Annotated in this window: 805 protein-coding genes, 9 tRNA genes, 1 other RNA gene, 5 pseudogenes and 3 riboswitches (2 of these 823 running past the window's edge); of the genes and pseudogenes, 434 read left to right on the forward strand and 386 right to left on the reverse strand. The window is 66.6% G+C overall.

Features of this window, described 5'->3' with window-relative positions; all coding sequences use genetic code 11:
• Window positions 1-421 carry the 5' portion of a CAF17-like 4Fe-4S cluster assembly/insertion protein YgfZ gene (ygfZ, locus tag G3A50_RS09300; RefSeq protein WP_163074977.1) on the reverse strand. It extends 431 nt beyond the left edge of the window, so the window shows 421 of its 852 coding nt (coding positions 1-421); its start codon is at window positions 419-421; the stop codon falls past the left edge of the window.
• A 253-nt stretch (window positions 422-674) separates the two neighbouring features.
• On the opposite strand from ygfZ, the gene G3A50_RS09305 reads away from it, so the two are divergent.
• Window positions 675-1088 (forward strand): Ohr family peroxiredoxin, encoded by a 414-nt coding sequence (locus G3A50_RS09305; RefSeq protein WP_163074978.1) that lies wholly within the window; start codon window positions 675-677, stop codon window positions 1086-1088.
• Window positions 1089-1156: 68 nt separating this feature from the next.
• On the opposite strand, the gene polA is transcribed toward G3A50_RS09305, so the two are convergent.
• Window positions 1157-4090 carry a DNA polymerase I gene (polA, locus tag G3A50_RS09310; RefSeq protein ID WP_163074979.1) on the reverse strand — a complete coding sequence of 978 codons (2934 nt, stop codon included), beginning with the start codon at window positions 4088-4090 and terminating at the stop codon, window positions 1157-1159.
• A gap of 160 nt (window positions 4091-4250) precedes the next feature.
• Here polA and truA point away from each other — a divergent pair, with 160 nt between their 5' ends.
• A complete protein-coding gene (gene truA / locus G3A50_RS09315) occupies window positions 4251-5003 on the forward strand; it encodes a tRNA pseudouridine(38-40) synthase TruA (RefSeq protein WP_163074980.1) in 753 nt (250 codons plus the stop codon).
• A 21-nt stretch (window positions 5004-5024) separates the two neighbouring features.
• On the opposite strand, the gene G3A50_RS09320 is transcribed toward truA, so the two are convergent.
• Together G3A50_RS09320 and G3A50_RS09325 are read right to left on the reverse strand one after the other, a co-directional pair.
• Window positions 5025-6365, reverse strand: coding sequence for a dihydroorotase (locus tag G3A50_RS09320; protein WP_163074981.1), 1341 nt, complete (start codon window positions 6363-6365; stop codon window positions 5025-5027).
• A gap of 61 nt (window positions 6366-6426) precedes the next feature.
• Window positions 6427-7470, reverse strand: coding sequence for a sensor histidine kinase (locus tag G3A50_RS09325; protein ID WP_163074982.1), 1044 nt, complete (start codon window positions 7468-7470; stop codon window positions 6427-6429).
• 253 nt (window positions 7471-7723) lie between these two features.
• Between G3A50_RS09325 and G3A50_RS09330 the strand changes: the two genes are divergently transcribed.
• The 9 genes from G3A50_RS09330 to G3A50_RS09370 all read left to right on the forward strand — a co-directional run bounded on the left by G3A50_RS09330 (window position 7724) and on the right by G3A50_RS09370 (window position 19377).
• On the forward strand, window positions 7724-8542 hold the full coding sequence (locus tag G3A50_RS09330) for a Crp/Fnr family transcriptional regulator (RefSeq protein WP_163074983.1): 819 nt from the start codon (window positions 7724-7726) through the stop codon (window positions 8540-8542).
• 95 nt (window positions 8543-8637) lie between these two features.
• Entirely contained in the window at window positions 8638-9540 is a 903-nt protein-coding gene (locus G3A50_RS09335; RefSeq protein ID WP_163074984.1) for a TIGR01459 family HAD-type hydrolase, read from the forward strand.
• Window positions 9541-9707: 167 nt separating this feature from the next.
• Entirely contained in the window at window positions 9708-10658 is a 951-nt protein-coding gene (locus tag G3A50_RS09340) for a bifunctional riboflavin kinase/FAD synthetase (RefSeq protein WP_163074985.1), read from the forward strand.
• Between the two features lie 119 nt (window positions 10659-10777).
• Entirely contained in the window at window positions 10778-13852 is a 3075-nt protein-coding gene (ileS, locus tag G3A50_RS09345) for an isoleucine--tRNA ligase (RefSeq protein WP_163074986.1), read from the forward strand.
• A 91-nt stretch (window positions 13853-13943) separates the two neighbouring features.
• The gene (lspA, locus tag G3A50_RS09350; protein ID WP_163074987.1) at window positions 13944-14432 is read left to right on the forward strand and encodes a signal peptidase II; all 489 of its coding nucleotides are present in this window, start codon (window positions 13944-13946) and stop codon (window positions 14430-14432) included.
• Between the two features lie 111 nt (window positions 14433-14543).
• Window positions 14544-15212, forward strand: a complete 669-nt coding sequence (locus G3A50_RS09355) for a hypothetical protein (RefSeq protein ID WP_246252294.1) — start codon at window positions 14544-14546, stop codon at window positions 15210-15212.
• A 307-nt stretch (window positions 15213-15519) separates the two neighbouring features.
• The gene (locus G3A50_RS09360; RefSeq protein ID WP_163074988.1) at window positions 15520-16878 is read left to right on the forward strand and encodes a M16 family metallopeptidase; all 1359 of its coding nucleotides are present in this window, start codon (window positions 15520-15522) and stop codon (window positions 16876-16878) included.
• Window positions 16875-18272 carry a M16 family metallopeptidase gene (locus tag G3A50_RS09365; protein ID WP_163074989.1) on the forward strand — a complete coding sequence of 466 codons (1398 nt, stop codon included), beginning with the start codon at window positions 16875-16877 and terminating at the stop codon, window positions 18270-18272. Before G3A50_RS09360 ends, G3A50_RS09365 begins: the two co-directional genes overlap by 4 nt.
• Before the next feature lie 160 nt (window positions 18273-18432).
• A complete protein-coding gene (locus tag G3A50_RS09370; protein ID WP_163074990.1) occupies window positions 18433-19377 on the forward strand; it encodes a hypothetical protein in 945 nt (314 codons plus the stop codon).
• Window positions 19378-19430: 53 nt separating this feature from the next.
• Here the strand turns inward: G3A50_RS09370 and G3A50_RS09375 are convergent, their stop codons facing one another.
• Entirely contained in the window at window positions 19431-20759 is a 1329-nt protein-coding gene (locus tag G3A50_RS09375) for a DUF3422 family protein (protein ID WP_163077483.1), read from the reverse strand.
• Between the two features lie 307 nt (window positions 20760-21066).
• On the opposite strand from G3A50_RS09375, the gene G3A50_RS09380 reads away from it, so the two are divergent.
• Window positions 21067-21780, forward strand: a complete 714-nt coding sequence (locus G3A50_RS09380; RefSeq protein WP_210255258.1) for an alpha/beta hydrolase family protein — start codon at window positions 21067-21069, stop codon at window positions 21778-21780.
• Window positions 21781-21819: 39 nt separating this feature from the next.
• Here G3A50_RS09380 and G3A50_RS09385 read toward each other — a convergent pair whose 3' ends face one another.
• Window positions 21820-22221 (reverse strand): hypothetical protein, encoded by a 402-nt coding sequence (locus tag G3A50_RS09385; protein ID WP_163074991.1) that lies wholly within the window; start codon window positions 22219-22221, stop codon window positions 21820-21822.
• A 309-nt stretch (window positions 22222-22530) separates the two neighbouring features.
• Between G3A50_RS09385 and G3A50_RS09390 the strand changes: the two genes are divergently transcribed.
• The 5 genes from G3A50_RS09390 to G3A50_RS09410 are packed head-to-tail and all read left to right on the forward strand — an operon-like array spanning window position 22531 to window position 29072.
• Complete coding sequence (locus G3A50_RS09390) at window positions 22531-24027, forward strand: FAD-linked oxidase C-terminal domain-containing protein (protein WP_163074992.1); 1497 nt, start codon at window positions 22531-22533, stop codon at window positions 24025-24027.
• Window positions 24028-24037: 10 nt separating this feature from the next.
• On the forward strand, window positions 24038-25456 hold the full coding sequence (locus G3A50_RS09395) for an 8-oxoguanine deaminase (protein ID WP_163074993.1): 1419 nt from the start codon (window positions 24038-24040) through the stop codon (window positions 25454-25456).
• Between the two features lie 3 nt (window positions 25457-25459).
• Window positions 25460-26710: an FAD-binding protein gene (locus tag G3A50_RS09400; protein WP_163074994.1), complete on the forward strand. Its 1251-nt coding sequence runs from the start codon at window positions 25460-25462 to the stop codon at window positions 26708-26710.
• 3 nt (window positions 26711-26713) lie between these two features.
• Window positions 26714-28033, forward strand: coding sequence for a glycolate oxidase subunit GlcF (gene glcF, locus G3A50_RS09405; RefSeq protein WP_163074995.1), 1320 nt, complete (start codon window positions 26714-26716; stop codon window positions 28031-28033).
• Between the two features lie 52 nt (window positions 28034-28085).
• On the forward strand, window positions 28086-29072 hold the full coding sequence (locus G3A50_RS09410) for an asparaginase (RefSeq protein WP_163074996.1): 987 nt from the start codon (window positions 28086-28088) through the stop codon (window positions 29070-29072).
• Between the two features lie 6 nt (window positions 29073-29078).
• On the opposite strand, the gene G3A50_RS09415 is transcribed toward G3A50_RS09410, so the two are convergent.
• The 3 genes from G3A50_RS09415 to G3A50_RS09425 form a co-directional block, all read right to left on the reverse strand.
• The gene (locus tag G3A50_RS09415) at window positions 29079-29663 is read right to left on the reverse strand and encodes a GNAT family N-acetyltransferase (protein ID WP_163074997.1); all 585 of its coding nucleotides are present in this window, start codon (window positions 29661-29663) and stop codon (window positions 29079-29081) included.
• Between the two features lie 143 nt (window positions 29664-29806).
• Window positions 29807-30937 carry a type III PLP-dependent enzyme gene (locus tag G3A50_RS09420; RefSeq protein WP_163074998.1) on the reverse strand — a complete coding sequence of 377 codons (1131 nt, stop codon included), beginning with the start codon at window positions 30935-30937 and terminating at the stop codon, window positions 29807-29809.
• A 647-nt stretch (window positions 30938-31584) separates the two neighbouring features.
• Window positions 31585-31824 (reverse strand): hypothetical protein, encoded by a 240-nt coding sequence (locus tag G3A50_RS09425; protein WP_163074999.1) that lies wholly within the window; start codon window positions 31822-31824, stop codon window positions 31585-31587.
• 105 nt (window positions 31825-31929) lie between these two features.
• Here G3A50_RS09425 and G3A50_RS09430 point away from each other — a divergent pair, with 105 nt between their 5' ends.
• The 8 genes from G3A50_RS09430 to G3A50_RS22615 all read left to right on the forward strand — a co-directional run bounded on the left by G3A50_RS09430 (window position 31930) and on the right by G3A50_RS22615 (window position 38471).
• On the forward strand, window positions 31930-33540 hold the full coding sequence (locus tag G3A50_RS09430; protein ID WP_163075000.1) for a gamma-glutamyltransferase family protein: 1611 nt from the start codon (window positions 31930-31932) through the stop codon (window positions 33538-33540).
• A gap of 44 nt (window positions 33541-33584) precedes the next feature.
• The gene (locus G3A50_RS09435; protein WP_163075001.1) at window positions 33585-34724 is read left to right on the forward strand and encodes an alpha-D-ribose 1-methylphosphonate 5-triphosphate diphosphatase; all 1140 of its coding nucleotides are present in this window, start codon (window positions 33585-33587) and stop codon (window positions 34722-34724) included.
• 4 nt (window positions 34725-34728) lie between these two features.
• On the forward strand, window positions 34729-35421 hold the full coding sequence (locus G3A50_RS09440; protein ID WP_163075002.1) for a DUF1045 domain-containing protein: 693 nt from the start codon (window positions 34729-34731) through the stop codon (window positions 35419-35421).
• A 2-nt stretch (window positions 35422-35423) separates the two neighbouring features.
• Window positions 35424-36068, forward strand: a complete 645-nt coding sequence (locus tag G3A50_RS09445; RefSeq protein ID WP_163075003.1) for an LbetaH domain-containing protein — start codon at window positions 35424-35426, stop codon at window positions 36066-36068.
• Between the two features lie 84 nt (window positions 36069-36152).
• Window positions 36153-37127 carry a signal peptide peptidase SppA gene (gene sppA, locus G3A50_RS09450; protein ID WP_163075004.1) on the forward strand — a complete coding sequence of 325 codons (975 nt, stop codon included), beginning with the start codon at window positions 36153-36155 and terminating at the stop codon, window positions 37125-37127.
• An 85-nt stretch (window positions 37128-37212) separates the two neighbouring features.
• Window positions 37213-37506 carry an integration host factor subunit beta gene (ihfB, locus tag G3A50_RS09455; RefSeq protein WP_163075005.1) on the forward strand — a complete coding sequence of 98 codons (294 nt, stop codon included), beginning with the start codon at window positions 37213-37215 and terminating at the stop codon, window positions 37504-37506.
• A 57-nt stretch (window positions 37507-37563) separates the two neighbouring features.
• Window positions 37564-37953 carry a LapA family protein gene (locus G3A50_RS09460; RefSeq protein WP_163075006.1) on the forward strand — a complete coding sequence of 130 codons (390 nt, stop codon included), beginning with the start codon at window positions 37564-37566 and terminating at the stop codon, window positions 37951-37953.
• 245 nt (window positions 37954-38198) lie between these two features.
• Window positions 38199-38471, forward strand: a complete 273-nt coding sequence (locus tag G3A50_RS22615; protein WP_246252297.1) for a hypothetical protein — start codon at window positions 38199-38201, stop codon at window positions 38469-38471.
• Window positions 38472-38524: 53 nt separating this feature from the next.
• On the opposite strand, the gene cysW is transcribed toward G3A50_RS22615, so the two are convergent.
• The 3 genes from cysW to cysP form a co-directional block, all read right to left on the reverse strand.
• Window positions 38525-39412, reverse strand: a complete 888-nt coding sequence (gene cysW, locus G3A50_RS09470; protein ID WP_163075007.1) for a sulfate ABC transporter permease subunit CysW — start codon at window positions 39410-39412, stop codon at window positions 38525-38527.
• A gap of 2 nt (window positions 39413-39414) precedes the next feature.
• Complete coding sequence (gene cysT, locus G3A50_RS09475) at window positions 39415-40236, reverse strand: sulfate ABC transporter permease subunit CysT (protein WP_163075008.1); 822 nt, start codon at window positions 40234-40236, stop codon at window positions 39415-39417.
• A gap of 170 nt (window positions 40237-40406) precedes the next feature.
• The gene (gene cysP, locus G3A50_RS09480; protein WP_163075009.1) at window positions 40407-41426 is read right to left on the reverse strand and encodes a thiosulfate ABC transporter substrate-binding protein CysP; all 1020 of its coding nucleotides are present in this window, start codon (window positions 41424-41426) and stop codon (window positions 40407-40409) included.
• A gap of 261 nt (window positions 41427-41687) precedes the next feature.
• On the opposite strand from cysP, the gene G3A50_RS09485 reads away from it, so the two are divergent.
• The 5 genes from G3A50_RS09485 (at window position 41688) to G3A50_RS09505 (ending at window position 46839) form a co-directional block, all read left to right on the forward strand.
• A complete protein-coding gene (locus G3A50_RS09485; protein WP_163075010.1) occupies window positions 41688-42416 on the forward strand; it encodes a phosphoribosylanthranilate isomerase in 729 nt (242 codons plus the stop codon).
• Window positions 42413-43624 carry a tryptophan synthase subunit beta gene (trpB, locus tag G3A50_RS09490; protein ID WP_163075011.1) on the forward strand — a complete coding sequence of 404 codons (1212 nt, stop codon included), beginning with the start codon at window positions 42413-42415 and terminating at the stop codon, window positions 43622-43624. Before G3A50_RS09485 ends, trpB begins: the two co-directional genes overlap by 4 nt.
• Window positions 43621-44460: a tryptophan synthase subunit alpha gene (gene trpA, locus G3A50_RS09495; protein ID WP_163075012.1), complete on the forward strand. Its 840-nt coding sequence runs from the start codon at window positions 43621-43623 to the stop codon at window positions 44458-44460. The genes trpB and trpA overlap by 4 nt, the downstream gene beginning before the upstream one ends.
• 87 nt (window positions 44461-44547) lie before the next feature.
• Window positions 44548-45480, forward strand: coding sequence for an acetyl-CoA carboxylase, carboxyltransferase subunit beta (gene accD, locus G3A50_RS09500; protein ID WP_163075013.1), 933 nt, complete (start codon window positions 44548-44550; stop codon window positions 45478-45480).
• A gap of 15 nt (window positions 45481-45495) precedes the next feature.
• Window positions 45496-46839: a bifunctional folylpolyglutamate synthase/dihydrofolate synthase gene (locus tag G3A50_RS09505; RefSeq protein ID WP_163075014.1), complete on the forward strand. Its 1344-nt coding sequence runs from the start codon at window positions 45496-45498 to the stop codon at window positions 46837-46839.
• A 146-nt stretch (window positions 46840-46985) separates the two neighbouring features.
• On the opposite strand, the gene infC is transcribed toward G3A50_RS09505, so the two are convergent.
• A complete protein-coding gene (gene infC / locus G3A50_RS09510) occupies window positions 46986-47510 on the reverse strand; it encodes a translation initiation factor IF-3 (RefSeq protein ID WP_163075015.1) in 525 nt (174 codons plus the stop codon).
• Between the two features lie 331 nt (window positions 47511-47841).
• Between infC and G3A50_RS09515 the strand changes: the two genes are divergently transcribed.
• On the forward strand, window positions 47842-48651 hold the full coding sequence (locus G3A50_RS09515) for an alpha/beta hydrolase (protein ID WP_163075016.1): 810 nt from the start codon (window positions 47842-47844) through the stop codon (window positions 48649-48651).
• A 6-nt stretch (window positions 48652-48657) separates the two neighbouring features.
• On the opposite strand, the gene rsmD is transcribed toward G3A50_RS09515, so the two are convergent.
• Window positions 48658-49221 carry a 16S rRNA (guanine(966)-N(2))-methyltransferase RsmD gene (gene rsmD / locus G3A50_RS09520; protein WP_163075017.1) on the reverse strand — a complete coding sequence of 188 codons (564 nt, stop codon included), beginning with the start codon at window positions 49219-49221 and terminating at the stop codon, window positions 48658-48660.
• Window positions 49222-49234: 13 nt separating this feature from the next.
• Complete coding sequence (locus G3A50_RS09525; RefSeq protein WP_163075018.1) at window positions 49235-51460, reverse strand: pseudouridine synthase; 2226 nt, start codon at window positions 51458-51460, stop codon at window positions 49235-49237.
• A gap of 171 nt (window positions 51461-51631) precedes the next feature.
• Here G3A50_RS09525 and G3A50_RS09530 point away from each other — a divergent pair, with 171 nt between their 5' ends.
• Window positions 51632-52102: a nucleoside deaminase gene (locus tag G3A50_RS09530; RefSeq protein ID WP_246252418.1), complete on the forward strand. Its 471-nt coding sequence runs from the start codon at window positions 51632-51634 to the stop codon at window positions 52100-52102.
• Between the two features lie 22 nt (window positions 52103-52124).
• Here the strand turns inward: G3A50_RS09530 and G3A50_RS09535 are convergent, their stop codons facing one another.
• The 8 genes from G3A50_RS09535 to G3A50_RS09570 all read right to left on the reverse strand — a co-directional run bounded on the left by G3A50_RS09535 (window position 52125) and on the right by G3A50_RS09570 (window position 60262).
• Window positions 52125-53129 (reverse strand): patatin-like phospholipase family protein, encoded by a 1005-nt coding sequence (locus G3A50_RS09535; protein WP_163075019.1) that lies wholly within the window; start codon window positions 53127-53129, stop codon window positions 52125-52127.
• A gap of 106 nt (window positions 53130-53235) precedes the next feature.
• Window positions 53236-54501 carry a phosphoribosylamine--glycine ligase gene (purD, locus tag G3A50_RS09540; RefSeq protein WP_163075020.1) on the reverse strand — a complete coding sequence of 422 codons (1266 nt, stop codon included), beginning with the start codon at window positions 54499-54501 and terminating at the stop codon, window positions 53236-53238.
• A gap of 148 nt (window positions 54502-54649) precedes the next feature.
• Complete coding sequence (locus tag G3A50_RS09545) at window positions 54650-56656, reverse strand: MacB family efflux pump subunit (protein ID WP_163075021.1); 2007 nt, start codon at window positions 56654-56656, stop codon at window positions 54650-54652.
• Between the two features lie 9 nt (window positions 56657-56665).
• Entirely contained in the window at window positions 56666-57856 is a 1191-nt protein-coding gene (locus G3A50_RS09550) for an efflux RND transporter periplasmic adaptor subunit (protein WP_163075022.1), read from the reverse strand.
• Window positions 57857-57976: 120 nt separating this feature from the next.
• Window positions 57977-58171, reverse strand: a complete 195-nt coding sequence (locus G3A50_RS09555; RefSeq protein ID WP_163075023.1) for a hypothetical protein — start codon at window positions 58169-58171, stop codon at window positions 57977-57979.
• 117 nt (window positions 58172-58288) lie between these two features.
• On the reverse strand, window positions 58289-59194 hold the full coding sequence (locus G3A50_RS09560; RefSeq protein ID WP_163075024.1) for a S49 family peptidase: 906 nt from the start codon (window positions 59192-59194) through the stop codon (window positions 58289-58291).
• A gap of 60 nt (window positions 59195-59254) precedes the next feature.
• Window positions 59255-60025 (reverse strand): tRNA1(Val) (adenine(37)-N6)-methyltransferase, encoded by a 771-nt coding sequence (locus G3A50_RS09565; RefSeq protein WP_246252303.1) that lies wholly within the window; start codon window positions 60023-60025, stop codon window positions 59255-59257.
• Between the two features lie 12 nt (window positions 60026-60037).
• The gene (locus tag G3A50_RS09570; RefSeq protein WP_163075025.1) at window positions 60038-60262 is read right to left on the reverse strand and encodes a putative signal transducing protein; all 225 of its coding nucleotides are present in this window, start codon (window positions 60260-60262) and stop codon (window positions 60038-60040) included.
• Window positions 60263-60477: 215 nt separating this feature from the next.
• Between G3A50_RS09570 and G3A50_RS09575 the strand changes: the two genes are divergently transcribed.
• The gene (locus G3A50_RS09575) at window positions 60478-61500 is read left to right on the forward strand and encodes a polyprenyl synthetase family protein (protein ID WP_163075026.1); all 1023 of its coding nucleotides are present in this window, start codon (window positions 60478-60480) and stop codon (window positions 61498-61500) included.
• Between the two features lie 27 nt (window positions 61501-61527).
• Here G3A50_RS09575 and G3A50_RS09580 read toward each other — a convergent pair whose 3' ends face one another.
• Together G3A50_RS09580 and G3A50_RS09585 are read right to left on the reverse strand one after the other, a co-directional pair.
• Complete coding sequence (locus G3A50_RS09580; RefSeq protein WP_163075027.1) at window positions 61528-61851, reverse strand: YnfA family protein; 324 nt, start codon at window positions 61849-61851, stop codon at window positions 61528-61530.
• Window positions 61852-61879: 28 nt separating this feature from the next.
• Window positions 61880-62788, reverse strand: a complete 909-nt coding sequence (locus tag G3A50_RS09585; protein WP_163075028.1) for a 4-(cytidine 5'-diphospho)-2-C-methyl-D-erythritol kinase — start codon at window positions 62786-62788, stop codon at window positions 61880-61882.
• Between the two features lie 233 nt (window positions 62789-63021).
• Between G3A50_RS09585 and rimP the strand changes: the two genes are divergently transcribed.
• The 8 genes from rimP to pnp all read left to right on the forward strand — a co-directional run bounded on the left by rimP (window position 63022) and on the right by pnp (window position 73655).
• The gene (gene rimP / locus G3A50_RS09590) at window positions 63022-63849 is read left to right on the forward strand and encodes a ribosome maturation factor RimP (protein ID WP_163075029.1); all 828 of its coding nucleotides are present in this window, start codon (window positions 63022-63024) and stop codon (window positions 63847-63849) included.
• Entirely contained in the window at window positions 63849-65462 is a 1614-nt protein-coding gene (gene nusA, locus G3A50_RS09595; RefSeq protein ID WP_163075030.1) for a transcription termination factor NusA, read from the forward strand. The genes rimP and nusA overlap by 1 nt, the downstream gene beginning before the upstream one ends.
• Window positions 65463-65536: 74 nt before the next feature.
• Window positions 65537-66217: an RNA-binding protein gene (locus G3A50_RS09600; protein WP_281355846.1), complete on the forward strand. Its 681-nt coding sequence runs from the start codon at window positions 65537-65539 to the stop codon at window positions 66215-66217.
• A 64-nt stretch (window positions 66218-66281) separates the two neighbouring features.
• Complete coding sequence (gene infB, locus G3A50_RS09605) at window positions 66282-69038, forward strand: translation initiation factor IF-2 (protein ID WP_163075032.1); 2757 nt, start codon at window positions 66282-66284, stop codon at window positions 69036-69038.
• Between the two features lie 147 nt (window positions 69039-69185).
• Window positions 69186-69623 carry a 30S ribosome-binding factor RbfA gene (rbfA, locus tag G3A50_RS09610; RefSeq protein ID WP_163075033.1) on the forward strand — a complete coding sequence of 146 codons (438 nt, stop codon included), beginning with the start codon at window positions 69186-69188 and terminating at the stop codon, window positions 69621-69623.
• Window positions 69620-70708, forward strand: a complete 1089-nt coding sequence (gene truB / locus G3A50_RS09615) for a tRNA pseudouridine(55) synthase TruB (RefSeq protein WP_425483461.1) — start codon at window positions 69620-69622, stop codon at window positions 70706-70708. The genes rbfA and truB overlap by 4 nt, the downstream gene beginning before the upstream one ends.
• Window positions 70709-70980: 272 nt before the next feature.
• Entirely contained in the window at window positions 70981-71250 is a 270-nt protein-coding gene (gene rpsO, locus G3A50_RS09620) for a 30S ribosomal protein S15 (protein ID WP_163075034.1), read from the forward strand.
• A 251-nt stretch (window positions 71251-71501) separates the two neighbouring features.
• Complete coding sequence (gene pnp, locus G3A50_RS09625) at window positions 71502-73655, forward strand: polyribonucleotide nucleotidyltransferase (RefSeq protein WP_163075035.1); 2154 nt, start codon at window positions 71502-71504, stop codon at window positions 73653-73655.
• A 129-nt stretch (window positions 73656-73784) separates the two neighbouring features.
• Here pnp and G3A50_RS09630 read toward each other — a convergent pair whose 3' ends face one another.
• Window positions 73785-74426, reverse strand: coding sequence for a glutathione S-transferase (locus tag G3A50_RS09630; protein WP_281355855.1), 642 nt, complete (start codon window positions 74424-74426; stop codon window positions 73785-73787).
• 453 nt (window positions 74427-74879) lie between these two features.
• On the opposite strand from G3A50_RS09630, the gene G3A50_RS09635 reads away from it, so the two are divergent.
• Together G3A50_RS09635 and G3A50_RS09640 are read left to right on the forward strand one after the other, a co-directional pair.
• Window positions 74880-76106: a polyhydroxyalkanoate depolymerase gene (locus G3A50_RS09635; protein ID WP_163077491.1), complete on the forward strand. Its 1227-nt coding sequence runs from the start codon at window positions 74880-74882 to the stop codon at window positions 76104-76106.
• 135 nt (window positions 76107-76241) lie between these two features.
• On the forward strand, window positions 76242-77669 hold the full coding sequence (locus tag G3A50_RS09640; RefSeq protein WP_163075037.1) for a homospermidine synthase: 1428 nt from the start codon (window positions 76242-76244) through the stop codon (window positions 77667-77669).
• Between the two features lie 80 nt (window positions 77670-77749).
• On the opposite strand, the gene G3A50_RS09645 is transcribed toward G3A50_RS09640, so the two are convergent.
• The 7 genes from G3A50_RS09645 to G3A50_RS09675 form a co-directional block, all read right to left on the reverse strand.
• Complete coding sequence (locus G3A50_RS09645) at window positions 77750-78520, reverse strand: SDR family NAD(P)-dependent oxidoreductase (RefSeq protein WP_163075038.1); 771 nt, start codon at window positions 78518-78520, stop codon at window positions 77750-77752.
• A 35-nt stretch (window positions 78521-78555) separates the two neighbouring features.
• Entirely contained in the window at window positions 78556-79239 is a 684-nt protein-coding gene (locus G3A50_RS09650) for an ABC transporter ATP-binding protein (protein ID WP_163075039.1), read from the reverse strand.
• On the reverse strand, window positions 79211-80050 hold the full coding sequence (locus G3A50_RS09655) for an ABC transporter ATP-binding protein (RefSeq protein ID WP_163075040.1): 840 nt from the start codon (window positions 80048-80050) through the stop codon (window positions 79211-79213). Before G3A50_RS09655 ends, G3A50_RS09650 begins: the two co-directional genes overlap by 29 nt.
• Window positions 80037-81023 carry a branched-chain amino acid ABC transporter permease gene (locus tag G3A50_RS09660; RefSeq protein WP_163075041.1) on the reverse strand — a complete coding sequence of 329 codons (987 nt, stop codon included), beginning with the start codon at window positions 81021-81023 and terminating at the stop codon, window positions 80037-80039. The genes G3A50_RS09655 and G3A50_RS09660 overlap by 14 nt, the downstream gene beginning before the upstream one ends.
• 10 nt (window positions 81024-81033) lie before the next feature.
• On the reverse strand, window positions 81034-81975 hold the full coding sequence (locus G3A50_RS09665) for a branched-chain amino acid ABC transporter permease (protein WP_163075042.1): 942 nt from the start codon (window positions 81973-81975) through the stop codon (window positions 81034-81036).
• A 113-nt stretch (window positions 81976-82088) separates the two neighbouring features.
• Window positions 82089-83210, reverse strand: coding sequence for a branched-chain amino acid ABC transporter substrate-binding protein (locus G3A50_RS09670; protein ID WP_163075043.1), 1122 nt, complete (start codon window positions 83208-83210; stop codon window positions 82089-82091).
• Window positions 83211-83287: 77 nt separating this feature from the next.
• Window positions 83288-83962, reverse strand: a complete 675-nt coding sequence (locus G3A50_RS09675) for a GntR family transcriptional regulator (protein WP_163075044.1) — start codon at window positions 83960-83962, stop codon at window positions 83288-83290.
• Window positions 83963-84132: 170 nt separating this feature from the next.
• Between G3A50_RS09675 and G3A50_RS09680 the strand changes: the two genes are divergently transcribed.
• From G3A50_RS09680 to G3A50_RS09725, 10 genes are read left to right on the forward strand one after another with little or no spacing between them, the layout of a single operon-like run.
• Entirely contained in the window at window positions 84133-84654 is a 522-nt protein-coding gene (locus G3A50_RS09680; protein ID WP_163075045.1) for a cupin domain-containing protein, read from the forward strand.
• 57 nt (window positions 84655-84711) lie between these two features.
• Window positions 84712-85479 (forward strand): SDR family oxidoreductase, encoded by a 768-nt coding sequence (locus G3A50_RS09685; RefSeq protein WP_163075046.1) that lies wholly within the window; start codon window positions 84712-84714, stop codon window positions 85477-85479.
• Window positions 85480-85530: 51 nt separating this feature from the next.
• A complete protein-coding gene (locus G3A50_RS09690) occupies window positions 85531-86334 on the forward strand; it encodes an aspartate dehydrogenase (RefSeq protein ID WP_163075047.1) in 804 nt (267 codons plus the stop codon).
• A gap of 15 nt (window positions 86335-86349) precedes the next feature.
• Complete coding sequence (locus G3A50_RS09695; protein ID WP_163075049.1) at window positions 86350-87576, forward strand: NAD(P)/FAD-dependent oxidoreductase; 1227 nt, start codon at window positions 86350-86352, stop codon at window positions 87574-87576.
• Window positions 87577-87593: 17 nt separating this feature from the next.
• Window positions 87594-88607, forward strand: coding sequence for a 4-hydroxyproline epimerase (locus G3A50_RS09700; RefSeq protein WP_163075050.1), 1014 nt, complete (start codon window positions 87594-87596; stop codon window positions 88605-88607).
• Between the two features lie 11 nt (window positions 88608-88618).
• Complete coding sequence (locus G3A50_RS09705) at window positions 88619-88933, forward strand: NIPSNAP family protein (RefSeq protein ID WP_163075052.1); 315 nt, start codon at window positions 88619-88621, stop codon at window positions 88931-88933.
• Window positions 88934-88941: 8 nt separating this feature from the next.
• Window positions 88942-90741, forward strand: coding sequence for a cobalamin-dependent protein (locus tag G3A50_RS09710; RefSeq protein WP_246252308.1), 1800 nt, complete (start codon window positions 88942-88944; stop codon window positions 90739-90741).
• The gene (locus G3A50_RS09715; protein WP_163075055.1) at window positions 90738-91640 is read left to right on the forward strand and encodes a dihydrodipicolinate synthase family protein; all 903 of its coding nucleotides are present in this window, start codon (window positions 90738-90740) and stop codon (window positions 91638-91640) included. The genes G3A50_RS09710 and G3A50_RS09715 overlap by 4 nt, the downstream gene beginning before the upstream one ends.
• 36 nt (window positions 91641-91676) lie before the next feature.
• Complete coding sequence (locus tag G3A50_RS09720) at window positions 91677-92726, forward strand: proline racemase family protein (RefSeq protein WP_163075058.1); 1050 nt, start codon at window positions 91677-91679, stop codon at window positions 92724-92726.
• Between the two features lie 10 nt (window positions 92727-92736).
• On the forward strand, window positions 92737-93531 hold the full coding sequence (locus G3A50_RS09725; protein WP_163075072.1) for an alpha/beta fold hydrolase: 795 nt from the start codon (window positions 92737-92739) through the stop codon (window positions 93529-93531).
• A gap of 17 nt (window positions 93532-93548) precedes the next feature.
• Here G3A50_RS09725 and G3A50_RS09730 read toward each other — a convergent pair whose 3' ends face one another.
• From G3A50_RS09730 to G3A50_RS09775, 10 genes are all read right to left on the reverse strand, one after another.
• On the reverse strand, window positions 93549-94682 hold the full coding sequence (locus G3A50_RS09730; protein ID WP_163075078.1) for an ABC transporter ATP-binding protein: 1134 nt from the start codon (window positions 94680-94682) through the stop codon (window positions 93549-93551).
• Window positions 94679-96397, reverse strand: a complete 1719-nt coding sequence (locus tag G3A50_RS09735) for an ABC transporter permease (protein ID WP_163075084.1) — start codon at window positions 96395-96397, stop codon at window positions 94679-94681. The genes G3A50_RS09730 and G3A50_RS09735 overlap by 4 nt, the downstream gene beginning before the upstream one ends.
• Before the next feature lie 88 nt (window positions 96398-96485).
• On the reverse strand, window positions 96486-97811 hold the full coding sequence (locus G3A50_RS09740) for an extracellular solute-binding protein (RefSeq protein WP_163075098.1): 1326 nt from the start codon (window positions 97809-97811) through the stop codon (window positions 96486-96488).
• Window positions 97812-98006: 195 nt separating this feature from the next.
• On the reverse strand, window positions 98007-99362 hold the full coding sequence (locus G3A50_RS09745) for a sigma-54-dependent transcriptional regulator (protein ID WP_163075101.1): 1356 nt from the start codon (window positions 99360-99362) through the stop codon (window positions 98007-98009).
• Window positions 99359-101284 (reverse strand): ATP-binding protein, encoded by a 1926-nt coding sequence (locus G3A50_RS09750; RefSeq protein WP_163075104.1) that lies wholly within the window; start codon window positions 101282-101284, stop codon window positions 99359-99361. The genes G3A50_RS09745 and G3A50_RS09750 overlap by 4 nt, the downstream gene beginning before the upstream one ends.
• The gene (locus G3A50_RS09755; protein WP_163075108.1) at window positions 101281-102654 is read right to left on the reverse strand and encodes an ABC transporter substrate-binding protein; all 1374 of its coding nucleotides are present in this window, start codon (window positions 102652-102654) and stop codon (window positions 101281-101283) included. The genes G3A50_RS09750 and G3A50_RS09755 overlap by 4 nt, the downstream gene beginning before the upstream one ends.
• Before the next feature lie 81 nt (window positions 102655-102735).
• Window positions 102736-103608, reverse strand: a complete 873-nt coding sequence (locus G3A50_RS09760) for an efflux RND transporter periplasmic adaptor subunit (protein ID WP_163075111.1) — start codon at window positions 103606-103608, stop codon at window positions 102736-102738.
• A complete protein-coding gene (locus G3A50_RS09765) occupies window positions 103605-103814 on the reverse strand; it encodes a DUF1656 domain-containing protein (RefSeq protein WP_163075112.1) in 210 nt (69 codons plus the stop codon). Before G3A50_RS09765 ends, G3A50_RS09760 begins: the two co-directional genes overlap by 4 nt.
• Before the next feature lie 4 nt (window positions 103815-103818).
• Entirely contained in the window at window positions 103819-105882 is a 2064-nt protein-coding gene (locus G3A50_RS09770; RefSeq protein ID WP_163075113.1) for an FUSC family protein, read from the reverse strand.
• On the reverse strand, window positions 105879-106337 hold the full coding sequence (locus G3A50_RS09775; protein ID WP_163075114.1) for a MarR family winged helix-turn-helix transcriptional regulator: 459 nt from the start codon (window positions 106335-106337) through the stop codon (window positions 105879-105881). The genes G3A50_RS09770 and G3A50_RS09775 overlap by 4 nt, the downstream gene beginning before the upstream one ends.
• 255 nt (window positions 106338-106592) lie before the next feature.
• On the opposite strand from G3A50_RS09775, the gene G3A50_RS09780 reads away from it, so the two are divergent.
• From G3A50_RS09780 to G3A50_RS09790, 3 genes are all read left to right on the forward strand, one after another.
• Window positions 106593-107297: a glutathione S-transferase N-terminal domain-containing protein gene (locus tag G3A50_RS09780; RefSeq protein WP_163075115.1), complete on the forward strand. Its 705-nt coding sequence runs from the start codon at window positions 106593-106595 to the stop codon at window positions 107295-107297.
• 120 nt (window positions 107298-107417) lie between these two features.
• On the forward strand, window positions 107418-108491 hold the full coding sequence (gene hemH / locus G3A50_RS09785) for a ferrochelatase (RefSeq protein WP_163075116.1): 1074 nt from the start codon (window positions 107418-107420) through the stop codon (window positions 108489-108491).
• 231 nt (window positions 108492-108722) lie between these two features.
• Window positions 108723-109271 carry a sugar O-acetyltransferase gene (locus tag G3A50_RS09790; RefSeq protein WP_163077495.1) on the forward strand — a complete coding sequence of 183 codons (549 nt, stop codon included), beginning with the start codon at window positions 108723-108725 and terminating at the stop codon, window positions 109269-109271.
• A gap of 15 nt (window positions 109272-109286) precedes the next feature.
• Here G3A50_RS09790 and G3A50_RS09795 read toward each other — a convergent pair whose 3' ends face one another.
• Entirely contained in the window at window positions 109287-110021 is a 735-nt protein-coding gene (locus tag G3A50_RS09795) for an ArsR/SmtB family transcription factor (RefSeq protein ID WP_163075117.1), read from the reverse strand.
• Window positions 110022-110161: 140 nt separating this feature from the next.
• Between G3A50_RS09795 and G3A50_RS09800 the strand changes: the two genes are divergently transcribed.
• Both G3A50_RS09800 and G3A50_RS09805 read left to right on the forward strand, forming a co-directional pair.
• Complete coding sequence (locus G3A50_RS09800; protein ID WP_246252310.1) at window positions 110162-111103, forward strand: DMT family transporter; 942 nt, start codon at window positions 110162-110164, stop codon at window positions 111101-111103.
• A 60-nt stretch (window positions 111104-111163) separates the two neighbouring features.
• Window positions 111164-111421 (forward strand): hypothetical protein, encoded by a 258-nt coding sequence (locus tag G3A50_RS09805; RefSeq protein ID WP_163075118.1) that lies wholly within the window; start codon window positions 111164-111166, stop codon window positions 111419-111421.
• Between the two features lie 151 nt (window positions 111422-111572).
• Here G3A50_RS09805 and rpsA read toward each other — a convergent pair whose 3' ends face one another.
• On the reverse strand, window positions 111573-113279 hold the full coding sequence (gene rpsA / locus G3A50_RS09810; RefSeq protein ID WP_163075119.1) for a 30S ribosomal protein S1: 1707 nt from the start codon (window positions 113277-113279) through the stop codon (window positions 111573-111575).
• A gap of 825 nt (window positions 113280-114104) precedes the next feature.
• On the opposite strand from rpsA, the gene G3A50_RS09815 reads away from it, so the two are divergent.
• Window positions 114105-115646: an EAL domain-containing protein gene (locus G3A50_RS09815; RefSeq protein WP_163075120.1), complete on the forward strand. Its 1542-nt coding sequence runs from the start codon at window positions 114105-114107 to the stop codon at window positions 115644-115646.
• Window positions 115647-115667: 21 nt separating this feature from the next.
• Here G3A50_RS09815 and G3A50_RS09820 read toward each other — a convergent pair whose 3' ends face one another.
• The 5 genes from G3A50_RS09820 to aroA all read right to left on the reverse strand — a co-directional run bounded on the left by G3A50_RS09820 (window position 115668) and on the right by aroA (window position 121075).
• The gene (locus G3A50_RS09820; protein ID WP_163075121.1) at window positions 115668-117674 is read right to left on the reverse strand and encodes a putative bifunctional diguanylate cyclase/phosphodiesterase; all 2007 of its coding nucleotides are present in this window, start codon (window positions 117672-117674) and stop codon (window positions 115668-115670) included.
• Window positions 117675-117832: 158 nt separating this feature from the next.
• Window positions 117833-118612, reverse strand: a complete 780-nt coding sequence (gene cobF, locus G3A50_RS09825; protein ID WP_163075122.1) for a precorrin-6A synthase (deacetylating) — start codon at window positions 118610-118612, stop codon at window positions 117833-117835.
• Window positions 118609-119055, reverse strand: a complete 447-nt coding sequence (locus tag G3A50_RS09830; RefSeq protein ID WP_163075123.1) for a carboxymuconolactone decarboxylase family protein — start codon at window positions 119053-119055, stop codon at window positions 118609-118611. Before G3A50_RS09830 ends, cobF begins: the two co-directional genes overlap by 4 nt.
• A gap of 5 nt (window positions 119056-119060) precedes the next feature.
• On the reverse strand, window positions 119061-119684 hold the full coding sequence (gene cmk / locus G3A50_RS09835) for a (d)CMP kinase (protein WP_163075124.1): 624 nt from the start codon (window positions 119682-119684) through the stop codon (window positions 119061-119063).
• A complete protein-coding gene (gene aroA, locus G3A50_RS09840) occupies window positions 119681-121075 on the reverse strand; it encodes a 3-phosphoshikimate 1-carboxyvinyltransferase (protein ID WP_163075125.1) in 1395 nt (464 codons plus the stop codon). The genes cmk and aroA overlap by 4 nt, the downstream gene beginning before the upstream one ends.
• Before the next feature lie 175 nt (window positions 121076-121250).
• Between aroA and G3A50_RS09845 the strand changes: the two genes are divergently transcribed.
• Together G3A50_RS09845 and G3A50_RS09850 are read left to right on the forward strand one after the other, a co-directional pair.
• Complete coding sequence (locus G3A50_RS09845) at window positions 121251-121649, forward strand: TIGR02300 family protein (RefSeq protein WP_163075126.1); 399 nt, start codon at window positions 121251-121253, stop codon at window positions 121647-121649.
• Between the two features lie 159 nt (window positions 121650-121808).
• Window positions 121809-121884 (forward strand) — tRNA-Ala (locus tag G3A50_RS09850).
• 145 nt (window positions 121885-122029) lie between these two features.
• Here the strand turns inward: G3A50_RS09850 and G3A50_RS09855 are convergent.
• On the reverse strand, window positions 122030-122218 hold the full coding sequence (locus G3A50_RS09855) for a hypothetical protein (RefSeq protein WP_163075127.1): 189 nt from the start codon (window positions 122216-122218) through the stop codon (window positions 122030-122032).
• Between the two features lie 188 nt (window positions 122219-122406).
• Between G3A50_RS09855 and G3A50_RS09860 the strand changes: the two genes are divergently transcribed.
• The 6 genes from G3A50_RS09860 to G3A50_RS09885 all read left to right on the forward strand — a co-directional run bounded on the left by G3A50_RS09860 (window position 122407) and on the right by G3A50_RS09885 (window position 127001).
• On the forward strand, window positions 122407-122715 hold the full coding sequence (locus tag G3A50_RS09860; protein WP_163075128.1) for a DUF6481 family protein: 309 nt from the start codon (window positions 122407-122409) through the stop codon (window positions 122713-122715).
• A 9-nt stretch (window positions 122716-122724) separates the two neighbouring features.
• The gene (locus G3A50_RS09865; protein ID WP_163075129.1) at window positions 122725-122967 is read left to right on the forward strand and encodes a BrnA antitoxin family protein; all 243 of its coding nucleotides are present in this window, start codon (window positions 122725-122727) and stop codon (window positions 122965-122967) included.
• Between the two features lie 137 nt (window positions 122968-123104).
• Entirely contained in the window at window positions 123105-123395 is a 291-nt protein-coding gene (locus G3A50_RS09870; RefSeq protein ID WP_163075130.1) for a hypothetical protein, read from the forward strand.
• A 220-nt stretch (window positions 123396-123615) separates the two neighbouring features.
• Complete coding sequence (gene gnd / locus G3A50_RS09875) at window positions 123616-124599, forward strand: phosphogluconate dehydrogenase (NAD(+)-dependent, decarboxylating) (RefSeq protein ID WP_163075131.1); 984 nt, start codon at window positions 123616-123618, stop codon at window positions 124597-124599.
• A gap of 3 nt (window positions 124600-124602) precedes the next feature.
• Window positions 124603-126141, forward strand: coding sequence for a glucose-6-phosphate dehydrogenase (gene zwf / locus G3A50_RS09880; RefSeq protein WP_163075132.1), 1539 nt, complete (start codon window positions 124603-124605; stop codon window positions 126139-126141).
• Window positions 126138-127001 (forward strand): HAD family hydrolase, encoded by an 864-nt coding sequence (locus G3A50_RS09885; RefSeq protein WP_163075133.1) that lies wholly within the window; start codon window positions 126138-126140, stop codon window positions 126999-127001. The genes zwf (G3A50_RS09880) and G3A50_RS09885 overlap by 4 nt, the downstream gene beginning before the upstream one ends.
• Window positions 127002-127082: 81 nt before the next feature.
• Here the strand turns inward: G3A50_RS09885 and G3A50_RS09890 are convergent, their stop codons facing one another.
• The 5 genes from G3A50_RS09890 to G3A50_RS09910 all read right to left on the reverse strand — a co-directional run bounded on the left by G3A50_RS09890 (window position 127083) and on the right by G3A50_RS09910 (window position 132932).
• Window positions 127083-128144 carry an ABC transporter substrate-binding protein gene (locus tag G3A50_RS09890; RefSeq protein WP_163075134.1) on the reverse strand — a complete coding sequence of 354 codons (1062 nt, stop codon included), beginning with the start codon at window positions 128142-128144 and terminating at the stop codon, window positions 127083-127085.
• Window positions 128145-128195: 51 nt separating this feature from the next.
• Window positions 128196-129119: an alpha/beta hydrolase gene (locus G3A50_RS09895; RefSeq protein WP_163075135.1), complete on the reverse strand. Its 924-nt coding sequence runs from the start codon at window positions 129117-129119 to the stop codon at window positions 128196-128198.
• Between the two features lie 14 nt (window positions 129120-129133).
• Window positions 129134-130246, reverse strand: a complete 1113-nt coding sequence (locus G3A50_RS09900; protein WP_163075136.1) for an ABC transporter ATP-binding protein — start codon at window positions 130244-130246, stop codon at window positions 129134-129136.
• Entirely contained in the window at window positions 130246-131988 is a 1743-nt protein-coding gene (locus G3A50_RS09905; RefSeq protein ID WP_163075137.1) for an ABC transporter permease, read from the reverse strand. Before G3A50_RS09905 ends, G3A50_RS09900 begins: the two co-directional genes overlap by 1 nt.
• Before the next feature lie 83 nt (window positions 131989-132071).
• Window positions 132072-132932 (reverse strand): fumarylacetoacetate hydrolase family protein, encoded by an 861-nt coding sequence (locus G3A50_RS09910; protein ID WP_163075138.1) that lies wholly within the window; start codon window positions 132930-132932, stop codon window positions 132072-132074.
• Between the two features lie 171 nt (window positions 132933-133103).
• Between G3A50_RS09910 and G3A50_RS09915 the strand changes: the two genes are divergently transcribed.
• Complete coding sequence (locus G3A50_RS09915; RefSeq protein ID WP_163075139.1) at window positions 133104-133790, forward strand: FadR/GntR family transcriptional regulator; 687 nt, start codon at window positions 133104-133106, stop codon at window positions 133788-133790.
• Between the two features lie 17 nt (window positions 133791-133807).
• On the opposite strand, the gene G3A50_RS09920 is transcribed toward G3A50_RS09915, so the two are convergent.
• The 6 genes from G3A50_RS09920 to G3A50_RS09945 all read right to left on the reverse strand — a co-directional run bounded on the left by G3A50_RS09920 (window position 133808) and on the right by G3A50_RS09945 (window position 141985).
• Window positions 133808-135607: a monovalent cation:proton antiporter-2 (CPA2) family protein gene (locus G3A50_RS09920; RefSeq protein WP_246252312.1), complete on the reverse strand. Its 1800-nt coding sequence runs from the start codon at window positions 135605-135607 to the stop codon at window positions 133808-133810.
• Window positions 135608-135964: 357 nt separating this feature from the next.
• On the reverse strand, window positions 135965-136252 hold the full coding sequence (locus G3A50_RS09925) for a formate dehydrogenase subunit delta (RefSeq protein WP_170308634.1): 288 nt from the start codon (window positions 136250-136252) through the stop codon (window positions 135965-135967).
• On the reverse strand, window positions 136242-137075 hold the full coding sequence (fdhD, locus tag G3A50_RS09930) for a formate dehydrogenase accessory sulfurtransferase FdhD (protein ID WP_163075141.1): 834 nt from the start codon (window positions 137073-137075) through the stop codon (window positions 136242-136244). The genes G3A50_RS09925 and fdhD overlap by 11 nt, the downstream gene beginning before the upstream one ends.
• A gap of 13 nt (window positions 137076-137088) precedes the next feature.
• On the reverse strand, window positions 137089-139944 hold the full coding sequence (gene fdhF / locus G3A50_RS09935) for a formate dehydrogenase subunit alpha (RefSeq protein ID WP_163075142.1): 2856 nt from the start codon (window positions 139942-139944) through the stop codon (window positions 137089-137091).
• 14 nt (window positions 139945-139958) lie between these two features.
• The gene (locus G3A50_RS09940; protein ID WP_163075143.1) at window positions 139959-141515 is read right to left on the reverse strand and encodes a formate dehydrogenase beta subunit; all 1557 of its coding nucleotides are present in this window, start codon (window positions 141513-141515) and stop codon (window positions 139959-139961) included.
• Window positions 141512-141985, reverse strand: a complete 474-nt coding sequence (locus tag G3A50_RS09945) for a formate dehydrogenase subunit gamma (protein ID WP_163075144.1) — start codon at window positions 141983-141985, stop codon at window positions 141512-141514. Before G3A50_RS09945 ends, G3A50_RS09940 begins: the two co-directional genes overlap by 4 nt.
• Before the next feature lie 231 nt (window positions 141986-142216).
• Between G3A50_RS09945 and G3A50_RS09950 the strand changes: the two genes are divergently transcribed.
• The 4 genes from G3A50_RS09950 (at window position 142217) to G3A50_RS09965 (ending at window position 146126) form a co-directional block, all read left to right on the forward strand.
• Complete coding sequence (locus G3A50_RS09950) at window positions 142217-143749, forward strand: YifB family Mg chelatase-like AAA ATPase (RefSeq protein ID WP_163075145.1); 1533 nt, start codon at window positions 142217-142219, stop codon at window positions 143747-143749.
• A 611-nt stretch (window positions 143750-144360) separates the two neighbouring features.
• Window positions 144361-145233: a l-ornithine N(alpha)-acyltransferase gene (gene olsB / locus G3A50_RS09955; RefSeq protein ID WP_425483471.1), complete on the forward strand. Its 873-nt coding sequence runs from the start codon at window positions 144361-144363 to the stop codon at window positions 145231-145233.
• 141 nt (window positions 145234-145374) lie between these two features.
• Entirely contained in the window at window positions 145375-145797 is a 423-nt protein-coding gene (locus G3A50_RS09960) for an Hsp20 family protein (protein ID WP_163075147.1), read from the forward strand.
• 44 nt (window positions 145798-145841) lie between these two features.
• Entirely contained in the window at window positions 145842-146126 is a 285-nt protein-coding gene (locus G3A50_RS09965; protein WP_163075148.1) for a BQ00720 family protein, read from the forward strand.
• Between the two features lie 71 nt (window positions 146127-146197).
• Here G3A50_RS09965 and gshB read toward each other — a convergent pair whose 3' ends face one another.
• The 3 genes from gshB to rsmI all read right to left on the reverse strand — a co-directional run bounded on the left by gshB (window position 146198) and on the right by rsmI (window position 148538).
• Window positions 146198-147142, reverse strand: coding sequence for a glutathione synthase (gshB, locus tag G3A50_RS09970; RefSeq protein ID WP_163075149.1), 945 nt, complete (start codon window positions 147140-147142; stop codon window positions 146198-146200).
• A gap of 117 nt (window positions 147143-147259) precedes the next feature.
• Window positions 147260-147622, reverse strand: a complete 363-nt coding sequence (locus G3A50_RS09975; RefSeq protein ID WP_246252315.1) for a YraN family protein — start codon at window positions 147620-147622, stop codon at window positions 147260-147262.
• Window positions 147615-148538, reverse strand: a complete 924-nt coding sequence (gene rsmI / locus G3A50_RS09980) for a 16S rRNA (cytidine(1402)-2'-O)-methyltransferase (RefSeq protein ID WP_163075150.1) — start codon at window positions 148536-148538, stop codon at window positions 147615-147617. Before rsmI ends, G3A50_RS09975 begins: the two co-directional genes overlap by 8 nt.
• 207 nt (window positions 148539-148745) lie before the next feature.
• Here rsmI and G3A50_RS09985 point away from each other — a divergent pair, with 207 nt between their 5' ends.
• Entirely contained in the window at window positions 148746-149984 is a 1239-nt protein-coding gene (locus G3A50_RS09985) for a penicillin-binding protein activator (protein ID WP_163075151.1), read from the forward strand.
• Window positions 149985-149991: 7 nt separating this feature from the next.
• Here G3A50_RS09985 and hemW read toward each other — a convergent pair whose 3' ends face one another.
• From hemW to rph, 3 genes are read right to left on the reverse strand one after another with little or no spacing between them, the layout of a single operon-like run.
• Entirely contained in the window at window positions 149992-151170 is a 1179-nt protein-coding gene (gene hemW, locus G3A50_RS09990) for a radical SAM family heme chaperone HemW (RefSeq protein WP_163075152.1), read from the reverse strand.
• Window positions 151163-151813 (reverse strand): RdgB/HAM1 family non-canonical purine NTP pyrophosphatase, encoded by a 651-nt coding sequence (gene rdgB / locus G3A50_RS09995; RefSeq protein ID WP_163075153.1) that lies wholly within the window; start codon window positions 151811-151813, stop codon window positions 151163-151165. The genes hemW and rdgB overlap by 8 nt, the downstream gene beginning before the upstream one ends.
• A gap of 3 nt (window positions 151814-151816) precedes the next feature.
• Entirely contained in the window at window positions 151817-152530 is a 714-nt protein-coding gene (rph, locus tag G3A50_RS10000) for a ribonuclease PH (RefSeq protein WP_163075154.1), read from the reverse strand.
• Window positions 152531-152661: 131 nt separating this feature from the next.
• Here rph and hrcA point away from each other — a divergent pair, with 131 nt between their 5' ends.
• Entirely contained in the window at window positions 152662-153762 is a 1101-nt protein-coding gene (gene hrcA / locus G3A50_RS10005) for a heat-inducible transcriptional repressor HrcA (protein WP_163075155.1), read from the forward strand.
• Window positions 153763-153843: 81 nt separating this feature from the next.
• Window positions 153844-154464 carry a nucleotide exchange factor GrpE gene (gene grpE / locus G3A50_RS10010; protein WP_163075156.1) on the forward strand — a complete coding sequence of 207 codons (621 nt, stop codon included), beginning with the start codon at window positions 153844-153846 and terminating at the stop codon, window positions 154462-154464.
• A 109-nt stretch (window positions 154465-154573) separates the two neighbouring features.
• Here grpE and G3A50_RS10015 read toward each other — a convergent pair whose 3' ends face one another.
• The 9 genes from G3A50_RS10015 to hisB form a co-directional block, all read right to left on the reverse strand.
• Complete coding sequence (locus tag G3A50_RS10015) at window positions 154574-155536, reverse strand: hypothetical protein (RefSeq protein ID WP_246252318.1); 963 nt, start codon at window positions 155534-155536, stop codon at window positions 154574-154576.
• Between the two features lie 77 nt (window positions 155537-155613).
• Complete coding sequence (locus tag G3A50_RS10020) at window positions 155614-156258, reverse strand: alpha-ketoglutarate-dependent dioxygenase AlkB family protein (protein WP_163075157.1); 645 nt, start codon at window positions 156256-156258, stop codon at window positions 155614-155616.
• A gap of 10 nt (window positions 156259-156268) precedes the next feature.
• On the reverse strand, window positions 156269-157228 hold the full coding sequence (coaA, locus tag G3A50_RS10025) for a type I pantothenate kinase (RefSeq protein ID WP_163075158.1): 960 nt from the start codon (window positions 157226-157228) through the stop codon (window positions 156269-156271).
• Between the two features lie 153 nt (window positions 157229-157381).
• A complete protein-coding gene (locus G3A50_RS10030; RefSeq protein WP_163075159.1) occupies window positions 157382-157717 on the reverse strand; it encodes a phosphoribosyl-ATP diphosphatase in 336 nt (111 codons plus the stop codon).
• A 3-nt stretch (window positions 157718-157720) separates the two neighbouring features.
• On the reverse strand, window positions 157721-158533 hold the full coding sequence (gene hisF / locus G3A50_RS10035; RefSeq protein WP_163075160.1) for an imidazole glycerol phosphate synthase subunit HisF: 813 nt from the start codon (window positions 158531-158533) through the stop codon (window positions 157721-157723).
• Window positions 158530-159264: a 1-(5-phosphoribosyl)-5-[(5-phosphoribosylamino)methylideneamino]imidazole-4-carboxamide isomerase gene (hisA, locus tag G3A50_RS10040; RefSeq protein WP_163075161.1), complete on the reverse strand. Its 735-nt coding sequence runs from the start codon at window positions 159262-159264 to the stop codon at window positions 158530-158532. Before hisA ends, hisF begins: the two co-directional genes overlap by 4 nt.
• Window positions 159261-159923: an imidazole glycerol phosphate synthase subunit HisH gene (hisH, locus tag G3A50_RS10045; RefSeq protein ID WP_163075162.1), complete on the reverse strand. Its 663-nt coding sequence runs from the start codon at window positions 159921-159923 to the stop codon at window positions 159261-159263. The genes hisA and hisH overlap by 4 nt, the downstream gene beginning before the upstream one ends.
• On the reverse strand, window positions 159920-160429 hold the full coding sequence (locus G3A50_RS10050) for a DUF2628 domain-containing protein (RefSeq protein ID WP_163075163.1): 510 nt from the start codon (window positions 160427-160429) through the stop codon (window positions 159920-159922). Before G3A50_RS10050 ends, hisH begins: the two co-directional genes overlap by 4 nt.
• Before the next feature lie 9 nt (window positions 160430-160438).
• Entirely contained in the window at window positions 160439-161032 is a 594-nt protein-coding gene (gene hisB / locus G3A50_RS10055) for an imidazoleglycerol-phosphate dehydratase HisB (RefSeq protein WP_163075164.1), read from the reverse strand.
• A gap of 161 nt (window positions 161033-161193) precedes the next feature.
• On the opposite strand from hisB, the gene G3A50_RS10060 reads away from it, so the two are divergent.
• The 3 genes from G3A50_RS10060 (at window position 161194) to hslU (ending at window position 163507) form a co-directional block, all read left to right on the forward strand.
• Complete coding sequence (locus tag G3A50_RS10060) at window positions 161194-161481, forward strand: hypothetical protein (RefSeq protein WP_246252320.1); 288 nt, start codon at window positions 161194-161196, stop codon at window positions 161479-161481.
• A gap of 135 nt (window positions 161482-161616) precedes the next feature.
• A complete protein-coding gene (gene hslV / locus G3A50_RS10065; protein ID WP_163075165.1) occupies window positions 161617-162162 on the forward strand; it encodes an ATP-dependent protease subunit HslV in 546 nt (181 codons plus the stop codon).
• Window positions 162163-162196: 34 nt separating this feature from the next.
• Window positions 162197-163507, forward strand: a complete 1311-nt coding sequence (gene hslU / locus G3A50_RS10070) for an ATP-dependent protease ATPase subunit HslU (RefSeq protein ID WP_163075166.1) — start codon at window positions 162197-162199, stop codon at window positions 163505-163507.
• 29 nt (window positions 163508-163536) lie between these two features.
• On the opposite strand, the gene G3A50_RS10075 is transcribed toward hslU, so the two are convergent.
• From G3A50_RS10075 to G3A50_RS10090, 4 genes are all read right to left on the reverse strand, one after another.
• Window positions 163537-163902, reverse strand: coding sequence for a helix-turn-helix domain-containing protein (locus G3A50_RS10075; RefSeq protein ID WP_163075167.1), 366 nt, complete (start codon window positions 163900-163902; stop codon window positions 163537-163539).
• A complete protein-coding gene (locus G3A50_RS10080) occupies window positions 163899-164516 on the reverse strand; it encodes a Smr/MutS family protein (protein ID WP_163075168.1) in 618 nt (205 codons plus the stop codon). The genes G3A50_RS10075 and G3A50_RS10080 overlap by 4 nt, the downstream gene beginning before the upstream one ends.
• Entirely contained in the window at window positions 164513-165766 is a 1254-nt protein-coding gene (gene mltA, locus G3A50_RS10085) for a murein transglycosylase A (RefSeq protein WP_163075169.1), read from the reverse strand. The genes G3A50_RS10080 and mltA overlap by 4 nt, the downstream gene beginning before the upstream one ends.
• 114 nt (window positions 165767-165880) lie before the next feature.
• On the reverse strand, window positions 165881-166606 hold the full coding sequence (locus tag G3A50_RS10090) for a Tim44/TimA family putative adaptor protein (protein ID WP_163075170.1): 726 nt from the start codon (window positions 166604-166606) through the stop codon (window positions 165881-165883).
• 425 nt (window positions 166607-167031) lie between these two features.
• Between G3A50_RS10090 and secB the strand changes: the two genes are divergently transcribed.
• Window positions 167032-167499: a protein-export chaperone SecB gene (gene secB / locus G3A50_RS10095; RefSeq protein ID WP_163075171.1), complete on the forward strand. Its 468-nt coding sequence runs from the start codon at window positions 167032-167034 to the stop codon at window positions 167497-167499.
• Between the two features lie 54 nt (window positions 167500-167553).
• Here secB and dnaQ read toward each other — a convergent pair whose 3' ends face one another.
• From dnaQ to G3A50_RS10120, 5 genes are read right to left on the reverse strand one after another with little or no spacing between them, the layout of a single operon-like run.
• On the reverse strand, window positions 167554-168252 hold the full coding sequence (dnaQ, locus tag G3A50_RS10100; RefSeq protein ID WP_163075172.1) for a DNA polymerase III subunit epsilon: 699 nt from the start codon (window positions 168250-168252) through the stop codon (window positions 167554-167556).
• Window positions 168245-168868 carry a dephospho-CoA kinase gene (gene coaE, locus G3A50_RS10105; protein WP_163075173.1) on the reverse strand — a complete coding sequence of 208 codons (624 nt, stop codon included), beginning with the start codon at window positions 168866-168868 and terminating at the stop codon, window positions 168245-168247. Before coaE ends, dnaQ begins: the two co-directional genes overlap by 8 nt.
• Window positions 168865-169710, reverse strand: a complete 846-nt coding sequence (locus G3A50_RS10110; protein ID WP_163075174.1) for a shikimate dehydrogenase — start codon at window positions 169708-169710, stop codon at window positions 168865-168867. The genes coaE and G3A50_RS10110 overlap by 4 nt, the downstream gene beginning before the upstream one ends.
• Complete coding sequence (locus tag G3A50_RS10115) at window positions 169707-170294, reverse strand: Maf family protein (protein WP_163077505.1); 588 nt, start codon at window positions 170292-170294, stop codon at window positions 169707-169709. The genes G3A50_RS10110 and G3A50_RS10115 overlap by 4 nt, the downstream gene beginning before the upstream one ends.
• A 51-nt stretch (window positions 170295-170345) precedes the next feature.
• Window positions 170346-171206, reverse strand: a complete 861-nt coding sequence (locus G3A50_RS10120; RefSeq protein WP_163075175.1) for a pyruvate, water dikinase regulatory protein — start codon at window positions 171204-171206, stop codon at window positions 170346-170348.
• Window positions 171207-171508: 302 nt separating this feature from the next.
• Between G3A50_RS10120 and hemE the strand changes: the two genes are divergently transcribed.
• The 4 genes from hemE (at window position 171509) to G3A50_RS10140 (ending at window position 174981) form a co-directional block, all read left to right on the forward strand.
• Window positions 171509-172561 (forward strand): uroporphyrinogen decarboxylase, encoded by a 1053-nt coding sequence (gene hemE / locus G3A50_RS10125; protein ID WP_163075176.1) that lies wholly within the window; start codon window positions 171509-171511, stop codon window positions 172559-172561.
• Between the two features lie 25 nt (window positions 172562-172586).
• Entirely contained in the window at window positions 172587-173012 is a 426-nt protein-coding gene (hemJ, locus tag G3A50_RS10130; RefSeq protein ID WP_163075177.1) for a protoporphyrinogen oxidase HemJ, read from the forward strand.
• Between the two features lie 242 nt (window positions 173013-173254).
• Entirely contained in the window at window positions 173255-174520 is a 1266-nt protein-coding gene (gene rho / locus G3A50_RS10135) for a transcription termination factor Rho (RefSeq protein ID WP_163075178.1), read from the forward strand.
• A gap of 41 nt (window positions 174521-174561) precedes the next feature.
• The gene (locus G3A50_RS10140) at window positions 174562-174981 is read left to right on the forward strand and encodes a hypothetical protein (protein ID WP_246252323.1); all 420 of its coding nucleotides are present in this window, start codon (window positions 174562-174564) and stop codon (window positions 174979-174981) included.
• A gap of 236 nt (window positions 174982-175217) precedes the next feature.
• Here the strand turns inward: G3A50_RS10140 and G3A50_RS10145 are convergent, their stop codons facing one another.
• Complete coding sequence (locus G3A50_RS10145) at window positions 175218-177266, reverse strand: thioredoxin domain-containing protein (protein WP_163075179.1); 2049 nt, start codon at window positions 177264-177266, stop codon at window positions 175218-175220.
• Between the two features lie 86 nt (window positions 177267-177352).
• Here G3A50_RS10145 and mnmE point away from each other — a divergent pair, with 86 nt between their 5' ends.
• The 5 genes from mnmE (at window position 177353) to G3A50_RS10170 (ending at window position 183288) form a co-directional block, all read left to right on the forward strand.
• Complete coding sequence (gene mnmE, locus G3A50_RS10150; RefSeq protein ID WP_163075180.1) at window positions 177353-178696, forward strand: tRNA uridine-5-carboxymethylaminomethyl(34) synthesis GTPase MnmE; 1344 nt, start codon at window positions 177353-177355, stop codon at window positions 178694-178696.
• Window positions 178697-178922: 226 nt separating this feature from the next.
• Window positions 178923-180779, forward strand: a complete 1857-nt coding sequence (mnmG, locus tag G3A50_RS10155) for a tRNA uridine-5-carboxymethylaminomethyl(34) synthesis enzyme MnmG (RefSeq protein ID WP_163077509.1) — start codon at window positions 178923-178925, stop codon at window positions 180777-180779.
• A 32-nt stretch (window positions 180780-180811) separates the two neighbouring features.
• A complete protein-coding gene (gene rsmG, locus G3A50_RS10160; RefSeq protein WP_163075181.1) occupies window positions 180812-181501 on the forward strand; it encodes a 16S rRNA (guanine(527)-N(7))-methyltransferase RsmG in 690 nt (229 codons plus the stop codon).
• The gene (locus G3A50_RS10165) at window positions 181494-182366 is read left to right on the forward strand and encodes a ParA family protein (RefSeq protein WP_163075182.1); all 873 of its coding nucleotides are present in this window, start codon (window positions 181494-181496) and stop codon (window positions 182364-182366) included. Before rsmG ends, G3A50_RS10165 begins: the two co-directional genes overlap by 8 nt.
• 10 nt (window positions 182367-182376) lie before the next feature.
• Complete coding sequence (locus tag G3A50_RS10170) at window positions 182377-183288, forward strand: ParB/RepB/Spo0J family partition protein (RefSeq protein WP_163075183.1); 912 nt, start codon at window positions 182377-182379, stop codon at window positions 183286-183288.
• A gap of 6 nt (window positions 183289-183294) precedes the next feature.
• Here the strand turns inward: G3A50_RS10170 and holA are convergent, their stop codons facing one another.
• From holA to G3A50_RS10190, 4 genes are all read right to left on the reverse strand, one after another.
• Window positions 183295-184320: a DNA polymerase III subunit delta gene (gene holA / locus G3A50_RS10175; RefSeq protein WP_163075184.1), complete on the reverse strand. Its 1026-nt coding sequence runs from the start codon at window positions 184318-184320 to the stop codon at window positions 183295-183297.
• 7 nt (window positions 184321-184327) lie between these two features.
• Window positions 184328-184945 carry an LPS assembly lipoprotein LptE gene (lptE, locus tag G3A50_RS10180; protein ID WP_163075185.1) on the reverse strand — a complete coding sequence of 206 codons (618 nt, stop codon included), beginning with the start codon at window positions 184943-184945 and terminating at the stop codon, window positions 184328-184330.
• A complete protein-coding gene (gene leuS, locus G3A50_RS10185) occupies window positions 184932-187541 on the reverse strand; it encodes a leucine--tRNA ligase (RefSeq protein ID WP_163075186.1) in 2610 nt (869 codons plus the stop codon). The genes lptE and leuS overlap by 14 nt, the downstream gene beginning before the upstream one ends.
• Window positions 187542-187615: 74 nt before the next feature.
• The gene (locus G3A50_RS10190) at window positions 187616-189361 is read right to left on the reverse strand and encodes a sensor domain-containing diguanylate cyclase (protein WP_163075187.1); all 1746 of its coding nucleotides are present in this window, start codon (window positions 189359-189361) and stop codon (window positions 187616-187618) included.
• A gap of 199 nt (window positions 189362-189560) precedes the next feature.
• Between G3A50_RS10190 and G3A50_RS10195 the strand changes: the two genes are divergently transcribed.
• A complete protein-coding gene (locus tag G3A50_RS10195) occupies window positions 189561-190244 on the forward strand; it encodes a YggS family pyridoxal phosphate-dependent enzyme (RefSeq protein WP_163075188.1) in 684 nt (227 codons plus the stop codon).
• A 12-nt stretch (window positions 190245-190256) separates the two neighbouring features.
• Here G3A50_RS10195 and G3A50_RS10200 read toward each other — a convergent pair whose 3' ends face one another.
• Window positions 190257-190853, reverse strand: coding sequence for a L,D-transpeptidase family protein (locus tag G3A50_RS10200; protein ID WP_246252325.1), 597 nt, complete (start codon window positions 190851-190853; stop codon window positions 190257-190259).
• A gap of 173 nt (window positions 190854-191026) precedes the next feature.
• On the opposite strand from G3A50_RS10200, the gene G3A50_RS10205 reads away from it, so the two are divergent.
• From G3A50_RS10205 to arfB, 3 genes are read left to right on the forward strand one after another with little or no spacing between them, the layout of a single operon-like run.
• Window positions 191027-191713 (forward strand): response regulator transcription factor, encoded by a 687-nt coding sequence (locus G3A50_RS10205; protein WP_163075190.1) that lies wholly within the window; start codon window positions 191027-191029, stop codon window positions 191711-191713.
• A 59-nt stretch (window positions 191714-191772) separates the two neighbouring features.
• Entirely contained in the window at window positions 191773-192261 is a 489-nt protein-coding gene (locus G3A50_RS10210) for a cyclic nucleotide-binding domain-containing protein (protein ID WP_163075191.1), read from the forward strand.
• 3 nt (window positions 192262-192264) lie between these two features.
• Entirely contained in the window at window positions 192265-192696 is a 432-nt protein-coding gene (arfB, locus tag G3A50_RS10215; RefSeq protein WP_163075192.1) for an alternative ribosome rescue aminoacyl-tRNA hydrolase ArfB, read from the forward strand.
• A 34-nt stretch (window positions 192697-192730) separates the two neighbouring features.
• On the opposite strand, the gene G3A50_RS10220 is transcribed toward arfB, so the two are convergent.
• Window positions 192731-192952, reverse strand: a complete 222-nt coding sequence (locus G3A50_RS10220) for a DUF1674 domain-containing protein (protein WP_210255304.1) — start codon at window positions 192950-192952, stop codon at window positions 192731-192733.
• Window positions 192953-193117: 165 nt separating this feature from the next.
• Between G3A50_RS10220 and htpX the strand changes: the two genes are divergently transcribed.
• The 4 genes from htpX to G3A50_RS10240 all read left to right on the forward strand — a co-directional run bounded on the left by htpX (window position 193118) and on the right by G3A50_RS10240 (window position 196379).
• On the forward strand, window positions 193118-194140 hold the full coding sequence (gene htpX, locus G3A50_RS10225) for a zinc metalloprotease HtpX (protein ID WP_163075194.1): 1023 nt from the start codon (window positions 193118-193120) through the stop codon (window positions 194138-194140).
• 93 nt (window positions 194141-194233) lie between these two features.
• Window positions 194234-194309: transfer RNA gene (locus G3A50_RS10230), tRNA-Thr, on the forward strand.
• A gap of 160 nt (window positions 194310-194469) precedes the next feature.
• Entirely contained in the window at window positions 194470-195945 is a 1476-nt protein-coding gene (locus G3A50_RS10235) for an AMP nucleosidase (protein WP_425483465.1), read from the forward strand.
• Between the two features lie 348 nt (window positions 195946-196293).
• Window positions 196294-196379 (forward strand) — tRNA-Leu (locus tag G3A50_RS10240).
• Between the two features lie 72 nt (window positions 196380-196451).
• Here the strand turns inward: G3A50_RS10240 and G3A50_RS10245 are convergent.
• From G3A50_RS10245 to acnA, 8 genes are all read right to left on the reverse strand, one after another.
• A complete protein-coding gene (locus G3A50_RS10245) occupies window positions 196452-197426 on the reverse strand; it encodes an HlyD family secretion protein (RefSeq protein WP_163075196.1) in 975 nt (324 codons plus the stop codon).
• Complete coding sequence (locus tag G3A50_RS10250; protein WP_163075197.1) at window positions 197423-197629, reverse strand: DUF1656 domain-containing protein; 207 nt, start codon at window positions 197627-197629, stop codon at window positions 197423-197425. Before G3A50_RS10250 ends, G3A50_RS10245 begins: the two co-directional genes overlap by 4 nt.
• A gap of 13 nt (window positions 197630-197642) precedes the next feature.
• The gene (locus tag G3A50_RS10255) at window positions 197643-199733 is read right to left on the reverse strand and encodes an FUSC family protein (protein ID WP_246252328.1); all 2091 of its coding nucleotides are present in this window, start codon (window positions 199731-199733) and stop codon (window positions 197643-197645) included.
• Between the two features lie 113 nt (window positions 199734-199846).
• Window positions 199847-200938: an agmatine deiminase gene (gene aguA / locus G3A50_RS10260; RefSeq protein ID WP_163075198.1), complete on the reverse strand. Its 1092-nt coding sequence runs from the start codon at window positions 200936-200938 to the stop codon at window positions 199847-199849.
• Window positions 200939-200947: 9 nt separating this feature from the next.
• Window positions 200948-201838 carry an N-carbamoylputrescine amidase gene (aguB, locus tag G3A50_RS10265; protein WP_163075199.1) on the reverse strand — a complete coding sequence of 297 codons (891 nt, stop codon included), beginning with the start codon at window positions 201836-201838 and terminating at the stop codon, window positions 200948-200950.
• A gap of 37 nt (window positions 201839-201875) precedes the next feature.
• Window positions 201876-202229 (reverse strand): DUF2794 domain-containing protein, encoded by a 354-nt coding sequence (locus G3A50_RS10270; protein WP_425483466.1) that lies wholly within the window; start codon window positions 202227-202229, stop codon window positions 201876-201878.
• Window positions 202230-202597: 368 nt separating this feature from the next.
• On the reverse strand, window positions 202598-203485 hold the full coding sequence (locus tag G3A50_RS10275) for a DUF1223 domain-containing protein (RefSeq protein ID WP_163075200.1): 888 nt from the start codon (window positions 203483-203485) through the stop codon (window positions 202598-202600).
• 362 nt (window positions 203486-203847) lie between these two features.
• Entirely contained in the window at window positions 203848-206532 is a 2685-nt protein-coding gene (gene acnA, locus G3A50_RS10280) for an aconitate hydratase AcnA (protein WP_163075201.1), read from the reverse strand.
• A 217-nt stretch (window positions 206533-206749) separates the two neighbouring features.
• Here acnA and ccmA point away from each other — a divergent pair, with 217 nt between their 5' ends.
• From ccmA to G3A50_RS10325, 9 genes are all read left to right on the forward strand, one after another.
• The gene (gene ccmA / locus G3A50_RS10285) at window positions 206750-207376 is read left to right on the forward strand and encodes a heme ABC exporter ATP-binding protein CcmA (RefSeq protein ID WP_163075202.1); all 627 of its coding nucleotides are present in this window, start codon (window positions 206750-206752) and stop codon (window positions 207374-207376) included.
• Window positions 207373-208044, forward strand: coding sequence for a heme exporter protein CcmB (gene ccmB, locus G3A50_RS10290; RefSeq protein ID WP_163075203.1), 672 nt, complete (start codon window positions 207373-207375; stop codon window positions 208042-208044). The genes ccmA and ccmB overlap by 4 nt, the downstream gene beginning before the upstream one ends.
• A 315-nt stretch (window positions 208045-208359) precedes the next feature.
• Window positions 208360-208914, forward strand: a complete 555-nt coding sequence (locus G3A50_RS10295) for a F0F1 ATP synthase subunit delta (RefSeq protein ID WP_163075204.1) — start codon at window positions 208360-208362, stop codon at window positions 208912-208914.
• Window positions 208914-210443 carry a F0F1 ATP synthase subunit alpha gene (gene atpA / locus G3A50_RS10300; RefSeq protein WP_163075205.1) on the forward strand — a complete coding sequence of 510 codons (1530 nt, stop codon included), beginning with the start codon at window positions 208914-208916 and terminating at the stop codon, window positions 210441-210443. Before G3A50_RS10295 ends, atpA begins: the two co-directional genes overlap by 1 nt.
• A 42-nt stretch (window positions 210444-210485) precedes the next feature.
• Complete coding sequence (locus G3A50_RS10305; protein WP_163075206.1) at window positions 210486-211367, forward strand: F0F1 ATP synthase subunit gamma; 882 nt, start codon at window positions 210486-210488, stop codon at window positions 211365-211367.
• Window positions 211368-211392: 25 nt separating this feature from the next.
• Entirely contained in the window at window positions 211393-212823 is a 1431-nt protein-coding gene (gene atpD / locus G3A50_RS10310) for a F0F1 ATP synthase subunit beta (protein WP_163075207.1), read from the forward strand.
• An 86-nt stretch (window positions 212824-212909) separates the two neighbouring features.
• Window positions 212910-213326, forward strand: coding sequence for a F0F1 ATP synthase subunit epsilon (locus G3A50_RS10315; RefSeq protein WP_163075208.1), 417 nt, complete (start codon window positions 212910-212912; stop codon window positions 213324-213326).
• Window positions 213327-213408: 82 nt separating this feature from the next.
• Window positions 213409-214098 carry a thiaminase II gene (tenA, locus tag G3A50_RS10320; protein WP_163075209.1) on the forward strand — a complete coding sequence of 230 codons (690 nt, stop codon included), beginning with the start codon at window positions 213409-213411 and terminating at the stop codon, window positions 214096-214098.
• A gap of 105 nt (window positions 214099-214203) precedes the next feature.
• Window positions 214204-214932, forward strand: coding sequence for a GntR family transcriptional regulator (locus G3A50_RS10325; RefSeq protein WP_163075210.1), 729 nt, complete (start codon window positions 214204-214206; stop codon window positions 214930-214932).
• Between the two features lie 27 nt (window positions 214933-214959).
• On the opposite strand, the gene infA is transcribed toward G3A50_RS10325, so the two are convergent.
• Complete coding sequence (gene infA / locus G3A50_RS10330) at window positions 214960-215241, reverse strand: translation initiation factor IF-1 (RefSeq protein WP_013168254.1); 282 nt, start codon at window positions 215239-215241, stop codon at window positions 214960-214962.
• Window positions 215242-215452: 211 nt separating this feature from the next.
• Entirely contained in the window at window positions 215453-216925 is a 1473-nt protein-coding gene (locus tag G3A50_RS10335; protein WP_163075211.1) for a DEAD/DEAH box helicase, read from the reverse strand.
• Between the two features lie 245 nt (window positions 216926-217170).
• Between G3A50_RS10335 and G3A50_RS10340 the strand changes: the two genes are divergently transcribed.
• Window positions 217171-217905: a class I SAM-dependent methyltransferase gene (locus tag G3A50_RS10340; protein WP_163075212.1), complete on the forward strand. Its 735-nt coding sequence runs from the start codon at window positions 217171-217173 to the stop codon at window positions 217903-217905.
• A 32-nt stretch (window positions 217906-217937) separates the two neighbouring features.
• Here G3A50_RS10340 and metW read toward each other — a convergent pair whose 3' ends face one another.
• Together metW and metX are read right to left on the reverse strand one after the other, a co-directional pair.
• A complete protein-coding gene (metW, locus tag G3A50_RS10345) occupies window positions 217938-218570 on the reverse strand; it encodes a methionine biosynthesis protein MetW (RefSeq protein ID WP_246252427.1) in 633 nt (210 codons plus the stop codon).
• Window positions 218571-218636: 66 nt separating this feature from the next.
• Window positions 218637-219827, reverse strand: coding sequence for a homoserine O-acetyltransferase MetX (gene metX, locus G3A50_RS10350; RefSeq protein WP_163075214.1), 1191 nt, complete (start codon window positions 219825-219827; stop codon window positions 218637-218639).
• A 133-nt stretch (window positions 219828-219960) separates the two neighbouring features.
• Between metX and G3A50_RS10355 the strand changes: the two genes are divergently transcribed.
• The 4 genes from G3A50_RS10355 to G3A50_RS10370 all read left to right on the forward strand — a co-directional run bounded on the left by G3A50_RS10355 (window position 219961) and on the right by G3A50_RS10370 (window position 223630).
• On the forward strand, window positions 219961-220896 hold the full coding sequence (locus G3A50_RS10355; RefSeq protein WP_163075215.1) for a chorismate mutase: 936 nt from the start codon (window positions 219961-219963) through the stop codon (window positions 220894-220896).
• Between the two features lie 37 nt (window positions 220897-220933).
• On the forward strand, window positions 220934-222076 hold the full coding sequence (hisC, locus tag G3A50_RS10360) for a histidinol-phosphate transaminase (RefSeq protein ID WP_163075216.1): 1143 nt from the start codon (window positions 220934-220936) through the stop codon (window positions 222074-222076).
• Window positions 222066-223001 carry a prephenate/arogenate dehydrogenase family protein gene (locus G3A50_RS10365; protein ID WP_163075217.1) on the forward strand — a complete coding sequence of 312 codons (936 nt, stop codon included), beginning with the start codon at window positions 222066-222068 and terminating at the stop codon, window positions 222999-223001. The genes hisC and G3A50_RS10365 overlap by 11 nt, the downstream gene beginning before the upstream one ends.
• 233 nt (window positions 223002-223234) lie before the next feature.
• Window positions 223235-223630 (forward strand): hypothetical protein, encoded by a 396-nt coding sequence (locus G3A50_RS10370; RefSeq protein WP_163075218.1) that lies wholly within the window; start codon window positions 223235-223237, stop codon window positions 223628-223630.
• Between the two features lie 83 nt (window positions 223631-223713).
• Here the strand turns inward: G3A50_RS10370 and G3A50_RS10375 are convergent, their stop codons facing one another.
• Window positions 223714-225207, reverse strand: coding sequence for a CoA-acylating methylmalonate-semialdehyde dehydrogenase (locus G3A50_RS10375; RefSeq protein ID WP_163075219.1), 1494 nt, complete (start codon window positions 225205-225207; stop codon window positions 223714-223716).
• 118 nt (window positions 225208-225325) lie between these two features.
• On the opposite strand from G3A50_RS10375, the gene G3A50_RS10380 reads away from it, so the two are divergent.
• A complete protein-coding gene (locus G3A50_RS10380) occupies window positions 225326-226243 on the forward strand; it encodes a LysR family transcriptional regulator (protein WP_163075220.1) in 918 nt (305 codons plus the stop codon).
• Here the strand turns inward: G3A50_RS10380 and G3A50_RS10385 are convergent.
• Entirely contained in the window at window positions 226220-227182 is a 963-nt protein-coding gene (locus G3A50_RS10385) for a tripartite tricarboxylate transporter substrate-binding protein (protein ID WP_163075221.1), read from the reverse strand. The genes G3A50_RS10380 and G3A50_RS10385 overlap by 24 nt on opposite strands.
• A gap of 690 nt (window positions 227183-227872) precedes the next feature.
• On the opposite strand from G3A50_RS10385, the gene G3A50_RS10390 reads away from it, so the two are divergent.
• Both G3A50_RS10390 and G3A50_RS10395 read left to right on the forward strand, forming a co-directional pair.
• Window positions 227873-228769, forward strand: a complete 897-nt coding sequence (locus tag G3A50_RS10390; protein ID WP_163075222.1) for a dihydrodipicolinate synthase family protein — start codon at window positions 227873-227875, stop codon at window positions 228767-228769.
• A 143-nt stretch (window positions 228770-228912) separates the two neighbouring features.
• Window positions 228913-230178: an NAD(P)/FAD-dependent oxidoreductase gene (locus G3A50_RS10395; RefSeq protein WP_170308635.1), complete on the forward strand. Its 1266-nt coding sequence runs from the start codon at window positions 228913-228915 to the stop codon at window positions 230176-230178.
• Window positions 230179-230264: 86 nt separating this feature from the next.
• Here the strand turns inward: G3A50_RS10395 and G3A50_RS10400 are convergent, their stop codons facing one another.
• A complete protein-coding gene (locus G3A50_RS10400) occupies window positions 230265-230732 on the reverse strand; it encodes a MerR family transcriptional regulator (protein ID WP_163075223.1) in 468 nt (155 codons plus the stop codon).
• A 69-nt stretch (window positions 230733-230801) separates the two neighbouring features.
• Between G3A50_RS10400 and G3A50_RS10405 the strand changes: the two genes are divergently transcribed.
• On the forward strand, window positions 230802-233090 hold the full coding sequence (locus G3A50_RS10405) for a heavy metal translocating P-type ATPase (RefSeq protein ID WP_163075224.1): 2289 nt from the start codon (window positions 230802-230804) through the stop codon (window positions 233088-233090).
• A gap of 80 nt (window positions 233091-233170) precedes the next feature.
• On the opposite strand, the gene argH is transcribed toward G3A50_RS10405, so the two are convergent.
• The gene (gene argH / locus G3A50_RS10410) at window positions 233171-234556 is read right to left on the reverse strand and encodes an argininosuccinate lyase (protein WP_163075225.1); all 1386 of its coding nucleotides are present in this window, start codon (window positions 234554-234556) and stop codon (window positions 233171-233173) included.
• A 62-nt stretch (window positions 234557-234618) separates the two neighbouring features.
• Here argH and tlpA point away from each other — a divergent pair, with 62 nt between their 5' ends.
• Entirely contained in the window at window positions 234619-235353 is a 735-nt protein-coding gene (tlpA, locus tag G3A50_RS10415) for a thiol:disulfide interchange protein TlpA (protein WP_246252430.1), read from the forward strand.
• A 108-nt stretch (window positions 235354-235461) separates the two neighbouring features.
• Complete coding sequence (locus tag G3A50_RS10420) at window positions 235462-236427, forward strand: DMT family transporter (RefSeq protein ID WP_163077516.1); 966 nt, start codon at window positions 235462-235464, stop codon at window positions 236425-236427.
• A gap of 95 nt (window positions 236428-236522) precedes the next feature.
• On the opposite strand, the gene G3A50_RS10425 is transcribed toward G3A50_RS10420, so the two are convergent.
• The 9 genes from G3A50_RS10425 to G3A50_RS10465 all read right to left on the reverse strand — a co-directional run bounded on the left by G3A50_RS10425 (window position 236523) and on the right by G3A50_RS10465 (window position 243329).
• A complete protein-coding gene (locus tag G3A50_RS10425) occupies window positions 236523-237404 on the reverse strand; it encodes a 3-hydroxybutyryl-CoA dehydrogenase (RefSeq protein ID WP_163075227.1) in 882 nt (293 codons plus the stop codon).
• Window positions 237405-237487: 83 nt separating this feature from the next.
• Window positions 237488-238432 carry an electron transfer flavoprotein subunit alpha/FixB family protein gene (locus G3A50_RS10430; protein WP_163075228.1) on the reverse strand — a complete coding sequence of 315 codons (945 nt, stop codon included), beginning with the start codon at window positions 238430-238432 and terminating at the stop codon, window positions 237488-237490.
• A 2-nt stretch (window positions 238433-238434) separates the two neighbouring features.
• A complete protein-coding gene (locus G3A50_RS10435; protein WP_163075229.1) occupies window positions 238435-239184 on the reverse strand; it encodes an electron transfer flavoprotein subunit beta/FixA family protein in 750 nt (249 codons plus the stop codon).
• Between the two features lie 193 nt (window positions 239185-239377).
• Window positions 239378-240097 (reverse strand): rhomboid family intramembrane serine protease, encoded by a 720-nt coding sequence (locus G3A50_RS10440; protein WP_163075230.1) that lies wholly within the window; start codon window positions 240095-240097, stop codon window positions 239378-239380.
• 12 nt (window positions 240098-240109) lie between these two features.
• A complete protein-coding gene (locus G3A50_RS10445) occupies window positions 240110-240787 on the reverse strand; it encodes a cob(I)yrinic acid a,c-diamide adenosyltransferase (RefSeq protein ID WP_163075231.1) in 678 nt (225 codons plus the stop codon).
• A 26-nt stretch (window positions 240788-240813) separates the two neighbouring features.
• Entirely contained in the window at window positions 240814-241017 is a 204-nt protein-coding gene (locus tag G3A50_RS10450; RefSeq protein ID WP_163075232.1) for a twin transmembrane helix small protein, read from the reverse strand.
• Window positions 241018-241094: 77 nt separating this feature from the next.
• A complete protein-coding gene (locus G3A50_RS10455) occupies window positions 241095-241571 on the reverse strand; it encodes a TspO/MBR family protein (RefSeq protein ID WP_163075233.1) in 477 nt (158 codons plus the stop codon).
• Between the two features lie 337 nt (window positions 241572-241908).
• Window positions 241909-242367 (reverse strand): baeRF12 domain-containing protein, encoded by a 459-nt coding sequence (locus G3A50_RS10460; RefSeq protein WP_163075234.1) that lies wholly within the window; start codon window positions 242365-242367, stop codon window positions 241909-241911.
• A gap of 128 nt (window positions 242368-242495) precedes the next feature.
• Window positions 242496-243329 (reverse strand): YihY/virulence factor BrkB family protein, encoded by an 834-nt coding sequence (locus G3A50_RS10465; RefSeq protein WP_163075235.1) that lies wholly within the window; start codon window positions 243327-243329, stop codon window positions 242496-242498.
• A gap of 377 nt (window positions 243330-243706) precedes the next feature.
• Here G3A50_RS10465 and G3A50_RS10470 point away from each other — a divergent pair, with 377 nt between their 5' ends.
• From G3A50_RS10470 to G3A50_RS10520, 11 genes are all read left to right on the forward strand, one after another.
• Complete coding sequence (locus G3A50_RS10470; protein WP_246252433.1) at window positions 243707-244948, forward strand: glutamate-5-semialdehyde dehydrogenase; 1242 nt, start codon at window positions 243707-243709, stop codon at window positions 244946-244948.
• A complete protein-coding gene (locus G3A50_RS10475; protein WP_281355850.1) occupies window positions 244945-245571 on the forward strand; it encodes a nicotinate-nucleotide adenylyltransferase in 627 nt (208 codons plus the stop codon). Before G3A50_RS10470 ends, G3A50_RS10475 begins: the two co-directional genes overlap by 4 nt.
• Window positions 245572-245700: 129 nt before the next feature.
• Window positions 245701-246114 (forward strand): ribosome silencing factor, encoded by a 414-nt coding sequence (gene rsfS, locus G3A50_RS10480; protein WP_163075237.1) that lies wholly within the window; start codon window positions 245701-245703, stop codon window positions 246112-246114.
• Window positions 246115-246124: 10 nt separating this feature from the next.
• Window positions 246125-246607 (forward strand): 23S rRNA (pseudouridine(1915)-N(3))-methyltransferase RlmH, encoded by a 483-nt coding sequence (gene rlmH, locus G3A50_RS10485; RefSeq protein WP_163075238.1) that lies wholly within the window; start codon window positions 246125-246127, stop codon window positions 246605-246607.
• A gap of 146 nt (window positions 246608-246753) precedes the next feature.
• The gene (locus G3A50_RS10490) at window positions 246754-248103 is read left to right on the forward strand and encodes a murein hydrolase activator EnvC family protein (RefSeq protein WP_246252331.1); all 1350 of its coding nucleotides are present in this window, start codon (window positions 246754-246756) and stop codon (window positions 248101-248103) included.
• Window positions 248100-249449, forward strand: coding sequence for a S41 family peptidase (locus tag G3A50_RS10495; protein WP_163075239.1), 1350 nt, complete (start codon window positions 248100-248102; stop codon window positions 249447-249449). Before G3A50_RS10490 ends, G3A50_RS10495 begins: the two co-directional genes overlap by 4 nt.
• Before the next feature lie 136 nt (window positions 249450-249585).
• On the forward strand, window positions 249586-250020 hold the full coding sequence (locus G3A50_RS10500) for a hypothetical protein (protein ID WP_163075240.1): 435 nt from the start codon (window positions 249586-249588) through the stop codon (window positions 250018-250020).
• Between the two features lie 130 nt (window positions 250021-250150).
• On the forward strand, window positions 250151-250666 hold the full coding sequence (locus G3A50_RS10505) for an RNA pyrophosphohydrolase (RefSeq protein WP_163075241.1): 516 nt from the start codon (window positions 250151-250153) through the stop codon (window positions 250664-250666).
• A gap of 126 nt (window positions 250667-250792) precedes the next feature.
• Entirely contained in the window at window positions 250793-251494 is a 702-nt protein-coding gene (locus G3A50_RS10510; protein ID WP_163075242.1) for a TetR/AcrR family transcriptional regulator, read from the forward strand.
• Window positions 251491-252750: an efflux RND transporter periplasmic adaptor subunit gene (locus G3A50_RS10515; RefSeq protein ID WP_163075243.1), complete on the forward strand. Its 1260-nt coding sequence runs from the start codon at window positions 251491-251493 to the stop codon at window positions 252748-252750. The genes G3A50_RS10510 and G3A50_RS10515 overlap by 4 nt, the downstream gene beginning before the upstream one ends.
• Window positions 252750-255941 (forward strand): efflux RND transporter permease subunit, encoded by a 3192-nt coding sequence (locus G3A50_RS10520; RefSeq protein WP_163075244.1) that lies wholly within the window; start codon window positions 252750-252752, stop codon window positions 255939-255941. Before G3A50_RS10515 ends, G3A50_RS10520 begins: the two co-directional genes overlap by 1 nt.
• A 42-nt stretch (window positions 255942-255983) precedes the next feature.
• On the opposite strand, the gene G3A50_RS10525 is transcribed toward G3A50_RS10520, so the two are convergent.
• From G3A50_RS10525 to G3A50_RS10535, 3 genes are all read right to left on the reverse strand, one after another.
• A complete protein-coding gene (locus G3A50_RS10525; protein WP_163075245.1) occupies window positions 255984-256655 on the reverse strand; it encodes an LON peptidase substrate-binding domain-containing protein in 672 nt (223 codons plus the stop codon).
• Window positions 256656-256719: 64 nt separating this feature from the next.
• On the reverse strand, window positions 256720-257649 hold the full coding sequence (gene trxA / locus G3A50_RS10530) for a thioredoxin (RefSeq protein WP_163075246.1): 930 nt from the start codon (window positions 257647-257649) through the stop codon (window positions 256720-256722).
• A 76-nt stretch (window positions 257650-257725) separates the two neighbouring features.
• On the reverse strand, window positions 257726-258247 hold the full coding sequence (locus G3A50_RS10535; protein WP_163075247.1) for a prolyl-tRNA synthetase associated domain-containing protein: 522 nt from the start codon (window positions 258245-258247) through the stop codon (window positions 257726-257728).
• Between the two features lie 198 nt (window positions 258248-258445).
• Between G3A50_RS10535 and G3A50_RS10540 the strand changes: the two genes are divergently transcribed.
• The gene (locus G3A50_RS10540; protein WP_163075248.1) at window positions 258446-259249 is read left to right on the forward strand and encodes a gamma-glutamyl-gamma-aminobutyrate hydrolase family protein; all 804 of its coding nucleotides are present in this window, start codon (window positions 258446-258448) and stop codon (window positions 259247-259249) included.
• 21 nt (window positions 259250-259270) lie between these two features.
• Here G3A50_RS10540 and G3A50_RS10545 read toward each other — a convergent pair whose 3' ends face one another.
• Window positions 259271-259945, reverse strand: coding sequence for a GntR family transcriptional regulator (locus G3A50_RS10545; RefSeq protein ID WP_163075249.1), 675 nt, complete (start codon window positions 259943-259945; stop codon window positions 259271-259273).
• 154 nt (window positions 259946-260099) lie between these two features.
• On the opposite strand from G3A50_RS10545, the gene G3A50_RS10550 reads away from it, so the two are divergent.
• A complete protein-coding gene (locus tag G3A50_RS10550; protein WP_163077522.1) occupies window positions 260100-260312 on the forward strand; it encodes a Trm112 family protein in 213 nt (70 codons plus the stop codon).
• A gap of 3 nt (window positions 260313-260315) precedes the next feature.
• Here the strand turns inward: G3A50_RS10550 and G3A50_RS10555 are convergent, their stop codons facing one another.
• Window positions 260316-261572: a ubiquinone biosynthesis hydroxylase gene (locus tag G3A50_RS10555; protein WP_163075250.1), complete on the reverse strand. Its 1257-nt coding sequence runs from the start codon at window positions 261570-261572 to the stop codon at window positions 260316-260318.
• A gap of 151 nt (window positions 261573-261723) precedes the next feature.
• Here G3A50_RS10555 and G3A50_RS10560 point away from each other — a divergent pair, with 151 nt between their 5' ends.
• The 10 genes from G3A50_RS10560 to G3A50_RS10605 all read left to right on the forward strand — a co-directional run bounded on the left by G3A50_RS10560 (window position 261724) and on the right by G3A50_RS10605 (window position 275369).
• Window positions 261724-262635, forward strand: coding sequence for an acyl-CoA thioesterase (locus tag G3A50_RS10560; protein ID WP_163075251.1), 912 nt, complete (start codon window positions 261724-261726; stop codon window positions 262633-262635).
• A 300-nt stretch (window positions 262636-262935) separates the two neighbouring features.
• Complete coding sequence (locus tag G3A50_RS10565; protein ID WP_163075252.1) at window positions 262936-263274, forward strand: P-II family nitrogen regulator; 339 nt, start codon at window positions 262936-262938, stop codon at window positions 263272-263274.
• Window positions 263275-263325: 51 nt separating this feature from the next.
• Window positions 263326-264690, forward strand: a complete 1365-nt coding sequence (locus G3A50_RS10570; RefSeq protein ID WP_163075253.1) for an ammonium transporter — start codon at window positions 263326-263328, stop codon at window positions 264688-264690.
• Window positions 264691-264948: 258 nt separating this feature from the next.
• Window positions 264949-266205 carry an aminotransferase class I/II-fold pyridoxal phosphate-dependent enzyme gene (locus tag G3A50_RS10575; protein WP_163075254.1) on the forward strand — a complete coding sequence of 419 codons (1257 nt, stop codon included), beginning with the start codon at window positions 264949-264951 and terminating at the stop codon, window positions 266203-266205.
• A 273-nt stretch (window positions 266206-266478) separates the two neighbouring features.
• Complete coding sequence (locus G3A50_RS10580; protein ID WP_163077524.1) at window positions 266479-268989, forward strand: DNA translocase FtsK; 2511 nt, start codon at window positions 266479-266481, stop codon at window positions 268987-268989.
• A 160-nt stretch (window positions 268990-269149) separates the two neighbouring features.
• Window positions 269150-269890 (forward strand): LolA family protein, encoded by a 741-nt coding sequence (locus G3A50_RS10585; protein WP_163075255.1) that lies wholly within the window; start codon window positions 269150-269152, stop codon window positions 269888-269890.
• A 132-nt stretch (window positions 269891-270022) separates the two neighbouring features.
• Window positions 270023-270841, forward strand: a complete 819-nt coding sequence (locus tag G3A50_RS10590; protein WP_163075256.1) for an exodeoxyribonuclease III — start codon at window positions 270023-270025, stop codon at window positions 270839-270841.
• 114 nt (window positions 270842-270955) lie between these two features.
• The gene (lptM, locus tag G3A50_RS10595; RefSeq protein ID WP_210255259.1) at window positions 270956-271168 is read left to right on the forward strand and encodes an LPS translocon maturation chaperone LptM; all 213 of its coding nucleotides are present in this window, start codon (window positions 270956-270958) and stop codon (window positions 271166-271168) included.
• 17 nt (window positions 271169-271185) lie between these two features.
• Window positions 271186-272454: a diaminopimelate decarboxylase gene (gene lysA, locus G3A50_RS10600; protein ID WP_163075257.1), complete on the forward strand. Its 1269-nt coding sequence runs from the start codon at window positions 271186-271188 to the stop codon at window positions 272452-272454.
• A gap of 152 nt (window positions 272455-272606) precedes the next feature.
• Complete coding sequence (locus G3A50_RS10605; protein WP_246252336.1) at window positions 272607-275369, forward strand: TIGR02302 family protein; 2763 nt, start codon at window positions 272607-272609, stop codon at window positions 275367-275369.
• A 69-nt stretch (window positions 275370-275438) separates the two neighbouring features.
• Here G3A50_RS10605 and hpt read toward each other — a convergent pair whose 3' ends face one another.
• On the reverse strand, window positions 275439-276026 hold the full coding sequence (hpt, locus tag G3A50_RS10610) for a hypoxanthine phosphoribosyltransferase (RefSeq protein ID WP_163075258.1): 588 nt from the start codon (window positions 276024-276026) through the stop codon (window positions 275439-275441).
• Between the two features lie 218 nt (window positions 276027-276244).
• Here hpt and ftsE point away from each other — a divergent pair, with 218 nt between their 5' ends.
• The 4 genes from ftsE (at window position 276245) to G3A50_RS10630 (ending at window position 279052) form a co-directional block, all read left to right on the forward strand.
• Window positions 276245-276904 (forward strand): cell division ATP-binding protein FtsE, encoded by a 660-nt coding sequence (gene ftsE, locus G3A50_RS10615; RefSeq protein WP_163075259.1) that lies wholly within the window; start codon window positions 276245-276247, stop codon window positions 276902-276904.
• On the forward strand, window positions 276897-277889 hold the full coding sequence (locus tag G3A50_RS10620) for a cell division protein FtsX (protein ID WP_246252338.1): 993 nt from the start codon (window positions 276897-276899) through the stop codon (window positions 277887-277889). Before ftsE ends, G3A50_RS10620 begins: the two co-directional genes overlap by 8 nt.
• Before the next feature lie 11 nt (window positions 277890-277900).
• Window positions 277901-278578 (forward strand): YdcF family protein, encoded by a 678-nt coding sequence (locus tag G3A50_RS10625; protein WP_163075260.1) that lies wholly within the window; start codon window positions 277901-277903, stop codon window positions 278576-278578.
• Window positions 278579-278725: 147 nt separating this feature from the next.
• Window positions 278726-279052, forward strand: a complete 327-nt coding sequence (locus G3A50_RS10630) for a hypothetical protein (RefSeq protein ID WP_163075261.1) — start codon at window positions 278726-278728, stop codon at window positions 279050-279052.
• Window positions 279053-279076: 24 nt separating this feature from the next.
• Here G3A50_RS10630 and G3A50_RS10635 read toward each other — a convergent pair whose 3' ends face one another.
• The gene (locus tag G3A50_RS10635; RefSeq protein ID WP_281355851.1) at window positions 279077-279712 is read right to left on the reverse strand and encodes a gamma-glutamylcyclotransferase; all 636 of its coding nucleotides are present in this window, start codon (window positions 279710-279712) and stop codon (window positions 279077-279079) included.
• 130 nt (window positions 279713-279842) lie between these two features.
• On the opposite strand from G3A50_RS10635, the gene G3A50_RS10640 reads away from it, so the two are divergent.
• Window positions 279843-280970: a DUF2125 domain-containing protein gene (locus G3A50_RS10640; RefSeq protein WP_163075262.1), complete on the forward strand. Its 1128-nt coding sequence runs from the start codon at window positions 279843-279845 to the stop codon at window positions 280968-280970.
• 19 nt (window positions 280971-280989) lie between these two features.
• On the opposite strand, the gene edd is transcribed toward G3A50_RS10640, so the two are convergent.
• The 3 genes from edd to zwf (G3A50_RS10655) form a co-directional block, all read right to left on the reverse strand.
• Window positions 280990-282834: a phosphogluconate dehydratase gene (gene edd, locus G3A50_RS10645; RefSeq protein WP_163075263.1), complete on the reverse strand. Its 1845-nt coding sequence runs from the start codon at window positions 282832-282834 to the stop codon at window positions 280990-280992.
• 105 nt (window positions 282835-282939) lie between these two features.
• Window positions 282940-283641, reverse strand: coding sequence for a 6-phosphogluconolactonase (pgl, locus tag G3A50_RS10650; protein ID WP_163075264.1), 702 nt, complete (start codon window positions 283639-283641; stop codon window positions 282940-282942).
• A gap of 173 nt (window positions 283642-283814) precedes the next feature.
• Window positions 283815-285290, reverse strand: a complete 1476-nt coding sequence (gene zwf / locus G3A50_RS10655; RefSeq protein WP_163075265.1) for a glucose-6-phosphate dehydrogenase — start codon at window positions 285288-285290, stop codon at window positions 283815-283817.
• 762 nt (window positions 285291-286052) lie between these two features.
• On the opposite strand from zwf (G3A50_RS10655), the gene G3A50_RS10660 reads away from it, so the two are divergent.
• The 6 genes from G3A50_RS10660 to G3A50_RS10685 all read left to right on the forward strand — a co-directional run bounded on the left by G3A50_RS10660 (window position 286053) and on the right by G3A50_RS10685 (window position 292137).
• Window positions 286053-287063: a Bug family tripartite tricarboxylate transporter substrate binding protein gene (locus tag G3A50_RS10660; RefSeq protein ID WP_163075266.1), complete on the forward strand. Its 1011-nt coding sequence runs from the start codon at window positions 286053-286055 to the stop codon at window positions 287061-287063.
• Window positions 287064-287313: 250 nt separating this feature from the next.
• On the forward strand, window positions 287314-287814 hold the full coding sequence (locus tag G3A50_RS10665) for a tripartite tricarboxylate transporter TctB family protein (protein WP_163075267.1): 501 nt from the start codon (window positions 287314-287316) through the stop codon (window positions 287812-287814).
• Between the two features lie 45 nt (window positions 287815-287859).
• On the forward strand, window positions 287860-289371 hold the full coding sequence (locus G3A50_RS10670) for a tripartite tricarboxylate transporter permease (protein ID WP_163077534.1): 1512 nt from the start codon (window positions 287860-287862) through the stop codon (window positions 289369-289371).
• A gap of 347 nt (window positions 289372-289718) precedes the next feature.
• Window positions 289719-290450: a GntR family transcriptional regulator gene (locus G3A50_RS10675; protein ID WP_163075268.1), complete on the forward strand. Its 732-nt coding sequence runs from the start codon at window positions 289719-289721 to the stop codon at window positions 290448-290450.
• Between the two features lie 342 nt (window positions 290451-290792).
• Entirely contained in the window at window positions 290793-291263 is a 471-nt protein-coding gene (locus G3A50_RS10680) for a tellurite resistance TerB family protein (RefSeq protein WP_163075269.1), read from the forward strand.
• A gap of 139 nt (window positions 291264-291402) precedes the next feature.
• Window positions 291403-292137, forward strand: a complete 735-nt coding sequence (locus tag G3A50_RS10685) for a glutamine amidotransferase (protein ID WP_163075270.1) — start codon at window positions 291403-291405, stop codon at window positions 292135-292137.
• A gap of 21 nt (window positions 292138-292158) precedes the next feature.
• On the opposite strand, the gene G3A50_RS10690 is transcribed toward G3A50_RS10685, so the two are convergent.
• Complete coding sequence (locus G3A50_RS10690) at window positions 292159-292779, reverse strand: TetR/AcrR family transcriptional regulator (RefSeq protein WP_163075271.1); 621 nt, start codon at window positions 292777-292779, stop codon at window positions 292159-292161.
• Window positions 292780-292914: 135 nt separating this feature from the next.
• On the opposite strand from G3A50_RS10690, the gene G3A50_RS10695 reads away from it, so the two are divergent.
• From G3A50_RS10695 to glpK, 15 genes are all read left to right on the forward strand, one after another.
• Window positions 292915-293994, forward strand: coding sequence for a putative urea ABC transporter substrate-binding protein (locus tag G3A50_RS10695; RefSeq protein ID WP_163075272.1), 1080 nt, complete (start codon window positions 292915-292917; stop codon window positions 293992-293994).
• Window positions 293995-294131: 137 nt separating this feature from the next.
• Window positions 294132-294950: an ABC transporter permease gene (locus tag G3A50_RS10700; protein ID WP_163075273.1), complete on the forward strand. Its 819-nt coding sequence runs from the start codon at window positions 294132-294134 to the stop codon at window positions 294948-294950.
• Window positions 294951-295787, forward strand: a complete 837-nt coding sequence (locus tag G3A50_RS10705; protein WP_163075274.1) for an ABC transporter ATP-binding protein — start codon at window positions 294951-294953, stop codon at window positions 295785-295787.
• A 5-nt stretch (window positions 295788-295792) separates the two neighbouring features.
• On the forward strand, window positions 295793-297106 hold the full coding sequence (locus G3A50_RS10710; protein ID WP_163075275.1) for an NtaA/DmoA family FMN-dependent monooxygenase: 1314 nt from the start codon (window positions 295793-295795) through the stop codon (window positions 297104-297106).
• 54 nt (window positions 297107-297160) lie between these two features.
• Window positions 297161-297706 carry a flavin reductase gene (locus G3A50_RS10715; protein ID WP_163075276.1) on the forward strand — a complete coding sequence of 182 codons (546 nt, stop codon included), beginning with the start codon at window positions 297161-297163 and terminating at the stop codon, window positions 297704-297706.
• A 512-nt stretch (window positions 297707-298218) separates the two neighbouring features.
• A complete protein-coding gene (locus G3A50_RS10720; RefSeq protein WP_163075277.1) occupies window positions 298219-299205 on the forward strand; it encodes an ABC transporter substrate-binding protein in 987 nt (328 codons plus the stop codon).
• A 72-nt stretch (window positions 299206-299277) separates the two neighbouring features.
• On the forward strand, window positions 299278-300081 hold the full coding sequence (locus G3A50_RS10725) for an ABC transporter permease (RefSeq protein ID WP_163075278.1): 804 nt from the start codon (window positions 299278-299280) through the stop codon (window positions 300079-300081).
• A complete protein-coding gene (locus G3A50_RS10730) occupies window positions 300069-300914 on the forward strand; it encodes an ABC transporter ATP-binding protein (RefSeq protein ID WP_163075279.1) in 846 nt (281 codons plus the stop codon). Before G3A50_RS10725 ends, G3A50_RS10730 begins: the two co-directional genes overlap by 13 nt.
• Window positions 300915-300960: 46 nt before the next feature.
• Complete coding sequence (locus G3A50_RS10735; protein ID WP_163075280.1) at window positions 300961-301749, forward strand: SDR family NAD(P)-dependent oxidoreductase; 789 nt, start codon at window positions 300961-300963, stop codon at window positions 301747-301749.
• 111 nt (window positions 301750-301860) lie between these two features.
• Window positions 301861-303189 (forward strand): histidinol dehydrogenase, encoded by a 1329-nt coding sequence (gene hisD / locus G3A50_RS10740; RefSeq protein ID WP_163075281.1) that lies wholly within the window; start codon window positions 301861-301863, stop codon window positions 303187-303189.
• Window positions 303190-303192: 3 nt separating this feature from the next.
• Window positions 303193-304209, forward strand: coding sequence for a zinc-dependent alcohol dehydrogenase (locus tag G3A50_RS10745; protein ID WP_163075282.1), 1017 nt, complete (start codon window positions 303193-303195; stop codon window positions 304207-304209).
• A gap of 65 nt (window positions 304210-304274) precedes the next feature.
• Window positions 304275-305525 carry a phosphotransferase gene (locus G3A50_RS10750; protein ID WP_425483472.1) on the forward strand — a complete coding sequence of 417 codons (1251 nt, stop codon included), beginning with the start codon at window positions 304275-304277 and terminating at the stop codon, window positions 305523-305525.
• Window positions 305522-306667, forward strand: a complete 1146-nt coding sequence (locus G3A50_RS10755) for an alpha-hydroxy acid oxidase (protein WP_163075284.1) — start codon at window positions 305522-305524, stop codon at window positions 306665-306667. The genes G3A50_RS10750 and G3A50_RS10755 overlap by 4 nt, the downstream gene beginning before the upstream one ends.
• A gap of 132 nt (window positions 306668-306799) precedes the next feature.
• Window positions 306800-308353 (forward strand): glycerol-3-phosphate dehydrogenase, encoded by a 1554-nt coding sequence (glpD, locus tag G3A50_RS10760; protein ID WP_163075285.1) that lies wholly within the window; start codon window positions 306800-306802, stop codon window positions 308351-308353.
• Window positions 308350-309849 (forward strand): glycerol kinase GlpK, encoded by a 1500-nt coding sequence (gene glpK / locus G3A50_RS10765; RefSeq protein ID WP_163075286.1) that lies wholly within the window; start codon window positions 308350-308352, stop codon window positions 309847-309849. The genes glpD and glpK overlap by 4 nt, the downstream gene beginning before the upstream one ends.
• Before the next feature lie 393 nt (window positions 309850-310242).
• Here glpK and uraD read toward each other — a convergent pair whose 3' ends face one another.
• The 6 genes from uraD to G3A50_RS10795 all read right to left on the reverse strand — a co-directional run bounded on the left by uraD (window position 310243) and on the right by G3A50_RS10795 (window position 316763).
• A complete protein-coding gene (uraD, locus tag G3A50_RS10770; RefSeq protein WP_163075287.1) occupies window positions 310243-311130 on the reverse strand; it encodes a 2-oxo-4-hydroxy-4-carboxy-5-ureidoimidazoline decarboxylase in 888 nt (295 codons plus the stop codon).
• Window positions 311127-313904 carry a molybdopterin-dependent oxidoreductase gene (locus tag G3A50_RS10775; RefSeq protein WP_163075288.1) on the reverse strand — a complete coding sequence of 926 codons (2778 nt, stop codon included), beginning with the start codon at window positions 313902-313904 and terminating at the stop codon, window positions 311127-311129. Before G3A50_RS10775 ends, uraD begins: the two co-directional genes overlap by 4 nt.
• A complete protein-coding gene (locus G3A50_RS10780) occupies window positions 313901-314725 on the reverse strand; it encodes an FAD binding domain-containing protein (protein WP_163075289.1) in 825 nt (274 codons plus the stop codon). The genes G3A50_RS10775 and G3A50_RS10780 overlap by 4 nt, the downstream gene beginning before the upstream one ends.
• Before the next feature lie 17 nt (window positions 314726-314742).
• Complete coding sequence (gene pucL / locus G3A50_RS10785) at window positions 314743-315582, reverse strand: factor-independent urate hydroxylase (protein ID WP_163075290.1); 840 nt, start codon at window positions 315580-315582, stop codon at window positions 314743-314745.
• A gap of 132 nt (window positions 315583-315714) precedes the next feature.
• Window positions 315715-316275, reverse strand: a complete 561-nt coding sequence (locus G3A50_RS10790; protein WP_163075291.1) for a TetR/AcrR family transcriptional regulator — start codon at window positions 316273-316275, stop codon at window positions 315715-315717.
• The gene (locus tag G3A50_RS10795; RefSeq protein ID WP_163075292.1) at window positions 316275-316763 is read right to left on the reverse strand and encodes an HPP family protein; all 489 of its coding nucleotides are present in this window, start codon (window positions 316761-316763) and stop codon (window positions 316275-316277) included. Before G3A50_RS10795 ends, G3A50_RS10790 begins: the two co-directional genes overlap by 1 nt.
• 163 nt (window positions 316764-316926) lie before the next feature.
• On the opposite strand from G3A50_RS10795, the gene G3A50_RS10800 reads away from it, so the two are divergent.
• The 4 genes from G3A50_RS10800 (at window position 316927) to G3A50_RS10815 (ending at window position 321546) form a co-directional block, all read left to right on the forward strand.
• The gene (locus tag G3A50_RS10800; RefSeq protein WP_163075293.1) at window positions 316927-317718 is read left to right on the forward strand and encodes an SDR family oxidoreductase; all 792 of its coding nucleotides are present in this window, start codon (window positions 316927-316929) and stop codon (window positions 317716-317718) included.
• Window positions 317719-317830: 112 nt separating this feature from the next.
• The gene (locus G3A50_RS10805; RefSeq protein WP_163075294.1) at window positions 317831-318478 is read left to right on the forward strand and encodes a TenA family protein; all 648 of its coding nucleotides are present in this window, start codon (window positions 317831-317833) and stop codon (window positions 318476-318478) included.
• Between the two features lie 307 nt (window positions 318479-318785).
• Window positions 318786-319253: a Ros/MucR family transcriptional regulator gene (locus G3A50_RS10810; RefSeq protein WP_163075295.1), complete on the forward strand. Its 468-nt coding sequence runs from the start codon at window positions 318786-318788 to the stop codon at window positions 319251-319253.
• A gap of 364 nt (window positions 319254-319617) precedes the next feature.
• The gene (locus G3A50_RS10815) at window positions 319618-321546 is read left to right on the forward strand and encodes a c-type cytochrome (RefSeq protein ID WP_246252341.1); all 1929 of its coding nucleotides are present in this window, start codon (window positions 319618-319620) and stop codon (window positions 321544-321546) included.
• Window positions 321547-321595: 49 nt separating this feature from the next.
• Here G3A50_RS10815 and G3A50_RS10820 read toward each other — a convergent pair whose 3' ends face one another.
• The 6 genes from G3A50_RS10820 to G3A50_RS10845 all read right to left on the reverse strand — a co-directional run bounded on the left by G3A50_RS10820 (window position 321596) and on the right by G3A50_RS10845 (window position 328538).
• Window positions 321596-322999, reverse strand: a complete 1404-nt coding sequence (locus G3A50_RS10820) for an amidase (RefSeq protein WP_163075296.1) — start codon at window positions 322997-322999, stop codon at window positions 321596-321598.
• A 60-nt stretch (window positions 323000-323059) separates the two neighbouring features.
• Window positions 323060-323755, reverse strand: a complete 696-nt coding sequence (locus G3A50_RS10825; protein WP_163075297.1) for a cyclase family protein — start codon at window positions 323753-323755, stop codon at window positions 323060-323062.
• A gap of 45 nt (window positions 323756-323800) precedes the next feature.
• A complete protein-coding gene (locus G3A50_RS10830; RefSeq protein ID WP_425483467.1) occupies window positions 323801-324556 on the reverse strand; it encodes an ABC transporter ATP-binding protein in 756 nt (251 codons plus the stop codon).
• Window positions 324553-326346: a branched-chain amino acid ABC transporter ATP-binding protein/permease gene (locus tag G3A50_RS10835; protein WP_163075298.1), complete on the reverse strand. Its 1794-nt coding sequence runs from the start codon at window positions 326344-326346 to the stop codon at window positions 324553-324555. Before G3A50_RS10835 ends, G3A50_RS10830 begins: the two co-directional genes overlap by 4 nt.
• Entirely contained in the window at window positions 326343-327218 is an 876-nt protein-coding gene (locus G3A50_RS10840; protein ID WP_163075299.1) for a branched-chain amino acid ABC transporter permease, read from the reverse strand. The genes G3A50_RS10835 and G3A50_RS10840 overlap by 4 nt, the downstream gene beginning before the upstream one ends.
• Before the next feature lie 147 nt (window positions 327219-327365).
• Window positions 327366-328538, reverse strand: coding sequence for an ABC transporter substrate-binding protein (locus G3A50_RS10845; RefSeq protein ID WP_163077540.1), 1173 nt, complete (start codon window positions 328536-328538; stop codon window positions 327366-327368).
• Between the two features lie 323 nt (window positions 328539-328861).
• Here G3A50_RS10845 and G3A50_RS10850 point away from each other — a divergent pair, with 323 nt between their 5' ends.
• Together G3A50_RS10850 and tehA are read left to right on the forward strand one after the other, a co-directional pair.
• The gene (locus tag G3A50_RS10850; protein WP_163075300.1) at window positions 328862-329824 is read left to right on the forward strand and encodes a LysR family transcriptional regulator; all 963 of its coding nucleotides are present in this window, start codon (window positions 328862-328864) and stop codon (window positions 329822-329824) included.
• 133 nt (window positions 329825-329957) lie between these two features.
• Window positions 329958-330941: a dicarboxylate transporter/tellurite-resistance protein TehA gene (gene tehA / locus G3A50_RS10855; protein WP_210255261.1), complete on the forward strand. Its 984-nt coding sequence runs from the start codon at window positions 329958-329960 to the stop codon at window positions 330939-330941.
• Between the two features lie 233 nt (window positions 330942-331174).
• On the opposite strand, the gene G3A50_RS10860 is transcribed toward tehA, so the two are convergent.
• A complete protein-coding gene (locus tag G3A50_RS10860) occupies window positions 331175-332104 on the reverse strand; it encodes a LysR substrate-binding domain-containing protein (protein ID WP_246252345.1) in 930 nt (309 codons plus the stop codon).
• Window positions 332105-332257: 153 nt separating this feature from the next.
• Here G3A50_RS10860 and G3A50_RS10865 point away from each other — a divergent pair, with 153 nt between their 5' ends.
• The 3 genes from G3A50_RS10865 (at window position 332258) to G3A50_RS10875 (ending at window position 336264) form a co-directional block, all read left to right on the forward strand.
• A complete protein-coding gene (locus G3A50_RS10865) occupies window positions 332258-333211 on the forward strand; it encodes a choline ABC transporter substrate-binding protein (RefSeq protein ID WP_163075301.1) in 954 nt (317 codons plus the stop codon).
• Between the two features lie 103 nt (window positions 333212-333314).
• Window positions 333315-334835 carry a choline-sulfatase gene (betC, locus tag G3A50_RS10870; RefSeq protein WP_163075302.1) on the forward strand — a complete coding sequence of 507 codons (1521 nt, stop codon included), beginning with the start codon at window positions 333315-333317 and terminating at the stop codon, window positions 334833-334835.
• 61 nt (window positions 334836-334896) lie between these two features.
• Entirely contained in the window at window positions 334897-336264 is a 1368-nt protein-coding gene (locus G3A50_RS10875; RefSeq protein WP_163075303.1) for a flavin monoamine oxidase family protein, read from the forward strand.
• 71 nt (window positions 336265-336335) lie between these two features.
• Here the strand turns inward: G3A50_RS10875 and pheT are convergent, their stop codons facing one another.
• The 6 genes from pheT to G3A50_RS22985 form a co-directional block, all read right to left on the reverse strand.
• A complete protein-coding gene (pheT, locus tag G3A50_RS10880) occupies window positions 336336-338741 on the reverse strand; it encodes a phenylalanine--tRNA ligase subunit beta (RefSeq protein WP_163075304.1) in 2406 nt (801 codons plus the stop codon).
• A 9-nt stretch (window positions 338742-338750) separates the two neighbouring features.
• Window positions 338751-339290: a hypothetical protein gene (locus G3A50_RS10885; RefSeq protein WP_246252437.1), complete on the reverse strand. Its 540-nt coding sequence runs from the start codon at window positions 339288-339290 to the stop codon at window positions 338751-338753.
• The gene (pheS, locus tag G3A50_RS10890) at window positions 339290-340390 is read right to left on the reverse strand and encodes a phenylalanine--tRNA ligase subunit alpha (protein WP_163075305.1); all 1101 of its coding nucleotides are present in this window, start codon (window positions 340388-340390) and stop codon (window positions 339290-339292) included. Before pheS ends, G3A50_RS10885 begins: the two co-directional genes overlap by 1 nt.
• A 271-nt stretch (window positions 340391-340661) precedes the next feature.
• Window positions 340662-341030, reverse strand: a complete 369-nt coding sequence (rplT, locus tag G3A50_RS10895) for a 50S ribosomal protein L20 (RefSeq protein ID WP_163075306.1) — start codon at window positions 341028-341030, stop codon at window positions 340662-340664.
• A 31-nt stretch (window positions 341031-341061) separates the two neighbouring features.
• Window positions 341062-341262, reverse strand: coding sequence for a 50S ribosomal protein L35 (gene rpmI, locus G3A50_RS10900; RefSeq protein ID WP_163075307.1), 201 nt, complete (start codon window positions 341260-341262; stop codon window positions 341062-341064).
• A 250-nt stretch (window positions 341263-341512) separates the two neighbouring features.
• A complete protein-coding gene (locus G3A50_RS22985; RefSeq protein ID WP_163075308.1) occupies window positions 341513-342355 on the reverse strand; it encodes an SH3 domain-containing protein in 843 nt (280 codons plus the stop codon).
• A gap of 259 nt (window positions 342356-342614) precedes the next feature.
• On the opposite strand from G3A50_RS22985, the gene G3A50_RS10910 reads away from it, so the two are divergent.
• Window positions 342615-343421, forward strand: a complete 807-nt coding sequence (locus tag G3A50_RS10910) for an undecaprenyl-diphosphate phosphatase (protein ID WP_163077547.1) — start codon at window positions 342615-342617, stop codon at window positions 343419-343421.
• Between the two features lie 69 nt (window positions 343422-343490).
• Here the strand turns inward: G3A50_RS10910 and G3A50_RS10915 are convergent, their stop codons facing one another.
• Window positions 343491-344519, reverse strand: coding sequence for a complex I NDUFA9 subunit family protein (locus G3A50_RS10915; RefSeq protein WP_163075309.1), 1029 nt, complete (start codon window positions 344517-344519; stop codon window positions 343491-343493).
• Window positions 344520-344809: 290 nt separating this feature from the next.
• Between G3A50_RS10915 and G3A50_RS10920 the strand changes: the two genes are divergently transcribed.
• From G3A50_RS10920 to G3A50_RS10940, 5 genes are all read left to right on the forward strand, one after another.
• Window positions 344810-344896, forward strand: a tRNA-Leu gene (locus G3A50_RS10920).
• Window positions 344897-345047: 151 nt separating this feature from the next.
• On the forward strand, window positions 345048-345695 hold the full coding sequence (locus G3A50_RS10925; RefSeq protein ID WP_163075310.1) for a tyrosine-type recombinase/integrase: 648 nt from the start codon (window positions 345048-345050) through the stop codon (window positions 345693-345695).
• Window positions 345696-346094: 399 nt separating this feature from the next.
• Window positions 346095-347708, forward strand: a complete 1614-nt coding sequence (locus G3A50_RS10930) for a DUF1254 domain-containing protein (RefSeq protein WP_246252348.1) — start codon at window positions 346095-346097, stop codon at window positions 347706-347708.
• Window positions 347709-347995: 287 nt separating this feature from the next.
• Entirely contained in the window at window positions 347996-348457 is a 462-nt protein-coding gene (locus tag G3A50_RS10935) for a hypothetical protein (protein ID WP_246252351.1), read from the forward strand.
• Between the two features lie 343 nt (window positions 348458-348800).
• Window positions 348801-349958, forward strand: a complete 1158-nt coding sequence (locus tag G3A50_RS10940) for a GGDEF domain-containing protein (RefSeq protein WP_163075311.1) — start codon at window positions 348801-348803, stop codon at window positions 349956-349958.
• A gap of 98 nt (window positions 349959-350056) precedes the next feature.
• Here G3A50_RS10940 and G3A50_RS10945 read toward each other — a convergent pair whose 3' ends face one another.
• On the reverse strand, window positions 350057-350494 hold the full coding sequence (locus G3A50_RS10945) for an Lrp/AsnC family transcriptional regulator (protein ID WP_163075312.1): 438 nt from the start codon (window positions 350492-350494) through the stop codon (window positions 350057-350059).
• Window positions 350495-350620: 126 nt separating this feature from the next.
• Between G3A50_RS10945 and rocF the strand changes: the two genes are divergently transcribed.
• Both rocF and G3A50_RS10955 read left to right on the forward strand, forming a co-directional pair.
• Window positions 350621-351544 carry an arginase gene (gene rocF, locus G3A50_RS10950; protein ID WP_281355804.1) on the forward strand — a complete coding sequence of 308 codons (924 nt, stop codon included), beginning with the start codon at window positions 350621-350623 and terminating at the stop codon, window positions 351542-351544.
• A 3-nt stretch (window positions 351545-351547) separates the two neighbouring features.
• A complete protein-coding gene (locus tag G3A50_RS10955; RefSeq protein WP_163075313.1) occupies window positions 351548-352597 on the forward strand; it encodes an ornithine cyclodeaminase in 1050 nt (349 codons plus the stop codon).
• Between the two features lie 67 nt (window positions 352598-352664).
• Here the strand turns inward: G3A50_RS10955 and G3A50_RS10960 are convergent, their stop codons facing one another.
• Genes G3A50_RS10960 through G3A50_RS10975 form a run of 4 tightly spaced genes read right to left on the reverse strand, consistent with a single transcriptional unit; the run spans window position 352665 to window position 357222 of the window.
• Entirely contained in the window at window positions 352665-354254 is a 1590-nt protein-coding gene (locus tag G3A50_RS10960; RefSeq protein ID WP_163075314.1) for a gamma-glutamyltransferase family protein, read from the reverse strand.
• Window positions 354255-354270: 16 nt separating this feature from the next.
• Window positions 354271-355596, reverse strand: a complete 1326-nt coding sequence (locus G3A50_RS10965) for a TRAP transporter large permease (protein ID WP_163075315.1) — start codon at window positions 355594-355596, stop codon at window positions 354271-354273.
• Entirely contained in the window at window positions 355583-356131 is a 549-nt protein-coding gene (locus tag G3A50_RS10970) for a TRAP transporter small permease subunit (protein ID WP_163075316.1), read from the reverse strand. The genes G3A50_RS10965 and G3A50_RS10970 overlap by 14 nt, the downstream gene beginning before the upstream one ends.
• A complete protein-coding gene (locus tag G3A50_RS10975; protein ID WP_163075317.1) occupies window positions 356128-357222 on the reverse strand; it encodes a TRAP transporter substrate-binding protein in 1095 nt (364 codons plus the stop codon). Before G3A50_RS10975 ends, G3A50_RS10970 begins: the two co-directional genes overlap by 4 nt.
• A 292-nt stretch (window positions 357223-357514) precedes the next feature.
• On the opposite strand from G3A50_RS10975, the gene G3A50_RS10980 reads away from it, so the two are divergent.
• Together G3A50_RS10980 and G3A50_RS10985 are read left to right on the forward strand one after the other, a co-directional pair.
• The gene (locus G3A50_RS10980) at window positions 357515-359851 is read left to right on the forward strand and encodes an acetamidase/formamidase family protein (protein ID WP_163075318.1); all 2337 of its coding nucleotides are present in this window, start codon (window positions 357515-357517) and stop codon (window positions 359849-359851) included.
• Between the two features lie 434 nt (window positions 359852-360285).
• The gene (locus tag G3A50_RS10985; protein WP_210255306.1) at window positions 360286-362229 is read left to right on the forward strand and encodes a DEAD/DEAH box helicase; all 1944 of its coding nucleotides are present in this window, start codon (window positions 360286-360288) and stop codon (window positions 362227-362229) included.
• A 110-nt stretch (window positions 362230-362339) separates the two neighbouring features.
• Here the strand turns inward: G3A50_RS10985 and G3A50_RS10990 are convergent, their stop codons facing one another.
• Window positions 362340-365513, reverse strand: a complete 3174-nt coding sequence (locus tag G3A50_RS10990; RefSeq protein WP_163075320.1) for an EAL domain-containing protein — start codon at window positions 365511-365513, stop codon at window positions 362340-362342.
• Between the two features lie 414 nt (window positions 365514-365927).
• Here G3A50_RS10990 and G3A50_RS10995 point away from each other — a divergent pair, with 414 nt between their 5' ends.
• Window positions 365928-366104: a hypothetical protein gene (locus G3A50_RS10995; protein ID WP_163075321.1), complete on the forward strand. Its 177-nt coding sequence runs from the start codon at window positions 365928-365930 to the stop codon at window positions 366102-366104.
• A gap of 24 nt (window positions 366105-366128) precedes the next feature.
• On the opposite strand, the gene G3A50_RS11000 is transcribed toward G3A50_RS10995, so the two are convergent.
• Window positions 366129-366446: an FAD-dependent oxidoreductase gene (locus G3A50_RS11000; RefSeq protein ID WP_246251608.1), complete on the reverse strand. Its 318-nt coding sequence runs from the start codon at window positions 366444-366446 to the stop codon at window positions 366129-366131.
• Window positions 366439-367188: an ABC transporter ATP-binding protein gene (locus tag G3A50_RS11005; RefSeq protein WP_163075322.1), complete on the reverse strand. Its 750-nt coding sequence runs from the start codon at window positions 367186-367188 to the stop codon at window positions 366439-366441. Before G3A50_RS11005 ends, G3A50_RS11000 begins: the two co-directional genes overlap by 8 nt.
• A gap of 123 nt (window positions 367189-367311) precedes the next feature.
• Here G3A50_RS11005 and G3A50_RS11010 point away from each other — a divergent pair.
• Window positions 367312-367892: pseudogene (locus G3A50_RS11010) on the forward strand (IS3 family transposase); the annotation flags it as partial.
• 386 nt (window positions 367893-368278) lie between these two features.
• Window positions 368279-368551, forward strand: a pseudogene (locus G3A50_RS22620) (recombinase zinc ribbon domain-containing protein); the annotation flags it as partial.
• Between the two features lie 493 nt (window positions 368552-369044).
• Here G3A50_RS22620 and G3A50_RS11020 read toward each other — a convergent pair.
• The 3 genes from G3A50_RS11020 to G3A50_RS11030 all read right to left on the reverse strand — a co-directional run bounded on the left by G3A50_RS11020 (window position 369045) and on the right by G3A50_RS11030 (window position 372191).
• Window positions 369045-369121, reverse strand: a tRNA-Arg gene (locus G3A50_RS11020).
• 162 nt (window positions 369122-369283) lie between these two features.
• Entirely contained in the window at window positions 369284-370582 is a 1299-nt protein-coding gene (locus G3A50_RS11025) for a glycoside hydrolase family 2 TIM barrel-domain containing protein (protein ID WP_163075323.1), read from the reverse strand.
• A 52-nt stretch (window positions 370583-370634) separates the two neighbouring features.
• Complete coding sequence (locus G3A50_RS11030; RefSeq protein WP_163075324.1) at window positions 370635-372191, reverse strand: sensor histidine kinase; 1557 nt, start codon at window positions 372189-372191, stop codon at window positions 370635-370637.
• Window positions 372192-372703: 512 nt separating this feature from the next.
• Between G3A50_RS11030 and rpmH the strand changes: the two genes are divergently transcribed.
• From rpmH to yihA, 4 genes are all read left to right on the forward strand, one after another.
• Window positions 372704-372838, forward strand: coding sequence for a 50S ribosomal protein L34 (gene rpmH / locus G3A50_RS11035; protein WP_163075325.1), 135 nt, complete (start codon window positions 372704-372706; stop codon window positions 372836-372838).
• A gap of 62 nt (window positions 372839-372900) precedes the next feature.
• A complete protein-coding gene (gene rnpA / locus G3A50_RS11040) occupies window positions 372901-373311 on the forward strand; it encodes a ribonuclease P protein component (protein WP_163075326.1) in 411 nt (136 codons plus the stop codon).
• The gene (gene yidC / locus G3A50_RS11045) at window positions 373301-375118 is read left to right on the forward strand and encodes a membrane protein insertase YidC (RefSeq protein WP_163075327.1); all 1818 of its coding nucleotides are present in this window, start codon (window positions 373301-373303) and stop codon (window positions 375116-375118) included. Before rnpA ends, yidC begins: the two co-directional genes overlap by 11 nt.
• A gap of 138 nt (window positions 375119-375256) precedes the next feature.
• A complete protein-coding gene (gene yihA, locus G3A50_RS11050; protein ID WP_163075328.1) occupies window positions 375257-375910 on the forward strand; it encodes a ribosome biogenesis GTP-binding protein YihA/YsxC in 654 nt (217 codons plus the stop codon).
• A 208-nt stretch (window positions 375911-376118) separates the two neighbouring features.
• On the opposite strand, the gene G3A50_RS11055 is transcribed toward yihA, so the two are convergent.
• The 10 genes from G3A50_RS11055 to G3A50_RS11100 form a co-directional block, all read right to left on the reverse strand.
• A complete protein-coding gene (locus G3A50_RS11055) occupies window positions 376119-376445 on the reverse strand; it encodes a helix-turn-helix domain-containing protein (protein ID WP_163075329.1) in 327 nt (108 codons plus the stop codon).
• 65 nt (window positions 376446-376510) lie between these two features.
• Complete coding sequence (gene ptsN, locus G3A50_RS11060; protein WP_163075330.1) at window positions 376511-376975, reverse strand: PTS IIA-like nitrogen regulatory protein PtsN; 465 nt, start codon at window positions 376973-376975, stop codon at window positions 376511-376513.
• Window positions 376976-377057: 82 nt separating this feature from the next.
• Window positions 377058-377660 carry a ribosome hibernation-promoting factor, HPF/YfiA family gene (gene hpf, locus G3A50_RS11065; RefSeq protein WP_163075331.1) on the reverse strand — a complete coding sequence of 201 codons (603 nt, stop codon included), beginning with the start codon at window positions 377658-377660 and terminating at the stop codon, window positions 377058-377060.
• A 178-nt stretch (window positions 377661-377838) separates the two neighbouring features.
• Window positions 377839-379554 carry an RNA polymerase factor sigma-54 gene (gene rpoN / locus G3A50_RS11070; protein WP_163075332.1) on the reverse strand — a complete coding sequence of 572 codons (1716 nt, stop codon included), beginning with the start codon at window positions 379552-379554 and terminating at the stop codon, window positions 377839-377841.
• A 52-nt stretch (window positions 379555-379606) separates the two neighbouring features.
• Window positions 379607-380401 carry an LPS export ABC transporter ATP-binding protein gene (gene lptB, locus G3A50_RS11075; protein WP_425483473.1) on the reverse strand — a complete coding sequence of 265 codons (795 nt, stop codon included), beginning with the start codon at window positions 380399-380401 and terminating at the stop codon, window positions 379607-379609.
• Between the two features lie 381 nt (window positions 380402-380782).
• The gene (locus G3A50_RS11080) at window positions 380783-381469 is read right to left on the reverse strand and encodes an LptA/OstA family protein (protein ID WP_163075333.1); all 687 of its coding nucleotides are present in this window, start codon (window positions 381467-381469) and stop codon (window positions 380783-380785) included.
• A 41-nt stretch (window positions 381470-381510) separates the two neighbouring features.
• Window positions 381511-382179, reverse strand: coding sequence for an LPS export ABC transporter periplasmic protein LptC (gene lptC, locus G3A50_RS11085; protein ID WP_246251611.1), 669 nt, complete (start codon window positions 382177-382179; stop codon window positions 381511-381513).
• A gap of 246 nt (window positions 382180-382425) precedes the next feature.
• Window positions 382426-383058: a ribonuclease D gene (locus tag G3A50_RS11090; protein WP_163075334.1), complete on the reverse strand. Its 633-nt coding sequence runs from the start codon at window positions 383056-383058 to the stop codon at window positions 382426-382428.
• A 91-nt stretch (window positions 383059-383149) separates the two neighbouring features.
• On the reverse strand, window positions 383150-384103 hold the full coding sequence (gene ubiA / locus G3A50_RS11095) for a 4-hydroxybenzoate octaprenyltransferase (protein WP_163075335.1): 954 nt from the start codon (window positions 384101-384103) through the stop codon (window positions 383150-383152).
• A gap of 9 nt (window positions 384104-384112) precedes the next feature.
• The gene (locus G3A50_RS11100) at window positions 384113-384895 is read right to left on the reverse strand and encodes a hypothetical protein (RefSeq protein WP_163075336.1); all 783 of its coding nucleotides are present in this window, start codon (window positions 384893-384895) and stop codon (window positions 384113-384115) included.
• A 129-nt stretch (window positions 384896-385024) separates the two neighbouring features.
• Between G3A50_RS11100 and G3A50_RS11105 the strand changes: the two genes are divergently transcribed.
• The 3 genes from G3A50_RS11105 to G3A50_RS11115 all read left to right on the forward strand — a co-directional run bounded on the left by G3A50_RS11105 (window position 385025) and on the right by G3A50_RS11115 (window position 388736).
• The gene (locus tag G3A50_RS11105) at window positions 385025-385792 is read left to right on the forward strand and encodes a 16S rRNA (uracil(1498)-N(3))-methyltransferase (RefSeq protein WP_163075337.1); all 768 of its coding nucleotides are present in this window, start codon (window positions 385025-385027) and stop codon (window positions 385790-385792) included.
• Between the two features lie 293 nt (window positions 385793-386085).
• Entirely contained in the window at window positions 386086-387207 is a 1122-nt protein-coding gene (locus G3A50_RS11110) for a carboxylate-amine ligase (protein WP_163075338.1), read from the forward strand.
• A 158-nt stretch (window positions 387208-387365) separates the two neighbouring features.
• A complete protein-coding gene (locus tag G3A50_RS11115) occupies window positions 387366-388736 on the forward strand; it encodes a glutamate--cysteine ligase (RefSeq protein WP_163075339.1) in 1371 nt (456 codons plus the stop codon).
• 27 nt (window positions 388737-388763) lie between these two features.
• Here the strand turns inward: G3A50_RS11115 and G3A50_RS11120 are convergent, their stop codons facing one another.
• Entirely contained in the window at window positions 388764-389648 is an 885-nt protein-coding gene (locus tag G3A50_RS11120; RefSeq protein WP_163075340.1) for a LysR substrate-binding domain-containing protein, read from the reverse strand.
• Window positions 389649-389906: 258 nt separating this feature from the next.
• Between G3A50_RS11120 and G3A50_RS11125 the strand changes: the two genes are divergently transcribed.
• Both G3A50_RS11125 and G3A50_RS11130 read left to right on the forward strand, forming a co-directional pair.
• Window positions 389907-390188: a DUF1127 domain-containing protein gene (locus G3A50_RS11125; RefSeq protein ID WP_246251613.1), complete on the forward strand. Its 282-nt coding sequence runs from the start codon at window positions 389907-389909 to the stop codon at window positions 390186-390188.
• 233 nt (window positions 390189-390421) lie between these two features.
• A complete protein-coding gene (locus G3A50_RS11130; protein ID WP_163075342.1) occupies window positions 390422-391471 on the forward strand; it encodes an LLM class flavin-dependent oxidoreductase in 1050 nt (349 codons plus the stop codon).
• Between the two features lie 90 nt (window positions 391472-391561).
• Here G3A50_RS11130 and G3A50_RS11135 read toward each other — a convergent pair whose 3' ends face one another.
• Window positions 391562-392962, reverse strand: coding sequence for a glutamine synthetase family protein (locus G3A50_RS11135; protein ID WP_163075343.1), 1401 nt, complete (start codon window positions 392960-392962; stop codon window positions 391562-391564).
• A gap of 192 nt (window positions 392963-393154) precedes the next feature.
• On the opposite strand from G3A50_RS11135, the gene G3A50_RS11140 reads away from it, so the two are divergent.
• From G3A50_RS11140 to G3A50_RS11170, 7 genes are all read left to right on the forward strand, one after another.
• Window positions 393155-394330 (forward strand): ABC transporter ATP-binding protein, encoded by a 1176-nt coding sequence (locus tag G3A50_RS11140; protein WP_163075344.1) that lies wholly within the window; start codon window positions 393155-393157, stop codon window positions 394328-394330.
• 9 nt (window positions 394331-394339) lie between these two features.
• Window positions 394340-395245 (forward strand): ABC transporter permease subunit, encoded by a 906-nt coding sequence (locus tag G3A50_RS11145; RefSeq protein WP_163075345.1) that lies wholly within the window; start codon window positions 394340-394342, stop codon window positions 395243-395245.
• Window positions 395245-396063 carry an ABC transporter permease subunit gene (locus G3A50_RS11150; protein WP_163075346.1) on the forward strand — a complete coding sequence of 273 codons (819 nt, stop codon included), beginning with the start codon at window positions 395245-395247 and terminating at the stop codon, window positions 396061-396063. Before G3A50_RS11145 ends, G3A50_RS11150 begins: the two co-directional genes overlap by 1 nt.
• A gap of 99 nt (window positions 396064-396162) precedes the next feature.
• Window positions 396163-396819 carry a dual specificity protein phosphatase family protein gene (locus tag G3A50_RS11155; RefSeq protein ID WP_246251615.1) on the forward strand — a complete coding sequence of 219 codons (657 nt, stop codon included), beginning with the start codon at window positions 396163-396165 and terminating at the stop codon, window positions 396817-396819.
• A 116-nt stretch (window positions 396820-396935) separates the two neighbouring features.
• Entirely contained in the window at window positions 396936-398819 is a 1884-nt protein-coding gene (gene mutL, locus G3A50_RS11160) for a DNA mismatch repair endonuclease MutL (RefSeq protein WP_163075347.1), read from the forward strand.
• A gap of 39 nt (window positions 398820-398858) precedes the next feature.
• The gene (locus G3A50_RS11165; RefSeq protein ID WP_163075348.1) at window positions 398859-400142 is read left to right on the forward strand and encodes an NAD(P)/FAD-dependent oxidoreductase; all 1284 of its coding nucleotides are present in this window, start codon (window positions 398859-398861) and stop codon (window positions 400140-400142) included.
• Between the two features lie 2 nt (window positions 400143-400144).
• On the forward strand, window positions 400145-400672 hold the full coding sequence (locus G3A50_RS11170; RefSeq protein ID WP_163075349.1) for a DedA family protein: 528 nt from the start codon (window positions 400145-400147) through the stop codon (window positions 400670-400672).
• Between the two features lie 66 nt (window positions 400673-400738).
• Here the strand turns inward: G3A50_RS11170 and G3A50_RS22395 are convergent, their stop codons facing one another.
• From G3A50_RS22395 to G3A50_RS11195, 6 genes are all read right to left on the reverse strand, one after another.
• Window positions 400739-400912 carry a hypothetical protein gene (locus G3A50_RS22395; RefSeq protein WP_170308636.1) on the reverse strand — a complete coding sequence of 58 codons (174 nt, stop codon included), beginning with the start codon at window positions 400910-400912 and terminating at the stop codon, window positions 400739-400741.
• A 4-nt stretch (window positions 400913-400916) separates the two neighbouring features.
• Complete coding sequence (locus tag G3A50_RS11175; protein WP_163075350.1) at window positions 400917-401207, reverse strand: BrnT family toxin; 291 nt, start codon at window positions 401205-401207, stop codon at window positions 400917-400919.
• Window positions 401208-401339: 132 nt separating this feature from the next.
• Window positions 401340-402359 (reverse strand): ketol-acid reductoisomerase, encoded by a 1020-nt coding sequence (gene ilvC, locus G3A50_RS11180; protein ID WP_163075351.1) that lies wholly within the window; start codon window positions 402357-402359, stop codon window positions 401340-401342.
• 14 nt (window positions 402360-402373) lie between these two features.
• Window positions 402374-403036 (reverse strand): TetR/AcrR family transcriptional regulator C-terminal domain-containing protein, encoded by a 663-nt coding sequence (locus tag G3A50_RS11185; protein WP_163075352.1) that lies wholly within the window; start codon window positions 403034-403036, stop codon window positions 402374-402376.
• Window positions 403037-403173: 137 nt separating this feature from the next.
• A complete protein-coding gene (ilvN, locus tag G3A50_RS11190; protein WP_163075353.1) occupies window positions 403174-403689 on the reverse strand; it encodes an acetolactate synthase small subunit in 516 nt (171 codons plus the stop codon).
• A gap of 144 nt (window positions 403690-403833) precedes the next feature.
• A complete protein-coding gene (locus G3A50_RS11195) occupies window positions 403834-405594 on the reverse strand; it encodes an acetolactate synthase 3 large subunit (RefSeq protein WP_163075354.1) in 1761 nt (586 codons plus the stop codon).
• A gap of 365 nt (window positions 405595-405959) precedes the next feature.
• Here G3A50_RS11195 and dapB point away from each other — a divergent pair, with 365 nt between their 5' ends.
• Genes dapB through G3A50_RS11210 form a run of 3 tightly spaced genes read left to right on the forward strand, consistent with a single transcriptional unit; the run spans window position 405960 to window position 407814 of the window.
• Complete coding sequence (gene dapB, locus G3A50_RS11200; RefSeq protein WP_163075355.1) at window positions 405960-406775, forward strand: 4-hydroxy-tetrahydrodipicolinate reductase; 816 nt, start codon at window positions 405960-405962, stop codon at window positions 406773-406775.
• Between the two features lie 20 nt (window positions 406776-406795).
• Window positions 406796-407419, forward strand: a complete 624-nt coding sequence (locus G3A50_RS11205; protein WP_163075356.1) for a 2,3-bisphosphoglycerate-dependent phosphoglycerate mutase — start codon at window positions 406796-406798, stop codon at window positions 407417-407419.
• Window positions 407420-407472: 53 nt separating this feature from the next.
• Window positions 407473-407814, forward strand: coding sequence for an SMR family transporter (locus tag G3A50_RS11210; RefSeq protein WP_163075357.1), 342 nt, complete (start codon window positions 407473-407475; stop codon window positions 407812-407814).
• Between the two features lie 21 nt (window positions 407815-407835).
• On the opposite strand, the gene G3A50_RS11215 is transcribed toward G3A50_RS11210, so the two are convergent.
• Entirely contained in the window at window positions 407836-408729 is an 894-nt protein-coding gene (locus tag G3A50_RS11215; RefSeq protein WP_163075358.1) for a methylated-DNA--[protein]-cysteine S-methyltransferase, read from the reverse strand.
• A gap of 69 nt (window positions 408730-408798) precedes the next feature.
• The gene (locus G3A50_RS11220) at window positions 408799-409329 is read right to left on the reverse strand and encodes a DUF2244 domain-containing protein (protein WP_163075359.1); all 531 of its coding nucleotides are present in this window, start codon (window positions 409327-409329) and stop codon (window positions 408799-408801) included.
• 187 nt (window positions 409330-409516) lie between these two features.
• Here G3A50_RS11220 and nth point away from each other — a divergent pair, with 187 nt between their 5' ends.
• Window positions 409517-410311 (forward strand): endonuclease III, encoded by a 795-nt coding sequence (nth, locus tag G3A50_RS11225; RefSeq protein ID WP_163077560.1) that lies wholly within the window; start codon window positions 409517-409519, stop codon window positions 410309-410311.
• Here the strand turns inward: nth and G3A50_RS11230 are convergent.
• The 3 genes from G3A50_RS11230 to G3A50_RS11240 form a co-directional block, all read right to left on the reverse strand.
• Window positions 410247-410957 (reverse strand): sulfate transporter family protein, encoded by a 711-nt coding sequence (locus tag G3A50_RS11230; RefSeq protein WP_163075360.1) that lies wholly within the window; start codon window positions 410955-410957, stop codon window positions 410247-410249. The two genes, nth and G3A50_RS11230, sit on opposite strands and share 65 nt — an antisense overlap.
• Before the next feature lie 186 nt (window positions 410958-411143).
• A complete protein-coding gene (locus G3A50_RS11235) occupies window positions 411144-412001 on the reverse strand; it encodes a hypothetical protein (protein ID WP_163075361.1) in 858 nt (285 codons plus the stop codon).
• Window positions 411998-412909: an NAD(P)-dependent oxidoreductase gene (locus G3A50_RS11240; protein WP_246251616.1), complete on the reverse strand. Its 912-nt coding sequence runs from the start codon at window positions 412907-412909 to the stop codon at window positions 411998-412000. Before G3A50_RS11240 ends, G3A50_RS11235 begins: the two co-directional genes overlap by 4 nt.
• Window positions 412910-413116: 207 nt before the next feature.
• Here G3A50_RS11240 and hutC point away from each other — a divergent pair, with 207 nt between their 5' ends.
• Together hutC and G3A50_RS11250 are read left to right on the forward strand one after the other, a co-directional pair.
• Window positions 413117-413854, forward strand: a complete 738-nt coding sequence (gene hutC / locus G3A50_RS11245; protein WP_163075363.1) for a histidine utilization transcriptional repressor HutC — start codon at window positions 413117-413119, stop codon at window positions 413852-413854.
• Between the two features lie 111 nt (window positions 413855-413965).
• Window positions 413966-415156 (forward strand): CaiB/BaiF CoA transferase family protein, encoded by a 1191-nt coding sequence (locus G3A50_RS11250; protein WP_163075364.1) that lies wholly within the window; start codon window positions 413966-413968, stop codon window positions 415154-415156.
• A 16-nt stretch (window positions 415157-415172) separates the two neighbouring features.
• On the opposite strand, the gene G3A50_RS11255 is transcribed toward G3A50_RS11250, so the two are convergent.
• Window positions 415173-415961: an enoyl-CoA hydratase/isomerase family protein gene (locus G3A50_RS11255; protein WP_163075365.1), complete on the reverse strand. Its 789-nt coding sequence runs from the start codon at window positions 415959-415961 to the stop codon at window positions 415173-415175.
• Between the two features lie 190 nt (window positions 415962-416151).
• Between G3A50_RS11255 and G3A50_RS11260 the strand changes: the two genes are divergently transcribed.
• The 7 genes from G3A50_RS11260 (at window position 416152) to cydB (ending at window position 427823) form a co-directional block, all read left to right on the forward strand.
• The gene (locus G3A50_RS11260) at window positions 416152-418140 is read left to right on the forward strand and encodes a hydantoinase/oxoprolinase family protein (protein ID WP_163075366.1); all 1989 of its coding nucleotides are present in this window, start codon (window positions 416152-416154) and stop codon (window positions 418138-418140) included.
• On the forward strand, window positions 418137-418469 hold the full coding sequence (locus tag G3A50_RS11265; protein ID WP_163075367.1) for an acetone carboxylase subunit gamma: 333 nt from the start codon (window positions 418137-418139) through the stop codon (window positions 418467-418469). The genes G3A50_RS11260 and G3A50_RS11265 overlap by 4 nt, the downstream gene beginning before the upstream one ends.
• A 37-nt stretch (window positions 418470-418506) precedes the next feature.
• Window positions 418507-420666, forward strand: coding sequence for a hydantoinase/oxoprolinase family protein (locus G3A50_RS11270; protein ID WP_163075368.1), 2160 nt, complete (start codon window positions 418507-418509; stop codon window positions 420664-420666).
• Window positions 420667-420677: 11 nt separating this feature from the next.
• On the forward strand, window positions 420678-422732 hold the full coding sequence (locus G3A50_RS11275) for a hydantoinase B/oxoprolinase family protein (protein WP_163075369.1): 2055 nt from the start codon (window positions 420678-420680) through the stop codon (window positions 422730-422732).
• Window positions 422733-423075: 343 nt separating this feature from the next.
• On the forward strand, window positions 423076-425376 hold the full coding sequence (locus G3A50_RS11280) for an FdhF/YdeP family oxidoreductase (protein WP_163075370.1): 2301 nt from the start codon (window positions 423076-423078) through the stop codon (window positions 425374-425376).
• Window positions 425377-425378: 2 nt separating this feature from the next.
• Window positions 425379-426794, forward strand: a complete 1416-nt coding sequence (locus tag G3A50_RS11285; protein ID WP_163075371.1) for a cytochrome ubiquinol oxidase subunit I — start codon at window positions 425379-425381, stop codon at window positions 426792-426794.
• 3 nt (window positions 426795-426797) lie between these two features.
• Entirely contained in the window at window positions 426798-427823 is a 1026-nt protein-coding gene (gene cydB / locus G3A50_RS11290; protein WP_163075372.1) for a cytochrome d ubiquinol oxidase subunit II, read from the forward strand.
• Window positions 427824-428261: 438 nt separating this feature from the next.
• On the opposite strand, the gene G3A50_RS11295 is transcribed toward cydB, so the two are convergent.
• The 10 genes from G3A50_RS11295 to G3A50_RS11340 all read right to left on the reverse strand — a co-directional run bounded on the left by G3A50_RS11295 (window position 428262) and on the right by G3A50_RS11340 (window position 436377).
• Window positions 428262-428336, reverse strand: a tRNA-Gly gene (locus G3A50_RS11295).
• Between the two features lie 133 nt (window positions 428337-428469).
• Complete coding sequence (locus G3A50_RS11300; RefSeq protein WP_163075373.1) at window positions 428470-429345, reverse strand: Pnap_2097 family protein; 876 nt, start codon at window positions 429343-429345, stop codon at window positions 428470-428472.
• Entirely contained in the window at window positions 429342-430619 is a 1278-nt protein-coding gene (locus G3A50_RS11305; protein WP_163075374.1) for an MSMEG_0569 family flavin-dependent oxidoreductase, read from the reverse strand. The genes G3A50_RS11300 and G3A50_RS11305 overlap by 4 nt, the downstream gene beginning before the upstream one ends.
• Window positions 430620-430645: 26 nt before the next feature.
• Window positions 430646-430933, reverse strand: coding sequence for an MSMEG_0570 family nitrogen starvation response protein (locus G3A50_RS11310; RefSeq protein ID WP_163075375.1), 288 nt, complete (start codon window positions 430931-430933; stop codon window positions 430646-430648).
• A complete protein-coding gene (locus G3A50_RS11315) occupies window positions 430926-432083 on the reverse strand; it encodes an MSMEG_0565 family glycosyltransferase (protein ID WP_163075376.1) in 1158 nt (385 codons plus the stop codon). The genes G3A50_RS11310 and G3A50_RS11315 overlap by 8 nt, the downstream gene beginning before the upstream one ends.
• Window positions 432080-433105, reverse strand: coding sequence for a sll0787 family AIR synthase-like protein (locus tag G3A50_RS11320; RefSeq protein ID WP_210255126.1), 1026 nt, complete (start codon window positions 433103-433105; stop codon window positions 432080-432082). Before G3A50_RS11320 ends, G3A50_RS11315 begins: the two co-directional genes overlap by 4 nt.
• Window positions 433106-433114: 9 nt before the next feature.
• On the reverse strand, window positions 433115-433687 hold the full coding sequence (locus G3A50_RS11325) for an MSMEG_0567/Sll0786 family nitrogen starvation N-acetyltransferase (protein WP_210255127.1): 573 nt from the start codon (window positions 433685-433687) through the stop codon (window positions 433115-433117).
• On the reverse strand, window positions 433684-434844 hold the full coding sequence (locus G3A50_RS11330) for an MSMEG_0568 family radical SAM protein (RefSeq protein WP_163077563.1): 1161 nt from the start codon (window positions 434842-434844) through the stop codon (window positions 433684-433686). Before G3A50_RS11330 ends, G3A50_RS11325 begins: the two co-directional genes overlap by 4 nt.
• A complete protein-coding gene (locus G3A50_RS11335; protein WP_163075378.1) occupies window positions 434762-435850 on the reverse strand; it encodes a Nit6803 family nitrilase in 1089 nt (362 codons plus the stop codon). Before G3A50_RS11335 ends, G3A50_RS11330 begins: the two co-directional genes overlap by 83 nt.
• Before the next feature lie 44 nt (window positions 435851-435894).
• Window positions 435895-436377 (reverse strand): MSMEG_0572/Sll0783 family nitrogen starvation response protein, encoded by a 483-nt coding sequence (locus G3A50_RS11340; RefSeq protein WP_163075379.1) that lies wholly within the window; start codon window positions 436375-436377, stop codon window positions 435895-435897.
• A gap of 394 nt (window positions 436378-436771) precedes the next feature.
• Between G3A50_RS11340 and G3A50_RS11345 the strand changes: the two genes are divergently transcribed.
• On the forward strand, window positions 436772-438172 hold the full coding sequence (locus G3A50_RS11345) for an aminotransferase-like domain-containing protein (RefSeq protein ID WP_163075380.1): 1401 nt from the start codon (window positions 436772-436774) through the stop codon (window positions 438170-438172).
• A gap of 36 nt (window positions 438173-438208) precedes the next feature.
• Here G3A50_RS11345 and G3A50_RS11350 read toward each other — a convergent pair whose 3' ends face one another.
• The gene (locus G3A50_RS11350; RefSeq protein WP_163075381.1) at window positions 438209-439261 is read right to left on the reverse strand and encodes a threonine aldolase family protein; all 1053 of its coding nucleotides are present in this window, start codon (window positions 439259-439261) and stop codon (window positions 438209-438211) included.
• 178 nt (window positions 439262-439439) lie between these two features.
• Here G3A50_RS11350 and G3A50_RS11355 point away from each other — a divergent pair, with 178 nt between their 5' ends.
• Window positions 439440-441023 carry a bifunctional aminoglycoside phosphotransferase/ATP-binding protein gene (locus tag G3A50_RS11355; protein ID WP_163075382.1) on the forward strand — a complete coding sequence of 528 codons (1584 nt, stop codon included), beginning with the start codon at window positions 439440-439442 and terminating at the stop codon, window positions 441021-441023.
• Window positions 441024-441059: 36 nt separating this feature from the next.
• Here the strand turns inward: G3A50_RS11355 and G3A50_RS11360 are convergent, their stop codons facing one another.
• The 3 genes from G3A50_RS11360 to G3A50_RS11370 form a co-directional block, all read right to left on the reverse strand.
• Window positions 441060-443024: a MacB family efflux pump subunit gene (locus G3A50_RS11360; protein WP_163075383.1), complete on the reverse strand. Its 1965-nt coding sequence runs from the start codon at window positions 443022-443024 to the stop codon at window positions 441060-441062.
• A gap of 3 nt (window positions 443025-443027) precedes the next feature.
• Entirely contained in the window at window positions 443028-444269 is a 1242-nt protein-coding gene (locus G3A50_RS11365) for an efflux RND transporter periplasmic adaptor subunit (protein WP_163075384.1), read from the reverse strand.
• A gap of 189 nt (window positions 444270-444458) precedes the next feature.
• Window positions 444459-445199 carry a hypothetical protein gene (locus G3A50_RS11370; RefSeq protein ID WP_163073200.1) on the reverse strand — a complete coding sequence of 247 codons (741 nt, stop codon included), beginning with the start codon at window positions 445197-445199 and terminating at the stop codon, window positions 444459-444461.
• A 211-nt stretch (window positions 445200-445410) separates the two neighbouring features.
• On the opposite strand from G3A50_RS11370, the gene G3A50_RS11375 reads away from it, so the two are divergent.
• Entirely contained in the window at window positions 445411-446154 is a 744-nt protein-coding gene (locus tag G3A50_RS11375; protein WP_163075385.1) for a response regulator, read from the forward strand.
• Window positions 446151-447419 (forward strand): ATP-binding protein, encoded by a 1269-nt coding sequence (locus G3A50_RS11380; RefSeq protein ID WP_163075386.1) that lies wholly within the window; start codon window positions 446151-446153, stop codon window positions 447417-447419. Before G3A50_RS11375 ends, G3A50_RS11380 begins: the two co-directional genes overlap by 4 nt.
• 12 nt (window positions 447420-447431) lie before the next feature.
• Here G3A50_RS11380 and G3A50_RS11385 read toward each other — a convergent pair whose 3' ends face one another.
• A complete protein-coding gene (locus G3A50_RS11385; protein WP_163075387.1) occupies window positions 447432-448586 on the reverse strand; it encodes an amidohydrolase in 1155 nt (384 codons plus the stop codon).
• A 32-nt stretch (window positions 448587-448618) separates the two neighbouring features.
• Entirely contained in the window at window positions 448619-449749 is a 1131-nt protein-coding gene (locus G3A50_RS11390) for an FAD-dependent monooxygenase (RefSeq protein ID WP_163075388.1), read from the reverse strand.
• A gap of 392 nt (window positions 449750-450141) precedes the next feature.
• Here G3A50_RS11390 and G3A50_RS11395 point away from each other — a divergent pair, with 392 nt between their 5' ends.
• From G3A50_RS11395 to G3A50_RS11410, 4 genes are read left to right on the forward strand one after another with little or no spacing between them, the layout of a single operon-like run.
• A complete protein-coding gene (locus tag G3A50_RS11395; protein WP_163075389.1) occupies window positions 450142-451110 on the forward strand; it encodes an ABC transporter substrate-binding protein in 969 nt (322 codons plus the stop codon).
• The gene (locus G3A50_RS11400) at window positions 451107-451964 is read left to right on the forward strand and encodes an ABC transporter ATP-binding protein (RefSeq protein WP_210255128.1); all 858 of its coding nucleotides are present in this window, start codon (window positions 451107-451109) and stop codon (window positions 451962-451964) included. Before G3A50_RS11395 ends, G3A50_RS11400 begins: the two co-directional genes overlap by 4 nt.
• A 3-nt stretch (window positions 451965-451967) precedes the next feature.
• Window positions 451968-452732 carry an ABC transporter permease gene (locus G3A50_RS11405; protein WP_163075390.1) on the forward strand — a complete coding sequence of 255 codons (765 nt, stop codon included), beginning with the start codon at window positions 451968-451970 and terminating at the stop codon, window positions 452730-452732.
• A 20-nt stretch (window positions 452733-452752) separates the two neighbouring features.
• Complete coding sequence (locus G3A50_RS11410; protein ID WP_163075391.1) at window positions 452753-453322, forward strand: MarR family winged helix-turn-helix transcriptional regulator; 570 nt, start codon at window positions 452753-452755, stop codon at window positions 453320-453322.
• Between the two features lie 51 nt (window positions 453323-453373).
• On the opposite strand, the gene G3A50_RS11415 is transcribed toward G3A50_RS11410, so the two are convergent.
• The 7 genes from G3A50_RS11415 to G3A50_RS11445 form a co-directional block, all read right to left on the reverse strand.
• Window positions 453374-454333 carry an agmatinase gene (locus G3A50_RS11415; protein ID WP_163075392.1) on the reverse strand — a complete coding sequence of 320 codons (960 nt, stop codon included), beginning with the start codon at window positions 454331-454333 and terminating at the stop codon, window positions 453374-453376.
• A 51-nt stretch (window positions 454334-454384) separates the two neighbouring features.
• Window positions 454385-456487, reverse strand: a complete 2103-nt coding sequence (locus tag G3A50_RS11420; protein WP_163075393.1) for a dipeptide ABC transporter ATP-binding protein — start codon at window positions 456485-456487, stop codon at window positions 454385-454387.
• Entirely contained in the window at window positions 456487-457362 is an 876-nt protein-coding gene (locus G3A50_RS11425) for an ABC transporter permease (RefSeq protein WP_163075394.1), read from the reverse strand. The genes G3A50_RS11420 and G3A50_RS11425 overlap by 1 nt, the downstream gene beginning before the upstream one ends.
• Entirely contained in the window at window positions 457349-458305 is a 957-nt protein-coding gene (locus G3A50_RS11430; protein WP_163075395.1) for an ABC transporter permease, read from the reverse strand. Before G3A50_RS11430 ends, G3A50_RS11425 begins: the two co-directional genes overlap by 14 nt.
• A gap of 186 nt (window positions 458306-458491) precedes the next feature.
• Window positions 458492-459991, reverse strand: a complete 1500-nt coding sequence (locus G3A50_RS11435) for an ABC transporter substrate-binding protein (protein ID WP_163075396.1) — start codon at window positions 459989-459991, stop codon at window positions 458492-458494.
• Window positions 459992-460121: 130 nt separating this feature from the next.
• A complete protein-coding gene (locus G3A50_RS11440; RefSeq protein WP_163075397.1) occupies window positions 460122-461102 on the reverse strand; it encodes a MurR/RpiR family transcriptional regulator in 981 nt (326 codons plus the stop codon).
• Window positions 461103-461260: 158 nt separating this feature from the next.
• On the reverse strand, window positions 461261-462397 hold the full coding sequence (locus G3A50_RS11445; RefSeq protein ID WP_163075398.1) for an acyl-CoA dehydrogenase family protein: 1137 nt from the start codon (window positions 462395-462397) through the stop codon (window positions 461261-461263).
• Between the two features lie 100 nt (window positions 462398-462497).
• On the opposite strand from G3A50_RS11445, the gene G3A50_RS11450 reads away from it, so the two are divergent.
• From G3A50_RS11450 to G3A50_RS11465, 4 genes are all read left to right on the forward strand, one after another.
• Entirely contained in the window at window positions 462498-463406 is a 909-nt protein-coding gene (locus tag G3A50_RS11450) for a LysR family transcriptional regulator (protein WP_163075399.1), read from the forward strand.
• Between the two features lie 122 nt (window positions 463407-463528).
• Complete coding sequence (hutU, locus tag G3A50_RS11455) at window positions 463529-465199, forward strand: urocanate hydratase (RefSeq protein ID WP_246251619.1); 1671 nt, start codon at window positions 463529-463531, stop codon at window positions 465197-465199.
• Window positions 465196-466566: an MmgE/PrpD family protein gene (locus G3A50_RS11460; protein ID WP_163075401.1), complete on the forward strand. Its 1371-nt coding sequence runs from the start codon at window positions 465196-465198 to the stop codon at window positions 466564-466566. Before hutU ends, G3A50_RS11460 begins: the two co-directional genes overlap by 4 nt.
• Before the next feature lie 219 nt (window positions 466567-466785).
• Window positions 466786-468180, forward strand: coding sequence for an FAD-containing oxidoreductase (locus G3A50_RS11465; protein WP_163075402.1), 1395 nt, complete (start codon window positions 466786-466788; stop codon window positions 468178-468180).
• Window positions 468181-468199: 19 nt separating this feature from the next.
• Here the strand turns inward: G3A50_RS11465 and G3A50_RS11470 are convergent, their stop codons facing one another.
• The 6 genes from G3A50_RS11470 to G3A50_RS11495 all read right to left on the reverse strand — a co-directional run bounded on the left by G3A50_RS11470 (window position 468200) and on the right by G3A50_RS11495 (window position 474990).
• Window positions 468200-468919: an ABC transporter permease gene (locus G3A50_RS11470; protein WP_246251621.1), complete on the reverse strand. Its 720-nt coding sequence runs from the start codon at window positions 468917-468919 to the stop codon at window positions 468200-468202.
• A gap of 47 nt (window positions 468920-468966) precedes the next feature.
• Window positions 468967-469896, reverse strand: coding sequence for an ABC transporter ATP-binding protein (locus tag G3A50_RS11475; RefSeq protein WP_163075404.1), 930 nt, complete (start codon window positions 469894-469896; stop codon window positions 468967-468969).
• Entirely contained in the window at window positions 469893-471065 is a 1173-nt protein-coding gene (locus tag G3A50_RS11480; RefSeq protein WP_163075405.1) for an ABC transporter permease, read from the reverse strand. The genes G3A50_RS11475 and G3A50_RS11480 overlap by 4 nt, the downstream gene beginning before the upstream one ends.
• A gap of 31 nt (window positions 471066-471096) precedes the next feature.
• Entirely contained in the window at window positions 471097-472023 is a 927-nt protein-coding gene (osmF, locus tag G3A50_RS11485; RefSeq protein WP_163075406.1) for a glycine betaine ABC transporter substrate-binding protein OsmF, read from the reverse strand.
• A gap of 276 nt (window positions 472024-472299) precedes the next feature.
• The gene (gene galE / locus G3A50_RS11490) at window positions 472300-473295 is read right to left on the reverse strand and encodes a UDP-glucose 4-epimerase GalE (RefSeq protein ID WP_163075407.1); all 996 of its coding nucleotides are present in this window, start codon (window positions 473293-473295) and stop codon (window positions 472300-472302) included.
• Window positions 473296-473637: 342 nt separating this feature from the next.
• Entirely contained in the window at window positions 473638-474990 is a 1353-nt protein-coding gene (locus tag G3A50_RS11495) for an endo-1,3-alpha-glucanase family glycosylhydrolase (protein ID WP_163075408.1), read from the reverse strand.
• 683 nt (window positions 474991-475673) lie between these two features.
• Between G3A50_RS11495 and G3A50_RS11500 the strand changes: the two genes are divergently transcribed.
• Window positions 475674-477029 carry an oligosaccharide repeat unit polymerase gene (locus tag G3A50_RS11500; protein ID WP_163075409.1) on the forward strand — a complete coding sequence of 452 codons (1356 nt, stop codon included), beginning with the start codon at window positions 475674-475676 and terminating at the stop codon, window positions 477027-477029.
• 385 nt (window positions 477030-477414) lie between these two features.
• Here G3A50_RS11500 and G3A50_RS11505 read toward each other — a convergent pair whose 3' ends face one another.
• The 4 genes from G3A50_RS11505 to G3A50_RS11520 all read right to left on the reverse strand — a co-directional run bounded on the left by G3A50_RS11505 (window position 477415) and on the right by G3A50_RS11520 (window position 482309).
• Window positions 477415-478668, reverse strand: a complete 1254-nt coding sequence (locus G3A50_RS11505; protein WP_163075410.1) for a glycosyltransferase family 4 protein — start codon at window positions 478666-478668, stop codon at window positions 477415-477417.
• A gap of 19 nt (window positions 478669-478687) precedes the next feature.
• Window positions 478688-479992, reverse strand: a complete 1305-nt coding sequence (locus G3A50_RS11510) for a polysaccharide biosynthesis protein (protein ID WP_163075411.1) — start codon at window positions 479990-479992, stop codon at window positions 478688-478690.
• A 60-nt stretch (window positions 479993-480052) separates the two neighbouring features.
• Window positions 480053-481057: a glycosyltransferase family 4 protein gene (locus G3A50_RS11515; protein ID WP_163075412.1), complete on the reverse strand. Its 1005-nt coding sequence runs from the start codon at window positions 481055-481057 to the stop codon at window positions 480053-480055.
• A gap of 202 nt (window positions 481058-481259) precedes the next feature.
• A complete protein-coding gene (locus tag G3A50_RS11520; RefSeq protein ID WP_163075413.1) occupies window positions 481260-482309 on the reverse strand; it encodes an acyltransferase family protein in 1050 nt (349 codons plus the stop codon).
• A 621-nt stretch (window positions 482310-482930) separates the two neighbouring features.
• Here G3A50_RS11520 and G3A50_RS11525 point away from each other — a divergent pair.
• The 7 genes from G3A50_RS11525 (at window position 482931) to G3A50_RS11555 (ending at window position 493045) form a co-directional block, all read left to right on the forward strand.
• On the forward strand, window positions 482931-484601 hold the full coding sequence (locus G3A50_RS11525; RefSeq protein WP_163075414.1) for a WcaF family extracellular polysaccharide biosynthesis acetyltransferase: 1671 nt from the start codon (window positions 482931-482933) through the stop codon (window positions 484599-484601).
• 85 nt (window positions 484602-484686) lie between these two features.
• Entirely contained in the window at window positions 484687-485853 is a 1167-nt protein-coding gene (locus tag G3A50_RS11530; protein WP_163075415.1) for a glycosyltransferase, read from the forward strand.
• A 1312-nt stretch (window positions 485854-487165) separates the two neighbouring features.
• Window positions 487166-488029: a sulfotransferase family protein gene (locus G3A50_RS11535; RefSeq protein ID WP_163075416.1), complete on the forward strand. Its 864-nt coding sequence runs from the start codon at window positions 487166-487168 to the stop codon at window positions 488027-488029.
• Window positions 488030-488188: 159 nt separating this feature from the next.
• Entirely contained in the window at window positions 488189-489082 is an 894-nt protein-coding gene (locus G3A50_RS11540) for a class I SAM-dependent methyltransferase (protein WP_210255129.1), read from the forward strand.
• 346 nt (window positions 489083-489428) lie between these two features.
• Complete coding sequence (gene gmd / locus G3A50_RS11545) at window positions 489429-490499, forward strand: GDP-mannose 4,6-dehydratase (protein ID WP_163075418.1); 1071 nt, start codon at window positions 489429-489431, stop codon at window positions 490497-490499.
• Between the two features lie 330 nt (window positions 490500-490829).
• Entirely contained in the window at window positions 490830-491789 is a 960-nt protein-coding gene (gene fcl / locus G3A50_RS11550) for a GDP-L-fucose synthase (protein ID WP_281355806.1), read from the forward strand.
• On the forward strand, window positions 491786-493045 hold the full coding sequence (locus G3A50_RS11555; protein ID WP_163075419.1) for a WcaI family glycosyltransferase: 1260 nt from the start codon (window positions 491786-491788) through the stop codon (window positions 493043-493045). Before fcl ends, G3A50_RS11555 begins: the two co-directional genes overlap by 4 nt.
• A 57-nt stretch (window positions 493046-493102) precedes the next feature.
• Here the strand turns inward: G3A50_RS11555 and G3A50_RS11560 are convergent, their stop codons facing one another.
• The 23 genes from G3A50_RS11560 to G3A50_RS11670 form a co-directional block, all read right to left on the reverse strand.
• Window positions 493103-493777, reverse strand: a complete 675-nt coding sequence (locus G3A50_RS11560) for a hypothetical protein (protein WP_210255130.1) — start codon at window positions 493775-493777, stop codon at window positions 493103-493105.
• 53 nt (window positions 493778-493830) lie between these two features.
• Window positions 493831-496404 (reverse strand): vWA domain-containing protein, encoded by a 2574-nt coding sequence (locus G3A50_RS22930; RefSeq protein ID WP_163075421.1) that lies wholly within the window; start codon window positions 496402-496404, stop codon window positions 493831-493833.
• A complete protein-coding gene (locus tag G3A50_RS11570; protein ID WP_246251623.1) occupies window positions 496401-497384 on the reverse strand; it encodes a hypothetical protein in 984 nt (327 codons plus the stop codon). The genes G3A50_RS22930 and G3A50_RS11570 overlap by 4 nt, the downstream gene beginning before the upstream one ends.
• A 110-nt stretch (window positions 497385-497494) precedes the next feature.
• On the reverse strand, window positions 497495-499105 hold the full coding sequence (locus G3A50_RS11575; protein WP_163075423.1) for a bifunctional helix-turn-helix transcriptional regulator/alpha/beta hydrolase: 1611 nt from the start codon (window positions 499103-499105) through the stop codon (window positions 497495-497497).
• Window positions 499106-499324: 219 nt separating this feature from the next.
• Window positions 499325-500533 (reverse strand): multiple monosaccharide ABC transporter permease, encoded by a 1209-nt coding sequence (mmsB, locus tag G3A50_RS11580; protein ID WP_163075424.1) that lies wholly within the window; start codon window positions 500531-500533, stop codon window positions 499325-499327.
• On the reverse strand, window positions 500530-502065 hold the full coding sequence (mmsA, locus tag G3A50_RS11585; protein WP_163075425.1) for a multiple monosaccharide ABC transporter ATP-binding protein: 1536 nt from the start codon (window positions 502063-502065) through the stop codon (window positions 500530-500532). The genes mmsB and mmsA overlap by 4 nt, the downstream gene beginning before the upstream one ends.
• A gap of 76 nt (window positions 502066-502141) precedes the next feature.
• A complete protein-coding gene (gene chvE, locus G3A50_RS11590) occupies window positions 502142-503218 on the reverse strand; it encodes a multiple monosaccharide ABC transporter substrate-binding protein (RefSeq protein ID WP_163075426.1) in 1077 nt (358 codons plus the stop codon).
• 81 nt (window positions 503219-503299) lie between these two features.
• Complete coding sequence (locus G3A50_RS11595; RefSeq protein WP_163075427.1) at window positions 503300-503983, reverse strand: 2-dehydro-3-deoxy-6-phosphogalactonate aldolase; 684 nt, start codon at window positions 503981-503983, stop codon at window positions 503300-503302.
• Window positions 503980-504912 (reverse strand): 2-dehydro-3-deoxygalactonokinase, encoded by a 933-nt coding sequence (locus G3A50_RS11600; RefSeq protein WP_246251625.1) that lies wholly within the window; start codon window positions 504910-504912, stop codon window positions 503980-503982. Before G3A50_RS11600 ends, G3A50_RS11595 begins: the two co-directional genes overlap by 4 nt.
• Window positions 504909-505838 (reverse strand): SMP-30/gluconolactonase/LRE family protein, encoded by a 930-nt coding sequence (locus G3A50_RS11605; RefSeq protein ID WP_163075428.1) that lies wholly within the window; start codon window positions 505836-505838, stop codon window positions 504909-504911. The genes G3A50_RS11600 and G3A50_RS11605 overlap by 4 nt, the downstream gene beginning before the upstream one ends.
• Complete coding sequence (locus tag G3A50_RS11610) at window positions 505825-507630, reverse strand: IlvD/Edd family dehydratase (protein ID WP_163075429.1); 1806 nt, start codon at window positions 507628-507630, stop codon at window positions 505825-505827. The genes G3A50_RS11605 and G3A50_RS11610 overlap by 14 nt, the downstream gene beginning before the upstream one ends.
• A gap of 17 nt (window positions 507631-507647) precedes the next feature.
• Window positions 507648-508733 (reverse strand): aldose epimerase family protein, encoded by a 1086-nt coding sequence (locus G3A50_RS11615; RefSeq protein WP_425483401.1) that lies wholly within the window; start codon window positions 508731-508733, stop codon window positions 507648-507650.
• Window positions 508733-509659: a Gfo/Idh/MocA family protein gene (locus G3A50_RS11620; protein WP_163075430.1), complete on the reverse strand. Its 927-nt coding sequence runs from the start codon at window positions 509657-509659 to the stop codon at window positions 508733-508735. The genes G3A50_RS11615 and G3A50_RS11620 overlap by 1 nt, the downstream gene beginning before the upstream one ends.
• Window positions 509656-511260: an aldehyde dehydrogenase (NADP(+)) gene (locus G3A50_RS11625; protein ID WP_210255131.1), complete on the reverse strand. Its 1605-nt coding sequence runs from the start codon at window positions 511258-511260 to the stop codon at window positions 509656-509658. Before G3A50_RS11625 ends, G3A50_RS11620 begins: the two co-directional genes overlap by 4 nt.
• Entirely contained in the window at window positions 511248-512180 is a 933-nt protein-coding gene (locus G3A50_RS11630; RefSeq protein WP_163077573.1) for a dihydrodipicolinate synthase family protein, read from the reverse strand. Before G3A50_RS11630 ends, G3A50_RS11625 begins: the two co-directional genes overlap by 13 nt.
• Window positions 512181-512189: 9 nt before the next feature.
• Entirely contained in the window at window positions 512190-513938 is a 1749-nt protein-coding gene (locus G3A50_RS11635) for an IlvD/Edd family dehydratase (RefSeq protein WP_163075431.1), read from the reverse strand.
• A gap of 12 nt (window positions 513939-513950) precedes the next feature.
• Complete coding sequence (locus G3A50_RS11640; protein WP_163075432.1) at window positions 513951-514682, reverse strand: FadR/GntR family transcriptional regulator; 732 nt, start codon at window positions 514680-514682, stop codon at window positions 513951-513953.
• The gene (gene yjfF, locus G3A50_RS11645; RefSeq protein WP_163075433.1) at window positions 514679-515671 is read right to left on the reverse strand and encodes a galactofuranose ABC transporter, permease protein YjfF; all 993 of its coding nucleotides are present in this window, start codon (window positions 515669-515671) and stop codon (window positions 514679-514681) included. The genes G3A50_RS11640 and yjfF overlap by 4 nt, the downstream gene beginning before the upstream one ends.
• On the reverse strand, window positions 515668-516651 hold the full coding sequence (locus G3A50_RS11650) for an ABC transporter permease (RefSeq protein WP_163075434.1): 984 nt from the start codon (window positions 516649-516651) through the stop codon (window positions 515668-515670). Before G3A50_RS11650 ends, yjfF begins: the two co-directional genes overlap by 4 nt.
• Window positions 516652-516662: 11 nt before the next feature.
• Entirely contained in the window at window positions 516663-518198 is a 1536-nt protein-coding gene (locus tag G3A50_RS11655; protein ID WP_163075435.1) for a sugar ABC transporter ATP-binding protein, read from the reverse strand.
• A gap of 169 nt (window positions 518199-518367) precedes the next feature.
• Window positions 518368-519330 carry a galactofuranose ABC transporter, galactofuranose-binding protein YtfQ gene (ytfQ, locus tag G3A50_RS11660; protein ID WP_163075436.1) on the reverse strand — a complete coding sequence of 321 codons (963 nt, stop codon included), beginning with the start codon at window positions 519328-519330 and terminating at the stop codon, window positions 518368-518370.
• Between the two features lie 359 nt (window positions 519331-519689).
• A complete protein-coding gene (locus tag G3A50_RS11665) occupies window positions 519690-520721 on the reverse strand; it encodes an Ldh family oxidoreductase (RefSeq protein ID WP_163075437.1) in 1032 nt (343 codons plus the stop codon).
• Window positions 520718-521407 (reverse strand): GntR family transcriptional regulator, encoded by a 690-nt coding sequence (locus G3A50_RS11670; RefSeq protein ID WP_163075438.1) that lies wholly within the window; start codon window positions 521405-521407, stop codon window positions 520718-520720. The genes G3A50_RS11665 and G3A50_RS11670 overlap by 4 nt, the downstream gene beginning before the upstream one ends.
• Window positions 521408-521504: 97 nt before the next feature.
• Here G3A50_RS11670 and G3A50_RS11675 point away from each other — a divergent pair, with 97 nt between their 5' ends.
• The 3 genes from G3A50_RS11675 to G3A50_RS11685 are packed head-to-tail and all read left to right on the forward strand — an operon-like array spanning window position 521505 to window position 524441.
• Window positions 521505-522125: a TRAP transporter small permease gene (locus G3A50_RS11675; protein ID WP_163077576.1), complete on the forward strand. Its 621-nt coding sequence runs from the start codon at window positions 521505-521507 to the stop codon at window positions 522123-522125.
• Window positions 522125-523390, forward strand: a complete 1266-nt coding sequence (locus G3A50_RS11680) for a TRAP transporter large permease (protein ID WP_163075439.1) — start codon at window positions 522125-522127, stop codon at window positions 523388-523390. The genes G3A50_RS11675 and G3A50_RS11680 overlap by 1 nt, the downstream gene beginning before the upstream one ends.
• A 58-nt stretch (window positions 523391-523448) precedes the next feature.
• On the forward strand, window positions 523449-524441 hold the full coding sequence (locus G3A50_RS11685; RefSeq protein ID WP_163075440.1) for a TRAP transporter substrate-binding protein: 993 nt from the start codon (window positions 523449-523451) through the stop codon (window positions 524439-524441).
• Window positions 524442-524539: 98 nt separating this feature from the next.
• Here G3A50_RS11685 and G3A50_RS11690 read toward each other — a convergent pair whose 3' ends face one another.
• The 8 genes from G3A50_RS11690 to G3A50_RS11725 all read right to left on the reverse strand — a co-directional run bounded on the left by G3A50_RS11690 (window position 524540) and on the right by G3A50_RS11725 (window position 531987).
• Entirely contained in the window at window positions 524540-525577 is a 1038-nt protein-coding gene (locus tag G3A50_RS11690) for a trans-3-hydroxy-L-proline dehydratase (RefSeq protein WP_163075441.1), read from the reverse strand.
• Window positions 525578-525670: 93 nt separating this feature from the next.
• The gene (locus G3A50_RS11695) at window positions 525671-526771 is read right to left on the reverse strand and encodes a cis-3-hydroxy-L-proline dehydratase (protein ID WP_163075442.1); all 1101 of its coding nucleotides are present in this window, start codon (window positions 526769-526771) and stop codon (window positions 525671-525673) included.
• A gap of 10 nt (window positions 526772-526781) precedes the next feature.
• Window positions 526782-527783: a 4-hydroxyproline epimerase gene (locus G3A50_RS11700; RefSeq protein ID WP_163075443.1), complete on the reverse strand. Its 1002-nt coding sequence runs from the start codon at window positions 527781-527783 to the stop codon at window positions 526782-526784.
• Between the two features lie 222 nt (window positions 527784-528005).
• Window positions 528006-528902, reverse strand: coding sequence for a dihydrodipicolinate synthase family protein (locus tag G3A50_RS11705; protein ID WP_163075222.1), 897 nt, complete (start codon window positions 528900-528902; stop codon window positions 528006-528008).
• A 41-nt stretch (window positions 528903-528943) separates the two neighbouring features.
• Complete coding sequence (locus tag G3A50_RS11710) at window positions 528944-529669, reverse strand: amino acid ABC transporter ATP-binding protein (protein ID WP_163075444.1); 726 nt, start codon at window positions 529667-529669, stop codon at window positions 528944-528946.
• Window positions 529670-529678: 9 nt separating this feature from the next.
• A complete protein-coding gene (locus G3A50_RS11715; RefSeq protein WP_210255308.1) occupies window positions 529679-530332 on the reverse strand; it encodes an amino acid ABC transporter permease in 654 nt (217 codons plus the stop codon).
• A 25-nt stretch (window positions 530333-530357) separates the two neighbouring features.
• Window positions 530358-531020 carry an amino acid ABC transporter permease gene (locus G3A50_RS11720; RefSeq protein ID WP_163075446.1) on the reverse strand — a complete coding sequence of 221 codons (663 nt, stop codon included), beginning with the start codon at window positions 531018-531020 and terminating at the stop codon, window positions 530358-530360.
• Between the two features lie 151 nt (window positions 531021-531171).
• On the reverse strand, window positions 531172-531987 hold the full coding sequence (locus G3A50_RS11725) for an ABC transporter substrate-binding protein (protein WP_163075447.1): 816 nt from the start codon (window positions 531985-531987) through the stop codon (window positions 531172-531174).
• 283 nt (window positions 531988-532270) lie between these two features.
• Between G3A50_RS11725 and G3A50_RS11730 the strand changes: the two genes are divergently transcribed.
• Complete coding sequence (locus G3A50_RS11730; RefSeq protein WP_246251630.1) at window positions 532271-532939, forward strand: GntR family transcriptional regulator; 669 nt, start codon at window positions 532271-532273, stop codon at window positions 532937-532939.
• 415 nt (window positions 532940-533354) lie between these two features.
• On the opposite strand, the gene G3A50_RS11735 is transcribed toward G3A50_RS11730, so the two are convergent.
• Window positions 533355-533546, reverse strand: a complete 192-nt coding sequence (locus G3A50_RS11735) for a hypothetical protein (RefSeq protein WP_163075449.1) — start codon at window positions 533544-533546, stop codon at window positions 533355-533357.
• A gap of 269 nt (window positions 533547-533815) precedes the next feature.
• Window positions 533816-534694 (reverse strand): AraC family transcriptional regulator, encoded by an 879-nt coding sequence (locus G3A50_RS11740; RefSeq protein ID WP_210255309.1) that lies wholly within the window; start codon window positions 534692-534694, stop codon window positions 533816-533818.
• A gap of 214 nt (window positions 534695-534908) precedes the next feature.
• On the opposite strand from G3A50_RS11740, the gene G3A50_RS11745 reads away from it, so the two are divergent.
• Entirely contained in the window at window positions 534909-535664 is a 756-nt protein-coding gene (locus G3A50_RS11745) for an SDR family NAD(P)-dependent oxidoreductase (protein ID WP_163075451.1), read from the forward strand.
• Between the two features lie 140 nt (window positions 535665-535804).
• Here the strand turns inward: G3A50_RS11745 and G3A50_RS11750 are convergent, their stop codons facing one another.
• A complete protein-coding gene (locus G3A50_RS11750) occupies window positions 535805-536749 on the reverse strand; it encodes a LysR substrate-binding domain-containing protein (RefSeq protein ID WP_163075452.1) in 945 nt (314 codons plus the stop codon).
• A gap of 284 nt (window positions 536750-537033) precedes the next feature.
• On the opposite strand from G3A50_RS11750, the gene katG reads away from it, so the two are divergent.
• Window positions 537034-539211 carry a catalase/peroxidase HPI gene (gene katG / locus G3A50_RS11755; RefSeq protein ID WP_163075453.1) on the forward strand — a complete coding sequence of 726 codons (2178 nt, stop codon included), beginning with the start codon at window positions 537034-537036 and terminating at the stop codon, window positions 539209-539211.
• 129 nt (window positions 539212-539340) lie between these two features.
• Here the strand turns inward: katG and G3A50_RS11760 are convergent, their stop codons facing one another.
• The gene (locus tag G3A50_RS11760) at window positions 539341-539979 is read right to left on the reverse strand and encodes a GntR family transcriptional regulator (protein WP_163075454.1); all 639 of its coding nucleotides are present in this window, start codon (window positions 539977-539979) and stop codon (window positions 539341-539343) included.
• Between the two features lie 94 nt (window positions 539980-540073).
• Between G3A50_RS11760 and G3A50_RS11765 the strand changes: the two genes are divergently transcribed.
• From G3A50_RS11765 to G3A50_RS11780, 4 genes are all read left to right on the forward strand, one after another.
• The gene (locus tag G3A50_RS11765) at window positions 540074-541237 is read left to right on the forward strand and encodes an amino acid ABC transporter permease (RefSeq protein WP_163075455.1); all 1164 of its coding nucleotides are present in this window, start codon (window positions 540074-540076) and stop codon (window positions 541235-541237) included.
• A complete protein-coding gene (locus G3A50_RS11770) occupies window positions 541234-542319 on the forward strand; it encodes an amino acid ABC transporter permease (RefSeq protein ID WP_163075456.1) in 1086 nt (361 codons plus the stop codon). The genes G3A50_RS11765 and G3A50_RS11770 overlap by 4 nt, the downstream gene beginning before the upstream one ends.
• A gap of 70 nt (window positions 542320-542389) precedes the next feature.
• Window positions 542390-543433, forward strand: a complete 1044-nt coding sequence (locus tag G3A50_RS11775) for a type 2 periplasmic-binding domain-containing protein (protein ID WP_163075457.1) — start codon at window positions 542390-542392, stop codon at window positions 543431-543433.
• Window positions 543434-543516: 83 nt separating this feature from the next.
• Window positions 543517-544077 (forward strand): protein-tyrosine phosphatase family protein, encoded by a 561-nt coding sequence (locus G3A50_RS11780; RefSeq protein WP_163075458.1) that lies wholly within the window; start codon window positions 543517-543519, stop codon window positions 544075-544077.
• 142 nt (window positions 544078-544219) lie between these two features.
• On the opposite strand, the gene G3A50_RS11785 is transcribed toward G3A50_RS11780, so the two are convergent.
• Both G3A50_RS11785 and G3A50_RS11790 read right to left on the reverse strand, forming a co-directional pair.
• Complete coding sequence (locus G3A50_RS11785) at window positions 544220-544861, reverse strand: pyridoxamine 5'-phosphate oxidase family protein (RefSeq protein WP_163075459.1); 642 nt, start codon at window positions 544859-544861, stop codon at window positions 544220-544222.
• 250 nt (window positions 544862-545111) lie between these two features.
• Complete coding sequence (locus tag G3A50_RS11790; protein ID WP_163075460.1) at window positions 545112-546053, reverse strand: LysR substrate-binding domain-containing protein; 942 nt, start codon at window positions 546051-546053, stop codon at window positions 545112-545114.
• A 247-nt stretch (window positions 546054-546300) separates the two neighbouring features.
• Here G3A50_RS11790 and G3A50_RS11795 point away from each other — a divergent pair, with 247 nt between their 5' ends.
• The 3 genes from G3A50_RS11795 to G3A50_RS11805 all read left to right on the forward strand — a co-directional run bounded on the left by G3A50_RS11795 (window position 546301) and on the right by G3A50_RS11805 (window position 548277).
• A complete protein-coding gene (locus G3A50_RS11795) occupies window positions 546301-547188 on the forward strand; it encodes an alpha/beta fold hydrolase (RefSeq protein WP_163075461.1) in 888 nt (295 codons plus the stop codon).
• 137 nt (window positions 547189-547325) lie between these two features.
• The gene (locus tag G3A50_RS11800; protein WP_163075462.1) at window positions 547326-547772 is read left to right on the forward strand and encodes a YtoQ family protein; all 447 of its coding nucleotides are present in this window, start codon (window positions 547326-547328) and stop codon (window positions 547770-547772) included.
• 109 nt (window positions 547773-547881) lie between these two features.
• Window positions 547882-548277: a hypothetical protein gene (locus tag G3A50_RS11805; RefSeq protein ID WP_163075463.1), complete on the forward strand. Its 396-nt coding sequence runs from the start codon at window positions 547882-547884 to the stop codon at window positions 548275-548277.
• Between the two features lie 144 nt (window positions 548278-548421).
• Here the strand turns inward: G3A50_RS11805 and G3A50_RS11810 are convergent, their stop codons facing one another.
• Both G3A50_RS11810 and G3A50_RS11815 read right to left on the reverse strand, forming a co-directional pair.
• Window positions 548422-549132 carry an ROK family protein gene (locus tag G3A50_RS11810; RefSeq protein ID WP_163075464.1) on the reverse strand — a complete coding sequence of 237 codons (711 nt, stop codon included), beginning with the start codon at window positions 549130-549132 and terminating at the stop codon, window positions 548422-548424.
• A 13-nt stretch (window positions 549133-549145) separates the two neighbouring features.
• Complete coding sequence (locus G3A50_RS11815; protein ID WP_163075465.1) at window positions 549146-551644, reverse strand: glucan 1,4-alpha-glucosidase; 2499 nt, start codon at window positions 551642-551644, stop codon at window positions 549146-549148.
• A gap of 814 nt (window positions 551645-552458) precedes the next feature.
• Between G3A50_RS11815 and G3A50_RS11820 the strand changes: the two genes are divergently transcribed.
• The 4 genes and pseudogenes from G3A50_RS11820 to G3A50_RS11830 all read left to right on the forward strand — a co-directional run bounded on the left by G3A50_RS11820 (window position 552459) and on the right by G3A50_RS11830 (window position 555533).
• Window positions 552459-553742 (forward strand): tyrosine-type recombinase/integrase, encoded by a 1284-nt coding sequence (locus tag G3A50_RS11820; RefSeq protein ID WP_163075466.1) that lies wholly within the window; start codon window positions 552459-552461, stop codon window positions 553740-553742.
• 384 nt (window positions 553743-554126) lie between these two features.
• Window positions 554127-554249, forward strand: coding sequence for a hypothetical protein (locus G3A50_RS22825; protein WP_281355807.1), 123 nt, complete (start codon window positions 554127-554129; stop codon window positions 554247-554249).
• Window positions 554244-554322, reverse strand: a riboswitch (Fluoride riboswitch). (Overlaps the previous gene by 6 nt.)
• 195 nt (window positions 554323-554517) lie before the next feature.
• Window positions 554518-554901 carry a response regulator transcription factor gene (locus tag G3A50_RS11825; protein ID WP_246251632.1) on the forward strand — a complete coding sequence of 128 codons (384 nt, stop codon included), beginning with the start codon at window positions 554518-554520 and terminating at the stop codon, window positions 554899-554901.
• A gap of 139 nt (window positions 554902-555040) precedes the next feature.
• Window positions 555041-555533, forward strand: a pseudogene (locus G3A50_RS11830) (Dps family protein).
• A gap of 137 nt (window positions 555534-555670) precedes the next feature.
• On the opposite strand, the pseudogene G3A50_RS22630 reads toward G3A50_RS11830, so the two are convergent.
• The 5 genes and pseudogenes from G3A50_RS22630 to G3A50_RS11850 form a co-directional block, all read right to left on the reverse strand.
• A pseudogene (locus tag G3A50_RS22630) lies at window positions 555671-556300 on the reverse strand (NAD(P)/FAD-dependent oxidoreductase); the annotation flags it as partial.
• Between the two features lie 54 nt (window positions 556301-556354).
• Entirely contained in the window at window positions 556355-557344 is a 990-nt protein-coding gene (locus tag G3A50_RS22635; RefSeq protein WP_246251634.1) for an FAD-dependent oxidoreductase, read from the reverse strand.
• Between the two features lie 134 nt (window positions 557345-557478).
• The gene (locus G3A50_RS11840) at window positions 557479-557991 is read right to left on the reverse strand and encodes a hypothetical protein (protein WP_163075467.1); all 513 of its coding nucleotides are present in this window, start codon (window positions 557989-557991) and stop codon (window positions 557479-557481) included.
• Window positions 557992-558080: 89 nt separating this feature from the next.
• Entirely contained in the window at window positions 558081-559229 is a 1149-nt protein-coding gene (locus G3A50_RS11845) for an MFS transporter (RefSeq protein WP_163075468.1), read from the reverse strand.
• Window positions 559230-559415: 186 nt separating this feature from the next.
• A complete protein-coding gene (locus G3A50_RS11850) occupies window positions 559416-562172 on the reverse strand; it encodes an ATP-binding protein (protein ID WP_163075469.1) in 2757 nt (918 codons plus the stop codon).
• Between the two features lie 177 nt (window positions 562173-562349).
• Here G3A50_RS11850 and G3A50_RS11855 point away from each other — a divergent pair, with 177 nt between their 5' ends.
• The 4 genes from G3A50_RS11855 to G3A50_RS11870 all read left to right on the forward strand — a co-directional run bounded on the left by G3A50_RS11855 (window position 562350) and on the right by G3A50_RS11870 (window position 567341).
• On the forward strand, window positions 562350-563651 hold the full coding sequence (locus G3A50_RS11855) for a c-type cytochrome (protein WP_246251636.1): 1302 nt from the start codon (window positions 562350-562352) through the stop codon (window positions 563649-563651).
• A complete protein-coding gene (locus G3A50_RS11860; RefSeq protein ID WP_163075471.1) occupies window positions 563648-564127 on the forward strand; it encodes a (2Fe-2S)-binding protein in 480 nt (159 codons plus the stop codon). The genes G3A50_RS11855 and G3A50_RS11860 overlap by 4 nt, the downstream gene beginning before the upstream one ends.
• Window positions 564124-566397: a xanthine dehydrogenase family protein molybdopterin-binding subunit gene (locus G3A50_RS11865; RefSeq protein ID WP_163075472.1), complete on the forward strand. Its 2274-nt coding sequence runs from the start codon at window positions 564124-564126 to the stop codon at window positions 566395-566397. The genes G3A50_RS11860 and G3A50_RS11865 overlap by 4 nt, the downstream gene beginning before the upstream one ends.
• 167 nt (window positions 566398-566564) lie before the next feature.
• Window positions 566565-567341, forward strand: coding sequence for an SDR family NAD(P)-dependent oxidoreductase (locus G3A50_RS11870; RefSeq protein WP_163075473.1), 777 nt, complete (start codon window positions 566565-566567; stop codon window positions 567339-567341).
• A gap of 349 nt (window positions 567342-567690) precedes the next feature.
• Here G3A50_RS11870 and G3A50_RS11875 read toward each other — a convergent pair whose 3' ends face one another.
• Genes G3A50_RS11875 through G3A50_RS11890 form a run of 4 tightly spaced genes read right to left on the reverse strand, consistent with a single transcriptional unit; the run spans window position 567691 to window position 571129 of the window.
• Complete coding sequence (locus G3A50_RS11875; RefSeq protein ID WP_163075474.1) at window positions 567691-568515, reverse strand: hypothetical protein; 825 nt, start codon at window positions 568513-568515, stop codon at window positions 567691-567693.
• A gap of 42 nt (window positions 568516-568557) precedes the next feature.
• On the reverse strand, window positions 568558-569736 hold the full coding sequence (locus G3A50_RS11880; protein ID WP_163075475.1) for an ATP-binding protein: 1179 nt from the start codon (window positions 569734-569736) through the stop codon (window positions 568558-568560).
• Complete coding sequence (locus G3A50_RS11885; RefSeq protein WP_210255134.1) at window positions 569733-570212, reverse strand: hypothetical protein; 480 nt, start codon at window positions 570210-570212, stop codon at window positions 569733-569735. The genes G3A50_RS11880 and G3A50_RS11885 overlap by 4 nt, the downstream gene beginning before the upstream one ends.
• Window positions 570213-570214: 2 nt before the next feature.
• The gene (locus G3A50_RS11890; RefSeq protein ID WP_163075477.1) at window positions 570215-571129 is read right to left on the reverse strand and encodes a hypothetical protein; all 915 of its coding nucleotides are present in this window, start codon (window positions 571127-571129) and stop codon (window positions 570215-570217) included.
• Between the two features lie 370 nt (window positions 571130-571499).
• Between G3A50_RS11890 and G3A50_RS11895 the strand changes: the two genes are divergently transcribed.
• Window positions 571500-572819 (forward strand): hypothetical protein, encoded by a 1320-nt coding sequence (locus G3A50_RS11895; RefSeq protein WP_163075478.1) that lies wholly within the window; start codon window positions 571500-571502, stop codon window positions 572817-572819.
• A gap of 146 nt (window positions 572820-572965) precedes the next feature.
• On the opposite strand, the pseudogene G3A50_RS11900 reads toward G3A50_RS11895, so the two are convergent.
• Both G3A50_RS11900 and G3A50_RS11905 read right to left on the reverse strand, forming a co-directional pair.
• Window positions 572966-573067, reverse strand: a pseudogene (locus G3A50_RS11900) (IS5/IS1182 family transposase); the annotation flags it as partial.
• 287 nt (window positions 573068-573354) lie between these two features.
• Window positions 573355-574143 (reverse strand): AraC family transcriptional regulator, encoded by a 789-nt coding sequence (locus tag G3A50_RS11905; protein ID WP_246251637.1) that lies wholly within the window; start codon window positions 574141-574143, stop codon window positions 573355-573357.
• A 96-nt stretch (window positions 574144-574239) separates the two neighbouring features.
• On the opposite strand from G3A50_RS11905, the gene G3A50_RS11910 reads away from it, so the two are divergent.
• From G3A50_RS11910 to G3A50_RS11920, 3 genes are all read left to right on the forward strand, one after another.
• Complete coding sequence (locus G3A50_RS11910; protein ID WP_163075479.1) at window positions 574240-574458, forward strand: DUF1127 domain-containing protein; 219 nt, start codon at window positions 574240-574242, stop codon at window positions 574456-574458.
• A gap of 380 nt (window positions 574459-574838) precedes the next feature.
• The gene (locus tag G3A50_RS11915; protein ID WP_163075480.1) at window positions 574839-577613 is read left to right on the forward strand and encodes a DUF927 domain-containing protein; all 2775 of its coding nucleotides are present in this window, start codon (window positions 574839-574841) and stop codon (window positions 577611-577613) included.
• A gap of 162 nt (window positions 577614-577775) precedes the next feature.
• Window positions 577776-578339: a terminase small subunit gene (locus G3A50_RS11920; RefSeq protein WP_170308637.1), complete on the forward strand. Its 564-nt coding sequence runs from the start codon at window positions 577776-577778 to the stop codon at window positions 578337-578339.
• Window positions 578340-578518: 179 nt separating this feature from the next.
• Here the strand turns inward: G3A50_RS11920 and G3A50_RS11925 are convergent.
• Window positions 578519-578608: transfer RNA gene (locus G3A50_RS11925), tRNA-Ser, on the reverse strand.
• 205 nt (window positions 578609-578813) lie between these two features.
• Complete coding sequence (locus G3A50_RS11930; RefSeq protein ID WP_163075481.1) at window positions 578814-579158, reverse strand: hypothetical protein; 345 nt, start codon at window positions 579156-579158, stop codon at window positions 578814-578816.
• A 338-nt stretch (window positions 579159-579496) separates the two neighbouring features.
• On the opposite strand from G3A50_RS11930, the gene G3A50_RS11935 reads away from it, so the two are divergent.
• The 6 genes from G3A50_RS11935 (at window position 579497) to G3A50_RS11960 (ending at window position 592622) form a co-directional block, all read left to right on the forward strand.
• Window positions 579497-580801 (forward strand): efflux RND transporter periplasmic adaptor subunit, encoded by a 1305-nt coding sequence (locus G3A50_RS11935; RefSeq protein WP_163075482.1) that lies wholly within the window; start codon window positions 579497-579499, stop codon window positions 580799-580801.
• A gap of 46 nt (window positions 580802-580847) precedes the next feature.
• Window positions 580848-584027, forward strand: a complete 3180-nt coding sequence (locus G3A50_RS11940) for an efflux RND transporter permease subunit (RefSeq protein ID WP_163075483.1) — start codon at window positions 580848-580850, stop codon at window positions 584025-584027.
• Between the two features lie 270 nt (window positions 584028-584297).
• Window positions 584298-587609 carry a transglutaminase family protein gene (locus tag G3A50_RS11945; RefSeq protein ID WP_163075484.1) on the forward strand — a complete coding sequence of 1104 codons (3312 nt, stop codon included), beginning with the start codon at window positions 584298-584300 and terminating at the stop codon, window positions 587607-587609.
• Window positions 587610-587709: 100 nt separating this feature from the next.
• On the forward strand, window positions 587710-590226 hold the full coding sequence (locus G3A50_RS11950; protein WP_163075485.1) for a circularly permuted type 2 ATP-grasp protein: 2517 nt from the start codon (window positions 587710-587712) through the stop codon (window positions 590224-590226).
• Window positions 590223-591131 (forward strand): transglutaminase family protein, encoded by a 909-nt coding sequence (locus tag G3A50_RS11955; RefSeq protein WP_163075486.1) that lies wholly within the window; start codon window positions 590223-590225, stop codon window positions 591129-591131. The genes G3A50_RS11950 and G3A50_RS11955 overlap by 4 nt, the downstream gene beginning before the upstream one ends.
• A gap of 132 nt (window positions 591132-591263) precedes the next feature.
• Entirely contained in the window at window positions 591264-592622 is a 1359-nt protein-coding gene (locus G3A50_RS11960) for an AmpG family muropeptide MFS transporter (protein ID WP_163075487.1), read from the forward strand.
• A 59-nt stretch (window positions 592623-592681) separates the two neighbouring features.
• On the opposite strand, the gene recR is transcribed toward G3A50_RS11960, so the two are convergent.
• Entirely contained in the window at window positions 592682-593287 is a 606-nt protein-coding gene (gene recR / locus G3A50_RS11965; protein WP_163075488.1) for a recombination mediator RecR, read from the reverse strand.
• A 200-nt stretch (window positions 593288-593487) separates the two neighbouring features.
• Here recR and G3A50_RS11970 point away from each other — a divergent pair, with 200 nt between their 5' ends.
• The gene (locus G3A50_RS11970; protein ID WP_163075489.1) at window positions 593488-594924 is read left to right on the forward strand and encodes a sodium:proton antiporter; all 1437 of its coding nucleotides are present in this window, start codon (window positions 593488-593490) and stop codon (window positions 594922-594924) included.
• Between the two features lie 99 nt (window positions 594925-595023).
• Here the strand turns inward: G3A50_RS11970 and G3A50_RS11975 are convergent, their stop codons facing one another.
• Together G3A50_RS11975 and G3A50_RS11980 are read right to left on the reverse strand one after the other, a co-directional pair.
• Window positions 595024-596649, reverse strand: a complete 1626-nt coding sequence (locus G3A50_RS11975) for a phosphoenolpyruvate carboxykinase (ATP) (protein ID WP_163075490.1) — start codon at window positions 596647-596649, stop codon at window positions 595024-595026.
• 174 nt (window positions 596650-596823) lie between these two features.
• Window positions 596824-597576 carry a HugZ family pyridoxamine 5'-phosphate oxidase gene (locus tag G3A50_RS11980; RefSeq protein WP_163075491.1) on the reverse strand — a complete coding sequence of 251 codons (753 nt, stop codon included), beginning with the start codon at window positions 597574-597576 and terminating at the stop codon, window positions 596824-596826.
• A gap of 216 nt (window positions 597577-597792) precedes the next feature.
• Between G3A50_RS11980 and G3A50_RS11985 the strand changes: the two genes are divergently transcribed.
• From G3A50_RS11985 to ahcY, 6 genes are all read left to right on the forward strand, one after another.
• On the forward strand, window positions 597793-598491 hold the full coding sequence (locus tag G3A50_RS11985) for a response regulator transcription factor (RefSeq protein ID WP_163075492.1): 699 nt from the start codon (window positions 597793-597795) through the stop codon (window positions 598489-598491).
• A gap of 7 nt (window positions 598492-598498) precedes the next feature.
• A complete protein-coding gene (locus tag G3A50_RS11990) occupies window positions 598499-600403 on the forward strand; it encodes a sensor histidine kinase (protein WP_163075493.1) in 1905 nt (634 codons plus the stop codon).
• Window positions 600400-600873: an HPr kinase/phosphorylase gene (locus G3A50_RS11995; RefSeq protein WP_163075494.1), complete on the forward strand. Its 474-nt coding sequence runs from the start codon at window positions 600400-600402 to the stop codon at window positions 600871-600873. Before G3A50_RS11990 ends, G3A50_RS11995 begins: the two co-directional genes overlap by 4 nt.
• A 180-nt stretch (window positions 600874-601053) precedes the next feature.
• On the forward strand, window positions 601054-601455 hold the full coding sequence (locus G3A50_RS12000; RefSeq protein WP_163075495.1) for a PTS sugar transporter subunit IIA: 402 nt from the start codon (window positions 601054-601056) through the stop codon (window positions 601453-601455).
• Window positions 601452-601742, forward strand: a complete 291-nt coding sequence (locus tag G3A50_RS12005) for an HPr family phosphocarrier protein (protein WP_163075496.1) — start codon at window positions 601452-601454, stop codon at window positions 601740-601742. The genes G3A50_RS12000 and G3A50_RS12005 overlap by 4 nt, the downstream gene beginning before the upstream one ends.
• A gap of 149 nt (window positions 601743-601891) precedes the next feature.
• Complete coding sequence (gene ahcY, locus G3A50_RS12010) at window positions 601892-603313, forward strand: adenosylhomocysteinase (RefSeq protein ID WP_163075497.1); 1422 nt, start codon at window positions 601892-601894, stop codon at window positions 603311-603313.
• Window positions 603314-603417: 104 nt separating this feature from the next.
• Here the strand turns inward: ahcY and G3A50_RS12015 are convergent, their stop codons facing one another.
• On the reverse strand, window positions 603418-603906 hold the full coding sequence (locus G3A50_RS12015) for a GNAT family N-acetyltransferase (protein WP_170308638.1): 489 nt from the start codon (window positions 603904-603906) through the stop codon (window positions 603418-603420).
• Between the two features lie 116 nt (window positions 603907-604022).
• Between G3A50_RS12015 and G3A50_RS12020 the strand changes: the two genes are divergently transcribed.
• Window positions 604023-604334: a hypothetical protein gene (locus G3A50_RS12020; protein WP_163075498.1), complete on the forward strand. Its 312-nt coding sequence runs from the start codon at window positions 604023-604025 to the stop codon at window positions 604332-604334.
• A 65-nt stretch (window positions 604335-604399) separates the two neighbouring features.
• Here the strand turns inward: G3A50_RS12020 and G3A50_RS12025 are convergent, their stop codons facing one another.
• Window positions 604400-605173: a ferredoxin--NADP reductase gene (locus G3A50_RS12025; RefSeq protein ID WP_163075499.1), complete on the reverse strand. Its 774-nt coding sequence runs from the start codon at window positions 605171-605173 to the stop codon at window positions 604400-604402.
• Between the two features lie 192 nt (window positions 605174-605365).
• Here G3A50_RS12025 and G3A50_RS12030 point away from each other — a divergent pair, with 192 nt between their 5' ends.
• On the forward strand, window positions 605366-605779 hold the full coding sequence (locus G3A50_RS12030; RefSeq protein WP_163075500.1) for a VOC family protein: 414 nt from the start codon (window positions 605366-605368) through the stop codon (window positions 605777-605779).
• A gap of 9 nt (window positions 605780-605788) precedes the next feature.
• Here G3A50_RS12030 and G3A50_RS12035 read toward each other — a convergent pair whose 3' ends face one another.
• Entirely contained in the window at window positions 605789-607261 is a 1473-nt protein-coding gene (locus G3A50_RS12035; protein WP_163075501.1) for a sensor domain-containing diguanylate cyclase, read from the reverse strand.
• Window positions 607262-607601: 340 nt separating this feature from the next.
• On the opposite strand from G3A50_RS12035, the gene G3A50_RS12040 reads away from it, so the two are divergent.
• Both G3A50_RS12040 and G3A50_RS12045 read left to right on the forward strand, forming a co-directional pair.
• Window positions 607602-608987 carry an aldehyde dehydrogenase family protein gene (locus G3A50_RS12040; RefSeq protein WP_163075502.1) on the forward strand — a complete coding sequence of 462 codons (1386 nt, stop codon included), beginning with the start codon at window positions 607602-607604 and terminating at the stop codon, window positions 608985-608987.
• A 329-nt stretch (window positions 608988-609316) separates the two neighbouring features.
• Complete coding sequence (locus G3A50_RS12045) at window positions 609317-609979, forward strand: exopolysaccharide biosynthesis protein (RefSeq protein WP_163075503.1); 663 nt, start codon at window positions 609317-609319, stop codon at window positions 609977-609979.
• A gap of 26 nt (window positions 609980-610005) precedes the next feature.
• Here G3A50_RS12045 and G3A50_RS12050 read toward each other — a convergent pair whose 3' ends face one another.
• Entirely contained in the window at window positions 610006-610212 is a 207-nt protein-coding gene (locus tag G3A50_RS12050; RefSeq protein WP_163075504.1) for a hypothetical protein, read from the reverse strand.
• A gap of 234 nt (window positions 610213-610446) precedes the next feature.
• Here G3A50_RS12050 and G3A50_RS12055 point away from each other — a divergent pair, with 234 nt between their 5' ends.
• Entirely contained in the window at window positions 610447-610848 is a 402-nt protein-coding gene (locus G3A50_RS12055) for a DUF983 domain-containing protein (RefSeq protein WP_163075505.1), read from the forward strand.
• 12 nt (window positions 610849-610860) lie between these two features.
• Here the strand turns inward: G3A50_RS12055 and G3A50_RS12060 are convergent, their stop codons facing one another.
• On the reverse strand, window positions 610861-612264 hold the full coding sequence (locus tag G3A50_RS12060) for an aminotransferase-like domain-containing protein (RefSeq protein ID WP_163075506.1): 1404 nt from the start codon (window positions 612262-612264) through the stop codon (window positions 610861-610863).
• Between the two features lie 143 nt (window positions 612265-612407).
• Between G3A50_RS12060 and G3A50_RS12065 the strand changes: the two genes are divergently transcribed.
• The 5 genes from G3A50_RS12065 (at window position 612408) to G3A50_RS12085 (ending at window position 619888) form a co-directional block, all read left to right on the forward strand.
• Complete coding sequence (locus G3A50_RS12065) at window positions 612408-613289, forward strand: ImuA family protein (RefSeq protein ID WP_163075507.1); 882 nt, start codon at window positions 612408-612410, stop codon at window positions 613287-613289.
• 85 nt (window positions 613290-613374) lie between these two features.
• The gene (locus G3A50_RS12070) at window positions 613375-614802 is read left to right on the forward strand and encodes a Y-family DNA polymerase (protein WP_163077586.1); all 1428 of its coding nucleotides are present in this window, start codon (window positions 613375-613377) and stop codon (window positions 614800-614802) included.
• A gap of 7 nt (window positions 614803-614809) precedes the next feature.
• Window positions 614810-618367 carry an error-prone DNA polymerase gene (locus tag G3A50_RS12075; RefSeq protein WP_163075508.1) on the forward strand — a complete coding sequence of 1186 codons (3558 nt, stop codon included), beginning with the start codon at window positions 614810-614812 and terminating at the stop codon, window positions 618365-618367.
• Window positions 618368-618519: 152 nt separating this feature from the next.
• A complete protein-coding gene (locus G3A50_RS12080; protein WP_163075509.1) occupies window positions 618520-618804 on the forward strand; it encodes a hypothetical protein in 285 nt (94 codons plus the stop codon).
• Between the two features lie 172 nt (window positions 618805-618976).
• Window positions 618977-619888 (forward strand): agmatinase, encoded by a 912-nt coding sequence (locus tag G3A50_RS12085; RefSeq protein WP_163077588.1) that lies wholly within the window; start codon window positions 618977-618979, stop codon window positions 619886-619888.
• Window positions 619889-619899: 11 nt separating this feature from the next.
• Here the strand turns inward: G3A50_RS12085 and G3A50_RS12090 are convergent, their stop codons facing one another.
• Both G3A50_RS12090 and G3A50_RS12095 read right to left on the reverse strand, forming a co-directional pair.
• Window positions 619900-621234, reverse strand: coding sequence for an NAD(P)H-dependent oxidoreductase (locus tag G3A50_RS12090; protein ID WP_163075510.1), 1335 nt, complete (start codon window positions 621232-621234; stop codon window positions 619900-619902).
• Window positions 621235-621345: 111 nt separating this feature from the next.
• Window positions 621346-622389: a sugar-binding transcriptional regulator gene (locus G3A50_RS12095; protein WP_163075511.1), complete on the reverse strand. Its 1044-nt coding sequence runs from the start codon at window positions 622387-622389 to the stop codon at window positions 621346-621348.
• Window positions 622390-622578: 189 nt separating this feature from the next.
• On the opposite strand from G3A50_RS12095, the gene G3A50_RS12100 reads away from it, so the two are divergent.
• A complete protein-coding gene (locus tag G3A50_RS12100; protein WP_163075512.1) occupies window positions 622579-623025 on the forward strand; it encodes a MarR family winged helix-turn-helix transcriptional regulator in 447 nt (148 codons plus the stop codon).
• Here the strand turns inward: G3A50_RS12100 and G3A50_RS12105 are convergent.
• Window positions 623015-623980, reverse strand: coding sequence for a LysR family transcriptional regulator (locus tag G3A50_RS12105; RefSeq protein WP_163075513.1), 966 nt, complete (start codon window positions 623978-623980; stop codon window positions 623015-623017). The two genes, G3A50_RS12100 and G3A50_RS12105, sit on opposite strands and share 11 nt — an antisense overlap.
• A 218-nt stretch (window positions 623981-624198) precedes the next feature.
• Here G3A50_RS12105 and G3A50_RS12110 point away from each other — a divergent pair, with 218 nt between their 5' ends.
• From G3A50_RS12110 to moaB, 4 genes are all read left to right on the forward strand, one after another.
• Window positions 624199-625131, forward strand: a complete 933-nt coding sequence (locus tag G3A50_RS12110; RefSeq protein WP_163075514.1) for a ring-cleaving dioxygenase — start codon at window positions 624199-624201, stop codon at window positions 625129-625131.
• 76 nt (window positions 625132-625207) lie between these two features.
• Window positions 625208-625843: an alpha/beta hydrolase gene (locus G3A50_RS12115; RefSeq protein WP_163077589.1), complete on the forward strand. Its 636-nt coding sequence runs from the start codon at window positions 625208-625210 to the stop codon at window positions 625841-625843.
• Between the two features lie 93 nt (window positions 625844-625936).
• Complete coding sequence (gene ypfJ, locus G3A50_RS12120) at window positions 625937-626839, forward strand: KPN_02809 family neutral zinc metallopeptidase (protein ID WP_163075515.1); 903 nt, start codon at window positions 625937-625939, stop codon at window positions 626837-626839.
• Between the two features lie 3 nt (window positions 626840-626842).
• Window positions 626843-627403 (forward strand): molybdenum cofactor biosynthesis protein B, encoded by a 561-nt coding sequence (gene moaB, locus G3A50_RS12125; protein WP_163075516.1) that lies wholly within the window; start codon window positions 626843-626845, stop codon window positions 627401-627403.
• Between the two features lie 18 nt (window positions 627404-627421).
• Here moaB and G3A50_RS12130 read toward each other — a convergent pair whose 3' ends face one another.
• Window positions 627422-628006, reverse strand: a complete 585-nt coding sequence (locus tag G3A50_RS12130) for a glycosyltransferase (RefSeq protein WP_163075517.1) — start codon at window positions 628004-628006, stop codon at window positions 627422-627424.
• 341 nt (window positions 628007-628347) lie between these two features.
• Between G3A50_RS12130 and G3A50_RS12135 the strand changes: the two genes are divergently transcribed.
• Together G3A50_RS12135 and G3A50_RS12140 are read left to right on the forward strand one after the other, a co-directional pair.
• Entirely contained in the window at window positions 628348-629457 is a 1110-nt protein-coding gene (locus G3A50_RS12135; protein WP_246252447.1) for a PA0069 family radical SAM protein, read from the forward strand.
• Window positions 629454-629963 carry a VOC family protein gene (locus G3A50_RS12140; protein WP_210255136.1) on the forward strand — a complete coding sequence of 170 codons (510 nt, stop codon included), beginning with the start codon at window positions 629454-629456 and terminating at the stop codon, window positions 629961-629963. The genes G3A50_RS12135 and G3A50_RS12140 overlap by 4 nt, the downstream gene beginning before the upstream one ends.
• A 413-nt stretch (window positions 629964-630376) precedes the next feature.
• On the opposite strand, the gene G3A50_RS12145 is transcribed toward G3A50_RS12140, so the two are convergent.
• Both G3A50_RS12145 and G3A50_RS12150 read right to left on the reverse strand, forming a co-directional pair.
• Window positions 630377-631063 (reverse strand): DsbA family protein, encoded by a 687-nt coding sequence (locus G3A50_RS12145; protein ID WP_163075518.1) that lies wholly within the window; start codon window positions 631061-631063, stop codon window positions 630377-630379.
• A gap of 134 nt (window positions 631064-631197) precedes the next feature.
• Complete coding sequence (locus G3A50_RS12150; protein ID WP_246251639.1) at window positions 631198-631794, reverse strand: DUF721 domain-containing protein; 597 nt, start codon at window positions 631792-631794, stop codon at window positions 631198-631200.
• Between the two features lie 63 nt (window positions 631795-631857).
• On the opposite strand from G3A50_RS12150, the gene mutY reads away from it, so the two are divergent.
• Together mutY and G3A50_RS12160 are read left to right on the forward strand one after the other, a co-directional pair.
• Window positions 631858-632952, forward strand: coding sequence for an A/G-specific adenine glycosylase (gene mutY / locus G3A50_RS12155; protein ID WP_163075519.1), 1095 nt, complete (start codon window positions 631858-631860; stop codon window positions 632950-632952).
• A gap of 84 nt (window positions 632953-633036) precedes the next feature.
• On the forward strand, window positions 633037-633225 hold the full coding sequence (locus G3A50_RS12160; RefSeq protein WP_163075520.1) for a CsbD family protein: 189 nt from the start codon (window positions 633037-633039) through the stop codon (window positions 633223-633225).
• Window positions 633226-633323: 98 nt separating this feature from the next.
• Here the strand turns inward: G3A50_RS12160 and G3A50_RS12165 are convergent, their stop codons facing one another.
• Window positions 633324-634502 carry a site-specific DNA-methyltransferase gene (locus G3A50_RS12165; protein ID WP_163075521.1) on the reverse strand — a complete coding sequence of 393 codons (1179 nt, stop codon included), beginning with the start codon at window positions 634500-634502 and terminating at the stop codon, window positions 633324-633326.
• 164 nt (window positions 634503-634666) lie between these two features.
• Between G3A50_RS12165 and G3A50_RS12170 the strand changes: the two genes are divergently transcribed.
• Window positions 634667-635734, forward strand: coding sequence for an FUSC family protein (locus G3A50_RS12170; RefSeq protein ID WP_163075522.1), 1068 nt, complete (start codon window positions 634667-634669; stop codon window positions 635732-635734).
• Window positions 635735-635737: 3 nt separating this feature from the next.
• Here G3A50_RS12170 and G3A50_RS12175 read toward each other — a convergent pair whose 3' ends face one another.
• The 3 genes from G3A50_RS12175 to G3A50_RS12185 form a co-directional block, all read right to left on the reverse strand.
• Entirely contained in the window at window positions 635738-636388 is a 651-nt protein-coding gene (locus G3A50_RS12175) for a methyltransferase family protein (protein WP_163075523.1), read from the reverse strand.
• 122 nt (window positions 636389-636510) lie between these two features.
• On the reverse strand, window positions 636511-637482 hold the full coding sequence (locus tag G3A50_RS12180) for a DMT family transporter (RefSeq protein WP_163075524.1): 972 nt from the start codon (window positions 637480-637482) through the stop codon (window positions 636511-636513).
• 144 nt (window positions 637483-637626) lie between these two features.
• Window positions 637627-638178 carry an Lrp/AsnC family transcriptional regulator gene (locus tag G3A50_RS12185; protein WP_163075525.1) on the reverse strand — a complete coding sequence of 184 codons (552 nt, stop codon included), beginning with the start codon at window positions 638176-638178 and terminating at the stop codon, window positions 637627-637629.
• 266 nt (window positions 638179-638444) lie between these two features.
• On the opposite strand from G3A50_RS12185, the gene G3A50_RS12190 reads away from it, so the two are divergent.
• The 6 genes from G3A50_RS12190 (at window position 638445) to G3A50_RS12215 (ending at window position 644879) form a co-directional block, all read left to right on the forward strand.
• Window positions 638445-641897 carry a chromosome segregation SMC family protein gene (locus tag G3A50_RS12190; protein WP_163075526.1) on the forward strand — a complete coding sequence of 1151 codons (3453 nt, stop codon included), beginning with the start codon at window positions 638445-638447 and terminating at the stop codon, window positions 641895-641897.
• Window positions 641898-642159: 262 nt separating this feature from the next.
• On the forward strand, window positions 642160-642528 hold the full coding sequence (locus G3A50_RS12195; protein WP_163075527.1) for an AtpZ/AtpI family protein: 369 nt from the start codon (window positions 642160-642162) through the stop codon (window positions 642526-642528).
• Between the two features lie 119 nt (window positions 642529-642647).
• Window positions 642648-643397, forward strand: a complete 750-nt coding sequence (locus G3A50_RS12200) for a F0F1 ATP synthase subunit A (protein ID WP_210255311.1) — start codon at window positions 642648-642650, stop codon at window positions 643395-643397.
• Window positions 643398-643462: 65 nt separating this feature from the next.
• The gene (locus G3A50_RS12205) at window positions 643463-643690 is read left to right on the forward strand and encodes a F0F1 ATP synthase subunit C (RefSeq protein WP_013169186.1); all 228 of its coding nucleotides are present in this window, start codon (window positions 643463-643465) and stop codon (window positions 643688-643690) included.
• An 81-nt stretch (window positions 643691-643771) separates the two neighbouring features.
• Window positions 643772-644386, forward strand: a complete 615-nt coding sequence (locus G3A50_RS12210) for a F0F1 ATP synthase subunit B (protein WP_163075529.1) — start codon at window positions 643772-643774, stop codon at window positions 644384-644386.
• Window positions 644387-644396: 10 nt separating this feature from the next.
• On the forward strand, window positions 644397-644879 hold the full coding sequence (locus G3A50_RS12215) for a F0F1 ATP synthase subunit B family protein (protein ID WP_163075530.1): 483 nt from the start codon (window positions 644397-644399) through the stop codon (window positions 644877-644879).
• A gap of 423 nt (window positions 644880-645302) precedes the next feature.
• Here the strand turns inward: G3A50_RS12215 and G3A50_RS12220 are convergent, their stop codons facing one another.
• Entirely contained in the window at window positions 645303-646613 is a 1311-nt protein-coding gene (locus G3A50_RS12220) for a cell wall hydrolase (protein WP_210255137.1), read from the reverse strand.
• A gap of 162 nt (window positions 646614-646775) precedes the next feature.
• Window positions 646776-647783, reverse strand: coding sequence for an L-threonylcarbamoyladenylate synthase (locus G3A50_RS12225; RefSeq protein ID WP_163075531.1), 1008 nt, complete (start codon window positions 647781-647783; stop codon window positions 646776-646778).
• Between the two features lie 183 nt (window positions 647784-647966).
• Here G3A50_RS12225 and G3A50_RS12230 point away from each other — a divergent pair, with 183 nt between their 5' ends.
• From G3A50_RS12230 to G3A50_RS12240, 3 genes are all read left to right on the forward strand, one after another.
• The gene (locus G3A50_RS12230; RefSeq protein ID WP_163075532.1) at window positions 647967-648896 is read left to right on the forward strand and encodes a histone deacetylase family protein; all 930 of its coding nucleotides are present in this window, start codon (window positions 647967-647969) and stop codon (window positions 648894-648896) included.
• Between the two features lie 68 nt (window positions 648897-648964).
• A complete protein-coding gene (locus G3A50_RS12235; RefSeq protein WP_163075533.1) occupies window positions 648965-649210 on the forward strand; it encodes an exodeoxyribonuclease VII small subunit in 246 nt (81 codons plus the stop codon).
• Window positions 649211-649219: 9 nt separating this feature from the next.
• On the forward strand, window positions 649220-649669 hold the full coding sequence (locus G3A50_RS12240; RefSeq protein WP_163075534.1) for a DUF1284 domain-containing protein: 450 nt from the start codon (window positions 649220-649222) through the stop codon (window positions 649667-649669).
• Between the two features lie 6 nt (window positions 649670-649675).
• On the opposite strand, the gene G3A50_RS12245 is transcribed toward G3A50_RS12240, so the two are convergent.
• From G3A50_RS12245 to G3A50_RS12255, 3 genes are read right to left on the reverse strand one after another with little or no spacing between them, the layout of a single operon-like run.
• Window positions 649676-649927, reverse strand: a complete 252-nt coding sequence (locus tag G3A50_RS12245; RefSeq protein ID WP_163077597.1) for a DUF1272 domain-containing protein — start codon at window positions 649925-649927, stop codon at window positions 649676-649678.
• A gap of 39 nt (window positions 649928-649966) precedes the next feature.
• The gene (locus tag G3A50_RS12250; RefSeq protein WP_163075535.1) at window positions 649967-650554 is read right to left on the reverse strand and encodes a protein-S-isoprenylcysteine O-methyltransferase; all 588 of its coding nucleotides are present in this window, start codon (window positions 650552-650554) and stop codon (window positions 649967-649969) included.
• Window positions 650551-651834: an alpha/beta hydrolase family protein gene (locus G3A50_RS12255; RefSeq protein ID WP_246251641.1), complete on the reverse strand. Its 1284-nt coding sequence runs from the start codon at window positions 651832-651834 to the stop codon at window positions 650551-650553. Before G3A50_RS12255 ends, G3A50_RS12250 begins: the two co-directional genes overlap by 4 nt.
• A gap of 227 nt (window positions 651835-652061) precedes the next feature.
• On the opposite strand from G3A50_RS12255, the gene dxs reads away from it, so the two are divergent.
• From dxs to G3A50_RS12270, 3 genes are read left to right on the forward strand one after another with little or no spacing between them, the layout of a single operon-like run.
• Window positions 652062-654005: a 1-deoxy-D-xylulose-5-phosphate synthase gene (dxs, locus tag G3A50_RS12260; RefSeq protein ID WP_163075536.1), complete on the forward strand. Its 1944-nt coding sequence runs from the start codon at window positions 652062-652064 to the stop codon at window positions 654003-654005.
• 19 nt (window positions 654006-654024) lie between these two features.
• Complete coding sequence (locus tag G3A50_RS12265; RefSeq protein WP_163075537.1) at window positions 654025-654816, forward strand: TlyA family RNA methyltransferase; 792 nt, start codon at window positions 654025-654027, stop codon at window positions 654814-654816.
• A complete protein-coding gene (locus tag G3A50_RS12270; RefSeq protein WP_163075538.1) occupies window positions 654813-656081 on the forward strand; it encodes a class I SAM-dependent RNA methyltransferase in 1269 nt (422 codons plus the stop codon). Before G3A50_RS12265 ends, G3A50_RS12270 begins: the two co-directional genes overlap by 4 nt.
• 6 nt (window positions 656082-656087) lie before the next feature.
• Here G3A50_RS12270 and G3A50_RS12275 read toward each other — a convergent pair whose 3' ends face one another.
• The 3 genes from G3A50_RS12275 to aroC all read right to left on the reverse strand — a co-directional run bounded on the left by G3A50_RS12275 (window position 656088) and on the right by aroC (window position 659535).
• Window positions 656088-656891: a DUF1194 domain-containing protein gene (locus G3A50_RS12275; protein ID WP_163075539.1), complete on the reverse strand. Its 804-nt coding sequence runs from the start codon at window positions 656889-656891 to the stop codon at window positions 656088-656090.
• A 150-nt stretch (window positions 656892-657041) separates the two neighbouring features.
• Window positions 657042-658346, reverse strand: a complete 1305-nt coding sequence (ribB, locus tag G3A50_RS12280) for a 3,4-dihydroxy-2-butanone-4-phosphate synthase (RefSeq protein WP_163075540.1) — start codon at window positions 658344-658346, stop codon at window positions 657042-657044.
• A 76-nt stretch (window positions 658347-658422) separates the two neighbouring features.
• Window positions 658423-659535, reverse strand: coding sequence for a chorismate synthase (aroC, locus tag G3A50_RS12285; RefSeq protein WP_163075541.1), 1113 nt, complete (start codon window positions 659533-659535; stop codon window positions 658423-658425).
• Window positions 659536-659715: 180 nt separating this feature from the next.
• Here aroC and G3A50_RS12290 point away from each other — a divergent pair, with 180 nt between their 5' ends.
• On the forward strand, window positions 659716-661035 hold the full coding sequence (locus tag G3A50_RS12290) for a hemolysin family protein (RefSeq protein ID WP_163075542.1): 1320 nt from the start codon (window positions 659716-659718) through the stop codon (window positions 661033-661035).
• A gap of 12 nt (window positions 661036-661047) precedes the next feature.
• Here G3A50_RS12290 and G3A50_RS12295 read toward each other — a convergent pair whose 3' ends face one another.
• The 3 genes from G3A50_RS12295 to aptA form a co-directional block, all read right to left on the reverse strand.
• A complete protein-coding gene (locus G3A50_RS12295) occupies window positions 661048-661290 on the reverse strand; it encodes a hypothetical protein (protein WP_163075543.1) in 243 nt (80 codons plus the stop codon).
• Between the two features lie 211 nt (window positions 661291-661501).
• A complete protein-coding gene (hrpB, locus tag G3A50_RS12300; RefSeq protein WP_163075544.1) occupies window positions 661502-663982 on the reverse strand; it encodes an ATP-dependent helicase HrpB in 2481 nt (826 codons plus the stop codon).
• 113 nt (window positions 663983-664095) lie between these two features.
• Window positions 664096-665445 (reverse strand): omega-aminotransferase AptA, encoded by a 1350-nt coding sequence (aptA, locus tag G3A50_RS12305; RefSeq protein WP_163075545.1) that lies wholly within the window; start codon window positions 665443-665445, stop codon window positions 664096-664098.
• Between the two features lie 251 nt (window positions 665446-665696).
• Here aptA and G3A50_RS12310 point away from each other — a divergent pair, with 251 nt between their 5' ends.
• From G3A50_RS12310 to hisS, 4 genes are all read left to right on the forward strand, one after another.
• Window positions 665697-667628, forward strand: coding sequence for a tetratricopeptide repeat protein (locus G3A50_RS12310; RefSeq protein ID WP_163075546.1), 1932 nt, complete (start codon window positions 665697-665699; stop codon window positions 667626-667628).
• A 123-nt stretch (window positions 667629-667751) separates the two neighbouring features.
• Window positions 667752-668870, forward strand: a complete 1119-nt coding sequence (locus G3A50_RS12315; protein WP_163075547.1) for a TIGR03364 family FAD-dependent oxidoreductase — start codon at window positions 667752-667754, stop codon at window positions 668868-668870.
• Window positions 668871-668891: 21 nt separating this feature from the next.
• Window positions 668892-669689 carry a phosphonoacetaldehyde hydrolase gene (gene phnX / locus G3A50_RS12320; RefSeq protein ID WP_163075548.1) on the forward strand — a complete coding sequence of 266 codons (798 nt, stop codon included), beginning with the start codon at window positions 668892-668894 and terminating at the stop codon, window positions 669687-669689.
• 222 nt (window positions 669690-669911) lie between these two features.
• Window positions 669912-671525: a histidine--tRNA ligase gene (gene hisS / locus G3A50_RS12325; protein WP_163075549.1), complete on the forward strand. Its 1614-nt coding sequence runs from the start codon at window positions 669912-669914 to the stop codon at window positions 671523-671525.
• A gap of 21 nt (window positions 671526-671546) precedes the next feature.
• On the opposite strand, the gene G3A50_RS12330 is transcribed toward hisS, so the two are convergent.
• Window positions 671547-671774: a hypothetical protein gene (locus G3A50_RS12330; protein ID WP_163075550.1), complete on the reverse strand. Its 228-nt coding sequence runs from the start codon at window positions 671772-671774 to the stop codon at window positions 671547-671549.
• 719 nt (window positions 671775-672493) lie between these two features.
• On the opposite strand from G3A50_RS12330, the gene G3A50_RS12335 reads away from it, so the two are divergent.
• Window positions 672494-673627 carry an ATP phosphoribosyltransferase regulatory subunit gene (locus tag G3A50_RS12335; RefSeq protein ID WP_163075551.1) on the forward strand — a complete coding sequence of 378 codons (1134 nt, stop codon included), beginning with the start codon at window positions 672494-672496 and terminating at the stop codon, window positions 673625-673627.
• Window positions 673624-674610, forward strand: coding sequence for an ATP phosphoribosyltransferase (hisG, locus tag G3A50_RS12340; protein ID WP_163075552.1), 987 nt, complete (start codon window positions 673624-673626; stop codon window positions 674608-674610). The genes G3A50_RS12335 and hisG overlap by 4 nt, the downstream gene beginning before the upstream one ends.
• Before the next feature lie 37 nt (window positions 674611-674647).
• On the opposite strand, the gene cysG is transcribed toward hisG, so the two are convergent.
• Complete coding sequence (gene cysG / locus G3A50_RS12345; protein ID WP_163075553.1) at window positions 674648-676171, reverse strand: siroheme synthase CysG; 1524 nt, start codon at window positions 676169-676171, stop codon at window positions 674648-674650.
• A gap of 372 nt (window positions 676172-676543) precedes the next feature.
• Between cysG and G3A50_RS12350 the strand changes: the two genes are divergently transcribed.
• Window positions 676544-676957: an RcnB family protein gene (locus tag G3A50_RS12350; protein ID WP_163075554.1), complete on the forward strand. Its 414-nt coding sequence runs from the start codon at window positions 676544-676546 to the stop codon at window positions 676955-676957.
• 64 nt (window positions 676958-677021) lie between these two features.
• On the opposite strand, the gene msrA is transcribed toward G3A50_RS12350, so the two are convergent.
• Complete coding sequence (gene msrA, locus G3A50_RS12355) at window positions 677022-677675, reverse strand: peptide-methionine (S)-S-oxide reductase MsrA (protein WP_163075555.1); 654 nt, start codon at window positions 677673-677675, stop codon at window positions 677022-677024.
• Between the two features lie 115 nt (window positions 677676-677790).
• Window positions 677791-678090 carry a hypothetical protein gene (locus G3A50_RS12360; protein WP_163075556.1) on the reverse strand — a complete coding sequence of 100 codons (300 nt, stop codon included), beginning with the start codon at window positions 678088-678090 and terminating at the stop codon, window positions 677791-677793.
• A 436-nt stretch (window positions 678091-678526) separates the two neighbouring features.
• On the opposite strand from G3A50_RS12360, the gene ccoN reads away from it, so the two are divergent.
• The 11 genes from ccoN (at window position 678527) to G3A50_RS12415 (ending at window position 692232) form a co-directional block, all read left to right on the forward strand.
• Window positions 678527-680164: a cytochrome-c oxidase, cbb3-type subunit I gene (ccoN, locus tag G3A50_RS12365; RefSeq protein ID WP_246252449.1), complete on the forward strand. Its 1638-nt coding sequence runs from the start codon at window positions 678527-678529 to the stop codon at window positions 680162-680164.
• Window positions 680165-680175: 11 nt separating this feature from the next.
• Window positions 680176-680946: a cytochrome-c oxidase, cbb3-type subunit II gene (gene ccoO, locus G3A50_RS12370; RefSeq protein WP_163075558.1), complete on the forward strand. Its 771-nt coding sequence runs from the start codon at window positions 680176-680178 to the stop codon at window positions 680944-680946.
• A gap of 12 nt (window positions 680947-680958) precedes the next feature.
• Window positions 680959-681114 carry a cbb3-type cytochrome c oxidase subunit 3 gene (locus G3A50_RS12375; RefSeq protein ID WP_163075559.1) on the forward strand — a complete coding sequence of 52 codons (156 nt, stop codon included), beginning with the start codon at window positions 680959-680961 and terminating at the stop codon, window positions 681112-681114.
• 4 nt (window positions 681115-681118) lie between these two features.
• Window positions 681119-682030 carry a cytochrome-c oxidase, cbb3-type subunit III gene (gene ccoP / locus G3A50_RS12380; protein ID WP_163075560.1) on the forward strand — a complete coding sequence of 304 codons (912 nt, stop codon included), beginning with the start codon at window positions 681119-681121 and terminating at the stop codon, window positions 682028-682030.
• 150 nt (window positions 682031-682180) lie between these two features.
• On the forward strand, window positions 682181-683641 hold the full coding sequence (ccoG, locus tag G3A50_RS12385; RefSeq protein WP_163075561.1) for a cytochrome c oxidase accessory protein CcoG: 1461 nt from the start codon (window positions 682181-682183) through the stop codon (window positions 683639-683641).
• Between the two features lie 79 nt (window positions 683642-683720).
• On the forward strand, window positions 683721-684224 hold the full coding sequence (locus tag G3A50_RS12390; RefSeq protein ID WP_163075562.1) for a FixH family protein: 504 nt from the start codon (window positions 683721-683723) through the stop codon (window positions 684222-684224).
• Between the two features lie 134 nt (window positions 684225-684358).
• Window positions 684359-686569: a heavy metal translocating P-type ATPase gene (locus tag G3A50_RS12395; protein WP_246252451.1), complete on the forward strand. Its 2211-nt coding sequence runs from the start codon at window positions 684359-684361 to the stop codon at window positions 686567-686569.
• Window positions 686566-686772 (forward strand): cbb3-type cytochrome oxidase assembly protein CcoS, encoded by a 207-nt coding sequence (gene ccoS, locus G3A50_RS12400; RefSeq protein ID WP_163075564.1) that lies wholly within the window; start codon window positions 686566-686568, stop codon window positions 686770-686772. The genes G3A50_RS12395 and ccoS overlap by 4 nt, the downstream gene beginning before the upstream one ends.
• On the forward strand, window positions 686769-687947 hold the full coding sequence (locus tag G3A50_RS12405) for an MFS transporter (RefSeq protein WP_163075565.1): 1179 nt from the start codon (window positions 686769-686771) through the stop codon (window positions 687945-687947). Before ccoS ends, G3A50_RS12405 begins: the two co-directional genes overlap by 4 nt.
• A 284-nt stretch (window positions 687948-688231) precedes the next feature.
• Window positions 688232-691645 (forward strand): acyl-[ACP]--phospholipid O-acyltransferase, encoded by a 3414-nt coding sequence (locus G3A50_RS12410; protein ID WP_163075566.1) that lies wholly within the window; start codon window positions 688232-688234, stop codon window positions 691643-691645.
• Complete coding sequence (locus G3A50_RS12415) at window positions 691642-692232, forward strand: TetR/AcrR family transcriptional regulator (RefSeq protein ID WP_163075567.1); 591 nt, start codon at window positions 691642-691644, stop codon at window positions 692230-692232. The genes G3A50_RS12410 and G3A50_RS12415 overlap by 4 nt, the downstream gene beginning before the upstream one ends.
• A 106-nt stretch (window positions 692233-692338) precedes the next feature.
• On the opposite strand, the gene G3A50_RS12420 is transcribed toward G3A50_RS12415, so the two are convergent.
• The 7 genes from G3A50_RS12420 to G3A50_RS12450 form a co-directional block, all read right to left on the reverse strand.
• Entirely contained in the window at window positions 692339-692659 is a 321-nt protein-coding gene (locus G3A50_RS12420) for a YbaB/EbfC family nucleoid-associated protein (protein ID WP_163075568.1), read from the reverse strand.
• A gap of 12 nt (window positions 692660-692671) precedes the next feature.
• Window positions 692672-694624 carry a DNA polymerase III subunit gamma/tau gene (locus tag G3A50_RS12425; RefSeq protein ID WP_425483402.1) on the reverse strand — a complete coding sequence of 651 codons (1953 nt, stop codon included), beginning with the start codon at window positions 694622-694624 and terminating at the stop codon, window positions 692672-692674.
• Window positions 694625-694757: 133 nt separating this feature from the next.
• Window positions 694758-694994, reverse strand: coding sequence for a hypothetical protein (locus G3A50_RS12430; RefSeq protein ID WP_163075569.1), 237 nt, complete (start codon window positions 694992-694994; stop codon window positions 694758-694760).
• Window positions 694995-695170: 176 nt separating this feature from the next.
• Window positions 695171-695268, reverse strand: an RNA gene (gene ffs / locus G3A50_RS12435) — signal recognition particle sRNA small type.
• A gap of 121 nt (window positions 695269-695389) precedes the next feature.
• Window positions 695390-696340 carry a prolyl aminopeptidase gene (gene pip / locus G3A50_RS12440; protein ID WP_163075570.1) on the reverse strand — a complete coding sequence of 317 codons (951 nt, stop codon included), beginning with the start codon at window positions 696338-696340 and terminating at the stop codon, window positions 695390-695392.
• Between the two features lie 111 nt (window positions 696341-696451).
• Entirely contained in the window at window positions 696452-697660 is a 1209-nt protein-coding gene (locus tag G3A50_RS12445) for an MFS transporter (protein ID WP_163075571.1), read from the reverse strand.
• A gap of 87 nt (window positions 697661-697747) precedes the next feature.
• Complete coding sequence (locus tag G3A50_RS12450) at window positions 697748-698812, reverse strand: NAD(P)-dependent alcohol dehydrogenase (protein ID WP_163075572.1); 1065 nt, start codon at window positions 698810-698812, stop codon at window positions 697748-697750.
• A 286-nt stretch (window positions 698813-699098) separates the two neighbouring features.
• Between G3A50_RS12450 and G3A50_RS12455 the strand changes: the two genes are divergently transcribed.
• The 4 genes from G3A50_RS12455 to G3A50_RS12470 all read left to right on the forward strand — a co-directional run bounded on the left by G3A50_RS12455 (window position 699099) and on the right by G3A50_RS12470 (window position 701348).
• A complete protein-coding gene (locus G3A50_RS12455) occupies window positions 699099-699524 on the forward strand; it encodes an HIT domain-containing protein (RefSeq protein WP_163075573.1) in 426 nt (141 codons plus the stop codon).
• On the forward strand, window positions 699524-700489 hold the full coding sequence (nudC, locus tag G3A50_RS12460; protein WP_163075574.1) for an NAD(+) diphosphatase: 966 nt from the start codon (window positions 699524-699526) through the stop codon (window positions 700487-700489). Before G3A50_RS12455 ends, nudC begins: the two co-directional genes overlap by 1 nt.
• A gap of 99 nt (window positions 700490-700588) precedes the next feature.
• Complete coding sequence (locus tag G3A50_RS12465; RefSeq protein WP_163075575.1) at window positions 700589-700978, forward strand: MerR family transcriptional regulator; 390 nt, start codon at window positions 700589-700591, stop codon at window positions 700976-700978.
• Window positions 700953-701348, forward strand: coding sequence for a carboxymuconolactone decarboxylase family protein (locus tag G3A50_RS12470; RefSeq protein ID WP_163075576.1), 396 nt, complete (start codon window positions 700953-700955; stop codon window positions 701346-701348). Before G3A50_RS12465 ends, G3A50_RS12470 begins: the two co-directional genes overlap by 26 nt.
• Here the strand turns inward: G3A50_RS12470 and G3A50_RS12475 are convergent.
• On the reverse strand, window positions 701345-702481 hold the full coding sequence (locus tag G3A50_RS12475) for a 2'-deoxycytidine 5'-triphosphate deaminase (RefSeq protein WP_163075577.1): 1137 nt from the start codon (window positions 702479-702481) through the stop codon (window positions 701345-701347). The genes G3A50_RS12470 and G3A50_RS12475 overlap by 4 nt on opposite strands.
• Window positions 702482-702557: 76 nt before the next feature.
• A riboswitch (SAM riboswitch) is annotated at window positions 702558-702637 on the forward strand.
• Between the two features lie 41 nt (window positions 702638-702678).
• Here G3A50_RS12475 and G3A50_RS12480 point away from each other — a divergent pair.
• From G3A50_RS12480 to argE, 4 genes are all read left to right on the forward strand, one after another.
• Complete coding sequence (locus G3A50_RS12480; RefSeq protein WP_163075578.1) at window positions 702679-703887, forward strand: O-succinylhomoserine sulfhydrylase; 1209 nt, start codon at window positions 702679-702681, stop codon at window positions 703885-703887.
• Window positions 703888-703991: 104 nt separating this feature from the next.
• Entirely contained in the window at window positions 703992-704384 is a 393-nt protein-coding gene (gene apaG, locus G3A50_RS12485; protein ID WP_163075579.1) for a Co2+/Mg2+ efflux protein ApaG, read from the forward strand.
• A 136-nt stretch (window positions 704385-704520) separates the two neighbouring features.
• On the forward strand, window positions 704521-705972 hold the full coding sequence (locus tag G3A50_RS12490) for a TrkH family potassium uptake protein (RefSeq protein WP_163075580.1): 1452 nt from the start codon (window positions 704521-704523) through the stop codon (window positions 705970-705972).
• Window positions 705973-706030: 58 nt separating this feature from the next.
• Entirely contained in the window at window positions 706031-707197 is a 1167-nt protein-coding gene (argE, locus tag G3A50_RS12495) for an acetylornithine deacetylase (RefSeq protein WP_163075581.1), read from the forward strand.
• A 37-nt stretch (window positions 707198-707234) separates the two neighbouring features.
• Here argE and G3A50_RS12500 read toward each other — a convergent pair whose 3' ends face one another.
• From G3A50_RS12500 to G3A50_RS12510, 3 genes are all read right to left on the reverse strand, one after another.
• Window positions 707235-708260 (reverse strand): Hsp33 family molecular chaperone, encoded by a 1026-nt coding sequence (locus G3A50_RS12500; protein ID WP_163075582.1) that lies wholly within the window; start codon window positions 708258-708260, stop codon window positions 707235-707237.
• Window positions 708261-708996: 736 nt separating this feature from the next.
• Entirely contained in the window at window positions 708997-709959 is a 963-nt protein-coding gene (argF, locus tag G3A50_RS12505; protein ID WP_425483403.1) for an ornithine carbamoyltransferase, read from the reverse strand.
• A complete protein-coding gene (locus G3A50_RS12510) occupies window positions 709956-711164 on the reverse strand; it encodes an aspartate aminotransferase family protein (protein ID WP_163075583.1) in 1209 nt (402 codons plus the stop codon). The genes argF and G3A50_RS12510 overlap by 4 nt, the downstream gene beginning before the upstream one ends.
• A 417-nt stretch (window positions 711165-711581) precedes the next feature.
• Between G3A50_RS12510 and G3A50_RS12515 the strand changes: the two genes are divergently transcribed.
• Entirely contained in the window at window positions 711582-712088 is a 507-nt protein-coding gene (locus G3A50_RS12515; RefSeq protein ID WP_163075584.1) for a GcrA family cell cycle regulator, read from the forward strand.
• Between the two features lie 105 nt (window positions 712089-712193).
• The gene (locus G3A50_RS12520) at window positions 712194-712976 is read left to right on the forward strand and encodes a M48 family metallopeptidase (RefSeq protein ID WP_163075585.1); all 783 of its coding nucleotides are present in this window, start codon (window positions 712194-712196) and stop codon (window positions 712974-712976) included.
• Between the two features lie 15 nt (window positions 712977-712991).
• Here the strand turns inward: G3A50_RS12520 and G3A50_RS12525 are convergent, their stop codons facing one another.
• From G3A50_RS12525 to G3A50_RS12550, 6 genes are all read right to left on the reverse strand, one after another.
• The gene (locus G3A50_RS12525; RefSeq protein WP_210255138.1) at window positions 712992-715196 is read right to left on the reverse strand and encodes a transglycosylase domain-containing protein; all 2205 of its coding nucleotides are present in this window, start codon (window positions 715194-715196) and stop codon (window positions 712992-712994) included.
• Between the two features lie 163 nt (window positions 715197-715359).
• Window positions 715360-718158: a [protein-PII] uridylyltransferase gene (locus G3A50_RS12530; protein ID WP_163075586.1), complete on the reverse strand. Its 2799-nt coding sequence runs from the start codon at window positions 718156-718158 to the stop codon at window positions 715360-715362.
• A gap of 278 nt (window positions 718159-718436) precedes the next feature.
• On the reverse strand, window positions 718437-719003 hold the full coding sequence (locus G3A50_RS12535) for a PRC-barrel domain-containing protein (RefSeq protein WP_163075587.1): 567 nt from the start codon (window positions 719001-719003) through the stop codon (window positions 718437-718439).
• Between the two features lie 142 nt (window positions 719004-719145).
• Entirely contained in the window at window positions 719146-719661 is a 516-nt protein-coding gene (locus tag G3A50_RS22830; RefSeq protein ID WP_163075588.1) for a hypothetical protein, read from the reverse strand.
• 213 nt (window positions 719662-719874) lie between these two features.
• Window positions 719875-721200, reverse strand: coding sequence for a sensor histidine kinase (locus tag G3A50_RS12545; RefSeq protein ID WP_163075589.1), 1326 nt, complete (start codon window positions 721198-721200; stop codon window positions 719875-719877).
• Between the two features lie 9 nt (window positions 721201-721209).
• A complete protein-coding gene (locus G3A50_RS12550) occupies window positions 721210-722013 on the reverse strand; it encodes a response regulator (protein WP_163075590.1) in 804 nt (267 codons plus the stop codon).
• A 247-nt stretch (window positions 722014-722260) separates the two neighbouring features.
• Between G3A50_RS12550 and G3A50_RS12555 the strand changes: the two genes are divergently transcribed.
• Entirely contained in the window at window positions 722261-722449 is a 189-nt protein-coding gene (locus tag G3A50_RS12555; protein WP_246251644.1) for a NepR family anti-sigma factor, read from the forward strand.
• Between the two features lie 11 nt (window positions 722450-722460).
• Entirely contained in the window at window positions 722461-723006 is a 546-nt protein-coding gene (locus G3A50_RS12560; RefSeq protein ID WP_163075591.1) for a sigma-70 family RNA polymerase sigma factor, read from the forward strand.
• A 280-nt stretch (window positions 723007-723286) separates the two neighbouring features.
• Here G3A50_RS12560 and G3A50_RS12565 read toward each other — a convergent pair whose 3' ends face one another.
• From G3A50_RS12565 to G3A50_RS12575, 3 genes are all read right to left on the reverse strand, one after another.
• Window positions 723287-723460: a DUF1328 domain-containing protein gene (locus G3A50_RS12565; RefSeq protein WP_163075592.1), complete on the reverse strand. Its 174-nt coding sequence runs from the start codon at window positions 723458-723460 to the stop codon at window positions 723287-723289.
• Between the two features lie 78 nt (window positions 723461-723538).
• Entirely contained in the window at window positions 723539-724438 is a 900-nt protein-coding gene (locus tag G3A50_RS12570) for a LysR family transcriptional regulator (RefSeq protein WP_163075593.1), read from the reverse strand.
• Between the two features lie 113 nt (window positions 724439-724551).
• On the reverse strand, window positions 724552-725814 hold the full coding sequence (locus G3A50_RS12575) for a DNA recombination protein RmuC (RefSeq protein ID WP_163075594.1): 1263 nt from the start codon (window positions 725812-725814) through the stop codon (window positions 724552-724554).
• Between the two features lie 103 nt (window positions 725815-725917).
• On the opposite strand from G3A50_RS12575, the gene def reads away from it, so the two are divergent.
• Genes def through G3A50_RS12590 form a run of 3 tightly spaced genes read left to right on the forward strand, consistent with a single transcriptional unit; the run spans window position 725918 to window position 727904 of the window.
• A complete protein-coding gene (gene def, locus G3A50_RS12580; protein ID WP_163075595.1) occupies window positions 725918-726463 on the forward strand; it encodes a peptide deformylase in 546 nt (181 codons plus the stop codon).
• Window positions 726464-726513: 50 nt separating this feature from the next.
• The gene (gene fmt / locus G3A50_RS12585) at window positions 726514-727431 is read left to right on the forward strand and encodes a methionyl-tRNA formyltransferase (RefSeq protein WP_163075596.1); all 918 of its coding nucleotides are present in this window, start codon (window positions 726514-726516) and stop codon (window positions 727429-727431) included.
• Complete coding sequence (locus tag G3A50_RS12590) at window positions 727428-727904, forward strand: GNAT family N-acetyltransferase (RefSeq protein ID WP_163075597.1); 477 nt, start codon at window positions 727428-727430, stop codon at window positions 727902-727904. The genes fmt and G3A50_RS12590 overlap by 4 nt, the downstream gene beginning before the upstream one ends.
• Window positions 727905-727937: 33 nt before the next feature.
• On the opposite strand, the gene G3A50_RS12595 is transcribed toward G3A50_RS12590, so the two are convergent.
• Window positions 727938-728573, reverse strand: a complete 636-nt coding sequence (locus tag G3A50_RS12595; RefSeq protein WP_163075598.1) for a peroxiredoxin — start codon at window positions 728571-728573, stop codon at window positions 727938-727940.
• A 216-nt stretch (window positions 728574-728789) separates the two neighbouring features.
• Here G3A50_RS12595 and G3A50_RS12600 point away from each other — a divergent pair, with 216 nt between their 5' ends.
• On the forward strand, window positions 728790-729050 hold the full coding sequence (locus G3A50_RS12600; protein WP_425483404.1) for a YMGG-like glycine zipper-containing protein: 261 nt from the start codon (window positions 728790-728792) through the stop codon (window positions 729048-729050).
• Window positions 729051-729447: 397 nt separating this feature from the next.
• On the opposite strand, the gene G3A50_RS12605 is transcribed toward G3A50_RS12600, so the two are convergent.
• Window positions 729448-730074: a S24 family peptidase gene (locus G3A50_RS12605; RefSeq protein ID WP_163075599.1), complete on the reverse strand. Its 627-nt coding sequence runs from the start codon at window positions 730072-730074 to the stop codon at window positions 729448-729450.
• A gap of 128 nt (window positions 730075-730202) precedes the next feature.
• Here G3A50_RS12605 and G3A50_RS12610 point away from each other — a divergent pair, with 128 nt between their 5' ends.
• Together G3A50_RS12610 and G3A50_RS12615 are read left to right on the forward strand one after the other, a co-directional pair.
• Entirely contained in the window at window positions 730203-730574 is a 372-nt protein-coding gene (locus tag G3A50_RS12610; protein WP_163075600.1) for a DUF952 domain-containing protein, read from the forward strand.
• A complete protein-coding gene (locus G3A50_RS12615) occupies window positions 730571-731647 on the forward strand; it encodes a quinone-dependent dihydroorotate dehydrogenase (protein ID WP_163075601.1) in 1077 nt (358 codons plus the stop codon). Before G3A50_RS12610 ends, G3A50_RS12615 begins: the two co-directional genes overlap by 4 nt.
• 25 nt (window positions 731648-731672) lie before the next feature.
• Here the strand turns inward: G3A50_RS12615 and G3A50_RS12620 are convergent, their stop codons facing one another.
• Together G3A50_RS12620 and G3A50_RS12625 are read right to left on the reverse strand one after the other, a co-directional pair.
• On the reverse strand, window positions 731673-732998 hold the full coding sequence (locus tag G3A50_RS12620; RefSeq protein WP_163075602.1) for an MATE family efflux transporter: 1326 nt from the start codon (window positions 732996-732998) through the stop codon (window positions 731673-731675).
• Between the two features lie 4 nt (window positions 732999-733002).
• A complete protein-coding gene (locus tag G3A50_RS12625) occupies window positions 733003-733272 on the reverse strand; it encodes a DUF6460 domain-containing protein (protein ID WP_163075603.1) in 270 nt (89 codons plus the stop codon).
• Between the two features lie 171 nt (window positions 733273-733443).
• On the opposite strand from G3A50_RS12625, the gene G3A50_RS12630 reads away from it, so the two are divergent.
• Window positions 733444-734205 carry a class I SAM-dependent methyltransferase gene (locus tag G3A50_RS12630; RefSeq protein ID WP_163075604.1) on the forward strand — a complete coding sequence of 254 codons (762 nt, stop codon included), beginning with the start codon at window positions 733444-733446 and terminating at the stop codon, window positions 734203-734205.
• On the opposite strand, the gene G3A50_RS12635 is transcribed toward G3A50_RS12630, so the two are convergent.
• Window positions 734183-735847 (reverse strand): cisplatin damage response ATP-dependent DNA ligase, encoded by a 1665-nt coding sequence (locus tag G3A50_RS12635; protein WP_163075605.1) that lies wholly within the window; start codon window positions 735845-735847, stop codon window positions 734183-734185. The two genes, G3A50_RS12630 and G3A50_RS12635, sit on opposite strands and share 23 nt — an antisense overlap.
• Entirely contained in the window at window positions 735844-736884 is a 1041-nt protein-coding gene (locus G3A50_RS12640; protein ID WP_163077610.1) for a ligase-associated DNA damage response exonuclease, read from the reverse strand. The genes G3A50_RS12635 and G3A50_RS12640 overlap by 4 nt, the downstream gene beginning before the upstream one ends.
• A 51-nt stretch (window positions 736885-736935) precedes the next feature.
• On the opposite strand from G3A50_RS12640, the gene G3A50_RS12645 reads away from it, so the two are divergent.
• The 3 genes from G3A50_RS12645 (at window position 736936) to pdeM (ending at window position 741157) form a co-directional block, all read left to right on the forward strand.
• Window positions 736936-737862: a class I SAM-dependent methyltransferase gene (locus G3A50_RS12645; RefSeq protein WP_163075606.1), complete on the forward strand. Its 927-nt coding sequence runs from the start codon at window positions 736936-736938 to the stop codon at window positions 737860-737862.
• 69 nt (window positions 737863-737931) lie between these two features.
• Entirely contained in the window at window positions 737932-740451 is a 2520-nt protein-coding gene (locus G3A50_RS12650; protein WP_163075607.1) for a ligase-associated DNA damage response DEXH box helicase, read from the forward strand.
• Window positions 740426-741157, forward strand: a complete 732-nt coding sequence (pdeM, locus tag G3A50_RS12655; protein ID WP_163075608.1) for a ligase-associated DNA damage response endonuclease PdeM — start codon at window positions 740426-740428, stop codon at window positions 741155-741157. Before G3A50_RS12650 ends, pdeM begins: the two co-directional genes overlap by 26 nt.
• A 56-nt stretch (window positions 741158-741213) precedes the next feature.
• On the opposite strand, the gene G3A50_RS12660 is transcribed toward pdeM, so the two are convergent.
• On the reverse strand, window positions 741214-744609 hold the full coding sequence (locus G3A50_RS12660) for a tetratricopeptide repeat protein (RefSeq protein WP_163075609.1): 3396 nt from the start codon (window positions 744607-744609) through the stop codon (window positions 741214-741216).
• Window positions 744610-745013: 404 nt separating this feature from the next.
• Here G3A50_RS12660 and G3A50_RS12665 point away from each other — a divergent pair, with 404 nt between their 5' ends.
• The 3 genes from G3A50_RS12665 (at window position 745014) to G3A50_RS12675 (ending at window position 746860) form a co-directional block, all read left to right on the forward strand.
• Window positions 745014-745445, forward strand: a complete 432-nt coding sequence (locus tag G3A50_RS12665; RefSeq protein ID WP_163075610.1) for a MerR family transcriptional regulator — start codon at window positions 745014-745016, stop codon at window positions 745443-745445.
• Window positions 745446-745609: 164 nt separating this feature from the next.
• Window positions 745610-746224 (forward strand): 2-hydroxychromene-2-carboxylate isomerase, encoded by a 615-nt coding sequence (locus tag G3A50_RS12670; RefSeq protein WP_163075611.1) that lies wholly within the window; start codon window positions 745610-745612, stop codon window positions 746222-746224.
• A gap of 54 nt (window positions 746225-746278) precedes the next feature.
• Complete coding sequence (locus G3A50_RS12675; protein ID WP_163075612.1) at window positions 746279-746860, forward strand: hypothetical protein; 582 nt, start codon at window positions 746279-746281, stop codon at window positions 746858-746860.
• 3 nt (window positions 746861-746863) lie between these two features.
• Here the strand turns inward: G3A50_RS12675 and G3A50_RS12680 are convergent, their stop codons facing one another.
• Window positions 746864-747859 carry an alpha/beta hydrolase gene (locus tag G3A50_RS12680; protein WP_163075613.1) on the reverse strand — a complete coding sequence of 332 codons (996 nt, stop codon included), beginning with the start codon at window positions 747857-747859 and terminating at the stop codon, window positions 746864-746866.
• A 117-nt stretch (window positions 747860-747976) separates the two neighbouring features.
• Between G3A50_RS12680 and G3A50_RS12685 the strand changes: the two genes are divergently transcribed.
• The 3 genes from G3A50_RS12685 (at window position 747977) to G3A50_RS12695 (ending at window position 749946) form a co-directional block, all read left to right on the forward strand.
• Entirely contained in the window at window positions 747977-748441 is a 465-nt protein-coding gene (locus G3A50_RS12685; RefSeq protein WP_163075614.1) for a secondary thiamine-phosphate synthase enzyme YjbQ, read from the forward strand.
• A gap of 105 nt (window positions 748442-748546) precedes the next feature.
• A complete protein-coding gene (locus G3A50_RS12690) occupies window positions 748547-749215 on the forward strand; it encodes a response regulator transcription factor (protein ID WP_246251647.1) in 669 nt (222 codons plus the stop codon).
• Window positions 749216-749331: 116 nt separating this feature from the next.
• Window positions 749332-749946 (forward strand): class I SAM-dependent methyltransferase, encoded by a 615-nt coding sequence (locus G3A50_RS12695; RefSeq protein WP_163075616.1) that lies wholly within the window; start codon window positions 749332-749334, stop codon window positions 749944-749946.
• 15 nt (window positions 749947-749961) lie between these two features.
• Here the strand turns inward: G3A50_RS12695 and G3A50_RS12700 are convergent, their stop codons facing one another.
• Window positions 749962-753501, reverse strand: coding sequence for a PAS domain-containing hybrid sensor histidine kinase/response regulator (locus G3A50_RS12700; protein ID WP_163075617.1), 3540 nt, complete (start codon window positions 753499-753501; stop codon window positions 749962-749964).
• Between the two features lie 272 nt (window positions 753502-753773).
• Between G3A50_RS12700 and mscL the strand changes: the two genes are divergently transcribed.
• The 5 genes from mscL (at window position 753774) to rfbA (ending at window position 758333) form a co-directional block, all read left to right on the forward strand.
• Entirely contained in the window at window positions 753774-754196 is a 423-nt protein-coding gene (gene mscL / locus G3A50_RS12705) for a large conductance mechanosensitive channel protein MscL (RefSeq protein WP_210255312.1), read from the forward strand.
• Between the two features lie 712 nt (window positions 754197-754908).
• Entirely contained in the window at window positions 754909-755469 is a 561-nt protein-coding gene (rfbC, locus tag G3A50_RS12710) for a dTDP-4-dehydrorhamnose 3,5-epimerase (RefSeq protein WP_163075619.1), read from the forward strand.
• A gap of 38 nt (window positions 755470-755507) precedes the next feature.
• Entirely contained in the window at window positions 755508-756563 is a 1056-nt protein-coding gene (rfbB, locus tag G3A50_RS12715) for a dTDP-glucose 4,6-dehydratase (protein WP_163075620.1), read from the forward strand.
• Window positions 756560-757441 (forward strand): dTDP-4-dehydrorhamnose reductase, encoded by an 882-nt coding sequence (gene rfbD, locus G3A50_RS12720; RefSeq protein ID WP_163075621.1) that lies wholly within the window; start codon window positions 756560-756562, stop codon window positions 757439-757441. Before rfbB ends, rfbD begins: the two co-directional genes overlap by 4 nt.
• Window positions 757442-757460: 19 nt before the next feature.
• Window positions 757461-758333 carry a glucose-1-phosphate thymidylyltransferase RfbA gene (rfbA, locus tag G3A50_RS12725; RefSeq protein WP_163075622.1) on the forward strand — a complete coding sequence of 291 codons (873 nt, stop codon included), beginning with the start codon at window positions 757461-757463 and terminating at the stop codon, window positions 758331-758333.
• An 89-nt stretch (window positions 758334-758422) separates the two neighbouring features.
• Here rfbA and G3A50_RS12730 read toward each other — a convergent pair whose 3' ends face one another.
• From G3A50_RS12730 to G3A50_RS12740, 3 genes are all read right to left on the reverse strand, one after another.
• On the reverse strand, window positions 758423-760588 hold the full coding sequence (locus G3A50_RS12730; RefSeq protein ID WP_163075623.1) for a glycosyltransferase family 2 protein: 2166 nt from the start codon (window positions 760586-760588) through the stop codon (window positions 758423-758425).
• Between the two features lie 94 nt (window positions 760589-760682).
• Window positions 760683-762122, reverse strand: coding sequence for a glycosyltransferase family 2 protein (locus tag G3A50_RS12735; RefSeq protein ID WP_163075624.1), 1440 nt, complete (start codon window positions 762120-762122; stop codon window positions 760683-760685).
• Entirely contained in the window at window positions 762119-764461 is a 2343-nt protein-coding gene (locus G3A50_RS12740) for a rhamnan synthesis F family protein (RefSeq protein WP_163075625.1), read from the reverse strand. Before G3A50_RS12740 ends, G3A50_RS12735 begins: the two co-directional genes overlap by 4 nt.
• 529 nt (window positions 764462-764990) lie before the next feature.
• Between G3A50_RS12740 and G3A50_RS12745 the strand changes: the two genes are divergently transcribed.
• From G3A50_RS12745 to G3A50_RS12765, 5 genes are all read left to right on the forward strand, one after another.
• Entirely contained in the window at window positions 764991-765830 is an 840-nt protein-coding gene (locus G3A50_RS12745; RefSeq protein WP_163075626.1) for a class I SAM-dependent methyltransferase, read from the forward strand.
• Between the two features lie 466 nt (window positions 765831-766296).
• The gene (locus G3A50_RS12750; protein ID WP_163075627.1) at window positions 766297-767328 is read left to right on the forward strand and encodes an NAD-dependent epimerase/dehydratase family protein; all 1032 of its coding nucleotides are present in this window, start codon (window positions 766297-766299) and stop codon (window positions 767326-767328) included.
• Between the two features lie 78 nt (window positions 767329-767406).
• Window positions 767407-768651 (forward strand): class I SAM-dependent methyltransferase, encoded by a 1245-nt coding sequence (locus G3A50_RS12755; protein ID WP_163075628.1) that lies wholly within the window; start codon window positions 767407-767409, stop codon window positions 768649-768651.
• Complete coding sequence (locus G3A50_RS12760; RefSeq protein WP_163075629.1) at window positions 768651-771416, forward strand: rhamnan synthesis F family protein; 2766 nt, start codon at window positions 768651-768653, stop codon at window positions 771414-771416. Before G3A50_RS12755 ends, G3A50_RS12760 begins: the two co-directional genes overlap by 1 nt.
• A 149-nt stretch (window positions 771417-771565) precedes the next feature.
• A complete protein-coding gene (locus G3A50_RS12765; RefSeq protein WP_163075630.1) occupies window positions 771566-772813 on the forward strand; it encodes a DegT/DnrJ/EryC1/StrS family aminotransferase in 1248 nt (415 codons plus the stop codon).
• A 63-nt stretch (window positions 772814-772876) separates the two neighbouring features.
• Here the strand turns inward: G3A50_RS12765 and G3A50_RS12770 are convergent, their stop codons facing one another.
• Complete coding sequence (locus tag G3A50_RS12770) at window positions 772877-773956, reverse strand: glycosyltransferase family 2 protein (protein WP_163075631.1); 1080 nt, start codon at window positions 773954-773956, stop codon at window positions 772877-772879.
• Between the two features lie 97 nt (window positions 773957-774053).
• Between G3A50_RS12770 and G3A50_RS12775 the strand changes: the two genes are divergently transcribed.
• The 6 genes from G3A50_RS12775 (at window position 774054) to G3A50_RS12800 (ending at window position 779126) form a co-directional block, all read left to right on the forward strand.
• The gene (locus tag G3A50_RS12775) at window positions 774054-774731 is read left to right on the forward strand and encodes a PglD-related sugar-binding protein (protein ID WP_163075632.1); all 678 of its coding nucleotides are present in this window, start codon (window positions 774054-774056) and stop codon (window positions 774729-774731) included.
• Window positions 774732-774836: 105 nt separating this feature from the next.
• Window positions 774837-776045, forward strand: a complete 1209-nt coding sequence (locus G3A50_RS12780; protein WP_163075633.1) for a pyridoxal phosphate-dependent aminotransferase — start codon at window positions 774837-774839, stop codon at window positions 776043-776045.
• A gap of 63 nt (window positions 776046-776108) precedes the next feature.
• A complete protein-coding gene (locus G3A50_RS12785; RefSeq protein WP_163075634.1) occupies window positions 776109-777290 on the forward strand; it encodes a sensor histidine kinase in 1182 nt (393 codons plus the stop codon).
• Complete coding sequence (locus tag G3A50_RS12790; protein ID WP_163075635.1) at window positions 777274-777891, forward strand: response regulator transcription factor; 618 nt, start codon at window positions 777274-777276, stop codon at window positions 777889-777891. Before G3A50_RS12785 ends, G3A50_RS12790 begins: the two co-directional genes overlap by 17 nt.
• 168 nt (window positions 777892-778059) lie before the next feature.
• Complete coding sequence (locus G3A50_RS12795; RefSeq protein ID WP_281355856.1) at window positions 778060-778392, forward strand: response regulator; 333 nt, start codon at window positions 778060-778062, stop codon at window positions 778390-778392.
• Between the two features lie 92 nt (window positions 778393-778484).
• Window positions 778485-779126 (forward strand): helix-turn-helix domain-containing protein, encoded by a 642-nt coding sequence (locus G3A50_RS12800; protein ID WP_163075637.1) that lies wholly within the window; start codon window positions 778485-778487, stop codon window positions 779124-779126.
• A gap of 85 nt (window positions 779127-779211) precedes the next feature.
• Here the strand turns inward: G3A50_RS12800 and hemN are convergent, their stop codons facing one another.
• On the reverse strand, window positions 779212-780531 hold the full coding sequence (hemN, locus tag G3A50_RS12805; RefSeq protein WP_163075638.1) for an oxygen-independent coproporphyrinogen III oxidase: 1320 nt from the start codon (window positions 780529-780531) through the stop codon (window positions 779212-779214).
• On the opposite strand from hemN, the gene G3A50_RS12810 reads away from it, so the two are divergent.
• On the forward strand, window positions 780526-781767 hold the full coding sequence (locus tag G3A50_RS12810; RefSeq protein WP_246251653.1) for an AbrB family transcriptional regulator: 1242 nt from the start codon (window positions 780526-780528) through the stop codon (window positions 781765-781767). The two genes, hemN and G3A50_RS12810, sit on opposite strands and share 6 nt — an antisense overlap.
• A gap of 42 nt (window positions 781768-781809) precedes the next feature.
• Here the strand turns inward: G3A50_RS12810 and hemA are convergent, their stop codons facing one another.
• The 6 genes from hemA to upp form a co-directional block, all read right to left on the reverse strand.
• Window positions 781810-783036, reverse strand: coding sequence for a 5-aminolevulinate synthase (hemA, locus tag G3A50_RS12815; RefSeq protein ID WP_163075639.1), 1227 nt, complete (start codon window positions 783034-783036; stop codon window positions 781810-781812).
• A 135-nt stretch (window positions 783037-783171) separates the two neighbouring features.
• The gene (locus tag G3A50_RS12820) at window positions 783172-783660 is read right to left on the reverse strand and encodes a hypothetical protein (protein ID WP_163075640.1); all 489 of its coding nucleotides are present in this window, start codon (window positions 783658-783660) and stop codon (window positions 783172-783174) included.
• Between the two features lie 59 nt (window positions 783661-783719).
• Window positions 783720-784925, reverse strand: coding sequence for an agmatinase family protein (locus G3A50_RS12825; protein ID WP_163075641.1), 1206 nt, complete (start codon window positions 784923-784925; stop codon window positions 783720-783722).
• 154 nt (window positions 784926-785079) lie between these two features.
• Window positions 785080-785200, reverse strand: a riboswitch (guanidine-I (ykkC/yxkD leader).
• Between the two features lie 115 nt (window positions 785201-785315).
• Window positions 785316-785948: a HupE/UreJ family protein gene (locus tag G3A50_RS12830; RefSeq protein WP_163075642.1), complete on the reverse strand. Its 633-nt coding sequence runs from the start codon at window positions 785946-785948 to the stop codon at window positions 785316-785318.
• A gap of 147 nt (window positions 785949-786095) precedes the next feature.
• The gene (gene nikR, locus G3A50_RS12835; RefSeq protein ID WP_163075643.1) at window positions 786096-786554 is read right to left on the reverse strand and encodes a nickel-responsive transcriptional regulator NikR; all 459 of its coding nucleotides are present in this window, start codon (window positions 786552-786554) and stop codon (window positions 786096-786098) included.
• Between the two features lie 5 nt (window positions 786555-786559).
• Window positions 786560-787222: a uracil phosphoribosyltransferase gene (gene upp / locus G3A50_RS12840; protein WP_163075644.1), complete on the reverse strand. Its 663-nt coding sequence runs from the start codon at window positions 787220-787222 to the stop codon at window positions 786560-786562.
• A gap of 228 nt (window positions 787223-787450) precedes the next feature.
• Between upp and G3A50_RS12845 the strand changes: the two genes are divergently transcribed.
• From G3A50_RS12845 to G3A50_RS12885, 9 genes are all read left to right on the forward strand, one after another.
• Window positions 787451-788719, forward strand: coding sequence for a GTP cyclohydrolase II (locus G3A50_RS12845; RefSeq protein ID WP_163075645.1), 1269 nt, complete (start codon window positions 787451-787453; stop codon window positions 788717-788719).
• A gap of 73 nt (window positions 788720-788792) precedes the next feature.
• Window positions 788793-789095 carry an alkylphosphonate utilization protein gene (locus G3A50_RS12850; RefSeq protein WP_163075646.1) on the forward strand — a complete coding sequence of 101 codons (303 nt, stop codon included), beginning with the start codon at window positions 788793-788795 and terminating at the stop codon, window positions 789093-789095.
• 79 nt (window positions 789096-789174) lie between these two features.
• On the forward strand, window positions 789175-790404 hold the full coding sequence (locus G3A50_RS12855) for a URC4/urg3 family protein (protein ID WP_163075647.1): 1230 nt from the start codon (window positions 789175-789177) through the stop codon (window positions 790402-790404).
• A 319-nt stretch (window positions 790405-790723) separates the two neighbouring features.
• Entirely contained in the window at window positions 790724-791818 is a 1095-nt protein-coding gene (locus G3A50_RS12860) for an ABC transporter ATP-binding protein (RefSeq protein WP_163077614.1), read from the forward strand.
• A gap of 65 nt (window positions 791819-791883) precedes the next feature.
• A complete protein-coding gene (locus G3A50_RS12865; RefSeq protein ID WP_163075648.1) occupies window positions 791884-793209 on the forward strand; it encodes an ABC transporter substrate-binding protein in 1326 nt (441 codons plus the stop codon).
• A 64-nt stretch (window positions 793210-793273) separates the two neighbouring features.
• Window positions 793274-794137, forward strand: coding sequence for an ABC transporter permease (locus tag G3A50_RS12870; RefSeq protein WP_163075649.1), 864 nt, complete (start codon window positions 793274-793276; stop codon window positions 794135-794137).
• A gap of 39 nt (window positions 794138-794176) precedes the next feature.
• A complete protein-coding gene (locus G3A50_RS12875; RefSeq protein WP_163075650.1) occupies window positions 794177-795007 on the forward strand; it encodes an ABC transporter permease in 831 nt (276 codons plus the stop codon).
• A 140-nt stretch (window positions 795008-795147) separates the two neighbouring features.
• The gene (locus tag G3A50_RS12880; protein ID WP_163075651.1) at window positions 795148-795369 is read left to right on the forward strand and encodes a hypothetical protein; all 222 of its coding nucleotides are present in this window, start codon (window positions 795148-795150) and stop codon (window positions 795367-795369) included.
• Window positions 795370-795524: 155 nt separating this feature from the next.
• Window positions 795525-795815: a hypothetical protein gene (locus G3A50_RS12885; protein WP_163075652.1), complete on the forward strand. Its 291-nt coding sequence runs from the start codon at window positions 795525-795527 to the stop codon at window positions 795813-795815.
• A gap of 69 nt (window positions 795816-795884) precedes the next feature.
• Here the strand turns inward: G3A50_RS12885 and G3A50_RS12890 are convergent, their stop codons facing one another.
• Window positions 795885-796181 carry an antibiotic biosynthesis monooxygenase family protein gene (locus tag G3A50_RS12890; RefSeq protein WP_163075653.1) on the reverse strand — a complete coding sequence of 99 codons (297 nt, stop codon included), beginning with the start codon at window positions 796179-796181 and terminating at the stop codon, window positions 795885-795887.
• A 698-nt stretch (window positions 796182-796879) separates the two neighbouring features.
• Window positions 796880-796954: transfer RNA gene (locus tag G3A50_RS12895), tRNA-Thr, on the reverse strand.
• 156 nt (window positions 796955-797110) lie between these two features.
• Between G3A50_RS12895 and G3A50_RS12900 the strand changes: the two genes are divergently transcribed.
• The 11 genes from G3A50_RS12900 to G3A50_RS12950 all read left to right on the forward strand — a co-directional run bounded on the left by G3A50_RS12900 (window position 797111) and on the right by G3A50_RS12950 (window position 804261).
• Window positions 797111-797287: a hypothetical protein gene (locus tag G3A50_RS12900; RefSeq protein WP_163073201.1), complete on the forward strand. Its 177-nt coding sequence runs from the start codon at window positions 797111-797113 to the stop codon at window positions 797285-797287.
• A 206-nt stretch (window positions 797288-797493) separates the two neighbouring features.
• Entirely contained in the window at window positions 797494-798783 is a 1290-nt protein-coding gene (gene murA, locus G3A50_RS12905; RefSeq protein WP_163075654.1) for a UDP-N-acetylglucosamine 1-carboxyvinyltransferase, read from the forward strand.
• Between the two features lie 187 nt (window positions 798784-798970).
• Window positions 798971-799465, forward strand: coding sequence for a DUF2948 family protein (locus G3A50_RS12910; RefSeq protein ID WP_163075655.1), 495 nt, complete (start codon window positions 798971-798973; stop codon window positions 799463-799465).
• Window positions 799466-799636: 171 nt separating this feature from the next.
• Window positions 799637-800929: a histidinol dehydrogenase gene (gene hisD, locus G3A50_RS12915; protein WP_163077616.1), complete on the forward strand. Its 1293-nt coding sequence runs from the start codon at window positions 799637-799639 to the stop codon at window positions 800927-800929.
• Between the two features lie 9 nt (window positions 800930-800938).
• Window positions 800939-801460 (forward strand): UPF0262 family protein, encoded by a 522-nt coding sequence (locus tag G3A50_RS12920; RefSeq protein WP_163075656.1) that lies wholly within the window; start codon window positions 800939-800941, stop codon window positions 801458-801460.
• An 83-nt stretch (window positions 801461-801543) separates the two neighbouring features.
• On the forward strand, window positions 801544-801951 hold the full coding sequence (locus G3A50_RS12925) for an arsenate-mycothiol transferase ArsC (protein ID WP_246252453.1): 408 nt from the start codon (window positions 801544-801546) through the stop codon (window positions 801949-801951).
• Window positions 801952-802116: 165 nt separating this feature from the next.
• Window positions 802117-802740, forward strand: a complete 624-nt coding sequence (locus tag G3A50_RS12930; protein ID WP_163075657.1) for a Maf-like protein — start codon at window positions 802117-802119, stop codon at window positions 802738-802740.
• A 28-nt stretch (window positions 802741-802768) separates the two neighbouring features.
• Window positions 802769-802999, forward strand: a complete 231-nt coding sequence (gene yacG, locus G3A50_RS12935; RefSeq protein WP_163075658.1) for a DNA gyrase inhibitor YacG — start codon at window positions 802769-802771, stop codon at window positions 802997-802999.
• Between the two features lie 341 nt (window positions 803000-803340).
• A tRNA-Phe gene (locus G3A50_RS12940) sits at window positions 803341-803416 on the forward strand.
• A gap of 179 nt (window positions 803417-803595) precedes the next feature.
• Complete coding sequence (locus G3A50_RS12945; protein WP_163075659.1) at window positions 803596-803919, forward strand: Arm DNA-binding domain-containing protein; 324 nt, start codon at window positions 803596-803598, stop codon at window positions 803917-803919.
• A 33-nt stretch (window positions 803920-803952) separates the two neighbouring features.
• Window positions 803953-804261 (forward strand): hypothetical protein, encoded by a 309-nt coding sequence (locus tag G3A50_RS12950; protein ID WP_163073202.1) that lies wholly within the window; start codon window positions 803953-803955, stop codon window positions 804259-804261.
• Between the two features lie 213 nt (window positions 804262-804474).
• On the opposite strand, the gene G3A50_RS12955 is transcribed toward G3A50_RS12950, so the two are convergent.
• Together G3A50_RS12955 and G3A50_RS12960 are read right to left on the reverse strand one after the other, a co-directional pair.
• Window positions 804475-805461 carry an NAD(P)H-quinone oxidoreductase gene (locus tag G3A50_RS12955; protein WP_163075660.1) on the reverse strand — a complete coding sequence of 329 codons (987 nt, stop codon included), beginning with the start codon at window positions 805459-805461 and terminating at the stop codon, window positions 804475-804477.
• Complete coding sequence (locus tag G3A50_RS12960; RefSeq protein ID WP_163075661.1) at window positions 805458-806006, reverse strand: hypothetical protein; 549 nt, start codon at window positions 806004-806006, stop codon at window positions 805458-805460. The genes G3A50_RS12955 and G3A50_RS12960 overlap by 4 nt, the downstream gene beginning before the upstream one ends.
• Before the next feature lie 300 nt (window positions 806007-806306).
• On the opposite strand from G3A50_RS12960, the gene G3A50_RS12965 reads away from it, so the two are divergent.
• Window positions 806307-807224 (forward strand): LysR family transcriptional regulator, encoded by a 918-nt coding sequence (locus tag G3A50_RS12965; protein WP_163075662.1) that lies wholly within the window; start codon window positions 806307-806309, stop codon window positions 807222-807224.
• Window positions 807225-807436: 212 nt separating this feature from the next.
• Here G3A50_RS12965 and G3A50_RS12970 read toward each other — a convergent pair whose 3' ends face one another.
• Complete coding sequence (locus tag G3A50_RS12970) at window positions 807437-808888, reverse strand: DUF1254 domain-containing protein (RefSeq protein WP_163075663.1); 1452 nt, start codon at window positions 808886-808888, stop codon at window positions 807437-807439.
• A 311-nt stretch (window positions 808889-809199) separates the two neighbouring features.
• On the opposite strand from G3A50_RS12970, the gene G3A50_RS12975 reads away from it, so the two are divergent.
• Window positions 809200-810285, forward strand: a complete 1086-nt coding sequence (locus tag G3A50_RS12975) for an AraC family transcriptional regulator (RefSeq protein ID WP_163075664.1) — start codon at window positions 809200-809202, stop codon at window positions 810283-810285.
• A gap of 65 nt (window positions 810286-810350) precedes the next feature.
• Here the strand turns inward: G3A50_RS12975 and G3A50_RS12980 are convergent, their stop codons facing one another.
• Entirely contained in the window at window positions 810351-810662 is a 312-nt protein-coding gene (locus G3A50_RS12980) for a hypothetical protein (protein ID WP_163075665.1), read from the reverse strand.
• A 409-nt stretch (window positions 810663-811071) separates the two neighbouring features.
• Between G3A50_RS12980 and G3A50_RS12985 the strand changes: the two genes are divergently transcribed.
• The 3 genes from G3A50_RS12985 to G3A50_RS12995 all read left to right on the forward strand — a co-directional run bounded on the left by G3A50_RS12985 (window position 811072) and on the right by G3A50_RS12995 (window position 817183).
• Window positions 811072-813993 (forward strand): winged helix-turn-helix domain-containing protein, encoded by a 2922-nt coding sequence (locus G3A50_RS12985; protein WP_281355809.1) that lies wholly within the window; start codon window positions 811072-811074, stop codon window positions 813991-813993.
• 428 nt (window positions 813994-814421) lie between these two features.
• Entirely contained in the window at window positions 814422-815597 is a 1176-nt protein-coding gene (locus G3A50_RS12990) for an HlyD family secretion protein (RefSeq protein WP_163075667.1), read from the forward strand.
• Window positions 815594-817183 (forward strand): DHA2 family efflux MFS transporter permease subunit, encoded by a 1590-nt coding sequence (locus tag G3A50_RS12995; protein WP_163075668.1) that lies wholly within the window; start codon window positions 815594-815596, stop codon window positions 817181-817183. Before G3A50_RS12990 ends, G3A50_RS12995 begins: the two co-directional genes overlap by 4 nt.
• Before the next feature lie 303 nt (window positions 817184-817486).
• On the opposite strand, the gene G3A50_RS13000 is transcribed toward G3A50_RS12995, so the two are convergent.
• Complete coding sequence (locus tag G3A50_RS13000) at window positions 817487-818095, reverse strand: short chain dehydrogenase (protein ID WP_163075669.1); 609 nt, start codon at window positions 818093-818095, stop codon at window positions 817487-817489.
• A 58-nt stretch (window positions 818096-818153) separates the two neighbouring features.
• Window positions 818154-819098 (reverse strand): AEC family transporter, encoded by a 945-nt coding sequence (locus G3A50_RS13005; protein WP_163075670.1) that lies wholly within the window; start codon window positions 819096-819098, stop codon window positions 818154-818156.
• 469 nt (window positions 819099-819567) lie between these two features.
• Here G3A50_RS13005 and G3A50_RS13010 point away from each other — a divergent pair, with 469 nt between their 5' ends.
• Both G3A50_RS13010 and G3A50_RS13015 read left to right on the forward strand, forming a co-directional pair.
• Window positions 819568-820353, forward strand: a complete 786-nt coding sequence (locus G3A50_RS13010) for an alpha/beta hydrolase (protein WP_163075671.1) — start codon at window positions 819568-819570, stop codon at window positions 820351-820353.
• Between the two features lie 230 nt (window positions 820354-820583).
• Window positions 820584-821354, forward strand: a complete 771-nt coding sequence (locus tag G3A50_RS13015; protein ID WP_425483474.1) for an SDR family NAD(P)-dependent oxidoreductase — start codon at window positions 820584-820586, stop codon at window positions 821352-821354.
• Between the two features lie 119 nt (window positions 821355-821473).
• On the opposite strand, the gene G3A50_RS13020 is transcribed toward G3A50_RS13015, so the two are convergent.
• The gene (locus G3A50_RS13020; RefSeq protein WP_163075673.1) at window positions 821474-822895 is read right to left on the reverse strand and encodes an aldehyde dehydrogenase family protein; all 1422 of its coding nucleotides are present in this window, start codon (window positions 822893-822895) and stop codon (window positions 821474-821476) included.
• A gap of 556 nt (window positions 822896-823451) precedes the next feature.
• Between G3A50_RS13020 and G3A50_RS13025 the strand changes: the two genes are divergently transcribed.
• From G3A50_RS13025 to G3A50_RS22835, 8 genes are all read left to right on the forward strand, one after another.
• A complete protein-coding gene (locus G3A50_RS13025; protein ID WP_163075674.1) occupies window positions 823452-824549 on the forward strand; it encodes a type 2 periplasmic-binding domain-containing protein in 1098 nt (365 codons plus the stop codon).
• Window positions 824550-824595: 46 nt separating this feature from the next.
• A complete protein-coding gene (locus G3A50_RS13030; protein ID WP_163075675.1) occupies window positions 824596-825099 on the forward strand; it encodes a TRAP transporter small permease in 504 nt (167 codons plus the stop codon).
• A gap of 13 nt (window positions 825100-825112) precedes the next feature.
• The gene (locus G3A50_RS13035) at window positions 825113-826420 is read left to right on the forward strand and encodes a TRAP transporter large permease (protein WP_163075676.1); all 1308 of its coding nucleotides are present in this window, start codon (window positions 825113-825115) and stop codon (window positions 826418-826420) included.
• 128 nt (window positions 826421-826548) lie between these two features.
• Window positions 826549-826821, forward strand: coding sequence for a hypothetical protein (locus tag G3A50_RS13040; RefSeq protein WP_163075677.1), 273 nt, complete (start codon window positions 826549-826551; stop codon window positions 826819-826821).
• A 216-nt stretch (window positions 826822-827037) separates the two neighbouring features.
• The gene (minC, locus tag G3A50_RS13045; protein ID WP_163075678.1) at window positions 827038-827736 is read left to right on the forward strand and encodes a septum site-determining protein MinC; all 699 of its coding nucleotides are present in this window, start codon (window positions 827038-827040) and stop codon (window positions 827734-827736) included.
• A 14-nt stretch (window positions 827737-827750) separates the two neighbouring features.
• On the forward strand, window positions 827751-828563 hold the full coding sequence (gene minD / locus G3A50_RS13050) for a septum site-determining protein MinD (RefSeq protein ID WP_163075679.1): 813 nt from the start codon (window positions 827751-827753) through the stop codon (window positions 828561-828563).
• Complete coding sequence (gene minE / locus G3A50_RS13055) at window positions 828560-828832, forward strand: cell division topological specificity factor MinE (RefSeq protein WP_163075680.1); 273 nt, start codon at window positions 828560-828562, stop codon at window positions 828830-828832. Before minD ends, minE begins: the two co-directional genes overlap by 4 nt.
• Window positions 828833-828959: 127 nt before the next feature.
• Window positions 828960-829091: a hypothetical protein gene (locus tag G3A50_RS22835; RefSeq protein WP_281355810.1), complete on the forward strand. Its 132-nt coding sequence runs from the start codon at window positions 828960-828962 to the stop codon at window positions 829089-829091.
• A 405-nt stretch (window positions 829092-829496) separates the two neighbouring features.
• Here the strand turns inward: G3A50_RS22835 and G3A50_RS13060 are convergent, their stop codons facing one another.
• The 9 genes from G3A50_RS13060 to G3A50_RS13100 form a co-directional block, all read right to left on the reverse strand.
• Window positions 829497-830372 carry an EAL domain-containing protein gene (locus G3A50_RS13060; RefSeq protein ID WP_425483405.1) on the reverse strand — a complete coding sequence of 292 codons (876 nt, stop codon included), beginning with the start codon at window positions 830370-830372 and terminating at the stop codon, window positions 829497-829499.
• A 262-nt stretch (window positions 830373-830634) separates the two neighbouring features.
• Window positions 830635-833769: a response regulator gene (locus G3A50_RS13065; RefSeq protein WP_163075682.1), complete on the reverse strand. Its 3135-nt coding sequence runs from the start codon at window positions 833767-833769 to the stop codon at window positions 830635-830637.
• Window positions 833759-834793, reverse strand: a complete 1035-nt coding sequence (locus tag G3A50_RS13070; protein WP_163075683.1) for a chemotaxis protein CheB — start codon at window positions 834791-834793, stop codon at window positions 833759-833761. The genes G3A50_RS13065 and G3A50_RS13070 overlap by 11 nt, the downstream gene beginning before the upstream one ends.
• A gap of 23 nt (window positions 834794-834816) precedes the next feature.
• Window positions 834817-836991, reverse strand: a complete 2175-nt coding sequence (locus tag G3A50_RS13075; protein ID WP_163075684.1) for a hybrid sensor histidine kinase/response regulator — start codon at window positions 836989-836991, stop codon at window positions 834817-834819.
• A 29-nt stretch (window positions 836992-837020) separates the two neighbouring features.
• Window positions 837021-839126 (reverse strand): methyl-accepting chemotaxis protein, encoded by a 2106-nt coding sequence (locus G3A50_RS13080; protein WP_163075685.1) that lies wholly within the window; start codon window positions 839124-839126, stop codon window positions 837021-837023.
• Between the two features lie 17 nt (window positions 839127-839143).
• Window positions 839144-839785 (reverse strand): chemotaxis protein CheW, encoded by a 642-nt coding sequence (locus G3A50_RS13085; protein WP_163075686.1) that lies wholly within the window; start codon window positions 839783-839785, stop codon window positions 839144-839146.
• Window positions 839778-841016 (reverse strand): CheR family methyltransferase, encoded by a 1239-nt coding sequence (locus G3A50_RS13090; protein ID WP_163075687.1) that lies wholly within the window; start codon window positions 841014-841016, stop codon window positions 839778-839780. The genes G3A50_RS13085 and G3A50_RS13090 overlap by 8 nt, the downstream gene beginning before the upstream one ends.
• Window positions 841017-841042: 26 nt before the next feature.
• Window positions 841043-841489, reverse strand: a complete 447-nt coding sequence (locus G3A50_RS13095) for a chemotaxis protein CheW (RefSeq protein WP_163075688.1) — start codon at window positions 841487-841489, stop codon at window positions 841043-841045.
• 691 nt (window positions 841490-842180) lie between these two features.
• Window positions 842181-843110 carry a LysR family transcriptional regulator gene (locus tag G3A50_RS13100; protein ID WP_163075689.1) on the reverse strand — a complete coding sequence of 310 codons (930 nt, stop codon included), beginning with the start codon at window positions 843108-843110 and terminating at the stop codon, window positions 842181-842183.
• A gap of 108 nt (window positions 843111-843218) precedes the next feature.
• Here G3A50_RS13100 and G3A50_RS13105 point away from each other — a divergent pair, with 108 nt between their 5' ends.
• Genes G3A50_RS13105 through G3A50_RS13115 form a run of 3 tightly spaced genes read left to right on the forward strand, consistent with a single transcriptional unit; the run spans window position 843219 to window position 845014 of the window.
• The gene (locus G3A50_RS13105; RefSeq protein WP_163075690.1) at window positions 843219-843977 is read left to right on the forward strand and encodes an SDR family oxidoreductase; all 759 of its coding nucleotides are present in this window, start codon (window positions 843219-843221) and stop codon (window positions 843975-843977) included.
• A gap of 28 nt (window positions 843978-844005) precedes the next feature.
• On the forward strand, window positions 844006-844608 hold the full coding sequence (locus tag G3A50_RS13110; RefSeq protein WP_163075691.1) for an NADPH-dependent F420 reductase: 603 nt from the start codon (window positions 844006-844008) through the stop codon (window positions 844606-844608).
• Window positions 844609-844636: 28 nt separating this feature from the next.
• On the forward strand, window positions 844637-845014 hold the full coding sequence (locus tag G3A50_RS13115) for a nuclear transport factor 2 family protein (RefSeq protein ID WP_163075692.1): 378 nt from the start codon (window positions 844637-844639) through the stop codon (window positions 845012-845014).
• 138 nt (window positions 845015-845152) lie between these two features.
• Here G3A50_RS13115 and G3A50_RS13120 read toward each other — a convergent pair whose 3' ends face one another.
• Window positions 845153-845296: a hypothetical protein gene (locus G3A50_RS13120; RefSeq protein ID WP_163075693.1), complete on the reverse strand. Its 144-nt coding sequence runs from the start codon at window positions 845294-845296 to the stop codon at window positions 845153-845155.
• Window positions 845297-845409: 113 nt separating this feature from the next.
• Between G3A50_RS13120 and G3A50_RS13125 the strand changes: the two genes are divergently transcribed.
• On the forward strand, window positions 845410-846615 hold the full coding sequence (locus G3A50_RS13125) for a serine hydrolase domain-containing protein (protein WP_163075694.1): 1206 nt from the start codon (window positions 845410-845412) through the stop codon (window positions 846613-846615).
• 61 nt (window positions 846616-846676) lie between these two features.
• Here G3A50_RS13125 and G3A50_RS13130 read toward each other — a convergent pair whose 3' ends face one another.
• Genes G3A50_RS13130 through G3A50_RS13145 form a run of 4 tightly spaced genes read right to left on the reverse strand, consistent with a single transcriptional unit; the run spans window position 846677 to window position 851454 of the window.
• Window positions 846677-848326 (reverse strand): GMC oxidoreductase, encoded by a 1650-nt coding sequence (locus tag G3A50_RS13130; RefSeq protein ID WP_163075695.1) that lies wholly within the window; start codon window positions 848324-848326, stop codon window positions 846677-846679.
• Entirely contained in the window at window positions 848319-848642 is a 324-nt protein-coding gene (locus G3A50_RS13135) for a hypothetical protein (protein WP_163075696.1), read from the reverse strand. The genes G3A50_RS13130 and G3A50_RS13135 overlap by 8 nt, the downstream gene beginning before the upstream one ends.
• Window positions 848643-848652: 10 nt before the next feature.
• Window positions 848653-850047: a sugar porter family MFS transporter gene (locus G3A50_RS13140; RefSeq protein WP_163077620.1), complete on the reverse strand. Its 1395-nt coding sequence runs from the start codon at window positions 850045-850047 to the stop codon at window positions 848653-848655.
• A 33-nt stretch (window positions 850048-850080) separates the two neighbouring features.
• Window positions 850081-851454, reverse strand: a complete 1374-nt coding sequence (locus G3A50_RS13145; RefSeq protein WP_170308639.1) for a DegT/DnrJ/EryC1/StrS family aminotransferase — start codon at window positions 851452-851454, stop codon at window positions 850081-850083.
• A gap of 97 nt (window positions 851455-851551) precedes the next feature.
• On the opposite strand from G3A50_RS13145, the gene G3A50_RS13150 reads away from it, so the two are divergent.
• The 4 genes from G3A50_RS13150 to G3A50_RS13165 all read left to right on the forward strand — a co-directional run bounded on the left by G3A50_RS13150 (window position 851552) and on the right by G3A50_RS13165 (window position 856008).
• On the forward strand, window positions 851552-852895 hold the full coding sequence (locus tag G3A50_RS13150; protein ID WP_163075697.1) for a sugar porter family MFS transporter: 1344 nt from the start codon (window positions 851552-851554) through the stop codon (window positions 852893-852895).
• 221 nt (window positions 852896-853116) lie between these two features.
• Complete coding sequence (locus G3A50_RS23035; protein WP_343037842.1) at window positions 853117-853257, forward strand: FAD:protein FMN transferase; 141 nt, start codon at window positions 853117-853119, stop codon at window positions 853255-853257.
• 119 nt (window positions 853258-853376) lie between these two features.
• Window positions 853377-855290, forward strand: coding sequence for a heavy metal translocating P-type ATPase (locus G3A50_RS13160; protein ID WP_163075699.1), 1914 nt, complete (start codon window positions 853377-853379; stop codon window positions 855288-855290).
• A gap of 19 nt (window positions 855291-855309) precedes the next feature.
• A complete protein-coding gene (locus G3A50_RS13165; protein ID WP_163075700.1) occupies window positions 855310-856008 on the forward strand; it encodes a VIT1/CCC1 transporter family protein in 699 nt (232 codons plus the stop codon).
• Window positions 856009-856048: 40 nt separating this feature from the next.
• Here G3A50_RS13165 and G3A50_RS13170 read toward each other — a convergent pair whose 3' ends face one another.
• Window positions 856049-856945 carry a LysR substrate-binding domain-containing protein gene (locus G3A50_RS13170; RefSeq protein ID WP_163075701.1) on the reverse strand — a complete coding sequence of 299 codons (897 nt, stop codon included), beginning with the start codon at window positions 856943-856945 and terminating at the stop codon, window positions 856049-856051.
• A 104-nt stretch (window positions 856946-857049) separates the two neighbouring features.
• On the opposite strand from G3A50_RS13170, the gene G3A50_RS13175 reads away from it, so the two are divergent.
• Together G3A50_RS13175 and G3A50_RS13180 are read left to right on the forward strand one after the other, a co-directional pair.
• Complete coding sequence (locus tag G3A50_RS13175; RefSeq protein WP_163075702.1) at window positions 857050-858084, forward strand: aldo/keto reductase; 1035 nt, start codon at window positions 857050-857052, stop codon at window positions 858082-858084.
• A gap of 17 nt (window positions 858085-858101) precedes the next feature.
• Window positions 858102-859271 (forward strand): MFS transporter, encoded by a 1170-nt coding sequence (locus G3A50_RS13180; protein ID WP_163075703.1) that lies wholly within the window; start codon window positions 858102-858104, stop codon window positions 859269-859271.
• A 192-nt stretch (window positions 859272-859463) separates the two neighbouring features.
• On the opposite strand, the gene G3A50_RS13185 is transcribed toward G3A50_RS13180, so the two are convergent.
• The 7 genes from G3A50_RS13185 to G3A50_RS13215 all read right to left on the reverse strand — a co-directional run bounded on the left by G3A50_RS13185 (window position 859464) and on the right by G3A50_RS13215 (window position 868980).
• Window positions 859464-862565 carry an efflux RND transporter permease subunit gene (locus G3A50_RS13185; RefSeq protein ID WP_163075704.1) on the reverse strand — a complete coding sequence of 1034 codons (3102 nt, stop codon included), beginning with the start codon at window positions 862563-862565 and terminating at the stop codon, window positions 859464-859466.
• A 5-nt stretch (window positions 862566-862570) separates the two neighbouring features.
• Window positions 862571-863722 carry an efflux RND transporter periplasmic adaptor subunit gene (locus tag G3A50_RS13190; RefSeq protein WP_246251668.1) on the reverse strand — a complete coding sequence of 384 codons (1152 nt, stop codon included), beginning with the start codon at window positions 863720-863722 and terminating at the stop codon, window positions 862571-862573.
• A 566-nt stretch (window positions 863723-864288) separates the two neighbouring features.
• Window positions 864289-864543 carry a hypothetical protein gene (locus G3A50_RS13195; RefSeq protein ID WP_163075705.1) on the reverse strand — a complete coding sequence of 85 codons (255 nt, stop codon included), beginning with the start codon at window positions 864541-864543 and terminating at the stop codon, window positions 864289-864291.
• Window positions 864544-864555: 12 nt separating this feature from the next.
• On the reverse strand, window positions 864556-865851 hold the full coding sequence (locus G3A50_RS13200; RefSeq protein ID WP_246251670.1) for an LVIVD repeat-containing protein: 1296 nt from the start codon (window positions 865849-865851) through the stop codon (window positions 864556-864558).
• 1 nt (window position 865852) lies between these two features.
• Window positions 865853-867367 (reverse strand): tripartite tricarboxylate transporter permease, encoded by a 1515-nt coding sequence (locus tag G3A50_RS13205; RefSeq protein ID WP_163075706.1) that lies wholly within the window; start codon window positions 867365-867367, stop codon window positions 865853-865855.
• A gap of 24 nt (window positions 867368-867391) precedes the next feature.
• Window positions 867392-867895 (reverse strand): tripartite tricarboxylate transporter TctB family protein, encoded by a 504-nt coding sequence (locus G3A50_RS13210; RefSeq protein ID WP_163075707.1) that lies wholly within the window; start codon window positions 867893-867895, stop codon window positions 867392-867394.
• 65 nt (window positions 867896-867960) lie between these two features.
• On the reverse strand, window positions 867961-868980 hold the full coding sequence (locus G3A50_RS13215; protein WP_163075708.1) for a Bug family tripartite tricarboxylate transporter substrate binding protein: 1020 nt from the start codon (window positions 868978-868980) through the stop codon (window positions 867961-867963).
• Window positions 868981-870040: 1060 nt separating this feature from the next.
• Between G3A50_RS13215 and G3A50_RS13220 the strand changes: the two genes are divergently transcribed.
• The 4 genes from G3A50_RS13220 (at window position 870041) to G3A50_RS13235 (ending at window position 875580) form a co-directional block, all read left to right on the forward strand.
• The gene (locus G3A50_RS13220; protein ID WP_163075709.1) at window positions 870041-870493 is read left to right on the forward strand and encodes a (2Fe-2S)-binding protein; all 453 of its coding nucleotides are present in this window, start codon (window positions 870041-870043) and stop codon (window positions 870491-870493) included.
• Between the two features lie 10 nt (window positions 870494-870503).
• On the forward strand, window positions 870504-872666 hold the full coding sequence (locus tag G3A50_RS13225) for a xanthine dehydrogenase family protein molybdopterin-binding subunit (RefSeq protein WP_163075710.1): 2163 nt from the start codon (window positions 870504-870506) through the stop codon (window positions 872664-872666).
• A 2-nt stretch (window positions 872667-872668) separates the two neighbouring features.
• Window positions 872669-874012: a cytochrome c gene (locus G3A50_RS13230; RefSeq protein WP_163075711.1), complete on the forward strand. Its 1344-nt coding sequence runs from the start codon at window positions 872669-872671 to the stop codon at window positions 874010-874012.
• A gap of 299 nt (window positions 874013-874311) precedes the next feature.
• On the forward strand, window positions 874312-875580 hold the full coding sequence (locus tag G3A50_RS13235; protein ID WP_163075712.1) for a cation:proton antiporter: 1269 nt from the start codon (window positions 874312-874314) through the stop codon (window positions 875578-875580).
• Between the two features lie 226 nt (window positions 875581-875806).
• On the opposite strand, the gene G3A50_RS13240 is transcribed toward G3A50_RS13235, so the two are convergent.
• Together G3A50_RS13240 and G3A50_RS13245 are read right to left on the reverse strand one after the other, a co-directional pair.
• The gene (locus G3A50_RS13240) at window positions 875807-876589 is read right to left on the reverse strand and encodes an SDR family oxidoreductase (protein WP_163075713.1); all 783 of its coding nucleotides are present in this window, start codon (window positions 876587-876589) and stop codon (window positions 875807-875809) included.
• Window positions 876586-876912: a nuclear transport factor 2 family protein gene (locus G3A50_RS13245; protein ID WP_163075714.1), complete on the reverse strand. Its 327-nt coding sequence runs from the start codon at window positions 876910-876912 to the stop codon at window positions 876586-876588. Before G3A50_RS13245 ends, G3A50_RS13240 begins: the two co-directional genes overlap by 4 nt.
• Window positions 876913-877009: 97 nt before the next feature.
• Here G3A50_RS13245 and G3A50_RS13250 point away from each other — a divergent pair, with 97 nt between their 5' ends.
• Window positions 877010-877381, forward strand: coding sequence for a winged helix-turn-helix transcriptional regulator (locus tag G3A50_RS13250; protein WP_163075715.1), 372 nt, complete (start codon window positions 877010-877012; stop codon window positions 877379-877381).
• Window positions 877382-877569: 188 nt separating this feature from the next.
• On the opposite strand, the gene G3A50_RS13255 is transcribed toward G3A50_RS13250, so the two are convergent.
• The 5 genes from G3A50_RS13255 to G3A50_RS13275 all read right to left on the reverse strand — a co-directional run bounded on the left by G3A50_RS13255 (window position 877570) and on the right by G3A50_RS13275 (window position 884499).
• Entirely contained in the window at window positions 877570-880113 is a 2544-nt protein-coding gene (locus G3A50_RS13255) for a membrane-bound PQQ-dependent dehydrogenase, glucose/quinate/shikimate family (RefSeq protein ID WP_163075716.1), read from the reverse strand.
• A 428-nt stretch (window positions 880114-880541) separates the two neighbouring features.
• Window positions 880542-881219, reverse strand: coding sequence for an HAD family hydrolase (locus tag G3A50_RS13260; RefSeq protein ID WP_246251672.1), 678 nt, complete (start codon window positions 881217-881219; stop codon window positions 880542-880544).
• Between the two features lie 41 nt (window positions 881220-881260).
• Window positions 881261-882763 (reverse strand): FGGY-family carbohydrate kinase, encoded by a 1503-nt coding sequence (locus tag G3A50_RS13265; RefSeq protein ID WP_163075717.1) that lies wholly within the window; start codon window positions 882761-882763, stop codon window positions 881261-881263.
• 33 nt (window positions 882764-882796) lie between these two features.
• A complete protein-coding gene (locus tag G3A50_RS13270) occupies window positions 882797-883597 on the reverse strand; it encodes a BtpA/SgcQ family protein (RefSeq protein WP_163075718.1) in 801 nt (266 codons plus the stop codon).
• A 41-nt stretch (window positions 883598-883638) separates the two neighbouring features.
• Entirely contained in the window at window positions 883639-884499 is an 861-nt protein-coding gene (locus tag G3A50_RS13275; protein ID WP_163075719.1) for a DeoR/GlpR family DNA-binding transcription regulator, read from the reverse strand.
• A 158-nt stretch (window positions 884500-884657) separates the two neighbouring features.
• Here G3A50_RS13275 and G3A50_RS13280 point away from each other — a divergent pair, with 158 nt between their 5' ends.
• The 13 genes from G3A50_RS13280 (at window position 884658) to otnC (ending at window position 898803) form a co-directional block, all read left to right on the forward strand.
• The gene (locus G3A50_RS13280; protein ID WP_163075720.1) at window positions 884658-885458 is read left to right on the forward strand and encodes an SDR family NAD(P)-dependent oxidoreductase; all 801 of its coding nucleotides are present in this window, start codon (window positions 884658-884660) and stop codon (window positions 885456-885458) included.
• Window positions 885459-885659: 201 nt separating this feature from the next.
• Window positions 885660-886787, forward strand: a complete 1128-nt coding sequence (locus G3A50_RS13285) for an ABC transporter ATP-binding protein (RefSeq protein WP_163075721.1) — start codon at window positions 885660-885662, stop codon at window positions 886785-886787.
• A gap of 19 nt (window positions 886788-886806) precedes the next feature.
• Window positions 886807-887604, forward strand: a complete 798-nt coding sequence (locus G3A50_RS13290; RefSeq protein ID WP_163075722.1) for a carbohydrate ABC transporter permease — start codon at window positions 886807-886809, stop codon at window positions 887602-887604.
• An 80-nt stretch (window positions 887605-887684) separates the two neighbouring features.
• Complete coding sequence (locus G3A50_RS13295) at window positions 887685-888959, forward strand: extracellular solute-binding protein (RefSeq protein ID WP_163075723.1); 1275 nt, start codon at window positions 887685-887687, stop codon at window positions 888957-888959.
• 134 nt (window positions 888960-889093) lie between these two features.
• Entirely contained in the window at window positions 889094-889975 is an 882-nt protein-coding gene (locus G3A50_RS13300) for a carbohydrate ABC transporter permease (RefSeq protein WP_163075724.1), read from the forward strand.
• Window positions 889976-890317: 342 nt separating this feature from the next.
• Window positions 890318-891517: an ABC transporter substrate-binding protein gene (locus G3A50_RS13305; protein WP_163075725.1), complete on the forward strand. Its 1200-nt coding sequence runs from the start codon at window positions 890318-890320 to the stop codon at window positions 891515-891517.
• Window positions 891518-891597: 80 nt separating this feature from the next.
• Window positions 891598-893154: a sugar ABC transporter ATP-binding protein gene (locus G3A50_RS13310; RefSeq protein ID WP_163075726.1), complete on the forward strand. Its 1557-nt coding sequence runs from the start codon at window positions 891598-891600 to the stop codon at window positions 893152-893154.
• A gap of 4 nt (window positions 893155-893158) precedes the next feature.
• Window positions 893159-894157 carry an ABC transporter permease gene (locus G3A50_RS13315; protein ID WP_163075727.1) on the forward strand — a complete coding sequence of 333 codons (999 nt, stop codon included), beginning with the start codon at window positions 893159-893161 and terminating at the stop codon, window positions 894155-894157.
• A 31-nt stretch (window positions 894158-894188) separates the two neighbouring features.
• The gene (locus G3A50_RS13320) at window positions 894189-895112 is read left to right on the forward strand and encodes a 3-hydroxyacyl-CoA dehydrogenase (RefSeq protein ID WP_163075728.1); all 924 of its coding nucleotides are present in this window, start codon (window positions 894189-894191) and stop codon (window positions 895110-895112) included.
• 115 nt (window positions 895113-895227) lie between these two features.
• Window positions 895228-895947: an FCD domain-containing protein gene (locus tag G3A50_RS13325; RefSeq protein WP_163075729.1), complete on the forward strand. Its 720-nt coding sequence runs from the start codon at window positions 895228-895230 to the stop codon at window positions 895945-895947.
• 27 nt (window positions 895948-895974) lie between these two features.
• The gene (locus G3A50_RS13330; protein ID WP_163075730.1) at window positions 895975-896883 is read left to right on the forward strand and encodes an SMP-30/gluconolactonase/LRE family protein; all 909 of its coding nucleotides are present in this window, start codon (window positions 895975-895977) and stop codon (window positions 896881-896883) included.
• Window positions 896884-896896: 13 nt separating this feature from the next.
• Window positions 896897-898165, forward strand: a complete 1269-nt coding sequence (otnK, locus tag G3A50_RS13335; RefSeq protein ID WP_163075731.1) for a 3-oxo-tetronate kinase — start codon at window positions 896897-896899, stop codon at window positions 898163-898165.
• Window positions 898162-898803 carry a 3-oxo-tetronate 4-phosphate decarboxylase gene (otnC, locus tag G3A50_RS13340; protein ID WP_163075732.1) on the forward strand — a complete coding sequence of 214 codons (642 nt, stop codon included), beginning with the start codon at window positions 898162-898164 and terminating at the stop codon, window positions 898801-898803. Before otnK ends, otnC begins: the two co-directional genes overlap by 4 nt.
• Before the next feature lie 52 nt (window positions 898804-898855).
• On the opposite strand, the gene G3A50_RS13345 is transcribed toward otnC, so the two are convergent.
• From G3A50_RS13345 to G3A50_RS13355, 3 genes are read right to left on the reverse strand one after another with little or no spacing between them, the layout of a single operon-like run.
• Window positions 898856-900031: a MalY/PatB family protein gene (locus tag G3A50_RS13345; RefSeq protein ID WP_163075733.1), complete on the reverse strand. Its 1176-nt coding sequence runs from the start codon at window positions 900029-900031 to the stop codon at window positions 898856-898858.
• A 59-nt stretch (window positions 900032-900090) separates the two neighbouring features.
• On the reverse strand, window positions 900091-901101 hold the full coding sequence (locus G3A50_RS13350) for a D-cysteine desulfhydrase family protein (protein WP_163075734.1): 1011 nt from the start codon (window positions 901099-901101) through the stop codon (window positions 900091-900093).
• A gap of 38 nt (window positions 901102-901139) precedes the next feature.
• On the reverse strand, window positions 901140-902804 hold the full coding sequence (locus tag G3A50_RS13355; protein ID WP_163075735.1) for an FAD-dependent oxidoreductase: 1665 nt from the start codon (window positions 902802-902804) through the stop codon (window positions 901140-901142).
• Window positions 902805-903003: 199 nt separating this feature from the next.
• On the opposite strand from G3A50_RS13355, the gene G3A50_RS13360 reads away from it, so the two are divergent.
• Entirely contained in the window at window positions 903004-904017 is a 1014-nt protein-coding gene (locus G3A50_RS13360; protein WP_163075736.1) for a LysR family transcriptional regulator, read from the forward strand.
• On the opposite strand, the gene G3A50_RS13365 is transcribed toward G3A50_RS13360, so the two are convergent.
• The 3 genes in view from G3A50_RS13365 to G3A50_RS13375 are tightly spaced (at most 44 nt apart) and all read right to left on the reverse strand, a layout consistent with a single transcriptional unit that may run on beyond the window.
• Window positions 904014-904751, reverse strand: a complete 738-nt coding sequence (locus G3A50_RS13365) for an aspartate/glutamate racemase family protein (RefSeq protein WP_163075737.1) — start codon at window positions 904749-904751, stop codon at window positions 904014-904016. The two genes, G3A50_RS13360 and G3A50_RS13365, sit on opposite strands and share 4 nt — an antisense overlap.
• Before the next feature lie 44 nt (window positions 904752-904795).
• Window positions 904796-905623 (reverse strand): SDR family NAD(P)-dependent oxidoreductase, encoded by an 828-nt coding sequence (locus G3A50_RS13370; protein WP_163075738.1) that lies wholly within the window; start codon window positions 905621-905623, stop codon window positions 904796-904798.
• 14 nt (window positions 905624-905637) lie between these two features.
• Window positions 905638-906879 carry the 3' portion of an NAD(P)/FAD-dependent oxidoreductase gene (locus G3A50_RS13375; protein WP_163075739.1) on the reverse strand. The gene runs 57 nt beyond the window's last position, so only the last 1242 of its 1299 coding nucleotides appear in the window; the start codon falls outside the window, past its right edge; it ends in the stop codon at window positions 905638-905640.

Here is a 906879-nt window from a genome sequence, read left to right on the forward strand (position 1 = left end):
CCGGCACCGCTGCGATCTGGGCAGCCTCGGCCACCGGCAGGAGGAAGCGGCGGCCGAGCCCCGCCAGTCTCGGATCATCATAGGCGAAGGCGTCGACCAGGGGGCTCGACTCTCCCCAGGCGACCGCGATGGCGAGGTCGTCGAGCGCGCCGATCTCCACTTTGGCGCGCAAACGGTAAAGCTGGAGCCGCTTGAGAAGGTCCGGCAGCGCGATCCGCGGCACATCGAGGCGGAAACCGGCCTCAGTTGCCACGATGAACATGTCGACGACGATTTTTCCCTGAGGTGTCAGCAACGCGCCATAACGCGCCTCGCCAGGCTGGGTCGGCGTGCGAGCAGTGAGAAGATTGTCGAGGAAATGAGCGGCATCGGCTCCCGCAACACGGGCAACCGCGCGCTCCTTCAGGACCGCGACTGGCATGGGTCAGCTTCCATGAACGCTATCGTCGGACAGGTGAAGGTGCCCGAAAGGGATACGTGATCGCGCTCAGAAGTAAGCCCTACGGCACAAGCGGGCAAGGGAAAACGAAACAAAAAGTGAACATAAACCGACCCCGTGCCGTAATTCCTTCGAATTGGCAAAATCTATCGTGCAAGATATTGTTCGATCCAGCTGTCGTACCATCTTCGTAGGCGACCTTCAGGTTCAAGGTCCCAATATCAGGAGACAGCCCATGTCCACCGTCCTCTTCACCGGCACCGCCACCTGCGTCGGCGGCCGTAATGGCCACTCCCAGACCAGCGACGGCTCGGTTTCCGTCGATCTTGGAATGCCGAAGAACGGCGTCCTCGATGCCGGCAAGACCACGCCTGAACATCTGTTCGCCACCGGCTACGCTGCCTGCTTCGGCTCCGCGGTCGAACTCGTCGGCCACCAGAAGAAGCTCGATGTCACCGGCGCCGCCGTGACCGTCGCGGCATCGCTGGTGAAGGGTGACGACGGCTTCAGCCTCGCAATCAAACTGTCGCTGAAGGCTCCCGCCCTCTCAGCCGAACAGACCAAGGAAGTGCTCGAGGCCGCCCACCAGGTATGCCCCTATTCCAAGGCCACGCGCGGCAACATTCCGGTCGAGCTCGCGTCGAGCTGAGACCTGCTGCCCTCTGGAGGGACGGATGGCCGACGCTGATCGGCCATCCCGGCGCCTGCATTGCGGCGTCAGTGCGCCTCGTCCCAGTTCAGCGCGGCGCGGGCGTCGACCTTCAGCGGCACTTTCAGCGCGACGGCGGGTATGGGCGCATGTTCCATCACCTGCTTCACCACCGGGATCGTCGCCTCGATCTCCTCGTCCCGCACTTCGAAGATGAGCTCGTCATGGACCTGCAGCAGCATGCGCGCTGACAGGCCGGCCTTGGTGAGCGCGGGCTCCATTCGCACCATGGCACGGCGGATGATGTCGGCGGCCGAACCCTGAAGACGGGCGTTGATCGCCGCGCGCTCGTTGAAGGCGCGGATCGAGGGGTTCTTGGCGGCAATGTCCGGATAGTGGCAGCGTCGGCCGAACAGCGTCTCGACATAGCCGTGCTCGCGCGCGAAGGCGCGGGTCTCGTCCATATAGGCGCGGATGCCGGGGAAGCGTTCGAAGTAGCGCTTGATATAGGCCCCTGCCTCTTCCCGCGGAATGGACAGCTGGTTGGCGAGTCCGAAGGCCGAGATGCCGTAGATGATGCCGAAATTGATCGCCTTGGCACGCCGGCGCACCTCGCTCGGCATGCCGGCAATCGGCACCCCGAACATCTCGGACGCGGTCATGGCGTGAATGTCGAGGCCGTCCTGAAACGCCTGGCGCAGCGAGGGCGTGTCCGCGATCTCGGCCAGAAGGCGAAGCTCGATCTGCGAATAATCGGCGGAGATCAGCTTGTGGCCGCGCTCGGCGATGAAGGCCTTGCGGATCTTGCGACCCTCTTCCGTGCGCACCGGAATGTTCTGAAGGTTCGGTTCCGAGGAAGACAGCCGGCCTGTCGTGGTCGCGGCCAGCGCGAACGAGGTGTGCACGCGCCCGGTTTCCGGGTTCACATAGGTCGGAAGCGCGTCGGCGTAGGTTGATTTCAGCTTCTGGAGCTGGCGCCAGTCCAGGATGCGCCGCGGCAATTCGTGCCCCTGCTCGGCGAGTTCCTCCAGCACATCAGCACCGGTGGACCAGGCCCCGGTCGGGGTCTTGCGCCCGCCGGGGATCTGCATCTTGCCGAACAGGATATCGCCGAGCTGTTTGGGTGAGCCGGGATTGAAGCTCTCGCCCGCCATGTCGGAGATTTCGGCCTCCAGCCGGCCCATGCCCTGTGCGAACTCACCCGAGAGACGTGAGAGCATTTGCCGGTCGATCATGATGCCCCGCTCTTCCATCCGCGCGAGCACAGTGACAAGCGGGCGTTCCAGGGTCTCGTAGACGGCCGTCTTGCCCTCGGCGACGAGGCGCGGCTTGAGCACCCGCCACAGCCGGAGCGTGACGTCGGCATCCTCGGCGGCATATTCGCTCGCCTTGTCGATAGCGACACGGTCGAAGCTGACGGCGCTCTTTCCCTTGCCCGCAACCGCCTCGTACTTGATCGGCGTATGGCCGAGCCAGCGGACGGAGAGCGCATCCATGCCGTGGGAGCCGACGCCCGCGTCCAGCACATAGGAGATCAGCATCGTGTCGTCGCACGGGGCCAGCTCGATGCCGAGACGCTTGAAGATCAGCCAGTCATATTTCAGGTTCTGACCGATCTTGAGCACGGCAGGGTCTTCGAGAAGCGGCTTCAGGGCCTCGGCCGCGTCCCGTACCGACACCTGATCGGGCAGGAGCCCCTCGCTGAACAGACCCTCATCGCCACCTTTGTGGGTCAACGGCACATAGCAGGCCTCGTTCGGCGCCGTGGCGAGCGAGAAGCCGACGATGTCGGCCTGCATCGGATCGAGCCCCGTGGTCTCGGTATCCACGGCGACGAATCCGATCTCATAGGCACGTTCGACCCATTGCCGCAGGCGATCCAGCGTTCTGACCGTCTCATAGGACGCCCGGTCGACCGGCGTCGCGGTCCCTTCCGAAATGCGTGCCACTGAAAGTGCCGCGGGGGTCAGCCCCGCTTCGACGGCGGCGTCGCCCGCTGCCGCAGTGGGGTCCACGCCCTCCGGGTCGAGACCTTCACCGAGCGCGTCGCTCCGCGCGCCGCCGGCCTTCAGCCCGGGGTCCGGATCGATGGCCGCGGCATCGATCTCATACGCCTCGGCCACGCGCCGCGTGAGAGTGGTAAACTCCATCGCCTTGAGAAAGGCGATCAGCTTCTTTCCCTCGGGTTCCACCACGGCGATGTCGTCGAGCGACACGTCGAGTTGCACATCGCGCTTGAGCGTGACCAGCTCACGTGAAAGGCGCGCCTGATCGGCGAACTCGATCAGATTCTCGCGGCGCTTGGTCTGTTTGATCTCGCCGGCACGGGCCAGCAGCGTGTCGAGATCGCCATATTCGTCCAGCAATTGGGCGGCGGTCTTAATGCCGATGCCAGGAACGCCGGGTACGTTGTCGACCGAATCGCCCGCAAGCGACTGCACGTCGACCACTTTCTCCGGGGCGACACCGAATTTCTCGAACACCTCGTCGACCCCGATCGAACGGTCCTTCATCGGATCGTACATGCGCACCTTGGCATCGACGAGCTGCATCAGATCCTTGTCGGAGGAAATGATGGTGACGAGCGCCCCCTTGGCCTTGGCCTGTTCGGCGTAGGTCGCCATCAGGTCATCAGCCTCGAACCCGGACTGCTCGACGCAGGCGAGGTCGAACGCGCGCGTCGCCTCCCGGATCAGCGGAAACTGCGGAGCCAGATCCTCCGGCAGGTCGGGGCGCTGCGCCTTGTAGAGCGGGTAGATCTCCTTGCGGAAGGTAATCTCGCTCTTGTCGAACACCACGGCGAGGTGGGTCGGCGCCGGCGAGAAGCCCTGGGCCCGCACCAGCTTCCACAGCATGTTGCAGAAGCCGGCCACCGCGCCCACCGGCAGCTTGTCGGATGAACGGGTAAGTGGGGGAAGGGCGTGATAGGCGCGGAAGATATAGGCGGATCCGTCGATCAGGACGACGTGATCGCCGGCTTCCAGAGGGTCGTGCTCGGGCATCTCAAGCTCCGGTTCGGCCGCGCACGATGCCCGAACCGCTCCCGCGCGGCAACCATCGCTCACGCACCGCCCACCTCTTACGCGGCCCTGGCGCCGACATGAACCTCCCACATTTGCCCATGAAAGATGACGTGCGCTGCGCGGAGCGCTAGAGAGCGCCATGCCCCGCTACAAACTCACCATCGAATATGACGGCACGCCCTTTATCGGCTGGCAGATCCAGGCCAAGGGGCTGAGTGTTCAGGGCCTGCTGGCGCAGGCCGCCGGCCGTTTCGCCAGCGAAACTGTCGCGGTACATGGCGCCGGGCGCACCGACGCTGGCGTGCATGCCAGCGGGCAGGTCGCCCACATCGAATTGTCGCGCGACTGGCGGCCGGACACCGTGCGCGACGCCATGAACGCGCATCTGCGCCCCCACCCGATCGCGGTCCTGTCGGCCGAGCCCGCAGCGGATGATTTCCACGCACGCTTTTCGGCGCGGGGGCGGCGTTACCTCTATCGCATCATCGCCCGCCGGCCCGACCTGGCGCTGGAACGCAACAGGGCCTGGCGGGTGCTGCGCGACCTCGACACAGGGGCAATGGCAATTGCGGCCCAACGACTGGTCGGCCGGCACGATTTCACGACCTTTCGGGCCATCGGCTGCCAGGCCGCCTCGCCGGTGAAGACCCTCGACCGGCTAGACGTCGAACGCGTGGCGGTCGAGGGGCCGGGTGTGGAAATCCGTGTGCACGCGGCGGCACGCTCCTTCCTGCACCATCAGGTCCGTTCCATGGTCGGCACGCTGGTGAAGGTCGGCGACGGCGGCTGGTCGCCGGACGATGTCAGCGCGGCACTGGAGGCGCGCGATCGCACCCGCTGCGGACCCATGGCGCCGGCAGCGGGACTTTACCTTGCAGAGGTCACGTATTGAGGCCTCGCTCTCGGCAAGCCGTCAGAGCGACGTGCCTTGAAGAGCCTCCAGGAAACGCACCGGTGCCCCCTTTGACGGACCGGTCAGCTCGCCTTCCCACATCACCCGGTTGCCGCGAACAAATGTGCCAACCGGCCAGCCCGTGACGTCGACGCCGTCATAGGGCGTCCAGCCCGGCTTGGAGGCGATCCAGCTGTTGCGGATGGTCTGGTGACGCTTGAGATCGACAATGGTGAAGTCGGCGTCATAGCCGACCGCGATCCGACCCTTGGTCGCGATGTTGAAGATGCGGGCCGGCCCGGCGCTCGAAAGGTCGACAAAGCGCTCAAGAGTGAGCCGCCCGGCATTCACATGGTCGAGCATCATCGGCACCAGCGTCTGCACGCCGGTCATTCCCGACGGGCTATCGGGATAGGGTTTGGCCTTCTCTTCCAATGTATGCGGGGCGTGGTCGGAACCGAGCACGTCGACGACACCCTCGGCGAGCGCCTGCCACAGCGCCGGCCTGTGACGCGCCTCGCGCACCGGCGGGTTCATCTGCACAAGCGAACCGAGCTTGTCGTACCAACTCGCATCCATGGTGAGGTGATGGGGCGTCACCTCGACAGTGGCAACGTCCTTGTGGTGACGCAGATAAGCCATCTCCTCGGCGGAGGTGACATGCAGCACATGCACGCGCTTGCCCTCCTCGCGCGCGAGGTTGACGAGGCGGGTGGTGGCGGTCAGCGCGGCGATCTCGTCGCGCCACACCGGGTGCGAGGCGGCATTGCCCGGCACGCGAAGATGGCGCCGTTCGGCAAGGCGCGGCTCGTCCTCGCAGTGGAAGGCGGCACGGCGACGGATCACCTTAAGGATGGCGCGCACGCCGGGATCGTCAGCCACCAGCAGCGAGCCGGTCGAGGAGCCGATGAACACCTTGATGCCCGCGGCTCCCGGCAGCATTTCCAGCTCCGGCAGGTCCTTCACATTCTCATGGGTACCGCCCACGAAGAACGCAAAGTCGCAATGCATGCGTGCCGTCGCACGGCCGATCTTGTCCTCAAGAGCGCTTGCGGAAGTGGTCAGCGGATTGGTGTTGGGCATCTCGAAAACCGCCGTGACACCGCCCATCACCGCGGCACGCGAGCCCGATTCGAGGTCTTCCTTGTGCTCCATCCCCGGCTCGCGGAAATGGACCTGGGTGTCGATGACGCCCGGCAGAATGTGCAGGCCGGTACAGTCGACGGTCTCACCTGCCTGAGAGCGATCGAACGAACCGATGCCAGCGATCCGTCCGTCCTTCACGCCGACATCGCGGGCCCCGACGCCATCTTGATTGGCGACAATGCCACCCTTGAGCAGAAGATCGAAGGTCTGGGTCATGGGCTCCTCGGGGCATGGTCTCGGAACGGCGTTCGTCGCCTTCTAGCAGACCTGCCCCAGCCTATTCGACCACGAATTCGATGTGAGCCGCTGTCCCGCTCCCATGATCCAGCCGGAGCGTGCCGCCAAGCTGGACCACGAGCCCCTGGATAATGCGGAAGCCGAGGCTTGAGCTGGTGGAAGGGTCAAAGTCCTTCGGCACGCCGCGCCCGTTGTCGGAAATGACCATTTCGTGCCTTCCCGCATTGCGCGAAGAAAGGGCGATCCCGATCTTGCCCGGCTCGCCCGGATCAAAGGCGTGCTTGAGCGAGTTGGTTACAATCTCCGCGACCAGCATCGACAAGGTCGTAAGCTGGGTGACGCTCAGGTGCAGGTCCGGGGCATCCACTGTGCAGGTGACATTCTGCGCCCCCGCCGCGTTGATGAGATCGCAGCACAGTTCGCGCAGGTACTGTCCGGTCGGCATGTCGAGCCGCTCGGGAGCATGAAGCCGGCGATGGATCCGCGCGATGGTATCGAGCCGGGCGCGAGCCTCGTCGAGCGCGATGAGCGCGAGAGCCGGATCGTTGGCCGCCTTGCGCTTGTGAAGCGTCAGCAGCGCCGCGACGAACTGAATATTGTTCGCCACCCGGTGCTGAAGCTCCTGAAACATGGTGCGCAGGCTCTCATACAGTCGCGCTGTGGTCTCCCGTTCCTCGCGCAGCCTTTCCGCCGCGGTGAAGGTGAAGTGAATTAGCGTAATGTCGATCGCCGCGATGCCGATGAAAAAGGCCAGCGCCAGCAGCGCTTGCCAGTTGGCGATGCTCATGCCGACCGATGGACCGATGAAGAAGTGCCAGGCCGCCAAGGTGGACAACGTGGCGCAGGTAATGCCCGGTCTCAGCCCGCAGAAGAAAGTCGTGAGGATCACCACCGGGAAAAACGTGAGGAACGGAAAGCCGGGCGGCAGGATGTCGTCAACGGCGAACCGCACCACGACAGCGACCAGGAACATCCCGACGCCGAATGCGTCGCCGAGCCAGGGATGTTCCCGGAGCGGGCGAGCCGACTGAACCAGCCTCCAGAACGGGGAGTTCATCGCGGCATCATGGCCATTCTCAGCCATGACTGAAGACCATTGAGAACCGGCAGCCAGACGCCTCTCTACCGGCAATCGGCGTCACAGGCATTTCCAACCCTGCGATCTCCCGCAGCGTTCCGACTCCGCCCCAACCGACGATCGCCACCGGCGCCCTCATGCACTGTAATGAGATAATCCATCCCGTTTCTAAACTTCTGGCAACGCAAATTCCGCTCACAAGTGAACATTTCCTCGCGCTTGGCGTTGAAGCTCCATCGAGAGGCGGGAGGGGTGTGCGATGCGCAGGTCAGATGCGGGAACTGGTGAGCGGCTTGTGCAGGACGATGAAGCTTCGTCAGGCGGAAACAACCTGCTCGGCGCCTTGCGGCGGTCTGATTTCGAGCTTCTGAAGCCCCATCTGCGCCGCATCGACCGGCCAGCCCGCGCCGTGCTCTACGAGCCCGGCGACGATGTGCGAAACGTCTATTTTCCCTGTGGCCAGACGCTCATCTCATTCATGGTCGTGCTCGACGACGGCCGGCCAGTCGAGATCACGCCGGTCGGGCGCGAGGGAGCCGTGGGTGGCATCGTCAGCCATGGTCGGCTGCCGGCGTTTGCCCGCGCCGTCGTGCAGATCGGAGGACCCGTGCTGCGTATCGAGACGGCGGAGCTCGAACGGGCCAAGGAAACCTCGCCCACGCTGCACAACCTGTTTGCCCGCTACGCAGACTGCCTGCTGGCGCAGGTTTTCCAATCCGTGGCGTGCAACGCCGCCCATTCCATTGAACAACGCACCGCCAAATGGATCGTTGGAGCGCTCGACCGCACCGGTGGGGACGATATCAAGCTTACTCAGGAACAACTTGCCGCAATGCTGGCGGTAGGGCGCTCCTATATCGGTCGGGTCATTCAGCAATTGCGCGAAAGTGGCGCCGTCGAACCACGCCGTGGGCGCCTCGTGATTCGCGACCTTCCCAAACTGCGGGCGATGAGTTGCGGCTGCGACAAGACAGTTCGCCGGCATTTCGGCGAGGTCCTGAACGGGGTCTATCCGACCGGCAACGAAGTCGCAGGGCACGGCATGGTCGTCACCAACGGCCCGCTCTTCCGCCCTTAGCAAGGCGCGGAAGAGCCACGCAACCGTCAGCGCGCATGGCCCGCCCGCGCCGGTTACGGCTTGTGCGCGGCCGTCAGGCGTGGCAATGCCCGCTCATGCAATCCGATACTGATCCTGCCCCGCGCGCCAATGGCGCCCCCCCGATCATCGCCTCCTTCGCCAGTATCGCGACGGGCTATGACGTGGTTCTGTGCGACATTTGGGGCGTGCTTCACAATGGGGCGGCGGCCTTCGCGCCGGCCTATCAGGCGCTTGAACAGGCGCGGGCCGCTGGCATGAGCGTCGTCCTGGTGTCGAATGCGCCGCGTCCGCGCGAAGGCGTGGCCCGCATACTCGACGGCCTGGGCGTCCCACGCAGCGCCTACGACACCATCGTCACCTCCGGCATGGTGACGCACGCGCTGCTGGCGGAGCGGCCGGGCGTGAAGGCCTGGCATCTCGGCCCGGAGAGGGATCTGGGCCTGTATGAAGGGTTGGACCTCACTCTCACCGGTTTCGAGGAGGCCGAGCTGATCGTGTGCACCGGGCTGTTCGATGACACCGTCGAGACTCCGGGCGACTACACAGAGACGCTGAAGGCGGCAAAGGCGCGCGATCTGCCCTTTATCTGCGCCAACCCGGACATCGTGGTGGAGCGGGGCGGCGATCTCATCTGGTGCGCGGGCGCCATCGCGGAGGCTTATCAGGCGCTTGGCGGCGACACGGTATTCTGCGGCAAGCCGCACAAGCCGATCTACGACACCGCGCTCGACACGGCGCGAAGCCTGCGCGGAGCCGAGGTTCCACGTGAGCGCATCATCGCCATCGGGGATGCGCTGCGCACGGATCTTGCCGGCGCGCTTGGCGCGGGAATCGACTGCCTCTTCGTCGCCGCCGGAATCCATGCCGGTGAGCTCGGGCTGGAACACGGCGCGGAGGTTGATTCCCGGTCGCTTGAGCGCCTTCTGGCCGACGGCCCCGGTCTGCCGGCCGCCGTCACCACCCGTCTCACATGGTAGAGACCGGTGAGGGCCGCGGCGACGGTTAAGGGACCGGCCGGATTGACGTCGGCACGCCATCGCGCCACCTATGCGGGATCAGGCGGGGTGGTGCTGACAGCAGTCGATCTCGCCTTCATTGCCGGAGTACCCTGCGTGCCCCGCCCGTCGGCCGTGCCAGTGCAGACATGATGCAGCCCGTTCTCCGCTCCCATCCCTTCCGCGTCCTGCGTGACCAGGCCCCGTTGCCACCGGAGCTCGCCCGCCCGGTCGTCGCCATCGGCAATTTCGACGGTGTGCACCGCGGCCATCGGGCGGTCATCAGCACGGCGCTCGAACAGGCTCGTTCGCTGGGACGGGCGGCGCTGGCCGTGACATTCGAGCCGCATCCCCGCTCCTTCTTCCGGCCTGCGGAACCGGTGTTCCGCCTCACGCCGGAGCCGATGAAGCTGGCCCGGCTGTCGCAGACCGGGCTCGACGGTGCCGTGGTGCTTGGCTTCGACGCCGATCTCGCCGCCAAAGATGCCGAGAGCTTCGTCGCCGACGTCCTGGTCGGCTGGCTCAATGTGGCGATGGTTGTCGCCGGCTACGATTTCCATTTCGGCAACGGACGCGGCGGATCGCCCATCTTCCTTCGCGAGGCCGGCAAGCGCCACGGCTTCCCGGTCGAGATCGTCCCGCCATTGCTCGATGAAGGCGCGCAGATTTCCTCCAGCGTGATTCGCGCGGCTCTGGCGCAGGGCCGCGTCGAGCAGGCCGCCGACATGCTCGGCGCACCGTGGATGATCGAGGCCGAGGTGATTCATGGCGACAAGCGCGGGCGCGAATTGGGTTACCCCACCGCGAATATGCGGCTCGATCCGGCGGTGACACTCGCCCACGGCATCTATGCGGTGAGCGTGGAGATCGACGGCGCCGTTCACAAGGGCGTGGCGAGCTTCGGCCGCCGCCCCACTTTCGACGACGGCGCACCCCGGCTCGAAACCTTCATCTTTGACTATTCCGGCGACCTGTATGGCCAAGTCCTGCGCGTGGCCTTTCATGCCTTTCTGCGCCCCGAGCTGAAATTCGACAGCATCGAGGCCCTGATCGCCCAGATGAACGAAGACAGCGCGCAGGCCCGAGCCGCGCTCGGCTGAGGGAGACGGCGCTCTGCCCGGCACGGAAAGCAGCCGCGATCGAGCTGCCTTGAGCCTCACGCGCCCTTGCACCGCCTTGCGGCTGCGCTTAAACCGTGCGGCGAGTGAAGGAGCGCGCGATGACGAGCCGCAACAGCAACGGTCGCACTGAAAAAGAGCCCAACGGCGAAGCCGCGGCGCATGATTATTCGTCGACCCTGTTCCTGCCGCAGACGGACTTCCCGATGCGGGCCGGTCTGCCGCAGCGCGAGCCGGAGATGCTGGCCCGCTGGGAGCGGATCGATCTTTACGGCAAGCAGCGCAAGGCCGGTGCCGGGCGACCGCGTTTCGTGCTCCATGACGGCCCGCCCTACGCCAATGGCAACATCCATATCGGCCACGCGCTCAACAAGATCCTGAAGGATGTGGTGGTGCGCTCTCAAGGCGCGCTCGGCTACGACTCGAACTATGTTCCCGGCTGGGACTGCCATGGCCTGCCGATCGAATGGAAGATCGAGGAAGAAAACTACCGCAAGAAGGGAAAGGTGAAGCCCGACTTCTCCGACCCGCAGGCGATGGTGGCCTTCCGCCAGGAATGCCGCTCCTATGCCGAGCATTGGCTCGACGTGCAGCGCGAGGAGTTCAAGCGGCTCGGCGTCGAGGGCGACTGGGCGCACCCCTATGCCACGATGGCCTATGCCTCCGAGGCGCAGATCGCCCGCGAGATCATGAAATTCGCCGGCAATGGCCTGCTCTATCGCGGCTCCAAGCCGGTGATGTGGTCCGTGGTCGAAAAGACCGCGCTGGCCGAGGCCGAGGTGGAGTATCACGACCACCAGTCGACCACGATTTATGTGAAGTTCCCGGTCAAGGGCTATCGTAAGAGCGCGGCGACGGCGGGCGGGCTTCCCAAGGGGCTGGAGCCGGCGGACAAGGCTGCCGACATCCACCTGTTTCCCTCCTTTGAGGGCGCGTCGATCGTCATCTGGACGACAACCCCCTGGACCATCCCCGGCAACCGCGCGATCGCCTTCTCGCCTGACGTGACCTATGCGGTCTACGAGGTGACCGAGGCTGCCGACGACAACTGGGCGAAGGTGGGGGAGCACTTCATCCTCGCCGACAATTTGGCGGCGGACGTGTTCAAAGCCGCGCGCGTGACCGGCTATGAACGCCACACCCAGCTCGACCCGACGCACCTCGTCTGTGCCCATCCGCTGCGCGGCGTCGAGGGATCGAAGGGCTATTACGACTTCCCGGTGCCCGTCGTCCCCGGCGACTTCGTGACCGACGATACCGGCACCGGCTTCGTACATCTGGCGCCCGGCCATGGCGCGGACGATTTCAATCTCTATATCTCCCGTCATCTTGGCGAGGTGCCCCACACGGTCGGGCCGGACGGCTATTATTACGACCACGTCCCGCTGTTTGCCGGCCATCGGGTGATGGACGACAAGGGCAAGGAGGGCGACGCCAATGATGTGGTCATCAAGGCCCTGCTGGCGGCGGACAAGATCATCGCGCGCGGGCGGCTGAAGCATCAGTATCCGCATTCCTGGCGCTCGAAGGCACCGGTGATCTTCCGCAACACGCCGCAATGGTTCATCGCGATGGACAAGGACATCGCGGCGACGGACGGCTCCTCGACAGTGGGCGACACGCTCCGCGCCCGTGCGCTTGGCGGCATCGCCGGTGTGCAGTGGGTGCCGGAAACCGGACGCAACCGTATCAACGGCATGATCGAGAACCGCCCGGACTGGGTGGTCTCGCGCCAGCGCGCCTGGGGCGTGCCGATCGCTGTCTTCGTGCGCGACATGGGCGACGGCAATGTCGAGATCCTGCGCGACGAGAAGGTGAACGAGCGCATCGCGAATGCCTTCGCCGCAGAGGGCGCCGACGCCTGGTATCAGCACGGCGCCGCCCAGCGCTTCCTCGGAAACGACTACAGCCCCGACGAATGGCACAAGGTCGACGACATTCTCGACGTCTGGTTCGATTCCGGCTCCACCCACGCCTTCACCCTTGAAGTGCGCGAGGACCTGAAGGTCGACCGCGCCTTCAATGGCGGGCCGGACCGGGTGATGTATCTGGAAGGTTCGGACCAGCATCGCGGCTGGTTCCACTCCTCCCTGCTGGAGAGCTGCGGCACAAGGGGGCGCCCGCCCTATGACGTGGTGCTGACCCACGGCTTCGTGCTCGATGAGCAGGGCCGCAAGATGTCGAAGTCGGTCGGCAACGTCGTGGCCCCGCAGGAAGTCATCAAGGCATCCGGCGCCGATATCCTGCGCCTGTGGGTCTGCGCGTCCGACTATTCGGATGACCTGCGCATCGGGCCGGAGATCCTGAAAACCACGGTTGAGACCTACCGCAAGCTGCGCAACACGCTGCGCTGGCTTCTCGGCTCGCTGAATCACTACCGCGAGGCCGAACGGGTCGCCTATGTCGACATGCCGCCGCTGGAACGCATGGTCCTGCACCGGCTGGTCGAGCTCGACGGGGTGGTGCGCGACGCCTATGCCGCCTTCGATTTCAAGCGGGTCAACGCGGCCCTGACCGCCTTCATGACCACCGAGCTTTCGGCCTTCTATTTCGACGTGCGTAAGGACGCACTTTACTGCGACCCGATTTCCTCGGTGACGCGCCACGCCTGCCTGACCGTGCTCGACGAGGTGTTCCACCGACTGGTGATCTGGCTCGCCCCTATCCTGCCCTTCACCGCGGAAGAGACCTGGCTCGCCCGCTTCCCTTCCGAAGACGGATCGGTACATCTCCAGACCTTCCCGGAGACTCCGGAGAAGTGGCGCAATGACAAGCTCGCCGATGAGTGGCGCAAGATCCGCCAGGTTCGCCGCGTCGTGCTCGGCGCGCTTGAGATGGAGCGCGCCGCCAAGCGCATCGGCTCCAGCCTGGAAGCGGCGCCGGTCATCCATGTGAGCGATCCGGCGCTGTTCGCCGCCGTCAGCGCGGTCGACCTTGCCGAGGTGTGCATCACCTCCGACGCCCATCTGATGCCGGATGAAGGCCCCAAGGACGCCTTCCGCCTTGATGAGGTTCCAGGCGTCAGTGTCGTGCCGGCCAAGGCGCAGGGTCACAAATGCGCGCGGTCCTGGAAGATATCGCCGCTGGTGGGGACCGATCCGGACTACCCGGATGTGACTCCGCGCGACGCACTCGCCCTGCGCGAGCTCGCAATCGCGCGCCGCGCGGCCGAGTGAGGGCAACCTCTGTGGTCATTTCTGCGCGATCCCGGCACGGGCGCCGTGCCGGGATCGACCGTCCTCACGGAACATTGAAAAAGCTGCGCCCATGAGGTTCCCTCTCACCGGCCCCATGACGCTTTATGGCGCGGGCTTCGCGCTTGCCGCCCTGGTGGTCGACCAGGCCTCGAAGCTCGCCGTGTTGCATGGCGTGGACTTCGGCGACAGCGGCATCATTACCATCGCCCCCTTCCTCGACTTCGTGCGCGCATGGAACACGGGGATCAGCTACGGCCTGTTCGCGCAGGGAGCTCATGGCTGGTGGCTGCTTGGCGGGCTGAAGGTGGTCGCGGCCATTCTGTTCTGGCTCTGGCTGGCGCGCTCCACACGCCGTATCGAGGCCGCCGCACTCGGGCTCCTCATCGGCGGGGCGCTCGGCAACGCCATCGACCGCGCCGCCTATGGCGCGGTGTTCGATTTCGTGTCGCTGCACGCATTTGGCTTCTACTGGTACGTCTTCAACCTCTCCGACGTGGCGATTGTTGCCGGCGTCGGCCTGCTTCTGTATGACTCCTTCCGTGGCGGCGCCGCAAATTAGCCGTCCTGCCCTGATAGCTGCCTTTCGTCCGGGCGTGAGTGCGTCCTCGGCCGTTTCGGCGTGCCCGTCCGGGAAGCTCGGTTATCAACCGCGCCCTCAGGAGACGATCGGATGATGAAACGACCCCTTTCGACGCGCGCCACCCTGCTCGGCGCCGCCATTGGTGCGGCCGTTCTGATGGCCGGTGCACCGGCTTCCGCACAAGAAGATAACTTGACCGAGCAGATCTTCACCGGCCTCGGCCTGGTGCCCTCGGCTCCGCCGGACATCAATTATCGCGAGCGCGCCCCGCTGGTGGTGCCTCCCACCGGCGACGTGCTGCCGCCGCCCCGCAATGCCAATGCGCTGGCCGAGAATCCGGCCTGGCCGAAGGATGACGACGTGCAGCGTCGCAAGGCCGAGGCAGAGCAAGCGCGCACGCCCGAGAGTTTCAGTGATCGCCAGGCCGGCCGCGCCCTTACTCCGGCCGAAGTCGCGCGGGGTATCAACCCGAACAAGGTTTATGCCGGTGGTGAACCGGTCAAGAACAATGCCAGCCGTCCGGACTGGCTGAATCCGACCACGGGCCTCGGCTTCACGGGGTGGGGCAACAAGAAGCCGGAAGAGAAGATGGTGTTCCAGGGAGAGCCCGAGCGGACGTCCCTGACCGAACCCCCGTCCGGCTTCATGACCCCTGCCGATGGCGCCGCCTATGGTGTGGTTGCCGAGCGTCCGGAAGAGAAAGGCTGGAGCCTGCCGAACTGGTTCGACCGCACCCAGAAGAACAACGACCGGAACTGACAGGGCCGCCGGTTCATCGAGAGTGGGGCTCCCGTCGGCAGCCCCACGGTCGCTCACAGGGGATTGATCCGGCGTCGCGCCGGACCGTCACGATCTGTGGCAGAGTGTTTCGCCCGCTTCCATGCCGCTCTTGGTTGCGTTTCTCGGACGCACGGTCTTGCCTGACCTGAAGGCGATAGAAATGTCGACTGGGAATGCCCGCACGGGAAGCAGGCATGGCTGAAGCCGACATGCCTGCCTATATCATGGCGTCAATACGGATATTGTAACTGGAATGCCGTCTCGAACCCTGTCGACTGGAAAGCTGATGTCTGCCGTGATGCTGATCGCCGCGTCCCTCGCCTCGAACCGCGCCAGCGGCGCCGAGGTCGCAGAGTTCACCCTCGACAATGGACTTCAGGTCGTGGTGGTCCCCGATCATCGCGCTCCGGTCGTCACCCATATGGTGTGGTATCGCGTCGGTTCGGCCGACGAGCAGCCCGGCAAGTCCGGCATTGCCCATTTTCTCGAACACCTGATGTTCAAGGGCACGGAAAGCCACCCCGCCGGCGAGTTCTCGCAGGTGGTGGGCAAGCTCGGCGGGCAGGAGAATGCGTTCACCTCGCAGGATTACACCGCCTATTTCCAGCGCGTGGCCAAGGAGAACCTCGGCACGGTGATGGATTTCGAGGCCGACCGCATGACCGGGCTCGTGCTCACCGATGAGGTGGTGCTGCCCGAGCGCGACGTGGTTCTCGAAGAGCGCCGCATGCGCACCGACAATGATCCCTCCTCCCAGCTCTCCGAAGCCGCGCAGGCGGCGATGTACGTCAACCATCCCTATGCCCACCCGATCATCGGCTGGGAAGACGAGATCAAGAAGCTGAACCGCGAGGACGCGCTCGCCTTCTACCGCCGCTTCTACACCCCCAACAACGCGATCCTCGTGGTCGCCGGCGATGTCCAGCCGGACGAGGTGAAGAAGCTCGCCGAGGGCACTTATGGCAAGGTGAAGCCCCGCGCCGAAACGGCGGAGCGGATCCGTCCGCAGGAGCCGCCCCCGCGTGCGTCCCGCCGGCTTGTCCTCGCGGATGCCCGTGTCGGCCAGCCCAATCTCGCCCGCGCCTATCTCGTGCCCTCCTATCGGAACGACAAGAAGGAAAGCGTCGCGCTCGACGTGCTGTCGCAGATCCTGGGCGGCGGCTCCACCGGCCGGCTCTACCGGACGCTGGTCGCCGAAAAGGGCCTCGCTGCCGGCGCCGGTTCCTGGTATCAAAGCACCGCTCTCGACGAGACCCGCTTTGCCATCTCCGCCTCTCCTCGCCCGGAAGTGACAATGGAGACGCTGGAACAGGCCCTTGACCAAGTGATCGGCGATCTCGCGAAGAACGGGCCGGATGCGGGCGAGCTTGAACGGGCCAAGACCCGCCTTGTCGCCGAAGCGATCTACGCCCAGGACAACCAGGCCACGCTGGCGCGCATCTATGGTGCCGCCCTCGCCACCGGCTCGACCATCGAGGACGTGAAGATCTGGCCGGATATGGTCAAGGAGGTCTCAGCCGACGAAGTGCGCGACGTGGCGCGGCGTTATCTCGTACCCGCGCGGTCGGTAACGACCGAGCTCCTCCCGGCCAAGCCCCATCCTGCCGCGCCCATCGGTTCGGACGCACCGGAGAAGCGTTCATGAGGCTGGCCCATCGCAGCGGCGCGCTCCCCGGCTTCCTTCGTTCCGTGCTTTTCCGTCCTTTCCTCCAGCTCGCTGCCGCCAGTCTGATCATGAACATTGCCCTCCTCCCCGTCGCCCCCGCCCAGTCCGAAACCACGCGCATCCAGCGTGTGATAAGCCCGGGCGGCATCGAGGCCTGGCTGGTGCACGACACCACGCTTCCGCTGGTCGCGATGGAGATCGCGTTCATGGGAGGCGCGTCGCAGGATCCCGGCGACAAGCCGGGAGTGGCCAATCTCGCCGCCTCGCTGCTCGACGAAGGCGCGGGTGACCTTGATTCGCAGGCCTTTCAGGACCGCATGGCCGGTAAGGCGATCGAGCTGCGTTTCGACGCCTCGCGCGACCAGATGTCCGGCTCGCTGCGCACCTTGTCGGAGAATGCCGACGAGGCCTTCGAGCTGATGCGGCTCGCCGTGACGCAGCCGCGCTTCGACACCGAGGCGGTTGAGCGCATCCGGCAGGGGCAGCTCGCCTCCCTGCGCCGCCGCCTCAATGACCCCTCGACGCTGGCAAGTCTGGGCTGGTCGAGCACCGCCTTCCCCAACCATCCCTATGGCCGCCCGGTCATGGGCACGCTGGAAAGCGTGCCGACGATCTCCCGCGAGGACCTCACCGGCTTCGTGGCGCGCAACCTTGCGCGTGACAACCTCAAGATCGCGGTGGTCGGCGACATCACGCCGGAAGCCCTCGCCCCCGCACTCGACAAGATGTTCGGCGCATTGCCCGCCAGGGCCGGGCTCACACCTGTGCCGGATGTCACCCCGCAGGGGCTTGGCACCGTCGTGGTGAAGGAACTGGACGTACCGCAGACGTCGATGGTGTTTGGCGGCATTGGCCTGAAGCGCAATGATCCCGATTTCATCCCGGCCTTCGTGTTGAACCACATGCTGGGTGGCTCGGCCTTCTCCTCGCGCCTGTTCAAGGAAGTGCGCGAGAAACGTGGCCTCGCCTACTCGGTGTATAGCCACCTTGCCCCGCTCGACCACGCGGCGCTGATCCTTGGCGGCACGGCGACGAAGAACGACCGCGCTGGCGAAACGATCGACATCATCAAGGCGGAGTGGCTCAAGCTGCTGACCGACGGGCCAAGCGAGGACGAGCTGGCGGACGCCAAGAGCTATCTCATTGGCTCCTTTGCGCTGCGCTTCGATTCATCGGCCAAGGTCGCCTCGCAGCTGCTGCAGATCCAGATCGACGAACTCGGCATCGACTACATCGACATTCGCAATCAGCTGGTCGGCGCGGTCACGCTGGACGACATCAAGCGCGTGGCCGCCCGGTTCCGCGACGATCCGGCGTGGCTGTTCAGCATTGTTGGCAAGCCTTCCGGCCTTGCGTCGTCCGACGGCGGCTGAGCCGGCCTCTGCCTGTCGGTGTCGCAGTCGGTTTGCCGGAACATGTTCCCAGTCCGCAATCGCCTGCTATAAGAGCGTCCGCATGAAAGCGGAGCCCGATAGGGCCGATGGAGAATGCGTGCGGGAAAGGCCGTGCGCCGGTCAGGCGGGGAGTATGCGTATGAGTGTTGTTGACGTGCGGAGCCGAGCCATCTCGACGACAGCCAAACGGCCCCTGAGCCGCCTTGCGGTTACCCTTCCGGCACTGGCGCTGCTGCTTGCCGGGTGTGCTGGAGGTGTCGGCGGCGGCGATGGCGACGTGGGTCCCGCGGGTGTTGGAAATGCCGACGACCAGGGTCTCTTCGGCTCCAGCATGCAGACGACGACGGTACGCCCGACCGGGGACGCGGCCAGCGCGACGACGACGGCCGCCGCCAGCTCCGACACGTCGGAATTCAGCTGCCCCCGCGTCGAGGTGCGTGGCGGCGCTGCCGCGTGGCAGGTGACCGATCCCTCCGATGGCGGGCTGCGCTATCAGGCGACACTTGGCCAGTTCGCGCGCGAATGCCGCTACACGACACCCGACATGAACATGCGCATCGGCATCCAGGGCAGGGTGCTGCTCGGGGCCAAGGGGGGCCCTGGCAAGATCAACGTGCCGATCCGTCTCGCCGTGGTCGAGGAGGGTCCGGTCCCGAAGTCGGTATGGACCAAGTTCTACTCGGTGCCGGTCGAAATCGGGCCCAGCGTGATGCAGGTCGATTTCAGCCTCGTCGCCGACGACGTCAATTTTCCGCGTCCCGATGCGGCGACGCTTGATCGCTATGTGGTCTATATCGGCTTCGATCCGCAGGGCGCCAACGAGCCCAAGCCGGCCCGGCCGCGCCAGCAGCAGGCCCGCCCGAAGCCGGCGCAGCCCAAGCCGGTGCAGCAGGCGGCGCCCGTGGCGACCACTCCGGCGCCGGCCGCCGCCCGCACAGCGCCCGCAGCGCCGAGCCCGGTGGTAACCGCTCCAGCGCCGATCACCGCACCGGCATCTTCAGCACCGGCCGCATCGGCGCCCAACAATAGCGACACTCAATGGATCGGGGCTCCCGCGCCCTCCACCGGCGGCTTCTCTCAGTAGCGCGCCAGCAAACGTTGAAATCCAGCGGCAAGCCGGGCCATCGACAGCGCCTTTCAGGCCTCGTCGATGTGCCCACGGCGGATCCGGCGCACCACGCTCCAGATCACAAACGCCACTACCGGCACTGAAAGCGCGGTGGCGAGACCGACATCGAAGTTCATTCCCACATGCTCGAGCGTGGGATGCACGCCCTCAAACACATAGTGCACAAGGCTGACGACATAGTAGGAGATGGCCGCGACGGACAGGCCCTCCACCGTCTGCTGCAGGCGCAGCTGCATACGCGCACGCTTGTTCATCGAGCTGAGCAGGTCCCGGTTCTGCTGTTCAAGCTCCACGTCGACCCGTGTGCGCAGCAGGTTCGCCGCGCTGGTGAGCTTCACCGACAGATTGGCCTGGCGCTGTTCCACGGACTGGCAGGTCCGCATCGCCGGCTGCAGTCGGCGCAGCAGAAACTGCTGCCATGTCGGATAGCCCGAGATCTGGCGCTCGCCGATCACCTGAAGCCGCTGGGTGACGATCTCCTCATAGGCGCGCGTCGCACCGAAGCGGAACAGCGACGCCGCCGCATCCGCCTCGAGCTCCGCGGCCAGCGAGGTCAGCGCGCCCAGCAGGCGGTTATTGGCAATAAGCCCCTCGCTTTCGCGCATCTCGCGGGTAATCGTACTGAGCTGGTTCTCGATCTTGGCGACGGTGGGCACGAGGCCCTGCGCCTCCGGCAGGCCCAGAAGGGCCAGCGTGCGATACGTCTCGATTTCCAGCACCCGCTGAACCAGGGCGCCGGAGGCGTCGCGTGTCATGCCCCGGTCGCGGACCAGGATGCGCACGAAACCGGAAGGGTCCGGCTGAAAGTCGGTGGCGATCTCCGCGAACCCGTCCTCGACATCCGAACGCGCGAGGCTGGAACGGTCGAACAGCCGGTCAAGCGCGAGGGAATCGGCGGTGTCGGTCACCAGCTGGAGATCGACCGCAACGAGCAGCGGGCCGGGTTGGGGAAGCTGCGCCAGCGTGGCGACCAATGCGCCCGACGCCGGATGGAAGGGCAGCCCGCCATCGATCAGATCCTCGCTCGGCAGCTCCCAGGTATAGGTGGTGAACTCGGCATGGCGTTCCCAGCGCAGCACGGCGCCACCGAATGCCACCCGGTGCTGCTTGGCCTCGCGTGCCGGCCCCGGCTGGCCACGCGCCGCGCACAAGCCGGCGAAGGCGGCCCGGTCCGCCGCCGCCTGTTCGCGATCAACAAGAAAGGCGACGTGCAGGACACGGGCGGGCGTGGCGACCGGCATGAAGGGGCGCGCATGGAGTTCGGCCAGCACGGGCGCGCGCAGCGGATGGTCCTGAAAGACCGCGCCGATGGCGGGGCTGCTTTCGGTCCTGGGCAGCTTTGCTTCACTCACGTTTCCCGCTCCTCTCCCCGGCACGCTGGACGGTTTCCGCCATGATCGGGCCGCGCCTTGGTCCGAATGGAACCTCTCGCGCCCCAGTCGGTTGCATGACAACCAGGGGCTGGCAAGGGGCGAGGGAACCAGACCATGAAACCCGGCAAAGGCTTCCCTATAGACAGTTTTCTTCTGTCTGTTGCGTATTCGCATCATCGCGGAGTGCGAAACTGGAGCGAGTCAAAATTCGTTTGCCTTGGCGGTTATGGCGGATGCATGAAGGTCGTTGGTCTTTTTCGGGATTCGTGACATGAAGCGTGCGCGGTTTTGGATTTTGTGCCTCATAGCGGCGTTTTCCACCGCAATCGCCGCTCCGGCCTTTGCGAAGAGCAACGCGAATGCACCGCGGGTTTATCTGCTGCGTGGACTGGCGAACATCTTCTCTCTCGGCATGGATGACTTGACCGAGAAGCTGAAGGCCCGTGGCATCAACGCCAGCGTTCATTCTTATGTCGACTGGAAGACTCTTGCCGACCAGGCGATCGAGGAGGCCAAAGCCGGCAAGCGCCGTCCGTCGCCGGTGATTATCATCGGCCATTCGCTTGGCGCCGATGCGGCCGTCTATATGGGCAACAAGGTAAGCGCGGCCGGCGTGCCGGTGCCGCTGGTGGTGACCTTCGATCCCGTCACACCCACCGTCGCCTCGGACAAGATTCGCAAGGTGGTGAATTACTACCAGGCCGGCGGCTCCGGAAAGCCGGTGTCGGGTCCGCGCGTCGAGAATATTGACCTCACGGGCGCGGGCTCGCTCAGCCACTTCACCATCGATAAGGCCGCGGACCTGCACGCCAAGGTCATTGCGATGATCCAGAAGCCCTCGCGCCCAGTCGCGCGCCGCAAGCCCAAGCCGGTCAGCGCGCCGGCGGTGGAGACCGCCGCTACCCCGGCAAGTGCCACGGCGACCGCGTCGGCACCGCCGGTGCCCTCCGCCATCGTACCGGCCGTGCAGCGCAGTTCGAACTGAGCAGGCGACAGCCTCAACGCCTGATTGTCGCTAAAGCCATCAGGCGGCGGGCTGCACCGTGAACACAACGAAAGTATGCATCACTCCGTCCTCGTCACGCAGCGAGACATACTCGCCCGGCACGAAGGCGTGATCGCCGAAGCGATAGCCCGTTTCATCGTCGTCGCTCTGACCTTCCTCATAGTCGAAGACCCAGCTGGCTCCGTCGGCACCGCCCGCGCGGTGTAGGAGGCGGCCCTGCTCGGGCACGTCGCTGCCCCAGAAACGGGTCACCGTGCAGCGCTCGCGCAGGTCCTTCCAGGCCTCGACCGCGATATGGCCGGTGGCGTCGAGCGGGGCGACGAACTCATAACCATGGCGGGCGCTCCCGTCGGGAAAGTCCTTCGAGCGGGCGAGATGAAGCCGAATGCGCTGCAGCATGTCGGTGGTTGCGTCGGTCATGGGTCGTCTCCTTTTGATGGAGCCCCTGCCGGTGGGCCCTCTCGTTGGCGGGCAATCACCAGCCGTTGAGCAAGCTTTAGCCCTTCACGTGCGAACGGCCTTGATCCGGCGCAAGGCCCTGGGATTTCAGCCACGTCCGCGCGGCGAGCCGGCATTCGTCCCAGAAGACGTCGTGGGCAAGAAGGGGTCCAAAACCAGCCAGGCGTGTGATGACGATTTTCTTGGTATATTTTTTTTACCATAGGAAGTCGGCACGGTTTTCCCTAGAATGGCTCGAAAGCAATCAGGGAATGCGCCGGAGGAAACGCCATGTCCGGGCTCGTCATGCCGGAGCCGAGGGCTGATCTCATTTCACGCCGCGCCGAGATCGTGGCCGCGCTGCGGACGATCGTGCCCGGCGAGGGCGTCATCGATACCGAAACCGAGATGCGCCCTTTCGAGAGCGATGGCGTAACCGCCTATCGCCAGCTCCCCCTGGCGGTCGTACTGCCGTCCACCACGCAGCAGGTCTCCGAGGTGCTGGCTTATTGCAACGCCAACGGCATCCCGGTTGTGCCGCGTGGGGCCGGAACCTCGCTTTCGGGCGGCGCGCTGCCGCTGGCGGACGGGGTGCTGCTCGGGATGGGCAAATTCAACCGCATCCTCGACATCGACTTCGAGAACCGCGCCCTGGTCGCCCAGCCTGGCGTCACCAATCTGGGCATCACCACCGCGGTCGCCCATGAGGGCTTCTATTACGCGCCCGATCCCTCCTCGCAGATCGCCTGCACCATCGGCGGTAATGTCGGCGAGAATTCAGGCGGCGTGCATTGCCTGAAATATGGCCTGACCACCAACAACGTGCTCGGCGTCGAGATGGTGCTGATCACTGGCGAAATTGTCCAGGTCGGCGGCAAGCATCTCGATTCCGGCGGGCTCGACCTGCTCGGCATCATCGTGGGCTCGGAAGGCCTGCTCGGCGTCGTCACCGAAGTCACCGTGCGCATCCTTAAGAAGCCGGAGACCGCGCGCGCCGTGCTGATCGGCTTTCCCTCGTCGGAAGCCGCCGGGGCCTGCGTCGCGGCCATCATAGCCGCGGGCATCATCCCCGGCGGCATGGAGATGATGGACCGCATGATGATCCATGCCGCCGAGGCCTTCGTGAATGTGGGCTATCCACTGGATGTCGAGGCGCTGCTGATCGTCGAGCTGGACGGGCCCGAGGCGGAGGTGAACCACCTCATCGAGCGCGTGGCCGATATTGCCGGCGGGCTCGGCTGCCTCACTCTGCGGGCCTCGACCAGCGAGGAGGAGCGGGTCGCCTTCTGGGCCGGGCGCAAGGCCGCTTTCCCCGCCGTGGGACGGATCTCGCCGGATTATCTGTGCATGGACGGCACCATTCCGCGTAAGGCGCTGCCTCATGTGCTCACGCGCATGGAGGAGATGTCGGAGAAGTACGGCCTCAGATGCGGCAACGTCTTCCACGCGGGCGACGGCAATCTCCATCCGCTGATCTGCTACGACGCCAACAAACCGGGCGAGTTGGAGCGGGCGGAGGCCTTCGGCGCCGACATCCTTCTGCTCTGCGTCGAGGTCGGGGGTGTCCTTACTGGCGAGCACGGCGTCGGCGTGGAGAAGCGCGACCTCATGCCTTCCATGTTCAACGAGATCGACCTCGCCCATCAGCAGCGCCTCAAATGCGCCTTCGATCCGGACGCGCTCCTGAATCCGGGCAAGGTTTTCCCGGTGCTGCACCGCTGTGCCGAACTCGGGCGCATGCATGTAAGCGGCGGCAAGCTCGCCTTCCCTGACATCCCGCGTTTCTGAACCCGCACCCATGGCCACCCTGCTCGTCAAGAACGCCACCGTGCTTGTCACCATGGACGGCTCCCGCCGGGAGATCTCCGGCGGTGGCCTGTTCGCGCGCGACGGGTTCATCGAACAGGTTGGCCCGAGCGAGATGCTGCCGGCCACCGCCGACGAGGTGATGGACCTATCCGGCCATGTCGTGCTGCCCGGCCTCGTCAACTGCCATCACCATCTCGATCAGGTACTGACGCGCAACCTGCCGGCCGCCCAGAATGTGAACCTGTTCCGCTGGCTCAAGGCGCATTACCGGCTCTGGGCCGCGCGCACGCCGGAAGCTTCCCGCACTGCGACGCTGGTCGGCCTGTCCGAACTCGCGCTCTCCGGCTGCACCACGGCCTTCGACCACGCCTATGTGTTCCGCAATGGCTGCAAGGTCGACGACCAGATCGGCGCCGCCCGCGAGATCGGCATGCGCTTCATGGTCTCGCGCGGGTCGATGTCGCTTGGTGAAAGCAAGGGGGGGCTGCCCCCCGACGACTGCGTGGAGGAGGAAGAGGCTATCCTCGCCGACTCGGAACGGGTGATCGGTGCCTATCACGATCCTGCCCCCGGCTCGCTGCTGCAGATCGCCCTCGCCCCCTGCTCACCCTTCTCGGTGACGCCCGAGTTGATGCGCGATTCGGCCGCCCTGGCGCGGGCCAAGGGCGTGCGCCTCCACACCCATCTGGCCGAGACCATCGACGAGGAGCGCTACACGCTTGAGCGTTTCGGCAAGCGCCCCGTCGCCTACATGGAAGAGCTGGGCTGGCTGCGCGACGACGTCTGGTTCGCCCATGCGGTGCACGTGAACGACCATGAGATCGGCTGCTTCAATGGAGCGGGCGTGGGCGTATGTCATTGCCCCAGCTCCAATATGCGCCTCGCCTCCGGCATTGCCCCGGTGATGGCCTATCGGCGCGCCGGCGTGAAGGTGGGCATCGGGGTTGACGGCTCGGCCTCAAATGACGGCAACCACATGCTCGGCGAGGTACGCCAAGCGATGCTGATGGCCCGGCTTCAGATCGCGCTGTGCCCGCCCGAAGGGCCACACACCACGCTGTCCACCTCCGATCCCTCGCGCGATGGCGAATGGATGACCGCCCGACAAGCACTGGAGATCGCGACCCTTGGTGGTGCCGAGGTGCTCGGCCGCAGCGACATCGGCTCGCTGGAGCCCGGCAAATGCGCGGATTTCTTCGCCCTGCGGCTCGACGATGTCGCCTTTGCCGGGGGGCTGTCGGACCCCGTGGCGGCCGCGCTGTTCTGCACCCCGCGAGGGGCAGCCTGGACCGTCGTCCACGGGCGTCCGATCGTCGCCAATGGCACGATCGTGACCATCGACCTGCCGGCCATCGTTGCCGAGCACAACCGGCACGCCGTCCGGCTCGCCGCGCTTTCGGAGTCCTGAGCCATGACCGACCACCTGTGCCCACGCGACGAGGCCGATGTCGTCGAGGCCGTGCGTTGGGCCGCCGCCGAGCACCGGACGCTGGACATCGCCGGCTCCGGCTCCAAGCTGGCGCTGGGGCGCCATATCCAGACCGACCTGACGCTCGAACTCAAGGGGCTGTCCGGCATCACGCTCTATGAACCGGAAGAACTGGTTCTGAGCGCGAAGGCCGGCACACCGATCGCCGAGATCGAGACCGCCATCGCCGCTTCCAGCCAGATGATGGCCTTCGAGCCGATGGATTACGGGCCGCTTCTCGGCCAGCCTTCGGGCGCGGGTACGCTCGGTGGGCTGATGTCCTGCAATCTCGCCGGTCCCCGGCGTCCTAGCGCCGGCGCGGCGCGCGACCATGCGCTGGGCTTGCGCGCTGTCTCCGGGCGCGGGGAAGCCTTCAAGGCCGGCGGACGGGTGGTGAAGAACGTCACCGGGTACGACCTGCCCCGGGGCCTGGCCGGCTCGCACGGCACGCTCGCGGCCTTCACTGAGCTGACCATCAAGGTGCTTCCCCGGCCCGAATCGGTGGAAACGCTGCTCGTACTCGGCCTCGACGAGGCCGCCGCCGCCAGCGTCATGAGCGCGGCGACCGGCTCCTATTACGACGTATCCGGCGCCGCGCATGTGCCGGCCGAGACCGTCGCGCGCCTTGCCGCCATCCTCCCCTCCGGAGCCGAGCGCCCGGTGACGGCGCTGCGGCTGGAGGGGGTGACGCCCTCCATTCTGCATCGGCGCGGCAAGCTGGAAGAGATGCTGCGTCCGCGCGGCGAACTTGCCCATCTCGAAGCGGCGGCTTCGCTCGCCTTCTGGCAGGCAATCCGCGACGTCACGCCCTTCGCGCTACCGCCGGGCGGCGATCTCGATGCCGCGAAGGCGATCTGGCGGATCTCGGTCGCGCCCATGGCGGGCGCCGGCATCGGCGCGGTCCTGCGGGAAGCCGGGGCGAGCTGCCTCTATGACTGGGCGGGCGGACTGGTGTGGATCGAGATGCCGGATGCCGCGCCACGCGCCGAGATTGTCCGCGCCGCGCTCGCCGCGCTGGGCGGCGACCAATCGGGCGGCCACGCTACGCTCATCCGCGCCTCACGAGCCGCCCGCGCGGCCGAGGATGTGTTCCAGCCGCTCGATTCTGTCACGGCCATGCTGGTGAAGAAGATGAAGGACGGTTTCGACCCGAGCCGGGTGCTCAGCCCCGGCCGGATGTATGCGGGAATTTGAGCCATGCAGACGAACTTCTCCCTCGCCCAGCTGGCCGACCCGCAGACGGCATGTTCCGAGCAGATCCTGCGCTCCTGCGTGCATTGCGGGTTCTGCACCGCCACTTGCCCGACCTATGTCCTGCTGGGCGATGAACTCGACAGTCCACGCGGGCGCATCTACCTGATCAAGGACATGCTGGAGAACGACCGCCCGGCAACCGTTGAGGTCGCTCGCCACGTCGATCGCTGCCTGTCCTGCCTGTCCTGCATGTCGACCTGCCCCTCGGGCGTGCACTACATGCACCTCGTCGACCACGCCCGCGATCACATTGAGAAGACCTATAGGCGCCCACTGCTCGACCGGCTGACACGGGCGCTGCTCGCGCGTGTGCTGCCCAGTCGCCGCCTGTTTCGCCTCTCGCTCGCGGGCGCCATGCTCGCCCGCCCCTTCGCCGGGCTCATCGGCGCGGTGCCGGGCTTGAGGCCCATCGGCGCCATGCTGAAGCTCGCGCCCGCGCGCCCCGCCACCCGCTCGGCAACGGAAGGCGAGCGGCGATTCGAAGCCATCGGTCCGCGTCGGGCCCGCGTCGCGCTGCTCGATGGCTGCGCCCAGCCCGTGCTGCGACCGGAGATCGACGAGGCCGCGATCCGCCTCATGACCCGCATGGGCGTGGAAATCGTGCGCCCCGTTGGGGGCGGCTGCTGCGGCTCCCTGACCCATCACATGGGAAAGGAAGACCTCGCGCTGGCCAATGCCCGCGCCAATGTCGATGCCTGGAGCCGCGAGATCGAGGGCGAGGGGCTCGACGCCATCATCGTCACCACTTCGGGATGCGGCACGACGATCAAGGACTACGGCCACATGCTGCGTACCGACCCCGCCTATGCCGACAAGGCGGCCAGGGTGTCGGCACTGGCGAAGGACGTCAGCGAGTTCCTCACCGACCGGGACCTGCCGGTGCCGGTCATCGATGCCGGCCTGCGCGTCGCCTATCACTCGGCCTGCTCGCTGCAGCACGGGCAGAAGGTGCGTACCGCGCCGAAGACCTTGCTGGCCAAAGCCGGCTTCACCGTGCTGGAGCCGGCGGAAGGGCACCTGTGCTGCGGCTCGGCCGGCACCTACAATATTCTCCAGCCCGAGATCGCGGAGCGTCTGCGCACGCGCAAGGTCGCCAATATCGAGCGCACCCGGCCGGACATCATCGCCGCCGGAAATATCGGCTGCATGACCCAGATCGGCGGCGGCACGCCGATCCCCGTCGTGCATACGGTGGAACTGCTCGACTGGGCGACGGGCGGGCCGAAACCGCTAGGGCTTGACGCCATCCCTTCCGCAGCCTGACAGACGGCGCCTGGAGCGGCTAGGATAGCGCTCTCCTTTCAGCAGGTATCCAATGACACGCCCGCGTCTTCTCGTTCTGTCGCTTGGTGGCACCATTACCATGACCGCGGGCACCGGTGCCGGCATTGCGCCGACCCTTGGTGCCGCCGATCTTGTCGCCGCGGTCCCCGGACTTGGCGCATTGGCCGAGATCGAGGCCCGCTCGCCGCTGAGGCTGCCAAGCCCCTCGCTCACGCTCGAGAACGTCTGCGCGGTGGCCGGTGAGATCCGCTCAGGCTTCGACGGCGGCTTCGACGGCGCGATCGTGATCCAGGGCACCGACACGCTGGAGGAGACCGCCTTCGCGCTCGACCTGCTGATACGCGACGAGCGGCCGGTCGTGGTGATCGGCGCCATGCGCGGGGCGCAGGCGGCGGGTGCGGATGGGCCCGCCAATCTCCTTGCGGCGGCGGTGGTCGCCACCAGCCCGGCCGCGCGCGGCCTGGGCACGCTGGTGGTGCTGAACGACAGCATTCACGCCGCACGCTTCGTGCGGAAGGCGCACACCGCGCTGACCTCGGCCTTCGTCTCCGAGAATGGCGGGCCCCTGGGGCTGGTGGCGGAGGCACGTGCGCACCTGTTCTCCCGCGTGGTCCAGCTGGATCTGCCCGCGCTGGCGCCGGCCGGCGCGCTGCCACCGATCGCGCTGGTGAAGATGGCGATGGGCGATGATGGACGGCTCGTGCGCGCCGTCCCCGGCCTTGGCTATGCCGGGCTGGTCATTGAGGCCATGGGAGCCGGGCATGTGCCCGGCGATCTTGCGGAGAGTGTCGGCGCGATCGCCGCTTCCATCCCCGTGGTGCTGGCGAGCCGCACCCTCGCCGGGCCGGTCTTCGAGCGCACCTATGGCTATCCCGGCTCGGAAATCGACCTCGTCGCGCGCGGCCTCATCCCCTCGGGCCTGCTCACCGGTCCGAAGGCGCGGATACTGCTGACACTGGGACTGGCGTGCGGTCTCGACGGCCCGGCGATCCGGGCCGCCTTCTCTGCTTTTGGATAGCAGATCTCAGGCGGAGCGCCGCAACTCCGCCGCCTCTTCTTGCCCCATCAGCTCGACCAGGCTCGGCATGTCGACGACATCGCCGGTCGGGCTGACCAGTCCGCGAGCACCGGCCAGCGCGCCGGGGCGCAGCTCCAGCCCGAGAAACCGCGAACGGTCAAACGAACCCGGTAGCCACAGGCCTTCGGTCAGCGCCGGGTCAAAGCCGAAACGCGCATAGTAGGGTGCGTCGCCGACCAGCATGATGGCGCCATGGCCGAGGCGCGTGGCCTCGCTGATCGCCACGCTCATCAGCGCGCGGCCAAGGCCCCGGTCGCGAAACCAATGGTGAACGGCGAGCGGGCCGAGCAGCAGCGCCGCGCGGTCCGGACCGGCGCTGACATGCCAAAGGCGCAGCGTGCCGACAACGCGCCCATCCGGGCCATGGGCCGCGAAAGCCAACCCATCGGCGGGCTTGCGGCCCTCACGCAGGCGTTCGCTGGTCTTGGCCAGACGCGCAGCGCGACCGAAGGCAAGGTCGAGCAGCGCCTCGCGCTGAGCGATATCGGCCTCGGTCTCGATCGAGATGACGGGAGTGGTGGTGGCGAGCATGGTAGCCTCCAAAACCCGGGATCGCCGGGAAAAAGAGGGAGGGGGAATTGTGAACGTCCGGTACGGCGGCCCAATCGTCGCCTGTCACCCTTGCCGGGACGAGGCCCGGGAGACTTTCGCCCGCCAACCGGCCGGCGAGAGGCTCAGATCACATAAGATCTCAGCGGGTCGAAGCCGTTGAACGCCACCGCCGAATAGGTGGTGGTATACGCGCCGGTGGCCTCGATCAGCACCTTGTCGCCGATCGCGAGCGACACCGGCAGCATCACCGGGGTCTTCTCGTAGAGCACGTCGGCCGAATCGCAGGTCGGGCCGGCCAGCACGCAGGGCTCCATCGCGTCCCCGTCACGCGAGGTGACGATGGGGTAACGGATCGCCTCGTCCATCGTCTCGGCGAGACCGCCGAACTTGCCGATGTCGAGATAGACCCAGCGCACCTCGTCGTCCGCCGCCTTCTTCGAGATCAACACCACCTCGGCCTCGATCAGCCCGGCCGCGCCAACCATGCCGCGGCCCGGCTCGATGATGGTCTGGGGAATGGCGTTTCCGAAATGCCGCGAGAGCGCGCGGAAGATGGCTTCGCCGTAAGCCTCGGCCGCCGGCACGTCCTGAAGATACTTGGCCGGAAAGCCGCCGCCGAGATTGACCAGCGACAGGTGGATGCCGCGCTCGGCGCAGGCGCGGAAGATCGCCGAAGCCGACGCCAGGGCGGAATCCCACGCCTCGACGTTCTTCTGCTGCGAGCCGACATGGAAGGAGACGCCATAGGCGCGCAGACCCTGACGATGCGCGTGCTCCAGCACGTCGACCGCCATCTCGGGCACGCAGCCGAACTTGCGCGAGAGCGGCCATTCGGCGCCGGCACCGTCGCACAGGATGCGACAGAACACCTTGGCGCCGGCGGCCACGCGGGCAACCTTCTCGACCTCTTCGGTGCAGTCGACCGCGAACAGCCGCACCCCAAGCTCGTGAGCGCGCGCAATGTCGCGCTCCTTCTTGATGGTGTTGCCGAAGGAGATGCGGTCGGGCGTTGCGCCAGCGGCCAGCACCATCTGGATCTCGGCGACCGAGGCGCAGTCGAAGCACGAACCCAGCTCGGCGAGCAGGCTCAGCACTTCAGGCGCCGGGTTGGCCTTGACCGCGTAGAACACGCGCGTATCCGGCAGCGCCCGGGAGAAAGCGTTATAGTTGGAACGCACAACATCGAGGTCGACGACAACGCAAGGGCCGTCCTCACGTCGGTTGCGCAGGAATTCGCGGATACGATCGGTCATGGCGCTCTCCATCGACCCGAAGCTTCGACCCAAGGATGCGAACACGCCCCCGCGGCGCCAATGGGCCGCGTTGATGGCGAAAATCCGCATCCGTTCGCCGGCCGCGCGGCGTGTGCCGCAAGGCCGGATGAAAGGAGCCGTGGCACCGTTACGACCGGGGGCGCATGTGGAGAGCGCTCACGTTCGACCGATGCCTACGCTTGGTTCGGGAGACCCTAACCGCACGCCCGGCAAGAAGTAGTGCCTCTTTAGTGTCGCCGACCTTTGGAGGGCCGACCGAGACCAAAAAAGCCCGCTACGTCGTTGCTTCAAGTCACGTTCCCCGCTGAGAGCGAGGTGCGCCGGTTTCGCCTCCGGCTACCGATCTTCCTGGCGACTTTCCGGCCTCTTGTCCGGACTTCCGCCGATCGGCACGCGACCACAGGCACGTGCGAATGTTGGGCAGGACGCGATGTAGGGACATTCGCTGTCACATGCAAGAAGGTTCAGCGATTTTTTGTCGAACACGCCCGAATTCCGCGGCACGCGGCGTCCGCGTCGGCGTGTCAGCCCGCAAGACAATGCAGCGCTGCTCGGCGGGCACCTTCACCGACGCCGATCAGGCCAGTTTTGATCAGGAGGAATAGAGTGCCCGCAGAGGGCCGGCCTCACCCTTCGACGAAGGGCTCGATGCTCTTGGCCTTCATCACGAAGCGATAGATGCCGTAGAGCGCGAGCAGGCCGAAGACGGCCTCGAACCCGACCTCCCACTCCCAGCTCGCCTCGAACAGCGCCGCAACGGCCCAGCCGGCAGCGAGGCCCGCGCCAATGAGTTCGGCGCCAAGCAGAATCGCGGCACTCACAACGGTGCTCAGATGGTCCCAGCGAATGCGTCGGCCCGTGCTCATTCTTTCAATCCGTCTTATTCGGCGCGGCGCAACCTGCTATGTCGCGCCGCGCGGGTCAAGCCGCGTGGTTCGCACGGGGGCAGACGACGCTCCTTGGGGGGTAACATGGCCGATCACGTTCACGAAAGCGTCCGTGCGGGACGGGGCATCGTTGCCGCGCCGCATCATCTGGCTGTGGAAGCCGGGCGCGCGGTGCTGGAGGAGGGTGGCAATGCCATAGAAGCGGCGCTGGCCGCGGCCGCCGCGATCGCCGTTGTCTACCCGCACATGAACCATATTGGGGGAGACGGCTTCTGGCTGATCCGTGATCCCAAAGGCCGTGTCAGCTATATCGAAGCCGCCGGCTATGCCGGAGCGAAGGCGACACAGGCCTTCTATACCGAGCGCGGCTATGACGCGATTCCACCGCGCGGCCCGCTGGCCGCCCTTACCGTGCCCGGCCAGATTGGCGGCTGGCAGGTCGCCCATGAACATGCGGCGCTAGTGGGTGGGCGCATGCCGGTGCGCCGGCTGCTGGAATCTGCCATCGAACACGCGCGCACGGGCAATCCTGTCTCCGCTTCGCAGCATCGCCTGACGCAGGAAAAGCGCGCTGAACTCGACCCCGTACCGGGCTTCCGCGAGACTTTCCTTGCCGCCGACGGCGCCACGCCGGCCATCGGGGCCACCCAACGCTTCGAACGGCTCGCCGACACGCTGGAACATCTCGGGCGTGCCGGGCTCGAGGACTACTATCGCGGCGATGTCGGCCGCGAGATCGCCGGTGATCTCGAACGCGCCGGCAGCCCGGTGACACGGGAGGATATCAGGGCCTACCGCGCGATCCGACGCGCACCGCTGACGGTGAAGCTCGCCAATATGGAGCTGTGGGCCTCACCCCCGCCCACGCAGGGACTTGCCACCCTCATCATCCTTGGCGTGTTCGAGCGCCTCGGTGTCGCCGCGCCCGAGGGCTTCGCCCATGTTCACGGGCTGATCGAGGCGACCAAGCGGGCCTTTCTGATCCGCGACCGGGTGGTGACGGACTACGACCACCTCCTCCAGGACCCCGATGACTTCCTCACCCCCACCGCGCTGGCACGGGAGGCGGCGGCCATCGATCCACGTCGCGCCGCGCCCTGGCCGCAGCCGGCCAAGCCTGGCGACACGATCTGGCTCGGCGCGGCGGATGCGAGCGGAAATGTGGTCTCCTACATCCAGTCGATCTACTGGGAGTTCGGTTCCGGGCTGGTGCTGCCGGGCACCGGCGTCCTGATGCAGAATCGCGGCACCAGCTTTTCGCTCGATCCGCGCGCCCGCAATCCGCTGCTTCCGGGTCGCAGGCCGTTCCATACGCTGAACCCGGGCATGGCACGGCTCGCGGACGGGCGTACCGTCGCCTATGGCTGCATGGGCGGCGAGGGTCAGCCGCAGACAAACGCGGCGGTGATGAGCCGCTATGCCATGTTCGGCGTGCCACTCGGCGAAGCGGTCGCCCGGCCGCGCTGGGTGCTGGGCCGCACCTGGGGCTCCGACCTCGTCAATCTGCGAATCGAAGGCGCACTGGACGGCGCCGTGGCCGAGCAGCTGGAGCGCGCCGGACACGATGTCGAGAGGCTGGCGGAGCCTTATTCGGACATGATGGGCCATGCGGGCGCCGTGGTGCTGCATCCCAACAAGGCCGGCGTTGAAGGAACTCACGATCCGCGCGCCGATGGCGGGGCGGCGGGAGTGTAGGCGGCTTCACGGAACGGTCACATCAACATGCGACAGGCGCGGCGATGGAAACGATTCTGACCAATGCTCGCCTTGTCCTGAAAGACCGCGTCGTCAACGGAACGCTGGTGCATGAGGCCGGCCTGATTCGCGCGGTCGAGGAGGGTCGCTCGCGGCTGTCCGGGGCCCGTGATTGCGAGGGCGCCTTTCTCGCTCCCGGCCTGATCGACCTGCACACCGACGCGCTGGAAGGCCATTTCGTCCCGCGCCCGAAAGTGATCTGGCCGGACGCGCGCGCGGCGGCACTCGCCCATGACGCGCAGATGGCCGGGTCGGGCGTCACCACCGTCTTTGACGCGATCTGCGCGGGCGGGTTCGACCAGGCCAAGGCCGACCGCCGCGTGCTCTATGACGTGATGCTGGACACCATCCAGCAAGGCGTGGCGCGCGGTATGTTCCGGGTGGAGCATCGCGTGCATCTGCGCTGCGAACTCACCGACCCGACCCTGCCCGATCTCGTCGAGCTCGCCCATTCCCGCGCCGCCGTGCACCTGGCTTCGCTCATGGACCACACGCCCGGCACGCGGCAGTGGCGCAATGTCGAGCACCTGAAGGTCTACCTGTCCGGTATCGGCAAGGGCGGCGACGACGTGGACCGCGAGGTGAATGAGCGCATCGAACGCGCCCGGGACGCGGTCGCGGACAATTATGCCCGCATGGTCGCGGCCTTTGCCGGCTCCGGCATTGTGCTGGCCAGCCATGACGACACCACCCCCGACCATGTCGACGAGGCGGTGGCGGCGGGCTGCACGATTTCCGAATTCCCGACCACGATGGAAGCCGCCAAAGCGGCGCGGCGGGCCGGCCTCGCCACCATAGGAGGCGCACCGAATGTCGTGCGCGGCGGTTCGCACTCGGGCGGCGTCTCGATGCGCGAACTGGCCGGCGCGGGACTGCTCGACGCCCTCGCCTCCGACTATGTGCCCGCCAGCCTGCTGCAGGCGGCGCTGGCGCTGACCCGTGCCTCAGGGCTTTCGCTGCCAGACGCCGTCGCGCTGGTGAGCGAAGCCCCGGCACGTCTCGCCGGCCTCGATGATCGGGGACGTCTGGAAACGGGCCTGCGTGCCGACCTCGTCGCGTTCCGGCTGATCGACGACACCCCCGTCGTCGGCGAAGTCACACGCGGCGGAGAGAGGGTGTTCTGATTTCATGAGTGAACCCCGTTACGCGATCTACTACGCCCCGCCCGCCCAAAGTCCGCTCTGGCGCTTCGGCTCCTCCGTGATCGGCTACGACGCCGAGACGGGGGAAGACTGTACTCTACCGGAGCTGCGACGCTTCGATGCCGAACGTTGGCGCGAGATGACGAGCGAGCCGCGCCGCTATGGCTTTCACGGTACGCTGAAGGCACCGTTCCGCCTCGCCGCCGGCCGCTCCGAGGCGGAACTGCGCGCGGTCTGCACCCGGTTCGCCTCCGTTCGCGCGCCCTTCGTCTGCACCGGCGTCGCCCTCGCCGTGCTCGGCCGCTTCCTGGCGCTGAAGACCGTGACGCCCTGCGCCGCGCTCGACCGGCTCGCCGCCGGCGCTGTCGCCGCGTTCGACGAGTTCCGCGCCCCGATGAGCGAAGCCGAACAAGAGAAACGGCTGCGCGCGCCGCTGACGGCCCGCCAGAAGGAATATCTTATGCGCTGGGGCTACCCCTATGTGCTGGACGATTTCCGCTTCCATATGACGTTGACCGGCTCGCTCGACGAAGCGGAGCGCGGGCTCGCCGAAGCGGAACTTGCCGCCCATCTCGCCAGTAGCGGCGCAGACGGACCCTTGATCGTGAGCGAGATCGCGCTCTACCGCCAGGAGAACGGCCCGTTCCGCCTGGTGGGGCGTTTTCCTTTCGGGAGCTGAGCGTGGACGTACCGAATGCGCCGCCCACGTCGCCGAAGAAGCTCGGCCTCGCGCCCCTGATCGATCCGACGGCCGAGGTGCTCCGCTCCGCATTCGGCCGCTACACCGAGGTCGGCGCGCGCACCAGGCTGCTGGAGGTCGCGCTCGGCGACTATTCCTACGTGGTCAACGATTCCGACATTGCCTATGCCTCCATCGGCCGGTTCGCCTCCATCGCCGCCATGGTTCGGATCAACCCCGGCAACCATCCGATGGAGCGGGCGAGCCAGGCTCATTTCACCTATCGCGCCTCGGCCTATTTCGACGATGTCGAGGACGAGGCCGCCCTGTTTGACCGGCGCCGCTCCCAGGGCGTCGTCATCGGCCATGACGTGTGGATCGGTCATGGGGCGATCGTCCTGCCGGGGCGGTGCGTTGGTGACGGGGCGGTTGTGGCGGCGGGCGCCGTGGTCACCAAGGACGTCGCTCCCTACACCATCGTCGCCGGCGTGCCCGCACGCCCGGTTCGCGATCGCTTCCCGCGCGCCATTGCCGCCCGCCTTCAGGCTCTGGGCTGGTGGGAGTGGGACCACGCACGGCTCCGCCGCGCACTGGACGACTTTCGCAGCCTGACAATCGAGGCGTTCCTCGAAAAGCACGGCGGCTGAACGCGTCGCACCTACGTCCCTTCCCGCACTTGCGCCGGCCGTCCCCGCTCGCTACCCCTTGGGCGTGTTGCCGAGGAGGGCCGGATGGCCGTAACCGCGATCGAAGTGGACGAGCTGCTGGCCCGCCGACGGCTGCGCCGCAAGCTGATCTTCTGGCGGGTCCTGGCTTTGCTCGTTCTGGTGGCGGGTGGCGTTGGCCTGTTCGCCTGGCTGAACGATGGCGTGTTCCTGCCGCGTTCATCCGCCCATGTGGCGCGGGTAAAGATCGGCGGCCTGATCCGCACCGAACGAGAGCGCGCCGAGCTGTTCGAGGCGATCGGCCGCTCGGGAGCCAAGGCGGTCATTCTCGCCATCGACAGTCCGGGCGGCACCGTCGTCGGCTCCGCCGCGCTCTATGACGAGTTGCGCCGGCTGGCCACGAAGAAGCCTATCGTCGCCGTGGTCGATGGCATGGCGGCCTCAGGTGCCTACATCGCCGCAATGGGCGCCGATCACATCATCGCCCCACGCAATGCCCTGGTCGGATCGATCGGCGTTATCTTCCAGTTCCCGAACTTCGCCGAACTGATGAAGACGGTCGGCATCTCCTATGAGGAGATCAAGTCGACGCCGTTGAAGGCGGCGCCCAACATGTTCGATCCCCCCACAGAAGACGCCCGCGCGGCCATACGCTCTCTGGTGGAAGACAGCTATGTCTGGTTCAAGGAGCTGGTGTCGGAGCGACGCCTGCTCAGCGGCGACAAGCTGGACATCGCCGCCGACGGACGCGTGTTCACCGGTCACCAAGCGCTGCCTCTGAGGCTGATTGACGAGATCGGCGACGAACGCACCGCGCGTGACTGGCTGGAGCGCGAACGGGGCATTGCGAAGAATCTTCCGGTGCGCGACTGGCACACCCAGCGCGCCGTCGACGAGTTCGGCTGGCTCGCGGGTATTGCTATCCGTCTCATGTCCCTGATCGGGCTTGAGGACTTCGGGCGCGCCATAATCGATCCGGCAAGCGGCGTCGCAATGCAGGCGCGCCTTGACGGTCTGTTGGCCCTCTGGCACCCTCGCTGAGACGGACAGGGGCCAAAGGCTTCCAAAATATGACGTTTTCTGGTTTTCTGACGAGCCGGACATAAAAAGAGGGGCGGGGCGTAGAATGATCAAGTCCGAGCTTGTTCAACGCATTGCGGAAGCCAATCCGCATCTATACCAGCGCGATGTCGAGAACATCGTGAATGCGATACTCGACGAGGTCGTCTCGGCGCTCGCGCGCGGCGACAGGGTGGAGCTACGCGGTTTCGGCGCCTTCTCCGTGAAGTCACGTCCGGCCCGCACGGGCCGCAATCCGCGCACCGGCGCACATGTGGCTGTCGACGGCAAAGCCGTGCCCTATTTCAAGACGGGCAAGGAGATGCGCGAGCGCCTGAACGGCGGCGTCGACCTCGAATGAGGCGGCGGGCGGTGCGCCGCGCGACCCCATCGAACTGACGATACCGAGGAGCCCATCGTGCTGCGTCGTATTGTGTTGATCCTGATCCTGCTGCCGATCTCGGTCGCGGTCATTCTTCTCGCGGTGGCAAACCGGCATTCGGTGTCGCTGCTGCTGGACCCGTTCGCCGGTGAATCCGGGATAAGCGTTCAGATTCCGCTGTTTCTGGTGGTGTTCGGCGCGCTCATTCTGGGCGTCGTGCTGGGCGGGGTCAGCGTGTGGCTCAATCAGGGGCGTTATCGCCGTACGGCCCGACGATCGCAGCGCGAGGCGCGTCGTGCCGCCGGAGAGGTGGAGCAGTTGCGCGCGGTTGCCGCCCGCACCGCACCGGCCTCGAAGCCCGCGGGTCTCTCGCTCGCATCAAGCCCGGCCACACCGGCACTCACGGATCGCCGCACCGCCGCCTGAGCCGGGTATCAGCGATCCGCGATTCGTCCCTGCCGATGAGATTTCAGACTTCCTTACCTCCCCCGCACTGATCGACGCGCTGGATCTCGCCTTCTAGCGCCGCATCGCCACGCCATCGAGCGGCCGGAGGGTGAGGCCACCTTGCTCCTGATGCCCGCCTGGACCGCCGAGGGAACCGAGGACGACGTGCTCGGTACCAAGCTCGTCAGGTCTTTCCCGGCAACGCCGCCCGCGGACTGGACAGTGTGGCCGGCTTGTACATCCTGAACTCGGTGGCCGACGCTCTGAAAGCGGAAGGCTTCGACGCTCATGCCGAAGCGGACCTCGGCGCGGCGATCGGCGGTGCGGATATCGTGACCTCCGCGACGCTGTCGCCGCGGCCGCTGGTCGAGGGTCGTTATCTGAAGCCCGGACAGCATGTCGATCTAGTCGGCGGCTTCACGCCGACAATGCGCGAAGCCGAAGACGAGGCGATCTATTCGACCTCGCCGCGGCCGAGCTGGTCTGGACGGTGCTGAAACGCTGAGATCCGGCACGTCCTCGTCCCGAGGAAGGAGCCGGAAAGCAGCCCTCAGTGTCCCGCCCTGCCCGCTACCTTCTCACGCGCGGCGTCGAGCTTCTCGATGATCGCCTTGGCGATCAGCGTCACCAGCGCAACGGCGGTGAGGATGGTCGCCACCGCGAAGGCGGCGATGGCATTGTTGTCCTGGTAAAGCAGCTCGATCTGCAATGGCAATGTGTTGGTCTGGCCGCGAATATTGCCGGAGACCACCGACACCGCACCGAACTCGCCCATGACACGCGCATTGCACAGCGCCGCGCCATAGAGCAGCGCGAAGCGCACATTGGGCAGCGTCACCAGCCGCAGGATCCGCCACCCCCCGGCCCCCAGCGTTACCGCCGCTTCCTCTTCCTCGGACCCCTGGGCGATCATCAGGGGGATCAGCTCGCGGGCGACGAAGGGTGCTGTAACGAAAAGACTGGCGAGGATGATGCCCGGCACGGCGAACATGATCTTGATGTCATGTTCCTGCAGCCACGGCCCCAGCAGCCCCTGCCCGCCATAGACGAAGAGATACGCGACGCCGGCGATGATCGGGGAGATCGAGAACGGCAGTTCCACGAGCGCCACGAGAAGATTGCGGCCGGGGAAGCTGAATTTGGCGATGCACCAGGCGGCCGCGATGCCGAAGCCGACATTGATCGGCACCACGACCAGCGCGGTGAAGACGGTCAGCCCGATCGCATATTGCGTGTCGGATGAAGCGAAGGAGGCGACGTAGGCCGCCGCGCCCTGGCGGAACGCCTCCGCGAAGATAACCGCGAGTGGTGCGATCAGCGCCAGGAGCGTCAATACCAGAACGGTCGCGATCAGCACGACGCGCGTGCGCGGCCCGTCGCCAACGCGGATGCGCCGCGGACTGTGGGACGCTTCGGGAGCGAGAGGTTCAGAGGCCATGGTCAGTCTCCCGCCCCGACCCGGCGCTGCTGCCAGAGCTGGATCATGTTGACGACGAACAGCATCACGAAGGCCATGCCGAGCAGCGTGGCGGCTATGGCAGCGGCGGCGGGATAGTCATATTCCTCGATGCGGATGAAGGTGAGCAGCGACACCACCTCGGTCGTCATCGGCCGGTTGCCGGCGATGAAGATGATGGCCCCGAACTCGCCCAGCGAGCGCGCAAAGCCCAGTGAAGCGCCGGTCAGGAAGGCGGGAAAGATCGCCGGAAAAATCACCTTGGCGAAAATTCTCAGATCCGAGGCGCCAAGCGTCGCGGCGGCCTCCTCGACATCGGCCGCGACATCCTCGAGGACCGGCTGTACCGTCCGAACGATGAAGGGGATGGAGGTGAAGGCCATCGCCACCGCGATGCCGATCGGGGTATAGGCGACCTCGATGCCGATATCGGCCAAGGTGCCGCCGAACCACCCGTTCTTCGCGAACAGCGCCGAGAGCGCGATGCCCGCCACGGCGGTCGGCAGGGCGAACGGCACATCGACCAGTGCGTCGAGCAGTCGCCGGCCGGGAAACTCGTAACGCACCAGCACCCAGGCCAGTGCCAAGCCATAGATCGCGTTGAAAAGCGTGGCGAGGGCCGCGGTCGACAGCGTCACCTGGAACGCCGCGAGCGTGCGCGCACCGGTCATGATCGAGATGTAACGCGCCCAGCCGACATCCATGGCCTGCCACACCAGCGCCCCGAGCGGCAGCAGCACGATCAGGCTGAGATAGAACAGGGTGATGCCGAGCGAGAGCCCAAAGCCCGGGACGACGCGGTTCAACGGCAAGGCTCCCTCTCAATGCCCGCGGTGCCGGAGACGCTTCCCGGCCGGGACAGGACCGGCCATGAAGCAAACCGAACGACATGTCCAGACGGGACGGGGCTGCGGTCCCTCGTCAGGCGATTTTCGCCGGGGACCAGCCCCGGCGATTCATCTTTATCGGCAGCGGGTCACTGCCCGACGAACAGCTCGTCCAGCTTGGCGCCGGAAACGAAGTGATCCTGCTGGACCTTCTTCCAGCCGCCGAACACGTCCTCCACCTTGACGAGGCGGACGGGGGCGAACTTGGCCTTGAACTCCTCGGCGACGGTGGGGTCAACGACGCGGTTGTTGGCCTCGGCCGCGATCCTCTGGCCTTCGGGCGAGTAGAGCCAGGTGAGATAGTCGGTGGCGATCTTCCGCGAGCCGCGCTTGTCGACCACCTTGTCCACCACGGCGACCGGGAACTCGGCGAGCAGGCTCACCGGCGGCACCACGACCTGGAAATTCTTGTCCTTGTAGGCGTCCTTCACGCTGATAACCTCGGCCTCGAAGGTGATCAGCACGTCGCCCTGCTCACGCTCCACGAACGAGGTGGTGGCCCCGCGTCCACCGGTATCGAACACCACGACATTGGCCAGCAGCTTCTTCACGAACGCGTCGGCCTGGGCGGTGTCGCCGTTGAACTTCTCAAGCGCGTAGGCATAGGCGGCGAGATAAGTGTAGCGCGCATTGCCCGAAGTCTTCGGATTGGGGAAGACGAGTTTCACGTCGTCACGCACCAGATCGTCCCAGTTCTTCACGCCCTTCGGGTTGCCCTCGCGCACCAGGAAGGCGGGGAAGGAGTACCAGGGCGAGGAGGCGTTCGGCAGGCGGGTCTGCCAGTCCTTGGCGACGAAACCCTTGTCGACCAGGAACTGGATGTCGGTCACCTGGTTGAAGGTCACGACGTCGGCGGCCAGACCCTCGACAATCGACCGCGCCTGCTTGGACGTGCCGGCGTGGCTCTGGTCGACCTTGATCTCCTTGCCGGTCTCGGCCTTGTACGCCGGCTCGAATTTCTTGTTGATCGCGTCGAAAAGCTCGCGGGCGATGTCGTAGGACGCGTTGAGGATCGTGCTCGGCTCGTCGGCGCGGGCCGCGGGCACAGCGGCGGAGAGCACGAACGGCGCCAGGGCGGCGGCAAGGATCAGGCGGCGCGAGAGGCGCATGGCAATTCTCCACTGGTCGCAACATGGTGCGGCAAGGGAGCGGATCGGGCCCCTGGCCGGCAAACCATATGCATATAATTTATGTGAAATAATTTAATTCACATTGCTTTTGGTGTAGCATGCGTAATACCGCGGCGGAAGGGGGTATTTGCGTTCTCCGGCAGGGTTCACCATCCGCGCGGGCGGGTCATCGCAATGACATCAAGACCTCGCCTCGCGCGACCGATCCGTGCTAATTGGCTTGCTTTCAAGGAGACCGCCTTGTCGCTTGAGATAAAGATCTGCGGGATAAACACCCCCGACGCGCTCGACGCCGCCCTTGAAGCCGGGGCGGACATGATCGGGATGGTGTTCTTCGCGCCGAGCCCGCGCCACGTTGAGCACGCGACCGCGCATGCGCTGGCCGAGCGCGCCCGCGGGCGCGCGCGCGTGGTCGCGCTGACGGTCGATGCGGATGACAGCGCTCTCGCGGAAATCGTCGCGCGCGTGCGCCCCGACATTCTCCAGCTCCACGGCAAGGAAACGCCCGCCCGCGTCGCCGCCATCCGCGCCCGCTTCGAACTGCCGGTCATAAAGGCGATCGGCATTGCCACACAGGCTGACATAGATGGTCTGAAGGCCTATGAGGGCAGTGCCGACTGGCTGCTGCTGGACGCAAAAGCGCCCAAGGGCGCCGCGCTGCCGGGAGGTAATGGAGTTACTTTCGACTGGACCCTGCTTGCCGGGCTGAGCCTCGCCACACCCTTCATGCTGTCGGGCGGCCTTGACCCTTCCAATGTCGGCGACGCGCTGAGCCTGATCCGTCCGGCCGGCGTCGACGTATCTTCGGGTGTGGAACGCGCGCCCGGCGTGAAGGATCCCGACCGCATCGCTGCCTTCGTGCGTGCCGCCCGCGCCGCCGATATCGAACCCGTTGACGCCATCCGAAACCCGGCCCGCGCCTGCGCGGCGTCCGCCCCCTATGCCAACCAGACGAGCCCCGCGTCGTGAATGTTCTGAACTCCTTCCGTACCGGCCCCGACGAGAACGGGCACTTCGGCATATTCGGCGGACGTTTCGTTGCCGAAACGCTCATGCCGCTGATCCTCCAGCTGCAGGAGGCCTATGAGGACGCCAAGGCGGATCCTGCCTACAAGGCGGAGATGGACGCCGGGCTGAAGCACTATGTCGGCCGGCCCAGCCCGCTTTATTTCGCAGAGCGGCTCACCGAGCACCTCGGTGGCGCCAAGATCTATTTCAAGCGCGAAGAACTGAACCACACGGGTTCGCACAAGGTGAACAACGTGCTGGGCCAGATCCTGCTCGCCCGCCGCATGGGCAAGGAGCGCATCATCGCCGAGACCGGCGCGGGCCAGCACGGCGTCGCCACCGCCACGCTGTGCGCGCGCTACGGGCTGAAATGTATCGTCTATATGGGCGCACTCGACGTCGCCCGTCAGGCGCCGAACGTGTTCCGCATGAAAATGCTGGGCGCCGAAGTGGTGCAGGTGGAATCCGGTGCCAAGACGCTCAAGGACGCGATGAACGAGGCGCTGCGCGACTGGGTGACCAACGTGCACGACACCTTCTACTGCATCGGCACGGTCGCCGGGCCGCATCCCTACCCGGCGATGGTGCGCGATTTCCAGTCCATCATCGGCCAGGAAACCCGCGAGCAGATGATGGAGCAGGAAGGCCGTCTGCCGGACAGCCTCATCGCCTGCATCGGTGGCGGCTCCAACGCCATGGGCCTGTTCCATCCCTTCCTGGATGATCCTGACGTCAAGATCTGGGGCGTCGAGGCCGCCGGCCACGGCATTCCCACAGGCCAGCACGCCGCCTCGCTGACCGGCGGGCGCCCGGGCGTGCTGCATGGCAACCGCACCTATCTGCTCATGGACGACGACGGCCAGATCGCCGAGGCGCATTCCATCTCGGCGGGGCTGGACTATCCCGGCATCGGGCCGGAGCATTCCTGGCTGCACGAGACCGGCCGGGCCACCTACATCTCCGCGACGGACCAGGAAGCGCTTGAGGCCTTCCAGCTGGTTTCGCGGCTTGAGGGCATCATCCCCGCGCTGGAGCCAGCGCATGCGCTGGCGAAGGTGATGGAACTCGCCCCGACGCTGCCGAAGGATCACCTGATGGTGGTCAACCTCTCCGGCCGCGGCGACAAGGACATTCCGCAGGTGGCGGAAATTCTGGGAACCAAGATATGAGTACGCGTCTCGCCACCCGCTTCAAGGCCTGTGCCGCTCAAGGCCGCGCCGCGCTGGTCACCTTCGTCACCGCTGGCGATCCCGACTACGACACCTCATTGGCGCTGCTCAAAGCCCTGCCGGGCGCCGGCTCGGACATTATCGAGCTCGGGGTTCCCTTCACCGACCCGATGGCCGACGGGCCGGCGATTCAGGCGGCGGGCCTGCGCGCGCTGCACGCCGGACAGACCCTGGCCAAGACCATCGCCATGGTCCACGCCTTCCGCGAGAGCGACGCCGACACCCCGATCGTGCTGATGGGCTACTACAACCCGGTCTATATCTACGGCGTGGACCGCTTCCTGGCGGACGCCAAGGCCGCCGGCGTTGATGGCCTCGTCGTGGTCGACCTTCCGCCGGAGGAGGACAACGAGCTGTGCCTGCCCGCGCTCAAGGCCGGGCTCGATTTCATCCGGCTCGCCACCCCCACCACGGACGACAGGCGCCTGCCGAAGGTGCTCGCGAACACGGCGGGCTTCGTCTACTATGTCTCCATCACCGGCATCACCGGCGCGGCAACACCCGACGCGGATGTGGTGGGGCAGGCCGTGGCGCGGATCAAGCGTCACACCAGCCTGCCGGTCGCCGTCGGCTTCGGCGTGCGCACCCCTGAACAGGCTGCGGCGATCGCGGCCGGCGCCGATGGCGTCGTGGTCGGGTCGGCGCTGGTCGACGCGCTGCGCGCCTCGCTGGATGCCGACAGCCACGCCACACCTGCGACCGTGCCCGCCGTTACCGAGCTCGTCGGCGCGTTGGCGCAGGCCGTGCGCGGCGCCGCCCGGGTCGCCGCCGAATAGGCGCGGCCTTTTCATCGCCCCTCTTGAGGCTTAGATGGTGGTCGGCGGGCCTCGCCGGCCCTTTCGCTTTCTTCCGGAGCCACGCCGTTGAACTGGATCTCGAACGTCGTCCGCCCGAAGCTGAACAGCTTCCTCAATCGCCGGGACGTGCCGGAAAATCTCTGGGTGAAATGCCCCGAGACCGGACAGATGGTGTTCCACAAGGACCTCGAGGCCAATCTCTTCGTGGTGCCGAGCTCCGGCTATCACATGCGCATGGATCCGACCGCGCGGCTGCGCTCCATGTTTGACGGCGGCAAATGGTACGATGTCGCCCTGCCGTCCGTAACGGCGGACCCGCTGAAGTTCCGCGACGAGAAGCGCTATGTCGACCGCCTGAAGGACGCCCGGACCAAGACCGGGGCGCAGGACGCGCTGAAGGTCGGCTATGGCAAGCTGGACGGTCTGCCGGTCACCATCGCGGTTCAGGACTTCAGCTTCATGGGCGGCTCGCTCGGCATGGCGGCCGGCGAGGCCGTCGTCACCGGCTTTGAGACCGCCGCCTCGCGCGGCACGCCCTTCATCATGTTTGCGTGCGGCGGCGGCATGCGCATGCAGGAGGGCATCCTCTCGCTGATGCAGATGCCGCGCACGACCTGTGCCATCCAGGAACTGCGTGAGGAGAAGCTCCCTTACATTGTCGTTCTCACCAATCCGACGACGGGCGGCATCACGGCCTCCTATGCCATGCTGGGCGACATCCAGATTGCGGAGCCCGGCGCGTTGATCGGCTTCGCGGGCCCGCGCGTGATCGAACAGACCATCCGGGAGAAGCTTCCCGAAGGCTTCCAGCGCGCGGAATATCTGCGCGACCACGGCATGGTCGATCTCGTCGTGCACCGCCACGAGATGCGCGACACCCTCGCCCGGCTCTGCCGCCTCATGATGCGCGCGCCCGCGCCCGGCGCCGTCGAAGTGGCTCCCCTACCCGTCCCGGCCGCCGAGGGTGAGACCAAGCCCACGGCACCGGCCGACGCCTGATCTGGAGTCCTATCCATGGCCGCCGTGCCCGCCACCGGCGCTTCCGTTCCCGGAAGGCCTCCGGTCGAGGACATATTCGACCGTCTGCTGGCGCTCCATCCCAAGCTGATCGACCTGTCGCTTGACCGGATGTGGCGGCTGCTGGAGCGGCTCGGCCACCCCGAACGCCGGCTGCCGCCGGTGATCCACGTCGCCGGCACCAACGGCAAGGGCTCAACCGTCGCGTTCATGCGTGCGGTGCTGGAAGCCTCGGGCCAGCGGGTGCATGTCTATACCTCGCCGCATCTGGTGCGCTTCAACGAGCGTATCCGCCTTGCCGGACGCCTCGTCGACGACGACGCGCTGAGCGAGGCGCTGGCCCGCGCCGAAGAGGCGAATGAAGGCGCGCCGATCACCTTCTTCGAGATCACCACCGCCGCCGCGCTTCTGCTCTTCGCCGAGGTGCCGGCCGATGTGCTGCTGCTGGAGGTCGGCCTCGGCGGGCGGCTCGACGCGACGAATGTCATCGACAAGCCCCTCGTCAGCGTCATCACGCCGGTCTCCATCGACCATGTCGATTTCCTGGGCGAGACCGTCGCCGCGATCGCGGGAGAGAAGGCAGGCATTCTCAAACGCGGCGTTCCCGCCGTGCTGGGGCGCCAGCCCGCCGAGGCGCTGAAGGTTATCGAGCGCCAGGCCGCGCGGCTGGGCGTCCCGCTGACCATCCAGGGCGAGCAGTTCCAGGCCTATGAGGAGAATGGACGCCTGATCGTGATGGACGAGGACGGTCTCGTCGATCTGCCGCGCCCGCGTCTCATCGGGGCGCATCAGATCGACAATGCCGGCCTCGCGGTGGAAGCGCTGCGGGTTGCCGGGCTCAAGCTCGCGCCCGACGCCCTCGAACAGGGGATGAAATCGGCCGAATGGCCGGCCCGGCTTCAGCGCCTCGGCCCCGGCCCGCTGAGCCAGCACGCGCCCGAGGGCGTCGATATCTGGCTCGATGGCGGCCACAACGCGGCGGGCGGCCAAGCGATCGCCGCCGCGCTCGCCGATATCGAGGACCGCGTGTCGCGTCCTCTGGTGCTCATCGTGGGCATGCTGGGAAGCAAGGATTCTGGCACGTTCCTGGCCCCGTTCGCGGGGCTGGCGCGGGAGCTGATCGCGGTTCCGGTGCCTGGCGATCACAAGGCGCAGCCGCCGGAAGAGGTCGCCGCCGCCGCCGCCGCACATGGCATCGCCGCGTCGACAGCCGCGAGCGTGGCCGCGGCCCTCGACGGGCTGAGGGACTATCCCGTCGGCCCGCCCCCGCGCGTGCTGATCGCCGGATCGCTCTATCTTGCCGGGGCTGTGCTGGGCGAGAATGGCAGTCTGCCGGACTAGCGGGCGCCGGCTCTCCCGAAACGGCCGGCCGCCCCACCATGGCGACCGACGCCGTGGGGATTGATCGCCGCAAAGGGGGCGTCACAAACGAAAACGCCTCCCTGCTGGACCGGAGGGAGGCGCCTCAAAGCTGTTGAAGGGCCGGCTCAGCGGGGAGCCAGCACCATAATCATCTGGCGGCCTTCAAGCGAAGGCTCCGCCTCGACCTTGGCCAATGTCGCCAGCTCTTCCTTGACCTTGTTGAGCAGCTTGTAACCAAGTTCCTGGTGCGCCATCTCTCGCCCGCGGAAACGCAGGGTGATTTTCACCTTGTCGCCTTCCTCGAAGAAGCGGTGGATCGCCTTCATCTTCACCTCATAGTCATGGGTGTCGATGCCGGGGCGCAGCTTGATTTCCTTGATTTCGACGACATGCTGCTTCTTGCGCGCCTCGTTGGCCTTCTTCTGGTTCTGGTATTTGAACCGGCCATAATCGAGGATCTTGCAGACAGGCGGAACTGAGTTGGGGGCGATCTCAACAAGATCGAGGCCCGCCTCCTGCGCCATCGTCAGCGCCTCGCGAGTCGGCACAACGCCACGGTTCAGCCCTTCAAGGTCGATGAGCTGCACTTCGCGGATGCGGATGTCTTCGTTGACGCGCGGGCCTTCCTTTTCCGGCGCGACGGGTCTCATGGGGCGACGAATGGTGGTCTTCTCCTCTTCCGTTGCGGGAGCATCTTCAAAATCGACGTTTCACCGCGCTTCGAGGGTGCCGGCCGGCTCAGTCTGCCGCGCGCATAAAACGGTCGCAGAACATCGTAACAAACCCGGCAGAAGTCAACGGCCGGACGCGTTCGAGTTCGCACCAACTCGCCCGGAGCCCGCCCTTCTGCCGGCAAAGGTGCCAGCGAACGTTGTTCGCGCCACACCATTGCCTGTAGTTGAAGATGGCGCGTCGCCGGCGAATCGCAACCCTTCCGCCCCAGCCGCCGCCCGCCACGCCCGCGAACCACAGGACGCCCCCATGACCGATGCCGCGCCAGCCGCCGACGATATGACCCCGCCGCGCTTCATTTCCGTCGGCTCGGACGCGCGCCGCATCGCGGTTCGGACCACGCCGGCAAGCGGCCATGCGGACGATAGCGCCGGGCCGGGCGTCCTATGGTGCGGCGGCTATCTGTCGGATATGCGCGGCACCAAGGCGGAGGCGCTGGCGCAATGGGGCGAGCAGCAGGGCCGCAGCGTCGTTCGCTTCGACTATTCCGGCCATGGCGAGTCCGAAGGCGCGTTCATCGACGGCACCATCTCGCGCTGGGCGGAGGACGCGCTCGCCGTATTCGACCGCGAAACGAAGGGCCCGCAGATCGTGGTCGGCTCGTCCATGGGCGGCTGGGTGGCGCTTCTGCTGGCACGCGCCCTGGCGGCACGCGGCGAGGCCGGACGCCTTGCGGGACTGGTCCTGATCGCACCGGCCCCTGATTTCACCGAAGCACTGATGTGGGAGGCTATGACGCCGGACATCCGCGCCGAGATCATGGACAGCGGCGTGTGGTACCGGCCTTCGGACTATGGCGCGCCACAGCCGGTCACCCGCGCCCTGATCGAGGATGGCCGCACCAATCTCGTGCTCGGCGCGCCTTTCGCCGTGGGCTGCGCGGTGCGCATCCTGCAGGGCGTCGCCGACGATGTCGTGCCGTGGCAGCACGCGATGAAACTGGTCACCTGTCTTGCCGAGGACGATGTGGTGCTGAGCCTGATCAAGGACGGTGATCACCGGCTATCACGCCCCGAGGACCTGGAGCGGATTCTCGATGCGATCGAAACCATCGCCTGAGCGCGATCACGCCGCGCCCGGCGCTCTCAGGAAGATGAGCTCGGTCTCGACATAACGCCGACGCTCCAGTTCCTCGAAACCCTCGGGCGCCACAAAGCCGGGCTCCGACGCTTCCTCGACCACCACCAGCGCGCCCGGCGCCAGCCAGCCGCCCTCGCGCGCGCTCAGGAGCGACTTTTCGGCGAGGCCGCGTCCATAGGGTGGGTCGCAGAACACCAGGTCGAACGCGTCATTCGCCAGCGCCACCCCCAACCGGGTCGCGTCGCGGCGAAAGATCCGGGTAATGCCGCCCAGCCCCAAGGCCTCGACATTGGCGCGGATCAGCCCACGGGGCTCGGAGTCCTCCTCGACGAAGACCGCGAACCTCGCCCCGCGCGAGAGCGCCTCCAGGGCCAGCGCGCCGGTACCGGCGAACAGGTCGAGCACCCGCGCGCCCTCCGCCGGGTCGCCATAGGCATGGGCAAGGACATTGAACAGTGCCTCGCGCAGCCGATCCGAGGTCGGCCGTGTCGCGGAAGAGGTGGGGCCGCGCAAACTTCGCCCCCGGAACCGGCCGCCGACAATACGCATGCTTCAGCGCACCTCAGCCGCGCGGCGGCCGGCCGGGACGCCCGCCACCTCCGGGACCCTTGCCGCCGGGACCTTTGCCACCCGGCCCCTTGCCGCCTGCTCCACGGCCGCCGCCAGGGCCCTTGCCGAAAGGTCTGCCGCCGCCCGGCTTGCCGCCCCGCGCGCCGCCCGGCCTTCCCTGCGGACGCTCCGCGCGATCGGGCCTGTCGCCAAAGCCACGCTTTTCACCGGCACCCCCTTCGGGGCGTTCACGACGCGGAGGCCGATCCGGGCGCTCACCGCGCTCGCGGAACGGACGATCCCCCTCGGGACGGGGGCGGAAGGAACGGCCCTCGCCCTCTGCCCGGCCCTCGGGACGGGGACCGCGCTCGCGGAACGGCGGGCGAGCCGGCCGCTCACCACGAGGCGCGCCGCCTTCTTCCGAGCGCTGGGGGCGGGCACGGTGCTGTTCAGATTTCACGCGGCCCGAGAACGGGCGGTCGCTGCTGGCGCCGCGATAGGGGCGCGCACCATCGGGCCGATCCGGGCGCGAAGGACGGTCCTGTCGGGGTGCCCGCTCAGTGCGCTCTCCGCGCTCGCGGAACGGACGATCCCCCTCGGGGCGGGGGCGGAAGGAACGGCCCTCGCCCTCAGCCCGTCCTTCGGGACGCGGGCCACGCTCGCGGAAGGGCGGCCGTTCCGCACGCTCGCCGCGCGCAAAGCGATCCCCATGCGGGCGCTCTCCTTGCGGGCGCTCGCGCTGCGGACGGTCGCTCTTGAAACGGTCACCCTTGGGACGGTCCTCGAGACGACGGTCACTCGAACGGCTGTCCTGCGCGCCGCGCTCCGTGCGTGGCCGCGCGGCGGGCGGACCCGCAGGCCGGTCATTACGGGGACGGAACGTCTTTTCCTCGGACGCACCACGCTCATCATCCGAACGCTCGAAGCGCGGGCGCGACGGGCGCGGTCCGGCCGCGGCACGGTCCCGGCTGGGCTTGCGCTCGCGGCTCGGCTTGCGGTCGGAAATGGGCCGCTCCTCGCCGGCCTCGAAAGGCGCCTCTGCCAGGTCAGGACGCTTGCGGAAGGTGCGCTCGCCGCCGCGTTCGCGTCCACGATCCTGCGGGGGGCGAGACGTGGGGCGCGAGGCGGTGCGCTCGGCCGTGCCGCGCGCGGGACGCACGGGGCGCTCCTCCTCGACCTCAGCCTCGTTGGAGCGCACGCGCTGCACCAGAACCTTGCGGCCCTTGCGGTCGGCGACCATTCCCGAGGTGACGCTGCGATCGGAACTCTCTTCGGTATCGATCGGACGGCGGCGATGACGGTCCTCGCTGCCCTCGGTCTTGGCATAGCGGGCGTTCTTGCCGCCCTTCAGGCCACCGCCCTTGACGGCACCACGGCCAGGCGCCTCTTCAGCCTCGGCATGGTCGAACAGCGGCCCCTCAAAATCCGCGCCGGCGGCAGCGGCAAGCGTCTCGCCGAGCTGGTCGGCGAGCACACGGGTGCGCACTTCCTCAATCGCGCCCTGAGCGATCTCACCCAGCTGGAACGGGCCGTAGGAGAGGCGGATCAGGCGGTTCACATCGAGGCCGAGGGCGCCGAGAACGTTGCGCACCTCGCGGTTCTTGCCCTCGCGCAGCGCCAGCGTCAGCCAGGAATTGGCACCCTGCACCCGGTCGAGCTTGGCTTCGATCGGTCCGTAATGCACGCCCTCGATGGTGACGCCATCGATCAGCGCGTCAAGCTTGTCCTGCGTGATCATACCCTTGGCCCGCACGCGGTAGCGCCGCAGCCAGCCGGTGTCCGGCAGCTCCAGCACGCGCGAGAGGCCACCGTCATTGGTAAGCAGGATCAGCCCCTCGGTGTTGAGGTCGAGCCGGCCGACCGAAACCAGGCGAGGCAGGCCCTGGGGCAGGATCTCGAACAGCGTCGCGCGCCCTTCGGGGTCGTAATTGGTCGTCACCACGCCGCGGGGCTTGTGATAGAGGAACAGCCGCGTGCGCTCCTTGGCGGGCAATGGCGTGCCATCGACGGTGATCGCATCCTCGGGGGTGACGACACGCGCCGGACTTTCCAGCACCTCGCCGTTCACCGCCACGCGCCCGGCCAGAATCCATTCCTCGATTTCGCGGCGCGAGCCGAGGCCGTGGCGCGCAATTACCTTGGCGACGCGCTCGCCCTCGCGCGGTTCCGCGGGTGCCGCCTCTCGCTGGGGGCGCGGCACGCGGTTCTGTTCCTTGCGGGGCGGCGTATTCTTGGGCATGTCATTCATCCGGTCTGCGGGCGGCGGGTGCTAGCATGTCCTGCGCCGCGAGGCGAGCATTCGACACGGCGAGCAATGGGCAAGGCACGTTTGAAGGTGACGCACAGGGCGCGAATGGGCGAAATCGAAGACGGCGAGCCGGCTGAAGCGATGCGGCTGGAAGGCACACAGATGGAAGGCACGTCTGCCGGCACGAAGGGTCGAGGCGACTTCATGGCGCTCGCTCTCGAACACGCCGCCAAGGCCGCCGCGCGCGGCGAAGTGCCGGTCGGCGCGGTAATCGTCCACCGGGGCGAGGTTCTCGCCGCCGAAGGCAACCGCACGCGCCAGCTTTCCGACCCGTCCGCCCATGCCGAGATGCTGGCGATCCGCGCCGCCTGCACGAAACTGGACAGTGACAGGCTTCCCGACTGCGATCTCTATGTCACGCTGGAGCCGTGCACAATGTGCGCGGGCGCCATCGCCTGGGCACGGCTGCGGCGGCTCTATTACGGGGCAGCCGACCCGAAGGGCGGTGCGGTGGAGAGCGGCGTGCGCTTCTTCAGCGCGCCCACCTGCCACCATGTGCCGGACATTTACGACGGCCTCGCGGCCACCGAGGCGGCCGCGCTGCTCAGGGCCTTCTTCGCCGCGCGGCGCTGAGACGCACGACATACGGACCCGCTCACCCCAGCACAGCTTCCAGCCGGCGCTTCACCTCATCCTTCACCGGTTCCGAGGCCTTCAGGATAGCGGTGGCGCGGAAGAACTCCAGCACGCGAAAATCGTTGACGTTCGGCCGGATCAGAATGTCTGGCGCGCCGGCCTTCAGTTTCTCGCCAACGATCGAGCTCGCCATGATCTGCAAGGTGGCGAACATGGCATCGAACGGGCTCGGCACACCCTTGGTCTCGGTGCCGTGCCCGCCGGTGATGTCCACCGCCAGCACGATGTCGGCCTTGGCGCGCAGCTGGTCGAAGGGCAATGGGTTCACCGCGCCCCCGTCGACCAGCGTATGCCCGCCATGGACCACCGGCCGCATCAGGCCGGGAATGGCGAGCGAGGCCGCGACCGCCGGCCGGATCGCGCCGTGCTCGAACATGCGCTCGCAGCGACCCCAATAGTCGGTCGCCACCACCTTGAGCGGTATGGCGAGGTCCTCGAAGTTCTGCGGCACCATCTCGGGCATGAAGCCGTCGATGAAATGCTCGGCATCGATCAGCACCGGATTGCCCAGTCCGCCGAACAGGTCGGCGAGGCGCCCCACGCGCGCGGCCAGCAGGCGACGCATCACCTCGCCCTTGTTGCGCAACGTCGCGGTGACGATGTGGCGAATCTCGCGCGCCGGCATGCCCGCGGCATAGGCGGCGGCGAAGAAGGCGCCGATGGAAGCACCCGCCATTGCCGTGGGACGCAGGCCAAGTTCGTCCAGCGCTTCCAGCACCAGAATATGCGACAGCCCCCGCGCCCCGCCGGAACCCAGCGCGACGGCGATGGTGGGCCCGCCCGCGCGCTTGGGCGACGTTGTACCGGCCTCGTGCCCGCCCGCGTCGCGGCCCCCGGAAGCGATCACACCGGGAGAAGCCTGCGGCGCATCAGGGTGCCCGGCTGGCGAAAGCTCCGCCCGCGAAGGCTCTGCCCGCGAAGTCTTGGCCGGGCGAGGGCGGGAGCGTGCAGGCGTTTCTTCCATGACTGGTCCCTGACGGCTTGATGCACGAAAATCCGGCGCCGAAGGACTTCGTAACATCACACGACGGCAAATCTTTGAAACGCCGGAGACGAAACCGCCTCCCGTGCTACTCGCCCAGCGCCCGCCAGGCGATGTCCGAGCGGCAGAAGCCCTCAGGCCAGTCGATCCGCGCCACCGCGTCATAGGCGCGCTCGCGCGCTTCGGCCACGTTGGCCCCGATGGCGGTCACGTTCAGCACCCGCCCGCCATTGGCGACAATGTCCTCGCCGACCCGCCGGGTGCCGGCATGAAACACCTTCACGCCGGGAATGGTCTGCGCCGCCTCGATTCCGCCGATGCGCGAGCCCTTTTCATACGCGCCAGGGTAGCCGCGTGCCGCCATCACCACCGTGATCGCCGCCTCCGGCTTCATCGCCACGGACAGTTCGCTCAGATTGCCAATGGCCGTGGCGTGAAGCAGCGGCAGCAGATCGCCATCGAGCCGGGTCAACAGCACCTGGCACTCGGGGTCGCCGAAGCGCACATTGTATTCGATCAGCTTCGGCCCGTCGCGCGTGATCATCAAACCGGCGAACAGCACGCCGCAATAGGCGCAGCCGGCATCGGCCAGTGCACGCGCGGTCGGTTTGATGATCTCGGCGAGGGTGCGGCGCTCCATTTCGGCGTTGAACACCGGGGCCGGCGAATAGGCGCCCATGCCGCCGGTATTGGGGCCCTCGTCGCCGTCGAACGCGCGCTTGTGGTCCTGTGCCGAACCGAAGGGCAGAACGGTCTCGCCCTCGACCAGGCAGAAGAACGACACCTCCTCGCCGTCGAGAAATTCCTCGATCAGGATCTCCGTGCCGGGCTCGCCCATGGCGAACACCTCGTCGACGCCCGCCAGGGCCTCGTCCAGCGAGGTCGCGACGATGACGCCCTTGCCGGCCATCAGCCCGTCGGCCTTCAGCACGATCGGCGCGCCGTTGCGACGAATGAAGGCGCGCGCGGCCTCGGCGTCGGTAAAGCGGCCAAAGGCGGCCGTGGGAATGTCGTGTGCCTTGCACAGCTCCTTGGTGAAGAGCTTGGAGCCCTCGAGCTGCGCGGCGGCCTGGCCGGGGCCGAAGACCGCAAGCCCCTCGGCGATGAGACGGTCGGCGATGCCATCGACCAGCGGCGCCTCGGGGCCGACCACGACGAGGTCGATGTCGTGCGATCCGCAGATCGAGACGATCGCGTCGGCGTCGTCGAGCGGCACGCTCTGGAAGCAGGTGGCATACTCGGCGATGCCGGGATTGCCGGGTAGCGCGAAGAGCGTCGTCAGGAGCGGGCTCTGGGCGAGCTTCCAGGCGAGCGCGTGCTCGCGACCCCCCGAGCCGAGCAGAAGAACGTTCATGCGCTTGTCTCCGAGCCACTTTGCGCCGGGCCGGCCATCGGTCGAACCGGCCCTGTCCGCGTTCCGCCTAAACGTTCAGGCGGTTCACGGCAAGGGCCGAAGGGACGTAGAGCGCCCCCTGCGATGGCGAGGCTGAATGGTCCGCCGCCTATTCATAGGCCAGCGCCACCACCGGATCGAGGCCTGCCGCCTTGCGGGCGGGCAGGTAGCCGAAGACGAGGCCGGTGAGGAAGGCGCAGCCGAAGGCCAGAAGCGGAGGCATCAACGACAGCGCAATGGAGACGCCCATCGCTTCCAGTCCAAGTGCGGTGCCGATCCCGAGCGCGACGCCGGCAATCCCGCCAACAGAACACACCACCAGCGCCTCGGTGTTGAACTGAAGCATGATGTTGCTCATGCGTGCGCCGGTCGCCATGCGGATGCCGATCTCACGGGTACGCTCGGTCACGCTGACCAGCATGATGTTCATCACCCCGATGCCGGCCACCAGCAGCGAGATCGCAGCGACGCAGCCCAGCACGAGCGTGAGCGTGTTCTGGGTCTCGGTTGCGGTTTCAAGGAACTGTGAGGTGTTGCGCACCTGGAAGTCCTGGGTCTGGTGGCGCTGGGTGAGGAGGCGGGTCACCTCCTGCTCGACGGCGGGAATGTCGTCGGCATTCTCGACCTTCACGGTGATCGAGTTGAGGAAGCGGCGGCCGAAAACCCGCACGAATCCGGTGGAGGCGGGGATCAGCGCGGCATCGTCCTGATCCTGGCCGAAGGCGTTGGCGCCACGCGCCGAGAGCACACCAATCACCTCATAGGGCACGTTCTTCACCAGCACATAGTGCCCGACGGCCTCATCGTCGCCGAACAGATTGGTCGCCACCGTCTGGCCCAGCACGATCACCGGCGCATAGGCCCTGACATCCTCCTCGGTGAACATCACCCCGCGGGCGATCGGCCAGTCCCGCGCGGCGAGATAGTCGGCGCTGGTTCCTGTCACCGAGGTATAATAATCCTCGGCTCCGAAGCGCAGCGTGTAGCGGCCCGTGCGCTCGGGCGCGACCGCGCTGATGCCCGGTATCGCCTTCAGCGCTTCCGCGTCCTCCGGCAGCAAGGTCGCGTTATCGCCGGAGGAGCGTATGCCCGGCGCACCCGGACGCACGATCAGCAGGTTGGTCCCGATCTGCGCGATGCGCTCCAGCACCTGCGCCTTGCCGCCATCCCCCACCGCCAGCATGGTGATCACTGAGGCGACACCGATCACGATGCCCAGCAGCGTCAGCGCGGTGCGGAAGACGGAGCTGTGCATGGAGGCGAACGCCATGCGCACCGCTTCGGCGAGATCGGGCAGGAAGCGCGCCAGACCATGCCGGCGCGGCGCGCGCGTGGCCGGCAGTGCCGGGCGGGTGGGCTCCGGCATGCGACGCTCGTCGGCCACGATGCACCCGTCCTGAAAGCGCACGATGCGCCGGGCATGGTCGGCCACGTCAGGATCATGGGTGATGAGAATGACCGTGTGGCCCTCCCGGTTCAGTTCTTTCAGCAGGGCCAGCACATCCTCGCCGCTGCGCGTATCGAGCGCGCCGGTCGGCTCGTCCGCGAGGATCACCGGCGCCGCGTTCATCAGCGCGCGGGCAATGGAGACCCGCTGCTGCTGCCCACCGGAAAGCTGGCCCGGCCGGTGCTCGGTGCGCTCGCCCAGCCCCAGGCGCTCCAGAAGCAGGTGCGAACGCTCGAACCGTTCTTCATACGGTGCGCCGGCATAGATCGCCGGAATCTCGACATTCTCCGCCGCAGTCAGGCTGGGCAACAGGTTGTAGCGCTGGAACACGAAGCCGAAGGTCGAGCAGCGCAGGCCCGCCAGCGCGTCGGCGTCGAGCGCCGACACATCCACCCCGTCGACCCGGTAGGTTCCCGAGGACGGGCGGTCGAGGCAGCCGACGATGTTCATCAGCGTCGACTTGCCGGAACCCGACTGTCCCATGATGGCGACGAACTCGCCGGGCTGAATGGCCAGCGACACACGGTCCAGCGCGCGCACCACACTCTCCCCATTGGGGTAGATGCGGCTGACGTCAATGAGCTCGATGATCGGGCGCGTCCCGGCCTCGGATGCCTCCTGCGGCACTTCCTGGCCTGACCTGTCCTCCTGAAAGGTCGCCTCGTCCATGGCGTGTCCTCAGCCCAGACGTGGCGGCATGCGCGGGCGCCCGGCCGGAGCCGCGGCGCCAGCCGCCACGCCGGTAATAACCGTGTCGCCCGGCGCCAGCCCCTCAATGACCTGCGTCACGGTGCGGTTCGACAGCCCGGTTTTGATGGTGCGCTCCTGCGGCCCGGTGGCGGTAAGCACACGCACGGTGGAGATGCCCCCGCGGCCCCGGCGGATCGCCTGTGTCGGCACCAGCGGCACGCCCTTCGCCTCGCCGAGGCGGAAGAACACCTGCGCGGTCATGTCGGTCATCAGCATCAGGTCTTCATTGGGCACATCGATCAGCACATTGTAGAGCACGACATCATTGACGATGGTCGGGGTCGGCTCGATCTGGCGCACCTCGCCGCGCCAGCGCCGGTCCGGCAGGCCGAGCGTGGAGAAATAAACGGGCGTTCCAAGGGTGATCTTGGGAATGTCGCCTTCCGCCACCTGCGCGGTCACTGTCATGGTCTGGAGGTCGGCGATGCGCAGCACGATGGGCGCGCTCTGGTTGGCGTTTAGCGTCGAGCCTTCGCGGGCGGTGATCGACACCACCGTGCCGTCCATGGGCGCGTAGATCTTGGTGTAGCCGAGATTGGCGAGATCCCCGTCCAGCGTGGCCTGGGTCTGGGCGATCTGGGCCTTCAGCGCGTCGATCTTGGCCGTCGAGATACGCATCGTCGCTTCGGCGGCGTCGGCGGCATCGCGGCTGCCGGACTGGCGCACGAGAAGGTCCTGCGCCCGCTCGTTGCGTAGTTTGTCGAGAGTGAGCTGGGCATCGGCCTGGGCCAGCTGGGCGCGCAGATTGTCCAGGCTGGCGCGGTCGCCGGCGACCCGGGTCTGATAGACCGTCGGGTCGATCTCGGCGAGAAGATCGTCCTTCTTCACCACCGCGCCAACATCGGGATGGATGGTGCGAAGCTGACCGGAGACCTGTGTGCCAACATCGACATAGTTCTTCGGCTGCATCTTGGCGATGGCCGTGACCGTGGTCTCGATGTCGCCGAGCTCGACCTGCGCGGTCTGGTACTGCGGGGCCGGCGCGTGGGCCGTTGTGGTGTAATAGTAGTATCCGCCGCCCGCCGCGAGTGCCGCCAGCAGCACGAATACCGGCCAGCGGCGCCGGCGACGTCGCTTTGACGCGGAAGCGGTCCAGCCGCTCTCGGATTTCTGGAGCATAGCGCGCCCGTCCCTAGCAATACCCAAGACGGGATAGCCCGATATGCACGGCGTACAAAATGAATTCGCGGTAATGATCGGCCGGCCTACGGCACTGGAATCATTCCAGAAATACCACTTTCAATGCTCGCCGGGATGGTACTCGCCGGTCAGCGGATCACGGCGCAGGCTGGGACGGGCATCGTCACGCACCGCCTCTTCCTCACGACGGGAGGCGTCGAGCTCGGCATTGACGCGGCGCGCCTCCTTGGCGAGCAGCTTCACCAGCGCAGCGGCGCTGAAGGCGCCAAGGGCAAGCACGAAAACCGGCGGCATCCGACGCATTCCTTCCCGAAGGTCTCAGGTCACGTTCACACGAGGCATCAGTCCGCACTCATCACCCGCAGCTTTGGCAAAATCGTGCCCGTCGCGCACCTTTACTGGAAACGGGGTTCAAAGACCGTAGCGGCTCCACAGGGCGCGCTCCTGCGCGGCACCGATGAGATTGTCGGTGACGCCGGCGCCAATCTGCGAGGCCAGCCCGCCGCCCGCACCATCGATCGCGGTAATGCCCGGCAGGCGACGCCCGAACAATCCGCTGCGCGGCTCGATCAGCGGTGTCTGCACCTTGTCGCCATAGCGCGCCCGCAGAAAGCCGCGCAGATCGCCGATGGCGTCGACAAGGCCAAGTTCCTGCGCATGGGTGGCGGACCAGAACTCGCCGGAGAACAGCGTCTCGCTATCCCCGCTCAGCACATCGGCACGGCGCTGGCGCACCAGCCCGGTGAAGCTGTCGTGTATTTCCTTCTGCAGCGCCTTCAGGCGCTCGATATCCTCGGCCTTCTCCGGCTGGAAGGGATCAAGCATCACCTTGCGCTCGCCGGCGGTATAGACGCGGCGGTCGACCCCGATCTTGTCCAGCACACGATCGAATCCGAACCCGGCGCTGACAACGCCGATCGATCCGACGATGGAAAACGGGTCGGCGATGATCTCGTCGGCGGCACAGGCCAGCATGTAGCCGCCCGAGGCCGCGACATCCTCCACAAACGCGATGACGGGCAGTTCCTTCTCTTCCGCCAGCAGGCGTATGCGGCGGTAGATGAGATGGGACTGCGCCGGCGCGCCGCCGGGCGAATTGATCGCCAGCGCCACCGCCTTGGCGCCCTTCACCGCGAAGGCGCGGTCGAGGGCCTTCGAAATCCCGGAAAGAGTGAGCCCCGGCCGCAGCGGGCTCGACAGCCCGATGGCCCCATTGAGCCGGACCACCGGCACCACCGGGGTCCCGGCGCGCATCCGCGCCGGCAGGAGGGGATCGACAAGGCGGCGCAGCGGAGCGAAGAAGGATTCTGTTGCCATGCCCACACACATAGGCGTCGCACTGCTCCGGCTCAAGCGGCGCGCAGCACGGTGCCCGCCTTAGTGCTCGTCCAGCCCGCCGCCGCCACGCAGCAGGCGTTCGGCCTCCGGGGTGGGACGACCCTGCGTGTCGGCGAGCACAAGGCCGGGAAGAATCGCCGGCGGCGTGCGCCGGCCCTTTATCGCGCTCACCAGCACCCGGATCGCCGGCGTGTCCGGACGCCCATGGACCGGGCGGATGGACACGGCGCCAGCGCGCCGGTGCAGCAACTCAATCAGCGTGCCGATCGCCTCCGGACGGTGAATCAGCCGCAGCTCGCCGCTGGCCTCCAGAAGCCGGTCCGCGGCGCGCAGCCACGCCTCCATGCTGTCATCCTCGGCGCTGTGCGCGCGGGCACGCCCGGCGCGGGGCGAGATGCGGTGCCGCGCGGGGTCGTTGAAGGGCGGGTTCATCAGCACCAGATCGGCCCCTCCCGCCAGCGGAACAGGCGGGCCTGAAGGGCGGGCGAGGGTCGCGACGTCGGCGGTGACGACTTGGACGCGCTCCGCCATGTCCGGGTCCTGGCGCCCGGCGTTGCGCGCCGCCAGCGCGGCGATGGCGGGATCGATCTCGACCAGGGTGACACGTGCCAGCGGCAGGCGCAGCGCAACCGCGAGGCCCGCCGTACCGACCCCGGCGCCAAGATCGACGACCCGGCGGGCGCCGGGCGGCACACTGGCCGCGAGCAGCACCGCATCATGCCCGGCCCTGTGCCCGCGTGCCGGCTGCAACAGGTGCAGGCGGCCCCCGATCAGGGCGTCGTCGGTGATCTCCTGGTCCGGCGGCGTCACCGTGGGCACCGCTCAATCGCCCGCCAGCGCGGGACCGAACCCGGCCTCGCACAACAGGGAGCGGGCACGCCCGATCATGTCTTCCTCCACCAGCAGACGCCGGGGCAGCAGGCCGATCGAGCCCTCGAGGACGCTCATATGCTCGTCGAGCACCACATGGCCGATCCGCGCGCTATCCAGAAGCGCGCCGATGGCGGAAAGCAGGACGACATCATTGGTTCGAAGCAGTTCGCGCATCGCGCCATCCTGACACGAGTGGAGCCCCGCGCCCATCGGGTGCGTCGCCCGCGTGTGTCCAAGTCATTTCCCAACCGCCAAGATTGCGCTATTGGCCATGAGGGGCAGCACGCTGAAATCGGAATTCGCAAGGAGTTTCCGTCGCGTTCCACTCTTGCCGTGGGTCCCCCCCGCTTCATATGTTGCGGGTGCATCGTCAGATACGGAACCTGCTCGTGGCCGTTGTTCTTCCTTTTGATCCCTCTGCGGACGTTTCCGCCGAGCCTTCGCTCGAGGGTATCGTCTCCCTGGTCCGCGCCGACATGGAACGCGTGAACACGCTGATCCTGTCGCGCACAGGTTCTGACGTGGCGATGATTCCGGAAGTGGCGACCCACCTCATTTCCTCGGGCGGCAAGCGGCTGCGGCCGATGCTCACCCTGGCGACCGCCGATCTCTCGGGCTACCAGGGCGAGGGCGACGTCAAGCTCGCCGCCTCGGTGGAGTTCATGCACACCGCCACGCTGCTGCACGACGATGTGGTCGACGACAGCGAGATGCGGCGCGGCAAGCTCGCCGCGCGCATGCTGTGGGGCAACGAGGCGAGCGTTCTCGTCGGCGACTTCCTGCTCGGTCAGGCCTTCCGCATGATGATCGAGGTCGGCTCGATGCACGCGCTCGACATCCTTTCCACCGCTGCGGTGGTGATCGCCGAGGGCGAGGTCGCCCAGCTCGCCGCTTCCAAGAACACCGCGACCAGCGAGGACGACTATCTCGCCGTCATCCGTGGCAAGACCGCCGAGCTGTTCGCCGCCGCCTGCGAGGTCGGCCCTGTGCTTGCCGACCGGCCGAAGGTGGAGCAGTCCGCCTGCCGCAGCTACGGCATGAATCTGGGTATCGCCTTCCAGCTCATCGACGACGCGCTCGACTATGGCGGCTCTCAGGTCAAGCTGGGCAAGAATGTCGGCGACGATTTCCGCGAGGGCAAGATCACGCTCCCCGTGCTGCTCGCCTTCCGTCGCGGCAACGAGCAGGAGCGCAATTTCTGGCGCCGCTGCCTTGAGGAAGGCGAGATCAAGGACGGCGATCTCGAACACGCGATGGAGCTTCTCGCCAGCCACAAATCGCTGACCGCGACCGTGGACCGGGCCATCCATTACGGCGCCATGGCCAAGGATGCCCTCGGCCTGTTTCCGGACGGCACCGCCAAGCGCGCGCTGCTCGACACGGTCGAGTTCTGCATTTCGCGGGCGCGCTAGCCCTCGATCCCGCGGCGGCGTGAACCTTCAGCCGCGCGGGCCGAACACCACGATCGCGGCTCCGATCAGGCAGACCGCGCCACCGAGAAAGTCCCAGCGATCCGGGCGGAACCCTTCCACCGCCCACAGCCAGCACAGCGACGCGGCGATATAGACCCCGCCATAGGCGGCGAAGGCGCGACCGGCCGCGCTCGCATCAACCTGCGTCAGCAGCGCGGCAAAGGCGATCAGGCTGACGAGGCCCGGCGCCAGCCACAGCGCGCTTACGCCCTCGCGCGCCACCGCCCAGAAGGCGAAGCAGCCGGCAATTTCGGCGAAGGCCGCAAGCACAAAGAAAATCGGTGTTCGCACAGGTCCTGCCTTCTGCCGGAGGGCGCCCTCAGCCCAGCACGGTGGACTTCACCCACCAGCCGGGATGCGCGGCGGCGACGATCCTGGCCGCACGCGCCGCCCCGTGGCAATCGTCGAACAACGCGAACATCGTCGCCCCGGAGCCCGACATGCGCACCAGCCGCACCTCAGGCGCGGCCCGAAGCGCGGCGTCGACCTGATCCAGCACCGGTGCCAGCACCCGGGCGGGCGCCTCGAGATCATTCGGTTCGCGGCGCAGAAAAGCCAGGAGTTCGCGCTGCCCACCCGGCGGGGGCAGGTTCGGCGTGCCCACGCGGGCACCCGGGGTGAGGCCAAGCGCCTTGAACACCGCACTTGTCGCGACAGGAACGCGGGGATTGACCAGCACGGCGCCGAAACGAGGAAGCGCGAGCGGCATGATCTCCTCGCCGCGCCCCGCCATGAGGCAGGACCTGCTGGCAAGACATGCCGGCACATCGGACCCGGTGGCGAGCGCCGCCGCGAACAGGCGCGGATCGTCCAGGCCCATCGCGTTGGCGCGCGCCAGCAGCCGCAGCGCCGCGCCAGCGTCGGCCGAGCCTCCGCCGATACCCGCCGCGACCGGCAACCGTTTGTCGAGAATGAAGCGGCCCGTGACCAGCCCCGGCACGCGGGCACCGAGTTCCCGCGCGGCGCGCAGCACGAGATTGTCCGCCTCGCCCATCAGCGCCGCCCGGACCGGACCGGACAGAACCAGTTCGAGCCGCGGGCCCGGCATCAGCTCCAGGCGATCGCCCACCCCGGCGAAAGCCACCACGCTCGCGAGTTCGTGATAGCCGTCGTCCCGGCGCCCGACGACCCGCAGCGACAGGTTGACCTTGGCCGGCGCGCGTTCGCGCAGCGGCGGTGTCTCGACGGGCATGAGGTCTGGATCCATCGCGGCGACAGGTCGGAACATGTCTGCGCTTATGCTCCGGCGGCACGGAGCCGGCAAGGCGGGCCCGCGCGGAGAGGTCGCTCTGGCGCCCTAAGGGGCCGCGCCGAGAGCGAACTTGCACGCCGGGGCGGTTTGGCTGTATAAGCCTTTGTCATCCAATTATCTCTAGCGGCTGAATGGTCGGTTGAGAGTGGGTTCCTCTGCCGGGACCCGCTCTTTTTGCATTGCGGACCAGGCCGGTCCGGACAGGACGAATGAGCGAACAGGAAGCACACGCAGCTGACGCCGGCGTTCCGGCAGTAAGCGTCGAATCGCGCCTCGACGAGCCGCGCCTCGTGACCGAGTCGGGTCCCGCCGCGCGTGTCGCCGGCATTATCGGCCCCGTGCTCCAGGGCCTGGGCTTCCGGCTGGTACGGGTGCGGATTTCCGGCGGAGAAAATCTCACCCTGCAGATCATGGCCGAGCGGCCCGACGGCTCCTTCGGCATCGACGAATGCGAGGCCGCGAGCCGCGCCATCTCGCCGGTGCTGGACGTCGAGGACCCGATTTCCGGCGCCTACAATCTGGAAATGTCCTCGCCGGGCATTGATCGGCCGCTGGTGCGCATCAGCGATTTCGAGCGCTGGGCGGGCCACGACGTAAAGATTGAGATGGCCGTGCCGCTTGACGGGCGCAAGCGCTTTCGCGGCATCCTCGTCGGCTCCAGGGGCAGTTCTGCGGTGATCCGGGTGCCGGACGCCCCTGCGGACACGCCCGACACCTTCGCCCTGCCCATCGCCGATATCGGCGAGGCCCGCCTGGTGATGACCGACGCGCTGATCCGCGAGGCGCTGCGTCGTGACAAGGCGTTGCGCGAAGGCGCGGGTATCGACGAAGCCGACATCGACACCGCCGATCTCGGCGACACGCCCGAAGAGGGCGAGGACGCCGACGGGAATGTCGCCGTCCGCATCGTGCCACCGAAGAAGATGCCGATTCGCGGCAAGCAGAAGGCCAAGGCCATGCTGAAGCCCAAGGGCGCCGCGAAGCCCGGCAACAAATCCAACGCCAAACGCAAGTCCCATGCGAAGGAGATGCACTGATGGCCGTGGTCAGCGCCAACCGGCTCGAACTGCTGCAGATCGCCGATGCGGTCGCGCGGGAGAAATCGATCGACCGGAGCATCGTCATAGCCGCCATGGAGGACGCGATCGCCAAGGCGGCGCGATCGCGTTATGGCGCCGAGACCGACATCCATGCCGAGATCAATCCGCGCACCGGCGAGCTGCGTCTCGCCCGCCACTTGCTGGTGGTTGACCAGGTCGAGAACTCGGCGACCGAGATCGACATCATCGGCGCGCGCCGGCTGAACCCGGCGGCGCAGTCCGGCGATTCCATCGCCGACACCCTGCCCCCGTTCGACTTCGGCCGTATCGCCGCCCAGTCGGCCAAGCAGGTCATCGTGCAGAAGGTGCGCGAGGCCGAGCGCGACCGTCAGTATGACGAGTACAAGGACCGCATCGGCGAGGTCATCAACGGCGCGGTCAAGCGCGTCGAATACGGCAACGTGGTTGTCGACCTCGGCCGCGGCGAAGCCTCGCTGCGCCGCGACGAGCTGCTGCCGCGCGAAGTGTTCAAGGTCGGCGACCGCATCCGCGCCTACGTCTATGACGTGCGCCGCGAGCCGCGCGGACCGCAGATCTTCCTCTCGCGCACCCATCCGCAGTTCATGGCGAAGCTGTTCGCGCAGGAAGTGCCGGAAATCTACGACGGCATCGTCGAGATCAAGGCGGTCGCCCGCGACCCCGGTTCGCGCGCCAAGATTGCGGTGTCCTCGCGTGATTCCTCGGTGGATCCGGTCGGCGCCTGCGTCGGCATGCGCGGCTCGCGCGTGCAGGCCGTCGTGAACGAGCTGCAGGGCGAGAAGATCGACATCATCCCCTGGTCGTCCGACTTCGCGACCTTCATCGTCAACGCCCTCGCCCCCGCCGAAGTGGTCAAGGTCGTGCTGGATGAGGACCGTGAGCGTATTGAAGTCGTGGTTCCCGATGCCCAGCTAAGTCTGGCGATCGGCCGCCGCGGCCAGAATGTGCGCCTCGCCTCGCAGCTTACGGGTTGGGACATCGACATCCTCACCGAGGCCGAGGAAAGCGAGCGGCGTCAGAAGGAATTCGCCGAGCGCAGCAAGATGTTCGCCGAAGCGCTCGATCTCGATGAGATGATGGGCCAGCTTCTGGCCTCCGAGGGCTTCGCGACCCTGGAAGAGCTGGCCTATGTGCCGCTTGCCGAGCTCGCGAGCATCGAAGGTTTCGACGAGGACACGGCGCAGGAGCTGCAGAACCGCGCCCTCGGCCATCTGGCGCAGGTCGAAGCCGATCTCGACGCGCGCCGCCTCGAACTCGGCGTCGAGGACGAACTGCGTGACGTGCCGGGCGTGACCTCGCCGATGCTGGTGGCGTTCGGTGAGAACGACATCAAGACGGTCGAGGACCTTGCCGGCTGCGCGACCGACGATCTGACCGGCTGGTCCGAGCGCCGGGATGGCGAAGTGGTTCGCACCCCCGGCGCGCTGGAGGGCTTCCAGCTCTCCCGCGAGGATGCCGAGGCCATGATCATGCAGGCCCGCGTCAAGGCGGGCTGGATCGACGCTTCCGAGCTGGAGACGGCCGAGGCGGAAGAAGTTGAAGCCGAGGTGGAAGGCGAAGACAACGTCTGACGCCCGGCCGAAAAGACAGGAAGGACGGAGCGACCGTGCAGGATCAAGCGGCTGAAACGGACACGACTGCGGACGTGACCAGCGCTGCGGGTTCCCTCGCCACTCCGCCTGAGGAAACCGACGCCGGACCGATTTCGGCCCGGCGCGAGCCTGATCACGAGCCGGAGCGCTTGTGCATCGCCAGCCGAACCGTTCGTCCGGCTTCCGCGATGATCCGCTTCGTCGTCGCGCCCGACGGGCAGGTGGTGCCGGACATTGCCGGACGTCTGCCCGGGCGCGGGGCCTGGGTCAGTGCCGACCGCTCGGCGCTCGCCGAGGCCTTGAAACGCAAGGCCTTCGGCCGTGCCTTTCGCGGAAAGGGCAGGACCGATCCGGCCCTGCCGGAGCTGGTTGACCAGCTCCTGGAGAAAGATGTGCTCGCCGCTCTCGGCCTCGCCAACAAGGCGGGACAGGTGGTGACGGGCTATATGAAGGTCGCCGATGCCCTCGACGGCAATCGCAAGGGCGCCCCTGTGGGCGTTCTCGTGCACGCAAGCGAGGCCGGCGCGGACGGTGTCGCCAAGATCGACGCGCAGGCCCGCAAGGCCCTCGCGCTGACAGGACGGGAAATCGTCCGAATACACAGTTTGCCGGGACCACAATTGGACTTGGCGCTGGGGCGGGCAAATGTGGTACATGCTGCGCTGCTCGCGCATCCGACGAGCGCGAGGTTTCTTGCGCGTGTGAGAAGACTCGAAGGCTGGCGCGCTTCGTAAGCAAGCTGGCGGATGAATGCACGCATCCCGGTATGAGACGGGGATGCCGAGGAACGGATACCGAATGACCGATACGAAGAACCCGGGCGAGAAGACGATGAGCGGTGGCCAGGGTGCTGGCCAGGGGGGCAAGACCCTCACGCTCAAGCGACCTGTCGAGCAGGGCGTCGTCCGCCAGAGCTTCAGCCATGGACGGTCCAAGTCCGTCGTGGTGGAGAAGGTGAAGCGCCGCGTTGTCGGCCCGGGCGACAAGCCCGAGGCTCACGCGGCCGCACCCTCCTCCGCGCCGGCATCCGCCCCGCCTGCCGCTCCCACCGCGCGCCCTGCTTCGAGCAGCGCGCCGGCTCGCCCCACGCAGCGCACCCAGCCCTCGCCGAGCGCCAATCTTTCGGCGCCGCGGCCAGCGCCGCAGCAGACCCCGCGCCCCGGTGGCGTGGTTCTGCGCTCGCTGACCGAGGAAGAAGCACGCGCACGCACCGCCGCGCTTCAGGACGCCCGCGTCCGTGAAGCCGAGGAGCGCAAGCGCGCCGAGGAAGAAGCGGTTCGCCGCGCCGAGCGCGAGGCACGCGAAAAGATCGAGCGCGAGGCCGCCGAGGCCCGCAAGCGCGAGGAAGACGCACGCCGCGCCTTCGACGAGGAAGCCAAGCGCAAGTCCGAGCAGGAAGCCCGCAAGCGCTTCGGCGACGACCGTTCCTCGTCCGCATCCACCACCTCCGCTCCCGCCGGCAATGCCGCCGCGCCGCAGGCCGCTGCGCCTTCGGCCCCGACCGCCGATGCGCCGGGTGCTCCCCGTGTGGCCCGGCCGCGCGGACCGGGCGGCATGGCCGCGGAAGAGGAAGAGCGTCGTCCCGTGCGTCGCGGTCCTGGTGGCGCGCCTGCGCGTCCCGTCCCGCCGCCGCAGAAGCCCACCCGCCCCACCGGCGGCGAAAAGAACCGTGGCCGCCTCACCCTGGTGACCGCGCAGTCCGGACAGGACGAGCGCCAGCGTTCGGTGGCCTCGTTCCGCCGCCGTACCCAGCGCATGAGCGGCCATCGTCAGGTCGAGGCGAAGGAAAAGATCTCCCGCGAGGTGATCGTTCCCGAGACCATTTCGATCCAGGAGCTCGCCAATCGTATGGCCGAGCGCGCGGTCGACGTGATCCGTCTGCTGATGAAGCAGGGCCAGATGGTGAAGATCACCGACGTGATCGATGCCGATACGGCCCAGCTCCTCGCCGAGGAACTCGGCCACACGGTTCGCCGTGTCGCCGAATCCGACGTCGAGGAGGGCCTGTTCGACGTGCCGGATGCGCCCGAGAACCTCGTGCCGCGCCCCCCGGTCGTCACCATCATGGGCCATGTCGACCACGGCAAGACGTCGCTGCTCGACGCCCTGCGCTCGGCCAATGTCGTGTCCGGCGAAGCCGGCGGCATTACCCAGCACATCGGTGCCTATCAGGTGACCTCGCCGCTCGGCGGCAAGATCACCTTCATCGACACGCCCGGCCACGCCGCGTTCACCGCCATGCGCGCCCGTGGCGCCAAGGTGACGGACATCGTCGTGCTGGTGGTGGCCGCCGATGACGGCGTCATGCCGCAGACCATCGAGGCCATCAATCATGCGCGCGCCGCCAAGGTGCCGCTGATCGTGGCGATCAACAAGATCGACAAGCCCGATGCCAAGCCCGAGCGCGTGCGCAGCGAACTGCTGCAGTACGAGGTGCAGGTCGAAAGCATGGGCGGCGATACGCTCGAGGTCGAGGTGTCGGCGAAGGCCCATACCAATCTCGACAAGCTGCTCGAACTGATCACCCTTCAGTCGGAGCTGCTCGATCTCAAGGCCGACCCCGAGCGCGATGCCGAAGGCACCGTGATCGAGGCCAAGCTGGATCGCGGTCGTGGTCCCGTGGCGACCGTGCTGGTTCAGCGCGGCACGCTGCGTGTCGGCGATATCGTGGTGGCCGGTGCGGAAATGGGCCGCGTGCGCGCGCTCATCTCCGACAAGGGCACCCAGCTCGCCTCCGCCGAGCCGTCCATGCCGGTCGAGGTGCTCGGCTTCAACGGCACGCCGGAGGCGGGCGATCGTCTCGCGGTGGTGGAAAACGAAGCCCGTGCCCGCGAGATCACGGACTACCGCAAGAACCAGAAGCGCGAGAAGGCTGCGGCCCGCTCCGCCACGGTTCGCGGCTCGCTGGAACAGATGATGAGCCAGGCCAAGACGGCCGGGCGGAAGGAATTCCCGCTCATCATCAAGGGCGACGTGTCGGGTTCGGTCGAGGCCATCATGACCTCGCTGGAGAAGCTCGGCACCGACGAGGTGCAGGCCCGGATCATCCATTCCGGTGCTGGCGGCGTGAATGAAAGCGATGTGACCCTGGCCGAGACGGCCGGTGCCGCGATCATCGCGTTCAACGTGCGCGCCAACAAGGAAGCCCGCGATGCGGCCGATCGTGCCGGCATCGAGATCCGCTACTACAACATCATCTACGACCTGGTGGATGATGTTAAGGCGGCGATGGGCGGCCTGCTGGCCCCGATCAACCGCGAGACCATGCTCGGCAACGCCTTGATCAAGGAGATCTTCGCGGTCTCCAAGGTCGGCAAGGTCGCCGGCTGCCTGGTTACCGACGGCACCGTCGAACGCGGCCAGCATGTCCGCCTGATCCGCGACAATGTCGTGATCCACGAAGGCAAGCTCGCCACGCTCAACCGCTTCAAGGATGCGGTCAACGTGGTGCAGGCCGGCCAGGAGTGCGGCATGTCCTTCGAGAACTACCAGGACATGCGCGCGGGCGACGTCATCGAGTGCTACCGCGTCGAGGTCGTGCAGCGCACGCTCTGATCCATCACGCCCTCCGTACGCGGGGGGCGTTCGCGCCCATTCCGGCGCGTGTATCCGCGGGAGCAAACGGTCCAAACCCGTTCGCTCCGGTCGAAGGCGGCCCCTCCGCTCCGGTTCGCCGGCGGGGGCCATGAAGGTTTGTACATTATGAAGAACAAAGCGAGCTCGGGCGCAGGCCCGAGCCAGCGCCAGTTGCGCGTCGGCGAACTCGTGCGCCATGCACTCGCTGACGTCCTCGCACGCGGCGACCTGCAGGACCCCGCGCTTTCCGCCGTGCTCATCACGGTGCCGGAAGTGCGCATGAGCCCCGACCTCAAGATCGCGACCTGCTTCGTCATGCCGCTCGGCGGCAAGGACCCGAAGGCGGCGATTGCAGCGCTGGCGGACAATGCCCGCCCGCTGCGCGGCGAGATCGCCCGGCGCGTCGAACTCAAATACGTCCCCGAGCTGCGCTTCCGCATCGATACCTCGTTCGAGGAAGGCGCGCGGATCGACGCGCTGCTGCGCTCGCCGGTCGTGGTCCGCGACCTGGAAGCCGATGAGAGCGAGGCCGACGCCACCAACGACAAGGAAGACGAGGCATGAGTGCGCCGATGACCGAGGCCCCCGTGACCGACGCCGATCTCACCGATGCAGGCGTGGCTGATGGTGGCATGGCTGACGCCGGAATGAACGATGCCGGCGGCGCCGGCGCCACCCACGACGGCGGCGAGCGTCCGCGCGAGGGCCGCGGGCCGCGCAAGGATCGTGGCCCCCGCCGCCCCAAGCGGGACGTCGACGGCTGGGTGCTGCTCGACAAGCCGGTCGGCATGACCTCGACCCAGGCGGTCGGGGCGGTGAAGTGGCTGTTCTCGGCCAAGAAGGCCGGCCATGCCGGCACGCTGGACCCGCTCGCCTCGGGCTGCCTTCCGATCGCGCTCGGCGAAGCCACCAAAACGGTCCCCTTCGTCATGGATGGGCGCAAGGTCTACCGTTTCACGGTGCGCTGGGGTGTCCAGACCGACACCGACGACAGCGAGGGCCAGCCGGTCGAGACCTCCGACATCCGGCCCGACAAGGCCGCGATCGAGGCCATTCTCGACAGTTTCCGTGGCGAGATCGAGCAGGTTCCCCCGGCCTATTCAGCGCTGAAGATCAATGGCGAGCGCGCCTATGACCTCGCACGCGAAGGCGTGCAGGTGGAACTGGCCGCCCGCCCCATCGTCATTCACAGCCTGGAACTGATCGAGCAACCCGACGCCGACCACGCCGTGTTCGAGGCCGAATGCGGCAAGGGCACCTATGTGCGCTCGCTCGCCCGCGACATGGGCCGCATGCTTGGCGCGCGCGGCCATATCTCGGCGCTGCGCCGGACCCGCGTCGGCACCTTCGCCGAGGAAGAACTGGTGCCGCTCGACACGCTGCGCGCGCGTCATGAGGAACTCGGCGGGGTCGCCCCGATCGAGTCGCTGCGCCCGGTCGATATCGGCCTCGACAGCCTGCCCGCGCTCAAGGTGAGCCCGGCGGACGCCGCCCGGCTCGGGCGCGGCCAGTCGATCATCCTGCGCGGGCGCGACGCGCCGATCCTGGAAGGCCCCGTTGCTATCACCGCCGGTGGGCGCCTCGTGGCGCTCGGCGAGGCCGAGGGCGCGGAGATCTTCCCCAAGCGCATCTTCCATCCCGCGAAATGATGGCGTGACCGGCGGCGCCGAACTCGGCGCCGCCGGTTATGCTGCAAAAGGCGCTCGGCGCACATCACGCTAGCCAGACTGGCGTTTTCGTGTATGTTGCGCGCGCGTTGCGGACCTCATGTCCGCGCGAACCGCAGGCTTTCGACCGCGCTGGACGACATCCCGGCCCGGCCGATCTGCGGAACCGGCGAGGCGATTTGCGGACATGGCACAGCCTGCCTGTCCCGAGACGCGCCCGCCATTTCACCATGCCAACCCGAAAGGACACTCCGATGTCGATCACTGCCGAGCGCAAGCAGGCGCTCATCACCGAATACGCCACCAAGCCGGGTGATACCGGTTCGGCGGAAGTGCAGGTCGCGATCCTCACCGAGCGGATCTCCAACCTGACCGGCCATTTCAAGACCCACGCCAAGGACAACCATTCCCGGCGCGGTCTGCTCAAGCTGGTGTCCCAGCGTCGCGGCCTCCTCGACTATCTGAAGAAGACCGAGGAAGCCCGCTACAAGTCCCTGATCCAGCGGCTGGGCATCCGCCGCTGATGTTTCGGCGGGCCCGGCGTCACCCGACGTCGGGCCCGTCTCGTTCTGTGCGGCGCCGGGAAACGCTCCGGGCGCCGGCCGCGTAAAGACAGCGGCGGGCATGGGGCTCGCCACGACCGATGAGAAGCGGCGTGCCATGGCAGGATCGCCGGAGATTTGGGTTCGTTGAGCCGCTCCCCCGGGAGCGCGCTGCCGCCCGAAGCTCTCGCCGTCTTGCCCATGGCTCCCGCTTCAGAAAGCCAGAGATAGACATGTTCGATATCCACCGCGAGGAACTCGATTGGGGTGGGCGCACGCTCGTCCTCGAGACCGGCCGCATGGCGCGCCAGGCTGATGGCGCCGTGCTCGCGACCTATGGCGACACCACCGTGCTCGCCACCGCCGTTTCCGCCAAGGCGCCGAAGCCCGGGCAGGACTTCTTCCCGCTGACGGTGAACTACCAGGAAAAGGCCTATGCCGCGGGTCGCATTCCCGGTGGCTTCTTCAAGCGTGAAGGCCGTCCGAGCGAGAAGGAGACGCTTGTCTCCCGCCTGATCGACCGCCCGATCCGCCCGCTCTTCGCCGATGGCTACAAGAACGATACCCAGGTCGTCGTCACCGTGCTCTCGCACGATCTTGAGAACGATCCCGACATCGTCGCCATGGTCGGCGCCTCCGCCGCGCTCACCCTTTCCGGCGTGCCCTTCATGGGCCCGATCGGTGGTGCCCGGGTCGGTTTCATCGACAATGAATATGTGCTGAACCCGACCAGCGACGAGATCAAGGAATCCGCCCTCGACCTCGTGGTCGCCGGCACCTCGGACGCCGTGCTCATGGTCGAATCGGAAGCCAAGGAGCTTTCCGAGGAAGTCATGCTCGGCGCGGTCATGTTCGGCCACCGCCACTTCCAGCCGGTGATCGAGGCCATCATCCGCCTCGCCGAGAAGGCTGCCAAGGAGCCGCGCGACTTCAGCGCTCCCGACCATTCCGCGCTTGAGACCGAGCTGCGCGGCATGATCGAGTCCGACCTGCGCGACGCCTACAAGATCGCCCGCAAGCAGGACCGCTATGACGCGGTCGGCGCTGCCAAGGCGAAGGCGAAGGCCCATTACGCCGCCCTCGCCGCCGAAGGCAAGGACGTGCCGGACGCCCAGGTGCTGGGTGAAGTGCTGAAGGGTCTCGAAGCCAAGATCGTGCGCTGGACCATCCTCGACGAGGGCGTGCGCATCGACGGCCGCGACACCAAGACCGTCCGCCCGATCGTGGCCGAAGCCAGCGTGCTGCCGCGCGCCCACGGCTCGGCGCTGTTCACCCGCGGCGAGACGCAGGCCCTCGTGGTCGCGACCCTCGGCACCGGCGAGGACGAGCAGTTCATCGACAGCCTGGAAGGCACCTACAAGGAGCGCTTCCTGCTGCACTACAACTTCCCGCCCTTCTCGGTCGGCGAGACCGGCCGCATGGGTTCGCCCGGCCGCCGCGAAATCGGCCACGGCAAGCTCGCCTGGCGCGCCATCCGCCCGATCCTGCCGCCCGCGCATGAGTTCCCCTACACGCTGCGCGCGGTCTCCGAGATCCTGGAATCGAACGGCTCGTCTTCGATGGCGACCGTTTGCGGCACCTCGCTGGCGCTGATGGACGCGGGCGTTCCCCTGCGCCGTCCGGTCGCCGGCATCGCCATGGGCCTGATTCTGGAAGGCGAGAAGTTCGCCGTGCTCTCCGACATCCTCGGCGACGAGGATCACCTCGGCGACATGGACTTCAAGGTGGCCGGCACTGATAAGGGCGTCACCGCCCTGCAGATGGACATCAAGATCGCCGGCATCACCGAGGAGATCATGAAGGTCGCCCTCGGCCAGGCGAAGGATGGCCGTGCGCACATTCTTGGCGAGATGGCCAAGGCGCTGACCGGCGCCCGCGCCGAGCTGGGCGAGCATGCCCCGCGCATCGAGGTGATCCAGATCCCGGTCGACAAGATCCGTGAAGTGATCGGGTCGGGCGGCAAGGTGATCCGCGAGATCGTCGAGAAGACCGGTGCCAAGATCAACATCGAGGACGACGGCACCGTGAAGGTGGCCTCGGCGTCCGGCGAGTCGATCAAGGCGGCGCTGAACTGGATCAAGTCGATCGCTTCCGAGCCGGAAGTCGGCCAGATCTATGAAGGCACCGTGGTCAAGGTCGTCGATTTCGGCGCCTTCGTGAACTTCTTCGGCGCCAAGGACGGCCTCGTGCACGTCTCGCAGCTGGCCAAGGAGCGCGTGGCCAAGCCCTCCGACGTCGTCAAGGAAGGCGACAAGGTGCGGGTGAAGCTGCTCGGCTTCGACGAGCGCGGCAAGACCCGCCTGTCGATGAAGGTCGTCGACCAGGAGACCGGCGAGGATCTCGAAGCCAAGGGCAAGGACGAGCCCGAGGCCGGCGCCGCCGAGTGATCGGTGAAATCCTGATCGGTCTTCCGATCCGGAAATTAAGAAACGGGGCGCTTCAGGCGCCCCGTTTTCGTTTGCGGTCCATCCCCTTGCGGGAGAGGGCGCGCATCCGGCGCCGCCCGCGCCGGCCTGTCAGAACTCGACGTCGAGTTCTTCCATCTCGTCGGGCTCCTCCAGCGCGGCACGGGTCCATTCCTGCATCGCCGGAAGGGCCAGCATGGTCGCGCAATAGGCCTTGGTCGGCGCGTCGAGCTTTACGTCATAGGTCGTGAAGCGCGAGCACACGGGGGCGTACATCGCGTCCGCCAGAGTGGGCGCGGCGCCGAAGAGATACGGACCGCCATAGGTCTCGAGGCACGCGCGCCAGATGACGAGGATGCGCTCGATATCCGCCTGAGCCCCGGTCCACACCTTGAAGCCGTCATGGCGCGCCTTGATGTTCATCGGCAGCGCCGAGCGCAGATTGGCAAAGCCGGAGTGCATCTCGCCCGAGATCGAGCGGCAATGCGCGCGTGCTGCGCGGTCCTTGGGCAGAAGCCCCGCCTCTGGCTTCAATTCGTGCAGATATTCGGCAATGGCGAGCGTGTCCCAGATGCGCATGCCGTCATGATCGAGGCGGGGCACCAGGAAGGACGAGGACTGCAGCAGCAGCTCGGCCCGGATATCGGGATCGTCGGCCGATACCCGCGCCTCCTCGATCTCCAGCCCGGCGAGCCGGCACATCAGGAAGCCACGCAGCGACCATGAGGAATAGTTCTTGCTACTCAGGGTCAGAACCGCCGGCCGCGCCGCTGCTTTTGCCCCGGAATCGGCTTTCGCGGCGGGTTTGCCGGCCGGGCGCTTAGCAGCAGGGACCTTGGCCGCGGGGCCTTTCGCGACCTTGGTCCGGGTGGCGGCTTTCGTCCCCGAACCGGACGTGGCTTTGGTTTGGGAGGTCGGGGGAGGCATGAGCGGGACGTCCTGTCTGGGTAAAGCGATGATCATCGGCCGTCCGGGAGCAATCACTATTCGTGCCACCCCGTACAGAGCCAGCGACCGGGCGACGGCTCACCGGTAGCCGGCGCAGATTTTTACTGCATAAGACGCGCCGTTCGTCGTATCGTTTGCGCCGCACAATTGAATGCATGTGACCGTCGGAGACGCTGTCAGCCTGTTCCTCATGTCGCCTCATACGTCACTTCGCCCGTTGCGTCCCGCCGCCCAAACCGCCGGATGAGCCCTTCGCGTATGATCTATGCCGCCTACCAGGCTCAGGCCGACCTGCTCGAACCGATGCGCGCCGCCGCGCGGATGTCGCGACGTATGCTGGGCACCGCCATGAGCGGCTTCGGCGGATACGGCGACACCGCGTTCCTGCGCAACCTCTCCGCGACCTTCGAGATGATCGAGCGCGCCGGCCTCAGCCATGCGCGCCCCGCCTTCGGGATCGACAGCGTCATGGTCGGCAATCGCGAGGTCGAGGTGACCGAGGAGGTCGCGCTCGATCTGCCTTTCGGCTCGCTGCTCCATTTCAAGAAGGACATCGACCAGCCGCAGCCGCGCCTTCTGGTCGTGGCGCCGCTGTCGGGTCATTTCGCGACCCTGCTGCTCGACACGGTCAAGACCCTGCTGCCGGAGAATGACGTCTACATCACCGACTGGGCGAATGCCCGCGACGTGCCTCTGGACGCCGGCCGTTTCGGCTTCGACGACTACGTCACCCATGTGATCCGCTTTCTGGAGGCGATCGGCCCCGGCGCGCACGCGCTTGCCGTGTGCCAGCCCTGCGTGCAGGTGCTCGCGGCCGCCGCCGTCATGGCGCAGCGGGACAATCCGGCCACGCCCCATTCCATCACCCTCATGGCCGGGCCGGTGGATACCCGGATCAACCCGACCAAGGTGAACGAGCTCGCCATGTCCAAGCCGCTGGACTGGTTTGAGAAGAATCTCATCGGCACCGTCCCGCCCGGCTTTCCGGGCGTAGGGCGTCAGGTCTATCCCGGCTTCATCCAGGTCAGCGCCTTCCTGGCGATGAATCTCGACCGCCACGTGAAGGCCCATGTCGAGCTGTTCGAGAACCTCTCCATGGGCGAGCACGACAAGGCCACCACCGCCAAGAGCTTCTACGACGAGTATTTCGCCGTGCTGGATCTCGCCGCCGAGTTTTACCTCGAAACCATCCGCATCGTATTTCAGGAGCACGATCTGCCGCGCGGCGTGCTGACCTATGAGGGCGACCGGATCGACTTCCGGGCCGTCCGGCGCACCTCTCTGCTCACCGTCGAGGGCGAGCGCGACGACATCTGCGCGGTGGGCCAGACCGTGGCGGCGCAGGATATCTGCTCCAGCCTGCGTCCCCATCGCAAGCGCCACCATCTGCAGCCCGGTGTCGGCCATTACGGGGTCTTCAGCGGCCGGCGCTGGCGCGGCCAGGTCTACCCGCTGGTGCGCAACCACATTCTCTCGTCGGATTGAGCCGGGCGGCGGCCTCTCGCGCGCGGCCCTCGGAAGCGATTGTCACCTGCGCGTCACCATTGACGCGGCAGGCTGCACTGCCCATGGTGCGCCCTCTTTGAAAAAGCACCATTCCTTGAAGGAGGTTCGCCAAGAATGTCGGTCTGGCCGGTCTACGGAAAAATCGAAGGTCCCATCGTGATGATCGGCTTTGGCTCGATCGGTCGCGGCACGCTTCCCCTGCTCGAGCGGCATTTCGACTTCGACAAGGACCGCCTCACTGTCATCGATCCGGTGGACACCGACCGCGCGCTGCTCGACGAGCGCGGCGTGAACTTCCTGCAGCAGGCGATCACCAAGGAAAATTACCGCGAGGTTCTCACCCCGCTGCTCAGCACCGGCGGGCGCGGCTTCGTCGTCAACCTGTCGGTCGACACCTCCTCGGTCGCGATCATGGAGCTGGCCCGCGAGCTCGGCGCGCTCTATGTCGACACCGTCATCGAGCCTTGGCTGGGCTTCTATTTCGACAAGGACGCCGGCCCCGGCGAGCGCACCAATTACGCGCTGCGCGAAACCCTGCTCGCCGCCAAGCGCGCCAATCCGGGCGGGCCGACGGCTGTGTCCTGCTGCGGCGCCAATCCCGGCATGGTGTCCTGGTTCGTGAAGCAGGCGCTGGTGAACGTCGCCACCGAAATCGGCCTCGCCTTCGAGGAGCCGACCACCCGCGAGGGCTGGGCGAAGCTGATGAAGGATGCCGGCGTGAAGGGCATCCACATCGCCGAGCGCGACACCCAGCGCGCCCGCGATCCCAAGCCGATGGGCATGTTCGTCAACACCTGGTCGGTGGAAGGCTTCGTTTCCGAGGGCCAGCAGCCGGCGGAGCTGGGCTGGGGCACGCACGAGACCTGGAAGCCGGACAATGCGCGCGGCTTCGACAAGGGCTGCGGCGCGGCGATCTACCTGCTCCAGCCCGGCGCCAACACCCGCGTGCGCTCGTGGTGCCCGACGCCGGGCCCGCAATATGGCTTCCTCGTCACCCATAACGAGTCGATCTCGATCGCGGACTTCTTCACCGTGCGCGAAGGCGACAAGGTGGTGTACCGGCCGACCTGTCACTACGCCTATCATCCCGCCAACGACGCCGTGCTCTCGCTGAGCGAGATGTTCGGCGCGGCCGGCAAGTTCCAGGAGCGCTGGAAGATCCTCGACGAGCACGAGATCGTCGACGGCGCCGACGAACTCGGGGTTCTGCTCTACGGCCACGCCAAGAACGCGTACTGGTTCGGCTCGCAGCTCACGATCGAAGAGACGCGCAAGCTTGCCCCCTACCAGAACGCCACCGGCCTTCAGGTCTCCTCGGCCGTGCTGGCAGGCATGGTGTGGGCGCTGGAGAACCCGGAAGCGGGGATCGTCGAGGCCGACGAGATGGACTACAAGCGCTGCCTCCAGGTGCAGAAGCCCTATCTCGGCCCGGTGAAGGGCTACTACACCGACTGGACCCCGCTGAACGACCGCCCCGGCCTGTTCGCCGAGGACCTCGACACCAGCGATCCCTGGCAGTTCCGCAACATACTGGTGCGCTAGAGCCTCGCCGGCTCATCCCGCATCGGCCGCACACACCATCATGGCCGGGCACGTCCCGGCCATTTTCCTTGCACGCCGCGTCAGTTCATCCACAGCCCGCCGGTGACGTTGATCGCCTGCCCGGTCATGTAGGCCGACTCGTCCGAGGCGAGGAAGGCGACGACGCGGGCGATGTCGTCGGGTTCGCCCACGCGGCCGACGGGAATCTGCGATTCGCGCTCCTTGGCGGTCAGCAGGCCCTGCTCGCGGGACATCCGGTCGGCGTCCTCCCTCATCTTGGTGCCGACAATCGTGCCGGGGCAGACCGCGTTCACGGTCACGCCGAGGGCGGCGACCTCGGCGGCGAGCGCCTGGGTGAAGCCGATGACCGCCGCCTTCGAGGCGCTGTAGGCGGCATAGTTCGGCTTGCCGATCTTCCCAAACCAGGACGCGGTGTTGATGATGCGCCCGGCGCGCCGTTCCATCATCGCCGGCAGGACCGCCTTGGCGATGTGCAGCACGCCGTCGGTGTTGATGCGGAACACGCGCTGCCACTGGGCGATGTCGAGATCCACCACCTTGCCGACGCCGACGATGGCGGCATTGCTGGACGCGATGTCGATCGCGCCGAGTGCGCCGCGCACCGTTTCCACCGCCGCCAGCACGCTGGCATAGTCGCCGACATCGGTGGTCAGCGCGACGGCGCGGCGGCCCAGCGCCTCGACCCTATGCGCGGTCTCTTCCGCCCCGGCGGCGTCGACGTCGAGAATGGCAACGTCGCAGCCTTCTTCCGCGAGGCGGGTGGCGATGCGCCGGCCGATGCCGATGGCGCCGCCGGTGACGAGAGCCACACGTCCGTCAAGATTGTACATGGCCGGTTTCCGTTCGAAGAAGGGTGGCCGGCCGCTCAATGAGCGGAATGGCCGTCGAGATCGGGAAGGAAGATCGACTTGATACGCTCGTCGGCTTTCATCTTCGCCGCCGGGCCGGAGCACTGCAGCGCGCCGTGCTCGAAGGCGTAGACATAGTCGGCGACCTCGAAGGAGAGATCGATGTTCTGCTCCACGAGGATGATCGACACGCCGCTCTCGGCGAGGCGCAGGACGATCTCGAAGATCTGGTGAATGATGATCGGCGCCAGCCCCAGCGAGGGCTCGTCGAGCAGCAGCAGGTCCGGGCTGCCCATCAGCGCACGCCCGATCGCCAGCATCTGCTGCTGGCCGCCCGACAGCCGGCTCGCCGACTGGCCACGGCGCTCGCCCAGGATCGGGAACAGCTCAAACACCTGGTCGCGCAGCTCGGCGAAGCTCTTGCCCCGGCCGGAGGCGTAGCCGGCGATCAGGTTCTCCTCGATGGAGAGCTGCTGAAACACCCGCCGTCCCTCGGGGCAGTGGCCGAGGCCGCGCCGCACCATCTGGTGCGGCCTGGCGCCGGTCACATCCTCGCCCTTGAAGACGATGGAGCCGTCGGTCGGCCGGTTCAGCCCGCTCAGCGTGCGCAGGAAGGTGGACTTGCCGGCCCCGTTGGGGCCGATAATGCACACCACCTCGCCCTGAAGCACCTCAAGGCTGATGCCATGTAAGACTTTCACTCTCCCGTATCCGGACTCGATTGCGTCGACCGCGAGCAGCGGCTTCGATGTCTCTGATCGCACCTGGCTGGCCAAGATAAGCCTCCTGCACGGCGGTGTTCGCCCGGATCTCGGCGCCAGTGCCTTGAGCCAGCACGGTGCCACGGTTCATCACGATGATCCTGTCGGAAATCGACATGATCAGCTTCATGTCATGCTCGATCAGCACCATCGCCATGTCGGGGGTGCGCACGTCGAGAATGTAGTGCTTGAGCCGCTCGGTCTCGCCATGGTTGAGGCCGGCGGCGGGCTCGTCCAGCAGCAGCACGCGCGGTTCGTTGACGATGGCGCGCGCCAGTTCCACCAGCTTCTGCTGGCCATAGGCGAGGCTGCCGGCAAGCCGATCGGCGAACGGGGCGAGGCCGAGGCGTTCCAGTACCGCCATGCAGCGCTCACGCCGCTCGCCCTCCGCGCGGCGGCCGGTAAGCCCGAAGGTGGAGGCGACCAGCGTGCCAATGCGCGGGGGCACCAGGACCACCTCCAGATTCTGCAGCACGCTCATGCCGTCGAACAGGCGGATGTTCTGGTAGGTACGGCTCAGCCCCGCATGGGCGATGCGGTGCTTGGGCAGCGTCTGCAGCTCGACCTCGTTGACGAGGATACGCCCGGAGGTGACCGAATAGGACCCGGCGGCCATGTTGACGAGGGTCGACTTGCCGGCCCCGTTCGGGCCGATCACCGCCGTGATCAATCCCGGCTCGACGGTGAAGCTGACATCGTCGATCGCCTTGTGGGCGCCGAACTGCTTGGTGACATGGTCAAACCGCAGCATTGTCACCTCCCCTTCCGCCGGCGCATTTGCGCATCAGCCAGCTCGGCCCGTAGCGCCGGCTGATCAGGCCGTGCGGGCGGGCGAGGATGATGATCACCAGTGCGATGCCGTAGAGCAGCAGCCGGTAGTCGGCATAGGCGCGGAGCATTTCGGGGATGAGGATCAGAAGGGTCGCTCCGAGCAGCGCCCCGAACGGGTTGCCGAGCCCCCCGACCACGATGACCAGCACGATGATCAGCGATTCCCAGAAGGTGAAGCTCTCCGGGCTGACGAAGCGCTGCATGGCCGCGAAAATCACGCCGCCGGCGCCGCCGATCATGGCGCTGGTGCAGAAGGCGACGAGCTTGACCCGCGTGGTGTCGATGCCGCAGCCGCGCGCGGCGTCCTGGTCCTCGCGCACCGCCGAGAGCGCGGTACCCAGCGCGCTGGCCTGAATTCGCCACACGAACAGGAACACCACCATCATCAGCGGCACCAGCAGCCACAGGAAGTCATAGGGCGTCTCCAGCGTGAAGCCGAAGATATGCGCGGCATCGATGCGGGAAATACCCTGCGGGCCGTTGGTGAGGCCGTCGAGATTGTTCATCAACACGCGGATGATCTCGCCGAAGCCGAGCGTGACGATGGCGAGATAGTCGCCGCGCAGCCGCAGCACCGGAATGCCGAGCAGGATCCCCGCAAAACCCGCGATCCCCGAACCGATGATCAGCACCAGCCAGAACGGCAGGTGGATGCCGAACTGGCCGGAGGCCAGCAGCGCCCACGCATAGGCGCCAATGGCATAGAACGCTACATAGCCGAGATCGAGCAGGCCGGCATAGCCGACCACGATGTTCAGTCCCATGCCGAGAATGGCGTAGAGCAGGATGGTGTCGAGGATGCGCAGCGGATAGGTCGGCAGGAACTGGCCGATCAGCAGCACCATCGCGGGAATGACGAGCAGCGCCAGGGCGCCGCGCCAGGAGGTGTTCATCGCGCGCGCCTCAGAAGTCACTCTTGTACACCATGGTTTCTTCGCTGATGTGCTCGCCCAGCAGCCCCGCCGGGCGGAACAGCAGGATCAGCACCAGCACCGAGAATGCGAAGATGTCGCGGTACTCAGTACCGATCAGCCCGCCGGTCAGCACCGGCATCCAGGCGGTGGCGAAAGTCTCGATGATGCCGAGCAGGAAGCCGCCGAGCACGGCGCCGGGAATCGAGCCGATGCCGCCCAGGATCGCGGCGGTGAACGCCTTCATGCCGATGACGAAGCCCATGGTGAAGGTCGCCACGCCGTAGAAGGACGAATAGAGCACCCCGGCCACCGCGCCGAGGCCGGGGCCGATGAAGAAGATCAGCGAGATCGCCGTGTTCGGGTTGATGCCGACCAGCGAGGCGGTCTCGGCATTTTCCGCCACGGCGCGGATGCGCACGCCAAGATTGGTGCGGTTCACGAACAGTTCGAGCCCGATCATCAGCACCACCGCGACCGCGAAGATGGTGATCTGCTTGTAGGAGACGATGGCGCCGAACAGTTCGATGACGCCCGAGGGCAGGAACGAGGGGTAGATGAGCGGCCGGCGGCCGCCGATCAGCATCACCGCGTTCTGGATCACCACCGCCATGCCGAGCGCGGACAGCATCGGCGCCAGGCGCGAGGTGCGGCGCAGCGGCCGGTAGGCGACGATCTCAACGCTGACCCCGGCGAGGCCGATGACCACGAAGGTGATAAGGCCGACCAGTATGCCGCCCATGGGGTGGCCCGCCACGCCCAGCGCGCCCGAAAGGGCGAGGCCGATGAACGCGCCGGCCGTGAACAGCTCGCTATGCGCGAAATTGATGAGGCGCAGCACGCCGTACACCATGGTGTAGCCAAGCGCGATCAGGGCGTAGATCGACCCGACCGTCAGCGCATTGATGGTCTGCTGCAGGATGAGGGCGCCCATGGAACCTCCAGATATGCACGCGGACGTGCGGTTCGGCGCGGTCTGTCACGACAATGGCCGGGACCGATGCGCCCCCGACCGGATCCGGCCGGGGGCGCGGGTCGGTCGGCGCCTTACTTGACCAGTACGAACTTGCCGCCGGTGACGGCGTACAGGAACAGGAAGGGCTTCTTCAGCTCGCCTTCGGGCGTGAAGGCGACATGGCCGACAAGACCGTCGAAGTCGCTCTTGGCGATCTCGGCGGCGATCCCGGCGCGGGTCAGCGGGGTCGGCGCCTTCTTCATCGCCTCGATGATGATCGAGGCTTCCACATAGCCATAGGCCGAGTAGGGGCCGGGCTCTTCACCGAAGGCCGCCTTGTAGTCGGTGGCGAACTTCTGCAGCGCCGGCGAGGAATCGTAGGGCGGGGCCTGGAAGGACACGACGGTGCCCTCGGAGGCCGGGCCGGCGCCAGCGATGAAGTCGGGGGTGAAGGCCGAGTCGGCGGCGAAGAAGGTCGCCTTGATGCCAAGCTCACGGGCCTGCTTCACGAACAGGCCGACGGCCGGCATGACGCCGCCGAAATAGATCACGTCGGGGTTCTCGGCGCGGATCGAGGACAGCAGCGCGCTGAAGTCGACATCGGTCTGGGCAATGCCGGAGAAGGAGGTGACGGTGCCGCCGCCCTTGGTGAAGTTGTCGCGGAACACCTCGGCGACGCCCTGGCCGAAGGCCTGCTTGTCATGAACCACGGCGGCCTTCTTGGCGCCGAGCTTGGCCAGCGCATATTCCGCCGGCGCCGCGCCCTGCGACAGGTCGTTGGCGATGGGGCGGAACAGGTTCTTGTAGCCGGCCTTGGTCACCTTCGGGTTGGACGCGTTGGTGACCTGCGGCATGCCGCAGCGGTTGTAGACGTCGGACGAGGGAATGGTGACGCCGGAATTGAAGTTGGCGACCACGGCCAGCATGCCGGCATTGTCGCAGTGCTTCTGGGCGATCAGCGTGCCCTGCTTGGGATCACCGCCGTCGTCGTCGCGCTCAAGCACGAGCTTCTGGCCGTCGACCCCGCCCGCCGCGTTCGCCTGGCGCACGGCGAGTTCCATGCCGTTCTGCCAGGTGGTGCCGAACAGGGCCTCGGCATTCGTGGTCGGGCCGGCCGTTCCGATGAGGATGTCGGCGCGGGCGGCGCCCGTGAGCGGAATGCCGGAAATGGCCGTCACGGCCACCGCGGCATACAAAAGTCCCTTCAAGTGCATGCTAGTCCCCTTCTCTGACAAAGCCCTTCTGGGCCGATTATCGTTGGGTGGGGACCGGCACGCGCCGGCACCCGCCCTCAGGCAATGTTGCGCGTCTTGCCGAGCCGGCCTTCGGCCAGCGAAGCGACGAGATTGCGCGAAACGCGCTGTATGTGGGCCCGCAGGGTGTCCACGCCCCGGCGGATATCACCGAGCCGGGCGAAGGCGGTCAGCGCCTGGTGGTCGCTGAGCTCGCGGGCGACATCCGCGGCCACCGCGATCTGCAGGTTCACGTAGCGATTGGCGTTGTCGTGCACCGTCTTGAGCAGGCGCAGCGCGATGAGCTGGCCGCTCGGGCGATAGAGCGCCTCGTGGAAGCGCCAGTTCAGCTCGCCCCAGCTCTCGACATCGCCGCGCGCCATGGCTTCTTCGGTAATGGACTCGGCAAGGGCGAAATCAGCCTCGGTCATGTTCGGGATCGCCACCTCGAACAGCCAGGTCTCGAGCCGGGCGCGGATCTCGAACAGCTCCTCGATCTCCTGCAGCGACAAGGACGACACCACGGTCCCCTTGTGCAGCTCCGACACCACAAGCCCCTCGGCCTCAAGCTGACGGATCGCCTCGCGCAACGGGACACGCGACACGCCCAGCTCGGCGGCCAGCTTCTCCTGGCGCAGCGGCGCGCCCTCGGCGAGCTGACCGGATATGATCTGACGTCGCAGCTCGGTGACGATCTGGTCCGTCAACGACTGGCGACCTACCTTGGCAACCATTCCACCTCACTCCATGTTGAATACGATATTCAATTGACTTGGATCAACAAGCTCATTTTATGGGCAATTATGATCCATATATGCACATTATTTAGTCTTTTAATCCATTTTTGAGGGGCGTAGCTTGAATATTGTATTCAAAACGTCCCTAGGCACGCTGGAACACGCACATGTCCGAACAGGCAAACGCGACTTCTCACGGCGACATCCTCGTCAGGCAGCCCGGCGAGGCGGTCAGCTACTGGCAGCCGGTGCCGGCCAATGGCCAGATCGAGGTGATCTTTGCCCCGCATCTGGTTCCCATGGAGCACCCGATCGGCTTCGGAACCCAGACCGTGCCCCCCGGTGGTTATGTGCGCGAACACGCTCATGACCGCAATGAAGAGGTGATCTTCGTCATCAGCGGCAAGGGCCGTGCCGTCGTCGAAGGCGTCAACCACACGATGCAGCCGGGCACCGCCTTCTTCATCGGCAAGAACCGCCGCCACATGTTCATCAACGAGGGCACCGAGGACATCCACTGGATGTGGCTGATCGTCCCCAACGGCCTTGAGGACTTCTTCCGCCTGATCGGCCGCGAGCGCCAGCCGGGCGAGCCGGCACCCGAGCCGTTCCCGCGGCCCGAGAACGTGCTGCAGATCGAGCGCGACACCGTGTTCGCCGCACAGCCGGCCGACCAGCGCCAGCCCTGATCGCACCGTCCGAGCGGACGGCGCGATGACAAGCTTTCTAGCAGTTTCGAGGATTACATGCGTCTCAAGGACAAGGTCGCGATCATCACCGGCTCGGCAGCGGGCATTGGCGAGGCGGCCGCCGAGATTTTCGTTCGCGAGGGCGCACGCGTCCTTCTCGCAGACCGCAATGGCGAGGGTGTCGCGGCCGTCGCCGAGCGGCTGGGGCCCAATGCCAGCGCCCTTGCGGCCGACGTCAGCGCGAGCGCCGACGTCAAGCGCATGATCGAGACCGCCGTGGAGCGCTTCGGCCGCCTGGACATTCTCGCCAACAATGCCGGCTACGGCATTCCCGGTTCAGTGGTCGACACCGACGAAGACGCCTGGGACGCCCTGATGGCGGTGAATCTCAAGGGCGTGTTCCTGTGCAGCAAATACGCCATTCCGGTCATGGCGGCGCAGGGCGGCGGCACCATCGTCAACACCGCCTCCAACGTCGCCACCATGGGCATCTTCGACCGCGCCGCCTACTGCGCATCGAAAGGCGGCGTCGCCGCGCTGACCAAGGCGATGGCGCTCGACCACGCCGACCAGAACATTCGGGTCAACTGCGTCGCGCCGGGCGTGACCTGGTCGACCTATTTCGACAAGATGGTCGCCACCCATCCCGATCCCGACGCCTTCAAGAACAAGCTCAAGGCCCGGTCTCCGATCCATCGCTGGGCCGAGCCGGTGGAGATCGCCAACGCCATTCTCTGGCTCGCCTCGGACGAGGCTTCCTTCGCCACCGGCTCGATGCTCACGGTGGACGGCGGCATGTCGTCCTGGTGCGGCGCCCCCCGCTAGGGCCGGAACCGGAATCATGGGGCGCGGGACGGAATCTGGGGAACACATGTGATGGCCGGGACGGCGGGTGTGGCCTCTCATCTGCGACATGTCGGGCTGATCGGCTTCGGCGCTATCGGCCGTGATCTGCATGGGCAGCTCCGTGCCGATTTTGATCTCACCGTCCTGACCCGCTCCAGGGACCGCGCCGGCCCGAAGGACGGGCGCCACGTCCACTCGATCGAGGCCCTGATTGCCGCGGGTCCTGACCTTGTCGTCGAAGCCGCGGCCCAGGCCGCCGCAATCGAGCTGGTGCCGGCGCTGCTGGAGGCCGGGATCGACGTGGTGATCGGCTCGACCGGCGCGCTGGGCGACGGCGCGGCGGCGGAACGGCTGCTTGCGGCGGCCGAGGCCGGCGTGGCGCGCCTCATCGTGCCGGCGGGCGCGGTGGGCGGTCTCGACTACCTCGCCGCGATAAGCTCGCTTGCCGACGCGCGCGTCACCTATACCTCCCGCAAGCCCGTCGCCGCCTGGGCCGGCGAACTCGCGGCGGCCGGCATCGACGGGTCGAGGCTGGCCGGCGCGCATGTCCTGTTCGAGGGAACGGCGCGCGAGGCGGCACGGCTCTACCCGCGCAACGTCAATGCCGGGCTCACCGTGGCGCTGGCGGCCGGGCACGGGCGCACGCGGGTGCGGGTCGTGGCCGATCCCTCGGTGACCCACAATACCCACCAGATCACGGTGGAAAGCGCGGCCGGCAGCGCCCTTATGTGCTTCACCAACCTGCCGTCCCCGAGCAATCCCAAGACGTCGACCCTTACCGCGCTCAGCCTGGCGGCGGCGGTGAGACGGCATTTCGCAACGCTCGTCATCTGAGGGAAACGCCGCGTCATGTCGCGCATTCTCGTCGTCGGCGCCGGTATCGTCGGCCTGTCCTGCGCCCACGCGCTGGTACAGGACGGACACAGCGTTGCCGTGCTCGACCGCGATCCGCCGGGCGACAAGTGCTCCTTCGGCAATGCGGCCGGCATCGGCGTGACCGAGATCATTCCCGCCTCGGTGCCGGGGCTGGCCTGGAAGGTTCCACGCTGGCTGTTCGATCCGCTCGGCCCGCTCTCGGTGAGGATCGCCCATCTGCCCCGGCTCGCGCCCTGGCTGCTGCGTTTCCTGCGCGAGGGCCGCTGGGACCGGGTGGAGACCCACACGCGCGCGCTCGCCACCCTGTCCGCGCGGGCCTATGACGACCTGCTGCCGCTGCTCGGCGCCCTCGATCTGATGGGCGACCTGCACCGGGTCGGCTGCCTCTGGGTCTATGAGACGCGCGAGGGCTTCGAGGCGGATCAGCGCTTTCATGCGCTGCGCCGGCGCTACGGCCTGGTGTGCGACGAGATGGGCGGCGAGGAAGCCCGCCGGCTCGAACCCGCGCTCGGGCCCAATGCGCGCCACGCGATCATGACGCCGCAATGGTCCCACGTCTCCGATCCCCGGCGGATCGTCGACCGGCTGCGCCTGCATCTGGAAGCGCGCGGCTGCCCGATGATCAAGGGCGAGGCCACCGGCATCACCGGGCAGGAACTGGTGACCGGGGACGGCGCGCCCCTGCCCTTCGATCGTCTGGTGATCGCCGCCGGCGCATGGTCCGGCCGGCTGGCGGCTACCCTCGGCGACCGGGCGCTGATCGAGAGCGAGCGCGGCTACAACACCACCCTGCCCGCGCCGGGTGTCACGCTCTCACGCGAGGTGATCTTCGCCGAGCGCGCCTTCGTCGCCACCCCGATCGAGGCCGGCCTGCGCATTGGTGGCGCGGCGGAGTTCGCCGGGCTCGACGCCCCGCCGAACTATGCCCGCTCCGATGCCCTCGCCACGCTCGCCCGACGCTACCTGCCCGGCCTGAAGACGGAAGGCGGCACGCGGTGGATGGGTCATCGTCCCACCACGGCGGATTCACTGCCCGTCATCGGGCGTTCGCCGCGGCGCGGCGACGTCTTCTACGCCTTCGGCCACGGCCATACCGGCCTGACCTTCGGCCCGACCACCGGACGGCTGATCGCCGAGCTGGTGGCGGGGCGGACGACCTCCCTGGACATCACCCCGTTCGCGATCGAACGCTTCCGTTAGAGAGCGCTGAGCCAGCCATGAACCCACCCGCCAGCCCGCACACCTTCCTCTGCGTCGACGCCCATACCTGCGGCAATCCCGTGCGCGTGGTCGCGGGCGGCGCTCCGATGCTGCCCAATGTCTCCATGGCCGAGAAGCGCCAGATCTTCCTCAGGGACCATGACTGGGTGCGCAAGGCGCTGATGTTCGAGCCGCGCGGCCATGACGTGATGTCCGGCTCCATCCTCTACCCGCCCTCGCGCGAGGACTGCGAGCTTGGCGTGCTGTTCATCGAGGTGTCCGGCTGCCTGCCGATGTGCGGACATGGCACCATCGGCACCGTCACCGTCGCGCTGGAGCAGGGCTTCGTGGTGCCGCGCACCGAGGGCCGGCTGGCTCTGGAGGTTCCGGCGGGCAAGGTCGAGGTCGAGTACACCCGCAACGGGCGCTTCGTCGATCAGGTGCGGCTGTTCAACATCCCGAGCTACCTGCACGCCGAGGGCGTCACCGTCGAGGTGCCGGGCCTTGGCGAACTCACCGTGGATGTCTCCTATGGCGGCAACTACTACGCCATCGTCGAGCCGCAGAAGAACTTCGCCGGCCTCGATTCCCTCTCCGCCGCCGATATCCTGCATCTGAGCCCGCAGGTGCGCGCGGCAGTGCAGCAGGCGGTCGCGCCGGTGCATCCCGAGGATCCGCGCATCAATGGCGTCAGCCATGTGATGTGGGCGGACGGACCCAGGCACCCCGAAGCCGATGCCCGCAACGCGGTGTTCTACGGCGCCAAGGGCATCGACCGCTCGCCCTGCGGCACCGGTACCTCCGCGCGCATGGCGCAGCGCGTCGCCAAGGGGCTGCTCAAGGTCGGGGACGACTTCGTGCATGAGAGCATTATCGGCACGCTGTTCCATGGCCGGGTGGAGAGCGCGGCCGAGGTCGCCGGACGTCCCGCGATCCGCCCGAGCATCGGTGGCTGGGCGCGGATCTACGGCCACAATACCATCACCGTGGACGAGCGCGATCCGCTCGCCTTTGGTTTCCAGCTGGCTTGAAGGAGACACAGATGATCCTCGAGGAACGCGACTATCATGTCCGCCCCGGCTACCTGAACGACTTCGTCACCGCCTATGAAACGCTCGGCCTGCAGATCCAGAAGGACTTCCTCGGCGAGTTCGTGGGCTACTTCACCACGGATATCGGCGAACTGAACCATGTCGTGGCGCTCTGGCGCTATGAGAGCTTCGCCGACCGCGAGCAGCGCCGCGCGAAGATGATGGCGCACGGCCCGTGGCAGGATTATCTCACCGCGATCAAGGGCATGCTGGAACGCCAGAACACGCGCATTCTGGTTCCCACCGCCTTCTCACCGATGAAGTGACGGGCCCGATGCCCCACCTGTCGTCCCCGTTGCCGCCCCTCGCCACGCTCACTGCGCCGCATCTTCGGCCGGGCCGCGAGCTGGTCGATGCGGGGCGCGCGCTGGCGGCGGACTGGCGCGTGGGGCGCAACGCCTTTCTCGACGCGGCCGGCGTCGCCTGCGAGGCCGACTACAAGCGGCAGCAGGCGGATAAGGGCCGCATCACCCAGCACGCCCATATCGGGTTCCGCTCGGTGGAGCGCACCATCGCCGCCATCGCGCAGGTGCATGAAACCTGCGCCGCGCGCGGGGTCGGGGTTGACCGCTTCGGCATCACCCTCGACTGGTCGATGGGCTATCCCCCGCACATGCGCCGGGGCAGCCGGCGCGGCACCGGCATCGTGCTGAACGCGCCGGAGGATTTCGCCCGCATCACCAACGCCGCGCCCGCCGCCGCGCATTTCGGCGATTTCATGCTCGGCCTGCCCGGCGCGCTCGAAAACACCAAGAGCGCGCTGGCGGCCGGCGCCACCGCCATCGGCAATCTCGGCCAGTACTTCACCTTCCGCATGCCCGATTGGGACGACGAGGTCGCCACCACCGAGGCGACGGTCACCGCGCTAGGGCTGATCGCCGCCCAGCCGGTGGAGGTGCTGGTCCATTCCAATCTGGATGACGGTTTCGCCGGCCTGTTCGCCGATATGAGTTCGGCGCTCGGCATGGTGATCGTCGAGAAGCACATCGTCGAGACGCTCATCGGCGCGCGGGCCTCGCACTGCTTCGGCCACCATTTCACCGCGCCGCTGGTGCGCATGGCGTTCCATGCCGCGCTGGCGCGGGTCAGCGACACGCCCGGCACCATGATGTTCGGCAACACGGTGAGCTACAAATCCACCCCCGCCGGCAACTACGCCAGCCTCGCCTCCTATCTTCAGGCCGACATCTGGGCGCTCACGCGGGTCAATTCCGGCCATGCGATCAATCCGGTGCCGGTTACCGAGAACGAGCGCATTCCCGACATCGACGAGATCATCGACGCCCAGACCTTCGCCGCGCGGCTGGTCGAGCACGCCGGTGCGACCGGCGCGCTGATCGACACCGCCCCCGTCGACGCGCTGGCGGACAGGCTGGTCGCGGGCGGGCAGACCTTCGCCCGGCGTCTTCTGGCCGGCATGGGCGATATCGGCATCGATGTCGGCGATCCCGCCGCGCTGATGCTGGCGCTGCGCCGCATCGGGCCGAAGCGGCTGGAGCAGGCGTTCGGCGCCGGCGCGCCGGACCGGACGGCATGGAGCGGGCGGGCCCCGGTCGCGACGGCGGAATGGGTCGAGGAACTGGAGCACGCGGCGCAGCGCTGGGCCGGGACCGTGGAGGCCGACACCGCGCGCCGCATCGCCGGACGCGGGCTCCGGGCCTGTGTCGCTTCCAGCGACGTGCATGAGCACGGCAAGAACCTCATCGCCCGCACCCTCGGCCATCTCGGCGTCGGGATCGTCGAGGGCGGCACCTCGGTGGACGCCGACGACCTTGTCGCCACCGCGATCGAGGCCGGCGCCGATCTGATCGCCATCTCCACCTATAACGGCATCGCGCTGCGCTATGCCGGCGAGGTGCAGGCCGCCCTCGCCCGGGCGGGTCGGACGCTGCCGGTGTGCATCGGCGGGCGGCTCAACCAGGTGCCGGACGACAGCAATTCCGGCCTGCCGGTCGATGTCACCACCGATATCGGCGCGCTGGGCGTGCGCCCGTGCACGACACCGGCCGGGCTTATCGAGCTGATTGCCGAACTTTCCAGCAACGACCTCCTTCCAGGACAGAGAACACCATGACCACATGGACCGGAGTCTTCCCCGCCGTCACCACCAAGCTGCACAAGGACGAGAGCGTCGACCTTGCCGCCACGCAGGCAAGCATCGACCGACTGATCACCAGCGGCGTCTCCGGCGTCATCGTGCTGCCGATGCTGGGCGAGAACGCCTCGCTCACCGCCATGGAGCGCGAGAAGGTCATCCTTGCCGCCAAGGAAGCCGTCGCCGGCCGGGTGCCGCTGCTCTCGGGTCTTGCCCATGTCGGCATGTCGGATGCACTCGCCTCCGCCCGCCACTATGAGAAGCTCGGGGCGCAGGGGCTGATGGCGTTCCCCTCCATCGCCTACAAGAGCGACCCGCGCGAAACCGCCCAGTGGTACCGCACGCTGGGCACCGGCTGCGGCCTGCCGATCATGATCTACAATAACCCGATCGCCTATGGCGTCGACGTCACCCCGGCGATCCTCAACGAGATCGCCGACGTCGAGACCATAGTGTGCATCAAGGAAGAGACCGGCGACATCCGCCGCGTCACCGACCTCTACAATGAATGCGGCGACCGTTTCTCGGTGTTCTGCGGCGTCGACGACCTGCTGCTGGAGAGCGCCGCGCTCGGTGTCACCGGCTGGGTGTCGGGCATGACCAACGCCTGGCCGGCGGAGTGCGTGAAGCTGTTCAACCTGTGCAAGGCGGGCAAGTTCGCCGAAGCGCTGGAGCTGTACCGCGTGCTCACCCCCGCCTTCCATCTCGATACCGACGTCAAGCTGGTGCAGTACATCAAGCTCGCCGAGATGGTGACCTATGGCGCGCCGGAATGGGTGCGGGCCCCGCGCCTGCCGCTGATCGGCGAGGAGCGCGCGCGCGTGCTCGCCGTGATCGAGAATACCGTCGCCGCGCTCAAGGCGCACGGCACCCACTAGACCCAACAGACCCGCGAGACCGAAGGGGAGGCGTCAATGCGTTTCAGCCGTATGATCACCGTTGTCGGCGCCCATGCCGCCGGCGAGCTTAACGAGGTCATCACCGGGGGCGTGCGCGACGTGCCCGGCAAGACCATGTTCGAGAAGATGCAGTATGTGCAGGCCCATCAGGACGGGCTGCGCAAGTTCCTGCTCAACGAGCCGCGCGGGCGGGTCTCGCAATGCGTGAACCTGGTCCTGCCGCCCACCCGCCCGGAGGCGGACGCCGGCTTCATCATCATCGAGTCGGACTATTACGTGCCGATGAGCGGCACCAACACCATCTGCACGGTCACCGCGCTCCTGGAAACCGGCATGATCCCGATGCAGGAGCCGGTGACCCACCTCACGCTGGAAGCCCCGGCCGGGCTGGTGAAGGTCTCGGCCAATTGCCGCGACGGCAAATGCGTCGATGTCACCTTCGACAATGTGCCCGGCTTCGTTTTCGCGCTCGACGCCAAGGTCGACGTACCCGGCCTCGGCACCATTACCGTGGATGCCGCCTATGGCGGCATGATCTACGCCATCGTCGACGCGGCCGCGCTCGGCTTCAAGCTGGAGCTGAAGGAAGCCGCGCAGCTGGTCGAGGTCGGCGAGCGCATCAAGGCGGCGGCGGCCGAGCAGATTCCGTGCGTGCATCCGGAAAACCCGGACATCCACACCATCAACCAGACCCTGTTCGCGGGGCCTCTGGAGCGCGACGCCGAAGGGCTGGTGTCGAAGAACACCGTCATCGTCTCGCCGGGCCGGCACGACCGCTCGCCCTGCGGCACCGGCACCTGCGCGCGCATGGCGGTGCTGCATGCCAAGGGGCTGCTTGAGGTGGGCGAGCGCTTCGCCCATCGCTCGCTGATCGGCACCGAGTTCATCGGCCGGCTGCGCGGCACCACCGAGCTTGGCGGCCGACCTGCCGTGCTGCCGACCCTCACCGGCCCCGGCTGGATCACCGCCTTCCACCAGTATGTGCTTGACCCCACCGACCCGTTCCCGGACGGATTCCGGCTCGGCGACACCTGGCCGGGCTACACCGGCGAACAGCCGATCTGAGGGGACGAGCATGAGCGAGATCGTCGCCTCCGATGGCTGCCGGGTGCATTACGACGTCGTCGGGCAGGGCGAGCCGGTGGTTCTCATCCCCGGCCTCGGCGGCGACGGACGCTTCTGGGAGCCGGTGGCGGCGCGGCTTGCCGGCCGCTTCCGTCTGATCATGGTGGACCATCGCGGCGCCGGGCGCAGCGACCGGCCGTCCGGCCCCTACGCCATGGCCCGCATCGCCGCCGATGTCGCGGAGATCATGGATGACGCCGGTGTCGCCGAGGCCCATCTGGTCGGGCATTCGACGGGGGGCGCCGTCGTGCAGACGCTGGCGCTCGATGCCCCCCATCGCGGCCGCCGGCTGGTGATCAGCGGCAGCTGGCCGGCCGCGGACGCGCGTTTCCGTATGCTGTTCGAGGCCCGCCTTGCCCTGCTGGAGGCGAACCAGCCGGCGATCTACCAGGCCTTCACCCATGTGCTGGGCTACGACGCCGCCTGGCTCGCGGACCATGAGGAAGAACTGGCCGCCGCGGTCACGCGCGCCCCGCAGGCGCTCGCCCCGCTCGATGTCGCCGCCCAGCGCATCCGCATGCTGCTCGCCTTCGACCGGCTGGCCGACCTTCCCCGCATCACGGCGCCCACGCTGGTGATCGGCGCGGGCGACGACGAGATGGTGCCGTTCGAGCAGTCCGAACGTCTCGCCGCCACGATACCGGGCGCCGAGCTGCACCAGCTCTCCGGCGGGCATTTCTACCCCCGGACCCGCGCCGACGCCTTCGCCGATCTGGTTGCCGGCTTCCTCGGCCGGCAACCCTGAGAGCCGCCGGGAACGCCTCAGCCCGGCCCCAGCCAGAGCGCGGAATTGGCGGGGATCTCCACCCACACCGACTGCCCGATCCCGTAGGGCTCGCGCAGGCCCGGCTGGAACACCTCGTCCACGGTAATCTCCTGCCCGGCGATCAGAATGCCGAAACGGATGACGCTGCCGAGAAATTCCCGGCGCATGATCTCGCCCGCGAAGCAGCTCGCCCCCGTGGGCCTCTCGGCCGAGAGCTTGGCCACCTGCGGGCGGAACACCAGCCGCGCCTGGTCCGGCAGCACCGCATCGGGCGCGATCGCGATCCGCATGCCGCCCAGCCCCTCGAAATGGCGCTCCGCCCCCGCGCCCACAACGGCGCCTTCCAGCACGTTGGCGGTGCCGAGGAAGGTGGCGACGAACAGGTTGGCCGGGTGCTCGTAAAGCTCCACCGGCGTCCCCACCTGCTGCACCACGCCGTCATTCATCACCGCGATACGGTCGCAGACCGTGTTGGCCTCTTCCTGATCGTGGGTCACGAAGATGGTGGTGAGGCCGAGCCGCTGCTGCAGGTCGCGCAGTTCCCGGCGCACCTGCACCCGCATCTTGGCGTCGAGGTTGGACAGCGGCTCGTCGAGCAGAAGAACCTTGGGCTCGATCACCACCGTGCGCGCCAGCGCCACGCGCTGCTGCTGGCCGCCCGAGAGCTGCGAGGGCCGGCGGTCGGCCAGATGGCCGAGCCCGACGATCTCCAGCGCGGCGGCCACCCGGCGCTGGATCTCCGCCCGCGCCACGCCACGCTCCTCCAGCCCGAAGGCGACGTTGCGCGCGACGCTCATATGCGGCCACAGCGCGTAGCTCTGGAACACCAGCCCGACGTCGCGCTTCCACGGCGGCAGGTCGCTGATGTCGCGCCCGCCCACCACGACACGGCCATTGTCGGCGGTGTTGAAGCCGGCGATGAGCCGCAGCAGCGTGGTCTTGCCGCAACCCGACGGTCCGAGGAAGGCGAAGAACTCGCCCGGCCGGATGTCGAGATTGACGTTCTTCAGCACGTGATTGCTGCCATAGGAGAGGTTCACCCCCTCGATATGCAGATCGACGGCGGCCGCGTGCAGCACCGAAGCGGCGGCATCGGTGGTCACGGGGTCGGTGGTGGCGTGAGCGTTCATCGGGCGGCCCCCGTGTTCTTCTGGTTGCGATCAATGATGTATTGCGAAAGTAGCGTGCAGGCGGCGACCAGCACCACGGCGATGACGCCCAGCGCCGCGCCCGGTCCCCGGCCGGCGGCGGACTGCATGAACACATACAGGCCGTAGGCGAGCGGGGCGTCGGCGTTGGACTGAACCAGCATCAGGGTGGCGGAAAGCTCGACCGCCGCCGTGGCGAAGCTGGTGACGAAGCCGGCGAGGATGCCGCCCATCATCAGCGGCACCACGATGCGCCGCACCGTGCGCGGCTTGGTGGCGCCGAGATTCTCCGCCGCCTCTTCCAGCGAGACCGAGATCTGCTGGAGCGCGGCGTAGCAGGCGCGCAGCGCATAGGGCAGGCGGCGGATCGCCAGCGCGATCACCAGGATGATCCACATCGTCGCCAGCGGCGTGCCGTCCGGCAGCCGGATGTCGAAGAAGGTGCGCAGATAGCCGATGCCGAGCACCACACCCGGTACCGCCAGCGCCGCGGTGGCGGCCCAGTCCAGCCACTGCCGGCCGACCAGCTTGGTGCGCAGCACCAGATAGGCGATGGCGGTGCCCACCACGACGTCGATGCCGCCGGCGATCGAGGCGTAGATCAGCGTGTTCTTGATGTAGGTCGAGCTCTCGCCGAAGACCCGGCCGTAATGGTCGAGCGTGAAGCCGTCGGGGAGCGGGCTGTAGGACCAGATGGTGGCGAAGGACAGCAGCAGCAGCCCGATATGGGGCGCCAGCACCAGCAGCAGGATGAGGGCGACGACGCTGTAGGCGACCACCTTCTCCCAGGGCCGCATGCGCCGCTTGGCGAGGCCGCCGCCACCGCGCTGCGTGGTGGCGTAGTCGCGCCCCTTCAGAGCCAGCGCCGACGCCCACATGGCCGCCACCGACACGATGATGAGCACCACGGCGATGACGTAGCCCATCGGATCGGTGATGCCGATGGAAGTGACGCGCAGATAGGCCTGCGGCGCCAGCATGTCCTTCACGTTCAGCAGCAGCGGGGTGGCGAGGTCGTCGAACACCTTCACGAACACCAGCGAGGCACCGGCGACATAGCCCGGCATGGCGAGCGGCAGCACGATGCGCCGGAACATCCGCATCCCTGACGAGCCGAGATTCTGCGCCGCCTCCTCCATCGAGCGGTCGATGTTGCGCAGCGCGGCCGACAGGTTGATCAGGATGAACGGGAAATAATGGATCGCCTGAACGAAGATCACCCCGTTCAGCCCTTCCATGAAGGGAATGCGGAAGCCCAGATACTCGTTGAGCAGCAGGTTGACCGAGCCGTTGCGCCCGAACAGCAGCTGCATCGCCACCGCCCCGACGAAAGGCGGCATGATGAGCGGCACGAAGCCGAGCGTCTGGATGATCAACGCGCCGCGAAACTCGAACCGCGTCGTAATATAGGCCAGTGGCAGCGCGAAGATCGAAGCCAGCACCACCGTCATCGCCGACACGTAGAACGAGTTCCAGAACGAGCGCATGAACAGGTCGGTGCGGAAGAAATCCGCGAAATTGATCAGCGTGAACGCGCCGGTGCCCTTCTCGGTGAAGGCCACATAGATGACGGACCCGACCGGAACCAGAAGGAAGGCCAGCAGGAAGGCGGCGAGCCCCAGCGCCAGCGCGATCTGGCCGGGTGTTCCGGACAGCCGCCAGCGACGCGCCGGGGCCTCAGTGAGGGCGAGCGACATGCAGCACGCTCCAGCTATGGCGTGGATGAGAGACGGGCGCGGCCGACCCGGCGGCCGCGCCCCGGTGGAGATGTGAGCGGGACGGGGATCAGTTCGCGAGCTTGGCCGCTTCCGCCACCTTGGCGCGGGCCTTGGCGTAGTTGTCCCTGGCGAACGTCGCCCACTGCTGCTCGATCTCGGCTTGGCGGGCGCCCTTCTGCTTGCCGCCGCTGAACGCCGCGCGAACCGCCTCGCTCGAAGCCTCTTCCTCGGTCACCGGCACGGCGGCGATCAGCGCGCGCGCGTCCTCGATCAGGGCGCGGGCCTGCGCGTTGTCCTTGGCCGCAAGCTTGGCGTCAACCTCGTGGATCGCCTTGGTCGCCGCCTTCAGATCGTCGAGCTGGAAGGAGATCATCTGGTCGAACAGCGTGTCGACCACCGCCGAGCGCTGGCCGGACTTGGCGACGTCGAACATCGTCATCGCCTTGAAGCGGGGATCGGTGAAGGGGTTGGGGTAGCCCTCGGGCGCCTTGGCATAGACCGCCGGGTTCACCGGCAGGCGGCGGATGCTGGGTTCCAGCAGCACTTCCTGGCCGGCGGGCGAGAGCAGGAAGTTTATGAACGTCTTGGCGTTCTCGGCATTCGGCGCGTCGGCGACAATGCCGATATTGGCCGGCACCACCGTGGTCACGGTGGGGTAGACGAACTTCACCGGGAAGCCGGAGCCCTGCGCGGAGAAGGCGAAGAAGTCGATCACGATGCCATAGCCGACCTGTCCGGAATTCACCGCCTCCGGCACGCCGAAGGAGCGGTCGGTAATGGTCTGGAAGTTGCCGGCCATCTCCTTGATGGTGCGCCAGCCCTTGTCCCAGCCCTCGCCCTGCAAAATAGTCTCGATGGTCAGGTGCGTGGTGCCCGAGCGCGAGGGCGAGGCCATCGCGACATGGTCGTAATAGGGCGCGGTCGCCAGATCGCCCCACTCCTTGGGCGAGGGCAGCTCATTGGCGTCGACATAGCGGGTGTTCCACATGATGCCGTAGCCGGATGCGGCGAAGCCGAAATAGTAGCCGTCCGGGTCATTGATCGGGTAGGCGCCGATCTTGTCGGGAATGCCCTCGGCGGTCGGCGTGAATTTCTGCAGCAGGTTCTTGGACTTGAGCACCTCGAACGCGTCCGGCGCCGAGGCCCAGAACAGGTCCGCCTGCGGGTTGGAGCGGGTTTCGTCGAGATACTTCACGCCCGCATTGGTGTTGCGGTTCTGGACGTCGAGCACGACGCCGGGGGTTGCCTTCTCGAACGCGGCCTTGATCGGGTCGGTCACGTCCTTGGAGAAGGAGGTGACGACGGTCACCGTGCCCGATTGCGCGAGGGCAGCGGGAACAGCGGTGAACGAGGCGAGCGCAAGGGTGGCCGCGAGGGCGGCGGAACGGATCATGGCGTCTTCTCCCAAACTTTGCTTTGGCGGCCCGAAGGCTGCGGGCACACACACCGCAACGCGCGTGCCAAAGCCGGGAAATGACGCTTAGCTATTGATAATACTTATTTTCCCAAATGAGACATCGCCACCGGCCGGGAACATTGGGCAATCCGTGTAACCGCGTGGACGTCCCGATGGGTCATCGCGGTAACGTCAATCCTCGACCGCGTCGCGCTCCAGCCCGTGCTTGCGCATCTTGAGGTAGAGCGTCTTGCGCGAGATGCCGAGCGCCTCCGCGCTTTGCCCCACCCGCCCGCCATGGCGTACCAGAACCTGGGCGATGGCCTGCCGCTCGGCAATGTCCACCATCGCCTCCAGCGACAGCCCGTCCGCCGGCGCCGGCACCGCCTCGTCGGCCTCACCGAGCCCGAGCACGTGGCGCTCGGCGGCGTTGCGCAGCTCGCGCACGTTTCCCGGCCAGGGCCGCGCCATCATCTGCGCCAGCGTCGCCGCCCCCGCCGGTTCCGCCGGCACGCCATCGCGCTCCGCCAGCAGGGTGACGAAATGGCGGAACAGCGCGGGAATGTCGTCGCGGCGGTCGCGCAGCGGGGGCAGGCGCACCGTCACGGTGTTCAGCCGGTACAGCAGGTCCTCACGGAACCGGCCCTCCCCGGACAGCGCCAGCAGGTCGACCTTGGTCGCGGCCAGCACCCGGATATCGACCTGGATCTCCACATTGGAGCCCAGCCGCTCGATGCTGCGCTCTTGCAGCGCCCGCAGCAGGCGGGTCTGCGCGGCCAGCGGCATGGATTCGATCTCGTCGAGGAACAGCGTCCCCTTGTGGGCGTGCTCGATCTTGCCGATGCGCCGTTCGCGCGCACCGGTGAAGGCGCCGGCCTCGTGCCCGAACAGTTCGCTCTCGATCATGTTCTCGGGAATCGCGGCGCAGTTCACCGCCACGAACCGGCCGGCACGGCGGCGTCCGAAATCATGCAGCGCGCGCGCCGCCATTTCCTTGCCGGTGCCGGTCTCCCCGAAAATGAGCACGTCGGTGCGGGTGTCGGCCAGTACGGCGAGCGTGCGGCGCAGGCGCTGCATCGGCTCGGAGCGCCCGATCAACCGCCGCGCCCAGACATCCTCGTCCACGCCGTCGCGGCCGGCCGCCTGCGCGCGCAGCAGCCGGTTTTCCAGCACCAGATGGCGGTGCTCCAGCGCGCGCCGCACGGTCTGCACCAGCAGCACCGGGTCGGCCGGCTTCTCGATGAAGTCCCACGCGCCGGCCCTCAGCGCCTTCAGCGCCATCGGCACGTCGCCATGGCCCGTCACCAGCACCACCGGGATCTCCGGGTCGAGCCGGCGCACCCCGTCGAGGAAGGCGAAGCCGTCCATGCCGGGCATGCGCACATCGGTCACGACCACGCCCTGGAATTCCGGCGACAGCGGCTTCACCGCCGCCCCCGAGCTGCCAAACGTCGCCACGGTCAGCCCGTCCAGCTCCAGCGTCTGGCCATAGGCCTGGCGGACCTCCTCGTCGTCGTCCACCAGCAGCACATCGGGCGTGTTCTTCATGCGACCTCACGCAGTTCGATGGTGAAGGTGCTGCCGGCGGGCGAACTTTCCTTCAGCAGCAGGCGGCCGCCGAAGTCGCGGATGATGTTGAACGACAGCGAAAGGCCGAGCCCGAGGCCCGCGCCCGGCGGCTTGGTGGTGAAGAACGGATCGAAGATATCCGTTGCGAGCCCGCCCTCTATGCCGCTGCCGGTGTCGCTGATCGCGATGCTCACATGCTCCCCGTCGCGCCGGGCGTCGATCACGATCCGGCGCGTGTGCGCATCGCGCACCGCGTCCATCGCGTTGGCGATCAGGTTGACGACCACCTGTTCCAGCCGCACCTCCTCCGCCAGCACCAGCAGCCCCGCCGGCACCGCGCGCACCACCTCGATCTGCTCGTCGGCGATGCGCTGGGCGAACAGCGACAGCGCGCCCTCGATCACCGCGTCGAGGCTCACCGTACCGATTTCCGGCTCGGGACGGCGCGCGAAGCGCTTCAGATGGGCGATGCTCTGGGCCATGCGCACGGTCAGCCCCTCGATGCGCGCCAGGCTGGTGGCGGCGTCCTCGCCACGCCCGCGCGCCAGCAGCACCGCGCCATTATGGGCGTGGGAGCGGATCGCGGCGAGCGGCTGGTTCAGCTCATGGCCGATGCCGGCCGCCATCTGGCCGAGCGCGGCAAGCTTGGCGGACTGCACCAGTTCATCCCGCGTCTGGCGGAAGATCGCCAGCGCACGTGACAGCTCGTCCAGCTCGTCCTCGCCGAAATAGCCGTGTGTCGTCGGGGCCGGCAGGTCCACCGTGCCGCCGCCGGCAATGGCGCCGGCCGCCAGAGTGAGCCGCTCCAGCCGGGTGATCAGGCTGCGCCGGACATAAAACCACCCGACCAGCACGGCAACGCCGAGCGAGAGCACCGCAATGCCGAGCAGCAGGCTGCGCCCCACCACGATGGCCTCGGCGGCGCGCGCGGCGGCGGCGCGGGCATCGGTCTCGATCCGGCGGGCGACGGCGGCGATGTTGTCGCCCAGTTCCGCGGCGAGATCCCGGCTGGCGCCGAGCCGCGCCTGCACCTCCTCGGAGGCCGCGATCTCGGCGCCGCGCAGGCCCGGCAGGCCGCTCACCGCATTGGCGAGCGCGGCGAGGCGGGCCACGATCTGGCGCACGGTGATGCTGTCGGCCCACCCCTTGAGCCGTGTGCTCTCGACCACCAGCTCGTCCGCCGCTTCGCCAAGGAAATGCCCGGTCTGGCGCAAATCCTCGGGCGCGCGCACGCTCGCCACCTGCCCCAGCAGGCCGATCGACAGATGCGCCTGCGCGCTCAGGGCAAGGATCGCCTCGGTCTTGGCGGTCTCGTCGCGCAGCACGCGCTGGGCCGCCAACGCGGCCTCGCCCGCCTGCCCGACCTGTTCCAGCGCGGCGTGAATGTTGAAGCGCGCATCCTCCACCAGCGGCTCGACCTCGTCGACGAGGTCGGCCTGCAGCCAGCGCAGTTCGTCGACAATGGCCCGGGTGCGGGTCTCGATATCGAAGCGGCGGCGGGCAGCGGCATCGACCACGTCGAGATTGGTGCCAAGCGCGTCGACCAGACGCCGCAGGGCACCGAAGCGGGCCGAGGCATCGCCGGCCGGCGCGGTGTCCAGCAGCGCGCGCAGATCGCCGAGGCGGGTTCGCGCCCGCGCCATCGCCGCGTCATGGGCGTCGCGGCGCTCGGCGGTGGCAAGTTCCGTCGCCGCCGCTGTGAGGCGTCCGCCGGCCTGCGAGAGCTGGGCGGCGAACACCAGCGCCGGCACGTGGCCGCGCGCGGTGGAATCCAGCTCCGAGGACAGCCGGGCATAGGACAGCCAGCCGACCATGCAGGCGACCACCGCCAGCGCGCCGACGCCGATGAAGGCGGCAAGAAGCCGCCCGCCGATACCGAAACGCGTCCCCTGCGCCCTCATGGCGCGCCGTCCCCGGTCCGCAGCGCGGGCAGCCGGCCAAGCTCGACCAGCCGTCGCCGCGCGCCCGCCGCCGCATCATGCGCCGCATCGAGATTCTGCGCCGCCCAGTCGCGGATGCGGGTGGTGAGCCGGGTCTGCTCATCCGAGGCCGGCAGGCCGCGCGGCACCCGCACCAGTTTTACCGTGCTGGCGAGCGCCGCCGCCTCGCTTTCGCCGAACGGCATCTCACCGAGCAGCGCGCGCGCCTGCGTCACGCGTCTGGCGGCCTCGGTGTCGGAGGCGTCGCGCAGGCTGGTCTCGACCTCGTAGACCGTGCGCCAGATGTCGGCGGCCTGCGTCAGGCGAAAGGTGATCAGCTCGTCGAACAGGATGTTGACCAGCTCATAGCGCTGCGCCGAGCGGGCGGCGTTGAAACTCCACGTCGCCGCCTCGTCGCTGAGCGCGAACGGGTTGGGCCCGTCGGTCACGCCATCGGCATAGAATTCCGGACGGATCGGCTGGCGCCCGATCGCGGGGTCGAGCAGCAGAAGCTGGCCGGGCACCGAGAGCAGGAAATCGACGAAGGCGTTCGCGGCCTCGATATTCGACGCCTCCTTCAGCAGCGCGATGCTGGCGGGGGTGAACACCTTCTGGTCGGGAAAGCTGAATTTTACCGGCGCGTCGGCCAGTTCCACCGGCTGGGCCAGGAAATCGATGGTGATGCCGATGCCGAAGCGTCCGCGCGCGACGCCGGCCGAAACGCCGAAGCTGCGCGCGGTGACGGTGGCGAGATTGCCACCGACCTGCCGCCACACCGCCCAGCCCCGCGCCCAGCCTTCCGCCTGCAACAGCGCTTCGACCATGAGGTGGGTGGTGCCCGAGCGCGAGGGCGAGGAGATGCCGATATGGCCGTGATAGACCGGCGCCGTCAGGTCGCGCCAGCGCCGCGGCACGGCAAGGCCCTGGCGCGCGAGATAGGCCTCGTTCCAGACCACGCCGTAGCCCGACAGCGCGAAGCCGAGATACATATCGTTGGGATCATTGACCGGATAGCCGGCCACCACCGGCGGGGTGCCGGTGTCGCGCGGCGCCAGCGGGGCGAGCCGACCTTCCATTTTCAGCAGCTCGAACGCGTCGGGGGCGGACGCCCAGAACAGGTCGGCGTCGAGCCGCTTGCCGCCCGTGATCAGCGCCACCGCCGCGGTGGTCTTGCGCTGCACGAACTCGATCTCGATGTCCGGCCGTGCCGCGTGGAACGCGGTGCGGTACTTCTCGATCATCGAGGGCGGGAACGAGGTGACGATGCGCAGCGCCCGCGCATGGGCCGGCCACGCCGCCGCCATCAGCGCGCAGGCGCCGATAATGGCTAAAGCTGCGGTGCGGAACTTCACCGCCTTCTCCCGGAACTGTGACGTTTCTCGTTATCGCCACCTTCCCCGGAACGCCGCGAACTCGCAACCGCCCTTATTCCCCTAGGGTACGCCGTCCCCCACCGACACGGTGGCGGTGAGGCCGGCTACCAGCCGCGCATCGTCGGGCACATGGTCGAAGGCGATGCGCACCGGCACACGCTGGGCAAGGCGCACCCAGCTGAAGGTGGGGTTGATGTTGGCAAGCAGCCCGGTGCCGACCGTGCGCTCGCGGTCCTCGATGCCGGCCGCGATGCTCTCCACATGGCCATCAAGCGGCGTCGCCTGTCCCATCAGATGGATCGACACCGGCGCGCCGACATCGATCCGGGCGAGCTTGGTCTCCTCGAAATAGCCCTCCACCCGCAGCGAATCGGTATCGACCAGCGCCACCTTCGCCGTGCCGGCGGTCAGGTAGTCGCCGGGCCTCAGGCTGAGATTGGTGAGAGTGCCGTTCACCGGGGCCTTCACCTCGGCGCGCTCCAGATTGAGACGGGCGAGATCCCGTTCGGCGCGGGCCTGGCGCAGGCTGGCCTCGGCCTCGGCCTCCTCCATGCGCATCTGCTCGGTCTTCTGCTCGGAGACGACGTCCTTCAGCTTCTCGTAGCGCGCGCGGTCGCGCCGCGCCTGGTCCAGCGCCGCCTCCCGGCCGGCCACCACCGCCTCGGCCTGATCCAGCGCGATGGCGAAGCGGGCGCGGTCGATGCGGAAGAGAACATCCCCCTTCTTCACCGCCTGATTGTCATGGACCAGCACCTCGCTGACGAAGCCGGAGACGTCCGGCGCCACGCCGACAATGTCCGCGCGCACCTTGGCGTCGCGGGTCCACGGTTCGTCCATGTAATGCGCCCACAGCCCGCGTCCCGCGCCAAGCGCGGCGACGACGATGAGGCAGGTGAGGGTGACGCGAAGCGCGCCGCGCGGTGAAAAGGTCATGAAAACCACCATTGCGACAGCAGGGACATGCCCTGCAGCAGCACCAGATAGAGGGCGATATCGAACAGCCCGCGATGCCAGATCAGGGAATAGGCGCCGAACCACGCCAGCACGCGCCGCACCAGAAGGCTCAGCGGCAGGGTGAGGAACATCAGCGCCAGCAGGCTCGGCAGGTAGACCCCGTACATGTCGATTTCAGCGGGCATCGGGCTACTCCGCCGCCATCGGCAGCACGACCGGCGCACGCTCCGGCACGAAGCGGCCGGCGGGGCCCGGCACCTGGGGAAACAGCACACGGCGCAGCCCCACCAGCGCGTCCAGCGCCCGGCGCGCCGGGCCGCTATTCTCGCGCGCGGCAAGGCGAAGCGCCTGGTCGAGCCCGTCGCAGATCGGCTCGGGCGGGGCGATGTGGCGCCCGCCCGCGACCCGGTCGCGATAGAGCGCGGCGAGGTCGGCGAGCACCGTCTCGATCGCCGCGCGGGCCTCACGGTTCATGCCGCGCCGGGTGTTCTGCAGCTCCACGATGTTGAAGCCGGCGCGCACATCGGCGAAACCGTCCACCTTCGCCAGCTCCCGGCCGTCGAGCGTGGCGAGCCGGGGCACCAGCTGGCCGAGACGGTCCAGCATGCGGCCGGCGAGTTTCTGGGGGTCGCCGCGCTGGCGCCCCTCGGCCATGTCGGCGAGATCGCTCCAGCCCGCGCGCACCAGCCGCCGCGCGGCGATCTCCGCGCCGAACGGCCGGGTGGCGAGGGTCCACACATAGGCGAACCCCAGCCCCGCCATCGCCGCCCAGCCCTGATTGGCGAAGCTGGCGAAATCCACGCCGTAGCGGTTCTGCAGCGCGACAAAGGAGGCGGTGTTCACACCCAGCAGCAGGCCGAACATGGTGAGCTTGGGGCGCGTCATCAAAAGGCCGACCAGCAGGAAGGGCGGCGCGAAGACCAGCACCAGCATCTCGAAGTCGTGCACCTGCGGCAGGATGCCGAACAGATAGACGCCGGCCACGACAAGGCTGACGCCGCTCCACACCGTCATCGAGCGGATCAGCGGCGCGGGTCGGTCGAGCGAGGCGAAGAAGGAACAGGCCACCGCCGTCATCATCACCGCGCCGGCACCTTCGGACCAGCCGGTGGTGATCCAGAACGCGCAGACGACCAGAATGGCGAGGACGCAGGAACCGGCGGAGAACGCCATCAGGCCAAGGTCGTAATGGCGTGCCCGCGCCACCGCGCCGCGATGGCGAAAACGCGGGCGCCAGGGACCGGCCTGCCGGCCGCGCTCGATATCGGCCTTCAGGCTCAGGCAGTCGCTCCACAGCGCCACGATCTCGGCGAGCCTGTCGAGCGCGCTGGCGCGCATCAGCGCGTCCCAATCGGCGGCGTGGGACGGGCGACGGGCGACCATGGCGGCAATCAGCGCGTCGCCATGGTCAGGGTCGGCATCGCGGCCGCGTGCCAGCCAGTCGGCCACGCGGGCCAGCAGCGTTGAAAGGTCTTGCGGCAGCGCGCCTTCCTGCCCCTTCAGCGCGTGGAGCCGGTCGGCGAGGGAGGACAGCAGCGGCAGCAGCATGAGCAGCCGCCCGCGCAGTTCCCGCGCATGGCGCGCCACGTCGCGCGTGGCCGCGTCATAGGAAAGCTGGCTGATGATCAGGTCGAGCCCGGCGATGTCGGCGGCGAGCGCCTGCCGGCGCAGCGGCGTCACGGGTAGCGCGCCCTCGCCGCGCAGGATCTCGCCGGCCCAGGAGGCGGCATCGTCCAGCCAGCCGGCGATACGCGCGGAAAGCGCGGTGCCGACGCTGGTGGGAAACAGCACGGTGCCGACCAGCGACGCGCAGGTGATGCCGATGATGATCTCCTCGCTGCGCGCCAGCGCGATGTCGAAGATCTGGTCCGGCGCACCGACTTCCGGCAGCGCGATCAACGGCAGGCTGTAGCCGGCCAGCATGAACACATAGCTGCGCGGCGAACGGTCGAGCATCGAGATGTAGAGCAGGCACCCGGTCCAGAGCGCGACCACGAGGCTCAGCAGTTCCGGCGCGTTGATGAACAGCGGCACCAGAAACACCGCCGCGCCGGCACCGATCAGCGTGCCTAGCGCGCGGTACAGCCCCTTCGAGCTGGTCGCCGCGGCCAGCGGGTTGGCGACGATATACACCGCCGCCATCGCCCAGTAGGGACGCGGCAGGTCGAAGGCGAGCGCGATGTAGAGCGCCAGCATGGAGGCGAGGAAGGCCTTGCCGGAAAACAGCCAGTCCCGCCATGACGGAAGCGTCACGACGGCACCTCGTCCGCCGTCTGTGCGAAGGCTTCGTCGAAGGCGCCCAGCACACGCAGAGCCGCTTCGAGGTCGGACCGGCTGACCCCGGCCAGCACCCGCTCGCGCAGGTCCCCCAGCAGGTTCTCGATCCGGCCGGCCAGCGCTTCACCCGCGGGCGTGAGCCAGATCGTCTTGGCGCGGCGGTCGGTGGGGTCGTCCCGGCGCTCGATGAGGCCAGAGACGGCGAGCTGGTCGAGCAGGCGCACCAGCGAGGGCCCCTCGATCCCGACATGGCCCGCCAGCGTCACCTGCCGCACGCCGCCGCCCAGACGCCCGGTCCACAGCAACGGCGCGGCGCAGGCCTCCGAGATACCGAAATCCGTCAGCTGGCGCTCGGCCAGCCGCCGCCATTGCCGGCCGGCCAGCAGGAGTTGCGCGGTCAAGGCCCGCTGCAGGGGGATATTTTCATTCATTCCAAATTAATAGCAAACGAATTATATTCTCGCAATTCGATTTTACGTGATGCCGGGCAAGGCCCGTCAGCAAGGCGCGTCAGCCAGTCCCGCGGCGCGCGGGCCGGACTGCCGGGGTCATGTGGCAAGCGGCGCGGCACCTCCGGTGCGGGGCAATCGCTCCCGGCGATTGAAATACGCCCCGCGCATCGCCATTGATTCAGGCGACACCGCCGCGCCACGCGCCCGCGGTCCCTTGCCCTTCAGGAGTTCCCCATGCCGGATCTGACCGCCTTCCCCGTCGCGACGCGCTGGCCTGCCCGCCATCCCGACCGCCTCCAGCTCTATTCCTTGCCCACGCCCAACGGGGTGAAGGTCTCGATCATGCTGGAGGAGACCGGCCTGCCCTATGAGGCGCACACCATCAATATCGGGGCTGACGAGACCTGGACGCCGGAATTCCTCGCGCTCAATCCCAACGGCAAGATCCCCGCGATCCTCGACCCCAATGGGCCGGGCGGCGCGCCGCTGGCGCTGTTCGAATCGGGCGCCATCCTGGTCTATCTCGCGGAGAAGACCGGAAAATTCCTGCCGGAGGACCCGGCCGCGCGTTACGAGACCCTCCAGTGGGTGATGTGGCAGATGGCGGGCCTCGGCCCGATGTTCGGCCAGCTCGGCTTCTTCCACAAATTCGCCGGCCGCGACTATGAGGACAAGCGCCCGCGTGACCGCTACGCCAAGGAAAGCGCGCGCCTGATCCGGGTGCTGGAGACCCGCCTGGAAGGGCGCGACTGGATCATGGGCGCGGACTACACCATCGCCGACATCGCCCTGCTCGGCTGGGTGCGCAATCTCGTCGGCTTCTACGGTGCGGGCGAGCTTGTCGGCTATGACGAACTGGTCAACGTGCCCGCCTGGCTGGCGCGCGGCCTCGCCCGCCCGGCGGTGCAGCGCGGGCTGGAGATCCCGCCGCGCCCCTGATGCGTATGACAAGGCGGGGGTGCGCCACGGCACCCCCGTAGCCGCTGTGGCGGCGTGGCCGATTTGGCCTATAAGCTCGGAGGCCGATTGTCCGGCCGAAATTCAGGCGAGGGAGTGCCGATGAACAAGCCCGTTCCGATGTCGCAGGCCGCGGATGGCACGTCCGCTCTCCCCGCCGGGCATCCCTCGGTCGCCTTCGGCAAGATCGGCGTGCTGATCGTCAATCTCGGCACGCCGGACGGCACCGATTACTGGTCGATGCGGCGCTACCTCAAGGAGTTCCTCTCCGACCGCCGCGTGATCGAGGTGAACCGCGTGCTGTGGTGGTTCCTGCTCAACGTCATCATCCTGTCGAAGCGCCCGCAGGCCAAGGGCAAGGATTACGAGACGATCTGGAACAAGGAGCGCAACGAGGGTCCGCTGCGCACCATTACCCGCGCGCAGTCCGACAAGCTGAATGCCCGCCTCGCCGCCAAAAATCCCCGCATCGTCTTCGACTGGGCGATGCGCTACGGCAACCCTTCCATCGCCTCACGCATCGAGGCGCTGCACCAGCAGGGCTGCGAGCGCATCCTGCTGGTGCCGCTCTATCCCCAATACGCCGCCGCCACCTCGGCCACCGTGTGCGACGCGGCCTTCGACGCGCTGAAGAAGATGCGCTGGCAGCCGGTGCTGCGCGTCGCCCCGCACTGGCCGGACGAGCCCGCCTATATCAAGGCGCTCGGCGATTCCATCACCGCCTCGCTCGCCACCCTCGACTGGGAGCCGGAGCTGGTGCTGGCCTCGTTCCACGGCATCCCGAAGGAATATTTCGACAAGGGCGACCCCTATCACTGCTATTGCTACAAGACCACGCGGCTGGTGCGCGAGTATCTCGGCTGGCCCGAGGACAAGCTTCGCCTCACCTTCCAGTCCCGCTTCGGCCGCGCCGAATGGCTTCAGCCCTACACCGACAAGACCGTGGAGGCGCTGGCGAAATCCGGCGTGAAGCGGCTCGCGGTCCTCACCCCCGGCTTCGTCGCCGACTGCCTGGAGACGCTGGAGGAGATCGGCGGCGAGAATGCCGAGATCTTCCATCACAATGGCGGCGAGAAGTTCCACTTCATCAACTGCCTGAACGACAGCGAGCCCGGCATCGACGTGCTGGAGGCGGTCATCCGCCGCGAGCTCTCCGGCTGGGCGGAGCTCGGCTGAGCGCGCGCCCGACTCTGTCAATAAAGTCCTAATCCGCCGCCTCGGATCGCCACGCTCCCCGCGATTCAGAGCGAAGCAAATCGTGATGGCGCACGCGCTTCCCGCCCTCACGGAGTCCCGCTAATCGGTACTCCCGCGCCCGAGCTTGGGCGCGGGCAAAGGCGGACGGAACACATGGCCCAGAGCGCGCTCAGGCGGGACGATTGGCAGGGCAATTGGGGAGGCGGCCTCTTGGCAGGCACCGAGTTCGAGAAGATGCTGGCGGGCGAGCTCTACAGCGCCGCCGATCCGGAGATTCAGGCCTGCTCGGCCGCCGCCGCCCAGTGGATGGCCCGCTATAATGGCGCGCTCGGCGCGCCGCAGGCGATGCGCGACGCCCTGCTGGCTCAGCGCCTCGGCGCGGTCGGCGACGGCTCGGTGATCCGCCCGCCCTTCCATTGCGACTACGGCTTCAACATCCGCCTCGGCGCCGGGGTATTCCTGAACTTCAACTGCGTGATCCTCGACGTGGTCGAGGTCCGCATCGGCGATGGTACCCAGATCGGGCCGGGGGTGCAGATCCTCACCGCCGACCATCCGCGCGACCCCAGGGAGCGCGCCGCCGGCCTCGAATTCGGCCGGCCGGTCACGATCGGTCGCAATGTCTGGATCGGCGCCGGCGCGATCATCCTGCCGGGCGTCACCATCGCCGACGATGCCCTCATCGGCGCCGGCGCGGTGGTGACCAAAGACGTCCCCAAGGGCGCCAAGGCGCTGGGAAATCCGGCGCGGGTGGTGTGAGGCACGCCGGATCCCTCAGCCGCCCCATCCCGGCGCCACCGCCTCGCAGCGCCAGTCCGGAGCCAGGCCGAAATACTCCACAAACCCGGCCTCCCCGGCGCGGGTGACGCGCAGCGCGCGGGTGCCGGGCATGTCCGCCACCCATTCCAGTTCCCGCAGCCGTCCCAGCAGCCCGGCCCCGAGCCGGCCCGCCAGATGCGGGCGGCGCTCGCTCCAGTCGAGGCAGGTGCGGCACAGCGGCCGCCGCGAGGACGCCCCGGCGTCGAGATCGAGCCCGAAATCGACGAGGAAGGCCCGGCCGGCCTCGGTGACGACAGCCCCGCCATCGGCCTCCACGACATGGGCGCGGGCGTGCAGCGCATCGGCGAGCGCCAGCGCCAGCCGGCCCGCCAGATGATCGTAGCAGGTGCGCGCCAGCCTTAGCGCCGCGTCGCGCGGGCCCACCGGCCGGTGGCGTGCCGGGGAGCCTCCCGTCGCCACCATCAGCGCGTGCACCACATCGGCGATCTCGGGCGAGGCCAGCCGGTAATAGCGGTGCCGCCCCTGCCGCGCGGGCGTCACCAGCCGCGCCGCCGCCAGCCGGGCAAGATGCCCGCTGGTGGTGGACGCGCTCACCCCTGCGTGGCGCGCCAGTTCGCCGGCGGTCAGCGCCCGACCGCCCATCAGCGCCAGCAGCATGTTGGCACGGGCGGGGTCGCCGACCAGCGCGGCGATCTCTGCAATCTGGTTACCCGAGACGATCGCTGACATGGCCTCAGCCTAGCAGCGCGGCCGGGCCGGGTCAGCCGCGGACATTTCGGCATCGGCCGAAGCATCGCGCGCCCGTCCTGCGCTACAAGGCGCCGGCCGTCGCCCCACGCGGCAGCCGAGAACCCGATGGAAACGCCCCTGTGACGCCCTCTGCGACGCCCGCGCTGCCCCGCGAACTGGCCCTGCTGCTGCTGCTCTCCACCCTGTGGGGCGCGTCCTACAGCTTCATCAAGATCGGGGTGGAGACCATTCCCCCGCTCACCTTCATGGCCGGCCGCACGCTGCTGGCCGGTGCGGTGCTGCTGGCGGTGCTGCAGGCGCGCGGGTTGCGGTTGCCGGCGGACCGGGCGACGTGGCGCATGTTCCTCATCCAGGCCTGCCTGAACAGCGTACTGCCCTTCACCCTCATCGCCTGGGCGGAGACGCGGCTCGATGCCGGGCTGGCGGTGATCCTCAACGCCACCACGCCGATCTTCGCCTTCCTGATCGCGCTGCTGATCGGCCGGCGCGAGGGGATGGGGGTGCGCAAGCTGTTCGGCGTGGCGAGCGGGCTTGCCGGCGCCTGCCTCACCGTGGGCGCGGGCGCCCTGCACGGGCTCGGCGGCGATGTGCTGCCGCAGCTCGCCGTGCTCGCGGCCACGCTGTGCTATGGCGGCGGCGCGCTGTTCGGCGCCCGGTTCAGGGGGCTCGATCCGATGATGCCGGCAGCCGGCTCCATGATCTGCGGCGCCGCGCTGCTGCTGCCCGCCAGCTTCGCCTTTGACCGACCTTGGACGCTGTCGCCCTCCACCGGCTCGCTGCTGGCACTGGTGGCGCTGGCGCTGTTCTCCACCGCGCTGGCCTTCGTGCTGTTCTTCCATCTGGTGCAGACACTGGGCTCGCTCGGCGCCACCGCGCAGGCCTATCTGCGGGTGCCGATCGGGGTCGGCATCAGCGTGGTGTTCCTTGGCGAGGCCCTGCCGCCGACCGCCTGGCTCGGCCTCATTGCCGTCGTCGCCGGCGTCATCGCCATGACGTGGCCCGCGAGGTCCACCGGCACGCGCCCGGCCTCGCCGCCGCCCGCTTCGCCCACCCGTCCCTGACCGGCCACCGGAACCGTGCGCCCGTTCCATCCGTTGCCCCCGCGACAGAGGAGGACACGCATGGTCGATCCCACCCCGCTCAGGCCGGACCTTGTCGGCGCGCCGGTTCCCCCGCGGCAGCCGCCCGGTCCCGACATTCCCCCGCCGGATGAAACGCCCGGCGGTCCCCCGATCCCGGTCGAGGATCCGCAGGGTCCCGACACCGGTCCCGATATCTATCCGCCGGGGCCGGACGGGCCGGACATTCCCGCGCAGGCGCCGCCGGAAATGCCGCCCGACAGCATGCCGCCCATCGAGATGCCTCCGCCCGGTGCCTGAGCCGGGTATCTGAGCCAGGTATCTGAGCCAGGTATCTGAGCCCTGCCCGGTGGGCACCCGCACAAACAAAACGGCCGGCGTGTCGCCACGCCGGCCGTTTCATTTGTTGCCGATCCAGCGGCGAGGGCCGGGGCCCTCGCGCCTTGATGGATCAGTCGGCCTTCTCGGAAGCCTTCTTCAGCGCGGCGCCGAGGATGTCGCCGAGCGAAGCGCCCGAGTCCTGCGAACCGAACTGAGCCACGGCCTCCTTCTCTTCGGCGATTTCGAGCGCCTTGATGGAGACCTGCACCTTGCGCGCCTTGCGGTCGAACAGGGTGACGCGGGCATCGAACTTCTCGCCGACGGCGAAGCGGTCCGGACGCTGGTCGCCGCGGTCGCGGGCCAGTTCCGAGCGCTTGACGAAGGTGGTCATGTCGGAGCCGGCGATCTTCACGTCGACGCCGCCATCCTTCACGTCGATGACCTCACAGGTCACGATGACGCCCTTGCGCAGTTCACCGGTTTCCTGGAAGGGGTCGCCGCCGAGCTGCTTCACGCCAAGCGAGATGCGCTCCTTGTCGACGTCGACATCAAGGACCTGCGCCTTGACGATGTCGCCCTTCTTGAACTCGTCGATGACCTGCTCGCCCGGACGGTTCCAGTCGAGGTCCGAGAGATGGACCATGCCGTCGACATCACCGTCGAGACCCAGGAACAGACCGAACTCGGTCTTGTTCTTGACCTCGCCTTCCACGGTGGCGCCCGCCGGGTACTTCTCGGCGAAGGCTTCCCAGGGATTCTGCAGGGTCTGCTTGAGGCCCAGCGAGATGCGGCGCTTGACCGGATCCACCTCGAGGATCGCGACTTCCACTTCCTGCGAAGTGGCGACGATCTTGCCGGGGTGAACGTTCTTCTTGGTCCAGCTCATCTCGGAAACGTGGATGAGGCCCTCGATCCCCGGCTCCAGCTCGACGAACGCGCCGTAGTCGGTGATGTTGGTGACGCGACCCTTGAAGCGGGCCTGGACCGGGTACTTGGCCTCGATGCCCTCCCACGGATCGCCGAGCAGCTGCTTCATGCCGAGCGAGATGCGGTGGGTCTCGTGGTTGATCTTGATGATCTTCACCTTGACCGTCTGGCCGATGTTCAGCACTTCGGTCGGGTGGTTCACGCGACGCCAGGCGATGTCGGTGACATGCAGCAGGCCGTCAATGCCGCCGAGATCAACGAACGCACCGTAATCGGTGATGTTCTTGACCACGCCGTCGATGACCTGACCCTCTTCGAGGTTCTGCACCAGCTCGTGGCGCTGCTCGGCGCGGGTCTCTTCGAGAACCGTGCGGCGCGAAACCACGATATTGCCGCGGCGACGGTCCATCTTGAGGATCTGGAACGGCTGCGGGTTGTGCATCAGCGGGCCGACATCGCGGATCGGGCGAATGTCCACCTGGCTGCGCGGCAGGAACGCCACGGCGCCATCGAGGTCGACCGTGAAGCCGCCCTTGACCTGATTGAAGATCACGCCGGAGACCTTCTCCTGGGCGTTGAACGCCTTCTCGAGGCGGACCCAGCTCTCTTCGCGGCGTGCCTTGTCGCGCGAGAGGACGGCCTCGCCGAGCGCGTTCTCGACACGCTCCAGATAGACTTCGACCTCGTCGCCGACCTTGATTTCCTGGTCGCGGCCGGGGCCGGCAAATTCACGCAGTGCCACTCGGCCTTCGGTCTTCAGACCGATGTCGATGATGGCGAGGTCCTTCTCGATAGCGACCACGATACCCTTGACGACCGCGCCCTCGGCGGGCTCGGTGTGGGTAAAGCTCTCTTCGAGCATCGCGGCGAAATCTTCGCGGGACTCAAATGCGGTTTGTGTTGCGGACATATAAGCTCCTGAGCCAGTCGAATTGCGCCGGATGAGTTGAAGGCGCCCCTCGTCCCACGGGCATCGGGTCTGGCGATCCCGATACTGCCTTCCCGGTTTCCCGCGGAAGGCCCGGCGCTGTGGCCGTGAAACAAGCGACGTATACGCGTAGACACCCGCCATCTGCCGGGGACCCCCTCGCCGCGCCGGACCCGGCGCGGGAGATATCCAGGAACGGCGGGCGTCTTTCACCGGGACGTCTCGGCCCCCCGCGCACGGGGCGCAACGGAAAGGGCCGAAGGACCGGCGGAAACGCTCAACTCCCGGCACCCGCAGACGCGGGCACGTGGAGACAGCACGATTCCTGATATGGATCACCGACGGCTTTTGGAGAGGGCCGGAACTCTTCACATCCAAGCGACCGATCGGCGACGCGGCGGGCTGCCTCCTACAGCGGGGTAAAGCTATGGCCTCACCCCGGCCCGCCCGCAGCGGCCAACCATAAAGGGGCGCCCAGACGCGCGTTTCCTAGCGCAAGGGGAGGGGGATGGCAAGGCGCGAGGGTGCTGCACCATGGATTCGCGCCAAGGCACACATCGCTGAACATCTCGCGGCCCGCGTCCCGGCGCATGCCTCACGCCGCCGGATGCAACGCCGGGCGCCGCGACGCACATGACGCAGCGTCGCGCCTTTAATTCCCGACGCCAGCCAAGCACCCCTGATTATCAAGCAGCTTCCTCGAGGAAGACGGCGAAGGATTGTGATAGTCTTATTCAATCATCCAGCGCTGTGATCTTCAGATGCTCGTCCAAGCCAGCTTCCAGCCACGTTGAGTGGAGTACGCGCGTGCATCACTGGCGGGCTATCGGCGTTGCCGCGGCGTTTACCGTTGGATGTACCGCGCTTCTGGTCACGATAGCCTGCTTCGTATCCTGGCAGCTTGCGTTGAAAGATCAGCGCGAACGCCTGACCTTGCATGCCGAACATACGGTCCAGCATATACAGGCCGCCTACCAGGACATCTCGAACGCCCTGCATCTGGCCGACGCCAGCGGCTTCAAGGACTGTTCGCCGGCCCATGTGCTTCGCCTGCGCGACATCACGCGCAACACGGTCTCCGTCGACAACATGGCCTATGCCCCCGGCGAGATCGTGGAGTGCAACTCCTGGGGTCCGCTCACCCGCCGGCTGCCGACCATCCCGCCTGCGTTCATCATGCCGGACGGCATTGGCATTCTACCGAACTGGCTGCCGAGCCAGGACGCACGCGGGCCACAGATGATCCTGACGTTCGCCGGCCACGCGGCCGTGGTGGACCAGCAACGCCTGTTCGGCGCCCCCGGCGGGGGTGACGGCCTCACGATCCTCGCCATGAACGGCGTCGCGCTCAAGCGCCGGGGCCACACCAGCCCCGGCCCTGACCCGGCGGGCGACGTCCTAGAGGAAACCGCGCGGGGGGGAGGGTGGACCGTCACCGCGCGGGCGACGCCGCCGGCCTTTGGCCCGTATCTGCTCGGCGCCTGGCCGGTCCTGCGGCAGATCCTGCCGTTGCTGGCGGTGCTCTCGGCGGGGATGGCGACGCTGATACTGCGCGCACGCCTGTCGCCCTCCAGCGAACTCAAGCGCGCGATCATCAACCGCGAGATCGTGGCCCACTACCAGCCGATCGTCGAACTCGCCACGGGACGCTGCATCGGGGCCGAGGCGCTGGCGCGCTGGCGTCGGCCGAACGGCGATCTGGTGCGGCCCGACGCCTTCATCCCGCTTGCCGAGGACACCGGACTGATCCAGCCGATCACCGACATGATCGTCGATCTGATCATCGTCGAACTCGGCGACCTGCTGCGCCGCACGCCACGGATGCATGTCGCCCTCAACCTGTCGGCGGCGGACATCAATACCGGGCGCATCCTCACGGTTCTGGAGCGGAAGCTGGCGGGCACGGGCATCGCGCCGCAGCAGATATGGCTGGAGGCGACCGAGAGCAGCCTGCTCGACCTGGAAGGCACCCATCGCACCCTGGCCGAGGCGCGCCGGCGCGGCCACTGGACCGCGATCGACGATTTCGGCACCGGCTATTCCGGCCTGCAATATCTGCAGCGGCTGCCGATCGACGCGCTCAAGATCGACAAGTCGTTCATCGATTCCGTCGGCACGGAGGCCTCCACCCGCCATGTCACGGAACACATCATCGCCATGGCGCAGGCGCTGAAACTCGATGTCATCGCCGAGGGTGTCGAGAGCGAGCTTCAGGTCGCCTATCTGCGCGAGCGGCAAGTGGCGTTCGCGCAGGGCTGGCTGTTCTCCCGCGCCGTGCCCGCGGCCGAGCTGATCGCGTTCTGCAACCGGACCGAACGCGCCGCCGCCTCAGCGCGCGGCGCGGCGTGACGCACGGCCCGCGATGCGAACCTAGGCCGACGCCGCGAGCGGAACGCTGTGCGGAAGGCGGTCCGGGGGGAGCGGGTAGCCGAAATAATAGCCCTGCGCCTGGGTGCACCCCTCGTCCTGCAATGTCTTGAGCTGGGCGGCCGTTTCCACGCCTTCCACCATCACGCTGATGTTCAGGCTGCGGCCAAGGGCCAGCACCGCGCGCATGATCGCCAGCGATTGCGGTTCGCTGGCGAGGTCGCGGACGAAGGAGCGGTCCACCTTGATGCGGTCGAACGGAAACGAACGCAGCGTCGCCAGAGAGGAATAGCCGGTGCCGAAATCGTCGATGGCGATGCTCACCCCGAGCGTGCGGATCCGCTCCATGACATGCAGGGCCTTGGCACGGTTTCGAATGATCGCGGTCTCGGTGATCTCCAGCTCCAGCCGGTCCGCGCGCAGCCCGGTCTCGCGCAGCACCTTTTCCACCAGGTCAGGCAGGTCGCCATGGGCGAGCTGGACCGCCGACAGGTTGACCGAGATCCGCAGATGCGGCTCCCAGCCCACCGCTTCCGTGCAGGCGGTGCGCAGCACCCATTCGCCGAGCGGCAGGATCAACCCGGTCTCCTCGGCCAGGACAATGAACTCCGCCGGCGCGATCATGCCGCGCACGGGGTGGTTCCAGCGCAGCAGCGCTTCGTAACCCAGCACCGTGCCGGTGCCGAAATCGGCCTGCGGCTGATAGTGCACGGCAAACCGGCCCTGCTCCAGCGCGCTGCGCATCTCGGCGGCCAGGTCGCGGCGCTCACGGGCGTGCTCATCCATCGAGGCGTCGTAAAAGCAGGTCGAGCGCGCGACTTCGGCCTTGGCGCGGTACATGGCGAGATCGGCGTTGCCGATCAGGCGCACGCTGGTATCGGCATCCTCGGGAAACACGGAGATGCCGATGCTGCCGCTGGGCAGGATCTCGAATTCGTCCAGCCTCACGGCGTCGGTCAGCGCGCGTTCGATCCGCGCGCTGAAATCGTGCAGTTCGTCATTGGCGGCGTACCGCTTCACGGCGGCGAACTCGTCACCGCCCATGCGGGCGATCAGCTCGCCCTCATGCAGCTGCCCGGCGAAGCGCGTGGCGACCATGCGCAGGACCGTGTCGCCGGCCTCGTGGCCGTAGACGTCATTGACCTCCTTGAACTTGTCGAGGTCGATGATGGCGACGGCCAGATGCCGGCCTTCCGCGCCGGCCCGCGCCAGTTCCACCTCCAGATGGTTCACGAAATTGGCCCGGTTCGGCAGGCCTGTCAGGGTGTCGCTCAGCGCCAGCCGGCGCAGCACTTCCACATTCTGCTCGGTGACGTCCGAATCGACGAGATGGCTCGCCACGCCGGTTCCCAGCAACAGCAGCACGCCGCCGGTCACGGCCACCGCCAGCGCCTCCACCCCTGACGGGGCGCCGGCGTCGACCGCGAACGGGTACACCGAGACCGCCGCCATGCCGGTGAAATGCAGCCCCACCACGCAGGTGGTGAACGCGGCAAACGCGATCCAGCGCCGGTCGGCGTCAAGGGCGATCATGAACAGGCCACCGGCGAGGACCGCGACCACCACCGACGCCAGCACATAGCCCATATCCCAGCTGACGATGCCGTCGACGCGGTAGGCGAACATGCCGAGATAGTGCATTCCCGCCACGCTCAGGCCGAGCAAGGCGCCCGCGGCCAGCGAATGGACGGGCCGCCGGTGGAACGCGAACTGGAACGCGACCGCCGCGCCCAGAATGGGCACCAGAAGCGAGGCGAAGGTCCACAGCGGATCATATTGCGCGGGAACATCGATGCGGTAGGCGAGGATCGCGATGAAATGGGTGCACCAGACCGAACAGCCGGCCGCCACCGCCGCCATGAAGATCCAGCCCGCGCGCTGAAGGCCGGTGCGCTCGCGCGCCCGCAGGCAGAGCGAGATCGTGACAAACCCGCCGCCAAGGCAAACAAGGGCGGCGAGCGCGACAAGGCGCAGGTCGTGGAATTCAACAAGGCAGGTCAGAACGCGCATTTCCGCTTACTCGTCGGCAGCCCCGGATTGCAGGCCGCGCCACGCTCCCTACGGCGCGCCCCAAGCCACGGATCTTTTCAAATACGCGATTGAAGAGCGAATACTACTCGAATACCAATTATACTCGGACATCTTTGTATATACAGCGAAACCACCGTTTACAACGTTTCGAAACTGGCACCGGCCGCCGGCAGCGGGCGGGCGAGCCACACATCCATGATCCATCCCTTGCGCGCCCGGGCCTCGGCCCGCGCCGCGAGAATCGCCTCGCCCACCTCGGTCAGCCGTCCCGCCAGCAGCCTCTCGTCGGCGGTGCCCAGATATGCACCCCACCACACATGCCCCTCCCAGCCGCGCGCCATCAGCGCCGCGAGCCCGGACCCGTCGTCGAGCAGCACCACGAAGGCCGGCGCCTCGGGCGTGCCCGCCGTCACACGCCGCCCGGTCGTCACCTCGACCGGCTCGCCGATGCCGTTGAGCGGAATGGCGTGCGCCGCGCACAGGGCCTGCACGGCGGTGATGCCGGGAATCACCGCGATCTCGAAGTCGATTCCGTGACCACGGGCGGCCTCCAGCACCCGCAGCGTCGAATCGTAGAGCATCGGGTCGCCCCAGACGAGAAAGGCGCCCACGCCCCCCTCTGCGATCTCCTGGTCGATCAGCCCGGCGAACAGCGCCGCGCGGGCGTCGTGCCACGCCTTGACCCCGGCGCGGTAACCGCCCGCCGTTCCGCGCTTGGGGCTCGGCGCGGTCACCGCCCGCCAAGGTTCGCGGCGGTGGGCGCGCAGGATCGCCTCGCGCAGCCCGATCAGCTCGCCCGCCGCCTCGCCCTTGTCGAGAAAGAAGAACACATCCGCCTGGTTGATCGCCTCCACCGCCCGGAAGGTCAGCGCGGCAGGATCCCCCATGCCGATGCCGATGACGAGAACCCGCCTCATCGCGCGTCCGGCTCAAGCCCGTGGGCGGCGAAAACGCGCTTCGCCACGAACAGCGCGTCGAGCGCCGCCGGGAAGCCACCATAGAGCGCCATCTGCATGATGGTCTCCACCACCTCCTCGCGGGAGGCCCCGCAATTCAGTGCCGAGCCGATATGCACCTCCAGCTCGCGCTCGGCGTGGCCCAGGCACACCAGCCCCGCCACCGTGGCCAGCATGCGGGTGCGCAGGTCCAGCCCGGGGCGGGAATAGATGTCGCCATAGCCAAACTCGAAAATGTAGCGCGCGAAATCCGGGGCGACATCGGCCAGCGCGGTCATCACCTCCTCGCCGGAACGGCCGGTGATTCGCGCCAGCTGGGCCCGGCCGCGCGCCAGACGCGCCTCACCGGTCAGCGCGGCGGTCCCATCGTCCCCACCGTCCGTCCCACTGCACTCATCGACCATGGAGGTCACTCCGTCCGCGAGGCCACGATTTCGAGCGCGCGGGCGACACTTTCCGCCGGCCCGAGCGTGGTGTTGTCCAGCTCCACCGCGTCCGCCGCCTTGGTCAGCGGGGCACTGGCGCGGGAGCTGTCACGTTGATCGCGCTTGCGAATATCGTCCAGCACGGATTGCGGCGTCACCTCTTCGCCACGGGCCACAAGCTCGGCGTGGCGGCGCTGCGCCCGCGCTTCCGGCGTCGCGGTCACGAAGATTTTCACCTGCGCTTCCGGGGCGATCACGGTGCCGATGTCCCGCCCATCAAGCACCGCCCCCCCGGCCTGCGTCGCGAAATCGCGCTGAAGCGTCATAAGTGCCTGACGAACCTCATTAATTGCCGCAACGCGCGAGGCCGCCTCGCCCACCGGCCCGGCCTTGAGCGGCTCGGGATCCAGCGCCGAGACGTCTAGCGCCGCCGCCAGTTCCGCAAGCGCGGGACCGTCGTCGAAGGCAATTCCGCGGACCAGCGCCTCCCTGCCGACGGCCCGATACAGCAGCCCGGTGTCGAGATGGGGCAGGCCGAAATGCCGGGCGAGGGCACGGGCGATGGTGCCCTTGCCCGACGCCGCCGGGCCGTCGATCGCGATGATCACGCCGCGGTCTCGATCACCGCGCCGATCGCGGTCATCAGCGGCACGAAAGCCGGGAAGCTGGTGGCGACGAAAGAAATATCGTCTATTTTCATAGGCTTGTCGGTCGCGAAGCCCATCACCAGGAAGCTCATCGCGATGCGATGATCCATGTGCGTCTTCACCGTACCGCCACCCGGCGCGTGGCCTTTGCCTTCCACGATCAGGTCGTCGCCCTCGACGTGATACGCGACGCCGGCCGCTTCCAGCCCCGCCGTCACGGCGGCGAGCCGGTCGGATTCCTTCACCCGCAATTCGGAGAGCCCGCGCATGCGCGTCGTCCCCGTGGCGAAGGCGGCGGCGACGGCGAGGACCGGGTATTCGTCGATCATCGAGGGCGCCCGCGCCGCCGGCACGTCCACCCCCGTCAGGGAAGAAGCCCGCACACGCAGGTCAGCGACGCTCTCGCCCCCTTCCACGCGCTCGTCGACCAGTTCGATCGAGGCTCCCATCTCCTTGAGAGTTATAAGCAATCCCGTCCGCAACGGGTTCGTCATCACGCCCTTGATGGTGACATCGGACCCGGGAACGATCAGCGCCGCGACAAGCGGAAAGGCGGCGGAGGAGGGGTCCGCCGGCACGCTGATCGGCGCCGGCTTCAGCTCCGGCCGGCCCTTCAGCGTCACCTTGCGCCCATGTTCGCCATAGGGCTCCACCCGCACATCCGCACCAAAATGGGCAAGCATGCGCTCGGTGTGATCGCGGCTGGCCTCGTTCTCGATGACCGAGGTCTCGCCCGGCGCGCCGAGGCCCGCGAGCAGCACCGCGGACTTTATCTGCGCCGAGGCGACGGGGCTCTCATAGGTGATCGGATTGAGGTCGCGCGGTCCCTTGAGCGTGATCGGCAGCCGCCCCCCCTCGGCGGCGGCAACCACCTGAACGCCCATACGCTCCAGCGGATCAAGAATCCGCCGCATCGGCCGTCCCCGAAGGCTGGCGTCGCCGTCAAATGTCGCGGTGATCGGATTGCCCCCAACGACGCCCATCATCAGGCGCGAACCGGTGCCGGCATTGCCGAAGTCGAGCGGATCCGTGGGCGCGCTGAGGCCTCCCACACCCACGCCGTGGACCCTCCAAGCGCCCGGCCCGACGCGTTCCACCTGCGCCCCCAGCGCAGCGCAGGCACGAGCCGTATTCAGCACGTCTTCGCCTTCCAGCAACCCGGAAATTTGGGTCTCGCCCACCGTCAGCGTCCCGAAAATCAGCGCGCGATGAGACACGGACTTGTCACCCGGCACCACGATCTCGCCTTTCAGCGCCCCCGCCCGACGGGACAGCGCGGGAACAGGCGTGCCCGCATGGCCGCCGGACACGGCGGCGTCCTCGGCAACGGAAACGGAAGCTGTGGTGCTCATCTGACGCCCTTTCTGCCGCGCAGTATCGTCATGGGGCCGCGCCGGCGGTGAACGGGCGCCGTCCTAGCACGAGCTCGTCATCCGCGTCACGGTAAAGCAAAAGCGGCTTGACTCCTCCCGAACACCGGTTCAATGGGAGCACCCCTTTAATCACCACTTTCCGAGGTTCCGAACCGTGGTGAAATCTGATTTAGGCACCAAGCGCGTCTGCCCTGTAACGGGGCGGAAGTTTTACGATCTGAACAAGGATCCGGTGATCTCGCCCTATACCGGGCAGGTCGTCCCGATTGCTGTACCGGTGGCCCGCGGCGGAAGTCGCAGCGAGGCTCCGCGGGCGGCTGAGCCGGAATCCGAGGCCGAGGAAACAGCTGACGTCGAGCTGGTGTCGCTGGAGGAGGCCGACGAGGAGGCCACCACCACGAGCGCCAAGCCGGTGGCTACTGACGACGACCTTGAGATCGAGGACGACGTCGAGTCGGATGACGACGATACCTTCCTCGAAGAAGACGAGGACGCTGACGATGACGTGACCGATTTGATCGGCGACGGCATCGAGGACGACGAGGAAAGCTGAAAAAGCTCTGGGGATGAATGGCAGGCCGCGAAGTGAAGGCTTGCAGTATCACTCCCCATGTGCTTTACGACCGTCCGCTCCGGATGACTTCGGAGCGACAAGCCGGGTGAGACCCAAAGCGACGCGCTCCAGGCGCCCGCACACCCGGCGACCCTCGGTGGGGCCATAGCTCAGTTGGGAGAGCGCTTGAATGGCATTCAAGAGGTCGGCGGTTCGATTCCGCCTGGCTCCACCAAATCTCCCTGAAATCGCTGAGGAATTTGAGCGATAAGGCGTGGCCCAGGGGCATGCGCGCCGAGGCGACAGTGCCGCTTACTCACGCTCCGGCGCCCACTGCGACCATTTCTGAAACACTCATCGGCCCCGCCGAACGGCCCGACTCACTGCTGCATGATCGGCGCGACACCCGGCCCAACCGCGATCTCGTCGCTGACGAAGCCGACGACGGCCAGCACCAGAAGCGCGATGACCAGAACGACGAGCAGGCCGCGCACGCCGTAGGCCCGATGGCCGTAAAATCCGCCGCCAAGCAGGACGACGATCAAGATCAAGACGATGATGGTCAACATGGCGCTTTCCTCCAATACCACTAGGGAGAATGCGCCCGCGCCACCGTGGTTCCTTGCGGCCCGGGCGGGGGACAGGTCCAAGTCCGCGAACAACACAAATTCGCGGCGGCGCACGCCTACTGTTGAGGCCAGAATTCCCTCAACGGGCACGGTTGCGATTCCATCTACTGACCTGCTAAAGCTTGCCGATGAAAATCAGTGATACTTTTCAAGACCGCCAGAAGACCGCCGCTGCCGCCAAGGCCCGCCTGCTTGCGAAGCTTGCCGATCGTCCCGCTGCCGATGATCCCGCCGTGATTGCCAGGGCCGAGGAACGCAAGGCGGTGGCCGAAAGCCGCGCAGCGCGCCAGGCCGAACGCCGCGAGGCGGAAGCACTTGCCGAAAAGGCCCGCCTGGAAGCTGCCGCGCAGAAGATCGAAGCAGATGCGGAGGCCGCAAAGGCAAAGCGCAATGCACGTTATGCAGCGAGGAAGCTGCGCACTGGTCAATCAAGCTAGGCATTGCCGATGAACCGCCTGCCACCTCGTCGCTTTAACGGCTCCGCCCGCGATGCCGCGGAGGCGGCGTTCAAGTCTGCAACCAGCAAGCCTGCTGCGGCCGAGCCGGCGCCGAAAGCACCGGCGATCCCCAATGCCAAGGAACTCGTCTCGATCCGTCTGGACCGGGACGTGCTGGAGCACTTTCAGGAGTCAGGGCCCGGTTGGCAGGATCGCATCAACGCGGCGCTGCGAAACGCCGCCGGGCTGTAGCGCCCGCGGCATCCACTCCCACAGGGCAAGTCCATCCGCCGGTAATAAAATTCCGGCGTTCGGTGGCGGGAACCATCAAAAGCGGCTGACGAATCTCATCGCCTCCTCTACCCTCGCTGCAGTTGAGGGAGAGCGGCATGAAGAAGAGATCCGTTGCCTGGCTGTTGGCTGGTTTACTCGTCTTCGGCACGAACGGTGGCGTCCTCGCCCAGACGGCGAATGGTTCTGCCGACGGCGGCGGTCTCTCGCCAGATGCCAAGGCGCTGGCCCAAGAGCCCACCCTGCTGCTCGGCCCTTCGCAACCGGCGCCCCAGACAGGCGAACTGGAGCCGCCCCCCGGCCCTCCCCCGGAAGGCAAGGCAGCCGACATAAAGCTGCCGGACTGCGTGCCGGGGAAATGCGGCACACCCGCAATCATGGCACCCTGAAGCCTGGTTCGCCGACGCCAGCTACGTCCTGCAATGCAGGCGCTGGAGCGACGCGGGGCACGCCCGTGTGACCGGCGGTTTTCCAGCCTCACCAACTTTCCCGCCGCATCGTCGCGCAGCCGTTTCAATTGTCGCAAGCCCGGCATAGGGTTGCGACATATTCGTCGCAGCGGCCGACTCAAACGGCCGGATATCCGCGCGTGGTGCAGGAGAGGAAAAGATGCAGCTTGGAATCGTTGGACTCGGCCGCATGGGTGGAAACATCGCACGCCGACTGACCAAAGCGGGGCACGCCTGCGTGGTGTGGGATCGTAACGAGGGCGCGGTGAACGAGCTCGCCAGCGAGGGCAATACCGGCGCCAGCGACCTCGCCGGACTGGTCAAGGCCCTCGACGCACCGCGCGTAGTCTGGGTGATGCTGCCCTCCGGCGCCCCGACCGAGGCGACGATCAGCGAACTCGGCACATTGCTCTCGGCGGGCGACATCATCATCGACGGCGGTAACAGCTTCTACAAGGACGACATCCGCCGCGCGGCCAGCCTGAAGGAGAAAGGCATCTCCTACATCGACGTCGGCACCTCCGGCGGGGTCTGGGGGCTGGAGCGCGGGTACTGCATGATGATCGGCGGCGACAAGGCAGCCGTCGATCACGTTGACCCGATCCTCGCCACGCTCGCGCCAGGCCTGGGTGACATTCCCCGCACGCCGGGGCGTGATGGACGCGACCCCCGCGTCGAGCAGGGCTACATGCACTGTGGTCCGGCCGGCTCCGGCCATTTCGTGAAGATGGTCCACAATGGCGTCGAATACGGCCTGATGCAGGCCTATGCCGAAGGCTTCGACATCCTGAAGCACAAGGATTCGACCGAGCTGCCGGAGAACGAACGGTTCTCGCTCGACATGGCCGACATCGCCGAAGTGTGGCGTCGCGGCAGCGTCGTGTCCTCCTGGCTGCTCGATCTTTCCGCCATTGCGCTCGCCCAGAACGAGACGCTGTCGAACTTCTCCGGTGAAGTCGCCGATTCGGGCGAGGGCCGCTGGACGGTCATGGCAGCGGTGGAAGAGGCAGTGTCCGCCGAAGTGCTCTCGGCCGCGCTCTACTCACGCTTCCGCTCGCGCCAGGACCACACCTTCGGCGAGAAGCTGCTTTCTGCCATGCGCTTCCAGTTCGGCGGCCATGTCGAGAAGAAGTCGGGGAGCTGAGCCGTGGTCGAGGCCCCCGCAATCCAGGCGGACGCCCCTCCGGCGCCGCCCTGCGCACTCGTGATCTTCGGCGCCTCCGGTGACCTCACCAAGCGCCTGCTGATGCCCTCGCTCTACAATCTCGCGCATGAGGGCGTGCTCGACCCCAATTTCGCGATCATCGGCGTCGATCGCGTCGAGCACACGGACCAGAGCTTTCGCGAGCACCTGACGGACGCGGTGGAGGAACTTGCCGCGAAGAACCACCCGATAGACCGCGAGGTCTGGCAGTGGCTTGTCTCCCGCGCCATCTACATCACGGGTGATTTCGACGGTGCCGGCGCCTATGAACAGCTGAAGGAGCGCCTTGCCAGCCGGCAGACGGACGTCGGCGACGCCAACGCCGTGTTCTATATGGCGGTCACGCCTCGCTTCTTCGCGACGATCGCCGAGCAGCTTGGGGCCGCCGATCTCTTGACCGAAAGCGACACCGCCTTCCGCCGCTTCGTGGTCGAAAAACCCTTCGGCACCGACCTCGCCTCGGCAAAGGCGCTGAATGCGCGCCTGCTCGCCGTGGCCGAGGAAAGCCAGATCTATCGCATGGACCATTTCCTCGGGAAGGAAACCGTGCAGAACGTGATGGCGCTGCGCTTCGGAAATGGCATGTTCGAGCCCATCTGGAGCCGGGAATATGTGGATCACGTCCAGATAACCGCGGCCGAGACCGTGGGGGTCGAGCAACGCGGGCGCTTTTACGACGCGACCGGCGCGTTGCGCGACATGGTGCCCAACCACATGTTCCAGCTCCTCGCCATGGTCGCGATGGAGCCGCCCAATTCCTTCGACGCCGATGCGGTGCGCACCGAGAAATCGAAGGTGATCCAGGCAATCCGCCAGATGCGGCCGGGCGAGGCAGCCACCCATGTGGTGCGCGGCCAGTATCGGGCGGGAGAGGTGCTCGGAAAGCCGGTCGCCGACTACCGCGAAGAGCCCGACGTCTCGCCGGAAAGCCACACCGAAACCTACATCGCCATCAAGTGTATGATCGACAACTGGCGGTGGAACGGAGTGCCGTTCTACATCCGCACCGGCAAGGCGCTCGCCACGCGCCGCACCGAGATCGCGATCCACTTCAAGCGCGCGCCGGGAGTGCTGTTCCGGGAGAATCCTGACTGTACGCTGGCACCAAACGTCCTCGTCATCCACGTCCAGCCGGATGAGGGCATCTCGCTGCGCTTCGCCGCCAAGGTGCCGGGCCGCAAAGTGCGTCTGGCGGAGGTCGACATGGACTTCCGCTACGCCGACTATTTCCAGTCGGCGCCCTCCACCGGTTATGAAACCCTCATCTATGACTGCCTTTCCGGTGATCCGACGCTCTTCCAGCGGGCTGACAACATCGAGGCGGGCTGGGCGGCGGTCGACCCCATTCTCAAGGCTACCGCCGCGGGGATGATCGACGTGCACGGCTACGCTGCCGGGACCAGCGGCCCGACCATGGCGGATGTCCTTCTCGCCCAGGACGGATCACAATGGCTGCCGCTCGAACGGGAACGCCCTCGATGACAGAAGCTCGATCCTCGTCGCAGGCATCTGGCCGCCCGCCGCGGGCGTCGCGTATCTCGCTGATGGTGTCGGATGTGGACGGCACTCTGGTGAATACCGACAAACAGGTGGCACCAGCGACCGTCGAGGCGGTCGCCCGGCTTCATGCGGCGGGCGTCGCCTTCGCGGCGGTCTCAAGCCGCCCACCGCGCGGCATGAAGCTCCTTATCGAGCCACTCAAGCTCGATATCTTCGGCGGCTTCAACGGCTCGTCGATCATGCATGCCGACTTCACGCCGGTGGAACAGCACTTTGTGCCTCTGGATGCCGCCAAGCTCGCGGTGGAGACCATGCGTGCACGGGGTGCGGACATCTGGGTCTTCGCCGACAATGAATGGTACATCGACAATCCGGACAGCCAGTATGTGCCACGCGAGATTCGCACCGTGCAGTTCCAGCCCATAGTGGTGGATGCCTTTGGCGATCATCTGGCCCGCGCCGGCAAGATCGTCGGGTCCTCGTCGGACTTCGACAAGCTCGCGGCGTGCGAGAGCGAGCTTCAGGCCCTTCTCGGCGACACCGCCTCGGCCCGGCGCTCGCAGCACTACTATCTCGATGTCACCGCGCCTGTCGTCGACAAGGGTTATGCCGTGCGTGCCTTCGCCAAATATTTCGGCGTGCCGCTGGACGAGGTCGCCGTTATCGGCGACATGGCGAACGACCTGCCCATGTTCGACAATGCGGGTCTTGCCATCGCCATGGGCAACGCGACCGACGCGGTGAAGGCGCTGGCGGATAAGGTGACAACGACGAACGCCGAGGATGGCGTTGCCCACGCCATCGAGCATTTTGTTCTTCCGCTGGCGATCGGCGCACGCTGAGAGAAGAAGTAAGGTTGCGCGATACGCCCCGCCTCCACGAGGGGTGCGGGGCGCTCGCTCTGCCGCCGTCGACAGACGAGGTCAACGGAAGATATCGTTGAACGAATCCTTGATCTTGGACGCTTGCTTCTCCAGCCCAGCATAATCGACGGGAATGATCGTCAGCTCGGTCACCTTCGGGCCACCCTCGGGCGGCGCGATGTCGGTGCGTGCCGAATAGCCGCCGTCGGCGGGGAAAACCTGCTGCGCCTTGGGGCTGATCATGAACGCGGCAAAAGCCTTTGCCGCATTGGGGTGCGGGCTGCCCTTCACCACCGCCGTCGGCGAGGGAATGACGAAGGTCCCGTCCTTGGGGTAGACGGTCACGATGTCATGACCGCTGTTGCGGTCAGCCGCAGCATAGGAATCCAGGGCGCCAACGGCGATCAACCGCTCGCCGCGCTTGAGGTTGTCCGAGACCTGCTGGTTTCCCTGCACGATCATGATGTCGTTGTCGGCGAGCTTCTTGTAGTAATCCCAGCCGAGCTTCTGCGACAGCGTCCCCACGACCGAGAGCTGTAACGAGGTGAAGGACGGATCCGTCATCACCAGCTGTCCAGCATATTTGGAGTCGGTGAGATCGGTCCATTTCTGCGGACGTTCCGCTTCAGCCACTTTATCGCCGCGCATGTAGATCGTGATCAGGTTCAGCCGCTGGCCGATCCAGTTGCCGTCCGGGTCCTTCGCCTGCTCCGGAATCTTGTCGAAATCGGCCGGCTTGAACGGAACGAACATGCCCTTCTCCGCCATCACATTGGAGGCGGCCGGATCGGACGTCGTGAGCACGTCGGCGGCGACGCGACCCGCTGACTGTTCCTGATGAAAGCGGCGCAGAATGGCCGAACCGCCGGAGCGGAACAGCTCCACCTTGATGCCGGTCTCCTCCTCGAACAGGCGGGCAAGCTTGTTGGCCTGTTCGATCGGGGTCGACGTGTACCAGACTACCGTGCCCTCCTCCTTGGCCCTGGCCATGTCCGCCTCTTCCGCCTGGGCTGGTGAGAGAGCGAAGCCTCCCAGGAAAAGACCGGCGGCGGCGACAAGGCCAAGGACGGCGGATCCTCGCGCCAGGATGCATCGGCGTGTTTCGACACGTTCTGTCGTCATGGAAATTCCTCCCGGAGTATTGGTTCTTTTTCTGTCTTTGCTTGGTCTTATTCAGCCCCGATAGATCGGCTCGGGCTGCGTGAAGAAGGCGTGCAATATGTGCAGCACCAGCATGTAGTTCTTCTGCTGGAACGAGGCGTGCGAAATGCCCGGCATCAGCGCAAACTGCTTGTCCGAATTTGGCAGGCGCTTGAAGAACTCGATCAGGTCCTCGAAGCTGGCGATGCCGTCAAATTCACCGCGCATCACAATGGTCGGCACTGTGATCTTCGCCGGGTCGATGACCGGCAGGTTGGTGCACATGTCGATATAGGTGCCGTTGGGCATTGAATCGTCGAGCGACAGGATCGCGTCAGCGAAAGCCTCGATCACCTTGTCCTCGGCCGTACCGGGATGGTCGCGGTTGAAGATCGAGTAGACGAAGGCCTTGTCGATCGGGCGTCGGCCACCGGGCGGGAAATCGGGCAGCTTCTTGCGGCGGTTTTCCAGCGTGTGGCTACCCTCGCCGGTCCAGACGAAGGCATCGAGTGCGAGCCGCTTGACCCTTTCCGGGTGGCGCTGCGCGAAAGTTGCCGCCCTGAGCGCACCCGAAGAGATGCCGTAGACATAGAGCGGGCCGCAATCGCGGACCTTGAGTATGTAGTCGGTGGCGGCAACGAGATCGTCAGCCCCCTCGGCAATCGTCGCCTGCGTGCCGGGGCGCTTGTCGGAGCGACCGTAGCCGCGCATGTCGACCGTCCAGGTCTCGAAGCCCTTGTCGACGAAGAAGTCCATCGCCGACGAATAGGGACGGCCGGCGACCTGGAGGTCGAAGGTGGGCTGGGAGGCCATGGAGGAGCCATGGACGAACAGGACGGTTCCCGCCGCGGCGGCCCGTTCGGGCGCCTTCTGCCAGAGAAACAGCTCGGTATCGCCGTTATGGGTCCAGTGCTCGCGGCCGGTGAAGGCCGGGTTTAGCGCCGTTGCGCTCTGCATGTGGTGCTCCGTTGTCAATGCTTGACCGCCGGCGTACTCGCCGCGGTTCGGTGGAAGACGTTGCATTCGCCGGCATCGATCGAGACGAAGACCTCGTCATCGACATCGAAGGGCTCAAGCGGGTGCGTCTGGGCGCGCAGCACCGCGCCGGAAGCGAGTTCGAGCCAGTATTCGCTCAGATTGCCGAGGTAGGTGTGTTCCGTTACCTTCGCCGTGAGCTGGTCTGCCCCCTCGCGGACACGGGAGAGCTTCACATTCTCCGGCCGCACGGCAAGGTCCACCGCGTCGCCGGCGTGAAACTCCGCCCCGATCTGCGCCGGCAATTCCTGTCCGTCCACCACCAGCACCGGTGCGCCCCCGGGCCCGCTGCGCAGTTCGCCCGGCACGAAATTCACGATGCCCATGAAGTCGGCCACCACCTTGTTCGCCGGGCGCCGGTACACCTCGTCCGGCGTGCCGAACTGTTGCAGCCTGCCGCCATGCATCACCGCGATCTGGTCGGAAAGGGCGAGCGCTTCGCTCTGGTCGTGGGTGACGTAGACGAAGGTGATCCCGGTCCGGCGCTGGAGTTGCTTCAGCTCCACGCGCATGCGCTCCCTCAGCTTGGCATCGAGGTTCGAGAGCGGTTCGTCGAGCAGCAGGATGCCCGGCTCGACGACGAGGCTGCGCGCCAACGCCACACGCTGTTGCTGGCCGCCCGAGAGTTCATTGGGCAGGCGCGCCTCAAGGCCACCCAGATTCACCAGCGCCAGCGTTTCTTCCACTTTCCGTCGGGCTTCCGCCGCGGGGACCTTCCGAAGCTTGAGCCCGAACACGACATTCTCGAACACGGTCTTGTGGGGCCACACGGCATAGTTCTGGAACACCATACCCATGCCCCGTCGGTCGGGAGGCGCGACGCCCTCCACGGACGAGATGATCCTGTCGTCGACCCGGATGGTGCCGGCATCCGGCGTGACATAGCCGGCTATTAATCTGAGCGTTGTCGTCTTCCCGCAGCCGCTCGGCCCGAGCAGAGTGACGAACTGGTTGTCCCTGATGTCGAGATCGAGGTCCCGCAGCGCGGCCATGCCGCTTTCCTTGCCGCCATAGAACTTCGACAGTCCGGAGATGCGAATGCCTGCCATCAGCCCATAACTCCCGGTCGCGAATTGCCTGAGGTGCCGGTCTTCAAACCAAGCCGGCTGCCGCCGAACCGCCGGGCAATGCCGATGGCGGTGGCGATGATGATCATGTTGACGATGGCGAGAGCGGCCACGGGTTCCGTGTAGCCGGTCTCGTAAAGGTTGTAGACGGCGACGGCGAGCGTGATGGAGGTTGACGAGAACAGCAGGATCGAGGCGCTCAGTTCCTGGATCACTGGCACGAAGACCAACAGCCAGCCGGCGAACAAACCGGGCTTGATCAATGGCAGCGTGATTTCCTTCATCGTGTAGCCCCAGGATGCCCCGAGGATGCGCGCGCTCTCCTCCAGCGAGGGGTCGATCTGGCGAAGGGACGAATTCGCCGCTCGCACGCCGAGCGGAACATAGCGTCCGACATAGGCCAGCAGCAGGATGGCGAAGGTGCCGTACAGGGCGATGGGCATCGCCAGCCAGAACTGCAGCAGCGCCACCGCCATCACGATGCCCGGCAGGCCGAGCGGGATGAGCGAGGCATAGTCGAGCAGCTTGCGTCCCGGCAGCGTGGTGCGCACGTCGATCCACGAAATCATCGCCCCGAGGAACACACATACCGTTGCGGCTATGATGGCCAGACCGAGGCTGTTGATGATGGCGCGGCGGGTGACGTCGTACTCGATGAGCACGAAGCGATAGTTGTCGAAGGTCAGGTTCTGCCAGAAGTCGAGCCCCCAGGACTTGGAGAACGACACGGCGATCAGTGAACCGTAAGGGAGCAGGATCGCCACGATGAAGGTGGCCACGCAGGCGCCGAACAATACCCAGCGCCAGGGTCCGAGGTCCATCAGCTGCGGTCGGGCGCCCTTGCCGGCAAGCGTCACGTAGGAACGCTTGGCGAGGAAGGAACGCTGAAGATACAGCGCGGCCACGGTAATGGCGATGAACAGCAGCGACAGCGCCGAGGCGGTGCCGAACTGGGGCGGATAGTCGAACAGCGAGTAGATGCGGGTCGGCAACGTCACGATACGTCCCGGCAGACCGATGATGGCCTGCGACCCGAACAACGCGATGGCGTTGACGAAAGCCAGCAAGGTGCCCGAGAGCACCGCGGGGGCCACCAGCGGTAAGGTGATCGTCAACGCGGTGCGCAGCTTGCTCGCGCCCAGGATCTGCGCCGCTTCCTCATAGGAGGCGTCGACCGATTGAAGGGCCGAGGAAGCGAGAAGATAGACGAAGGGAAAGGTGTGCAGCACCGTCACGAAGACCAGGCCGCTCATGGTGAAGATGTTGAAGCCGATGTCGAGCCCAAGCACATCCCGCAGGAAAACATTGATCACGCCGGCATTCGGGCTGAACAGGTTGACGAAGGCGATGGCGGTGAGGAAGGGCGGCGAGAGATAGGACAGAGTCGCCGTGAGCTGGATCAGCCCCTTTCCCGGCACATTGGTGCGGCTCACCGCCCAGGCGAGGGGCACTCCGATGACGATGCTGAGAAGTCCCGTCCAGCCGCCAAGTATCAGTGAATTGCCGAGCGCCCGAAGATAGGAGCGTCCCGTCAGGGCCTCCGCGAAGAACTCCGTCGTCAGTGCGCCATCCTGCCAGACACTGGCGAGGACGAGCGACAGCACGGGCAGGACGACCAGAACCACGAGCGCGGCGATCGCCGCTCCGATAACGATGTTCTCAAGACGCAACCAGCCCGGCAACCCGCGCGCACGGACCGGCGATGCGATGGTGATGATAGCCATTTTTCCTCCCAGAGCCGGCGCATTTTTTGCGGTGCGCTTCAGCCATCAGACGGTGCCGCGCCCTTGGCGTGGGCGCGGCCATGTCAGGCGAACGGGTTGCTCAGCGTGCCGAGCCCGGTGATCGACATCGTCACGTTGTCCCCCGGCTTCAGGAATTTCGGCGGGCTGAACCCGAGGCCCACGCCGGCCGGCGTGCCGGTCGCGATCAGGTCTCCAGGTTCCAGCGTCGTGCCGGCGGAAATGGTCTCGATAAGTCCGGGAATGTCGAAGATCAGATCGCGCGTATTGGCGTCCTGCCTGAGTTCACCATTCACCCAGGTTCGCACCTGCAGGTTCTCCGCATCGACCTCGTCGGCGGTGGTTATCCAGGGCCCCATCGGGCAGAAGGTATCGAGCGACTTTCCCAGAAACCATTGGCGGTGGTTCTTCTGCCGGTCGCGCGCCGTCACGTCGTTGATGATGGTATAGCCCCAGATGTGGTCGAACGCGTCCGCGCGGGCGATGTCCCGACCTCCCTTGCCGATGACGATTGTGAGCTCGACCTCATAGTCGACGGCGCTTGTCACCTTGGGATGCGTATCAACCGTCGCGCCAGGGCCAACAACACAGGTCGCGGGCTTGGTGAACACCGCCGGGTAGTCGTCGATTTCGGCGCCCTTCACCGCGCCGGCCTCGTAGCCGGAACTGGCGAACTCCCTCGCATGGTCCCGATAGTTCTTGCCAACGCAAAAGATGTTGCGGCGCGGATGGGGAATCGGTGCGAGCAGTTCCACCTCCGACAGATTCATCCCGCTGCCGTTCAGATGGATGCCTGGAGAAATTTCGTCGAAGCGACGAATGAGGTCGACCATGTCGATGGCATCGACCGGATGGATCCGCTCCGCCGCGCTGTCCACGACTCCGACGAGCGTTCGCCCGGCATGCCGAAAGGTTCCGAATTTCATGTCCTGGCCTTGATTGGTTTACCAATTTGAACCATTATAGCGACATTGGTTCGCCTGATGTCAACGGCACGTCGTCAGAAAGTCGAGTAGAAATACAGTAAGCATTGGCACTACAGCTTTACGACGACGCAGAAATTGGTATACCAAATACCTCATATCAAGCGAGGTGCCATGGATCGGGTTATCATCGATCGCAAGCCGACACTCCTGGTTCAGGAGTTTCTGAACGGAGCGATCAATTCGGGGGCTTACGCTCCCGGTGCGAAACTGCCCACGGAACGCGCCATAGCCGAAGAGCTTGGCGTGCCGCGTTCGTCCGTGCGCGACGTGTTGTCGGTGCTTGAGTCGCAGGGCCGCGTCGTGCGGATCATCGGCAGCGGAACGTATGTCGCGAAGGCGGAGCCCACGACGCAGGCTTCCGCGTCACCGACCGCCGGCGATGCCAGCCCCACGGAGATCATGGCGGCGCGGTTAATCGTCGAGCCGCGACTGGCGCAACTCGTCGTGCTGAATGCAAAGGCGGCCGATTTCGAGCGAATGGAAGAGTGCAACCGCCACGCAGAGGCCGCCGATGATTTCGAGGCATTCGAGCACTGGGACGCGGCGCTGCATCAGGCCATTGCCGAAGCCACTCACAACCCGCTGATGGTCGCCATCTACGGCACCATCACCAGCGCACGGGAGTTCGCGGAATGGGGCGAGTTGAAGCGGCTCAGCATCACGCCGGAACGCCGTGACGCCTATCGGCTCGAACATCGGGAGATCGTCGCGGCTCTGCGCGCGCGCGACGCGCGGCTCGCCGAGGCCGCCTTGACGCGCCATCTGCTGCGCGTGCGCCGTAACCTTCTGGGCGAATGAACCTGCCCCTGAAGAGGCTAGCCTGAGAACTCGGTCTCGCGCTTGAGAGCGTCCTCGGCCTCCGGATTGAGCGGATGAGCCGCCCGATCGGGCGTGATCAACGGCTCGGGTTCCACGCCAGCGCTCTGGGTGGCAGCGTCGAGCCCTCCGACCTGCTGGAGCATCAGGCGCTCGAGATCGCGCGCACGCACATCCGTCACGGTCGCCCGCGCGGCATCGGCGTCGACGCCGCTCGCCTTGAGCGTCGCCTCGCCGAAGGCAAGCGCGGATTCGAAGGTCTCGCGAATCTCGAAATCGATCCCCCGCGCACGCAGGGCCAGGGTGTGGGTCCGGTCGTAGGCGCGCACATAGAGTTGGGCGCCAGGAACGTTGGCCTGCAGGATATCCACGATGCGGTCCGCCGTTTCCCGGCGGTCGACGCAGACAGCAATGACCCGCGCGCGTTCGGCGCCCGCTGCGCGCAGCACTTCGAGACGCGTTCCATCGCCATAGTAGATGCGGAACCCGAACCGGCCGGCGTTCTGGATCATCTCGACATCGTTGTCGATGATCGTCACCTCCAGGCCGCGGGCCAGCAGGCATTGGGATGCGATCTGGCCAAAACGCCCAAAGCCAACCAGGAGCACCGAACCGTGGGCATCGCTGAAGTCCTCGTCCGGCGCTGTCGACACGGCGGACTGCTCCAGCCGACGCGCAAGCCGTTCACCCACGAGCGCGATTGGCGGCCCCAGGAGCATCGTCATGCCGGCACAGGCCGCCAACATGTCGCTTTGGCGCGAGGTGATAATCCCAAGCCCCAAGGCGAGCGGGAACAGCACGAATGAAAACTCGCCCGCCGGCGTGAGCACCGAAGCGGAACGCACGGCGTCGGCTCGCGTGCCTTCGGAAACACGGAAGACCGCCCATACCGATACGGCCTTGACCAAAGTCACCAGCAGGGTGCCGACAATCAGCAGCCATGCATTGGCAAGCACCACGTCGAGATTCATCGACATGCCGACGCCCATGAAGAACAGCGCGACCAGCAACCCGCGAAACGCTTCGACATTCGCCTCCAGCTCATGGCGAAAGCTCGATTCGGAGAGCATGACCCCGGCGAGGAAGGCACCCATCGCCATCGACATGCCGACCGACGCCATCAGCGCCCCCGCGCCGAGCACCACCAGCAGGGCGGCGGCCGTCATCACTTCGCGGGCGCCGCTGCGGGCCAGCACCTGGAAGAGCGGGGTCAGCATGTAGCGTCCGGCGAGGATCACGGCACTGACCGCGGCAACGATGATGGCCACATGACTGAGCGCCTGCTCGAAGGTCTGCTCCTCATGCGTGCCCGGCGCGATGAGCGGCATCAGTGCGATCAGCGGCACTACCGCCATATCCTGGAACAGCAGCACCGCGAAAGCCCTCTGCCCGTACGGCATCGACAGCCCGCCCTTCTCCTCGAGGAGCTGGAGAGCGATCGACGTCGCGGACAAGGAGAGGGCGAGGCCGGCCACGAGAGCGGCGCCCCAGTCGAAACTCTGGCCGGCATAGTGGGTCAGTGCCGCGATGGCCGCCCCGGTAAAGAGCAGCTGCGCGAGGCCCATGCCGAAGATCGCCCGCCTCAGGGCAAGCAGGCGCGAGAGCTGAAGTTCAAGACCGATGATGAAGAGCAGCAGCACCACGCCGATTTCCGCGACGGTGATGATACGCTCGGGATCGTGGAAGACACCGATACCCGAAGGCCCTATAGCCACGCCGGCAAGGAGATAGCCAACGATCGGCGAAAGACCGAGACGGCGCGCTACCGGAACGGCCACCACGGCCGTCACCAGAAACACCAACGCGCCTATCAGGAAACCTTGCCCGTCACCATGCATGGACCACCGTGCCTTCGACCCGACGCGTCAAAATACCATTCCAAGCTATAGGAAGGCATCCTGCTTCGGGATGGCAGAACCGTGGTTCTTTCGCGACCGCACGGTTTCTGGTCCAGAACGGATAAGCCCCGCCAGACGGCGCGGGCCTCAAGGCCAGCAAGCACTTCTCCACGGGCCGATAAAACGCGTCAACACCTACGAAATGACGCGCCTGGTCAACCTCGTTCGCCCGTCGGAACAGAGAGCCGCCTCACCCTGCGCGATGACCCGGCTCAATGCCGGCGGCGGGCGAGCGACGTCACGCCCGCAACGCCCGGATCAGTGATGGACGGCCGTGGGCCCCGGCGGGTTAAGCGTCGGCTTCGGTGCGGGAATGGTGTCGCGGCTCACCGGCGGAAGCGTCTTCAGCGCCTCGAAAACGACCGGCGCCAGCCCCTCGCCACCGGTGGCCAGATGGTCCTCCATGCGGGCCCGCATCCGCGGATCCCAGAAGTCCTTGACGTGCTTGGCGACGCCCTTCAGGGCCTTCTCATGACCCTGCGGCTCAAAGAACTTGCCGATCTGGTTCGCCATATAGACGAGCCGTTCCATCGTATTAGCCGACATGGGCGATCAACTCCCTCTCTGCCCCGCCGAACTCTATGCGATGGGGATGCGTGAACACTTCAAATCCGTCGTCGCGGGCAATCGCCGCCAGCGTGATGCCCGCCGCCTCAGCCGTGCGAACGGCGAGAGCGGTGGGCGCCGAAACCGCCACAAGCACAGCAGCGCCGAGCATCGCGGTCTTCTGCACCATTTCAATCGACACCCGACTGGTCAGCAGCACCATGCCCCCAGCCGCATCCTCCCCCGTGCGGGTGAGGTGCCCGACAAGCTTGTCGAGCGCATTGTGCCGGCCAACATCCTCGCGCACCGCCACCAGCCCGTCCGCCGGGTTCCAGAAGGCGGCCGCATGAACGGCTCGCGTCTCATGGTTCAGCCGCTGGGCGGGTGGCAGGGACGCTATGGCCTGGGCAATGTCGGATACCGAGAAACGCCGCCCCTCCGGCACCGCCCTCGCCGGCTTCACCGCCAGTTCAAGACTCTCGACACCGCACAAACCGCAACCCGTGGGCCCCGCAATCTGACGGCGGCGCGCGACCATCTGGCTGGCGCGGGTCTCGTTGAGCCAAAGGCGAACCTCGACCCCCGCGTCAAACTCCAGTGTCTCGATGGAATCGACCTCGGAAAGAGCCCCGATCACGCCTTCGGTCAGGCTGAAGCCATAGCCGAAATCCTCAAGATCCGCGGGAGTCGCCATCATCACGGCATAGGTGGAGCCGTTATGGACGATGGCGACCGGCGTTTCCTCGGGGATCGCACGCTCGCCCGGACGCACCTCACCCGACTTGCAGGCGAGACGCGGAACCCGGACGACCGGCGCAATCATGACAGCCTTCCGCTCACTCCGCCGCAACCGCAATACGGCGGCTCTGGCGGGCAAAGGCGTCATAGTCCTCCTGCCACTCGGACGGACCGTTCGAGCGCGATATCTGCACCGCGGTGACCTTGAACTCCGGGCAATTGGTCGCCCAATCGGAGAAGTCGGTGGTCACCACGTTGGCCTGCGTGCCGGGGTGATGGAACGTGGTGTACACCACACCCGGAGCCACCCGGTCGGTGATCTGCGTGCGCAGCGTCGTCGAACCGGCGCGGCTGTCGATCCGCACCCAGTCGCCGTCGCGCACGCCGCGCTGTTCGGCATCGTGGGGATGGATCTCCAGCACATCTTCCGGGTGCCAGGCCACATTCGCCGTGCGGCGGGTCTGCGCGCCGACATTGTAGTGGCTGAGGATCCGGCCGGTGGTGAGCAGCAGCGGGAAGCGCCCGCCGGTACGCTCGTCGGTCGGCACGTATTCGGTGACGACGAACTTGCCCTTGCCGCGCGCGAACCCGTTGATGTGCATGATCGGCATGCCCTCGGGATTGGCGTCGTTGCAGGGCCACTGCACCGAACCCATCTCATCGAGCTTCTTGAACGACACACCGGCAAAGGTCGGCGTCAGGGCTGCGATCTCGTCCATGATCTGGGACGGATGGGTGTAGTTCCAATCCAACCCGATCGCCTGCGCCAGCATCTGGGTCACTTCCCAGTCGCCATAGCCGTTCTTGGGCGCCATCACCTTGCGCACCAGCTGAATGCGCCGTTCCGCGTTGGTGAAGGTGCCGTCCTTCTCGAGGAAGGTGCAGCCCGGCAGGAAGACATGGGCGTAGTTGGCGGTCTCGTTCAGGAACAGGTCCTGCACGATCACCAGCTCCATCGCCGCCAGGCCGGAGGCCACATGGTGCGTGTCCGGGTCGGACTGCAGAATGTCCTCGCCCTGGATGTAGATCGCCTTGAACGTACCGTCGACGGCCGCATCCAGCATATTCGGAATACGAAGGCCGGGCTCGGCATCCAGCGGACGTCCCCACATCGCCTCGAAAGTGGCGCGGGTGGCATCGTCGGAGATATGGCGATAGCCGGGAAGCTCGTGCGGGAACGAGCCCATGTCGCACGAACCCTGGACGTTGTTCTGACCGCGCAGCGGGTTCACGCCGACGCCGCGACGACCGATATTGCCGGTCGCCATGGCGAGGTTGGCGATGGCCATGACCGTGGTCGAGCCCTGCGAGTGCTCGGTGACGCCAAGGCCGTAATAGATCGCCGCATTGCCACCGGTAGCGTACAGCCGGGCCGCGCCACGGATGAGAGCGGCCGGAACGCCGGACAGCTTCTCGACCTCTTCGGGCGAATGACGCTTGTCAGCCACGAACTCGGCCCAGTCCTGGAACTCGTCCCAGTCGCAGAACTGGCGGACATATTCCTCATTCACCAGGCCTTCGGTGACCACGACATGGGCCAGCGCGGTGACGATGGCGACGTTGGTGCCCGGCTGCAGCGGCAGGTGGTAGTCCGCCTCGATATGCGCCGAACGCACGAGATCGATGCGGCGCGGATCGACCACGATCAGCTTCGCGCCCTCGCGCAGACGCTTCTTCATGCGCGAACCGAACACCGGATGTCCGTCGGTCGGGTTGGCACCGATGATCAGGATGACGTCCGTATCCTCGACCGAATCGAAATCCTGCGTGCCCGCCGAGGTACCAAAGGCCTGGTTGAGGCCGTAGCCGGTCGGCGAATGGCAGACGCGGGCGCAGGTGTCGACATTGTTGGTGCCGAAGCCCGCGCGGATGATCTTCTGGACGAGATAGGCTTCCTCGTTGGTGCAGCGCGAGGAGGTGATGCCGCCGACCGACTTGCGGCCATAGGTGTCCTGAATGCGCTTCAGCTCGGACGCCGTGTGCGCGATGGCCTCTTCCCAGGTGACTTCACGCCACGGGTCGGTGACCTTCTCGCGAATCATCGGGTTCATGATGCGATCCTGGTGGGTCGCATAGCCCCAGGCGAATCGGCCCTTCACGCAGGAATGGCCGCGATTGGCCTTGCCGTCCTTCCACGGCACCATGCGCACGACTTCCTCGCCACGCATCTCCGCCTTGAAGGTACAGCCGACGCCGCAATAGGCACAGGTGGTGACGACCGAATGCTCGGGCGTGCCGATCTCGATCAGACGCTTCTCGGACAGGGTCGCAGTGGGGCAGGCCTGCACGCAGGCGCCGCACGACACACACTCGGAGGTGAGGAAGGCTTCCGACTGGCCCGGCGACACGCGCGAATCGAAGCCGCGGCCGGAGATCGTCAGGGCGAAAGTACCCTGCACCTCTTCACAGGCACGCACGCAGCGATTGCAAACGATGCACTTGGCGGGGTCGTAGGTGAAGTAGGGGTTGGACTCGTCCTTCGGCATGGTGAGCTCGGAGGAGGGAGCGAAATGGTTCGCACCTTCCATTCCGTAGCGCACTTCGCGCAGGCCGACAGCGCCGGCCATGTCCTGCAATTCGCAGTCGCCATTGGCGGCGCAGGTCAGGCAGTCCAGCGGATGGTCGGAAATGTACAGCTCCATCACACCCTTGCGAAGCTGGGCGAGACGGGTGGTCTGGGTGTGCACCTTCATGCCCGGCGCGACCGGGGTGGTGCAGGAGGCAGGCGTGCCGTTGCGGCCTTCGATCTCGACGAGACAGAGACGGCAGGAGCCGAACGCCTCGATCGAGTCGGTGGCGCAGAGCTTGGGGATCTGCGTCCCCATCTCCATCGCGGCGCGCATGATCGATGTGCCTTCGCGCACCGACACTTCCATACCATCGATGGTGAGGGTCACCATCTTCTCCGTCTTGGGAGCGGGCGTACCGTAATCGATCTCATGGACGAGGGACATGAGTTGCGTCCTCCTCATTCGGCGGCTTCGAGGCGCGGCGGAGCGCCGAATTCCTCGGGGAAATGGTTCAGAGCGCTCAGCACCGGATACGGGGTAAACCCGCCAAGGGCGCAAAGAGATCCAAGCTTCATCGTCTGGCAGAGGTCGGTCAGCGTCGCGAGATTGGCCTCGACCCGCTCGCCGGCCATGATGCGGTCCATCAATTCGACGCCCCGCGTCGAGCCGATGCGGCACGGTGTGCACTTGCCGCAGCTCTCCACGGAGCAGAACTCCATGGCGAAGCGCGCCATCTTCGGCATGTCCGCGGTCTCATCGAACACGACGATGCCGCCATGCCCGATCAGCGCATCCTTGGCCGCGAATGCCTCATAGTCGAACGGCAGGTCGAACTGCCAGGTCGGGACATAAGCGCCAAGCGGACCACCGACCTGCGCCGCCTTCACCGGCTTGCCGCTCGCGGTGCCGCCACCGATATCGTTGATGAGCTCGCCCAGCGGGATACCGAAGGCGGTCTCGAACAGGCCGCCATATCTCACATTGCCGGCGATCTGGATCGGCATGGTGCCGCGCGAACGGCCCATGCCGAAATTGGCATACTTCTCGCCGCCATCAGCCAAGATGTGCGGCACAGCGGTCAGCGAGAGCACGTTGTTGATCACGGTCGGCTTCTGGAACAGACCCTTATGGGCAGGCAGCGGCGGCTTGGCGCGCACCGTGCCCCGCTTGCCTTCGAGACTGTCGAGAAGGGCGGTTTCCTCACCGCAGACATAGGCGCCCGCGCCCATGCGCACTTCCATGTCGAAGCTGTACGCGGAACCGGCAATATTGACGCCGAGCATGCCGTGCGCCCGCGCCACTTCAATGGCCTTCTCCATCGCCGCGATGGCGTGGGGATATTCCGAGCGCGTGTAGACGTAACCCTTGGTGGCGCCTACCGCGATGCCGGCAATGGTCATGCCCTCGATCAGTTCGAAGGGGTCGCCTTCCATGATCATGCGGTCGGCGAAGGTGCCGCTGTCGCCTTCGTCGGCATTGCAGACGATGTATTTGCGGTCGCCCTGGGCGTCCGCGACCGTCTTCCACTTGATTGCGGTCGGAAAGCCCGCGCCGCCGCGTCCGCGAAGGCCGGATTTCTTCACTTCCTCGATGATCTCGGCCGGTCCGAGCGCCAGCGCGCGCTCAAGACCCTTGTAGCCGCCCATAGCGACATAATCGCTGTAGGAGGCCGGATCGATAATACCGCAGCGCGCGAAGGTCAGACGCGTCTGCTTCGCGAGGAAGGGATGCTCCTCGGGCTTGCCGATCCGCAGCGCATGCGCGCCGCCGGCCAGAAAACCGGCCTCGAACAGCCCCTCGACATCGGCTTCTTCCACCGGGCCATAGGCGATGCGACCCTCTGGGGTCACCACCTCGACCATCGGCTCCAGCCACAGCATGCCGCGCGAGCCATTGCGCACGATCTCGACGGGCTCACGGCGCGCGAGCGCCGCAGCCTGGATCGCCGCAACCACATCATCGGCACCACACGCGATCGCGCAGGCGTCCTTGGGAACATAGATCCGAATGCTCACGACTGAGCCTCCGCGATAAGAGTATCCAGGCGGCGCTCGTTCAGCCGGGCCACGATCTTGCCATCCAGCATGGCCGAGGGCGCCGTGGCGCACAGGCCCAGGCAATAGATCGGCTCGACGGTGACCCGCCCGTCCGCCGTGGTCTCGCCGAGCTTGCAGCCCAGCTTGTGTTCGGCATGCTCGGCCAGCGCGTCGCCGCCGGCGGCCTGGCAGGCCTCGGCACGGCAGATCTTGAGCACGTGGCGACCCGCGGGCTCATGCCGGAAATCATGGTAGAACGTCACGACGCCATGAACCTCGGCGCGCGAAATGTTCAGATGCTCGGCCAGCATCGGCACGATGGCATCCGGCACGTGACCGAACGTCTCCTGAATGGCGTGGAGCATGGGCATGAGGGGCCCCTCGAGGTGCGCAAACTCCGCAATAACGGTGCGGGCGCGCTCTTCGCTCCAGGGTTCGTAATGCGGCATTTCTCCCAGGCCTTCTTTTAGAATTTTCCAAAGGTAAGGATCGTATGTCCTTGGAATAAAATCAATTCGGGTGTTCCGTACCTCGATAGAATTCTTCTATCGTCAAGGAGGAAGCGCCGTCTCGGTCGCGTTGCCCACAATGTTCTCTAATTGTTCTTGACGCGCGGCGCTAAGCCCTTAATCATCCGTGGCAATGGCGGTCTGGGACGGGTTGGGGCGAGGGGGGCGACCATGGTCCAGCGAGTGGCGACGGTGGCGTTCGAGGGGGTCGAGACGCGGCCGGTCGATGTTCAGATTCAGGTGAGCCCGGGCCTTCCCGCCTTCAATCTCGTCGGCCTAGCCGACAAAGCGGTCACGGAGGCCAAGGAGAGGGTGCGCGCCGCACTCATCGCCTCCGGCCTTGCGCTGCCGGCCAAGCGGATCACGGTCAATCTGGCTCCTGCCGACCTTCCCAAGGAAGGCAGCCATTATGATCTGCCGATCGCCCTTGGCCTGATGGCCGCAATCGGCGCGATCGCCTCCGATGCGCTCGACGGGTACACCGTGGTGGGCGAACTCGCGCTGGATGGGCGAATTGCGCCCGTCGCCGGCGTTCTACCCGCCGCAATGGGAGCCAATGCGCGCGGTAACGGTCTCATCTGCCCGGCGGCCTGCGGTCCGGAAGCCGCGTGGGCAAGCCCGGACATGCCGGTGCTGGCACCTCTGTCGCTGATCCAGCTGGTCAATCACTTCGCCGGGCGTCAGCTATTGTCCCGCCCCGAGCCGAGGCTCGACCCGGGCAACAGGACGCTCCCGGATCTGTGCGAGGTGAAGGGACAGGAAACGGCGAAGCGGGCGCTGGAGATCGCCGCCGCCGGCCGCCACAACCTGCTTCTCTGCGGCCCTCCGGGCGCCGGCAAGTCGATGATGGCCCAGCGCCTTCCGTCCATCCTGCCCCCGCTCGCCCCGTCCGAGCTTCTTGAAGTCTCGATGATCGCTTCGGTCGCCGGGGCGCTCCAGGGCGGCGCTCTTACCAATCGTCGCCCGTTCCGCGCGCCTCATCACTCGGCGAGCATGGCGGCAATGGTGGGCGGGGGCATGCGCGCGCGGCCCGGCGAGGTTTCGCTCGCCCATAGCGGCGTGCTCTTTCTGGACGAGCTTCCGGAATTCGCCCCGGCGGTGCTGGATTCGCTGCGCCAGCCGCTGGAGACCGGCGAGGCGGTCATCGCCCGGGCCAACCACCGCATCACCTATCCCGCGCGCTTCCAGCTCATCGCCGCGATGAACCCCTGTCGCTGCGGCCGGGCCGGCGAGCCGGGCTATAGCTGCCGGCGGGGACCACGCTGTGCGAACGACTATCAGGAGCGGCTCTCTGGGCCCTTCCTCGACCGGATCGACCTCCATCTCGACGTGCCGGCGGTCTCGGCCGTCGATCTGGTGCGGCCCGAACCCGCGGAGCCGAGTGCCGCCGTGGCGGCGCGGGTGATCGCGGCGCGGCAGGCCCAGCGCGCGCGTTTCCTGGCGCTGGACCGGCCCGATCTCTTCACCAATGCCGAGGCCGGCGGGCCGATCCTTGAGACGGTCGCTTCGCCCGATGTCGCCGGCACGGCCTTGTTGGCCGATGCGGCGCGCCTGATGCGGCTGTCCGCGCGCGGCTATCATCGCGTTCTCAGGGTGGCGCGCACGCTGGCCGACCTCGCCGGCGCCGAATCGGTCGGGCGCCCTCATATTGCCGAAGCGCTTGCCTATCGCTCCGCCGCTGACCGTTCCGCCGCCGCGGCCTGACGCCGGCTCGCCACGCGGGGGGTCAGCAGCGCCTGCTCTCCGCAGCTCCAGCGGCTCCCGGACGTCGGACCTTCAGGGACCGAACTCCGCCACCCGTCGAGCCCTCCGCCTTTGCAGGGCGCAAAATAACGGGGCGGAACTGCAGGCTTGCGGTGCGTGGGACAGCGGCGGGTCGAATCGCTGCAGAAACGATCCTTCGCCATCGCTCGTCCCGTGCCGCCGCCCCTCGCTGGGCCCCGGCGCATTGGCCTATCTCACGGAAATGGCCACTGGGTGTCGCGTGCCGATCGAGGAGCATCCGGACAATTGATCCGCCATCCGGCTGGTTGGCGATGGCGCCGCAGACGGATCTGTCACATACGCGTCCGACAAATATGATTCCTGTCACAGATCGCTATAGTATGACGAGGGTCAGGGACCGGGTCATGACGCAGATGCTCGCCGACGGGAATGTCGAGAATGCGCCGTCCACCGTCACCACCGCTTTGCGACAGATGTTCAAGGCGGGAGGATTTGCCCCCGCATTGCTGAAATCACTGAGCCCGCCGCATGAGGGGGGCGGCCAGACGCCGCTCCGGCTGGTACCTGCGGCGCTGACCCCCTCGCGCTTCATGCCGGCGCTCCGCTCCTATTCCGGCTTGCGCCACCGCGAGAGCCGTCTCGATCCGGGTCCCGTCACGCTGGGCCGTATCGGCGCGCTCGAGGTGCGGCTCGCCACGACAGCGGCCGATGTGCGCCGGGCCCAGCGCCTGCGCTACGAAGTATTCTATGAAGAGATGTCGGCCATTCCCGCCGCCGCGGCGCGCCTTGCCCGTCGCGACTTCGACCACTTCGACACCATCTGTGATCACCTTCTCGTGCTCGATCACGATGATTGCCGCCTCGTGCGTGGTCGGCGGGTGCCGAGGGTCGTTGGCACCTACCGGCTGCTGCGCCAGGAAATCGCCATGCGCCATGGCGGCTTCTATACGGCCAGCGAGTTCGACATCGCGCCGCTCCTCGCCCGTCACCCGCACCGGCGTTTCCTGGAGCTTGGCCGCTCCTGCGTGCTGCGTCCCTACCGGACGAAGCGCACAGTCGAGCTACTCTGGCATGGCATCTGGGCCTATGTGCGCCGCCACGGCGTCGACGTGATGTTCGGCTGTGCGAGCCTTGAGGGCACGGATACCGCCGTCCTCGCGCGCCCGCTCGCCTTCCTGCACCACTTCGCGCCGGCGGAAGCTGAATGGTCCGCGCAGGCCCTGCCCGGCAACGCCGCCACCCTGGATCTCCTTGAGGCCGACACCATTGACGCCAAGGCGGCCCTCAACGAACTCCCCCCCCTCATCAAGGGTTATCTGCGCCTCGGCGCGCAGATCGGACGTGGCGCGGTCGTTGACCGGCAGTTCGGGACCACGGACGTGCTGATCGTGCTGCCGGTCGAACGCATCCATCCGCGCTATCTCGACCATTTCGGCGTCAACGCCGAGCGTCACGCGGCCTGAGCCAACCCCACCCGCTTCCCGGAACGGTCTCGCACGGCGCGATCTTGCGCACGCTCGTGCCCTCGCCCATATGCTGCTGCAACGGAATGCCCTTCGGGGGTTCCACCCTGCAAAGTCGCTTCAGACGAGGACTTTGGGACCATGTCGCGTATTCCCTCGTTGTCGAGCCCGTTTCTGCTTGGCTTTGACGAGGTCGAGCGGGCGCTCGACCGCGTCATGAAAGGTTCGGACGGCTACCCGCCCTACAATGTCGAGCGGGTGTCGATACCGGACCAGCCGGACAGGCTCCGCATCACTCTTGCCGTCGCCGGGTTCACCCGCGACCAGCTTGATGTGACGCTGGAGGAGAAGGAACTCGTCATCCGGGGCCGGCAATTCGACGAGACCGATCGTATCTATCTTCATCGCGGCATAGCGGCACGCCAGTTCCAGCGCACCTTTGTGCTGGCCGATGGCATGCGCGTGATGGGCGCGGATCTGAAGAACGGTCTCCTCTCGGTTGATCTGGTACGTCCTGAACCGGAACGCGTCGTCCGGCGTATCACCATAGCGACCGACGAATAGATCCCGAAGCCGATCTCGACAGCGAGAGTTCAAGGAGTCGGACCATGACCAACGATCTTGAGATCAACACCGAAGTTCCCGGCGCAGCCCTCGCCGAAGCCCTTTCGCCCGAGGCCTTCGCCAATCTCGGCGGCGGACACATTGCCTATGTGCGCGCGATCGATTCCCAGGCGGCGGCGGAGCTGTTCCCGCAGGCGCGCCTGGCGCCGGGCCTGAAGCTGTTCACGCTGCACGCCGCGGACGGCACGCCGATGATGCTGACCGACAGCCGCGAGGCGGCCATCGCCAACGCGATGCAGAACGAACTGGTGACGCTGAGCGTGCACTGACGCTCTACCCGGCACCACGATACGAGAGGCACCGTCCCGCATCCCGGGACGGTGCCTCTTTCGTTTGGGGGTCAGGCTTTGCGCTTCGCCTCGATCGTGTCCCACACCCGCGCCGCGATGTCCGGCCCGCCAAGGCGGCGGATGGCGCGAATGCCAGTCGGGGCGGTCACGTTGATCTCGGTGAGGAAGCCGCCGATCACGTCGATGCCGGTCAAGAGCAGACCGCGCGCGCGCAGCGCCGGGCCGAGCCGCTCGCAGATCTCCCGCTCGCGCGGGGTGAGATCGGTTTCCCGGGCCGCGCCGCCGCGCACCATATTGGAGCGCAGGTCGCCCTCGCTCGGCACCCGGTTCACCGCGCCGGCAAAGACACCGTCGACCAGGATGATGCGCTTGTCGCCGTCGCGCACGTCGGGAAGGAAACGCTGCACCACCCAGGGCTCACGGAACACGGTGGAGAACAGGTCGTAGAGCGAGCCGAAATTGAGATCGTCGCGGGTGAGACGGAACACCGAGGCCCCGCCATGGCCATAGAGCGGCTTGACCACGATGTCGCCGTGCTCCTCGCGGAAGGCCTTGATCTCGTCGAGGTCGCGGGTGATCAGCGTCGGCGGCATCAGGTCGGGAAATTCGGTGACGAAGATCTTCTCGGGCGCGTTGCGGACATGAGCGGGATCGTTCACCACCAGCGTTTTGGGATGCACGCGCTCCAGCAGATGCGTCGCGGTGATGTAGTTGAGGTCGAAAGGCGGATCCTGCCGCATCAGGATCACGTCGAAGCTGTCGAGCCGCACGCGCTCGCGCGGGCCCAGCGTGAAATGGTCGCCCTTCACGTCGCGCACTTCCACCGGCTCGACCGTGGCGAACACCTCGCCGTCGCGCATGGCGAGGCGATCGGGCGTGTAGAAGGAAAGCCGGTGGCCGCGCGCCTGCGCTTCCAGCATCAGGGCGAAGCCGGAATCGCCGGCGATGTTGATGCGCTCGATCGGGTCCGTCTGGATGGCGACATTGAGGGTCATGGGAATTCCGTCTCGGCGGAGGGCTCGGCCAGCGGAACGAACGCCGGCGCGGAAGCGAGGGTTTCAGCCCTCATGTAGTCGCTCCCGCGGGCGCGCGCCACTACGGCGGCACCGTGCTCATTCCGCCTCGAACGCGCCGGGCATATGCACGGGCACGCGACCGGGCGCGACCAGCACCACGTCGAGCCGCATGTCCATGCCGGCATAGTCGGGATGGCCGGCAAGAAACACCTCGGCCGCCCCTATGATCCGCTTGCGCTGGCGCGGCGAAATCGATTCGGCGGCCGCCGTCAGGCTGGCACGCGCCTTCACCTCGACGAAGATCAGCAGTTCCGACGTGCGGGCGATGAGGTCGATCTCCCCGCGCGCGGTGCGCACGCGCGTGGCGATCACCGTGAAGCCCTTGGCCTCCAAAAGCCGCGCCGCGCGTGCTTCGGCATCGACGCCGCGCGTAAAGGCGGCGCGCCGGGCCTCAGTCATCGCCGCCCCGGCCATCCTCATCGTTTTGCAAGGCCAGCGCGCGGGCATAAACGACGCGCTTGGGCACCCCCATTGCAGCCGCCACGGCACCCGCCGCATCCTTGACCGATAAGGTTGCGAGCGCGCGGCGCAAGGCCGCGTCGACATCCTTCTCGCCGGCTTCACCTTCCTGCGGCGCTCCCACGACGAGAACGATCTCGCCCTTGGGCGGCCCCACTTCGGCGTAATGTGCCGCCAGCAGGTCAAGCGGACCGCGCCGCACTTCCTCGAAGGTCTTGGTCAGCTCCCGGCACACCGCAGCCGGGCGCCCGCCCAGCACTTCGGCCAGGTCGGCCAGGCATTCGGGAAGCCGTGGTCCGGTTTCATAGACGACAAGTGTCGCCGGCAGGCTCTTAAGCTCGGCAATGCGGTTTCGCCGCGCGCCGCTCTTCACCGGAAGAAACCCTTCGAAGAAGAAGCGATCCGTGGGCAGCCCGGCCGACACCAGAGCCGCCAAACTAGCCGAGGCACCCGGTAGTGGCACCACCCGGTGCCCGGCCTCGATCGCCGCACCCACAAGCTTGTATCCGGGATCGGAGACCAGCGGCGTACCGGCATCCGACACCAGCGCCAGCACGGCCCCCTCCGCCAGGCGGGCCAGCAGGCGCGGGCGCACATGCTCCGCGTTGTGGTCGTGATAGACCTTCAAAGGCGTTTCGATGCCGTAACGATCCAGCAAACGCCTTGTCACCCGCGTATCCTCGCAGATGATGAGGTCTGCCCCGGCAAGCGTCGCCAGCGCGCGCAGCGTCACATCACCGAGGTTGCCGATCGGCGTCGCGACGACATAGAGGCCCGCCTCGGGTCGTGCCGCGACGATCTCTTGAGTGCCGATGCGGAAATGGCGGGGGCGGTCAGTGGATTCGGAAGCGTTCATGCGCTGGCATGTTAGAGCCAGAGGCGTGCGCCGTCATGCCCGCTGTCCCGATCGGCGGCGCTATTGGCGGCGGAACGCGTGGATATGTAGGCATTTTGATCGCACCTCCCCGGTGGTGACGTGACAGGACAGGCTGCTGCGGCCTAAAAGAACGGATGCGGCCCCCATAGGGGTGGACGCAACGGGGGTTCGCGAGCGCACCAGGCAATGAGCGAAGACGAGCATCCGGCTTCAAAGCGGCCCACTGGGCCGATCTTCGCCAGCGCCTCTCGCCGCGCCTTTCTGGTCATGGCGGGCGCGGCGACACTCGGCGCCTGCAGCTCGATGCCTGATTCGCCCCCGCCGCAGGCCTCGCTTCCCATCGACCCGCAGCCGGAAATGCCGCAGCAGCCCGCCAATTCGATCGGCACGGGCACGGTTCGGATCGGCCTGCTGCTTCCGCTTGGTGCCAGCGGCAACGCGGCAATCGCTGCGCAGTCGCTGCGCAATGCCGCCGAAATGGCGATGTCGGAGTTCACCGGCGCCAACATCCAGCTGCTGGTCAAGGACGATGGCGGCACCGCGCCCGGCGCACAGGCGGCCGCGCAGCAGGCGATCGACGAGGGCGCTCGAGCCATCATCGGTCCTGTCTTTGCCCACACCGTTGCCGCCGCTGGCCAGGTGGCGCGCCAGCGCGGGATTCCCCTGGTCGGATTTTCCACCGACACCAATGTGGCGGCCCAGGGCGTCTATCTGCTCAGCTTCCTGCCGCAGACCGATGTCGAGCGCGCGATCCGCTACGCCGCCTCGCGAGGGCGCCGCGGCTTCGTGGGCATCGTCCCGAACAACGCCTATGGCTCGGTCGTCGAGGCCGCCTTCCGGGAAACCGTGCCGGTCGCCGGCGGGCGGGTTCTGGGCCTGGAACGCTACGACACCGGCAGCGCGGCGAAATATGCCGAGGCCGCGCAGCGGGCCGCCGCTTCCGCGCAGCAGGCCGATGCGATTTTCCTGCCCGACGCGGCGGACGCGGTGCCCCAGCTGGTACAGGCGCTGGCCGCAGCAGGTGTGAACATGTCGGGGAAACAGCTCATCGGCACGGGGTTGTGGGACGACAAGAGGTTGTTCGCGTCCCCCGCCGTCGCGGGTGGCATCTTCGCCGCACCCGACCCGGCCGGCTTCCGGTCGTTTTCCGAGCGCTACCGCGCCCGTTTCGGCAAGGAACCCGTGCGCACGGCCACACTGGCCCATGACGGCGTGTCGCTCATGGCGGCGCTGGTCAATGCCGGTGGCGAGACGGGCATCACCGACGCCGCGATCCAGAATCCGTCGGGATTCATCGGCGTCGACGGCATCTTCCGCTTCCGCCCCGACGGCACCAACCAGCGCGGGCTCGCGATCATGCAGATCGGCAACGGCGCGTCGCAGATCATCGATCCCGCCCCGCGCAGCTTCGCGCAGGGCATGTGAACACCGTTCACGCCGCGAGGTCGGCGACGATGGCGTCAAGCACCGGGAAGCCGCGCGTCGTCGCTCTCAGCCTTCCCCCGGCGAGTTCCTCGATCATGCCTTCCTCGCGCAGCGCGGCCACGCGGTCCGGCGCGAAGTCCTGGCCCGAAAGCCGAACATAGCGATCGCGATCGATCCCCTCCGCGAGGCGCAGGCCCATGAGAAGATACTCATCGGACTGTTCCGAGCGGCTCAGCTTCTCATCGACAACAAGGCCATGCCCGGCGCGCTCGACGCGGGCGAGCCAGTCTTCGGGTCCACGTTCCGTGCTGGTGGCCCGCCGTCCTTCATCGGTGTCGATCCGGCCATGGGCACCCGGTCCCACGCCGGCATATTCGCCATAGCGCCAGTACAGCAGGTTATGCCGGCTTTCCGCGCCGGGACGTGCGTGGTTGGAAATCTCGTAGGCAGGCATGCCTGCCGCCAAAGTCACGTCCTGCGTCACGTCCCACAGCGCACGGGCGTGGTCGCCATCGGGCACCATCAATTTGCCGGCCCGATGCAGCGCGGCGAAGGGCGTCCCTTCCTCGATGGTGAGCTGATAGAGCGAAAGATGCTCGCAACCCTCGCCGATCGCCCGTTCCAGCTCGGTGCGCCAGGCATCAGGTGACTGATCGGGGCGCGCATAGATCAGGTCGAAGGACACGCGCTCAAACGCCGCGCGTGCCACCGCCACCGCCGCCAGCGCCTCGTCCGCCGTGTGCATCCGCCCCAGCGCCTTCAGCGCCGTATCGTCCAGCGCCTGCACGCCGAGCGACACCCGGTTGACGCCGGCGGCGCGGAAGCCGCGAAAGCGCGAGGCTTCGACACTGGTGGGGTTGGCCTCGAGCGTCACCTCGGCCCGGGCATCCAGCGGCCAGGCGGCGTCGATCGCCTCAAGAATCGCGCCAACCGTCTCGGGCGCCATCAGTGAGGGCGTCCCACCGCCGAAGAAGACGCTCTGGGTACGCCGCTGGCCGGTGCGGGCCCGCATATGGGCGATCTCGGCACGGAACGCGGCAACGAAACGCCCCTGGTCCGGCGGCGTATGGCGGACATGCGAATTGAAGTCGCAATACGGGCACTTGGCCTTGCAGAACGGCCAATGCACATACACCCCGAAGCCGGGATCGGCCGGCGGCGGGCCGCGAAACGAGCTGTCAGTCAAATCTGGCCCCGAGACAGGCCTCGGCCAGCGCCATGAAGGCCCGGGCGCGGTGCGAGAGGCCACGGCCCAGAGGCGGCAGACCGTGCTTCTCGGCGCCGGTCATCTCGCCGAAGGTGCGGCTGTGGCCATCCGGCTGGAACATGGGATCGTAGCCGAACCCCGCGGGACCGCGCGGAGGCCAGACCAGCGTGCCTTCGACGACACCCTCGAAATCCTCCAGATGGCCATCGGGCCAGGCCAGACAGAGCGCGGAGATGAAATAGGCCCGGCGCAGATCGGGAATAGTGGCCTGTGCATCGCGCAGGCCCTCCTCGACCTTGGCCATGGCAGCCATGAAGTCTTTCTCAGGTCCCGCCCATCGCGCGGTATAGAGCCCCGGCGCCCCGCCGAGCGCTTCCACGCACAGGCCGGAATCGTCGGCGAAAGCTGGAAGACCGGAAGCGTTCGCCGCCGAAACCGCCTTGATCCGGGCGTTCTCGGCAAAGGTGCCACCCGTCTCCTCGGGCTCCGGCAGGCCGAGATCGTCGGCCGACACCGCGTCGACGCCGTAAGGCGCCAGCAGGCCCCGCATTTCCTCAAGCTTGCCGGCATTGTGGGTCGCGATCACGACGCGCCCGGCGAGGCGGCGATGGGATTCAGCCATGGCTCAGGCCACCGCCAGCTTCTGGAGATCGACCAGCTTGGTCACGCCCTTGCGGGCCAGGCCGACCATGGCGTTGAACTCGCCCTCGGTGAAGGGCGTCTTCTCCGCCGTTCCCTGAATCTCGACGAAGCCCCCCGCGCCGGTCATCACGAAATTGCAGTCCGTCTCAGCGTCGGAATCTTCCGCATAGTCGAGATCAAGGCGCGGCTCGCCATCGACGATGCCGCACGACACTGCCGCGATGTGGTCGCGCAGCGGGATGGTGGGCAGCATACCGCGCGTCTTCATCCAGCTCAGGCAGTCATGAAGCGCGATCCAGGCCCCGGTGACCGACGCGGTGCGTGTTCCCCCGTCGGCCTGGATCACGTCGCAGTCGACGGTAATCTGACGTTCGCCAAGCTTTTGGAGATCGACCACCGCGCGCAGCGAACGCCCGATCAGGCGCTGGATCTCCTGGGTGCGGCCCGAGGGCTTGCCGGCCGTCACCTCACGGCGCGTGCGCTCGTGGGTGGCGCGTGGCAACATGCCATACTCGGCCGTCACCCAGCCACGGCCTTGCCCCTTCAGCCACGGCGGCAGGCGCTCTTCCAAAGTGGCGGCGACAAGAACATGGGTCTCGCCAAATTTCACGAGGCAGCTACCCTCGGCGTGGCGAAGCACGCCGCGTTCGAAGCTGACGGCTCGCATCTCGTCGGTGGCGCGGCGTGAAGGACGCATACGGAAACTCTCTCCAAGTTTGAGCCGGCACTTGTACGGGGCAGACCATTTGCGCTCAAGCCCGCAGATCGCTTGAACCGATGAGGTGAATGCCGAAATATAGCGCTGCAACGATAGGATTCAGCTGCGCAATGCCACTTGATCCTCTGATCACCGCCGCCGCCCCGCATCTCGCGCGTCTCGACGAGCGCTCGCGTGAGATTTTTCGCCAGATCGTCGAGACCTATCTCGCGACCGGCGAGCCCGCCGGCTCGCGCAATATCTCGCGTCTCATCCCGATGACGCTGTCGCCGGCCTCGGTCCGCAACGTCATGGCGGATCTCGAAGCGGCGGGGCTCATCTTTGCCCCCCACACCAGCGCCGGACGGCTGCCGACCGACCGTGGGCTGCGCTTCTTCGTCGATGCGCTGCTTGAAATCGGGGACGTATCGGAAGACGAACGTAACGCGATCGAGCTGCAGGTGCGCGCAGCAGCCAGGGCGCAGTCGGTGGAGGGCGTGCTGGCAGAAGCCTCCAATATGCTCTCCGGCCTCTCGCGCGGTGCCGGCATCGTGACCGCAAGCCGGGTCGACGGCCGGCTGAAGCACATCGAATTCGTGCCGTTGGACGCCAATCGCGCGCTGCTGATCCTGGTATCGGAAGACGGCGAGGTCGAAAACCGGCTGGTGCCGCTTCCGACAGGTCTTCCCGTCTCGGCGCTGGTCGAGGCCACCAATTTTCTGAACTCGCGCACCCGCGGGCGCACGCTCGCCGAGCTCCGCGCCGAAGTCGAGCGCACCCTTGCCGAGCGGCGGGCCGAGCTCGACGAGGTCACCGCGCGCGTGGTCGAGACCGGGCTTGCGAGTTGGTCGGGCGGCGACAAGGCCGAACGCAGGCTGATCGTGCGCGGCCAGACCCGCCTTCTGCACGACCTGAAGGCGATCGAGGATCTTGAGCGGGTGCGCCTGCTGTTCGATGACCTCGACTCCAAGCAGGAGGTGGTCGACCTTCTCGGGCGCGCCGAGGAGGCGCAGGCGCTGCGCATCTTCATCGGTTCCGAGAACAATCTTTTCTCGCTCTCGGGCTCCTCCACCATCGTCGCGCCCTATCGCGACGGACAGGGCCGAGTGGTCGGCGTGCTCGGCGTGATCGGGCCGACACGGCTGAATTACGCCCGTATCGTACCCATGGTGGACTTCACCGCGCGCGTCGTCAGCCGGGTATTGGCCGGCCCCGGAGCCGACGCAGCTTGATTTTTGATGCTCGCGCCCCGATATGGCGCACATCCGCCGAATGTTGTCGGCGGGCGAGATATTTCTCCCGACGAGGTACTTATGAGCGAACATTCCCGCGATCCGGCGGAACAGACTGACGCGATGCCCGACGCTCCCGAAATGGAGAACGGCGCGGCGGCGGCCCCCGCGGACGACGCCGCGCTTCTCGCGGCCGAGAAGGAACGCCTCGAGGCCGAGGTCGCGAGCCTGAAGGACAAGTTCCTGCGCGCCTTCGCCGAGGCGGACAATGTGCGCCGCCGCGCCGAGCGTGAGGTTGCCGACGCCAAGGTCTACGGCATTACGGGCTTTGCCCGTGATGTGCTGAACGTCGCCGACGACTTCGAGCGCGCGATGGGCGCCATCGACGCCGAGGCCCGCGACGCGGCGGAAGGCACGCTGAAGACACTGATCGACGGCATCGAGCTGACATCCCGCGCCCTGATCCAGACGCTCACCAAGCATGGCGTGGCTCGGATCGAGGCCGAGGGGTCGAAGTTCGATCCCAATCTGCACCAGGCGATGTTTGAAGTGCCGAATGCGGAACTGCCCAACGGGACCGTCGTGCAGGTCATCCAGCCCGGCTACACCATTGGCGGACGCGTTCTGCGCCCGGCGCTGGTTGGCGTTTCCAAGGGCGGGCCCAAGGCAGCGCCCACCGACGCCCCCGCCGACCCGAACTGATCGGCCACGCTTTCAGCGGCCCGATTTCGGGCTGCGGATGCCAAAGTCCGCGGCCCGGAGAACGGCAACCGCGCGGCCATATGTTTGGTCCGCGCGGGTTACGCCTGCGTCAGCGCATCTCGATACCGTCGCGCAAGCCGCGCATCGCGGTGAAGCTGGTGTCGAATCCCTCCGCCGGGGCGACACCGACCATGCGCAGATAGCCGGCCCGGCCAAAGCGCAGCCATTGCGCCACCTTGACCGGCTTTCCCGACTGCATCTCCACGGCCTTGGCGATCAGCTCGTAGCCCGGCTGGCCGCCGATGCGTTGCGGGCCGCCGCGCTCGACCTTCAGTTCCTTCACGCCGGGCACACTGGAAATCGCGCGCTTGGCAAGGCTCTCGCGATCATCCTCGCGCACATCGCCCGGTGCGGCCGCGATGATGAAGAACGGCTGGCTGGCGATATCGGCCGCTTTTTCCTCGCCCTTGGTCAGCAGCACCGCGTTGTTGCCGAGCACGCGCACGACCCGATAGCCCTCCATGTTCTGGATCGAGAAGGGCAGGCCAGCCAGAAGTTCGTCCTGTGTCGGCGGCGGGCGGAAGGTGACGCTCATCAACGCCGCGTCCACCGCGCTGTCGGGATAACGCGCCGACGCCTCTTCGGGAAACTGCACCGTGACCATGGCGGCCTGTTCACCGGAGCCGACCAGCATGATCCACTTCTTCAGCGCTGCCGGGCCCATGGTCTGATAGCCGGACATCAACACGCCCTTGGCCCCGCCCGGCAGTGTAACGTCGCGCTTTTGCTCGATCGTCACGCCCTTGCTCTGCAGCGCCTCGGGCGTGAAGCTCTTGGACACCTCCTCAAGCGCGCTGCCTGGCACTTCCATGATCAGGATCGCCGCCCGCGCCACGCGGTCCTCGAAGCCGGGAACACCGGGAATCTCGGCCATACCCGGCGGCGGCAGAAGGCCCACCGTGCCGTGATTGGGAAAGACCGCCTCCTGCGCGGCGGCCGGCAAAGCGGCCGCGACGAGGAAAAAACAGGCCATGAAGAGGTGGCAGAGGCGGGCGCGCACGAGACGGCTCATTCCGTTTCCTTCGGTTGAGATCGGCATTCAGGCGGATCGACTTGCCAGCTTCCCGGCCATTCCGCCCCATTCGAACGTCAAGACGGCAGAATTCCGCCATCCTCGGCAGAATTCACACGACGTAACGTGAGATTGATGCGCCCAGGCTGCTTCAGCAAGGTCGAGCTGTCAGGAACAATACGATCAACGCCATGAAAAGCCAGCCGGGCCGGCCCGGACAGAAGCAGCGCATCGCCCGAAGCGAGGCGGATGGAGCGCGTGGGGTCGCCTCGCTCCTGCCCGCCGATGCGGAACAGCGCGGTATCCCCCAATGAGAGCGAGAGCACCGGCGCGCGCAGTTCGCGTTCATCGCGATCCTGGTGAAGCCCCATGCGCGCGCCCGGCGCATACCAGTTGATGAGGCAGGCTTCAGGCGCGAGCGAGGCACCGGAAAGCGCGTTCCACGCCTCCAGCAACATTGCGGGCATGGCGGGCCAGGGCGCGCCGGTTTCGGGATGGTTCGGCTGGTAGCGGTAACCGGTCTCGTCCGCCACCCATCCCAGAGGCCCGCAATTCGACATCCGCACCGAGAGCGGCTTGCCGGTGCGCGGCATGCGCGGGGAGAACAGCGGCGCGCGCTCCAACACCTGGCGAAGCTCCCCGACCAGACTCTCCTGCCGCGTGCGGTTGAGCCAGCCGGGCCACCACAGGCACCCGGGAACGATCTCTACCGCCGTAACCATCGGCCCCGCCTCAGAGCTTGCGCAAGGAAACCGCTTCGATCTCATGATCCCCGCCCTTGCGCAGGATCAGGTCGGCGCGCTGGCGGGTCGGCAAGATGTTCTCGCGCAGGTTCACCAGGTTGATGGACCGCCAGATCGAGCGCGCCGTCGCGTCCGCTTCCGCCTCGGAGAACGCCGCATAGCGGTGAAAATAGGCGGCCGGGTCGCGGAAGGCCGTGCCGCGCAAACGCAGGAATCGCTCGACATACCAGCGTTCCAGGATCGCCTCGTCGGCATCGATATAGATCTTGAAGTCGAAATAGTCGGAGACGAAGGGAATGGCCTTGCCGTCTTTTGGCGGACGGCTGGTCTGCAGCACGTTCAACCCCTCGACGATGAGAATGTCCGGCTGGTCGACCTCCACCGTCTCGTGGGGCACGACGTCATAGTTGAAATGGCTGTAGATCGGCGCGCGGGCGGGGCGGCGGCCGGCCTTGATGTCGGAGAGGAAATGCAGCAGCGCCGGCAGGTCGTAGCTCTCGGGGAATCCCTTGCGCTGCATCAGGCCTTCTTGCTCCAGCACCGCATTGGGCAGCAGGAAGCCGTCGGTTGTGACGAGCGCGACCTTCGGCGTGTTGGGCCACCGCCCGAGCAGGGCCTGCAGCACACGCGACGTCGTCGACTTGCCGACCGCCACCGATCCCGCGACGCCGATGATATAAGGCATCTTGCCGGTCTGCTCGGGCCCAAGGAACTTCTGCATCGCGCGGAACAGCTTCTGCGTCGATCCGACATAGATCGAGAGCAGACGCGAAAGCGGCAGGTAGATTTCCTCGATCTCGGAAAGCGAGAGCCGGTCGTTCAGGCCCTGGAGACGGGTGATCTCGTCGCGCGTCAGGGGTTGGGGCGTATCAGCGCGCAGGCCCGCCCATTCCGCACGCGTGAAGTTACGGTAGGGCGATAGCCCGGCATTATCGAGCTTCAGGTCCATGGACGGGTTTCCGAAGGCGTTTCCAGATCGTTCGCCCGGACATTGCCGGCACCGGGCGTTGGTCGACCATATACCTTAAGCAGAGGCCAAGTGATACCACGGGTTGAAGCGCCCGTATCGGCGCGGCACCCACAGTAATCGCCGGCCGCGCCATCACGTCCTCGACCGCGAAGCCTTCTCGGCAAGACCGGACTGGTGTGTCCGGGATCCCAGTTCCGCATAGACATCGTCCAGGCTGACGCCCCGTGCCTGCAGCAGCACAACCAGATGGTAGAGAAGATCGGCGGTTTCGGAAACGACGGCTTTGGTATCGCTGCCCACCGCCGCCAGCGCCGTCTCGATGGCCTCCTCGCCAAGCTTCTGCGCGCATTTGGCGACACCCTTGGCGAGAAGGCTGCGGGTGTACGACTCTTCGCCCTCCGCGGCCGCACGGCGGGCCACGATGGCGGAAAGCTCGTCAAGGCTTACGCGCACGGGCGTATCGTTCATGTCTCAGCCCTTTGCGAAATCGTCGCCGCCACCGCGCCGGACGGGAAGCCCGGCCTGAGCCAGGCAGTCTTTTGCCTCGCCGATGGTGAAAGTGCCGAAATGGAAGATGGAGGCGGCAAGGACCGCTGACGCACCGCCCTCGCGGATCCCCTCGACCAGGTGATCGAGCGTACCCACGCCGCCCGAGGCAATCACCGGCACCGGCACGGCGTCGGCAATGGCGCGGGTCAGGGCGAGGTCAAAGCCCTCACCGGTGCCGTCGCGATCCATCGAGGTGAGCAGAATTTCGCCCGCACCGAGCGAGACCACTTCACGGGCATAGTCCACCGCATCGATACCGGTGCGGTTGCGGCCACCATGCGTGAAGATCTCCCAGCGGTCCGGCTCCCCCGCACCCGACACCTTCTTGGCATCGATGGCGACCACGATGCACTGCTCGCCGAACTTCTCGGCCGCCTCGCGCACGAATGCGCGCCGGTTTACCGCCGCCGTGTTTATCGACACCTTGTCGGCGCCGGCATTCAACAGGGCGCGGATGTCCTCGACCGTACGCACCCCGCCTCCCACCGTCAGCGGCATGAAGCACTGCTCGGCGGTGCGGCTCACCACATCGATCAGCGTGCTGCGCGCCTCGACGCTGGCGGTAATGTCGAGAAAGCACAGCTCGTCCGCCCCGGCGGCATCATAGGCCTTTGCCGCCTCGACCGGATCGCCTGCGTCGCGCAGGTCGACAAACTTCACGCCTTTGACGACGCGGCCGTCCTTGACGTCGAGACAAGGGATGACGCGTACCTTGAGCCTGGATGCCTCGCTCACGCCGCCAGCCCCGCAACCATTGCCAGCGCCACGCGCGGATCGAGCCGGCCATCATAGAGTGCGCGCCCGGTGATGGCGCCCTCAAGCTTGGCGGCCCGCGGCTCCAGAAGCGCGCGCACGTCCTCGAGCGAGGCGAGGCCGCCGGAGGCGACGACGGGAATCGAGATCGATTCCGCCAGTGCGATCGTGGCCTCAAGGTTGAGACCCTTCAGCAGCCCGTCGCGGGAGATGTCGGTGTAGATGATCGCGGCGACCCCCGCGTCCTCGAAGCGCTGCGCCAGCTCCAGCGCCGTGAGATCCGACGTTTCGGCCCAGCCTTCCACGGCCACACGCCCGTCCCGCGCGTCAAGCCCCACCGCGATACTGCCCGGAAAGCGGCGGGCCGCTTCCTTGACGAAGGCAGGATCGCGCACCGCTGCCGTACCGAGGATCACCCGGGTGATGCCTTTTCCAAGCCAGGCCTCGACACCGGCCAGATCGCGAATGCCGCCGCCAAGCTGCACCGGCATCGTCACCGCTTCGAGGATGCGCTCGACCGCATGGGCGTTCACCGGCTTGCCGGCGAACGCTCCGTCGAGGTCCACGATATGCAGATAGCGGAAGCCTTGCTGCTCGAACTGGGCGGCCTGCTGCGCGGGGTCATGGTTGAAGACGGTGGCCTGCGCCATGTCGCCCTGCTTGAGGCGCACGCACATGCCGTCCTTGAGATCGATAGCGGGGAAAAGGATCACGGCGTCCACGTCAGGAAGTTGGCGAGAAGGGCAAGGCCGAGCCGTTGGCTCTTCTCGGGATGGAACTGGGTGCCGGCGATGTTGTCGCGGGCGACGACGGCGGTCACGGACTGACCGTAGTCAGTGGTCGCGACCACGTCCTCGGCCCGCGCTGCGGCCAGGTGATAGGAATGAACGAAATAGGCATCGAGCCCGTTCTCGCCGGTCGGAATGCCCTCGAGGATGGGGTGCGCGCGACGCAGGTTCAGCGCGTTCCACCCCATATGCGGGATTTTCAGCGTCGGATCGGACGGGGCGATCTTCACCACATCGCCGGAGATCCAGTCCAACCCCGCCGTTACCCCGTGCTCCAGACCGCGTGTCGCCATGAGCTGGAGGCCGACGCAGATGCCCAGAAACGGCCGGCCGCGCGCGATCACCGCCTCGGTGAGAGCCTCCACCATGCCGGGAACGGCGTCGAGCCCGCGGCGGCAATCGGCGTAGGCGCCGACGCCGGGCAGCACCACGCGGTCCGCACGGCGCACCACTTCCGGATCGGCGGTCACGATGATCGCCTTGCCCGTGCCCCCCTCGCGTGCGGCGCGCTCCAGCGCCTTGCCGGCGGAGTGCAGATTGCCGGAGCCATAGTCGATCAGCGCCACGGGCGCGGGCGGGTTCATCGTCCGGCCTCCGGAAACAGGCCGAGCACCGTGCCCTCGACGGGACGTGCCGGCATAAGCGACAGGGAAGACGCCACGGCCTCGCGCCGTGGCTGTCGCCCGGTGTCGCGCGGCGTCACCAGGCCACCAATCAGCCTGGCCTCGAAATAGCGCTGCTCGGCCTCTTCAAGCCGACGCGCCACCACGACACCCGCCTCCTCAAAGCCAGCGAGGGCAAGCTTTCCGCGGCGAAGGTCGGGCAGCATGAGCGCGACAGCCAGATGCGTCAGGCAGAGCAGCACAAGCGCGTCGGAATCGACATCGAGTGCGAACACCGTGCCCACCAGCGCCGCCTGGATCAGCAGATAGGCCAGAAACCCCAGCCAAAGGCGATGAAACAGCAGAACTAGCGGCGCGAGGAACAGCGCGCTCCACGAGAAGCCCTCGCGCAGGAACACGATCTCCTGCGCCCAAAGCTGCGTGGTCGCCTCCGTGTCTGCCGGCTCGAACACGGTCCAGATCGCCATGGTTTGCCCTCAGCCGCCGAGGCTGCCCTTGGTGGAAGGAATCTCCCCGGCACTCGCCGGATCGATCGCTACCGCCACGCGCAGCGCCCGCGCCAGCCCCTTGAAGCAGCTTTCGGCGATGTGGTGGGCGTTCAGCCCGTAGAGCGTCTCCACATGGAGCGTCAGGCCGGCATTGATCGCGAACGCCTGGAAAAACTCGCGCACCAGTTCGGTGTCGAACTCCCCGATCTTCGGCGCCGGGAACTCGGTGCGGAAGACCAGGAACGGGCGACCGGAAATATCCAGCGCGACGCGGGTCAGCGTCTCGTCCATCGGCAGATGCAGGCTCGCATAGCGGGTCACGCCGCGCATGTCGCCCAGCGCCGCCTTCACCGCCTGGCCGAGCGCGATGCCGACATCCTCCACCGTGTGGTGAAAATCGATGTGCAGATCGCCCTTGGCCTCGATCTCCATGTCGATGCGCGAATGACGCGCGAGCAGGTCGAGCATATGATCGAAGAAGCCGACACCCGTCGCGATCGTCGCCTTGCCCGTGCCGTCGAGGTCGACGGCAAGGCGGATCTGCGTTTCCTTGGTGGCGCGGGTTATGGTGGCCGTGCGCATGCTTGGGGCTCCCGGAAGAGCCGGCGTCTTAGCAGCTATGGCACCGTGATGCCATATGCGCGCGCCCCGTGACATGCGCGGGTGCTGGCGAGGCGCGCGTAAGTCCCTCATCACTCCCCCGAAAGCTTCCCCAGACAACCGAAACACCCAAGGCTCCGCCCATGGACAAAGCGGCGCTGCGCGCCCGCGCGTCGCTCTTCCTCGCCGTCTTCATCGACATCTTCTCCTTCGGCCTGATGTATCCGCTGATCGGTGCCCTGTTGGACAGCGGATGGATTGAAGCCGCCTATGGGCCGCACACACGAGACACACTGCTCTCACTGGCCTTCTCACTGCTCCCCATCGGCATGTTCTTCGGCGCCGCGATTCTGGTCGATCTGTCGGATGGGCTCGGGCGGCAGCGCACGTTGATGATCTGCATGAGCGGGCTGGCGTCAGCTACCGACTGATGTGGATCTCTCTGGAGGTTGGCCATCTGTGGCTGTTCTTTGTCGGCCGGCTCACCTCGTGACTCATGGCCGACCACCCCCGAGTTGCGCTGACGCCGGGAGGCCTTAAGTAAGGCGTCGCTACCGGAGCCCGTCATGACCCATTCACCCGACACAATCTACGGCACGACCATTGTTTCCGTCCGCATCGGCGGGCGCATCGCCATTGGTGGCGACGGGCAGGTGACGCTCGGCAACACGGTCATGAAATCAAATGCGCGCAAGGTGCGGCGGCTGGGACGCGGTGACGTTATCGGCGGGTTCGCCGGCGCCACCGCTGATGCGTTCACCCTGTTCGAGCGACTGGAATCGAAGCTCGAACAGTATCCCGGCCAGCTGCAGCGCGCCGCGGTCGAACTCGCCAAGGACTGGCGGACCGACCGTTACCTGCGCCGTCTCGAGGCCATGATGATCGTGGCCGACGCCAACATCACACTGGTGCTTACCGGCACCGGCGACGTGCTGGAGCCGGAAAACGGCATCGCCGCCATCGGATCGGGCGGCGGCTACGCGCTGGCGGCCGCGCGTGCGCTCGCCGATAGCGGGCAGGACGCCGAGGCGATCGTGCGCAGAAGCCTCGCAATCGCCGCCGAGATCTGCATCTACACCAATGGCAATCTCGTCGTGGAATCGATCGGCTGACGCCGCCGACCGACCCTTCGCTGAAAGACCCACCATGACCAATTTCTCTCCCCGCGAAATCGTCTCCGAACTCGACCGCTTCATCGTCGGCCAGCACAATGCCAAGCGCGCCGTTGCCATCGCGCTGCGCAACCGCTGGCGGCGCCAGCAGCTTGAGGGAAATCTGCGCGAGGAGGTTCTGCCGAAGAACATCCTGATGATCGGCCCGACGGGTGTCGGCAAGACCGAGATCTCGCGGCGCCTCGCCAAGCTGGCCGGGGCACCGTTCCTGAAGGTCGAGGCCACCAAGTTCACCGAGGTCGGTTATGTGGGCCGCGATGTCGAGCAGATCGTGCGCGACCTCGTCGAAGTCGGCATCGGTCTGATGCGCGAAGCCCGACGCAAGGGTGTCGAGGCCAAGGCTCATCTGGCCGCGGAGGAGCGCGTCCTCGACGCCCTCGTCGGCGCCACCGCCTCGCCCGGCACCCGCGAGAGCTTCCGCAAGAAGCTGCGCGATGGGGTGATGGACGACAAGGAGATCGAGATCGAGATCACCTCCGGTGGTGGACAGGGAATGCCGATGTTCGAGATCCCCGGCATGCCGGGAGCACAGATGGGCGCCATCTCCATTGGCGACATGCTCGGCAAGGCCTTTGGCGGGCGCTCCAAGCCGCGCCGCGTCACGGTGCGCGACGCCCATCCGCTGCTTCTATCCGAAGAGGCCGACAAGCTGATCGACCAGGACGCCATCGTGCAGGAAGCGATCTACGCGGTCGAGCAGAACGGCATTGTCTTCCTCGACGAGATCGACAAAATCGCCGGTCGCGAAGGCCGCTCGGGCGCCGATGTCTCGCGCGAAGGCGTCCAGCGTGATCTGCTGCCGCTGATCGAAGGCACCACGGTCTCGACCAAGCACGGGCCGGTGAAGACCGACCATATCCTGTTCATTGCCTCCGGCGCCTTCCACGTCTCCAAGCCCTCCGACCTGCTGCCCGAGCTTCAGGGCCGCCTGCCCATCCGGGTCGAGCTGGAAGCGCTGACGCGCGAGGACTTCAAGCGCATCCTCACCGAGACCGAGGCGAGCCTGGTCAAGCAGTCGGTTGCGCTGATGGGGACCGAAGGCGTCACGCTGGAAATTACCGAGGAAGCGGTCGAGGCCATTGCCGACGTCGCCGTCCAGGTCAATTCGACGGTCGAGAACATCGGCGCCCGCCGGCTGCAGACCGTGATCGAACGTGTGCTGGATGATCTCTCCTTCGACGCCCCCGACCGCTCCGGTGAATCGATCGTCATCGACGGCACATATGTGCGCGATCGTGTCGCCGATCTCGCCGGCAACGCCGATCTCTCCCGCTACATCCTGTGAGGCGAGGTTTCACGTGAAACCTCGCCGGCTCACCCCCAGCGGCTGAGGATCTTCAACCGCCCGAGCAGTTCCGCCACAGCCTCGGGCGGCAGGGTCGCGATCTCGCGCGCGAGGAGATTGGCGAGTTCGGTCGCCTCGGGTGAGAGGCCGGCCGTGTCGACCGTCACGCGCGGATCGGAAATCTCGGCCAGCAGGCGCAGTGCCTCGGCCTCATCCCAGATCACGTTGAAATAGGCCATGATGCGCTGGAGCATCATGAAGGTCGGCTGCCCGCGTTTGCCGTGCTCAAGAGCCGAGAGATAGGCCGGGGAGACGCCGATCTCCTCCGCCATCTGAGTAAGTGTCACCTCGCGCTCGGCGCGCATCTCCCGCATGCGGCGGCCGAAAGGCGTCATCGCCCACCCTCCCGCGCGCGTCGCACCCGCACATAGAGCGCACCTTCCCCGCCATGGCCACGCGCGGCCGTCTCGAAGCCGACGACGATGGCTCGCATCTCCGGCGAGGAAAGCCACTGCGGAACGATCCGGCGCAGCACGCCGCGCCCACCCTCGCCGGCGAGCATGCCGCCGCCATCGCCCTTTCCGGTGATGACGAGGACGAGCGAATGACCGTCAAGTTGCGCGCCCCGCAGGAAGCCGAACAACCGGCCATGGGCCGCAGCCTGCGTCATGCCGTGCAGGTCGAGCCGCGCATCCACCTGCGCCCCGCGCGTCAGCCGGCGCCGCAGCTTCGGCTCGAGCGGTGCGAGTGGCGTCAGGGGGGGAGGCGGGGGTGGGCGCTTGGGAGGGCTGGGAGGAGCGGAGCGGGCCGTCTTGACGGCAACCGATGGCGGTGTCGCCGGCGCCTCTTCCCTTGGCATCTCCTCCGGTTTCAGCTCGGGCAGGGGCGGCATTTTCTCGGGGCGCAGGCGGTGCACCGAGCGGGTCACGTAGTCCCACAACTCGCGCTCCTGCGCATCGAGAGCGCGGCGTCGACGCGAACGCCCGCCATTGTCCCCCTTGCCGCTCATGGCACTTCCGAAACGGTGTCCGAATCCACCCTCGCAGGACGGACCGGAGGGAGAGGTACGGAATGGCGGGCCGGGTCGAGGGAGCGCGGCAGCAGAATGATGAAGCGCCCGGGATTCTGGATCCGGCCGGAAATCGAACCCGCCTCGGCTCCTGCACCGAAGAAGATGTCGGCCCGGGCAGGCCCGACAATCGCCGAACCCGTGTCCTGCGCGATCATCAGGTGTTGAAAAGGCTCGAGTGCACCCGCCTGCCCGGTCGGCAGCGAGGCGGCGATATAGAACGGCGTGCCATAGGCGTGGATGCGCTTGTCCACCGCGATGGAACGTTGCGCCACCAGCGGCAGGCCCTGCGCACCGACGGCACCATCATCGGCTTTCAGTTCGGTGGCCTCGCGGAAGAAGATGAAGGAACGGTTCTCCCGCATCAGCTCGCGCCCTTCCTCGGGATGTGCTGCGATATAGGCGCGGATGGCATCCATCGACATTTTTTCGCGCGGCACCAATCCCCTCTCGACCAGAAGACGGCCGATCGGCGTGTAGGGCTGACCGTTGTGGCCGTCATAGTTGAGGCGCACCACCCCGCCGTCAGGCAGACGGACACGGATGGATCCCTGAATCTGAGCGAAGAAGGCATCGGCAGGATCGCGCACCCACGCGACCTCAAGCCCCCTGTCCTTCAACACGCCATCCTCGATCGCCCCACGCTCATAATACGGTACCAGCGCGCCGCCCTCGCGGCGAAAGGCGGGTCCGCGATTGGAGGGTTGGCCATTGCTGGGCGGCGCCTGGATGATCAGATCCGGCGGACGGCGATAGAGCGGCGCGGTGAACTCGGGCGTACGCGTACGCGAACCTTCCACTTCGGGTTCGTAGTAGCCGGTCAGAAAACCGGCCTTCTGCCCAATCGAGGAGATCACATAGGGTGAGAATTCATGCCCGAAGAAGGCCCGCGCCCGGTGTTCGCCAGGATGCCTGGGCAGCCGCGCGGCCCGGGCGCATATGGGTTTGAGCGCCACGAAAAGCGGTCGGGCCGGTTTAATAATATCACCCTTCTTCGCGTTCATCGCGCAGCTGCGACGGAACGCGGAAAGCGCCGCGGCAACGTTGTCCTGCTTCCAGCCGGGCAAATCGTCGAAGCTCGCCGGCTCAAGCGCCGCGTCGGAGAACAGTACCGGAATCGCGGCACTCGCGGGGTGCCTGGAATGACGCGCCTTGACCCGCACGCTCCGCGCGGACGCAGCCAAGGCCATACCCGCCCCGCCATTCGCACCCGTGAGGCCCAAAATGGCGGAAGGCGGGGAAAGTCCTGTCAGTGCACAGGACAGCGCAAGGGTGAGTACAAATGTTCGCACCCCATCATCTTCTCACGAAGCGGCCTCTGTGGCGACGAGCTTCCAATTCGGGTCGCGCGCGCCCAGATCGCGGGAGAAGGTCCACACATCGTTCACGTCGACCACCTGATCGGCGTCACCGTCGATGATGTCGCCAGCGCGGTCGCGCGTCACGGAAATGAGCTGGGAAACGAAGCGCACGGTGATCTGCGCCGAACGCCCTTTCACCTGCGCTTCGACGATGTCCGCCTTGTCGATGCCGACAAAGTGGGTTTCCATCCTGTCGCCACGCTGTTCGCGCTCGGCGATGGCAGCCGAGAAGCCTTCGAAAACCTCGCGGGCCAGAAGGTCCTTCAGCATCGCGCGGTCACCATTGGCAAACGCCACGACGATCATTTCATAGGCCGAGCGCGCACCGGTGAGGAAGTGCCGGACGTCGAAGTCCCGCTCCTGAACCACAATCGCGTTGAGGCCGCTGGCGACCGGCGAGCCCTCCTCGGCGATGCCGCTCCAGCGCGCGGGCCTGGGCTCGTCCGTATCCGCCGGTTCCACCGGCTCGGGGATTGCCGGCGCTTCGCCGGTGCCGGGGAAATTCACCACCTTATCAGAGGCGCCCACCGGGGCCTTAGCCGGGTCGCGCCGCGAATAGGGGTCATACGGAGGTCGCTCGCGCCCGGTACGCTGACCGAGAACGCTACGCAGCCGTATGAAAATGAATACGGCGAGAGCCAGGAAGATGATCGTATAAATATCGAACACGTTGCTATTCGCCGCTGTTTCGCCTTGCCTCAGGCACCCATCACATCCTCGCCGCCTAATGTGGTGCGTCCTTCCGACACTTCCACTGCGGACAACCGATCCTCGCCTGTTAAAGCCTATTTACGCCGTCTGAGCGATTTGGCCAGCCCGCACTATACCGCAGCGTCATCACTTCCCACGGATCACCGGGTCAGCATAACCTTACGCAAGACTGAACCAGGCGGCCATCCATCGCCACAGCTCGCCACGATTGACCTCAGGCATCGGGTGGCACGGTTACCGGTTCCGAGCCGCGCCTTGAGGCCGGACGACAACCGTGTTAGCGACACGCGCCCTTTTGAAGTCCGATTGTGGCGGCTTGGCCGACCCAGCGGCACACACCCCGGCCAGCGTTTTCCGACCGGCGGGGACCACGGAGATTCCTGATGGCCGAAACCGATAACAATGCCCCGTCGATGCCCACTCTTCAGGTGCTGACCCAGTATACGAAGGACCTTTCCTTCGAGAACCCGGGCGCGCCCGAATCGCTCGCACCCGCCGGACAGCCGCAGATCGGCATCCAGATCGGCGTGAATGCCCGGCCGATCCGCGATGGCGATTACGAGGTCGAGCTGAAGATCGAAGCCAAGGCCGAGCGCGGCGGCAAGACGCTGTTTGCCGTTGAACTCGCCTATGCCGGCATCTTCCGCGCGCAGAACGTCGCGCAGGAAACGATCCACCCCTTCATCATGATCGAGTGCCCGCGCATGCTGTTCCCCTTCGCGCGACAGATCGTCGCCGATACGGTGCGCAATGGCGGTTTCCCGCCGCTGATGATCGATCCGGTGGATTTTGTGACGCTTTATCGCGACCGCATGGCCAAGACCCAGCCGAGCAACGTTCTGGCTTCCTGAGCGACGTCGGCCGGACGAAGGCTGCATGATGTAAAGGCTCCCCTCCGGGGGAGCCTATTTTTTTGAGGCGTAATCGTTCCAGATCGCGCCCTCGCCCAGGGTCGCCACAAACGCCTCATGCGCGGCAACCTCTTCGGCATGGAATCGAGGCGCCAATGGCCGAGGCCGCTGCTGCGGCACCGCCACGCCCCCTTCCATCACCGTGACCCGGGCCTCCTCGACCGCAAGGCTCAAGGCGGTCTGCTTGCCGCCGCACAGTTCCGCATAGACTTCCGCGAGCAGTTCGGAATCCAGCAGCGCGCCGTGCTTGGTGCGACGCGAGCCGTCGATTCCATAGCGCGACATCAGGTCGTCAAGGCGGTTTGAGCCGCCCGGATGACGCCGGCGCGCGAGACTGAGCGTGTCGACCACGCGGTCGAAAGTGAGAGCGGGCCGGCCGATCCGTGCCAGTTCGGCATTGAGGAAGCCGATATCAAACGCCGCGTTGTGAATGATCAGAGGATCGTCGGCGATGAAGGCGAGAAACGCGTCCGCCACCGCCGGAAACAACGGCTTGTCGGCCAGGAATTCGCTCGACAGGCCGTGCACCGCGAAGGCTTCGGCCGGCATGTCCCGCTCGGGATTGAGGTAGACGTGATAGGTCTGGCCAGTGGGAATGCGATTGTAGATCTCGACGCAACCGATCTCGACCAGCCGATCGCCTCGCAAAGGGTCGAGGCCCGTGGTTTCCGTATCAAGCACGATCTCACGCATGGCCTGTCCCCCGTCCTTCCGTTGCGCGCAGCTCACTGATCAGCGTCGCCACCTGCTGGCGGGCGTGCTGCAAGCCATGTCCGGTGTCGATGAGATAGTCCGCGCGCCGGCGCTTCTCACCATCGGGCATCTGACGTGACAGAATGGCCTTGAACTTGGCTTCGGTCATGTCCGGCCGCGCGAGAACGCGGGCGCGCTGCACGGTTTCCGGCGCCGTCACCACGAGCGTCGCATCGACACGACCATCGGCGCCGGTTTCGAACAGAAGTGGGATATCCAGAACCACCAGAGGCTCGCTGGCCTCCGCTGCCGCTTCGATGAACGCCGCTTCGCGTGCATGAACCAGGGGATGCACGATGATTTCGAGTTTTTCCATCGCCGCCTTGTCATGCAGCACCCGGGCGCCGAGCAGGGCGCGGTCGATCCGCCCGCCGACGGCGACGCCGGGGAAAACCGCTTCCACCGGGTCAACCCCTTCGGCCCCATAGATCGCGTGAACGGCCGCGTCGGCGTCATGGACCGGTACCCCGAATTCACGGAAGATCGAGGCTGTCGTGGACTTTCCCATTCCGATCGAACCGGTCAATCCAAGCCGGAACGGGCGGGCAGTGCTCATGTGAGCTGTCCCTTGGCGGCAAGGTCCGCCAAGACGAGAGCGCGCAGTTCCTCGCTCACCTGGGGACGCACGCCGAACCAGCGCGCGAAACCCGGCACCGCCTGGTGCAACAGCATGCCGAGCCCGTCGACAGTCGCGAGGCCCCGTGCCTGTGCGGCAGCCAGAAGCGGCGTCACCAGTGGGACATAGACAATATCCGTGACCAGTGCGTCCGGGGACAGCCCGGACAGATCGATGTCCAGCGGCGGCTGTCCCTTCATGCCCAGCGAGGTGGTGTTGACCAGAAGCCGGCACCCGGCGAGACGGGCCGGCAGATCCTGCCAGTCGACCGGCACGACACGCGAACCGAATTGGTCGCGCAGGGCTTCGGCGCGGGCCTGTGTACGGTTGGCGACGACAATACGGGCCACGCCGCGGCTGATAAGACCAAAGACAATGGCCCGTGAGGCCCCACCCGCGCCCAACACGACCGCCTCGTCGAGCCCCCGTGCCCAATGAGGATTCGCGGCGTCGAGATTGGCCAGAAATCCATGCACATCCGTATTCGCACCGCACAGGCGTCCGTCATCGAGCCAGAGCGTGTTCACGGCGCCCAGCGCGGATGCCACCGGATCCAGCTCCACTGCCGCCCGGAAAGCCGCCTCCTTGTGCGGCACCGTGACGTTGGCGCCGATAAGCCCGCTCGCGGTGAAATCGCCGAGGAACCGCTCAATGTCGGCAGGAGCCACATCAAACGGGTCGTAGCGGCCGTCGATACCGTGGGAATTCAGCCAATAGCCGTGGATCAACGGCGAACGTGAATGGGCCACGGGATGCCCGAGAATGCCGGCGCGGCGGGTCATATCAGGTCTCCATGCCGGCGCAGAAAGGCCAGCAGGGGCAGCAAGGGCAAGCCGAGGATCACGGCATGATCACCCTCGACGCGTTCGAAAAGATGAATTCCCAAGGCTTCCAGCTGATAGCCGCCCACGCTCGACAGCACGGCATCGCCGGCTGCGGCGAGATAGGCGTCGATGGCCTCTTCTGCCAATGGACGCATCGTCAGGTGCGCGGTCTCGACAGTCTCAAAGACGATGGCCCCGTCCTGCGCCACCGCGATCGCGGAATGGAGTGCATGTGTCCGGCCGGACAGCCGCGCGATCTGGGTCCGGGCGCCTTGCAGGCTCGCCGGCTTGTGGAACGCCTCACCGCCCAGCGCCAGCGTCTGGTCGGCACCCAGCACGAGGCGTCCCGGATAGCTCGCGCTGCCCGCCCGCGCCTTGGCCTGCGCCAGCACGGCCGCCACGGTTGGGGGATCCGCTCCCTCCGCCACGGCCTCGGCCTCGGCCTCAAGACGCCGCTCGTCGACCTCAACGGCGATGGTCTCCACCGGCAGGCGCGCGGATTCCAGAAGGGTCCGGCGCGCGGCGCTTTTGGAGGCGAGCATCAGCGGCGCGGAGCCCCGCCAGAGTTGGTTTTCCTGAATATTATCCAACACCTAGGGTGCCTCAGACTGCTTGCGCCTGTGCTCCTGCAACAGCGCGATGATCGCCGCCGCCGTCTCTTCGATCGAACGACGTGTCACATCGATCACCGGCCAGCCGTGCCGCGCGCAGAGCCGGCGTGAGAACGCCACTTCCTCGGCGACTGAATCATGGTCGATATAGGCGTCGTTGGGCTGGGTTGCATTGAGGCCCAACAAGCGGTTGCGGCGGATCTCGACCACACGTTCGGGGCTTGCCACCAGGCCCACAACCAGTGGGCGCTTGAGCTCATCGAGTCCGCCGGGGATCGGAATATTCGGCACCAGCGGGATATTGGCGGTCTTGATGCCCCGATTGGCGAGATAGATGCTCGTCGGCGTCTTGGACGAACGGGAAATGCCGAGCAGCACCACATCAGCGGCGTCGAGGCCGTCCGTGTGCTGGCCGTCGTCATGCATCACCGTGTAGTTCATGGCGTCGATACGGCGGAAATAATCGCCGTCGAGCTGGTGCTGACCGCCCACACGCGGGGTCGGATCACCGCCAAGATAAGCCTGCAGCAGGCGTACTACCGGCGCCAGCACGGAGAGCACCGGCACGCCGTTTTCCATGCAGTAGGTCTTCAGCCGGTTGCGCAGTTCCGGCTCGGTAAGCGTGTACAAAACGATGCCGGGGAATTCCTCGAGATCGCTGATCACCTTGTCAAGCTGCTTGTGGGTGCGCACCAGCGGATAGATGTGCTCGATGGCCTTCACGCTGTACTGCGCCGACGCCGCGCGACCGACGCTCAGAAGCGTCTCGCCGGTGGAATCCGACACGAGATGAAGGTGGAAATAGCTTTCCGGAATCACGGCAGCGTCAGTCACGGCGCTCATCCACAGGGCTGTGCATAGTTCGGGAACAAGCCACGTGCGGGACGCGTTAGCAAGCGCGGCCTGGGGATAGAGGCCTTTTCCTTCCACAGGCGTGGCCGCTGTGGGGCGCTGGAAGCCCCTTGTCTTGGACAGCGTGGATAAACTGTCGCGCCCGCGCAATAGTCTGGATTCGCAGGGCTTTTGAAAGCTCCACGCCGGACGTCACGGGGACAGCGCTGGGGACCGGTTGTGGTCAATCCGGAACCCGTCTAATGCCCTGTCCTAAACGCAAACGACTCTCTTACAGAAATGATTAAAGAAGTATGAAGTGCGCGGGGGATAGAGTGGTTCAGCTACCGATCGTGCTTCAGGCGCTGGACGGCCATGTGCCGAACCGCACGCCGCTTTGGATGATGCGGCAAGCCGGCAGATACCTTCCCGAATACCGTGAGCTGAGGGCCAAGGCGGGCGACTTCCTCACGCTGTGCTACACCCCGGACTATGCCGTCGAGGTGACCTTGCAGCCGATTCGTCGATTCGGTTTCGACGCGGCAATCCTGTTCTCCGATATTCTGGTCGTGCCCCACGCGCTGGGCTGCTCGCTGAGCTTCGAGGCGGGTGAGGGGCCACGGCTGAGCACCGTCACCAGTACAAGCGATCTCAAGGGGCTTCGCGAGGAACTGGATAGCTCGAAGATCGATCGCGTGCTGGAAGCGGTATCGCGCATCCGGGCCGACCTGCCGCACGAAACAGCGCTGCTCGGCTTTTGCGGGGCACCCTGGACGGTCGCCACCTACATGATTGCGGGTCGGGGAACCCCGGACCAGGCGCCTGCCCGCCTTGCCTCGCTCCGCGATCCCGTGTTTTTCGAGGCGCTGATTGATCGCCTTGTCGAGGCATCCGCGCAGTACCTGATCGGCCAGCTCAAGGCCGGGGCGGACGCGGTGCAGATTTTCGATTCCTGGGCCGGAGTGCTCGATCCCGAGAGTTTCCGACGGTGGTCGATCAGGCCGATGGCGCGGATTGTGAGTGCGGTGAGGGCAGTGATACCGGATGCGCGGATCATCGCCTTCCCGAAGGGGGCGTCGGTTTCGGGGCTGACCGAACTGGTGAAGGAAACCGGCGTCAACGGGGTCGGTCTCGACTGGACCATCGACCGGGCCGAGCTGCGTTATGCGCTGGGTGCGAAATGCGCGCTGCAGGGCAATCTTGATCCGCTGACGTTGATTGCGGGGGGAGAGGAACTCGACCGGGCGATCGACGCGCTGATGGAAGATTTCCGTGGCGCGGCGCATATCTTCAATCTCGGCCACGGCATCCGTCCCGAAACGCCGATCGCCCATGTCGAACGGATGATCGCGCGGGTTCGCGGCTGAGCGGACGGGAATCGGGGAGCATTCGATGGGCTATGACTGGATCAAGGCACTGCACGTCATCGCCATCATCTCCTGGATAGCGGCGCTGCTCTATCTGCCGCGGCTCATGGTCTATCATTGTGCGGCGCCGGTTGGCTCGGCGCAGTCCGAAACCTTCAAGATCATGGAACGACGGCTGCTCAATGCCATTGCCCGCCCGGCGATGGGTGTGGCCTGGCTGGCCGGGCTCTATCTGGCGTGGGACGGGGGCTGGTATCTGTCCGGCTGGTTTCACGCCAAGCTGGCGCTGGTGATCGCGCTCACCGTGGCGCAGGAATACCAGGGGCGCTGGGTCCGCGACTTCGCCGCCGACCGGAACAGGCATCCGGCGCGGTTTTTCCGGATAATGAACGAAGTGCCGACGCTATTGATGATCGGCATTGTCATTCTCGTCATCGTAAAGCCATTTTGACGGCTGAAAGCAGACGCAGGCAGGGTTGCGGAGAATCGCGCCTTTGCCTATGGTGCGCTCTCTTCCACGAAGCTGGCTGACGTCCCGCTGAAACCGTCATCGTCTCGCGATGTCGACCGGGGTGTCGGACAAGAGGCCGGAGTTTTCCGGGCCAAGTCCGCAGACCAGCGCTTCCCTTCTTTTCTTCCCGGTGGGTTTCACAACGCTCTGCCGGGACAATCCAACATCCGAGGCCCTTTCCCATGGGGGAAATGAAGCTCCAGGACCTCAAGTCCAAGAATCCGGCCGAACTTCTTGTGGTCGCCGAGGAACTCGAGGTCGAAAACGCCAGCACACTGCGCAAGCAGGAGCTGATGTTCGCTATTCTCAAGCAGTATGCTGCGCGCGAAACCGATATTATCGGCGAAGGCGTCGTCGAGATTCTCTCCGACGGCTTCGGCTTCCTGCGTTCGCCGGACGCCAATTACTTGCCGGGGCCTGATGACATTTATGTCTCGCCCTCGCAGATCCGCCGCTTCGGCCTGCGCACCGGTGATACCGTCGAGGGCCAAATCCGAAGCCCGAAGGACGGCGAGCGCTACTTCGCGCTGCTCAAACTGAATACGATCAATTTCGAAGACCCGGACAAGATCCGGCACAAGATCAACTTCGACAACCTGACCCCGCTCTATCCCGATGAACGGCTGAAGCTCGAGATCGAGGATCCCACGCGCAAGGATTTCTCCGCGCGGATCATCGACATCGTGGCCCCGATCGGCAAGGGGCAGCGCGGCCTGATCGTGGCGCCGCCGCGAACCGGCAAGACGGTGCTGCTGCAGAACATCGCCCAGGCGATCACCACCAATCACCCCGAGTGCTACCTCATCGTGCTGCTCATCGACGAGCGGCCCGAGGAAGTGACCGACATGCAGCGTTCGGTGAAGGGCGAGGTCGTTTCCTCCACCTTCGACGAGCCCGCCGCCCGTCACGTCCAGGTCGCGGAGATGGTGATCGAGAAGGCCAAGCGGCTTGTCGAGCACAAGCGCGACGTCGTCATCCTGCTGGATTCGATCACCCGCCTCGGGCGCGCGTACAACACCGTTGTCCCGTCCTCGGGCAAGGTGCTGACCGGCGGTGTCGACGCCAACGCCCTGCAGCGCCCCAAGCGCTTCTTCGGCGCCGCGCGCAACATCGAGGAAGGCGGCTCGCTGACCATTATCGCCACGGCGCTGATCGAAACCGGTTCGCGCATGGACGAGGTGATCTTCGAGGAATTCAAGGGCACGGGTAACTCCGAGGTCATCCTCGACCGCAAGGTCTCCGACAAGCGTGTCTTCCCCGCGCTCGACATCACGCGGTCGGGCACCCGTAAGGAAGAGCTGCTGGTTCCGGCCGACGTGCTCAAGAAGATGTACGTGCTCCGGCGCATCCTCAATCCGATGGGCACGGTTGACGCCATCGAGTTCCTGCTCGACAAATTGCGTCAGACCAAGACCAATTCGGACTTCTTCGACTCGATGAACACCTGACGTCGGGAATCGGGAAGCCAGGGGACGCTGAGGAGACTGGCATGACGCCCGTGACACCGGCGCTCGTGACGGCACGCTGGGTGGGAGGCGTGGGGCTGGCCTGGCTGGCGCCCACTGTTCCCGCCTTTGCCGGCGTGGCCGAGCGTGAGCCTCCTTCGGCTGTTCTTTGGCTTCTGGTGATCGGGGTCGCGGCGCTGAGCTGGGTGATGGCCTGCCGGCGCTGGTGGCTTCCACTGGCGCTCTGGGTGCCGGTGGCGCTGTTCGATTCGGCGCTGGTCGCGGATCTGGTCGATCCGGTGATCGGCCCCGCGGTGCGCCAGGAACTCGGCCTGTCCTACATGATGCAGGCCGACGTCACGAGTGCGCTGACCCTCGTGCTGCCGCTGATGTTCGCGAATGCGATGTTCATCCGACGCGAGCAGGTGAAGCCGAAGCTGCGGCGGGACATCTGGCGTCGCTAGGTCGCTAAACCGGCGCGAGTCCAATCGATTCGTACACGAAACGGTTGTCCCCACAATTGACTCAGGATGGCAAAGTCGCGGGTGATCCGATGGATCATATGGCCGGGAAGACTTTGCCGTCAGTGGGCATTTCTGGTCATCTGGCGGCCATGGGCCGTTTGCGCGGCGAAGTTATCCACAGACTTGCCCACAGCCTATCTCCCACCGGTGAAATCCGCCCGCTGGTGACGATCAGCTCACCGGCCCTCGTCAGGGCCGGCGTCGGCGCCGCGTTCTGTCTCGACGAACTGCGCGGCCAATTGATTCGGATCCGTAACAGGTAGCGAACAGACGGACCCCACGCAGAGGAAGGCCGCCGCACTATGGCTTGCCTGCGTCTTCAGGCGGGCGGGGTGCTGTTCGGCGAGCGCGTCGGGATCACGGACCCGCTGGATGATCAACCCCGCGCGGGGCAGGCGGCGGGCGGCATCGTAAAGAGCGGCGGCAGCCTCGTCCTCGGCGGGGCCCACAATCACGATCTCGGTTGTGCGCAATCGGGTGTCGAGCGCGTTGAGCAGGCCGGCATGGCTGTAGAGCTGCGGCGCCGCGCGCGGCAGCAGGCCGTCGAACAGCTCATCGGCGCGCGCGCGATAGGCGTCATCACCGGTGAGGGTGGCGAGCTGGACCAGGTTCTTCGCGATCAGCGCGTGAGGATTGGTCACGGCATCGTCGGCGGTCGCTTCCGGGCGCAGGATCAGACCTTCGGCATCGTCGGCGGTGAGATAATAGCCGCCATCGGGCGCACGGTGATGGGTCTCCAGCGCGATCTGCCAGGCGGTGGCCTGGCTGAGATAGCGGTCCTCGCCGGTGGCCTGGTGCAGGGCGAGGGCGGCGCCGATCATGGCCGCGTAGTCGCTCGACAGGCCGGGGAACACCAGCTTGCCGGCTCGCCAGCTATGGCCGAGACGTCCGCCCCGCGTCATCGATTCGGCGATGAAATGAAATGCCGTGGCCGCCAGGTCGATCCATTCCGGCCGTCCGAAGCGCGGCGCGGCGCCGGCGAGCGCGGCGATCATCAGGCCGTTCCAGTCGGCCAGGATCTTGTCGTCGCGTCCCGGTGGCACGCGCGTGGCGCGTAGGGCGAGCAGCTTGTCGCGCAGCATGGCGAGGCGGATTTCGTCATGGGGTGAGCGCTCCTTCTCCTTCAGGCGATTGGGAATGGAGACGCCTTCCCAATTGCCGAAGGGGACGATGTCGTAGTGACGGGCGAAGAATTCGGCGTCCTCGGCGCCCAGCGCATCGAGCACCTGCTTCAGGGTCCAGACATAATAGCGTCCCTCATGCCCCTCGGAATCGGCGTCGAGGCTGGCGGCGAAGGCGCCGCTTTCGGTGAGCATCTCGCGCTGCAGCCAGCCGACGGTCTCCTCGGCGCGGGCGCGGAACAGGCCGGCGAGTGTCTCGCTATAGGCGAGGCCGAGCAGTTCGAGGATCTGCGCATTGTCGTAGAGCATCTTCTCGAAGTGCGGCACCAGCCAGCGCTCGTCGACGCTGTAGCGCGAATAGCCGCCTCCGATGTGATCGTAGATGCCGCCGTCGCTCATGCCGTCCAGCGCATGCAGCGCGGCGTCGCGGAAGCGCTGGCGGCCGGTGCGCTCATGGGCGCGCCACAGCAGCTCGAGGAAGGGCGTGTTGGGGAATTTCGGCGACCCCTGCAGCCCGCCATGCTCGGGGTCCATGATGCCGAGTACGCGGCCGGCGACGTCGTCGAGCTCGTTGATGCCGATCGTGACCGCGCCCTGGGGCCGCGCGGTTTCGCGCAGGCGCCCCAGCAGGGCTTCCCGGTTGGAGGCAATGCGGGGATCGCCGGAGCGGTAGGCGGCGGACATGGTCTTCAGCACATCGGTAAAGGCGGGCTGGCCGTAGCGCGCCTCGCTCGGGAAGTAGGTGCCGCCCCAGAAGGGGGCGCCCTCGGGATCCAGGAACATGGTCATCGGCCAGCCGCCCTGGACGCCGAGCTGCTGCAGCGCCGACATGTAGATCTGGTCGACTTCAGGCCGTTCCTCGCGATCGACCTTGATGTTCACGAACAGCTCGTTCATCACCGCGGCCGTCGCCTCGTCCTCGAAGCTCTCATGGGCCATGACATGGCACCAGTGGCAGGCGGCGTAGCCGATGGAAAGCAGGATGGGGCGTCCGCTGCGGCGCGCCTCCTCAAAGGCTTCGGGTTGCCACTGCCACCAGTCGACCGGGTTGTCCTTGTGCTGGAGCAGGTAGGGGCTGGCGGCGTCCTGGAGGCGATTGGGCAAGACTCTCTCCGGCTTTGGCAGGGGTCGGGTCGTGATGATAGCGAGATAGGGCGTAGCCTGTGACGGGTCACGCAAAAAGGGACGTCATGGCCGAAGACAACACCATCGCCGCGATCTCGTCGGGCACCGGCACCGCTGCCGTTGCGGTGATCCGGGTCTCGGGCACCGAGGCCGGCAGGGCCGTGGAGGCGCTCGCGGGTCGCCTGCCGGCGCCGCGCCGGGCCACGCTGGCGACGCTTCGCCACCCGGTCAGCGGAGTGCTGCTCGACCGTGCGCTGGTGATCTGGCTGCCCGGTCCGAACAGCGTGACCGGCGAGGACATGGCCGAGTTCCAGGTGCATGGCGGGCGCGCCGTCGTGGCCGGTGTCATTGAGGCGCTGCTCGCCCTGCCCGGCATCGTGCCGGCGGAGAGGGGCGAGTTCACGCGGCGCGCCTTTCTCAACGGGCGGATGGATCTCGCCGAGGCCGAAGGGCTGGCCGATCTTCTGGCGGCGGAAACCGAGGCCCAGCGTCGTCTGGCCTTCGCCCATGCCTTCGGTCATCTCGGCGAGCAGGTCGGTCGTTGGCGCCAGCGGCTGGTGCGGGCCATGGCGCTGATCGAGGCCGGCATCGACTTCGCCGAGGAGGACGACGTGCCGGCGGAGGCGCGCGCACTCGCGCGGCCGGAAGCTGAGGCACTGCATGCCGAGCTTCAGGCGGCGCTCGCCGATCGGCGCGGCGCGCTGGTGCGGGAGGGCGCGACGATCGCCATCGCCGGGCGCCCGAACGCGGGCAAGTCCTCGCTCCTCAACGCGCTGGCCGCGCGCGATGTCGCGATCATCTCCGACGAGCCGGGCACCACCCGCGACATTCTGGAAGTCGGCCTCGATCTCGACGGCCATAAGGCGACCCTCATCGACACCGCCGGGTTGCGCGAGGCGGAAGGGGCGGTGGAGGCCGAGGGCATTCGCCGCGCCCGCGCGCGGATCGAGACGGCCGACCTTGTGCTGTGGGTGCACGATGTCACGGAGGCGCCCCCGCCGGCCGCGCGGCCGGACATCGATTCGTCGGCGGAACTCTGGCTGCTCGCCAACAAGGTCGATGCGGCCGTGGATGCGTTCGACCGCCCCTCCTGGGCCCGGCGGGATTTCGCGGTGTCGGCGAAGCGAGGTGAGGGGCTCGATGTGTTGACCGACCGGCTGCGCGATTTCGTTGCCGCGCGCGCGGGCGGCGCCGAGCATCCTGCCCTCATACGCGAGCGTCACCGGACCAATGCGGCGGAGGCAGAGGCGCGGCTGGCGGTCGCCCTGGCGCTGTGGGATGAACTGAGCGACGAGCTGCTGGCGGAGGAGCTTCGTCTCGCCGGGCGTTCGCTCGGGCGTATCACCGGCGCGATCGATACCGATGATCTGCTGGACGTGGTGTTCCGGGAGTTCTGCATCGGCAAATGACGGGGCGAGCCTTAGGGTGCGGCCACCGCGACCGTTTCACGTGAAACATTCATGGCCTCTCGCTCTTGATTCGGCCGCGGAATGTTTCACGTGAATCAGGCTTTCGGGGCGCCGGGGCAGCGGACGCATCGCCGTCGATTCCCGCGATGCCTTGACGGGAACCGCGCAAGCAGGCTCAAGAGAGCAGCGCGAGGCGGAACGGGCGTCGTGCGCGGAGAGCGGAATGATGAGCGCGGACCAACTGAAATTCGATGTCGTCGTCATCGGCGGCGGACATGCCGGTACGGAGGCAGCGGCAGCGGCGGCCCGCCTTGGGGCCGTCACGGCGCTGATCACCCATCGCCACGACACCATCGGCATCATGTCGTGCAACCCGGCGATCGGTGGCCTCGGCAAGGGACATCTCGTCCGTGAGATCGACGCCCTTGACGGGCTGATGGGCCGGGTGGCCGACGCCGCCGGCATCCAGTTTCGCGTTCTCAACCGCCGCAAGGGTCCCGCTGTTCGGGGGCCGCGCGCGCAGGCCGACCGCCGTCTTTACGCGCAGGCGATGCAGAACGAGATCGATTCGCTCCCGAACCTATCGGTCGTGGAAGCCGAGGCCGATGCGTTGATCGTGGCCGAGGGGCGCGTCACCGGGCTTCGCCTGGCGGACGGCCGGAGCGTGTTGGCCGGCGCGGTGGTGATCACCACCGGGACGTTTCTCAACGGGCTTATCCATATTGGCGACCGTCAGATCCCGGCGGGCCGGATGGGGGAGGCGCCGGCGCGCGGGCTGTCCGGCTCCTTGGCACAGCTTGGGCTCAGCCTCGGGCGGCTCAAGACGGGCACGCCGCCGCGCCTCGATGGACGCACCATCGACTGGGCGGCGCTTGAGATGCAGCCGGGCGATTCGCCTCCGGAACCATTTTCAACGCTGACCGAGCGCATCACCACGGCGCAGATCGCCTGCGGCATCACCCGCACGACGGCCGCGACGCATGCGGTGATCCGGGCCAATATCGGCCGCTCGGCGATGTACTCGGGAAACATCCAGAGCGTGGGGCCGCGCTACTGCCCGTCCATCGAGGACAAGATCGTTCGCTTCGGAGAAAGGGAAGGTCATCAGATCTTCCTGGAGCCGGAAGGGCTGGATGACCCGACAGTCTATCCCAATGGAATCTCGACCTCGCTGCCCGAGGATGTGCAGATCGCGCTCCTCGCCACCATTCCCGGTCTTGAGCGCGTGACGATGATGCGGCCGGGCTATGCGATCGAGTACGACCATGTCGACCCCCGCGAGCTGGAGCCGACGCTCGAACTGCGCCGGCTGCGGGGGCTGTTCCTGGCCGGGCAGATCAACGGGACCACCGGCTATGAGGAGGCCGCCGCGCAGGGGCTCGTCGCCGGGATGAACGCGGCACGGCGGGCGGGCGGACTGGAGGGCACCACCTTCGACCGGGCCGAAGCCTATATCGGCGTGATGCTTGACGATCTGGTCACGCGCGGGGTCAGCGAGCCTTACCGCATGTTCACCTCGCGGGCCGAGTACCGGCTGTCATTGCGGGCCGACAATGCGGACCAGCGGCTGACGTGGCGCGGCGAGGCGCTCGGGCTGATCGGCGCCCGGCGGCGGGAGAGCTTCGCCCAAAAGACCGCCGCGCTGAGCCGGGTGCGCGACTGGGCCGGCTCGGTGTCGCTGACCCCGGGGGAGGGCGAGCGTCACGGGCTGACGCTGAACCGCGACGGGCAGCGCCGCACGGCATTCGATCTGCTCTCCTATCCTCATGTCGGCTGGAGCGATATCTGCCGGATCTGGCCGGAGGTCGCGGGCGAGGAAGCGCGGATCGGCGAGCAGGTGGAGATCGACGCGAAGTACGCGGTCTACCTGCACCGTCAGGAGGCCGATATCGTCTCCTTCCGCCGCAATGAGGCGGCGGCATTGCCGGAGGTGGACTACCGCTCGCTGGCCGGCATCTCCAACGAGATCAAGGCCAAGCTGGAATCGATTCGGCCCCGTACCATTGGTCAGGCCAGCCGCATCGACGGCATGACGCCCGCGGCGCTGGCGCTTCTGGCGGCTCATGCCCGCAAGGCGCAGTAGCGCGACAGGACCTTCGCGGGCGAATATGGGGCATGAGCAAGATCGATTCGGCGGAGCGCGCCCGCGCGTTGGACCTCGTCCCTGTTTCACGTGAAACAGCGGAGCGGCTCGACGTCATCGTGGCGCTGCTGGAGAAATGGCAGCGCACCATCAATCTGGTGGCGCCGGCGACGCTGCCGCAGCTGTGGACGCGGCATGTGGCGGACTCGCTCCAGCTGGTGCCGCTGGCGGGACAGGTGACGCGCTGGGTCGATCTCGGCTCAGGGGGCGGCTTCCCGGGCCTCGTGGTGGCGGCGGCGCTGGCGGAGATCCCGGCCGCGGATGTGACCCTCGTGGAGAGCGATAGCCGGAAGGCGGCGTTTCTGCGGGAGGCGGCGCGGGTGGCGGAACTGCCGGTGACGGTGGTTCCGGCGCGGATCGAACAGGTCGCCGCGCAACTGGCGCCGGGCGTTGAGGTCGTTTCGGCCCGTGCGCTTGCACCATTGAGCCGATTGATCGAGCTGGCGCATCCCTTCCTTGCAAAAGGCGCTGTCGGACTGTTTCTCAAGGGACAAGATGTTGATAACGAATTGACCGAGTCAGCTAAATCTTGGAGAATCTCCTCAAGGATCGCGCCCAGCCTGACAGACCGTAGCGGCCGGATCCTGATCGTGACATCCGCCGTTCCGCTGGCACCGATCAAGGAAGCCGCCGGGAACGCAAAAGGGTCGACCCATGACTGACCAGGCTCCGCTCGTTCCGGCCGCAACCGATGGCATGACGCGCCGCAAACCGCGCGTGCTTGCGCTGGCGAACCAGAAGGGTGGCGTCGGCAAGACCACGACGGCGATCAATCTCGGCACCGCGCTCGCCGCGATCGGCGAGACGGTGCTGGTCGTCGATCTCGACCCGCAGGGCAATGCCTCGACCGGCCTTGGAATAGACCGCCGCAGCCGGCGGGTGTCCACCTATGACGTGCTCATGGGCGAGATCGAGCTGCGTGATGCGGTGCTGGAAACGGCGGTGCCTCGACTGCACATCGTGCCCTCGACCATGGATCTTTCCGGCCTCGAACTCGACCTCGCCACCGAGCGCGATCGCGCCTTCCGGTTGAGGAACGCGATCGCGCGTCTGAATGAGGAAAATTCGTTTCGGGACGAGAACAATTTTGCCTACAGCTATGTGCTGATCGATTGTCCGCCCTCGCTGAACCTGATCACGGTCAACGCGATGGCGGCGGCGAATGCGATCCTGGTGCCGCTGCAGTGCGAGTTCTTCGCGCTGGAGGGGCTGTCGCAGCTGCTGAAGACGGTGGACCAGGTGCGGACCACGCTCAATCCCGGGCTGTCGATCCACGGCATCGTGCTGACCATGTTCGACGCGCGGAACAACCTGTCTTCGCAGGTGGTGGATGATGTGCGCCAGTTCATGGGCGACAAAGTGTATGAGACGATCATCCCGCGCAATGTGCGGGTGTCCGAGGCGCCGTCCTATGGCAAGCCCGTGCTGCTCTATGATCTCAAATGCGTGGGGTCGCAGGCCTATCTTCGTCTCGCATCCGAAATAATCCAGCGCGAGCGCACCCTGCGCAGCGCCGCAGCGGTCTGAGGAGGGGGCGATGGCCATGGCGGATGATGGCGGACGGTCGCGACTCGGGCGCGGTCTCGCGGCCCTGATCGGCGATATGGGGGAGATGAGCGACCTCGCCGGAGCGCCCTCGCGTCCGGCGGGCGGGCAGCGCCGCGTGCCGCTCGCGTTCCTCCGCGCCAATCCGAACAACCCGCGCCGCAGTTTCGCGGAGGAGGATCTCGAGGACCTCGCCGGTTCGATCCGCGAGCGTGGGGTCATTCAGCCCATCGTGGTCCGCGCGGTGTCCGGCCAACGTGACGCGTTCGAGATCGTCGCCGGCGAGCGTCGCTGGCGGGCCTCGCAGCGCGCCGGGTTGCACGAGGTGCCGATCGTCATCGTAGAGGTGGACGACCGCGAGGCGCTCGAGATCGCGATCATCGAGAACGTCCAGCGCGCCGACCTCAATCCGCTGGAAGAGGCGGCGGGCTATCAGTCGCTGTCCGACCAGTTCGGCTATTCGCAGAACGATCTGGCGCGGGTGATCGGCAAGAGCCGAAGCCATGTGGCCAACACGATGCGGCTGCTGAAGCTGCCGGATTCGGTGAAGACCTATCTCGCCGACGGGCGTCTTTCCGCCGGCCATGCGCGGGCATTGTTGACGCAGGACGATCCCGAGCATCTGGCCCGCGTCATCGTCGAGCAGGGCATGAATGTCCGCGCGATCGAGGCGTTGGCCCAGGAGCTGAACGGGGCCAAGGCGGAAGCGGCCGGGAAACCGGCGCGCAAGCCGAAGGCGGTCGCGGCGCTGGATGCCGACACGGCCGCGCTGCAGCGCCGGCTGTCGGATGAGCTTGGCCTTCAGGTTTCGCTGCGCCATGACGGCGAAGCGGGCGAGGTGCGCATTCGCTATTCCTCGCTCGACCAGCTGGACGAGATCTGCCGGCGTCTTTCCGCGGGTTGAGGGCGCTCAGCCCCGGCGCGCGAGGCCGGCAATCTGGAGCAGGACGCGCTCGGCGATGGCGGGGGCGAGTGCCGCATTGCGCCGGGCGGCGAGGAGCGCGTCGTCGAGCGTGAGCAGAGCGGTTTTCAGGCGCTCGGCGGTCCAGCTCCGTAACGCCTTTTCAATCAATGGCTTGCGCCGAAAATGAATGGCCGGCCGGGCGCCATCGATGGCCCGCTCGACACTGCCGCCGGACTCGATGCCGATGCGCATCATGTGCAGGTTCTGCACGGTGCGGCAGACCGCGCCGAGCAGCACATCCGCGCGCATGCCCTCGTGAATGGCCTTGCCAAAGGCCCCCGACATTTCCGCCGACTGGCCGGCGAGGGCGGCGTCGGCCACTTCGTCGATGGCCAGGCTCGACGCGTCTCCGACAATGGCGCGCACCTGTTCGGCGGTGATGCGGGGCTCGCCCATGGCGTAAAGCAGGAGCTTGGAAATCTCGCCGCGCGAGGCCAGACGGTCGCCGCCAAGCAGCCCCATCAGTTCCGCCCGCGCGTCGCGATCGATGGCGATGCCGGCCTCGGTGGTCATCGTGTCCACCAGTCGGGCGAGGTCGCGCTCGCCGTCGGCGTAGCAGGCGATGGCCACGGCGCGGGGGGAGGATTCGCACAAGGCACGCAGGCCGGCGCCGCGCTTGAGATCGCCGGCTTCAATGACGATGACGGCGTCTTCCACAGGGGCGGCGAGCAGCGCCTCGACGGCGGGGACGATGTTGCGGCTGCCGGCGCGCACCGATACCACGCGCCGTCCGCCGAACAGGGCGACGGTGCCGGCCTCGTCGGCCAGGCGGCCGGGGTCGCCGGCGATCTCGTCGCCATCCAGGCGGACAAGGCCGAACGGATCGTCGGTGCCCTTTGCGGCGCGGGCGAGATAATTGGCGGCGCGCTCACGCACCAGCCCGGTGTCGGGACCGAACAGCAGGACGACCGGGCGAAGCGGATCGATTCGCGAGAGCGTCGATTCGACGTCGGCCGGCCGGACGGCAACCATGCCCGGATCAGCTCTTGGGAGCGGGGGCGGCGGGAGCGGGAGTTGTGACGGAGGCGGCAACTTCCGGGGCGAGCGCGAAGAAGGAGGCGAGCTGGCCCTTGATGCTGTCGGCCGCGACCTGCGAGGCACGGTTCTGCGCGTCGCGAATGGCGCGCTCGCGGGCGAAACGCTGATAGCCGCTGTCGATCGAGGCCTTTCCGAAGGCGCTGGCGCCGATAAGCTGCTTCTTCGGATCGGCGGCATCGAACAGGCGCCAGGACACGTCGACCGAGACAAGCTCGACCTCGGGCAGGCCGGAGACCGAATCGACGATGGACGCGGTCGTGCTGGTGTTCACCGTCAGTTCCAGCCGATACGCCGCCGCCGTCGGATTTCCCGCGCCACCGGTCAAGGCGAAGATCAGATCGTTGCGCACTTCGTTGCCGAGGCGGCCACCGACGAACACGACCTGGATGTTCTCCAGCTGCTCCTGCATCGTGGCGCCCGAAACAGGGTTCTTCTGCGCGTACATGGGCTGAAAGCAGCCCGCGGTCGAAAGCGCGAGAAGTCCCACCGCTGCCAGACCCAGCAGGCGGCGGCGGGAGGACTGGCGGTGTATCCGGTGGGGCGGCTCAAACGACGACATTCACGATCCTCTGCGGCACCACGATGATACGCTTCGGGGCGCGCCCGTCGAGTGCCTTGACCACGGCATCGAGCGCAAGAACGGCACTTTCGACCTCGGCGGGACTGGCCCCGGCGGGAACGGTGATATCGGCGCGCCGCTTGCCGTTGATCTGAATCGGCAGCGTAACGGTGTCGTCCGCCAGCAGCGCGGGGTCGACCGCCGGCCAGCCGGCTTCGGCGGCAAGGCCGGGCTGGCCCAGCACTGTCCAGCACTCCTCGGCGAGATGGGGCACCATGGGGGCGACGGCCGACACCAGGAACACCGCCGCCTCGCGCAGGGCAAAGCCGACATCGGGCGTGACCTCGCCCTTGCGGGCGGCGGCAAGGGCGTCGCCGAACTGGTTGGCGAAGGCGTGAACCCGCGCCACCGCGACGTTGAAGCGAAGGCGCTCGACGTCGTCCTCGACCTGGGCCGCAAGCTTGTGCGCCCCGCGGCGAAGCGCGATCGATTCGTTACCGAAATGATCGGGGGTGGCGACCTCGTTCGGCGCCAGGGCTGCGGCATCGCCCACCAGGCGCCAGATGCGCTGGACAAAGCGCCAGGCGCCCTCGATGCCGGCGCTGGTCCATTCGCTGTCGCGCTCGGGCGGCGTGTCGGCCAGCATGAACCAGCGCGCGCAGTCGACGCCATAGGTGTCGGCAACGATCTCCGGCGGCACCACGTTCCGCTTGGACTTCGACATCTTCTCCGGGGCGCCGACGGTGACCGGCTCGTCGGTGCCCACCCGGACGGCGGTGCCGTCGGGGCGCTTCTCGACCTCTTCGGGGAACAGCCACTTGCCGGCCGTATCCTTGTAGGTCTCGTGGACCACCATGCCCTGCGTGAACAGGCCTGCGAAGGGCTCGGCCACCGAGACGCGGCCCATCTTCTTCAACGTCCGGGTGAAGAAGCGCGCATAGAGCAGATGCAGGATCGCGTGCTCGATACCGCCGATGTACTGGTCAACCGGCAGCCAGGCGTCAGCGGCGTCCTTCTGCAGCGGCGCGGTGCCGGGCTCGGACGCGAACCGGGCGAAGTACCAGGACGAGTCCACGAAGGTGTCCATGGTGTCGGTTTCGCGCCGCGCCGCGCTTCCGCAGCGCGGGCAGTCCACATGCTTCCAGGTCGGATGACGGTCCAGCGGGTTGCCCGGCTGGTCGAAGGTGACGTCTTCCGGCAGGCGCACGGGCAGCTGGTCCTGCGGCACCGGCACCGGGCCGCAGGATTCGCAATGGATGATCGGGATCGGGCAGCCCCAGTAGCGCTGGCGCGAAATGCCCCAGTCGCGCAGGCGGTAGTTCACCGCGCGCTCCCCGACCGGCGCCGGACCGAGGATCTCGTTCTCCAGCCGGAGCGCAACCGCTTCCTTGGCGGCCGGCACCGAAAGGCCATCGAGGAAGCGGGAATTATACAGCGTGCCGTCGCCCTCATAGGGCGCTTCGGCGACGGAGAAGGTCGCGGGATCGACATCCGGCGGCAGCACGACCGGGATGATCGGCAGGCGGTACTTGCTGGCGAAGTCGTGGTCGCGCTGGTCGTGGGCCGGGCAGCCGAAGATCGCGCCGGTGCCGTATTCCATCAGCACGAAATTGGCGACATAGACCGGCAGATGCGCCCCGCCGAGCGGATGGCGCACCGTGAGGCCGGTGTCGTAGCCCATCTTCTCCTGGGTCTCGATCTCCGCCGTGGAGGTGCCCCCGCGCCGGCATTCGTCGACGAAGGCCTTCAGAGCCGGAGTCCTGGCCGCGAGCGCTTCGGTGAGCGGGTGGCCGGGCGAGAGGGCGAGGAAGGAGGCGCCGAACAGCGTGTCCGGGCGTGTGGTGTAGACCTTGATCTCCGACCCCAGTTCGGGGAGCGGGTTCTCCAGCGCAAAGCGCACATGGAGGCCCTCGGACCGCCCGATCCAGTTGCGCTGCATCAGGCGCACCTTGTCGGGCCAGCGCTCCAGCGTGTCGAGGCCGGCGAGCAGTTCCTCGGAGGCATCGGAAATGCGGAAGAACCACTGCGCGAGCTTGCGCCGCTCAACCAGCGCGCCGGAGCGCCAGCCGCGCCCGTCGATCACCTGCTCGTTGGCGAGCACGGTGTTGTCGACCGGGTCCCAGTTCACCTCGCTCTCGCGACGATAGGCGAAGCCGCCGGCGAGGAACTCCAGGAAGATGCGCTGCTGCTCCCCGTAATAGGAGGGATCGCAACTGGCGATCTCGCGCGACCAGTCCAGCGACAGGCCGAGCAGCTTGAGCTGCTCGCGCATCGTGGCGATGTTCTCGTAGGTCCAGATGCCGGGATGGGTGTTGCGCTCGATGGCGGCGTTTTCGGCCGGCAGGCCGAACGCGTCCCAGCCCATCGGGTGCAGGACGTTGAAGCCCTTCATCCGCTTGAAGCGCGCCACCACGTCGCCCATGACGTAGTTGCGACCGTGGCCGATATGGATGCGTCCCGACGGATAGGGGAACATCTCGAGCACGTAGTATTTGGGCCGGGGATCGTCGTTGCGGGTACGATAAATGCCGCGCTCGTCCCAGATCTTTTGCCAGCGGGGCTCGGCCTCGCGGGCGTTGTAGCGCTCGGTGCTCATGGGTGGATGTCGTCTAAGCCAGTGTCAGGACATGGTGGGATGGCGCGGGACTAGGCACCAAGTCCGGCGTCCGGTCAACCTTGCCCTTGCTTTCGGATCTCTTCCGGAGCCGCGATGATGGGCGTCGTCTCGTCCTGGGGCTGGACGTTCACCGTGCAGCGCACCGTGTTTCGCCCGGCGTGCTTGGCGGCATAAAGCGCCCGGTCGGCGGCGACGAACAGGTCCGACAGGGTAAGCTGGGGAGAGGGTCGGCAGGACGCGCAGCCGATGCTGACGGTGACGATGCCCTCGGGCGCGCCGCTGTGGGCAATGGCGGCCCGTTCCACGGCTTTTCGCAGCCGTTCCGCGACATCCGCCGCCGCGCCGAGCGGCGCGCCGGGCATGAGCACCGCGAATTCCTCGCCGCCGATGCGGGCCACGATGTCGGTGCCGCGCACGGTGGCGGCGAGCGCCTGCGCCAGGCTCTGGAGGCAGTGGTCGCCTTCCTGGTGGCCGTAGCGGTCGTTGAACCTCTTGAAATGGTCGATGTCCAGGATGGCCAGGGCGAGCTGGGGGGCGGTGCCCCATTGCAGCGCCGCCACGGCGTCGAAGCTGCGGCGGTTGGCGATGCCGGTCAGCGGATCGAGGCTGGCGAGGGAACTGAGGCGCCTGTTGGCGCTTCGCAAGGCCGACTCGCGGCGCATGAGTTCTTCCGCCATCGATTCGAACGCGATGGCGAGCGGCTGCATTTCGACGACAAGGGCCGGCGACCTGTCGGACTGGACATCCTCGCCGCGCCCGAAACGCACCAGCCGGTCGGCGAGTGTCTTCACCGGCGTGACGATGAGCCGTTCGCCGGCGATCCAGAGACCGATGACGATGAGGAGGCTGGCCAGAAGCAGGGTCAGTCCGGCCTGAAAGGTGGCGCGCTCGATTGGCGCCAGGATGGTGCGTTCATCCACCCCGACGATGAGATGCATATTGCCACCGGGCAGGCGGCTGAAGGCATAGATGCGCCGCACGCCATCGGTGCCGTTGGCGGTGACCGTACCGCTGGTCCGGCTCATGGCCCGGGCCACGAAGTCTTCCTGGTGCAGATTCTGGCCGATCAGAGCGGGATCATCGGGGTAGTTGATCATGACCGCGCCCGACGGATCGATGATCATCATCTCCGCACCGAGGCCGAGCTCGTCGACGAGGCCGCGCGGAAACAGCTCCTCGATATCGACGCGCGCCACCAGCACGCCGATGATGCGGCCGCTGGGGCCGACCAGCGGATGGTCGGCATAGATGCTGGGTGCGCCCGTCACCAGGGACCGTGAGACGGTTTCTATCGTGGGGATGCCGCGCATCGCGATCTTGAAGTGGTCGCGGTTGGAGACATCGAGGCCGGCGGCATTCGGCGCGGTTCCACAGCGCACGATGCCATTGCCGGCGATGACCGCGAGCGACGCCGCCACCGGCGTCACTTCCAGCACATGGTGCAGCCGGTCGCAGAGCTCGGGCGCCGCTGGCGTCAGGCCCGGATCGGGCGTGGAAGCGGGGACATTGGCGTCGCGCGGGATGCTGAAGGCATCCTCCGTCGTCATGCGGGTGTCGGAGGCGAGAGTGACTAGCATCGTGCGGACGGCGGTCAGCCCATTCTCGTAGTGGCCGACCCCGCGCTCGGTCAGTTCGAACACATGCCGTTCCGCCGCCGCGACGTTGTCCCGCTCCAGCCGGACGATGCTGTAGGTGCGTTCGGCGATGACCAACGTCATCACGATGGCGGCCAGTACGCCCAGCCGCACGCGAAGACTGACAGTGCGCGCGCCCTGCCTTACCTGGGCGTGCCGTTTCACGCCGGCATCTGCGTAAGGAACCGGCGAGCGTTCTTCATTCACGATGGGAATTGACCACGAAGCCTTCACTGGAATTTAGGTACGACCGCTCTCGGGTTGCCGCAAGGGCATATCCGGGGCAGGTCCAACGAACGGACCGGCTTTCTTGACAAGATCGGCGGTTGCTCGCATTGCCATCCGTCAACGGCCGGAGCGTGGAATGATAACAGAGAATGGCGAGGCGATGACCCATCGTCTTGCACAGGTTCGCGAGCGCATCGCGCAAGCCTGCCTCGATTGCGGGCGAACGCCCGGCGAGGTGCGCCTGATCGCTGTCTCCAAGACCTTCGATGCGCCCCACATCACACCGGTGATCGAGGCTGGCCAGCGGCTTTTCGGCGAGAACCGTGTGCAGGAAGCCAAAGCCAAATGGCCGGAACTGAGGGCCGGCCGGCCCGACATCGAGCTGCATCTGATTGGGCCGCTGCAGACCAACAAGGTGCGCGAGGCGCTGGCGCTGTTCGACGTCATTCACACCCTCGACCGGCCCTCCCTCGCCGCCGCCCTCGCCAAGGAGCTGCCCCGGCTGGAGGGGCAGCCCGCGCCGCGGCTTCTGGTGCAGGTGAACACGGGCGAGGAGCCGCAGAAGGCAGGCGTCGCGCCGCAGGAGGTCGATGCATTCATCGCCACCTGCCGCGAGCAGCATGGTCTCGTCCTCGAGGGGCTCATGTGCATTCCCCCGGCCGACGAGCCGGCGGCCCCGCATTTCGCGCTGCTGGCCAAGATCGCCGCCCGTAACGGGCTCTCCGCGCTTTCCATGGGCATGAGCGGCGATTTCGAGACCGCGATCGCCCTTGGCGCGACCTATGTGCGTGTCGGCAGCGCGATCTTCGGCGGGCGCTGAGCGGCCGGCCCTCTAGCCGACCACGATCCGGGTATGCGTCGAGAGGCGCGGCAGCAGACGCCTGAGATCCGCGCGGCGGAAGGCGATGCACCCGGCCGTGGGCACGAAGCCCTGTCCCGCCGTGGCGCCCTCGCGCGCCAGATGCAAGAACACCGCCGAGCCACGCCGCGCCCGCCGGGGCCGGGCATTGTGATCGAGCACGATGACGAGGTCGTACAGCCCGTCCGCCCGCCACATTTCTTCATGCGACGGGGCGAAGGGCAGGCGCACCGGCTGATTGTAGCGCCCGTCCGCCGGATCATCGCACCAGCCATCCTCGGGACGGGTGCGCCGCGCCGGCAGGGCGGTTGCGGGGCGCCCGCCATGGTCGGCACGGAAGCGAAGCGCGCGCGGATGCCAGGTTCCCGCCGGCGTGGCGCCGTCGCCTTCGCGTTTGTCGTGCCTGATTCCCGCCCGCCCGAGCGCGACTGGTAAGCGGAGACCTCCCGCGAGGACAATGCCTTGCGTCGGCCGGCCCGGAAGGGCGACGACACGGAGACGGGAGAGCCGTGTGATGCGTTTCGCGGGGGATTTCGTCCGCCCTGAATCGCGAAGGGTCTTCTTCTTCACGCGTTTTCCGTTCACGATCACGTCACGAACCCGCTCGTGCTTCGCATCGCGGGACGCCTAGTCTTGCCGAATGAGCCCGGTCTGCCTACTCGGGTGACCCACGGCAACCCATCCTGCGCCGCGCGAGAGTGAACGTGCGACGCGGCGCGAACAAGAGGTTCGGGAGAGCGGACATGGCGAATGCACAGCGGGTCCTGGTAGTCGACGACGATAATGAGCTGCGCGACGCGCTGGTCGAACAGCTCTCGCTCTACGACGAGTTCGAGGTCGTGGCGGTTGATTCGGCGCAGGCCGCGATGGGCGTGGTCGAGGAGAGCCGGATCGATCTGGTGCTGATGGACGTCGGCCTGCCGGATCTGGACGGGCGTGAAGCGGTGCGGCGCATGCGCGAGCACGGCTTCAAGGCGCCGGTCATCATGCTCACCGGCCATGACACCGACAGCGACACCATCATGGGGCTGGAGGCGGGGGCCAACGACTATGTCGTGAAGCCGTTCCGGTTCGCGGTGCTGCTGGCGAGGATCCGTGCCCAGATGCGCTCCCACGAGGCGAGCGAGGACGCGGTCTTCACCATCGGACCCTACACGTTCCGGCCCGGCGCCAAGATGCTGGTGACCGATCGCAATTCCAAGATCCGGCTGACGGAGAAGGAAACCGCCATCCTGCGTTACCTTTACCGGGCCGGAAAGAAGCCCGTGGCGCGGGAGATTCTTCTTCAGGAGGTGTGGGGCTATAATTCCGGGGTGACGACGCACACGCTGGAAACCCACATCTACCGCCTGCGGCAGAAGATCGAGAAGGATCCCTCGCATCCGAACCTGCTGGCCACCGAAGCCGGTGGCTACAAACTGCTTCCCTGACCGGACGGTGACGCCCGGTCCGCCCCCTTCCGCTGTCTGACCGGAGACTTCGTTGTCCGATGTCCATTGAGGACGATATCGCGCTGCTGGACCGGGTGCCGCTGCTTCGGCTGCTTGGAAAGGATGTGCTGCGGGTCATCGCCATCAGTGCAGAGACACGGCCGCTGAACGAGGGCGAGATCCTGTTCCGCGAGGGGCAGTTCGCCGAGGCGGGTTATGTGGTCGTCAGGGGCCGGCTGGGCCTCACCCGCGAAGACCCGGCGCTGGCCCGCCGGCCCGGGCAGAGTGCCGAGGCGGGACCCGGCTCGCTGCTGGGCGAAATGGCCCTCATCACCGAGACCAAGCGTCCGGCGACGGCGACGGCGCTGGAGCCCTCCGCCATCATGCGCATTCCCCGCGTCATCTTCCTGCGCACCATTGAGGGCTACCCCGACGCGGCGATACGGATCGGCCGCGAGCTGAGCGAGAGGCTGTCCGACACGCTGGGCGAACTCGACGGAGTGCGGGTGAAGATCGAAGCGCTCGACAGCCCGTCCTCGCGTCGCTAGCCGATGATACCGGTCACGCCCCGCCTCTGGCTCGACGAGAACGAGATCGAGGAGAGCTTCGTGCGCGCCTCGGGACCAGGCGGGCAGAACGTCAACAAGGTGTCGAGCGCGGTCAGGCTGCGTTTCGACGTGCGCAACTCGCAGACCCTGCCGGCCGGCGTGAAGGAGCGGCTCGAACGCCTCGCCGGCCGCCGCCTCACCAATGACGGCGTGATCGTGATCGTCGCCCAGCGCCACCGCACCCAGGAGCGCAACCGCGAGGACGCGCTGGAGCGGCTGGTCGAACTGGTGCGCGAGGCGGCCGTTGTTCCCGTCACCCGGCGCCCGACACGGCCCACGCTCGGCTCCAAGCTGCGCCGGCTGGAGGGCAAGGCCCAGCGTTCGGGAATCAAGGCGATGCGACGGGACAAGCCGTCCGGCGGAGGCGACGACTGAGGGGGGCCGAGACAGGGCGTTCGCGGTTCAGAAGTCAGAAGTCCGAGGCGATGCCCTTCACTTCCCAGTCGCCATAGCGCACCGGCTCGGGCCCGTCGCGGCCATCGATTTCCCGCGGCCCCTCGACCGGAGCGCTGGCCGCACGGCGTGCCGCGGCCTCGCGCAGCGCGCGCTCGGCGGCGGGCGACAGGGCGCGGCGCGGGGACGCGCTGGAATCGGCAGGAGGCGTCGGGGCGGCTTTGTCGGTCGTGTCCATGGGCGTCATTGGAAGCACCGGGAGGGCGCGGCCGTCAAGCCGCCCCTGCGCGGCGGCCCGGTCTCACCTTACGGAAATGCAACGATCGCGCGATCTTGCGCCCGCCTTCAGGGCTTCCCATCCTAATCTGTCGAGGCCGCATCGCGCGGCGGGCATGAGGATGAGATGAACTACTTTCGCACGGCGATCCTGCTCGCGGGCATGACCGCGCTGTTCATGGGTGTCGGTTTCCTGCTTGGCGGGCAGAGCGGCATGATGATCGCGCTGCTGTTTGCCGCCGGCATGAACGTGTTCAGCTACTGGAATTCGGACCGCATGGTGCTGTCGATGTACGGCGCGCGTGAGGTCGACGCATCCAGCGCGCCGGAATTCTACGCCATGATCGAGCAACTCGCGGCGCGGGCGCAGCTGCCGATGCCGCGGGTCTATCTCATCGACAATCCCCAGCCCAACGCCTTCGCCACCGGCCGCAATCCGCAGAACGCGGCGGTGGCGGCCACCACCGGGCTGATCAATGCGCTGTCGCGCGAGGAAGTGGCGGGCGTGATGGCGCATGAGCTGGCGCACATCAAGCATTACGACACGCTCACCATGACCATCACGGCGACGCTGGCCGGCGCGATCTCGATGCTGGCGAACTTCGCCATGTTCTTCGGTGGCAACCGCAACAACAATAACGGGTTCGGCATAATCGGCACCCTTGCCATGATGGTGCTGGCGCCGCTCGCGGCGATGGTGGTGCAGATGGCGATCTCGCGCTCGCGCGAATATGTGGCGGACCGCACCGGGGCCGAAATCTGCGGCCAGCCGATGTGGCTGGCGTCGGCGCTGGCGAAGATCGCCAATGCGGCGCACCAGGTTCCCAACATGCCCGCCGAGCACAACCCGGCGACGGCGCACATGTTCATCATCAACCCGCTGTCGGGCCAGCGGATGGACAGCTTGTTCTCGACCCACCCGGCCACCGAGAACCGGATTGCCGCGTTGCAGGAACTGGCGCGGCAGATGGGGCAGTCCTCGGCGAATGGCGGGGGATGGCCGGCGCCCCGCGCCGGTGGCTCCGCACGCGGCGCCGACCCCTGGGGACGGTCCGAAGCCCCGGCGCGCCAGCCCGCGCAGGCGCCCGCGCGAGGGCCCTGGGACGGGCGCGGCGGATCGCAGCCTCCGCGCCGGGGGCCGTGGGGCTGAGCGCGGGGGAACGCGGACGAGCGAGGGATGCGCAACAGCGTATCGCTCCCCGCTTGAACTCTTGAAGCTTCGCGTTTATCAGGAACGCCGCGTGCCGCTTTAGCTCAGTTGGTAGAGCATCGCATTCGTAATGCGGGGGTCGCAGGTTCGAATCCTGCAAGCGGCACCATTTCGCTTCGGCCATTGCCGAAGTCCGGCGACGGCCCGGCCTTTCCGATACAGCATGAAAGCCTTGAGGGGCCGGCGGCATCGATGGATGGGGCGCGCGCCCCGTACCGAATCCGATTATCTCCTTTCGGCCGGCCTCAAAGCGCGCTAGCAGCGACGCGATGGAGGCGACAGACCCTATGATGTTCGAGACCGCGGCGACCCCCGAGACAGCCATCGATCGGCTGGAGATGCTCTACAGCGAGGCGCGCGACGCGCTGCGGCACGACCTCAACCGCTTCTTCGAGACGGGACAGGCGCCGGATGCAGGCGAGCGGGCGCGCTATCGCTATCCGCTGCTGCGCGTGACCTATGAGCCAAGCAGCGCGCCGGAGAACCGGACCCAGCGCGGCTACGCCAAGTTCGCGATGCCCGGTGTCTATCAGACCACCGTGACCCAGCCGGCGGAATTCCGCGCCTATCTCATCGAGCAGCTGCGCCCACTGGTGGACGAATATGGCGCGATCATCGAAACCGGCATCGGCGCGGAGGAAATTCCCTACCCCTACGCGCTGGATGGCGGCGACGAGCTTGGACGCGGCAAGGTGACGGCCTCGCAGCTGGCGCGGCATTTCCCGACCCCGTTGCTGTCGCTGGTCGGCGACGAGATCGCGGATGGCACGTTCGACCTGGTGGAGGGCGAGCCCCGGCCCCTGGCGCTGTTCGACGCCGTACGGGTCGATTTTTCGCTGCGCCGTCTCGTTCATTATACCGGTACGGACTGGCGCGCCTTCCAGCCCTGGATACTGCTCACCAATTATCACCGTTATGTCGACCAGTTCGTGCGGCTGGGTCTGGCCGAGATCGAAGCCGGGACCGCCGAGGCGCTGGTGACGCCGGGCGGGATCCGGATCGATCGCGACAATATCGATGCCACGGCCGCGACGCGGGTGATGTCGGCGCTGTGGCACCGCTACCAGATGCCGGCGTACCATCTGGTGCGCGCGGACGGCACAGGGGTGACGCTGGTGAATATCGGCGTCGGCCCTTCCAACGCCAAGACCATTACCGACCATCTGGCGGTGCTGAGGCCGCATTGCTGGCTGATGGTGGGCCATTGCGGCGGGCTGCGGCAGACCCAGGTCATCGGCGACTATGTGCTGGCCCATGGCTATCTGCGCCAGGACGGCATTCTCGACGAACTGGTGCCGACTGACATTCCGATCCCGGCACTCGCGGAGGTGCAGGTCGCGCTGCAGCAGGCCGCGGCGGCCGTCACCGGCGAAGAGGGCGATCTGCTCAAGCGGCGGCTGCGCACCGGCACGGTGGTCACGCAGGACGACCGGAACTGGGAGCTGCGCTGGGGCAAGGAACGCCGGCGAATCAACCTGTCGCGCGCCATTGCCGTCGATATGGAATCGGGCACCATCGCCGCGCAGGGCTATCGGCTGCGCGTGCCCTACGGCACGCTGCTGTGCGTGTCCGACAAGCCGCTGCATGGCGAGATCAAGCTGCCGGGCGCGGCCAACGCCTTCTATGAGCGGGCGGTGAGCGAGCATCTGCGGATCGGCCTCGCCGCGCTGGAGAAGCTGCGGGAGGCGGGCGTTTCCATCCATTCGCGCAAGCTGCGCTCCTTCGACGAGCCGCCCTTTCGCTGAGGCGCGCCGCGACGAGGTGCGTTTAGTTAGCCGGCAACTTTCAAGCCGCTGGCGGGTGCGACGGTGTCGTGCGATCCCGGGAAGGGCGTCCGGCCCCGGTGTGGCCGGGTGATCCGGCGCGAACTGCTGGCGCGGATGGCAGCATCGACGCCTCCTGCCGATCGCGCCGCGCTGCGGGCCTCGCATTGAGCGACGCGTGCCCTGCTGGCGAGAATTTCCGCGCCTGAACGTGAAGCTACTGAAAACATGGGGTAATCCCGCTTCCCGTGGCTCTGGCGCTGATCCCGCATGTGTCGTATAGGAGCGTCACCGGCCCCAAGGCGCGCGCTGCGCGGGGGAATCGGCCACGCGGGTGTGGCGGAATGGTAGACGCGACGGACTCAAAATCCGTTTCTGGCGACAGAGTGTCGGTTCGAGTCCGACCACCCGCACCACCGATCACCGCGACTTCCCGCCCGCGCCCGGCCACTCCGCGATATTCCCGTATCCCCGCAGCCTGAAGGCCTTCACCTGCCCGGCTGGTGTGAAGCGGTCGGGTCGGAACCGGCGCCGGTGTTGGCCGTGGGCGTTTGCTGGCCTGCTTCCTTGCCGTGGACGATTGTCACCGTGGCGGTCAGGCCGGCGGAGAGTGTGAGGGAGGCGGGCACGTTGTCGAGCACCACCCGCACCGGCACGCGTTGGGCGAGGCGAACCCAGGTGAAGACCGGGTTGACCGTTGCCAGTCCGGAGGCGTCCGCCTGCGCGTTCGAGACCGAGATGCCGCGCCCGATGCCGGTGACATGACCGGTGAGCACATCGGGATAGGCCATCAGCGACACCCGCGCCGTATCCCCGACATGGATGTGACCGAACACGGTCTCCTCGAAATAGCCGTCGACCCAGAAGCTGTCGCTGTCCACCACCGACAGGACGCGCTGCCCGGCCGTGGCGTAATCCCCCGGCTGGGTGACGAGGTTGGTCACGTAGCCGTTCACGGGTGAGACAAGGCGCGTGCGGCTGAGGTTCAGCCGGGCCAAGTCCAGCGCGGCGAGTGCCTGCTGATAGGTGGCGCCCGCGATGGCGGCGGCGGCGGCAAAGTTCTGCTGGTCCTCCTTCGACACCGAAAGCGTCGTCAATTCCGCGCGCCTGTCGGCTTCCACCTGCTTGTTGTCGAGATCGGCCTTGGCCTGGGCGACCACGGCTTCGGCATTGGCGAGCGCGATCTGGTAGTCGTCGGGCTCGATCTCCATCAGGAGGTCGCCCTTGTGGACGAACTGGTCGGCCTTCACGGCCAGCTTGAGGATGCGCCCCGAAACCTGCGGCGTGACGGTGACGACATAGGCCCGCACCATGCCGTCGCGGGTCCAGGGCGTGGCCATGTAGCGCTGCCACATCTGCCAGCCCAGCCCCACCGCGAGTGCGAGGGCGCCGGTGGTGAGCGCCGCGGCCAGGAGGTTGCGAAGCAGGGAGGAAGATTTGGGGGCCGGATCGATGGCGGTCATTGAGGCATACCCGCGACAAGCACGATGAGCGAAAGGACGATGATGTAGATGCAGATGTTGAACAGGCCGGGATGCCACGCCCGCCGGGAAATGCCGTAGCGGTTGCTGATCATGCGCAGCGGGATCGTCACCGCCCAGGCCACCAGCATCATCACCGAGAACGGCGCGACATAGACGCCGAGAATATTCAGTTCGGTGTACATGAGCCCTGCCCCCTCACCGGAACGACGAAAGCAGGAGTTCGCGGGCATCGACGGGCGCGCCCAGCAGCGCGGCGTGGCTGTCGATCGCGTCCAGGATCACGGCCAGCGCCGCGCGCAGGTGAACCTGATCCCTTCCCTGTTCCCGAGCGTGCACCTCCGCCTCGGTACCGGTTCCCGCGTCGCGGTCGGTGAGGCGGCCGAGCGCTTCGAAGCTCCCTCGTGCGTCGTCGAGACGCCCCATCGCGAATTGCCCGAGCGCCTGCAACAGAAGCCGGCGGGCCGGCGCGTCAGGCAGCGAATCGGTGAGATGGAAGATGGCGTGGCCGAGGGCGAGCAGCGCCATCAGGCCGCCTGCCTGCTCCAGGCTCGCCTGCGGCGGCAGCGCCTCGATGCGCCGTGACAGCAGCGCGGTCCAGCGCTTGCGGCTGATGGTCCACCGCCCTCCGGCGAGCTTCCGCAGATCGCGCACCGAGAGGCCGACAAGGCGCCGGGCGCGCATCTGCGGCCCCACGACCGGCATGATGGCAAGGAACACCATGCCCACGGTGCTTCCGGCTAGGATCGCCATGGCGAGATTGAAATAATTCGCCGCGTCATAGGCGATCGGATTGGCGACGCCGAGCAGTGGCAGGCAGGTGATGCACATCGCCAGAAAGGCCACGCCGTGCCAGGAGCCGAGCTGCAGCATGCCCAGCGGCACCAGCAGCACGGCGAGCAGGGCAATCAGCGCGGGGAAACTGGTGAGTGCCGGCAGCACCCCGAAATAAACGATGCCGGCGAGCACGGACATAAGGGCCGCACCGAGGGCGTAGTCCTGCGCCAGCAGGCGGGCTTGGTCGCCCCGCGCGCCGAAGATCAGCGTGCCGATGGCGGCGAACACCACCGCGAAGTCGCCGACGGGCCACTGCGTAACCACCCAGAACACGGCGGTGGCGAGCACCGCCGCGAAGACCCGGACGCCGTTCAGCACCGCGGGCAGCGGATCGGCCACGACGAGAGACGGTGCGCGCCACGCCACCCGCTTGCCCACATAGTTTCGCAGCAGCAGGACGGCATCGGCGATTCCGGCGATGCCGATGGCCACGTCGCGCGCGGAATCCGCGACGATGCAGCTCGTCGGGTCGAGGGTCCGAATGGACTGGATCTGCGCGACGACGTTTCGGCAGGCGAGGCTCAGCGCCTGGGGATCCCGGTCGATCGCGTCGATGTCGATCTGGCCGAGAAGACGCAGCAGCTCATGCGTGAGCGCGGCGCTCGCTTCGCGCTTGGCGTCCAGATGCGCGCTGACATTGCGCCATGCCACCAGCGCCTCGATCAGCCCGGCGACCGTCGCCCGCAGATTGCCGATGTGGGAGCGCAGGTGCGAAGATTCGCCGATGGCCGCGTCGATCGCCGCGTCCAGCCCGCCGAGCGAGCGCTCGACATCGCGGCGGGAGGCGCGCATCTCCTCGGTTTCCAGCCCATGGGCCAGCAGCTCGGTAAAACCGGCGAGCGTCTGGCGGGCGAGGCCGCTGAATGTCGCCGCCAGCTGGCGCCCCGATCCACCGAAATCGGTGAGGATCAGCACGAGGCCGGCGGCGCCGATGCCGATGCCGATCTCGCTGACGCGGAGGATGGCGAGGTGAAAGGCCGTGGTCGGGTCGCTCAGCGAGTCGGCGAAGATGATCGCCGCCGTGATCCCCGCCAGTGCGGCGGCGTAGGCGGCGAAGTTGCGCAGCAGCGTCACCATGAAGCCGCAGAGCCCGCACCAGAGCGCGAGGCACAGGATCATCGTGTTGCGATCCTGGGGAAACGTGGCCAGCAGCATCACCATCACCACGGCACCGACGAGGGTGCCGACGGCACGAAAGCGCGCCTTCTGCAGCGAGGCGCCAAGGCTGGGCTGGCACACGATGACCGCTGTCGTCGCGGCCCAGAACGGTGATTCCAACTCCAGGTAATAGGCGATGAAGAGGGCAAGGCTCGCCGAGGCCCAGAGGCGGACCCCGAACAGGAAGCGCGGACCCAGACGCCCGGCAAGACGCGTCAGGGACTCCAGCGCCGCCTTCGGCCCGGCAACCTGAACCGGCGGCCTGCCGGCGCGTAGGTTGTCCGTGTTACTCATCGCGCCGCCTGCCCCGGTTTGAACGCATCCATCCGCGATCAACCCTAGACAGCCGGTGGCCGAATCAAATCATACGCGCGTTCGCCCCGCCCCCACCTTCGTATGTCCCGCCCCTAGCCCGGTCGTCCGGCCGGCTGCTGCTGGGTGATGCAATGGATGTTGCCGCCGCCAAGCAGCACTTCGCGGGTCGCGAGGCCGATGACCTGCCGGTCCGGGAACAGGCCGGCCAGAATGTCGCGCGCCGCTCCGTCGTGAGCCGGGTCGAGCAAGGGCATGAGGACCAGCCCATTGCCGATGTAGAAATTGGCATAGGAGGCCCCAAGCCTTTCGCCGATCCCGCGCGTCATCGTCCCGGAAGCCGTATCGGCATCGATCGCCTCGTCCGCGGTGCGGAACAGCGGGCCCGGCAGGGGCAGCTTGACCACCTCGATGGAGCGTCCGCGCGCGTCGCGCGCCTTTGACAGCCGCTCGAACGCGTCGCGCGAGACGGCGTATTGCGGATCCAGCGGATCCTCGCACCAGGTCAGCGCCACCACGCCCGGGCGCACGAAGCAGGCGAGATTGTCGATATGGCCGGACGTCTCGTCGTCGACCAGCCCCGGTCCCAGCCAGATGGTTGTCGAGGTGCCGATATGGTCGGCGAGGTGCTGCTCGATCTCGGCGCGCGTGAGGCCGGGATTGCGGTTCGGGTTGAGCAGGCACTCCTCGGTGGTGAGTACCGTGCCCTCGCCATCGACGTGGATCGAGCCGCCCTCCAGCACCAGAGGCGCGGCGTAGCGCGGGGTCCGCTCGACCTCGAGCATCTTGGCGGCGATGAGCGTGTCCTGGTCGCAGGGCGCGTAAAGCCCGCCCCAGGCGTTGAACCTCCAGTCGACGCCACGCACCCGCCCGCCTTCGTCGGTGACGAAGGTCGCCCCGCTGTCGCGGCACCAGGAATCGTCGCTCGAGGCCTCAATGAGGCGGACGCTCGGAGGCAGCATGGCGCGCGCCTGGCGCCACTGGCGGGCCGAGACCAGCATGGTCAGCGGCTCGAAGCGGGCGATAGTCGCGGCGATCTCGGCGAAGGCGGATTGCGCCGGGACCGCGCCCTCGCGCCAGTTGTCCGGCCGTTCCGGCCAGATCATCCAGCAGCCGGCATGGGGTTCCCATTCGGCGGGCATGCGGAAGCCGTCGGCGGCGGGAAGGCTGGTGAGCGTGGTGGTCATGAGGGGTCCTCAGCCGATCGGGCGGGTCGGGCCGCGCCCGTCGAGCGTCAGAAGCGGGGCGTAGAGCTCGGGCCGCCGGTCCCGGAACACGCCCCAGGAGCGGCGCTGGTGGGCGATGGCGTCGAGGTCGAAGGTGGCGGTGATCACGCCCGGCGCGGCGCGTCCGGCCTCGCTCACCTTGGCGCCGGTGGGATCGGCAATGAAGGATGAGCCGTAGAAGGTGATTGAGGTTCCCTCGCGCCCCTCTTCAGTGCCGATGCGGTTGGAAGCGATCAGCGGGGTGAGGTTGGCGCCGGCGTGACCCTGCATCACCCGTTGCCAGTGGCCGGAGGAATCCAGCCCGGCATCGTGCGGCTCGGAGCCGATGGCGGTGGGATAGAGCAGGACTTCGGCACCGAGCAGCGCCATGGCCCGCGCGCATTCGGGAAACCACTGGTCCCAGCAGATCCCCACTCCGATTCGCCCGGCAGCCGTGTCCCAGACCCGGAACCCGGTATCGCCGGGCGAGAAATAGAACTTCTCGGTGTAGCCCGGACCGTCGGGTATGTGGCTCTTGCGGTAGAGACCCAGCACCGAACCGTCGGCGTCGACCATGGCCAGGGAGTTGAACGTCGCCTGGCCCGCCCGCTCGAAGAAGCTGATGGGCAGCACCACGCCGAGCTCACGCGCCAGGGCGGCGAAACGTGCGATCAGCCGGTTGCCCTCCAGGGGCGCGGCGAGGTTCAGATGGTCGTAGAGCTGGTCCTGGCAGAAATAGGGCGTTTCGAACAGTTCCTGCAGCAGGATGAGGCCGGCACCCTGGGCGGCCGCCTCGCGAACCAGCGCTTCGGCGCGATCGAGATTGCCGCCGATATCCCAGTCGCAATGCATCTGGGTGGCGGCAACAGTGAGGCTGCGCATCCGGTGTCTCCGCTGGGGTTTGGTGCCGATGGGCGCGCTAATTCACGGCCCGCAACGGCTTTTCAAGCACGGCGATGACGCGCCTGAGCTCAGAGCCGCGCTTGAGGATGAGGCCGGTCTGCGACACCACCGTGTAGGCGCCCTGCCGGCGCGCGAGGCGCGGGTCCTTCTCGATCCGGTAGATCGGCACCTCGGCGGCCCGCCGGAAGATGGAGAAGACAGCACGGTCGCGGGTGAAGTCGATGGCATAGTCGCGCCACTCACCCAGCGCCACCATACGGCCGTAGAGGTCGAGGATCCGATCGAGTTCGCGGCGGTCGAACGTCACGAGATCGACGCGGCCGGCGCCGGACGAGGATGCCGACAAGGGCCTGGGTTCGGTATCCGCCACGCGCGTCCTCCGGAGTGGTTCATCGGAACGTCATGATCTTCCCGCTGGGCGCTCGCTTCAAGTCTCTTTCGGCAGCGGCGCCGATCGCGTTCACGGCCTCGTTAACCAAGACCACACGCTCGCCCGAATTCAGCCTTCGCGGCGCCAAGCCTGACCGCCACTCTCTTCACCATAGCGTCGGGCCGGTTCGCGAAGCGCATCGGTTTCCCAGCCCCCCAGCCCCCCGCGGCGTCAGTGGACCGGCCCCTCGTTATTCTCAAGGTTCAATCCCCGAATTGCTCTTCAGGGTCGGCGTTTCGCCGGCCCTTTTTTCTGTTGGGCGTCGGGAGTGCAAAGCTAGGATGGGCGCGGCGGTGAAGGACGCGCCTTCAGTGCAGCGGCTGCAGCGCGGCGCCCACGATCGCGCCCGGCTCGGCAAAGCTGCCGGTCTGCACCAGCACCGCGACGGCGTCGGCATCGAGACCGGGCTGCGCGCGCAGCGTGGTCTCGAAACTTGCCGCGCCACCCTTCCAGTCGCCGAGCTTGGTCCAGCCGCGCACCACATTGTGGTAGGTCATGCTGGTGCCCTCGTTCTCGCCACGGCCGATGTCCACCTTCATGCGGGTGGCGACGGGGCAGAGCCAGACCTCGCCGGGAGCCGCGCCCGCGGGACCCTTGCCGACGCTGACGTGGATGCGCCCATCCTTCACGTCCACGGCGACCGGAACGGCGGGCCGCGGGATCGCCGAGACGACACGTTCGAGCGCCGGCCGGTCGGAGCCGATGGTCATGGCCTCGCCATTCACCACCGCCTGCGGCGTAAACATCTTGCCGTCGCCGCGCAGGTGCGCATAGGCCTTCTGGCGCAGCGAATGGCCGTGCTTGGCCAGCGTGTCCTTCCAGCCGAGATAGTCCCAGTAATCCACCGCCATGGTGAGGGCGATCACATCCGGCCGCTCGGCGAGCTCGCCCAGCAGTTTGTCGGCCGGCGGGCAGGACGAGCAGCCCTGGCTGGTGAAGAGTTCAACCACCGCCCGAGGCTCTGAAATCGCGCGCGGACCCTGGCCGACCTCGTCGGCAGCGGCGGGATGGGTGGCCAGGAGCACGGGGATGAGAAGGCCGCCGAGCGCCGCCAGTCCGTGACGTGCCCGCCCCGCCGGATGGTCCGGCGCGACGCGTGCCCGGCTCTCGCGGGCCGGTTCTAGCGCAGGGCGCTGCGGCAGGCGGACAAGACGCAACAGCCTATGGGGGGCGGCAATGGACAGACAGCCGGTCATCTCGTGCGGAACGTCCTCGACGTGCTTGTTCCGGAGGCTGCCGCGCCCTGTCGGGCAGACGGGCCAATGGCCGGGGAGGCCGCGGACATGCTCCGGTCCGTTCGATCTGGGATGCCGCCCGCCGGGCTCTCGGGTCCCGTGCGGAAGACACCCTAGGCAATAGGACGGCGCACGCACGGGCACCAGTCACATTCGGGTGTCGCCTGCGCACGGGAAGGTGAGGTGAGTTCGCAAAAGGTTGGCGCTCCAACCGATGGGCCGGATACGCGGAAGGCGGCGGCCGGCGCGTGCCGGCGCGCCTCTGGTTCACGCCGGAGCACGGCGCGGCGGAGTGGATCCGCCGCACCGTCCTTCGTGGGTCGTCAGGCCGCGAGGTTGCGCAGCACGTACTGGAGAATGCCGCCATTGCGGAAGTAGTCGAGCTCATCGAGGGTATCGATGCGGCAGGTCAGCGGCACGTTCTTCACCGTGCCATCGCTGAACGCGACTTCCGCGATCAAGGTCTGGCGGGGCTTGAGGTCGCCCTCGATGCCCTTGATGGTGACGACCTCGTCGCCCTTGATGCCGAGCGACTGCCAGCTCTCGTCATTCTGGAACACCAGCGGCACGATGCCCATACCGACCAGGTTCGAGCGGTGGATGCGCTCGAAGCTCTGGGCGATGACGGCGCGGATGCCGAGCAGCTTGGTGCCCTTGGCCGCCCAGTCGCGCGAGGAGCCGGTGCCGTATTCCTTGCCGGCAAACACCACTGTCGGCACGCCTTCCTGCTTGTAGAGCATGGCGGCGTCGTAGATCGGCATCTGCGTACCGTCCGGCCAGTGCTTGGTAAAGCCGCCTTCGGTGCCGGCCAGCATCTGGTTCTTGATGCGGATGTTGGCGAAGGTGCCCCGCATCATCACCTGATGATTGCCGCGCCGCGTTCCGTACTGGTTGAAGTCGGACGGTCGAACCTGGTGGTCACGCAGATAGTGACCGGCCGGGCTGGCTTCCTTGATCGAGCCGGCAGGCGAGATGTGGTCGGTGGTGATGGAATCGAGGAACAGCCCCATGACGCGCGCCTTGAGGATGTCGGTGACCGGTTCCGGCTCCATCTCCATGCCCTCGAAATAGGGCGGGTTCTGCACATAGGTGGAGCGGTCGTCCCAGGCATAGGTCTCGCCCAGCGGGATCGAGATCTTCTGCCAGTTCTCATCGCCCTTGAACACGTCCGCATACTTCTCCTGGAACATCTTCTTGGTGACGTTCTCGCGGATGAAGCGCGCGATCTCCTGGTTGGTCGGCCAGATGTCCTTGAGATAGACCGGCTGCCCGTCCGAACCGGTGCCGAGCGGCTCCGTGGTGAGATCGATCTGCAGCGAACCGGCAATGGCGTAGGCGACAACGAGAGGCGGGGAAGCGAGGTAGTTCGCCTTCACGTCCGGGTTCACGCGGCCTTCGAAATTGCGGTTGCCGGAGATGACCGCGCCGGCGACGAGATCGTTCTGGTTGATGGCCTCGGAGATCGGCTCGGGCAGCGGACCGGAATTGCCGATGCAGGTGGTGCAGCCGAAGCCGACCAGGTTGAAGCCGAGCTTGTCGAGGTCTTCCTGGAGGCCGGCGGCGTTCAGGTAGCCCTCGACCACCTGACTTCCGGGCGCCAGCGAGGTCTTCACCCAAGGCTTGGACGTGAGCCCCCTGGCGGCGGCGTTGCGGGCGAGCAGGCCCGCGGCGATCAGCACGCTCGGATTCGAGGTGTTGGTGCAGGAGGTGATGGCGGCGATGGTAACGTCGCCATGGCCGAGCGTGTAGTCGGTGCCTTCCACCGGCACGCGCTTGGCGGCCTCACCGGGCTTCTTGAACTCGCCTTCCAGCGCGGCGAGGAAGCCGGCCTTGGTGCCCGACAGCAGCACGCGGTCCTGCGGGCGCTTGGGTCCGGCGAGCGAGGGAAGCACGGAGGTCAGGTCGAGTTCCAGCACGTCGGTGAACACGGGATCGGCGGTGCCGGCCTCGCGCCACATTTCCTGGGCCTTGGAATAGGCCTCGACCAGCGCGATGCGGTCTTCGGTTCGGCCGGTCTCGTCGAGATAGGCGATGGTCTCCGAATCGACCGGGAAGAAGCCGCAGGTCGCGCCGTATTCGGGCGCCATGTTGCCGATGGTGGCGCGGTCGGCGAGCGAGAGATGCTCAAGACCGGGGCCGAAGAACTCGACGAACTTGCCGACCACGCCCCGTTTGCGCAGGATCTGGGTGACGGTGAGCACGAGGTCGGTGGCGGTGATGCCTTCGTTCAGCTCGCCGGTCAGCTTGAAGCCGACCACTTCGGGAATCAGCATCGACACCGGCTGGCCGAGCATGGCCGCCTCGGCTTCGATTCCGCCCACGCCCCAGCCCAGCACGCCGAGGCCGTTGACCATGGTGGTGTGGCTGTCCGTCCCGACGCAGGTATCCGGGTAGGCAACGGTTTCGCCATCCTCGTCCTTGGTCCACACGGTCTGCGCCAGATATTCGAGGTTCACCTGGTGGCAGATGCCGGTGCCGGGCGGCACGACGCGGAAATTGTCGAAGGCCGACTGGCCCCATTTCAGGAAGCGGTAGCGTTCCTGATTCTGCTTGTACTCTTCCTCGACATTCTTGCCGAAGGCGGCGTTGTTGCCGAAGAAATTCACGATCACCGAGTGGTCGATGACGAGGTCGACGGGCACCAGCGGGTTGATTCGCGACGGCTGGCCGCCGAGCGACACCATCGCGTCCCGCATCGCGGCGAGGTCGACGACCGCCGGCACGCCGGTGAAGTCCTGCATCAGCACGCGCGAGGGGCGATACGCGATCTCGCGCTCCTCCTTGCCGCGGTTCACCAGCCATTCCTTGACCGAGACGATGTCCTGCTTGGTGACGGAGCGCCCGTCTTCGAACCGGAGCAGGTTCTCAAGCAGTACCTTCATGGAGAAAGGCAGGGCGGAGATTCCGTCCAGGCCGTTCTTTTCCGCCTCGGGAAGGCTGTAATAAACGTAGGACTTGGATCCGACGGTGAGGGTTTTCCGGCTTTTGAAGCTGTCGAGCGACGTCACGGCAGAAGGGTCCCCGCGTTGATGAGGTGCGGATGCGTCGGGGCCTTGGAGGGAAGAGACGTTGCGGGCTATAGCTCGCGCGGCCTTACCTGGAGGCGACAGCGCATCGTTCGGAATTCTATATAGAGCCATTTCAAACTCCGATCCTAGTGGTGCGGGGCGAAGCGTCGAAAATTTGTGCGTTGCGGTGTCCGGTATCGGATGGAGGAATCAAGGGATGCGGCTCGTTGCCGAAGGGCTGAGCTGCCGTCGTGGCGCACGCCTGCTGTTCGAGGGCCTCGCCCTCAGCGTGCCCGCCGGCCGGGCGCTCGTCGTCACCGGCCCGAACGGCACGGGCAAGTCGTCGCTGCTGCGCCTGCTCGCCGGGCTGGCGAGGCCCGACGCCGGGACGGTGCGTCTTGAGGGGGCGGGCGAGCCGGACGATTTTGCGACTGAGGTGCACTATCTCGGCCATCTCGACGCCCACAAGGCGGCGCTGAGCGCCCGCGAGAGCCTGGGGTTCTGGCGGGCCGTGCTGGGTCGCCCCGCGCTGGATGTCGACGAGGCGATGGAGGCCGTCGGTCTCGGCGGTCTCGGCGTCCTGCCGGTGGTGGTGCTTTCCGCCGGCCAGAAACGCCGGCTGGCGCTGGCCCGGCTGTTGGTGGCGCAGCGCCCGCTCTGGCTGCTGGACGAACCCACGACCGCGCTCGACGCGGCGGCTCAGCAGCTCTTCGCGGCGCATGCGCGGGCACATGTGGAGAATGGCGGGCTGATCGTGGCGGCGACCCACGCCCCGCTGGATCTGGGGCCTTCCGACGCGCTTGATCTTGGCGCCTGGCGCCCGACCCGTCCGGTCGCGGCATGAGCCGGGCTTTCCTCGCCCTGCTGCGGCGCGACCTCGCGCTCGCCACCCGCGCCGGTGGCGGTGCCGGGCTCGGCGTCGTGTTCTTTCTCGCCGTGGTCATCGTCACCCCGTTCGCCATCGGCCCCGATCTCGTGCTGCTGGCGCGGATCGGGCCGGCTATCCTGTGGATCGGTGCCTTGCTGGCCTCGCTCATCGGCCTCGACCGGCTGTTCGCCGCCGATGCCGAGGATGGCTCGATGGACCTGTTCGCGCTGCTTGACCTGCCGCTCGAACTCATCGCCGCCGCCAAGGGTCTGGCGCACTGGCTTGCCACCGGACTACCGCTGGTGGTGGCGGCGCCCGTGCTGTCGCTGCTGCTCAACCTGGAGCCGGCCGCGATCGGGGCGCTGACCCTGACCCTGCTTGTCGGCACGCCGGCGATCACGTTCCTGGGGCTGGTCGGGGCGGCATTCGCGAGCGCGTTCCGGCGCGGGGGGCTGCTGGTCGCGGTGCTGGTGATGCCACTGACCATTCCGGTGCTGATTTTCGGCGTGGCCGCGACCGGCGCGGCGATCGGCGGCACGGTGCCGTTCGGCATGCCCTTTCGCGTTCTCGCCGGTCTCTCGCTCGCCGCGCTGGTGCTCGGCCCGGTGGCCGCCGCCGCCGCCCTGCGCGCCACGCGGGAGTAAGCCGAGGCGGGGGAACCGCGCCGCCTGCGTGGCATACCAGGTGCAACAAAGCGCCGCAGGTGCGGCAAAGCCTTGATATTGCGCCATCGCCGTCCTTTCACGCGACTTCGGGGCCGCTACGTCATTTGCCCCCCGCAATCGCTCACCTCCTCGTGTTGCAGCACGCACAGAGCCGTGTTAGGGAACCGCCCGACTTGATGGGCGGGCGAGGCATCGTTCCTATCCCGCTCCCTGTCGAGAACCCTTGTAAATCCGGGGCCCGCGCTGCACCGCGAAAGCGGCGGCCGACCCGGAAAAGCCCCCGAGAGAGGCACAGTGGCCGAGACCTACGTATCCGGAGTGGCAGGACGTTACGCGACGGCGCTCTTCGAGCTCGCCCGTGACGCTGGTGTCATCGATGCGGTGAAGGCGGACCTGGAAAGGTTCGGCGCCCTGATCGCCGAGAGCGACGACCTCAAGCGCCTGGTGCGCAGCCCCGTCTTCTCGTCGGAAGAGCAGGAGCGGGCCGTGGCCGCGCTGCTTGCCAAGGTCGGCATCGAAGGGCTTTCCGCGAATTTCTTCAAGACCGTGGCGGCCAACCGTCGCCTGTTCACCGTTGAATCGATCATGCGCGGCTTCAATGAGCTGGTCGCGGCGCATAACGGTGAAGTGACGGCCGATGTCACGGTTGCCCAGCCCTTGTCCGATGCCCATGCCGCGACGCTGAAGCAGGCGCTCGATGCCATGACCGGCAAGGATGTCAAACTTGTCGTCGAGGTTGATGCCTCGCTTCTCGGCGGACTGAAGGTGAAGCTCGGCTCCAAGCTGGTCGACGCTTCCCTGAAGACCAAACTCAATTCGATCCGAACTGCGATGAAAGAGGTTCGCTGATGGACATCCGCGCCGCTGAAATTTCCGCGATCCTCAAGGAGCAGATCAAGAACTTCGGCCAGGAGGCCGAAGTCTCCGAGGTGGGTCAGGTTCTGTCCGTCGGTGACGGCATCGCCCGCGTCTACGGGCTCGACAACGTCCAGGCGGGCGAAATGGTCGAGTTCGAGAATGGCACGCGCGGCATGGCGCTCAACCTCGAAATCGACAATGTCGGCGTCGTGATTTTCGGTTCCGACCGCGAGATCAAGGAAGGCCAGACCGTCAAGCGCACCGGCGCCATCGTGGACGCGCCGGTCGGCAAGGGCCTGCTCGGCCGCGTCGTCGACGCGCTTGGCAACCCGATCGACGGCAAGGGCCCGATTGAATACACCGAGCGTCGCCGCGTCGACGTGAAGGCGCCTGGCATCATTCCCCGGAAGTCCGTGCACGAGCCGATGCAGACCGGCCTCAAGGCGATCGACGCCCTGATCCCGATCGGCCGCGGCCAGCGCGAACTCATCATCGGCGATCGCCAGACCGGCAAGACCGCCGTGGCGCTCGATGCGATCCTGAACCAGAAGTCCATCAACGCCGGCGACGACGAGAAGGCCAAGCTGTACTGCGTCTACGTCGCGGTCGGCCAGAAGCGTTCCACCGTCGCTCAGTTCGTGAAGGTGCTCGAGGAGCAGGGCGCGCTCGAATATTCGATCGTCGTCGCCGCCACCGCCTCGGACGCCGCGCCGATGCAGTTCCTGGCGCCGTTCACCGGCACCGCCATGGGCGAGTTCTTCCGTGACAACGGCATGCACGCGCTCATCATTCATGACGACCTGTCCAAGCAGGCCGTGGCGTACCGCCAGATGTCGCTGCTGCTGCGCCGTCCGCCGGGCCGCGAAGCCTATCCGGGCGACGTGTTCTATCTCCACTCGCGCCTGCTCGAGCGCGCGGCCAAGCTCAATGACGACAACGGCGCCGGTTCGCTGACCGCCCTGCCCGTCATCGAGACCCAGGCCAACGACGTGTCGGCCTACATCCCGACCAATGTGATCTCGATCACCGACGGCCAGATCTTCCTCGAGTCCGACCTGTTCTTCCAGGGCATCCGCCCGGCGGTGAACGTTGGCCTCTCGGTGTCGCGCGTCGGCTCGTCGGCGCAGATCAAGGCGATGAAGCAGGTCGCTGGCAAGATCAAGGGCGAGCTGGCCCAGTACCGCGAGCTTGCGGCCTTCGCCCAGTTCGGTTCGGATCTCGATGCCTCGACCCAGAAGCTGCTCAACCGTGGTGCGCGCCTGACGGAGCTGCTCAAGCAGTCCCAGTTCGCGCCGCTCAAGGTCGAGGAACAGGTGGTGGTGATCTACGCCGGCACCAACGGCTATCTCGATGCCCTGCCGGTGGGCAAGGTTCGCGAGTTCGAGGAAGGCCTGCTGCTGTTCCTGCGCTCGCGCCATGCGGACATTCTCGAAGCCATCCGCACCTCCAAGGAACTTTCCAAGGAGACCACGGAAAAGCTCGTGAAGGCGCTCGACGCCTTTGCGAAGACCTTCGCCTGAATCTGGCGTTTGCGAGCTCGAGGGCACGGGAGTCGAGGGTAGATGGCCAGCCTTAAGGATCTGCGAAACCGCATCTCTTCGGTGAAGGCGACGCAGAAGATCACCAAGGCGATGCAGATGGTCGCCGCCGCCAAGCTGCGGCGCGCCCAGATGGCGGCGGAATCCGCGCGTCCCTATGCCCAGCGCATGGAAAGTGTGCTTGGCAACATCGCTTCCGCCGTATCCGGCGGACCGGATGCGCCGCTGCTGCTGACCGGTACCGGCAAGGAAGACGTGCATCTGCTGCTCGTTCTGACCGCCGAGCGCGGCCTGTGCGGCGCCTTCAATTCCTCGATCGTGCGTCTGGCGCGTGAGCGGGCGACCTCGCTCATGAGCCAGGGCAAGACGGTCAAAATCTTCTGCGTGGGCCGCAAGGGCCACGACGCGCTGCGCCGCCAGTTCGAGAAGCAGATCGTCGAAGTCGTCGAGCTGCGGGCGAACAAGGGCGCGACTTTCGCCGACGCGCAGGGCATCGCCGAGAAGATCTCGGCCATGTTCTCCGCTGGCGAGTTCGACGTGGCGATCCAGTTCTTCAGCCGTTTCAAGTCGGTCATCGCCCAGGTGCCGACCGGACAGCAGCTGATCCCCGCGACCTTCCCCGAGCAGCCCGAGGCTGCGACCGGTGCGGTGGCGGTGTATGAATACGAGCCGGACGAGGCGGAAATCCTCGCCGACCTGCTGCCGCGCAATCTGGCGGTGCAGATCTTCAAGGCCATGCTCGAGAACGGCGCTTCCGAGCAGGGCGCGCGCATGAGCGCGATGGACAATGCCACCCGCAATGCGGGTGAAATGATCAAGAAGCAGACTTTGACCTACAACCGCACCCGTCAGGCGATGATCACGAAGGAACTGATCGAGATCATCTCCGGCGCCGAGGCGCTGTGAGGCAGGACCCGGAAGGACGACGAACATGGCTAAGGTCGGACGCATCACGCAGGTCATCGGCGCTGTCGTGGACGTGCAGTTCGAGGATCATCTCCCGGAGATCCTGAACGCGCTCGAAACCACCAATAACGGCGCTCGCCTCGTGCTGGAAGTTGCCCAGCATCTGGGTGAAAACACCGTGCGCACCATCTCGATGGACTCCACCGAGGGTCTGGTACGCGGCGCGGAGGTGAAGGACACCGGGGCGCCGATCTCGGTGCCGGTGGGCGCCGCGACGCTCGGGCGCATCATGAACGTCATCGGCGAGCCGGTCGACGAGGCCGGCCCGCTGGTCGGCGAGTCCATCCGCGCGATCCATCAGCCGGCACCCTCCTACGCCGAGCAGTCGACCGAGGCCGAGATCCTGGTCACCGGCATCAAGGTGGTCGATCTGCTGGCACCGTACTCCAAGGGCGGCAAGGTCGGCCTGTTCGGCGGCGCCGGCGTCGGCAAGACCGTGCTGATCATGGAGCTGATCAACAACATCGCCAAGGCGCATGGCGGCTACTCGGTGTTCGCCGGTGTCGGCGAGCGTACCCGCGAGGGCAACGATCTCTATTACGAGATGATCGAGTCCAAGGTGAACGTCGACCCGCACGAGAATGATGGCTCGACCGCCGGTTCGAAGTGCGCGCTGGTCTATGGCCAGATGAACGAGCCCCCGGGCGCGCGTGCCCGCGTCGCGCTGACCGGGCTCACCGTCGCCGAGCATTTCCGCGACGAAGGCCAGGACGTGCTGTTCTTCGTGGACAACATCTTCCGCTTCACCCAGGCCGGTTCGGAACTGTCGGCCCTGCTCGGCCGTATCCCGTCGGCGGTGGGCTACCAGCCCACTCTCGCTACCGACATGGGCGCGCTGCAGGAGCGGATCACCACCACGACCAAGGGCTCGATCACCTCGGTGCAGGCCATTTACGTGCCCGCCGACGATCTGACCGACCCGGCGCCGGCGACATCCTTCGCCCATCTTGACGCGACGACCACCCTGTCGCGCTCGATCGCGGAAAAGGGCATCTACCCGGCGGTGGATCCGCTCGATTCGACCTCGCGCATTCTGTCGCCGCTGATCCTTGGCGAAGAGCACTACAACGTGGCGCGCCAGGTGCAGCAGACGCTCCAGCGCTACAAGTCGCTGCAGGACATCATCGCGATCCTGGGCATGGACGAGCTCTCGGAAGAGGACAAGCTCACCGTCGCCCGCGCCCGCAAGATCGAGCGCTTCCTGTCGCAGCCCTTCCACGTCGCCGAAATCTTCACCGGCTCGCCCGGCAAGCTCGTCGACCTGGCCGACACCATCAAGGGCTTCAAGGGCCTTGTCGAAGGCAAGTATGATCACCTCCCCGAGCAGGCCTTCTACATGGTCGGCACCATCGAAGAGGCAATCGAGAAGGGCAAGAAGCTCGCGGCCGCGGCCTGATTGGTCGGCCCTGTTGCTTCACGCGGGCGCGGGGCTCCGCGCCTGCCTGAACTGACACATCGCCTCGCGCATCTCCTGGAGGAGTCATGGCCACCTTCCCGTTCGAACTCGTCTCTCCCGAGAAGCAGATCTATTCCGGCTCGGTGAGCGAAGTTGTCGTGCCGGGCACGGAGGGTGAGTTCGGCATTCTCGCCGGCCATGCCCCCTTCGTGTCGACCCTGAAGCCCGGCGTCCTGATCATTCGGGGCGAGGGCGGCACCAAGAAGCTATTCGTGCGCGGCGGCTTCGCGGAGGCCAATCCGCAGGGCCTGACGGTTCTGGCGGAAATCGCCATCCCGCTCGAGGAGATCAAGCCCGACGTCCTGGCGCAGATGATCAAGGACGCCGAGGAAGACGTCGAGGACGCCAAGGACGAGATCACGCGAGCCAAGCGGCAGACCATGCTTGAAGCGCTGAAGTCGGCGGCCGCCGCGATCCAGGCCGACGGGCACACGGCGCACTGAGCTGGCAAACCGGCCGCACGACGCGACATATTGATTCGGGCCGCTTTCTGAGCGGCCCTTTTCATGTCTGGAGGACCAATCGATGAACGATGCGACGAACGGCTCTGGCGCGACCTTCAGCGCCGCGGCCTGGCAGGCCAACCTGCCGGTCTTCGAGGCCATCCGCACCATGGCGTTCAACGAGCAGCTGGCCCAGGGCACCCTGCCGGCGGATCGCTTCAAGCACTACATGATTCAGGACGCGCATTATCTGATCGCGTTCGGCCGTGCGCTGGCGATCGCCGCGGCGAAGGCGGACGACGCCGACGGACTGGTGCAGTTCTCGGAGGCGGCGAAGGTCGCCGTCATCGTCGAGCGCTCGCTGCACACAGACTTCTTCCGCAGCTTCGGCGTCGCGCCGGCGGAATTCGACGGCACCGAAATGTCGCCGGCCTGCCATCACTATACGAGCTTCCTGATCGGCACCGCTCATGCCGAACCCTATGCCGTGGTGCTCGCGGCGCTGCTGCCGTGCTTCTGGATCTATGCCGAGATCGGCCGGGATATTCTGGCGCGCGCGGTGCGGCCCAATCCCTATGATGCCTGGATCGACACCTATGCCGGCGAGGATTTTCACGAGGCGGTGCGCGCGGTGATCGCGACCACCGACCGGGCGGCGGCCACCGCGTCGCCGCAGGTTCGCGCGCGCATGCACGAGGCCTACAAGCGCGCCAGCCAGCTGGAATGGATGTTCTGGGATTCGGCGTGGCGCCTGGCTTCCTGGCCTGTATAGACACCGCAAACGTGCGCAGACCGACCCGGTTGCCTTAGAGCCGCCATCGCGATGGCGCACTGCGTCAAAAGGTGCTCATATCTTGCCGCCCACGTCGGACTGCTGATGGACCAGGTGACGACCCATATGCCGACCCCGGCCCGGGGCCATTCGGAGGCGCCGATTCGTGCGCGCATCCTTCAGGCTATCTTCGAACGGCGTCTGCCGCCTGGCGAGAAGCTGACCGAAGATCGTCTGGCGGAGCTGTTCGGCGTTAGCCGCACCGTTGTCCGTCAGGCGCTCTCACGGCTGGCCCAGGACGGAATCGTCGAGCACCTTCCCAATCGCGGCGCGTTCGTCGCCGCACCGAGCCGGGCGGATGCCCGTCACGTGCTTGAAGCGCGGGCAGTCGTCGAGCCGGAGGTGGCGGGCGCGGCGGCATGCAGCTGCGATGCCCATGGACTCGCCCGGCTGCGGGGCCACATCGAGACCGAGAACAGAGCCCGGTCGAGCGGCGAGCGCGGCACGCTCGTCCGCCTGACGGGCGAGTTTCACGTGCTTCTGGCCGAATCGGCGGGGAACCCGGTGTTCGTGCGGCTGCTGACCGAACTTCAGGCGTTGAGTTCGCTGTCGATCCTGCTCTACGCGCGCGGCGAAGAATCCGCCTGCCCGCCCGACGAACATGAGGGCATCGTCGCGGCGATCGAACGTGGCGACGTGGAAACCGCGCAGCGTCTGATGCGCGAGCACATCGCCCATGTCGCCCAGGAAATGGATCTGAGCGAGCCGGTCGAACGTCCGACGGGCCTCGCGCAGGCCTTGGGCATCACACCGCGCGCACCAAGGCGGCGTTGATACGCGGCCTTGGCGAGGGTGCGCGCCTTAGCGGCGACGGCCCGGAGGCGGACGGCGCTGGCCGCTGCCGATCGGCGGCGTGGGGCCACCGGTCTTGTGACGGAAGTTGATCCGGCCACGCTCAAGATCGTAAGGCGACATCTCGACGACGACGCGATCACCGACGATGGTGCGGATACGGTTCTTCTTCATCTTGCCCGCCGCGTAGGCGAGGATTTCGTGTTCATTGTCGAGCACGACCCGGAAATTTCCGTCAGGAAGGACTTCGGTGACGGTTCCGTCGAACTCGAGCAGTTCCTCTTTCGCCATTGGCTCTCCTCATTGGGCTTGGCCAGCCACGTCGACAGGCAAATAACCCGGCGACGGCGTTTTGTCTCGCCCTGTGCCTCTCCCGGCGCAATGAATCGGGAAAATCAGGTCATTTGGCGCATGACGGGCGCTGTCGCGTCCGTCATGACCGGTTGATCATGTCGCCTCGGCGGGCTGCGGACATGTGCCCGCTGCCCGTCCGTCGCCCGGTTCAGGCCGGCCGGAAGCGGCGCGGGGGACCGGAGCGGCGCTCCTCGCGCGGCGCACCGTCGCGGCGCGGGGCGTCGCGCAGCGACTCGTGGCGACCGCCTTCGTGACGCGCCTTGCCGTCATGACGGGCGCCATCGGCGCGATGGCCGTCGGCACGGGCCAGCCCCTCGGGGCGGCCGCCATCAGGACGGGGACCGCTGCGCTCGCCGCTCCGCTGGAACGGGCGATCGCCTTCGGGCCGCGGCGGGCCGCGACGACCGTCGCGACGGGGCGCGCGCTCACCACGGCCTTCCACCGGAACCTCACGTTCGCGCGGCGCGCCTTCACGGCGCGGCGGGCGGCGGTCCTCGGAGGGGATGGTGATGCGGATCAGGCGCTCGATATCGCGCAGGAAGCCGCGCTCCTCGCTGTCACAGAACGAGATCGCGATGCCCTCCCGGCCGGCGCGCGCGGTGCGCCCGATGCGGTGGACATAGCTTTCCGGCACATTCGGCAGGTCGTAGTTGACGACATGGCTCACGCCCGGCACGTCGATGCCGCGGGCGGCGATGTCGGTCGCCACCAGCACCTTGACGCGGCCGTCGCGGAAGGCGGCAAGCGCGCGCTCACGCTGGGGCTGGGACTTGTTGCCGTGAATGGCTTCGGCGTCGATGCCGGCGGTGACCAGGCTCTTCACCACGCGGTCGGCGCCGTGCTTGGTGCGCGAGAACACCAGGGCGCGGTCGAGACCTTCGCCCTGAAGCAGCTCGATCAGCAGGTTCGGCTTGCCGGCGCGGTCGGTGAAGATGACCTTCTGCTCGATCTTGTCGGCGGTCTTGGCGACGGGCGTCACCGCGACGCGGACCGGATCGGTCAGCAGCTGGTCGGCCAGCTTCTCGATTTCCTTCGGCATGGTGGCCGAGAAGAACAGGTTGCGACGCGCCTTCGGCAGCCGGGCCACGATGGAGCGGATGGCGTGGATGAAGCCCATGTCCAGCATCTGGTCGGCTTCGTCCAGAACCAGGACCTCAACCAGATCAAGGCGCACGGCGCCGTTCTCGACGAGATCCACCAGGCGGCCGGGTGTGGCCACCAGAACGTCGACGCCGCCGGCCAGCGAGCGCGCCTGCCGTCCCAGCGGCACGCCGCCGATGGCGAGCGCGGTCGAGGGGCGCACATGCTTGCCGTACAGGCGGAAGCTCTCGAGGATCTGGCCGGAGAGTTCGCGGGTCGGGCTCAGCACCAGCACGCGGGTCGAGCGACGCTCGGGCCGGCGACGCTCGGTGACGAGATGATGCAGGATCGGCAGGGCGAAGGCAGCGGTCTTGCCGGTGCCCGTCTGAGCGATGCCGATGAGGTCGTGGCCGGCCAGCACCAGCGGCACGGCCTGGGCCTGAATCGGGGTCGGGGTGGTGTGGTTCGCCTCGGTGAGGGCTTTGATAATCGGCTCGGCAAGGCCGAGTTCGGCGAAAGTTGTCAAGCGACGTTCTTTCATGGGCAATCCCGGCCGCTCGCGCAAAAGCGAGCGGACCGCGAATCACGAGGGGTCCGTGAGACACCCCGCGTGGCCTGGGACGTCGGTGAATTTCGATGATGAGGGCTGATGACTGCCGCGGCTAAACCGTAGCGGACGTCGAGCAACGCGGCCCTGATACGAACGAGCCGTCCGTACACCGCGTCTATGTGGCTCAATTGAGTGTCGATTTCAAGGCGTCACGGCTCAGGATATAAGCTTGGGTCATGTTTCCTGATGTCGTCGACCTTCGAAGTTTCTATGCCCAGCCTCTCGGCGTGGTGACACGCCGGCTGATCGGGCGGGCCATCCGCGCGCGATTCACCAATGTGCGGGGCCTCGCCGTGCTCGGCATTGGCTATGCGACGCCCTATCTCGGCGTGTTCCGCGAGGAGTGCGAGCGCACGCTCGCCTTCATGCCGGGCGCGCAGGGGGTGACGCGCTGGCCCTCCGCCGCCCCGACGCTGGCGGCTCTCGTCGACGAGGGCGAACTCCCGCTGCGCGACGGCATGATCGACCGGGTGGTCGCCGTCCATCTGCTGGAGATGACGCCCGACGCTGAGGAGATGCTGCGCGAGGTGTGGCGCATTCTGGCGCCGGGCGGGCGGCTGCTCTGCGTGGTGCCGAACCGGCGCGGGGTGTGGGCGCGGGTCGACAACAACCCGTTCGGCCATGGCCGGCCGTTCTCGCGCACCCAGATCACCGATCTGCTGCGCGGGGCGCTGTTCACGCCGGTGGGCTGGGGCGAAGCGCTCTACATGCCGCCGGTGCGCAGCAACTGGTTCCTGCGCTCGGCGGTGGCATGGGAGCGCGCCGGCGCGACCCTGTCGATGCCGTTCGCCGGGGTCCACATCGTCGAGGCGGCCAAGCAGGTCTACAAACCGGTGCCGCTGAAGCGGAAGTCGCGCCTGCGCGTGCCGGTGCTCGAACCCGTCCTCGCGCCGCGCCCCGTGGGGGGGTGAGGCGAGGACTGACCCGCGCCTTCCCGCGCGTGTCAGCCTTTGCGCGAGAGCAGGAACACCGCCTGCTCGCCGACCAGGTTCCACACCGACCATGGCCAGTTGAAGCGGACCTTTTGGCCATAGCCGTTCAGCGCCACGGCCTGGTCGATCTGCGCGCCGACCTCGTCCACCAGCCCGACGAAGTCGCGAATGGTGCAGAAGTGGATGTTGGGCGTGTCGTGCCAGCTATAGGGCAGGTTTTCGGTGCGCGGCATGCGTCCCTTCATCAGCAGTTCGAGCCGCATGCGCCAGAAGCCGAAATTGGGAAACGACACCACCGCGTGGCTGCCCACCCGCAGCATCTGTTCCAGCACCCATTTCGGACGGCGCGTCGCCTGGATGGTCTGGGACAGGATCACATAGTCGAACGAATTGTCGGGGTAGTCGGCGAGGTCGATGTCGGCGTCGCCCTGGATGACCGCGAGCCCGCGCGACACGCTGGCATTCACGCCTTCGCGCGAGAGCTCGATGCCGCGCGCGTCGCAGCCGCGTGTCGTCGCCAGCAATTCCAGCAGCACGCCATCGCCGCAGCCGACATCCAGCACGCGTGTCGCCGGCTCGACCATCTCGGCGATGACCAGCAGGTCGACGCGCGCCCCCGTGTCGGTCCGCGCGGCCTCGCTCATGGTGAGATCGCGCACGGGCGGCTTCTTCGCGGTGGGATCGGACAGGGACATGGGTGGACTCCCGGGTCAGCTCACGCCGACGGTGCGCGCCGCCGCGTCGAGAAAGCCGCGCGTAATGGCGAACAGCTCGGGTTCGTCGAGCAGGAAGGCGTCGTGGCCCTTGTCGGTCTCGATCTCGGCGAAGGATACCGAGGCGCCGGCGGCGTTGAGCGCGTGGACGACGGCGCGCGAGGCGGGGGTCGGGAACAGCCAGTCCGAGGTGAAGGAGACCAGGCAGAACCGGGTCTTGGTGCCCTTGAAGGCATTGGCCAGCACGCCGCCATAATCCGCCGCGAGGTCGAAATAATCCATCGCCCGCGTCACGTAGAGATAGGAGTTGGCGTCGAAACGGTCGACGAACGCCTCGCCCTGGTGGCGCAGATAGGACTCGACCTGGAAGTCGGCGTCGAAGCTGAAGGTGTGGCCATCGCGGTCCTGCAGCCGGCGCCCGAACTTACGGTGCAGGGAGCTGTCGGACATATAGGTGATGTGCGCGGCCATGCGTGCCACGGAAAGCCCGCGCCGCGGGCTGGTTCCGGCCGCGAGATAGCGCCCGCCGAGCCAGTCCGGATCGGCCATGATCGCTTGCCGCCCGACCTCGTGATAGGCGATGTTCTGCGCCGAATGGCGGGCGCCGGTGGCGATCGGCATCACCGCGAAAACACGCTCGGGATAGCTGGCCGCCCATTGCAGCACCTGCATGCCGCCCATGGAGCCGCCGACCACGGCGAGCAGGCGATCGATCCCGAGATGGTCGATCAGCATGGACTGGGCGCGCACCATGTCGCGGATCGTCACCACCGGCAGGTCGAGCCCATAGCACTGGCCGGTGGCCGGATTGGTCGAGGAAGGGCCGGTGGTGCCCAGACAGCCGCCGAGCACGTTCGAAGAGATGACGAAGAAACGATCCGTATCGATCGGCTTGCCCGGTCCGACCATGGTCTCCCACCAGCCCGGCTTGCCGGTGACGGGGTGGACATTGGCCGCATGCTGGTCGCCGGTGAGGGCGTGGCAGAGCAGAATGGCATTGGAGCGCGCCGCGTTCAGCGTACCATAGGTCTGGTAGGCGATCTGGAACGAGGTCAGCACACCGCCCGCGTCCAGCCGCAACGGCGTGTCCGCGCCGAACCGAGCGACCGGGGAATGGGGGAAATCGGCCTCCCCGCGCGCCGCCTCAAAGGTGCGGGCGTCGGGAGTGAGCGTAACGCTGTCTGTCATATCAACCGTCCTACCGGACGAACAGTTCGTTATTCCGAACGCATGGAATGATGCGACATCGCCGACTTGTCAATATCAGACGATGCCAGATTTTGTTTTGCGCGTGACGCGCGCGGCGGTAGGAGATCGGCTCATGGACAAGAAAGCCGACGCTCAGGTCGAGTCTTCGCAGCCGGCCGCTCCCCACCCCACCGGGCAGCCGGTCGACCTATCCGTGCTGCGCGCGGAAATCGACCGTATTGATGCGGCGATGCACGCGCTTTTGATCGAGCGCAGCGAGATCATCGACCGGCTGGTCGAGGTCAAACGCTCGCGAGGCGCCGAGGCCGGCTCCGCCTTCCGCCCGGCGCGCGAGGCCTCGATGATGCGGATGATCGTCGATCGCCATCGCGGCATTCTCCCGCTTGATACGGTCGAGGGCATCTGGCGGGTGATCATTTCCACCTTCACCTATGTGCAGGCGCCCTATGCGGTGCATGCCGACCTTGCCACCGGCGAGGCGGCGATGCGCGACACCACGCGCTTCCACTTCGGCTTCACCGTACCCTTCGTCGCTCATATGGGCGCCACCGGCGTGGTGGCGGCGGTGGCGGGGTCCAAGGGCGATCTTGGCCTGGTACCGGCCTTCGCCGCGCCGGGCACCGGGGCCTGGTGGACCGCGCTGGAGGGCGAGAATGCGCCCAAGATCATCGCCCGCCTGCCCTTCGTCGAGCGTGCCGACCATCCGGCGGGCCTGCCGGTGTTCTGCATCGCCCATCCGGTGACCGATGGCGCGGTGACCGAGGTGGAGACCTGGAGCCTGCATGTCGCCGGCTGGACGGCGCAGGCGGCGCGCGCGCTGGCGCCGCTCGCCGAGGTCCTCGCCGTGCCCGATCGCGGGCTCGACGGTGCGGCGCTGCTGGCCTCGATTCCCGTCGGGGGCGATGTCGGTCTCGAAACTGTGCTCGCCGCGCTGCGCGCCTCCGGCGCCTCGGTGCGCTCGGCGGCTCTCGTCGGCAGCCATGCAAGCCGCTATACCCACTCGCCTCTGGCCGCCGCCTCGAAGGCCATTCCCCTCGCCAGGGGCTGAGCGTCACGCCCGCCCCGCTTCAATCCGGAGTTCTCCCATGTCGTCCGCGCCCGCCGCAAACCGTCCCGTCCCCCGCCCCGGGGTGCTGGCGATCGAGGCCTATGTGCCGGGCAAGGCGCAGGCCGGCGCCGGGGTGAAGGTGCACAAGCTCTCGGCCAACGAGACGCCGCTCGGCCCCAGCCCGAAGGCGCTGGAGGCCTTCCGCTCGGCGGCTGCGCTTGAGCTCTATCCCGATGGCTCCTCGACCCGGCTGCGCGAGGCGATCGCGGCCACCTATGGCCTTGATCCCGCGCGCATCGTCTGCGGCACCGGATCGGACGAATTGCTGATGCTGACCGCCATGGCCTTTGCCGGTCCCGGCGACGAGGTGCTCTATTCCCAGTATGGCTTCCTGGTCTACCGCATCGCCACGCTCGCGGCGGGAGCGACGCCCGTGGTCGCGCCGGAGACGGATTTCCGCACCGATGTCGACGCCCTGCTGGCGGCGGTGACCGAGAAGACGCGCGTGGTCTTCCTCGCCAACCCCAACAACCCGACCGGGACCTACCTCCCCTTCGACGAGATCAAGCGCCTGCAGCGCGGCCTGCCGCCCAACGTGCTGCTCGCGCTGGACGCGGCCTATGCCGAATATGTTCGCCGCAACGATTATGAGGCCGGCATCGAACTCGTCGCCACCTGCGCGAATGTCGTGATGCTGCGCACCTTCTCCAAGATCCACGGGCTGGCGAGCCTTCGGGTCGGCTGGCTCTACGGGCCGGCGGAGGTGGTGGACGCCATCAACCGCATTCGTGGCGCCTTTAACGTCTCCGCGCCCGGCATCGCCGCGGCGGTGGCGGCGATCGGGGATACCGCCCACACCGAGACGGCGGTGGCGCATAACGACACCTGGCTGCCGTGGCTGAGCGAGAAGCTCACCGCGCTGGGCCTCACCGTGACGCCGAGCGTCACCAACTTCCTGCTGGTGCATTTCCCCGATGTGCCGGGAAAGACCGCGCGTGAGGCCGATGCGTTCCTGATGGAGCGCGGTCTTATCCTGCGGCGCGTCGATTCCTACGGTCTGCCGGGCGCGCTGCGCGTGTCGATCGGCACCGAAGAGGCCAATCGGCTGCTCGTCGACGCGCTTGCCGCGTTCATGGGTGGGGCCGAGGCGGCGAAAGCGGGTTCTGGCCATGGTGCTTGATCCCCCGCTGGCGAGCCCGCTGATCGGCCGCCTCGCCATCATCGGCATCGGCCTGATCGGCTCGTCGATGCTGCGCGCGGCGCGTGCGCGCAAGCTCGCGGGTACGCTGGTCGCCTATGACGGTTCCGAGGGGGTGCGCGCGCGCACCGGCGCCCTCGACATCGCCGATCTCGTTGCCGCAACGCCCGCTGAAGCGGTGGCGGATGCCGACATGGTGGTGCTGTGCGTGCCGGTGGGCGCCATGGGTGCGGTCGCCGAGATGATCGGCCCGCATCTGAAGGCGGGTGCCATCGTCTCGGATGTCGGCTCGGTGAAGGGCGCGGTGCTCAACGCGCTGCGTGCGCATCTGCCCGAGGGCGTGCACGTCATCCCCGGCCATCCCGTGGCCGGCACCGAATATTCCGGCCCCGATGCCGGCTTTGCCACGCTGTTCCAGAACCGCTGGTGCATCCTCACCCCGCCGGAGGGTACGGATGAGGCGGCGCTTGCGGCCCTGTCCGGGCTCTGGACCGCGATGGGGGCCAATGTCGAGACCATGAGCGTCGAGCACCACGATCTGGTGCTGGCGATCACCTCCCATGTGCCCCATCTCATCGCCTACAACATCGTCGGCACGGCGGCGGATCTGGAAGAGGTCACGCAGTCCGAGGTCATCAAGTACTCGGCCGGCGGCTTTCGCGACTTCACCCGCATCGCCGCCTCCGACCCGACCATGTGGCGCGACGTGTTCCTGAACAATCGCGAGGCGGTGATCGAGGTACTCGGCCGCTTCACCGAGGACCTGATCGCGCTGCAGCGGGCGATCCGCTGGGCCGAGGGCGACAAGCTGTTCGACCTGTTCACCCGCACCCGCGCCATCCGCCGCTCGATCATCGAGATCGGCCAGGAAACCGCCGCCCCGGATTTCGGCCGCGAGCGGGGGTGAGGGCGGTCGTGCGGATGCACGCACGGCGATGAGGCTGCCTGCCCTCGACGAGGCGTGTGCCGAGGGCATCTTTCCCCGTAAGCGCTGTCGTGGCGCAAGGCGGACGAGTGTTCGCCCGCGCCCGCGCCGGAGTCACCGCGCCATGTGCGCCACTGGCCGGATTTCGGCCGCGAGCCTGAGCGAGGGTGGCAGCGGCGCCGTGTGCGCCGATACACTTCGGAAGAGGTTGCCCGATGAGAAAGACCACGCCCGCGGCCCTGTTCACCGCCGCGCTTGCCTGCGCTCAACTCGCCGCGCCGATCGCCTCCGCGCAGGGTATTGATTCACTCACGGGCCGCGTCTGGGTGGAGACGGCGCCGGCGAACAAGATGCCCGGCACCCTGCTCGTCTTCTTCAACGACGGAACGTTGCTGATGGATTCGTGCTGGGAGACCTACGCGCTGCGCAGGTGGAAGCGCACAGCGCCGGATGCACTCTCATGGGACGAGGACGGGGCCACCGTCAGCGCGACCGTCGCGAAGCTCACCGCCACCGACCTTACGCTGAAGGTGAAGGCCGGCCGCGACGTTGTGGAGCATCGCTACGCACGCCCCAAGGTCCCGTTCGTCTGCCCCGACATGAAGCGCTAGAGGCCAGCGCCACAGGAACGCCCGGCGCACGCACCGGGCCTCCTCTTTTGGCTGGATATGGAGCCCGCCCGAAGGGCGTACGCTCACTCTCCCGTCGTCGGCATGACGAACTGGGCGCCCTCGCGGATGCCGGTCGGCCAGCGGGCGGTGGTGGTCTTCATCTTGGTGTAGAAGCCCACGCCTTCCATGCCGTAGACGTTGCGATCGCCGAAGATCGAGCGCTTCCAACCGCCGAAGGAATGGAACGCCACCGGCACCGGGATCGGCACGTTGATGCCGATCATGCCGGCCTTGGCGTCGCGGTCGAAGGCGCGGGCGGCATCGCCGTCGCGGGTGAAGATGGCGGCGCCATTGCCATATTCGTGGTCATTGACCAGCTTGAGCGCCTCGTCGAAGCGATCGACCCGCACCACCGAGAGCACCGGGCCGAAGATCTCGTCCTTGTAGATCTTCATGTCCGCGGTCACGTTATCGAACAGGCAACCGCCGATGAAGTAGCCGTTCTCATAGCCCTGGAGCTTGAGCCCGCGCCCGTCCACCACCAGTTCCGCGCCCTCGGCAACGCCGGTGTCGACATAGCCGGAAACCTTGGCGAGGTGCTCGCGGGTCACCAGCGGGCCCATCTCGCTGTCGCGGTCGAGGCCGGGGCCGACCTTCAGTGCGCGGACCTTGGGCACCAGCTTTTCCATCAGCGCGTCACCCACGCCCCCGACGGCGACGGCAACCGAGACCGCCATGCAGCGCTCGCCGGCCGAGCCGTAGCCCGCGCCCATCAGCGCATCGACGGTCTTGTCGAGGTCGGCGTCGGGCATCACCACGAGGTGGTTCTTGGCGCCACAGAGCGCCTGGGCACGCTTACCGTGCGCCGCGGCGGTCTTGTAGACATATTCGCCGATGGCGGTGGAGCCGACAAAGCTCACCGCGGCAATGTCGGGATGGGTGAGGAGCGCATCGACCGCCTCCTTGTCACCCTGCACCACGTTGAACACGCCGGCGGGCAGGCCGGCCTCGCTCAGAAGCTCCGCCAGCATCAGCGAGGGGGTGGGGTCCTTCTCGGAGGGCTTCAGCACGAAGGCGTTGCCGCAGGCCAGCGCGACGGGGAACATCCACATCGGCACCATCACGGGGAAGTTGAACGGGGTGATGCCGGCCACCACGCCCACCGGATGGCGGGCCGAGAACACATCGACGCCGCGCGCCACCTGTTCGGTGAAATCGCCGCGCATCAGATGGGGAATGCCGCAGGCGAACTCCACCACCTCGATGCCGCGCACGACCTCGCCCTTGGCATCCTCGAAGGTCTTGCCGTGTTCCCTGGTGATCGCGGCGGCGAGCGCGTCCATGTCGCGCTCCAGCAGCGCCTTGAACTTGAACAGGATGCGGGCGCGGGTCAGAGGCGGAGTGTCCGCCCAGGCGCCAAAGGCCTGCGCTGCGTTCGCGACCGCCTCGCCGACGGTCGCGGCCGAGGCAAGGAGCACCTCGCCGGACTGCGCGCCGGTCGAAGGATCGAAGACCGGAGCCGTGCGGCCCGCCGTGCTGGCGACCTTGCCGCCGATGTAGTGACCGATGACCGCCATGACGACCTCTCTTGCTGGAATGGGCTGCCATGGTTGTGCTTGTTGAAACTTCTCACTTCAACGGCCAAGATCCCCCATCCGTTGTGCGCAAATGCGACAAGAACGGGAGGGTACTGCCGTGGACTGGGATCACCTGCGCGTCTTTCTTGCCGTGGCGCGCGCCGGCCAGATGCTTGCGGCCGCTCGCCAGCTCGGGCTCGACCATGCCACCGTGGGGCGCCGGCTCGGCGCGTTGGAGATGAGTCTCGGCGCCCAGCTTCTGGAGCGGCGCACGACAGGCAGCGCGCTCACTCCCGCCGGCGAACGCCTTCTGGCATATGCCGAGCGCATCGAGACCGAGATGCTGCAGGCGCAGGCGGCGCTCGGCAATGAGAACCTGGCGCTGGCCGGCACGGTGCGCATCGGCGCTCCCGATGGTTTCGGGACCTATTTCCTCGCCCCGCGCCTCGGTCGTCTTGCCGACAGCCATCCGGGGCTGACGATCCAGCTGGCCCCGCTGCCGCGCAGTTTCTCGCTGCCCAAGCGCGAGGTCGACATCGCGGTGACGATGCAGCGACCGGGCGAGGGGCGGCTGGTCGCGCGCAAGCTCACCGACTACAGCCTCGGCGTCTACGCCTCGCGCGACTATCTCGATCGCACCGGCCCGATCGACCAGCTCCGCGACCTCACCGGCCGCCTGCTGGTGACCTATGTGCCGGACCTCGTCTACAGCCCGGCGCTGGACTATTTCGAGGCCTTCCGCGAGGTCGAGGCGCGCCGGCTGGAATGCGCCAGCGTGGTGGGGCAGATGGAGGCGGTGCGCGCGGGCGCAGGCGTTGGCATCCTCCACGATTACGCCGCCCGCGCGCATGGCGAACTGGTGCGGCTGGTCCCGGAGCTGAGTTTTCGGCGGGCCTACTGGCTGGTCACCCATGCCGATATCCACGCGCTGGGGCGGATCCGTGCCGTCGAGGGGTTCATTGTTGCGGCGGTGCGGGACATGCGCGGCTGCTTCGTGGCCGGGCCCGCTCCGTCAGCTGAGGTCGAGGCTGGCTAGCAAGCCCCGGACGCGGATGATTTCCGTCTGCAGAAAGCGGCGGAAGGGTGCGCCGGCCATGACGTCGCTTTCCCAATTGTACTGGAACAGGGCCGTCCGCCAGGCCACGCTGGCAAGCATCCGGTCCATCAGCGCCTGCTGGTGCTGATGGTCGACCTCGTCGAGCCCCGGAGGCGCGAAGCCACCGCTCCAGTTCAGGATCTGGAGGCTGGTCCCCTGTTCGATGCAGGTGGGAATCGCCGTGCCCGGCGGACGCTGGGGCGAGGAAATGGCGAGGGCGCGCAGCCGTCCGATCTCGATCTCGTTCCGCATGTCGCTCAGCCTGCCCACGACGGCATCCGCGTTATGGGTGACGACTTCGTCGATCGCGCCTATCCCGCCAACGAAGGGACGGAAGCGCAGGCGCGACCCGGAGATGCCGGCGGCGCGCGCGATCAGTCCCGTGAACAGGTGGTCGACACCCCCGCGGTTTCCGCCCGCGATGACGACCGCGTCGGGATCCCGGCGCATCCACGCGAGAAACGCACGCAGCGAGTCGATCTCGGAATCGCCTGAGACGGCGAGAACCATGTACTCGTTGGTCAGTCGCGAGATGGGCGTCAGCTGTGAGAGTCCGGTGGGCTCACGTGCCAGCATGGCGGCGCCGATCATGCCCAGTCCGCCGATGAGCAGCGCGTCGCGGCGGCCCCGGTACCGGGTGGAGAATTCAACGATGCCGGCGGCGACGCCGTCGGTTTGGTTGATCACCTCGACATCGCTGGCGATCCCGGCGTCGATCAGGCTGACCTGCATGGCGCGCGCGATGCGATCCCATCCTCCGCCCAGGGCGGAAGGAACGAACAGCGTCAGAGGATCCCGGGTTGGCGGGGGCGCGCTTCGTGCCTCTCCCGACCCTGCGAGGGTTGCGGCCAATGCAGCAGTGAACTGGCGGCGATCCATAGGCTCTTGCGCACCTAAGGCCTGCGCGTCGAATGCGGCAGGGTGGAAGGCGAAGGGTAGCCTCTCCCAACGGCAGGTGCCAAGGTTTCAGCCATGTAGGAAGGGCACTTACTAGCAAGGTGTCGCAAGAACAACACGAATTCGATGTAAAACGGTATCAAAATGCTGCGAAATCCGTGCCATTGTGAATTGCAGCGCGCCTTGAGACACGTGGAGCCCCTGACGGGTGGGCCGGGGACGGTGTTCCGTCTGGGCGCGAATCAGAAGATCAGCGTGCCGGCGGGCCTTGCCGCTGTCCGCGACCGGCGGACCTCCAGTATCGCGGGCGACGGCGATCGCCCCCGTCGACGATTTCCCTCACCTTATCGACCGAAAGAAGGGTAATGACGGCGCCGATACCGGCCCGCGTGCCTCACCTCGCCCATGTGTCCCGTGTGCGGCGAGGGCGCTGAGGCGGGTATCCGCGCGATTTTGGGCGGTGAAGAGGTGTCTTACCTTCCCCGGGCCGTTCCTGCGGGGCTGCCTTCCGCAACGCATCGGCGAACAGGCGTGAGGTAGAGCGCGTGCAGGTTCCGTCGGCCGATATGGGCTCCTCGCGATACGGGCGCTTATCCCCTAAAAAGGATATTGCAAATTGGATCCAAAAATAAGATGCTCGCGCCAACTTCATTGGGCATCAGGAGCATAACGATGTGGCAGGGTGTTTATCCGGCTGTTTCGGCGAAGTTCACCGAGGCGGGGGAGCTTGATCACCAGGAGATGGAGCGCTGCTTTGCGCGCCAGATCGAGGCCGGGGTGGACGGCCTGATCGTCAATGGTTCGCTGGGTGAAGGCCCGATGCTGAGCCATGACGAGCGCTTGGAGGTGCTCTCGCTGGCGCAGGGCGTCGCCGGCCGGCGCCCGGTGCTGATGACGATCGCCGATGCCTCGACCCGCGACTGCGCCTCGCTGGCTTCGCGCGCGGCCAAGGCCGGCGCCTCGGGCCTGATGGTGGTGCCGAGCCTCGTCTACCACACCAACGCCAAAGAGACCGTCGCCACGCTCAGCGCGGTGGCCGCGGCCGCCGATCTGCCGGTGATGATCTACTCCAACCGCATCGCCTACCGGGTCGATGTGACGGTGGAGATCATGAGCGAGCTGGCGGCGGACCCGCGCTTCGTGGCGATCAAGGAATCGTCCGACGACATCCGCCGCGCCACCGACATCATCAATGCGTTCGGCGATCGCTACGACGTCTTCACCGGCGTCGACAATCTCGCCTATGAGGCGCTGGCGGTCGGTGCCGTGGGCTGGGTCGCGGGTCTGGTCATTGCCTTCCCGGAGGAGACGGTCGCGATCTACCGGCTGATGAAGGCGAAGCGCTATGACGAGGCGCTGGCGATCTACCGCTGGTTCCGCCCGCTTCTCGATCTCGACGTGTCGAGCTACCTGGTCCAGAACCTCAAGCTGGTCGAGGCGCTGGTGACCGGGACCACCGAGCGGGTGCGGGCCCCGCGCCTGCCGCTTGAGGGCGAGGCGCGGGCGCGGGTCGAGGCGATCGTGCGCGAGGCGCTGGCCACGCGGCCGCTGCTGTCGAAGGCCGCCTGAGGCCGGGCCCAGCCGGCGGGCCTCCCCGGCGGGAACACGCCCGCCGGCTCTCTCTCCCGCGGTCCCTCTCCCGGCGGTCTCCGGCCCGCCCGGCCACGTCGGGCCGGGGGCGAGGGGCTCCGAATATCCCTGGATGGTAAGGCATGAGCGGCGCACTGGCACTGGACAGCATGAAGGACGACGTGATCGTCGTCGGTGCCGGTATTGTCGGCCTCGCCGCCGCGTTTCACCTTCAGGCCGAAGGCCTGCGTGTGCGGTTGGTCGAACGGGGCGGTGTCGCCGAGGGCGCGAGCATGGGCAATGCCGGTGCCTTCGCCTTTACCGACATCCTGCCGCTCGCCTCGCCCGGCATTCTGCGCCGCGCCCCGCGCTGGCTGCTTGATCCGCTCGGGCCGCTCTCGCTTCCACCGCGCTACCTGCCGCACCTGGCGCCCTGGCTGATCCGCTTCTGGCGCGCCAGTCTGCCGGATCGCCATGCCCGTTCCATCCTCGCCCAGAGCGCGCTGATGCGCCTCGCGGCGGAGGCGATGGGAGCGATGGTGCAGGAGGCCGGCCTGTCGGGTCGGGTGCGCCATGAGGGCAATCTCCAGCTCTATGAAAGCGAGGCCGAGCTTGCCGCCGCGCTGCCGGGATGGCGGCTGCGCGAGGCGGAAGGCATCGCCTTCGAGCATGTGCGCGGTGAGCGCCTGGCCGCGCTCCAGCCCGGCCTGTCGCCGCGCTTTCCGGTCGGCACCTTTACCCCGCACTGGAAAAGCGTCGACGACCCCTATCACTTCGCGCTGGCGCTGTTCGATGTGGTGATGTCGCGCGGCGCCACCATCTCGCATGGCGAGGTTGTCGTTATCGAGACCGGTGAGGAGGGCGTGCGCGTGCGCCTTGCCGATGGCGGCGCGCTGAGCGCAGGCCATGCGGTACTGGCTGCCGGCGCCTGGTCGCGGCCGCTGGCGAAGGCGCTGGGCAACGCCGTGCCGCTCGAGACCGAGCGCGGCTACAACACGACCCTGCCGCCGGGAGCCTTCGAGCTGAGGCGCCAGCTGACCTTTGGCGGCCATGGCTTCGTGGTTACCCCCCTCGCCACCGGCATCCGGGTTGGCGGCGCGGTGGAACTGGGCGGGCTGAAGGCGCCGCCCAACTACGCCCGCGCCGAGGCAATGCTGAACAAGGCCGCCACTTTCCTTCCGGGTCTGAAGACGACCGGCGGCACGCAATGGATGGGCTTTCGGCCCTCGTTGCCGGACACGCTTCCCGTTATCGGCCGCTCAAAGGCTTCGTCCCGGGTGATCTACGCCTTCGGTCACGGCCATCTCGGCCTTACCCAAAGCGCGGGCACCGGCCGCCTTGTCGCCGACCTCGTCACCGGCCGGCCGCCCTCAACCCCGCTTGAGCCTTTCCGTCCCGACCGCTTCTGAAAGACCTGACACCTCATCTGGCGCGAAGTGGCGGCCGGAAGCGAAGCGGGGCCGACAGGCGCGTTGTTCGCCGGGTTCCGACGAGCCTAATGGCCGATTCCGGCGGGCTCGGCAGCGCCTTCATGATGCCGGCACTTGCCATGGTCGGCCAGGATCTCGATCACCCGGCAGTCGCCGACATGGCCATGGGTGCAGCCCTCGACCATGCGCTCGAGCTCCGCCTTCAGCGCGTTGAGGCCGGCGATGCGGTGCTCCACCTCGACAAGGCGGTCGCGGGCGATGGCGTCGGCCATGGCACAGGACTGGTCGGGTTCGTCCTGAAGCCTGAGCAGGGTGCGGATCGCGTCGATCTCGAATCCCAGCTCGCGGGCGTGGCGGATGAAGGCCAGCCGGCGCATATCGGCCTCACCATAGGCCCGGCGCCCGCCCTCGGTTCGCGGCGGCGGTGGCAACAGGCCGATCTCTTCATAATAGCGGATGGTCGGCACCTTGACGCCGCTTGCGCGCGCGACCTCGCCGATGCTGAAAAGGCCGCTGGTTCCAGGCTCGGTCATTTTACCTCTTGCTCCTCTAGTCGCTAGAGGAAGTAGGCTCACCTCAATGGTGAGACAAGAGGTGAGATCATGTCGGCCCTGAAGACCCGCTACCGCATTGATGGCATGGACTGCGCCTCGTGCGCCTCGAAGATCGACACGGCGGTCCGGCGGGTGAAGGGCGTGGCCGAGGTTTCGGTTTCGGTGACAGCAGGCACCATGACCATCGAGCATGACGGCGCGGACCTCGCCGTGCTTGAAAAGCGCGTCTCCGGTCTGGGCTACGGCATCGTACCGCTGGGAGCCCGTGCCGCGCCTGCCGGGGCATCTGGAGCCGCGCACGATCATGCGGCGCACGAACACGCCGGCCACGATCACGACCATGAGTCGTGTGGCGGGGACCACGACCACCATCACGACCACGGACACGAACATCCTCGTGCTGCCGCCACCGCGCCGGTGTCATCGGGCGGTGAGGATCACGCCCATTCCCACGCCGGGTTACCCGGCGACGGGCCGTGGTGGACGAGCGGCAAGGCGCGCCTCGCCCTTGTCTGTGGTGCTGCGCTCGTAGCCGCCTATGCCATCGGCCATTTTTTCCCCGTGCTCGATCCGTGGATCTTCATTGCTGCGCTGCTGATCGGCCTGGTGCCGATCGCACGGCGCGCGGTTATGGCGGCGTTGGCCGGCACGCCCTTCTCCATCGAGATGCTGATGACCATCGCGGCCGTCGGCGCGGTGATCATCGGTGCGTCGGAGGAGGCGGCGGCCGTTGTCTTCCTGTTCCTTGTCGGCGAACTGCTCGAAGGCGTTGCCGCCGGGCGGGCGCGCGACAGCATCCGCTCGCTGACCGCACTGGTTCCCAAGACCGCCCGGCTGATCGAGAACGGCACCACCCGTGAGGTGCTGGCCGAAAGTCTCACCGTCGGTGCGGTTATCCTCGTGCGTCCCGGCGAACGCATTCCCGCTGACGGTGAAGTGCTTGAGGGTTCCGGTTCGGTCAACGAGGCGCCGGTCACCGGCGAGAGCGTGCCGGTCGCGAAGGTGAAGGGGGATGCGGTGTTTGCCGGCACGGTGAACGGGGAGGCCGCGCTTACCGTGCGCGCCACCACCGAGCCCTCCGACAACACCATTGCCCGCGTGGTGCGCCTGGTCGAGGAGGCGCAGGAGAGCAAGGCGCCGACGGAGCGGTTCATCGACCGGTTCTCGCGCTGGTACACGCCTTTGGTGGTGGTTCTTGCCGCGCTGGTCGCCGTGCTGCCGCCGCTTGTTCTCAATGCGTCATGGGAGGAGTGGGTCTACAAGGGCCTGGCCATCCTGCTCATCGGGTGCCCCTGCGCGCTGGTTATTTCGACGCCGGCCGCCATTGCCGCCGGTCTGGCGTCCGGGGCGCGGCGCGGGCTTCTGATCAAGGGCGGCACAGTGCTGGAGACGCTGCGCCTCGTGACCCTGGTGGCGCTCGACAAGACCGGAACGCTGACCGAGGGCAAGCCCAAGGTGACGGATCTCGTCGCCTTTTCAGGCAGCGAGGTGGATCTGCTTCGCCGCGCTGCCGCGCTCGAGGCCGGGTCCACCCATCCGCTGGCGAACGCAATTCTCGCGGAAGCCGAAGCGCGCGGCGTCGTTCTTCCGGCCGTTCAGGACGCGGGGGCGTCGAGCGGCGAAGGGGTTGGCGGATTGGTGGAAGGAGCGGAGCTGTTTCTCGGCTCGCCCCGGGCCGCCGCCACGCGCGGAAATCTGACGGAGCCGCAGCGTGTCGCGATCGAGCGGCTGAACGATGACGGCAAGACCGTCGCGGTTCTGCTCGCCGATGGCAGGGTCGAGGGACTCATCGCCATGCGCGACGAACCGCGCGCCGACGCGGCAGAGGGGCTCGCACGGCTGGCGCAGGCGGGTATCCGCACGCTGATGTTGACGGGTGACAATGAGCGCACCGCCCGGGCCATTGGCGGCAATCTCGGCATCGAGGTCCGGGCCGGCCTGATGCCGGCAGACAAGCAGCGCATCATCACCGAGCAGAAGGCTGCCGGCGCCACGGTGGCCAAGGTCGGCGACGGCATCAACGACGCGCCCGCGCTTGCGGCGGCCGATGTCGGCATCGCCATGGGCGGGGGCACCGACGTCGCGCTGGAGACAGCGGATGCCGCCGTGCTTCACGGCCGGGTCAGCGATGTCGCGGCCATGATCGATCTGTCGAAGGCGACCATGCGCAACATCCACCAGAACATCACCATCGCGCTGGGGCTGAAGGCGGTGTTCCTCGTCACCACCATTGCCGGCATCACAGGGCTCTGGCCGGCGATCCTGGCCGATACCGGCGCCACCGTCCTGGTGACGGCGAACGCGCTGCGGCTGCTGGGGCAGAAGGATCGCGGCTAGGGCCGACCTCCCCTTCCGGGCAGGCGGCGCTCATCTAGCCGCCTGCCCAGGCTTCCATTGTGCCCTTGTCAGGGTGGTGTTCAGCTCTTCGCGAGCTGCTTCAGCCAGCGCTTGGCCTGCGCGCGGACATTCTTCGGCGCGGTGCCGCCATAGGAGGTGCGGCTCGCCACCGACTTCGCCACCGAAAGCACCCCGAACACCTCTTCGGTGATGCGGGGCTCGACACTCTGCATCTCGGCGAGGGTCAGCTTGTGGAGCGGAGCGCCCTTGTCGGAGGCCAGCGCGACGATGCGTCCGGTAACGTGATGCGCCTCGCGGAACGGCAGCCCGAGCACCCGCACCAGCCAGTCCGCCAGATCCGTGGCGGTGGAATAGCCGGAACCGGCCGCCGTCTTCATCTTCGCCTCGTCCGGCACCATGTCGCGGACCATGCCGGCGGTGGCGGCGATCATCAGCGACAGCGTGGAGAGGGCGTCGAAGGCGCCTTCCTTGTCTTCCTGCATATCCTTGGCGTAGGCGAGCGCGAGGCCCTTCATGACCATGAGCAGGCCGGAGAACGCACCGGCGATGCGCCCGATCTTGGCGCGCACCAGCTCGGCCGCGTCCGGGTTGCGCTTCTGCGGCATGATCGAGGAGCCGGTGGTGAAGCGGTCGGAGAGCTTGAGCAGGCCGGTCAGCGGCGAGGTCCAGATCACGATCTCTTCGGCGAAGCGCGAGAGGTGCATGGCGCAGATCGACGCCGCTGCCAGCGTCTCCAGCACGAAGTCGCGGTCGGACACCGAATCCAGCGAATTCGCAGTCGGGCGATCAAAGCCGAGAGCCGTTGCGGTGGCGAAACGATCAATCGGGAAGGACGTTCCCGCGAGCGCGGCGGCGCCCAGCGGGCATTCGTTTAGCCGGACGCGGGAATCGTGGAGCCGTCCGCGATCGCGCCCCAGCATCTCGACATAGGCCAGCAGATGGTGGCCGAAGGTCACGGGCTGCGCGGTTTGAAGATGCGTGAAGCCCGGCATCACCGTGCCGGAATGGATCAGTGCCTTCTCCGCCAGCGCCGACTGCAGGTCGCGCAGCTGGATGTCGAGCGTGTCGATCGTGTCACGGACATAGAGGCGGAAGTCGGTCGCGACCTGGTCATTGCGCGAGCGCGCGGTGTGCAGGCGGCCGGCCGACGTCCCGATCAGCGTGGCGAGGCGCGACTCCACATTCATGTGGATGTCCTCCAGCGCGCGTTGGAAGGTGAAATTGCCGGATTCGATCTCTGACAAGATCGTGTCTAGACCCGCGAGGATCTTTTCGGCATCAGCTGTGTCGATGATCCCCTGTGCCGCCAGCATCGAAGCATGCGCCTTCGAGCCAGCTATGTCCTGCGCGAACAGGCGCTGGTCGAATCCGATGGAGGCGTTTATCTCCTCCATGATCGCATCGGGACCGGTCTCGAAGCGGCCGCCCCACATCTTGTTGCTCATGCTGACTTTTCTCCGCGAGGACGGTCATGACCGAACGACCTGAGGACAACCCGCCCGCCGCAATGCCGGCTGACGAGCCGGGCAAGGCCCGCCCCAAAGGCCGTGTTGCCCTGATCCTGGCGGCCGCCATCATCCTCGGCGCGGCCGCTGGCCTGGCAGGCGTATACGGGATCGGAGGCGGAACGCGCAACGTGGTTGCGACAGCTCCGGTCTCAACGGCCCCGGCTTCGGGCGGTGACGCGGCCTGCGCGGCGGCGAGCGAAACCGGCCGACGTATCGCTGATCTCGCCACCGGCGACCTCGCCGCCTTCGCCCCGACGCTCAAGCCGACCCGCATTCCCGACCTCGCCTTTCTCGACCCGCAGGGTGAGACCACGCGGCTGGCGGCGGTCGGGGGCGACGGGTTGAAGCTCGTCAATGTCTGGGCCACCTGGTGCGTACCCTGCCGCAAGGAGATGCCGGCGCTGGACCAGCTTCAGCGCGAACTCGGCAGTCGCGAGGGCGACGGCAAGGATTTCGAGGTGGTCGCGATCAACATCGATACGCGCGACCCGGAGAAGCCGAAAACCTTCATGGCAGAGACCGGCATTCACGACCTCGCGCTCTACACCGATCCCAAGGCCAAGAGCTTCCAGGATCTGCGCGCGGTGGGGCGCGGCTTCGGCCTGCCGACCACGATGCTGATCGATGCGCAGGGCTGCGAGATCGGCCATATCGCCGGTCCGGCGGAATGGGCGGGGCCGGATGCGCTGGCGCTGATCCGCGCCGCGCTGGCGGATGGCGCCCGGAAGCCGTAGCCGGCGACGGCGGCGCTTTCACCACTCGCCGGCGGGCGGTTTCGGGTAGCGGGTGAACCCGGGAAGGTCTATGCCCCGCTTCCCTGCCGCAGGAGCCGTACCATGTCCATGTCGCAAACCGCCCCTTCGTCCGCCGGCAATGGCGCTGCCGGTGTCGGGCGGCCGCAGCCGATGGCGACGGCCGACTGGCTCTCCCTGGGGCTGCTGTCGCTGATCTGGGGCGGTTCATTCTTCTTCGGCAAGATCGCGATCGCCGAAGTGCCGCCGCTTACCATGGTGCTGGCGCGGGTCGCGATCGGCGCGGCGGCGCTGTTCGTCATCGCGCGCCTCAGCGGGGTGCGTGTGAATCTGAGCCCGGCGCTGGCGGCACGCTTTGCGGTATTGGCGATGCTTGCCAATATCATCCCGTTCGGGCTCATCGCCTGGTCGCAGCAACACCTTCCCAGCGGCCTATCCTCGATTCTCAATGCCGCGACGCCGTTGTTCACGGTGCTGGTGGCGCAGGCCTTCACGCGGGATGAGAAACTCACGACCGGCAAGCTGGTCGGCGTGGCGCTCGGCTTCGCGGGTGTCGCGGTGATGATGGGGCCGGCGCTGCTCGGCCAGCTTGGCGGGCACCAGCTTCCCGCCCAGCTCGCGGCGATCGGCGCCACGATTTCCTATGGCTTTGCCGCGGTCTATGCCCGCCGCTTCCGCCAGATTCCCCCGCTCGGAGTCGCTCTGTTGCAGCTCGCCACCTCAAGCGTGCTGCTGCTGCCGCTGGTCGCTATCCTGGAACGGCCCTGGTTGCTGCCGATGCCCTCGCCGACGGTCTGGGGCGCGCTGATCGGGCTCGGCGTGCTGTCGACCGGCCTCGCCTTCATCCTCTATTTCCGCATCGTGGCACGGAATGGGGCGACCAATATCTCGCTGGTCACCTTCCTGGTCCCGGTGAGCGCGATTCTGCTTGGTGCGGTGTTTCTTGGCGAGGCGCTGGAGCCGCGCGAACTCGCCGGCTTCGGGCTGATCGGGCTCGGTCTTGCGGCTATTGATGGCCGGCTGGCGCGGTGGATCGCCGGGGCCGTCAGCCGCTAGAGGGCAGTGCGGGCGTTGCCGGGCGGGAGGCCTGAAACGCAAATGGCCGGGACGAGCCCGGCCATGGGTGCATCAGAGAGCGTGCGTGCCGGGCGTTACCGCGTCGGCACCGGCTTCTCGCCGCGATAGTCATAGAAGCCGCGCTGGGTCTTGCGACCGAGCCAGCCGGCCTCGACATATTTCACCAGCAGGGGGCAAGGGCGATACTTGGAATCGGCCAGTCCCTCATGGAGCACCTGCATGATCGACAGGCAGGTGTCGAGGCCGATGAAATCGGCCAGCTGCAGCGGGCCCATCGGGTGGTTGGCGCCCAGGCGCATCGCGGTGTCGATGGCGTCCACCGAGCCAACGCCCTCATAGAGCGTGTAGATCGCCTCGTTGATCATCGGCAGCAGGATGCGGTTGACCATGAAAGCGGGGAAATCCTCCGCCACCGCATAGGTCTTGCCCAGCCGCGTGACGAAGCCCTTGGACAGCTCGAACGTTTCATCCTCGGTGGCAATGCCGCGCACCAGCTCGACGAGCTGCATCAGCGGCACCGGGTTCATGAAATGAATGCCGATGAAGCGCTCCGGCCGGTCGGTCGAGGCGGCGAGGCGGGTGATCGAGATCGAGGACGTGTTGGTGGCGAGGATGGTCTCGGGCTTCAGGAACGGGCAGACGCCGGAGAAGATCTTGCGCTTGATCTCCTCCTTCTCGACGGCGGCCTCGATCAGCAGGTCGACATCGGCGAGGTCCGCGGACTGGTCGGTGCCGTGGATACGCGCCAGCGCGGCCTGCTTCTCTTCCTCGGAGTAGAGGCCCTTGGAGACCTGGCGAACCATGTTGCCATTGATGGTGGCCAGGCCCGACTTGATGCGGTCGCTCTGGAGATCGTTCAGCACGACATTGTAGCCGGCAAGCGCGCACACATGCGCAATGCCGTTGCCCATCTGTCCAGCGCCGATGATGCCGACGCTCTTGATCTCGAAAGCCATGGTTGAGCCTGCCCCGCCTGGTCTGTCCGTCAGTTCCCGCTGCCGGCACCGTCCGTGTCGACGGTGCCGAGTATAGAGCGCTGTCAGCCTTTTGCCTTAGCTAATTCGGCGGTGAGTTCGGGAACGATCTGGAACAGGTCGCCCACCATGCCGTAATCGGCCACCTGGAAGATGGGGGCTTCCTCGTCCTTGTTGATCGCCACGATCACCTTGGAATCCTTCATTCCCGCCAGATGCTGGATGGCGCCGGAAATGCCGACCGCGACGTAGAGATCGGGAGCCACGACCTTGCCGGTCTGGCCGACCTGCCAGTCATTGGGCGCGTAGCCGGCATCCACCGCCGCGCGCGAAGCGCCCACTGCCGCGCCGAGCGTGTCGGCCAGCGGCTCGATGACCTTGGCGAAGTTTTCGGACGAACCGACCGCCCGCCCGCCGGAGACGATGATCCGGGCCGCGGTCAGCTCGGGACGCTCGCTCGCCGCGATCTCTTGGCCGACGAAGCGCGTGCCCGCCGCCGCCGACCCGGCCTCGACGGCGCGGAGTGGCGCGCTCGCGCCCTCGCCTGCCGCCGCGAAGGACGAGGTGCGGATGGTCAGAACCTTCTTCGCCTCGTCCGAGCGCACCCGCTGGATCGCGTTGCCGGCATAGATCGGCCGGTCGAACGTGTCGGGCGCGACGATGGCGATGACGTCGGAGACCTGCATGACGTCCAGCAGCGCGGCGATGCGCGGCATCACGCTCTTCCACACCGAGGTGGAGGGGGCCACCAGCGCGTCATAGCTGCCCGCCAGAGCGACGCCGAGCGCGGCGACCGGCTCGGCAAGGCGATGGGCGTATTCCGGCGCGTCGGCGACCAGCACCTCGTCGACGCCGTCGAGCCTGGCGGCGGCCTCGGCGGCGGCCTGGCAGCCGGCACCGACGACAAGAACATGCACCGGGGCGCCGATCGCCTTCGCCGCGCTCAGGGCGCGGGCGGTGACGGGGTTGAGGCTGGCATCGTCATGTTCGGCAAAGAGCAGCGTCGCCATGTTCAGAGCACTCCCGACTGCTTGAGATCGCCGACGAGTTCGGCGACCGAGGTCACCTTCTTGCCGGCGGTGCGGCTGGTCGGTTCGGTGGTGGACAGCACGACGAGGCGGGGGGTGAGGTCGATGCCCCACTCGGCCGGCGTCTTCTCCGCGATCGGCTTCTTCTTGGCCTTCATGATATTGGGCAGGCTGGCATAGCGCGGTTCGTTAAGTCGCAGATCCGTGGTCAGCACCGCCGGCAGGTCGAGGCTGACCGTCTGAAGGCCGCCGTCGATCTCGCGGGTGACGTCCACCGTTCCCTCGCCGACGACGACCTTGGAGGCAAAGGTCGCCTGCGGCCAGCCCAGCAGCGCCGAAAGCATCTGGCCGGTCTGGTTGCAGTCGTCGTCGATCGCCTGCTTGCCGAGAATGACGAGGCCGGGCGCCTCCTCCTCGACCAGCTTCTTCAGGATCTTGGCGATGGTGAGCGGCTCGATGCCGGCCTCGTCGGTCTTCACCCAGATGCCCCGATCGGCGCCCATGGCGAGAGCGGTGCGGATGGTCTCGTCGGTCTTGGCCGGCCCCACCGAGACGGCGATGACTTCGCTCGCCTTGCCGGCTTCCTTCAGCCGCAACGCCTCTTCGACGGCTATCTCGTCGAAGGGGTTCATCGACATCTTGATATTGGTGAGTTCCACGCCGGAACCGTCCGGCTTCACGCGGATCTTCACATTGTAGTCGACCACCCGCTTCACGGGCACCAGTATCTTCATCACCACATCCCCCGCCCCACGTGCCGCTCAAGGGCCGTGCCGGGCAGCCGCATTTCGAAGATGGCGATGCCGCCCCAAGGCCGGAAGGCGGTCCGGGCGTGGCATCAGCCCGCGGAAAACGCCCGGAAACTATGGATCGACCCCTGCCCTGTCAACGTATCGCCCACCCGTCAAAAGGTGGAGGGCGGCGCGTTCAGACCGGCGGTGTTCCTTCCGGCGTGCCGTCGCGGGTCGTAACCCACAGCGGTACGCCCTTTCGGCGCATGAACACCACGAGCACGGCTCCCGCCACAAGGCCGCCAATATGCGCCCACCAGGCGGTTTCCTGGTCGGTCGTGGTGGCCAGGCTCCAGAGCTGAAAGCCGATCCACGCGCCGAGCGGCCAGGCTGCGGGCACCCGCAGCGGCACGCGCAGGAACATCAGTACCCAGATCCGGACATTGGGGTGGAGCATAAGATAGGCGCCCACGAGCCCCGATACGCCGGCCGAGGCACCGACGAGCGGCGAGGCCGAATCAGGCATGGCCAGCGAATGGGTGAGACCCCCCGCGACCCCGCACAGCAGGTAGAAGGCAAGGAAGCGCACATGGCCCAGCGCGTCTTCCACGTTGTCGCCGAACACCCAGAGGAAGGCCATGTTGCCGATGAGATGCAGCCAGCCGCCGTGCAGGAACATGTAGGTGACCAGCGTCAGCTCGGAGGGCAGACGCACATATTCGGCGGGCAGCACGGCGGTGTGGTTCACCACCACCGGAATGACGCCATAGCCAAAGGCGGAGGGCACGTCGATCTCGGCCTGGTAGCCGTGCTGGAAAAGAACGAAGACCAGTATGTTGGCCGCGATCAGCCCCCAGGTCACATAGGCGTGGGTGATGCCTTCCAGCGGGTTGTCATCATTGATGGGCAGCAGCATGGCGCGCGCGCCTCACTCGCCCCTTCCTGCTGCCGGCACCCACAGCACGTCACCCGGCGATGATCCGCCAGCGCGGGCATTCGCCACCCGGCTCATGACGAAAAGCAGGTCCGACAGGCGGTTCAGGTAGGTCACCGCAGTCGGGGACACGACCTCGCCCGGGCTCTGCGCGAGTTCGACGACCATGCGCTCGGCGCGCCGGCACACGGTGCGCGCGACATGCAGATGCGCGGCCGCCGGGGTACCCGCCGGCAGTACGAACGAGCGTAGCGGCTTCAGCGAAGCATTGAGCAGGTCGATGTCGCGCTCCAGCTTGTCCACTTGCGTGGCGACGATGCGCAGCGGTTCGTAATCCAGCGTCTCGCCGGTGTCGGGGGTGGCGAGGTCGGCGCCGAGGTCGAACAGGTCATTCTGGACCCGCGCCAGCATGGCGTCGATGTCGGCGAACACGCCCTGGGCGAGCATGGTCTCGATGGGGTTGGCGGCAAAGGCGGCCTTGGCGATCGCTTCCTCGGCGGGACCCGAGCCCGCGCCGGTGTGCAGCCGCGCCACGCCAATCACGGCGTTGGTCTCGTCCACCGTGCCGTAGGCGCTCACGCGCAGGTCGTATTTGGCCCGTCGCTCGCCGGTGCCGAGCGCGGTCGTGCCATCGTCGCCGGTGCGGGTGTAGATGCGGTTGAGGACCACCATGGCGGTTGCGGCTCCGTTGCGGCGCGTCAGCCGTGGTTCATGAGGATGATGGTCGCCAGCACGAAGCAGAGCGCCACCGCCTGCAGCAGCACGCGCCACTGCATCAGCTTCTGCGATCGGAGCGGGGAGCCTCCCCGCGCCATGTTGGTCAGGCCCAGAATGAGCACGACGGCGACCGCGCCCAGCGCGATCGGCAGGATGACGAATTTGGCGATGGTCACGAGATCCATCGGGCTCTCCCGCGGCTCGGCGACGAACTGGCTCGGCCAGGGTCTGCCCTTATCGGATCGGTTTGGGTTAATCCAGCTCAGTTCATGGCGACAATGGCAGCATTCAGCGCCAGCGCATAGGACACCCAGACCAGATAGGGCGCCATGAGCCAGGCCGCTATGCGGTCGATCCGCGCGCAGGCCAGAATGGTGGCGAGGATCGCGATCCACAGCATCACGATCACCGCCAGCGCCCAGACGATGGCTTCCAGGCCGAAGAACACCTGCGACCACACGGCGTTCAGCGCGAGCTGGACCAGCCACAGCACGACCGCAAGGCGGCGGTGGGACGAGGGCGCGTGGAGCTGCCACAGCCGCCACAGGGTCACGGCCATCAGAACGTAGAGCGTGGTCCAGACGATCGGGAACACCGCGTCCGGCGGTGTCCAGGAGGGCTTGGCGAGGGTCGCGTACCAGGTCGGGATCTGGGGGGTGGTAGCCAGTGAGCCCAGCGCCCCGACCGCGAGGCAGAGCCCCACCGCCAGGACGAGGCGGAAGAAGGACAGGGTCTTCATCGGGCGTCTCCCGTGCTGATTCGCTGCGGTGCAGACCCTTTATACGCGGCGCGCCAGCGCTGCGGATGTCCTCGCCGTCACTGACACCGTCCATTTCGCGGCTCTCGGCGATGAGTGCCGTTGATGAGACCGCGAACCGAGGGGATGGAGACGGTGTGCCCCGGCGTGGCGCAACGCCCCAGGGGAGGCGCGTCGGTCGCGGCCGCGCGGGGCCGGCCCCTTCTTCTGTCAAGAAAAACCCCGCCGGGAAGCCGGCGGGGTGTCGAATGTCTTCGCTGGGATACGTCTTCGTTTGGACACGCGCCGAAGCTGGATCCGTTCCCGCGCCTCGGGCCCATCAGGCGGCGAGGTGCTTTTCGATCTCGTAGACCGGCAGCTTGACCATGTCGCGATCGACCTCGGCGGTGATCGCGGTCTTCAGCGCCGGACTGTAGAGCGGGCGCAGCACGCCCAGCGCGCGCGGGGCGGCGACGATGACGAGCGACTGCGCTTCGCCCGCCGTGAGGGCCGCGTCGAGCTTGCCGGCCAGGTCGCGCAGGAAGTCGCGTTCGGCCTCGTCATGCCAGTCGGTCGGCTCCACCGAGGAGCGCGCGGGGCTCGCGGACTGGTGCACCCGGCCGGGCGCGTCCGTGCCCTGCGCGCTCGTCGGCGGATTCTCCTGCTCGTACACCAGATGGGTGCGCAGATTGGGGAAGGTGGCGTCGCCCTTGTTGCACAGGATCAGCGCCTTGCGCCCGTCGCACACCACGACCCATGCGCCGGCTTCGATCTTGATCTTGTCGTAACTGGTGCTCATTGCACGCCTCCTTCGAACTTTACGCGTCATTTGGCGCACGGCTGATGCCGGCGCGCCTTGACCCTGGTCAAGCGCGAGAGGGGCTCCGAAGTTCCGGTCGAGTGGGGGAATTGAGCCGAAGCGGGCGGCTAGAGCCGGCCTTCGCGGGAGCGGCGCATCGCCGCGTTCAGTTCGCCGCCATAAACGAAGATCGAGGCGGTGGTGTAGAGGAAGACCAGCGCGATCATAACCGAGGCGAGGCCCGCATAAGTGGTGACGTAGTTTCCGGCGAACTCGGCGAGATAGCGGCCGAAGGCGGCACCGGCCGCCAGCCACAGGCCGAGCGTGACCAGGATGCCGGGTGCCACCTCGGCCAGGGTGCGCCGCCCGGCCGGCAGCCACATATGCGCCACCACCAGGGCGACGATCAGGATGGCCGAAGTCGCCGCGTAGCGCAGGAAGGTGATGATCCATCCGAAGGGCTGCAGCGCCGGCACCCATCTCACCGCCGCCAGCCACAGCACCGGGCCGAGCACGACCAGAAACGACAGCGCCAGCAGGCCGGCGGCGCCGACCACGACATAGCCGATCGATTCGAGGCGCAGCCAGTACCAGGCACGGCTCTCGCGTACGCCATAGGCGCGGTTGAGCCCGATGCGCAGGCTCTCGATGCCGTTGGAAGAGAAGTAGAGTGCCAGAATGACACCGAAGGTCAGCACATCCGTGCGGACCTGGGTCAGCACGTTGCGGATCTCGCTGCCGATCGGGGCCGCGACCTGCGACGGCCAGGCTTCCAGCATCAGCTGGACCGTTTCGTCGGCGAGATTCTTGAAGTCGAAGAAGGCCGCCAGCGAGGTCACGAAAATGAGAAAGGGGAACAGCGACATCAGCGCGGAGAGCGCAATGTGGCTCGAAATGGCCCAGCCGTCGTCCTCGACGAAGCGCCAGAAGGCGTCCCAGGCGATGTCGAAGACACGAATCAAGACGGCCAGTCTCCTTCGGTGAAGCAGGCGATGATGCGTCACATCGGACGTCGGGGCGCAAATGGCAAGTCCGGGGCACGTCCGGTGCAGGTCCGGGACCGATCCGGGGCACGCCTGCGGTCGGCAAACCGCTCTCCAGGCGGCCCTGTGGAAAGCCGCGCGCAACCGTCGACGGAGCCCTGCGAATTCGCTTTGGCGTGGAATGCCCAGGTTGTGATAGACAGGGCGCCCGTTTCGTGACCCTTCCGTGAACCCGCTCTAGCGAACTGCCCCGAGTATCCGCCATGTCCGCCGCCCTTTCGCATCTGCGTGCCGCTCCCACCGCCGAGGATCGCTCCGGCGGGCCGGCGCGTGCGCCGGAGGATGTCGGCGCGCTGATGGCCGAGATCGGCGTCCGTGCCCGTGCGGCCGCCCGCGTGCTGGCCACCGCGCCGGCGGCGGTTAAGCAGGCGGGCCTGATCGCCGCCGCGAGTGCCATTCGCCGCGAGGCGGAGACGATCCTCGCCGCCAATGCCGAGGACGTCGCCGCCGCCAAGGCCTCCGGCATGGGCGCCTCCATGCTCGACCGCCTCACCCTCACCGCCGATCGCCTTGAAGCGACGGCGCGCGGTGTTGAGGAGATCGCCGCCCTTGCCGACCCGGTGGGCACGGTAACCGAGAGCTGGGAGCGCCCGAACGGCCTGAAGCTGGAGCGCGTGCGCACCCCGCTCGGCGTCGTTGGCGTGATCTATGAGAGCCGTCCCAACGTCACCGCCGATGCCGGGAGCCTGTGCCTCAAGGCCGGAAATGCGGTGATCCTGCGTGGCGGCTCGGACAGCTTCCATTCCAGCCGGGCGATCCATGCCGCAATGGTGAGGGGCCTGGTCTCGGCGGGCCTGCCGGCGGATGCGATCCAGCTCGTTCCCACTCGCGACCGCGCGGCGGTGGGCGAGATGTTGGCCGGGCTCGGCGGCAATGTGGATGTGATCGTGCCGCGCGGGGGCAAAAGCCTGGTGGCGCGGGTGCAGAGCGAGGCCCGAGTGCCGGTGTTCGCGCATCTGGAAGGGCTCGTTCACATCTATATCGACAAGGACGCCGATCTGGACAAGGCGATCGGCATCGTGCGCAACGCCAAGCTGCGCCGTACCAGCGTCTGCGGGGCGGCCGAGACGCTTCTGATCGATCGTGCCGGATCCGACACGCTCCTCGCGCCGCTGGTCACCATGCTGCTTGATGAGGGCTGCGCCGTGCGCGGCGACGCGGCGGTGCAGGCGGTCGATCCGCGCGTCGCCGCCGCGAGCGAGGAGGACTGGCGCACCGAGTATCTCGACGCGGTGATCGCGGCGAAGCTGGTGGACGGCGTGAAGGACGCGATCGATCACATCGAGACCTATGGCTCGCACCACACCGACGCCGTCGTGACCGAGAATCAGGCGGTGGCGGAAGCCTTCCTTGCCGAGGTCGATTCAGCCATCGTCATGCACAACGCCTCGACCCAGTTCGCCGATGGCGGCGAGTTCGGGTTCGGTGGCGAGATCGGCATTGCCACCGGGCGGATGCATGCGCGCGGGCCGGTGGGCGCCGAACAGCTCACCTCGTTCAAGTATCGGGTGCGCGGCACCGGCCAGATCCGGCCGTGAGTCCGGCGTCGCCGGCGTCGCAGACCCGCATTCCCCCCTTGGCCGCGGGCATGCGGATCGGGCTTTACGGGGGCAGTTTCAACCCGCCCCATGCGGCGCATCGCGCGGCGAGCCTGCTGGCGCTGAAGCGGCTCGGGCTTGATCAGGTCTGGTGGCTGGTCACGCCCGGCAACCCGCTGAAGGACAATAACGGCCTGCCGCCACTTGCCGAACGGCTTGGTGCGGCGCGCCGGGTGGCGAACCATCCCCGCCTGGTGCCCACCGGGCTCGAGGTGGGGCTGGGCACACGCTACAGCCACGACACCGTGGCGGCGCTCACGCGGCGCTTCCCGCGGGTGCGCTTCGTGTGGTTGATGGGGGCGGACAATCTTGCCTCCTTCGACCGCTGGCAGCGCTGGAAGGACATTGCGGAACTTGTGCCGATCGCGGTCATCGACCGGCCCGGCTGCACCTTTCCCGCGATCGCCTCGCCAGCCGCGACCGCGCTCCGGCGCTGGCGGATCGGCGAGGAAGACGCTGGTCGCCTCACGACCGTCAAGCCGCCCGCGTGGGTGTTTCTTCACGGCCTGAAGTCACCGCTTTCCTCGACGCAGCTGCGTGCGGCGGCGTCGAGAAATGACTGACGAAACAGCACTCGCTGGTCGATGGTTGAAAAAGCAACCGTTTCGGCCTTATCTTAACAAGGTATCAACGGCGGAAAGTCCGTCGTGATCATTGCCAAAATGTCGAGAGGATCCGGACCCCTGTCCACCATGGCGCTCTCAGCAGCCGCCTCCACCCCGGCGACTGCACCCGTCTCCGAACCGCGTTACGACGCTGAGGAGATTCTGGCCCTCGCTCTGGCCCGTCTTGAAGACGACAAGGCCGAGGACATCATTCACATCGAACTGCGCGGCAAGACGACCATCGCCGATTACATGGTGGTGGCCACTGGCCGTTCCCAGCGTCATGTCGGCGCTCTCGCGGAGCACCTCGCCGAAGCGTTCAAGGCGCGCGGCGTGAAGGGGGTGCGCATCGAGGGCCTGCCGGCGGCCGACTGGGTGCTGATCGATGCCAGCGATGTCATCGTCCACATCTTCCAGCCGGAAGTGCGGGGCTTCTACAATATCGAGAAGATGTGGTCGGGCGCCCTCGCGGGCGGGTCGGCACGCACGACGCGCGACTGAGTCGCGAAGGGTGAGGCTGCTGGTTGTTGCGGTGGGCCGGATGAAGACCGGGCCCGAGCGAGAGCTCTGTGCGCGTTATCTCGACCGCGCCTCGAAGTCCGGACGCGCCCTCGGGTTGTCCGGCCCGGATGTGGTCGAGATCGCGGAAAGCGCCGCCCGCCGCCCCGAGGACCGCATGGCCGACGAGGGTGTGGGGCTGATTGCCGCGCTTCCGGGCGAGATGGCGGTTCTCGCGCTTGATCCGCGCGGGTCGGAAGTCAGCAGCGAACAGCTCGCCGCCGATGTCGCCGGCCTGCGCGATCGTGGCGTGCGGGCGCTGTCCTTCGTCATCGGTGGCGCCGATGGCCTCAGCGAGGCGGCGCGGGGGCGCGCGGACCGGCTGATCGCCTTCGGACGCGCCACCTTTCCGCACCAGCTGGTTCGGGTGATGATGGCCGAGCAGATCTACCGCGTGACCACGATCCTCTCCGGCCATCCCTATCACAAGGGCTGATAGACGGGGACGGCCCGTGTCTTGCTAAGGACTTGTTAACCAGCCCGATCGTCCCTTGGCTCCGTTCGACCCCGGCATCTGTTCGACCCTTGCCTACGATCGTCCCGTCTTCCCGATCGCTCCTTGCCCCGATGTGCCCAGCCGCAATGCTCACCGGCCCCGCCTTCCCCCGCTTCCTCGCCCGCCGTGCCTTGCCGCGCGGGGCGCGGCATGCCGTGGCGGTCGCGATGGCCGCGGGGTGGCTGGCCTCGGCCGCCCCGCTTCTCGCCCAGTCGCCCGAGGGGCCGCAGGACGCCGCCGCCAAGCACCAGCAGCGGATCGAGGAGCTCGACGCCGATCTCAAGGGCAGCACGGCCGAGCAGCAGCGCCTGGCCGCCGAGATCGCCAACCTCAAGGGCGACCGTGCCAAGCTGAACGCGGCGCTGCTCGACACCGCCCAGAAGGTCCGCGATGTCGAGAACAAGCTCGATGCCAGCGAGCAGCGCCTGCTCCAGCTCGGCCGCGAGGCGTCGGACATCCGCGAATCACTCGATGCGCGCCGCTCGGTTCTGGCCGAGGTGCTGGGCGGGCTGGTGCGTCTCGGTCGCCGCCCGCCCCCGGCCTTGCTCGTGCGTCCCGACGACGCGCTGCAGTCGGTGCGCTCGGCCATGCTGCTCGGCGCGGTGCTGCCGGAGCTGAAGGCGGAGACCGAGCTTCTTGCCAGCGAACTCGCGGCGCAGGAGCGGGTGAGGCAGGAGACGGCCCGCGAGCGCGACGCTCTCGCAGAATTGAAAGACAGCCTCGCCGGGGAACGCCGGCGCACGGCGGCGCTGATCGACGAGCGCCAGAAGTCGCTGGAGGCGGGCGAGGCGGCGCTGGTGAGCGAGCGTCAGCGTGCCGACGTGCTGGCCGCCGAGGCGAGCAATGTGCGCGACCTGCTGGCGCGCGTGGAGACCGAGATCGCCGCCTCGCGCAAGGCCGCCGAAGCGGCCCGGGCCTCGCAGAACAAGGCGCCGCAAGGCCCGGCCGATCGTCTCGCGGCGCTGCAGGATCCCGGCCGGTTGACCCCCGGTATCCCCTTTATCGACGCCAAGGGCCTGCTTCCCCTGCCGGCGGGCGGTACCGTGCTCAAGGCGTTCGGTGCCGAGGATGGTTATGGCGGGCAGGAGAAGGGCGTTTCCTTCGGCACCCGCGTCGAGGCCCAGGTCGCCGCACCCAGCGATGGCTGGGTGGTCTATGCGGGCCCTTTCCGCTCCTACGGACAGCTATTGATCATCAATGCCGGCGGCGGATACCATATTCTTTTGGCGGGAATGGATAAGATAACCGTGGAGCTTGGCCAGTTCGTGCTGTCAGGCGAACCGGTGGCGGTAATGGGGCAGGGGCCACAATTGGTGTCGTCGGTCGGCCTTGGAACCGCCCAACCCATTCTTTACGTCGAGTTCCGCAAGGACGGAATTTCGATTGACCCAACCCCTTGGTGGGCGACGAGCGAGAGCGAGAAGGCACGCGGATGATGCGCAGGACGTCAGTGTTTCTCATTGGAGCGGCGGCCGGCGCGCTTGTCGCGGTCGGCGCCACTCAGCCGCGGCTGCTATTGCAGCCGACGCAGGCCATGGCGGCCGCTTCCGATACCTATCGGCAGCTAAACCTGTTCGGTGATGTCTTCGAGCGCGTGCGCGCCGACTATGTCGAGAAGCCCGACGACGCCAAGCTGATCGAGGCGGCGATCAACGGGATGCTGTCCTCGCTGGATCCGCACTCCACCTACATGGATGCGAAAGACTTCCGCGACATGCAGGTGCAGACCCGCGGCCAGTTCGGCGGCCTCGGCATCGAGGTCACGATGGAGGACGGTCTCGTCAAGGTCGTGGCGCCGATCGACGATACCCCCGCTGCAAAGGCCGGCGTTCAGGCCGGCGACCTGATCACCAAGCTCGATGGCGATGAGGTCAAGGGCCTCACGCTGAGCCAGGCGGTCGAGAAGATGCGCGGCGCCGTGGCGACGCCGATCAAGCTCACCATCATCCGCAAGGGTCAGGACAAGCCGCTTGAGCTGACGCTGACCCGCGACATCATCAACATCAAGTCGGTCCGCGCGCGGGTCGAGGATGGCGATATCGGCTATATCCGCATCACGTCTTTCAGCGAGCAGACCGGCGACGGCCTGAAGAAGGCGATCGAGGATCTGACCAAGCAGATCGGCGAGGACAAGCTCAAGGGCTTCATCGTCGACCTGCGCAACAACCCGGGCGGGTTGCTGGATCAGGCGATCGAGGTTTCCGACACCTTCCTCGATCGTGGCGAGATCGTATCGACGCGCGGTCGCGAGGCTGACGAGACCGAGCGGCGCAATGCCCGTCCCGGCGATCTTGCCAAGGGCAAGCCCGTGATCGTGCTGATCAATGGCGGCTCGGCGTCGGCGTCGGAAATCGTGGCTGGTGCCCTTCAGGATCACAAGCGCGCCACCATCCTAGGCTCGCTGTCGTTCGGCAAGGGCTCGGTGCAGACGGTGATCCCGGTCTCCGGCAATGCGGCGATCAAGCTGACCACGGCGCGCTACTACACGCCGTCGGGCCGTTCGATCCAGGCCAAGGGCATCTCTCCCGACATCGAGCTGGTGCAGGACGTGCCGGCCGAGGTGAAGGAGAAGGCCGAGGCCGCGGGTGTCGAGATGACGCGCGGCGAGGCCTCGCTCAAGGGCCACCTGAAGAACGGCGAGGACGAGAAGACCGGTTCGCCGGCCTATGTGCCGCCGGATCCGAAGGACGACACCCAGCTCAAGCTGGCGATCGACCTGATCCAGGGCGTGCAGAAGAACGCCGCCTATCCGGCCGATCCGAAGGCGGCCGTTCCGAACTGAGGCGACCCCTCACATTCGACCGCTCATTGATGAAACCCCGCCGCGAGGCGGGGTTTTTTCATGGGTGAGGCGCGCTGTCGCGCGAACACCGCCGAATTGCCGCGATGCTGCCTTGGTCGGCGTCGACAAGGGCAGCATGATATCGCCCGTCGACATGCCGGCGCCCGCGCCGACCTCCCCGCACGAGATCACCGCACCCTCCCGCGCGTCCCATGACACGGGCTCGCCGCTCGACCGCGATGCGGATCGCGACGGCGATCTGTCCAAGGCCGCCGTCGGTATTTTCGGCATGGCCGGTCTCGCCATCGTGGCGGTTGGCTTGGTCTGGATCATGGCACGGCCCGGGGCGGTGGAAACGGTCAGTCTGGAGCGGCTGTTCAAGCATGACAGCGCGCCGGTCTCGGCGGATGCGGCGATGCTTCGCTCGGGATTCGACCCCGATGCCGATGCCGACGCCGTTCCAGGCGGCTTCACCTTCCTTGATGGCGCGACCGGCCAGCGCGAAGTTGTGGGCGTGGCGCCGCGCCCGGAGACGACCGGCCCGGACGAGGCCAGGACCGTCACCCGCTAGCCCTCGCCAGCGTGCGCGTCGTTGCGCGGTAAGCATGTTTCGAGGCCGTTCTACGCGCTGTCACGGGCCTCGCCTATGATGGTGGCGCGGCGCTCCGGCCGCCTGTCCCTCCTGAAGTCCGGCCATTGCGATGATTGCGTTCGAACAGCTTCCGTATCGCCCCTGCGTGGGTGTCGTGCTCGTCAACCGCGAGGGGCTGGTGTTCCTTGGCCAGCGCCAGGGCGGCCCGGAGCATGTCGACGCCCATCATTCCTGGCAGATGCCTCAGGGGGGCATTGACGAGGGTGAGAAGCCCGAGGACGCGGCGCTGCGCGAACTCTATGAGGAGACCAGTGTCACCTCGGTCAGCTTCCTCGGCCAGTCGGCGGAATGGCTCGCCTACGATCTTCCCGAGCCGATCGCGCGCGAAGCCTGGAAGGGGCGTTATCGCGGCCAGAAGCAGAAGTGGATCGCGCTGCGCTTCACCGGCGAGGACACGGAAATCAATGTCACCCGCCCCGGCGGCGGCAAGCACAAGCCGGAATTCATCAACTGGCGCTGGGAGCGCCTCGATCGCACGCCCTCGCTCATCATCCCGTTCAAGCGCCCGGTCTATGAACAGGTGGCGCGCGAGTTCGAGCCGCTGGTCACGTCTGCAGGACAGTGAGGCGGGTTCGTGGGGTGCTCTGCGGCATGCGAACGAACGTTCGTTCTTGACATGTGCCGCTACGTGACGTAGATGCGAACGAACGTTCGCTCCATTCTTCGGGTTCGCCCGTTTTCCGGGAATGCCATGGCCGCCCTCGAAACGTTCCCTTCCGCGCATCCGCCGAAGGCGCCCGATTCGGATACCTCCGGGCCGGCGGACATCTCCAAGGCGGGAGCGCATCCGGCCCGGCCCGAACCGCGCCGGCGTGTGCTCGACGCGGCGATCGCCTGTTTCATCCGCAACGGCTTCCACGGCACCAGCATGCAGGAGATCTGCAAGGCCGCCGAGATGAGCCCGGGTGCGCTCTATCGCTACTTCCCCTCCAAGGACGCGATGATCATCGCGATCGTGGAAGAGGAGCGCGCGGCGCGGTCCAGCCTGCTGGCCTGCCTTGATAGTGCGCCGAGTTTCGTCGCGGGCCTCACCGCCATGGGCGAAGCGCTGTTCTCGGGCGCGATGCCGATGGTCTGCGTGGAACTCGCGCCGGAAATTTCGGCCGAGGCGGCGCGCAATCCGGCGCTGAAGGCGAAGTTCGATGAGGTCGAGGCGGAGATGAACGGTGCCATCCGCGCCGCCCTGGTCGCCGCCCAGGCCCGGGGCGAAGCCGATCCTTCACTCGATGCCGATGCTGCGCTGTTGATGATCAACGCCATTGGCGACGGCCTTCTCCTGCGCAATCGCCTCAACCCGGACCTGCCCCTTGCGGCAATGATGCCGGCGATCGGCGCCATGCTGGCGCGCATGTTCGCGCCGGTTCCCTCTTCTTCCCCGGACCTGACCAAATGAGCGTGAAGCTTCCCTCGATCCGCGGGCGCATCGCGCTCGCCCTCACCATGACCGCGCTGGTCGTGGGCGTGGCGGGCTATGCCTTCCGCGACCGCATTGCCGAGGGGCTGAGCTTTGGCGAGCCGGCACAGGCCAAGCTCGCCGATCCGCTGCCGGAGGAGGTGCAGGGCATCACCGTGTCGGTCATCCCGGCGACGCCACGCACCGTTATCGACACGCTACCGGTCACCGGCACGCTGGTGGCGCGCGAGGAGATCATGGTCGGGCCGGAAATCGACGGCAACCGCATCACCGAGATTCTGGTGGAAGAGGGCGACCGGGTCGAAAAGGGCCAGGTGCTGGCGCGTCTCTCGCGCGACACGCTGACCACGCTGTTGGCGCAGAACACGGCCAATGCCGCGCGCGCCAAGGCGAGCATCGCCCAGCAGCAGGCGCAGCTCACCCAGGCCCGTGCCCAGAACACCGAGGCCGAGGCGTCGGTGGAGCGTGCCCGGACCCTCATCAAGACCGGCGCCACCTCGCAGGAGGTGCTGGACCAGCGCGAGCGCGCGGTGAAGGTTTCGGCGGCGCAGATCGTTGCCGCCGAGGAGTCGGTGACGGCTGCCGAAGCCGAACTGGCGCAGATCAAGGCCAATCGCGACGAACTTGAGGTGCGCCTCGCCCGCACCGAGATCAGGGCGCCGGAGGCCGGCATCGTGTCCTCGCGGGCCGCCCGCATCGGTGCCATCGTGCTGTCGGCCAATAGCGAGCCGCTGTTCCGCATCGTGAAGGACGGCGCCATCGATCTCGATGCCGAAGTGCCCGAATCCTCGTTGCCGCGCCTGCGTGTGGGCATGCCGGTCGCGGTCACCCCGGCGGGGTTTGACGCGCCGGTGGCCGGCAGCGTGCGTCTGGTCGGGGCGAGGGTGGATCCCGCGACCCGCCTTGCCCGTGTCGCTGTGGCGCTGCCGGACGATCCCCGGCTGCGCCCGGGCGCCTATGGGCGCGGTGTCATCGAGGTGGCCCGCCATGACGGGCTCGCCCTTCCCCAGTCCGCCGTCCAGTTCGATGCCGATGGCACCTATGTGCTGGTGGTGAAGGACGACACCGTGCACCAGCGCGCCGTGGTTACCGGGCTGCGGGGCGAGGGCTTCATCGAGATCGCCAAGGGACTGGCCGAAGGCGAGGAAGTCGTTGCCCGCGCCGGTGGCTTCCTGCGTGACGGCGACCGGGTGACACCGGTGCCGCTCGTCGAACGGCAGGGGAGTGGCGCCTGATGGCACTCAACATCTCCGCCTGGGCGATCCGCAAGCCGGTGCCCTCCATAGTGCTGTTCGTGGTCCTGACCGCGATCGGCCTCTACACCTTCGATCGGCTGCCGATTACCCGCATGCCGAACATCGATGTGCCCATCGTCTCGGTGGTCGTCACCCAGCCGGGCGCGGCGCCGAGCGAACTGGAGTCGCAGGTCACCAAGCGCGTGGAGACCGCGATCGCCGGCGTGCAGGGGGTGAAGCACATCTCCTCCTCGATTTCCGAGGGGTCCTCCGTCACCACGGTCGAATTCCAGCTAGAGACCCTTGTCGATCGTGCGGTCAACGATGTCCGCGATGCCGTGACCGGCATCCGTTCGGAACTGCCGCAGGGCATCGAGGAGCCGCTGATCAAGCGCGTCGACATCGAGGGCATGGCGATCGTCACCTATGCCGCCTCGGCCCCGGCGATGACGCCGGACGAACTCTCCTGGTTCGTCGACGACACGGTGATCCGGGCGCTGCAGGGCGTGCGCGGCGTTGCCCAGGTCAAGCGCGAGGGCGGCGTCGACCGCGAGATCCGCATTTCGCTGGATCCCGACAAGCTCGCCGCGCTGGGCGTGACGGCGGCGGATGTAAATCGCGAGCTCGCCGCCACCAATGTGGATCTCGCCGGCGGGCGTGGCGAAATCGGCACGCAGGAACAGTCCGTGCGCACGCTTGGCGGCGCGCTGAGCGTGGCCGATCTGGCCGAAACCCGGATCGCCCTGCCGGCCAGCAGCAGCGGCGGCTCGCGCCAGGTGCGCCTGGCCGATCTCGGCACGGTCACCGACGGCGCGGCCGAGCCGCGCATTTTCGCACGGCTCGACGGCAAGCCCGTGGTCGCCTTCGGCATCTACCGCGCCAAGGGATTTTCCGACGTGGTGGTGGCCGAGCGGGTCGACGAGGCGCTGCGCACGCTCGAAGCCGCGCATCCGGACGTGCGGATCTCGCTCATCGATTCGACGGTGAAGTACACCAAGGCCGATTACGAATCGGCCATGCAGACGCTGATCGAAGGCGCGGTGCTGGCGGTCATCGTCGTCATGCTGTTCCTGCGTGACTGGCGCGCGACGCTGGTTTCCGCGATGGCGATCCCGCTTTCGATCCTGCCGACCTTCTGGGTCATGGACCTGCTCGGCTTTTCGCTGAACGGCGTGAGCCTGCTCGCCGTGACGCTGGTGACCGGCATCCTCGTCGATGACGCCATCGTCGAGATCGAGAACATCGTGCGGCACATGCGGATGGGCAAATCCGCCTATCGCGCGGCGATCGACGCCGCGGACGAGATCGGCCTGGCCGTGGTCGCGACCACGCTGACCATCGTCGCGGTCTTCATGCCCGTCAGCTTCATGGGCGGCATTGCCGGGCAGTATTTCCGCCAGTTCGGCATTACCGTCGCGGTGGCGGTGCTGTTCTCGCTGCTGGTGGCGCGCCTGCTCACGCCGATGCTCGCGGCCTATTTCATGCGCGCGCATGGCCATGAGGCCAAGCCTGACGGCGTGATCATGCGCTTTTATGTGCGGCTGCTGCGGGCCTCGGTGCGCCATCGCTTCATCACCGTCGCCGTTGGCATCGCGATCTTCATCGGTTCGATGTGGCTTTCCACCCTGCTGCCGTCCGGCTTCATTCCCAATTCCGATGTCTCGCGCTCGGTGCTGTCGGTCGAGCTGCCGCCGGGGGCGACGCTGGCGAGCACCCAGCGTGTGGTTGACCAGATCTCGACCACGCTGAAGGCGCAGCCGGAAGTGGCCAGCGTGTTCGCCACCGCGGGCAGCGATTCGGGCAATGGCGGCGACAGCGCGGGCGAGGTGCGCAAGGCAACGATCATCGTCAATCTGGTGCCGCGCGCCGACCGCAGGGAGACGCAGAAGCAGTTCGAGGGCCGGATGCGGGCCGACATTGCCCGGATTCCCGACCTTCGCTTCAATTTCGGCGCTTCCGGCGGCGCTGGTCCCGGCCAGCGCGAATTCACGCTGATCATGTCCGGCTCGGACGGCGCGGCGGTAAGCCGGGCCGCGCTGGAGCTGGAGCGGGAGATCCGCGCCAAGGTGAAGGGGCTGAACAACGTCGTCACCTCCGCGGCGCTGGAGCGGCCGGAGATCCGCGTTGTGCCCAAGCTGGCGGAAGCGGCCGAACTCGGCGTTTCCGTGGCCGACATCGCCCAGACCGTGCGCATCGCCACCATCGGCGACGTGTCGCAGAACCTCGCCAAATTCTCCGCCGGCGACCGGCAGGTGCCGATCCGCGTGCAGCTCGACGAGGCGGCGCGTGCGCGGCTGGCGACCTTCGAGACCCTGAAGGTGCGTACCGCCTCGGGCGCCTCGGTGCCGCTTTCCGCGGTCGCCCGGCTGAACTTCGGCACCGGGCCGTCGAGCCTCGACCGCTACGACCGCGCGCGCCGCGTCGCCATCGAGGCGGATCTGACGGGCAACACCCAGCTCGGTGAGGCGCTGGCCGAGGTCTATGCCCTTCCGGCCGCGAAGGACCTTCCGCCCGGCATCAGCCTGACCGAGTCCGGTGACGCCGAAATCATGGCCGAGGTGTTCGGCGGCTTTGCCACCGCCATGGGCGCGGGCGTGATGATGGTGCTGGCGGTGCTGGTGCTGCTATTCGCCAATGTCCTGCAGCCCATCACCATCCTGATCGCGCTCCCGCTCTCGGTGGGCGGCGCCTTCATCGCGCTGCTGCTGACCAACAACGCGATGACGCTGCCCGTGGTGATCGGCTTCCTGATGCTGATGGGCATTGTGACCAAGAACGCGATCCTGCTGGTCGATTTCGCCATCGAGGCGGTGCATGCCGGGACCGAGCGCACCACGGCGCTGATCGAGGCCGGCCGCAAGCGCGCGCAGCCGATCGTGATGACCACCATCGCCATGGCCGCCGGCATGATGCCCTCGGCCCTCGGGCTCGGCGAGGGGGCCGACTTCCGCTCGCCCATGGCGATCGCGGTGATCGGCGGACTCCTCGCCTCCACCGTGCTGTCTCTGGTGTTCGTGCCGGCAGTGTTCACGCTTATGGATGATCTCGGCCGGCAGTTCGGGCGCATCTTCGGCCGCTTCGTCGGCGAGCGCGACGAGCCGCCCGAGCATGGCGGGGCGGTGCTGCCTACCGTTCATGCCATGCCGCGCCCGGTGGAGAGCGTGCCTCCTCCGTCCATCGCTGCGGAGTAGCGGTACAAGCTCTCGCGGGGCAGACGGTGGTGGCGCGCGCGCCTACTGCAGCGAGCCCTCACCCTCGGCACCGCCGGTGCGTGCCATCGCCATCTCCGTGACGGCGACCAGCATGTCGGCCCGCGCGGCAAGGCTCGCGGCCTCCAGCAGGGCCTGCTTTTCGCGCGCGCCAAACGGCGACATCATCGCCAGCGCATTCACCAGCGCCTCATTCGGTGCCTCGGTGATGCTGGACCAGTCGGCCTCAAGCTTGTTGGCGTCGAGATAGGCCGCCAGCGTGCGCAGCAAGGTCGCGCGATCGACCTCCTCGGCGCCGTAGCCCGGCGTGAAGTCACCCTCGAAGGCGGTGTAGTCGACCTCGCCCTGCCGGAACGGCGTGTCCGCCTCGACCTCGGCCACCACCCTGAACCGGGTGATACCGGTAAGGGTGACGAGGTAGCGCCCGTCGCCGCTTTCGGCGAATTCAGTGATACGCCCGACGCATCCCACGTTCTGCAGCGCCGGATTGGCGGTCGTCACCAGCGCCGGGATCGGCTGGATCAGGCCGATGACGCGCTCGCCCGCCAGCGCCGCGTCGACCATGGCCAGGTAGCGCGGTTCGAAGATGTTCAGCGGCATCTGGCAGCGCGGCAGCAGCAGCGCGCCTTCGAGCGGAAACAGCGGAATTGCGCGGGGCAGTTCCGTGGGCCCGCCATAGGGGCGATTGATCGCCATGGGATGCCCTCCGGTCAGAAATGCGGTTAGCCAGAATACGCCGGTTGTTGGTCCGGCGCCCGGGTCACGCGAAGAGAATGGATGACAGGCGTCGGCGCCCGGCGACACTGTGCTCGTCGGTCGGGCCCCAGGCCTCGAAGAACTGGACCAGCTGCTTGCGCGCGCCATCGTCGTTCCAGGCGCGATCCTTGCGCACGATGGCCAGCAGTTCGTCGACGGCCTCCTCGCGCTTGCCATGGGCATTCAGTGCCAAGGCGAGATCGAAGCGGGCCTGATGGTCGAGAGGGTTGGCGGCCACCTTGGCCTCCAGTTCGCGTACATCGCCGAGCGCGGCCGCGGCCTCTTCCAGTTCGATCGCGGCGCGCACGGCCGTGATCGTGCTGTCGCCTGCCGATTCCGGCGGCACCAGCGCCAGCGTCGCCTTCGCCTGCTCGGTGCTGCCGGCGGCGAGCTGGGTGCGGGCAAGGCCGGCAATGGCCTTGAGATTGGCGGGCTCCTCGGCGAGCACCGCGGTGAAGATCTCCACCGCCCCCATCAGGTCGCCCTCGGCAAGCGCCGCCTCGCCGCTGGCGATCACTTCGGCGATGTCGCCCTCGCCGCCATCGGCCCCGGCGGTCAGGCGGTCGACCAGCGCCTTGATCTGCGTCTCGGGCTGCGCGCCCATGAAACCGTCGACCGGCTGGCCGTTCACGAAAGCATAGACGGTCGGCAGCGACTGGATGCCGAGCTGCTGGGCAACGGAGGGGTGCTCGTCCGTGTTCATCTTGGCAAGGCGCACCTTGCCCTTCGCCTCGCGCACCACCTTCTCGATGAGCGGGGTGAGCTGGCGGCAGGGACCGCACCACGGCGCCCAGAAGTCGACCAGTACCGGGCGGCGTTTCGATTCCTCGACGACGTCGGCCATGAAGCTCCGGGTGGTGACGTCGATCACGACATCATCACCGGCCTTGGCGGCGCCGTCCTGGGCGGGATTGGCGGGCTGGTTCAGCAACATGGGTGTCCTCGCAATGCTCGCGCGCTGTCGCGCCTAAAATGGTCCCTCGCGGCACGAATGCAACCGCGAAGGCTTGTCAGTCCTGCGGGCCCGCTTCTTCGCGTCGCGGCACTTCGAGGATGACCGGCTCATGGCCGGTGGCGCGCAGGAAGCGCACCAGATCGTCCCGCGCGATCGCGGTGGTCGCGGTATTGACGAGGGGATGACAGTTGATCACCTCGTGTTGCAGCAGCACCGCGTCCAGCACCACCGTCACTCGCCCGTCGGCGTCGTTCACCGGCCCGAAGGCGGTCACGGCGCCGGGTTTCACGCCGAGCACCTCCTCCAGCAGCTCGGCGCTGCCAAAGGACAGGCGGCTCGCCGCGCCGAGCGGGCCGTGGAGGCTCTTCAGGTCCACCCGTGCATCTTCCTCCACGACGACGAGAAAGAGGTTTCCCTTCTTGTCCTTCAGGAAGAGGTTCTTGGTGTGGCCACCCTCGATGTCGCCGCGCAAAGCCTGCGAATCCTCCACCGTGAACAGCGGCGGATGCTCGATGGTGCGGGTCTCGATACCGAGTTCGGCGAGGCGGGCGAACAGGTCGTCGGGCGAAAGCGGCATGGCGGTTTCCTTCTGCGCGCCTTCTAATGCCGGTGCCGGCCCGCAGGCAAGGACGTACCGGGCCCGCAAGGCCACCTGAGAGCGGCGCGCCGCGCGGGGCGGGCGTGTGCCGCGCGCATGCTCTCGCCCCCATGCGGTGGTTGACAGCGGGCCGGCGGCACTCCCACATCTGGGAAACAGTTTCAGGATCGAGACATCATGCGTCCAGTCGTCGGCGTGATCAGCGACGTGAAGGCCATGAACGGCCAGATCGTTCATGGCGTCACCGAGAAATACATCTATGCGGTCGCGCGCGGCGCGCAGGCGATGCCGGTGCTGATACCGGGCACGATTTCGGCGGTGGACGCCGAGATGGCGCCCGAGCGCGTGGTGATCGACGAGATCCTCGATCTGGTCGACGCCATCTTCCTGCCCGGCAGCCCCTCCAATGTCGGGCCGCAGCATTATGGAGACCGGCCCCACGACCCGCCGCTTCCCGCGGATCCACACCGCGACGACATTTCCCTGCCCCTGATCCGCACCGCTCTGGAGCGCGGCGTGCCGCTGTTCGGCGTGTGCCGCGGGTTTCAGGAAATGAACGTCGCCATGGGCGGCACGCTGTTCCAGAAGCTCTACGAGCAGCCCGGACGGTTCGATCATCGCGAGGATTCGAGCCTCGACATGGAAGGACAGTACGCCCTGGCGCACGAGGTTGCGCTGGAGCCGGGCGGCCTGCTGGAGGGTCTTGTCGGCGCGCCGCGCTGGAAGGTGAACTCGCTTCATGGACAGGGCGTCGCCCGCCTTGCCCCGAACCTGGCGGTCGAGGCGCGGGCGGACGATGGCACGATCGAGGCGTTCCGCATCGTCGATGCGCCGGGTTTCAACCTGGCCATCCAGTGGCATCCGGAATGGCGGTTCTGGCAGGACAAGCTGTCGACCGGCGTCTTCAACGCTTTCGGCGCGGCCGCCCGGCTTGCGGCCGAGCGCCGCCGCGGCGGTGGGCGGTTCAAGGCGGCGGGCTGACCCCTCGCCGCCGGCCTGTGCTCAGGCCAGCTTTTCCAATAGATGCCCGATGCCGTCGCGAATATCGGCCTCGATCGCGTGACGCAGCGCGGTCCTGTCGCGGGCTTCCAGCGCCTTCAGTGCCTCGGCATGGCGATCGACGGGGTAGTACCGCTCGAGATCGGCCAGCGCCATGCGCATGAACGGGCCGATCTGCAGCCATACCGATTCGATCAGCGGCAGCAGCACGCTGTCGGCGTTGCGGCCGTAGAGCGCGGCATGGAAGGCGAGATTGGTCTCGATCATCGCCTCGGTGTCATTGGTCTCGACCGCCGCATCGGAGGCGCGGTTCAGCGCGTGAAGCCGGCGCAGAAAAGCGGCGTCGACCAGGGGAAGCGCCCGTGTCGCCGCCTCGACTTCCAGCATGGTGCGGGCCGCGACCAGCTCGTCGAAGCGCCGGACCGTCATTTCGGGCACCCGCACGCGGCGATTGTCCAGCAGCACCAGCGCCCGCTCGGCCACCAGACGGCGCAGCGCCTCGCGCACCGGCATGGCGGAAACGCCGAGTGCCTCGGCGAGGCCGCGAATGGTCACCGCCTGTCCGGGCGGGAAGCGCCCGGCCATCACGCTGCGGCGCAGGCGACGAAACACCCATTGCTGCACGGTCTCGCCATGCAGGCGCGGTTCGAAGACGAGATCGAGGGATGTCGGTTCCATCGGCCGGTGGTGTGTGGATGGGTAAGGTGAGCGAGGATGACGTGAGCTAAGGATGACGTGAGACTGTCAGCGTGACGCGCTATATAGCGCAGATCGGCGACCGCGACCGTCGCACACGCCCGAGCAGGAGCCTCCCATGGCCGAAAAGTCCGACATGCCCGCCGGCCGCGCCGGCTATGATCTCGATCCCAAGCTCCTGGAGATCTTGGTCTGCCCGGTGACCAAGGGCACGCTGGAGTATGACCGCACCGCCCGCGAACTCATTTCGCGTGCCGCGCGCCTCGCCTATCCGATTCGCGACGGCATCCCGATCATGCTGGCCGACGAGGCGCGCCCGCTCACCGAGGAAGAAATGGCGGGGCGCTGACGGCTAGAGGGTCTCGCCGCGCAGCAGGCGGGGCGAGGCGCCGGCGATCCCGGCGGCGTCACGGATGAAGAAGTTCTTCAGTCCCGGCAGGCGCTCCACCACGCCCAGCCCGACATCACGCACCAGCCGCACCACATCGGCGCGCTGGGCGAACAGCCGGTTCAGAACGTCGGTCGCCGCGCCCATGGTCAGCGTGTCGAAGCGCCGCCAGCGCTGGTAGCGCTCCAGCACGTCCGGCCCGCCAATGTCGAGCCCGAGCCGCGCGGCATCGGTGATCGCCTCGGCGAGCGCGGCGACGTCGCGCAGCCCCATATTGATGCCCTGTCCGGCAATCGGATGAATGGTGTGGGCGGCATCGCCGACCAGCGCCAGCCGGTCGGAAATGAACTGCCGCGCCATCTGGAAGCCGAGCGGGAACGCCTTGGGCTCGTCGAGGATCGTCAGTGCGCCCAGCTCCAGCCCGAAGCGTTGCTCCAGCTCGTCGAGCAGCAACACCCGGGGAAGCTCCAGCAGGCGCTGCGCCGCCTCCGTCGGCTCGGTCCACACGATCGAGCACCTGTTGCCGCTGAGGGGCAGCATGGCGAACGGCCCGGCGGGCAGAAAATGCTCGATCGCCTTGCCGCCATGAGGGCGCTCATGACCGACGGTCATCACGATCGCCGACTGGTGATAGGACCAGCCCACCACGCCGATGCCGGCCAGCGCGCGCAGCTTCGAGCGCCCGCCGTCGCAGGCGCACAGCAGCGCCGCGCCGATCGCCTCGCCATTGGACAGGCGGATGGTGACATTGGCCGGACCGGCCTCGTATCCGGCGATGGCGGCGGGCAGCAGCTCGATGCCGCGTTCGCCGGCGAGCGCGCTCATCGCGTCCTGAAGCGCCGCATTGGGCAGCATGTGGGCGAAGGGCTCGCCGGGCGCGACATCGCCGTCAAAGGTCAGGAACACGGGCCGCGCGGCGTCGCCAAGCTTCGAATCGGTGATTTCCATGGCGAGGATCGGCTCGGCGACCGCGCTTACGCGCTCCCAGATGCCCAGCGTCTCGAACAGCCGCCGGGCGCCGGCGGCGAAGGCCGAGGCGCGCATGTCGGTGCTGGCCACCTTATCAACGCCGGGCGGGGCGGCGAAGCTGGGATCGGCAATGGCGAGCCGCGCGCCCTCGCCAAGGCCCTGGCGCAGGGCGAGGGCCAGCGTGAGCCCGGCAAGCCCGCCGCCGGCGATCACCGCATCGTAGCGTGCGATCGGTTGTTCCGCCTGGGGCATCGCTGCCGGCCTCCCTAGCCTGGGTTCGGGGCCCGAGATTGTCGGGGCCTGATCTCTTCGGCGCATTGCGCGCGGGTCATCATATGCCTTAGCTACGACGCGGGGACAATGAGCGCCGGCGCCGGGCCGGCATGTGACAGCCGGAGCCGCCATGCCAATCGCCGATCAACCCGCCCGCGATGCGTCCTCGACGGCCAGCGTGGCCGAGCTTGTCGGCCTGCTGGATCTGGAGCGTCTCGAGGACAATCTGTTCCGGGGCTACAATCCGCCTGAATCCTGGCCGTTCCGCACCCGGGTGTTCGGTGGGCAGGTGCTGGCGCAGGCGCTGGTGGCGGCCCAGCGCACGGTCGATATCGCGGCCCATTCGATGCACGCCTATTTTCTGCTGGGGGGCGATCCGGACGCGGCCATCGTCTATGAGGTGGAGCGGGTGCGGGACGGGCGCAGTTTCGCCACCCGCCGCACCGTGGCGATCCAGCACGGCCGGCCGATTTTCATCATGTCGGTGTCCTTCCATCGCGAGGAACCGGGGCTGGACCATCAGCTCGACCTCAGCGAGCCGGTGCCGCCGCCCGAGGCGGTGCCCGGGATCGGCGACCTGCCCGAGGCCGTGCGTGCGCGGCTGCCGGCGCCGGTTCTGGACTACTGGATGCGCCCCCGCCCGATCGAGCTGCGCCCCATCGGGCTTGGCGAGCCCCGCAGCGAGCCGCGCCGCATGGTGTGGTTCCGCGCCGGCCGGGCGCTGCCGGACGAGCCGGCGCTGCACCGCGCCGTGCTGGCCTATGCCAGCGACATGACGCTTCTGGAGGCGACGACCGTCCTGCACAGCACCAGCGTGCTCGGCAATGAGATCCAGGCCGCCAGCCTCGATCATGCCTTGTGGATGCATCGCCCCTTCCGCGCCGACGACTGGCTGCTCTATGCCCAGGACAGCCCGAGCGCCTCGGGCGCCCGCGGGCTGGCGCGGGGCCTGGTGTATGACCGGCAGGGCCGGCTGGTGGCGTCGGTGGCGCAGGAGGGGCTGATCCGCCCCGTTACGCCCTCTTGGACGGCAAATGCATAAAAATTAGACAGCGTGTGTCAAAACTTGGGCGGGGCGTGAGGGCGATGACTCGCGCCGATCAAGAAATGTGCAGCATTCACGCCGTTGGCGGAGGCGGCCTGAGTCGGCTCACCTTTGAGTGAATAGGGGCCCGCCGCGCTAAAACGGGCTGAAAACCGTTTCTGCACGGCGGTTGGCACGCGAATTGATTCTCTCCCCTCCGGCTTGACCGAAAGGTTGATTAAAACCTGCCTGGCCGAGTCCGACATGAAACGCCCGGGACCCCTGTGCAGGGTCCGAGGGCAAGCGGGGACAGGAACCATGAAGATCGTCATGGCTATCATCAAGCCTTTCAAGCTTGAGGAAGTCCGGGATGCGCTCACTGGCATCGGGGTGCACGGGCTGACCGTTACGGAGGTCAAGGGATACGGCCGTCAGAAGGGCCACACCGAGATTTACCGCGGCGCCGAATACGCGGTGAGCTTCCTGCCGAAGCTCAAGATCGAAGTGGCCGTGGCTTCCGATCACGTCGGCAAGGTCATTGATGCCATCACCACCTCGGCCAAGACCGGCCAGATCGGTGACGGCAAGATCTTCGTCTACGCGATCGATCAGGCCGTGCGGATCCGTACCGGCGAAACCGACGCCGACGCGCTGTGAGCCAGCATCATCGATCCCGACATTTTCCGATTGCGACGGAGCATTGAACCCATGACGAAGAAGAATTGGATACGCGCGGGCCTTCCCGTGCTGGCCACGACGGCGCTGATTGCAGCTGCCGCGTTCGCGCAGGACGCGCCTGCGACGGGCGCCGAGGCCACCGCCGAGGCTGCGGCCGTGGTTTCGACCGTGGACAAGGGCGACGTCACCTGGATGATGGTCTCGACCATCCTGGTGCTGTTCATGACCGTTCCCGGCCTCGCCCTGTTCTATGGCGGCCTGGTGCGCGCCAAGAACATGCTGTCGGTGCTGATGCAGGTCACCGTCATCGCCGCCGTGATGATGCTGCTGTGGGTGTTCTACGGCTACTCGCTCGCCTTCAGCGAAGGCAATGCCTTCATCGGCGGCTTCTCCAAGGCCTTCCTCGCGGGTGTCACCGTTGACAGCCTGGCCGACACCTTCTCCGAAGGCGTGAAGATCCCTGAATACGTCTTCATGGCGTTCCAGATGACCTTCTCGGCCATCACGCCCGCCCTCATCATCGGCGCCTTCGCCGAGCGCATGAAGTTCTCGGCGATCGTGCTGTTCTGCATCCTCTGGGTGACGCTGGTCTACTACCCGATCTGCCACATGGTCTGGTACTCGACCGGTTACCTGTTCGAGCTCGGCGCCCTCGACTTCGCCGGCGGCACCGTGGTGCACATCAATGCCGGTATCGCGGGCCTCGTCGGCTGCCTGATCATCGGCAAGCGCACCGGCTACGGCAAGGAACTGATGCCTCCCCACTCGCTGCCCTTCGCCATGGTTGGCGCCAGCGTCCTGTGGGTTGGCTGGTTCGGCTTCAACGCGGGTTCGAACCTCGAAGCCAATGCCGGCACCACCCTGGCCCTGGTCAACACCTTCGTTGCCACCGCCGGTGCCATCGTCGGCTGGACGCTGATCGAGTGGATTGCCAAGGGCAAGCCCTCCATGCTCGGCGCCATCTCCGGCATGGTCGCGGGTCTCGTCGCCATCACCCCGGCGGCCGGCCTTGCGGGCCCGATCGGCGCGATCGTGCTCGGCTTCGTCGCCTCGATCGTCTGCTTCTTCTTCGTCACCACGGTGAAGAACGCGCTGGGCTATGACGACAGCCTCGACGTGTTCGGCGTCCATGGCGTGGGCGGCATCATCGGCGCCATCGGCACCGGCATCGTCGTCGCGCCCTCGCTCGGCGGCCCCGGCATCGACGGCTACGAAATGGGCACCCAGGTGTGGATCCAGATCCAGGCCGTTGCGACCACCATCGTATGGTGCGGTGTGGTTTCCGCGATCCTGTTCTGGATCGTCAACATCATCGTCGGCCTGCGTCCGTCGGTGGAAAAGGAGCGCGAGGGTCTCGACATCGTCGAGCACGGCGAGCGCGCCTACCACAGCTGATCCGGCTTCCGGGCGCGGTTCGCCGCGCCCGGCTCGTGCCTTCCGCAGCTCCCGCTGCCTCAAGGCCCCGGCGTCATGCCGGGGCCTTTTTCATGGGCGGGCCTTCGGCGCCGCCTCTGCTTGCGCGCGCGCCTTCATGTGCCCGCGCCGCGGCGGGGGCTCCTGCGTCTCGCGGGCCGCCGCCATCGTTCTTCCATGGTTAAGGGCGCCTTTACCGCGTGCGCGCTATGATGTGGGCAAATCCCGCAACTCGCGGCCATGGTGAGATCGTCCCGCGTGTCTGAACCCGCTCTCCTGTCACCGAGTCCCGTCGTGCCCGATCCGGGGCCGGCCGCGCGCTCGCCCTTCGTGCGGCTCACCGAGCTGCTCGCCGGCGTGACGCCGGCAAAGCCGGCGCTGAGCCTGGCCGTCGGGGAGCCGCGTCACGCCATGCCGGGTTTCGTCGGCGAGGTTCTTGCCGGTCATCTCGACGGTTTCGGCCGCTATCCCGCCGGCAAGGGGCTGCCGGAGTTCCGCGCCGCCGCCGCCGGCTGGCTCGGCCGGCGCTATGACCTGCCCCGCCCGCTCGATGCCGAGAGCGAAGTTCTGGTGCTCAACGGCTCGCGCGAGGGCCTGTTCTTCTCGGCGTTGATGGCGCGCCGTCTGGCCTCGCCGTCCAAGCGCGCCGGGCTCGGCGATGGCGCTCCGCTCGTGCTGCTGCCCAATCCGTTCTATGCCGCCTATGGCGCGGGGGCGGAGGCCGCGGGTTGCGAGAGCGTCGCCCTGCCGCTTCCCGAAGCCGGGGGCTGGCTGCCCGATCTCGACGCGCTGACGCCCGCCCTGCTCCAGCGCACCCTCGCGCTTTATTTCGCGTCGCCCGCCAATCCCCAGGGCACCATCGCCCCACGCGCCTATCTGGAGCGGCTGGTCGCGCTGTGCCGCGCCCATGAGGTGATGGTGTTCGCGGATGAATGCTATTCCGAGATCTGGCTCGGCGCGGCGCCGCCCACGGGCATTCTGGAAGTCGCGGGGCCCGATTATGTTGGCGTCGTCGCCTTCAATTCGCTGTCCAAGCGCTCCAGCCTGCCGGGGCTGCGTGTCGGGTTCTGCGCCGGCGAGGCCGCGTTCATGAGCGCCTTCGCCGAGTTCCGCAACGTGGCCGCGCCGCAGGTGCCTGAGCCGCTGCAGCACGTCGCCATCGCCGCCCTGGCGGATGAGGCCCATGTGGTGGCGAGCCGCGATCTCTACCGCGCCAAGTTCGACATCGCCGATCGCATGCTCGCCGGCCGATACGGCTATGAGCGCCCCGATGGCGGGTTCTTCCTCTGGCTCGATGTGCGCCATCTCGGCGGCGGCGAGGCGGCGGCGCGGCTTCTGTGGGAGCGTGAGGGTCTGCGTACCGTGCCCGGTGGCTATCTGTGCCGGAGCGATGCGCAGGGCCGCAATCCCGGCGAGAACTATCTGCGCATTGCGCTGGTGCAGGATCCTGCGACCACCGAGGCGGCGCTCGCGCGTCTCCTCGCGGGGCTGGGCTGACGCGAGGGGAAAAGGATGGGGCGGCAGGCACAGACCATGCGGGCATCCCGGGACGAGAGCGTCAGCGCCCGTCCCGGGCGCGCCTCCTCGCTGCGCGGCACCGACGCCAAGGCGGGGTCCGGGAAATCGCCGAGCGCCAAGTCGGGCGCGGGCAGTTCGGGCGCGGGCAGGAGCGCGGGCGGCAAGAACGCCGGTGGCAGGAATGCTGGCGGGAAGAGCGCCGGGCGCTCCGGCACCGAGAGATCGGGGGGCGAGCGTCGCCCTCGCGGCGGCATGATCGCCTTCCTGCCGGAGGAAATCCGCGGCGCGTTGCGCCGACGCACGGCGGAACTCGTCGGCCTCGCCCTGGTCGGGCTCTGCGCCCTGCTTCTGGTCGCGCTGGCGAGCTGGTCGGCGAACGATCCGAGCCTGTCGCGCTCCAGCGCCGCCGCTCCGGCCAATTTCCTCGGCATGCCCGGCGCGGTCGTCGCCGATCTGCTCATGCAGCTTCTCGGCGTCGCCTCGTTGGTCGCGGTGTTGCCGATCGGCGTCTGGGGCTGGCTGATCCTGACCCATCGCCGCCCGCGGCGGGTGCGGGCGCGTATCATTGCCGGTGTGATCGGCATCATCTGCGCCGCCGGTTTCGCCGGCTGCCTGCCGCGCTTCGGCGCCTGGCCGCTGCCCAGCGGTCTGGGCGGCGTGATGGGCGAGGCGGTGCTGGCGGTGCCCGACGCCCTGCGCTCGACCTGGCTCAACGCGTTCGACTACGCCGTGGTCGGCGGGCTGTGCCTGTTCGGCGCGGTGCTCGCGGTGCCGATCGCGCTTGGCATCGGGCTGAAGCCGCCGGTTGACATCGAGGACGACGACGAGGCGTTCACCGAGGATTTCGATGACGAGGGCGTGGGACGCCTGGCGCTCGCGCTGGGCATGGCCACTCACGCGCTGCTGTCGCTGAAGGCGCGCCTCATGCCGGGCCGTTCGCGGCGGAGCTATGGCGCGCCCGCCCGTGCCGGCCTCGCGAGCCGTCTGCGCGGCATGGCCGGCCTTGACGAGGAGGATGAGGCCGCGTCCCGCGCCGAGCGCATGGAGCCGCGCTTCGGCGGACCCATCGTGGATGATGACGAGGAGCCCGCCGGCTACGCTCTGGAGGACGACCTGCCCTTCGAGGAGGACGACGACGACGCGCCTCCCCCGCCGCCGGCTTCGCGTTCCAAGCGCCGTCCGCCGCTGCGGGCCATCAAGGGTGGCCGCGCGGTGATCGAGGAAGCGCGGCGGCGCTATCTGGCGCCGGGGTTGGACCTGCTCACCGCCCCTCCCCCGCGTACCGGCCCCGCGCTGCCGCGCGACGTACTGGACGAGAACGCCCGTGATCTTGAAGGCGTGCTGGAAGATTTCGGCGTGCGCGGCGCCATCGTCAATGCGCGCCCCGGCCCCGTCGTCACGCTGTACGAACTTGAGCCGGCGCCCGGTATCAAGTCGAGCCGGGTGATCGGCCTCGCCGACGACATCGCCCGTTCGATGAGCGCGATCTCGGCCCGTGTCGCGGTGATCCCCGGCAAGAACGCCATCGGCATCGAGCTGCCCAACCCGAAGCGCGACAAGGTGCTGCTGCGCGAAATCATGTCCGCCAAGGACATTGGCGAGGCGGCCTACAAGCTGCCGATCGCGCTTGGCAAGACCATTGGCGGCGAGCCGGTGATCGTGGATCTCGCCCGCATGCCCCACCTGCTGGTCGCGGGCACCACCGGCTCGGGCAAGTCGGTCGCCATCAACACCATGATCCTCAGCCTGCTCTACCGCCACAAGCCCGAGCAGTGCCGGCTGATCATGATCGACCCGAAGATGCTGGAACTCTCGGTCTATGAGGGTATTCCGCACCTGCTCACGCCCGTCGTCACCGACCCGAAGAAGGCGGTGGTTGCCCTGAAATGGGCGGTGCGGGAGATGGAGCAGCGCTACAAGAAGATGTCGAAGGTGGGCGTGCGCAACATCGACGGCTTCAACGCCCGCGTCGCCGAGGCGCAGGCCAAGGGCGAAGCCATCGTGCGCACCGTGCAGACCGGCTTTGACAAGGAGACCGGCGAGGCGATCTACGAGCGCGAGGAAATGGACCTCTCCGCGCTGCCCTACATCGTCATTCTCGTCGACGAGATGGCGGACCTGATGATGGTCGCCGGCAAGGACATCGAAGGCGCGATCCAGCGCCTCGCCCAGATGGCGCGTGCCGCCGGCATTCACCTCATCATGGCCACCCAGCGCCCCTCCGTCGACGTCATCACCGGCACCATCAAGGCCAATTTCCCGACCCGGATCTCGTTCCAGGTCACCTCCAAGATCGACAGCCGCACCATTCTCGGCGAGATGGGCGCCGAGCAGCTGCTCGGCCAGGGAGACATGCTCTACATGGCCGGCGGCGGACGCATCTCCCGCGTCCACGGACCCTTCGTCTCCGACCAGGAAGTCGAGCGCGTGGTCGAGCACCTCAAGGCGCAGGGGGCGCCGGACTATGTCGAGGAGGTCACCGCCGATCTCGATACCGAGGGCGAGGACGGGGCGGTGTTCGACAAGGGCGCCATGGCGGGCGGCGCGGGCGAGGAGGGGGGCGATCTCTATTCCCAGGCCGTGGCCGTGGTGATGCGCGACCGCAAGTGCTCCACCTCCTATATCCAGCGCCGGCTGCAGATCGGCTACAACCGCGCCGCCTCGCTGGTCGAGCGCATGGAGCGGGAAGGGCTGGTGGGTTCGGCCAATCACGCCGGCAAGCGTGAGATCCTGATCGAAACCAACGAGGCCGACGAGCATTAGTCGTCATCGGGGCCGCATCGGCTGCCAGCCATGCGGCTCCTGTTGACGTCGCGTCCGTGCCGGCTTGCCGGTGCGGGCCACAGGATCGCCACAGCGGGACGTTACCCGCACTCAACGACCGTCGAAGATTTTGCGCCGTGCGCGCCAGCGAGAGTGCCTCATGCGCCATTTGCTCACCGCCTGCGCCGTCCTGCTCTGTACGCTGGGGGCGGCGAACGTTCCCGCGGGCGCGCAGGTGCCGCCGCCGCCCTTCGCCCCGCCGAAGAAGCCCTCCGCCGCCGTGATGGCACAGAGCGCGCCGGCCCGGTCGCAGGCGCCGGCCACGCTGGCGCCGGGCCAGGATCCCAACATCCAGATGGCGACCGTCGCCGGCCAGGGCGCGGCGGCCAGCACGATCGATCGCATCAATCAGTACTTCAACAGCTTCAAGGCGATGAGCGGCAATTTCGTGCAGGTCGATCCCGACGGCACGCGCCGGCAGGGCCAGTTCTACCTGCTGAAGCCCGGCCGCGTGCTGTTCGAATACGACCCGCCGAGCCCGATCGTGCTGGTGGCCGACGGGCGTTCGGTCGCGGTGCGCGACAAGCGGCTGAAGACGCAGGACATCACCCCGCTTTCGGCGACCCCGCTGCGCTTCCTGCTGTCGGAGAATTTCAACCTCGCGCGCAATTCCAACGTCACCGGCGTGTACCAGGACGATGTCTTCGCCACTGTGGTGATCGAAGAGAAGCAGCCGATGGTCGGCACGTTCCGGTTGATGATCATGTTCGACGCCAAGACCATGCAGCTCAAGCAGTGGACGGTCACCGACCCGCAGGGCTACGACACCACGGTCGCGGTCTCGAACCTCAACACCACCGACCGCCCGGATCCGATGCTGTTCGTCATCAACCGCGATTGACGGGCGGGCCGGGATCAGGCGTCGTCGGCGGGCCGCGCGCTCTTCATCCCGGCGCGCGGGATTGATATGGAGAGGGCCTGATCCCTCCATCGCGGTCGCATTTGAGCCGCGTCCGCAAAGGTCTTCCCGCCCGTGCCGCTTTCGATCGCCACCTGGAACATCAATTCGGTGCGTCTGCGCATCGAGCTCGTCGGCAAGCTCGCCAGCGAGCATCAGCCGGACGTCATCTGCCTGCAGGAGACCAAGACGCCGGACGACCGCTTTCCGCTGAAGGACGCGGCGAGGTTCGGCTATCCCCATGCTGCGATCCATGGCCAGAAGGGCTATCACGGCGTCGCCATCCTTTCGAAGCGGCCCTTCGAGAGCGTGAGCCGGCAGGATTTCTGCGACATGGGCGATGCGCGGCACATTTCCGTGGTTCTCGGCCGCGAAGCGGGCCTCGAGGCGCCGCTCGCCATCCACAATTTCTACATCCCGGCCGGTGGCGACATTCCCGACCCGGCGGTGAACGAGAAATTCCGCCACAAGCTGGCCTTCCTCGACGAAGCCACGACATGGGAAGAACTGCATCCCACCGCGCCCGGCGCGCGCTCCATTCTGGTGGGCGATCTCAACATCGCGCCGCTGGAGAGCGATGTGTGGAGCCACAAGCAGCTGCTTGACGTGGTCAGCCACACCCCGATCGAGGTGGAAAAGCTGGCCGCGCTTCAGGCGGCGGGTGGCTGGGTGGATGTGATGCGCAATTTCATTCCCCCGCAGGAGAAGCTGTTCACCTGGTGGAGCTACCGCGCCGCCGACTGGGCCGCCTCCAATCGCGGTCGCCGTCTGGACCATGTCTGGGCCAGTCCCGCGCTCGCTCCGGCGGCGACGGACGTCACCGTGCTGCGCGAGGCGCGTGGCTGGGAGCGGCCTTCCGACCATGTGCCGGTGATCGTGCGTCTGGATGTATGAGGCGGGATGCGCGGGCCGGGCCATCCGCCGGGCTCGCCTTTGGCCGTGCCTCGTTATAGGTTGCCCGAGATGCTTTCATACCGTCCGTTTCGACGCCAGCACGAGGACGTTTCCTTGACCCGCCGCTCCTTGCCTCGCCCCTTCCGTTACCTTGCCGCCGCGCTCGTTCTCGGCGGCGCGCTGGCGCTTGGCGGCTGCGGCGTCAAAGGCCCGCTGGAGCCGCCGCCGAACTCGCCCATGGCCCAGCCGGGCCCGGACGGCAAAGTGCCGAAGGACACCGGCCCGGTGAAGCCGGACCGCCCCTTCATCCTTGACGGCCTGCTCTAGAACCGCGCGAACACCTCATGCATCATTTTGCTTACCGCGACGGCATCCTCCACGCCGAGGATGTGAGCCTTGCCGATATCGCCCAGGCGGTCGGCACGCCGGCCTATGTCTATTCCACCGCCACGCTGGAGCGGCACCACCGCGTGTTCACCGAAGCCTTCGAGGGCATGCGCACCACGCTGTGCTACGCGGTGAAGGCCAATTCCAACCAGGCGGTGATCCGCACCTTCGCCAAGCTTGGCGCGGGCGCCGACATCGTCTCGGGGGGCGAGCTCAAGCGTGCGCTCGCGGCGGGCGTCGCCCCGCACAAGATCGTGTTCTCCGGGGTTGGCAAGACCCGCGAGGAGATCGCGGCCGCGATCGACGCCGGCATCCTGTGCTTCAACGTCGAGAGCGAGCCGGAACTGCTGACGCTGTCCGAGGTCGCCGTCAGCCACGGCGTTGCCGCGCCGATCTCGATCCGCGTCAATCCGGACGTCGATGCCAAGACCCACCACAAGATCTCCACCGGCAAGTCGGACAACAAGTTCGGCATCCCGGTGTCGCGGGCGCGGGAGGTCTATGCCCACGCCGCCGGCTTGCCGGGCCTGCGCATCACCGGCGTCGACATGCATATCGGCAGCCAGATCACCGATCTCGGCCCGTTCGACAACGCCACCGCCCTGCTGGTCGAGCTCGCCCGCGATCTGATGGCCGATGGCCACAAGCTGACCCATCTCGATCTCGGCGGCGGTCTCGGCGTGCCCTATGTGGCCGGCGAGCCGGAACCGCCGCTGCCGGGGGCCTATGCGGCGCTGGTGAAGCGCCATACCCACAATCTCGGGCTCGGCCTGGTGTTCGAGATCGGCCGCATGCTGGTGGCCAATGCCGGCGTGCTGCTGGCCCGCGTCGTCTATGTGAAGGAAGGCGAGGGCAAGCACTTCATCATCGTCGATGCGGGAATGAACGATCTCATCCGCCCGACGCTGTACGACGCCCATCACGAAATTTTGCCCGTGCGCGCGCCTGTCGGCGGGCAGGGGCAGATCGTCGCGGATGTGGTCGGCCCGGTGTGCGAATCAGGCGATTTCCTGGCGCTGGGGCGGCGGCTGCCGAACCTGCGCGCCGGCGACGTCATCGCCGTGATGACCGCCGGGGCCTATGGCGCGGTGCAGGCCTCGACCTACAATACCCGCCCGCTGGTGCCCGAAGTGCTGGTGAAGGGCGGGGAATTCGCGCTGGTGCGCCCGCGCGTCGACGCGGATGCGCTGATCGCGCTCGACCGCGTGCCCGGCTGGCTCGACTGAGCCGGCCGCGGCCACATTCGTCGCACTGTCCCGATCACGATCTGATTATCGAATAGGCGCGCCTGCCAAAGTGGCAGGACTGGCGCCTCCGGCGCGGCGTGCTAAGGTGACGTTGGGGCTGGTGTGCGGTTCTAGCGTCGGAGGACGAGCGCGTGACGGCGGCACCGGAAGGACAGTCGGAAACCGGCGGCGACCTGCGAACGGGTGACCTGCGCGCCGAAGAACGCGCGCGCAGCGAGATCCATCGCGCCGAGAAGCGCATGGACGCCGCGCGCCAACGCGCCTTCGCCACGCTTCTGTGGGAGCGCAGCTGGCCGGCCATTGCCGCCGTGGCGGCGGCGGTGGGCGTGTTCCTTATCGCCTCCTGGCTCGGCCTGTGGGTGGCGCTGACCCCGATCGGGCGCATGGTCGCCCTGGTCCCCTTCGCGCTTCTGCTTCTTGCGGCGCTGATTCCCGCCTTGCGCATCCGCCTGCCCTCGGCGGAGGACACGCTCGCCCGCCTCGACCGCACCAGCGCCCTGCCGCACCGGCCGGTGACGGCGCTGGCCGACCATCTTGCCACCCGGCCGGACGATCCGGTGGGCGCCGCCCTGTGGCGGGCGCATCTGGCGAGGGTGTCGGGCCAGCTCGGCAGTCTCAGGGCGGGGCTACCCTCGCCGCGCCTCGCCGCCATCGACGGGCGGGCGTTCCGCGCGCTGGTGATGCTGGGCGTGATCGCCACCTTCTTCATGGCGCCGGGCGAGCATCTGCGTCGCATCTCTGCGGCGTTCGACTGGCACACCCCGGTGCCGCCGGTGCCCTATCGCATTGACGCCTGGGTCACGCCGCCCGGCTACACCGCGCGCCCGCCGGTGATGCTGCCGGGGCTGCGCTCGCAGGATGTCGCGCTGGACGCCAACAAGGACACCACGAAACGTGCCGCCGATCCGGCCGATGCCGCCTCGGGCGCATATGAGGCGGCCGCCCTCACCGTTCCTGCCGGCAGCGAGCTTGTGGTGCGTGTGACCGGCCTCGCCGATGCGGGGCTCGACGTCGAGGGCGGGGTCGCGGCCGTCGAGGAGGCGGAGACCGATGCCGCGCCGGCGACCGCCGCCGCATCGACGACGTCCCCCGCCGCCCCGCGCGCGGCCGACGAGCACCATTACCTCATCAATTCTGATGGCTCCGCGCGCATCGCCGGTCCGGACGGGCGCGTGGTCGCCTGGCATTTCCGCGCGGTGCAGGATCAGCCGCCGAGCATCGAACTGACCAAGGAGCCGCAGGCGTCCGGCCGCACCGGCCTCATCCTGAACTACAAGGCCGAGGATGATTATGGCGTCGTTTCCGCGGAGGCGACCTTCGCCGCGGTGCCGCCGCCGCCGCCGCTGCACGCGCTCAAGAATGCACCGCCCCGGCCCGCGCCGCGGGTGCTGGTCGAGGCCCCGAATTTTCCGCTGCCGCTTTCCGGAAGGCGCGGCAAGGTCGCCAGCGGGCAGACCACCCGTGACCTGACCGAGAGTCCATGGGCCGGCACCCGCGTGACCATGACGCTCACCGCGCGCGACGAGGCCGGCAATACCGGCATGTCGCGTCCACGCAGCTTCGTGCTGCCGGCGCGGCTGTTCACCAACCCGCTGGCGCGGGCGCTGATCGATGAGCGTCAGCATCTCGCTCTGGACGCCAATCAGCGTCAGCGGGTGCAGGAAGGCCTCGACGCGCTGGCCATCGCACCCGAGCGCTTCACCCCCGACCCCGCGCATTACATAGGCTTGCGCAGCGCCTATTGGCGGCTGGTCAACGCCCGGAACGATGACGATCTGCGCGGCGTGGTCGACTATCTGTGGGAGGTCGCGGTCCGAATCGAGGACGGCGACCTGTCGGACGTCGAAAAGCGCCTGCGCGACGCTCAGCAGCAATTGCAGAGCGCGCTGGAGAACGGGGCCAGCGACGAGGAGATCCAGCGCCTGACGCAGGAACTGCGCGAGGCGATGGAGCAGTACATGCAGGCCCTCGCCGAAGAGGCCATGCGCAACCGCGACCAGGCCGACGGCAGCCAGCCGATGGACCCCAACACCCGCATGGTGCGTCCGCAGGACCTGCAGAAGATGCTCGACCGCATCGAGAACATGGCCCGCAATGGCGCCCGGGACGCCGCCCGGCAGATGCTGAGCGAGTTGCAGGACATGCTCAACGGTCTTCAGGCCGGCCGTCAGCAGCAGCGTCGCGGCCAGAGCCAGATGTCGCAGGCCATGGACCAGCTCGGCGACATGATCCGGCGCCAGCAGCAGCTGCGCGACCGCACCTTCAAGCAGGGCCGCGAGCCGGGCGAGGAGGGTCAGCAGGGCCAGGGCCAGCAGGACGGTCGGAACCAGCAGTTCAGCGATCTGCAGCAGAGCCAGGAGCAGCTGCGCGAGCAGCTTCGCCAGCTGCGCCAGAAGATGCAGCAGGCCCAGCGCGGCCGCCGGCCCGGCGAGCAGGGGAAGGGTGAACAGGGCCAGGGCGGCGAGGGCCGGCAGGGTCAGAACGGGCAGGGCGACACGCCTGGCGAGTCCGGTCTCGGCCAGGCCGAGCAGGCGATGCGCGAGGCCGAGGAAGCACTGGGCAGCGGCGACGGCACCGGCGCGGTGGACGCCCAGAGCGAGGCGCTTCAGGCGCTGCGCCGTGGCGCCCAGCAGATGGCCGAGGCGATGCAGCAGGAAGGTGAGCAGGGCGGGCAGCCCGGCAGTCCCTCGGGGCAGACCGCCGAGCGCAACGACCCGCTGGGCCGGCCTCTACGCTCGCGCGACTACGGTGATGACGTCACCGTGAAGGTGCCCGACGAGATGGACATGCAGCGCGCCCGCCAGGTGCTGGAGGAACTGCGCCGCCGCTTCAGCGACCCCCAGCGCCCGCGCATCGAGCTCGATTATCTCGAACGTCTGCTGCGCGAGTTCTGACCGCCGGCCGCTCCCGCCGTGGCCCGGCCTCGGGGCGGGCCCTGAGGCGGCCCGCGCGTGGGGACGTCGTCAGGTTTCCTGTTCGGGGATGTAGCCGATGAAGGGAAGCTGGCGGAAGGCATGGGACACGTCCATGCCGTAGCCGACGACGAAATAGTCCGGGCACGTGAAGCCCACGAAGTCCGGATCCACCTGCACCGCCCGCTTGTGCGGCTTCTCCAGCAGCACGCACACCAGCACCCGGCGGGCGCCGCGCGCGGCGAGCAGGTCCTTGGCGAAAGCCAGCGTGCGGCCGGATTCGAGGATGTCGTCGATCAGCAGCACGTCGCGGCCGCGCACGTCGCTGTCGATGTCGCGCAGCACCGTGACCTTTCCGGAGGAGACGCGCGAATCGCGGTAGCTCGACAGGCTGATGAATTCCACTTCCGGCGCCAGCCCGGCTTCGTGCATGGCGCGAATCAGGTCGGCGGCGAAGACGAAGCTGCCTTTCAGCACCGCAATCGCCACCAGCTTCTCGGGTCGGGCGGCGACGATCTCGGCGGCGAGCTCGCGGTTGCGCGTGGCGATGGTCTCGGCGTCGAACAGCACCTGGATATGGGACGTCGCCGTCGCCGCAATCGGTGCGTCCGTGGCGGGGGCGTCGGTCTTCTGGCTCATATTTCGTCCCGTTGCGTGTGATGGCCCTGTTTCCGGCCGCGCTTTTCCCCCGCACAATGGACCGGGCGGCGGTGCCGCGTCCAGTTGCCGGTGTTTTTGCCGCGCCGCTTTTGCCTTTCCGCGCCCACGCTATGTTAGAAGCCGCGGGGAAAGTGAATCGCTGCGCTGCCGCCCCGCGCCGGCCGCGCCCCGCCTTGGGGAACCCTTGGGGAACAACCTTGGTTCGTTTTGAGAATGTCGGCCTGCGCTACGGCATGGGGCCGGAGGTGCTGCGCGACGTCACCTTCGGCATACCGCCGCACTCCTTCCAGTTTCTCACCGGCCCGTCCGGTGCGGGCAAGACCAGCTTGCTCAGGCTGATGTTCCTGTCGCTGCGGCCCACGCGCGGCCTGATCAACATCTTCGGCCGTGATGCCGCCAAACTCGGGCCCGATGAAACGGCGGCGATGCGCCGGCGCATCGGCATCGTGTTTCAGGATTTCCGCTTGCTCGACCACCTCACTACCTATGAGAATGTTGCCTTGCCGCTTCGTGTGCAGGAGCGCGAGGAGGCGAGCTACCGGGCCGAGGTGCGCGAGTTGTTGCAGTGGGTCGGACTGGGTGAGCGCATGCATGTGCTTCCCCCCGTGCTGTCGGGCGGTGAGAAGCAGCGCGCGGCGATCGCGCGCGCGCTCATCAGCCGGCCGGAGATCCTGCTCGCGGACGAGCCCACCGGCAACGTCGATCCTGGCCTCGCCCGCCGGCTGATGCGGCTGTTTCTCGAATTGCACAAGAGCGGCACCTCGGTGCTGATCGCCACGCACGACATCGCGCTTATGGACCAGTTCGACGCCCGTCGGCTCGTGATCCACCAGGGACGGCTGACCGTCTATGACTGACGCCACATCCACCTCGCCCGGCCCTTCGCCGCTCCAGGCGCTCCGGCTTCGTCTTCGGCGCGGGACCGGCGACGCGCAGCCGGGTGATCATCCGCGCACCGGCCGCTCCATCGTTCCGCGCGCCAGTGTCACCGGCAACGCGCTGGCCGCGGTGGTCGCGATCATGACCTTCCTGGCCGGTATCACCATCGGCAGCGTCGCCGTGGTACGCACGGTGGCGGCGGACTGGACCTCGGACATCGCCCGCGAGACCACGATCGAGATCAAGCCGGGCGACGCGCTGGACATCCAGGCCGCGCTGACGCGCGCGGTGCAGCTCGCCAAGGCGACGCCCGGCATTGCCGACGCCCGCGCATTGGACGAGCGCGAGACCGCCTCGCTGCTGGAACCCTGGCTGGGCGCGGGGCTCGACGTGTCGAACCTGCCCGTGCCCCGGCTGATCGTGGTCACGCTGGCCTCCGACGCCGATGCGCAGACCCTCGCCGCCCTGCGCGCGGGCCTTGCCCGGCAGGTGCCGTCGGCCAGCCTCGATGACCACAGGCAATGGACCGAGCGCCTTGCCGCCACCGCGCGCTCGGTCGTGGTGGTAGGCCTGGCGGTACTGGCGCTGGTGGCGGCGGCAACGGTGCTGTGCGTCGTGTTCGCGACGCGGGCGGCGGTGGACGCGGCGCGTGGCATTGTCGAGGTGCTGCATTTCGTCGGCGCGCGCGACACCTTCATCGCCCAGGAATTCCAGCATCATTTCCTCGCCATCGGCCTCAAGGGCGGCGCCCTTGGCGGCGGCGCGGCGATGGCGCTGTTCTTCCTCGGTTCGACCCTGCCGGGCTGGCTCGGGATCAACGATCCGGTGGACACGCTGGTGGGCGCCATGCGTCTGGACGGGCACGGCTATGGCGGAATTCTGGGCGTGTCGGTCCTGGTCGCGCTGGTTACGGCCGTAACCTCGCGGGTGACGGTTTTCCGCACCCTGCGCGGCATCACCTAGGCGCAGCCCCCGTGTCCGACTTCGAACCCCCTCATCCCGCCGGTGCGGCGAGTGCCTCGCTGAACGTCATTCAGCGGCTGGTGCGCCTCGGGCTGGCGCTGATCCTTGCCGCCTTCGTCCTCGTGCTGGCGGGCTTTGCCCTGTTCGTCGTCAGCCTTCAGGGGCGTGAGGGGCAGCCGAGCCGCAGTGCCGACGGCATCGTCGTGCTGACCGGCGGGGCGGATCGCATTCCCGACGCGATCGCCCTGCTGACACAGCATCGCGGCCAGCGCCTGCTGATCACCGGCGTTCATCCCGACACCACGCTCAGCGAAATCGGCCGCACCGCCCCGGTACCGGAGGACGTGCTGAAGTGCTGCGTCGCGCTCGGACGCTCGGCGCTGAACACGCGCGGCAATGCCATTGAGACCGCGCAATGGGCGCGGGCGCGGGGCTTCCACTCGCTGCTCGTCGTCACCTCGTCCTGGCATATGCCGCGGGCGCTGGTGGAACTGCGCCGGGCGATGCCGAACATGGATCTGGTGCCCTATCCCGTGGTGGCCAGGACACCGCCGGAAGAGAACGGCCTCGCGCTGGTGGTTGCCAATGGCCGGCTGCTTTTCGTCGAATATGTGAAGTTCGTCGGCGCCTGGCTCGGGGTGCGGTCCTGGCCGGCGCTGGCGCCCGAGGGCGGCATCGAGGGAAACTGAGGGGCGGCGGCGTATCGCGCGGCGCGGCGTTGAACGTTGCCGCGTCGGACGGTGCGGCTTCGGCCTTTGCGGGAACAAACCGGGCGATCGCGGATTCACCTCACGAGGCGCATTGACGCCATCCGTAAATGTTCTAGATTTGTTCTCATGATGACACATGAAATCACATGCAGCGATTCGCTGCGGGACGACGGGCCGCTCAGCGCGGCCGACGCCCTGCTGGCGCGTCGCTTCCGGCTCTGGCGCGGTCCGGACGGGCGGCGGCAGGTGTATTCGGTCTACCAGGTGGACGACGCGCCCGATTATCCGGACGCGGTCGCCATGGCGGTGCGGTCGGAAAACGGGCGCTGCGTGCCGCTCTGGTCCGGTCCCGCCGGTTCCAGGGCGCGCATCATGGCGCGGGTCCTGGGCGCGCAGGAAATTCACCTGCGCATCCTGCCCGAGACCGATAGCGGGTCCATCGTCCCCTCCTGAAGCGGCCTGCGGGAGGAGGAGGGCTCACAGTCGCTGCGTCAGCCAGTCCATCTCCGTGTCCCGGATGCCGAGTTCGGCGAGGTGGCGGGCGGTGGCGTTCACATAGTCCGTGTTCGGCCCACCCACGCCATGCCCCTGGCGAATCAGATGCAGGCGCTCGTCGGGGCTGAGGCGGCCGGCATATTGGGCGTGGCCGCGATCGACCAGAAAGGTCACGGCGGAAATGCTGCGCTCGCTGCCGTCCTTCAGCCAGACCCGGCGCACCGCCTCGCGATAGATGTTCGTCACCTGCTCGCGCTCGCGCAGATAGGCCAGTGTGGCCTCCGCCTGTGCCGGCGCGACACGGTAGGCGATGCCCAGGCAGGCGCCGCCGCGGTCGAGCCCGAGCACCAGCCCCGGCTTCTCCGGCGTGCCGCGCCAGTGCACCGAGAGCACGCAGAAGGAGCGGTGGGCGCCGATCAGCTTGCCGGTCACCCGTTCCTCGAACGCGAAGCCGGGATTCCACATCAGCGAGCCATAGCCGAAGACCCAGAGATCGCCGGGACCCGTCGCGGCGCGGCGCGAGGGGCTTTTTGCGGTTCTCTGGGGTGCGTTCTTTGTGGGGTTCATGGCGAGCGGGCCGGAATCACGGTAAGGGACATCGACATCCTGCCGTCGCATGCGGGGGCCTGCCCGCGCAAGCGGCAGGGCGCCCCAAGGTCCGTTGCGGCGGGTGCGGGCCGTGCCACATGCGCGCCGCACCGGCGGTGGATGGTGCCCGCGCCCGGTCGCGCCCCTGCTGGAGTTCCCCATGAGCTTTTCCGATCCCCATGCCGAGCCGGCTTCCACTCCCGCGCAGGGCACACCCACACAGGGAATACCCGGTCCCGGAACACCCCTCGATCCGGCCCCGCGGCGCCGGCGCTGGCTGATCACGCTGCCGGTGGCGTTCATCGTGCTGCTGGCCATCGGCTGGTCGGGCATGTGGTTCTATGCCTCGGGCCGGGTGGGCGAGGAGGTTGATGGCTGGATCGCGGCGGAAGCTGCCCATGGCCGCATCTGGACCTGCACCAACCGCGAGCTGGGCGGCTTTCCCTTCCGCTTCGAGCTGATCTGCGATTCACCCACGCTGGCCTTTGCCGGCGCGACGGTCGGCGCGGGTTCCGGCCAGTGGACGGCGACGGCCCAGCGCGTGCATGCGGTCGCCCAGGTCTGGAATCCCGGCCACATCATCGCGGAGTTCCAGGGACCGGCCCGGCTGGTCGAGGCCTCGACCGGTCGGGAGGCGGTGGCCGACTGGTCGCTGCTCCAGCTCAGCGGCGTCGGCAGCGGCGGCCGGCCGGAGCGGGTGTCGGTGGTGGCCAAGGACTACCAGCTCTCCGCCGAGGGCACGACCGTGCTCACGGCCCGCGAGGCGGTGCTTCACGTGCGCCATCATCCCGGCGAGGCCGATAGCACGCTTGATATCGCGACCGCGGTGAAGGGCGCGAAGGGCCTGTTCGTCGGCGGCGCGGCCGTGCCCGAGATCGATGGCGAGATGCAGGCGACGGTGACCGAGGTGCCCGCTTTCCGCGCCATGACACCGCTTGAGCGGGTCACCCAGTGGCAGCAGGCGGGCGGGCAGGTGAAGCTGCTGGAGGCACAGCTCAGCGCCGCCGGCGGCGTGATCAGCGCCAGTGGCACCTTCGGGCTCGATCCCCAGCGCCGGCTGGACGGCACGCTCGACCTGTCCGTCGCCAACGCGCCGGCCCTGTTCGGTGCGCTGTCGGGCGCCGGCCTGATGCCCGACTTCATGGTGAACCTGGCGCCGGCGATGATGGCGATGGGCTCGCCCACCACGATCGACGGCCAGCCGGCCAACAGCTTCCGCTTCGGCTTCCGTCGCGGTCAGGTCCTGCTCGGTATGATTCCGCTGGGAAAGGTCGGCCCGGTGTTCTGACCGGGCCGACCTCCCCGGCTCAGTGCACGGCGAAGATGGATGCCCCAGTGTCGGCGGTGCCCACCGCCGCCCGGAACGAAGCGAACAGTTCCCGTCCCACGCCGACATGGGAGGCGGAAAGGTTGGCGGGCGTGGGGGCACGCTCCGCCCACACTTCCGCGTCGACGAGCACCGTCAGCGTGCCCGCGACGGCGTCGAGGCGGATGATGTCGCCGTTGCGGATCAGCGCGATGGCGCCCCCGTCCGCGGCTTCCGGCGTGACGTGGATGGCGGCCGGCACCTTGCCGGAGGCACCCGACAGCCGCCCGTCCGTGACCAGCGCGACCTTGTTGCCGCGGTCCTGAAGCACGCCGAGCGGCGGCATCAGCTTGTGCAGCTCGGGCATGCCGTTGGCCTTGGGTCCCTGGAACCGCACCACGGCGACGAAGTCGCCCTTAAGATCGCCGGCCTTGAACGCGGCCTGAAGCTCCTCCTGGCTGTGGAACACCCGTGCCGGCGCCTCGATGATGTGCCGCTCGGGCGCGATCGCCGAGGTCTTGATCACCGCCCGGCCGAGATCGCCGGAGAGCAGCTTCAGCCCACCCGTGGCCTGGAACGGGGTCTTGGCACCGCGCAGCACCGCCTCATCGCCGCTCAGGGCCGCGCCGTCGCGCCAGGTCAGCGTGCCGTCCTCGGCGAGGCCGGGCTCGCGGGTATAGGCATCAAGACCGGCACCCCAGACGGTCTCGACGTCGCGGTGGAGCAGGCCGTCCTCCATCAGCTCACGCATGACGAAGCCCATGCCGCCGGCAGCCTGGAAGTGGTTCACGTCGGCCTTGCCGTTGGGATAGACGCGGCAGAGCAGGGGCGTGATGTCGGCGAGGTCGGAGAAGTCGTCCCAGGTCAGCTTGATACCCGCCGCCGCCGCCATGGCGACGACGTGCAGCGTGTGATTGGTGGAGCCGCCGGTGGCGTGCAGGCCGACGATGCCGTTCACGAACACGCGCTCGTCCAGCATGCGCCCGACCGGGACATAGTCATTGCCGAGCGCGGTGATCGACATGGCGCGTTCGGCGGCGGCGGTGGTCAGCGCGTCGCGCAGCGGCGTGTTGGGATTGACGAAAGAGGCGCCGGGCAGATGCAGGCCCATGATCTCCATCATCATCTGGTTGGTGTTCGCGGTGCCGTAGAAGGTGCAGGTGCCGGGCCCGTGATAGGACTGGCTCTCGGCCTCCAGCAGTTCCGCGCGGCCGACCTTTCCTTCCGCGAACAGCTGGCGGATCTTCGCCTTCTCGTCATTGGGCAGGCCCGAGGTCATCGGGCCGGCGGGAATGAACACCGCCGGCAGATGACCGAAGGACAGCGCGCCGATGACGAGGCCGGGCACGATCTTGTCGCAGATGCCGAGAAACACCGCCGCATCGAATGTCTGGTGCGACAGGGCGACCGCCGTGGCCAGCGCGATCACGTCGCGCGAGAACAGCGACAGCTCCATGCCGGCCTCGCCCTGGGTGATGCCGTCGCACATGGCCGGCACGCCGCCGGCGACCTGGGCCACGCCGCCGGCCGCGCGGGCGGCCGCGCGGATCAGGTCCGGGAAGCGCTCATAGGGCTGGTGGGCGGACAGCATGTCGTTGTAGGCGGTGACGATGGCGAGGTTGGCGCCCGCGCCCTCGCGCAGCATTGCCTTGTCCGAAGGGCCGCAGGCGGCGAAGCCGTGGGCCTGGTTGGCGCAGCCCAGCGAGCTGCGCACCGGCTGCTTCTGCGCGGCGGCGGCGATGCGGTCCAGATAACGGGCACGGGTGTCGTGCGAGCGCTTGGCGATGCGTTCGGTGACCTCGCCAAGGCGGGCATTCACGCTGGACGGGATGACGGCGTCGGCCATGCTGCTCTCCTCAAGGTCTTCTTCGGCCGGCGGGCGCCGACCGGGTCGTCTGGTTCGGTGCCCCGGCGGCACCTCGGCGGTCGCAGGTTCGCTGCAGCGTCCCGGTCAGGGACACCAGAAGATGTCGAGCGGGCGCGGCGCGCGCAGCACCGCACGGATCGGCATCTCGGTGGCGGGGCCTTCCCCGAGCGCCTTCTCCAGTACCGGCCGCTTGGCCGGGCCTTCGATGTGCAGCGCCAGCGCGTCGGCGGCGAGCAGCACCGGCAGGGTGAGGGTGATGCGCGGCTCACCTGCATCGGGCGCGCGCATGGGAATGAGGCCCAGCGAAGCGTCGGGGTCGATCGCCTCTTCCAGATGGTCGCCACCGGGGAAGAAGGAAGCGGTGTGGCCGTCATCGCCCATGCCGAGCACGGCGCAGGCCAGCGGCCAGGCCAGATCCTCCAGCGCCTCGTTGACCGCGAACAGCCCGGCTTCCGGGGTCGGCGCGTCATTGGCGAGCGGCACGAACTTCGCCGCCGCCGCCTTGCCCTGGAGCAGGTGCTGGCGCACCAGCCGGGCATTGGAGCGATCGGAACTCTCGCGCACCCAGCGTTCGTCGACCAGCGTGATGGCGATCTTCTGCCAGGGCAGGTCGCGGGTGGAGAGCGCCTCGAAGAAGCGCGTGGGAGTGCGTCCGCCGGAAACGGCGAGGCTCGCCATGCCGTCGCGCTCAAGGCGGGCGGCAAGGGCCGCGGCGACATAATCCGCGAGGGCCGTCGCCACGGCGGCGCCGTCAGCGAGCTCGTGCAGCGTGTGGCTCACGATCATCTCCAAACCTCGGCGCGCTGGCAGGGCGCCGTTCCAGAACCAGGCGCCTGCCGCGCCGTGACAGCGTAGGCGTAGCCGCGCCGTTTCACCAATAAAGACGGTTCCCGCGGCCGCAACGGTCGCGGGAACCGGGAAGTTCATCGCCCGCCGCGCGGCACGCGCCGCGCGCCAGCTCAGGCGCCATCCTCCAGCCAGGTGCGCCCGTCGCGCTCGATGAGCGCGATGGCGGCGGAGGGGCCCCAGGTGCCGGCGGTGTAGGGGCGCGGCGCCTCCTTGGTGTGGCGCCAGGCATTGAGGATCGGGTCGACCCAGCGCCAGGCCGCCTCGACCTCGTCGCGCCGCATGAACAGGGTCTGGTTGCCGCGCACCACGTCCAGCAGCAGCCGCTCATAGGCGTCCGGGTTGCGCACCTTGAACGCCTTGGCGAAGCTCATGTCGAGCGGCACATGGGTGAGGCGGATGCCGCCCGGGCCGGGGTCCTTGATCATCAGCCACAGCTTCACGCCCTCATCCGGCTGGAGCCGGATGACGAGGCGGTTCTGCTCGATGGCGCCGACCCCCTCGCCGAACACCGAATGGGGAACGGGCCGGAAGCCGACCACGATCTCCGACACCCGCGAGGCCAGCCGCTTGCCGGTGCGCAGGTAGAACGGCACGCCGGCCCAGCGCCAGTTTTCCACTTCCGCCTTCACCGCGACGAAGGTCTCGGTCTCGCTGTGGCTCGACCCCAGCTCGTCGAGATAACCCGGCACGGCGCCGCCGGCGGAGGCCCCGGCGCGATACTGGCCGCGCACGGTGACGGCGGCCATGTTGTGGTCGTCGATCGGCTTGAGCGCGCGCAGCACCTTCAGCTTCTCGTCGCGCACCGCATCGGCCTCGAGCGAGGCGGGGGGCTCCATCGCCACCAGGCAGAGGAGCTGGAGCATGTGGTTCTGCACCATGTCGCGCATCGCGCCGGCGGTGTCGTAATAGCCGGCCCGCTCCTCGACGCCGAGCGCCTCGGCCACGGTGATCTGGACATGGTCGATATGGGCGTTGTTCCACAGCGGCTCGAACAGCGCGTTGGCGAAGCGCAGCGCCATCAGGTTCTGCACCGTCTCCTTACCGAGGTAATGATCGATGCGGTACACCTGATCCTCGGTGAAGATCTTGCCGACCTGCTCGTTGAGCGCGAGCGCGGAGGCGAGGTCCTTGCCGATCGGCTTTTCGATCACGACACGGCCGTTCTCGGCCAGGCCGAACTTGCCGAGCCTCTCGCAGATCGGCCCGAACAGATGCGGCGCGGTGGCGAGATAATAGACCGGCACATGGCTGGGGAGGCTCGACACCCGGTGGGCCAGCTCGGGCCAGCCGGGATCGGCATCGGCATTGGCGGCGATGTAGGACAGCCGTCCGAGGAACCGGTCGAGCTCGGGGCCCTCCAGTTCCGCCTCGGGAACGTGGTCGACAAGCGCCTGGCGCGCGAAATTACGGAATTCCTCGTCGCTCAGCGGGCGACGGGAGACGCCGATGATCACGGCCTCGTCGGGAATCTGCCCGTCGAGGTCGCGGTGGAACAGCGCCGGAAGAAGCTTGCGCCGCGCAAGGTCGCCGGTGGCGCCAAACACGGTGAGCACGAATGGAGCCACCGGAATCAAGCGACTGGTCATGGAACAGTGTCTCCCTGCATTCGCATCCTGCAATCCTCATGCTGGCCCGGCATCGCGGCTGGATTGCGGTGGCGCCGCCGCAGCCCGCCTCTCCTAGCAAAATCGATTCCGTGCGGCGACCGGGTCTTTCCTTCCCGCACGATCATTCTCGCATGGCTGCGCGACCGCCCGATGATCCGGCCGCAGGAACCCGCCTGCCGGCCTTCGTCGGAACCGGAAACAGGGTGCCGAGTCGGGTCGCGCTTCGACAAAAAAGATTGTGCACCGCAACAAAATGGCGAAATTTAGGGAGAAACAGGCGCAAATTCAGGCATCCGTAAGGGTAGCAAGTAATTGCGGGCTTCCTTTGAGCGAAGCGCCCGTGGATGGCGGACGCCAGGGAAGGCTTGAGAAGCGACCTTAGGTAAGCTCGTGCCGGCGATAAAAAATGCGTGTTCAGGCAATGGCTTATTTAATAAGATATCTCATACACGGCATGAATTATAACGTATACCAAGACTGTTATGCCAAATACATAATTACTGGGATGTGTAATACGGGCTGACCTTGCGTCGCACCATTGCACTTTAGAATTAGGGGGTTGGCTTAAAGCTAATCTTGGTACAACTTATTCCACGGAATATCCGGCGGAGAGACACAAGAAAGACTGCCGGACGTCGAGGTCCTTTTCCCGGCTATTTGACCGGGGTGCGGGACCCAAAAAAAGGCCGTCGCTCAAAAGATGCGGCCATTCTCGACAACCCTTTGGGAAGGAAACGCCAGATGAAAAATTTGCAAGCCTTCGGTCTGGGAGCGATCACCGCTCTCGGCATGACGGCCATGTCCATGCTGCCGGCGGCGGCGGCCTGGGAGCCCACCAAGCCGGTTGAGTTCATTGTCCCGGCCGGTACCGGCGGCGGCGCCGACCAGATGGCCCGCACGCTTCAGGGCATCATTGCCAAGCATGACCTGATGTCGTCGCCTCTCGTGGTGATCAACAAGTCCGGTGGCGCCGGCGGTGAGGGCTTCCTCGACGTCAAGGGCAGCAAGGCCAATCCGCACAAGATCATCATCTCGCTGTCGAACCTGTTCACCACCCCGCTCGCGACCGGCATTCCCTTCAACTGGAAGGACATGACCCCCGTTGCCATGCTGGCGCTGGACGAGTTCGTGCTGTGGGTGAATGCCCAGGAGCCCTACAAGACCGCTCAGGAATATGTCGCGGCTATCAAGGCGGCGCCGGACGGCACCTTCAAGATGGGCGGCACCGGCTCGAAGTCGGAAGACCAGATCATCACCGTCGCCCTGCAGAAGGCGATCGGCAAGAAGATCACCTACATCCCGTATAAGGGCGGCGGAGAAGTGGCCGTGCAGCTCGTGGGCGGTCACATCAACTCGTCGGTGAACAACCCGATCGAGGCGGTCTCCCAGTGGCGCGGTGACAAGCTCCGCCCGCTGTGCGTGTTCGACGACAAGACCCTGCCCTACACCGACAAGATCCTCGGCGATGCTTCCTGGTCCTCGATCCCGACCTGCAAGTCGGCCGGCCTGGATGTCGAATACCTCATGCTGCGCGGCATCTTCATGCCCCCGGGCGTGTCCGAGGAGCAGGTCGCGTACTTCGTCGACCTGTTCAAGAAGGTCCGCGAGACGCCTGAGTGGAAGCAGCTGATGAAGGACGGTGCCTTCAATCAGAGCTTCATGGCTGGTGACGAGTTCAAGGCGTGGCTCGACCAGACCGAGACCAAGCACAAGGGTCTGATGCAGGAAGCCGGCTTCATCGCTGGTAACTGATACGCCCCTCGCGAGGCGTAATCGGATGACGAACTGAGGCCGGCAGTGTGCCGGCCGACCGATCCCGGGGAGAGGGATCGCGTCAGCCGCGGATCGCGACGGGACCGTCCGAGTATTCATCATCGGACGTCCCGTCGAGCGACCCGAAGCAAAGCAACGAAAAACACTCAAGTGAGCTGGCGTCAAACGTGCCGCCGGCGGGAGCACCCCGCCGGGCGGTCCTTTGTGCGGATTTTCGGAGATAATCGTGATGGAACAGGCTCATCAAGAGGCTGGCGGCGCGGGACCGAAGCAACGTTCGGTCGAAATCGGGACAGCTGTGCTGACCCTGCTGTTCGGCTTCGTCGTCATTTACGGCAGTCACAAGGTCGGCTCCGGGTGGGACGGCGGCCCGCAGGCCGGCTTCTTCCCCTTCTATGTCGGAATCATCATCTGCGCCTGCAGCCTGGTGAACCTGGTCTCGGCCCTGCGCGAAGACCGGACGCGGATCTTCGCCGAAAACGGGCAGCTGGTTCAGGTGCTCAAGGTGCTCATCCCGGCCTGCGTCTATGTCGCTCTGGTGCCGGAATTCGGCATCTACGTGCCGTCCATCCTGCTTATCCTCGTGTTCATGGTCTGGCTGGGTAAATACGGAATTCCGCTGTCGCTCGCGGTGGCATTCGGCGTGCCGATCTTCTTCTACATCACGCTGGAGCGCTGGTTCCTCATTCCGCTCCCCAAGGGGCCGGTCGAGGCCATGCTTGGACTCTGATCAGGCACAAACAAAAAGGCTCCCAAGGGGAACGCGCCCATGAACATGATCCTCGACAACTTCACCCATCTTTACCACGGGTTCGGAATTGCCGCCGACCCGTTCAATATCCTGCTGATGGCGATCGGCATTCTGCTCGGCGTCATCATCGGCGTGCTGCCCGGACTTGGTGGCGCCAACGGCGTGGCCATCCTGCTGCCGCTCACCTTCTCCATGTCGCCGACCTCGGCGATCATCCTTTTGAGCTGCATTTACTGGGGCGCGCTGTTCGGCGGCGCCATCACCTCGGTTCTGTTCAATATTCCCGGCGAACCCTGGTCCGTGGCCACCACCTTCGACGGCCATCCGATGGCGCGGTCGGGACGCGCGGGTGAGGCCCTCACGGCCGCCTTCACCTCGTCCTTCGTGGGCGCCTTCTTCGCCATCGTCATGATCACGCTGATCGCGCCGCTGGTTGCCCAGTTCGCGCTCCAGTTCGGTCCGGCCGAGAAGTTCGCGGTGTACTTCCTCGCCTTCGCCTCCTTCGTGGGCATGAGCAAGGAACCGCCGGCCAAGACCGTCGTGTCGATGATGCTCGGCTTCGCCCTCGCCTGCGTCGGTCTCGACATGGTCACCGGCCAGCTCCGCCTGACCTTCGGCTTTACCGAGCTGCTCAACGGCTTCGACTTCCTCATCGCGGTTATCGGCCTGTTCGGTATCGGCGAAATCCTGCTCACCATGGAGGAAGGCCTGGAGTTCCGCGGCAAGTCGGCGCGGATCGATCCCAAGGTGGTGTGGAAGACCTGGAAGACGCTGCCCCGGTTCTGGGCGACCTCGCTGCGGTCCTGCGTCATCGGCTGCTGGATGGGCATCACGCCCGCCGGCGCGACCCCGGCCTCGTTCATGTCCTACGGCATTGCCAAGCGCATGTCGAAGAACGGCAACAACTTCGGCAATGGCGAGATCGAGGGCGTCATCGCGCCCGAGACCGCCGCGCACGCCGCCGGCACCTCGGCCCTGCTGCCGATGCTGGCGCTGGGTGTTCCCGGTTCGCCGACCGCCGCGGTTCTCCTCGGTGGCCTGCTGATCTGGGGTCTTCAGCCCGGTCCAATGCTGTTCGTCGAGCAGGCCGATTTCGTGTGGGGCCTCATCGCCTCCATGTATCTGGGTAACGTCGTCGGCCTCATCCTGGTGCTGACCACGGTGCCGCTGTTCGCCGCGATCCTGCGTATCCCCTTCTCGATCATCGCTCCGGTGATCCTGGTGATCTGCGCGATCGGTGCCTACACGGTGAACAACAACGTGTTCGACGTGCTGATGATGATGGTGTTCGGTGTCCTCGGCTACCTGCTGAAGAAGACCAACTACCCGCTCGCCCCGCTCGTTCTGGCGATTGTTCTCGGCCCGTCCGCCGAGGAATCCTTCCGCCAGTCGCTGCTCACCTCGGCGGGTTCGGTCTCCATCTTCTGGTCCAACCCGCTGGTCTCCACGATCATGGGTCTCGGCCTGCTCGCCGGCGTGTGGCCCCTGATCTCGAAGGGCATCGCCAAGCTGCGCAGCTCCGCGCAGCCGGCCTGACGGCTCGGTCACGATCGGCCCGCCGCGTCTTCCCGACGCGGCGGGCGTCTAAGCGGCCTGAATCCCGAGGGATCCGGCCGTCGCCCATGCGAAGAGCGGCCCAGCCGCTCCCCGCCGGCTCCCTCACCCCCCGGAGAGCGGAGATCGGGCAAAACGGGCGCCCCACGCGCCGCGTAGCCGCCCAGAACAGAAGGCGGGCCGCGACCGAACGGGGCGATGCCGCAGGCGAACGGGGAACGGGAGGCAACGCACATGTTCCAGTTTTTTGACAACGCACTTCATTCGCGATCCCGTGGCCAATGCCACACAGGCGGCCGCGTGAGCCGACGTTTCGGGAAATGGGCACGATGATGAGCATCGAGAGCACCATTCGCCGTGTAAACGGGGGAGCCGCCAAGCTCTCGGTCGCGCCGCTGGAGGACACCTCCACCTTCAAGAACCGCGCCTATACCGCGCTCAAGGAAGTCATCGTCTCGCTCAATATCTACGACCAGCCCAACGAGGTTCGCCTCGACGAGCGCCAGCTCGCCCAGAGCCTCGGCGTCAGCCGCACCCCGGTGCGCGAGGCCATGGCCCAGCTGGAGCGCGAGGGTTTCGTGCATTCGGTGCCGCGCCGCGGCATCTATGTGGTGCGCAAGACCCGGCGCGAAGTGATCGAGATGATCCAGGTCTGGGCCGCGCTGGAAAGCCTGGCCGCCCGGCTCATCACCCTCCACGCCACGGATGAGGAGATCGGCCGGCTGCGCGAGATGTTCACCTCGTTCGAGGACGGCGAAGCCGCGCCGCACGTCAAGCTCGACGAATATTCGGAAGTGAACATCCAGTTCCACCAGACCATCATCGCGATGGGCGGCAACGGGATTCTGATCAATCTCGCCGAGAACCTGTTCACCCATATGCGCATGATCCGCCGCAAGACCATTGGCGAGGAAGACCGCGCCAACCGGTCGATTCAGGATCACCTCGCCATCATCCAGGCGCTGGAGGCCCGCGACACCAGCGCCGCCGAGCTGCTGGTGCGCAATCACGCGCTGGGTCTGGCCGACCATGTGGCGCGTTTCGCCGACTATCTCGAATAGAGCGCGCCGGGGCCGCGGCGCGCTCTCGCGCCCGTCGTGGTCCGCAGGTCGCGTCAGACGTCCATGCTCACCTCTCCCCCGGCGGGTTCCTCGACCCCGTCGGGTCTTTTTGTGACTCCCGGTCTTTAAGGCCTTCCGGTTTGAGGCCTCGTACCGGTCCTGCGGTATCCTGATCGCGTCGCCCGGTGTGGCGCGGTTGCACCGCAGCGGCGGCGATGCATCCGCGCGGGCGCGGCGGCGTTGCACGGCTGGCGCGATTGCGTTACCGACGAGACAGGGGCCCGGCTGGGTCCTTCATTTCCCTTGTTTTGTCCGTCCACACCCGCGGGAGAGCCGGCCGGCATGCTGCGCAGTCTGACCGACTTCATCGCCGATATCGCCGGGGGCCGCCGCGAGGCCAGCTTTGCCGAGAATGATTACCGCCTGGCCGCCGCCGCGCTGCTGGTTCATGTGGTGACCATTGACGGCGTGATCGGCGCCGAGGAGATGGCCAAGCTGCGCCGCCTCATCGCCGCGCGCTTTTCGCTTGACGAGGACGACGCCAAAACCCTGCTTGAGGCCGCGATCGCGCGCGATGCGGAAGCGGTCGATCTCTACACTTTCACCAGCGTCCTCAACCGCGCCCTCGACGAGGCCGGCCGCCTGCGCATCGTCGAGATGATGTTCGAGGTGGGGTATGCCGATGGCGGCCTGACCGAGTTCGAGGACAATCTGGTCTGGCGCGCGGCGGAGCTGCTCAATGTCAGCTCCCGCGACCGTGTGGAAATCCGCAAGAGGGTGCGTGACGGCTTCGAGGACGGCGGCACGGACTGAGGCCTCCGTCTGACGCGGCCATCTGACGTGGCCGGCGGATAAAACAGATCTTGCCTCGAAAGCGCCGAATCTGGCGTTTTCCTTGCTTGCCTGTTGGTCCATTCGCGCCTCGCGCGTGTCTGATTGGTGCTGGAGACGGATGCCGCTACCTGTCCTGATCGTGCTTCACCAGGAGCATTCCTCTCCCGGACGGGTCGGACGTCTGCTGCTTGAGCGTGGCCACGCGCTGGATATTCGCCGTCCCTGCCTCGGGCATGCGCTGCCGGACACGCTGCAGGGCCATGCGGGGGCGGTGATCTTCGGCGGGCCCCAAAGCGCCAATGACTGCCATGACTATGTGAAGGCGGAGATCGACTGGATCGATGTGCCGCTCAGCGAGGGCAAGCCGTATCTGGGCATCTGCCTCGGCGCGCAGATGCTGGCCCGCCGGCTCGGCGCGCGCGTCGCCCCGCACCCGCAGGGGCTGGTCGAGATCGGCTATTACCCGATCCGCGCCACGGGCGCGGGCTCCTCGTTGTTGGCCACGCCGGCCGAGGCGCCGATGTGCGGGCTGTGGCCCGATCGCGTCTATCACTGGCACCGCGAGGGTTTCGAACTCGCCAGCGGCGCCGAGCTGCTCGCCGAGGGCGAGGCGTTTCCCAACCAGGCGTTCCGTTATGGCACGAGCGCGTTCGGCATCCAGTTCCATCCGGAAGTGACGCACCAGATGATGTGCCGCTGGACCGTGCGCGGCAGCGAGCGGCTCAATCTGCCGGGCGCGCGGCCTACCAAGGCCCATTTCCTCGACCGGCTGCAGCATGACGGGCGCATCCGGCTCTGGCTCGACGCTTTTCTCGACCACTGGCTGGCGAGCGGCCGGACCTCGGCCGCCTGACGCCGGCGAAGGGCGTGGCCGTCAGGCCATGTGCGGCTGCGGCGCCAGCATGACGTCGACGAATTCCCCGAGGTCGCGAATGTCTTCCGCGATCCGGTTGTCCCGCCGGCTGGCGGAAGCGTGGAAGATGCCGTCGAGCATCAGGCCGATCCGCCGGGCGGTCTTGGCGGTGTCGATGCGCCCGAATTCGCCCGCCGCGATGCCGCGCCGGAGCGCGTCTTCGAGCAGCGCCTTCTCGCGATCATAGAAGCCCGCGATCATGGCCTCGACCTCGGGGTCCCCGGTGCCGGCGCTGGCATGGTCCGACATCAGCTTCACCATCAGCGCGGTGGTGGAGGCGAAGGAAATGTGGGTTTCGAGCCAGGCGCGGATCTCATCGCGCGGCCCGCCGGTGGAAACCCGGCGCTCCTCGAAGCCGACCATGAGCTGCTCGATTGCGTGGCCGAGCGCGCGGCGCACCAGATCGTCCTTGTTGTCGAAATAGTGGTAGAGCAGGCCGACATTGATGCCGCACACCATCGCGATGTCGCGCACGGTGACGACGGAATAGTGCCGCGCGGCGAACAGCCTGAGCGCTTCCTCGAGGATCATCTCCCGGCGCTCGGCCGGTTGCAGGCGTCGTCTCGCCGCCTTCGCGGTCATCTGGTTTCCTCCGTAGAAGTACGGAATTTTTTGCCTTGCCTGTATGCTATGCATGCCCATTTGTTAGGCTTGCAGTCGATATTAAGTCACCGTTTAATAGCCTGGTCCAGCCAATTCGACCAGGAGCAGCCCCTCATGAAGCGTATCTTACAGGCTGCGGCCGTCGCCGTCGGTCTCGCCGCCACGACCTTCGCGGGTTCGCTCCCCGCCGACGCCGCGCCGAAGAAGAGTTTCAAGCTCGCCTACACGGTCTATATCGGTTTCATGCCGTTCGCCTATCTCAAGCAGTCCGGCATCATGAAGAAGTGGGCCGACAAATACGGGATCGAGGTCGATCTCATCCAGGCCAACGACTATGTCGGCAGCGTCAACCAGTTCATCGCCGGTGAGATCGACGCGGTCGGCGTGGCGTCCATGGACGGGCTGACCATGCCGGCGGCGGGCGGGGTGGATACCTCGGTCTTCCTCATCACCGACTATTCCAACGGCAACGACATCGTGCTGTCGAAGACCGCCAAGACGGTGAAGGATCTGGTCGGGCAGGACGTCTACCTGCTGCAGTACTCGGTCTCGCACTACCTGCTGAACCGCGCGCTGCAGATGAACGGGGTCGAGGACACTTCCGCCGCCAAGGCGATCAACATCTCCGACGCCGAGATCTCCGCGGCCTATGTCTCGCAGGACACCGTGAAGAACGCGGTGTCGTGGAAGCCGCTGACCGAGGACATGGAGAAGGTGCCGGGCACCACGGTGCTGTTCGATTCGTCGAAGATCCCCGGCGAGATCATGGACGTGTTCATCGGCAACACCGCCAATATCAAGGACAACCCGGACTTCGCCAAGGCCGTTACCGGCGCCTGGTACGAGGCGCTCGGCATCCTCAAGGCCGGCGGGCCGAAGGCGGATGAAATGCGCGCCGTGATGACCAGCGCCATGGGCACCGATGCCGGCGGCCTGCAGTCGCAGCTCGACACCACCCACTTCTTCTACACCCCGGCCGAGGCCTACGCTTTCCTCACCTCGCCCGAGAACGAGAAGATCTGGGACAGCATCCGCACTTTCTGCTTCGACCAGGGCCTGTTCGGCCAGGGCGCGACCAGCGTGGATTCGATCGGCATCGAAGTCGCCGACGGCACGGTGCTCGGCGACAAGGGCAACATCAAGATGCGGGTCAACCCGACCTTCACCAAGGAAGCGATCGACGGCAAGCTCTGAGCCCGGCCGTCCGCTTCCCGCATGATCTCCGGCGCGGGACCCGAGTTCCGCGTCGGCCCCCCGTCTGAACCGACACCAACCGGCAGTCCGTCGCGCGCGCGTCCGCGCCCGACCGTTTGTGCCCGGAAGGCCCGCTCATGCGCCGCATCATCAACTACGCGCCCCGCCCCGGCGTCCGGATCCTGCTCGCAATCCTGCCCTTCGTGGCGGTGCTGGCGATCTATCTGCTGGCCTCCAATGCGCGTCTCGCCATCGAGCCGAACGACAAGCTCATGCCGTCCTTCGCCACCTTCTGGGCGACGATCGTGCGGCTGGCGACCACGCTCGACATCGCCACCAAGCAGTACCTGTTCTGGTGGGATACCTGGCTCAGCCTGTGGCGGCTGTTCGTCGGGCTCGGCATCGCGGCGCTGCTGGGGCTGGTGCTGGGCATCCTTGTCGGCTTCATCCCCTATCTGCGCGTGACCTTCGAGCCGTTCTTCGCCGCCTTCTCGCTGATCCCGCCACTGGCGGTGCTGCCGATCCTGTTCATCCTCTTCGGACTCGGCGAACTGTCGAAAATCGTGCTCATCGTGTTCGGCATCGCGCCCTTCATCATCCGCGACGTGATGCTGCGCGTGGCCTCGCTGCCCAATGAGCAGATCGTGAAGGCGCAGACGCTGGGCGCCTCGACCTGGCAGATGATCTCCGGCGTGGTGCTGCCGCAGGTGATGCCGCGCCTGCTCGATTCGGTGCGCCTCTCGCTGGGCGCGGCGTGGCTGTTCGTCATCGCGGCGGAGGCGATCACCGCCGAGGGCGGGCTCGGCTACCGCATCTTCCTGGTGCGCCGCTATCTCGCGATGGACGTGATCCTGCCCTACGTCATCTGGATCACCTTCCTTGCCTTTCTCATGGATTACGCGCTGCGCAAGCTCGCCGCCGCGGCCTATCCGTGGGACCAGATCAAGGCGGCCTGAATGACCAAGATCGTCATCGACAATGTCTGGAAGGAATATGAGGACCGCGTCGTCCTGGAGCGGGTCAACCTCACGCTCGACGACCACGAATTCCTCGTCATCATCGGTCCCTCGGGGGTCGGCAAGACCACGCTGCTGCGGCTGCTGCTGAGCCAGGAGACCCCCACGCGCGGGCGCATCCTGATCGATGGCGAGCCGATCGCGAGCGAGCCGACCGCCGATCGCGGCGTGGTGTTCCAGCGCTACTCGGTGTTCCCCCACCGCACCGTGCTCGGCAATGTGATGCTGGGCCCGCAATGGGCGGCATCCCCGGTGCTGGGGCGCCTGTTCGGGGAGCGCCGGCGCGCGCTGGAGGCGCGGGCCATGGGCCTGCTCGACCGTGTCGGCCTTGCCGAGCATGCGGGCAAATACCCCGCCCAGCTCTCGGGCGGTATGCAGCAGCGCCTCGCCCTGGCGCAGGCGCTGATCATGAAGCCGAAGGTGCTGCTGCTGGACGAGCCCTTCGGCGCGCTCGACCCCGGCACCCGCAAGTCGATGCACCAGCTGGTGCGCGAATTGTGGGAGGAGAACGAGATGACCATCGTCATGGTCACCCACGACCTTTCCGAGGCCTTCCTGCTCGGCACCCGCGTCATCGCGGTCGATCGCCCGCGCAACGACCCGCAGGCGCCCGAGCGGTTCGGCGCCACCATCGCCTCGGACTTCGAGGCCAAGATCCGCGCCGTGCGCGACTCCCGCCGTTTTGAGAGCGAGCGCGAGACGGTGCGCCTCACCCTCGCCACTTCCAATGACCTGCCCGCGGATGGCTCGCCCGTCCGCACCCTTGTGAAGGACTGACGTCAATGGCCGACAAGCGCTTCCACCTCGCCTGGTTCATGAACTTCACGCCCGACGAATGGCGCGAGCCGTTCGGCCAGGGCGGCAATCCGTGGGATGGCCAGTTCTACATCGAGATGGCCCAGGCCATGGAGCGCGCCTGCTTCGATCTCATTATGATCGAGGACAAACTCATGGTGCCGGAGACCTATGGCGGCTCGCGCGACCTGTCGCTCAAGCACGCCATGATGGTGCCGAAGGCCGATCCCGCCCCGCTCGCGGTGGCCATGGGCATGGCGACGAGGCATCTCGGCGTGGTCGCCACCATGTCCACGATGGCCTATCCGCCCTTCATGCTGGCGCGCCTGTCCTCCACCATCGACAGCCTCACCAAGGGCCGCTTCGGCTGGAACGTCGTCACCTCGGCCGAGGACCTGATGGCGAAGAATTTCGGCATGGACAAGCTGCCTCCGCGCGAGGACCGCTACGCCATGGCCGAGGAGTACATGGAAGTCTGCGAGAAGCTGTTCAACAGCTGGGAGCCGGACGCCGTGGTGCTCGACCGCAAGAACGGCATCTATGCCGACGGCTCGAAGGTGCACACCATCGACCACAAGGGCACCTTCTACCAGGTGCGCGGTCCGCTCAACACCGTGCCCTCGCCCCAGCGCCGCCCGGTCTACCTGCAGGCCGGCGCGTCCCCGCGCGGGCGTGATTTCGCCGCCCGGCATGCCGATGCCATCGTCTCGGTGGCGAACGGGGTCGAGGGCATGAAGGCGTTCCGCGCCGACATCCGCGCCCGCGTCGAAAAGCTGGGTCGCGACCCGGACGACATCAAGGTGTTCTTCTGCATCTGCCCCAGCCTCGGCGAGACCGAGGAGGAGGCACACGCCCGCTACCGCAACGTCACCATGTCGGACAATTTCGTCACCGACGTGCTGATCTCGATCTCCGCCATCACCGAGATCGACTTCTCGCAGTTCGAGCTCGACAAGCCGCTGCCGGAGAAGCTGGTGACCAATGGCGAGTCCGGCACGCTCGACAAGTTCCAGCAGTGGGGCTCGGGCAAGACGCTGCGCCAGCTCGCGGCCGATGGCGGCGGTGGTCTGGTCTCCTCGATGGAGCTGATCGGCACGCCCGCGCAGGTCGCCGAGAAGATGGGCGCCGCCATGGCCGAGGTCGGCGGCGACGGCTTCCTCATCACCACGCCCGTGCTGCGCGTCTCGCGCCGCTACATCGCCGAGATCTGCGACGGGCTGGTGCCGGAGCTGCAGGCCCGCGGCCTCACCCGCACCGAATACAAGCACCAGCTGCTGCGCGACAATCTCAGGGAATTCTGAGGCGGTCGCCGGCATCTTTTAGCCGGCTCATGAACTACGGGAATGGAGGCCGACATGGCGCCGTCGATCCGCAGTGATGAACGCGACCCGGACGAGGGCGCGCCTCCCGCCGTCACCCGGCAGGACTACCGCAATGCCATGGCCCGCCTTGGCGCGGCGGTGACGATCGTGACCACCGACGGCCCCGGCGGGCGTCACGGCTTCACCGCCTCGGCGGTGTGCTCGGTCACCGACAGCCCGCCGACGCTGCTGGTCTGCCTCAACAGGGGCAGTTCGGCGAGCGCGGCGATCCATGCCAACGGGGTGTTGTGCGTGAACACGCTTGGCGGCGGGCATGAGCATCTGTCCAATCTGTTCGGCGGACGCACCCCGCCCGCCGAACGTTTCGCCGCCGGCGAATGGAAGGTCTCGGCCACCGGCGCGCCGATGCTGCTCGACGCGGTCGCCGCCTTCGATTGCCGGATCGTGCGCAGCGTGGAGGTCGGCACCCATGATGTGCTGTTCTGCGAGGTGGTGGGTCTTGCCCAGGGCGGCGCGCGCGAGGGGCTGATCTATTTCAGCCGCCGCTACCACGCGGTCGTCGGGGAGCCGGACGCGTGAGCCCGGCCTGCGGAGCTCCGGATCGTGCCGGGAGCCGGGCCGAAGGGCCGCTGCCACGCGGGCGCGGCCTGGCGAGGGCGGGGGGCAAAGATCAGGCATGCGCCATCGCGGCAGCTTCCCTTTGGGGAAGGAAATCCCCGGTGCACCACGGTTTCCGGCTTACGTGGGCAAACCGGCCCTGACACCAGATCAGGCGGTTTGCGCCTAAAAGATAGGCGTGCCTGAATAGTGGATTTGGCATAGCGTCACAACTGTCCCGCATCGGCGGTGATGGCTTGGCGGGAAAGCCTAAGCGTCTGCAATCAGGCCGGTTTCGCGGTGCTAAAGATAAGCACTATGGCAGTGCATGCGAGAGCGGCGAGTGTCTTGGATCTGCCCATGGTTGTGCCCGGCGCCGACAGGTTCACGGGCAGGCCCATGGGTAGGTCCACAGACAGGTCCGAGGGAATTTTCGACAGGGCGCGCAGGCGCCGGTTCATTGCCCAGCGTTACATCCTCAGGGAGACCCCATCATGCTGACTAAGAGCCTGCGCCGGTGCCTCGCCGGCGTGTTCACCGGAACGATCATGGCCGCGGCGGCGGCGCAGCCCGCTTCCGCCGGCACGATCTCGATCGGCCATACGGTCTGGGTCGGCTACGGGCCGCTCTATCTCGCCAAGGAGCTTGGCTACTTCAAGGAGAACGGCGTTGACGTCGAGCTTCAGGTGGTGGACGATTCCGCGCTCGCCATGGCCGCCCAGGCCGGCGGCAAGCTGGATGGCACCGCCACCACGCTGGACGAGATCCTGAAGTACCGTTCCGACAAGTTCTGCTTCAAGGCGGTGGCGCTGTTCGACGAGAGCCATGGCGGCGACGGCATGGTCTCGGTCAAGGAGATCAACTCGCTGGCCGACCTGAAGGGCAAGACCGTCGCCCTCAACGAGGGCTCCACCTCGCAGTTCTGGTTCTCCTACCTGCTCAAGAAGGAAGGCATCCCGCTGAAGGACGTCGAAGTGCTCAACATGAGCGCCGATGCCGCAGCCGCCGCCTTCATCGCCGGCCAGGTGCCGGTCGCCGTGACCTGGGAGCCGAACCTCACCCTGGTGAAGACCAAGAACGCGGGCAAGGTGCTGATGGACAGCGCCGCCACGCCGGGCGTCATCATCGACGTGCTCGAGCTTTCCTGCTCGGTGCTGAAGGACCGCCCCGCGGATGCCAAGGGCTTCATCGCCGGCCTGCAGAAGGCGGTCGACTACATCAAGGAAAACCCCGAGAAGGCCTATGCCATCATGGCCAAGGGCGTCGGCGGCTATCTGACCGATCCCAAGGACTTCGCCGACGCCGCGTCCGGCGTGAAGTTCTACGACAAGCAGATGACCATTGATTACTTCGGCACCCTGCAGAAGCCCGGCCCGGCGGCCGACGTGATCGCGCTCGGCAACGAGATCTGGACCGACCTCGGCAAGATCAAGGCCCCGGTCACCTACGAAGAAGTCATCGACCCCAGCTTCACCCAGTGAGTACCGCCGGGGAGGCGCGGACGGTTCCCGCGCCTCCCCGGTCCCAACCTTTAGCGCCGGAAACCAGTTGCAATGGCTCGCAAGCGTTCCGTCATCGATCTGTGTCTCACGCCCAAGGCCGAAGTGCCCGGCCCGGTGCGCTATGTGGTCTCGACGCTGGTCTGGCTGCTGGTGATCGCCGTGTGGTCCGGCCTGACCTATGGCGGGGTGATGGCGGACATCTTCCTGCCCTCGCCCTCGGCGGTGCTCGGCGCCTTCTTCCGGCTCACCGAGGACGGCACGCTCAGTCAGCACATCTGGGCGAGCCTGCAGGTGGTGATCACCGGCTTCGTCATCTCCTCCATCCTCGCCGTTCCGCTCGGGCTGCTCATGGGCACGTTCCGGGTGGTGCAGGCCGGGCTTGAGCCGCTGGTGAACTTCATCCGCTACCTGCCGGTCACCTCTTTCGTGCCGCTGTTCATCCTGTGGATCGGCATCGGCATCGAGCAGCGCATCACGGTCATCTTCTTCGGCACCTTCTTCCAGCAGCTGATCATGGTCGCCGACGTCTCGCGCGGGGTGTCGAAGGATTTGCTCAATGCCTCCTACACGCTCGGCGCCACGCGGCGCGACGCGGTGCTGCACGTGCTGACGCCGGCGGCGCTGCCGGGGATCATGGACACGCTGCGCATCACCATGGGCTGGGCGTGGACCTATCTCGTCGTCGCCGAGCTGGTCGCCGCCTCCTCCGGGCTCGGCTACATCTCGATGAAGGCGATGCGCGGCTTCCAGGTCGACGTGATCTTCCTCGCCATCGCGGTCATCGGCCTGCTCGGCCTGATCACCGACCTGATCTTCCGTCTCGTCAGCAAGAGGCTCGTGCCATGGGCGTCGTGAAAGCCAGCGCCGTCACCGCCAGCGACGTGGTGCCCTTTCCCGAGGCCGCGCCCACGCAGCCGCGCCTGCGCATCGAGGATGTGCGCCTCGAATACACCACGCGTGGCAAGACCGTGGTGGCGATCGACAACATCTCCATCGATGTTCCCGACAACGAATTCGCCGTCATCGTCGGCCCCTCGGGCTGCGGCAAGTCGAGCCTGCTCTATCTCGTCGCCGGCCTCAACGAGCCGACCTCCGGCGAGATCCTGCTCGGCGACAAGGAAGTGCACGGCCCCGGCCCGGACCGGGGCATGGTGTTCCAGTCCTACACGCTTTTCCCCTGGCTCACCGTGCGCGAAAACGTCGAGTTCGGCCTGAAGCGGCGCGGGATGCCGGCGGCCGAGCGCGAGGAGATCGTCAACCGCTACCTCAACGAAACCGGCCTCGCCGCCTTCCACGACGCCTACCCCAAGCAGCTGTCCGGCGGCATGATGCAGCGCGTGGCCATTGCCCGTGCGCTGGCCAACGACCCCAAGATCCTGTTGATGGACGAGCCGTTCGGCGCGCTCGACAGCCAGACCCGCAGCTCCATGCAGCGCCTGCTGCTGCGGGTGTGGGAGCAGCACCACAAGACCGTGCTGTTCGTCACCCACGACATTGACGAGGCGATCCTGCTCGGCGACCGCATCTATGTGATGACCGCCCGCCCCGGCCGGCTGAAGGAAGAGGTGGTGGTGCCGATCGCCCGGCCGCGCTCGCTCGACATGGTCATGGACCCGGCCTTCATCGCGGTGAAGCGCCGCATCCTCGATCTGCTGAAGAACGAGATCAAGGACGACGACGAGCACTGATGCCCCCCGCCTCGCCCTCCCGCAGGCGCCCGAGCGGCGTGCGCCGATGAACCCGCCCTCGCTGTTCGATCTCACCGGGCGCCGGGCCCTGGTCACCGGCGCCAGCCGGGGCATCGGCCGCCAGCTCGCCACCGCGCTGGCCTCCGCCGGGGCGGATGTCGCCGTGGCGGCGCGCCAGGCGGCCTCGCTGGGCGACACGGTGGCCGATATCGAAGCGCTCGGCCGGCGCGCCGTGCCGCTCGCCCTCGACGTGACCGAGGTCGAGGCCTGCCGCGCCGGGGTGGAGGCGGCGGCCACGGCATTGGGCGGGCTCGACATCCTCGTCAACAATGCCGGCATGGAGCAGGTCTGCCCCTCGCTTGAGGTCGAGGAAGCGCTGTGGGACCAGATTCTGGACACCAATCTCAAGGGCGCCTTCTTCTGCGCCCAGGCCGCCGCGCGGGTGATGCGCGGGGCGGGCACGGGCAGCGGCGCGGCGGGCGGTGCCATCATCAATCTGTGTTCGCTCACCTCCGAGGTCGGCATTCCCACTGCGGTGCCCTATGGCTCCTCCAAATCCGGCCTTCTGGGCATGACGCGGGCGCTGGCGGCGGAATGGGCGGGCCTCGGCATCCGCGTCAACGCCATCGCGCCGGGTTACTTCCGCACCAGCATGACCGACGTGTTCTACGCCGATGAGGGCTGGCAGGCGGGCATGCTGGCGAAGATCCCGATGCGCCGCTTCGGCGCTCTGGCCGATCTCGACGGCATCGCCATCTTCCTCGCCGCCGATGCGTCGGCCTACATCACCGGCCAGTGCTTCCCGGTCGATGGCGGCTTTCTCGCCTCGATCTGACGGCCGGTCCCGCACGCCCATTGGGCAGCGGAAGCCAAAATTTGGTCTCCCACCCGCACCAATATGGCTATACATATTGCCGTCTCGAAAGCGCGGTCCTGAGGTTTGGTCATGCCCGATATCTGCAATTTCCACGAGCTCGCGACCCTGGATGCGCCCGCCCGCGCGGCCCTGCTGCGGCGCTCGGAGACGGATCTCTCCGGCTTCATCGAAAAGGTGCGCCCGATCGTCGAGGCGGTGCGCCTTGAGGGCGACGTGGCGCTGGCCCGCTTCGGGCGCGAACTCGACAAGGCCGACATCACGCCGGACCGGCTGAAGGTCACCGAGGCCGAGTTCGACGCCGCCTTCGCCCTGGTCGAGCCCGAGGTGATCGATTCGATCAATTTCGGCATTTCCAACATCCGCAGCTTTCACGAGGAACAGGCCCCCGAGCCGATGTGGCTGAAGGAGGTGCGCCCCGGCGCCTTCGCGGGCGATCGCTGGACGCCGATCGAATCGGTCGCGCTCTACGTGCCGCGCGGCAAGGGCGCTTTCCCCTCGGTGACGATGATGACGGCGGTGCCGGCCGCCGTTGCGGGGGTGAAGAACATCGCCATCGTCACCCCGCCCACCGCGACCGGCGGCGTCGATGCGGCGACGCTGGTCGCCGCGCGGCTCGCCGGCGTCGAGACGGTCTACAAGTGCGGCGGTGCCCAGGCGGTGGCGGCGGTGGCTTATGGAACCGAGACCGTGGGCCGGGCGATCAAGATCGTCGGTCCCGGTTCGCCCTGGCTGGTGGCGGCCAAGCGCCTGCTGTCCGACATCATCGATACCGGGCTGCCCGCCGGCCCTTCCGAGGCGCTGATCTTCGCCGATGGCACGGTGAACGGCGCGGTAGCCGCGCTCGACCTGCTGATCGAGGCGGAGCACGGGCCGGACAGCTCCGCCTATCTCGTCACCCATTCGCGCGAGGTGGCGGAAGCCGCCCTGAAGGCGCTGCCGGAACACTGGGCACGGATGACGCCGCAGCGCGTCGCGTTTTCCAAGGCGGTGCTCACGGGCAAGAGCGGCGGCATCGTGCTCACCTCCTCGGTTCAGGAGAGCATCGATTTCGTGAACGCCTACGCGCCCGAGCACCTCGAAATCCTGTCCACCGATCCCTTCGCCCATCTGGGGCGGATCACCGAGGCGGCCGAGGTGCTGATGGGTCCCTACACGCCCGTCACCATCGCCAATTTCACGCTGGGTCCCAATGCCGTGCTGCCGACCAGCCGCTGGGCGCGCACCTATGGGCCGCTTTCGGTGACGGATTTCCTCAAGCGGTCCTCGATTGGCTACGTCACCGGCGCCGCCTATCCCGAATTCGCCACGCATGCCCGCCGGCTGGCGCGCTATGAGGGCTTCTCCAGCCATGAAAACGCGGTCTCGGAGCTGCGCGACGAACTGCTGAAGCGCGGCTGAGCCATGCGGGCGGTTCGACTTCACGGTGCAGGCGACCTGCGCGTCGAGGAGGTGCCCTATCCGGGCGCCCCGGCGCCGGGATGGGTGCGGCTCACGGTCAGCGCCGCCGGCATTTGCGGGTCGGACATCCATAATTTCCGCACCGGGCAATGGATCTCCCGCGCGCCCTCCACCGCCGGCCACGAGCTGACGGGCGTCGTCGCCGAGGTCGGCGAGGATGTCGAGGGCCTCGATGTGGGCGCTACGGTGGTGGCCGATTCGCGCTTCTGGTGCGGTGCGTGCGCGGCGTGCCGGGCGGGCCGGCATCATCTGTGCGAAAGGCTGGGCTTCATTGGCGAGGCCTGCGACGGCGGCTTCGCGGAGGAAGTCGTGCTGCCGGCGCGCCTGCTGCTGCCGGTGTCCGCCGACATCGATCCGGCGGTCGCGGCCATGGCCGAGCCGCTGGCGGTGGCGCTGCATGCGGTGAAGCGGCTGGCGCCCCGGGCCGGCGAGCCGGTGCTGGTGGTGGGCTGCGGCCCCATAGGCGGGCTTGCCGCGCTGGTGCTGGCGCACCGTCATGACGGGCCGGTGCTGGTCGCCGACCGCAACCGCGCGCGGGCGCGTCTGGTGGCCGAGGTGACGGGCGCGCGGGTGGTGGCCATCGACGCCGGCGACATCCGTGGCGCGCTGGACGGGCGCCTGCCCGCCGCCGCCATCGAGGCGACCGGTTCCACCGCCGCGCTAGGGCATCTGATGGGGGTGATGGACGGCGACGGGCGGATCGCGCTGGTCGGCATCTTTCACGGCCGTCTCGACCTCGACCCGAACCTGCTGGTCGAGCGCGAACTGGCGATGATCGGCTGCCATGCCTTCACCGACGAGCTTGGAGCGGCGGTGGCGCTGCTTCCCACGCTCCACACCGCCCTCACGCGCCTGATCGACCGCCAGATCGGCCTCATCGACCTGCCCGATGCGTATGACCGCCTGATCGCCGGCGACACACAGGGTCTCAAGGTCATCGTGCGGCCGGGCCGGGCATGAGCACCCCCAGTCGCACCGCACAGATCCGCGCGCTCGCCCAGCGCGACCCGAGGCAGGCGGAGGCCCTGCTGGCCGCGTTGCTGGGCGACCTGTTCGCCATCAAGCCGTTGAATCTAAAGATCAATCACGACCGCTACAGTCTCAATTCGCTGAACGGGTTCTTCGACACGCAGGGCGAGGACGGCTCCGGCGGCGCCTTCTTCTTCAAGTTTCATCAGGAGGAGGGCGAGGAGGCGATGGCGGGCGAGTATTACCGCGCCGACATCCTCGCCCGCGCCGGCCTGCCGGTGGACCAGCCGGTGCATATGAGCGCGGAGCCGGGGGAGCAGATCCTGGTCTATCGCCGCCGCGACGAGCCGCGATTTTCCGATATATTGCGGGCACTTGACCTATCCGACGATGCCGCCGGGCGCGGCAGCGCGGTGGCGGCCGAGAAGGATCTGGGCGCCGCCCTGCTGGCGACCTATCTCGCGACCCTCCACCCGATCACGCCTGCCGAAGCCGCCGCCGAGCCGATCCACCGCCTGTTCCATGAACGTCTGATCGAGCGCGTCGGAGAGGGGCTTCCTCCGCGCTATCCCGCTGGGCGATATGGCGAATTCTATGTGGGAAAGCCGTTCGCCTTTCCCGGCGTGACGCTCGACTGGAACGATCTCTCGACGCGGCGTTTCACCGTCAACGCCATCACCTATGCGTCGACCCTCGGGCAGATCTTCGACGCCGCCGAGGCCCGGCTGCGCCCCGAGCGTCTCGCCGATGCCGGCGGGGTGGTCGCCCATGGCGACGCGCACAACGCCAATGTGTGGTTCTCGCAAGGCAGCGACGGCGCCCGCCTGTCCTTCTTCGACCCGGCCTTCGCCGGCGCCGGCGTGCCGACCCTGCTGGCGGAGGTAAAGACGACGTTTCACAACATCTTCGCCCATCCGTTCTGGCTCTATGACCCCGACCTCGCGAGCACGCGGTTCACCGCAAAAGCGCGGCTTGAACCGGGCCATATCGTGGTGGAAAGCGACTGGGAGATTACGCCCGTTCGCGCCGCGTTGCTGGACGTGAAGGCGGACGGCATCTGGCGCCCGCTGCTCGCGGAACTGAAGGCGCGTGGCATGTTGCCGGCCGACTGGCGCGCCGTCATCCGCCTGGCGCTGTTCCTGTGCCCGACCCTGGTGATGAACCTGCGTGCCGGCGCGCGCACGCATACCCCGCTCTCCTCCTTGATCGCCTTTTCCGTCGCCGTCATGGTCGGCTCCGAACCCGTGACAGGAGAAGACGTCGTGACCCGTTTCCTCGACCGAATCGATCCGGACGGTCCGCAATGAGCCTCATCAACGTCGCGGATGCCCGCCGCGCCGCCGAGCGCCGGCTGCCAAGGATCTTCTTCGATTATGTCGATGGCGGTGCCTTTGCGGAGGAAACGCTCAGGGCAAACCGCGAGGATTACGGCCGCTGGACGCTGGTACAGCGCGTTCTCAACGACATCTCGCAGCGTGATCTCTCCACCGGCTTCCTCGGCCAGCGCCATCGTCTGCCCTTCATGCTGGGGCCGGTGGGATTTTTGGGGCTGTACGCCGGCGGGGGCGAGATGGCGGCGGCGCGGGCGGCGGCGGCGGCGGGAATTCCGCTGTGCCTGTCCACCTTCTCCATCGCCTCGCTGACCGAATTGCGCGCCGCGACCACGGGCCCGCTGCAGTTCCAGCTCTATGTCATGTCCGATCGCGCCATCGGCGAGGAGCTGATCGCGCAGGCCCGCGCGGCGGGGGTCGAAACCCTCTACCTCACGGTCGACACCGCTATCACCGCCGTGCGCGAGCGCGACGTGCGCAATGGCTTTCGCTCGCTCACGCGCATCACCCCCTCGCTGGCCCTGCGGCTGGCGACCCGCCCGGCCTGGTGTCTGGACATGGCGCGCGCGGGCCTGCCTCAGGTCGGCGCGGTCAAGCACCGTCCCGAATTCGGCAAGGGCGTGCTGGAGCAGGCCAGCAATCTCTCGCGGCGAATCGATACCCGCCTGTCCTGGAAGGATGTGGACTGGCTGCGTGCGCGCTGGGATGGAAAGCTGGTTCTGAAGGGCATTCTGTCCCCGGAGGACGCACGTCTCGCGCACCGGGCCGGTGCCGACGCCATCGTCGTCTCCAATCATGGCGGGCGTCAGCTCGACGGGGCGGCCTCCACCATCGCGGCCCTTCCTGCGATTGCCGAGGCGCTGGCCGGCGACCTGGAGATCCTGTTCGATGGAGGCGTCCGGCGCGGGGCCGACATCGTCAAGGCGCTGGCGCTGGGGGCGTCCGGCGTGCTGCTCGGCCGGGCCTATGTCTATGGACTGGCGGCCGGCGGCGAGGCCGGCGTCGCGCGCATCATCGACCATCTTGCGGAGGAGGTGGACATCACGCTGGCGCTGATGGGGCTCACTTCCGTCGATGCACTGAAGCAGCGCGGGCGCGACGCGCTACGCCCGCGCTGAGGCGCGGATAGCGCCCGGACCGCCGATTAGTTTCGGTCAAAGCATTGAAATCCATCATTCGACCCGTATAGCGTCACCCGGGGCGGATACCGAAAGCGTCGGCCGCCGACCACGCATGTGTGGAGACGCCGCGTGAATCTAAAGGGCACGGACCCGGTCTACGATATCGCCATCATCGGCGGCGGGGTGAACGGTTGCGGCATTGCCCGCGATGCCGCCGGGCGGGGCGCCTCGGTGGTGCTGTTCGAGCAGGGCGATTTCGCCAGCGCCACCTCGTCGGCCTCCACCAAGCTGATCCATGGCGGGTTGCGCTATCTTGAGCAGTACGAGTTCCGGCTGGTGCGCGAGGCGCTCACCGAACGCGAAGTGCTGTGGAAGATCGCGCCCCACATCATTGGCCCGCTGCGTCTTGTGCTGCCCCACCAGAAGGGCCTGCGGCCAGCCTGGCTGCTGCGTCTTGGCCTGTTCATCTACGACCATCTCGGCGGGCGCAAGCTGCTGCCCGCGACCCGCACGCTGGACCTGGTGCGGGACCCGGCCGGCGTGCCGCTGCGCGAGGGCTATCGACGCGGCTTTGAGTATTCCGACTGCTGGGTGGATGACAGCCGGCTGGTCATTCTCAATGCGCTGGATGCCGCCGAGCGCGGCGCTGACATGCGCCACGGCTCCCGTGTCGTCTCGGCACGCCGCGAACCGGGGTTCTGGCGGATCGAGGTGGAGGAAGGCGGCGCGCGCCATCTCGTTCACGCCCGCGTGCTGGTCAATGCCGCCGGACCGTGGGTCCATGAGGTGCTGGCCGGGGTCGCCGGCGTCAATTCGCCAGCCTCGGTCCGTCTGGTTCAGGGCAGCCACATCGTGGTGCGCAAACTCTATGAGCACGACCGGGCCTATATCTTCCAGAATCCCGACGGGCGCATCATCTTCGCCATCCCATATCATGACGACTTCACGCTGATCGGCACCACGGATCGCGAATGGGGCCGTACGCCCGGCAAGCCATCCGCGAGCGAAGAGGAGATTGCCTATCTCTGCACCGCGGCCAGCGAGTATTTCCGCGTGCCGGTGACGCCCGGCGAGGTGGTGTGGACCTATTCCGGGGTGCGCCCGCTTTATGACGATGGCGCCTCCAAGGCCCAGGAAGCCACGCGCGACTATGTGTTGGAGCTGGACGACGCCGACGGGCGCGTGCCCGTGCTCTCGGTCTTCGGTGGCAAGATCACCACCTATCGCCGGCTGGCCGAACACGCGATGCAGAAGCTGGCGCCCTATCTTGCGTCCGCCTCCACCGCCTCCTGGACCGGCAAGGCGCCACTGCCCGGCGGCGATTTCGGGGTGGGCGACCGGGCGCGGATCGAAGGCCAGCTTCGCCGTGCGCACAGCTGGCTGGACGATGGGCTCGCGCGGCGTCTTGTGCAGAGCTACGGCACGCGCGCCATGCGCATTCTCGACGAGGCCCAGGGGCCGTCTGACCTTGGCACCGTGTTCGGTGCCGACCTCACCGAGGCGGAAGTGCGCTATCTGATGCGTGAAGAATGGGCGCGCACGGCCGAGGATGTGCTGTGGCGCCGCTCGAAGCTCGGCCTGCATTTCTCGGCCGAGCAAACGGCGTCGCTGGACGCCTTCATGCACCGGGCGGCGGACGAGATCTCCAATGCCGCCCGCACGAGCGGGAGCGTGCCGGCATGAGTTCCTACATTCTGGCCATCGATCAGGGCACCACCTCCTCGCGGGCGATCCTTTTCCGTCCCGACACCCGCATCGCCGCGCAGGCCCAGCAAGAGTTCGCGCAGCATTTCCCGTCCTCGGGCTGGGTTGAGCACGAGGCCGAGGATCTGTGGAGCACGACGCTCGAAACCTGCCGCCGGGTTATGGCCGAGGCCGGCGCGGGGCCGGCGGACATCGCCGCGATCGGCATTACCAACCAGCGCGAGACCGTGGTGGTCTGGGACCGCAAGACCGGTCAGGCGATCTACCGCGCCATCGTCTGGCAGGACCGGCGCACGGCCGCGCACTGCGCGCGGCTGAAGGCCGAGGGGCACGAGGCGCTGGTGAGCGCGCGCACCGGGCTCATCCTCGATCCCTACTTTTCGGCCACCAAGATCGGCTGGATCCTCGACCATGTGCCTGGTGCGCGGGCGCGGGCGAAGCGGGGCGAACTCGCATTCGGAACGGTTGACAGCTGGCTGCTGTGGCGGCTGACCGGCGGCAAGGTGCACGCGACCGATGTCACGAATGCCTCGCGGACCTCGCTGCTCGATATCCGCACCGGCCAGTGGGATGACGACATGCTCGCCCTGTTCGGCGTGCCGCGCTCCCTGTTGCCGGAGGTGAAGGAATGCGCCGATGATTTCGGCACCGCCCTGCCTGAACTGTTCGGCGCGCCGATCCCGATCCGCGGCGTGGCCGGCGACCAGCAGGCGGCTACGATCGGTCAGGCCTGCTTCCAGCCGGGCATGATCAAGTCGACCTATGGTACCGGCTGCTTCGCGCTTCTGAACACTGGCGAAACCGTTGTCACCTCGGCGAACCGGTTGCTCAGCACCATCGCGTACCAGATCGACGGGCAGCGCAGCTACGCGCTCGAAGGCTCGATCTTCGTGGCGGGTGCCGCCGTGCAGTGGCTGCGGGATGGCCTGGGCATCATCGACAGCTCGGAAGAGAGCGAGAAACTGGCGGAGGCCGCCGACCCGGCGCAGAACGTCTATCTGGTGCCGGCCTTCGTCGGCCTTGGCGCGCCGCACTGGAACCCGGATGTTCGCGGCGCGATGTTCGGTCTCACCCGTGCCACCACCGGCGCGGAGATCGCCCTCGCGACGTTGGAAAGCGTCTGCTACCAGACCGCCGATCTCATTGATGCGATGCATGCGGACTGGGCGGATGCGGGTGCGGGGTCGGTGCCGACCGTGCTGCGCGTCGATGGCGGCATGAGCGCGTCGAATCTCGCCATGCAGCGCCTCGCCGACATCCTCGCCGCCCCGGTCGACCGGCCGGCCGTGCGCGAGACGACGGCGCTCGGCGCCGCCTATGTCGCCGGCTACCGCGTCGGCCTGTTTCCGACCCCGGGGCATTTTGCCGATATGTGGCGGCTGGAGCGGCATTTCACGCCGGCCATGCCGGCGGCGACGCGCGAGCAAAAGCTTGAGGGCTGGCGCGATGCGGTACGCCGTCTCACCATGGCCTAGACACAGACATCATAAGCGGCGCCCGGCGCCTCGGTGCTCGGGCTGTCACCTTCCCGATACCCGATGAGATCTTTGCCTCAGTGATCGGACGAACCGGATGACGCAAAAAACAGGCATCGATCGGTCGCGTCACTTTCGGGAATATTATGCATGCCATGCACCTGTGCGGTGCCAAGCAGGTAATACCTGACAAAAAGTCTCATCCGCCGAACGTGCCGCGCCAAGGTCATGGGGGGAGTCCCGGTGCAAGGATCTTTACTCTTTGGTAACCATGACGTGATGTGAAGCAATATTCAACGAAACTCATTGCTTCGCCGCGTCATTGGCATGGTGCGTCGCACAATCGCCGGTGTGAGAGGCGTGGGGGGCCGACCTCGGATTAACCGGCCTTGCTCAGCTTCCGCGATAGGTCGAGTAGCTCCAGGGCGTCACCACCAGCGGCACGTGATAGTGGCCTTCCGGATCATCGATGCCGAAACGGATCGGCACCTGGTCGAGAAAGGGCTGGCCGGGGAGCGCCAGCCCGCGTGTGGCGAAATAGGCGCCGATATGGAACACCAGCTCATAGGTGCCGGTGCGCAGCGGCGCACCGGAGAGCAGCGGCCCATCGGTCCGCCCGTCGGCGTTGGTGAGCGCTTCCTTGAGCCGGGCCCGGCCGGAGGCGCCGACCTCGTAGAGTTCGACGCGCACATCCTGCGCCGGCCCACCCTTGTGGGTGTCGAGCACATGAGTGGAGAGCCGGCCCGCGATGAGGGGCATGCCGGGCCCCTCCACCCGCTCGACAAGGCGAAGGCGGGTGATATGGCCGATCTCGGCCAGCGCGGTGGCGAGTTCGACCTCGGGGGAATGCGCGAGGCGACGCTCGAAGGCGGCGAGCACCGCGTCGCGTGTCAGTCGGCGCACGCAGACGACGAAGGGAAAGCCGAAGCGCTCCCGATAGGCCGCGTTCAGGGTCTCAAAGCGCGCATATTCGGCGTCCGATAGCCGGTCCAACCCGAGCCCGGCCTGCTCGCTGACGGACGCGGGCGCGATGTCTCCCGCGCGTGCCGCCTTTCCCGCGAGATCGGGATGGGCCGAGACGAAGGCGATCTGCTGGTCGGTGGGCGCGATCCATACCGCCGCCATCAGCGCCTCATGCAGCGCCGCCACGCTGGCGAAGGGGCGCTCGCCATAGGCCGCCGCCGCGATCCACGGGGCGTGTTCGAAGACGCCGTCGAGAGCCGCGACGAAGCCGGGTTCGTCAAGGCCATTAAGGGTATCGAGGCTAAGGCGGTCGCTCACGGCATGTCCTCTTGGTCGGCGTCCTTCTGGTCGGGGAGCAGGGCGAACAGCATGTCTGCCTTGAACGGGGTCGCCCTGAGCCGCACGCCGGTGGCGTCGAAAATGGCGTTGGCGAGTGCCGGCGCAACCGGGTTGTACGGGCTTTCGCTCATCGATTTGGCGCCGAGGGGACCCACCGTGTCATGGGTATCGGCGAAGAACACTTCAGTGCGGGGCACATCGGCGAAGGCCGGGATGTGGTAGCCGCGAAATGAGGGGTTCGACACCGCGCCGCCGGCGTCGATGGTCAGATTCTCGTAAAGTGCCGCGCCCAGCGCCTGCGCCACGCCGCCTTCAATCTGGCCCCGACACTGCATCGGATTGATGACGGTGCCGGCGTCCGCGCCATGGACCGAGCGCAGGATGCGGATCTCGCCGGTGCGACGATGCACGGCGACGATGAAGCCCTGCACATTGAACGCGACGGAACGCGGTGAGCCGACGGCATGACCGGTCGCCTCCAGTGGCGCGAGAGCGCCAAGGGGCAGACGCGCATCGCCGGCCAGTACGACATCGGCTTCGATCCGGCAGTGCTCGGCGGGAACCTCGCTGCGTGCCGCCGCCGCCTGCCGGATGAGAGTGGCCAGCGTCTCGGCCGCACGGCGCGTGGCTTCGCCGGCGACCACGGTGCCGGTCGAGCCATAGGCCCCGGTGTCGTGGCCGACATAGTCGGTATCGGACTGGCGGACGCGGATCTGCTCAGCCGTTGTCCCGAGCAGCGTCGCGGCGATCTGGCGGTGCACGGTGGTGGTGCCGTTGCCGAATTCCGCCGTGCCGGTGTTGAGCTCGTACCTCCCGTCAGGCGCAAGCACGAGGCGCGTCTCGCCGACATGGCCGCGCGGGGGGATGGTGTCGATCATCGCCGCCCCGACGCCGCGCCCGATCAGCCAGTCATCGCCGCGCGGTTCCTCCGAGAGGGTGAGCGGCTGGCCTATCGTCTGCTCGACATGGTCGAGGCATTGATCGAGCCCATAGCTGCCCATCTCGACATCGTGCGGCCCGTCGTCGTGGGAGGTCATGGGATCGTGCGGCCCGATGACATTGAGCCGCCGGAACGCGAAGGGGTCGATGCCGAGCCTCCCAGCCAGCTCGTCCATGGCGGATTCGACCGCGAAGATGGTCTGGCTCAGGCCATAGCCGCGAAAGGCGCCGCTCGGCACCGTGTTGGTGTACACGGCCATGCCGTCGACGCGCTTGTTCGGGCAGCGATAGAGCGCGATGCATTCGCCGGCGCCATGGAACAGCACGCCCGTGCCGTGATTGCCATAGGCACCGGTGTTGGAGACCATGCGCATGGCGATGGCGGTGAGCCGGCCGTTCCGCCTCGCGCCGACTTTCAGCGTGACGCGAAAGGGGTGGCGGGTGGTTGAGGCGGCGAACTGCTCGGCGCGGGTGAATTCCAGTTTTACCGGCCGTCCGGTTTTGAGCACGGCGAGCGCGACGATGTCCTCGGTGAGCATCTCCTGCTTGCCGCCGAATCCGCCGCCGACGCGTTCGGCGAAGACGCGAACCTCCTCGCGCGGCAGGTCGAACAGAGTGGCGAGGGCGTCGCGGGTGAGAAACGGGGTCTGGGAGCTCGTGCGCACGTTGAGCCGCCCGCGCGCATCGCGCCAGCCTATGCAGCCATGGGTCTCCAGATGGGCATGCTGAACACGCTGGGTTTCGTAGGTCGCCTCGTGGATGACGTCGGCCTCGGCGAAACCGGCGTCGATATCGCCCACCCCCCCATGGACTTCGGCGACGATGTTGCGTCCCGGATCGGCGATCCGCGACGACGTCGTCTTGTCGGCGTGCAGCAGCGGGGCGCCGGGCGCGATTGCTTTCTCGGGGTCGAAGATCGCGGGGAGCAGCTCATAGTCGACATCGATCAGGTCACGGGCGGCTTCAGCCGCCGCCTCGCTGGTGGCGATCACGGCGGCGACGCGCTGGCCGATGAAGCGGATGACGGGGTCGAGGATCCGGGTGTCGTCGACGTCGTCGGTGGCGTGGTGGTGGCGTGCGGTCGAGAAATGGGCGGCCGGTGCGTCCTCATGCGTCAGAATCGCCACCACGCCCGGCGAAGCCTGCGCGGCCGCGGTATCGATGCGCAGTATCCGGGCATGGGGGTGCGGCGCGCGCAGGATCTTCATGTGCAGAAGCCCGTCGAGCGCGCCTTCCGGCATCACGTCCATGGTGTAGCGGGCCGCGCCGGTCACGATGGCCTGGCCGGCCGGGGCCGGCAGATTGCGCCCGCTGGCGGTGCCCGGCGCGTCTCGTTCCACATGGCACAGGCCGGCGACCGCATCGGCAATGGCGCGATAGCCGGTGCAGCGGCACAGATTGCCCTTCAGCGCATTGGGCAGATCCTGCTTCTGCGCCTGGTCGAGGGCGGCGGCGGTCATCACCATCCCAGCCGTGCAGAAGCCGCACTGGAAACCCTGCGCGTCGAGAAAGGCCCGCTGCATGGGATGCAGATGGTTGCCGGGCGAACCGTCGGAGGACGTGTCGGACGCAAGGTCCGGCGCCGTTTCGGCGAGCCCCTCGATGGTGACGACGCTGCGATCGGCGGCGCGATGGGCGGGGATCAGGCAGCTATGCACGGGCCGCCCGTCCAGATGCACCGTGCAGGCGCCGCAATCGCCCGCGTCGCAGCCCTTCTTCACGCCGAGCATGCCCCGTTCGCGCAGGAATGTGCGCAGGCATTGGCCGGGCCGAGGCTCGGCATCATGGAGCTTTCCGTTGATGAGAAAGCTCAAGCGGCCGCCTCCATCAGTTCCTCGCGGACTTCTTCCGCGAGAAGTCGGGTCATGTGCCGGCGCCAATCCGGTCGGCCATGTATGTCGTCATAATAGAGCGTATCGGGTATCGCATTGTCGATGGCACTCATCAGCGCGGCACGGCCGGGAATGGCGTCGAAGTCGATCCGTACCGGATGCCGGGTGGCGGCGGTGACCGTCAGGGCGAACGCGCCCTCGCGCGCCCGTGTCCCGATGATCAGCGCGCCGGAGCGGCCGAGCGGGGTGAGCGAGGCGCGGCGCAGCGCGGCGGAGCGGCGCAGCGCCTCGGCCGGGATCTCGACCGCGCGCAGGATTTCGTCCGGCTCGAGCGCGTTATCCATTGGGCCGCGCACGAAATCCAGCAGGCTCATCCGCCGTTCCGACCCGTCCGGCATCCAGATCACGCAGATCCCGTCGAGCGCGGCGCAGAGCGAGATCATCGGTCCCGCCGGCAGGGAGAGGCAGATGTTTCCGCCCACCGTCGCCATGTTCCAGATTTTGAACGAGGCCAGGAACGAACGGCAGCACTCGGGAATCAGCTGCGCGGCCGGCCATGCCGGCGGCGGCTCGAAGCCGTAGAGCGTGGCGATGGTGCAGGTGGCGGCGAGGGTGAGGCCGGCCTCATCGGCCCTCATCGGCGCCCAGTTAAGGTCGTTCAGGTCGATGAGCCGCTTGACCTTTGGCTGCGGTTCGGAAAACAGCCAGGTGCCGCCCGCGAGCAGAGCATCGCCGGGGCGCAAGCCGGCCAGTTCCTCGCGCCCGCGCGGTCTCACGACGGCCTTTACCGTATTGAGGTCCATGACCTGTCCGATACCGCTCAGCCGCGCCCGACTGTACAGGCGATCTGGCCGTGCGGCTCGTCGGTCGGGGTGAAGACCTGGCCGTCGAAGGCACGCCCGAAGGGGGAGAGGTCGATCGGCAGATAGTGCTTGTTGGGGCAGGCCATCGAGATCTCGGCGATTTCGGGCACGGCCGCCAGCACCGCCTCCCCCATCAGGTACATGGTGTTCTGGACCCCCGGGCTGTAGGTCGTGGCAAAGACCTTGAGCGCGGCTTCAATGACGGCGGCATTGGCGTCGGCGTAGGAGGCGGGAACGGCGGACCACTCCCAGGTGGCGTCCATGGCCGTCGAGAAGATGCGGTCAGCGGTCGGCTTGAGCGTGGTGACCTCGTCGACCCAGAAGTTCTCCCAGCCGGAACGGGTGGTCTTGAGGAAGGTGAAGCCAAGAACACCCGAGGTGAGGACGCTGTCCTCGCGCGTCGCGGTGAGGTTGATGAAGGGTTTTCCGTTGCCGTCGAGCACGAAGGCGTGGTCGTGAGGGGCGCCCTCGATCGGGATGCGCGCCCACTTCGTCTCGGTCGCGGTGATCTCGACGCTGCTCACATGCGCGTAGTGGTCGAGGAAATAGCGGGCGAGGATACCGGCGAAGACTTCATTCTCCGCGCCCACATTATCGCGGGCAACAATGTTGACGATGTTCTTGACCGAGTCGGTGGCGATGACGGAGCTGTTGTCGCCGACGGTATAGGAGGGGTCGAAGGCGCCGGTCAGCAGAACCTCCACCGTTAGCTCGCGCACCTCATGGCGGGCACTGTCGCGGTTGACGCGCATGATGCGCACGTGGCCCTTGCCGTAGCTGTTCCGAATGAGCGGCATGACGAACTCCCAGAAGCCAATTCCAACTAATTTCCGCGCATGCGAATCCGGTGCCAGATACCGTCCACCCTAGGCGGGCCGGGTAATTTCGCACGATCATCGCTGCCGGCGATAGCTGCAAACGCGGATGGCTCAGCCTGTAATGGCGCAGCGCGCGCGGAGCCGGGCAAGGGCGCGCGTGAACACCGTGTCGTCGTCGAGCGCATGGGCAAGGATGAGCCCGCCCTGGATGCCGCCGACGACCTCCTCGGCAAGGTCCCTTGCCGCATCGGCGCGGTGGCCGGCGCGCGCCAGCGCGTTGGCGAGCGCCCCCTGCCAGCGCCAGAAATAGGCTTCGATGACAACCGCGAAACGCCCGCGCGTCTGCCCGAGGGCGAAAGCGCCGACAAGGCAGGCCCGCCGGCCGGACTGAAAGTAGCGGTCGACGGCGTCGAACATGTCGGCGATGGCCGGTACGGCGTCGTCCTGCCGCAGCGGGGCGAAGATCTCGCGCTCGAACCAGCCGTCGATGTCGGCAAGTACGGCGCCGGCCATCTCTTCTTTTCCGCCGGGGAAGAAGTGATAGAGGCTTCCCTTGCCAAGGCCGGTGCGGGCCGAGATCAAGGAGAGGCTGGCGCCCTCATAGCCGTGCTCGCGGAACAATTCGCCGAGCCGGGCGACAATCTGTTCGCGCCCGGCGACAGGGCGGATCATCAGGGCGCCTTCAGCGGATAGACCGTACCGGTCATGCGATGAAATCCGACGGCGATGGCGACCAGCACCAGCGCGCCGATCCCAACCGGCATCACCAGGAAGGCCCAGGTCGGATCGGTCGCAAACACCACCAGCGGGTCGGCGCCCGCCGGGGGGTGGGTGATGCGCAGCAGTGCCATGAGCGAGATCGCCAGGCCGACCGCAATTGCCGCCGCCCACCAGGTCCCCGGCAACACCATGTGCAGTGCCAGCGCGGCGGTCGTGGCCACGAGATGGCCGCCAATCACATTGGCCGGCTGCGACAGCGGACTGCCGGGAACCGAAAACAGCAGAACACAGCTTGCCCCGAACGGCGCCACAAGCAGCGGCACATTGGCGTGAAAGCTCAGCGCGCCGGTGACGCCGATCGCAAGCATGGCCCCGATCCCGGCGAGCAGGGCGACGTGGGGCCGGTGCGGCGGCTGGTGGCGGTGCAGATAGTGACGCATCCGGGGCTCGCTCCCTGAGCTTTGAAACTTTACCGATCGGTACAGTGACTCGGTTGCGTGGTCAAGAGCCTCCTGTGATGGTGCAGGCGTCATGGCGAAAGCGGGTGGTGCGCGCGCTCCCCGGAGCCCACATTGCCTCGTCGTCAATCATCGCGAGGGCCTCATGCCATCTGTTTCTCACTCCACGTTCCGCCCAGCCTTTCGTCTTGAGGGTCGCGTGGCGCTGGTGACCGGCGGCAGCCGTGGCCTCGGGTTTGAAATGGCGCGGGCGCTGGCCGGCGCGGGCGCGAGGGTGGTGATCAACAGCCGCCGCGCCGCGCCGCTGAATGCCGCGGCCGAGGCGATTGCGGCCGCGACCGGGGCGCAGGTGTCGGCGCTGCCTTTCGACGTGTCGGATATCGCGGCCGGGCGTGACGCGCTCGCCGAGATCGAGGCCCGGTTCGGCCGGCTCGACATCCTGATCAACAATGTTGGCGCCCGCGACCGGCGCCCGCTCAAGGACTTCCTGCCCGAGGAGGCGGCGGCGCTCATCGCGACGGATCTGATCGCGCCGATGATGCTGGCGCGCGAGGCGGCGGAGCGGATGGCGGCCCGCGGCCATGGCCGGCTGATCGCGGTAACCTCGATTGCGGGGCATGTCGCCAACCGCCATGATCCGGTCTACACCGCCGCGAAGGCTGGACTGACCGGGCTGATGCGGTCGCTGGCGGTCGACTACGCCCGCAGCGGAATCACCAGCAACGCCATCGCGCCCGGCATGTTCGCCACCGAGACCAACGAATCACTCGTGAACGATGCCGCCTTCTCGTCCTTCGTCGATGTCCGGGTACCTGTCGGGCGGTGGGGGCGCCCGCATGAGATCGGGCCGGCGGCGGTTTTTCTGGCTTCCGACGAGGCTTCTTTCGTCAATGGACACGTACTGGTTGTGGATGGCGGGCAGACCATTCGAATGTGATGCAACTTTGCGCAGGCAGCCTCGACGTTTGGACATGCAGCGGTCATAGAGGCTGCCGAAGAAGATCGGCCGCCCCTGATCTGCCGGTCGGAAACATGACCAAGGAGTGTCCATGACCCGCTTCACCGAGATGCTGCGAGACGAGAATAGCGACGACTGGAACGCCTCCCGCAATCATCGTTTCGTCGACGAGATCTTTCGCGGTGCGGTGCCAGCGGATGTGATGCGGCGTTATCTTGTTCAGGACTATCAGTTCATCGACCGTTTCGTGGCCTTGATCGGCATGGCCATCGCAACGGCGGACACTTTCGACTCTCGCATTCGCTTCGCCCAGTTCGCGGCGATGATCACCAGCGACGAGAACACCTATTTCGAGCGCGCGTTCGATGCGCTCGGTGTGCCCCCGGCCGAGCGCTCGCACCCGGTCGTCAGCGCCCCGACCTCGGGTTTCCAGACGCTGATGCGTGACGCCGCCGAGAGCGGCCATTATGCCAGCTGCCTCGCCGTGCTCACCGTTGCCGAGTGGCTTTATCTCGATTGGGCCGACCGTCCCGGCGCGGTCCTGCCGGGTGATTTCATCCACGCCGAGTGGATCACGCTGCACAACAATGACGGGTTCCGGAGCTTCGTGAACTGGCTGCGCGAGGAGCTGGATCGTGTCGGCGAGGCCGCGGATGATGACAGCCGGCGGGCTGCGGCAGCGTTCTTTCGTCGCGCCGTGGCGCTGGAGCGCGCGTTCTTCGATCACATTTACGTTTAAGCGCGCGGCGTATTTGAATGAAACGGCGCCAGCGTATGCAGTTTGAAATTGAATCCAATGAAACTATGCATTGCATTGGATTTTCCGGGAAGGTCTGCCGTTTTCCGAATGTATGCGAATATATCTCCTGAGATGCCGATCGCCACTTTGTCATCACATTTCAACTGTGGCGGGTAGTGGTCTCCGGATTGATATGGCGCTTAGCGGGACGCTTTCATCTTCGAGCAGAATCTGCTTCTGCTTGAATATTGATTGACGTTTTGATGGATGATGTTACATCAGGCCATCTCATCAATGGAGGCAATAAATGTCGGAACAAGATAGCTCGTCGGTTGACTATCTGGGGCTCACTGCGGATGTCGTCGCGGCTTTTGTCGGTAACAATTCAGTTCCCGCCGCCGAGCTTCCCGACCTGATTGCCAAGGTTCACGGCGCGCTGCTTCGCCTGAGCGCCCCTGAGCCGGTCGTCGTCGAAGAAGTTCTGAAGCCTGCGATCCCGGTCAAGAAGTCGGTGACGCCCGAGTACATCATCTGTCTCGAGGATGGGCTGAAGTTCAAGTCCCTGAAGCGTCATCTGCGCACCAAGTACAACATGACTCCCGAGGAATATCGGGCGAAGTGGGGTCTGCCGAACGATTATCCGATGGTGGCTCCCAGTTATGCCGAGGCGCGCTCGAACCTGGCCAAGAAGATGGGCCTGGGTCAGCAGCGCAAGAAGCCGGTCGCGCCGGTTCCGGCCAAGGGCCGCGGTCGCGCCAAGAAGGTTGCCGCCTGATTTTCAGGCCATCGTTTTGAAGAAAAGGGCCGCTTCCTCCGGGAGGCGGCCCTTTTTGCTTTGCGGCCGGCAAGATGAGCCGCGCGTTCATTGGCGCCGGCGTTCGGGCGCCTGAAGCGGCGCGCCCTGTCCGGTCCCGCGTCGATTGAAGATGGGTGGGCGCCTGGCGGTCGTCCGCGCCTCTTTCGCTCTTCCGGGCGCGGCCTTCACGCGGGCCGGGAGCGCCGGGAACGACGCCGGCGTTCGATTTTGACACGCTGAACGCGTCTTTCTTCCGTTACGTCTGGCGAATGTCATCCGACCATGGAATGATTCCATAAAGTCTAGTCGGGTCGGGTGAAAGAAGATGATGCGGGATCGATTGGTGGCAACGTTTTTCACTGGGGTGCTGGGCGCCCTCGTCGTGATGCCCTGGCTGGCGGGCGCCGCGATGGCGCAGGACGCGCCGCCGGCGGTGGACGATTCCGCGCTGGTCGCGCGCGGCGCATATCTCGCGCGCGCCGCCGATTGCATGCCCTGCCACACCGCGGATTCCAAGCAGCCCTACGCCGGCGGGCTTGGCCTCAACACGCCTTTCGGCACACTGTATTCGGTGAACATCACCTCGGACAAGACCACCGGCATTGGCGGCTGGAACTTCGACGACTTCAAGCGCGCCCTGCATGACGGCATCCGCAAGGACGGTGCCTATCTCTACCCGGCCATGCCGTTCGATGCCTATACCGGCATCACGGAGGATGATCTGAAGGCGTTGTGGGCCTATGTGCGCCGTATCCCGGCCGTCGACGCGCCGAACCTCGAGAACGGACTCATCTTCCCCTTCAATGTGCGCCTCGGCATGCTGGCCTGGCGCGAGCTGTTCTTTCGCCCCGCCTATTTCACGCCCGTGGCTGGCAAGAGCGACGAGTGGAACCGGGGTGCGTATCTCGTCGAGGCACTCGGCCATTGCTCGGACTGCCACAGCCCGCGCAACGTGATGGGCGCGATCAAGGGCAAGGCGGCTTTCACGGGCGCCGAGATCGACGGCTTCTATGCCCCCGACATCGCCTCCGCCGCGCTGGCCAGGACCTGGGACAAGGACACGCTGGTCCAGTTCCTGAAGACCGGCTCTGCCCCGCAGAAGACGCTGGTGTTCGGTCCGATGTCCGACGTCGTCCATGACAGCCTCGCCTATCTCACCGACGCCGATCTCGCGGCGATGGCGACCTATCTGCTCGACAGCCCGCCCCCGCCCGATGCGCCGGCGCCGCAGAAGGCCTCGTCGCTGCCGGCGGACGTCTATGCCCGTGCCTCCAAGGTCTTCGTCGACAATTGCGCCGCCTGTCACCAGACCCAGGGCACCGGCCTCCTCGGCGCCATTCCTCCGCTGGCGGGCAACCCGGCGGTGACCGCAGCCGAGCCCTACAACGTCCTCACCGTCGTGCTGCAGGGCCTGCCGGCAGATGCGCGCTTCGGCGCCATGCCCTCCTTCGCCGGACGGCTGTCGGACCAGCAGATCGCCGAACTCACCAATTATGTGCGCACCAGCTGGGGCAACGGTGCGGCCCCGAATGCCACGGCCAAAATGGTGGCGGCGTGGCGTGAGACGACCAAGGTGCCCGATTACGGCACGCAGGCCGCTTCCGCCTTCGACTGCGCGCAGGTCGGCGGCGCGCCCGGGGCCTCAGGGCCCGATCCCAGGGCGGTGGCGGCGATTTCCTCGGCGTTGCAGGGTGGCGATCTCGACGTGGCCGCCATGGTCGACAGCTATCAGGCGTCCGCTCCCGACGCCTCCCCGGCGCGCGTGGTCGATGCCTTGATGGCCGCCTATTGTCCGGTGGTCGCGGCCGGTGGCGGCGACGACTATGCGAAGCTCGCCAAGCTGCGCCGCTTCAGCCTTCAGGCGGCGGCGGACGCGTCCGCTCCGGTTGCCTCCACCCCCTTCCCACCGGTCTCCGTGGTCTGGGCGGTGCAGGCCGGCAAGTCGCTGGTGGCGCGCGGGCCCAAGTCTCTTGGCGGTCCGTTGGTCTGCCCCACCGATAACGGCAAGCTGGTGCCGAAGGCCCTTGCCGCCGACGCGGCCGGGCTTATCGGCAAGCCGAACGTGCCGGTCAGCGGCTCCACGGGCGCCGACTGGGCCCATGCGCTGGTGAAGAAGGATCCGAAAGCCCGTCTCGCCGATGTCGCCAACGCGCTGATCAGCGCCTATTGCGGTGTCGTGGCGGGAACGGCCGGTCTCGAGGAAGCCCAGCAGCACGGCTATGTCGAGAGCTTCGGCCAGCAGGTGATCCAGACCCTGCAGCTGGAAAACTAGGCGGATACGGCGCTGCCGTGGTGACCGCCTGCCCCGGCGGTCGCCACCTTCAGATGGCGAAGGGCACGTTCCCGATGGAGGGGCGCACCTGTTCGATCGCGGCGGCCACGCGCACCACGGCCGCCTCACCAAGCGCCGGCCCGACGATCTGAAGGCCCACGGGCATGCCGCTGGCATCGAGGCCCGCGCAGACGCTGGCGGCCGGTTGCCCGGTCAGGTTGAACGGGTAGGTGTAGAACACCCAGCTCACCAGGTTGCGATCGGACAGATGCGCGGGCATGTCGCGCCCGGCATCGAGCGCGGTCACCGGCAGCACCGGGGAAAGCAGCGCATCGTAGCGTTCGAAGAAGCCCCGCATATCCTCGCGCAGCCCATAACGCTGGAACACGGTCTCGTAATAGGCCTGCATCTCCTGCCCCAGCGCCGCCTCGAGCACCACCGCGACGGACGGGTCGAGCAGCTCGCGCCGGGTTTCGATCACGCCGCGCAGCCGGGTGCCGACGCCCGCATAGAACTCCGCGATCCACAGTTCGGCCGGGTCGCGCGCGAACACGGTCTCGACCTCCTCGACCACGGCGCCGAGGTCGGCCAGCCGTTGCACGGCGGTGCGCGTTACCGCCACGACTTCCGGGTCCGGCCGGGCATAGCCAAGGGTCGGGCTCCAGGCGATGCGCATGCCCTCGATCGTCTGGCCGACAGCCGCCTCGACATCCGGCACCGGCCCGGCGACGCTGAAGGGGTCGCGCGCGTCGTAGCCGGCTATCGCCGCGAACAGCAGCGCGGCATCGGCGATGTCGCGCGCAAGGGGGCCGACATGGGCCAGCGTGGGCGTGGCGGACGTCGGCCACACCGGCACGCGCCCGAACTGCCCCTTGATCCCCGCAAGGCCCGAGAATGCGCAGGGAATGCGGATCGAGCCGCCGCCATCGGTGCCCAGCGCGAAGGGGGTGATCCCCGCCGCCACCGAGGCTGCCGCGCCGGCGCTGGAGCCGCCCGGCGTCTTGCTCAGGTTCCATGGGTTGCGCGTTATGCCGGTCAACGGGCTGTCGCCGACAGGCTTGCAGCCGAACTCGCTGGTGGTGGTCTTGCCGATCAGGATCGCCCCGGCTGCCTTGGCGCGCTCCACCGCCGGGGCGTCGACGGTGGCGATGTTGTCGGCCATGGCGCGCGAGCCGGAGGCATAGCGCGCACCCTTCACCGCCATCAGGTCCTTGGCGGAAAAGGGCAGGCCGCGCAGCGGGCCGAGCGCCTCGCCCCTCATCAGCGCGGCCTCGGCCCTGCGGGCCGCTGCCATCGCCTCCTCCTCGAAGATCAGGAAGAAGGCGTTGAGGCTGGCCTGGGTGCCCTGCGCCGCGTCGAGTGCCGCCCGCGTCAGCTCCACCGGGGAAATCTCGCGGCGGGCAATGCGATCGCGGGCCTCGCGGGCGCTCATCCGGGCAAAGGGTGTGTCCATGGCCGCCTTGTCCTTCGATGGAACGGCCGGGCGGCTGTCGGGCTGCCCGGCCGGGTTCGCTCAGTCGACGATCGCGAAGGCGCGAACCGGGGAGCCGGAGCCGCCCTTGAACTTCAGCGGCACGCCGAAGAACTGGAACTCGCCCTTGTCGACCAGTTCCTCCAGGTTCACCAGCCATTCCCAATGGCTGATGCCGAGCTCGCGGCACAGCCGGTGCTGGGCGAAGATATTGTCGCTCGGCTTGTCGGTGGAAGGACCCTCGACCCCGTGCATCCGGGAGCCGCGATCATAGAGCCACTGGGTGGCCTCGACCGTGAGCAGCGGGTTCTTCCACACCGAGTCCAATGTGGGATAGGTGCGGGCGTGGAAGCCGGTGCACAGCAGCACGATATGCCCGTCCACCTTCACCCCGGCCTTCGCCTCCGCGGCGGCCATGTCCTCGGCGGTGATGTCGCCGAGATCCGGGATATGGCGCAGGTCGAAACACACCGCCTTGCCCATGAACATCTCCAGCGGCATCTCGTCGATCGGCGCGCCGTCGGGCTTCACGTGACGGAAGGCGTCGACATGGGTGCCGACATGGTCAAGCATGGCGATGAAGTTGGTCTGGAACGTCATGGCGTCGCCGGGCACGCCAAGATCGAACGCCTTGGAGCTTTCATGGCTCAGATGCGTGGTGATGACCGGTCGCTGGAACAGCTTGTGAGCCGGCATATTATCTTCGATGAGCAAGCTCAGGTCGACGACGCGAGACATGGTCACTCCTGTATCGTTGATGGAAATGGCATGGGCCGGACTCTCTCAGGACGCGCTCTTCTTCTTGCCGAGGAACGATTCCATGACGTCCGGATTGGTGGCGATCTCACGGCTCGGCCCCTGATGCGACACCCGCCCGTTGGCGATGACATAGGCGTGGTCGGCGATGGCGAGCGCATAGGAGGCGAGCTGCTCGACCAGCAGGATCGAGAGCCCCTCGCGGTTCAATGTGGCGAGCACGTCGATGAGCTGTTCGACAATCTTCGGGGCAAGGCCGAGCGAGAGTTCGTCGATGATCAGCAGCTCGGGCTCGGCCATCAGCCCGCGCGCGATCGCCAGCATCTGCTGCTCGCCGCCGGACATCGATCCGGCCTGCTGGCCGAGGCGCTCCTTCAGGCGCGGAAACAGGGTGAGCACCTTGTCCAGCGTCTGTCGCGCGCGCGCCGTCTTCAGGCCGCCATGGACATAGGCTCCGAGCACGAGATTGTCCTCGACGCTCTGGTCGGGAAACAGCAGCCGTCCTTCCGGCACCATGACCAGCCCCTGGCGCACCTTCCGGTTGGCGCTGACATGGGTGGTATCCGCGCCCCGGAAGAATACCTTGCCGGCGGAGGGCCGCACCAGGCCGGTGGCGCCGCGCAGCATTGATGATTTGCCGGCTCCATTGTTGCCGATCACTGCCACGAGCTGGCCGCGGCGCACGCTGAGCGAGATGCCCCGCACCGCGATGGCGGCGCCGTAGCGCAGTTCGAGATCGCGGATGTCGAGCAGGACGTCGTCGGGGTCGCCAGTCGTCATCATGAGGTGGTCTCCTCGCGCGCGCCGTGGCCGGAGGTGCCGAAATAGGCCTCGATGACCCGCGGATCGTCCTGCACCCTCGCCGGCGTGTCGCTGGCGATCACCTGGCCGTAGTCCAGCACGGTGACGGTGTCGGCGACCGCCATGATCAGCTCGACATGGTGCTCGATCAGCAGCACCGAGATGCCGAGCCCGGCAATCCTGCGGATCATCGCCTCCAGCTCGTCGATCTCCTGCGTGGTCAGGCCCGCCGCCGGCTCGTCGAGCAACAGCAGGCGCGGACCGGCCGCGAGCGCCCGGGCGATTTCCAGCCGGCGCTGCAGGCCGAAGGGCAGGAAGCGCGCGGCCTCATGGGCGTAGTCCTCGAGCCCGACAAAGGCGAGCAGGCCGATGGCGGCGCGGCGACAGTCGCGCTCCTGCCGGCGCATGGCGGGGCTGCGGAGCACCGCCGCGGCCACGCCATAGGTCAGGCGCTGCTGGTAGCCGACCATGACGTTCTCGAGCACGCTCAGCTCGCCGAACAGTTCGGTGTTCTGGAAGGTGCGGGCGAGGCCCACACGCGCGATCTCGTGCGAGCGCATGCCGGCGAGCTGCACGCCGTCGAGCTCGAATGCGCCCTCGGTGGGCTGGTAGAAGCCGGAGATGGTGTTGACGAAGGTGGACTTGCCCGCCCCGTTGGGCCCGATCAGGGCGTGGACCTCGCCCGGCTTCACCCGCAGCGAGGCCTCGGCGAGCGCGGTGAGCCCGCCAAACCGCACCGTCAGTGCGCGCGCCACCAGCTCGGCACGCTGTTCGCCCGCGTGCGGGGCCAGCGTCGCTTCGGCAGCGATCCCCTCGCCGGCGCCGGCCGTCCGGGGGGCGGGGAACAGGCGCGTGGCGAGCGAGCCCAGCGATCCCATGATGCCGCGTGGCAGCACGAACATCACCGTGAGCAGCATCGCGCCATAGGCGAACTTCTGCCAGAGCGCGAATTCCTGCAGGTATTCCGGCAGATAGGTGAGGATGTAGGCACCCACCAGCGGGCCGAATGTGGAAGCGGCCCCGCCCAGGATCACCATCAAAAGGAAGCGGATGCTGTCGGTGAAGGTGAAGATGTCGGGCGAGATGTAGGCATTGAGGAAGGCGTAGTAGGTTCCGGCAATGCCCGCCGTTACCGCCGCCACCACGAAGGCCAGGGTGCGCACCGCCGCCGGGTTCAGGCCCAGCGCGCGGGCCGCGGTTTCGCTCTGGGCTACCGCCAGCATGGCCCGTCCGTAGCGCGAGACCTTGAGATTGTGCGTGGCCACCACGGCGAGGAACAGCGAGAGCGCCAGCACGCCATAATAGGCATAGCCCGAAAGCCTGTAGCCGAAGGCATTCGGCGCGGGAATGGACGTGATGCCCATGGTGCCGCCGGTCAGTGACTGCCACTCGATGGCGACGTTCTCGACGATCAACCCGAAGGCGATGGTGACGACGGCGAGATAGACGCCACGCACGCGCACGGTCGGGTAGGCCAGCAGCACCCCGAACAGCCCGGCCATCAGCGCGGAGACGATGCAGGCGCTGATCATGTCGAAGCCGAGCCGGGTCGCCACGATCGCCCCGGTATAGGAGCCGAGCGCGAACAGCCCGGCCTGCCCGAGCGAGACCAACCCGGCGAGCCCCACGAGCACGTTCAGCCCGACCGCGATCATCGCGTAGATCAGGAACAGCATGAACAGCCGCAGCTCGTATTCATTGCCCGAGGCGAGCGGCACCGCGATGAGCAGGGCGGCAAGGAGGAGGAAGCCGAGGGGATAGAGGCGGCTCATACCTTGGCCACCTCGCGTTTGCCGAACAGGCCCTGCGGGAACACCAGCAGCACAAGGATCATCAGCGAGAAGCCGACGATCTCGCGTGCGGCGGTGGAGAGATAGCCCTCGACGAATTTCTCGATCACGCCATAGGCGAGGCCGGTAATGACCACGCCGGGCGCGGAAGTGATGCCGCCCATGATCGCGACCGCGAAGCCCTTCAGGCCCGGCAGCACGCCCATGGTGGCCGAGGCCTGCACGATGGGGGCGATGAGCACGCCCGCGGCCGCGCCGAGCAGGCTGGCCAGCGCGAAGGAGAAGGCGATGACGACATTGACGTCGATGCCCATCAGCGCCGCCGCGCTCTTGTTGTGGGCCACTGCCTGCATGGCGCGCCCGATCAGCGTGCGCCGCTGCAAAAGCCTGAGGCCGAGCATGGCGAGCACGGCGATCACGGGGACCGCGAGTTCCTGCGGGTAGACGCCCGCCCCGAAGATCTGCACCGCATGGGCGACGCCCGGCGAGGGCAGCGCCATGGCATAGCCCTCGGTCTCGATGGTGGCGAGGCTCTCCACCATGATGCCGACGGCGATGGTGGTCAGCATCCAGCCGATTGAGTTGGGCTGGCCGGCGAAGGGGCGCACCGCAAGGCGCTCCAGCGCGAAGCCGAAGACCGCGCCGACCAGAATGGCGGCAAGGCACGCCAGCGCAAGCGACCATCCTGCGCCGACCAGATAGGCGGCGAGCAGGCCGCCGATCATCAGCGTGTCGCCATGGGCGAAGTTCACCGCCCGCGCCGCGGACCACATGATGTGGAAGCCAAGCGCGACAAGGGCATAGATGCCGCCGATCGCTAGGCCGGAAAGAACGTACTGAGCCACCAGGGACATGGGCCGATCCGCTTGAATCCGGGAAAGGGGAGGGGCGCCGGAGCGAGGCCGCGCCGTGATGCGGCGGCGCAGGGAGAGCAGAACGAGGGATCGTGGGAAGGAAGGGCGACGGGACGTGGCGGCCTGCCACGTCCCGCCGCCGCCCCATTACTTGTCGTAGGGCGAGCCGGCGAAGGGGATCAGCTTGCCGTCGTGCCACACGGTGAGCAGGTAGTGCTCGGGCAGCAGCGCGTCGTTGCGCTCCGGGTCGGCCTTGTCGAAGGCCGGCTTGTAGGGGGCGACGAGGCCGTCAAGCTCGACCTTGTAGAGGGCTTCCTGCACCTTCTTCCAGTCATAGGAGCCGGCGATCTCGATCGCGCTGGCGAGCAGGTAGACCCCGTCATAGGCATCGGCGATGCCCGAGGCCGCCTTGATGCTCATGGGATCGGTCAGCCCGTACTTCTCGCCGATCGCGGCAAGCATCTTCTTGCCCTTCTCGCTCTGCGGCGTGAGGAACGAGTAGGTCTGCATCACCCGCACGCCATTGGCGAGCGGGCCGGCAAGCTCGCCCAGATTGCCGCTGATGCCCCATGCGCCGATGATGGTGGGCTTGTAGCCGATCTTGTCCATCGCCCGCAGGATCTGGTTGGCCTCGCGGTCCAGCGACCAGATCATCACCACGTCGGCGCCGGAATCGCGGGCCCGCAGCACCTGGGGCGACATGTCCTGGTCGTTCCAGTTGAAGGTCTCGGCGGCGGCCAGCTCCTTGCCGCGCGCGCCAAGCGCCGCCTTCACGTCCGGCAGCGCGCCATTGCCCCAGCCCGTATTCTCGTAGAGGAAGGCGATCTTGCCATCCTTGGAGACCTTGAGCGCCTCATTGACGAGGAAGCGGGCAACCCACTTGTCCTTGGCGGAAACGCGGAACATGAAGTTCGGGTCGCGCCCGTTCTCGGTCACCTTCGTGTTGGCGGCCCACACGCCCATATAGGGAATGCCGATCTCGTGCACCGGCTCGACCTGCGCCACCGCGACCGTGGAGTGGAAGCCGCCGAGAATGGCGATGCACTTGTCGGCGAGCGCGATGCGGCGCGCATTGTCGACGCCGCGCGGCGGGGCACCGGCGTCGTCATACTGGATCAGGCGCAGTTTCTTGCCGAGCACGCCGCCATTGGCGTTGATCTCGTCGATGGCGATTTCCGCGCCCATCTTGATCGCCTTGCCGGAGAAGGCGGCCGGTCCGGTCACCGCAGCGGAGTTGCCGATGCAGGGTTCTTGCTGGGCGAGGGCCGCCGAACTCATGAAGCCGAGCGCCACCGTCGCGGCCAGCAAACGGCCACGCATAAGGTACTGTGAGGGCATGACTGGTTCTCCTGTCGCTGCCAGGATTCGCGGAACGTTGGGCGTCTTGGCCCGGTCTGTTGGGTACCTAGTCAGGCTAAATATAAGTGGGGCCTATGGACAAAGACGATTTTCCAATTGCTCGTATAGGCAATAGCTATCGTAACGAAACATAGGCATTTCATATGGCGAAGGAACGGTGCTAATGTATTGATTATGAATAGTAAACTTAATCGTCGTGTCAATAGTTTGTGCATATGGACTATTTTTTAGTCGTTTGACATTATCTTCGCCGGCGGCAGAGTTGGGGCGCGAAAGGCAGTCCCATGGATTTACGTCAGCTCAAGTACTTCGTTCAGATCGCCGAAAGCGGCAATTTCTCCCGTGCCGCGGAGGTGCTGCGCATCGCCCAGCCCTCGCTCAGCCAGCAGATGAAGAATCTCGAGGACGAGCTGGGCGTCGACCTGCTGCTGCGCCATGCGCGCGGCGTCACCCCGACGGAGATCGGCCAGCAGTTCTACGAGCATGCGCGCCGGATCCTGCAGGAGGTCGAGCGCACCCGCGAGGTGGTGCGTTCGCAGACGCTGAACCCGTCCGGCAAGGTGTCGGTGGGCCTGCCGACCTCGGCATGTCGCGGTCTGTGCCTGCCGTTGATCAACGCCATGGCCGCGCGCCAGCCCAACCTCACGCTGCACATCGTCGAGGCGATGACCGGCTATCTCGACGATTTCATCCAGATGGGGCGGCTCGACGTCGCCCTGCTCTACGATCACAAGGCCTTCGAGCACGTCGCCTGGACCGAGATGATGGTGGAGGAGCTGATGCTGTTCGCCCCGCCCGACCACCCGGTGGTGGCGCAGGGGCAGGTCGTCTTCGCCGACATGTTCAAGCTGCCCATCGTCCTGCCCGGCGCGCCCAATGTGATGCGCACGGTGATCGAGCAGTTCGCCGCCCGCCATGATGTTATGCCCAACGCCCTGGCCTGCGACAGCCTTCCCGCGATTGCGCGCATGGTGGGTGACCGTCGGGCGCTGGCGGTGATGCCGCATTTCGCCTTCACCGACGAAATGGCGCGCGGCGAGATGGTGGCCATTCCCATTGTCGACCCGACACCGTCCTGGCGCCTGTCGGTGGTGGTCTCGCAGCGCACGATGAACCCGCGCGGCAGCGAGGCGGTGGCGAAGGTGCTGGCCGACGTCATCGCGGAGTTGGTGGGCGCCGGCATCTGGCACGCCAGGCTGCGCGGCGAACGGGCGCGGGGCGACCACGCCCGCGCTGCGCTGCGCTAGCACGCTCGTGGGCTCATCCTTTTGGACATCGGCCCGTCCTCCGTGGAATTGCGCCTTGCCGGGAGCGTGCGCGCTGTCGCACCCTGACATGGGAACACACCCCATCGCCCGCCCTCTCGACCGGATCTCCCCTATGAGCTCACGTCCCCACCTGCCCATCATTCCGGCGGCCTTTTTTGGCATGGTGCTCGGTCTTGCCGGGCTCGGGGGAAGCTGGCGCGCCGCCCATGTCGCGTGGGGACTGCCGACAGTAATCGGCGAAGCCCTGATGGCGGTGGCCGCGCTGGTCTGGGCGGTGCTGATCGTTCTCTACGCCTGGAAATGGATCGCGGCGCGGCCGGCGGCGCGGGCGGAAGTCGCCCATCCGGTGCAGTGTTGCTTCGTCGGCCTGATCGGGGTCGCCACCATGCTGGTCGCGGGCGGTGTGGCGCCCTATTCGCGCGATCTGGCGCTGCTGCTCTACTGGCCGGGCTGCGCCTTCACCTTCGGCTTCGCCATCTGGCGCACCGGCGGGCTGTGGCTTGGCGAGCGCGATCCCGGTCATTCGACGCCGGTGCTCTATCTGCCCACCGTGGCCGGTAGCTTCGTCAGCGGAACGATCGGCGCCGCGCTCGGCCTGGGCGATTTCGGCCAGTACTGTTTCGGCGCCGGCCTGTTCGGCTGGTTCGCCATCGAATCCGTGCTGCTGCACCGCATGCTGACGGCGCCGAACATGGCGAGCGCGCTGCGCCCCACGCTCGGCATTCAACTCGCCCCGCCGGTGGTGGGCGCCGTCACCCTGATCGCGATCGCGCCGAACGCGCCCTTCGTCTTCGCCCACGCGATGGTCGGCTATGGCGTGATGCAGACGCTGATCGTGCTGCGCCTCCTGCCGTGGATCCTGAAGGAGCCTTTCGCCCCGTCCTACTGGGCCTTCACCTTCGGCGTGACCGCGCTGGCCACCGCGCCGATCCGCCTTGTGGGTCTGGGCGACAGCGGCACGGTGAGTGTCCTCGCCCCGGTCCTGTTCGTGTTCGCCAATGGCGTGGTGCTGGCCGTCGCGGCGGGCACCCTCATACGCGCCGCGCAGGGCCGTCTGATCCCGGCACCCGCGCCGCCGGCGGCACCCGCGCGCTGAAGGGGCGCACGCCCACATCCCTCGAAGCTCCTGCAACGAACGCGATTCGCCTCGTCGAGCCCCTGCCGATGGACGCCCTGCGCGCCCGCGCGATCTTCTGCTCTGTATGGGGGCCGTCCCGGTCAATCCGCGACGCGGTTTTCCATGCCGGCAGCGTCGATCGGCCATTCCGGAAAGGCGGGCAGCAGCCTCTCGGTGCATGGGGGGCGGATGTTCGGCGACCCGCCGCTCGCTCAGCTGTCGGCGGCGTCACGGTCGGCGCGCATCTCGCGCTCGATCCAGTCGATCAGGTCGCACGCGGCGGGTGAGGGGTCGGGGCCCGGGCGCAGCCAGTAGCCATGGTCCGCGCGCACCAGCGGCGGGCCGATGGCGACCAGCGTGCCGTCGGCCAGCGCGCCGTCGATGAGGCCGGCCCAGCCAAGCGCCACGCCCTGATCGGCGATGGCGGCCTGCACCACCAGCCCGTAGGTGTTGAGGCTGAGATCATTCGAGCTGGGCTGGCGGGCGAGGCCGTTCGCCGCGAACCAGTCTGCCCAGCCGAACCAGCGTGGGCGCGGCGTACTCTCCAGATGCAGCAGGGGCAGCGCGCCGATGCGTCCCGGCTCGGTCCCCAGCTGATGGCGCGCGGCGAAGCGCGGCCCGCAGACCGGCACCACCCGCTCCTCCAGAAGCTGGGTCGCATGGGCTGGAAAGTCGGTACGCGCGCCGAACAGCACCGCCACATCCTCGGCATCGTCGCCGCGCGGGTCGGTGGACGCCGAGGCGATGACGTGGACCTCGGTGTCGGGGCGCACCCGCCGGAAGGCGGCGACACGCGGCATCATCCAGAACGAGGCGAAGCCGTAATCGGTGAACAGCCGCACCACGGGGCGCCGGTTCATGCGGCGAATGGCGCGGGCGGCAATGTCCAGTTCGCCCACCGCCGCCGCTGCCGCCCGATACAGCGTCTGCCCGGGGGGCGCGAGCGTGCTGCCCCGGTGCCCGCGCAGCAGCAGCGGCGTGCCGAGCTGCTCTTCCAGCATGCGCATGGTGTAGCTGACCGCCGGTTGGGACAGGCCGAGTTCCCGCGCGGCCATGGTCAGGCTGCCGAGCCGGCCGACGGCCTCGAAGACCCGGATCCAGCCAAGATCCAGCGGACGCTCGGACAAGGGGCGTTCAGACATAAACTTCTTCTATGGCAGATATCGAAAAATGGCGGCTTCACAGCCTTTGATATCTAGATGTCTGATGGAGGGGAGATCAAGGGGAACCCAATGGCCGCCCAAGGCCGGCTCCTTGGCCGTGACACGCCTCGAAACCCTTCCAGAGGTATCCTCATGACTCGCTCTCTCCTGGCGGCCGCCGCCCTCGCCCTTGCCGTGCTGTCTCCCCCGCTGCTGGCCGTTCCCGCGCGCGCGGACGCCCCCGGCTGCAAGACCATCCTGATGTCGGATCCGGGCTGGACCGACATCACATCCACCAATGCCATTGCCGGCGTCCTGCTCGACGGGCTTGGCTACGAGCAGGACGTGAAGACGCTGTCGGTGCCGATCGGCTACGAATCGATGAAGAACGGCAAGATCGACGTCTTCCTCGGCAACTGGATGCCGGCGCAAACCAAGTTCATCGACGCGCTCGATGCCGCGAAGGCGGTCGAGGTGCTCGCCACCAATCTCAAAGGCGCCAAGTTCACCCTCGCCGTACCCAGCTATGTCGCCGAAGGCGGGGTGAAGGATTTCAAGGATCTGGCCACCCATGCCGACAAGTTCGGCAGCCAGATCTACGGCATCGAACCGGGCGCGCCGGCGAATCAGAACATCCAGAAAATGATCGATTCCGGCGATTTCGACCTGAAGGGCTGGAAGCTGGTGGAATCGGGCGAGCAGGCCATGCTGGCGCAGGTCAAGCGCGCCTCGAACGGCAAGGACTGGATCGTCTTCCTCGCCTGGGCGCCCCATCCGATGAACGAGACCTTCGACCTTACCTATCTCTCCGGTGGCGACGCCTATTTCGGACCGGATTTCGGCGGCGCGAGTGTGCGCACGCTCGCCCGCGCCGGCTGGGCTGCCGATTGTCCGAATGCGGCCAGGCTGTTCACCAACCTGATCTTCGACCTGCCGATGGAAAACGCCATGATGGGCATGATCCTCAACGACGGCAAGGAGCCGGCCGCCGCCGCGAAGGCGTGGCTGAAGGGGCATCCGGACGCGCTGACACCGTGGCTGGAAGGCGTCACCACCTTCGACGGCAAGCCGGGTCTCGGCGCGGTCAAGGCCTCGCTGGGCCTGTGAGCGGGAAGGGGCGGCCATGCGCCGCCCTTTCCTGTCCGCGCCGCAATCGCCGTCGCCCGTCCGCCCGTTTCCGCATCAATCACCGTGCTGCCAAGTTGCTGTCATGCCCGCTTCGCGTCCCAATATTCTCATCCTGATGGTCGACCAGCTCAACGGGACGCTGTTCCCCGACGGGCCGGCGGCGTTTCTCCACGCCCCGCATCTGAAGGCGCTGGCCGCCCGTTCGGCGCGCTTCGCCAACACCTATACGGCGAGCCCGCTCTGTGCGCCCGCGCGGGCCTCCTTCATGTCGGGCCAGCTACCGAGCCGCACCCGCGTCTATGACAACGCGGCCGAGTTCGCCTCCGATGTGCCGACCTATGCCCATCATCTGCGCCGCGCCGGTTATCACACCGCCTTGTCGGGCAAGATGCACTTTGTCGGCCCGGACCAGCTGCACGGCTTCGAGGAGCGGCTGACGACGGACATCTACCCCGCCGATTTTGGCTGGACGCCGGACTACACCCGGCCGGGCGAGCGCATCGACTGGTGGTACCACAACCTCGGCTCCGTCACCGGGGCGGGCGTCGCCGAGATCACCAATCAGCTCGAATATGACGACGAGGTAGCCTATCACGCCGGGCGCAAGCTCTATGACCTCGCCCGTGGCCATGACGTGCGGCCCTGGTGTCTCACCGTCAGCTTCACCCACCCGCACGACCCCTATGTGGCCCGGCAGCGCTTCTGGGACCTTTACGAGACCTGCCCCGCGCTCGATCCGGTGGTGCCGCCCATCCCCTTCGAGGTGCAGGATCCCCACACACAGCGCCTGATGCTGGCGAGCGACCATGCCGCCAGCCCTGTCGGCGAGGAGGATGTGCGCCGGGCGCGGCGCGCCTATTTCGCCAACATCTCCTATATCGATGAGAAGATCGGCGAGCTTCTCGACATTCTCGAACGCTGCCGGATGGCTGAGGACACTGTCATCGTCTTCGTCTCCGACCATGGCGACATGCTCGGCGAGCGCGGGATGTGGTTCAAGATGAGCTTCCTCGAAGGCTCGGCGCGGGTGCCGCTGATGATCGCCGCCCCCGGACTGCCCGCCGGCCGCGTCGACACCCCCGTCTCGACGCTCGACGTGCTCCCGACCCTGGCCGAGCTTGCCGAGCTCGATCTCTCCCGCGTCCTGCCCTGGACGGATGGCGAAAGCCTCGTTCCGGTGGCCAGCGGACGGGGCTCGCGGGGGCCGGTGCCGATGGAATACGCCGCCGAGGGGTCCTATGCGCCGCTGATCGCCCTGCGCGAGGGGCCCTGGAAGCTGGTGCTGTGCGATCTCGATCCCACGATCCTCACCAACCTCGATGAGGATCCACACGAGCTGGTCAATCGTTCTCACGATCCATCCTGTGCAGTGAGGCTCGCGGCCCTCACGGAGGCGATGCGCGCGCGCTGGAATCTCGCCCGATTCGACGCCGAGGTGCGGGCCAGCCAGGCCCGCCGGCACGTCGTCTACGAGGCTCTTCGCAACGGCGCCTACTACCCGTGGGACTTCCAGCCCCTGCAGCGCGCGTCCGAGCGCTACATGCGCAACCATATGGATCTCAACATAGTCGAGGATTCCCAGCGTTTCCCGCGGGGCGAATAGCCCGTGCTTTCCCGGCTGACGGGTCATTCCACCGGGAGGGAAAATTCACTACCGTGGCGGCATGAAGGAACGATCTGATCGTGCCCGGGCGGGGACCTCTTCCGCCGCAGGGCTGACCCGCCGCCATTTCCTTGCCGCCGCCTCCACTTCGGTGATCGCGGGACCGGCCTTTGCGCAGGCCGGTGCGACCGATGTCGACGTCGCCATCGTCGGGGGTGGCGCGGCGGGTATCGCGGCGGCGCGCAAGATTGCCGAGTCCGGTCGCAGCTACGTGGTGCTCGAAGCTGGTCCCCGCCTTGGCGGGCGGGCGCGCACGGTGGAAGCTCTCGGCATGGAGGTCGATCTCGGTTGCGGCCTGATTTCGCGCGATTTCGCGCCGCTGATGGCGGCTGCCGAAGGCGTGAACGTCACCATCGCCGACCTGCCGCCCGGCCCGCGGCTCTTTGTGGAGCGGCAGGACAGCAAGGAAAGCGCCTATGACGGCTTCCTGTCCACGCTCGGCCGGGCGCGGCAGGACATCCGCGCCGCCGCCTTTGCCGGCAAGGACGTCGCGGCGGCCTCGGTCGTGCCGTCGGCCGGCGCATGGGCGGGTCTGGCGGCCGACGTCATCGGACCATTGAGCGTCGGACGCGGGCTCAAGACCCTGTCGACGCTGGATCTTGCGCTGCGCTCCCCACCGATCGACGACGCCACCAGTCCGATTGGCATCGGCGCGCTGCTGCAGACCCTCAGTGCCTGGCTCAACGTGCAGACCGACGCGCCGGTAACCCTCATCACCCATGCCGGCCGCGTTCATACGTTAAGCGTGAAGGGCCAGCGCGGGGTGATCCGCGCCCGCGCGATCATTCTCGCGGTGCCGGCGCCGGTCATTGCGTCGGGGGGGATCAAGTTCAATCCCCCGTTGCCGAAACGCCTTGGCGCAGCCTTTGACGATTGCCCAGCGGGCGACATCGAGCAGGTCGCCTTCCGGCTGGCCGCGGATCCGCTGCGGCTGCAGCCTGACGAGCGCATCCTTCCCCGGGTCGTCGGCACTCCGGCCATCCTGCGCGGGCGGGTCAATGGAAGCGATCTCCACATTCTCACCTTCGGCGACGCGGCGGCTCGCGAGATCGCCGAGAAGGGCGAGGAGGCGGGATTGCGCCTTGCCCGCGCTTTCATGGCGGAGGCGTTCGGTCTGGAGCCGGAGGCCATTTCCGCTGTTGCCTGCTCAGCCTGGGCGACCGATCCCCTGATCCAGGGCGCAATGGTCGCCGCCGCGCCGGGCAAGAGTGCCCAGCGCCGTCTGTTCGAGGAGCCGGTTCAAACCCGCATCTTCCTTGCCGGCGAGTACACCTCGACATCGGCGTGGGGTTCGCTTGCCGGCGCCTGGCAGTCCGGCGAGGTTGCCGCCGCCAAGGCCCTGCGCCTCGTCGGCGGCGGCCCGGCCTGAGAGGCGGCCGGGCTCGTCTCCATTCGGTCCCGTTCCATGTCCGGAGGCACGTCCCGGGCATGAAGCGCCGTTTACCCGCGCAGGATGGCGCCGGTCTTCTTCGTCACCTCGGCGATGACCTTTGCCGCCACGGCCTCGATCTCGGCATCGGTCATCGTCTTTTCGCGCGGCTGGAGCGTGACGGAGAGGGCGACCGACTTGGCATCCGCGTCGATGCCCGGTCCTTCATAAAGGTCGAACACGTTCACCGCGGTGATCAGCTTGCGGTCGACGCCGGCCGCCGCCTTCACCATGTCGCCAGCCGCTACCGAGCGGGGCACCACGAAGGCGAAGTCGCGCTCCACAGGCTGGAACGCCGCCAGCTCCAGCAGCGGCTTCACCCGGGTCGGCTTGGCCTTGGCCGCGGGCACGCGGTCGAGCAGCACTTCGAAGCCGACGAGCGGACCATCGACATCCATCGCCTCGATCACCGAAGGGTGCAACTCGCCGAAATGCCCGATGACATTGGCGCCGAGCCGGAACGTGCCGGAGCGCCCGGGATGGAACCATGAGGGTGCATCGGTCGAGATCTGCAGATTGGCCACCGGCGCGCCGCAGGCCGCCAGCACCGCCAGCGCATCCGCCTTGGCGTCGAAGACATCGACCGGCAAGGTCTTGCCGGACCAGTGCCGCCCCGCGCCCGCCGGCTTGGCGAAAGCGCGGCGGATGCCCGTGGCGGCGATGAACTGGTCCTGCGGGCGATCGCCCTTGAAGACCTGGCCGACTTCGAACAGGGAAATGTCGCCGAGCCCGCGATCGGCGTTCGCCTGGGCGGAGCGGATCAATCCCGGCAGCAGGCTCGGGCGCATGTCGGAGAGATCGGAAGCAATCGGATTGGCCAGCGCCAGCTCGGGCGCCCCGCCGCCGAACAGCTCCGCCTGCGCCTTCGGCACAAACGACCAGGTGACCGCCTCGACAAGACCACGTGTGGCCAGCGCGCGCTTGGCCTTGCGTGTGCGCAGCTGGAGCGTGGTGAGCACCGGCTTGCGCGCCGTCTCGTTGCGCGGGAACGGTGTCGAGGGCACACGGTCGAGCCCGACGATGCGAATGACCTCTTCCACGAGATCCGCCTTGCCCTCGATATCGCCACGCCAGGAGGGAGGCGTCACGCGCACCTCACCGGCGGAGCTTTCCACCGTGAAGCCGAGCTTGCGCAGCGTTTCCACCTGCTCGGCATCGCTCGCCACGAGCCCCGTGAGCTTTTCGGTAAGGCTGAGCGGGAAGTCGATGACCCGGCGCGCATCAGGGATCGCTCCTGCGAGCACCACCTCGGAGGGTTCCCCGCCGCACAGATCAAGGATCAGCCGCGTCGCCAGCTCCAGTCCCGGAAGGGTCATGGCCGGGTCGATGCCGCGCTCGAAACGGAAGCGGGCATCCGAGTTGAGTCCCAGCTTGCGCCCGGTGGAGGCGATGTTGATCGGCTCCCAAAGCGCGGATTCGACCAGAACGTCGGTGGTCGCTTCATCGCACCCGGACTCTTCGCCCCCCATCACACCAGCCAGCGATTCCACCGCGCGGTCATCGGCGATGACGCACATGGCGGGGTCGAGCGCATAGGTCTTGCCGTCCAGCGCGAGCAGGCTCTCGCCCGCCGTGGCGCGACGGACCACAAGGTTGCCGTGTACCTTGCTGGCGTCGAAGACGTGGAGGGGCCGGTTCTGGTCGAAGGTGAGCAGGTTCGTCACGTCGACCAGCGCATTGATCGGACGAAGGCCGATCGCGCGCAGCTTCGCCTGCAGCCAATCCGGCGAGGGCCCGTTCTTCACGCCGCGAATGAGACGCAGCCCGAAAGCGGGGCAGGGCGCATCCTCGGCGATGGTGACGGAGACCGGGCAAGGGTAGGCGCCCTCGACGGGCTTGATCGCGTCCTCGACGAGAGTGCCGAGGCCGGCAGCGGCGAGGTCGCGGGCCACGCCATGGACGCCGAGACAATCGGCCCGGTTCGGCGTCACCGCGATCTCGATGACAGGGTCGTTGACGCCCAGCCAGTCGACATAGGTCGCGCCGACCGGCGCGTCGTCCGGCAGGTCCAGGATGCCGTCATGGTCCTCGGAAAGCTCCAGCTCGGCGGAGGAGCACAGCATGCCCCGGCTTTCCACGCCACGGATGGAGCCAACCCCGAGCGTGATGTCCTTGCCGGGAATGTAGGTGCCGGGAGGCGAGAACACGCTCTTCATGCCGGTGCGCGCATTCGGGGCACCGCACACCACCTGCACGGGCTCGCCCGCGCCGGTATCGACCATGCAGACGCGCAGCTTGTCGGCGTTGGGGTGCTTCTCGGCGGAGATCACATAGGCGATGGTGAAGCCCTTGAGCTTGGCCGCCTTGTCCTCGACGCCCTCGACCTCAAGGCCGATCCGGTTCAGCGCATCGAGGATGTCCTCGAGCGTTGCCGTGGTGTCGAGGTGCTCCTTGAGCCAGGAGAGAGAGAATTTCATGGGACAGCCCTACCGATCCGCCTGTTCGTCATGCCGGGCGTCGCTTGCCCATTTATAGCCCTTCTCGCCCGTTCCATCCCCGAACCAGGCAAGGGGCTGCTCATCCGCGGCAACCAGAAATTCGATCCCGACATTTCGCTTCTTGACCATGTCCCGATCCGCCTTGCGGTAATCGATGATCTTTCCCTGCCGGTAGGAGAGGTCGTCTCGCGCGTTGTGAAGTGCCAGCTTAGCGCCTTGCTGAATGCTCTTGATCACCTCCTCTTCGGAGACGACCCAGGATCCGCTCCAGAAGAAGCGATCTCCATCGCTGGTGACACCGCGGTCATGCTCGCAGACGAAATGAAATTCGCAGACGTAGTTTCCCGCGCGGCGTTTTCCCGACGAGGGCGCCGACGGCTTCGGTTTCGGGCTGCGCTCCAGCAGCACGGCTTCGCAATCCGCGGCGAGCGTTGAGGCGCCGCGCTGCTGTGCGTTCGCCATCAGTTGCTTGAGCTGCGGGGTCTCCATGGCTTCAAGTCGGTCGCGGGACCAGGCGGGGGCTTTCATCACGCGCTCAGGCCTCCCGCCAGTGTCGGGAAGTCCAGCGGGCGGAAGCCGTAATGCGCGAGCCAGCGGACATCAGCCTCGAAGAAGGCGCGCAGGTCCGGCATCCCGTATTTCAGCATCGCAATGCGATCGATGCCCATGCCCCAGGCGAAGCCCTGATACTCGTCCGGGTCCAGCCCGCAATTGCGCAGCACGTTGGGGTGCACCATTCCGCAGCCGAGGATTTCGAGCCAGTCCGACCCCTCTCCGAAGCGGATTTCGCCCGGTCGGGAGCGGTCGCACTGGATGTCGACCTCCATCGACGGCTCGGTGAAGGGGAAGAAGGAGGGGCGGAAGCGCATCTTCACGCCGTCCACCTCGAAGAAGGCCTTGCAGAATTCCTCGAGAATCCACTTCAGGTGGCCAAGATTGGAACCCTTGTCGATCACCAGCCCCTCGACCTGATGGAACATCGGCGTGTGGGTCTGGTCGCTGTCGGATCGATAGGTGCGGCCCGGGCAGATGACGCGGATCGGCGGCTTCTTGGACAGCATGGTTCGCACCTGCACCGGTGAGGTGTGGGTGCGCAGCACGAGGCGCGAACCGTCTTCCTTGGTGGGCAGGTAGAAGGTGTCGTGCATTTCCCGTGCAGGGTGGCCCTCGGGGAAGTTCAGCGCCGTGAAGTTGTGGAAGTCGTCCTCGATGTCCGGGCCTTCCGCGACCGAGAAGCCCATATCGGCGAAAATGGCGGTGAGCTCGTCGATCACCTGGCTGATCGGGTGCATGCGGCCGAGTTCGGACGGGGGTTCGCGCACCGGCAATGTGACGTCGACACGTTCCGTCTCGAGCCGCTTCGCCAGTGTCGCGGCTTTCAGTTCGGCGCGGCGTGCGGCGATGGCCTCGTTGAGGCGGTCGCGCAGGCCATTGATGGCAGGGCCTGCCGTCTTGCGCTCGTCCGGGCTCATGCCGCCGAGACTCTTGAGGAGGTCGGACACCGATCCCTTCTTGCCCAGCGCGGCGACGCGGACCGCTTCCAGCCCGGCTTCATCGGCGGCGGCGGCGACGCCGGAGGTGAGGTCGCGCTCCAGCGCGTCAAGATCGGGAAGGGATGCAACGGACATGTTCGTTTCTTCTCGGCTGGAGACGGTGGCAATTCGAGTGCGGCGTCATTTCCGGACCGGCCCGGAGTGACCTCTCGTCGGCGCAACGGCGCGTGGTGGAGAGGCGATACCGGATCGAACCCGTCCTGAGGGTGCCGGGCAAGCGACGTGGGCGGGCTTATAGCCGGGAGGACCTGTTCCGCAAAGCCGCCGGAGGAGCCCACAACGCAAAAAGCCCCTACGCTTGCGCGCGGGGCTCCTCGCAATCTGGTCCCGGCATGACGGGATTAGGTCAGGCGGCCTGCTTTTCCAGCGCGGCCTTCGCCTGCTCGACCAGGGCCTTGAAGGCCTCGGGCTCATGGATGGCGATATCCGAGAGCACCTTGCGGTCGACCTCAATCCCGGCCTTGCCGAGACCGTCGATAAATCGACCATAGGTGAAGCCAAGCTCGCGCGTGGCAGCATTGATGCGCTGGATCCACAGGGCGCGGAAATTGCGCTTCTTCGCCTTACGGTCGCGATAGGCGTACTGCTGCGCCTTCTCTACGGCCTGCTTGGCGATGCGGATGGTGTTCTTGCGGCGGCCAAAATAGCCTTTCGCAGCCTTGAGCACTTTTTTGTGCTTGGCGTGCGAAGTGACGCCGCGCTTGACACGTGCCATGGGGGATTCTCCTGGTACTGGCTAAGGGGCGTCAGCTGTTGGGCAGATAGAACTTGCGAACGTTGAAGGCATCACGCTCGGACATGACCGTGGTGCCGCGCTGATCGCGGATCTGCTTGTTGGTGCGCTTGATCATGCCATGGCGCTTGTTCGCCTGGGCCATCATCACCTTACCGGTACCGGAGAGCTTGAAGCGCTTCTTCGCTCCGGACTTGGTCTTCATCTTGGGCATTTAGCTCGTCTCCACGTCCGGCGGCATCCCCTCGCGGGGCGTCCGGCTCAATCTAGTGTGAGCGTTCGAACCGCCACGGCAGCCCTTTTAGCCGGGCGGTTCAAGAAGGCCGCACCCCATACAGGAGTGGCTGGCTTTATTCAAGAGCGCCGCGTGACCGGGACGGCAGAAAGGCCCGGAGATCGCTCCCCGGGCCTGACCTTCAGGCGAAGATGACGGCCGGCACGGCCGCACTCCTCCCTCACGCTCATCAGTCGTTCTTGCACCACGGCAGGTTCGCGCCGGTGCCGCACGCGGCGTTGTTCTCAGGCGGCCGCTGCCGGCCAGCCGGCGGACGGGCGTTGGTCTGGGGCGGCGGGCCACCCTGCGGGGGGGCAGCCTGGGGCGGACCAGCGGGCTGCGGCGGCGGGCCACCTTGCGGCGGGCCAGCCTGAGGCGGGCGTCCTGTGTTGGGCCGTCCTTCCCGGGGAGGACGACCTTGCTGCGGCTGATTCCCCTGCGGTGGCGGACCGCCGTTCTGCGGATGTCGACCGCCCTGCCATTGCCCGCCTGGAGGCGGACCTCCCCATCCAGGACCGGAACCGGGAGGCGGCGCACCCCATCCCGGGCGTGCGCCGGGAGGCGGTCCGCCCCATCCAGGACCCGCGCCGGGCGGCGGCGGTCCCCATCCCGGCCCCGGAGGCGGGCGGTGCTGGGCAGGCGGTGGCCCGCCCCAGCGATCATAGTCCGCGTACCAGGACCGGCCGCGATAATAGCGGCCCCAGTAATTCCCGAAATTGAAGCCGACAACGGGGACGCCGATAGTGGGCGCATATTCATCGAGATCGACGCGCCTGCCGCGGTAGTCCGATTCGAGGTACCGGGCGGCGATCCAGCCACGATTGCCTCGCCAGTCGACATCGCACCAGCTGTAGTCATCAAGGCAGCCATAGATGCCCAGACCCATGCCTTCCTGAAGCACGACCACCACTGGGTAGGTCGTGCTTGGGCCTGCCCTCAGATTGACAGTCGTCGTCACGAATCCGGGCTGCTGTGCCAGCGCAGCCCCGCCAAGCGCCAGCAGCAAAGCCGCGCTGGCCAAAAATCGTTTCATTCAACATTCTCCAAACGTTGCATGACTCTACAACGCCGACCGGGTGCAAAAGGAGCCACGTTGTGGGGCGGTTTGATGTCGCCCAGGTGTTAAGCCGGCGGTTGGCGGCCGAAAACTGACGCAGCGTCGGCTCGGAAGGAGCTGGCGGCGTTCGCGCAGCGGCACGTTGATTGTGCAGCGCGAAGCAGACAGGATGCGCCCGATCCGTCTCCGGGTCCTGCAATTTTCCCCATTCCCTGTCATGGACGGACCCGACACCATGTCGTTCGGCACGCTGCTCGAAGCCTTCTTCCTCGGCCTTCTTGAGGGCTTTACCGAGTTCCTCCCGGTGTCTTCCACCGGCCATATCCTGCTTGCGGGGCACTTCCTCGGCTTTGAGAGTGAAGGCAAGGCATTCGAGGTGCTGATCCAGCTCGGCGCCATCCTTGCCATCATCACGGTCTATTTCCAGCGCTTCTGGCATGTCCTGATCACGCTTCCGACGAGCCCGCGTTCACGCCGGTTCGTCTTTGGCATCGTGATCGCCTTCCTGCCGGCCGCCGTGATCGGGGCTTTCGCCCACGGCTTCATCAAGGAAGTGCTGTTCGAAAGCCCGGCGCTGATCTGCGTGACGCTCATCCTCGGCGGGATCGTGCTGATCTGGGTGGACACCCTGAACATCCGCCCGATCCATACCGATGCCATGGCCTTTCCGCCGATGCTGGCGCTGAAGATCGGCTTCATCCAGTGTCTGGCCATGATTCCCGGCACGTCGCGTTCAGGCGCGACCATCGTGGGTGGCCTGCTCCTTGGCGCCAGTAAGCAGGCGGCGGCGGAGTTCTCGTTCTTCCTGGCCCTGCCGACCATGGCCGGCGCTTTTGCCTACGACCTCTACAAGAACCGCAATGTTCTGACCTTCGACGACAGCATCATCATCGTGGTCGGCTTCGTGGCGGCCTTCATCGCGGCGGTCGCGGTGGTACGCAGCCTGCTCGCCTTCGTCTCGAAGCACGGTTACACGCCTTTCGGCTGGTGGCGCATCGCCGTTGGCGGGGTCGGTCTCGTCGCGCTGGCGCTGGTCGGCTGAGGGCAAAAAGAAAGCCGCCGGCGCAGATGCGCGCGGCGGCTTTTCGATTTTGCGTCTCTGGTCGTCCTCTCAGGCGGCTTCCGGCCGGGTGAACTGGCCCGCCTTGCGGTAGCGCCACAGATAACCGGGCAGAACGGCGCCGATCGCGGTCGGATGTATACCCAGCCCTTCCAACGTCCGGCCCTCGGCCTTGGCCGCTTCCGAGGCGATGTTATCGTAGCCGAGAAGCTTGACCTGATCACGCGTCAGCAGCGGGTTCGGGAGCAGTTCGAGAACACGGGCCTTCAGCATCGCCAGACCCTCCGGGATCGGCAGAAGAAGCCGTTTGCGCCCGATTTCCTGCAGCATCATCTCCATGAGCTGCTTGAAGGTGAGGATCTCAGGGCCAGCGAGTTCGTAGATCTTGCCGGGCGCGACCAGTTCGTCCACCGCCTTGGTGATGGCCGCGGCGACGTCGCCGACGAACACCGGCTGGAACTTGGTCTCGCCCCCTCCGATCAGCGGCAGGAACGGCGAGAGCCGCGACATGGCGGCGAAGCGGTTGAAGAAATCATCTTCCGGCCCGAACACGACCGAGGGGCGGAAGATGATGGCATCGGGCTTGACCTCCAGCACGGCCGCCTCGCCCGCTGCCTTGGATGTGGCATAGGACGACTTCGAATCGGCGTCGGAGCCGATGGCGGAGATATGGATGAGGCGGGCCCCCACTTCCTTGGCGGCGAGCGCGACCTGCTTCGCGCCAAAGCCATGCACCGCATCAAAACCCTGTCGGCCGCTCTCGTGCAGCACGCCGACGGCATTGATGACGACTTCCGCCCCTTCGGCCGCGCGCAGCACCGAGGCGGGATAGCGCAGATTGGCCTGCACCGCGTTGATCTGGCCGACCGAGCCGAGCGGCTGGAGGTGACCGGCAAGATCCGGCCGGCGGACGGCCACGCGGATTCGCCATCCTTCCTTCGCGAGGGCGCGGACGGTGTGGCGGCCAATAAAGCCGGAGCCGCCATAAATGGTTACAAAGCGCTCCATCGGCGCAGCGCGGCGAAGCAGCTCGGCTTCATTTTCAAGCGGCAGCTCGTCCGAATTGGCTACGTCGACCATCACGTTCTCTCCCGGCCCGGCATTGGCATGCCACGAGGATTAGCGCGGTGCCGGTTCAGCGTCCAGCCGGCTTGCGCATTGAAGTGGTTCCCTGTTGCCAGCTCGCGCGGGCGAGGAGGCGAAAGCGCGCGACCCGCACGCCGCCGGTAACGCGCATCGAGGGCCGTAACGCGCTCCAAAAGATCGATAATCGACCCCTCGGTGCAGATGAGACGGGAACATGCAGAATGTCTCGTTGACAACACCGATGTCGGGCGACTATGTCTCGCCGCCGTGCCGACAAGGCATGTGCCCAGGTGGCGGAACTGGTAGACGCGCTGGCTTCAGGTGCCAGTGGCTTAACGGTCGTGGAGGTTCGAGTCCTCTCCTGGGCACCATTTGGCCTTTTCATGAAGGCCAACAGCTTCCAAAAATCGTTGAAAATGCTGGATTTCCTGAGCTGAGGGCTTCCGGGAAGGTCCGGCTTTTTCCGTTGGAAGCCGGTACATTTGGGGGTATCGCAGGAAAACCCCATTCGAGCCCGCTCCCATGGCGCTTACCGAGCTAGCCATCCGCGCCGCCAAACCCACCGCGAAGCCGTACAAGCTCGCTGATGGCGGTGGCCTTTACCTCCTCGTTAATCCGGCCGGCTCGCGCCTCTGGCGCCTGAAATATCGCATCGACGGGCGCGAGAAGCTCCTCGCCATCGGCGCCTATCCCGACGTGACACTCGCCAAGGCACGCGAGCGGCGCACGGAGGCGCGGCGGCGGCTTGCGGATGGCATTGACCCGTCCGCCCTGAAGAAGGAGACGCGGCAGAAGGCAAAAGCCGCTGTCACCAACACCTTCCGCGCTATCGCCGAGGAGCATCTGGCCAAGCTGGAGCGCGAAGGCCTCGCGGACATCACGCTGAACAAGCGGCGGTGGCTTTTAGGTTTCGCCTATCCCAAGCTCGGCGAGCGTGACGTCGCCACCATCACCGCGAAGGAGCTTCTGGAGGTGCTCCGCAGCGTGGAGGAGACCGGTCGGCATGAGACGGCGCGACGGATGCGCGCCGCGCTCGGCGCCGTGTTCCGCTTCGCCATCGCCACCGCGCGGGCGGAGAATGCCCCGACCTTCGCCCTGCGCGACGCCCTGACGACACCGAAGGTCACGCATCGGGCGGCCGTCGCCGCATTGTCCTCCGGTTGGCCATAGCGCCGGAACGCCGCCAGCTTGTTGAGTGTCACCGCGGGAGGGCGCCATCCTCCAATGCCATCCAGCATGCGACGGTCATCAACGCGCTGCGCAACCCTTTAGTGTATTGGACTGCAGCGGCGCAATCACGTGTCACTCGAAGTCGGTCCGGTCGTATCGGCTCATTCCGAGCCTGAATGAGAATCCGCTACGACAGGAACGCAGCGTTTCGCTTGCGATCGCGTTCCCGCTGTTGAGAGTCACCAATGTGGGCGGCAGGTCGACGGCTCCCCGACGATCTGTCTTGTCACAGAAACTTTTATGCAGGCGTATCAAAGCGGAATAAGTTCACTGAGAGCCGCCGCGCCCTAAAGGCCAACGGAAGCGGTTATTATTGACGCTATCAAAGGTAGAAGCGCCTTGTCCAAACGATCACTGCTGTCTTTCGCCACGATTTGCCTTCTACTCTCACCGCTAGATGCGCGAGCAGACACGCTCACCCCGGTCCCACCGTCGGTCGTCACGCCCAACGTAGTAGAGACGTCGCGCGGCACGTTCGAATTCAAGGACGGCGCGCCGACAGAGGCGACAGCGCGGGCGCTTTACGATCAGAACGACTTCACCTTCGCATACCGCACCTTCATGGACACGATGCGCGGCGTCAGCATTCGCGCGCTCCGTCGCGGAATGGAGGACATGGGCGTCAAGAAGAACGAGGTGATGGTCTTCTCGGAACTGATGGACGCAAAGTCGCTGTTCCTGACGCCGAACGCGGACACCATCTACGTCATGGGCTGGCTCGACCTCAGCGAAGGCCCAGTGGTGATTGAGTCGCCGCCCGAGTTCCTCGGCATCGTCCAGGACGCGTGGTTTCACTGGGTGACCGATATGGGCAGCCCGGGCCCCGATCGTGGCCTCGGCGGCAAGTACCTCATCGTTCCGCCCGGCTATGACGGCCAGCTCCCCGAAGGCGGCTACTTCATCGCGCACGCGAAGACCAATGGCATCCTATGGTTCGGCCGCTCGTTCCTGAAGGACGGTAACGACCCCAAACCCTCCGTCGAGGTCATCAAGAAGTACACGAAGGTCTATCCCTTCACGCCGGGCGGATTCGGAACCTCGATTGCCTCGTTCCTTGCCGGGACGGCCAAGCTGGGGAAGATCACCGAGCCTGCTGCAACCGTCTTCCACGAGGGGAGCGGAAAGGTGATGAACACGCTTCCCCCGAACGACTGGAGCTATTTCGAGCTCCTGAATCAGGTGGTGCAGAGCGAGCCGGCGACCGCGCTCGACGTCGAGTTGATGGGACCAATGGCCGCCCTCGGCATTGTAAAGGGCCAACCGTTCGCGCCCGACGCGCGCATGAAGGCGATCATGACGGATGCCGTGGCGGTGGCGAATGCCGCATCGCGCAACGTGTTCATGAACCCGCGCGACCCCGACTGGTTCTATTATCAAGACTCGTCGTGGTTCAACATGCTGTTCGAGAGCGGGTTTGAGTTCGAGACGCCGATCCCGGAGATCACGCCGGAAGGCGCCAAGCCGTTCCCGCCGACCGGCTATCGGCAAATGGATGCGCGCACGGCCTTCTTCTACGGCATTACCGGAATCACTCCGGCAATGGCGATGCGACTGACGGGGGTCGGGTCGCAATATCTCTTGACGGCGAAGGATGCCGACAAGAACTACTTCGACGGGTCCAAGACCTATAAGGTCACCCTGCCGAAGGGGATCCCGCAGGCAAACTTCTGGTCGCTGACGGTTTACGACAACATGACCCGGTCAATGCTCGATACGCCCCAGCGCTATCCGCGGGCGGGCAGCCAGAGCTACCCTTCGCCCGCAGCGAAAGCCGATGCCGACGGCTCGACCACGATCTACTTTTCGCCGACCCAGCCGGACGGCGTCGGGCGGGGCAACTGGATCCAGACCATGCCTGGAAAGGGCTGGTTTGTTGGGCTGCGCCTCTACAGCCCGTTGAAACCGTTCTTCGACAAAAGCTGGCGCATTGGCGAGATCGAACTCGTCAAATAATGTCCTGACCGTGACTAACGATATGCGCATCTGCTGAGAACAGAATTCGCAATTCTGTTCTCAGTAAAATCGTTGCGCCGACCCGGATCGTTGTCGTAGCTTTCAAAAGCCTCAAGTCACTTTCCCCAATCGCAGCATTCGTGATTTATGGGTCACAACCTGAGCCCACGACTCGATCGGATCTTCGACTACCGCAATATTGGCTTCTCGCAGCGGCCTGACGTCAAACAGGTGACGGCGCGGCTAACGTACAATTTCTGATGTCTGTGTGACGGGAGCGTTTGGCGGTGGCAGGCCGGAAAATTTCGCGCAACGCGCTGCGCTATGCGGTTCTACTCGGCATCCAGACTACCGCGGCAGCGTTCCTGTTCTGGGTGATCTTTCCGATCTTCCTGCGGGTGATATCGAGCATCGGGCAGCAGCAGGGGCTCGATCTTGAGGTCCAGCTGGAGATCCTGATCGGGGTTATTGTGCTGCAATGCTGCTATTGGATCCGGCTGCGCTGGGTGCCGATCGTGGCGCCGTTCCACAATGTGTTCGTCGGCCACCTCGTCCTGTTCGCCAGCCGCGTCAGCTTCTTCTTCGGCGGCGCGCTGTTCTCCGCCATCTTCTTTCGCCATGTGCCGGAGCTGGATGCCCTTCCTTCAGCAGCCCAGGCGATCGCCAGGGCTGCTGGCGTCCTCGCCATCCTGTTCGCGCTGTTCTGCTATTCCCTCGAACTGGAACGCCTCGGCCGCGCGATCGAATAAAGCCGGACACCACGATTGCCGCCCGCGAAGGGCCTTTCCTAGGTGGCCTTCGCGCGAGCTGCTTCGCCAGGGATTGCCGCTGACATCGCAACATCCACGTATAAGGCGCGAGCTCCAGCCGCCGCCCCAACATGTGTTCTCAATCTTGGGGAGACATCACAAACCGTTTCGATGCCTAACGCCGGCGCCCGCAGTCCCCGACCTACGACATGACCCGGGACGGTTTTTCGCGGCTCGCCTTCGAGAGGTAGTAATGTATACATTGCGGCGTCGCACAGGGGTCCGCAGAGGCAACGCAGCTTCGTGTGAGCCATGATTATGTACTGCACGGAGACACGACGCCATGTTCGGTCCAGCTTCTCTGGACGCCTCAACGCTCTTCGTTGTTAATGCTGCTTCACTGGTCGTCTTTTCCGTTGTCTACCTTGTGGCGTGGTCGCAGAGGGCAAACCGCAAATACTGGCTGAATCTGACCATAGCGAACCTCATTTTTGCGGTTGCCTTTGTCATGTTTTCGCACCGGATCGACGGCAGCAAGGAGACGCTGCTCCTCCCGAACTGTCTGCTGGTTATCGGCCTGGGTTTTCGCTGGCAGGCCATCCGAGCCTTCTTCGGGCGTCGACCGACCTATCGGCTGTCGATTTCTCTTACGGTGTTGGTCGCCGCCCTGCTCTACGGATCGGATATGCTTGGTCCGGGAACCGTATTCGGCGGCGTTAACGTCATTATAGCTCTCCAAATCGCCATCATTATCTACACTCTGGCTTCGGAGCGTCATCAACACTTGCCGTCCCGTTGGGGGCTCATCGCCGCTTATGGCGTATTGCTGGGGTCATCCGCGCTTCGCGTCATGCAGGGATGGATGCTCGACCGAGGCATGGACAGCCTTTTGCCGGCCGACACATTCCTCGATATCCATCTCATCGCGGCTGCCATCCATATTGTTGCGTGCGGCGCTTTCTCGCTCTCCATGGCTTACGAGCAGGGCACCGAGGGTCTTCGAAGGGCCGCGTTGAGTGATCCGCTCACCGGCCTGCTGAATCGGCTCGGATTGGAGCATGAGCTTACCCGGCTGGTCGGTTTGGCTCCGCTGCGTTGTGCGGTCGTCCTGATCGACATCGACGAGTTCAAACAAATCAACGACAAACACGGGCACGCTGCCGGCGATATCGTCATTCAAAAATGCAGTCGGACGATCACGGCGCGGCTGCGGAATATCGACTTCGCAGCGCGGGTTGGTGGAGAAGAGTTCGCCATCATCTTGCCAGACGTCACGCTCGAAGAAGCCGGCCGAATTGCAGAACGTATCCGCAGGGCGATCGAGCTCGAAGAGGTGACGACTCCTGAAGGCCCGATCCGCTTCACGGTCAGCGCTGGAATCAGTCTATCCGAGACGCCGCCTCATATATTCTCGCAACTGCTTATCGAAGCCGACAGGCAGCTCTATCAGGCAAAGGCGGATGGTCGGAACCTGGTGCGATTGGCGTCGCGGACAGGGTAGCGGATCGGTCGGATGGGAGGCGTCGCGCCCTTCGCGACATGGTCTATGGGGCCCCGTCCCAGAGCTGCATTCTCGGCCCCTTGAGCTGGGGACCAAGGTCAAAGCCGTGCCCGCGTCGTCCGCGGCGTCGCGAGCAGGAGATTGGTCTCGGAGGCGGTGATGCCCGGGATCAGGCGAATGCGGCGCAGGATCGCGTCGAGCGCGGTCAGGCTGTCCGTCGCAAGCTCCACGATGAGGTCCCATTTTCCGTTCGTCGTATGGATCGCCGAGATCTCCGAGAAGCCCGCGAGCACATCCACCACCCGGTCGGCCGAGCGTCCCTCAAGCTCGATTGTCATGATGCCGCGCACCGGCATGGCGATGGCGTCCGCGCGAAGGATCACCGTGTAGCCGACGATATCGCCCTCCCGCTCCATGCGCTCGATCCGGGCGCGCACGGTCGCGCGCGACACGCCGATTTCGGCCGCGAGATCGGAAATGCTGCGCCGCCCGTCATGGCGCAGGAGAGACAGCAGGCGCTGGTCGAGATCGTCCATGTCTGTTCATTTTGATAAGCAATGTCACCATAATGGTAGGCCTAGATACGCTTTTTGCCAATATTGATTGTTCATTCCGCCAGGTGTCCCGGCTACGCTTCTGTCCTCACAAAGGAGGGCCTAATCGTGCGCAACTGCATCCTTCTCGGGGCACCGGTTCAGGAGGGCACCCGCCGCCTCGGCTGCGATATGGGCCCGAGCGCCTTTCGTGCCGCCGGCATCGTCGGGACGCTGCGCGAACTGGGCCATGACGTGATCGACCGGGGCAATCTCGCGCCCGTTGCGGCGCCCGCCCGTGCCCACTCCAATCCGGCCGTCCGCTCGCTTGCCGAGGTCGTCGCGTGGACGGAACTGCTTGGCGAGGCGGTTCATGGGGCCGCCGGTGAAGGCATGCCGATCACGCTCGGCGGCGATCACAGCCTCGCGGCGGGCACGCTGACCGGCATGAGCCGCCATGCGACCGAGCTTGGGCGCCCGCTCTTCGTGCTCTGGCTCGACGCCCACCCCGATCTGCACACGCTCGACAGCACGGAGAGCGGAAATCTGCACGGCGTGCCGATGGCCTATGCCACGGGCCAGCCGGGGTTCGAGGGCATTTTCCCCCCGCTCGCCGCCCCTCTCGACCCGTCCCGTGTCTGCATGATGGGCATACGCAGCGTCGACCCGGCCGAGCGGCGTACCGTTGCCGCGTCCGGCATCACGGTTCACGACATGCGGGCGATCGATGAATTCGGCTTCGCGGCGCTGCTGCGGACCTTCCTGCATCAGGTCGAGGCCGAGAGCGGCCTGCTTCATGTCAGCCTCGATGTCGATTTTCTCGACCCGGATATTGCTCCCGGCGTTGGCACCACGGTGCCGGGCGGGGCGACCTTTCGCGAGGCGCATCTGGTCATGGAGATGCTCCACGAGTGCGGGCTCGTCTCCAGCATCGACCTTGTGGAACTGAACCCGTTCCTCGACGACCGCGGACGCACCGCGCGTCTGATGGTGGATCTCGTCGCGAGCCTGATGGGCCGGCGCGTCCTCGATCGTCCGACCCGGAGCTACTGAGACATGCCGCGCGCACCGAAACTGAACGTCGTTCCTTTCGTCAGCGTCGACAACATGATGAAGCTGGTTCTGGCCCTCGGCATCGAGCGCTTCCTGGTGGAACTGGCGGGATTCATCGAGGCCGATTTCAGGCGCTGGGAACGGTTCGACAAGACGCCGCGCGTCGCCTCGCACAGCCATGACGGCGTGATCGAGCTGATGCCGACCAGCGACGGCGAGGTCTACGGCTTCAAATATGTCAACGGCCACCCCAAGAACGCCCGCGACGGGCGTCAGACGGTGACCGCCTTCGGCATGCTGGCGGACGTCTCGACCGGCTATCCGGTGCTGTTGACCGAGATGACCATTCTCACGGCGCTGCGCACGGCGGCGACATCGGCGCTGGCGGCCAGGTATCTGGCGCCGAAGGGCGCGCGCACCATGGCGATCATCGGCAATGGCGCGCAGTCGGAGTTTCAGGCGCTGGCATTCAAGGCGCTGACTGGCGTCGACCGCCTGCGTCTCTACGACATCGATGCCGGAGCAAGCGCGAAATGCGCGCGCAACCTTGAAGGCCTGGGCTTCGATATCACGATCTGCGTCTCCGGCGAGGAGGCGTTGATCGGCGCGGAGATCGTCACCACCGTCACCGCCGACAAGCAATATGCCACCATCCTCACCGACAACATGGTCGGCGCCGGTCTGCACATCAACGCGGTGGGCGGCGACTGTCCGGGCAAGACCGAATTGGCCGCGGACATCCTCAGGCGCTCGGAGATCTTCGTGGAGTACCCGCCGCAGACCCGGATCGAGGGTGAGATTCAGCAGCTGGAACCCGACCATCCGGTTACCGAACTGTGGCAGGTGATCGCCGGCACCGCGCGAGGGCGCCGCGAGGCCGGCCAGATCACGCTGTTCGATTCCGTGGGCTTCGCCATAGAGGACTTCTCGGCGCTGCGTTACGTGCGCGAGAAGCTTGCCGGCACCAGCTTCTATGACGAACTGGACCTGCTCGCCGACCCCGATGACCCCCGGGATCTGTTCGGCATGGTGCTCCGCGCCGGCCGCACCTAGCGCAGACAGATGTTGATTTTGCCGGCTAACAGGCAGGGCGGCGTCCGTGCGGAACGCGGCCGGTCCGCTAGAAACCCATCGGACCGCCGTCGCTCCGGGGATCGCCGGCGCCTTCGAGGCGACCATCGGCATGGCGGGCAATGGCCCCCGCATGCCCCATCATCGCGTCGTAAGGGGCGACGATCTCAACATCGTGGCCTGCCTCTCGCAGCGCGGCGATGAGATCGGGGGGGAAGCGGTCCTCAAGTTTGAGCGTCACGGTTTCCGCTCCCCAGGTCCGCCCGAGAAGCCAGCGCGGCGCGGTTATCGCGGCCTGCAGCTCCTGCCCGAACAGGGCGTAGCGCGTGAAGAGCGCGGCCTGCGTCTGCGGCTGCCCCTCCCCACCCATGGTGCCGTAGACCATGTGGCGGCCATCGTCGAACGAGGCGAGCGCGGGGTTGAGGGTGTGAAACGGCTTGCGCCCCGGGGCAAGGACGCGCGGGCCCTTCCCGTGAAGCTGGAAGCTCGACCCGCGATTCTGCCAGACGATTCCGGTCTGCGGCAGCACGACGCCGGAGCCGAACTCGAAATAGATGCTCTGGATGAAGCTCGCCGCCAGCCCGTCGGCGTCAATCGCGCCGAGCCAGACGGTGTCGCCCGCCGATGGCGGCGCGGGCCAGGGCAGGGCGTGTTCCGGATCGACATTGGCGGCGAGCCTGTCGAGGGCCGGATCGGTCAACCAGGCGCGCGGATCTTCGGTCATGGAATCGGGATCGCCGACAAGCCGGTCGCGGACCAGGAACGCCTGCTTCGTTGCCTCGACAAGACCGTGAACATGCTCGAAGCCCTCCGCCTCGCTAACGCCGAGGCGGCTGAACAGGGCGAGGATCATCAGCGAGGAGAGGCCCTGGGTGGGGGGTGGCATGTTGTAGAGGCGGATACCGGGAAGTCTCACCGACAAGGGGGTGACCCGCCGGGCGCGACAGGCGGCGAGGTCGTCGCCCGTGACGGGGGAGCCGGCGGCTTCGAGATCGTGCGCGATCTCCCTCGCCAGCGCGCCGCGATAGAAGCTGTCCGTGCCGTCGATGGCGATGCGGTGCAGCGTCTCGCCGAGTGCCGGCAGCTTCATGAGCGAACCGGTCGCCGGCGCGGCGCCATCGACCAGGAAGCTTGAGGCAAAGCCGCTGACATCAGCCAGTTCGGGCAGCTTCTGCGCCGTCAGTTCGTGCTGGCTGGCGGTGACCGCGAAACCGTTGCGAGCGTGCCAGACGGCGTCCTCGACGAGACGCTCCAGCGGGAGGCGCCCGCCATGTTCGGCGCTGAGCGCCAGCGCTTCGCCCCAGCCCGCCACGGTGCCGGCCGCCGTGTTGGCGGCCTGTGGACCACGCTGGGGAATCGCGGTGAGCCCGGCGCTGGAATAGAGCTCGGGCGTTGCGGCGCCGGAAGCTCGCCCGCAGGCGTCGATGCCAACGGGCGCTTCGCCCGGCCTGCCGATCAGCCAGAAGCCATCGCCGCCGATCGCGGTCATGTGCGGATAGACCACGGCGAGCGTTGCCGCCATGGCGATGGTCGCCTCTACGGCGTTCCCGCCCTCGCGCAGGACGCGAAGTCCTGCCTCGCTTGCGAGATGGTGCGGGGACGTGACCATGCCGCGACGGGCGCGGGTCGTGTTCAACATGGCATGCGTTTCCTGGCTACCAGCCGATGGCCCGGGGCAGCCAGGTCGCAACCGCGGGGAATGTGAAGACGAGAGCCACGGCCCCGATCTGGAGCGCGATGAAGGGAAGCACGCCGCGATAGATGTCACCTGTCGTGACCTCGGGCGGCGCCACCCCGCGCAGATAGAACAGGGCCCAGCCGAACGGCGGTGTCAGGAAGGAGGTCTGCAGCACGGTGGCGATCAGCGCCGCCGCCCAGATCAGATCAACGCCGGCCGCGTTCAGCAGCGGCAGGAACATCGGCACCACGATGTAGCTGATCTCGATCCACTCGATGAAGAAGCCGAGCACGAAGATGATCAGCAGCATGAAGATGATGATGCCGTTGGTTCCGCCCGGCACCATGGAGAAGGCGTCGTGAACCAGCCGCTCGCCGCCCAGGCCCCGGAAGGAAAGCGCGAAGACCTGCGAGCAGATCAGCACGAAGAACATCATCGCGGTGATGCGTGCCGTCGACTGCACCGTGTCGACCAGCACCTTCCAGGTGAAACGGCGGGCGAGCGCGGCGACGAGAATGGACCCCAGCGCGCCCATGCTGGCGGCTTCCGTCGGCGCCGCGACACCGCCGATGATCGAGCCGAGCACGGCGAGCACCAGGCCGATCGGCGGCAGCCCCACTTTCAGCGCCTTCAGCCAAAGCTCGCGCCGCGGCATGGCCTGGCGCTCCTCCAGCGGAATGGCAGGTACCTTTTCCGGCCAGATGATGCCGATCACGATCATGTAGATGCAGAACACGGCCGTGAGCAGCAGTCCGGGCATCAGCGCGGCCGCGAACAGCGTGCCGACCGATTCGCCAAGAATATCCGCGAGCAGGATGAGAACCGTGCTGGGTGGAATGAGCTGTCCCAGCGTGCCCGAGGCGCAGATGGCGCCGCAGGACAGGCTCTTGTCATAGCCACGCCGCAGCAGGGTTGGCAGGGTGAGAAGCCCGAGGGTGACGATCGTCGCGCCGACAATGCCGGTCGTCGCTCCCATCAGCATGCCGACAAGCACAATGCCCAGTCCCATGCCGCCACGCAGGCTGCCGGAAAGGTGGCCGATGACCTCCATCAGCTCGTCGGCCAGCCGCGACTTCTCCAGCATCACGCCCATGAACACGAAGAGCGGAATCGCGATCAGCGTGTAGTTGGCGGTAACGCCATAGATCCGCGCCGGCAGCAGGTTGAACAGCGTGGTGCCGAAGCCCAGCCAGCCGAAGAAGAAGCCGCTGATGGCGAGGGTGAGCGCGACCGGCACGCCGGCAATGAGCAGCACGAAGAAGGAGGCGATGCAGGCGATCGCCAGAATTTCATTGATGGGCATCGGCAGGCACCGGCGAGGCGGGTTGGGACCCGCTGCCAAGGAAGGGCTGAATTGCCCGAAGGGTCGCGGCGAGGCTCTGCAGCAGAAGCAGCACGAAGCCGGCGGGAATCATCGCCTTGAGGAGGAAGCGGTAGGGCAGGCCACCAGGATCGGGCGAGCCTTCGCCGATGTTGTAGGACTGCATGACATAGTGCCAGGACAGGAAGATCACGATCGCCGACAGCGCCACAACGCACACCGCCGAGAACAGGTCGATCACCTGCCGCACAACAGCCGGGAAGCGGACATACAGGATGTCCACCCGGACATGGCCTTCATGCTTGATGGTGTAGGCGATGCACAGCAGGGTGAGCGGCGACATCAGGTGCCATTCCAGCTCCTGCATGGCCACCGAGCCCACATTGAACGCGTAACGCATCAGCACGTTGCCGGCCATGACGAGGACGAGCGCAAGGCCCGTCCACGCCGCGATCCACCCGCAGACCTCGACAATGCTGTCGAGGCCGCGGGCGCATCTTTCGAGTGCGGAACTCATGCGCCCCTGCGGATCTGCGTCTGGTAGACCGCTTCCGAAAGTCCGGCCCACTGGCTGTGCTTGGCGGCGAAGTCGTTGAAGCTGTCATACACCTTCTTGATCTTCGGATCCGAGTTGGCCAGCTGATCGAGCGTGGTCTTGGTGACCTCGCGCAGCTTCTCGACCACTGGCTTGGGCAGCGGACCGGCGATGACGCCCTGGTTCTGCACGAGGTCGGTCATCGCCTCGCCATTGGTGGCCTCGCACCAGGTGTGGCTGATGACGTTGCAGGCGGCCGCGGCGGTGCGGACGATTTCCTTCAGGTCGTCCGGCAGGCTGTCCCAGGCGGCCTTGTTGACCACCAGCTCGGTGACGTTGTTCGGCTCGTGCCAGCCGGTGGTGTAGTAATACTTCGCCGCCTTCTGCAGGCCGAGGCGACGGTCCTGATAGGGGCCGACGAACTCCGCCGCGTCGATCACGCCGCGCTCAAGCGCGGGGAAGATCTCGCCGCCGGGCAGCAGCTTCACGTCGACGCCGAGCTGGGCGTAGACCTTTCCGGCGAGGCCGGGGATGCGCATCTTCAGGCCCTGGAAGTCCTCGACCTTCTCGATCGGCTTGCGGAACCAGCCGGACATCTGCACGCCGGTATTGCCCAGCGGCATGGGAACCAGGTTGAAGGGCTCGTAGAGTTCTTCCCACAGCTGCAGCCCGCCGCCATGGTAGATCCAGGCGTTCTGGCCCTGGAAGTTCAGGCCGAACGGCACGCAGGTGAAGAACTGCGCCGCCGGCACCTTGCCGGCCCAGAAATAGGAATTCGCCGCGTTCATCTCGACCGTGCCAGCCGATACCGCGTCAAACCCTTCCAGCGCCGGAATCAGCTCGCCCGCCGCGAAATGCTGGATGTTGAGGCGCCCGCCCGACATCTTGCCGACCAGCTCGCAGAAATAGGTCGGGCTGCCAGGGCCGACGACATAGAACGGCGAGCCGGGACCATAGGCGTTGGTCATCTTCCAGTTGAAGGTCTGCTGCGCGCGGGCGACATTCGGTGCCGCGATGGTGGCGACAGCCGCCGTGCCGGCGAGGCCGGCGCCAAGAAATCCACGACGATCCATCTCGTTCCCTCTGTTTGTTCGAGCGCCTGCGGCGTCCGCCAGGCGATGCGTGAGCGGAGTATCCCGAGTATGCCGCAGTGCGGCAATGCCCCCTAAGGAGCAAACCCGCGTCATCGACCCCGCGAGGGAGGGTATAAAATGGATGTTTATAATAATATAATCAATAAGTTGAGTGAAATTGCCGACCAATTGGGCATAGAGCGCGGGCTGGCTTGCGACAAGTTTTTGTGCGCCAATCGTCAAAGCGCGTCGTCCGGCCTGCGCTAGCCTCCCGTTGATGAAGATCCAAGCCATGAGCCGCACCATCCCGGTCTCGATCAATGCTTTTCCCGCAAGCAAGCAGGAAGCGGCATGGCGCGAGACGCTCGCCACCCTCGCGCTTTCCGATCAGTGGCCGAAGGACGCCGCCTTTCATTTCGGCGAGATCTCGATCAAGCGTTCGCCGACCCTTGCGACGCTCGCCCTGCTGCGCTCCACCGCGCAGGGGCTGAAGACCCGTATCGACGAATCCGACTGCGTTCTGATCGGCTTCGTGCATTACGGACGCGGCCATCTGACCGATACCGGCCGCCGCGCGCTCGAATTCGCGGATGGCGATCTTTGGGTGTGCGACCCGCTGGCTTCCGGCGCCATCCAGTTCCGCAACGACTTCGAGCTCCTGCTGCTGCAGGTGCCGCGCGAGCGGCTGGCCGGCCGCATCGGCCGGGGACCGGGCGTGCCGACAATCGTGCTGGGCGATTCCATTTCCGCTGCCGCCGCGCGGCCGATGATGCGGGCCTTGGCCGCCAATTTCGCGATGATGGAGGATGGCGATCTCATCGCGGCCGAAACCGCGATCAGCGAGCTGGTGCTTTCGGCGCTGCTTGCCGAGACGCGCCCCGAGGAGGACAGCGCGACGCAGGTCCAGATGGCCCATTTCGCGCGGGTCTGCGCCCAGATCGAAGCGCGCCTGCGCGAGCCCGATCTTTCCGTGGCCGAGGTCGCGAAAGCCGAAGGTCTGTCGCCGCGCTATGTGCAGCGCCTGTTCGAAGGCCAGGACCGCTCCTTCTCCGACCATGTCCGGCACCGCCGGCTGGAACATTGCCGGTTGGATCTGATCAACCCGCAATATGCCGACCGCAGCATCGCCGAGATCGGCTATCGATGGGGTTTCACCGATCAGGCGCATTTCAGCCGCGTGTTCAGCGCGGCCTATGGCATCGCCCCGCGTGAGTTCCGCAAGACCAGCAGCGGGTCGGTGGAGACGCGCTGGACCCGTGGCCGGCCGATCCATAGCGGGGTCCGGCCGATGCGACCCGGGCCCGCACCGGCACCTGTGCCCGCGGAAGGGGACGCCGCGGCGCCGGAGGCGCTCCCCGCCATGGAGGCGGCCGAGCCAGGCCGTCACCATCTTCCGGTGTCGCGCGAAACGGTCCACTGGGGCTATCTCGGCCGCTCGATTCCGCCCGTCCTCAGGGTGCGCTCCGGCGCGATCATCACGGTGGAGACGCTGACCCAGCACGCCTATGACGACCATGAGCGGATGATACAGGGCGATCCCGGTGCCGAGAGCGTGTTCCGCTGGAGCCCGGACTACAAGGCTGTCGACCGCCGCGGCGCCGGGCCGATGAATGCGAGCATCTTCGGGCGCGGCGCGGGCGAGGGGTTCGGCGTGCATATCTGCACCGGGCCGATCTTCGTTCACGGGGCCGAACCCGGCGATGTGCTGGAGGTGCAGATACTCGACCTCAAGCCGCGCCCCTGCGCCAACCCGGCCTATGAGGGGCAGGCGTTCGGCAGCAATGCCGCCTCGGCCTGGGGCTTTCATCATGACGATCTGCTCGATGAGCCGCGCACGCGCGAGGTCGTCACCATCTACCGCACCGATGCGGCGGGTGAGAGCGGCTATGCGGAAGCGCTCTATTCCTTCCGCTGGGTGCCGCAGACCGACCCGTTCGGCGTGGTCCACGAGACGATCGACTACCCCGGCATCCCGGTTGACCATTCGAAGCTGACGCGGCGCCGAGAGGTGCTTCAGGGTGTGCGCGTGCCTGTTCGCCCGCATTTCGGGTTCATCGCCGTCGCGCCGCGCGAAACCGACATCGTCGATTCCGTCCCGCCCGGCTATTTCGGCGGCAATGTCGACAATTGGCGGGCCGGCAAGGGCTCGTCGATCTATCTCCCCGTGACCGTGCCGGGCGCGCTGCTTTCGCTGGGCGATCCGCATCTGGCGCAGGGGGATGGCGAGATCAGCGGCACGGCGCTGGAATGCTCGCTCACCGGCGAGATCCGATTGGTGCTGCACAAGCGCGGCGAAACCGAGAAGGTCTTTCTGAATGGGCTCAATGCCCCGCTGATCGAGACCGAGCGCAGCTGGCTGCTGCACGGCTTCAGCTACACCAACTATCTGCGCGAACTGGGCCGCAACGCGCAATCCGAGGTGTTCAAGCGCTCCTCGCTGAGCCGGGCGCTGCGCAGCGCCATGCGGGCGGCCCGCAAATTCCTGATGGAGCATTATGGGCTCGACGAGGACGAGGCCATCTCGCTGATGTCGGTGGCGGTCGACTTCGGCGTGACGCAGGTCGCCGATGGCAATTGGGGCGTCCATGCCAAGGTGAACAAGGCGATGTTTGCCCACCGGGGCAAATGAGCAATGCAGACCTGGCGCGGGGACGGCGCGTCCCTGTCCGCAGCGTCCCGCGCGATGGCGAAGCCTCCAGTCCCGGGGCTCCGGGTGATTTCCCAAGATCTTGCTAAGCCTGGCCGCCGGATAGTTTGATGGGCTGCCATTGCGAGAACATTATGTGCGCTACAAAGCTGCGCTATGACTTCCCCCTTATCGTGCCACTTGCGAACAGGGCACCGGGCGCGACCTGAGGTTTCGCCCGTGAACGGCATGGCGATGGCGCCATGCGTCTCCCCCGCAGCTATGCGCCAGCATGCGGGAGCGCTGCCTGAGTTCGGCGTGGTTGCGGTAGCGTCCCGGCTCCTCCCCGATTAGGAAGGGGCTCCCAGATACATTCCGATGGCTCGCCTTCGACGCCTGACGATATTGCCAGATAGGCGGAACCAGCCGTGCCCTTCATGACGACGAACCCGGCGCTTGCCCGTGCCTTGGCCGAACGGGACTACAACAACCCGACGCCGGTGCAGCTTGCCGTCCTCGCGCCCGAGGCGTCGGCGCGCGATCTTCTGGTGTCGGCCCAGACCGGTTCGGGAAAGACCGTCGCCTATGGACTGGCCATGGCCGAAACGCTGCTGGGCACCGAGGAGCGATTTGCTTCCGCCGCCGCGCCGCTGGCGCTGGTCGTGGCGCCCACGCGCGAATTGGCGCTGCAGGTCCAGCGCGAATTCGTCTGGCTCTATGCGGGAACGGGCGCGCGCATCGTGTCCTGCGTCGGGGGCATGGATCCGCGACAGGAGCAGCGGCTGCTGAACCAGGGCGCTCATATCGTCGTCGGCACGCCGGGACGCCTGCGCGACCATCTGGAGCGCGGCCGGCTCGACCTCGCCGCGCTTCGCGTCGCCGTGCTCGACGAGGCCGACGAGATGCTCGACCTCGGCTTCCGCGAAGACCTTGAGTTCATTCTCGACGCCACCCCGCCGGAGCGGCGCAGCCTGCTGTTCTCCGCCACCATGCCGCGCGGCATCACCGCGCTGGCCAAGCGCTACCAGCGCGACGCGCTTCGCATCGAGGTGGCAAGCGCGGAAGGCGGCCACGCCGACATCGAGTATCGCACCATCCGCGTCGCCCCGACCGAGGTCGAGCACGCCGTCGTCAACGTGCTGCGCTTCTACGACACGCCGAGCGCCATTGTGTTCTGCAATACGCGCGAGGCGGTGCGGCGCCTGCACGCCATGCTGCAGGAGCGGCAGTTTTCCGCCGTCGCGCTCTCCGGCGAGCTTAGCCAGACCGAACGCAACCATGCGCTGCAGGCCCTGCGGGACGGCCGGGCGCGGGTCTGCGTCGCCACCGACGTGGCGGCGCGCGGCATCGACCTGCCCAATCTCGGCCTCGTCATCCATGCCGACCTGCCGAACGACGCCGAAAGCCTGCAGCATCGCAGCGGCCGCACCGGGCGGGCGGGGCGCAAGGGCGTGAGCGTGCTGCTGGTGCCTCCGTTCCGTCGTCGCCGGACCGAGGACCTGATGCGCGGCCTTGGCATCGCGCCCGCCTGGTCGGGCCCGCCGACCGCCGAGGATATCCGCAAGCTCGACCATGAGCGCATGCTCAGCGATCCCCTGCTGACCGAAGAGCCGAACGAGGAGGATGCGAGCGCGGCCCGTACGCTGCTCGCCGCCCACAGCGCCGAGCATCTCGCGGCCGCGCTGGTGCGTCTCTACCGCGCCGGCCTGCCGGCGCCGGAAGAGGTTGCCGATCCCGGCGAGCCGCGCGCCGCGCGGGATCGTTCGGCGGACCGCGAGTTCGGCGGCCCCTCGGGCAGCGGTGGCGGCGGAAGCAGCTGGTTCCGGCTCAATGTCGGTCGCCGCAACAACGCCGATCCGAAATGGCTGCTGCCGCTGATCTGCCGGCGCGGGAACGTGACGCGCAGGGATATCGGCGTCATCCGCATCTTCGATGAGGAAACGGCCTTCGAGGTCGGCCTCGCCGCCGCCGACCGCTTCAGCAAGGCGGTGCGCAAGGCGAATGCGGACGACGTGGTGATCGAGCCGTTGCCGGGCGGGCCGTCGAATGCCCGTTCGGAACGTCCCGCTCGGGGCAAGCCGATGCGCGACAAGCCCTTGCGCGACAAACCGCATACGGACAGACCGCACCAGGATCGACCGGTTCAGGACAGGCCGCGTTACGAAAAACCCATCCGGGAAAAGACCTTCCGCGACGAGGCCCCGTGGAAGAAGCCCGCCGACGGCAAAGGCGAACATGGCAGGGCGGCGTTCGATCGGCCGCGCGAGGCCAAGCGGCCGGCGCCGGGCGCGGGGGACCGCAAGCCGAAGGACGCGCGTCCCGCGACCTTCGAGGGCAAGCCGAAAGGCAAACCCAAGGGAAAGCCGCCGCGCCGCCCCTGACCGCGCCGCGAAAGGCCGCGGTGAAAGGAGCGCGTGAACGGGAGGTCCGGGAACGCGCCGGGCCGAGAGTGCGGAGGCGTCCGGGGCTGGCTACCGCCGCGCGGAGTCTGTCATGTCCCTTCTGCGTTCAGATATGTCCTCTCGAAGAGGTCGATCGGAATGGGCTTGCTGAAGAAGTAGCCCTGCATTTCATCGCATTCGAGCAGCCGAAGCAGGCGAAACTGCTCGTCGGTCTCGACACCTTCCGCCACCACCTTGAGCTTCAGTCCGTGCGCAAGGCTGATGATCGTGGACACCAGTGTCAGCCCGACAGGACTGCGCGTCATCTCGCGGATGAACGAGATGTCGATCTTGAGGCCGTCGACCGGCAGCTTGGCCAGGTAGCTGAGCGAGGAGAAGCCGGTGCCAAAATCGTCGATGGCGACGGTTATGCCCATCGCCCGGATGGCGTGCAGGTTGGTGACGCTGGTGGTTATGTCCTCCATGATGACGCTTTCCGTGATCTCCAGCTCCAGTCCGGCCGCGGCGTGCGGGTCTTGGCTGATGATCCGTTTCAGCTCGGTGATGAAGTCGGGATCGCGCAGCTGCACGGGTGACACGTTCACCGCTATGCGCCCGGTCGCGATGCCTTGCGCGCGCCACCTCAGATAGAGGTCCACGGCGCTTGCCAGCACCCAGTTCCCGACCTCATAGATCAGGCCGGTCTCTTCCAGGCTCGGGACGAACTGGCCCGGAAGCACCAGTCCCGCATGCGGATCGTTCCAGCGGACCAGAGCCTCCGAGCTGGTGACCTTTCCGCTGGCAAGACCCACCTTCGGCTGCAGGTGAAGCACGAACTGCTGCTTTTCGAGCGCATCGCGCAGCCGGGTTTCCCGGCTGAGTTTGTCCTGCACCGCCTGGGTCATGGTGGGGCTGTAGAGCCGGAATCGGCCGCCCCGCGCCTTGGCGTTCTTGAGCGCGGCCTCCGCATTTCTGAACAGCGTTTCCGCGTCGCCACCGTCATTGGGAAACAGCGCGAGGCCCGCCGTCGCGGACACGCGCAGTTCTGTTCCCTCAAGGCAGAAGGGGTGGGCGACGAGCGCCCTGAGCACGTCGTCGAGCCGCCGCTCCAGGTCGCGGCCGGCCGCGACGTTGGGCAGGACCACGCCGAAATGGTCCGCGCCAAGCCGCCCGACCAGATTGGCGTCGCCCCTGTTCTGCGACAGCCATCCCGCCACCTGCTTCAGCAGTTCGTCGCCGGCCGCCCGTCCGAGGCTGTCATTGACGTTCTTGAAGCGGTCGAGGTTGATGATGAGCAAGGCCACCTTGTGCCGGCCACTGGTCTCCGCCCGCAGGCATTGTCCGAGCCGTTCGAGAAAGAGGCTGCGGTTCGCCAGGCCCGTCAGCTCATCATAATAGGCGAGGTATCTGAGGCGCTCCTCCTTGCCGATGGTGTCGACCGCGAACGCGATGTCACCGATCAGCTCCTTCAGCAGGCCCATCTCTTCCTCGTCGAAGAAATCGACGCTTTCCGCGTAGAGCGCAAGAACGGCGACCGCCTCTCCCGACTTCATCACCGGCAGCGCGACCATCGATCGGGCGCCGAACGCCGCCCATTCCCTGCCATGCAGGGCCCTGGGGTCGCGTTCATAGTCGTTGACGATGACCGGCGTCTTCTCGCGCACGGCTCGGGCGGTGAGGGTTTTCGGCGCTTCGTCGGGTGAGGCCAGAGCACTCCTGAGGCGCTCAAGAAACGGCTCGTTCCTGCCTTCGGAGGCCACCAATATGAGCGTCATCGTGTGCGGCTCGACAAGGCTCATCGTGCACGCGCTGAAGCCTCCGACCTCGATCGCGATGCGGCACATCTCGCGGAAGAGTTCCTCGCGGTTCGTGGCGCGGATAATCAGCGAATTTATGCTGCTCAGTACCGCGTAGACACGGTTCAGCCGCCGGATCTTCAGTTTGGCGCTCGTCAGTTCGTGAATATCGGTGCAGGTGCCGAACCATTTCACAATTCGGCCGGCGACATCGCGTTGCGCCACACCCCGGGTCAGGAACCAGCGATAGAGACCCTGCGCGTCGCGCAGGCGGTTCTCCCGCTCATAGGTGTCGTTACCGCTCGCTGCCCGGCGCCAGTCCTCGCGAATCTGCGGCTGTTCGGCGGGATGGAACTGCCGGATCCACGCATCCCCGTGGCTCTCCTCGATGGCAAGCCCGGTGTAGTCTTCCCAGCGCTTGTTGAAGTAGATGTTGCTCCCATCGGGCTGCGTCGCCCAGACGATCTGCGGCACAGCTTCGGCCAGGGTGAGAAACTCGTCCTTGCTTGCCTGCAGCGCCTCTTCCGCCTGCTTGCGCCGCGTCTCCCGCGCGAACCCGTCAAGCGCGAAGCTGATGTCCATCGCGAGCTGGCGCAGCAGGTCGCGCGCGGGCTCGTCGAAGAAGGTCGCCTGGTCGGAATACACATTCAGAACACCGACGGCGATACCACCCGTGCGCAACGGCAGGGCGGCCGATGTGGTCCAGCCGGAAGGCTCCATGCGTTCGCGCCACGGCTCCATGGCCGGCGCGTGCATGATGTCCTGAAGCCAGACCGGCTGGTTCTCGCGCATCGCCCTGCCGACCGGACCGCGCCCGAACGGTGTGTCGTCGCGCATCGAGATCTGGATGCCCTTCAGATAGCCATCGGTGTCACCCCAGCTGGCGACCGGCAGCACGGAAAGCGTGTCTGCGACGACAAGACCAATCCAGGCCATGCTCGCCCCGCCGAGTTCCACCGCGATCCGGCAGATTTCGGGAAACAGCTCCTCTTTCGTCGAGCAATGCACGATCACGTGGTTGCACTGGCTCAGCGCCGCATAAAGCCTGCTGTGCTGACCCGCCTGTTCCTCCGCCGCCCTGCGGGCGCTGATATCGCGGATGTTGCATTGGACGACTTTGACGTCTTCGCATGAGTAGGAATTGCTGACGAACTCGACGGCGACCGGCGTCCCCGCCTTGGTCTTGAGCGGCAGGTGTTCGTAGCGGACGTAACCGGAGGTCTGAAGCTCGGCGAACATCGCCTTGCTCTCGGCGAAGTCCGCGAAGGGACCTACCTCCCACAGCTTCTTTCCCAGGAACTCGGCATGGCTATAGCCGAGCATCTTGACCAGGTAGGGGTTGACGTCCTCGATCTGCGCCGTGTCGGCATTGATCAGCAGGATGCCGTCCTGTGCGGTCTCGAACAGCCGGCGATAGCGCGCCTCCGACATACGCAGCGCACGACCAGCCGCCGCCTCAGGGCGTGGATCTGTCGATCGTGGGCGCATGGGGCGACGGCCTCCCTTGGGGCGAAGCGCTCCCATTGTCCTTCGTGCGATCCACCACGAAACGACAGGGAGCTTGCGCCAGAAATATTTACACCCGCGTTCCCGGATCGCCTAAGGACAATCTGAAGAATAGATTGAATCGAAAGATTCAACTTGGGTCAGCAAAATCCAGGTTCTATTGAAGCTGAATCTTGGCATTTTTATCGAGCGTTCGAGTTCACGGATTTGTCATCGGGTTCATGTTCATTTGATATTAAAAGCAAACCGAAAACATCTGCTGCCGCCTTCCCTGATTAGTCGGGCTGAACTCGAAAGCCTCTCTGTCCGTTGGGTTGCCTTTGACAGGCAGAGTCGGCTGGGCTTGGCCGCCCCCTTCATCCGCTGCCCCCTGTGTCTTCTGGTCCGGAGGCAGACATGCCTTACGGGGCGCGTTCGGGGCGGGTTATGCCGGGTGAGCCCGTTCCGCCGCTGTTCGAGATCGGGGACGTGCGTTTCGCCATGAACGGACGCGATCTCATCGGTCCCATCACCCTCACGATCCTCACTGGCGCTCTCATCGGCCTGGCTGACCCATCCGCCGCGACGGCCTGAAACTGCCCGGCCAGATCGGCGACATCAGCGAGCCGGAACCAGAGTTCGAGAAGGATCCGGTGCGCCGTTCAGGTCCGTCGGTCCTGATAGCGAGGCCTTGGAATGATGCGAGATGACCAGCCCGTTGTTGCGCCCGGAGGCGGCGGAGCCGATCTCGTTGCCCTCGAGCAGGATCACGTTGGCGCCGCTGTCACGCGCCCCAAGAGCTGCGGCGAGGCCGGTGAAGCTGCCACCCACCACCAAAACGTCACAGGAGCGGTCGCCCGTCAGCGCCAACGCCGTGTGGCGGGCGACAGTGGTCTTGCACCACAGATGAGGGGTCTTCCAGTCGACCTCAAACACGCAGCGTTTCCTCGGTGGCGCCGCACAGATAGGCCTCGCCAAGTGCCGAATGAGCCGCAATGTCCTGCGCCGGCCCGTGGAGGCGGATCCGGCCGGTGTTGAGCAGATAGGCGTAGTCGCCGCATTTGAGGGCGCGTTGAACGTTCTGCTCGACCAGCAGGATCGAGATGCCCGCCTTCGACAGCTCGAGGATGATTCGGAAGATCTGGTGTACGATCTTCGGTGCGAGGCCAAGCGAGGGCTCGTCGAGCATCAAGAGCACCGGCTCGGCCATCAGCGCCCGGCCGATAGCGAGCATCTGCTGCTGCCCGCCGGACATGCGGCTCCCCACGCTGTTGCGTCGCTCCTTCAGGATCGGGAACAGCTCGAACACCTCGGCGCGCAGAGCCTCGAAACTCTTGCCGCCTCTCCCGATATGGGCGGCGACGAGGTTCTCCTCGACGGTGAGCCGCTGAAATATCTGCCAGCCCTCCCGGCAGTGGGTCAGGCCGAGCCGCACCACCTGCTCCGGCTTTGCGCCGGTGATGTCCCGCCCGTCGAAGGTGACATGCCCGGCGCTGGCGCTCGCGACACCAGAGATTGAATTGAGCAGGGTCGTCTTGCCCGCCCCGTTGGGTCCGAGGATGACCACGATCTCCTGCCGGTCGACCTCGAGGTCGATGCCTTCAAGAACGCTGACGCGGCCGTATCCCGAGCTGAGTCCGGCGATCTTGAGCAGCGGTTCGGATGTCGTCGATGTCATTGTCGGTTCCGAGATAGGCGAGCCGAACGTCGGTACTGTGCTGCACCTCCGCAGGGGTATGGCCTGCCCCCTGAAAAGTGGTCCTCCGTGAAGTAGGCTTTCGGGCCTTTGGAGGATGGCGCAATGGCGCAGAAGAAGCACAAGCCGGAAGAGATCGTCGCGAAGCTTCGGCAGGTCGACGTTCTGGTGTCGCAGGGGCGCCCCGTTGCCGAAGCGATCCGGGCGATCGGGGTGACGTCGTTCACGTATTACCGCTGGCGCAAGGAGTTCGGCGGGCTGAAGAGCGACCAGGTCAAGCGGCTGCGGAAGGCGGTCTCGGATCTGACGCTCGAGAAGCTGATCCTGAAGGAAGCTGCGGCGGGAAACTTCTGAGCCCCGCCCGGCGCCGTCGCTGCGTCGAACACGTCGTGAGCAAGCTCGGCGTGTCGGAACGGCTGGCGTGCCGGGTTCTGGGGCAACATCGATCGACCCAACGCAAGGTGCCGGAGGGCCGTGCCGACGAGGCGGCCCTGACCGCGGACATCGTCGAACTCGCCACCCGGTACGGACGCTATGGCTATCGCCGGATCACGGCCTTGCTGCACGCCGCCGGGTGGGCGGTGAACGTCAAGCGGGTGGAGCGGATCTGGCGGCGGGAGGGGCTCAAGGTGCCGCACAAGCAACCGAAGAAAGGCCGACTATGCATTAGGGTCAAACTGGACCACTCAATCGGGGCAGGCCACTGGCTTCGGTGTCTCAGCACCAGCGCCAGAAGAATGGCGAGCAGACGAAGAACCGCATGCGCGCGCGTGTGCAGAATGGATATTGGGTGTTTCAGGCTCCGGTCGGCGACCGCTACGAGCGCGTCAGCGGACACGGGAAGATTCTCGTGCGCGACGAGCCTAACGCTTCGGTCTTGCAGGAAGCACTCGAAGGCTATGCCTCGGGGCGCTTTGCGACTCAGGTCGAAGTGAAACGCTTCCTTGAGCGGCAGCCGTCATTCCTCAAGGACTTGCCGAACGGCGAAATCCGCAATCAGCGTGTCAACGACATGCTGACGCGCGTTGTCTATGCCGGATATGTCGAAGCGCCATCATGGGGCGTTGCCCTGATGAAAGGAAAGCACGACGGCCTGATATCCTTCGAGACTTTCGAGAAGATACAGGCGCGGCTGAAAGGCAACGCGAAAGCGGCGGCGCGCAAAGACATAAGTTCGGATTTCCCGCTTCGGGGATTCAATCTCTGCGAAGATTGCGGCAAGCCGCTCACGACGCGCTGGTCGAAAAGCCAGACGGGCAAGGTCTATCCCTATTACCTTTGTGCGACGAAGGGATGCGAGAGCTATCGCAAGTCCATCAAGCGCGAAGAGTTGGAGAGTGAGTTTGAGGACGTGTTACAGCGCCTGGAGCCGTCAGAGAGTCTGTTCAAGCTCGTGAAGGCGATGTTCAAGGACGCATGGGATGCGCGCCTTGCACAGGCTTCGCAGAGCGCGAAGACGCTGCGCGCCGGTATCGTCACCATCGAAAAGCAGATCGCTGCCCTGCTCGACCGCATTGTCGAATCTGGCAATCGGTCTGTGATCGCTGCTTACGAGAAGCGCGTCTCCAAGCTTGAGAATGAGAAGATTCTGGCAGAGGAAAAACTCGCCCAAAACGGCAAGCCAAAGCACACCTTCGAGGAGTCGTTCGAACTCGCGATGGCGTTTCTTTCAAGCCCTTGGAATATATGGGAAAACTCCGACATTCTGGGCAAGAAAACAGTGCTCAGACTGGCCTTTTTGGAGCCTATTGCATACTGCCGGAATCAGGGACTTCGAACTCCCACTTTAGCCTTTTCATTCAAGGCTTTAGAGGGGATTTACAGTGGAAAAAGCGAGATGGCGCGCCCGAAGAGATTCGAACTCCTGACCCCCAGATTCGTAGTCTGGTGCTCTATCCAGCTGAGCTACGGGCGCCTTGCCCACTTTTGTGATGGGCAAATCTCTCTGTCAAACCGTGCGGCGACGTCGAGGGCCCGTGAGCTACCCCGTTTCGCTGCGTATTGCAATATCCCCCACGCAGCAGAATGCGCATGCGCTGTCTTCTCCACCGCGAAGGCGCCGCCGGGGCGTGGATGTTCAGCGGATCTCAAACGGCAGATTGGCGGTGGCGGCGGCGCCGTGTGGGTCGGTCAGTTCGACAAAAAGCCGGTAATGCCCTGGGGATAGGGAGCCGATGCCGGCGCTATTGAGGTTTCCATCCCGAACCGCGCCGGGAAAGGTTGGCGGAACGCGTTCGGCATCGCCGCCGATGCCGGCTGCGCGGCTTTCCGCCATCACGGTCCAGGTCGCGGTGAGGGGGTCTCCATCAGGATCGGAGGCTTCCAGTTCCACGCGTCCCGGCGCCTTGGCGGGCCAGGAGGCGAAGGGCGCGCTGGGGTCCCCGGCGACGCGCAGCCAGGCGATGCGGGGCGCGTGATTGCCGCCCGGCGTGTGCCCGCCCCAGGCATCGGCCATCGCCTCGGAGGCTTCCAGCCACGCGCCATTGGCCAGACGCAGGCTGTGCCAGCTCGGTGTGACCTCCTGCTTCTGTCCCCACAGGAAGAGGATGGTGCCGACGTCTTCATCGCCCAAGGCTTTGAGATAACGACGGAATTGAATGGCCTTCTGGGTCGAGCTGGGCTCAAAGGGGGCGCCCCAGGGCGTGGCAGCGGCCTGCCATTGGCCGAGGGCGCCGAGCTCGGTGATGACGATCGGCCCGGTCCAGCCCTGCCCGCGGGCGCGGGAGGGGGCGGTGTACAGTGCGTCGCCATAGGAGTTGATGCCCAGCACGTCGATGTGTGGCGCATGGGCTCGCAGCAGGGCGACTTTGTCGGTGCCGGTCTCGGCGAGGACCGCGAGCGTGGGATGCGCGGGGTCGCGCCGCTTCACCATCGCGGCGACTTTCTCGATTTCCGGCCAGACCGGAGCGGGGTCCGCGAGGTCGACCTCGACCTCGTTGCCGATGCCCCACATCAGCACGGCCGGATGATTTTTGTATGCATCAACAATGGCTTGGAGATCATCCAGCTGGCGCGCGACGAAGCCGGGGTCGGTGTAATCGGCCCCCTGGCGCGGCTGGCCGACCCATAGGCCGACGATCACCTTGAGCCCGGCCCGGGCGGCGGCGTCGAGGGTTGGCCCAGGGTCCTCGCCATAGGTGCGGATGGTGGTGGCCCCGAGGGCCTTGAGCTCGGCAAGGGGGCCGTTTCCCGCCGCGCCGCGCACCGCGAAGGGGCGGCCATCGACGAGAATCCGCGCGCCATCGATGCGGATCTCGGCCATGTCGTCGGCGTGGAGCGTGAGGGTTGTGAGGTGGAGCGTGAGGACGGTGAGGAGCGCGAGGAGCGTGCGGCCGCGCCTCGGGCCCCCGGCTGCGCGCTCTCCCGCCAGGGTCATCGCGCGGGTCACCCTCTCGTCGCCAGGCCGGCCCTGCCTGCGCCGGTCCGGTTCAGCCATGCGAGCGCTGGGCGCGGTGGGCGTCGAGGTCGACGGGGCGGTCGGGCAGGCGAAGCTGGAAGGTGGCGCCGATGGTTCCCGGCACGAGCTGGATGTCGCCGCCATGGGCCTGCATCAGCTCGGCAGCGATGGCGAGGCCAAGGCCGGTTCCCCCGCGCCGCGCGGAGCCCTGGAAGGGCTCGAACAGGTGGGCGCGGGCGCGCTGGGGCACGCCGGGGCCGGTGTCGGCCACCTCGATGACGACGATGGCGCCTTCGCGGCGGCCGGTGATCCGGATCTGGTCGCGCTCGGGGTCGTTCGGGGCGCGGGCGGCAAGCGCATCCATGGCGTTGCGCGAGAGATTGAGCAGGATGCGAAACAGCTGGTCCGGGTCGGCGTCGACCATGAGGCCGCGCTCGATCGATTCGATCCAGCCAATGGTGCTGGTCTCCTCGCCGAGGCCCAGCGTGCCGCGTACCTCGCCCACCAGCGCGGCAAGGGCGACCATGCGCCGCTGCGGGGCGGGCTCCACCGCCTTTCCATAGGCCAGGGTGTGCTCGCAATAGGCGATGGCGCGATCGAGGGCGGCCTCCAGCTTGGGGGTGAAGCGCTGCACGGCGGGGTCGTCGATGTCGGCAAGGCGGTCGGAGATGAGCTGCACCGAGGCCAGCAGGTTGCGCAGGTCGTGATTGATCTTCGAGACCGCGAGGCCGAGGGCGGCGAGATGGGTCTTCTGCTGCAGTGTGTCGGTGATCTGCTGCTGCATGGTGACGAACTCGCGCTCGGCCTGGCCGATCTCGTCCATGCGGCCCACCGGTTCAAGCTCCAGCGCGGGAAGGGCCGGGTTCTCGCGGAAGGCGATCATGCGCCGTGTAAGCCGGCGCATCGGCCGGACAAACATCCAGGCGAGGCCGAGATAGACCAGCGCGCCGGTGAGCGCGGTGATGATGAGCGAGATCAGCAGCACGTTGCGGGTGAAGCGCAGCATCGCCTTGCGCAGCGGGGTCTCGTCGATGACGATTTCCACGAAGCCGCCGCCGCGCGGGGCGGTGCCGACCACGCGAAGGGTGCGCCCGTCCCGCGCGAGCAGCGTGTCGAACGCCTCGGACACCGCGAACCAGGGCGACACATCGCGCAGATCCGCATGGTGGTCGACATGGGGGGGCATGTCGGTGGAGGCGAGCAGCCGGCGCGTATCGTCGCGCTTGAGCGCCACCGTGATGGCCCCGACGCTGCCCAGCAGCTCACGGGTGAGCTGGGGCGGGATCATGTCTTCCGGCGCGGCATCGAGCACCAGCGCGGCGGTGCGCGCCCCCGCCAGCCGGTCCGAGAGCCAGTTGATGCGGAAGGCGGCCACGGCCGGCACGATGATAAGCACCTCGGCCAGCATGATGAAGGCGAGGGTGAAAGCGAGCAGCTTGCCCGACAGCCCGAGATGGCGCGCGGAGGAGGGGCGTGCGACATCCGCCGCCACAAGGGTGTCGGCCGCCGCACGGGCTTCCTCCGGCCCTTCCGGGGGTCCCGGAGGCAGCGCCGACGACCCGTCCTGAACGTGCACGCGCCTGTTCATCTCACCTCGCCGTGCCCGGATGACCGCGAATGGTCCGGCTTCCCGCCGGGCGGTGGCCGCCCTGATTCCCGCATCGGACCCGACGAATGCGGCAACGCAAGGACACCTCTCATTCGCGTGATATAGTACGCGCTGTGGCCGTGGACAGATCTGCGAACGCCGATCCTTGATTTAGCTTCCCATTTTTCCGGCCGGGGGATGTCGCCGTCGCACGGCGGGTTTCGCCCGCGGCGTGGGGCGGTGAGGACCTGCGGCGACGACTTGCGGCCCGCCGCGAGGCTTTGATTCCTCGCGCTACGTCAGACCCGCCGGTGTGCCGCCGCGCCGCCGGAACCTTGCGCGACGTGATTGACTCGCGCGGGCGCCGCCCCTATAAGCCGCCCCGAACCTCGGCTGCCCGGCGGTCGGGTGGTCCCCCTATTTGCGCATCGGTACCGTGGCGTTTTCGCGGCTGGCCGGATCAGGGGTGACTCTCGAACCGGTGGCCTAACCATTAAAGCGGAGAAGAACCCGTGAAGCGCACTTATCAACCGAGCAAGCTCGTGCGCGCCCGTCGGCACGGCTTTCGTGCGCGCATGGCGACCAGCAACGGCCGTAAGATTCTGAACGCCCGCCGGGCTCATGGTCGTAAGCGCCTTTCGGCCTGACGTCCGATTTCGGCCCCCTATGGCTGGGGCCGCTGCCCTGCTGCCTGAAGATCGGCGCCCGTATGCACCGGCTCGTCAAGCGCAAAGACTTTCTGGCCGCAGCCGCCGGGCTGCGCGCCAACGCAGGGCCGCTGCTGTTGCAGGCCCGCGACCGCGCGGACGAAGCTGCGCCGCGCATTGGACTGACCGTCACGAAAAAACACGGCAACGCCGTGGAGCGTAACCGCATTCGTCGGCGCCTGCGCGCCGCTGTGCGTGACGCCTTGCCGCGCGCGGGACGGGCGGGTTTCGACTATGTGATAGTCGCCCGCCGCGCCGCACTCGCTGCGCCCTTCATCGATCTCGTAAACGACATAGAGCGGGGCATCGCCCGGCTTCACTCAGGAAGCCGGCGCAAGCCCAGGCTCGCGACGTCAGACATGGCACCGCCGCCCGACCCGGCGTCGACGGAGAGAACTGCCCATGACCAGTGAAAACCGCAACATGATCGTCGCCATCGTCTTGTCGATGGCGGTGCTGATCGCCTGGCAGTTTTTCTCCGGCGTCCCCCAGATGGAGGCGCAGCGCCAGCAGCAGGCCCAGGAGCAGACAGCCCAGCAGGCGGCCCAGCCGGGCGCCCAGTCTGCCGCCCCCGCGCCGGGAACTGTCGCCCCCGCCCCCGCGGCTCTGCCGCCGAAGGCGATGACCCGTGCCGAAGCGCTGGCCCGCTCGCCGCGCGTCGCCATCGACACCCCGCGCGTCATCGGTTCGGTGTCGCTGAAGGGCGGGCGCGTCGACGACCTTTCGCTGAAGGATTATCGGGAGACGGTGGACCCCACCAGCCCGATCATCGTGCTGCTCTCGCCCTCGGGCGGGCCGAACCCGTTCTACGCCGAATTCGGCTGGGTGCCGGGCGCCGGCTCGAACGTGAAGGTGCCGGGCTCCGACACGGTCTGGACCGCCCCCGAAGGCGCCACGCTGACGCCGACCACGCCGCTGGTGCTGAGCTACGACAATGGCGAGGGCCTGACCTTCCTGCGCACCATCTCGATCGACGAGAACTACATGTTCCATGTGGTCGACGAGGTGGACAACGCGACCGGCGAGCAGATCGCGCTGCATCCCTATGCGCTGGTCTCGCGCCACGGCACGCCGCACACGCTGGGCTACTACATCCTGCATGAAGGCCTGATCGGGGTGACCACCGACGGCGGCCTGCACGAGATCAAGTACAAGGACATTGCCGAGAAGAAGAGCCAGACCTTCCCCTCTGTCGGCGGCTGGCTCGGCATCACCGACAAGTACTGGGCGGCGACCGTCATTCCCGGTTCGGAAGAAAAGGTGCAGGCGCGCTTCTCCGCGACGCAGACCGGCAATGACCTGATCTACCAGACCGACTTCCTGGGCGATGCCGTCACGGTGGCGCCCGGCGCCAAGGCGACCACGGACGGGCGCCTGTTCGCCGGCGCCAAGGTGGTGCGCGTGGTGGATGGCTACCAGAAGCAGTACAACATCGACCGCTTCGACCTGCTGATCGACTGGGGCTGGTTCTATTTCATTACCAAGCCGATGTTCATCGTCATCGACTGGATCTATCACCTGGTCGGCAATTTCGGCCTCGCGATCCTGGCCGTGACGGTGCTGGTGAAGCTGATCTTCTTCCCGCTCGCCAACAAGAGCTACGCCTCGATGGCGAAGATGAAGGCGGTGCAGCCGGAGATCCAGGGCCTGCGCGAGCGCTATGGCGACGACAAGGTCAAGCTCCAGCAGGCGATGATGGAGATCTACAAGAAGGAGAAGATCAACCCGGTGGCCGGCTGCCTGCCGATCGTGATCCAGATCCCGGTGTTCTTCTCCCTCTACAAGGTGCTGTTCGTCACCATCGAAATGCGGCACGCGCCGTTCTTCGGCTGGATCAAGGACCTCTCGGCCCCCGATCCGACGACGATCTTCAACCTGTTCGGCCTCATTCCCTGGGACCCGGCGACGGTGCCGGTGATCGGGCACTTCCTGATGCTTGGCGTGTGGCCGATCATCATGGGTTGCACCATGTGGGCGCAGATGAAGCTGAACCCCGCCCCGCCGGATCCGACCCAGAAGATGATCTTCGACTGGATGCCGCTGATCTTTACCTTCATGCTGGCCGGCTTCGCCTCGGGCCTGGTGATCTACTGGGCGTGGAACAACACGCTCTCGGTGATCCAGCAGTCGATCATCATGCGCAAGAATGGCGTGAAGGTTGAATTGTGGGGCAATCTCAAGAGCATGTTCGTCCGCGACAAGAAACCAAAAGCGGGATAGCGACCGCGCCCCGCGCGCGGACGGGCTGACGGGATATGGCGGCGGGGACGGCCCAGGGGGCGGTCCCCGCCGCGCTCGTTTCGGCCCGTGCGCACGCTTCGTCTTGCGGAACCGGCCGGGCCGGACGATAAGCGGTGGATGAACGAGACCGATATGTCAGACGAACTGATCGAGGCCGGGCGCAAGCTCTTCGCCGGCGATTGGCAATTCCTCGCCGCCGCCCCGTCGATCCCGACCCTGCCGCCGATGCAGGGCATCGAGATCGCGCTGGCCGGGCGCTCCAATGTGGGCAAGTCGAGCCTGGTCAATGCGCTGACCGGGCGCAAGGCGCTGGCGCGGACCTCGGTGACGCCGGGACGTACGCAGGAGCTGATCTTCTTCCGCCTCGGCCCGCAGCTGACGCTGGTGGACATGCCCGGCTACGGCTTTGCCAAGGCGCCGAAGGACAAGGTCGACGCCTGGACCGAGTTGGTCCACGCCTTCCTGCGGGGGCGGGCGAATCTGGCGCGGGTGTTCGTGCTGATCGATTCCCGCCACGGACTGAAGCCGATCGACACCGACATGCTGGACGGGCTCGACCGGGCGGCGTGCTCCTATGCCATCGTGCTGACCAAGGCCGACCAGCTCAGGCCGCCGGCGCTGGCGGAGCGCATCGCCGAGACCGAGGCCGCGCTGATTCGCCGGCCGGCGGCATTCCCCACCGTGTTCGCGACCTCCAGCCGCGAGGGCACCGGCATCGCCGATCTGCGTGCGGCGGTGGTGCGGCTGATGGCCGAGCGCGGCGCGAGCTGAGCGGGCGGCGCGGCGGATCCGCCATCGCTGTATATATTACGTAACGTAAAGTTGACGGGAATCCCGCGCCCTGTGGCGGTCTCCCGCCGCGAGCGGGGGCAATTCGGGCCCACGCGTCGTGGCGTGGGGGCCGGGCACGCAGGCGGCTGCGCGAATCGCTGCCGGCCGGCGAAACAGCGGGCCGCGCGGCAGGGCGCCGAGCGCCGGGTCAAACGTCGTTGGCGGAGCTGAGCTGCTCGCTGGGAATGTAGCCGCCCTTCTGGCTCAGGCGCAGGCCGCGCCCGCCGCCGGAGCTGGGCTCGCCGGATCCGAGGAACTCGATGCCGGCTTCCTCGAAGGTGCGGCGCAGGCGCTCCGCCTCGCCCGGATCGCGGTCGGTGCCGGGCTCGCGGCCCTGTTCGAACGCCTCCAGCCACGCCGCCGTCACATGGGCGCGTCCGGCAAGCTCCTCCTGGCTCCAATTCAGCATGGCACGCGCGGCGCGGCACTGGGCCGGGTCAAGGGTGAGATTGGCGGGAAAGCTGGTTTCATCCATGTGGGGCGTTCCTGAGAGCCTTCCTGGGCGGTTCCCGCCGGGAGTTGGCGCACGCGGCGCGGAGCTCAGGCGGCGTCGGTCGCCGCCTCTCCGGTGAGGATGGAATAGATCGTGCTGGCTTCGCGCGAGGTGCGCAGCTTTCGCGCCACCTCCGGATCGCGCAGCAGGCGTGCGACGCGGGCCAGTGCCTTGAGGTGGTCGGCGCCCGCCGCTTCCGGGGCGAGCAGCAGGAAGATGAGATCCACCGGCTCGCCGTCCAGCGCCTCGAAATCGACCGGCTTCTCCAGCCGGGCGAACATGCCGAACAGCCGGTCCATCTTGGCCAGCTTGCCGTGGGGAATCGCGATGCCGCTGCCGACCCCCGTGGAGCCGAGACGCTCACGCTGGTTCAGCGTCTCGAAAATCTCGCGCTCGTCCCGCTTCAGTATCTCCGCGGCATGGGCCGCCAGTTCCTGAAGCGCCTGCTTCTTGCTGGCTACCCGAAGGGCGGGGAAAACGGCAGACAACGCCAGAATGTCATTCAGCGCCATGGGAGAATCCGGATCGTGGCAGCGGGGCGTGGCGCGCGCACGGCTTTGCTCGCGCGCGCGCGCCGATCAGATCGGTGGCAGGTCAATGCACGTCATCCGCCTTGGCTGTGGCCGGCGGATCGACCCAGCCCACATGGCCATCGGCGCGGCGGTAGACCACGTTGATGCGGCCATGGCCGGCATGGCGGAACACGATGGCGCTGGCGCCGGAGAAATCCAGCTCAAGCACCGCGTCGCTGACCGAGAACTGCGGCAGGTCGGCATTGGCTTCGCAGACCACGGTGGGGCTCCACCCGTCGAGATCCACCTCGTCGGTTTCCTCGTGGTCGGGAACGGAAAGCACGGTGAGCGGCATGCTCTCGGCGGCAAGGGTGATCGCCTCGCCATTGGGCGTGCGTCGCTTCACACGGCTCTTGTAGCGGCGCAGGCGCGACTCGATCCGCTCCACCGCCGCGTCGGCGCTGGAATAGGGATCCTGCGCGTCCGCATGGGCCTGCAGGATGGTGCCGCTGTCGAGATGCAGCGCGCAGTCGGAGCGATAGCCCGACCCTTCCCGCGCGACGGTGACATGGCCTGACCAGCCGCCGTCGAAGTACTTGCCCATGGCGCCGGCGACGCGGTCGGAGACCCGCTGTCGCAACGCTTCACCTACATCGAGATTTTTCCCAGAAACCCGCAGCGGCATCGTGACTAGTTCCTCTGCTGGAGCAGGTGGCGGTGGCATTCACGTAACATGGCGCCCCGCAACCCGCCCGAACCCCCTACTTGCCCGGCCGGTGCTTAAAAGTGGTAGGAGCCGCGAGGGAAAGTGTCAACGAGGGCGGTGGATAGGTTCATCGCCGCCCCGCTCAAAACCGCCGAGTTCAGCCCGCCGCCATGGCCGCCTGCTTCTCCCGGCGGCGCTGCACCGAGGAGGGAATGCGCATGGCTTCACGATACTTGGCCACCGTGCGCCGGGCGATGTCGATGCCCGCTTCGCGCAGGAGTTGCACCAGCGTGTCGTCGGAGAGCACGCTGTCGGGCGACTCGGCATCGATCATCTGCTTGATGCGGAAGCGCACCGATTCGGCCGAATGAGCCTCGCCGCCATCGGAGGAAGAGATCGACGAGGAGAAGAAGTACTTCATCTCGAAGATGCCGCGGGGCGTGGCCATGTACTTGTTCGAGGTGACGCGCGAGACGGTGGATTCGTGCATGCCGATCGCGTCGGCCACCATGCGCAGGTTCAGCGGGCGCAGGTGCTGCACGCCAAGGGTGAGAAACGCGTCCTGCTGGCGCACGATCTCGATCGCGACCTTGAGGATGGTGCGCGCGCGCTGGTCCAGCGAGCGGGTCAGCCAGGTCGCGGTCTGCATGCAGTCGGTGAGGAAGGCCTTCTCGCGGTCGTTGCGCGTCGCCTTCTGCACCCGCGAGTAATAGGCCTGGTTCACCAGCACGCGCGGCAGGGTGTCGGAGTTGAGCTCCACCAGCCAGTTGTCGGCGGTGCCGCGCACGAAGACATCGGGCACGATGGGCTGGATGACGCCGGAACCGAAGGCAAGACCGGGCTTGGGGTTGAGCCGGCGGATCTCGCTGACCATTTCGGCCAGATCCTCGTCATCGACGCCGCACACCCGCTTCAAGGTGCCGAACTCGCGCCGCGCCAGCAACTCCAGATGGCTCAGCAGCGCCGCCATGGCGGGGTCGTACCGGTTGCGTTCCTTGAGCTGGAGCGCGAGGCACTCCGACAGCGACCGCGCGCCGATGCCCGGCGGATCGAAGCTCTGGATCGTTTCCAGCACCCTCGCCACGGTCGCCATCGGCGCGCCGAGGCGCTCGGCCACCATGGACACTTCGCCCGATAGATAGCCGGCTTCGTCAATGAGATCGATGAGGTTGACGCCGATCAGACGCTCGGCGGGATCAAGGATGGCGAGCGAGAGCTGGGCTTCGAGATGATCGGCGAGGGTGGTCTCGGTGGGGATGAAGGCTTCGAGATTGTAGCCCTCCTCATCGCGCCCCCCGCCGCCCACGCCCGCCCATTCGGAATAGGACGGGCCTTCGCCGGCCGGCACCGTGGGGGCGGCCGGCTCGCGGCCATTGTCGTCGGGGTAGATGTTCTCGAGGGTGGTGTCGAGCCGGTCCTCGATGGTGCTGCGGCTGGAATCGAGTCGTTCCTCCAGCCAGTCGGAATCGTCGCGTTCGGGCAGCGCGGCCTCATGGCCCTCGGTGCGGGCGTCGCCATCGCGGGTTTCCTGAGGATCGCGGAAATCCTGCGCGTCACGGAAATCCTGGGCGTCGCGAAGATCCTGCCCGTCGCGAAACTCCTGCGTCTCGCCGAATTCCTGGGTGCCGCTGGCTTCCTGGTTCTCGCGGCTGCCGCTGTCCTCGCCGGTGTCCGCCCCTGCCTCGGGTTCCTGCGTGCGCTCGCCATTCGGCTCGACCTGGCGCTCCAGCATCGGATTGCGCTCAAGCTCCGCCTCGACATAGGCCACCAGGTCGAGATTGGACAGCTGAAGCAGCTTGATGGCCTGCATCAGCTGCGGCGTCATCACCAGCGACTGGGTCTGGCGAAATTCGAGACGCGGACTCAGCGACATGAAACGCGTTCTCCGGAGACGTCGAAGGGGACGATGGGCGGAGCGGCGGCCATCAGAGCTTGAACTCCGAGCCGAGATAGAGCCGGCGAACGTCCTCGCTGGCGACGATGTCGTCGGGCGAGCCTTCCATGAGCACGGTGCCGGAATGGATGATGTAGGCGCGGTCGATGAGGCCCAGCGTCTCGCGCACGTTATGGTCGGTGATCAGCACGCCGATGCCGCGCTGGGTGAGGTGGCGCACCAGGGTCTGGATGTCGCCCACCGCGATCGGGTCGATGCCGGCGAACGGCTCGTCGAGCAGCATGAAGCTGGGGCGGGTGGCGAGCGCGCGGGCGATCTCGACGCGGCGGCGCTCGCCGCCCGACAGCGCGATGGAGGGCGACTTGCGCACATGGGTGACGCGGAACTCCTCCAACAGCGCATCGAGGTCCTGCTCGCGCTTCTTGCGGCTGGGCTCCACCACTTCGAGCACGGCGCGGATGTTGTCTTCCACCGACAGGCCGCGAAAGATCGAGGCTTCCTGCGGCAGATAGCCGACGCCGAGCCGCGCGCGCCGGTACATCGGCAGGTGGGTCACGTCATGGCCGTCAAGCTCGATGCGCCCGGCATCGGCCTTCACCAGGCCGGTGATCATGTAGAAGATGGTGGTCTTGCCGGCGCCGTTGGGGCCGAGCAGGCCGACGGCCTCGCCGCTGCGCACATGGAGGCTGGCCTCGCGCACCACCTTGCGTCCGCCATAGCTTTTGGCCAGCGCGACGGCGTTGAGCACGCCCTTTCCGGGGGCCACCTGCGCGATGGGCCGGGCCGGGCCGGGCTGGGGCGCGGAGCGGTGGTCGCCGCGCGGGATATCCTCAACCTCGTGCGCGACGAGGGCGACGCCGGCCGAGGGGTCCGCGCCATTCCGGCCGCCGGAGCCGAATCCGCGTGACGCCCTTTCCGCGGACGATCCACTGCCGGTTGACGACGACCTGCCGCCGCGGCCACCTAGTCCGGAAAAAAGTCCCACGCGCACCTCCGTGGTATAACCCACTGACGAAGGTGATAGACGGTCCGGGCCAAGCTGGCAAATGTCTGATGCAAAAAGCGGGCCGAAAGGCGTTGCCGCGCTGTGCGCCAAGGGCTTGCGGCCTGCCGCGGGGGCGCCGCAGGCAGCTGCCGCGCGCCAAGTCGCCCGCGCCGGGTGCCGGCGGGAGGACCGCCGACGCCGGGCTATCCGCCGGGCCTGACGTCAGGGAGCCGGTTTGGACGAGGGGCGCGGCGCCGGCTTGGTTGCGGGTTTGGCCGCCGGCTTGGCGCCGGGGGCGTCCGTCTGCTTCATGCTGTTGGGCACCAGAAGGCTCTCGACCCGGCCGCCCTCGAAGCGCGAGGTGCCGGTGGTGAGATCCACGGTGAGCTTCTTGCCCCGGATGACGTTCGGTCCCTGGCTCAGCACCACCGGGTTCCCGGTCAGGGTGATGGTGTTGGCCGCGGATTCGAACACGCCCTGGTCACCGGTGGCGGTCTGTTCCTTGGTGGTCACGACGACCGAGCCGTTGATTTCCAGACGCCGCACCGAGGAAGAGTTGATCGGGCTGCCGGAAGCCATGGCCGTGCTCTCGGAGGCCGCACCGCTTCCCTTGCCGTCGTAGAACACCACCAGCTCCTTGCAGCGCATGGTGGTGTCGCCCTGCTGGACCACGACATTGCCGCTGAAGATGGCCTGTTTTTCCTGATCGCGCACTTCGAGGCTGTTGGCGTCGATGCGGATCGGCTGGTCGCGATTGGTGGCGAAGCCCTGCAACGCGTTGGGCACGTTGCTGCCGCCCTGGGCGCCGGCCTGGTGGGGCGCGAGCGCGCCGAGCGCGGCCAGCAGGGCAAGGCCGCCAAGCGACAGGCGGAGCGAACGGGATAGGGCGACGTGCTGAAGGGACCTCATGAGAGCATGTCTATCCGCGCCGGCGCGGGCATTCAATGCCGTCACGGCAAACCTCCGGCATTCGCGCCGCGCAGAACCGGCGCGGCGCTGCCGCTTGTGTCGCTCTTCTTGTCCTCACCGGGCGGGGGCATGCGGAAATCGAGCCGCACATGGCCGGTGAGCAGGGCGCGCGAGTCCTTCTGGGTCACTTCCATGCGATCCGCGGTCAGCTTGCCGTCCAGATAGGTCAGCACCACCGGGTGCTCGGAAACCATCCGCCCGCCCTGTATGTCGATGGCGGCTTCCTTGAGCTGGCCGCTATAGCCGGCCGAGGTGTCGAAGCGCACGCCGTCGGCGAGCACCAGCTGCTCGGTCTTGGTGTCGTAGCGGCCGGTGCTGGCGGTGAGGCTGGCCCAGCCCTTGTCGGCCAGCTCCAGCTTGGCCTCGATCGTATTGAGGTCGATCTGGTTGGGCTGGGTGAGGTCCTGCGTCGCCGATTTCGCCGAGACGTCGTACCCGCGATTGTCCGCCGTGAAGCCGTGAAGGCGCGGCAGTTCCATCATCACCTGGGTGCCCGACAGCGAGACGCGGCCCAGTTCGAAGGGCAGGTCGACCGCGAGGCGGAAGGGATTGAGATAGTTGGACAGGAAGACCGCGCCAAGCACGAGCAGCACGCCGACCGGAAGCGCCCAGCGGAAAAAGCGCACGAAGGAGCTATGGCGTCGCGCCACGCGGAATTCTTCCGCGCCACGACGCGCCGGGGCATGCCGGGCCTTCGGTCCTGACGCCACGGTGTCTTGGCGTGCAGGAGGTTCCACGTGTCGGTTCATGTTCTGTCGGCAAATCCCCGGCTCGGCCGACCCCCGATGCGGCCAGCGTGAAGATGGCGGCTTATGCCACCGCGTGCAAGCCGGGGATAGGTCGCGCGACAATGCGGCCGTGATGAGGGCCGGACGCGGCGGTGATAAGGACGCCGATCAGCTATGTGAGAAGATGTCCTCGTCCGGCCAGCCGGCCAGATCGAGCTGGGCGCGGGTCGGGAGGAAAGCGAAGCACTGGTCCGCCAGTTCGGTGCGGTGCTCGCGTGCCAGCATGGCGGCAAGCTTCCTTTGCAGGGCATGCAGGTGGAGCACGTCCGAGGCCGCATAGAGCATCTGGGCGTCGCTGAGCTCTTCCGCCGCCCAGTCCGAACTCTGCTGCTGCTTGGACAGGTCGACGCCGAGCAGCTCGCGGGTGAGTTCCTTGAGCCCGTGGCGGTCGGTGTAGGTGCGGGTCAGGCGCGAGGCGATCTTGGTGCACCACACCGGCGCCACGGTGAGGCCGAACGTCTTGCCCAGCACCGCGACGTCGAAGCGCGCGAAATGGAACAGCTTCACGATCGCGGGGTCGGTGAGCAGCGCCTCCAGGTTCGGCGCGCTGCCCGGCCCGGCGCCGGCGGGAATCTGCACGATGTCGGCGGTGCCGTCGCCCGGCGAGAGCTGGACCACACACAGCCGGTCGCGATGGGGATTGAGGCCCAGCGTCTCGGTGTCGATGGCCACGAAGGAGGTGGTCTCGGGCGTGTAGCGGGCGAGGTCGACCAGGTCGCCACGGTGCAGGCGGATGCTCATTTCGGGCCCATTTTCCTTGAAGCGCCGCTCCTTAGCACCCGCCGGGGCGCGGGAGCAACCAGCGCGCGGGCGCTCCGCCCGCCGGGCGGTGTCAGGCGAGGAGCGCGGCGAGGGCGATGCCGGCGAAGAGCAGGAGCCCGGCGTCGCGATTGGAGCGGAACAGAGTGAGGCACAGCGCGCGGTCGTCAATGTCGAGCCGCCACACCTGCTGGGCGAGATGCGCGGCGAAGGCAATGAGGCCGACATAGGCCAGCGGGCCGGCATGAGCGCTGGTCAGGGCGAGGCCAACCAGCACCACCGCCCCGGCATAAAGCGCGGCGAGCCACGGGCGGGTCGCGGTGCCCAGCAACCGGGCGGAAGACTTCAGCCCGACCTGCTCGTCATCCTCGCGATCCTGATGGGCATAGATGGTGTCGTAGCCCACCACCCACAGGATCGAGCCGGCATAGAGCAGGAAGGCGGCGGGCGGCAGCTGCTCCAGGAGTGCGGCGAAGCCCATCAGCGCGCCCCAGGAGAAGGCAAGGCCCAGCACGAGCTGGGGAATCCATATCACCCGCTTCATCAGCGGGTAGATCACCACCACGCCGAGCGAGGACAGTGCGACGACGATCGCGAAGGGTGGCAGGCAGATGAGGACGATGAGCCCGACCAGCGCCTGAAGGCCCAGAAAGACGAAGGCGCCGAAAAGGCCGACCTGCCCGGAGGGGAGGGGACGCAGGCGGGTGCGCTCCACGCGCCCGTCAATGTCGCGGTCGAGTATGTCGTTCCAGGTGCAGCCGGCCCCGCGCATCGCCACCGCGCCGATGGCGAACAGCGCCATGAAGGCGAGGGCGCGAAGGGCAACCGGCGCGCCGGCATTAGCGCTCATGCCGGCGGCAAGCGCACTGGACCACCAGCAGGGGATGAGCAGCAGCCAGAACCCGATCGGACGATCGGCGCGGGCAAGGCGGAGGAAGGGACGCAGGGCCGCCGGCGCGCGCCGGTCGACCCAGCTGACGGAGGCATCGGCCGGGGCGGCAACCGGGGCGTTGAGCAGCGCGTTCATCGCCCGACGTCAGCGCAGGGCATCGCCGCCAAGCGTGTCGAACACGCCGCCCTTTTCCGAGGCGCCAGAAGGCAGCCCGCTGGACAGGCCGAGGCCGGCGGAGATCGAGCCCTGCGGGGGCGGGCCGGAAGGGCCGCCCTGGCTTTCAAGCTTGGCGACCTGGCACACCTTGTCGCGCACGCTGGACACGCCGGTGGCGTTCTTCTTCAGCTCGGCCAGTGCCTCTTCCGGTACGTGGCACTTGGTGCGGTTGGCGCTGAGGTAGGAAATGAACTTCTGCTGCGTGCTGACGAATTCCCGGAACATCGGGCACAGCTCGCTCGGCGGTATCTTGGTCTTTGTGGCCTTCTGCAGCGCGCCGCCGCGCGCTTCCACATCGCCGCGCAGCCGGTCGACCTGGGTCTGGCATTCCTTTGCCGCAGCGGCATCCGCGGCGGAGGGGCCCGGGGCGCTCATGCCGGGCATCATGCCGAAGCCGGGATCCATGCTCGAACTCGCCCCGCCCATGCCAATGCCCGGCTGCATGCCGGGAGCCGGGGTGAAGCCCGGCGCGGCCGACGGCGCGACGGTGCTGGGGAACGAGGACGCCGGGGGCGTCACCGGGGCGGCGGCCGGGGGCGTGGCGACGGTGCTGTCCGTGCTGCCGGATCCTCCGGGCGTGCCGATCCACTGGGCGGTGGCGGGGGCGGAGAAGGCGAGACTCACCAGCAGAGCCCCGGCCGCAAGCGCAGACGCTCCAGCGCTGCGATGCGCCGGCTGTCTGGCGATGCGATCCGAATGCGACGATGACATGCTGTGTTCTGCCTATTCAGCGTTCTTGACCAAGGGTGATACAGAGGCCTTAAAGATTGGGCAACATCACGGCGCACACGCCGCTGCGTCAATTCTTTCGTTACAAATCCCGTCGACACGGCTTCCGCCATGGCTCGCCCCGAGACCGAATCATCCGACCAGGACTATGATTTCCGCGCCCAGCGCCTGTTCGTCGCCGACGATCTGGGCCCGGATGCCGAGATCCGCCTTGATCGTGAACGCTCTCATTATGTCGGGGATGTGATCCGCCTCGCGGTGGGTGGGCACATTCATCTGTTCAACGGCCGCGACGGCGAATGGCGCGCGGTGCGCGAGGCCGGCGGGCGCCGCGAGGCGGTGCTGCGCTGCGAGGTGCGGCTGCGCGCCCAGACCGCGCGGCCCGATCTCGACTATGTGTTCGCCCCGCTCAAGCATGCCCGGCTGGACTACATGGTGCAGAAGGCGGTCGAGATGGGGGCGGGGCGGCTGGTGCCGGTGATGACCCGCCACACCCAGCCGAGCCGGGTGAATGTGGAGCGCATGCGCGCCAACGCGGTCGAGGCCGCCGAGCAGTGCGGCATTCTCAGCCTGCCGGAGGTGGCCGAGCCGGTCAGTCTCACCCGTTGGCTGGCGGCGCTGGAGCCGGACCGCACGCTGGTGTTCTGCGACGAGGCGGCGCCGGTGGACGACCCGCTGGCGGAGTTGCGCGCGGCGGTGCGCGGGCCGCTCGCGGTGCTGATCGGGCCGGAGGGCGGCTTCGACGCGGCCGAGCGGACCCAGCTTGGCCGGCGACCGGGCACCCTCATCCTCTCGCTCGGGCCGCGTATCCTGCGGGCCGACACCGCAGCCGTGGCCGCGCTCGCCCTGGTGGAAGCCGCCCGCCAGGCCGGGGGATGACGCCTGGCGGAATTTTTTGGCCGGACCGGAGGGAACCGGGTCCGGGCGCGCGCGTTGCTTGATGCGGCGGGTTGCCGGTGATGGCGAATTGATGGTCCCGGATGCCATGAATTTAGTTTTATAAGCCATCTAATCTTTGAAATTAACAATAAAACTATGTCGTGCACGCGAAAAAGCGTGGTCATATTCCGGTCTCAGTTCCTCATCATCTAGCGGCTCAGCGGGCACTCCTTGATTCGGTGTCGGCTAAACTACGCGTGCCGGGGCCAGTGGAACTTTGCTGAGGGGATACCATGACCGAAGACTATCGCATCGGCATCGAGGAAGAGTATTTCATCGTCGACGGCGAGTCCAAGAACATGCTCAAACGCATGCCGGCCGCCTTCATGGACAAGACCCGGGAGGTGTTCGGCCCGCGCGCCACCGGCGAATTGATGCAGTCCCAGATCGAGGTGATGGCGAAGCCCCATGTCGAGGCTGCCGCCGCCCGCGCGGAGCTGCACGAGCTGCGCCGGACCCTGGGCGACGTGGCGGGTGCCTTCGATCTCGCCTTCTTCGCCTCCGGCACCCATCCGACCGCGAGCTGGCACGCCGGCAAGCGCTCGCCGATGCAGCGCGGTGACGGGCTGATGCACGACCTGCAGATGCTCGGCGAGCGCAACCTGCTGTGCGGGCTTCATGTTCATGTCGAGCTGCCCGATCCGGACACCCGTATCGACGTGATGCGGCGCATCCTGCCCTATCTGCCGATCTTCGTTGCGCTCTCGACCTCCTCCCCTTTCTGGGAATGCAAGCGCACCGGGCTGATGGGCTACCGGCTTGCCGCCTATGACGAGCTGCCGCGCACCGGGCTGCCGGAGCTGTTCGAAAGCGCCAAGGACTATCAGGACTATGTCGACGCGCTGGTCGCGGCGCGGGCGATCCGCGATTCGAGCTATATCTGGTGGACCATCCGCCCCTCCATGAAGCAGCCGACGCTGGAATTGCGGGCGCCCGACAGTTGCACCCGCGTCGAGGATTCGGTTGCCATCGCGTCGCTCTACCGGGCGCTGACGCGGCATCTGGTGCGCAATCCCAAGGTCAATGCCGGCATCGACGCCGTCGACCGGGCGATCGCGGTGGAGAACAAGTGGCGCGCGCAGCGCTACGGCATTCACGGCAGCCTGGTCGATCGCCACGCCAAGGAGGCGGTGCCGATGGCGCAGGCGGTCGGCGACCTGATCGACAGGGTGAGCGAGGATGCGCGCGCGCTCGGCGGCCTTGCCGAGCTGGAGCATCTGCGCACCATTCTCGACGGGGGCACCAGCGCGGATACCCAGATCGCGGTCTATCAGGAGGCCGCGCACCGCACCGGCAACCGCACCGAGGCGCTGCGGGCGGTGACGACCTGGCTCACCCACGCGTCGGTGCAGTAGCAACACGCCCGTGGGCGCGCGTTTTCGCGCGCGAGGGATGCCGGCGTACCTGGCGGCGCCATTCCCCAACGGCAGGCGCGGCACGCCGTAACGGTGATTTGCGCGGCGCGCCGGCCTGTGTATGGTCGCGCGCCTCAGCATGCCGGCCGGAGTCTTCCATGGCGCGAGACCAGATCGATACGCAGTCCATCGACAGTCGCGACGACCTCGTCGCGTGGCTTGAGGCGGGCTGCAAGGCGCCTTCGAAATTTCGAATCGGCACCGAGCACGAGAAGTTCCCCTTCACGCTGGACGGCCATAACCCCGTTCCCTATGCGGGTGAAAATGGCATCCGCGCGCTGCTGGAAGGCATGCAGGCGCTGAATGAGTGGGAGCCGATCCTCGAAGGCGAGACCATTATCGGCCTTGCCGACACCATTGGCGGCGGCGCGATCTCGCTGGAGCCAGGCGGGCAGTTCGAGCTTTCCGGCGCGCCGCTCGCCTCCATCCACGAGACCTGCGCCGAGGTGAATTCGCATCTGGAGCAGGTGCGCGCGGTGGCGACGCCTTTCGGCTTCGGCTTCCTCGGCCTCGGCATGAGCCCGAAATGGACCCTGGCGGAGACGCCGGTGATGCCCAAGGGGCGCTACCGGATCATGTCGAACTACATGCCCAAGGTCGGCTCCTACGGCCTCGACATGATGTACCGGACCTGCACCGTGCAGGTGAATCTCGATTTCGCCTCCGAGGCGGACATGGTGAAAAAGCTGCGCGTCGGCCTCGCGCTGCAGCCGATCGCGACCGCGCTGTTCGCCAACTCGCCCTTCACCGAGGGAAAGCCGAACGGGTTCCTCTCGTTCCGCTCGGAAATCTGGCGGGACACCGACAACAACCGCGCCGGCATGTTGCCCTTCGCCTTCGAGGAGGGCATGGGCTTCGAGCGTTATGTCGACTACGCGCTTGATGTGCCGATGTATTTCATCAAGCGCGGCGAGCGCTACATCGACGTCGCCGGCTCCTCGTTCCGCGACCTGCTCGCCCATAAGCACTCGGCGGTGCCGGGCGAGGGGGCGACAGTGTCGGACTGGGCCAACCACCTCTCCACCATCTTCCCCGAGGTGCGGCTGAAGCGCTTCCTGGAAATGCGCGGCGCCGATGGCGGGCCCTGGGCCAATCTGTGCGCGCTGCCCGCGCTGTGGACCGGCCTGCTCTACGACACAACCAGCCTCGATGCGGCCTGGGAACTGGTGAAAGACTGGAGCACGGCGCAACGCCAGGCGCTGCGCGATGACGTGCCGCGCCTCGCTCTCAAGGCCGAGATCGCCGGCCGATCGGTGCTGGAGGTGGCGCGCGACGTGGTGGACATCGCCCGGCAGGGGCTGAAGCGGCGCGACGTGCGTGACAGCCAGGGCCGCGACGAGACCCGCTTCCTCGGCCCGCTCGACGACATCCTCGCCGCCGGCCAGACGCCGGCCGAGGCGCTGCTGGCGCTGTATGAAGGGGCGTGGAACCGCTCCGTGGAGCCGGTCTTCGACCAGTTCGCCTACTGAAGGGCGGAAACCGCCGGGTGGGGCGTCCTACTCGGCGGCGATGGCGGCTTCGGAGATGTTGTCCAGCCCCTGGATGATGTGATTGGCCAGCGCTTCGGCAAGGCCGGAGGATTCGTGCCGGTTGCGCAGCAGGCCGATGCGGCACGGCGCCAGCGTGGGGAATCCGTCGGAGGGGCCAAGCACGCGCATGCCCGGGCGCAGCCCGGATTCAGGCAGCACCGAGATGGCGAGCCCGGAGAGCACCGCCGCCGACACCGCGGTGCTGTTGGACGACGTGTAGAGGATGCGGAAGCGGCTGCCATTGGCCTGCAGCATCGAGATCGCCTCCTGCCGCCAGTTGCAGCTCTGCCGGCCGAGCGCCAGCGGGATCGGGTCCTCGATATGCACCGAATGGCGCATGGAGCCGACCCAGAGCAGCTGCTCGCGGCGGATGATTTCGGTCTCGCGGTTGATGCTCTCGCAATCGGTGATGATGGCGAGGTCGAGATCGCCGGTGTCGATGCGGTCCACCAGATCCGAGGACGGATCGCACACCACGGTCAGCTCGACATTGGGATGGGTGGCGGAAAAGCGCGCCATGATCTCGGGCAGGTAGCGGTCGGCATAATCGTCCGGCACGCCGAGGCGCACGCGGCCCGACAGTTCGGCGCTGGCGAGACTGGCCATCGCCTCCATGTTCAGCTTCACGATACGCCGGGCATAGTCGAGAAGCCGCTCGCCCTCGTCGGTGAGGCGCGAGGCGCGCCCGTCGCGGGCGAAAATCGGCCTGCCGACGCGTTCCTCAAGCCGCTTCATCTGCATCGAGACCGCGGACTGGGTCTTGTGGACCACCTCCGACGCTTTCGTAAAACTGCCGGTTTCGGCGATAGTTATGAAGGTTCTTAATTGATCAATGTCGAGCAGGACGGACATGAGGGAGGCCTCCGCGGTCTATTATCAATCCGAATGATAATTGAGATCATAAACATTCGCTAGTGTGATTGATGCCGCCGGATCATAAGGATCAGGCCGCGAACGGGTGGCGTTGGTTTCGGGTGGCTCCGGCTTCCATCGAAACCGATAAACCCACCGTCACCGCTGCGCGGGCGACACATGGAGGTATCGATGTCGTATATTGGCGAAGTCCGGAGAACAGCGTTCTCCTCGTTTGGTGCCGCGGCGAGTGCTGCGTTGATCGCCGTCGCCTCGGGTTCAATCCGTATTTTCAAGGCGTTCGGCCGCCGCCGCCTCATTGCCGAGCTTGGCGAGTTTGACGATCACATGCTCCGCGATATCGGGCTGACGCGGTCGGATCTGCGTGACGCCTCGTCCGGCCCGGTCTGGCAGGATCCGACGTCGGTTCTCGTGGTTCGCGCCGTCGAGCGGCGTGCCAGCCGCCGCGCCCTCGTGCGCGAGGCGCAGCCTGTGACCGGCGCCAAAGCGCGCACCAATGACGTTATCGCGTGCCGCTGATGAGGCCGGGCGGCAGCCAACCGGTTTACGGCGGCATCGACCCCCTCGTGTCGCCCACTTGAAGCCCGCTGGTTCATTCCGGCGGGCTTTTTTTGTGTCGGCGCCACTCATCAAGTTTGCAGATGGGAAAGGGTGTGCTTGCAGCAGGGAACATGCATCGTACCGCTGCGGGGTCCATATGAGCCGGGTCGGCGCAGGGCCGGCGGACAAGGTGGACCCAAGGGCATCGTTTCATGACACAGCATCTCGAACTCGGGCTCGACACCTTCGGCGACGTCACCGCCGATCGTGAGGGGCGCCTGCTGCCCCATGCGCAGGTGATCCGCAATCTGGTCGACGAGGCGGTGCTGGCCGATCAGGTGGGCGTCGATTTCATCGGCGTCGGCGAGCACCATCGCGACGATTTCGCCGTCTCCGCGCCGGAAGTGGTGCTGGCCGGCATGGCCACGAAGACGCAGCGCATCCGCCTGGGTTCCGCGGTCACGGTGCTGTCTTCGGACGATCCGATCCGCGTCTATCAGCGCTTTTCCACCGTCGACGCGCTGTCGAACGGGCGCGCCGAGGTGATTCTGGGGCGGGGCTCGTTCACTGAATCGTTTCCGCTGTTCGGCTTCCAGATGAAGGACTACGAGGCGCTGTTCACGGAGAAGCTCGACCTGTTCGCCGCACTGCTGCGCGACAATGCGAGCCCCGAGGGCGTGAGCTGGAAGGGTGAACTGCGGCCCCCGCTCGACCACCAGCATGTGTTTCCCTCCGTGGAGAGCGGCACGCTGAAGACCTGGATCGGCGTCGGCGGCAGCCCCGAATCGGTGGTGCGCGCGGCCCGCTACGGCCTGCCCCTGATGCTCGCCATCATCGGCGGCAATCCGGCCCGCTTCGCGCCCTATGTCGATCTCTATCACCGCGCCATCGGTCAGCTTGGCGGGCAGATGCAGCCGATCGGGGTGCACTCGCACGGCTATGTGGCGCCGACCGACGAGCTGGCGCGCGAGGAATTCTACGACGACTACAAGCGCATGCACGACCGCATCGGCAAGGAGCGCGGCTGGCCGGCCTATGAGCGCGACTCATTCGAGCGCGAGATCGCGCATGGCTCGCTGTATCTCGGCTCCCCCGAGACGGTGGCGAAGAAGATCGCCGCGACCGCGAAGGCGCTCGGGCTGTCGCGCTTCGACATGAAGTACAGCGCCGGCCCGCTGGGGCACGACAAGGCGATGCGCTGTATCGAGCTTTATGGCAGCCAGGTGATTCCGCGCGTGCGCGAGCTGCTGGCGCAAGGCTGACGGTGGAAAACCGAGGCGCCCCTCTCCCGTCGGGCGAGAGGGACGCTAAGGCGCAGGGCACCTCGCCCGTTCACGCAGGCGGGGTGCGCCTCACACGTTCAGCAGCAGATACTCGCGCTCCCAGGGCGAGATGACACGCATGAAGGTGTCGAACTCGGTCTGCTTCACCGCGGTGTAGGTCTTCACGAAGGACGGCCCGAGGACGGTGGCGATCTCCTCGGAATATTGCAGCGCCGCCACCGCTTCGAGCAGGCCGCGCGGCAGTTCGAAATCGAGGCCCTTGGCGTCGGCTTCCAGCGGCTCGGTCGGGCGCAGCCCCTCGACGAGGCCGAGATAGCCGCAGGCCAGCGAGGCGGCGATGACGAGATAGGGGTTGGCGTCCGAGGACGGCACCCGGTTCTCGACCCGGCGCGCGGCCGGCGGGGAGGGCGGCACGCGCAGCCCGGCGGTGCGGTTGTCGTAACCCCACTGCACGTTGATGGGCGCCATCGAATCGCGGGTGAGCCGGCGATAGGAATTCACGTAAGGGGCGAGGATCGACATCACCGCCGGCAGATAGCGCTGCTGGCCGGCAATGAAGGCGAAGAATTCCGGCGTCGGGTCGCCATCGTCATCGGAGAAGATGTTCTTGCCGGTTTCGGCATCGACGATGGACTGATGGATGTGCATCGCCGAGCCCGGCTCGTCGGCAATCGGCTTGGCCATGAAGGTGGCGTAGATCTTGTGGGCCAGCGCCGCCTCGCGAATGGTGCGCTTGAACAGGAAGACCTGGTCGGCGAGCATGATCGGGTCGCCGTGCAGCAGGTTGATTTCCATCTGCGCCGCGCCGTCCTCATGGATCAGCGTGTCGATCTCCAGGCCCTGGGCCTCGGAATAATCGTACATGTCCTCGAACAGGGCGTCGAACTCGTTGACCGCCTGGATCGAATAGGACTGCCGCCCGATTTCCGGCCGCCCGGAGCGCCCGATCGGCGGCTTCAGCGGGTAGTCGGCATCGGTGTTGGGCTCGACGAGGTAGAACTCGATCTCCGGCGCCACCACGGCCTTCCAGCCCTTGTGGGCATAAAGGTCGACGACGTTCTTCAGCACCTGGCGCGGGGCCAGCTCCACCGAACGTCCGTCGCGATGGAACGCGTCGTGAATGATCTGCGCGGTCGGATCATGGGCCCAGGGCACCGTGCACAGGGTGGAGAAGTCGGGCTGGATGACGAGATCGCTGTCCGCCACCACGGAATCGACCAGCCCCTCATAGGGCGGGTAGTCGCCGGAAATGGTCTGCAGGAACACCGAAAGCGGCAGGTTCATCACCGGGCCGGAAAGGAATTTCGACACCGGCATGATCTTGCCGCGACCGACGCCGGCCAGATCGGGGACCATGCATTCGATCTCGGTGATGCCGCGCGCGCCCATCCACGCCTTGGCTTCCTCGAGGGAGGAAACGCCGCGGATGGACTGGACCGCGTCCTTGCCGGGCTTCTTCTTCTTGGCCATTTTGAGCACCCTGATGCGCGTGTTGCGCCTTGATGAGGCAATCACGGCGCTGCAAGGCCCGTCAAGGCACGGCGCACTGCACAATTCCGGGCATGGTAAAATTGTTTGCATTCTGGCGTTGAGCCGCCGGGCGAACCCGGTTAGCGTCGTGACCAAGAGCCGGATCTGCGGCCGGGGAAAACGGGGCACAGCATGAGCATGGGCGTCGCCGAAAAGACGCAGAAGACCATCGGCGGCATTCGCCGCAAATTCGCTCCCTGGACCGACCCCGCAGCGGTTCCCCTGATCCGATACGAGAACGTCACCAAGCGCTTCGGCGAGTTCGTCGCCGTCGAGAACCTCTCGCTGGACATCTATGAGCGCGAGTTCTTCGCCCTGCTCGGACCCTCCGGCTGCGGCAAAACCACGCTGATGCGCATGCTGGCCGGCTTCGAGGAGCCGACGGAAGGGCGCATCACGCTGGCCGGCGAGGACCAGGTCGGCACGCCGCCCTATCGCCGGCAGACCAACATGATGTTCCAGTCCTACGCGCTGTTCCCGCATATGAGCGTGTGGGACAACATCGCCTTCGGCCTGAGGCAGGACAAGGTTGAGAAGGGCGCGGTGGATGCGCGCGTCGAGGAGATGCTCAAGCTGGTGAAGCTTGAGAAGTTCGCCAAACGCAAGCCGCACCAGCTTTCCGGCGGCCAGCGCCAGCGCGTCGCACTCGCCCGCTCGCTGGCCAAGCGCCCCAAGGTGCTGCTGCTCGACGAGCCACTCGGCGCGCTCGACAAGAAGCTGCGCGAGGAGACCCAGTTCGAGCTCATGGACATCCAGATGGAGCTCGGCATGACCTTCCTGATCGTGACCCACGACCAGGAAGAGGCGATGACGGTGGCGGACCGTATCGCGGTGATGAACCAGGGCAAGCTGGTGCAGGTCGCGCCACCCGCCGAGATCTACGAGCGTCCCAATTGCCGCTACGTGGCCGATTTCGTCGGCGACGTGAACATTCTCGAGGCCAAGGTCGAGGCGATCGAGGGCGGCTATGTGATCCTGAGGCCCGATGCGGCCCCCGAGATGACCATTCGCATCGCCCAGGAAATCGACGCCCGGCCCGGCGAAGCGGTTGCCCTGGCGGTGCGCCCGGAAAAGCTGCGCATCGAGCTGGAGCCACCCACCGATCCGGGCGTGAACTGCCTGTCCGGCACGATCTGGGACATCGGCTATCTTGGCGATCTGTCGATCTACCATGTCGAGCTGCCCAACGGGACGCGGGTGAAGGCGGCCAAGCCGAACCTGACCCGCATGGTCGAGCGGCCCATTTCCTGGGACGACAAGGTCTATGTCTTCTTCACGCCGGATGCCGGCGTGATTCTCGCTAAATAGGGGGCGGGGATGGGGGCGAAGGCGAAGGGACGCTGGCTGGTAGTCGCCATCCCCTATCTGTGGCTGCTGGCGCTGTTCCTGGTGCCGTTCCTGATCGTCTTCAAGATCAGCCTGTCCCAGGACGCCATCGCCCAGCCACCCTATTTCCCGACCTTCGATTTGGCCGAGGGGTGGGCGGTCTTCAAGGAGAACTTCAGCGAGCTCTCCTTCGAGAATTACGGCTATGTGCTGAGCTGGGACAACGAGTTCATCGAGGCCTATGTCTCAAGCCTCGTGATCGCCGGCATCTCCACATTCCTGCTGCTTCTTGTCGGCTACCCCATGGCCTATGCCATGGCGCGGGCGCCAAAATCGATCCGCCCGACGCTGCTGATGCTGGTGATCCTGCCGTTCTGGACCTCCTTCCTGATCCGGGTCTATGCCTGGATCGGCATCCTCTCGCCCGAGGGGCTGCTCAATCAGCTGCTGTTCGCGCTGGGGCTGATCGACAATCCGCTGCAGATCCTGGCCACGGACACGGCGGTCTATATCGGCATCGTCTATTCCTACCTGCCGTTCATGATCCTGCCGCTGTACTCGACGCTGGAGAAGATGGACGAGACGCTGCTGGAAGCGGCCGCGGATCTTGGCTGCCCGCCCCTCGCCGCGTTCTGGAAGATCACCTGGCCGCTCTCGCTGCCGGGCGTCTTCGCCGGCTGCCTGCTGTGCTTCATCCCGGCGGTGGGCGAGTTCGTCATCCCCGACCTGCTCGGCGGCTCCGACACGCTGATGATCGGCAAGGTGCTGTGGACCGAGTTCTCGGTGAACCGCTCCTGGACCGTCTCCTCCGCGGTGGCGGTGCTGCTGCTGCTGGTGCTGGTGGTGCCGATCGTGCTGTACCAGAACGTGCAGCAGCGCGAACTCGAGGGCCGGTGATGGACAAGAAGCTCTCTCCGTTCAACGTCACCTCGCTGGTGTTCGGCTTCACCTTTCTCTACCTGCCGATCGTGCTGCTGGTGATCTACTCCTTCAACGCCTCGCGGCTGGTGACGGTGTGGGCCGGGTTCTCCACCCACTGGTACGGGGAACTGCTACGCAACCAGCAGCTTCTCGATGCGGCCTGGGTGACACTGCGCGTGGCGTTCCTCACCGCCTGCTTCGCCACCGTGCTGGGTACGCTGGCGGCGATCACGCTGACCCGCTATGGCCGCTTCCTCGGGCGGACCATGTTCTCGGGCATGATCTACGCGCCCCTCGTCATGCCCGATGTCATCACCGGCCTGTCGCTGCTGTTGCTGTTCGTGGCGGTGAATTTCGACCGTGGTTTCTGGACCATCACGCTGGCGCACATCACCTTCACCATGTGCTTCGTCTGCGTGGTGGTGCAGTCGCGGCTGGTGACGTTCGACCGCAGCCTGGAAGAGGCGGCGCTGGATCTGGGCTGCCCGCCGTTCAAGACGTTCTTCGTCATCACCCTGCCCATCATCCTGCCGGCGGTGGTGTCGGGCTGGATGCTGGCCTTCACGCTTTCGCTCGACGACCTGGTCATCGCCAGCTTCACCACCGGCCCGGGGGCGACCACGCTTCCCATGCGCATCTACTCGCAGGTGCGCCTGGGCGTGACGCCCGAGATCAACGCGGTCTGCACCATCCTGATCGGCATCGTGACCGTGGTGGTCATCGCCGCCTCGGTCATCACCAAGCGGCAGGAGGTCGAACGCCAGAAGGCCGAGCGGCTGGCGGCGGCGGGCTAATTCCTGTCACGATTTCGTGGCTAGAGTGGTGTTCAATCACCTTGTCCGGCATAACGCTGCCGGTGAGCCCTCTTTGTTGTTTTGCGTCGAGCCTGCTTCATGAGTTTATCCGACATGCCGCAAGCGCCGGCGGACTTCGGCGGTTCTTCCACCCATGAGGCGAGTGCCGCCGCGATGCGCGAGCGGCGTAGCGTAGTGCGGCGCACCCTGCGCGGCGCGGCGATGGGCCTATGGGGCGCGGTCCTGCTGACCGGTACCTATCTCATCATCGAGCAGCTGATCGGCAATTTCCACACCGTCGTTCCCGGTCAGCTCTACCGTTCGGCGCAGATCGACGCCGACGAACTGCCCGCGATTCAGGCGAAGTACGGCGTGCGCACGGTGATCAACCTGCGCGGCGCTTCCTCCAAGCCCTGGCACGCCGCCGAGGTCGCCGAAAGCGAGCGTCTCGGCATGACCCATATCGATTATGGTCTGTCGGCGGGCCGTGAACTCACCCAGAAGCAGGTCGAGGAACTCGTCACCATCATGCGCGACGCGCCCAAGCCCATTCTGGTGCACTGCAAGGGCGGGTCGGACCGTTCCGGCATTGCCTCCGCGCTCTATATCGCGGCCATCGAGAAGGGCAGCGAAGAGGCGGCGGAGTGGCAGCTTTCGCTGTTCTATGGCCATTTCCCCATCCCCTACTTCCCGGCCTGGGCGATGGACGAGACCTTCGAGCGCATCGAGCCCTGGCTCGGCTATAGCGGCTCCTGAGCCGGTTGGTGCGCGGGGACAGGCGGGACATTCCGGCGCGCGCGGCGCCGTGACGGTGTAGGCTTGGCCTCACACCCGAATCGACCCCGCTGACGTTTCACAATCGCCGAGATCCGATGCCGCTGCGCCTGCTCCCCTCCGCCCTGGTCGACCGCATCGCCGCGGGCGAGGTGGTGGAGCGTCCGGCGGCGGCGCTGAAGGAAATCGTCGAGAACGCGATCGACGCCGGCGCCACCCGCATCGAGATCGTCATCGATGGCGGCGGCCGGCGGCTGCTCCGCGTCACCGATGATGGCGGCGGCATGGATGCGCGCGAACTGGCACTGGCGGTGGAGCGCCACGCCACCTCCAAGCTCGACGACGAGGACCTGCTCGCCATCGCCACGCTCGGCTTTCGCGGCGAGGCGCTGGCGTCGATCGGTGCCGTCGCCCGGCTTTCCATCGTCAGCCGCCCGGCGCGGGCGGACGAGGCGTACGAGGTGCGCGTCGAGGGCGGGGTGAAGTCGGCGGTGCGACCCGCCGCGCTTGGCCCCGGCACGCGGGTCGAGGTGCGCGACCTGTTCTTCGCGACCCCGGCGCGGCTGAAATTCCTGAAATCCGAGCGCGCCGAGACCGCGGCGGCGGTGGACGCGGTGCGCCGCCTGGCGCTGGCCCGCCCGGATGTCGGCTTTACCCTGGTCGCCGAGGACCGCGCGCCGGTGACATGGCCCGCGCGCAGTCCCGACGCGGCCGGCCGGCGTGCGCGCATCGCCGACGTGCTCGGCCATGAGGTGGCGGCCAATGCGCTCGACATCGAGGGGCGGCGCGAGGGCGCGCGGCTGTCCGGCCTGGCGGGCCTTCCGACCTATTCCAAGGCGAACTCGCTGGCGCAGTATCTCTTCGTCAACGGCCGACCGGTGCGCGACAAGGTGCTGATCGGCGCCATCCGCGCCGCCTATTCGGACCTCTTGCCCTCCGACCGCCACCCGGTGACGGTGTTGTTCCTCGATCTCGACCCGCGCGAGGTCGACGTGAACGTCCATCCCGCCAAGACCGAGCTGCGCTTCCGCGATCCCGGCCTGATCCGGGCGCTGATCATACGCACGCTGGGCGACGCGCTGACCGCCGGCGTGCCGCGCACCGCCTCGACCGGGGCGGACCGGCTGGCGCAGTTCGCCCGCGCCCCCGGATGGCAGAGGGCGCAGGCCCCCCGCACGGGCGGCCCGGCGGGAAACTATGACTGGACCCGGTCCTGGGCGGCGCCGGAAGGTGGTTCACCCGACAGGCCGGGTGCGACACCGGGTGGGATGCCGGACGGACTGCGCGAAGGCACGGCGCGGTTCGATCTCGATCTGCCGCCGGGCGAGGGGCTCGGCCTCTCGCTCGACCCCTCGGCCGATGCCCGCGCGGGCAGCGCGCCCGCCGCGCCCGACCTGATAGAGCGCCCGCTCGGCGCCGCCCGCGCCCAGCTGCACGAGACCTACATCATTGCCCAGACGCGCGACGGCGTGGTCGTGGTCGACCAGCACGCCGCCCATGAGCGCATCGTGTATGAGCGGCTGAAGGCGGCGATGGAGCGCGACGGGCTGGCGCGGCAGATGCTGCTGGTGCCACTGGTGGTCGAACTCGACCCTTCCGAGGCCGAGCGCCTGGCCGAGCGCGCCGAGGCGCTGGCGGGTTTCGGCCTGGTGATCGAGGCGTTCGGGGCCGGCGCGCTGCTGGTGCGGGAGGTGCCGGCGCTCCTCGGCGCGGCGGACATTCCCGCCCTGGTGCGCGAACTCGCCGAGCACGCGGCGGAATGGGACGACGCGCTGCCACTGGAGCGTCGCCTGTTGCATGTGGCGGCGACCATGGCGTGCCATGGCTCGGTGCGCGCGGGACGCCGTCTCAGGGTGGAAGAGATGAACGCCCTGTTGCGCGAGATGGAATCCACCCCCAATGCCGGCCAGTGCAACCACGGCCGGCCGACCTTCGTCACCCTGGCCCTCGCCGATATCGAACGCCTGTTCGCGCGGCGCTGAGCTTTCGGCTAGATTGGCAGGGCAAGTAGATTGGCGAGCATGGCGTTCAAGACCGACCACCCCGAGAGCTGGTACGCCGCGACGGCGCATGCGTTGCCATCCTGCGCGCCGCTGGCCGGCACGGGCCGGGCCGATGTCTGCGTCATTGGCGGGGGCTATACCGGGCTTTCCGCCGCGCTCCATCTGGCGGAGGCCGGGCTCGATGTCGTGCTGCTGGAGGCGGGGCGGCTGGGTTCGGGGGCCTCGGGCCGCAATGGTGGGCAGATCCACACCGGCCAGCGCCGCGACCAGGATTGGATCGAGGCGCAGATGGGCCTCGACGACGCCAGGGCGCTGTGGCGCATGGCGGAGGATGCCAAGGCCTTTCTCCACGCGCTGATCGCGCGGCACGCCATCGATTGCGACGTGCGGCCGGGGCTGGTGACCGCCGATCACAAGCCCGCCTATGTCGCCCATAGCCACGCCTATGCGCGCAAGCTGAACGAGGTCTACGACTACCCCCACGCCGCGCCGCTCTCGCGCGAGGAGCTGCGCGCGATCGTCGGCTCGGACGCGTATTTCGGCGGGATGATTGACCATGGCGGGGGGCATCTGCACCCGCTCAACTTCGCGCTTGGGCTGGCGAGGGTCGCGGAGGCTGCCGGGGCGCGGCTTCATGAACACTCGCGCGCGCTCTCCATTGACGAGAGCGGCCCCAAGGTGCGGGTGGCGACGGCGGGCGGCGTGGTGGAGGCCGACTGGGTGCTGGAATGCGGCGACGGGCTGCAGGACGGTCTCGACCGGCGGGTCGATACCCATGTCATGCCGATCGCCAACTACATCGCCGCGACCGAGCCGCTGGGTGCGCGGACGCGTGAGGTCATCTCCAATGACGCGGCGGTGGCCGACAGCCGTTTCGTGGTGAATTATTACCGGCTCAGCGCCGACGGGCGACTGCTGTTCGGCGGTGGCGAGAGCTACACGCGCCGGCTGAGGCCCGACCCGGGGGCCTTCGTGCGGCCCTATATGCTCAAGATCTTCCCCCATCTCGCCGATGTCCGCATCGAGTATGGCTGGGGCGGCATTCTGGGCATCACCATGAGCCGCATGCCCTTCGTGCGGAAGCTCTCGACCCGCGTGCTCACGGCGTCGGGCTATTCCGGGCAGGGCGTGATGCTGGCGCCCTATTTCGGCAAGCTGCTGGCGGACGCGGTGGCCGGACAGCTCGGTGCGTTCGACCTGCTCGGCCGGCTGCCGGTGCCGCCTTTCCCCGGCGGGCCGCTGATGCGCTGGCCGCTGCTGGTCGCCGGCATGAGCTATTACGCGCTGCGCGACCGGTTGTGAGCATGTTTGCCGACATTCAGAGCTTTGCGCAGGACGCGCTGTCCTTCGTGCAGGCGCATGCCCACTGGGCGCCCTATGTCGCGTTTGCCCTCGCCTTCGGGGAATCGCTGGCGGTGATCTCGCTGGTGGTGCCGGCGACCTTCATCCTCATCGGCATGGGCCCGATCATCGAGGCGGGCGGCATTTCGCTGCTGCCGGTGTGGGCCGGGGCGGCGCTTGGGGCGGCGCTGGGCGATGCGGTCTCCTATTGGACCGGGTTCTGGCTGAAGGACCGCGCATACAGGCTGTGGCCGTTCACCGCCTATCCGCAGATGCTGGAACGGGGCGAGCGCTTCTTCCATCGCCATGGCTCATGGAGCGTGTTCATCGGCCGCTTCTTCGGGCCGATCCGCGCGGTGATCCCGCTGGTGGCGGGCATGTTCGCCATGCCGCATTTCATCTTCCAGATGGCGAACATCGCCTCCGCCATGCTCTGGGCGTTCGTGCTGCTGGCGCCCGGCGCGGCGGCGATGAAGTTCTGGGGCTTCTGAGGCGCTTACGAAAAAGGCGACCCCTGGGCCGCCTGCTTACCTCGTCAGCCTTGCCGGAGAGGGACGTTACTCCGCCGCTTCCTTCGGCGGCTTGCGCCGGCTTTTCGCGGGGATGACGAGATCGAACTCGGCGAGTTCCTTCTCGGTGGGCCAGGTCATGTCCTTATCCCACGCCCAATGCGCACGGATTTCCTCGTCCGACATGGCGCGCAGCTTCTCCCAGTCGACCGTCTTGGCCAACCGATCAGCATCCTCCAATTGCTTCTTGGTAGGCACGCCGTTCAACCTCATTCGCGCTACGAAAAGATATGGCGCGGCGCCGACGGCCCCGCCATGTCCACGCACGTAATAACACGGTCTCGTTGAAAACGGCGATGGTCTCGAAGCGCAACTCGCCGCGCTCTCCGCGTGCTTGCCGGTCGAGTCGTACGCGGCCGTCGAAGAGGCGCGCCGCAAGCGGAAGCGGCAAACCGTGCTTGGCCCGGTTCGCCGCGTCCTTGTCGTCGTCCCACTCGAAGTCGTCCGTCTCGCCCATCAGGGCCTCCGCAAACCGTTGACGGTATTATAGCGAAGGCCGATGGAGCCGACTGACATCTTGTTGGCAACTCTCTCGATAACCCTGTGGAGAGTCTGTGGAGAGCCTGTGGAAGCGATATTCTGCTTGACTTCAGTTCTTCGCCTTGTCGACCAGCTTGTTGGCGCCGATCCACGGCATCATGCCGCGCAGCTTCTCGCCGACCTGCTCGATCTGGTGGGCGTCGTTCATGCGGCGGATGCCCTTGAAGCGGGCGGCGCCGGCGCGGTACTCCTGCATCCAGTCGGAGGTGAACTTGCCGGTCTGGATGTCGGTGAGCACGCGCTTCATCTCGGCCTTGGTCTCGGCGGTGATGATGCGCGGGCCGGAGACGTACTCGCCCCACTCGGCGGTGTTGGAGATCGAGTAGTTCATGTTGGCGATGCCGCCCTCATAGATGAGGTCGACGATCAGCTTCACTTCGTGCAGGCACTCGAAATAGGCCATTTCCGGCGCGTAGCCGGCTTCCACCAGCGTCTCGAAGCCGGCGCGGATCAGTTCGACCAGGCCGCCGCAGAGCACGACCTGCTCGCCGAACAGGTCGGTCTCGCACTCTTCCTTGAAGGTGGTCTCGATGATGCCCGAACGACCGCCGCCGACGCCCGAGGCGTAGGACAGGCCGAGGTCGAGCGCGTTGCCCGAGGCGTCCTGGTGCACGGCCACGAGGCAGGGCACGCCGCCGCCCTTCTGGTACTCGCCGCGCACGGTGTGGCCGGGGCCCTTGGGGGCGATCATCAGCACGTCGACCGAGGCCTTGGGCTCGATCAGGCCGAAATGCACGTTGAGGCCGTGGGCGAAAGCAATCGCGGCGCCATCGCGGATGTTGGGGGCGATCTCGTCGCGGTAGATGTCGGCCTGGAGTTCGTCCGGGGTGGCCATCATCATCAGGTCCGCCCACTTGGCGGCCTCGGCGACGGTCATCACCTTGAGGCCGTCGGCCTCGACCTTCTTGGCGGTGGCGGAGGTCGGCTTCAGGCCGATGGCGATGTCCTTGACGCCGGACTCCTTGAGGTTCAGCGCATGGGCGCGACCCTGGGAGCCATAGCCGATGATGGCGACCTTCTTGCCCTTGATGAGGTTCAGGTCGGCATCGCGATCATAGTAAACGCGCATGGGTGTCTCCTGTGTCACGCGTTGATCTTGTCCCGGCCCGGACCTGGTTTTTCCGTGCCGTAGAGGGTGAAGAACTGGTCGGTCGCCCGCGCCGCGTCGCGCTCGATTTCGGCCGCGGCGAGCACCAGAGTGTCGCCAAGCAGCAGCCGGATCTGCACGTCGCGGCCGACGAGGCCGAGGAAGGTGCGAAAGGCGGTCTCGGTGTCGTCGAAGGCGATCAGCCCGGCCTCGCGCCCGGCTTCGAGCACCGGCTTGAGCCGGGCGCCAATGGCGAAACGTCCATTGGCCAGCATGATCGCGCCGAGATTGCTGCCGCGCGCGCCCGCCTGAGCGATGGCGAAGCGGTTCAGCGCGATCGAGGTGGGGCTCGATATCACGCCGAGCCAATTGGCGGCGAAGCGGACCAGACTGTCGCGCAGGGCGAGGGCGTCGAGCCGGGTGCGGTCATAATTGCCGGCCCGGACCTTCGACGCCTGCCAGCGCACGGTCGCGCTCAGCAGCCCGTCGCGGTCGCCGAACCATTTGTACAGGCTTTCCTTCGAGCAGCTGGCCCGGCGGGCAACAGCGGTCATGGTCACGTCGCCACCTTGCTCGACCATGAGCGCGAGCACGGCGTCGAGCACGGCCTGCTGCCGGTCCGTCAGCGTCTCGCCCGCGTGATCGGGGTGGGAGTTCATGCTCGAAAATGTCCGTACCGTACGTTACGGTTCCGTTCCTACATCGCCAATCACGGTTGCGCAAGAGCGGCGAGGGGGCAGCAAAAAGCGGCGCCGGGGCGCCGCTTCCGAAGGGATCGCGAGGGCGCAGCCCGCCCTTACATCGCGTCCGGTCCGCGCCCGATCGCGGCGACGCCGGTGCGCGAGACTTCGACCAGCCCCAGCGGTTCCAGCAGGGAGACGAACTGGTCGATCTTGTCCGGCTTGCCGGTGATCTCGAACACGAAGCTCTCCAGCGTGGTGTCCACGGTGCGGGCGCGGAAGCTGTCGGCGATCAGCAGCGCCTCGCGGCGCATCTCGCCCTTGCCGCGCACCTTGATCAGCGCCAGCTCGCGCTCCAGCGCCCGGCCGTCCACGGTGAGGTCGATCACCCGGTGCACCGGCACCAGCCGATCGAGCTGGCTCTTGATCTGCTCGATGATCATCGGCGCGCCGGTGGTCACCACGGTGATGCGCGAACGCCGGGAATCGTGGCTGACCTCGGAGACGGTCAGGCTGTCGATGTTGTAGCCGCGGCCGGAGAACAGGCCGACGATGCGGGCGAGGACGCCCGGCTCATTGTCGACGAGGAGGGAGAGCGTGTGGCGCTCGGCGGGTTCATTGATCGGGGCCATGGGGCACTCTGACGTCTGGGAGGTGGTGTGAGGCGGTCGGCTTCTCTCCCCGCGGGGAGAGGCGTGGACCGGGCGAGGCGCGATACGCGCCACCCCCGGTCATCGGCTCTGCGGGCGGCCTCTCGCGCGGAGAGGCGGGCACCGTCACACCAGCATCTTGCCTTCTTCGCTGATCGCTTCGTCCAGGCCTTCGGGATGATCGGGCAGGATCATCTCGTTATGCGGCTTGCCCGAGGGGATCATCGGCAGGCAGTTTTCCATCTTGTCGACGAGGCAGTCGAACAGCACCGGACGATTGACGCTGATCATCTCCTGGATGGCGCCGTCGAGGTCGGCCGGGTTGGAGCAGCGGATGCCCACGCCGCCATAGGCCTCGGCCAGCTTGACGAAATCGGGCAGCGATTCCGAATAGGAATGCGAGTAACGCCCGCCATGCAGCAGGTCCTGCCACTGGCGCACCATGCCCATATATTCGTTGTTCAGCACGAAGATCTTGACCGGCAGGTTGAACTGCAGCGCGGTCGACAGCTCCTGCAGGCACATCTGGATCGAGGCTTCGCCGGCAATGTCGATGACCAGGCTTTCCGGGTGGGCCACCTGCGCGCCGATGGCGGCGGGCAGGCCGTAGCCCATGGTGCCCAGCCCGCCGGAAGTCATCCAGCGGTTCGGCTCCTCGAAGTGGAAGTGCTGCGCCGCCCACATCTGGTGCTGGCCGACCTCGGTGGTGATGTAGACGTCCTTGTCCTTCACCGCGTTGTACAGCGCGCGAACCGCCTGCTGCGGCTTGATGATGCGGTCGCCCGGCACGAAGGCGAGCGACTTGCGCGCGCGCCAGCGGTCGATCTGGCCCCACCAGCCCGCCAGCGCCTTGCGGTCCGGCTCCGCCTTCATCGCGCGCCACAGGGTGAGCATGTCCTCAAGGACATGCTTGACGTCGCCGATGATGGGAATGTCGACCTTGACGTTCTTGTTGATCGAGGACGGGTCGATATCGATGTGGATCTTCTTCGAGCCGGGCGAGAAGGCGTCGAGACGGCCGGTGATGCGGTCGTCGAAGCGCGCGCCCACGCACACCATGACGTCGCAGTCATGCATCGCCATGTTGGCTTCGTAGGTGCCGTGCATGCCCAGCATGCCGAGCCACTGTCGGTCCGACGCAGGGAACGCGCCGAGGCCCATCAGCGTCGAGGTGACGGGATAGCCGGTCAGGCGCGCGAGTTCGCGCAGCAGGCGGCTGGCCTCGGGACCGGAATTGATGACGCCGCCGCCGGTGTAGAACACCGGGCGCTTGGCCTTGGCGAGCAGCTCGACAGCCTGGCGGACCTTGTCCGGGTCGCCCTTCAGCCGGGGCTGGTAGGTGCGGTGCTGGATGTTCTCCGGCCCGACATACATGCCCTTGGCGAACTGAACGTCCTTGGGGATGTCGACCACGACCGGACCCGGGCGCCCGTTCTGCGCGACGTAGAACGCCTCGTGCAGCACGCGGGCGAGATCGTTGATGTCGCGGACCAGATAGTTGTGCTTGGTGCAGGGCCGGGTGATGCCGACCGTGTCGCATTCCTGGAACGCGTCCGAGCCGATGAGATGGGTCGGGACCTGGCCGGTGATGCACACCAGCGGGATCGAATCCAGCAGCGCATCGGTGAGGCCGGTGACCGCATTGGTAGCGCCGGGGCCGGAGGTGACGAGCACCACGCCCACCTTGCCGGAGGAGCGGGCATAGCCCTCCGCCATGTGCACCGCGCCCTGTTCGTGGCGGACCAGGACGTGGCGGACCTGGTTCTGGTGGAACATGGCGTCATAGATCGGCAGCACCGCGCCGCCGGGATAGCCGAACATGTGTTCGACATCCTGGTCGATCAGGGCCTGCATCACCATTTCGGCGCCGGTCATCTCGCGCATCATGGTCGTGTTCCTTTGACGTATCGCTCGTGTGGCAGTGTCGGGAAGGGCTGGGTCCGGAATGCGCCGGTGGTTCGGGTAGCGGCGGGTCCAGAAAATCAAAAGGCCCCGTCAGGGGCCAAGGTCGCGCGTCACCGGTGGGCGGAGCAGCCGTCAGGCAAGCTCCGCGGCGACGCGCCGTCCTACGATAAGGATAACATTCTTGCGCATTACGGCGCCCTTCCTTCGTAAAGTTGCGCGAGCTGTACATCTGCGGATGGCGCGCGTCAAGCGTTGCGCCATCAAACGCGCAGAATGACGGGCAAACAAGCACTTTTCGTGACATGGGAACGTCGCTATACGCCATGCTCACGCGTGGGAGAGTGGTCATGACGCAGATGCGGTTGGTCGTCGTCGGTGCCGGCGGGCGGATGGGACGCACCCTTATCCGCGCCATCATCGAGGCCCCCGATCTTGCCCTCGCCGGAGCGATCGAGCCGGCGGGCAGCGAGCTGATCGGGCGCGACGCGGGCGAACTGGTGGGGCTGCCCGCGCTCGGGCTCGCGGTGAGCGAGGACGCGCTGGAGGCCTTCGCGGCCGCGGAAGGGGTGATCGACTTCACCGTTCCCGCCGCCAGCGTCGCCTTCGCCGCGCTCGCGGCACAGGCGCGCATCGTGCACGTCATCGGCACGACGGGTTTCTCGCAAGAGGACGAGGCCAAGATCGAAGCGGCCTCGCGGCACGCGGCGATCGTGAAGTCGGGAAATATGAGCCTCGGCGTCAACCTTCTGTCCGCGCTGGTGAAGCGGGTGGCACGCACGCTGGATGAAGGTTTCGACATCGAGATCGTCGAGATGCACCACAACCGCAAGATCGACGCGCCCTCCGGCACGGCGCTGCTGCTCGGCCAGGCGGCGGCGGAAGGGCGCGGCGTCTCGCTGGCGGAGAACGGCGTGTTCGAGCGCCATGGCCACACCGGGGCGCGCAAGGCCGGCGACATCGGCTTCGCCACGTTGCGTGGCGGCACGGTGGTGGGCGACCACAATGTGATCTTCGCCGGAACGGGCGAGCGGATCGAGCTCGGCCACAGGGCCGAGAGCCGCGAGATCTTCGCGCGCGGGGCGTTGGCGGCCGCGCGCTGGGCGCGCGGGCGCAAGCCCGAGCTCTATTCGATGGTCGACGTCCTCGGCCTTGCCGATTTCTGACCGAACTGGAGAACGATCCGATGTCCGAACGCCTTCTCGTGCTCGTCCGCCACGGTCAGAGCGAATGGAACCTGAAGAACCTGTTCACCGGCTGGCGCGACCCCGACCTGACGCCGCGCGGCGTCGAGGAAGCGCACCGGGCGGGCCAGCGCCTCAAGGAACAGGGCTACCAGTTCGACATCGCCTTCACCTCCAAGCTGTCGCGCGCGCAGAAGACGCTGCAGCTCGCGCTGGGAGAGCTCGGCCAGACCGGGCTGGAGACGGTCGAGGACATCGCTCTCAACGAGCGCGATTATGGCGACCTGTCGGGCCTCAACAAGGACGATGCGCGCGCCAAATGGGGCGAGGAGCAGGTGCATGTCTGGCGCCGCTCCTATGATGTGCCCCCGCCCGGCGGCGAGAGCCTGAAGGACACCATCGCCCGCACGCTACCCTTCTATGTCACCGAGATCCTGCCCAAGGTGCTGCAGGGCAAGCGCACGCTGGTCGCGGCCCATGGCAACTCGCTGCGCGCCCTGATCATGGTGCTGGAGAAGCACACGCCGGAAACCATCATGAAGCGCGAGCTGGCCACCGGCGTACCGGTGATCTACCGGCTGAAGGCGGATTCCACGGTCGAAAGCGTCGTCGATCTCGCCGATTGACGCGCGCACCGAATGACGCGGAGCGGTGAGCTCCGAACCGGGCAGGACGTTTGATGAATGCGGCGCTGATCTATCTGCTGCTGTTCGTCGCCATCGCCGCCGAGGTGGTGGCGACCACGGCGCTGGCGCGCTCGGACGGGTTTGCCCGACTGATACCGACGCTGATCGCGCTGACCGGCTACGGCATCGCCTTCTGGTGCCTCTCCATCGTGCTGCGCACCCTGCCCACCGGCATTGTCTACGCGATCTGGTCGGGCTTCGGCATCGTGCTGATCGCACTGGTCGCCTGGCTGTTTCAGGGCCAGAAGCTGGACGCGCCGGCGATTGTGGGCCTTGGCCTCATCCTCGCCGGCGTGCTGGTGGTGAACCTGTTCTCGACCTCCATCACCCACTGAGGCGGTGGCCGGGCGCGCGGCTCACACCTCGCCCCATTCCTTGCACAGCTGGCCGGCTTCCCAGCCCAGGATCGCCCGCTTGCGGGTGAGGCCCCAGTGATAGCCGGTGAGGTCGCCATCCTTGCCGAGCACGCGATGGCAGGGCACCACGAAGGACATCGGGTTCTTGCCGATCGCCGCACCGACCGCGCGGGCCGCCTTGGGCTTTTCGATCCGGCCGGCGATGGTGGAATAGGTGGTGGCCTTGCCGAGCGGAATGCGCATCAGCGTCTCCCACACCCGCACCTCGAAATCGGTGCCGATGAAGACGATGCGCAGCGGATCCTCCGGGTTCCAGGTGCTCTGGTCGAAGATGCGCGCCGCGTAGGGGGCGGTGGCGAACGGGTCCTCGATATAGAGCGCGTTGGGCCAGCGCCGGCGCATGTCGGCCAGTGCCTTGTCTTCCTCGCCTTCATCGGCGAAGGCCAGGCCGCACAGGCCACGCGGTGTGACCATGGCGAGCGCCGAGCCGAACTGGGAGGCGTGGAAGCCATAGCGGATCACCAGACCGGCGCCGCCTGCCTTCCACTCGCCCGGCGACATGGATTCGTGGACCACGAACAGGTCGTGCAGCCGGCCGGGGCCCGAAAAGCCAAGCTCATAGGCGGCGTCGAGCACATTGTCGGATTCGGTCAGGATCCGCCGGGCGGCGTCGAGCGTGACGGCCTGGAGGAAGTCCTTCGGGGTGAGCCCGCACCAGCGGCGGAAAAGGTCGGTGAGGGCGCGGGGGCTTACCCCCGCGGCGCGCGCGATTTCCTCCACCTCCGGCTGGTCGCGGAAGCGCAGGTTCACATATTCCACCGCGCGCCGAACGATTTCGTAATCGGCGGCGGCAATTTCCAGCGGGTGGGCGGCATCCAGGTTGGGCGCAAGCACGGGCAATCTCCTCCTGCTGGGATGAGAGGATCACAGCGTAAACGGCCGGGCCACCCGATTTCGACCGGCTCAGGGTGTGGAGCGTACCACGCCCCGCTTGGCGGTGCCGAGCGCGAAGGAAAGCCCTTCGGCCAGTTCCTCGCGCTGGGCTGTGTGCAGGAAGCCGCCGACCTCCACAACGTCGCCGCGCGAGCGCAGCGCGAGGCGCTGGAGGCCGTAATCCTCCATCGTTTCCCTGTCGAGCCGGGTCCAGAGCGGGTTCATGCGGGCTTCGTCGGCGCGGCCGGCGGGATCGACTTTCACGACCGTGATGAGGCTTGGCGTGACAGTGATTTCCTCGCGGGCGCGCGCGGCGTTGAAATTCATTCGGAACGCCCACCAGATCGCCAGCACATCGAGGCCGAACACGCCGAAGACCGGCCAGGCGCCCATGAGCAGGAAGGCGGTGCCGCACACGAAACTGATCGCCGCGACCACGACCATGACAATGACGAACCCGCGCCGGTCGAGCGAGCGATAGGGCTCCAGCCTCGCCTGATAAAGCGTAGGCTCGTGGGCCTCGTGGCCAAAGGAGGGCGGGACGGTCTTTGCAGTGCTCATCGCCGGGCATTATAGGTCGAAAATGACCGAAGATGACAGGGATTCGACGCCGCGTGGCCGGCGTGCCGGCACGGGCGGCAAAGCGGCCAAAGCGGGGGGCGCCAAGGCCTCGGGAGCCAATGGTTCGAGAGCCAATGGTTCGAGAGCCAATGGTTCGAGAGCCAAGGGTTCGAGAGCCAAGGCTTCCATCAAGCCAGCCGGGACCTCTCCCGCCAAGGGCCGGGTAACGGCCACGTGCGCGGCGGCTGTCGCGGCCACGCGGCCCGCCCGCCGTCGCGCCGTCGCCAATGCCGCCGCCGCGGCGATCGGCGGAGCCTTCACGCCGTGGAGCCCGGAGGAGGTCGAGGCCGCCTTTGCGCGCTTCGAGGCCGCGGACCCCGAGCCCAAGGGCGAGCTTGATTATGTCGACGCCTTCACGCTGCTCGTGGCGGTGGTGCTCTCGGCCCAGGCGACCGATATCGGGGTGAACAAGGCGACGCGCGGCCTGTTCCAGGCAGCGCCCACGCCCGAGGCCATGGTCGCGCTCGGCGAGGAGGGGGTGGCGCAGCATATCCGCACCCTCGGCCTTTATCGCGGCAAGGCGAAGAACGTGGTCGAGCTGTCGCGCCGGCTGATCGCGGAACATGGCGGCGTGGTGCCCGCCGACCGCGCGGCGCTGGAGACGCTGCCGGGCGTCGGCCGCAAGACCGCGAATGTCGTGCTCAATATCGCGTTCCGTCACCCCACCATCGCGGTCGACACCCACCTGTTCCGGGTGGCGAACCGCACGGGCCTGGCGCCCGGCAAGACGCCGCTGGAGGTGGAACTGGGCCTTGAACGCGAGATCCCGGAGCGGTTCATGCTCCACGCCCATCATTGGCTGATCCTGCACGGGCGCTATGTCTGCAAGGCGCTGAAGCCGGACTGCCCGCGCTGTCTTATTTCGGACCTGTGCCGTTGGCCGCAAAAGACCCCCGCCGAGCATAGGAACGCGAGCGGGTGAGCCGCTTGTGCAGACGCACCATGAAGATGGTGGCGAAGATCGGCGTGATGAGATTGAGGATCGGCACCGACACGACCAGCGCGATGATCATGCCGGCCGCGAAGACCGCGAGCGAATGGTGCCGGCGCACGATGGCGGCTTCGTCCTCGGTGCGGTAGCGCATGGCCGCGAGCTGGAAGTATTCCCGCCCGAGCAGGTAGCCATTGGCGACATAGAACACGACGAGGTTGACGCCCGGCACCAGCAGAAGCAGCAGCGCGACCAGGTTCACCGCCAGCATGAGGCCGAAGAACTTGATGCTGAGCACCAGCGAGCGGCCGACGGGCAGCGCCTTGCCGACATTCTGTTCAAGGAATTCGTTGCGCTCGACCTGCTCGGCCACTTCGTCGGAGAAGAAGCCGGCGACAAGCGAGGTGACGGGCGGCACCAGAAACACCGCTCCAGCAAAGATCCCTACCGCCGCAAGGATGTCGATGGTGATGTTCGCCCAGTCCCACTGCAGGACGACCAGGTAGGTAAGCGCGTAGTAGCACCCCACCCCCAAGACTATCAGCATACCGATCGCGAGGATGACCGAGCGCATCAGGAAGCGCCGATACTCTCGGGAGAAGGTCTGAACGAAGGATCTGACTGCGTCCTGAAGCATAGATGATTCACCTGTGACATCTCTAGCTAAGCGTTCGCGGGCAAGCGCTCAAGCGTTCGTGTCACGGCGGCGTGGGCTTTGGCGGGTGTCCATCGCTTGCATTTTGCGAATCAGGTGCAGAGTCACGATTCGTTCTCTCGTGAACAAAGGGTGATTCCGATCAAGGGCTTAGCGGGCCGCGCCGCGTCAGTAGGCGCGGGGCAGCCTTTCGGCGAGTTGGGCGATCGCGGTGCCGGTCATGCCGCGCAGAGTGTCGTCGCCAATCGCCAGGAAGGTGCCCGGCGGCACAACGGGCCAGCCGCTGCCTGTCTCGCCGCCCATGGCTGGGTCGATGGCTGGAAGGCGATGGCCAAGGCGCTGTCCGCCGTCGATCTGGAGGGTCGGGCCGGCGTCGCCGCCCCACGGCATCAGCAGCGCGTCCGCGAGGCTGCGGGGCACCCGCGTATCGGCAACGATGACCGGCTTGGCGTAATAGTGGGCCGTGTTCGCCAATGGCCTGGCGAACTGGGCGAACAGGTCCCGGTCGCTACCTTCACGCCCGAGGATGAGGACAAGACCCGCGCCGGCCGTGCAGCAGGCCTCGATCAGGCCTCTGAGTATCGCGCCGCCCTGCGCCGCCGCCTGCGCATCGGTTCCGCTGCCGAACCAGGTCGGGCCCGGTAGCATGACCATTACCGGAAGGGCGCGCTTCAGCTCGGCCGCCAGACGGGCGACGGTGTCGAGAAGCGGGGCGGCCGCAGCCCGTACGGCGTCGGGGTCGGGCAGCGGCAGGTCCATGGAGTGGGGTTCCGTGCCCTGCGGGACAGGATCCTCGCCCGCGGCCTGGCGGATGATGCGGTCGAACCGCACGGCCACCGTGTGGGTCCCGAGAAGGCGTTGCATATTGACCAGCGCCCGCGTCAGCCGCGCGGGTTCGGCCATCAACTCCGCCATGTCCGCGTCTTCGAGCGTGGCGGCGGTCTCGAACAGGGTCGAGAACAGCGGCGGGGCGGCGGCTCTGCCGGTGCGCAGATAGTCGGTCGCCGAGACCACGGGCGCGCTCATGAGCCGGCCTTCGGGTCGGGCGCGGGGCCGATGCGGCGTCCCTCGTTGCGGCGTTCGATCTCAAGCGCCATGGCCGCGATGTCGGCTTCGCCGAAGCCATCCTGCGAGAGCCTGCCGAACATGCCGCGCGAGAGCGTGGCGACGGGGAGATCCAGCCCGTCGCGTTCGGCGAGGTCGGCGGCGGCGTTGAGATCCTTGAGGAAGGTGCGGATGTGCCCGCCGGGCTCGAACTGGCGTTCGATCATCCGCTCGCCGTGAAGGCGCAGCACCTTGCTGTCGGCATAGCCGCCGAACAGCGCCTCGCGGGCCCGCTCGACCGCGACGCCGGTCTGCGAGAACAGCATCAGCGCCTCGGCGACCGCAGCCAGTGCGGCGCCGGAGATGATCTGGCTGCCGAGCTTGGTGATCTGGCCCGAGCCGGCCGGGCCGACATGGATGGCGCGGCCGAAACAGCCGAGCACCGGCTGCGCGCGCTCAAACGCATTGACCTCGCCGCCGACCATGATTGCCAGTGTTCCCTCCACGGCACCTGGCGGGCCGCCCGAGACCGGGGCATCGAGATAGAAGACGCCGTTTGCCGCCAGACGGGCGGCATTGGCGCGGGCCGCATCGGGATGCAGCGAGGTGAGGTCGATGACGACGGTGCCGGGCGCCAGCGCTTCCAGCATCGCCGGCGCGAACAGCACATCCTCGATCGCCGCGGCATGTTCGAGGATGATGCACACGATCCCCGCGCCCGCCACCGCTTCAATGGGGGTGGAGGCGATCGCCGCGCCGTGTTCTTTCAGCGGATGCGCCTTCTCCTGCGTCCGGTTCCAGGCGGTCAGCGCATGTCCGGCGGCCAGCAGCCGCTCGGCCATCGGCCGGCCCATCAGCCCGGTGCCCAGGAACCCAATCCGCTCCGCCACGACCGTCCCCTTGTCGATCCCAATCCGCATTATCTTAGAGCGCACCCGATACATGTCTAGACAGGTTTGGAAAAACGCTCTGGAATCAGGTTCGAGACCGTGCCATGGCATAATTTGTCATGAGATGAGGCGGCGAGAGCCGGCCGGGCGGGCGGCCCTTGCCTGCCGGGACGCGCCGCGACCCGACCAGGCAGGGTGGACCGCGCAGTGACCGTTTCCCTCGACCAGTTTCCCCAGGACCCGGCGCCGCTCTATGAGCGTGTCGAGCGGTTCATTCTCGGCAAGATCGAATCAGGCGAATGGGGCACCAGTCATCGCCTGCCGAGCGAACCCGAATTTTCCCGCCTTCTCGGCATTTCCCGCATGACGATCAACCGGGCCATGCGCGAACTGGCGCGGCGCAATGTGATTGACCGCATTCCGGGCGTGGGCACCTTCGTCGCCAGCGCCAAGCCGGCTTCGGCGGCGGTGGAGATCCACAACATCGCCGACCATATCCGCTCGCGCGGCGAGGTGCATTCGAGCCGGGTGATCGAACTGCGCGCGGTGGTGCCGCCGCGCGAGGTGAGCTTCGGCATGGGCACGACGGAGAAGACGAAGCTGTACCGGGCGCTGATCGTGCATTGCGCCAATGACGTGCCGGTGCAGCTGGAAGACCGCTACGTGCTGCCCGCCTTCGCCCCGGACTTCCTGAAGCAGGACTATGCCAAAGGAAGCACCACCGCCTATCTGTTCTCCATCTCCCCGCCGACCGAATCCGACCACCTGATCGAGGCCATGGCGGGGCGCGAGGAATGGTGCCCGCATCTCGACATCGCACCGGGCGAGCCCTGTCTGGTGGTCAAGCGCCGCACCTGGGTGGGGACGACGATCACCAACTACATGACCTTCGTGCATCCGGGCTCGCGCTACAGCCTTTCGGGACGCACCAGCAGCCGCGACTGATGCGCTGGGCCGGTGGCGCGCTGCCGTTGGTGCGAATTATCTAGGCTTGTATAGATAGGGTGGTGGCGCTTAAGTAGGCGCCTGCTTCATTGCCTGCCTCGGGAGATCAAGGTGGCCGGATCAAAGCCGCTCGACGGCATTCGTGTACTCGACTTTTCCCGTGTTCTTGCCGGTCCGTTCTGTACTGCCCTGCTGGCCGATGTCGGCGCCGAGATCATCAAGGTCGAGCCGCCGCAGGGTGATGACTACCGCCATATCGGCCCCTTCACCGGCGGCGAGGGTGGGCTGTTTCTGCTGATGAACCGCAACAAGCGCAGCATGGCGCTCGACCTCAAGCAGGACGAGGCCCGCGCGCTGGCTCATGAGCTGATCGCCAAGAGCGACGTGCTGATCGAGAATTTCCGGCCGGGCGTCGCCGATCGTCTCGGCATTGGCTACGAGCAGGCGCGGGCGATCAATCCCGGCATCATCTATCTCTCGATTTCCGGCTTCGGGCAGGAGGGGCCGCTGTCGAAGCGCCCTTCCTACGACATCGTCGCGCAGGCCATGGCCGGCATGATGAGCATGACGGGCGAGCCTGATGGCTCACCGACGCGGGTGGGTGATGCGCTCGGCGATCTGTCCTCGGGGCTCTATGGCGCCTGGGCGGTGGCGGTGGCGCTGGTCGGCCGGCTGCGTGGCGGACCGGGACGGCGGATCGACGTCGCCATGTTCGATTCCATCTTCTCGCTGCTGCCGACGCCGCTGAGCCTGATGCTGTTCGCCGGCGCCAGTCCGACGCGCACGGGCAACCACCACGCCATTTCGACGCCCTTCGGCAGTTTTGCCGCGCGTGACGGCCAGGTCATCATCGCGGTTGCCAATAATGCCCTTTTCATCCGGCTGGCGGGCGCGATGGGGCAGCCTGAGCTTGCCACCGATCCGCGCTTCTCCAGCGACAGTCTCCGCACCGCGCACGCGGATGTCCTCAAGCCGCTGGTCGAACAATGGACGCGCGGATTTTCGGTGGACGAAGTGGTGGAGAAGCTCGACGCCGAGGGCGTTCCCGCCTCGCCGATCTGGTCGATCGAACAGGCGGCGTCCAGCGCTCATGTCGCCTTCCGCAAGCTGTTTGCCGATGTCGAGCATCCGGCCGCCGGCAGCATTCGGGTGATGGAGCAGCCGGTGCATTTCCAAGGCATGGCGCGGGGCGAGGTGGCGCCTGCTCCGCTGCTGGGCGAGCACACGGACGCGATCCTGGAGGAGGTGCTCGGCATGCCGGCCGAGCGCCGCGAGGAACTGCGACGCGCCGGCGTTATCTAGCCGGCTTCGTTTCCCGTCATTTGGCGCGACGGCTGGCCCGTGCCTCAAGAAACGCCGCCATCGCCGCGCGCTGCTCGGGCGTGCCGTAGAGCGGAGCGCCGATGCGCCCCTCCTGCCGTGTCGCTTCCGGCAGGGGGAGGGTGAGCGGCAGGGCGAGCGCGGCCTTCATGGCCTTGAGCGCGGGCGGGCTGAAGCCGGCAAGCTCCGTGGCCAGCGTGTCGACGCGGGCGTCGAATGCCTCCTCCGAGCAGACCTCGCTGACCAGCCCGGCGTGGAGCGCGCGCTCGGCCTGGATGATGGCGCCGGTCAGGCACAGATGGCCCGCGCCCGGCGCCACCCGCAACAGCCGCGCGATGCCGCCGCCGCCGGGCAGAATGCCGAGCTTGATTTCCGGCAGGCCGAAGCGGGCATCTTCGCTGGCGAGGCGGATATCGGCGGCCAGCGCCAGCTCCAGCCCGCCGCCCAGGCACCAGCCGCGGATGGCGGCGATGACCGGTACCGATAGCCCGGCCAGAAGGTCGTGGAAGTCGGCAATGGAGTCCGACAGCGCGATGGAGCCCGCTTCGTCGAGGTCGATCAACTCCTCAATGTCGGCGCCGGCGACGAAGGCGCGCTCCCCGGCCCCGCGCAGAACGATGACGCGGGTGTCGGGAGAGGCGCCGGCATGTGCGACGGCGTCAGCCAGTTCGGCCCGGAGGCGGTTGTTCAGGGCATTGAGGTGCTGGGGTCGGTCGATCACGATGCGGGCGATCCCGCCGGTGATGTCGAGCCCGATCCGCCCTGCGTCCGCCGCGATCTCCGCCATCTGTGCCCGTCCCTGCCGGTGCCTGCCTGGCCTTGCGCGCCATTGCGGCACCGTCCGCGATGGGCTGCCTAAACTTTGAACGCGGCACTCTCTTCCGCGCCGCCGGTATCTATGTTTACCTGTATATACAGATTGAACGGGAACGGAAGTCCGGTCATCCGAGGCTTCCGGTAAGCGGCGGAGTCTCGGGGTGTACACCATCGATATCGACACCGGCGGAACCTTCACCGATGGCTATGTGGCGGGTCCCGAGCGCAAGGTCGGGGTCAAGGTGGACACCACCCCCCATGATCTGACGCTGTGCTTCTGGAACTGCATCGAGAGCGGGGCCAGGGCGGTGGGGCTGGCGACCAGCGAATTGCTGGCGCAAACGCGCGTGGTGCGCTTTTCCTCCACCATCGCCACCAATGCCGCGGTCCAGCTCTCCGGTCCCAAGCTCGGCGTCATCGTCACGCGCGGGGCCGAGGACACACTCTACGGGGTGGGTGCTGACAATCCGCTGTTCGCCTTCCTGCCGGCGCGGCTGGTGGTCGGGCTGGACGAGGAGGTGGACGCGTCGGGCCGGGTGGTGAGGGCCCCCTCAACCGACGAGATTGAGGAAAAGGCGCGGGCCATACTGGAGCAGGGCGCGCGCATGGTCGTCATCTGCCTCGCCAACGCCCACCACAATCCGGCCAACGAGAAGAAGGTCCGCGCGGTACTGGAGGCCTCCTATCCGCGGCACTATCTCGGCGCGGTGCCGATGCTGGCCTCGCACCAGATTTCCATGGTGCCGGATGACGCGCTGCGCACCAACACCGCCGTGATCAACGCCTATTTCCACCGCTCGCTGGCGCAGTCGCTCTACAAGGCGGAGGATCTGGTCCGCAACAACCGCTACCGCCATCCGCTGATGGTCGTGACCGCGGATTTCGGGTGCACCCGCGTGGCGAAAACCCGGGCCATCAACGCCTATCAATCCGGTCCTGCGGCCTGCGTGCGCGGTGCCGGGGTGACAGCGGATGCGCTGGGTCATGCCAAAGTGCTGGTGATCGATGTCGGCGGCACGACCTCGGATGTCGCCTATATCGCCAATGGCCGTCCCAACGGCGCCAGCCAGCGCCCGATCCGTGACGTCGACGTGCTCCAGCGCATTCCCGACATCATCTCCTATGGCGTTGGCGGTGGCTCGAAGATACGGGCGAAGGGCGGCGCGCTCAGCGTGGGTCCCGACAGCCAGGGCGCGGTGCCGGGCCCTGCCGCCTTCGGGCTTGGCGGCTCGATGGCGACCCCGACCGATGTCTGGCTCGCCCTCGGACTGATCGAGGCTGATGCCTATCTGGGCGGGCGCAAGAAGCTGAAGGCCGAGCTGGCGCGCGGCGTGATCGAAAAGCAGATCGCCGCGCCTCTCGGCTGCACGGTGGGAGCCGCCGCGCTTGCGGCCAAGGAGGCAGTCGAGGCCCGGCTGGCGGCGTATATCCGCGAGGGTCGCTTCCTGGCGGAAGGCGCGGACTTCAGTGACGTGACGCTTTATGCGGTCGGCGGGGGCGGGGGGCTCCTGACGGTGGGCGTTGCCGAGAAGCTCGGCGCCGGGAGCGCCTATTTCCCCCTCACCGCGCCGGTGTTTTCCGCCTTCGGGGCGTCCACGCTCGATGTCGCTCATCATTACGAGGCGATCCTGCCCGCCGGCGCCGAAATGGCGGCGATCGAGGCGAAGATCACGGTCATGACGGGCGAAGCCGCGCGCGACATGCGTGGCGAGGGCTTCCTGCCCGCCGATGTGGACAGCACGATCGAGGCGACGGTCTACCAAGGCCGTGAGCCGGCAGGCGGCATCGGCCCGCTTCCGCTCGGCGAGGAGGCGATGACGGCGATCGGTGCGCTGGTTGGCACGGCGGGCCGCGGGGCCGGCTATATCGAGCTGCGCCTCACCGCGACCGGGCGCATTCCCCATCCGGTGCTCGCGGCGCTTGGCGCGCGGGCGGCCGATGCCGATGGCGCGCTCGCCGGCAGCCGCGAGATCATCACGCCCGAGGGCCGTGTCCGCGCGCCGGTCTACCGCTTCGACGAGCTGCCGATCGGCGCCGCCATCGCCGGTCCGGCCATCGCCGAGACCGAGCATACCTCGATCCTCGTGCCGGCGGGGCGGACGCTGGAGATCGACAGCCATGGGGGCGGCGTTGTGGAGATCACGTCATGACCGGGAAGGTTGAGATCACCGAATATCTCGCCATCGATCTGGCCAGGGAGCGCTGGGAGTGCCGGCGCTGCGACCACGATCTGGGTTCGGCGCGCGCCAACTACAAGGAAGGCTGCGTCGTGGCCGACCGCGACCCACGCGAGGTTCACGAGCCGGTGGTGGAAGGCGAATACACCTTCGCGCCCGACCCCGAATGGTGCCGGCTGGTCGAATTCTACTGCCCGAACTGCGCGACGCTGATCGAGGTCGAGTACCTGCCGCCCGGCCATCCGATCACCCACGACATCGAACTCGACATCGACGCGCTCAAAGCCCGGCACGGGGCATGAGCACGCCCAGCTTCGCAGCCTTCGCGGGGATGCACGCATGACCACCGCAATCGACATCGACATCGGCGGCACCTTCACCGACTGCTATATCGCCCGGGGCGATACCAGCGTGTGGTGCAAGGCGCGCACGACCGCCTACGATCTCTCGGTCTGCACCCTGCAGGCGATCGAGGAGGGCGCGGACAAGCTCGACATCTCGGTCGAGGAACTGCTCGCCGAGACCGGCATCGTGCGCTACTCCTCGACCATCGCCATGAACAAGCTGATCCAGCGCAACGGCCCCAAGGTCGCGCTGATCACCACCCATGGTTTCGAGGACACCATCTTCATCGGCCGCTGCAGCCAGTGGGCCGACGGCCTGCCCTTCAAGACCACGCGCAACATCGCGCGCATGAAGCGCCCGCAATCGCTGGTCGACCGCGAGATGGTGGTCGGGGTCGCCGAACGCGTCGATTCCACCGGCGAGGTCATCTATCCGCTCGACGAGAAGTTGTTCCTGGAACAGCTGCGCGGCCTGGTCGACCGGGGCGCCCGCAGCTTCGTGGTCTCGCTGCTGTGGTCGTTCATGAACCCCTCGCATGAGCAGCGCATCAAGGAGCTGATCCTGGAGGAATATGGCGACGCCTATCTCGGCTCGATGCCGGTCTTCCTCTCCAGCGAGGTCTCGCCGCGCATCTTCGAGTATCCGCGCACGATGATGACGCTGCTGAACGGCTATCTTCATCAGGCGATGTATCACGAGCTGATGGGCATCGCGGAGGAGTTCCGCGAGCGTGCCTACCGCAAGCCGCTGATGATGGTTCACAACACCGGCGGCATGGCCTCCGTGCTGAAGACCTCGGCGGTGAACACCTTCAATGGCGGGCCGGTCGCCGGGGTCATGGGGAGCTTTCACCTCGCCCCGCTCTACGGCTTCAAGAACGTGATTTCCGCCGATATGGGCGGCACCAGTTTCGATATCGGCATGGTGGCCGAGGGCTCGACCCGTTTCTACCAGTTCCAGCCCGTCATCGACACCTGGACGGTGGACGCCACCATTCTCGACGTGCGCTCCATCGGGGCGGGCGGTGGCTCGATCATCCAGGTCAACCCGCTGCTGGGCAACCAGCTCACGGTCGGGCCCGAAAGCGCGGGCTCGCATCCCGGCCCCGCCTGCTACGACCAGGGTGGCGCACTGCCCACCGTCACCGACGCGGACGTCGTGCTGGGCTATCTCAATCCCGACACCTTCCACGGCGGACGCCTCACGCTCGACCGCGCGCTGGCCCGCAAGGCGGTAGAGGAGAAGGTGGCCGGGCCGCTGGGCATCCCGGTGGAGGAAGCCGCGCTGCTGGCCAAGCGGGTCATCGACGGCACCATGGGCGGCGAGATCTACAAGGAGACCGTGCTCAAGGGGTTCGACCCGCGCGACTTCATCCTGTTCGCGCTGGGCGGTGCCGGGCCGGTCCATGCCACCGGCTTCGCCGAGGCGGCGCAGCTCGAGACCGTGGTGGTATTCCCCTATTCCTCGACCTTCTGCGCCTTCGGCTCCTCCACCATGGACATCGTCCATCTCTACGAGCAGTCGCTGCATCTCCACCTGATGGACCTGCACGGCAGGACCTTTGACGATTTCGCGACCTTCAACGCGGTGGTCGACGCGCTGATCGAGCGCGGCCGGCAGGACTTCCGCGGTGAAGGGGTGGATCCCGACAGGGCCGAATGGCAGCTTGAACTGGACATGAAGTTCGGCGGCCAGCTCAACACCAGCCGCACCATCTCCCCGGTGCTGCATCTCGGCTCGGCCGAAGATGTCGGCGCGCTCTACAAGGCGTTCGAGGCCGACTATGCCGCCGCTTACAGCGCCATGGGCCTGACCCCGGAGGCGGGCGTCGAAATCGAGAATTTCGTCATCCGCGCCACGGTGCGCATGCCCAAGCCGGCGGTGAAGAAGCTGCCGCTGTCGTGCGCCGACGCCTCGGCGGCGCGCACCGGCACCCGCGCGGCGTTCTGGCAGGGCATCGGCTGGCACGACACCGACCTTTACGACCGCGACCGGCTCGTCCCCGGCAACGCGTTCGATGGTCCGGCGCTGATCGAGGCGTCTGACACCACCATCGTCATCGAGCCGGGCTGGAACTTCCTGCTCGACGAATACGGCAACGGTCTCATCCGCCGCCTCGGCACCGCACCTCGTCCCCGCTCGCAAGAAGGCTGAAGGAGCGCGCTATGTTCGACATGGAACTGGTCACGTCCGGCCTCAAGCCGACCCCGGCGACCCCCGAGGCGCTCGCCGCCATGGAGGAACTGGGGCCGGGCGACTACGAGATCTTTTCCGAGAAGCTGAACATGATCCTGGAGGAGGGCAAGAAGGTGATGACCCTGATGGGCATCTCCTCCATGCTGCATTCCGGCGACACCATGGCCGGCCTCTACACCGCCGAGGGCGACCTCGTGACCACGGCGTGCGGCACCTATCTGCACTGCGTCACCGGCCAGATTCCGGTGAAGTTCATCCTGCGCTATTTCGAGCAGGACCCGAGCGTGGGCGTGCGCGAGGGCGACGTGTTCTACTGCAACGAGGCGATCTATGGCGGCATCCACAATCCCGACCAGTTCGCCATCATGCCGATCTTCCATGAGGGGGCGATCGTCTCCTGGGTCGTGGTTGGCGCGCACCAGTCCGAGACCGGTGGCAAGGAGCCGGGCGGCGAGATCACGACGGCGGTGAGCCGTCACGACGAGGGCATGAAGCTCACGCCGATCAAGATCGGTGAGAACTACCGGCTCAAGACTGACATTCTGATGATGATGGAGAACTTCATCTCGCGGGCGCCGCGCATGCAGGTGACGGATGTGAAGGCGCGCGTGGCGGCGTGCGACCGCATCCGGCTGCGCGTGCAGGAACTCGCCGCCAAGCGCGGCGCCCGCTTCCTGTCCGGCCTGTTCCGCAAGATGATCAAGGAATCCGAGGACGGCGCGCGCAAGCGTATCTCGACCTGGAACGACGGTGTCTATCGCCATGTCGTCTTCATCGACACCACGGGCGCGGAGGCGAGCCTGCTGCGGGTTCCGATCGCGGTCCACAAGAAGGGCGATCACCTTACCATCGACCTGACCGGCACGTCCCCCGAGCACGAGGGCTCGTTCCAGGCGCTGGCGCCTTCGGTGCGGGCGCATTGTGCGGTGAATCTCTACCAGTTCCCGTTTCACGATTTCCCGATCTCGGCGGGAACCATGGAGCCGGTGGATTTCATCATTCCGCACGGGACCATCATGGATCCCGACCCGGAGGCGGCGATCTCCTGCTCGCCGATTACCGCCTCGGCGGTGTTCCCGCTGCTTGGCGTCGCGATTTCCAAGATGATGTATGATAGCCCCCAGCGCGATTTGGTTTGCGGCTTCTGCTCGTCCAATTCCTCCGCGCCGATGATCGCCTGCACCAACCAGCACGGGGCCAAGGTGGTGGACTTCATGGGCTTCCCGCTCAACGCCTGGGGCCTGTCGGCGCGCCACGACATGGACGGTATCGACGCCTTCGGCTTCCCGCACGGGCCGTGGGGCAAGGGGCCGGACGTAGAGGACATCGAGCGCGCCTTCCCGCTGCTGCATCTCTACCAGAAGAACATGCCGGATTCGGGTGGCTTCGGGCGCTACCGCGGCGGCAATGGCGTGACCATCGCCTATGTCGTGCACAAGGTGCCCTATGCGGTGTTCACCGCGACCACCAAGGAGTCCAAGTTCCCCACCCATACCGGCCTGTTCGGTGGCTACTCCGAAACCGTGGTGCCGGCGATCCGCGTGATCGAGACCGACGCGATCGCGGCGATGGAGGACGGCACGGTGCGGCTGGCGGACGGCGATGTGGATCTGGTGAAGGACAACCCCTTCGGCGGCAGCATCGTCATGGAGCATCAGGCGCGTCCGGCCCGCGTGGTCCATCGCGGCGAGATCATCTGTTCCTCGACGCAGGGTGGGGGCGGCTATGGCGACGTGCTGGAGCGTCCCGCCGTCGAGGTTGCCGAGGATGTGCGCACCCGCGCGATCACGCGCGAGACCGCGCAGCGGGTCTATCACGTGCTGCTGGAGCCGGGCACCTTCACCGTCGACGTGGAAGCGACGGACGCCGCCCGCATGGAGGCCCGCCGCGCCCGTCTCGCCCGCGCCCGCCCCTATGGCGAATTCATGCGCGAGTGGACGCAGAAACGCCCGCACCCGCAGGCGCTGAAGTTCTTCGGCTCCTGGCCGGATGCCAAGCCGAACCGCGAGGTGATCCGCATCTGACAGCGCCCGGCCGCGCCGCCGGGAAGCTGGCGCAGCCCACACCCGGGCATGATAATCCGCGCCGGCGGAGGGCCATCCGCGGTCGCCCGGCGGCTGCCACGGCATGCGGCATTCGCCTTTCCAAAATGACGGATTTTCGCATTCGGACGGATGAAATTCAGGTGCTCTATACGCATGTATAGGGCCTTCAAAGCCAAGATATATTTGGAGACACCCAAGTAGAGTGGCGAGCGCCGCCACCATTCCTATCCTCTGACCGCAAGCCAAAGCGCAACGCCTGTCCTGAGCAGGCGTTTAGGGCCCCGGCATCGCGACATGAAGCCTTCGGTCAGAGGAGACATCCATGGGGATCGTGAAGACCATTCGGCCCTATCACCAGCCCGCCGGCGGCTGGGGCGCCTTGAAAGCGATGGGGGAAGCCCTCGTCGAGCAGGATATCCCCGCAGCCGGCATGGCCCTTCTCTCGCGGATGAACCAGCCGGGTGGCTTCGATTGCCCCGGCTGCGCGTGGCCCGATGCCAAGCCGACCTCTCCTTTCGAGTACTGCGAGAACGGCGCCAAGGCAGTCGCCTGGGAGGCGACGGACAAGCGCTGCACGCCCGAGTTCTTCGCCGCGCATAAGGTGAGCGACCTTGAGGAGTGGAACGACTTCGACCTCGAAATGGTCGGGCGTCTCACGCATCCGATGCGCTATGACGGCGGCAGCGACACCTATGTCCCGGTGAGCTGGGACGAGGCCTTCGCCACGGTGGCCCGCCATCTCAACGCGCTGCCCAGCCCGAACATGGCGGAGTTCTACACCTCCGGGCGCAGCTCCAACGAGGCGGCGTTCCTCTATCAGCTCTTCGTGCGTGAGTACGGCACCAACAACTTTCCCGACTGCTCGAACATGTGTCACGAGGCGACCAGCGTCGGCCTGCCGCTGTCGCTTGGCGTCGGCAAGGGAACGGTGCTGCTCGAGGATTTCGAGAAGACCGACGGCATCTTCATCTTCGGCCAGAATCCCGGCACCAACTCCCCGCGCATGATGACGGAGCTGCGCAACGCCTCCCGGCGGGGGGCGACCATCATGTCGTTCAACCCGTTCCGCGAGCGGGCGCTGGAGCGCTTCCAGTCGCCGCAGAACCCCGTGGAAATGGCTACCCTGACGTCCACGCCGATTTCCTCGCGGCTGTTCCAGGTCAAGGTCGGTGGGGATGTGGCGGTCATCAAGGGCATGATGAAATGGCTGGTCGATGAGGACCGGCGCGCCCTGCGGGAGGAGCGCATGCGCGTCCTCGACTGGGACTTCATCAAGGGTCACACCGCCGGCGTCGATGCGCTGGTGGCTGATCTCGACGCGACCGACTGGGTCGACATCGAGCGTAAGTCCGGGCTGGCGCGCGCCGATATCGAGCTTGCAGCCGAAGCCTATGCGAAGGCCGAGCGCGCCATCCTCGTCTTCGGCATGGGCCTGACCCAGCACCGGCACGGTGCCAAGAATGTCCAGCAACTGGCGAATCTCGCGCTGCTGCGCGGCAATGTCGGGCGCGACGGGGCGGGGGTGTGTCCGGTGCGCGGCCATTCCAACGTGCAGGGCGACCGCACGGTGGGTATCACCGAGATCCCCAATGAGGCCCTGCTCGACGGCCTCGCCGCCCGCTTCGGCTTCGAGCCGCCGCGCGCACCGGGCCACAATGTCGTCGCCGCGCTTGAAGCCATGGTGCGGGGCGAGGCGAAGGTGTTCATCGGCCTTGGTGGCAATTTCACGGCGGCCATTCCGGACTGGCAGGCGACGCAGGCCGCGATGCGCGAGCTGGAGCTGACCGTCCAGATCTCCACCAAGCTCAATCGCAGTCATCTCATCCACGGGCGCGAGGCCCTGATCCTGCCGTGCCTCGGACGCACCGAACTCGACATGCAGGCGACCGGCCCGCAGGCCGTGACCGTCGAGGATTCAATGTCGATGGTGCATGCCTCAAAGGGTCTCCGGCAGCCGGCTTCGGAACATCTGATGAGCGAGCCGGCCATCATTGCCGGCATCGCCCGCGCAACGCTGGGCGCGGGCTCCAAGGTGGCGTGGGAACGCCTCGTCGGCGATTACGCCCTCATTCGCGAGGACATCGAAGCGGTGTTCCCGATCTTCGAGGGCTACAATGCGCGCATCGCCCAGCCGGGCGGATTCCACCTGACCTCTCTGGCGCGTGAGCGCATCTGGGCCACATCGTCCGGCAAGGCGAATTTCCTCGTCTGCGAAGGGCTGTGCGAGGACCCCGCGATCGACGATCGCGAGGCGCTGTGGCTGACCAGCGTACGCAGCCACGACCAGTACAACACCACGCTCTACTCGCTCTCCGATCGCTACCGCGGCGTCTATGGCCAGCGCGACGTGCTCTTCCTCAACGAGGCGGAGATGCAGAAGCGCGGGCTTTCCGCCGACGAGCGGGTCGACATCGTGACCATGTCGCTGGATGGCGTGGAGCGCCGGGTCAACGGCTTCCGCGTGGTGCCCTACGCGTTTCCGGACGGTGCCTGCGCGGCCTACTACCCCGAAATGAACCCGCTGGTGCCGCTCTACGCCCATGATCCCCAGAGTTTCACCCCCTCCTACAAGGCCGTGCCGGTCCGCCTCGTGAAGGCCACCACCCAGTCGGGAGCGCGCTGACCATGACCGCCGTCGATCTCGCCCGCATGCAGTTCGCGTTCACCGCGGGCTTCCACATTCTGTGGCCGACCTTCACCATCGGCATCGCCTGGTTCGTCACGCTGCTCAGCTTTCTGTGGTGGCGTACCGGCAAGCTGGTCTATCGCGACCTGATGCGTTTCTGGATGCGCATCTTCGCCCTCGGCTTCGGCATGGGGGTGATCACCGGCATCGTGCTCAGCTACGAGATCGGCACCAACTGGGCCGGCTACTCTCGCGCGGCGTCCAACGTGCTCGGTCCCCTGTTCGTCTACGAGACGCTGACCGCGTTCTTCCTGGAGGCCGGTTTTGTCGGAATCATGCTGTTCGGCGAGGGCAAGGTGGGCAAGGGCCCCCATTTCTTCGCCTGCCTCATGGTGGCTTGCGGGGCGCTGTTCAGCGCGACCTGGATCATCGCGGCCAATAGCTGGATGCAGACGCCCGCCGGCGCGGTGGCGGATGCCAATGGCGTCTTCCATGTCACCGACTGGTGGCAGGTGATCTTCACCTCCTCCTTCCCCTACCGCCTCGCGCACATGGTGTGCGCCAGCTTCCTCACCGGTTCCTTCATCGTCGCCGGGGTCTCGGCCTGGCATTTGTGGCGCCGGCAGCATGTGGAGGCTTCGCGCACCGCGTTCTCACTGGCGATGTGGCTCGCCCTCATCGCGGCGCCGACGCAGATCGTTCTCGGCGACATGCATGGGCGCAATACGCTGGCCGAGCAGCCCGTGAAGCTCGCCGCCATGGAGGGGCTGTGGGACACCACGCGAGGCCCGGGCATGACCGTCATCGCCTGGCCGGACATGAGCGAGCAGCGCAACCTTTACGCCCTCGACATTCCCCATCTCGCGAGCCTCTACCTGACCCATAGCTGGGATGGCGAGGTGAAGGGATTGAAGACCGTCGCGCCCGCCGACCAGCCCAACGTGCCCGTGGTGTTCTTCGCCTTCCGCATCATGGCCGGCATCGGCGTGCTGCTGCTGGCGGTGGCGATCACCGGGCTTGTGCTGCGGGTGCGCGGCCGGCTGTTCGCGACACGTTGGTTCCAGCTTCTCGCCATGGCGACGACGCCGCTGGGATTCATTGCCGTCGTCGCCGGCTGGACGGTGACGGAGGCGGGGCGCCAGCCCTGGGTCGTCTATGGCCAGTTGCGCACCATGGACGCGGTGTCGCCGGTCAGCACCGGCGCGGTCGCGTCGAGCCTCATCGCGTTCTTCCTCATCTACAACGTGCTGCTGCTCAGCTTCTTCTGGTTCGGCGCCCGCATCGCGCTGAAGGGGCCCACGGATACCTCGCCACCCACCCGCGAGCATCCCGGCCTCGACCGCATCAACACAAGGGCGCTGGTCGACACCACCGGCGCACGGACCACCGGTTCCATCGAACAGGCAGGAGCCTGACCCATGACCGAGCTCATGCACGCGCACTATATTCCCCTCGTCTTCGCCGCGGTCGTGGCCTTCTGTGTCACCGTCTACGTGCTGGCCGACGGGCTCGACCTCGGGGTCGGCATCATCTTCCTCGTCGCCCCGCGCGAGGAAGATCGCGACCTGATGATGGCCAGCATCGAACCGGTGTGGGACGGCAACGAGACCTGGCTGGTCATGGGCGGCACGCTTCTCATCGCCGCCTTTCCCGCCGGCTACTATATCCTGCTGCCCGCTTTCTACCTGCCGGTCATGCTGATGCTGTTTGCTCTCATCTTCCGGGGGGTGGCCTTCGGATTCCGCCTTCAGGCGCGGCGTTTCCGCTATGTGTGGGACATCGCCTTCTCCGCCGGCTCCATCGTCGCGACGATGTGCCAGGGGCTGATTCTCGGCGGGCTGATCGAGGGAGTCCCGGTTGCGAACGGCATGTTCGCCGGCGGGCCGTTCAGCTTCCTCAGCCTGCTCGGCGTGCTGTGCGGCGTCGGGCTGATCGGGGGCTATGCGCTTATGGGCGCGGGCTGGCTGATCTGGAAGGCCGAAGGGCGGACGCAGATCTTTGCCCGCGAGATCGCCCATGCCGCGTTGCTGCTCACCGCGTTCATGATGGCACTGGTGAGCCTGTGGAGCGCGTGGAGCGTACCGGAAGTGGCGGCGCGCTGGTTCGCCTGGCCCGGCATCCTGGCGTTGGCGCCGGTCCCGCTGGTGACGCTCGCGGTCATCGTCGCACTCTGGCGGGGCATCTGGACCGGTGCGGAGCCACGCACCTTCATCCTTTCGCTGGTCCTGTTCGCGCTCGGCCTCATCGGGCTGGTCGTCAGCCTCTGGCCCTATGTCGTGCCGCGTGCCGTGACGGTGTGGGACGGCGCGTCCGACCCGCAGACCCTGGCCTTCATCTCCGTTGGTCTCGTGGTCGTCCTGCCCATCGTCCTTTCCTATCAGGCCCATGCCTACTGGGTCTTCCGCGGCAAGACCGTGGTCCATGAAGGCGGTTATGGCGATTGACGGATGAGAATGCGTGCCGGTGGGTCTGCTCACCGGCACGCTCAGGCGCGGGATCATCTCAGCTGAAATGCAATGCCGGCGCATCGGGAATGTCCGCCAGCGGAACGACAAGGTCGACCGCGCCGGTGAGGGCTGCGCTTGATCGGATCAGGTCGCTCCTCACGCGGGGCACTTTGACAGTCGGGCGGACAGGCCGCGGTACTCCCGCCGGACGCGGATGGCCTTCCCGCCGGCCACAGGCCGATCGACCCGGCGCCCCAGCGCAAGGGATCTTCATCGGCCCAACTGTGGCGCCCGCCCCATCCGGGCTTTCGGAGCGGGTTTGAGCGGTCCGTCAGCTATGCGGGAGATCGCCAAGGCTCGGCCTGACGCGCGTGCCAGCAAACAAAAGGCGCCCCGAAGGGCACTGTCGAAATCGTCAATATGTTTGGGAAAATTTGGAGCGGGCGATGGGATTCGAACCCACGACCCCAACCTTGGCAAGGTTGTGCTCTACCCCTGAGCTACGCCCGCCCGCTCCGTGCGCCCGGTGGCGGCGGAAGACCGCGGCCCCGAACGGGCCGTCTCTATGCCTCAGCCGCGCGACGAATGCAACGGGCTTTCTTGCGGTTTCTCACAGCCTGTGAAAAGCGCCCGTTCGGCTTCCTCAGACACGGCGCAGGGTGAAGGCATCCGCCAGCCGAACGCCGTCGCTTGCGCGTTCCAACCGGCAATGGTGGGCAAGCCGCCCCTCGCCGCGACGCGTATCGTGCCGGCTCACCCGCACTTTCTCTCCCGGATCCACATTGCCGTAAAAGAACACGTCCCGGTGAATCGTTGTCGCCCTGGGTGCGCGGCAGGTCTCGAATTGCCACTCGGCCCTGTCCACAAAGGCAATGAAACTCGGGAAGTAGAGGAAGCCGGCGCCGTTGAAGTCCTGGGCCGGGCAGGGCTCGATCTCGACCGCCTCCGTCGTCGTCCTGCGGCGCAGATCGAAGTCCTTGTAGGTGTCCATCCTCTCCGCCCGCATGTCCGCGGCGAGACCCGCCAATCCGGCGGCAGGCGACGCAAGGGGCGGCGGCAGGGTTTCGATCGCGACGCGGGCCACCGCGTGATTGCCGGTGGCGGAGCGTCGAATGAATGTGGAGACAAGCTCCACCGTTCCCATGGCGCGTCCCTTCGCGGTGAGGCGGTGCCGGCTGAGGAACTGCGTGCGCGATACCCGCATCAGGTCGGAATGGAGGGTCAGCCGGTCGTTCTCGCCGAGCACGCCGAACGCGGCGTCGCGGATGGAGAGGGCGCAGAACGCCGCATAGACCGGCGCCCCGTCGACATCGCGAAAATCGGGTGCGGCGTGCCCGGCCAGGCGCGCGAGCAGCATCCAGTGGCGATGGCCGAGTTCTTTCAGCAACCAGGCCTCCGACAGGCCGCCGAGGCACAGCTGGGGCATGCCCAGCTGTGCCGTGTCCTCAAACAGACTGCCGGTGCCGGCGCCAATGGCGAGAGCGTTCCCCAAACCTCCGGGCGGGACTGCGAGGTTCATGCGGCGCTTCCCTGCGTCGCCTGGCCCGTCCGCGCCGCCATGTGGCCGGCGATATGGTCGACGATGTAGGCGGCATCGCGTCCCACGCTGCCGAAGCGGCCTGAGCCCCACGTGTGCAGCCAGGGCAGGCCGATGAAGTACACACCCTCGCGCTGGGTGACGCCCCGCCGGTGCTGGGGGTGGCCCGCGCCGTTGAAGACCGGCACGTCGAGCCAGCGGAAATCGGGCCGGAAGCCGATACACCAGACAATGGCGGCGATGCCTGACGAGGCGAGGTCGAGGCGGGGGCGCTCGGTGGGCGGGGCCCAGACCGGCTCATAGACCGAGGCCGGCGGCGCGTCGATGCGGTTTTCCAGTATGTGGTGGTCGATGGCGGCGTTGATGCCGTTATAGGTCCGGTCCGCGCCGTCGAGCGCCTGGGTCAGGTTGGTCTCGAAGATCAGCTCCGCGCCGTCATAGTCGCGCAGCACGCCATAGAGCTCCATGCCCTCCAGCGCGAATTTGCGCAGGTCGATGTCGCGCCCGCCGTCGCGGCCGGTGACGTAATGGTTGGTGTTGTCGCGCACGCCCTCGCGCAGCGGATGCTCGTCGACCGACATCTCGTAATAGCTCATGTCGGCCAGCCAGGAGACGACGTCACGCCCGCGATAGAAGCGGGCGCAGCGGGGTGCGTTGCCAACAGCCAGGTGCACCTTGCGTCCCGCCAGATGAAGGTCCTCCGCGATCTGTGCCCCGGATTGGCCGGAGCCGACCACGAGGACGTCGCCCGCGGGGAGCTGGTCGGCGTTGCGGTATTGCGCCGAATGGATCTGGACGATGTCGGCCGGCAGCCGCTCGGCCATGCGCGGTACGATCGGTTCATGGTAGCCGCCCGAGGCGACCACGACCGCGTCGGCGGTCACCTCGCCGGAGGTGGTGGAGACGTGGAAGCCGCCCTGAGGCTGCGGCGCGACGCGCCGCACCGAGACGCCCTCGCGAATCGGCGGCTCGACCGCAGCGCGAAACCCCTTGAGATAGCTGAGGATTTCGTCCTTTTTCATGAAGCCGTCCGGGTCCGGGCCGGCATAGGGATGACCGGGCAGTTCGCATTGCCAGTTCGGCGTGACGAGGCAGAAATTGTCCCAGCGCTGCGTTTCCCAGCTGTGCATCGCCTTGTTCTTCTCGAACACGACATGATCGATGCCCTGTTGGCGCAGATGGTAGCTGGTCGACAGCCCTGCCTGCCCGCCGCCGACGATGACGACCGGGTAGTGCTGGATGAGATTCTCGTTCATGGCGGGGTTCCGATCGGGTGGCGGTGTCACTCGTCGAAGGCTTCGACGAGGACGCGGGCATCGGGGAGGGTGAGGAAATGCTGGCCGGTGTCCTCGATCCGGGCGAGCTGGCCGAGGGCGAGGGAACAGGGCCTGCCGTAGCGGGCTTCGACACGCTGGCTGGCAATGTTCAGCGCCTCTCGGCTTTTCGCGAGAAAGTCTGAAATTTCATAGCTTTGGCCCGGTTCGAAGTAATCCTTGACGATGAGCGAGGGCGAGTAGCACCGCTCGCGCCGACCGTCCGGCCAGCGAATGGAAAAGCGCATTTCAGGCATGGGCCGGCTCCCGCAGGCGTTGATAGGTGGTGACATGGGCGCGGGCGGTGGCGTCCCAGTCGTGACGGGCGGCGGCGGCCGGGCCGAGGCGGGCGAGGCGCGCGCGCAGGTCGGGCTTCAGCGCAATGACCAGCGCGTTGGCGATGGACGCAACGCTAAGTGGCTTGCACCACACGACTTCTTCCTCGCGCAGATGCTCGGTGAAGGGCGCGATACGCGAGACGACGCAGGGAATGGCACTGGCCATCGCCTCCAGCACCACCAGCCCGAAGCCCTCCTTGACCGAGGCGAAGGCGAGCACGTCGGCGAGCCGGTACAGCGCCGGCATGTCCGCGTGCGGCAGCGGGCCGGTGCGGATGACGGCGTGTTCGGGCAGGCCGGACAGGAACCGGGCGTTTGAGAATTCCTGAGCATATTCATGATGATCGAGCAAAGTCGCGCCGCCGGCGATCACCAGCTGGGCGCCGGGGTGGAGCGCGTGGAGCTGGGTGAAGGCGGAGAGGATCCGCACCGTGTTCTTGCGGCTCTCGACCCCGCCCACGCTCAGAACAATCGGCCCGTCGCCCAGGCCGAGCCGGGCGCGCAGGCCCGCTTCCCTGCCATCGGGTAGGGGTGAAAAATGCTGGAGATTCACACCGTTACCCACGATCGCGGCCTCTAGGCCATAGTCGCGGGCGAGCGTGTCCCGCCACACCTGGCTGACCACGAAGTGCCGGTCGGCGGCGATGATGGCGCGGCGCTGGAGAGCTTCGAGCGGCGCGTGGCCGAAGAGGTCGATGTGGTGGACGGTGCGTGCGAAGGGGCCGATGAGGCCACGCTCCTTCAGCGTCGCCAGCGCATTGCCGGAAATGCCGTCCTGGGCGTGGAACACGTCGAAGTCCCGATGACCCTTCTTTTCGAAATGGCGGACATAGTCGGCGGCGCGCACCCGGACCATTTCGGTAATGTCGGAGCCGGCCGGAGAGGCGGGCACGCTGACCGTGCCGCACAGGGTCGGGCGGAAAAAGCCGGCGCCGCTCGGGTCGGGCGCGTGGACCACGACGTCGTGGCCGAGCCGGGTGAGCGCGTCGCCCAATTCCAGCGCATGCACGACGCCGCCGCGCGGATTGGTGGAATGCGCCAGAAGGGCGATGCGCAGCCTGCCGCTCATGCCGCGTCCTCCGTCCGGGTGAGGGCGGAAGGCCCGCAGCCCAGCAGGCCGCGCGCGGTGAAATCCCAGATCACCTCCCGCGCGGCGCCATGGGTGACGCTCACCCGGTGGTCGGCGGTGATGGTGCCGATGTCGGCGGCCTTGATGCCGCGCGCCTCGAACAGGGCGAGGATGGCCGGCACCTCGGCCTCGTTCGCGGTGAGGAGATAGCCGAAGCTCGGAAAACTCATGAGCCAGCGCGCCGGGTCGACCCCTTCCGGGGCCGGTACACGGGAGAGCGCGATCTCCACCCCTACATTCGAGCATTCCGCCAGCATGGCGGCGGTGCCGACCACGCCGGCCTGGCTGATGTCCTTGGCGGCGCGGGACAAGCCGCGCTCGGCGATGAGCGGCAGCAGTTCGAGGTCGCCCTTCAGCTGCGCGGCCGGCGCCCCGGTCGCCGCTTCCCAGTTGGCAAACGGCGCCCGGTAACGCCCGCGCAGGTCTATGGCGGCGATCAGCGTCTCGCCCGGGCGGGCGTCGAAGCTGGTCAGCAGCCGATTCGCGCGCCCGAGAATGGCGACCGAGAGCTGGCCGCGATCGGTCGACAGATTGGTGTGCCCGCCCACCAGCGGCACGCCGAAGCGCTCGGAGGCGGCGCGCAGCCCGTCCAGCACCGGGGCGGCGCCGTCCTCGCCCGCGGCCCACACCGCGTCCACCACCGCGAGCGGGCGCCCACCCATGGCGGCGATGTCGGACACGTTGACCATCACGCCGCACCAGCCGGCGAACCAGGGGTCCTCGGCGACGAAGGCGTTCATGAAGCCTTCGATGGCGAAGAGCAGATAGCCCTCGCCGTCGGGCAGCGCCGCGCAGTCATCGCCGACGCGGATCGCCCCGCTTAACGCCGCATCGGTCCCGCCAAGACCGAGCCGGGCGGCGGCACGGGCGATATCGGCCTTGGCATGCAGCCCGGCCGAGGCGCGCAGCCGGGCGACGATGGCCTCGAAGGCGTCCGGGCCGATGGGAAGGGGCGCGCGCATCGTCATGGCTCAGGCCGCCTTCGCCGGCAGGGCTTCGCGCGTGCGGGAGGCGCGCGAATGGGCGTGGAATCCGGTCTCGGCGTCGCGGATCGGCGGGTAGAAGGCGAGGTCCGCCTCCATCAGCAGGTGGGGGCGGCCATGGATCTCCTTCTCCTCGACGGTCGCCCAGTGCAGACGGCGGAACAGCAGGCCGTTCTGGCTCTGCACATGGGCGAGGAAGCGGGTGCAGCCGCGCGCATGGGCGGAGCAGACCGCGAGGCGGATCAGCGCCGGGCCGAGCGCCCCGACCTTGCGGTAATCCGCCGCCACGGCGAGGCGCGAGCCCCACCACAGGCCGGGCGCCTCCTCATGGACGCGCACCGTGCCGACCACGTCGTCCGGCGTCACGCCGAGCATGGAGACGGCCACGATCGGGGTGGCGACGGCGTCGATGGTGTCGCGGTCGTCACCCGCGAACAGGCCCTGCTCGTCGCAGAACACCTCGCGGCGGATGCGCGCCGCGCCGCGCTGCTCCCAGGTGGCGGTGGCGAACTTGACCTGGAAGGCGCAAGGCAGGAAGGGGCGGAACGGCTCGAACATCATGCGCAGCCTCCCTGCCCAAGACCGCGCGGCGCGGGGGTGCCGCGCCGCTCATAGGTGGAGAGCGCCGAGCAGGCGCCGCATTTGGCGCAGCCGGCCTTGACGTCGATGGACTTCAGCCCGCGCGCGATCATCATTCCCGACAGCGGCCCGAGGATGGAGTTCATGAAGGCGGGGCTTGGCGTGGGGTGGCTTTCCAGCGGGGTGCCGGAGATCGGCACGAAAGGCACCACGAAGGGATAGACGCCGAGCGTGGTGAGCCGGTCGCAGACGTCGAGGATTTCCTCGGCCGTGTCGCCGAGCCCGGCGAGGATGTAGGTCGAGACCTGCCCGCGCCCGAACACCGGCACGGCGGCGGCGAAGGCGGTGAAGTAGCGCGCGACCGAGACCTGGGCCTTGCCGGGCATGATGCGCGCGCGCACCGGCTCGGTGACCGCCTCCAGATGCATGCCGAGCGCGTCCGCGCCCGCTTCGCGCAGCCGTGCGAACCAGGCGTCGTCGTCGGGCGGCTCGCACTGCACCTGGATGGGAAGGTCCACGGCCGCCTTCACCGCCGCCGCGCTGTCGGCGAGGATTTTCGCGCCGCGGTCCTTGCCGGGAGGGGTGCCCGTGGTCATGACCATGTGCTTGACGCCGTCGAGTTCGACAGCGGCCTTCGCCACCTCGGCAAGCTGGGCCGGGGTCTTGTGGGCGATGGTGCGGTCGGCCGCCAGCGACTGGCCGATGGCGCAGAACTGGCAGGTTTTGGTGCGGCTCTGGTAGCGGATGCAGGTCTGCAGCACCGTGGTGGCCAGCACGTCGCGGCCATGCAGCACCGCGATCTTGGAATAGGGAATGCCGTCCGCCGTGCTGCGGGCGTAGAATTTGGGCTGCCGGGGAAACGACACCTCGCCCAGCACCAGCCCGTCGCGGCTGATGCGGCTGCGGCCATAGGCGTCCGGCTTCTCGACCAGATAGGGGCTCTCGAAGGCCGGCGCGGTGTGCACCGGCACCATCACGGTCATGCCGTCGATGGTGAGGGCCTTGTGGTCCGAGGGGCCGGCACCGCCGCGCCGGGAATCCGCGCCGGCTTTCGGGTCAACCAGCCGCACCCCGTAGGACTGCAACTCGTTGATCAGGTGCTCGGTCGGCATCGGCTGAAGCTCGGTCGCCGGATCCATCGGTTTCATCGGCCGCACTCCCATGGCGGGGGAAGGAGGGGGCGGCCTGCATGTGGGCGTGCAGCATGGGCTCTTGCCCCATGTGCATCGGCACGGCAGGCCGGTTGTCGAGATTGAGGCTGAGCAGTTCCGGCCGGGCGTAATGGCCGACCGAATCCATCATCCGCTTGCGCTTGGTGATGAGCGCCATGTCGAGATCGGCGATCAGGATGCCCTCGCCGGAGGTGAGCGGGGGCACGATGTGGCTGCCCTCGGGCGAGATGATCGCGGTCATGCAGCCGCCGGTGAGCGCCTTGCGCAGCTTTTCGTCCGGGGCGATGCGGGCGATCTGGTCCTCGGTGAGCCAGCCGGTGGAATTGACCACGAAGCAGCCCGATTCCAGCGCGTGGTGGCGGATCGTCACCTCGATCTGGTCGGCGAAGATCGGCCCGACCAGCGAGCCGGGGAACTGCGCGACGTGGATCTCCTCGTGCTGGGCCATCAGCGCGTAGCGGGCGAGGGGATTGTAGTGCTCCCAGCACGCCAGCGCCCCGACGCGGCCGACGGCGGTGTCCACCACCTTCAGCCCGGCGCCGTCGCCCTGGCCCCAGATCATCCGCTCATGGAAGGTCGGGGTGATCTTGCGGCGCTTGAGCTTGAGGGCGCCGTCGGCGTCGAAGACGATCTGGGTGTTGTAGAGCGAGCCGTGGTCGCGCTCGTTCACCCCCAGCACGACGACAACCCCCAGGCGCCGGGCGGTGGCGGCGACCGCCTCCGTTACCGGGCCCGGGACGACGACGGCGTTCTCATAGAGCCGCAGATGCTCGCCGCCCGTGAGCACGGGGGGGTAGACGAAGGAGAAGTACGGGTACCAGGGCACGAAGGTCTCGGGGAAGACGACGAGCTTCGCCCCCTTGGCCGCCGCCTCCTCCAGCGCGGCGAGCACGCGGGTGAGCGTGCCGTCCACGCTGTCGAGGCTCGGTGCGATCTGCACCGCGGCGACCCGGACCAGCCTTTTCTCATTCATCGCGGCCTCCTTCGGCTCGCGGACGCGTCACGGCGTCCGGTCGCTCACAGTGTCCAGGTGTCGAGGATGAAGGCGTTGTCGCGGCGGTGCAGCAGCACGATGTCGAGCACGTCGAGCGGGCTGATCGGGATCACGCCGGGGATCAGCGCGCCTTCGCCATGGCCGTAGAGCGCCTGCAGGGCGAAGCGGCAGGCATAGACCTTGCCGCCGTCATTGATGATCTTCTCGATGCGGTTGTTGAAGTTGAGGTGGCCGGGGAAGGCCTCGTCGCCGAGCTTGGGGAAGCCGCGCTGCACGCCGAGCGTGACGCCGGGGCCGTAAAGCAGGACCGAGGTCTCGAAGCCCTTCTGGATCAGGCGCGAGGCCTGCAGCAGGTTCACGAGGCCGATCGAGCCCTCGAAGGCGACGGTGTGGAAGGTGACGAGCGCCTTTTCGCCGGGAGCGGCTTTGACGTCCTCGAACTTCTTCTCTTCGTAGTCGACCAGGACGTCGCCCTTCTGATGGGCGGGAACGGTGATGGTGGCCATGTCGCTCTCCTTGAGATGGTGAGGGGCCGCGGCGGCGTGCCAGCCCTTGCCAACAGGATTTGCAATCAATGTGCCAATTGACAGATTTAAAAAAGAATCAATGAAACAGTCAAATTACAGTCAATAATACATACAATAAGATCTTTGGATGGGTCGGTGCTGTGCTGAGTAAAGGAGCGAAAGCCTAACCATTGAGCGGGGAAGTGCCCGCTTCCTGCGCATGCGTCGGCGGCTACGTAGTATCCCCTAGTGTCCAGCAATTTGTGGACCAGTGGTGACAGGCCACCTCTGCAACATTATACAGTCAATTATCATGAGCCGACCGACTCAAGGGGAAGGCGTGCCGCCCCGGGGGCGGCGGAGCCCGACGACAGGCAGAAGAACGACGACGACGATGGCCGACTGGATTCCCGACCTCTCCCGCTCCGACAAGCCCCGCTACCTCGCCATCGCCGATCTCGTCGCCGAGGACATACGCGCCGGGCGCCTCGCCATCGGCGACCGGCTGCCGCCGCAGCGCAAGCTGGCAAGCCGGCTCGGCATCGACTTCACCACGGTGGCCCGCGGCTATGTCGAGGCGCAGAAGCGCGGGCTGGTGGAATCGCGCGTCGGGCAGGGCACCTTCGTCACCGGCCTGCCGCGCGCCGAGCCGCGTGCCTCCGAGCCCCGCGCGGCGGCGGCGCTGCGGCCCGCCAGCGTCGACCTGTCGATGAACCTGCCCCCCGAGCCGCAGGACCCGGCGCTGATCGCGCGAATGCAGGACGGGCTGGCGGAGGTGGGGCGCGATCTGGTGGGCCTGCTGCGCTACCAGGGTTTCGGCGGCACCAGCGCCGACAAGGACGCGGCGAGCGCGTGGCTGGGGCGGCGGGCGCTGGTGCCTTCGCAGGAGCGCGTTTTCGTGACGCCGGGCGCGCATCCCGCCTTGCTCGGCATTCTCGGCCTGCTGGCGCGGCCGGGCGAGACCGTCTTGTGCGAGGCGATCACCTATCCCGGCGTGCGCGCCATCGCCGCCCAGCTCGGGCTGAAGCTCGCCGGCCTGCCGATGGACGCGCAGGGCATCGATCCGGACGCGCTGGCCCACGCCTGCGCGAGCGGCGAGCCCAAGGCGCTCTATCTCAACCCGACGCTGCAGAACCCCACCACGCTCACCATTCCTGAATCCCGGCGCGAGGCGATCGCGCGGGTGGCGCGGCGCTTCGGCCTGCCGATCGTGGAGGATGACGCCTATGGCTTCATTCCCGCCCACGGCCCGCCCCCGCTGGCGGCGATCGCGCCGGATCTGACCTGGCATGTGGCGGGGCTGGCGAAGTGCATCGGCGCGGGCCTGCGGGCGGCCTATGTGGTGGTGCCCGACACCCGCTCGGGCTACCCCTTCGCGGCGGCGTTGCGCACGGGAAATGTGATGGCCTCGCCGCTCACCGCCGCGCTCGCCACGCGCTGGATCGAGGACGGCACCGCCGACACACTGCTGCGCTTCATCCGCGCGGAGACGCAGGCACGGCAGGCGATGGCGAGCGAGATCCTGCCCGCCGGCAGCTTCCATGCCGACCCGCTGGCCTTCAACCTCTGGATCGAGCTGCCCGCGCCGTGGACCCGCTCGGCCTTCGTCGGCCATATGCGCACGACCGGGATCGGCGTGGTGGCGAGCGATTCCTTCACCGTCAGCGGCCCCGCGCGCGAGGCGGTGCGGGTGTGCCTGGGCGGTCCGGCGAGCCGGGCGCAGATCCGCTCGGCGCTGGACTACATGGCCCATGCGTTGACGCAGGCGCCCGAGGCCGTCTCCTCGGTGATGTGAGGCCTCTCTCCCGGAGCGTTCCGGTTTGAGAACGCCCTAGGCGCTGCCGCGCGCGGCCTCCAGCAGCGCGTCGACATCCTCCGCCGTGGTGGCGAAGGAGGTGACCAGCCGCACGACGCGCGCGCCCCAGCGGTCGACATAGAGCTTGTAGCCCCGCGCCAGCAGGCCGTCGATCATCGGCTGCGGCAGGCGGGCGAACATCATGTTCGCCTCGACCGGCCCCATCATCTCGACGCCCTCCAGCGCCGCCAGCCCCTTCGCCAGCCGCGCGGCCATGGCGTTGGCCTGCCGGGCGTTGGCGAGCCACAGATCATCGGTGAGATAGGCGTCCATCTGCGCCGCGAGGAAGCGCATCTTGGAGGTGAGGTGCCCGCCACGCTTGCGGCGGAAGGCGAGTTCCCCGGCGCGGGCGGGATCGAACAGGATCACGGCCTCGACGCCCATGGCGCCGTTCTTGGTGGCGCCGAAGGAGAGAATGTCGACGCCGGCCTTCCACGTCATCTCGGCCGGGCTGGCATCGAGGGCGACCAGCGCGTTGGCGAAGCGCGAGCCGTCCATGTGCAGCGACAGGCCGGCCGCGCGGCAGGCGGCGCCGATGGCGCGGGTGTGCTCCAGCGAATAGACCGTGCCAAGCTCGGTGGTCTGGGTGATGGAGACGCAGGCCGGCTGCACGCCGTGCACGTCGCCGCGATTGCGCAGGGCCGTCTCGGCGAGCGCCTCCGGGTCGATGCGCGCGTGATCGCCGGCCACATGCACCAGCTTGGCGCCGGCGGTGAAGAATTCCGGCGCGCCGCATTCGTCATTCTCGATGTGGCTGTCGGCGTGGCACAGCACCGCGCCCCAGGGCGGGGTGAGCGTGGCGAGAGACAGTGCGTTGGCGGCCGTGCCGGTGGAGACCAGCAACGCCGCGACGTCACGCTCGAACAGCGCCGAGAGCCGGGCCTCGACGCGGGCGGACAGCGCGTCGCCGCCATAAGAGAGCATGGCGCCCGCATTGGCGGCGCCCAGCGCGTCGAGAATGGCGGGGGAGACGCCGGCCATATTGTCGCTGGCAAAGCCGGGCTGGGGGCGGGAAGATGATTCGGTCACGGGCGTGGTCCTGTGGTGTCGGCGCTTGTGCGGCATGCTTAAGCCGGAATCGGCCTGCCGCCCATGGTCAATTCGGCGCGTGCGGGCCGCACGCGGGCCCCCGGATGCGCGTCGACGCCTGTTTCCCGCGGCGGGGGCGGTTAAGATGGCGCCCGCGCCCGCCGCCCATGGACCGTTCATGACCGCCACCGATTCCCACCCCGCCGACCATGTCGTCGCCGACCAGCAGCCGGTGTTCGCCCTGCTCGCCAACCCCGCCACCCATGGGTTTTCGGGCGAGGTGACGCGCATCGACACCCATGGCGCGGCGCTGTTTCTGGTGGGGGACGATGTCTACAAGGTGAAGCGGGCGGTGCGCTTTTCCTTCATGGACCTTTCCACCCTGGCGCGGCGCGAGGCGGCCTGCCGGCGCGAGCTGGAGCTGAACCGGCCGGCGGCGCCCGATATCTATCTCGATCTGGTCGCCATCACCCGCCGCGACGGGGCGCTGCATCTGGGCGGGGAGGGCGCGCCGGGAAGCGAGATCGTCGAATGGGCGGTGCATATGCGCCGCTTCGACGAGAACGCGACGCTGGACCGCATCGCCGACGCGGGCGGGTTGACCCCCGCGCGGATCGACGCGCTGGCCAAGGCGGTGTTCGCCTTCCACCAGGGCGCGGCGGTGCACCGCGATGTCGACCCGGCGGCCTCGCTCGCCGGGGTGGCGGACGGCCTCATCGAGGGGCTGGGCGAAATGCCCGAGCTGTTCGCGCCGGCACGGGTGGCCGCGTTCGCCAGCACCCTGGCCGACACGCGGGAGCGGCTGGCCCCGCTGCTGGCGCGCCGCGCGCGGGCGGGCGAGGTGCGGCGCTGCCATGGCGACCTGCACCTGCGCAATGTCGCGCTGATCGAGGGCACGCCGGTGCTGTTCGATGCGCTGGAATTCGACGAAGCGCTGGCCACCATCGACCGGCTCTACGACCTCGCCTTCCTGCTGATGGATCTGGACAGGCGCGGGCAGGCGCACGCGGCAAACCTGATGCTGAACCGCTATCTCGCCGCCTGCGGAGACGCCCCGCCCTATGACGGGCTGACGGCGCTGCCGCTGTTTCTCGCCCTGCGCGCGGGCATCAGGGCGCGGGTGATGGCGGCGGCGCTCGGTTCGCGCCCGGGTGCGGCACGGGCCGCGGCGCACGCCGAGACGCTGGGCTATCTTTCCTATGCCGAGCGGGTGCTGGTCCCGGTACCGGCGCGGCTCATCGCGGTCGGCGGGCTGTCGGGCACCGGAAAGAGCACGCTGGCCGCGAACCTCGCCCCGCATATCGGTCCCGCGCCGGGCGCGGTGCATCTGCGCAGTGATGTCGAGCGCAAGCGGCTGGCCGGCGTGGACGAGTTGGAGGCGCTGCCGGCCACGGCCTATTCGCAGGCGGCGGCCGATGCGGTCTATGCCGAGCTGCGCGCCCGTGCCGGCGCGGTGCTCGCCGCCGGCCACGCCGTGGTGGTGGACGGCATGCACCAGCGCGTGGACGAGCGCGCCGCGATCGAGGAGGTGGCGCGCGGCCATGGCGCGGCGTTCATCGGCCTGTGGCTGGACGCGCCGGTGGAAGCCCGCGCCGCGCGGGTGGAGGCGCGGCGCGGCGATGCTTCCGACGCCACCCCCGAGGTGGTGCGCCGTCAGGCGGCGTGGAATTCAGGCGCGCCGGGCTGGACAACGATCGACGCTTCGGGTGCGCCGGAGGTGGTGCTGGCGCGTGCGCTGGCGCGGCTTGGGGCCACCCGCTAGCTGCGTTCACGCTCGCTGCGTTCAGGTCCGCTGCGTTCAGGTCCGGGACAGCGCCTCGACGGGATCGAGCCTCGCCGCGCGCCGGGCCGGCAGGTAGCCGAAGCCGACCCCGATCGCGGTGGAGCACACGACGGCGGTGACGATGGAGGTGGCGGAATAGACCAGGCTGAAGCCGGTCTGTACCTGCGCGAACACCAGGCCGAAGGCGAGGGCGAGGGCGATGCCCAGCACCCCGCCGATGAGGCACACCAGCACGGCTTCGATGAGAAACTGCTGGAGAATGTCGCGCCGCCGCGCGCCGACCGCCATGCGCACCCCGATCTCGCCCACCCGTTCGGAAACCGAGACCAGCATGATGTTCATCACCCCGATGCCGCCGACCGCCAGCGAGATCACGGCGATGACGGCGATCAGCACGGTCATGGTCTGGGTCGTCGAGGTGATGGCGCGGCGGATGTCGTCGGTGTTGAGGATGAAGAAGTCCTTGCTGCCGTGGCGGCGGGTGAGGAGATCGGTGACCGCCTGCTCGGCGAGGCCGGACGAGACGTCGTCGGCGACGCGCACGGTGATGGAGCGCAGCGACTGCGAGCCGATGAGGCGGGTCTGCACGGCGGTGTAGGGCAGGTAGACCGACAGGTTCTGGTTGGAGCCGAAGCCACCCTGCTGGGGTTCGGTGACGCCCACGATACGGGCCGGCATGGAGCCGACCAGAATCACCCGCCCGAGCGCGCTGACGCCTTCGCCAAACAGGGTGGTGCGGGTGTTCTCGTCGATCACCGCTTCCTGGGTGCGGCGCTTCACGGCATCGGTGCCGAAGAGCCGGCCCTCGGCAAGGTGGGTGCCCTTGGCCAGGAAGTACTGGGCGCCGACGCCGTTGACGAGGGCGTTGGCCTCGACCGCCCGGTAGCGGATCACGGCCGAGGTCGAGACGGTCGGGGTGACGGCGGCGACATAGGGCTGGCCGGCAAGCGCGTCGGCGTCGGAGATCACCAGCGTGCTGATCTTCGCCGAGCGCACGTCGCCGTAGCTCTTGCCGGCGAAGACCTCGATCGTGTTGGTGCCGAGGCTGGAGATGTTGGTGAGCACGCGCTGGCGCGATCCCTCGCCAAGGGCGACGACGCACACCACCGAGGCGATGCCGATGATGATGCCGAGCATGGTGAGGAAGGCGCGCATGCGGTGTGCGTTCATCGCCAGAAGCGCCATACGCAGCGCCTCGCCCAGTGCGGTGAGGTGGCTGCCCTTGCCCGCGTCCGCCCACTCGGTCCTCGCCGTCGGCGCGGAGACCGGCTCGGATGCGGGGGCGGGCGATGCCTCGCGGCGGCGGTCGGCGGTGATGACGCCGTCGCTGATCTCGATGACGCGGCGCGCGCGGGCGGCGACGGCGGGGTCGTGGGTGACGAGGATGACGGTGCGCCCCTCGGCGTTCAGCTCCTCGAGAATGCGCAGCACCTCCTCGCCGCTGCGGCTGTCGAGGGCGCCGGTCGGCTCGTCGGCGAGGATGACCTCGCCGCCATTCATCAGGGCGCGGGCGATGGAGACGCGCTGCTGCTGGCCGCCGGAGAGCTGGCCGGGGCGGTGATCGGCGCGCGCGCCCATGCCCAGGCGCTCCAGCAGGGCGCTGGCGCGGCCGTGGCGGGCGCCGCGTTCGGTGCCGGCATAGACGGCGGGAACCTCGACATTGTCGCGCGCGGTCAGTTCGCCCAGCAGGTGGTAGCGCTGGAAGATGAAGCCGAAATGCTCCCGCCGCAGCGCCGCCAGCTCGTTGCTGTCCAGCGAGCCGGTGGCGCGGCCGCGTATGTGGTAGCTGCCAAGGCTCGGCCGGTCGAGCAGGCCGAGAATGTTCATCAGCGTCGACTTGCCCGAGCCGGAGGCGCCGACGATGGCGACCATTTCCCCGGCTTCGATGGTGAGGTCGATTTCCTTGAGAACCTGCAGCCGGTCCTCGCCGGAGACATATTCGCGCCAGACCCCCTTCAGCGCGATGAGAGGTGCGTCCATGGCCTAGAACCCCATTGGCGAGGGCGGGCCGCCCCCGGAGGCCGGCGACGCGGTGGTGCTGGCTTCCTTCAACACCACGCGCTCGCCCTGCGTGAGCCCCGCGCGCACCTCGACGTTCATCCGGTCGTCGAGGCCGATCTCGATGGCGCGTTCCACTGCGCGGCCGTCATCGTCCAGCACCCGCACCCGGGCGGTGCCATCCGTGCTCCCGGTGAGAAGAGCGGCCGAGGGAATGGTGAGCACCTCGTGGGCGGCGCCGAGCACGATGTGAACCTCGGCGGTCATGTAGGTGCGCAGCCGCCGCTCGGGGTTCGGCACGGTGAAGATGCCGTTGTAGTAGATCGCCTCGGAGGTGCTGGACGAAGAGGAACTGGAACTCGACGCGGACGAGGTGGTGCTGAAGCTCGTATCGTTGCGCACCGATTCAGGCGCCGGCTCGATCGAGGCGAGGCGCGCCTCGTAGCGCCGGTCCGGCTCGCCCAGAATGGTGAAATAGACCGCCTGTCCGGGCGCGACATTCACCACGTCGGCTTCGGAGATCTCCGCGCGCACGGTCATGGTGTCGAGTTGGCCGAGCACCACGATGGTCGGTGCCGACTGGGTGGCGTTCACCGTCTGCCCTTCCTGGCTGACGATGGCGAGCACGGTGCCGTCGATCGGGGCGGTGATGCGGGTGTAGCCGAGATTGGCCTCCGCCGTGGCCACCGCGACCTCGGCCGCATCGATGTCCGCGTCCAGCGCGGTGATCTGGGCGCGGGTGACGTCGGCTTCGGCGATGGCGCTGTCGAAATCGGTGCGCGAGACGGCATTGGTCGCCACCAGGCGGGTCTGGCGGTCCAGCGTCTTCTGGTTGAGGGCGAGGGTCGCCTCCTTCTCGGTCCGCTGCGCCCGCACCTTGGCCAGCGTCGCCTGCGTGGTGCGCAGGTCGTTCTGCTGGGTGACGGAATCGATCTCGGCGAGAAGATCGCCCGCATGCACCGTGTCGCCCAGCGCCACCTTGACCGAGGTGATGCGCCCGGAGGCCTGCGAGCCGACCGCGACCAGCTTCACCGGCTTCAGGATTCCGGTGGCCAGCACGGTGCTTTCCACGTCGCCGATGACGACGGGTGCGCTGATATAGACCGGGGCGGCGGGAGCCGACAGCTTGTCCCACAACAGCCAGCCCCCGCCCGCCAGGACGGCGAGCAGCAGCAGGACGGAGAGAAGCTTGAGGCGCGAAAGGGAGACGGAGGGATGTGTGGTCATGATCCTGCGCGTGGGTGCGCCCTCGACGACGTTCCGAACGCGATCACCGTCGAGAGGTGCGCCGTGAAAATGGGAAGCGGTGGACGCGCCTTTCGACGCGTCCACCGCCGGGAACCGATCGCGGGGGGGCGCATAGTGATCGGTTCCCTGCGCCCCCGGATTGGGCGATACCCGGGGGGATGGAGGGGCTTATCGGGCCGGCGATGCGGGGCCGGGAAGCGGTGAGCCCGGCGGGGAAAACGGCGGCGGGCACAGCGGCTCGGCTTCGGCAAACCGGGCGAGCTGGGCTTTGGAAAGCGCGCCACGCAGCGTGCCGATGGCCGCGGTCAGGCGGCGGGCCTCGTCGCCGTGGGTAGCAAGCGCCTGCGCCAGCCGCTCGCCGGGAAGCATGTCGGCATCCGGCGCGGCAGGCTCCTCGCCGGGGTTCGGCCCGGCCATCAGCGCCTGAAGCGCGTCGGTGTAGCCGCGCCAGGCGTCAAGCTGGGCGCTGGTGATGCCGATATAGGTTTCGAGCGTGGACAGGCTGGCGGCAAGGACGAGCGGGTCGCCCGGCGGGGGCGGCACGTCATCGCGCGCAAATCCGGGGGGCGGAAATCCGGGCGGTCCGAAACCTTCCGGCGGCGGCGGGAACGGCAGGACGGACACCCCGCCGGCCTCGGCCTCGCTCGTATCGGCCTCGCTCGAACCGAAAGCCAACGCGGACGGAAATGCGCCATCGGCGTCGGTGCCGAGCGACGTCGCGCCGACGGGGCACGCCATCACGCAGTCCGTCAGCGCCACGCGTCCCGGCACCGGGACGGGCGTGGCGATGGCACCCCACGCGCTTGATCGGGAGGCCATCGGGGGGACTTCCTGCGCCAGGGCGGGCGGGGCCAGCACGGCGCCGAGCGCGCCGCCGACCACAAGGCAGGTGAACAGATGTTTCGGCATCGGGTGCTCACATCCAATTTTCGATGCTGCACTATCCGGGCCCTGTGTTTCCGGCGAAGGTCTCACGGTTTCCGAACGTTGACGCCGTCGCCCCTTTTTGTTGCCCAATGTTGCTGGAGGGCGTCTGGAAACCTTCGGTTGCCATTTCCGCATTGATGGCGGCACATCATTGCTGCCTCTTCCGAAGCACATCATCGCCGGGAGGAACCCGTTGGAAGCGAGTACGCATGTCCTTGTCGTCGACGACGATCAGGAAATCCGCCGGCTGCTGGGCCGCTATCTCCAGGGGCAGGGATTTCGCGTCAGCCTCGCCAACAACGGGCGCGAGGCCGAGGAGCGCCTGGCCTCGAACCGCATCGACATCGTGGTGCTGGATCTGATGCTGCCGGACGTTTCCGGGCTGGACCTGTGCCGGGATCTGCGCGGGCGTTCCAGCGTGCCGATCATCCTGCTCACGGCGCTGAAGGAGGATGTCGACCGCATCATCGGGCTGGAGGTCGGCGCCGACGACTATCTCGGCAAGCCGTTCAACCCGCGCGAGCTGCTGGCGCGCATCCGCGCCGTGCTGCGGCGGACGGCGGTGCGCGAGGCGCCGGCCGCGCCGGCCCGCCAGAGCTTTCGATTTGCCGGCTTCACCGCCATTTCCGCCACCCGCCTCGTCCATGACCCGGCCGGCGCGGAGGTGGCGCTGACCGGGGCCGAGTTCGACCTGCTGGTCGCCTTTCTGGAGCGTCCGGGGCGGATGCTCTCGCGCGATCAGCTGCTCGACATCACCCAAGGCCGCAGCCCGGGTGCCTTCGACCGCTCGATCGACGTGCTGGTGAGCCGGCTGAGGCGAAAGCTCGGGGATGCCGGACAGTTCAAGATACTGAAGACGCTGCGCAACGGGGGCTACCAGCTCGCGGTGCCGGTGGAACTCGTGGACGGGCCCGACGGGCCGGCGGAGGTGTCGTGAACACGCTTCGCACCAAAGTCACCGCGCTGCTGGTGGGCGCCGTCTTGGTGGTGGCGCTGCTGGCGACCGGGCTTTCCCTCCTGCTTCTGACCCCGCCGCACTTTGAGGAGGCCGACGCCGCGCTTGCCACGCAATGGGGGCTTTTGGCCGATCTCGCCGCCGGCGCCGGGCAGGACGGGGCGCTGGTCAACCCGGCCGCGACCGCGGGTCTGCGCGCCGCGCCGCCCGGCGGTACGGCCGAGCCGGGCCCCACGGAGGGGATCAACGCCGCCCTTGCCCGCGCCGGCCGCACCGAACGGGTGACGATACGCCGGGTGGAAGGCGTGCCCTGGCCGATCATCTCCGGCCAGCTTGCCGACGGGCGCTGGCTGCTCATGCCGCTGACGGCGCCGCCCGCGCCGCAGAACGGCTACTGGGCGCTCGCGGGCTGGGTGCTGGTGATGGCGCTCGGCACCACGCTGGTGATGGTCGTCGCGGTGCGCCGGCTCACCGAGCCGCTGGCGCTGCTGGAGCGCACCACCGCCACCATCGGCCCCGACGGGCGGCTCGATCCGCTTCCCGAGGAGGGGCCGACCGAGGTGCGCGCCGCCGCCGAGGCCATCAACCGGCTGTCCTCGCGGCTGAAGCAGGCCATGGAGAGCCGTATCCGGCTGGTGGCGGCGGCGGGGCACGATCTGCGCACGCCGATGACCCGAATGCGGCTGCGCGCCGAGTTCATCGAGGACGAGGCCGAGCGCACCACCTGGATCAACGATCTGATCGAACTCGACCGCATCGCCGATAGCGCGATCCGGCTGGTGCGCGAGGAGGTGAACGATACGGCGCGCAGCCGGGTGCGGCTCGACGAGCTGGTGGGCGAGGTGGTCGCCGAGCTCAAGGGCATCGACATGAAGGTGGAGCTGGACCACGCCGAGCCGGTGGAGGTGATGGCACGCCCGCTGTCGCTGTGCCGGGCGATCCGCAACCTCGCCATCAACGCCGCGACCCATGGCCGGAGCGCCCGAGTCTCCGTGAAGGCGGTGGAGGGGGAGGCCGTCCTGACCATCGCCGATGAGGGGCCGGGCATCCCCGAGGCGCTGATGGAGCGGGTGTTCGAACCCTTCTTCCGGGTCGATCCGGCGCGCGGCAAGCCGGTGCCCGGCGCCGGTCTCGGCCTTGCGATCGCCCATGAGATCATCACCGCGAGCGAGGGGCGGCTGGTGCTGACCAACCGGCCGGGCGGCGGGCTGGTGCAGCAGGTGCACCTGCCGCTGGCGCGGCCCTGAGGGGGGCGGACCTCAGCCCGTCCGGTCCCGCGCGATGCGGGCGAGGAGCGCGGCGCCGGTGGGGATGATGGCGTCGTTGAAGGCGTAGCGCGGGTTGTGCAACGCCGCGCCATGGCCCTGCCCGAGGAAGCAGTAGGCCCCCGGCACCGCCATCAGCATGTCGGCGAAATCCTCGCTGGTGGTCACCGGCGCGGTGTCGGTCACCACCTTGTCCGCGCCCACCACCGCGTGGGCGGCGCCGGCCAGCGCGTCGGCCTGCGTATCGTGATTGACCAGCGTGCTGAAGACGTCGCGGATGGAGACGCTGGCGCGTGCGCCGTAGCCCTGCGCGATGCCCGCGCACAGCGCCTCGATGCGCCCGGCGATGAGCGTGCGGGTGGCGGGCGAGAAGGTGCGGATGGTGCCCGACAGCGTCGCCGTGCCGGGGATGACGTTGTAGGTGGCGCCGGCGTTCATCCCCGTCACCGACACCACCGCGGCCTCGTTGGGATCGACATTGCGCCCGACAATGGCGTGAAGCGCCTGGGCGATGGTGATCGCCACCAGCCCGGCATCGATGGTGCGGTGGGGAAAGGCGGCGTGCCCGCCATCGCCGGTGATCTCGATGTCGAAGAAATCCGCGCTGGCGCTCACCGCTCCCTTTCGCAGGGCGACCTCGCCGAAATCCCGGTTGGGGTCGTTGTGCAGCGCATAGACCTCGTCGCAGGCAAAGCGCATGAACAGGCCGTCGGCGAGCATGGCGCGGGCGCCGCCCCGGCCTTCTTCCGCCGGCTGGAAGATCAGCACCACCCGGCCGGCAAAGTCCCTGTCGGCGGCAAGGTGGCGCGCCGCGCCGACCAGCATGGTGACATGCCCGTCATGCCCGCAGCCATGGAACAGCCCCGGCACGGTAGAGCGCCAGGGCAGATGGCTGTCCTCCTCGATCGGCAGCGCGTCCATGTCCGCTCGGAGGCCGACGGAGCGCCCCGGCCCGCCCGCACCCTCGACGATGCCGACCAGCCCGGTGCCGCCGATGCCGCCGACGACCGGGATGCCGCAGGCCTCCAGTTCCGCGCGCAGCCGTGCGGCGGTGCGGTGTTCCTCGAAGCCAAGCTCGGGATGGGCGTGGAGATCGTGCCGGAGCGCGGTCAGATGGTCGAGATCGGCCTCGATGGCGGCGCGCGGCATGGCGGCTCCGGGATGGTTCGGGTGAGCAATGTTCAGGCGGCGTGGTCGAGCGTGTCGGTAAAGGGATCGTAGCCGAAGAACCAGCCGGTATCGCCGGGCAGCTTCAGCCAGGAATTCTCCGCCGAGATGCGCTGCACGTCGCCCACGCGGGGCACCCGGTTGGCGACATAGGTGCGGAAGGCCGCCTCGGGACTGTCGCAGGCGGCGATGGCACGCGACAGGATGGCCGCGTCCTCGATCGCCATCGAGCCGCCGGCCGCCATGAACGGGCGTACCGCGTGGCAGGCATCGCCCATCAGCACCGCGCGCCCCGCGCTCCACACATCGTTGCGCTCCCGGTCGCAGATCGGCAGCAGGGAGACATTGTCCACCGCTTCCAGCAGCGCGGTGAGGTCGGGATGCGCGTTCGGGAAGGCGCTCAGGAAGTCCTCGCGCGTGCCCGGCGCGGGCGGGGTGTCGGCGCCCCATTCCTCGCTGGGCACGGCCGCCATGACATAGCATTCGTCGCGCCGGTCGGTCATGAAATAGGCCAGCAGGTGTCGGTCCGCGCCCCACCATTTGGTGCAGTCGCGCATCGGCACGCCGGCGGCGCGGGCGCTGGGGAACACCGCGCGCAGCGCCACCTTGCCGATATAGCGGGGTGGCTCGCGCCCCAGGATCGCCTCACGCACCCGCGAATGGATGCCGTCGGCGCCGATCACGATGTCGGCCTCCACCCGCTCGCCATTGTCGAAGGACAGCACCGCCGCGCCCGGCCCCTCGTCGAGCCCGTCGAGCCGGTGGTCGAAGTGGATCGTGCCCGGCTTGAGCCGCGACACCAGCAGGCGGTGCAGGTCGGCGCGGTGGATGTTGACGAAGGGGCCGCCGAAATCGGCCTCGCGCGCGGCGTCGAACACCAGCTCGTTCAGGATCCGCCCGCTGGCGACATCGCGGCTGACGAAGGCGTCGGGCTTGATGCCGGCGCGCACCATGCCGTCCTCGATTCCAAGGCGCCGCATCACCTTGGCCGTGCTGGCGCCGAGAATGATGCCGGCGCCGATGCGCCAGAACCTGGCCGCCTGCTCGTACACTCTCACCTGGTAGCCCTGCTGCTGCAGCAGGCCGGCAACCGTCAGCCCGGCAATGCCGGCGCCGATCACGGCGATGCGTGTGTTCTGGTCCATGGGTATCCGGGAATTCATTCTCTATGGAATGATCAATTCTGGAGCGCGCCTTTGCCCCCTGTCAAGCCGCAACATCCGCCGGGGGCGGCATGGCCGGCGACACGCCGCGCCGGACAGGAGGCGGATGCGGGCGGCCCGGTGAGCCTTGACGAAGCGTTGATAACGCAGGCATGAAGGGGTGTTCAGGGTTTGGGCAGGATGCCCGGTATATGAGCGGCATTCGCCCCCATCTGCCCACCGAATGAGCCGGGCGGGTGATTGACCTAAATCAAACCCGTCACTAGCCTTCAATCATTCGCAATGGAATGAAATGGCCGTCGGCCCACCACGAGGGCGCCGCCGGAAATGTTCGCCGCCCTCGACATTCGCGATGCTCGTATGGAGACGACCCCATGAAAAAGCGCCTGGCCGCCCTTTTCGCGCTCACCGCCCTTTTGTGCCCTCCGCTGTCGGGGGCGCAGGCGGCCGAGGTGAACCTGATCACCGACTTCGGCTTCAATGGCCGCCACGCCTATTTCTACGTCGCGCTCGACAAGGGCTACTACAAGGCCGAGGGGCTGGACGTGAACATCCTGCGCGGGCAGGGCTCGGCGGACGCGATCAAGAAGGTCGCCTCCGGCGCCGCCACGATGGGCTTTGCCGATGCCGGCTCGCTGGTGCTGGCGCGCGGCAATGACAAGGTGCCGGTGAAGATGGTGGCCATCGTCTACGCCACGCCGCCGCAGGCGATCTTCACCCTCACCGAGAGCGGCATCACGGCGCCCAAGGATCTGGAGGGCAAGACGCTGGCCGACACCGCGTCCAGCTCGGTGCGGCTGCTGTTCCCGGCCTATGCCGAGGCGGCGGGCATCGACGCTTCCAAGGTGAACTGGGTCACGGCGGACGGGGCGTCGCTGTCCTCGGTGCTGGCGACCAAGCGCGCCGATGGCATCGGCCAGTTCCTCGTCGGCCAGCCGCTGGTCGAGAAGGCCACCGCGCCGAACCCGGTGACGGCGCTGGCCTACAAGGACGCGGGTCTCAACTTCTACAGCAACGGCCTCATCGCCAGCGAGGACACCATCGCCGGCCAGCCCGAGATGGTGCGCGCCTTCGTGCGGGCAACACTGAAGGGCATGAAGGATGCCTTCGCCGACCCGGCGGAAGCCGCCGCCATCATGCACGGCTACCAGAAGCAGATCGATCCCGCCGTGATCGAGGGCGAAACCCGGCTGGTGAAGGAACTCGCCACCGTGCCCGGCCAGCCGCTCGGCAAGATCGACCCCGCCCGCGTCAAGGAGACGGTGGACGTCGTCAGCAAATACTTCAAGCTGAACGCGCCGGTCGACCCGAAGGACGTGGTGGTGGAGGGCTTCGTGGAATGAGTGTCGAGACCGCGCGCGCGCCGGGAGTGCGCGCGCCGCTAGGGCGGAACGGGGACAGCGCGGGCGCGGGGGACGGCACGCGCGAGGTTCCCGTGATCGCGCTGGAGGGCGTGAGCAAGCATTTCCGCGACCGCGCGGGACGCGAGGTGCACGCGCTTGGCCCGGTCGATCTCACCATCCGCACCGGCGAGTTCGTCTCCCTGGTCGGCCCGTCGGGCTGCGGCAAGTCCACCTTGCTGCGTCTCATCGCCGGGCTCGAACCGGCGAGCGCGGGCACGCTCAATCGCTACGGCAATCCGCTTTCCAGCCCCTCCCACGAGGTCGGCATCATCTTCCAGGAGCATGTGCTGTTTCCCTGGGCGAGCGTGCTGGAAAACGTGCTGCTGCCCGCCGATATCCTGTCGCTGCCGCGAGAGAGTGCGCAGGCGCGGGCCTGGCAGCTGCTGGAGATGACGGGCCTCAAGGACTTCGCCCATCACCGCCCGCAGAACCTGTCGGGCGGGATGAAGCAGCGCGCCGCGTTCTGCCGGGCCATGCTGGCCGATCCGCGCTTTCTGCTGCTCGACGAACCGTTCGGCGCGCTGGACGCGCTGACCCGCGAGGAGCTTTCGCTCGAACTCTCGCGGCTGTGGGGCGCGCTGGGGCGCACCGCCTTCATGATTACCCACGACATTGACGAGGCGATCCTGCTCGGCGACCGCGTGCTGGTGATGTCGCCGCGCCCCGGACGGATCGAGGCCGACATCGAGGTCGACCTGCCGCGCCCGCGCAGCATCGACACCCAGAGCCTGCCGCGTTTCCTCGAGATCAAGAACCAGGTGCGCCATCTCATTTTCGGCCACAGGAAGGGCTGACGCATGCATCTGCCCGCCCTGTCTCGCGCCCTCTCGCGCCACGTCGTGACGCCGCTGGTCTATCTTGTCGCCCTCCTCGCGTGGGAAGGACTGGTGCGCGCTTTCGCGGTGCCGACCTGGCTGTTGCCCGCGCCCTCGCAGATCGCCGCCGCCAGCGTGGAGTGGGCGCCGGAACTGGCGGTGAACGCGCTGGTGACCCTGCGCGAGACGGTGTTCGGCTTCCTGCTCGCCCTGGCGCTCTCGCTGCCGCTGGCGGGGCTGATCGCGTTCAATCCGATTGCGCGGCGCATCGTCTACCCGATCCTGCTCGGCCTGCAGTCGATCCCCAAGGTGGCGCTGGCGCCGCTGGTGACGCTGTGGTTCGGCTTTTCCGAATGGCCGAAGATCGTCATCGTGGTGCTGGTGTGCTTCTTCCCCATCCTCGTCAACGTTGTCGCCGGCTTTGACGCCGTGCCCCGCGCGATGCTGGATCTTATGCGCTCGCTGGGGGCCTCCCAGCACATGATCCTGCGCCGGCTGCGCATTCCCGCCGCCTTGCCGGCGCTGTTCACCGGCTGCAAGGTGGCGATCACCTTCGCGGTGATCGGCGCGGTGATCGGCGAGTTCGTCTCGGCGCAGAGCGGGCTGGGCTATCTCATTCTCATCACCACCTCGCAGTCGCAGACCCCGGTCGCCTTCGCCGCGCTGCTGGTGTTGACGGTGATGAGCGTGGCGCTGTTCTACGTGCTGGAATATCTGGAACGACGGGTGGTGACGTGGAGCGCGTGAGCGATGAGGAGGGCGAGGGGATGAGCGCGAACCCGCCGGCACGCAAGCCGCGCCGCGTCTCGACCGACAGCGCGGCGCGCCAGCGTGTCGACGAGATCTTCCGGCAGTGGCAGGCCGAGCGCCCGGATATCGACCCGGTGCCGGTGCACATTTACGGCATGATCGGGCGGCTTCACATCCAGTCCACCGCCTTCATCGACGAGGTGCTGGAGCCCTTCGGGCTGGTGCGGGGCACCTTCGACGTGCTCACCGCGCTGCGCCGTGCCGGCCTGCCCTACGCGCTGACGCCGAAGGAACTCGCCCATTCGCTGCTGCTCAGCGGGGCGGGGCTGAACAGCCGGATCAACAAGCTGGAGGCGCTGCACTACATCGCCCGCCTGCCCGAGCCGAGCGACCGCCGCACCATCCGGATCCAGCTCACCGCCTCGGGCGAGGCGGTGATCAATCAGGCGATTCCCCAGGTGTTCGAGGCGCAATGGGCCCGCCTCAAGCCGCTCGGCGGCGAGGTGCTGGCGCGGCTGATGGACGACCTGCTGCGCTTCGCCGATGCCATGGACGCCGCCGAGAAGCCGTCCCGTCCGGAGGCGTGAACCCCGGGGCGTCCTCTGCCCCGAGGTTCGTACGATCCGGAGAAGGCCGCGTCAGCGCTCGTAATAGCCGGCCTTGATGGTGGCGCCGATCAGGTTGACGAACAGGCGGCAGGCGGCAATCGACGAGATCCGGTTCACGTCCTTGGCCGGGGTGATCTCGACGAGATCCATGCCCACCACGCGCCCCTTGTTGACGAGGCCGTGGATCAGCTTGCGGGCCTGGTGGTAGGTCACCCCGCCCAGCGCCGGGCCGTTCACCGCCGGCATCACCGAGGGGTCCATGCCGTCGGCGTCGATGGTGATGTAGTAGCGCCCGCCGGCCGGAATGCGCTCCAGCACCGCGTCCATGCCCACATCATGCAGCTCGTAGGCGGTGATGATGTTGGCGCCGTAGGCGAGGGCGGCGTCGACCTCCTCCTGCCGGGCGCTGCCCTGGGCGCGGATGCCGATCTGGAAGATGTCCTTCACATGGTCCATCTCGGAGATGCGGCGGATCGGGCTGGAATAGCCGTCCTTCACCCCGTTCACCTCGTCGCGCCAGTCGAGATGGGCGTCGATGTGAACGAGGGTGATCGGGCCTTCCTGGTCGTCATAGGCGCGCAGCACCGGGATCGGGATGCCGTGGTCGCCGCCGAGGATGAGCGGCAGCGCGCCGGCCTTGAGGATCTTGCGCACGGCGGCTTCCGCGTTGCGGTAGCTGGTGCCGAGGTCGCGCGCATCGTTGATCACGTCGCCGCAGTCGACCATGCGGATCGGCTTGTTCATCAGCAGGGGTCCGCCAATGTCGAAGTCGTAGCGCTCAAGCGCCCGCACCGCGCGGTCGCTGGCCTGGCGGATGGCGGTCGGCGCGTTGGACTGGTCGTTGCTGACTTCCTCGATCGAGTAGGCCGAGCCATAGGGAATGCCGAGTACCGCGATGTCGGCCTGCAGCGTGTCGAGGTCGTCGGCCAGTTCGGAATAGAGGAAGCTCTTGTGGCCATGCTTGGGAGGCGTGGTGAGGCGGGCACTCATGACGTTTCGTCCTTGGTGGTTTGCAAGCGGCTGTCCGCTTTCTTGGAACAGTTATTCGGCGGCGGCGGGCAAAGGCTCGGGCAGCACCGGGGGCCCGCGCATCAGCTCGTCCAGCGGCAGATGGCAGGCGATGGAATGGCCCGGACGGGGCTCGTGCACCGGCGGCGCGGTGGTGGCGCAGATCTCGCCGATCACGCGCGGGCACCGGGTGTGGAACACGCAGCCCGCCCGCTGCGCGCCCGAGGGCGGGCGGTCGCCGCGCAGGCGGATGCGTTCGCGCTTTTCCGCGCCGGGGGTCGGCAGCGGCACGGCGGAGAGCAGCGCCTGGGTATAGGGATGGTAGGGCGGCTGCAGCACCGCCTCCGCCGGCCCGACCTCGCAGATGCGGCCCGAATACATGACCGCGATGCGGTCGGCGATGTAGGCGACCACCGAGAGATCGTGCGAGATGAACAGGTAGGACAGGTTCAGTTCGTCGCGCAGCCGGTCCAGCAGGTTGAGCACGGTGGCCTGCACGGACACATCCAGCGCCGAAACCGGTTCGTCGCAGACGATGAAGTCCGGCTCCGTCGCCAGAGCCCGCGCAATGCCCACGCGCTGCTTCTCGCCGCCCGAGAGCTGGTGCGGGTAGCGCTCGTAATAGTCGCGCGGCAGGCCGACCCGATCGAGCAGGTCCTCCACATGCTGGCGCCGCCGCTCGGCCGGCACGTTGGTCTGCAGCTTCACCGCGCGGGCGATGGCGTTGCCGACCTTGCGCCGCGGATTGAGCGAGGAATCCGGGTTCTGGAACACGATCTGCGCCCGCTTGCGCAGTTCGTCGAGGTCCCCGGCCGGAACCTGCGCCACATCCCGGCCCTCGAAGACGATCCGCCCGGCGGAGGGGTCGATGAGGCGCAGGATGGTGCGCCCGAAGGTCGACTTTCCGCTGCCGCTTTCGCCCACAAGGCCCACCACCTCGCCGCGATGGATGTCGAGCGAGATGCCGTCGACCGCGTTCACGGTTTCGGCGCGCGCGCTCGGCCAGGGAATGATGCCTAGCTTTCGGGTCCATTCGATGCCGCCACCGAGGCGCCCGCGGGTGTAGCGCTTGGCGAGGTTCTCGGTGTGCAGCAGCGCCGGGGCGGTCGTCTCCCGCCGGCTGCGCTGCTTCGGCGCGGTGGCGGGGGCTTCCGGCCAGCCGGGCAGTCCCGCGCTTTTCCAGCAGCGCGCGCCATTGCCCTCGGCGTCGGTGGCCAGCACCTGCTCGGTGGTGGTGCAGGCCTCTTCGGCGAAGGGGCAGCGGGCGGCGAAGATGCAGCCGGGCGGGGCGTCGATCAGGTCGGGGAAGCGGCCGGGAATCGGCGCGATCGGCTTGACCTCGCCGCTTGATGTCAGGCGTGGCAGCGAGGCCAGCAGGCCCTTGGTGTAGGGATGGGAGGGGTTGCCGAGCACCACGTCCTTGGCGCCGACCTCGACCACGCGCCCGGCATAGAGCACGCAGACCCGGTCCGCGATGCGGTTCACCACGCCCAGATTGTGCGTGATGAACACCATGCCCAGCCCGCGGCTGCGCCGAAGGCTGTCGAGCAGGTCGAGGATCTGCGCCTCCACCGTCACGTCCAGCGCGGTGGTCGGCTCGTCGAGGATCAGCAGGCGTGGATTGCACACGATGGCGGCGGCGATCAGCACACGCTGCTGCATGCCGCCCGAGAGCTGGTGCGGGTAGGCGGACGCGAGCTCGCGCGGGCCCGGCAGGCCGACCTCGCCCAGCGCCGCGATGGCCTTCTCCAGCGCGTCGGCGCGCGAGAGACCCTGATGGTAGACCAGCGGCTCGGCCACCTGCTCGCCGATCCTGAGGCTGGGATTGAGCGAGGTGAACGGGTCCTGGAACACCATGCCGATCGCCCGTCCGCGCAGGTCGCGCCGGCTCGGCTCGTCCAGCCCGATCAGCTCGCGGTCCTCGAAGCGGATCGAGCCGGCGAGTCCGGCCTCGGGGCCGAGCAGGCCCATGGCGGCGAGCGCGATCGAACTCTTGCCGGAGCCGGATTCGCCGACCACGGCCAGCGTCTGCCCGGCATGGACGTCGAAGCTGACCGCGTTCAGCGCGCGCAGCGGGCCGCGGCCGGTGCTGTAGGTGAGGGTAAGGTCCGTGACGGACAGCAAGGGGGAGGTCATCAGCCGCCTTTCCGCTGCATGCGCGGGTCGAGCACTTCGCGCAGGCCGTCGCCGAGCAGGTTCACCGCGATGACGGTGATGCCCATGGCGATGCCGGGCGCGAGCGCGACCCAGGGGGCGCGATCGATGAGGGGACGGGCTTCGGAGATCATCAGCCCCCAGTCGGAGCTGGGGGGTTGGGCGCCGAGGCCGATGAAGGACAGCGCCGCTCCGAGCAGGATGGCGAAGGTCACGCGCAGGCTGGCTTCCACCATGATCGGTGGCCAGGCATTGGGCAGGATCTCCGCGTGCAGGATGTAGGCGGAGTGCTCGCCGCGCGCGCGGGCGGCCTGCACGAATTCCTCGCCGGCCAGATCCAGCGTGACCGAGCGGGTAAGGCGCACCGTGCTCGGCACATAGACGATGCCGACCGCGAGGATCAGCTTCCACAGCGAGGGCGGGGTCACCGCCAGGATCAGCAGGCCCAGCATGATCGGGGGGAAGGACAGCAGCACGTCGGTGACGCGCATCACCGCCTCGTCGATCGTCCCGCGCCGGTAGCCCGCCCACAGGCCGAGCGGCACGCCGATGGCAAGGCTCACCGCCGTGGCGGCGAAGCCCATCAGCAGCGACAGCCGCGCACCCATCAGCGTGCGGCTCAGCACGTCGCGGCCGAACTCGTCGGTGCCGAACCAGTGGGCGAGGCTCGGCGGCTTCAGCCGGCTGAGAATGCTCATCTCGTCGAAGCGGTAGGGCGCGATCCACGGCGCGGCGATCGCCACGCCGATCAGCAGCGCCAGCACCAGCGCGCCGACCACCAGCTTGGGGTTGGCCCCGGCCAGCAGGGAGCGCGGGCGCCGTGCGGCCCCGGCTTTCACAGCGTCAGCTTTCGACATGGCCATACCGGATCTTCGGGTTGAAATAGGCGTAGAGCAGGTCGGCGATCAGGTTCGCGAAGCAGTAGACCCCCGCGATCAGCAGGATGCCGGCCTGGATGAGGGGCAGGTCGTGGCGCTCGATGGCGAAGAGCAGCAGACGGCCGATGCCCGGATAGGAGAACACCGCCTCGACCACGACGATGTTGCCGAGCAGCCAGCCCACATCGATCGCGAGCACGGTGATGGTCGGCAGCAGCGCGTTGCGCAGCGCGTGGCGGCGGATGATCACGCCTTCCGGCAGCCCCTTGGCGCGGGCGTTGCGCACATAGTTGGAGCGCAGCGTCTCGATCATCGAGGAGCGCGTGAGGCGCGAGACATGGGCGATGAGGGTGAAGGTCAGCGTCAGCGAGGGCAGCACCAGATGTGAGGCCCAGGGCCAGAACCCCTGCGAGATATTGCCCGCGCCCCCGCTCGGCAGCCATTCCAGATAGCGCGCGAACACGATGATGGCGACGATGGCCCAGAAGAACTCGGGCACCGAAACGCCGACATAGGAGAACACCGACACCGCGTGATCGGTGAACCTGTTCTGGCGGATCGCCGCGAGCACGCCGAGCACGATGCCGAAGAAGGCGACCATGACGAAGGCGATGGAGGCGAGCAGCGCCGAGGACTTGAAGGCTTCCCAGATCAGCGGGCCAACCGGGCGCTCCATGATCAGCGAGTTGCCGAGATCCCCGCTCAGCACCCCACCCGCCCAGCGCCAGTACTGCACATAGGCCGGCGCATCGAGGCCGAGCTTGTGCTCGATGGCCAGGATCGTGGCATCGTCGGCGAACTGGCCGGCGAGGATATGGGCGACGTTGCCCGGCATCACCTGGGTGATGGCGAACACCAGCACCGACATCACGACGAGGATCGCGGCGATACCGAACAGGCGCATGATCACGTAACGGACCATCGGTCATCCCGGGCAGCACGGACCCGCGACAGGCGGGCTCCGTTATGGAAACGCGTGGGTAAGACGCGCCCGGCACCGGCCGCACCGGTGAGGGTGACGGCGGGCCGGGCCGGTCTTCAGGGCGGCACGTCCTTCAGGTCGTGGTTCCCGCGGGCGGCACGCGAGGCGCCGCCCGGCGGGGCCAGCTCACTGAACGGTGGTCTCGCGCAGGTCGAGCCACATCATCGGGCTGGAGGCGAAGCCCTTCACGTTCTTGCGGTAGGCATTGACGTGGTTCAGCACGTAGGGGATCGCCCCGGCGGGGGTTTCCTCGGCCAGCGCCTGGAACTGCTTGTAGAGAGCGGCGCGCTCTTCCTCGGTCTTGGCGGCGCGGGCGTCGTCCAGAACCTTGTCGATGGCCGGGTTGTTGTAGTTCCACAGCTGGGTGTTCCACGAACCCGTGGAGTGGAAGAAGGGGTAGATCGAGGTGTCGATGGTCGGTCGGCTGAAGAAGCCGTCGGTGTAGAACGCCGCCTTGCCCTCGATTTCCTTCACGAACTTGTCCCACGGCACGCGTTGGATATCGACCTTGATACCGACGGGGGCGAGGAACTCCTTGGCGGCGATGCCGAGGCGCTCACGCGTCGGGCGACCGACCGGCACGTAGAGCGTGGTCTCGAAACCATCGGGGAAGCCGGCCTCGGCCAGCAGCTTCTTCGCGCCCTCGACATCGGGGGGCGAGATCGGGATGTCCTTGTTGTAGTAGGGGTGCGAGGGCGGGATCATGGTGTGGGTCGGCGTGCCCTGGCCATACAGGGCGACCTCGACCAGCGCGGGCTTGTCCAGCGCCATCAGCACCGCCTTGCGCACGCGCGCGTCGTCGAACGGCTTCTTCGCCGCGTTCATGATCAGGCCGTCCCAGGTCGAGGTCGGCGTGGCGTCGACGGTGACGTCGGGGTTCTTCTTCATCTGGTCGATGGATTCGAGCGGCAGGCTCCACACCAGATCGATGTCGCCGGTTTCCAGCGCGGCGATCTGGGCGGCGCTTTCCGGCATGATGCGGAACGTCACCGCGTCGAGCTTGGGCTCGCCCTTGATGTAGTAGTCCGGGTTCTTCACCAGCTCGACGCGGTCGCCGGGGGTGAAGGACTTGAACATGAACGGCCCGGTGCCGATCGGGTGGGTCGCCACGGTGTCGAATTCGTCGCGCTTCATGATGCGGACCTGACGGTCCCCGAACAGCTCGGCGAAGCCCGAATAGGGGATCTTCAGCTTGAAGACGATGGTCTCCTTGTCCGGCGTCTCGATGCTCTCGACGAGGTCGAAGTTCACCCGCGCGGTCGAGCCGGTGGCCTTGTCCTTGATGCGCTCGATGGTGGCCTTGACGTCCTCGGCCTCAAGCGGGCTGCCGTCATGGAACTTCACACCGGGGCGCAGCTTGAAGGTCCAGGTCTTCTGATCGTCGCTCTTGGTCCAGCTCTCGGCCAGATCCGGCTTCACGCTGCCCTTGCCGTCGACTTCGGTCAGGCCGCTGAAGATCAGGAAGTTCATGATGTACTCTTCGCCGAGCTTGGTCTTGGCGGCGTCGAGTGTGTTCAGGTTCGAGGGGATGGCGACGCGCAGATTGCCGTCGGCCATCGCAGGTGCCATCAGTGCGGTCATGCTGATCGCAGCCGCGCCCAGGGCGCCGATAAGTCGTTTCTTCATTCCCAACTCCTTCCAGGTCTTCGTTTGTACTCGCCAGGTATTGTCCGTGCCTGGCGTTTCTCGGTGCGTGCCCGGCGCCGCGCGCGGCGCCGGGTGCGGTTCGGTGTCCCCGCGGAGCAGGGGCCTTCCGTCAGCCTTCGTCCGCATGGACAACGGCGTCGGCGGACGGATGAACGGCGGTGGATGCCTGCGCCGGATCGGGGCGAACCCGTTCCGGGGCGGCAAAGGCCGGCAGTGCTTCCTCCTCGCCCCACCACACGCCCAGCTCCCACAGCTTGGCCTCGGAGCGCGCGACCGAGGCGGCGACGTCGCCCGGATGCAGGCCGGCGATGAGCGCGACCAGCGTCTCGCACACCGCGAAGGCGGGCGTGACGGTGTCGAAGAACGAGGGCGACTGGCACGGCGTCAGCAGGGTGAGATGGGCGAGCCGGCTGATCGCATTGGCCTCGCTGTCGGTGATGGCGATCACCCGCACCCCCTGCCGGCGGGCGAAGGCGGTGGCCTCGATCACGTGGCGGGCGGCGGGTCGGTAGCAGATGACCAGCAGGACATCGCCGGGCGCGGCGTCCAGCATGTTGGGGTGGCCGACGCCGCCGGTGGCGTCGAGCAGGATCGACCGGCTATCGAAGAACGACAGCAGATAGTTGAACTGGAACGCCACCGGGAACGAGGAGCGGTGGCCCAGGCAGTAAATCCGCCGCGCCGCCACCATGTCGCGCGCGGCCTCGGCCAGCCGCTCGACGCGCGAGGGCGTGGCGACCTCGCTCAGATGCACGGCAAGTCGCTCCAGCATCTCGGTGGCGACGCCGGCATTGCCGACTTCGCGATGGCGGCGCACGAGGTTCTCGGCCCGCCCGCCATAGGCCACGGGGGCCTCGCGCAGGGCGGCGGCGTGGATCGCGCGCACCTCATCATAGCCGGGCAGGCCCATGTGCTGGGCAAAGCGGGTCATGGTGGCCGGAGGCACCCCGGCGCGGCGCGCCTGCTCGCGCATCGACAGCAGGGCGACGTCCTCGGGATGGTCGAGCACGTAGCTGGCAGCCACCCGGATCCTGCCGGGCAGCTCGTCGAACTGCTGCTTTACCTTGGTAACGAAGTCGATGCGCTCCATGGCCGCGACGATAGAAGGGCGTTTCGTGCCTTGCAACATTTGTTTCAAGATACACAAAATTTGGTCTATTTGATCCAGAATTGAGCAGGATTCCGTCCAGCGCTGCCCAGTTCCAAGGCAGATGCGGGCGCTCATGTCCGGCCCCGATCCTGCCGCCCTCACGCCAGCTGCGCGCGGGCGATGATGTTGCGCTGGATCTCGGACGAGCCCTCATAGATGCGCAGGATGCGGGCATCGCGCACATAGCGCTCCAGCGGCAGGTCCTGCGCATAGCCATAGCCGCCGTGGATCTGCAGCGCCTGGTCGGTCACGCGCCCGGCCATCTCGGAGGCGAACAGCTTCGCCATCGCGGCCTGCTGCGAGAAGCGCTCCTGGCGGGTGCGCAGATGCGCCGCGCGCAGGCTCAGAAGGCGCGCCGCCTCAAGATCGGTCGCCATGTCCGCCAGCATCCATTGCAGCCCCTGGAACCGCGCGATCGGCTCGCCCTCGACCTGCCGCACCTTCAGCCAGCCGCGGGTGGCCTCCAGCGCGGCGCCGGCGATGCCGGTGGCGGTGGCGGCGACCTCGACGCGGCCATTGTCCAGCACCTTCATCGCGGTACGGAAGCCGCTGCCCTCCGGGCCCAGCCGGCACGTGGCGGGGATGAGGCAATCGTCGAAGCGGACCTCGAACACATGCCCGCCGCGCAGCCCCATGGTCGGCTCGGGAGCGCTGACACTCACCCCCGGTGTCGCCCGTTCGACGACGAAAGCACTGATGCCGCGCGCCTTGGCGGCGGGGTCGGTGAGCGCGAACACCACCAGGAAGTCGGCGTGGGCGGCGTTGGAAATGAAGTGTTTGGTGCCGGTCAGCCGGTAGGCCTCGCCCGCGCGCACGGCCCGCGTGCTCATGTCGGCGGGGTTGGAGCCCGCGCGCGGCTCGGTCAGCGCGAAGGCGCCAAGGCGGCTGCCCGCCGCCGCCTCCGGCAGCCAGCGCCCGCGCTGGGCGTCGTCGCCGCCGATGAGGATGGCGTCGGTGGCGAGGAAATGGGCGGTCAGCATCGAGGTGGTGGAGGCGCAGGCGCCCGCGAGTGCTTCCACCGCGAGATAGAGCGCCACCGCCGAGACGCCGGCCCCGCCCCACGCTTCCGGCAGGTTCATGCCGGTGAGGCCGATGCCCGCCAGCGCCGGCAGGTGCTCGCCGGCGAACCGCCTCTCGGCGTCGATCGCCCGTGCGTGGGGCGCGATCTGCTCGCCCGCAAAGCGGGTGATCGCGTCGGCAATGGCGCGGTCGTCGTCGGTGGTGAAAGGGGTCATGGGGGCTCGCCAGCTGAAGGACGGGTGAGCTTGACACTCCCTCTCAATTAACAAAAATATCGGCTTTTCATAATCTGAATAACTTCAGGTAATTCAAGACGTGGCCATCAACGTGTCCTGGCGACAGCTCACCTACTTTGTCGCCACGGCCGAGGCGGGCAGCACGCTGCGCGCGGCGGAGGCGCTGCACGTCTCCCAGCCGGCGATCTCGGTGGCCATCGGCCAGCTGGAGCTGAGCTTCGGGCAGAAGCTGTTCGTGCGCCGCCACGCACAGGGTGTCGACCTCACCCCGTTCGGGCGCAGCAAGCTCGCCGAGGTGCGCCACCTGCTCGCCCATGCCCATGCGGTGATGGACAGCACCAAGGACGGGCGGCTGACCGGCGAACTGGAGATCGGCGTGTTCTCCACGCTCGCCCCGGCCTATGCGCCCGGCCTGCTGCGGGCCTTCGGCGCGGCCCATCCTGATGTGCGGGTACGCCTGCGCGAGGCCACGCTCGACCAGCTCCACCGCGATCTCGCCGACGGTGTGGTCGAGCTGGCGCTGCTCTACGATCTCGACACCATCGGCGAGATGGCGCGCACCCCTCTCGCCGCGCTGACCCCCTATGCGCTGCTGGCGCGCGACCACCCGCTGGCGGGCATGCCGCAGGTGTCGCTGCGCGATCTCGCCCAGGAACCCTTCGTGCTGATCGACCTGCCGCACAGCCGCGACTATTTCCTCTCGCTGTTCCGTATGATCGGGGTGATGCCCGAGCAGCTGCTGCGCTGCACCTCGCTGGAAACCGTGCGCGGCATGGTGGCCCACGGGCTCGGCAACAGCGTGCTGGTCACCCGGCCCTTCGGGGATCACTCCCATGACGGGGTTCCCCTGATCTGCCGCCCGCTGGAAGAAAGCGTGCCACCCCAGCGCGTCATCATCGGCTCCTCGGCGCACGCACCGATGACGCGGGCGGCGGAAGCCTTCGTCACCGTGGCCAAGGACTACTTCCACACCCGGGGCCCGACGTGACGCGAGCCGCTGAATAAGATTGAATTATGCAATCTATGAAAATTCGTTAGTACACTTAATTCGAAGCCCTTCCTATGCTTCCGTCGTCGAGCCTGTCGATCGACCCGCATGAGGAGCCCTGCGTGAGCGCCGCCACCCCCAACCGCCGGATCATCCGCGCCCCGCGCGGCGCCACCCTGAATGCCCGCAGCTGGCACACCGAAGGCCCGCTGCGCATGCTGATGAACAATCTCGACCCCGAGGTCGCCGAGCGCCCGGAGGATCTGGTGGTCTATGGCGGGCGCGGCCGCGCGGCGCGGAACTGGGAATGCTACGACCGCATCGTCTCCACGCTGAAGGCGATGGATCAGGACGAGACCCTGCTTGTTCAGTCGGGCAAGCCGGTCGGCGTCATCCGCACCCATGCCGACGCCCCACGCGTGCTCATCGCCAATTCCAACCTCGTCAGCCGCTGGGCGACGCAGGAAGTGTTCGACGAACTGGAGCGCAAGGGACTGATGATGTACGGCCAGATGACGGCCGGTTCCTGGACCTATATCGGTAGCCAGGGCATCATTGGCGGCACGTTCGAGACCTTCGTGGAGGCCGGGCGCCAGCATTATGGCGGCGATCTCGCCGGCCGCTGGCTGCTCACCGCCGGGCTTGGCGGCATGGGCGGTGCCCAGCCTCTGGCCGGCGTGATGGCCGGCTGCTCGGTGCTGGCGGTGGAGATGCGCGCCGAGCGCATCGAGCGTCGCATCCAGGGCGGCTATCTCGATTGCAAGGCGGAAACGCTCGACGCCGCGCTGGCCCTGCTGGCGACGGCCCGGCGTACCGGCGAGCCGGTCTCGATCGGGCTCATCGGCAATGCCGCCGAGGTCTATGAACAGATTCTGGCGCGCGGCACGCTGCCCGACCTCGTCACCGACCAGACCGCCGCCCATGACCCGCTGTTCGGCTACATCCCGGCGGGCTGGAGCCTCGATGAATGGGAGCGCCGCCGCGAGAGCGACGCGGAGGGCACCATCGCGGCGGCCAAGCAGACCATGGCCCGGCAGGTGCGCGCGATGCTCGACTTCCGCGCCCGTGGTATCCCGGTGTTCGATTACGGCAACAACATCCGCCAGATGGCGCGCGACGCGGGCGTCGAGGCGGCGTTCGACTTCCCCGGCTTCATCAGCGCCTATGTGCGCCCCCAGTTCTGCCGCGGCCGCACCCAGTTCCGCTGGATCGCGCTGTCCGGCGAGCCGAACGACATCCTGCATTCGAGCGCCAGGCTGAAGACCATCGTGCAGGATCCCAGCTTCGGGCGCTGGATCGACATGGCGGAGAAGCGCATCCAGTTCCAGGGCCTGCCCTCGCGCAGCTACTGGATGGGCCTGCAGGACCGCGTCGCCGCCGGCCTGGCGCTGAACGACATGGTGGCCTCCGGCGAGGTCGGCGCCCCGATCATCGTCACCCGCGACCATATCAGCTCCGGCTCCGTCGCCAGCCCCAACCGCGAGAGCGAGGGCATGCTGGACGGTTCCGACGCGGTGGCCGACTGGCCGATGCTGAATGCGCTCACCGCCTGCGCCAGCGGCGCCACCTGGGTGTCGCTGCACAATGGCGGCGGCGTGGGCATCGGCTATTCCCAGCATGCCGGCTTCGCCGTGGTTGCGGACGGCACGCCCGATGCCGCGCGGCGCCTGCGCCGGGTTCTGGGCAATGATTCCGCGGTCGCGGTGTTCCGTCATGCCGATGCCGGCTATGAGGAGGCCCTCGCCACGGTCGAGCGCGAGGGGCTGACCATGGCCGCCCGCTCCTCGCTGTGAGCCACCCCAGCGAGCGCCTGGCCCGATGGTCGTCCGGCTTCGCGCCGGACGATGTGCCCGGCGCCGTTCGGGCCGTCGCCCGCAACTGCCTCATCGATACGCTGGGCGTGGCACTGGCGGGCGCGACCAGCGCGGTCGCCCGCACGGCGCAGCGTGTGGCGGGCGACAGCTTCGCGCTCGGTCCCGCCGTGGTGCCGGGCACACGGATGCGTCTCGCTCCGCCCGGTGCGGCCTTCGCCAACGCCACCGCCGCCCATGCGCTCGACTTCGACGACAATTGCTATGCCGGCGTGGTCCATGGCTCGGCGATCATCGTGCCGGCGGCGCTGGCGCTGGCGCAGGCCGTCGATTCTTCCGGCGCCCAGCTGATCGATGCGATCATCGCCGGATCGGAGGCGGAATACGCCTTCGGCGCCGCCGCCACCATGCATCTGTATGAAAAGGGCTGGTGGACCACCGCCGTGCTGGGCCCGGTGGGCGCCAGCGTCGCCGCCGCGCGTCTGCTCGGCCTCGATGCGAGCGCCACCACCTCCGCCATCGGCCTTGCGCTGGCCGGCGCGGGCGGAGCCAAGGCGGCGTTCGGCACCGATGCCAAGCCCTTGCTGGCCGGCCGCGCGGCCGAGGCCGGGGTGATGGCCGCGCGGCTCGCCATGGAGGGCGCCAGCGGCCCCTCGGACATCGCCGGCCATCCGCGCGGCTTCGCGGCGTTGCTGAATGACGGCGTGTTCGACGCAGGCGCCTTTGACGGGTTCGGCGTGCGCTGGCGCCTTCTGGACCCCGGCATCGACATCAAGCGGATCCCGGTCTGCCTGTCCGCGCACACCAGCGTCGATGTCGTCGCCGGGCTGGTGCGCACGCACGCGATCGCCCCGGCCGAGATCGCCCGCATCGTCTGCGACGTGCCGCCGGTCATCCTCGCCAATCTCATCCATGACCGGCCCGCGACCCGCCAGCAGGCGCAGTTCTCCATGCCCTTCGCCATCGCCGCCACGCTGGTGCTGGGCGATGTGACGCTGACCGCCCTGGCGCGCGAGGCGTTTCGCGACCCGGCGGTCCACGCGCTGATGGAGAAGGTGGAGATGGCGAGCGGCCCGTATTGGGACGAGGCCGCCCGCCGTGCCGCGCCGGAGGGCGCGCGGGTGCGCATGCACCTGACCGATGGCCGGGCTCTGGAGGGGTTTCGCGCCTATCCGCGCGGCGCGGCAAGCGACCCGCTTGGGGACGGCGAACTGGCCGCCAAGTTCGACGATTGTGCCCGCCTCCTTCTCACCCCCGAGGCGGCCGGCGAGCTGTATGAGCGGCTCCGCCACATCGAGACCCGCGCCAGCGTGCGCGATCTGTTGGACGGTCTGGACGCGGCCGCCTGACTACCCGGCACGGCGCACGCCAGCGGGGAATTGGACAAGACGGGCCGGGCGATTTCGGGCACTCTGGCCCCGCGTCCGCCATTTGACGGGGCCGATGGCGGGAGCGTGCACCCAGGCGCGCCTTTCGTGCTTCCGTTTCCGGGCCCTGTTCGAAGGCATGTCCATGTCGGTCCGCTTTCCCGCTCCTGCCCCCTCTTGTCCCCTCGGGAGTGCATGGTGATGGCGCGGGCTTTCGATGCCATCATCGTCGGTGCCGGGCAGGCGGGGCCCTCCATGGCCGGCCGGCTCACCGCCGCCGGCAAACGGGTCGCGGTCGTTGAGCGCCGCTATTTCGGCGGCACCTGCGTGAACACCGGCTGCCGGCCGACCAAGACACTGGTGGCGAGCGCCTATGCCGCGCGCATGGCCCAGCGTGCCGCCGAGTTCGGCGTGGTCCTGAACGGGGCGCCGGGCATCGACATGAAGGTGGTGCAGGGCCGGGCCGGCAAGATCATCCGTGACAGCCGCGCCGGCATCGAATCCTGGCTGGAGGGCATGGAAGGCTGCACCGTGTTGCGCGGCCATGCCCGCTTCACCGGCCCGCGGACGATCGAGGTGGCGGGCGCCCAGGGGGGAGAGACGGTGCAACTGACGGCGCCGCTGATCTTCCTCAATGTCGGCGGCCGCGCGCTGGTGCCGGACCTGCCCGGCCTCGATCAGGTGCGCTACCTCACCAATACCGACATGGTCGGGCTCGACATCGTGCCCAAGCATCTGGTGGTGATCGGCGGTTCTTATATCGGGCTCGAATTCGGGCAGATGTTTCGCCGCTTCGGCGCCCGCGTCACCGTCATCGAGAAGGGGCCTCGCCTTGTCGCGCGCGAGGACGAGGACATTTCCCACGCGCTGCGCGCCATTCTGGAGGCCGAGGGCATCGAGGTGCACACTGGCGCGGAATGCATGAGCTTCGCCGCCCATGAGGAAGGTGCCGAGGTCCATGTTGAAGGGCCGGGCGGCAGGGCGAACGTCACCGGCTCGCATGTGCTACTGGCGATCGGCCGCCGGCCGAACACCGATGATCTCGGGCTGGAGGCCGCCGGCATCGCCACCGATTCCCGCGGCTACATCACCGTCGACGACCACCTCCAGACCAGCGTGCCCGGCATTTATGCGCTGGGCGACTGCAACGGCCGGGGCGCCTTTACCCACACCTCCTATAACGACTTCGAGATCGCCGCCGCCAATCTGCTCGACGGGCGGGATTGGAAGCTGAGCGCGCGCATTCCCGGTTACGCGCTCTACACCGATCCCCCGCTCGGGCGCGTCGGCATGAGCGAGACGCAGGCCCGTGCCACCGGCCGGCCGCTGCTTATCGGACGCCGGCCGATGGATCGGGTCGGGCGCGCGGTGGAGAAGGCGGAGACGCAGGGCTTCATGAAGGTGGTGGTGGATGCGCAGACCCAGCGCATTCTCGGCGCCGCCATTCTCGGCACCAGCGGCGACGAGGCCATTCATGGCCTGCTCGATGTAATGAACGCGGACCTGCCCTGGACCCTGTTCCAGCGCGCGGTGCCGATCCACCCCACCGTCTCCGAGCTTATCCCCACCCTGCTGGAAGGCATGGAGCCGGCTTAGGAGTGGTATTCCGACGGCATCAGGGCCCGCGCGTGTACCAGCCCTGCAGCTCGCCGAAGGCAAGGTCGACGCTGACCGCGAACAGCGCCACCAGCACCGTGCCTTGCAGCACATAGGCGGGGTTGTTGCCCGACAGCCCGTCGATGATCGGCGAGCCGAGGGTGAGGGCGCCGACCGTCGAGCCGATGGTCGCGGTGCCGATGCCGATCGTCACCGAGGTCCGTACGCCGGCGAGGATGATCGGCGCGGCGAGCGGCAGTTCGACCCGCCACAGCCGTCCGGCCGGGGAGAAGCCGATGCCGTCCGCCGCGTTCATCACCGCCGGGGGTACGCTGCCAAGCCCGGCCACCGCCCCGCCCATCACCGGCAGCACGCCGTAGAGCACCAGCGCCAGCACGGTCGGCCCCGCGCCATAGCCCATGGCCGGCACGGCGAGCGCCAGCACCGCCACGGGCGGAAAGGTCTGCGCGACGGCTGTCACCATTTCCAGCGTCGCGGCATAGTCCCGGCCCATCGGGCGGGTGGCGAAGATGCCGGCGGCAAGGCCGATGACGATGGCCACCAGGCTCGCCAGCCCGGTGAGCAGGGCGTGAGAGGCGACAAGCTCGGGATAGCTGGCGCGGGTGTAGACCAGCCGTGTGCCCTCCGGAAACAGGAAGCCGAGATGGGGCGCGATCGCGCTCATGGTGAAGGTGAGCACGAGGAACAGCGCGCCGACCCAGAAAACCGGGCGCCTCATCAGCCTCATCGCCCCCATCGGCCTCATCGTCCGCCTGATCGCCCTCATCATCCCACCAGGTCGGTGAGGGCGATGGTCCCCTGACGGCCCGCATCGGTGTCGAGGACCCGCAGGTGCGACACGCCCTCCGCGATCATCCGCGCCAGCGCCTCCTCCAGCGTGGCGTCACTGGTGATCGGCGCGGCGCCGGCCTGCGGAGGGGCGGAAAAATCCGCGCGTTCCCGGACACTTAGCGCCTGAAGCAGGTGCAGGCCCAGCAACGGCCCGCCAAAGAAGCGCGCCACCTGCTCATTGGCCGGTCGCGCCAGAACCTGCGCCGGCGTGCCGGTCTGCACCAGCCGGCCATGCTCCATCACCGCCAGCGTCCCGCCCAGCCTTATGGCCTCCTCCACATCATGGGTGACGATCAGCACGGTGGTGCCGGTGCGCTTCTGGATGGCGACAAGGCTGTCCTGAAGGCTGCGCCGGGTGGGAGGGTCAACCGCGCCAAAGGGTTCATCCATAAGCAATAATTCGGGATCTGCGGCCAGCGCGCGGGCCACGCCGACGCGCTGTTGCTGGCCGCCGGAAAGCTCGTCGGGGTAGCGCCCGGCATGCGTATCCGGCTCAAGGCCGACCAGTTCAAGCAGCTCCGCCACCCGCGCCCGCACCTGCCCGCTGTCCCAGCGGAGCAGGTGCGGCACGGTGGCGATGTTGCGTTCCACCGTCCAGTGCGGAAAAAGCCCAATTGATTGAATGACATAACCGATGCGTCGGCGCAGGTCGACCGGCTTCATGCCGGCGATGTCGACGCCGTCGAGCCGGATGCAGCCCGAATCGGGATCCTCCAGCCGGTTGACCATGCGCAGCAGGGTGGATTTGCCCGAGCCGGAGGTGCCCACAAGCGCGCATACCGTGCCGGGCTCCACTGTGAGCGACACCGCGTCTACCGCCTTTACGTCGCCGAAGCTCTTGGAAACGCTCTCGAATTGAATCAATTCGCGGGCCTCCTGAACAACAGCATCGCCAGTGCGCGCAGGCCGATATCGGCAAGCAGGGCCAGCCCGATGGCCGACAGCGCACCCAGCAGGACGAGGTCGTTCGCGGTCTGGCCGAGGCCGCGAAAGATGAAGGTGCCGAGCCCGCCGGCGCCGATCAGCGCCGCCAGCGTGGCCAGCCCGATGAGCTGGACCAGCGTCACCCGCAGGGTCTGGAAAAAGGTCGGAAGCGCAAGCGGAATCAAGGTGTTGGTGAAGATTTGCCGGCCGGTCATGCCCATGCCTCGCGCCGCGTCCACCGCCGCTTTGGGCACTGATGACAGCCCGGCATGCACTCCGCGCGCGACCGGCAGCAACCCGTAAAGTGCCAGAGCCAGGATCGCCGGAAATGGCCCGATGCCGCCCACGCCAAGTCCCCTGAGCGCCGGCGCCAGTGCGGTGAGCGCGGTGAGAGGGCCGATCAGCAGCGCGAACAGGGCAATGGAGGGGATCGTCTGCACGATGTTGAGCGCCGCGAAGGCCGCCCCCGCGCGCTGCGGACGGCGATACGCCATGAGGCCGATGGCCGTGCCGGCGACCACCGCGACGACCAGTCCGGCAGCGGTCAATTCCAGATGCCTGCCAAGCTCGCCCAGATAGGCGTGTCGGCGCACCGCGAATTCGCGGGAGAGCGACAGCTCCGAGAGCGTGCCGCTGGCCGCGAGCAGCACCAGCCCCGCGCCCGTCGCCAGCACAGGCGCGGCCTTCGCCGCCAGCCCTGAGGTTCGCTCCACGGCGTCAGCCATGATGAGGAAGCCTGCGGCCAGCAGGCACCAGAAGCCGGCGCCCAGCGACACGCGGGTCAGGCGACCGGCATCCGCCGCATGGGAGCTGGCGGCGAGGCCGGCGACCGCGACGCTGGCGACGATCACCAGGCCGCCGGCACTCCCGAGCAGCACCTGGCGGGCGGGGAATTCACCAGCGAAGGCAAGGGCAAGGATCGCCGCGAGAGGCACTGTCACGGCGATCGCGCCCATCGCCCCCGCCGCCTCCAACAGGCCGAGAGGCGTGCCTGAGAGCAGGCGGTTCGGCGCGACGACGACGAAGCCGGCGAGAAGCACGGCGACCAGTGCGAAACCGGCCAGCAACAGCGGCAGGGTACGGGCCGGCGCGGCGGCGCGGACCGTCATCGTCGACCGCGCCGGGTCGCCCCGTGGCTGATCATCCCAGAAGTCCCTGCGCGCGCAGGTAGTTTTCCGCCACGGTCCGCGCATCAACCCCTTCGAGCTGGACCTGGGCATTGAGCTCTTGGAGCGTCGGCAGGGTGAGGCCGGCGAAGGCCGGAGCGAGCAGCTCGGGGATCTTGGGGTGGGCGTCGAGCACGGCTTTGCGGATCACCGGCGCCGGTTGATAGACCGGCTGCACGTGCTTGGTATCTTCCATGACCTTCAGGCCAAGTGCCGAGATGGCGCCATCGGTGCCGTAGACCATGGCCGCGTTGACACCGGAGGTGCCCTCGGCTGCCGCCTTGATGGTCGCCGTCGTGTCGCCCCCGGAAAGCACCAGGAGCTGCGGGCCGGAAAGCGTGAAGCCATAAGCCTTCTGGAACGCCGGGAGCGCCGCTGCGCTTTCCACGAATTCAGCCGACGCCGCCAGCTTCACGTCGCCGCCACCGTTGGCCCAGCGGGCGAAATCCTCCAGCGTCACGAGCTTCTCGCTTCCCGCCACATCGCCGCGTACCGCGATGCCCCAGGTGTTGTCGGCGGGCGCCGGCGCCAGCCAGACAAGCCCGTTCCTCTCATCCAGCGCGCGTGCCTTCTCATAGGCCTCGTCGGCGTTCTTCCACAGTGGGTCATCCGCCATGTTGAAGAAGAAGCCCGCATTGCCGGTGTACTCGGGATAGATGTCGATCTCGCCGGACAGCAGCGCGGTGCGCACGATTTTGGTGGGGCCGAGCTGGATGCGCCGCGTTACCGGAATTCCAGCGTTTTCAAGCATCAGCGCGATGATATTGCCGAGTACCGCGCCCTCGGTGTCGATCTTCGAGCCGACAACCACGCTGTCCGCGGCGCGGGCCGCGTTTACCGGCAGCAGTGCCGCGAGGCTGGCGCCGAGCAGCAGATGGCGGCGATTAATGCCCATTGTCATGTGACCCCCCTGGAGCGGACGTTCCGATCGACGGCACGATCCGGCCTGAAAGCCCGAAACGCGATATCCCGCCAATTGTTCCAATATCCGCCGGGCATGGAAAGGGGCTTGGCACACGATTTCGCGGCAAGCCCTGCCGGGGCGAGGGTGTTGTCGACGGCACGCGATCCTGCCGCCGATACGCGCCCCGCCTCCGCTCGCCGATCAACCGCTCTGCTTCGGGCTATCGGAGATCTCGTCCAGGGCAAGCCGGCGCGGAACGGCCCGGCAACGCCGTCAGGCACCCGCCGGATGCCGAACGCTCTGACGCACGCGCCAGGCGTCCTCTATCATCAAGGCGAGGGTGGACCGCTTTGGTTGCCAGCCCAGCACACGCGTGGCGGCGGCGCTGCCGCACACGAGTTTCGCGGCATCGCCGCCGCGACGCGGGCCGATCTCCGAGCGAATGGGCAGTCCGGTTACTTCCTGTGCCTTGGCAATAACCTCATGGACGGAGAACCCCTGGCTACTCCCGAGGCAGAACACGCGACTTCCCTTGGACGCTTCGAGCCAGGCGAGGCCCAGTAGATGCGCCTCCACCAGATCGCTCACATGCACATAGTCGCGGATGCAGGTTCCATCGGGCGTGGGATAGTCCGCGCCGAAGATCGTCACTTTCTCTCTCTCCCCACTCGCGACCTCAAGCAGAATGGGAATGAGATGGGTCTCGGGAATATGGAACTCGCCGATTTCTGCTTCCGGATCGGCGCCCGCGACGTTGAAGTAGCGGAAGATCACGCTGTTGAGGCCAAAGCTCTGGCCGAAATCCGCGATCATGTCCTCGATGGCGCGTTTGGAGGCGCCATAGGCATTGATCGGGTGTTGCGGCGTGTCCTCATCCAGCAGGACCCCGTCCTTGTCGCCATACGTGGCGCAGGTGGAGGAGAAGACGAGGTTGAGGCAGCCGTGGTCCACCATCGTTTGCAGAAGAGTGACGGCACCACCCACATTTGCGCTCCAGTACTTGCCGGGATCGCGCGTCGCCTCCCCAATCTGACTGAGGGCGGCGAAATGCATCACGGCGGTCGGCTTCCAGCGGGCGAACACTTCGTCGAGCTGGACCCGATCGCGCAGCTCGCCCTGCTCGAAGGGGCCGAACTTCACCATCTCGGCCCAACCGGTCTCGAGATTGTCGAAGGTGACAGGGGTATAACCGGCCCGCTGTATCGCCTTGCACGCATGGGAGCCGATATAGCCGGCCCCGCCTGTGACAAGGATTGTTCTCTGGGTCATGTTGGAAAACCGCTGCCAAATGCCTGAGTTTGCACGTAATCAAGCGCCGTATGATCGATCTTGCAGGCCGGGCGATTACGCCCGTCAGCAGGTGAAAATTCCGGATGCGCGAGAGACCTTATTCACCCGACCAAGCCGGCGATACCTGTCGCCGACGCCAAAGGCCCACCCCTATCAGGACACTCCAGCAAAACCATCTAGCTGGCATCGCCGGATGGTTTCAAGGCGTGATCCCCGAGGATGCCTGCATCGGGTGTGGAAGCTGTGACGGTATCTTGGCAAGCGCAGCACCACGAGCCCGCGCGCACGGGTCATGAAGCCGCCGGAAGATGAGGGGTCCCCTCAAGGGGCGGTGAGATTGAGCTCGCCCGTTTGATAATTGAAGTTGGCGAAGGCTCCATCGTCAGTGACCGGGAAGGGAAGCTCCGCTTTGGTCAGCTCGGCGCCCTCGCGCCGGATGTCGACATCGACGTCGCCTGTTTCCTTTGGCACGCTCACATTGGTGACGCCGGCAGGAAGGCTGAGCTCGCTGGTCGTCTCACCAATACGCACGGTCAAGGTGATCGGCGCCGTCAAGAACGCGGTAAAGTAGATCTTATCCTCCAGTGTCTCCGATCGCCTGGGGCGACCGCGTTCGCCGGTCTTTGGGGAGATGACTCCCAAGGCTGAATTCATGTGAGGCACGTAGAAATAGATGACCCGATCCTGGGTTATCGGGGGCGGAGCTCCCGTCTTGAACCATTTAATGTAATATTCGCTGGCTTTTCGGAATCCTGAATGATCCAGAAGAAGTGGTTTTTCCGAAAAGCTGTCCGGGTATTTCCAGTTGGGTGTTTCCGCAATGTAGGTGGATTCATTCCAGTCGTTCCATGTAACAATCTCGACCCAATCGGATTTTGATTCGATAGCCGCCATCCATTGCTTCTGCATGCCTTCAAAGCCGCGGCCATCGAACATTCGTGCATTGCTCATGATGCCACGATAATAGGGCGACACTCCGGCCATGAATATTTTTCCGGAGGCGTGCATTATTTGGCTTATCGAGCTGATGCTCGTCGCCAACTCATTGAAATCGCGGTCGGCTCCAAAATAGAAATACCCGTCCATGGGGATGTCGCTGAGCGCGGCAGTTGCATTCGGTATCGCGGGATCGCCGCCCCAGAATTTCATTTGCGCGCGCGAGGCGAGTTTCCGGCCCCAGTATCCGCTGTTGGGGACGTAGAACATGTCGATTTTTTCGTCTGTCAGGGCTTCGCGCAAAAGGGCCGACCATTCGGGCGGGCCGCCAAAGGTAGAGACCACCAGTTTGCCGTCAACGCGAAGGCTGGCCGGCTGGTCGGCCATTTCCTTCACTGCGGTGACGGCCTCGTCGACAGGGGGAGTGTCCAGCGACAGGAACAGCTTGAAGTCTCCCTCCAGCCTGGCGGCCTCATAGAGCAACTGCCCACGGGCCTGATAGACCGGCTGACCTGTCCACGAACCTATGTTGACGGCGAATCCATCAATACCCGCCGATTTCGCCAGCCTTATCTCTTCGCGGAAATCCTCGACCGTCGGCGTCGCGGTCATCGGGCAACAAAGCATGTAATGGGCGAAGACAAGTCGTGGAACGTTCGGGTAATCTCGGGCCTCGACTGAAGTTATGGTGAGAATACACATCAACAACGCGGAAATTGGGCCCAAGAGTCGTCGCATCCGGTGTCTCTCCTCGCCGTACACGCGCGTCTGGAGGTGATGCCAATCGCGGTGATGCTTTCAGTCGTGGCGGATAATACAGCCCACCGGGCATACGGCGATAAAATGGCCTTAATCAGGACGGCGTCCCGGAGACGCCCCTCTTGGCCCGGCTCCATTGCCGTAAGGCTGCATGACGTAAAGGAATCGAATGACTGCCCGATGCAGATGGGCGCGCGGCTCTCTTTCTGTGGCCGTTCGGGATGGCATTGGCGCCGGGCTCTGCTCGGGGGCCCGCCGGTAAAGCTGTCGACCGCGCCCTATTCAAAGCGTGACGGTATCGATTGTCGCGCCATGCCACAGGAGGCCGCATGATCCTTCTGCCTCCTCCGTCGGGCCCGTAAGATCCAACCGCAAGAGCGAGCTCAATACCGACCTGAAGGTCGGTCTCTCCTCGCAACCCGTACCCGTTCGGCAGCCGCCTAGGATCTCGTTGGATCGATAATGTCGGCATGCTATGGCTGACGGAATGGACACCACTCATGGCGCCGGCGCGACCCCCGGGGCAGCGAAGGACGTAGGTGCAACCGTGAGCGCGTCTTCTCAGGGATGAGGTTTCGGGCTTCCTGGGCGCATCGTTCCTGATCAAGCCGCCGCGTCTGTGTCGTTGGCATTACCGAAACGACGGATAAGGTTAGCTAGGTATGTATGAGTTTGCCCTGATTCTGGGTTTCGCCTTCTGGGTTGGCGTGTGCATTCTCTATTTAAAGCTGCCGTGCGCGTCTATTTTTCACCCTGCCACGTACTATTTGGTGTTCCACGGACTTTGTTTTGCCGTTCGTCCGCTTTTCCAATACTGGTGGGACATCGACAAGATTTATGAACTGTATCTGTTCTGGCCGACGGACAATGTCAAACTTCTGAGTTTGTTGATAGCCAATCTCGGGTTCATATGCTTCATGGCCGCGGTTCTTTTTGTCGGTCGGCAACCTTTCCGATTTCCGACCAGGGAGCAGCTGGCGCTCCAGAGGCGTCCGTTCTGGGGGGCGGTCACGATGCTGCTGCTCTGCGCCCCGCTCATCGCCTACTCGTTCAGCTATGTGATCGGCCGGAAGCTGCAGGATCCGTCGGAGATCGTTCAGGCCTACCGAGCGCTTGGCGAGCGTTATACCCAGACCGAAGTCGCGGGCTACGTTTTCGACGCCAACATGATGCTCGGCGCCTTTGCCTGCATCATCGCCTGGTCGTGCCGGTTCCGGTTGTGGAGTTTGATCCCGTTCCTCGTCTTTTTCGGGCTGCGCATGGCAGTGGGTGGCGGGCGCTTCTCCTTCGTTATGATTTCGATCAGTCTCGTCCTGTTCTATCTCTATGATCGTCATCGTCGTTGGGTGACGCCGAAATTCATCATCCCTGCGATATTGATGCTGTTCGTGTTCAAGTCGATCGGTGAAAATCGCCGCGTTTTCATTGAGATGATTTACCCGACTGAAAACTCTCTGCTTGTTCAGGCTCCTGATGAAGAAAAGCAACAAGGCTTCATGTACTCTATGGATTTTGCAAATCTGGAGTATTTGCAGTATCTGGTTAGAACGGTCCCGGATCTTACGGGGACATATAATTATTTCGTTGATGCCCTGGAGATATTCATAGCTCCAATCCCACGTGTTCTGTGGACAGGAAAGCCGAACGGCTCGCCGATCGAATTTTACAATCTGTTTGACTATGGACGGCCCATTGGCATGTCCTGGTCATTGCCCGGCGCCGGATGGCAGGGATTGGGAATAATCGGAGTTGTCTTCTGGTGCGCGATGGGCGGAGCCATCTGGGGTGGAATTTACCGGTGGTACGTCAACTCGGCGCAGAACGTCTTCCACACCTGCTATTATTTTCTCCTGCTCCCGCTATCCGTCCAGTGGTTCCGCGACGGCGCCCTGCTGACGCTGGTTAAGTTTCCATTGTTCTTCCTGCTTCCAGTCGCGCTGGTGCAGGCTTGGGCGATTAGTATCAAGTGGGGCCCCTATTCCCACGGGCATGCAGCAAGGCGGAGCGTGCAGCTGTAGCCGGCCTCCTCACGCCGCGTCATGGGCGGCTTCGTGCCGAGCGCCCGCGTGCATGCCGCGCGCCGACACCGCTGGCGCCTAAGGCTGACATGGACGGAGCGCGTTAACAGGCCAGCGACGGGCGGCGGAGAGCCTGTGCTTGCGGCGAACATCGGCGGTCCTCGCGCCCATCCTCCGCTTCTCTGGCGTCCAATCCTTTTCCCGAGAGGGACGAGCGGTTCATCCGTCGGTCTCCCGTGACGGGCGGACTCTACCGAATTGGGAAAATTCGCGAGCCTCATGCCGCCGAGACGTTCGCCGACCGCCCCGACGCCACCGCGAGAGTGGGCTCTTCGCTGGTGAGGAGGCGTGTCAGATCACGCCGGACCGAGCATGATCGTTCGGATCACGCCGTCCCCGCCAGGCTCTCCACCAACTGAAGAACATTCTGCTTGTAGTTCCGAAAGGTGAAGTTCTTCGCCCGCGCCAGCGCTTCGACGGACCATCCTTCGAGGATGGCGGGATTGTCGATGACGGTCATCATTTTCTCGTACAGCTCGTCTTCCGTCAGTTCCTTCAGCAAAAGGCCGAACGCATCATCCACGACCACGCCAGTGTTGCGCGACTGGATGATCGGAAGGCCGCAAGCCAATGCTTCCAGGATCGAGATTGCCGAGCCCTCGAAATAGGAAGGAAACAGGAGGCAATCAGCGTCGCGCATGATCGAGGGGACCTCTGAGCGCGAGACGGTGTGTTTCCACGTGATCCGGTCCGCATATCTGGCAAAGGTGGCCTTGGGGACGTGGAGATCGCCAACGACCGTCAACGTGGCCGCCGATGCGGGGATGCGCTCGAAGGCCTTGAGAACGAGATGAAAGCCCTTGCGCGGTCCGGCCTGGCCCAGAAAGAGGAAGTTCACCGGCCTTCCCTGAACCTTCGCGTGCGGCGGGCTCTGCGAGAACCTCGCCTCGTCATAGCAGTAGGGCAAGACGCGGACCTTTTCCGGACTTGGTGAATTCGCACCCACCTGGAGAAGTGTCGAGGCGCAAAAATCCGATCCATTCAGTATGACATCCGCGAGCGCATGCTCCTGTATCAGATTGTCGATCGTCTCCTGGTTGATCTTGAAGTTCTGTGAAATGAAAAATTCAGGGTACTTTTCGTAAACCTCAGTCATGATCCGGTTGTAAACTTCCGGATGGCCGATTGTCTGATCAAGAATCGTGATGATGTTTCGCTTTTTTGCGGCCCGGAAGGCGGCAAGGGATGCGTTGTTGTAGCCCCAGATCGCCTGTACGGGCTGTCGATCCATCAGCTTGATCACCGAGCTGGGAAAACGCCGGTCGCCCCGCCTCATGAAGCGCATCCCCAGTCTGGGATAGCCCAGCCGATTGAAGATCCGCATCCCCCAGCTCTCCCAGCCGGCGGTGTGGATCAGGCTCGGATCCAATGCTGGATGGTAGAGCCGCATCAGCTCCGGCTCGATTGAGGCGCGGGCGGATTTGGGGAGGTATCTCACCCCCTTATAGGGCCAGCGATCCTGGAGGTAGAAAATGCTGGTTTTGTACCAGGCCAGCCGGTCAGCCTCCTGCAAGGCGCGCGAGGTCTGCCACGAATGCTGTGTTCCAGGATGGAAAACGCCTACTTTGTAGTCCGACATATGATCGCCACCGTAAATTTCATACGCGCCGCTTGCGGAAGATCACGAGGCCCATCAAGGCGAACTTGATCAGTCTGGTGGTGCTGATGAAAACAAATGCGAGCGCGACCTGGGCGACGCTGCTGCCGCCGAAGATCAGGATGGGCGCAAGGAAGGCCACAGCGTCGATCGGTATCGTGATCCACGCCTTCATGATCTGGCCACGGCTGCGCAGCAGGCCGTCGGCGAATTCGCTCATCTGATGCAGGACGAGGCCGGCGGCGTAGAGTTTGAGGGCGAGCCCCAAATTGCTGTAGTCCGGGCCGATCAGCAGCAGAACGTAGCTCGGAAAGAGATAGCAAACGACAACGATCGGCAGCAGCACCAGGCCGACCGCGACGACAAGGGCGAAGAAGTATTTCTGGAGATCATGCTGGGAACGCAGGCGTGCGAACCCGGGTATGAGAAACCCCTGCAGCAACACGGTTACCGGATAGAGAGTTTGGCCCAGCCGGGCGATGGCGGCAAAACCGGCGACGCCGACGGGTCCAACGAAGAAGGCCAGCACCCAATAATAGAACTGGCCGGTCGCCGCCTGGAACGAATCCACCGGCAGGCTGTTGCGGCGCATGCCACGGCTGCGATCGGTCATTTCGGCGACAAGGCTGGCGTCGGCGGGCACCGATCCGAAGCTGCGGTCGAGACTCCGCGATATGAGCAGCAAATTGCCAAGGAGCCCAACCACCGTCGTCGCGAGCAGGAAATAAATGGCTTCATCGCCCAAGAGCAGAAATCCAAGTCCTGCGACTCGGATGAAGGACTGCAGGAAGGAGCCGTAGACAATGACGAGCTGCCGGCCGGTAATCCGAAGCGAAACTTCCTCGATCCGCATAAGCGAGCCGATGGCGCACGACATCATGATGATGATGACGCCGATAAAGATGTCGAGAATGGAGGGCGTCAGTCGTCCCAGGAGTATCGAGCAGACAATCGCGGCGACGAGGTAGGTCCACCAGTTTTCTCGGAGAATGAGGCGTCTGGCATGCTGCCGCAGCGCGATTATCTTGGCGGTTTCATCGGAATGCTGGCCAATAATGGACATGTAGATTGGCAAAATGCCCGAGACGAAAATAATCGAATAGATCGGCGACGTCCCTACGACTGTGGCGTATACCGCGTACTTCTCCGGGGTGAGGTGGTGAATGATCAGCAGGGCTGTCACGAGGTCGATGCCGCGGGCAGCCATTCCGCCCGCGAGATAGCCCGCGATGTGCGACAGCCGGAGCTGGAGAAGATCCGCGAACCTCTTCACCCGATGCTGGAGCGATCCGCGTTCAAGACTCATGGCGTGGCAGGGCGACCAGTTGGGTGGAACAGGCGGATCGTGGCCGTCGGCGCGCGGCCGTCACTGCTTGACCCGTTCGGAAAGCACATCGAGATAGCGCTGGGCGACGGGGTTTTTTTCATGCTCTCTCAAATGACCCTCGACGCCTTGAAGCAATTCGGCACTGAGCCCCGGTTCCTGCAGAACCCGCCGCAGGCATCGCTCAAGATCGTCGGCGTCGCCATTTTCAAATGTGAGGCCGTGCGGCCCGATCGCGTCGACGAGCCCGCCGTGCCGGGAGACGATCGGGAGGCACCCGCAGCCGAGCCCTTCCAGGGCTACAATGCCGAAGGGCTCGTGGTAGCGCGACGGCACTACCAAGACCTTGTGCCGGCGCATGATCTCGGCAAGTTCATCGCCTCTCTTGGGACCCATGAACGTCACACGTGTCGAAAGCTCGTGCTGGGCGACAAGTTGCTCGAGTGTGTCCCTGAAATCACCGACACCAACGATGTTGAGACGAACTTCGGGAAACTCGTCGGCGACCCCTGCGAATGCCTCGATCAGGGTGTCGCAGCCTTTGACCGGCGACAGGCGGCCGACAAAGAGGAGGTCGGTCGAACGAGGCATGTCCGAGGTGAAGAAGGTCTTGTCGTCGTAGGGGTTGCGGATGATGACGGCGTTGCGAACGACCGAGGCCATGTAACGGCTCTGGACGATATTATTGGTGAACCGGGCGACAAAGCGCTTCAATCGATCGACGGGCCGGAGCCTGGCGTCATTGCCCAGCGGGCTGGGATGACGGATGAAGACCGGGCGGCCAGAGGCCAAGAGAATTGGCAGGCTGTGCAGCGCCAGCGGCATCGCCAGAATCACATCGCATCGACGGCAGGCGGCGAGAAGCGCCATGCGGGACGGATGGCGCATGACAGGAAACGGGAACTCGTCCTTCCCGTCATAGGTCGTTTCGGTGAGCACGACGACCTCGTGGCCGCACCGCTGGAACTCCTCGGCCAGCATTTCCGCGATCGCTTCCATACCGCCGATACTCGGACGGAAATGGGACGAGTAGATTGCGATCTTCATAGGGCCTGGTTCCTTGCGTTCGTGAAGCCTGGGCTTTGCGAGCGGAGACGTCATCACTGCGATCGGTCTGTCCCGATCGTCGCTAACTTGCCGCATCGGCACTGCATTGGTGCCAGATGCGGAGCCGTCGCGGCTCACTGCCCATGTCGCGATCCACGCTGTCCGCGATCATCCGAGCGGGGCATTGCACGACATGGGCGCATTACCCCGAACTCCCTGACGTTGCGCGTGGCGGCACCGCGACAGGCTGTTTCAGCAGCTTGTTGACGACGGAAGCGCGCACCGCATGCAACGGATGATCGAAGCCGATCCAGATCACCCAGGAGCCCAGATAGGTGAGTACGAAGGCGAGCGCCACATAGGGAAGGCGGGCTGTCGGAGGAAGGTTGCCGACATACAGACTGACGATGACGACCGGTGTCCAGTGAAGCAGATAGACAATGTACGACAGGTCCCCGTACATCGAATCGAGCCGTCCGCCCCTGCGGTACACGGTGGCCAGGGTCGCCGGTATCAGAATTATCGCCAGAATGTTGTTGACCAGCGTGACATACTCGAAGGCCGGTTTGCGCTGTGTGCCGCCAAGAAGCGTGTCGCGCAGGCCCGGCGTGGCGAGTATGGCCAGAAGGACGGCAACGCCCAGAAAGGCTGAGGCTGCCGCAAGCCGGTCCGAAGGTCGCCAGTTCAGCCGATAGGCCGCTATTCCCAGCGAGAAGAAGAGCAGGAAAGTCGTGAAGAGTGACTCGTCAAAAAGGGCGTAGCTGCCGATGGAAATCACCAAGGCGCCCGCCAGCCCGAGCAGTGGCTGCCTGAAGACGGCGGCAACGACGAGAGGCGCGGCGATATAGAACTGCATCTCGATGTCCAGTGACCACGCCGATCCGAGCGGATGCGTGCTCAAGGACTCATAGCCGATCAGGAATATGTTCGAGATGATGGCATGGGCCGCGGCCAGATAGGTATCCATGGGGACGAGTTGGGACGCGTCGACAAACCAGAGGGCCAGAAGGGTAATGAGGTTTATCAGCCAGAACGCGGGAAGCAGGCGCATCAGGCGGGACAGAATGAACGTCCGGTAGGGATTGCGGCCTTTGGAGTACTTTTCCGTCCACATCCTGGCGATCCAGTAGCCGCTGAGGATGAAGAACAGCATCACCGCCATGTGGCCGAGTGCCAGACGCGAGAAATGGTGCACGACAACAATCGAGGCCAATATCAGGCGATATGACCCAGGCCCGGTGATGGCCTTCACCGAGCATATGTCGCGTATGGGCGCCCCCAACCGATGCAGCAACGTCTTCCCCCACTCCGGTCGCCGAGCCGCAATGCGCCGAGCCGAGCGCCGTAGAAGTAGCTAATCCGTCTTTCGCAGTGCAAGGCGTTTTTCGCGGCGCCAGCTCATTAACCTGCCTATGAGCTTAGCACGCCCAGAGGAATGGAGCCGGATTGGTGCTGCTGCGTTGACTGATCCACGTACGTGGGGCGCCAGCCTGCATGTACACCCATTATCTGGCGTGATATTTGCTGCACTGCAGGAGCAGGATACGCTCCGATGTTCTGGCGGGGCGAGCAGGCATGCCGTGTTCGGCGCCACCACCTGTCACGGCCCAGCGGCAGCCAGGGCGATGCTGAGATCCTTCGGGTTTCGACATGCAAACGGACGGGTGGCGGGATTTGGCTGCGTGTTCAAGGAGCGTCAGATGACATCGACAAGCCGGGACAGGCGTGGCCGTGGGGTTAACCTACGAGGCGCGGGCGTCGGCGGGGCGCCAGCCCGAAGGTCGCCGTTTCTTCCGGCGGGGTCCATCATGCGCGCGAGCCTCTGACGCCGTTCGATTGCCCGGAATTTATTGGCCTGCCGAGAGCTCCCACCATGTCGCCGCCGAAAGATCACCTGTATCAGGACCTCGCCAGTTTCCGCGTGCCGCCCGGCTTTCGGGGGCGCTCGGGAGTCATCGTGCTGCTCTGGCAGTTGACCCAGGCCACCCTGTTTCGCCTCTCGCCGCAGCCGGCCTATGGCTGGCGCCGCTTTCTGCTGCGGCTCTTCGGGGCGCAGGTGGGCGTCGGCGTGCTGATCCGCTCCACGGCGCGCGTGACCTATCCCTGGAAGGTGATCCTGGAGGATCGCTGCTGGATTGGTGACGATGTCGAGATCTACAGCCTTGGTCCGATTCAGATTGGCCATGATGCGGTGGTCTCGCAGCGCAGCTATCTCTGCGCCGGCAGTCATGACTACAAGGACATGAGCTTTCCGCTCATCACCAAGCCCATCATCATCGAGCCGGAAGCCTGGATCGCCACCGGGTGTTTCGTCGCGCCGGGTGTGCGCGTGGGGCGCGGCGCCATTGTGGCGGCGACGAGCACGGTGACCACGGATGTTCCCGCGGCTATGATTGTCGCAGGCACTCCGGCGGTGCCGCTCAAGTCGCGTCCGCCGGCCCAGCGGGCGGATAATAGTACATTGGCGGAGGGGCGGATCCGCGTCGACATTATCGGCCAACTACCGCCGCCGGTACATGGCTTCTCCTTCATCACCGCCTGCGTCGTGGACGTGCTGAAGACACGTGAAGATATCGCCGTTACAACCTTCAACATCGCCAAGCCGCCGGACCGTAGCGGTCTCAAGGGGGCGCTGAGCCGCGTGACGAGGAGTCTTGGTGCGGCCGCCGCGGTGCTCAGGGGACCGCGCACGCAGGACAGGGTGTGCTACATCGCGTGCGACGGGGGGCTGGGGCTGGTCTTCACCATCCTCTTCCTTGCGGCGGCGCGCTTCGCCGGGAGGCGGGCAATCCTGCATCACCACAGCTTCAATTACATCACGACCAAGCGTCTGCTGATGCGGATTGTCGTTGGGCTCGGCGGGCGGTCGCTGCGACATGTCTTCCTGTGCGAGAGCATGCGCGACATGTTCATCGCGCGTTATGGGGCGGGCATCACCTCCACCATCGTCAGCAATGCCGCCTTCCTGCCGCCGCCGACCGACATTCCCGGGCGGCGGGATTCGGACGGCACGCTGGTGCTCGGCCATCTCAGTAATCTAAGCCGGGAGAAAGGCCTCTATCTCTTTCTTGACCTGCTTGAGACGCTCGCGGGCCAGGGAGTGCCTGTGCGCGGCATTCTTGCCGGCCCGGTAGCCGCAGAGGCCGACCGCGCCCGGATCGAACAGGCGCGCGCCGTGCTGGGCACGCGGCTCGACTATCGCGGCCCGCTTTACGGGCCGCAGAAGCGCGATTTCTATGAGGAAATCGATGTCTTCATCTTCCCGACCACCTATGAGAACGAGGCACAGCCGGTCGTGCTGTTCGAGGCCCAGGCGGCGGGCAACCTCATCGTGGCCTATGGACGTGGCTGCATCGGGAGGCAGGTCGGCGCCTATGGTTGCGTGATAGCCGAGGCGGCCGACTTCATCGGCACCGCCAGTTTGTGGCTAACCGACCGGGCGAATGGCATCGGTCAACCTGACACGAGGGCAGAGGTCCGGCGCTTCTATGCAGAGCAACACGCCGCGTCCAAAAAGGACGCTCTCAGCATAATCGACGCATGAAAGAGCGGCCTGTCGCCGCGAAATGGGCTTTGGTGCTTGATACCTCGCACATCGAACTCAGGGGCGACGTGCCGGTCGCAAAAGAATGACGCTGAAAATCGAAATCTGGCATAACCTTCTCTGGTCGCCCTACAAGGCCAAAATATTCAATGCCTTGGATGACCTCGCGCGAGCGCAGGGCGACTCGGTTCATATCTTTCAGATTGCGCTGACGGACGGTAGCCGAAAGAAGCTTGGGACCATCGACAGGTCCGAGCACAGATATAATTACGAACTGTTATTCGATGAAAGCTATGAAGAGACGGGCCGTCTCCGTCGGTTGTGGGCCTGCGTGAAGCGCGTGGTTCGTACGCGGGCCGATGTGATTGTGCTGGCAGGTTATGACCAGCCGGAGTACTGGGCTCAGCAGTTCATTCTTCGCCTGCGAGGAAAGACGGTCGGCCTGTTCTGTGATTCGACGCTGCTGGATAATCCCTACAGCCGTCTGAAATCGACCATCAAAACGCTGATCTTCTCCAATGTTCAGGGCGTGTTCTGCTACGGCCAGCGCAGCAGGGAACTGGCGCTCCATCACGGGGCTCCACCGGAGGGTGTGTTCGTCGACTGTCAGGCGGCTCGGTTGCCGGACGACTATCGCCGAGACGAGGTAATTCCCCGTCGCGCTGCCTTGCGGGCGCCCGTTGAAACGCCGCGATTTCTCTTCGTCGGCCGGATCGCCGTCGAGAAGAGAATTGACGATTTGCTGCAGGCCTTCGCGGGGCTCGTCGAGGTCCATCCCTCGGCAGAGCTGGTCATTGTCGGCAGCGGAGCGGAAGAGGCGCGACTACGGCAACTGGCGCAGCAGCTGGGTGTGGCCGAGCGCACGCAGTTCACCGGCCCCCAGTCAGGCGAGGCGCTGTGGGACCAGTATCGCCGGGCGACGTGCCTGGCGCTGCCGAGCAGCAGTGAACCGTGGGGCCTTGTCGTGAATGAGGCGCTGGCCTTCGGCTGCCCAGTCGTCGCCAGTAACCGTTGCGGTTGCGTGCCGGAACTCATCCGGGAGGGCGAGACGGGTTTCGTGTTCGCGTGCGGCGACATCGCGGCGCTGCGTGACCGTATGGAGCAGGCGGTGCACCAGTTCGCGGATGCGCGGGCTACTGGAGACGCCTGCCTTGAGACGGTGGGTCGGTTTACCCCTGGCAATGCGGCGCAGCAGATTTATCGCGGCGTTCGAGCGCTGGCGGGGGAAAAGGCAGGCACGTCGCTTTCTTGATGAACAGGGGGCAGACGGCCCGGATCTCCTGTCACGGCGCGCGTCACGCCAGCGCCGAGACAACCGTCAGCGTTACATCGCGATCGTCATCCGCAGCAAACCACTGACCCGTGGCACATGGGGCTGACGATAGCGGTCTCCCTTAGCCACGAGAGCGGTTGCCTATCGGCGCAATCGACGCGCTCTTCGTCGCGAGTGACGGCGTCGGGGCGCCCATCGCCGATCCGACCAACTTGCCCGCCTGTTCCGCTGGCCCGGATCCTTCCTGTCCGTCCGCGGATGGGTCCAATGGCGCCACGCCCGATGCGTTCCGAGCCTGACCGATGGCGGCGTCCGGTCAGTGCTGTCGCGGGCGCTGTTTCGTTGCAGCGCAGCAGAGTGCGTGCTATCTCTACCGATGACTTCGGGGCGGCTTGAGAACGCCATTCTGGGGTTCAGTCAGATTGTGTGCCCTGTCGAGTGTCACGTCTAATGTAAAACGTACACTATTGCGCTGTTTCTAGTGTCGATTGTACTGGATAGTTTTAGATATGCGCTGCGACACGGCTGAAGAGTGTGTGTTTGTGCTTAAATAAAACGCTCGTCACATATTTGATGGTCGTGTTCTTGGTGGGCGGCATTCCGCTGTGGCGCTGTTTTGGGGTTGTTGATGCCGCTCACGCATCTTCCGCAGTTGAACGCTGACTCGACCCAGGTTTTCCGTGATCTTGTGACCCGCTTTGCGCGGGCGGTACCGCTCTACTTCATCGGCAAAGAGTCGTCCGCGACGTTGGATCCGGCCGCGAAAGCACTCTTTCTGGTGAGGTCGCCCTCTCTGTTCATCCGCGCATTCGGAAGGTGGCCCGTCTTTGGCGGGAGCCCGCCCGACACCGCCTCCTTGCCGCGTTCGATGGTGTGTGGCGTGACCGCGCGACGTCGCGCGCCAGAGAGCCCATTTTTACATTCCACGACGAAGATCGCAGCGGGGACCCGATGGGTCGGCGACCGGAGTTGTCCAAAGCCTGCGGCGCACATCTCGGGCTGGGCGAGGCCCTATCTGGCCGCACCTCCTGCTCAAGGATGTTTCCATCGTGCCGCTGTATTTCGTGGCGCTGCGGCGGGCAGGTGAGCGGAGCAGCACGGTGAACACGGGCGAGGCTGGGCATAGGCCCATCAGTGAAGATGACGTGGTTGAGGACAAGCAGGTTCGCTTCCGCACGCTGGGCTGCTACCCCCTGACCGGTGCCGTCGAGTCGGGTGCCGAATCCGGCCCGGCGCGCCGCCGCACATTGGGCATGATATTTACGGGCATTGTGTTAACCGGGGGATGGGGATGCTGAAGCTGGCGGAATGGTACGGAAAGCGCGTGGTTTCCTACGTCCTGAGACCGCGCGTCATTGTCCAGGAACGCCCGGTCCTGCTCGGGAGCGACAACATTTGCGAGCATCCGATCTTTCTGATCGGGGTTCATCGCTCTGGGACCAGCTTGGTGCGGCGCATGTTCAACTCCCACTCGAAGATCGCCTGTCCGCCCGAGACCTTCTATCTTGAACACTATGTCCGCATGCTGGAAGATCCAGTGACCTTCAGCGGCTATGAGGGATTTGGCTATGATCGCGAGGCCATGCGCGCGGATATCGCCGCGACGGCATCGCGCCTGCATGAAGCATTCCGTCTCACTCAGGGCAAGGAGCGCTGGGCGGACAAGACACCGCAATATGTCTGGTGGACGGAGGGCATCGACCGCTTGTTTGGCGGTCGTCCGTATTACGTGCTGATCCAGCGCCATCCCTACGATATCGTGTTTTCGCTTGTCGCGCGTAAGTGGCGCTTCAATGATATCGAGGACCTGTTCACCTCCAACCTCACCTATGTCCGTGATTCCGTCGCCAAGATGAACGAGTTCGAGGCCGCGCATCCCGATCGCTGCATTCGGCTGCGCTACGAGACGCTCACCACAAATCCGACCGACGAACTGACCCGGGTGCTGACTTTCCTGGGCGAGCAATTCGAGCCGGGTATGCTGACCTTTTACGAGAAGAGCCACAATCAGGGTCTGGAAGATCCGATGGTTCTTGGCACTCGTGGCATCAGCGGAAGTCACGAGAACTGGCGTTCGTGGACGGATGCCCAGAAGCAAGAGGCCGCGCAGATTCTCGGTGAAACGGCGAAGGGCCTTGGTTACAGCATCCAGTAAATTCGGATTGTCACAAACGGACGCATTGGGCAGGTGTATTCATAGGTTCACTCGATGAAAGAAGCACTTATTACCGGCTCTAAGCACCGTCGCGCGACAACCTAGTGGCAGGCAGTATCCTTAAATGGGAACGTAAATCTTGCTGAAAAAGGTCTTTTCATGAGTGAATTTAGAAAATCTCTCGCCCGTGCTGCATCGGCTCGTACGTGGACGGAGAGGATGTATCTAATATCTCCGCTGATGTATGGCCTTTCGAAGGATGCCGCCGCCTTTCTTGGATTGAGCGACAAGCGGGCGAAAAAGCAGACCAAGGCGCTCGCGGCAACCGTCGCACTTCGTAACCACGCAGGCCTCGCCAAGCTCGACGAACTCGGCATACCTCTCATCGTTCAGCGCGGCCCCTTTGCGGGCATGCGCTACACGCGCAGCTCGGCGGGAAGCCTTCTTTGCGCGAAAATCATCGGCTCATATGAGAGCGAGATCGCGGAGTGGTTCGAGCATGCCGCTGCCGACGGCGGGTACGACAGGTTCGTCGATGTTGGTTGCGCAGAAGGCTATTATGCGATTGGCATGGCGACCAGATGCCCAACGATCAAGGTTGACGCTTTTGATATCGATGAGCAGGCTCAGGAAATGGCCTCCGAGCTGGCTCATCTGAACGGTGTCGATACTCGCGTTTCCATATCGGGCATTGCTGAGCCTTCTGTTCTCCAGAAAATTCTTTCTGAATCTCAGCATCCTTTGCTTTTGCTGGATATCGAAGGATACGAGGACATTCTCCTTGATCCTGTAGTGATACCCGCTCTTGCTGATGCGGACATTATCGTGGAGTTGCACGAACACAAACGTCCCGGCCTCACCTATCGAATAATGGAACGGTTCGTTAAGACACACCGCATGGATGCAGTGGCGGCGGTTCCCGATGCTTGGAAGATGAAGAAGGCGGTCGAGGCGAACAGTGACCTCGCGTCGTTGCTGGATCTATCAGCCGAAGGGCGCCGATTGCCTCAATTGTGGCTCAGACTTAATGCGGTTAATAGGCATAATCCATGATATCATCTGTTCGCGACTAATATTCATGCTGAATTTTATGGATATAATAAAAGTTACTCGAATTTCATAGGGCGTCATGATCAAATTTTGTTTCATATGGCATTATAAATGAAACTCAATTATTTCATGATATTAAATCAGATATATTATTCTGATTTGTCGTTATTAATCGTTCGGTGATGTAGGCGTTCGTCGTTGATGCAAGGAACTAACGTTGTAAGGTTGAATGTGGTCAAGAACGGTTCTCGCGAAGACGGGCCGGATTTCAGCTGAAAATCCGGCCTGACCGCATAGAAACCAACTCTCTGCCGTTCAAATTGTGTTTGCTCTTGAGGACTTCTGTTTCATGGATCTCAATAAAAAAGTGGCCCTTGTGACTGGGATTACAGGCCAGGACGGTGCGTACCTGGCCCAGCTCCTCCTTGACAAGGGTTATGTAGTGCATGGCGTGAAACGTCGATCGTCATCATTCAATACGGGGCGAATTGAGAGCATTTATCAGGACCCGCATGAGTCGAATCAACGTTTTGTCCTGCACTATGGCGATATGACGGATTCGACCAACCTGATCCGTATCGTTCAGCAGTCGCAGCCGGACGAAATCTATAATCTTGCCGCCCAGAGCCATGTGCAGGTCTCGTTCGAGACTCCGGAATACACGGCCAATGCCGACGCCATCGGTACGCTCAGGCTGTTGGAAGCCATTCGGATTCTGGGGCTTGAAAAGAAGACGCGCTTCTATCAGGCCTCAACCTCCGAGCTGTATGGCCTCGTGCAAGAGGTTCCCCAGTCGGAGACGACGCCCTTTTATCCCCGTTCGCCATATGCTGCGGCCAAGCTCTACGCCTACTGGATTGTGGTGAACTATCGCGAGGCCTACGGCATTCACGCCTCGAACGGCATTCTGTTCAACCATGAGAGCCCGCTGCGTGGCGAGACCTTCGTCACCCGCAAGATCACCCGCGCCGCAGCGGCGATCAAGCTGGGCAAGCAGGGACGGCTCTACCTCGGCAATCTCGACGCCAAGCGCGACTGGGGTCATGCACGCGAATATGTGCGCGGGATGTGGCTGATGCTGCAGCAGGACGAGCCCGACGATTACGTGCTTGCCACCGGAGAGACCACGCCCGTGCGTCAGTTCGTTTCCTGGGCCTTTGAGGATATCGGCATCGAGCTCGAATGGCGCGGCAGCGGTGTGGACGAAAAAGGCTACGATAGGGCGACGGGCACATGCCTGGTTGAGGTCGATCCGCGTTACTTCCGTCCGACCGAAGTGGATCTCCTGATTGGTAATCCGGCCAAGGCCCACGCGAAGCTCGGCTGGTCCCACGAGACGCCGGTGCGCGAACTGTGCCGCGAGATGGTGCTTGAGGACCTGAAGGTCATGCAGACTGCCACCGTCATGAAGGACGCGTAAGAGGCTTGGGGGCTGAGTTCGGTCCGTGATTTGAAATGGGGGCGGCATGAACGCGCCGGAGCCTACGTCGTCCTCTGGTCTTCTCTGCCAAGGCTCTCGACACAACAAGGCCGGCCAACCCTTCCCGGCACGTCGCGCCGTTCGATGCGCGTCATTCGGCGCGCAATGGGCAGCCGGACAGGGCGAGTGCTTCCGATTGATCACCAATCGGGAGGGCGACTATAAGACGCCGATCATGCTCAAGCTGGCGCTGCGGCGGGCGGCCGGCACTGCCGACCGGGCGTGCGGAAAGCGCCAGCGTTATCCCGTCGGACCTGGGAGTATCTTTCTGTGAGCGACGACGTTTTCTCCATCGTCAATAAGCGTGTCTTTGTCGCCGGCCATGGCGGCATGGTGGGGAGTGCCGTGGTGCGGCGGCTGGCCAGCGAAGGGTGCGACATCATCACGGCAGGCCGCAGCGTCGTCGACTTGAAACGTCAGGCGGATGTCGAGGCCTTCATCGCCGACACCAAGCCCGACGCCATCGTCATGGCGGCGGCGAAGGTGGGCGGAATCCTCGCCAATGATCGGTTCCCGGCCGATTTTCTCTATGACAACCTGATCATCGAGGCGAACCTGTTCGAGGCCGCGCACCGCAACGATGTGAACCGCTTCCTCTTCCTTGGCTCAAGCTGCATTTACCCGAAGATGGCGGCGCAGCCTATCACCGAGGATGCGCTACTCACCGGCCCGCTCGAACCGACGAATGAGTGGTATGCCATCGCCAAGATTTCCGGCATCAAGCTGGCCCAGGCCTATCGTCGCCAGCATGGGCGCGATTACATCTCGGCCATGCCGACCAACCTTTATGGAATCGGCGACAATTTTGACCTCAACTCCAGCCACGTCATTCCGGCGCTGATCCGAAAGGCGCACGAGGCGAAGTCCAAGGGAGACGCGTCGATCGAGGTGTGGGGTACTGGAAGCCCCCGGCGGGAGTTCCTCTACGCCGACGACTGCGCGGACGCGCTTGTGTTCCTGCTGAAGAACTACTCTGGCGACGAACACGTCAATGTCGGTTCTGGTGATGACATGACCATCCTCGAAGCTACGCAGACCGTCTGCGAGGTGGTCGGCTTCGACGGTGAGATCGTGCACGATCTCACCAAGCCCGACGGCACGCCGCGCAAGCTGATGAGCGCCGAAAAACTGCGAAGCATGGGCTGGGCGCCCAAGGTCGGGTTCGAGGACGGTCTGCGTCGGTCCTATGAGTGGTTTCTCGCGAACAAGGCCGGGCCGGTCGCCGCATGAAAATCCTCATCCACGGGCTCAATTGCGCGCCGGAGAAGGTCGGCATCGCCGTCTATACCAGCGAGATGGCGGAAGCGCTGGTCGCGCGGGGCCACGAAGTACATGTGGTCTGTGGGCAGCCCTATTATCCGGCCTGGAAGATAGCCGAGGGCCATAGCGCCTGGCTCTATCAGAGCGAGACGCGTGGGGGCGTGCAGATCACACGGGTGCCGCACTATATTCCGGCCCAGCCAAGCGGCGCGAAGCGGCTTATCCATCATGCCAGCTTCGCCGCAACCTCGCTGCCGCCCTTGCTTGCCAAGGCGGTATCCTTCCGGCCCGATGTGGTGCTGGCCGTTGCGCCCTCACTCGTGGCTGCGCCGATGGCGCGGTTGACCGCGGCCCTTACAAGGTCACCGAGCTGGCTGCATATTCAGGACCTTGAGGTTGAGGCGGCCTTCGCCACCGGGCTGATCCGCGAGGGCGGGCGCCTCGCGCGTTGGGCGCGCGGCTTCGAGCGTGCGGTGACTGGCAGCTTCGGAAAGATCAGCTCCATCTCACCGCAGATGTGCGCCAAGATCACTCTGAATTGCCGGCCGTCCGTGCCGGTCTACGAGTTCCGAAACTGGGCGGACATCGACGCGATTACGCCGACCGACGTTCCCTCGCCCTACCGCGCGGAATGGAACATCACGACTCCTTTCGTCGCTCTCTATTCGGGGAACATCGCCAACAAGCAGGGGATAGAGATTGTGGTCGAGGCCGCGCAGCGGCTGCGCGAACGGGGTGACCTCACCTTCGTCGTCTGCGGCGAGGGCCCCAACCGCGCCAATCTGGAACGACAGGCCTCTGGCCTGACCAACATCGTTTTCCACGATCTGCAGCCCAAGGAGCGACTTGGCGACCTGCTGTCGCTCGCCACGGTGCATCTACTTCCGCAGATCGCCGGCGCGGCTGATCTCGTCATGCCGTCCAAGCTCACCAACATGCTGGCCTCCGGCCGTCCGATCGTTGTTACGGCCGATCCCCAGACGGCGCTTGGCATCGAGGTCGAGGGTTGTGGCAAGGTGGTGCCACCGGGCAGCGGGGAAGGCTTGGCGCGGGGTTTGGCGGAGCTCCTGGATGACGCCGAACTGCGCCATCTGTGTGGTGTGGCCGCGCGACAGCGCGCGGAAGAACGCTGGAGCAAGACTTTCGTCCTCGCCGCCTTCGAAGCCGAACTGGTCGCGCTGGTCGAGGCGGCAAAGGCCCCGCGGACCACATCAAAGGCTCCGTAGGTGGCTGGCATGTGGCCTGCGGTCTGGCTCATCTGCGTCTGTGGCCGACAGAGCGCGTCAGTCGCCCAGTCGCCTGAAGTCGTAGAGGACCGAGGCCCGGCAGTTCGCCATGCCCGCAGCGGCGAGGACTGCCGCGTTCGCTCCCTTGCCTGCCCGGATGCGCAACTGCATCGAGGCGGTCGCCCGGTCGGAGTTCAGCAACGTTGAGGTCAACTCCATGCTGACATCCAGCATGGCATTGGACGGGATGTTCAGCCGGCCCTTGAAGCGACCCGGCGCCGTCTCCGTCCATTGGATCACCTCCGCACCGCCGCTTCCGTCGAATTTCGCCGGGTCGAACCGCCCGTTCCACGTGATGGGCATTGTGCTTCCCATCTCATCGACAACCGGCGGGACCATCTGCGCCACCTGCGGCAGGCAGCCAGTCATTGACCGGACCCGCACCGAGCCTTGCCACAGCCCATCTCTTGGAACCATGGGCGCGAACAGGGTCACCTCGCAGCGTCCGGTTCCGCCCGCCGCGCGATGCACCTCGTCGGCCGTCCGTGGCGAGAAATAGGTTTTGCCTCCCATGGATACCAGCGTCATGCGCGTCGCATTGGCGGGTACCTCGGGTCCGAGCAGGAATTCCAGATCCTCCTGGCTGACATCCAGAAGGGCGCAGGTGCAGCCACCTTGGCCGCAACGGGCCGCCATCAGCTCTTCACCGCTGTTCTGCTGCGCGCACGCCATGAAAGGCACAAGGGCCGTCACGGCCGCAATGAGGAGGTACCGGATCACGGATATCACTCCGTTACAGAAAGCTGCGGGGCGAGGATTTCAAGCGGATCGAAACCGTCCGGTCGCTTCACCTCGATGCCGCCGATCGCCTTGATCATGGCGGCCGGCATGCCACCTTCCGCCGTCGCGGTGGAGTTGGGCGCACGAGCCGGGGCCTCGGGCGGCGAGACGTCCAGTGTAGCGGCGAGGATCCGATAGGCTTGAAGATCCGGTTCGGACATCGGTTCGGTGCGGCAGAGGACGCCGATCGAGATGTTATCGCAGGGTCCGAGCATCGCATCCCACTGGCGGGCGTTGAGGGCGATCATGGTCTCGTTGCGGTTTGGCCGAAGCGGCAGGAAGATCGTCGAAGCGTAGCGTGCAGCGACGCCGGCCGCGGTCTCCATGACGAGAGGGGGCTCCATTCCCCATCCGCTGGGCAACAGCAGGTTGAGGCCGGTGGCGGCGTCGCGATACAGGCACGGATCCGGGGAGTCGCAGGCGCTTTCGAGGCCATTGATCTCCGTAGCCGCGCGCGCGGTGTAAGCGGGCGGGCCAACGGCAATCTGCTGGGGGTTCGGCGACGGGGACAGCTTTTTCAGGGTCATATGGCTTACCGTCGCGCCTGTGGTCTGCCTGCCGATGATCAGCCACATGCCGGCGTCCACCCGCGTCTCCCAGGTGCCGCGCACCGGATCGGTGCTGCCAACGGCAAGGGTATTCTGCCCGCCGATGGGATAGGCGGACCATCGGATCGCGCCGTTGGCGGGAACGCCCGTGAGTTGGAGCGTCACCAGCCCGTCAGCGGCGCGGGGCGAATCCTCGCCGGCGGGGCTGAGGGCTGGCGAATAGGGGATGACGAAGTGGTTGGCGCCGCCGGCAACCACGGTGATGCGACCGGCGAAGACGGTGTCTCCCGCATCGCCACGGACATCATAGACCCCGGGGAAGAACTCGGCCTCGACGGGATCGGGCGTGCCCTCGTTCATCGCCCAGGCCTCGGGCGGCAGGTGCTGGCCTGGAGCCGGCACCGCCGACCACACGATATTCAGTTCCATGGTGCCGGTGTCGGCCTGAACCGTGATCGGCGTGAGATCCTGTGGCGTCAGCAACGTGCCGTCCTGCGGGGCGCTCGCGCCTGCTGTCGCCACTTCGGTGGGCTCAGCTGTTGGCGCGGCTTCCACTTTTTCGAGCACCACGGTGATCGGCCGGCGGGCGATGGTGTCCCGGTCGCCGAAGACATAGAGGAACTCGTAGAGCCCCGGATCGTCCGGCATGCGGAAGGTCAGCGGAATGCCGGCCTTCACATAGTCATAGCTGATGCGCTCGCCGTCGCTCTGCCGTACTAGCTGGATGTTGTCATACGGCGCGTCGGGGCCGACCCATGTGATGGTGACCTCGGAGCCCACCTGCGCCCGGCCCGGTGCAGTCATCGTCACCTTGCCCTCGCTCAGGCTGATCGGCCGCGAGAAGATGGGGTCTTGGTTGTTGAAGGAATAGACCAGCGTGAAGCGCCCCTGCGTGAAGGGCAGCCGCAGCGTGGCGGGGTTCCCGTCGCTCACAGCAACGTCGGCGACGCGCTCGCCCGTGGCGTCGAGCAGCTGGATGGAATCATGCTCCGCGGCCGGTCCGGTCCAGTCGATCTCGATGAGAGAGCCGGCCGGCGCGCTTTCGGGGGCTTTCAACATGACCTCGGCCTTGGTCACGGCCAGCGGACGGCGGGCGATGATGCCGGCGGAGCGGTTGGAATAGACCAGCTCATAGGAGCCTGGTTCGAAGGGCAGGCGCAGCGATAGCGGGTTCTGCTCGCCCACTGCCGCTTCGGCGACACGCTCGCCCTTCGTGTCCAGCAGGTAGACGTAGTCGAAGGCGTTCTTCGTCGCGGTGAACCCGACCGCGAGCACTGATCCCGCGGGCGCGCTGTCCGGGGCGCTTAAGGTGGCGCTGGGCATTGCCGGTTTGGGCGCGGGAGGCGGGGACTGTGCTGTCACCGTCGAGGCCAGCGCATCGCGCAGGGCGTTCGCGTTGGACGCCTCGATATAGCGTCCGCCTGTATTCTTCGCGAGGCAGGCAACCTTGGTACCTTCCTCCTTGGTCAGGCCGAAGCCGATGACGTGGGCGGTGAAATCGAGCCCCGCCGCCTCCAGCTCGCGCCCGAGCGCGCAGGGGTCGGCATTGCAGGTTTCCAGACCGTCCGTTACCAGCACGACGGTTGCCGCTTCCTCGCCATAGCGCAGCGCCTCGGCCGCCTGGCGCACGGCGGCCGACAGCGGTGTCTTGCCGAGGAAGCGCATGGAGTAGACCTTCTCCCCGATCACCCCGGCGGTGCCCTTCGCGGGAGGCACGATCAGTTCGATGTCGCTGCAGTCACCCTTCGTGCGGTGGCCATAGGCCATGAGACCCAGCTCCTGATCCGGTGGCAGGGTGCCCAGCACCTTGGCGACGGTTTCCCGTGCGATCTCAAGCTTTGCCCGTCCGTCGATCTGCCCCCACATCGAGCCCGAACCGTCCATCACGATAATGGTGCGCGGCGCCTCGGCATGTGCCGTTCCTGACGACAGGAAAAGCGCAGCCAGCAGGCCGGTGAACAGTGACCTCATGCTGTCTCTCCTTTGGCGCCGAAGCCCATGCGCGCGCCTACCCAGGCGCCTGCGCGCTGGCCAAGGGACTTGAACTTGTCCGATGCCTGATCGAGTCTCGCCTCCCATTCGGGGTTCGGCGTCTGGCCGGCGGTTTGCTGGAAATAGGCCTGCAACATGCAGGCAATGGCGAAGGGCTCGATGATCGCGACCTTGAACGCCCAGGCGAAAAGGATGGCGAAGACGAACCCGCCCGCCGAGACTTGGCCCGGCATCAACCACACGATGGTGCCCGCAGGAACCAGCATTACGAGAAACACGACAAGCGAGAGCAGCCATACCCAGGCCGTCACCCAGGCGGCGCTGATCATCAGGGGCCGCGCATTCTGGGCATAGAGCACAAGTGCGGTGCGTGAGGCGGTATAGGGATCCTCCTCGCGATTGTCGAAGCAATAGGCGAGCATCACCTCGTCCATCAGTCCGACGGCTATTTTCAGATAGGAGCGGAGGATCGACGCCAGCCGGTCCAGGCCGGGAATGGGCAGGATCGACAGCAGTCCCTCCATAAGCCCGGTCACGGCCGTGATGACGCCCTTCACCAGTTGATCGATGCCGAAAAGGATGTTGGAGGTGCCGAAACGCTCCGTCACCCTCGCTCGCGCATAGGCAATCTGGCCCTGACCGCCTGGAATCTCGCGGCCCTGCAGCAGCTCGACCATGACGGCGATGTGGCCGGCCTTGACGATGTACAGGATGTACTCGCGCAGCAGATACAGCACCGCGCCGACCAGTCCGAAGCCGGCTGCGGCCCCGTAGAAGCTCGCGGAGAAACGGGTCTCATCTTCCCAGAACGAGCCTATTCCATATCCGATGCCGGCCCCGGCCCCTGTCGCCATGACGTAGGCGGCGGCGATGCCGGCATAGACCAGCAGGCGAAATACCAGGAACGGGGCCGTCCTGCGCATGACCGCGAGCGAGGTGGAAATCCTGAAGGCTGACAAGCTGAGCATCCCGAATGGACCGTGTGGTCGACCCTAGGGGCATTCGGAGAGCCGGAAAAACTACCATATGGTAGTCGGATCTTCCCTTTCGGAAGAATTGTCTCCGGTGATCAGCACTCAACCGCGTCCAGTCCCAGCCCGGCCTTGTGGCCGACAGCCAGCACATGGCGCAGGATCAGGGCGGTATGGCTGAGCGGCAGGCTGTGTCCGGCGCCCTCGATCGATCGAAAGCGGCCCTGCGGCATCGCGGCCGCCAGGTCCATGACGGCACGTTCCGATACGGTCAGGTTCTGCGTGCCATGCCAGCAATGGAAGGGAACCGTGACCTCCACGGCTTCGTCGCGCCAGTCTTCATTGGTGAGCCGCATGTCGCGGCGGAAACCGGCGCCCTGTTGCGCCCATGCGAGGTGAAACCCTTCCTGCAGGGCCGCGCCGGCTTCCGGGCGGCGCAGCATTTCCTGGTCGAAGGTACAGCCATCGAAAACCAGTTTCGGTACCACCTCGATCCCCTGACGGGCGATCTGCGACAGGCCGAGGCCGACGATCTTGTCCATCAGGCCAGGCAGGTTCTGGGCCGCCCAGGCGTTCACACGGTGGCGGGTGGGCATTCCCGCTGTCTGGGCCCAGGTCTGCATCGGAGGCGTGGTCGAGGCCGCCACGACCGCGACGACACGGTCCGGCGCGATGCGCGCCAGACGTGCCGCAAAGCGCGTTCCAATGTCGTGGGCAAGTACCACCACCTGATGCCAGCCAAGGGCGTCGAGAACCTCCAGTGCCTGGGTGCAGGCAAGTGCTACCGGTTCCGCATTGTCGGGCAGTTCGGTATGCCCGAAGCCGGGGCGCTCCGGGGCGACGATGCACAGACCCAGCATCTCGGCCGCGTGCCGCAATGCGGTATGGCCACCGATACCGAAGATGGCGCCGTGAAAAAGAAGAACCGGCAGCCCATCGTCGGCGCCGAAGCGATGCAGGCCGACCTGTCCAAGCGAACTCTCGAACAGCGTTGCGCCCGGCGTGTCACGTGTCGTGCCATTCGCCTCGGCAGGACTGCCGGCGTGTGGCTGTGTTCGCTCGAACATGAGCGAGAGTGCGTAGGCAGTGGAGATCAGTTGGGCCTGCGAGTTCACGCCCATCTTCGCCATGATGGACTTGACCTGCTGGCGTACCGTTCCCTCCTTGCGCGACAAGGCGACGGCGATCTGGTCTATGGGCTGGCCATCCATCAGGCCCGCCAGCAACTGAGCCTCGGAAGGGATCAGGTTTATCGCCGCGGCCAGCCGGTTCAGCACCGGCTGTTCGATGCCGCGCCGTACCTCTGCCAGTGAGATGAATCCACCGGCTTCCGCCTGCGTACCCAGCAGAAACTGTGACCGTCCGGTACGCGTCGCCACGGCCAAAGGTACCGGTCCCTTGGCGCCTCGCAGCGCATCGAGAAAGGACGGGAGTGCTTGAGGCGTAAGGGCCACTTCGGCAAGGGAGCCGCCCAGCGACAGGCCCAGCCCCTTCGCCGCGGCGGCGTTCAGGCTGATGACGAGCCCGGAGGCGTCGGCCATCAGCATCATGCGGCCACTATCCGGAAGGGGACGGTCCAGGTCCCGCAGCACCTCCGGCAGGTCCTGCAGATGCGACGCCAGCTTCTCGATAGCGCCGGGATCGTCGAGCGAGGCTTCTATTTGACCCACCAGATGGAGGTAATGCGCTTCGCTGCGGCTGCTTCGCATCTGTTTCCATTCCGGCCGCGACCGATCTGAGTTCCCGAATTCTATCCAAGCGCCCTCTCGCTAGGTCAAGCCGGAAAACAACGATCGTCGGGGCACAAAGGACGCCGGCTGCGGCGCAGCGACCCCCGATGCTCCGCACCTTCCGTAGCGGAGCGACCTTGTCGTCGCGCCGAAGAATGGCATCCAGCCATGTTCGCGGACGTGAGTAGACTGGCGAGGTCAGGCGCGGCGCTGGTTGTAGACGTCGAGACAGACGGCACCCAGAAGCACCAGCCCCTTGATCACCTGCTGGTAATCGATGCCGATACCGAGGATCGACATCCCGTTGTTCATCACCCCCATGATGAGCGCGCCGATGACCGCCCCGCCAACCTTGCCGACCCCGCCATAGGCCGAGGCGCCGCCGATGAAACAGGCCGCGATGACGTCGAGCTCGAAGCCGAGGCCGGCCTTCGGCGTCGCCGTGTTCAGCCTTGCGGCGAAGACGAGGCCCGCCAGTGCGGCCAACACGCCCATGTTGACGAAGGTGAGGAAGGTCAGCCGTTCCGTCTTGATGCCGGAGAGCTTCGCCGCCTTCTCATTGCCGCCGACCGCGTAGATCTGCCGGCCGATGATGGTGCGGGTGGTGAGGAAGGCATAGAGCGCGATCAGCGCGGCCATGATGACGAGCACATTTGGCAGGCCGCGATGGGATGCTATCAGATAGGCGAAGTAGAGGATAACGGTGCCCAGCAGCAGGTTCTTTATCAGGAAGAAGGCGTAAGGTTCCGTTTCGACATGGTGTTCCTCCTGCCGCGCGCGGCTGCGGAAATTGAGCCAGACCATGGCGAGTGCCAGCACCGCACCGAGCGCCAGCGAGGTGGGATAGAGCGCACCAGCGTCTGGCAGCAGCTCTGGAATGAACCCGGACGAGAGCTTCTGGAAGGCGGGCGGAAACGGGCCGACCGACTGGCCCTGCAGGAGTGCGAGCGCGAGACCCTTGAACACCAGCATGCCGGCGAGGGTGACGATAAAGGACGGAATCTTGAAGTAGGCCACCCAATAGCCCTGCGCCGCCCCGATCGCCCCGCCGACAGCGAGGCAGATCAGCGCGGCGGGTATGAAGTGTATGTTGAGTTTCACCATCAGCACGGCTGCCACGGCGCCGATGAACCCGGCCACGGAGCCGACCGAAAGGTCGATATGCCCGGTAACGATGACCAGCAGCATGCCCAGCGCCATGATGACGATGTAGCTGTTCTGCAGCACGAGGTTGGTCAGGTTCAGAGGCCTCAGAAGCGTGCCGTTCGTTACCACCTCGAAGAAAATCATGATGGCGAACAGGGAGATCATCATCCCGTATTCGCGCAGATAGTGCTTCACGAAGCCGGCGTGATTGGGCTTGTCCTGGCGCGGCTTGTCCTGAAGCGCGGCTGCCTTGTCGCTCATGGACGTATCTCTCCCTTGCGCATGATGGCGCGCATGATCTTCTCCTGGGTGGCCTCGTGGCCGGCGAACTCACCGACGAAAGCGCCCTCGTTCATCACGCAGATGCGGTCGCAGATGCCGATCAGTTCGGGCATCTCGGAGGAGATCACCACGACACCCTTGCCGGCGTCTGCCAGCTCATTGATGATGCAGTAGATTTCGTACTTGGCGCCGACATCGATGCCGCGCGTCGGCTCATCGAGGATCAGCACTCTGGGATCGGTGAACAGCCATTTCGACAGCACCACCTTCTGCTGGTTGCCGCCCGAGAGGTTGCCGGCCTCCTGGTAGACACTGTGGCAGCGGATCCGCATCCGGCCGCGATAGTCTGAGGCTGCCGCCAGTTCCTTGATATCGTCGATCACCCAGCCGGTTGCGACAGCCGGCAGGTTGGCAAGGCTCACATTCTTGCGGATGTCCTCGGAGAGCAGCAGACCGAGCTGCTTGCGGTCCTCGGTGACATAGGCGAGCCCCGCATCGATGGCCCGCCCGACGCTCGACAGGTCGAGTTCGCGGCCCTCGATCTCGGCCCGCCCGGTGATCTTCTGGCCCCAGGAGCGACCGAAGACGCTCATGGCGAATTCGGTGCGCCCCGCGCCCATCAGCCCGGCGATCCCGACGATCTCTCCGCGCCTCACCTCGAAGTCGACATTCCGGATGACTTGCCGGTCGGCGTGCTGGGGATGGTAGGCCGACCAGTTCGAAACCTTGAAGATCGCCTCACCGATTTTCGGCTGCCGCTTCGGATAACGGTGCTCGAGATCGCGGTCGACCATCTTGGCGATGATGCGGTCTTCCTCGACCGCGCCCTCGTGGCAATCCATGGTGTCGACGGTGCGCCCATCGCGCAGCACGGTGATGCGGTCGGCGACCTTCGAGACTTCGTTCAGCTTGTGCGAGATGAGAATGGACGCGATGCCCTGCGCCTTGAATTCCAGCAACAGGTCCAGCAGGGCCGCACTGTCCTTCTCGGAAAGGCTGGCGGTCGGCTCGTCGAGGATGAGCAGGCGCACCTTTTTCGACAAAGCCTTGGCGATCTCGACCAGTTGCTGTTTGCCGACGCCAATGTGGGTCACCAGCGTGTCGGGGGATTCTTCCAGTCCTACCTTGGCGAGAAGTTCGCGCGTGCGCCGCTGAACCGTCCCCCGGTCGATGATGCCGAAGCGGCCGGGCGGGTTGGCGATGAAGATGTTCTCGGCGATCGACAGCAGCGGGATCAGCGCCAGTTCCTGATGAATGATGATGATGCCGAGTTCTTCGGAATCGCTTATGCCGCGAAAGCGCCGCTCCTCGCCGTCAAAGACGATGGCGCCCTCATAGGAGCCGTGCGGATAGACGCCGCTCAGCACCTTCATCAGCGTCGATTTTCCCGCACCATTCTCGCCAACCAAGGCATGGATCTCGCCCGGTGCGACGCTGAGGGAAACTTCGCTCAGCGCCTTCACGCCGGTGAAGTGCTTGCTGATGTCCTGCATTTCCAAAAGAGCAGTCATGGTGGCGTTCCCATGCGACAGGGGATCCGCGCCGGAACGAACGCCCGGCGCGGGTCGTGACGACCGCCGGGCGGCGTCAGTTGATCTGGTCGGGCTTGTAGTATCCGGAGCCGATCAGGACCTTCTCCCAGTTGTCCTTGTCGACAACGACCGGCTTGAGCAAGTAGGACTGCACGACCTTGACGCCGTTGTCGTAGGTCTTGGTGTCGTTGACGATGACCTCCTTGCCCGAGAGCGAGGCGTCGACCATGTCGGCGGTCACCTTGGCGAGGTCGCGCGTATCCTTGAAAATGGTCGAATACTGTTCGCCGGCGAGGATTGACTTGACCGAGGGCACCTCGGCGTCCTGCCCGGTAACGACCGGCATCTTCATGTCGCCCGAGCCGTAACCCACGCCCTTGAGCGAGGAGAGAATGCCAATGGACAGACCGTCATAGGGCGAAAGTACGCCGTCGAGCTTCTTGTCGTTGTAGTAGGCGCTGAGCAGATTATCCATGCGTGCCTGGGCGGTGGCGCCGTCCCAGCGCAGCGTGGAAACCTTGTCCATGCCCATCTGGCCGGAGGCGATCTTCAGCGTGCCGTTATCGATCAGCGGCTTCAGCACCGAAAGCGCGCCGTCGTAAAAGAAGTAGGCGTTGTTGTCGTCAGGCGAGCCGCCGAATAGCTCGATATTGAACGGTCCCTTGTTCGCGGGGTAGCCAAGCCCCTTCAGGAGAGACTCTGCCTGCAGCACGCCGACCTGAAAATTGTCGAAGGTCGCGTAGTAGTCGACATTGGGCGTGTCGCGGATCAGGCGGTCATAGGCGATGACCTTGATGCCCTTGTCATGCGCCTGCTTGAGCACATCGGAGAGGGTGGTGCCGTCGATCGAGGCGACCACCAGCACCTTGGCGCCCTTGGTCACCATGTTCTCGATTTGTGAGAGCTGGTTGGGGATGTCGTCATCGGCATATTGCAGGTCGGTGTTGTACCCGCGCTGTTGGAGCACCTTCACCATATTGTCGCCGTCGGCGATCCAGCGGGCGGAGGACTTGGTGGGCATGGCGATGCCGACCGTGGCCTTGTCCTGCGCGGCGGCCGGCAGGGCCAAGCTCAACGCGCCGAAGGCGAGGGCGGCGAAGGCGGTGGAAAATGTCTTCGTCAGGCGTTTCATTGGAATCTCCCGAGAGTTGAACGAAGGCCGCGTTTGGCGTGCCGGTTTCTTGGCGGCGGGGCCGCGCGTGGGGTTCGCGCCTCAGTCGCGGGCGCGCGAAGTCTCCTGTGCGGTGGAGAACACCGCGTCATAGGCGGCGATGACCGAGCGGGCACTGGCGCGCACTTGCTGAGCATTGGCGCCGGGGTGGTAGAGGCTGGAGCCGAGCCCGAAGGTGCGGATGCCGGCGCCCGCATAGGCAACGAAATCCCTCTCGCCGACACCGCCAACCGCGCCGACCACCGTGGCGGGTGGCAGCACCACGGCGATGGCCTGGATGACGGCTGGGCCGAGAAGGTTGGCAGGAAAGAACTTCAGCCCGGAGGCGCCCGCTCTGACCGCCGCGATGGCCTCGGTCGGCGTTAGAACCCCCGGCATGGTGACCATGCCGTGGCCGCCGGCGCGGGCAATGACGCCCGGATCGACATTCGGGCTCACCATCAAACGGCCGCCGGCAGCGGCGAGGCTGTCGACCTCATGTTCCGCCAGTACCGTCCCCGCGCCGATCAGCACCCCGGACGGGGCGAGGCGCGCCGCCGTCTCGATGGAACGGAACGGATCGGGCGAGTTCAGCGGAATCTCGATCGCTTCAAGCCCTTCCTCGATCAGCGTGCCGACGATGGCCTCGGCTTCATGCGGTTCGAGGCCCCGCAATATGGCGACCAGTCCGCGCCTCAGGTTTGGCCACGCGACGTGGAGCGGTGAAGGAGCCGCGGCGGTCTTCATGACACGGCTCCCTCGAGCTGGAAGGTGGCAAGCGCGGCCGCGTGTAGCCCCTCGCGCACGCAGCTCTCGGCGTCGAACGCGCGAATGTCGGCGAGGCCGGCCACGGCGAAGGCCTGCCGGTAGAGTGGGGCGGCGGGCGCGGAGGCAATAAGGCTGACCCCGTCGAGGTTCCCGAAGCGCTGGCGCGCGCCGGCAAGCTCAAGCCCGATCAGCAGGCCGGACAGCCGTGCCAGTGCCGAGGTTGCGGGCGTCGCCGCGAGCAGCCAGCTGGCGCGGAGCGCGAACAGGGCATTGCCTATCGATTCGGGCGCGGCGAGCGCTTCGGCGACACCTTCGGCAAAGGCCGGCGAAGCCGGTTCCACCGGCGCGGCGCCGCTCAGTGCCGGGGCAAGCACGGAGGCCTCGCGGATGAGCTGGAACAGTTCGCCGGTCATGAAGCTGGCGAAACCCTCGATCGTGCCATCCTCCAGCCGCACCCATTTCGAATGTGTGCCGGGCAGACAGGCGAGGCAGGCCCCCTCGCGCGTCGTCAGTGCCAGCAACTGCGTTTCTTCGCCGCGCATGACGTCGAAATGGTGCGGATCGTTCTGGGCGATGCCGGGCAGGACGTGAATGGGGCGCCGCGTGGAAGGCACGAGGGTCGTTTGCGCCGCCAAGCCCGCCAGCGGCACGGGTGCCGCGAGATAGGCCGCTTCGATCCAACCGGAGCGGGAGCCCACCATGCCGCACATCATCACCGGCACATCTTCGCCGATGCCGAGGGCGGCGATATGGGTTTCAAGCACGACTTCGAAGCCGTCCGTCGCGGACGCGGCAAGTCCCTGCGTGCTGCGCCGTTCCGCCAGCACCTGTCCGGCGCGGTCCAGCGCCCACAGGCGGAAGCTCGACGTGCCCCAGTCGACCACGATGTGCGAGACAGGCTCCATCATGCCCCTCCCAGAGCGACGCGCGGCTCGGCCCGTCCATGCGCCCCGGCGTCGATGAGGAAGGTGCGGCCGTGTTGAGGATCGGCCGCACGCTCGGCTTCATCCATGCTCACGAAGGCCGATGTCACCAACAGACGGTCGAAGCCGGGCCCGACGAAGACCGGGCAACTTGTCTGGCGTGCCGGGACCGCGACGCGGCGCACGATGCGACCCTCGGGCGAATAGACGTCGAGCCTCCCCGCGCCCCAGATCGCGCACCAGATGCGCCCCTCACTGTCAGTGACCGCCCCGTCCATCCCGCCCTCGCCCGTATGGACATGAAGCACCGCGGGTGGCTCGAGCGGCAGGCCGGTCGCGGGATCAAGACGCACACGGTAGAGGCGGTTGCTCGGTGTATCGGTGAAATAGCCCTGGAGGCCGTCGGGTGAGAAGCAGATGGCGTTGGGAATGGTAAGGCCAGGGAACAGCGGGGTGAGAATTCCCTTGCGGAAAGCGTAGATTGCGCCAGCGCCCGGCTCGGCCTGCAGGCCCATGGTGCTGACCCAGAAGGTTCCGGAGGGATGCACCCTGGCGTCGTTGGAGCGGGTCGCCGGATTGTCCGCTTCCACCGCAATCACGGTCTGCAATTGCCCGGTGGCAATGTCGCGCAGCACGAGAGCGGCATCGCTCAGGAGGAGCTGCCGGCGATCGTCGACGAAGGCCAGCGCGCTCGCCCTGAAGGGAAGTGCGTGGACCTTGACCTCGCCCGTCCCCAGATTGGCCTCGAAGAGCTGGCGCTGGAGAATATCGAACCACCAGGCCGTGTTACTCGCGGCATCGTAGGTTGGGCCTTCGCCAAGTTCGCAGCGCGCCGCGCTCAGCAGGGAAGCCGGCGCCGTCTCGGCGGCGGGTGACGCGGGGCCGACCGGAGGGGTGCTAGTGGTTGTCACGAGGAACCCCCCTGGTCTGGGCGATGCGCTGGAACTTCACCGCCGGCTCCAGCACCGCCCCCGCTTCCAACTGGCCGACGACGCTGCGCTGGAGTTCTTGCCAGGGGGTCTGGCTCGGGGGGTAGAGATAGCCACCTTCGGCGTCGAGTGTCCTGCGGCGCTGCGCCAGCTCGTCGTCCGGCACCAGCATGTCCGCGGTGCCGCGTCTCAGGTCGATGCGCACGCGGTCGCCGGTATGCAGGAGCGCTAGCCCTCCGCCCACGGCGGCTTCCGGCGAGGCATTGAGGATGGAGGGAGAGCCGGAAGTGCCGGACTGGCGCCCGTCACCGATGCAGGGCAGTTCGTGGACGCCGGCCCGGATGAGGTAGTCGGGCGCGCGCATGTTCACCACTTCAGCGGCGCCGGGATAGCCGACCGGGCCGGCGCCACGCATGAACAGGATGGTGGTCGCATCGATGGCGAGCGCAGGGTCGTCGATGCGGGCGTGGTAGTCCTCGGGCCCGTCGAAAACCACCGCTCGTCCTTCGAAGGCGTCCGGGTCCTCCGGATTGGAAAGGTAGCGGGCGCGGAAATCGGCACTGATCACGCTGAGCTTCATGATCGCGGAATTGAATAGGTTGCCGCGCAGCACGCGAAAGCCGGCCCGCTCCTTTAGAGGGCGATCGAAGGGGCGGATCACCGCTTCGTCCTGGATCGTCGCGGCGCGGCAGTTCTCGCCGATGCTGCGCCCGTTCACGGTCGGCGCGTCCTCGGCGATCAGCCCCTGCTTCATCAGCTCGGCGACCACGGCGGGTACGCCGCCGGCGTGGTAATAGTCCTCGCCCAGATACTCGCCGGCAGGTTGCAGGTTTACCAGCAGCGGGATGTCCTCGCCGAATTCCTGCCAGTCGTCGAGACTGAGCTCCACCCCGACATGGCGGGCCAGCGCGTTGAGATGGATGGGGGCGTTGGTCGATCCGCCGATCGCGGAGTTGACGCGGATCGCGTTGAGAAACGCGTCGCGGGTCAGAATGTCGGAGGGCTTCATGTCCTCATGCACCATTCCGACGATGCGCAACCCGGTGCGGTAGGCCATTTCCTGTCGATCGCGATAGGGTGCGGGAATGGCTGCTGAGCCCGGCAACTGCATGCCGAGCGCCTCGGCGAGCGAGTTCATCGTCGTTGCCGTGCCCATGGTGTTGCAGAAGCCGGTGGAGGGCGCGGAGGAGGCGACCAGCTTTACGAAGCCCGCGTGGTCGATCTCGCCTTTCGCGAGCAGCTCGCGCGCTTTCCACACGATCGTGCCCGAGCCGGTGCGCTCGCCACGAAACCAGCCATTGAGCATCGGGCCGACCGACAACGCGATGGCGGGGATATTCACCGTCGCGGCCGCCATCAGGCAGGCAGGTGTGGTCTTGTCACACCCGATGGTGAGCACCACGCCATCAAGCGGATAGCCGTAGAGCACCTCGACAAGGCCGAGATAGGCGAGGTTGCGGTCGAGACCGGCCGTGGGTCGCTTGCCGGTCTCCTGGATGGGATGGACGGGGAACTCGATGACGATGCCGCCTGCCTCGCGAATGCCCTCGCGAACCCGCTTGGCGAGTTCCAGATGGTGGCGATTGCAGGGCGAGAGATCGGAGCCGGTCTGGGCAATGCCGATGATCGGACGCCCGCTCTGCAGTTCCTCCTGGCTCAGCCCGAAATTCAGGTATCGCTCCAGATAGAGCGCCGTCATGTCGATATTGTCGGGGTTGTCGAACCAGGCACGCGAGCGGAGCCTGCGGTCGGATGGGGGCGCCTTGGCGTGCATCACGGGGCTCCTTGAGGTCACAGGGTGGAGAAGCGATAAAGCGAGACGTGTCGGTAGGTCTCGCCAGGGTCGAGCCGTGCGCTGGGGTAATCGGGACGGTTTGGGGCGTCAGGCCAGGCCTGCGGCTCCAGGCAGAAAGCATCTGACTGGCGGTAGAGCCGGTCGAACTTGCCGCTTGCGGCCCCGTCCAGGAAGTTGCCGGAATAGAACTGTAAACCGGGCTGGTTGGTCAGAAGCTCCATCACCCGGCCGGAGCGGGGATGTTCGACACGTGCGGCGAGCCGTGGTGCCGCGACATGGCCGTCCGGCAGGCAGTAATTGTGATCGTAACCGTGCCCGAGGCGGATCTGCTCATGCGCTTCGCGGATGCGCGCGCCAATTGGCGTTCCGGCGCGGAAGTCGAAAGGTGAGCCCTCGACTGAAACAGGCGCACCCAGCGGGATCGATGCCGGGTCGATGGGTAGATAGGCGTCGGCGTAGATCGTTAGCCGATGGTCGAGAATGCTCTCCCCCACTGCGACGCCCGCCAAATTGAAGAAACCGTGATGCGTGAGGTTGGCGAGTGTGGGGCGATCGCTCGTCGCCTCAAAGCTGATGGACAGCGTTCCGTTTGCGGTAATTGCATAGGTCAGGCGGGTGTGGAGCGTGCCGGGATAGCCCTCCTCTCCATGGGCGCTGACATAGGAAAGCCTGACCCAGGGCTCTGGCTCATTGCCCACGGCATCGACGTTCCACAGCTGCCGGTCGAAGCCTTGGAAGCCGCCATGGAGACTGTTGGCGCCTTCGTTCGGTGGGACGCGGCAGATTTCGCCGTCGAGCGTGAAGGTCGAACCGGCGATGCGGTTGGCGTAGCGCCCGATGGTCGCGCCAAAATAGTGGCGCTGGGCCAGATAAGGGGTGAGATCGTCATGCCCGAGCACGACGTCGGCCACCGCGCCCGCGCGGTCGGGGACGTAGAGCGCCTGCACCGCCGCGCCATAGGTGATGATCGCCACCTCAAAGCCATTCCCGCCGGAAAGGCGCAGGCGTTCGACCGCCCGGCCGTCCGGAAGGACGCCGAAGGGTTCGCGCAGGATCGGCAGGCGTTCGGCAGTGTCCATCATCAGTACTCGAACGGCTCGACGAGCGAGCGCCGGCCGATCAGGAAGGCATCCGCGACCAATGCCAGTGGGGCGAGGTCGACGTCGCTGGCGCCCTGCTGGATCAGGTGGACGAAGTGCCGGTAGATGCCGGCATATTCGGCCTCGTTCCCGTCGATCAGCGGGGCGTCGTCGTGGAACAGCTTCGCGCCCCCGGAAGCGAGGGTGAGGCGGCCGCCATCGGTCTCGACGTGGATGTCCCACGTCTGCGGCCCCGTCTGGAGGAAGTCGAGCTCGGCCCGGATCGGCAGGCCATCCGCGTCGGCGAGGTCGACCTCCGCCGCCACCGGCGCGTCGCGATTGGCCGGAAAGGCGAGATGAGCTCCGGTCACGAAGACCGGGCGCGGCAGGATGCGGGTGAGGATCGACAGGGCATTGATGGCCGGGTCGAACACGCCGAGCCCGCCGGCCTCCCAGATCCACTCCTGCCCGGGGTGCCATACGCGCACATCCTCCTTCCATTCGATCGTAACCGAGCGAGGCGCGTGCTCGGCGAGGAAGGCGCGGGCGGGCTCCACGGCCGGGGCGAAGCGCGAATGCCAGGTGGCGAAGAGCGTCTTGCCCGACGCCTGCGCGGCTGCGACGAGGGGGGCGAGTTCGCTCACCGTCGCTCCTGGGGGCTTCTCCAGAAGCACATGCTTGCCTGCCTCCAGCGCCATCTGGGCCTGCGCACGACGCACCTGCGGGGGGGTACAGAGAGCGACCGCGTCGATTGGTTCGCCGCTGGCCAGTAACGCGTCCAGCGTGGCGTAATGGGCGATACCCGGCTGCGCCGCATTGCGACTGGCGACGGCGGCGAGGCTGATGCCCTCCGTTTGCGCGATGGCGGGAATGTGCTGGTCGCGGGCGATCTTGCCGAGGCCGACAATGGCCAGACGGATGGGGCTCATGACCGCGGCTCCCGTGATGTTTCCGCGACGCCATCGACAAGGCGGGGGAGGTTGAGCGGGTTGCCCGCCTGCACCGCATGCGGCAGCAGCGCCTCCGGCAGATCCTGGTAGCAGACCGGACGCAGGAAGCGGCGGATGGCGAGCGTACCGACCGAGGTCGAGCGCGGGTCAGAGGTGGCGGGAAAGGGGCCGCCATGCACCATGGCGTGGCACACCTCGACGCCGGTCGGCCAGCCATTGGCGAGAATGCGGCCGGCTTTTTCCTCAAGAATGGGCACCAGCTGGCCGGCGAGCGGATGATCCTCGCTCTCCAGATGCAGCGTGGCGGTCAACTGCCCCTCAACGGCGTGGGCTACCTTCAACATCTGTGCCTCGTTCGCACAGCGCACGACCAGTGCTGAAGCGCCGAACACCTCATGCCCGAGTGCCGGCGTGCCGATGAAGGCGTCGGCGTCGGTGACGAACAGTGCCGGGCGGCAGGCATTGGTCCCGCCTTCCTGCCGACCCAGCGCAAGTTCGTGCGCGGCTGGGTTCGTCTCCAGTGCTGCCACGCCCTTCGCATAGGCGCTGGCGATGCCGGGTGTGAGCATTGTGGCGGACGGAGCGGCAGCGATCGCGGTGCCAGCCGCCGGAAGAAAACGATCGAGCCCTTCGCTGGCCAGGGCAATGACGAGCCCCGGATTGGTGCAGAACTGCCCGGCGCCCATGGTGAGCGAGGCGGCGAAGCCTGCCGCGAGCGCTTCAGCACGCGCCCTCAATGCGCCGGGCAGCAGGAACACCGGGTTGATGCTGCTCATTTCCGCATACACAGGAATGGGCTCCGGACGGTTGTTGGCGATGTCGACCAGCGCGAGCCCGCCGGCGCGCGAGCCGGTGAAACCCACCGCCTTCATGCGAGGATCCGCCACCAGCGCCGCGCCGAGCGCGGTGGTGGTGCCTGTGACCAGCGAGAACACGCCTTCCGGCAGCCCGCTCTCGGCGATGGCGGCGCGGATGGCGCGACCTACCAGCTCCGAAGTGCCAGGGTGGGCGGGGTGACCCTTCACGATCACCGGGCACCCGGCGGCCAGCGCGGACGCTGTGTCGCCTCCGGCCACCGAGAAGGCGAGGGGGAAATTGGAGGCGCCGAACACCGCCACAGGCCCCACGCCGATATGACGCAGGCGGAGATCCGCGCGTGGCAATGGCGTGCGGTCGGGCAGGGGGCTATCGAGCCGGGGTTCGTCCGCGCCGCCCGCGCGGACCCAGTTGGCGAACAGGCGCAGCTGGCCGGTGGTGCGGGCTCGCTCGCCCTGCAGCCGTGCGGCGGGCAGACCGGTTTCCTGCGTCGCGCGTTCGATCAGTGCCTCACCGAGGCTCTCGATCCCGGCCGCGATCCGCTCCAGGAAGTCGGCGCGCTGGGTAGGCGTAGTGGCGCGGTAGATGGGGAAGGCCGCGGCGGCGAGGGCGGCGGCTCTCGCGACCTCGGCCGGGCCGGCCTCGGTGAAATCGGGACCGATGGCCATATTGCGCGCCGGGTCGACGGCGCGGAAGGTTGTATCGCCCGCTACATCGTGGGAGCCGATGAGGGCGGCGCCGGTAAGCATGCTCAACGTCCCCATTTCAACACCACGGGATCGAGGCGACGGGCGATTTCGATCAGTCCGGTGCGGGTGGCAGGGTGGACAGGCGGCAGCGGGGCGCGCAGCGTGTCATGGGCGATGACGCCGCCCTCCTTCATAAGGATCTTGGCGCAGGCAAGGCCGGTCTGGCGGTTCTCATAGTTGATGAGCGGCAGCCAGCGCTGGTAGGCGTCGAGCGCGGCTTCCCGGTCGCCGGCGACATAGGGGTCGATGATCTCGCGAATGCCGTCCGGATAACCTCCCCCGGTCATCGCGCCCGTCGCCCCAGCATCGAGATCTGCCATCAGGGTTATGGCCTCCTCACCGTCCCACGGGCCGATGATGGCGTCCCCTCCCGCCTCGATCAGCGCGCGCAGCTTGTTCGCCGCGCCGGGCACCTCGATCTTGAAATAGGCGAGATGCTCGATCTCCCGCGCCATCTTCGCCAGAAACGCCACGGACAGCGGCGTGCCGGCGACGGGAGCGTCCTGGACCATGATCGGAATGTCGATGGCGTCGGAGACAGCGCGGTAGAAATCGTAGATCGCGCTTTCCGGCACTCGGAAGGTGGCGCCGTGATAGGGCGGCATGACCATGACCATGGCGGCGCCCATCTCCTGCGCCCGCCGGGAGCGCTCGGCGCAGATATGGGTGGCGAAATGGGTGGTCGTGACGATGACCGGTACCCGGCCCGCCACATGCTGGAGCACGGTGCGCATGACGAGATCACGCTCATCATCGGTCAGCACGAACTGTTCGGAGAAGTTGGCGAGGATGCACAGGCCGTGCGAGCCGGCGTCGATCATGAAGTCGATGGCGCGCTTCTGACCATCGAGGTCGAGCCGGCCATCGGCGTCGAAAATGGTCGGCGCGACGGGGAAGACGCCCTTATAGGGACGGGCGGCGGCGGTGGTCGTCATCATGCAGCCTCAGTGGTTGTCGCGCGGGACCGGCGAACCGGTGCGCCCGACGAGGAAATCGAAATCGGCGCCGCGGTCGGCCTGGAGCACATGGTCGATGTAGAGGCGCTGGTAGCCGCGGCTGGCATGGGGCTCCGGCGCCACCCAGGCGGCGCGGCGGGCGGCTAGCTCGGCCTCGTCCACATGCAGGTGCAGCGAGCGGGCCGGCACGTCGAGGGTGATCATGTCGCCGTTCCTCACCAGAGCCAGCGGGCCGCCGGCGGTTGCCTCCGGCGCAACGTGGAGCACCACCGTGCCGTAGGCGGTACCCGACATGCGGGCATCGGAAATGCGGATCATGTCCCGCACGCCCTCGCGCAGAAGCTTGGAGGGCAAGGGCATGTTGCCGACCTCGGCCATGCCCGGATAACCCTTGGGCCCGCAATGCTTCAGCACCATGATGCAGGTCGCATCGATGTCGAGCGCGTCGTCGTTCACCGCGTGATGCATCTCCTCGACGCTTTCGAACACCACGGCGCGACCGGTGTGGATCATCAGTTCCGGGGAGGCGGCAGACGGCTTGATGACGGCGCCATCAGGAGCGAGGTTTCCCTTCAGGATGGCGATTCCGGCATCGGCCTTGAACGGGGCGTCAAAGGAGGTGATGACCTCGGCGTTCCAGTTCGGCGCCTTCTCGACGTTCTCCCAGATGCTGCGCCCGTTCACCGTGCGCGCATCCTTGTTGAGGAGGTCGCGCTCGCCGAGGGCGCGCAGCACCGCGGGCAGGCCACCGGCGTAGTAGAAGTCTTCCATCAGGAAGCGACCCGACGGCATCAGGTCGACCAGGCAGTGGATGTCGCGGCCGAGATCGTCGAAGTCGGCCAGCGTCAGGTCGACGCCGACGCGGCCCGCCAGCGCCAGCAGGTGGACCACCGCATTGGTCGAGCCTCCGATGGCGGCCAGCGCCCGGATGGCGTTCTCGAAGGCGCCGCGGGTGAGGATGTCGGACGGCTTCACGTCCTCCTTCACCAGCTCGACGATGCGCCGTCCCGCCATGCGCGCGAGCAGGTTGCGCCGCGCGTCCACCGCCGGAATGGCCGCATTGTCCGGCAGGCCGAGGCCGAGCGCCTCCACCATGGAAGCCATAGTGGAGGCCGTACCCATGGTCATGCAGCTGCCCGAAGAGCGGTTCATGCCGGCTTCCGCCTCGTGGAACTCCTCAAGCGTCACCTCGCCGGCGCGCAACTGCTCGCTCATCGAGATGATGTTGGTGCCCGAGCCGATGATCTGGCCGCGATACACGCCGCGCAGCTGCGGCCCGCCCGACACCCCGATCGCTGGCAAGTCGGCGGAGGCTGCGCCCATGAGCAAGGCGGGCGTGGTCTTGTCGCAGCCCATGAGCAGCACCACGCCGTCAAGCGGATGGGCGCGGATGGCTTCCTCCACATCCATCGAGGCGAGGTTTCGGAACAGCATCGCGGTCGGCCGCATGGTCACCTCGCCGAGCGAGGAGACCGGGAACTCCAGGGGATAACCACCCGCGTCCAGCACGCCGTAGCGCACGTGCTCGGCCAGCGTACGGAAGTGAATATTGCAGGGGGTCAGCTCGGACCAGGTGTTGCAGATGCCGATAACCGGGCGCCCGTCGAAGCGGTCCTGCGGCTGGCCGGAGTTCTTGAGGAAGGAGCGATAATAGAAGCCCATCTTGTCCTGGCGGCCGAACCAGCTCTGGCTGCGCAGCTTCTTCTTGTCTTTGTCATTCGAGCCGTCGTTGTTCATCTAGGCACCCCTTCAGGCTGCGCCGTGACGGCGCAGGCCGTTGAAGATCACGTTCAGCATTGCGGCTCCGGCCGCTTCGCCGTCCTGGTCGGCGATGGCCTCGACGATGCGCTCATGGGCGGCCACAGCGATCTCGTGCTCGCGCGCATCACCCGGTGCCGACAGCACGAAGGAGGCACGCAATGCCGCTTCGATTACCGCGCCAATCGAGCGCATGAAGGGGTTGCCGGAGGCGGTCGCCACGGCGACGTGCAGCGCAAGGTCGGCCTCGGCGAAACTGTCCGAGGCGCCGGGCTCCGCCTTCATCAGGCCGACCGCCTTACGCATGAGCGCGAGATCCTCCTCTGTTCGGCGTTCTGCGGCGAGGGCGGCGGCGCGCGGTTCCACCGCCAGCCGGATCTCGGCAAGGTCGCGAAGGAACCGCTTGTCGATGCCGGCGTCCAGATGCCAGGCGAGCACGTCGGAATCGAACATGTTCCAGGCGGCGCGCTCGCGAACGACGGTGCCGACCCGTGCCTTGGTGGAGAGAAGGCCCTTGGCCACAAGCGTCTTTACGCTCTCGCGCAGAACTGGACGGGAGACGCCGAACAGCAACGTCATTTCGGCATCGCCCGGCAGCTTGGCGCCCTCGCCATAGCGGCCGGCGATGATGTCGATGCCGATGGTCCGAGCCACTTCGGCATGGTTGGAGTGGGCACGGCGGGCCGGAATGACAATGATCTGGGAGCTCGACTGAGTGCTCATGGATGGACTCCGGCCGGGGCGCGTCGGGAGCGACGCGCCATATGCAATGTGATCTGCTGGAAGGCGATGAAGGCGAAAAGCAGTAGGCCGGTGGCAATCTTGGCCCACCAGCTCGACAAGGTGCCGTCGAAGCTGATGTAGGTCTGGATCAGGCCTTGGATCAGTACACCGACGAAGGAACCGAACACGAAGCCGTAGCCGCCCGAGAGGAGGGTTCCCCCGATCACCACCGCGGCGATCGCGTCCAGCTCGACGCCGACACCAGAGAGCGAATAGCCGCTCGAGGTATAAAGGGAGAAGACGATGCCGGAGAGCCCGGCCAGCACGCTGGAAAGCGTGTAGATCGCTATCGTCGTTCGCGCGACGTTGATGCCCATCAGTGCCGTGGCGACGCGCGAGCCGCCAAGCGCATACACGTTGGCGCCGAAACGGGTGAGATGCAGCAGCGCCATGCCGCCCCCCACCACCAGCAGCATGATCATTGCCGGCACGGCGAGGCGCGCCCCGCCCGCGAATCGTATCGCGTGACTTGAGAGGTTGGCATAGAGGTCGGCGTCGATCGGGATCGAATCCGTCGACAGCAGGAAGCTGACACCGCGGGCCAGGAACATGCCGGCCAGCGTGACGATGAAAGGTGGTAGCTCAAAGTACTGGATCACCGCCCCCATGGCCGCCCCGAACCCCGCGCAGAGGACGAGGACGAGGGCGAAGGCCATGAGTGGCGGCAGTCCCCAGCGCTCGATCGCGATTGCGAGGAACACGGTGGTGAAACCGATCACCGAGCCGACCGAGAGATCAATGCCGCCCGAGATGATGACGAAGGTCATGCCCACCGCGACGATGCCCAGGAACGCATTGTCGGTCAGCAGGTTCATGACCACCCGCAGCGAGGCGAAGTTCGGATAGATCGCCGAGCAGATCAGGAATCCCGCGAGGAATACCGCCGTCGTGGCCAGAACCGGGGAGAGGCGGGAGAGGGAGCGGATCATGAGCGCCTCCGGGAGAACAGCACGGTCATACCCGACAGGCGCGGCGACTGCGCCAGCAGCACGACAAGCACCACTACCGCCTTCACCACGAGGTTGGTTTCGGGCGGAAAGCCGGAGAGGAGGATGCCGGTGTTCATTGCCTGGATGATGAGTGCACCGATCACCGCCAATATGAGCGAGAACCGCCCGCCGAACAGCGAGGTGCCGCCGATGACCACGGCGAGAATCGCGTCCAGCTCCAGCCACAGCCCCGCATTGTTGGCGTCCGCGCCGAGGATGTCGGCGGCGGCGACGATGCCAGCGAGCGCGGCGCAGAGTCCGCTCCACATATAGACCGCGACGGTGATGAGGCGTGTACCGATCCCGGCGAGCGCACTGGCGCGCGGATTGCCGCCGGTGGCCTCGATCATCAACCCGAGCGCACTGCCGCGCACGACCAGAAGCGTCAGTCCCAGCATGCCGATGGTCAACGCAACCGGGGTCGGCAGGCCGAGCACCGAGCCGCCGCCGAGGAAGGCGAGCCCGTGCGAGGTGAAGGTGACGATGCGCCCCTCGGTGATGAGCTGGGCGATGCCGCGCCCGGCCACCATGAGGATGAGCGTGGCGACGATGGGCTGGATGCCGAGCACGGCGACAAGGAGCCCGTTCCAAAGCCCGCACAGGAGACCCGCGCCCAGCGCGGCGGCGAGCACAACGGGCAGGGAATGGGTGTCGGCGAGACTGGCGGCGATGGCGCCGCAGATCGCCATGACCGCGCCGACCGAGAGGTCGATGCCGCGCATGGCGATGACCAGCACCATGCCGATCGAGAGCAGGGCCACCGGCGCGCCGCGATTGAGCACGTCGATCACGCTGCCGAACAGCCGGCCGTCCTGCATGCGGATGTCGAAAAACTGCGGCGAAACCAACCAGTTGGCGGCGAGGATGAGGGCGAGGGCGACGACCTGCGACGTGCCGATGCGGGGCAGACGGAGCGACATGACGGCCTCCCTCACGCGGCCGCCGCGCCGGCGGGGGCGTCGTCGTCCGCAATGGCGGCGAGGATGGTGGGCACGGTGATCGCCTCGCCGGTCAGCCGGGCGACATGCGCGCGGTCGCGCAGCACGATGACCTCGTCGGCATAGGTGACGATCTCGTCGAGCTCGGAGGAAACCACCAGAAGGGCCATGCCTTCCGCGCACAGTTCACGGATGCGTTCGATGATCTCGGCATGGGCGCCGACGTCGATCCCGCGCGTCGGCTCGTCGAGGATCAGCAGGCGCGGGGAGGTGGCGAGCCAGCGGGCGAGCAGCGCCTTTTGCTGGTTGCCGCCCGACAGCAGACCGATGGGGCGCTCGGGGTCGGGCGGGCGAATGTCGAGCAGGCGGATGAACCGCGCCGCGATCTCGTCCTGCTCGCGGCGCGACAGCGGGGCCAGCGCGCCGCGCTGTGCCTGCAGGGCCAGAATGATGTTCTCGCGCACCGTGAGTTCGGCGACGATGCCCTCCGTCTTTCGCTCCTCGGGGCAGTAGCCGAAGCCGAGCCGCATGGCCTCGCGCGGCGAACCGATGGTGACTTTGCGTCCCTCGATTTCCGCCGAGCCGCAATCCGAGCGCTCGGCGCCGAACACCAGACGCACGGTCTCGGTGCGGCCGGAGCCGAGCAGGCCGGTGAGGCCGATGACGTGGCCAGTGTGGAGCGTGAGATCGAAGGGGCTCACATAACCGGCCTTGCCGAAGCCACTAAAGACGGCCAGCGGCTCGCGCTCGCTGGTTGCGCCTTCGGTCGGACGCCGGGATGTCGCCTCGCTCAGTTCGCGCCCGAGCATGAGCCGCACCAGATCGATGCGCGGCAGTTCCGCGACCGGGGCCATGCCGGCGAGCCGCCCGTTCCGCAGCACGGTGATGCGGTCGCAGATCGCATAGACCTGATCGAGGAAATGGGTGACGAAGACAATGCCGATGCCGCGCGCCTTCAATTTGCGCATCACCGCGAACAGCACCTCGACCTCGTGGGCATCGAGGCTGGCGGTGGGTTCATCGAGAATGAGAATGCGCGCCGACTGGTCGACCGCGCGGGCGATCGCGACGATATGCTGGATGGCGACCGAATAGCTTTCCAGCGGGGCGCTTACATCCAGTGTCAGGCCGAACTCGGCCATCAGTGCCTCGGCGCGCCGGCGCATCTCCCGCTCGCGGACAAAGCCGAACAGGCTGGGCTGGTGGCCAAGGAAGAGATTCTGCGCCACCGACAGGTTCGGTGCGAGATTGACCTCCTGATAGACCGTCGCGATGCCCGCCTTCAGCGCCTCCTCGGCCGAGCGCGGCGCGATCTCGCGGCCGTCGAGCCGCATGGTGCCGGCATCGCGGGAGACCACGCCGGTCATGGCCTTGATGAGGGTCGACTTGCCCGCTCCGTTCTCGCCGAGCAGGGCGTGAATCTCGCCGCCCAGCAGCGCGAAGTCGACGCGGTCGAGCGCGACGAAACCGGCAAAGGATTTCGAGAAGCCGCGCAGCTCAAGCAGAGCGGTGTCGTGGTTCGCTACCATAGGGGCAGTCTCGCCGGCCGGGCTGGCCACGGGTGGGGACAGGCTGTGGATCACCCGGTGGAAAAGGCACCGGGATCCACAGGGAAGAAAGGAGCGAGAAGCGAGTGCCGGGCCGGATCGTCATGCCCGGACGGGTCCGGGCACGAAGGAGGTCAGGCGCCCGTCAACCTCAATAGCCGAGGTCTTTCTTGCTCTCATAGACCGCCATCGGCTTATCGGCCTGGGTGAAGAGCCGGGATTCGGTCTGGATCCACTTCGGCGGCACCGTGCCCTTTTCCTTGAAGGCGACGACGGCGTCGAAGGCGGGGCCTGCCATGTTGGGGGTCAGCTCGACGGTGGCGTTGGCTTCGCCGGCCGCCATGGCCTTGAAGATGTCCGGCACGGCGTCGATGGAGACGGTGAGGATCTCCGAGCCCGGCTTGAGGCCGGCTTCCTTCATGGCCTGGATGGCGCCGACCATCATGTCGTCATTGTGGGCGTAGACGGCACAGATGTTCTTGCCGCCCTCGGCCTTGATGAAGCTCTCCATCACCTCTTTGCCCTTGGCACGGGTGAATTCGCCGGTCTGGCTGCGCACGATCTTGACGTTCGAATGCCCGGCGATGCCGTCCTCGAAGCCCTTCTTGCGATTGGTGGCGACCGAGGCGCCGACCGTGCCCTGAAGCTCGACCACGTTGCACGGCTTGGTGCCGACCGTCTTCACCAGCCATTCGCCGGCGACCTTGCCTTCGTGCACGCTGTCGGAGGTGACGGCGGTGAGGTAGAGATCCTTGCCCGAGGGGTCGATGTCGCGGTCGAGCAGAACGACCGGGATATTGGCTTCCTTGGCTTCCTTCAGCACCGAGTCCCATCCCGTCGAGACCACGGGGGCGAGGAAGATCGCGTCCACGCCCTGCGCGATGAAGGAGCGGATCGCCTTGATCTGGTTTTCCTGCTTCTGCTGGGCGTCGGCGATCTTGAAGGTGATGTCGCGCTTCTTCGCCTCGGCCTTTGAGACGGTGGTCTCCGCCGCGCGCCAGCCCGATTCCGAGCCGATCTGCGAGAAGCCGATGGTCATCTCGCCAGCATGCGCGCCAGCGGCAAAGAGTGCGCCGGAAAAGGCGCTAGCAAGCAGCAAAGCCTTGAAATTCATTGGCGTTTCTCCCGTGGGTGTCACCGTCGCACCTCTGTCGGGTGTCTTCCGGCGCTAAATCTATGCCACAGGATAAGCGGTCTGAATAGTCATACTGTTTGACTTTTTAACGCCTGCCGTCGCGCTGCCTCGCAAACGGCCATCCCGCCCCCGTCGAGGCTCGCGACCCACGCCCCCCCCCCCGGGCAGGTGCGTGCCTTCACAGGCGCGGTCATGTGTCCACCGCCACGACCTTCCGCCCCCGGCAGAGGGTCTGCGCCGCAGGACGGTCCGTGAAACAGGGGCGGCTTCTCCGGCAGGCGGGCCGCGTTCGTGGTGATGGGAGGGGGCCGGCTTCAGGGCTGCGCCGCGCGCCGCGTTCAGCCGGGTTCCGACAGCGTCCTGAGCTCGGCGAGAAGCGCGGCGGAGACGAGGGCGCCCTCGCGGCTGCGCGCGCGGGCGGCGTAGCGCCGCTCCGAGGGCAGGCGAACGCCCGGCTGTTGCCGCGCGGCGGCGAACACCGCGTCGGCCTCGGCCAGGCGCTGATCGAGGGTGGCAGGGCCGAACACGGCGGGGTCGATGGCGATGAAGAGTTCGCCGCCGAGCGGGGGGCCTGAATCACCGTTCTCCACCGCGGCGGCCTGCCGGCTGGTGAGATCGCCGATGAGCGGGCCGGCAATCAGCTCCACCATCATCGACAGCGCCGAGCCCTTGTGGCCCCCGAACGGCAGCAAGGCGCCGGCGAGCGCCTGCGCGGGATCGGTGGTGGGTGCGCCGTCGGGACCCACGGCCCAGCCCTGCGGAATGGGTTCGCCGGCGCGGCGCTTGAGTTCGATTTCGCCGCGCGCGGCGGCGCTGGTGGCGAAGTCGAAGATGAAGGGGGCCTGCTTCGGGCCGGGCCAGCCGAAGGCGATGGGGTTCGTGCCCAGCAGGGGCCGGGTGCCGCCGGCCGGGGCGACGCAGGACTGGCCGATGGTGAAGCACCAGGCGGCCAGTCCTGCGTCCACCGCCGGCTCGATATCCGCCCAGAGCGCCGAAAAATGATAGCAGTCATGGATCGCCAGCGCCGCGATGCCATAGGTCTTCGCCGCCTCGACCAGCGCGGGAACGCCGATCTCGATGGCAAGCGGGGCAAAGGTGCGGCGGGCATCGACGCGCAGGATCACCGGCGTGGTCCGGCTGAGCACCGGCAGCACGTCGCGCGCCGCCTTGCCGCTGCGCACCGAGGCGACATAGCCGAGGAGCCGGTAGAGGCCGTGGGAATGGCACTCGTCGGCCTGGGCGCGGGTGATGGAGCGGGCGATCGCCAGCGCATGCGGCTCGGCGAGGCCGACGCCGAGCAGGGTGTCGCGGCACAGCGCATGCACCTCGTCGAGGCTGATCCGTACGGTGTCGGCCGGCGTCGGGCTCATGGCGTCTCCTCGCGCGAACCGCGCTCGATGGCGCGCAGCAGATCCTCATGCACCGAGGCGATGTGCTGGCGCAGGAAGGCGCAGGCCTTCTCGATCGCGCCGCTGCGGCACAGGTCGATCAGCTCGGTGTGCTCGCTCATCGCGCGCTGCATCCCGTCCATGCCCGAGCCGGTGGCGTCGCTGAGCTGCACGCGGGTGTAGCGGTCGCTCGACTGCAGCAGGGAATGGACGATGGACAGTGTGCGCGGCTGCCCGGCGTGACCATACAGCGCCATGTGGAAATCGGCGTTGAGCTGACCCCAGCGGCTGAGATCCTGGGTGGCGGTCGCGGCCACCATCTGGGTGTGGAAGGTGCCGAACTGGGTGAAGTCGTCCCGGCCCAGATTGGGGATCGACCGGGCGAGCAGGCGCGGCTCCAGAAGGCAGCGCAGCTCGAACACGTCGTTGATCTCGTCCGCCGAGAGCTCGGAGACGATGGCCCCCTTCTGCGGGACGAAGCGCACCAGCCCTTCCGCGTCGAGCTGGAACAGCGCTTCGCGGATGGGAATGCGGCTGACCTTGAAGGTCGCCGCCAGCGCATCCTGCCGCAGCTGCGTGCCCGCCGGGTAGGTGCCGTCGAGGATCGCCTTGCGCAGCTGGTCGAGAATGGCGGCGGAAAGCGTCCGGTGCTGGAGGATCGGAGTCATTTTGCTGCGTTTCTAGGCCTGTTTGTTCCTCAGGCATATTGACGGACAGAATTTATAAAATCTACGATCCTTGGACAGGCACAAGGAAAGCGTGATGATGTCACGGGTTGACGGTCCGCCCGCCGATGGCGGTCCCTTTCGAGCGGTCACGGCCATGTCGGAGGCGCTCCTGTGCGTCGAGCGCTACGCCATCAGCCTCCTGATGGTGCTGCTCACCGGTCTCATCCTGCTCAATGTCGCCACCCGCTACACCGGCGCGCCGCTCTACTGGGTCGACGAGTCGGCGATCTTCACCACGGTCTGGCTCACTTTCTTCGGCGCCTCGGCGATGTCGCGGCTGCGGCTCGATTTTTCCATGACCCTGCTGACCGAGCATCTCTCGCCCGCGATGGAGCAGGCGCTGCGCGTGCTGGCGACGCTGTGCGTGCTTGGCTTCGGCCTCGCGCTCGCGGCGATGTGCTGGCTGTGGATGGACCCCATCGGCATCGCGGGAGCGGGCTTCGACGCCAAGGAGTATGGCGCGGCGACCTTCAACTTCCTCTACACGGAGCGCACCCAGACGCTGAACTGGCCGAGCTGGCTGGTCTATCTGGTGCAGCCCTTGTTCGCCCTCACGCTCATGGTTCACAGCCTCGCCAACCTTCTTGAGGATCTGGGCCTGGCGGAGCGACCCGACCGCAGCCGCTTCGGGCTCGGCCGCGCCGACGAGGTCGCCTGATGGTCACGAGCGCCGCGTTCCTCATCACCCTGCTGATCGGCGTCCCGATCGGCATCGCGATCTGTCTGACCGGCGTGGTGTTCATCGCCGCTTCCGGCAATCCGGTGCTCTACCAGAGCTTCCCGCTGCAGATGTTCGGCAGCGTCGACAATTACGGGCTGATCGCCATCCCGCTGTTCGTTCTGATCGGCGAGATCATGAACGGGGGCGGCATCACCCGGCAGATCGTCAACATGACGATGGCCTTCGTCGGCTCGCTGCGCGGCGGGCTTGCCTATGTGAACCTGCTGGCGAACATGTTCGTCTCCTCGATCCTGGGCTCGGCGACGGCGCAGGTGGCGATCATGGCGCAGATCATGGTGCCGGAGATGGAGGCGAAGGGCTACGACAAGACCTTCGCCGCGGGGCTCACCGCCTATGCCGGCCTGCTCGGCCCGATCATTCCGCCCTCGATCATGTTCGTCATGTATTCGGTGCTGGCGCAGGTGCCGGTGAGCGACATGCTGATCGCCGGCCTCCTTCCCGGCGTCGTCCTCACCGCGATGTTCTGCGTCGTGATCGCGCTCATGGGGATTTTCTACAATTACCCGCGCGGCGAGGCGACCTCGATGCGCGAGCGCGTCTCGACCGTGCTGACCTGCGCGCCGACGCTGCTCATTCCCATCGTCATCGTCGGCTCGATCCTCACCGGTCTCGCCAATCCGACCGAATCCGCCGCGATCGGAGCGCTGGCCTCCATCCTCGTCGGCCGGTTCTGGACCCGCGAGCTGAAACTCTCCCAGCTGCCCAACATGTTCCTGCGCGCGGGTGTCTATTCCGGCATCGTGCTGTTTCTGGTGGCGGCCGCGGGCGTGCTTTCCTGGGTGCTGGTGTTCGCCAAGATCCCGCAGGAAGTCGCGCTGTGGATCCAGTCCGTCGCCAGCGGACCGATCTCGTTCATGCTGCTGGTCAACGTGATCCTTCTGGTCATCGGGACGGTGATCGACGGCGCGCCGGGCCTGATCATGACGGTGCCGATCCTGCTGCCGGTGGCGACGGACATCTACCATATCGACCCGGTGCAGTTCGGCGTGGTGGCCGTGGTCAACCTGGTGCTGGGCTTCCTGTCGCCCCCGGTCGGGCTCTGCTTCTTCGTCGCGGCGGCGGTGACCGGCGCGAAGCCCGGCAAGATGTTCATCGTCACGCTGCCGTTCTTCTTCGCGGCCTGCGCGCTGCTGATCCTGCTCTCCATCTTCCCCGTTCTTTCCACGGCGCTCGTTCGATGAGGCGCCGGCAACAAGAAACGTTCGCAACAGAACCTTCCAAAACAAAGAGGAGAATTCGGTGATCACACGTCGTTCCCTGCTCATCTCCGCGGCTGCCGGCGCCGCCCTGCCACTGGCCGCCCCCGGCGTGCTGCGCGCCCAGTCGCGCGACCTGCGCCTCGGCATCATCACCCCGCCCGGACACCCCTGGAACAATGCCGCGCTGAAGGTCGGCGAGGTGCTGAAGGAGAAGACCGGCGGCAAGCTGACCATGACCGTCTTCCATGCCGGCCAGCTCGGCAATGAAGGCGCGATGATGCAGCAGCTGCAGACCGGCGCGCTCGACATGGCGTTCCTTCAGGCCGCCGAGGTCGGCAACCGGGTGCCCAACGTCGCGGCCATTCTCGCGCCGTATGTCATCCGGTCCACCGAGGCGGCCGCCAAGCTGGTGCGCCAGCCCATCGCCATGCAGATGCTCGATCCGCTGCCGAAGGAGACCGGCACGCTCGGCCTCGGCTGGGGCATCACCTCGATCCGCGTCGTGTTCTCGGCCAAGGAGATCGACAGCATTGCCGGGCTCAACGGCATGAAGCTGCGCATCAACACCACGCCGGCCTTCCGCGACTTCTACTCGCTGCTCGGCGCCGCGCCGACGCCGATCCCCACCCCGCAGGTGTTCGACGCCATGGCCAATGGCCAGGTCGACGGGCTGGAGGCCGATCTCGACTTCTCCTGGAACCAGCGCTTCGACAAGGTGTCGAAGGTGATGATGCGCATGGATGCGGTGTTCATGCCCTTCATCGCGCTGGCTTCCGGCAAGGCCTGGCAGTCGCTGTCGGCCGAGGATCGCAAGCTGATCACCGAGGCGACCAAGGAAGCCCTTGAGGTTCAGGTCGACGAGACGGTGACGAACGCCCCGACGCTGATCAAGAAGTTCGAAGGCACGAGCATCAAGGTCGTCGTGCCGCCGGCGGCGGATTCGGCGCCCATCATCGCCGAGTACGACAAGATCTGGACGCCGAAGGCGCCGATTCTGCCGGAGCTGCGCAAGATCGGCGCCACGCTGGGCTGATCGGGCCGACAACGCCCTGACACGCGAGAGGCGCCCCACGGGGCGCCTCTTTCATATAGAGAGCCGGCTATTTGTCTCGCGGGCGGCTTTGCCCGCGTTCAGTCCTGCTTCCATACCGGCCAGGTGTCGGAGAGCCGGTAGCCGGTGGGCCAGGGGTCTTCCGGGTCGAGCATGAGCTGGGCGGTGTGGGTGACGAAGGCGCGGCCCATGATCGAGGGCACGATAGCCGGGCGCCCGCCCATGCGGGTTTCCTCCTCGATCCGGCATTCGAACCGGGAATCGATGATCGAGCGGCCGACGAAGGTCTCGCCGACCTTGAGCTGGCCCTTGGCATGGAGCACCGCCATGCGGGCGGAGCAGCCGGTGCCGGTGGGCGAGCGGTCGATCTTGCCGGGACGGATGGCGACGGCGTTGGCGCCGTTCTTCACGCCGTTCTCCTCGACCACGGGCGCGGCGAACTGGCAGAAGGAAATGTGGTTCCAGTCGGCATTCTCGGGATGTTTGAAGCCGAGCTGGCGATTGGCGGCCTTGACGATCTTCATCCCGGTTTCAGCCAGATCCTTCGCCTCGTCTGGCGTGATCGAGAAGCCGAGCGCGTGCGCGTCGACGATGCAGAAGCTGTCGCCGCCATAGGCGGTATCCACGGTGAGCGTGCCGAGCCCTTCGACCTCCAGCTTCGCGTCGAGCCTGTCGGCAAAGGAGGGGTGATTGCGCACCTTGATCCGCTCGGCCTTGCCGGCGCGGCAATAGGCGGTGACCTCGATCAGCCCGCCCGGCGCCTCCAGCACCATGTGCGTTTCCGGCTCCACCATGGGGATGATGCCGGTGTCGAGCAGCACGGTCGACACGCAGATGGAATTGGAGCCGGACATTGGCGGGGTGTCCTCGGGCTCCATGATGATGAAGCCCATCTGCGCGCGCGGGTCCTTCGCCGGTACCAGCAGGTTCACATGGCGAAAGACACCGCCGCGCGGTTCCTGCAGCACGAAATTGCGCAAGGTGTTGTCGCTGGCGATGAAGCGCGATTGTGCCCACAGCGTGTCGCCCGGCGGGGGCGCGACACCGCCGACGATGACGTCGCCGACCTCGCCCTCGGCATGGCAGCCGACGACATGAATGACCTTGGATGAGCGCATGGGAGGCCTCTTCGGAAGGGCTCAAGGAAGGGGTGTTTCCAGCCCCGTTAGGAAATGTCGTCGCCGACGTGGCGCGGCGGGAAGGCGCGTGCGTCAGATCACCACCACCGGATCACCGAGCGCCTCGAAGATCGGCGTGAGGCCCAGGCCCGGCGCGTCGGAGGCGGTCATGAAGCCGTTCACGCGGCGGGGCGCGCCGCTCGCGATGTCGACCGTGCCGTAGCTGTTGAAGTCGGTTGCGGAGAAGCAGAACTCCTCCGGCGTCGAGCGCGCGAGATGGGCGATGGTGGCGGTGACGATGTCGCCGCCCCAGGTGTCCTCGATGGTCATCGGCGTGCCGGAGGCGACGCAGATGTCGCGCATGAGACGCGCCTTGGTGAGACCGCCGACCTTGGAGATCTTCAGGTTGATGATGTCCATGGCGTCGTCCGCCAGCGCGCGCTGAAGGGTGGCGACGCCGTCGATCACCTCGTCGAGCACGAAGGGGCGATGGGTGCGTCGGCGCACCGAGACGCATTCCTCATAGGTGGGGCAGGGCTGCTCGATATAGACGTCGAGATCGGCCACGCTGGCGGTGATGCGTGCCGCTTCCGCCCGCGTCCAGCCGGTATTGGCGTCGGCGACGAGGATGTCCGAGGGGTCGAGGATGGTGCGGGTGACGCGGATGCGGTCGATGTCCTGGTCGGCGTCGCCGCCCACCTTGAGCTGGAACTTGGTGTAGCCCTCGCTCTTGTAGCCGGCAATCTTCTTCGCCATCGCCTCCGGCGCCTCCTGCGAGATGGCGCGGTAGAGCGCCACCTTGTCCTGCGCCGCGCCGCCCAGCAGCTTGTAGACCGGCAGCCCGCACAGCTTGCCCAGAATGTCCCAGCAGGCGATGTCGATCGGCGCCTTCACATAAGGGTGGCCGCGCAGCACCGAATCCATGTGCCGGTTGAGGACATTGAGGTCGGTGGGGTCGAGGCCGATGATCTTCGGGCCGATCTCCTCCAGCCCCGCGCGCACGCCATGCGCATAGGCCGGCAGATAAGCCGAGCCGAGCGGGCAGCATTCGGCATAGCCGGTGATGCCGGCGTCGGTCTCCACCGCCACGACGGTGGAATCGAACACCTCGATGAAATTGCCGTTGGACCAGCTGTAGCGGCCTTCCCTGAGCGGCAGGCCGACCTTCCAGGCCTTGAGACCGGTGATCTTCATAGGGTGCTCCTCAGACAACGACGAAGCCGTGGGCGAAGGGATCGCGGTCGTCGATGAAGATGGTGTTGTAGCCGGTCATGCGGGCCCAGCCGGCGATGGAGGGAATGATGGCGTCCCGGTCGCCGACGCGCGCCGTGGCCTCGACCCGTCCCTTGAACAGCGAGCCGATGATGCTCTCATGCACGAAGTCGTCGCCCACCTTGAGCTTTCCCAGCGCGGCGAGCTGCGCGATGCGCGAGGAGGTGCCGGTGCCGCAGGGCGAGCGGTCGATCGCCTTGTCGCCATAGAACACCGCGTTGCGTGCATGGGCCTCGGGGTGCTGCGGGGCCCCGGTCCAGAGGATGTGCGACAGGCCGGCAATGTCGGGCTTCTCGGGATGGACGAAGGTGTACTTCGCGTTCAGTGCCGCGCGCAGGCCCGCGCTCATGCCGATGAGCTCGCCGGCGGTGAAGTCGGCCATGTCGCGATAGTGTTCCTGCGGCTCGACGATGGCGTAGAAGTTGCCGCCATAGGAAACGTCCACGCGCACCTCGCCAAGACCCGGACACTCGGCGGTGAGGCCCTGCGCGTAAAGGAAGGCGGGCACATTGGTGAGGCGCACTTCCTCCACATACTGGCCTTCCTGCCGGTACTGCGCCTTCACCACGCCTGCCGGCGTGTCGAGCATCAGCACGCCCGGCGTCTTCGGCGTGACCAGGCCGTGCTCGATGGCCATGGTCACCGTGCCGATGGTGCCGTGCCCGCACATGGGCAGGCAGCCCGAGGTCTCAATGAACAGGATGGCGACGTCGCAGTCCGGCCGGGTCGGGGGAAACAGGATCGAGCCGGACATCATGTCGTGGCCGCGCGGCTCGAACATGAGCCCGGTGCGGATCCAGTCGTATTCGGCAAGGAAATGCGCCCGCTTCTCCAGCATGGTCGTGCCCTGGAGATTGGGGCCGCCACCGGCGACGAGGCGGACGGGATTGCCGCAGGTGTGGCCGTCTATGCAGAAGAAGCTGTGTCGCGCCATTGGGATGCTCGGGTTGTCAGAAGCGGTTGGAATGGAGGGCGAGTGGGGCGTGCGGGCCGGCGCGCCGGAAGCGGGTGCGCCCGTGTGGGGCCCCCGGTCCACCTGGCCGGGCGGGCCCGGCCATGGTGTCTCGCGGTGCCGGAGACCGCCGGGAGAGGGACCGCGGGAGAGAGAGCCGGCGGGCGTGTTCCCGCCGGGGAGGCCCGCCGGTTGGTCCCGGCCTCAGGCGGCCTTCGACAGCAGCGGCCGCGTGGCCAGCGCCTCGCGCACGATCGCCTCGACCCGCGCCCGCGCTTCGCCCTCTAGCGGCAGACGCGGGGCCCGCACCCGCTCGGTGGTCCCGGTCACCAGCGCCTCGACCAGCTTGAGGTTCTGGACCAGGTAGCTCGACACGTCGAGATCGAGAAGCGGGCGGAACCAGCGGTAGATCGCCAGCGCCTCGTCATAGCGCTTCGCCTTCATCAGCCGGTAGATCGCGACCGTCTCCTCCGGGAAGGCAATGACCAGACCCGCGACCCAGCCCACGGCACCGACCGCCAGCGCCTCATAGGCGAGATTGTCGACGCCGGTGAAGACGTCGTAGCGATCGCCGAACGCATTGATGATGTCGGTGGCGCGGCGGATGTCGTCGGACGATTCCTTGATCGCCACGAAGCGCGGGTCCGCCGCCAGCTCGCTCATGATCTCCACCGTCACATCGACCCGGTAGGCGATGCGGTTGGAGTAGATCATCACCGGCAGATCGGCGGCCGCGGCCACCGCGCTGAGCGTGGCGACGGTCTCTTTGGCGTTGGTGTGGTAGACGAGGCTCGGCACCACCATCAGGCCCGAGGCGCCGGCCTTGGCCGCGCGCGAAGCCAGCGAGGCGCAGTCGCGGGTCGAGGCATCGGCGATCGTCATCAGCACCGGGCGCCGGCCGGCGACGCCCTGCGCCAGCGAGAGCACCTCCAGGCGCTCGTCATGGCTCAGCATCGGGCCTTCGCCCAGCGAGCCATTGACAATCAGGCCGTCCACCCCGGCCTCGATCTGGCGCGCAAAGCAGCGCTCCATCTCCTGGTGATCAAGCTCCCCCGCCTCGGTGAACTTCGCCGAAACAGCCGGATAAACACCCTGCCACATCGTTATGCTCCTTGGGTCGTTCGAACGCGCATGCGTGGAATTCAGAGAACGGATTTGAGGAAGTCGATCGTTTCCGGCTGCCGGGGATTGCCGATCACCTGCGCGGGGGGGCCGATCTCGTGGATCCGGCCCTTGTGGAAGAAGGCGACGCGGTTCGACACCTCGCGGGCGAAGGCGATTTCGTGCGTGACCACAATCATCGTCATGCCCTCGGCCGCGAGCAGGCGCATCGTCTCCAGCACCTCGCCGACGAGCTGGGGATCGAGCGCGGAAGTCACCTCATCGAAGAGCATATAGTCCGGGGACATCGCCAGCGCACGGGCGATCGCCATGCGCTGCTGCTGGCCACCGGAGAGCTTGGACGGGTAGACCTTCAGCTTCTCGGAGAGGCCGACATGGGACAGCTTCTCCGCCGCGATGGCCTCCGCCTCCGCCTTCGATTTGCCGAGCACCTTGCGCGGGGCGAGCATGACGTTCTCCAGCACGGTGAGGTGCGGGAAGGCGTTCCACTGCTGGAACACGATGCCGATCTTGCGGCGCAGCCTGTTGAGGTCGGTGCCGCGCGCATGCACGTCGGTGCCGTCGACCAGGATGCGGCCGGAATTGATCGGCTCCAGCCCGTTGATGCACATGAGCAGGGTCGACTTGCCCGAGCCGGAGCCTCCGATGACGGAGACGACCTCGCCCTTGTCGACGGTCATGGTGACGCCCTTGACCACTTCGAGATTGCCGAAGGATTTGTGGACGTTATCGATCTCAATTGACATGGCCGCTTCTCAGTCGTTTTCGCGCCAGCGCTTCTCCAGCCGCGCACCGAGGCGCGCGATGGGGAAGCTCATCAGGAAGTAGATCAGTCCGGCGATGGAGAGCACGAAGAGCGGCTCCTGGATGCGGGTGACGATCACCTGCGAGGAGCGCAGCAATTCGACGACCCCGATCCACCAGACCATCGCCGTGTCCTTCATCACGCCCAGCGTCAGGCCGATCCAGCTCGGCAGCGCCACACGCAGGGCGATGGGGAAGACGATCTCGGTAACGTCCTGCCGGTAGGTCATGCCGAGCGAACGGGCGGCCCGGCGTGTGGTCGTCGGCACGGCGAGGAAGCCGGAGCGCACGATTTCGGTGCAGTAGGCCGACATGTACAGCGCCAGCACCACGCAGCCCACCGTGAACGGCCCCCAGTGGATGCCGACAATGGTCTTGAACGAGTTGGCCAGCACCAGCTGGATCAGCAGCGGTATGGAGCGGAACACGTCCAGTACCGCGCCGAGCGGGGCGTTGATCCACCAGGGCGAGACCGCCCGGATCACGCCGAAGGCAACCCCCAGCAGCGTGCCGCCGAGCACCGCCCAGAAGGTGATCGCCAGCGTCACGCCCGCGCCCTTGAGCATGAACCAGAGATCATTGAGCGAGAAGGTGGTGTCGAACAGGGAGGAGAACATCGTGCGGCCTCCCTCAGTAACGGAACAGGCGCCACTCCATGAGGCGGGCGGAGGCTGTGACGAACTTGGCCAGCAGATAGTAGATCACGGCGGCCATGGCGAAATATTCGAAGGTGCGGAAGGAGCGGACGTTGAGCTCCTGGGTCACGCCGGTGAGGTCATCATTGAGGCCGACGACGACGCCGAGCGAGGTCATCAAGATCGCCCAGACCATCTGGTTGGTGAGCGGATAGAACACGATGCGGAACATCTGCGGCATCACCACCAGCCGGAAAGCCTGGATCTGTCCCATGCCCAGCGAACGCGCGGCGCGCATCTGCGTCGGCGGCACCGCGCGCAGGCCGCCACGGAACGTCTCGGCGAGATAGCCGGCATTGTTGAAGGTGATGCCGGCCAGCAGCGCCACGAAGCTGTCCAGATGGATGCCCAGCGAGCCGAGGCCGAAATACGCCATGTAGATCTGGAACAGCGCCGGCGTGTTGCGCGCCAGCTCCACCCAGCTGATCGCGACGGCGCGCAGCGCGCGGTAATTCGAGCTGCTGCCCACCGCCAGAAGAATGGCGAAGAACACGCCGAGAACCATGGAGAGCGTGGCGATCTCCAGCGTTACCAGCGCGCCCGCGAGCATGTCCGGCACGGCGCGGAACGCCGGTAGCCAATGGAAGGTGTAGTTCATGCCACGCTCATCCTTCGGCTGATGCGACGCCGGGCCGCTTGCCTGAGGTTGATGGTCCTGAGGCCGTCATCGCGAACCGATCGCGCGTGCGACGCGGGGATGGCCGGGGGCGGCGGCCCGGATCCTACCGGACCGCCGCAGTGCAGGACGCTCAGCGATAGACGCCGGCGATGGTCAGGTCGGGCGCCTCGCCGAGGCCGATCCACTTGTCGTAGAGCGCCTTGTAGCGGCCGGTGCGGACCTGCTGGTTGATGAACAGGTTGAGGTAGTTGATCAGGCCCTGCTCGTTGCGCAGCGCGATGAGCGCGACATAATCGATGTCGTAGGGCGCGTCGCCGCCCATCATCAGGCCCTTGTACTTGCCATCCTTCACGATCGCCGCGGCGACGGTCGAGGTGACGACGGTGGCGTCGATCTGGCCCTGGGACAGCGCCAGGAACACGTCGGCCTGGGTCTGGTAGCCGTTGAAGGTGGTGCCGTCGCCCCACTTCTTCACGTCCTTCTCAAGCGCAAGCGCCTCGAAGGTGCCGGAGACAGAGCCGGTCTTCTTGCCCTTGAGGTCGGCGTAATCCTTGATGCCGAGGCCGTCCTTGGTGAGAACGACCATCTTGAAGGCGAAGTAGGGGATGGTGAAGCCGGCGGTCTTGGCGCGCTCCAGCGTGTCCGAGGTGGACGCGACACCGACGTCGACGCGGCCGGAGATCAGCGCGGGAATGCGGTCCGGGAACGGCGTCTCGACGATCTCGGCCTTCACGCCAAGCACCTTGGCGAGGTCGTTGCAGTAATCGACGTCGAAGCCGATCGGCTCATTGTTGGCATCCCGCGAACCCATGGGCGGGAAGTCGAGCACCACGGCGCAGCGCAGTGTACCGGAGGCGATGATGTCGTCGAGCTTGTCCGCCTGCGCGGGCAGCGCGGCAGCAAGCGTCAACGTCGCGGCGGCCAGAATGCCGAATCCCTTGAACATAACGGCTGTCCTCTGAAGGAGTTTGTTTCGCTGTTAGTGGCCGTTGGCGTCGAAGGTGAAGGCGCCGTACGGCGACCGGGAAAGTGTCCGCTTATTGGATCCAAGTTTCAATATCCTTTTTGCAAACTCCGTGCGATTTTGTCTCCTGCCCGATGGGCTTTGGCGTCGCAGGCTGGGAAACGGCAAGGTATGCAATGCGTTGGTTGGCAACGAATCGGCCTTGAAGCCGGTCGCGCCACTCGGGAGGTGAATGGTGAAGGTTAGGGCAACGGACATAGCGCAGATGGCGTCTGCCTCGGACGTCATCTTCGATGCGCTGCGCGAGGCGATTGCCAAGGGGGATATCGCCGAAGGCCAGACCCTGCGGCAGGACCATATCGCCCGGATGTTCAATGTCAGCCGGATACCTGTGCGCGAGGCGCTGACCCGGCTGGAAGAGCAGGGGCTGGTGACGACGCAGCGCTACCGTGGCGCGGTGGTTACGACGCTCTCCACCGACGAGATCCGCGAGATCTTCGAATTCCGCGCGCTGCTGGAGCCGGAGGTTCTGCGCTATTCGGTCGAGCGCATCTCGGATGAGGGGCTGGAGAACGCCAAGCGCTTTGCCCACGCCTTCTCGACCGAGACCGATTCATCGCACTGGGGTGAACTGAACCGGGGCTTCCACTACAGCCTCTACGAGGCGTCCGGACGGCCCTATTACCTTCAGACCATCAGCGCGGCGCTGGATCGGGTGGATCGCTACCTGCGCGCGCAGCTCGTGCTGACGTCCGGCATGGAAAGGGCCCGACGCGAGCACGAGGGCATCCTGGATGCCTGCATCCGTCGTGACGCGGACGAGGCCGCGCGGCTCACCCGGGAGCACATTCTCGGCGCCAGCGTTTCGCTGATCGAGTTCCTGCAGCGGACGCGGACGCGGACGGGGGACGATGCCGGCGCGGAGCGGGGGTGACCGTGATCGCATCGGCACGCCCCTCGTCGAGGGCCGCCTGCGCCTTTTGAGCGTCAGAGTCGGAGTTGAGCACCAGCGGTGCCTTGAAGATATTGCGGATCATCGGGGCGCGTGCGGGCCGGTCCGGGCTCGCGCAGCTCCAGAAAGGCGATGCCGATACCTTCGAGTATCTCCGCGCCCTGGGCGAACAGAGGCTCGGGGTTCGGGTCGTTGACCCCCTGCTCTTCGCCGTTGGGCGACAGCCGTACCGCCGTCCGTTTCCGGAACCATCCAATAATCTGGCGCGACAGGGAGGTGAAGGCTCAACCGCCCGGCATTGCGCCGCCGGGTCAGGCGCCGGTAGAGGAAGGCGCGTGATGCTCGGGAGCAATCGGCCGGCGTGTGCCGGCCGGTGCCCTGTCAGACTAGGCGCGGCTCACCGTGCCAGCTTCTCGCGCTGCTTCAGGAGCTCGTCCAGCTGCGCCTGCTGTTCCGCGATGCGACTGGCGGCGCGATCCTCGTCCGCCGCGCCGGAATAGGCCGCCGCCTGTTCGGTCAGTTCCGACAGGTTGCTGCGCGCGATGGCGATGCGTTCATCGAGTTCGATGAGGGTGGTGGCGTCCGGCATGGCAATGTCCTCTTGTTCGGCAAATGGAGACCGCAGCATCATCTTGTCGCGGATCGCCGCGGCGGCAGAGTCTCTAGACCCCGCCACGGGCTTTTGTAAGTACCAGCTAAATGGTGAGGTCGTCCCTCATCGGTCCGCCGGGAGCCTGAAAAGCGGGCGATCCGGCGCGCGTACGGCAAGCGGATGAGGCCGCCGGTGTCATGAGCGCTTAAGTGTCCGCGAGCGGGGCGCGCGAAGGGTGTCACAGCGGGCCGGTCGGGCAACCCCGCTCAGGCGCAAAGCCGCGCCTGCCTTATGTCGCGTGCGGGAGGCGTTCCGAAAAGCCGGCCATATTCGCGGGTGAACTGCGGCACGCTTTCATACCCGACCGCCCAGGCCGCAGAACGGATGTCGGCCCCTTCGGCCAGCATCATCCGCCGTGCTTCGATCAGGCGCAGCTGCTTCTGGAACTGGAGCGGCGACAGCGTCGTGATGGCGCGAAAATGCTGGTGGAAGGACGACAGGCTCATGCCTGAAACCTCCGCCAGTTCCTCGACCCGGAGCGGTTCAGCGAAGTCCCGCCGAATGACCGCGACGGCGCGGGCGATGCGCTGGGCGTGGCTGTCGGTGATGCCGAGGGCGCGGATCGCGGCGCCATGTCGGCCGGCCAGCAGCCAGTAATGCATCTCGCGCAGCGAGGGATCGCGCAGAACCGGCAGCGCCGTTGGGCGCTCGACCAGCCGCATCAGGCGCGCCGCGGCATCGGCCACATCCGCATCCGTCGGTGCGACCTGCGCCGCGCCGGCGCTGTCCGCCGATACGCCGGCCATCTCCATCGACAGATCGCGCAGGATGGCGGGGTCGAGTTCCAGAACCAGCGAATAATAGGGGTGCGCGGGGCTGGCCTGAACGATCTGGCTGACCGTCGGCACATCCGCTGAAACCAGCAGCGATTCACCGGGGCCGAATTCGATGGTGTCTCCCGCGATGGTCACGCGCTTCCTGCCCTGGAGAATCATCGCCACCAGGGGACGGTAGACCATGACCTGCAAGGGACTTGGGGCGGTGGCGCGGATGAGGGTGAGGCCCGGTATCGGCGTCTGGGCCGCGCCGAACCGGTCAGCATGTGCGTCGGCATGGCGGCGCACATTATCGAGGAGAGCATCCATCATCTTCGAATGATGAGCCTTCCCGATCTTTCAGGCAAGCGGTTGTCCCAGAACAGGCAAGGGCGTAACGAGTTTTTTCGAGCTGAAGCAATCTCTTGTGTACTTCGGCGCGTGAAATTTCAGAGAAACAGGCAATTCGTTGCGAGGAATTGGCAACCCACATCGCTCTTCCTGTCCCATCTTTCGCTCATCTCTTTGGACGGAAGGAACAGACATGACCAAGATCACGCTGGTGACAGGGGCCAATCGCGGCCTCGGCCGCAACACCGCGCTCAGCATCGCCCAGCGTGGCGGCGATGTGATCGTCACCTATCGAGGCAACGAGGCGCAGGCTCAGGAGGTGGTTGCTGACATTCGCGCCCTCGGCCGCAAGGCCATCGCTTTGCAGCTTGATGTCTCGAAGTCCGCCGATTTCCCCGCCTTTGCCGGGGTGCTGCGCGAGGCTCTACGCGAGACCTGGGGGCGCGAGACATTCGATCATCTGATCAACAATGCGGGCCACGGAGAATTCGCCCCGATCAGCGAGACCACCGAAGCGCAGTTCGACGGGCTCTTCGACGTGCATGTGAAGGGCGTTTTCTTCCTCGTCCAGGCGCTTTTGCCCATCATCGCCGATGGCGGTCGAATCGTGAATTTCTCCACGGGCCTGACGCGCTTTGCCAGTCCGGGATTTGCCGCCTATGCGGCGGCCAAGGGGGCTGTCGAGGTGATGAGCGTCTACATGGCCAAGGAATTTGGCGCGCGCGGCATTACGGTGAACACGGTGGCGCCCGGTGCGATCGAGACGGATTTCGGCGGCGGCGTGGTGCGCGACAATCCCGAGATGAACAAGCATTTCGCCGCGATGACGGCGCTTGGCCGCGTGGGCGTTCCCGACGACATCGGGCCGATGGTGGCGAGCCTTCTTCGCGATGACAACCGTTGGGTCACGGCGCAGCGGATCGAGGTTTCCGGCGGCCAGATGATCTGAGCACCGGGGCTTGCGAGCGAGGCGGCGCGCGGCTGAACTCCGCGCGCCGCCTTTTCGCGTCTCGCCGCCAGGTCCACTGGCGACGGCGGCGCGCGATGGTGCGGACCGAGCGTTCCTCGGGCGTACGCAGGCATGCCGTGTCAACCCGGTGCGCCTTCCCTGGGGGATGACGCGCCGTGTTGTTCGCGCATGACATCGGCCGCGTGGCGGACCGCCTCGGATATCTGGATGAGCTGCTTCGCCAGCGGACTTGTCTTGCGCCAGACCATTCCGATGGTGCGCGAGGGTTCGGGGTCTTTGAAGCGCACGACGGAAACCGACGCCGAGCGGGTTTCCAGCGCAACGGCCATTTCCGGGATCAGGGTGATGCCGATGCTGGCATCGACCATCTGCACCAGCGTGGAGAGGGAGCTCGCATCCAGAAAGTCGCGCGCGGGTGTCGCGCGCATGTCGATATTGCAGAATGAAAGGGCCTGGTCGCGAAAGCAGTGCCCTTCTTCCAGCAGCAGCAACCTCATTTCGCGAAGCGCTTCGGGGCTGGGCACCGGCTTGCCTTCATCGTGGCCGGGCCGAACCAGCACGAAGCTCTCCTCCAGCAGGGTGATCTCGGTGAGTGCCGATTCCGAGACGGGCAGGGCGACGATCGCCGCGTCGAGCCGGCCTTCTTCCAGCTCTTGGATAAGCCGGGGCGTCTGCGTCTCGCGCACGTGAATGTCGAGCCCCTTGTACCGGCGGCTCAGATTGCCGAGCAGCGTCGGCAGCAGATAGGGCGCGACGGTGGGGATCACGCCGATGCGCAGCCGCCCGACCAGCCGATCCTGCGACGCCCGCGCCAGATCGTTCAACTCGTCGACAGAACGCAGAATGGCGCGAATACGCAACGCGAACTCCTCGCCGAAGCCGGTCAGGCGGACCTGGCGCGAGCTGCGCTCGAACAGCTCGATGCCGACCTCCGCTTCCAACTCCTTGATCTGCATCGACAATGCCGGTTGGGAGATGCCGCACGCCTCCGCCGCGCGCCTGAAATGTCCATGCCGCGCCAAGGCCTCGAAGTAGCGAAACTGCTTCAATGTCAGATTTTTCATAAGAGGAGCTTATCGTTCCAATCAGCAAATCGGAATTAATCTAATGAGGGAAACTTGATATGAGCCTTGGGGCCGATCAGGAATGGCCGATATTCGCCGCCGCCTCGCCTCCCTTGTGCCCGCTGACGGGTATTATGGTGAACAAGGACGGTGGCGTATGTTGGCTCTTCTGCTCTCGGCACGGCAATTCCGAGCTGGCCACGGCAATGGGATCTGGTTCCCGTGCCGGCCCCGGTTCGTCCAGTTAAGCAGCGCAACGACCACAGTCTTGATCGGAGAACAGCATGAGCGAGACGACTGACGGCAGCACGGGTAAATGCCCGGTCGCTCACGGCACCAGCGGCACCCAGAACCGGGACTGGTGGCCGAACCAGTTGCGGGTCGACCTGCTGAACCAGCACTCGTCCAAATCCGATCCGCTGGACAAGACGTTCAACTATCGCGAGGAATTCAAGAAGCTCGACTACGAGGCGCTGAAGAGCGACCTGCGCAAGCTGATGCGGGACTCGCAGGACTGGTGGCCGGCTGATTTCGGCAATTACGGCCCGCAGTTCGTCCGCATGGCCTGGCATTCCGCCGGCACCTATCGCCTGGCCGATGGTCGTGGCGGTGGCGGTCGCGGCCAGCAGCGCTTTGCGCCGCTGAACAGCTGGCCGGACAATGTGAACATCGACAAGTCGCGCCGCCTGCTGTGGCCGATCAAGCAGAAGTACGGCCAGAAGATCTCCTGGGCCGATCTGATGATTCTGACCGGCAACGTCGCGCTGGAGACCATGGGCTTCCGCACCTTCGGCTTCGGCGGCGGGCGCGAGGACACCTGGGAGCCGGATCTCGACGTGAACTGGGGTTCCGAGACCAGCTGGCTGACGCACCGCTCTCTCGACAAGTTCGACGCCCCGCTGAGCGCCACCGAGATGGGCCTCATCTATGTCAATCCGGAAGGCCCGAATGCCAGCGGCGATCCGCTGGCGGCGGCCGCCTTCATCCGTGAGACCTTCGCCCGCATGGCGATGAACGACGAGGAAACCGTCGCGCTGATCGGCGGCGGCCACACCTTCGGCAAGACCCATGGTGCCGCGCCCGAATCCCACAAGGGCGCCGAGCCGGAAGCCGCCGGGCTGGAAGCACAGGGCCTTGGCTGGACCAGCAATTTCGGCACTGGCAGCGGTGCCGACGCCATCGGCAGCGGCCTTGAAGTGACCTGGACGCAGACGCCGGCGCAGTGGAGCAACTTCTTCTTCGAGAACCTGTTCGGGTTTGAATGGGTGCAGACCCGCAGCCCTGCAGGCGCCATCCAGTGGGAGGCCAAGGACGCCGAGGCGGTTATCCCCGACGCGCATGATCCGACCAAGAAGCGCAAGCCGACCATGCTGACGACCGATCTGACCCTGCGGTTCGACCCGGTCTATGAGAAGATTTCGCGCCGCTTCCTCGAGAACCCGCAGGCCTTCGCTGAGGCCTTCGCCCGCGCCTGGTTCAAGCTGACCCATCGTGATCTGGGTCCGCGCGCCCGCTATCTGGGTCCGGAAGTGCCCCGGGAAGTGCTGATCTGGCAGGACCCGGTTCCGACGGTTGATCACGCGCTGATCGACGATGCCGACGCCGCGGCGCTTAAGGCGAAGGTGCTGGCCTCCGGCCTGACGGTGTCCGAACTGGTCGGCACCGCCTGGGCTTCGGCTTCCACCTTCCGTGGCGGCGACAAGCGCGGCGGCGCCAACGGCGCGCGTGTTCGCCTTGCCCCGCAGAAGGACTGGGAGGTCAACCAGCCTCAGCAGCTGGCCAGGGTGCTTGCGCTTCTGGCGGGCATCCAGTCCGAGTTCAATCTGGGCGCCGGTGGCGTCAAGAAGGTCTCGCTCGCCGACCTGATCGTGCTCGCCGGCAATGCCGGCATCGAGCAGGCGGCGAAGGCTGCCGGTCACGATGTGTCCGTGCCGTTCTCGCCGGGGCGCACCGATGCCTCACAGGACGAGACCGATGTTCACTCCTTCGAGGTGATGGAGCCGACGGCCGATGGCTTCCGCAACTATCAGAGTGCGGCGTCGAAGGTGCCAGCGGAAGTGGCGCTGATCGACAAGGCGCAGCTGCTGACCCTGACCGCGCCCGAGCTGACCGTTCTGATCGGTGGCCTGCGTGCGATCAACATCAACGCCGGCGGTTCCGCCCATGGCATACTCACCGAGCGTCCCGGCGCGCTGACGAACGACTTCTTCGTCAATCTGCTGGATATGGGTACGCAGTGGAAGGCTTCCGCCGAGGCCAAGGACGTCTATGAGGGCCATGACCGCAAGACCGGCGCGCCCAGGTGGACGGGCACCCGTGTCGATCTCGTGTTCGGCTCGAACTCGGTGCTGCGTGCTCTGGCCGAGGTGTATGCCAGCTCCGATGCGCAGGCGAAGTTCGTGAACGACTTCGTCGCGGCCTGGACCAAGGTGATGAACCTCGATCGCTTCGATCTGCTCTGATCCTCGCCGAAAGCCCCCGACCGCCGCCTGGCGGTTGGGGGTGGAGGCATGGTGAGGAGACGCAGACCCAAGACGGGCGCGCGCGATCACATCAGTGTCGTCCGGAGACCGGATCGGCACCCGCGGCGCTCATGCTGACTGAGTGGCGGCCTCGATGTCGAAGAGGTCGGCGGCCAGATGGAACAATGCCGCACGCCCTGTAGCGGCCTTTTCCTTCGCGGCGAGGCAAAGGCGGGCCAGGCTTTCGATCGGCTGGCCTTCCTCATGGCCCATACCGGCCAGCGACCAGCGCACGACCCGCCAGCCGCTGACAAGGTGGGCGTCCGCGATGACCGTATCGGGGATCAGCCGCGACAAGGTCGCGTTCAGTTCCGCGAACAGGTCAAAGGCGTCGGCCTTGTCGACCGCCTCACCTTGCCGGATGTGCTGCGCCAGTCCTGCAAGTCGCCCTTTCACCTCCAGCGGCAAAGGTGCGTCGGGCAGGGCGGCGACGAGCCGCAACAGCCCGCAATGCACGGCGAAGTGCATCCTGCGCGCCGTCAGATCAATCGGGTTCGAGATCGAGCCGACGCCGGTCCGAACCTCGATCAATCCCTCATAGGCCAGCCTCTGCAGCGCCTGCCGGACTGGCGTGCGCGACACGCCGAATTCGACGGCCAGCGTGCCTTCGAGCAGCATGGCCTGCTCGTCGAGCGGTTGCAGGCAGATACGCTTGCGGATGGCATCCGCGATCTCATCAGCCCGTGGTCGCGGGGAGAACGACGTCATCGCGGTCCTTCGCCTGTTGTCAGCGGTCCGTCATTTTGTTGACGTGCGACATGTATACACGTATGCAGGGTAAGCTACCCGAAGGGCGAACACCTTGCAAGATTGCCGTCCCCCTCTCGCGCGTGTCCGCCCCGACTGGCTGGGAATAGCCGTCGTCGGGCTGGTTGCTGCCGGGCTGGGGCTTCTTGGCGTCAACGTCATTCTCAACATGCATGCCGCTGGATTGACGCCGGGCTATGGTTTCATGGCGCAGGCGGCCGGTTTCGATCTCAGTGAAAGTCTGATTCCGTATACTGCGGGCGACACCTATGCGCGAGTGATCTTCGCGGGGCTTCTCAATACAGTCTTCCTTGCGCTTGCGTCTCTGGCCCTGGCTACGGTGCTGGGGGTCGTGATGGGGCTGGTCAGCGTCACTCCGAGCCCGCCGGGCCGTGCGGTCGCGTTGCTCTACGTCGAACTGTTCCGCAACCTTCCCAAAATCCTCGTATTGCTGGTGCTCTACGTGGTCGCGGTGCGCGGCCTTCCGCCGGTGCGGGCGGCGCTGTCGCTGGGACCGGCGCATCTGTCGAACCGCTCGATCTATCTGCCCACGGTCCTGCCCGACCCGAGCCAGATCTGGCTGATCCTGCCTCTGGCCGCGTCGGCGCTCGCGGCGCTTTGGTGGACGCGCAAGGCTGCGCGGATCAAACGCGATACCGGGCGCGAATGGCCCGTCGTGCCCGTGGTGTTGGCCTTGATCGTCGGCGGGCCGCTCGGCTTTGCCCTTCTCGCCGATGTGCCGCTGACGCTCAGCCTGCCGAGGCTGGAACGCTTTGACTATGTGGGCGGCATGCGGCTCTCGGTGCAGTTCATCGTGGTGCTGCTGACGCTTGGGCTCTACCACGGCGCGCAGATCTGCGAAGTCGTGCGTGGCGGCATTCTCGCCGTGCCGGCGGGTCAGGTCGAGGCGGCCCGCGCCCTCGGGCTGACGTCCGGACAGGTGACGCGCCTTGTGGTGCTGCCGTTGGTCTTGCGGACCGTGATCCCGCCGATGATCAACCAGTATGTCAACCTGATCAAGAACACGTCGATCGCCATAGCGGTGGGTTATTCCGACCTGATGTCGGTCAGCGGCACGATCATCAACCAGACCTTCCGCCCGCTGGAAATGATGCTGGTTACCATGGGGCTTTATCTCGGCCTGTGCCTTCTGGCGTCGTCGCTGATGAACCGCGTGAACGACAGGCTTCAGGCGCGGACCGCGAGGACGGCGCCATGATGGGCGCGGCGCGACCCCCCGGACAGCGCCGGGAACGGTTGCGCAAATGGGCCGGTACGCCGGTCACTGCCCTGGTGTCGGCCCTCAGCGCGGCGCTCGGGCTTTGGGTGTTGTGGCGGGTACTCGATTGGACCGTGCTTTCGGCTATCTCGCCGGCGCACCCGATGGCGATCTGCGCCGACGCGCATGGAGCGTGCTGGCGGTTCTATGTCGAAAAGAGCCGGTTCATGCTCTTCGGCACCTACCCCTATTCCGAACACTGGCGGCCGGCGCTGGTCTCTGCGCTACTGCTGGCGTTGTCGGGACTGGTGGGCCTGCGCATCACCGGAAGGCTCAGTTTCATTCGCCCGAGAGTGCTGATCGCTGCCTGGCTGGTGATGATCCCTCTGGTGTTCGTGCTGATGGGCGGGGGCTGGGCAGGACTGGCGCCGGTGGACATCTCGCGCTGGAACGGCATGCCGGTGCTGCTGATCCTGTCGGTCATCGCCATCGCGCTGTCCCTTCCGTTGGGAGTGATGCTGGCGGTTCTGCGGTATCAAAGCCGGTGGCCGGTCCTGCGCAGGGCCGCCGTCGTCTACATCGAGACCATGCGCGGCATCCCGATGGTGACGGTGCTGTTCGTAGGGGTCTTCGTCCTGCCCCTGACGCTTCCACCCGGCACCGTCATCAGTCCGGTGCTGGCCACATTGGTCGCGCTGATCTTCTTCCATGCCTCCTACTTCGCCGAGGATGTGCGCGGGGGACTGCAATCCCTGCCCGGCAGCCAGGATGAGGCCGCGCGTTCGCTTGGTCTGTCCTGGGGGCAGATGATGCGTCTTGTGCTGTTGCCGCAGGCGCTGTCGCGCAGTCTGCCCGCCTTGGTGAACTCGGTAATCGGTGCCTACAAGGACACCTCGCTCGTCGTCGTGCTGGGCATTCACGACCTGACGTCGACCGCGCGAATGGCCTTCAGCGAACCCGGCTGGGGAGGCTTCGCGTTCGAGGCCTATGCCTTTGTCGGAGCGTGGTTTCTGGTGTCCTGCGCCTTCCTGTCCTGGGTCGGGCGCGAATTGCATCGCCGGCAAGGCGCGCAAGGCGGTTGAAACTGTCACGAAAGTAAAGAAGTATACAAGTATACAGTGCTTCCGTTATTCAGCCCCTCAGGAGAAGCCGATGTCCCTTTCCAAGCCCGTGATGCCCCTCATCTCCGTCTTCCTCGTCCTTGCCGCGGCGCCCGCCGTCGCCGGACCGGTCATGGACGACATCAAGGCGACGAACAGCGTGGTTTGCCTGGTCAGCCCGAGCGCGCCGGGCTTTTCGGTTCCGGACAGCAAGGGCGTCTTCCAAGGTTTCAACGCCGATTTCTGCCGCATGGCCGCGGCCGCAATCCTTGGTGATGCCGGCAAGGCGGACATCCGGGGTGTCGGCTTTTCCGACTCGATGAAGACCATCGTCGCTGGCGGCGCGCATATGGCCTCGCGCTCGATCACCCGCACCGGCACCCGCGACGCGGACGAGGGCATGGCCTTCGTCGTGACCACGTTCTTCGATGGCCAGGGCTTCATGGTGTCGAAGAAGCTGGGTGTCAGCAGTGCCCGCGAACTCAACGGGGCCAGCGTCTGCGCCGAGGACGGCTCGACCACGCTTCTCAATATCGCCGACTGGTTCGGCGCGGAGGGCTTGACCTACCGTGTCGAGAACATCGCCGACAAGACGGCACGTCTCCAAGCGTTCTTTTCCGGCAAGTGCGATGTCTATGCCTCCGACGTGACCGCGCTCACCGCCGACCGCCAGCTGGCGCCCAACCCGGCGGATTACGTCATCCTTCCCGAGGTGATCTCCAATGAGCCGCTGACACTTGTGGCGCGCCCCGACCAGGCTTTTGAAGCGGCGCTGTTCTGGAGCTTCCAGGTCATGCTGAACGCGGACAGCTACGGCGTCACCTCGGCCAATATCGATGAGATCGTGGCCGATCTCGATCAGCAGCCGCCGGCCGTGAAGCGCATGTTCGGCACCGACTCGGCCACGACGGACATGGCCGCCAAGCTCGGTCTGCCGAAGGATTGGGCCTATCAGGTCGTCAAGCAGGTTGGCTCCTATGGCGAGGTGTTCAACCGTCACCTCGGTGTCGACACGCCGTTCGGCCTCGACCGCAAACAGACCCCCAACGCCCAGTCGGCCGATGGCGGCCAGATGTACCCGTACCCGATCCGCTGATCGCCATCCTTAAGAGTGCCACGGATTCCTGCGCGCCCCATGGACAAGTGGGGCGCGCAACCACGCGACAGGACGCCTGCCCAATGGGATTCCCCGACGAAAGCGACGCCAGCTCGGTGCGCGCGATCTGTGCCCGCCCCGGTGGCGGGCGTGTCATTACCATGGGCTTTCCCGGCCTTGATACCGATCCGCGCGGGCGCGCCTGGCTCAATCCTGAACGGCTTGAGGCGACACTGGATGTCGCCGTGACGGCCGGGTTGCGGCTTCTCCTCATTCTCGCGCAGGCGGACGAGTTGCCGGAAGGAGCCGTCGCCTATGTGCGTGAAGCCTCACGGGCCCGGAGAGTGCGGGCGCTTGCCCTGCCGATCCAGGATTATTCGGTTCCCGGCGCCTCTTTCCTGCGTGCCTGGCGCCGGCTGGCGCCGCTCCGCCAAAGGATCTTCGCCGATGGACAGGCGGTGGGCGTGTGCTGCCACCATGGTGCGGGTCGCAGCGGCGTTGTCGCGGCGATGCATCTGATCGAGGCGGGCGTCGAACCCGCCGCGGCTGTTTCCGCCTTGCGCGCCCAGTTTGCCGAAACGGTGGAAAACAAGCTGCAATACCAATGGCTGGAACGGTATCCAGAGCTGTTGGCGTCCGCTTGAGACGTGCCGTGCGTGATCGGTGCGGCGGTGGAGCTGGCGCCCCGTTGAGACGCCGCGACGGGTACTGACGCAGGTGATGCTTCTCACGCATCGAGGCCACCTTCCGCGACCTTGGACGGAAGTTCGCGCGTGACGGGACGCATCAGGACGTTCCGTCGCCGCTCCCCGTGATGCCGAGGCGCGCGCGCAGCGCGGCATTTTCCGCTTCGAGCTGAGATACCCGTTCGCGAAGCGGACGCACCGCCTCGGCAATTTCAGGCTCGGTGAAGCGCGGCGTGATGTGCTGGGGGCAGTTCCAGTCGAAAGCGTCGAGGCGCAGCCTGAAGATACGCTCCAGCTTGGCCCGGTAGCCCTTCGGGGTGATGCGTTCCGTCAGCGCCGGGTCGGCGTCGAGCGACAGGATGTCGACATGGGCATAGATCTTCAGGCGCGCCCGATGAGGATAGTCGACGAGGAACAGGCAGGCCCGGCTGTCCGCGGCTAAATTGCCGGCGCTGATGTACTGAAGATTGCCCCGGTAGTCGGCAAAGGCCAGGGTGCGCTCATCGATCATCTTCAGAAAGCCGCGCGGGCCACCGCGGTGCTGAACATAGGGCCAGCCGGTTTCCGAGACGCTGGCCATGTAGAAGCTGTCGCGGGCGGCGATGAACATCGCCTCGTCTTCGGTAAAGCGGTCGGATGCGCGGCTGCCCTTGAAGTCCTTCCACAGATGGTCCACCCCCATCTCGGCCTGCACATTCCGAACACTGGGCGTTACCGCAATGTCGAGGAAGCCGTAGGGCATGATGACCTCTGTGCGACCCGTCGGCAGGGCCGCCTTTCTTCCGGTTTGATGTCACACGGGGGCAGCACGAGGCGAGAGCCGCCAGCCTTCGCGTGTCCCCGACAATGCCGCTTTCCGGCCCGCCGCATAACCCGGCAAGTTGAGAACCATCCTTCCAGTAAAAGCAAAGACGAGGAGATCGTCCAGCGGTGGTGACACGCGGGCCATTGGGCTGGCGATGTTCCCAAGCCTGCGTTCGCCAAGCCCGCGCTCAGCGGGTCGTGCCGAGGTCGCGCCCGGATGCGAACGTCGCCGTTTCTTCCCGCAGCCGATCTCTCAGCCGCGGCGCCGCGAAGTCGAGAAAGGCCCGAACCTTCCGGGGCAGCAACTGCTGCCCGGCATAGACGAGGCTGACCGGCCATGCGGCGAGTTCGTAATCCTCAAGGACGAGTTCCAGCGCTCCGGCAAGCCGCGCTTCGGTGATCTGGTAGGACAGGAGCCGGGTGAGCCCCAGGCCGGCGACGGCGCCAGCGATGGCTGCCTCTGCCGTCGTTACCGTCAATCTCGAATGGATCGGCACCATCACGTCGCCCGTGGGTGACGAAAAGCGCCAGGCCTCGGGCGAGGAGAGATTGTCGAAGGTGACGCAGGCATGATCGCGCAACGCCTCCGGCTGCTGCGGCCGGCCATGGGCCGCGAGATAGGAGGGACTGGCGCAGGTGACCCGTCTTACGCTGCCAACGCTTGAGGCGATCAGACTGCTTTCGCCCAGCTCACCGATCCGCAGCGCGACATCGACGTCCGATTCCAGAAGGTCCAGCAGGCGGTCGGCGAGGACAAGCTTCACGTCTATGTCGGGATACTGGTTTAGAAAGCCGGCTATGATCGGGACCATATGGAGGCGCCCGAACACGATCGGGGCGGTGACGGTCAAGCGGCCCTTCGGGTCCCGATGAACGCCCATCGCCGCGCGTTCCGCTTCCTCGACCTGTTCAAGGATGCGCCGGCAGGCCTCGACATACAGCCGTCCTGCTTCAGTCAGGCTGAGATGGCGGCTCGACCGATTGAGCATGCGTGTTTTCAGATGAGCTTCGAGCTCGGCGATCCGTCGGCTGACCGTGGCCAGGGGAACGTCCATCTGCTTGGCGGCGGCCGACAATGTGCCGGCTTCGACGACCTTCAGCAAAACCGCCATAGCGCTGAACTTGTCCACCGGCCATCTTCCCAAAAAGAGCAATCAACCTTCTCGGAATCGTTGATTTACCGAGCGCCGCGCAAGGATATAGCTTCCTCTTCAAGAAATACACATGCCATCAACTTCGACTTTCCGAAGGCTCACTGCAGATGACGCCTTCGAAAGCGATGCCGGGGTTCGCCCCGGCGGCCTCGCATGCCTCATCCTTCGGTGTCGATACCGAACGGTTTCAACCACTTCCAACCGCCATTCGCAGGAGCCGTCCATGGGCCTCACATCCGCATATCCGGTGACGCATCATCGCACCGCAACCGTCGATGGCGTGAAGATTTTCTATCGCGAGGCCGGCCCGAAGGACGGTCCGGTGGTGCTGCTTCTGCACGGGTTTCCGACCTCGTCCCACATGTTCCGCAATCTGATCCCGTATCTGGCAGACCGCTATCATGTCATCGCGCCGGACTATCCCGGCTATGGCCAGAGCGATGCGCCCGACCGTGCCTCGTTCTCGTACACCTTCGATCGGGCCGGCGAACTGGTGGACGGCCTGCTGCATCAGCTGGGGATCGCGCGCTACGCAATGTATGTGATGGACTATGGCGCGCCCGTCGGCTGGCGGCTGGCGCTGAAGCATCCCGACGCGATCACCGGGCTGATCATCCAGAACGGCAATGCCTATGACGAGGGGTTGAAGGAGTTCTGGGATCCCATCAAGGTCCACTGGGCCGATGGGGCCAAGGCGAGCCGCGACAAGCTGCTTGGCCTGATCAGTCTGGAGACCACCATTTTCCAGTATACGGATGGCGTATCGGACAAGACGCGGATTTCACCGGACAACTGGACACACGACCAGCCGCTGCTCGACAGGCCCGGCAATGCCGATATCCAGATGGATATGCTGTACGATTACAGAACGAACCTTCCGCTCTACCCGCGGGTGCAGGCCTGGCTTCGGGACAAGCAGCCGCCCGCGCTTCTGGTCTGGGGCAAGAACGATTTCATCTTTCCCGAACCCGGCGCGCATCCCTACAAGCGGGATCTCCGCGATGTGGAGTTCCACCTTCTCGACACTGGTCATTTCGTGCTCGAGGACAAGGCGGACGAGGTTTTCCCGCTCATTCACGACTTCCTCGATCGCAAGGTGGCAGGCGCATAGCGCCAGCCTCAAGGGCCTGTGCTTGCAAAGGTTTTCGGCAGTTTCGGCCGACCTGCGTCTTGCATGGCACGGGTCGACGACGTAGCCACTCCGCCTCTGTCCTGCTATTGCGCCATGGTTCAGCAGGAGGGAGCATCATGACGCTGCGGGTCTATCTGTCCGGCGAGATCCACACCGATTGGCGCGAGCAGATCATCGAAGGTGCACGCGATCTCGATATCACCTTTGACAGCCCGGTAACCGATCACGAGGCGAGTGACGATTGCGGCGTCGCCATCCTCGGGGCGGAGGAAAACAAGCTCTGGCATGACCACAAGGGCGCCCAGCTCAATGCGATCCGGACCCGGCGCGGGATCGGCCAGGCCGATGTGGTGGTCGTCCGCTTCGGTGACAAATACCGGCAATGGAACGCGGCCTTCGATGCGGGCATGGCCTCGGCATTGGGAAAGTCGCTCATTGTGCTGCACGGGCCCGAGCATCAGCACCCGCTGAAAGAGATCGATGCCGCGGCTCTCGCTGTCGCCGAGCGCCCCGAGCAGGTCGTTCAGATCCTTCGCTATGTTCTGACCGGGACGTTGCCGTGATCGGGACAACGCCCGCCTGTCCGCTTACATGGCAAGGCTGCCCGATGCGGGTTTCTGCCCGATCGGCGCCGGCAGCGCCCCTGCGCCACACTTGTGGGCACGCCGACAGATGACAGCCGAAGAATTCCAGGACGCGCTCGGAAAGCTTGGATACACGCCCGCGAGTCTCGCCAAGCTGATGGGCGTCGACCTTCGCACCGCGCGCCGGTGGAGCACAGGCGCGAAAGCCATCCCGGAGGGCGTGGCCGCCCAGCTCGCCGCCCTTCTGCAGGCCGGCGGCGTGACGCCGGAGATGGCCGCCGGAATAGAGGCGATGCGAAGCGGCGAAAGCACGGGACAGGCGATCGCGCGCTTCGTGTGGGTTCAGCGCAGGGGGGATGATCCGCACTGGACGGTTGCCGAGCACGACCTCATATCGGACGTCTTCTACCTTCCGGGCCGAGTGGAGCGATTTACCATTGAAGAGCTGGTGATCGGCCCGGTGATCGTTGCTCCGCCCGAATGAGCCCTGCCGGCGGCGCGACGCCAGCGGTCGGCTTTCCGGCACGGAAGGATGGCGCCGCCCCCGGCGCGGTTTCGACGTCGGGAGCTTGAGCCCGGGGGCAGGCCCGCCGGCGAGACGGTTCAGAACCTTGGCCGGTTCGGGCGATCAGCCTCCGCGCCAGAGCTTCGCGCCGCCTGTCAGCCCGGCGTCGTTCGAGGCGATGATGACCCTGTCCGGCAGGTCGATCTCGACATGCTTGGAGTTGCCGCCGCCGAGATAGAGCCGGTCGTAATGGAGCAGCACATAGAGCAGTTCGATGACGTGCGCGACGTGCCGGTTCCAGTGCTTCTTGCCGTGCGCTTCATAGGCGGCGACACCAAGATATTCGTCATAGGTCAGGCCTTCATGCACCGGGTGGTGGGCCAGCTCCATATGCGGCATCAACTGCCCGTCGCGAAACAGCGCCGTGCCGGCGCCGGTACCGAGGGTGAGCACCATTTCCAGCCCCTTCCCGGAAACGATCCCCAGTCCCTGCATCTCGGCGTCGTTGATCAGCCGGGCAGGGTGGCCGCCGAGCCGTTTCGACATGCCCTCTGCCAGTGCGAAACCGGCCCAGGCCTCCGTGCCCAGATTGGGAGCGGTCAGAACCGAGCCGTGGCGGACCACGCCGGGAAAGCCGATGGCAATGCGATTGAACGCCGGTAGCTTCGCCGCCATTCCGGCATAGATGTCGAGCAGAACCTGTGGTGGGCAGGGATGGGGCGTGTCGACGCGCTCGCGTTCCGAGATCATCACGCCTTCATCGTCGATCACCGCGGCTTTCAGCCCGGTTCCGCCAACGTCGACCGCAAGAATGCCTGCCGCTTTGCTACTCATCGGATTTACTCTCTCACTTCGCCGTTTCGGCGGGTTCTGCGACGCGCCGGCTGGCGTCGGGTGCGTTCGGATCCTGGCTGCCGTGGAACATGGTGCCGTCGCCATCGATGGTCACCGCGAAATCCGTGCCTTCCCAACGGTCCGCCTCGGGCCAGTAGAAGGTGAAACGCAGATGCTTGCCATGTGCCGTGGCCGCCGTGGGCAGGTCGGCAATGTGCAGGCCGAAGGCGTTGGCGGATGTGGTCGTGTCGTGCGTGGTGGCCCAGCCGTCGGGCGACCAGTGGATGCGCGCGGGCGCGGGAAGCTCGATACGTAGCGACAGGCCGGTGGGAATCGAGCGGAGCTTCTGGTTGAAGCGCCAGATACGGCGTGGCGAGGTCACCTTGTCGGCCAGGTAGCGCTGGACTGTCTGTGGGGGCATGTCGAACACCTTGCCGTCGCGCAGCGAGCGCATCAGCTTGATGTGCTCGGAATGAGCCCACACCAACGGCATGGCACTCCCCGACGGCCGACCCTTGAACAGTTCGCGCTCGGGAATGTCGTCGCCGTCCCAGACCTGTTCGGGCAATAGCCCGCCGGGCCCGGCCGAATCCTCCAACGTGACGAGAAGCTGCTCCGCGCGGGCCAGATTGCCGGCGGCGATCTCGTAATGTGCCCTTTCGCCGGTGAGCAAGGGCCAGGCCCGGCCGATGCCGGTGCCGTCGAAGGGCGCGCCATCGTCATGCTCGCCATAGCCGTCGCCATTGTAGCGATACCAGAGCGGCCCTTGCGGGAGCTCCACTTTCAGCAGCGCATCGATCGCCTTGATGGTGCACCGTATACGTGGATCGTCCGGTGCCCTGAGGCCGAAGCGCACCAGGGCGAGCGCGTCCGGGCTGATGAGCTGCGCCGCCGGCTGGTCGGTATCGGCCGGCGGGCGGTTCTTCACCGGGACGAAGCCGTCCAGCGGGGAAGCCGCGTCGGAGGTCTCGACCGGGGCGATCCGCACATAGTAGCCCTCGACGCCGAGCTTTTCCGCCAGCTCGGTGTCGGTGGCGAAGGTCCATCGCTCGACTGAATCGTTCCATGAGTCGGCGGTTTCACGCAGATACACGGCCTGCTCCCGGCGTCCGATGATGTCCATCATGTCGGCGGCAGCAAGCAGGGCAGCGATTTCAACGGCCAGCGTGAACGGAGAGTAGCCCGCATCCTCCTCCCAGCGATCCTGGCCCGTTACAGGGCCGTTGCGAAGGATGAAGGTGGCGGCGCGCTCGACCATATCCATGTAGGAGTCCAGCTCGCCATGGGCGAAATGGCCGCCGCGCCGTATCATGTCGGTGAGCAGAATGGGGAAGGCGCATTCGTCCATCTGCACGCCGCCCCAATAGGCGGAGCCGTCCAGCCAGACATTCTGCGACCAGTGGCCGTCCCCCTCCTGGATCGCCCGCAAATAGCCAAGCACCGACTTGGCGTCGTCGATCGCGCCGGCCGCGAGCAGCCCGCCGGCATTCTCGACCAGGTCGCGCGGCCAGACGAGATGGTACCCTCCCAAGTCCTCGTCGCCCTTGTTGAAGCCCCACGGTATCGAGAGACTGGCGATGATGGCGCCAGGGACAGAATTGGGCTGGTGGGTTGCGAGCACGATGGTGCTGGCGCGGTAGGTGTTGATGTTGGATCGGTTCTGCGGGTGGTCGAGCGGCAGCAGCGTGCCCTGCCAGGCGCGCCAGCCCTGGACATAGTTCCGGCGCAGCTGCTCGAAACCGTCATTCAGGCTGGAGACGGCGCGAAACCCGGCTTCCTCCGGGCGGGCGCCAAAGCCCAGCGCGATCAGCATCGTGCCCTCGCAGGCGGAAAGGTCGATCTCCGCGCTGAGCGCGACGTTGCCGTGTTCGGCACGCTGGTAGCGCTCGTCGAGGCAGCCATTCTCGCTGAGTTGACGCCATCCATCCGACGCGCCGACATAGCCCACGGAGCGCGCCTTCCAGGGCACCGAGCAGGCGAGCGCGAGCGAAATGCCCCGCCGGCCGGCGCCGAACAGCATCGGCGTGCCCTTGTAATCGCCGACCCAGGCGGAGTTGTCAGCACCGGCATTGACGAGATGGGGCGCGAGCAGTGCAAACAGCCGATAGTCGGAAATGTCGCCGATCAGCGCTTCGAATGTGATCTGCTGAAGCAGGGACTCCCGGCGTGTATCGGTGATGATCTGCTTCTGGATGCGCCAGCGCCCGTCCCGTGCGGTATTGAGCAGGTGATAGGCCGGCACGCCGTGCTCAAGCACGCCCACTTCATGGTCGGCGTCTCGCTTCTCCTCGGCGAAATAACCGTTCGCGGAGGTGACGAGGAAGCCGAAATCGCGCGTGCAGGCGGTGTCGACGCGCGGATAGTAGATCTCATTGAGGATGCCGTGGCTGAGTGTGAACCACACACGGCTTGCTGCCGTAAGCGCGGTGCCGACGCCCACCTTGGCACTTGATGTCCAGCGCGCCGGGCCGCCTGGTCCGCCCGGCGGCGTGATGGCGTTGTCCTCGTTCATGGATGTTTCCCCACATTCATTGGGCCCTCGATCATTGTCGTGGCCAGTGGACAACCTGAAACCAGTTGGGCGTGCTGCCAAGCCCGCCGAGGATTTATTTCTGTGCTGACAAGGCGATCCGGCGCGCGCGCGGGATCTGATCGCGATCCTTGGACGGGTCGACGGGTCGACGGGTCGACGGGTCGATGCGGGTACTCGCTGGCGATCCACGTCATCGGGCACACGCCGATCGCACCGTTCGGCATGACGTAAGGGACGTGTCTCTGCCTGAGATCACACGGCCAGAGGCTGCGCCGGCTCCACGACGCCATCGAATCGCGCGTCGCCGATATCGCGGATCGGGCACGGAAAGAGCGGATTGGCGGGCTTATCTCGCCCGCGCCCGGTCATCCCTCGCCACCTCATGCAAAGTGCCCTCACGCCGGCCATGGCGACGTATGTCGCCGAAATCGCCCGCAAGCATATATGCCCCGCAGGCGCAGGTGCATGGAAGGCGGCGGCTCTCGGCGCAATCATCTGCGCGCCTTGGCTCAGCGCGTGGAGGTCGGAGCGAAGGACGTCCGTATCATCGGATCGAAGGGAGGCCTGCTCTGCACCCTTACGGCCGTTTCACAAGGGAAATCGGCAGCTCTAGGCGTGCCCGGTTTCGGACTGAAATGGCGGAGGGAGCGTCCGAAATACTATGCATCGCTACTGTTCCCTGAAGTTCGAAAAGCCATTGAGATATAGGGATATTTCCCGCCGACTTGCTGCCAAGGTTCATCGCCGTTCGCTAGAATGACGGTTGATGGGTGGGGTAGATGGTGGGGTAGATATGGCCAAGGCAACCAAGAAACTGTCCGCCCGAGCGGTCGCCTCGATCACCGATCCGGGCCGCCATTCCGATGGTGATGGCCTCTACCTTCAGGTCACTTCAACCGGAGCCAAGTCCTGGCTCTTCATGTTCAAACGGGACGGAAGACGTTCCGAGGTCGGGCTGGGCTCCGTACGCGACGTAACATTGGCCGACGCCCGTCAGAAGGCTGTCGACGCTCGCAAGATCATCGATGCTGGCAAGAACCCATTGGAAGAGCGTCGTGCCGCCGAGGCTGCTCGGAAGGCGCGGGCAGAAAAGCCTACCTTCGGGCAGGTGGCCGACAATCTGATTGAGAGCATTGCCGCCGGCTTCCGGAATGCCAAGCATCTCGATCAGTGGCGGATGACGCTCGGCCCCACCTATTGTTCGTCGATACGCTCCAAGCCCGTGGACGCAATCACGACCGAGGATCTGCTCGCCGTTCTTGAACCCATCTGGACAAAGAAGGCAGAGACAGCCTCCCGTCTTCGTGGCCGGATCGAGCGGGTGCTGGATGCCGCCAGGGCGAAGGGCCTGCGTTCAGGAGAGAATCCGGCCCTATGGCGCGGTCATCTCGATAGCCTCCTGCCTAAACGCCAGAAGCTCCAACGTGGCCATCATGCCGCCATGCCCTATTCAGAGGTGTCAGCGTTTATCGCAACCCTTCAAGATAGTGAGGGCGTGACGGCTCGGGCTCTTGAATTCCTGATCCTGACCGCCTCCCGCTCCGGCGAGGCAAGAGAGGCGCGATGGGGAGAAGTCGATCTGAAAGCGCAGATATGGACGGTCCCAGCTCATCGTATGAAGGCGGGGCGTGAACATAGAGTGCCGCTCTCGGTTCGTGCGACTACCCTGCTGGCTGGAATGAAGCTGCCGGGCTCCGATATCGATGCCTTTGTCTTCCCTGGCGCTCGAAACTCGAAGCCTTTGTCGGTCATGGCCTTCGATATGCAGCTGCGCCGGATGGATTGCGATTACACCGTGCATGGTTTCCGCTCGGCCTTCCGCGACTGGGTTGGCGAAGAGACCGCTTTCCCGCGGGAGGTTGCCGAGGCTGCATTGGCCCACACGGTGGGTGATGAGGTCGAGCGCGCCTATCGCCGAGGGGATGCATTGGAAAAGAGGCGCAAACTCATGGAGGCGTGGGCTTCCTACTGTGCAGGCGAGACCGCCAAGGCGGATCAGGCTGAACCTCAGGCCGAGGAAGTTGCAGATGTCATCGGAATTTCGGAGGAACAAGGGGAACACGGGGTACAAGTTTGATCCAAAATGGGAATTCCTGTTCCCCACGGATTTTCGCGTTGGGGAACATGGGGAACAGAACGCGCCATGTGATTGAAACAGGAGAGGGGGCGGAAATGCTCCCAAGCGCCATCTGGACTTGCCGTTGCGAACGTCCGCTTCGCGCCGCCATTTCCGACATTCACGCAGTTCGGGCGAGTTCCCAAAAGCAGACGTACGAGCGAGGCTCCCAGAGCCATGCAAGCAATCGCGCCGGAATAGTCCACGATATCGGGGTCGGCCCGAAGAGCCGAGACGCATTGCGCATATGCTCCCTGCACGGTTTGAACGGCATCCTCGAGCGCATCATCCTTGCCGTAGAGGTAGTTGGCGGCAACCTCACTGGAGGCTGAGGTTGAGAAAACCGTGAGCAGCCATCATGATGCCGCCCTCCACGCGGCGATGGAGCAGCAGGCAATCGGCGCGGAAATCATCGAAGCAAGGCTAGAACCGGGCGTGCACCTGCTTCTTCGCTCGCAAGCGATGTGAGCAGGAGTCATCAGCTTCTCCAACGAAGCGGTTCGGCCATTGTGGCCCGGCAGAATCCATTGCCTTGAAACCGCTCGTATTGAGGCGGGAGGCGGCTTAACAGCATCGGATCAGGCGCCCGCGCCCGGCTCCTCGCGTGCCGCGACCGACGCGACGCGTCACAAAATCTTAAAATCCAAACCTCCGTATAATTTTAAATTATGCGTTTCCGTAGCATTGTCGTTGTAGCACGCCGATGCGCGCACCGCCCGCGATAAGGAATAGCGTTGTGTCCCAGGTTCCGATTATTGCAATCGTCGACGATGACGAATCGGTTCGCTTGGCCACAGAAAGCCTCATGCGATCTTTCGGCTTCAGGACTAATATATTTGCTTCGGCGGAATCTTTTCTTAACTCATCGACCCTACCTGACACCGATTGCTTGATCACCGACGTTCAGATGCCGAACATGGGCGGCCTCGAACTGCATGAGGTGCTACGCGCGCGCGGCGCCGCACTGCCGGTGATTTTCATGACCGCCTTTCCCGAAGAGCAGGTTCGACGGCGGGCGCAGGAGGTGAGAGCCGTCGGCTTCCTCGCAAAGCCCTTCGACGGCGACGCCATAATGAGCTTAGTCTTCGAGGCACTCAAGAACCCCTCCCAGGCGCCGTAGGGCTCCCGCGGCCGGCTGCATCCTCGTACGGAATAAGCCGATCACGCCGACAAACCGTTCGAGCCGAAGAGAAGCATGCCGTCCTGCGGCACATGCTCAGCCCCGCCATGCCTGGAAATCACCGATCCACCCCCACCCTATGGCGACCGGTGTGGATGTTGAGACCCTCAAGACCCGCTGCCTCGCGCCGCTCGCCACACCCACTTCGCTGCCGTCGAACGCGGTGAACGACATTGCCGCCACCCTGACCACTCTGCTGACCGATGTGTTCACGCTCTATGTCAAGACGAAGCACTTCCACTGGCATCTCTCTGGCCCGCATTTCGGCGACTATCGCCTGATGCTCGACGAGCAGGACAAGCAGATTTTCGCCATGACCGACGGCCGAACGCGCCCGCAAGCTCGGTGGCGTCACGCTGCGTTCGGTCGGCCATATTGCCCGGCTGTCGCGGCTTGCCGATACCGACGCCGACTTCTTCACCGCGCAGGACATGCTGGCCGAACTGGGCAGTGACAAACTTTAACTCGCCGGCTTTCTGCGTGCCACCCATGCGCTCTGCGACGAGCATGGGCGACGTCGCCAGCGCCAGCTTGATCGAAACTGGATCGACGAAACCGAGCGGCGCGCCTGATTTCTCTATGGATCCGGCCACAACGACGAGTCCCACGGACGGTGAACCCCGGCGGAGAAAACCGCCACGCCGCCTGGCTTGGTCGACCGGGCGGCGCCAGACGCGCGGAACGATGTCCGCGCGTTCACAGCGCGGGTTCAGCGTGCCAGATGGGCGTGAATCTGGGCGACCACGGCCGCCCCCTCTCCCACCGCCGCCGCGACGCGCTTGGTGGAGCCGGCGCGCACATCGCCAATAGCGAAGACACCGTGACGACTGGTCTCCAGCGGCAGGCGCACCGCACCACCCTGCGCGCCGGCGTCTCGTGCGCCCGCCTCCTGCCCCGTCAGTACGAAGCCCTGGCGATCCACCGCCACGTATCCGCCGAGCCATGCCGAATTGGTATCGGCACCGATGAAGAGAAACAGATGCTTCGCAGGCAGCGGCAGCGTCTGCCCGGTGTCGCGGTTCCGGCAGGTCACGGCGGTCAGACCGCTCTCGCGGTTGCCCGCGAGGGCGTCGTCCTCGGTGCGGGTGTGGATGGTGACGTTCGGAAAGGAGGCGATGCGATCAATGAGGTAACGCGACATCGACGCGGCGAGACCATCGCCACGAACGACAAGATGGAGATGGGCGACCTTTGGCGCCAGAAAGGCCACGGCCTGCCCTGCCGAGTTGCCTCCGCCCACCAGCACCACCTCCTGCTCCGCGCACAGCTTGGCCTCCACGGGAGACGCCCAATAGGCGACACCTGAGCCTTCGAAATCCGCGAGGTTGGCGATATCCGGGCGCCGATAGCGGGCCCGGTCGCGATCACCACCGCGCGGGCACGCACCGTTCCGTCATTGGAGAGATGCAGCCGGGAGGGCTGGCCGTCTCGCGTATCGCCCGAGAGATGATCGGCCTTCCAGAGGCATCGCGAGTTCGGCACCAAATTTCTGCTCCTGATGGTAAACACGGGCCGCCAGCGCCAGCCCGGAGATGCCGGTAGGAAAGCCGAGATAATTCTCGATCCGCGCGGAGGCCCCGGCCTGCCCGCCCATGGCGCGCTGGTCCAGCACCAGCACCGACAGGCCCTCCGAGGCCGCATAGACAGCCGTCGCGAGGCCGGCGGGGCCAGCCCCCACAATTGCGACGTCGTAAAGCGCGTCGGGCTTGAGTTCCGGCAGCATGCCAAGGCAGGTGGCGACCTCGGCGATGGTGGGGCGCTTGAGCACCTTGCCGGTCGGGGACACCAGCAACGGCAATTCGTCGGGCAGGACGCCGAGCCGCTGCACCACAGCCCGGCCTTCCTCGTCCACGCTGGAATCGAAGGCGGTGAAGGGATAGCCGTTTCGCGTCAGCAGGCCCTCGATCATCACCCGGTTGACCTCGCCGGGCTGGCCGATCAGCACCGAGCCGGCCGTGTCACCCTCCAGCAGACCGACCCTGCGCAGGATCAACGCGCGCATCAGCATCTCGCCGAGCTCCGCCGAGCCGACGGCGAGCGCCCGCAAATGCGCGGCGTCGAAGGGCAGCGCGCGACAGCCCCCGGGACCGGCGGTGGCGGCGGCAAGCGAGGGGCGCCCGGCGAGCTGGCTGATCTCGCCGGTGAACTGCCCCGCCACTTGAACGACGATCGGCTTCTCACAGCCGAGACCGTCGCGGCGGACGATCGCGATCGAACCCTCGACGATCAGCCATGTCGGGACGCCAACATCACCGACCTCGAACAGGGGCTGGCCGGGCTCGAACCGCCTTTCAACGTCGCTGGCGAAGCGCGACATGTTTTCCATCTGCGCCGGAGTGAGCACCGGAAACATCTGTTGCCTACGCTCATCGACAACGCTCATGGCCTGTACTCTCGCTAGAATTGAAATGGCGCTGCCGAAAACACCCTCAATTCTATCAATTCGCGTTCGACAGGGCGCATATACAAACGTTTGATCAGATCATGATTTCATATTATCGACGAAAGAGGCGTCTTCTATTCATTCGACGAGGCCGGTTCGACATTGACGCTGAGAGCGCGCCAGGCTCGCCTCGCATTGTGCGCGATATGCCTGCAACTCGACCGGATATCGGAAGCTTTCGCGGCCTCACCAATCAGCTGATCAATCGTGGCGGCGTGCAGCATGATGGCCGTCATGGCGCTGTTGGTCACGACGAACACGCCGCTGCCGAGGCTTGTCTCGGACGAGGCGAGATGGGGATCCTCGCTCAGGGGCAGATGCCACTCGAAGATCGCTTCGCCGTCGCGTTCAACGTTCAATCGGGCGCCGGTCACGGCGCCGTCGGCGCCATGGGCCAGGTGAACGCTTGAACGCACGCGTCGCGACAAGGCGCCGGGCGTGCGCACCACCTGCTCGATCTCGAATTGAGCTTCCTTGCGCAGCGCCTCGACGAGCGACTGAGCCGCGAGATGGCACTCCCATTCGTCGAGCCGGGCCTGCATCGCTGCAAGCGCCAACTCGCGATCCAGTTGCTGGTTGAGCCGCATCGAAAATCGCTCCCGGGGAAGACCTGCCAGACGTCATCGACCGGGAATTTACCCGCCTGCTTTTCGCGCGGGTGTAAATTAGTGAAAAATCATCGCCCCGCCGGCACCTTGCTCGCCCACTCGCCGCGCAGCGAGAGGGCGAACATGCAGGCGGCGACCATGACGGTGGCCACCGAGACGCCGACCAGAAGAGGCGCGCCGTGCGAATAGACGATGCCCGCGATGGCGGGGCCGCTGGCCAGCCCGAGCTTGGACGCGAAGCCGGCGAACAATGCCGCCCGCCCGGTGCTGTCGTCGCGTGAACAAAGTGCAAACGCATAGGGGAGCGCGATTGCCATGGTGAAGAAGATCGCCGCCACGGCCAAGGCATAGAGCGCCGGCTGCGCGCCCGCTAGCACCAGCAGCTTCGAGAGGCCGGCGGCGGCGACCACCGGAACCAGCGGCATCCAGCCGAAGCGTCGGCTGAGCGCCAGCATGATGAGCGCGCCGGGCACGCCCGCACACAACCCGAAGCCCACCACCGTGCCGGCGAAGGCCGGCGTATGCCCGAAGTCTCCGGCCATGCCGATGAGAAACGCGCCCAGCCCCAGATTCGCCGCCTGGAAAAGGAACAGCCCGCCGATGCGCGCCGCGAGCGGCGCCGACCATCCCACCCCGCCCCGCAGTGCAGCGGGCAGGCGGGCGCCCGGCTGGCGGAACGCGGGAAGCCGCAGGAGCAGCCCCAGCGCGACGACGCTGAACACCACCAGAACGGCAAAGACCATGCCCTGCCGGAAGAAGCTGGAGGCGAAGATGGACGCCACGATGCCGACACCCCCCAAGCCGAAATGAAAGACAAACAGGATGCCGAAGCCGCGTCGCGGATCGGCCATCTGGGCAAGAAGGGCATAGGACACGCCCACCAGCAGGCCGCCGGCAAGCCCGTGGAAGAAGCGCAGCACGACAAGGGTTTCGAACCCGTGCGTGCCGATAGTGGCGCTGTCCGCCGCCACCATGGCGAGGAGGAGCGCCGCCGACAGCGGGCGCCAGGCAAGGCGCGGCACGACGAAAAGAGATGCCAGGGCGCCGCAGGTCGAGCCATAGCCGTTGCTTGACGCCACATAGCCGGCCTGCACGGCGCTCAATCCGTATTCCGTGCGCAGCGCCGCGATCATCGCCGGCATGATGTCGATGTAGAGCGGCCCGGCCATGGCCAGCAGGGCGACCATGACGTAGACCGACAGGGCAGCGTGTGGCACCGGAGCTCTGTCGGTCGGCAAACTCGCTGTGGCGGAAGGCATTCGGCCGAACCCTTTAGCGCGCGTGGTTTGGACGGCACATTGTCAGAGGCCCATGCCTTGCGTCTACGCTCCCGGCGGCACGGACGCCATCGACCGGCCGATCCTTGCCAGTATGCACGACGACGCGGGCAAAGCCGCCGCAGGTCAGCCTCGCCCGAGGCGCTTCGCCAGCGCTTCGCATTTCGGAAGCCATGCAACCGTGCCGTCGCTGCGGGCGATTACCTGGGCCTGCTCGAGGCAGTGGAGCGCCTCGTCGGGCCGCGTGGTTTCGAAAAGCACCGCCTGGACGCGCAAAAGTTCGGGCAATATCCACCGCTCCCGGCATGCCCGCGACAGCGCCAGTGCTTCCTCTATCCGCTGCTGCGCGCCCTCCGGTTCGCCGATGGCGTGAAGCGCCTGCGCGAGGTGGCCGAGAAACATCGCGCGCCGGATCGGCCATCCCGTACGCGCGAGCTTGTGCAGCCCCTCGCCAAGCTCCGCGACCGCGCGCGCGAGATCGCCCCGGGCCAGATGAAGCGCGCCCCGGAAGCACTGGCCCCAGGCGATCCACGGCCCGAACGGGTGCCGAACCGATATATCCTGCAGCAGATCGACCCGCTCCTCCATCACGTCGAGATCGCCGGCATAAAGCGCGACAGGGCAGCCCGACTCGACCAGCACCAGCGACATCGTCGTCGCATGCCCGAGCGCCCGGGCATCCGCGACGCAGGCCGCGGCGATCGCCAGCGCCTGATGCTGATGCCCCAGCAACCACAGGGCCTGCGAGTGGTAGGCGCGCGCATTGAGTTCCTGGTCGAACTGCATGCGCACCACGGCGCTGTGATCGGATTCGCCCGCGCTGAGCGCGGCTTCGAGAGACAGGCGGGCGGCCCTTACGTCGCCGAGATAATACTGCGCGAAGCCTTTCAGCCGATGGCCGGTCCGCACATTGCTGCTGGCGGAAAAGCGCGACTCGTCGTCAGCCAAGCACGCGAAACGTTCCGCTGTCGCGAGCGACGCCCCATAGTGGCCCGAAGCCAACTCGACCAGGAATACGCACCAGAGCGCGCGCAGTTCGAGCCCGATATCACCCGATTGCCGGGCGATCCGGCAGGCGGAGACCAATGTCTCGCGGGCCTCCGCCGTCGGCCCCACCGTATAGACGAGCGCGGTGCCCAGCGCGCAGAGCAGCGTGACTTCGCGCGCCGGATCGGGCCGCCCACGAAGGGCAAGGGCCGCCATCGCCCGTTCGAACAGGCCGCGCGCCTCGTCGATCAGGGACATCTGGAACCACAGCACGGAAGAGACGGCCATGAGTTCCGCCCCCAGTGCCGGATCGCCCTCCGGCCCGAAACACCACTCCAGCGCCAGCCGCAGATTGTCCAGCTGGCCCGCATGGATATTCACCCATGCCGCCGCCGGCACACGCGTCCATTCGCTTTCGGCCTGCTGCATCGCCTCCTTCATGAAGAGCGCATGCCGGTGCCGCAGCCGGCGGACTTCGCCACGCGCGCGCAACTTCTCCATCGCGTAGGCGCGCGTGGTCTCCAGCAGGCGGTAGCGCGGCACGGCCTGCGAGAAGTCCGCGCTGACCAGGGACTTGCTCACCAGGTTGGTGAGGTTTTCAATCGTGTCCCAGCTTGGTTCGTCGAAGGAGGCGACGCGGGCGGCCGCCTCAAGCGGGAAATGACCGACGAAAACGCTCAGCCGTGCCAGCGTGGCCTGTTCGCCCGCCGTCAGGTGGTCATAGCTCCAATTGAGCGTCGCCTGCAGCGTCTGGTGCCGCTTCGGGGCCGTGCGCCGTCCCAGCACGAGGAGGCCGAGAACATTGTCGAGCCGCTCCGCCAGGCCCTGAATCCCGAAGGCGTCGACCCGTCCCGCCGCCAGTTCAATAGCCAGCGGAATACCGTCGAGGCGCCGGCAAAGCTGTACAATGGTCGCGATCTCGCCGGGCTCGGGGTCATAGCTGCCAAGCGCGGCGGCGGCCCGATCAACGAAAAGCCGCACGGCCGGAAGGGCCAGGGCCCCATCCGGCGTCAGCGTGTCGGCATCGAGCGGCACGTCGAGGCCGGGAAGGCGCAGCACACATTCTCCCCGTGTGCGCAGCGGCTCACGGCTGGTGGTCAGCACCCGTATGCCGGCGCCCGTCTGCAGCAGGAGGTCCGCGACATGGGCCGCAGCGTCGATCACATGTTCGCAATTATCGAGGATGATGAGGCCGCGCTCGACCGGCAGGGGATCGCCTACCTGCCACTGGCCGATCCCCATTTTCATGCCGATAGCTGTCGCCACCGCCGGCACGACATGAACGGGATCGCCGATCTGGGCGAAATCGACCAAGATCACGGCACCGTTTTCGTGCAGGCTGGCTCGGGCCACTTCGATCGCGACCGTGGTCTTTCCAACGCCGCCGGAGCCCACCAGTGTCACCAGCCGGTGCCGCCCAAGCTCCTGCCGGATCGAAGCGACGACCACCTCGCGTCCGATAGCCGGCGTGACCACGAGGGGGAGGTTTTCGCGCACGGAAGCGGGCGCCGCCGGTCCCGCCCGCTCAGCCTCGTCGAGTTCGACGAGGCGAACCGGGGCGACGAAGCTATAGCCGATGCGGGTCGCGTTGACGATGTAGCGCTGGCCGGACTGACCGTCCCCCAGAGCCCGGCGCAGCGCCGCCATCTGCACCCGGAGATTGGCCTCTTCGACAAAGAGATTCGGCCAGGCCCGCGTCAGAAGCTCCTGCTTGCCCACGACCTGCCCCTGGTGCTCCACCAGAATGACGAGAAGCTCAAGCGCACGCCCGCCCATCGCCACGGGCAGGCCCTCCTTCAACAGCTGCTTCGAACCGAGCAGCAGCTTGAACGGGCCGAAGAGCGCGGCCAGAGGGGCCGGCCTTTTCCCGAATCCGTCATTTTCCGAGGCTGGCATCGCTGAGCATAGATCACATTGCCTCCCGCTGTTTCAACCCTGACGGCGGGTGTCTGAGCCCGGCCGACCGGATCGGGCATTCTGGAAAGGGTTATCATCGTCCCAATGTATCCATGGTTCCAGTTGAGGTCATGGATGTCATTCAGGCGCATACTATTGTTTGGTTGCTTGCTGGCGATGACGGCCTTTGCCGCGGCGCTGGTCTATGCGTGGCGCAGCGCGCTTGCGCCCATCGACCCGCCCTCGACGGCCTCATTCAGTGACGACGAGGTCCGCCGCGGCGCCGCGCTTGCCCTGATCGGCGATTGCCGCACCTGCCACACGGCGCCCGATGCCCGCACCTTTGCCGGCGGCCTCGCCATGCCCACCCCGTTCGGCACGATCTACTCGACCAATATCACCCCCGATCCCGAAACCGGCATCGGCCGCTGGTCGCTGGCGGCCTTCACCCGTGCCATGCGGGAAGGGGTCGATCGCGAGGGACGCCATCTCTACCCGGCCTTTCCCTATGACCATTTCAGCCTGACCACCGACGGGGACGTGAAGGCGCTCTACGCTTTCCTGATGACCCGTGACGCGGTGGTCGCGCATGCGCCAGCTAACGACCTGCCCTTCCCCATCAACATCCGCCTCGTCCTCGCCGGCTGGAAGCTGCTGTTTTTTCATCCTGGGCCGTTCGTTGCGGAACCTTCGCGCGATGCGCAATGGAACCGAGGCCGGTATCTCGTGGAGGGCCTCGCGCATTGTGGTGCCTGCCATACTCCGCGCAATCTGATGGGGGCCGAGATCGGCTCGCGGGCATTCGCCGGCGGCGAGGCCGAAAGCTGGACCGCATTTCCGCTCGGCAGCCATTCGCCGGCCCGCATCCCGTGGACCGAGGCGGCGCTGGGCCACTATCTGCGCGCGGGCTGGGACGCCGACCATGGAGCCGCGCTCGGCCCCATGCGCCCGGTGGTCGAGAATCTCGCCGAGGCGCCGGCGGACGACGTGGCGGCGATGGCCCACTATCTCGCCTCGCTCGGCCACCCGGTTGAAAAACCGCTGGCCCTTGCTCCCACGCCCGCCGAGGCTGCGGGCCTGCGTCCCCAGTCGGCAGGCTGGCAGACGGCTAGTGCCGCGCCGCCCGCCGGCCTGCCACCGGGGCAAACCATCTTCGATGCCGCTTGCCGCGCCTGCCACGCGGCCGGGCGACCCCTGCCACTGGGCGGCGTCGACCTCGCGGTCTCGTCCAGCCTGTCCGCGTCGTCTCCGCAAAACCTGCTGAACATCCTCCTGCAGGGCGTTCCGGCACGTGATGGCGAGGCCGGTCCGATCATGCCGAACTTCGGTGGCGCGCTGGACGACGCGGCACTCAGCGCGCTGGTCGGATATCTGCGGCAGGATCTTGCCGGCCTCGCGCCGTGGCCGGGCCTGGCGGACGCCATCGCCGCCGCCCGCCGCGCCGCCGCTTCCTCAAGCCATGCGAGAGCTGACCGATGATCACGCTCACTCTGAACGGCGAAGAACGCCTGGTCACATCCGAGCCCGATACGCCGTTGCTCTATGTGCTGCGTGACGAACTGGAGCTTAACGGCGCGAAATTCGGCTGCGGGCTTGGTCAGTGCGGCGCCTGCACGGTCCTGGTGGACGGGGAGCCGGTCTTTTCCTGCGTCACGCCGGTCATGCTCATGAACGGGCGCGACATCCGCACCATCGAAGGGCTCGGCACGATAGCCGCTCCCGGCCCGTTGCAGGCCGCCTTCATCGAGGAACAGGCGGCGCAGTGCGGCTACTGCATCGCCGGCATGCTCCTGCGGGCACAGGCGCTGCTGGTGCGCGTTCCCGACCCGCAGGACGACGACATCCTCGCCGCCCTTGAACCGCAGCTCTGCCGCTGCGGCACGCATATGCGCATCATCCGTGCGGTAAAGCGCGCGGCACGGACCTTGTCGCGGGCGGCGGAGGCGGTTCGATGAGTCCCGCCCTTTCGCGCCGCGACGTGCTGCGCGGTACTGGCGCGCTGATTCTCGCCTTCGGCGTGCCGCACAGCGCCTCTGCGCTCACCGAGACCGGCGCCAGCGCTACGCCGCTGCGCGGATTACCCGGCAGCCTCGATTCCACACCAAGGCTCAATGCATGGATCCGCATCGAAGCGGATGGCAATGCGACGATCTTCACCGGCAAGGCCGAACTCGGCCAAGGCATCAAGACCGCCCTTCTGCAGATCGCGGCGGAAGAGTTGAAGCTACCCCTGCCCCGTATCACGCTGATCACCGCTGACACGGCGCGCACGCCGAACGAAGGCTACACAGCCGCCAGCCACTCGGTGCAGGATTCAGGGACCGCGATCCGCAACGCCGCCGCGCAGGTGCGCGAGATCCTCATCGGCGAAGCCGCCCGGCGGGTCGGGAGGAGCACGGACGGCCTGAAAGCATGGGACGGCGTCATCACCGGGCCCGATAACCTCAGCTTTGGCTATGGCGAACTTGTCTCCGCGCAGCTTCTCAACGTCGACGCCCAGCCGACCTCGATCCTCACCGATCCGAAGAATTTCGCGGTCATGGATCGCCCGGTCGCCCGGGTCGACATCCCCCCGAAGCTGACCGGCGGGGCCGCCTATGTGCAGGACATGCGCCTGCCCGGCATGGTGCACGGGCGCATCGTCCGGCCGCCAAGCTATGGCGCGCGCCTGATCGACCTCGACGCCGCGCCCGTCGAAGCCATGCCCGGCGTGCTCAAGGTCGTGCGCGACGGCGCTTTCATCGGCGTGGTCGCGGAGAAGCAATGGACCGCGATCCAGGCGATGCGGCGGCTGGCGGCCTCGGCCCGGTGGAACGAAAGCGCGGCGCTGCCCGACGAGGCACAGCTTCCCGAGGCGCTCATGGCGCTGCCCACGAAGGATACCACCATCCTCGATGTGGGTACGCCGGACGCCGCCTCCTATGATGTCGATGCTCTCTTCAGCCGGCCCTACCTCTCCCACGGCTCGATCGGCCCGTCCTGCGCCATCGCCCATATGGACGGTGAGGACCTGACCGTCTGGACACATACGCAAGGCGTCTATCCCCTGCGCGACGCGCTCGCCACGCTGTGTGCCATGCCGCGCGGCAAAGTCCGCTGCATTCATGTCGAGGGCGCCGGCTGCTATGGCCAGAACGGTGCCGACGATGTCGGCGCCGACGCCGCCCTGCTCGCCCGCGCCCTGCCGGGGCGGCCGGTGCGCGTGCAGTGGATGCGCGAGCAGGAGCATGCCTGGGAGCCTTTCGGGCCGGGCATGGCTGCCCATGTGCGGGCGTCTCTGGGGCCGGACGGGTCGATTTCCGCGTGGCAGCACGATGTGTGGAGCCAGTCCCACATGATGCGGCCGGGACCGCCGGGCACGCTGCTCGCCGCGCGCGACATCGCGAATCCCTTCCTGCCGGCGCCCCCCGTCGACCTGCCGATGCCGGAAGGCGGCGGCGACCGCAACGCGGTGCCGCTCTACGTGCTGCCGAACGCGCGCGCGGTGAACCACTTCCTGCCGCAGATGCCGCTACGCGGTTCCTCCATGCGCTCGCTCGGCGGCTATCTCAACGTGTTCGCCATCGAGAGCACGATGGACGACCTGGCAAGGCTTTCCGGCCAAGACCCGGTCGCGTTCCGCCTGCGCCACCTGAGGGACGAGCGGGCGAGCGCCGTAATCACGCTCGCCGCTGAGCGCTTCGGCTGGAACGGGCGCCCGACGCTGTCGGCCGGCAGCGGATATGGCTTTGCCTTTGCCCGCTACAAGAACCTCGAAGCCTATTGCGCCATCGCGCTTGAGCTTGCCATCGACCAGGACACCGGCCGGACGGTCGTCCAGCGCGCGATCGCCGCTGTGGATACCGGGCAGGTGGTCAATCCCGATGGGGTCCGCAATCAGATCGAGGGCGGGATCGTGCAGGCCACGAGTTGGACGCTGTTCGAGGGCGTGCGCTTCGATCGCCAACGCATCACCTCGGTTGACTGGGCATCCTACCCGATTCTGCGCTTCGCCCATGTGCCCCGTCGCGTCGAGGTTCATCTCGTCGAGCGTCCGGGCCTGCCGTTCCTCGGCGCGGGCGAGGCCGCGCAGGGACCGATGGGCGCGGCCATCGCCAACGCCATCCGCGACATCACCGGAACCCGCCTACGGGCGCTTCCGCTCGATGCCGCCAAGGTTCGCGCGGCGTCCAAGGTTCGCCCGGCGTCGATGGGATCCTCGCTGCCGCCGCGATCACCTTCCTGAGGCTGGAGGACGGTTAAGGTCGCGCGACTGGGGCAGCCGGCATCTGACGACCGGGCGAACCGAACAGCCTAGATTGGCGCCCCGCCTATCTTTGCAGCTTCCGCAGGTGAAACGGCGGGTCCGAGACCGTCCTTCGATCGGGGCCGTGACCAGCATAGGAACAGACGATGAAGATAGATCTTTCCGGCAAGACCGCCCTTGTCACCGGCTCGACCGCCGGCATCGGCTTCGCCATCGCCAAGGGCCTGCGCGACGCCGGCGCGGACATCGCCATCAATGGCCGTACTCAGGACAATGTCGACAGCGCGCTGGCCCGGCTGGGCGGCGCGGCGCGCGGGCTCGCGATGGATCTCGGCACGCCGGAGGGGGCCCGCGACCTTGTCGCGGCGGCGCCTTCCTTCGACATCGTGGTGAACAATCTCGGTATCTTCCAGCCTTCGGACTTTTTCGATACGACCGACGATATCTGGGAACGGCACTGGCAGATCAACGTCATGACGGGCGTCCGCATGGCTCGCGCCTACCTGCCGGGCATGGCGGAGCGCGGCTGGGGCCGCATGCTGTTCCTAGGCTCGGAATCCGCCTTCAACATTCCCGTCGACATGATCCACTACGGCGTCAGCAAGACCGCCGACGTCTCGCTCGCCCGTGGACTGGCCAAGCGCATGGCCGGCACCGGCGTCACCGTCAATTCCATCCTGCCCGGGCCGACGCTTTCCGAAGGCGTGGCGGCAATGCTCAAGGCCGAGGTGACAGCCGGCAAGACCTTGGAGCAGGCCGGCGCCGACTTCGTGAAGGCCCACCGACCAACCTCGATCATCGGCCGGCCGGCAACCGTCGACGAGGTGGCGAACCTGGTGGTCTACCTCGCCTCGCCGCTCGCTTCGGCCACCACGGGCGCCGCGCTGCGGGTCGATGGCGGCGTGATCGACTCGATCATGTGACGCCTCCGGCCTTTGGATGACGAAGCAGTGGCAGGTCAGCCCATTGCCACGGGTGCCGCCGTGCGGGCGCCGCATCGCGTGAGTATCAAGCCGCCACTCATGACATATAGGCATCCCTCGAAGCCCTTTTACAGAGGTCTGTTTTGGCGTGGGAAGGGGACGGGCTGATATTCAGCTGCCAACGTCCGCTTTGCGCCGCCATGTCGGACGTAGAGATCGGATTATCGCATTCCTCAAAGCTGACGTTCCACTTACCGCTCTGGAGGTCATGGTTGCGCCATGAACTGACCTTCCCATGGCACCAATAACCGGACCTTTCAGCAGCCTCCACGCCACGGCAGGAACGAGTTCACGAGCTTATTGGCTGAAGAATGAATGCCGGAAAACTCACGATGTTCGCAGTGTCTCTAATCGCCGAACTGACAGCTTCGAGCGATTCGGAAGTCGATACGATGACCTGCCGCCCGGCCGCAGCTCCCCTAGCTGCTGATCGAAGAAATTCGAACAGGCTGGCGGACTCGATCTCCTGCTGGCCCGGTTCGTCAAAGATCGCCAGACCGGGGTGGTTGGTCGCAACGTGCGTCATCAGCTCAAGACACGACAAGTAGTAAGCCCACTTAAGCCGGATCGCATCACTGGCCGAAACTTCGAAGTTGATCTCCTTCTCGACCGTCTCTCCTTTTTCTGTTTGCGTGACCAGCGGCCGAAAATTGTCGGTTGATAGGCAAATCTCATCAGGCTGGAACGAGCGAAAGCCGTATCGATCGAGGTGTTGGCGAATAGTGGTCTGGAATAGCTCAAGCTTCATTCGATCCGACGACGTGAGCTCATCACTCGGCAAAAGGCGAAGCTCGTTGGTCACGGTAGCCCAGTCCGCGGCGATCTGGCGCAGCTCGTCTAAGAGAGACAAGGACAAGTCGTCCACGGCTCGCAGCCGCTCCACAAAAGCCTGAAGGCGGACGATCTCTTCAATCGCGGCACGTGAGGGCGAAGCACTCGGCCTCATAAGTTCCTGACGAAGTGCACGCAACTGTTGCTGCATGTCCTGTAGGTCACGCTCGGACCCGCGGTAGCGAGCTGCGATTTCCTGAAGGCGTTCCCGTGAGTTCGAAAATGCCGAATCGTACAGCTCAAGTTGAGACTTTACGAAAGTAACATTTTCTTCGAGAGCCATGCCAACGATCCCAACACTGGGTAGAAGTTCGTTCGACACATCCTAGTGGCATGTCGGGCAGACGTGCTCGGATGCAGCCTTCCCCAAGTCCGATCCCAGGCGTTGGAGCTTCTGCGCGTCCTGGTTTCGCTTCAGGTCGGCCTCCAGCGACTTAACCCGAGCCTCAAGAGCCTTGTTGTCCTGCATTTCCGCCCCATGCTCGACCCGAACGGCTTCGAGCACGGCCGCGAGAACGTCGATCTTCCCGCGCAGGTCCGTCACACGGGATTGTATGTCGGGCGCCGCGACCTCTACGGTCTCCAGCTGGCTCGCCTCCAAATCGGCAATTCGGGCGGAAACGGTTTCGACTACGTCTCCGAGCCTCACCCACTCGCCTTGATAATAGAGCTGGAGGTTGATGACTGGCGTCGTAGCAAACTCTGGGGTCGGTTGCGCAGGAAGCCCCCGGATTCGTCCGACGCTGGCTGCGCCATCCTCCAGCGTCCTGCGGCGGTCCGACCACTGTCCCACTAGATCGGAGACCATCCCTCGTAGTTCTGCCCGCTTCCGCCGGTTGCGAGCAGTCTCGAAGTCTAGAAGAAATTCCATCACCCGGCGGGCAATGTCCTGAATCCGAAAGAATGTCGGGAACGGGCCCTGAATGCTCGACCAGCCACGCTTTTGCTCGACGAAGAGCATCGGAAAGATCGCCTCGAGGTACAGCGGGCACTCAGTCCCGTCGAACCGGGCCACAATTGGCAGGTCCCAGCCGAGAAACTTGGCGAGGAACGCGTGGAAGCCGTCCTCGTGAGTCGCGGAACCGGCATCGAGCACGAAATAGTCACGCTGCTCGCCCGCTGGCAGTCCCGAGCTGAGTGCTGGGCCGCTCCAAGTCTGGATCAATTTGGTGTTCTTGCCGCCAACGATATCGCGGTGGAGAACGACGATATCGCCCTCCGCATTCTCCATCTCGAGTTCCACATAGGATTGTAGGACGAGTTCGTAGGGTGCCTCCTCGAACTCATGGATTCGTTCACGCATCGCATACGGCAGCGGTATCGTGAGCTGCGGGCCCAGAGATCGCTCAAGTCCAAGAGCATATATTATGGACTGAAGACAGGTCGATTTGCCCGACGTATTTGGCGCCTGAACGATATTCAAGCCCGACTGAAACGGGATGTCGGCTCCGAAGGCTCGGGAGGCGGTGAAGGAGCGCAATCGCAGGTGCCGCAGCCGGATCATGCGCTACGCCCCTCACCCAGCAGATTGCCTACCCTCGTCTCGGTAATTGTCTTCGCCAACTCAGCGACAACCGCACGCTCAACGACTAATGCGTCCTCGAGGTTGAGCACGGCGTTGGCCGACTCGATGCCGTTCTTCGTCAGTTGGAGGGCCGCGCGCCCGGTCGTTTTCGTCCAGGTCGCCAACTGTTCGCCGACCACGAAGTCGATCGCCCGGGCGAATGCCGGTTCGACTCGAAAACTCCACGGCAGTTGATTCTTGTCGCCCGCAAGAGCGAGCTTCAACCGATCATGGCTGTCCGACCGGACGACGTCGTTGAGAATATGCAGTTTGGCCAGCGACGCGCGGTTGGATCGCGAGCAACCAAGCATCGCCATGATCAACGCGACGCGCCAGACAATCCGGAGGTCTCCTGGGACAGGGGTCGGCCGGCGCTGAAACGAAAATCGGCGCGTGGTAACATCAATCTTTGGCACGACTACGTAGTCTCCGGGAAGTCGAGCGGACAGCGGATCAGCCAGTCGCTGACTGTTCCGAGTGCGATCTGCGTGACTACGCCCGTCGACAGTGTAGGGAGCGCTTTCGTCAGCGACTCCTCAATCCTCGTCATGCTTGCCTGAAGCTGTTCGGCGGGCAGCGTAGCGGAACCGGCGCCAACCGCTATCAACCGGGTCTCTTCCGCCTCTAAGGACTGGAAGGCTCGTTCCCAAAGTACTGAATGGTTTTGACGGAGCTGATCGAGCGCGTTCTCGCGATAAAGGTGGGCCTTCACATATGCATCCCGCCGCGACGAAATTTGCGCATCGGTGGCGGAGGGCCCGTAAGCCCGCACAAGCTTCTCGTCTATCCTCATTCCGATAGATGTTCTGCTCGCGGTCATCACGTCGTCAGCAGACGGCATGTCAACCTTTAGTGGAGGACCGAGGGAAAGTGCTTTCAGTTGCTCAATTTCGCCGGCGAAATTCTCCTGGCATTGGCAAAGCGCTTCGAAGCCGGAATCAAGGAACGGTAGCCCCTGCGACTTGATCGCTAGGCCTCTTTTCCTTACATCGGCTACCACCTCTTTGTTATCCAGAAATGGGCACAGTAGTATCCATCGACTGGCGACAATGCCCGATAAGATGGGTTCGATCTTGTCTTTATATTTGGCGAGCTTCGGCAGATCCTGACCAGCCTTCGCCTTCATTGCGCTTGCGGCCTTGGCCACATCCGACGCCTCTTGGGGCGCGTAGCACTGATAGAGACAACCAGATGTTGTGAAAAACTCGAGGCCAGCATCACCTTGCACTGCATCTGGCACCACTTGGACGTTCTCGGCCCCGTGACGCAGCTGGACGAGTTGCAGGGCAAACGCCTGCCACTCGTCGCCCTTCCATGCTCGCCGATAGCTCATTTGCGCCCCCCGCACAAAACCTAGCCGTGCAAGCAAACCCTGCAAGGAGATTTTTATCCAAGTTCAGTGCAATGTTGAACGAGCCGTTGCTCTGGGATCGGATGAAGTCCAACTCAACGGCCGAATTTGGACGCAAACTGGCGGTGCGTTGATGGGCAGCGCACTGCCGCTCTACAAGCGGACACGGGGGCTATCCGGTTGCGGAGGCGACCGCGCGGCTAGGAATCAACAAATACTCACTACGAGTCGAAGGAGCCGTACGGCAAGGAGGGAATTTTGATTTGATCGCTATCCTACGTCTGCTCGGGGGCGGGCGACCGTACCAAGATGCCTCCGTGCTCATCGATCAAAATTTGGAGTTCCATCATTTATGCGGTTCAAACGCTCCGCAGGTCTTACTCAATCGGAAAAGGTCCTCTCGGACCTGTGCGACCGTTCTTTCCTGAAGTTGTGGACCTATCCCAATCTGTTCAAGAAGCCAGGCAAGGAACTCACAGACCTGCTAGTCGTGTTCGGCCGCGACATACTGCTTTTCTCCGACAAATCGTGTGCCTATCCCAATACGGGTAACCCGGGATTGGATTGGTCACGTTGGTACCGGAGATCCATTTCCGATTCCGTCCATCAGATCGACCAGGCCGAGCGCTGGCTGAGTAGCTGTCCGGACCGTGTCTTCCTTGACGCTAAATGCACAGCGCCGCTTCCGCTCGATCTCCCGTCCCGACAGGACAGACGAATTCATCGCATCTGTGTCGCGCTCGGCGCCGGCGAGCGGGCCCAGGCCAGCACGGGCAGACGCGGTTTAGCCGTCTTCCCGTCGGTACAGAACGATGCGATACCGTTCACGGTCGGAAAGACTGATAAGGCTGGCGGCTGGGTACACATTTTCGATGACCAGAGCTTGGCAATTATCCTTAAAGAATTGTCGACGATATCGGACTTTATCCACTACTTGGACAGCAAAATGGAGTTTTTCAACCGAGGTAAATTTGTCGGTGCGGAATCGGAACTCGATCTCCTAGCGTATTATCTTTGGAACGATCGGACGTTCCCGCCCTCGGAACTTCCTGTCCAGCTCGAGCCGGGCCTCTGGCCTCAAGTCGAAGCCGATCCTTCGTTCCAGCGCGGACGTGCTAAAAACGAGGCCAGCTATTTCTGGGACAGACTTATCGAATATGTCACCGGGCATTATCTCGAAGAAACGTTGGAGTTTGGCAACGAAATGGAGATGAGTGACCATGAGCGGCTGGTCAGGATAATGGCTGGTGAGACCAGATTCTTCCGACGTATACTCTCCAACTGCATTCTAGAGCGCGCGGAAATCGCCAGGCAGAACGCCATAGGAAGCATTCTAGAATCCGGCCAGCCCGACGTGAATTATGTCCTTTACATCGGGCGCGGAGATCAGGGAGGGGATCATGTCGCCTATCGGGCAGATCGCGCCTCTATCTTAAAAACTCGGTGCATTGCTGCAAAAGCGGTCAAACCAGAGAAGCGCTATATCGTCGGTATCGGGCTGGATGCGCGTGGGGCAAAAGGATCGTCGGAGGATTTCATGCTCCTCGACACTCAAGATTGGTCTTCCGAAGCCGTGGAAAAAGCTGACCAGCTACGGCGGAAACTTGGCTATTTCATTCCAGGCAATGTGATCGAGAGCCAAGTACAAGTGGATGAGTACCCGGACTCCTAAATTGACCCACCAAGCCAGCGCCATTCTATGTCGTCCAGTGCCCCCCGTGGAGTGTGTTGCATCCGCGACCGAACCGACTACCTCGCCAGCCATACGGCGAGCGGCTCGAAGCTACACATAAGACATAAGAGTCCATTGGAAAATGCTCAAGGACGGACGACCCGTCGCAGGATGAGGCTTCCGAGCGCGACATGGATCATGGCTTCGGAGACGTCGAGGCGCTGTTCGTAGTTTCGGACGATGCGCCTGCTCTCGGGCAGACACTTAACGACTGATCCTATCCAGAAGCGGCCCTTCTGAACGTCCGTCATGGGTCAGTTTCTGCCTCGGACATTCATCCGCGATATGTCCGCTTCCCACTTAAGGTCCCCAATAGAGGACGGTCTGCAGTCGGCCTCGCAACGGCCGTGGAAAATCATTCCCTCGCCGGGACCGAGTGTGGTGGGGCCAACGGCCACAATCGGGTGGAAGCGGACAGTCCGCTTTCGTACGATGCCGTGGCATAGTTGCCAGTCGAGGATGCGGCGCGATCATTCTAGCGCCTCGTTTGATACGCCGATGGCGCTGATCCCAGCAGTCGTTTGAACATCGCCGTGAACGAAGCCGGGTTCTCATAGCCGAGAGCGAGCGCGATGCTGGTCACGCTTCGTCCTTCGGCCAGTTGCGGCAGCGCCGACATGAGGCAGGCTTTCTGACGCCACTCAACGAAGGTGCATCCGGTTTCCTGTTTGAAAAGCCTCGTGAACGTTCTTCGGCTCATTCCAACCTCATCGCTCCAGTCGTCGATCGTTTCGTGAGGCGACGGGCTCTCTATGAAACTCCGACACCTCTGAGCAAGGCGTGGATGCCGAGGAAGCGGCAGCGAAAGGGGCAAGGGTGACAGCCCTCGCAGCTCATGTAGCAACAGGTTGACCAGGGCGCCGTCCCGTCCTGCCTCGTCGTACTCGGTGGCAATGCCGGGTGCAGCCATCAGAAGGCTTCGAAGCAGTTCCGACACGCCAACTACTTCGCATCCGCCGAAACGGTCGGGAAAGACGGCCTCATCGATATAGAGGCTGCACATCGCGACCCGGCCCAACATCCTAACAGCATGCTGCGTATTGGCCGGGATCCAAAGCCCACGCTGTGGCGGCATCATCCACGAACCCTCGGGCGTGGACACGAGGACGACGCCCGATGATCCATAAAGGAACTGGGCACGCTGGTGATGGTGAAGGGCAGCCTCGTACCCGTCCGGGTAGTCGATGCCGAGCACCAGAACCGGCCGATCGATTTCCCGATCTGCGAGCAGAGATTCCGATGTTGTCGCTTGGCCCATCCGCATAAGAGTTTAGCCTAGCAGCGGTGGCAGGCCAGCAGCAAGAGGATCAAATTGGAGATGAGGATTCCATAAAATGTTACCTATCCCTCGGAGGCTAAAATGGCCGATGTTTTGGTCCGCCATCGCACACTGTCGACGCCCCGGCATACGATCAGCCAGGCAGACGCACTGCAGAGTCTGGTGAAGCGGATCCACCTTTGTATCCAGCGTTCGCAGCAGCGATCAGTGCTTGCCGAGCTCGATGACGAGCGCCTGCGCGACCTGGGCCTTTCTCGGGAAGACGTTGCGCGTGAATGTGCAAAGCGCTTCTGGCAGTAGGACCAGTCCGAGCAGCGTGTGAACTCGCGACAGTCGGAATGTCCGCTCGCGGTCGTTCAAGCAACGTCTGAGAAGGGCGACAAGGGGGAGCAGAAGGGCAGCTGCGCGGTATTCGTTACCCGATAGCTGACTGCCCGGAGACGGCCCCAAATCGGTCATTCGTGATAACCGCTGCGAACGTCCGTTTCAGGCTCGAACCGCGCTGAGGACTTTCGCGCTACCTAATCCCTTGGCAGGTTGGAATCTCAAGACGGCAAGGCTGGCGTGAAGATGCCGGGAACGGCGCAGTCAATCCAACTCGTTTCCAAGTCCCCTGGCGCTATCTCGGGCGGCGTCTCCGTTTGGTACGGTAGGCCATCGCCCATGAGGCGGCAACGATAATGACGGCCAATCCGTGCGCCGCGCCCGGCAATCAGTCGAACGTGCTGGCGAGCTCCTCCTTCAAGATTGGACAGCGTATCGCTTCAGGCGAAATCGCTCGCGATGATGCGGAGCGCTCCCTCCTTGCTGCCGGCATGCAGATGGTCAACGGCGATGAGAAGCATCGTTGGACCCAGCGAACCGTGCTGGATGTCGTAAAGCGCCAGATCAAGGCCAGCATTGGAAGCGCTATTGGGCCGGATCGCATTGAACATCGTGTCATCGTCGATCTCGACGGTTGCTTCGACCGTAAGCCGGCCCCCTCCGCTACCACGCCCACCAGGATGCCGATCGTTCCCGTGCCCGTCGATGCGCCACCGATGCGCTTCAAGCACCCCGCTTGGGGCGAGCCTCAGAGGGCCTGGGACTATCGCGATGCAGCCGGCCACCTGGTGGGCTATACGGCTCGCTGGCCTTCCGACGATCACGACTCCAGCCAGGTAGCGCACGTCACCTTCTGCGATCTGGGTAATGGCAAACGCGGCTGGCGCATGAAGGCGATGCCGGCGCCCCGGCCGCTGTTCAATCTGCCGGCGATCCTATCCCGCCGCTCGGCGCCCGTGCTGATCTGCCCGGACGAATGGTCGGTCGATGCGGCGATGATGTTACTGCCGGACATGGTGGCGACCACGACGGCACATGATCCTAAATCCCCTGCATCGACGGCCTTCTCACCGCTGGCCGGCAGGTCGGTCGTCTTGTTGCCTGCGATAGGCCGCGCGGGTCAGGCGTGGGCCGACATGGTCGCTCATGAGGTGGCCAAGGCGGGTGCCGGCAATGTGAAGGCGCTCGATCTCAGCCTCGTTGCTGCCGACGTTTGGGGTGATGCGCTGCCTCCTGACGAAGGGTGGGGCATCGTCGATGCTGTCGACGCGGGGCTGACCGCTGAAACGTTGGCAAACCTGATAAATACTGATGCCGAAGTGATCGGTTTCCATCTCGACGCCCGCCAGAAGCGGGCCGCCGATGCCGTGTTGAACTCCGATGTGATGCGCGCTGCCGAGGAGGCATCGCCTCTATTCAAGTCGGATCCGACGGGCGTCTTCAAGCTCTGCGACGTCAAAGAGATGGGCGAATCGCGACAGGAATATCGCTGGTTCTGCTCGCCATTGACCGTTGTTGCCGAGACGCGGGACGAGGATGGTCGGAATTGGGGGCGATTGCTGCGCGTCCTCGACCGCGATGGTCGCTCCAGAGAATGGGCTATGCCCATGGAACTGCTGGGGGGCGATGGCTCGGACTATCGGCGCGAATTGCTGCGCATGGGATTGACCCCAGCGCCCGGCAACAAGGCGCGGGAATTTCTGCACGAATTCATCTGTACCCAGCGTCCGAAGGAAAAGGCGCGGTGTGTGTCGCGAACCGGCTGGCATGGCCGGACCTACGTCACCGTTGACGGCGCAATCGGCTCTGGCGCCGCTCACAAGCGCCTATTGTTGCAAACTGCCGTGCCGCCAGATCATCCGTTCCGCACTGCAGGCAGTCTCTCGGGTTGGCAACAGGACGTCGCCCGATACGCGGCAGGCAATTCCCGCTTGGCTCTCGCCATCTCGGCCGCACTTGCTGCGCCGCTGCTTTATCCCCTCGATGCCGAGGGCGGCGGCTTTCATTTCCGTGGAGCGTCGTCGACCGGCAAGAGCACGGCGCTCATTGTCGGCGGCTCGGTCTGGGGTGGCGGTGGCCTCAATGGCTTCCTTCGGACGTGGCGAGCCACGTCCAATGGCCTGGAAGGTGTCGCCGCGCTTCATTGCGATGCGCTGCTCTGCCTGGACGAAATGGGGCAGGTCGATGGGTGCGAGGCCGGCTCCATCGCCTACATGCTTGCAAACGGCTCAGGGAAGTCGCGTGCCGGTCGAAGCGGTGAGGCCCGGTCTGCGGCAAGTTGGCGCGTTCTGTTCCTGTCCAGTGGCGAAGTGAGCCTTGCCGACAAGCTCTCCGAGGATGGGCGCGCCCGACGTGCGGCTGCCGGCCAGGAGGTGCGTATCGTCGACATCCCCGCCGATGCCGGCGTTGGTTTCGGCCTGTTCGAGGATCTTCATGGCTTCGACAGCGCCGACGCCTTCGCCCGCCATCTGAAGTCTGCGGCCGGTCATCATTATGGCCACGCCAGTCGCGCCGACCTCAAGAGCGTGGTCGAGCGGTTCGCCGAAGTTCGCCAGCAGGCACGCGCTCTTGCCGATCAATTTGTCCGCGACCACTGTCCCGATGGTGCTGACGGCCAGATCAGCCGGGTAACCGCGCGGTTCGGCTTGATCGCGGCGGCGGGTGAGATCGCTCGTGAGGCGGGGATCCTACCTTGGCCGGAAGGTGAGGCCATGCGGGCAGCGGCGCGGTGCTTCCACGACTGGCTGGCGCAGCGTGGTGGCATCGAGCCTGCGGAAGAGCGGAGCGCCATCGCACAGGTGCGCCACTTCATCGAACTGCACGGAGCATCGCGGTTCGAGCCGATCGGAGAAGGGCGAGACCATGCCGAACCGCGCGTGATCAACCGGGTGGGATTTCGGGGCGGTGATGCCAGCAATGGCTACGAGTACATCGTTCTGCCGGAGGCTTGGAAAACCGACATTTGCGCCGGACTGGACGCGGCTTTCGTCACCAAAGTGCTGGCAAAGCGCGGATTTCTTAAGGTTGGTAGCGACAGCAAACCCCAGACCAAGTGCCGGCTACCGGGCTTTGAGAAGCCACCCCGCTGTTACGTCCTTCGCTCGACCATCATGGAAGACGCGGAGGCTTGAGCGCACAGGTGCCCGGCCAGCTGTGTGCTGTCGAGGCCAAGCGTGTTCCCCTTGTTCCCCAAGACAAAAACAGGAGGGGAACAGAAATTCGGCAACGATATCAGTCGCGTACCCCTTGTTCCCCCCATTCCCCACGAAAACACACTACAAGTGAGACGTTTCATGACACGCGCCAGTATGACGGCCAAGCAGCAGCGTTTTGCCGAGGAATACCTCGTTGATCTGAATGCCACCCAAGCGGCGCGGCGAGCGGGGTACAGCGCGAAGACGGCTGTGGACATCGGGCGTCAGCTCCTCCGCAAAACTCCGGTTGCCGAACGGATCGCGACCGGAATGGCAGAAAGAGGCGCCCGCACCCAGGTCACCCAGGATCGCGTGCTTCAGGAAGTCGCGCGGATTGCCTTCCTTGATATCCGCAAGGTGTTCAATGGCGATGGCACGATGAAGCCACTGCACGAGATGGATGACGACACCGCTGCCGCACTGATCGGCCTGGATGCGATTGAACTGCGCGAGGGCGGCACGGCGGTCGGGTCCATCAAGAAGCTGAAGCTCTCCGACAAGACAGCCGCGCTCACACTGCTGATGCGCCACATGGGCATGCTCAATGACAAGCCGAAGATCGTCGGTGAGACCGAAAATCCGCTCACGCTGCTGATCAAGCAGTGCCAGGGTACGGCAATTCCGGTCGTCGCTAATCCGCCCGACGATGATGATGACGACTGACAGCACGCGCAACCGATGACCGGGAACAGGGCGGCGGCCACGGGCCTGCCGCCCTTTTTTGTTCAGCCGCGTTCGCCAGAATTCGCCGGAATGTCTGTCGACGGGTGGGGTATGCGGTGGGGTAGCTCTTCGCGAGCTAAAAAACTATCAAACAATATCAAGTATTTGATGAGAAATGTTGGCGGAGGGAGCGGGATTCGAACCCGCGATACGGTTCCCCGTATACACACTTTCCAGGCGTGCGCCTTCAACCACTCGGCCACCCCTCCGTCGCTGGGCGCCTCTGCCCATTGCAGGTGGGCGAGATATAGGGAAGTGGCGCGGCTGGCAAGCCCGCCACAGGGCTGATCGCCACGCCGTGTCGCAGGCGGTCGCCAAAGTGCACTCAGAGCACGCGCTGCCCCGTGGCGAGCATACTCGTGCCCGCCACTGCGGCCGGAAGGCGGCGCGCGCGGCGGCCGGGGTGCTGTCCTGCTATTTCGTAGCGGAGGTCGACGCAATGGCGCAGGTCGCGGCATCGGCCTCGGGGCCCATCAGGTGCACCTGGTCTTCGCCCTTGGCTCCCGCGACGATGTTGTAAATCGTGGTGCTGGCCTGGCCCGCCGGCTTGCCGCCGGAGGTGAAGTCACACGTGACCTCCACGGAGGCCAGCGTCGCCGGGGTGCCGTTGGTGACAGACACATTCAGCACCGTCCCGACCGGATCGGTGAACATATCGCCTTGATGCAGCTTGATCGCAGGGTCGGCGGCCTGAACGGACCCGGCCGCGAGGAGCGAAGCGCTTGCCAGGGTGGCCAGAAGGAGGGCTTTCGGCGTCATTGAGCGTCTCGCAAGGGGCGCACCTGCGGTGTCGGGGCGCACATGTTTCCAACAGCTTCTACCGCAGCGCGAGCCTAGTGGTTGCAGCGCTCAAATCAACCGGTTTGCCGGAATCCGCACCGTAATACGCCCGGCGCGCGACGAACGTTTTATCCCGGAGTTTCCAGGCGGACATGCCTCCGGTTGCGCGGGCGGATTGTTCCCGCCGTGGCAAATACAACACTATGCAATAATATTCTTGAATTTACTTGTCAGATAAAGCCGATGCACGGGCGTAGACAAGCCTAGCCTCACCGGTATATTTCCTCCGCGGGGTTGCGAGGCATGGGGGAAGCGGGATGATTCCGAGCGCACGTCTGTCCGGTTCGCGGCGCCGTTGGTTTGGTGCGGTCGCCGTCGTTGCGGTTGCGGGAGCGCTGACGGCGTGCTCGGAAGAGAACAAGTATGTCCCCCCGCCGCCGCCCAAGGTGACGGTGACGACCCCGCTGGCGCATCCGGTCACCCGCTACCTTGAACTTACGGGCAACACCGCATCGATCAATACGGTCGATCTTGTCGCTCGGGTCGAGGGCTTCCTGATGGCCATCGACTACAAGGACGGTACGGTGAAAAAGAAGGGCGACCAGCTCTTCCTGATCCAGCAGGACACCTACCAGGCCAATCTCGACCAAGCTAAGGCCTCGTTGGCGTCAGCAGAGGCGCAGCTCACCAACGCGACGGCGGAATATCAGCGCCAATCGACGCTGGGCAAGCAGGACTTCTCCTCCCAGGCCGTCGTCGACAAGGCGCTGGCGGCGAAGCAGCAGGCAGAGGCCTCGGTGGACGCGGCCAAGGCCGATATCGAGGTTGCGACGATCAATCTGGGCTACACCAAGGTGCTGGCGCCTTTCGATGGGATCGTGACCCGCCATCTTGCTGATGTCGGCCAGCTCGTGGGCCACAGCGAGCCGACCAAGCTTGCCACCATCGTCCAGATGGACCCGATCTATTCCTATTTCAGCCTGAGCGAGAATCAGGTTCTGCGGATCAAGCAGACGCTCGCCGAACGCGGTCGCACCATCGAGCAGGTGAAGGATGTCGAGATCGACATCGGCCTGCAGAACGAAGAGGGCGAGTACCCCCACAAGGGGCATCTCGATTATGTGTCGCCTGAGGTCGATCCTTCGACCGGTACGCTGCTCGTTCGGGCTATTTTCGACAACAAGAACCTTTCCCTGCTTCCCGGCCTTTTTGTGCGGGTTCGTATTCCTGTGCAGAAGATTCCAGACGCTCTTCTGGTTGACGATACCGCCATCGGTGATTCCCAGCAGGGCCGCTATGTGCTGGTGGTCGACAAGGACAATACCGTGCAGCAGAAGGTGGTGACCACGGGCCAGCAGGTCGGTGACCTGAGAGTTGTCGAATCCGGCCTGACGGTCGACGACCGGATCGTGATCGGCGGCATCCAGCTCGCGACCCCGGGGTCCAAGGTCGATCCGCAGATGCAGGCGCCCCCGACCATGCCTGCCGACGCGACATCGCAGACGCCGACGACCGGCGCGGCCAAGCCCTCGGATGCCGCGCCTGCAGAAGCAAAGCCTGCCGAGGCAAAGCCTTCCGATTCAACGCCCGCTGATTCGGCACCCGCGAAGTCCGCGCCCTGATCCGAGAGCCCCGCCACCTGGCAAGCCCGCACCGAAGGTCAGAGCCATGATCTCACGCTTCTTCATTGAACGGCCGGTTCTCTCGAACGTGCTGGCGCTGGTGTTCGTGCTGATCGGCTCGGTCGCGCTGTACACGCTTCCGGTCGCACAATATCCCAATGTCGTGCCGCCGACCGTGCAGGTGACGACGCTGTATCCGGGTGCGAGCGCGCGTACGCTGGTCGACACCGTCGCCTTGCCGATCGAACAGCAGGTCAATGGCGTCGAAGGCATGCTCTACATGCAGTCGACGAGCGCGTCCGACGGCACCTACACGCTCACCATCACGTTCGCGATCGGCACGGATCCCGATTTCGCGCAGGTTCTGGTGCAGAATCGTGTCGCGATTGCCATGGCCTCGCTACCGCAGGCGGTCCAGGTCCAGGGCGTGACGACGCAGAAGAAGTCGACGGCGATCCTGCAGTTTGTCGCGCTCTATTCCCCCACCGATCAATTCGACAGCCTGTTTCTGGCCAATTACGGCATCATCAACCTGCAGGACGAGATCGCCCGCCTCGATGGCGTCGGCAGTGTGAGCGTGTTCGGCTCCGGTCAGTACGCCATGCGTGTCTGGCTCGATCCTGATCAGCTCCAGTCGCGCGGTCTGACCCCGCAGGACGTGATCGACGCCATCCAGCAGCAGAGCCAGGAGGTCGCCTCGGGCGTCGTCGGCATGCCGCCGGTGCCGAAGGGGCAGAATTTCCAGTACACGCTCACCATTGCCGGGCGTCTGAACGATGCGGCCGATTATGAGAACATCATCGTCAAGGTCAGCAATGCGGACGGCGGCCGAATAACGCGTCTACGCGATGTCGCGCGGGTCGAGCTCGGGGCGCAGACCTACAGCCAGACCTTTACTTTCAACGGGAAGCCCGCCGCGGCGCTCGGTATCTATCAGCTGCCGGAAGCTAATTCGCTCCAGGTCGCGACCGAAGTGCGGGCGAAGATGACCGAGCTCGCCAAGAATTTTCCGCCTGGCCTAGCCTATCAGGTGCCATTCGATACCACGATCTTCGTCAACGCGTCGATCAGTGAGGTCTACAAGACCCTGTTCGAAGCCGGCATTCTGGTCCTGATCGTCATCCTCGTCTTCCTCCAGGACTGGCGCGCGACACTGGTGCCGGCGACGACCGTGCCCGTCACCATCATCGGCACCTTCGCGGCCATGGCGGCGATGGGATTCTCGGTGAACCTGTCGACACTGTTCGCCATCGTGCTCGCCATCGGTATCGTGGTCGACGACGCCATCGTCATTGTGGAAGGCGTCGCCCGCCACATCGAGGCGGGCCTGCCGGGCCGGCAGGCGGCCGAGAAGGCGATGGACGAGCTGTTCGGGCCCATCATCGGCATCACACTTGTGCTGATGTCGGTCTTCATTCCAGCCGCTTTCATGCCGGGGCTGACCGGGCAGCTCTATCAGCAGTTCGCCCTCGTCATTGCCGCCACCGCCTTCATTTCCGCCATCAACGCGATGACGCTCAAGCCGACGCAGTGCGCGCTCTGGCTGCGTCCGCCCGTGCCGCTGGAGAAGCGTAATTTCTTCTACCGTGGCTTCAACGCGGTCTATGACAAGGCGGAGCATTGGTATGCCGGCCTCATCAAGCGCATGGTCCATGTGAGCTATATCACCGTGTCCGTGGCTCTGGTGCTGATCGGCGTGGCGATCTGGGGCCTGACCCGGGTTCCCACCGGCTTCCTGCCGACCGAAGATCAGGGTTATGTGCTGATCGGCGCGCAACTGCCTGACGCCGCCTCGCTGCAGCGCACCGACGCGGTGATGAAGCAGATTTCGGACATTGCCTCGAAGAACCCCGCCGTCGACAACGTGATCGCGATCTCGGGCATTTCGGTTCTGGACAATAACGCGACCCTTCCCAATGCCGGCGTTGCCTATGTCATGCTCAAGGACTGGGGCGTGCGCGACAAGGACGGCGAAGGGCTGCTCTGGGTCTACGAGTCGCTGAACAAGGCTCTCAAGGATGTCGAGGGCGCGCGCACCTTCGTGCTGGTTCCGCCGCCGATCCAGGGCATCGGCAACGCGTCCGGTTTCACCATGATGGTGGAATCAAAGAACGGCAGCTTCGATTTCGTGGAGTTGCAAAGCGTTACCCAGCAGATCGTGAAGAACGCGTCCAGCCAGTCGGCGCTTCAGCATCTGAGCACCTCGTTCCGCGCCAGCGTGCCGCAGCTTTTCCTGGAGATAGACCGTGTCAAGGCGGAGACGCTGGGCGTCACGGTTGGACAGGTGTTCTCGACGGTCCAGGGCTATGTGGGCTCAAGCTACGTCACTCAGTTCAACCAGTTCGGGCAGACCTTCCAGGCCTATATCCAGGCGGAGGCCGACTTCCGGCGTACGCCTGAGGAAATCCTGAATCTCAAGATCCGCACCCCGACGGGCGTTATGGTGCCGCTCGGCACGCTCGCCACGGTGCGGCCGATGTTTGGGCCGCCGCTGGTCACGCTGTACAACCTCTATCCGGCCGCCACGATCGTAGGCAGCCAGGCGACGGGCTTCAGCTCCGGTCAGGCGATCGACATCATGGCGCAGGTGGCGGACCAGACCCTGCCCAAGGGCATGGGCTTCAACTGGAGCGCCATGTCCTACCAGGAAGTGGCGGTCGGCAACGAGGTCTACTTCGTCTTCGGGCTTGCCATCCTGCTGGTCTATTTCGTGCTCGCGGGCCAGTACGAAAGCTGGATCCAGCCGTTCTCAGTGCTGCTCGCCGTGCCGCTCGCTCTGCTCGGCACCGTGGGGGCGCTCACCGGTATCGGCATCGCCAATAACCTTTATACCCAGATCGGTCTTATTCTGCTGATCGCGCTGTCGGCCAAGAACGCGATCCTCATCGTCGAGTTCGCGCGCGAGAAACGTGCGGAGGGTATGGAGATCATGGACGCGGCGGTGGAGGCGGCGAGACTGCGTTTCCGCCCGATCCTGATGACCTCCTTCGCCTTCATTCTCGGCGTGCTGCCGCTGGTGCTGGCGACCGGCGCGGGTGCCAATTCGCGCAAGTCGATCGGCATTGCCGTGTTCTCGGGCATGCTTGCCTCGACGTGTCTGGCGGTGTTGTTCGTGCCGTCCTTCTACACGGTGCTCCAGCGCTTCGAGGAGTGGCGCATGCGCCGCGGTGGTAAGCAGCCGGAGACGCCGACCCATCCCGCAGGCGAGCCCAAGCCGACGGCCTGAGCCGCCGGCTTCGGGGGGCGGGGGCACGCGGTTTGGCCTCGTTTCGTGGCGACCGCCTGAATTTGCGGCAATGTTCTGCTGTTTCGAAGAGCGGGCGTGAGCCTACGCCGCCGCGAGCTTTTGCGAAGGCCTCTTGGCGCGTCTGCTCCAAGGGATTGGCTGTATCAAGCCGGCATGAATTGTGCGTTCATCATGAGATGTCTTGGTTCCGCGACCTCGTGCTTCTAAGCTCGGTCGCCGCGCCGCGGTCCTGCAGTTCAGTTGGTGCCTATGACAATCTTTGCGAGCCTTCATCACGTTACGAGCTACAAGTATGATCGCCCCGTCGCGCTCGGGCCTCAGATCATCCGGCTCCGCCCGGCACCTCATTGTCGCACTCCTGTAAGAAGCTATTCGCTGAAGGTCACGCCGGCCAATCACTTCGTGAACTGGCAGCAGGATCCGTTCGGCAACTGGATGGCCCGCTTCGTCTTTCCCGAGAAGGGCACGGAGTTCCGCATCGAGGTCGACCTGATTGCGGACATGACCGTCTACAATCCGTTCGATTTCTTCGTCGAGGAATTCGCCGAGACGCTGCCTTTCGTCTATCCGACGGCGCTCGCAAAGGAGCTCATCCCTTATCTTGAGGCCGAGGAGGGGGGACCCCTGCTCGAAGCCTATGTGGAGAAGGTGCGCCCGGAGAACGGCGAGCCGACGGTCGATTATCTGGTCAAGCTCAACCAGCAGCTCCAGTCCGATGTGAACTATCTCATCCGCATGGAGCCCGGCGTTCAGGCTCCCGACGAGACGCTCAAGCTCGCCGCGGGTTCCTGCCGCGATTCAGGCTGGCTTCTGGTGCAGATCCTGCGCCGGCTCGGTCTCGCGGCGCGTTTCGTCTCGGGCTATCTCATCCAGCTGAAACCCGATGTGAAGGCGCTCGACGGTCCTGCCGGTACGGATGTCGATTTCACCGATCTCCATGCCTGGTGCGAGGTCTATCTGCCGGGCGCCGGGTGGATCGGTCTTGATCCGACATCCGGCCTGCTCTGCGGTGAAAGCCATCTCCCGCTGTGCGCCACGCCGAACTATGCCTCGGCGGCACCGATCTCCGGTTCCTACGCTGCCGATGGCGAGACCCGGACCGATTTCGAGTTCGACATGCGGGTGACGCGCGTCGCCGAAAAGCCCCGCGTCACACTGCCGTTTTCGGACGATTCCTGGGCGTCGCTCGACGCGCTCGGCGACCGTGTCGATGCGGATCTTGCCGCGCAGGATGTCCGCCTCACCATGGGCGGTGAGCCAACGTTCATTTCCATCGACGACTATCAGGGCGCGGAGTGGAACACGTCCGCCGTGGGGCCGACCAAGCGCATGCGCGCGGATGATCTGATCCGCCGTCTGCGCAAGCGTTTCGCGCCGGGCGGCATGATGCACTACGGGCAGGGGAAGTGGTATCCCGGCGAAAGCCTGCCGCGCTGGACCTTCTCACTGTATTGGCGCAAGGACGGCAGGCCCATCTGGCGTAATCCCGACCTCATCGCCACTGAGAGCCTCGCCTCCGCGACGATAGAGGATGCGCGCCTCTTCACGGAAGGGCTTGCCGAGCGTCTCGGTCTGGGCCCCACCTATGCGACGCCAGCCTTTGAGGACCCTGCCCACTGGGTGCTGAAGGAAGGCGACCTGCCCGACAATGTGGACCCGTTTGATTCCAAGCTGGAAGACCCGGAGGCGCGTGCCCGGCTGACGCGTGTGTTCGAGCGTGGACTTGGGCGGCCGACCGGTTATGTGCTGCCGGTGCAGCGCTGGCAGAGCCGCTCGAAGCCGAGCTGGATCAGCGAGAAGTGGCGGTTCCGCCGCGGCAGGCTGTTCCTGGTGCCCGGCGATTCTCCTGTGGGCTACCGGCTGCCGCTGGCGAGTTTGCCCTGGGTACCCCCCGCGGCCTATCCCTACGTCAATCCAGCCGACCCGATGACGATCACCGGCGACCTGCCGGACGCGGAGACGCTGCATCAACTCTATCGCCGCACATCCACCGATGACAGCCAGCAGGATCAGGTGGATCAGGTCCTCACCGGAACCGGTTCGGTGCGAACCGCGCTGTCGGTGGAACCTCGCGATGGCCGGATCTGCATCTTCATGCCGCCGACCGAGCGCCTCGAGGACTATCTCGAACTGCTCGCCGCGGTCGAGGTCACGGCGGACGAACTGAAGCTCCCGGTGCATGTCGAGGGCTACACGCCTCCGGTGGACCCGCGCCTCAACGTCATTCGCGTCGCGCCTGATCCGGGCGTGATCGAAGTCAACGTGCATCCCGCCTCGAACTGGAAGACCTGCGTCGAGATCACGCGCGATCTGTATGAAGAGGCGCGCCTGTCGCGGCTCGGCACCGAGAAGTTCATGGTCGACGGGCGCCACACCGGTACGGGCGGCGGCAACCATGTTGTGGTGGGTGGCGCCACGCCGGCGGACAGCCCGTTCCTGCGTCGGCCGGACCTGCTCAAGAGCTTGGTTACCTATTGGCAGCGCCATCCTTCGCTCTCCTATCTTTTCTCGGGGCTCTTCATCGGCCCGACGAGCCAGGCGCCACGCATCGACGAGGCACGGCACGACAGCCTGTACGAGCTTGAGATCGCCATGTCGCACGTGCCGGTTCCGGGCACCGGACAAGCGCCGCCGCCGTGGCTGGTGGACCGCCTGTTCCGGAACCTCCTGACCGATGTCACGGGCAACACGCATCGCTCGGAAATCTGCATCGACAAGCTGTTTTCGCCGGACGGGCCGACGGGACGGCTTGGCCTGGTGGAATTCCGGTCCTTCGAAATGCCGCCGGACTGGCGCATGAGCCTTGCCCAGCAGCTTCTGGTGCGGGCTCTCATCGCCTGGTTCTGGCGCGAGCCGCAGGAAGGCCCGCTGGCCCGCTGGGGGACCGCGCTGGCGGACCGTTTCATGCTGCCGCATTTTGTCTGGTCGGACTTCACCGACGTGCTGAAGGATCTCGGCCGCGCCGGCTATCCGTTCGATCCAATGTGGTTCGAGGCCCAGCGCGAGTTCCGCTTTCCCTTCTTTGGGCAGGTCGAGTATGGCGGCGTGTCGCTGGAGTTGCGGCAGGCGTTGGAGCCATGGCACGTGCTCGGTGAGGAGGGGGCCGTGGGCGGCACGGTTCGCTTTGTCGATTCGTCGGTCGAGCGGCTACAGGCCCGCGTCGAGGGGCTGAACCCGATCCGCCACATCGTCACCTGCAATGGCCGGCGGCTGCCGCTGGTGCCGACCGGGCGTTTCGGGGAGTATGTTGCGGGCCTGCGCTTCAAGGCGTGGCAGCCCGCCTCCGGATTGCACCCCACCATCCCGGTCCACGCCCCGCTGACCTTCGACATCGTCGATCTGTGGTCAAACCGTTCGCTGGGCGGCTGCGTCTACCATGTCGCGCATCCGGGCGGACGCAATTATGAGACTTTCCCGGTGAATTCCTACGAAGCGCAGGCCAGACGTCTGGCGCGGTTCCAGGATTACGGCCACACTCCCGGCTACCTGTTCGTTCCGCCGGAAGAGCCGACGTCGGAGTTCCCGACCACGCTCGACCTGCGGCGCCCGGCCAATATCTGACGGGTCGTAGCAGGACGTGTAAGCGCCCAAGCATCGCTTGCCCGCTCCCAGCCACGAGCTGGGAGCGGGCGGAGCTTTTTGGGCGTGCGGAGAGGAACAGATGCCCAGACGCAGTGACCCGAGGTTGCGCACGCGCCGCTTCGAGGAGGACGCGGTCGCCGCGCTGCTGGCCGGATACCGGCCGCTTCCCGGAGTGCATGACGAACTCGTCTCGGCAGATGGCCAGCCGCGTCGGCACTGGACGTCGATGCTTGCGGCGCTGGCCGAGATGGGGGTCGACGAGGTCAATCGCAGCTTCGCGGCGGCGGATCGGCAGCTGTATCGCTCGGGCGTGTTCTACCGTGTCTACGGCGACCCCAATGGTGGCGAACGGCCCTGGCCGCTCTCGCATCTTCCCCTTGTCATTGACGGCGAGGAATGGCGGATGTTGGAGCGCGGGCTGATCCAGCGTGCGCAGATGCTGGAAGGCGTGCTTGCCGACCTCTACGGCGCGGGAAATCTGGTGCGTTCGGGCGTGCTGCCGGCGGCGGTGGTGGCCGGCAGTCCGGAGTTCCTGCGCCCGATGGTGGGCGTTGATCCTCATGGCGGCAGTTTCCTGCGCATCTACGCGGCGGATATCGGTCGGGGTCCCGACGGGCGCTGGTGGGTGTTGTCGGACCGCACCCAGTCGCCATCGGGCGCGGGTTATGCGTTGGAAAACCGCATTGCCATCGCCCGTGCTCTGCCGGAGCTGGCCCGCTCGCTCAACGTCGTGCGTCTCGCCGGCTACTTCCAGGCGTTGCGCGCGGGGTTGACGCGCCTCGACCGCTCGGGCGAGGGCAGGGTAGGCCTGCTGACACCCGGACCGCTCAACGAAACCTATTTCGAGCACGCCTATCTCGCCCGCTATCTCGGCTTCGTCCTGCTGGAGGGCGAGGACCTCACGGTGCGCGACAACGTGGTCTATGTGCGGACCGTGGCGGGGCTCAAACGGGTCGACGTGCTGATGCGTCGCCTGGATTCGGATTTCTGCGACCCGCTGGAGCTCAATCCGCGCTCGCGCCTCGGCATTCCGGGTCTCGTGCAGGCAATCCGCTCGGGCGGCGTCGCGGTGGTGAATGCCGTCGGAGCCGGTATCGCCGAAGCCCCGGCGATGATGGGGTTCTATCCGCGCCTTGGACAGGAGGTGGTCGGCGAGGACCTCGTCCTGCCCAATGTCGCCACGTGGTGGTGCGGCCAGAAGGCCGAAAGCGAGCGCGTGCTCGATACTCTTGACGACCTCGTGCTTTCACCGGCTTTCCAGCGTCCCTTGCGTGGGCTGATGGACAAGGGGCCTGTGATCGGCGCGGATCTCGATCCGGCCCACCGCGTCTTGATCCAGAACGCCATCCGCACCCGCGGCGTCGATATCGTGGGCCAGGAGGCGGTGCGTCTGTCCACCATGCCGGTCTGGCGCGATGGGCGGCTGGAGCCACGTCCTTTCATTCTGCGCATCTTTGTTGCCGCGACCGAGAATGGCTGGAAGGTCATGCCGGGTGGCTTCTGTCGCGTTTCCGACAGCCTGGATGCGCGCGCCGTCACCATGCAGAGCGGCGGTCGGTCGGCCGATGTCTGGGTGCTCGACGAACGCAAGGTCGAGCAGATAACGCTGCTGCCGCAGACGGGCCAGGCGGAAATCAAGCGACAGACAGGCCCATTGCCGAGCCGTGCCGCGGATAATTTTTTCTGGCTGGGTCGTTATCTGGAGCGCGCCGAGACCACGTTGAGGTTGCTGCGTACGCTTGTCGGGCGGCTCTCGTCTTCGGCGGAGGGGGGCGGTGCATCGGTCGGCAAGCTCATCGGTCTGCTGCAGTTTTCCAATGCGATTCCGGAGGACCTTGCCCGCACCCGCCCGGCGCGGCATGCGCTGGCGGCGCTCACCCGACGCGACCTGCCGGGCGCGCTGCCCAACATTCTGGAGGCGGCGCGCAAGACCGCCGCTGTTATTCGCGACCGGCTGTCACCGGATGCATGGCGCACTTTGGCTGATCTCGCGGCCATGATGGAGGAACCGGTGCCTGCGGCGGCGAGCGCGCAGGCGGACGCCTATGAGCGCTCCGACAGGGCGTTGCGCGCGCTCGCGGCCTTTTCGGGTCTTGCCTCGGAGAACATGAACAGACTCGCGGGGTGGCGTTTCCTCGATCTGGGTCGTCGTGTCGAACGCGGCATCGCCACCTGCCGCTTCGCCCGCGTTCTGGTGGGCGAGGCGGCAACTGCCGGCATGCTCGATGTGCTCCTGGAACTCTGCGACAGCCAGATCACCTATCGCTCGCGCTATGTGATGGCGGAAAGCCGGGCTCCGGTGCTCGACCTGGTCCTTCTGGATCCGGTTAACCCGCGGTCGCTGGCTTTTCAGATCGAGGCGATCATGGGCCATCTCGACGCGCTGCCCGGCCATGTGGGCGACGAGCCGCCCCCTCCTGAAGAGCGACTCGCCGCGCGGCTTGTTGCCTCGATGAAGGCGTTTGATGCGCTCGAATTCGACGATGAGCGGCTGCGCGAACTGGAAGGCCAGCTCATGGAGCTTTCCAATGATGTTGCCGAGCGCTACTTCATCCACCACCTTCCGGTGGAGACGCCGTGGGACCTCATGGCATGATGTACGATATTCACCAGACAACGGCGTATCGTTACGCCAACGCTGTGCCGGTGGCGCGCCATGTGGTTCGCATGGTGCCGGTGGAGCGGGCGCTCCAGCGCGTGATCGTCAGCCATGTCCGCGTTGAACCCGAGCCGGTGGAGTGGACCGAGACGCGGGATTTCTTCGGCAACAGCGTGCTGCATATCCGCATCGAGACACCCCATACCGACTTCAAGGTCCACACCCGCGCGCGTGTTGCGGTCGAGCCGGCGCCGGCGCTGGATGCGGAGGGCTCGGTGACGTGGGAGGAGGTGCGCGAGATGGTGGCCTCCAGCCGCGATCTGTCGGCCCAGTCCCCGGTTCATCACATCTATCCCAGTATCGCCGTCCCGCTCAGCTCGCCCATCACCGACTGGGCGAAACAGAGCTTCGCGCCGGACACGCCGATGCTCTCCGCGGCCATCGACCTGATGAACCGGATCTATGACGAGTTCACCTATGATCCGCGCGCGACCGACGTCTCCACCCCGGCGCTGGAGGCTTTCAACATGCGTGCCGGTGTTTGCCAGGATTTCGCGCATATCATGATCGCAGGGCTGCGCGGCCTCGGGCTGCCGGCCGCCTATGTCAGCGGATTTCTGCGTACGGAGCCGCCACCGGGCAAGGAGCGGCTTCAGGGAGCGGACGCCACTCACGCCTGGGTGGCGGTGTGGTGTGGCCCCGAGATCGGATGGCAGGGCCTGGACCCGACCAATGCATTGCTGGTCTCGACCGACCATGTGGTACTCGCGGTCGGGCGCGACTATGCAGACGTTGCCCCGATTGGCGGCGTGCTTCTCGGATCGGGCGGGCAGAAGCTCTCCGTCGCGGTCGACGTCATCCCGATCGACGCGGTGGCCCAGGCCAAGCCATTGGCCGAGTGACACCGGAGCGTGGACTGAACGCTCTGCCGCTTTCTCGATTCAATGAGATGGCAAAGCGCTTTAGACATAGGTGAGCCAGAAGACCGAATCGTGCCGCGGCCGCCCATGCGGTCTTTTCACCAGCGAGCCCCTATGAGCGACGCCTCTCCACCGGACGCCGGACGCCTTCCTCGCGAGGAGGATGACGGCTTTCTTGCCAGTCTCGCCGTCTATCTGCGTCCGCGCGTTCTCATCGTCATTCTGCTCGGATTCTCCTCCGGACTCCCGCTTGCGCTTTCGGGGGCCACGCTCACCATCTGGATGGCTGAGGCGAGAGTGGACCTGGCGACGATCGGTCTCTTTGCGCTGGTCGGGGTGCCCTATAATTTCAAGTTCGTCTGGGCGCCGCTGGTGGATGCGCTGGATGTTCCCCTGCTCGGACGCTGGCTGGGGCGACGGCGCGGCTGGCTGGTCCTTACCCAGCTCCTGTTGGCGCTGGCCGTGGTCTGGCTCGGCTTCCAGGATCCGGTGTCCGCGCCATGGCATGTCGCCTTCGGCGCGCTGCTTGTCGCGACCGCCTCGGCGACGCAGGACATTGTGGTTGATGCCTTCCGTGTAGAAAGTCTGGAAGTGCGTGAACAGGCGGCCGGCATGGCCGGCTATGTCGCCGCCTACCGTGTCGGCATGCTGGCTTCGGGCGCGGGTGTGGTTCTGCTGGTGGCGTGGTTCGAGCTGCTTGGCGTGCCGCACGTGGATGTGTGGCGTTATGGCTATTTCGCTGCGGCCCTCATGGTCGGAGTGGGCCTCATCGCCTCGCTGCTGGCCAGGGAGCCCGAAGGCGGCCCCGTGATCTCGCATGATGTGAATGTGTTCCGGCGTATCAGCGAGACGGCAATCGGTGCTTTCGGCGAATTCCTTTCGCGCCGGAACGCCCTCGCGATCCTGTCCTTCGTCGTCCTGTTCAAGTTCTGCGACGCCTTTGCGGGAGTGCTGACCGGCGCTTTCGTCATCGATATTGGTTTCGACAAGGCCGCCTATGCGGGCATCGTGAAGGGCGTGGGCTTTGCTGCCGCGCTCCTGGGTGGGTTCGCCGGCGGGGTCATCGCGCGGGCCTTGCCACTGTCGACCAGCCTGTGGGTCGCGGGCCTGCTTCAGATGGCGTCCAACCTCGTCTTCTCCTGGCAGGCTTGGGTCGGGGTGGATCTGGGCGCGTTGACGCTCACTATCGTGGTCGAGAACTTCACCGGCGCGATCGGCACGGTGATCTTCGTCGCCTATATCTCCGCACTTTGCGGCGCCCGTGCGCATACCGCGACCCAATACGCGCTGCTGACCGCACTCGCGGCTGTTGGGCGGACTTTCCTGGCCTCGGGGGCGGGTTTCGTCGCGGAGGAAACCGGATGGATCGCCTTTTTCGCCGTCACGGCGCTGGCCGCGCTGCCAGGGCTCGTACTGTTGGCCTATTTGCAGGCGCGGGGCCATTTCCGCGAGGTCGCTGCCGAAAAGGCGTGATGGGCGGCACGGTGCCGTCGTTACGGCTTTCGCTCTTGGCGGCTGATGTTGATACGGACTTAGAGGTTGGTGCGCGCGCGGATCGCGGCGGAGAGCGTGCCTTCGTCGAGATAGTCAAGTTCCCCACCCACCGGCACACCATGGGCGAGGCGTGTCACCTTCACGCCTGAATCGCGAATGAGTTCCGTGACATAGTGGGCTGTGGTCTGGCCGTCCACCGTGGCCCCGAGGGCAATCAGGACCTCCTTGATGGTGCCCTCGTGCACCCGCGCGACCAGCGATTTGAGATTGAGATCGTCCGGCCCGATTCCGTCGAGAGGCGATAATGTGCCTCCGAGCACGTGATAACGGGCATTGAGGGCGCCCGCCCGCTCCAGCGCCCAGAGATCGGCAACATCGGCAACGACGATCAACAGGTTGGGGTCGCGTGTGTCGTCGACGCAGATCGAGCAGGGATCGCGCACATCCACATTTCCGCAGACCCGGCAGGTCGCGATTTTTCCCAGAACGTCCTCAAAGGCGGCGGCCAGCGGGCTCATAAGCTGTTCACGCTTCTTGATCAGGTGCAGCGCGGCGCGGCGCGCCGAACGCGGACCAAGTCCGGGAACACGGGCCAGGAGGTTGATAAGGCGTTCGATTTCGGGGCCGGCTACGGCGCGGGGCATGGCATCCTCATCGCCGGCAGCGTTCCGGCCGTTTCCGGTCTAGCGCACCACGGCCCGAGCCGCCAAGTGGGACGCCCGCAACCGGCTCGCGCCGCTGATTTTTCAATCGCCTGGTACCAGAAGGCGCCGGTTTCGCTCGACACCGGATAAGGGCATTGCTAACCCGGGAGCAACGGATAACGCAGCCCCCGAGGGAACCGATGACGACGACGAAGGCCGCCGCCCGATCCGCTGTACTCCTGGCCGCCATTCTCCTGTCCGTGGCGCCGGCGCAGGCGGCGGAAGGTGTCGGCATCGACGGGGCAAGCCTTTCCCTGATCTGGGGAATTCCATTTGTCGGAATGCTGCTGTCGATTGCGGTCATACCGCTCATCGCCGGCAGCTTCTGGCACCATCATTATGGCAAGGTCGCGCTGCTGTGGGCGCTGGCCTTCCTGGTGCCATTCACCATCACTTTCGGCGCGGGACTGACGACATATGAGGTCGTGCACGCCGCTCTGCTGGAGTACATTCCCTTCATCATACTGCTGTTCACGCTGTTCACCATTTCAGGCGGGATCCTGCTCACGGGAAACCTTCGTGGCAGTCCGGGTGTGAACACGACGATGCTTGCCATCGGCACGATCCTGGCGAGCATCATCGGTACGACAGGCGCGTCGATGGTGCTGATCCGTCCGCTCCTGCGCGCCAATGACGAGCGGCGCCACAATGTCCACACGGTCATCTTCTTCATCTTCCTGGTGTCGAACATCGGTGGCTCGCTGACGCCTCTGGGCGATCCGCCACTCTTCCTCGGCTTCCTGAAGGGGGTCGATTTCTTCTGGACCACCGAACACCTGTTTCACGACACGGCGTTGATCGCGGCGATCCTGCTCGGGGTGTTCTATCTGCTCGATCGCTACTTCTATGCCCGCGAGGATAAGCTTCCGGAAAAGGCGGATCCGACCCCGGAGACGGAGCGGCTGGGGCTGCGGGGCCTGCGCAATCTGCCGCTGATCGCGGGTGTCATCGTCGCTATCCTCCTGAGCGCGCTGTGGAAGCCGGATATCGAATTCAATGTCCTGGGCACGCATCTGCCGCTGCCGTCCATCGCGCGGGATGTGCTCCTGCTGGTGTTCGCGGCCATTTCGATGTGGATCACGCCCGCCTTCATACGGGAGCGCAACGGCTTCGACTGGGAGCCCATCCGCGAGGTCGCCAAACTGTTCGCGGCCATCTTCCTCACGATCATTCCCGTGATTGCCATCCTCAAGGCAGGTAGCGAGGGGGCGCTGAACCCGCTTGTGGCCTTCGTCACCGGCGATGGTGGCGAGCCGTTCAATGCGGGCTACTTCTGGATGACGGGTCTGCTCTCCGGCTTCCTCGACAACGCACCGACCTATCTCGTCTTCTTCAACCTCGCCGGCGGCGACGCTCAGACGCTGATGGACAAGTACGCGCTGACCCTGGAGGCCATCTCGGCCGGCGCCGTGTTCATGGGCGCACTTACCTATATCGGCAACGCGCCGAATTTCATGGTGCTGGCGATCGCGCGCAGCCGCGGCGTCGCGATGCCCAGCTTCTTCGGCTACATGGCGTGGTCGTGTGTGTTCCTGCTGCCCGGCTTCGCTCTGCTGACCTGGCTCTATTTCCTGTAGGCGGGATGCCGCCTGAGGGGCGTCCGCACCCCATCGCCGTCCATGCCTGCCCGATAAAACCTCCTGCGCGCCGTCACAATGGCGGCGCGCAGGATGCTTTCACTCCGCCGCGATGGCGGTGCGTGGCTGTGCGTGGCGGACCTCGTCGTCCACCGCGGTTTCGAAACGCGTGAAATTGTCCGTGAACATGCCAACGAGGCGCCGTGCGGTCATGGCGTAATCCATGCGGCTTGCCCAGGTTCGGGAGGGGTCGAGGAGGCGGGGATCGACGCCTTCGACTTCCGTGGGCACCGCGACGCCGAAATAGGGGTCGGTGCGCGTTTCGACCTCGGTGAGGCTGCCATCGAGCGCGGCAGCGACGAGACGGCGGGTCGTCTCAAGGGGAATGCGCGCACCCGTGCCGGCCCGGCCCCCGCTCCAGCCGGTGTTCACCAGCCAGCACTCGACACCATGCTCGGCGATGAGGTCGCCCAGCATGGTTCCATAAACCGAGGGCGGCTGCGGCAGGAAGGCTGCGCCGAAGCAGGGGGCGAATGTCGCCTGCGGCTCGGGGGCGCCGGTGTCGGTGGCGGTGACCTCTCCGGCATAGCCGGACAGGAAATGATACATGGCCTGTGCCGGCGTCAGCCGGGCGAGCGGCGGCAGTACGCCGAAGGTATCCTGGGTCAGAAACAGGATCGAACGGGGTGCGCGACCGCATCCGTCCTTTCGGATATTGGAAAGGAAATCAATCGGATAGGCGGCGCGGGCGTTGTCCGAAAGGGCGGCGCTGTCGAGGTCGGGCATACGGGTGTCCGGATCGAGCGCAACGTTTTCGAGCACGGTGCCGAACCGCCGCGTGGCGGCGAACGGGGTCGGCTCGGCCTCGGCTGAAAGGCCGGTGGTTCTTGCGTAGCACCCGCCTTCAAGGCTGAAGATGCCGTCCGGGCCCCAGCCATGCTGGTCGTCGCCGATCAGGGCGCGGGAGGAATCGACCGCCACCGCCGTCTTTCCCGAACCCGCCGCGCCGAAAAACAGCGCAACATCATCGGTTTCGCCGACATTCGCGGCGCAGTGCAGCGGCAGCACGCCACGCGCCGGCAGAATGTGCCAGAGGTAATTCGATATCGCCTCTATCACCTCGCCGGCATGCAGCGTGCCGGCGATCAGCACGATCCCGCGGTCCAAATCGCTGGCGATGACAGTGCCCGAGCGCACGCCGTGGCGCTCCGGGTCGGCCTTGAAGCCCGGCGCGCAGAAGATGGTGAGCTGCGGCACGTAGCGGGACAGCGCGTCGCGATCGGGGTGGCGCAGCAGGTTGCGCAGGAACAGGCCTTGCCAGGCGTGTTCGCAGAACAGGCGTACGCCGACCCGGCGCGCGGGATCGGCGCCCGCATCAAGATCTTGAGCAAAAAGCGTTTTTCCGGCGCAATGGGCGAGGATATCGGCCTTCAGAGCGTCGAAATTCTCGCGGGACAGCGCGTTGGCGTTGTCCCAGGACAACGTATCCTCAACGGTGTCCTCGCCCGCCTCATCGCGCACGATGTAGCGGTCCTCAAAGCTGGGTCCGGTGTGGGGCGCGGTGTCGGCGGCGAGGGCGCCGAAGGCGGAGAGACGGGCCTCGCCACGGGCGATGGCGCGCTCGTAGAGCACCGATTGCGTGAGATTCCAGAACACTTTGCCAGTGCCGGAAAGGCCGGACGCGGTGGCGTCGTGTTCCTGGTTGCGTATGCCGGTCTGATGCAAGGTCGGCTCCTCCTGACGCGTGACATGCAGGGGGCAATTTGCGCGCCCACTCCGACCTTTTGGCTCAGATTCCGGGTCGACAGTGTGGCGAAACCGGGCCGAACCGGTGATGGCCGGTGCGGTGGACGATGAGTGCGATGAGGTGGAGCGTGAGTTCAGTGGGGCCGGTGAGGCTCACTGCGGCGAATCGACCGTGGCGCCGCGCGCCCGGTTGGCCAGCTCCACGAGCGTCTCGCGCATGCCCCGCGCGGTGGTAACGCGCTGGGGAAAGGGCAGGCGGCGCACATCCAGCCCGGCCATCAGGTCGCAGCCCTCCGGATCGAGGCCGATCATCCGCCACGCGCCGGGTCCGGCCCCGAGGAGTTGCATGGCGTAGAGCTGGATCGCGTCGGCGTGGTCGGCGTTCATGTGCTCGACGGCGCCCTCTTCGCTCGCGAGCAATTCACCGGCATCTGTGAGATCCGTGAGCAGGGCGGGGCCTTCGACATCGGTGATGCGGCCGAACCCGGCGACCAGGTGGGCGGAGTCCGGCACCAGTCGGTAGAAGGCGAAATCGGAAAAGCCGGCGAAGCCTTCGGCGTCCGGGTGGCGGGCAAGGAAGCGGCGGCGGGCGGTGCCGGCATCGGCCACGCGCTCGATATGCCCCCTCACGCTGGCTCGTGCGCCCTGCAGCTCGTCGCCATGGCGCTGTTCGTCGACCAGCAGCGAGACGCGGGCATCGCGTGCGAGATTGCGGGTGTGGCGGGCGAGGCCCGACAGCAGAAGAAGCGGGCTGCCATCATTGAGCGTGGCGACCTGAACCAGCGAGGCGTAGGGCGCACCGTCCGCATCCAGCGTCGCCAGCGCGCCCGTGCGCGCCTCGCGCAGCAGCCGGCGGACCACGATCGTGGCGTCGAAACCCGGTTCGGAAAGCGGTGCGGCGGGCATGACGGTCTCCTCATTGTGGAGGACGCAGTGGTGCGCCCGCGCGGGCGCCAACGTCAACCCTCGGCTGACCCAGCGCGAGCTTCGCCTGCCTTGATTGGCTATGTGCCTCGAAACGCGCTAATTTCGGTGGAATCAGTTTGCGTGTCACATTCTGGCCACGCCGGCACGGTTCACCCGCGAACTGCGTCTACTGATGCCGAACAGGAAAGTGTGCAGATGCCGACCATCGCTCTCGTCGACGACGATCGCAACATTCTGACGTCCGTCTCGATCGCCCTCGAATCCGAAGGGTATCGGATCCAGACCTATACGGATGGTGCCACGGCCCTCGACGGCTTCAAGACCAACCCGCCCGACCTTGCCATCTTCGACATCAAGATGCCGCGCATGGACGGCATGGAGCTTCTGCGCCGGCTGCGGCAGAAGAGCGACATGCCGGTGATCTTCCTCACCTCCAAGGATGACGAGATCGACGAGCTGTTCGGCCTCAAGATGGGCGCGGACGACTTCATCAAGAAGCCGTTTTCCCAGCGCTTGCTGGTGGAACGCGTCAAGGCCGTGCTGCGTCGCTTCGCCCCCAAGGACGGAACGATGCCGCGCGAAACCGACAGCGCGAAGGTTCTGGAACGCGGCCAGCTGCGCATGGACCCGGAGCGGCACACCTGCACCTGGCGGAACGAGAATGTGACGCTGACCGTCACCGAGTTCCTCATCCTGCAGGCGCTGGCCACCCGTCCGGGCGTGGTGAAGAGCCGCAACGCACTGATGGACGCCGCCTATGACGACCAAGTCTATGTCGACGACCGCACCATCGACAGCCACATCAAGCGGCTGCGCAAGAAGTTCAAGGTCGTGGACGACAATTTCGAGATGATCGAGACGCTGTACGGCGTCGGCTACCGCTTCAAGGAGTAGCGGCTTCTTGCTCGATCCCGACTCCACACGGACCGCGGACGAGGACGAGGACGCGCGGTTCGACGACGCCGAGGCGCCCGCGGAGGTTCCCCGCAAGCGGCGTATCACGTGGCTGCTGGGCGCGATCCGGCGGCTGCCGAACCGTGTTGCGCTGAAGAGCTTCTCCAGCCTCACGCGGCGCATCGTTCTGCTCAACCTCGCCGGCATGTGCGTGCTGGCCTCGGGTATCCTCTACCTTTCCGAATTCCGCGCCGGCCTAATCGATGCGCGCGTGCAGAGCCTGCTGGTGCAGGGCGAGATCATCGCCGGCGCCATCGCCGCCTCCGCGCAGGTCGAGACCAACGCCATCACCATCGATCCCGAGCGCTTGCTGGAACTGCAGGCGGGGGAGAGTTACGGGCCGGGCGAGGACGGGTTCGCCCCGCTTGAATTTCCCATCAATCCCGAGCGCGTGGCGCCGGTGCTCAAGCGCCTGGTGGAGCCCACCGGCACCCGCGCGCGCATCTATGATCGCGACGGCCTGCTGCTGCTGGATTCGCGCTCGCTCTATTCGCGCGGCGAGATCCTGCGTTTCGACATGCCCTCGCCCACCACCCGCAAGCCGAACTGGCTGGAGCGGGCCTGGAACAAGCTGAAGACCTGGTTCGAGCGCGGCGACCTGCCGCTCTACAAGGACCTCGGCCCCAGCAACGGCAAGGGCTACCGCGAGGTGGTCGACGCGCTGCAGGGGCAGAAATCGAGCGCGGTGCAGGTGAATGATCGCGGTCAGGTCATCGTCTCGGTGGCGGTGCCGGTGCAGCGCTTCCGGGCCATTCTCGGCGTGCTGCTGCTCTCCACCCAGGGCGGCGAGATCGACGCGGCGGTGGCGGCCGAACGGCTGGCGATCGTGCGCGTCTTCCTCGTGGTCATGGCGGTGATGGGCGTGCTGTCCTTCCTGCTCGCGGGCACCATCGCCGGCCCGGTGCGCCGTCTCGCCGACGCGGCCGAGCGCGTGCGCCGACGCACCCGCCAGCGCGTGGAGATTCCCGATTTCACCAGCCGCTCCGACGAGATCGGCCATTTGTCGGGCGCGCTGCGCGACATGACGGACGCGCTCTATTCGCGCATCGAGGCGATCGAGAGCTTTGCCGCCGACGTCTCGCACGAACTGAAGAACCCGCTGACCTCGCTGCGCTCCGCCGTGGAGACGCTGCCGCTGGCCAAGACCGAGAATTCGCGCGGGCGGCTGCTGGAAGTGATCCAGCACGATGTGCGGCGCCTCGACCGCCTGATCACCGACATTTCCGACGCCAGCCGGCTGGATGCCGAGCTGCAGCGCCAGGAGGCCGAGCCGGTGGACATGACGCGGCTGCTCAGTACCGTGACCGGCGTGCACAACGACGTGGTGCGCGGCGACGATGTCCGCGTGACGCTGAATTTCGAGCGCGCGGCCGGGGCGGGCGGCGAGTTCATCGTGCCGGGCCATGATTCCCGGCTCGGGCAGGTGATCAACAACCTGATCGACAATGCCCGCTCGTTCTCGCCCAAGGGCGGCGAGGTGCGGGTGACCTGCCGACGGCTCAAGGAGGCGGTCGAGGTCATGGTCGACGATGACGGGCCGGGGATTCCCGACCATGCGCTGGGCCGCATCTTCGAGCGCTTCTACACCGATCGCCCGGAGGAGCAGGGCTTCGGGCAGAATTCGGGGCTGGGGCTTTCGATCTCGCGGCAGATCATCGAGGCCCATGGCGGGCGCATCTGGGCCGAGAACCGCCCGCTTGCCACCAAGGCGCGCCGGCCGGGGCGCAAGAAGGCGCGGGACGGCGCCGCCAAGGAACCTGCCGAGCCGGTCGCCACGGTGGCGGCCGAGGGGGACGCCGAGGTGCCGCGCTCGGGCGGGGCGCGCTTCGTGATCTGGCTGCCGGCGGCATGAGCGCGGTGGGCGAGCCGGTGCCCGCGCGCGTTCCGACCGTCCACGCCTCCTGCGTCAGCGTCGGGGATAAGGGCGTGCTGATCCGCGGGCCGTCCGGCGCGGGCAAGTCGCATCTTGCCTTCGGACTGATCCTCGCCGGGGGAACCGCGCGGGTGCCGCCGACGCGTCTGGTGGCGGACGACCGGGTGCGGCTGGTCGCGCGCGGGGGCGCGCTTCTGGCCAGCGCGCCGGAGGAACTGGCGGGGCTGATCGAGGTGCGCGGCGCGGGGCTGCGCCGGATCGACTACCGGGCCGAGGTGCGGATCGCGCTGGTGGTGGATCTCGGCGCCGCCGATGCCGAGCGTCTGCCCATGGAGGCGGCGCTGCGCACGCGGGTCGAGGGCGTGGAACTGCCCCGTCTGCCGGTGCTGGCGCGGGGCGATGGGGTGCAGCAGGTGCTGGCCATGCTGCTCACCGCGCCGGGCATCTGACGCCCGCCACCCGTGCACGGTATTGTGCACCGTGATTTTCGCAACGTCAGCCCGGGTGGCTCTTGCCATTCGTGTGCAGTGCAACGATGATGTGCGCCCCGCGAAGGGGGTGCCCGATTTGGTTACCGCGCCACCCCTCAAGCAGACAGCACTCGTGCCGAACCGGGCGCGGCGGACAGGATGATAGGTCTCGTACTCGTAACGCACGGACGCCTTGCCAGCGAATTCCGCGCTGCGCTTGAACACGTCATGGGCCCCCAGTCCCAGCTGGAGACCATTACCATTGGTCCCGATGACGACATCGAGCAGCGTCGCAAGGACATTGTCGAAGCGGTCGGCACGGTGAACAGCGGCGGCGGGGTGGTGATCCTGACCGACATGTTCGGCGGCACGCCGTCCAATCTCGCCATTTCGGTGATGACATCGCCGGATATCGAGGTGGTGGCCGGCATCAACCTGCCCATGCTGGTGAAGCTGGCGACCGTCCGCGGCGAGGTGCCGATGGACGAGGCGGTGGCCCAGGCCCAGGAAGCGGGCCGCAAATACATCAACATTGCCAGCCGTGTGCTTGCCGGGAAATGACGGTGGCGACGGACCAGGCCATGCAGCGCGAGCTCGCCATCCATAACAAGCGGGGCCTGCATGCGCGCGCCTCGGCGAAATTCGTGCAGACCGTCGAGCGCTTCGACGCTGACGTGCGGGTGACGCGCTGCGGAGAGACGGTGAACGGCACCTCGATCATGGGGCTGATGATGCTGGCCGCCGCGCCGGGCACCACGATCCTGGTCGAGGTCAGCGGGCGCGAGGCGCAGGCGGTGCTGGACGCCCTCGACGCGCTGGTGGCCGACCGCTTCGGCGAGGGCGAATAGCCCGCGCTTGCCCGCATGTTTCGGGCAGCGAGCCTCGGTGTCATATAAAGATATCTTTATATCGTTATTGTTTTCGGCGCGCAGGGCTGGTATCACGCCGCCAAAGCCACCTGCAAAGCCCCCGTGTCAGGCAGAAGGATTACTGCATCATGGCGATCGCCAGCGAATATCTCGTCAAGGACATCAACCTCGCCGACTTCGGCCGCCTCGAGATCGATCTCGCCGAAACCGAGATGCCGGGCCTGATGGCGATCCGCGCCGAATACGGCCCGTCGCAGCCGCTCAAGGGCGCGCGCATCGCCGGCTCGCTGCACATGACGATCCAGACCGCGGTGCTGATCGAGACGCTGAAGGCGCTCGGCGCCGATGTGCGCTGGGTCTCCTGCAACATCTTCTCGACGCAGGACCACGCCGCCGCCGCCATCGCCGCCGCCGGCACGCCGGTGTTCGCCTTCAAGGGCGAGACGCTGAGCGAGTACTGGGACTTCACCGCCAAGCTGTTCGACTGGCATGGCGCGAAGGACCGCGAGATCCTGGTGCCGAACATGATCCTGGATGATGGCGGCGACGCCACCATGCTGGTGCATTACGGCCTGCGCGCCGAGCAGGGCGACACCGCCTTCCTCGACACCCCCGGCTCCGAGGAAGAGGAAATTTTCTTCGCGCTGATCAAGAAGCTGCTCGCCGAGAAGCCGAAGGGCTGGTTCGCCGAGGTCGCCAAGTCGATCAAGGGCGTGTCGGAAGAGACCACCACCGGCGTGCACCGCCTCTACAAGCTGGCCGAGCAGGGCAAGCTGCTGTTCCCGGCGATCAACGTCAATGACAGCGTGACCAAGTCGAAGTTCGACAACCTGTATGGCTGCCGTGAATCGCTGGTCGACGCCATCCGCCGCGGCACCGACGTGATGCTGGCCGGCAAGGTCGCTTTCGTCGCCGGCTTCGGCGATGTGGGCAAGGGCTCGGCCGCCTCGCTGCGCCAGGCCGGCGCGCGCGTCATCGTCTCCGAGGTCGATCCGATCTGCGCGCTTCAGGCCTCGATGGAAGGCTATGAAGTCACCACGATCGAGAACGCCTATTCCCGCGCCGACATCTATGTGACCTGCACCGGCAACCGCGACATCATCACCGTCGACGACATGCGGCAGATGAAGGACCGGGCGATCGTCTGCAACATCGGCCACTTCGACAACGAGATTCAGGTCGCCGGCCTGAAGAACTTCAAGTGGACCAACATCAAGCCGCAGGTCGACGAGATCCAGTTCCCCGCTGGCAACCGCATCATCCTGCTGTCGGAAGGCCGCCTGGTGAACCTGGGCAACGCCATGGGCCACCCCTCCTTCGTGATGTCGTCCTCCTTCGCCAACCAGACGCTGGCGCAGATCGAGCTGTGGGCGAACCCCGGCAAGTACGACAAGCAGGTCTACACCCTGCCGAAGTTCCTCGATGAGAAGGTCGCGGCGCTGCATCTGGAAAAGCTCGGCGTGAAGCTGACCAAGATGAGCAAGGAACAGGCCGACTATATCGGCGTGCCGGTCGCCGGCCCCTACAAGCCGGACCACTACCGCTACTGAGAGCGGCGTGCGGCCAGTGCCGCACGGTTGCAACGTTTCGAAGGCCGGGCTCGTCCCGGCCTTCGTCGTTCTGGGGATCGCGAAGGCGGTTCGGTGCGCGGCCCCTACAGTTCCTTCTGCATCAGCACCAGATCGAGCGGGCGGCCGAATTTGATGCCGATGCCCGGCATGAAGCCGGTGCGCACGAAGCCGAGCCGTTCATGCAGGGCGATGGAGGGCTCGTTGCCCCCGGTGATGCCGCCGATCATCACCTTCTTGCCGAGCGCACGCGCGGGCTCGAACAGCGCCTCGACCAGCCGGCGGCCGAGGCCGCGCCCGCGCGCGCCCTCCGCCACATAGACCGAGTGCTCGCAGCAGATGCGGAACCCGTCAAAAGGGCGGAAATCGCCGAAGCTGGCATAGCCCAGCACGGCGTCGTCCTCCGCTGCCACCAGGATGGGGTAGTTCTTGGTGCGGCGATCGGCGAGCCAGAGCGCGCGGTTGGCGAGGTCGACCGTGGTGTCGTTCCAGATCGCCGTGGAGTGCAGGACGGCATCATTGTAGATGGCGACAAGGGCCGGAAGGTCCTGCGATGCCGCGCTGCGTATGATCATTCAATCCGTCTCCACGAGGCCCGCCGCCCGATTTTCGCCGCCCGATGCTGGCAAGTAGGCGAGAGGGCACCATATTCCAAGAACAGGGTGACCGTTCAGGAGGAAAGACCCAGACGATGAGCTCGACCGATCCTTTCGATCGCATGCGTTTCACCGTCCGGCGCGTAAGCTGGTGGCAGGTGGCGCTGGTGGTTGCCGTGGCGCTGGCCGTCGGCATCGCGCTGGCGCTTGTCGCGGCGAGCGTGTTTCTCGTGGTGTTTCCCGTTCTTGCCGTGCTCGGCCTCGCCTATCGCCTGTTCGGCGGGCGCAAGGGCACGGGCGGCGGGCCCGGATCCGGCGTCATCGACGCCGAATATCGCGTTCTCTCCCCCGAAGAGGCCGCGCGCGACGACCGCGCGGCATGGGACCCCGACCGCCGCCTGCGCTGAGCGGGCAGAGGGGAAGCGCCCGATCGGCGCCTCCCGGAGGTGGCCCAGGGCCGGGGCCGCTGGGGTTACTTCTCGACGAAGGCCTTCTCGATCACGAAATCGCCCGGCTCGGTGGTGGAGCCTTCCTCGAAGCTGTTCTGCTTCAGGATCACGCGCATGTCGTCGAGCAGCTGCGGGCTGCCGCACAGCATGACGCGGTCATCTTCCTTGTCGAGCGGGGGCAGGTCGAGGTCGGCGAACAGCTTGCCCGAGGTGATAAGGTCGGTGATGCGGCCCTGGTTGCGATAGGGCTCGCGCGTCACGGTGGGGTAGTAGACCAGCTTCTCGCGCACCAGCTCGCCGAAATATTCGTTATCCGGCAGTTCGTTCTCGATGAAGTCCTGATAGGCCAGCTCGCCCACCGTGCGCACGCCGTGGACCAGGATCACCTTCTCGAAAGCCTCGTAGGTCTCCGGATCCTTGATCAGGCTCATGAACGGCGCCAGGCCCGTGCCGGTGGAGAGCAGATAGAGCCGGCGGCCGGGCACCAGATAATCCACCAGCAGCGTGCCGGTCGGCTTGCGGCCGACAATGACCTCGTCACCCACCTTCAGGTGCTGAAGGCGCGAGGTCAGCGGGCCATTGGGAACCTTGATGGAGAAGAACTCCAGCGTTTCCTCGTAATTGGCGCTGGCGATTGAATAGGCCCGCAGCAGCGGCTTGCCCTCGACCTCGAGCCCGATCATCACGAACTGGCCGTTCTTGAAGCGCAGCGCCGGATCACGCGTGGTGGTGAAGGTGAAGAGGTTGTCGGTCCAGTGGTGCACGGACAGGACGCGCTCGTGATGAAGATTGCTCATTTACGGACCGTCGTTGTGGAAACAGATAAACAAACCGGAAGTTCATGTAATTCTCGCTTCCCGTTTACTGCGCCGCGCGGCGTCTGTCGACCCTCGCTTGCGCGGGCGGGGTGTGCGGGGCGAACATGCGCGCTGAACATGGGCCCCGGCGCGGTGCCGGCCCATGAGGCAGGTCAATAGAGAGACGGGTCGATGTTCAGCCATATCATTCTCGGCACGCGCGACCTTGCCCGGCTGACCGCCTTCTACGATGTGGTGCTCGCCCCGCTGGGTCTTGTGCGCGTGGACCAGGGGGATGATGGCGGGCCGGCCGGCTCCATGTGGGTGCTGCCGGGTCGGGCCTGGCCGCAGTTCTTCATCCAGCTCCCGTTCAACGGATTGCCGGCGACCTGGGGCAACGGCACGCAGGTGAGCTTTGCCGCGCCCTCGCGCGCCGCCGTGGACGCGGCGTGGCAGGCACTGGTCGATCACGGCGGCCTGGACGAGGGCGCGCCGGGACTGCGGCCGAACTACGGGCCGGACTATTACGGCGCCTATGGGCGGGACCTTGAGGGCAACAAGCTCTGCTTCGTCCATGCCGAGGGGCTGGGTGGGCTCCTCGCCTGAGGCGGGGGCTCAGCCGCGGGTGCGCGAGCCGGGCTCGTGGTTGCGCTTGGCCTCGTACATGTCGAAGTCGGCGCGCTTGACCACCTGCTCCAGCCGCTCGCCAGGGACGCTGGTGGAAAGGCCCATGGAGAGTTCGAGCGTGCTGGCGGAATAGAACTGATTGTTCAGATCGATCAGCTTGGTGATGTTCTCCATCACCGCGAGGCCGCCGGCCCTGTCGAGGCCCGGCAGCAGCACGGCGAATTCATCGCCGCCGATGCGGGCCGCGCAATTGGGCTTGTCCACCGCCTTGCCGAGCACCTCGCCGGCCCGTCGCAGCAGCGCGTCACCCGCGGCGTGCCCGAGCAGGTCGTTGACCCGCTTGAGATCGTTGAGATCCACCATGATGACGGTGACCGGGAAGGGCCCCTTGCGTTCGAGCCGGTTTAGCTCGTCGACATAGAAGGAGCGGTTGTAGAGCTTGGTCAGCACGTCGTGCTTGCCGAGATATTCGAGATAGGCCTCGGCCTTCTTGCGGGCGGTGATATCGATGAGCGAGACCTGGACCAGCGACCAGTCCTGCTCGTGGCCGGGCAGTACCGAGAACTGCAGGTGGACATGCAGCGGGTCGCCGCCGAGCGTGTAGTTCACCACCTCGCGCTGATGGAACAGGTTGCCGTTCCACAACTCGATGAGCTGCTCGCGGAAATGCAGGGCCATGTCCTCGCGGAAAATCGTGGCGAGATTGGCGATGAGGGTCGCCTTGCTGGACGCACCGAACATGTCGAGCGTGTGCTGGTTGACGTCGATGACGCGGATCTCGCTGATGCAGCGCTGGACGAATTCGGGGTGCACGTCGGTGAAGACGCGCAGGTCCGTGATGCCGCGCATGCGTACGTCGTCGATGAGGTGCTTCACGCTGGAGAAGTCCTCGACCCACAGCGAGACCGGGGAATATTCGAACAGGCCCCGGGCATATTCCTCGGCGCGGGCGGCCTGGCGGCGCGCCGTCTCGCGTTCGGTGACGTCTTCCACCGTGACCAGCACGCGGGCCAGCGTGCGCTCATGGCCGGGAAGCACGATGCCGTTGAGCTGGATGTCGAGGCGCTGCCCGCTCAGCGTGTAGTTGACGGTGTGGCTGGCGAAGGTGGTGGCGCCGTCCCAGAGCCGCACCATCTCGTCGATATGGGCCTTGAGCATGTCGTCGCGGAACACCTGGTGGAGATTGGCGACGAGGTGCGCGAGGCTCTCGGCCTCGAAAAGGTCGAGCGTGCGACGATTGACCTTGAGGACGCGAATGCACTTCGAGCATTCAAGCACCTGCTCGGGATGGTCGCGCAGGTAGTCACGCAGCGAGGAAATACCCAGCGCGCGCCAGGTGTCGAACAATTCGCGCAGGGCGCTGTAGTCTTCGAGCCAGAGCGAAACCGGAGCGAGTTCGAACATGTCAATAAAGTCGCGCGACTTGCTTTCCGCTAGGGCGGCATCCGTCAGACTGAGCATGCTCGATCCATCATTCATCTGCGTCGAACTAGCATACGCATCGCACTAGCACACGCCGCCCGCAGATGCAGTATCCCTATAAGACTCCGCCGGCGGAACCGCGGATACTGTGCCTTGGAGATCATCGATCGGACCAGTTGATCCGGTATTATATCCAATGTCGGTGCGGTCTCCAGCAAAAGGTGCAGGCGAGTATGTCCGATCGATGGCGGAGGCTCGGCTAAGGCCGGACGACGGCTCGGTCCGGGCTCGGCACCGCCGGGCTGCCGGCGCCAATGGACGCCGCGCCTGCGCCCGCGTTATATCGCCATGCCCTGGGGAGTGTTGCCGGAGAACGGCCGTGAATGATGTTGTCTGCATATCGCCGGTCGACGGATCGGAGCTGGTGCGCCGTCCCGCGGCAACGGAGTCGGCGCTGGCCGCCGCCGTCGATGCCGCCCGCACGGCGCAGCGCGCCTGGGCGCAGGTGCCGATCGCCGAGCGGACCGGCCATGTGCTGGCCTTTCTCGACGCAATGCTGGCGATGAACCAGGAGATCGTGCCCGAACTGGCGCTGCAGATGGGCCGGCCGGTGCGCTATGGCGGCGAGTTCGGCGGCTTCGAGGAACGCGTGCGCTACGTCGCCGCGATGGCGGAGACGGCCCTCGCCCCGGTTGTTCCTCATGACGAAAGGCCGGGTTTTCGCCGCTACATCAAACGCGACCCGCTGGGCCTGGTCCTTGTGGTGGCGCCCTGGAACTACCCCTATCTCACGGCCGTGAACACCATCGCCCCGGCGCTGATCGCGGGAAATGCGGTGCTGCTGAAGCACGCGGCGCAGACCCTTCTGGTCGGCGAACGGTTCCAGATGGCGATGGATCGCGCCGGCCTGCCCAAGGGGCTGTTCACCAATCTGGTGCTGACCCACGACCAGACCTCGCGCCTGCTCGGTTCGGGCGCGGTGGATTTCGTGAACTTCACCGGCTCGGTGGAGGGCGGGCGCGCCATCGAGCGGGCGGCGGCGGGCACGTTCACCGGGCTTGGCCTCGAACTTGGCGGCAAGGATCCCGCCTATGTGCGGGCCGACGCCGATCTCGATTTCGCCGTCGAGAACCTGGTGGACGGCGCCTTTTACAATTCCGGCCAGTGCTGCTGCGGCATTGAGCGGATCTACGTGCATGAAAGCCAGTATGAGCGCTTCGTCGACGGCTTCGTTGCCATCACCGCCAAATATGTGCTCGGCAACCCGCTGGATGAGGCAACCACTTTGGGGCCGATGGCGCAGGGCCGCTTCGCCGATCTGATCCGGCGGCAGACCGGGGAAGCGGTGGCGCGCGGGGCGAAGGCCCATCTGGATCCGGCCTCGTTCCCCGCCAACCGCGAAGGGACGCCCTATCTGGCGCCGCAGGTGCTCACCGGTGTCGACCATTCGATGTCGGTGATGCGCGATGAGAGCTTCGGGCCGATCGTCGGCATCATGAAGGTGAAGGACGATGCACAGGCGCTGGCGCTGATGAATGACAGCGCCTACGGCCTCACGGCCTCGATCTGGACCGCCGACATCGACGCCGCCGAGCGGCTCGGCAACCAGATCGAGACCGGCACCGTGTTCATGAACCGCTGTGATTATCTCGACCCCGGCCTTGCCTGGACCGGGGTGAAGGACACCGGGCGTGGCGCCTCGCTCTCGCGGATCGGTTTCGAGATGCTGACGCGGCCGAAGTCCTTCCACCTGCGGCAGCTTTGAGGTGGGCGGCCGGGGCAAGCGGGTTGACGCCCGGCGCGCAAGGCATCACACCAGTGTCAAAGGGTGGAGAACGCGTATGACCATGCACGATTGGACCGTGAAGCATTCCATTGCCGCGGTTGTCATTCTGCTTGTTGCCGTCGGTGCCTTCCTGTTCAGCTGGACCTGAACCGGGCGGCGCATGACGCGCCCGCGCATGGGTGGGGTGCCGTGTGTTCCCGCGTCCGTGCGTCTCACGCCGCGCTTCTGGCTAATGTCACATTCAGTGCCTATCTGACGTGGCGGCGGTGCCGGCGGGTGCTCGCCCGAGTGCAGGAGTGCCGTTTTCCGTGCCGACCCATCTGCCGTCCGAGGCCGACACCGCCAGTATCCCGCCCGGGGAGGACTTCGAGGTCCTTCGCCTGTCCGTTGTGCTCAATCGCATCGCGAATGATTCCACGCGCGAGCGTGTGGCCGTGGGCGACCTGCTGGCGGTGATGCGGGAGCGCGCCTTCGGGCCGCTGATACTCATCTTCGCCTTGCCGAACGTGCTGCCGACGCCGCCGGGGACCTCGGCCGTGCTCGGGGCGCCGCTGGTGTTCCTCACCGCCCAGCTGGCGCTGGGGCGTCAACCCTGGCTGCCGGCCTTCATCGCCAACCGCTCGATCGCGCGCAAGGACTTCGCGGCCCTGATCGGGCGTGCCACGCCGTGGCTGGCCAAGGCCGAGGGGCTGCTGCGGCCGCGCCTTCGCGCGCTGGCTCTGCCGCCCGCGGAATATGTGATCGGGGTGATGTGCTTCATCCTGGCGGCCGTGCTGGTGCTGCCGATACCGCTCGGCAACATGTTCCCCGCGCTCGCCCTGTGCGTGCTGGCGCTCGGCGTGCTGGAGCGCGACGGGATATGGATCCTCATCGGCACGCTGATCGGCCTCGCCTCGCTCGTCGTTGTCTCCGGCGTCATCTGGGGCTTCGTCCAGGCCGGTCTTTATCTGCTCAGGAGCATTCTAGGCTGACGGGCTGGGGCGTCGCTCCCGCGCGCTCAGCCCACCGCCAGCGCGTTTTCCAGCGCACGCGACAGCATGTCGAGGCACTGTTCGGCCTGTGCCTGCCCGCTCTCGTCGCCGCGCAGGCGCATGGCGATGTCGCGCAGGTCGCGGATCGCGACATCCACGGCGGTGTACAGGTCGATGTCGAGGGAAGGATCGGGTTCGGCGGGCCGGACCGGGAACTGGATAACGTTACTCATGAAGCTACTCATGCGGAACTGAGGGGCGACGAATCGGCGGGCAACTGCCCTTGCCTCACCATGCGCGGGATTGGTTAACGTCCCCCTCCGGTACCGTAAGCGGGCGCGGCTTCGCCATGCATTGCTGCGTACTATCCATACAATTGGCGGATCTCGTTGACATTGTAGGTGCCGACGCCCAGATGCGTGGGGTCGAACAGGCGCTGGCGCCGTCGACCTGAACGGGAGGTTGCGATGCATGATCGCGAGTGGCCGAAGCTGTCGCCTTTCGAGTGCGGCGTGAAGGGATGCTGTCCGCGCTGCGGGCAGGGGCGCCTGTTCAACGGGTTCCTGACGCTGGCGCCGCGCTGCGAGGTGTGCGGGCTGGACTATTCCTTCGCCGACCCCGCGGACGGCCCGGCCTTCTTCGTCATCTGCTTCGGCTGCGTACCCTCGGTGCTGTTCGGGCTCTGGCTCGAAGTCGCGTTCCAGGTGCCTTACTGGGTGCACCTGTTCACGACCCTGCCGGTGATGCTCGCCACCTGCATCCCGCCACTGCGCCCGCTCAAGGGATGGCTGGTCGCCAGCCAGTACTATTACAAGGCCGAGGAGGGGCGTCTGGTCGAGGCGCCCGCCGGGCCCGGTCCCCGCGCGTAAGGCGCTTTCTGCCTACGCCTCACTCCCGGCTCCTGACGCTTCCCCCTCGATCAGCCCTGCCAGCGATTCGAGCGCCTCGGCGAGGCGCGCCCGGTCGGCCACGGCGCCGAGGGCGATGCGCACCGCCTGCCGCGCGGTTCCATCGACACTGAACGCCTCGGCCGGCATGACGCCGAGCCCGCGCCGCCGCGCCGCCTCGATCAGCCGGGCGCTGTCCCAGTGCGCGGGCAGGTGCTGCCAGACATGCAGCCCATCGGGATGCGCGCGTGCCCCCGCCGGCAGCAGCGCCTGCGCCAGGCCCTGGCGCGCGCGGGCCTCGCGGCGGATGGCGCCGAGCAGATGCGTTGCCGTGCCGGTGGTGATCCAGCGCGTCACCAGCGCGGTCATCAGCGGCGCCGGCATCAGGGTGAGTGCGCGCAGGGCGCCGGCAAGCCGCTCCGGATCTTCCCGCGCGGGAATGACGACAAAGGCCGTGCGCAGGCCCGGCGCCAGGCATTTGGCCAGGGTGGCGAGGTGATAGGCCAGATCCGGCAGCAGGCTGGCGAGAGCCGGGGCGGGCTGGTCGATGAGGCGGCTGTAGGGATCATCCTCGATCACGGTGAGGTGGTAGGCGCTGGCCACCGCCGCGATCTCGTGGCGCCGTGCCGGCGGCATGGTGAGGGTGGTCGGGTTGGCGATGGTGGGCTGGACATAGAGCGCGCGGGGCCTGAGCTGGTGACAGGCGCGCGCGAGCGCTTCCGGCTCCATGCCGTGGGCATCGCCGGGGATGGCCTCGACGGTGAGGCCGAGGCGGGCGCAGGCGGCGAGAAAGCCGGGATAGGTCTCGGGATCGGCGAGAATGACGTCGCCGGGTTTGGCCAGCACCGAGAGCAGGGCGGCGAGCGCGGGCTGGGTGCCGGGGGAGATGACCACCCGCCGGGGATCGAGCGGGCCGAAGCCGGGCTCCAGCCACTGTGTCGCGGCGAGCCGGTCCGGGGCGGAGCCGGGGCCGATGTGATAGGCCATCAGCACATCGGCATTGGTGCGGGCGAGCAGCGAGGTGAGCCCGCGCTCGATCAGCGCCCCGAGCGACAGGCCGCGCGGGGGCGGGGGCATCAGCATCGACAGGTCCAGCGCCGGTGTGGTCGCGCCCGGACCGCCGGGAATGAACGAGCCGCGCCCGGTCACGGCATCGATGAGGCCGCGATGGCGGGCTTCGCTGTAGGCGCGCGTCACCGTGGTGAGATCGACCTGCAACTGTTCGGCGAGGGCGCGCTGGGTCGGCAGGCGGTCGCCCGGACGCAGCACGCCGCGCGCCACGGCATCTTCCAGCGCGGCAAGAATCTGGGTGTAGAGCGGCCCCGCCGCGCGGTCGAGCGGGCCGATCCAGCCCGGGGTGGCAAGCGGCTCGAAAACGGCGGGTTCACTGTCCTGCATGGCGTCGGCTCCCGCACCAGCCTTGCCGTGCCTGCGCGCCGCGCGCAACTGCGGCGTCGTCATTGGCTGTGAAGGACGCTTGACTCGCGCGGCGGAACGAGTCGTTTTAAGGGAACATAACATGAACATATGTGAGCGCGACCATGGGCCCTGCCCGAGATGTTTCCGCGCTGAGGCAGCTGCTCGCCGGTCTTGAGGCGGAGCGCCTGTCCGGCGAGACGTCCAGCTTCCGCCTTGGCGCCAACGGGCCGGGCCCCCTCGCGCTCGGGCGTGGGGCGCTGCACGAGATTCAGGCCGTGCAGGGGGCGGACATGGCGGCGGCGGCCGGTTTCACGCTGGCGCTGGCGTTGCGGGCCAGCGCGGGTGCCGAGGCGGCGGGGGACTCTTTTCCGCGCGGCGCTGCATCGGCCGTCGCCCCGCCACGACCGGTGCTGTGGGTGCGCCAGGACATGGTCGAGGCCGAGCTTGGCCGGCTCGACGCCGACGGCCTCGCCGCGCTCGGGCTCGACCCCGCGCGGCTCATCCTGGTGCGGGCTTCGGACGCGGCCACGGCGTTGCGCGCGGGCGAGGACGCCCTGCGCTGCGCGGCGCTCGGGGCCGTGCTGATCGAGACCTGGGGCACGCCGAAAGCGCTCGACCTGACCGCCACGCGCCGCCTTTCGCTGCGCGCCGATGCCTCAAGGGTCACCGGCTTCCTGCTGCGCGGGGCGGGGCAGCCGATTCCCACCGCCGTGGCGACACGCTGGCGGGTGGCGCCGGCCGCCTCCTCCCCGCAGGGCGAGGGCCATGCCCCCGGCGCGCCGGCCTTCGCCGCCACGCTTCTGCGCCATCGCGGCGGGGAAGGCGGGCGCCCGGTCGAGGGCGGTACCTGGAACCTGGAGTGGGACCGTGAGACATGTTCCTTCCGCGACCTCGCCGCGCTACCTCGCGCTGTGGTTCCCGTTCCTTCCGGCCGACCGGCTGGAGCGGACCCGGCGCGCGCGGGGCGGGAAGACGGCCTCGCGCGGCTGCGCCGTGCAGGCTGATGGGGCGCGCTTTGATGGTGCTCCCGCGCCTTTTCCCCCCGCGCCTTCTCCCTTCGCACCGTTGCCGCTGGTGTTCGTCGAGACCGTGAAGAACGCCCGGCGCCTTGCCGCGGTGGACCGGCAGGCGCGCGCGTGCGGGCTCGTGCCCGGCCTGACGCTGGCCGATGCGCGTGCGCGCCTGCCCGACCTTGCCGTGGTCGAGCATGACCCGCTGGCCGACGCCGCCTTCCTGGAGCGGGTGGCCGACGATTGCGACCGCTGGACGCCGCTCGTCGCGCTGGACGGGACGGACGGGCTCACGCTCGACATTACCGGCTGCGCGCATCTGTTCGGGGGTGAGGCGATGATGCGCACACGCCTTATCGCCCATCTTGAGCGCCATGAGCTGGGCGCCGTCGGCGTGATCGCCGGCACGGCGGAGGCCGGGCAGGCGCTGGCGCGCGCGGGCCGGGGCGGGGCGGGTAAGGGCGGCGTGGTGCCGCCGGGGCAGGAAGCGCGGGCGGTGGCCGGGCTGCCTGTCGCCCTGCTCGGCATTGGCGAGGACATCGCGCGCGGGCTTTCCCGTGCTGGGCTGAAGACCATCGGCGACCTCGCCGCCCGGCCCGGTACGCCGCTGGCTGCCCGCTTCGGCGAGGACCTGCTGGTGCGCCTTCGCCGCACGCTCGGCCAGGAGGATGGGCGCCTCGTGCCGCGCCGGCCGCTGCCGGCCTGCATCACCGAGCGGCGCTTTGCCGAACCGATCGCCCGGGTGGAGGATATCGAGGGCGCATTGTCGCTGCTGATCGCGGATCTCGCGCTGATGCTGGAGGCACGCGGGGCGGGCGGGCGGGCCTTCGAGGCCTCGTTCTTCCGTGCCGATGGCGCGGTGCGGCGGCTGAAAGTGGAGACCGCCCGCCCCTCGCGCGATGTCGCGGCGCTGATGCGGCTCTACCGCGAGCGGCTCGAGACGCTGGCGGACCCGATCGACCCCGGTTTCGGCTTCGACCTGGTGCGGCTCGGCGTGCTGCGGGCCGAGCCGCTCACCCCCGCGCAGGTGAGCCTCGACGGACGCGCGATCGAGGAAGAGGAGGTCGCCGCGCTGACCGACCGCCTCGCCGTGCGGCTGGGGCGCGAGCGGGTGCTGCGTTTCCTGATACGCGACACCCACGACACGGACCGGGCGAGCGCGCTGGTGCCGGCGGGCGAGCGGGTGCCGGCGGTGGCGCTGCCCGAGGACAGGCTGCCGCGTCCGCTGACCCTGTTCGACCCGCCCCAGCCGATCGAGGCGCTGGCGGAGGTGCCCGACGGGCCGCCGCTGCGCTTCCGCTGGCGGCGCGTGGTGCACGAGGTCGCCCGCGCCGAGGGGCCCGAGCGCATCGCTCCCGAATGGTGGCGGCGCGAGGAGGGCACACCGACGCGCGACTATTTCCGGGTGGAGAACCGCGAGGGACGGCGCTTCTGGCTGTTCCGCGCCGGGCTCTATGAGCGCGAGCCGGGCGCGCCGCGCTGGTTTCTCCACGGCCTGTTCCCGTGAGGCGGCGATGAGCTTCTTTGCCGAGATGGTGGTGGCCTCGAACTTCTCCTTCCTGCGCGGGGCCTCCAGCGCACAGGCGCTGGTGACGCAGGCGCTCGCCCTCGGCCATGCCGGTATCGGCATCGCCGACCGCAACACCGTGGCGGGCGTGGTGCGCGCGCATGCGGCGCTGGAGAGGGCGCGGGAAATTCATGCCGAGGCGCACGCCGAATGTCTGGCCGAGTGCCGGGTCGCGACAGGGCAGACGCCCGACCCCCTCGCCGCACGCCCTGCGCTGATAGAGGACGATCCGCTGGCGCAGGTCGCCCGCGCCCGGGGACGGGAAGCCGCCGCGCGCGGCGACGGGCCGGCGCTGGATTTCAGGCTTGCCGTGGGGGCGCGTCTCGTCTTCGCCGACGGCACGCCCGACATCATCGCCCACGCGCAGGACCGCGACGGCTGGGGGCGACTTACCCGCCTACTCACGGCCGGCAATCTGCGCGCCGGGATCAAGGGCGAATGCCATCTTCGTATCGAGGACCTGCTGGCGGATGCGCGCGGGCTGCTGCTCATTCTGATGCCGTCCCGCCACCTGCCGGCGGGGGCGGGAAGGAAGCCGGAGGGCAAGGTCTCGGCAGGCGAGGGGTTATTGGCGGCGACGCTGGAAGAGCTCGGCGCGGCGGCGCCGGGCGCGCTCTGGCTCGGGGCGGCGATGACGCGCCGGGGCGACGACCGCGCCCGCCTCGCGCGGCTGAAGGTCCTCTCCCGGCGCGCGGGCGTGCCGCTGATCGCCACCAATGACGTGCTCTACCATCACCCCGACCAGCGCGACTTGCAGGATGTGCTCAGCTGCATCCGTGAGGGCACCACGCTTGAGGCGGCGGGGCGGCGGCTGGAGGCCAATGCCGAGCGCCACCTGAAGCCGCCGGCGGAGATGGCCCGGCTGTTCCACGACGCGCCGGAGGCGGTGGAGCAGGCGCGCGACTTCCTCGCCCGCATCGACTTTTCGCTGGGCGAGCTGAAATACGAATACCCCGAGGAGCCGGTGCCGCCCGGCCATACCCCGCAGGGCTGGCTGGAGACGATGACCTGGCGCCGCGCGGCCATCCGCTACCCGGACGGCGTGCCGGCCAAGGTGGAACGCCAGCTCCATGCCGAGCTGAAGCTGATCGCCGAGCTGGGCTACGCGCCCTATTTCCTCACCATCCGCGACATTGTCGACTTCGCCGAGCGCAACGCCATTCTGTGCCAGGGGCGCGGCTCGGCGGCCAATTCCGCCGTGTGCTACGTGCTCGGCATCACCAGCGTCGATCCGGCGACGAGCGAGCTGCTGTTTGCCCGCTTCATTTCCAAGGAGCGCCGGGAGCCGCCCGACATCGACGTCGATTTCGAGCATGAGCGGCGCGAAGAGGTGATCCAGTACATTTACGAGCGCTATGGCCGCCACCGCGCCGGCATCGCCGCCACCGTGATCTCCTACCGTCCGCGCAGCGCGATCCGCGATGTGGGCAAGGTGCTGGGCCTCACCGAGGACGTCACGGCGCGGCTCGCCGGCACGGTGTGGGGAAGCTGGGGCGACGCGATCCAGGACCGCCAGGCCATGGAGGCGGGGCTCGATCCAGGCAATCGGGTGATCGCGCGGGCCATTGGCCTCGCCAGCCGGCTGCTGGGATTTCCGCGCCATCTCTCCCAGCATGTGGGCGGCTTCGTGCTGACGCGCGGGCGCCTCGACGAGATGGTGCCGATTGGCCTCGCGGCGATGGAGAATCGCACCTTCATCGAATGGGACAAGGACGACATCGACACGCTCGGCCTGCTCAAGGTCGACGTGCTGGCGCTGGGCATGCTGACCTGCATCCGCAAGGCGTTCGACCTGATCGCGGCGCATGAGGGCGAGGCCTACACGCTCGCCGAGGTGCCGGAAGAGCAGAGCGATGTCTATGACATGCTGTGCCGTGGCGATTCGATCGGGGTGTTCCAGGTGGAGAGCCGGGCCCAGATCAACATGCTGCCGCGGATGAAGCCGCGCTGCCTCTACGATCTGGTGATCCAGGTCGCCATTGTCCGGCCTGGCCCGATTCAGGGCAACATGGTGCATCCCTATCTGCGCCGCCGCGACCGGCTGGAGAAGGAGAGCTATCCCGCCCCCGCGCCCCCGCACGACCCGAACGAGCTGCGCGAGGTGCTGTCGCGCACCATGGGAGTCCCGCTGTTCCAGGAGCAGGCGATGAAGCTCGCCATGGTCGCGGCCGAATTCTCCGAGGTCGAGGCCAACAAGCTGCGCCGGGCTATGGCAACCTTTCGCCATGTCGGCACCATCGGCCAGTTCCAGCATCTGCTGGTCGAGCGCATGAGCGCGCGCGGCTACGATCCGGCCTTCGCGGCGCGCTGCTTCGAGCAGATCAAGGGTTTCGGCGAATACGGCTTTCCCGAAAGCCATGCCGCCTCCTTCGCCCGGCTGGTCTACATCTCGGCCTTCATCAAATGCCGGCACCCGGCGGCCTTCGCCTGCGCGCTGCTCAATGCCCAGCCCATGGGCTTCTACGCCCCCGCGCAGATCGTGCGCGACGCGCGCGAGCATGGGGTGGAGGTGCGCGCGGCGGATGTGAACCACAGCCTGTACGACAACACGCTGGAGCGCCGGCCCGATGGCGGCCTGGCGCTACGGCTTGGTTTCCGGCAGATCGACGGCATGAGCCGGGAGGCGGCGGAGCGGCTGGCGCGGACGCGCGGGGCGGGCTTTGCCGATGTCGAGACGCTGGCCCGGCACACCCGGCTGCCGGTCGCGGTGCTGACGCGGCTCGCCGAGGCGGACGCCTTCCGCTCCATCGGGCTCGACCGCCGCGCGGCGGCCTGGGCGGTGCGCCGCCTGCCAGACGACGCGCCGCTGCCGCTCTTCGCCGCGGCAGATGCGCGCGAGCTTGGCGCCGATGCCGATGCGCACCTGCCGCTGATGGCGCTGCCCGAGCAGATCGCGGTCGACTATCAGACGACGCGGCTCTCGCTCAAAGGCCACCCGATGGGAATGCTGCGCGCGCGCTTCACGGCGGAGCGCGTGCTGTCGAGCGCGCAGCTGGGAGCCGCGCGGGACGGGGCGTTCGTGCGGGTGGCGGGAATCGTGCTGGTGCGCCAGCGGCCGGGCAAGGGTAACGCCATCTTCATGACGCTGGAGGACGAGACCGGCATCGTCAACGTGCTGCTCTGGGCCCGCCAGTTCGAGCGTTTCCGGGCGCAGGTGATGGGCGCGCGGCTCGCCGTGGTGGAAGGGCGGGTGCAGAAGAGCAAGGAGGGCGTCATCCATGTGATGGGCGAGCGGGTGCACGACCGCTCGGGTGAGCTGGCCCGCCTGTTCGAGGAGGACACGCTCGACAGGATGCCCGACAGGGCCGCCGAAGCGGAGGGGCGTGCGGGCGGGGACTATCTGCCGCCCCCGCAGGTCGACCCGGGCCGGGACGAGCGCGAGACGCGCAGGATCAAGGCGCCATCACAGGAAGCCCCGCGCGAGGCGCTTCCGGGGCGGGGGACGCCACGGCACGGACATCCGCGACAGGTGCGCGTGCTGCCGAAGTCGCGCGACTTCCATTGAGCAGGTGCACATTCAGGGGAGGCATTGCGTGTGGAGCACCCGGCCGGGCGGGGCGGCTTCTTGGGGCAGCGGGTCTGTCGCGCGCGCCCTGATCGATGCTAGACCGGCACCAGGCGGCGCGGGGCGCGCCGCACCGCGTGAAGGAGAACAGCATGGCCGGGCGCTTCGACGACTGGGACAAGGACGACAAGGGGCACCTGAAGGTGTGGCCGATGCTGGCCTTCACCACGGCCCTGTTCGGCACCGAGAAGGTGGGGCTGCGGGTCGAGATCGGCACGGAGCAGCCCAAGCCCGGCGAGCCGGTGCCCGCGCTCCAGCTCGTGCTCGACCCGGCCCAGGTGCGCCAGCTCGCCGATGCGCTGGCCGAGGCGGAAGCGCGCCTTGTCGACGCCCGGTTCACCGAGCGGGCCGGCGGAGCCAAGCCGGGGAATGCGTGAGCGCAACAGCCGGCGGTCTTCGCGCGTGACTGGACGGCACCACGGCACAGTACCCGGGTCCCGTGCGGCACATGCACCCCGATGAATCCGCCGTGCGTCTGAGGACGGAACGATGCCCGCCGCACCCCATCCCGCCGCATCCCTGACTAGCGCATTCCTGACCGGCACATCTCTGCCCGCCATGCCCCGTTTCCTCGGCCTTCCCGAGTGCCTCGCCGGGGACCGTAGGCCCCGCGTGGTGCTTCTGGGGGCCGGCCACGGCAGCACCTATCCGGGCCGGGACAGCGGCGGTCATGCTTTGGCGCCCGCGGCCATCCGCGCGGCGAGCCAGGAAGACGCCGGGCTGATCGGGCACTGGGATTTCGATCTCGGCGGCCCGCTTTTCGAGGGCGGGCCGATCAGCGGCGTTGATGCCGGCGATATCCCGACCACCCTGCACGACAATGCCGGCAACCGGGCGCGGATCGAGGCGGCGACGCGCGCGGTGCTGGCGCTGCCGGCGGTGCCGGTTCTGCTCGGGGGCGACGATTCCGTGCCCATTCCCTTTCTCGCCGGATTCGCCGATCAGGGGCCGGTCTGGGTGCTGCAGATCGATGCCCATATTGACTGGCGCGACGAGGTGCAGGGGGAGCGCTACGGCTATTCGAGCCCGATGCGGCGGGCGAGCGAGATGGCTCATGTCGCCGGCATCGTGCAGGTCGGCCTGCGCAGCGTCGGCAGCGCGCGCGCCATCGAGATCGACGCGGCGCGGCACTATGGTGCCCGCTTCGTGACCGCCCGCGACATTCACGCCGAGGGTGTCGATGCCGCCCTGCGGCATCTTCCCGAAGGCGCGCGGGTCGTCATCACCCTCGACTGCGACGGTCTCGACCCCGCCCTCATGCCCGGCGTCGCGGCGCGCACGCCCGGCGGCCTCAGCTACACCCAGGCGATCGATCTGATCGCCGGTGCCGGCCGTCGGTGCCGGATCGCCGGTTTCGACCTCGTCGAGCTGTACCCTCCCGCCGACCGGGACGGACTGTCGGCCCTGACCGCCGCGCGCCTTGTCGTCAACGCGATCGGCGCCATCGTTCGGCAGCGGTAGCGCGGGGCCTCTCAGGCGGCCAGATACTGCGCGTCGGCCTGGTCGAGGCGGCGGCGGATCTGGGTGACGACCAACTGGTCATCGGGGGCGCAGTTCTCGTAGGTCAGGCGCTCGCCCGCCTTGACCGGGCGCAGCACGCGCGCCTTCTCGGCAAGGCCGAGGGGCAGGGCGAAGCCGTCGCGGGCCTCCCGCCAGCCCATGCAGAAGCCGCGATAATCATACTCGCCGATCCGGCCGAGCACGTCGCCGGGCTTGAGGTCGCGCTTGGCGACCGCGGTGCATTCGGCCACGGGGTGATCGAGCACCTCCATGTCCGGCCGCCCGTGCATCACCGCGCGCATCGCCGACAGCGGCACTTCCAGGCTGGTGAGGTGATAGGGCCGGATCAGCGCGAAGCACGGGCCGGGACCGACCTTGAGATCGGCCATGCGCTCGATGACGCGGGGGTGGCGCGGCTTGACGATGCAGAACACGCCCGGCGCCACGCCCTTGCCGATGGTGTAGTCGACCACGCCGGCGCGGGAGAGGATGCCGCCATCCTCGCGGGTGCACAGCACCTGCGCCAGTTCCTCGCGCGAGGCCGCCGGGCCGTGCAGGCCCGCCACGTCCGGCACCAGACCGGTGGCATTGGCCAGCGCCGTCATCTCCACCATGGTCTTGGAGCCGTCGACGAACTCCACCAGCATGCGCGGGTTCATGTTGCGGGAGATGGCCTCGGCCTCGAACTCGTCGGGCGTGGCGTCGATCTTCAGCGGGTTGTTCTTGCCCTTGCCCGCGGCGACGATGTCGAAGCCGAGCGACTGGGCGAAGCTGATGAGCTCAATGGTGGCGGCCGGCTCGTCGCCCGCCGCGCCGGTCAGCACCACGCCGGCGTTACGGGCCTCGTGCTTGAGGAAGCGGCCGATGGTGATGTCGGCCTCGACGTTCAGCATGACCACGTGCTTGCCGTTGGCCATCGCCTCCAGCGCCACCAGCGTGCCGATATTGGGATTGCCGGTGGCGTCGATGACGACGTCGATGTGCCCGCTCGCGCACATGGCGTGGTAGTCGTCCGTGACCACGAACTGCCGGGCCTCGATGGCGCGGTCGATCGCGCTCGCGGTGCTGGCGCTGACGATGTTGCCGCGCGCGTGCCCCGCCATAAGCGCGGCATCGATGGCGGCCTGGGCGTCGATTTCAGAGACGGCGCCGATTCGCACCCCCGGCATCAGCGCCACCTGGACGATGAGATCGGTCCCCATCTGCCCGGCACCGGCAAGGCCGATGGTGACCGGGCCATGGGTCGCGGTCCAGTGGTCAAGCTCGGCGGCGATGCCCGACCGCATGATCCCGTCTGCCCCGAGCATCACTCACACCCTTCTCTGACCTTCGGCATTCCGTCCGCAAGCGGAAGCCTCACGCCCTTCGGTACTCGACATTGAGGCCGAGGAAAATAGCGCGATGCGGCAATTCTGGGATCAATAATCGGCGCCGACCGCATCAAGGACGGCGGCGGCGGTCACTTCGTCGGTGATGAAGACGGTGGGACGCAGCATGTGGAGCCCGGCGATGACCGCCTCCGTCTTGCCCGGCCCGCCGGAGGTGAGGATGCGCTCGGGCGTTGCCTGCAACGTCTCGATCGGGATCGACATGACCCGCTTGTTGACCGGGTGATCGACCGGCCGGCCCTCGATGTCGATGAAATTGTAGATGACGTCGCCCACCGCGCCGGCGGCGATGAGCGAGGCCCAGTCGGCCTGCGAGAAGAAGCCGAAGCGCAGCGAGGTGCTGTCGCTCTCCATCTCGCCGACGCTGAGCACGACGGCGTCCATTTCGCGGGCGAGCGAGTACACCGTGCCGAGCCCGCAGCGCTCGATCAGCGCGCGCTTGGTTTCCACGCTGTCGACGATGGCCGGGGCGGCGATGAGATGGCAGTCGGCCTGGAACAGGCGCGAGAGCTGCCAGGCGAATTCCGAGGGGTTGTACTGCTTGGCCTTGGTGATGCCGCCCAGAAGCGAGATCACCGAGAGGTTGGCGACCGACTTCTCGTCGATGAAGCCGAGCGCCCGCATCAGGGTGCGACCCCAGCCGAAGCCGATCTTCATGTCCGGGCGGATGAAATCGGAGATGAACTGGCCGGTGACGGCGCCGATGGCGCTGGTCGGGTCGGCCAGGGGGCCCGAGAGCGGGGCGACGACCGCCTCGCGCAGGCCGAACGCCTTCTGCAGGCCCATTTCCAGCCGGGGCAGCTCGGCGATCTCGCGCGAGAGCGAGATCTTGACTTCATTGAGCTGGCGGGCGTCGGCGAGCAGCCGCACCACGGTGACGCGGCCAATGTCCAGCGCCTCGGCGATGGCGCTCTGGGTCATGCCCTCGACATAGTACATCCACGCCGCGCGCAGCCGCAGCCGGGCCGACCGCCGCCCTGTGACGCTGAGTTCGCCATGAAGGGGGCCGGCCACGGGATCGGCGGATGCCGGCGTGACGAGAGCATCTGGCTTGGGCGTGGCTCCCCCCGACATCGGCTCTCATTCCCCAAAAAGATGCATGCGCGATGCTATAGAGGAGCCGGCGTGCTTGTTCAAATCGCCCGCGAGGCTCCACGGCCCGCTGTCTTACGCAAAAACCCGCTTGTTGTCGTATCGTGCGCGAGGCACTTTGCCAGAACTTAAAGACGGCAGGTCGCCGTCGGTCGCGCCGACAAGGTCATCATGTCCACCGACGATACGCTCACGCTCGACGATTTCCTGTGCTTCGCGGTCTATTCGGCCAACCACGCCTTCAATCGCGTGTACCGGCCGATGCTGGACCGGATCGGCCTCACCTACCCGCAATATGTGGTGATGGTGACGCTGTGGGGCGAGGACGGGATGACGGTCGGGCAGGTCGGCGAGAAGGTGCTGCTGGAGACCAACACGCTGACCCCGCTGCTGAAGCGGCTGGAGGCGGCCGGGCTGGTGCGGCGGGTGCGCGATACCGGTGATGAGCGACAGGTGCGTATCTTCCTGACCGATCAGGGCCAGGAGCTGCGCCGGGCGGCGCTGGAGATTCCCGGCGAGATCGGCAGCTGCCTGGAGCGCGACATGTCCGAGATCACGGCGCTGGCCAGCCAGCTCATCGCCGTGCGCGATACCCTGCTCGCCCGCCTCAAGCCGTGACGTCGGTGGCAGGACCGTCAACGGGCGGGACGCGCGACTGATGCCCGGCCCCGCCCTCCATGAAGCGGCGGTGGCGGGCGATTTCGGTGGCAAGAAAATCGAGAAAGGCGCGCACGCGCGGCGAGTGGCGCAGGTCCGGGTGGGTGAGAAGCCACAGATCGGCGGCATAGTCTTCATCGGGCGGGCCGATACGCACCAGCGTCGGGCGTGCATCGCCGATGAGGCAGGGTATGTGCCCGATCCCGATGCCCGCCTCCACCGCCTCGGCGAGGCCGAGCACGCTGTTGATCTTGTAGGCCACGCGCTCGGGCGCGACGTGCTCCTGGACGAACTTGACCGCCTTGAGCGCCCCCAGACTGTCCCCCAGCGAGACCCAGTTGGCGGTGTCGAGCTGCTCCTGTGTCACCGCGTTCGGCTCGGGATAGTCCTGCGACCGCCCGTACAGCGCCCAGGCGATGCGGGCCACGCGGCGGCCGACGAGGTTCTCCGGCGGATGATCGGTGGCGCGGATGGCGACGTCCGCGTCGCGTTTCGACAGGTTCAGCGCCTGGTTGGAGAGCACGATGTCGAGCCGCACCTCCGGATAGCGTTGACGGAAGCTGGCCAGGATCGGCACCAGAAAGTCGATGAGCAGGGAATCGGGCACCGTCACCCGCAATTCGCCCGAGGGAGCGGGCTCGCGGCCGGCCAGCTTGCGGCCCACCGCCGTGATCTCCTCGTCGAGCCGGTTGGCGAGCGCGACCATCTCCTCGCCCGCCGGGGTGAGCGCGTAGCCGGTGCGGTGGCGCTCGAACAGGACCGAGCCGAGGTTCTCCTCGATCTGCTTGAGGCGGCGGAACACGGTGGAATGATTGACGCCGATCTGCGCGGCGGCGGCGGGCAGGCCCTTGGCATCGGCCACCGCCTTGATCAGGCGGAAGTCGTCCCAGGCGAGGTTCTTGAACGGCTCGGCCACGATGCTTCTCCTGGATGGCGGGCAACTATCGGCAATAACTGATGAATTTCGATCGTCTCCGGCCGCGGACCATAGCAGCAGGAATGACATTGCGTCAATGCAATTGATCGGGTCTGGCATTGCGTCGATGCCGGGTTATCTTCTCCTCACAACGAGCGCGGACGTCGCGCTCATCGATCAGGGCGAGCACCGGACGGGGCTCGCAGGAGGGTTTGACCATGAACCGCAATGGCATCCATCATGTGACCGCGATCGCTGGCAATGCGCGCCGCAACGTCGAGTTCTACACCCGCACGCTGGGCCTGCGCCTTGTCAAGAAGACCGTCAACTTCGACGATCCCGGCACCTATCACTTCTACTATGGCGACGAGGCCGGCGCGCCCGGCACCATCCTCACCTTCTTTCCCTGGGACCATGTCGCGCCGGGCCGGCTGGGCATCGGCGAGACGCAGGAGACTGCGTTCCGGGTGCCGGAAGGCTCGATCGGGTACTGGACCCAGCGCTTCATCGAGAAGGGCGTGGCCTACCAGCCGATCGTGCGCCGCTTCGGCGAGACCGTGCTCTCCTTCACCGACCCCCACGGCATGCGCCTCGCGCTTGTCGGCGTGGCCGGCATCGCCAATGAGCCGGCGTGGATCGGCACGGATGTGCCGGCCGAGCATGCCATTCGCGGCTTTCACAGCGTGAACCTGCTGCTGGCCGAAGCCGCGCCCACCGGCGCCATCCTCACCGACGTGTTCGGGTTCACCGAGATCGGCCGCGAGGGATCGCTGGTGCGCTTCAAGGCGGAGGGCACGGATATCGGCGGCATCGTCGACATCCACGAGGCCGGCGGCTTCCTGCCGGCGCGCATGGGTGGCGGTTCGGTGCACCACATCGCCTTCCGCGCCGCGGATGACGCCGCCGAGTTCGCGATGGTGAAGAAGCTGAACGAGAACCACGGCATCCACACCACGGAACAGAAGGACCGGAACTACTTCCGCTCCATCTACTTCCGCGAGCCCGGCCATGTGCTGTTCGAAATCGCGACCGATACCCCCGGCTTCGCGGCGGACGAGCCGCTGGCCAAGCTCGGCGAAGCGCTGAAGCTGCCGGACTTCCTGGAAAGCAGCCGCAGCCGCATCGAAGCCGTGCTCCCGGAAATCGCGTGACCCGAACAGCGTGACCCGACCCCCGGCGCCGTCCACTACGGGCGGCGCCACCCCCCCTTCATACGAGGAGGCCATGATGAGCAACCCTGCTCCGCTTTCCTTCGTGCATCGCTATGAGCCGGCCGCCCAGGCCGGGGCTCCCCCGCTGCTCATGCTCCACGGCACTGGCGGCGACGAGAACGATCTTCTCGGGCTTGGCCGCATGATCTCGTCCGGTTCGGCGCTGATCTCCCCGCGCGGCAAGGTGTTGGAGGGCGGCATGCCGCGCTTCTTCCGCCGCCTCAGCGAGGGCGTGTTCGACGAGGACGACGTGCGGGCGCGGGCCGCTGAACTGGCGGCCTTCGTCACCGAGGCGCGCGAGGCCTATGGTCTCGCGGCTCCGGTCGCGGTCGGCTTCTCCAACGGTGCCAACATCGCCGCCGCGACGCTGCTGTTGCAGCCGGGCGTGCTGGCCGGCGCAGTTCTCCTGCGGGCCATGGTGCCGCTGGCCGATCCCCCGCCTGCCGAACTCGGGGGCGTGCCGGTGCTGCTGCTCTCCGGGGCGATGGATCCCATTGTGCCGGTGTCCAATGCCGAGCGCCTCGCCGGGCAACTGCGCGCGGCGGGAGCGAGCCTCGACCATCAGGTGCTGCCGGCCGGCCACGGCCTGTCGCAGGCGGATGTGAACCTCGCCCGGCAGTGGATCGCAGGACCCGCCCGCGCGGCGGCCTGAACCTTTGTCGGGAACCCACAGCCCCCGGCCGCATTGCCGCCACGGCGCGACTGCATCAGTATCGCGCCGTGATGGCGGGCAGTGGAGGCTGACATGCGGTGGGACGATTTCCGGCGGAGCGACAACGTCGAAGACCGCCGCGGCAGCGGCGGCTTCGGCGGCTCCGGTGGCCGTATTCCGGGAGGGCGTGGCGGCCTCGGCATTGGCGGCCTGATCGTGATCGGCCTGATCGCCTGGGCCACCGGCATCAACCCGGCGGTGCTGATCGGCGGCGCCGAGATCCTGATGGGCGGCAAGGACAGCGGCTACAGCCAGCAGCAACAGCCGGCCCCGGCAGGGAAGCAGGCCGCGCCCAATGACCAGATCGGCCAGTTCGCCGCCGTGGTGCTGGCCCAGACCGAGGATGTGTGGACCGACATCTTCAAGGCGCAGGGCGCCACCTACCAGGACCCCGGCATGGTGCTGTTCTCCGGCGCCACGCGCTCGGCCTGCGGCACCGCGCAGTCGGCCATGGGGCCGTTCTATTGCCCGCTGGACGAGAAGGTCTATCTCGACACCTCGTTCTTCCAGGAGATGAAGCAGCGCTTCAAGGCGCCGGGCGACTTCGCCGCCGCCTATGTCATCGCCCATGAGGTCGGGCACCATGTCGAGAACCAGATCGGCCTGCTCGCCAAGGTGCAGGCCGAGCAGCGCCGCGTGTCGCGCTCGGAAGCCAACGCGCTCTCCGTGCGCGTTGAACTGATGGCCGACTGTCTCGCCGGGGTGTGGGCGCACCATGCCGACGCGCAGTGGCAGATTCTGGAGAAGGGCGATGTCGAGGAAGCGCTGAACGCGGCCTCGGCGATCGGCGACGACACGCTGCAGAAGCAGTCGCAGGGCTATGTGGTGCGCGACAGCTTCACCCACGGCTCGTCCGCGCAGCGGGTGAAGTGGTTCCGCACCGGCCTCGACAGCGGTTCCATGAACAAGTGCAACACCTTCCAGGGCAGCATCTGAACCATGACCGCCACCCACGCCGACAAACCCTTCGTGCCGCTGTCGATCGCCGTGCTCACGATTTCCGACACGCGCCGTCTTGAGGACGACCGCTCCGGCAACACGCTGGCGGAACGAATCGAGGGCGCCGGCCATCGCCTTGCAGCGCGCGCCCTCGTGCCCGACGATATCGAGACCATCCGTGCCAGGGTCGCCGGCTGGATCGCGGATGCGGGGATCGATGTGGTGATCACCACCGGTGGCACCGGATTCACCGGACGCGACGTCACGCCCGAGGCCGTCGAGCCGCTGTTCGAGAAGCGGATGGAAGGCTTTTCAACCGTGTTCCATATGGTGTCGTTCCAGAAGATCGGCACCTCCACCCTGCAAAGCCGGGCGACGGCGGGGGTCGCCAACTCCACCTATGTGTTCTGCCTGCCGGGCTCGCCGGGGGCCTGCCGTGACGGCTGGGACGAGATCCTCGTCCACCAGCTCGATATCCGCCACCGGCCGTGCAATTTCGTCGAGATCCTGCCGCGGCTGGATGAGCACCTCAAGCGCGGCAAGCTGCGCGCGCCGGCCTGAGCGGCGGGTCGGAAAGCCTCAGCGGGCCGGCAGCAGCATCTGCGAGCGAAGCAGCACCAGACGGGCGCGGCCCACCCGCGCGATCAGGCGGCGCTGGGCCTGCGCGCCGGGCTCGTGACCGCCCAGCGCCTCATAGAAGCGGCGATGAATCAGCAGCCCCTGTTCCGGTCGGGGACGGCCGGTAAGCGCGTGGCGGGCGACGGCGATCGCCTCCTTCAGGCGCGGGGCCACGCCGAAACCATCCAGCGCAAGGCGGAAAGTGGCCGCGCGCCGGTCGACGGTGCCGGTGCGCTCGGCCTGGTCGGTGAAGCCGCGGACCTCGCGCGCCCAGCCTTCCTGCAGAATTCCGTCCGGCTCCAGGAACAGGATCCACGGCGCCCGCGCCGCGCCCGCGCCCTGCCGCCGTCGCGCGCCGGAGCCGTCCGGTCCATGCAGATATTCACAGCCGGCGGCATCGGCGATCTCGGCGATCTCGGGCGAATCGCCGGTGTCGACCAGCAGCACCTCGCGCACCACGCCAGCCGCCGCCCCTGGCACCAGAGAGGCGAGAGTGGGGATCAGCAGGCGGTGGGATCCGCTGGTGGGAATGACGACCGAAATCACGCTTGGCTGCAGCTTCCTGGGAGACGGAAAGAGGGCGGACGGCTTGACGGCGAGAACAGCCCGCGCGGCGAACACAAGGCGTTGCCCTGCCTATAACAAGCGCCCGCGCCCGTGAAGCGGCAGCTGTCATATTTCGCCCAATGTTCTTGATATGTTCCGTTCGTCGCGCTAAGAATCCGGGCATGGAACGCCGCACCGAACCCCGCATCCCGCGAAAGACGCCCCCGATCGCCGCCGCGATGGCGCCGCCGAAGCATCTCGGCCGGCTTGCCGAAGAGCGCCGCGTCCGACGCGCGAAGGAGGAGGACATCGCCGCTCGCGACGTCTCCACGCTTTCGGAGATGGATGGCCCGCCCGAGGAGGCGGCGCCGGGGATCGATGGGGAGCGCCGGCGCGGGCGCGGAGCGCTTTCCAACGCGGCGGGGCGCTTCGAGCCGCGCGCGCGTGAAGCCTTCGACGACGGATGGCAGAGCCTGGACGATCTGCCCGCGTTCCGCACCAGCGTGACGGTGGAGCGGGCGCGCACCATCATCAACCGCAACGAATCGCCCGATGTCGGCTTCGACCGTTCGATCAATCCGTATCGGGGGTGCGAGCATGGATGCGTCTACTGCTTCGCGCGGCCGACGCATGCCTATCACGGCCTGTCGGCGGGGCTCGACTTCGAGACCCAGCTGTTCGCCAAGGCCGACGCGCCCGAGCTTCTCGCCAAGGAACTGGCGAGGCCCGGCTACGAGCCGCGCACCATCGCGCTCGGCATCAATACCGATGCCTATCAGCCGATCGAGCGCGAATGGCGGCTGACGCGGCGGATTCTGGAAGTGCTGAGCGACTTCGGGCACCCGGTCGGCATCGTCACCAAATCCGCCCTGGTGCTGCGCGATCTCGACATTCTCGCGCCCATGGCCGAGCGTGGGCTGGTGAAGGTGGCGCTGTCGGTGACCTCGCTCGACCACAAGCTGGCGCGCCTGATGGAGCCGCGCGCCGCGACGCCGATGCGGCGCATCGAGACCATCCGCCAGCTCAGCGCGGCCGGCGTGCCGACCGCCGTGCTGGTGGCGCCGGTGGTTCCGGCCGTGACCGACGCGGAGATGGAGCGCATCCTCGACGCGGCGGCAGCGGCGGGCGCATCCGAAGCCGGCTATGTGATGCTGCGTGTGCCGCTGGAGATCCGCGACCTGTTCAAGGAATGGCTGCTCGCCCACTTTCCGGACCGCTACCGCCATGTGCTCACCTTGCTCAAGGAGCTGCATGGCGGCAAGGAATACGATTCCACCTTCGGCAAACGCATGACCGGGAGTGGCCCCTATGCCTGGACGCTGGCGCGGCGCTTCGAGATTGCGGTGGAGCGGCTGGGCCTGAACCGCCGCCACACCCGGTTGACGACGCGGGCCTTCACCCGGCCGCCGCGCACGGGCCAGCAATTGTCGCTTTTCGGAGAGGACGCATGAACATCGCGGTTGAGTGGGAAACCGGCGGCGAGCCCGCGGCGGAACCGGGGAGTCCCAGGGCCCGGCGGCGGGACATTCCGGCGCTGCATATGTCACTGGTGACACTGGGCGTCTCTGACCTGCCGCGTGCCACGGCGTTTTACGAGGCGCTGGGGCTTGAGCGGAAGATGCGGGCAGCCGAGGGCGTCGCCTTCTTCATGGCCGGCCCCGTGGCGCTGTCACTCTACCCACGGCACGAACTGGCGGCTGATGCGGGGGTGATTGATGGGCGTCGCGGCCAGTTTGGCGGGATGGCGCTGGCCTGCAACCGGGTGAGCCGGGCCGAGGTCGACGCGACGCTCATTCGCGCCGTGGCGGCGGGCGGGCGGGCGCTGCGCCCGGCGCAGGCAACCTTCTGGGGCGGGTATTCAGGCTATGTGGCCGACCCCGATGGCTATCCGTGGGAGATCGCCCACAATCCCGGCTTCGCGATCGACGGCGAAGGACGGCTGACACTGCCGGCGTGAGGGGAGGGGGCTGAGATCACCGGCGGGTTGGTCCGGTGGACAGTCACTACCTGTAGGCGCACGGCTTGGTCGGCCACCATATGGGCACGCACCGCTCGGCGCGCACCCTCTTCAAGTACCCGGCGGGCCGGTTTCACGGATCGGCGCGCCGTGGCCCGGCTTGTTACGGAGCGGCCGGGAGCGAAGCTGGTCAACCCGGTAATCGACATGCACTGGCGGGCGGCGCGTTGGCTTGCGTCCGCCCGCATGCGGTTTCGATACGTAGGGGCGCGCGTCGCGTCCCATGACGTTCTCACCCGGCAATGTTCGCCCGCGACGCCGTTCATACCCAGCGCCGTTCACACTCAGCGCCGTGCACACTTGGCATCGTTCACATCCGGCGCCTTTCGCGTGCGGCGCCGGAGGCGGCCGGCTCAGTTCGCGTTGAGCAGGGGGGCCAATTCCTTGTCGAGTTCTTCGGGGGTCATCGCGCCGGAGATCTTCTTGCCGTTGATGAAGAAGGTCGGGGTGGAATCGATGCCGAATTCTTTCGCGCCGCGCTGGGCGACCTGGTCCACCTCACCGGCGAGCTTCTGGTCGTTCAGGCAGGTGTTGAACTGCTCCTCGCTCATGCCGCCCTGCTTGGCGATGGCGAGAAGGGCCTGCGCCGGGTTGTTGTTGAAGGCCCAGTTCTTCTGGGTCTCGAACAGGGTGTCGACCATCGGGTAGTACTTGCCGTCGCCGGCGCAGCGCGCCAGCATGAAGGCGGCCTTGGCGACGATGTCGAGCGGGAATTCCCGGAGGATGAACTTCACCTTCCCGGTGTCGATGTATTTCTCTTTAAGCACCGGATAGGTGGTTTCATGGAAATGCGCGCAGTGTCCGCAGGTCATCGAAGCGTATTCAACGATGGTCACCGGGGCGTCAGCCTTGCCGAGCACCTGGTCGGGCAGGGCGCCGGGCGCCATAAGCTCCACCATGTCCACCGTCTGCGCCTCGGCGCGGCCGATGAACCCGATCTGCCCCAGGCCGAAGCTCTGCGGGCTGGCGATCGTGAAGAGGGCGGCCGCGGTAAGGGCGGTGGTGCCAAGCCCTTCGAGGAAGCGACGGCGATCGATCATGAACGGTCTCCAAAAGGAAGCGCGGTGCCGATCCACCGGCCCCGGTGCTGTTAGCGCCTACAGGCAGCGCGTAAACATGGCAACGGTGGGGCATGGCCGGAGCTTGTCACCGCTGCGTGAAGTTGAGGGGCGGTTCACCACCGCGAGGGCCTGCGTGGTGGCGGTGTCTGGCGGGGACGGTGCTCGCGCGCGACCAGTGCGCCCAGGCGCGAGAGCGCGTCGGCGAGGGCAGGGTCCTCGAAGGTGCCGAGCCGGCGCGCCACCGCCTCGCGTTCGGCGGCATCGGGTTCGCTCGGGGGTGGCGCGGGCGCCCGCATCTTGGCGATGGGCCCCTGGCGCAGCGCCAGCCGGCCGATGCAGCGCCAGCCGAAATAGCGGTTCACACGCTCCACCACGACGGGGGCGAGGTGCTGAAGCTCGATGGCGTAGCCGCCCTCGACCCGCACATGGAGCACTCCCGGCTCCGCGCTTTCCGGCCGGCTGGGCCACGCCAGCTTGATCGGCAGCGCACGCGCGGCCATGTCTTCGCCGATGATCTCCGCCCAGCGGGTGACGATCTCCACCGAGGCGAGGCCGCGCTGGCGGCAGCTTTCGGCGATCGTGTTGTCGATGAAGTCCGCGAGGGGCTTGGGTGCGTAGGAGCGGGGAACGTAGGTGCGGGGCGAACGGGGCGGCATGAGGTCTGTCCAGCAGCCGACGCCGGTGAGCGCGCCGCGAAAGATGATGTCCACGGAATGCCTTGCGGGAATGGCGCGGGATCGCCACCCTGCCGGGCTTCCAGAACCGAGGATCGCATGGTCGCCGCCGCCAATCCAGCCCGCCATCCGACCCACGCCGTCCCGGTGCCGGCAGCCGCCTCGCACGACCCGCAGGCCCTGCTCGACTGGTATGACCGGCATCGCCGCCGGCTCCCCTGGCGGGCGGAGCCGGGTCAAACGGCGGACCCCTACCATGTGTTCCTCTCCGAGATCATGCTGCAGCAGACCACGGTGGTGACGGTCGCGCCCTATTACGCGGACTTCCTCGCCCGCTGGCCGGACGTGGCAGCGCTGGCGCGCGCGCGGCTTGAGGAGGTGCTCTCGCGGTGGGCGGGGCTCGGCTATTATGCCCGCGCCCGGAACCTGCACGCCTGCGCCCGCGCGGTGGTGGAACGCCATGACGGGCGTTTCCCGGCGGAGGAAGCGGCCCTGCGCGCGCTGCCGGGCATCGGCCCCTATACGGCGGCGGCGATCGCCTCCATCGCGTTTGATCGCCGGGCCGCGCCGGTCGATGGCAATTGGGAACGGGTGGTCGCCCGCCTGTTCGCCGTCGAAGAGGCGCTTCCGAAGGCCAGGGCAAAGCTCAGGGCGCTGGCCCTGACATTGCTGCCCGACGCACGCTTCGGGGACTTTGCGCAGGCGATGATGGACCTCGGCGCCACCCTGTGCACGCCGCGCAAGCCCGCCTGCGCGCTGTGCCCGTGGCGTGAGAGCTGTGCCGCCCGCGCGGACGGCGCGCCGGAGCGCTATCCGGTGAAGACCGCCAAGGCGGCGCGGCCGACGCGGCGCGGCATCGCCTTCCTCGCCCTGCGTGCCGATGGCGCCGTGCTGGTGCGCTCACGCCCCGAGAAGGGGCTGCTGGGGGGTATGAGCGAAGTGCCTTCCACGCCCTGGGAGGTTGATGGACCGGGCCATGTGGCGGCGCACGCCCCGCTTCAGGCGGACTGGAAGGCGCTCAACGCCACCGTCACCCATGCGTTCAGCCATTTTGCCCTGGAGCTTGGAATCTGGCGGGCGCGTTTGCCCGCGAAAATGGCGGCGCCAGCTGGCCATCGCTGGGTCCGGCCGGCACAATTCGAGGCCGAGGCGTTCCCGAGCGTGATGGTCAAGGTATTGGAGTATATCGATTAATTCGTGCCGGCCGCAGTGAACCCGCACGACCTTCGCGCGTTGTCTGCCCGACCCGCATAGGCGGGATGTCAGGAGATGACGATCATGGGCAGCACGATGGATAAGGCCAAGGGTCACGCCAACGAGGCGGTCGGCAACCTCAAGCAGGCGGCCGGCAAGGCCACAGGCTCGAAGAAGCTCCAGGCCGAAGGCAAGGTGCAGGAACTCAAAGGCGAAGGCCAGAAGGCCGTGGGCAAGGCCAAGGACGCGGTCAAGAAGGCCGTCGATCACTGAGCCCCGGCCACGGGCCCGACACGAGGGAGAGGCCGCCGCCAGGCGGTCTCTCCTTGTCGGACCGGGCGCCGCGCGGTGGCGCCGGCCCGTTGGGCGGATTACTCCGCCGCCATCGCCATTTCCGAGCGCACCACCGCGCGCAGCGAATCGATCGGGCGCAGACCCTCACCGGTCTCCAGATGCCAGAAGGTCCAGCCATTGCAGGCGTCAAGACCCTGGGCGAGGGCGCCGGCGCGATGGATCGAGCCAACCGTGCCGAGCCCCGGCGCGGTTTCCAGCGACAAGGTGCCGTCGGCGCGTACCAGCGCCCGGTAACGGGACTTGGCGTCCGTGAGCATCGTGCCCGGTGCGATCAACCCGCGTTCGATCAGCGAAGCGAAGGCGATGCGCGGTGCCTCACGGGCGCTGGGCGCGCTCGCGAGCGCCGCATCCGGCAGCGGCTGGACGGCGTCGATGCGCGCGCGCGCGGCCTCCGCATAGGTGCTGTCACGCTCGATGCCGACAAAGTGCCGGCCGAGCCGCTTGGCAACGGCTGCCGTGGTCCCCGAACCGAGGAAGGGGTCCAGCACGACATCGCCGGGCTTGGAGGAGGCGAGCAGGATGCGGGCGATGAGCGCCTCGGGCTTCTGGGTCGGATGAACCTTGTGGCCGTCATCGTCCTTCAGCCGCTCATGACCCGAGCAGATCGGGAACAGCCAGTCGGAGCGCATCTGCACGTCCTCATTGGCGGCCTTCATCGCCTCGTAATTGAAAGTGTAGCCCTTGCCGCCGGGGTCCCGCGCCGCCCAGATCAGGGTCTCGTGGGCGTTGGTGAAGCGGCGCCCGCGGAAGTTCGGCATCGGGTTGGTCTTGCGCCAGACGATGTCGTTGAGGATCCAGAAGTCCAGATCCTGCAGCATCGCGCCGACGCGGAAGATGTTGTGATAGGAGCCGATCACCCAGAGCGTGCCGGTGGGCTTCAGCACGCGGCGGACGGCGAGAAGCCAGGCGCGGGTGAAGGCGTCATAGGCCTGGAAGCTCTCGAACTTGTCCCACGCGTCGTCGACAGCGTCGACGCGGCTGTCATCAGGGCGCTTCAATTCGCCCTGAAGCTGCAGATTATAGGGCGGGTCGGCGAAGACCAGATCAACCGAGTGCGCGGGCAGCCGCGACAGCTCGGCGATGCAGTCACCCTGAAGAATCGAATCAAGGGGAAGGCCGCCATTGAGGCCGGAGGAGCGCGAGGCTCCGGGACGGGACGCCCTGCGGGCCTCCCCATTACGCACCACCAGCTTCATCAAAGGCTACCCGACGCTTACAGGACGCTACGGAATTCGTATCCACAATCTCCGTCGGTCAGGGTAAAGACCGGGTAAAGGTATCGGGTAAGGATCGCGACTTGGTCGATGCATCGCCGCCGCCGGCGGTAAAAACGCCTGTTGCCGGGACTCCTCCGCAGTCTTTGGCAGGGCGCGATTCTCTTCCGCCATCCCCTGCCGAACTACCGTTCTGGCATGGCGACGGGCTGGCCGCGCGCTCCATCCGATTCGCGCTGACGGTGATGGCGCCCATTGCCGGGGGACTGCTGGTCGGGGTCGATACGTGGCTGATCTACGCCATCGTCACCTCGATCCTGGCCTTCGCTCTCGATACCGGCGGATCGCCTCCGCATCGCTTCACCCTGATGGCCGTGGCCGGGCTGGTGGTGATCGTGGGAACCGGCGTGGGAACGCTCGCGGCGGGTCATGTGGGGCTGATGCTGGTGGCCGTTGCCGGCGCGGGCGCCTTGTATGCGCTGGTGGAAAGTCTTGATCCGAGCGCCGCCGTCGCGGCCCGCTTCCTGTGCCTCACCCTCGCGATCGGCGCGCTGTTTGCGCCACTGGATGCGCGCGAGGCCGGCGTCGTGGTGGCGTACGCGATTTATGCGTGGGGGGTCTCGATCGCCTGGGACCTGGTCACCGGAACCCGTCGTCCCTCGACCGCGCCATCGCTGGCGATGGTTGTTTCACGGCTGAGGGCGACGGAACGCGAACGCTGGGTGTTCGCGGCCGCGGTTGCCATCGCCGTGCCGCTTGCTCTCCTGACCAGCCTGTCTCTGGGCCTGCACCGGCCCTACTGGACGCTGATCGTGGTCGTTATCGTGCTTCGGGCCGATGCGCTCTCCAGCCGCCGGGAGATGGGCCAGATGCTGCTTGGTACGATGCTCGGCATCGGGGTGGCGCTGGTTTACGGCTATGCGCTGCCGTTTCATTCCGCGCTGCTGGCCGGCATGGCGCTGGCGGCGCTTATCCGCTGGCCGGCGCAGCAGCTCAATGGCGCATTGGGCGCGGCGGCGCTCACAGCCTTCATCATGCTGCTGCTGGAATTCATTGCCGGCGGCGTCACCGGGGCCTCGCACGATATTTTCGAGCGCTTCGTCGATGTCGCTGTCGGGTGCGGCTTCGCTGGCGTGGCGCTGGCACTGGATCGGCTTGGCCAGTTCCTGCTCAGACGACACAGGCTCGGAGAAGGGCGGCGAAGCGGGAGCTGAGCCTTAGGGCACCATCCACAGGATCGGCAGGATGCCCTGATTCTGCGCCATCTCGATGCCCTCGGCGAGAGGGATGGCCGCCAGGAAGACGCAGGCATCAATGAAGGTGCGCACCACGAGCTGGGGACGGATATCCAGCGAGTCGACGTTCTTCCACAAGCCGAAATTCGGCACGAAACGCGGCACCCGCGCCTTGTAGGTGAAGTAGGGCTCGCCGAACTTCTCTCCCAGGAAGCGTTCTTCCTTGCGCACGACGACTGCGAACACCAGCACGGTGATGAGGGCCGCGGCGATGGCCGCCGAGAAGCTGCCGAACTGCGCGCCTGCACCGGCGGCACCGATGAACGAGAAGACGTAGAGCGGATTGCGGACCACCGAATAGGGGCCGACATCGACGATCGTCGCCTTCTTGCGTCCCGCAATATAGAGCGAACACCACGTCCGCCCGATAATCGCGACAAGAATCAATCCAAAGCCCGCGGTCTCGATCATCTCGTGGAGATTGCCGTCACCCTCGTCGGACCAGAGAGAACTGCCAAAGAGCAGCACCCCGACCGCCGCTGCTCCGAGGACATAAAGCACAAGCTTGCGCGAGGTCTGGACGGCGGCAATGTCCAGGCTGGGGGTGTTGTGTGGGGGCAATTTAGTGTTCATCCGGATCTTTCAGCGGAGCCAGCGGGGGGAGAGCGCCCCCTTAAAGGCTGCCGCTCGTGGCCTTTTTCAGGCGCCAGATGACACTATCTCTCCGTTTGTGTCGTTTCTGTAAAGAACCGACGTCAATGGGCCGAGGCCAGACGGCGGTCGCGCAGGGCAAGACCGGACAGCACCAGCGCAAAACCCAGTGCGTGATACAGGTGCAGCGTTTCCCCGATCAGCCCCACCGCCAGCGCCGCGCCGAAGACCGGCATGAGCTGGAGGAACTGGCCCGACCGGGTGGGGCCCAACACCGCGACGCCGCGCGCCCACAGCACGAAGCCGAGCGTCGGCAGGCTCGCCACATACAGCACCAGCATCAGCGCGGTGCCTGATGTGGCATTGGCATCGAGGCCCTGCTGCGCGACTTCCCAGGCCGCGAACGGCGCCAGTGCCAGCAGGCCGAAAGGAATGCTCGCGGTCAGCGCTGCGGCCGCCGAGAGCGAAGAGGGGAAGCGCTTCAGCACGACGGCGTAAAGCGCGAAGGCCGAGATGCCGAGGAACAGCATGAGATCCCCGCCGCGCAGATCAAAGCCGACAAGATTGCCGATATCGCCGCGCAGCACGATGAGCGCGACGCCGGCCGTGGAAAGGGCGAGGGCGAGACGGGCGCGGGCGCTGGTGCGCTCGCCCAGGATCAGCCAACCCAGTACGCCCACGACGATCGGCGCCGCCGAGCCGATAATCGACCCGTTGACCAGCGTCGTGCGGGCGAGGCCGGTGTAGATGAGCACGGTGAAGACCGCGATGTTCAGCACGCCCGAGGCCATCCATAACGGCCATAGCCGGGTAAGCTCGCCGCGCTTCTGCGAAAGCTCCCGCCAGGTGAAGGGAAGCAGCATCGCCAGGGCCAGCGCCCAGCGCACGGCGGAAAGGACCGCCGGCGAGATGATGCCCGCCGCGACATGGCCCGCGAAAAAATTGCCGGACCAGAGCAGCGCGGCGCCCGATAGGGCCAGCGCGGCCAGCGTGGCGGGGGAACCGGCAAGACCGGCGCGGGCGCTGCCGGTGGTACGCGAAACCAGCGGAGTCAACGTGTCTGCGACGAATGCCATGACGCGCCTCCAAGGAGTTCCGGGGGAATGCGGAAGGAGAGGATCTCCCCGCACCCGCTGATATAGGTCAGTGTAGTTGACCTAGTCCGGCATGTCCTTGCGTTGTTGGCGGCGCTCAGGGGCGCGAGCGGCAGATTCTGCCGCTCAAGGGCGCTTTTTTGGGCCTGTCGTTTCGTTGCCTTGTTTTTCGGCAATCGTATCCGGGGCGACGGGGACGGGGTGCAGATGGTCGAGCGGCAGGCGTCCGCTCTCCTTTACCCGCTTCAGCGCCAGCGAGGAGCGCACCCCGCGCACGCCCGGTAGGCCCATCAGAATGTCATGGGCGAAGCGTGCGAAGCCGTCGAGATCCTCGCACACGACCTGAAGCAGATAGTCGCTGTCGCCGGTGGCGCTGTAGCAGGCGATGACCTGCGGCAACGCCATCACGGCGGCTTCGAAGTCGTTGGCCGCTTCCTCGACCTGCCGTTCCAGATGGACCTGGATGAAGGCAAGCACGCCTAGGCCGAGCCGGTTGGCGTCGAGCCGGGCCTGATAGCGCGCGATCAGGCCCTCCTCTTCCAGTCGCCGTGTGCGCCGCAGGCAGGGCGAGGGAGAAAGGCCGATCCGATCGGAAAGCTCGGCATTGGTCAGCCGGCCATCTTCCTGAAGTTCGCGAAGGATACGCAAATCGAACATGTCGAGCGAAGGCGGGCGCATGTTCTGCCTCCAGTTCCAGAAATATCGGCAGGATCGGTCGTCTCCACGTAGAATGTGGGCAGGTGGTGCTGGCTGGCAATTGGGCTTTTGGACAGCAGGGCTGTCCTGATGGCGCCGCTCTCCCGCCTTGGGTGGCCGGCGGGGCGGGAGCGGGCGGCGACCTCCCGTGGTTTTCCGCCCCTCCTTCCTGCGAAATCCCCAACATCTCGTGGATCGGGGTGCTTCTGCCACTTGAACTTGTGGTTGCGTGGCTTCACGCTTGGGGCATGAAATTCACCCGTCTGCGCCTTACCGGCTTCAAGACATTCGTCGAGCCGACCGACATGCTCATCGAGCCCGGCCTCACCGGCGTGGTGGGGCCGAATGGCTGCGGCAAGTCGAATCTTGTCGAGGCGCTGCGCTGGGTGATGGGCGAGAGTTCCTACAAGGCGATGCGCGCCGAGGGGATGGACGACGTCATCTTCGGCGGCACCACCACCCGCCCGGCGCGCAACACCGCCGAGGTGATGCTGGTGGTCGACAATCTCGACCGTTCCGCCCCCGCGATCTTCAACGATACCGATACGTTGGAAATCTCCCGCCGCATCGAGCGCGAGTCGGGCTCCGCCTACCGCGTCAACGGGCGGGAAGTGCGCGCGCGGGACGTTCAGCTCCTGTTCGCCGATGCCTCATCCGGTTCGCGCTCGCCTTCCATGGTCCGGCAGGGGCAGATCGGCGAGATCGTCGGGGCCAAGCCCTCGGCCCGGCGGCGCCTTCTCGAAGAGGCGGCGGGGGTGGCGGGCCTGCATGCGCGCCGCCATGAGGCGGAAATGCGGTTGCGCGCCGCTGAGACCAATCTCACCCGGCTCGAGGACGTGATCGGCCAGATCACCAGCCAGATGGATGCGCTGCGCCGCCAGTCCCGGCAGGCTTCGCGCTACCGCGCGGTGTCCACCGATATCCGTCGCAACGAGGCGGCGTTGCTGTGGCTGCGTTGGCTGGAGGCGACGGGTGCCCTCGGTGAGGCCGGACAGGCCTTCGATCTTGCCCAGCGCGAGATCGCGGCCTGCACGCTCGCGCAGGGCGAGGCGGCGCGTCAGGCGGCGATCGCTGCGCACGGCATTCCCGCGCTCCGCGAGGCGGATGCCGCGGCGGCGGCCACACTTCAGCGTCTGACGCTGGCGCGCGGTGAACTCGACCGCGACGAGGCCCGCGCCAGCGCCCGGCGCGAGGAACTGGACCGCCGGCTTGTCCAGCTGGGTGGCGACGTGGAGCGCGAGCGTTCGCTCGCCGCCGACGCCGAGGACATGCTGATGCGCCTCGTCGAAGAAGCCATGGAGCTTGAGGAAGCTCAGGCCGGGGCCGAGGAGATGGCGCAGGAGGCGGTGGCCGCGCGCGAGGAGGCCGCCGCGCGGCTGGCGGATTCGGAGCGCGCCTTCGCCGATGCCACGGCGGCCCATGCCGAAGGCGCCGCCCGGCGCGGCGCGCTTGAGCGCGCGGTGCGCGAGGCCGCCGAGCGTCTTGCCCGGCTGGGCCGCGAGAGCGAGCAGCTCGCCGCCCAGCGGCGCGCACTGGAAGCGGGCGGCGGTGCCCATCGTCTGGACGAGCGCCGCGAGGCGGCCGACCTTGCGCAGGAGAGCTTCGCCGCCGCCGAAGGTGCGGCGCAGGAGGCCGAGGCCGCCCATGCGCAGGCGCGCGCCGCGCTCGATGCCGCCCGCCGTCCGCTCGCCGAGGCCGAACGCACGGCCCAGCGGCTGGATACGGAAGCGCGCACGCTTGCCAAGCTGCTGGATGTCGGCGCCGGCAAGCGGTGGCCGCCGGTACTGGATTCGATTCGCGTCGCCCGCGGCTTCGAGGCGGCGCTCGGCGCCGCGCTCGGGGACGATCTTGATGCGCCCGATGCCGCGGAAGCTCCGGTGCACTGGTCGCTGCGCGCGGGTGAAGGTGACCCGGCATTGCCCGAAGGGGTCGAGCCGCTGTCGCTCCATGTCGAGGCGCCGGCCGCGCTGGCGCGTCGTCTTGCCCAGATCGGCGTGGTGGAACGCGCGGACGGGGCGCGGCTCGCCCCAGGCCTGAGGCCGGGCCAGCGTCTTGTGTCGCGGGAAGGCGATATCTGGCGCTGGGACGGCCTGGACGCGGCGGCCGACGCACCGACCGCCGCCGCGCGGCGGCTGGCTGAGCGCAATCGTCTCGCCGATATCGAGGCGGAGCTGGTCGAAGCGCGGGCCGTGGTGGCCACGCACAAGGCCGCGCTTGAAGCAGCCGAGGCCGCGCTGCGCGCCGCCGGTGTTCGCGAGAACGCCTCACGCGAGGCCCGTCGCGCCGCTCTGCGGGCGATGGAGACCGCCCGCGAGGAACTGGTGCGCGCCGAGCGTGCGGCGGCCGATGAGGCGGCCCGGCTCGCCGCCCTCGTCGCCAGTCTCGCCCGTGTCGAGGGCGAGCGCGACGACGCAGCTATCGCGCTGGAGGGAGCCCGCGAGAGCGTCGACGCGCTTTCCCCGCCCGTGGAAAGCGAGGCCCTGCTTGCCGAAGCACGCGCCGGGGTGGCGCAGGACCGCGCGGCGCTGGCGGAGGCGCGGGCGCGGGCCGACGGCGTGATGCGCGAGCGCGAGCAGCGCGCGCGCCGTCTCGCCGCCATCACCACGGAGCAGGCGTCGTGGCAGTCGCGCGCCTCGGGCACCGGCGAGCGCGTCGCGGCGCTGGAAGCCCGGCTTGCCGAGGCGGCCAATGAACGCGCCGAACTCGACGATGCTCCCAACCTCTTCGCCGGCCGGCGCCGGGCGCTTCTGAATGAAACGGCCAAGGCCGAAATCGCCCGCAATGAGGCCGCCGACGCCCTTGCCCGGGCCGAGGCTGGGCAGCAGGAAGCCGATCGTATGGCACGGGCCGCGCTCGATTCGCTCGCCGCCGCGCGGGAGGCGGGTGCCCGGGGCGAGGCCCGCGTGGAGGCTCTGCGTCAGCGTCGCGACGACCTGATGCGCGAGGTTGCCGACATGCTCGACGGCACGCCCGAGAATGCGCGCGAGATTGCCGGCTTCGAACCCGATTCGGAGCTGCCGACCATGGACACGGTCGAGGCGGAACTGGAGCGGCTCAAGCGCGAGCGCGAGCGGCTCGGCGCCGTGAATCTGCGCGCCGAGGAAGAGTTTTCCGAGGTGGAGACCCAGCAGCAGGGACTTGTGGCCGAGCGCGAGGACCTGACCGAGGCGATCAAGCGGCTGCGGCAGGGCATTCTCGGGCTCAATCGCGAGGCCCGCGAGCGGCTGCAGGCGAGTTTCACCGTGGTCGACGGCCACTTCCAGCAGCTTTTCGGCACGCTTTTCGGCGGCGGTGAGGCGCGGCTGGTGCTGACGGATTCCGACGATCCGCTGGAAGCGGGGCTCGACATCATCGCCAAGCCGCCCGGCAAGAAGCCGCAGTCGCTGTCGCTGCTGTCGGGTGGCGAGCAGGCGCTGACCGCCATGGCCTTGATCTTCGCCGTCTTCCTCACCAATCCGGCGCCGATCTGCGTGCTCGACGAGGTCGACGCCCCGCTCGACGACGCCAATGTGGAGCGCTTCTGCAACCTGCTCGACGAAATGCGGCGGCTGACGGAGACCCGATTCGTCACCATCACCCACAATCCGATCACGATGAGCCGGATGAACCGTCTTTTCGGTGTCACCATGGCCGAACGCGGGGTGTCGAAGCTGGTTTCCGTCGATCTCGCCACCGCTGAAACGTGGCGCGAGGCGAGCTGAACGGTGGGCCGTGCTCGCCTATGGGGCGTTCGGCGTATTCCTCGGCGTTCTCTGGCATGCCAAAAACACGGTTGTCAGCTTCCCTTGGTGCGAGAGTGGCTCCGGAAGGGCTGCGACAGGGTGTCCACCCGCCTAATTTGCACATATTTTTCAAAGGGTTAAAACGTGAATTCACGTCCTTGACACCCCTTTGGGCGATCACTATGGTGCGCGCGGTTTCGGGGGCGGAAAATCATCCTCCGGCTGAGTTCGAGCGCAGGTTATGGACGACCGGAATAAAACGGACGGCCAGAAGGGTTCGGGCACGCCGGAAATTTCCGACGCCGAGCTTTCGGGCAGACTCGAGGGGCTTGGCGCCGAACTGAAGAAGGTTCGTGCCGAGCGCAAGATGGACGAGGTGTCCTCCGTTGCGGACAGGACATCGACCTCGGCGGGTATGGCGTTGGCTTTCCGGTTGGGAGCCGAGTTCGTTGCCGGGGTTCTGGTTGGCGCTGGCCTTGGCTGGGGTTTCGACCGTCTTCTCGGGACGACGCCCTGGGGATTTATCGTGTTCCTGCTGCTCGGCTTTGGGGCGAGCATTATGAACATGATGCGCGCCGCCGGCGAGACCGGCCGGAAAACGCCGTCCTAGGGCGGGGCGTGACGAGCAGTTGATTTTAACGATGCCGCCTGCGGGCTGGCGTCAGATACGGGGCCGGCGCCGGAAGGTGCCGCGTTTGAGGGCAGCGACCGGCGATGGCCAGCGGAAGCGTGATCGATCCGATCCACCAGTTCCAGATCCACAAGATCGTGGACCTGGGGGCACCCGGCGGTGTTCAGCTCGCCTTCACGAATTCTGCCGCGTTCATGTTCGGCATCGTGGCGCTGATCTTCTTTTTCCTGACCTTCGCCACGCGCGGCCGTACTCTTGTGCCCGGCCGGATTCAGTCGATGGCGGAGATGTCCTACGAGTTCGTCGCCTCCATGGTGCGCTCGACCGCCGGCAACGAGGGGATGAAGTTCTTCCCGTTGGTGTTCTCGCTGTTCATGTTCGTGCTGGTCGCGAACTTCGTCGGCATGATCCCCTACACCTTCACCGTGACCAGCCATCTGATCGTGACCGCCGCACTGGCGCTGATCGTGATCCTCACCGTGATCATTTACGGCTTCGTGCGGCACGGAACGCATTTCCTGCACCTGTTCGTTCCCTCGGGTGTCCCGGCCTTCCTGCTGCCCTTCATGGTCGTGATCGAGGTGATTTCCTTCCTCTCGCGCCCCATCAGCCTGTCGCTGCGTCTGTTCGCCAACATGCTGGCCGGGCACATCGCGATGAAGGTGTTCGCGGGCTTCATCGTCATGATGAGCGCCTCCGGCCTCTTCGGCCTGCTGGGTGGGGCGCTCCCGCTCATCATGGTCGTGGCGCTGACGGCTCTCGAATTCCTGGTCGCCGCGCTGCAGGCTTATGTCTTCGCGGTGCTGACCTGCATCTATCTCAACGACGCGCTGCATCCCGGTCACTGATCGGCGCGTCGCGGGACACTCATCCAGCCTTCAAATCAATCAGCGAAATTCAATAGGAGAAGACCATGGATCCGATTGCCGCCAAGTTCCTCGGCGCCGGTCTCGCTTGTCTCGGCATGGGCCTTGCCGCTATCGGCGTGGGTAACATCTTCGGCAACTTCCTCTCGGGCGCCCTGCGCAACCCGTCGGCCGCCGACGGCCAGTTCGCCCGCGCGTTCATCGGTGCGGCGCTCGCGGAAGGTCTCGGCATCTTCGCGCTCGTCGTCGCGCTGGTTCTGCTGTTCGTGGTCTGACGCCTAACGTCGCGGGCGGGTCGCGCTGCGGCCTGCCCGTCGCGTCGAGCTGTCGTTCTACTGACCGAGGAAGCCTGAACCATGTCCGAGACCCAGGGTCCGGCCGGTATTTTCGTCATCGCCCAGGCGGACGCACCTGCCGCGCACGCTACGCCGACCCATGCCGGCGTCGAGTTCGAGGTGCCGGCTGGAGAGGCGCATGCCGGGGGCTTCCCGCCCTTCGACGCGCACACTTTCCCCTCGCAGCTCATCTGGCTGGCGATCGCCTTTGGCGCGCTTTACCTGTTGATGAGCCGCATCGCGCTGCCGCGCATCGCCAATATTCTTGAGGAACGTCACGACCGTGTCGCCGACGATCTCGAGGAGGCGGGCAAGATGAAGGCGGAGAGCGAGGCGGCGGCCGAGGCTTATGAGCAGGCGCTCGCCAGTGCCCGCAACAAGGCCCATGGCATCGCCACCGAGACACGCGACACGCTTTCGGCGGAATCCGAGGCGAGCCGCAAGTCGCTGGAGGCCGAACTCGCCGCCAAGCTGGCAACGGCCGAGGAGAAGATCCTCGCCACCAAGACCGCGGCAATGACCAATGTACGTGGCATTGCCGTGGACGCCGCTGGCGCCATTGTCGGTGAGCTGATCGGCTCCACGCCCGCTCCCCAGGCGGTCGAGGCGGCTGTCGATCAAGCCATCAAGAACTGAGGGCGCGGGTATGGGTACAGCTGAACTCTGGGTAGCCATCGCCTTCGTCATCTTCATGGCGATCGTGATCAAGGCCGGCGCCTTTTCCAGCATCACGCGCGCGCTCGACGGGCGCGGCGAGCGCATTCGCGCCGAGCTGGAAGAAGCCCGCCGCCTCAAGGAAGAGGCGCAGAAGCTGGTCGCCGAGTACACGCGCCGCCAGCGCGAGGCCGAGGCCGAGGCCGAGGCGATCATCACCACCGCCAAGGCGGAGGCCGAGCGTCTCGCGATCGAAGCCAAGACCAAGCTCGACGACCTGGTCACGCGCCGTACCAAGATGGCTGAGCAGAAGATCGCGCAGGCGGAGGCGCAGGCGCTGGCCGACGTTCGGGCCGCTGCTGCGGATGCCGCGGTAAAGGCCGCCGAAACCCTGCTCGCTGCGAATGTGGTGGGCCAGACCGCCGACAAGCTGCTCGACGAGGCCGTCTCCGAGGTCAAGTCGAAGCTGAACTGAACGGCTCGACACGCAAGAATTTGAACGCCCGGTCGCCGCGCCGGGCGTTTTCTTTTTGTGCGCCGGGCGCGGTGACGGGGGTGAACTCGAGCGGCGGACGGGAGAGGCCAGCCGCACCGCTGCGGTGATGCGTGTGGCACAGATTAGCGCCCGGCCCCGAGGGGCGCGCTTGGGTCCCGAGCGGGACGTTCCATGATCGAGGCGCGCGGGCGCAGGCGGGCCTTCGATCGAGCCGGGTCCGTGGCCGCCGGGACGGTCAGGGAGTCGTCATCTGCGGAAAGGCCTCATCATCTGTTCGCCGAATCTGGCGCGCATTCCCGGCCGGCTGTCCCGGCAGATGATCCCGGTTCATGACGTTTGCCGGATGGCTGCGGGGCTTCTCACCTCGGGTCCATCAGCGCGGCATGATGGTGGCCGCGGAGATCAGCTCGACCAGCGCCGCGGCCGGTAGAAGGTGTGCTCGCCAATACGGTCGAGCTTGCGCATCTCTCGGATCCAGTTCGGGCGGACCGAGCGGGCATGATAGTGGGTGGCCCGGCCGACTTTCTCATCCCACACGCGCCCGTCCAGCATGTCGCTGGCGATTTCCTTGGCCTGCTTCCACATCTCTGGCTCGGTGATCACGTCCTTGACGTTGTCGCAGGCGAAGGTGAACTGGCAGCCGAGTTTGCGATTGGCGTTCTGATAAACCGCACGGCACACGTCGGCGGGATAATAGCCGGAGAAGACCCGGTTCATCACGACCTGCGCCACGGCAACCTGGCCCCGGCGCGGTTCGCCGCGGCTCTCGAAATAGACCGCTTCCGCAAGGCATTTGACCGATCGGGCGAGGCGTTTTCCCGAAAGGCCAAGGCGCTCGGCGGGCGTCGGTCCTTCGACAATGCGTGTGTCGGGGGATGCGCCGTCGGACTTTTCGGCTGTCGACGTGCCGCCGTCGGTATCGGGAGCGCCCTCGGCGTGCAGGAAGGGCTGCGGCGGCAGGGCGATGCTGTCATAGCCGAAGATGAAGGCCGACTGCCGGTATAGCGGCAACTGGTCCTGGCCATCTGCCAGTGTGTCGCCCTCGTCCGGGCCGGTATCCGGTTCATCGGGGCCGAGCGCAATTGCCGGCGTGCCGGCATCTTCGAGCTGGGTGGGATCGCCGGTCGGGTCGCCGGCCGATACCGAGTAGACGCCCTCTGTCGCGCGCGTCGCGGCGCTCGGTAGGTCGGCAATGTCCTCGTCGACCTCGTAAGGGTCCGTGCCGATACCCGCACGAATGTTGGCAGGAGTGCCGGTTCCCGTGCCCGTGCCCGTCCCTGTCCCTGTCGTGGCGCCTGCCATGGTGCCGGTGCCGGCGCTGACAAGGGTTGACGGGGTCGCCACGCCGGCGAGCGGGTCGGGGGCGAGCGGGTCTTCGCCGAGGGCTGCGGGGCCGGGCTGCGGGGCGAGGGCGAGACGGTCTGTCTTGTCCGAGCGATTGATCTCAATGGCGAGCGGCACGGCGTGTGGCGCTTCGGGAATGGCGGAGCTGGCAAGCAGTGACGAGTGTGAGGGCCAGGCGAAGGTGGCGGCCTTCAACGTGTGCAGCGAGCCAGAGAGCACCGAAAGGCGCACGCGCTCGGCAACGCCGGGCTGGCGGGCCAGAAGACCGGTGATGTCCTGCGGGCCGATGGTGACGCTGCCGCCGCCCACCATGGCCGCAAGCAGCGCTATCCTGATCCCGTAGCTTCTGACCCGTTCGGATATGTGCATTCGACGCCTACGCAACAACAGAACCGCGCCACCGCGTGGCTCGCCGGCGACAGGCAAGACCTCGCGTGCATGACTTCATGGTTGTCGCTTATTAACCTTGCGAGCGGGTTAATGCCGGCCGCGCTGGGCGCGATGATGGTCATTTCTGGAAAAGTTGCGGCGTCAACGCGGCGCTGCTGCGCGGCTCAGCCTGTCGGCAATGGCCTCGCCCAGCCCATGGCGGGGGAGGGGGACGACCGCGATCGCGCGCGCGCCGCTGGCGTCGAGATCGCGCAGATAGGCAAAGAGATGCGCGGCCGCCTCGACAAGCTCGCCGGAAGGGCTGAGGTCCCGGTACGCCCGCGCTGCCTCGAAACCGGGCGGGTGGGCGCCGGCGAAGGTGAGGAGCGCCTCGCCTGGACGCACGTCCCGCGCGTTGAGACGCACCGGCACGGAGGGGGCGTAATGCGAGGCGAGCATGCCCGGCGCCAGCGGGGCAATCTCGGCGCCCGGTTCTTCTGGCGCTTTCGGGGAAGGGCTTTGGATGGATTGCCGCAGGGCGGCCTCTATCTCCTCGCGCGGCAGGCCGCCGGGCCGCAGCATCACCGGCGTTTCGCCGGTGCAGTCGAGAATGGTCGATTCCACGCCGACGAGGGTCGGGCCGGCGTCGAGAATGAGATCGATGCGACCCTCGAGGTCGGCGAGGACATGTGGCGCGGTGGTCGGTGACACATGGCCGGAACGGTTCGCGCTGGGCGCGGCGACGGCGCGTCCCACCATGCGCAGAACCTGCCTGGCGATCTCATGGGCCGGCACGCGGATGGCAACACTGGCGAGCCCCGCGCGTGCCAGCGCGCATGTCGGCCCGTCATAGGCGGGGACCACCAGCGTGAGCGGGCCGGGCCAGAACCGCTCGGCGAGCGTCTCGGCCGAAGAGGTCAGATGGCCGACCTGCCGGGCGGCGGCAATGTCCGGCACATGGGCGATGAGGGGATTGAACGAGGGGCGACCCTTGGCATTGTAAAGGTTGGCCACGGCTGTGGGGCTGGTGGCGTCGCAGCCAAGGCCGTAGACGGTTTCGGTCGGCAGCGCGACAAGGCCTCCCGCTGCGATGAGGCGCGCGGCTTCCGCGATGCCGGCGGTGTCGGCCGGCACAAGACGGGTGTTTCGCGGCTCAAAGGGCGCGCTCACGCTATTGCTCTCCGCGACAGGGCGAGGTCGAATAGGAGGTCGCGCCGACGGGGTCAACCGCGGTGCGTGTTTAAAAAGCCGTCCGACCGCGCTGGTCGCGTGGACGGGGCTGGCATATCGTCCACCATAACTTAGATATTGCCATCAAGATCATAACGACACGAACAGCAATCCGGGAACGCCATGACCACCCTTCTCATCCAGCACGACGCCTGCCTCGACCACCTCACGCCGTCGGGACATCCGGAACGGCCGGATCGCGTGCGGGTGCTCAATCGCGTGTTCGAGGACGAGAAGTTCGCCAACCTCGCCCGCGAGCAGGCGCCGCTGGGCGCGCGCGCGGACATCATTCGCGTGCATCCGGAAGATTTCGTCGAGGCTCTGGAAGCGGCCATGCCGACCGAAGGGTTGGTGCGGATCGATGGCGATACGGTGATGTCACCCGGTACCGGCGAGGCGATCTGGCGCGGGGTCGGCGGCGCGGTCCTCGGTGTCGACGAAGTGCTGTCAGGCAAGGTGAGGAATGCGTTCGTTTCCATGCGCCCGCCCGGCCACCACGCCGAGACGCGCACCCCGATGGGCTTCTGCCTGTTCAACAATGTCGCCATCGCCGCACGCCACGCCCAGAAGGTGCATGGCGTGGGGCGCGTGGCCATCGTCGATTTCGATGTCCACCACGGCAATGGCACGCAGGAGATCTTCTGGTCCGACCCGAGCGTGATGTACGCCTCGACCCATCAGATGCCGCTGTTCCCAGGCACGGGAGCCGTGGGCGAGCGCGGGACCTCGGACAACATCGTCAATGCGCCTTTGAACTCGGGTGATGATGGCGAGAATTTCCGTGCCGCCTTCGAGAGCCGCATCCTGCCACGGCTGAATGCGTTCGGGCCGGAGCTGATCATCATCTCCGCCGGCTTCGATGCACATACCCGCGATCCGCTCGCGAACCTCAATCTGCTCGAGGACGATTTCGCGTGGGTGACCAAGAAGCTGATGGATGTCGCGGACAAGCATTGCGGCGGCAAGATCGTCTCGGTCCTGGAGGGTGGCTACGACCTGGAAGGGCTGGCGCGTTCGGCTTCGGCGCATGTGACCGCGTTGATGCGCGGCTGAGGGCGCGGTGGGGTCGAGTTGGTGGGCGCGAGCCTGTATAACGGCGCGACTCGCAGCGGGAGACAGCGATGAGCGATCTGGCGGACGTGAACGGGCTGAGCTTCGAAAAGGCACTGGCCGAACTGGAGTCCATTGTCGCCAAGCTTGAGAGCGGCAATGTCCCGCTGGAGGAATCGATCACCCTCTATGCGCGGGGTGAGGCCCTGAAGGCGCGTTGCGACGCCCTGCTCAAGGACGCCGAGGCACGGGTGGAAAAGATCACCCTTGGTGCAGACGGCCGCCCCGCCGGTACGCAGCCGCTTGACGGGGAATAGCGCGGTCCGATGAGCGAGCGGAGCCTGTGCAGTCCCGAGACTGTGCGTCTTCGCGCGCATCATCTGCTGTGCCTGCTGACCTTTGTCGGCAAGGGCTACACGCCTGCCTTCGTCGCTCACTATGAGCGGGTTGTCGCCCGGCTGAATGCGGGAGCGGAGGCCGTGCTGGTGGAAGGGCCGGACGATATCTGTGCGCCCATGCTGGAAGGCGGCCACCACTGCCTGAAGCCGCGCATTGCCGCGCGCGATACGGAAGCGCTCGCCGCCGTGGAAGCCGCACTTGGCACGCGGATCGGCGTCGGCGCACGTCTGCTGCTTGACCGGGAGCGTGTCGCCAGGCTGCGCGAGGCGTTCGCGGATGGCTCGATCCGGGCGGCCTGCGTGCGGTGCCAGTGGTCGCAGCTGTGCACGGAGGTGGCGGCGAACGGCTATGCCGGTGTGCGCCTGATCGGCAACTGAAGGCGTTCAGCCCGCTTGTTCGCTGAGGCAGTCGGGGTTGAACACACGATTCGTCGATGCGGGGTGCCGCGCCAGCGCGCCGGGCGGGCGGATGGGGCGACGCACCAGCTCGCCGCTGCAGTTGGGGCAGATGCCGCCAAGCCTGTCCGTCGCGCAGTCGCTGCAGAAGGTGCACTCAAAGGTGCAGATCATCGCCGCCCGCGTATCAGGCGGCAGGTCGCGATCGCAGCACTCACAGTTCGGCTTCAGCTCCAGCATCATGCTTTTTCCTGTCCTGCGGGATGACGCGGCCCGGCGTCAGTAGATGCCCGGCACGAGGCGGGCGGTGCGGGCACTGTAGACACGGTACTCCTCCCCGAACGTGTCGAGCATCATCGCTTCTTCCCGGCCGATGCGGAAGGCATAGAGGATACCAAAGCCGATGAGGCCGGACGGGCCGGCGATGAGGTTCGGCACGAGCACGACCTGCGCCAGCGCCCAGAGGAAGAAGGCCGAGTACATCGGGTGCCGCACATAGCGGTAGACGCCTTCGGTGATGAGCTTGTGGGTGTCCTTGATTTCCAGCGTCACGGACCAGTTCTTGCCGAGATCCTGGTGGGTGCGCCGGAACAGCCAGAGCGCCGCTGCGAACAGCAGCGTACCCAGCGCCAGCTGCACGGGCGAATAGGGGTAGTTGTAGCGATCGAACAGCTTCGATGTCGCCCAGAGCAGCGGGATGATGCCAAGGCCGAGGGTCGAGCACGACAGCAGGATGAGCTCGCGCACACGGTGGCGGGCGTCGACCACGCGCTCGCGCTTCACCTTGCGTTCAAACGGCAGGCGGATGACGTACCAGCCGATCACGCCGATGGCCCAGATGATCTTGGCGGCGACAAGGAGATTCATGGAGTGTCCATCATTGAAGCGAGAAGGGCGCCCTTGTCCGAGAACAGGCCGACAGGCCCTTCCATACGGGACGCGAGCTCGGCGAACGGCACCGGGCCGAGGGCGAACATGAAGTAGTCGTAGGAGGCGGGTCGCTCATTGGCCAGCAGGAACTGGTAGTGAATCCGCATGATCTGCCAGCGCAGCCGGCGCAGTTTCTCCGGCGTCAGCATCTGCTTGATATTGGCATTGCGCAGCAGGGGCTGGACGGTCGCGACCGGGTCGAAATCGGCGCGGGCCAGCGTGACGGGATGGAATTTGTAGAAATTGATGGCGTCGTGGCGGGCCTGATACTCGACCCAGCCGAGGCCCTCCGTCGTCGCCACCCGGCGCGCGGCGGCGCGCACCTTGTGGCCCTTGGGATGAAGCGCGAGCTTGGGAATGGTCGCGCCGCAGGTGAGCAGGCGCAGCCGCGGCCCCAGCGTTGCAAGGGCGGGCTCCTGGTCGAGCGCCCGGTTGATCACGTCCAGCATCAGCGTGGCGCCGAGGCTGTGGCCCACCAGCAGGACTTCGTCGTGCGCACCTGAACGCATGACGTCGACCAGCAGGTCGGCGAAGCGCTTCATCCGCTCATCAACCTGTGGCGTACGGTCGTGCAGGTAGTGATGGGCAAGATCCCAGTCGTCCAGCGCCTGATGCAGGCGCCAGTCACGTCCCGGCCGGTGGAACAGGGCAAAGAACACGCCGATACCCACAACAACCGCCATGAGGAGCGGCAGCGGTGCCGCCAGCACCGAACCGGCAAGGGCGAAGGCGAGCCAACCCCCGAGGACACCCGCCACCGCAAAGAGCGCGACGATGGCGAAGGGAAAGGCGAAGAAAAACCAGTAGCGCGGGCTCGCCTTGATGTAGCGCCGTGCCGTGCCGCTTATGAGAACCTCCCAGAGGCCCCTGAAGCCGCCTATGAGCCGGCGCGGATCGGCGCGCTTGTCCAAGGCCACAATGATGTCGTCCCAGCGCAGGATGCGGTAGTCGGTCCGCATGTGCCAATTGGGTCCGCGCGTGGATACCTCCCAACGCGCCGCCGGGTCGGTCTCGTCATCGAGACGCGGGGAAACCTCCACCTGCGCATGCCACAGCGCGGCGAAGCGGCCGGCCTGATAGGCAAACCGGTCATGATGGTAGTCCATGTCGGTCGGGTCGTGACCGGGCAGGAACATCACGAGGCGCCGACCGCCATCGCCGCCGGTTGCCACGTCCTGCTCCGCTGTCTCGGCGTCGTCGGGGCGCACGTCCATCATGCGGCGGTTCTAAACAATGCGGGCACGAGAGGCCAACAATTGTGCGTGCCTGAACTCCGGTCTCCACATTCTCATGTGCCGCGCTTGCCAACGGTTTCCGTGGCCTGCACCGGGGGCCGGCAGGGTGGGCGCGCGTTGCGCCGCGAGGGACGTTTGTGTATGCGATTGAATTTCGTCCACGGCACCGTATTTGCCTGAAGACCGACGTGACGTGACCGGAGACGTAATTGACCCGTCCCACCACCCCGCTGCTCGACGCGATCCGTGAACCCGCCGACCTGCGTCGACTGTCCGATGAGAGGTTGGTCGAGCTCGCCGCGGAGCTGCGCGAGGAGACCATCGATGCCGTCTCCGTGACCGGAGGGCACCTCGGTGCCGGGCTCGGCGTGGTGGAATTGACCGTCGCGCTGCATCACGTGTTCGACACGCCGTATGACCGGCTGATCTGGGATGTCGGACATCAGTGCTATCCGCACAAGATCCTCACGGGACGCCGCGAGCGCATCCGCACGCTGCGGATGGGAGAAGGCCTCTCCGGCTTCACCAATCGCGCCGAGAGCGAATTCGATCCTTTCGGTGCCGGTCATTCCTCGACCTCGATTTCCGCCGGTCTTGGCATGGCGGTGGCGCGCGACCTTGATGCCGCGCGCGACCCCGAGGCGAAGCGGCGCAATGTGGTGTGCGTGATCGGCGACGGGGCGATGTCCGCCGGCATGGCCTATGAGGCGATGAACAATGCCGGGGCGATGGATTCGCGCCTGATCGTGATTCTCAACGACAACGACATGTCGATCGCCCCGCCCGTGGGCGCGATGTCGGCCTATCTCGCCCGCCTCATTTCCGGACGGACCTATCGCTCCCTGCGTGAGACCGCCAAGCAGCTCGCGGGAAACCTGCCGAAGTTCTTCGGCCGTCAGGCGGCACGCGCTGAGGAGTTTGCTCGCGGGTTCTGGACCGGGGGCACGCTGTTCGAGGAACTCGGCTTCTACTATGTCGGGCCGATCGATGGGCATAATCTCGATCACCTGCTGCCCGTGCTGCGTAACGTGCGCGACACCGAGACCGGGCCCATACTGGTTCACGTCGTCACCCAGAAGGGCAAGGGCTACCCGCCGGCCGAAGAATCCGCCGACAAGTATCACGGTGTCCAGCGCTTCGACGTCGCCACCGGCACGCAGAAGAAGGCGGTCTCCAACGCGCCGACCTACACCAGCGTCTTCGCCGAGAGCCTGATCGAGGAAGCGCGGCACGACGACAAGATCGTCGCCATCAATGCCGCTATGCCGGCGGGCACCGGGCTTGATCTGTTCGCCCGCGCCTTCCCGGAACGCTCGTTCGATGTCGGCATCGCCGAGCAGCACGCGGTCACCTTCGCGGCGGGGCTGGCGACCGAGGGCTACAAGCCGTTCTGCGCCATCTACTCCACCTTCCTGCAGCGCGCCTACGACCAGATCGTCCATGACGTTGCCATCCAGCGCCTGCCGGTGCGCTTCGCCATCGACCGTGCCGGGCTCGTGGGGGCGGATGGGGCGACGCATGTCGGGGCCTTCGACGTGCCGATGCTGGCCTGCCTGCCGGGCATGGTGGTGATGGCTCCCGCCGACGAGGCGGAGCTCATGCACATGGTGGCGACCGCCTCCGCCTATGACGAGGGCCCGATCGCCTTCCGCTATCCGCGGGGCGAGGGTGTCGGCGTGGAGCGCCCGGTGCGCGGCACACCGCTTGAGATCGGGCGCGGGCGGATCGTTCGCGAAGGGTCCAAGGTCGCGTTGCTGTCGCTTGGCACGCGGCTCGCGCCGTGCCTTGACGCGGCTGAGCAACTCGCCGGCTTCGGCCTGTCGACCACGGTTGCGGATGCGCGCTTCGCCAAGCCGCTGGACCGTGACCTCATCCTGCGGCTGGCGCGCGAGCACGAGGTGCTCGTGACCGTCGAGGAGGGCGCCTTGGGTGGCTTTGGCGCGCATGTGCTCTCCTTGCTGGCCGAAGCGGGGGCGCTTGATCGCGGCCTCAAGGTGCGGACGCTTCACCTGCCGGACCGCTTCATCGAGCACGACACTCCCGCGGCCCAGCTTCATGATGCGGGCCTCGATGCCGGCGGTATCGTGCGCGGGGTCTTTGGTGCGCTGGGACGTGGCGAGGACGCGGCGGCCTACGCGCTTGTGCGCGGCTGAGCCGCCGCGGAGAGCGACGATGATCGCTGACGACGACGTTTCGGCGCCCCCCGCGCCTGCCTCGCCCATCGGGCGCCAGCGCGCTGACCGGGTGCTGGTGCAGCGTAACATCTTTGACAGCCGCGCCCGCGCCCAGGCGGCCATTGCCGCCGGACTGGTGACCGCCGATGGGCGCCGTATCGCGAAACCTTCCGACCTGATCAGCACGGAGGCGGTCATCGACGCCCGTGAGGCCTATGAATGGGTGTCGCGGGCCGGCCTCAAGCTTGAGGCCGCGCTGGACGCCGCCGGTATTGATGTTTCCGGCTTCGAGGGGCTGGATGTCGGGGCCTCGACCGGCGGGTTTACTGAGGTGCTGCTCGCGCGCGGCGCCCGGCGTGTGCACGCGGTGGATGTGGGACGCGATCAGCTTCATGCGCGTTTGCGGTCCGACACGCGGGTGGTCTCGCTCGAGGCGACGGACATTCGCGGGTTGACGGTGGGCGAGGTGCCGCCTGCGGATATCGTTACCATCGATGTCAGTTTCATCGCGCTCGGTCAGGTTTTGCCCGCCGCGCTTTCCCATGCCGCGCCGCGGGCGATGCTGGCGGCGCTGGTGAAGCCGCAGTTCGAAGTGGGGCGCGACAAGCTCTCCAAAGGCGGGATCGTCAAAGACGGGGTGGCGCGCCAGGAAGCGGTGGACCGCGTCGAAGCAAGCCTTGCCGGTCTCTGTTGGAAGGTGACGCATCGCCTTGCCTCGCCGATAGTCGGGGGCGACGGCAATGAGGAATTCCTTCTGGTCGCCCGGCGGGCGGGAGAAATGCCGAAATGACCGCCTCCTCGCTCGCAGACCGTCTCACCGTCACCATTGATCGTCTGGGGCATCGCGGCGATGCCATCGCGGTCACGGAGGATGGGCCGGTTTACGTGCCTCTGGCGCTGGCGGGCGAGACGGTCGAGATCGAGCGGGTCGGCGATCGCGGGCGACTGCTGGGCGTGATCGATCCCAGCCCGGAGCGTCGTGATCCCATCTGCCCTCACGTCGGCCTGTGCGGGGGCTGCGCATTCCAGCATTGGCGCCGCGAACCCTATGAGGCCTGGAAGCGGGCTCTCGTGGTCGACGCGCTGGCACGGGTCGGTCTCGCACCCGACGTCGCCGCGCTGGTGCCCGCTCATGGAGAGGGGCGCCGGCGGGCGACCTTCCATGCGCGCAGCCCCGGAGGCGCGGCGAAAGGGGGACGGGACATCCTTGCCGTCGGTTTTGCCGGACGGCGGAGCCATGCCATCGTTGCGATAGACGCCTGCCCCATTCTCTCGCCGTCGATGGCCGGCGCGCTGCCGGCGGCCTGGGCCGTCGCTCAGGTGCTGGCGCCGCTGGCAAAGCCGCTCGACCTGCAGGTGACGGCGACCGACACCGGCCTCGACATGGATGTGCGCGGGAGCGGACCATTGAAGCCGGCGCGCGTTGCGGCGCTGGCCGAGGTCGCGGGTACACTGGGACTTGCGCGCCTGTCACGTCATGGCGAGCTGGTTCTACAGCGTGAACCGCCGATGGTCGCGATGGGGCGCGTGCGGGTGCCGCTTCCGCCGGGTGCGTTTCTGCAGGCGACGGCCGAGGGCGAAGTCCGTCTCTCCTCTCTCGTTAGGGAAGCGACACGCGGACAGGGACGGATTGCGGATCTGTTCAGCGGTGTGGGCACCTTCGCGCTGCGACTTGCGGAAGAGTCGCGGGTCCGCGCCTACGAGGGATCGGCGTCGGCGGTGGAGGCGCTTCAGCGCGCCGTGCGCGGTGCGATGGGGCTCAAGCCGGTGACTGCGGAGACGAGGGACCTGTTCCGGCGCCCGCTGCTGCCTGTCGAACTCAAGGAGTTCGACGCTGTGGTGTTCGACCCGCCGCGCCAGGGGGCGGAGGCGCAGGTCCGCCAGCTGGCCGCCAGCAAGGTGCCGCTGGTGGTCGGCGTCTCGTGCGATCCGACGACCTTCGCCCGGGACGCGCATATTCTGTGCGAGGGTGGGTACAGGCTGGAGAGTGTGACGCCGGTCGATCAGTTCCTCTATTCGGCTCATATAGAGCTGGTCGGCGTATTCCGCCGCTGAGGGGCCTCAGTTGCCCCAGCGCTCCATCCACATGCGCTCGCCGATGGTACAGGAGATGCGCGCTTCGCCCGCCGCCCGGTGCACCAGAGACTGCCGGGGCGGGGTGACGCCGGCGATTTCCAGCACCAGCTTGGTTTTGATGGCATCGGCGAATTCATGGGGACCGCGAACGGGGATGACGAAGGCGCCCGGCCCGCCGATGACGCAGTCCTCGTAATAGATGTCGAGCTGGCCGATATCGAGCATCGAGCCGGCGGGCTCCTTCAGCATCAAAGGCAGGCCATTGATCGTGATGCCACGCGAGACCAGCGAGTCGCGGGTGGGTTCCACCATCGGTCCCTGATTGTTGGTGCCGTCTCCTGAAATGTCGATGACGCGGCGCAGGCCCCGTATGCCGTTATTCTCGATCAGGTCGGCACCGAAATCCATCACACCGGAGATGGATGTGCGGTAGACGCGGCGCAGCGGAGCATCGCGAATGGCGCGCGCGAAAGCCTCAGCCTCTTCCCGTCCGCTGACAAAGGTCCAGTCGACCACGAGCTTCTGCTCATCGACGCCTGCCCATTCCACATAGGCAAGCGCCACGCGGCCGTTGGGTCCAAGCTTGAGTGCGTTGAGGAATTCGGACGAGGTGACGGCCTTCATGTAGCCCTCGCGCTGCAGGGCCAGCTCGTCCAGGTCCATCGAGTAGGAGACATCGACCGCGAGCACCAGCTCGACATCGACCCGTTCATCCGCCCGTGCGGGATAGCCCGCCAGCGTCGCTGCGAGCCATGCAAACACAACCAGGCAAAAGCGAACACACGACATCGCGACCTCCGTCGATGACGGGACCTCGACGTGTCAGAGACGCGTCACAATGATCGTGACACGGCGAACCGGTGGCCAGAAGACGAAATTGCGAGCAACCTTCAGGCGCCGATGCCATTCATGTGACCGTCGTTACCCGGGTAGGCGTGCTCACGTGTCGAGCGTCTCGGTGCCCGTGATCTCGATGCCGAAGCCGGCCACGCCGACATAGGTCCGCGCGCGGGACGCCAGAAGCCTGATCGACGAAATCCCAAGGTCGCGCAGAATCTGGGCACCAAGACCGACCTCGCGCCAGTTCTCGTCGCGCAGTTTCGCACTTTCAGGCTGCTCCTCGCCACCGACAGCGGTCGCGGGAACGCCGGCCGTGCCGTCGCGCAGATAGATCAACACGCCACGTCCTTCGGCCTTGATCCGCTCAAGTGAGGCGCGGATCGCCTTGCCGCCGGTGAAAACGTCGCCGATGGGGTCGGCGCGATGGAGGCGAACCAGCACGTCGCGGCCCTCGCCGATCCTGCCGTGAACAAGCGCGATGTGGTTCACCGACTCGAAGGGCGTCACATAGGAGATGCCGTGCATGTCCCCGACGGCGGTCGGCGCGGTGAATTCGGCGGCACGCGAGACCAGCTTCTCGCGGAGCTGGCGATAGGCGATCAGGTCGGCGACCGAGATGCGGGTCAGCTTGTGGGTCGCGGCGAATTCGTCGACCCGGGGGCCGCGCATGACGGAGCCGTCATCATTCACCAACTCGCAGATGACGCCCACGGGCTCGAGATTGGCGAGGCGGCAAAGGTCCACGGCGGCTTCCGTATGGCCCGACCGCATCAGGACGCCACCTTCCCGCGCGATCAGCGGAAAGATGTGGCCGGGCCGCACGAAGTCGGTCGCGCCCGCATTCGGGTTCGCCATCGCACGCACAGTCGCGGTGCGGTCGTCGGCGGAAATGCCGGTGGTCGTGCCGTGCTTGTAGTCGACCGAAATGGTGAAGGCGGTCGAGTGCGGGGCGTCGTTGTCGGTCACCATTGGGCTGAGGCGAAGCCGCTTCGCATGCTCCGCGGTAATCGGTGTGCAGACGATGCCCGAGGTGTGGCGGACGATGAAAGCGAGCTTTTCCGGCGTCGCGTGGACAGCGGCGACGATGATGTCGCCTTCGTTCTCGCGGTCGTCGTCATCGGTGACGACGAGCATGTCGCCGCGAGCAAAAGCCTCGATCGCCGCCTCGACGCGGGACTGCAGATTGTCGGTCATGTACGTCACCTCTACGCCTTCTAGCCCGAGGAAGTCATTCGGCGTCACGGCCCCGCCCGTCGCGGCGGCGATCCTTGAACCCGCTTCTCGGGAGATCCAGGCCCGTTCGTCCTTGCACAGCGCGGTTATGCTTGCCGGCGACAGGCCCACGGACCGCGCGAACGCGCTACGGGTCGTGCCTGTCCTGGTGAGCCATTCCGCGAGTTTCATCCCGGCATGGTAATTCGCAGCGCATTCGGTGGCAATGAAAGTCGAAGGCGATTTCAGCAATACTGAAATTGCATTCTCAGCGCGGGAGCGGCCATTGCGGAGGCGTGCCAAGCTGGGCGCGTGCGCGAAGGGCGTGGTCGGCGAGCACGCACGCCATCATTGCCTCGCCCACCGGCACCGCCCTTATGCCGACGCAAGGGTCGTGCCGGCCCTTGGTGACGATCTCGGCATCCTCGCCATATCGGGTCACCGTGCGACGCGGGGTAAGGATGGACGAGGTCGGCTTTACCGCAAAGCGGGCCACAATCGCCTGACCGGTGGAGATGCCGCCAAGAATGCCGCCGGCATGGTTGGAGAGGAAAAGGGGCTGGCCGTCATTTCCCATCCGCATCTCATCGGCATTGGCCTCGCCGGTGAGGGTGGCACTGGCGAAACCCTCACCGATCTCCACGCCTTTGACCGCGTTGATGCTCATGAAGGCGGCGGCGAGGTCGGCGTCGAGCTTGCCGTAGATCGGCGCGCCAAGGCCCGGGGGGACACCTTCGGCGACCACTTCGATGACGGCGCCCACGGACGAGCCGGATTTGCGGAGGCCGTCGAGATATTCCGCCATTTGCTGGGCCGCGTCGGCGTCAGGACAGAAGAAGGGGTTACGATCGACCTCGCCCCAGTTCCACCGGCCCCGCTCGACGAAGAGCTCGCCCATCTGTACCAGCGCCGCGCGAACCGTGATGCCGGGCAGCACCTTCGCGGCGATGGCGCCCGCGGCGACGCGAATGGCGGTCTCGCGCGCCGAGGAGCGCCCGCCCCCGCGATGGTCGCGCAGGCCGTACTTGCGATCATAAGCATAGTCGGCGTGGCCGGGACGGTAGCTTTCCGATATCGCTGAATAGTCCTTTGAACGCTGGTCGACGTTCTCAATGAGCAGCGCGATCGGCGTGCCGGTCGTGGTGAGCTCGCCGCTCTCGCCTTCGATCGTTCCGGAGAGGATTTTCACTTGGTCCGGTTCGCGGCGCTGGGTGGTGAAGCGCGACTGGCCGGGGCGGCGCCGATCCAGCGCGGCTTGGACCTCTTCCAGCCGGAAGCGAATTCCGGGAGGGCAACCGTCGACGACGCCGCCAATCGCCGGCCCATGGCTCTCGCCGAACGTCGTCACACGGAAAAGCTGGCCGAAGGTGTTGAAGGACATGGACGTTCCGCCAGCATTGGGAGGTGGTCATCAGGGGATTTCCGGGCGCTTCTAGGCGCCACCGAGGCAGGCGTCAAACATCGGCGGGCGCATGAAGGCACACGCGATCGCGGTGGGGGCCGTGGTCAGCGCGGACAACCATGCTACATAATGACGAAACAAGGCTGCACCCGTCATCCGATGCCACTCTTTGAAATTGCTGTCGTCCTCCTGCTCGTGCTGATCAACGGCGCTCTCGCCATGGCTGAGCTTTCCGTGGTTTCCGCTCGCCCCGCCCGGTTGCGTGCCATGGCGGACAAGGGGTCGCGCGGGGCGCGCATCGCGCTTTCACTGGCGGCGGATCCGGGCAGATTCCTGTCGACCGTGCAGATCGGCATCACGCTGATCGGCATTCTCGCGGGCGCCTTCTCGGGCGCGACGCTCGGCGAGATGATGGGGGATTGGCTGAAGGCGCAGGGCGTGGCTCCGGGCATTGCCGGGGGCCTTGGCTATTCGCTCGTCGTGGCGGCCATAACCTATGTCTCGCTGATCATCGGCGAACTCATTCCAAAGCGCCTCGCCCTGCAGAGCCCCGAGCGATTGGCCAGCATGGTGGCGCCGAGCATGATGCTGCTCTCGCGCGTCGCGGCCCCCGCGGTCTGGCTCCTCGACCTGTCCTCTCGGCTGGTGCTGCGCCTGCTCGGCGATGCCGCGCAGGGCGACGGGAGCAAGGTCTCCGACGAGGAGATCCGCGCCATTGTCGCCGAGGCGGAGACCGCCGGCGTGATCGACCCCGAGGAGCGGCGGATGATCGGGGGCGTGATGCGCCTTGCCGACCGACCGGTTCGCGCCGTGATGACGCCGCGCACGGATGTCGACTGGATCGACCTGACCGATGATCCCGATGTCGTGCGCCAGACGATCCGCGAAACGCGCCACACCCGCATGCCGGCCTGCGAGGGAACCCCGGACGAGAGCGTCGGCGTGATCGACATACGCGACCTGCTCGAGGCCTATCTCGACGGCCAGACGCCGGATCCGCGCCAGTTCGTCAAGCCGGCCGCGGTGCTCGTGGAGACGGCGGGAGCGCTGGACGCGATGAAGTCGCTTCGCCACGCCGAGTCACCGCTGGCGCTGGTGGTGGACGAGTATGGCTCGATGGTTGGCATATTGACGCCGGCGGACCTGCTCGATGCCATCGCCGGCACCGTCGTGCTGGACGAGGACGGACAGGCCAAGCCGCATGTGACCGAGCGCGCCGATGGCAGCTATCTGGTCGCCGGGGCTACGCCAATCGACGAGCTTTCCGAGGTGCTGGCGATCCATGTTCCCGCGGATGCCGATTTTCACACCGCCGCGGGCTACGTGCTGCACGAGCTCAAGGCTCTGCCTTTGGAGGGCGTGTCGTTCGAGGCGAAGGGCTGGCGCTTCGAGGTGATCGACATGGATGGGCGGCGTATCGACAAGCTGCTGGTCTCGCGGGCCGTGGCGCCGCGCCGCCGGGCGCCTGTGATCGGCTGAGCCGCGCTCTCTTCAGTTGGATACGCGCTGCATCGTGCTGGTGAGCGGCGCCTGGGTCCCGTCCTGCGCCCCTCCATAGCGGGCGCCGAGACCGGCGACCACGGTGACGATGGCTACCGCCAGCGCGGCGGCGATCAGCCCGTATTCAAGCCCGGTACCATGCGGCCGACGCGCTATGGCTGCGCGTCGGCCGTAGGCCGGACGGTGGTTGGCCAGACGGCGATCGACCAGCTCCCTGTCCACCAGCTCTCTCATGATCCGTACTCTGCTTGCGCTCTTCTGCATCCGATCTGCCTAAGGACAGATTTTATTGTTCGGACACCTTGGGCCGCAGATGTTGACCACGCGTTAAAGCGCGCCGTCACCTTCCGGACTCTCCGTCCGTGGTTAACGCTTTGCAGACAACGGGTAATAAATTGCCAGTAGTTCGCGAGACGCCGGCTCGCGATTTTTCGGCGTCGGCGCGTCAGCTGCGCGGCTTGGCGCGGCGGGTTGGCTCGGCATTGGCGGGGTCTTCCGGCCAGGGATGCCGGGGATAGCGCCCGCGCATCTCTGCGCGCACGTCACGCCAGGAGCCGCTCCAGAAATCCGGCAAGTTGCGGGTCAGCTGGATTGGCCGGTGTGCCGGCGAAAGCAGGGCGAGGGTCAGTGCCACCCGTCCGTCTGCAATGGTGGGGTGGGTCTTAAGTCCGAACAGTTCCTGCACACGCACGGCCAGCCGGGGCCCGCCCTCCGCGGCATAGTCGACGGGAAGGCGTGAGCCGGTGGGCACCTCGATATGGGTCGGGGCCTGTTCGTCCATCCGGCGGGCGAGGTCCCACGGCAGCAGGCCGGCGAGTGCCTGGCCGAGCCGGTCCGCATCGATGCCGCCCAGTGAGGTCAATCCCTCCAGCGCCGGGGCGAGCCAGTCCTCGACGGTGGCGGCGAGCCCTTCGGGCGAGAGGTCCGGCCAGATATCGGGAGCACTCGCATGCAGGAACCGTACACGATCCAGCCATTGGCGCTGATGGTTCGACCAGCCTAGCCGCTCAAGGCCACGCGTCGCGGCGGCGGTGGCGAGAGCCTGTGCCGTATCCGCGCCTGGCTTCACCGGCGCTGTCCGTTCGGCGAGGACAAGGTCGCCGAGCCGGCGCAGCCGCCGCGCGCGCAGGGAACCGGAAGCGGGGTCCAGGCTGGTCTCGACGGTTTCCTCGATAAGGGAGCCGAATTCGGCTTCGATCTCGTCTTCCGTCAGCTCCGCGGCGAGCAGGATGCGGGCCTCCTCCGCATCGCCTGCAACCTCTCCGGCGACAAGGAAGCGCGCCCTCGCCAGAGCGGAGGCCGGATCGAGCGCGCCCCCACGTCCATTGGCGAGGACGAAGCGGCGGCCGTCGCCGCGTGCACGGGCGATGCGATCGGGGAAGGCCAGCGCGAGCAGGATGGCTGGAGAGGGCGGCAAGGCGTCCCCCTTCTTCCTGCCGGCCAGCGCCCCGGCTTCGCGTGCCCACCGCCCGGCCAGACGGCGGGCTTCCTCGCCGCGCCGGGTGCGATCGCGGGCAAGGGTGTCCAGGCGATGGGCGAGATCGGGCGCATCCCCGCCGAGACCGCGTTCGCTGAGGATGGCCGCGATGGACGCGGCCTCTTCGCCCGCCCCGCGCCGGGCGCCCTCGATGACCATGCGGGCGAGCCGTGGTTCCAGCGGCAGACGTGCCATGGCGTGGCCCAGATCGGTGACCCGGCCATCCGCATCAAGTGCCCCGAGATTACGGAGCAGAGCCCGCGCCTCCTTTACGGCCGGCTGGGGAGGGGGATCGAGAAAGGCAAGGCTACCCGGATCTCGCGCCCCCCAGACCATTAGGTCGAGAACGAGGCGCGACAGGTCGGCCGAGAGGATTTCCGGCGGGGCGAAGGCGGGCAGGCTGGCAGTTTCGGGCTCGTCCCAAAGGCGCCAGCAGGTGCCGGGCTCCGTGCGGCCGGCGCGCCCGCGTCTCTGGTCCGCTGCCGCCCGCGACACACGTGCGGTGACGAGGCGCGTCAGTCCGACCGAGGGATCGAAACGTGGCAGACGGGCGAGGCCGCTGTCGATGACGATGCGTACGCCCTGGATGGTGAGGCTTGTCTCTGCAATGGAGGTGGCGAGCACCACCTTACGCCGGCCGGGCGGCGAAGGGGCGATGGCGCGATCCTGCTCACGAGCGTCGAGTGCGCCGAAGAGCGGGGCGATCTCGATGTCGGGATCGCGGATCATCTCCCGCAACAGTCTTTCCGTCCGGCGGATTTCGGCGGCGCCGGGCAGGAAGGCCAACACCGAGCCGGCCTCGGCACCGAGCGCACGCAGCACCGCGTCCGCCATCTGGCGCTCGATCGGCCGGTCGGGTTGCCGGCCGAGGTAGCGGGTTTCGACCGCGTAGGCGCGGCCGAGGCTTTCCACTACCGGTGCATCGCCAAGCAGCCTGGCCACCCGCGCGCCGTCGAGTGTCGCGGACATGACCAGGATGCGAAGATCTTCGCGGAGGGCGCCCTGGGCATCGAGGGCGAGGGCAAGGCCGAGATCCGCATCGAGGCTGCGTTCGTGGAATTCATCGAACAGCACGGCGGCGACGCCGGAGAGTTCCGGGTCGTCAAGGATCATGCGGGTGAAGATGCCCTCGGTGATCACCTCGATCCGGGTGCGGGGCCCCACACGGGTGCCGAAGCGGGCGCGGTAGCCGACGGTTTCGCCGGCGCTCTCGCCCAATGTCGCGGCCATCCGCTCGGCGGCGGCACGGGCGGCGAGGCGGCGGGGCTCCAGCACCAGTATTCGCCGGCCCGCGATCCAGGGCTCGTCCAGCAGCGCCAGCGGCACGCGCGTCGTCTTGCCCGCGCCGGGTGGGGCGACGAGGACGGCGGCATTGCCGGCGGCAAGCGTCGCGGTCAACGCCGGCAAGGCGTCGTCGATGGGCAGGAGAGTGGCGGCCCGGTAGGTCATGGGGCAGGCTTAATGCCCCACGGGCGCAGTGTCACCCGGCCGTTCAGGGATGGCGCGCCGCTCGATGGCGGTACGAGGGCTGCATTCCTGAGATCGCAGCCCTCAGCAGGTTGTCACATCACCGCGTCGATGGTCTTGGACAACTTGTCGACGATCTCGCCGACCTGGCTTTCGCTGATGATCAGCGGCGGGCTGACGGCGAGGGTGTCGCCGGTGACGCGGAACATGATGCCGTTGTCGTGGAAGCCCACTTCCATCGCCTTGAAGCCACGCTTGCCGGGGCCTTCGGGGCTCGGCGCCATGTCGAAGGCGCCGACGAGGCCGACGGTGCGGATGTCGAGGATTCCGGGCTTGCCCTTCAGGCTCATCATCGCATCGGCGAAAACCGGCTCCATCTCCCGCGCGCGCTCGAACAGACCCTCGTCGCGGTAGAGATCGAGCGTGGCCAACGAGGCCGCGCAGGCCAGCGGGTGGCCCGAATAGGTATAGCCGTGGAACAGTTCGATGACGTGCTCCGGGCCGTCCATGAAGGTGTCGTAAATGCCCTTGCGCACGATGACGCCGCCCATCGGCACTGTGCCGGAGGTCACGCCCTTGGCGAAGGCGATCATGTCCGGCACCACGCCGTAGCGCTCGGCGGCGAAGGGGAAGCCGAGGCGGCCGAAACCGGTGATCACTTCGTCGAAAATCAGCAGGATGCCGTACTTGTCGCAGATCTCGCGCAGGCGCTTGAGATAGCCCTTCGGAGCCGGCAGGCCGCCGGTGGAGCCGGCCATGGGCTCGACGATGACCGCCGCGATGGTTTGCGCGTCATGCAGCGCGACGATGCCTTCCAGTGCCTCGGCGCGCTCGGCGCCCCATTCCGGCTCGCCCTTGGAAAAGGCCTGCTTCTCGCGGTCATAGGTGTGGGGCAGGTGGTCGACGCCGGTCAGCATGCCGCCGAAGAAGCGCCGGTTCGGCGAGATGCCACCGACCGAGATGCCACCGAAGCCGACGCCATGATAGCCGCGCTCACGGCCGATCAGACGGGTGCGCGTGCCGTTGCCGCGAATGGCGTGATAGGCCAGCGCGATCTTGAGCGCGGTATCGTCCGCCTCGGAACCCGAGTTGCAGAAGAACACATGGTCGAGATCGCCCGGCGCCAGCTCGGCTATGCGCGAGGCGGCGCGGAAGGCGGTGGGGTGGCCGTACTGGAAGGTGGGCGCGAAATCGAGCTCTGCCGCCTGCTTCTGGATCGCCTGCACGATCGGGTCGCGGCTGTGCCCCGCATTGGCGCACCACAGGCCGGCAGAGGCATCAAGAATGGGACGGCCTTCGGGCGTGAAGTAGTGCATGTCTTTGGCGCGGGCCACCATGCGCGGACGCGCCTTGAAGGCGCGGTTCGCGGTGAAACCCATCCAGAACGCTTCGAGGTCGTTCGGCGTAGCCGTGCTGACGGTGTCGAAATCGTAGGCGACAGACATGACCGGTCTCCAGTAAATCGGCGCGGGTAAAGCCGCGATTTTGGCCATGTATAATGCTTGAGCATCAATCCGCTTACGAGAAATTGTGATGATGTGATCACTTTCCTTTCTATCGGCCCGTGCCGCTTGACCGCGGATGTCGGGAGCGGCCATCAACTCGCCGCAAGCCGTGGTAGACTCACCTAGCGTTAGGTTTTCTGACAGGCCGCCGCCGGGATCGCTCCGGCAGGGGCCGCGAGAGGAACTTCAGAGTGCTCGACAGCACGAATACCGAACCGGCGGACGAAGCGACGTCTTCGCCCGGCAAGCCGACGGATGCCGTCGCGCCCGAGCAGGTTCGGCGTGCTCTCGCGAACGTGCTGGAGTCGGAGGAACTGAGTTCCTCGCCACAGCTCTCGAACATTCTGCGCTTTGTCGTCGAGGCGACCCTGGAAGGCCGACGCGACGCCATCAAGGGATATACGATCGCGGTCGAGGCGCTGGGGCGCGACGCTTCCTTCGATCCGCAGGCGGACCCCATCGTGCGGGTGGAGGCGACGCGGCTGCGCCGGGCGCTGGAACGCTACTACGCCGGTGCCGGCACGGGTGACGAGATCGAGATCGTGGTGCCGCGTGGCAGTTACGTGCCACTGTTCGTGCCGCGCCGCCTGACAGACACGTCCCGCGCCGAGCTGGCGGCGGTCGATGCCGAGAACGCGCTCGCGCCGCCGGGCCCCCCGGACAGGCCTGCGGACGTTGCCCCGGTCCGGGTCGCACCTTCTCCCCGCCGCTGGTGGAAACCGCAGGCGGTTGCCGTCTCGGTGCTGATTCTCCTTGCCACCGTCGTGCTCGCGGGCCTCGTGGTCGAGACGGTCGATCCGATGGCCTGGCGGGCGCTGGTTTCCGGGGTGGCCTGGCATCCACTCGAACGTACCAACCGGCTGGGCATGCCCATGGTCGAGGTGCGCCCCTTCGACAGCACCGGCGGCGCGCCGCTGCCGCCCAGCGAGATCACCCGCAGCGCCGGGGTGGTGACCAGCGGCGAGTTCACGGCCCGCGCGATCGAAGTGCGGGTGCGGGACGCGCTGGCGCGCTTCGACATGCTCGACGTGCTCGCCAGCCCGGAGGCCCGGCCCGCCGTGAGCTGCGGCGCCGGGGGTGTTTCCCCGCATTCGGCCTTCGCGCTTGGCGGGCTGGTGGAAAACCATGAGGATGGCAGCCTGTCGGTGCTGCTCCGGCTTTCCGACCTGTGCGACGGCACGATTGTCTGGTCGCGCGAGTTCGACAGCCTGAAGCCGGGACAGGATCCTTCCGCGACCGAGGTGTCGCTGGTGCGCGACATCATGGCGGCCATCGCCGAACCCTATGGCGTGATTCAAGCCAGAGCCCGCGCCCGCGTTACCGCTTCCGGCGGCCCGGAGAAGGCCGGTCCCTATGGCTGCGTGCTCGAGGCCTATTCCTACTGGCGCAGCTATCTTCCCGCCGACCATGAACGTGCCCGCCAGTGCCTCGAAGGGATCGTCGCCACCGACAGCACCTTCGCACTTGGCTATGCCTTGCTGGCGGAGCTCCATCTCGATGAAATCCGTAACGGCGTGGAGGCCCGGCCCGGCCCTCCGGCGCTGAGCCGGGCGCTGGCCGCCGCCGAACAGGCGGTCGAGCTGGCCCCGACCAGCGCCTATGCCCGCCGCGTGCTGATGGACGTCCACTTCTTCCGGGGCGAGCGTTCCGCCGCGATCTCCTCCGGCGAGACGGCGGTGACCCTCAATCCCTACGATGTCGACGTGCTGGCCGATTTCGCCGGACGCCTGATCGCGCTGGGGGAGCTCGATCGCGGAGAGGCGATGCTGGCAACGGCGAGCGCGGCCGCGCCCGGCATGCCCCCATGGGTGGATTTCCACCGCGTCATCGCCGCCTATCTGCGCGGGGACGCACCGGGCGCGGCTGCCGCCGCGGACCAGCTCATGGGCGATGGCTACGCGCCGGGCCTGCTGGCCCGGGCGCTTGCCAGCAACATGGCCGGTGAGCACGAGGCGGCGCAGTCGGACCTGCGCAAGCTGGTACAGATCGCGCCGGCCTGGCAGACCGAGCCGGAGGCGATGATCGAGCGTTTCTTCCCTGCCCCCGCGGTGGCGAAGCGGGTGAAGGCGGACCTCGCCGCGGCGGGGCTGCCCATCGTCAAATCCTCCGCTGCGGCGGATTGACCGCTGCGGCGCGAAAGCGCCGCCAGCCACCATCGTTCCGTGGCGGGCAGGACGCGAACCGGCTAGAAGGCTATGCCATTTCCCGGCGGGCGCCTGCCGCCCGCTCCTGCCAGCGGACCCGCCATGTCGGACAGCTTTGATCTCGCCATTGTCGGTGCCGGCGTCGTCGGCCTCGGCCACGCCCTGGCCGCGCTCAGGCGCGGTTTGAGAGTTGTGGTTGTCGATCGCGATGCCCGCGCCAACGGCGCCTCGGTACGCAACTTCGGCTTCGTCACCGTGACCGGCCAGCAGCGCGGCGAGTGCTGGCGGCGGGCGATGCGGTCGCGCGATATCTGGGCGGAGGTGGCCCCGCAGGCGGGAATCGAGATCGTCCATCGCGGCCTGCTGGTCGCGGTGCGCCGGCCGGAGGCGGTGCCGGTGCTCGATGCCTTCATGGCGACCGAGATGGGCGAGGGCTGTGCCCGGCTTTCTCCCGACGAGGCCCGTGCCCGGCTGCCGGCGCTGAAAGGCGAGGTGACGGGCGCGTTGTGGAGCCCGCATGATTTGCGGGTCGAATCGCGCGACGCGATCCCCCGGCTTGCCGCCTGGCTGGAGACCAAGGGCGTTACCTTCCGCCGCGAAACCGCCGTTACCGGCGTGGAACCGGGTCGGATCGACACCTCGGGCGGCCCGGTCCGGGCTTCGCGGATCGTGGTGGCGCCGGGCGATGATTTTCATACCCTGCTGGACGGGCGCTTTGCGCCCTATGGCCTGACCCGCTGCAAGCTTCATATGCTCCGCGTCGTCGATCCGGGCGTGGGAACGCTGCCGGGCTCGGTGATGACCGACCTCTCGCTGGGGCGGTATCTGGGCTATGCGGAGCTGCCGGAAGCCGAGCCGCTGAAGCGGCGGCTGGCGGCCGAGCAGGCCGACCATCTCGCCAACGGCGTTCATCTCATTGTCGTGCAGTCGGGCGACGGTTCGCTCATTGTCGGCGACAGCCATCATTACGATGCCACGCCCGACCCCTTTGCGCCCGAGCATGTCGACGACCTGATTCTCGACGAATATGCCGCGCTGTTCGGGCGGGGACCGGAGCGGGTGGTCGAGCGCTGGACCGGCACCTATGCGTCGGCACCGGACCGGCTGGCCTTCATCGACCGGCCGGACCCCGCTATCCGCCTCGTGGTGGTGACCAGCGGCACCGGCGCCTCCACGGGCTTCGCCATCGCGGAAGAGGCGGTGGCCGAGCTTTTCGACTGATCTCTGCGGCGAGGAACCCATATGCTCAAGGCGCTCATTCTGGACTGGGCCGGCACGGCGGTCGATTTCGGCTCCCGGGCGCCGATGGGGGCGTTTGTCGAGGCCTTCGCGCAGGTGGGGATCGAGATCTCCATTTCCGAGGCGCGCGGGCCGATGGGCCTGCCCAAGCGCGACCATGTGGCGACGCTGATCTACAGCCCGGAGATTGCCGCGCGCTGGCAGGCCGCCCATGGCGCGGCGCCGACCGAAGCCGATGTCGACCGGGTGCTGGCGATCTTCGAACCGCTGAATGTCGAGGTGATCCCGCGGCACGCCGACCTTATTCCCGGCCTTCTGGACGTGGTGGGCGAGGCGCGCCGGCGGGGCATGAAAATCGGTTCCACGACGGGCTATACCCGCCCGATCATGGAGAAGCTGATGCCGCTCGCGGCCGAGGCGGGCTACGCGCCGGACAATGTAGTGTGCGCCGGGGACCTCTCCGCCGGGCGGCCATCCCCGCTGATGATGTACCGCACCTTCGCCGATCTCGGCGTGTGGCCGCCCTCGGCCTGCGTCAAGCTCGACGACACCGAGCCGGGCATCGCCGAGGGACTGGCGGCGGGCACGTGGACGGTGGGGCTGGCGCTTTCCGGCAATGCGGCCGGTCTGTCGCGCGAGGAACTCGTCGCCCTGTCGCCGGATGAGCGCGCGGCGCTGCGGGCCCGGGCCAGCGCCCGTCTGTTCGCGGCGGGGGCGCATTTCGTGATCGACAGCGTGGCGGACCTGCTGCCGGTGCTGGATGCCATCGAAGCCCGCCTTACGGCGGGGCTTCGACCCTGAGAGTGCCTTGGCCCGCCTTACGGCGGTGCTTCGACCCTGAGTGCACTTGGCCCGCCCTGCAGTGGGGCTTCGACCCTGAGCGAACTTTGGCCCGCCTTGCGGCGGGGTTTTGGCGCTTTCCGAGGGGCTGGGGCTCCGTGGGGTTGGGGCGCGGTGGTTGCCGGTTGGCCAGCCATCCTCTAAACCGCGCGCCGGACCCGTGCTCAAGGAATGGCGCCCATCATGGCCAAGGACAAGCCCAGCAAACTCAAGGCGCGCTCGCCGCGCGGCTTCGCCGATCGCGGGCCGGCGGAACTGGCCGCGACGCGGACCATGCTGGAGACCATCCGCAAGGTCTATGAGCTCTATGGCTTCGAGGCGCTGGAGACGCCCTTCGTCGAGTACACCGACGCCCTCGGCAAGTTCCTGCCCGATCAGGACCGGCCCAATGAGGGGGTGTTCTCGTTCCAGGACGACGACGACCAGTGGCTGAGCCTGCGCTATGACCTGACCGCGCCGCTGGCCCGCCATGTGGCGGAGAATTTCCAGGACATCGCCAAGCCGTTCCGCAGCTACCGCGCCGGCTGGGTGTTCCGCAACGAGAAGCCCGGCCCCGGCCGCTTCCGCCAGTTCATGCAGTTCGACGCCGACACGGTGGGCGCCCCCACCGTCGCCGCCGACGCCGAGATCTGCATGATGGCCGCCGACACGCTGGAAGCGCTGGGCATTCCGCGCGGCGACTATGTGATCAAGGTCAACAACCGCAAGGTGCTGGACGGCGTGCTGGAGGCGATCGGCCTCGGCGGCGACGAGAATGCCGGGCGCCGCCTGACCGTGCTGCGCGCCATCGACAAGTTCGACAAGGTCGGCGTTGAGGGCGTGCGCGATCTGCTGGGCGAGGGGCGCTGGGAGAACCCGGAGGCCAAGAGCGGCGACTTCACCAAGGGGGCGGGGCTGGATGAGCGCCAAATCAACTCACTTGAGCTTTTCTACCTCGGATACGCTCAACATCCGCAGGAACTGTTCATGGTGGCGCGGGATGCCGCTGCGGATGACGATTATTCAGTTCTCACCGACAATGGCTTAACGGCCTTCCCTTCTAACTCGCTTCAGCTTGCGACTTATCTCGAGCGCTTTCCTGAAGGGCACCCCGCTCATGAAGGTTTTAAAGAGCTGAAGGCGATCAGCGATCTGGTTCGAGCAGCCGGCTATGGGACCAACCGAATTCGTATGGACGTATCCGTTGTGCGCGGTCTCGAATATTACACCGGCCCGGTCTTCGAGGCGGAGCTGACCTTCGAGGTGAAGGACGAGAAGGACCGCCCGGTGCGGTTCGGTTCGGTTGGCGGCGGCGGGCGGTATGACGGGCTGGTCGGGCGCTTCCGGGGGGAAGCGGTGCCGGCGACCGGATTTTCCATCGGCGTCTCGCGGCTCGCCTCGGCGCTGTCCTATCTCAAGGAGAAGGACGCGGCGCCGGACTACGGCCCGGTGGTGGTCGTGGTGATGGATCGCGACCAGAGCGCCCATTACATGAAGCTGGTGGGGATGCTGCGCCAGGCCGGCATCCGCGCCGAGATGTATCTCGGCAACCCGAAGAATCTGGGCAACCAGTTCAAATATGCCGACCGGCGCAACTCGCCATGCGTGGTGATCCAGGGCTCGGATGAGCGGCAGGCCGGCACCGTGCAGATCAAGGACCTGATCGAGGGCGCCAAGGCCGCGGCGGCGATTACCGACAACACCGAGTGGCGCGAGAGCCGGCCGGCGCAGTTCGCCTGCGCGGAGGCCGAGCTGGTGGCGAAGGTGCGTGAGGTGCTGGACCATCACGGCGTGCCCCACGGCGCGGCGCTCGGCTGAGACGCGGGCGCACCGCCGCCCTTAAAAGCCGTGCAGCGGGCCTTCCACCGAGATCTCGATGCCCTCCAGCGTGGCCTTGCGGTGGGGGGCGGCCGGCGGGGTGAGCTGAGGCTCGACCTCGGCCTTGAACAGCTTCAGCAGGTCGCGCTGGGCGGTGATGGTGTTGGCCTCGATCCTGAGACGGAAATCGGCCGGGTTCAGGCCATTGGCCCGGAACCACGCATTCAGTTGTCTCACCGCGTCGTTCATCGCCTTCGTCTCCGGTCTTCAAGGCGGGGCATCGCGCGTGCCCTGCGCCGCGCTCTCAGCCCCGTGCGGCCACGAGATAGGCCCGCCCGCGCGGTTGCGCCAGAGGGCAGGCGCCCACGGCCGCGCGGCTTTCTGCCGGCGGGCGCGCGGGAGCGCCCGCACCCCTGTCGGGGCCGGGCGGGTGCGGCACGGAGCGCCCGTGAGGAGGGCGCGCGGGGCGCCGGGGCGGAACGCTCCGGCGGTCGCCTGCACCGTGTGGGTAGAAGGTGGTGCAAGCCTTTCGTCAACCAACCGACGCGCCGCTTCCGGCGCCCCGCACGCGGTGTTTGAGGCTTGCTCCCTGCGGCCCCCGGAGGACTGACCGTTATTATCCTCCGCTCATGGGACGGCGCTCCGCGTGAACGGCACGCCCGTTCCGGTGGACCGCGGCGATGCGGCCCGGGAACGCAGGGCTTGGGCCGCCATGGGCGCGAGGTGCGTTATCCCCCACACATGGCCACCGCCCCATCCCGCGCGAGCCGGCCGCTCCGGTTGCGCCCCCTTGCCGGGACAGGTGAGCCCAGTATCGCCCCACCGCACAGGGGGGCGGATAAGTTTCCTGCGGGAGGGGCGGAAACCATGAACGCGTGCCGAGGGCTCGCGTGCATGGACCCCGGACGCCCCCTTTGCTAGAAGCGCGCTCACTGACCCACGCCCACCCGTTCCCGATCCGAGGCCCCATGCTCCCCGCGACCACCCACGCCGACGAACTGCTCGCGCTCTATGCGCGCGCCGGGTTCGCGCGCGTCGAGCCGCCGGTGCTTCAGCCCGCCGACGCCTTCCTCGACCTTTCCGGCGAGGAGATGCGGCGCACCATGTTCATCACCACCGACCCGGACGGGCGCGAGCTGTGCCTGCGGCCCGACCTGACGCTGCCGGTGTGCCGCCATTTCATCGACGACGGCGCCGGCCAGCCGCGCGACTTCGCCTATCTCGGCCCGGTGTTCCGCTCCGACGTGCCAAGCGGCGAGGTGCTGCAGGCGGGCGTGGAATCCTTCGGCCGGCTCGACCGCGAGGCGGCGGACGCTGAACTGCTGGCGCTGGGGCTGGAGACGGCCGCGCTGTGGGGCGTGATCGATCCACTGATCCGGCTTGGCGATGCCGGGCTGTTCGCCACCCTTCTGCAGGCGCTGGACCTGCCGCCGGGCTGGCGCCGACGCCTGATCAAGGATTTCGCGCTCTCGGGCGGCATCGGCGCGGATCTGGCCACGCTCAAGGGGCGGCCGGAGGCCAACGGGGCGGGCGCCTATGCCGGCGTGCTCTCGGCGTTCGCCGGCTCCGACCCGGCGGCGGCGCACGCGCTGGTGACGGATCTGCTCTCGATTGCCGGCATCTCGACGGTGGGCGGGCGCTCGGTTTCGGAGATCGCCGAGCGCTTTCTTGAACAGGCCGCCCCCGGCGACGCCGAAGGCGTGTCGCCCGAGAAGGTCGCGGTGATCGAGGCCTATCTCGCCATTACCGGCAATCCCGATGCGGCGGCGCGGGGGCTGCGCACGCTGGCGGCCGACGCCGGGCTGGAGCTTTCCGGGGCGATCGACGCGTTCGAGAGCCGCACCAATTTCATCGCGGCTCAGGGCATCGCGGTGGAGCGGCTGAATTTCGCCGCCGCCTTCGGACGCCCGCTCGACTACTACACCGGCATGGTGTTCGAACTGCACGAGAACGGCGAGGGCCACGACGTGCTTTCCGCGCCGCTGGTGGCGGGGGGGCGCTATGACGGCCTGCTGGCACGGCTGGGCGCGCCGGTGCCGGTGCCGGCGGTGGGGTTCGCGGTCTGGCTCGGCCGGCTTGATGCCGCGGAGGCACGCATATGAGCAGGACACAGGCCTCGCGCCTCGTCGTCGCCGTACCCTCCAAGGGCCGGCTGCAGGAAAACGCCAGCGGCTTCTTCGCCCGCGCGGGCATGAGCCTTACCCAGTCACGCGGGGTGCGGGACTATCGGGGCACGCTCTCGGGCGTGGAAGGGGTGGAGGTCGCCTATCTCTCGGCGTCCGAGATCGCCAGCCAGCTCGCCTCGGGCGCGGTGCATCTGGGCGTGACCGGCGAGGATCTGGTGCGCGAGAACATCGCCGACGCCGATTCCAAGGTGCTGCTGGTGGAAGGGCTCGGTTTCGGCTTCGCCAATGTGGTGGTGGCGGTGCCGCAGGCCTGGATCGACGTGCGCACCATGCGCGACCTCGACGACGTGGCGACGCATTTCCACGCCAGCCGGGGCCGGCGGGTGCGGGTGGCGACCAAATATCTCAATCTCACGCGCGCCTTCTTCGCCCGCCACGGTATTGTCGACTACCGCATCGTGGAAAGCCTGGGTGCCACCGAGGGCACGCCGGCGGCGGGGACGGCGGAGTTGATCGTCGACATCACCACCACCGGCTCCACACTGGCGGCGAACGCGCTGAAGGTGGTGGATGACGGCATCATCCTGCGCTCGGAGGCGAACCTTGTCGCCTCGCTGCACGCCGACTGGAATGCGGATGCCCGTGCGGCGGCGCGGGCGCTGCTGGACCGGGTGACCGCCGCCAAGCGCGCGGCGACGATGCGGGAGGTGAAGACGCGCTTTTCCGCCTGCGATACCGCGATCGTGCAGGAGGCGGTGCGCCGCTTCAGGGCCAGCGCGCCGTTCGGGGCGCCGACCTCGTCGGGCATGGTGACGCTGCACTGCCCGCCGGACACGCTGCACGCCCTCGCGGTATTCCTGCGCGAGAAGGGCGCGTCGACCGTGTCGGTCGGCCCGCTCGATTATGTGTTCGCGGCCGAGAACCCGCTCTACGAGAAGCTCGAAGCCCGGATCGGGTAAGCCCGGCATCAGGCGTGTCGCATCAGGCCGCGCTGCCTCAGGCTTGCGCGGCTTGCGCGGCTTGCGCGGCTTGCGCGGCGGCGTGCTGTTCGAGTTCGCCGGCAAAGGCGGCCGCCTCGCCGATGGCGTGGCCGAACAGGATGAGGCAGGGGCCGGTGGCGCCCTCCGCGACCGCCTGATGCAGCGCGCCGGCAAGCGTGGCGACGGTGGCGGGGACCTGGCGTTCCTCCGGCCGCGTCGCCGAGAACACCGCGATGGCGGGCGTCGCCGGGTCGAGCCCGGCCGCGACCGCCCGTTCGGCCAGTTCCGCCCAGGTGCGCTGGGGCATGTAGACCACGGTGGTCGCCGCCGGGTCGGCCAGCGCGGTCCAGTCGATGTCGCGGGGCAGCTTTCCATCGCGGGCATGGGCGGTGACGAACTGCAGCCGGCGGGCATGGTCGCGATGGGTGAGCGAGACCGCCAGACGGCTCGCCGCTCCCTGCGCCGCGGTGATGCCCGGCACCACCTCCACCGGCAGGCCGGCGTCGCGGGCGGCGGTGATTTCCTCGCCGGCGCGGCCGAACACCATCGGGTCGCCACCCTTGAGGCGGACCACGCGCTTTCCCTGCCGCGCCAGCGAGACCATGAGCGCGTTGATGTCGTCCTGCTTGCAGGACGGCTTGTAGCCGGTCTTGCCGACCAGCATCTTGCGCGCTTCGCGGCGGGCCACATCCAGCACCGCCGGGGCCACAAGGTCGTCGTAGAGCACCACATCGGCCGATTGCAGCACCCGCACCGCCTTCAGGGTGAGCAATTCCGGATCACCCGGCCCGGCGCCGACGAGGGCGACCGAACCCTGTCCGGACTCCGTGCGCTCGTTTTCGGCGCGGGCGAGCAGGCTGTCGCGAAGCTCCGGCGAGGGCACGCCCTCGGGCGTCTCCAGCGCGGAGGCGGTGAAGCGCTCCCAGAAACGGCGGCGGCCCTGATAGGACAGGGAGAGCGCCGAGACGGCCGGGCGCCAGCTGCGCGCGGCTTCCGCCCAGCGCTTGAAGCCCTGCGGGATGACCGCCTCGATCTTGGCGCGCACCGCCTGCCCGAACACTGGAGCGGCGCCGTCGGTGGAGATGCCCACGACGAGCGGCGAGCGGTTGACGATGGCCCCGAAGGCGAAATCGCAGAAGGCCGGCTTGTCGACGACATTGACCGGCACACCGGCCGAGCGGGCGGCGGCGGCGAAGCGCGCGCATTCCTCGTCGTCCTCGATGGCGCCGATGGCGATCGCCGCGCCGGCCAGGTCGGCGGGCGTCCAGTCGCGGGCGACGAGGCGGATGGAACCGTCCGGCGGGTCGGCGGCGAGGGCGAGGAGATCGTCACAGGGCTCGGTGGCGAAAACATCGAGCGCGGCGCCTGAGGCGGCAAGAAGCTCGGCCTTCCAGCTTGCGGCCTCTGAGCCGCCAGCGAGCACGACGCGCTTTCCCTGAAGGGAGAAGAACACCGGCAGACGCGCGAGCGCCGCCATCCGCGCGGTGGCAGGCCGGGCCGTTCGGGGGGCGGGGACAGGCGAAGGGATGGTGTCGGTCATGGCGAAGGTGCCGGCAATGAGCAGGATCGATTAACACATACAGATCACGTTTATTGCAGTCAATAAACTATATTATGATGTGAATACTGAATCTGTCGCGAATTTGGGCCGTCGGGCGCCTCCCGCATGGCTCACGCCCGATAGAGGCGGGAACCGGATGGACGCCGGGGGATTGTCTCCCCGCCTGTAGCACACATCAAGAAGGAGGCACAGCGAGCGGATGTCCGCCCGAAGAGTAACCGGGTATCGTCTGTGTCGAAATCGCTTCATTACAAATTGTTTAGAAATGTATTCATTGGGCGTTCATGTGGAAGATTGCATTCTTCAATCATGAATGATGTGAAGTGACGCATCAGAAGTGGAGTACACGTTATGAAAAAGCTGATTATCGCTGCTTCTATTCTTTCCGTTCTCGGGTCGCCGATGGCGTTTGCTCAGGGGTGGTCGTCCCAGGCACCCGGAAAGCCGCCCTATGTCCAGCCGCATGGCAAGTCCACGCGCCAGGGGCCCCCGCCGCACGCGCAGGCGAAACCGCATCATTCGGAGAATCGCTCCCAGCGGGCGAAGGGCAAGCCGCATTACTCGGAGCATCGCCCGGAGCATCGTTCGCAGTGGTCGAAGGGACACAGGCTGCCCCCCGGCTACCGGCAGAATGTCGTGAGGGACTACCGCCGCCATCATCTTGCCCCGCCGCCGCGCGGCTACAAATGGGTGCGCGTGAATAACGAGTATCTGATGATCGGCATGGTCACGGGGCTCATCTCGTCCATCGCCCAGGGACGATGAACCCCTTCCGAAAGGCGTGACCAGAAAAAAGGGACGCGGCCCGGCCGCGTCCCTTCGTTTTATCTCAGGCGCTGACGCCGGTGCCGATCGGGCAGGAAACGCCGGTGCCCCCAAGGCCGCAATAGCCGCTGGGGTTCTTGGCGAGGTACTGCTGGTGATAGTCCTCGGCGAAGTAGAAGATGGGCGCGTCGACGATCTCGGTGGTGATCGCCGTGAAGCCCTTCGCCTTGAGCGCGGCCTCATAGGCGGCCTTCGAACGCTCCGCCGCCTCGCGCTGCGCGGGCGAGGTGAGGTAGATGCCCGAGCGATAGGTGGTGCCGACATCATTGCCCTGGCGCATGCCCTGGGTGGGGTCATGGCTTTCCCAGAACAGCTTGAGCAGATCGTCATAGCTGACCTTGGCGGGGTCGTAGACCACCAGCACCGCCTCGGCATGGCCGGTCATGCCGGTGCAGGTTTCCTCATAGGTCGGGTTCGGCGTGATGCCGTTGATGTAGCCGACCGCGGTCACCCAGACGCCCGGCGTCTGCCAGAACTTGCGTTCCGCGCCCCAGAAGCAGCCCAGCCCGAAAATCGCGGTCTCATAGCCCTCGGGATAAGGGCCCTTGAGCGCGTGGCCATTGACGAAATGGCGCTCGGCGGTGGGAAGCGGCTGGGCGCGGCCCGGAAGGGCCTGGTCGGGGGTCGGCAGATCGAGACTCTTCTTGAAGAAGAACATGGCTTCGTCCCTCGTTTTCCGCTGCCCAATGTAAGCACTGCCCGCCACTGTTGCGAGGGTGGGGCCGTGCGATCGCGCAAGGGCGCGGTTGCGCGCGGGGCGCAGGGCCGGCGGATCAGCGGGCCTTGGGCCGGCCGATGAGGATAAGCAGCAGGCCCAGCACACCGAGCACCGCGAAGAGCGGGGCTTCGAGCAGGGGCACCATCGCGCCGTTCCACACGCCCGGCGACAGGTTAGTCTCGATGAAGGCCTGGGTGTGCGCCAGGCTCGTCTCGCTGGTGGCCAGCCAGGTCACGCCGAGCGGCGTCATCACCAGGGTGGAGGAGGCGATGGAGCGCACACCGTCGAGCACGAGCGCGACGAAGGCGCCGGCCAGCAGCCACATGCCGATGAAGCGCAACAGAAAGCGGATCATGCTGACGTCTTTTCCCCGAACCGCCGAAAACCGGCGCCGACGTTCCTCTTAGACGCCGTCGCGGCCCCGCCGCAAGGCCGCGCGGCTCCGGCAGGTGGAGGGGGCATGCGGATGTCTGGCGATCCGCTCGTGCGACCTGCTCTTGCGAGGGGGCGGGCACTCCCGGCGGCGGGGCGGCAACAACCGCCCGCCGCCAGGGCCGCCGCGTCATTCCGCCGCCACCTCTCGCGTCCGTGAAGACCCTTAGCCTTGACCTTTATCAAGGCTGCCGACCTGCCGCAGGGCGAATGGTCGACGCGATTTAATGGAGTCGTTCCAGATCGAGCGCGATCGGGGCGTGGAGGGTCGCATGACGCAGCTAAACAGCTCCGCCGGGCAGGGGAACAGCGGTTCGGGTGCCACCGAACCGGGTGTCGATCAATCCGGCCGGAAGAAAATGACGTTCGGCGAGGGCGGGCTTGCCTTCGTCTTCGCGGCCATGGCGCTTGCGTGCATCACCATCGCCTCGCGGGCGCAGGATTCGGCCTACGCCTTCCACGCCTACCTGTCCGCGCTCGCCAGCGTGGCGGCGGTGTTCGTGATCCTGAACCGCTACACCGAACGGCCCGCCGCGCTGCCCGCGCTCGAGGTCGGCGGCAAGCCGAACTACAATATGGGCCCGGTGAAGTTCGCCACCATCGCGGCGATGTTCTGGGGCATTGCCGGCTTCACGGTCGGCGTCATCATCGCGTTCCAGCTCGCCTTTCCGGTGCTGAACTTCGACCTGCCCTGGACCGCCTTCGGCCGGCTGCGGCCGCTGCACACCTCGGCGGTGATTTTTGCCTTCGGCGGCAACGTACTGATCGGCACCTCGTTCTATGTGGTGCAGCGCACCTCGCGAGCACGGCTGGCGGGTTATCTGGCGCCGTGGTTCGTGGTTCTGGGCTACAATTTCTTCATCGTCATCGCCGGTACCGGCTATGTGCTGGGCATCACCCAGTCCAAGGAATATGCCGAGCCGGAATGGTATGCCGACCTGTGGCTGACCGTCGTGTGGGTGACGTATCTTCTGGTGTTCCTCGCCACGCTGTGGCGGCGCAAGGAACCGCATATCTACGTGGCGAACTGGTTCTACCTCGCCTTCATCGTCACCATCGCGATGCTGCACCTGGGCAACAATGCCAGCGTGCCGGTCTCGGTGTTCTCGCCCAAGTCCTACATCGTCTGGTCGGGCGTGCAGGATGCCATGGTGCAGTGGTGGTACGGCCATAACGCGGTCGGCTTCTTCCTCACCGCCGGCTTCCTCGCCATCATGTACTACTTCATTCCCAAGCGCGCCGACCGGCCGGTCTATTCCTACCGGCTCTCGATCATCCACTTCTGGGCGCTGATCTTCCTCTACATCTGGGCCGGGCCGCATCACCTGCACTATACCGCGCTGCCGGACTGGGCGCAGACGCTGGGCATGACGTTCTCGATCATGCTGTGGATGCCCTCCTGGGGCGGCATGATCAACGGCCTGATGACGCTGTCGGGCGCGTGGGACAAGCTGCGCACCGACCCGGTGATCCGCATGATGGTGGTGTCGGTCGCGTTCTACGGCATGTCGACCTTCGAGGGGCCGATGATGTCGATCAAGTCGGTGAACTCGCTGAGCCACTACACCGACTGGACCATCGGCCACGTGCATTCGGGCGCGCTGGGCTGGGTCGCCTACATCTCCTTCGGCGCGATCTACTGCCTGGTGCCGTGGCTGTGGAACAAGCGCGAGGTGTACTCGCTGCGCCTGGTCAACTGGCACTTCTGGATCTCGACGCTGGGCATCGTCTTCTACATCTCGGCGATGTGGGTGGCGGGCATCCTGCAGGGCCTGATGTGGCGCGCCTACACCTCGCTCGGCTTCCTCGAATACTCGTTCATCGAGACCGTCGAGGCGATGCACCCCTTCTACATCATCCGCGCGGTGGGCGGCGTGCTGTTCCTGCTCGGCGCCCTGCTGATGGCCTTCAACCTCTTCATGACCATCCGCCAGCCCGACGTGATCGAAGCCGACACCGGTGTGACGGCTGGTCCGAACCTTGTGCCGGCTGAGTGAGGACCCGAACCATGGCTGACACAGGCGCAACCAAGACCCCCCCGGCCCCGACATCGATCTGGGCCAAGCATGCCTTCTTCGAGCGCAACTCGATCTGGCTGCTGATCGGCATCCTCCTGGTCGTCGCGATCGGCGGCTTGGTGGAGATCGTGCCGCTGTTCTACCTCAAGAGCACGATCGAGAGGGTGTCCGGCGTGCGTCCCTGGACGCCGCTGGAGCTGGCCGGCCGCAACATCTATGTGCGCGAGGGCTGTTACAACTGCCATTCGCAGATGGTGCGCCCGCTGCGCGACGAGGTGGAGCGCTATGGCCACTACTCGCTGGCGGCCGAGAGCATGTACGATCACCCGTTCCAGTGGGGCTCCAAGCGCACCGGCCCGGACCTGGCCCGTGTCGGCGGCAAGTACTCCGACGAGTGGCAGCGCCAGCACCTGCATGATCCGCGCTCGGTGGTGCCGGGCTCGATCATGCCGGGCTACCCCTTCCTCGCGCAGAACCGGCTGCAGATCGAGTATATCGGCGAGGACCTGTCGACCCAGGCGCTGCTCGGCGTGCCCTATTCACCGGAAATGGTGGAGAACGCGCTCAACGACCTGCGGACCCAGGCCGACCCCAATGCCGACGCCGATGCCCTGCAGGAGCGCTATCCCGGCGCCCAGCAGCGCGACTTCGACGGCAATCCCGCGGCACTGACCGAGGCCGACGCCCTGATCGCCTATCTGCAGGCGCTCGGCACCATGGTCGATTTCAAGCTCTACGACGACAAGGCGAATGTGCGCTGAGGAGGGCATGACATGAACGAGACCTATCGCGCCTTCGCCGAGTTCGCCCAGACCTGGGGCCTGCTCTACTTCGTCGGCATCTTCCTGTGCGTGCTCGTCTATGCGCTGTCTCCGCGGCGCAAGAAGGAGTTCGAGGAAGCCGCCCGCCTGCCTCTGAGCGAGGATTGAGACCATGGCCGACACGCAAAAGCACGAAGTCGATGCCGTTACCGGTGTCACGACGACCGGCCACGAATGGGACGGTATCCGGGAACTGAACAACCCGCTGCCGCGCTGGTGGCTCTGGGTGTTCTATCTCTGCATCGCCTGGTCGGTGCTGTACTGGTTCGCCTACCCGGCCTGGCCGCTGGTGTCCGACTACACCTCGGGCCTGCTCGGCTGGAAATCGCGCGATGCGGTGCAGACCGACCTTGCGGCCCTGCGTTCCCAGCGCGCGGTCTTCGCCGAGAAGCTCGATGCCGCCTCGCTCGAACAGATCGAGGCCAACCCGGAGCTTCTGGCCTTTGCCCGCGCCCAGGGGCGGGCCGCGTTCGGCGACAATTGCGCACCGTGCCATGGCGCCGGCGGCGGCGGGGGCATGGGCTACCCGAACCTGAACGACGACGACTGGCTGTGGGGCGGCTCGCTGGAGCAGATCCAGAACACGATCCTGCACGGCGCGCGTTCGGCCGACGACAACACCCATATGGGCGACATGCCGGCCTTCGGGCGCGACGGCATCCTGCAGCGGCCGGAGATCCTCGCGGTGGCGGACTATGTGCGCTCGCTGTCCAATCTGCAGGACAAGCCGGGGCCCAAGGGCGCGGCGAAAAGCGAACCCACGCCCGCCGACCTCGCCAAGGGCAAGGAGGTCTTCACCGCCAACTGCGCCGCCTGCCATGGCGACGAGGGCAAGGGCAATATCGAACTCGGCGCGCCCAACCTGACGGACGGCATCTGGCTCTATGGCTCGGACCGGGCGACGGTGATCGCGACCATCACCAACGGGCGCGGCGGCATCATGCCGGCGTGGTCGGGCCGTCTCGACCCCAGCACGATCAAGGCGCTGACGGTCTATGTCCACGCCCTGGGCGGAGGCCAGTAGGCCTTTCGCCTGAACGGGTCGGCCTTTATGTGCGGCGGGGCGCCTCAGCGGCGTGCCGCCGCATAAGCATTTTTCCGCCCGGCAACCCCCGGATCAAAAGCGTAGCCTCAAACCCTTACAAGGTGACATCCGAGCACCGGGGCAGATGAGATGAACGTGGCGACAAAAGTGGAAGGTGCGCAGACCGATATCGACGGTCCGCTCTATGAGGCACGGCGCAAGATCTATCCGATCGCCGTTCATGGCACGTTCCGGCGCATCAAGTGGGCGCTGCTCATCATCACGCTGGGCATCTATTACCTGCTGCCTTTCGTGCGTTGGGACCGCGGCCCGAATGCGCCCTCGCAGGCGGTGCTGGTCGACCTCGTCAATGGCCGGTTCTACTTCTTCTTCATCGAGATCTGGCCGCAGGAAATCTACTACATCACCGGTCTGCTGATCCTCGCCGCGCTGGTGCTGTTCCTGATGAACGCGGTCGCCGGCCGGCTGTGGTGCGGCTATCTGTGCCCGCAGACGGTGTGGACCGACCTGTTTCAGGCCATCGAGCGCATGGTGGAGGGCGATCCGCGCCAGCGCCGCGAGAAGGAAAAGCACGCCTCCCGCACGCAGCGCGCCTTTGAAGCCGCCGCCAAGCACTTCCTCTGGATCATGGTGGCGTGGTGGACCGGTGGCGCCTGGGTGCTCTATTTCGCCGACGCACCGACGCTGGCCATGCAACTGCTCAAGGGCGAAGCGCCGCTGGTCGCCTATCTGTGGATCGGCATTCTGACCCTCACCACCTATGCGCTCGCCGGCCACATGCGCGAGCAGGTGTGCACCTATATGTGCCCGTGGCCGCGCATCCAGGCGGCGCTGACGGACGAGTACGCGCTCAACGTCACCTATCGCTACGATCGCGGCGAACCGCGCGGCTCGCTGAAGAAGACCGAGGCGCTGAAGCTGGAAGGACTGCCGGCGGGTGATTGTGTCGATTGCCACCAGTGCGTCGCCGCCTGCCCCACGGGGGTCGATATCCGGGATGGCAGCCAGCTCTCCTGCGTGCAGTGCGGGCTGTGCATCGACGCCTGCGATTCCATCATGAAGAAGATCGGGCGCCCCACGGGCCTGATCGCCTACGACACCGAGATGAATGTGGAACGGCGCCAGCAGGGTCTGCCGCCGGTGACCAAGATTCTGCGGGCGCGCACCGTGCTTTATGCGGCGCTGATCGTTATCGTGGGCGGCATCATGGTCGCGGCGCTGGCGACGCGCGGTTCGGAGTCGGTTTCGGTGCTGCATGACCGCAATCCGCTGTTCGTGCAGCTCTCGGATGGTTCGATCCGTAACGCCTACACGCTGCGTCTGGTCAACAAGCAGTCCATGCCCCGCAGCTTCGCGATCTCGGTCGAGGGCGTGCCGGAGGCGCGGCTGGAGATCGCCGGTGGCGTCAGTACGCTGGAAGACGGCCGCCCGGTGGTGGAGGTGGGTCCCGACCAGACTTACGAGCTGCGGGCGCTGGTCTCGACAGCCGCCAAGCTGCCGGCCAATGCCTCGCTCAATATGAGTTTCCAGATCACCGACATCGCCGGCGGCGAGACCAGCACGACGCCGGACCACTTCAAGGGACCCTGAAGCGGCCCGTCGTCCGACGGGTCGTGAAAGGGGCGGCGCAGACGTCGCCCGCGCCAGACGCATTCGAGGGGATTTCGCCATGGCCTTGCCGGTCAACGCTTCGATCGACGACGAACATCCCGGACGACCGATGACCGGCCGCGCGGTGCTGTTCTGGTTCCTCGGCTTCTTCGGGGTGGTCTTCGCCGCCAATTTCGTGCTGGTGCGCGAGGCGCTGAGCACCTTCGGCGGGGTCGAGACCGAAAGCTCGTATCAGGCGGGGCTGGAGTTCCGTCATGAGAGCGAGGCCGCCGCCCTGCAGGCGGCGCGGAACTGGCGCGTGGATGCGCGCCTGCAGCAGGGCGCGATCGAGGTGAGCGCGCGCGATGCCGCCGGCCTGCCGATCGCCGGAGCGGAACTGGCCCTGACACTGCGTCATCCCACCGACCGGCGCTATGACGAGACGCTGTCGCCAGAACCCGTGGGCGCTGGGCGCTGGCGGGCGAGCGATGCCATCGCGCCGGGCCAGTGGGAGCTGGTGATCGAGCTGAGCCGGAACGGGGAGCGTGAGTTCCGTTCCACCAACCGGATCGTCGTGAAGTAGGCGCAGCCATGGCGACGCATGTGGGTGTGCAGGCTCTTCCTCTTCCCGCTGAGGCGCGCCCTCCTGATTCGCGTCCAGCCGACGCGCCGGCGCAGGATTTCTCGCTGTTCCTGCGCGAGCAGCCAGGCGGGGCGATGCAGATGGCCTTCGCCATTGACGGCATCGACTGCGCGGCCTGCATCGACGAGATTGAGGACGCGGCCGAGCGCGAGCCCGGCGTCTCACTGGCGCGGCTGAACTACACCACCCATCGCCTCACCGTGGACTGGGCCGCCGGCACCGCGCCGGGCCCGGCCGGCGTCATCGCGACGCTGGCGCGGAGCGGCTACCGGGCCTACCCGTTCGAGGCCGACCGGCTGGAGGCGATTGAGCACGCGACCTCGCGCCACCTGCTGCGCTGCCTCGCCGTGGCGGGCTTCGCGGCGATGAACATCATGCTGCTCTCGGTCTCGGTGTGGTCGGGCAATGTGTCCGACATCACGCCCGAGACGCGCGATCTGTTCCACTGGCTCTCGGCGCTGATCGCCCTGCCGGCGGCGGCCTATGCCGGCCAGCCGTTCTTCCAGAGCGCGGTCCGGGCGCTCAGGACGGGCACGCTCAACATGGACGTGCCGATCACGCTCGGGGTGGTGCTGGCGCTCGGTGTCTCGGTGTTCGAGACCGTGAACCATGCCGAGCATGCCTATTTCGATTCGGCGGTGATGCTGCTGTTCTTCCTGCTCACCGGCCGTTACCTCGACCACGCCATGCGCCGCCGGACGCGCGCGGAGGCGGGCAACCTCGCCGCGCTGCGTGCGAGCAGCGCCAACCGTGTCGGCATTGACGGGCAGGTCGTGACCGTTCCCGCCGCCGCCGTGAAAGCGGGCGACGAGGTGATGGTGCGCGCCGGCGAGCGGGTGCCGGTGGACGGGCTGGTACTTTCCGGCAGCGGGGCCGTCGATGAGAGCCTCGTGACCGGCGAGACGCTGCCGCGCCCGGTGGCGGGCGGCGAAAGCGTGCATGCGGGCGGGCTGGTCCATGACGGCGTGCTGCGCGTGCGTGCCACGGCGGTGGGCGAGGACACCTTCCTGCAGGAAATCGAGCGCCTGCTGGACCGGGCCTCGACCGCGCGCGGACGTTATGTGCGCCTCGCCGACCGGGCCGCACGGCTCTACGCGCCAATGGTGCACACCGCTGCCGCGCTGTCTCTGGTCGGCTGGCTGATCGCGGGGGCTTCGCTGCACCAGGCGGTGCTGATCGCGGTCGCCGTGCTTATCATCACCTGTCCCTGCGCGCTGGCGCTTGCCGTGCCGGCGGTGCAGGTGGTGGCCGCCGGCGCGATGATGCGTCGGGGCGTGCTGCTGCATTCGGGTGACGCGCTGGAGCGCCTTGCCGAGGCGGATTCCGTGGCCTTCGACAAGACCGGCACGCTGACCCTGCCGGAGCCCGCCGTTGCCAATAGCGAGGCCGTGCCCGCCGAACTGATGCAGGCGGCGGCGCGGCTGGCCCTTGCCAGCACCCATCCGCTGGCGCGTGCCATCGCGGCCGCCGTACCTGGCGCGGTGCCGGCCGGGCAGGTGCGCGAGGTCACGGGTGCCGGCGTCGAGGGAACGATCGACGGCGTTCCGGCCCGGCTCGGCAGCCCTGCCTTCTGTGACTGCGCCGCATTGGCAGCGGCGGCGGCGCCCGACGCGTCGCTGGTGGCGGTGCGGCTCGGGGCGCGCTGCGCGGTGATCGAGATCCGGCAGGCGCTGCGGCCGGATGCGCTGGCCGTGCTCGACGAGCTGCGCCGCCAGGGCCGGCATATCGTCATCTTGTCCGGCGACCGGGCCGAGGCCGTGGCACCGGTGGCGGAGGCGCTTCATGTCGAGGACTGGTGGGCGCAGGCGCGCCCGGCCGAGAAGATCGCGGTGCTGGAAAGCCTGGAGGCCACCGGCCGCAACGTGCTGATGGTGGGCGATGGCATCAATGACGCGCCCTCGCTCGCCGCCGCTCATGTCTCGATCTCGCCGATCACGGCGGCGGATGTGGCGCGGGCGCAGGCGGATGCGGTGTTCCTCGGAGACCGGCTGGCGCCGGTGCCGGCCGCGCTCGCCATCGCGGTGCGCGCGCGGCGGCTGATGCGGCAGAACCTTGTGATCGCGGTCGCCTACAACGTGGTTGCCGTGCCGCTCGCGATCGGCGGCTTCGTGACGCCGCTGATCGCGGCACTGGCGATGTCCGGTTCGTCGATCCTCGTCACGCTGAACGCGCTGCGCGCCCGGGGTGGGGCCGAGGCGGCCGATGTGGTGGCGGCCGCCGAGGCCGACGCCAGCGCCGGTGCCAGCGCGAGCGCGAGCGCTTTTGCGACAAAGGGGGCGTCATGACCGTGCTGCTCTATCTGGTGCCGGCGGCGCTGAGCCTTGGCCTGCTTGGGCTGGGCGCTTTCCTGTGGTCGCTGCGCTCGGGCCAGTATGAGGACCTCGACGGCGCGGCGGTGCGGGTGCTGAGCGACGACGATCTGGTCGGCTATGACGAGACCGGGGCTCCCGGCAGCAAGGTGACAGCGGGCGAGGCGCGGCGGCGATGAGTGCGGGCGAGGTGTTCGACGTCGATTTCGACGCCGCCCGCGCCGGGCGGCTTGGCTGCGCCTGCCCGGAGGACACGCCGCGCGCGCTGCGCCGACCGGTGGGGCAGGGGCGGCTCGCGGCCGGCTTCGCGCTGGTGGTGCTGGCGCAGGCGCTGACACTGGGCGTGCTGCCGCTCGCCGGGGCGATGTTGGCGGCGGGACAGAGCTACGGGCCGGTGCCGCTGGGCGCGCTGCCGCTGGCCGCTTTTCTTGCCGGGGCGGCGGCGGCGAGCCTGCCGGCGAGCTTTCTGCTCGACGCGTTCGGCCGGCGCGCGGGTTTCGCGCTCGGCGCCAGTCTCGGTGTCGCGGGCGGCTTGGTCTGCGCCTATGCGATGATGGCGGCGGCGCTGCCGATGCTCATTCTCGGCGCGGCCTGGCTCGGCGCGGCGCAGGGCTTCGGCATGTTCTACCGCCACGCGGCGGCCTTCGGTGCCGGCGCGTCGGGACGCGGGCAGGCGGTGGCGCGCCTCATGGGCGCGGGGGCGCTGGCCGGGCTTGTCGGCCCCCTTCTGGCGGGCGAGGCGGAGGCGCTGGCGGTGCCCTACACCTTCGCCGGGACGCTGGTTCTTTCCGCGCTTGCCCAGCTCGGCGCGCTGGCCTTCGCGGTGAGCCTGCCGCCCGCGCGCTTTTCCCATGCGGACCTGACCGTCGAGGCGATGCGCGACGGGACGACAGGCGAGGTGGCGGCGCCGCAGCCGCTCACCTGGCGGGGGATGATGACGCCGCTGGCGATCGGTGCGCTGGCCTGGGCGGCGATGACCTCGGCCATGGCGGGGGCGCCGCTGTCTCTGGCCGGCTGCGGCATCGGCGTGCCGGCAATCGCGGGCTTCGTCGCCTGGCACGTGGTGGCGATGTATGCGCCTGCGCTGGCCGGGGGATGGATCGCGGGGCGGATCGGCGCCGCGCCGCTGGCCGGCGCCGCGCTCTTCGCGTGCGTCGCCTCGGCCGTCGCGGTCCGCGTCCTGCCGGACGCGGCGGGGATCGTGGCGGCCTTCCTGATGGTGGGGGCGGGCTGGTCGCTGGCCATGCTGGCCGCCACGCTGATGCTGCATGAAAGGGGCGTGCCCTCGCGGCTCCAGCTCGCGCTTCATGACGGCACGCTGCTGATCGCGGCACTGGCCGGCGCGCTGGTCTGAACCGAACGCGGCGCCCTCCGGCCCGTCCGATGCGAGCATGCCCTGAACAGGCGTCTCCCGCGCAACAGGAGGTCTTTACGTTTCTCTGAGAGGATGCGCGGGCACATCCCGTGCGACGGGTGAGAAGCCGACGGGGGCGCCTCGGGCAATCCCGGCCGCGCCCGCGCGGCTTCCGGCGCGCCACCGGCCCGCGGGTGGCTTTACCGAACGGCTTGACCATACGATGCGTTTATGTAAGTGATCGTTCACATACATAAGATCGGCATCGCCTGGGAGGAAGTTCCATGTTCACGCGGCTGATGGCGGCGCGGCGGTTTGCCCCGCTTTTCTGGTGCCAGTTCTTCTCGGCGTTCAACGACAATTTCGTGAAGAACGCCATGGCGCTGCTGATTCTCTACGGATTGGCCATCAGCAATGGCGGGGCCATGGTGACGCTGGCGGGCGCCATCTTCATTCTCCCCTTCTTCCTGCTCTCCAGCCTCGGCGGCCAGCTTGCGGACCGTTACGACAAGTCGCTGATCGCGCGGCGGCTGAAATTCCTGGAGATCTGGGTGGTGCTGGTGGCCAGCGCCGGCTTCGTGCTGCAATCGATGCCGGTGCTGATGCTTGGCCTGTTTCTGATGGGCTGCCTCAGCGCGCTGTTCGGCCCGGTGAAATACGGCATCCTGCCCGACCATCTCTCCAAGGAAGAACTCGTCTCCGGCAACGCGCTGGTGGAGACGGCGACCTTTGCCGCCATTCTCGCGGGCACGGTGGGCGGGGGCATCGCCATGGCCCATACCGGCGAGTGGGCGGTGGCGGGGTTCACCTTCGTCTTCGCCGTGTTGTCCTGGCTGTTCGCGCGGGCCATTCCCCCGACGCTGGCGGCGGCCCCCGACCTGGTGATCGATCTGAACATCTGGCGCGGCACCAAGGGGCTGCTCGATGATCTGCGCCAGCGCAAGGCAACGTGGCAGGGCGGTCTGATCATTTCCTGGTTCTGGCTGGTGGGCGGCGTGATCCTGTCGCTGCTCCCGACGCTGGTGAAGGAGAATGTCGGCGGCGGGGAGAGCGTCGTCACGCTGTTCCTCGCGCTCTTCACCATCGGCGTCGCGATCGGATCGACGCTGGCGGCCAAGATCTCCGAAGGGCGGATTGTGCTGGCGCTGGTGCCTTTCGCCGGCCTCCTGCTGGGTGGCTTCGGCCTGCTGCTGGCCGGACTGATGGGCACAGCCGAACCGGCGGTGCCGCTGATCGGCTGGTACGATTTCCTGCTTACCTCGACCGGGTTGTACACCTCCCTGACCCTTGTCGGGCTCGCGGCGGCGGGTGGCGCCTTCGTGGTGCCGACCTTCGCCCATGTGCAGGCGGAAGCCGCCGAGGAGCAGCGCGCGCGGGTGATTGCCGGCGTCAATGTGCTGAACGCCGCCTTCATGGTCGGCGGCGCGGTCATCGTCGCCGTGCTGCAACTCCTGGGGTTTGGCGCGCCGTCGCTGATCGGACTGATCGGCCTCGGCAGTCTCGTCGTTGCGGTGCTGGTCTGGCGTGCCTTCCAGGGGCATGTGCTGCGCGACCTGATCCGGCTGGTGTTCAAGGTGCTGTTCCGGGTCGAGGTGACGGGCCAAGAGCACCTGTCCGCCTATGGGCCGCGCTCGGTCATCGCGATCAACCATGTGAGCTTTCTCGACGCCCCGCTGATCATGGCGCTGCTCGACAACGACCCGATCTTCGCGGTCGATGCGACCATTGCCGAGCGCTGGTGGATCAAGCCGTTCCTCAAGCTGGTGCGCGCCTTCCCGCTCGACCCGACGCGGCCGATGGCAACGCGCGACCTGATCCGCCTGGTGCGTGGGGGCGAACAGCTGGTGATCTTCCCGGAGGGGCGGATCACCGTGACCGGCTCGATAATGAAGATCTATGACGGCTCGGCCCTTATCGCCGACAAGGCGGAGGCGCCGGTGATCCCGGTGCGGATCGAGGGGCTGGAGCAGACCTATTTCTCCCGCCTCACCACGGACCAGACCCGCAAGCGGCTGTTCCCCAAGGTGCGCGTCACCATCCTGCCGCCCAAGCGGATCCAGATCGATCCCGAGCTGCTGGGCCGAAAGCGCCGGCTCGCGGCCGGGGCGGCGCTTTACGACATCATGTCGGACCTCGTCTTCGAGACCAGCCATACCGGCCTCACCGTCTATGACGCGGTGGAGGAGGCGGCGGTGCGGCTCGGCATGGGGCGCACCGTGGTCGAGGATCCGCTCGGCTCCAGTCTGACTTATCGCAAGCTGCTGATGGGAGCCAAGATTCTTGGCGCCAAGCTCGCCGAGCAGACCGCGCCGGGCGAGTGCGTCGGTGTGCTGCTGCCCAATGCCGCCGGCATCGCGGTGGTACTGATGGGCCTTGCCCGCCATGGCCGGGTGCCGGTGATGCTGAACTACACCGCCGGCGCGGTGAACCTGGTGGCGGCCTGCAAGGCGGCGCAGGTGAAGATGGTGGTCACCTCCACCGCCTTCGTCGAAAAGGCGCGGCTGGAGGGGGAGGTGGCCGAACTCGCCAAGCATGTGCGTGTCGTCACCAGCGAGGAGCTGCGAGCCACCGTCACCACGCGCGACAAGGTGATGGGGCTGCTGCCGACGCGGGCGCCTTCCACGGCCAAGCCGGACGATCCGGCCTTCATCCTGTTCACCTCCGGCTCGGAGGGGAGCCCCAAAGGCGTGGTCCTCTCCCATCGCAATGTGCTGACGAACGTCGCGCAGGTGGCGGCGCGGATCGATTTCTCCCCAGCCGACATCATGTTCAACGTGCTGCCGGTGTTCCACTCCTTCGGACTGACCGGTGGCCTCATGCTGCCGCTGGTTTCGGGACTGAAGTGCTTCCTCTACCCCTCGCCGCTGCACTACCGGGTGATCCCGGAGCTGGTCTACGCCACCAATGCCACGGCGATCGTGGGCACCGACACCTTCCTCATGGGCTATGCCCGCACGGCCAACCCCTACGACTTCCGTTCACTGCGCTTCGTGGTGGCCGGCGCGGAGCCGGTGAAGACGGAAACGCGGCGCGTGTGGATGGAGAAGTTCGGCCATCGCATTCTCGAAGGCTATGGCGTTACCGAGTGCTCCCCGGTGCTGGCGGTGAACACGCCGATGTTCAACCGCGCCGGCACGGTGGGTCGCATCCTGCCGGGCATCCATCACCGTCTCGATCCGGTGCCGGGCATCGACGAGGGCGGGCGGCTGCATGTTGCCGGGCCGAATATCATGCTCGGCTACCTGCGCGCCGAGGCCCCCGGCGTGATCGAGCCGCCCGAGAATGGCTGGTACGACACCGGCGATATCGTGGTGGTGGATGCGGAGGGTTTCGTCGCCATTCGCGGCCGTGCCAAGCGCTTCGCCAAGATCGCGGGTGAGATGATCTCGCTCGCCGCCGTCGATGCCATGGTCGCCGCGCTGCGCCCCGATGCCGAACATGTCGCGGTGGCGATTCCCGATGCCAAGCGCGGCGAGCGGGTGCTGCTGCTGTCCACGGCGTTGGACCTGACCCGCGCCGCGCTTCAGGCCCATGGCCGCGCGCTTGGCGTCAGCGAACTGATGATCCCCGCCGAGATCCTGCCCATCGAGCATCTGCCCCTGCTGGGATCGGGCAAGGTGGACTTCGGCAAGGCGCGGGTCCTCGCCCTGGAGATCATCGCCGCGCGCGGCCGGGCGGCTGCGGGAGAGAGCACATGAACGCGCCGCTGCGCCGTGGGCGCGACGGCACGGCAACACGCGTGCGTATCGAGACCGAGGCGCTGCGGCTGTTTGCCGAGAAGGGGGTCGACGGCACGTCGGTGCGCGACATTGCGCAGGGCGTGGGTGTGAGCGAGGGCGCGCTCTACCGCCATTTCCACTCCAAGGAGGAACTGGCGCGTGAGCTCTTTCTCTCGCGTTATGCCGCGCTGGCGGCCGAGATCTGCGCGATCGACGCCACCGAAGGAGAACTCGACGCCAAGCTGACCGATGTCGTCACGCTGGCCTGCGGGCTGTTCGACGCCGAGCCGGCGCTGTTCGCCTATCTGCTCATCCATCAGCACGATCATCTGCGCCATGTGCCGGAGGCGCCCGAGGCGAATGTCGTCGCGGCCGTGGAACGGATGTTGCGGCGCGCGGGTGTGGCACCCGCACGGGCACCGCTGGCGAGCGCCATGGCGCTTGGCTGCGTGGTGCAGCCGGCGGTGTTCGCGCTCTATGGTCGGATCGAAGGTCCGCTCCGTGCGCGGGCGGACGTGATCGCGCGGGCGGTGATGGGCGTGATCGGATCGATGCGGGGCGGTTAGAAAACCGCCCGTCCGGACGCCGGATTCCGGAGCGGGCGGGTGCCCGAACAGGCCCCGCCGGCTCTTCTGTCATCGCGTTCGGGCCGCGCGTGTGCGGCCCGGCTTTTCAGAACAGCTTCATTCCCGGAGGGATGGGCAGGCCGGCGGTGAGGTCCTGTGTCTTTTCCTGGATCAGCCGCTCGCCCTTGGTGCGGGCTTCCGTGTGGGCGGCCACGATCAGGTCTTCCAGGATTTCGGCCTCGTCGGGATTGAGCAGGCTCGGGTCGATGGTGATGGCCTTCAGCGCACCCTTGGCGGTAAGGCGCACCGTGACCATGCCGCCGCCCGCCGCGCCGTCGACCTCGATGGTTTCGAGCTCGGCCTGCATCTGCTCCATGCGGGCCTGCATCTCCTTCACCTTGGACATCATGCCGAGAAGGTCTTTCATGGGATCTCCTGATCAGAATTCGAAGTCGTCGTCGAGATCCGCCTCGTCGCGTGCGGCGGCCATCATTTCATATTCGTCGATCGAGGCCGGGGGCGGGCCATCGTCCGGGGCCTGGGCGCGCACGTCCACGATCGAGGCGCCGGGAAAGCGCGCCAGCACGGCAGCAACAAGCGGATCGGCGCGCACGCCCGTCATCATCGCGTCCCGCTCGGAGGTGGCCTTCTCCGCGATGGTGGGCTCGCCTTCCTCGCGCGAGATGGTGACCAGCCAGCGTTTGCCGGTCCATTCGGACAGCTTGCCCTGCAGTTCCTGAACCAGGTTCGGCGAGCCGCCGGCGGCAAGCGCCATCTCCATCCGGCCGTCCTCGAAGGCGACCGGGCGGACATGGTTCTCCAGCGCGAATTTGAGGCGCAGGTCGCGCTTCTGCGACGCCAGCGCGACGAGATCGGCCAGTGTGCCGATCACCAGCGCCGGGGCGCTTTCCGGCGCGGCAGCCGGCGCCGGGGCGGGGATGCCGCGCGCGGCGACCGAAAGGTGGCTCGCCGCCGAGGGGGCGGAAGAGGGCGCGCGGCTGGGGGCGAGACGTGGCGCGGCGAAGCTGCGCGGCGCGGTTGCCGCCATGGCGGAACCACCGCCCCCGCCCGCACCCCCGCCACCGGAAGGCGCCGGGCGGCCCGCGGGCTCCTCCGCGCCATCGCGCAGGCGACGCAGCGCCTCGTCCGGGGTCGGCAGGTCGGCGGCATAGGCGAGGCGTACCAGCACCATTTCCGCCGCCTGCACCGGTTTTGCCGCCTGGTGCACCTCGGCGAGCCCCTTGGTGAGCATCTGCCAGGCGCGCGACAGCACGCGCATTGACAGGCCCTGCGCGAAGGCGCGGCCGCGGATGCGCTCGGCCTCGATCAGCGCGGGATCGTCGCCGGTCTCGGGCAGGATCTTCAGTTTGGTGACCAGATGGGTGAATTCGGCCAGATCGGCGATGACGACCGCCGGGTCGGCACCGGAATCATACTGCTCGCGCAGCTCGGTCAACGCCTGGCCGACATCGCCCTTCATCAGCGCCTCGAACAGATCGATGACCCGCCCGCGATCGGCCAGCCCGAGCAGGGAGCGTACCTGCTCGCCATGAACCGTGCCGCCGGCATGGGCGATGGCCTGATCAAGCAGCGAGAGCGCGTCGCGTACCGAGCCTTCGGCCGCGCGGGCGACGAGGCTCAGCGCCTCGACGTCGATGCCGACCTCTTCGGCGTCGCAGATCGCGCGCAGATGGCGCGCCATGGTGCCGGCGTCGACACGGCGCAGGTCGAAGCGCTGGCAACGCGAGAGCACGGTGACGGGCACCTTGCGGATCTCGGTGGTGGCGAAGATGAATTTCACATGCTCGGGCGGCTCTTCCAGCGTCTTCAGCAGGCCGTTGAAGGCCGCAGTGGAGAGCATGTGCACTTCGTCGATGATGAAGACCTTGTAGCGCGCCAGTACCGGCTTGTAGCGCGCCGCCTCGATGATCTCGCGGATGTCGCCGATACCGGTGTTGGACGCGGCGTCCATTTCCTGGACGTCGACATGGCGGCTTTCGATGATGTCGCGGCAGTGGCGGCCCAGCGTGGGCATGTCGAGGGTCGGCGCGCCGCCACCCGGCGGACCGTCGGCCGGCTCATAGTTCAGAGCGCGGGCGAGGATGCGGGCGGTGGTGGTCTTGCCCACGCCGCGCACGCCGGTGAGGATGTAGGCCTGCGCGATGCGTCCGGAGGCGAACGCGTTCTTCAGCGTACGCACCATCGCTTCCTGACCGATGAGGTCCGTGAAGGTCTGCGGACGGTATTTGCGCGCGAGAACGCGATAGGGCGCGGCAGGCACGGAGGTGGCTGCGGTCGCCGGCAAGGGGGAAAGCAGGCCGGGCGCGCCCATGCCTGACGCGTCGTTTCCCGGATCGCGGTTGCCGATGTCGGCGTTCTCGATGTCGCTCATGGCCCCCTTCATAGCATCGCCAGCCGCCGGAGGGGCAAGGACCACGGGCGATGGACGGGGGAAAATTCAGCTGCGGCGCGCGCGGATGCCGGCGGCCGGCCCGTCGGGGCGGCGCAGCCGGCGAGGACGCGGCCTACTCGTCGAGCTTCAGATGCTCGGTGTCGCGGATGCGCACGCAGACATAGCGGCGATAGCCGTCTTCATACTGCTGCGCGGTCTCGCCCTGCAGCTTGCCCGGCAGGTCTGCCTTGAGCACGGCCTGGCAGGCCTCCTCGCTGGCATAGACATGCTGAACGTCGGCGGGTTTGGTGATCACGCGGATCTGGGGACCGGTGAGGACATGAAGCGCGACCATGACGATGGCCCACATGGGGATCTCTCCAATGCTGCGGACAATGTTCGACGCGAATGCGTAGAGCGACGCGGCCCGTCCCGCAAGTGTCCGCAACGGCAGGCTCTTGCACAGCAGGATGTCACAGGCGGGAGAGGGGCAGGGGGAGAAGAGGCCGAGCCGGCGGCAGGGGTGCCGCCCGGCATGGGCAAAAGGGTGGGAGGCTGGACAGAGACCCGATCCGGGCTCGTTGGGGCTGCTTCCTTCCGGACCTGACCCGGTTGGCGAGTGGCTCGTCCACCGCCAACCTCCCGGGCGCTATATCGGACAGATGGGCGGGGGATGCAAGGGGGAAGCTCCGGAGCCTGTAAGCGTGGCTACGGATCGGCGGGGCGACCGCGCGACCTTCCAACCCTCGGCCGCGGCGGCGTCTTTCAGGCAAACCCGTCCGTTGCCCGGATCAGCCGGTCGAGTATTCCCGGCTCGCAATAGGCGTGGCCGGCGCCTTCGATGAGATGGAACTCGGCTTCGGGCCACGCCTTGTGCAGTTCCCAGGCGTAGCGCGCCGGGCAGGGCATGTCGTAGCGACCGTGCACGATGACGCCGGGAATGCCGCGCAGGCGGTGGGCGTCGTTCAACAACTGGCGGTCTTCCAGCCAGGCGTCGTGGAAGAAATAGTGGTTCTCGATCCGCGCGAAGGCGAGGGCGAAATGGCCGTCCTTCCACGGGGCGGTGAAATCCGGGTTGGGCAGCAGGGTGATGGTCTCGCCCTCCCAGATCGACCACGCCTTCGCGGCCTCGATCTTGCGCGCCTCGTCCTCGCCGGTGAGCAGGGCGCGGTAGGCACGGACCGGATCGGCGCGCTCGGCCTCGGTCCTCAGCGGCGCCAGGAAGCGTTCCCACTTGTCGGGGAACATTTCCGAGACGCCGAAGCGGTAATACCAGTCGAGCTCGGCCCTCGTGACCGTGTAGATGCCGCGCAGGATGAGCTCGGAGACGCGTTCAGGGTGGGTCTGCGCATAGGCGAGTGCCAGCGTCGAGCCCCAGGACCCGCCGAAGACCTGCCACGTCTCGAAGCCGAAGGTCTCGCGCAGCCGCTCGATATCGGCGACGAGGTGCCATGTGGTGTTGTTGGCGAGATCCGCATAGGGAGTGGAACGGCCGCAGCCGCGCTGGTCGAAAAGGACCACCTCGTAGCGGGCGGGGTCGAACAGGCGGCGATAGTCCGGCGAGAGGCCCGCGCCCGGCCCGCCATGCAAGAACACGGCGGGCTTGGCGCCCTTCGTGCCCACGCGCTCGTAATAGATGGAATGGCCGTCCCCGACCTCCAGCATGCCGGTCTCGAACGGTTCGATGGCAGGGTAAAGCGAGCGCAGCGCGGTCATGATGGGTCCTGGATCAGGATGGGGCCTGGAAAGGAGCGTCGGCGTCCTGCGCCGACGCAAAGGGATGTCATTTTACGCCTGCGAAGCGGACGCGTGCAGAGGGTCTGCGGCTCAGGACACACGCGCGGACCTCAGGCTCGGCAGGAACCAGGCAAGCAGGCCGAAGGCGGGAAGGAAGGCGCAGACCTGATAGACGGCGTCGATGCCGTAATGGTCGGCCAGCAGCCCGAGCGCCGCAGCGGCGAGGCCGCCAAGGCCGAACACCAGACCGTAGAAGAAGCCCCCGATGAGCCCGACCCGGTTTGGCAGCAGCTCCATCGCGTAGACCAGGATCGCGGCGAAGGCGCTGGACATGATGACGTTGATGACAACCGTCAGCACCGCCGTGGGCAGCAGCCCGACATGAGGCAGGGCGAGCGTGAACGGCAGGGCGCCGAGAATCGAGAACCAGATCACCTTGTTGCGCCCGATCCGGTCGCCAATGATGCCGCCCACGATCACCCCCGCCGCCGAAGAGACGAGAAAGAGGAACAGCATGAGCTGCGAGGTCTGCACCGACACGTCGAAACGCTCGATCAGGTAGAAGGTGTAGAACGAGGTGAAGCTCGCCGTGTAGGCGGTCTTGGAACACAGCAGCGCGATGAGAATGGCCAGAGCGGGCAGCACTTCGACCAGTGGGCGGCCGGGCAGGATGGTGTCCTGCGCGTCGCCCCGGCGAATAAGGCGGGCGGTGTCGAATTCGGCATGGCGTGCGGCCGTCCAGCCCAGAAGCATCATCGCGATGAGCGCGAAGGCGCAGAACCAGGCCAGGCTGGTCTGGCCGTGCGGCACCACGATGAAGGCCGCGAGCAGGGGGCCGATCGCCTGCCCGCCCTGTCCGCCGACCTGGAACAGGCCCTGCGCGAAACCATAGCGCCCGCCCGAGGCATTGCGCGCCATGCGGGTCGCCTCCGGGTGGAAGATCGACGAGCCTATTCCCACGCATGCGGCGGCGGCGAGCAGCAGCGAGAAGCTGCCGGCATAGGCCATTCCGAGCAGCCCGACGAAGGTGAAGCCCATGCCGATGACCATGGAGTTGGGCATGGGGTGGCGGTCGGTATAGAGGCCGACCAGCGGCTGGAGCAGGGAGGCCGAGATCTGGAAGGCGAGCGTGATGAGCCCGATCTGGCCGAAATCGAGCGCGTAGGTCGCCTTGATGATCGGATAGATCGCCGGGATCAGCGACTGCATCATGTCGTTGAGCAGATGCGCACCGCTCAGCGCGATCAGCACGGGCATGGCGGAGTGGCGGGCCAGATCCGCCGGGGTGTTGAGGGTCATGGGAAGGGCTCGGTGTCGGACGCGCCTCTTCACTAGGGCAAAGAGACGCGTCCGACAAATGCCGCGGGCGCGTGCCGCTGGCGATTTTCAGGCCGCGGCCGCCGCCTTCTTCAGCGAGGCCATGTCGATGACGAAGCGGTACTTCACGTCGTTCTTCAGCATCCGCTCATAGGCTGCGTTGATGTCCGCGATGTCGATCATCTCGATATCGGAGACGATGTTGTGGGCGGCGCAGAAATCGATCATCTCCTGCGTCTCCACCATGCCGCCGATGGACGAGCCGGCGATGCTCTTGCGGCCCATGATGAGATTGAAACCCATCAGCGGATCGAGCGCGGTCAGCGCCCCCACCAGCGTCATCGTGCCGTCGATCTTGAGCAGCGCCGCGTAGGGGTTCATGTCATGTCCGACGGGGACGGTGTTGAGCAGGAAATCGAAGCTGCCCCGCGCCTTCTCCATCGCCGCCGCGTCGCGCGAGACCAGCACCTCGTTGGCGCCGAGCCGCAGCGCATCCTTGCCCTTCTCCGGCGAGGTGGTGATCATGGTGACGCTCGCACCCATCGCCCGGGCGAACTTCACGCCCATATGGCCGAGGCCACCCAGCCCGATGACGCCGACCTTCTGTCCCGGGCCGACCTTCCAGTGCTTGAGCGGCGAATAGGTGGTGATGCCGGCGCAGAGCAGCGGGGCCGCCGCCTTGAGATCCAGCGTGTCGGGAATCTTCACCACGAAGCGCTGTTCGACCACGATCTGGTCCGAATAGCCGCCAAAGGTCAGCGCGTCGCTACCACGCTCGCGGCCATTATAGGTCGGGGTCGGACCCTCGACGCAGTACTGTTCGAGATCCGCGGTGCAGGCGACGCAGCGCCGGCAAGAATCCACCATGCAGCCCACGCCGGCAACATCGCCCACCTTGAGCTTGGTGACCTGCGCGCCAACGCGCACCACGCGGCCGATGATCTCGTGGCCCGGGACCATGGGGAAGAGGGAATTGAACCAGTCGTTGCGGGTCTGGTGCAGATCCGAATGGCAGACGCCGCAATAGAGGATCTCGATCTGGATGTCGTGCGGACCGGGATCGCGGCGCTCGAAGCTGAACGGAGCGAGCGGTGTCGTGGCGTCCGGCGCCGCATAGCCGATGCATTGAAACATGTGCGAGTATCCGATGAGCGCGCGTCCTCAGGGCCTTGACGCTGTGCAGGGCGCGACGCGCGGGTGCCCCCACCACTCTCCATGCTCGGACCCGGCGGTGCTGGCGTCAACCGTTGCACGGCAATGGACCGGTCTTTTGTCGGTGTTTTGAACGAGCAGGACCTTCCGCACGCGATGCCCGTGGCGGGAGCGGCCCTGTGTCGTCTATAGGTGGGGAGGCGGGCCCACCGCCCTACCACCGCCTCCCTTGTCTCCCTCACGACCGCCGAACCGTTGCAGCCGAGCCATGACCAACGACACGCCAGACTTCGTCCTCGACCCGCGCCTTGAGGCTGACAGCTTCCCGGTGATGGAGCTTGCCCTTTCGACCTTGCGCTTGATGGACGACGCCCGATTTCCCTGGCTGATCCTGGTGCCGCGCCGGCCGGGGCTGGCCGAGCTGATCGACCTCGACCCGTCGGCGCGTGCGGCGCTGACCGCCGAGATTGACCAGGCAAGCCGCACGCTCAGGTCGGTGACCGATTGCCACAAGCTGAACGTGGCCGCGCTCGGCAACATGGTGCGGCAGCTGCATGTTCACGTCATCGCCCGGTTCGAGAGCGATGCCGCCTGGCCCGGCCCGGTGTGGGGCGTGGGTGAGCGCAGGAGCTATGCCGCGCCGCAGGCCATGATGCTGGGCGCCAGGATTCGCGCCGCCATCGAGGCCGGCTAATGACCATGGATACCGTACTGGAGGGCTTCGGAGCCTGGCCGCATATGGGCTACACCGGCGGGCGGCTCGACCGGGCGAGCGAGCGTCGTGGCGAGGCAGCCGTGATGCTGGGCGACCCGCAGGCGAGAACCTGCCTGATCGCCGGGGAGAGCATCGTGTTGAGGCCGGCGCCGGATGCGGCCACCGGGCTCAGCGCCATGTTCGGCATCGCCGAGGCGGTGGCGCTCGGCGGACGGCAGGGCGAGGCGTGCCTTCTCGGGCTCGACGGGCAGGTGCCGCATTTCGTGCTTCCGCTGCACGCGGCCGCGCTGGCCCCGCTCACCGAGCGTGCGGATCTCACCGTCATCGATCTGCGCGCCATCGCCGTGGAGGGGCTGGTCGCGCCCGAGGAGATCGGCGAACTCGCCACCGCCAAGGCGATGCTCGCCTGGCACGCGCGGCGCACCTTCTGCTCCAATTGCGGCGGGCGGCTGGAAATGGCCGAGGCCGGCTGGCGGCGGGAATGCCCCAATTGCGGCGCGCAGCATTTTCCGCGCACCGATCCGGTGGTGATCATGCTCACCGTGGATGGCGATCGCTGCCTGCTGGGGCGCTCCGCCCGCTTTGCCCCGGGCATGTGGTCGTGCCTTGCCGGCTTCGTCGAGCCGGGCGAGACCTTCGAGCAGGCCGCGCGCCGGGAGACCATGGAGGAAGCGGGCATCCGCACCGGAGCGGCGCGTTACCTGGCCTCCCAGCCCTGGCCGTTCCCGATGTCGGTGATGATCGGCTACCACCTTGAGGCGGAGAGCCGCGACATCACCATTGATCCGGTGGAACTGGAGGGCGCGCGCTGGTTCTCGCGCGAGGAAGCCGCGCTGTTGCTGACGCGCACGCATCCCGATGGGCTCGTGGCGCCACCGCCGATGGCGATCGCTCATCACCTGCTCCGCGCCTTCGTGGAAGGCCGCGATCCCCCGCTGGGATGAGGCCGGCGCGCCTATTCCGGGATCATGTCGAATATGCCTTGACCTAGAGCGCGCTCGAACTCGTAGAGATGAGGGCGTCGCAACGGTATCGGGGCAAGAATGAAGATCGGCGAGCTGGCCCGGCGCACGGGCCTTTCGGTCCATACGCTGCGTTATTACGAGCGGATCGGCCTGCTGCCGCGCGTGGCGCGCGACGCCTCCCGCCAGCGGGATTACGACGTCTCGATCCTGCCGTGGATCGATTTTCTCGGACGGTTGAAAACCACCGGGATGCCGATCCGCGACATGCTGCGCTACGCCGCGCTGCGGGCGAGGGGCGAAGCGACCGCAGCGGAGCGGCGCGACCTGCTCGCGGCGCACCGCGCAAGGGTTCGCTCCAACATCACCGAGCTTGAGAACTGCCTGGCCGTCCTCGACACCAAGATCGCCGGCTATGCCGACGCTTTCACCGAGGAGATTCACGATGACACAAGTAAACGCCACCGATGACGCCCGCTTCGAGCGTGGCGCGGCCGCGCTCTCACGGATCGACGGGGAGGCCGGGCAGAAGGTGGTGGATTCCCTGGCCGACATCGCCCCGGATTTCGGGCGGATGCTGATCGAGTTCCCGTTCGGCGACATCTATACCCGGCCGGGGCTTGATCTGCGGGCCCGTGAGATCGCGACAATCGCCGCGCTGGCCGCGCTCGGCAATGCCGCGCCGCAGCTGAAGGTGCATATCCAGGCGGGTCTCAATGTCGGCCTCAGCCAGCAGGAAATCGTCGAGATCCTGATGCAGATGGCGGTCTATGCCGGGTTCCCGGCGGCGCTCAACGGGCTGTTCGCCGCCCGCGAGGTGTTCGCCGCGCCGGCGCGCTAGCCGTCCCGCGACACGCTGCGGAAATGCTTGGAGAGCTTCAGGCCCTGCGCCTGGTAGTTGGAGCCGAGCGCCTCGCCATAAAGCGTCCTCGGGCGTTCCATCATGCGCTCATAGACCAGCCGTCCGACGATCTGGCCGTCCTCGAGGATGAACGGCACCTCGCGCGAGCGCACCTCCAGCACCGCGCGGGCGCCGCGATGCGCGCTCTTGTGGCCGCCGGCCGCGGCATGGCCGAAGCCGGGGTCGAAAAAGCCCGCATAGTGGACGCGGAACTCGCCGACCAGCGGATCAAACGGCACCATTTCGGCGGCGTGGCTGGGCGGCACATGGACAGCCTCCTTCGAGGCAAGGATGTAGAAGGCGTCGGGATCGAGGATGAGCTCGCGCCGGCCTCGGGTGACGAGCGGCTCCCAGTAGTCCTCGACCTCGTAGGCAGCGCGCCGGTCGACGTCGATCAGGCCGGTGTGGCGTTTGGCGCGGAAGCCGAGAAGGCCGCCGAATCCTTCGCCGGAGAGGTCGATGCTGACGCCGATGCCGCCTCCCGCGACATCGGCGGAGGCGGCGTCGACCAGCCCTTCGGACTGGTTCAGCGCGGCTAGCTCGGTCTCGTCGAGCCGGGCATCGCCACGCCGGAAGCGGATCTGCGACAGCCGCGAGCCCTGCCGGACCAGGATCGGGAAGGTGCGCGGGCTGATCTCGAGATAGAGCTTGCCCTCATAGCCGGCAGGCACGACGTCGAAGGCACGGGTCCGGTCGGCGATGACGCGGGTGAAGATGTCGAGCCGGCCGGTGGAACTCTTGGGGTTGGCCGAGGCGGCGATGTCGGGGGGAAGCGCGAGGGACTCCTCCAGCTCCACCAGATAGACGCAGCCGGTTTCCAGCACCTCGCCGTTCGACAGGTCGAGCTGATGCAGCGCGAGCCGTTCCAGCCGTTCCGCCACGGTTTCGCGCGGGCCCGACAGGAAGCTGGCGCGGATGCGCCAGGCGACCGGGCCCAGACGCAGATCGAGGCTTGCCGGCTGCACCTGGTCGACATCGAACGGCCGCGCCACGCGGATGGCACCGTGCGCGGCGAGCGCTTCAATGGCATGGCCGGGCAGAATGCCCTCGCCGGTAAGACCCAGACCCGTCACGCGCGTACTCCGTCCCTGAGGTTGCGTTCGGTTTAACGGACGCGCCCCTTGACGCCAAGCGGGGCGCGGGAGTAATTCGGCCTCACGTGGTTCTTTGAGCCGGCCGGCTTGCCGCCACGCTAAACAAGGATGCTAAAAGGTCGGGGCCGCGCAGTGCATGCGCGGGCGTCCCCGGCATATGATGACCGGAGCCGCCGATGACCACCCCCGACAAGCTGACCCCTGCCGATATTGCTGCGCTGAGGCCCGACACCCGCCTCGTGCATGGCGGCATCCTGCGCTCGCCGTTCGGCGAGACGTCCGAAACGCTCTATCTCACCCAGGGCTATGTCTATGACAGCGCCGAGCAGGCGGAAGCCCGCTTCAAGGGCGACGATCCCGGTTTCATCTACACACGCTATTCCAACCCGACTGCCGCGATGTTCGAGGCCCGTCTCGCGCTGCTGGAAGGCGCGGAGGTCGCGCGGGCGACCGCTTCCGGCATGGCGGCCGTCACGGCGGCGCTGCTGTGCCAGCTCAAGGCCGGCGACCATGTCGTGGCGGCGCGGGCGCTCTTCGGCTCGTGTCGCTATGTGATCGAGGAACTGCTGCCGCGCTTCGGTGTCGCTGCGACACTGGTCGATGGCACCGACATTTCCGCCTGGAAGGCGGCGGTGCGGCCGGAGACCAAGGTTCTGTTCCTTGAGAGCCCGACCAACCCGACGCTGGAACTGGTCGACATCGCTGCGGTGGCGCAGGTGTCGAAGGCGGCCGGGGCGTGCCTCGTCGTCGACAACGTGTTCGCCACGCCGATGCTGCAGAGCCCGCTCGCCCTTGGCGCGGATGTGGTGGTCTATTCGGCGACCAAGCATATTGACGGGCAGGGCCGATGCCTCGCCGGTGCGGTGCTGTGTTCGCAGAAGTTCCTCGACGACCACCTGCAGACCTTCCTGCGCCAGACCGGCCCCTCCGTCTCTCCCTTCAACGCCTGGGTGATGCTGAAGGGGCTGGAGACGCTGCCGCTGCGCATCGAGCGCTCGCAGTCCAGCGCGGCGACACTGGCCGACCGGCTGGCCGGGCAGGCGCTGATCACCAAGATGATCTACCCCTACCGCGCCGACCACCCGCAGCACGAGCTGGCCAGGCGCCAGATGAAGGGCGGCGGCACGCTGGTGACCTTCGAGGTCGAGGGCGGCAAGGCGGCGGCCTTCCGCTTCCTCAATGCGCTGAAGGTGGTGCGGATCTCCAACAATCTGGGCGACGCCAAGAGCCTGGTCACCCATCCGGCGACGACCACGCATCAGCGCTTCAGCCCCGAGGCGCGGGCGGAGATGGGCATTTCCGACGGTATGGTGCGGCTCTCGGTCGGGCTGGAGCATGTCGATGACCTGACCGACGATCTCGTGCGTGCCCTCGCGGCGGTGTGAGGCGGCGGGATCACGGGCGAAACAGCCTCGTGATCCCGACCCGGCTTGCCCTTGCGGCGCAAAAGTCTTTCACTGCGGCGCAACGCAAACAGAAGGGGCGGCGCATGTACCGGGCCACCACACGGAGCGTCCAGGTCACGGTGACGCCGCGCTTCTCACCCGAGCGCTCGGACCCCGAACGCAGCCAGTTCTTCTGGGCCTACACGGTCGAGATCGTGAATCTGGGCATCGATACGGTGCAGCTCAGGTCGCGGCACTGGATCATTACCGATGCGCTCGGCCGGGTGCAGGAAGTGCGCGGGGCCGGCGTGGTCGGTGAGCAGCCGGTGCTGCCGCCAGGCGGGCATTTCGAGTATACCAGCGGCGTTCCGCTGCAGACCGCCACCGGCATCATGGAAGGCAGCTACAATCTCATGACCCAGAGCGGCGAGGCGTTCGATGCCGAGGTGCCGGCCTTCTCGCTCGATCTTCCGGGCGCGGCGCGCACGCTGAACTGATGATGCGCACAGCCATGCGGCTCCTCGTCAGCGCCGCGGCCCCGCGGCGGCTTCCTGCGCCCGGGCGAAGCGGCTATGGTGGGCGCGGCCTTTCCGCCGCCGAGCCTTCTGTCGCGATACACGGTCCCAGCATCTCGTGATCGACTTTCGCCCGATCGCCGCCATCCTCGGCGTGTTGCTCGCCATCCTTGGCACGACCATGATGATCCCCGCCCTGGTGGACGTGGTCACAGGGCAGGGCGACTATATCGTCTATGCCGCGTCGGCGGTGATCACGGCCTTTGTCGGGCTGTCGCTCTGGCTGGCCGGGCGCACCAGCGAGGTTGAAAAGCTCGACCTGCGCCAGGCCTTTGTGCTGACCACGGCGAGCTGGGGGCTGCTCTCCGCCTTCGCCGCCATTCCCTTCATGTGGGCGGACACGGCGCTTACCTTCACCGATGCCTATTTCGAGGCCATGTCGGGCCTGACCACCACCGGCGCGACGGTGATATCGGGCCTCGATCATCGCCCGGCGGGCGTTCTGATCTGGCGCGCCTTCCTGCACTGGTACGGCGGCGTTGGAATCATCGTGCTGGCGATGGCGCTCCTGCCGATGCTGCGGATCGGCGGGATGCAGCTGTTCCGCGCCGAATCCTCGGACAAGTCGGAGAAGGTGCTGCCGCGCGCCGCCCAGCTCGCCAAGGGAATCGTGGGCACCTATGTGCTGCTCACCGTCGCCTGCGCCTTCACCTATGCGTTCTGCGGGATGAGCGTGTTCGACGCGGTGGCGCACGCCATGGCGACGATCTCGACCGGCGGCTTCTCCACGCACGATGCCTCGATCGGCTACTTCCACAGCCCGGCGATCGAATACGCGGCGATCTTCTTCATGCTCTCGGGGTCGCTGCCCTTCGTGCTCTATGTTCGCGTGCTGGCCGGCGATTTCAGCCGGCTGATCGCCAATACCGAAGTGCGGCTGTTCCTCTCGCTGGTGATCCTGTTCGCGCTGGTCTCGTTCGTCGAGCAGGTGCGCGGCAACATCGCCCATGGCGAGGCGGCGATGCGGCACGCGGTGTTCAACGTGGTGACGCTGATGTCGACCACCGGGTTCATCGCCGTCGACTACACCGACTGGGGGCCGCCGACCGATGTGCTGTATTTCATCGTCATGTTCCTGGGAGCCTGCACCGGCTCCACCGCGGGCGGCATGAAGAGCTTCCGCATCGCGATCCTGGGCTCGGCGCTGGCGCAGCATCTGCGGCGGATCATTTATCCCAACGGGGTGTTTCCGGTGCGCTATGGCGGCAAGCCGATCGGCGACGACGTGGTTGCCTCGGTGCTGTCTTTCGCCTTCCTCTATCTGGCGACCTTCCTGGTCATCGGCATCGTGGTGAACGCGCTCGGCTTCGACCTCATCACTTCGTTCTCGGCCTCCATTACCGCGCTGGCGAATGTCGGGCCGGGCCTGGGGCCGGTGATCGGGCCGTCGCAGAACTTCGCCGGGCTGCCCGATCATGTCATCTGGCTGCTGTCCTTCGCCATGCTGCTGGGGCGGCTGGAACTTTTCACCGTGCTGGTGCTGTTCCTGCCCAGTTTCTGGCGCCGGTAGGATTGGGCGCGGCGCCGAACCAGCCTATGCTGGGGCCCACACATGACGGGGACATTCGATGCTGGCCGGACGGACGACGACCGAGGAACTGCTCGCCTATCTGGTCGCGTTCGACACCACCAGCCGCAATTCCAATCTCGACTTGATCGGCTTTGTGCGGGACTACCTCGCCGCCTTCGGCGTGGACAGCGTCAGCGTGCCGAACGAGGCCGGCGACAAGGCGAGCCTGTTCGCCACCATCGGGCCCGGCGGGGTCGGCGGTGTGTGCCTTTCCGGCCATTCCGACGTGGTGCCCGTGGATGGCCAGCCCTGGTCGAGCGACCCGTTCACCCTGACCCCGGTCGGCGACCGGCTCTATGGGCGCGGCTCCTGCGACATGAAGGGCTTCCTCGCCTCCTGCCTCGCCATGGTGCCGGCGATGACGGCGGCGCGGCTTTCGACGCCGATCCACCTTCTGGTTTCCTATGACGAGGAGATCGGCTGCACCGGCGTGGTGCCGGCGGTGCGCCGCCTGGGGGTGGACCTGCCGCTGCCGCGGGCCTGCATCGTCGGCGAGCCGACCTCGATGCGGGTGGTGGACGCGCACAAGTCCGGCATGGCGTATGTGACCACGGTGACGGGACGCGAGGCGCATTCCTCGATGCCCCAGCTCGGTGCCAACGCCATTTTCGCCGCCGCCGAACTGGTGGGCGAACTGGACCGCTGTCGCGCCGAGCTGATCGCGGCGGGAGACCCGAGCGGGCGCTTCGATCCGCCCAGCACCACGGTGCAGGTGACGGTGATCGAGGGCGGGACGGCGGGCAACATCGTGCCGCGGCGCTGCGCCATCCGCTGGAACGTGCGCGGGCTTCCCGGTTTCGACGAGGCCGTGCTGCTGGCGCGCATCGAGCGTTTCGCTGACGAAGTGGTGCTGCCCAAGCTCCGGGCCGACGCGCCGGAGGCCACGATCACCACCGACCTCGTCTACAAGGTGCCGCCGCTGGCGCCGCAGACCGGCTCGCCGGCCGAGCTTCTGGCGCTGCGCCTCGCCGGGCAGAACCGCACCTTCGCCGTCTCCTATGCCACCGAGGGCGGGCACTTCCAGGAGCAGGGCGTGCCGACCATCATCTGCGGGCCGGGTTCGATCGACCAGGCGCACAAGCCGGACGAGTATATCGAGGTGGCGCAGTTGCGCGCCTGCGAGCGGTTCCTCACCGGGCTGATCGCGGAGTGCGGCCGCAGCTAGCCGGCCGGGCACAGGGCGCGGCCGGCTGACAGGGATCTCAGTCCTCGGTCGAGGGTGGCTCGGTGTCGACCACCTCCTCGGCTGAGAACGCATAGGAGCGCCCGCAGAACTCGCAGGTGACGCCGACCTGGCCGTTCTCGACAAGATCGGCGCGCTCCTCGCGCGAGAAGCTCGCCAGCACGTTCATCACCCGCTCGCGCGAGCAGGAGCACTTGGCGACGATGTGCTGGGCCTCGAACACGCGCGCGCCGCGCTCGTGGAACAGGCGGAACAGCAGGCGCTCGCTGGACAGTTCATTGTCGACCAGCTCGATATCTTCCAGCGTGTTGACCAGCAGCTGGGCCTCGACCCAGGCGTCGTCCTCCTCCGCCTCGGGAAGGTCGGTCCCCTCCGGCGCGTCGCCCGGATGGAGGTCGACAGGGCGGATGCGCCCGCCCTCGGTGGGCAGGAACTGCACCATCAGCCCGCCGGCGCGCCAGCCGGACGCGGCGCCGCCCGGACGTACCTCCTCCGCCACGGCGAGCCGCACGCGGGTGGGGATCTGCTCGGACTGGGTGAAGTACTGGTGCGCCGCCGCTTCCAGCCCGCCACCTTCCAGAGCGACCATGCCCTGATAGCGGTTGGCGCTGAGTCCCTGGTCGATGGTCATGGCGAGATGGCCGGCCCCCAGCAGCGCGCCGCTGTCGGGCGCGACGCCCGCCGGGCTGGCGGCTTCCAGCTCCGCGAGCCGCTCCGCGTCGAAGCGGGCATAGGCGCGCACATCGTGCGGGGCGGTGAAGTCGACGACCAACAGGTCCACCGGCCCGTCGGTGCGGGTCTGGAGGATGAAGCGGCCCTCAAACTTCAGCGTCGAGCCGAGCAGGACGGTGAGCGCCACCGCCTCGCCGAGCAGGCGCTTTACCGCCGCGGGGTAGTCGTGATGGGCGAGCACGGCGTCGAGCGTCGTGCCGAGGCGCACCACGCGCCCGCGCACGTCGAGGCCATCAACGTGGAAGGGGGTGACGCGATCGTCCACCGCGTCGGCGGCAGGCGGGCGGGTATGGGGATCTGAATGTGATGTCATGGCGGCTCCGTCCGGCCCATATAGGCAGGCACCGGCCCGAATGCGAGAGGGTATGATGCGAGGGGCGTCATGCGCGCGGCGTGAGCGCGAGGGCGTGAGGCGGGAAGGTCCGGGCCCGGCCCGGCCACGCACGTCCGCGCGGCTTTACGCCGGCGGGCGCGCGGGAGCGCCCGCACCCCTGTCGGGGCCGGGCGGGTGCGGCACGGAGCGCCCGTGAGGAGGGCGCGCGGGGCGCCGGGGCGGAACGCTCCGGCGGTCGCCTGCACCGTGTGGGTAGAAGGTGGTGCAAGCCTTTCGTCAACCAACCGACGCGCCGCTTCCGGCGCCCCGCGCGCGGTGTTTGAGGCTTGCTCCCTGCGGCCCCCGGAGGACTGACCGTTATTATCCTCCGCTCATGGGACGGCGCTCCGCGTGAACGGCACGCCCGTTCCGGTGGACCGCGGCGATGCGGCCCGGGAACGCAGGGCTTGGGCCGCCATGGGCGCGGGGTGCGTTATCCCCCCACACATGGCCACCGCCCCATCCCGCGCGAGCCGGCCGCTCCGGTTGCGCCCCCTTGCCGGGACAGGTGAGCCCAGTATCGCCCCACCGCACAGGGGGGCGGATAAGTTTCTTGCGCGAGGGCGCGCGCGGCATTGCAGGCCGCAGGGCCCGCGCCGCGCCCGCGCCACGCCGCATGGGTGTGGATTGGAGTTCTGGCAGGGAAGGGGCCGGGACACGTCCCGGCCCGAAGGCCTTACGCCGCGGCGCCTTCCAGGCACCAGGCGAGGATGCCCTTCTGCGCGTGCAGGCGGTTTTCGGCCTCGTCGAACACCACCGACTGCGGGCCGTCCATCACCTCGTCGGTGACCTCCTCGCCGCGATGGGCGGGAAGGCAGTGCATGAATATGGCGTCCTTGTCGGCACGCTTCATCAGCGCACCATTGACCTGATAGGGGCGCAGCAGATTGTGCCGGCGCTCATATTCGGCATCGCCCATCGACACCCAGGTGTCGGTGACGACGCAGTCCACGCCTTCCACGGCCTCCTCCGGGTCGAGGCCGAAGTTCACCCGGGCGCCGTTGGCGCGGGCCCAGTCGACCAGCGCGGGGCGCGGGGCCAGCTCGGGCGGGGTGGCGATGTTGAGCGCGAAGTCGAAGCGCTGGGCCGCCTGCACCCAGGAGGTGAGCACGTTGTTGGCGTCGCCGGTCCAGGCCACGGTGCGCCCGGTGATCGGACCCTTGTGCTCCTCGAAGGTCATCACGTCCGCCATGATCTGGCAGGGGTGGCTGTCCCGCGTCAGCCCGTTGATGACCGGGATGCTGGCATGGGCGGCAAGCTCGGCAAGCGCGCCGTGATCGAGGATGCGGATCATGATGGCGTCGACATAGCGCGAGAGCACCTTGGCGGTGTCGGCGATGGTCTCGCCGCGCCCGAGCTGCATCTCGGCGCCGGTCAGCATGATCGTCTCGCCGCCGAGCTGGCGCATCGCCACATCGAAGGAAATGCGGGTGCGGGTCGAGGGCTGGTCGAACACCATCGCCAGCACCTTGCCGGCAAAGGGCTTTTCCGCCGCGATTTCGTGACGCCGGCTCTTGAGGTCGTGCGACAGGCGCATGAGGCCGCGCAGCTCGTCGGGCGGCAGCAGGTCGAGGTCGAGGAAGTGCTTCACGGCACCGTGGGCGGACATGTCGTTCATCGCATTGCTGTGGGCGTTCATGCGGCCGCTCCCTTCACGGCTTCCGGCTTCATGGCGTTTTCCAGCCTTGCGCAGGCGGCATCGAGCCGGGTGAAGGCCGCGTCGATCTCCGCGTCGCCGATGTTCAGCGGCGGCAGCAGCCGGACCACGTTCTCGCTCGCGGTCGGGGCCAGCATGCCTTCCGCGCGCATGGCGGCGACAAGATCGGTGTTGGGCACATGGGTGCGCAGGCCGAGCAGAAGGCCCTCGCCGCGGATCTCGGCGATCACCGCCGGGTGGCGGTCCTTCAGTTCGGCCAGCTTCTGCTTCAGGCGGGCGGAGGTGGCCTGCACCTGCTCCATGAAGCCTTCGGCGAGCACCACGTCGAGCACCGCATTGGCCACGCTCATGGCCAGCGGGTTGCCGCCATAGGTGGAGCCGTGGGTGCCGGCGGTCATGCCCTTGGCGGCCTCTTCCTTGGCCAGGCACGCCCCGACCGGGAAGCCGCCGCCAATGCCCTTGGCCACCGCCATGATGTCCGGCGTGATGCCGGCCCATTCATGGGCGAAGAACTTGCCGGTGCGCCCGACGCCGCACTGCACCTCGTCGAGGATGAGCAGCAGGCCGGTCTCGTCGCACAGCGCCCTGAGCGCGCGCAGCTGCGACCAGGACAGCGCGCGCACGCCGCCTTCGCCCTGCACCGGCTCGACCAGTATGGCGCCGGTCCGCGGGCCGATGGCGGCTTTCACCGCCTCGATGTCGCCGAACGGTACCTGGTCGAAGCCGTCCATGGCCGGGCCGAAGCCCTCCATGTATTTCGGGTTGCCGCCGGCGGCGATGGTGGCCAGCGTGCGGCCGTGGAACGCGCCCTCGAAGGTGATGATGCGGTAGCGCTCCGGCGCGCCGTTGGCGGCGTGGTACTTGCGCGCCATCTTGATGGCGCACTCCAGCGCTTCCGCACCCGAATTGGTGAAGAACATGGTGTCGGCGAAGGTGGCCTGCGTGAGGCGCGCGGCAAGCCGCTCGCCGCCTTCGATGCGGAACACGTTCGACAGGTGCCAGAGCTTGCCGGCCTGTTCGGTGAGCGCGGCCACCAGATGGGGATGGGCGTGGCCGAGCACATTCACGGCGATGCCCGCGGTGAAATCGAGATATCGTTCGCCGTCACGGGTGAAGAGCCACGCGCCCTCGCCTCGCTCGAAGACGAGGTTCACACGATTATAGGTCGGCAGGATGGGGTCGATCATGGCTCCCCTCCTTCTCTCTCCACCGCAGTCCAGGCGTCGCCGCCACTGCCCCAAAACGAAACGTGCCGCCCTTGCGGGGGCGGCACCCGATAGTGTGAATTTTATAGAACCGGGCACACGGGTCAACTGCGCATCGCGCGCGGGGCCGGAACGGGCCGACTCAAGTCCTTGATCCGACTCAACTCCTTTACAAAGTGTTGCCGCGCGGACTCTCAACTGGGGAAAACGATCGTTTCGGACGTGAACCTACTGTGCCTGAGTCGATGCATATTGTAGCCTTCTTCCCGTCGGATACGACATCTCGTGCGGCGGCATTCCCTTAGTGGCGTTAGCGGCGTTTTCCCGGTGGGAGCTTCTCCTGGCCGGTGGGTGAGGGATTCTGTCCGCACCACAGGTGTAGGCGAAGGAGGCACAGCGATGAACTGGACGGATGAGCGCGTCGAGCTGCTCAAGAAACTCTGGTCCGAAGGGCTGTCGGCGAGCCAGATCGCGGCCGAGCTCGGTGGTGTCACACGCAATGCGGTGATCGGCAAGGTCCACCGCCTCGGCCTCTCCGGCCGTGCCAAGGCGATGACGGCCGCCGCGCCGCGCCAGCGCAAGCCGCGCCCGGCGCCGGCCAGCACCGCCAGCGCCCGCCCCATGGTCCATGGCAACACCGCGCTGGCCACCGCGACGCGGGTAATGGCCGAACCGGAGCCGCAGGAGCTGCCCGATCCGGTCGCCAACGTCATTCCGATGGCGGAACGCTGCACCATTCTCGACCTCAACGAGTTCACCTGCCGCTGGCCGGTCGGCGATCCCGGCAAGGAAGACTTCTTCTACTGCGGCAGCCGCACCAAGATCGGCACGACCTACTGCGCCTTCCACGCCCGCATTGCCTACCAGCCGGTGCAGGACCGCAACCGGCGCCGCCTCGCGCGCTGAGCTGCGACCGAAAGGCTGATGTCCAGCCTCTGGCGCCGGGACTGTCCGGCGTCACATAATGGCGGCGAGATTCCTGGTCGACCCGACCGGCAGAGGCCGCCTCCCATGCTGTTTCGTGCCAGAGAGACATCGCGCCTGAAGGCGCCGGTGACGCCTGAACCGGCGACGGTGACGCTGTCGCTCGCCTCGGGCGAGGTGACGGTGGCGCTGAAGCGCAACGCCCGCGCCCGCCGCTACACGCTGCGGGTGCGCGCGGCCACACGCGACGTGGTGCTGACCATTCCCGGCCGGGGCTCGCTGCGCGAGGCCCTCGATTTCGCCCATCGTCATGCCGGCTGGATCGAGGTCCGGCTCGCCCGGCTGCCGGAGACGGTGGCCTTCGTGCCCGGCGCGGTTATTCCGCTGCGCGGCGTCGCTTATCGTATCGAGGCGCGGCCGGAAGCGCGCGGCACGGTGTGGACCGGCACCGATGGAGAAGGGCCGGTGCTCTATGTCGCCGGCGCGCCCGCTCACCTTTCCCGCCGCGTGACGGACTTCCTGAAGCGCGAGGCCCGGCGCGACCTGGTGGGGGCGGCGCAGCGCCATGCGCGCGCGCTGGGCGTCAGCATCGGGCGGGTGACGCTGCGCGACACGGCGAGCCGGTGGGGCTCCTGCTCGGCGAGCGGGGCGCTGTCATTCTCGTGGCGGCTGATCCTCGCCCCGGCCTTCGTGCTCGACTACCTCGCCGCCCATGAGGTGGCGCACCGGCGCGAGATGAACCACGGGCCGCGCTTCTGGGCCACGGTCGATCGGCTGTTCCCCGAACGCGAGGCCGCCGAACGCTGGCTGAAGAAGCATGGGCCGGACCTGCACCGCTACGGCGCCGGCGAGGCGCCGGAGGCGCCGTAACCGGGCGCGGCGGTCTCAGCCGCGGCCAAACAGCTTGTCGAGCAGCCAGTTGTCGAGGGTGGCGGGCTTCTTGTCTGCCGGGGCCTGCGGGCCGCCGGTGACGACGGGCTCGTCGGGCACCTCGCCGGACGGCACGGTGCCGGGCGTGTAATTGCCCGCGCCGGGAAGCGCGACGACCGGCTGGTCCTTGTGCGCGGCGCGCATCACCTCACTCCAGATCGCGACCGGGAGGCCCGAGCCGCCGGCCTTCTTGGTGGGCGAGGAATCGTCGTTGCCGAGCCACACGCCGGCGACATAGCGGCCGGTGTAGCCGACGAACCAGGCATCGCGGTAATCCTGGCTGGTGCCGGTCTTGCCGGCGGCGGGCCAGCCCGGCAGGTCGGCGCGGCGGGCGGTGCCGGTGATCAGCGTTTCCTGCAGCATGCGGTTCATCATCGCCACATGCGGGGGCGCCATCACCATGCCCCGGCTGGGTGTGTCATAGGCGTAGATCACCTTGCCCGAGGCGTCGCGCACCCGCTCGATGACGTGGGGAGTGACGCCGACCCCGCCATTGGCGAAAGGCGCATAAGCGCCGACCATCTCCAGCACCGAGACTTCCGAGGTGCCGAGCGCGATGGAGGCGTTGGGCTCCAGCTTGGAGGTGATGCCGAGCCGGTGGGCGGTCTTGATCACCTCGTCCGGACCGACTTCCAGCGCGAGGCGCACCGCCACGGTGTTGAGCGACAGGGCGAGGGCGGTCTTGAGCTCCACCGGGCCGCGATATTCGTGGGAGAAGTTCTCCGGCTTCCAGCCCTTGAGCTTGATCGGGGCGTCCTCGCGGATGGTTTCCGGGGTGAGGCCGCGTTCCAGCGCGGTGAGATAGACGAAGGGCTTGAACGAGGAGCCGGGCTGCCGCTTGGCGGTGACGGCGCGGTTGAACTGGCTTTCCTCATAGGACTTGCCGCCCACCAGCGCGCGCACGCCGCCATTGGTGTCCATCAGCACGATGGCGCCCTGCTCGACGCCGTATTTCTTGCCGTTCTTGGCCAGCGTGTCCTTCAGCGCCTTGTCGGCGGCGAGCTGGAGGGCGGGGTCCAGCGTGGTCTGCACCACCACGTCATGCTCGATCGGCCCGATCGCCGCCTTGAGCTGCTCCATGATCCAGTCGGCGGCATAGCCGGCCGAATCCGGGCCGCGCCCGGTGGCGAGCGTGGCCGGGCGGGCGAGCGCGGCCTGTTCCATCTCCGCCGAAATGAAGCCGGCATCCTGCATGGCCGCCAGCACCACCCCCGCGCGGGCCTGCGCCCCTTCGAGGTTGCGGGTGGGCGCGAGGGAGGAGGGCGACTTGACGAGGCCGGCCAGCATCGCCGCTTCCGACAGCGTGATCTGACGGGCGGATTTGCCGAAATAGCGCTGCGCGGCGGCTTCCACGCCATAGGCGCCGGCGCCGAAATAGACGCGGTTCACATAGAGTTCGAGGATCTGGTTCTTGGAGTATTTGGCCTCCAGCCAGATCGACAGGATGAGTTCCTGGATCTTGCGCGAGATCGTGCGTTCCTGCGTGAGGAACAGGTTCTTGGCCAATTGCTGGGTCAGCGTCGAGCCACCCTCGCGCAGGCGTCCGGTGGTGAGGTTGACGAACATCGCGCGGGCAAGGCCGAGCGGGTCGAGCCCGAAATGCGAGTAGAAGCGCCGGTCCTCGATGGCCACGAAAGCCTGCGGCAGATAGGGCGGCAGCGCGCGCAGCGGCACGCTGGCGCCGCCCATCTCGCCGCGCGTGGCGATGGTCTTGCCGTCCGTGCCCTGGATGATGACGGTGGGGGGGCGCTCGGGGATGGCGAGGTTCTGGATCGGGGGAAGCTGGCTCGCCTCATAGGCGATGAGCCCGGCCACGCCCAGCACCGCCCAGATGCCGAGCACGAAGCCCCAGTAGATCAGCCGGCCGAAGGTGCCGCACCGCTTGCGCCGGCGTCCCCCGCCCGACGAACCGCGCCCGCCGCCGCGTCCACCGGCGGCACTGCTGGTGGTGCCGCGCGCGTTCGAGGCCTTGGCCCCGCCCTGCTTTGTGCCGCCCGCCTTGGCGTTCGCCTTGCCGCCGCGCGCGGCGGTGCGCTCGCGGGCCATGGGGGAGGCGGCAAGGGTGGGGCGGTCGTCGGAGGTAAGGCGCAGCTCGGACGAAAAGCCGGGCGTGCTCAGCACCGGCTCGCGCCGCTCGCCTTCTCCTCGACGTCCGAACATCCCAACACCCCTCAGCCCATCTCGCCCGACGCACGGGCTCTCGCTTGCGCCGGTAAACGAACTCTAAATCGAGCCGTTTAAGAGGGGCTTAAGGGGCGATTTTGTGTTGGGCAGGGGGTGTGTCCGAGGGGACACGGGCCACACCCGCCGACATTGGGCACCCTCACGCCGCATTCGCCTCGTCGTCGGCGTCCAGAACCTGGAGCAGGGCGCGGCGGATGGCGGAGTGGCGGGCCGCGCCGAGAATCTTCGCGCCCATCAGGTCGGTGACGTAGAACACGTCGACCGCCCGCTCGCCGAAGGTCGCCACATGGGCCGAGGCGATGTTGAGATTGAGCCGCGAGAGGGTCTGCGTCAGCCCGTAGAGCAGGCCCGGCCGGTCGAGGCCGGAGACCTCGATCACGGTGTGACGGTTCGACCAGGAATTGTTCAGCGTCACCTCCGGCTCGACGGTGAAGGCGCGCGGGCGCTTGGTGAGCTTGCGGGCCACCACTTCGGGCAGGCGGATTTCGCCCGAGAGCGACTTCTCGATGGCGCTGGCGATGCGGCCGGCGCGGCGCAATTCGTCCTCGTCGCGCTCCAGCGAGCGGGTGAGGGCGATGGTGTCGAGCGCGCGCCCGTCGGTCGTGGTGCTGATCTGGGCGTCGACGATGTGGGCGCCCGAACTGGCGCAGGCGCCGGCGATGACCGCGAGCAGGCGGGGATGGTCCGGCGCGAACACGGTCAATTCGGTGATGCCGCGGGTGACGTCGGTCTTCGCCGTGGTGGCCAGGGCCCGGCCCTGCGCTTCCGCCGCGAGAATGAAGCGGGCATGGGCGACCTGCTGTTCACGATCGGTCTGCAGCCAGTAGCTGGGGTAGTGGCGGGCGATATAGGCGTCAATCGCCTCCGCATCCCACTCCTGCTCGGCCTCGCGGAACTCGGCCTGGGCGCGGGCGACGCGCCGGGCGCGGTTGGTTTCCGAGAAGCCGCCGGTGACGACCGGCTCGGTCTCGTAATAGAGCGTGCGCAGCAGCTGGGACTTCCAGTTGTTCCACACTCCCGGCCCGACGGCGGCGATGTCGGCGGTGGTGAGGATCTCCAGATGCTTCATGCGCTCGAGATTCTGTACCACGCTGGCGAAGTTCTCGATGGTCTTGCGGTCGGAGAGATCGCGCGACTGGGCCACGCTCGACATGGTGAGGTGCTGCTCGATCAGCCAGGCGACGGTGTCGGTGTCGCTGGCCGAGAGGCCGAAGCGCGGGCACAGCTTGCGCGCCACCCGCGCGCCGGCGATGGAGTGATCCTCCGGCCGGCCCTTGGCGATATCGTGCAGGAACACCGCCACATAGAGCAGCTGGCGGTTCTTGATCTGCTGCGCCAGCTCGTTGGCGAGGCCGAATTCGGGACGGTCGCCGCGCTCGATCTGCGACAGCACGCCGATGGCGCGGATGAGATGCTCGTCCACCGTGTACGAGTGGTACATGTTGAACTGCATCATCGCCACGATGCGGCCGAACTCGGGAACGAAGCGACCGAGCACGCCGGCCTCGTTCATGCGCCGCAGCACGATCTCGGGCGCGTTGCGCGAGGTCAGGATCTCCAGGAACAGCCGGTTCGCCTCCGGGTGCTCGCGCACGCGCTGGTCGATCAGCTTGAGCGAACGGGTGGCCAGGCGCATCGCTTCCGGGTGGAAGGCGAGGCCGTGCTTGCCGGCGAGCTGGAAGATCCGCACGAGGTTTATCGGGTCGCGGCCGAAGGCGCTGGAATCGGCGACGTTGATGCGGTCGTGGTCGACGATGAAGTCCGCGCTTTCCTTCAGCTTGCGATTGGGCGAGCGGCGCAGCCGGGCGATCATGCGGTTCAGCCGGGGCACCGGCTTGTCGTGCCGCTCCTCCAGCGCCGCCGAGACGATGGCGGTAAGGTCGCCCACATCCTTGGCCACCAGGAAGTAGTGCTTCATGAAGCGCTCGACGTCCTGCAGGCCGGGATGCTCCAGATAGCCGAGCCGTTCGGCCATCTCGCGCTGGAGATCGAACGACAGGCGCTCTTCCGGCTTGCCGGCGAGGAAGTGCAGGTGGCAGCGCACCGACCAGAGGAAATCCTCGCAGCGGCGGAAGATCTTGGCTTCCTCGGCGGTGAACACGCCCTTGGCCACGAGCTGGCGGGTCTCGTGGACGCGGTAGACATATTTCGCGATCCAGAACAGCGTGTGCAGGTCGCGCAGGCCGCCCTTGCCGTCCTTCACATTGGGTTCGACCAGATAGCGCGACTGGCCGGCGCGCTTCAGCCGGTCCTCGCGCTCGGCGAGCTTGGCGGCGACGAATTCCACCGCCGTGCCCTCCACCACGTCGCGGTCGAAGCGGGCGGTCAGCTCGTCGAACAGTGCCCGCTCGCCCAGCAGCAGCCGGGCTTCCAGAAGCGAGGTGCGGATGGTCATGTCGGCGCGGGCCTGACGCACGCACTCGTCCACCGAGCGGGTGGCGTGGCCGACCTTCAGCCCCATGTCCCACAGCACATAGAGGATCGCCTCGGCGACGCTTTCGCCCCAGGCGGTCTGCTTGTAGGGCAGGAGGAACAGGATATCGGTGTCCGAGCCCGGCGCCATCAGCCCGCGCCCATAGCCGCCCACCGCCACGATCGCCATGTGCTCGGCGGTGGAGGGATTGTCGGAGCGGTAGAGATATTTCACCGCGAGTTCGTGGACGAGCTGGATGATCTCGTCCTGCAGGCGCGAGAGCCGCTCCGCGCAGCGCCGGCCGGAGCCGTCCTGCATCAGCCAGCGCTCGGCGGTCTTGTGGCCGGCCTGATACGCGACCTTGAGGCGCCGGGCGAGCTGCCCGCGCAGCTCGATCTCGGATCCCGCTTTTCCTTCGCCGAGCACACGCTCGGCGAGCGCCGACAATTCGACGCGCATGGCGTCGATGTCGAACAGTTCCTTGAAGGGGGTCTCGGTACGGCGGCTGCGACGGATTTCGTTCATGATGCGGTCCTGATCGGTAAACCGCTTTAACCGATCCAACCCCTCACGTCATCGGGCGCTGCCGCGATTAGGGTATTTGCCCGCCGCGGAAGCGCCAAAACGGACGGCTGAGCCGAAAGAGGCCGCCGGAACGCGCCGCCGAAACGTGCAGTGCAAACGTGCCGTGCAAACGTGACATGCCCGGCGCGAGGCCGGGCATGTCCATCTTGACGAAGCGCTCAGGCGCGACGTCGCTAGGCGAGGGCCGCGCCTGAGTGGCCGAACCGTCGATCCGCGAATTAGTTGGTGGTGGTCTTCGCGGTCTCGTCGCGCTGCTGCTCAAGGGTCTTGAACTCCGGTGCGGCGTTCAGCTCTTCCTTGGTCATGGCGACGACAATCTTCTGGCCGTCATCGGTCGGGGTCGGGGTCAGCGATTCGAAGGACACCGCGACCGGCTTGGCACCGATGCCAAGGAAGCCGCCGACATCGATCACCGCGGCGATGACGGAACCGTCACGCTCCATGACGAGGTCGCTGATCTCGCCGAGATTCTCGTCGGTCGAGGTCACCACCTCGGTGCCGATCAGCTCGGAACCGAGCCACTGGCCGCTGGACTGGGCGCTGACGAATTTCGGAGTGGCGGGCACCGCAGTCGGGGTGGCGGACGCGCTGGAATTCTTCATCGGCGTCTGCACGGACGTGCCCGGCATCTTGTCGGCCGGCGCCATCGGGCTGCCGGGCTCGGGCATGGTCTGGGTGGCGGTCGGCGGGGTGCTCGCACTGGGCGCGGCGCTCTGGGCGAACGCAGCGGCGGGGGCGAGCGAAAGGGCGGCGACTGCCGTAAGGGTGGCGAGCTTGCTGGTCATTCGTTTTCTCCCGTAGTGGAAAAGAGTGTCTCAGTAAGCGGCTGGTTAAACCGTCTGCCTAAACAACAATACAGGGAGAGAGTTGTTCCGATTTTCTGGCATATGAAGTGAAAAATAATCTGACGTTATATTTCGAATTATTTCAGTTCAGGCTGCGCAACACCGATGCATCAGCCACGCAGATGGTAAGTTCTTCCGTGGCGAGGTTGCCTTTCGGAACGCCGATCGCCGAGAGGCAGCCGCGCGGCGTTTCCATCGCGCGCGGGCGTGCGGCGGGCGAGGCGGCAGGAGACGCCGCAGGAGACGCCGAGGGGATGACGGTGGCGGGGACGGGCCCGGCGGGCGCCGCCACGGGGATAGCCACGGGCGCGGCGCTGCTGTCGTCGCCCGTGCGCGCGGTCTGCGCGGGCGCAGGGGTGCGTAGGTCAAGGCGCGGGCCTTTCGCCGCCCGATTGATCAGGGAAGCCTGGTAGCCCGGCGAAATCGGCCCAATCGTGTCGATGGCGATGACCGGGGGCACGGCACGCGAGGCCGCGACCGCGCCGAAAGAGGCCACCGCCAGCGGCAGCGCGATCACCAGTCCGGTGGCTGCGCCGGCGACATAGGCCGAGGTCCTGAAAGCCATTGTCTTGAAAGCCATGCTCGCGATGTCTGACATCTGCGTTCTCCCGCCTTCAATCGTGGTGCCGGCGCCTACGCCTCTCCCTCGGGAGCGCGCCAAGCACTCCCGCCGGGATCGCTCCCACGGCCATCATCATTTGTAGAAGCGCGAGCGAACGTGCGTTCCACTCGCCGCATGGTTAAACGTTGATGAAATGGATTGGTTCCCGATCCACGGTCCGGGGGCGGCGCAGCGCGCGCGGGACGCCGTTCAGCGTCCCGCGATCAGGTGCATTTCCGGAATTTTGACCTGGCAGATCAGGCCCGAAGGGGCGAAGTCGAGATTGACCTCGCCATCCAGGGCGCGGGCAAGGTTGCGTTCGATGACCAGCGAGCCGAAGCCGCGCTGGCTGGGCGGGGTGACGGGCGGGCCGCCGGTCTCGCTCCAGGACAACTCGAACCCGCCACCGACCTCGGCCGGGCGCCGGGTCCAGAGGATGGCGACATGTCCGCTCGGCACGGACAGCGCGCCGTATTTGGCGGCGTTGGTGGAAAGCTCGTGCAGGGCGAGGCCCACATTCTGCGCGGCCTCGGGCTTCAGGAAGATGTCGGGCCCCTTGACCGATACCTGGCTGTTTTCGCGGTCGATGTGGTGGCCGAGCTGGGAGTGCACCATGTCGGTGAGCGACGCGCCGTGCCAGCTCTCCTGCACCAGAAGGTCATGCGAGCGGGCCAGTGCCTGAAGGCGGGCGCTGAACACCTCGACGAAATCGTCGATCGAGCCGGCATGGCGCGCGGTCTGCCGTGCCATGGCCTGGATGACGGCCAGCAGGTTCTTGGAGCGGTGTGTCAGCTCGCGCATCAGCAGGCGCAGATGCTGCTCGTTTTCCTTGCGCTCGGTGACGTCGACGACCGCGCCGGTGAGGCCCACGGTCTTGCCCGTCAGGTCGCGAAGCGGTTCGACATGCATGTCGTACCAGTATTTGACGCCGCTCTCTTCCACCTCGGTCTCGCCCTTGCGGGCCTCGGCGCAGGCGAGCGCCTCGCGCTTGAGCATGACCAGCGGCTGCGAGCGTGCCTCGCCGAGCAGGTCGGCGTCGGTGGCGCCGAGCACCTGCTCGACCGGAAAGCCGAAGAGCGGCTTGCTGATCGAGGTGTAGCGGAGCTCGCGGTCCTGGGTGAAGATCGACACATTCGAGCCGCGCAGCGCCATCTCATAGCGCTGAAGCGCGGTGGCGAGCTCCAGGGTCAGGCGGCGCTGCTCGCGGGCCACATGCTCGGGCGCAGGCAGGTTCACCAGCGCCCGGAAGTTGTACAGAAGAACCGCGGCCGTCGCGGTGTTGAGCACAGCGAGCGCAGCCCGGAACGCGGTCTGGAGCCAGGGAATGCTCCGCTCCGCGTCCAGCATGGCCATCAGCGACAGCAGGCCGAAGGTGACAACCAGACCGACCAGCAGATGGCCGAGCTGATACATGCGGCTGGACAGGTCCCGCCGCTGCCGCAGCAGCAACAGCAGACCGCCCGCGATCACAAACGAGGCAAGAACCGTAACGAGCCGCGCGGTGTCGTCCACGTAGCTGAAGAGCGTGTCGTTCATAGGTCGGGATCAGGCGGTCGCCCGCTGCTCCCGCGGCCGGGCCCTGCGCTCGAAGAACAGCGCCTGACTGATAACCGCCGCGACGGTCGAGGGCTGGAACGGCTTGGCAATGAGGAAGGCCGGCTCGGGACGGACGCCGGTGAGGAAGCGCTCGGGATAGGCGGTGATGAAGATCACCGGCACTTCCACGCTCTCGATCAACTCGTTGACGGCATCGAGGCCGGAGGAGCCGTCGGCAAGCTGGATATCCGCCAGAATAAGGCCGGGGGCCTTACGCCGGGCGAGGCTGACCGCCTCGGAATGGGTGCGGGCGATGCCGGTGACGCGGTGGCCAAGGCCTTCGACCAGACCTTCGAGATCAAGCGCGATGAACGGCTCGTCCTCGATGATGAGCACATCGGTCGCGATTTCGGCCGCGAGTTCCCGCCCGGCATCCTCGACCAGATGGCGCAGGGTCGGCACGTCCATATCGAGAATGGCGGCGGCTTCCTCTTCGCTGAAACCCTCCAGCGACACCAGCAGGAAGGCCTGCCGCACCACCGGAGTGATGTGACCCAGGCGCTGTTCGCCCTGGATCGGCAGCGGGCCCTTCTCGACTTCGGCATTGATGGAAACCGAATTCCACAGCCGCGTCAGAAGCTGATAAAGCGCGATGCGCGGGTTGGAGGCCTGATCGAGCGAGCCCGGCTCGGCGATCAGCGTTTCAAGCAGGGCGGTCACATAGGCGTCGCCTGCCGACTGGCTCCCACTGAGCGCACGCGCATAGCGGCGCAAGAATGGAAGGTGCTGCGCTACGATTTGCGAAATGCTCACGCGTGTCTCCCCGGATGCATAGGCCAAGCGGTGCATTAACGTTCCATGACGCCATGGGTTCCATGGTGCCTAAAATTCATTTCAATTTTTTTTGGGGGCGGGGAACCGGGCCGCGATTTCGTTGTTATCGGTTCGCAGGCAGCGACGGAGCCGTCCTCCACCCAGGCGTTTCGGAGGCTCAATGTCGGGAAAAAAGAAGATGAATGATGAGCAGTCCGGGGGTGGTGCCGCGCGAGCGGGTACCCTCATGAATAGCCAACCCTCCGAGGGCCGGGAAACCGTGCTCGGCGGCGAAATCCAGGCCAAGATCGGCCAGCATCTGCGCGCCATGTATGACGACGTGGTGCGGCAGGGCGTGCCCGACCGGTTCATGGACCTTTTGGCCAAGCTTGACGCAGCCGGCTCGACTAAGCCGGGCTCCGATGGCGACAAGTGAGGGATGTTGCCGTGAGTAAGGTCGATCCAGGATTACGAGACGAAATCATTGCATCGATCCCAAACTTGCGAGCGTTCGCCATTTCGCTCAGCGGGAGCGTGGACCGGGCGGACGATCTTGTGCAGGAAACGCTTCTGCGCGCCTTTGCCAACATCAGCAGCTTCCGTCCGGGGACGAATCTTCCCGCGTGGCTGTTCACCATCCTGCGCAATCTGTTCCGTTCGGAATACCGAAAGCGCCGCCGCGAAGTGCCGGATTCCGACGGCCATTTCGCGGCCACGCTGACGAGCAATCCGGACCAGAACACACATCTGGACTTCGAGGATTTCCGTACCGCGCTCGACAAGCTGCCGTCGGACCAGCGCGAGGCGCTGATCCTGGTGGGGGCTTCGGGCTTTTCCTACGAGGAAGCGGCGGATATCTGCCATTGCGCGGTCGGCACTATCAAGAGCCGCGTCAATCGTGCCCGCCGCCGGCTGGGCGAGATCCTCGCCATCGAGGACGCCACGGACTTCGGTCCCGACAAGGCGACGCGGGCCGTGCTCGCCGCCGGCTGACACCGTCTCCACGACATTCAGACGCCTGATGACCGGCCACCTTGACGGGTGGACGCCCCCGCCCGTGCGACTGCGCATGGGCGGGGTTTTTCCGTGCGCCGGGGCGGGCAGGTGCGTGGGTGGGCCGGGCCGGTGCGTGGCCGGATTTGTGGGCGGGTGTGTGCAGCGCCGGTGTGAGGGGGCATCCACCGCGAGGCGGGCAAACAAAAACGCCCCCGCGGGTGGCGGAGGCGTTTTGCTTGTTTCTCGTCTCTTCCGGCTGGCGGCGCCGGGCGGGGGTCTAGGAAACCCCGCGCCCACGCATCATGCCGAACACGGCGGAGATGAGGAACAGGATGATCGCGACGAAGAAGATGATCTTGGCGATGCCGATCGCCGTGCCGGCGATGCCGCCGAAGCCGAGGACCGCCGCGATCAGCGCGATCACCAGAAATGTCAGTGCCCAACCCAGCATGGGAGCCTCCACGTTGATGTGCGGCAAACGCCGCGTTGCCCTGACAACGGCTGAGACGGCAACGGGTTCCCTCCGTGGCTAGATACGGCTCGTCAGTCCCGGAGCGATGAGGCGGGCCTCCTGCATCAGCGCGGTGACGATGGGCGTCATCGGATCGCGGTCGAGCACCACGAGGCCCATCTGGTGCAGGACCGCCGGCTGTTCGATCGGGATGGAGCGAATGCTGTCGGGGAAGGCGAATACGTCCGCCAGCGTGTTGGCGACGACGCTGGCCCATTTGCCGGTGCGCACATGCGACAGCAGCGCGATGGTGGAGTTGGCCTCCAGCATCGGGGTAGTGGCGTGGCCGGCTTCGGCGAGCTGCTTGTCGACGATGCGGCGATTCTGCATGTCGGGGGTCAGCAGGCACAGCGGCACCTGGCCGATGTCCTTCCACGTCACGCTCTCGCGGTCGCCCAGGGGCGAGTCCTTCGAGGTGATGAAGCGGTAGCCTTCCTTGTAGAGCGGCACCGTCTTCACCCGCCCCAGCGGGTCGTTGTCGAGATAGGTGACGCCGGCATCGGTCTCCAGGTTCTCGATCAGCCGCAGCACCTCGTTGGAGCTGGCCGAGATCAGGGTGAAGCGCACATCCGCGTGCTTCTCGTGGAACGGCGTGGTGAGCTCGGAGAGCATCGGCATGGCGGTGGGAATGGCGGCGATGCGCAGGTGGCCGGTGAGACCCCGGCGCATGCCGGCGATCTCCTGGCGCATGGCGCGCACGTCGCCGATGACCCGCCGGGCCCATTGCAGCGCGCGCTCGCCCTCCGGCGTAAAGCCGATGAAGCGGGAACCGCGCTCGACAAGGCGCACGCCGAGCTGTTCTTCAAGCTGCTTGAGGCCGGCTGAGAGCGTCGGCTGGGTCACGCCGCACGATTCCGCCGCGCGGCCGAAATGACGCTCCTTGGCGAGCGCCAGCAATAATTCAAAACGGTCGATCACTCACGCATCCCGGCTCGGCGTACGTCGGCGTACGATAGAAACATTCTATCATCCTATCAGATCGCCCTGCGTGTGAAACGTTTTTGCGCGCGCGGCGCCCGGCAGGCGGCGGTCTATTCCGCCGCGCGCCCCGCGTCGCGCTCGGCTGCCCGCCCGGCGCGGAAGCCGAGTGGCGCTGGAAGCTGGTCGTTCGCCACTTCCGTGTCGGTGTCGGGAGCGGGAGTGCGCGCGGCGGCGGCCGGCGCGGGCGAGGGGGTGTCGAATTCGAGCTGCTCGATGCGCGCGCCGCGCCGCGCGATCTTGTCGGCGGAGATCGCGGCCTGGGCCACATCCTCGCCGACCTGCCCGAAGTGCTTTTCCAGATTGGCGATGCGATCGCGCAGGCGCATGACGTCGGCGACGAGGCTGCCGCACTCCTTGCGGATCAGGTCCGCCTGCTCGCGCATCCGCGCGTCGCGGCAGATCGCCTGCACCACCTGCACCGCGAGCATCAGCAGCGAGGGCGAGACGAGGATGACGCGGGCGCGGAAGGCCTGCTGGATGACCTCGTCGAAATGCTCGTTGAGCTCGGCATAGACCGATTCCGAGGGCACGAACATCAGCGCCATGTCCTGGGTCTCGCCGCTGATGAGATAGCGCTCGGCGATGTCCCTGATGTGCTTGCCGACATCCTGCTTCAGCCGGGCCTCGGCCTGCCGGCGCGCCTCGGCGTGCTCCGCCTCGCGGAAGGCGGTGACGGCCTCCAGCGGAAATTTGGAATCGATGAGCAGCGGACGGGCGTCGCCCGGCAGGAACACCGCGCAGTCGGCACGCCGGTTGTTCGACAGGGTGTGCTGGAAGGCGAAGCTGTCGCGCGGCAGGCCGTCGGCGATGATGGCCTGGAGCCGGCCCTCGCCAAAAGCGCCGCGCGCCTGCTTGTTCGACAGCGTCTGGCGCAGGCTCATGACCTGCCCGGACAGTTCGCCAAGACTGGCGCGCGCCTGGTCGACCAGTGCGAGGCGCTCATTGAGCTTCGCCAGATTTTCGTGCGTCGCCTCGCTGGCGCGGGCGAGGCTCTCGCCCATGCGATGAGAGGAGGCGTCGAGCCGCTCGGCGACGGCGCGGGCCAGCTCGCCCTGGCGCTGGGCCAGATATTCCGTCATCGACTGCACCCGCCCGGTGGTTTCCGCCTGGCTGCGGGCGAGCGCGATGAGGCGTTCTTCGGTCTCCTGGGCGCGCCGCGCCTGTTCGTCGGCCTCATCGGCGCGCGCACGGGCGCTGCGGGCCACCGAGCGCTGCACCATCAGCAGCATGAAGAGAGCCACGACGGCGACGCCGGCCAGCAGCTCGGCCAGCGTCACAGGGTGGCCGCGGAGAACGAGAAGGACCTGATCCATCCGGCGCTTGTAGCAGATTTTGCCGTGAACGCGAACAGAAGGCGAACATGGACGCATTCCCTGCGTTGACCCGGCGGCACGCAACGCTTATTTCAGCGCCATCATGTCGGTACGCCCCCTCGTCATCATTCCGGATTCCCGCCTGCGCCTCGTTTCCGACCCCATTGTGCGGGTCGACGCGAAGGTGCGCTCGCTTGTCGAGGACATGTTCGAGACCATGTACGATGCCCCCGGCATCGGGCTGGCGGCGGTCCAGATCGGCGTGCCCGAGCGCGTGATCACGGTTGATGTCGGCCAGCGCGAAAGCGACGAGGAAGACGGCGAGGCCAGGAAGAACCCGATCGCGCTGATCAATCCAGAGATCATCGGCGAATCCGAGGACCTGTCGGTCTATTCCGAGGGCTGCCTGTCGATCCCGGAATATTACGCCGATGTGGAGCGCCCGGCGCGGGTGCGGGTACGCTACATGGATCTCGACGGCGAGACGCGCGAGATCGACGCCGAGGGCCTGCTCGCCACCTGCGTGCAGCACGAGATCGACCATCTCAACGGCGTCCTGTTCATCGACCACATCTCCAAGCTCAAGCGCGACCGGGTGATGAAGAAGTTCACCAAGATCGCGAAAGAGAAGGAGCGTGACGGCGCCTGACGCCGCCCGCTCTGCCGCCTCCACTCCCGTTTCACCGCTGCGAGGGCACCATGCGCATCGTCTTCATGGGCACGCCGGATTTCGCGGTGCCGACGCTGGCCGAGATCGTCGGGCGCGGCCACGAGGTCGTCGCGGCCTATACGCGGGCGCCGGCCAAGGGCGGACGGCGCGGGCTCGACCTGGTTCCTTCCCCGGTGCAGCGCGCCGCCGAGTCGTTCGGCGTGCCGGTGCTGACGCCGCCGAGCCTTCGCACCGAGGAGGCCGCCGCGACCTTCGCCGCGCATGAGGCCGATGTCGCCGTGGTGGTGGCCTATGGGCGGATTCTGCCGCAGGCGATACTCGACCTGCCGCGGCTCGGCTGCCTCAACCTTCATGCCTCGTTGCTGCCGCGCTGGCGCGGCGCCGCCCCGATCCAGCGCGCCATCATGGCCGGCGACGCGCAGAGCGGCGTCGCGGTGATGAAGATGGAGGCGGGGCTCGACACCGGCCCGGTGGGGCTGGTCGAGCGCGTCGCCATCGGTCCCGACATGACGGCGAGCGAGCTGCACGACGCGCTGATGGGGATCGGCGCCGACCTGATGGGCCGGGCGCTGGCGGCGCTGGAGCGCGGCGGGCTGGTTTTCACCCCGCAGCCGGCGGAGGGCGTCACCTACGCCGCCAAGATCGAGAAGGGCGAGGCCCGGATCGACTGGAACCGGCCGGCGCGGGAGGTGCACGACCATATGCGCGGGCTCGCGCCATTTCCCGGCGCGTGGTTCGAACTGGACGGCGCGCGCGTGAAGGTGCTGCGCGCGACGCTCGCCGAGGGCGCGGGCGCGCCGGGCGAGGTGCTGGATGAGGCCCTCGCCATCGCCTGCGGGGATGGCGCGGTGCGGCTGATCGAGGTGCAGAAGGCGGGAAGCCGGGCGATGTCGGCGGCGGAGTTCCTGCGCGGCAACACGCTGGCACGCGGCGAGGTGCTGACATGAGCGCGCACACCCAAGGTGCCGCCGCCGGTGAGATCCGCCCTCTCGGAGCCGAGGACCACGCAATGTGGCTTCCGCTGTGGCGCGGCTATCTCACCTTCTACGGTGCCGAGCTTCCCGAAACGGTGAGCGCGACCACCTGGGCGCGGCTGATCGATCCGGCCGAGCCGGTCCACGGCGCGCTGGCGCTGGACGAGGCCGGGCGCGCGGTGGGGCTGGTGCACTGGCTCTTCCATCGCTCGACCTGGAGCGAGGGCGACGTCTGCTATCTCAACGACCTGTTCGTGGCGGACAGCCAGCGCGGCAAGGGACTCGGCGCCGGCCTGATCGCCCATGTGCATGCCGATGCCACGGCACGGGGCGCGGCGGAGGTGTACTGGCTGACGCATGAAACCAATGCGACGGCGCAGCGGCTCTATAACGCTGTCGCCGAGCGCACCGGCTTCATCCAGTACCGCAAGCTCGTCACCCCCTGAGGGGTGGCGAGGCGGCGTGGACCCGCGCCGGGCTTATTTGCCGGGCTGGTGCACCATGCGCAGATAGGGCTTGAGGGTCTTCCACCCGTCCGGGAACTGCTTCCTGGCCGCCTCGTCGCTGACCGAGGGGACGATGATGACATCCTCGCCATCCTTCCAGTTCGCCGGCGTGGCGACGGCGTGCTGGGAGGTGAGCTGGAGCGAATCGATGACCCGCAGGATCTCGTCGAAGTTGCGGCCCGCGCTGGCCGGATAGGTGAGGGAGAGCTTGAGCTTCTTGTCCGGCCCGATCACGAAGACCGACCGCACCGTCATGGTGTCCGACGCGTTGGGGTGGATCATGTCGTAGAGGCCGGAGACGTGACGGTCCGCATCCGCGATCAGCGGGAAATTCGGCGCATAGCCCTGGGTTTCGGCGATGTCATCGGCCCATTTCGCGTGGGCATCGAGCTCATCGACCGACAGGCCGATCACCTTGACGTTCCGGCGGTCGAATTCCGGCTTCAGCCGCGCGACCTGCCCGAGTTCCGTGGTGCAGACCGGGGTGAAGTTCTTCGGGTGCGAGAACAGCACGCCCCACGAATCCCCGAGCCACTCATGGAAGCGGATCGGACCTTCGGTGGTCTCGGCTTCGAAATCGGGAACGGTATCTCCAAGGCGGATCGTCATAGAGGACTCCAGGGGCGTCAGAGGGATTTCCTGCGACCGGGTGGTTTATTTCCACATCCGCCCGCCAACGCAGGAGATAGCCACTGGTTGACGGGGCGCAACCTCCATCCGGAACCTTACTGAGCTGCCATTCCCGGGAACCAGGAGCGCACATGCGCGTTAGCGCTTCGGAACAAGGGCCGGCTTATCGGGGCGGCCAGGACTGGAGAGAAACCAATGATGCTCAGAATTCTGGCGATTACCATTGTGGCGCTCGGCGTCGCGGCTTGCACGACCACGGAGCGCCGCACGGGCGCGGGTGCGCTCATCGGCGGCGGCACGGGCGCTGTCATTGGCGGTATCGCCGGCGGTGGCACGGGCGCGGCCATCGGCGCGGGCGTGGGTGCGGCGACCGGCGCTGTGGTGGGCGCTGCGACCTCGCCCCGGGAGTGCTGGACCCGCGATCGCTACGGCAACCGGGTCGCCGTGCGCTGCTGATCGCGAACCCGCGCTTGCGCGCTGGATCCGCACGCCGATGATCGACGACGTCGAACGGCCCCGAGAGGGGCCGTTCGCATGTCTGGCGTCTGTAGCTTTCATGCATGACGCGATTGCCCCACTCCGCCCGCGCCAGCGCGGGTGGCTGTTCGCCGGTCGCGAAACTGGCGGTCTGTGCCCAGCCCGGATGGCGCTCCGGACCGCGCACAGAGCCGGTCGTCTCCATGTCGGGCCTTTCGGTCGCCCGCGCCTCGGCCCGGTGCCGACATTCCGGCGTGGTGATTCGCGCCGCCCCGGGGACGGCATGTCTGTGCCGCCGGTCGCTTCGGAGCGCCCCGGTCGAGGTGATCCGCGCGTGGTCATGTCGGGATCCCGCTCGCCCCGGCCATGTCTGCGTCTACTGGCTGGCCCACAGCACGCGGGCGATCCAGGCGATGTCGCGGTCTTCGAGGACCCGGTCGGGATGCTCGGGGTTGAGCGAGCGCAGCTCGATGGTCCGGGCGGTGCGGCGCTTGAGTTCCTTGGCCATCACCTCGCCTTCGCGCGTCTTGACGATGATGCGATCGCCGCGCCGGACGGGGGCGGCGGGTGACACGACCACCACATCACCATCACGGTATAACGGCATCATTGAATCGCCAGCGATCTCAAGAGCATAGGCGTGATTGTCGCCAATATCGGGGAATACGATCTCGTCCCAGAATCCGCCGACGGGAAAGCCCGCATCGTCGAAATAGCCGCCCGCGCCGGCCTGCGCGAAGCCGATGAGCGGCACCGGCCGTCCGGTCGCGCGGGTGCCGTCGACCATCTCCATGAAGTCGTCGAGGTTGGTGCTGGTCGCGGCGAGGATCTTGGCGACGCTCTCCGTGGAAGGCCATCGCGGCCTTCCGTCAGCCTGCTCGCGTTTCGAGCGGTTGAACGTGGTGGCGTCGAGCCCGGCCCGCTTGGCCAGCGCCGAGACGCTCATGCCATGGCGTTGGGCCAGCCGATCGATCGCCCGCCAGATCTGGGCATGGGTCAGCATGTAGGGATGCCGGACTTTTGTCTAAGCTATAGGAAATATACCCTATTCTCGCCAAAGTCCAACTTCCCAGAAATTACAATCATAGGTGTATGTTGCCAGTTCGAACGCCCGCGTTTAGAGCCCTTGCCATGACCGACAACACGACACCCTGCATCTTCAAGATCGCGCCGCGCGCGCTGTGGCAGGCCGCGGTGGCGGCGGGCCGGTTTGACGGCGCGCCCGTCGACCTGAAGGACGGCTTCATCCATTTTTCGACGGCGGCGCAGGCGGCCGAGACCGCCGCCCGGCACTTCGCCGGACAGGACGATCTCGTGCTGGTCGCGGTCGACACCGGCGCGCTGGACGCTGCCCAGCTGCGCTGGGAGCCCTCGCGCGGGGGCGACCTGTTCCCCCATCTTTACGGACCGCTTTTCCCCGCCGCCGTGGACTGGGTACGCCCGCTCCCTCTTGGCCCCGATGGACGACACCTGTTTCCGCCGCTGGAGGGTGATCCCCGATGAGCGCCCTGCTCGACCTTGCCCTGCCTTTCGCCCGGCTGCTCGATCCCGAGACCGCGCACGGCCTTGCCCTGCGCGCCCTGTCCTGCCTGCCGCCGCGTCCTGCGGGGGCGGATGACGGGCGGCTGGCGGTCGAGGCCTTCGGGCTGAGCTTTCCCAACCCGGTCGGCCTGGCGGCGGGATTCGACAAGGAAGCCGAGGTGCCGGATGCCATGCTCGGCGCCGGTTTCGGCTTTGTCGAGGTCGGCACCATCACGCCGCGCCCGCAGCCGGGCAATCCGCGCCCGCGCAATTTCCGCCTGGTCGAGGACCGCGCGGTGATCAACCGCTATGGCTTCAACAGCGGTGGTCATGGCCCGGCCAAGGCGCGGCTGACCGCGCGCGCGGGCCGCCCCGGCCTTGTCGGGGTCAATGTCGGGGCCAACAAGGACAGCGCCGACCGAACCGCTGATTATGTCTCCGGAATCAAGGCCTTCGCCGAGCTGGCAAGCTATTTCACCGCCAACGTCTCCTCGCCCAATACGCCGGGCCTGCGCGACCTGCAGGAGGAAAAGGCGCTCGACGAGCTGCTGGCTCGGGTGATCGAGGCGCGCGACAGCGCCGCGCCGGGCGTGCCGCTGCTGCTGAAGATCGCCCCGGATCTCGCACTCGCCCATCTCGACGGCGTGGTGCAGGTGGCGCGCCGACGCGGGGTCGATGGGCTGATCGTGTCCAACACCACGATCACGCGGCCCGCGACGCTGCGCGCTTCCGCCAGGGGCGAGGCGGGCGGTCTTTCCGGCCGGCCGCTGTTTCCGCTTGCCACCCGCATGCTGGCCGAAACCTATGTGCGGGTGGATGGCGCCTTTCCGCTGGTGGGCGTGGGCGGCATCGACAGCGCCGCGACGGCCATTGCCAAGATCGAGGCCGGGGCGCGCCTGATCCAGCTCTATTCCGGTTTGGTCTATGAGGGGCTCGGCCTCGCGCCGCGCATCAAGGCCGGGCTGCTGGCGCATCTGGCGCGCGAGAATGTGACGCTGGCGGCGCTTACCGGGCGTCGCGCGCGGGACATGGTCGCCGCGCCGTTTCCCGCCTGAGGCGCACGGGGCGTGCGCGCCCGCCTCAGGCGAAGGTGCGCCGCTCCAGCGCGGGCAGGCGCAGGGCGAGGAACAGGCCGCGCCCGCCCATGAAGGTGAGATAGGCGAGCCACAGGCCGGTGTTGCCGAGCGGGAGCGTGAGCCACCACGCGAGGAAGTACAGCGCTACCGCTGGTAGCATCATGTTGCGCATGTCGCGCGACCATGTGGAGCCGGCGAAGATGCCGTCATAGGCGAAGGCGGCGACCCCGAGCAGCGGGGTGAGGGCGGCGAGCGGGAGATAGTCCCGCCCGACCAGGCGCACATCCGCGTTCGCGGCCAGCAGGTCGATGATCGCGCCGCCGCCGTAGAGCAGGGCGAGCGTCGCCGGGCCGGCAAAGCCCGCGCCCCAGATAAGCGTCATGCGCACCGCGCGGCGGAAACCCGTCCGGTCCTTCGCGCCGACGCTCTGGCCGCAGACCTGCTCGGCCGCGGTGGCGAAGCCGTCGAGGAAGAACGTGGTGACCATGACCATGTTGTAGAGCACCGCATTGGCGGCGAGGGTGACGTCGTCGGCGCGCGCGCCCTGCGCGGTGAAGAACAGCAGCACGGCCATGAGCAGGCCGGTGCGGATCATGATGTCGCCGTTCACCGCCACGGTCTCGACCAGCCGGGCGCGGTCCATGACGGCCCGCCAGGGCACCCGCCAGTCGCGCCCGATGAGCCGCGCCGCCGCGCCGAGGCCGAACAGCGTGCCGGCGGTCTCCGCCAGCACATTGGCGAACGCCGCGCCGGCGATGCCGAAATCCCAGTAGAGAACAAGCGCGGCGGTTGCGAGGGCGTTGATCGAGGCGATGAGGATCTGCAGCCCGAGGCCGATATCGGTGCGCGCCACGCCCACCAGCCAGCCAAGGATGGAGAAATTGGCGATGGCGAAGGGCGCGGAGAGGATGCGCACCGAGAAATACAGCGCCGCCGCGGCGTGAACGCCCTCGCTGGCGCCCATCAGCGAGAAGGCGGCATGGCTGACGGGGACATGGATGGCGATCAGCGCCAGCCCGATGGCCAGCGAGATGAACAGCGCCCGCACCAGCACCGCGCGCAGCTCCACCCGTTCGCCCCGGCCAAGTGCCTGCGCGGTCAGCCCGGCCGTGCCCATGCGCATGGAACCGAAGATCCAGAAGGCGAAATCGAACAGGAGCGCGCCGACCGCGACCGCGCCCAGCAGCACGGCGTCGCCCAGCCGGCCGATGGCGCCGGTGGCGACGAGGCCGAGCACGGGCGTGGTCATCTGCGCCAGCGTCGCCGGCAGGGCAATAGCGAGAAACCGCCGGGAGGTGACCTCGACCCGGCCGCCGGCACCGACGTTCACGGCGTTACCGTCCGCGGCTGGCGATGCGGGTGATCAGCCAGAGCGGGATGACAATGACCGCGCCGAGCACGAAATAGCGCCACAGCTTGTCCACCGCCTCGAAGCTGAAATTGAACAGATGCCGGATGAGCCGCTCCAGACTGGAGAGGATGTTCATCGGGTCGAGCCCAAGCGCGGAGAGGATGACGCCGACCACCACGCAGAGCACCAGCAAACGCACCAGCACCCAGAACGGGGAACCACCCATCCAGCGGGCGAGTTGATTGTCGGCCATGTTGTCGGGCTCCTTGCGCAGGCGAACAGTCTTCCCCTAGCACGCCGCGGGGGACGGGGGCGACACCTTGTGAGGGGAGGTCGTGCGCAGGCCCGGTTCTCTTCGTATGATCGCTGCCGGCGCGCCGGACATGTGAGGCGCCGGGCAGCGCGAGGAGTGGGTGAGGACCTCATGGCATTGATCTGTTCCGTCTGCGGCGCGCACGAGGTCGTCCACCAGGAGGTGCTGTGGCCCGAACTCATCGCCGAATGGGAGATCGGGGCGGAGGAAGTCGCCTATATCAACCACCAGCAGGGCACCCACTGCGCCCGCTGCGGAACGCAGGTGCGCGGCCTTGCGCTGGCCGACGCCATCCGCGCGTGGATGAAGGACGGCCGGACGCTGCGGGCCGCGCTGGCCGACCCGCGCCACCGGGCGATGGTGGTTGGCGACATGAACGGCTGCGCCGGCGTTTCCGAGAGTTTCGCGGCATTGCCGGCCTACCGGCGCCTCGACTTCCCCGATTTCGACATGCGAAGCCTGCCTTTCGCGGATGGCAGCTTCGACCTGGTGTTTCACTCCGACACGCTGGAGCATGTGCCCGACCCGCTCGCGGCGCTGCGCGAATGCCTGCGCGTGCTGAAGCCGGAGGGCCGGCTGTGCTTCACCGCGCCGGTGATCGTCGCCCGCCTGTCGCGCTCGCGCGCGGGGCTGCCGCCGAGCTATCACGGCGCGCCGGGAACCAAGCCGGAGGACTATCTGGTCGAGAGTGAGTTCGGGGCGGATCTGTGGTGTCTGCTGGCGCAGGCGGGAGGGCGGGCGATCGAGATCCACACCGTGGACTACCCCGCCGGCATCGCCTGGTCGCTGGCGCCGCCGGCGCCTCGCTCCCTCGCGGCGGCGGCGCCGCAAGGCGGCGTGCGGAACCGGATCAGGCGCTGGATGGGGCGGTGAGCGCCACGTCCAGCATCCGCTCCAGCGTCTCCAGCCGGTCGGCTTCGCCGGGCGGCTTGTCCCAGCGCAGCCGGGCGATGCGGGGAAAGCGCATGGCCACGCCGGAACGGTGGCGGGTGGACCGCGCGAGCCCCTCGAAGGCGACTTCCAGCACCAGCCCCTCGGTGGCGGTGTGGACCACCTCGCGCACCGGACCGAAGCGGTTGACGGTGTTGCGGCGCACGAAGCGGTCGATCTCGACCAGCTCGGCGTCGGTGAAGCCGAAATAGGCCTTGCCGACCGGTACCAGCGCGGCCGCGCCGTTCTCGTCCGTCGTCCACACCCCGAAGGTGTAGTCGGAGTAGAAGGACGAGCGCTTGCCGTGGCCGCGCTGGGCGTACATCAGCACCGCGTCGACGCTGCGCGGGTCGCGCTTCCATTTCCACCACGGCCCCTTGGGGCGACCGGGAAGATAGGCGCTGTCGGCGCGCTTGAGCATGACGCCCTCGACCGCCTCGGCATCCAGCGCGGCACCATGGGTGGCGGGATCGGCGCGGGCCCCGGCAAGTTCCTCCCATGAGGCGAAAGGCACGTCGGGGGAGAGGTCGAGACGGCCATCGGCCGGATGCGACGCGATGAGGCCCTCCAGACGGGCGCGGCGGGCGGCGAACGGCTTTTCGCGCAGGTCCTCGCCCGCTTCGACCAGCAGGTCGTAGGCCCGGATATGGGCGGGAAACTCCGCCATCAGCTTGGCCGACACCACCTTCCGGTTCAGCCGCTGCTGCAGCACGTTGAAGGACTGTACGCGCCCCTCGCGCAGGATAAGCAGCTCACCATCCACGGCGCCGTCGAAGGCCAGTGCCTCGGCGAGTTCGGGGAAAGCGCCGGAGATGTCCTCCCCGGTGCGGCTGTAGAGGCGGGTGACGGGGCGTCCCGCGGCATCGGGCGCGCGCACCGCCTGCACGCGGATGCCGTCCCATTTCCACTCGGCCCGGAAATCGGCCGGATCGAGCGTCTCGAAATCCGCCGTCTCGATGGGATGGGCCAGCATGACCGGCCGGAACGGGGCCGGGTTGTCGGTCTCGGGGCGGGGGCCGCGTCCCTCGGCCCAGGCGAACAGCTCCTCATAGGGCGGGGAAAGGCCGGGCCACACCAGCTCGATCGCGTCCGGCGTCTCCCCGCCGAGCGCCGCGACCGCCGTCTTGGCCAGCCGGGCCGAGACCCCGATGCGCAACCCGCCGGTGATGAGCTTCAAGAGCGCCCAGCGGCCGGTCTCGTCGAGCTGGTCGAGCAGCACGGCGAGCACGGAGGGAAGTCCGGCCCGACCCATATGGGTGAAGGTCTCGACGACATAGGAGAGCGGCGGGGCCTGCGTGCCGTCTTGGCCCGGGGGCGCGGGCCACATCAGCGCGACCGTTTCCGACAGGTCGCCGACATAGTCGTAGGACAGCGCAAAAAGCACCGGGTCGGTGCGCTCGGAAATGAGCTGGCGGATCAGGCCCGCCTTGGCGTTGCGAAACGACAGCGCGCCGGTGAGCGCGGCCAGGGCGAAGCCGCGCTCGGGATCGGGCGTATGGCGGAAATAATCCGCGATCAGCCGGATCTTGCCGTTTCGGCGCGGCTCATAGGCCAGGCGGTCGAGCAGGGCGGCGAAGCGGTTCATGAGCCGCCACTTTCCGGGGACGGCGGAGCGGGCGCTTCCTCCTCTTCGCCATAGCCGACCATGTGGAGCGGGCGTGCGCGCAGGCCCGCGAGCCCCGCCCAGTGTACCAGCGCGTCCTCCTGGCCGTGCGTGACCCACAATTCCTCGCAGCCGGTCGCGAGGATGGCGGCCTGTAGCTCGTCCCAGTCGGCGTGGTCGGAGATGATGAGCGGCAGCTCGACGCCGTTCTGCCGGGCGCGGGCACGGATACGCATCCAGCCCGAGGCGAAGGCGGTGACGGGATCGGGGAAGCGGCGCGACCAGACATCAGCCAGCGCGCCGGGCGGGCAGATGACCACCGCGCCGGGCAGATCTTCCCGCGCGGCCTCGCGTACCGGCCGCACATCTCCCAGCGCGATGCCGCGCGAGCGGTAATAGGCGGTAAGCCGCTCCATCGCGCCGTGGATGAGGATGGGCCGCTCATGGCCCGCCATGCGCAGCAGCGCCATTACCCGCTGCGCCTTGCCCAGCGCGTAGGCGCCGACCAGATGGGTGCGCTCGGGAAACAGGGCGAGCGAGGCGGTGAGCTTGGCGGTCTCGCGTGCCGGATCGGGATGCCGGAACACCGGCAGGGCGAACGTCGCCTCGGAGATGAAGACATGGCAGGGCACGGGCTCGAAGGCCGGTGCGGTCGGGTCCGCGCCCGGCTTGTAGTCGCCGGAAGCGACGATGCGGCAGCCGCGATGTTCCACCAGGATCTGCGCCGAACCCAGAATATGACCGGCGGGCAGGAAGGTGACGGTGACGCCGTTCACCTGCACCCGCTCCCCATAGCTCGCCTGCTGGGCCGCGCCGGCGAAATCCTCGCCATAGCGAATGGCCATGATGTCGAGCGTCTCGCGCGTCGCCAGCACCGCGCCGTGGCCGGCGCGGGCATGGTCGGAATGGCCATGGGTGATCAGCGCGCGGGCGACCGCCCGCGTCGGGTCGATGAAGAAATCGCCAGCGGGGGAATAAAGTCCCTGGGGCGTGGTGTGGAGAAGCTCTTCCGGGCGCATCACGGACAAGATATAGGGCAGCTCGTCCGATTTCCGCGAGACCCCCCAATCATGAATGCCGGCCGGCTGACACTCACGTCGGGAGACCCCGTGGTCGACCGCCGGATCGATTGGGCGCGTGCGTTGATGGAGGAGGGAAACGCTGGCGATGCCGCCGAGCTTCTCACCGAGGCGGTGGCCCGCCTGCCCGGCCATGCGCCGAGCTGGTTCCTGCTCGGCGAGGCGCGCGAGGGAGCGGGGGACGCGCCCGGCGCGCGGAGCGCCTTTGAACAGGTGCTCTCGCTCGATGGCGCGGACCCGCTCGGCGCCGCCTTGCGGCTGGCGCGGCTGGAGGGTTCGGTTGCCAGCATGAGCGAAGCCTATGTGCGCATGCTGTTCGACCAGTATGCCGAGCGCTTCGACGCGGCGCTGGCGCGGCTGGATTATCGCGGGCCCGAGCTGATCGACACCGCGCTGGAGGCCGCCTGCGCCCGGCTGGGCCGGCCTTACGCCTTCGCCCGTGGACTGGATCTCGGCTGCGGTACGGGGCTCGTGGCGGTGCGGCTGAACGACCGTGTCGGGGTGCTGGAGGGTGTCGACCTGTCGCCGAACATGATCCGCCGCGCGCGAAGCCGCGGCATCTATGACCGGACGGTTGCCGGCGAGATGGTCGCGTTCCTCAAGGAACAGCCGGCACGCGACGTGGACCTGATCTTCGCCGGCGACGCCTTCTGCTATCTCGACGATCTCGGCCCGGTGCTGGACGAGACGCGGCGCGTGCTGGAACCCGGCGGGCTCATCGCCTTCACCGACGAGACCCATGACGGGGAAGGGGTGCTGCTGCGCGAGACGCTGCGCTTTGCCCATGCCGCGTCCTATGTGCGCGGCTGCGTCGAGGCGGCCGGGCTGGTGCTGCTCTCCTGCGCGGATGAATGGATCCGCCGGGAAAAGGAGCAGCCTGTGGCGGGGCTGGTCGCGGTGGCGATGCGCGAAACGTGAGACGCGAGGGTGGGGCTCATCGCCCCTCGCAATTCGGCGCCGAGACCTTAGCTTGTAGCGGTGCCGCCCATGGATGACGCCCGCGACCTGAACCCGACGGACCTGCTGCCCGAGCCGTTTCGCCGCTGGTTCGCGGAACGTGGATGGACAGCGCGTGCGCACCAGCTCGACCTGCTGGCGAAGGCGCGCGAGGGGCGCTCGGCCTTGCTGATCGCGCCGACCGGCGCGGGCAAGACGCTGGCGGGGTTCCTCCCCAGTCTGATCGAGCTGGCGCAGCGTCCGCGCCTGCGCAACAGTGCCCGCCCGCCCGGCATCCACACGCTGTACATCTCGCCGCTCAAGGCGCTGGCGGTCGATGTCGCCCGCAATCTGGAGCGGCCGGCGGCGGAGATGGGCCTGCCGATCCGGATCGAGACCCGCACCGGGGACACGCCGGCCTCGCGGCGTCAGCGCCAGCGGCGCGACCCGCCCGATATCCTTCTCACCACGCCCGAGCAGATTGCGCTGCTGCTGGCTTCGGCCGATGCCGAGCCGCTGTTCGGCGATCTGCGCCGCATCGTGCTGGACGAACTCCACGCGCTGGCGGGCTCCAAGCGGGGCGACCTGCTCAGCCTCGGCCTTGCCCGGCTGCGGGCGATCGCGCCCGAGGCGCAGACGGTCGGGCTTTCCGCCACCGTCGCCGACCCCGGGACGCTGCGCCGCTGGCTGGTGCCGCAGACGCCCGCCCGCCCGATGGGCGATCTGGTGATCGCGGAACCGGGCGCGGCGCCGGATCTCACCATGCTGGACAGTGTCGCCCATGTGCCCTGGGCCGGGCATACGGCGCGCCATTCGCTTCAGGAGATCTACGCGCTCATCGCGCGCAACAGGACCACGCTGGTCTTCGTCAACACCCGCATGCAGGCCGAGCTGCTGTTCCAGGAGCTGTGGCACATCAACGAGGCCAACCTGCCGATCGCGCTGCATCATGGCTCGCTCGACGTCTCCCAGCGGCGCCGGGTCGAGGCGGCGATGGGGGAGGGCGTGCTGCGCGCGGTGGTGTGCACCTCCTCGCTGGATCTGGGCATCGACTGGGGCGCGGTGGATCTCGTGGTCAATGTCGGAGCGCCGAAGGGTTCTTCGCGGCTGATGCAGCGTATCGGGCGGGCCAATCACCGGCTCGATGAGCCGTCGCGCGCGGTTCTGGTGCCGGCCAACCGGTTTGAGGTGCTGGAGTGCCGGGCGGCGCTGGAAGCGGTGCGGGCGGGGGCACAGGATGGCGCGGTGGAGCGGCGGGGCGCGCTCGACGTGCTGGCGCAGCACGTGCTCGGCATGGCCTGCGCGGGGCCGTTCGAGGCCGATGCGCTGTATGACGAGGTGGCGTCGACCGAGCCCTATGCCTGGCTTTCGCGCGCGGATTTCGAGGAGGTGGTCGAGTTCGTCGCCACTGGCGGCTATGCGCTGAGAGCCTATGAGCGCTTCGCCCGCATCCGCCGGATGAAGGACGGGCGCTGGCGCGTTGCCAACCCGCAGGTGGCGCAGCAATACCGGCTCAATATCGGCACCATCGTTGAATCCACCATGCTCAGGGTGCGGCTGGCTTCCGCGAAATCGCGCTTTGGCGGGCGGGTGCTGGGCGAGGTGGAGGAGTACTTCGTCGAGACCATGACCCCCGGCGATACCTTCGTCTTCGCCGGCGAGGTGCTGGAATATCTCACTATCGCCGAGGACGAGGTCCGGGTTGCCCGCACCAGCGCCAAAGAGCCCAAGGTGCCGTCCTATGCGGGGGGAAAGTTCCCGCTGTCGACCTTTCTTGCCGCGCGGGTCCGCGCGCTGCTCGCCGCGCCGGAGCACTGGGCGGACCTGCCGCCGCAGGTGCGTGAGTGGCTGGAGATCCAGCGCCGGCGCTCGCGGCTGCCGGGCCGCGAGGACCTGCTGGTTGAGACCTTTCCGCGTGGCGGACGGCATTATCTGGTCGCCTACCCGTTCGAGGGGCGGCTCGCCCACCAGACGCTCGGCATGCTGCTGACCCGCCGGCTGGACCGCGCGGGCCTGCACCCGCTGGGTTTCATGGCGAATGACTATGCGCTTGCGATCTATGGCCTTTCCGATCTTTCGCAGGCGGTAAGCGAGGGCCGGCTCGGGCTTGACGGGCTGTTCGACGCCGACATGCTGGGCGATGATCTGGAGGAATGGCTGGCGGAATCGGCGCTGATGAAGCGCACGTTCCGGCAATGCGCGGTGATCGGTGGGCTGATCGAGCGGCGCTTTCCCGGCAAGGAGAAGAATTCGCGGCAGGTGACGATGTCGACCGACCTCGTCTATGACGTGCTGCGCCGGCACGAGCCGGGCCATGTGCTGCTGCGCGCGGCACGGGCGGATGCCGCGACCGGGCTGCTGGACATACGCCGCCTCTCCGACATGCTGGTGCGCATCCGCGGGCGAATCGACCATGTCGCTCTGCCGCGTGTGTCGCCTCTGGCGGTGCCGGTGATGCTCGAGATCGGCCGCGAGATCGTCGCTGGCGGGGCTTCCGATGCGCTGCTGGCGGAGGCCGAGGACGAACTGATCAGGGAGGCGCTGGATGGCGCTGGAGATGCAGGACGGTGAGGCCGATGCGATCGAGCTGGCCGGCGTCCGGCTGAAGCTCGACCCGGCCGGCGGTCTTCACTGGCCGGCCGAGCGGGTGCTCGTGGTCGCCGATCTGCATCTGGAAAAGGGCTCGTCCTTCGCCGCGCGCGGCGTGCCGCTGCCGCCCTATGACAGCCGTGCCACGCTGACGCTGCTGGCCGGCATCGTCGCGCGCACGCGGCCGCGCGTCGTCGTCGCCCTGGGCGACAGCTTCCATGATCGCCGTGGCGCGGAACGGCTGGGCGCCGCCGAGCGGGCCTTGCTCGCCGACATCGCGACGGGGCGCGACATGGTCTGGATCGCGGGCAACCATGATCCCGAGCCGATGCCGGGGCTGGGGGGCGAGCACCTGCCGGAATTGCGGCTGGGGCGGCTGACGCTGCGACATGAACCCGCGCGGGATTTGCCGAGCGCCGAATTGCCGGCGGGCGGGGCGCGGGGGGAGATCGCGGGGCATTTCCACCCGGTCGCCCGGCTGGTGGTGCGCGGACGGGGCTTGCGCCGGCGCTGCTTCGCGACCGACGGGGCACGCCTGGTGATGCCGGCGCTGGGCGCCTATGCGGGCGGGCTGAACATTCGTGACGCCGCATTGGCGGGGCTGTTCCCCGGTGCCTATGCGGCCCATCTCATCGGCGGGGCGCGGACCTACCGGATCGCCCATCACGCCTGCCTGCCGGATCGCTAGGCGCCAGGGGCCCGGGCGCGGCGCGGCCTTCTCTCAGCGCGGCGCGGATGTCATTTTTAGCGCGACGCGGTTTTGCGGGGCGTGCCGGGCTGTTCCCAGTCCTGCACATTGCCGCCATTGGCCTTGGCGTCGACCATGCGCGGGGTCCAGTTTTCCACCGAGGCGCGGGCGACGGCGAGGGCGTGGGCATCCATGCGGGCGGCGACATCGTCACGCTTGGCGGCCGCCTCGGTGTCGCCGCGCGCGGCGGCGAGCGAGAACCAGCGCCAGGCCTCGCCGAGATCGGCGGTGACGCCGAAGCCACGGGCGTAGAGCACGGCGAGATTGTACTGGCTGTCGCGCAGGCCGTATTCCGCCGCGCGGCTGAACCAGCGCACCGCCTCGCGGTAATCGGGCTGGCCGTCGACGCCCGCCGCCAGAAGCACGCCGAGATTGTGCATGGCGCGGACATTGCCGGCATTGGCGGCGCGCTCATAGAGCTGGCGCGCCCGGGCGACGTCGCGCATCACCCCTTCCGTGCCCTTCTCGTAGATCGAGCCGAGGCGATAGGCCGCCGGGATCGAGCCCTGGTCGGCCGCGAGCTGGAACCAATCGACCGCGCGCACCGCGCTCGCCGCCACCTCGATGCCTTCGAGGTAGCGTCGGCCGACCTCGAACGCCGCCGCCGGATTGCCGGCGAGGGCCGCCGAGCGCAGGGCCGCCCCGCCGATGCTGTCGGGCAGGTTACTGGGCAGGTTGAAGCTAGAGGGCCCCGGCTTCTCCGTGGGCGGGGTGTCGGCGGGCGGGGGCGCGGAACGCTCGGGCATGTCCGGCCGGACCGGGGACTTGCCGACCGAACCGGTGATGTCCTCAAGCGAGGGGCCGGCGCCCCGTGCGGTCGCGGGCAGGCCGGTGCCGGGCGCGGAGGCGCGCAGCTGGCCCTCGCGCAGCGTGCCGAGCAGGTGCCAGGAGCCATAGGCCAGCGCCGAGCCGCACAGGCCGATCAGCAGCATGGCGCGGATGCGGGCCAGCCACGGGGTCGGCTTGCGGGTGTGGCGCTCGCCGATGCGGCTGTGCATGGCGGGGATGACCACCGTTGCCGGCTGGGCGGCGCGCCGGGCCTGGGCGATGAACTGGGTGCGCGCCGGGGCGGCGCCGCCGCGCGGCGCGGTGTCGTCATTGCCCGCCGGGGGAATGACGGGAACAGGCGTGTCGGCCTCGTCCTGGCCGCCATCGCCAAGCCCGTAGACATCGGCCACGGTGTCGGGAAGCGGGTGAGCCTGCTCCGCCGGCTCGTCCGGCACGGTGTCCCGAGGCTGTTCCTGCACCCATTCCTGTTGGGGCGCCGACGCGGGCGCCGAGGCGGTCTTGCGGAAGGCGACCGCCATATCCGGCGACCGGCTGAGTTCTTCCAGCGCTGCGCGCATCAGCTGGGGCTCGAAAGGCTTGGGAATCGAGGCCGGCGCGGGGGTGAACACCGGCTCGGACGCCGAGGAGGGCGCGGGCGCGGCGGTCGGCCTCGCGGCGGTCGCGGCCGCCGGCGCGCCTTCAGCCGCGATGGGGGCCGCGGCGTGTTCGGGTGCGGGCGAGGGAGCGACCTTGGCGGTCGGGGCGAGGGGGGCGGCGCTGGCGGGCTGGGCCGGGGGCGCGGCGAACGCGGTCCCCGCAACGGCGGGAGAGGTGCCGGCGGCGCGGGCGGCCTCGATGGCGGCGATCTCGCGCTTGAGCAGGCTGGCGCCGTTCGTTTTGCCACCGCCGCCGGGGTGGCCACGGTGGCCGGCATTGGCCAGCACGGTCGCGCGGGTTTCCTCCATCTGGATGAACAGGTCGTTTACCGCCCGTTCGATGGTGGAGAGCTGGCCGGTGAGCTGATCGGCGATCCTGGCGGCGGGGGTGGCGCTGTCGAGCTTGGCCGCGATGTCGGTGATCTGCCGGCTCAACGCGTCGAAGCGCGGACCATGGTCGGGGGCCGGGACCGGCCGCTCGATGCGCTCGATGCGGGCGGCGATGTCGCTGAGCCCGGCCGCCATGCTGGCGGCCACGGCTTCGGGCGCCTCGCGACGGGCGGCGGCGAGACCCTGCTGGATGGATTCCAGCCGGCGCTGGATGTCTTCGATCGACAGCGCGGAGGGCGGGGTGCCGATGCGCTCCGACAGGGCGTCCATGCGCCGTTCGAGGCCGCCGACCGCCGAGCGGATCATCGCCTCGTCGGCGCCGGCCATCTGGCTGACCTTGGCCGCGAGCAGCGCGACCTGCTCGGCGAGCAGGCGCACCGCGTCATTGGAGATGGCGCGGCCGAGCAGATCGCGGATTTCCGACGCCTGGGCCTGGAGCCGGGCGATGGCGGAGCCATCCACCGTCTTGGCGCTCACGATGTCGATCTTGCGGGCCAGCGTGTCGATGCGCCCCATCAGGATGGAGGGATGCTCGGGAAGCTTGAGCCCGCCGATCATGTCGCGCAGGGCGAGCAGCGTGCCGCGCAGCTCCTCGTCGCCGGCACCGGCCCGCTCCACGCGCTCGGCGAGGCGGGAGACGGTGCGCTGGAGTTCGTCGACCGAGCGGCGCGGCGCCAGCACGGAAAGGCCCTCGCGCATGTCGGCAAGCTCGCGCTGGAGCGCTTCCAGCGCGTCGCCGTTCAGTGCCGGACGCGCGGCCGGGGCGGGCGGCACGACGCTGCGCTCGCGATAGCCGCGTTCGGACGGGGTGGGTTCGGGACGGGCGGCGTCGGAGCGGCCGCGTTCCGGCTGCGCGCGCTCGGGCCGGCTGCCTGGAAGCCGGGCGCCCTGGGGGGCCCGCGCCGGCTCGAACGGGGCGCGCTCCGCCGGGCGCTCATACGGCCGGCGCTCCGGGCGGGCGGCTTCGAGTTCGCTCTGGCGGGCCGCGATCTCGGCGACGGCGGCCTCGATGTCTTCGGCATTGGTCATGGGGGACGGGCGGTAGCCGCGCCGGCTCTCGGCCTCGCTGGCGCGCACCCTCTCGTCGAGGCGGCTGTCGAATTCCTCGATGCGGCGGCCCGCAGCGGCGGGGGCCGGACGGGAACGGGGAAGGTTCATCGCCTCGATACGCTCGTTGATCTGGCGGATCGCGGCATCGAGGCGCCCATCCGCGGAGTGAGGGTCAAGGGTGTCGGCGGCAAAGGCATCGCCGGGCTGCGAAGGCGCGGGCCGCAAATGCGAAGGCAGCGTGTGGGGGGCGAGCGGCGCGGCGATCGGGGGCGCCTGCTCCGCGATGGCCGCCCCGGCATCGGGGCGCACGGCGACGAGGTTCTCGATCCGTCCGGCGAGTTCCTGGACGCGGCGCTGCAGGTCGCCGATATCGCCGTCCGCGGCCTCGCGGGGGCCGGTGCTGGAGAGGAGCTGGGCCTTCAGCCACTGGTCCAGCGGCAGCCCGGCGCGTTCGGCCGCCTCGCTCATGGCGCGCCACGCTTCGGGAGCAATCTGTCCGGCCGTTGAACTGGCCCCTTCTTGCCGCACCTTGATCTCCCTGACTTCGGCGCCGGCGGCAGGGCGAGAATCGCTGGCCGGCGCTGGGGCTGTTGCGACCGACTGTTCGATTTCTTGGTAAATGTCGCGTTAATGCGCGCTCACGCCGTTACCGCCGGCCGGTCCCCCGCCCCCTTGCCGGGGCCCGTTCCGGCGCCCCGATCTTGAGTCGCCGGCCCCGGAATCGGCATATTGCGGACGCCGCCCGACCCCGCACTTGCTGCGCTGCAAAATGGGGTAAATCCAAAAAATCGTTATATATCAACGATCTAATTTTCCGTTTAACAGTAAGTTGCCCTAACGTCGGGTGCGACTTTCTCCCCTAGCGGAAGCTGGTCTGCGACACTGCGGTCACGTCATGGATACCCCCACGTCATCCACCCGGAGCTGTCGATATGGACTTCACTTCCTTCGAGGCCGAGCGCATCACCGAATCGTCGGTCACGAACGCCTCCGTGCCGAGCTTCTTCACCATCGGTGATCTCGCCCGCGAATTCGGCGTCACCCTTCGCGCCCTCCGCTTCTACGAGGACAAGGGCCTGCTGGCTCCGCGTCGCGAGGGGCTGACCCGGCTCTACAGCGCGGCCGAGCGCGACCGCCTGGCGATCATCCTCAAGGGCAAGAAGCTTGGCTTCACCCTTGCCGAGATCAAGGCGATGGTGGCCCTGCGCGAAGGCGGCCCGGTGCCGTCGGGCGGACTTGCCCTGACCCGCGAGAAATGCGCCGAGCAGCTTGCGCTGCTGGAGCAGCAGAAGGTCGAGATCGAGGAAGCCATTGACGAGCTTCGCCAGATGGTCGGCGCCTTCACCGCCCGTTCGGCGGCCTGACGCTTCACCTCCCCCGTTTCGATTGTCCGGCAGCGGCGCCCCCAGCGGGCGCCGTTGTCGTTTGGGGACCCGCGAGGGGGAGGTTTTCCCCCGACCCATCTTGCTCTAGCCTGCGCCGGCCAGTCGGGGCCCGGCTTGTGAGGCCCGGTGAACGAAGAGCGACGATGTCCCGCACAATCGACTACTACTTCTCGACCGTCAGCCCCTGGGCGTTCATGGGCTATGCGACGTTTCTCGACGTGGTCAAGCGCCATGGCGTGCATGTCGACTTCCGCCCGGTGGGCCTGGGCAATCTGTTCGCCGAGACCGGCGGCACCGCTCTGCCCAAGCGCCATCCCGCGCGGCAGCGCTACCGGCTGGTGGAACTGCAGCGCTGGAGTGAGGCGCGGGGCCTCGATTTCCACGTTCAGCCGGCCCACTGGCCGTTCAATGGCGGGGTGACTGACCGGCTCATCCTCGCCGCGATCCGGGACGGCCATGACGTGGCGCCGCTGATCGCGCGGTTCGGCTCGGCGGTGTGGCAGCGCCAGGAAGACCTTGGCGATCCGGCGCAGATCCGCGCCATCCTGGATGAGCTCAGCCTGCCCGCGAGCCTGCTGGAGGCCGCCGACACGCCGGAGATGGCCGCCGCCTATGAGGCCAATCACGCGCGCGCCGTCGAGGCCGACGTGTTCGGCTCGCCGGCCTATGTGCTCGACGGTGAGGTGTTCTGGGGGCAGGACCGGATCGATCTGCTCGACGCGGCGTTGTCCAGTGGACGGCCGCCGTTCAAGCCCTGAGCGCGCGGACGGGAAACCGGCGGGCGAACACGCGTGCGAACGAGGAGGTGCGGCATGAACGGCGGATCAAGGCTTTGCCAGCTTGGATTGAGCGGGGTGCTGGTGCTTTTTCTCGGGCCGGCGGCGCTGGCGCAGGAAGCGCCGGCGTCCTCGCCTGTCGCGGCGGCGGAGCGGGCGAACTTCTCCATCCAGCCGGTCGAAGGCGGGGTGATGAAACTCGACACCCGCAGTGGAGCGATGTCGTTCTGCAGCCAGCGGGCGGACGCACGGCCCGGCGCCGGCGTTTCCGGGTCGGGCGCCGGTTCCTGGGTGTGCGAGGCGGTGCCTGAGGACCGCGCGGCCCTGGAGGCCGAGATCGGCCGGCTTCAGGCGCGCATCGCCGCGCTGGAGAAGGCGCGGACCGGGGTGACGCCGGGCGTGCCGGACATCATGGTGCCGCCCGAGGGCGGCGCCGGCTCTTCCACGCACCCGCCGCCGCAGGCCGCCGTGCCCGACGACGACGCGAAGCTGACCGAGGATGCCCGCCGCAAGCTCGACGAGGCCATGGATATGGCCGAGCATGTGTTCAAGCGTTTTCTCGGCATGGTCGACCGGCTGCGGGGCGAGAACAAACCCTCGCAGGGCGAACCGCTGTGACGCTCAGCACGCCTCGACGAAGGCGTAGCTGCGCGCCAGCGCCTGGTCGGTAAGGCTGCCGGGAAAGCCGATGAAGACATGGCAGCCGCCGGGGTAGACCGCCAGTTCCGCCGGGTTGCCGGCGGCCAGCCAGCGCGGCGCCAGGAACAGCGTGTCGTCGAGCAGCGCGTCCCGCGTGCCGATGGTGAACAGCGCCGGGGGCAGGCCGCTCAGATCGGCGTGCAGCGGGGAGATGTCCGGTGTCGCGACGTCGCCCCCGTTGCGCAGGTAGTGACCCACGAAGACGTTGATGTCGTTCGTGTTGAGCACCAGCGGCTCGTCGCCCCACAGGCGGGCGCTGGGGGTGAGGCCGAGATCGTAGCAGCCGGCGGTGAGGTTGGCGCCGCAGAACGGGGTGAGCCCGTGCCGGTCGCGCAGGCGCAGCAGCGTGCTGACGGCGAGGTTGCCGCCCGCCGATTCGCCGCCGATGACGAAGCGGCTGGTGCCAAAGCGCGCCGGCCCCTCGCGCAGCAGCCACAAGGCGGCGGCCTCGCAATCGTCCGGGGCGGCCGGATAGGGCACTTCCGGGGCCAGCCGGTAGTCGACCGACACCACCGCAAAGCCGGTGCGCTCGACGAAGCGATGGTTCAGCCCGTCATTCTCGCGCGCCGAGCCGAGGCACCAGCCGCCGCCATGGATATGCAGATACACGCCCTTCGCCGGCTCCGGCGGGGTGAGAATGCGCAGCGGCACCTTGCCGCCGGGACCCTCAATCTCGACCACCTGCGCATAGGGGCTTTCGGGCGCGAGCGGGAAGGGGCCCTTTCCATCCAGCCGGAGCTTGCGCAGCATGGCCATGGGAAACACCCAGCGATCCGCCACGGCGCCGAGCGCCTTGACGATGCCGGCATTGATGGCGCGCGTGTCCGGCGCGATCGCCGCCGGGTCGAACAAGGCGGGGTCGACCACGAGCGGGGAGGTGGTGGCGCGGGGCGCGAAGTTGGGCAGCGGAGAAGACATAAAGCGGAGACGCTCCAAAATAGCGTTTGGCGGGTTTGTCATCAGGGGCTGGTCCGCCCTATCCAAACCCAGCCGATCGCATTCGTCCAGCGCGGTGCAGCATGAAAGGACAGTTTAATGGCGGCGGTGCGGCAAGGCGAGGTGCGCGAAAGCGCCGTGACACGGCGATTCTCGACCCTTTTCACGGTCGGCACGCGCGGGCGGGGATTTACCGACATCACCGCCGAGATCGCGGGCTTCCTCAACGGCATAGGGGCGATTGACGGCGAGGTGAGCGTGTTCTGCCGCCACACCTCCGCCTCGCTCACGATCCAGGAGAACGCCGATCCCGATGTGCGGGTGGACCTGCTTACCGCGCTCGACCGCCTGGCGCCCGAACATGCCGGCTGGGTCCATGACCTGGAGGGGCCGGACGACATGCCCGCCCATGTGAAGGCGGTGCTGACGGGACTCCATCTCTCCATACCGGTGATCGCGGGGCGGCTCGCGCTCGGCACCTGGCAGGGCGTTTATCTGGTGGAGCACCGCGTGCGCCCGCACCGGCGCGAATTGGTGGTAGCGTTTGTCGGCGATGCCAACTAAATCTCGATGGTTGATGCCGGCTCGCGGCACCGGTACGACTCGACCCTGGATTGCGGCGCGATAAGGGACGCGTGCCGGCCCGCGAGTAATGAGGACCGCTTGGACGTGGATACGACGACGAGCTTCCGGCTGGTGATTGCCGACGATCATCCGTTGTTTCGAGGTGCGCTGCGCGAGGCGGTCTCGCGCCGGTTTCCCTCGGTGGAACTGTTCGAGGCCGGCGGTCTCGAAGACCTTCAGGCGCTGCTCGAGCGCGAGAGCGACATGGATCTCATCCTGCTCGACCTCACCATGCCGGGCGTGCGGGGCTTTTCCGGGCTGATGTATCTGAGGGCGCAGTATCCCGGCGTGCCGGTGATCGTGGTTTCCGCCAATGAGGACGCCAGCGTCATCCGCCACTGCATGGAATTCGGCGCGTCCGGTTTCATTCCCAAGACGGCGGCGGTGGGTACCATGGGCGAGGCGATCGCCGCGGTGCTGGAGGGGCGTGTCTGGACCCCGCCCGATGTCGACCTCGACGCCGGCGCGGACACCGAGACCAAGGCTTTGGTGGCGCGGCTGGCCACCCTCACCCCCCAGCAGGTGCGGGTGCTGATGATGCTGTCCGAGGGACTGCTGAACAAGCAGATCGCCTATGAGCTCGGCGTTTCCGAAGCGACGGTGAAGGCCCACGTCTCCGCCATCCTGCAGAAGCTGGGCGTGGAGAGCCGCACCCAGGCGGTGATCGCGGCCTCGAAGATCGAGGGCGGTACCTGGTCGCAGTCGGCGGGGTGAGCGTGACGTCTTCCCGTGGGCCATCGTCCAGCGGCTGGGACTAATCGGCACAGGCCTGGATCACCGAACAGGGCGACAGCGGCGATTACGGACGGCGCTTCGTGCTGGATGCGCCGATGCTGGCGCGTATCCGCGGGCGCGGCTTCAGCAGGGCGCTGGATGTCGGCTGCGGCGAGGGACGGTTCTGCCGGCTGATGCAGGCCATGGGACTGGCTACGGTCGGCGTGGATCCCACCGAGGCGCTGCTGGCACGGGCCCGCGCGCTCGATCCGGCCGGCGACTATCGGCTCGGCCGGGCGGAGACGCTGGAGGGCGCGGCGGATGTCGACCTCGTGGTGAGCTATCTCAGCCTGATCGACATTCCCGACCTGCCCACGGCGCTGGAGCGGATGTCGGCCAGCCTGCGCCCCGGTGGCAGCCTGCTGATTGCCAATCTCACCAGCTTCAACACCGCCGGCCAGCCCGACGGCTGGACGCGCAATGAGCAGGGAGAGGCACGATTCTTCATTGATGATTACCTGGAGGAGCGGGCGATCCGGGCAACCTGGCGCGGCATCAGCATCGTCAACTGGCACCGGCCGCTCAGCACCTATATGAGCGCGCTGCTGGATCTCGGCCTGCAGCTGCGCCATTTCTCCGAGCCGGCCCCCACGGGCGGGGATCCCGCGAAGGCGGATCTGTATCGGCGCGTGCCCTATTTCCACATCATGGAATGGCAGAAACCCGCCTGAGGCGGCGTGACGGCCTTACTCCGCCGCCGCCCGCGTGGCCCGCCACTGCGCCAGCAGGGCGCGCAGCGCGGCGGGGCGCACCGGCTTGTTCAACACTTCCATCTCGGTCGCGCGGGCGGTGTCGCGCACGCGCTTGGAGCGGTCGGCGGTGATGAGAACGGCCGGCAGGTGCTGACCCAGCTTCCAGCGCAGCTGCTTGGCGACCTCGATGCCGTCGGCGTCGTCGAGGTGATAGTCGACCAGCAGCACGTCCGGCAGCAGGCGCGATTCGCGCAGCGCGGCCAGCGCGCGGTGCATGTCGTGAGCCTTGATCACCCGGCAGCCCCAGCCGGCCAGCAGCGTTTCCATGCCGTCGAGGATGGCCGGGTCGTTGTCGATGCACAGCACGATGAGATCGTTCAGCGTCGAGGCCGGCACCGAGGCCGGCAGGGTGCGCGGGGCTTCGGCGGGGATCGGCGGTGCCGACGGAACCTCCACCTCGAAGGCACTGCCGCGCCCGTGGGTCGAGACCAGGGTGATCGGGTGCTCCAGCACCCGCGAGATGCGCTCGACAATGGACAGGCCGAGACCAAGGCCGCGCGCGGCCTTGGCGCCCTGGTCGAGGCGCTGGAACTCCTTGAAGATCAGCTTTTGCTTGGCCTGGGGGATGCCGAGCCCGGTGTCGAGCACCTGAATGCGCAGCTTGCCCCTGCGCCGGCGCACCCCGACCAGCACCCGGCCTTCGGGCGTGTACTTGATCGCGTTGGAGACGAGGTTCTGCAGCAGGCGGCGGAGCAGGCGCCGGTCCGAGCGCACCGCCGCCGAACTCGCCACGAAGATCAGGCGCAGGCCCTTGTCCTTGGCCAGCGGGGTGAACTCGATTTCCAGCTGCGAGAAGATGTCGTCGACGCGGAAGGCGCCGATGTCGGGCTTCAGCGCCCCGGCGTCGAGGCGCGAAATGTCGAGCAGCGCCCCGAGTATGTCCTCCACCGCCTCCAGCGAGGCGTCGACATTGCGGGCGAGCCGGCCGTTTTCGCGGTTCTCGCCGGTTTCGGTGCGCTCGACCAGGCTGGTGGCGTAGAGCCGGGCGGCGTTGAGCGGCTGCAGGATGTCGTGCGAAGCGGCGGCGAGGAAGCGGGTCTTGGAGATGTTGGCGTCGTCCGCCTCGGCCTTGGCCTGGGCGAGCTGGGTGTTGAGCTTTTCCAGCGCCGTGGTGCGTTCGCGCACGCGCCGCTCCAGCGTCTCGTTGGCGCGCTCCAGCGCTTCGGCGGCCTCGACCGAGGGAGTGATGTCGGTGAAGGTGACCACCACGCCGCCGTCGGGCATGGTGTTCACGCGCACCTCCATGACCACGCCGCGCGGGGCGAGGCGCTCCTGGAAGGTGACGCTGCGCCGGGCGTAGCGCTCCAGCCGCACCCGCACGATCTCCTCCACCGGGCCCGGGCCGAGCATGCCGCTGGTGGCGTTGAAGCGCACGATCTGGTCGATGCCGACGCCGATGCGCACGATCTCGGAGGGCAGTTCCAGCACCTCGCCGAACTGCCGGTTCCAGCAGATGAGGCGCAGGTCGCGGTCGAACACCGCGATGCCCTGGCGCACATGGTCCAGCGCGGTCTGGAGGATCTCGCGATTGTACTGGATCGCGGCCGAGGCGTCGTCGAGCAGCTTGAGCGCCGCCTTGGTGGAGACGGTGCGCTTGCGCAGCATCAGCGACAGCACCAGCCGCGAGGAGGCGGCGCCGATCGCGGAGGCCAGCAGGTGCTCGGCGTAGCGGATGAGCTGGAAGTCGGCCTCGCGGCCGGGATCCAGCGTGACGCCGCGCATCGCGGACACGCTCTCGAACGAGGCCCGGGTGCGGTCCTCGCCCAGATAGCGGGACACGGTGCCGAGCAGTTCGCCCACCGTGACCGGCGAGCGCCACAGCCGGAAGCTCGGCGCCGAGGGGGCCCGGTCGGCTTCGACGAAGACGCTGGCCTGCAAGCGCTCGATCGGGGTCGGCTGGCGCATCAGCGACACGCCGAGGAAGCACAGCACGTTGACGGTGAGGCTCCACATCACGCCGTGATTGAGCGGGCTGGCATGGACGCCGAGGAGTGCCTGCGGGCGCAGCATGTCGAGGCCGAACGGGCCGTGGAGCAGCAGGTCGTGGCTGAACAGCCCGGCATCGATGAGGCTCGGCAGCAGCAGCGTGTAGGCCCAGAGCACGATGCCGGCGGCGATGCCGGCGATGGCGCCGGGTGCGGTGCCGCGCCGCCACACCAGCCCGAGCAGCAGGGCGGGGCCGAACTGGGCGACCGCCGCGAAGGACAGTAGGCCGATCTGCGCCAGCTGGGCCTCGCCGGCGAAGCGGAAGTAGAGATAGGCCAGCAGCAGGATGGCGAAGATCGCCACCCGGCGCACCATGAGCAGGCGCTCGCCCATGTCGGAGTGCAGCGCGCGCGGGCCGGTGTCGTCGGCCTCGCGGCTGCGCCGGGCGCGCACCATGAGCGGCATGAAGATGTCGTTCGACACCATGACCGCCAGCGCCACCGTCTCGACGATGACCATGGCGGTGGCGGCCGAAAGCCCGCCGACGAAGGCGATGAGCGCCATCCACCGCGCCCCGACCGACAGCGGCAGGGTGAGGACATACATGTCGCCGTCGATGAAGCCGGGCGGAAAGGCCACGAGCCCGGCCACCGCGATCGGCACCACGAACAGGTTGATGAGCACGAGATAGAGCGGAAACAGCCACGCGGCGGTGCGGATTTCCCGTTCCGAGGTGTTCTCGACCACGGCGACGTGGAACTGGCGCGGCAGCAGGAAGATGGCCAGCGCCGAGAGCAGCGTCATCACCGCCCAGTTGCTCACCGAGAAATCCTTGGTGAGCACCGGCAGGACGCCCTTTTCGGCGGCCTTGGCGAACAGGTCCGCGGGACCCGAGAACATGACGAAGGTGACGAACAGGCCGACGGCGAGGAAGCCGACCAGCTTGACGATCGATTCCGTCGCCACCGCCAGCATCAGCCCTTCCTGATGCTCGGTGGCGTCGATGTGCCGGGTGCCGAACAGCACCGCGAACACCGCCATCGCCACCGCGATCATCAGCGCCAGGTCGCCGACCACGGGGTAGTGCAGGCCCAGCCCCTCGAAATCGCCGAGCATGGCCACCAGCGAGGCCGACACCGCCTTGAGCTGCAGGGCGATGTAAGGCAGCGAGCCGAGGATCGCGACCACGGCCACCATCGCCGCCACGCCCTGGCTCTTGCCGTAGCGCGCGGCGACGAAGTCGGCGATGGAGGTGATGTTCTGCGCCTTGGCGAGCCGCACGATGCGCAGCAGAAGCGGCGCGCCGAGCGCGAAGAACAGCACCGGCCCGACATAGATGGTGAGGAAGTTCAGGCCCTGGGTGGTGGCAAGGCCCACCGAGCCGAAGAAGGTCCAGGACGTGCAGTAGACCGCCAGCGAGAGCGAATAGATGTAGGGCCGCCCCTCGCGGCGCGGGCGCGCGGGACGACGGTCGCCGAAGCTGGCGACCGCGAACAGGAAACCGACATAGACCAGGGCGACGGTGATGATGACCCAGGCCTGAAGCATGGGGAGCTCCCGATGGGCGGCCGCGCCTTCAAGGGCAGCCTCGCCCCTTTATGCGCCGGCCCGCGGCCAGGGGGCAAGCGGGGGGCGAGCGGGTGGTCGAGCGGGGGATGCAGGCCGCTCGCAGGTTGTCGTGAGCATGCGCGGGGATGTCGTTTTCGCCGCTTGCCCGTCCGTCACCGCCGCTTCACATTCGGGATGTTGAACGAGTCGCGCGATGCGGCGTCCCGCTTGCGACGTCTCATTTCCGGCCCACGGAGGCAAGGATGAACAAGGTGCTGAAGGAATTCCGCGAATTCGCGGTCAAAGGCAACGTCATGGATCTCGCCATCGGCGTGATCATCGGCGCGGCCTTCGGTCAGATCGTCAATTCGATCGTGACCGATCTCTTCATGCCGGTGGTTGGCGCGGTGCTGGGCGGGCTGGACTTTTCCAACTACTTCATCGGGCTGTCCGCCAATGTCACCGAAAACTCGCTCGCCGCCGCGCGCGAGCAGGGCGCGGTGTTCGCCTACGGCCATTTCCTCACCGTGGTCATCAATTTCCTGATCGTCGCCTGGATCCTGTTCCTGGTGGTGAAGGGCGTTAACCGGCTGCGCCGTCAGGAGGCCGCCGCCCCACCGGCTGTTCCGCCGGCGCCGACCCGGGAGGAGCTTCTGCTCACCGAGATCCGCGATCTCCTCGCCAAGAAGGCCTGAGCCGGGCGGGACGCCACTAAGCATGCCGGCGGTGATCCTGCCGCCGCTCGGCCGCGTAGAAGCGCAGAGCCGCGCCTCCCAGGCAGCCTTGTGGCCCCGGATCCTCGTTGCTCAGGAACGCGCTGGCGACGACAGCGCCGGTGCCGCGTGCGGGCGCACACATGGGAGGCTGGACCGTGAGCCCTATGGATAGATCGCAAGCGACCTGAATGACCATCGAACGTTCCCGCGCCGTCGGCGAGCTCACCCGCCGGACTGCCGGGCTGTGTGCCCGCAGCCTCGCCCCTCGCCCGCGTGCATGCGCTCTCGCAAGGAGGCGATTGTCGGTGTTTGTGGCGCGAAGCGGAGAAAATCGGCTCGCGCGGACGCACCGTGGGTGCCGCGCGGCCTTTGAACTGCGCTCCCTGTCGGCGCGCCTTTCGCGCCGGGAGCGCGAGCGGCCGATCCCGCGCGCCTGCGATCCGAATGATCGCCGCCGTGTCTTGATTTCGCTGCTTCCAGCAGCCATGGAAAGAGCAGCGGCCGTGCGAGTGGCCGTGGGGGGAAGTGAATGTTGCCGCGCTCTCGGGCCTGTTGCCGGACGAGCGGGGCGCGTTCCCTTGCATGTTGTGGAAGGTAATCGCTGCGATGGACAGCCGGTCTGACGCGTGAGGGCGGCATTGCGTCAAGCCGAGTGTCTTCATCATCACCCCACCGGTAGGAATTCTGAGACATGACCACCTTCACCCGCCTCGCCATTCCCGACGTCGTGCTGGTCCAGCCGAAACGTCATGGCGACGAACGCGGCTATTTCTGCGAGACGTACAAGAAGAGCGACTTCGATGCGTTCGGCATCGACACGGTTTTTGTCCAGGACAACGAATCGCTCTCGCGCCATGTCGGGGTGGTGCGCGGCCTGCACTTCCAGACCCCGCCCTTCGCGCAGGCCAAGCTGGTGCGCGCCGCGCGCGGGGCGATCTTCGATGTCGCCGTCGACATCCGCAAGGGCTCGCCGAGCTTCGGTCAATGGGTCGGCGCCACGCTGAGCGCGGCGCGGGGCGAGCAGCTTCTGGTGCCCCACGGCTTCGCCCACGGTTTCTGCACGCTGGAGCCCGACACGCTGGTCGTCTACAAGGTCGACGCCCCCTACGCGCCCGCCAATGATGCGGGCATTCTGTGGGACGATCCGGCCATCGGCATCACATGGCCGGTCGCGGCCGAGGCGGCCATCCTTTCGGCCAAGGATCGCGTCCAGCCACGGCTTCAGGACTATGCAACGCCCTTTGCGCTGTGATAGCGACCGAGGCTGAAGCGAGCAGCCAAGGGATCGAAATGACGCGTCGTGTGCTTGTGACCGGTGGTGCCGGGTTCATCGGGTCGGCGGTGGTGCGCCGCCTGGTGCGCGCCGGGTGGGACGTGCTCAACTTCGACAAGCTTACCTATGCCGGCAATCTCGCCTCGCTGAACGAGATCGACAACAGCCCGAACTACCGTTTCGCCAAGGCCGACATCTGCGACGGGCGCGCCGTGCGCGAGGCGCTGGAGAGCTTCCGGCCCGATCTGGTCATGCATCTGGCCGCCGAGTCCCATGTCGACCGCTCGATCGACGGCCCCGGCGACTTCGTGCAGACCAATGTGATCGGCACCTTCACCCTGCTGCAGGAGGCGCTGCGCTACTGGCAGGGTCTGGATGCGGCGGGCCAGCAGGCCTTCCGCTTCCACCACATCTCCACCGACGAGGTGTTCGGCACGCTCGGCGAGGAAGGGCTGTTCCGCGAGGACACGCCCTACCAGCCGAACTCGCCCTATTCGGCCTCCAAGGCCTCATCCGACCATCTGGTGCGGGCCTGGTTCCACACCTATGGCCTGCCGGTCGTGATGTCGAACTGCTCGAACAATTACGGGCCGTACCACTTCCCCGAGAAGCTGATCCCGCTGACCATCCTCAACGCGCTGGAAGGCAAGCCGCTGCCGATCTATGGCAAGGGCGAGAATGTGCGCGACTGGCTCTATGTCGACGACCACGCGTCGGCACTGGAGCTGATCGCGACTACCGGGCGGCTCGGCGAGAGCTACAATGTCGGCGGCAATAATGAGCGCCGCAACATCGACGTGGTGCGCACCATCTGCACGATCATGGACCGGGTGGTGCCCGATGCGACGATCGGCGCCCGCGAGGGGTTGATCACCTTCGTCACCGACCGGCCGGGCCACGATGCGCGCTACGCCATCGACGCCACCAAGCTGAAGGGCGAACTGGGCTGGGTGCCGGCGCATGACTTCGAGAGCGGCATCGAGGCCACAGTGCGCTGGTATCTCGACAATGCCGCCTGGTGGGAGCCGCTGAAGGCGCGCTATGACCGCGCGCGGATCGGGCTTTCCAAATGAGCGGAATCCTGCTGCTGGGTGCCGGGGGGCAGCTGGGCCGCGAAGTGGTGGCGCTTGCCGAGGAGCGCGCCGTCGCACTGACCGCGCTCGACCGCGCCGGTCTCGACATCGCGGATGCGGCCGCGATCGAGCGGGTCATCGGGCAGGCCCGGCCCGACATCGTCATCAACGCCGCCGCCTACACCGCGGTCGACCGGGCGGAGAGCGAGCCGGAGCTGGCCACGGCCATCAATGCGACGGCGCCGGGCCTCATCGCCCAGGCCTGCGCCCGCCATGGCGCGGCGCTGCTTCATGTCTCGACCGACTATGTGTTCGACGGCACCAAGCCTTCCGCCTATGTCGAGAGCGATGCGATCGCCCCGCTGGGTGTCTACGGCGCCAGCAAGGCGGCGGGCGAAGGCGCGGTGCGCGAGGCGCTGGACATGCATGTGATCCTGCGCACCTCCTGGGTCTATGGGCCCCATGGCGGCAATTTCCTCAAGACCATGCTGCGCCTCGCCGGCGAGCGCGACCGTTTGACCGTGGTGGCCGACCAGCATGGCTGCCCGACCGCGACGCGCGACATCGCCGAGGCACTTTTCACCGCCGCGGACGCGTTCCGCGCCGGCACGGCGGTGCCCGGCACCTACCATTTCGCGGGATCGGGAGCCACCAGCTGGCACGGCTTCGCCACGGAGATCGTGGCGCGGGCAGCCCGCCATACGGGGCGGCTGCCGGAGGTCGCGGCGATCACGACGGCGGAGTATCCGACACCTGCGCGCCGGCCCGCCAATTCCGAGCTGTCGAGCGATCTGTTCGCGGCGCGGTTCGGCTATCGTGCCGCGCCGTGGCGGCAGCGTACCGCCGAGGTGGTCGACCGGCTGCTGGCGGCAACCTAGAAACAGCACCGAGGGGCACATGAAGGGCATCATTCTCGCCGGCGGGTCCGGCACGCGGCTTCATCCGATCACGCTGGTGGTCTCCAAGCAGCTCCTGCCGGTCTACAACAAGCCGATGATCTACTACCCGCTGACCACGCTGATGATGGCGGGGATCCGGGACATACTGATCATCACCACCCCCCATGACAGCGCGCTGTTCAAGCACCTGCTGGGCGACGGGAGCCAGTTCGGCATCACGCTCAGCTATGCGGTGCAGGCCACCCCGCGCGGTCTGGCGGACGCCTTCATCGTCGGCCGCGACTTCATTGGCGACGAGCGCGTGGCGCTGGTGCTGGGCGACAACCTGTTCTTCGGTCACGGCCTTCCCGAACTGCTGGCGGAGGCGGTCGGCCGCGAGAAGGGGGCGACGGTGTTCGGCTATCCCGTGCACGACCCCGAGCGCTACGGGGTCGCGGAGATGGGCCCGGACGGGCGGGTGATCTCGCTGGAGGAGAAGCCGCTCAAGCCGAAGTCGAACCTGGCGGTGACCGGCCTGTATTTCTACGACAACCGTGTGGTCGAGATCGCCGCCAACCTCGCGCCCTCGCCGCGTGGCGAGATCGAGATCACCGACATCAACCGCACCTACATGGAATGGGGCGAGCTCGGCGTCTCGATGATGGGACGCGGCTTTGCCTGGCTCGACACCGGCACGCCGGGTTCGCTGCTGGAGGCGGCGCAGTTCGTGCAGATCCTGGAGACCCGGCAGGGTCTGCGCATCGCCGCGCCCGAAGAGGTCGCCTTCCGCGAGGGCTTCATCGATGCCGCCCAGCTGCGCAAGCTGGGTGAGGCGCAGAAGAAGTCCAATTATGGCTCCTACCTGATCCGGCTCGCCGAAGAAGGTCACTGAGGCGCCGGAGCCATCTGTTTCGAGGCGCTTTCTCACAGCGGCCGGACCGCTCCCTCGACATGGGCCCGCCCGCGGGCGGGGGCGCCGCGTCAGTCGATGGCGTCGGTGCGCGGGGCGCGGCTTCCCTGCGGGGACGGCGCGCGCAGCGCGTATTCATTGTTGCGCAGGAAATTTGGCCCGAGATGGGGGTCGGTGCGCGTGGCGGTGGCCCATTTGGCCGCGAAGGCCGCGCGCTCGGCCGTGCGGCGCGGGCTTGTGCCGGTCCGGCTGTCCTGCCCGCGTGAGGCCGATTCGTGATGGATCATCCGCGCGAAGGGGGTGAACACCACCTCCCAGCCGGCACGGCGGGCGCGCAGGCACAGGTCGATGTCGTTGCATTCCTCGGCGAAGGCCTCGGCATCGAGCGGGCCGATGGCGTCGAGACAGTCGCGGCGGATCAGAAGGCAGGCGCCGGTGACGGCGGACAGGTTCTGCCGCACCACCAGCCGGTCCTGATAGCCGGGCGCGTTGGCCGGGGCGTGGGCGAACCAGTGGCTTCCCGCGCCGCTGCGCAGCGCCACGATGAAGCCGGCATGCTGCACCGAGCGGTCTGGATAGAGCAGCTTGGCGCCGACGATGCCGGTGGGTTCGCGCAGGGCGAGCGCCACCATCTCGTCGAGCCAGCCCGGCTGGACGATTTCCATGTCGTTATTGAGCAGCAGCACCAGCGCGCCCGAGGCGGCGGCGATGCCGGCATTGCACAGCCGTGAGAAATTGAAATCGCCCGCGTCGCGCAGGATCCGCGTCGCGGGCCATTGCGCGCGCGTCTCCTCGAACAGCGCGAAGGTCGCCGCCTCCTGCGAGCCGTTGTCGACGATGATGATCTCGAAGGCACGGTAGGCGGTGACGGCCATGAGGGTGCGCAGCGTGCGGGCCAGCAGCTCCGCCCGGTCGCGGGTGGGAATGACGATCGACACAAGAGGGGCGGTGGTCGGCGGGGCGGGCCTCTCGGTGGAGCCCTCCGGCACGCCGTAGCGCGGGCGCAGATGATGCCGCTCGGGATCGATGTCGACGGGTACGCCGCGCCGTTCGGACAGGGCGGCGGCGGCGAGCCGCGCGGTGGCGGCATCGGGCAGGCCGGGACCGGCGCGCACGGAGGAATAGGCGATGCGGGGCAGATGGCGGATCACGGCGGAGGCGTCGGTTCCGAGATCGTCGACATAGCGCAGCAGCATGTCGTGCACCGCCGCCCCGCCCAAGGCCGGGCGCAGGCCGAGCCGCCGGGCGCGGGCACCGCGCAGCGCCACCAGCGCGCCCATATACGGCATCGCCTCCAGAAGGTGGCGGTTGAAGGCGGGCTTGAACGCGCCGTCGCGCGGCTGCCCGTCGGGATAGAGATATTCCTCGTCGGTGTAGAGCAGCGCGCAGTCGGGGTGCCGGGCGAAGGCGTCGCGGATCAGCGCCACCGCGTCGCGCGTGGGCTGGCCGGCAGCGTCGAGCGGCACCACGAGGTCGGTCTCGCCGGCGGCATCGAGCGCGGCGGCGAGGCCCATGGCGGGGCTCGATGCCGCGTCGGCGTCCGGCATGGCGAGGAGGGTGGTGCGCTCATGGAGCGGGGCGAGGCTGGCCGCTCCCGCGCTGTCGCCTTCGGCAACCGCCACGATCCAGCGGAAGGTCGGATCGGTCTGCGCCGCCAGCGCCTTGGCGCAGGCTTCGAGCGCACGGGGCGTCACGCCGGCCGCCGAGGTGATGAAGGTCACGCGCGGGGCGGCCGCCCCGGCGGGCACCTCGGTGAAGTCGCCCACATGACGGGCACGGAACCGGCGATAGTCCGGCAGGCCCATCAGCGGCCCGGCGGAAGAGGTGTACAGCACCTGCTTGAGATGCCGGCGCAGCAGGCGCGCGGCCCGCTTCGCCGCCTTCAGCCGGGCGAGCGGGGCCCGGCCGAAGCCGCCATGGCGCAGCGCGCGCGCCAGAAGTGCCAGGTGGCCGAGAGGGTAATGGCCGAGCCGGGCGGTGCCGGCGCCGCGCAAGGTGAGCCGTGCCGCCTCGCGAGGAAGCGCGAGGCCGGCGAGCCCGTCGGCATTCGTGGGGATGCGTTCCAGCACATGGCCGGCGCTGTCCTCGACCTCGATCACCAGCGGGGTGCTGGAATCGACATGGAGCACGCAGGCAACCGCGTGCGCCGCGCGCGGCACGGGAGGGGGCAGAAAGCTGACGCCTTCCGGTGAGGTGGCGGGCGTCAGCCAGATCGGGGGGATGGAGCTGAAGTCCATGGCCGGCAAAGGGTCCGCTACTCCACGGGCAGGCTTGAGGAGGGCCCGTAAAGGCTCCGGTCGAGGGTAGGGCTGCCGCACCCGGCGGCCCGGCTCAATCGCTCCACCAGCCCTTATAGGACAGGGGAGCGGGTGCGGTCAGCGGTGAATTGCGGACCAGGCCGGGATTATAGGCCGGATCGTTCTGCAGGAACTCGTTCCAGCGTTCCAGAAACAGCGAGAGATCCGCGCCGGGCAGATTGTTCGCCCCGCGCGAGGCGCTCTCATAGTGGGTCAACTCGGCATGGGGCGTGTAGACCAGCCGCAGACCCAGCAGCCGCATGCGCAGGCACAGATCGATGTCGTTCCAGTCCAGCGCGAACTGCTCGTCAAAGCCATTCAGCTGGTCCAGCAGGCTGCGCCGCGTCGCGAAGGCCGCTCCGGTCACCATCGAGCACTCGCGATGCACGTCGGCCCAGTTGCCATAGGTCGGCGCCGTCGCCGGCATGCCGATGAAGACATGTGTGCAGGTGCCCATGACGCCGCCCGCCATGCCGGCATGCTGGATGCGGTCGTCGGGGTAGAGCAGGCGCGCGCCGACGCCGCCGATGTCCTCATCGCAGGCGAAGGTCATCATCGCCTCGATCCAGTCCGGATGGCGCACGACGATGTCGTCGTTCATCAGGAGGAGGTATTCGCTCTCGGCCAGCGGCCAGAGCTGGTTCATCTTGCGCGCGTAGTTGAACGCCTCGCCCGGTTCGCGGCGTGTGACGACGCGTTTAAGGCGGAACGGCCAGTCGCGGTCGGCATAGGCGCTGCCGTCCTCGACATCGTCGCCAACCAGCACGGTGATCCGATCCATCGGCCAGGAGGAGCGGGTCAGGCTTTCGAGCATGTTGACGAGCATGGGCCGCCCCTGCATCGCCTCATCGCCAGTCTCGCACGGGGCCTGCCGGGTGGGGATCACCAGCGTCACCTCGGACTTTTCGGCAAGCTCGCGATGCAGGCGCAGCGTCGAGGGCAGCCGGCCGGGCAGGATACGGGCGTCTTCGAGGCGGTTCGCGGCCCACTTCTTCGCCGCCCGGCGCCGGTCGGCGAGGTCGTCCATCGCCAGCGGCCTGCGGCGGGACGAGATGACCTCGGTAATCCGCTCCACGATCCGGCCGGCGGCGCTGGCGCGCAGCAGCAGGTCGTAGGTCAGCGCATTGCCGACGTCGGCGTCGGGAGGGCCGAGCGCCTCGATGGCGCGTCCACGCACGAAGATCGGCCAGGCAATGTAATTCTGGGCGAGGAGCTGGGTAATGTCGAAGCCGGGCTTCAGGATCAGCCGGTCTTCGCCCCTGGCGGAGAGGTGCACCTCGTCGCCATAGAAGATGTCGACATCCGGCCGGGCTTCGGCGGCGACACGCAGCACCATGCCGATATCGGGATGCAGCCGGCAGCCGGTGTCCGCGAGGCAGTACCAGTTATTCGGCTTGGTCCGCTCGGGCCATTGCTGGCGCGGGGCGAGCTCGCCGTTCTCGGTGAGGACGATGGCGAATGGGTATTTCTTCATCGCGCGTCCCGACCTGCGAACCCGTCTTCGGAAAGGAGGCGGGAAACACTGTCCTCCATCTGCCGCGCCACCGCCTGCGGCGAGAGCGTGTTGCGCAGATGGGCCCTGGCGCGTTCGGCCAGCATTGCGCGTTCCTCGGGGGAGAGCGCGGCGGCGGCGACCAGGCACTCGGCGAAGTGGGTTTCGTCGACCTTGGCCCAGCTCGTGCCGGCACCATAGGCGCCGACATCCTCGCTCAGCGTCCAATCCTCGTAGCGCACCGGGAAGCCGGTGCTGGCATTGAGGAAATCGCGCGACCCGCCGTAGTCGGTGGCGACCACCGGCGTGCCGCGCGCCAAAGCCTCGGCAATGGTGAGGCCGAAGCCTTCCGAGCAGTGGCTTGAGGCGTAGATGTCGGCGGTATCCTGAAGCACGTTCAGTTCATGAGCAGGCATCGAGAGATCGAGCAGCACCACGCCATTGGTGGAGCGGCAAAGCTCAAGCAGGTCAGCCGCGTCCTTGTGGGCGGAATCGATATTCTTGGTCTTGAGCACCAGCTGCCACCCCCTGGCGCCGAGGCCGCTGCGGGCGAAGGCGCGCACCAGCGCGTGGGGGTTCTTGCGCACGAGGAAGCTCGACGCGTCGAAGATGTAAAGGATGACGCGCGTGTCCTCGCCAAGCCCGCAGCGGCGGCGCAGACGCGTGCGTTCGGCGAGCGGGGAAAGCAGCTCGCGCACCGGTACGACGTGAGGCACCACATGCACGGGACCCCGGGCGTGGGGCCGGAAGATGTCCGCGCAGAACTGCGTCGGCGCCCAGACGGCGTCGACCTTGGCGAGCCCCTGCTTGAGGTGATCGGGAAGCGTGGGCGATTCCCACACGAACAGGCCGACAGTTCTCAGCGCCCTGTGGATTTCCGCCCACGCCGCCTTGTCCAGCACGGCGGACCAGCCATCGGGATTGAGATGCACAACCGCGATGTCCGCCGACAACGGCACATCCGCGACGGTGAATGTGGGCGCGATGCGCTGATGGATGTGAAAGGGGCGACGGATCGGGAAGATCTTGTGCGGGAACCGCGCGTGCATGAAGGCGGTGAGATAGCCCCGCCCCGCGGCGCCCAGCCCGTTATTGTAGTTCCACGGGCTGATGAAGCTGACAACCGGTGGGGTGCGAGGACATGGCGGGCTGAGAGGGAAGTTGCGCTGATACGCCAGCTCGTCCAGCAGCATGTCGGCCAGCCGGGCATCGTACCCATGCTCGACCAGCGCCTCGCGCCATCCTGTCTTGTCCGCGAAGGGAATGTCGTCGCGGACGGTCATCACCTTGATGAAGGGGAAGCCATCGGCGAGGAGCTGGCGCCAGCGAAAGATGGTCGGGTTGTGGTCGTCATAGGTGTCGAACAACTGCCCGACAGGGATGCCGGCCGCCCGCATGGTCGGCGCGAACTTGACCTCATAGGTGTTGATCACGTCGTCCTTGTCGTCAAAGGCGACAATGGAGCGAACGAATTCGTGCAGGGCGTTGGCGCGCAGCGCGTCGGACTTGATGGCGAGGAAATAGCTCTGGATGTGCCAGCTACGCTCATAATTGTCGGTCAGGCCGACGATCTGGGCCGGGTGGGCGTCAATCTTCTCGATGACATCATGGAAGACCTTCTGGCTGGTGGGTCCCAGAAGGCTGTCATTGAGAAGATAGAGGGTCTGGCAATCGAAGAAGGCACGGTGGGCGCGCATGATGTGCGCCCAGGCCGCGAAATCGAGGCCGACATTCTCGCGAACGAAGAGACCGCTGGCGAGGTCGCGCAGCCAGGGTTCGTCACCGACGAAGGGCTGATCCGCCGCGACGAGCACATAGACGTCGATGCCTTCACGAACCAGCGCTTCCAGATAGTGCCGGACATGCGGCTTGATACCGCCTTTGGGCGAATGGGTGACGAAGAGCGCCGCGCGTGGGCCGGGCGGCACATATTTCAACGTGATCAGCTGCACGTCGGTGACCGGGCGACTGCGCTTCGGCTTGGTGGGCAGGCGGCCTTCGTGGCGACCGAATATCTGGTAGTGGATCAGGGGTGAAACGCCGGATTCGCGCACGTCGCGATTCGTAGCGAGGTACCAGTCGGCATCGAACCCGGACCGGTTCGGCGTTCCCGCCGCGTTCGTGCCCGCGGCAAGAGCCGTCTGAGGCATCCAATCCCGAAACGCGCGGCGCGGCCGGCCGGATTTGTGCTGAACCAGGAACTTCAGGCTTTCGCGCGGACGCCCGTTGCGGTGGAACAGGGCCTTGCGCACGAAACGACGCGGCCGGCCATCCTTGTGGAAAGCAAATCTCTTCGTCCAGCTGGGCAGCGTGATCTTCATGGCCGGCGACCCAGGACCGTCGTTGTCACGGCGGTCACAGTCACGGCGGTTGCTGGCACACGGCTCGTCCTGCGGCCGCGCGGATTCCGGACGTCGGGGGGAAGGATCGAGGCGTCGAAGACGGGCATAAAAATCAATTCTTGGTCTATCGCCCTAATGGGAGCCTGTTGAGCACGATTCTAAATTCACCAACAAAATAGATAGGTGATCGAACAATTGCTATCCTTACATGGCACGGGTGCTGGTCGCTGGAGGCATTAAACTGTGTGTTCCCGCCCCTTTAGCTGCCCTGATCCCTCGGCGAAAGCGCGGCAGGGGAGTGACCGCGTTGTGATGATCGCGATGTTGGAATTCGTCAGCGGATTGCGTTAAGGCTTGTCGCGAGTAACGAGGTGGGCGAGCGCTATTCCGAGGGGCCGGAAAATCGCTCGGCGTTTCCTGCTTCATGGTCGTGGGCGCGGCGGTCTGGCGGTACGGGGTGCTGCACGGGTGAGATTGTGCTCGACCGAATGTCCCTAGGGGAGGGGATATGGACGCCGCCAGTCTTGAGATGCCGACCACGAATACTGGCATCGAGCTCAATGCCGAATTGCGGGAAGCCGCGGCGGAGGAAGCCGCGAAACACGATGTAAGCGCGGCGCTGCATCGTTCCGATCATCTTCTCGGTTACATGCTTTCCGTCGATCCCAACCCCGCTCTCGTGGTGCGCGGTTACATCCTCTCCGGCAGCGCGAGCGCGCGTCAGGTCGTGTCGCTGGTCGAGGACCTCGGACTGGCCGATCGCAGCTTTCGGCTGATGGAATTCGCCGCCGGCTACGGACGGGTGACGCGACATCTCAAGTCAATGTTGCCGAGGGCTTTGTATTTCGCCGCCGACATCCATCCCGAGGCCTGTGCCTTCCTCAGTGACGAGATGGGGGTCGTTGCGCGGCTTTCCTCGGCCGATCCCGAGAGCTGCGACGTGGGAGATGGCTACGATCTGGTTTTTGCCACGTCCTTCTTCTCCCACATTCCCGATGTCAGCTTCGGGCGCTGGCTCCGCGTGCTCTATGACAGCCTGGCTCCGGGTGGCTACCTGATGTTCACCACCCATGGCGCGGCGGTGATCGACAGCGCGCCGGACTTCTGGAACGGGCTGCTCGTGGGCGGCGCGGGATATGGCTATCACCCCTTCTCCGACCAGGCCGATCTGCCGGTCGAGGAATACGGCACGGCGCTGACGCTGCCCAATTATGTGAGTGCGCAGATAAGCGCGCACCTGCCGGGCGCGCGGCTGATGAGCTTCACCAGCGGCGCCGGCACGCCATCGCTGGAAGATGAGTGGGTAGTGGCGAAGCCCGCCCAGGCCTCCCCAGGCTCCGCCGGCTGAGAACCAGCGCGAGCGGGCCCGCTCGCGCGCGAAATGTCCCGGGTGCTGCCGCGGGACGCGACGGCCGGCTTTCGGCGAAGAGTCGCGCGCGATGGTATTTTTTCCTTGTGGAAAATTTATATTGCGCCGCCGTGCCGGGTTAGGATGTATTCTTTGGCTTTATCTGTGGGCGCAAAGTCGTTCAGCGCGGTTGCTTGCCTGAATTATGCTGCGATTTTGTGCCAGTGAACACGGCAGGGGTGCATATTCAATTCGATCAGTATATCCCGGAGTCGTGCGTTGGGGACTCGCACGATCGGTCCGAGGGCGAGGTATTGGTGCGGTTATGTTCTGATTGGTGCGGGCCGGTTGGATTGCCTGTCGGACAGCGCTCCGTCAGCCCCATGGCCCATCATGTCGAATTCGGCCGCTGGCAGGCGCGACCGGGTACTGGTTCCGCCGTCGGCTCCTGTGATAGGTCGTCGGTTTGGAAGCCTTCGGGCAGGGCTCGCGCTGCAATGGCGTCATGTATGGACCGCTTGGGTGGTTGTTGATCATGGGCGGTAGACATCTTCTCCTCGGCGGCGGCGGGTTCATCGGCCGGCATGTCGCTTTGCTGCTGGCGAAGGCGGGGCACGATGTGGTCGTCGCCGACCGTTCGCCGCCGCCCTTCGATCTTTCCGATGAGCTGCGCGAGCGGATTTCCTGGCGGCTGTTCGAGCTGGACGGCGCGCCGTGGGACGAGCTGCTCGACGGCGTGAGCGTGGTTCACCACTATGCTTGGAACTCGATCCCGGCGACCGCGAACGAGTGCCCCACCACTGACCTGATCGCGAATGTGGGTCCGACCATCGGCCTGCTTGAGGCGATGCGCCGGCGCGGCCATGAGGGCGCCCCCCGGCTCGTCTTCACCTCCTCGGGCGGCACGGTCTATGGCCGACTCCAGCGGGTGCCGGTCCATGAGAACCATCCGCTGAACCCGCTAAATGCTTACGGAGCCGGCAAAGCGGCCGCCGAGCACTATATCGGGGCCTATCGAAATCAGTACGGGCTGGACTGCCGCGTCGCACGTCTCGCCAACCCGTTCGGCGCCGGGCAGAACCTGTCGCGGGGGCAGGGGGCGGTGACGGTGTTTCTTCATCGCGCACTGTCGCAGCAGCCGATCGTGATCTGGGGCGATGGAGAGATCGTGCGCGACTATATCCATGTCGCCGACGCGGCGAAGGCCCTGGTGACGCTGGCGAGCGCTGACGATGTCGGCGAGCAGCACGTCTTCAATGTCGGCAACGGCGTGGGCGTCAGCCTGAACGCCATCGTCTCCGAACTGGAGACCTCACTCGGCCGACGGCTGGAGGTGCGCCGCGAGGCGGCCCGGCCTTACGATGTCCCGGTGAGCGTGCTTGACATCTCAATGATGCATGATTTGTTGAAGTGGAAGCCCCGGCTTAATTTTTCCGACGGTGTGCGCCGTACACTCTCGGATCTTGAACTGGGCCACGCCGTTTCTACCTTGGACTGACACTATTCATGATGCGCCGCTGGGCAGGGTGAGGACATCTTGGAGGAGATTTTCGATAGGGTTGCTGCGGGAGCCGGGGTGGATAGTACAGGCGAGGGGACCAATTCTGCCGATGTGCGGCAGACCGTGCTTGAGCGACTTCATCTTTACGCGCTCGCCCGTGAGTTCTGTCGTGGCTATGATGTTCTCGATGTCGACTGTGGCGAGGGCGATGGCAGTGCGCTGCTGGCGCAGGTGGCGCGTTCCGTCGTCGGCGTCGATCCCTCGCCCGAAGCGATCGCCAAGGCGCGGGTACGGGCTTCGGGTAGCGGGCTGCGTTTCGAGGCGGGTGATGCCCTCCAGATGGACCTGCCCGCCGGCAGCTTCGATCGCGTGGTCTGCCTCAGCGCGCCGTCCGGGCGCGAGGCGCTGGGCCCGCTCATCGCCATGGCGGCCAAGCGGCTCCGTCCGGGCGGGCAGCTGATCCTTTCCGTTCCCGAACGCGGTTCTGCCTCAGGGGATGCGGCGGCCGACCTCGATGACCTGTTGAAAACGGAGTTCGCGCATCGGCACGTGATGTCGCCGCGGGCGATCCACGGGTCGATCCTGGTGCCGGATGGTGGCAGCCTGCCCTCGGGCGTCGTGCGCTTCCTGACGCGTGACGGGCTACCCGATGCGGACGTGCCGCGCGCGGCTGCCTCCATCCTTGTTGCCTCGTCCGTGCCGATTACAACGACGCCGGGTGTGTTGTTCTTCGAGAGCGACGGCAGCGACGACACCCCCGCATCGCCGGGCGAGCGGCTGCAGGCCGCGCTCGACACCGTGGATCGACTGCGCGCCGGCGTGGAGCGTCATCGCCGCGAGGCGGAACGTGAACGCCAGCTCGCCGATCATGAGGCGCGACGGCTGGAGCAGGCGCGCGACGAGGTCGCGCGGGCGCGGCGCGACGCCGACATGCTGCGCGCCGTTGTCGGCCAGCATTTGATCGCCATCGGCGCGCAGGCCGTGCGCGCGCCCGACGGTGACAGCCAGGGTAAGACGGGCGGCCTTGAGGACTGGCGCTATCTTTACGATCTATCCCAGGAGCGCGTCGCGCGACTGGAGGAAGAACTGTCTGTCGCCAGGCAAAGCCTCAAGCTGCTCAATGTAGCCGGGGAAGGCGGCCAGGGTTCCTCCGAGATCGACACGATCGGGGTTCGTCGGCTCAAACGGCAGGCCGAGGAATGGCAGGAGCGCTATGAACGGCTGCACGGGCGGATCGACAGCATGGTTCGCAAGTTCACGCCGCGTATCTGGCGCAAGGCCGTTCGCAAGCACCTGTTCGGCCCTGCGGAGGAAGGTTGATGCTGGATAGGCAGGCTCCCGGTGAGTCGGCCGCAGTCTCTGCTGGCCTTCTGCTCGCGTCCCCCGCCTTTTCGGCTGAACGCTACCGGATTGCGGCGGGGCTTGGTCCCGATGAGGACGCGGCGCTGCACTACGTCACCACCGGCTGGAAAGAGGGGCGCGAGCCGCTGAGGGGCGTCGAGACCGCTTATCTCGCGCCCTATCTGGAGTCGATCGGCATCACGGTGCCGCCGGCGATCGCCTGGCTTCAGTTCGAGCTGATGGGCATTGCGATGCCCCCCACGCGCAAGGCCTCCGTTGCGCTGGCGAGGGATATCGCCCGGACCGTCGGGTTCGACGAGGCCTATTACCGCAAATGGGCGCCCCATGTCGCGGACCCCGCTCTCCACTATGTGCTGGTCGGCGAGAAGGTGGGTCTCAGGCCTAATCCGGAATTCGATCCGGCCTATTACGCGGAGACCTACCACGACCTGACGGCCGCCCGGCGCAAGTCGCGGCTGGTTCTTCATTTCGACGGCCATGGCCGTGCTGAAGGGCGGCGTCCGCGTTCCTTTGCCGACGAACTGCAACTGAAGTCCTTGCCCGGGGGCGGGCCCCCGCCGGCCCTGGTGATCTGCCACGAAGCCTCGCGAACCGGCGCGCCTATCCTCGGCTGGAACATCCTCCGCGTGCTGAAGCATAAACGCAACGTCGTCTCGGTGCTGCTGCACGGCGGGGCGCTTGAGGAAGAGTTCGCGGCCGTGGCCGGGGTGGGCGTGCCGGCTTTGGTCGGCATCCCTCGTGCGCCGGTCGAGATGCGGCGGATCGCGAAGCGGCTGATGCTTGAATACAAGCCGCTCTATGTGATCGCCAACAGCATCGAAGCGGAGCCGCTGGCGACGGAGTTCGCCAAGCTCGGCGTTCCCGTGATCGCGCTGATCCATGAATTCTCGACCTATACGCGGCCGCTGACGAAGCTGCAGGCGATGTGCGCCTGGGCGAGCGAGGTGGTGTTTCCCGCCCGCATCGTGGCGCAGTCCTCGTATAAGGCGGTCGTGGGGTTCGACCAGCGCCCCGGGGTGCATATTCTCCCGCAGGGCCGTTCCGACCTGCCGCCGCCGCCCGAGCCCGCCCACGGCATGCCGATGCCGGAGAAGAAGCCCCCTGTCCGTCTCCGCCCGCCCGGGCAGGAGGACGCGATCGTCGTTCTTGGCGCCGGCTGGGTGCAGCTTCGCAAGGGCGTCGAGGTGTTCGTGGAGACGGCGGCGGTCGCGCGCCGCCTGCGTCCCGACCTCAAGCTGCGCTTTGTCTGGGTTGGTGACGGGTTCGATCCGGAACGCGACCTCAATTATTCGATCTACCTCGACGAGCAGATCCAGCGTTCGAATCTCGGCGACAGTTTCGCGATGGTCCCGGCGGTTACCGATATCGAGGACATCTATCGCCAGACCGATATCTTCCTGCTGAGTTCGCGGCTCGACCCGCAGCCCAACGTGGCCATCGACGCGATATCGCTGGGCATTCCCGTGGTGTGCTTCGAGGGTGCGGCGGGCACGGCTGAAGTGCTGGCCGACAATCCCGGCACGCGTGATCTGGTGGTTCCTCATCTCGACGCGACGGCGGCGGCGCAGCTTATCTGCCGTCTGGCCGATGATGCGGGAGAACGCGCACGGCTGCGCGAGGAGCTGATCCGGCTGGCCGGTACGACGTTCGATATGGAGACCTATGTCTCCCGTCTCGACGAGATGGGGCAACGCGCGGCAAAGCGCCTGACGATCCCCGACGAGATCCATGCCGAGGCCATGGCCGCGATCGACCCGTTCATGCTGTTCGATCCCAATGAGAGCTGGCCCCCGCCGCAGGAGTGGCCGCGTATCGCCGTCATCAAATGGCGGCTGCTGCGCAGGGCGGTTCCCGGCTTCCACCCCTTGGTCTACGCGCTCGCTCATCCCGCGGCATGCCTGGAGGACGAGCAGGACCCGCTGATGCACTGGCTGGGAGCGGGGCGTCCGCAGGGGCCGTGGTCGCGCACCGTGTATTCGCCGCGCACGGCCCGGGAATCGAGCCTGCGCGTGGCGCTGCACGGCCACTTTCACTATCCCGAGCTGATCGACGATTTCGTCGACCGACTGCGCACCAATGCCACCAGCCCCGACGTCTTCCTGACGACGGACAGCGAGGTGAAGGCCGAGATCCTGTCCCGTGGCCTGACACGCTACGGCGGGACCGCCGAGGTGCGGGTGGTGCCGAATGTGGGGCGCGATGTCGGCCCGTTCCTGACTGGCCTCGCGGATGTGATCGCCGGTGGGGCGTATGACGTGATCGGCCATGTCCACGCCAAACGCAGCCTCTCGGTCGATGCCGAGCTGGGCGAGCGCTGGCGGAACTTCCTCTGGACCAACCTGGTCGGGGGGCGCCGGGCCATGGTCGACACCGCCGCCGCCGCCTTCGAGGAAGATCCGGAACTGGGCCTGTTGATGGCCGAGGATCCGCATGTGGTTGGCTGGAGTGCGAACCGCGAGATCGGCGAGGATCTGGCGCGGCGGATGGGTATCGTGGAGCCGCTTCCCGACGCCTTCGACTTCCCGCTCGGCACCATGTTCTGGGCACGCCCCCAGGCGCTGCGCCCTCTGCTGGATCTGGGCCTCGACTGGGCCGACTACCCGACCGAGCCCTTGCCCGGCGATGGCACGTTGCTGCACGCCATCGAGCGGCTGATGCCGTTCGTGGCCCGCAAGGCGGGCCTGAACATGGCCGGGCTCCGCGTGCCGGGAACGGGGTGGTAAATTCGGCTCGGTTCCTTGGTCGGCGCAGTTTCGCTTTGTGTCGCCTTGGACTATATGTTTCCGGAAATAGAACCGCGAGCCTTTCCGAAGAAGGCAGGCCCGGTCGCCCGCGAAGACGCCAAACTGTTTGCATACATGCGCTCCCCGTCATGACCAGGCAGAAAACCGCGTCGTCCGTAGGTCGGTTCGATAGGGGGGGCCGCGTCGCCTATGGCGCGCATCATGCCGAGGACCGCATCATGAAGATGCTGAACCAGAGTTCACAGATGCCTGGTCGCGGCGCTGTATGTCCGGACGTTTCCTTGCGTTTCCCCTTCGTGCGCCCGCGTCTGCCGGCGCTTGACGAGGTCGAGCGGGAATTCGCCCGTTCACGCCAGAGCAATTTCTACTCAAACTTCGGCCCCGCCTCGCTGCACTTCGAGCGGCTTCTGGAGGTTGCCTTTTTCCCCGGTCTGTCTGCGGTGGCCTGCGCCAACTGCACGGTCGGGCTGTCCGCCGCCCTGATCGCGCTGCGTGTCGAGGGGCCGGTTCTGTATCCGGCCTTCACCTTTCCCGCCACGGCATCGGCCATTCGCGGCGCCGGACTGAAAGCGGTGATCGGCGATGTGGACCCGGTCACGGGCGTTCTCGACCCCCAGATGGCGGACGACCTCATCGTCCGCCATGGTGTTGGCGCGGTGATCGCGGTTCGCCCCTATGGCATCTGGAGCGACCTCAACGCGCTGGGCGAGGTGTGCCGCCGGCATGGCGTGCCGCTGATCATCGACAATGCCGCCGGCATCGGCGTCGACCGCTCCGTGGTGGAACGCTTCTCGGTCAGCGGCGCCTTGGAACTGTTCTCCCTGCACGCCACGAAGCCATTCGGGGTTGGCGAGGGCGGCGTCGCGCTGGTGCCGCCCGCCCACCAGCACAATGTGCGCTCGGCGCTGAATTTCGGCCTCTGGTCGCTCGGGGATCTCCAGCCGGGCGACGGCCTGAACGGAAAGATGGACGAGCTGACCGCGTCCATGGCGATCGCCGTGTTCCATCGCCTCGCGCCGCGCCTGCGCGATCGCCGGGAGATGGCGGCGCGCTACAATGTTCTGGCCCATGCGGCCGGGCTTGAGACCTTCGTCGCGCTGGGTGACGAGGAGCTGTCGCCCTGGCAGTGCTTCGCGCTGCGGCTGCCCGAGGGCCGCGATGTCGAGCACGTGGTGCGGCTGTGCCGTGAATCGGGCCTGCTGGTCCGCCGCTACTATTATCCGACGGTGGCTCTCGGACTGGGTGGTGAGAGCGTTCCGAACGCGCGCGCGCTGTCCGCGCGGGCCCTGTGCCTGCCGGTCTATGACGGCGAGGATGCAGCGGGTGTCGACGATATCTGGCGCATCTTCACGGCGGCACTGGCGGCGGCTTCCTGAGCCCGCCGCGCTTTTCCTGAGTCACAAGGTCATCGCCCGACGTTGTCGCCCCATGTGGCGGCGTCAGTCGAGGAACACCTCGTTGGGGCCCAGCACGAAGGGTGGGCGCCTGGGCAGCGCGTAATAGCGGGTCAGCGCCCTGTCGATGAAATGCAGTTTGGGACGCAGATGGGCGATGCGCCTCATCGCGTTCCAGTCACCGGGCTCGTCCACGCGATAGGCGTAGACGTTGCTGCCCAGTCGCGCGAAATAGCGGTGGTACATGCACATGCCCAGATTGATCTGGGCGAGCTTGAAGGTGCCGTTGCCGAACGGCACCCATTCTCCCTCCGGCGTCTCCTGCAAGGCCTTGTGCCAGAGGAAGTCGGCCTCGTGCGTGCGCGCCGCTTCCACCAGAACGGCGAAGCGCTCGGAGTCGGAACTGTCGTCGTCATCGAGGTGGGAGATGAAGGCACCGCGCGCCTTTTCCCGCGCGACGTTGGCCGGCACGGTGCCCGCCACGCGCCAGCGATCAATGCCCGGCGCGGGATAGACCGAGGGGCGGGGCAGGTTGTGGAATTCGATGCGCGGGTCGCCGAGTTCGCGGATGCGCGCCTCGGTATCGTCCGTGCAATGGTCCCCGACGACGATGATCTGGAGATTGCGGTAGCTCTGGGCGATGAGCGAGCTGAGGCAGCGCTCGATCAGCAGGTCGGCACGGTTGTGGGTCGACACGCAGACCGAGACCAGCGGCTCGGGATCGAGGAAGGCGCTGCGGTACTCGGGGGTGCGCCGCGCGGCCTGGAAGGCCTCCCGCTCGATGCCGAGCCCTTCCATCTCGCCCAGCACATAGTCGATGCGCTTGGCGTCATGGTCCATGTCGCGACGGAAATCGACGTAGAGCTGCGAGACATGATTGGTGATTTCGCCGGAGAACTTCTCATACGCCCCCTCCAGCGCGATCACCCGCCGGAATATGGCGTCCGCGACACGCTCCAGATGCTCGGTGCGCTCAAGAAGACCGGGAAACTTGTTGCGATGGTCGGCGACTTCCTGCGCCAGCCCGCGCACCGCCTGCCGAAGCGCTCCGCCGGTCTCGGAGGCGATATCGCCCACCGTCGCGCGCGCGTAGCCGGAGATATGGCGGTTCAGTCGACGTCTCATGAAAGGGTTCCCTAGTGATCCGTTCCATAGCAGATATGGATGGCGAGGCGAAGGTGGCCGCATCCGCGTGCCGCGCCTGCCCGAACGGAGAACGATCGTGCCTGTGCCCGACATTGCCGTCTATGGCGCATCCGGCCATGCCTATGCGGTGACCTGCGTCCTCGAAGAGGGGCTGCGCGGACAGCCGCAGGCACGCGTCGCCGCTTATATCGACGATTTCGAGGGCGGCAAGGGCGGAACCTTCAAGGGCATGCCGCTGCTGAATTTCGAGCAATGGCACCAAGTTGCGCCGCGCCTGCCGATCTTCATCTCCATCGGCAAGACGGCGGCGCGGCGCAAGCTGGCGGAGAAGGTGCTGGCGGCGGGGGGGTGGCTGGCCGACCTGCACGTGGCGCCGGCTCACCGGTTTCGCGACGTGGCGATCGGGGTCGGCACCTCGGTCTGCCCGCCTTGCTATATCGGGCCGGAGACCCGCATCGGCGACAATATCCACATCATGCCAATGTGCTCTATCGGCCATGAGGTGGAGGTCGGCGACCACTGCACCATCTGCCCGTCCTGTACGATTTCGGGCCATGTCGTGATCGAGCCCGGCGTCTTCCTCGGCGCGGGCGCGACCATCGTCAACGGGCGTGTCGACCGGCCGCTGGTCATCGGGGCCGGGGCGACGGTGGCGGCGGGGGCGATGGTGAGCAAGAGCGTCGCGCCGGGCGAGACGGTGATGGGCAACCCGGCACGGCCGCTGCGCGAGATGGCCCGCGCGCGGCGGGCCTGATCGATCAATTGCGAGAATGTCGCCATGATCTCTTTTCATGGATGACGCCGGGCGCCGGGTTGTATGGTCCAGTCCGTGCCCGCGTCCCTGAACTCCGAGACCGCCATGCCTTCTGAAGCCGCACCCTTTCTCAATCCGCCCTCACTGCTCGACCATGTGCGCCCGCAGGCGCTCGCGCTGCCCGAGAGCGGCATCGTCGAGGTGATGAACTATGGCCGGCAGCGCGAGGGGATGATTCCGCTGTGGGCCGGGGAGGGCGATCTGCCGACACCCGCCTTCATCAGCGAGGCGGCGACGCGTTCCCTCGCCGCCGGCGAGACCTTCTACACCTGGCAGCGCGGCATTCCCGAGCTTCGGGCCGCCATTGCCCGCTACATGGCCGGTCTCTACGGCATCGCGGACGATCCCGAACGCTATTTCGTCACGGGCTCGGGCATGCAGGCGATCCAGATCGCGCTGGCGCTGACGCTGGCGGCGGGCGACGAGATTCTCATTCCCTCTCCCGCCTGGCCGAACGCGGCCGCCGCCGCCGAGGTGATCGGCGCGCACCCGGTGTATGTGCCGTTCTCGTTCGACGAAACGCGGGGGTTCTGGCTAGACCTCGACCAGCTGGAGAGCGCGGTCACGCCGCGCACCCGCGTGATCTTCATCAATTCCCCCGCCAATCCCACCGGCTTCGTCGCCTCGCACGACACCTTGCGCGGGGTGCTCGACATCGCGCGCCGCCACGGGCTGTGGATCGTCGCCGACGAGATCTATGGCCGGTTCTACTATGAAGGCGGCGAGGGCGGGCTGGCGCCCTCCTTCCACGACGTGATGGAGCCCGAGGACCGGCTTCTGTTCGTGCAGACCTTTTCCAAGAACTGGGCGATGACCGGCTGGCGGCTTGGCTGGATCGAGGCCCATCCCGTGCTGGGCGACGTGCTGGAGAACCTCATCCAGTATTCGACCTCGGGTGTCGCGGCCTTCATGCAGCGTGCCGGCATCGCCGCGCTCGACCGGGGCGAGAGCTTCGTCGCGCACCAGATCGAACGGGCGCGGCGCGGGCGCGACATTCTCGCCGAGGGCCTCGCCACCTCGAACCGCGTGCGCTTCGCCCGCCCGCCGGGCGCCTTCTACATGTTCTTCGGTGTCGAGGGCGAACACGACATGCGTGCACTGGCGATGAAGCTGGTGGATGAAGCGCGTATCGGCCTCGCACCGGGCACGGCCTTCGGTCCGGGCGGAGAAAGCTATATCCGCCTGTGCTTCGCCCGTGGCGAGGCGCAGATGGCGGAGGCGACGGACCGGCTCGTGCGCTGGCTGAAGGCGTGATCATCCCCCGATACCTGCATGGCGAGACTTGCGGGCGGGAGATGGCCGGCGCAAATTGCGCCCATGCGTGATTGGAGTAACCAGCAGGACGCGGCGGAGCCGCCGACCGTTTCGGAGGCGCGGCTGCTGTCCGTGCTCGACACGGCCGCTGATGGCATCATCGTCATCGACGAGCGGGCGCGTATCCTCATCTTCAACAAGGCCTGCGAGCAGATGTTCGGCATCGTCTCGGCCGAGGCGGTGGGACAGAACGTCAAGCTGGTCATGCCGATGGAATATGCCGTCGATCACGACCAGTATGTCGCCAGCTACATCAACACCGGGGTGAGGAAGATCATCGGCATCGGCCGCGAGGTGCGCGGGCGCCATGCCGACGGCACGGTGTTTCCGCTCGAACTGTCGGTGGGCGAGGCGAGTACGCCGGACGGGCGCCAGTTCATCGGGATCCTGCGCGACCTGCGCCCGCGCAAGGAAAGCGAGCAGCGCCTCGCGGAACTGCAGAGCGAGCTGGTGCACCTGGCGCGCGTCTCCGCGATCGACGAGATGGGCGCGGCGATCGCCCATGAGCTGAACCAGCCGCTAACGGCGCTGATGCTCTATCTCCAGGCGATCCGCCGCGCCCATTCCCGCGGCCAGGACATCAATGCCGTGGTCGGCGACATTCTGGACAAGGCGTCGGGCGAGGCCGAGCGTGCGGGCCATATCATCCAGCGCATGCGCCAGTTCGTGGAGAAGCGCGCGCCGGAGCGGCACGAGCGCGACCTTGACCCGCTGATCGACGACGCGATCGACCTCACCCTGCTTGGCCAGCGCCACCGTATCCGCATCGATCGCGAGCAGGGGACGGCGATGCCACAGGTTTCCGTCGATCCAGTGCAGATCCAGCAGATCGTGGTCAATCTGGTGCGCAACGCCATCGAGGCGGCATCGGCGGCCGATGATCCCGCCATCCGCATCTCGACCCGGCAGCGCGGCGACGACGTGATCCTTGATGTTCAGGACAACGGCCCCGGCATCGCGGCGGACGCTCTGCCGAAGCTGTTCGAGGCGTTCGCGAGTTCAAAACGTCGCGGCATGGGCCTTGGACTTGCGATTTCCCGGACGATCGCCCAGAACCACGGGGGCGATCTGCTGGTCGATCCCGGCGGAAACGGCAAGGGGGCGTGCTTTTCACTGGTCCTGCCGGCCTTGTCGTCGATGTCGGCTGATTTGAATAAGGGGGCGGCCGATGGCGCAGATGGGTGAAGTCTTCATCGTCGATGATGATTCGGCGGTTCGCGATGCGCTGTCGCTGGTGCTGAGCCTCGAAGGCTACCATGTGCGCGGGTTCTCCGACGGGGCGGCCTTCCTTTCCGTCGCCCGCAGCCATGTGCCCGCCTGCATCGTGCTCGACGTCCACATGCCGGGCCGCTCCGGCCTCGACATATTGAAAGAGCTGGAGGCGGACCGTTATCCGGCGCCGATCTTCATCATTTCCGGCCAGGGCGACATTCCCATGGCGGTGGATGCGATCCGGCACGGCGCGCTCGACTTCATCGAGAAGCCGTTCGACGCCGACACCGTGGTCGAGCGCGTGCGCGACGCCATCGAGGCGCATAATCGGCGCGCGGGGACCGAACCTTCCGACCTGCTGACCGCGCACTTTCCCGGCCATGACCTGCTGACCCCGCGCGAGCGCGAGGTTTTGGTGCAGATCGCCTCGGGTGCCTCCAACAAGGAAGCCGGGCGAGTGCTGGGCATCAGCCCGCGCACCATCGAGGTGCATCGCGCGCGAATCATGGAAAAGCTCGGCGCCAAGAACGCGGCGGATCTCGTGCGCATCGTGCTCAAGGACATGCGCACCTGAGATTTCCGTGCCGGCGAAGGACCGGCTCCCGGCCGTTCCTTCCGCGCGCTCCGCGGCGCCGGCATCCGAATACCGCATCCCTACGCATCCCTACGAATTGCTAGGTGCGCGCCGCCTGGCCCACTTTCGGGGCCAATAAGCGGGAGAGCGCCTGTGCGGGTTCATGTAGTGGAGGACGACGCCGGGGTGAGCGATTCACTCGGTGTGATTCTCGGTAATCTCGGGCATGAGGTGATTCTTTATCCCGATGCCGAGAGCCTGCTGCGGAACTCGCCTCCGAAAGCGACGGACACGGTGATCGTCGATCTCAGCCTGCCCGGCATTTCCGGCGGCCAGCTTGTGCGCTGGCTGCAGAACCTTGCCGCGCCGCCGCTGCTGGTGGTGATCTCGGGTCAGTCGCAGGGCGCCATCGACCATCAACTGCGCGGCTCCGGCCCGGTCCGCGTGCTGCGCAAGCCGCTCAACGCGGAAGCGCTGATGCTGATTCTGGCGGCGGAATAGTGCCGCTTCCGCAGATTCCCTTACGCAGCCACCCGAACTGTGCCGGCGAAGCAGCCCCGGTAAGTTTGCGAAAGATCAACGCGGAGGGGACTATGCGCCAGATCATCGAGGAGCGGACCGGCAGCTATTCGCGGCGTCCGCAGCCCGTCGAGACCCAGGGTTCGAGCCTGCGTGTTGCCGCGCATACCACCGTCCTGCACGAGGGCGACCCCGCCCGGCGCATCATGGAAGTGGTCGACGGCGCGGTGATGCTGACGAAGCTGTTGCCCGACGGCCGGCGCCAGGTTGTGGAACTGCTGGGGCCTGGGGATGTGTTTGGTCTCGCGCATGCGGATGCCTATGCCTGCTCCGCCGAAACGCTGACCCCGGCGACGATCGCCACCCATGAGCGCAGTGCGCTGGAGCGCGACGCCGTGCTGGCCGCCCGGCTGCTGCGGCGCTTCGAGGCCCAGCTCTGCGTTATGCATTCCCATGCCCTGGTGCTGGGGCGGATGTCGGCGCTGGAGCGTGTGGCCTTCTTCCTGCTGCGCCTGATGCCGGAGAGCATGGTCGGCAGCACCCTGCATCTGTCGATGACCCGGCAGGAGATCGCCGATTTCCTTGGCCTGACGCTTGAGACCGTGAGCCGGGCCTTTTCCGAACTGAAGCGCCGTGGGTTTGTCGCGCTGCTGCGCGCGGACGAGGTGCGCATTCAGGATCGCGGCAGCATGCGCCGTCTGGCGGGCGCCGCCTGAGCGTCGATCCACGATCTCCGCCTCTGCCCTGATGCCCCGCCTGCGCGGGGCATTTTCTTTTGCAGTCGCGGCGCGGGAGCGCGCGTCACACCGCGGAGGAATGGCGCCCGGTGCCGGCCTGAAGCCGCGCATCGAGGGCGGCGGCGGCGAGGCGGACGAAGGGGCGGCCCTGATTGGTCATGGCGACATGCTGGCCATCGATGCGCAGCAGACCGTCGGCCGCGAGCGGGGCAAGGCGCGGTTCGGCCTCCGACATCAGCTCCGCATCGAGATCCACCGCGAGGTCGCACATCAGACGTTCGATCGCCGCCCCGCGCCTGAGGTCCTCGCGCGTGAAGGCGATGCCGCGCACGGTGGCAAAGTCGCCGGTATCGATGGCACGGCGATAGCTGTGCGCATCGGGCGCATTCTGGGTAAAGCCCTTGGGAAGCCGGCTTATCGCCGACGCGCCGAACCCGATCAGCGCATCCGCCGCGTCGACGGTGTAGCCCTGGAAGTTGCGATGCAGCCGGCCGACGGCCGCCGCCTTCGCCATCGGATCGTCGGGACGGGCGAAATGGTCGAGCCCGATGGCCACATAGCCGGCGTCCAGCAGGGTCTCGCGCGCGGCTTCGGACTGCTCCAGCCGCTCGGCGGCGCCGGGCAGGGCGGACTGATCGATCATGCGCTGGTTCGCCCGCATCCATGGAACATGAGCGTAGCCGAACAGGGCGAGACGGTCGGGCGCGAGCAGCGTCGCGAGCTGGGCGGTGCGCCGCACGTCCCTGACCGTCTGGTGCGGCAGGCCGAACATCAGGTCGAGATTGATCGCCGCCACCCCGGCCTCGCGCATCAGCCGCACCGCGCGGTCCACCGTACCGAAGGGCTGAACCCGGCCGATGGCGCGCTGCACATGGGCGCTGAAATCCTGCACGCCGAAGCTGATGCGGTCGACCCCGATGGCGGCCAGTGCGTCGGCAAGCTCTTCGTCCGCCTCGCGCGGATCGAGCTCGATGGCATGCTCGGAGAGCGCGTCGAGATCGAAATGCTCCGCCAGCCGGCCGTGCAGTGCTTTCAGCGCCTGCGGGCCGATGAGGCTGGGCGTGCCCCCACCCCAGGCCAGATGCACCACCCGCTGCCCTTGGGTGCGGGCGGCGACGAGGTCGATCTCCTTCTCCAGCCGCGCCACATAGGCCGCCACCGGCTCGCGCCGCCGCGTCGCCTTGGTTGTGCAGCCACAGTAGAAGCACAGCGAGGGACAGAACGGCACATGCAGATAGAACGAGAGCGTCGCGTCCTTACGCAGTGCGGACAGCCAGTCGCCATGCTCGCGGGCCCCGATCTGCGCCGAAAAGTGCGGCGCTGTCGGGTAGGAGGTGTAGCGGGGGACCGCGCGCTCGGCATGGAAAAGCGATGAATTATGCATAGAAGCGATTTGACCGGAGGCGGCGATCGGCGCATTGATCCGGCGCAAATCGGCGGCGATGCCCTGCATTTTTTCGCGCCGGTTTTTCCCGCCGCCGCCTCGATCCTCTCCCGCTCCATGCCCCTTCCCAAACTCGTCCCACTCCATTTCGGCCCATCCGCCCGCTTCGTCGGACTGTGCGTCCTCACGCTGGTGATCGCCGGCGGGGGCGGCGCGCTATTTGCCGTTCTCGGCATGCCGGCGGGCTGGCTTTCCGGTGCGCTGGTGCTGACCGCCGCGGCGGCGCTTGCCGGCGTGCCGGTCGTCGTCGCGCCGCGGCTGCGCACGGTGACCTACATAGTGCTGGGCACGTCCATGGGGGCCACGATCACGCCGGAGACGCTGCGCGGTATCGCCAGCTGGCCGGTGACGATGGCGGTGCTGGCCCTCTCCGTGCCGGTGATGATGGTGGCGGCGGTGCTTTTCCTTGAGAAGGTGTCGGGCTGGGACCGGCGCAGCGCCTTCTTCGCCGCCGTGCCCGGCGCCCTGTCCACCGTGCTGATCATGGCGGAGAGCGCGGGGGCGGATACGCGGCGCGTGGTGTTCGGCCAGTCGATGCGGCTTTTCGTGCTGGTGGCGCTGCTCCCGGCGGCGCTGAGCAGCCTGGGCCACCAGCCGGCCGGGACGCTGCCGGTGAACCCGGTGGTGCCCGACCTGACGAGTTTCCTGCTCGCGCTGGGTGTGGGTGTTTTCGGCGGGCTACTGGCCGAGCGGGTGAAGTTTCCCGGCGGCGCCATGGTCGGCGCGATGCTGGCGAGTGGCGTCGTTCACGGCTTCGGGCTGGTGCAGGGGCAATTGCCGGACATCTTTCTCATTGCCGGCTTCGTGGTGCTGGGCGCCAATACCGGCAGCCGCTTCGCCGGCACCCGGCTGAGCACGCTGCGCCACTTTCTGATCGATTCCATCGGCGCGCTCCTGATCACCACGGCGATCGCGCTGGTGTTCGCCGTGCTGGGCTCATGGCTCGCCGACGAGCCGCTGTCGAAGGTGCTGGTGGCCTATGTGCCGGGAGCGCTGGAGGCGATGACAATCATGGCCTTCGTGCTGGGCATCGATCCGACCTTCGTGGCCGCACACCACCTGATGCGCTTTCTGGCGCTGGCGCTGCTGATCCCGGTCATCGCCCAGGTCTTCTTCGGCAAGGCGGGCGTGCCGTCCGAAGCGGTGGACATCGACCGGACCGAGCCGAAGGACTGAGGAACGCTCGCGCGGCAGCGGAGGGGCCGCCGGTGTCCGTTGCTATTCGGCGGCCTCGGCCCGGATCACGAAGGCCAGCCCGAGCCGGTTCCACACATCGGTAAGCGCACTGGCCAGATGGGCGACGAGCGCGTCGTCATGGAACGGGCCGGGCGTGATGCGCAGCCGCTCCGTGCCGCGCGGCACGGTGGGGTAGTTGATCGGCTGGATGTAGATGCCGTGCTCTTCGAGCAGCATGTCGCTCGCGGCCTTGCAGGCTTCCGCGTCGCCAACCATCACCGGCACGATATGGGTTTCGGTGTCGAGCTGGGGCAGGCCGGCGAGGTCGAGCGCCCGCTTGACCTTGGCCACCTGGGACTGCTGGCGCGCGCGCTCCGCGCCCGAGGCCTTGAGATGGCGCACGGAGGCGACGGCCGCCGCCGCGATCGCCGGGGGCAGGGCGGTGGTGAAGATGAAGCCGGGCGCATAGGAGCGGACCGCATCGATCATCGCGCGGGTCGCGGTGATATAGCCACCGACGACGCCGAAGGCCTTGCCGAGGGTGCCCTCGATCACATCCACCCGGTGCATGACGCCGTCACGCTCGGCGACACCCGCGCCGCGCGGACCGTACATGCCCACCGCATGGACCTCGTCCAGATAGGTCATGGCGCCGTAGCGTTCGGCGAGGTCGCAGATCGCACCGATCGGGGCGACATCGCCATCCATGGAATAGACGCTCTCGAAGACGATGAGCTTGGGCCGGTCGCCGGCGGCCTGGAGCAGCTCTTCGAGATGGGCCAGGTCGTTGTGGCGGAAGATCACCTTGTCCCGCCCGGCCTGGCGCACGCCCTCGATCATCGAATTGTGGTTCAGCGCGTCCGACAGCACCAGGCAGTCGGGAATGAGCTTGGCCAGCGTGGAAATGCCGGTCTGGTTGGACACATAGCCGGAGGTGAAGACGAGGCCCGCCTCCTTGCCGTGAAGATCGGCAAGCTCCGACTCAAGCTCGACGATGGCGTGGCTGTTGCCTGAAATGTTGCGGGTGCCGCCGGCACCGGCGCCGACGTCGCGCGCCGTCGTGCACAGCGCCTCGACCACGTCGGCGTGGCAACCCATGCCGAGATAGTCGTTCGAACACCAGATGACGATGTCGCGCGGGCCTTCCGGGGTGTGCCAGACCGCGTGAGGGAAGCGCTGCGTGTCGCGCTCGATCTCGGCAAAGGTCCGGTAGCGTCGCTCGCTCTTGAGAGCGTCGACGGCGTCCTGGAAGAAGCGTTCGTAATCCATATGCACCACTCCGGCCCCCGAACTGGCAAGGCAACGGGGCGTGTCGGGCGGCAACATGAACTTTGGAGACGTTCCGATCAACCCGGCAAAGTCCTGACGCGGCGATCGGGCGCGCTTTTGCGAAAATCGCGACGCTCACGTCTGCGCGAGCGTGCGCACCTCGGCAAGGGTCAGGGGCATGACGGCGCGGCCGTCGAAATACAGGAATCGCAGGCGCCGCCGCCGCGACACCATGGCCGCGGGAAGCGGATCGTAACGGAAGCTGGTGCCGCCCAGGTGCGGCATTACGGCACCGACATCGGTGACCTCGTCGGTCTCGACCCGCAGCAAACTCACTCGCGTGCCGTCACGGGTGATCGCGTCAAACGGAATGCAGGCGAGGCGCAGGAAGCTGGTCGGATCGCTCGCCGAGGCGAAGCTCTCGACGAAGGTCTTCTCCACGAGATCGAGATCGGGCTCGGCGTGGGAATGCTCGTCCTCTTCCGGCGGCGTGGGCAGATGCGGGGTCTGCCATTGTGCCGCCGGGCGCGGCGCCACGGCGTGGTTGTGGCCGTGCGAATGGGAAGGGCCGTGATGATGGCCCCCGGCGCCGTGGTGGTGGTCGTGATCGTGGCCGCGGTGCATGTATCCGCCTCCGTTTGTCGCCTCTCCCCGCGCGGAGGCGGAGAGAGGCGCGCGCCTGTTCAGAAGCTGACCGGCTTGTCGATCATGTGCTTGTGCGAGCCGAGCTTGCCATGTGCCAGCATGGAACCGAGCGCCTCCACCACCACACGCGTGCCGAACAGGGCGGTGATGTCCGAGGTGTCGTAGGGCGGGGAGACCTCGACCACTTCCAGCCCGCACAGCCCCTCGGCCGCGACGAGGCCAAGGATCTTGAGCGCCTCGCGCGGCAGGAAGCCGCCGGGCTCGGGCCAGCCGGTGCCCGGCACGAAGCCGCAGTCGATGCTGTCGACATCAAAGGAGATGTAGACGGCGTCGGCGTCCTTCCAGGCGAGTTCGAGCGCGATCTCGGCGGCCTTCTCAAGGCCGATCTTCTCGATGTCGTCGATGGTCAGCACGTTGGTGCCGCGCTTTCTCGCCTCCTGCACGCCGTAGCGCGGGACCTGCCAGCCGCCAATGCCGAGCTGGACGAGGTTCTTGGGCGAGACGTTCGGCAGGTTTGTCGCCCAGTACCAGGGCGTGGTGTGCATGCGCTCATCGAGATCCTTTTCCTGGATGTCGATGTGGCGATCGAAATGGATGATGCCGATGCGCTTGGAAGTGCATTCGGCGATGCCGCGCACGCACGGGAATCCGATGGAGTGGTCACCGCCCAGCATGACCGGCAGCGCACCGGAGGAAAAGACGTGGGAGACGCCCTTGGAGATCTGGTCGAAGCTCTTCTCAAGGTTCGCCGGAATGGTGAACACGTCTCCGGCGTCGCACAGCGTCATCTGCTCGCGAAGGTCCACGCCCAGCTCGTAATTATAGGGGGTGTAGAGCGCGGAGATGCGGCGGATGCCCTGCGGCCCGAAGCGGGTGCCGGGACGGTAGGTGGTGCCGGAATCGAAGGGGATGCCGAGCACCGCGGCGTCATACTTGCCGACGTCGCGCACGTTCTCGACATAGGGCGCCTTCATGAAGGTATTGATGCCGGCGAAGTGCGGCAGCTCGCCCCGCGCAAAGGTCGGGATCGACTTGTCGTTGATCGAATCGGCGCCGGGCAGGCCCATGTCGAGCGCCCATTGCTGCTCCTTGCGCCAGCCGTCCTCGGAGAGCTTCTCCTCCGATTCCAGCGCCTTCCAGCCCTGCATGCCCCTGATTTCGAAATTGGGATGATGGCGGCGGCGGCGCTCATGGTCCGGCGCGAGGCCGGCGGCGCGCGTGGCGCGGAACGGGGTCGGACGCATCTGGGCACTCTCCTCGCCTGTCGGCGGCGGCCGAACAATACGGCCGGCTGCCTTGCATGTCGGCACAGGCCGACTGTCGGATGTTGCGAGCGGTATCGGAGGAAACCCTGAGGGCAATGCCGGACGGGGTCTTCGCCGCGATGCCGTCGCGCGAGCCTCCCGGGCTTTTGTCCCGCCGTGGACCCGGAGAATGTGGTGGGGAATCCCCCGCGCCGGGCTGCCCCTCTCGGACCAGACACGCCGTTCGCGGCGCCGGAACCCTAGGGGCAGCTCTGAGGATAGACGGGCTTCCGGCGGACCGGAAGCCCTGATTGTCGGCATATGGACGATGCCGGCGCCGAAACTTTCAGCGCAAGCCCAGGGGAACTGCGCTGTGTCGTGCGTCCGGCTTCAGACCGCGCCGGACAGGATGCCGAGCCCGGCAACGGCGACAATCGCACCCAGCGCACGGGTGAGGCGCGGGGCGCGCGCATCGCCGGCCCTGCCGAGGGTGATCCCCGCAGCGATGCCGACCAGGTGAAGCGTCGCGGTGGCCGCCATGAAGCCCGCGGCATAGGCAATGCCCGAGGTATCCGCCGGCATTTCGGCGCCGTGGGCGTGGCCGTGGAAGAGCGCGAAGAAGCCGACCATGGCCATGGCCGCGCCCAGCGGCCAGTTCCGCGCACCCAGCGCCACCGCACCGCCCAGCACCACGATGGAGAGCGCGATGCCAAGCTCGACGAAGGGCAGGCCGATGCCGGCCATGCCGAGGGCGCCGCCGACGGCCATGAGCGCGACGAAGGTCGCCGGCACCGCCCAGAGCGCACGCCCACCGAGGCTCGCCGCGAAAATGCCGACCGCGACCATGGCCAGCACGTGATCGAGCCCGCCGACCGGGTGCATGAAGCCATGCGCGAAGCCATGGGCATCGCCGACGCCGGTGTGGGCGAAGGCGAGGGCCGGCGACAGGGCGAAGACCCCCGCAAGCGCGGCGCGGGCAGTGTGGCGCGAAAGACGGCTGGCGGACGAGATGACGTTGGACATGACAACCCCTCTGGAACGGGCAGGCCGCCTTCGGGGGAGGCCCCGGTGCGTACGTCTGCGTAAGATGATTTTACCCAAACAGCTTACGGCGGGGCGCGGGAGCGTCAATCGCCGTATCGCAGGGGTGAACGCAAGTCGCGTGCCGTTTCAGCCCTTGGCCGGGTGCGGGTGCCCGCCATTATCGGCCACTGTAGCGGCCTCGTCTTCCGCGGCAGGCAGCATGTGCAGGTGGCCGAAGCGCACGCCGCGCTGGGTGGTCACGGCGTCAGCAAGGCGCCGGACCGCCTCGGTGGGGCCGCGCAGCACCGCCACCTCCAGGCAGGTGTCATGATCCAGATGGACATGGAGCGAGGCGACCGCGAGGTCGTGATGGCCGTGCTGGACCCGGGCGAGCCGGCGCGAGAGCTCCCGCTTCTCGTGCTCGTAGACATAGCTGAGCGTGGCGCAGCAGCGCTCGGGCTCGGCCGCCGGTTCGGCCGCCGCGGCAAGCGCGCGACGCAGCGCATCGCGCACCGCTTCGGAGCGATTGGCGTAGCCATGGCGCTCGGCATGGGCGTCGACGGCGGCGAGCAGCGCGTCGTCCAGGGTGAGGGTGACGCGCTGCATGGGGCCTACTTGGTGCCGAAGATCCGGTCGCCGGCGTCACCGATGCCGGGCACGATGTAACCGTGATCGTTGAGGTGGCTGTCGATCGCGGCGGTGAAGACCGGCACGTCGGGATGGGCCTCATGAAAGGTCGCGAGCCCTTCGGGGGCCGAGATCAGCGAGACGAACTTGATCGACTGGCAGCCGGCCGCCTTGACCTCGGCAACCGCTGCGGCCGCGGAATTGCCGGTGGCGAGCATCGGGTCCAGCACGATGGCGGTGCGCTCGGAAATGTCGCGCGGCAGCTTGAGATAGTACTCGACCGCCGCCAGCGAGACCGGGTCGCGATACAGGCCGACATGCCCGACACGCGCGGCGGGCAGGATTTCCAGCATGCCTTCGAGAATGCCGCCGCCCGCCCGCAGTACCGAGACCAGGCAGAGTTTCTTGCCGGCCACCACGGGTGCCTGCATCGTGGTCAGCGGCGTCTCGATTTCGATCATCTCCATCGGCATGTCGCGCGTGACCTCATAGGCCATCATCATGCTGATCTCGCGCAGCAGCAGCCGGAACTCGTTGGCCGGCGTGCGCGTGCGGCGCATCAGCGTGAGCTTGTGCTGGATCATCGGGTGGTCGACGACGATGGTGGAAGGCGGCGTGGAGAAGGTCGGGGCGGAGGGCGCGTTCATCGTCGGCTCGCTCAAGCTTCGGGTGCGTCGGGATGGCAGGGGGCAGGCACGGCGCGCCAGCCTCCCACAGCCTAGCGGAAAGTGCGATTGCGAATACAAGAAACGGACCAAGCCGTCCGAAAATTATCGATGATTCGCATCCAACCCCTTGCGGAACGGGCGAAATGACGCTCACATTGGGTGCTTCCCAACAGGCCGGCGCAAGGCCGGGCGAGAAGCGAGCCAAACATGTCCGTCAATGCCGATGCAGGCGGTCGTTCCCGCAACCATATCGTCCTTACCTCTCACGGCGCGCCGACCGGTGTCGCCGCGGATGCCCCGATTCTGAACTGGGGCGCGCCGACTCCGCAGGAGCGGGGGCCGGTTGTCGCCACGCTGTCCGACCCGAAGCGGCGCAATGCCATCGGCACCCATGCGGGCGGCTATTCGGTCTATCGCGCGCTTGCCATCGCGGCGGGCTCGCTCACGGCGGATTTTCGTGCCGATCTGACCAATACCGCACCGTCCGATACGGTCGGCCCGCACCCGCAATGGGCGGACGCGGACAAGATCGTTTCGCTCGATCCCTATGGCCACATGATCGGCGAGGCCTTCGCGGACGTGATCGCCTCCGGCATCGACGCACGCCCCAGCATCGCCATTACCCGCGCCCATATCGACATGCCGGAGATCCGCGACGCGATCCGCGCCGGCCGGCTGGCCATTGACGGCGACGTCATTGGCCCGAAGGGCGATGTGCGCGTCACCAAGGCCGCGATCGATCCGGTGTGGTACCTGCCCGGCATCGCCAAACGCTTCGGCGTGGGCGAGGGCGCGCTGCGCCGGGCGCTGTTCGAGCACACAGGCGGAATGTTTCCCGAACTGGTGACGCGCGGGGACCTCAAGGTGTTCCTGCCGCCCATCGGCGGGATGACGCTCTACATGTTCGGCGATCCCTCCAAGATCGGCGATGGCGTCACCCCTCTCGCCTGCCGCGTGCATGACGAGTGCAACGGCTCGGATGTGTTTTCCTCCGACATCTGCACCTGCCGCCCCTATCTCGCCCACGGCATCGAATTGTGCGTGGAAATGGCGCAGAAGGGCGGGGTCGGCCTCGTGGTCTACAACCGCAAGGAAGGGCGGGCGCTGGGCGAGGTGACCAAATTTCTCGTCTACAATGCCCGCAAGCGGCAGGAGGGCGGGGACCAGCCGGACACCTATTTCAAGCGGACCGAATGCGTCGCCGGGGTGCAGGACATGCGCTTCCAGGAGCTGATGCCGGATGTTTTCCACTGGCTGGGCATCGCCAAGATCGACCGCTTCGCTTCGATGAGCGACATGAAGTTCAACGCGCTGGAGCGCGCCGGCATCGAGATCGTCGAGCGCGTGCCGATACCCGACGACCTTATTCCACTCGATGCGCGGGTTGAGATGGAAGCCAAGGTCTCCGCCGGCTATTACGGCGTCGGCTTCCAGAGCCAGTACGACGCGACGCAGGGCCGCGCACTGAAGGAATAGGGGCGTCGCTTCCGGTTCCCACGTGCCGGTTTTGCCTGCGGGCGCGCGGACCACAGCGATGAAAGAGACGGGCATGGCCGGAGACGACGACGCATATGTGTATGACGAGGAAACCGGCGAATGGCGCCCGGCTTCCGAAATGGCGGCGGCAAGCGCCGAGGCGATGGTGGTGCGCGACGCCTCCGGTGCCGTGCTGGCCGACGGGGATTCCGTCGTGCTGGTCAAGGACCTGAAGGTGAAGGGGGCCGGCCAGACGCTGAAGCAGGGCACCGTCATCCGCTCGATCCGCCTCACCGACAATCCCGAGGAGGTCGACTGCCGCTACGAGGGCATCAAGGGTCTGGTGCTGCGCACCGAGTTCGTGCGCAAGCGCTGACCTGCCATCGCCGACGTATGTCGGGACATAGGGCTTCCCGAAAGGCGGGGAGCCCCTTCCACGCGAACAAGGACGCCGCATGATTCCGCCCGAACTCGCCGCCCTGCGCTCGCCCGCCGCGGTCCGCGCCCGCTGCCATATGGTTCTGGACTATGTGCTGGCGGGTACGTCGCCGCATTTCACGGTTGACGAGGCGGCGCTGGCGACGGTGGCGGACTATGTCGCGCAGGTCACCCGGCAGGCCTACCCCACGCTCGACATCCCCTATCACAGCCGCTGGCGGCATTTTGATGCCGGTGGATTGCAGCGCTGGCCCGAGCTGGAACAGCGGCTGGCGGCCGACGACGCGGCCGAGCGCGCGCGGGTGATGATCGACCTCGCCGTGGTGAGCGTGCTGCTCGACGCGGGGGCGGGTGATGCCTGGTACTATCACGAAGAGGCGTCGGGACTGACCATTGGCCGCTCCGAAGGGCTGGCGGTGGCGAGCCTGCGCATGTTCGAGGCCGGGGGCTTCTCCTCCGACCCGAAGATACCGCTGCGTGCCGACGCGTCGGCGCTGATGCGGATCGATGCCGCCACGCTCGGCCGCTATTTCCAGGCGAGCGAAGCCAAGCCGCTGGTCGGGATCGAGGGACGGGCCGCGTTGCTCAACCGGCTCGGTCACGCACTGGCGACGCATAAGGAACTGTTCGGCGACGGCGTGCTGCGACCGGGCGGGCTTTACGACGCACTGCGCGAAAAGGCGCCCATGGGGCGGCTCCCGGCGCCAATGATTCTCGGGGCGCTGCTTGAGGGGCTGTCGTCGATCTGGCCGTCCGGCCTCACCGTGGAGGGGATCGATCTTGGCGATGTCGGGCGCCACCCGGCCGCGCGTATGCCGGATCTGTCCGACCAGCTGGTGCCGTTCCACAAGCTCTCGCAGTGGCTCACCTATTCGCTGCTGGAGCCTTTCGAGGCGGCCGGCTTCGCGGTGACCGACCTCGATGAACTCACCGCGCTGCCGGAGTATCGCAATGGCGGACTGCTGGTCGATCTCGGCCTGATCGTGCCCCGCGCGCCGATCGACCCGGCCAAAAAGCACCCGGTCGACAGCGAGCTGGTGGTGGAGTGGCGCGCGCTCACCGTGGCGCTGATGGACCGACTGGCGGATCCCGTGCGCGAGCGGCTCGGACTCGACGCCTCGCGCTTCCCGCTCGCCAAGATGCTGCAGGGCGGCACCTGGGCCGCCGGGCGGCGTATCGCCGCGGAACGTCGTCCGCCGTCGGGGCCGCCGCCGATCGCCATCGACGCCGACGGGACGGTGTTCTAGCACGGGACGCCGCGCCCCGAGGGCGCGCGCCTCCACCGAGATCCGCCGCATATGCATGGGAGGTTCGCCGACGCGGAAGGCGCGTCCGCGTTCGATGCAGTCGGACGATTGGATACTATTATCTGCATCATTGTATCCAACTTAGGCAGGTGTCGCATCCCATGCCCAAATGATGGGCGATCTTCCGTGTTGCCGGACGGGGCCCCGCCGCGCGGGAGCTGATCGGAGGGCGCGGGGCGTTGCTCCGCCTTGCGTCCGGCGGATTGGCATATCGCTTGCGTGAGGCATGGGAATCGGAATGCGGAGTCCTGACCTCACCATGACCAGCGGTGCCGAGATCGAACTCATCAAGGTCACCAAGCGCTATGGTCCGGCGCTGGCGGTCGACAGCGTGTCCCTCAAGATTCCGGGAGGCACCTATTGTTGCCTGCTCGGTCCTTCGGGCTGCGGCAAGACGACGACCCTGCGCATGATTGCGGGGCATGAAAGCGTGAGTGAGGGCGATGTGCGCCTTGGCGCCTCCGTCGTCACCGATCTCGCGCCGGCCAAGCGCGGAACGGCGATGATGTTCCAGAGCTACGCGCTGTTCCCTCATCTCGACACCGTCGACAATGTCGCCTTCAGCCTGAAGATGAAGGGCGTGGAAAAGGGGACCCGCCGCGCCAAGGCGATGGAGATGCTCAAGCTGGTCCAGATGGATCATCTCGCCGAGCGTCGTCCCGCCCAGCTGTCCGGTGGCCAGCAGCAGCGCGTCGCGCTGGCGCGCGCGCTGATCACCGACCCGCAGGCCCTGCTGCTCGACGAGCCGCTCTCCGCGCTGGACCCGTTCCTCAAGATCAAGGTGCGGCAGGAACTCAAGAAGCTCCAGCTTCAGCTCGGCATCTCGTTCATTCATGTCACCCACAGCCAGGAAGAGGCGATGGCGCTCTCCGACCTCGTGGTGGTGATGAATGGCGGGCGCATCGAGCAGGCGGCGACGCCGCGCGAGGTGTTCAATCGCCCGGCCACCGCCTTCGTCGCCCGCTTCATGGGGGACCACAACGTCATTTCCGGTCGCGTCTCCAAGAAAGACGGCGCGACGGTGACCTTCGAGGTGCCGGGCGGGGCGTCCTTCGTGGCGCCGGAGGACCAGGCGGTGGAGGTCGGCGCGCCGATCGAGATCGCGGTGCGGACCGACCGGGTGCACCTCGCCGACAGCACCCTTCACGGCTGCGGCCTGACGGGACTGGTCCAGAACATCGAATATCACGGCCAGAGGGTGCAGGTAGCGCTCTCCGCGCCGGGGATCGACGAGTTCTCGGTGCAGGTGCCGGAAACCGCGTTCTTCGCCAAACCGCTCTCCGTTGGCGACGCGGTGCCGCTCGCCTGGACAGCCGACGACGTGCACATCCTGCAGAAATCACCGACCGCCTGATCGTCCGGGGAGCCCGCACGCTTCTCGTCCGCTGAACCATAACGAACTACGCTCGGGAGACTTCCATGACCAAGAAGACAACGGATCGCACGGGCGCCGCCAAGGGCAGCGCGACGGGCAGCGCCAGCGGTGTCAGCCGCCGCAACGTGCTGAAGGGCGCCGCCGGACTCGCAGGCGTTGCCGCCGGTTCGGGCGCCATTACCGGATTCCCCACCATCTGGGCGCAGAACCCGATCACGCTGCGCCAGTTCGGCACCGGCGTGTCGAACCTCAACGCCATCGCCGAGAAGTGCAAGGAAGACCTCGGCATCACGCTGCAGATGACCGCTCTCGATTCCGACGCGGTGTCGCAGCGGGTCGTGACCCAGGCGAACAGCTTCGATATCGCCGACATCGAATACTGGATCTGCAAGAAGGTGTTCGCCGCCGGCACGCTGCAGCCGATGGATGTCAAGAAGATCAAGTATTACGACCAGATCGTGCCGATCTTCACCACCGGCAAGCTCACGCCGGAATCCAAGATCGCCCAGGGCACCGCGCCCAACACGGTCGGCTTCGTGGAAGGGCCGGATTCCAAGACCTTCGCCAAGGCGCCCACCCAGTGGATGACGCTGATCCCCACCATCTACAATGCCGACACGCTGGGCATCCGCCCCGACCTCGTCGGCCGTCCGATCAAGAACTGGAAGGACATTCTGGATCCCGCCTTCAAGGGCAAGACCTCGATCCTAAACATCCCGTCCATTGGCATCATGGACGCGGCGATGATCTGCGAGAGCGCGGGCATCATCAAGTATGGCGACAAGGGCAACATGACCAAGGCGGAGATCGACACCACGATCGATTTCCTCATCAAGACCAAGAAGGACGGCCAGTTCCGCGCGTTCTGGAAGACCTTCGACGAGAGCGTGAACCTGATGGCCTCGGGCGAGGTTGTGATCCAGTCCATGTGGTCGCCGGCCGTGGCCGCGGTGCGCTCGAAGGGCATTCCCTGCGTCTACCAGCCGCTTGAGGAAGGCTACCGCGCCTGGGGCGGCGGCCTCGGCATCGCCAAGCACCTGAAGGGCGCGCAGCTCGACGCCGCGTATGAGTACATCAACTGGTACCTCTCCGGCTGGGTCGGCGCCTATCTCAACCGGCAGGGCTACTACTCGGCCGTGCTCTCCACCGCCGAGAAGAACATGAGCCCGGATGAATGGGCATTCTGGATGCTCGGCCAGCCGGCCAAGGCCGACATTCTCTCGCCGGAGGGCAAGGTGATGTACACCGCCGGCGCGGTGCGCGACGGCGGTTCGTTCGAGGAGCGCATGGGCGCGGTCGCCTGCTGGAATTCGGTGATGGACGAGGACCGCTACATGGTCCGCCGCTGGAACGAATTCATCGCAGCCTGACGCACAAAAAGGCCCTCTCCCCGCCGGGGAGAGGGTCGATCAGCCCTTCCACCGGAAGCCGAGCATGACGCGCTCCCATCTCGCCCCCCGATTGGCGCCCTACCTGCAGGCGACGCCGCTGACGCTGATCCTGGCGGCGTTCCTGGTGCTGCCGATCGCCACCATCGTCATGGTGAGCTTCTGGGATTACGATTCGATCCAGATCTTCCCGGCCTTCGTGTTCACCAATTACGAGGAGACGATCTCCTCCCCGGTGACCTGGAGCACCTATATCAACACGCTGAAATACACGGCTATCGTCTGGGCGGTGACGTTGTTCGTGGGTTTCTGGGTCGCCTACTATCTCGCCTTCCATATCCGCTCGGCGACGGCGCAGATGGTGCTGTTTCTGGTCTGCACTATTCCGTTCCTGACCTCGAACATCATCCGGATGATCTCCTGGATCCCGTTTCTGGGGCGAAACGGGCTGCTGAACCAGACGATGATGAATCTCGGTATTATCGACAAGCCGCTGGAATTCCTGCTGTTCTCGGACTTCGCGGTGGTGCTGGCGATGGTGCACCTCTACACGCTGTTCATGGTGACGCCGATCTTCAACACGCTGATGCGCATCGACCGCGCGCTGATCGAGGCGGCGCGCGATGCCGGCGCCAGCGGGTGGCAGATACTCACCAACGTCATTATCCCGCTGGCCAAGCCGGGCATCGCCATCGGGTCCATCTTCGTGGTCACGCTGGTGATGGGCGACTTCATCACCGTGCGTTTCATGTCCGGCGGGCAGTCGGCTTCCGTCGGGCTGATGATGGCGAACCAGATCGCGCTGCTGCAGTACCCCGCGGCCGCGGCCAACGCGGTGATCCTGCTCATTCTGGTGCTGTTGATGGTCGGTGCGATCCTGCGCATCGTCAACATCCGCAAGGAACTGTGAGCCCCGGACCGCAAGGTCGGGAGCGATGAGGAAACGGCAATGAACTCGGAACGACGCGGCCCCGGCTTCTACGTGCTCACGGCGTTCTTCGTGCTGTTCGTGCTGTTTCTCTACGGGCCGATGACGACGATCTTCATTCTGTCCTTCCAGGGTCCGAATGGCGGCCTGACGTTTCCGATGAACGGGGTGTCGCTGCGCTGGTTCGAGAACCTGTTGTTCGAGCAGCAGGCCGTCGGCGACTTCGGCGGCGCCTTCTCGCGCTCTCTGATGCTGGGCATCATGACGATGCTGACGACGGTGGTGGTGTCGCTGCTGGCGGGCCTCGCCTTTCGCCGCCGCTTTCTCGGCTCGGGGCCGCTGTTCTATCTCACCATCGCCAGCCTGATCGTGCCCTCGATCCTGATCTCGCTCGGCATCGGCCTTGCGTTCAACGTGTTCGGGCTCGATCCGGCCTGGTATTCATCGGCCTTCGGGGCCCATCTCACCTGGACGCTGCCCTTCGGCCTGCTGATCATGTTCGCGGTCTTCAACCGCTTCAACCCGGCCTATGAGGAAGCCGCTCGCGACCTTGGCGCCACGCCCTGGCAGACCTTCGTGCATGTGGTGCTGCCGATCATCCTGCCGAGCCTGATCGGCGTGGGCCTGTTCGGCTTCACGCTTTCCTACGATGAATTCGCGCGCACGCTCATGACCTCGGGCTCCTTCAACACCCTGCCGCTCGAGATCTACGGCATGACCACGAATGTCACCACGCCGGTGCTTTACGCGCTCGGCACGGTGACGACGGTGTTCTCCATGGCCATCATCGTCGTCGCGCTGCTCAGCATCGCCGTGCTGCGCAAGCGCCGGGCCCGCCGCATCGCGGGCTAGCGGTCCGGCTGCGGCGGCCGGGTGCTCCCACATATCGGTAAGGAACCGGATACTCCTCCCAGCGTTTAGGCAAGAAAGTGTCGGTGGTTGGCGCCGTCTGGCCGGCATGCCGAACAGGGCAGGCAATGGGAGTTAACGCCATGAACATTTGCAACAGCACGCGGACCATCTGTGATCTGCTTCACGAGGTGGCCAGGGACGACCGCAAGCACGCCTTGACCATCAAGCTGCGCAGCGGCGACACGGTGACCGCCTATGGGCCGATCGAGGTCGCCGACCGCTTCATGCTGTGCCGGCTGCACGACAATAATTACGAGGGCAGCCAGCTCATCGCGCTGGACACCATCGAGTTCATCCGCTGAACGCAGGCGTTCGGCGGGACGGATGGGTCGCGTCTGGCGGGCAACTCCTGTTGCCGCCGTGCAATGTGATGATCCTGGCCGTTCCCGGGGGCGTATGATTAGTGAGCGTTCGCCGGCGACCGGGCGGGCGACATTCATGTTTCCGGAGGCCTATCATGCGCGCCTTGCTGTTCGCCGTGCCGCTCGCCGCTCTCACCGCGACGTCCGCCTTTGCCCAGTCGATGCCGAACTCGCTCAATATGAGTTGCGCGGCGACCTTTGACCTGGTTCGGGAGAAGGGCGCCGTCGTCATCGGCACCGGGCCGAACGTTTATGATCGGTATGTCTCCGATCAGCGCTATTGCGGGCTGGACGAGACCACCTTCCCGGCATGGCTTCAGACCGCCGACCAGAAGCAGTGCTTCATCGGCTATCGCTGCCGCGAGCCGATGGTGCGCAGCCGCTGACGAGGCGCCGTGAGAGCTGGCCACCGCCTCCGGTCAGGGAGGGGTGGCCGGACCGCACGGCGCTGGCGATCAGAACCGCGCGACTTCGCTCTCATGGGTGACGACGGGGGGCGCGGCGAAATAGCTGCCGACCAGGCCCCTCCAGGACTGAAAATCATCCGAGGCGCGGAAGCTGACCATATGGTCGTCCAGCGTCTCCCACTGGACACGCAGCCGGTAGATGAGGGGCGTCTCGACCACCTTCTGCAGTGACAGCCCGTGGCACCCCTTGGCCCGCAGGAAGAGGGGAGCTGCTTTCGCGACGCCCGCCTCGAAGGCGGCCTCTTCTCCGGGCTTGATGCTGATTTCGGCAGTTTCGATGATCATGTTCGTTTCCCTGTGCCCGCTGGCGCAACGTCGCGCCACCGCTCGATCGGGAGGCGCGCACGCGGATCCATGATGCCTCACGCCCGTCCGCTCTCCCGACGCTGGATGGGTAGCCGCTTCGCGCGGGGACGGCTAGATGCCGAGTGACGCGATGTCCCGCCGCCGCGCGGGGCAGGGATCGATGGGTGGTCATCGCTGCTCCCATGGGCCGCCACGGGCGTAATCGTGCCATCCCATGCCGTGGAAGACGTCAGTCCTTCATCCCAAAGCCGTGAGACGCCGTTGCCTGTCCCACGGGATCGTCCTTGAGGCGATACGCGGTCTGCCGAGAGAGCCCGGTGAGCTTCGATATCTCGCTAACGCCGGCGCGATCACGATGGGCGGTGTTCTCGGGTCAGGCGGGTTTCTGCCTTACGACTTTGAGATGCGCGCCACGCTGGAGCCTGGGCAGTCAGCCGGGTTCGTTGTGCTCGGGGCGGGAGGGGGACTTGCGGACGCGGCCCGCGTCTTCATGAATTTCCTCTGGTACGAGGAAAGCACCGTGTGCCGAGTGCGCCATCCCTTGGCGCGCGATAGGCGGATGCGACGGGGTCGATCGGGAATGGTAATGTCACATGCTTGGGCCATCACAGGTCTCCGCTGCGTTCAAGTGAACTCGCGGGAACTTCTTTGAGATGGAAAGGAATGCAGCATTTGTATGGTGCTGCGAGAGAGGATTGAACTCTCGACCTCTCCCTTACCAAGGGAGTGCTCTACCACTGAGCTACCGCAGCGCCGTCCGGCGGTGGAGTGTGCCTGCCGGGGCGCCGGGACGTTTGCCACACCATGCCCGTCGGCGCAAGCATCACCTGACCGCAATGCACCGCCCCTTTCGTCGAAACGCTTTCCGCCCTATGCGAAGAAGGACGTGTGGAGAGTGGGACGACGGGATGAACGGCAAGGAAGATCAGGAGCGTGCGGATCGTCTGGCGGCGGCGCTCCGGGAGAACCTGAAGCGCCGCAAGGCGCAGGCGCGGGGGCGAAAGGACGGGCCGGGTGTCGCGGATGCCGAGGCAGGCGCCGAGACTACTGTCGATCGCGTACGCCCGCCGCCTGTGGAAAGCTGATCGCCAGGGCGCGGGCCGGACATGTCGGCGACGCCTGAACGCGGCCGTGCGTTGTGTCCTTCGCGCACTCGCGCTAACGCTTGGACAGCAATATCGCCTCGGTGCCACGAATCGGCCTGATCCGCCGGGCATGCCCCGTGAAAGAACGCTGACCGCTGCCAAGACCCGCGGCCCGGCAAATCAGGCTGCAAGGAGTTTCGAACCTCATGGACCGCATCCGCATCGTCGGCGGCAACCCGCTCAACGGGTCTATCGCGATCTCTGGCGCCAAGAACGCCGCCCTGCCGCTGATGATTGCCGGCCTGCTGACCGACGAGAAGCTGGTGCTCGAAAATGTGCCGCGCCTCGCGGACGTCGCCCAGCTCCAGCGCATCCTGGGCAATCACGGCATTGACATCACGGTGAACGGCAAACGGCGCGGCGACGATGCCTATGCCGGTCAGACCATGGAGATCGACGCCCGGCTGATCGTCGACACCGTCGCGCCCTATGAACTCGTTTCCAAGATGCGGGCGAGCTTCTGGGTGATCGGTCCGCTGCTGGCGCGTATGGGCGAGGCCAAGGTCTCGCTGCCCGGCGGTTGCGCCATTGGCACCCGCCCGGTCGACTTCCATCTCGACGCGCTGCGCGCCCTTGGCGCCGATATCGAGATCGACGGCGGCTATGTGCTGGCCCGCGCCCCCAAGGGGCTGAAGGGCGCGCGCATCGTGTTCCCGAGAGTCTCCGTCGGCGCGACCCACACCGCGATCATGGCGGCAAGCCTCGCCAACGGCGAGACCATCATCGAGAACGCGGCCCGCGAGCCCGAGGTGGTCGACGTCGCCGATTGCATCAACGCGATGGGGGGCCGTATCGAGGGGCAGGGGACCTCGACCATCCGTATCGTCGGCGTGCCGCGCCTGCGGGGCGCGCGCCATTGCGTGCTGCCCGACCGTATCGAGACCGGCACGTATGCGATGGCCGTGGCGATGACCGGTGGCGAGGTGATGCTGTCGGGGGCGCGTGCCGACCTGCTCGATTCGGCGCTTCACACGCTGCGCGAGGCGGGAGCGGAAATCACGGTTTCCAATGAAGGGCTGAAGGTCAAACGCAACGGTGCGGGCATCTCGCCGGTGGACGTGACGACCGCGCCCTTCCCGGGCTTCCCAACCGATCTCCAGGCCCAGCTCATGGCGCTGACGACCTGTGCGCGGGGCACGTCGCACATCACCGAGACCATTTTCGAGAACCGCTTCATGCATGTGCAGGAGCTTGCCCGGTTCGGTGCGCGCATTCACCTCGATGGGGAGAGGGCGACGATCGAGGGTGTGGAGAAGCTGACCGGCGCTCCGGTGATGGCGACCGATCTGCGTGCCTCGGTGTCGCTGGTGATCGCCGCGCTGGCGGCCGAGGGCGAGAGCATGATCCACCGGGTCTACCACCTCGATCGCGGCTTCGAGCGACTGGAGGAGAAGCTCTCCGCCTGTGGTGCCGAGATCGAGCGCATCGCCGGGTAGGGGCAACCTGACCGGGCCTGGGCGCCGTCCAGGCGGCGGCGGCCCATGAGGGCGCCCGGCGACGGCGCAATCCGGCCCGAGCGGGTGGCTGCCATGCAATCTCACTGCGTGCGTGCTTCTACCTAACCTCTTGCCGTGTCACACTTGCATCGCCATTTCGGCGGCATTGGCGATGCGGAGTTGAATTATGGCGGGTCTCAAGCTCATTGCGCTGGACAGCGAGGATCTGGCGGTGCTGTCGGTCCATCTTCAGGACGCGGTGGTTGCGGTCGGCGACATGACCTATCTGCCCAAGGAGCGCCGCTTCGCGCTGCTCGCGAATCGCTTCGACTGGGAGAAGGCCATTCAGGCCGAGGCGATGGCGGATCCTGATGCGCCCCCAGGCCTCGCGGCGGCCTCTGTCGGCCCTTGTGTGCGGCGCCGGGCGGGTCTCCGTTTCGAGCGCGTGCTCGGCGCGCGTCTTCGCGGCATCGATCTCAAGGACAAGCGGGCCGTTCTGAACCTGCTCGCGCTTAACTTTACCGAGACCGACGCGCCGTCCGGCACCATCACCTTCCTGTTCTCCGGCGGCGCGGAGGTGCAGCTCGATGTGGAGTGCATGGAGGCCGGGCTTCAGGACCTGGGTCCGGCATGGGATGCCAAGGGTACGCCCTGTCACGAGGCGGAGGAGGAAAGCCGCTGACCGGGCACAGGCCTTCGTGACGCGCGCCGCAGCGGGCGGGCGCCTGCTGCGTGGCCCTTGGAGCATGGCCTTTGCGGGCTTGCCTTTAACCGCGTGCCGTGACGCTCTTGTCTTCGGCGGGCTCGGTTGCGATAGGACGGGGCAACGCCGCGCCTGCCGCAGGACATGATGATGCCGCTCCGTCTCGACACCCGCTCTCCCGATTTCGATACCCGCTTCACCGCCTTCCTCGGCACCAAGCGGGAGGTTTCCCATGATGTCGCCCAGGCGGTGGCACGCATTGTCGAGGATGTGCGCCTGCGAGGCGATGCCGCGCTGGTGGAGCTGTCGAGGACGTTCGACAGGGTGGACCTCGACAGGCTCGGCATACGTGTGACCGAAGCGGAGATCGACGCGGCGTTCGCCGCCGCCGACCCGCAGACGCTCAAGGCGCTCACGCTGGCCCATGAGCGCATCCGCTCCCATCACGCTCGCCAGCTGCCCGAGAGTTCGCGCTATATCGATCCGATCGGCGTCGAGCTTGGCCATCGCTGGACGGCGGTCGACGCGGTCGGGCTTTATGTTCCAGGCGGCACGGCGGCGTATCCCTCCTCCGTGCTGATGAACGCGGTGCCGGCCAAGGTTGCCGGCGTTGAACGGCTCGCCATGGTGGTGCCGGCCCCCGACGGTCAGCTCAATCCACTCGTGCTCGCCGCGGCGCGTCTTGCCGGCGTCGATGAGGTCTATCGCGTGGGCGGGGCACAGGCGGTGGCGGCCCTGGCCTACGGGACCGAGACCATCGCCCCCGTGGCCAAGATCGTCGGGCCGGGCAATGCCTATGTGGCCGCCGCCAAGCGCCATGTCTTCGGCACGGTCGGTATCGACATGGTGGCGGGGCCTTCGGAAGTGCTGGTGATCGCCGATGGCGACCAGAACCCGGACTGGATCGCGGCCGATCTGCTGGCGCAGGCCGAGCACGACACCGCCGCGCAGTCGATCCTGATGACCGATGACGACGAACTGGCCGAACGGGTCCTGGCCGCCGTCGAACGCCAGCTGGCGACATTGCCGCGCCGCGAGATCGCCACGGCGAGCTGGGCTGATTACGGTGCGGTGATCCGGCTGGCCAGCCTGAACGAGGCGCCGGCGCTTTCCAACCGCATCGCCCCCGAGCATCTGGAGATCATGACCGCGGATCCCGAGGCGCTGGTGGCCCGCATCCGTCATGCCGGAGCGATCTTCATCGGCGGACATACGCCGGAGGCGATCGGCGACTATGTCGGCGGCTCCAATCATGTGCTGCCGACCGCGCGTTCGGCGCGGTTCTCCTCCGGGCTCGGTGTGCTCGATTTCATGAAGCGCACCTCTATCCTGAAATGCGGACCCGACCAGCTTCGCGCGCTCGGGCCGGCGGCGATCGCGATTGGCGAGGCGGAAGGGCTCGGGGCCCATGCGCGCTCTGTCGCGATCCGGCTCAATCTCTAGGGCGGGCCGATGGCGGATGGCGAGGACCGTGATGGGGCGAACGATGCGGACGCCTTTGGCGCCAGCCGCCGCCTGACGGCGGTGACGCTGGATGCGCACTCCATCGGGCGTTCCAATCGCGACGTCGAGCACGAGCGCGCTGTCGCCATCTACGACCTCATCGAAGAGAACAGCTTCTCCCCGCACGGTGACCCCAAACCCGGCCCCTACCAGCTCACGATCGCGCTCGCGGAGGGACGGCTGCTGTTCGATATCTCCCGTGAGGACGGATCGCCCGTGGTGCAGCATCATCTTTCGCTGAGCCCGCTGCGCCGCGTGGTGAAGGACTATTTTCTGGTCTGCGAGAGCTATTATGGCGCCATCCGCACCGCGAGCCCGTCGCAGATCGAGGCGATCGACATGGGCCGGCGGGGGCTTCACAATGAAGGCTCCGAGCTGCTCCAGGAGCGGCTGAAGGACAAGATAGACATCGATTTCCGGACTGCGCGGCGGCTGTTTACGCTGGTCTGCGCCCTTCACTGGAAGGGCTGAGCGTGCCCGGCGCCTCCGCTGTGGATGTGCCAGCGGGCCTGGTGGCGCCCGCGCGGCGCGAGCGGCCGCAATCGGTGCTCTTCATGTGCGGGCAGAACGCAGTGCGCTCGCCGATGGCGGCGGTGCTGGCCAAGCACCTGTTCGGTCGCTCGCTCTATATCGGCTCTGCCGGGGTGATGAAGGGGGAAAGCGATCCCTTCATGCTCGCGGCCATCGACGAGATCGGGCTCGACCTCAGCCGCCACAGGCCGCAGACCTTGGAAGAGCTGGAAGAGAATGAAGGGCTCGGGTTCGATCTCGTGATCACGCTGTCTCCAGACGCCCACCACCGCGCGCTGGAACTCACTCGGACCAATGCGATTGATGTCGAATACTGGCCCACGCCCGACCCGACGCTGGCGAGCGGCAATCGCGAACAGCGCATGGATGCCTATCGTGCCGTGCGCGACGAGCTGGAAGCCCGCATCCGCGCCCGCTTCCGCCCCCGCTGAGGCGTGGAGAGCGGATGCCGGGCTTTTCGCTCTGTGGGAGGGCGCGATTAACCGGCAGGATGCACTTTCTTGTCGATGAGGTGATTCCACCTGATCGCAAAAGGCTCTAGCTTGCCGGTCCTTTCTGCATGACCCGCCGGCCTTCGGCGGGAGAGGAGTTTCTGCGTGAGCGCCCGCCCCCAATTGGTGCTGGCCTCGGGTTCGCCGCGCCGGCTGGCGCTGCTCGCCCAGGCCGGTCTCGAACCCGATGCCCTGCTGCCGGCCGATATCGACGAGACGCCGGAGCGCGGCGAGCTGCCGCGCCGGCTCGCGCTTCGCCTCGCACGCGAGAAGCTGATGGCGGCCGATGGGCGCCGCAAGGCTGGTAACGAGTATGAGGACGCTTACCTTATTGCCGCCGATACGGTGGTCGGCGTCGGCCGGCGCGTGCTGCCCAAGCCGGAGGTCAGCGAGGAAGCGGCGGATTGCCTGCGTCTGCTGTCCGGCCGCGCGCACCGCGTCTACACCGGCGTCGCGCTGATGACGCCGAAGGGCGGCGTGCGCACGCGTCTCGTCGAGACGCGGGTGCGCTTCAAGCGCCTGTCGCGCGAGGACATGGACTTCTATCTCGCCTCGCGCGAATGGCACGGCAAGGCGGGTGGTTACGCCATCCAGGGGCTTGCCGGCAGCTTTGTGATCAAGCTGGTGGGCTCCTACACCAACGTCGTCGGCCTGCCGCTGGCTGAGACGGTTGCGATGCTCGCCGGCGAACGCTTTCCCATCCACAACGCCTGGGCGGGGCCTGAGTGAGGCCCGCCGTGCAAAGGGAGACGGGACAATGACTTCCGATACCCCGGACGATCCGGGCCGCGACGGGCCGGCCCGGCAGGTTTGCCCGATCTGCGGCAAGGCGGCGGCAGAGAAATATCGCCCCTTCTGCTCCTCACGCTGCGCCGATGTGGACCTCAACCGTTGGCTGACGGGCGCCTATGCCATTCCCGTGACCGAGGACGACGATGAGGACGGCGAGGAGCCGACCCTGAGCCCGGCGCCGCCATCCGAGCGTTAGGCCTCGTCATCTGTCTGTTGCCGGGCTGTCCGGCTGGTTTCGGGAGATCGCGGTCCTGGATCGTTCGCAATCAGCGACGTGCGCGGCCCGCCATTCTGCCGCCGGCCCCGGCGGCCGGTGAGGGCGCCATCATCTGTAGGCCGGATTGGGGCGTCGGGGGGCTGTCCACCGGGTGCGGCTCGCCCATAGGGCCCGCCTGAAGGACGAGATTGACTGCTCCTTGCCTGATCCGGGAAACAGATGAATTCGGCAGGCTTTTCCACAGCCGGTCATATGGACATGGGACAGCGGAGACTCTATAACGCGCCCCGCTCCGTACGGCTTCGTGCCGTCGTAGCTACGCCCAGGTAGCTCAGTTGGTAGAGCATGCGACTGAAAATCGCAGTGTCGGCGGTTCGACTCCGTCCCTGGGCACCATTTCCTGGTCCGGCATGGTCCGTGGAAGTCCAAACTAAGCTGAAAAATCAATGATTTAGCTGGATCGAGTGGCCCGGCATGGACCGGCTTGATCCATGGGCATGCAGCAAAATTGTTGGTAGCGTTGTTGGTATCGCTTGTCGGGGGTGTTGGTATCGCCCCCAAGCAGGGGTCTAACCATGCCGCTTGCCGACGTCGCCTGCAGAAATGCCGAGCCCGACAAAACCCTTAAAAAGCTCTCCGATGGTGGAGGCTTGCAGCTGTGGGTCCAGCCATCAGGCCACAAGCTCTGGCGCCTCGCCTACCGATTTGGAGGCAAGCAGAAGCTACTAGTGACCGGTCCCTACCCGTTGGTCTCGCTCAGCGACGCGCGACACGCCCGGGACGATGCGAAGCGGATTTTGCTGAGCGGCAAGGATCCGTCCGAGGTCAAGCGGGCGAGCAGGGTGGCCGAGAAGAGCGGCCCGACCTTCCAGCAGATTGCGGATGAGTATGTCGAATAGCTTAAACGCGAAAACCGGTCCGAAAAGACAATCGTGAACTTGAGGTTTCTGGCATTGTCGTCATTGATCAAAATGGGCGCTGTCCAAGCATTGCGTCGCGAGAACACGAAAGCCAAAGCGGTTCGAGGAAGCATGATGGACAACTCAAGCGACTATGTAACTTCGTCGTCCGACCACCCCGAGGAAATGAAAACGGTCTGGGACGTCAGGCTCGGCAACCGCATCACGCTACAGGGCAGCGCCAGCATCCGGTGGACGCCGAGAGGCGTTCTCTTGGCCGGCATTGCCACGTCGGCGATCTTGCTTGCCGTCAGCGCCGTGGTTCGGGCTCATCGTTCGTGAGGCCTTCGCGCTGAATCTGCGTCGACAAGAACCGCGAGTGGCCGGGGCGGTTGAGGAACGATAGCGAACTGTACCCGAGCACGGCGAAGTAGCGCCAGGATCTGGCGTTGAACGTTTCGCCAACCGCGGACGGTCGGCTGAACACCGAGAGCGGACACTCTACAGTCCGGTATCGACGGCCAAGGCTCAAGTGGAGCCCCGGCCGCAGATGCCTCACACGTCCACCTTCAGCACGATCTTCCCGAAGCCGCCGCCGGCCTCCATGGCGTGATGCGCCTCGGCGGCCTGCGCCAGCGGGAAGACTTTGCCGACCAGCGGTCTCAGCCGGCCGTTGGCGAACATTGGCAGCGCGCCTTCCGCGAAGCGCCGCACCATGGCGCGCTTTTCGTCCACCGTCCGCGATTTCATCACCGTGCCGATGAGGCGCAGGTGGTTGTGCAGCAAGACGGAGAGGGGAATGTCGGCGCTATCCTGCCCGCCGAGTAGACCGACCTGGACGAGGCGCCCGCCTGGGGCGAGGCTGCGCAGATTGCGGGCGAGATAGTCGCCGCCGACGAAATCCACGATCACGTCCACGCCGCGCCCGCCGGTAGCGTCGCGCACGCCCTGCTCGAAGTCGTCGGTTCGATAGTCGAACACGGCCTCAGCCCCGAGCGCCAATACGTCGGCGCGGCGTTCGGCATTGGCGGTCGCGAAGACGCGGGCGCCGAGGGCATGGCCGATTTGGACGCCGGCGGAGCCGACACCGCCGGCCGCCGCGTGGATGAGCACGGCTGTGCCGCTGGCGGTACCGCCCAGATGCACGGCGGCTTCCCAGGCGGTGACGAAGGATTCCATTACCGCGGCCGCCTCGAGATCGTCGAGGTGCTCGGGAATGCGCACCGCCATGTTGCGGTCGACGCGGGCAAACTCGGCATAGGCGCCGCCGCCGACGATTCCCATCACCCGCTCGCCGGGCTGGATGCCGGTGACATCCGCTCCGACCGCAACCACCTCGCCGGCCACTTCAAGCCCGAGCAGATCGCTCTCGCCGTAACTCTGGCGGCCGTAATAGCCCTGACGCTGCAGAAGATCGGCGCGGTTGACGCCGGCCGCGTGCACCTTGACCAGCAGGTCGCCGGCACGCGGTTCCGGCATCGGCACCTCGGCCAGGCGGAGGACGTCCGCCGTGCCGAAGCCGTCAAACGTGATCGCCTTCATTTCGCGCCGGCCTTGGCCACCGCCCGGCGGGCGATGCTGGCGGCGAAGAGCGGCGTCTCGCGGCGGTTGTGGTCGCCACCGGCGTCCTGCCGGGCGACGGCCGCCTGCTCGAAGGTCTGGCCGTGCGCGGCGAGGAAGTCCATGAACACGTCGGTCGGGTGCGAGGTGACGCGGTTGGTGTAGCGGGTGCGGCCGCCCTCGATCGCCTCGGCGATCAGCTCCCAGATCACGTTGACCTGCGTGCGGCCCGCGGGTGTGAACACGTCGGAGATCGAGTTCATCCGGCAATAGGCGGGCGTCGCTTCCTCCGCGACATAGTGCTGGATGACCAGCCCGGTACCGATCATTTCGACATTGATGACCATGCGGCGGCCGTCATCGGTCGTCGTGACGCCGGAGCCGATATGGTCGGGCGGACAGCAGCGCAGATATTCCGCTTCCGGCAGCGTAAAAAGCCAGTCGGCGATGTCGATTTTTTCGAACGCAACATCGATCTCGGCGGTATAGGCGGACTGAGAGAGGATCTTGTCAGTGAGGACTTTCATAGATCTGCCTTGTCGGTAAACGTTTGTATTAGATTCCAGTCATCGTCCTCCCGCAGGGCGAATGCCAATACGATGAAGGTCGATGCCTGTGACGTTATGCGCGGCGCCTCGGCCGGATGTATTTCGACATTTCCATAATCGCTGCCCTTCCTTGCGAGATGGAACGCCGGCGCGCTTTGCCCCGGCGATTGTGAGCAGGCGGGGAGACGCCGCCGCTGTGTGAACGCGGCGAATATGCGAGTGTCCGGGATCAGCGATAAGCTGGCGCTTCCTGCAAACGGCTTTGCCCGGACCGCAAAGATGAGACCCCATTTCGCCGAGTATCTCGCCACCTTCGTCGATGTCGTTCGGGCGGGGAGCTTTTCCGGCGCCGCCCGCCGGCGTGCGGTGACGCCTTCAGCGATCGTTCGCCAGATCGATACGCTCGAAGCGGATCTGGGGGTTGCGCTGCTTGTCCGCTCGACGCGCGCGCTCGCGCTTACCGATGCCGGGCAGCGCCTGCATGAGCGGGCACTGCGGCATCTCGACGAACTGGCCGATACCCATGCCGAGGTTGCCGCCTTCGACGGTTCCGTTTCCGGCACGCTGCGGATCGCCTGCTTCCCCACCTTCGGCAAGCGCTATGTCCTGCCGGTCGTCGCGGCGTTGCAGGCCGAACATCCCGCCCTGCATGTCGAGCTCGACCTGACGGAGCGGCTGGCCGATCCGGTGATCGAGCGTCTCGACGTCGTCATCCGCATGGGCGCGCTGACCGACAGCACGCTGATCGCGACAAGACTGGCGCCGCTCACGCGGCTGCTGGTGGCGAGCCCGGCCTATCTGGCGCGGGCGGGCACGCCAGACGACGCGGCGGATCTGTCATCGCATCGGCTGATCGACAAACTACACGGCGCCGATCTCCTTGGCTGGCGCGACGTGCTGGGCTGCCCGGCCGGGCATGGCGGGAAGGGAGTGGTGACCTTCCGTTCCGATGATTTCGAGGCTTTGCGCGCGGCGGCTGAAGCGGGCTTGGGCGTCGCGTTCCTATCGAGCTGGGTCGTTGGCCCGGATGTGAAAGACGGGCGTCTCATCCGGCTGCGGCCGGGCGGCGAGCCCTGGAACGACGGTCTGTCGGGGATCTATGTCCTTCGCGCCCTGCCGCAGCCGAGCGCAAAGGTAAGAGCCCTTACCGAGGCCCTGCGGAAATCAATCGGAAGTCCACCGATCTGGGAGCCGTGATTGGCGGCCGGCTGATGAGCTTAGTGCGCCAGAAACGGACGCCGCGATTGTCCTCCATGGAGGACATCCGCGGTCGGCGGAGATCCGTCCTCGCCAAAGGTCAGGCAGGAGGCCGCGATCGCCCTGCTGGTTAACATGCCGCCTATCGGAACGCGAGGGCCGGTGACTCCGGTGTCGGCGCGAATGGCCCGCCGACACCAGATGTCTCTTGCTCAAGCCTTCATGACCGGCGGCGGCCCCCAGGAGCCGTCGAGGATGGAAGGTGGCGTCTTGTTCGGCCAATAGAGCCGCATGGTCATGGCGAAGGACGCGGCAGGCGCGGGTAGCCAGTTCTGCTCTTTGTCCTTGCCCGGCGATTCGTGCTGAAAGTAAAGCGTCAACGAGCCGTCTTCATTATAGATGAAGCTGTTACGCGTGCTGACGGTGAGCTTGTTGAGCGCGTTGGGATAGAACCACAGCCCGTTGTCGATCTGATACATGGTGATCGACCAGAAGCCCTGTTCGTTGATCGGCGGCAGCTCCCCCTTTTTGAAGGTGAGTGTGTAGTTGTTCTTGCCGTCGAGCTTGACGCCGGCGCCGTCCACATAGGTCGTCGGATAGACCGAAACCTGGGTCTGCTGCGAGGGCCAGCCGTTCGAGGCCCAGATGGCGCGGGTCAGATAGTCCGTGCCGTAAATGGCGCCCGTGGTGGTGACCCGCCAGCCATTCACGTCCTTGCCGAGCGTTGCCCAGGTCTCGTTCAGCTTGTCGGTGACGCGCTGGGGCACGTCCTTGAGCGCGGCACGGATGGCGGGATCGAGCGATGAGAGCTTGAATGGCTGGCCCGGGACGATGCCGATCTTGGCCATCTTCTCGAGCATTGGCGCGTCCTCGGCGGGCGGCACGGCCACGGTGCCCATCAGGCGCGTCATCCAGTCGAAATAGCCTTCGACCCCAAGCGCCAGAATGACCTTCTGCGGCGCTTCGTCCATCTTGATACCCACATCCGCCACGGGCTGGGGAACGAAGGTGTAATCCTTGGTGTACGAGGACAGCGGCACGAGCCTGTACTGGTCCTGCAGCTTGTGGACGATGGCGAGATCTTCGGGCGTGTCGAGCGCGTAAGTCCGTCCCAGCACGCCGAGATAGCGGGTGGGATAGGCGATGTGGATCATGCCCTTCGGCACCTCGCCCTTCCAGCCGGGACCGGTGAAGAGATAGGTCGCCGCCGCCGTTCCGGTGGTGTTGGTGCCCACCGAGTGCTTCACGACCATCCACAGGTCGATCAGCTCGAAGTTGAAGAAGCGATCCTTGATCTCCGGATGGCTGAAGACCATGGGCTCCTTCAGGTCGAGCCATGCCATGGAATAAAGCGTGTCCGCATTGGTGGCCGAGACGCCGCGATAGGTCGCCGGCGGATAGCCCCGCACATTGAAGAAGGAGCCCAGTGGGGCGCTCATCAGCCCGGCCTTGGCCACATTACTCATTTGCAGGCGGGTGACGTCGGTGGTCACCAGCGAGTAGCCATAGATGTAGGCATCCATGGCGATCTGCCGTGCCTCGTCGGGGCTGATGCTGGACGCGTGCGCAAGAGTGGGCGCGAGGGTAGACGCGGGCACCACAGCGGCGGCCAAGGTGCCCACGGCCGTGGTGGCCAAGAAGGCGCGACGAGAAAGCGCATTCATTGCAAGATGTTCTTTCATATGGGCCTCTCCTGAGCTGCTCGATGAGGCTGGCCCCGCTCCGCGCGCGGGGACGTAGAACAAAAACGACCCAGGCCTGGTGACGCGGCGCGGTTCAGGGCGCGGCCGAGCCTGCACTCCGCTATCAGTTTGGGCAACACGAAAGGCATCCCGGCCGTCGTCGCCCACCAGCCTGTTCTGACAGCGAAGGCCGTGGTCATTGGTATTCCCTGCCTCTATCGTGCCGGGTGCCGCTCCTCGCTGGGCGCACCATGATTTGGAATTGAGCGGTTAGGCCGAAAGATCAAAAAGCGATGTTTCCCGCCACCCATTTTGCGCCAGTTCCGCGGAGGCTCTCGGCGAACACGGCTCTCGGCTCGACAACACTCATCACCATCACGGCGCTGGCAGGCGTTTCGGGGTTCGTCCGCAACGCATTCAGCGAGCGGCTGCTCAACAGCGCCAACCGGGCAGCGATGCTCGATATCGAAGCCATCGAGGATCAGAACTGCTTCATCCCGCATCTGACAGTAACGACCTTCGCCGATGCCGTCGCGAAACTGTCCGGCGAGCCGTATTTCACGCTTGCTCTCGCGCCCCACCTGACCATGGCCAGCAAGGGATGCTGGGCCGACTACATGCTTGCCGCTCCGACCTTGGGCAGAGCCATTGAGCGAGCGATCGGCACCATCGGTTTCCATAGCAAAGGCGACACCATGTCGCTTGCCGTCAGTGCCGGCGAGGCGCGGCTCAGCTATGCCAGCGCCGCCAGGGTATTTGATGGCTACCTGCACGTTGCGATCGGCACCGTTGGAATTCTCCTGAGCCTTTGCAGGCACTTCCTATCCGCTGCGTGGCGTCCGCTGCGGATCGAGTTTGACCTTGCCCGGCCGAAACACCGGACAGCCTTCGAGGATTCCTTCGACTGCCCGGTCATCTTTGATGCGCCAAGCCTGTCCTTGTGCTTCGAGGCCAGTGAGCTTGCAAGAAGCCGCGCCGCAGGTCACCAAGGCTGGCCGATCACGGTCGCAGACATCGCCCGGGCACGGGTGGAATGCCGGACGCTGAATAGTGTCCGCGATGTCATCCTTCAGCAGATCTGGACGCAGGTGCAGAGCGGAGAGGTGTCGGTCGAAAGCGCGGCATGTTCTCTCGACACGAGCGTGCGCACCCTTCAGCGCGAACTGAACCGTGAGGGCACAAATTTTCGCGAACTTGCGAACGCCATGCGCACCAGAAGGGCGGCGGAGCTTTTGCGAGACACGACGTCGTCGGTCACCGAGATATCAGCGGTTCTCGGCTATTCGGCGCCGGCCCATTTCGCCCGCGCCTTTCGCAAGGGGACGGGTAGGAGCCCGCATGAGTTTCGTCGACATCTCCCTTCGCAGATCGCCGTGTGACAGACGTGTATCGTCCGAAGCGCCGGGGTAGCGGATTGAGGCCGCTTCCCGGACGAGCCCGTCACCTACCCAATGCCAGCGCGCCTCAACGGCGGAAAGCGTACCCGCCGGATGTCTCCGTTTGGACTGGACGCGGACCTGGGCGGCAGATTGATCAACCGGTGCAGCTTCTCCACCGTGCCGCCGGCATCCAGCCAGTCTGTCACGTCGCCCTTGCGCGGCAGGTCGGGCAGCTCGACGATGCGAATGCGGCTGGCGACGGGCTTGAGTGCACGCGCCGCCATCTCGGCATGCTCGCGCCCGGCCTGGTCATTATCCGGCAGGATCACGACATCGGCGCCGACGAAGAACTTGATGAAGTCCAGCCTCCTCGTCACTCCAACCGGTAGCCGCCACTGGCGTCTTCGGCACGGCTTCGAAGGCAGGGAGAGGACGGTGTCCGCTGGAGCCTGTCCCGTCGTCTCCCTTACTGAGGCCGGTTAGTCAGTCTCGGCACGTGTCTATAGCTCGCCCGAAGAACTTTGCGTAAACTGGGGACACGAGGACGCATCCGTAGCGCCGCGACAGGGCGCCACGGTGCAGTGCCACTGGCGCGGACGCTGATGCCCGGAAGTACTTCCGGACGGGCTGATCGGGCTTTGGTCACGCCGATGCCCGATGGCGCAAGTGGGTTTTGGGAGACTGGCATGCCATTGGCGTCCAAGGATCGGCCGGGGCCTTGCGCGCGACATTCGCCGGCGCGTCCGGTATCGCGCACGATGCCCAGTCACCGATATCGAGCTGAAGATGCCTGATCTGTCGGAAAGCTCGGGCAGCGGCCGAGTGGCGACATTTGGGCCCTACACGCTGAACCCCGTTGGGCGTCGGCTGACGCGTGGCGCAGATGTCATCCATGTCGGAAGTCGGGCGATGGACTTGCTCATCGCTCTGGTCGAGAACTGCGGACAGGTGCTGACGCACCGCCAGCTCCTGGCTCATGCATGGCCCGGCTTGACCGTCGAGGAAGCCAATCTCCGCGTGCACATTTCCGCGTTGCGCAAGAGTCTCAATGTCGGCGAAGCGCAGGGACAGTATATCGAGAACGTGGTCGGCCGGGGCTATTGTTTCGTAGCCCCCCTCCATTGGTCGGACGCCTCTATAGCCCCGCCCACGGCAGCCATTGTCGATCCGATCATGTCGCCATCTGCCGCTGCGACCGCGCTGGCAGATGACGCGTCCTCCAGCACACCCGCTTTTCCGCCTCGTCCCCGGCAGCGACTTCCCCTGCCACCCGCTCGCATCATCGGCCTGAACGAACGCGTACAGACTCTTGTCGGGCAACTCGACAAGCAGCGTTTTGTCACGATCGTGGGCGCCGGCGGCATGGGCAAGACCACGGCCGCTGTGCTCGTCGGTCAGTATGTCCAGAGCGAGCGCGGTGGGGATGTGATTTTCCTCGACCTCAGCCCGGTTCGCGATCCGTGCCTTCTGCCGTCTGCGCTGGGGAGCATGCTGGGGGTGGTCTCTAAGCCTGGGCACACCGAAGAGGCCATCATCGCGCATCTCCGGGGAACGAGAGCCTTGTTGATCCTCGATAGCTGCGAACACCTCGTCGACGCGGCGGCGAGCCTTTGCGAGCGGCTTTTTTTGTCTTTGGATGAACTGCATATTCTCGCGACCAGCCGGGAAGCCCTCCGGGTCAGCGGCGAACACGTCCACATCCTGCCGCCACTCGAGATGCCTCCCGAGGGCGTCAACCTGACGGCGGCTGAAGCGCTCAACTTTCCCGCCGTGCAACTGTTCATGGACCGCGCCGCGACGAGCGGGTATCGCGCGCCCCTGGAAGATTCGCAGACCCAGTTAATAGGCGGTATCTGCCGGCGCCTGGATGGTGTCGCGCTGGCGATCGAACTGGTTGCAAGCCGGGCCGGCACGTTCGGTCTTCACGGTGTCGCGGAGATGATGCAGGAGAGTTTCCAGTTGCATGGGCAGGGGCGCCGCAGCGCGCCAATGCGTCATCAGACCCTGGAGGCTCTGTTCGACTGGAGTTACGCGCTTCTATCGCTGCGCGATCAGATGGTTCTTCAAAGGCTGGCGGTGTTTGCCGGCTTCTTCACCCTTAAGGACGCTTTGGCGGTCGCGAGTGATAGCCAGGAGGACCGCCTGTCGGTGGCGAACGCCGTCACCGGGCTTGTAGACAAGTCCCTGATCTGGACATCGGCAAGCGGTTCTCCCGTCTATTTCCGCCTGCTCGATACGACGCGGGTTTTCGCTGCCCGCAAGCTGGAAGAGGCCGGCGAACGGGACCAGGTGGCGCGCCGCCATCTCCATCACATCCTTCATGTTCTGAAGGAAAATAAACTTGACGCAGCGATCTTCAGTGGACGCGATCTATCCGCCCACGCGGCCCGCCTGGGAGACGTCCGTGCCGCACTCAACTGGGCACGGGATGACGCGACGAACGCCGCGGACTTCGCCCAACTGGCCGCAATCGCCGCTCCGTTCTTCCTCGGTCTTTCGCTGCTGGCCGAGTGTGAGCATTGGTGCCACCTGGGGCTCGAAGCCCTCGGCGACGAGGCCGAGGGAGAGCACATGCGGCTGCTTTTGCTCGAAGGACTGGCGATCGGCGCCATGTTCACGCAGGGTAATCGCAGCGCCATCAGTTCGGCGATCCGCAAAGGGCAATCGCTTGCAGCCCGGCTGAACGAAGTTTCTCATGAATTTCATCTGCTCGCCGGCGAGCACATTTTCATCACCCGGCTCGGCGATTTCGCCGGGGCGTTAGGTGTCGCGGAGCGATGCGCCGAACTCAGTACGCGCATCGGCACCCCGGAAGTGCTCGCGATGGCCGATTGGATGATGGGATGTTGCCATCATCTCCTCGGTGATCAACTCAAGGGGCAGCTCTTCACCGAACGCGGCTTTCAGCATCTGCCCTTCACGGATGCGCCCAATGTTGACTATTTCGGTTTCGATCATCGCGTGCGGGCCATCGAAGTCATGGCACGGGTGGCCTGGTTGCGCGGCGACATACCGCGATCGCACCAACTGGCAGTCGACGTCATCCGCGAAGCGGACCGTCGCGGTCATCCGGTCTCGATCTGCATCGCGCTTATCTACGGAACGACAGTTTCGCTGTGGAGCGAGGACACCGAGCTGTCTGGCCAGCGCATAGGCCGTCTGCTGGACCATGCCAGCCGTCACGCCTTAACCCCCTATCGTGTGGTGGGTGAAGGGCTGATGGGTCAACTCGCCGTTCAACTGGGTGAGACGGCCAAAGGCGTCGCTGCCATTGAGCGTGCACTCACCTATTGTCGTATTGAGGGTCATCAGGTTCTCGCCACGGAGATGATGGCCAGCCTTGCGCGCGGCCAGGCGGCGCTTGGCCTGCTTGACGCGGCACGTTCGACGGCCGCGGGCGCGATCGAGCATGCGCGGCTGGCTGGGGGCTGCTGCAATCTTGCCGATCTCATACTTGTCCAGGCCGAGCTTGAGATCATTGGCGGCGGGAGCGTCGAGAGTATTGATCCGTTCGTCCAGAACGCCCTGCGATTGGCGCGGCAGCAATCCGCTCATCATCTGGAGCTGAAAGCCGCTCTTCTCAACCACTGCCTGAACGAGCGCGCGGACACTGCGGCGCTCCTCGCGGAATGCCGTGGCCGGGTCTCTCCAGATTGCGCGCTCAACTACCCGGCCCTGGTGCGCGGGATGCTGGAAAAGCGGACGTAACAGCCAGCAGCGAATTCACGCGGTTTAACACAGTTAAACGCGTTTGATTCCAAGACTTGTTCTATTTTTCTTACGACGACGCTCCAGCGGACTCGCGCCGTTGCAGGGGTATTTGCGCGCGCTGGTGAAAGCCGTGAGATGTTGACCCGCATCCGGCGTGTCGAAGGATAAATGTCTTTGAATATCACGTATTGGTACAGTAATATTTTTAGTCCACTTAATATATACATAATAATAATGCTTCATACAAGAGTAGTTATATATATTTCATATATGTGCTTGATGAATTTTTTGTATTTAATTAAAATATTATTTTTGAAAAATAACTGAAAACCCTAGTTCATAGAAATATCGTGCGTCTTGAAAGAGTCCGACCGAAGAAGCCTGCCACACTGTCGGGGCTGGAGCAATCAATATGGGGCGCTCTCATGGCTAGCGTGACGATCATGGAAACGGCGAAACGCATTCAACAACCAGAAGATGTTCCGCCCAGCGTTGCAGGCGTCGACAGCACAGCCTCCCGATTGGGCGGATTACGTTCCATTTTGCGGGTAGTCCTAACGGTCGTCCTGCTCGCTGGCGTGCTCGGCGGCGGTCTCTACGCTGGCTGGGCATACTGGACCCAGTGGCGTTTCGAGGTCTCAACCGATGATGCCTATGTGCAGGCCGACATCGTGACGATCGCGCCGCAGGTCGCTGGCAACATCGCCAAGCTTATGGTCAACGACAATCAGATCGTAAAGGCAGGTCAAGTCCTCGCCATCATAGAGCAGAAGGACTTCCAGGCAGCGGTCGACCAGGCCAAGGCCGGCACACAACAGTCACAGGCGGCGATCGCCACCATCGAGGCGGAGCTGGCCCAGCAGCAGGCGGCCATTTCCGAGGCGCAGGCGACGATCGATGCCGACAAGGCAGCGGAGGTCTTTGCCGAACAGAATAATCAGCGTTTCGGCACGCTCGCAAAGGACGGCTACGGCTCGATACAGAATGCCCAGCAAGCAACGGCCCAGGTGGCCAGCTCAAAGGCTGTTGTCACCAAGGACGTCGCCGCCCTGGAATCGGCGCGAAAGCAGATTGGCACACTGACTGCCGAACTCGCGCAGGCTAAGGCCACGCTCGCCCAGAATGAGGCGGTGCTGAAGCAGGCCGAGATCAACCTCGGCTACACGACCATCACCGCGCCGGTTGATGGCGTCGTCGGAAACCGTTCGCTCCGCCTCGGGCAATATGTGCAGCCGGGAACCCAACTCCTCGCCATCGTCCCGCTTGCCCGCACCTATGTCATCGCCAACTTCAAGGAAACGCAGCTCGATCACGTTCGCGCAGGCCAGCCGGTCGAGTTTTCGGTCGACACGTTTGATGGCGAGATCGTCCATGGCTTTGTCAACAGCATAGCGCCCGCCAGCGGGGAGGAGTTCGCACTGCTGCCGCCCGACAATGCCACGGGCAATTTCACGAAGATCGTCCAGCGCATCCCGGTGAAGATCAGTATCGACCCATCCGACCCGCTCGCCGGAAAATTGCGTCCAGGCATGTCGGTCACGGCCACGATCAATGTTCGTGATACGGCGGGGGCGCCGCTCACTCAGCGGCCAGCGTCATGAGCGACACCGCTCCCGGCTCCGCCCCGGGCGGCGAGAGAGCCTCGCTGCGAACCTGGGTTATTGTCTTCGGCTGCATGCTCGGCGCACTTATCGCCGTGCTCGACATTCAGATCGTCAATTCGTCGCTTGCTGAAATCGAAGGCGGCATAGGCACCGGTACAGACAACGGCACCTGGATTTCCACGTCCTACCTGATCGGCGAGATCATCATGATTCCGCTGACCGCTTATCTCAGCAGCGTGTTTGGCTTCCGCCGTTTCCTGCTGACGAATGTCGGCCTATTTCTGTTGTTTTCTGTCGCCTGTGCCTTCGCTGCAAATCTTGGCACGATGATCGTCACGCGCGCCCTGCAGGGATTTACCGGCGGCGTCATGATTCCCATGGCCTTTACCGCGGTGTTGACGAGGCTTCCGCCAGGACAGCGCCCGATCGGCCTCGCGGCATTCGCGGTCACCGCGACCTTCGGTCCCGCAATCGGGCCGACGATTGGCGGATACCTCACCGAGCACTATGGCTGGCCCTATATCTTCTTCGTCAATCTCATCCCGGGCGCGGCCATGTTGGCCTTGCTGTTCCCGACCCTTGAGCACGAGCCGATGCAACTGCAGTTGCTGAAGAAGGGCGACTGGTTCGGCATTGGCGCATTAGCCGTCGGTCTTGGTTGCCTCCAGACCGTGCTGGATGAAGGCAACCAGGACGACTGGTTCGGCTCGCCCTACATCGTGCATCTCGCCATCGTCGCGGCCGTGATGCTCGTCACCTTTGTCGTCATCGAACTCAAAAGTACCGCGCCGGCGGTTCAGCTTCGTCTGCTGGCAAATCGAAATTTCGGGTTGGGCACGTTTGCCAACATGCTGGTCGGCTTCGCGCTGTTCGGGTCGGTCTACGTCCTGCCGGCCTATCTCGATGCTGTACAGGGTTATAACGCCGAACAGATCGGGCTTGTGCTTGCCTGGACCGGACTGCCGCAGCTCTTCATCATTCCCTTTGTTCCATACGTCCTCGCGCGCGTCGACGTGCGGGCCGTCGTCTGCATGGGACTCATCGTGTTCGGAGCGAGCTGCCTGCTGAATACACATCTGAGTTTCAACGATGGCGGCGAGCAATTCATGCTTACCAACATCGTGCGGGCTTTTGGCCAGGCTTTCCTGATCGCGCCTTTGTCAGCCATTGCGATGGCGAATATTCCTCCCAAGGATTCTGCGGCGGCTTCTGGGCTTTTCAACATGCTGCGAAGCTTGGGTGGCGCGATCGGAACCGCGGCCTTGGCGACCATCATCACCAAGCGCGAGCAATTTCATTCAAACATTATCGGTCAGTCCGTGACATCGGCCAATGTTGTGGACCAATCATTTCTGACCCGGCTGCAGCTGTACTTCGAATCTCATGGGGTACCGGATCCCGGGCGCTCGTATCATCAGGCAGAGATCCTGCTCGGCAATCTCGTCGCCCAACAGGCGCTGATAATGGCCTTTTCTGACGCGTTCTATGTAATGGCCGTCATCCTGGCCATCGCCGCGATCGCTGTCATTCTCACGAGGGTTGCCATGGCGCCAGGAGGCGCCAGTGGCGGGCGTCATTCCTGATATTGAACCGGTTGCCGGCTAAAAGCTGGTTGGTTTGCCCTTTCGGTGCGCCGCTGAGACGATGGATATCGACCTGCGCGACTGATCCTCCTCCGGCTTCCGGCGGTCCAGAAAATGGTCTCGGATCAGTCCTTGTTGCCCGCTTTGACGCAGTCCTGCGGATCGAGCTCAAGTCGCTCATCTTCAGTCTCCCTGCGGAGCCTGAATCAGATCGCGCCTCTCATATCAGGGGCACTGATGCCCGGATGGAAATTGAGCGCGACATCACGCCAACCGCCATGCGTGAACCGGAAGTTCGTTCGCTCAGCAGTCGGTCTTGTGGAGCTTGAGAATACGGCCGGTCATCGGGTTCGTCATCGCCCTCAAATAGGCCTGGGCGACCTCCCGGGCGGGAACAGGGGTGTAGCCACTGAAGTAAGGGTGGAAGGCCGTTGCCTCTGAAAGGACGGTCGGGCTGACACAGTTGATTCGCAGGCCGCGAGGCAATTCTTCTGCAACTCCTTTCACGAATCCCTCGACCAAGTGATTCACGGTGGTTCCAATCGTCCCAGCCGGGATACGCTCATCTGTGAGAACTCCCGAGACCAGCGTGAAGGATCCTCCATCGGCGATGAACCGCAAGGCCGCCCGCACGAGATTGATCTGTCCCATGCCCTTGGCGGCGATGGAATTTGCCCACTGTTCGTCGCTGGCGAGTTCAAAGGGGGCCGGGAACACATCCCCGGCGGCGCTGGCCACCGCGTCGAACCTGCCCAGGCTGCTGAACAGTTCCGTCAGGCTTTGGATGTCGGTCATGTCGGCCTGGCGATCGCCCGAGCTCCGTCCGACAGTCACGACTTCATGGCCATGATCCTTCAGTATCTGCTGTACCGCAGAACCGATCGTGCCCGTTCCAATAACAACAGCTTTCATCTTTCTTCTCCGGTTCAGATCAAAGCCAACTCCAGGCGGAGCTTGCTCAAGTCCTCATTTATGCTGGGAATAGAAGAGCGATGATCAGCGCCATCGTCACGGCGCTGAAGAGTGTGCTCGCAATCACGATTGACCCCACTGTCGCGGAATCCCGCCCGTAACTGACGGCGAAAAGGATGCCGAAGAAGCCAGACGGAATAGCGGCGAGAAGAATGGTTACCCTGGCCGTTTCCATGGGAACGGCGAAAATGGCGGTGGTGGCCACGGCAAGCAGTGGACGGATGATGTCGGCCGCCAAGGTCGCGGCCATCACCCTCCAACGGGGTCTAAATGATTGTGCCGACAGCACAAGACCGGTCAGGAACAGGGCCGCACCGGCCGCCGCCTGTCCGATGAGCGAAAGGCTTGCCGTCAATACCGGACCGAGCTGAATGTCAGCCAAGGAAAGAGCGATGCCGGCCAATGGCGCGACCACAACCGGCTTCGTCAGCGCCCGCCGAAGCGCCCTCAGGAGGCGCTCGTTCCCTCCATCAGGCGCTGTGCCGTTCTGGGCATAGAGCTCCACAATGACGAGAGTGATGGGGCTGACAACAACGGACCCGGCCGCGAGCGCGATAGCAACCTGAATCGTGCCCATCGGCCCAAGCACGGCGGCGGCGACAGGAAGGCCGACACCGGCAAGGTTCGGAAAGGCGACCGTCAGTGCCTGCAGCGCGGCCTCGACGTGATCGGCCGCCAGATAGCGGCGGGCGACGACATACCAGCCGCAGAACACGATGAGCATAACGGCGCTGAGCAGCAGGAAGAGCGGGGCCTGTGCTATCATCTCGCTGCGAGGCGCCGAAGCTATCGCGACAAATAGCGCCGAGGGCAACGCGAAGTCCATCGTCAAGGAATTCAGGCCGCCAACTTGGTGATTATCGATGATTTTGATTCGACCGGCAATGTAGCCGAGTGCCATCACGAAGAAGAGCGGCGCAAGTGCCATGAGAATGGTGTGCATGATCGTGCTCGTATCTCAATTTGTGAGATCGGATATTGCTGGTGGTGCGCGTAGGAGTTTGTGCACGCTCAAATCATGCGAATTGTCGGGATTTTCTTCGCATTTTGTCGCCGATGATTTGATTTGTGCCTCTTTCTGCTTAGGCTGCAAAATGTGATATTATGATCTTGGGATAATAGAAGAAATATGGTCGGGGTCATGTAAAACGTTGAAAACGCCAGCTATGAGAGATATGGATGTTGTAATTATCTAAATTCACCGCGTTATTACGTAATAAATAAATATATTTGATATTTATATTTCATTATATAGAAATTATATTGCAATAATCTATATTATTACGTATATTGTTATAGTAATAACATTTGTTTTCACGAATTTTCGTATATTTACTCGCGTATCCGGCTCCTCCCTGAAAATCTGCTCCTTGCCAATAGGGCAAAGTCGTTTTCACAGATGAGGTGATGCCATGCCATTTCCCCGTGTTAGCGCCGCCACGCTTCTGGCTTCGCTGCTGGCTTTCGCTGCGCCGGTTTCGGCGATCGCCGAACCGATCAAAAACATCGTCCTGGTGCACGGCGCCTGGGTCGACGGCTCCGGCTGGAAGCCGGTGTACGAGATCCTGTCGGGCAAGGGCTTCCACGTGTCGATGGTGCAGGAGCCGGAGACCTCCTTTGCCAATGACGTCGCCGCGGCGAAGCGCGTGCTCGACATGCAGGATGGCCCCGCGATCCTGGTCGGCCACTCCTATGGCGGTTCCATCATTACCGAGGCCGGCGTGCACCCCAAGGTCGTTGGCCTCGTCTATGTCGCGGCCCATGCGCCGGACGTCGGCGAGGATGAAGGCATGCTCAGCAAGAAGATGCCGAGCGTGCTGGGCAAGACCGCTGGCGCGATCAAGGTAACTCCGGACGGGTTCACTTATCTGGCCCCTGACCTGTTTCCGAAGTTGTTCGCCCCTGACCTGCCGAAGGAGCAGGCCGGGTTCGAGGCCCGTTCTCAGGTACTTGCCAAGAAGGAAGTCTTTAGCACCCCGCTGACCGCTGCCGCCTGGAAGAGCAAGCCGAGCTGGGGCATCGTCGCGGGCAACGACCAGATCATCAATCCCGATCTCGAACGCTTCTACTACGAACGGGCCAAGGCGCCTTTCATCGTCGTCGAGGGTGCCAGCCATTCAGTCTACGAATCGCATCCGGTCCAGGTTGCCGCCGTTATCGAAGAAGCGGCACGCGACGTTGGCGAGGCGGCGAACTGACTGCGGCCGGATCATGGAGCATCCGGTGGAATTGGGAGGCTTCCGTTCCTTGGAATGGGGCCTCCCGCGCCGTCGAAAGAGGCAAGCGATGAGCATCTGACCGAGGAGCCGGACGGTGTCTGTCTGGGGGGCCATCTGCCCCTAGTCCATGCCGTCCCAGGCAATAACGATGTCACCGAGACGGTGACGATGCGGCGATGACCGCGAATATGGAGGAAGCAATGACCGTCATTTCGGATGTTACGCCTTCTGAAAAAATCGCCATCGTCACGGGTGGCAACCGCGGCCTTGGGCGCAGCACCATTCTCGCCCTTGCGAAGGACGGCGTGCGTACGATCTTCACCTACCGCGTGAACCGTGCCGAGGCCGACCGGGTCGTTGACGAAGTCGCCGAGCGTGGCGGCCGATCGATCGCGCTGCCGCTCGACACCAGCGATATCGCCAAGTTCGATGCCTTCGCCCAGAGTGTTGGCGAGGCGCTTTCTGAGCTGGGTGCCGACCGGTTTGACTATCTGGTCAACAATGCCGGCACCTCGCATCACAACTCCATCGAGCAGACGACGGAAGAGGAGCTGGACGCGCTCTACCATGTCCATTTCAAGGGCGTGTTCTTCCTCACGCAGAAGCTGCTGCCGCTCATCCGCGACGGCGGGCGCATCGTGAATGTCTCATCTGGACTGACGCGCATTATTGTCCCCGGCAGCGCCGCCTATGGCGCGATGAAGGGGGCCGTGGAGGTCTTGACGCGCTACATGGCGAAGGAACTGGGCCCGAGATCGATCGCTGTGAATGTCGTCGCACCTGGTGCTATCGCAACGGATTTCAGTGGTGGCATGGTGCGTGACGACCCCGACCTAGCACGCCGCGTCGCAGAGATGACGGCGCTGGGGCGGGTGGGACAGCCGGACGATATCGGCCCCATGGTCGCGTCACTTCTTTCGGAGGCGAACCGTTGGGTCAATGCGCAGCGCATCGAGGTGTCCGGAGGCATGTCGATCTAGCTGTAAGTCTCTCTAGTCCATTGGGGACGTCTGGGCTTCTTTGCCGCTGCGTCTGACCAGCGTTGTACGAAGCGGTCAGGCAGACGTCCCCTGCGCGCCCTCACGCTGGGCACCGTCGTTCACGTGACCAGTGCTTGCCATTCGACAAACTCGTCCACTCCTCGAAGCCCATCCATGTGACCCATACCCCGGCGATGCTGGGATGAGGGGGCATGCCCTTCAGCGTTCGGACCATTGATCGACACCACGCGCGCGCGTAGCCGACCCGCGATGACCCGGGCGAGGGCGGAATCGGAGGTCCAGACAGCAGCCGTCGCTCCATAGCCACCCTCGTTCGAAATGCCGATGGCCTGGTCTATCTCGTCATAGGGGATCACCAGAATGACGGGGCCTGGTATGGTCTCCAGTGTAATGTTCATCTGCCGGGGCGTGTTCGCGACGACGGTTGGTTGGAAGAAGGCGCCAGAGGCATCGCCGGGATCGACCGGTTCGCCGCCTGACGCCAGTTCCGCCCCCGCGGCGATCGCGTGCTCGATCGCGCGCATCACCGCGTTTCGCTGCTGTCTGGAGATGAGCGGCCCAATGTCAGTGCTGAGCGCCAGAGGGTCGCCCAATCGCAGTCTGGCGAGAGCTTCGTTCAGAGCTTTTGTGAGCTCGCCCTGGCGATGGCGTGGCACAAGGAAGCGATCCTGACGCCCAGGCCATTGGCCATTGGCGAGCAGGCTGTTGTCGCGCAGGCCCTCGACCGCCGATGCGATGTCAACGTCAGGAAGGATGATCGCCGCCGATCGTCGCCCGATGTCCAATGTCAGCGACTTCGAACGCGACGCCGCAATGGAGGCAAGGTATCGGCCGGTTGGATCCGACGAGGATACCGCGACGCGGTCGACGCCGGGATGCCCGGCGAGATAGCCGGCCGTCTCTTCGCTGGTCACGAGAATACTGAGCAAGCCTTCGGGCAGGCCTGCCTCCATCATGAGCTCGCCGATTGTCTGGCCGTCCAGAGCGGTGATGGGGTTCAGCGCCAGTATGATCGCACAGCCCGCCAGAATGGCAGGGATGAGCCAGCCTATCGCCATGTTCTGCGGAGCGTGCCACGCAGGCATGGCCGCCACCAAGCCCGCCGGCTTGGCGATGAGCGCCATCTCCGCGGTCCCCGTACCGCATCTGGACAGGTTGGACCGAGCGGCTTCCACGTGGGAGGCGGCCCTTGCTGTCAGCTCATCGCCGAGGAGGACATTCCCCCACAGCGGTGTCGCGTTCTCGCGGGTGATGAGCCCGGACAGCGACGGCAACCGTTTCAGGTAGGTCGACAGAAAGCGCTCGACGACCTCCGTTCGCTGCGACAGCGACTGTCCGGAGCGGGCTTCACGGTCGATTGCTTGCCGGGCTGTCGCTATGGCGAGATCCACATCCGCAAGACTGGCAAGCGGTGCGACGCCCACCCATTTGCCATTGAATGGCGAGCGCACCTCGCATGCCTCGCTGCCCAGTGGCTCCATCCGTCGACCGCCGATGAAGTTATGGATATAGACCACCATTTCCGAGATCCCCGGCGTCGGGCGTGAGACTCCCCCTAGGTGTTCACGACGACGTCCATCGATGAGCCCCGAGAATGATGGCTCGACGGCTGCGACTTGGCTCGTTCAGCCCTGTAAAATCGCGTAAAACCCATGATCTCAGCGCCCGTTCGAGGTGAACACGCACGGTCCGCGGTCGAGCTCTGAGATTTTGTATCGATGAAAGTTTTGAACCTCTTCAGGCGGCAGAAATAAACTGGGGAACCGTCTGTCGACGCCCAGATCGGAGACTTGTCCACCGGCTTACTTAATCGAACCGCGTCCCATCGCCGTCGCGTGAATTTGACGGTCTGCGTTCGAGGTGGCGGCACGACCCCGCAATTACATTTCTATGCCCGCCAATTTACGCTAGTATTCAGGTGAGCCATAGCAGGTGCTGGGCAGCAGACCTGTCTGATGATCCCTCGCGTCACCTTTTAGGGCGTGGAGTGGCCTCTTGTCCGGCCTGCGAGAGAGCGGGTGTGAGTGTGCCAGGTTGAGCCACAGAGCCTCATACGCCTTGAGTGGGTTTCTTCTGATGGCAGCACTCGGTCCGCTGAACGCGGCGGAGCTGTCCTTTGCCATCGGCCATCCCCCGCAGTCCCCAGCGGTCAAGGGTGCGCAGGCGTTTGCTGCGACGCTTAGCGACGAAACAGGTGGCAAGGTTACAGCGCACGTCTATGCCCTGTCGCTGCTGAACCTTGCCGAAACATCGTCCGGGCTGCGGGCCGGGTTGGCTGATGTTGGCATGGTGCTGACGACCTACCAGTCGGGTGAATATCCCACGATCAACCTGCTCCATGACGCATCCATGGTGTTGGACAGGTTTTCAGATCTTCCCCGTCGCCTGAAAGGTGTCGCCTATGCGCCGGCCCTGGCTGAGTTCATCCTGAAACGCTGCCCGGAATGCATCGCGGAGTTCGCCCACCAGAACCAGATCTACACCGGCGCCGCGGCGACGACCCCGTATGCTCTCAGTTGCGTCCGCCCCATTCGCACCATGGCCGAGCTTCGTGGTTCACGGCTTCGGGTCGGCGGAGCGAATTGGGCGCGCTGGGCCGAGGCCGTGCAGGCCGTGCCCATCACCATGGCCGGCAACGAGATGCTCGAGGCGTTGGCGCAGGGCATCATCGATTGCGTCGTCTTGTCCCTTCCTGATGTCCGTGGCTTTGGACTGAGCAACTCGGTCCACGCTGTCACGGTGGATATTCCCGGTGGCGTCTATGTGGGGGCATTCGCCAACGTGAACCGCGACACCTGGCGCAGTTTGACGGCGGCGGAGCGCAGCGCCGTGATGAAGGCCACCGCCCAGGGCACCGCCGTGGCCAATTGGGCTTACAGCCAGGGTGAGCAGCAGGTGATCGAGCAGATTATGGCGGCAGGCGGGGAAGTCTACGAAGCCGACGCTTCGATGCGGGAGGCGAGTGCGCGCTTCGCGGAAGCCGACCTGCGCCGGCTCGCAGAACTCTACACCGCGCAAGGCGTCGCACGCAGCCAGCAGATTCTCGATGAGTTCCTGCCTATTCTCGAGCAATGGGCGCTGCGTGTGCAGCAGGTCTCCTCCGCCGAGCAACTGGCAGACATTTACTGGGAGGAACTCTATTCGACAGTGGACGTGAGCGATCCTGACCGCTGAGTGCCAGGTAAGCCGGCAGGAGAACTGCGCCAAACAGGAGCGTCGGGTGAAGCGGATCATTTGGCTGATTGAAAGGGGCGCGCGGGCAGGGGCCGCTTTGGGTGCGGCCGCGATCCTTTTGATGATGGTGCATGTCGCGCTCGACGTGGTGATGCGCAAGCTGCTGGGCGTACCACTTCCGGGCACACTCGCCGCGGTGACAAATTACTACATGGTGATCGCGGTGTTCATGCCCCTTGCTCTTGTTGAGCGGCGACGGGCGCACATTTCGGTCGATGTCGTGATGCCACTCCTTTCGGCTCGGCTGGGCAGGTATATGAGGGCGACGAGCGGGCTGGCCGCGGCGCTGATCATGGCACTGGTCGCCTGGCGCGGCTGGACGGACGCGGTGCGCGATTGGCAGGTGAGCGCGTCGCAGGTGCAAGGCAGCGCGGTTATGCCGGTGTGGCCGGCTCATTTCGCGGTTCCATTCGGATCAGGCCTTCTGGCGATCGCCTTTCTGTTGCGTCTCGTTCCCCGCCCGCTCACGGACACCTTGCCAGAGCGATAGACGGAGCCAGGCCGTGAGCGGTGTCGAGATAGGCCTGGGCGCGCTGGTTCTGCTGCCTGTCGTTCTGCTGCTTGGAGTACCCATCGGCCCCGCGCTTATCGGCGTCTCCTTCCTCGGCCTGTGGGCGATGAAGGGATGGACGGTGGCTCTGGGTGCCCTTGGCGTTGTACCGTTCAATTTCGTGGCGAGCTGGATCCTCAGCTCATTGCCCATGTTCCTTCTTCTCGGTCACATTTGCCACCGCGCTGGATTGACCAACGGGATGTTCAATCTGGCACGGCTGTGGCTGGCGGCCGTGCCGGGCGGGCTCGCCATCGCGTCGGTGTTCGGTGCCACCGGCTTTGCCGCGATGTGTGGATCGTCGCTGGCGTGCTCGGCCACGATCGGCAAGATCGCGATCCCGAAGATGATCGAGGCCAAATATCATCCCGAACTGGCGGCAGGTTCTGTCGCGGTAGCGGGAACCATCGGCGCTCTCATTCCACCGTCGATCATCCTCATCTTATACGGGCTGATAGCCGAGGTCCCGGTGACGCAGCTTTTCCTGGCGGGTATCAGCGCAGGGCTTCTCACGTCGATCGGCTATGTCCTGGTCATTGTCATACGGACCCGGCTCGACCCGTCGCTCGCACCCCCGGCCAATCTCACCGTAACGTCGGCCGAACGACGGGCGGCTTTGTGCGAGACCTGGCCGGCCTTATTGCTCATGCTCTTGGTCCTCGGCGGACTGTTCGGCGGCGTATTCACCCCCACTGAAGCGGGTGCGGCAGGCGCCGCAGCGGCGGCACTTATTGGTTTTGCAAGTCGCTCGCTCAGCCTGCGTGAATTTGTTGAGGCCGTGGGAGATACTGCGCAGACAACCTGCGCCCTGATCCTGATCGGAATCGGCGCGAGTCTGCTCGCGAGATTGCTGACGCTGAGCGGAACCGGTGCATTCATTGCCGACAGCCTCGCCGTTCTTGACCACCATCCCGCCGCGCTGATGCTGGCCATCGTTCTGCTTTATCTGGTTCTCGGAAGCTTTCTCGAGCCGATCAGCTGCATGCTGATCACCCTGCCTATCGTTCTGCCGCTTGTGGCGACGGCGGGCCTTGAGCGGGTCTGGTTTGGCGTCGTCCTGACCAAGCTGCTGGAAATCGGCATGATCACGCCGCCAATTGGCCTTAACGTGTTCGTCATCAAGGGTGTTGTTGGCGATCTGGCCCCGACTTCGGCGATTTTCCGCGGCATATTCTGGTTCGGATTGATGGACATGGCAGTGCTGGCACTGCTCATCTATGTGCCCGACATCGTCCTCTTTCTTCCGTTAATGCTTGGCTAGACGGCGCTCGACGGATGGCTCGAATGAGCGCCCACTACTGTGTTTAACATCGCTTTACGATGCTTGTCTGTGCTTCTGAACTTCAGGAGCTACGCTGGCCGTGTTTCGTCAATCCGATGGAGGCGGTAATGGGTCAAGCCGATAGACGCCTGTGTTTTCCCCTCGGGGTGGACGTAGTTGTGGCCCGGCGGGCTCTCTCACCAAGCGACGCGGAGTATCTGCGTTGTTCGCTCGCCAACGCGGTGACGGCTATCCTGCTTCAGGCCGAAGTCATCCGTCGCCACATGGCGAGCGGGATGCTGCAGGAGCCGGCGATTGAATGCGCCACCGAACAGATCGGGCTCAACGCGAAGCAAATATGGCAGGTGGTGGAAGCCACCGTTCTCGAGTCGACAACGTAACGGGATGTTCCGCCCCTGGCCCCCGAAAAGGCGCCTCTCCGTGAAGCAGGCTTTCGCGCCTTTGGAAGATGGCGCTGTGGCGCAGAGGATGCGGAAGGCCGGAAACTCACGAGGGGCTTAAATCGACCACTCAATCGGGGCAGGCCAACTGCGGCGGTTAACGGACCGTTAACCAAGATTAACCGAATCTGCACTCAGGGTAGGGAGATTCGAACCGTGACCGCTGTCAGTCAAACCGGGCCATCGATCCGTTTCCGTGGACGGTCGTTCATGGCGATGACGCTCGTAGCCGATGTTCCGCTTCAGGCGTGGCTGGCCGACTTCGACGTCTGGCTGCAGCGCTCACCGGGATTCTTTAACGGCCGGACCGTGGTGCTCGATCTCGCCAACTCCGCACAGAACAAGGCGGATGTGGAGCGCTGGATCGGCGAGCTCGCGACGCGGGGCGTAAGACTGATCGGCCTGGAGGGCGTTCGTCCGAGCATGGTGGATGCCGGCATGCCGCCGATCCTGCGCGGCGGACGCGACAGCACTCTCACCATCACCGATGTCGCCGTGCCGGCGGAAGAACCACGCAAGCCTGTCGAACCGGTGAATATGCTCGTCGAGCGCCGCGTTCGTTCCGGCCAGTCGCTTGTATGCCTCGAGGGCGATGTGACGATCATCGGTTCCGTCGGAGCCGGCGCCGAAATCATAGCTGGCGGGTCGATCCATGTTTACGGAACCCTCGCTGGCCGCGCGATCGCCGGAGCGACGTTCGGCGCCTCGGCTCAGATCTTCTGCACCAAACTCGAAGCCGAACTGCTTGCCGTCGACGGCACCTATCGGACGGCTGAGGACATTGACGACGTCTTCCGGGGCAAGGCGGTTCGAGTATCGACCGCAGATGAAACACTGCTGATTACCGCGCTTTAGGAGCGAAGCAAGACATGGCTAAGATCATCACAGTCACGTCGGGAAAGGGTGGCGTCGGTAAAACGACGACGACCGCCGCTATCGGCGCCGCCTTGGCCCGCACCGGCGATAAAGTTGTCGTCGTCGACTTCGACGTGGGGCTTCGCAACCTTGACCTGATCATGGGGGCAGAGCGCCGGGTCGTTTACGACTTCGTCAACGTCATCCAGGGCGATGCACGTTTGCCCCAGGCGCTGATCAAGGACAAGCGACTGGATTCGCTGTTCCTGCTTCCCGCCTCCCAGACGCGCGACAAGGATGCGCTGACGGAAGAGGGCGTCGACCGCGTCATCGGGATGCTGTCGCAGCATTTCGACTGGGTTATCTGCGACAGCCCCGCGGGCATTGAGCGCGGGGCGACTCTCGCCATGCGCCACGCCGAGATCGCCATCGTGGTGACGAACCCGGAAGTGTCGTCGGTACGCGACAGCGACCGCATCGTCGGCATTCTGGACGCGAAGACGCTGAAGGCAGAGCGTGGAGAGACGGTCGACAAGCGCCTGCTGCTGACGCGCTACGATCATGTCCGGGCGGCACGCGGCGATATGCTGAAGACCGAGGACGTCCTGGAAATCCTGTCGCTCCCACTGCTCGGGATCGTGCCCGAGAGCGGCGACGTGCTTAAGGCGTCCAACATGGGCGTTCCGGTCTCGATCCACGACCCCAACAGCGCGCCGGCGCGCGCCTATCACGACGCAGCGCTGCGTCTCAAGGGCGAGAACATTGCCATGGAGATGCCCCGGCAGCGTGGCGGTCTGTTCAGCAAACTCCTGCGGAGGGCGGCATGACATTGTGGAAGCGCCTATTCTCCAACACCAGCGCGCCCCAGGCGCGGGAACGGCTGCAAATTCTGCTGTCGCATGAGCGCCAGGTGGTAGGCGGCAACGATCTGCTGGCGCGCTTGCGCGAGGACATCCTGGCCGTCGTCGCGAAACACGTACCGTGCGAACAGGACAATGTGAAGGTTCGCCTGGAGCGTGGGACGCCGATGTCGATCCTCGAGATTGAGGTCGAGGTGCGCGGCGATGTCGGCCTGCCGACCAGCCAGGCGGCCTGAAGGCGAAAGCGGATTTGGGGCGGGCTCGTCCCGGCGTGAACGACCCGAACGGGCTCGGTCGCGCCGGGACGAGCCCGCTTCTGTTTTGAGAAATGAACGGGATGATGTGACGCTGGATGCGTCCGGTATGAAGATCGACCGCGTGCGACTAGGTGAGGGGCGGCGTCGCCTCGACGATCATACCGCGCTGGAGATCCGCGAGCCCGGTGGCTTCCGGGAATTCGAATTGGTGGACGCCGGCTTCGATCACATCAAGTGAGGGTACGTCTTTCATCAGTGACGCCGCGTCGCTGCTGCCATTGGCGGACACGTCACTGTTGGGCGTGAAGGTCGCAGGTGAGCTTTACGGGCTGCTGACCGAGCGAGACCGACCGAGGATGATCGTGAGCTGCAATCGCGGCGAGCTGCCTCTTAACGTCTTACTGCCAGGGCAGGCGCGACTCCGATCGAGTGGCACTCCGTCGCGCCCCACCCAAAGCTCGGATGGCCGTCGCCAACTGACGTCGCCTCTACGTTCCATTCGATAGAAGCTTGGGGCAACGGCAATGACGACCGTCGGCTTCCGCGATCCTTTGAAGGTGATCGGGGAGGTCGAGAAGGCGTTCTTCCATTGCCTCGACATCTTTGGCGCAGGCAATTTTCGAGTGCGTGGCGGCGCCGGGCGTCATTCAACCCGCTGGCGCAGGCGTGGCCCCCAGACCTCGGCCGGCTCCGGTCGACCATAGCGGTAGCCCTGGGCGTGAGGGACTCCGAGGTCGATCAGCGTGCGTTCAACGGTTTCCGTCTCGACACCTTCGGCAACCAGATCGAGCTGAAGCCGCCGGGCGAGTTCGACCGTCGCACGGATCGTGTTGGCCGCCTCGGTGGATGTGGCGCTGACAGACACGAAGGAGCGGTCGATCTTCAGCTCCGAGAAGGGCAGGCGCTGGAGCTGCGCCAATGACGAATAGCCCGTGCCGAAATCGTCGATCGAGAGCGCGAAGTCCTTCAGCCGCAGCCGCACCAGAATGTCTAGTGCGTCGACCAGATTGGTGACCGCCGCAGTTTCGGTGAGTTCAAGGATGAAGCTTGAACATTCCAGCCCTCGCGCCTTCACGATCTGCGCGAATTCATCGGCGACGGTAAGCGACATGAGGTTGCGCGCGGACACATTGACCGCGATACGGGTCTCCACGCCCTCGCGCTTCCAGTCTGCCAGGGTGTCGGCGGCGCGCCCGAGAACCCAGCGCGTCAACGGTTCGATCACTCCGGTCTGCTCGGCCAGAGGGATGAAATTAACCGGTGACTGGAGACCGAGCTGAGGATGTTCCCAGCGCACCAGCGCTTCAAAACCGGTGATCCTGCCGCCGGGCAATGCCACCTTCGGCTGCAGGTGCAGAAAGAATTCATCGTTCTCAATGCCCCGTGCCATGGCATCGGCACCGAGCGGATTTTTGTGGACGATGCGATCCAGCAATTCGTTCAGACTGGTCATGCGCCAGGGTTTGGTCAGTGTCCCTGCGATGTCGAGCCCGCGCTCCCGACCGAGCAGCGCCGCCATGTCCAGAACCTTGGCATCCACCCCGCTGATAAGAACGATGCGTGCATCGCTGCCCCGTTCCGCCAGGGCACGGATTGTTTCCACGCCATCATAACCGGGCATCTGAAGGTCGAGCGTGATGTGCGTCGGGCGCCAGTCTATGAGCGCCCGGTCGAATGCCTCGAAGGTTGAGACCGACCGTGCTTCAAAATTGAGCGCTCGGATGGAGGCGACAAGAAGCGCGCCGATGTCCGGTTCATCGTCCAGAACAAGAAACCGACAATCACGCATGACTCGTGTCCCGGTCTATCAGGTGGCGTATCGTAGAGGCCATATTGGCGACCGCCGACGGTTTGCGCACTACGGCGCAACGTGAACTGCTCTCTATCCAGTCTGGCATCACATAGGCGTCGAAACCCGACGATATAACAACCATGACCTCTGGATAAGTGTCCAGCACTTGCTGTGCGAGCATAATACCGTCCATGGGACCCGGCATGACTATATCAGTGACCATAACGTCGATGTCGAGGCCGGCGCGCAACATTGAAAGCGCCTGCTGAACGTTTGATGCTTCACGGGTTGCGTAGCCAAGTCCACGTATCTGCGCGACGATCATTTTACGCAAGCTGTCATCGTCATCGACGATCAGCACGCATTCATTGGGCTGCCCTCGCGCCGTGACCGCTTGTGCAGCGCTGGCATCCGGGCTGTCCTCAAGGGGTAGGCAGATACGGATCGTGGTGCCGCGTCCCACCTCGCTATACAGCGCAAGGCGCCCGCCCGAACGTTTGACGAAGGCATCGACCAGGCTGAGCCCGAGGCCCGTGCCCTTGCCGCGGTCCTTCGTGGTAAAATAGGGCTCGAGAACCTGCTCCTTGATATGGTCGGGAATGCCACACCCGGTATCAGAGATAGTGATTTCGGCGTAACGGCCCGGGTGTATGTCGCCTAATTCGGCGGCGTCCTGCTCGGAAAAATTCTGGATGTCAGTGCTGACGACGAAGCGCCCTCCATCAGGCATGGCGTCCATGGAGTTGACCGCAAGATTCATCAGCACGGTTTCGAGTTCCGTGGTGTCGATCTTGCAGCGGCAGATCTGCTCCGAGGGACGGGACAGCACCTCGATATTGCTGGCGAAAGAGCGCTTCATCATGTCGAGTACGCCCTCAATGAGCGCATTGATGTCGACCGTTTCCGACTTCAGGGTCTGACGCCGGGACAAGGCGAGCAAGCGCTGGGTCAACTCCGCCGCGCGACCCGCCCCCTTGAGAGCGCCGGCGGCGAAGGTCGCTTCGAGTGAGCCGGCCGAGAGTCGTTGCTGCAGCGGTTCCAGATTGCCAATGATCAGCGTCAGAAGATTGTTGAAGTCGTGGGCGATGCCGCCGGTCAGGCGACCGATGGCGTCCATGCGCTGCAAATGGCTGATCTTCGCCTGCGCGTCGCGTTTCTCCGTCACGTCCTCCAGAACCGCGATCACGTACTCCGCATTGTTATTCTCATCGCACTTCACGGACATCGTAACGCGTGTCCAGAGGTCGCGGCCATCGCGGTTCAGAATGCGGACCTCGTCGATACTCTGCTCGCTCGCGCCATTGAAAAGGCGGTGCGTGGCTTCCTCAATGGTCGCGCGGTGCTCAGGGTGGAAGATGGCGAAGTAGGACTTCGCATCAAGTTCGTCTCTTCCATATCCAAATACCGTAGAAATGTACGCATTGGCGCGCAGCCAGCTTCCGTCGGCGTTGATGTGTCCAATGCCGATCGGCGCCTGCTCGAAGGTGGCCCGGAATTCGTCTTCGCTGTGCTGGAGCGCGGCAAGGCTTTCTGCACGGATGACCGCGGCGCCGACGACATTGCCGATGGAGGCCAGGAAGGCGATGTCGTTTTCCTTGAAAGCGCCGGGCACCTCACTGTCCAAGGCAAACATACCCATGACATGGCCGTGGCCACGGATGGGGACCGCGATTGTGGAGCGGATATCGTGGATAGCGAGGAAGTTCGGTCGCTCCGGCGAGGGTTCCTTCAGCCAGTCCTCAACGGCGACATGCGTGCCCGCGAGGGTCTGGCCGAGCGTCGATTTGCACGCGCGGGGGATTTGGTGGGGCGCGCTGCCATCATCCCATCCATGCCAGGCGATCATTTTGAGATCGTCGTTTTCGGGCTCGTGGAGCCACACGCTGCCGCGCTGCGTGCCAAGGGTGCGGCAGGCACACTCGAGCGCCTCGCGAAACAGGCGGTCGAGTGTGTTCTGGGTGAGGGCCAGATCCCCCAGCCGGACCAACTCGGCGAGCTGGGCGCTGCGCGCCTGCTCCGCCTCTTGGGCATTGCGGCGGGCGGCTATCTCGCGCCGGAGCTCGGTGGTGCGCCGTTGGACGGTATCCTCGAGATTTTCCAGCAGGCGTGCACGCTCGATGGCGACACCAACCTGCAGCCCCACGGCGGTGAGCATGCTCCGCGAACGATCGTCGATCTCCAGGGGATCGTTCAGCCGAAGATTGAGACTTCCAAGCAATTGGGACTCAACCTGGATGGGGATATGCAGATGCCTCTGGGATAACTGGCCATCAGTCGTGGCTGCCCGGCGCCAATGCACGCCGGTTATCGGCTCCCCATCACCGACGGGATGCGACACCAGCGGAATATCGGTGGGATAGACGCCCTCCCATATGGCCAGCATGGCGGGTTCGCCAGTTTCGTCCTCCAGCGTCAGCCAGCCGGCAGCCGCATCGAGCATCTCCATGGTGCGGCCCAGCGCCTCATGCAGGACCGCGTCCATCGATGTGCTGCGGTTGAGGGCTTCGATGATGTGGGTGAGGCCATCGAGGCTTTTGATGGAGACTTCCAGCTCCTGCTGGCGGTCGCGCAGGTCGTCGTTTAGCCGTACGGCGGCGTCGTAGGTCGAAATCAACAGGTCCAGCACCTGCTTGCGTTCGGCGGTGATGAAATGGCTCTCGCCCTGCAGTTCGATGTGAACGCCGAGATGCATCTTCTCGGTCGCCTGCAACTTGCTGTTCGCTGTGAGATAGCGCAGCCGGGTAATGAGGTGGTCGCCGTCATAGGGTTTGGTAATGAAGTTGTCCGCACCGCAATTGAGGCCGGCTACGACGTCACGCGGGTGAGACATCGATGTCACCAGCACAACCGGTATGGCCTTCAAGGCGGGGTCTTCCTTGATTGCCTTGCACAGCTCATAGCCGCCCATGCCGGGCATCACGACATCGCTGATCACAAGGTTCGGCGGCTCCTGCCGTGCCAGTTCGAGAGCTTCTCTCCCATTGGTTGCAGCGTTGACGCGATAGCCGGCATCCTCGAGCAGCCACTGCAGATGCGCGGCCTGGGTTGGGCTGTCCTCGGCCATCAGGATCAGTTCGGATTTGCCTTTCGACATGCCTGTCGATGACACACCGTCAGATTGCATGGCTTCCCTCCACGCCGATAAGGCCATTCAATTCGGCCGCGATAAGCGCTGGTTGCAGGACGCGGCTGGTCGACGATGACGCGATGGCGGCCAGTGGCATACTTGCGACGACACAGCTCGCGGGGTCCTGGACCAGGATCGGTGCACCCGCCTTGCTGAGCCGCCGGCAGCCTTCCGCGCCGTCCTGCCCCATGCCCGACAGCAGCACGCCAATCGCGGTATCCCCCCAGACCGCGGCGGCCGAGCTGAAGAGCCGGCTAATGGATGGACGAAATCCATTCTCCGGCGGATCCGACGTGAGCGAGAGGTCACCGCTGGCAGCGAAGCCCAGTTGCATGTCGTCGGGCGCGAAGTAGACGTGTCCAGGGCGCGCGCGCTGGCCTGATCGAGCCAGTGCGACGGTGTGTGGACATTCGGCGTTGAGCCAGTCCACGAGGGCCTGAACGAAGCCGGGCGAAATATGCTGCACCACGCAGACCGGCGTTGGTAGACGCGGAGACAGGTTGCGCAGGATCTCCGCCAGCACGCGCGGGCCACCCGTTGAGGCCCCCATCACAACCATTCGGTAGTTCCGCCGTAGCGGAGCGATGACGGGCGCAGCGGCGGGACGCTCCGCAGGCGGCCAGCGCCGCACAACCTGCACTTCGCTCATCGTGCGGATGGTTTCGAGGACGCGGAGCGTCGAGTTCCGGTAATCCGAATGATCCGGTCCCCAGGGCTTGCTGACGATGGCGAGGGCCCCAGCTTCCAGGCTCAGCATGGAGGTGCGCAGGTCCGATGGCTCGTAGCTGGCGGTAAAGATGATGATCCGCGTCGGGCAGCGCTCCATGATCAGGCGGGTGGCGCGGAACCCGTCCATGACCGGCATATTGGCGTCCATGAGGATGACATCGGGTCGCTTCTCCTCGGCGGCGGCAACACCCGCCTCGCCCTGTTCGGCGATGCCGACAAGTTCCATGTCCGGTTCAGCGGCAATCAGTTCCGTCAGGAACGTGCGCGCCGTGAGGGAGTCCTCGACCAGCAAGATGCGTATGGGGCGTTTGGGTATCAATGCAGTGTCAGCCTCTGGACGATTTCGAGCAGATGGGTCTGATCGAAGGCGGATTTGGCGACGTAGGCGTTCGCTCCCGCGCGGAGCCCTTCCTCCTTGTCTTCGCGGCTTTCGAGCGCAGTGACGAGTATGACCGGCTTTTGGGCGAGTGGAGCTTCCTGTCGGATCTGGCGGGTGAGTTCAAACCCGTTGAGATTTGGCATGTCGACATCGGAGATGATGATGTCGATCTCCATCTGCCGCAGCATGGCCAGCGCCTCGATGCCGTCGGCGGCGAGATAAACCTCGTAGCCGGCGGCCTCGAACAGACTCTGTTCCATCATGCGTGTGGTGATGGAATCGTCGACCACCAGCAGCTTGCGCGCCTCCCGCCGTTTGGCGAGCGAACGCTCGGGGCGCCTGGTGGGCGCCAGCGCCAGCGCGCGCAGGAGATCCGCGACGCGTAGCACCGGCAGGAGGTCGCCATGGGCTGTGACCGCGACAGCGAGGACATGCGGGACACGAACCAGCGGCGAGGGCAGGGGTTGGAGCAGCAGCGACTGCTCGTCGCCCAGCGCGTCGACCAGCAGCGCACCGCGCTGCTCGCCCGCCTGCAGGATTACAGCGCTGGACCGTTCGGTGGGTGTTGACCCGGTCTCCTCGGGCAGGGCAAGCACGTCGCAGAGCTGGGCGGCTGGCAGGTGCTCGCCGCGCCATGCCAGCGTCTGGCCAAGGCTCGCGGAACTGGCCAGCTGTCCTCGGTTGCGCACCACGGCGAGGAGATGATCCATCGGCAGCAGGAAACGGCGGCCCCCCGCTTCCACCACAAGGCCACGAAACGTGTCGACGCTGGTTGGCACCAGAATGCGGACCGTGACACCGTGGCCCGGCTCCGAGACGAGCTCGACATGGCCGCCCAGGGCCTCGACGTGATCGCGGACGATGGCGAGGCCAAGGCCATGGCCTGAAAGGGTCGTAACCACCGTCGCGGTGCTCAGCCCGGCCCGGAAAGCGAGGGCAGTCACCCGGTCCTCCGGCATCGCGGCGAGGTCGTCCGGCGACTCGATATGCAGCCGCGCCGCCGATTCCCGTAGCCGCCCTAGGTTTATGCCGCGCCCGTCATCGCTGATCTCGATGGCGAAGCGGCGCTCGTCGTGGCGGGAGAGCCGAATGGCGATCTTGGCCACTTCTGGCTTGCCGGCGGCAACACGTTCGGACGCCGGCTCCACGCCGTGATCGATCGCGTTGCGGCACACATGCAGGAGAGGGTCCTTGATGGCTTCAAGAATGCGTCGGTCCAACATCACATCGAAGCCGGTGATGTCGATGTTCACCCTCTTGCCCTGCTCGGCTGCAATGTCCTCAAGCATAACGCTCAGGCCTTCAACCACATTCCAGGCGGATGACAGGCGCAGCGCCCGCGCCTGCTCGCCCAACGCGTTCAGCGATCCATCAAAGCGATACAGGTCCGCGGCCACGTTTCGATGGAGGTGGCGCAGTTGAGCCTCGATCAGCCGCAGATCATGGTCAATCCGCTCAAGCGAGAGGTCGGCGCTGTCAGATGTCTTCAATTGCTGGCGCTGCAGGGCAATTTGGTCAAGTGTTGCCTTCAGCCCGGCGGACTGTTGATCGAGCGCCTGGCTATAGGGCAGCAATTCCTCGATGCCGTGCAGAAGTGCGTCCAGAGCCGCGACATTGGCGCGGGTGGTCGCCGTCGCAGGTGCCGCCTCTACCACCGCAGCTTCCCTCGCGGGTGCTGGCTGCGGTGCGGCCTGGGGGACCGGTAGTGGCTCGCTCTGGGGCGTCGGGCTGCCAGAACTTTCTGCTTCAGCGGCATGAATGGATGGTGGTGGGTTTTCGGGGCGGGTTTCGATCTTCCCGGCACCCGGCTCCTGGGGCTGACCGCCATGAACCGAGCGCCGCAGCCGCTGTATGGCCTGGCGCAACTGGACGCCGTCGGCGGGAACACCCTGACGCAGGACGTTCGAGAGCGACGTCTCGAGTTTCTGGCACTGGCCCTCGATGTCCTGCCGCGCCACGGAACGGGCGGCGCCTTTCAGGGTGTGCACGATCTTGAAGAGTTGCTCGACCATGTCCCGCCCCGGTTCAGCGGGGGCGGCCGGCCAGGCGCGCAACAGGCTGTCCAGACCGCGCAGGTGATCGTTCGCTTCCGTCTGGAATGCGGCGAGCAACCGTTCTCGTAGGGCGGACTGGCGGTCGGTCATTGTGGTGGCGTGTCTGACGAGACGAACGACACCAGGCCGGCAAGCCGACCTGCGAGGTCGTTCAGGTCGCGGGCCGAGCGCTCGACCTGCCGCGTGGCGGCAACCGTCTGGCTGGTCGACTGCTCGATGTTGCGCATGGCGGCCGCGATCTGGTCCATGCCCGCATTCTGCTCCTGGCTGGCCGCCGCGATCTGCTGGCCCGCCCGCGCCGCTTCGCCAATGCTATCGGTGAGGACACGGATGGTGTTGCCGGACTCGCTGGCGCGCACCGATCCCACTTCCGCGGCCTTCACGCCCTGCTCGGCGGCAAGCATCGCCGCCTGCGAGGCCTTCTGGATATCGGCGAGGATGCGACGCACCTGGACGGTGGCTTGCTTGGACTGGTCAGACAGGGCCTTGATCTCGGTGGCAACCACGGCGAAGCCGCGGCCGAACTCCCCGGCCTTGGCGGCCTCAATACTGGCATTGACGGCGAGCAGGTTTGACTGTTCGGCAAGATCGCCGACGGTGGTGTTGATTTCAGCGATGGCTTCGGCCTGTTCGATGAAGCCGAGAATGCGCTGGGCCACCATTTCCATGCGCTGGCGTGCTTCCTGACTGCCAGCGATGGCCGCCTCGACAGTAGAGCGCCCGCTTTCTGCGACTTCGCTGGCACGCTGAGCAGCCTGCGCAACGGCGCTGGCCTTCTGCATGGCGAGGGTGCTGGTCTGCTTGACCTCAATGACGCTCGACGCGGTCTGCCTTACGGCAACGGCCTCTTCCGCCGTGGCGGAAACCTGCTGGCTGGTGGCGATGAGAATATCTGCACTGGCGTTCGACACGTTGGTCGTCGCCTCGCGCACCTCCGTCACCAGGCGGGCCATGGATTGAGTCAGATCATTGAGGCAGTCGGCAAGAAGGGAGAGCTCGGGGTGATCACTCACAGGCGCGCGGGCGGAAAAGTCGCCGCCGATGATGCGTCGCGCAACCTCGGAATAGTCGCTGACAGCCTGTCGGAGCTCCCTCTGGGTCTCCTGCTCGTTGGAAATGCGCTCGCGCAGCGACTGTGACATCGCATTGATGGCGTGGCCGAGTTCACTGACTTCGCGAGGACCGTCCTGATTGGCAATCTGGTTGAGGTCGCCACCGGTGATCGCGCGCGCGGTGGCGCGCAGCCGCTCGATAGGACGCGCCAGGAATCCTGCGCCGAAGAAAGCGAGGACAAGGCCGCCGCCGGCTCCCAGTGCGCCGATCAGGCTGGCTCGCTGATAGGCACGGTAAAGAACATCGTCCGTCGATGAGGTCGGCTCAACGGTCCAGACCTTCCATCCGGTGCTTGGCACTGTGGCGAAGCCACCAATCAAGGTCTGGCCTTCCAAACCGACAAACTCCGGGATGGTCCCGGCCTGAGTCTGCCGGGTGAGTGGCCAGAAGCCCTGATCAGTGACAATTCGCCCGGCATCAACCAGCTCATGGCGCGGAAAGGCCAGCAACAACCCCTCACCGGTCGCCACCCCGGCATGGCCGGCGCCATTGGTGCCGATGGGCCGGTCGGCTAGGCGGCCAATTTCGGCGAGGTCCAGCCCCCCGGATACAACCCCAATGACATTCCCTTCGGCGTTGATAATTGGTGCTGCGAGCGGTACGACCAGGCGTCCGGTAACTCGGGAGCGGATGGCCACCTTGTCGACGAACAGCTTGCCGCTGCTCACAGTCGTCTTGAACCATTCGCGGTCGCCGAGGTTCAGTCCGTCGATGTTCTCGGCTTCAGATGCCGCCGCTGCGATCACGCGGCCGGAGAGGTCGACAAGGATCACGCTACTGGCAAATCCGCTGTAATGTGCCTTTACCCGGGTGAGCATGCTCTGATCGTTGGCAAGGTCTCCAATGCCAGTCGCGGCCAGATTGTCGGCCAGCGTGCCAAGCGCCTGCGTGTGCTTGTCGACATAACCCTCGTAGAGCAGCGCGAGCCGTTCCGCACTCAGCTGGCCGCGCAGCAGGACGTCGTTGTGCAGGTAGTCGCGGATATAAAGTCCCGCTCCGAAAACGACCACGAGAGTGGGCACAGCGGCAATGACCGCAGCGGCGATAATCAGCAGGGCGCGAATACTGAACCTGGGCATCATTGTCTCCGTAGGGCTTATCCGCCCACTTCTCCCTGAATGCGGAAGCGTGCATCCGCCACAAGGAGTTCCAGGTCGATCATGGTGAGCAGATCGCCGGTAAGGCCGGCGACGAAGGGGGGCATACGGCCGGATGCTTGCATCGCCGCGCTCCCCGATAAGGGGTCGAGCGAATGGATGCCCTCGAGCACATCGGCCGCGAGCGCAAAGCGCATGCCACTGGCCTCCACGATCAAAAGCAGTGCGGGTGCAGCGGTGGGCAGGCTATCGGGGGCGAGAAACCATCCAATTTCGGCGACCGCCACCACTTCCCCGCGATTGAACGCGACGCCGCATATGTGCGGAGAGACGCCGGGGAGGTTGAGCACCGAGCGCGGCCTCACGACCTCTTGCAGCGCGGTCAAGGCGACAGCCATACGGTCCTCGCCTCGGCGGAAGGCAATGTAGGGACGCGCTCTGCCATCCTCGGCGACGGGTGGCGGGGTCGCGAGGCGTGCCGCGCGCTGGCGCAGAATGGCATTCTCGTCGCGCCCGCGGCCTTCGACGGCGGCCGACAGCCGCGTGAGCATATGCCGGGCGCGGCTCCAGTCGACGGTTGGCGCCTCTTTTTCGGTATTTACGGTGGGGCTCAACGCAAGGTCGTGGACAATGTCAGACACGGCGGTGTGCCTCCTTTTGTCCATCCCTTTTGCAGCCGTCCGCTCCAAGGGCTTTCTTTCCACGATGGCGGCGCAGCAATGCGGCGAGGCGAAGCTGCGCTGTTCCATCGGAACCATTAAGGCGGAGGGCTCGTCTCAGTGTCAGCAAGGCGCCTTCGTGATCGCCGTCCATCTCCTGCAATGTGGCCATGAGGTTGATGAGGCCGGTATCGAGTGGCGCGCGTGCCATGGCCTGTGCGCAGTGTCGCCGTGCGTCGCCCAGCCGCCCGGCACTGATCATGTCATCCAGCTGCGCGATGATGCCGTCCCGCGGCGTCGGCGCGGGAGACGCTGCCATAAAGGGGATGTCGGGTGCGCCCGCAGGTTCATCCGGTGGGCAGAGCGGGACCGGCATGTGGGGGGTGGTGGTGGCAAGGGGCGTGCGCTGGAACAGCAGCAGTTCGCCATGATCGGCGCGCACCAGCGGGTGAAACAGCTCGGGGGTTGCTTCAGAAGGAGCGGTTACCAACACCCCATGCGGCGCGAGCCGGCCCAGCAGATTGCGCGCTACGCGCTTGCGAGCCACGGGCTCGAGATGCATCAGTACATTCCGGCACAGGATGAGATCAAATGCCGCCGAGGGCATGCTCTCGGGATCAAGCAGGTTACAGAGCTCGAAGCTCACCATGGCGCGCAAGTGCGCTCCGACCTCGAACCCGTGCCGATGCTGGCGGAAATGGAGCGCGCGGCGCACATCCGAGACCTCCCGTAGCGCGCGGGACTGGTAAACGCCGCGCCGCGCCGCTTCGATCGCCGCTGCGCACAGGTCTGTGCCGATGATGCGGATTGTCCACTCCGACACGTCCGGCAGATATTCCGCCAGGATCAGAGCCACGCTGTAGGCTTCTTCCCCACTCGCGCAGCCCGCGCTCCAGATGGTGATGTCGCGCCGGCCGGCCGCACGCCGCGCGGCGACAAGCGGGGCCACGGCATGCCGGGCAAGCTTCTCGAACCAATTAAGCTGGCGCAGAAGCGAGGTCTCGCGGATCGTGATGGCCTCGATGAGGAGCTGGATTTCCCGGCCGGCGAAAGGCTGGCCCGCCGCCTGCGCAAGCAGCGCTTCGAGCTCCGCGCCGGAAATGCGTTCCGGGCCGAGGCCGGTAATCAGCCGATGGAGCAGTTCCTCATCTTGAAGCGTGGCGGCCAAAAGGCCGAACCGCTCCACGAAGAGAGCGCGGATGGAGCCGAGCAATTGGGGCGTGAGGGTATGGGCCAGCCTCATCCCGCAAACTCCCGCCGGATGGCGTCGAGTTCCAGCTTCTCGTCATCGGAGAGGAAACGGTCGAGGTTGGTGATCAGGACAAGGTTGTCACCGACAATCGTGGCGCCGGCAACAATCTCTCCACGCTCCAGCGTATAGTCCGAGATGCTGTCGGTGGAGACCTCGATCACGGCGGACACCTCATCTGCGATGACGCCGATCATCGCGCCGCCTGCCTGGGTCATCACGATGCAATCGTCGGCGCTCGTGTGCTTCTGATTGCAGCCGAGTTTGCTGCGCAGCCCATACAAGGGCACAAAATTGCCGTGATAGACCATGCCGCCAACCACGTTGGGTATCGGTCGGGGCAGCGGGAGGGGCGCAACCATGGGCTCGACGCGCACCACCCGATCAAAGGGGAGAGCCATTCGCGACTGATCGATTGTGAACGGCAGCAAAAGCACCTGTGTACGTCCCGGAAAATTACCCTTCGTAAGTCTATTCTATGTTTCAATAATTGAAACATTATATGACCATATTTCAAGTATTTTGAGCCTGAGCGACTGTCGCGTTGGTCACTTTGGTTAATTGCTGGTGCCGCAGTAGTGCCGGATGTGAATGGGCGCGAAGACGTGATCCCGACCGGAAACGGCCCAGACGCTCAATAATACCGAAAATGACTGTGCTTCTGTTGGATGCCTATCAACACCGCATTCGACACGAATATCTCTAGATAAATCAATGAGTTGAAATCCACGGAGCCGGGCATCCGCTGTGTGCCGACTTAGAATCGTTGTTCGGCGGGGACAAAAAGGGTGGCCACCATCACGACGGTGTCCGGGTCAAAGGCTCTCAGTCGCTGCCGCCATGCCGAGCTTCAGGTCCAGCGGGACCACTCGATCGGGGAGGTCTGAAGGTGCTTTCTACGGCCGGATTTCGTCTCGTCAGTGTTCCATGAGCGCTATGCTGATCCAGAAATCCCACTCTCCGCCCCCTGAACGGTCTCAAAAGCGATGACGGCGAACACCTTGGAATTGAAGTCGACGGTGGCGTGAGGCTGTCGGCTCAGCTCGAAATTTGGGCCTGGCACCAGCCCTTCAAACGAAGACTAACGTCGCTAGCGATCTGCCCATGAAGAGGTCCGATGCGGCGGCTTTACGTGAGGCTGCCCGCCAAGCGCTGGGCCAGCTTCCCGGCCTTGAACGCGTCACTGACCCAGTCGACGAATACCCGTGTCTTGGCTGGGAGGAGGGTGCGCGAGGGGTAGTAGATCGAGATAGCTCCCGTGTCGCAATACCAGCGCGGGACTAGGCGGATCAGCGTGCCATTGTCCAAAGCCGACAGCGCATCCGACACGGCCAGCAGGGCGACGCCGAGACCCAGCAGCGCCGCCTCGCGCATAGCAGCCGGATCGTTCACGACAATGCTCTCGCGCAGAGGTGCAAGAAGCTCGCGGCCCGCAACATCGCGCATGGTCCGATGACGGATCCGCCCGGTGCTCAGGTGGCGCATAACGATGCCGTCGAGATCGCCGAGCCCCGTGGGATCGGATGGCGGCACGCGGCTGCTCATATAGCCGGGTGAGGCCACCGCGACGAGATGCGCGGGAGCCAGGGTACGGGCGACGATGCCGGGCGAAAGCTCGAATCCGCCGCCAATAGCCGCGTCATAACCTTCGGCGATGAGGTCGACCGGTCGGTTCTCGAAGTGCCATTCCGGCTTGATGCGCGGGTAGCGCGCCATGAACCCCGGCAATAGCGGCATCAGGTAGTTGATGCCGAAGGTCGGCGGCAAGCTGACCTTCAGTGTTCCGGCCGGCTCGCCGCCATCAGCAGAAATGCCCGCAATCGCCGCCTGCAGCGCCTCCAATTTGTCGCCGATGGACTGCCGGAACGTCTCGCCGGCCTCGGTCAGCGTCAGCCGGCGGGTGGAGCGGGTGAAGAGCCGAACGCCGAGATTGCGCTCCAGCATGGCGACGTTGCGGCTGACGGCGGCGGGCGTCAGTGACAGTCGACGGGCAGCCTCCGAGAAGCTGCCGTGCTCGGCGCTTCGCATGAAAGCTTCGAGATTGGTGAGGGTCTCCATGTGTCAATTTTCAAGGATTGCTTGTTAATCTGTCAAACCATTTCCGGCTAATGCGACGGTAATTATTCCACCATCTTCACTGCAACGACTGCGAACGGAGTGAAGATCATGTCCCGCAATTCCCATCCCCTCAGCGGCAAGGTGGCCCTCGTCACGGGCGGCTCACGCGGCATCGGCGCGGCGATCGTCCGCCGCCTTGCCGAGGACGGCGCCACCGTCGTGTTCAGCTACAGCGCCTCAACGGACCGCGCGCAGCAGGTTGTCGGCGAAGTCGAGGCACTCGGCGGCAAAGCTCTCGCCATCAAGGCCGATCAGGCGTCGCCAATCGAGGTCGCGGCGCTCGTCCGTGAAACGCACGCCGTAATGGGCCGGCTCGATATTCTGGTGAACTCGGCTGGGGTCTTCGTCACAGGAAGGATCGACGATCCCGAGGCGGATCGCACCGCCTTCGACCGTCAGCTGGACATCAACGTGAAGGGCGTGGCCGCCACTGTGCGCGCCGCGGCACCGCTGATGGGCGACGGCGGGCGCATCATCTCTATCGGCACGGCGGGCGCCGACCATATCCCCTTTGCCGGCGCCGCCGACTATATCGCGACGAAAGCAGCGGTGGCCGCCTACACGCGCGGCTGGGCCCGCGATCTCGGCCCCCGAAGCATTACCGTCAACATCATCCAGCCCGGCGCCATCGATACCGAGATGAACCCTCAGGATGGCCCCTACGCGGAGACGCTGAACAAGCTGGCGGCACTCGGACGCTATGGCCAGCCGGAGGACATCGCGGCGGCGGTCGCGTTCCTCGCCGGACCGGACGCCGGTTACATCACCGGCGCCACGCTCAATGTCGATGGCGGGCAGTCCGCCTGATCGGGCCCCTCATTCCGGGAGAACAGCCATGACTTCCATCGGCATTATCGGTGCCGGTCAGATCGGCCGCGCCATCGCCACCGCCCTCGCGCGGCACGACATCACGGCGACGTTGGCCAATAGCCGCGGCCCCGAAAGCCTCACCAACATTGTCGCCGAAATCGGGGCGAGCATCACCGCCGGCACCCGTGAGGAAGCCGCCGCGCGTGACATCCTCCTGGTCGCGGTCAACTGGTCGAAGCTCCCGGCCGCGCTGGCCGGACTGCCAGACTTCGGCGGCCGAATTGTGGTCGACGCCAACAACGCCATCGAGGCACCGCTGTTCAGGCCGGTCGATCTCGGCAGTCGCTCGTCGTCCGAGGTGTTCACGGAGATGGTGCCGGGTGCCCGCGTGGTGAAGGCATTCAACCACCTCCAGCCGGATCTGGTGGCCGGGGACCCGGCAAGTGATGGCGGCCGCCGGGTGCTGTTCTATTCCGGGGAGGACGCCCGTGCGAAGGCTGAAGTCGGCGCTTTGATCGAGCGCCTCGGGTTCTTCGGCATCGATCTCGGCCCGCTCGCACTTGGCAGCCGTCTGGTACAGTTTCCCGGTGGACCGCTGCCCGCCCTTAACCTCGTCAAGATTGGCTGACCGCCTCTCTCACGTAAGGAGTGCTCCCATGTCCACCCACGAACCCGACTATGACCACCTGCTGCGCGGCAATCTCGAGCGCGTGTTCAACGAGCGCGATGCGGACAGGCGCGCCAGGGCGATCGACGAACTCTTCGTCACCGATCCGGTGATGCACGAGCCGGACAACGTGGTGACGGGCCGCGCGGCGATCTCTGCCATCGCTGGCCAGCTTCTGGAGCAGTTTGGCCCCAGCTTCCGTTTCACCCCGGCTGGGCCTGCCGTAGGTCATCACGGACTCGGCGTGCTTCGGTGGGAGGCGGGCCCCGAAGGTGGACCCGTCGCCGTCACGGGGTCGGATGTCGCCCAACTCGTCGACGGTAGGATCGCTCGACTTTGGGTGCTGTTGAACCCGCCGAGCGTCTGATTGGGCTTGGACGGAACCGTGCCGGTTCTGTCGGAGGCACCAACTGCCGTGAAGATCGGGCTCTGGCGAGCAGGTCGCGCCCCGCTGCAACCGTTTCCATACGCTGTTCAAGGAGTTGATGTGCCAAGGCGGCACGCGTCAGGTGAAGCGATGCCCGGTGAAACGAGGCATCGCTTCGAGCAATTCGTGGTCGTGGCGGGCTTTGCCGCCTCGTTGCGAACGGCACACGCGGATCAGCTCTCGCGCCTTCGCCCACTCCTCCTCTTCAATCTGCTTCGGCATGCTATGAAACAACGAAGAGGCGGCGTGAGAAGCTCCTCAGGATCAAAGGGACGTTGCGTCCACGCCATGCCGTCGGCGTAGCTTCGCCCGACGCCACAAGGACTTGAGGTGTGATGCGCGGCTCATTCATCAAAGGCGTCATCGTCGCATCTGCCCTTTTGGTGCAGTGTGGACGTGTTCAAGCACAATCCCCCGCAACCGTGCCGCAGGTCGATACGGGTGCGATCGAGACCCTCGCGCGCGAGCACATGAAGAAGCGTCACCTGGCGTCGCTGCTCATGCAGGTGCGGGTGAATGGCGAGGAGGTCATGACCTTCGCGGCGGGCGAGGCCATGACAGGTGTTCCCGCCACCATTGATGGCCACTTCCGTAACGGCGCGGTCGCTATGACCTACGTGGCTGCGATTTCGATGAAACTCGCAGATTCCGGTGCGATCGACCTCGATGAACCTATCGCACGCTGGCTGCCGGGCCTTCCGGCCGCCACGTCCGCGACCCCGCGCATGCTCTTGAACATGACGTCAGGCTATCCCGACTACGTGCCCAATGCGGGCTTCGTGAAGGCATTCGAGACCAATCCCTTCCGGACATGGTCGGTAGACGATCGTATCGCCATAAGCACCGCAATGCCCCGCCTATTCGCGCCCGGCACCAATTGGGACTATTCCCATAGCGGATACGTCATCCTCGGCCGTGTGTTGGAGAGGGCCACCGGCAAACCGATGCACGCTTTGATGCAGGAGTACATTCTCGGGCCGCTTGCGCTCGCCGGTACTCATTCGATTGAGACCGCGCAGGTTCCTGAGCCGGTGATCCACGCTTTCACGGCGGAGCGCGGCGTCTATGAAGACGCCACCTATTGGAACCCGTCCTGGACCATTACCCAAGGTGCCGTGCAGGTGACCACCATTTCCGACATGGCCCGAAGCTTCGATCTCATTGTCGGTGACGACACCTTTCTCGGTGCCGCGAGCCGGGCGGCAATGATCAAGCCGTCATTGGTCGGATTCGGTTCGCCGCTGCCGGGATGCCGGACATGCCATCAGATGACGAGTGCCTTCACTTACGGCCTGGGGTTTTTTCTTGAGAATGAATGGGTGCTTCAGACTCCGCTGTTTGGCGGCTATGCCTCGTCCGTCGCTACCCTGCCGGCTGATCGCTCTCGCGACGGCAGGCGCATCACAGTGGCTGTAGCGGTGACATCGCTGCCCGACAGCTATCCGGACTGGACCGCCACGCTGCCGAACTGGGCAGACGAACTGACGAAGGCGATTGCGACGCGGCTCGCCCCAGATACGCCGCCGCCGCCGTTTCGTTGAACACGTTCAGCTTTGCTTCGGCAGAGAGGTATGGCGCATCTGAACTGCCTTGATAGGCGGGTCAGAGCGCATGAGCGGCGTCAGAGCCGACGCGCGTCTCGGTGCGTACCTTTTCCGTCAGGTGGCCTGCGAGGCGATCGGCCAGCGCCATGATCGTCAGCGTCAGATGTTTGTCCGGCAGCACTGGAATGACGCCACCGTCGCAAACATAGAGGTTGTCGAGGCCGTGGCAGCACAAATCAGCGTCCACCACACCCCTCTCAGGGTCCGCTGAAGTGGCCGTGGTCCCGGCATAGTGAATGCCTGTGCCGCTATTGTCGCGGGAGGCGTAGATTGATGTTGCGCCCGCATGCCGCAGCACACGTCGCCCCCAGGCCTCCATCGCATCCATCATGTCATCGGCATTGCGCGAAGAGGCGAAATCCACTTCCACATGGGGCACCCCGAAACGATCCGTGCGGGCAACCGGTCGTACCCGGTTCAGCGGGTTTGGATCTCCCGCACAGAACATGCCCAGGGTGACATAGGAATGGAACATCAGGCGCGCGAAGCGTTCCTTTATGAAGCGCGGCATGCGACGCATGCCGGCCAGATAATGGGGAATGTCGGGGATGCCGTGGATGGCATGACCGATGAAGGGGAACTCCTTGCCGCCCGGCAACTCGCCGCGGGACATCAGGATCAGCAAGTCACCATATCCGATGTCATAATCGCGCTTCCGTCCCCAGAGTCGCCAGAGAGAAGTCGAGAGTACCGACTTCGGATTGTCCTGAAGCCGCAGACCCAGCTGGCCCGTGCTGTTGCCCATGCCGTTGGGCGCGATCTCGTCAGCTGAGTTGAACAGTATCCGGGGGGATTCGATCGCCCCTGCCGCGAGCACCACCGCCTTTGCGCCGAGGAAGCGGGACTCGCCCGTTGCCATGTCGCGATACTCCACGCCTGTAACCCGGCGCGTTCCCGGTTGCCGCAGCACCCGGACCACCTTGGCGCCGGTGCGCAGCTCGTAGTTCGGCAAGAACTGGATTTCAGGCAGAAGGCGCGCCGTGAATTTGTAAACGGCTCCCGTCGGGCATCCGGAGGTGCAGATGCCGGTGGACACGCAGGCCTGAGGACTGTCCGCCCGCGTGTCGATAGCCTTGCGATTCGCGATGGCGCGCGAGAAGGGTTCGCCCAGTCCCTCCACCGCCTGAATGATCATTCGATCAGCTGGCCGCATGGGTTTGGGAGGCACATAGATGCCGTCCGGCAGATCCGGAATATTCTCCTGTGTGCCGCAGACGATGATGCGTCGCTCCACCGCTTCATAGTGAGCGGCGAGGGTGGCGTAATCAAAGGGCCAGTCCTGAAAGTCCCTCTCAGAGAAGCGCACGCTGACGCCATTCCAGAGGTTCTGCAGACCGTTGACCGCAACGATCTGATAGTGGCGGAAGCCGCCTTCCGGCCAACCTGTGGATCCGTCCTGTCCCTTTTCGAACAGGGGATGCACGAACAGGCTGTCGTGCGGCTCGGCAGGCCAGACAGTATTCGCGCGGATGCCTAAATCGAGGGCCGTGCCCGGCGGGTCCACAGCACTGAAGTGATCGTCCGCTATCCGCCCGCCCTGTTCCAGAGAGACGACATTCAGCCCCGCCTTGGCCAGCTCGTAGGCGAGAATGCCGCCCCCCGCGCCCGTGCCGACGACGACCACGTCGCATTGCGCTGCCTCAGCCACGAGCGCCTCCCAAGGGCCATTCCCCGACGCTGCTCAGGAAAGCGGGCGAAGCGTAGTAGACATACTCGAAAAAGGCATGAATCGCGGTCGCGTCCTCCGCGAGATGGGCGCTGGTGATCTCGCCCCCTGCGACGAAATCGGAACGCTCGGCAACGCGCCTGAAAGCGGCATTGAGCTGATCGTTCAGCACGGCGATCCGGGCCAGCTCATCGATCAGTGGCTCAAGGCCTTCGTGGTACGGGTCCAAGGGCAGGATAGCAGCAATGAGAAACTTGAAATCGGCTGCCGGAAGAACCGTGAGGGGGTCGCTCGTCATGTGAATAGCCTCATGCGGAGTCGGGAGCGAGGCGGCCAAGATCGCGCAGTCGCCGTCCACTGTTCAAATGCCGCTCGATCTCCTCGAGACTGACACCATTGGTCTCCGGAACGAACCATTGGGTGAAGGCCAGGCCGGCGATGCACACCAGCGCATAGAGACCAAAAACGCCTTCCAGCCCCAGGTGGCTGAGCATCACCGGAAAGCTGAAGACCACGAGGAAATTGAAGCCCCAATTCACCAGCGAGGCGATGCTCATGCCAAGCGCCCGCACTTGGAGGGGAAAGACCTCCGCCATCATGACCCAGGGTAGGGGGCCGATCGCGATCGCAAAGGCAGCGACGTAGAGCATGAGCCCACCGAGTGCCAGCTTGCCCATGATGGCGCTTCCGGTCGCCGCACCAATAGCGATGACGCCGAGTGCCACCGCCGTGCCCGCGAAACCAAGCAGCAGCAAGAAACGGCGTCCGATCCGATCAATGAGCGCCATGCCCACCAGCGTCATGAGCACGTTGACCACGCCGATACCCGCGGTGGCCATGATCTGCGTCGTGGATGAGCTGAAACCGGACAATTCAAAAACGCTGGGCGCGTAATAGATCACTGCATTGATGCCGGAGAGCTGCTGGAGCATGAACAGCCCCATGGCGACGATCAGCGCCGGGCGCACGCGCGGGGCCAGGAGGTCTGCGAAGCGGGCCTTGCGACCGGTGTCCGCCATCGCTCCAGCTTGGATTTCATTGAATTCGGCAGTAACCTCGGCCCCCGTTGCCGCCTTGCCTCGAATCCGCCTCAGGGCTGCGCGGGCCTCGTTCTCACGCCCGTGCATGAGCAGCCAGCGCGGTGTGTCGCTCAGATAGAAAATTCCGGCGAACAGCATCAATGCGGGAACAGCGCCGACCGCGAACATCCAGCGCCACTGATCGGCGAATGCATATCCAACCAGGTATGCGCCGAGAATTCCGAGGGTCACGGCGAGCTGATATATGGAAACCAGCATGCCGCGGCGTGAGGTGGGCGCGCTTTCGGAGATGTACAGCGGCGCCATCATGGCGGCGACGCCGATGCCGAGCCCGATGATCAGTCGCGCGGCTGTCAGGGTCCAGAAGCCGATGGCACCCGCGCTGAGCAAAGCGCCTATCGTGAAGAGGACTGCCGATCCCATCAGCAGCCTGCGCCGGCCGGCCCGTGCGGCCAGATGCCCGCCGATGATCGCGCCGACAAATGCCCCGAGCGGGACAGCAGCGGTCATCAGGCCCTCAGCGAGCGCATCAATGCCGAGTTCGTGCCTGAGCGGCGCGAGTGCACCGGCGATGACGCCCTCGTCGAAACCGAACAGAACGCCAGCGATACCGGCAACGGCAGCTATAAAGTAAATCACGTATGATTTTCCCTTTAGAAGCAGCGCGGTATCTTGCGCCTAGCTACTCTGAACGCCTCAAGCGAGGATGACGCGTGCAACCTTGCGGATTGCGGTGATGATGTCGCTCACGTCATCGGGCGTCAGTGTCGAGGCGATGGTCAGAAGCGCCCCGCGATCCTGCAGATCATCGCACCGGGGCAAGGCGCCGATGCCATAGTCGTAGTCCGTGGCGAACGCATTGGACGGGAGGCTCCAGGGGGCGCCGTCGCGGCTGTTGGACCGCTTGTTCACCAGGCTGGGGATATTGGAGTACCAGTGCATGCCCCATTCCCGCATGGTGAGGCAGGCAAGGGAGCCGGGCGGCCCGGCGATTCCTTCAGCGCGCAAGGCGGCCACAAAGCGGTTCGCCGTATCGGCATCCTTCAAAACCATGAGGAGGAAGGGGCCGGTGTCGCCCTTCGGGTCCGGAATGGTGCGCAAGGTGAGACCGGGAAGATCCTCCACCGCGGCGCGGATCTGCCACTTTGCGCTTCGCATGGCATGCGTGATCAGGGGCAGCTTGCGCATCTGTGCCAGGCACATGGCGCCGGTAAGCTCTGACATGCGAGCGCCAACACCCCAAAGCTGGCATTCCACGTCGGACGTATCGAGACGACCCTGCGCGGTGCGCGGATAACCCAGATCGTGCAGCGCGACGATGCGACGATAGAGGTCGTCGCGCTCGGTCACCACCATGCCGCCGTCGCCGGACGTCATGTTCTTATTGAGTTGGAACGAGAAGATTCCGATGTCGCCGAAGGTGCCGACGGCCTTGCCATCCTGGCTGGCGCCGGCCGTCTGGGCGCAGTCTTCAATAAGGCTGACGCCGCGCTCGCGGCAGATGCGCGCCACCTCGGCCACTCGGCCTGGAGCGCCGCTCATGTGCACCATCAGCACCGCACGCGTATGCGGTCCGATCTTGCGCTCGACGTCTGCGGGATCAAGCGTGAAGCAGTCGTCGATGTCTACGAGACGGGGAATGGCCCCCGCACGGACCACCGCGCTCACGCAGCTTACCCAGAGATAACCGGGAACTAGAACCTCGTCGCCAGGACCAATCTCCAGGGCCGCCATCGCGATGGAAAGCGCAGCCGTGCCGGAGGACACACCGAGCGCATGCTTGTGACCAAAAGCTGTGCACCACTCCTGTTCCAGATTATCCACCATGTGCTGGAGATCTGGACCATAGAAGCGGAACGGGCTTCTGGCACGGATGACGCGGGAAACCAGCTCCAGCTCCTCATCGCCGATCCAGTGCGCGCCTGGCAATTCCCATGGCAGACTTGTCGTCCGGACCGGCTGCCCCCCCTCGACTGCAAGGCGGTTGGCATGTTCATGCAAGGCTGCTGAATCTGACACGTCGTCTCTCTTCGTTTCCGTAGAGGTGAGCCAAGAGATCGGCGGTATCATCAAATTACCGCTAGGCGACAATGCTTCCTGCGCCGATAATTTACAACCAAGCTGATCAAAAAATCGGCGACCACCGCATCTCGAACTCGGAGTGGACATGCGATCGCTTCTCTTGATTTCGAGTCTGGTTATGCTTTTCGGCATTCTGTTTGGCTTCAGCACCGCCTCAATAGCTGGCGTCGTGCAGGCGATTGCCGACACGTTTTCTCTCTCGACGCGCGCCATCGAGATGGTGGTCACCACGCTGCTGGTGGGCTGCTTCATCGGCGCGGCCGTTGCCGCACCCATATCCGAGCGGATCGGACGCAAGCCGACCTGTTTCATAGCGGCCGGCTTGGCCTTAGCTGGCTATGCACTCATTCCATTGGGTCAGATGATGTTTCCGGGGCCGGGCATGCTGGTCACCGCGCGCATCTTGGTCGGCCTTGGTGTCGGCCTGTCTTCCATGGTCGTGCCGATGTATGCGGCAGAGATCACACCCACACGTCATCGCGGCGCGATCGTGTCGCTGTTTCAGCTGGCGATCACCATCGGCATCCTGTTCGGCTATGCTGTCCCTCTGACCTTTACCGGCCGCCTCTCCTGGGTCGACATGCTCAGTGGCGGCGGCCTCATCGCCGCCTTGTGCGCCACCTCCGCGCTGGTATTGCCGGAAAGTCCGCGCTGGCTGAACGCCAAAGGCCATGCTGCGCTTGCGCAGGCCGCGGCGCGCCGTCTCAATATCCATGAGGAACTCGACAGTACTCCGCGGGCACCGGCCGTCGCGGTTTCCTATCGCGTGGTGCTCCAGCGGGGCGGCACGGCGGCTGTGCTGGCGTTCTGCAGTCTGCTCTTCGTCCTCCAGAATTTCTCCGGCATCGACGGCATTCTCTATTATGCACCGCACATCTTCACGGAGCTGGGCTTCCCAGCCGGTATTGCCGCTCTCGCGGCGACGTTCGGCCTTGGGCTGGTGAATGTACTGGCGACCGTTGTCGCCATGCTGGTTGTGGACCGGATCGGTCGCCGCCCCCTCCTTATCTTCGGCTCAGCGGCGATGTCGGCATGCCTTGGACTGGTTATTGTGGCCTCGTTGGCGGACTGGCCATGGGTGGCCCTTGCCGGACTGTGCGGCTATATCGTCGCCTTTGCGCTGAGCCTCGGGCCGCTGCCCTATGTTCTAATGGCGGAACTGTTCCCCTCCGCGATCCGGGATCGGGGCATCGCCATCGCCTCGGCCACGAGTTGGCTGTTCAACGGCATTGTGGCTGGAACCTTCCTGTCCGTGGTGCAAGGTATAGGGCTGTCCGCCACGATTGGCATATTCTTCGCGGTGTGCCTGCTGTCCCTCGCGGTGTCGGTCGCGTTCGCGCCTGAAACGCGTCGCATCCGCCTTGAGACCATCGAGGAGAACGTTCTCGATGGCCGTCCGCTTCGTCAGCTCGGCGCACCTGCCACCTAGGTCGGGGATTCATCCGGCACTATGCCAACATTCCCGATCGTTCGCTTCGCGCCTGCCTCTCTCGTTCCAGGCAAGAGCGGCGGGTGGATAGGCGATGCCACCGCTCGACCGTGCTGACCTTGGCTCAGGTCCCGCTGATCACAGCCAGAAGAGCACGGTGGCAGCGAGAGCCGAGAAGAGGACGGATGAGCTTCGATTGTAACAGGTTGCGACTGCGCCTTATGGCGGTTCTGGAAGCTGCGCTGGTCATCGGCCGCGCCTCCGTGACGGTTGTCGCCGCGAGCTCCATGATCGCGGACGTATGGGCAACAGCACTAATGGTGCAGGGCAGCCTAGCAGGCGTAGAGTTGGCGCGCAGGTAGAATATTGAGGCCCTTTCAGTGACAGGGATGGCGGCCATCTTCGCGAAGAGCGGGTTGGACGGCTGTTCGAGAATCGTTCGGCTGCCGAACGTGTGGTTTGACCGCGGAATACACGCCAGATGTCCCGATTGCTTTTCGATCGCCTCAACGTCGCCCTTCTGGCGATCGCCGTGCTTGGTCTCGTCTCCGGTCTCGGACTTTGGCTGGGTGGGCACGCCCATCTTGCCACCCTGGCATGGATAGCCGGCGTCTGCCCGGTGTTGGCGGCGCTCGTTGTCGAGATTGTTCGCAGCCTCGCGAAGGGCGACGTTGGGCTGGATATTGTGGCCGCGCTGTCGATGTCGGCAGCCTTGCTGTTTGGCGAAAGTCTCGCGGCAGCCGTCGTTGCTCTGATGTATTCCGGGGGTACGTTCCTGGAGAGCTTCGCAGAGGGCCGCGCGCGTCGCGAGATGAGCGATCTCCTCTCCCGTGTCCCCCGAACGGCGACCCGAAAGCGACGTGGCACGCTCGACGATGTGCCATTGGACGAGATCGAACCCGGCGACCTGCTGCTGATCCGGCAGGGCGACATCGCGCCTGTTGACGGCACCGTCGAAGGTGATGGCGCGATGCTGGACCAGTCGGCACTGACGGGCGAGTCGATGCCTGTGCGCCTGGGCCGGGGCAAAGACGTGATGAGCGGCTCGACAAATGCGGGCGAAGTCTTCGACCTGCGGGTGAGCCGCCGCGCCGCCGACAGCACCTATGCCGGCATTGTCCGGCTGGTTGAGGCGGCACAGCGTTCCAAGGCGCCGATGGCCCGGCTCGCAGACCGTTACTCGCTGCTGTTTCTGGTCGTCACTCTGGCGCTCGCGTCGGCGGCCTGGTGGTTCACGGGCGACCCTATCCGCGCGGTGGCGGTTCTGGTGGTCGCCACGCCGTGCCCTCTTATTCTCGCCGTTCCTGTCGCGCTCGTCGCCGGCTTGTCGCGTGCGGCGCATTTCGGGGTTCTGATCAAGGGCGCAAAGCCGCTGGAGGCGCTGGCGCGGATCCAGACACTGATCCTCGACAAGACAGGCACGTTGACTGACGGGCGGCCACAGGTTGTTTCAATCACGGCGCTGGCCGAGCTGTCCGAGGACGACGTCCTGTACTTCGCCGCAGCGCTGGATCAGGCGTCGAAACATCCGATCGCGCAGGCGATCGTTGCCGCCGCACATGCCAGAGGCGCCTCTCTTCCACTACCGGAAAACGTGGTCGAGACGCCCGGAGACGGTGTTGCAGGGGTGATTGATGGCCGAAAAGTCGTCGTAGGGGGCGTCGCATTCGTCGCCTCGCAGAGCGAGGCAGTGAACCTTGAGGGCACGATCCGCCAAGCCGGTTCGGTCGTCGTGGCAATTGCGGTCGATGGGCAACTCGTCGGCCATCTTGTGATGGCCGACGCGCTGAGGGCCGGTACCTCTGATCTGCTTGCAGGGCTGCGCCGGTTGGGGATCGGCCGCATCCTTCTGGCGACGGGCGACCGCCGGGCTGTGGCCGAAGCCGTGACCGAAGGGCTGGACCTTGACGCTGTTCGGGCTGACCTGACACCGGACCAGAAGGTGCTTGTGGTGCTGACCGAGCGCAAGAACGGACTGGTGATGATGGTCGGCGATGGCGTCAACGATGCGCCGGCCCTCGCCGCCGCCGACATCGGTGTCGCCATGGGCGCGCGGGGGGCCGCCGCCTCTGCCGAGGCCGCGGACGTCGTTCTGCTGGTCGATCAGCTGGACCGCCTGTTGTCGGGAATTGAAGTCGCCCAACTCTCGCGCCGGATCGCCCTGGAAAGCGTACTGGCTGGGATCGGGCTCTCGATACTGGGCATGATTGCCGCTGCGTTCGGATATCTGACGCCGGTGCAGGGTGCTTTGCTGCAGGAAATGATCGATGTGGCGGTGATCCTGAACGCGCTGCGCGCGCTCAGGATCACGCCGAAACAGGCCGGGCGGATAGCCCCCGCGCTTGCGAATGGGAAGGCGGGTCGTCCGCCCGAACTGAAATCCAACGCCGCATAGTCCGGGAAGGGAATTTCCGATGAGCAGACTTTCGCATGCTGAAGTTCACATGGTTCATCGGATCGGCTGGCTGCGTGCGGCGGTGCTGGGCGCGAATGATGGTCTTGTCTCGACGGCCAGCCTGGTCGTCGGGGTGGCGGCCGCCGGATCCGGCCACACGGAGGTCCTGATTGCGGGCCTTGCCGGGCTGGTGGCGGGCGCGATGTCGATGGCGGCTGGCGAGTATGTCTCGGTCAGCTCGCAAACGGACGCCGAACAGGCCGATCTCGGGCGCGAGACTCGTGAACTCCGGGAGACGCCGGAGGCCGAATTGGAAGAGCTGACCCAGATCTATTGCGCGCGTGGTCTTGATGAGGGCCTGGCACGACAAGTGGCGGTGCAACTCACCGAGCGGGATGCACTGGGCGCGCACGCACGCGATGAACTCGGAATTTCCGAGATTGTGACCGCCCACCCTATTCAGGCCGCTCTGGTCTCCGCGCTGACGTTCGCGGTCGGCGCCGTAATTCCGTTGCTCATCGCACTCCTGGCGCCCTCCGGACAGATCGGTCTGGTCGTGGCTGGAACGACCTTAATTGCCTTGGCGGCACTCGGCGGGCTCGGCGCATCGGCTGGCGGGGCCGGCGTTCTAAAGGGGGCCGTCCGTGTGACCTTCTGGGGTGCTCTGGCAATGGCGGCTACCGCGGGTGTCGGAGTTGTCTTCGGGGTCGCGGCATGACTGTCGCGTGGGGCGAGATCCGCTCCCGCCTGCGGCGGTCTCAGCGCAGGCGGTCGGCCAGGTAGTCGATGAAGACGCGCACCCGCGCGGGCATATTGGCGCCGCCGACGAAGATGGCATGGATCGGCTCGACATCGCCCGGATTGAAGGCTTCCAGCAGGGGCACCAGTCGGCCGGCGGCGATGTCGTCGACCACACCGAAATTGCCGACGCGGGTTATGCCGACGCCATCCACCGCAAGCTGTCCCAGTGTCTCGCCGTTGTTGGCCTCAATGGTTCCGGTCACAGTCAGCGCATACTCACGCCCATCCCTGCGAAACGGCCATACAGGCTCCGCGCGTCGGAAATTGAAATTCAGGCAGTTATGGCGGAGCAGGTCTTCCGGCACGCGCGGCGTGCCGCGCCGGGCGAGATAATCGGGCGAGGCCACGATGGAGCGGCCTGTCTCGCCAATCCGCCGCGCCGTCAGTGCACTGTCCGCCAGCGGCCCGAACCTGATCGCGACATCCGCCTGTCCAGCGGCCACGTCGACCACGGTGTCGGTCAGGCTGATATCGACGAGGATGTGTGGGTAGAGGCGGGCGAAGTCGCCCAGCAAAGGCACAACGCAAAGTCGACCATGCGACAACGACGCGCTCACCCTCAGCCGCCCGCGCGGTGCGCCCTGATCGGCGATAACCCGTTCCGCCTCATCGAGGTCCTTCAGAATGCGCCGCGCCGCGCCGAGATAGCTCTGCCCCTCCGCGGTCAGGGTTAGCGCGCGGGTCGTGCGGATCAGCAGCCGCACGCCCAGACGTGACTCGATCCGGTCGATCGTCCGGCTGATCGCCGACGGTGTGAGACCCAGCGAACGGCCGGCGGCGGAGAAGCTACCCATGCGGGCAATGACCGCGAATATCTCAAGTTCCCTCGCGCGATCTGGGCCGTCCATCGCCATCTTTGCTTTCAGTTCAAAAATGATTGGCCTCCGAGAGGTCTAATCATGGACGAGGCAGGCGTCCATCTTTGCAATGAAATATAATCTGTCCTGTGGAGGCGACTTTGGAATATCGGCAGTTGGGATCGTCAGGGCTTCGGGTTCCCGTGCTCAGTTTCGGTGCGGGAACGTTCGGCGGCGCGGGGCCATTGTTCAGCGCCTGGGGCCAGAGCGACGCCAATGAAGCGCGCCGTCTGGTCGATATTTGCCTGGACGCGGGCGTCAACCTGTTCGACACCGCCGATGTCTATTCCGACGGCGCTTCGGAGCGGGTGCTGGGCGAGGCCATCCGGGGACGGCGCGACGCTGTGCTGATCTCGACCAAGACAGGCCTGCCGACCGGCGACGGTCCGGCCGACTGGGGCGTGTCGCGCAGCCGCCTGATCCGCCAGGTCGAGGCGGCGCTGCGCCGGCTCGGCACGGATTACATCGACTTGCTGCAACTGCACGCCTTCGACGCCTCGACGCCGGCCGAGGAGGTGCTCGCTACGCTGGAGATACTCGTGGCCGCCGGTAAGGTTCGCTACACCGGCGTCTCCAACTATCCCGGCTGGCAGTTGATGAAGGCGCTGGCTGCGGCGGACCGCTACGGGCGACCGCGCTACGTCGCCCATCAGGTCTATTACTCGCTGATCGGCCGCGCCTATGAAGCGGACCTTATGCCTCTTGGAGCGGACCAGGGTGTCGGTGCGCTGGTGTGGAGCCCGCTCGGCTGGGGTCGGCTGACCGGCAAGATCCGCCGGGGCGCACCAATCCCTGAGGGAAGCCGCCTGCATGAGACGGCCGTCTTCGCTCCGCCTGTGGAAGACGAACACCTCTACCATGTGGTCGAAGCGCTGGAGGCTGTCGCTGACGAGACTGGAAAGAGCGTGCCGCAGATTGCCATCAACTGGCTGCTGCAGCGCCCCACGGTCTCCTCCGTCATCATAGGCGCCCGCAACGAGGAACAGTTGCGCCAGAACCTCGGCGCCGTCGGTTGGTCACTGACGCCGGCGCAGATGGCGGCGCTGGATGCCGCCAGCGAAGTCCTGCCGCCCTATCCCCACACGCCCTATCGCCAGCAGGAGGGGTTTGCTCGTCTCAATCCCTCGCTCGTCTGAACGCAAGGCCGTTCACCATGAAGATCAATCCGCCGCTTCTCGCTCTGGCCGCCGGTGCTTTTGGCATCGGCGTGACCGAGTTCGCTCCCATGGGCCTTCTGCCCGTAATCGCCAACGATCTCGGCGTCTCGATTCCGACCGCCGGCCTGCTCATCAGCGCCTATGCGATGGGCGTCATGCTGGGGGCGCCGCTGATGACGCTCACCACCGGCCGGGTGCCGCGCCGAACGCTGCTGATCAGCCTCATGGCGATCTTCACCATCGGCAATCTGCTGGCGGCGATTTCGACCAGTTACGAAATGCTTCTGGTGGCGCGGCTGGTCACCTCGCTCAACCATGGCGCCTTCTTCGGCGTCGGCTCCATCGTCGCCGCCAGCCTCGTGCCGCAGAACCGGCGCGCCGGGGCGGTCGCCGCCATGTTCATGGGGCTGACCATCGCCAATGTCGTCGGCGTGCCGCTCGCGACCTGGGCGGGCGACTTGATAGGGTGGCGCGCCGCCTTCTGGGGCATGGCGGCGCTGGGCCTGGTCGCCATGATGTCGCTGCGCCTGACGCTTCCCAACGTTGCGGCCGCCGTCGGCGGAGACATGATATCCGAATTGAAGGTGCTCGTGCGTGGTCCAGTGCTGCTGGCACTCGCCCTCACTGTACTGAGCTCCACTGCCATGTTCACGGTGTTCACCTATATCGCGCCAATCCTGCAGCAGGAGACCCAGGCCTCCATCGCCTTCGTGACCGCGATGCTCGTGACTTATGGCGTTGGTCTCACCGTTGGCAACTGGCTGGGTGGCCGGTTTGCCGACCGCTCTGTGGACCGCACGTTGATCGCCACACTGATCTCTCTCGTCGTCTTGCTGGTTGCCTTCGCGCTGGCGATGCCGTTTGTGGTGCCGACGGCCGTGCTTATCTTCCTGTGGGGTGTGGCGAGCTTCGCCCTTGTGCCGCCGCTGCAGATGCGGGTCATGGCCGCCGCTTCGGGTGCTCCGAACCTCGCGTCAGCGGTGAACATCGGCGCTTTCAATCTCGGCAATGCCATAGGCGCGGCACTGGGTGGGGCGGTGATCGCCGGCGGGCTGGGCTATCCTGTGGTGTCGCTCGTCGGTGCCATGGCGGCCGCGTCCGGTCTCGCGCTGGTGCTGTTGATGGCCCGCCGTCGGGCGGCCGTAGCGGTCTGCGGCCTACCCTGAACATCGAAAAAGCGGTTCAGGAAGCTCTTGGGCAGATGCCGGATGCCGCAGTGCTCCCGCCACCAAGCGCGGTCGTATTGCGCATTTCCGGGCCGGGACCCGACGAACGGAGCGATGGTCCGCCAGATTGGTCCCGTCATCGCATCGGTACGAAGTGCCTTGAACGTCTTCCGTTCCGTCACTGTCGTTTGGTTAAACCGATGGCTGCTGCCTGCCGGATAGCGAAAGGCTCAACCGCGCGCGCAGGGCATCGAGATAGAGATAGATCACCGGCGTGGTGTACAGGGTGAGTATCTGGCTGACAGCGAGCCCGCCGACGATGGCATAGCCCAGCGGTTGGCGAAGTTCCGAGCCGGTCCCATGGCTGATCATCAGTGGCACGCCGGCGAGCAACGCTGCCATGGTCGTCATCAGGATCGGCCGGAACCGAAGCAGGCACGCCTCTCGGATGGCATCATGCGCGGACATACCCTCGGTACGCTCACGCTCGATGGCGAAGTCGACGATCATGATGCCGTTCTTCTTCACAATGCCGATCAGCAAGATCACTCCGATAAGTGCGATTATCGAAAAGTCGAAGCCAAATGCCCACAGTATCGCGAGTGCGCCAAGACCGGCGGAGGGCAGCGTCGACAGGATGGTCAGCGGGTGGACATAGCTCTCATAGAGCACGCCGAGAATGACGTAGATCACCAACAACGCCGCCGCGACCAAGGCTGGCTCGCTTGCCAGCGAGGCCTGGAACGCCTGTGCATTGCCCTGGAACGCGCCCATCAGTGTTGCCGGCTTGCCGATCGCGGCCTCAGCATTGTGGATCGCCGCCACTGCGTCTCCCAGTGCGACGCCGGGTGCGAGATTGAAGGACAGCGTGACTGAGGGAAACTGCGACTGGTGGTTGATCGACAGGAAGCTTGTCGGCACGCTGGTCCACTTTGCCAGTACGGACAGCGGCACTTTCGTGCCGGTGAGGGGCGAGGTCAGGTAGATCCCGTCAAGTGCCCGCGGCGAGCTCTGGAGTTCCGGAAGTACTTCGAGGATGACGTGATAGGAATTCAGCTGGGTGAAATACTGCGTCACCTGCCGCTGGCCGAAAGCATCGTAGAGCGTGTTGTCGATAGCGGCCGGGCTGATTCCGAGCCGGGCCGCCTGATCTCGGTCGATAGTCAGCGTCAGCGTCGCCCCGTCAGCCTGCTGGTCGCTGGCGAGGCTGGTGAGTTCCGGCAGCGTTTTCAGCGCAGCCAGCAGCTTGGGAGCCCATTCATTCAGTTCGTCGATATTGCCGTCCTGCAACGTGTACTGGAACTGGGTGCGTGAGGCGCGCGCCCCCACATTCAGGTCTTGCGCTGCTTGCAGAAACAGCGCTGCACCCTCCACTTTTGCAAGTCTCGCTTCCAGCCGATCGATGATCTCGAAAGCCGAAGCGGCCCGTTCGTCCCGCGGCTTCAAGGTGATGAACATCCGGCCATTGTTCATGGTCTGCCCGCCGCTCGCGCCGACCGCCATGCTCACCGTGGCCACATCCGGATCCGCCGAGACGATTTTCCCGAGTTCGAGCTGGTGCCGGACCATGTCCTTGAAGGAAATGTCCTGCGCCGCCTCCGAGGTCCCGATGATCAAGCCGGTATCCTGCAGGGGAAAGAAGCCCTTGGGGATGGCGTAGAACAGCCCCCCGGTTGCCAAGAGCGCGGAGAAGAAGGCGACAAGCGTGATCCTGTGATGCTTTAAAGCCATGTCGAGGCTGACGCGATAGCCTGCAAGCAACGCTCCAAATCCAGCCTCCGACCAGCGGAAGAGGCGGCCATGCGCGGTCTCATTCCTGGGCTTCAGGAACAGCGCGCACAGCATGGGCGTCAGCGCCAGGGAGACAAAGGCGGACATGGCGATGGTGATCGTCACCGTGATCGCGAATTCGCGGAACAATCGGCCGACCAGCCCGCCCATAAACAGGAGCGGTATAAAGACTGCGACCAGCGACAAGCTGATCGACAGGATGGTGAACCCTATCTCTGCCGAACCGTCGAGCGCCGCCTGAAGCGGCGTCTTGCCCATCTCCAGATGCCGCTCAATATTCTCCAGCATCACGATGGCGTCGTCGACAACGAAGCCGACGGCGATACTCAGTGCCATCAGCGAGAGATTATCGAGGCTGAAGCCCAGGCCATACATCGCGCTGAAGGTGCCGATCACCGCGAGGGGCACCGCGACGCTTGGGATCAGCGTGGCCGTCAAACTGCGAAGAAACACGAAGATCACCGCCACCACCAGCAGCACGGTGATAATCAGCGTCTTCTCCACGTCTTGCACCGAGGCGCGGATGGTGGTGGTGCGATCGCTCATGATCTTCACCTCGATCCCGCCCGGCGCCGTGGCGGTCAGTATCGGTAGTTTCGCCTTGATGGCATCCACCGTGGCGATGACATTGGCACCTGGTAGCTTGAATACCGGGAGCACGATTGCCTGCTCGCCATTGGCCCAGGCGGCCAGCTGGGCGTTCTCCGGCGCGTCCACTGCCGTGCCGATGTCACGGACCCTTACCGGTGCACCATCGCGCCAGGCGAGGATCGCATCGCGCCAAGGCGTCGCCGAGTCGAGCTGGTCGTTGTCGAAGAGCGTGTACGTGCGACGCTTGCCCTGCACGGTTCCCTTCGAGTCGTTCACCGTGTTGGTGATGATGGCCTGCCGCACGTCCTCCAGCGACAAGCCGAGATTGGCCACCTTGGTGGGATCGACCTGAATGTGGATGGAAGGCTTCTGCTGGCCGAGCACCAGCACCTGGCCAACCCCGTCAATCTGGCTGATGTGCTGCTGCAGCACATTCTCGGCATAATCGTCGACCGTGGTGATTGGCAGGCTGCGCGAGGTAAGCGCCAGCACGAGGATCGGGGGATCGGCCGGGTTGATTTTCCGATAGGTCGGGGGTGCTGGCAGGTTGGTCGGCAATTGGCCGCCAGCGGCATTTATCGCCGTCTGCACGTCCTGCGCGGCGCCGTTAATGTCGACGTCGAGATTGAATTGCAGGGTGATCGACGAGTTGCCCAGCGTCGAGATCGAAGTCATCTGCGACACGCCGGGAATCTCACCGAATTGGCGCTCCAGTGGCTGAGTAACCGACGAGGCAATGATCTCTGGACTGGCGCCCGGCAGTTGGGTCGAGACCTGCAAGGTCGGAAAATCGACTTCCGGCAGCGGCGCCACCGGGAGGCGAAAAAACGACACGGCGCCGAGTGTCAGCAATCCCGCCATTAGCAGCGATGTGCCGATCGGATGGCGAATGAACCAGGAGGACAGCGACATGGCGGTCAGCCTCCCGTCAGGTCGGGCTTGAAGGCGGTGGGCTCCACCCTGATGCCGGGGGCGAGGCGGTATTGGCCCCGCACGACCACGGTCTGACCTTCATCCAGGCCGCTCGTGATCACGGCGATACCGTCGGCAATGGGCCCGGTCGTCACCGGTGCCATCATCACCGCGCGATCCGCATTGACGACGAAGACAAATTCTCCGGATGGTCCGCGCTGCACGGCATCGGCCGGCACCGTCGCGGCGCCGGCCAGGGTCTTCACCCTCAACTTCACATCGACGAACTGACCTGGCCAGAGCGCATCGTCGGGATTGGCGAATATCGATTTCAGCTGCAGCGTGCCGCTCGAGGGATCGATCCTGTTGTCCATCAACTCGACGGTGCCGGTAGCGAGCACCTGTTCGTCTTCGCGTGAGACGGCCTGCGCTTCCGTGGGGCCATTTGCGAGCGCGGCGCGGATGGCCGGCACATCGGCCTGAGGCACGGTCGAAATCACGGCGATCGGGTGCAACTGGTTGATCACCACCAGGCCGCCGGCGTCGGTCGCATGAATGATGTTGCCTTCATCCACCAGCCGCAAACCCGCCCGTCCATCGATCGGCGCGGTGATGCGCGTGTAGGAGAGCTGTGTTTGCGCGGCGCTGATCAGCGCCTTGTCCTGCGAGATCTGCGCCTGAAGCTGGGCTACCACGCTGCGCTGGGTGTCCACTGTCTGCTGGCTTGCGAAGTCGCTTTCGCTGAGTTTGGAATCACGCTTGAGTATCAGTTGAGCATTCGCGAGCGAGGCGGCGTCCTGGGCGAGGCGTGCGTTCGCTTGTTCCAAAGTGGCCTCAATAGCGCGCGGGTCGATCACCGCGAGCAGCTCGCCTTGCCTTAGATCCTGGCCTTCCTTAAACAACACTTGCTGCAATTGGCCGTCGACGCGCGAGCGTACTGTCACGGTGTTGAAGGGCTGCACTGTGCCGATGCCGGTCAGATAGACGGGCACATCGCGCCGCTCGACGCGCGCTACCGCCACGGGGACCCTTGCAGCGGCCGGTTTCAGTACAGGCGCGTGGCTCTCTGTACCCCAAAAGCGGTAACCCGCGGCGGCGGTCACGATCAGCAGAAGTGCGACCATCGCGAACCCGCGGCGGCGACGGGTGTTCAGCATGGGTGCGGCTCTCATGCAATGGTGAGCAAGGCCCATTCATTGCGCCGTTCGATGCCGACTTCTTCCCGGAACGCCCTCTACTTGCCCTTCTGAATTTCCGGTGCAATGAGGGAGCGTAAGAGCGTACCGGTGGCAGTAGTCAGATTCGTGTCACCGACATAAGTGCTGACAATGCCGGTATATTTATTGATCAGGCTTTCAGAGCGCGCGCGAGCCACCGTTTGCATTGGCGTCGTAAGGCATGGCGTCCCCACTATTGTTGCCAATGGCCTGCCAGGCGCGTTGTGCGTGGCTGACAATGTGCCTGCAGCTCAAGCGGATGTCGGAAGCCGCTTCAGTGGCTCCGCAGCACTCTCTCCCATGTCCGGAGAGGTAGAATCCCGCACACAGCCTGTCAGCAAATCTATGAGGTCACTGTCCGGGCAAAGCCGGAATTCGGCAGCACGGCCAGTACACGGTTCCGAATGACGCACTTGGACCCAATAGCGGGTCTGTCCTGCGACAAAGTCTCAGGCAGTAGGCGCGTCAGTCCGATGTCGGACGGCTCCCGATCGTCAATAGGGCTCTCACTGCGAGGTATGCCCTTCGAGGGAGAGCAACACCCGTGCGGCCTCCACGCAACGCGCCATGCGCTCCATCTCGCGCCAACCGACGGCGCCGCTCGCGGCGCCGAAATAGATTCTCCATGCCTGGGAAGGCACGAGTTCGCCGCACATATCAGTCTCGATCCGTCGCGCCGCCGCCGCAAGCTGCTCGGGAGGAAACGTCGCGCCCGCTGCCCCGACCAAGAGATCTTCGTCGCCAAAGCAATCGCTACACATGTTGGCCTCCCCTCAGTTTTCGAAGGCGAAGATATCCAGGCCATTGTCGCGGTCGAGCACATAGACGATGCCTCGTTCGTCGACATCGACATCGTTGCTCTGCGGCGCGGCGTGGCCGGGGGCCGGCTTGGGGATGAAGTGCCCGACCTCGCGCGGGGCCGTGGGATCATCGAGGTCGACTACCCTGACGCCCCCGGCGAACCAGGTTGCGAAGACAAGGCTGCCGATCTGGCGCTCCTGGAACTGGTGCGCCCCGAAACGCCCGCCGGTCCGCGCATAGGGCGATTCCATTTCGCTCAGATGGAAGGTCGAGATCGGCTGCACATTTGCCGGGTCCGCGGCGTCCATGACCCAAAGAAAGGCGTGGGGCTGGCCCGGCGTGTGCTCGTGCTCCTCGTCGATGATGAGCGCGATCTCGCGCCCGCCGATCGGCTGCGCCAGACGGAAGAAGGTGTGCGTCGGCTCAGGGATCGGCGGATGGTAGTTGAAGGTGCCCAGCGTGCGGGGGCACGTGATGTCGGACACGTCTATCGTGTAGGCGCCCGCATACCAGCAGCCCGCCCAGAGAACATCGCCCACCCGTAGCGCATGATGCAGGCGGTGACGGTGGCCGGGCCAATTTGGGGTTTCGCCGGCCGCTATGTGCTGGCCGGGCATGTGCCAGCGGGAAACTCCCCTGGGCCTGGTCGGGTCGGCAAGATCGTAGATGACGAGAATGTTGCCGACATAGCCCTCCATTTCGGTGGAGATATAGGCGTAGCGCTCATCCATGTCGAAGCGATGCACGCCAATGCCGCCAGTGTGGACATAAGCCAGTTCGCGCGGATGGGCCGGGTCTTCAATGCTCCACACTCGGAACCCGCCGTCGCTATAACCGCGCGCGAGCCCGGCGCGCAGATCGGCAATTTCGTATGGGCTCACGCCAAGCGCTGAGGCAATCTCGCTTTCATAGGGTGAACGGCTCAGGCGGGCAGCCAGTTCCTCAGTCACCTGCGTAATGCGCTCACCCTTGCGATAGAAATGGCGTTTGTGGCGCTCGACGTTGGTAATCATCAAGTCGCCGGCTACCCGGACCTTGTGGGTATGCGAATAGGCGTCGGGAGGCGCTATGGACGCGACAAGACGCGGTGCTCGCGGGTCGCGCACGTCGTAGATGCTGGTGCCGAGCGGCGGTGACATATGGCCGATGAAGGCGTAGCCGCCCTGCACCGTCACCTGCCCCCCGCCGGGAATGTCCAGCCGGGAAAGGGGAGTGATGTTGCTGCTGTGGAGAGCGCCAAGGGGAGGGGAGGGGGGCATGGCTGTCATCTCAGCTCGCCGCAAGCGCTGCGCGATTGCGGCGCCACTTCGCGATCGAGGGGATCATCAGCGAGAACGCCAGGGCGAGCCAAAGGCCATTCCCGACCGGTGAGGAGAAGAACACGAGCGGATCATCTCCGCTGATGCGCAGCGCCCGCATGACGTTCGCTTCCAGCATCGGTCCTAGGATCACGCCGATCAGAACCGCCACGACGTTGTACCCGGTACGTCGGCACAGATAGCCGATCACGCCAAAGCCCAGCGTGAGCCAGAGGTCGAACATGTAGCCGCGGGGCGCGAAAGCCCCGACCAGGGTGAAGGCGATGATGATTGGCGCGAGCACAGTGGTCGGGATCAGAACAAGGCGCGACACGTAGCGCGTCAGAGGCAAGGTCGTGAACAGCATAACCGCGTAGGCGATCATCATGGTGATGAACACGCCGTAACCCATGCCGGGATTTTGGATGAACAGGCGCGGCCCCAACTGCACGCCATGATAGGTCAACACGATCAGCATCACCGCCGCGGTCGTGCCGCCGGGCACACCAATGACGAGAAGCGGAATCAGGTCGCCGGAGGAGCAGCCGTTGTTAGCCGCCTCAGGTGCGATCACGCCCTCGGGAATGCCGGTGCCGTATTTTTCCGGCGTCTTCGAGAACAGACGCGACTGCTGATAGGCCACGAAGGCCGCGATGGATGCTCCCGCGCCCGGTATGATGCCGATCACCAGCCCCACAAGGCTGGTCCAGATCATGTGCCAGGTTCGGGCGAAGGCCATCTGGACACCTTCCCAGGTTTCCGCCCAGCCCGCCTGCTTCATCAGCTCGCGTCCCTTGTCGCTGAGTACGGAGGCGCTCTCCATCATGGTCAGCGCTTCGGAGATGGCGAAGACGCCAATCAGTACCGCGATCAGCGGCACGCCGTCATACAGCTCGATGAACCCGAAAGTGGCGCGCGGGGTGGAGTAGATGTGGTCCGCGCCGATCGCGCCGATCAGCAGGCCGAGGAACCCGGCGATGAGCCCTTTGAGCATGTTGTCGGACGCAACGGAGGCGATGAGCGTGATGCCGAACAGCAGGATCACCACCATCTCGACGCTGTGCATGTAGTAGGCGAGCCGCGAGATATAGGGCAGCAGGAAGATCGACAGGCACGCCGTCACCATGCCGCCGACGGTGGATGAGACGAAGGACAGCACGAGTGCCTGCTGGCCCATGCCCTTGCGGGCCATTGGATAGCCATCGAGGCAGGTCGCCGCCGCGCCGCCGTTCCCTGGAATGTTCAGCAGGATCGACGTGATCCCCCCGCCCATGTGCGACGCGACAAAAAGCGAGACCATGAAGATCAGCGCGACATCGACAGGGACCGCGAGGGTGAAGGGGAGAAGCAGAATGATGGTGTTGGCTGCACCGAAACCCGGCATGGCTCCGATAATGATGCCGATCGTGGTCGCGATGATGATCAGCCACAGATAGCTGAAGTTCAGCAGGAACTGGTCGGCGAGAATGCTCAGGCTGAGGTGCATGGGTGAAACTCCACGTCTTGCCGATCAGAAGCCCGTGAGCGCGCTGACGAGGCGCTCGAACGGACCAGGGGGCAAGGCGGTCCTCAAGATCAGGACGAAGAGAACATAACCGAACAGGGCGAGCGAGCCTGCGACGATCGCCGCCCGGCGTGCGCTCATCCGTTCCAGCCAGAGGAAACACGTAAACAGGAAACCGAACGTGCTCAGCGTGAACCCGGCCCAGGGGATGAGGGCCACATTCGCGACCGTAAGCGCGAACAACGCTCCCCGGACGATGGCCAGCTTATGGCTCTCGTAGAGGCTGCGCCATTCGAGGTAGTGGGTGCCGCGCGCCACCCCTATCGCCGTGCGCAAGGCGAAGATGGCGATAAGCAGGAACAGGACGACGGCACAGAAGACGCCGCTTACCTTGGCCTCCCACGCCAGATCCTTAATGGAGATAAGGTAATAGGTCGCGAAACCGGCGCCGAGGATTGGAATGATCCAGTCGGCTCCGGTGGCGACCTTGCCATCGCGGTCGTTATTCATGGCAGAATCCTGCGCAGTCGGCCAAAGGACGCGGGGCGCGCTGCCTCACGCGCGCCCCGGAGAACTCACTTCGTGGCGGTCAGGAGTGAACGGTAGCGGTCTGCCAGCGCGATATACTCTCTCGCCGACTCGTCGCACGCCGCCGCATCGCCGTACTGGATGAACTCCCACGGCGTGCCGGCCTTCTCGGCGACTTCCTTGTAATCGGGGTCGGAGAAGACCTGCTTCATCGTCTCGGTCAGCTTCTTGACCCGATCTGGATGGGCCTTGGCGGCCTTGCTGTGAATGGCGATCGCCCGCTGGCCGGACATGGGCGGGATCTTGGTGCCGAACACCTGGTTCACGGGCGGCGCATTATTGGTGAGGGAGGGCGCGATGTTCTTGTTGTTGAACACGGTGAGGAAGCGCACCTGATCGCCCAGCCCGAGCGAGGTCGACAGGAATGTGGCGCAGCCGTCCACCTCGCCAGTGATCGCCGCAGAGCGGGCGGGGCCGCCACCGCCATAGGGGATCATCCGCACCTTCATGCCGGTCGCTTCAGCAAGCGCAAGCACACCAATGGTGGACGGATGCGGCAGTCGGCTGGTCGACAGCGTGATCTGCCGCTTCTTTCCTTCCTCGACGAGGTCCTGGATGGTTTTGAATTTGCTGTCTGCGGAAACCCAGATGACGGAGTCGTCCACATCCATGCTGCCGATATAGACAAAATCTTCCGGATATTTGTAGTTAACCTTCTGGGTCGCGTACATTATCATTTCCGGGCCAATATTTCCGAAGAGGATATTGTACGCATTTGGCTCGCGCTTCGAGATGAAAACCTCGTAACCGACCTGCCCCGAGGCGCCGGGGAAGTAGGAATATTCGAAGTTCGCGCCAAGATACTTCGACCAAATGCGGTCGAAGGCGCGGGCGGCCTGATCGACGCCGCCGCCTTCCCCTGTCGGGATCAGCACCTGCATCGGCTTGTCCGGAAAGTCGCCAGCTGCATAGGCGGCAGGTGACAGGATCGCGGGTGCAGCCGCGATTCCCAGCGTTGCTGCGGCGACGGTGAGCAGGAAGTCGCGGCGGTTCAGATTGATGTCCATTATGTCCTCCCAATCAGCGGCGATCTGCGCGCCGCTTGGCCGCCTTCGGGCGGCATTTGAATGGCTCAGACCATAGTCGAACCTATCATTTTTTGGTTATATATTGGTTTGTCACGGAGTCAAATTTTCCGTGACCCTTCTTAGCCAGAAGTCGCAACTCTCTCCCGATGCTCGTCGGGAGCCGTGCTCGATGGTGACACTGCCGTGCCACCTGCCGCTTCCGACATATGCCATCGCTCGGATCGGTCGTTATGCCGTTACGATAGCGCGTGGAATATGACCTCGAAGCGGTTCGTCGCGAAGGCCGCATTGCGCTATGTTCAGCGTTCCGAACTCACGGGGCGTGCGGAGCTTCTTTCGCTTCGCGGGCCTGACCATTTGTCGTATTGGTTGGATAATAGTCGACCGAGGCGCCGGCCTATATCTCTTCCGACTTGAATGTCCTGCCGACCCGGTCGGGCGAGACCGCACGTTGCCAGAAGCCTGTACGGGAGTAGGGCTGTCCGCTCCAACAATGCCTGGGCGGTATGGGGCGCAATTCCGTCGATTGCGACATGCGCAGCTTTCGAAGGAGAACGTCGCAGGGATCAAAGAGTGCCCGAAGCCTGCGAGCAAGCTGGCTCGTGCTCGACATATGAAAGCTGAGAGCGCCGTTTTCTCTCTCGGATCGAGTGCGATCGTGCTCTCAGTTCGTCCTGGCCTGCCGTCCCTCCGTCAAGCCGCGATGCCACGCGGAAGTAGCGCCCGAGACGACACTCGGTGAGCCGACGATCGCGCAGTTGGCAGCTGAGGGCATGTCCGCCGGCCGGTCACGACAGCATCGTGGGATTTCGAAAGTTTTGGCCGTTCCAGAGCGGCTTATTGTGGAATCTGCACGAGACGACATTGCCGTACAAATATGACAGACATAATGTAACGCGTAGGAGCTGGCGCTGCGAGCGTCAGCTCCTACGCTCCAGATGCCTTGCATGATATGTTTCATGATACTGCGGCTGTGCCATCAAAGCCTGGGGATGGTGGTGCCCTAAGCGGCGCCGCACAGCTTTGTTTAGGAGGTTGAATGACCAATCTCATCATCAACGGCGTCGCTCATAGCGTGGATGTTCCAGGCGACATGCCCTTGCTTTGGGTATTGCGCGACGTGCTTGGCATGACGGGTACGAAATTCGGATGCGGGATCGCCCAGTGCGGGGCCTGCACGGTGCATTTGGATGGGGTCGCGGTGCGCTCCTGCCAGTTGGCCGTCGGCGATGTCGGCACGCAGGCAGTCACCACCATCGAAGGCGTCGGCGTGACGCCGGAAGGGGCGAAAGTCCAGCGGGCCTGGCTTGACCTTGAGGTCATTCAGTGCGGCTACTGCCAGCCGGGTCAGATCATGTCGGCGGCGGCCCTGCTTGCGGCAAATCCGGCGCCAGACGACGCGGCCATTGACGCGGCCATGGCCGGCAATCTCTGCCGCTGCGGAACTTATGTGCGTATCCGCGAGGGGATCAAGCATGCTGCGCGGTCCTGAAGTCCCCCACATGAACGGTCCCGAACTCTCGCGGCGTTCGCTGCTGCGCGCAGGCGCGGCGCTCGTTGGTGGGCTCATCATCGGAATTGGCCTCCCCGTGCGGCGCGCCCGGGCCGACGAGCCCGCTCCGGTCGGCGCGTCGCTTAATGCCTTCGTGCATGTGCCGACGGAAGGCCCGGTTCGGCTTGTCATGCCTGCAGTCGAGATGGGCCAGGGCGTGTACACTTCGCAGGCCATGTGCCTCGCCGAGGAACTGGACATCGGCCTCGACCAGGTTGTCGCCGTCCATGCTCCAGCTGACCAGGCGGACTACGGAAATCCAATCTTCGTCATCCAGGCCACTGGCGGCTCTACCACCACCATGGCGTGGACCGAACCGCTGCGGAAGGCCGGGGCCACCGCGCGCGCCATGCTGGTTGCCGCCGCGGCCGCCGAATGGAACGTCGATGCGAGCGAGCTCACCACCGACAAGGGCGTGATCTCTCATGCCGGCAGCGGACGCACGCTGAGCTATGGAGCGGTGGCCGATCGTGCCGCCGCCATGCCGCCGCCGGCGGATGTCGCGCTCAAGTCACCCGACAAGTTCCAGCTCATCGGCACCTCGCAGCCCCGCATCGACACGCCCGCCAAGGCGACCGGCGCGACGGTGTACGGCATCGATGTGATCCGGCCGGGCATGAGCTACGCCTCCCTGATGGCGCCGCCCGTGATCGGTGGAACGGTTGCCCATGTCGAGGAGGCGCCGGCCCTCGCGGTGCCCGGAGTGCGGCAGGTGGTCGTCCTGGACGACATGGTGGCCGTGATCGCCAGCAACAGCTGGGCCGCACTGCAGGGGCTGCGGGCACTTCAGATCGAATGGACCCCCGGTCCGAACGCCAGGCTCGACCAAGCGCAGCTTTGGGCCGGCATCGAAAAAGCGTCGGAGGGCCCCGGCGTGCCCGCGCAGAAGGAAGGCGACGCGCTTGCAAAGCTCGGCGAGGGGACGCTGTTCGAGGCGACCTACGAGTTGCCTTTCCTGGCCCATACCCCGATGGAGCCGATGAACTGCACGGTCCATGTGCATGACGGGGTCTGCGACGTGTGGGTGGGAACGCAGGTTCCCGGCAAGGCGCAGGATGGCGCGGCGAAGGTGCTTGGCATCGAACCTGCGAAGGTGACCATAAACAACCATCTGATCGGCGGCGGCTTTGGTCGACGTCTAGAGGCCGATTACGTCATCACCGCCACCCGGATCGCGCAGAAGGTGGATGGGCCGGTGAAGGTGATCTGGTCACGTGAGGAGGACATAAGGCAGGACCCGTTCCGCCCGCTCTATCACGACCGGCTCAAGGCCCTGCTGGAGAACGGGCGTATTACCGCCTGGCATCATCGTGTCACGGGCGCATCAATCCTCGCCCGCTGGCTGCCACCGGCCTTCAAGGACGGGATCGACGGCGATGCGGTGGATGGCGCGGTGCACCCTCCCTACGCTTTTGGCGACATTCTGGTGGATTACGTCCGCCATGAGAGCCCGGTGCCGGTTGCCTTCTGGCGCGGCGTCGGCCCCAACAGCAGCATCTTCTCCATCGAGTGCTTCCTTGACCTGATCGCTCGCAAGACCGATGTCGATCCGGTCGCCTTTCGGCGGAACCTGCTGGAAGCGAACCCGCGCGCGCTCGCCGCGCTGAACGCCGTTGTCGCAAAGGCCGGCTGGGGCACGCCCGCGCCGGCCTCGGCTTTCGGCGGCCGGGTTGGTCGCGGCGTCGCGCTGATGCATGCCTTCGGCAGCTACCTCGGCTGCGTCGCCGACGTCGCTGTGAATGATGCGGGTGATGTGCGCGTGACCCGGGTTGTCGTCGCCGCCGATGTCGGCCGGGTCATCAATCCCGACACCGTTCTCGCGCAGATCCAGGGTGGGGTGACCTTCGGCATCACCACGGTGCTCCACAACAAGGTGACGATCGCGGGCGGGCGCGTGGAGCAGAGCAACTTCCATGACTACCGGCTGATCCGCATCGACGAGATGCCGGCGATCGAAGTCGACCTGCTGGCGAGTACCGAGAACCCTGGCGGTATCGGAGAACCGGGAACGGTGATCGTACAGCCCGCCGTGGCGAATGCGATCTTCGCCGCGACCGGGGTGCAGCTCACCCGCATGCCGGTCGACGCCGCGCTGATTGCAAAGGCGGTCTGATAATGCGGATCAGGAAGATCGTCCTCTCCATCTTCGCGGTTTTCGTGGCCGCTGGCGTGGCTGCGCTTGGCGTCATCGGCTGGATGGTATTCCAGCCGGGGCCTTACGGTTTCGCCGATGGCACGCCGGTGGTGCTCGCCGACTATACAAACGCCTCGCCCACCGGCGTGCCGGTGGAGCTTGCCAGCGCGGATGCGGCGACAAAGGACGCTTACATCACCCGCATGGCGGACTGCGAGGCGTGCCACACCGCCAGGGGCGGCCAGCCCTTCGCCGGTGGAAGGCCTTTCGTGCTGCCCTTCGGCACCATCTATACGCCCAACATCACCCCGGACGAGGAAACCGGTATCGGCAAATGGACGGATGCCCAGTTCCTGAACGCCGTGCATCGCGGTATCGCGCCTGACGGGTCGCGCTACTACCCGGCCTTTCCCTATGCGTCCTACACGCTGCTGACTGACCAGGACGCGCTCGCCATCAAGGCGTATCTCTTCGCGCTGAAGCCGGTGCGGCAGGCCAACAAGCCAAACACCTTCGCCTTCCCGTTCAACCAGCGCTGGCTGATGGCGATCTGGGCGACTCTGTTCAACCCTGATGAGCGTTTCCGGCCGGTTCCCGAGCAATCGCCGGAATGGAACCGTGGCGCCTATCTGGTCGAGGCCGCCGGGCATTGCGGCGAGTGCCATACCCCGCGCAACCTCCTGCAGGCGCTCGACCAGCGTCGCAAGTTCGGCGGTGGCGTCGCCGAGGGCTGGAACGCGTATAATATCTCCACTGACAAGGTGAGCGGCGTCGGCGACTGGTCGGCGGAGCAGCTCACAGCTTACCTTTCGACAGGATATGCCCATGGCCGGGGCGTGGCCTCAGGCCCCATGGGCGAAGTCGTGGAACTGAGTCTGGCGCATCTGACACCCTCCGACACCGGCGCCATCGTCACCTATCTGAAGAGTGTGCCGCCGGTTGCCAGCAACCTGCCCGGGCTCGCCGGTGCCGCGCCCGCGACGCCGCAGGTGGCCGGTCTCGACAACCCGATCGGCAAGCGCATGTTCGAGGGTAATTGCGCCAGCTGCCACGCCTGGACCGGCGCCGGCGCGGTGCGCGAAGAGGCTCAGCTGACGGGGGTGCGCGCGGTCAACGACCCAAGCGGGGTGAACGTGGCTCTGATGGTGCTCAACGGCTCGGGGGCAGGCGAGCCATGGGCCGGCCATCCCACCATGCCGGGCTTTGGACGGGCTTATTCCGACACCGAAGTCGCCGCTGTGGCCAACTATGTGACCGCCCGTTTCGGAAGCACGCCTTCCGCGCTCACACCTGCCGACATCGCAAAACTCCGGGAAATGGAGTGAGCGCGTTCCGGCCTACCGTCGGCGGGTGAGGGGGATTCTGGTACGCCGGGGAGGCCGGGACCCGCTGGGCTCCACAGCCTCCATCCCGGTTCGACGCCATGTCGCGTTCGGCGCATTCTGATGCGGGGGACATGGGCGCGCTTTGGGTCGTGCCGTCTGGCACCGACATTTTTGGAGCCATCGCCGGTGCTGGCGCAGGGACTTTTTTGTTCCTGTAACCAACTGGTACTAAATGAGAAAATTATATTCATTGCCCCCGATGTGGGATTTGCCGGGCGCCGTCCGCAGAAGGAGAGTTGTTGCTGTCGATCTTTGAGCTTTCCGCGTTGCTTTTGACCCTGTCCGCCGGATTGGGCTGGATCAATCACAAGTTTCTGCCGATGTCGCGCAGCGTCGGCCTGCTTACCATGAGTGTCGCTGCCTCACTGATACTTGTGGCGATCGACGTCCTCTATCCGAGTGAGCATCTCTTCGCTCCGCTGACGGGCGCGCTCCTGAACATCGACTTTACGTCGGTGGTAATGGACGGGATGCTGGCATTTCTGCTGTTCGCCGGCGCGCTGCATGTGGACCTTAAGACGCTGGCCAGCCGCGCTCTTCCGGTTGTGGTGCTCGCGACCTTCGCGACGATTGCGTCGACCTTCATCGTCGGCTTCATGATGTGGCAGGCGGCGCGCCTGCTTGGCCAACCCCTGCCGCTGCCGTGGGCGCTGGTGTTCGGCGCGCTCATCAGTCCCACCGATCCGGTGGCCGTCATGAGCACGCTGAAGAACGTGAAGGTGCCGGCACATCTCGAGGTCGAGATGAAGGGAGAGTCGCTGTTCAACGACGGCGTCGGCATCGTCGTTTTCACCATCCTGCTGGCTTTTGCGACGGGCCAGGGTGGCGAGGAGACCACGGTATGGTCGATCACCGAGCTGCTGTTCGCCGAAGCTGGCGGAGGGCTGCTGCTCGGGTTGGTCACTGGCTATGTCGCCTACCGAGCCATGCGGTTGATCGACGATTATTCCATCGAGGTGTTGATCACGCTGGCACTGGTGACCGCTACCTACGCCGTCGCGCAGCGCCTTCATGTCAGCGGACCACTGGCGGTTGTCGCCGCGGGACTGCTGATCGGATATCGAGGCCCGCGCGACGCGATGAGCGACCGCACCCAGACCTATGTCTTCGGCCTCTGGACGCTTATCGACGAGGTGCTGAATTCGGTGCTCTTCCTGCTGATCGGGCTGGAAGTGCTGATCCTCCGCTTCGATCCGCATGCCCTGCTGCTGGCGTCGATCGCCATTCCGATCGTTATCGCCGCGCGTTTCATTGCCGTTGGCGTGCCGACATTCATGCCATGGGCCGGCCAGGTGATGTCGCGCGGCAGTGTCGTGTTTCTCACCTGGGCCGGGATCCGGGGCGGCATATCGATCGCGCTTGCGCTCTCCATTCCGGAGGGGGAGGCCAAGTCCTGGATCCTCGCGGCGACCTACGCCGTCGTGCTGTTCTCCGTGATCGTGCAGGGGTCGACCCTTGGCTGGGTGGCCAAGCGTACCGTGCTGGCGCGGAAGGGCGGCGGGGGGTAGGCGGACTGTCCCGTTTCGCCGTGGTCGATGAGGCTCGCCATGGTGGACGATGAGGAGCGTCCGGCCGATGGGACCGCCTTGATCGGTGTGCGGGGCGATGAGAACCGGCTGGCTGTCATGAGGATCACGCCGGGCCCCTCATGGGGCGCGGCGTGATCTTGAATAGGCCCCGCCTCGGGGGGATGCCCCCCAGGCTGTGCTGAAATTCGCGGAGGGAGCCCCCAATTCAAGCGGTGGGAACAGTCCCGCCGTCGATGACATATTCGGTACCGGTTATCGCTCCAGCGCGCGGCGATGCCAGGAATGTTATCAGATCGGCGATCTCGGCCGGTTTCGCCGGTCGGCCGAGCGGGATTCCGCCTAGAGAATTCATGATGATCCTCTTGCCGCCCTCATAATCGGTCCCGGCCTCCCTCGCGAGCCGTTCCGCGAGCGCCACGGCGGCGTCGGTCTCGATCCAGCCAGGCGACACGCGAACCACCCTGACGCCCTTGGGGGTCACTTCCTTCGACAGGCTCTTGCTATAGGTCGACAGCGCCGCCTTTGCGGCTGCATAGGCGGTCGTCGATTCTGGCAATGGCAGTTCGTGCTGGATCGACGTCACATGGATGATGACGCCTGAGTTCTGCGCGATCATCGACGGAAGCAGTGCCCGATCGAGCCGGACCGCAGGCATGAGATTGTGATCGATCTCCTTCTGCCATTCCTCATCGGTCAAGGCCGCAAAGCCACCCGCCGGCGCGCTCGATCCTCCAAGCACATTGACGAGGATGTCGATGCCGCCGAACGCGTGAACCACTTCCTTGGCGACGTTTGCGCAGCCCTGCGCGGTCAGCAGGTCGGCCGCGATGTAATGGATTTTGCCGGTTCCATTCTCGGGCACGGTTCGGGCCGTTGCCGCGACGCGCGCACCTGCGTCCGCCAATGCCTGAACCACCGCGGCGCCCGTGCCCTTGGTGCCGCCCGTCACAAGGGCGCGCTTTCCATCGAGGCCAAGATCGAAGCTCATGGGACGATCTCCAGCCGGGCGATCGCGTCACCAGAGAGCGTGAAAGCGTAGCGAAGGTCCACCGGACTTCCCGGAAAATTTCCAATCAGATGTGCGGTGACGATGACCCTGTCACCCTGATCTTCGATGGCTACGGGCTCGGCGACGTATTGATACTTCGCGGATGCCTCGGACTTCCAGGCCGCGATCGCCTCGCGCCCCGTATAGGTCTTCTTCTCGTCGACGACCACGGCGTCGGCCGTGAAACATGCGGCAACCGCCGCGCCATCCGCCGCATCCGCCGCAAAGTAGTCGGCTATGGATTTGGGTAATGCGAGGGTCATGATCGATCTCCGGGTTGACCTTGTCTGGAGACTGAAAATGCCCTAACTTTCCAAAATCGCAAGAACACACGAAAAAGTAAGGTACTAACTAAAAAGTATGTCGCACCAATATACGAGAGAAACAGCGGCCGAGGGCGTCGAGAACGCGCTCAAGCTTCTTGAGGGACGCTGGAAGCTGGTGATCCTGTTTCACCTCTTCGGCGGGCATGTTCTGCGCTTCTCCGATCTCGAACGCGCGATCCCGGGGATCTCCCAGAAGATGCTGATCCAGCAACTCCGGCAGATGGAAAAGGACGGGATCGTGCGCCGCATCGTCCATCATCAGGTGCCTCCGAAGGTCGAGTACTGCCTCACGGACTGGGGTCAGGCCCTGTGCCCGGCTCTTGATGCGCTGCTCACCTGGGCGGCGCAGCGCGAAGGCCTCGATGGAGGAAATCAGAACGTTCCGAGCCAGGACGCAACGATATGAGCTTTATTGAAGGCCCGGCGGGACACGATCGACGAACGGGTCGAGCAGGGGTTCAGCGATAAACCCGCCCGCCGTGAGTGCCTTCGGCCACCGAAAAATGATTGGGGTCGCAGGACCGGTTCGACCCCTTTGGGCCAATTCTCCCGCCCTGGCCGTCGAGAATTTGAGCGCAACCTGCCCCCGGCGGCCTATCCGGGATTGGGAAGCGCGTAGGCGATGATCGAGTCGCCGGCTTCGGTTCCGGTCGAGCCGTGACCGCCGGCGACGACGATGAGGTACTGCCGTCCGTCGGCGCCGAGATAGGTCGAGGGCGTGGCCTGTCCACCGGCGGGCAACCGTGCCTGCCAGAGCTGTGCACCGGTCTTCAGGTCATAGCCGCGCACATAATAGTCGAGCGTTCCACTGAGGAAAGCGACGCCGCCCTTGGTGATGATCGGCCCGCCAATGCCGGGAACGCCCATCTTGAAGGGCAGGGGGATCGGCGAGAGGTCGCGCACCGTGCCGTTGATGTGCTTGTACACGGTCTTGCCGTTGGTCAGATTGACGCCGGCGATGTAGCCCCAGGGCGGGGCCTGGCACGGCAGCCCGATGGGCGAGAGGAAGGCACCCATTTCGCTCGCATAGGGCGCACCGAAATTCTCGTTGAACACCGCCTCGCCATCCTTGGTGACGACCCGTTTGTCAGCGTTGGGCCGGGGGACCATCTTCGAAGTGAAGGCGAGATAGACCGGCATGCCGAACAGGACCTGGCGGTTCGGATCAACCGCGACCGCGCCCCAGTTGAACGCGCCGAAATTGCCGGGATAGATGATCGAGCCCTTCTCCGTCGGCGGCGTATAGCGGCCCTCATAGTTGAGGGAATGGAACTTGATGCGACAGGCGAGCTCGTCGAGCGGCGTGGCGCCCCACATGTCCTTTTCCTGAAGCGGCTCGGGCTTGAACGAGATGGTGGACACCGGCTGCGTCGGCGCCGTGGTGTCGCCCTTGACCGCTCCGGTCGGTGCCGGCTCCTCCGTCACGGGGAGAGCCGGTTCGCCCGTCTCGCGATTGAGCACATAGATTTCGCCCTGCTTGGTTGCCGCGACCAGCGCGGGAACCTCGACGCCGCCGATGGTCAGATCGACCAGGCTGGGCTGCGCGGGCACGTCCATGTCCCACAGGTCATGATGGACCGTCTGGAACACCCAGGCGGGCTTGCCGGTGTTGACGTCGAGCGCGAGGATGGATGACGAGTATTTCTCGACGCTGGGGCTTCTGCCGGCGCCATACTGGTCCGGCGACTGGTTGCCCATCGGCAGGTAGATCAGCCCGAGCTTGGGATCATAGCTGGACACGCTCCAGGAGTTGGGCGCGTTCTCCGAATAGGTCTCGCCATTGCTGATCGGCGCGGTGGCGTCGGGATTCTTGGCGTCGAAGTTCCAGACCAGTTCGCCGGTATTGACGTCGTAGGCGCGGATGACGCCGGAGGGAGAGGTGGTGGCGACGTTGTCGTTGACCGTACCGCCCACGATGACGAGCTTGTCGGTGACCACGGGCGGGGAGGTGGCGTAGACCGATCCGGGTGTGACATTGGGCATGTTCGCCCAGAGGTTGATGGTCCCGTCATCACCCCCGAAACCGGGGCAGATCTTGCCGGTCTCTGCGCTGAGGGCGATCAGCCGGCCATCCGAGGTGGGCGCGAACAGGCGCTTCACGCAGGTGGGATCGACCGGTCCGGCCGCTGCCACGCCCTTGCGATCGACAACCGGATTGGGCGCGCCGGGCTTGGCCTGGCCGGTGACGACGTTCTGGGGCACGCCGGCAGCCTGCGTGGTGACATCCGCCGCGCTCTCCGCGACGCGCTGCGCGTCGGGCGTTCCCTCGGGGCCACGCGCGGGGGACGGGGTCTGCCCGGCCGTGACCAAGGCCGAGCTGCCATCGTAATAGGACACGCCACGGCAGGTGAGATGCTGGGTGGTCTGCTTGAGGGTCTGTTTCAGCTGCGGATCGAAGCGCCACTTTTCCTTGCCGGAGACCGCGTCCAGCGCGATCACCAGACTGTGCGGCGTGCAGATGTAGACCGTGTTGTCGATCATCAGCGGGGTCACCTCATAGGTGGCTTCCGTCGGATCGTTCGGGCCGCGTATGTCGCCGGTCCGATAGGTCCAGGCCACCTTCAGCTTGTCGACATTGGCCGGGGTGATCTGATCGAGCGGTGAGTAGCGCCGGCCCGCCGCGGTCCGTCCATAGGCCTGCCATTCGCCGTCGGGGACGGTGCTCTCGACATTCCGGGTCGCCGTCATCGTCGCGTCGGAGAACGCCCCGGCCTGATCATGGGGGCTTTGAAGCATCGAATAACCGCCAATGACCGCCGCCAGGGCGATCGACGCGGCGAGCACGCCACTCGGCAGGCCATAGCGGCCCCGGCCTTCGCCCTCGCGGCGCAGCGACCAGACCATGGGCGGCAGCAGCAGAAGCACACCAAGCGCGACCAGCAGGCTGCCGCGCGCGGACAGCGCCCACCAGTCGAAGCCGACCTCATGGACCGCCCAGGCCAGCGTGCACAGCAGGGTCAGGCCATAAAGCGCCAGACCCGCGGCGTGTCGCCTGAGCAGGAGGAGGGCCGACACGCAGATGAGCGCGCCGAGAAGGATGAAAAACCAGGACCCGCCGAGGGCGGCAAGCCACGCCCCGCCGATCAAAAGAAAGAGCCCGACCACAGCGATCAGGAGCGAAAGCAGGATGCGATACATGTTGCGCGCGCCGTTCTTTTTGCGGAGCCGACGGCATGGCCGGCCGCTTGAGAATTGATGGCAGCGGCGGGGCAAAAGCCCACCATTAACAACCCAACGTCGAGAAAGCCGGGATGTTCCAATAAATTCGCATCGAAAATAGAATCAAGTCATTTAGTCCAGTTCACGTTGAGTAATGAAAAAATAGAATAGACGATAAAAATTATAATTTGTGATTATGTAATGCAGAAATTACAGAAATTGTATTCATTTTGGGGATTATCATTTGACTTTATAGGTCGATAATTGTTGCAATAATCTGCATTCAGGTCTCGGCGCCTGCCTTTGATAAGGCGTGCCGGGTCCGCGCCGGCAGGTGTCGGGTCGACGGGGCCGGGTGGCGAGAGGCGGGTGAGCCCATCCCGCCGTTTCCGGCCGCAAACTGTCGATCACGAGCCGTTGGCGGCGGGGTGAAACAGCGTCAGGACATCCGCGAGCTGGTCGATCTCGAGATCGACATCGTCGAACCCGCCCCCGCTCGGCCGGTAGCCGACGACATGAAGGCCGGCGGCGCGCGCGGAGATGGCGCCGGCGCGGCTGTCTTCCACCGCCACCACCTGCGAGGGCTCAAGACCCAGCCGCATGCAGGCGGCGAGATAGGGTTCAGGGTCCGGCTTGCCCCGTGCCACGTCATCGAGGCTCAGCGAGAACGCCATCGCGTCTCCAATGCCGAGCGCATCGATGTTCGCGTCGACCACGCTCCGGCTGGAATTCGACACGCAGGCCTGAAGGATGCCGAGCCGCTGCAGCGCGCGGATGGTCGCGACCGCCTGCGGCAGGGCGATGAGGCTGCCGCGGGCCTCGACATAATGGGCATTGATGGAGGCCAGCCATGTCGCCTCGCTCACCTCACTCGCGAGCCGTGGCGAGATCTGCCGCCAGACATCGCCCATGTGAATGCCGCGAAAGGCCTGATCCGGCAGGTCCGAGAGGTCGGTTCCAAGTGCCTTGCAGGCGGCCAGAAGCGCGCGATGGTGAAGCGGTTCGCTGTCGATCAGCGTGCCGTCAATGTCCCAGGCGACAGCGGCGAGGCGGCCGGAAGGTTCGCGGATGCGAGACCTGCTCACGCCAACCCCGCTCACGCCAACCCCGCTCACACCAGACCCGCTCACGCGACACGCCGCTGGGCCGCGAGGCAGCGATAGAGATCGCGATAACGCCGATAGCCCGCCTCATACACCTCGGCATGGGCGGGGTTGGGCTGGAGCACCTCGTCCTGCTGCACGAAGCGGGCAATGCCGGGCCAGTCGGCGAGGCCCACGCCCACGGCGGCGGTCCAGGCGGCACCGAGCGAGGAGCCGGGATGACCCTTGAGCCGATGAACCGGCTGGCCGAGCACATCCGCGATGATCTGCATCCACACCCGCGAGTTCGAGCCGCCATCCGACACCAGCACACGTTGGGCGGAATGGCCCATGTCGCGCAGCACCTCGACATGGTGCGCGCTGGCATAGGCATAGGCTTCGAGCAGTGCGCGCCACAGATGGCCGATGTCGTGGGACAGGGTGAGGCCATCGAAGACGCCGCGCGCGGCGGGATCGTGGATCGGGGTCTTCTCGCCGAGGAAATAGGGCAGGATCATCAGGCCATCGGCGCCCGCCGGCCGCTCGGCGGCGAGCCGGTCGAGGTGCTGGTGCACGCTGATGCCCTCGCGTTCGGCGGCCATCGCCTCGCCGCCGGCAAAGGTGCGCACGAACCAGTTCAGGCCCGAGCCGCCGGTCGCCATGCAGCCATTGGGCATGAACAGGCCGGGGATGAGGTGGTAGTCGAGATAGAGCCGCGGATCGGGCTTCACCTGATCGGTGGCGACGAGAATGTCGATCGCGCCGCCGAACTTGATGAGGATGTCGCCCGTCTGGGTGACGCCGGCTCCGAGGGCCGAGGCGATCATATCGGCCGCGCCGCCGATAATGGGTGTGCCGGCCACAAGGCCGGTGGCGGCGGCGCCTTCGGCGTTCACCCGGCCCATCACCTCGTGGGAGGCGGTCTTTCGCGGAACGGCGCTGCGGGGAATGCCGGCCCAGGCGACGAGTTCGTCGTCGATCTCATGGCGCGCGACATCGACGAAGCCCGCCTCCAGCGCCCAGTTCTGCTCCACCGCCCGTTCGCCGGACAGCCGCCAGTTCACGTAGTCATAGGAACCGAACACCGTGGCGATGCGGGCGAAGACCTGCGGCTCGTGCCGCGCGATCCAGCGCAGCTTGGCGGTGACCAGCTGCTGGTTGATGCCGTTTCCGGCCCTGGCGATGAACGAGGCCTCGTCCTTTTCCGCGCGCAGTTCGGCGACCTCGGTGCCGCAGCGCCCGTCGCTCTGCTGGATGGAGGGGCGCAGCAGGTGGCCCTCCGCGTCCAGCAGCACGACGGCCGGCAGCATGCCGGTCACGCCGATGGCGGCGATCTCGGCCGGGTCGATGCCCGCCGTGGCGATCAGCTCGCGCGTGATCGCGCAGACATTGTCCCACCACTGCGCCGGGTCTTCTTCGGCCCAGCCCGCATGAGGGGAAGACAGCGTCACCGGCCGCGAGGTCATGGCGGCGATCTCACCGGGAAGCTTGAGAAGCAGTCCGATGGTCGACGTCGTGCCGATATCGAGTCCGAGGACGTAGCTCATGAAGGCACCTGTGCGCAGGGAAGGGCGTCGTGATCAGCGGATGGCGTTCACGACATCCATGAAGCGCGACACGCGCGCCGCCTCGACGGGGTTCCAGGTGTTGCCGTCGACCTTGAAATGGGTGCCGATGACCACGCCGGAGGCGACCGAGAACACGTCGCGGATATTGTCGATGTTGACGCCGGTATTGGCGAAGATCGGCACCTCCTTCACCGTCTCGGCGACCTTGCGCAGATGCGACTGGTCGGCCGGCTGTCCGGTGATCGGGCCGGAGACCAGGATGGCGTCGGCGAGCGAGGAGAACACCGCGCTCTTGGCGCGCAGCTCGATGGGGCGCTGGTCGAGCGAATGGGCGAACTCGGCGTTGATGTTGAAGAGCATCTTCATGTCGTCGCGCTTCAGATCATGGCGCAACCGCGCGGCCTCGGCGCAGTTCGGCTCCCACAGGCCCATGTCGGAAGCGAACAGGCCGGTGAAGATCTCGCGCACGAAGCTGGCGCCGGTGACCGAGCCGATCGCGACCGTGGCCACCGGATCCCACAGATAGTTGACGCCGAACGGCACCTTGAGGTGCGGCTTCACCGCCTGCACGATCGCCGTCATAGCCGCGATCGATGCCGGGGAGCCCTTGAACACGTAGGGGCGGTCGTTCTCGTTGCCGAACATGATGGCATCGACGCCGCCGGCCTGAAGCTTCTCGACATCGGCCAGAACGCCCTCGATCAGCTTGTCGAGGCCGCCATCGGCGTCATAGAGCGGCGCTCCCGGAAGGGCGCCGATGTGAGCCATGGAGATGACGACCTTCTTCTTGTCGCCAAAGCATTCGAATACCATTCTCAATACTCCTTGAGGGTCGGCTGCGCGGCTGGCGCGCGTCAGTTTCCGGGATAGGGGGGCGCGATGCGCACATCCACGCGCGCCGCAGTGAGCGCGGCGGCGATGCGCGGGGGCGGCTCCGCGTCGGTGATGAGCATGCTGATCTCGCTGAACGCGCCGACCTGCACCAGCGACATGCGCTGGAACTTGGCGGAATCGCACAACAGGATTCGAAGCCCCGAGCGGCGCAGATAGACGCGCTTCATGTCGGTGTCCTCGAACGAGTAATCGAAGAACCCCTCGGCGGTGATGCCCGACGTGCCAAGAACCGCCGCGTCGAACCAGAGCTTCTCGAACTGCGCGACGGCGGTCGGCCCGTAGACCGACATCTCTTCCGCGCGCACCCGGCCGCCGGCGACATAGACCTCCGGCGCGCCGCCATCGAGCAGGGCGGAAATGCGCAGGCTGTTGGTGAACACCTTGAGGTGGGCCGCGTCGCGCAGATGGCCGGCCATCAGATAGGTTGTGGTGCCGACATCCACGGCCAGCGTCCGGTACCCGGCAACCAGGGTCGCGGCATAGGCGGCGATGGCGCTTTTCGCGTCGCTGCCCCGACGCAGGCGCGCATCGAAGCGCGGCTCCTCACTATCCATGGCGATGCTGGCGGGGGCGTCGGCGAGCACGGCGCCGCCATGCACGCGCACCAGGCGCCCCTCGCGCTCCAGTTCCACCAGATCGCGGCGGATGGTCATGTCCGACACGCCGAGATCGGCGGCGATGGCGGTGACGCCGATGGAGCCGGTCATGCTGAGATGTTCGAGAATGCGGGAATGACGCACATGGGAAAGCATGCGCTGGCGCTCGTCGCCGCCGGCCTGCTCCTCCCCAGCCTTGTCCCGAAAAGACGCTTCTTCAGCCATCGCACCACTCCGCCCGATCACATTCCCATGGTGATGAGGGATTCGCGACCACCCGGCCAGCACTGTCTAGCCCATCAAACAAACAATATCAAACATAACTTTATTCTTGATGTTCGATCGTGTTTGGATAAGTCTGTTGCCGACATGAGGAGCCGCCAATGATCCCGACCACCGCGCCCACGCCGGTTTATCCTGAACTCGCAGGCCGCCGCGCCTTCATCACCGGGGCGGCCGCCGGTATCGGGCGGGCCATTGCCCAGGCGCTGTCGCGTCAGGGCGTGACGGTGGCGATCGGCGACATCAATCTGGCGGCGGCGCGGGACGCGGCGGATGCCCTGGGCCATGGCGCCGTGGCCATTGGCATCGATGTGCGCGAGCGGGCGGGCGTCGCGGCCAGCCTCCAGCAGGTGCTGGATACGCTCGGCGGCTGCGACCTGCTCGTCGCCAATGCCGGCGTCTCCACCATGACGGCCGCGCTCGACCTCACCGACGAGGAATGGGACTTCAACTTCGCGGTCAATACCCGCGGTGTTTTCCTTACCAACCAGATCGCGGCGCGGCATTTCGTGAGCGAAGGCAAGGGGTGCATCGTCAACACCGCCTCGCTTGCGGCCAAGGTGGGCGCGCCGCTTCTGGCGCATTACTCGGCATCGAAATTCGCGGTGCTCGGCTGGACCCAGGCGCTGGCGCGCGAACTGGCGCCGAAGGGCATCCGCGTCAACGCGGTCTGTCCCGGCTTCGTCGCCACCAGCATGCAGACGCGCGAAGTCGAATGGGAAGCCCAGCTTCGCAACATCACGCCCGAGCAGGTGGTCGCGGACTACATCGCGCAGACCCCGCTCGGTCGCCTCGAACAGCCCGAGGATGTCGCCGACGTGGTGGCGTTCCTGTGCTCCGACCAGGCCCGCTTCATGACCGGGCAGGGCATCAATGTGACGGGCGGCGTGTACATGACCTGAGGCTCCAGCCCGGCGCGGCGCTCTGCCCGAACGCGGAGCGGCGCAACGGATATCGATCAACTCGCAAATTTTTATGTTTGATTTTGTTACATTCCTGCTCGTCTACCTGACGGGTTCCACGTGTCGAGGCCGCCTCGCCTTGAGGCGCCGTCACTCCGAAGGCTTCGGCCTCGCGCGCAGGAAATGGACCAGGGACGCCCGATGTCGTCGATTGAACTCGATCATGTCTCCAAGCTCTACGCCAACGGCGCCTATGGCGTGCGTGACGTCGACCTGACGATCGAGGAGGGCGAGTTCGTGATCTTCCTCGGCCCGTCGGGATGCGGCAAGTCGACAACGCTGCGGATGATCGCGGGGCTGGAGAGCATTTCGTCCGGCGACCTGCGCATTGGCGGGCGCGGCGTGAACAACGTGGCCCCGCGCGATCGCAACATCGCGGTGGTGTTCCAGTCCTATGCGCTCTACCCGCATATGAGCGTGCGCGACAATATGGGCTTCGGGCTCAAGATGCGCGGCGTGGCGCGGCCGGTGATCGAGACCAAGATCAACGAGGCCGCCGGCCTGCTCGGCCTTACCCCCTATCTCGACCGCAAGCCGGCCGCGCTTTCCGGCGGCCAGCGCCAGCGCGTCGCGCTTGGCCGCGCCATCGTGCGCGATCCGGTCGCCTTCCTGCTCGACGAACCGCTGTCCAATCTCGACGCGCAGCTGCGCGCCGAGATGCGGCTCGAACTGGTGAAGCTGCACCGCCGGCTTGGGCGCACGATCGTCCATGTCACCCATGACCAGGTCGAGGCCATGACCATGGGCGACCGCATCTGCATCATGCGCGAGGGCCGGATGGTGCAGGTCGGCCGGCCGCTGGATGTCTATGCCGACCCGGTCGACACCTTTGTGGCGAGGTTCCTCGCCACCCCGCCGATGAACCTCATCCCCGCCCGTCTGGAGAGCCGCGGCGACGGGCTGATGCTGATCGGGGCAGGCTTCGAACTCGCGGTTCCCGAGCGCCATCGCGCGGCCTATCAGCCCCACAGCGGGCGCGAGGTGATCTTCGGCCTGCGCCCGGAAGACCTGCACGAGGCGCCGCAACCGGGGCTGCAGCGCCTCGACCTCACCGTCGTCGCGATGGAATCGCTCGGCGTGGAGAACATCCTGGTCGGCCAGTTCGGCCTTGAGCCGGCGCTGGAGATGTCCGCCCGGCTCTCGCGCCATTTCACGGCGCAGATCGGCGCGACCGTGCCGCTCTATCTCGACCTCACGCCGATGCACCTGTTCGATCCGGAGACCACGCGCGCCCTGCCGCGCCCCAGTCTCCGTCTGGTCAAGCCCTGAGCCATACGGAGGAAACGGCATGCGGCACGTTGCACTTCATCTGGGCTTGCTCATCGTCTGCGCCGTCATCCTCCTTCCAATTCTATGGGTGGTGCGCACCAGCTTCCTGCCGGAGGCGATGTCCTATTCGACCCACCTGCTGCCGGCGACGACGGTCGACAACTACGTCGAGCTGTTCACCACCACGCGCTATGGCCGCTCCTATTTCAACAGCCTGGTCGTCGCCTTCGGATCGGTGGTCATCGCGCTGCCTTTCGCGGCCATGACCGGCTATGCCTTTGCCCGGTTCAAGACCAGCGGGAAGGGCGGGCGCTTCGCGGTTCTGGCCACGCAGATGCTGCCCTCGGTGGCGATCGTGCTGCCGGCCTTCGCGCTGTTTCGCACCGTCGGCCTCTCCAATTCGCTCACCGGCCTGGTCATCGCCTATGCCGCGCTGAACCTGCCGTTCCTGATCTGGATCCTGATGGGGTTCTTCGAAGGGATTCCGGTGGATCTGGAGTGGGCGGCGCAGACCGATGGCGCCACCGCCTGGGGGGCGTTCTGGCGCATCGTGCTGCCGGTCTCGCTGCCGGGCATCGCGGCGGCCGGTGTGCTCGGCTTCATTCTGACCTGGAACGAGTTCCTGTTCGCGCTGGTGCTGAGCGGCCCGCAGACCGCGACGGTGCCGGTCGCGCTGTCCTCGCTGCAGACCTCCAACGGCGTCCAGATCGCGAAAGTCTCCGCCGGGGTGGTGCTCGCCATCCTGCCCTTGGTCATCGCCTCCCGCTTCATCCAGCGCTTCATCATTCAGGGCCTCACCTTTGGCAGTGTGAAGTAGCGGCTGAACTGCGCGGCGCCTCCGGGGGCCGCGCCAACAACACGGGCGCAAGCCCGTTCCAGAGGAACTAGGAGAACGACATGCGCATGAAGCACAGCCTTACCGCCGCACTCCTCGGAGCCAGCATGCTGGCCGCCTATCCCGCCTATGCCGAGACCATCACCCTGCACGCCCTGATGGAGGACGTGCCGGAGACGCAGATCATCGAATCGATGCTGCCGGAATTCGAGAAAGAGACCGGCATCAAGGTCGAGTTCGAGAAGATCGGCTATGGCGACATGCACGACAAGCTGGTCGCGCAGCTGGTTTCGCCGGAGAGCTACTACAACGTTCTCGAGGTCGACTTCCTGTGGGCCGGTGAATTCCCGGCGGCGGGCTGGCTGGAAGATCTCGGCCCCTATGTCGCCAAGTCCGGCTTCGACCTGAAGCCCTTCATCCCGTCCATGCTGGAACTGCTCGGCCAGACCAAGGACGCGCTGCCGATCCTGCCCATGTACAACTACTCGATGGGCATGATCTACCGCACCGACCTGCTCAACGATCCCAAGATCAAGGCGGACTACAAGGCGCAGACCGGCAAGGAACTCGCCGTTCCCACCACGCTGGCGGACTATGTCGAGCTGTCCAAGTTCTTCAAGGCCAAGTCCGATGTCGTCGGCGCGGCGATGCAGGGCCAGCGCGGCGACCCGAACGCGATGGAGTTCTCCAACTACCTGTTCTCGGTCGGCGGCGCTTATCTTGATGCCGACCACAAGGTGGTGCTGGACAGCGCAGAGGGACTTTCCGCGCTCAAGCTCTATGCCGACAACATCCAGAACGGTGCCCAGCAGGGCGCTCTTTCCGCCACGCTCGACGACACGATGCGCCTGATGTGCGCGGGTGACGCGTTCAGCATGGTCACCTACTGGTGGATGCTGCCGCAGCTCGACAGCCAGGAAAAGTGCCCGAAGGTCGCCGGCAAGCTGGCGCTTTCGGTGATGCCGGGCGGCCATGGCGAAAGCGGCGGCTGGGGCTGGGGTATCCCGAAGAACACCTCCGACGAATCCAAGGCCGCGGCCTGGAAGTTCATCGAGTGGGTGCAGGGCAAGAAGATCTCGGTCGCCCGCGCGATGGAGGGCCATGCGCCGGTGCGCTCGGACGTCTATACCGACCCGGCCGTGCTGGCGAAGTACCCGTTCTACAAGACCGCCCTCGACGTGGTGGCCTCGGGCAAGTCGTTCCCGATCTTCGCCTATTCCGCGCAGTATGAAGATGTTCTCGGCGCCCAGCTTTCGCTCGCCGCCGGTGGGCAGGCCAAGCCCGAGGAGGCGCTGAAGGCGGCTTCGGACGGCCTCAGCCAGCTGCTCGCCAAGTAACAGGCTCAGCCAAGTAACAGGCTCAGCGCAGCAAGACGCTCAGCCAAGCAAGAGCTTGGCCTCCCGGCGCGCCGGATCCCTTTTCCGGCGCGCCGCCACGTCCCCCAAAGACACTTGATACGGAAAGAACCACCATGCGTCTGGCGGCCTTCGCGGACAGGGATTGGCGAACCGGATGGGCCTTCGCGGCGCCCGGACTGCTGATGCTCGCCATCGTCATGGGCTTTCCGCTGGTCTATGCTGCCGTGATCTCGGTGTCCTCGCTCACCCTGCTGCGGCCCTCGCTCACCCCCTTTGTCGGCCTGGCGAACTTCGTCACGGTGATGAGCGAGCCGCTGTTCTGGGGCGCGGTGTGGCTCACCATCAAATATTCCGTCGTCACGGTGGCCGGCGAGTTCATCATCGGTCTTGGCATCGCGTTGATGATCAACCGGACCGTGATCATGAAGCCGGTCTATTTCGCCGTGCTCACCATTCCGATGGCGATGTCGCCGGTGAGCGTGGCGCTGATCTGGCGCATGCTGCTCCAGCCCAATCTCGGCATCGTCAACCACATGCTGGAAGTGTTCGGGCTGCCGCGCGTCGACTGGCTGGGCAATGCCGACTTCGCGCTGTGGACCATGGCCGGCATCGATATCTGGCAGCAGACCTCCTTCGTGGTGCTGATCCTGGCCGCCGGCCTCGCCTCGCTGCCGCGCGATCCCTATGAGGCCGCCGAGGTCGACGGGGCCAGCCCGCTCCAGCAGTTCTGGTACATCACCCTGCCGATGCTGAGGCCGGTCGCGGCGATCGCGGTGATCATCCAGCTGATCAACGAGTTCCGCACCTACGATCTGCCCTATGTGCTGACAAAGGGCGGGCCGGGGGCCTCGACCGAGGTGCTCAGCTTCTTCGCCTATCGCCGCGCCTTCCTCGGCCTGCATCTCAATGAGGGCGCGGCGGCGTCCTTCGTGCTTCTGCTCATCGTGCTTGGACTGACGGTCCTGTTCTTCGCGACGCTGGAGCGCCGGCGGTAAAGAGCCGGCGGCGCCCGGAATCCGGTCGGGCAGGCGGATGACAAACATCTGCTGAACGACGTCGCCACGCGGCGTCGGTGAAGCGCCCGCGCGCGGGCGCGCCGCCCGCGCGGGGCTGCCTTGCGGCGCGCAGCGCGGCGTGCCTTCCCGGGTCCGGCTTCAGCCTCCCGAACAATTATCCCCAGCAATCCCCCCAACAATCTCCGCCTGGAATCCGCTCCGCCGGACGTGTCCGCATAACCCTCTTGACGGTCGACATATCGACCTGTCATACCAGTTGACGGTCATCATGGCCGTTCGAAGCCCGCCCAAGACGGGTCGACTTACTAGGAGGATCCAAGGATGAATTTTGCTCTCCGTGCGTCCCGTAATGGGGCGCGGCGTGTGCGTTCGGCTGCGTTCGCGATGGGGGCGGCAGCCCTCGCCACTGGGCTTGCGCTCCCCGCCCATGCCGAAACGCGCGCCAAGCCTTTCGACGCCTGGCCGAAATCCGAGATCATGAAGACCATGAGTCTCGACGAGGCCAAGGCGATCGTCGCGGCCCGCACCGGCCCGCAGACCGAATGGAAGGGCCCCACCACCGGGCCCGAAGCGACGACCGCGGCGACCACGGTCGTCTATGTGTCGGCCGATCAGTCCTACGTGTCGTTCGTGAACTGGGGACGCGGCGTCTCGGAGGCCGCTGAGGCACTCGGCTGGAAGGCCGTGACGCTGAACGGCAAGGGCACGGTCACCGGCAACCTCTCCGCCATGCAGCAGGCGGTCGCGATGAAGCCGGCCGCCATCGTCACCTCGGCGGATGCCAGCGCGTTGCAGGGGCCGATCAAGCAGGCGGTCGATGCGGGAATTCCCGTGATCGGCATTCACGCCACGGCCTTTCCCGGTCCTGATCCCGAGACCAACCTGTTCATGAACATCGGGTCGGACCCGGTGGAGATCGGTGCGGCGCAGGCGGCTTACGTCATCGCCAAGTCCAACGGCACCGCCCGGCTGCTGCACTTCCTCGACAGCGGGTTCGCCATCGCCCGCCTGAAGGCCGAAGCCGCGACGGAGCCGGTGAAGAACTGCAAGGGCTGCACCTTCCTCGAAATGATCAACATCCCGATCGCCGACCAGACCCGGCGCATTCCCTCGGTCATCTCGGGCGTGATCGCCAATTATGGCGATGACTGGTGGGGCACCACCTGCTGCGACAACTTCTATCCCTACATTGCCTCGGCCCTGCGCGCGTCCGGCGTGGAACCCTCGAAGGTGCACCTGGTCGGCGCCGACGGCCCGCCCTCGGCCTATGACATGATCCGCAAGGGTGAGTACGAGGTCGCGACCGTTCCCGAGCCCTCGACGCTGTTCGGCTATCAGGCCATCGACGCCGTGGTGCGTGCCATGGCAGGCGAGGAGCCGGCGAAGTTCGTGCAGCCGACCTATCTCGTGACCCGCGAGAACGTGGACAAGGAAGGCGGCGACAAGAACGAGTTCATCCCGAGCAACGGTTTTGCCTGCCACTACATGAATGTGTGGCGCAAGACGGCGAAGGCCTGCTGATCCGGGCGCTGCCCGGTTCGCTCGCCCGGCAGTGCCGCCCGGCTCTGCCTGCCCCGTTCCTCGTCCCCGGATGTTCCGTGATGACCGACACCCAGCCGTTGCTTGACGTGCGCGGCCTGACCAAACGTTTCTTCGGCTCGCTGGCGCTCGACAACGCCGCGTTCTCGCTGGCGCGTGGTGAAATTCACGCGCTCGTCGGCGAGAACGGGGCGGGCAAGTCGACCTTCATCAAGATCCTCGCCGGCGTCTATGACGCCGACGAGGGAGAGATCCTGCTCGAAGGCGCCCGTGTGGATCCGCGCTCCCAGTCGCTGCCGCTGGCCTTTGTCCATCAGGACCTCGCGCTGGTCGATGATCTCAGCGTCTGTGAGAACATCGCTCTCGTTGCCGGCTATCCGCGCAAGGCCGGGCTGATCGACTGGCGCGCGGTGATGCGCCAGACCTCGGCCATCTACGAGACCATGCGCATTCCCCCGGTCGATCCCAATCGGCTTGTCGCCACGCTGTCGACGCCCGAAAAGGCGATCCTCAACATCGTGCGCACCCTCGCCCACACGCCGAAGGTGCTCGTGCTCGACGAGCCGACCGCGGCGCTGCCGGAACAGGATGCCCACCGGCTTTTCGACGCCATGCGCCGCATGCGCGATCAGGGCGCGAGCATCATCTACGTCTCGCATCGCCTTCACGAGCTGTTCGGCCTTGCCGACCGCATCACCGTGTTTCGCGACGGCCGCCGCGTGCACACCGCCGCCATGAACGAGATCACCGGCAGCGAGATTGTCGAGCAGATGCTCGGCCGTGCCGTCGACCTGGCCCACCGTGCCCACGCGCCCGTGCGCGACGAGGAGCCGGTCCTCAAGGTCGAGGGCCTGGTCGTCGACCGCCGGGGACCGCTCGATTTCACCCTGAGGCCGGGGGAAGTGCTCGGCCTTGTCGGCCTGCGGGGCGGGGGGCAGGAAGCGGTGGGCCGCACCCTGTTCGGCGCGAAGCGGGCGGAAGCGGGGACGATCACCCTCGCCGGACGCACACTCGACCATCAGGACAGCATCGGCGGGCGGATCAAGGCCGGCATCGTGCTGCTCGCCGGCGACCGCACCAGCGAGAGCACCTTCCCGGCGATGAGCCTGATCGAGAACCTGTTTCCCAACCCGCTGATCCGCGGCCGCTCGGCCTTCGAGCTGGTGAGCCCGGCCGCCGAGCGGCGCGCGGCAAAGGAGCGGCTCGACCGCTTTGACGTGCGCCCCCGCAACGAGGGCGCGATGATCGACTGGCTCAGCGGCGGCAACCAGCAGAAGGTCTGCCTCGCGCGCTGGCTGGAGGCCGACGGCAAGGTCGCGATCCTTGAGGAGCCGACGGCCGGCGTCGATATCGGCGCCAAGATCGCGATCCACCGGATGCTGCGCGAGGCCGCCGCGGCGGGCCGCGCCATTCTGGTCATTTCCTCCGACCTGGAGGAGGTCGCGACCCTGTGCGATCGCGCCCTCGTCATCGATCGCGGGCGCGCGGCCGGCGAACTCGTCGGTGAGCGGCTGACCATCGACGGGTTGATCGCCCTGTCCACTCTCGGCGCGCCCACGGCCGCCGCCCCGGAACATCAGGCACCGAAGGGTGCCGACGCCCCTCACCTTGGAGGATAGCTGCGTGACTCAGACCACAACGGGACGCTCGTTCAAGGCGCTGACCGGGTTCGTGTCGATCTATGGCCTGCTTATTGTCTTCGCGCTGGTTCTCATCGTGTTTTCCGCGCTCAGGCCGAACACCTTCCTGTCGAGCGGGAACATCGGAAACCTGCTCACCAGCCAGTCGATCACCGCGCTGCTCGCCTTCGCGGTGATGCTGCCGCTCACGACCGGACGGTTCGACATGTCCGTGGGCTATCACATCGGCCTCGCCCATGTGCTGATGATCGGCCTGCAGGTGAACGCCGCCGTGCCGTGGCCGCTGGCCGCGCTGATCGTGCTGGCGGCGGGACTTGTCATCGGTCTGATCAATGGACTGCTTGTCACCCGTTTCAAGATCGACGCCTTCATCGCCACGATGGGCATGGGCTCGCTGCTCTACGGCGTGTCCAACTGGTACACCGACGGCCAGCAGATACCCGGCTTCAGCCTGCCCGACAGCTTCACCGGCCTGACCGGGTTCGTTCACGGCGTGCCGGTGACGGCGCTTTATGTGGCGGTGGTCGGCATCATCCTGTGGGTGATCCTGGAGCGGATGCCGGTGGGACGCGGTCTTTACGTCATCGGCTCTAACGCCCGTGCCGCCGAACTTTCCGGCATTTCCGTGCCGAACTATGTCCTGGGCGCCTTCATTGGCTCGGGCCTGCTGTGCGCGCTGGCCGGCATCCTGCTCGCCTCGATCCTGCGCGCGGCGACGCCCTCGGTGGGCGCCGAATATCTGCTTCCCGCCTTCGCCGGCGTGCTGCTCGGCGCGACGTCGATCAAGCCGGGCCGGGTGAACGTGCTTGGCACACTGCTGGCGGTGCTGGTGCTCGCCTTCTCCTTCTCCGGCGTGCAGCAGCTCGGGGCCGCGTTCTACGTCGAATACTTCTTCAACGGCGGCATCCTGATCATCGCCGTGAGCCTGTCCGTCTACGCCGCCAACCGGCGGCGCAAGGAGGCGGTGGCCGCCTCGTCCTGATCCGACCACCAAACAGAATTCGGAGCCTATCATGTCTCGTATCGCCATTATCGGCTGTGGTGTCGTCGGATCGTCGTGGACGCTCGTCTTCGCGCGCGCCGGCCATGAGGTGGTCGTGTACGATCCCTCGCCCGCCTCGGCCGATGCCACGCTCGCCTTCGTGAGGGACTCACTCGCCGGCACGCCCGAGCTTGAAGCGGTCATTGCGCGCATCCGCACCGCGCCGACGCTTGAAGAGGCGGTGGCCGACGCCTCCTATGTGCAGGAGAGTTCGCCCGAACGCCTGCCGATCAAGCAGGAACTCTACGCCCGGCTCGATACGCTGGTGCCGCCGAAGGTCGTGATCGGCAGCTCGACGTCGGGCCTGCCGGCCTCTTCCTTCACCGAAACGCTGGCGACGCGCGCCCGCTGTCTCGTGGTGCACCCGGTCAATCCGCCCCATCTCATCCCGCTGGTCGAGCTGGTGCCGGCGCCCTGGACGGCGCCGGAGGCTCTCGCCTTTGCCGGCGAACTGATGGATGCGGTCGGGCAGCAGCCGATCCGGCTCAGTCGGGAGATCAACGGCTTCGTGGTCAACCGTCTGCAGAGCGCGCTGCTGGGCGAGGCGTTCCGGCTGGTGGAGGACGGCATCGTCTCCACCGAGGATGTCGACAAGGCGGTGGCGGAAGGGCTCGGCCTGCGCTGGTTCTTCATGGGGCCGTTCGAGACCATCGACCTCAACGCCTCCACCGGCATCGCCGAGTACTGCCGCAATCTCGGACCGATGTATTACGAGCTGGCCAGGGAACAGGCCGATCCGCGCGAGTGGAAGGCGCCGCTGGTGGCCACGCTGGAGGCCGCGCGCCGTGTGAGCGTTCCCGCGGAAAAGCTGTCGGCCCGCCGGCTGTGGCGCGACCGCTGGCTTGCGGCGCTGGTGGCGGCAAAGGCGCAGATCCGCAAGGAATTGGGACGCTGAATGCGGAGCGGACCCGACCATTGCGGTGATAAAGCGGAATACAGCGGCTTGGCTGTCCTAGCAAAGATGTACACATTCGATTCGCAGTACACATGAACGGACGGACATCATTTTAATGAGCCAAGCGCCCATCCACGCGATCAAACGGAACCGGCTGTTCGACCAGATCGCCGAGCATCTCTCGCAGATGATCTATTCCGGCGAGCTGAAGGTCGGCGACACGTTGCCCTCCGAGCGTGAACTGATGGAGCGCTTTCAGGTCGGCCGTCCGGCGGTGCGCGAGGCCCTGTTGTGGCTGAACAAGAAGGGGCTGATCTCGGTCAGTGGCGGGGAACGGGCGCGGGTGACGGCGCCCGACCCGAAGGACATACTCGACCAGCTCTCGGGCGCGGCCCACTTCCTGCTGTCACAGCCGCAGGGCGTTCAGCTGTTCCAGCAGACGCGGCTTCTGGTCGAGGTAGCGCTGGCGCGCGAGGCGGCGCGCAGCGCCAGCGACGAACAGATCGCGGAGCTTCAGACGCTTCTGGTGGCCAATCTCGCCAGCGTCGACATTCCCGATTTCGTGCAGACCGACGACGCGTTCCACTTCGCGGTGGCGCGCGTCGCCGGCAATCCGGTCATCAACGCCCTGTATGAGGGCGTGCTGGAACTGCTGCAGGATCAGCGCCACACCGCGTTGAAGGATCCTCGCGCGATGGCCGCCGCGCGCAAGTGCCACGAGGCGATCTTCCAGTCGATCGCCACGCACGACCCGGACCGCGCCGAGGCGGAGATGCGCCAGCATCTGCATCTCGTCGAGACCTATTACTGGGCCGTGCGCTCGCAAAAACCTTAAAAACAACACTCGTAGGGAGTCCGTCCGATGTCGTATTTCGAGGTCGTGGACCGCCGGTTTACCTCCTTCATCATTCCTGTCTGCCAGCTTGAAACGCTTCACACCGGAACGCGGTGGGCGGAAGGCCCGGTCTATTTCGCCGATGGCCGCTTTCTCGTCTTCAGCGACATCCCCAATGACCGCATGCTGCGCTGGGACGAGGAAACCGGGGCGGTCGCCAATTTCCGTTTCCCGGCGAACCACGCCAACGGCAACACGCGCGACCGCGACGGGCGGCTGGTCACCTGCGAGCACGGCGCCCGCCGGATCACCCGCACCGAGCACGATGGACGGATCACCGTTCTCGTCGACGCGGTCGAAGGCAAGCGGCTGAACTCGCCCAACGATGTGGTGGTGAAGTCGGACGGCACGCTGTGGTTCACCGACCCGCCCTACGGCATCCTCACCGATTATGAGGGGAACAAGGCGGATAGCGAGATCGGCCGTTGCAACGTCTATCGCCTCGACCCGGCGGACGGCCGTGTCACGATGGTCGCGGACGATTTCGACAAGCCCAATGGCCTCGCCTTCTCGCCGGACGAGAAGTGGCTCTACATCGCCGATTCCGGCCGCTCGCATGGCGCGCATCTGCCCCATCACATACGCCGCTTCAGCGTGGGTGAGGACGGGACGCTTGCCGGCGGCGACGTGTTCGCCAGCATCGATCCGGGCGTTCCCGATGGCATCCGCGTCGACACGGAAGGCCATCTCTGGGTCAGTGCCGGCGACGGCGTGCACTGCTACGCACCGGACGGCGATCTGCTGGGCAAGATCCTGATCCCGGAAACCGTCGCCAACATCACCTTTGGCGGACCGAAGCGGAACCGGCTCTTCATTGCCGCCACCACCTCGCTCTACGCCGTGTATCTCAATGCGCGCGGCGCGCAGACACCCTGAGGGACTCCACGCGATGCTGCTCGGATGCGTAGCCGACGACCTGACCGGGGCGACAGACCTCGCCCTCACCCTCACCCGTGAAGGGCTGCGGACCGTCCAGATCAACGGTGTACCGAAGGGCGATCTCGACATCGGCGAGGTCGACGCCGTGGTGGTGGCGCTGAAGTCCCGCACCAACCCGGCGCAGGAGGCGGTGGCCCAATCGCTGGAAGCCGCCCGGTGCCTGCGGGCCTTCGGCGCGCGCCGGCTGATGTTCAAATACTGCTCGACCTTCGACTCCACCGATCACGGCAATATCGGGCCGGTGGCGCAGGCCCTGCTCGATTTCGCCGGTGGCGATTTCACCGTGTTCTGCCCGGCGTTTCCCCGGGCCGGGCGCAGCCTCTTCAGCGGCTATCTCTTCGTCAACGGCGTGCCGATCAATGAGAGCCCGATGAAGGACCATCCGCTGACGCCGATGCGCGACGGCAATCTGTGCCGGGTCCTGCAACGCCAGACCTCGCTGCCCGTCGGGCTGGTCGCCTATGGCGACGTCGATGCCGGGCCCGACGCGGTTGCGGGCGCCTTCGCGCGTGAGACCGCCGCCGGTCGCCGTGCGCTTATCCTCGATGCGATCAGCGACGCCCACCTGCGCACATTGGGGACCGCCATCGCCGATCTGCCGCTGATCACCGGCGGTTCGGGCATCGCCATGGGTCTGCCGGCCGCCTATCTGAAGAGCGGCCTGATCAACGCCCTGACGCCGGCGCCGACCACCATCGCCGCGCCGGCGGGACGTTCGATCGTCCTCGCGGGTTCCTGTTCGGCGGCGACGCGCGGACAGGTGGCGCGGGCAATTGCCGCCGGCATGCCGGCACTGCGCCTTGACCCGAACGCGATTGCCGAGGGTACGACAACCCCGGACACGGTGCTGGCCTGGCTCGACGCCGTCTCCGGCGACAGCCCGGCGCTGGTCTATTCGAGCGCCGATCCGGAGGCGGTCAAGGCGGTGCAGGGCCGTCTCGGCGTGCAGGAAGCCGGGCACATGGTCGAGGCGCTGCTGGCCTCGGTCGCCGCGGCTCTGCCGGCGAAGGGGTATGGTCGTATCATCGTCGCTGGTGGCGAGACGGCGGGCGCCGTCGTCGGCGCGCTTGGCGCCAGCGCGCTGCGGATCGGGCCGGAGATCGACCCCGGCGTGCCGTGGACGGCGAGCCTGTCCGGCCCGCCCCTCGCACTGGCGCTGAAGTCCGGCAATTTCGGCGGCGAGGACTTCTTTCTGAAGGCATGGGACCGTCTGCGATGAGCGATGAGGCCGCGATCCGGGAACGCATCTGCCGTGTCGGCGCGTCGCTGTTTCAGCGCGGGCTCACCTTCGGTTCGACCGGCAATATTTCGGTCCGCCTCGACGATGGCGGCTGGCTGATGACGCCGACCAACGCCTCGCTCGGCGAGCTGGACCCCTCGCGCCTGTCACGCCTCGACATGGAGGGGCGACACATAGGTGGCGACAAGCCGACCAAGGAGGCTTTCCTCCACCGTGTCATGTATGGGCAACGCACCGCCGCGCGGGCGGTGGTGCATCTTCATTCCACCCATTCGGTGGCGGTGTCCTGCCTGTGCGGGCTGGACCCCAGCAACTGTCTGCCCCCTCTCACCGCCTATTACGTGATGCGCGTCGGCCGGCTGCCGCTGGTGCCGTACTGCCCGCCGGGCGACGAGAGCCTCGCCAAGGCGGTCGAAGCGTTCGCGGGGACCCATCACGCCGTGCTGCTCGCCAATCATGGCCCGATCGTCGCCGGCACCAGTCTCGAGAACGCGATGTATGCGACCGAGGAACTGGAGGAGACGGCGCGCATCTATCTTTTGCTGCGCGACCGCCCGGTGTCGCCGCTCACCTGCGAGCAGGTGGACGATTTGCGGGAGCGCCACGAACTCTGGTGAAGCCGGCTCCGCCGGCTTGCCTCGTCGTCCGCGGTGCCGGGGCGCGGCGACGCTACAGCGCGGCGGCGAGGCGAGCGAGCGCCTCGTCGATCAGGCGGCGCGGGCAGGCGAGGTTGATGCGCATGAAGCCTTCGCCGCCGGGCCCGAACTTCGTACCCGGATCGAGCCAGATCCGCGCCTCGCGCAGCAGGAAGTCGTGGAGTTCGTCGACGTTCTTTCCGAGCCCGCGACAGTCGATCCAGGCGAGATAGAGCGCCTTGGTCGAGCACACACGCAGCGGCAGTTTCAGCTCGCTCACGCGGCGCGAGAAATGGAGCTGGTTCTCCCGCACATAGTCCAGCATCGCATCGGCCCAGGGCTCGCCGTGCCGATAGGCGGCTTCGCAGGCGACGACGCCCATCACGTTCATCCCTGTCGAACCGTTCCTCTCGCATTGCGCCAGAAACTCCCCCCGGCGCCGTCCGTTGGGGATGAAGATGTTGGCGCATTGCAGGCCGGCAAGGTTGAAGGTCTTGCTGGGGGCGGTGCAGACAATCGTGTTGTCGGCGATGGTCTCATCGAGCATCGCGAAGGGGATGTGCCGCGTGTGCGGATCGAGGATGAAATCCTGATGCACCTCGTCCGACAGCACCAGGATGCCGTGCTTTGCGCAGATCCCGGCCATGGCGAGCAGCTCGTCGCGCGTGAAGACATTGCCGGTGGGATTGTGGGGATTGCACAGGATGAACAGCTTCGTGCCCGGCCGGATCGCCGCTTCGAAGGCGTCCGGGTCGAAACGGTAGCGGTCGCTGTCGAGGACCAGCGGCGCGTGCAGAACCCGCCGGCCATTGATCGCGACGTCGTGGTGGATGTGAAAATACACCGGCGGCTGCACCAGAACGAAATCGCCCGGCTGCGTGAAGGCCTGGATCGCCGTATTGAGCGCGCTGACGACGCCGGGCGTGTGCACGATCCATTCCGGGTGGGGGCGCCAGCCGAACCGCCGCGCCTGCCATTCCACAATGGCCTCCCGGCAGGAGGCCGGCACTTCGCCATAGCCGAACACCCCGAAATCGACTTCCTCGCGCAGGGCGTCGATGATCGGCTGCGCCACGCGGAAATCCATGTCCGCCACCCACATCGGAACCGGATCGGCGGCGCGCTGGGCGGGTGTGAGCAGGGGGGCGGTCCGGGACCATTTCAACGTGTTGGGACGACGCCGGTCCAGCACCTCATCGAAGTCATACATCGCGCCAACTCTCCCTGCGCCCGGCCGGCCCCGCATGTGCGGGGCCATTGCCATCCGCGTCACGCCTTTGGTGTCAGATAGTCTTCGTAGCCAAACAGGCCCTGCGCGCCGCCGGTGTGCCAGAACAGCACCCGCTGCTGCGGACCGATGCGGCCGGAGCGGATATAGGCGAAGAGGCCGGCCATGGCCTTGCCGGTATAGACCGGGTCGAGCAGGAGCCCTTCGAGCCGGGCGCAGGTGGACAGGGCCTCCCACATCGCATCGGTCGGCTGGCCGTAACCGGCGCCGACAAAGGCATCATCGACAAGGATCGGGCTAGTGCCGCGCGCGTGCGGCAGAAGCTCCAGTGTCTGTTCCGCGATGGCCTCGAGTTTCGCCTGCATGTCGGCGCTGGAGGCGGAAACGCTGATGCCGTGAATGGGGGCGGCCATGCCCGCCAGCTTCGCGCCGACGATCATGCCCGCCTGGGTGCCGCCGCTGCCCGTGGCGGTGACGATGTGGTCGAAGGCGAAGGCGTGTTCGCGACACTGGCGGTCGAGCTCCTCCATCGCGGCCGCGTAGGCGAGGGCACCGATGCCGTTGGAGCCGCCGATCGGGATCAGATACGGCCTCGCGCCGGAGGCCGAGAGGTCGGCGCCGGTCTTCGCCATCTCGGCATCGAGATCGGTTCCGGCCGGAAAGAGGCGCATCTCGGCGCCGAAGAGGCGGTCGAGCAGCATGTTGCCGTTGGTGTCGTAGCAATCGCCGCGTCCGGGTACGGCCGCCGCCAGCACCAGGATGCAGCGCAGCCCCAGACGGGCGGCGGCGGCCGCGGTCTGGCGCGCATGGTTGGATTGCAGCGCGCCGGCCGTGATGACGGTGTCGGCGCCGGCGGCAATGGCCGTGGCCATCAGATATTCGAGCTTGCGCGTCTTGTTGCCGCCACCGCCAAGGCCGGTGCAGTCATCGCGCTTCACCCAGATCTCCGCCCCTCCGAGATGGGCGGACAGACGCGGCAGCGGTTCGAGCGGTGTCGGCAGGAAGGCGAGCGGGGTCTTGCCCGGGACGACGGTGGAAGCTAAGCGACTCATGGAATGCGGGAACCTGTGAAAGCGAGATGGAAAGGTCGTCAGGCGGCGGTGGCCGCCCGGTCGGCCGCGCGCGCGCTCATCGAGCGGGCGCAGATGTAGCCCCATGTCATATGCGGGCCGATGGTGGTGCCGGCCGCCACCGAGCGGGTGCCGATGGGGTTGGCCATGGCATTGCCGGCGCAATACAGGCCTTCGATGACCGAGAAGTCCGGCCTGAGAACCTCGCCGTGATGATTGGTGCGCGGTCCGCCCTTGGTGCCGAGGATGGAGCGGTTCATGGGGATGGCGACGAAGGGACCCTTCTCGATCGCCCCGAGGGTCGTATTGGGTGCGCCCTCCCGCCGGCCGGAGCGATACCGCTCCCAGGCGTTCTCTCCACGGGCAAAATCGGCGTCGAAACCCTCCGCGCAGAAGCCGTTGAAACGGGCGACGGTGGCCTCCAGCGTCGCGGCGTCGAGGCCGGTCCGCCGGGCGAGTTCCGCGAGCGAGGTGCCGAAGCGCATCCAGCCCCTGCCGCGCAGCCCGTACCATAGGAACGGCAGGGAGCGGGTGAGGAAGCGGCGATCGGCGATGAGCCAGGCCGGCAGGTGGATCATCGACCCGTCCTCCGCGCGCTGGTTCAGCGTGTCGCCGAGATTGTAGTCGTACTCGCTGATGAAGCGCCTGCCGTGCCGGTTGACGATGAGCGCGTGCGGCGCGCTGTGATAGGCGACCGGCAGTCCGTGCATGCGTCCTTCATATCGGATGGGCAACGCCGGGTGGATGTTCGCCTGGTCCATACGGTCCAGCAGCGCGCCGGCGGCTTCCGCCATGCGGTGGCCATCGCCGCTGTTGGTGTCGGGGCTGGTTAGGAAGTCGGTCTCGCCAGGGAAGTGATGACGATAGCGCGCGGGGTCCCACTCGAAGCCGCCCGTGGACAGCAGCACACCGGCTTCCGCCGCCACCCTTCGCGCCCGGCCATCCTGCTCATAGGCGACGCCGATCACCCGGCCATCGGCATCCTGGACCAGCTCGCGCACGGGCGCGGCAAGGCGGATGTCGACGCCGCGGGCGAGGCAGCCGGCGATCAGCCCCGCGATCAGCGCATTGCCTTGCCCGGCGCTGTCGGTGAGGAGGCGGCGCAGCAGTTCCGGCCAGAGCTTCCAGACGGTGCGGATCGGGTGCAGGTAGGGGCCGGGGTCCATCATCTCCTGATAGGTCATGAGATGGGGCAGGGTGGAGCGGCGCAGCTTCTTGGCGAAGGGGCCGGCGACGCGGCGGCTCAGCGCCTGCGGGGAGAGCATCCGCCCACGGACCTTGGCGCCGGGAACCTCGATCATCGGGTCGGGTTCGCGGGTGAGCGCGAAGCGCAGCGGCGAATGGGTCTCGACCAGTTTCAGCATCGGCGCGGCCGCGTAGGCCATTTCGCGCCACAGGCTGTCGTCGCTATTGCGCCAGGCCTGCGGGAGCGCGCCGCGAAGATAGAGGTAGGCTTCCTCCGGCGTGTCGGCGATTCCCTCGGCGAGCGCGTGGTGGTTGGCCGGCACCCAGGTTCCCGCGCCCGACATGGCGCTGGTGCCGCCGACGCGCGGGCTCTTTTCGAGCACCAGCACCCGCAGACCCGAAACGGCAGCCGTGAGCGCCGCCGTCATACCCGCCGCACCGGAACCCACGATGATCGTGTCGAAGCGCTCGTCGAAGACCACCTCCGGACCCGTTCCCATGCTTGTCCCCGTTCGCGCACTGTCCAGTCCGACATGAACCTTGCCGTCATCGTAACGGGTCGCGCGGGTGCACCAAACGCGCCGCCGTGCAATTCACTGTTGCTCCCGCAGCAATGATGGGACGTGCTTCACCATGGAGGCGAGGTCCCGGCCATGCGATGATCGGCCCTCGAATCCGAGGCGAGGCGAGGGCGCGGCCATGGCCGACAAGAGGGAGACACGTGGCGCGACAGCCGGCAGGGCGGAGTGCGACGGGCCGGTCCAGAAGCAGAGCCTGGCCTTCAATCCCGACCGCCTCGGTCTGATCATCGCCTTCGTCGCGGTGGCCGAAAAGCTGAGTTTTGCGGACGCGGCGTCCTTTCTCAGCCAGACCCCGTCCACCGTCAGCCGCAAGGTGTCGCGTCTGGAGGAAGCGCTGGGCGTGCGCCTGTTCAATCGCACGACCCGCCGCGTGGCGCTGACCGAGGCCGGGCGGCTCTACAACAGCCATTGCCGCACCGTGCTCGACGAACTGAGCGAGGCCGATGCGCTGGTGTCCTCGATGAACCAGGAGCCGCAGGGCACGCTGCGCATCAGCCTCCCCGTGGCCTTCGGACATCTGCACATGTCGCGGCCGATGGCGGTCTTTCTCAAGCGCTACCGAAAGATTGCGATCGAGGCCGAGTACTCCGATCGCTTCGTCGATCTCATCAACGAGGATTTCGACATCACCATCCGGATCGGCAACCTTCCGGATTCCTCGATCGTGGCCCGCAAGCTCGCGCCCAACGACCGTGTGCTGGTCGCCTCGCCCGATTACATCGCGCGCTTCGGCGCACCGGAGACACCGGCCGACCTGCTGCATCATCAATGCGTGCGCTACAGCCTCTACAAGTCGGCGGGCAATGCCTGGCGTTTCCGCAAGGGCGCGCGCACCGAGACGGTGAACATCACCGGGGCGTTTCGCTGCGACAATTCCGAGGCAGTGAGCGAACTGGCCGAGGAGGGGCTCGGGATCGGCCTCGTCGCCGGCTATGTGTGCTACCGGCAGGTTGCCGCCGGCACGCTGGTGCGCATTCTGCCGGAATGGACCACCGTGCCGGAATCGAACATCTACGCCTGTTATTCGAGCGTGCGCTTCATGACCCAGAAGGTGCGTCTGTTCTCGGACTTCCTCGTCGACCATTTCCGCGACGCCCCCTGGATCGAGGGATCGGGCAGCGCCGGCCTCTAGTAGCCCCCCTCATAGGAACGGCGGGCGCAGGCCGAGCGCACATAGTCGATCATGGTGAGGAAATCGAACACCGGCAGGCCGGTGGCCTGCTGCACCGCCTGCGAATAGAGCGGCAGGTTGGAGCATTCGAGCAGCAAGGCGCCGATCGCGGGATGGGCGCGCACCAGTTCGCTCGCCACCGCGACGGTTTCCGCGCGCACCTTGTCGGTGTCGAGCGTGCCCTCCTCGTCGAGGATCGCGCTTCGAAAGCCCGGCTGCTCCTGCATCCCGGCAATGCGCACCGGGCGGCCGGGATGGGGGAAGGCACGGGCGAGCAGGGCGGGGTGAAGGCGCGGGGCGTTGGCGCAGACGATGCCGATCTCCCGGCCCGGTGCCAGCAACGCATCGATGAAGGGAAGCTGGATCAGGCTGGACAGCATGACCGGCACCGAGACCGCCGCCGCGACCTCCTGCTGATATTCGAGCATGTAGCCGCAATCGGAGGTGATGGCCTTCACCCCCTCAGCCTCCAGCGCCCTGGCGGCGGCGACGACGGCCTGTCCGGCCGAGGCGTCCGCCTTGTCGATCAGGCTCTCGATCGTGACGTCCCGCACCGTGTGATAGAGCACGGGGTAGTCATAGCTGTAGGCGTTGCCCACGTCCCCCGGCGGAAAGGGATTGGAGCAGTACATCATGATGACGCCGACGTCGTGGCCGTAGCTCTGGGCGTGGGGGCGAACCCTGTAAAGCGGCAAGGCGGCAGTCTCCCGAAGGCTTCCTGAGAGGCGAAGGCCGGCGATCAAACGCCGGCCTTCGCTTTCTTCTCGGCGGCGACCTTCATCATGTAGCGATACGGATCGCTGTTGAACACGGCGCCGCCCGAGACCAGAAGCTTGGCACCCGAGACATAGCCGGCTTCGTCGCTGGCGAAATAGACCGCGGCCGCGGCGACATCCGCGGGCTGCCCGATGCGGCCGAGCGGATAGAACGAGGCGCGGTCCGCGCGGATCTCGTCGGTGGTGAGGAACGGGGCGGTGAGCGGGGTGTCGACCACGCCCGGCGCGATGGCATTGACGCGGATGCCGTACTGCCCAAGCTCGATCGCGAGTGTTTCGGTGATGTGGTTGAGCGCGATCTTGCAGGCGCCATAGCAGCCCTCGCCGCCGGGAGCGGGGTTGAAGGCATCCAACGAGCTCATCAGGATGATCGAGCCGCCTTTTCCGGCGGCCCTCATCAGCTTGCCGGCCACCTGCGCGCCATAGACGAAAGAGACGAGATTCAGACGCAGCATCGCGTCCAGGGCGTCTTCCTCGACATCGATCCAGTCGCACATGGCGCCATCGATGAAGCCGCCGGCATTGTTGACCCACACATCGACATGGCCGAACGCCGCGAGCGCGGCCTCGCCGAGGGACTCCATCGCCTTCCGGGAGGTGACGTCCGTGGTGCAGATCGCCACCTCGCCGCCCTTGGCCTCGATCTCCGCCTTCAGGCTTTCGAGATCCTGGAGACCACGCGCCGCCGCGACGATTTTCGCGCCCTGCGCGGCATAGGTCGTGGCGATGGCGCGACCAAGGCCCTTGCCGGCTCCGGTGACGACGCAGACCTTACCTTCGAGAGAGAACATGGGCTTTTCCTGGTTCAGGTGAACAGAAGCGTGTTGCGATACAGGCGGATGGCCGCGTCGTAGCCCTCGCGGGCCAGGGCGCGGTTCGGGTAGGCATGTGGCGCGGTGCGGGGCAGCGGCGTCTGGAGGGTCTCGCCCAGCGCGAGACGCGCCAGCATGGCGCCGAAATAGGTATTGGGCGCGATGCCCCGCCCGTTGCAGCCGAGCGTGGCGAGCAGGCCCGGACGGGGTTCGACGAAATGCGGCAGTCGGTCCGGCGTCTGGCCGAGGCGCCCGGACCAGCGGAAGCGCCATGGGAAGCGCGGCGCCTGCGGGAAGACAAAGCGCAGCGCGCGGTCGGCCCACCCGGTGGAATCGAGCCCTTTCGGCAGGAAGCCGATGCACCCGACCATCAGGCGACCTTCCGGGTCGTAGCGGAAAAACAGCGGCACCTTGTGGGTGTCGTAAAGCGAATGCCCCTGCGGGAAAATCCGCGCCCGCCATGCGGCCGGCAGCGGATCGGTGGCGAAGCCGAAGGCGCCGAGCGGCATGATCTCTTCGCGCAGCTCCGGCAACAGATCGCCGCTATAGGCGTTGGTCGACACGATGACCTTGTCGGCCTGGATGGTGCAGTCGCCGGCCTGTGCCAGCCAGGTGCCGTTTTTCGCCGTGAGCCCGGTCACGGTTCGCCCGGTGGCGATGCGCAGCCCGAACCGCGTCGCCGCGCTCGCGAGGCCGCGAATATAGGCCAGCGGCTGGATGGTGAAGCCGCGCCGGTCGAGCAGCGCCGCCCCGTAGCGCCGCGAGCCGGTCAGGGCTTCAAGGTCGTGGCCTTCCACCATCACGACATCCGCGCCGAGCCTCTGCCACGCCTCGGTCTGGGCGTGCAGGACGCGCGCGGCGCCGGAGGAATGGGCGGCACGGATGATCGGCCTGTCATCGAGGAAACAGGCAATGGCATGTTCAGCGATCAGCGCGCGCACCATGGCGGGCGCCGCTCCCAATTCGGTGACGAAACGGCGGCCATGATCGGGGCCGAGATGGCGGGCAATCTCCTCGGGGCCGAGGAACTGGCCGGGATTGACCATGCCGGCATTGCGGCCGGTGGAGCCGGCGCCGATTTCCCGCGCCTCGATCAGGATGGCCCGTGCGCCCGCCTGCGCGAGTTTCAACCCGGCGGTGACGCCGTTGAAGCCGCCGCCGATGATCAGCACATCACAGCGCTCTTCGGCACCGAGCGTGGCCTCGGGCGGCGGTGGACCGGCCGTGGCGCTCCA

Source organism: Ancylobacter pratisalsi, from assembly GCF_010669125.1.
Lineage (GTDB): Bacteria > Pseudomonadota > Alphaproteobacteria > Rhizobiales > Xanthobacteraceae > Ancylobacter > Ancylobacter pratisalsi.

What these genes read in the sequence shown, in the direction of transcription:
- G3A50_RS09305 (WP_163074978.1), top strand. Translation starts at nt 675, where the DNA reads ATGTCCACCGTCCTCTTCACCGGCACCGCCACCTGCGTCGGCGGCCGT.
- polA (WP_163074979.1), bottom strand. Translation starts at nt 4,090, where the DNA reads ATGCCCGAGCACGACCCTCTGGAAGCCGGCGATCACGTCGTCCTGATC.
- truA (WP_163074980.1), top strand. Translation starts at nt 4,251, where the DNA reads ATGCCCCGCTACAAACTCACCATCGAATATGACGGCACGCCCTTTATC.
- G3A50_RS09320 (WP_163074981.1), bottom strand. Translation starts at nt 6,365, where the DNA reads ATGACCCAGACCTTCGATCTTCTGCTCAAGGGTGGCATTGTCGCCAAT.
- G3A50_RS09325 (WP_163074982.1), bottom strand. Translation starts at nt 7,470, where the DNA reads ATGGCTGAGAATGGCCATGATGCCGCGATGAACTCCCCGTTCTGGAGG.
- G3A50_RS09330 (WP_163074983.1), top strand. Translation starts at nt 7,724, where the DNA reads ATGCGCAGGTCAGATGCGGGAACTGGTGAGCGGCTTGTGCAGGACGAT.
- G3A50_RS09335 (WP_163074984.1), top strand. Translation starts at nt 8,638, where the DNA reads ATGCAATCCGATACTGATCCTGCCCCGCGCGCCAATGGCGCCCCCCCG.
- G3A50_RS09340 (WP_163074985.1), top strand. Translation starts at nt 9,708, where the DNA reads ATGATGCAGCCCGTTCTCCGCTCCCATCCCTTCCGCGTCCTGCGTGAC.
- ileS (WP_163074986.1), top strand. Translation starts at nt 10,778, where the DNA reads ATGACGAGCCGCAACAGCAACGGTCGCACTGAAAAAGAGCCCAACGGC.
- lspA (WP_163074987.1), top strand. Translation starts at nt 13,944, where the DNA reads ATGAGGTTCCCTCTCACCGGCCCCATGACGCTTTATGGCGCGGGCTTC.
- G3A50_RS09355 (WP_246252294.1), top strand. Translation starts at nt 14,544, where the DNA reads ATGATGAAACGACCCCTTTCGACGCGCGCCACCCTGCTCGGCGCCGCC.
- G3A50_RS09360 (WP_163074988.1), top strand. Translation starts at nt 15,520, where the DNA reads ATGTCTGCCGTGATGCTGATCGCCGCGTCCCTCGCCTCGAACCGCGCC.
- G3A50_RS09365 (WP_163074989.1), top strand. Translation starts at nt 16,875, where the DNA reads ATGAGGCTGGCCCATCGCAGCGGCGCGCTCCCCGGCTTCCTTCGTTCC.
- G3A50_RS09370 (WP_163074990.1), top strand. Translation starts at nt 18,433, where the DNA reads ATGAGTGTTGTTGACGTGCGGAGCCGAGCCATCTCGACGACAGCCAAA.
- G3A50_RS09380 (WP_210255258.1), top strand. Translation starts at nt 21,067, where the DNA reads ATGAAGCGTGCGCGGTTTTGGATTTTGTGCCTCATAGCGGCGTTTTCC.
- G3A50_RS09385 (WP_163074991.1), bottom strand. Translation starts at nt 22,221, where the DNA reads ATGACCGACGCAACCACCGACATGCTGCAGCGCATTCGGCTTCATCTC.
- G3A50_RS09390 (WP_163074992.1), top strand. Translation starts at nt 22,531, where the DNA reads ATGTCCGGGCTCGTCATGCCGGAGCCGAGGGCTGATCTCATTTCACGC.
- G3A50_RS09395 (WP_163074993.1), top strand. Translation starts at nt 24,038, where the DNA reads ATGGCCACCCTGCTCGTCAAGAACGCCACCGTGCTTGTCACCATGGAC.
- G3A50_RS09400 (WP_163074994.1), top strand. Translation starts at nt 25,460, where the DNA reads ATGACCGACCACCTGTGCCCACGCGACGAGGCCGATGTCGTCGAGGCC.
- glcF (WP_163074995.1), top strand. Translation starts at nt 26,714, where the DNA reads ATGCAGACGAACTTCTCCCTCGCCCAGCTGGCCGACCCGCAGACGGCA.
- G3A50_RS09410 (WP_163074996.1), top strand. Translation starts at nt 28,086, where the DNA reads ATGACACGCCCGCGTCTTCTCGTTCTGTCGCTTGGTGGCACCATTACC.
- G3A50_RS09415 (WP_163074997.1), bottom strand. Translation starts at nt 29,663, where the DNA reads ATGCTCGCCACCACCACTCCCGTCATCTCGATCGAGACCGAGGCCGAT.
- G3A50_RS09420 (WP_163074998.1), bottom strand. Translation starts at nt 30,937, where the DNA reads ATGACCGATCGTATCCGCGAATTCCTGCGCAACCGACGTGAGGACGGC.
- G3A50_RS09425 (WP_163074999.1), bottom strand. Translation starts at nt 31,824, where the DNA reads ATGAGCACGGGCCGACGCATTCGCTGGGACCATCTGAGCACCGTTGTG.
- G3A50_RS09430 (WP_163075000.1), top strand. Translation starts at nt 31,930, where the DNA reads ATGGCCGATCACGTTCACGAAAGCGTCCGTGCGGGACGGGGCATCGTT.
- G3A50_RS09435 (WP_163075001.1), top strand. Translation starts at nt 33,585, where the DNA reads ATGGAAACGATTCTGACCAATGCTCGCCTTGTCCTGAAAGACCGCGTC.
- G3A50_RS09440 (WP_163075002.1), top strand. Translation starts at nt 34,729, where the DNA reads ATGAGTGAACCCCGTTACGCGATCTACTACGCCCCGCCCGCCCAAAGT.
- sppA (WP_163075004.1), top strand. Translation starts at nt 36,153, where the DNA reads ATGGCCGTAACCGCGATCGAAGTGGACGAGCTGCTGGCCCGCCGACGG.
- ihfB (WP_163075005.1), top strand. Translation starts at nt 37,213, where the DNA reads ATGATCAAGTCCGAGCTTGTTCAACGCATTGCGGAAGCCAATCCGCAT.
- cysW (WP_163075007.1), bottom strand. Translation starts at nt 39,412, where the DNA reads ATGGCCTCTGAACCTCTCGCTCCCGAAGCGTCCCACAGTCCGCGGCGC.
- cysP (WP_163075009.1), bottom strand. Translation starts at nt 41,426, where the DNA reads ATGCGCCTCTCGCGCCGCCTGATCCTTGCCGCCGCCCTGGCGCCGTTC.
- trpA (WP_163075012.1), top strand. Translation starts at nt 43,621, where the DNA reads ATGAGTACGCGTCTCGCCACCCGCTTCAAGGCCTGTGCCGCTCAAGGC.
- G3A50_RS09505 (WP_163075014.1), top strand. Translation starts at nt 45,496, where the DNA reads ATGGCCGCCGTGCCCGCCACCGGCGCTTCCGTTCCCGGAAGGCCTCCG.
- infC (WP_163075015.1), bottom strand. Translation starts at nt 47,510, where the DNA reads ATGAGACCCGTCGCGCCGGAAAAGGAAGGCCCGCGCGTCAACGAAGAC.
- G3A50_RS09515 (WP_163075016.1), top strand. Translation starts at nt 47,842, where the DNA reads ATGACCGATGCCGCGCCAGCCGCCGACGATATGACCCCGCCGCGCTTC.
- rsmD (WP_163075017.1), bottom strand. Translation starts at nt 49,221, where the DNA reads ATGCGTATTGTCGGCGGCCGGTTCCGGGGGCGAAGTTTGCGCGGCCCC.
- G3A50_RS09525 (WP_163075018.1), bottom strand. Translation starts at nt 51,460, where the DNA reads ATGCCCAAGAATACGCCGCCCCGCAAGGAACAGAACCGCGTGCCGCGC.
- G3A50_RS09530 (WP_246252418.1), top strand. Translation starts at nt 51,632, where the DNA reads ATGGAAGGCACGTCTGCCGGCACGAAGGGTCGAGGCGACTTCATGGCG.
- G3A50_RS09535 (WP_163075019.1), bottom strand. Translation starts at nt 53,129, where the DNA reads ATGGAAGAAACGCCTGCACGCTCCCGCCCTCGCCCGGCCAAGACTTCG.
- purD (WP_163075020.1), bottom strand. Translation starts at nt 54,501, where the DNA reads ATGAACGTTCTTCTGCTCGGCTCGGGGGGTCGCGAGCACGCGCTCGCC.
- G3A50_RS09545 (WP_163075021.1), bottom strand. Translation starts at nt 56,656, where the DNA reads ATGGACGAGGCGACCTTTCAGGAGGACAGGTCAGGCCAGGAAGTGCCG.
- G3A50_RS09550 (WP_163075022.1), bottom strand. Translation starts at nt 57,856, where the DNA reads ATGCTCCAGAAATCCGAGAGCGGCTGGACCGCTTCCGCGTCAAAGCGA.
- G3A50_RS09555 (WP_163075023.1), bottom strand. Translation starts at nt 58,171, where the DNA reads ATGCCGCCGGTTTTCGTGCTTGCCCTTGGCGCCTTCAGCGCCGCTGCG.
- G3A50_RS09560 (WP_163075024.1), bottom strand. Translation starts at nt 59,194, where the DNA reads ATGGCAACAGAATCCTTCTTCGCTCCGCTGCGCCGCCTTGTCGATCCC.
- G3A50_RS09570 (WP_163075025.1), bottom strand. Translation starts at nt 60,262, where the DNA reads ATGCGCGAACTGCTTCGAACCAATGATGTCGTCCTGCTTTCCGCCATC.
- G3A50_RS09585 (WP_163075028.1), bottom strand. Translation starts at nt 62,788, where the DNA reads ATGTTCCGACCTGTCGCCGCGATGGATCCAGACCTCATGCCCGTCGAG.
- rimP (WP_163075029.1), top strand. Translation starts at nt 63,022, where the DNA reads ATGAGCGAACAGGAAGCACACGCAGCTGACGCCGGCGTTCCGGCAGTA.
- nusA (WP_163075030.1), top strand. Translation starts at nt 63,849, where the DNA reads ATGGCCGTGGTCAGCGCCAACCGGCTCGAACTGCTGCAGATCGCCGAT.
- infB (WP_163075032.1), top strand. Translation starts at nt 66,282, where the DNA reads ATGACCGATACGAAGAACCCGGGCGAGAAGACGATGAGCGGTGGCCAG.
- rbfA (WP_163075033.1), top strand. Translation starts at nt 69,186, where the DNA reads ATGAAGAACAAAGCGAGCTCGGGCGCAGGCCCGAGCCAGCGCCAGTTG.
- truB (WP_425483461.1), top strand. Translation starts at nt 69,620, where the DNA reads ATGAGTGCGCCGATGACCGAGGCCCCCGTGACCGACGCCGATCTCACC.
- rpsO (WP_163075034.1), top strand. Translation starts at nt 70,981, where the DNA reads ATGTCGATCACTGCCGAGCGCAAGCAGGCGCTCATCACCGAATACGCC.
- pnp (WP_163075035.1), top strand. Translation starts at nt 71,502, where the DNA reads ATGTTCGATATCCACCGCGAGGAACTCGATTGGGGTGGGCGCACGCTC.
- G3A50_RS09635 (WP_163077491.1), top strand. Translation starts at nt 74,880, where the DNA reads ATGATCTATGCCGCCTACCAGGCTCAGGCCGACCTGCTCGAACCGATG.
- G3A50_RS09640 (WP_163075037.1), top strand. Translation starts at nt 76,242, where the DNA reads ATGTCGGTCTGGCCGGTCTACGGAAAAATCGAAGGTCCCATCGTGATG.
- G3A50_RS09645 (WP_163075038.1), bottom strand. Translation starts at nt 78,520, where the DNA reads ATGTACAATCTTGACGGACGTGTGGCTCTCGTCACCGGCGGCGCCATC.
- G3A50_RS09655 (WP_163075040.1), bottom strand. Translation starts at nt 80,050, where the DNA reads ATGCTGCGGTTTGACCATGTCACCAAGCAGTTCGGCGCCCACAAGGCG.
- G3A50_RS09660 (WP_163075041.1), bottom strand. Translation starts at nt 81,023, where the DNA reads ATGAACACCTCCTGGCGCGGCGCCCTGGCGCTGCTCGTCATTCCCGCG.
- G3A50_RS09665 (WP_163075042.1), bottom strand. Translation starts at nt 81,975, where the DNA reads ATGGGCGCCCTCATCCTGCAGCAGACCATCAATGCGCTGACGGTCGGG.
- G3A50_RS09670 (WP_163075043.1), bottom strand. Translation starts at nt 83,210, where the DNA reads ATGCACTTGAAGGGACTTTTGTATGCCGCGGTGGCCGTGACGGCCATT.
- G3A50_RS09675 (WP_163075044.1), bottom strand. Translation starts at nt 83,962, where the DNA reads ATGGTTGCCAAGGTAGGTCGCCAGTCGTTGACGGACCAGATCGTCACC.
- G3A50_RS09680 (WP_163075045.1), top strand. Translation starts at nt 84,133, where the DNA reads ATGTCCGAACAGGCAAACGCGACTTCTCACGGCGACATCCTCGTCAGG.
- G3A50_RS09685 (WP_163075046.1), top strand. Translation starts at nt 84,712, where the DNA reads ATGCGTCTCAAGGACAAGGTCGCGATCATCACCGGCTCGGCAGCGGGC.
- G3A50_RS09690 (WP_163075047.1), top strand. Translation starts at nt 85,531, where the DNA reads ATGGCCGGGACGGCGGGTGTGGCCTCTCATCTGCGACATGTCGGGCTG.
- G3A50_RS09695 (WP_163075049.1), top strand. Translation starts at nt 86,350, where the DNA reads ATGTCGCGCATTCTCGTCGTCGGCGCCGGTATCGTCGGCCTGTCCTGC.
- G3A50_RS09700 (WP_163075050.1), top strand. Translation starts at nt 87,594, where the DNA reads ATGAACCCACCCGCCAGCCCGCACACCTTCCTCTGCGTCGACGCCCAT.
- G3A50_RS09705 (WP_163075052.1), top strand. Translation starts at nt 88,619, where the DNA reads ATGATCCTCGAGGAACGCGACTATCATGTCCGCCCCGGCTACCTGAAC.
- G3A50_RS09710 (WP_246252308.1), top strand. Translation starts at nt 88,942, where the DNA reads ATGCCCCACCTGTCGTCCCCGTTGCCGCCCCTCGCCACGCTCACTGCG.
- G3A50_RS09715 (WP_163075055.1), top strand. Translation starts at nt 90,738, where the DNA reads ATGACCACATGGACCGGAGTCTTCCCCGCCGTCACCACCAAGCTGCAC.
- G3A50_RS09720 (WP_163075058.1), top strand. Translation starts at nt 91,677, where the DNA reads ATGCGTTTCAGCCGTATGATCACCGTTGTCGGCGCCCATGCCGCCGGC.
- G3A50_RS09725 (WP_163075072.1), top strand. Translation starts at nt 92,737, where the DNA reads ATGAGCGAGATCGTCGCCTCCGATGGCTGCCGGGTGCATTACGACGTC.
- G3A50_RS09730 (WP_163075078.1), bottom strand. Translation starts at nt 94,682, where the DNA reads ATGAACGCTCACGCCACCACCGACCCCGTGACCACCGATGCCGCCGCT.
- G3A50_RS09735 (WP_163075084.1), bottom strand. Translation starts at nt 96,397, where the DNA reads ATGTCGCTCGCCCTCACTGAGGCCCCGGCGCGTCGCTGGCGGCTGTCC.
- G3A50_RS09740 (WP_163075098.1), bottom strand. Translation starts at nt 97,811, where the DNA reads ATGATCCGTTCCGCCGCCCTCGCGGCCACCCTTGCGCTCGCCTCGTTC.
- G3A50_RS09745 (WP_163075101.1), bottom strand. Translation starts at nt 99,362, where the DNA reads ATGAAGAACACGCCCGATGTGCTGCTGGTGGACGACGACGAGGAGGTC.
- G3A50_RS09750 (WP_163075104.1), bottom strand. Translation starts at nt 101,284, where the DNA reads ATGAGGGCGCAGGGGACGCGTTTCGGTATCGGCGGGCGGCTTCTTGCC.
- G3A50_RS09760 (WP_163075111.1), bottom strand. Translation starts at nt 103,608, where the DNA reads ATGACCTTTTCACCGCGCGGCGCGCTTCGCGTCACCCTCACCTGCCTC.
- G3A50_RS09765 (WP_163075112.1), bottom strand. Translation starts at nt 103,814, where the DNA reads ATGCCCGCTGAAATCGACATGTACGGGGTCTACCTGCCGAGCCTGCTG.
- G3A50_RS09775 (WP_163075114.1), bottom strand. Translation starts at nt 106,337, where the DNA reads ATGAATGAAAATATCCCCCTGCAGCGGGCCTTGACCGCGCAACTCCTG.
- G3A50_RS09780 (WP_163075115.1), top strand. Translation starts at nt 106,593, where the DNA reads ATGCCGGATCTGACCGCCTTCCCCGTCGCGACGCGCTGGCCTGCCCGC.
- hemH (WP_163075116.1), top strand. Translation starts at nt 107,418, where the DNA reads ATGAACAAGCCCGTTCCGATGTCGCAGGCCGCGGATGGCACGTCCGCT.
- G3A50_RS09795 (WP_163075117.1), bottom strand. Translation starts at nt 110,021, where the DNA reads ATGTCAGCGATCGTCTCGGGTAACCAGATTGCAGAGATCGCCGCGCTG.
- G3A50_RS09805 (WP_163075118.1), top strand. Translation starts at nt 111,164, where the DNA reads ATGGTCGATCCCACCCCGCTCAGGCCGGACCTTGTCGGCGCGCCGGTT.
- rpsA (WP_163075119.1), bottom strand. Translation starts at nt 113,279, where the DNA reads ATGTCCGCAACACAAACCGCATTTGAGTCCCGCGAAGATTTCGCCGCG.
- G3A50_RS09820 (WP_163075121.1), bottom strand. Translation starts at nt 117,674, where the DNA reads ATGCGCGTTCTGACCTGCCTTGTTGAATTCCACGACCTGCGCCTTGTC.
- cobF (WP_163075122.1), bottom strand. Translation starts at nt 118,612, where the DNA reads ATGAGGCGGGTTCTCGTCATCGGCATCGGCATGGGGGATCCTGCCGCG.
- G3A50_RS09830 (WP_163075123.1), bottom strand. Translation starts at nt 119,055, where the DNA reads ATGGTCGATGAGTGCAGTGGGACGGACGGTGGGGACGATGGGACCGCC.
- aroA (WP_163075125.1), bottom strand. Translation starts at nt 121,075, where the DNA reads ATGAGCACCACAGCTTCCGTTTCCGTTGCCGAGGACGCCGCCGTGTCC.
- G3A50_RS09855 (WP_163075127.1), bottom strand. Translation starts at nt 122,218, where the DNA reads ATGTTGACCATCATCGTCTTGATCTTGATCGTCGTCCTGCTTGGCGGC.
- G3A50_RS09860 (WP_163075128.1), top strand. Translation starts at nt 122,407, where the DNA reads ATGAAAATCAGTGATACTTTTCAAGACCGCCAGAAGACCGCCGCTGCC.
- G3A50_RS09865 (WP_163075129.1), top strand. Translation starts at nt 122,725, where the DNA reads ATGAACCGCCTGCCACCTCGTCGCTTTAACGGCTCCGCCCGCGATGCC.
- G3A50_RS09870 (WP_163075130.1), top strand. Translation starts at nt 123,105, where the DNA reads ATGAAGAAGAGATCCGTTGCCTGGCTGTTGGCTGGTTTACTCGTCTTC.
- gnd (WP_163075131.1), top strand. Translation starts at nt 123,616, where the DNA reads ATGCAGCTTGGAATCGTTGGACTCGGCCGCATGGGTGGAAACATCGCA.
- G3A50_RS09885 (WP_163075133.1), top strand. Translation starts at nt 126,138, where the DNA reads ATGACAGAAGCTCGATCCTCGTCGCAGGCATCTGGCCGCCCGCCGCGG.
- G3A50_RS09890 (WP_163075134.1), bottom strand. Translation starts at nt 128,144, where the DNA reads ATGACGACAGAACGTGTCGAAACACGCCGATGCATCCTGGCGCGAGGA.
- G3A50_RS09895 (WP_163075135.1), bottom strand. Translation starts at nt 129,119, where the DNA reads ATGCAGAGCGCAACGGCGCTAAACCCGGCCTTCACCGGCCGCGAGCAC.
- G3A50_RS09900 (WP_163075136.1), bottom strand. Translation starts at nt 130,246, where the DNA reads ATGGCAGGCATTCGCATCTCCGGACTGTCGAAGTTCTATGGCGGCAAG.
- G3A50_RS09905 (WP_163075137.1), bottom strand. Translation starts at nt 131,988, where the DNA reads ATGGCTATCATCACCATCGCATCGCCGGTCCGTGCGCGCGGGTTGCCG.
- G3A50_RS09910 (WP_163075138.1), bottom strand. Translation starts at nt 132,932, where the DNA reads ATGAAATTCGGAACCTTTCGGCATGCCGGGCGAACGCTCGTCGGAGTC.
- G3A50_RS09915 (WP_163075139.1), top strand. Translation starts at nt 133,104, where the DNA reads ATGGATCGGGTTATCATCGATCGCAAGCCGACACTCCTGGTTCAGGAG.
- G3A50_RS09925 (WP_170308634.1), bottom strand. Translation starts at nt 136,252, where the DNA reads ATGTCGGCTAATACGATGGAACGGCTCGTCTATATGGCGAACCAGATC.
- fdhD (WP_163075141.1), bottom strand. Translation starts at nt 137,075, where the DNA reads ATGATTGCGCCGGTCGTCCGGGTTCCGCGTCTCGCCTGCAAGTCGGGT.
- fdhF (WP_163075142.1), bottom strand. Translation starts at nt 139,944, where the DNA reads ATGTCCCTCGTCCATGAGATCGATTACGGTACGCCCGCTCCCAAGACG.
- G3A50_RS09945 (WP_163075144.1), bottom strand. Translation starts at nt 141,985, where the DNA reads ATGCCGCATTACGAACCCTGGAGCGAAGAGCGCGCCCGCACCGTTATT.
- G3A50_RS09950 (WP_163075145.1), top strand. Translation starts at nt 142,217, where the DNA reads ATGGTCCAGCGAGTGGCGACGGTGGCGTTCGAGGGGGTCGAGACGCGG.
- olsB (WP_425483471.1), top strand. Translation starts at nt 144,361, where the DNA reads ATGCCGGCGCTCCGCTCCTATTCCGGCTTGCGCCACCGCGAGAGCCGT.
- G3A50_RS09960 (WP_163075147.1), top strand. Translation starts at nt 145,375, where the DNA reads ATGTCGCGTATTCCCTCGTTGTCGAGCCCGTTTCTGCTTGGCTTTGAC.
- G3A50_RS09965 (WP_163075148.1), top strand. Translation starts at nt 145,842, where the DNA reads ATGACCAACGATCTTGAGATCAACACCGAAGTTCCCGGCGCAGCCCTC.
- gshB (WP_163075149.1), bottom strand. Translation starts at nt 147,142, where the DNA reads ATGACCCTCAATGTCGCCATCCAGACGGACCCGATCGAGCGCATCAAC.
- G3A50_RS09975 (WP_246252315.1), bottom strand. Translation starts at nt 147,622, where the DNA reads ATGACTGAGGCCCGGCGCGCCGCCTTTACGCGCGGCGTCGATGCCGAA.
- rsmI (WP_163075150.1), bottom strand. Translation starts at nt 148,538, where the DNA reads ATGAACGCTTCCGAATCCACTGACCGCCCCCGCCATTTCCGCATCGGC.
- G3A50_RS09985 (WP_163075151.1), top strand. Translation starts at nt 148,746, where the DNA reads ATGAGCGAAGACGAGCATCCGGCTTCAAAGCGGCCCACTGGGCCGATC.
- rdgB (WP_163075153.1), bottom strand. Translation starts at nt 151,813, where the DNA reads ATGGCTGAATCCCATCGCCGCCTCGCCGGGCGCGTCGTGATCGCGACC.
- rph (WP_163075154.1), bottom strand. Translation starts at nt 152,530, where the DNA reads ATGCGTCCTTCACGCCGCGCCACCGACGAGATGCGAGCCGTCAGCTTC.
- hrcA (WP_163075155.1), top strand. Translation starts at nt 152,662, where the DNA reads ATGCCACTTGATCCTCTGATCACCGCCGCCGCCCCGCATCTCGCGCGT.
- grpE (WP_163075156.1), top strand. Translation starts at nt 153,844, where the DNA reads ATGAGCGAACATTCCCGCGATCCGGCGGAACAGACTGACGCGATGCCC.
- G3A50_RS10015 (WP_246252318.1), bottom strand. Translation starts at nt 155,536, where the DNA reads ATGAGCCGTCTCGTGCGCGCCCGCCTCTGCCACCTCTTCATGGCCTGT.
- G3A50_RS10020 (WP_163075157.1), bottom strand. Translation starts at nt 156,258, where the DNA reads ATGGTTACGGCGGTAGAGATCGTTCCCGGGTGCCTGTGGTGGCCCGGC.
- coaA (WP_163075158.1), bottom strand. Translation starts at nt 157,228, where the DNA reads ATGGACCTGAAGCTCGATAATGCCGGGCTATCGCCCTACCGTAACTTC.
- G3A50_RS10030 (WP_163075159.1), bottom strand. Translation starts at nt 157,717, where the DNA reads ATGAACGATACGCCCGTGCGCGTAAGCCTTGACGAGCTTTCCGCCATC.
- hisH (WP_163075162.1), bottom strand. Translation starts at nt 159,923, where the DNA reads ATGAACCCGCCCGCGCCCGTGGCGCTGATCGACTATGGCTCCGGCAAT.
- G3A50_RS10050 (WP_163075163.1), bottom strand. Translation starts at nt 160,429, where the DNA reads ATGGCGATCTGGACCGTGTTCGAGCCGGCAGACACGGAGGCGACCACG.
- hisB (WP_163075164.1), bottom strand. Translation starts at nt 161,032, where the DNA reads ATGCGCACGGCCACCATAACCCGCGCCACCAAGGAAACGCAGATCCGC.
- G3A50_RS10060 (WP_246252320.1), top strand. Translation starts at nt 161,194, where the DNA reads ATGGACAAAGCGGCGCTGCGCGCCCGCGCGTCGCTCTTCCTCGCCGTC.
- hslV (WP_163075165.1), top strand. Translation starts at nt 161,617, where the DNA reads ATGACCCATTCACCCGACACAATCTACGGCACGACCATTGTTTCCGTC.
- hslU (WP_163075166.1), top strand. Translation starts at nt 162,197, where the DNA reads ATGACCAATTTCTCTCCCCGCGAAATCGTCTCCGAACTCGACCGCTTC.
- G3A50_RS10075 (WP_163075167.1), bottom strand. Translation starts at nt 163,902, where the DNA reads ATGACGCCTTTCGGCCGCCGCATGCGGGAGATGCGCGCCGAGCGCGAG.
- G3A50_RS10080 (WP_163075168.1), bottom strand. Translation starts at nt 164,516, where the DNA reads ATGAGCGGCAAGGGGGACAATGGCGGGCGTTCGCGTCGACGCCGCGCT.
- mltA (WP_163075169.1), bottom strand. Translation starts at nt 165,766, where the DNA reads ATGGCCTTGGCTGCGTCCGCGCGGAGCGTGCGGGTCAAGGCGCGTCAT.
- secB (WP_163075171.1), top strand. Translation starts at nt 167,032, where the DNA reads ATGGCCGAAACCGATAACAATGCCCCGTCGATGCCCACTCTTCAGGTG.
- dnaQ (WP_163075172.1), bottom strand. Translation starts at nt 168,252, where the DNA reads ATGCGTGAGATCGTGCTTGATACGGAAACCACGGGCCTCGACCCTTTG.
- coaE (WP_163075173.1), bottom strand. Translation starts at nt 168,868, where the DNA reads ATGAGCACTGCCCGCCCGTTCCGGCTTGGATTGACCGGTTCGATCGGA.
- G3A50_RS10110 (WP_163075174.1), bottom strand. Translation starts at nt 169,710, where the DNA reads ATGACCCGCCGCGCCGGCATTCTCGGGCATCCCGTGGCCCATTCACGT.
- G3A50_RS10115 (WP_163077505.1), bottom strand. Translation starts at nt 170,294, where the DNA reads ATGCTCGCCTCCAAAAGCGCCGCGCGCCGGACCCTTCTGGAATCCGCG.
- G3A50_RS10120 (WP_163075175.1), bottom strand. Translation starts at nt 171,206, where the DNA reads ATGAGCGCCGTGACTGACGCTGCCGTGATTCCGGAAAGCTATTTCCAC.
- hemE (WP_163075176.1), top strand. Translation starts at nt 171,509, where the DNA reads ATGAAGTGCGCGGGGGATAGAGTGGTTCAGCTACCGATCGTGCTTCAG.
- hemJ (WP_163075177.1), top strand. Translation starts at nt 172,587, where the DNA reads ATGGGCTATGACTGGATCAAGGCACTGCACGTCATCGCCATCATCTCC.
- rho (WP_163075178.1), top strand. Translation starts at nt 173,255, where the DNA reads ATGGGGGAAATGAAGCTCCAGGACCTCAAGTCCAAGAATCCGGCCGAA.
- G3A50_RS10140 (WP_246252323.1), top strand. Translation starts at nt 174,562, where the DNA reads ATGACGCCCGTGACACCGGCGCTCGTGACGGCACGCTGGGTGGGAGGC.
- mnmE (WP_163075180.1), top strand. Translation starts at nt 177,353, where the DNA reads ATGGCCGAAGACAACACCATCGCCGCGATCTCGTCGGGCACCGGCACC.
- mnmG (WP_163077509.1), top strand. Translation starts at nt 178,923, where the DNA reads ATGAGCGCGGACCAACTGAAATTCGATGTCGTCGTCATCGGCGGCGGA.
- rsmG (WP_163075181.1), top strand. Translation starts at nt 180,812, where the DNA reads ATGAGCAAGATCGATTCGGCGGAGCGCGCCCGCGCGTTGGACCTCGTC.
- G3A50_RS10165 (WP_163075182.1), top strand. Translation starts at nt 181,494, where the DNA reads ATGACTGACCAGGCTCCGCTCGTTCCGGCCGCAACCGATGGCATGACG.
- G3A50_RS10170 (WP_163075183.1), top strand. Translation starts at nt 182,377, where the DNA reads ATGGCCATGGCGGATGATGGCGGACGGTCGCGACTCGGGCGCGGTCTC.
- holA (WP_163075184.1), bottom strand. Translation starts at nt 184,320, where the DNA reads ATGGTTGCCGTCCGGCCGGCCGACGTCGAATCGACGCTCTCGCGAATC.
- lptE (WP_163075185.1), bottom strand. Translation starts at nt 184,945, where the DNA reads ATGTCGTCGTTTGAGCCGCCCCACCGGATACACCGCCAGTCCTCCCGC.
- leuS (WP_163075186.1), bottom strand. Translation starts at nt 187,541, where the DNA reads ATGAGCACCGAGCGCTACAACGCCCGCGAGGCCGAGCCCCGCTGGCAA.
- G3A50_RS10195 (WP_163075188.1), top strand. Translation starts at nt 189,561, where the DNA reads ATGATAACAGAGAATGGCGAGGCGATGACCCATCGTCTTGCACAGGTT.
- G3A50_RS10205 (WP_163075190.1), top strand. Translation starts at nt 191,027, where the DNA reads ATGGCGAATGCACAGCGGGTCCTGGTAGTCGACGACGATAATGAGCTG.
- G3A50_RS10210 (WP_163075191.1), top strand. Translation starts at nt 191,773, where the DNA reads ATGTCCATTGAGGACGATATCGCGCTGCTGGACCGGGTGCCGCTGCTT.
- arfB (WP_163075192.1), top strand. Translation starts at nt 192,265, where the DNA reads ATGATACCGGTCACGCCCCGCCTCTGGCTCGACGAGAACGAGATCGAG.
- G3A50_RS10220 (WP_210255304.1), bottom strand. Translation starts at nt 192,952, where the DNA reads ATGGACACGACCGACAAAGCCGCCCCGACGCCTCCTGCCGATTCCAGC.
- htpX (WP_163075194.1), top strand. Translation starts at nt 193,118, where the DNA reads ATGAACTACTTTCGCACGGCGATCCTGCTCGCGGGCATGACCGCGCTG.
- G3A50_RS10235 (WP_425483465.1), top strand. Translation starts at nt 194,470, where the DNA reads ATGGAGGCGACAGACCCTATGATGTTCGAGACCGCGGCGACCCCCGAG.
- G3A50_RS10245 (WP_163075196.1), bottom strand. Translation starts at nt 197,426, where the DNA reads ATGACCGCCATCGATCCGGCCCCCAAATCTTCCTCCCTGCTTCGCAAC.
- G3A50_RS10250 (WP_163075197.1), bottom strand. Translation starts at nt 197,629, where the DNA reads ATGTACACCGAACTGAATATTCTCGGCGTCTATGTCGCGCCGTTCTCG.
- G3A50_RS10255 (WP_246252328.1), bottom strand. Translation starts at nt 199,733, where the DNA reads ATGAGTAACACGGACAACCTACGCGCCGGCAGGCCGCCGGTTCAGGTT.
- aguA (WP_163075198.1), bottom strand. Translation starts at nt 200,938, where the DNA reads ATGACCACCACGCTCACCAGCCTTCCCGCCGCCGACGGCTTCCGCATG.
- aguB (WP_163075199.1), bottom strand. Translation starts at nt 201,838, where the DNA reads ATGCGCAGCCTCACTGTTGCCGCCACCCAGATGCATTGCGACTGGGAT.
- G3A50_RS10275 (WP_163075200.1), bottom strand. Translation starts at nt 203,485, where the DNA reads ATGACCGGCTGTCTGTCCATTGCCGCCCCCCATAGGCTGTTGCGTCTT.
- ccmA (WP_163075202.1), top strand. Translation starts at nt 206,750, where the DNA reads ATGCGGCTCGTTGCCGAAGGGCTGAGCTGCCGTCGTGGCGCACGCCTG.
- ccmB (WP_163075203.1), top strand. Translation starts at nt 207,373, where the DNA reads ATGAGCCGGGCTTTCCTCGCCCTGCTGCGGCGCGACCTCGCGCTCGCC.
- atpA (WP_163075205.1), top strand. Translation starts at nt 208,914, where the DNA reads ATGGACATCCGCGCCGCTGAAATTTCCGCGATCCTCAAGGAGCAGATC.
- G3A50_RS10305 (WP_163075206.1), top strand. Translation starts at nt 210,486, where the DNA reads ATGGCCAGCCTTAAGGATCTGCGAAACCGCATCTCTTCGGTGAAGGCG.
- atpD (WP_163075207.1), top strand. Translation starts at nt 211,393, where the DNA reads ATGGCTAAGGTCGGACGCATCACGCAGGTCATCGGCGCTGTCGTGGAC.
- G3A50_RS10315 (WP_163075208.1), top strand. Translation starts at nt 212,910, where the DNA reads ATGGCCACCTTCCCGTTCGAACTCGTCTCTCCCGAGAAGCAGATCTAT.
- tenA (WP_163075209.1), top strand. Translation starts at nt 213,409, where the DNA reads ATGAACGATGCGACGAACGGCTCTGGCGCGACCTTCAGCGCCGCGGCC.
- G3A50_RS10325 (WP_163075210.1), top strand. Translation starts at nt 214,204, where the DNA reads ATGGACCAGGTGACGACCCATATGCCGACCCCGGCCCGGGGCCATTCG.
- infA (WP_013168254.1), bottom strand. Translation starts at nt 215,241, where the DNA reads ATGGCGAAAGAGGAACTGCTCGAGTTCGACGGAACCGTCACCGAAGTC.
- G3A50_RS10335 (WP_163075211.1), bottom strand. Translation starts at nt 216,925, where the DNA reads ATGAAAGAACGTCGCTTGACAACTTTCGCCGAACTCGGCCTTGCCGAG.
- G3A50_RS10340 (WP_163075212.1), top strand. Translation starts at nt 217,171, where the DNA reads ATGTTTCCTGATGTCGTCGACCTTCGAAGTTTCTATGCCCAGCCTCTC.
- metW (WP_246252427.1), bottom strand. Translation starts at nt 218,570, where the DNA reads ATGAGCGAGGCCGCGCGGACCGACACGGGGGCGCGCGTCGACCTGCTG.
- metX (WP_163075214.1), bottom strand. Translation starts at nt 219,827, where the DNA reads ATGACAGACAGCGTTACGCTCACTCCCGACGCCCGCACCTTTGAGGCG.
- G3A50_RS10355 (WP_163075215.1), top strand. Translation starts at nt 219,961, where the DNA reads ATGGACAAGAAAGCCGACGCTCAGGTCGAGTCTTCGCAGCCGGCCGCT.
- hisC (WP_163075216.1), top strand. Translation starts at nt 220,934, where the DNA reads ATGTCGTCCGCGCCCGCCGCAAACCGTCCCGTCCCCCGCCCCGGGGTG.
- G3A50_RS10365 (WP_163075217.1), top strand. Translation starts at nt 222,066, where the DNA reads ATGGTGCTTGATCCCCCGCTGGCGAGCCCGCTGATCGGCCGCCTCGCC.
- G3A50_RS10370 (WP_163075218.1), top strand. Translation starts at nt 223,235, where the DNA reads ATGAGAAAGACCACGCCCGCGGCCCTGTTCACCGCCGCGCTTGCCTGC.
- G3A50_RS10375 (WP_163075219.1), bottom strand. Translation starts at nt 225,207, where the DNA reads ATGGCGGTCATCGGTCACTACATCGGCGGCAAGGTCGCCAGCACGGCG.
- G3A50_RS10385 (WP_163075221.1), bottom strand. Translation starts at nt 227,182, where the DNA reads ATGGATCGCCGCCAGTTCACTGCTGCATTGGCCGCAACCCTCGCAGGG.
- G3A50_RS10390 (WP_163075222.1), top strand. Translation starts at nt 227,873, where the DNA reads ATGTGGCAGGGTGTTTATCCGGCTGTTTCGGCGAAGTTCACCGAGGCG.
- G3A50_RS10395 (WP_170308635.1), top strand. Translation starts at nt 228,913, where the DNA reads ATGAGCGGCGCACTGGCACTGGACAGCATGAAGGACGACGTGATCGTC.
- G3A50_RS10400 (WP_163075223.1), bottom strand. Translation starts at nt 230,732, where the DNA reads ATGACCGAGCCTGGAACCAGCGGCCTTTTCAGCATCGGCGAGGTCGCG.
- G3A50_RS10405 (WP_163075224.1), top strand. Translation starts at nt 230,802, where the DNA reads ATGTCGGCCCTGAAGACCCGCTACCGCATTGATGGCATGGACTGCGCC.
- argH (WP_163075225.1), bottom strand. Translation starts at nt 234,556, where the DNA reads ATGAGCAACAAGATGTGGGGCGGCCGCTTCGAGACCGGTCCCGATGCG.
- tlpA (WP_246252430.1), top strand. Translation starts at nt 234,619, where the DNA reads ATGCCGGCTGACGAGCCGGGCAAGGCCCGCCCCAAAGGCCGTGTTGCC.
- G3A50_RS10420 (WP_163077516.1), top strand. Translation starts at nt 235,462, where the DNA reads ATGTCGCAAACCGCCCCTTCGTCCGCCGGCAATGGCGCTGCCGGTGTC.
- G3A50_RS10425 (WP_163075227.1), bottom strand. Translation starts at nt 237,404, where the DNA reads ATGGCTTTCGAGATCAAGAGCGTCGGCATCATCGGCGCTGGACAGATG.
- G3A50_RS10430 (WP_163075228.1), bottom strand. Translation starts at nt 238,432, where the DNA reads ATGGCGACGCTGCTCTTTGCCGAACATGACGATGCCAGCCTCAACCCC.
- G3A50_RS10435 (WP_163075229.1), bottom strand. Translation starts at nt 239,184, where the DNA reads ATGAAGATACTGGTGCCCGTGAAGCGGGTGGTCGACTACAATGTGAAG.
- G3A50_RS10440 (WP_163075230.1), bottom strand. Translation starts at nt 240,097, where the DNA reads ATGCTGCTGCCCATCAATGATGACAACCCGCTGGAAGGCATCACCCAC.
- G3A50_RS10445 (WP_163075231.1), bottom strand. Translation starts at nt 240,787, where the DNA reads ATGGTGGTCCTCAACCGCATCTACACCCGCACCGGCGACGATGGCACG.
- G3A50_RS10450 (WP_163075232.1), bottom strand. Translation starts at nt 241,017, where the DNA reads ATGGATCTCGTGACCATCGCCAAATTCGTCATCCTGCCGATCGCGCTG.
- G3A50_RS10455 (WP_163075233.1), bottom strand. Translation starts at nt 241,571, where the DNA reads ATGAAGACCCTGTCCTTCTTCCGCCTCGTCCTGGCGGTGGGGCTCTGC.
- G3A50_RS10460 (WP_163075234.1), bottom strand. Translation starts at nt 242,367, where the DNA reads ATGAGCACCAGTTACGACAAGATCAAGATCGAAGCCGGCGCATGGGTC.
- G3A50_RS10470 (WP_246252433.1), top strand. Translation starts at nt 243,707, where the DNA reads ATGGCCGAGATCGGCGTCCGTGCCCGTGCGGCCGCCCGCGTGCTGGCC.
- rsfS (WP_163075237.1), top strand. Translation starts at nt 245,701, where the DNA reads ATGGCGCTCTCAGCAGCCGCCTCCACCCCGGCGACTGCACCCGTCTCC.
- G3A50_RS10490 (WP_246252331.1), top strand. Translation starts at nt 246,754, where the DNA reads ATGCTCACCGGCCCCGCCTTCCCCCGCTTCCTCGCCCGCCGTGCCTTG.
- G3A50_RS10495 (WP_163075239.1), top strand. Translation starts at nt 248,100, where the DNA reads ATGATGCGCAGGACGTCAGTGTTTCTCATTGGAGCGGCGGCCGGCGCG.
- G3A50_RS10500 (WP_163075240.1), top strand. Translation starts at nt 249,586, where the DNA reads ATGATATCGCCCGTCGACATGCCGGCGCCCGCGCCGACCTCCCCGCAC.
- G3A50_RS10505 (WP_163075241.1), top strand. Translation starts at nt 250,151, where the DNA reads ATGATTGCGTTCGAACAGCTTCCGTATCGCCCCTGCGTGGGTGTCGTG.
- G3A50_RS10510 (WP_163075242.1), top strand. Translation starts at nt 250,793, where the DNA reads ATGGCCGCCCTCGAAACGTTCCCTTCCGCGCATCCGCCGAAGGCGCCC.
- G3A50_RS10515 (WP_163075243.1), top strand. Translation starts at nt 251,491, where the DNA reads ATGAGCGTGAAGCTTCCCTCGATCCGCGGGCGCATCGCGCTCGCCCTC.
- G3A50_RS10520 (WP_163075244.1), top strand. Translation starts at nt 252,750, where the DNA reads ATGGCACTCAACATCTCCGCCTGGGCGATCCGCAAGCCGGTGCCCTCC.
- G3A50_RS10525 (WP_163075245.1), bottom strand. Translation starts at nt 256,655, where the DNA reads ATGGCGATCAATCGCCCCTATGGCGGGCCCACGGAACTGCCCCGCGCA.
- trxA (WP_163075246.1), bottom strand. Translation starts at nt 257,649, where the DNA reads ATGTTGCTGAACCAGCCCGCCAATCCCGCCCAGGACGGCGCCGCCAAG.
- G3A50_RS10535 (WP_163075247.1), bottom strand. Translation starts at nt 258,247, where the DNA reads ATGCCGCTTTCGCCCGACGACCTGTTCGCCCGCCTCGCCGAACTCGGT.
- G3A50_RS10540 (WP_163075248.1), top strand. Translation starts at nt 258,446, where the DNA reads ATGCGTCCAGTCGTCGGCGTGATCAGCGACGTGAAGGCCATGAACGGC.
- G3A50_RS10545 (WP_163075249.1), bottom strand. Translation starts at nt 259,945, where the DNA reads ATGGAACCGACATCCCTCGATCTCGTCTTCGAACCGCGCCTGCATGGC.
- G3A50_RS10550 (WP_163077522.1), top strand. Translation starts at nt 260,100, where the DNA reads ATGCCCGCCGGCCGCGCCGGCTATGATCTCGATCCCAAGCTCCTGGAG.
- G3A50_RS10555 (WP_163075250.1), bottom strand. Translation starts at nt 261,572, where the DNA reads ATGCCCCAGGCGGAACAACCGATCGCACGCTACGATGCGGTGATCGCC.
- G3A50_RS10560 (WP_163075251.1), top strand. Translation starts at nt 261,724, where the DNA reads ATGCCAATCGCCGATCAACCCGCCCGCGATGCGTCCTCGACGGCCAGC.
- G3A50_RS10565 (WP_163075252.1), top strand. Translation starts at nt 262,936, where the DNA reads ATGAAGATCGTCATGGCTATCATCAAGCCTTTCAAGCTTGAGGAAGTC.
- G3A50_RS10570 (WP_163075253.1), top strand. Translation starts at nt 263,326, where the DNA reads ATGACGAAGAAGAATTGGATACGCGCGGGCCTTCCCGTGCTGGCCACG.
- G3A50_RS10575 (WP_163075254.1), top strand. Translation starts at nt 264,949, where the DNA reads ATGGTGAGATCGTCCCGCGTGTCTGAACCCGCTCTCCTGTCACCGAGT.
- G3A50_RS10580 (WP_163077524.1), top strand. Translation starts at nt 266,479, where the DNA reads ATGATCGCCTTCCTGCCGGAGGAAATCCGCGGCGCGTTGCGCCGACGC.
- G3A50_RS10585 (WP_163075255.1), top strand. Translation starts at nt 269,150, where the DNA reads ATGCGCCATTTGCTCACCGCCTGCGCCGTCCTGCTCTGTACGCTGGGG.
- lysA (WP_163075257.1), top strand. Translation starts at nt 271,186, where the DNA reads ATGCATCATTTTGCTTACCGCGACGGCATCCTCCACGCCGAGGATGTG.
- hpt (WP_163075258.1), bottom strand. Translation starts at nt 276,026, where the DNA reads ATGAGCCAGAAGACCGACGCCCCCGCCACGGACGCACCGATTGCGGCG.
- G3A50_RS10620 (WP_246252338.1), top strand. Translation starts at nt 276,897, where the DNA reads ATGACTGACGCCACATCCACCTCGCCCGGCCCTTCGCCGCTCCAGGCG.
- G3A50_RS10630 (WP_163075261.1), top strand. Translation starts at nt 278,726, where the DNA reads ATGATGACACATGAAATCACATGCAGCGATTCGCTGCGGGACGACGGG.
- G3A50_RS10635 (WP_281355851.1), bottom strand. Translation starts at nt 279,712, where the DNA reads ATGCGACGGCAGGATGTCGATGTCCCTTACCGTGATTCCGGCCCGCTC.
- G3A50_RS10640 (WP_163075262.1), top strand. Translation starts at nt 279,843, where the DNA reads ATGAGCTTTTCCGATCCCCATGCCGAGCCGGCTTCCACTCCCGCGCAG.
- edd (WP_163075263.1), bottom strand. Translation starts at nt 282,834, where the DNA reads ATGGCCGACGCCGTCATCCCGTCCAGCGTGAATGCCCGCCTTGGCGAG.
- pgl (WP_163075264.1), bottom strand. Translation starts at nt 283,641, where the DNA reads ATGATCGTGAGCCACACGCTGCACGAGCTCGCTGACGGCGCCGCCGTG.
- zwf (WP_163075265.1), bottom strand. Translation starts at nt 285,290, where the DNA reads ATGACCAGTCGCTTGATTCCGGTGGCTCCATTCGTGCTCACCGTGTTT.
- G3A50_RS10660 (WP_163075266.1), top strand. Translation starts at nt 286,053, where the DNA reads ATGAAAAATTTGCAAGCCTTCGGTCTGGGAGCGATCACCGCTCTCGGC.
- G3A50_RS10665 (WP_163075267.1), top strand. Translation starts at nt 287,314, where the DNA reads ATGGAACAGGCTCATCAAGAGGCTGGCGGCGCGGGACCGAAGCAACGT.
- G3A50_RS10670 (WP_163077534.1), top strand. Translation starts at nt 287,860, where the DNA reads ATGATCCTCGACAACTTCACCCATCTTTACCACGGGTTCGGAATTGCC.
- G3A50_RS10675 (WP_163075268.1), top strand. Translation starts at nt 289,719, where the DNA reads ATGATGAGCATCGAGAGCACCATTCGCCGTGTAAACGGGGGAGCCGCC.
- G3A50_RS10680 (WP_163075269.1), top strand. Translation starts at nt 290,793, where the DNA reads ATGCTGCGCAGTCTGACCGACTTCATCGCCGATATCGCCGGGGGCCGC.
- G3A50_RS10685 (WP_163075270.1), top strand. Translation starts at nt 291,403, where the DNA reads ATGCCGCTACCTGTCCTGATCGTGCTTCACCAGGAGCATTCCTCTCCC.
- G3A50_RS10690 (WP_163075271.1), bottom strand. Translation starts at nt 292,779, where the DNA reads ATGACCGCGAAGGCGGCGAGACGACGCCTGCAACCGGCCGAGCGCCGG.
- G3A50_RS10695 (WP_163075272.1), top strand. Translation starts at nt 292,915, where the DNA reads ATGAAGCGTATCTTACAGGCTGCGGCCGTCGCCGTCGGTCTCGCCGCC.
- G3A50_RS10700 (WP_163075273.1), top strand. Translation starts at nt 294,132, where the DNA reads ATGCGCCGCATCATCAACTACGCGCCCCGCCCCGGCGTCCGGATCCTG.
- G3A50_RS10705 (WP_163075274.1), top strand. Translation starts at nt 294,951, where the DNA reads ATGACCAAGATCGTCATCGACAATGTCTGGAAGGAATATGAGGACCGC.
- G3A50_RS10710 (WP_163075275.1), top strand. Translation starts at nt 295,793, where the DNA reads ATGGCCGACAAGCGCTTCCACCTCGCCTGGTTCATGAACTTCACGCCC.
- G3A50_RS10715 (WP_163075276.1), top strand. Translation starts at nt 297,161, where the DNA reads ATGGCGCCGTCGATCCGCAGTGATGAACGCGACCCGGACGAGGGCGCG.
- G3A50_RS10720 (WP_163075277.1), top strand. Translation starts at nt 298,219, where the DNA reads ATGCTGACTAAGAGCCTGCGCCGGTGCCTCGCCGGCGTGTTCACCGGA.
- G3A50_RS10725 (WP_163075278.1), top strand. Translation starts at nt 299,278, where the DNA reads ATGGCTCGCAAGCGTTCCGTCATCGATCTGTGTCTCACGCCCAAGGCC.
- G3A50_RS10730 (WP_163075279.1), top strand. Translation starts at nt 300,069, where the DNA reads ATGGGCGTCGTGAAAGCCAGCGCCGTCACCGCCAGCGACGTGGTGCCC.
- G3A50_RS10735 (WP_163075280.1), top strand. Translation starts at nt 300,961, where the DNA reads ATGAACCCGCCCTCGCTGTTCGATCTCACCGGGCGCCGGGCCCTGGTC.
- hisD (WP_163075281.1), top strand. Translation starts at nt 301,861, where the DNA reads ATGCCCGATATCTGCAATTTCCACGAGCTCGCGACCCTGGATGCGCCC.
- G3A50_RS10745 (WP_163075282.1), top strand. Translation starts at nt 303,193, where the DNA reads ATGCGGGCGGTTCGACTTCACGGTGCAGGCGACCTGCGCGTCGAGGAG.
- G3A50_RS10755 (WP_163075284.1), top strand. Translation starts at nt 305,522, where the DNA reads ATGAGCCTCATCAACGTCGCGGATGCCCGCCGCGCCGCCGAGCGCCGG.
- glpK (WP_163075286.1), top strand. Translation starts at nt 308,350, where the DNA reads ATGAGTTCCTACATTCTGGCCATCGATCAGGGCACCACCTCCTCGCGG.
- G3A50_RS10780 (WP_163075289.1), bottom strand. Translation starts at nt 314,725, where the DNA reads ATGGACCTCAATACGGTAAAGGCCGTCGTGAGACCGCGCGGGCGCGAG.
- pucL (WP_163075290.1), bottom strand. Translation starts at nt 315,582, where the DNA reads ATGCCGCTCATTCGGAACAGCTACGGCAAGGGCCACGTGCGCATCATG.
- G3A50_RS10790 (WP_163075291.1), bottom strand. Translation starts at nt 316,275, where the DNA reads ATGATCCGCCCTGTCGCCGGGCGCGAACAGATTGTCGCCCGGCTCGGC.
- G3A50_RS10795 (WP_163075292.1), bottom strand. Translation starts at nt 316,763, where the DNA reads ATGCGTCACTATCTGCACCGCCACCAGCCGCCGCACCGGCCCCACGTC.
- G3A50_RS10800 (WP_163075293.1), top strand. Translation starts at nt 316,927, where the DNA reads ATGCCATCTGTTTCTCACTCCACGTTCCGCCCAGCCTTTCGTCTTGAG.
- G3A50_RS10805 (WP_163075294.1), top strand. Translation starts at nt 317,831, where the DNA reads ATGACCCGCTTCACCGAGATGCTGCGAGACGAGAATAGCGACGACTGG.
- G3A50_RS10810 (WP_163075295.1), top strand. Translation starts at nt 318,786, where the DNA reads ATGTCGGAACAAGATAGCTCGTCGGTTGACTATCTGGGGCTCACTGCG.
- G3A50_RS10820 (WP_163075296.1), bottom strand. Translation starts at nt 322,999, where the DNA reads ATGGACACACCCTTTGCCCGGATGAGCGCCCGCGAGGCCCGCGATCGC.
- G3A50_RS10825 (WP_163075297.1), bottom strand. Translation starts at nt 323,755, where the DNA reads ATGTCTCGCGTCGTCGACCTGAGCTTGCTCATCGAAGATAATATGCCG.
- G3A50_RS10830 (WP_425483467.1), bottom strand. Translation starts at nt 324,556, where the DNA reads ATGATGACGACTGGCGACCCCGACGACGTCCTGCTCGACATCCGCGAT.
- G3A50_RS10835 (WP_163075298.1), bottom strand. Translation starts at nt 326,346, where the DNA reads ATGAGCCGCCTCTATCCCCTCGGCTTCCTCCTCCTTGCCGCCCTGCTC.
- G3A50_RS10840 (WP_163075299.1), bottom strand. Translation starts at nt 327,218, where the DNA reads ATGTCCCTGGTGGCTCAGTACGTTCTTTCCGGCCTAGCGATCGGCGGC.
- G3A50_RS10845 (WP_163077540.1), bottom strand. Translation starts at nt 328,538, where the DNA reads ATGCGTGGCCGTTTGCTGGCCGCGACGGTGGCGCTCGGCTTCATGAGT.
- G3A50_RS10850 (WP_163075300.1), top strand. Translation starts at nt 328,862, where the DNA reads ATGGATTTACGTCAGCTCAAGTACTTCGTTCAGATCGCCGAAAGCGGC.
- tehA (WP_210255261.1), top strand. Translation starts at nt 329,958, where the DNA reads ATGAGCTCACGTCCCCACCTGCCCATCATTCCGGCGGCCTTTTTTGGC.
- G3A50_RS10860 (WP_246252345.1), bottom strand. Translation starts at nt 332,104, where the DNA reads ATGTCTGAACGCCCCTTGTCCGAGCGTCCGCTGGATCTTGGCTGGATC.
- G3A50_RS10865 (WP_163075301.1), top strand. Translation starts at nt 332,258, where the DNA reads ATGACTCGCTCTCTCCTGGCGGCCGCCGCCCTCGCCCTTGCCGTGCTG.
- betC (WP_163075302.1), top strand. Translation starts at nt 333,315, where the DNA reads ATGCCCGCTTCGCGTCCCAATATTCTCATCCTGATGGTCGACCAGCTC.
- G3A50_RS10875 (WP_163075303.1), top strand. Translation starts at nt 334,897, where the DNA reads ATGAAGGAACGATCTGATCGTGCCCGGGCGGGGACCTCTTCCGCCGCA.
- pheT (WP_163075304.1), bottom strand. Translation starts at nt 338,741, where the DNA reads ATGAAATTCTCTCTCTCCTGGCTCAAGGAGCACCTCGACACCACGGCA.
- G3A50_RS10885 (WP_246252437.1), bottom strand. Translation starts at nt 339,290, where the DNA reads ATGAAAGCCCCCGCCTGGTCCCGCGACCGACTTGAAGCCATGGAGACC.
- pheS (WP_163075305.1), bottom strand. Translation starts at nt 340,390, where the DNA reads ATGTCCGTTGCATCCCTTCCCGATCTTGACGCGCTGGAGCGCGACCTC.
- rplT (WP_163075306.1), bottom strand. Translation starts at nt 341,030, where the DNA reads ATGGCACGTGTCAAGCGCGGCGTCACTTCGCACGCCAAGCACAAAAAA.
- rpmI (WP_163075307.1), bottom strand. Translation starts at nt 341,262, where the DNA reads ATGCCCAAGATGAAGACCAAGTCCGGAGCGAAGAAGCGCTTCAAGCTC.
- G3A50_RS22985 (WP_163075308.1), bottom strand. Translation starts at nt 342,355, where the DNA reads ATGAAACGATTTTTGGCCAGCGCGGCTTTGCTGCTGGCGCTTGGCGGG.
- G3A50_RS10910 (WP_163077547.1), top strand. Translation starts at nt 342,615, where the DNA reads ATGTCGTTCGGCACGCTGCTCGAAGCCTTCTTCCTCGGCCTTCTTGAG.
- G3A50_RS10915 (WP_163075309.1), bottom strand. Translation starts at nt 344,519, where the DNA reads ATGGTCGACGTAGCCAATTCGGACGAGCTGCCGCTTGAAAATGAAGCC.
- G3A50_RS10925 (WP_163075310.1), top strand. Translation starts at nt 345,048, where the DNA reads ATGGCGCTTACCGAGCTAGCCATCCGCGCCGCCAAACCCACCGCGAAG.
- G3A50_RS10940 (WP_163075311.1), top strand. Translation starts at nt 348,801, where the DNA reads ATGTTCGGTCCAGCTTCTCTGGACGCCTCAACGCTCTTCGTTGTTAAT.
- G3A50_RS10945 (WP_163075312.1), bottom strand. Translation starts at nt 350,494, where the DNA reads ATGGACGATCTCGACCAGCGCCTGCTGTCTCTCCTGCGCCATGACGGG.
- G3A50_RS10955 (WP_163075313.1), top strand. Translation starts at nt 351,548, where the DNA reads ATGCCGCGCGCACCGAAACTGAACGTCGTTCCTTTCGTCAGCGTCGAC.
- G3A50_RS10960 (WP_163075314.1), bottom strand. Translation starts at nt 354,254, where the DNA reads ATGTTGAACACGACCCGCGCCCGTCGCGGCATGGTCACGTCCCCGCAC.
- G3A50_RS10965 (WP_163075315.1), bottom strand. Translation starts at nt 355,596, where the DNA reads ATGCCCATCAATGAAATTCTGGCGATCGCCTGCATCGCCTCCTTCTTC.
- G3A50_RS10970 (WP_163075316.1), bottom strand. Translation starts at nt 356,131, where the DNA reads ATGAGTTCCGCACTCGAAAGATGCGCCCGCGGCCTCGACAGCATTGTC.
- G3A50_RS10975 (WP_163075317.1), bottom strand. Translation starts at nt 357,222, where the DNA reads ATGGATCGTCGTGGATTTCTTGGCGCCGGCCTCGCCGGCACGGCGGCT.
- G3A50_RS10980 (WP_163075318.1), top strand. Translation starts at nt 357,515, where the DNA reads ATGAGCCGCACCATCCCGGTCTCGATCAATGCTTTTCCCGCAAGCAAG.
- G3A50_RS10985 (WP_210255306.1), top strand. Translation starts at nt 360,286, where the DNA reads ATGACGACGAACCCGGCGCTTGCCCGTGCCTTGGCCGAACGGGACTAC.
- G3A50_RS10990 (WP_163075320.1), bottom strand. Translation starts at nt 365,513, where the DNA reads ATGCGCCCACGATCGACAGATCCACGCCCTGAGGCGGCGGCTGGTCGT.
- G3A50_RS10995 (WP_163075321.1), top strand. Translation starts at nt 365,928, where the DNA reads ATGCCTTACGGGGCGCGTTCGGGGCGGGTTATGCCGGGTGAGCCCGTT.
- G3A50_RS11005 (WP_163075322.1), bottom strand. Translation starts at nt 367,188, where the DNA reads ATGACATCGACGACATCCGAACCGCTGCTCAAGATCGCCGGACTCAGC.
- G3A50_RS11025 (WP_163075323.1), bottom strand. Translation starts at nt 370,582, where the DNA reads ATGACCCTGGCGGGAGAGCGCGCAGCCGGGGGCCCGAGGCGCGGCCGC.
- G3A50_RS11030 (WP_163075324.1), bottom strand. Translation starts at nt 372,191, where the DNA reads ATGAACAGGCGCGTGCACGTTCAGGACGGGTCGTCGGCGCTGCCTCCG.
- rnpA (WP_163075326.1), top strand. Translation starts at nt 372,901, where the DNA reads ATGCACCGGCTCGTCAAGCGCAAAGACTTTCTGGCCGCAGCCGCCGGG.
- yidC (WP_163075327.1), top strand. Translation starts at nt 373,301, where the DNA reads ATGACCAGTGAAAACCGCAACATGATCGTCGCCATCGTCTTGTCGATG.
- yihA (WP_163075328.1), top strand. Translation starts at nt 375,257, where the DNA reads ATGAACGAGACCGATATGTCAGACGAACTGATCGAGGCCGGGCGCAAG.
- G3A50_RS11055 (WP_163075329.1), bottom strand. Translation starts at nt 376,445, where the DNA reads ATGGATGAAACCAGCTTTCCCGCCAATCTCACCCTTGACCCGGCCCAG.
- ptsN (WP_163075330.1), bottom strand. Translation starts at nt 376,975, where the DNA reads ATGGCGCTGAATGACATTCTGGCGTTGTCTGCCGTTTTCCCCGCCCTT.
- hpf (WP_163075331.1), bottom strand. Translation starts at nt 377,660, where the DNA reads ATGCCGCTGCGGGTTTCTGGGAAAAATCTCGATGTAGGTGAAGCGTTG.
- rpoN (WP_163075332.1), bottom strand. Translation starts at nt 379,554, where the DNA reads ATGTCGCTGAGTCCGCGTCTCGAATTTCGCCAGACCCAGTCGCTGGTG.
- G3A50_RS11080 (WP_163075333.1), bottom strand. Translation starts at nt 381,469, where the DNA reads ATGAGGTCCCTTCAGCACGTCGCCCTATCCCGTTCGCTCCGCCTGTCG.
- G3A50_RS11090 (WP_163075334.1), bottom strand. Translation starts at nt 383,058, where the DNA reads ATGAGCATCCGCCTGCACCGTGGCGACCTGGTCGACCTCGCCCGCTAC.
- ubiA (WP_163075335.1), bottom strand. Translation starts at nt 384,103, where the DNA reads ATGAACGCGCTGCTCAACGCCCCGGTTGCCGCCCCGGCCGATGCCTCC.
- G3A50_RS11100 (WP_163075336.1), bottom strand. Translation starts at nt 384,895, where the DNA reads ATGTCATCGTCGCATTCGGATCGCATCGCCAGACAGCCGGCGCATCGC.
- G3A50_RS11105 (WP_163075337.1), top strand. Translation starts at nt 385,025, where the DNA reads ATGGCTCGCCCCGAGACCGAATCATCCGACCAGGACTATGATTTCCGC.
- G3A50_RS11110 (WP_163075338.1), top strand. Translation starts at nt 386,086, where the DNA reads ATGACCGAAGACTATCGCATCGGCATCGAGGAAGAGTATTTCATCGTC.
- G3A50_RS11115 (WP_163075339.1), top strand. Translation starts at nt 387,366, where the DNA reads ATGGCGCGAGACCAGATCGATACGCAGTCCATCGACAGTCGCGACGAC.
- G3A50_RS11120 (WP_163075340.1), bottom strand. Translation starts at nt 389,648, where the DNA reads ATGTCCGTCCTGCTCGACATTGATCAATTAAGAACCTTCATAACTATC.
- G3A50_RS11130 (WP_163075342.1), top strand. Translation starts at nt 390,422, where the DNA reads ATGACACAGCATCTCGAACTCGGGCTCGACACCTTCGGCGACGTCACC.
- G3A50_RS11135 (WP_163075343.1), bottom strand. Translation starts at nt 392,962, where the DNA reads ATGGCCAAGAAGAAGAAGCCCGGCAAGGACGCGGTCCAGTCCATCCGC.
- G3A50_RS11140 (WP_163075344.1), top strand. Translation starts at nt 393,155, where the DNA reads ATGAGCATGGGCGTCGCCGAAAAGACGCAGAAGACCATCGGCGGCATT.
- G3A50_RS11145 (WP_163075345.1), top strand. Translation starts at nt 394,340, where the DNA reads ATGGGGGCGAAGGCGAAGGGACGCTGGCTGGTAGTCGCCATCCCCTAT.
- G3A50_RS11150 (WP_163075346.1), top strand. Translation starts at nt 395,245, where the DNA reads ATGGACAAGAAGCTCTCTCCGTTCAACGTCACCTCGCTGGTGTTCGGC.
- G3A50_RS11155 (WP_246251615.1), top strand. Translation starts at nt 396,163, where the DNA reads ATGAGTTTATCCGACATGCCGCAAGCGCCGGCGGACTTCGGCGGTTCT.
- mutL (WP_163075347.1), top strand. Translation starts at nt 396,936, where the DNA reads ATGCCGCTGCGCCTGCTCCCCTCCGCCCTGGTCGACCGCATCGCCGCG.
- G3A50_RS11165 (WP_163075348.1), top strand. Translation starts at nt 398,859, where the DNA reads ATGGCGTTCAAGACCGACCACCCCGAGAGCTGGTACGCCGCGACGGCG.
- G3A50_RS11170 (WP_163075349.1), top strand. Translation starts at nt 400,145, where the DNA reads ATGTTTGCCGACATTCAGAGCTTTGCGCAGGACGCGCTGTCCTTCGTG.
- G3A50_RS11175 (WP_163075350.1), bottom strand. Translation starts at nt 401,207, where the DNA reads ATGGGCGAGACGGACGACTTCGAGTGGGACGACGACAAGGACGCGGCG.
- ilvC (WP_163075351.1), bottom strand. Translation starts at nt 402,359, where the DNA reads ATGCGCGTTTACTATGATCGCGATGCCGACCTGAACCTCATCAAGGGC.
- G3A50_RS11185 (WP_163075352.1), bottom strand. Translation starts at nt 403,036, where the DNA reads ATGAACTCCCACCCCGATCACGCGGGCGAGACGCTGACGGACCGGCAG.
- ilvN (WP_163075353.1), bottom strand. Translation starts at nt 403,689, where the DNA reads ATGGCCCCGATCAATGAACCCGCCGAGCGCCACACGCTCTCCCTCCTC.
- G3A50_RS11195 (WP_163075354.1), bottom strand. Translation starts at nt 405,594, where the DNA reads ATGATGCGCGAGATGACCGGCGCCGAAATGGTGATGCAGGCCCTGATC.
- dapB (WP_163075355.1), top strand. Translation starts at nt 405,960, where the DNA reads ATGACGCAGATGCGGTTGGTCGTCGTCGGTGCCGGCGGGCGGATGGGA.
- G3A50_RS11205 (WP_163075356.1), top strand. Translation starts at nt 406,796, where the DNA reads ATGTCCGAACGCCTTCTCGTGCTCGTCCGCCACGGTCAGAGCGAATGG.
- G3A50_RS11210 (WP_163075357.1), top strand. Translation starts at nt 407,473, where the DNA reads ATGAATGCGGCGCTGATCTATCTGCTGCTGTTCGTCGCCATCGCCGCC.
- G3A50_RS11220 (WP_163075359.1), bottom strand. Translation starts at nt 409,329, where the DNA reads ATGAGCACTGCAAAGACCGTCCCGCCCTCCTTTGGCCACGAGGCCCAC.
- G3A50_RS11230 (WP_163075360.1), bottom strand. Translation starts at nt 410,957, where the DNA reads ATGCTTCAGGACGCAGTCAGATCCTTCGTTCAGACCTTCTCCCGAGAG.
- G3A50_RS11235 (WP_163075361.1), bottom strand. Translation starts at nt 412,001, where the DNA reads ATGAGCGCGCCCGTGGTCTCGGCGACCGACTATCTGCGCACCGGCAGA.
- G3A50_RS11255 (WP_163075365.1), bottom strand. Translation starts at nt 415,961, where the DNA reads ATGGCGGAGATCGCGGCGGACGCAGGGCGGATCGGGCTCGACATCACC.
- G3A50_RS11265 (WP_163075367.1), top strand. Translation starts at nt 418,137, where the DNA reads ATGACCGGGAAGGTTGAGATCACCGAATATCTCGCCATCGATCTGGCC.
- G3A50_RS11270 (WP_163075368.1), top strand. Translation starts at nt 418,507, where the DNA reads ATGACCACCGCAATCGACATCGACATCGGCGGCACCTTCACCGACTGC.
- G3A50_RS11275 (WP_163075369.1), top strand. Translation starts at nt 420,678, where the DNA reads ATGTTCGACATGGAACTGGTCACGTCCGGCCTCAAGCCGACCCCGGCG.
- G3A50_RS11280 (WP_163075370.1), top strand. Translation starts at nt 423,076, where the DNA reads ATGGGGATCGTGAAGACCATTCGGCCCTATCACCAGCCCGCCGGCGGC.
- G3A50_RS11285 (WP_163075371.1), top strand. Translation starts at nt 425,379, where the DNA reads ATGACCGCCGTCGATCTCGCCCGCATGCAGTTCGCGTTCACCGCGGGC.
- cydB (WP_163075372.1), top strand. Translation starts at nt 426,798, where the DNA reads ATGACCGAGCTCATGCACGCGCACTATATTCCCCTCGTCTTCGCCGCG.
- G3A50_RS11300 (WP_163075373.1), bottom strand. Translation starts at nt 429,345, where the DNA reads ATGAACCTCGCAGTCCCGCCCGGAGGTTTGGGGAACGCTCTCGCCATT.
- G3A50_RS11305 (WP_163075374.1), bottom strand. Translation starts at nt 430,619, where the DNA reads ATGAACGAGAATCTCATCCAGCACTACCCGGTCGTCATCGTCGGCGGC.
- G3A50_RS11310 (WP_163075375.1), bottom strand. Translation starts at nt 430,933, where the DNA reads ATGCCTGAAATGCGCTTTTCCATTCGCTGGCCGGACGGTCGGCGCGAG.
- G3A50_RS11315 (WP_163075376.1), bottom strand. Translation starts at nt 432,083, where the DNA reads ATGAGCGGCAGGCTGCGCATCGCCCTTCTGGCGCATTCCACCAATCCG.
- G3A50_RS11320 (WP_210255126.1), bottom strand. Translation starts at nt 433,105, where the DNA reads ATGCGCGCGCCCCTTCCCATCGGCCCGGACGCCTTCGAGGCCATCGTC.
- G3A50_RS11325 (WP_210255127.1), bottom strand. Translation starts at nt 433,687, where the DNA reads ATGATGTTCGAGCCGTTCCGCCCCTTCCTGCCTTGCGCCTTCCAGGTC.
- G3A50_RS11330 (WP_163077563.1), bottom strand. Translation starts at nt 434,844, where the DNA reads ATGGATCCGGCGACCGAGCTTCAGCCGATGCCGACCGAGCACCTGATC.
- G3A50_RS11335 (WP_163075378.1), bottom strand. Translation starts at nt 435,850, where the DNA reads ATGAATGAGAAAAGGCTGGTCCGGGTCGCCGCGGTGCAGATCGCACCG.
- G3A50_RS11340 (WP_163075379.1), bottom strand. Translation starts at nt 436,377, where the DNA reads ATGGCCACCATCACCGTTCCCGCCCATCAGAAGGGCGACGTCCTGGTC.
- G3A50_RS11345 (WP_163075380.1), top strand. Translation starts at nt 436,772, where the DNA reads ATGGCCGACTGGATTCCCGACCTCTCCCGCTCCGACAAGCCCCGCTAC.
- G3A50_RS11355 (WP_163075382.1), top strand. Translation starts at nt 439,440, where the DNA reads ATGACCGCCACCGATTCCCACCCCGCCGACCATGTCGTCGCCGACCAG.
- G3A50_RS11360 (WP_163075383.1), bottom strand. Translation starts at nt 443,024, where the DNA reads ATGGACGCACCTCTCATCGCGCTGAAGGGGGTCTGGCGCGAATATGTC.
- G3A50_RS11365 (WP_163075384.1), bottom strand. Translation starts at nt 444,269, where the DNA reads ATGACCACACATCCCTCCGTCTCCCTTTCGCGCCTCAAGCTTCTCTCC.
- G3A50_RS11370 (WP_163073200.1), bottom strand. Translation starts at nt 445,199, where the DNA reads ATGCCGAAACATCTGTTCACCTGCCTTGTGGTCGGCGGCGCGCTCGGC.
- G3A50_RS11385 (WP_163075387.1), bottom strand. Translation starts at nt 448,586, where the DNA reads ATGCCGCGCGCCGCCATCGAGGCCGATCTCGACCATCTGACCGCGCTC.
- G3A50_RS11390 (WP_163075388.1), bottom strand. Translation starts at nt 449,749, where the DNA reads ATGGACCAGAACACACGCATCGCCGTGATCGGCGCCGGCATTGCCGGG.
- G3A50_RS11395 (WP_163075389.1), top strand. Translation starts at nt 450,142, where the DNA reads ATGAAAAAGCGCCTGGCCGCCCTTTTCGCGCTCACCGCCCTTTTGTGC.
- G3A50_RS11400 (WP_210255128.1), top strand. Translation starts at nt 451,107, where the DNA reads ATGAGTGTCGAGACCGCGCGCGCGCCGGGAGTGCGCGCGCCGCTAGGG.
- G3A50_RS11405 (WP_163075390.1), top strand. Translation starts at nt 451,968, where the DNA reads ATGCATCTGCCCGCCCTGTCTCGCGCCCTCTCGCGCCACGTCGTGACG.
- G3A50_RS11410 (WP_163075391.1), top strand. Translation starts at nt 452,753, where the DNA reads ATGAGCGCGAACCCGCCGGCACGCAAGCCGCGCCGCGTCTCGACCGAC.
- G3A50_RS11415 (WP_163075392.1), bottom strand. Translation starts at nt 454,333, where the DNA reads ATGAGTGCCCGCCTCACCACGCCTCCCAAGCATGGCCACAAGAGCTTC.
- G3A50_RS11420 (WP_163075393.1), bottom strand. Translation starts at nt 456,487, where the DNA reads ATGACCTCCCCCTTGCTGTCCGTCACGGACCTTACCCTCACCTACAGC.
- G3A50_RS11425 (WP_163075394.1), bottom strand. Translation starts at nt 457,362, where the DNA reads ATGTCGAAAGCTGACGCTGTGAAAGCCGGGGCCGCACGGCGCCCGCGC.
- G3A50_RS11430 (WP_163075395.1), bottom strand. Translation starts at nt 458,305, where the DNA reads ATGGTCCGTTACGTGATCATGCGCCTGTTCGGTATCGCCGCGATCCTC.
- G3A50_RS11435 (WP_163075396.1), bottom strand. Translation starts at nt 459,991, where the DNA reads ATGAAGAAACGACTTATCGGCGCCCTGGGCGCGGCTGCGATCAGCATG.
- G3A50_RS11440 (WP_163075397.1), bottom strand. Translation starts at nt 461,102, where the DNA reads ATGGAGCGCATCGACTTCGTTACCAAGGTAAAGCAGCAGTTCGACGAG.
- G3A50_RS11445 (WP_163075398.1), bottom strand. Translation starts at nt 462,397, where the DNA reads ATGACCCCTTTCACCACCGACGACGACCGCGCCATTGCCGACGCGATC.
- G3A50_RS11465 (WP_163075402.1), top strand. Translation starts at nt 466,786, where the DNA reads ATGGCGCGGGCTTTCGATGCCATCATCGTCGGTGCCGGGCAGGCGGGG.
- G3A50_RS11470 (WP_246251621.1), bottom strand. Translation starts at nt 468,919, where the DNA reads ATGAGGCGCCCGGTTTTCTGGGTCGGCGCGCTGTTCCTCGTGCTCACC.
- G3A50_RS11480 (WP_163075405.1), bottom strand. Translation starts at nt 471,065, where the DNA reads ATGACGGTCCGCGCCGCCGCGCCGGCCCGTACCCTGCCGCTGTTGCTG.
- osmF (WP_163075406.1), bottom strand. Translation starts at nt 472,023, where the DNA reads ATGACAATGGGCATTAATCGCCGCCATCTGCTGCTCGGCGCCAGCCTC.
- galE (WP_163075407.1), bottom strand. Translation starts at nt 473,295, where the DNA reads ATGACCCAGAGAACAATCCTTGTCACAGGCGGGGCCGGCTATATCGGC.
- G3A50_RS11495 (WP_163075408.1), bottom strand. Translation starts at nt 474,990, where the DNA reads ATGCGACGACTCTTGGGCCCAATTTCCGCGTTGTTGATGTGTATTCTC.
- G3A50_RS11500 (WP_163075409.1), top strand. Translation starts at nt 475,674, where the DNA reads ATGTATGAGTTTGCCCTGATTCTGGGTTTCGCCTTCTGGGTTGGCGTG.
- G3A50_RS11505 (WP_163075410.1), bottom strand. Translation starts at nt 478,668, where the DNA reads ATGTCGGACTACAAAGTAGGCGTTTTCCATCCTGGAACACAGCATTCG.
- G3A50_RS11510 (WP_163075411.1), bottom strand. Translation starts at nt 479,992, where the DNA reads ATGAGTCTTGAACGCGGATCGCTCCAGCATCGGGTGAAGAGGTTCGCG.
- G3A50_RS11515 (WP_163075412.1), bottom strand. Translation starts at nt 481,057, where the DNA reads ATGAAGATCGCAATCTACTCGTCCCATTTCCGTCCGAGTATCGGCGGT.
- G3A50_RS11525 (WP_163075414.1), top strand. Translation starts at nt 482,931, where the DNA reads ATGTCGCCGCCGAAAGATCACCTGTATCAGGACCTCGCCAGTTTCCGC.
- G3A50_RS11530 (WP_163075415.1), top strand. Translation starts at nt 484,687, where the DNA reads ATGACGCTGAAAATCGAAATCTGGCATAACCTTCTCTGGTCGCCCTAC.
- G3A50_RS11535 (WP_163075416.1), top strand. Translation starts at nt 487,166, where the DNA reads ATGCTGAAGCTGGCGGAATGGTACGGAAAGCGCGTGGTTTCCTACGTC.
- G3A50_RS11540 (WP_210255129.1), top strand. Translation starts at nt 488,189, where the DNA reads ATGAGTGAATTTAGAAAATCTCTCGCCCGTGCTGCATCGGCTCGTACG.
- gmd (WP_163075418.1), top strand. Translation starts at nt 489,429, where the DNA reads ATGGATCTCAATAAAAAAGTGGCCCTTGTGACTGGGATTACAGGCCAG.
- G3A50_RS11555 (WP_163075419.1), top strand. Translation starts at nt 491,786, where the DNA reads ATGAAAATCCTCATCCACGGGCTCAATTGCGCGCCGGAGAAGGTCGGC.
- G3A50_RS11560 (WP_210255130.1), bottom strand. Translation starts at nt 493,777, where the DNA reads ATGGCGTGCGCGCAGCAGAACAGCGGTGAAGAGCTGATGGCGGCCCGT.
- G3A50_RS22930 (WP_163075421.1), bottom strand. Translation starts at nt 496,404, where the DNA reads ATGAGGTCACTGTTCACCGGCCTGCTGGCTGCGCTTTTCCTGTCGTCA.
- G3A50_RS11575 (WP_163075423.1), bottom strand. Translation starts at nt 499,105, where the DNA reads ATGCGAAGCAGCCGCAGCGAAGCGCATTACCTCCATCTGGTGGGTCAA.
- mmsB (WP_163075424.1), bottom strand. Translation starts at nt 500,533, where the DNA reads ATGAGCGACAAGGCAGCCGCGCTTCAGGACAAGCCGCGCCAGGACAAG.
- mmsA (WP_163075425.1), bottom strand. Translation starts at nt 502,065, where the DNA reads ATGACTGCTCTTTTGGAAATGCAGGACATCAGCAAGCACTTCACCGGC.
- chvE (WP_163075426.1), bottom strand. Translation starts at nt 503,218, where the DNA reads ATGAAACGCCTGACGAAGACATTTTCCACCGCCTTCGCCGCCCTCGCC.
- G3A50_RS11595 (WP_163075427.1), bottom strand. Translation starts at nt 503,983, where the DNA reads ATGAAGACCGCCGCGGCTCCTTCACCGCTCCACGTCGCGTGGCCAAAC.
- G3A50_RS11600 (WP_246251625.1), bottom strand. Translation starts at nt 504,912, where the DNA reads ATGATGGAGCCTGTCTCGCACATCGTGGTCGACTGGGGCACGTCGAGC.
- G3A50_RS11610 (WP_163075429.1), bottom strand. Translation starts at nt 507,630, where the DNA reads ATGCACGCCAAGGCGCCCCCATCCGACCGCAGGCTCCGCTCGCGTGCC.
- G3A50_RS11615 (WP_425483401.1), bottom strand. Translation starts at nt 508,733, where the DNA reads ATGATGGACACTGCCGAACGCCTGCCGATCCTGCGCGAACCCTTCGGC.
- G3A50_RS11620 (WP_163075430.1), bottom strand. Translation starts at nt 509,659, where the DNA reads ATGAGCCCCATCCGTCTGGCCATTGTCGGCCTCGGCAAGATCGCCCGC.
- G3A50_RS11625 (WP_210255131.1), bottom strand. Translation starts at nt 511,260, where the DNA reads ATGGGGACGTTGAGCATGCTTACCGGCGCCGCCCTCATCGGCTCCCAC.
- G3A50_RS11630 (WP_163077573.1), bottom strand. Translation starts at nt 512,180, where the DNA reads ATGACGACCACCGCCGCCGCCCGTCCCTATAAGGGCGTCTTCCCCGTC.
- G3A50_RS11635 (WP_163075431.1), bottom strand. Translation starts at nt 513,938, where the DNA reads ATGAACAACGACGGCTCGAATGACAAAGACAAGAAGAAGCTGCGCAGC.
- G3A50_RS11640 (WP_163075432.1), bottom strand. Translation starts at nt 514,682, where the DNA reads ATGAGCACTCAGTCGAGCTCCCAGATCATTGTCATTCCGGCCCGCCGT.
- yjfF (WP_163075433.1), bottom strand. Translation starts at nt 515,671, where the DNA reads ATGATCCGCTCCCTCTCCCGCCTCTCCCCGGTTCTGGCCACGACGGCG.
- G3A50_RS11650 (WP_163075434.1), bottom strand. Translation starts at nt 516,651, where the DNA reads ATGTCGCTCCGTCTGCCCCGCATCGGCACGTCGCAGGTCGTCGCCCTC.
- G3A50_RS11655 (WP_163075435.1), bottom strand. Translation starts at nt 518,198, where the DNA reads ATGGTAGCGAACCACGACACCGCTCTGCTTGAGCTGCGCGGCTTCTCG.
- ytfQ (WP_163075436.1), bottom strand. Translation starts at nt 519,330, where the DNA reads ATGAATTTCAAGGCTTTGCTGCTTGCTAGCGCCTTTTCCGGCGCACTC.
- G3A50_RS11665 (WP_163075437.1), bottom strand. Translation starts at nt 520,721, where the DNA reads ATGAGCCCGACGCCGGCCGACACCGTACGGATCAGCCTCGACGAGGTG.
- G3A50_RS11670 (WP_163075438.1), bottom strand. Translation starts at nt 521,407, where the DNA reads ATGACTCCGATCCTCCAGCACCGGACGCTTTCCGCCGCCATTCTCGAC.
- G3A50_RS11675 (WP_163077576.1), top strand. Translation starts at nt 521,505, where the DNA reads ATGTCACGGGTTGACGGTCCGCCCGCCGATGGCGGTCCCTTTCGAGCG.
- G3A50_RS11680 (WP_163075439.1), top strand. Translation starts at nt 522,125, where the DNA reads ATGGTCACGAGCGCCGCGTTCCTCATCACCCTGCTGATCGGCGTCCCG.
- G3A50_RS11690 (WP_163075441.1), bottom strand. Translation starts at nt 525,577, where the DNA reads ATGCGCTCATCCAAGGTCATTCATGTCGTCGGCTGCCATGCCGAGGGC.
- G3A50_RS11695 (WP_163075442.1), bottom strand. Translation starts at nt 526,771, where the DNA reads ATGAAGATCACCGGTCTCAAGGCCTGGAAGGTCGGCCTGCCGCTCAGG.
- G3A50_RS11700 (WP_163075443.1), bottom strand. Translation starts at nt 527,783, where the DNA reads ATGGCGCGACACAGCTTCTTCTGCATAGACGGCCACACCTGCGGCAAT.
- G3A50_RS11705 (WP_163075222.1), bottom strand. Translation starts at nt 528,902, where the DNA reads ATGTGGCAGGGTGTTTATCCGGCTGTTTCGGCGAAGTTCACCGAGGCG.
- G3A50_RS11710 (WP_163075444.1), bottom strand. Translation starts at nt 529,669, where the DNA reads ATGTCAATTGAGATCGATAACGTCCACAAATCCTTCGGCAATCTCGAA.
- G3A50_RS11720 (WP_163075446.1), bottom strand. Translation starts at nt 531,020, where the DNA reads ATGAACTACACCTTCCATTGGCTACCGGCGTTCCGCGCCGTGCCGGAC.
- G3A50_RS11725 (WP_163075447.1), bottom strand. Translation starts at nt 531,987, where the DNA reads ATGTTCAAGGGATTCGGCATTCTGGCCGCCGCGACGTTGACGCTTGCT.
- G3A50_RS11730 (WP_246251630.1), top strand. Translation starts at nt 532,271, where the DNA reads ATGGCGTCTGCCTCGGACGTCATCTTCGATGCGCTGCGCGAGGCGATT.
- G3A50_RS11735 (WP_163075449.1), bottom strand. Translation starts at nt 533,546, where the DNA reads ATGCCGGACGCCACCACCCTCATCGAACTCGATGAACGCATCGCCATC.
- G3A50_RS11740 (WP_210255309.1), bottom strand. Translation starts at nt 534,694, where the DNA reads ATGGATGCTCTCCTCGATAATGTGCGCCGCCATGCCGACGCACATGCT.
- G3A50_RS11745 (WP_163075451.1), top strand. Translation starts at nt 534,909, where the DNA reads ATGACCAAGATCACGCTGGTGACAGGGGCCAATCGCGGCCTCGGCCGC.
- G3A50_RS11750 (WP_163075452.1), bottom strand. Translation starts at nt 536,749, where the DNA reads ATGAAAAATCTGACATTGAAGCAGTTTCGCTACTTCGAGGCCTTGGCG.
- katG (WP_163075453.1), top strand. Translation starts at nt 537,034, where the DNA reads ATGAGCGAGACGACTGACGGCAGCACGGGTAAATGCCCGGTCGCTCAC.
- G3A50_RS11760 (WP_163075454.1), bottom strand. Translation starts at nt 539,979, where the DNA reads ATGACGTCGTTCTCCCCGCGACCACGGGCTGATGAGATCGCGGATGCC.
- G3A50_RS11770 (WP_163075456.1), top strand. Translation starts at nt 541,234, where the DNA reads ATGATGGGCGCGGCGCGACCCCCCGGACAGCGCCGGGAACGGTTGCGC.
- G3A50_RS11775 (WP_163075457.1), top strand. Translation starts at nt 542,390, where the DNA reads ATGTCCCTTTCCAAGCCCGTGATGCCCCTCATCTCCGTCTTCCTCGTC.
- G3A50_RS11780 (WP_163075458.1), top strand. Translation starts at nt 543,517, where the DNA reads ATGGGATTCCCCGACGAAAGCGACGCCAGCTCGGTGCGCGCGATCTGT.
- G3A50_RS11785 (WP_163075459.1), bottom strand. Translation starts at nt 544,861, where the DNA reads ATGCCCTACGGCTTCCTCGACATTGCGGTAACGCCCAGTGTTCGGAAT.
- G3A50_RS11795 (WP_163075461.1), top strand. Translation starts at nt 546,301, where the DNA reads ATGGGCCTCACATCCGCATATCCGGTGACGCATCATCGCACCGCAACC.
- G3A50_RS11800 (WP_163075462.1), top strand. Translation starts at nt 547,326, where the DNA reads ATGACGCTGCGGGTCTATCTGTCCGGCGAGATCCACACCGATTGGCGC.
- G3A50_RS11805 (WP_163075463.1), top strand. Translation starts at nt 547,882, where the DNA reads ATGACAGCCGAAGAATTCCAGGACGCGCTCGGAAAGCTTGGATACACG.
- G3A50_RS11810 (WP_163075464.1), bottom strand. Translation starts at nt 549,132, where the DNA reads ATGAGTAGCAAAGCGGCAGGCATTCTTGCGGTCGACGTTGGCGGAACC.
- G3A50_RS11815 (WP_163075465.1), bottom strand. Translation starts at nt 551,644, where the DNA reads ATGAACGAGGACAACGCCATCACGCCGCCGGGCGGACCAGGCGGCCCG.
- G3A50_RS11820 (WP_163075466.1), top strand. Translation starts at nt 552,459, where the DNA reads ATGGCCAAGGCAACCAAGAAACTGTCCGCCCGAGCGGTCGCCTCGATC.
- G3A50_RS22635 (WP_246251634.1), bottom strand. Translation starts at nt 557,344, where the DNA reads ATGAGCGTTGTCGATGAGCGTAGGCAACAGATGTTTCCGGTGCTCACT.
- G3A50_RS11840 (WP_163075467.1), bottom strand. Translation starts at nt 557,991, where the DNA reads ATGCGGCTCAACCAGCAACTGGATCGCGAGTTGGCGCTTGCAGCGATG.
- G3A50_RS11850 (WP_163075469.1), bottom strand. Translation starts at nt 562,172, where the DNA reads ATGCCAGCCTCGGAAAATGACGGATTCGGGAAAAGGCCGGCCCCTCTG.
- G3A50_RS11855 (WP_246251636.1), top strand. Translation starts at nt 562,350, where the DNA reads ATGACGGCCTTTGCCGCGGCGCTGGTCTATGCGTGGCGCAGCGCGCTT.
- G3A50_RS11860 (WP_163075471.1), top strand. Translation starts at nt 563,648, where the DNA reads ATGATCACGCTCACTCTGAACGGCGAAGAACGCCTGGTCACATCCGAG.
- G3A50_RS11865 (WP_163075472.1), top strand. Translation starts at nt 564,124, where the DNA reads ATGAGTCCCGCCCTTTCGCGCCGCGACGTGCTGCGCGGTACTGGCGCG.
- G3A50_RS11870 (WP_163075473.1), top strand. Translation starts at nt 566,565, where the DNA reads ATGAAGATAGATCTTTCCGGCAAGACCGCCCTTGTCACCGGCTCGACC.
- G3A50_RS11875 (WP_163075474.1), bottom strand. Translation starts at nt 568,515, where the DNA reads ATGGCTCTCGAAGAAAATGTTACTTTCGTAAAGTCTCAACTTGAGCTG.
- G3A50_RS11880 (WP_163075475.1), bottom strand. Translation starts at nt 569,736, where the DNA reads ATGATCCGGCTGCGGCACCTGCGATTGCGCTCCTTCACCGCCTCCCGA.
- G3A50_RS11890 (WP_163075477.1), bottom strand. Translation starts at nt 571,129, where the DNA reads ATGAGCTATCGGCGAGCATGGAAGGGCGACGAGTGGCAGGCGTTTGCC.
- G3A50_RS11895 (WP_163075478.1), top strand. Translation starts at nt 571,500, where the DNA reads ATGCGGTTCAAACGCTCCGCAGGTCTTACTCAATCGGAAAAGGTCCTC.
- G3A50_RS11905 (WP_246251637.1), bottom strand. Translation starts at nt 574,143, where the DNA reads ATGCGGATGGGCCAAGCGACAACATCGGAATCTCTGCTCGCAGATCGG.
- G3A50_RS11910 (WP_163075479.1), top strand. Translation starts at nt 574,240, where the DNA reads ATGGCCGATGTTTTGGTCCGCCATCGCACACTGTCGACGCCCCGGCAT.
- G3A50_RS11915 (WP_163075480.1), top strand. Translation starts at nt 574,839, where the DNA reads ATGACGGCCAATCCGTGCGCCGCGCCCGGCAATCAGTCGAACGTGCTG.
- G3A50_RS11920 (WP_170308637.1), top strand. Translation starts at nt 577,776, where the DNA reads ATGACACGCGCCAGTATGACGGCCAAGCAGCAGCGTTTTGCCGAGGAA.
- G3A50_RS11930 (WP_163075481.1), bottom strand. Translation starts at nt 579,158, where the DNA reads ATGACGCCGAAAGCCCTCCTTCTGGCCACCCTGGCAAGCGCTTCGCTC.
- G3A50_RS11935 (WP_163075482.1), top strand. Translation starts at nt 579,497, where the DNA reads ATGATTCCGAGCGCACGTCTGTCCGGTTCGCGGCGCCGTTGGTTTGGT.
- G3A50_RS11940 (WP_163075483.1), top strand. Translation starts at nt 580,848, where the DNA reads ATGATCTCACGCTTCTTCATTGAACGGCCGGTTCTCTCGAACGTGCTG.
- G3A50_RS11945 (WP_163075484.1), top strand. Translation starts at nt 584,298, where the DNA reads ATGACAATCTTTGCGAGCCTTCATCACGTTACGAGCTACAAGTATGAT.
- G3A50_RS11950 (WP_163075485.1), top strand. Translation starts at nt 587,710, where the DNA reads ATGCCCAGACGCAGTGACCCGAGGTTGCGCACGCGCCGCTTCGAGGAG.
- G3A50_RS11955 (WP_163075486.1), top strand. Translation starts at nt 590,223, where the DNA reads ATGATGTACGATATTCACCAGACAACGGCGTATCGTTACGCCAACGCT.
- G3A50_RS11960 (WP_163075487.1), top strand. Translation starts at nt 591,264, where the DNA reads ATGAGCGACGCCTCTCCACCGGACGCCGGACGCCTTCCTCGCGAGGAG.
- recR (WP_163075488.1), bottom strand. Translation starts at nt 593,287, where the DNA reads ATGCCCCGCGCCGTAGCCGGCCCCGAAATCGAACGCCTTATCAACCTC.
- G3A50_RS11970 (WP_163075489.1), top strand. Translation starts at nt 593,488, where the DNA reads ATGACGACGACGAAGGCCGCCGCCCGATCCGCTGTACTCCTGGCCGCC.
- G3A50_RS11980 (WP_163075491.1), bottom strand. Translation starts at nt 597,576, where the DNA reads ATGCCCGCCGCACCGCTTTCCGAACCGGGTTTCGACGCCACGATCGTG.
- G3A50_RS11985 (WP_163075492.1), top strand. Translation starts at nt 597,793, where the DNA reads ATGCCGACCATCGCTCTCGTCGACGACGATCGCAACATTCTGACGTCC.
- G3A50_RS11995 (WP_163075494.1), top strand. Translation starts at nt 600,400, where the DNA reads ATGAGCGCGGTGGGCGAGCCGGTGCCCGCGCGCGTTCCGACCGTCCAC.
- G3A50_RS12000 (WP_163075495.1), top strand. Translation starts at nt 601,054, where the DNA reads ATGATAGGTCTCGTACTCGTAACGCACGGACGCCTTGCCAGCGAATTC.
- G3A50_RS12005 (WP_163075496.1), top strand. Translation starts at nt 601,452, where the DNA reads ATGACGGTGGCGACGGACCAGGCCATGCAGCGCGAGCTCGCCATCCAT.
- ahcY (WP_163075497.1), top strand. Translation starts at nt 601,892, where the DNA reads ATGGCGATCGCCAGCGAATATCTCGTCAAGGACATCAACCTCGCCGAC.
- G3A50_RS12015 (WP_170308638.1), bottom strand. Translation starts at nt 603,906, where the DNA reads ATGATCATACGCAGCGCGGCATCGCAGGACCTTCCGGCCCTTGTCGCC.
- G3A50_RS12020 (WP_163075498.1), top strand. Translation starts at nt 604,023, where the DNA reads ATGAGCTCGACCGATCCTTTCGATCGCATGCGTTTCACCGTCCGGCGC.
- G3A50_RS12025 (WP_163075499.1), bottom strand. Translation starts at nt 605,173, where the DNA reads ATGAGCAATCTTCATCACGAGCGCGTCCTGTCCGTGCACCACTGGACC.
- G3A50_RS12030 (WP_163075500.1), top strand. Translation starts at nt 605,366, where the DNA reads ATGTTCAGCCATATCATTCTCGGCACGCGCGACCTTGCCCGGCTGACC.
- G3A50_RS12035 (WP_163075501.1), bottom strand. Translation starts at nt 607,261, where the DNA reads ATGCTCAGTCTGACGGATGCCGCCCTAGCGGAAAGCAAGTCGCGCGAC.
- G3A50_RS12050 (WP_163075504.1), bottom strand. Translation starts at nt 610,212, where the DNA reads ATGAGTAACGTTATCCAGTTCCCGGTCCGGCCCGCCGAACCCGATCCT.
- G3A50_RS12055 (WP_163075505.1), top strand. Translation starts at nt 610,447, where the DNA reads ATGCATGATCGCGAGTGGCCGAAGCTGTCGCCTTTCGAGTGCGGCGTG.
- G3A50_RS12060 (WP_163075506.1), bottom strand. Translation starts at nt 612,264, where the DNA reads ATGCAGGACAGTGAACCCGCCGTTTTCGAGCCGCTTGCCACCCCGGGC.
- G3A50_RS12065 (WP_163075507.1), top strand. Translation starts at nt 612,408, where the DNA reads ATGGGCCCTGCCCGAGATGTTTCCGCGCTGAGGCAGCTGCTCGCCGGT.
- G3A50_RS12075 (WP_163075508.1), top strand. Translation starts at nt 614,810, where the DNA reads ATGAGCTTCTTTGCCGAGATGGTGGTGGCCTCGAACTTCTCCTTCCTG.
- G3A50_RS12080 (WP_163075509.1), top strand. Translation starts at nt 618,520, where the DNA reads ATGGCCGGGCGCTTCGACGACTGGGACAAGGACGACAAGGGGCACCTG.
- G3A50_RS12090 (WP_163075510.1), bottom strand. Translation starts at nt 621,234, where the DNA reads ATGCTCGGGGCAGACGGGATCATGCGGTCGGGCATCGCCGCCGAGCTT.
- G3A50_RS12095 (WP_163075511.1), bottom strand. Translation starts at nt 622,389, where the DNA reads ATGTCGGGGGGAGCCACGCCCAAGCCAGATGCTCTCGTCACGCCGGCA.
- G3A50_RS12100 (WP_163075512.1), top strand. Translation starts at nt 622,579, where the DNA reads ATGTCCACCGACGATACGCTCACGCTCGACGATTTCCTGTGCTTCGCG.
- G3A50_RS12110 (WP_163075514.1), top strand. Translation starts at nt 624,199, where the DNA reads ATGAACCGCAATGGCATCCATCATGTGACCGCGATCGCTGGCAATGCG.
- G3A50_RS12115 (WP_163077589.1), top strand. Translation starts at nt 625,208, where the DNA reads ATGAGCAACCCTGCTCCGCTTTCCTTCGTGCATCGCTATGAGCCGGCC.
- ypfJ (WP_163075515.1), top strand. Translation starts at nt 625,937, where the DNA reads ATGCGGTGGGACGATTTCCGGCGGAGCGACAACGTCGAAGACCGCCGC.
- moaB (WP_163075516.1), top strand. Translation starts at nt 626,843, where the DNA reads ATGACCGCCACCCACGCCGACAAACCCTTCGTGCCGCTGTCGATCGCC.
- G3A50_RS12135 (WP_246252447.1), top strand. Translation starts at nt 628,348, where the DNA reads ATGGATGGCCCGCCCGAGGAGGCGGCGCCGGGGATCGATGGGGAGCGC.
- G3A50_RS12140 (WP_210255136.1), top strand. Translation starts at nt 629,454, where the DNA reads ATGAACATCGCGGTTGAGTGGGAAACCGGCGGCGAGCCCGCGGCGGAA.
- G3A50_RS12145 (WP_163075518.1), bottom strand. Translation starts at nt 631,063, where the DNA reads ATGATCGATCGCCGTCGCTTCCTCGAAGGGCTTGGCACCACCGCCCTT.
- mutY (WP_163075519.1), top strand. Translation starts at nt 631,858, where the DNA reads ATGGTCGCCGCCGCCAATCCAGCCCGCCATCCGACCCACGCCGTCCCG.
- G3A50_RS12160 (WP_163075520.1), top strand. Translation starts at nt 633,037, where the DNA reads ATGGGCAGCACGATGGATAAGGCCAAGGGTCACGCCAACGAGGCGGTC.
- G3A50_RS12165 (WP_163075521.1), bottom strand. Translation starts at nt 634,502, where the DNA reads ATGAAGCTGGTGGTGCGTAATGGGGAGGCCCGCAGGGCGTCCCGTCCC.
- G3A50_RS12175 (WP_163075523.1), bottom strand. Translation starts at nt 636,388, where the DNA reads ATGAACACTAAATTGCCCCCACACAACACCCCCAGCCTGGACATTGCC.
- G3A50_RS12180 (WP_163075524.1), bottom strand. Translation starts at nt 637,482, where the DNA reads ATGGCATTCGTCGCAGACACGTTGACTCCGCTGGTTTCGCGTACCACC.
- G3A50_RS12185 (WP_163075525.1), bottom strand. Translation starts at nt 638,178, where the DNA reads ATGCGCCCGCCTTCGCTCGACATGTTCGATTTGCGTATCCTTCGCGAA.
- G3A50_RS12190 (WP_163075526.1), top strand. Translation starts at nt 638,445, where the DNA reads ATGAAATTCACCCGTCTGCGCCTTACCGGCTTCAAGACATTCGTCGAG.
- G3A50_RS12195 (WP_163075527.1), top strand. Translation starts at nt 642,160, where the DNA reads ATGGACGACCGGAATAAAACGGACGGCCAGAAGGGTTCGGGCACGCCG.
- G3A50_RS12205 (WP_013169186.1), top strand. Translation starts at nt 643,463, where the DNA reads ATGGATCCGATTGCCGCCAAGTTCCTCGGCGCCGGTCTCGCTTGTCTC.
- G3A50_RS12210 (WP_163075529.1), top strand. Translation starts at nt 643,772, where the DNA reads ATGTCCGAGACCCAGGGTCCGGCCGGTATTTTCGTCATCGCCCAGGCG.
- G3A50_RS12215 (WP_163075530.1), top strand. Translation starts at nt 644,397, where the DNA reads ATGGGTACAGCTGAACTCTGGGTAGCCATCGCCTTCGTCATCTTCATG.
- G3A50_RS12220 (WP_210255137.1), bottom strand. Translation starts at nt 646,613, where the DNA reads ATGCACATATCCGAACGGGTCAGAAGCTACGGGATCAGGATAGCGCTG.
- G3A50_RS12230 (WP_163075532.1), top strand. Translation starts at nt 647,967, where the DNA reads ATGACCACCCTTCTCATCCAGCACGACGCCTGCCTCGACCACCTCACG.
- G3A50_RS12235 (WP_163075533.1), top strand. Translation starts at nt 648,965, where the DNA reads ATGAGCGATCTGGCGGACGTGAACGGGCTGAGCTTCGAAAAGGCACTG.
- G3A50_RS12240 (WP_163075534.1), top strand. Translation starts at nt 649,220, where the DNA reads ATGAGCGAGCGGAGCCTGTGCAGTCCCGAGACTGTGCGTCTTCGCGCG.
- G3A50_RS12245 (WP_163077597.1), bottom strand. Translation starts at nt 649,927, where the DNA reads ATGCTGGAGCTGAAGCCGAACTGTGAGTGCTGCGATCGCGACCTGCCG.
- G3A50_RS12250 (WP_163075535.1), bottom strand. Translation starts at nt 650,554, where the DNA reads ATGAATCTCCTTGTCGCCGCCAAGATCATCTGGGCCATCGGCGTGATC.
- G3A50_RS12255 (WP_246251641.1), bottom strand. Translation starts at nt 651,834, where the DNA reads ATGATGGACGTGCGCCCCGACGACGCCGAGACAGCGGAGCAGGACGTG.
- G3A50_RS12265 (WP_163075537.1), top strand. Translation starts at nt 654,025, where the DNA reads ATGATCGCTGACGACGACGTTTCGGCGCCCCCCGCGCCTGCCTCGCCC.
- G3A50_RS12270 (WP_163075538.1), top strand. Translation starts at nt 654,813, where the DNA reads ATGACCGCCTCCTCGCTCGCAGACCGTCTCACCGTCACCATTGATCGT.
- G3A50_RS12275 (WP_163075539.1), bottom strand. Translation starts at nt 656,891, where the DNA reads ATGTCGTGTGTTCGCTTTTGCCTGGTTGTGTTTGCATGGCTCGCAGCG.
- ribB (WP_163075540.1), bottom strand. Translation starts at nt 658,346, where the DNA reads ATGAAACTCGCGGAATGGCTCACCAGGACAGGCACGACCCGTAGCGCG.
- aroC (WP_163075541.1), bottom strand. Translation starts at nt 659,535, where the DNA reads ATGTCCTTCAACACCTTCGGCCAGCTTTTCCGTGTGACGACGTTCGGC.
- G3A50_RS12290 (WP_163075542.1), top strand. Translation starts at nt 659,716, where the DNA reads ATGCCACTCTTTGAAATTGCTGTCGTCCTCCTGCTCGTGCTGATCAAC.
- G3A50_RS12295 (WP_163075543.1), bottom strand. Translation starts at nt 661,290, where the DNA reads ATGAGAGAGCTGGTGGACAGGGAGCTGGTCGATCGCCGTCTGGCCAAC.
- hrpB (WP_163075544.1), bottom strand. Translation starts at nt 663,982, where the DNA reads ATGACCTACCGGGCCGCCACTCTCCTGCCCATCGACGACGCCTTGCCG.
- aptA (WP_163075545.1), bottom strand. Translation starts at nt 665,445, where the DNA reads ATGTCTGTCGCCTACGATTTCGACACCGTCAGCACGGCTACGCCGAAC.
- G3A50_RS12315 (WP_163075547.1), top strand. Translation starts at nt 667,752, where the DNA reads ATGTCGGACAGCTTTGATCTCGCCATTGTCGGTGCCGGCGTCGTCGGC.
- phnX (WP_163075548.1), top strand. Translation starts at nt 668,892, where the DNA reads ATGCTCAAGGCGCTCATTCTGGACTGGGCCGGCACGGCGGTCGATTTC.
- hisS (WP_163075549.1), top strand. Translation starts at nt 669,912, where the DNA reads ATGGCCAAGGACAAGCCCAGCAAACTCAAGGCGCGCTCGCCGCGCGGC.
- G3A50_RS12330 (WP_163075550.1), bottom strand. Translation starts at nt 671,774, where the DNA reads ATGAACGACGCGGTGAGACAACTGAATGCGTGGTTCCGGGCCAATGGC.
- G3A50_RS12335 (WP_163075551.1), top strand. Translation starts at nt 672,494, where the DNA reads ATGCTCCCCGCGACCACCCACGCCGACGAACTGCTCGCGCTCTATGCG.
- hisG (WP_163075552.1), top strand. Translation starts at nt 673,624, where the DNA reads ATGAGCAGGACACAGGCCTCGCGCCTCGTCGTCGCCGTACCCTCCAAG.
- cysG (WP_163075553.1), bottom strand. Translation starts at nt 676,171, where the DNA reads ATGACCGACACCATCCCTTCGCCTGTCCCCGCCCCCCGAACGGCCCGG.
- G3A50_RS12350 (WP_163075554.1), top strand. Translation starts at nt 676,544, where the DNA reads ATGAAAAAGCTGATTATCGCTGCTTCTATTCTTTCCGTTCTCGGGTCG.
- msrA (WP_163075555.1), bottom strand. Translation starts at nt 677,675, where the DNA reads ATGTTCTTCTTCAAGAAGAGTCTCGATCTGCCGACCCCCGACCAGGCC.
- G3A50_RS12360 (WP_163075556.1), bottom strand. Translation starts at nt 678,090, where the DNA reads ATGATCCGCTTTCTGTTGCGCTTCATCGGCATGTGGCTGCTGGCCGGC.
- ccoN (WP_246252449.1), top strand. Translation starts at nt 678,527, where the DNA reads ATGACGTTCGGCGAGGGCGGGCTTGCCTTCGTCTTCGCGGCCATGGCG.
- ccoO (WP_163075558.1), top strand. Translation starts at nt 680,176, where the DNA reads ATGGCTGACACAGGCGCAACCAAGACCCCCCCGGCCCCGACATCGATC.
- G3A50_RS12375 (WP_163075559.1), top strand. Translation starts at nt 680,959, where the DNA reads ATGAACGAGACCTATCGCGCCTTCGCCGAGTTCGCCCAGACCTGGGGC.
- ccoP (WP_163075560.1), top strand. Translation starts at nt 681,119, where the DNA reads ATGGCCGACACGCAAAAGCACGAAGTCGATGCCGTTACCGGTGTCACG.
- ccoG (WP_163075561.1), top strand. Translation starts at nt 682,181, where the DNA reads ATGAACGTGGCGACAAAAGTGGAAGGTGCGCAGACCGATATCGACGGT.
- G3A50_RS12390 (WP_163075562.1), top strand. Translation starts at nt 683,721, where the DNA reads ATGGCCTTGCCGGTCAACGCTTCGATCGACGACGAACATCCCGGACGA.
- G3A50_RS12395 (WP_246252451.1), top strand. Translation starts at nt 684,359, where the DNA reads ATGCAGATGGCCTTCGCCATTGACGGCATCGACTGCGCGGCCTGCATC.
- ccoS (WP_163075564.1), top strand. Translation starts at nt 686,566, where the DNA reads ATGACCGTGCTGCTCTATCTGGTGCCGGCGGCGCTGAGCCTTGGCCTG.
- G3A50_RS12405 (WP_163075565.1), top strand. Translation starts at nt 686,769, where the DNA reads ATGAGTGCGGGCGAGGTGTTCGACGTCGATTTCGACGCCGCCCGCGCC.
- G3A50_RS12410 (WP_163075566.1), top strand. Translation starts at nt 688,232, where the DNA reads ATGTTCACGCGGCTGATGGCGGCGCGGCGGTTTGCCCCGCTTTTCTGG.
- G3A50_RS12415 (WP_163075567.1), top strand. Translation starts at nt 691,642, where the DNA reads ATGAACGCGCCGCTGCGCCGTGGGCGCGACGGCACGGCAACACGCGTG.
- G3A50_RS12420 (WP_163075568.1), bottom strand. Translation starts at nt 692,659, where the DNA reads ATGAAAGACCTTCTCGGCATGATGTCCAAGGTGAAGGAGATGCAGGCC.
- G3A50_RS12425 (WP_425483402.1), bottom strand. Translation starts at nt 694,624, where the DNA reads ATGAGCGACATCGAGAACGCCGACATCGGCAACCGCGATCCGGGAAAC.
- G3A50_RS12430 (WP_163075569.1), bottom strand. Translation starts at nt 694,994, where the DNA reads ATGTGGGCCATCGTCATGGTCGCGCTTCATGTCCTCACCGGTCCCCAG.
- pip (WP_163075570.1), bottom strand. Translation starts at nt 696,340, where the DNA reads ATGACCGCGCTGCGCTCGCTTTACCCTGCCATCGAACCGTTCGAGACC.
- G3A50_RS12445 (WP_163075571.1), bottom strand. Translation starts at nt 697,660, where the DNA reads ATGACCCTCAACACCCCGGCGGATCTGGCCCGCCACTCCGCCATGCCC.
- G3A50_RS12450 (WP_163075572.1), bottom strand. Translation starts at nt 698,812, where the DNA reads ATGTTTCAATGCATCGGCTATGCGGCGCCGGACGCCACGACACCGCTC.
- G3A50_RS12455 (WP_163075573.1), top strand. Translation starts at nt 699,099, where the DNA reads ATGACCAACGACACGCCAGACTTCGTCCTCGACCCGCGCCTTGAGGCT.
- nudC (WP_163075574.1), top strand. Translation starts at nt 699,524, where the DNA reads ATGACCATGGATACCGTACTGGAGGGCTTCGGAGCCTGGCCGCATATG.
- G3A50_RS12465 (WP_163075575.1), top strand. Translation starts at nt 700,589, where the DNA reads ATGAAGATCGGCGAGCTGGCCCGGCGCACGGGCCTTTCGGTCCATACG.
- G3A50_RS12470 (WP_163075576.1), top strand. Translation starts at nt 700,953, where the DNA reads ATGACACAAGTAAACGCCACCGATGACGCCCGCTTCGAGCGTGGCGCG.
- G3A50_RS12480 (WP_163075578.1), top strand. Translation starts at nt 702,679, where the DNA reads ATGACCACCCCCGACAAGCTGACCCCTGCCGATATTGCTGCGCTGAGG.
- apaG (WP_163075579.1), top strand. Translation starts at nt 703,992, where the DNA reads ATGTACCGGGCCACCACACGGAGCGTCCAGGTCACGGTGACGCCGCGC.
- argE (WP_163075581.1), top strand. Translation starts at nt 706,031, where the DNA reads ATGCTGGCCGGACGGACGACGACCGAGGAACTGCTCGCCTATCTGGTC.
- G3A50_RS12500 (WP_163075582.1), bottom strand. Translation starts at nt 708,260, where the DNA reads ATGACATCACATTCAGATCCCCATACCCGCCCGCCTGCCGCCGACGCG.
- argF (WP_425483403.1), bottom strand. Translation starts at nt 709,959, where the DNA reads ATGAACGCCCACAGCAATGCGATGAACGACATGTCCGCCCACGGTGCC.
- G3A50_RS12510 (WP_163075583.1), bottom strand. Translation starts at nt 711,164, where the DNA reads ATGATCGACCCCATCCTGCCGACCTATAATCGTGTGAACCTCGTCTTC.
- G3A50_RS12515 (WP_163075584.1), top strand. Translation starts at nt 711,582, where the DNA reads ATGAACTGGACGGATGAGCGCGTCGAGCTGCTCAAGAAACTCTGGTCC.
- G3A50_RS12520 (WP_163075585.1), top strand. Translation starts at nt 712,194, where the DNA reads ATGCTGTTTCGTGCCAGAGAGACATCGCGCCTGAAGGCGCCGGTGACG.
- G3A50_RS12525 (WP_210255138.1), bottom strand. Translation starts at nt 715,196, where the DNA reads ATGTTCGGACGTCGAGGAGAAGGCGAGCGGCGCGAGCCGGTGCTGAGC.
- G3A50_RS12530 (WP_163075586.1), bottom strand. Translation starts at nt 718,158, where the DNA reads ATGAACGAAATCCGTCGCAGCCGCCGTACCGAGACCCCCTTCAAGGAA.
- G3A50_RS12535 (WP_163075587.1), bottom strand. Translation starts at nt 719,003, where the DNA reads ATGACCAGCAAGCTCGCCACCCTTACGGCAGTCGCCGCCCTTTCGCTC.
- G3A50_RS22830 (WP_163075588.1), bottom strand. Translation starts at nt 719,661, where the DNA reads ATGTCAGACATCGCGAGCATGGCTTTCAAGACAATGGCTTTCAGGACC.
- G3A50_RS12545 (WP_163075589.1), bottom strand. Translation starts at nt 721,200, where the DNA reads ATGAACGACACGCTCTTCAGCTACGTGGACGACACCGCGCGGCTCGTT.
- G3A50_RS12555 (WP_246251644.1), top strand. Translation starts at nt 722,261, where the DNA reads ATGAATAGCCAACCCTCCGAGGGCCGGGAAACCGTGCTCGGCGGCGAA.
- G3A50_RS12565 (WP_163075592.1), bottom strand. Translation starts at nt 723,460, where the DNA reads ATGCTGGGTTGGGCACTGACATTTCTGGTGATCGCGCTGATCGCGGCG.
- G3A50_RS12575 (WP_163075594.1), bottom strand. Translation starts at nt 725,814, where the DNA reads ATGGATCAGGTCCTTCTCGTTCTCCGCGGCCACCCTGTGACGCTGGCC.
- def (WP_163075595.1), top strand. Translation starts at nt 725,918, where the DNA reads ATGTCGGTACGCCCCCTCGTCATCATTCCGGATTCCCGCCTGCGCCTC.
- fmt (WP_163075596.1), top strand. Translation starts at nt 726,514, where the DNA reads ATGCGCATCGTCTTCATGGGCACGCCGGATTTCGCGGTGCCGACGCTG.
- G3A50_RS12590 (WP_163075597.1), top strand. Translation starts at nt 727,428, where the DNA reads ATGAGCGCGCACACCCAAGGTGCCGCCGCCGGTGAGATCCGCCCTCTC.
- G3A50_RS12595 (WP_163075598.1), bottom strand. Translation starts at nt 728,573, where the DNA reads ATGACGATCCGCCTTGGAGATACCGTTCCCGATTTCGAAGCCGAGACC.
- G3A50_RS12600 (WP_425483404.1), top strand. Translation starts at nt 728,790, where the DNA reads ATGATGCTCAGAATTCTGGCGATTACCATTGTGGCGCTCGGCGTCGCG.
- G3A50_RS12605 (WP_163075599.1), bottom strand. Translation starts at nt 730,074, where the DNA reads ATGCTGACCCATGCCCAGATCTGGCGGGCGATCGATCGGCTGGCCCAA.
- G3A50_RS12610 (WP_163075600.1), top strand. Translation starts at nt 730,203, where the DNA reads ATGACCGACAACACGACACCCTGCATCTTCAAGATCGCGCCGCGCGCG.
- G3A50_RS12615 (WP_163075601.1), top strand. Translation starts at nt 730,571, where the DNA reads ATGAGCGCCCTGCTCGACCTTGCCCTGCCTTTCGCCCGGCTGCTCGAT.
- G3A50_RS12625 (WP_163075603.1), bottom strand. Translation starts at nt 733,272, where the DNA reads ATGGCCGACAATCAACTCGCCCGCTGGATGGGTGGTTCCCCGTTCTGG.
- G3A50_RS12630 (WP_163075604.1), top strand. Translation starts at nt 733,444, where the DNA reads ATGGCATTGATCTGTTCCGTCTGCGGCGCGCACGAGGTCGTCCACCAG.
- G3A50_RS12635 (WP_163075605.1), bottom strand. Translation starts at nt 735,847, where the DNA reads ATGAACCGCTTCGCCGCCCTGCTCGACCGCCTGGCCTATGAGCCGCGC.
- G3A50_RS12640 (WP_163077610.1), bottom strand. Translation starts at nt 736,884, where the DNA reads ATGCGCCCGGAAGAGCTTCTCCACACCACGCCCCAGGGACTTTATTCC.
- G3A50_RS12645 (WP_163075606.1), top strand. Translation starts at nt 736,936, where the DNA reads ATGAATGCCGGCCGGCTGACACTCACGTCGGGAGACCCCGTGGTCGAC.
- G3A50_RS12650 (WP_163075607.1), top strand. Translation starts at nt 737,932, where the DNA reads ATGGATGACGCCCGCGACCTGAACCCGACGGACCTGCTGCCCGAGCCG.
- pdeM (WP_163075608.1), top strand. Translation starts at nt 740,426, where the DNA reads ATGGCGCTGGAGATGCAGGACGGTGAGGCCGATGCGATCGAGCTGGCC.
- G3A50_RS12665 (WP_163075610.1), top strand. Translation starts at nt 745,014, where the DNA reads ATGGACTTCACTTCCTTCGAGGCCGAGCGCATCACCGAATCGTCGGTC.
- G3A50_RS12670 (WP_163075611.1), top strand. Translation starts at nt 745,610, where the DNA reads ATGTCCCGCACAATCGACTACTACTTCTCGACCGTCAGCCCCTGGGCG.
- G3A50_RS12675 (WP_163075612.1), top strand. Translation starts at nt 746,279, where the DNA reads ATGAACGGCGGATCAAGGCTTTGCCAGCTTGGATTGAGCGGGGTGCTG.
- G3A50_RS12680 (WP_163075613.1), bottom strand. Translation starts at nt 747,859, where the DNA reads ATGTCTTCTCCGCTGCCCAACTTCGCGCCCCGCGCCACCACCTCCCCG.
- G3A50_RS12685 (WP_163075614.1), top strand. Translation starts at nt 747,977, where the DNA reads ATGGCGGCGGTGCGGCAAGGCGAGGTGCGCGAAAGCGCCGTGACACGG.
- G3A50_RS12695 (WP_163075616.1), top strand. Translation starts at nt 749,332, where the DNA reads ATGCTGGCGCGTATCCGCGGGCGCGGCTTCAGCAGGGCGCTGGATGTC.
- G3A50_RS12700 (WP_163075617.1), bottom strand. Translation starts at nt 753,501, where the DNA reads ATGCTTCAGGCCTGGGTCATCATCACCGTCGCCCTGGTCTATGTCGGT.
- rfbC (WP_163075619.1), top strand. Translation starts at nt 754,909, where the DNA reads ATGACCACCTTCACCCGCCTCGCCATTCCCGACGTCGTGCTGGTCCAG.
- rfbB (WP_163075620.1), top strand. Translation starts at nt 755,508, where the DNA reads ATGACGCGTCGTGTGCTTGTGACCGGTGGTGCCGGGTTCATCGGGTCG.
- rfbD (WP_163075621.1), top strand. Translation starts at nt 756,560, where the DNA reads ATGAGCGGAATCCTGCTGCTGGGTGCCGGGGGGCAGCTGGGCCGCGAA.
- rfbA (WP_163075622.1), top strand. Translation starts at nt 757,461, where the DNA reads ATGAAGGGCATCATTCTCGCCGGCGGGTCCGGCACGCGGCTTCATCCG.
- G3A50_RS12730 (WP_163075623.1), bottom strand. Translation starts at nt 760,588, where the DNA reads ATGGACTTCAGCTCCATCCCCCCGATCTGGCTGACGCCCGCCACCTCA.
- G3A50_RS12735 (WP_163075624.1), bottom strand. Translation starts at nt 762,122, where the DNA reads ATGAAGAAATACCCATTCGCCATCGTCCTCACCGAGAACGGCGAGCTC.
- G3A50_RS12740 (WP_163075625.1), bottom strand. Translation starts at nt 764,461, where the DNA reads ATGAAGATCACGCTGCCCAGCTGGACGAAGAGATTTGCTTTCCACAAG.
- G3A50_RS12745 (WP_163075626.1), top strand. Translation starts at nt 764,991, where the DNA reads ATGGACGCCGCCAGTCTTGAGATGCCGACCACGAATACTGGCATCGAG.
- G3A50_RS12760 (WP_163075629.1), top strand. Translation starts at nt 768,651, where the DNA reads ATGCTGGATAGGCAGGCTCCCGGTGAGTCGGCCGCAGTCTCTGCTGGC.
- G3A50_RS12765 (WP_163075630.1), top strand. Translation starts at nt 771,566, where the DNA reads ATGACCAGGCAGAAAACCGCGTCGTCCGTAGGTCGGTTCGATAGGGGG.
- G3A50_RS12770 (WP_163075631.1), bottom strand. Translation starts at nt 773,956, where the DNA reads ATGAGACGTCGACTGAACCGCCATATCTCCGGCTACGCGCGCGCGACG.
- G3A50_RS12780 (WP_163075633.1), top strand. Translation starts at nt 774,837, where the DNA reads ATGCCTTCTGAAGCCGCACCCTTTCTCAATCCGCCCTCACTGCTCGAC.
- G3A50_RS12785 (WP_163075634.1), top strand. Translation starts at nt 776,109, where the DNA reads ATGCGTGATTGGAGTAACCAGCAGGACGCGGCGGAGCCGCCGACCGTT.
- G3A50_RS12790 (WP_163075635.1), top strand. Translation starts at nt 777,274, where the DNA reads ATGGCGCAGATGGGTGAAGTCTTCATCGTCGATGATGATTCGGCGGTT.
- G3A50_RS12800 (WP_163075637.1), top strand. Translation starts at nt 778,485, where the DNA reads ATGCGCCAGATCATCGAGGAGCGGACCGGCAGCTATTCGCGGCGTCCG.
- G3A50_RS12810 (WP_246251653.1), top strand. Translation starts at nt 780,526, where the DNA reads ATGCATAGAAGCGATTTGACCGGAGGCGGCGATCGGCGCATTGATCCG.
- hemN (WP_163075638.1), bottom strand. Translation starts at nt 780,531, where the DNA reads ATGCATAATTCATCGCTTTTCCATGCCGAGCGCGCGGTCCCCCGCTAC.
- hemA (WP_163075639.1), bottom strand. Translation starts at nt 783,036, where the DNA reads ATGGATTACGAACGCTTCTTCCAGGACGCCGTCGACGCTCTCAAGAGC.
- G3A50_RS12820 (WP_163075640.1), bottom strand. Translation starts at nt 783,660, where the DNA reads ATGCACCGCGGCCACGATCACGACCACCACCACGGCGCCGGGGGCCAT.
- G3A50_RS12825 (WP_163075641.1), bottom strand. Translation starts at nt 784,925, where the DNA reads ATGCGTCCGACCCCGTTCCGCGCCACGCGCGCCGCCGGCCTCGCGCCG.
- G3A50_RS12830 (WP_163075642.1), bottom strand. Translation starts at nt 785,948, where the DNA reads ATGTCCAACGTCATCTCGTCCGCCAGCCGTCTTTCGCGCCACACTGCC.
- nikR (WP_163075643.1), bottom strand. Translation starts at nt 786,554, where the DNA reads ATGCAGCGCGTCACCCTCACCCTGGACGACGCGCTGCTCGCCGCCGTC.
- upp (WP_163075644.1), bottom strand. Translation starts at nt 787,222, where the DNA reads ATGAACGCGCCCTCCGCCCCGACCTTCTCCACGCCGCCTTCCACCATC.
- G3A50_RS12845 (WP_163075645.1), top strand. Translation starts at nt 787,451, where the DNA reads ATGTCCGTCAATGCCGATGCAGGCGGTCGTTCCCGCAACCATATCGTC.
- G3A50_RS12850 (WP_163075646.1), top strand. Translation starts at nt 788,793, where the DNA reads ATGGCCGGAGACGACGACGCATATGTGTATGACGAGGAAACCGGCGAA.
- G3A50_RS12855 (WP_163075647.1), top strand. Translation starts at nt 789,175, where the DNA reads ATGATTCCGCCCGAACTCGCCGCCCTGCGCTCGCCCGCCGCGGTCCGC.
- G3A50_RS12860 (WP_163077614.1), top strand. Translation starts at nt 790,724, where the DNA reads ATGACCAGCGGTGCCGAGATCGAACTCATCAAGGTCACCAAGCGCTAT.
- G3A50_RS12865 (WP_163075648.1), top strand. Translation starts at nt 791,884, where the DNA reads ATGACCAAGAAGACAACGGATCGCACGGGCGCCGCCAAGGGCAGCGCG.
- G3A50_RS12870 (WP_163075649.1), top strand. Translation starts at nt 793,274, where the DNA reads ATGACGCGCTCCCATCTCGCCCCCCGATTGGCGCCCTACCTGCAGGCG.
- G3A50_RS12875 (WP_163075650.1), top strand. Translation starts at nt 794,177, where the DNA reads ATGAACTCGGAACGACGCGGCCCCGGCTTCTACGTGCTCACGGCGTTC.
- G3A50_RS12880 (WP_163075651.1), top strand. Translation starts at nt 795,148, where the DNA reads ATGAACATTTGCAACAGCACGCGGACCATCTGTGATCTGCTTCACGAG.
- G3A50_RS12885 (WP_163075652.1), top strand. Translation starts at nt 795,525, where the DNA reads ATGCGCGCCTTGCTGTTCGCCGTGCCGCTCGCCGCTCTCACCGCGACG.
- G3A50_RS12890 (WP_163075653.1), bottom strand. Translation starts at nt 796,181, where the DNA reads ATGATCATCGAAACTGCCGAAATCAGCATCAAGCCCGGAGAAGAGGCC.
- G3A50_RS12900 (WP_163073201.1), top strand. Translation starts at nt 797,111, where the DNA reads ATGAACGGCAAGGAAGATCAGGAGCGTGCGGATCGTCTGGCGGCGGCG.
- murA (WP_163075654.1), top strand. Translation starts at nt 797,494, where the DNA reads ATGGACCGCATCCGCATCGTCGGCGGCAACCCGCTCAACGGGTCTATC.
- G3A50_RS12910 (WP_163075655.1), top strand. Translation starts at nt 798,971, where the DNA reads ATGGCGGGTCTCAAGCTCATTGCGCTGGACAGCGAGGATCTGGCGGTG.
- hisD (WP_163077616.1), top strand. Translation starts at nt 799,637, where the DNA reads ATGCCGCTCCGTCTCGACACCCGCTCTCCCGATTTCGATACCCGCTTC.
- G3A50_RS12920 (WP_163075656.1), top strand. Translation starts at nt 800,939, where the DNA reads ATGGCGGATGGCGAGGACCGTGATGGGGCGAACGATGCGGACGCCTTT.
- G3A50_RS12925 (WP_246252453.1), top strand. Translation starts at nt 801,544, where the DNA reads ATGTGCGGGCAGAACGCAGTGCGCTCGCCGATGGCGGCGGTGCTGGCC.
- yacG (WP_163075658.1), top strand. Translation starts at nt 802,769, where the DNA reads ATGACTTCCGATACCCCGGACGATCCGGGCCGCGACGGGCCGGCCCGG.
- G3A50_RS12945 (WP_163075659.1), top strand. Translation starts at nt 803,596, where the DNA reads ATGCCGCTTGCCGACGTCGCCTGCAGAAATGCCGAGCCCGACAAAACC.
- G3A50_RS12955 (WP_163075660.1), bottom strand. Translation starts at nt 805,461, where the DNA reads ATGAAGGCGATCACGTTTGACGGCTTCGGCACGGCGGACGTCCTCCGC.
- G3A50_RS12960 (WP_163075661.1), bottom strand. Translation starts at nt 806,006, where the DNA reads ATGAAAGTCCTCACTGACAAGATCCTCTCTCAGTCCGCCTATACCGCC.
- G3A50_RS12965 (WP_163075662.1), top strand. Translation starts at nt 806,307, where the DNA reads ATGAGACCCCATTTCGCCGAGTATCTCGCCACCTTCGTCGATGTCGTT.
- G3A50_RS12970 (WP_163075663.1), bottom strand. Translation starts at nt 808,888, where the DNA reads ATGAATGCGCTTTCTCGTCGCGCCTTCTTGGCCACCACGGCCGTGGGC.
- G3A50_RS12975 (WP_163075664.1), top strand. Translation starts at nt 809,200, where the DNA reads ATGTTTCCCGCCACCCATTTTGCGCCAGTTCCGCGGAGGCTCTCGGCG.
- G3A50_RS12985 (WP_281355809.1), top strand. Translation starts at nt 811,072, where the DNA reads ATGCCTGATCTGTCGGAAAGCTCGGGCAGCGGCCGAGTGGCGACATTT.
- G3A50_RS12990 (WP_163075667.1), top strand. Translation starts at nt 814,422, where the DNA reads ATGGCTAGCGTGACGATCATGGAAACGGCGAAACGCATTCAACAACCA.
- G3A50_RS12995 (WP_163075668.1), top strand. Translation starts at nt 815,594, where the DNA reads ATGAGCGACACCGCTCCCGGCTCCGCCCCGGGCGGCGAGAGAGCCTCG.
- G3A50_RS13000 (WP_163075669.1), bottom strand. Translation starts at nt 818,095, where the DNA reads ATGAAAGCTGTTGTTATTGGAACGGGCACGATCGGTTCTGCGGTACAG.
- G3A50_RS13005 (WP_163075670.1), bottom strand. Translation starts at nt 819,098, where the DNA reads ATGCACACCATTCTCATGGCACTTGCGCCGCTCTTCTTCGTGATGGCA.
- G3A50_RS13010 (WP_163075671.1), top strand. Translation starts at nt 819,568, where the DNA reads ATGCCATTTCCCCGTGTTAGCGCCGCCACGCTTCTGGCTTCGCTGCTG.
- G3A50_RS13020 (WP_163075673.1), bottom strand. Translation starts at nt 822,895, where the DNA reads ATGGTGGTCTATATCCATAACTTCATCGGCGGTCGACGGATGGAGCCA.
- G3A50_RS13025 (WP_163075674.1), top strand. Translation starts at nt 823,452, where the DNA reads ATGGCAGCACTCGGTCCGCTGAACGCGGCGGAGCTGTCCTTTGCCATC.
- G3A50_RS13040 (WP_163075677.1), top strand. Translation starts at nt 826,549, where the DNA reads ATGGGTCAAGCCGATAGACGCCTGTGTTTTCCCCTCGGGGTGGACGTA.
- minD (WP_163075679.1), top strand. Translation starts at nt 827,751, where the DNA reads ATGGCTAAGATCATCACAGTCACGTCGGGAAAGGGTGGCGTCGGTAAA.
- minE (WP_163075680.1), top strand. Translation starts at nt 828,560, where the DNA reads ATGACATTGTGGAAGCGCCTATTCTCCAACACCAGCGCGCCCCAGGCG.
- G3A50_RS22835 (WP_281355810.1), top strand. Translation starts at nt 828,960, where the DNA reads ATGAAGATCGACCGCGTGCGACTAGGTGAGGGGCGGCGTCGCCTCGAC.
- G3A50_RS13060 (WP_425483405.1), bottom strand. Translation starts at nt 830,372, where the DNA reads ATGGCGGCGCTGCTCGGTCGGGAGCGCGGGCTCGACATCGCAGGGACA.
- G3A50_RS13065 (WP_163075682.1), bottom strand. Translation starts at nt 833,769, where the DNA reads ATGCAATCTGACGGTGTGTCATCGACAGGCATGTCGAAAGGCAAATCC.
- G3A50_RS13080 (WP_163075685.1), bottom strand. Translation starts at nt 839,126, where the DNA reads ATGCCCAGGTTCAGTATTCGCGCCCTGCTGATTATCGCCGCTGCGGTC.
- G3A50_RS13100 (WP_163075689.1), bottom strand. Translation starts at nt 843,110, where the DNA reads ATGGAGACCCTCACCAATCTCGAAGCTTTCATGCGAAGCGCCGAGCAC.
- G3A50_RS13105 (WP_163075690.1), top strand. Translation starts at nt 843,219, where the DNA reads ATGTCCCGCAATTCCCATCCCCTCAGCGGCAAGGTGGCCCTCGTCACG.
- G3A50_RS13110 (WP_163075691.1), top strand. Translation starts at nt 844,006, where the DNA reads ATGACTTCCATCGGCATTATCGGTGCCGGTCAGATCGGCCGCGCCATC.
- G3A50_RS13115 (WP_163075692.1), top strand. Translation starts at nt 844,637, where the DNA reads ATGTCCACCCACGAACCCGACTATGACCACCTGCTGCGCGGCAATCTC.
- G3A50_RS13120 (WP_163075693.1), bottom strand. Translation starts at nt 845,296, where the DNA reads ATGCCGAAGCAGATTGAAGAGGAGGAGTGGGCGAAGGCGCGAGAGCTG.
- G3A50_RS13125 (WP_163075694.1), top strand. Translation starts at nt 845,410, where the DNA reads ATGCGCGGCTCATTCATCAAAGGCGTCATCGTCGCATCTGCCCTTTTG.
- G3A50_RS13135 (WP_163075696.1), bottom strand. Translation starts at nt 848,642, where the DNA reads ATGACGAGCGACCCCCTCACGGTTCTTCCGGCAGCCGATTTCAAGTTT.
- G3A50_RS13145 (WP_170308639.1), bottom strand. Translation starts at nt 851,454, where the DNA reads ATGATACCGCCGATCTCTTGGCTCACCTCTACGGAAACGAAGAGAGAC.
- G3A50_RS13150 (WP_163075697.1), top strand. Translation starts at nt 851,552, where the DNA reads ATGCGATCGCTTCTCTTGATTTCGAGTCTGGTTATGCTTTTCGGCATT.
- G3A50_RS23035 (WP_343037842.1), top strand. Translation starts at nt 853,117, where the DNA reads ATGGCGGTTCTGGAAGCTGCGCTGGTCATCGGCCGCGCCTCCGTGACG.
- G3A50_RS13160 (WP_163075699.1), top strand. Translation starts at nt 853,377, where the DNA reads ATGTCCCGATTGCTTTTCGATCGCCTCAACGTCGCCCTTCTGGCGATC.
- G3A50_RS13165 (WP_163075700.1), top strand. Translation starts at nt 855,310, where the DNA reads ATGAGCAGACTTTCGCATGCTGAAGTTCACATGGTTCATCGGATCGGC.
- G3A50_RS13170 (WP_163075701.1), bottom strand. Translation starts at nt 856,945, where the DNA reads ATGGCGATGGACGGCCCAGATCGCGCGAGGGAACTTGAGATATTCGCG.
- G3A50_RS13180 (WP_163075703.1), top strand. Translation starts at nt 858,102, where the DNA reads ATGAAGATCAATCCGCCGCTTCTCGCTCTGGCCGCCGGTGCTTTTGGC.
- G3A50_RS13185 (WP_163075704.1), bottom strand. Translation starts at nt 862,565, where the DNA reads ATGTCGCTGTCCTCCTGGTTCATTCGCCATCCGATCGGCACATCGCTG.
- G3A50_RS13190 (WP_246251668.1), bottom strand. Translation starts at nt 863,722, where the DNA reads ATGCTGAACACCCGTCGCCGCCGCGGGTTCGCGATGGTCGCACTTCTG.
- G3A50_RS13195 (WP_163075705.1), bottom strand. Translation starts at nt 864,543, where the DNA reads ATGTGTAGCGATTGCTTTGGCGACGAAGATCTCTTGGTCGGGGCAGCG.
- G3A50_RS13200 (WP_246251670.1), bottom strand. Translation starts at nt 865,851, where the DNA reads ATGACAGCCATGCCCCCCTCCCCTCCCCTTGGCGCTCTCCACAGCAGC.
- G3A50_RS13205 (WP_163075706.1), bottom strand. Translation starts at nt 867,367, where the DNA reads ATGCACCTCAGCCTGAGCATTCTCGCCGACCAGTTCCTGCTGAACTTC.
- G3A50_RS13210 (WP_163075707.1), bottom strand. Translation starts at nt 867,895, where the DNA reads ATGAATAACGACCGCGATGGCAAGGTCGCCACCGGAGCCGACTGGATC.
- G3A50_RS13215 (WP_163075708.1), bottom strand. Translation starts at nt 868,980, where the DNA reads ATGGACATCAATCTGAACCGCCGCGACTTCCTGCTCACCGTCGCCGCA.
- G3A50_RS13220 (WP_163075709.1), top strand. Translation starts at nt 870,041, where the DNA reads ATGACCAATCTCATCATCAACGGCGTCGCTCATAGCGTGGATGTTCCA.
- G3A50_RS13225 (WP_163075710.1), top strand. Translation starts at nt 870,504, where the DNA reads ATGAACGGTCCCGAACTCTCGCGGCGTTCGCTGCTGCGCGCAGGCGCG.
- G3A50_RS13230 (WP_163075711.1), top strand. Translation starts at nt 872,669, where the DNA reads ATGCGGATCAGGAAGATCGTCCTCTCCATCTTCGCGGTTTTCGTGGCC.
- G3A50_RS13240 (WP_163075713.1), bottom strand. Translation starts at nt 876,589, where the DNA reads ATGAGCTTCGATCTTGGCCTCGATGGAAAGCGCGCCCTTGTGACGGGC.
- G3A50_RS13245 (WP_163075714.1), bottom strand. Translation starts at nt 876,912, where the DNA reads ATGACCCTCGCATTACCCAAATCCATAGCCGACTACTTTGCGGCGGAT.
- G3A50_RS13250 (WP_163075715.1), top strand. Translation starts at nt 877,010, where the DNA reads ATGTCGCACCAATATACGAGAGAAACAGCGGCCGAGGGCGTCGAGAAC.
- G3A50_RS13255 (WP_163075716.1), bottom strand. Translation starts at nt 880,113, where the DNA reads ATGTATCGCATCCTGCTTTCGCTCCTGATCGCTGTGGTCGGGCTCTTT.
- G3A50_RS13265 (WP_163075717.1), bottom strand. Translation starts at nt 882,763, where the DNA reads ATGAGCTACGTCCTCGGACTCGATATCGGCACGACGTCGACCATCGGA.
- G3A50_RS13270 (WP_163075718.1), bottom strand. Translation starts at nt 883,597, where the DNA reads ATGGTATTCGAATGCTTTGGCGACAAGAAGAAGGTCGTCATCTCCATG.
- G3A50_RS13275 (WP_163075719.1), bottom strand. Translation starts at nt 884,499, where the DNA reads ATGGCTGAAGAAGCGTCTTTTCGGGACAAGGCTGGGGAGGAGCAGGCC.
- G3A50_RS13280 (WP_163075720.1), top strand. Translation starts at nt 884,658, where the DNA reads ATGATCCCGACCACCGCGCCCACGCCGGTTTATCCTGAACTCGCAGGC.
- G3A50_RS13285 (WP_163075721.1), top strand. Translation starts at nt 885,660, where the DNA reads ATGTCGTCGATTGAACTCGATCATGTCTCCAAGCTCTACGCCAACGGC.
- G3A50_RS13290 (WP_163075722.1), top strand. Translation starts at nt 886,807, where the DNA reads ATGCGGCACGTTGCACTTCATCTGGGCTTGCTCATCGTCTGCGCCGTC.
- G3A50_RS13295 (WP_163075723.1), top strand. Translation starts at nt 887,685, where the DNA reads ATGCGCATGAAGCACAGCCTTACCGCCGCACTCCTCGGAGCCAGCATG.
- G3A50_RS13300 (WP_163075724.1), top strand. Translation starts at nt 889,094, where the DNA reads ATGCGTCTGGCGGCCTTCGCGGACAGGGATTGGCGAACCGGATGGGCC.
- G3A50_RS13305 (WP_163075725.1), top strand. Translation starts at nt 890,318, where the DNA reads ATGAATTTTGCTCTCCGTGCGTCCCGTAATGGGGCGCGGCGTGTGCGT.
- G3A50_RS13310 (WP_163075726.1), top strand. Translation starts at nt 891,598, where the DNA reads ATGACCGACACCCAGCCGTTGCTTGACGTGCGCGGCCTGACCAAACGT.
- G3A50_RS13320 (WP_163075728.1), top strand. Translation starts at nt 894,189, where the DNA reads ATGTCTCGTATCGCCATTATCGGCTGTGGTGTCGTCGGATCGTCGTGG.
- G3A50_RS13325 (WP_163075729.1), top strand. Translation starts at nt 895,228, where the DNA reads ATGAGCCAAGCGCCCATCCACGCGATCAAACGGAACCGGCTGTTCGAC.
- G3A50_RS13330 (WP_163075730.1), top strand. Translation starts at nt 895,975, where the DNA reads ATGTCGTATTTCGAGGTCGTGGACCGCCGGTTTACCTCCTTCATCATT.
- otnK (WP_163075731.1), top strand. Translation starts at nt 896,897, where the DNA reads ATGCTGCTCGGATGCGTAGCCGACGACCTGACCGGGGCGACAGACCTC.
- otnC (WP_163075732.1), top strand. Translation starts at nt 898,162, where the DNA reads ATGAGCGATGAGGCCGCGATCCGGGAACGCATCTGCCGTGTCGGCGCG.
- G3A50_RS13345 (WP_163075733.1), bottom strand. Translation starts at nt 900,031, where the DNA reads ATGTATGACTTCGATGAGGTGCTGGACCGGCGTCGTCCCAACACGTTG.
- G3A50_RS13350 (WP_163075734.1), bottom strand. Translation starts at nt 901,101, where the DNA reads ATGAGTCGCTTAGCTTCCACCGTCGTCCCGGGCAAGACCCCGCTCGCC.
- G3A50_RS13355 (WP_163075735.1), bottom strand. Translation starts at nt 902,804, where the DNA reads ATGGGAACGGGTCCGGAGGTGGTCTTCGACGAGCGCTTCGACACGATC.
- G3A50_RS13360 (WP_163075736.1), top strand. Translation starts at nt 903,004, where the DNA reads ATGGCCGACAAGAGGGAGACACGTGGCGCGACAGCCGGCAGGGCGGAG.
- G3A50_RS13370 (WP_163075738.1), bottom strand. Translation starts at nt 905,623, where the DNA reads ATGTTCTCTCTCGAAGGTAAGGTCTGCGTCGTCACCGGAGCCGGCAAG.